This is a genomic window from Marinobacterium sp. YM272, from assembly GCF_050908845.1.
GTDB lineage: Bacteria > Pseudomonadota > Gammaproteobacteria > Pseudomonadales > Balneatricaceae > Marinobacterium_D.
Genome location: NZ_CP194171.1, coordinates 2,478,927 through 3,401,672, shown reverse-complemented (window position 1 = coordinate 3,401,672; position 922,746 = coordinate 2,478,927). Strand labels below are relative to the sequence as shown.

General features: G+C 57.3%; 801 protein-coding genes, 22 tRNA genes, 3 pseudogenes and 2 riboswitches (2 of these 828 running past the window's edge). Of the genes and pseudogenes, 507 read left to right on the top strand and 319 right to left on the bottom strand.

Features of this window, described 5'->3' with window-relative positions; genetic code table 11:
- The first annotated feature begins 586 nt into the window (after positions 1–586).
- The 11 genes from ACQUQP_RS15230 (at position 587) to ACQUQP_RS15180 (ending at position 14,670) form a co-directional block, all read left to right on the top strand.
- Positions 587–1,120 (top strand): DUF5943 domain-containing protein, encoded by a 534-nt coding sequence (locus ACQUQP_RS15230; RefSeq protein WP_432695878.1) that lies wholly within the window; start codon positions 587–589, stop codon positions 1,118–1,120.
- Between the two features lie 90 nt (positions 1,121–1,210).
- Positions 1,211–3,274, top strand: coding sequence for a dimethylglycine demethylation protein DgcA (dgcA, locus tag ACQUQP_RS15225; protein WP_432695877.1), 2,064 nt, complete (start codon positions 1,211–1,213; stop codon positions 3,272–3,274).
- A gap of 182 nt (positions 3,275–3,456) precedes the next feature.
- Positions 3,457–5,436 carry a (Fe-S)-binding protein gene (locus ACQUQP_RS15220; protein ID WP_432698710.1) on the top strand — a complete coding sequence of 660 codons (1,980 nt, stop codon included), beginning with the start codon at positions 3,457–3,459 and terminating at the stop codon, positions 5,434–5,436.
- On the top strand, positions 5,433–6,674 hold the full coding sequence (locus ACQUQP_RS15215) for an electron transfer flavoprotein subunit alpha/FixB family protein (protein WP_432695876.1): 1,242 nt from the start codon (positions 5,433–5,435) through the stop codon (positions 6,672–6,674). Before ACQUQP_RS15220 ends, ACQUQP_RS15215 begins: the two co-directional genes overlap by 4 nt.
- Positions 6,664–7,458, top strand: coding sequence for an electron transfer flavoprotein subunit beta (locus tag ACQUQP_RS15210; protein ID WP_432695875.1), 795 nt, complete (start codon positions 6,664–6,666; stop codon positions 7,456–7,458). Before ACQUQP_RS15215 ends, ACQUQP_RS15210 begins: the two co-directional genes overlap by 11 nt.
- A gap of 753 nt (positions 7,459–8,211) precedes the next feature.
- Entirely contained in the window at positions 8,212–9,813 is a 1,602-nt protein-coding gene (locus ACQUQP_RS15205) for a BCCT family transporter (protein ID WP_432695874.1), read from the top strand.
- 19 nt (positions 9,814–9,832) lie between these two features.
- Complete coding sequence (locus tag ACQUQP_RS15200) at positions 9,833–10,081, top strand: hypothetical protein (RefSeq protein WP_432695873.1); 249 nt, start codon at positions 9,833–9,835, stop codon at positions 10,079–10,081.
- A gap of 59 nt (positions 10,082–10,140) precedes the next feature.
- Positions 10,141–11,148 (top strand): TRAP transporter substrate-binding protein DctP, encoded by a 1,008-nt coding sequence (gene dctP, locus ACQUQP_RS15195; RefSeq protein WP_432695872.1) that lies wholly within the window; start codon positions 10,141–10,143, stop codon positions 11,146–11,148.
- 135 nt (positions 11,149–11,283) lie between these two features.
- Complete coding sequence (locus tag ACQUQP_RS15190; RefSeq protein ID WP_432695871.1) at positions 11,284–11,793, top strand: TRAP transporter small permease; 510 nt, start codon at positions 11,284–11,286, stop codon at positions 11,791–11,793.
- A 1-nt stretch (position 11,794) separates the two neighbouring features.
- Positions 11,795–13,093 carry a TRAP transporter large permease gene (locus ACQUQP_RS15185; protein WP_432695870.1) on the top strand — a complete coding sequence of 433 codons (1,299 nt, stop codon included), beginning with the start codon at positions 11,795–11,797 and terminating at the stop codon, positions 13,091–13,093.
- A gap of 200 nt (positions 13,094–13,293) precedes the next feature.
- Positions 13,294–14,670, top strand: coding sequence for a diguanylate cyclase (locus tag ACQUQP_RS15180; RefSeq protein WP_432695869.1), 1,377 nt, complete (start codon positions 13,294–13,296; stop codon positions 14,668–14,670).
- Between the two features lie 107 nt (positions 14,671–14,777).
- Here the strand turns inward: ACQUQP_RS15180 and ACQUQP_RS15175 are convergent, their stop codons facing one another.
- The gene (locus ACQUQP_RS15175) at positions 14,778–16,043 is read right to left on the bottom strand and encodes an aromatic ring-hydroxylating oxygenase subunit alpha (protein WP_432695868.1); all 1,266 of its coding nucleotides are present in this window, start codon (positions 16,041–16,043) and stop codon (positions 14,778–14,780) included.
- A gap of 463 nt (positions 16,044–16,506) precedes the next feature.
- Between ACQUQP_RS15175 and ACQUQP_RS15170 the strand changes: the two genes are divergently transcribed.
- Together ACQUQP_RS15170 and ACQUQP_RS15165 are read left to right on the top strand one after the other, a co-directional pair.
- The gene (locus tag ACQUQP_RS15170) at positions 16,507–17,634 is read left to right on the top strand and encodes a 2Fe-2S iron-sulfur cluster-binding protein (RefSeq protein WP_432695867.1); all 1,128 of its coding nucleotides are present in this window, start codon (positions 16,507–16,509) and stop codon (positions 17,632–17,634) included.
- Positions 17,635–17,764: 130 nt separating this feature from the next.
- Positions 17,765–19,582: an SLC13 family permease gene (locus ACQUQP_RS15165; protein WP_432695866.1), complete on the top strand. Its 1,818-nt coding sequence runs from the start codon at positions 17,765–17,767 to the stop codon at positions 19,580–19,582.
- Positions 19,583–20,234: 652 nt separating this feature from the next.
- Here ACQUQP_RS15165 and ACQUQP_RS15160 read toward each other — a convergent pair.
- Positions 20,235–20,699 carry a hypothetical protein gene (locus ACQUQP_RS15160; protein WP_432695865.1) on the bottom strand — a complete coding sequence of 155 codons (465 nt, stop codon included), beginning with the start codon at positions 20,697–20,699 and terminating at the stop codon, positions 20,235–20,237.
- Positions 20,700–20,776: 77 nt separating this feature from the next.
- Positions 20,777–21,430 carry a class I SAM-dependent DNA methyltransferase gene (locus tag ACQUQP_RS15155; protein ID WP_432695864.1) on the bottom strand — a complete coding sequence of 218 codons (654 nt, stop codon included), beginning with the start codon at positions 21,428–21,430 and terminating at the stop codon, positions 20,777–20,779.
- A 356-nt stretch (positions 21,431–21,786) separates the two neighbouring features.
- On the opposite strand from ACQUQP_RS15155, the gene ACQUQP_RS15150 reads away from it, so the two are divergent.
- A complete protein-coding gene (locus ACQUQP_RS15150; protein ID WP_432695863.1) occupies positions 21,787–22,800 on the top strand; it encodes a DUF6635 family protein in 1,014 nt (337 codons plus the stop codon).
- Here ACQUQP_RS15150 and ACQUQP_RS15145 read toward each other — a convergent pair.
- The 11 genes from ACQUQP_RS15145 to ACQUQP_RS15095 all read right to left on the bottom strand — a co-directional run bounded on the left by ACQUQP_RS15145 (position 22,792) and on the right by ACQUQP_RS15095 (position 33,142).
- The gene (locus tag ACQUQP_RS15145; RefSeq protein ID WP_432695862.1) at positions 22,792–23,256 is read right to left on the bottom strand and encodes a DUF6998 domain-containing protein; all 465 of its coding nucleotides are present in this window, start codon (positions 23,254–23,256) and stop codon (positions 22,792–22,794) included. The two genes, ACQUQP_RS15150 and ACQUQP_RS15145, sit on opposite strands and share 9 nt — an antisense overlap.
- A gap of 185 nt (positions 23,257–23,441) precedes the next feature.
- Positions 23,442–24,062, bottom strand: coding sequence for a hypothetical protein (locus ACQUQP_RS15140; protein ID WP_432695861.1), 621 nt, complete (start codon positions 24,060–24,062; stop codon positions 23,442–23,444).
- A gap of 604 nt (positions 24,063–24,666) precedes the next feature.
- The gene (locus ACQUQP_RS15135; protein ID WP_432695860.1) at positions 24,667–24,996 is read right to left on the bottom strand and encodes a hypothetical protein; all 330 of its coding nucleotides are present in this window, start codon (positions 24,994–24,996) and stop codon (positions 24,667–24,669) included.
- Between the two features lie 19 nt (positions 24,997–25,015).
- On the bottom strand, positions 25,016–25,504 hold the full coding sequence (locus ACQUQP_RS15130; protein WP_432695859.1) for a hypothetical protein: 489 nt from the start codon (positions 25,502–25,504) through the stop codon (positions 25,016–25,018).
- A gap of 123 nt (positions 25,505–25,627) precedes the next feature.
- Positions 25,628–26,386, bottom strand: a complete 759-nt coding sequence (locus tag ACQUQP_RS15125; protein ID WP_432695858.1) for a hypothetical protein — start codon at positions 26,384–26,386, stop codon at positions 25,628–25,630.
- A gap of 106 nt (positions 26,387–26,492) precedes the next feature.
- Positions 26,493–27,458: a nucleotidyltransferase domain-containing protein gene (locus ACQUQP_RS15120; protein WP_432695857.1), complete on the bottom strand. Its 966-nt coding sequence runs from the start codon at positions 27,456–27,458 to the stop codon at positions 26,493–26,495.
- 492 nt (positions 27,459–27,950) lie between these two features.
- Positions 27,951–28,718, bottom strand: a complete 768-nt coding sequence (locus ACQUQP_RS15115) for a hypothetical protein (RefSeq protein ID WP_432695856.1) — start codon at positions 28,716–28,718, stop codon at positions 27,951–27,953.
- A gap of 131 nt (positions 28,719–28,849) precedes the next feature.
- Positions 28,850–29,113: a hypothetical protein gene (locus ACQUQP_RS15110; protein ID WP_432695855.1), complete on the bottom strand. Its 264-nt coding sequence runs from the start codon at positions 29,111–29,113 to the stop codon at positions 28,850–28,852.
- Positions 29,114–29,417: 304 nt separating this feature from the next.
- Entirely contained in the window at positions 29,418–30,695 is a 1,278-nt protein-coding gene (gene aroA / locus ACQUQP_RS15105; protein WP_432695854.1) for a 3-phosphoshikimate 1-carboxyvinyltransferase, read from the bottom strand.
- Positions 30,696–30,783: 88 nt separating this feature from the next.
- A complete protein-coding gene (locus ACQUQP_RS15100) occupies positions 30,784–31,257 on the bottom strand; it encodes a methylated-DNA--[protein]-cysteine S-methyltransferase (protein WP_432695853.1) in 474 nt (157 codons plus the stop codon).
- Positions 31,258–31,399: 142 nt separating this feature from the next.
- Positions 31,400–33,142, bottom strand: coding sequence for a SulP family inorganic anion transporter (locus ACQUQP_RS15095; protein WP_432695852.1), 1,743 nt, complete (start codon positions 33,140–33,142; stop codon positions 31,400–31,402).
- 179 nt (positions 33,143–33,321) lie between these two features.
- Between ACQUQP_RS15095 and ACQUQP_RS15090 the strand changes: the two genes are divergently transcribed.
- Genes ACQUQP_RS15090 through ACQUQP_RS15080 form a run of 3 tightly spaced genes read left to right on the top strand, consistent with a single transcriptional unit; the run spans position 33,322 to position 36,751 of the window.
- The gene (locus ACQUQP_RS15090) at positions 33,322–35,115 is read left to right on the top strand and encodes an ABC transporter ATP-binding protein (protein WP_432695851.1); all 1,794 of its coding nucleotides are present in this window, start codon (positions 33,322–33,324) and stop codon (positions 35,113–35,115) included.
- Positions 35,116–35,142: 27 nt separating this feature from the next.
- Positions 35,143–36,273, top strand: a complete 1,131-nt coding sequence (locus ACQUQP_RS15085; RefSeq protein WP_432695850.1) for a phospholipase D-like domain-containing protein — start codon at positions 35,143–35,145, stop codon at positions 36,271–36,273.
- A gap of 10 nt (positions 36,274–36,283) precedes the next feature.
- Positions 36,284–36,751 (top strand): glycine zipper domain-containing protein, encoded by a 468-nt coding sequence (locus ACQUQP_RS15080; RefSeq protein ID WP_432695849.1) that lies wholly within the window; start codon positions 36,284–36,286, stop codon positions 36,749–36,751.
- Here the strand turns inward: ACQUQP_RS15080 and ACQUQP_RS15075 are convergent.
- On the bottom strand, positions 36,745–37,329 hold the full coding sequence (locus ACQUQP_RS15075) for a glutathione S-transferase family protein (RefSeq protein ID WP_432695848.1): 585 nt from the start codon (positions 37,327–37,329) through the stop codon (positions 36,745–36,747). The two genes, ACQUQP_RS15080 and ACQUQP_RS15075, sit on opposite strands and share 7 nt — an antisense overlap.
- A gap of 452 nt (positions 37,330–37,781) precedes the next feature.
- Between ACQUQP_RS15075 and ACQUQP_RS15070 the strand changes: the two genes are divergently transcribed.
- From ACQUQP_RS15070 to ACQUQP_RS15060, 3 genes are read left to right on the top strand one after another with little or no spacing between them, the layout of a single operon-like run.
- Complete coding sequence (locus ACQUQP_RS15070; protein WP_432695847.1) at positions 37,782–39,557, top strand: N-acetylglutaminylglutamine amidotransferase; 1,776 nt, start codon at positions 37,782–37,784, stop codon at positions 39,555–39,557.
- A gap of 3 nt (positions 39,558–39,560) precedes the next feature.
- A complete protein-coding gene (gene ngg / locus ACQUQP_RS15065) occupies positions 39,561–41,336 on the top strand; it encodes an N-acetylglutaminylglutamine synthetase (protein WP_432695846.1) in 1,776 nt (591 codons plus the stop codon).
- Complete coding sequence (locus ACQUQP_RS15060; RefSeq protein WP_432695845.1) at positions 41,333–42,466, top strand: osmoprotectant NAGGN system M42 family peptidase; 1,134 nt, start codon at positions 41,333–41,335, stop codon at positions 42,464–42,466. Before ngg ends, ACQUQP_RS15060 begins: the two co-directional genes overlap by 4 nt.
- An 80-nt stretch (positions 42,467–42,546) precedes the next feature.
- Here ACQUQP_RS15060 and ACQUQP_RS15055 read toward each other — a convergent pair whose 3' ends face one another.
- Positions 42,547–43,716 carry a benzoate/H(+) symporter BenE family transporter gene (locus tag ACQUQP_RS15055; protein ID WP_432695844.1) on the bottom strand — a complete coding sequence of 390 codons (1,170 nt, stop codon included), beginning with the start codon at positions 43,714–43,716 and terminating at the stop codon, positions 42,547–42,549.
- A 184-nt stretch (positions 43,717–43,900) separates the two neighbouring features.
- Here ACQUQP_RS15055 and ACQUQP_RS15050 point away from each other — a divergent pair, with 184 nt between their 5' ends.
- The 3 genes from ACQUQP_RS15050 (at position 43,901) to ACQUQP_RS15040 (ending at position 46,718) form a co-directional block, all read left to right on the top strand.
- Positions 43,901–44,458, top strand: coding sequence for a helix-turn-helix domain-containing protein (locus ACQUQP_RS15050; RefSeq protein ID WP_432695843.1), 558 nt, complete (start codon positions 43,901–43,903; stop codon positions 44,456–44,458).
- A gap of 59 nt (positions 44,459–44,517) precedes the next feature.
- On the top strand, positions 44,518–45,435 hold the full coding sequence (locus ACQUQP_RS15045; protein ID WP_432695842.1) for an EamA family transporter: 918 nt from the start codon (positions 44,518–44,520) through the stop codon (positions 45,433–45,435).
- A gap of 119 nt (positions 45,436–45,554) precedes the next feature.
- The gene (locus ACQUQP_RS15040) at positions 45,555–46,718 is read left to right on the top strand and encodes a DesA family fatty acid desaturase (protein ID WP_432695841.1); all 1,164 of its coding nucleotides are present in this window, start codon (positions 45,555–45,557) and stop codon (positions 46,716–46,718) included.
- Between the two features lie 21 nt (positions 46,719–46,739).
- On the opposite strand, the gene ACQUQP_RS15035 is transcribed toward ACQUQP_RS15040, so the two are convergent.
- The gene (locus ACQUQP_RS15035) at positions 46,740–48,374 is read right to left on the bottom strand and encodes a glycerol-3-phosphate dehydrogenase/oxidase (RefSeq protein ID WP_432695840.1); all 1,635 of its coding nucleotides are present in this window, start codon (positions 48,372–48,374) and stop codon (positions 46,740–46,742) included.
- Between the two features lie 50 nt (positions 48,375–48,424).
- Positions 48,425–49,918: a glycerol kinase GlpK gene (glpK, locus tag ACQUQP_RS15030; RefSeq protein WP_432695839.1), complete on the bottom strand. Its 1,494-nt coding sequence runs from the start codon at positions 49,916–49,918 to the stop codon at positions 48,425–48,427.
- Positions 49,919–50,053: 135 nt separating this feature from the next.
- Here glpK and ACQUQP_RS15025 point away from each other — a divergent pair, with 135 nt between their 5' ends.
- Positions 50,054–50,386, top strand: a complete 333-nt coding sequence (locus tag ACQUQP_RS15025; protein WP_432695838.1) for a cupin domain-containing protein — start codon at positions 50,054–50,056, stop codon at positions 50,384–50,386.
- 37 nt (positions 50,387–50,423) lie between these two features.
- Here ACQUQP_RS15025 and ACQUQP_RS15020 read toward each other — a convergent pair whose 3' ends face one another.
- Both ACQUQP_RS15020 and ACQUQP_RS15015 read right to left on the bottom strand, forming a co-directional pair.
- Positions 50,424–50,681: a hypothetical protein gene (locus tag ACQUQP_RS15020; RefSeq protein WP_432695837.1), complete on the bottom strand. Its 258-nt coding sequence runs from the start codon at positions 50,679–50,681 to the stop codon at positions 50,424–50,426.
- 33 nt (positions 50,682–50,714) lie between these two features.
- Positions 50,715–51,293 (bottom strand): YecA family protein, encoded by a 579-nt coding sequence (locus ACQUQP_RS15015; RefSeq protein WP_432695836.1) that lies wholly within the window; start codon positions 51,291–51,293, stop codon positions 50,715–50,717.
- A gap of 130 nt (positions 51,294–51,423) precedes the next feature.
- On the opposite strand from ACQUQP_RS15015, the gene recQ reads away from it, so the two are divergent.
- The 6 genes from recQ to ACQUQP_RS14985 all read left to right on the top strand — a co-directional run bounded on the left by recQ (position 51,424) and on the right by ACQUQP_RS14985 (position 57,972).
- Complete coding sequence (gene recQ, locus ACQUQP_RS15010; protein ID WP_432695835.1) at positions 51,424–53,559, top strand: DNA helicase RecQ; 2,136 nt, start codon at positions 51,424–51,426, stop codon at positions 53,557–53,559.
- A gap of 33 nt (positions 53,560–53,592) precedes the next feature.
- On the top strand, positions 53,593–54,021 hold the full coding sequence (locus tag ACQUQP_RS15005) for a YqaA family protein (protein WP_432695834.1): 429 nt from the start codon (positions 53,593–53,595) through the stop codon (positions 54,019–54,021).
- Positions 54,022–54,035: 14 nt separating this feature from the next.
- A complete protein-coding gene (locus ACQUQP_RS15000) occupies positions 54,036–54,839 on the top strand; it encodes a hypothetical protein (RefSeq protein WP_432695833.1) in 804 nt (267 codons plus the stop codon).
- A gap of 180 nt (positions 54,840–55,019) precedes the next feature.
- The gene (gene ttcA, locus ACQUQP_RS14995; RefSeq protein ID WP_432695832.1) at positions 55,020–55,979 is read left to right on the top strand and encodes a tRNA 2-thiocytidine(32) synthetase TtcA; all 960 of its coding nucleotides are present in this window, start codon (positions 55,020–55,022) and stop codon (positions 55,977–55,979) included.
- A gap of 70 nt (positions 55,980–56,049) precedes the next feature.
- Positions 56,050–56,541, top strand: coding sequence for a 4-hydroxyphenylacetate 3-monooxygenase, reductase component (gene hpaC / locus ACQUQP_RS14990; RefSeq protein WP_432695831.1), 492 nt, complete (start codon positions 56,050–56,052; stop codon positions 56,539–56,541).
- Between the two features lie 438 nt (positions 56,542–56,979).
- On the top strand, positions 56,980–57,972 hold the full coding sequence (locus ACQUQP_RS14985; protein WP_432695830.1) for an IS110 family transposase: 993 nt from the start codon (positions 56,980–56,982) through the stop codon (positions 57,970–57,972).
- A gap of 255 nt (positions 57,973–58,227) precedes the next feature.
- Here ACQUQP_RS14985 and cydX read toward each other — a convergent pair whose 3' ends face one another.
- Genes cydX through ACQUQP_RS14970 form a run of 3 tightly spaced genes read right to left on the bottom strand, consistent with a single transcriptional unit; the run spans position 58,228 to position 61,090 of the window.
- Positions 58,228–58,329, bottom strand: a complete 102-nt coding sequence (gene cydX / locus ACQUQP_RS14980; RefSeq protein WP_132297486.1) for a cytochrome bd-I oxidase subunit CydX — start codon at positions 58,327–58,329, stop codon at positions 58,228–58,230.
- A gap of 12 nt (positions 58,330–58,341) precedes the next feature.
- The gene (gene cydB, locus ACQUQP_RS14975; protein ID WP_432695829.1) at positions 58,342–59,484 is read right to left on the bottom strand and encodes a cytochrome d ubiquinol oxidase subunit II; all 1,143 of its coding nucleotides are present in this window, start codon (positions 59,482–59,484) and stop codon (positions 58,342–58,344) included.
- A gap of 19 nt (positions 59,485–59,503) precedes the next feature.
- On the bottom strand, positions 59,504–61,090 hold the full coding sequence (locus ACQUQP_RS14970; protein ID WP_432695828.1) for a cytochrome ubiquinol oxidase subunit I: 1,587 nt from the start codon (positions 61,088–61,090) through the stop codon (positions 59,504–59,506).
- A 236-nt stretch (positions 61,091–61,326) separates the two neighbouring features.
- Between ACQUQP_RS14970 and ACQUQP_RS14965 the strand changes: the two genes are divergently transcribed.
- The 5 genes from ACQUQP_RS14965 to ACQUQP_RS14945 are packed head-to-tail and all read left to right on the top strand — an operon-like array spanning position 61,327 to position 65,360.
- On the top strand, positions 61,327–62,667 hold the full coding sequence (locus tag ACQUQP_RS14965) for a sigma-54 interaction domain-containing protein (protein ID WP_432695827.1): 1,341 nt from the start codon (positions 61,327–61,329) through the stop codon (positions 62,665–62,667).
- Between the two features lie 13 nt (positions 62,668–62,680).
- A complete protein-coding gene (locus tag ACQUQP_RS14960) occupies positions 62,681–63,451 on the top strand; it encodes a thiosulfate oxidation carrier complex protein SoxZ (protein WP_432695826.1) in 771 nt (256 codons plus the stop codon).
- A gap of 57 nt (positions 63,452–63,508) precedes the next feature.
- Entirely contained in the window at positions 63,509–64,243 is a 735-nt protein-coding gene (locus tag ACQUQP_RS14955; RefSeq protein WP_432695825.1) for a hypothetical protein, read from the top strand.
- Positions 64,240–64,800, top strand: a complete 561-nt coding sequence (locus tag ACQUQP_RS14950) for an elongation factor P hydroxylase (protein ID WP_432695824.1) — start codon at positions 64,240–64,242, stop codon at positions 64,798–64,800. Before ACQUQP_RS14955 ends, ACQUQP_RS14950 begins: the two co-directional genes overlap by 4 nt.
- Positions 64,797–65,360 (top strand): hypothetical protein, encoded by a 564-nt coding sequence (locus ACQUQP_RS14945; protein ID WP_432695823.1) that lies wholly within the window; start codon positions 64,797–64,799, stop codon positions 65,358–65,360. The genes ACQUQP_RS14950 and ACQUQP_RS14945 overlap by 4 nt, the downstream gene beginning before the upstream one ends.
- A 32-nt stretch (positions 65,361–65,392) precedes the next feature.
- On the opposite strand, the gene ACQUQP_RS14940 is transcribed toward ACQUQP_RS14945, so the two are convergent.
- The 4 genes from ACQUQP_RS14940 to ACQUQP_RS14925 all read right to left on the bottom strand — a co-directional run bounded on the left by ACQUQP_RS14940 (position 65,393) and on the right by ACQUQP_RS14925 (position 67,309).
- Positions 65,393–65,848, bottom strand: a complete 456-nt coding sequence (locus ACQUQP_RS14940) for a copper chaperone PCu(A)C (protein ID WP_432695822.1) — start codon at positions 65,846–65,848, stop codon at positions 65,393–65,395.
- An 18-nt stretch (positions 65,849–65,866) separates the two neighbouring features.
- Positions 65,867–66,469, bottom strand: a complete 603-nt coding sequence (locus ACQUQP_RS14935) for an SCO family protein (RefSeq protein ID WP_432695821.1) — start codon at positions 66,467–66,469, stop codon at positions 65,867–65,869.
- 23 nt (positions 66,470–66,492) lie between these two features.
- Positions 66,493–66,975 carry a hypothetical protein gene (locus tag ACQUQP_RS14930; protein ID WP_432695820.1) on the bottom strand — a complete coding sequence of 161 codons (483 nt, stop codon included), beginning with the start codon at positions 66,973–66,975 and terminating at the stop codon, positions 66,493–66,495.
- Between the two features lie 85 nt (positions 66,976–67,060).
- Positions 67,061–67,309 (bottom strand): hypothetical protein, encoded by a 249-nt coding sequence (locus ACQUQP_RS14925; protein ID WP_432695819.1) that lies wholly within the window; start codon positions 67,307–67,309, stop codon positions 67,061–67,063.
- Between the two features lie 89 nt (positions 67,310–67,398).
- On the opposite strand from ACQUQP_RS14925, the gene pdxB reads away from it, so the two are divergent.
- Genes pdxB through ACQUQP_RS14910 form a run of 3 tightly spaced genes read left to right on the top strand, consistent with a single transcriptional unit; the run spans position 67,399 to position 70,411 of the window.
- Positions 67,399–68,547 (top strand): 4-phosphoerythronate dehydrogenase PdxB, encoded by a 1,149-nt coding sequence (pdxB, locus tag ACQUQP_RS14920; RefSeq protein ID WP_432695818.1) that lies wholly within the window; start codon positions 67,399–67,401, stop codon positions 68,545–68,547.
- 35 nt (positions 68,548–68,582) lie between these two features.
- Positions 68,583–69,299, top strand: a complete 717-nt coding sequence (locus ACQUQP_RS14915) for a flagellar brake protein (RefSeq protein ID WP_432695817.1) — start codon at positions 68,583–68,585, stop codon at positions 69,297–69,299.
- Positions 69,300–69,301: 2 nt separating this feature from the next.
- Positions 69,302–70,411 carry an ATP-NAD kinase family protein gene (locus ACQUQP_RS14910; RefSeq protein ID WP_432695816.1) on the top strand — a complete coding sequence of 370 codons (1,110 nt, stop codon included), beginning with the start codon at positions 69,302–69,304 and terminating at the stop codon, positions 70,409–70,411.
- A 149-nt stretch (positions 70,412–70,560) separates the two neighbouring features.
- Here ACQUQP_RS14910 and htpX read toward each other — a convergent pair whose 3' ends face one another.
- Positions 70,561–71,448 carry a protease HtpX gene (gene htpX, locus ACQUQP_RS14905; protein ID WP_432695815.1) on the bottom strand — a complete coding sequence of 296 codons (888 nt, stop codon included), beginning with the start codon at positions 71,446–71,448 and terminating at the stop codon, positions 70,561–70,563.
- A 140-nt stretch (positions 71,449–71,588) separates the two neighbouring features.
- Here htpX and ACQUQP_RS14900 point away from each other — a divergent pair, with 140 nt between their 5' ends.
- On the top strand, positions 71,589–72,491 hold the full coding sequence (locus tag ACQUQP_RS14900) for a class I SAM-dependent methyltransferase (protein ID WP_432695814.1): 903 nt from the start codon (positions 71,589–71,591) through the stop codon (positions 72,489–72,491).
- Positions 72,492–72,968, top strand: coding sequence for a 3'-5' exonuclease (locus tag ACQUQP_RS14895; RefSeq protein ID WP_432695813.1), 477 nt, complete (start codon positions 72,492–72,494; stop codon positions 72,966–72,968). It begins immediately after the preceding gene.
- A gap of 38 nt (positions 72,969–73,006) precedes the next feature.
- On the opposite strand, the gene ACQUQP_RS14890 is transcribed toward ACQUQP_RS14895, so the two are convergent.
- Together ACQUQP_RS14890 and ACQUQP_RS14885 are read right to left on the bottom strand one after the other, a co-directional pair.
- On the bottom strand, positions 73,007–73,372 hold the full coding sequence (locus ACQUQP_RS14890) for a hypothetical protein (RefSeq protein WP_432695812.1): 366 nt from the start codon (positions 73,370–73,372) through the stop codon (positions 73,007–73,009).
- Positions 73,373–73,496: 124 nt separating this feature from the next.
- Entirely contained in the window at positions 73,497–74,711 is a 1,215-nt protein-coding gene (locus tag ACQUQP_RS14885; protein WP_432695811.1) for a pyridoxal phosphate-dependent aminotransferase, read from the bottom strand.
- Between the two features lie 171 nt (positions 74,712–74,882).
- Here ACQUQP_RS14885 and ACQUQP_RS14880 point away from each other — a divergent pair, with 171 nt between their 5' ends.
- Positions 74,883–75,560 carry a DNA-3-methyladenine glycosylase I gene (locus ACQUQP_RS14880; protein WP_432695810.1) on the top strand — a complete coding sequence of 226 codons (678 nt, stop codon included), beginning with the start codon at positions 74,883–74,885 and terminating at the stop codon, positions 75,558–75,560.
- Here ACQUQP_RS14880 and syd read toward each other — a convergent pair.
- The 3 genes from syd to ACQUQP_RS14865 form a co-directional block, all read right to left on the bottom strand.
- Positions 75,557–76,114, bottom strand: coding sequence for a SecY-interacting protein (gene syd, locus ACQUQP_RS14875; protein ID WP_432695809.1), 558 nt, complete (start codon positions 76,112–76,114; stop codon positions 75,557–75,559). The two genes, ACQUQP_RS14880 and syd, sit on opposite strands and share 4 nt — an antisense overlap.
- A 126-nt stretch (positions 76,115–76,240) precedes the next feature.
- Entirely contained in the window at positions 76,241–77,461 is a 1,221-nt protein-coding gene (locus tag ACQUQP_RS14870) for a hypothetical protein (protein WP_432695808.1), read from the bottom strand.
- Positions 77,462–77,505: 44 nt separating this feature from the next.
- The gene (locus ACQUQP_RS14865; protein WP_432695807.1) at positions 77,506–80,079 is read right to left on the bottom strand and encodes an outer membrane beta-barrel protein; all 2,574 of its coding nucleotides are present in this window, start codon (positions 80,077–80,079) and stop codon (positions 77,506–77,508) included.
- 429 nt (positions 80,080–80,508) lie between these two features.
- On the opposite strand from ACQUQP_RS14865, the gene ACQUQP_RS14860 reads away from it, so the two are divergent.
- From ACQUQP_RS14860 to ACQUQP_RS14810, 11 genes are all read left to right on the top strand, one after another.
- Positions 80,509–80,585 (top strand) — tRNA-Asp (locus ACQUQP_RS14860).
- A 132-nt stretch (positions 80,586–80,717) separates the two neighbouring features.
- Positions 80,718–80,793 (top strand) — tRNA-Val (locus ACQUQP_RS14855).
- 6 nt (positions 80,794–80,799) lie between these two features.
- Positions 80,800–80,876 (top strand) — tRNA-Asp (locus ACQUQP_RS14850).
- A 124-nt stretch (positions 80,877–81,000) separates the two neighbouring features.
- Positions 81,001–81,076: transfer RNA gene (locus ACQUQP_RS14845), tRNA-Val, on the top strand.
- Between the two features lie 6 nt (positions 81,077–81,082).
- A tRNA-Asp gene (locus ACQUQP_RS14840) sits at positions 81,083–81,159 on the top strand.
- Positions 81,160–81,291: 132 nt separating this feature from the next.
- A tRNA-Val gene (locus ACQUQP_RS14835) sits at positions 81,292–81,367 on the top strand.
- Between the two features lie 6 nt (positions 81,368–81,373).
- Positions 81,374–81,450 (top strand) — tRNA-Asp (locus ACQUQP_RS14830).
- A gap of 124 nt (positions 81,451–81,574) precedes the next feature.
- A tRNA-Val gene (locus ACQUQP_RS14825) sits at positions 81,575–81,650 on the top strand.
- A gap of 6 nt (positions 81,651–81,656) precedes the next feature.
- Positions 81,657–81,733, top strand: a tRNA-Asp gene (locus ACQUQP_RS14820).
- Positions 81,734–81,859: 126 nt separating this feature from the next.
- Positions 81,860–81,935, top strand: a tRNA-Val gene (locus tag ACQUQP_RS14815).
- Positions 81,936–81,941: 6 nt separating this feature from the next.
- Positions 81,942–82,018: transfer RNA gene (locus ACQUQP_RS14810), tRNA-Asp, on the top strand.
- 313 nt (positions 82,019–82,331) lie between these two features.
- Here the strand turns inward: ACQUQP_RS14810 and ACQUQP_RS14805 are convergent.
- A complete protein-coding gene (locus tag ACQUQP_RS14805) occupies positions 82,332–82,754 on the bottom strand; it encodes a DoxX family protein (RefSeq protein WP_432695806.1) in 423 nt (140 codons plus the stop codon).
- 143 nt (positions 82,755–82,897) lie between these two features.
- Between ACQUQP_RS14805 and ACQUQP_RS14800 the strand changes: the two genes are divergently transcribed.
- The 11 genes from ACQUQP_RS14800 to ACQUQP_RS14750 all read left to right on the top strand — a co-directional run bounded on the left by ACQUQP_RS14800 (position 82,898) and on the right by ACQUQP_RS14750 (position 93,078).
- On the top strand, positions 82,898–83,854 hold the full coding sequence (locus ACQUQP_RS14800) for a 1-aminocyclopropane-1-carboxylate deaminase/D-cysteine desulfhydrase (RefSeq protein ID WP_432695805.1): 957 nt from the start codon (positions 82,898–82,900) through the stop codon (positions 83,852–83,854).
- Between the two features lie 53 nt (positions 83,855–83,907).
- A complete protein-coding gene (locus ACQUQP_RS14795; RefSeq protein WP_432695804.1) occupies positions 83,908–84,789 on the top strand; it encodes an NAD(+) kinase in 882 nt (293 codons plus the stop codon).
- Between the two features lie 7 nt (positions 84,790–84,796).
- Positions 84,797–85,780 (top strand): metallophosphoesterase, encoded by a 984-nt coding sequence (locus ACQUQP_RS14790; protein ID WP_432695803.1) that lies wholly within the window; start codon positions 84,797–84,799, stop codon positions 85,778–85,780.
- Positions 85,777–86,625, top strand: a complete 849-nt coding sequence (locus tag ACQUQP_RS14785; RefSeq protein WP_432695802.1) for a rhomboid family intramembrane serine protease — start codon at positions 85,777–85,779, stop codon at positions 86,623–86,625. Before ACQUQP_RS14790 ends, ACQUQP_RS14785 begins: the two co-directional genes overlap by 4 nt.
- Before the next feature lie 52 nt (positions 86,626–86,677).
- Positions 86,678–86,947 (top strand): YeaC family protein, encoded by a 270-nt coding sequence (locus ACQUQP_RS14780; protein WP_432695801.1) that lies wholly within the window; start codon positions 86,678–86,680, stop codon positions 86,945–86,947.
- Positions 86,948–86,954: 7 nt separating this feature from the next.
- Positions 86,955–87,788, top strand: a complete 834-nt coding sequence (locus tag ACQUQP_RS14775) for a DUF2797 domain-containing protein (protein ID WP_432695800.1) — start codon at positions 86,955–86,957, stop codon at positions 87,786–87,788.
- A gap of 14 nt (positions 87,789–87,802) precedes the next feature.
- Positions 87,803–90,430, top strand: a complete 2,628-nt coding sequence (gene pepN / locus ACQUQP_RS14770) for an aminopeptidase N (RefSeq protein ID WP_432695799.1) — start codon at positions 87,803–87,805, stop codon at positions 90,428–90,430.
- An 82-nt stretch (positions 90,431–90,512) separates the two neighbouring features.
- The gene (locus ACQUQP_RS14765; protein WP_432695798.1) at positions 90,513–90,899 is read left to right on the top strand and encodes a hypothetical protein; all 387 of its coding nucleotides are present in this window, start codon (positions 90,513–90,515) and stop codon (positions 90,897–90,899) included.
- Positions 90,900–90,929: 30 nt separating this feature from the next.
- Positions 90,930–91,766, top strand: a complete 837-nt coding sequence (locus ACQUQP_RS14760; protein WP_432695797.1) for an AlbA family DNA-binding domain-containing protein — start codon at positions 90,930–90,932, stop codon at positions 91,764–91,766.
- Entirely contained in the window at positions 91,750–92,352 is a 603-nt protein-coding gene (locus ACQUQP_RS14755; protein WP_432695796.1) for an HAD family hydrolase, read from the top strand. The genes ACQUQP_RS14760 and ACQUQP_RS14755 overlap by 17 nt, the downstream gene beginning before the upstream one ends.
- 168 nt (positions 92,353–92,520) lie before the next feature.
- The gene (locus tag ACQUQP_RS14750; protein ID WP_432695795.1) at positions 92,521–93,078 is read left to right on the top strand and encodes a hemerythrin domain-containing protein; all 558 of its coding nucleotides are present in this window, start codon (positions 92,521–92,523) and stop codon (positions 93,076–93,078) included.
- A 16-nt stretch (positions 93,079–93,094) separates the two neighbouring features.
- Here ACQUQP_RS14750 and ACQUQP_RS14745 read toward each other — a convergent pair whose 3' ends face one another.
- The gene (locus ACQUQP_RS14745) at positions 93,095–93,709 is read right to left on the bottom strand and encodes a riboflavin synthase subunit alpha (RefSeq protein WP_432695794.1); all 615 of its coding nucleotides are present in this window, start codon (positions 93,707–93,709) and stop codon (positions 93,095–93,097) included.
- An 81-nt stretch (positions 93,710–93,790) separates the two neighbouring features.
- Between ACQUQP_RS14745 and ACQUQP_RS14740 the strand changes: the two genes are divergently transcribed.
- A complete protein-coding gene (locus ACQUQP_RS14740) occupies positions 93,791–94,696 on the top strand; it encodes a TIGR01777 family oxidoreductase (protein WP_432695793.1) in 906 nt (301 codons plus the stop codon).
- On the opposite strand, the gene ACQUQP_RS14735 is transcribed toward ACQUQP_RS14740, so the two are convergent.
- Positions 94,656–95,537 (bottom strand): potassium channel family protein, encoded by an 882-nt coding sequence (locus ACQUQP_RS14735; protein ID WP_432695792.1) that lies wholly within the window; start codon positions 95,535–95,537, stop codon positions 94,656–94,658. The two genes, ACQUQP_RS14740 and ACQUQP_RS14735, sit on opposite strands and share 41 nt — an antisense overlap.
- A gap of 22 nt (positions 95,538–95,559) precedes the next feature.
- Positions 95,560–97,212 (bottom strand): BatD family protein, encoded by a 1,653-nt coding sequence (locus ACQUQP_RS14730; RefSeq protein WP_432695791.1) that lies wholly within the window; start codon positions 97,210–97,212, stop codon positions 95,560–95,562.
- 123 nt (positions 97,213–97,335) lie between these two features.
- Here ACQUQP_RS14730 and ACQUQP_RS14725 point away from each other — a divergent pair, with 123 nt between their 5' ends.
- Both ACQUQP_RS14725 and ACQUQP_RS14720 read left to right on the top strand, forming a co-directional pair.
- Entirely contained in the window at positions 97,336–97,554 is a 219-nt protein-coding gene (locus tag ACQUQP_RS14725; RefSeq protein ID WP_432695790.1) for a DUF2835 domain-containing protein, read from the top strand.
- A 169-nt stretch (positions 97,555–97,723) separates the two neighbouring features.
- A complete protein-coding gene (locus tag ACQUQP_RS14720; protein WP_432695789.1) occupies positions 97,724–98,758 on the top strand; it encodes a quinone-dependent dihydroorotate dehydrogenase in 1,035 nt (344 codons plus the stop codon).
- A 73-nt stretch (positions 98,759–98,831) separates the two neighbouring features.
- Here ACQUQP_RS14720 and rmf read toward each other — a convergent pair whose 3' ends face one another.
- Positions 98,832–99,038, bottom strand: a complete 207-nt coding sequence (gene rmf, locus ACQUQP_RS14715) for a ribosome modulation factor (RefSeq protein WP_432695788.1) — start codon at positions 99,036–99,038, stop codon at positions 98,832–98,834.
- Between the two features lie 306 nt (positions 99,039–99,344).
- On the opposite strand from rmf, the gene rlmKL reads away from it, so the two are divergent.
- The 3 genes from rlmKL (at position 99,345) to ACQUQP_RS14700 (ending at position 103,701) form a co-directional block, all read left to right on the top strand.
- Complete coding sequence (rlmKL, locus tag ACQUQP_RS14710; RefSeq protein ID WP_432695787.1) at positions 99,345–101,468, top strand: bifunctional 23S rRNA (guanine(2069)-N(7))-methyltransferase RlmK/23S rRNA (guanine(2445)-N(2))-methyltransferase RlmL; 2,124 nt, start codon at positions 99,345–99,347, stop codon at positions 101,466–101,468.
- A gap of 587 nt (positions 101,469–102,055) precedes the next feature.
- Entirely contained in the window at positions 102,056–102,274 is a 219-nt protein-coding gene (locus ACQUQP_RS14705) for a hypothetical protein (RefSeq protein WP_432695786.1), read from the top strand.
- 218 nt (positions 102,275–102,492) lie between these two features.
- The gene (locus ACQUQP_RS14700; RefSeq protein WP_432695785.1) at positions 102,493–103,701 is read left to right on the top strand and encodes an ammonium transporter; all 1,209 of its coding nucleotides are present in this window, start codon (positions 102,493–102,495) and stop codon (positions 103,699–103,701) included.
- Between the two features lie 80 nt (positions 103,702–103,781).
- On the opposite strand, the gene ACQUQP_RS14695 is transcribed toward ACQUQP_RS14700, so the two are convergent.
- Together ACQUQP_RS14695 and ACQUQP_RS14690 are read right to left on the bottom strand one after the other, a co-directional pair.
- Positions 103,782–105,320 (bottom strand): arylsulfatase, encoded by a 1,539-nt coding sequence (locus ACQUQP_RS14695; protein ID WP_432695784.1) that lies wholly within the window; start codon positions 105,318–105,320, stop codon positions 103,782–103,784.
- Positions 105,321–105,809: 489 nt separating this feature from the next.
- Positions 105,810–106,292, bottom strand: coding sequence for an FKBP-type peptidyl-prolyl cis-trans isomerase (locus tag ACQUQP_RS14690; RefSeq protein ID WP_432695783.1), 483 nt, complete (start codon positions 106,290–106,292; stop codon positions 105,810–105,812).
- Positions 106,293–106,604: 312 nt separating this feature from the next.
- Between ACQUQP_RS14690 and ACQUQP_RS14685 the strand changes: the two genes are divergently transcribed.
- The 7 genes from ACQUQP_RS14685 to ACQUQP_RS14655 all read left to right on the top strand — a co-directional run bounded on the left by ACQUQP_RS14685 (position 106,605) and on the right by ACQUQP_RS14655 (position 114,816).
- On the top strand, positions 106,605–107,168 hold the full coding sequence (locus ACQUQP_RS14685) for a glutathione peroxidase (RefSeq protein WP_432695782.1): 564 nt from the start codon (positions 106,605–106,607) through the stop codon (positions 107,166–107,168).
- Positions 107,169–107,200: 32 nt separating this feature from the next.
- Positions 107,201–108,175, top strand: coding sequence for an NAD(P)/FAD-dependent oxidoreductase (locus tag ACQUQP_RS14680; protein ID WP_432695781.1), 975 nt, complete (start codon positions 107,201–107,203; stop codon positions 108,173–108,175).
- A 128-nt stretch (positions 108,176–108,303) separates the two neighbouring features.
- A complete protein-coding gene (locus ACQUQP_RS14675; RefSeq protein ID WP_432695780.1) occupies positions 108,304–109,236 on the top strand; it encodes an AAA family ATPase in 933 nt (310 codons plus the stop codon).
- Positions 109,223–110,206, top strand: coding sequence for a DUF58 domain-containing protein (locus tag ACQUQP_RS14670; RefSeq protein WP_432695779.1), 984 nt, complete (start codon positions 109,223–109,225; stop codon positions 110,204–110,206). Before ACQUQP_RS14675 ends, ACQUQP_RS14670 begins: the two co-directional genes overlap by 14 nt.
- Complete coding sequence (locus tag ACQUQP_RS14665; RefSeq protein ID WP_432695778.1) at positions 110,203–112,200, top strand: transglutaminase TgpA family protein; 1,998 nt, start codon at positions 110,203–110,205, stop codon at positions 112,198–112,200. Before ACQUQP_RS14670 ends, ACQUQP_RS14665 begins: the two co-directional genes overlap by 4 nt.
- Complete coding sequence (locus ACQUQP_RS14660) at positions 112,193–112,897, top strand: M48 family metallopeptidase (protein ID WP_432695777.1); 705 nt, start codon at positions 112,193–112,195, stop codon at positions 112,895–112,897. Before ACQUQP_RS14665 ends, ACQUQP_RS14660 begins: the two co-directional genes overlap by 8 nt.
- Positions 112,898–113,016: 119 nt before the next feature.
- Positions 113,017–114,816, top strand: coding sequence for a methyl-accepting chemotaxis protein (locus ACQUQP_RS14655; protein WP_432695776.1), 1,800 nt, complete (start codon positions 113,017–113,019; stop codon positions 114,814–114,816).
- A gap of 8 nt (positions 114,817–114,824) precedes the next feature.
- On the opposite strand, the gene ACQUQP_RS14650 is transcribed toward ACQUQP_RS14655, so the two are convergent.
- Together ACQUQP_RS14650 and ptsP are read right to left on the bottom strand one after the other, a co-directional pair.
- Positions 114,825–115,622, bottom strand: coding sequence for a response regulator (locus ACQUQP_RS14650; protein WP_432695775.1), 798 nt, complete (start codon positions 115,620–115,622; stop codon positions 114,825–114,827).
- A 504-nt stretch (positions 115,623–116,126) separates the two neighbouring features.
- Positions 116,127–118,415 carry a phosphoenolpyruvate--protein phosphotransferase gene (gene ptsP, locus ACQUQP_RS14645; RefSeq protein WP_432695774.1) on the bottom strand — a complete coding sequence of 763 codons (2,289 nt, stop codon included), beginning with the start codon at positions 118,413–118,415 and terminating at the stop codon, positions 116,127–116,129.
- Positions 118,416–118,687: 272 nt separating this feature from the next.
- Here ptsP and ACQUQP_RS14640 point away from each other — a divergent pair, with 272 nt between their 5' ends.
- Positions 118,688–121,144: an EAL domain-containing protein gene (locus tag ACQUQP_RS14640; RefSeq protein WP_432695773.1), complete on the top strand. Its 2,457-nt coding sequence runs from the start codon at positions 118,688–118,690 to the stop codon at positions 121,142–121,144.
- Positions 121,144–121,365: a hypothetical protein gene (locus ACQUQP_RS14635; protein WP_432695772.1), complete on the top strand. Its 222-nt coding sequence runs from the start codon at positions 121,144–121,146 to the stop codon at positions 121,363–121,365. Before ACQUQP_RS14640 ends, ACQUQP_RS14635 begins: the two co-directional genes overlap by 1 nt.
- A 195-nt stretch (positions 121,366–121,560) precedes the next feature.
- Here the strand turns inward: ACQUQP_RS14635 and ACQUQP_RS14630 are convergent, their stop codons facing one another.
- From ACQUQP_RS14630 to ACQUQP_RS14620, 3 genes are all read right to left on the bottom strand, one after another.
- Complete coding sequence (locus ACQUQP_RS14630; RefSeq protein WP_432695771.1) at positions 121,561–121,692, bottom strand: hypothetical protein; 132 nt, start codon at positions 121,690–121,692, stop codon at positions 121,561–121,563.
- 82 nt (positions 121,693–121,774) lie between these two features.
- Positions 121,775–122,026: a GrxA family glutaredoxin gene (locus ACQUQP_RS14625; protein WP_432695770.1), complete on the bottom strand. Its 252-nt coding sequence runs from the start codon at positions 122,024–122,026 to the stop codon at positions 121,775–121,777.
- 106 nt (positions 122,027–122,132) lie between these two features.
- Positions 122,133–122,699 (bottom strand): TIGR04211 family SH3 domain-containing protein, encoded by a 567-nt coding sequence (locus ACQUQP_RS14620; RefSeq protein ID WP_432695769.1) that lies wholly within the window; start codon positions 122,697–122,699, stop codon positions 122,133–122,135.
- A 267-nt stretch (positions 122,700–122,966) separates the two neighbouring features.
- On the opposite strand from ACQUQP_RS14620, the gene ACQUQP_RS14615 reads away from it, so the two are divergent.
- Positions 122,967–123,776: a mechanosensitive ion channel family protein gene (locus ACQUQP_RS14615; protein ID WP_432695768.1), complete on the top strand. Its 810-nt coding sequence runs from the start codon at positions 122,967–122,969 to the stop codon at positions 123,774–123,776.
- A 43-nt stretch (positions 123,777–123,819) separates the two neighbouring features.
- Here ACQUQP_RS14615 and ACQUQP_RS14610 read toward each other — a convergent pair whose 3' ends face one another.
- From ACQUQP_RS14610 to ACQUQP_RS14595, 4 genes are all read right to left on the bottom strand, one after another.
- Positions 123,820–125,997 carry a sodium:solute symporter family transporter gene (locus ACQUQP_RS14610; protein ID WP_432695767.1) on the bottom strand — a complete coding sequence of 726 codons (2,178 nt, stop codon included), beginning with the start codon at positions 125,995–125,997 and terminating at the stop codon, positions 123,820–123,822.
- Positions 125,998–126,028: 31 nt separating this feature from the next.
- Positions 126,029–126,322 (bottom strand): membrane protein insertion efficiency factor YidD, encoded by a 294-nt coding sequence (gene yidD / locus ACQUQP_RS14605; RefSeq protein ID WP_432695766.1) that lies wholly within the window; start codon positions 126,320–126,322, stop codon positions 126,029–126,031.
- Between the two features lie 66 nt (positions 126,323–126,388).
- The gene (gene mqo / locus ACQUQP_RS14600; RefSeq protein WP_432695765.1) at positions 126,389–127,897 is read right to left on the bottom strand and encodes a malate dehydrogenase (quinone); all 1,509 of its coding nucleotides are present in this window, start codon (positions 127,895–127,897) and stop codon (positions 126,389–126,391) included.
- 461 nt (positions 127,898–128,358) lie between these two features.
- Positions 128,359–129,747 (bottom strand): PhoH family protein, encoded by a 1,389-nt coding sequence (locus tag ACQUQP_RS14595; protein ID WP_432695764.1) that lies wholly within the window; start codon positions 129,745–129,747, stop codon positions 128,359–128,361.
- A gap of 197 nt (positions 129,748–129,944) precedes the next feature.
- Here ACQUQP_RS14595 and ppnN point away from each other — a divergent pair, with 197 nt between their 5' ends.
- Positions 129,945–131,339, top strand: coding sequence for a nucleotide 5'-monophosphate nucleosidase PpnN (ppnN, locus tag ACQUQP_RS14590; RefSeq protein WP_432695763.1), 1,395 nt, complete (start codon positions 129,945–129,947; stop codon positions 131,337–131,339).
- Here ppnN and ACQUQP_RS14585 read toward each other — a convergent pair.
- A complete protein-coding gene (locus ACQUQP_RS14585; RefSeq protein WP_432695762.1) occupies positions 131,326–133,770 on the bottom strand; it encodes an aldehyde dehydrogenase family protein in 2,445 nt (814 codons plus the stop codon). The genes ppnN and ACQUQP_RS14585 overlap by 14 nt on opposite strands.
- A 212-nt stretch (positions 133,771–133,982) precedes the next feature.
- Between ACQUQP_RS14585 and ACQUQP_RS14580 the strand changes: the two genes are divergently transcribed.
- From ACQUQP_RS14580 to ACQUQP_RS14545, 8 genes are all read left to right on the top strand, one after another.
- Positions 133,983–134,924, top strand: coding sequence for a M23 family metallopeptidase (locus tag ACQUQP_RS14580; RefSeq protein ID WP_432695761.1), 942 nt, complete (start codon positions 133,983–133,985; stop codon positions 134,922–134,924).
- On the top strand, positions 134,873–135,358 hold the full coding sequence (locus ACQUQP_RS14575; RefSeq protein WP_432695760.1) for a bactofilin family protein: 486 nt from the start codon (positions 134,873–134,875) through the stop codon (positions 135,356–135,358). Before ACQUQP_RS14580 ends, ACQUQP_RS14575 begins: the two co-directional genes overlap by 52 nt.
- A gap of 43 nt (positions 135,359–135,401) precedes the next feature.
- Positions 135,402–136,199: a class II glutamine amidotransferase gene (locus ACQUQP_RS14570; RefSeq protein ID WP_432695759.1), complete on the top strand. Its 798-nt coding sequence runs from the start codon at positions 135,402–135,404 to the stop codon at positions 136,197–136,199.
- The gene (locus tag ACQUQP_RS14565) at positions 136,196–137,839 is read left to right on the top strand and encodes an AMP-binding protein (protein ID WP_432695758.1); all 1,644 of its coding nucleotides are present in this window, start codon (positions 136,196–136,198) and stop codon (positions 137,837–137,839) included. Before ACQUQP_RS14570 ends, ACQUQP_RS14565 begins: the two co-directional genes overlap by 4 nt.
- Before the next feature lie 41 nt (positions 137,840–137,880).
- Positions 137,881–141,789 carry an ATP-dependent RNA helicase HrpA gene (hrpA, locus tag ACQUQP_RS14560; RefSeq protein WP_432695757.1) on the top strand — a complete coding sequence of 1,303 codons (3,909 nt, stop codon included), beginning with the start codon at positions 137,881–137,883 and terminating at the stop codon, positions 141,787–141,789.
- A 363-nt stretch (positions 141,790–142,152) separates the two neighbouring features.
- On the top strand, positions 142,153–143,142 hold the full coding sequence (locus tag ACQUQP_RS14555; protein ID WP_432695756.1) for a porin: 990 nt from the start codon (positions 142,153–142,155) through the stop codon (positions 143,140–143,142).
- 421 nt (positions 143,143–143,563) lie between these two features.
- Positions 143,564–145,048 carry a protein adenylyltransferase SelO gene (locus tag ACQUQP_RS14550; RefSeq protein ID WP_432695755.1) on the top strand — a complete coding sequence of 495 codons (1,485 nt, stop codon included), beginning with the start codon at positions 143,564–143,566 and terminating at the stop codon, positions 145,046–145,048.
- Between the two features lie 128 nt (positions 145,049–145,176).
- Positions 145,177–145,464 carry an encapsulin-associated ferritin-like protein gene (locus ACQUQP_RS14545; protein WP_432695754.1) on the top strand — a complete coding sequence of 96 codons (288 nt, stop codon included), beginning with the start codon at positions 145,177–145,179 and terminating at the stop codon, positions 145,462–145,464.
- A gap of 70 nt (positions 145,465–145,534) precedes the next feature.
- Here the strand turns inward: ACQUQP_RS14545 and aroQ are convergent, their stop codons facing one another.
- The 4 genes from aroQ to ACQUQP_RS14525 form a co-directional block, all read right to left on the bottom strand.
- Positions 145,535–145,963 carry a type II 3-dehydroquinate dehydratase gene (aroQ, locus tag ACQUQP_RS14540; protein ID WP_432695753.1) on the bottom strand — a complete coding sequence of 143 codons (429 nt, stop codon included), beginning with the start codon at positions 145,961–145,963 and terminating at the stop codon, positions 145,535–145,537.
- A 17-nt stretch (positions 145,964–145,980) separates the two neighbouring features.
- On the bottom strand, positions 145,981–147,249 hold the full coding sequence (locus ACQUQP_RS14535; protein WP_432695752.1) for a TRAP transporter large permease: 1,269 nt from the start codon (positions 147,247–147,249) through the stop codon (positions 145,981–145,983).
- Between the two features lies 1 nt (position 147,250).
- On the bottom strand, positions 147,251–147,724 hold the full coding sequence (locus tag ACQUQP_RS14530) for a TRAP transporter small permease (protein ID WP_432695751.1): 474 nt from the start codon (positions 147,722–147,724) through the stop codon (positions 147,251–147,253).
- Between the two features lie 72 nt (positions 147,725–147,796).
- Positions 147,797–148,819: a DctP family TRAP transporter solute-binding subunit gene (locus ACQUQP_RS14525; RefSeq protein WP_432695750.1), complete on the bottom strand. Its 1,023-nt coding sequence runs from the start codon at positions 148,817–148,819 to the stop codon at positions 147,797–147,799.
- A 407-nt stretch (positions 148,820–149,226) separates the two neighbouring features.
- Here ACQUQP_RS14525 and ACQUQP_RS14520 point away from each other — a divergent pair, with 407 nt between their 5' ends.
- Both ACQUQP_RS14520 and ACQUQP_RS14515 read left to right on the top strand, forming a co-directional pair.
- Complete coding sequence (locus ACQUQP_RS14520) at positions 149,227–150,078, top strand: shikimate dehydrogenase family protein (protein WP_432695749.1); 852 nt, start codon at positions 149,227–149,229, stop codon at positions 150,076–150,078.
- Between the two features lie 197 nt (positions 150,079–150,275).
- Positions 150,276–150,947, top strand: a complete 672-nt coding sequence (locus tag ACQUQP_RS14515) for a GntR family transcriptional regulator (protein ID WP_432695748.1) — start codon at positions 150,276–150,278, stop codon at positions 150,945–150,947.
- Positions 150,948–151,028: 81 nt separating this feature from the next.
- Here the strand turns inward: ACQUQP_RS14515 and ACQUQP_RS14510 are convergent, their stop codons facing one another.
- Complete coding sequence (locus tag ACQUQP_RS14510) at positions 151,029–151,961, bottom strand: AEC family transporter (RefSeq protein WP_432695747.1); 933 nt, start codon at positions 151,959–151,961, stop codon at positions 151,029–151,031.
- 268 nt (positions 151,962–152,229) lie between these two features.
- On the opposite strand from ACQUQP_RS14510, the gene ACQUQP_RS14505 reads away from it, so the two are divergent.
- Positions 152,230–154,086: a bifunctional sugar phosphate isomerase/epimerase/4-hydroxyphenylpyruvate dioxygenase family protein gene (locus ACQUQP_RS14505; protein ID WP_432695746.1), complete on the top strand. Its 1,857-nt coding sequence runs from the start codon at positions 152,230–152,232 to the stop codon at positions 154,084–154,086.
- Between the two features lie 111 nt (positions 154,087–154,197).
- Here the strand turns inward: ACQUQP_RS14505 and ACQUQP_RS14500 are convergent, their stop codons facing one another.
- Both ACQUQP_RS14500 and ACQUQP_RS14495 read right to left on the bottom strand, forming a co-directional pair.
- Positions 154,198–155,037 carry a sugar phosphate isomerase/epimerase family protein gene (locus ACQUQP_RS14500; RefSeq protein WP_432695745.1) on the bottom strand — a complete coding sequence of 280 codons (840 nt, stop codon included), beginning with the start codon at positions 155,035–155,037 and terminating at the stop codon, positions 154,198–154,200.
- 21 nt (positions 155,038–155,058) lie between these two features.
- The gene (locus ACQUQP_RS14495; protein ID WP_432695744.1) at positions 155,059–155,874 is read right to left on the bottom strand and encodes a hypothetical protein; all 816 of its coding nucleotides are present in this window, start codon (positions 155,872–155,874) and stop codon (positions 155,059–155,061) included.
- A 276-nt stretch (positions 155,875–156,150) separates the two neighbouring features.
- Here ACQUQP_RS14495 and ACQUQP_RS14490 point away from each other — a divergent pair, with 276 nt between their 5' ends.
- A complete protein-coding gene (locus ACQUQP_RS14490) occupies positions 156,151–156,834 on the top strand; it encodes a GntR family transcriptional regulator (RefSeq protein ID WP_432695743.1) in 684 nt (227 codons plus the stop codon).
- A gap of 6 nt (positions 156,835–156,840) precedes the next feature.
- On the opposite strand, the gene ACQUQP_RS14485 is transcribed toward ACQUQP_RS14490, so the two are convergent.
- The 7 genes from ACQUQP_RS14485 to ACQUQP_RS14455 all read right to left on the bottom strand — a co-directional run bounded on the left by ACQUQP_RS14485 (position 156,841) and on the right by ACQUQP_RS14455 (position 164,270).
- Entirely contained in the window at positions 156,841–157,752 is a 912-nt protein-coding gene (locus ACQUQP_RS14485; protein ID WP_432695742.1) for a helix-turn-helix domain-containing protein, read from the bottom strand.
- Positions 157,753–157,810: 58 nt separating this feature from the next.
- On the bottom strand, positions 157,811–159,097 hold the full coding sequence (locus ACQUQP_RS14480; protein WP_432695741.1) for a TRAP transporter large permease: 1,287 nt from the start codon (positions 159,095–159,097) through the stop codon (positions 157,811–157,813).
- Complete coding sequence (locus ACQUQP_RS14475) at positions 159,094–159,606, bottom strand: TRAP transporter small permease (protein WP_432695740.1); 513 nt, start codon at positions 159,604–159,606, stop codon at positions 159,094–159,096. The genes ACQUQP_RS14480 and ACQUQP_RS14475 overlap by 4 nt, the downstream gene beginning before the upstream one ends.
- Before the next feature lie 17 nt (positions 159,607–159,623).
- Positions 159,624–160,652: a TRAP transporter substrate-binding protein gene (locus tag ACQUQP_RS14470; RefSeq protein ID WP_432695739.1), complete on the bottom strand. Its 1,029-nt coding sequence runs from the start codon at positions 160,650–160,652 to the stop codon at positions 159,624–159,626.
- 122 nt (positions 160,653–160,774) lie between these two features.
- Positions 160,775–161,767, bottom strand: a complete 993-nt coding sequence (locus ACQUQP_RS14465; protein ID WP_432695738.1) for an aldo/keto reductase — start codon at positions 161,765–161,767, stop codon at positions 160,775–160,777.
- 75 nt (positions 161,768–161,842) lie between these two features.
- Positions 161,843–162,793: a Gfo/Idh/MocA family oxidoreductase gene (locus ACQUQP_RS14460; RefSeq protein WP_432695737.1), complete on the bottom strand. Its 951-nt coding sequence runs from the start codon at positions 162,791–162,793 to the stop codon at positions 161,843–161,845.
- 253 nt (positions 162,794–163,046) lie between these two features.
- Positions 163,047–164,270 carry a LysR family transcriptional regulator gene (locus ACQUQP_RS14455; RefSeq protein ID WP_432695736.1) on the bottom strand — a complete coding sequence of 408 codons (1,224 nt, stop codon included), beginning with the start codon at positions 164,268–164,270 and terminating at the stop codon, positions 163,047–163,049.
- Positions 164,271–164,520: 250 nt separating this feature from the next.
- Here ACQUQP_RS14455 and ACQUQP_RS14450 point away from each other — a divergent pair, with 250 nt between their 5' ends.
- From ACQUQP_RS14450 to ACQUQP_RS14405, 10 genes are all read left to right on the top strand, one after another.
- On the top strand, positions 164,521–165,528 hold the full coding sequence (locus ACQUQP_RS14450; protein WP_432695735.1) for an amidohydrolase family protein: 1,008 nt from the start codon (positions 164,521–164,523) through the stop codon (positions 165,526–165,528).
- 26 nt (positions 165,529–165,554) lie between these two features.
- Positions 165,555–166,232 carry a 4-carboxy-4-hydroxy-2-oxoadipate aldolase/oxaloacetate decarboxylase gene (locus ACQUQP_RS14445; RefSeq protein WP_432695734.1) on the top strand — a complete coding sequence of 226 codons (678 nt, stop codon included), beginning with the start codon at positions 165,555–165,557 and terminating at the stop codon, positions 166,230–166,232.
- Positions 166,225–167,289 (top strand): 4-oxalomesaconate tautomerase, encoded by a 1,065-nt coding sequence (locus ACQUQP_RS14440; RefSeq protein ID WP_432695733.1) that lies wholly within the window; start codon positions 166,225–166,227, stop codon positions 167,287–167,289. The genes ACQUQP_RS14445 and ACQUQP_RS14440 overlap by 8 nt, the downstream gene beginning before the upstream one ends.
- Before the next feature lie 16 nt (positions 167,290–167,305).
- Positions 167,306–168,178, top strand: a complete 873-nt coding sequence (locus ACQUQP_RS14435; protein ID WP_432695732.1) for an amidohydrolase family protein — start codon at positions 167,306–167,308, stop codon at positions 168,176–168,178.
- A gap of 108 nt (positions 168,179–168,286) precedes the next feature.
- The gene (locus ACQUQP_RS14430; RefSeq protein WP_432695731.1) at positions 168,287–168,652 is read left to right on the top strand and encodes a protocatechuate 3,4-dioxygenase; all 366 of its coding nucleotides are present in this window, start codon (positions 168,287–168,289) and stop codon (positions 168,650–168,652) included.
- Positions 168,645–169,487, top strand: a complete 843-nt coding sequence (locus ACQUQP_RS14425; protein WP_432695730.1) for a class III extradiol dioxygenase family protein — start codon at positions 168,645–168,647, stop codon at positions 169,485–169,487. The genes ACQUQP_RS14430 and ACQUQP_RS14425 overlap by 8 nt, the downstream gene beginning before the upstream one ends.
- A 247-nt stretch (positions 169,488–169,734) precedes the next feature.
- A complete protein-coding gene (locus tag ACQUQP_RS14420) occupies positions 169,735–171,057 on the top strand; it encodes a Na+/H+ antiporter family protein (RefSeq protein WP_432698709.1) in 1,323 nt (440 codons plus the stop codon).
- A 131-nt stretch (positions 171,058–171,188) separates the two neighbouring features.
- Positions 171,189–172,115: a Dyp-type peroxidase gene (locus ACQUQP_RS14415; RefSeq protein WP_432695729.1), complete on the top strand. Its 927-nt coding sequence runs from the start codon at positions 171,189–171,191 to the stop codon at positions 172,113–172,115.
- 47 nt (positions 172,116–172,162) lie between these two features.
- On the top strand, positions 172,163–172,468 hold the full coding sequence (locus ACQUQP_RS14410) for an MGMT family protein (protein ID WP_432695728.1): 306 nt from the start codon (positions 172,163–172,165) through the stop codon (positions 172,466–172,468).
- Between the two features lie 26 nt (positions 172,469–172,494).
- The gene (locus ACQUQP_RS14405) at positions 172,495–173,637 is read left to right on the top strand and encodes a tRNA-queuosine alpha-mannosyltransferase domain-containing protein (RefSeq protein ID WP_432695727.1); all 1,143 of its coding nucleotides are present in this window, start codon (positions 172,495–172,497) and stop codon (positions 173,635–173,637) included.
- Here ACQUQP_RS14405 and ACQUQP_RS14400 read toward each other — a convergent pair whose 3' ends face one another.
- On the bottom strand, positions 173,638–174,231 hold the full coding sequence (locus ACQUQP_RS14400) for an NADPH-dependent FMN reductase (RefSeq protein WP_432695726.1): 594 nt from the start codon (positions 174,229–174,231) through the stop codon (positions 173,638–173,640).
- 235 nt (positions 174,232–174,466) lie between these two features.
- On the opposite strand from ACQUQP_RS14400, the gene selD reads away from it, so the two are divergent.
- From selD to ACQUQP_RS14370, 6 genes are read left to right on the top strand one after another with little or no spacing between them, the layout of a single operon-like run.
- Positions 174,467–175,522, top strand: a complete 1,056-nt coding sequence (selD, locus tag ACQUQP_RS14395) for a selenide, water dikinase SelD (protein WP_432695725.1) — start codon at positions 174,467–174,469, stop codon at positions 175,520–175,522.
- The gene (gene mnmH / locus ACQUQP_RS14390; RefSeq protein WP_432695724.1) at positions 175,519–176,628 is read left to right on the top strand and encodes a tRNA 2-selenouridine(34) synthase MnmH; all 1,110 of its coding nucleotides are present in this window, start codon (positions 175,519–175,521) and stop codon (positions 176,626–176,628) included. The genes selD and mnmH overlap by 4 nt, the downstream gene beginning before the upstream one ends.
- Positions 176,629–176,653: 25 nt before the next feature.
- A complete protein-coding gene (locus tag ACQUQP_RS14385; protein WP_432695723.1) occupies positions 176,654–177,508 on the top strand; it encodes a putative selenate ABC transporter substrate-binding protein in 855 nt (284 codons plus the stop codon).
- Between the two features lie 2 nt (positions 177,509–177,510).
- Positions 177,511–178,254, top strand: coding sequence for an ATP-binding cassette domain-containing protein (locus ACQUQP_RS14380; RefSeq protein ID WP_432695722.1), 744 nt, complete (start codon positions 177,511–177,513; stop codon positions 178,252–178,254).
- Complete coding sequence (locus ACQUQP_RS14375) at positions 178,251–179,798, top strand: PhnE/PtxC family ABC transporter permease (protein WP_432695721.1); 1,548 nt, start codon at positions 178,251–178,253, stop codon at positions 179,796–179,798. The genes ACQUQP_RS14380 and ACQUQP_RS14375 overlap by 4 nt, the downstream gene beginning before the upstream one ends.
- Positions 179,791–180,639: a mechanosensitive ion channel family protein gene (locus ACQUQP_RS14370; protein ID WP_432695720.1), complete on the top strand. Its 849-nt coding sequence runs from the start codon at positions 179,791–179,793 to the stop codon at positions 180,637–180,639. Before ACQUQP_RS14375 ends, ACQUQP_RS14370 begins: the two co-directional genes overlap by 8 nt.
- Positions 180,640–180,947: 308 nt before the next feature.
- Here the strand turns inward: ACQUQP_RS14370 and ACQUQP_RS14365 are convergent, their stop codons facing one another.
- Together ACQUQP_RS14365 and ACQUQP_RS14360 are read right to left on the bottom strand one after the other, a co-directional pair.
- The gene (locus ACQUQP_RS14365; protein WP_432695719.1) at positions 180,948–181,769 is read right to left on the bottom strand and encodes an FTR1 family iron permease; all 822 of its coding nucleotides are present in this window, start codon (positions 181,767–181,769) and stop codon (positions 180,948–180,950) included.
- A gap of 19 nt (positions 181,770–181,788) precedes the next feature.
- Positions 181,789–182,109 carry a cupredoxin domain-containing protein gene (locus tag ACQUQP_RS14360; protein WP_432695718.1) on the bottom strand — a complete coding sequence of 107 codons (321 nt, stop codon included), beginning with the start codon at positions 182,107–182,109 and terminating at the stop codon, positions 181,789–181,791.
- Positions 182,110–182,390: 281 nt separating this feature from the next.
- Between ACQUQP_RS14360 and ACQUQP_RS14355 the strand changes: the two genes are divergently transcribed.
- From ACQUQP_RS14355 to ACQUQP_RS14300, 12 genes and pseudogenes are all read left to right on the top strand, one after another.
- On the top strand, positions 182,391–182,534 hold the full coding sequence (locus tag ACQUQP_RS14355) for a hypothetical protein (protein ID WP_432695717.1): 144 nt from the start codon (positions 182,391–182,393) through the stop codon (positions 182,532–182,534).
- A 13-nt stretch (positions 182,535–182,547) separates the two neighbouring features.
- Entirely contained in the window at positions 182,548–183,183 is a 636-nt protein-coding gene (locus tag ACQUQP_RS14350) for an SDR family oxidoreductase (RefSeq protein ID WP_432695716.1), read from the top strand.
- 262 nt (positions 183,184–183,445) lie between these two features.
- The gene (locus ACQUQP_RS14345) at positions 183,446–184,237 is read left to right on the top strand and encodes a helix-turn-helix domain-containing protein (RefSeq protein WP_432695715.1); all 792 of its coding nucleotides are present in this window, start codon (positions 183,446–183,448) and stop codon (positions 184,235–184,237) included.
- A 946-nt stretch (positions 184,238–185,183) separates the two neighbouring features.
- Positions 185,184–185,612, top strand: coding sequence for a hypothetical protein (locus ACQUQP_RS14340; RefSeq protein ID WP_432695714.1), 429 nt, complete (start codon positions 185,184–185,186; stop codon positions 185,610–185,612).
- A 99-nt stretch (positions 185,613–185,711) separates the two neighbouring features.
- On the top strand, positions 185,712–186,023 hold the full coding sequence (locus ACQUQP_RS14335; RefSeq protein WP_432695713.1) for a hypothetical protein: 312 nt from the start codon (positions 185,712–185,714) through the stop codon (positions 186,021–186,023).
- A 113-nt stretch (positions 186,024–186,136) separates the two neighbouring features.
- On the top strand, positions 186,137–187,333 hold the full coding sequence (locus ACQUQP_RS14330) for a hypothetical protein (protein ID WP_432695712.1): 1,197 nt from the start codon (positions 186,137–186,139) through the stop codon (positions 187,331–187,333).
- A 91-nt stretch (positions 187,334–187,424) separates the two neighbouring features.
- Entirely contained in the window at positions 187,425–187,754 is a 330-nt protein-coding gene (locus ACQUQP_RS14325; RefSeq protein ID WP_432695711.1) for a hypothetical protein, read from the top strand.
- A gap of 108 nt (positions 187,755–187,862) precedes the next feature.
- A complete protein-coding gene (locus ACQUQP_RS14320) occupies positions 187,863–188,042 on the top strand; it encodes a hypothetical protein (RefSeq protein WP_432695710.1) in 180 nt (59 codons plus the stop codon).
- Between the two features lie 79 nt (positions 188,043–188,121).
- Positions 188,122–188,559 carry a DUF3465 domain-containing protein gene (locus ACQUQP_RS14315; protein ID WP_432695709.1) on the top strand — a complete coding sequence of 146 codons (438 nt, stop codon included), beginning with the start codon at positions 188,122–188,124 and terminating at the stop codon, positions 188,557–188,559.
- Positions 188,560–188,927: 368 nt separating this feature from the next.
- A pseudogene (locus tag ACQUQP_RS14310) lies at positions 188,928–189,278 on the top strand (ATP-dependent zinc protease family protein); the annotation flags it as partial.
- Between the two features lie 126 nt (positions 189,279–189,404).
- Positions 189,405–190,313, top strand: a complete 909-nt coding sequence (rimK, locus tag ACQUQP_RS14305; protein WP_432698708.1) for a 30S ribosomal protein S6--L-glutamate ligase — start codon at positions 189,405–189,407, stop codon at positions 190,311–190,313.
- A gap of 130 nt (positions 190,314–190,443) precedes the next feature.
- Positions 190,444–190,653: a hypothetical protein gene (locus ACQUQP_RS14300; RefSeq protein ID WP_432695708.1), complete on the top strand. Its 210-nt coding sequence runs from the start codon at positions 190,444–190,446 to the stop codon at positions 190,651–190,653.
- A gap of 32 nt (positions 190,654–190,685) precedes the next feature.
- Here the strand turns inward: ACQUQP_RS14300 and ACQUQP_RS14295 are convergent, their stop codons facing one another.
- The 5 genes from ACQUQP_RS14295 to ACQUQP_RS14275 form a co-directional block, all read right to left on the bottom strand.
- Positions 190,686–192,449: a SulP family inorganic anion transporter gene (locus ACQUQP_RS14295; RefSeq protein ID WP_432695707.1), complete on the bottom strand. Its 1,764-nt coding sequence runs from the start codon at positions 192,447–192,449 to the stop codon at positions 190,686–190,688.
- A gap of 323 nt (positions 192,450–192,772) precedes the next feature.
- Complete coding sequence (locus tag ACQUQP_RS14290) at positions 192,773–194,053, bottom strand: major outer membrane protein (RefSeq protein ID WP_432695706.1); 1,281 nt, start codon at positions 194,051–194,053, stop codon at positions 192,773–192,775.
- Between the two features lie 345 nt (positions 194,054–194,398).
- Positions 194,399–195,967, bottom strand: a complete 1,569-nt coding sequence (locus tag ACQUQP_RS14285) for a sulfatase family protein (protein WP_432695705.1) — start codon at positions 195,965–195,967, stop codon at positions 194,399–194,401.
- A 1-nt stretch (position 195,968) separates the two neighbouring features.
- Positions 195,969–197,900 carry a TRAP transporter permease gene (locus ACQUQP_RS14280; protein ID WP_432695704.1) on the bottom strand — a complete coding sequence of 644 codons (1,932 nt, stop codon included), beginning with the start codon at positions 197,898–197,900 and terminating at the stop codon, positions 195,969–195,971.
- Positions 197,901–197,969: 69 nt separating this feature from the next.
- The gene (locus ACQUQP_RS14275) at positions 197,970–198,971 is read right to left on the bottom strand and encodes a TAXI family TRAP transporter solute-binding subunit (protein ID WP_432695703.1); all 1,002 of its coding nucleotides are present in this window, start codon (positions 198,969–198,971) and stop codon (positions 197,970–197,972) included.
- 114 nt (positions 198,972–199,085) lie between these two features.
- Here ACQUQP_RS14275 and ACQUQP_RS14270 point away from each other — a divergent pair, with 114 nt between their 5' ends.
- From ACQUQP_RS14270 to ACQUQP_RS14245, 6 genes are all read left to right on the top strand, one after another.
- Entirely contained in the window at positions 199,086–200,018 is a 933-nt protein-coding gene (locus tag ACQUQP_RS14270) for a LysR family transcriptional regulator (RefSeq protein ID WP_432695702.1), read from the top strand.
- A 132-nt stretch (positions 200,019–200,150) separates the two neighbouring features.
- A complete protein-coding gene (locus ACQUQP_RS14265) occupies positions 200,151–200,993 on the top strand; it encodes a MurR/RpiR family transcriptional regulator (RefSeq protein ID WP_432695701.1) in 843 nt (280 codons plus the stop codon).
- Positions 200,994–201,202: 209 nt separating this feature from the next.
- Positions 201,203–202,234, top strand: a complete 1,032-nt coding sequence (locus tag ACQUQP_RS14260; protein ID WP_432695700.1) for a TRAP transporter substrate-binding protein — start codon at positions 201,203–201,205, stop codon at positions 202,232–202,234.
- A gap of 22 nt (positions 202,235–202,256) precedes the next feature.
- On the top strand, positions 202,257–202,823 hold the full coding sequence (locus ACQUQP_RS14255) for a TRAP transporter small permease subunit (RefSeq protein ID WP_432695699.1): 567 nt from the start codon (positions 202,257–202,259) through the stop codon (positions 202,821–202,823).
- Complete coding sequence (locus ACQUQP_RS14250) at positions 202,823–204,124, top strand: TRAP transporter large permease (protein WP_432695698.1); 1,302 nt, start codon at positions 202,823–202,825, stop codon at positions 204,122–204,124. The genes ACQUQP_RS14255 and ACQUQP_RS14250 overlap by 1 nt, the downstream gene beginning before the upstream one ends.
- 2 nt (positions 204,125–204,126) lie before the next feature.
- The gene (locus ACQUQP_RS14245; RefSeq protein ID WP_432695697.1) at positions 204,127–204,852 is read left to right on the top strand and encodes an aspartate/glutamate racemase family protein; all 726 of its coding nucleotides are present in this window, start codon (positions 204,127–204,129) and stop codon (positions 204,850–204,852) included.
- Between the two features lie 107 nt (positions 204,853–204,959).
- Here ACQUQP_RS14245 and ACQUQP_RS14240 read toward each other — a convergent pair whose 3' ends face one another.
- The gene (locus ACQUQP_RS14240) at positions 204,960–205,319 is read right to left on the bottom strand and encodes a hypothetical protein (RefSeq protein WP_432695696.1); all 360 of its coding nucleotides are present in this window, start codon (positions 205,317–205,319) and stop codon (positions 204,960–204,962) included.
- Positions 205,320–205,576: 257 nt separating this feature from the next.
- On the opposite strand from ACQUQP_RS14240, the gene ACQUQP_RS14235 reads away from it, so the two are divergent.
- Positions 205,577–207,466, top strand: coding sequence for a B12-binding domain-containing radical SAM protein (locus ACQUQP_RS14235; protein WP_432695695.1), 1,890 nt, complete (start codon positions 205,577–205,579; stop codon positions 207,464–207,466).
- A gap of 67 nt (positions 207,467–207,533) precedes the next feature.
- Here ACQUQP_RS14235 and ACQUQP_RS14230 read toward each other — a convergent pair whose 3' ends face one another.
- Complete coding sequence (locus tag ACQUQP_RS14230; RefSeq protein ID WP_432695694.1) at positions 207,534–208,175, bottom strand: hypothetical protein; 642 nt, start codon at positions 208,173–208,175, stop codon at positions 207,534–207,536.
- A 4-nt stretch (positions 208,176–208,179) separates the two neighbouring features.
- On the bottom strand, positions 208,180–208,521 hold the full coding sequence (locus ACQUQP_RS14225) for a DUF1508 domain-containing protein (RefSeq protein WP_432695693.1): 342 nt from the start codon (positions 208,519–208,521) through the stop codon (positions 208,180–208,182).
- 453 nt (positions 208,522–208,974) lie between these two features.
- Between ACQUQP_RS14225 and ACQUQP_RS14220 the strand changes: the two genes are divergently transcribed.
- Positions 208,975–209,394 carry a rhodanese-like domain-containing protein gene (locus ACQUQP_RS14220; protein WP_432695692.1) on the top strand — a complete coding sequence of 140 codons (420 nt, stop codon included), beginning with the start codon at positions 208,975–208,977 and terminating at the stop codon, positions 209,392–209,394.
- A 44-nt stretch (positions 209,395–209,438) separates the two neighbouring features.
- Here ACQUQP_RS14220 and ACQUQP_RS14215 read toward each other — a convergent pair whose 3' ends face one another.
- The gene (locus tag ACQUQP_RS14215; RefSeq protein ID WP_432695691.1) at positions 209,439–210,080 is read right to left on the bottom strand and encodes a lipase family alpha/beta hydrolase; all 642 of its coding nucleotides are present in this window, start codon (positions 210,078–210,080) and stop codon (positions 209,439–209,441) included.
- A gap of 198 nt (positions 210,081–210,278) precedes the next feature.
- On the opposite strand from ACQUQP_RS14215, the gene ACQUQP_RS14210 reads away from it, so the two are divergent.
- On the top strand, positions 210,279–212,288 hold the full coding sequence (locus ACQUQP_RS14210; protein WP_432695690.1) for a primary-amine oxidase: 2,010 nt from the start codon (positions 210,279–210,281) through the stop codon (positions 212,286–212,288).
- A gap of 33 nt (positions 212,289–212,321) precedes the next feature.
- Positions 212,322–213,113: a cytochrome c oxidase assembly protein gene (locus ACQUQP_RS14205; protein WP_432695689.1), complete on the top strand. Its 792-nt coding sequence runs from the start codon at positions 212,322–212,324 to the stop codon at positions 213,111–213,113.
- Here the strand turns inward: ACQUQP_RS14205 and ACQUQP_RS14200 are convergent.
- A complete protein-coding gene (locus ACQUQP_RS14200) occupies positions 213,050–214,021 on the bottom strand; it encodes a helix-turn-helix domain-containing protein (protein ID WP_432695688.1) in 972 nt (323 codons plus the stop codon). The two genes, ACQUQP_RS14205 and ACQUQP_RS14200, sit on opposite strands and share 64 nt — an antisense overlap.
- A gap of 297 nt (positions 214,022–214,318) precedes the next feature.
- Here ACQUQP_RS14200 and pobA point away from each other — a divergent pair, with 297 nt between their 5' ends.
- The 4 genes from pobA (at position 214,319) to ACQUQP_RS14180 (ending at position 219,717) form a co-directional block, all read left to right on the top strand.
- A complete protein-coding gene (gene pobA, locus ACQUQP_RS14195; protein WP_432695687.1) occupies positions 214,319–215,533 on the top strand; it encodes a 4-hydroxybenzoate 3-monooxygenase in 1,215 nt (404 codons plus the stop codon).
- A 215-nt stretch (positions 215,534–215,748) separates the two neighbouring features.
- A complete protein-coding gene (locus ACQUQP_RS14190) occupies positions 215,749–216,462 on the top strand; it encodes a DUF599 domain-containing protein (RefSeq protein WP_432695686.1) in 714 nt (237 codons plus the stop codon).
- Positions 216,463–216,548: 86 nt separating this feature from the next.
- Positions 216,549–218,468: a molecular chaperone HtpG gene (htpG, locus tag ACQUQP_RS14185; RefSeq protein ID WP_432695685.1), complete on the top strand. Its 1,920-nt coding sequence runs from the start codon at positions 216,549–216,551 to the stop codon at positions 218,466–218,468.
- A gap of 142 nt (positions 218,469–218,610) precedes the next feature.
- Complete coding sequence (locus tag ACQUQP_RS14180; RefSeq protein WP_432695684.1) at positions 218,611–219,717, top strand: DUF294 nucleotidyltransferase-like domain-containing protein; 1,107 nt, start codon at positions 218,611–218,613, stop codon at positions 219,715–219,717.
- On the opposite strand, the gene ACQUQP_RS14175 is transcribed toward ACQUQP_RS14180, so the two are convergent.
- From ACQUQP_RS14175 to ACQUQP_RS14160, 4 genes are read right to left on the bottom strand one after another with little or no spacing between them, the layout of a single operon-like run.
- On the bottom strand, positions 219,694–222,456 hold the full coding sequence (locus ACQUQP_RS14175) for an ATP-binding protein (protein ID WP_432695683.1): 2,763 nt from the start codon (positions 222,454–222,456) through the stop codon (positions 219,694–219,696). The genes ACQUQP_RS14180 and ACQUQP_RS14175 overlap by 24 nt on opposite strands.
- Entirely contained in the window at positions 222,446–222,640 is a 195-nt protein-coding gene (locus ACQUQP_RS14170; protein ID WP_432695682.1) for a hypothetical protein, read from the bottom strand. The genes ACQUQP_RS14175 and ACQUQP_RS14170 overlap by 11 nt, the downstream gene beginning before the upstream one ends.
- Positions 222,637–224,685: an exonuclease domain-containing protein gene (locus ACQUQP_RS14165; protein ID WP_432695681.1), complete on the bottom strand. Its 2,049-nt coding sequence runs from the start codon at positions 224,683–224,685 to the stop codon at positions 222,637–222,639. The genes ACQUQP_RS14170 and ACQUQP_RS14165 overlap by 4 nt, the downstream gene beginning before the upstream one ends.
- Before the next feature lie 2 nt (positions 224,686–224,687).
- On the bottom strand, positions 224,688–225,071 hold the full coding sequence (locus ACQUQP_RS14160; protein ID WP_432695680.1) for a response regulator transcription factor: 384 nt from the start codon (positions 225,069–225,071) through the stop codon (positions 224,688–224,690).
- Between the two features lie 205 nt (positions 225,072–225,276).
- Between ACQUQP_RS14160 and ACQUQP_RS14155 the strand changes: the two genes are divergently transcribed.
- From ACQUQP_RS14155 to ACQUQP_RS14145, 3 genes are all read left to right on the top strand, one after another.
- Entirely contained in the window at positions 225,277–225,987 is a 711-nt protein-coding gene (locus tag ACQUQP_RS14155) for an MlaA family lipoprotein (protein ID WP_432695679.1), read from the top strand.
- Between the two features lie 72 nt (positions 225,988–226,059).
- The gene (locus ACQUQP_RS14150; RefSeq protein WP_432695678.1) at positions 226,060–227,223 is read left to right on the top strand and encodes a PP2C family protein-serine/threonine phosphatase; all 1,164 of its coding nucleotides are present in this window, start codon (positions 226,060–226,062) and stop codon (positions 227,221–227,223) included.
- Positions 227,224–227,225: 2 nt separating this feature from the next.
- Positions 227,226–227,711: an STAS domain-containing protein gene (locus tag ACQUQP_RS14145; protein ID WP_432695677.1), complete on the top strand. Its 486-nt coding sequence runs from the start codon at positions 227,226–227,228 to the stop codon at positions 227,709–227,711.
- A 179-nt stretch (positions 227,712–227,890) separates the two neighbouring features.
- Here the strand turns inward: ACQUQP_RS14145 and ACQUQP_RS14140 are convergent, their stop codons facing one another.
- From ACQUQP_RS14140 to ACQUQP_RS14095, 10 genes are all read right to left on the bottom strand, one after another.
- Complete coding sequence (locus tag ACQUQP_RS14140; protein WP_432695676.1) at positions 227,891–228,754, bottom strand: aminotransferase class IV; 864 nt, start codon at positions 228,752–228,754, stop codon at positions 227,891–227,893.
- 185 nt (positions 228,755–228,939) lie between these two features.
- Positions 228,940–229,827 (bottom strand): LysR family transcriptional regulator, encoded by an 888-nt coding sequence (locus ACQUQP_RS14135; RefSeq protein ID WP_432695675.1) that lies wholly within the window; start codon positions 229,825–229,827, stop codon positions 228,940–228,942.
- A 24-nt stretch (positions 229,828–229,851) separates the two neighbouring features.
- A complete protein-coding gene (locus ACQUQP_RS14130) occupies positions 229,852–230,688 on the bottom strand; it encodes a DUF4392 domain-containing protein (RefSeq protein ID WP_432695674.1) in 837 nt (278 codons plus the stop codon).
- Positions 230,689–230,705: 17 nt separating this feature from the next.
- A complete protein-coding gene (locus ACQUQP_RS14125) occupies positions 230,706–231,662 on the bottom strand; it encodes a biotin-dependent carboxyltransferase family protein (RefSeq protein ID WP_432695673.1) in 957 nt (318 codons plus the stop codon).
- Positions 231,659–232,336 (bottom strand): 5-oxoprolinase subunit PxpB, encoded by a 678-nt coding sequence (pxpB, locus tag ACQUQP_RS14120; RefSeq protein ID WP_432695672.1) that lies wholly within the window; start codon positions 232,334–232,336, stop codon positions 231,659–231,661. Before pxpB ends, ACQUQP_RS14125 begins: the two co-directional genes overlap by 4 nt.
- A complete protein-coding gene (locus ACQUQP_RS14115; RefSeq protein WP_432695671.1) occupies positions 232,333–233,067 on the bottom strand; it encodes a 5-oxoprolinase subunit PxpA in 735 nt (244 codons plus the stop codon). Before ACQUQP_RS14115 ends, pxpB begins: the two co-directional genes overlap by 4 nt.
- Positions 233,068–233,091: 24 nt before the next feature.
- Positions 233,092–233,880, bottom strand: coding sequence for a putative hydro-lyase (locus tag ACQUQP_RS14110; RefSeq protein ID WP_432695670.1), 789 nt, complete (start codon positions 233,878–233,880; stop codon positions 233,092–233,094).
- Positions 233,881–234,063: 183 nt separating this feature from the next.
- A complete protein-coding gene (tal, locus tag ACQUQP_RS14105) occupies positions 234,064–235,011 on the bottom strand; it encodes a transaldolase (RefSeq protein ID WP_432695669.1) in 948 nt (315 codons plus the stop codon).
- A complete protein-coding gene (gene dusA, locus ACQUQP_RS14100; RefSeq protein WP_432695668.1) occupies positions 234,989–236,071 on the bottom strand; it encodes a tRNA dihydrouridine(20/20a) synthase DusA in 1,083 nt (360 codons plus the stop codon). The genes tal and dusA overlap by 23 nt, the downstream gene beginning before the upstream one ends.
- A 64-nt stretch (positions 236,072–236,135) precedes the next feature.
- Positions 236,136–236,831, bottom strand: coding sequence for a class I SAM-dependent methyltransferase (locus tag ACQUQP_RS14095; protein ID WP_432695667.1), 696 nt, complete (start codon positions 236,829–236,831; stop codon positions 236,136–236,138).
- Between the two features lie 158 nt (positions 236,832–236,989).
- On the opposite strand from ACQUQP_RS14095, the gene ACQUQP_RS14090 reads away from it, so the two are divergent.
- The 6 genes from ACQUQP_RS14090 to ACQUQP_RS14065 all read left to right on the top strand — a co-directional run bounded on the left by ACQUQP_RS14090 (position 236,990) and on the right by ACQUQP_RS14065 (position 240,900).
- Positions 236,990–237,361 carry a diacylglycerol kinase gene (locus ACQUQP_RS14090; RefSeq protein ID WP_432695666.1) on the top strand — a complete coding sequence of 124 codons (372 nt, stop codon included), beginning with the start codon at positions 236,990–236,992 and terminating at the stop codon, positions 237,359–237,361.
- A 355-nt stretch (positions 237,362–237,716) separates the two neighbouring features.
- Entirely contained in the window at positions 237,717–239,204 is a 1,488-nt protein-coding gene (gene gltX / locus ACQUQP_RS14085; protein ID WP_432695665.1) for a glutamate--tRNA ligase, read from the top strand.
- A gap of 163 nt (positions 239,205–239,367) precedes the next feature.
- Positions 239,368–239,443, top strand: a tRNA-Ala gene (locus tag ACQUQP_RS14080).
- A gap of 21 nt (positions 239,444–239,464) precedes the next feature.
- A tRNA-Glu gene (locus ACQUQP_RS14075) sits at positions 239,465–239,540 on the top strand.
- A gap of 30 nt (positions 239,541–239,570) precedes the next feature.
- Positions 239,571–239,646: transfer RNA gene (locus ACQUQP_RS14070), tRNA-Ala, on the top strand.
- 192 nt (positions 239,647–239,838) lie between these two features.
- Complete coding sequence (locus ACQUQP_RS14065) at positions 239,839–240,900, top strand: ELM1/GtrOC1 family putative glycosyltransferase (protein WP_432695664.1); 1,062 nt, start codon at positions 239,839–239,841, stop codon at positions 240,898–240,900.
- Between the two features lie 113 nt (positions 240,901–241,013).
- Here the strand turns inward: ACQUQP_RS14065 and ACQUQP_RS14060 are convergent, their stop codons facing one another.
- Positions 241,014–241,670, bottom strand: coding sequence for an HAD family hydrolase (locus ACQUQP_RS14060; RefSeq protein WP_432695663.1), 657 nt, complete (start codon positions 241,668–241,670; stop codon positions 241,014–241,016).
- A gap of 105 nt (positions 241,671–241,775) precedes the next feature.
- On the opposite strand from ACQUQP_RS14060, the gene ACQUQP_RS14055 reads away from it, so the two are divergent.
- The 9 genes from ACQUQP_RS14055 (at position 241,776) to ACQUQP_RS14015 (ending at position 248,353) form a co-directional block, all read left to right on the top strand.
- Complete coding sequence (locus ACQUQP_RS14055; RefSeq protein ID WP_432695662.1) at positions 241,776–242,093, top strand: antibiotic biosynthesis monooxygenase family protein; 318 nt, start codon at positions 241,776–241,778, stop codon at positions 242,091–242,093.
- Positions 242,063–242,581 carry a gamma-glutamylcyclotransferase family protein gene (locus ACQUQP_RS14050; protein WP_432695661.1) on the top strand — a complete coding sequence of 173 codons (519 nt, stop codon included), beginning with the start codon at positions 242,063–242,065 and terminating at the stop codon, positions 242,579–242,581. Before ACQUQP_RS14055 ends, ACQUQP_RS14050 begins: the two co-directional genes overlap by 31 nt.
- A gap of 73 nt (positions 242,582–242,654) precedes the next feature.
- On the top strand, positions 242,655–243,902 hold the full coding sequence (stpA, locus tag ACQUQP_RS14045; RefSeq protein WP_432695660.1) for a glucosylglycerol 3-phosphatase: 1,248 nt from the start codon (positions 242,655–242,657) through the stop codon (positions 243,900–243,902).
- A gap of 49 nt (positions 243,903–243,951) precedes the next feature.
- Complete coding sequence (locus tag ACQUQP_RS14040) at positions 243,952–244,794, top strand: M48 family metallopeptidase (RefSeq protein ID WP_432695659.1); 843 nt, start codon at positions 243,952–243,954, stop codon at positions 244,792–244,794.
- Between the two features lie 129 nt (positions 244,795–244,923).
- Positions 244,924–245,466 carry a DUF2878 domain-containing protein gene (locus ACQUQP_RS14035; protein WP_432695658.1) on the top strand — a complete coding sequence of 181 codons (543 nt, stop codon included), beginning with the start codon at positions 244,924–244,926 and terminating at the stop codon, positions 245,464–245,466.
- Positions 245,447–245,974, top strand: coding sequence for a chalcone isomerase family protein (locus tag ACQUQP_RS14030; protein WP_432695657.1), 528 nt, complete (start codon positions 245,447–245,449; stop codon positions 245,972–245,974). Before ACQUQP_RS14035 ends, ACQUQP_RS14030 begins: the two co-directional genes overlap by 20 nt.
- Before the next feature lies 1 nt (position 245,975).
- Positions 245,976–246,536, top strand: coding sequence for a DUF3833 domain-containing protein (locus ACQUQP_RS14025; RefSeq protein ID WP_432695656.1), 561 nt, complete (start codon positions 245,976–245,978; stop codon positions 246,534–246,536).
- Between the two features lie 113 nt (positions 246,537–246,649).
- On the top strand, positions 246,650–247,573 hold the full coding sequence (locus ACQUQP_RS14020; protein ID WP_432695655.1) for a ZIP family metal transporter: 924 nt from the start codon (positions 246,650–246,652) through the stop codon (positions 247,571–247,573).
- Between the two features lie 3 nt (positions 247,574–247,576).
- Positions 247,577–248,353 (top strand): CLCA_X family protein, encoded by a 777-nt coding sequence (locus ACQUQP_RS14015; protein WP_432695654.1) that lies wholly within the window; start codon positions 247,577–247,579, stop codon positions 248,351–248,353.
- 301 nt (positions 248,354–248,654) lie between these two features.
- Here ACQUQP_RS14015 and ACQUQP_RS14010 read toward each other — a convergent pair whose 3' ends face one another.
- Both ACQUQP_RS14010 and ACQUQP_RS14005 read right to left on the bottom strand, forming a co-directional pair.
- Positions 248,655–255,002 carry an AAA family ATPase gene (locus tag ACQUQP_RS14010; RefSeq protein WP_432695653.1) on the bottom strand — a complete coding sequence of 2,116 codons (6,348 nt, stop codon included), beginning with the start codon at positions 255,000–255,002 and terminating at the stop codon, positions 248,655–248,657.
- Complete coding sequence (locus ACQUQP_RS14005; protein ID WP_432695652.1) at positions 254,999–255,727, bottom strand: response regulator; 729 nt, start codon at positions 255,725–255,727, stop codon at positions 254,999–255,001. The genes ACQUQP_RS14010 and ACQUQP_RS14005 overlap by 4 nt, the downstream gene beginning before the upstream one ends.
- Before the next feature lie 359 nt (positions 255,728–256,086).
- On the opposite strand from ACQUQP_RS14005, the gene peaA reads away from it, so the two are divergent.
- From peaA to ACQUQP_RS13960, 9 genes are all read left to right on the top strand, one after another.
- Positions 256,087–257,688 carry a quinohemoprotein amine dehydrogenase subunit alpha gene (gene peaA / locus ACQUQP_RS14000; RefSeq protein WP_432695651.1) on the top strand — a complete coding sequence of 534 codons (1,602 nt, stop codon included), beginning with the start codon at positions 256,087–256,089 and terminating at the stop codon, positions 257,686–257,688.
- 63 nt (positions 257,689–257,751) lie between these two features.
- Positions 257,752–259,182 carry a quinohemoprotein amine dehydrogenase maturation protein gene (gene peaB / locus ACQUQP_RS13995; protein WP_432695650.1) on the top strand — a complete coding sequence of 477 codons (1,431 nt, stop codon included), beginning with the start codon at positions 257,752–257,754 and terminating at the stop codon, positions 259,180–259,182.
- Position 259,183: 1 nt separating this feature from the next.
- A complete protein-coding gene (gene qhpC / locus ACQUQP_RS13990) occupies positions 259,184–259,507 on the top strand; it encodes a quinohemoprotein amine dehydrogenase subunit gamma (RefSeq protein ID WP_432695649.1) in 324 nt (107 codons plus the stop codon).
- A gap of 9 nt (positions 259,508–259,516) precedes the next feature.
- Positions 259,517–260,629, top strand: coding sequence for a quinohemoprotein amine dehydrogenase subunit beta (gene peaD / locus ACQUQP_RS13985; RefSeq protein WP_432695648.1), 1,113 nt, complete (start codon positions 259,517–259,519; stop codon positions 260,627–260,629).
- Between the two features lie 89 nt (positions 260,630–260,718).
- Complete coding sequence (locus ACQUQP_RS13980; protein ID WP_432695647.1) at positions 260,719–262,458, top strand: ABC transporter ATP-binding protein; 1,740 nt, start codon at positions 260,719–260,721, stop codon at positions 262,456–262,458.
- On the top strand, positions 262,448–263,131 hold the full coding sequence (gene qhpE, locus ACQUQP_RS13975; RefSeq protein WP_432695646.1) for a subtilisin-like serine protease QhpE: 684 nt from the start codon (positions 262,448–262,450) through the stop codon (positions 263,129–263,131). The genes ACQUQP_RS13980 and qhpE overlap by 11 nt, the downstream gene beginning before the upstream one ends.
- Positions 263,121–264,467 carry a flavin-dependent monooxygenase QhpG gene (qhpG, locus tag ACQUQP_RS13970; RefSeq protein WP_432695645.1) on the top strand — a complete coding sequence of 449 codons (1,347 nt, stop codon included), beginning with the start codon at positions 263,121–263,123 and terminating at the stop codon, positions 264,465–264,467. The genes qhpE and qhpG overlap by 11 nt, the downstream gene beginning before the upstream one ends.
- Positions 264,468–264,623: 156 nt before the next feature.
- Positions 264,624–265,934: a hypothetical protein gene (locus ACQUQP_RS13965; protein ID WP_432695644.1), complete on the top strand. Its 1,311-nt coding sequence runs from the start codon at positions 264,624–264,626 to the stop codon at positions 265,932–265,934.
- A gap of 78 nt (positions 265,935–266,012) precedes the next feature.
- Positions 266,013–267,428 (top strand): aldehyde dehydrogenase family protein, encoded by a 1,416-nt coding sequence (locus ACQUQP_RS13960; protein ID WP_432695643.1) that lies wholly within the window; start codon positions 266,013–266,015, stop codon positions 267,426–267,428.
- An 86-nt stretch (positions 267,429–267,514) separates the two neighbouring features.
- Here ACQUQP_RS13960 and paaX read toward each other — a convergent pair whose 3' ends face one another.
- The 16 genes from paaX to paaF form a co-directional block, all read right to left on the bottom strand.
- Positions 267,515–268,447 carry a phenylacetic acid degradation operon negative regulatory protein PaaX gene (gene paaX, locus ACQUQP_RS13955; protein WP_432695642.1) on the bottom strand — a complete coding sequence of 311 codons (933 nt, stop codon included), beginning with the start codon at positions 268,445–268,447 and terminating at the stop codon, positions 267,515–267,517.
- Positions 268,448–268,582: 135 nt separating this feature from the next.
- Positions 268,583–269,911 carry a TRAP transporter large permease gene (locus ACQUQP_RS13950; protein ID WP_432695641.1) on the bottom strand — a complete coding sequence of 443 codons (1,329 nt, stop codon included), beginning with the start codon at positions 269,909–269,911 and terminating at the stop codon, positions 268,583–268,585.
- Between the two features lie 50 nt (positions 269,912–269,961).
- Positions 269,962–270,480 carry a TRAP transporter small permease gene (locus tag ACQUQP_RS13945; protein WP_432695640.1) on the bottom strand — a complete coding sequence of 173 codons (519 nt, stop codon included), beginning with the start codon at positions 270,478–270,480 and terminating at the stop codon, positions 269,962–269,964.
- Between the two features lie 9 nt (positions 270,481–270,489).
- A complete protein-coding gene (locus tag ACQUQP_RS13940; RefSeq protein ID WP_432695639.1) occupies positions 270,490–271,536 on the bottom strand; it encodes a TRAP transporter substrate-binding protein in 1,047 nt (348 codons plus the stop codon).
- Positions 271,537–271,824: 288 nt separating this feature from the next.
- Positions 271,825–273,870 (bottom strand): phenylacetic acid degradation bifunctional protein PaaZ, encoded by a 2,046-nt coding sequence (gene paaZ, locus ACQUQP_RS13935; RefSeq protein ID WP_432695638.1) that lies wholly within the window; start codon positions 273,868–273,870, stop codon positions 271,825–271,827.
- A 39-nt stretch (positions 273,871–273,909) separates the two neighbouring features.
- Positions 273,910–274,983 carry a 1,2-phenylacetyl-CoA epoxidase subunit PaaE gene (paaE, locus tag ACQUQP_RS13930; RefSeq protein WP_432695637.1) on the bottom strand — a complete coding sequence of 358 codons (1,074 nt, stop codon included), beginning with the start codon at positions 274,981–274,983 and terminating at the stop codon, positions 273,910–273,912.
- Between the two features lie 40 nt (positions 274,984–275,023).
- On the bottom strand, positions 275,024–275,581 hold the full coding sequence (paaD, locus tag ACQUQP_RS13925; RefSeq protein WP_432695636.1) for a 1,2-phenylacetyl-CoA epoxidase subunit PaaD: 558 nt from the start codon (positions 275,579–275,581) through the stop codon (positions 275,024–275,026).
- 26 nt (positions 275,582–275,607) lie between these two features.
- Positions 275,608–276,369, bottom strand: coding sequence for a 1,2-phenylacetyl-CoA epoxidase subunit PaaC (paaC, locus tag ACQUQP_RS13920; protein WP_432695635.1), 762 nt, complete (start codon positions 276,367–276,369; stop codon positions 275,608–275,610).
- Between the two features lie 12 nt (positions 276,370–276,381).
- Complete coding sequence (paaB, locus tag ACQUQP_RS13915) at positions 276,382–276,663, bottom strand: 1,2-phenylacetyl-CoA epoxidase subunit PaaB (protein ID WP_432695634.1); 282 nt, start codon at positions 276,661–276,663, stop codon at positions 276,382–276,384.
- A 14-nt stretch (positions 276,664–276,677) separates the two neighbouring features.
- Positions 276,678–277,670, bottom strand: a complete 993-nt coding sequence (paaA, locus tag ACQUQP_RS13910; protein WP_432695633.1) for a 1,2-phenylacetyl-CoA epoxidase subunit PaaA — start codon at positions 277,668–277,670, stop codon at positions 276,678–276,680.
- Positions 277,671–277,820: 150 nt separating this feature from the next.
- Positions 277,821–279,152: a phenylacetate--CoA ligase PaaK gene (gene paaK / locus ACQUQP_RS13905; protein WP_432695632.1), complete on the bottom strand. Its 1,332-nt coding sequence runs from the start codon at positions 279,150–279,152 to the stop codon at positions 277,821–277,823.
- Positions 279,153–279,229: 77 nt separating this feature from the next.
- The gene (gene pcaF / locus ACQUQP_RS13900; RefSeq protein ID WP_432695631.1) at positions 279,230–280,435 is read right to left on the bottom strand and encodes a 3-oxoadipyl-CoA thiolase; all 1,206 of its coding nucleotides are present in this window, start codon (positions 280,433–280,435) and stop codon (positions 279,230–279,232) included.
- 12 nt (positions 280,436–280,447) lie between these two features.
- Positions 280,448–280,903, bottom strand: coding sequence for a hydroxyphenylacetyl-CoA thioesterase PaaI (gene paaI, locus ACQUQP_RS13895; protein ID WP_432695630.1), 456 nt, complete (start codon positions 280,901–280,903; stop codon positions 280,448–280,450).
- Positions 280,896–282,419 carry a 3-hydroxyacyl-CoA dehydrogenase PaaH gene (paaH, locus tag ACQUQP_RS13890; protein WP_432695629.1) on the bottom strand — a complete coding sequence of 508 codons (1,524 nt, stop codon included), beginning with the start codon at positions 282,417–282,419 and terminating at the stop codon, positions 280,896–280,898. Before paaH ends, paaI begins: the two co-directional genes overlap by 8 nt.
- Before the next feature lie 11 nt (positions 282,420–282,430).
- Positions 282,431–283,222 (bottom strand): 2-(1,2-epoxy-1,2-dihydrophenyl)acetyl-CoA isomerase PaaG, encoded by a 792-nt coding sequence (gene paaG, locus ACQUQP_RS13885; RefSeq protein WP_432695628.1) that lies wholly within the window; start codon positions 283,220–283,222, stop codon positions 282,431–282,433.
- A 60-nt stretch (positions 283,223–283,282) separates the two neighbouring features.
- The gene (gene paaF / locus ACQUQP_RS13880) at positions 283,283–284,056 is read right to left on the bottom strand and encodes a 2,3-dehydroadipyl-CoA hydratase PaaF (RefSeq protein ID WP_432695627.1); all 774 of its coding nucleotides are present in this window, start codon (positions 284,054–284,056) and stop codon (positions 283,283–283,285) included.
- Between the two features lie 470 nt (positions 284,057–284,526).
- On the opposite strand from paaF, the gene paaN reads away from it, so the two are divergent.
- Positions 284,527–286,215 (top strand): phenylacetic acid degradation protein PaaN, encoded by a 1,689-nt coding sequence (gene paaN, locus ACQUQP_RS13875; RefSeq protein WP_432695626.1) that lies wholly within the window; start codon positions 284,527–284,529, stop codon positions 286,213–286,215.
- A 5-nt stretch (positions 286,216–286,220) separates the two neighbouring features.
- Positions 286,221–286,814, top strand: a complete 594-nt coding sequence (gene paaY / locus ACQUQP_RS13870) for a phenylacetic acid degradation protein PaaY (protein ID WP_432695625.1) — start codon at positions 286,221–286,223, stop codon at positions 286,812–286,814.
- A gap of 540 nt (positions 286,815–287,354) precedes the next feature.
- Here the strand turns inward: paaY and ACQUQP_RS13865 are convergent.
- Positions 287,355–287,912, bottom strand: a complete 558-nt coding sequence (locus ACQUQP_RS13865) for a cyclic nucleotide-binding domain-containing protein (protein WP_432695624.1) — start codon at positions 287,910–287,912, stop codon at positions 287,355–287,357.
- 210 nt (positions 287,913–288,122) lie between these two features.
- Between ACQUQP_RS13865 and ACQUQP_RS13860 the strand changes: the two genes are divergently transcribed.
- The 7 genes from ACQUQP_RS13860 to ACQUQP_RS13830 all read left to right on the top strand — a co-directional run bounded on the left by ACQUQP_RS13860 (position 288,123) and on the right by ACQUQP_RS13830 (position 294,940).
- A complete protein-coding gene (locus ACQUQP_RS13860) occupies positions 288,123–288,497 on the top strand; it encodes an LPD1 domain-containing protein (RefSeq protein ID WP_432695623.1) in 375 nt (124 codons plus the stop codon).
- Between the two features lie 86 nt (positions 288,498–288,583).
- Entirely contained in the window at positions 288,584–289,732 is a 1,149-nt protein-coding gene (locus ACQUQP_RS13855) for an HD-GYP domain-containing protein (RefSeq protein WP_432695622.1), read from the top strand.
- A gap of 16 nt (positions 289,733–289,748) precedes the next feature.
- Positions 289,749–290,492, top strand: coding sequence for a spermidine synthase (locus tag ACQUQP_RS13850; RefSeq protein WP_432695621.1), 744 nt, complete (start codon positions 289,749–289,751; stop codon positions 290,490–290,492).
- 143 nt (positions 290,493–290,635) lie between these two features.
- Positions 290,636–292,165 carry a diguanylate cyclase domain-containing protein gene (locus ACQUQP_RS13845; RefSeq protein ID WP_432695620.1) on the top strand — a complete coding sequence of 510 codons (1,530 nt, stop codon included), beginning with the start codon at positions 290,636–290,638 and terminating at the stop codon, positions 292,163–292,165.
- Positions 292,166–292,500: 335 nt separating this feature from the next.
- The gene (locus ACQUQP_RS13840) at positions 292,501–292,920 is read left to right on the top strand and encodes a secondary thiamine-phosphate synthase enzyme YjbQ (RefSeq protein WP_432695619.1); all 420 of its coding nucleotides are present in this window, start codon (positions 292,501–292,503) and stop codon (positions 292,918–292,920) included.
- 110 nt (positions 292,921–293,030) lie between these two features.
- The gene (locus ACQUQP_RS13835; protein WP_432695618.1) at positions 293,031–293,549 is read left to right on the top strand and encodes a YgjV family protein; all 519 of its coding nucleotides are present in this window, start codon (positions 293,031–293,033) and stop codon (positions 293,547–293,549) included.
- A gap of 161 nt (positions 293,550–293,710) precedes the next feature.
- A complete protein-coding gene (locus tag ACQUQP_RS13830; RefSeq protein ID WP_432695617.1) occupies positions 293,711–294,940 on the top strand; it encodes an EAL domain-containing protein in 1,230 nt (409 codons plus the stop codon).
- Here ACQUQP_RS13830 and ACQUQP_RS13825 read toward each other — a convergent pair.
- The 4 genes from ACQUQP_RS13825 to purM are packed head-to-tail and all read right to left on the bottom strand — an operon-like array spanning position 294,874 to position 297,569.
- Positions 294,874–295,158, bottom strand: a complete 285-nt coding sequence (locus tag ACQUQP_RS13825) for a YfcL family protein (protein WP_432695616.1) — start codon at positions 295,156–295,158, stop codon at positions 294,874–294,876. The genes ACQUQP_RS13830 and ACQUQP_RS13825 overlap by 67 nt on opposite strands.
- Complete coding sequence (locus ACQUQP_RS13820; RefSeq protein WP_432695615.1) at positions 295,155–295,850, bottom strand: DUF3108 domain-containing protein; 696 nt, start codon at positions 295,848–295,850, stop codon at positions 295,155–295,157. Before ACQUQP_RS13820 ends, ACQUQP_RS13825 begins: the two co-directional genes overlap by 4 nt.
- Positions 295,851–295,858: 8 nt before the next feature.
- Entirely contained in the window at positions 295,859–296,509 is a 651-nt protein-coding gene (purN, locus tag ACQUQP_RS13815) for a phosphoribosylglycinamide formyltransferase (protein WP_432695614.1), read from the bottom strand.
- A 1-nt stretch (position 296,510) separates the two neighbouring features.
- Positions 296,511–297,569: a phosphoribosylformylglycinamidine cyclo-ligase gene (gene purM, locus ACQUQP_RS13810; protein ID WP_432695613.1), complete on the bottom strand. Its 1,059-nt coding sequence runs from the start codon at positions 297,567–297,569 to the stop codon at positions 296,511–296,513.
- 203 nt (positions 297,570–297,772) lie between these two features.
- Here purM and ACQUQP_RS13805 point away from each other — a divergent pair, with 203 nt between their 5' ends.
- From ACQUQP_RS13805 to ACQUQP_RS13765, 9 genes are all read left to right on the top strand, one after another.
- Positions 297,773–298,852 (top strand): DUF2066 domain-containing protein, encoded by a 1,080-nt coding sequence (locus ACQUQP_RS13805; protein WP_432695612.1) that lies wholly within the window; start codon positions 297,773–297,775, stop codon positions 298,850–298,852.
- Positions 298,845–299,927, top strand: coding sequence for an AI-2E family transporter (locus ACQUQP_RS13800; RefSeq protein ID WP_432698707.1), 1,083 nt, complete (start codon positions 298,845–298,847; stop codon positions 299,925–299,927). Before ACQUQP_RS13805 ends, ACQUQP_RS13800 begins: the two co-directional genes overlap by 8 nt.
- Position 299,928: 1 nt before the next feature.
- Positions 299,929–300,636, top strand: coding sequence for a DnaA regulatory inactivator Hda (gene hda, locus ACQUQP_RS13795; RefSeq protein WP_432695611.1), 708 nt, complete (start codon positions 299,929–299,931; stop codon positions 300,634–300,636).
- Positions 300,637–300,737: 101 nt separating this feature from the next.
- Positions 300,738–301,127 carry a hypothetical protein gene (locus ACQUQP_RS13790; protein WP_432695610.1) on the top strand — a complete coding sequence of 130 codons (390 nt, stop codon included), beginning with the start codon at positions 300,738–300,740 and terminating at the stop codon, positions 301,125–301,127.
- A 54-nt stretch (positions 301,128–301,181) separates the two neighbouring features.
- Positions 301,182–301,886 (top strand): TIGR01621 family pseudouridine synthase, encoded by a 705-nt coding sequence (locus tag ACQUQP_RS13785; RefSeq protein WP_432695609.1) that lies wholly within the window; start codon positions 301,182–301,184, stop codon positions 301,884–301,886.
- Positions 301,887–301,913: 27 nt separating this feature from the next.
- Positions 301,914–302,129, top strand: coding sequence for a hypothetical protein (locus ACQUQP_RS13780; protein WP_432695608.1), 216 nt, complete (start codon positions 301,914–301,916; stop codon positions 302,127–302,129).
- Positions 302,130–302,168: 39 nt separating this feature from the next.
- Positions 302,169–302,966, top strand: coding sequence for a tRNA cyclic N6-threonylcarbamoyladenosine(37) synthase TcdA (gene tcdA / locus ACQUQP_RS13775; RefSeq protein ID WP_432695607.1), 798 nt, complete (start codon positions 302,169–302,171; stop codon positions 302,964–302,966).
- Between the two features lie 135 nt (positions 302,967–303,101).
- Positions 303,102–303,175, top strand: a tRNA-Gly gene (locus ACQUQP_RS13770).
- A gap of 338 nt (positions 303,176–303,513) precedes the next feature.
- Positions 303,514–303,930 carry a universal stress protein gene (locus tag ACQUQP_RS13765; protein ID WP_432695606.1) on the top strand — a complete coding sequence of 139 codons (417 nt, stop codon included), beginning with the start codon at positions 303,514–303,516 and terminating at the stop codon, positions 303,928–303,930.
- 182 nt (positions 303,931–304,112) lie between these two features.
- Here ACQUQP_RS13765 and ACQUQP_RS13760 read toward each other — a convergent pair whose 3' ends face one another.
- The 3 genes from ACQUQP_RS13760 to ACQUQP_RS13750 are packed head-to-tail and all read right to left on the bottom strand — an operon-like array spanning position 304,113 to position 307,694.
- Positions 304,113–305,813, bottom strand: a complete 1,701-nt coding sequence (locus ACQUQP_RS13760) for a VRR-NUC domain-containing protein (RefSeq protein WP_432695605.1) — start codon at positions 305,811–305,813, stop codon at positions 304,113–304,115.
- Between the two features lie 46 nt (positions 305,814–305,859).
- The gene (locus ACQUQP_RS13755; RefSeq protein ID WP_432695604.1) at positions 305,860–306,258 is read right to left on the bottom strand and encodes a DUF3429 domain-containing protein; all 399 of its coding nucleotides are present in this window, start codon (positions 306,256–306,258) and stop codon (positions 305,860–305,862) included.
- On the bottom strand, positions 306,255–307,694 hold the full coding sequence (locus tag ACQUQP_RS13750) for an exonuclease domain-containing protein (protein ID WP_432695603.1): 1,440 nt from the start codon (positions 307,692–307,694) through the stop codon (positions 306,255–306,257). Before ACQUQP_RS13750 ends, ACQUQP_RS13755 begins: the two co-directional genes overlap by 4 nt.
- A 147-nt stretch (positions 307,695–307,841) precedes the next feature.
- Here ACQUQP_RS13750 and ACQUQP_RS13745 point away from each other — a divergent pair, with 147 nt between their 5' ends.
- Both ACQUQP_RS13745 and ACQUQP_RS13740 read left to right on the top strand, forming a co-directional pair.
- A complete protein-coding gene (locus ACQUQP_RS13745) occupies positions 307,842–309,122 on the top strand; it encodes an ABC1 kinase family protein (protein WP_432695602.1) in 1,281 nt (426 codons plus the stop codon).
- A 125-nt stretch (positions 309,123–309,247) separates the two neighbouring features.
- A complete protein-coding gene (locus tag ACQUQP_RS13740) occupies positions 309,248–311,164 on the top strand; it encodes a diguanylate cyclase (protein ID WP_432695601.1) in 1,917 nt (638 codons plus the stop codon).
- A 12-nt stretch (positions 311,165–311,176) separates the two neighbouring features.
- On the opposite strand, the gene mtnP is transcribed toward ACQUQP_RS13740, so the two are convergent.
- A complete protein-coding gene (gene mtnP / locus ACQUQP_RS13735) occupies positions 311,177–312,058 on the bottom strand; it encodes an S-methyl-5'-thioadenosine phosphorylase (protein WP_432695600.1) in 882 nt (293 codons plus the stop codon).
- A 182-nt stretch (positions 312,059–312,240) separates the two neighbouring features.
- On the opposite strand from mtnP, the gene ACQUQP_RS13730 reads away from it, so the two are divergent.
- The 8 genes from ACQUQP_RS13730 (at position 312,241) to ACQUQP_RS13695 (ending at position 322,263) form a co-directional block, all read left to right on the top strand.
- On the top strand, positions 312,241–313,401 hold the full coding sequence (locus ACQUQP_RS13730; protein ID WP_432695599.1) for an FAD-dependent oxidoreductase: 1,161 nt from the start codon (positions 312,241–312,243) through the stop codon (positions 313,399–313,401).
- Positions 313,402–313,482: 81 nt separating this feature from the next.
- On the top strand, positions 313,483–314,436 hold the full coding sequence (gene arsS / locus ACQUQP_RS13725) for an arsenosugar biosynthesis radical SAM (seleno)protein ArsS (RefSeq protein ID WP_432695598.1): 954 nt from the start codon (positions 313,483–313,485) through the stop codon (positions 314,434–314,436).
- Positions 314,437–314,439: 3 nt separating this feature from the next.
- Positions 314,440–316,596 (top strand): FAD-dependent oxidoreductase, encoded by a 2,157-nt coding sequence (locus ACQUQP_RS13720; RefSeq protein WP_432695597.1) that lies wholly within the window; start codon positions 314,440–314,442, stop codon positions 316,594–316,596.
- A complete protein-coding gene (locus ACQUQP_RS13715) occupies positions 316,596–317,270 on the top strand; it encodes a TIGR04283 family arsenosugar biosynthesis glycosyltransferase (RefSeq protein ID WP_432695596.1) in 675 nt (224 codons plus the stop codon). Before ACQUQP_RS13720 ends, ACQUQP_RS13715 begins: the two co-directional genes overlap by 1 nt.
- Positions 317,267–317,875, top strand: a complete 609-nt coding sequence (locus tag ACQUQP_RS13710; protein WP_432695595.1) for a TIGR04282 family arsenosugar biosynthesis glycosyltransferase — start codon at positions 317,267–317,269, stop codon at positions 317,873–317,875. Before ACQUQP_RS13715 ends, ACQUQP_RS13710 begins: the two co-directional genes overlap by 4 nt.
- Positions 317,876–318,050: 175 nt before the next feature.
- Positions 318,051–319,148: a carboxynorspermidine decarboxylase gene (gene nspC / locus ACQUQP_RS13705; RefSeq protein ID WP_432695594.1), complete on the top strand. Its 1,098-nt coding sequence runs from the start codon at positions 318,051–318,053 to the stop codon at positions 319,146–319,148.
- Between the two features lie 35 nt (positions 319,149–319,183).
- Positions 319,184–320,422, top strand: coding sequence for a saccharopine dehydrogenase C-terminal domain-containing protein (locus tag ACQUQP_RS13700; protein ID WP_432695593.1), 1,239 nt, complete (start codon positions 319,184–319,186; stop codon positions 320,420–320,422).
- A 284-nt stretch (positions 320,423–320,706) separates the two neighbouring features.
- Positions 320,707–322,263, top strand: coding sequence for an EAL domain-containing protein (locus ACQUQP_RS13695; protein WP_432695592.1), 1,557 nt, complete (start codon positions 320,707–320,709; stop codon positions 322,261–322,263).
- A gap of 87 nt (positions 322,264–322,350) precedes the next feature.
- Here the strand turns inward: ACQUQP_RS13695 and ACQUQP_RS13690 are convergent, their stop codons facing one another.
- A complete protein-coding gene (locus ACQUQP_RS13690) occupies positions 322,351–323,328 on the bottom strand; it encodes an integron integrase (RefSeq protein ID WP_432695591.1) in 978 nt (325 codons plus the stop codon).
- Positions 323,329–323,559: 231 nt separating this feature from the next.
- Here ACQUQP_RS13690 and ACQUQP_RS13685 point away from each other — a divergent pair, with 231 nt between their 5' ends.
- The 5 genes from ACQUQP_RS13685 to ACQUQP_RS13665 all read left to right on the top strand — a co-directional run bounded on the left by ACQUQP_RS13685 (position 323,560) and on the right by ACQUQP_RS13665 (position 328,315).
- Entirely contained in the window at positions 323,560–324,588 is a 1,029-nt protein-coding gene (locus tag ACQUQP_RS13685; protein WP_432695590.1) for a hypothetical protein, read from the top strand.
- Positions 324,589–325,091: 503 nt separating this feature from the next.
- The gene (locus tag ACQUQP_RS13680) at positions 325,092–325,793 is read left to right on the top strand and encodes a hypothetical protein (RefSeq protein WP_432695589.1); all 702 of its coding nucleotides are present in this window, start codon (positions 325,092–325,094) and stop codon (positions 325,791–325,793) included.
- 125 nt (positions 325,794–325,918) lie between these two features.
- On the top strand, positions 325,919–326,719 hold the full coding sequence (locus ACQUQP_RS13675; protein WP_432695588.1) for a GIY-YIG nuclease family protein: 801 nt from the start codon (positions 325,919–325,921) through the stop codon (positions 326,717–326,719).
- Between the two features lie 94 nt (positions 326,720–326,813).
- Positions 326,814–327,326, top strand: coding sequence for a hypothetical protein (locus ACQUQP_RS13670; protein WP_432695587.1), 513 nt, complete (start codon positions 326,814–326,816; stop codon positions 327,324–327,326).
- Between the two features lie 92 nt (positions 327,327–327,418).
- Complete coding sequence (locus tag ACQUQP_RS13665) at positions 327,419–328,315, top strand: M23 family metallopeptidase (RefSeq protein WP_432695586.1); 897 nt, start codon at positions 327,419–327,421, stop codon at positions 328,313–328,315.
- A gap of 166 nt (positions 328,316–328,481) precedes the next feature.
- Here the strand turns inward: ACQUQP_RS13665 and ACQUQP_RS13660 are convergent.
- Positions 328,482–329,644, bottom strand: a protein-coding gene (locus tag ACQUQP_RS13660; RefSeq protein WP_432695585.1) for an IS3 family transposase whose coding sequence is annotated in 2 segments (ribosomal slippage) — positions 328,482–329,389 and positions 329,389–329,644 — 1,164 coding nt in all. Because the reading frame shifts where the segments join, the coding sequence is not laid out codon by codon here.
- Between the two features lie 38 nt (positions 329,645–329,682).
- Here ACQUQP_RS13660 and ACQUQP_RS13655 point away from each other — a divergent pair.
- Complete coding sequence (locus ACQUQP_RS13655) at positions 329,683–329,901, top strand: DUF2164 domain-containing protein (RefSeq protein WP_432695584.1); 219 nt, start codon at positions 329,683–329,685, stop codon at positions 329,899–329,901.
- A 232-nt stretch (positions 329,902–330,133) separates the two neighbouring features.
- Here the strand turns inward: ACQUQP_RS13655 and ACQUQP_RS13650 are convergent, their stop codons facing one another.
- Positions 330,134–330,388: a Txe/YoeB family addiction module toxin gene (locus ACQUQP_RS13650; protein ID WP_432695583.1), complete on the bottom strand. Its 255-nt coding sequence runs from the start codon at positions 330,386–330,388 to the stop codon at positions 330,134–330,136.
- Positions 330,385–330,636, bottom strand: a complete 252-nt coding sequence (locus tag ACQUQP_RS13645) for a type II toxin-antitoxin system Phd/YefM family antitoxin (protein ID WP_432695582.1) — start codon at positions 330,634–330,636, stop codon at positions 330,385–330,387. The genes ACQUQP_RS13650 and ACQUQP_RS13645 overlap by 4 nt, the downstream gene beginning before the upstream one ends.
- A 705-nt stretch (positions 330,637–331,341) precedes the next feature.
- Between ACQUQP_RS13645 and ACQUQP_RS13640 the strand changes: the two genes are divergently transcribed.
- Complete coding sequence (locus tag ACQUQP_RS13640) at positions 331,342–332,931, top strand: winged helix-turn-helix domain-containing tetratricopeptide repeat protein (RefSeq protein ID WP_432695581.1); 1,590 nt, start codon at positions 331,342–331,344, stop codon at positions 332,929–332,931.
- 59 nt (positions 332,932–332,990) lie between these two features.
- On the opposite strand, the gene ACQUQP_RS13635 is transcribed toward ACQUQP_RS13640, so the two are convergent.
- On the bottom strand, positions 332,991–333,833 hold the full coding sequence (locus tag ACQUQP_RS13635; protein ID WP_432695580.1) for a class I SAM-dependent methyltransferase: 843 nt from the start codon (positions 333,831–333,833) through the stop codon (positions 332,991–332,993).
- 348 nt (positions 333,834–334,181) lie between these two features.
- On the opposite strand from ACQUQP_RS13635, the gene ACQUQP_RS13630 reads away from it, so the two are divergent.
- Complete coding sequence (locus ACQUQP_RS13630; protein WP_432695579.1) at positions 334,182–334,403, top strand: VF530 family DNA-binding protein; 222 nt, start codon at positions 334,182–334,184, stop codon at positions 334,401–334,403.
- A gap of 211 nt (positions 334,404–334,614) precedes the next feature.
- Complete coding sequence (locus ACQUQP_RS13625) at positions 334,615–335,331, top strand: YebC/PmpR family DNA-binding transcriptional regulator (RefSeq protein WP_432695578.1); 717 nt, start codon at positions 334,615–334,617, stop codon at positions 335,329–335,331.
- A gap of 701 nt (positions 335,332–336,032) precedes the next feature.
- Here ACQUQP_RS13625 and ACQUQP_RS13620 read toward each other — a convergent pair.
- Positions 336,033–336,776 carry an SDR family NAD(P)-dependent oxidoreductase gene (locus ACQUQP_RS13620; protein WP_432695577.1) on the bottom strand — a complete coding sequence of 248 codons (744 nt, stop codon included), beginning with the start codon at positions 336,774–336,776 and terminating at the stop codon, positions 336,033–336,035.
- A 119-nt stretch (positions 336,777–336,895) separates the two neighbouring features.
- Positions 336,896–337,375, bottom strand: a complete 480-nt coding sequence (locus ACQUQP_RS13615; protein ID WP_432695576.1) for a MarR family winged helix-turn-helix transcriptional regulator — start codon at positions 337,373–337,375, stop codon at positions 336,896–336,898.
- Positions 337,376–337,585: 210 nt separating this feature from the next.
- On the opposite strand from ACQUQP_RS13615, the gene ACQUQP_RS13610 reads away from it, so the two are divergent.
- From ACQUQP_RS13610 to ACQUQP_RS13585, 6 genes are all read left to right on the top strand, one after another.
- Entirely contained in the window at positions 337,586–339,127 is a 1,542-nt protein-coding gene (locus ACQUQP_RS13610) for a phytoene desaturase family protein (RefSeq protein ID WP_432695575.1), read from the top strand.
- A 43-nt stretch (positions 339,128–339,170) separates the two neighbouring features.
- A complete protein-coding gene (locus ACQUQP_RS13605) occupies positions 339,171–339,890 on the top strand; it encodes a methyltransferase family protein (protein WP_432695574.1) in 720 nt (239 codons plus the stop codon).
- A gap of 45 nt (positions 339,891–339,935) precedes the next feature.
- Positions 339,936–340,157, top strand: coding sequence for a GDCCVxC domain-containing (seleno)protein (locus ACQUQP_RS13600; protein WP_432695573.1), 222 nt, complete (start codon positions 339,936–339,938; stop codon positions 340,155–340,157).
- 365 nt (positions 340,158–340,522) lie between these two features.
- Positions 340,523–345,256, top strand: coding sequence for a PKD domain-containing protein (locus ACQUQP_RS13595; RefSeq protein WP_432695572.1), 4,734 nt, complete (start codon positions 340,523–340,525; stop codon positions 345,254–345,256).
- Positions 345,257–345,783: 527 nt separating this feature from the next.
- A complete protein-coding gene (locus ACQUQP_RS13590; RefSeq protein ID WP_432695571.1) occupies positions 345,784–346,278 on the top strand; it encodes a DUF1772 domain-containing protein in 495 nt (164 codons plus the stop codon).
- A 12-nt stretch (positions 346,279–346,290) separates the two neighbouring features.
- A complete protein-coding gene (locus ACQUQP_RS13585; RefSeq protein ID WP_432695570.1) occupies positions 346,291–346,935 on the top strand; it encodes a DUF6624 domain-containing protein in 645 nt (214 codons plus the stop codon).
- A gap of 56 nt (positions 346,936–346,991) precedes the next feature.
- On the opposite strand, the gene ACQUQP_RS13580 is transcribed toward ACQUQP_RS13585, so the two are convergent.
- The gene (locus ACQUQP_RS13580) at positions 346,992–348,038 is read right to left on the bottom strand and encodes a CobW family GTP-binding protein (RefSeq protein ID WP_432695569.1); all 1,047 of its coding nucleotides are present in this window, start codon (positions 348,036–348,038) and stop codon (positions 346,992–346,994) included.
- Positions 348,039–348,539: 501 nt separating this feature from the next.
- On the opposite strand from ACQUQP_RS13580, the gene ACQUQP_RS13575 reads away from it, so the two are divergent.
- The gene (locus ACQUQP_RS13575; protein WP_432695568.1) at positions 348,540–348,899 is read left to right on the top strand and encodes a YbaY family lipoprotein; all 360 of its coding nucleotides are present in this window, start codon (positions 348,540–348,542) and stop codon (positions 348,897–348,899) included.
- A 232-nt stretch (positions 348,900–349,131) separates the two neighbouring features.
- Positions 349,132–349,629, top strand: a complete 498-nt coding sequence (locus tag ACQUQP_RS13570) for a nuclear transport factor 2 family protein (RefSeq protein ID WP_432695567.1) — start codon at positions 349,132–349,134, stop codon at positions 349,627–349,629.
- A gap of 182 nt (positions 349,630–349,811) precedes the next feature.
- Here the strand turns inward: ACQUQP_RS13570 and ACQUQP_RS13565 are convergent, their stop codons facing one another.
- Positions 349,812–350,489, bottom strand: coding sequence for a hypothetical protein (locus ACQUQP_RS13565; RefSeq protein ID WP_432695566.1), 678 nt, complete (start codon positions 350,487–350,489; stop codon positions 349,812–349,814).
- Between the two features lie 390 nt (positions 350,490–350,879).
- Here ACQUQP_RS13565 and ACQUQP_RS13560 point away from each other — a divergent pair, with 390 nt between their 5' ends.
- The 4 genes from ACQUQP_RS13560 to ACQUQP_RS13545 all read left to right on the top strand — a co-directional run bounded on the left by ACQUQP_RS13560 (position 350,880) and on the right by ACQUQP_RS13545 (position 354,131).
- Complete coding sequence (locus tag ACQUQP_RS13560) at positions 350,880–352,595, top strand: EAL domain-containing protein (RefSeq protein WP_432695565.1); 1,716 nt, start codon at positions 350,880–350,882, stop codon at positions 352,593–352,595.
- Between the two features lie 187 nt (positions 352,596–352,782).
- The gene (locus ACQUQP_RS13555; RefSeq protein ID WP_432695564.1) at positions 352,783–353,079 is read left to right on the top strand and encodes a zinc-ribbon domain containing protein; all 297 of its coding nucleotides are present in this window, start codon (positions 352,783–352,785) and stop codon (positions 353,077–353,079) included.
- Positions 353,080–353,162: 83 nt separating this feature from the next.
- The gene (locus ACQUQP_RS13550) at positions 353,163–353,549 is read left to right on the top strand and encodes a VOC family protein (protein ID WP_432695563.1); all 387 of its coding nucleotides are present in this window, start codon (positions 353,163–353,165) and stop codon (positions 353,547–353,549) included.
- A gap of 69 nt (positions 353,550–353,618) precedes the next feature.
- Positions 353,619–354,131: a DinB family protein gene (locus tag ACQUQP_RS13545; RefSeq protein ID WP_432695562.1), complete on the top strand. Its 513-nt coding sequence runs from the start codon at positions 353,619–353,621 to the stop codon at positions 354,129–354,131.
- A 21-nt stretch (positions 354,132–354,152) separates the two neighbouring features.
- Here the strand turns inward: ACQUQP_RS13545 and ACQUQP_RS13540 are convergent, their stop codons facing one another.
- A complete protein-coding gene (locus tag ACQUQP_RS13540) occupies positions 354,153–355,076 on the bottom strand; it encodes a LysR family transcriptional regulator (protein WP_432695561.1) in 924 nt (307 codons plus the stop codon).
- A 135-nt stretch (positions 355,077–355,211) separates the two neighbouring features.
- Here ACQUQP_RS13540 and ACQUQP_RS13535 point away from each other — a divergent pair, with 135 nt between their 5' ends.
- The 5 genes from ACQUQP_RS13535 (at position 355,212) to ACQUQP_RS13515 (ending at position 359,649) form a co-directional block, all read left to right on the top strand.
- Positions 355,212–355,670 (top strand): nuclear transport factor 2 family protein, encoded by a 459-nt coding sequence (locus ACQUQP_RS13535; protein WP_432695560.1) that lies wholly within the window; start codon positions 355,212–355,214, stop codon positions 355,668–355,670.
- Between the two features lie 113 nt (positions 355,671–355,783).
- Complete coding sequence (locus ACQUQP_RS13530) at positions 355,784–356,752, top strand: nuclear transport factor 2 family protein (protein ID WP_432695559.1); 969 nt, start codon at positions 355,784–355,786, stop codon at positions 356,750–356,752.
- 74 nt (positions 356,753–356,826) lie between these two features.
- A complete protein-coding gene (locus ACQUQP_RS13525) occupies positions 356,827–357,300 on the top strand; it encodes an NYN domain-containing protein (RefSeq protein WP_432695558.1) in 474 nt (157 codons plus the stop codon).
- Between the two features lie 119 nt (positions 357,301–357,419).
- Positions 357,420–358,484, top strand: a complete 1,065-nt coding sequence (rsgA, locus tag ACQUQP_RS13520) for a ribosome small subunit-dependent GTPase A (protein WP_432695557.1) — start codon at positions 357,420–357,422, stop codon at positions 358,482–358,484.
- A gap of 115 nt (positions 358,485–358,599) precedes the next feature.
- Positions 358,600–359,649 carry a cation diffusion facilitator family transporter gene (locus ACQUQP_RS13515; RefSeq protein WP_432695556.1) on the top strand — a complete coding sequence of 350 codons (1,050 nt, stop codon included), beginning with the start codon at positions 358,600–358,602 and terminating at the stop codon, positions 359,647–359,649.
- 126 nt (positions 359,650–359,775) lie between these two features.
- On the opposite strand, the gene ACQUQP_RS13510 is transcribed toward ACQUQP_RS13515, so the two are convergent.
- The gene (locus ACQUQP_RS13510) at positions 359,776–360,717 is read right to left on the bottom strand and encodes a homocysteine S-methyltransferase family protein (RefSeq protein WP_432695555.1); all 942 of its coding nucleotides are present in this window, start codon (positions 360,715–360,717) and stop codon (positions 359,776–359,778) included.
- 212 nt (positions 360,718–360,929) lie between these two features.
- On the opposite strand from ACQUQP_RS13510, the gene ACQUQP_RS13505 reads away from it, so the two are divergent.
- Positions 360,930–361,556, top strand: a complete 627-nt coding sequence (locus tag ACQUQP_RS13505) for a TetR/AcrR family transcriptional regulator (RefSeq protein WP_432695554.1) — start codon at positions 360,930–360,932, stop codon at positions 361,554–361,556.
- A 124-nt stretch (positions 361,557–361,680) separates the two neighbouring features.
- Complete coding sequence (locus tag ACQUQP_RS13500) at positions 361,681–362,022, top strand: zinc ribbon domain-containing protein YjdM (RefSeq protein ID WP_432695553.1); 342 nt, start codon at positions 361,681–361,683, stop codon at positions 362,020–362,022.
- Between the two features lie 302 nt (positions 362,023–362,324).
- On the opposite strand, the gene ACQUQP_RS13495 is transcribed toward ACQUQP_RS13500, so the two are convergent.
- Positions 362,325–363,266 (bottom strand): DMT family transporter, encoded by a 942-nt coding sequence (locus ACQUQP_RS13495; RefSeq protein WP_432695552.1) that lies wholly within the window; start codon positions 363,264–363,266, stop codon positions 362,325–362,327.
- Between the two features lie 105 nt (positions 363,267–363,371).
- Here ACQUQP_RS13495 and ACQUQP_RS13490 point away from each other — a divergent pair, with 105 nt between their 5' ends.
- The 7 genes from ACQUQP_RS13490 (at position 363,372) to ACQUQP_RS13460 (ending at position 368,733) form a co-directional block, all read left to right on the top strand.
- Positions 363,372–364,286 (top strand): LysR family transcriptional regulator, encoded by a 915-nt coding sequence (locus ACQUQP_RS13490; protein WP_432695551.1) that lies wholly within the window; start codon positions 363,372–363,374, stop codon positions 364,284–364,286.
- Between the two features lie 63 nt (positions 364,287–364,349).
- Positions 364,350–364,616, top strand: a complete 267-nt coding sequence (locus ACQUQP_RS13485; protein ID WP_432698706.1) for a DksA/TraR family C4-type zinc finger protein — start codon at positions 364,350–364,352, stop codon at positions 364,614–364,616.
- Positions 364,617–364,756: 140 nt separating this feature from the next.
- Positions 364,757–365,707: a diguanylate cyclase domain-containing protein gene (locus tag ACQUQP_RS13480; RefSeq protein WP_432695550.1), complete on the top strand. Its 951-nt coding sequence runs from the start codon at positions 364,757–364,759 to the stop codon at positions 365,705–365,707.
- Between the two features lie 51 nt (positions 365,708–365,758).
- Positions 365,759–365,911 (top strand): entericidin A/B family lipoprotein, encoded by a 153-nt coding sequence (locus ACQUQP_RS13475; RefSeq protein ID WP_432695549.1) that lies wholly within the window; start codon positions 365,759–365,761, stop codon positions 365,909–365,911.
- A 91-nt stretch (positions 365,912–366,002) separates the two neighbouring features.
- Complete coding sequence (locus tag ACQUQP_RS13470) at positions 366,003–366,158, top strand: entericidin A/B family lipoprotein (RefSeq protein ID WP_432695548.1); 156 nt, start codon at positions 366,003–366,005, stop codon at positions 366,156–366,158.
- 179 nt (positions 366,159–366,337) lie between these two features.
- On the top strand, positions 366,338–366,817 hold the full coding sequence (locus ACQUQP_RS13465; RefSeq protein WP_432695547.1) for a MarR family winged helix-turn-helix transcriptional regulator: 480 nt from the start codon (positions 366,338–366,340) through the stop codon (positions 366,815–366,817).
- Positions 366,814–368,733, top strand: a complete 1,920-nt coding sequence (locus tag ACQUQP_RS13460; protein WP_432695546.1) for an FUSC family protein — start codon at positions 366,814–366,816, stop codon at positions 368,731–368,733. Before ACQUQP_RS13465 ends, ACQUQP_RS13460 begins: the two co-directional genes overlap by 4 nt.
- On the opposite strand, the gene ACQUQP_RS13455 is transcribed toward ACQUQP_RS13460, so the two are convergent.
- Positions 368,717–369,214 carry an NUDIX domain-containing protein gene (locus tag ACQUQP_RS13455; protein ID WP_432695545.1) on the bottom strand — a complete coding sequence of 166 codons (498 nt, stop codon included), beginning with the start codon at positions 369,212–369,214 and terminating at the stop codon, positions 368,717–368,719. The two genes, ACQUQP_RS13460 and ACQUQP_RS13455, sit on opposite strands and share 17 nt — an antisense overlap.
- A 110-nt stretch (positions 369,215–369,324) precedes the next feature.
- Positions 369,325–369,546 (bottom strand): DUF1127 domain-containing protein, encoded by a 222-nt coding sequence (locus ACQUQP_RS13450; protein WP_432695544.1) that lies wholly within the window; start codon positions 369,544–369,546, stop codon positions 369,325–369,327.
- 147 nt (positions 369,547–369,693) lie between these two features.
- Between ACQUQP_RS13450 and ACQUQP_RS13445 the strand changes: the two genes are divergently transcribed.
- Positions 369,694–370,617, top strand: a complete 924-nt coding sequence (locus tag ACQUQP_RS13445) for a LysR family transcriptional regulator (RefSeq protein ID WP_432695543.1) — start codon at positions 369,694–369,696, stop codon at positions 370,615–370,617.
- Between the two features lie 57 nt (positions 370,618–370,674).
- Positions 370,675–371,277, top strand: a complete 603-nt coding sequence (locus ACQUQP_RS13440; protein WP_432695542.1) for an alpha-ketoglutarate-dependent dioxygenase AlkB family protein — start codon at positions 370,675–370,677, stop codon at positions 371,275–371,277.
- A 20-nt stretch (positions 371,278–371,297) separates the two neighbouring features.
- On the opposite strand, the gene ACQUQP_RS13435 is transcribed toward ACQUQP_RS13440, so the two are convergent.
- Genes ACQUQP_RS13435 through atpD form a run of 8 tightly spaced genes read right to left on the bottom strand, consistent with a single transcriptional unit; the run spans position 371,298 to position 377,482 of the window.
- Positions 371,298–372,149 (bottom strand): F0F1 ATP synthase subunit gamma, encoded by an 852-nt coding sequence (locus tag ACQUQP_RS13435; protein ID WP_432695541.1) that lies wholly within the window; start codon positions 372,147–372,149, stop codon positions 371,298–371,300.
- A complete protein-coding gene (locus ACQUQP_RS13430) occupies positions 372,146–373,642 on the bottom strand; it encodes a F0F1 ATP synthase subunit alpha (protein ID WP_432695540.1) in 1,497 nt (498 codons plus the stop codon). The genes ACQUQP_RS13435 and ACQUQP_RS13430 overlap by 4 nt, the downstream gene beginning before the upstream one ends.
- A complete protein-coding gene (locus ACQUQP_RS13425; RefSeq protein WP_432695539.1) occupies positions 373,629–374,378 on the bottom strand; it encodes a F0F1 ATP synthase subunit delta in 750 nt (249 codons plus the stop codon). Before ACQUQP_RS13425 ends, ACQUQP_RS13430 begins: the two co-directional genes overlap by 14 nt.
- A gap of 17 nt (positions 374,379–374,395) precedes the next feature.
- Positions 374,396–374,659: an ATP synthase F0 subunit C gene (atpE, locus tag ACQUQP_RS13420; RefSeq protein WP_432698705.1), complete on the bottom strand. Its 264-nt coding sequence runs from the start codon at positions 374,657–374,659 to the stop codon at positions 374,396–374,398.
- Position 374,660: 1 nt separating this feature from the next.
- Entirely contained in the window at positions 374,661–375,386 is a 726-nt protein-coding gene (locus tag ACQUQP_RS13415; protein WP_432695538.1) for a F0F1 ATP synthase subunit A, read from the bottom strand.
- A gap of 11 nt (positions 375,387–375,397) precedes the next feature.
- Complete coding sequence (locus tag ACQUQP_RS13410) at positions 375,398–375,673, bottom strand: AtpZ/AtpI family protein (protein WP_432695537.1); 276 nt, start codon at positions 375,671–375,673, stop codon at positions 375,398–375,400.
- A gap of 4 nt (positions 375,674–375,677) precedes the next feature.
- On the bottom strand, positions 375,678–376,088 hold the full coding sequence (locus ACQUQP_RS13405; RefSeq protein ID WP_432695536.1) for a F0F1 ATP synthase subunit epsilon: 411 nt from the start codon (positions 376,086–376,088) through the stop codon (positions 375,678–375,680).
- Positions 376,085–377,482 (bottom strand): F0F1 ATP synthase subunit beta, encoded by a 1,398-nt coding sequence (atpD, locus tag ACQUQP_RS13400; protein ID WP_432695535.1) that lies wholly within the window; start codon positions 377,480–377,482, stop codon positions 376,085–376,087. Before atpD ends, ACQUQP_RS13405 begins: the two co-directional genes overlap by 4 nt.
- A gap of 239 nt (positions 377,483–377,721) precedes the next feature.
- Here atpD and ACQUQP_RS13395 point away from each other — a divergent pair, with 239 nt between their 5' ends.
- Positions 377,722–378,750 carry a DMT family transporter gene (locus ACQUQP_RS13395; protein WP_432695534.1) on the top strand — a complete coding sequence of 343 codons (1,029 nt, stop codon included), beginning with the start codon at positions 377,722–377,724 and terminating at the stop codon, positions 378,748–378,750.
- A 75-nt stretch (positions 378,751–378,825) separates the two neighbouring features.
- On the opposite strand, the gene ACQUQP_RS13390 is transcribed toward ACQUQP_RS13395, so the two are convergent.
- Both ACQUQP_RS13390 and ACQUQP_RS13385 read right to left on the bottom strand, forming a co-directional pair.
- Entirely contained in the window at positions 378,826–379,173 is a 348-nt protein-coding gene (locus ACQUQP_RS13390) for a SemiSWEET family sugar transporter (RefSeq protein ID WP_432695533.1), read from the bottom strand.
- Between the two features lie 821 nt (positions 379,174–379,994).
- On the bottom strand, positions 379,995–380,864 hold the full coding sequence (locus ACQUQP_RS13385; protein ID WP_432695532.1) for a prephenate dehydratase: 870 nt from the start codon (positions 380,862–380,864) through the stop codon (positions 379,995–379,997).
- A 128-nt stretch (positions 380,865–380,992) separates the two neighbouring features.
- Between ACQUQP_RS13385 and trmH the strand changes: the two genes are divergently transcribed.
- From trmH to alaC, 6 genes are all read left to right on the top strand, one after another.
- Positions 380,993–381,676, top strand: a complete 684-nt coding sequence (gene trmH, locus ACQUQP_RS13380; protein WP_432695531.1) for a tRNA (guanosine(18)-2'-O)-methyltransferase TrmH — start codon at positions 380,993–380,995, stop codon at positions 381,674–381,676.
- Between the two features lie 41 nt (positions 381,677–381,717).
- The gene (locus ACQUQP_RS13375; protein ID WP_432695530.1) at positions 381,718–383,787 is read left to right on the top strand and encodes a sensor histidine kinase; all 2,070 of its coding nucleotides are present in this window, start codon (positions 381,718–381,720) and stop codon (positions 383,785–383,787) included.
- Positions 383,784–385,184 carry a sigma-54-dependent transcriptional regulator gene (locus ACQUQP_RS13370; protein ID WP_432695529.1) on the top strand — a complete coding sequence of 467 codons (1,401 nt, stop codon included), beginning with the start codon at positions 383,784–383,786 and terminating at the stop codon, positions 385,182–385,184. The genes ACQUQP_RS13375 and ACQUQP_RS13370 overlap by 4 nt, the downstream gene beginning before the upstream one ends.
- Positions 385,185–385,407: 223 nt before the next feature.
- Positions 385,408–386,439 carry a TAXI family TRAP transporter solute-binding subunit gene (locus ACQUQP_RS13365; RefSeq protein WP_432695528.1) on the top strand — a complete coding sequence of 344 codons (1,032 nt, stop codon included), beginning with the start codon at positions 385,408–385,410 and terminating at the stop codon, positions 386,437–386,439.
- A gap of 99 nt (positions 386,440–386,538) precedes the next feature.
- Positions 386,539–388,674: a TRAP transporter permease gene (locus ACQUQP_RS13360; protein WP_432695527.1), complete on the top strand. Its 2,136-nt coding sequence runs from the start codon at positions 386,539–386,541 to the stop codon at positions 388,672–388,674.
- A gap of 202 nt (positions 388,675–388,876) precedes the next feature.
- Positions 388,877–390,109 carry an alanine transaminase gene (alaC, locus tag ACQUQP_RS13355; protein WP_432695526.1) on the top strand — a complete coding sequence of 411 codons (1,233 nt, stop codon included), beginning with the start codon at positions 388,877–388,879 and terminating at the stop codon, positions 390,107–390,109.
- A gap of 136 nt (positions 390,110–390,245) precedes the next feature.
- Here the strand turns inward: alaC and ACQUQP_RS13350 are convergent, their stop codons facing one another.
- On the bottom strand, positions 390,246–391,004 hold the full coding sequence (locus tag ACQUQP_RS13350) for a zinc-dependent peptidase (RefSeq protein ID WP_432695525.1): 759 nt from the start codon (positions 391,002–391,004) through the stop codon (positions 390,246–390,248).
- Between the two features lie 200 nt (positions 391,005–391,204).
- Here ACQUQP_RS13350 and rapA point away from each other — a divergent pair, with 200 nt between their 5' ends.
- A complete protein-coding gene (rapA, locus tag ACQUQP_RS13345) occupies positions 391,205–394,069 on the top strand; it encodes an RNA polymerase-associated protein RapA (RefSeq protein WP_432695524.1) in 2,865 nt (954 codons plus the stop codon).
- 136 nt (positions 394,070–394,205) lie between these two features.
- Here the strand turns inward: rapA and ACQUQP_RS13340 are convergent, their stop codons facing one another.
- The gene (locus ACQUQP_RS13340; RefSeq protein WP_432695523.1) at positions 394,206–394,412 is read right to left on the bottom strand and encodes a hypothetical protein; all 207 of its coding nucleotides are present in this window, start codon (positions 394,410–394,412) and stop codon (positions 394,206–394,208) included.
- A 199-nt stretch (positions 394,413–394,611) separates the two neighbouring features.
- Here ACQUQP_RS13340 and ACQUQP_RS13335 point away from each other — a divergent pair, with 199 nt between their 5' ends.
- The 3 genes from ACQUQP_RS13335 to ACQUQP_RS13325 are packed head-to-tail and all read left to right on the top strand — an operon-like array spanning position 394,612 to position 396,411.
- A complete protein-coding gene (locus ACQUQP_RS13335) occupies positions 394,612–395,133 on the top strand; it encodes a DUF411 domain-containing protein (protein WP_432695522.1) in 522 nt (173 codons plus the stop codon).
- The gene (locus tag ACQUQP_RS13330) at positions 395,130–395,492 is read left to right on the top strand and encodes a copper resistance CopC family protein (protein WP_432695521.1); all 363 of its coding nucleotides are present in this window, start codon (positions 395,130–395,132) and stop codon (positions 395,490–395,492) included. Before ACQUQP_RS13335 ends, ACQUQP_RS13330 begins: the two co-directional genes overlap by 4 nt.
- A gap of 37 nt (positions 395,493–395,529) precedes the next feature.
- Positions 395,530–396,411 carry a copper resistance D family protein gene (locus ACQUQP_RS13325; RefSeq protein ID WP_432695520.1) on the top strand — a complete coding sequence of 294 codons (882 nt, stop codon included), beginning with the start codon at positions 395,530–395,532 and terminating at the stop codon, positions 396,409–396,411.
- Here ACQUQP_RS13325 and ACQUQP_RS13320 read toward each other — a convergent pair.
- A complete protein-coding gene (locus tag ACQUQP_RS13320) occupies positions 396,405–397,352 on the bottom strand; it encodes a LysR family transcriptional regulator (protein ID WP_432695519.1) in 948 nt (315 codons plus the stop codon). The genes ACQUQP_RS13325 and ACQUQP_RS13320 overlap by 7 nt on opposite strands.
- A 90-nt stretch (positions 397,353–397,442) precedes the next feature.
- On the opposite strand from ACQUQP_RS13320, the gene ACQUQP_RS13315 reads away from it, so the two are divergent.
- The 13 genes from ACQUQP_RS13315 to ACQUQP_RS13255 all read left to right on the top strand — a co-directional run bounded on the left by ACQUQP_RS13315 (position 397,443) and on the right by ACQUQP_RS13255 (position 410,060).
- Positions 397,443–398,012, top strand: a complete 570-nt coding sequence (locus ACQUQP_RS13315; RefSeq protein WP_432695518.1) for a cytochrome b — start codon at positions 397,443–397,445, stop codon at positions 398,010–398,012.
- A 4-nt stretch (positions 398,013–398,016) separates the two neighbouring features.
- Positions 398,017–398,595 (top strand): YceI family protein, encoded by a 579-nt coding sequence (locus ACQUQP_RS13310; protein ID WP_432695517.1) that lies wholly within the window; start codon positions 398,017–398,019, stop codon positions 398,593–398,595.
- A gap of 201 nt (positions 398,596–398,796) precedes the next feature.
- The gene (locus ACQUQP_RS13305) at positions 398,797–399,567 is read left to right on the top strand and encodes an EAL domain-containing protein (RefSeq protein ID WP_432695516.1); all 771 of its coding nucleotides are present in this window, start codon (positions 398,797–398,799) and stop codon (positions 399,565–399,567) included.
- A 53-nt stretch (positions 399,568–399,620) separates the two neighbouring features.
- Positions 399,621–400,241 (top strand): LysE family translocator, encoded by a 621-nt coding sequence (locus ACQUQP_RS13300; protein WP_432695515.1) that lies wholly within the window; start codon positions 399,621–399,623, stop codon positions 400,239–400,241.
- A 64-nt stretch (positions 400,242–400,305) separates the two neighbouring features.
- Positions 400,306–401,634, top strand: coding sequence for a permease (locus tag ACQUQP_RS13295; protein WP_432695514.1), 1,329 nt, complete (start codon positions 400,306–400,308; stop codon positions 401,632–401,634).
- A 92-nt stretch (positions 401,635–401,726) separates the two neighbouring features.
- Positions 401,727–402,518, top strand: a complete 792-nt coding sequence (locus ACQUQP_RS13290) for an ion transporter (protein WP_432695513.1) — start codon at positions 401,727–401,729, stop codon at positions 402,516–402,518.
- On the top strand, positions 402,460–403,353 hold the full coding sequence (locus ACQUQP_RS13285) for an ATP adenylyltransferase family protein (RefSeq protein ID WP_432695512.1): 894 nt from the start codon (positions 402,460–402,462) through the stop codon (positions 403,351–403,353). The genes ACQUQP_RS13290 and ACQUQP_RS13285 overlap by 59 nt, the downstream gene beginning before the upstream one ends.
- A 178-nt stretch (positions 403,354–403,531) precedes the next feature.
- Positions 403,532–404,545, top strand: a complete 1,014-nt coding sequence (locus ACQUQP_RS13280) for a zinc-dependent alcohol dehydrogenase family protein (protein WP_432695511.1) — start codon at positions 403,532–403,534, stop codon at positions 404,543–404,545.
- Between the two features lie 259 nt (positions 404,546–404,804).
- Positions 404,805–406,601 carry an acetate--CoA ligase gene (acsA, locus tag ACQUQP_RS13275; protein ID WP_432695510.1) on the top strand — a complete coding sequence of 599 codons (1,797 nt, stop codon included), beginning with the start codon at positions 404,805–404,807 and terminating at the stop codon, positions 406,599–406,601.
- 1 nt (position 406,602) lies between these two features.
- Entirely contained in the window at positions 406,603–407,616 is a 1,014-nt protein-coding gene (gene pdhA, locus ACQUQP_RS13270; RefSeq protein WP_432695509.1) for a pyruvate dehydrogenase (acetyl-transferring) E1 component subunit alpha, read from the top strand.
- A complete protein-coding gene (locus tag ACQUQP_RS13265; RefSeq protein WP_432695508.1) occupies positions 407,613–408,620 on the top strand; it encodes an alpha-ketoacid dehydrogenase subunit beta in 1,008 nt (335 codons plus the stop codon). Before pdhA ends, ACQUQP_RS13265 begins: the two co-directional genes overlap by 4 nt.
- On the top strand, positions 408,613–409,806 hold the full coding sequence (locus tag ACQUQP_RS13260) for a dihydrolipoamide acetyltransferase family protein (protein ID WP_432695507.1): 1,194 nt from the start codon (positions 408,613–408,615) through the stop codon (positions 409,804–409,806). Before ACQUQP_RS13265 ends, ACQUQP_RS13260 begins: the two co-directional genes overlap by 8 nt.
- Positions 409,807–409,811: 5 nt before the next feature.
- The gene (locus tag ACQUQP_RS13255) at positions 409,812–410,060 is read left to right on the top strand and encodes an acyl carrier protein (RefSeq protein WP_432698704.1); all 249 of its coding nucleotides are present in this window, start codon (positions 409,812–409,814) and stop codon (positions 410,058–410,060) included.
- Positions 410,061–410,242: 182 nt separating this feature from the next.
- On the opposite strand, the gene trpA is transcribed toward ACQUQP_RS13255, so the two are convergent.
- Both trpA and trpB read right to left on the bottom strand, forming a co-directional pair.
- On the bottom strand, positions 410,243–411,070 hold the full coding sequence (gene trpA / locus ACQUQP_RS13250; RefSeq protein ID WP_432695506.1) for a tryptophan synthase subunit alpha: 828 nt from the start codon (positions 411,068–411,070) through the stop codon (positions 410,243–410,245).
- 12 nt (positions 411,071–411,082) lie between these two features.
- Positions 411,083–412,309: a tryptophan synthase subunit beta gene (gene trpB / locus ACQUQP_RS13245; RefSeq protein WP_432695505.1), complete on the bottom strand. Its 1,227-nt coding sequence runs from the start codon at positions 412,307–412,309 to the stop codon at positions 411,083–411,085.
- 140 nt (positions 412,310–412,449) lie between these two features.
- Between trpB and ACQUQP_RS13240 the strand changes: the two genes are divergently transcribed.
- Complete coding sequence (locus ACQUQP_RS13240) at positions 412,450–413,337, top strand: LysR family transcriptional regulator (protein ID WP_432695504.1); 888 nt, start codon at positions 412,450–412,452, stop codon at positions 413,335–413,337.
- A 265-nt stretch (positions 413,338–413,602) separates the two neighbouring features.
- On the top strand, positions 413,603–414,481 hold the full coding sequence (locus ACQUQP_RS13235; protein WP_432695503.1) for an EamA family transporter: 879 nt from the start codon (positions 413,603–413,605) through the stop codon (positions 414,479–414,481).
- 19 nt (positions 414,482–414,500) lie between these two features.
- Here the strand turns inward: ACQUQP_RS13235 and ACQUQP_RS13230 are convergent, their stop codons facing one another.
- Positions 414,501–415,076, bottom strand: a complete 576-nt coding sequence (locus ACQUQP_RS13230; RefSeq protein WP_432695502.1) for a TetR/AcrR family transcriptional regulator — start codon at positions 415,074–415,076, stop codon at positions 414,501–414,503.
- A gap of 103 nt (positions 415,077–415,179) precedes the next feature.
- Between ACQUQP_RS13230 and ACQUQP_RS13225 the strand changes: the two genes are divergently transcribed.
- The 4 genes from ACQUQP_RS13225 to ACQUQP_RS13210 all read left to right on the top strand — a co-directional run bounded on the left by ACQUQP_RS13225 (position 415,180) and on the right by ACQUQP_RS13210 (position 417,719).
- Positions 415,180–415,821 (top strand): glutathione S-transferase family protein, encoded by a 642-nt coding sequence (locus ACQUQP_RS13225; RefSeq protein WP_432695501.1) that lies wholly within the window; start codon positions 415,180–415,182, stop codon positions 415,819–415,821.
- Positions 415,822–415,929: 108 nt separating this feature from the next.
- The gene (locus tag ACQUQP_RS13220; RefSeq protein ID WP_432695500.1) at positions 415,930–416,715 is read left to right on the top strand and encodes a TSUP family transporter; all 786 of its coding nucleotides are present in this window, start codon (positions 415,930–415,932) and stop codon (positions 416,713–416,715) included.
- 72 nt (positions 416,716–416,787) lie between these two features.
- Positions 416,788–417,246 carry a methyltransferase family protein gene (locus ACQUQP_RS13215; protein WP_432695499.1) on the top strand — a complete coding sequence of 153 codons (459 nt, stop codon included), beginning with the start codon at positions 416,788–416,790 and terminating at the stop codon, positions 417,244–417,246.
- On the top strand, positions 417,246–417,719 hold the full coding sequence (locus tag ACQUQP_RS13210) for a paraquat-inducible protein A (protein WP_432695498.1): 474 nt from the start codon (positions 417,246–417,248) through the stop codon (positions 417,717–417,719). The genes ACQUQP_RS13215 and ACQUQP_RS13210 overlap by 1 nt, the downstream gene beginning before the upstream one ends.
- A gap of 71 nt (positions 417,720–417,790) precedes the next feature.
- On the opposite strand, the gene ACQUQP_RS13205 is transcribed toward ACQUQP_RS13210, so the two are convergent.
- Positions 417,791–419,140, bottom strand: a complete 1,350-nt coding sequence (locus ACQUQP_RS13205; protein WP_432695497.1) for a helix-hairpin-helix domain-containing protein — start codon at positions 419,138–419,140, stop codon at positions 417,791–417,793.
- 465 nt (positions 419,141–419,605) lie between these two features.
- Here ACQUQP_RS13205 and zapE point away from each other — a divergent pair, with 465 nt between their 5' ends.
- Entirely contained in the window at positions 419,606–420,721 is a 1,116-nt protein-coding gene (zapE, locus tag ACQUQP_RS13200) for a cell division protein ZapE (protein ID WP_432695496.1), read from the top strand.
- Positions 420,722–420,861: 140 nt separating this feature from the next.
- On the opposite strand, the gene ACQUQP_RS13195 is transcribed toward zapE, so the two are convergent.
- Entirely contained in the window at positions 420,862–422,178 is a 1,317-nt protein-coding gene (locus ACQUQP_RS13195; protein WP_432695495.1) for an MFS transporter, read from the bottom strand.
- Positions 422,179–422,316: 138 nt separating this feature from the next.
- Between ACQUQP_RS13195 and ACQUQP_RS13190 the strand changes: the two genes are divergently transcribed.
- The 14 genes from ACQUQP_RS13190 (at position 422,317) to ACQUQP_RS13125 (ending at position 438,775) form a co-directional block, all read left to right on the top strand.
- The gene (locus tag ACQUQP_RS13190; protein WP_432695494.1) at positions 422,317–423,261 is read left to right on the top strand and encodes a diacylglycerol/lipid kinase family protein; all 945 of its coding nucleotides are present in this window, start codon (positions 422,317–422,319) and stop codon (positions 423,259–423,261) included.
- Positions 423,261–424,124 carry a metallophosphoesterase family protein gene (locus tag ACQUQP_RS13185; RefSeq protein ID WP_432695493.1) on the top strand — a complete coding sequence of 288 codons (864 nt, stop codon included), beginning with the start codon at positions 423,261–423,263 and terminating at the stop codon, positions 424,122–424,124. The genes ACQUQP_RS13190 and ACQUQP_RS13185 overlap by 1 nt, the downstream gene beginning before the upstream one ends.
- Before the next feature lie 246 nt (positions 424,125–424,370).
- Positions 424,371–426,086 carry a type II secretion system ATPase GspE gene (gspE, locus tag ACQUQP_RS13180; RefSeq protein ID WP_432695492.1) on the top strand — a complete coding sequence of 572 codons (1,716 nt, stop codon included), beginning with the start codon at positions 424,371–424,373 and terminating at the stop codon, positions 426,084–426,086.
- A gap of 6 nt (positions 426,087–426,092) precedes the next feature.
- A complete protein-coding gene (locus ACQUQP_RS13175) occupies positions 426,093–427,310 on the top strand; it encodes a type II secretion system F family protein (RefSeq protein ID WP_432695491.1) in 1,218 nt (405 codons plus the stop codon).
- Between the two features lie 24 nt (positions 427,311–427,334).
- On the top strand, positions 427,335–427,769 hold the full coding sequence (gene gspG, locus ACQUQP_RS13170; protein WP_432695490.1) for a type II secretion system major pseudopilin GspG: 435 nt from the start codon (positions 427,335–427,337) through the stop codon (positions 427,767–427,769).
- Between the two features lie 16 nt (positions 427,770–427,785).
- Complete coding sequence (locus tag ACQUQP_RS13165) at positions 427,786–428,223, top strand: GspH/FimT family pseudopilin (RefSeq protein ID WP_432695489.1); 438 nt, start codon at positions 427,786–427,788, stop codon at positions 428,221–428,223.
- Positions 428,213–428,614 carry a type IV pilus modification PilV family protein gene (locus ACQUQP_RS13160; protein ID WP_432695488.1) on the top strand — a complete coding sequence of 134 codons (402 nt, stop codon included), beginning with the start codon at positions 428,213–428,215 and terminating at the stop codon, positions 428,612–428,614. The genes ACQUQP_RS13165 and ACQUQP_RS13160 overlap by 11 nt, the downstream gene beginning before the upstream one ends.
- The gene (locus ACQUQP_RS13155) at positions 428,611–429,339 is read left to right on the top strand and encodes a PulJ/GspJ family protein (protein ID WP_432695487.1); all 729 of its coding nucleotides are present in this window, start codon (positions 428,611–428,613) and stop codon (positions 429,337–429,339) included. Before ACQUQP_RS13160 ends, ACQUQP_RS13155 begins: the two co-directional genes overlap by 4 nt.
- A complete protein-coding gene (locus ACQUQP_RS13150; protein ID WP_432695486.1) occupies positions 429,320–430,273 on the top strand; it encodes a general secretion pathway protein GspK in 954 nt (317 codons plus the stop codon). Before ACQUQP_RS13155 ends, ACQUQP_RS13150 begins: the two co-directional genes overlap by 20 nt.
- Positions 430,263–431,354: a PilN domain-containing protein gene (locus tag ACQUQP_RS13145; RefSeq protein ID WP_432695485.1), complete on the top strand. Its 1,092-nt coding sequence runs from the start codon at positions 430,263–430,265 to the stop codon at positions 431,352–431,354. Before ACQUQP_RS13150 ends, ACQUQP_RS13145 begins: the two co-directional genes overlap by 11 nt.
- The gene (gene gspM / locus ACQUQP_RS13140; RefSeq protein WP_432695484.1) at positions 431,351–431,953 is read left to right on the top strand and encodes a type II secretion system protein GspM; all 603 of its coding nucleotides are present in this window, start codon (positions 431,351–431,353) and stop codon (positions 431,951–431,953) included. Before ACQUQP_RS13145 ends, gspM begins: the two co-directional genes overlap by 4 nt.
- The gene (locus tag ACQUQP_RS13135; RefSeq protein WP_432695483.1) at positions 431,950–432,549 is read left to right on the top strand and encodes a hypothetical protein; all 600 of its coding nucleotides are present in this window, start codon (positions 431,950–431,952) and stop codon (positions 432,547–432,549) included. Before gspM ends, ACQUQP_RS13135 begins: the two co-directional genes overlap by 4 nt.
- Positions 432,542–434,689 (top strand): type II secretion system secretin GspD, encoded by a 2,148-nt coding sequence (gene gspD / locus ACQUQP_RS13130; RefSeq protein WP_432695482.1) that lies wholly within the window; start codon positions 432,542–432,544, stop codon positions 434,687–434,689. Before ACQUQP_RS13135 ends, gspD (ACQUQP_RS13130) begins: the two co-directional genes overlap by 8 nt.
- Positions 434,690–435,298: 609 nt before the next feature.
- Entirely contained in the window at positions 435,299–438,775 is a 3,477-nt protein-coding gene (locus ACQUQP_RS13125; RefSeq protein WP_432695481.1) for a prealbumin-like fold domain-containing protein, read from the top strand.
- Positions 438,776–438,985: 210 nt separating this feature from the next.
- Here ACQUQP_RS13125 and ACQUQP_RS13120 read toward each other — a convergent pair whose 3' ends face one another.
- A complete protein-coding gene (locus ACQUQP_RS13120) occupies positions 438,986–441,610 on the bottom strand; it encodes an Ig-like domain-containing protein (RefSeq protein WP_432695480.1) in 2,625 nt (874 codons plus the stop codon).
- 63 nt (positions 441,611–441,673) lie between these two features.
- Positions 441,674–441,776: riboswitch (cyclic di-GMP riboswitch) on the bottom strand.
- A 953-nt stretch (positions 441,777–442,729) separates the two neighbouring features.
- Here ACQUQP_RS13120 and ACQUQP_RS13115 point away from each other — a divergent pair.
- Both ACQUQP_RS13115 and ACQUQP_RS13110 read left to right on the top strand, forming a co-directional pair.
- Positions 442,730–444,088 (top strand): hypothetical protein, encoded by a 1,359-nt coding sequence (locus ACQUQP_RS13115; RefSeq protein WP_432695479.1) that lies wholly within the window; start codon positions 442,730–442,732, stop codon positions 444,086–444,088.
- An 86-nt stretch (positions 444,089–444,174) separates the two neighbouring features.
- The gene (locus tag ACQUQP_RS13110) at positions 444,175–447,627 is read left to right on the top strand and encodes an MSCRAMM family protein (RefSeq protein ID WP_432695478.1); all 3,453 of its coding nucleotides are present in this window, start codon (positions 444,175–444,177) and stop codon (positions 447,625–447,627) included.
- Between the two features lie 66 nt (positions 447,628–447,693).
- On the opposite strand, the gene ACQUQP_RS13105 is transcribed toward ACQUQP_RS13110, so the two are convergent.
- The 3 genes from ACQUQP_RS13105 to ACQUQP_RS13095 all read right to left on the bottom strand — a co-directional run bounded on the left by ACQUQP_RS13105 (position 447,694) and on the right by ACQUQP_RS13095 (position 451,457).
- Positions 447,694–449,022, bottom strand: a complete 1,329-nt coding sequence (locus tag ACQUQP_RS13105; protein ID WP_432695477.1) for an Ig-like domain-containing protein — start codon at positions 449,020–449,022, stop codon at positions 447,694–447,696.
- Between the two features lie 65 nt (positions 449,023–449,087).
- Positions 449,088–449,168, bottom strand: a riboswitch (cyclic di-GMP riboswitch).
- 469 nt (positions 449,169–449,637) lie between these two features.
- Entirely contained in the window at positions 449,638–449,877 is a 240-nt protein-coding gene (locus ACQUQP_RS13100; RefSeq protein WP_432695476.1) for a hypothetical protein, read from the bottom strand.
- A 164-nt stretch (positions 449,878–450,041) separates the two neighbouring features.
- Positions 450,042–451,457: a sigma 54-interacting transcriptional regulator gene (locus ACQUQP_RS13095; protein WP_432695475.1), complete on the bottom strand. Its 1,416-nt coding sequence runs from the start codon at positions 451,455–451,457 to the stop codon at positions 450,042–450,044.
- Positions 451,458–451,677: 220 nt separating this feature from the next.
- On the opposite strand from ACQUQP_RS13095, the gene ACQUQP_RS13090 reads away from it, so the two are divergent.
- Both ACQUQP_RS13090 and ACQUQP_RS13085 read left to right on the top strand, forming a co-directional pair.
- Positions 451,678–453,561 (top strand): ExeA family protein, encoded by a 1,884-nt coding sequence (locus tag ACQUQP_RS13090; RefSeq protein ID WP_432695474.1) that lies wholly within the window; start codon positions 451,678–451,680, stop codon positions 453,559–453,561.
- Between the two features lies 1 nt (position 453,562).
- Complete coding sequence (locus ACQUQP_RS13085; protein ID WP_432695473.1) at positions 453,563–454,291, top strand: general secretion pathway protein GspB; 729 nt, start codon at positions 453,563–453,565, stop codon at positions 454,289–454,291.
- An 18-nt stretch (positions 454,292–454,309) separates the two neighbouring features.
- On the opposite strand, the gene ACQUQP_RS13080 is transcribed toward ACQUQP_RS13085, so the two are convergent.
- The 6 genes from ACQUQP_RS13080 to hmpA all read right to left on the bottom strand — a co-directional run bounded on the left by ACQUQP_RS13080 (position 454,310) and on the right by hmpA (position 458,068).
- Positions 454,310–454,504 (bottom strand): YjfB family protein, encoded by a 195-nt coding sequence (locus tag ACQUQP_RS13080; protein WP_432695472.1) that lies wholly within the window; start codon positions 454,502–454,504, stop codon positions 454,310–454,312.
- A 193-nt stretch (positions 454,505–454,697) separates the two neighbouring features.
- A complete protein-coding gene (cspE, locus tag ACQUQP_RS13075) occupies positions 454,698–454,904 on the bottom strand; it encodes a transcription antiterminator/RNA stability regulator CspE (protein WP_432695471.1) in 207 nt (68 codons plus the stop codon).
- Between the two features lie 218 nt (positions 454,905–455,122).
- Positions 455,123–455,599 carry a DUF6942 family protein gene (locus tag ACQUQP_RS13070; protein ID WP_432695470.1) on the bottom strand — a complete coding sequence of 159 codons (477 nt, stop codon included), beginning with the start codon at positions 455,597–455,599 and terminating at the stop codon, positions 455,123–455,125.
- Between the two features lie 82 nt (positions 455,600–455,681).
- Positions 455,682–456,473: an SDR family oxidoreductase gene (locus tag ACQUQP_RS13065; protein ID WP_432695469.1), complete on the bottom strand. Its 792-nt coding sequence runs from the start codon at positions 456,471–456,473 to the stop codon at positions 455,682–455,684.
- The gene (locus ACQUQP_RS13060; RefSeq protein ID WP_432695468.1) at positions 456,463–456,699 is read right to left on the bottom strand and encodes a DUF2007 domain-containing protein; all 237 of its coding nucleotides are present in this window, start codon (positions 456,697–456,699) and stop codon (positions 456,463–456,465) included. Before ACQUQP_RS13060 ends, ACQUQP_RS13065 begins: the two co-directional genes overlap by 11 nt.
- Positions 456,700–456,880: 181 nt before the next feature.
- Entirely contained in the window at positions 456,881–458,068 is a 1,188-nt protein-coding gene (gene hmpA, locus ACQUQP_RS13055) for an NO-inducible flavohemoprotein (protein WP_432695467.1), read from the bottom strand.
- A 165-nt stretch (positions 458,069–458,233) separates the two neighbouring features.
- On the opposite strand from hmpA, the gene norR reads away from it, so the two are divergent.
- The 4 genes from norR to ACQUQP_RS13035 all read left to right on the top strand — a co-directional run bounded on the left by norR (position 458,234) and on the right by ACQUQP_RS13035 (position 461,655).
- The gene (gene norR, locus ACQUQP_RS13050; RefSeq protein ID WP_432698703.1) at positions 458,234–459,817 is read left to right on the top strand and encodes a nitric oxide reductase transcriptional regulator NorR; all 1,584 of its coding nucleotides are present in this window, start codon (positions 458,234–458,236) and stop codon (positions 459,815–459,817) included.
- Positions 459,807–460,781: an HPP family protein gene (locus ACQUQP_RS13045; RefSeq protein ID WP_432695466.1), complete on the top strand. Its 975-nt coding sequence runs from the start codon at positions 459,807–459,809 to the stop codon at positions 460,779–460,781. Before norR ends, ACQUQP_RS13045 begins: the two co-directional genes overlap by 11 nt.
- A gap of 100 nt (positions 460,782–460,881) precedes the next feature.
- On the top strand, positions 460,882–461,157 hold the full coding sequence (locus ACQUQP_RS13040; RefSeq protein ID WP_432695465.1) for a hypothetical protein: 276 nt from the start codon (positions 460,882–460,884) through the stop codon (positions 461,155–461,157).
- A 78-nt stretch (positions 461,158–461,235) separates the two neighbouring features.
- On the top strand, positions 461,236–461,655 hold the full coding sequence (locus ACQUQP_RS13035) for a hypothetical protein (RefSeq protein WP_432695464.1): 420 nt from the start codon (positions 461,236–461,238) through the stop codon (positions 461,653–461,655).
- Positions 461,656–461,790: 135 nt separating this feature from the next.
- On the opposite strand, the gene ACQUQP_RS13030 is transcribed toward ACQUQP_RS13035, so the two are convergent.
- Positions 461,791–462,969, bottom strand: a complete 1,179-nt coding sequence (locus ACQUQP_RS13030) for an NAD(P)/FAD-dependent oxidoreductase (RefSeq protein ID WP_432695463.1) — start codon at positions 462,967–462,969, stop codon at positions 461,791–461,793.
- Between the two features lie 91 nt (positions 462,970–463,060).
- On the opposite strand from ACQUQP_RS13030, the gene ACQUQP_RS13025 reads away from it, so the two are divergent.
- The 6 genes from ACQUQP_RS13025 to ACQUQP_RS13000 all read left to right on the top strand — a co-directional run bounded on the left by ACQUQP_RS13025 (position 463,061) and on the right by ACQUQP_RS13000 (position 472,609).
- Positions 463,061–463,402 carry a DOPA 4,5-dioxygenase family protein gene (locus tag ACQUQP_RS13025; RefSeq protein WP_432695462.1) on the top strand — a complete coding sequence of 114 codons (342 nt, stop codon included), beginning with the start codon at positions 463,061–463,063 and terminating at the stop codon, positions 463,400–463,402.
- Between the two features lie 52 nt (positions 463,403–463,454).
- Entirely contained in the window at positions 463,455–465,377 is a 1,923-nt protein-coding gene (locus tag ACQUQP_RS13020) for an alkaline phosphatase D family protein (protein WP_432695461.1), read from the top strand.
- A gap of 110 nt (positions 465,378–465,487) precedes the next feature.
- A complete protein-coding gene (locus tag ACQUQP_RS13015) occupies positions 465,488–467,569 on the top strand; it encodes a DctP family TRAP transporter solute-binding subunit (protein ID WP_432695460.1) in 2,082 nt (693 codons plus the stop codon).
- Entirely contained in the window at positions 467,566–469,899 is a 2,334-nt protein-coding gene (locus ACQUQP_RS13010; protein WP_432695459.1) for a putative bifunctional diguanylate cyclase/phosphodiesterase, read from the top strand. Before ACQUQP_RS13015 ends, ACQUQP_RS13010 begins: the two co-directional genes overlap by 4 nt.
- A gap of 9 nt (positions 469,900–469,908) precedes the next feature.
- Complete coding sequence (locus tag ACQUQP_RS13005) at positions 469,909–470,679, top strand: fructosamine kinase family protein (protein ID WP_432695458.1); 771 nt, start codon at positions 469,909–469,911, stop codon at positions 470,677–470,679.
- Positions 470,660–472,609 carry a DNA topoisomerase III gene (locus ACQUQP_RS13000; RefSeq protein WP_432695457.1) on the top strand — a complete coding sequence of 650 codons (1,950 nt, stop codon included), beginning with the start codon at positions 470,660–470,662 and terminating at the stop codon, positions 472,607–472,609. The genes ACQUQP_RS13005 and ACQUQP_RS13000 overlap by 20 nt, the downstream gene beginning before the upstream one ends.
- Positions 472,610–472,619: 10 nt before the next feature.
- Here ACQUQP_RS13000 and ACQUQP_RS12995 read toward each other — a convergent pair whose 3' ends face one another.
- From ACQUQP_RS12995 to arsC, 5 genes are read right to left on the bottom strand one after another with little or no spacing between them, the layout of a single operon-like run.
- Complete coding sequence (locus tag ACQUQP_RS12995; protein ID WP_432695456.1) at positions 472,620–473,522, bottom strand: LysR substrate-binding domain-containing protein; 903 nt, start codon at positions 473,520–473,522, stop codon at positions 472,620–472,622.
- Between the two features lie 19 nt (positions 473,523–473,541).
- Complete coding sequence (locus ACQUQP_RS12990) at positions 473,542–475,221, bottom strand: SufS family cysteine desulfurase (protein WP_432695455.1); 1,680 nt, start codon at positions 475,219–475,221, stop codon at positions 473,542–473,544.
- A complete protein-coding gene (locus ACQUQP_RS12985; protein ID WP_432695454.1) occupies positions 475,205–475,588 on the bottom strand; it encodes a DUF2069 domain-containing protein in 384 nt (127 codons plus the stop codon). Before ACQUQP_RS12985 ends, ACQUQP_RS12990 begins: the two co-directional genes overlap by 17 nt.
- Before the next feature lie 4 nt (positions 475,589–475,592).
- Positions 475,593–476,192: an NAD(P)H:quinone oxidoreductase gene (gene wrbA / locus ACQUQP_RS12980; RefSeq protein ID WP_432695453.1), complete on the bottom strand. Its 600-nt coding sequence runs from the start codon at positions 476,190–476,192 to the stop codon at positions 475,593–475,595.
- Positions 476,189–476,539, bottom strand: coding sequence for an arsenate reductase (glutaredoxin) (gene arsC, locus ACQUQP_RS12975; RefSeq protein WP_432695452.1), 351 nt, complete (start codon positions 476,537–476,539; stop codon positions 476,189–476,191). The genes wrbA and arsC overlap by 4 nt, the downstream gene beginning before the upstream one ends.
- A gap of 99 nt (positions 476,540–476,638) precedes the next feature.
- Between arsC and ACQUQP_RS12970 the strand changes: the two genes are divergently transcribed.
- Positions 476,639–477,877: a virulence factor BrkB family protein gene (locus tag ACQUQP_RS12970; RefSeq protein WP_432695451.1), complete on the top strand. Its 1,239-nt coding sequence runs from the start codon at positions 476,639–476,641 to the stop codon at positions 477,875–477,877.
- Positions 477,870–478,154: an acylphosphatase gene (locus ACQUQP_RS12965; RefSeq protein WP_432695450.1), complete on the top strand. Its 285-nt coding sequence runs from the start codon at positions 477,870–477,872 to the stop codon at positions 478,152–478,154. Before ACQUQP_RS12970 ends, ACQUQP_RS12965 begins: the two co-directional genes overlap by 8 nt.
- Before the next feature lie 48 nt (positions 478,155–478,202).
- Here ACQUQP_RS12965 and ACQUQP_RS12960 read toward each other — a convergent pair whose 3' ends face one another.
- From ACQUQP_RS12960 to ACQUQP_RS12950, 3 genes are all read right to left on the bottom strand, one after another.
- Positions 478,203–479,915: a proline--tRNA ligase gene (locus ACQUQP_RS12960; RefSeq protein ID WP_432695449.1), complete on the bottom strand. Its 1,713-nt coding sequence runs from the start codon at positions 479,913–479,915 to the stop codon at positions 478,203–478,205.
- Positions 479,916–479,967: 52 nt separating this feature from the next.
- On the bottom strand, positions 479,968–480,483 hold the full coding sequence (locus tag ACQUQP_RS12955; protein WP_432695448.1) for a DUF523 domain-containing protein: 516 nt from the start codon (positions 480,481–480,483) through the stop codon (positions 479,968–479,970).
- A 130-nt stretch (positions 480,484–480,613) separates the two neighbouring features.
- Positions 480,614–481,045: a MaoC family dehydratase gene (locus ACQUQP_RS12950; protein ID WP_432695447.1), complete on the bottom strand. Its 432-nt coding sequence runs from the start codon at positions 481,043–481,045 to the stop codon at positions 480,614–480,616.
- Between the two features lie 164 nt (positions 481,046–481,209).
- On the opposite strand from ACQUQP_RS12950, the gene ACQUQP_RS12945 reads away from it, so the two are divergent.
- The 9 genes from ACQUQP_RS12945 to ACQUQP_RS12905 all read left to right on the top strand — a co-directional run bounded on the left by ACQUQP_RS12945 (position 481,210) and on the right by ACQUQP_RS12905 (position 489,897).
- Positions 481,210–481,866, top strand: coding sequence for an ABC transporter ATP-binding protein (locus ACQUQP_RS12945; RefSeq protein WP_432695446.1), 657 nt, complete (start codon positions 481,210–481,212; stop codon positions 481,864–481,866).
- Complete coding sequence (locus ACQUQP_RS12940) at positions 481,863–482,636, top strand: ABC transporter permease (protein ID WP_432695445.1); 774 nt, start codon at positions 481,863–481,865, stop codon at positions 482,634–482,636. Before ACQUQP_RS12945 ends, ACQUQP_RS12940 begins: the two co-directional genes overlap by 4 nt.
- Positions 482,637–482,720: 84 nt before the next feature.
- Positions 482,721–483,914, top strand: a complete 1,194-nt coding sequence (fabV, locus tag ACQUQP_RS12935) for an enoyl-ACP reductase FabV (RefSeq protein WP_432695444.1) — start codon at positions 482,721–482,723, stop codon at positions 483,912–483,914.
- 230 nt (positions 483,915–484,144) lie between these two features.
- A complete protein-coding gene (locus tag ACQUQP_RS12930) occupies positions 484,145–484,585 on the top strand; it encodes an META domain-containing protein (RefSeq protein WP_432695443.1) in 441 nt (146 codons plus the stop codon).
- 119 nt (positions 484,586–484,704) lie between these two features.
- The gene (hemH, locus tag ACQUQP_RS12925) at positions 484,705–485,784 is read left to right on the top strand and encodes a ferrochelatase (protein WP_432695442.1); all 1,080 of its coding nucleotides are present in this window, start codon (positions 484,705–484,707) and stop codon (positions 485,782–485,784) included.
- A gap of 327 nt (positions 485,785–486,111) precedes the next feature.
- Positions 486,112–487,314: a glycine betaine/L-proline ABC transporter ATP-binding protein ProV gene (proV, locus tag ACQUQP_RS12920; protein WP_432695441.1), complete on the top strand. Its 1,203-nt coding sequence runs from the start codon at positions 486,112–486,114 to the stop codon at positions 487,312–487,314.
- Positions 487,307–488,398 carry a glycine betaine/L-proline ABC transporter permease ProW gene (gene proW, locus ACQUQP_RS12915; RefSeq protein WP_432695440.1) on the top strand — a complete coding sequence of 364 codons (1,092 nt, stop codon included), beginning with the start codon at positions 487,307–487,309 and terminating at the stop codon, positions 488,396–488,398. Before proV ends, proW begins: the two co-directional genes overlap by 8 nt.
- 11 nt (positions 488,399–488,409) lie before the next feature.
- Entirely contained in the window at positions 488,410–489,396 is a 987-nt protein-coding gene (gene proX / locus ACQUQP_RS12910) for a glycine betaine/L-proline ABC transporter substrate-binding protein ProX (RefSeq protein WP_432695439.1), read from the top strand.
- Between the two features lie 315 nt (positions 489,397–489,711).
- A complete protein-coding gene (locus ACQUQP_RS12905) occupies positions 489,712–489,897 on the top strand; it encodes a hypothetical protein (protein WP_432695438.1) in 186 nt (61 codons plus the stop codon).
- 65 nt (positions 489,898–489,962) lie between these two features.
- Here the strand turns inward: ACQUQP_RS12905 and ACQUQP_RS12900 are convergent, their stop codons facing one another.
- Together ACQUQP_RS12900 and ACQUQP_RS12895 are read right to left on the bottom strand one after the other, a co-directional pair.
- On the bottom strand, positions 489,963–490,211 hold the full coding sequence (locus tag ACQUQP_RS12900; RefSeq protein WP_432695437.1) for a hypothetical protein: 249 nt from the start codon (positions 490,209–490,211) through the stop codon (positions 489,963–489,965).
- Between the two features lie 307 nt (positions 490,212–490,518).
- Complete coding sequence (locus ACQUQP_RS12895; protein WP_432695436.1) at positions 490,519–491,655, bottom strand: GNAT family N-acetyltransferase; 1,137 nt, start codon at positions 491,653–491,655, stop codon at positions 490,519–490,521.
- 89 nt (positions 491,656–491,744) lie between these two features.
- Here ACQUQP_RS12895 and ACQUQP_RS12890 point away from each other — a divergent pair, with 89 nt between their 5' ends.
- The 19 genes from ACQUQP_RS12890 to nadA all read left to right on the top strand — a co-directional run bounded on the left by ACQUQP_RS12890 (position 491,745) and on the right by nadA (position 505,800).
- Entirely contained in the window at positions 491,745–492,191 is a 447-nt protein-coding gene (locus ACQUQP_RS12890; RefSeq protein ID WP_432695435.1) for an HIT domain-containing protein, read from the top strand.
- A gap of 172 nt (positions 492,192–492,363) precedes the next feature.
- Entirely contained in the window at positions 492,364–494,127 is a 1,764-nt protein-coding gene (gene aspS / locus ACQUQP_RS12885; protein ID WP_432695434.1) for an aspartate--tRNA ligase, read from the top strand.
- A 92-nt stretch (positions 494,128–494,219) separates the two neighbouring features.
- A complete protein-coding gene (locus ACQUQP_RS12880; RefSeq protein ID WP_432695433.1) occupies positions 494,220–494,960 on the top strand; it encodes a YebC/PmpR family DNA-binding transcriptional regulator in 741 nt (246 codons plus the stop codon).
- Between the two features lie 105 nt (positions 494,961–495,065).
- A complete protein-coding gene (ruvC, locus tag ACQUQP_RS12875; RefSeq protein ID WP_432695432.1) occupies positions 495,066–495,581 on the top strand; it encodes a crossover junction endodeoxyribonuclease RuvC in 516 nt (171 codons plus the stop codon).
- Positions 495,581–496,261, top strand: coding sequence for a trimeric intracellular cation channel family protein (locus ACQUQP_RS12870; protein WP_432695431.1), 681 nt, complete (start codon positions 495,581–495,583; stop codon positions 496,259–496,261). Before ruvC ends, ACQUQP_RS12870 begins: the two co-directional genes overlap by 1 nt.
- Positions 496,258–496,887 carry a Holliday junction branch migration protein RuvA gene (gene ruvA, locus ACQUQP_RS12865; protein ID WP_432695430.1) on the top strand — a complete coding sequence of 210 codons (630 nt, stop codon included), beginning with the start codon at positions 496,258–496,260 and terminating at the stop codon, positions 496,885–496,887. Before ACQUQP_RS12870 ends, ruvA begins: the two co-directional genes overlap by 4 nt.
- A gap of 10 nt (positions 496,888–496,897) precedes the next feature.
- Positions 496,898–497,917 carry a Holliday junction branch migration DNA helicase RuvB gene (gene ruvB / locus ACQUQP_RS12860; protein ID WP_432695429.1) on the top strand — a complete coding sequence of 340 codons (1,020 nt, stop codon included), beginning with the start codon at positions 496,898–496,900 and terminating at the stop codon, positions 497,915–497,917.
- A gap of 108 nt (positions 497,918–498,025) precedes the next feature.
- Positions 498,026–498,343, top strand: coding sequence for a TraR/DksA family transcriptional regulator (locus ACQUQP_RS12855; RefSeq protein ID WP_432695428.1), 318 nt, complete (start codon positions 498,026–498,028; stop codon positions 498,341–498,343).
- Between the two features lie 75 nt (positions 498,344–498,418).
- Positions 498,419–498,823 (top strand): tol-pal system-associated acyl-CoA thioesterase, encoded by a 405-nt coding sequence (gene ybgC / locus ACQUQP_RS12850; RefSeq protein ID WP_432695427.1) that lies wholly within the window; start codon positions 498,419–498,421, stop codon positions 498,821–498,823.
- Between the two features lie 23 nt (positions 498,824–498,846).
- Positions 498,847–499,527, top strand: a complete 681-nt coding sequence (gene tolQ / locus ACQUQP_RS12845) for a protein TolQ (protein WP_432695426.1) — start codon at positions 498,847–498,849, stop codon at positions 499,525–499,527.
- Between the two features lie 11 nt (positions 499,528–499,538).
- Entirely contained in the window at positions 499,539–499,958 is a 420-nt protein-coding gene (gene tolR / locus ACQUQP_RS12840; RefSeq protein WP_432695425.1) for a protein TolR, read from the top strand.
- A 4-nt stretch (positions 499,959–499,962) separates the two neighbouring features.
- Positions 499,963–500,877: a cell envelope integrity protein TolA gene (gene tolA, locus ACQUQP_RS12835; RefSeq protein WP_432695424.1), complete on the top strand. Its 915-nt coding sequence runs from the start codon at positions 499,963–499,965 to the stop codon at positions 500,875–500,877.
- Positions 500,878–500,889: 12 nt separating this feature from the next.
- Complete coding sequence (tolB, locus tag ACQUQP_RS12830; protein ID WP_432695423.1) at positions 500,890–502,185, top strand: Tol-Pal system beta propeller repeat protein TolB; 1,296 nt, start codon at positions 500,890–500,892, stop codon at positions 502,183–502,185.
- A gap of 149 nt (positions 502,186–502,334) precedes the next feature.
- Positions 502,335–502,862 carry a peptidoglycan-associated lipoprotein Pal gene (pal, locus tag ACQUQP_RS12825; RefSeq protein ID WP_432695422.1) on the top strand — a complete coding sequence of 176 codons (528 nt, stop codon included), beginning with the start codon at positions 502,335–502,337 and terminating at the stop codon, positions 502,860–502,862.
- Positions 502,862–503,662: a tol-pal system protein YbgF gene (ybgF, locus tag ACQUQP_RS12820; RefSeq protein ID WP_432695421.1), complete on the top strand. Its 801-nt coding sequence runs from the start codon at positions 502,862–502,864 to the stop codon at positions 503,660–503,662. The genes pal and ybgF overlap by 1 nt, the downstream gene beginning before the upstream one ends.
- Positions 503,663–503,680: 18 nt before the next feature.
- On the top strand, positions 503,681–504,367 hold the full coding sequence (gene queC, locus ACQUQP_RS12815) for a 7-cyano-7-deazaguanine synthase QueC (RefSeq protein ID WP_432695420.1): 687 nt from the start codon (positions 503,681–503,683) through the stop codon (positions 504,365–504,367).
- Positions 504,368–504,418: 51 nt separating this feature from the next.
- Positions 504,419–504,494: transfer RNA gene (locus tag ACQUQP_RS12810), tRNA-Lys, on the top strand.
- 38 nt (positions 504,495–504,532) lie between these two features.
- Positions 504,533–504,608, top strand: a tRNA-Lys gene (locus ACQUQP_RS12805).
- 148 nt (positions 504,609–504,756) lie between these two features.
- The gene (nadA, locus tag ACQUQP_RS12800) at positions 504,757–505,800 is read left to right on the top strand and encodes a quinolinate synthase NadA (RefSeq protein WP_432695419.1); all 1,044 of its coding nucleotides are present in this window, start codon (positions 504,757–504,759) and stop codon (positions 505,798–505,800) included.
- Between the two features lie 88 nt (positions 505,801–505,888).
- Here the strand turns inward: nadA and ACQUQP_RS12795 are convergent, their stop codons facing one another.
- Complete coding sequence (locus ACQUQP_RS12795; RefSeq protein ID WP_432695418.1) at positions 505,889–507,385, bottom strand: M48 family metalloprotease; 1,497 nt, start codon at positions 507,383–507,385, stop codon at positions 505,889–505,891.
- Between the two features lie 32 nt (positions 507,386–507,417).
- Here ACQUQP_RS12795 and ACQUQP_RS12790 point away from each other — a divergent pair, with 32 nt between their 5' ends.
- Positions 507,418–507,702 carry a sulfurtransferase TusA family protein gene (locus ACQUQP_RS12790; RefSeq protein ID WP_432695417.1) on the top strand — a complete coding sequence of 95 codons (285 nt, stop codon included), beginning with the start codon at positions 507,418–507,420 and terminating at the stop codon, positions 507,700–507,702.
- Positions 507,695–508,777: an AI-2E family transporter gene (locus ACQUQP_RS12785; protein WP_432695416.1), complete on the top strand. Its 1,083-nt coding sequence runs from the start codon at positions 507,695–507,697 to the stop codon at positions 508,775–508,777. Before ACQUQP_RS12790 ends, ACQUQP_RS12785 begins: the two co-directional genes overlap by 8 nt.
- Before the next feature lie 18 nt (positions 508,778–508,795).
- Here the strand turns inward: ACQUQP_RS12785 and bcp are convergent, their stop codons facing one another.
- Positions 508,796–509,245: a thioredoxin-dependent thiol peroxidase gene (gene bcp, locus ACQUQP_RS12780; protein WP_432695415.1), complete on the bottom strand. Its 450-nt coding sequence runs from the start codon at positions 509,243–509,245 to the stop codon at positions 508,796–508,798.
- A 188-nt stretch (positions 509,246–509,433) separates the two neighbouring features.
- On the opposite strand from bcp, the gene dapA reads away from it, so the two are divergent.
- From dapA to ACQUQP_RS12755, 5 genes are all read left to right on the top strand, one after another.
- Positions 509,434–510,309, top strand: a complete 876-nt coding sequence (dapA, locus tag ACQUQP_RS12775; protein WP_432695414.1) for a 4-hydroxy-tetrahydrodipicolinate synthase — start codon at positions 509,434–509,436, stop codon at positions 510,307–510,309.
- A gap of 11 nt (positions 510,310–510,320) precedes the next feature.
- Positions 510,321–511,712: an outer membrane protein assembly factor BamC gene (gene bamC / locus ACQUQP_RS12770; protein ID WP_432695413.1), complete on the top strand. Its 1,392-nt coding sequence runs from the start codon at positions 510,321–510,323 to the stop codon at positions 511,710–511,712.
- A gap of 54 nt (positions 511,713–511,766) precedes the next feature.
- Complete coding sequence (purC, locus tag ACQUQP_RS12765) at positions 511,767–512,480, top strand: phosphoribosylaminoimidazolesuccinocarboxamide synthase (RefSeq protein ID WP_432695412.1); 714 nt, start codon at positions 511,767–511,769, stop codon at positions 512,478–512,480.
- A gap of 238 nt (positions 512,481–512,718) precedes the next feature.
- Positions 512,719–517,554, top strand: coding sequence for an NAD-glutamate dehydrogenase (locus ACQUQP_RS12760; RefSeq protein ID WP_432695411.1), 4,836 nt, complete (start codon positions 512,719–512,721; stop codon positions 517,552–517,554).
- A 78-nt stretch (positions 517,555–517,632) separates the two neighbouring features.
- Positions 517,633–518,583, top strand: coding sequence for a 2-hydroxyacid dehydrogenase (locus ACQUQP_RS12755; protein ID WP_432695410.1), 951 nt, complete (start codon positions 517,633–517,635; stop codon positions 518,581–518,583).
- Positions 518,584–518,587: 4 nt separating this feature from the next.
- Here ACQUQP_RS12755 and ACQUQP_RS12750 read toward each other — a convergent pair whose 3' ends face one another.
- A complete protein-coding gene (locus ACQUQP_RS12750) occupies positions 518,588–519,214 on the bottom strand; it encodes an RluA family pseudouridine synthase (RefSeq protein ID WP_432695409.1) in 627 nt (208 codons plus the stop codon).
- Positions 519,208–520,584 carry a 23S rRNA (uracil(1939)-C(5))-methyltransferase RlmD gene (gene rlmD / locus ACQUQP_RS12745; protein ID WP_432695408.1) on the bottom strand — a complete coding sequence of 459 codons (1,377 nt, stop codon included), beginning with the start codon at positions 520,582–520,584 and terminating at the stop codon, positions 519,208–519,210. The genes ACQUQP_RS12750 and rlmD overlap by 7 nt, the downstream gene beginning before the upstream one ends.
- 157 nt (positions 520,585–520,741) lie before the next feature.
- On the opposite strand from rlmD, the gene ACQUQP_RS12740 reads away from it, so the two are divergent.
- Positions 520,742–521,734, top strand: a complete 993-nt coding sequence (locus ACQUQP_RS12740; RefSeq protein WP_432695407.1) for a glycosyl transferase family protein — start codon at positions 520,742–520,744, stop codon at positions 521,732–521,734.
- A gap of 13 nt (positions 521,735–521,747) precedes the next feature.
- Here ACQUQP_RS12740 and ACQUQP_RS12735 read toward each other — a convergent pair whose 3' ends face one another.
- Positions 521,748–522,914 carry a cation:proton antiporter gene (locus ACQUQP_RS12735; protein ID WP_432695406.1) on the bottom strand — a complete coding sequence of 389 codons (1,167 nt, stop codon included), beginning with the start codon at positions 522,912–522,914 and terminating at the stop codon, positions 521,748–521,750.
- A gap of 143 nt (positions 522,915–523,057) precedes the next feature.
- Here ACQUQP_RS12735 and nfuA point away from each other — a divergent pair, with 143 nt between their 5' ends.
- The 5 genes from nfuA to ACQUQP_RS12710 all read left to right on the top strand — a co-directional run bounded on the left by nfuA (position 523,058) and on the right by ACQUQP_RS12710 (position 528,850).
- Positions 523,058–523,651 carry a Fe-S biogenesis protein NfuA gene (gene nfuA, locus ACQUQP_RS12730; RefSeq protein ID WP_432695405.1) on the top strand — a complete coding sequence of 198 codons (594 nt, stop codon included), beginning with the start codon at positions 523,058–523,060 and terminating at the stop codon, positions 523,649–523,651.
- A 269-nt stretch (positions 523,652–523,920) separates the two neighbouring features.
- Positions 523,921–526,344 (top strand): endopeptidase La, encoded by a 2,424-nt coding sequence (gene lon, locus ACQUQP_RS12725; protein WP_432695404.1) that lies wholly within the window; start codon positions 523,921–523,923, stop codon positions 526,342–526,344.
- A 137-nt stretch (positions 526,345–526,481) separates the two neighbouring features.
- A complete protein-coding gene (locus tag ACQUQP_RS12720) occupies positions 526,482–526,757 on the top strand; it encodes an HU family DNA-binding protein (RefSeq protein WP_432695403.1) in 276 nt (91 codons plus the stop codon).
- A 30-nt stretch (positions 526,758–526,787) separates the two neighbouring features.
- Positions 526,788–526,864, top strand: a tRNA-Asp gene (locus ACQUQP_RS12715).
- 105 nt (positions 526,865–526,969) lie between these two features.
- Positions 526,970–528,850, top strand: a complete 1,881-nt coding sequence (locus ACQUQP_RS12710; RefSeq protein WP_432695402.1) for a SurA N-terminal domain-containing protein — start codon at positions 526,970–526,972, stop codon at positions 528,848–528,850.
- 547 nt (positions 528,851–529,397) lie between these two features.
- Here the strand turns inward: ACQUQP_RS12710 and ACQUQP_RS12705 are convergent.
- The 7 genes from ACQUQP_RS12705 to gloB all read right to left on the bottom strand — a co-directional run bounded on the left by ACQUQP_RS12705 (position 529,398) and on the right by gloB (position 537,519).
- Positions 529,398–530,993 carry an ABC transporter ATP-binding protein gene (locus ACQUQP_RS12705; protein ID WP_432695401.1) on the bottom strand — a complete coding sequence of 532 codons (1,596 nt, stop codon included), beginning with the start codon at positions 530,991–530,993 and terminating at the stop codon, positions 529,398–529,400.
- The gene (locus ACQUQP_RS12700; protein ID WP_432695400.1) at positions 530,990–532,018 is read right to left on the bottom strand and encodes an ABC transporter permease; all 1,029 of its coding nucleotides are present in this window, start codon (positions 532,016–532,018) and stop codon (positions 530,990–530,992) included. The genes ACQUQP_RS12705 and ACQUQP_RS12700 overlap by 4 nt, the downstream gene beginning before the upstream one ends.
- 1 nt (position 532,019) lies before the next feature.
- Entirely contained in the window at positions 532,020–533,117 is a 1,098-nt protein-coding gene (locus tag ACQUQP_RS12695) for a microcin C ABC transporter permease YejB (RefSeq protein WP_432698702.1), read from the bottom strand.
- A complete protein-coding gene (locus ACQUQP_RS12690; protein ID WP_432698701.1) occupies positions 533,117–534,883 on the bottom strand; it encodes an extracellular solute-binding protein in 1,767 nt (588 codons plus the stop codon). The genes ACQUQP_RS12695 and ACQUQP_RS12690 overlap by 1 nt, the downstream gene beginning before the upstream one ends.
- 91 nt (positions 534,884–534,974) lie before the next feature.
- Positions 534,975–535,223 (bottom strand): hypothetical protein, encoded by a 249-nt coding sequence (locus ACQUQP_RS12685; protein ID WP_432695399.1) that lies wholly within the window; start codon positions 535,221–535,223, stop codon positions 534,975–534,977.
- A gap of 4 nt (positions 535,224–535,227) precedes the next feature.
- Positions 535,228–536,595, bottom strand: a complete 1,368-nt coding sequence (locus ACQUQP_RS12680; protein ID WP_432695398.1) for a LysM peptidoglycan-binding domain-containing protein — start codon at positions 536,593–536,595, stop codon at positions 535,228–535,230.
- A 150-nt stretch (positions 536,596–536,745) separates the two neighbouring features.
- Positions 536,746–537,519: a hydroxyacylglutathione hydrolase gene (gene gloB, locus ACQUQP_RS12675; RefSeq protein WP_432695397.1), complete on the bottom strand. Its 774-nt coding sequence runs from the start codon at positions 537,517–537,519 to the stop codon at positions 536,746–536,748.
- A gap of 151 nt (positions 537,520–537,670) precedes the next feature.
- On the opposite strand from gloB, the gene ACQUQP_RS12670 reads away from it, so the two are divergent.
- Genes ACQUQP_RS12670 through dnaQ form a run of 3 tightly spaced genes read left to right on the top strand, consistent with a single transcriptional unit; the run spans position 537,671 to position 539,651 of the window.
- On the top strand, positions 537,671–538,447 hold the full coding sequence (locus ACQUQP_RS12670; RefSeq protein WP_432695396.1) for a class I SAM-dependent methyltransferase: 777 nt from the start codon (positions 537,671–537,673) through the stop codon (positions 538,445–538,447).
- Between the two features lie 29 nt (positions 538,448–538,476).
- Positions 538,477–538,917, top strand: coding sequence for a ribonuclease HI (rnhA, locus tag ACQUQP_RS12665; RefSeq protein WP_432695395.1), 441 nt, complete (start codon positions 538,477–538,479; stop codon positions 538,915–538,917).
- Positions 538,914–539,651 (top strand): DNA polymerase III subunit epsilon, encoded by a 738-nt coding sequence (gene dnaQ / locus ACQUQP_RS12660; RefSeq protein ID WP_432695394.1) that lies wholly within the window; start codon positions 538,914–538,916, stop codon positions 539,649–539,651. The genes rnhA and dnaQ overlap by 4 nt, the downstream gene beginning before the upstream one ends.
- A gap of 342 nt (positions 539,652–539,993) precedes the next feature.
- On the opposite strand, the gene nhaB is transcribed toward dnaQ, so the two are convergent.
- The gene (gene nhaB / locus ACQUQP_RS12655; protein WP_432695393.1) at positions 539,994–541,502 is read right to left on the bottom strand and encodes a sodium/proton antiporter NhaB; all 1,509 of its coding nucleotides are present in this window, start codon (positions 541,500–541,502) and stop codon (positions 539,994–539,996) included.
- Between the two features lie 255 nt (positions 541,503–541,757).
- Between nhaB and nudC the strand changes: the two genes are divergently transcribed.
- Complete coding sequence (gene nudC, locus ACQUQP_RS12650) at positions 541,758–542,489, top strand: NAD(+) diphosphatase (RefSeq protein WP_432695392.1); 732 nt, start codon at positions 541,758–541,760, stop codon at positions 542,487–542,489.
- A gap of 3 nt (positions 542,490–542,492) precedes the next feature.
- Here the strand turns inward: nudC and ACQUQP_RS12645 are convergent, their stop codons facing one another.
- Positions 542,493–542,819, bottom strand: coding sequence for an SCP2 sterol-binding domain-containing protein (locus tag ACQUQP_RS12645; protein WP_432695391.1), 327 nt, complete (start codon positions 542,817–542,819; stop codon positions 542,493–542,495).
- A gap of 102 nt (positions 542,820–542,921) precedes the next feature.
- Here ACQUQP_RS12645 and sohB point away from each other — a divergent pair, with 102 nt between their 5' ends.
- The 7 genes from sohB (at position 542,922) to cydC (ending at position 550,852) form a co-directional block, all read left to right on the top strand.
- A complete protein-coding gene (gene sohB, locus ACQUQP_RS12640) occupies positions 542,922–543,989 on the top strand; it encodes a protease SohB (protein ID WP_432695390.1) in 1,068 nt (355 codons plus the stop codon).
- A gap of 36 nt (positions 543,990–544,025) precedes the next feature.
- Positions 544,026–544,694, top strand: coding sequence for a TetR/AcrR family transcriptional regulator (locus ACQUQP_RS12635; RefSeq protein ID WP_432695389.1), 669 nt, complete (start codon positions 544,026–544,028; stop codon positions 544,692–544,694).
- A gap of 2 nt (positions 544,695–544,696) precedes the next feature.
- Complete coding sequence (locus tag ACQUQP_RS12630) at positions 544,697–545,176, top strand: L,D-transpeptidase family protein (protein WP_432695388.1); 480 nt, start codon at positions 544,697–544,699, stop codon at positions 545,174–545,176.
- A 7-nt stretch (positions 545,177–545,183) separates the two neighbouring features.
- Positions 545,184–546,197, top strand: a complete 1,014-nt coding sequence (gene nagZ, locus ACQUQP_RS12625; RefSeq protein WP_432695387.1) for a beta-N-acetylhexosaminidase — start codon at positions 545,184–545,186, stop codon at positions 546,195–546,197.
- 3 nt (positions 546,198–546,200) lie between these two features.
- Positions 546,201–547,307, top strand: coding sequence for a mechanosensitive ion channel family protein (locus tag ACQUQP_RS12620; RefSeq protein ID WP_432695386.1), 1,107 nt, complete (start codon positions 546,201–546,203; stop codon positions 547,305–547,307).
- A 63-nt stretch (positions 547,308–547,370) separates the two neighbouring features.
- On the top strand, positions 547,371–549,125 hold the full coding sequence (cydD, locus tag ACQUQP_RS12615; RefSeq protein WP_432695385.1) for a thiol reductant ABC exporter subunit CydD: 1,755 nt from the start codon (positions 547,371–547,373) through the stop codon (positions 549,123–549,125).
- The gene (gene cydC / locus ACQUQP_RS12610) at positions 549,122–550,852 is read left to right on the top strand and encodes a heme ABC transporter ATP-binding protein/permease CydC (RefSeq protein ID WP_432695384.1); all 1,731 of its coding nucleotides are present in this window, start codon (positions 549,122–549,124) and stop codon (positions 550,850–550,852) included. The genes cydD and cydC overlap by 4 nt, the downstream gene beginning before the upstream one ends.
- Here the strand turns inward: cydC and ACQUQP_RS12605 are convergent.
- Together ACQUQP_RS12605 and mfd are read right to left on the bottom strand one after the other, a co-directional pair.
- Complete coding sequence (locus tag ACQUQP_RS12605) at positions 550,831–551,385, bottom strand: CsiV family protein (protein ID WP_432695383.1); 555 nt, start codon at positions 551,383–551,385, stop codon at positions 550,831–550,833. The genes cydC and ACQUQP_RS12605 overlap by 22 nt on opposite strands.
- Entirely contained in the window at positions 551,385–554,834 is a 3,450-nt protein-coding gene (gene mfd, locus ACQUQP_RS12600) for a transcription-repair coupling factor (RefSeq protein WP_432695382.1), read from the bottom strand. The genes ACQUQP_RS12605 and mfd overlap by 1 nt, the downstream gene beginning before the upstream one ends.
- A gap of 254 nt (positions 554,835–555,088) precedes the next feature.
- On the opposite strand from mfd, the gene ACQUQP_RS12595 reads away from it, so the two are divergent.
- From ACQUQP_RS12595 to sthA, 10 genes are all read left to right on the top strand, one after another.
- Positions 555,089–556,468 carry a glyceraldehyde-3-phosphate dehydrogenase gene (locus tag ACQUQP_RS12595; RefSeq protein ID WP_432698700.1) on the top strand — a complete coding sequence of 460 codons (1,380 nt, stop codon included), beginning with the start codon at positions 555,089–555,091 and terminating at the stop codon, positions 556,466–556,468.
- Between the two features lie 349 nt (positions 556,469–556,817).
- On the top strand, positions 556,818–558,158 hold the full coding sequence (locus ACQUQP_RS12590; RefSeq protein ID WP_432695381.1) for a Na(+)-translocating NADH-quinone reductase subunit A: 1,341 nt from the start codon (positions 556,818–556,820) through the stop codon (positions 558,156–558,158).
- Between the two features lie 12 nt (positions 558,159–558,170).
- Complete coding sequence (locus ACQUQP_RS12585; protein ID WP_432695380.1) at positions 558,171–559,379, top strand: NADH:ubiquinone reductase (Na(+)-transporting) subunit B; 1,209 nt, start codon at positions 558,171–558,173, stop codon at positions 559,377–559,379.
- Positions 559,369–560,148, top strand: coding sequence for a Na(+)-translocating NADH-quinone reductase subunit C (locus ACQUQP_RS12580; RefSeq protein ID WP_432695379.1), 780 nt, complete (start codon positions 559,369–559,371; stop codon positions 560,146–560,148). Before ACQUQP_RS12585 ends, ACQUQP_RS12580 begins: the two co-directional genes overlap by 11 nt.
- 2 nt (positions 560,149–560,150) lie before the next feature.
- Positions 560,151–560,810 carry an NADH:ubiquinone reductase (Na(+)-transporting) subunit D gene (locus ACQUQP_RS12575; protein ID WP_432695378.1) on the top strand — a complete coding sequence of 220 codons (660 nt, stop codon included), beginning with the start codon at positions 560,151–560,153 and terminating at the stop codon, positions 560,808–560,810.
- A gap of 3 nt (positions 560,811–560,813) precedes the next feature.
- Entirely contained in the window at positions 560,814–561,422 is a 609-nt protein-coding gene (nqrE, locus tag ACQUQP_RS12570) for an NADH:ubiquinone reductase (Na(+)-transporting) subunit E (protein ID WP_432695377.1), read from the top strand.
- A gap of 38 nt (positions 561,423–561,460) precedes the next feature.
- Complete coding sequence (nqrF, locus tag ACQUQP_RS12565) at positions 561,461–562,690, top strand: NADH:ubiquinone reductase (Na(+)-transporting) subunit F (protein WP_432695376.1); 1,230 nt, start codon at positions 561,461–561,463, stop codon at positions 562,688–562,690.
- Between the two features lie 5 nt (positions 562,691–562,695).
- Entirely contained in the window at positions 562,696–563,721 is a 1,026-nt protein-coding gene (locus tag ACQUQP_RS12560) for an FAD:protein FMN transferase (RefSeq protein ID WP_432695375.1), read from the top strand.
- Complete coding sequence (nqrM, locus tag ACQUQP_RS12555; protein ID WP_432695374.1) at positions 563,721–563,954, top strand: (Na+)-NQR maturation NqrM; 234 nt, start codon at positions 563,721–563,723, stop codon at positions 563,952–563,954. The genes ACQUQP_RS12560 and nqrM overlap by 1 nt, the downstream gene beginning before the upstream one ends.
- Positions 563,955–564,051: 97 nt before the next feature.
- Positions 564,052–565,452 carry a Si-specific NAD(P)(+) transhydrogenase gene (gene sthA, locus ACQUQP_RS12550; RefSeq protein WP_432695373.1) on the top strand — a complete coding sequence of 467 codons (1,401 nt, stop codon included), beginning with the start codon at positions 564,052–564,054 and terminating at the stop codon, positions 565,450–565,452.
- Positions 565,453–565,550: 98 nt separating this feature from the next.
- Here the strand turns inward: sthA and ACQUQP_RS12545 are convergent, their stop codons facing one another.
- Entirely contained in the window at positions 565,551–565,862 is a 312-nt protein-coding gene (locus tag ACQUQP_RS12545) for a hypothetical protein (protein WP_432695372.1), read from the bottom strand.
- Positions 565,862–566,419, bottom strand: a complete 558-nt coding sequence (locus ACQUQP_RS12540; RefSeq protein WP_432695371.1) for a PilZ domain-containing protein — start codon at positions 566,417–566,419, stop codon at positions 565,862–565,864. The genes ACQUQP_RS12545 and ACQUQP_RS12540 overlap by 1 nt, the downstream gene beginning before the upstream one ends.
- A gap of 93 nt (positions 566,420–566,512) precedes the next feature.
- On the opposite strand from ACQUQP_RS12540, the gene ACQUQP_RS12535 reads away from it, so the two are divergent.
- Both ACQUQP_RS12535 and ACQUQP_RS12530 read left to right on the top strand, forming a co-directional pair.
- Positions 566,513–567,760: a lipoprotein-releasing ABC transporter permease subunit gene (locus ACQUQP_RS12535; RefSeq protein WP_432695370.1), complete on the top strand. Its 1,248-nt coding sequence runs from the start codon at positions 566,513–566,515 to the stop codon at positions 567,758–567,760.
- Positions 567,753–568,445, top strand: coding sequence for an ABC transporter ATP-binding protein (locus tag ACQUQP_RS12530; protein ID WP_432695369.1), 693 nt, complete (start codon positions 567,753–567,755; stop codon positions 568,443–568,445). The genes ACQUQP_RS12535 and ACQUQP_RS12530 overlap by 8 nt, the downstream gene beginning before the upstream one ends.
- On the opposite strand, the gene ACQUQP_RS12525 is transcribed toward ACQUQP_RS12530, so the two are convergent.
- Positions 568,433–568,981, bottom strand: a complete 549-nt coding sequence (locus ACQUQP_RS12525) for a DUF2062 domain-containing protein (protein ID WP_432695368.1) — start codon at positions 568,979–568,981, stop codon at positions 568,433–568,435. The two genes, ACQUQP_RS12530 and ACQUQP_RS12525, sit on opposite strands and share 13 nt — an antisense overlap.
- A gap of 75 nt (positions 568,982–569,056) precedes the next feature.
- Here ACQUQP_RS12525 and ACQUQP_RS12520 point away from each other — a divergent pair, with 75 nt between their 5' ends.
- The 8 genes from ACQUQP_RS12520 (at position 569,057) to murB (ending at position 575,885) form a co-directional block, all read left to right on the top strand.
- A complete protein-coding gene (locus ACQUQP_RS12520) occupies positions 569,057–571,297 on the top strand; it encodes a DNA internalization-related competence protein ComEC/Rec2 (protein WP_432695367.1) in 2,241 nt (746 codons plus the stop codon).
- A 64-nt stretch (positions 571,298–571,361) separates the two neighbouring features.
- Entirely contained in the window at positions 571,362–571,982 is a 621-nt protein-coding gene (locus ACQUQP_RS12515; RefSeq protein ID WP_432695366.1) for a MotA/TolQ/ExbB proton channel family protein, read from the top strand.
- Positions 571,983–572,004: 22 nt separating this feature from the next.
- A complete protein-coding gene (locus tag ACQUQP_RS12510; protein ID WP_432695365.1) occupies positions 572,005–572,424 on the top strand; it encodes an ExbD/TolR family protein in 420 nt (139 codons plus the stop codon).
- Complete coding sequence (lpxK, locus tag ACQUQP_RS12505; RefSeq protein WP_432695364.1) at positions 572,424–573,422, top strand: tetraacyldisaccharide 4'-kinase; 999 nt, start codon at positions 572,424–572,426, stop codon at positions 573,420–573,422. The genes ACQUQP_RS12510 and lpxK overlap by 1 nt, the downstream gene beginning before the upstream one ends.
- Positions 573,422–573,613, top strand: a complete 192-nt coding sequence (locus ACQUQP_RS12500; protein ID WP_432695363.1) for a Trm112 family protein — start codon at positions 573,422–573,424, stop codon at positions 573,611–573,613. Before lpxK ends, ACQUQP_RS12500 begins: the two co-directional genes overlap by 1 nt.
- Before the next feature lie 6 nt (positions 573,614–573,619).
- On the top strand, positions 573,620–574,387 hold the full coding sequence (gene kdsB, locus ACQUQP_RS12495) for a 3-deoxy-manno-octulosonate cytidylyltransferase (protein WP_432695362.1): 768 nt from the start codon (positions 573,620–573,622) through the stop codon (positions 574,385–574,387).
- Positions 574,387–574,872: a low molecular weight protein-tyrosine-phosphatase gene (locus tag ACQUQP_RS12490; protein WP_432695361.1), complete on the top strand. Its 486-nt coding sequence runs from the start codon at positions 574,387–574,389 to the stop codon at positions 574,870–574,872. The genes kdsB and ACQUQP_RS12490 overlap by 1 nt, the downstream gene beginning before the upstream one ends.
- Positions 574,869–575,885: a UDP-N-acetylmuramate dehydrogenase gene (murB, locus tag ACQUQP_RS12485; protein WP_432695360.1), complete on the top strand. Its 1,017-nt coding sequence runs from the start codon at positions 574,869–574,871 to the stop codon at positions 575,883–575,885. Before ACQUQP_RS12490 ends, murB begins: the two co-directional genes overlap by 4 nt.
- A gap of 153 nt (positions 575,886–576,038) precedes the next feature.
- Here murB and rne read toward each other — a convergent pair whose 3' ends face one another.
- The gene (gene rne / locus ACQUQP_RS12480; protein WP_432695359.1) at positions 576,039–579,314 is read right to left on the bottom strand and encodes a ribonuclease E; all 3,276 of its coding nucleotides are present in this window, start codon (positions 579,312–579,314) and stop codon (positions 576,039–576,041) included.
- A 505-nt stretch (positions 579,315–579,819) separates the two neighbouring features.
- Between rne and rluC the strand changes: the two genes are divergently transcribed.
- The 5 genes from rluC (at position 579,820) to thrH (ending at position 585,244) form a co-directional block, all read left to right on the top strand.
- Entirely contained in the window at positions 579,820–580,797 is a 978-nt protein-coding gene (rluC, locus tag ACQUQP_RS12475) for a 23S rRNA pseudouridine(955/2504/2580) synthase RluC (protein WP_432695358.1), read from the top strand.
- A 10-nt stretch (positions 580,798–580,807) separates the two neighbouring features.
- Positions 580,808–581,908, top strand: coding sequence for a DNA-binding protein (locus tag ACQUQP_RS12470; protein WP_432695357.1), 1,101 nt, complete (start codon positions 580,808–580,810; stop codon positions 581,906–581,908).
- Between the two features lie 146 nt (positions 581,909–582,054).
- Positions 582,055–583,029, top strand: a complete 975-nt coding sequence (cysB, locus tag ACQUQP_RS12465; RefSeq protein ID WP_432695356.1) for an HTH-type transcriptional regulator CysB — start codon at positions 582,055–582,057, stop codon at positions 583,027–583,029.
- A 229-nt stretch (positions 583,030–583,258) separates the two neighbouring features.
- Entirely contained in the window at positions 583,259–584,554 is a 1,296-nt protein-coding gene (locus tag ACQUQP_RS12460; RefSeq protein WP_432695355.1) for a DUF2252 family protein, read from the top strand.
- A gap of 72 nt (positions 584,555–584,626) precedes the next feature.
- A complete protein-coding gene (gene thrH / locus ACQUQP_RS12455) occupies positions 584,627–585,244 on the top strand; it encodes a bifunctional phosphoserine phosphatase/homoserine phosphotransferase ThrH (protein WP_432695354.1) in 618 nt (205 codons plus the stop codon).
- Positions 585,245–585,452: 208 nt separating this feature from the next.
- On the opposite strand, the gene pabB is transcribed toward thrH, so the two are convergent.
- Positions 585,453–586,835, bottom strand: a complete 1,383-nt coding sequence (gene pabB, locus ACQUQP_RS12450) for an aminodeoxychorismate synthase component I (protein ID WP_432695353.1) — start codon at positions 586,833–586,835, stop codon at positions 585,453–585,455.
- A 182-nt stretch (positions 586,836–587,017) separates the two neighbouring features.
- On the opposite strand from pabB, the gene ACQUQP_RS12445 reads away from it, so the two are divergent.
- From ACQUQP_RS12445 to ACQUQP_RS12415, 7 genes are all read left to right on the top strand, one after another.
- Complete coding sequence (locus ACQUQP_RS12445; protein WP_432695352.1) at positions 587,018–587,884, top strand: alpha/beta fold hydrolase; 867 nt, start codon at positions 587,018–587,020, stop codon at positions 587,882–587,884.
- 127 nt (positions 587,885–588,011) lie between these two features.
- Positions 588,012–588,731, top strand: a complete 720-nt coding sequence (locus ACQUQP_RS12440; RefSeq protein WP_432695351.1) for a GntR family transcriptional regulator — start codon at positions 588,012–588,014, stop codon at positions 588,729–588,731.
- Positions 588,724–589,617, top strand: a complete 894-nt coding sequence (gene prpB, locus ACQUQP_RS12435) for a methylisocitrate lyase (protein ID WP_432695350.1) — start codon at positions 588,724–588,726, stop codon at positions 589,615–589,617. The genes ACQUQP_RS12440 and prpB overlap by 8 nt, the downstream gene beginning before the upstream one ends.
- A gap of 61 nt (positions 589,618–589,678) precedes the next feature.
- Positions 589,679–590,809 (top strand): bifunctional 2-methylcitrate synthase/citrate synthase, encoded by a 1,131-nt coding sequence (gene prpC / locus ACQUQP_RS12430; RefSeq protein ID WP_432695349.1) that lies wholly within the window; start codon positions 589,679–589,681, stop codon positions 590,807–590,809.
- A gap of 73 nt (positions 590,810–590,882) precedes the next feature.
- Complete coding sequence (acnD, locus tag ACQUQP_RS12425; RefSeq protein ID WP_432695348.1) at positions 590,883–593,492, top strand: Fe/S-dependent 2-methylisocitrate dehydratase AcnD; 2,610 nt, start codon at positions 590,883–590,885, stop codon at positions 593,490–593,492.
- Positions 593,493–593,549: 57 nt separating this feature from the next.
- On the top strand, positions 593,550–594,728 hold the full coding sequence (gene prpF, locus ACQUQP_RS12420) for a 2-methylaconitate cis-trans isomerase PrpF (protein WP_432695347.1): 1,179 nt from the start codon (positions 593,550–593,552) through the stop codon (positions 594,726–594,728).
- A 192-nt stretch (positions 594,729–594,920) separates the two neighbouring features.
- Entirely contained in the window at positions 594,921–596,291 is a 1,371-nt protein-coding gene (locus tag ACQUQP_RS12415; protein WP_432698699.1) for a diguanylate cyclase domain-containing protein, read from the top strand.
- 237 nt (positions 596,292–596,528) lie between these two features.
- Here ACQUQP_RS12415 and ACQUQP_RS12410 read toward each other — a convergent pair whose 3' ends face one another.
- On the bottom strand, positions 596,529–597,431 hold the full coding sequence (locus ACQUQP_RS12410) for a DMT family transporter (RefSeq protein WP_432695346.1): 903 nt from the start codon (positions 597,429–597,431) through the stop codon (positions 596,529–596,531).
- 65 nt (positions 597,432–597,496) lie between these two features.
- Entirely contained in the window at positions 597,497–598,564 is a 1,068-nt protein-coding gene (locus tag ACQUQP_RS12405) for a 3-deoxy-7-phosphoheptulonate synthase (RefSeq protein WP_432695345.1), read from the bottom strand.
- Between the two features lie 236 nt (positions 598,565–598,800).
- On the opposite strand from ACQUQP_RS12405, the gene dsbD reads away from it, so the two are divergent.
- Positions 598,801–600,681 (top strand): protein-disulfide reductase DsbD, encoded by a 1,881-nt coding sequence (dsbD, locus tag ACQUQP_RS12400; protein ID WP_432695344.1) that lies wholly within the window; start codon positions 598,801–598,803, stop codon positions 600,679–600,681.
- Positions 600,682–600,764: 83 nt separating this feature from the next.
- Here dsbD and ACQUQP_RS12395 read toward each other — a convergent pair whose 3' ends face one another.
- Positions 600,765–601,487 (bottom strand): response regulator transcription factor, encoded by a 723-nt coding sequence (locus tag ACQUQP_RS12395; RefSeq protein ID WP_432695343.1) that lies wholly within the window; start codon positions 601,485–601,487, stop codon positions 600,765–600,767.
- Between the two features lie 6 nt (positions 601,488–601,493).
- Entirely contained in the window at positions 601,494–604,361 is a 2,868-nt protein-coding gene (locus ACQUQP_RS12390) for a cache domain-containing protein (RefSeq protein ID WP_432695342.1), read from the bottom strand.
- A 211-nt stretch (positions 604,362–604,572) separates the two neighbouring features.
- Here ACQUQP_RS12390 and ACQUQP_RS12385 point away from each other — a divergent pair, with 211 nt between their 5' ends.
- On the top strand, positions 604,573–606,201 hold the full coding sequence (locus ACQUQP_RS12385; protein WP_432695341.1) for an acyl-CoA synthetase: 1,629 nt from the start codon (positions 604,573–604,575) through the stop codon (positions 606,199–606,201).
- 224 nt (positions 606,202–606,425) lie between these two features.
- The gene (locus ACQUQP_RS12380; protein ID WP_432695340.1) at positions 606,426–607,850 is read left to right on the top strand and encodes a xanthine/uracil/vitamin C permease; all 1,425 of its coding nucleotides are present in this window, start codon (positions 606,426–606,428) and stop codon (positions 607,848–607,850) included.
- Between the two features lie 67 nt (positions 607,851–607,917).
- Here the strand turns inward: ACQUQP_RS12380 and ACQUQP_RS12375 are convergent, their stop codons facing one another.
- Both ACQUQP_RS12375 and ACQUQP_RS12370 read right to left on the bottom strand, forming a co-directional pair.
- A complete protein-coding gene (locus tag ACQUQP_RS12375) occupies positions 607,918–608,463 on the bottom strand; it encodes a hydrolase (RefSeq protein ID WP_432695339.1) in 546 nt (181 codons plus the stop codon).
- 26 nt (positions 608,464–608,489) lie between these two features.
- Positions 608,490–609,062 carry a DUF2889 domain-containing protein gene (locus tag ACQUQP_RS12370; protein ID WP_432695338.1) on the bottom strand — a complete coding sequence of 191 codons (573 nt, stop codon included), beginning with the start codon at positions 609,060–609,062 and terminating at the stop codon, positions 608,490–608,492.
- A gap of 75 nt (positions 609,063–609,137) precedes the next feature.
- On the opposite strand from ACQUQP_RS12370, the gene ACQUQP_RS12365 reads away from it, so the two are divergent.
- Complete coding sequence (locus ACQUQP_RS12365; protein ID WP_432695337.1) at positions 609,138–609,632, top strand: GNAT family N-acetyltransferase; 495 nt, start codon at positions 609,138–609,140, stop codon at positions 609,630–609,632.
- Here ACQUQP_RS12365 and ppsR read toward each other — a convergent pair.
- The gene (ppsR, locus tag ACQUQP_RS12360; RefSeq protein WP_432695336.1) at positions 609,625–610,443 is read right to left on the bottom strand and encodes a posphoenolpyruvate synthetase regulatory kinase/phosphorylase PpsR; all 819 of its coding nucleotides are present in this window, start codon (positions 610,441–610,443) and stop codon (positions 609,625–609,627) included. The genes ACQUQP_RS12365 and ppsR overlap by 8 nt on opposite strands.
- Before the next feature lie 233 nt (positions 610,444–610,676).
- On the opposite strand from ppsR, the gene ppsA reads away from it, so the two are divergent.
- The 4 genes from ppsA to ACQUQP_RS12340 all read left to right on the top strand — a co-directional run bounded on the left by ppsA (position 610,677) and on the right by ACQUQP_RS12340 (position 615,616).
- Positions 610,677–613,013, top strand: coding sequence for a phosphoenolpyruvate synthase (gene ppsA, locus ACQUQP_RS12355; protein WP_432698698.1), 2,337 nt, complete (start codon positions 610,677–610,679; stop codon positions 613,011–613,013).
- A gap of 129 nt (positions 613,014–613,142) precedes the next feature.
- A complete protein-coding gene (locus tag ACQUQP_RS12350; RefSeq protein ID WP_432695335.1) occupies positions 613,143–613,466 on the top strand; it encodes a 2Fe-2S iron-sulfur cluster-binding protein in 324 nt (107 codons plus the stop codon).
- Entirely contained in the window at positions 613,463–614,701 is a 1,239-nt protein-coding gene (locus tag ACQUQP_RS12345; protein ID WP_432695334.1) for an NAD(P)/FAD-dependent oxidoreductase, read from the top strand. Before ACQUQP_RS12350 ends, ACQUQP_RS12345 begins: the two co-directional genes overlap by 4 nt.
- An 84-nt stretch (positions 614,702–614,785) precedes the next feature.
- Positions 614,786–615,616: a CvfB family protein gene (locus tag ACQUQP_RS12340; protein ID WP_432695333.1), complete on the top strand. Its 831-nt coding sequence runs from the start codon at positions 614,786–614,788 to the stop codon at positions 615,614–615,616.
- A 14-nt stretch (positions 615,617–615,630) separates the two neighbouring features.
- Here the strand turns inward: ACQUQP_RS12340 and ACQUQP_RS12335 are convergent, their stop codons facing one another.
- A complete protein-coding gene (locus tag ACQUQP_RS12335) occupies positions 615,631–616,641 on the bottom strand; it encodes a serine hydrolase domain-containing protein (RefSeq protein ID WP_432695332.1) in 1,011 nt (336 codons plus the stop codon).
- Positions 616,642–617,034: 393 nt separating this feature from the next.
- Between ACQUQP_RS12335 and ACQUQP_RS12330 the strand changes: the two genes are divergently transcribed.
- Both ACQUQP_RS12330 and ACQUQP_RS12325 read left to right on the top strand, forming a co-directional pair.
- Complete coding sequence (locus ACQUQP_RS12330) at positions 617,035–617,634, top strand: hypothetical protein (RefSeq protein WP_432695331.1); 600 nt, start codon at positions 617,035–617,037, stop codon at positions 617,632–617,634.
- 42 nt (positions 617,635–617,676) lie between these two features.
- On the top strand, positions 617,677–618,201 hold the full coding sequence (locus ACQUQP_RS12325) for a GNAT family N-acetyltransferase (protein ID WP_432695330.1): 525 nt from the start codon (positions 617,677–617,679) through the stop codon (positions 618,199–618,201).
- A gap of 102 nt (positions 618,202–618,303) precedes the next feature.
- On the opposite strand, the gene ACQUQP_RS12320 is transcribed toward ACQUQP_RS12325, so the two are convergent.
- From ACQUQP_RS12320 to ACQUQP_RS12305, 4 genes are read right to left on the bottom strand one after another with little or no spacing between them, the layout of a single operon-like run.
- Positions 618,304–619,596: a TRAP transporter large permease gene (locus ACQUQP_RS12320; protein ID WP_432695329.1), complete on the bottom strand. Its 1,293-nt coding sequence runs from the start codon at positions 619,594–619,596 to the stop codon at positions 618,304–618,306.
- Complete coding sequence (locus tag ACQUQP_RS12315; RefSeq protein WP_432695328.1) at positions 619,593–620,078, bottom strand: TRAP transporter small permease; 486 nt, start codon at positions 620,076–620,078, stop codon at positions 619,593–619,595. The genes ACQUQP_RS12320 and ACQUQP_RS12315 overlap by 4 nt, the downstream gene beginning before the upstream one ends.
- Positions 620,079–620,131: 53 nt before the next feature.
- Positions 620,132–621,163 carry a TRAP transporter substrate-binding protein gene (locus ACQUQP_RS12310; RefSeq protein ID WP_432695327.1) on the bottom strand — a complete coding sequence of 344 codons (1,032 nt, stop codon included), beginning with the start codon at positions 621,161–621,163 and terminating at the stop codon, positions 620,132–620,134.
- A 21-nt stretch (positions 621,164–621,184) separates the two neighbouring features.
- Entirely contained in the window at positions 621,185–622,408 is a 1,224-nt protein-coding gene (locus ACQUQP_RS12305; RefSeq protein ID WP_432695326.1) for a M20 aminoacylase family protein, read from the bottom strand.
- A gap of 104 nt (positions 622,409–622,512) precedes the next feature.
- Between ACQUQP_RS12305 and ACQUQP_RS12300 the strand changes: the two genes are divergently transcribed.
- Positions 622,513–623,451 carry a LysR substrate-binding domain-containing protein gene (locus ACQUQP_RS12300; RefSeq protein ID WP_432695325.1) on the top strand — a complete coding sequence of 313 codons (939 nt, stop codon included), beginning with the start codon at positions 622,513–622,515 and terminating at the stop codon, positions 623,449–623,451.
- Here the strand turns inward: ACQUQP_RS12300 and ACQUQP_RS12295 are convergent.
- A complete protein-coding gene (locus ACQUQP_RS12295) occupies positions 623,448–624,401 on the bottom strand; it encodes a LysR family transcriptional regulator (RefSeq protein ID WP_432695324.1) in 954 nt (317 codons plus the stop codon). The genes ACQUQP_RS12300 and ACQUQP_RS12295 overlap by 4 nt on opposite strands.
- Before the next feature lie 98 nt (positions 624,402–624,499).
- On the opposite strand from ACQUQP_RS12295, the gene ydiJ reads away from it, so the two are divergent.
- From ydiJ to ACQUQP_RS12270, 5 genes are all read left to right on the top strand, one after another.
- The gene (gene ydiJ / locus ACQUQP_RS12290; RefSeq protein ID WP_432695323.1) at positions 624,500–627,553 is read left to right on the top strand and encodes a D-2-hydroxyglutarate dehydrogenase YdiJ; all 3,054 of its coding nucleotides are present in this window, start codon (positions 624,500–624,502) and stop codon (positions 627,551–627,553) included.
- Positions 627,554–627,681: 128 nt separating this feature from the next.
- Positions 627,682–628,167 (top strand): ribonuclease E activity regulator RraA, encoded by a 486-nt coding sequence (gene rraA / locus ACQUQP_RS12285; RefSeq protein WP_432695322.1) that lies wholly within the window; start codon positions 627,682–627,684, stop codon positions 628,165–628,167.
- A gap of 359 nt (positions 628,168–628,526) precedes the next feature.
- The gene (locus ACQUQP_RS12280; RefSeq protein WP_432695321.1) at positions 628,527–629,606 is read left to right on the top strand and encodes a porin; all 1,080 of its coding nucleotides are present in this window, start codon (positions 628,527–628,529) and stop codon (positions 629,604–629,606) included.
- Positions 629,607–629,804: 198 nt separating this feature from the next.
- A complete protein-coding gene (gene nosP, locus ACQUQP_RS12275) occupies positions 629,805–630,965 on the top strand; it encodes a nitric oxide-sensing protein NosP (protein ID WP_432695320.1) in 1,161 nt (386 codons plus the stop codon).
- Positions 630,958–633,573, top strand: coding sequence for a NahK/ErcS family hybrid sensor histidine kinase/response regulator (locus ACQUQP_RS12270; protein ID WP_432695319.1), 2,616 nt, complete (start codon positions 630,958–630,960; stop codon positions 633,571–633,573). Before nosP ends, ACQUQP_RS12270 begins: the two co-directional genes overlap by 8 nt.
- 250 nt (positions 633,574–633,823) lie before the next feature.
- On the opposite strand, the gene ACQUQP_RS12265 is transcribed toward ACQUQP_RS12270, so the two are convergent.
- Positions 633,824–634,492 carry a response regulator gene (locus tag ACQUQP_RS12265; RefSeq protein WP_432695318.1) on the bottom strand — a complete coding sequence of 223 codons (669 nt, stop codon included), beginning with the start codon at positions 634,490–634,492 and terminating at the stop codon, positions 633,824–633,826.
- Positions 634,493–634,707: 215 nt separating this feature from the next.
- On the opposite strand from ACQUQP_RS12265, the gene ACQUQP_RS12260 reads away from it, so the two are divergent.
- The 3 genes from ACQUQP_RS12260 to ACQUQP_RS12250 all read left to right on the top strand — a co-directional run bounded on the left by ACQUQP_RS12260 (position 634,708) and on the right by ACQUQP_RS12250 (position 636,570).
- The gene (locus ACQUQP_RS12260; RefSeq protein ID WP_432695317.1) at positions 634,708–635,052 is read left to right on the top strand and encodes a PilZ domain-containing protein; all 345 of its coding nucleotides are present in this window, start codon (positions 634,708–634,710) and stop codon (positions 635,050–635,052) included.
- Positions 635,053–635,262: 210 nt separating this feature from the next.
- On the top strand, positions 635,263–635,730 hold the full coding sequence (locus ACQUQP_RS12255) for an aminoacyl-tRNA deacylase (protein ID WP_432695316.1): 468 nt from the start codon (positions 635,263–635,265) through the stop codon (positions 635,728–635,730).
- 315 nt (positions 635,731–636,045) lie between these two features.
- Positions 636,046–636,570 (top strand): disulfide bond formation protein B, encoded by a 525-nt coding sequence (locus tag ACQUQP_RS12250; RefSeq protein ID WP_432695315.1) that lies wholly within the window; start codon positions 636,046–636,048, stop codon positions 636,568–636,570.
- Between the two features lie 38 nt (positions 636,571–636,608).
- On the opposite strand, the gene ACQUQP_RS12245 is transcribed toward ACQUQP_RS12250, so the two are convergent.
- Positions 636,609–637,925: a sigma-54-dependent Fis family transcriptional regulator gene (locus ACQUQP_RS12245; RefSeq protein WP_432695314.1), complete on the bottom strand. Its 1,317-nt coding sequence runs from the start codon at positions 637,923–637,925 to the stop codon at positions 636,609–636,611.
- A gap of 199 nt (positions 637,926–638,124) precedes the next feature.
- Between ACQUQP_RS12245 and ACQUQP_RS12240 the strand changes: the two genes are divergently transcribed.
- Positions 638,125–639,519, top strand: coding sequence for an MFS transporter (locus ACQUQP_RS12240; protein ID WP_432695313.1), 1,395 nt, complete (start codon positions 638,125–638,127; stop codon positions 639,517–639,519).
- 35 nt (positions 639,520–639,554) lie between these two features.
- On the opposite strand, the gene ACQUQP_RS12235 is transcribed toward ACQUQP_RS12240, so the two are convergent.
- Genes ACQUQP_RS12235 through ACQUQP_RS12220 form a run of 4 tightly spaced genes read right to left on the bottom strand, consistent with a single transcriptional unit; the run spans position 639,555 to position 643,295 of the window.
- Positions 639,555–640,355, bottom strand: coding sequence for an ABC transporter permease (locus ACQUQP_RS12235; protein ID WP_432695312.1), 801 nt, complete (start codon positions 640,353–640,355; stop codon positions 639,555–639,557).
- The gene (locus ACQUQP_RS12230; protein ID WP_432695311.1) at positions 640,352–641,107 is read right to left on the bottom strand and encodes an ABC transporter ATP-binding protein; all 756 of its coding nucleotides are present in this window, start codon (positions 641,105–641,107) and stop codon (positions 640,352–640,354) included. The genes ACQUQP_RS12235 and ACQUQP_RS12230 overlap by 4 nt, the downstream gene beginning before the upstream one ends.
- Positions 641,108–641,114: 7 nt before the next feature.
- Positions 641,115–642,089: a YVTN family beta-propeller repeat protein gene (locus tag ACQUQP_RS12225; protein WP_432695310.1), complete on the bottom strand. Its 975-nt coding sequence runs from the start codon at positions 642,087–642,089 to the stop codon at positions 641,115–641,117.
- A 39-nt stretch (positions 642,090–642,128) separates the two neighbouring features.
- Complete coding sequence (locus tag ACQUQP_RS12220; RefSeq protein WP_432695309.1) at positions 642,129–643,295, bottom strand: ABC transporter substrate-binding protein; 1,167 nt, start codon at positions 643,293–643,295, stop codon at positions 642,129–642,131.
- A gap of 164 nt (positions 643,296–643,459) precedes the next feature.
- Here ACQUQP_RS12220 and ACQUQP_RS12215 point away from each other — a divergent pair, with 164 nt between their 5' ends.
- The 4 genes from ACQUQP_RS12215 (at position 643,460) to ACQUQP_RS12200 (ending at position 646,664) form a co-directional block, all read left to right on the top strand.
- Positions 643,460–643,891, top strand: a complete 432-nt coding sequence (locus tag ACQUQP_RS12215; protein WP_432695308.1) for a copper-binding protein — start codon at positions 643,460–643,462, stop codon at positions 643,889–643,891.
- 293 nt (positions 643,892–644,184) lie between these two features.
- A complete protein-coding gene (locus ACQUQP_RS12210; protein ID WP_432695307.1) occupies positions 644,185–645,144 on the top strand; it encodes an alpha/beta hydrolase in 960 nt (319 codons plus the stop codon).
- Positions 645,145–645,507: 363 nt separating this feature from the next.
- Positions 645,508–645,639 carry a hypothetical protein gene (locus ACQUQP_RS12205; RefSeq protein ID WP_432695306.1) on the top strand — a complete coding sequence of 44 codons (132 nt, stop codon included), beginning with the start codon at positions 645,508–645,510 and terminating at the stop codon, positions 645,637–645,639.
- Between the two features lie 137 nt (positions 645,640–645,776).
- Entirely contained in the window at positions 645,777–646,664 is an 888-nt protein-coding gene (locus ACQUQP_RS12200; RefSeq protein ID WP_432695305.1) for an MBL fold metallo-hydrolase, read from the top strand.
- A gap of 197 nt (positions 646,665–646,861) precedes the next feature.
- Here ACQUQP_RS12200 and ACQUQP_RS12195 read toward each other — a convergent pair whose 3' ends face one another.
- A complete protein-coding gene (locus ACQUQP_RS12195; protein ID WP_432695304.1) occupies positions 646,862–648,001 on the bottom strand; it encodes a HupE/UreJ family protein in 1,140 nt (379 codons plus the stop codon).
- Between the two features lie 617 nt (positions 648,002–648,618).
- On the opposite strand from ACQUQP_RS12195, the gene ACQUQP_RS12190 reads away from it, so the two are divergent.
- The 25 genes and pseudogenes from ACQUQP_RS12190 (at position 648,619) to ACQUQP_RS12070 (ending at position 674,895) form a co-directional block, all read left to right on the top strand.
- On the top strand, positions 648,619–650,277 hold the full coding sequence (locus ACQUQP_RS12190) for a metallophosphoesterase (protein ID WP_432695303.1): 1,659 nt from the start codon (positions 648,619–648,621) through the stop codon (positions 650,275–650,277).
- Positions 650,278–650,482: 205 nt separating this feature from the next.
- On the top strand, positions 650,483–651,208 hold the full coding sequence (locus ACQUQP_RS12185; protein ID WP_432695302.1) for a tetratricopeptide repeat protein: 726 nt from the start codon (positions 650,483–650,485) through the stop codon (positions 651,206–651,208).
- A 42-nt stretch (positions 651,209–651,250) separates the two neighbouring features.
- Positions 651,251–652,702: a GspE/PulE family protein gene (locus ACQUQP_RS12180; protein WP_432695301.1), complete on the top strand. Its 1,452-nt coding sequence runs from the start codon at positions 651,251–651,253 to the stop codon at positions 652,700–652,702.
- A 2-nt stretch (positions 652,703–652,704) separates the two neighbouring features.
- Entirely contained in the window at positions 652,705–653,913 is a 1,209-nt protein-coding gene (locus tag ACQUQP_RS12175; RefSeq protein WP_432695300.1) for a type II secretion system F family protein, read from the top strand.
- Positions 653,914–653,927: 14 nt separating this feature from the next.
- On the top strand, positions 653,928–654,350 hold the full coding sequence (gspG, locus tag ACQUQP_RS12170; protein WP_432695299.1) for a type II secretion system major pseudopilin GspG: 423 nt from the start codon (positions 653,928–653,930) through the stop codon (positions 654,348–654,350).
- A 5-nt stretch (positions 654,351–654,355) separates the two neighbouring features.
- The gene (locus ACQUQP_RS12165; protein WP_432695298.1) at positions 654,356–654,820 is read left to right on the top strand and encodes a pilus assembly FimT family protein; all 465 of its coding nucleotides are present in this window, start codon (positions 654,356–654,358) and stop codon (positions 654,818–654,820) included.
- Positions 654,820–655,191 (top strand): type II secretion system protein, encoded by a 372-nt coding sequence (locus tag ACQUQP_RS12160; RefSeq protein ID WP_432695297.1) that lies wholly within the window; start codon positions 654,820–654,822, stop codon positions 655,189–655,191. The genes ACQUQP_RS12165 and ACQUQP_RS12160 overlap by 1 nt, the downstream gene beginning before the upstream one ends.
- Positions 655,188–655,256, top strand: a pseudogene (locus ACQUQP_RS12155) (prepilin-type N-terminal cleavage/methylation domain-containing protein); the annotation flags it as partial. The gene ACQUQP_RS12160 and the pseudogene ACQUQP_RS12155, both read left to right, overlap by 4 nt.
- A gap of 18 nt (positions 655,257–655,274) precedes the next feature.
- Positions 655,275–655,826 (top strand): type II secretion system protein GspJ, encoded by a 552-nt coding sequence (locus tag ACQUQP_RS12150; RefSeq protein ID WP_432698697.1) that lies wholly within the window; start codon positions 655,275–655,277, stop codon positions 655,824–655,826.
- Positions 655,823–656,842, top strand: a complete 1,020-nt coding sequence (gene gspK / locus ACQUQP_RS12145) for a type II secretion system minor pseudopilin GspK (protein ID WP_432695296.1) — start codon at positions 655,823–655,825, stop codon at positions 656,840–656,842. Before ACQUQP_RS12150 ends, gspK begins: the two co-directional genes overlap by 4 nt.
- Before the next feature lie 2 nt (positions 656,843–656,844).
- A complete protein-coding gene (gspL, locus tag ACQUQP_RS12140; protein ID WP_432695295.1) occupies positions 656,845–657,906 on the top strand; it encodes a type II secretion system protein GspL in 1,062 nt (353 codons plus the stop codon).
- Positions 657,903–658,367: a hypothetical protein gene (locus ACQUQP_RS12135; protein WP_432695294.1), complete on the top strand. Its 465-nt coding sequence runs from the start codon at positions 657,903–657,905 to the stop codon at positions 658,365–658,367. Before gspL ends, ACQUQP_RS12135 begins: the two co-directional genes overlap by 4 nt.
- Before the next feature lie 71 nt (positions 658,368–658,438).
- Positions 658,439–659,086, top strand: coding sequence for a hypothetical protein (locus ACQUQP_RS12130; protein ID WP_432695293.1), 648 nt, complete (start codon positions 658,439–658,441; stop codon positions 659,084–659,086).
- Between the two features lie 9 nt (positions 659,087–659,095).
- Complete coding sequence (locus tag ACQUQP_RS12125) at positions 659,096–659,869, top strand: hypothetical protein (protein ID WP_432695292.1); 774 nt, start codon at positions 659,096–659,098, stop codon at positions 659,867–659,869.
- Between the two features lie 60 nt (positions 659,870–659,929).
- Positions 659,930–661,816: a type II secretion system secretin GspD gene (gene gspD / locus ACQUQP_RS12120; RefSeq protein ID WP_432695291.1), complete on the top strand. Its 1,887-nt coding sequence runs from the start codon at positions 659,930–659,932 to the stop codon at positions 661,814–661,816.
- A gap of 5 nt (positions 661,817–661,821) precedes the next feature.
- Positions 661,822–663,504, top strand: a complete 1,683-nt coding sequence (locus ACQUQP_RS12115; protein WP_432695290.1) for an AAA family ATPase — start codon at positions 661,822–661,824, stop codon at positions 663,502–663,504.
- Between the two features lie 1,059 nt (positions 663,505–664,563).
- Positions 664,564–664,923: an FKBP-type peptidyl-prolyl cis-trans isomerase gene (locus ACQUQP_RS12110; RefSeq protein WP_432695289.1), complete on the top strand. Its 360-nt coding sequence runs from the start codon at positions 664,564–664,566 to the stop codon at positions 664,921–664,923.
- A 261-nt stretch (positions 664,924–665,184) separates the two neighbouring features.
- Positions 665,185–666,033 (top strand): isocitrate lyase/PEP mutase family protein, encoded by an 849-nt coding sequence (locus ACQUQP_RS12105; protein ID WP_432695288.1) that lies wholly within the window; start codon positions 665,185–665,187, stop codon positions 666,031–666,033.
- A gap of 178 nt (positions 666,034–666,211) precedes the next feature.
- A complete protein-coding gene (gene mprF, locus ACQUQP_RS12100; RefSeq protein WP_432695287.1) occupies positions 666,212–668,848 on the top strand; it encodes a bifunctional lysylphosphatidylglycerol flippase/synthetase MprF in 2,637 nt (878 codons plus the stop codon).
- Positions 668,849–669,140: 292 nt separating this feature from the next.
- Positions 669,141–669,584: a cytochrome c-550 PedF gene (gene pedF / locus ACQUQP_RS12095; RefSeq protein ID WP_432695286.1), complete on the top strand. Its 444-nt coding sequence runs from the start codon at positions 669,141–669,143 to the stop codon at positions 669,582–669,584.
- On the top strand, positions 669,568–670,497 hold the full coding sequence (locus ACQUQP_RS12090; RefSeq protein ID WP_432695285.1) for a substrate-binding periplasmic protein: 930 nt from the start codon (positions 669,568–669,570) through the stop codon (positions 670,495–670,497). The genes pedF and ACQUQP_RS12090 overlap by 17 nt, the downstream gene beginning before the upstream one ends.
- A 180-nt stretch (positions 670,498–670,677) precedes the next feature.
- Complete coding sequence (locus tag ACQUQP_RS12085) at positions 670,678–671,631, top strand: ABC transporter substrate-binding protein (protein ID WP_432695284.1); 954 nt, start codon at positions 670,678–670,680, stop codon at positions 671,629–671,631.
- On the top strand, positions 671,631–672,389 hold the full coding sequence (locus ACQUQP_RS12080; protein ID WP_432695283.1) for an ABC transporter permease: 759 nt from the start codon (positions 671,631–671,633) through the stop codon (positions 672,387–672,389). The genes ACQUQP_RS12085 and ACQUQP_RS12080 overlap by 1 nt, the downstream gene beginning before the upstream one ends.
- Entirely contained in the window at positions 672,382–673,020 is a 639-nt protein-coding gene (locus ACQUQP_RS12075; protein ID WP_432695282.1) for an ATP-binding cassette domain-containing protein, read from the top strand. Before ACQUQP_RS12080 ends, ACQUQP_RS12075 begins: the two co-directional genes overlap by 8 nt.
- Before the next feature lie 96 nt (positions 673,021–673,116).
- Positions 673,117–674,895, top strand: a complete 1,779-nt coding sequence (locus ACQUQP_RS12070; protein WP_432695281.1) for a PQQ-dependent methanol/ethanol family dehydrogenase — start codon at positions 673,117–673,119, stop codon at positions 674,893–674,895.
- A gap of 187 nt (positions 674,896–675,082) precedes the next feature.
- On the opposite strand, the gene ACQUQP_RS12065 is transcribed toward ACQUQP_RS12070, so the two are convergent.
- The 9 genes from ACQUQP_RS12065 to ACQUQP_RS12025 all read right to left on the bottom strand — a co-directional run bounded on the left by ACQUQP_RS12065 (position 675,083) and on the right by ACQUQP_RS12025 (position 685,324).
- Positions 675,083–675,391, bottom strand: coding sequence for a hypothetical protein (locus tag ACQUQP_RS12065; RefSeq protein ID WP_432695280.1), 309 nt, complete (start codon positions 675,389–675,391; stop codon positions 675,083–675,085).
- 92 nt (positions 675,392–675,483) lie between these two features.
- Positions 675,484–676,122 carry a LuxR C-terminal-related transcriptional regulator gene (locus ACQUQP_RS12060; RefSeq protein WP_432695279.1) on the bottom strand — a complete coding sequence of 213 codons (639 nt, stop codon included), beginning with the start codon at positions 676,120–676,122 and terminating at the stop codon, positions 675,484–675,486.
- Entirely contained in the window at positions 676,100–678,217 is a 2,118-nt protein-coding gene (amt, locus tag ACQUQP_RS12055; protein ID WP_432695278.1) for an ammonium transporter, read from the bottom strand. Before amt ends, ACQUQP_RS12060 begins: the two co-directional genes overlap by 23 nt.
- A 263-nt stretch (positions 678,218–678,480) precedes the next feature.
- Entirely contained in the window at positions 678,481–679,578 is a 1,098-nt protein-coding gene (locus ACQUQP_RS12050; RefSeq protein ID WP_432695277.1) for a BMP family ABC transporter substrate-binding protein, read from the bottom strand.
- A 212-nt stretch (positions 679,579–679,790) separates the two neighbouring features.
- Entirely contained in the window at positions 679,791–680,288 is a 498-nt protein-coding gene (gpt, locus tag ACQUQP_RS12045) for a xanthine phosphoribosyltransferase (RefSeq protein ID WP_432695276.1), read from the bottom strand.
- A gap of 68 nt (positions 680,289–680,356) precedes the next feature.
- A complete protein-coding gene (locus tag ACQUQP_RS12040) occupies positions 680,357–681,721 on the bottom strand; it encodes an 8-oxoguanine deaminase (RefSeq protein ID WP_432695275.1) in 1,365 nt (454 codons plus the stop codon).
- A gap of 12 nt (positions 681,722–681,733) precedes the next feature.
- On the bottom strand, positions 681,734–682,660 hold the full coding sequence (locus tag ACQUQP_RS12035; RefSeq protein ID WP_432695274.1) for an ABC transporter permease: 927 nt from the start codon (positions 682,658–682,660) through the stop codon (positions 681,734–681,736).
- Positions 682,660–683,766, bottom strand: coding sequence for an ABC transporter permease (locus ACQUQP_RS12030; RefSeq protein ID WP_432695273.1), 1,107 nt, complete (start codon positions 683,764–683,766; stop codon positions 682,660–682,662). The genes ACQUQP_RS12035 and ACQUQP_RS12030 overlap by 1 nt, the downstream gene beginning before the upstream one ends.
- 19 nt (positions 683,767–683,785) lie before the next feature.
- A complete protein-coding gene (locus ACQUQP_RS12025; protein ID WP_432695272.1) occupies positions 683,786–685,324 on the bottom strand; it encodes an ABC transporter ATP-binding protein in 1,539 nt (512 codons plus the stop codon).
- A 328-nt stretch (positions 685,325–685,652) separates the two neighbouring features.
- On the opposite strand from ACQUQP_RS12025, the gene xdhA reads away from it, so the two are divergent.
- The 10 genes from xdhA to ACQUQP_RS11975 all read left to right on the top strand — a co-directional run bounded on the left by xdhA (position 685,653) and on the right by ACQUQP_RS11975 (position 696,099).
- Positions 685,653–687,095 carry a xanthine dehydrogenase small subunit gene (gene xdhA / locus ACQUQP_RS12020; RefSeq protein WP_432695271.1) on the top strand — a complete coding sequence of 481 codons (1,443 nt, stop codon included), beginning with the start codon at positions 685,653–685,655 and terminating at the stop codon, positions 687,093–687,095.
- Positions 687,088–689,457, top strand: a complete 2,370-nt coding sequence (xdhB, locus tag ACQUQP_RS12015; RefSeq protein WP_432695270.1) for a xanthine dehydrogenase molybdopterin binding subunit — start codon at positions 687,088–687,090, stop codon at positions 689,455–689,457. The genes xdhA and xdhB overlap by 8 nt, the downstream gene beginning before the upstream one ends.
- A complete protein-coding gene (gene xdhC / locus ACQUQP_RS12010) occupies positions 689,454–690,338 on the top strand; it encodes a xanthine dehydrogenase accessory protein XdhC (protein WP_432695269.1) in 885 nt (294 codons plus the stop codon). The genes xdhB and xdhC overlap by 4 nt, the downstream gene beginning before the upstream one ends.
- Positions 690,328–690,840: a 2-oxo-4-hydroxy-4-carboxy-5-ureidoimidazoline decarboxylase gene (gene uraD, locus ACQUQP_RS12005; protein WP_432695268.1), complete on the top strand. Its 513-nt coding sequence runs from the start codon at positions 690,328–690,330 to the stop codon at positions 690,838–690,840. The genes xdhC and uraD overlap by 11 nt, the downstream gene beginning before the upstream one ends.
- Before the next feature lie 2 nt (positions 690,841–690,842).
- A complete protein-coding gene (gene uraH / locus ACQUQP_RS12000) occupies positions 690,843–691,184 on the top strand; it encodes a hydroxyisourate hydrolase (protein WP_432695267.1) in 342 nt (113 codons plus the stop codon).
- A gap of 19 nt (positions 691,185–691,203) precedes the next feature.
- On the top strand, positions 691,204–691,713 hold the full coding sequence (locus ACQUQP_RS11995; protein WP_432695266.1) for an ureidoglycolate lyase: 510 nt from the start codon (positions 691,204–691,206) through the stop codon (positions 691,711–691,713).
- The gene (gene guaD, locus ACQUQP_RS11990; protein ID WP_432695265.1) at positions 691,710–693,017 is read left to right on the top strand and encodes a guanine deaminase; all 1,308 of its coding nucleotides are present in this window, start codon (positions 691,710–691,712) and stop codon (positions 693,015–693,017) included. The genes ACQUQP_RS11995 and guaD overlap by 4 nt, the downstream gene beginning before the upstream one ends.
- Positions 693,018–694,229: a urate hydroxylase PuuD gene (locus ACQUQP_RS11985; protein ID WP_432695264.1), complete on the top strand. Its 1,212-nt coding sequence runs from the start codon at positions 693,018–693,020 to the stop codon at positions 694,227–694,229. It abuts the gene before it with no gap.
- A gap of 234 nt (positions 694,230–694,463) precedes the next feature.
- Complete coding sequence (locus ACQUQP_RS11980; RefSeq protein ID WP_432695263.1) at positions 694,464–695,231, top strand: hypothetical protein; 768 nt, start codon at positions 694,464–694,466, stop codon at positions 695,229–695,231.
- 187 nt (positions 695,232–695,418) lie between these two features.
- Positions 695,419–696,099, top strand: coding sequence for a hypothetical protein (locus tag ACQUQP_RS11975; protein ID WP_432695262.1), 681 nt, complete (start codon positions 695,419–695,421; stop codon positions 696,097–696,099).
- A 140-nt stretch (positions 696,100–696,239) separates the two neighbouring features.
- Here the strand turns inward: ACQUQP_RS11975 and ACQUQP_RS11970 are convergent, their stop codons facing one another.
- The gene (locus ACQUQP_RS11970) at positions 696,240–697,127 is read right to left on the bottom strand and encodes a LysR family transcriptional regulator (protein ID WP_432695261.1); all 888 of its coding nucleotides are present in this window, start codon (positions 697,125–697,127) and stop codon (positions 696,240–696,242) included.
- Positions 697,128–697,430: 303 nt separating this feature from the next.
- Here ACQUQP_RS11970 and ACQUQP_RS11965 point away from each other — a divergent pair, with 303 nt between their 5' ends.
- From ACQUQP_RS11965 to ACQUQP_RS11935, 7 genes are all read left to right on the top strand, one after another.
- Positions 697,431–697,643 carry a DUF3311 domain-containing protein gene (locus ACQUQP_RS11965; RefSeq protein ID WP_432695260.1) on the top strand — a complete coding sequence of 71 codons (213 nt, stop codon included), beginning with the start codon at positions 697,431–697,433 and terminating at the stop codon, positions 697,641–697,643.
- Positions 697,636–699,123: a sodium:solute symporter family protein gene (locus tag ACQUQP_RS11960; RefSeq protein ID WP_432695259.1), complete on the top strand. Its 1,488-nt coding sequence runs from the start codon at positions 697,636–697,638 to the stop codon at positions 699,121–699,123. Before ACQUQP_RS11965 ends, ACQUQP_RS11960 begins: the two co-directional genes overlap by 8 nt.
- Positions 699,124–699,215: 92 nt before the next feature.
- Positions 699,216–700,649: an amidohydrolase gene (locus ACQUQP_RS11955; RefSeq protein ID WP_432695258.1), complete on the top strand. Its 1,434-nt coding sequence runs from the start codon at positions 699,216–699,218 to the stop codon at positions 700,647–700,649.
- 405 nt (positions 700,650–701,054) lie between these two features.
- The gene (locus ACQUQP_RS11950; protein ID WP_432695257.1) at positions 701,055–702,314 is read left to right on the top strand and encodes an OprD family outer membrane porin; all 1,260 of its coding nucleotides are present in this window, start codon (positions 701,055–701,057) and stop codon (positions 702,312–702,314) included.
- Between the two features lie 142 nt (positions 702,315–702,456).
- Positions 702,457–703,464 (top strand): TRAP transporter substrate-binding protein DctP, encoded by a 1,008-nt coding sequence (gene dctP / locus ACQUQP_RS11945; RefSeq protein ID WP_432695256.1) that lies wholly within the window; start codon positions 702,457–702,459, stop codon positions 703,462–703,464.
- Between the two features lie 23 nt (positions 703,465–703,487).
- Positions 703,488–703,997, top strand: coding sequence for a TRAP transporter small permease (locus tag ACQUQP_RS11940; RefSeq protein ID WP_432695255.1), 510 nt, complete (start codon positions 703,488–703,490; stop codon positions 703,995–703,997).
- Positions 703,994–705,292, top strand: coding sequence for a TRAP transporter large permease (locus ACQUQP_RS11935; RefSeq protein WP_432695254.1), 1,299 nt, complete (start codon positions 703,994–703,996; stop codon positions 705,290–705,292). Before ACQUQP_RS11940 ends, ACQUQP_RS11935 begins: the two co-directional genes overlap by 4 nt.
- A gap of 209 nt (positions 705,293–705,501) precedes the next feature.
- Here ACQUQP_RS11935 and ACQUQP_RS11930 read toward each other — a convergent pair whose 3' ends face one another.
- Positions 705,502–706,389 (bottom strand): LysR family transcriptional regulator, encoded by an 888-nt coding sequence (locus tag ACQUQP_RS11930; protein WP_432695253.1) that lies wholly within the window; start codon positions 706,387–706,389, stop codon positions 705,502–705,504.
- A 263-nt stretch (positions 706,390–706,652) separates the two neighbouring features.
- On the opposite strand from ACQUQP_RS11930, the gene ACQUQP_RS11925 reads away from it, so the two are divergent.
- The 6 genes from ACQUQP_RS11925 to ACQUQP_RS11900 all read left to right on the top strand — a co-directional run bounded on the left by ACQUQP_RS11925 (position 706,653) and on the right by ACQUQP_RS11900 (position 714,478).
- The gene (locus ACQUQP_RS11925; RefSeq protein ID WP_432695252.1) at positions 706,653–706,865 is read left to right on the top strand and encodes a DUF3311 domain-containing protein; all 213 of its coding nucleotides are present in this window, start codon (positions 706,653–706,655) and stop codon (positions 706,863–706,865) included.
- The gene (locus ACQUQP_RS11920; RefSeq protein WP_432695251.1) at positions 706,858–708,345 is read left to right on the top strand and encodes a sodium:solute symporter family protein; all 1,488 of its coding nucleotides are present in this window, start codon (positions 706,858–706,860) and stop codon (positions 708,343–708,345) included. Before ACQUQP_RS11925 ends, ACQUQP_RS11920 begins: the two co-directional genes overlap by 8 nt.
- Before the next feature lie 92 nt (positions 708,346–708,437).
- On the top strand, positions 708,438–709,871 hold the full coding sequence (locus ACQUQP_RS11915) for an amidohydrolase (RefSeq protein WP_432695250.1): 1,434 nt from the start codon (positions 708,438–708,440) through the stop codon (positions 709,869–709,871).
- 427 nt (positions 709,872–710,298) lie between these two features.
- On the top strand, positions 710,299–711,537 hold the full coding sequence (locus ACQUQP_RS11910; protein ID WP_432695249.1) for an OprD family outer membrane porin: 1,239 nt from the start codon (positions 710,299–710,301) through the stop codon (positions 711,535–711,537).
- Between the two features lie 9 nt (positions 711,538–711,546).
- Positions 711,547–712,980 (top strand): amidohydrolase, encoded by a 1,434-nt coding sequence (locus tag ACQUQP_RS11905; protein ID WP_432695248.1) that lies wholly within the window; start codon positions 711,547–711,549, stop codon positions 712,978–712,980.
- Between the two features lie 343 nt (positions 712,981–713,323).
- Positions 713,324–714,478, top strand: coding sequence for an MFS transporter (locus ACQUQP_RS11900; protein ID WP_432695247.1), 1,155 nt, complete (start codon positions 713,324–713,326; stop codon positions 714,476–714,478).
- A gap of 221 nt (positions 714,479–714,699) precedes the next feature.
- Here the strand turns inward: ACQUQP_RS11900 and gcvT are convergent, their stop codons facing one another.
- Entirely contained in the window at positions 714,700–715,827 is a 1,128-nt protein-coding gene (gene gcvT, locus ACQUQP_RS11895; RefSeq protein ID WP_432695246.1) for a glycine cleavage system aminomethyltransferase GcvT, read from the bottom strand.
- A 392-nt stretch (positions 715,828–716,219) separates the two neighbouring features.
- Here gcvT and ACQUQP_RS11890 point away from each other — a divergent pair, with 392 nt between their 5' ends.
- The 4 genes from ACQUQP_RS11890 (at position 716,220) to gcvP (ending at position 722,462) form a co-directional block, all read left to right on the top strand.
- Positions 716,220–717,602, top strand: a complete 1,383-nt coding sequence (locus ACQUQP_RS11890; RefSeq protein WP_432695245.1) for an L-serine ammonia-lyase — start codon at positions 716,220–716,222, stop codon at positions 717,600–717,602.
- A 36-nt stretch (positions 717,603–717,638) separates the two neighbouring features.
- Positions 717,639–718,922: a serine hydroxymethyltransferase gene (glyA, locus tag ACQUQP_RS11885; protein WP_432695244.1), complete on the top strand. Its 1,284-nt coding sequence runs from the start codon at positions 717,639–717,641 to the stop codon at positions 718,920–718,922.
- Between the two features lie 139 nt (positions 718,923–719,061).
- Positions 719,062–719,448 carry a glycine cleavage system protein GcvH gene (gcvH, locus tag ACQUQP_RS11880; RefSeq protein WP_432695243.1) on the top strand — a complete coding sequence of 129 codons (387 nt, stop codon included), beginning with the start codon at positions 719,062–719,064 and terminating at the stop codon, positions 719,446–719,448.
- A gap of 119 nt (positions 719,449–719,567) precedes the next feature.
- Positions 719,568–722,462: an aminomethyl-transferring glycine dehydrogenase gene (gene gcvP, locus ACQUQP_RS11875; RefSeq protein ID WP_432695242.1), complete on the top strand. Its 2,895-nt coding sequence runs from the start codon at positions 719,568–719,570 to the stop codon at positions 722,460–722,462.
- A 186-nt stretch (positions 722,463–722,648) separates the two neighbouring features.
- Here the strand turns inward: gcvP and ACQUQP_RS11870 are convergent, their stop codons facing one another.
- On the bottom strand, positions 722,649–724,565 hold the full coding sequence (locus ACQUQP_RS11870; RefSeq protein ID WP_432695241.1) for a SpoIIE family protein phosphatase: 1,917 nt from the start codon (positions 724,563–724,565) through the stop codon (positions 722,649–722,651).
- Positions 724,566–724,802: 237 nt separating this feature from the next.
- Between ACQUQP_RS11870 and ACQUQP_RS11865 the strand changes: the two genes are divergently transcribed.
- Positions 724,803–726,071 carry an esterase/lipase family protein gene (locus ACQUQP_RS11865; protein WP_432695240.1) on the top strand — a complete coding sequence of 423 codons (1,269 nt, stop codon included), beginning with the start codon at positions 724,803–724,805 and terminating at the stop codon, positions 726,069–726,071.
- Positions 726,072–726,166: 95 nt separating this feature from the next.
- Here the strand turns inward: ACQUQP_RS11865 and ppiC are convergent, their stop codons facing one another.
- The gene (ppiC, locus tag ACQUQP_RS11860) at positions 726,167–726,448 is read right to left on the bottom strand and encodes a peptidylprolyl isomerase PpiC (protein ID WP_432695239.1); all 282 of its coding nucleotides are present in this window, start codon (positions 726,446–726,448) and stop codon (positions 726,167–726,169) included.
- A 320-nt stretch (positions 726,449–726,768) separates the two neighbouring features.
- On the opposite strand from ppiC, the gene ACQUQP_RS11855 reads away from it, so the two are divergent.
- Entirely contained in the window at positions 726,769–727,050 is a 282-nt protein-coding gene (locus ACQUQP_RS11855; RefSeq protein ID WP_432695238.1) for a hypothetical protein, read from the top strand.
- Positions 727,051–727,095: 45 nt separating this feature from the next.
- Here the strand turns inward: ACQUQP_RS11855 and ACQUQP_RS11850 are convergent, their stop codons facing one another.
- The 3 genes from ACQUQP_RS11850 to ACQUQP_RS11840 form a co-directional block, all read right to left on the bottom strand.
- Complete coding sequence (locus ACQUQP_RS11850; protein WP_432695237.1) at positions 727,096–727,392, bottom strand: hypothetical protein; 297 nt, start codon at positions 727,390–727,392, stop codon at positions 727,096–727,098.
- 689 nt (positions 727,393–728,081) lie between these two features.
- Positions 728,082–729,455, bottom strand: coding sequence for a nucleobase:cation symporter-2 family protein (locus ACQUQP_RS11845; protein WP_432695236.1), 1,374 nt, complete (start codon positions 729,453–729,455; stop codon positions 728,082–728,084).
- Between the two features lie 33 nt (positions 729,456–729,488).
- A complete protein-coding gene (locus ACQUQP_RS11840) occupies positions 729,489–729,959 on the bottom strand; it encodes a nucleoside deaminase (RefSeq protein ID WP_432695235.1) in 471 nt (156 codons plus the stop codon).
- A gap of 140 nt (positions 729,960–730,099) precedes the next feature.
- On the opposite strand from ACQUQP_RS11840, the gene ACQUQP_RS11835 reads away from it, so the two are divergent.
- From ACQUQP_RS11835 to ACQUQP_RS11805, 7 genes are all read left to right on the top strand, one after another.
- A complete protein-coding gene (locus ACQUQP_RS11835) occupies positions 730,100–730,993 on the top strand; it encodes a LysR family transcriptional regulator (protein ID WP_432695234.1) in 894 nt (297 codons plus the stop codon).
- 291 nt (positions 730,994–731,284) lie between these two features.
- Positions 731,285–731,674: an MbcA/ParS/Xre antitoxin family protein gene (locus ACQUQP_RS11830; protein ID WP_432695233.1), complete on the top strand. Its 390-nt coding sequence runs from the start codon at positions 731,285–731,287 to the stop codon at positions 731,672–731,674.
- Positions 731,675–731,678: 4 nt separating this feature from the next.
- Positions 731,679–732,350 (top strand): RES family NAD+ phosphorylase, encoded by a 672-nt coding sequence (locus ACQUQP_RS11825; RefSeq protein WP_432695232.1) that lies wholly within the window; start codon positions 731,679–731,681, stop codon positions 732,348–732,350.
- Positions 732,351–732,557: 207 nt separating this feature from the next.
- Positions 732,558–734,738, top strand: a complete 2,181-nt coding sequence (locus ACQUQP_RS11820; RefSeq protein WP_432695231.1) for a type I secretion system permease/ATPase — start codon at positions 732,558–732,560, stop codon at positions 734,736–734,738.
- Between the two features lie 18 nt (positions 734,739–734,756).
- Positions 734,757–736,169 carry an HlyD family type I secretion periplasmic adaptor subunit gene (locus ACQUQP_RS11815; RefSeq protein ID WP_432695230.1) on the top strand — a complete coding sequence of 471 codons (1,413 nt, stop codon included), beginning with the start codon at positions 734,757–734,759 and terminating at the stop codon, positions 736,167–736,169.
- Positions 736,169–736,741: a hypothetical protein gene (locus ACQUQP_RS11810; RefSeq protein WP_432695229.1), complete on the top strand. Its 573-nt coding sequence runs from the start codon at positions 736,169–736,171 to the stop codon at positions 736,739–736,741. Before ACQUQP_RS11815 ends, ACQUQP_RS11810 begins: the two co-directional genes overlap by 1 nt.
- 9 nt (positions 736,742–736,750) lie before the next feature.
- Entirely contained in the window at positions 736,751–741,742 is a 4,992-nt protein-coding gene (locus ACQUQP_RS11805) for a calcium-binding protein (RefSeq protein ID WP_432695228.1), read from the top strand.
- Between the two features lie 261 nt (positions 741,743–742,003).
- Here the strand turns inward: ACQUQP_RS11805 and ACQUQP_RS11800 are convergent, their stop codons facing one another.
- The 6 genes from ACQUQP_RS11800 to ACQUQP_RS11775 form a co-directional block, all read right to left on the bottom strand.
- Entirely contained in the window at positions 742,004–742,576 is a 573-nt protein-coding gene (locus ACQUQP_RS11800; protein ID WP_432695227.1) for a chemotaxis protein CheW, read from the bottom strand.
- Between the two features lie 115 nt (positions 742,577–742,691).
- Positions 742,692–743,027 carry a TusE/DsrC/DsvC family sulfur relay protein gene (locus ACQUQP_RS11795; protein WP_432695226.1) on the bottom strand — a complete coding sequence of 112 codons (336 nt, stop codon included), beginning with the start codon at positions 743,025–743,027 and terminating at the stop codon, positions 742,692–742,694.
- On the bottom strand, positions 743,027–743,308 hold the full coding sequence (gene tusB, locus ACQUQP_RS11790; RefSeq protein ID WP_432695225.1) for a sulfurtransferase complex subunit TusB: 282 nt from the start codon (positions 743,306–743,308) through the stop codon (positions 743,027–743,029). The genes ACQUQP_RS11795 and tusB overlap by 1 nt, the downstream gene beginning before the upstream one ends.
- A 1-nt stretch (position 743,309) precedes the next feature.
- Entirely contained in the window at positions 743,310–743,672 is a 363-nt protein-coding gene (gene tusC / locus ACQUQP_RS11785; RefSeq protein ID WP_432695224.1) for a sulfurtransferase complex subunit TusC, read from the bottom strand.
- A complete protein-coding gene (gene tusD / locus ACQUQP_RS11780) occupies positions 743,669–744,082 on the bottom strand; it encodes a sulfurtransferase complex subunit TusD (RefSeq protein WP_432695223.1) in 414 nt (137 codons plus the stop codon). The genes tusC and tusD overlap by 4 nt, the downstream gene beginning before the upstream one ends.
- 76 nt (positions 744,083–744,158) lie before the next feature.
- On the bottom strand, positions 744,159–744,839 hold the full coding sequence (locus ACQUQP_RS11775) for a Bax inhibitor-1/YccA family protein (RefSeq protein WP_432695222.1): 681 nt from the start codon (positions 744,837–744,839) through the stop codon (positions 744,159–744,161).
- A gap of 116 nt (positions 744,840–744,955) precedes the next feature.
- On the opposite strand from ACQUQP_RS11775, the gene ACQUQP_RS11770 reads away from it, so the two are divergent.
- The 3 genes from ACQUQP_RS11770 to mtnN all read left to right on the top strand — a co-directional run bounded on the left by ACQUQP_RS11770 (position 744,956) and on the right by mtnN (position 746,918).
- Positions 744,956–745,043, top strand: a tRNA-Ser gene (locus tag ACQUQP_RS11770).
- Between the two features lie 190 nt (positions 745,044–745,233).
- Positions 745,234–745,995 (top strand): pseudouridine synthase, encoded by a 762-nt coding sequence (locus ACQUQP_RS11765; protein ID WP_432695221.1) that lies wholly within the window; start codon positions 745,234–745,236, stop codon positions 745,993–745,995.
- Positions 745,996–746,156: 161 nt separating this feature from the next.
- Positions 746,157–746,918 (top strand): 5'-methylthioadenosine/S-adenosylhomocysteine nucleosidase, encoded by a 762-nt coding sequence (mtnN, locus tag ACQUQP_RS11760; protein WP_432695220.1) that lies wholly within the window; start codon positions 746,157–746,159, stop codon positions 746,916–746,918.
- 27 nt (positions 746,919–746,945) lie between these two features.
- On the opposite strand, the gene ACQUQP_RS11755 is transcribed toward mtnN, so the two are convergent.
- Positions 746,946–747,440 carry a TlpA family protein disulfide reductase gene (locus ACQUQP_RS11755; protein ID WP_432695219.1) on the bottom strand — a complete coding sequence of 165 codons (495 nt, stop codon included), beginning with the start codon at positions 747,438–747,440 and terminating at the stop codon, positions 746,946–746,948.
- A 104-nt stretch (positions 747,441–747,544) separates the two neighbouring features.
- Here ACQUQP_RS11755 and ACQUQP_RS11750 point away from each other — a divergent pair, with 104 nt between their 5' ends.
- Both ACQUQP_RS11750 and ACQUQP_RS11745 read left to right on the top strand, forming a co-directional pair.
- Positions 747,545–748,420: an NAD(P)-dependent oxidoreductase gene (locus ACQUQP_RS11750; protein ID WP_432695218.1), complete on the top strand. Its 876-nt coding sequence runs from the start codon at positions 747,545–747,547 to the stop codon at positions 748,418–748,420.
- A gap of 117 nt (positions 748,421–748,537) precedes the next feature.
- Positions 748,538–748,678 carry a hypothetical protein gene (locus ACQUQP_RS11745; protein WP_432695217.1) on the top strand — a complete coding sequence of 47 codons (141 nt, stop codon included), beginning with the start codon at positions 748,538–748,540 and terminating at the stop codon, positions 748,676–748,678.
- A 36-nt stretch (positions 748,679–748,714) separates the two neighbouring features.
- Here the strand turns inward: ACQUQP_RS11745 and ACQUQP_RS11740 are convergent, their stop codons facing one another.
- On the bottom strand, positions 748,715–749,623 hold the full coding sequence (locus ACQUQP_RS11740) for a DMT family transporter (RefSeq protein ID WP_432695216.1): 909 nt from the start codon (positions 749,621–749,623) through the stop codon (positions 748,715–748,717).
- A gap of 16 nt (positions 749,624–749,639) precedes the next feature.
- Positions 749,640–750,524 carry a DUF1853 family protein gene (locus tag ACQUQP_RS11735; protein ID WP_432695215.1) on the bottom strand — a complete coding sequence of 295 codons (885 nt, stop codon included), beginning with the start codon at positions 750,522–750,524 and terminating at the stop codon, positions 749,640–749,642.
- Positions 750,525–750,591: 67 nt separating this feature from the next.
- Here ACQUQP_RS11735 and ACQUQP_RS11730 point away from each other — a divergent pair, with 67 nt between their 5' ends.
- From ACQUQP_RS11730 to ACQUQP_RS11690, 9 genes are all read left to right on the top strand, one after another.
- The gene (locus tag ACQUQP_RS11730) at positions 750,592–750,924 is read left to right on the top strand and encodes an excinuclease ABC subunit C (protein WP_432695214.1); all 333 of its coding nucleotides are present in this window, start codon (positions 750,592–750,594) and stop codon (positions 750,922–750,924) included.
- 102 nt (positions 750,925–751,026) lie between these two features.
- Complete coding sequence (gene uvrC / locus ACQUQP_RS11725; protein ID WP_432698696.1) at positions 751,027–752,787, top strand: excinuclease ABC subunit UvrC; 1,761 nt, start codon at positions 751,027–751,029, stop codon at positions 752,785–752,787.
- A 30-nt stretch (positions 752,788–752,817) separates the two neighbouring features.
- Positions 752,818–753,366 carry a CDP-diacylglycerol--glycerol-3-phosphate 3-phosphatidyltransferase gene (gene pgsA / locus ACQUQP_RS11720; RefSeq protein ID WP_432695213.1) on the top strand — a complete coding sequence of 183 codons (549 nt, stop codon included), beginning with the start codon at positions 752,818–752,820 and terminating at the stop codon, positions 753,364–753,366.
- 129 nt (positions 753,367–753,495) lie between these two features.
- Positions 753,496–753,571 (top strand) — tRNA-Gly (locus ACQUQP_RS11715).
- Between the two features lie 18 nt (positions 753,572–753,589).
- Positions 753,590–753,663 (top strand) — tRNA-Cys (locus ACQUQP_RS11710).
- Between the two features lie 52 nt (positions 753,664–753,715).
- Positions 753,716–753,801, top strand: a tRNA-Leu gene (locus ACQUQP_RS11705).
- Between the two features lie 285 nt (positions 753,802–754,086).
- The gene (locus ACQUQP_RS11700) at positions 754,087–755,235 is read left to right on the top strand and encodes an exonuclease SbcCD subunit D (protein ID WP_432695212.1); all 1,149 of its coding nucleotides are present in this window, start codon (positions 754,087–754,089) and stop codon (positions 755,233–755,235) included.
- The gene (locus ACQUQP_RS11695; protein WP_432695211.1) at positions 755,232–758,300 is read left to right on the top strand and encodes an AAA family ATPase; all 3,069 of its coding nucleotides are present in this window, start codon (positions 755,232–755,234) and stop codon (positions 758,298–758,300) included. Before ACQUQP_RS11700 ends, ACQUQP_RS11695 begins: the two co-directional genes overlap by 4 nt.
- Positions 758,301–758,573: 273 nt before the next feature.
- Positions 758,574–759,626: an NAD(P)-dependent alcohol dehydrogenase gene (locus tag ACQUQP_RS11690; protein WP_432695210.1), complete on the top strand. Its 1,053-nt coding sequence runs from the start codon at positions 758,574–758,576 to the stop codon at positions 759,624–759,626.
- Between the two features lie 89 nt (positions 759,627–759,715).
- On the opposite strand, the gene ACQUQP_RS11685 is transcribed toward ACQUQP_RS11690, so the two are convergent.
- Positions 759,716–760,210 (bottom strand): MarR family winged helix-turn-helix transcriptional regulator, encoded by a 495-nt coding sequence (locus ACQUQP_RS11685; protein WP_432695209.1) that lies wholly within the window; start codon positions 760,208–760,210, stop codon positions 759,716–759,718.
- Positions 760,211–760,821: 611 nt separating this feature from the next.
- Here ACQUQP_RS11685 and ACQUQP_RS11680 point away from each other — a divergent pair.
- Entirely contained in the window at positions 760,822–761,895 is a 1,074-nt protein-coding gene (locus ACQUQP_RS11680; protein ID WP_432695208.1) for a Rieske 2Fe-2S domain-containing protein, read from the top strand.
- A gap of 49 nt (positions 761,896–761,944) precedes the next feature.
- A complete protein-coding gene (locus ACQUQP_RS11675; RefSeq protein WP_432695207.1) occupies positions 761,945–762,955 on the top strand; it encodes a TRAP transporter substrate-binding protein in 1,011 nt (336 codons plus the stop codon).
- Positions 762,956–763,049: 94 nt separating this feature from the next.
- Here ACQUQP_RS11675 and ACQUQP_RS11670 read toward each other — a convergent pair whose 3' ends face one another.
- Positions 763,050–763,688: a carboxymuconolactone decarboxylase family protein gene (locus ACQUQP_RS11670; RefSeq protein WP_432695206.1), complete on the bottom strand. Its 639-nt coding sequence runs from the start codon at positions 763,686–763,688 to the stop codon at positions 763,050–763,052.
- 98 nt (positions 763,689–763,786) lie between these two features.
- Entirely contained in the window at positions 763,787–764,230 is a 444-nt protein-coding gene (locus ACQUQP_RS11665) for a (R)-mandelonitrile lyase (RefSeq protein ID WP_432695205.1), read from the bottom strand.
- A 106-nt stretch (positions 764,231–764,336) separates the two neighbouring features.
- On the opposite strand from ACQUQP_RS11665, the gene ACQUQP_RS11660 reads away from it, so the two are divergent.
- Positions 764,337–765,245 (top strand): LysR family transcriptional regulator, encoded by a 909-nt coding sequence (locus ACQUQP_RS11660; RefSeq protein WP_432695204.1) that lies wholly within the window; start codon positions 764,337–764,339, stop codon positions 765,243–765,245.
- Between the two features lie 38 nt (positions 765,246–765,283).
- Here the strand turns inward: ACQUQP_RS11660 and ACQUQP_RS11655 are convergent, their stop codons facing one another.
- Positions 765,284–766,195 (bottom strand): LysR family transcriptional regulator, encoded by a 912-nt coding sequence (locus tag ACQUQP_RS11655; RefSeq protein WP_432695203.1) that lies wholly within the window; start codon positions 766,193–766,195, stop codon positions 765,284–765,286.
- A gap of 51 nt (positions 766,196–766,246) precedes the next feature.
- Entirely contained in the window at positions 766,247–766,957 is a 711-nt protein-coding gene (locus ACQUQP_RS11650) for a hypothetical protein (RefSeq protein WP_432695202.1), read from the bottom strand.
- A gap of 204 nt (positions 766,958–767,161) precedes the next feature.
- On the opposite strand from ACQUQP_RS11650, the gene ACQUQP_RS11645 reads away from it, so the two are divergent.
- The 3 genes from ACQUQP_RS11645 to ACQUQP_RS11635 all read left to right on the top strand — a co-directional run bounded on the left by ACQUQP_RS11645 (position 767,162) and on the right by ACQUQP_RS11635 (position 770,194).
- Positions 767,162–768,163, top strand: coding sequence for an LLM class flavin-dependent oxidoreductase (locus ACQUQP_RS11645; protein ID WP_432695201.1), 1,002 nt, complete (start codon positions 767,162–767,164; stop codon positions 768,161–768,163).
- 14 nt (positions 768,164–768,177) lie between these two features.
- Entirely contained in the window at positions 768,178–769,263 is a 1,086-nt protein-coding gene (locus tag ACQUQP_RS11640; protein ID WP_432695200.1) for an alkene reductase, read from the top strand.
- 601 nt (positions 769,264–769,864) lie between these two features.
- Positions 769,865–770,194, top strand: coding sequence for a hypothetical protein (locus ACQUQP_RS11635; protein ID WP_432695199.1), 330 nt, complete (start codon positions 769,865–769,867; stop codon positions 770,192–770,194).
- A 228-nt stretch (positions 770,195–770,422) separates the two neighbouring features.
- On the opposite strand, the gene ACQUQP_RS11630 is transcribed toward ACQUQP_RS11635, so the two are convergent.
- The 3 genes from ACQUQP_RS11630 to ACQUQP_RS11620 form a co-directional block, all read right to left on the bottom strand.
- Positions 770,423–770,980 carry a hypothetical protein gene (locus ACQUQP_RS11630; protein ID WP_432695198.1) on the bottom strand — a complete coding sequence of 186 codons (558 nt, stop codon included), beginning with the start codon at positions 770,978–770,980 and terminating at the stop codon, positions 770,423–770,425.
- Positions 770,981–771,448: 468 nt separating this feature from the next.
- Complete coding sequence (locus ACQUQP_RS11625; RefSeq protein ID WP_432695197.1) at positions 771,449–772,027, bottom strand: NnrU family protein; 579 nt, start codon at positions 772,025–772,027, stop codon at positions 771,449–771,451.
- Positions 772,028–772,412: 385 nt separating this feature from the next.
- Positions 772,413–773,204 carry an aldolase gene (locus ACQUQP_RS11620; protein WP_432695196.1) on the bottom strand — a complete coding sequence of 264 codons (792 nt, stop codon included), beginning with the start codon at positions 773,202–773,204 and terminating at the stop codon, positions 772,413–772,415.
- A 203-nt stretch (positions 773,205–773,407) separates the two neighbouring features.
- On the opposite strand from ACQUQP_RS11620, the gene ACQUQP_RS11615 reads away from it, so the two are divergent.
- Both ACQUQP_RS11615 and ACQUQP_RS11610 read left to right on the top strand, forming a co-directional pair.
- Positions 773,408–774,430 (top strand): GlxA family transcriptional regulator, encoded by a 1,023-nt coding sequence (locus ACQUQP_RS11615; RefSeq protein ID WP_432695195.1) that lies wholly within the window; start codon positions 773,408–773,410, stop codon positions 774,428–774,430.
- A 216-nt stretch (positions 774,431–774,646) separates the two neighbouring features.
- Complete coding sequence (locus ACQUQP_RS11610) at positions 774,647–775,159, top strand: RNA methyltransferase (protein ID WP_432695194.1); 513 nt, start codon at positions 774,647–774,649, stop codon at positions 775,157–775,159.
- A gap of 693 nt (positions 775,160–775,852) precedes the next feature.
- On the opposite strand, the gene ACQUQP_RS11605 is transcribed toward ACQUQP_RS11610, so the two are convergent.
- Together ACQUQP_RS11605 and ACQUQP_RS11600 are read right to left on the bottom strand one after the other, a co-directional pair.
- On the bottom strand, positions 775,853–776,632 hold the full coding sequence (locus ACQUQP_RS11605) for a carboxymuconolactone decarboxylase family protein (protein ID WP_432695193.1): 780 nt from the start codon (positions 776,630–776,632) through the stop codon (positions 775,853–775,855).
- A gap of 142 nt (positions 776,633–776,774) precedes the next feature.
- The gene (locus ACQUQP_RS11600) at positions 776,775–777,668 is read right to left on the bottom strand and encodes a LysR family transcriptional regulator (protein WP_432695192.1); all 894 of its coding nucleotides are present in this window, start codon (positions 777,666–777,668) and stop codon (positions 776,775–776,777) included.
- 97 nt (positions 777,669–777,765) lie between these two features.
- On the opposite strand from ACQUQP_RS11600, the gene ACQUQP_RS11595 reads away from it, so the two are divergent.
- From ACQUQP_RS11595 to ACQUQP_RS11550, 10 genes are all read left to right on the top strand, one after another.
- Positions 777,766–778,398: an NADPH-dependent F420 reductase gene (locus ACQUQP_RS11595; protein ID WP_432695191.1), complete on the top strand. Its 633-nt coding sequence runs from the start codon at positions 777,766–777,768 to the stop codon at positions 778,396–778,398.
- Between the two features lie 248 nt (positions 778,399–778,646).
- On the top strand, positions 778,647–779,366 hold the full coding sequence (locus ACQUQP_RS11590; protein WP_432695190.1) for a RibD family protein: 720 nt from the start codon (positions 778,647–778,649) through the stop codon (positions 779,364–779,366).
- Between the two features lie 83 nt (positions 779,367–779,449).
- Entirely contained in the window at positions 779,450–779,911 is a 462-nt protein-coding gene (locus tag ACQUQP_RS11585) for a (R)-mandelonitrile lyase (protein WP_432695189.1), read from the top strand.
- A 231-nt stretch (positions 779,912–780,142) separates the two neighbouring features.
- Complete coding sequence (locus ACQUQP_RS11580) at positions 780,143–780,904, top strand: SDR family NAD(P)-dependent oxidoreductase (protein ID WP_432695188.1); 762 nt, start codon at positions 780,143–780,145, stop codon at positions 780,902–780,904.
- 493 nt (positions 780,905–781,397) lie between these two features.
- Complete coding sequence (locus ACQUQP_RS11575) at positions 781,398–810,089, top strand: LEPR-XLL domain-containing protein (protein ID WP_432695187.1); 28,692 nt, start codon at positions 781,398–781,400, stop codon at positions 810,087–810,089.
- 370 nt (positions 810,090–810,459) lie between these two features.
- A complete protein-coding gene (locus ACQUQP_RS11570) occupies positions 810,460–811,245 on the top strand; it encodes a substrate-binding periplasmic protein (protein ID WP_432695186.1) in 786 nt (261 codons plus the stop codon).
- The gene (locus ACQUQP_RS11565; protein ID WP_432695185.1) at positions 811,242–817,685 is read left to right on the top strand and encodes a response regulator; all 6,444 of its coding nucleotides are present in this window, start codon (positions 811,242–811,244) and stop codon (positions 817,683–817,685) included. The genes ACQUQP_RS11570 and ACQUQP_RS11565 overlap by 4 nt, the downstream gene beginning before the upstream one ends.
- A 3-nt stretch (positions 817,686–817,688) precedes the next feature.
- Complete coding sequence (locus tag ACQUQP_RS11560) at positions 817,689–818,087, top strand: response regulator (protein ID WP_432695184.1); 399 nt, start codon at positions 817,689–817,691, stop codon at positions 818,085–818,087.
- Positions 818,088–818,113: 26 nt separating this feature from the next.
- Positions 818,114–819,223 carry an HD domain-containing phosphohydrolase gene (locus tag ACQUQP_RS11555; RefSeq protein WP_432695183.1) on the top strand — a complete coding sequence of 370 codons (1,110 nt, stop codon included), beginning with the start codon at positions 818,114–818,116 and terminating at the stop codon, positions 819,221–819,223.
- Between the two features lie 60 nt (positions 819,224–819,283).
- Complete coding sequence (locus tag ACQUQP_RS11550; RefSeq protein WP_432695182.1) at positions 819,284–820,408, top strand: response regulator; 1,125 nt, start codon at positions 819,284–819,286, stop codon at positions 820,406–820,408.
- A gap of 146 nt (positions 820,409–820,554) precedes the next feature.
- Here the strand turns inward: ACQUQP_RS11550 and rimO are convergent, their stop codons facing one another.
- Entirely contained in the window at positions 820,555–821,868 is a 1,314-nt protein-coding gene (gene rimO, locus ACQUQP_RS11545) for a 30S ribosomal protein S12 methylthiotransferase RimO (RefSeq protein ID WP_432695181.1), read from the bottom strand.
- A 138-nt stretch (positions 821,869–822,006) separates the two neighbouring features.
- Between rimO and ACQUQP_RS11540 the strand changes: the two genes are divergently transcribed.
- The 4 genes from ACQUQP_RS11540 to ACQUQP_RS11525 all read left to right on the top strand — a co-directional run bounded on the left by ACQUQP_RS11540 (position 822,007) and on the right by ACQUQP_RS11525 (position 824,269).
- A complete protein-coding gene (locus ACQUQP_RS11540; RefSeq protein WP_432695180.1) occupies positions 822,007–822,675 on the top strand; it encodes a DNA-binding protein in 669 nt (222 codons plus the stop codon).
- 45 nt (positions 822,676–822,720) lie between these two features.
- The gene (locus ACQUQP_RS11535; RefSeq protein ID WP_432695179.1) at positions 822,721–823,167 is read left to right on the top strand and encodes a response regulator; all 447 of its coding nucleotides are present in this window, start codon (positions 822,721–822,723) and stop codon (positions 823,165–823,167) included.
- A gap of 66 nt (positions 823,168–823,233) precedes the next feature.
- Positions 823,234–823,905, top strand: a complete 672-nt coding sequence (locus ACQUQP_RS11530; protein WP_432695178.1) for a response regulator — start codon at positions 823,234–823,236, stop codon at positions 823,903–823,905.
- Positions 823,906–823,975: 70 nt separating this feature from the next.
- On the top strand, positions 823,976–824,269 hold the full coding sequence (locus ACQUQP_RS11525; RefSeq protein ID WP_432695177.1) for a hypothetical protein: 294 nt from the start codon (positions 823,976–823,978) through the stop codon (positions 824,267–824,269).
- A 2-nt stretch (positions 824,270–824,271) separates the two neighbouring features.
- On the opposite strand, the gene ACQUQP_RS11520 is transcribed toward ACQUQP_RS11525, so the two are convergent.
- Together ACQUQP_RS11520 and ACQUQP_RS11515 are read right to left on the bottom strand one after the other, a co-directional pair.
- Positions 824,272–824,718, bottom strand: a complete 447-nt coding sequence (locus ACQUQP_RS11520) for an NUDIX hydrolase (protein ID WP_432695176.1) — start codon at positions 824,716–824,718, stop codon at positions 824,272–824,274.
- Entirely contained in the window at positions 824,711–825,160 is a 450-nt protein-coding gene (locus ACQUQP_RS11515; protein WP_432695175.1) for a MerR family transcriptional regulator, read from the bottom strand. The genes ACQUQP_RS11520 and ACQUQP_RS11515 overlap by 8 nt, the downstream gene beginning before the upstream one ends.
- A gap of 92 nt (positions 825,161–825,252) precedes the next feature.
- Here ACQUQP_RS11515 and ACQUQP_RS11510 point away from each other — a divergent pair, with 92 nt between their 5' ends.
- Together ACQUQP_RS11510 and ACQUQP_RS11505 are read left to right on the top strand one after the other, a co-directional pair.
- Complete coding sequence (locus tag ACQUQP_RS11510; RefSeq protein WP_432695174.1) at positions 825,253–827,691, top strand: heavy metal translocating P-type ATPase; 2,439 nt, start codon at positions 825,253–825,255, stop codon at positions 827,689–827,691.
- Between the two features lie 213 nt (positions 827,692–827,904).
- Entirely contained in the window at positions 827,905–829,206 is a 1,302-nt protein-coding gene (locus tag ACQUQP_RS11505) for a tyrosine-type recombinase/integrase (protein WP_432695173.1), read from the top strand.
- A gap of 74 nt (positions 829,207–829,280) precedes the next feature.
- On the opposite strand, the gene ACQUQP_RS11500 is transcribed toward ACQUQP_RS11505, so the two are convergent.
- The 8 genes and pseudogenes from ACQUQP_RS11500 to ACQUQP_RS11465 all read right to left on the bottom strand — a co-directional run bounded on the left by ACQUQP_RS11500 (position 829,281) and on the right by ACQUQP_RS11465 (position 841,694).
- The gene (locus ACQUQP_RS11500) at positions 829,281–832,319 is read right to left on the bottom strand and encodes a S8 family serine peptidase (protein WP_432695172.1); all 3,039 of its coding nucleotides are present in this window, start codon (positions 832,317–832,319) and stop codon (positions 829,281–829,283) included.
- Between the two features lie 1,959 nt (positions 832,320–834,278).
- Positions 834,279–834,827, bottom strand: coding sequence for a DUF6933 domain-containing protein (locus ACQUQP_RS11495; protein ID WP_432695171.1), 549 nt, complete (start codon positions 834,825–834,827; stop codon positions 834,279–834,281).
- Positions 834,828–834,871: 44 nt separating this feature from the next.
- On the bottom strand, positions 834,872–835,096 hold the full coding sequence (locus tag ACQUQP_RS11490) for a hypothetical protein (protein WP_432695170.1): 225 nt from the start codon (positions 835,094–835,096) through the stop codon (positions 834,872–834,874).
- 35 nt (positions 835,097–835,131) lie between these two features.
- Positions 835,132–835,497, bottom strand: a complete 366-nt coding sequence (locus tag ACQUQP_RS11485) for a nucleotide pyrophosphohydrolase (RefSeq protein ID WP_432695169.1) — start codon at positions 835,495–835,497, stop codon at positions 835,132–835,134.
- A gap of 47 nt (positions 835,498–835,544) precedes the next feature.
- Positions 835,545–835,928, bottom strand: coding sequence for a S24 family peptidase (locus ACQUQP_RS11480; protein ID WP_432698695.1), 384 nt, complete (start codon positions 835,926–835,928; stop codon positions 835,545–835,547).
- A gap of 255 nt (positions 835,929–836,183) precedes the next feature.
- Positions 836,184–837,458, bottom strand: a pseudogene (locus ACQUQP_RS11475) (DNA/RNA helicase domain-containing protein); the annotation flags it as partial.
- 694 nt (positions 837,459–838,152) lie between these two features.
- Entirely contained in the window at positions 838,153–839,286 is a 1,134-nt protein-coding gene (mcrC, locus tag ACQUQP_RS11470; RefSeq protein WP_432695168.1) for a 5-methylcytosine-specific restriction endonuclease system specificity protein McrC, read from the bottom strand.
- Between the two features lie 14 nt (positions 839,287–839,300).
- On the bottom strand, positions 839,301–841,694 hold the full coding sequence (locus ACQUQP_RS11465; RefSeq protein ID WP_432695167.1) for an AAA family ATPase: 2,394 nt from the start codon (positions 841,692–841,694) through the stop codon (positions 839,301–839,303).
- Between the two features lie 424 nt (positions 841,695–842,118).
- On the opposite strand from ACQUQP_RS11465, the gene ACQUQP_RS11460 reads away from it, so the two are divergent.
- On the top strand, positions 842,119–842,322 hold the full coding sequence (locus ACQUQP_RS11460) for a heavy-metal-associated domain-containing protein (RefSeq protein ID WP_432695166.1): 204 nt from the start codon (positions 842,119–842,121) through the stop codon (positions 842,320–842,322).
- A gap of 111 nt (positions 842,323–842,433) precedes the next feature.
- Here the strand turns inward: ACQUQP_RS11460 and cueR are convergent, their stop codons facing one another.
- The 21 genes from cueR to ACQUQP_RS11355 all read right to left on the bottom strand — a co-directional run bounded on the left by cueR (position 842,434) and on the right by ACQUQP_RS11355 (position 874,099).
- Positions 842,434–842,946 carry a Cu(I)-responsive transcriptional regulator gene (gene cueR, locus ACQUQP_RS11455; RefSeq protein ID WP_432695165.1) on the bottom strand — a complete coding sequence of 171 codons (513 nt, stop codon included), beginning with the start codon at positions 842,944–842,946 and terminating at the stop codon, positions 842,434–842,436.
- 45 nt (positions 842,947–842,991) lie between these two features.
- Positions 842,992–845,475: a heavy metal translocating P-type ATPase gene (locus ACQUQP_RS11450; RefSeq protein ID WP_432695164.1), complete on the bottom strand. Its 2,484-nt coding sequence runs from the start codon at positions 845,473–845,475 to the stop codon at positions 842,992–842,994.
- Positions 845,476–845,615: 140 nt separating this feature from the next.
- On the bottom strand, positions 845,616–847,040 hold the full coding sequence (locus tag ACQUQP_RS11445; protein ID WP_432695163.1) for a multicopper oxidase family protein: 1,425 nt from the start codon (positions 847,038–847,040) through the stop codon (positions 845,616–845,618).
- Positions 847,037–847,840, bottom strand: coding sequence for a DsbA family protein (locus tag ACQUQP_RS11440; protein ID WP_432695162.1), 804 nt, complete (start codon positions 847,838–847,840; stop codon positions 847,037–847,039). The genes ACQUQP_RS11445 and ACQUQP_RS11440 overlap by 4 nt, the downstream gene beginning before the upstream one ends.
- Before the next feature lie 76 nt (positions 847,841–847,916).
- On the bottom strand, positions 847,917–848,213 hold the full coding sequence (locus tag ACQUQP_RS11435) for a hypothetical protein (RefSeq protein ID WP_432695161.1): 297 nt from the start codon (positions 848,211–848,213) through the stop codon (positions 847,917–847,919).
- 236 nt (positions 848,214–848,449) lie between these two features.
- Positions 848,450–849,799: an ATP-binding protein gene (locus ACQUQP_RS11430; RefSeq protein WP_432695160.1), complete on the bottom strand. Its 1,350-nt coding sequence runs from the start codon at positions 849,797–849,799 to the stop codon at positions 848,450–848,452.
- Positions 849,800–849,842: 43 nt separating this feature from the next.
- Positions 849,843–855,152 carry an eCIS core domain-containing protein gene (locus tag ACQUQP_RS11425; RefSeq protein ID WP_432695159.1) on the bottom strand — a complete coding sequence of 1,770 codons (5,310 nt, stop codon included), beginning with the start codon at positions 855,150–855,152 and terminating at the stop codon, positions 849,843–849,845.
- 2 nt (positions 855,153–855,154) lie between these two features.
- Positions 855,155–856,486 carry a contractile injection system tape measure protein gene (locus ACQUQP_RS11420; RefSeq protein ID WP_432695158.1) on the bottom strand — a complete coding sequence of 444 codons (1,332 nt, stop codon included), beginning with the start codon at positions 856,484–856,486 and terminating at the stop codon, positions 855,155–855,157.
- 13 nt (positions 856,487–856,499) lie between these two features.
- Entirely contained in the window at positions 856,500–859,733 is a 3,234-nt protein-coding gene (locus ACQUQP_RS11415) for a carboxypeptidase-like regulatory domain-containing protein (protein WP_432695157.1), read from the bottom strand.
- Positions 859,734–859,802: 69 nt separating this feature from the next.
- The gene (locus ACQUQP_RS11410; RefSeq protein ID WP_432695156.1) at positions 859,803–863,183 is read right to left on the bottom strand and encodes a hypothetical protein; all 3,381 of its coding nucleotides are present in this window, start codon (positions 863,181–863,183) and stop codon (positions 859,803–859,805) included.
- Complete coding sequence (locus tag ACQUQP_RS11405) at positions 863,180–866,851, bottom strand: baseplate J/gp47 family protein (RefSeq protein WP_432695155.1); 3,672 nt, start codon at positions 866,849–866,851, stop codon at positions 863,180–863,182. The genes ACQUQP_RS11410 and ACQUQP_RS11405 overlap by 4 nt, the downstream gene beginning before the upstream one ends.
- Complete coding sequence (locus tag ACQUQP_RS11400; RefSeq protein WP_432695154.1) at positions 866,848–867,255, bottom strand: GPW/gp25 family protein; 408 nt, start codon at positions 867,253–867,255, stop codon at positions 866,848–866,850. Before ACQUQP_RS11400 ends, ACQUQP_RS11405 begins: the two co-directional genes overlap by 4 nt.
- A gap of 43 nt (positions 867,256–867,298) precedes the next feature.
- A complete protein-coding gene (locus ACQUQP_RS11395; RefSeq protein ID WP_432695153.1) occupies positions 867,299–867,589 on the bottom strand; it encodes a PAAR domain-containing protein in 291 nt (96 codons plus the stop codon).
- A 42-nt stretch (positions 867,590–867,631) separates the two neighbouring features.
- Positions 867,632–869,359: a type VI secretion system tip protein VgrG gene (gene vgrG / locus ACQUQP_RS11390; RefSeq protein WP_432695152.1), complete on the bottom strand. Its 1,728-nt coding sequence runs from the start codon at positions 869,357–869,359 to the stop codon at positions 867,632–867,634.
- Positions 869,359–870,039, bottom strand: a complete 681-nt coding sequence (locus ACQUQP_RS11385; protein WP_432695151.1) for a hypothetical protein — start codon at positions 870,037–870,039, stop codon at positions 869,359–869,361. The genes vgrG and ACQUQP_RS11385 overlap by 1 nt, the downstream gene beginning before the upstream one ends.
- A 3-nt stretch (positions 870,040–870,042) precedes the next feature.
- Entirely contained in the window at positions 870,043–870,210 is a 168-nt protein-coding gene (locus tag ACQUQP_RS11380) for a DUF5908 family protein (RefSeq protein WP_432695150.1), read from the bottom strand.
- Positions 870,211–870,230: 20 nt separating this feature from the next.
- Positions 870,231–870,671 (bottom strand): phage tail protein, encoded by a 441-nt coding sequence (locus ACQUQP_RS11375; protein WP_432695149.1) that lies wholly within the window; start codon positions 870,669–870,671, stop codon positions 870,231–870,233.
- An 80-nt stretch (positions 870,672–870,751) separates the two neighbouring features.
- Positions 870,752–871,186: a phage tail protein gene (locus ACQUQP_RS11370; RefSeq protein ID WP_432695148.1), complete on the bottom strand. Its 435-nt coding sequence runs from the start codon at positions 871,184–871,186 to the stop codon at positions 870,752–870,754.
- Positions 871,187–871,227: 41 nt separating this feature from the next.
- A complete protein-coding gene (locus ACQUQP_RS11365) occupies positions 871,228–872,715 on the bottom strand; it encodes a phage tail sheath family protein (RefSeq protein ID WP_432695147.1) in 1,488 nt (495 codons plus the stop codon).
- Between the two features lie 92 nt (positions 872,716–872,807).
- Complete coding sequence (locus ACQUQP_RS11360) at positions 872,808–873,539, bottom strand: hypothetical protein (RefSeq protein WP_432695146.1); 732 nt, start codon at positions 873,537–873,539, stop codon at positions 872,808–872,810.
- Positions 873,536–874,099 (bottom strand): DUF4255 domain-containing protein, encoded by a 564-nt coding sequence (locus tag ACQUQP_RS11355; protein ID WP_432695145.1) that lies wholly within the window; start codon positions 874,097–874,099, stop codon positions 873,536–873,538. Before ACQUQP_RS11355 ends, ACQUQP_RS11360 begins: the two co-directional genes overlap by 4 nt.
- Positions 874,100–874,854: 755 nt before the next feature.
- Here ACQUQP_RS11355 and ACQUQP_RS11350 point away from each other — a divergent pair.
- Positions 874,855–875,985 carry a 5-methyltetrahydropteroyltriglutamate--homocysteine S-methyltransferase gene (locus ACQUQP_RS11350; protein WP_432695144.1) on the top strand — a complete coding sequence of 377 codons (1,131 nt, stop codon included), beginning with the start codon at positions 874,855–874,857 and terminating at the stop codon, positions 875,983–875,985.
- Positions 875,986–876,145: 160 nt separating this feature from the next.
- Positions 876,146–878,425, top strand: a complete 2,280-nt coding sequence (locus tag ACQUQP_RS11345; RefSeq protein WP_432695143.1) for an ATP-dependent DNA helicase — start codon at positions 876,146–876,148, stop codon at positions 878,423–878,425.
- Positions 878,426–878,431: 6 nt separating this feature from the next.
- On the opposite strand, the gene ACQUQP_RS11340 is transcribed toward ACQUQP_RS11345, so the two are convergent.
- Positions 878,432–878,725, bottom strand: a complete 294-nt coding sequence (locus ACQUQP_RS11340) for a hypothetical protein (RefSeq protein ID WP_432695142.1) — start codon at positions 878,723–878,725, stop codon at positions 878,432–878,434.
- Between the two features lie 275 nt (positions 878,726–879,000).
- On the opposite strand from ACQUQP_RS11340, the gene ACQUQP_RS11335 reads away from it, so the two are divergent.
- The 3 genes from ACQUQP_RS11335 (at position 879,001) to ACQUQP_RS11325 (ending at position 881,521) form a co-directional block, all read left to right on the top strand.
- Complete coding sequence (locus ACQUQP_RS11335; RefSeq protein ID WP_432695141.1) at positions 879,001–880,308, top strand: multidrug effflux MFS transporter; 1,308 nt, start codon at positions 879,001–879,003, stop codon at positions 880,306–880,308.
- A 71-nt stretch (positions 880,309–880,379) separates the two neighbouring features.
- Complete coding sequence (locus ACQUQP_RS11330; RefSeq protein WP_432695140.1) at positions 880,380–880,805, top strand: hypothetical protein; 426 nt, start codon at positions 880,380–880,382, stop codon at positions 880,803–880,805.
- A gap of 143 nt (positions 880,806–880,948) precedes the next feature.
- Entirely contained in the window at positions 880,949–881,521 is a 573-nt protein-coding gene (locus ACQUQP_RS11325; protein WP_432695139.1) for a protocatechuate 3,4-dioxygenase, read from the top strand.
- 326 nt (positions 881,522–881,847) lie between these two features.
- Here the strand turns inward: ACQUQP_RS11325 and ACQUQP_RS11320 are convergent, their stop codons facing one another.
- The 4 genes from ACQUQP_RS11320 to ACQUQP_RS11305 all read right to left on the bottom strand — a co-directional run bounded on the left by ACQUQP_RS11320 (position 881,848) and on the right by ACQUQP_RS11305 (position 886,417).
- Complete coding sequence (locus ACQUQP_RS11320; protein ID WP_432695138.1) at positions 881,848–884,064, bottom strand: molybdopterin cofactor-binding domain-containing protein; 2,217 nt, start codon at positions 884,062–884,064, stop codon at positions 881,848–881,850.
- Between the two features lie 34 nt (positions 884,065–884,098).
- Complete coding sequence (locus ACQUQP_RS11315) at positions 884,099–884,479, bottom strand: (2Fe-2S)-binding protein (protein WP_432695137.1); 381 nt, start codon at positions 884,477–884,479, stop codon at positions 884,099–884,101.
- 368 nt (positions 884,480–884,847) lie between these two features.
- Entirely contained in the window at positions 884,848–885,480 is a 633-nt protein-coding gene (locus ACQUQP_RS11310) for a DsbA family protein (RefSeq protein WP_432695136.1), read from the bottom strand.
- A gap of 40 nt (positions 885,481–885,520) precedes the next feature.
- Positions 885,521–886,417 carry an MBL fold metallo-hydrolase gene (locus ACQUQP_RS11305; RefSeq protein WP_432695135.1) on the bottom strand — a complete coding sequence of 299 codons (897 nt, stop codon included), beginning with the start codon at positions 886,415–886,417 and terminating at the stop codon, positions 885,521–885,523.
- Positions 886,418–886,555: 138 nt separating this feature from the next.
- On the opposite strand from ACQUQP_RS11305, the gene ACQUQP_RS11300 reads away from it, so the two are divergent.
- Positions 886,556–887,446 carry a LysR family transcriptional regulator gene (locus ACQUQP_RS11300; RefSeq protein WP_432695134.1) on the top strand — a complete coding sequence of 297 codons (891 nt, stop codon included), beginning with the start codon at positions 886,556–886,558 and terminating at the stop codon, positions 887,444–887,446.
- Positions 887,447–887,449: 3 nt separating this feature from the next.
- On the opposite strand, the gene ACQUQP_RS11295 is transcribed toward ACQUQP_RS11300, so the two are convergent.
- The 7 genes from ACQUQP_RS11295 to ACQUQP_RS11265 all read right to left on the bottom strand — a co-directional run bounded on the left by ACQUQP_RS11295 (position 887,450) and on the right by ACQUQP_RS11265 (position 894,506).
- Positions 887,450–887,716, bottom strand: coding sequence for an amphi-Trp domain-containing protein (locus ACQUQP_RS11295; protein ID WP_432695133.1), 267 nt, complete (start codon positions 887,714–887,716; stop codon positions 887,450–887,452).
- Positions 887,717–887,720: 4 nt separating this feature from the next.
- Entirely contained in the window at positions 887,721–889,046 is a 1,326-nt protein-coding gene (locus ACQUQP_RS11290; RefSeq protein ID WP_432695132.1) for a metallophosphoesterase family protein, read from the bottom strand.
- Positions 889,047–889,202: 156 nt separating this feature from the next.
- Complete coding sequence (locus tag ACQUQP_RS11285; RefSeq protein ID WP_432695131.1) at positions 889,203–889,904, bottom strand: histidine phosphatase family protein; 702 nt, start codon at positions 889,902–889,904, stop codon at positions 889,203–889,205.
- Entirely contained in the window at positions 889,892–890,875 is a 984-nt protein-coding gene (locus tag ACQUQP_RS11280) for an NUDIX domain-containing protein (protein ID WP_432695130.1), read from the bottom strand. The genes ACQUQP_RS11285 and ACQUQP_RS11280 overlap by 13 nt, the downstream gene beginning before the upstream one ends.
- A gap of 28 nt (positions 890,876–890,903) precedes the next feature.
- Positions 890,904–891,986 (bottom strand): HprK-related kinase B, encoded by a 1,083-nt coding sequence (locus ACQUQP_RS11275; RefSeq protein ID WP_432695129.1) that lies wholly within the window; start codon positions 891,984–891,986, stop codon positions 890,904–890,906.
- A complete protein-coding gene (locus ACQUQP_RS11270; RefSeq protein ID WP_432695128.1) occupies positions 891,983–892,873 on the bottom strand; it encodes a GAK system ATP-grasp enzyme in 891 nt (296 codons plus the stop codon). Before ACQUQP_RS11270 ends, ACQUQP_RS11275 begins: the two co-directional genes overlap by 4 nt.
- Positions 892,866–894,506 (bottom strand): aminoglycoside phosphotransferase family protein, encoded by a 1,641-nt coding sequence (locus ACQUQP_RS11265; RefSeq protein WP_432695127.1) that lies wholly within the window; start codon positions 894,504–894,506, stop codon positions 892,866–892,868. Before ACQUQP_RS11265 ends, ACQUQP_RS11270 begins: the two co-directional genes overlap by 8 nt.
- 190 nt (positions 894,507–894,696) lie before the next feature.
- On the opposite strand from ACQUQP_RS11265, the gene ACQUQP_RS11260 reads away from it, so the two are divergent.
- Complete coding sequence (locus ACQUQP_RS11260; protein ID WP_432695126.1) at positions 894,697–895,887, top strand: GAK system CofD-like protein; 1,191 nt, start codon at positions 894,697–894,699, stop codon at positions 895,885–895,887.
- Positions 895,888–895,911: 24 nt separating this feature from the next.
- Here ACQUQP_RS11260 and ACQUQP_RS11255 read toward each other — a convergent pair whose 3' ends face one another.
- The 5 genes from ACQUQP_RS11255 to ACQUQP_RS11235 all read right to left on the bottom strand — a co-directional run bounded on the left by ACQUQP_RS11255 (position 895,912) and on the right by ACQUQP_RS11235 (position 899,632).
- Positions 895,912–896,424, bottom strand: a complete 513-nt coding sequence (locus tag ACQUQP_RS11255) for a hypothetical protein (RefSeq protein WP_432695125.1) — start codon at positions 896,422–896,424, stop codon at positions 895,912–895,914.
- Between the two features lie 61 nt (positions 896,425–896,485).
- Positions 896,486–898,081, bottom strand: coding sequence for a DNA recombination protein RmuC (gene rmuC, locus ACQUQP_RS11250; protein WP_432695124.1), 1,596 nt, complete (start codon positions 898,079–898,081; stop codon positions 896,486–896,488).
- Positions 898,082–898,164: 83 nt separating this feature from the next.
- Positions 898,165–898,461, bottom strand: a complete 297-nt coding sequence (locus tag ACQUQP_RS11245) for a DUF6156 family protein (RefSeq protein ID WP_432695123.1) — start codon at positions 898,459–898,461, stop codon at positions 898,165–898,167.
- A 203-nt stretch (positions 898,462–898,664) separates the two neighbouring features.
- Entirely contained in the window at positions 898,665–899,285 is a 621-nt protein-coding gene (locus ACQUQP_RS11240) for a glutathione S-transferase family protein (RefSeq protein ID WP_432695122.1), read from the bottom strand.
- A complete protein-coding gene (locus tag ACQUQP_RS11235) occupies positions 899,285–899,632 on the bottom strand; it encodes a NifB/NifX family molybdenum-iron cluster-binding protein (protein WP_432695121.1) in 348 nt (115 codons plus the stop codon). The genes ACQUQP_RS11240 and ACQUQP_RS11235 overlap by 1 nt, the downstream gene beginning before the upstream one ends.
- A 388-nt stretch (positions 899,633–900,020) precedes the next feature.
- On the opposite strand from ACQUQP_RS11235, the gene ACQUQP_RS11230 reads away from it, so the two are divergent.
- From ACQUQP_RS11230 to ACQUQP_RS11215, 4 genes are all read left to right on the top strand, one after another.
- Positions 900,021–900,737 carry a DUF5020 family protein gene (locus ACQUQP_RS11230; RefSeq protein WP_432695120.1) on the top strand — a complete coding sequence of 239 codons (717 nt, stop codon included), beginning with the start codon at positions 900,021–900,023 and terminating at the stop codon, positions 900,735–900,737.
- 61 nt (positions 900,738–900,798) lie between these two features.
- Positions 900,799–902,184, top strand: a complete 1,386-nt coding sequence (locus ACQUQP_RS11225; RefSeq protein ID WP_432695119.1) for a uracil-xanthine permease family protein — start codon at positions 900,799–900,801, stop codon at positions 902,182–902,184.
- Between the two features lie 128 nt (positions 902,185–902,312).
- Positions 902,313–902,963: a TetR/AcrR family transcriptional regulator gene (locus ACQUQP_RS11220; protein WP_432695118.1), complete on the top strand. Its 651-nt coding sequence runs from the start codon at positions 902,313–902,315 to the stop codon at positions 902,961–902,963.
- A gap of 14 nt (positions 902,964–902,977) precedes the next feature.
- Positions 902,978–903,517, top strand: coding sequence for a nucleoside 2-deoxyribosyltransferase (locus tag ACQUQP_RS11215; protein ID WP_432695117.1), 540 nt, complete (start codon positions 902,978–902,980; stop codon positions 903,515–903,517).
- A 183-nt stretch (positions 903,518–903,700) separates the two neighbouring features.
- Here ACQUQP_RS11215 and ACQUQP_RS11210 read toward each other — a convergent pair whose 3' ends face one another.
- From ACQUQP_RS11210 to ACQUQP_RS11145, 14 genes are all read right to left on the bottom strand, one after another.
- A complete protein-coding gene (locus tag ACQUQP_RS11210; RefSeq protein WP_432695116.1) occupies positions 903,701–904,801 on the bottom strand; it encodes a malate dehydrogenase in 1,101 nt (366 codons plus the stop codon).
- Between the two features lie 131 nt (positions 904,802–904,932).
- Entirely contained in the window at positions 904,933–905,655 is a 723-nt protein-coding gene (locus ACQUQP_RS11205) for a TatD family hydrolase (RefSeq protein WP_432695115.1), read from the bottom strand.
- 75 nt (positions 905,656–905,730) lie between these two features.
- Complete coding sequence (locus ACQUQP_RS11200) at positions 905,731–906,081, bottom strand: PilZ domain-containing protein (protein ID WP_432695114.1); 351 nt, start codon at positions 906,079–906,081, stop codon at positions 905,731–905,733.
- A gap of 18 nt (positions 906,082–906,099) precedes the next feature.
- Complete coding sequence (locus ACQUQP_RS11195; RefSeq protein ID WP_432695113.1) at positions 906,100–907,095, bottom strand: DNA polymerase III subunit delta'; 996 nt, start codon at positions 907,093–907,095, stop codon at positions 906,100–906,102.
- A complete protein-coding gene (gene tmk / locus ACQUQP_RS11190) occupies positions 907,092–907,715 on the bottom strand; it encodes a dTMP kinase (RefSeq protein WP_432695112.1) in 624 nt (207 codons plus the stop codon). Before tmk ends, ACQUQP_RS11195 begins: the two co-directional genes overlap by 4 nt.
- Entirely contained in the window at positions 907,715–908,752 is a 1,038-nt protein-coding gene (gene mltG, locus ACQUQP_RS11185; protein ID WP_432695111.1) for an endolytic transglycosylase MltG, read from the bottom strand. The genes tmk and mltG overlap by 1 nt, the downstream gene beginning before the upstream one ends.
- On the bottom strand, positions 908,752–909,576 hold the full coding sequence (gene pabC / locus ACQUQP_RS11180) for an aminodeoxychorismate lyase (protein ID WP_432695110.1): 825 nt from the start codon (positions 909,574–909,576) through the stop codon (positions 908,752–908,754). The genes mltG and pabC overlap by 1 nt, the downstream gene beginning before the upstream one ends.
- 42 nt (positions 909,577–909,618) lie before the next feature.
- Positions 909,619–910,857 carry a beta-ketoacyl-ACP synthase II gene (gene fabF / locus ACQUQP_RS11175; protein ID WP_432695109.1) on the bottom strand — a complete coding sequence of 413 codons (1,239 nt, stop codon included), beginning with the start codon at positions 910,855–910,857 and terminating at the stop codon, positions 909,619–909,621.
- Positions 910,858–910,951: 94 nt separating this feature from the next.
- Positions 910,952–911,185: an acyl carrier protein gene (gene acpP, locus ACQUQP_RS11170; RefSeq protein WP_027854376.1), complete on the bottom strand. Its 234-nt coding sequence runs from the start codon at positions 911,183–911,185 to the stop codon at positions 910,952–910,954.
- A gap of 202 nt (positions 911,186–911,387) precedes the next feature.
- Positions 911,388–912,131: a 3-oxoacyl-ACP reductase FabG gene (gene fabG / locus ACQUQP_RS11165; RefSeq protein WP_432695108.1), complete on the bottom strand. Its 744-nt coding sequence runs from the start codon at positions 912,129–912,131 to the stop codon at positions 911,388–911,390.
- A gap of 37 nt (positions 912,132–912,168) precedes the next feature.
- Positions 912,169–913,101, bottom strand: coding sequence for an ACP S-malonyltransferase (fabD, locus tag ACQUQP_RS11160; RefSeq protein ID WP_432695107.1), 933 nt, complete (start codon positions 913,099–913,101; stop codon positions 912,169–912,171).
- Between the two features lie 130 nt (positions 913,102–913,231).
- Positions 913,232–914,266 carry a phosphate acyltransferase PlsX gene (plsX, locus tag ACQUQP_RS11155; RefSeq protein WP_432695106.1) on the bottom strand — a complete coding sequence of 345 codons (1,035 nt, stop codon included), beginning with the start codon at positions 914,264–914,266 and terminating at the stop codon, positions 913,232–913,234.
- A gap of 2 nt (positions 914,267–914,268) precedes the next feature.
- Complete coding sequence (gene rpmF, locus ACQUQP_RS11150) at positions 914,269–914,451, bottom strand: 50S ribosomal protein L32 (protein ID WP_104001859.1); 183 nt, start codon at positions 914,449–914,451, stop codon at positions 914,269–914,271.
- 18 nt (positions 914,452–914,469) lie between these two features.
- A complete protein-coding gene (locus tag ACQUQP_RS11145; RefSeq protein ID WP_432695105.1) occupies positions 914,470–914,955 on the bottom strand; it encodes a YceD family protein in 486 nt (161 codons plus the stop codon).
- 161 nt (positions 914,956–915,116) lie between these two features.
- On the opposite strand from ACQUQP_RS11145, the gene ACQUQP_RS11140 reads away from it, so the two are divergent.
- A complete protein-coding gene (locus ACQUQP_RS11140; protein WP_432695104.1) occupies positions 915,117–915,707 on the top strand; it encodes a Maf family protein in 591 nt (196 codons plus the stop codon).
- Between the two features lie 30 nt (positions 915,708–915,737).
- On the opposite strand, the gene sppA is transcribed toward ACQUQP_RS11140, so the two are convergent.
- Positions 915,738–916,772: a signal peptide peptidase SppA gene (sppA, locus tag ACQUQP_RS11135; protein WP_432695103.1), complete on the bottom strand. Its 1,035-nt coding sequence runs from the start codon at positions 916,770–916,772 to the stop codon at positions 915,738–915,740.
- Complete coding sequence (locus ACQUQP_RS11130) at positions 916,769–917,446, bottom strand: HAD family hydrolase (RefSeq protein WP_432695102.1); 678 nt, start codon at positions 917,444–917,446, stop codon at positions 916,769–916,771. Before ACQUQP_RS11130 ends, sppA begins: the two co-directional genes overlap by 4 nt.
- Positions 917,447–917,523: 77 nt before the next feature.
- Positions 917,524–918,813, bottom strand: a complete 1,290-nt coding sequence (locus ACQUQP_RS11125; protein ID WP_432695101.1) for a (Fe-S)-binding protein — start codon at positions 918,811–918,813, stop codon at positions 917,524–917,526.
- Positions 918,810–919,334: a hypothetical protein gene (locus tag ACQUQP_RS11120; RefSeq protein WP_432695100.1), complete on the bottom strand. Its 525-nt coding sequence runs from the start codon at positions 919,332–919,334 to the stop codon at positions 918,810–918,812. Before ACQUQP_RS11120 ends, ACQUQP_RS11125 begins: the two co-directional genes overlap by 4 nt.
- 215 nt (positions 919,335–919,549) lie before the next feature.
- Positions 919,550–920,860 (bottom strand): NAD(P)/FAD-dependent oxidoreductase, encoded by a 1,311-nt coding sequence (locus ACQUQP_RS11115; protein WP_432695099.1) that lies wholly within the window; start codon positions 920,858–920,860, stop codon positions 919,550–919,552.
- Positions 920,861–921,013: 153 nt separating this feature from the next.
- On the bottom strand, positions 921,014–922,746 hold the 3' portion of the coding sequence (locus tag ACQUQP_RS11110) for a NahK/ErcS family hybrid sensor histidine kinase/response regulator (RefSeq protein WP_432695098.1). It continues 1 nt past the right edge of the window; the window shows 1,733 of its 1,734 coding nt (coding positions 2–1,734); only part of the start codon is in view: it crosses the right edge, with 2 bases visible at positions 922,745–922,746; it ends in the stop codon at positions 921,014–921,016.
- Positions 922,731–922,746, bottom strand: the 3' end of a protein-coding gene (ercA, locus tag ACQUQP_RS11105; RefSeq protein WP_432695097.1) for an alcohol dehydrogenase-like regulatory protein ErcA. Its footprint extends 1,148 nt past the window's final position; only the last 16 of its 1,164 coding nucleotides appear in the window; the start codon falls outside the window, past its right edge — the gene reads right to left on this strand; it ends in the stop codon at positions 922,731–922,733. The genes ACQUQP_RS11110 and ercA overlap by 17 nt, the downstream gene beginning before the upstream one ends.

Here is a 922,746-nt window from a genome sequence, read left to right as displayed (position 1 = left end):
GATCGAGAGGGAAGCCTCTCGGTCTTTTTGCGCTTGTCTCTGTATTGGTCGGTTAGGGGTGTCGTTTTTGACGCTCCCAGCCCCAGCCCGCCTTCCGTTCTCTCTTCTCGGGGCCTCCTGGTTCCGCCGGCTTAATTCCGTGTTTTGCGACATTTTGTTGGTTTTAGGCTGCCTCCGCGCCGCCGGGAGCCGGTTTTTCGGCTATTAATTGATATTAAATTTTCACCATGTCGTTTTCTGTCCCTCTATTTCGTTTGGATGACGCAAACAGAAAAGGCCCTCCTTTCACATGCTCGTAGTGTTGGCAACATGTGAACACCCGTTGCGGAAACCGGAACGGGAATGTCGGGCGATGATGGCATTTTGGCTTGAGCTCAGACATCGCGGGAGGTCTGGAGAGTTGGTGTTGTTGGTCTGAGTGGCGCATGGCGCGCCTCATCAGGCAGAAGCGAACCGCCTAACCGGTAGCGACTGCAGGGTTATTTAACCCCTTCGTTTCCAGTGTTATGCGTGTCGTTTCCAGCAACATTGGCCCCCAGGTGCCTACCTATAATGCGGACAAATGCCCTTGTTGGAGGTTGAGAATATGAGTAGCCACGCACCTGAAATGCCGATCAATGTAGACGACGAAACCGGCGTCTGGACCACCGATGCACTGCCGATGCTGTATGTGCCGCGCCATTTCTTCGTAAACAACCACATGGGGATCGAAGAAGAGATTGGTGCTGAGCGTTACGCTGAAATCCTCTACAAGGCCGGTTACAAGTCCGCCTACTACTGGTGTGAAAAAGAAGCTGCAGAGCACGGTATCTCCGGTGCTGACGTATGGCATCACTACCTGAAGCGTCTGTCTCAGCGTGGCTGGGGCTTCTTCATTACCGAAGAGCTGGACCTGGAAAAGGGCACCGCCCGCGTGCGTCTGGAAAACTCCGCGTTCGTTTACCAGTACGGCAAGGTTAACCGCAAGGTGGACTACATGTTCACTGGCTGGTTTGCCGGGGCGATGGATCAGATCGCTGACAGCCTGGGTTACTCCGTACGCACTAAAGCGGTACAGACCCAAAGCGCTGCAGAAGAAGGCTGCGATTACGGTATCTTCGAAGTAACGCCCGTAGCTTAAAGAACGTGCTGAACTAGTTCAGCGAAAACAAAAGAACAAACCCGGAGCCGCCACAGGCGGTTTCGGCCCTTAGTAAAGTTGGGGTGAACCATGTCGCAGTTCGATGCACTGTTCCAGCCGTTGAACATCAACAAGCTGACCATCCGTAACCGTATCGTCAGTACCGCTCACGCCGAGGTCTACGCGACCGATGGCGGTATGACCACCGATCGTTACGTTAAATATTATGAAGAGAAGGCCAAGGGCGGTTGTGGTCTTTGCATCTGCGGCGGTTCCAGTGTTGTCTCCATCGACAGCCCGCAGAGCTGGTGGAGCTCGGTCAACCTGTCTACTGACCGTATCATCCCGCACTTCCAGAACCTGGCTGACGCTGTGCACAAGCACGGCGGCAAGATCATGATCCAGATCTCCCACATGGGCCGTCGTTCCCGTTGGGACGGTGAGAACTGGCCGAACCTGATGTCTCCGTCTGGCATCCGTGAGCCGGTACACCGCGCGACCTGCAAGACCATCGAAGAGGAAGAAATCTGGCGCGTAATCGGCGACTTCGCGAAAGCGGCCGTACGTGCGAAAGAGGGCGGCCTGGACGGCGTCGAGCTGTCTGCAGTACACCAGCACATGATCGACCAGTTCTGGTCTCCGCGTGTGAACAAGCGTACCGACCAGTGGGGCGGCACCTTTGAAAACCGCATGCGTTTCGGTCTGGAAGTGGCTAAAGCCGTACGTGAAGCGGTTGGTCCTGACTTTGTTGTCGGCATGCGTATCACCGGTGACGAGTTCCATCCGGACGGTCTGAACCACGACGATATGAAGCAGATCGCGGCGTACTACGACGCGACTGGCCTGATCGACTACTTCGGTGTGGTTGGTTCCGGTTGTGACACTCACAACACCCTGGCTAACGTTATCCCGAACATGAGCTACCCGCCGGAGCCGTTCCTGCACCTGGCGGCCGGCATCAAGGAAGTGGTTTCCGTACCGGTTATCCACGCCCAGAACATCAAGGATCCGAACCAGGCGAAGCGTATCCTGGAAGCCGGTTACGTCGATTTCGTCGGTATGACCCGTGCGCACATCGCTGACCCGCACTTCATCGCCAAGATCAAGATGGATCAGGTTGACCAGATCCGTCAGTGCGTCGGCGCCAACTACTGCATCGACCGTCAGTACATGGGTCTGGACGTACTCTGCATCCAGAACGCCGCGACCTCCCGTGAATACATGGGTTTGCCGCACATCATCGAAAAAACCACTGGCCCTGTCCGTAACGTTGTCGTTATCGGTGGTGGCCCTGGTGGTATGGAAGCGGCCCGTGTCGCTGCCGAGCGTGGTCACAAGGTGACCCTGGTCGAGAAAGCGGAAGAGCTGGGCGGTCAGGTGACTATCGCTGCCAAGGCGCCTCAGCGCGACCAGATGGCCGGTATCACCCGCTGGCTGGCAATGGAGCTGGACCGTCTCGGCGTTGACGTACGTCTGGGCACCGAAGCCAACGCCGACATGATTCGCGACCTGAAGCCGGATGTCTGCATCCTGGCGACCGGTGGTACTCCGTTTGTTGAGCAGAACCCGGAGTGGGGCGCTGCTGAAGGTCTGGTCGTATCCAGCTGGGATGTGATCAACGGTGTGGTAGAACCTGGCAAAAACGTGCTGATCTACGACACTATCTGTGAGTTCTCCGGTATGTCCGCCGCGGACTACCTGGCGGCCAAGGGCTCCATGGTTGAGCTGGTCACCGACGATATCAAGCCGGGTGTCGGCATCGGTGGTACCACCTTCCCGACCTACTACCGCAGCCTGTACGAGAAGGAGGTGATCATGACCTCCGACCTGATGCTGGAGAAGGTATACCGCGAAGGCGACAAGCTGGTAGCTGTGCTGGAGAACGAGTACACCGGTCAGCGTGAAGAGCGCGTTGTTGACCAGGTCGTCGTCGAGAACGGCATCCGCCCGAACGAAGCGCTGTACTACGAGCTCAAGGCCGAGTCTCGCAACAAGGGGCAGATCGACGTCGAAGCGCTGTTCGATATCAAGCCGCAGCCGGTGCTGAGCGAGCAGGGCGATGGCATGATTCTGTGGCGTCTGGGTGATTGCGTATCCCAGCGTAACACTCACGCTGCGATCTACGACGCTCTGCGTCTCTGCAAGGATCTGTAAGCGCCGGTTGGCAGGGCGCCCGGAATGAAAGTCCGTTGAACACTATCCGACACACACCGGCAGGGATGCCGGTGTGAACCCTTCAGGGAATGAGTGAGGGTGAGTCGGTCCCGTTCGACCCTTACTATCCGCAAGCGTTCTGCCTCCTCTATGCCTAGGTTATTTCGAGAGGGCTCATCATGATCCTCGATTGGTTACTCCCCGTTCTGATCTCCGTAGCGTTGCTGCTGGCTGTGGCCGGCATGCTCAAGCGGATCAGCCTCTGGCGCGCCGGTCAGCCGGAAAAAGTCAGCTTTTTCTCTGGTCTGATGGCGATGCCGCGTCGCTACCTGGTGGATCTCCACCACGTTGTCGAGCGCGATAAATACATGTCCAAGACCCACGTGGCGACCGGTGGCGGCTTTGTGCTGTCCATGGTCCTGATCCTGGCGGTTCACCTGTTCGGTGTTGAAAACCGCTGGCTCAGCTATGCCCTGCTGGGCGCGTTGGCCCTGATGTTCGTCGGTGCCATCTTCGTCTGGAAACGTCGTCTTAACCCGCCGTCGCGTCTGTCGAAAGGCCCCTGGATGCGTCTGCCCAAAAGCCTGCTGATGTTTGCGGTCAGCTTCTTCATCGCAACCCTGCCTGCCGCCGGCATCCTGCCGGAAAACTTCGGTGGCTGGGTACTGGCTGCTGTGCTGGCTGCCGGTATCGTCTGGGGTATGGGTGAGCTGCTGTTCGGCATGGGCTGGGGCGGTCCGATGAAGCACGCCTTCGCCGGTTCCCTGCACCTGGCGTTTCACCGTCGTCCGGAGCGTTTCGGCGGTGGTCGTTCCACCGGTCTCAAGCCGGTCGATCTGAACGCGCCGAAGCTGGGTGTCGAGAAGCCCACCGACTTCAAATGGAACCAGTTGCTTGGTTTCGATGCCTGCGTTCAGTGCGGTAAATGTGAAGCGATGTGCCCGGCGTTCGCCGCGGGTCAGCCGCTGAACCCGAAAAAACTGATCCAGGATATGGTGGTTGGTCTGGCCGGTGGTTCCGATGCCAAGTTTGCCGGTAGCCCTTACCCGGGTATCGAAGTCGGCAAGGCTGAAGGTGGTCCGAACAAGACTATCACCGAAGGTCTGGTCAGCCCGGATACGCTCTGGTCCTGCACCACCTGCCGCGCCTGCGTGGAAGAGTGTCCGATGATGATCGAGCACGTGGACGCTATCGTCGATATGCGCCGCTTCCTGACCCTGGAGAAGGGTAACACCCCGAACAAGGGTGCCGAAGTGCTGGATAACCTGATCGCCACCGACAACCCCAACGGTTTCAATCCGGGCAGCCGCATGAACTGGGCTGCGGACCAGAACCTGCGCGTCATGAAAGACGTGAAGGAAGTGGACGTGCTGTTCTGGGTATCCGATGGTGCTTTCGATATGCGTAGCCAGCGTATCCTGCGCTCCTTCGTGAAAGTGCTGAAGGCTGCCAATGTGGACTTCGCGGTACTCGGTGACGAAGAGCGTGACTCCGGTGACGTGGCTCGTCGTCTGGGTGACGACGCGACTTTCCAGAGCCTGGCCAAGCGTAACATTGCAGCGCTCAGCCAGTACCGCTTCAACCGTATCGTGACCACCGACCCGCACGCCTTCCACTGTCTGAAGAATGAATATGCGGATCTGTATCCGGCCGGTCAGAAGCCAGACTACGAAGTCATGCACCACACCACGTTCATCAACGAACTGGTCAAGGCCGGTCTGCTGAACCTGGAAGAGTTCAAGGGTGGCACCGTGACCTATCACGATCCCTGCTACCTGGGTCGCTATAACGGTGAATATGATTCTCCGCGTGAGCTGCTTGGTGAGCTGGGTATCGAACTGGCCGAAATGGAACGCTCCGGCTTCCGCTCCCGCTGCTGTGGCGGTGGTGGTGGCGCGCCGATCACCGATATTCCCGGTGAGCGCCGTATCGCCGACATGCGTATGGCCGAGATCAAGGAAACCGGTGCCGAGCTGGTGGCTGTGGGCTGTCAGCAGTGTACAGCGATGCTTGAAGGTGTGGTTGAGCCGCGAGCCGAGGTCAAGGATATCGCCGAGCTGGTTGCCGATGCGCTGATCGAGGGTGACACCCCGGTGAACGCCAAGCGCGCCGCTGCGAAATCCAACGCCGGTAAGCGGGTAGCTGAGGAGAGCCTGTCATGAGCGATGAGATCATCCGCCGCGATCCGCGAGCCGAGTGGATCGCACGCAACCGCCTGCACCCGCTGCATGATGCCATGCAGCAGGCCGGCGCTGCCGAAACCCGCGGTCCGTCCGGCCTGATTCGCCGCAACCCGCACGCGGTCGGCTTTATCGGCCCGAACGGTATCAAGCGTATCGACCGCATGAACGGTAATGGCCCGGCCATGGGCGGACGTCGCAGTGCCGGCGCCGCCAAAGAGGTCGAGCTGCCGCTGCACAAGGTCGAGAACCCGGATTACTACGTCGTCGTGGTACCGGACATGGTCGGTGGTCGCCTCAGCGGTCACGACCGTGACGTGATCGGCCAGGCGCACAAGCTGATTCGCGAGGCTGAGGGTGAAGGCGCGGTACTGGCCGTGGTCTTCGGCGAGCATCGTGAAGAAGCCTTCGACAAGGCCGGTGTTGACCGCCTGCTCAATATCACCGGTGACGCTTACGACGGCTACACTCCGGAGCTGCGTGTCGCGGCCCTGGCCCAGGTAGAGCAGGAGTACGCACCGCGTTACTGGCTGCTGCCTGACAGCGTCGCTGCCGGCTTCGAGATCGGCTGCCGTCTGGCTGCGCGTCTCGGCGAGCGTCCGGCAACCCAGGCCTGGCAGGTGAGCAGCGACGAGGCGATCTGCCGTGGCGCCGGTGGTACCACCGACATCACCCGCAAGACTCCGCGCCTGATGCTGCTGGCTGAAGAGTGCGCCGAGCCGATCGACGAAACCCGTCATGAAGTGCTGCCGGTGGAACTGACCGGCAATGTCAGCGCCAAGGCAAGCATTCAGGATTGCGGCCAGGTAGCCGTGGACCCGAACGCCATTCCGCTGGGCGAAGCCGAGTTCATTCTGTCCGCCGGTAACGGTGTGACCGACTGGAATCAGTTCCACCAGGCGGCCGAAGCTCTCGGCGCCACCGAAGGTGCAAGCCGTGTGGCGGTGGACGATGGCAACATGCCGCGCTTCCGTCAGGTGGGCGCTACCGGTACCTGGGTTACCGCCCGCGTATATGTGGCGGTGGGTATCTCCGGTGCGATCCAGCACCTGCAGGGTATCGGTCAGTGCGACAAGGTGATTGCTATCAATACCGATGTGGGCTGTGACATGGTTAAACGTGCCGCGCTCAGCTGTATCGGAGACAGTGGTGAAGTGATGGCCGAGCTGATCCGCCTGGCCAATGCGCACCGTCAGGAGGTGGTTGAAAATGCAGCCTGATAAACAGAACGCAAACCTGCGCATCGCTGCGCTGGTCTCCGTCGGCAAACACCCCGGTTCCGGTCGTGCCCGTCGTGCCGAACAGGATGCCCGTGCTGTCGAGATGGGGCTGTCCATGGCGCCTCAGGGGCTGGAAGTGCTGCACGCGGGGGATCCGCACGCCGAAGCACTGCGCGCCTATGCCGGCATGGGACTGAAAAAGCTGCGTATCCTGCAGCAGGGCGAAAGCGCCGATGCAGTACCGGCCCTGAGCCAGTACCTGGATCAAAGCAAGCCGGATATCATCCTGACCGGGGTACGTGCCGAAAGCGGTGAGTCCTCTGGCATGATGGCTTACCTGCTGGGCGAAAAGCTCGGTATGCCGGTGGTGACGCGTATCGCCGAGATCGTCAGTATCGATAATGGCCAGGCCAACCTGCTGCAGGCCCTGCCGCGCGGCCAGCGTCGCGCCCTGCGCGTACCGCTGCCGTTCGTCGCCAGTGTCGATATGGCTGCAGCCGCACCGCGCCAGAGCGCGTTCGGTCCCGCCAGCCGTGCCGAAATGGAAGCCAAGGACGCCGGTGTCGAGGTCCTGGACGAGGTTCAGGCCAGCTGGAGCGAAGCCCCGGCCCGCAAACGACCCAAGCGTCTGAAGGTGGTCAAGGCGAAAACCGCTGCCGACCGCTTCAAGGCGGCCACGGCGAAATCCTCCGGTGATGGCGGTAAGGTCCTGCGTGACAAGCCGGCCAGCGAAATGGCTCAGGCTGTCTTCGATCTGCTGCTGGAAGAGGGCGTTATCCGCTGATAACACCCAGCGCATAGCCAACACAGAAAAACCGGCCTTCGTGCCGGTTTTTTTTCGTCTCCATCAACGCTCAGTTGCTTAAAGTAAATTCCCGGAATATGCCGGGATCAAGGGGTTTAAGACAGCGAAAAAGTCGTTTTCCACCCGTGTCGCTCTGAGGAATGTGTGAGGCGATCATAAACACTTGTTCACTCTGTAACCGATGCAGAATGCACCCATATTCCAAACGACGACAGACAGCCTCACCTCTGTATGCCTCTGCGGAGTATATCCCCTGTTGAAGGCTGGTTCGGTTACCCACTGGCTCCAGCGTACGGCAAGTTTCCGGTGCACCCCGGAGCAATTCACGGTTCTAATCTTTTAGCCCCTCCATCCGGAGGGGCTTTTTTTCTTCAGCGCACAAAAGTCACGAGATAAAACTCGATTGATCGGCCAGTTTTCTGTTCCGGAAAGAAAAATCCTCCAACATTAGAGATGTCGCAAACAGATAAGGCCTTTGCGCCATGTCGCAATTCTCCTGTTTTTTGCCGGCTGGCTGTCGCTATCGGAACAACAATATAAACCCGCATTCGTAGTATGGAGAAGTTCTTGCGGCTTCGATCGTCACGACCCGGATATTCGGGTCGGGAGTTCCTCTCGCTCTTGCGCATAACAGCCCATGTTTAGCATCGATCGGAACCGCAAAAAATAAGAAAAACATGCGCCGTCCAGGCAAAGATGTCGGGCGGTATAAGGCGTTCTAAGGAGAGCTTGATGAAAGGTGTGAATAAAGGTCAGGTCGCCGTCGAGGCGGCGGTCATAACCGCAGAATATGATACGGACTACCAGGTAGGTCAGGACAACGTCAAAATTCTCGGTCTGGATGTGCACAACCCCGTGTTCGGTATCAGTGCCGGACTGATTTTGCTGTTTATTATCGGAACGCTGCTGTTTCCAGCCGGAGCCAAAGAGGCGCTGGCGGGAGCAAAGGGCTGGTCAATCGATAACTTCGACTGGCTGTTCATGGCGGGTGGTAACCTGTTTGTTATCTTCTGTCTGGCGCTGATTGTGCTGCCGGTCGGTAAAGTCCGTCTTGGCGGCGTAAACGCGAAAACTGAATTTTCAACCATCTCCTGGTTCTCCATGCTGTTCGCTGCGGGCATGGGTATCGGCCTGATGTTCTGGAGCGTTGCTGAGCCGGTGGCTTATTTCACCGACTGGTACGGCACGCCGCTGAACGTGGCCGCCGGTACACCGGAAGCCGCCTCCATGGCACTCGGTGCCACCATGTTCCACTGGGGTCTGCATCCCTGGGCTATCTACGCGGTAGTCGGTCTTGCGCTGGCGTTCTTCGCCTATAACAAAGGCCTGCCGCTGACCGTTCGCTCCGCCTTTTACCCGCTGCTCGGTCGCGCTACCTGGGGACCGATCGGTCACCTGATCGATATCCTTGCGGTGCTGGCGACCATCTTCGGTCTGGCTACCTCTCTCGGCTTCGGCGCTCAGCAGGCTGCTGGCGGTCTCAACTACCTGTTCGGTATTGCTAACGATCTCTCCACCCAGGTGGCTGTAATCATTGTCGTTACCGGTATCGCGCTGTTCTCAGTGGCACGCGGCATGGACGGTGGTGTCAAGCTGCTCTCCAACATCAACATGATTATCGCGGCAGCGATGATCGGCCTGATCATCGTGATCGGTCCGACCCTGAAGATCTTTTCCAACGTCGGCACCATTTTCGTCAGCTATGCTGAAAACATTATCCCGCTGAGCAACTGGGTCGGTCGTGAAGACGGCACCTGGTTCCACGGCTGGACCGTTTTCTACTGGGCCTGGTGGGTTTCCTGGTCTCCGTTCGTCGGCATGTTCATCGCCCGCGTATCCCGTGGCCGTACCGTACGTGAATTCGTCATCGCCGTGCTGCTGGTACCGACACTGGTCACCCTGGTCTGGATGGCTGTAATGGGCGGTACCGCAATCGAGCAGGCAACCAACGGTGTAGGTCAGCTGGCCAACGGCATCGGCGATGTGTCCCTGGCGATGTTCCACATGTTTGAGAACCTGCCGCTGACTGCGCTGCTGTCTTCAGTTGGTATCGTGCTGGTGCTGGTGTTCTTTATCACCTCGTCCGATTCCGGCTCTCTGGTGATCGATAGCATTACCGCAGGCGGAAAAACTGACGCTCCCATGCCGCAGCGCATGTTCTGGGCGTCCGCAGTCGGTATCATTGCCGGCACCCTGTTGGTGGGCGGTGGTTCCGAGGCGCTGAGCGCGCTCCAGTCCGGCGCTGTTGCGACAGGTTTGCCGTTTACCATGGTTCTGATTTTGATGTGCCTGAGCCTGTATATGGGTCTCAAATCCGAGGTGCATCTGCACTAAGAAGTAAGGAGTTTTCCCGATGATGTTCGCCGACCTGATTGACCTGGAGGATTTTGCAAGCCGTCTGCGTGAGCTTGGAGTCCCTGTGCCGGCTGGAGCCGACGAGGCCCTGGTGGGAGGTGAACTGGAAAAATGGATCATGGATGGCTCTGACGAGCAGCGATCCGCAATCAAAGGGATGCTATCCGAGCTGGAGAAAGAGTTCGAAGGACTGATGTTGCCCAGCGTTGAAGAGATAGTGAAAAACGCGCAGTCGAAAATGCAGTGACGGCGCGGGCGGCGATGCCCGCGCCAACCACCAACGATTGAAGTAAGGGGATAAGATCTATGAATTCCAAACGCTTTAGCCTGAAAGCTCTGGCTGCAGCTGTTACCACCGCGGCCGTTCTGGCCAGCACTGGCGCCAACGCGCTGACTTTGAAACTGGCGACCGATTCTGGCACCAAGGGCTCACCGGCCGGTAACGCGCTGGAGAAGTGGGGTCAGCTGATCGAAGAGAAATCCGGCGGCGAGATCGAAACCCGCGTGTTCTATCAGAACGAACTGGGCGGTCAGCAGGAAGTGTTCGACCTGCACGTAGCCGGTGATGTGGATGTGATGCTGAACTGGCCGATGACGTCTTACGACAAGCGTATCGGCGTTATCTACACGCCTTACATGACCCTGTCCTGGGACGAAGCCCTGAAAGCCTACAGCCCGGGCGGCTGGGTCAACAACATGCTGGGCGGTATCTGGAGCGATATCGGCCTGAAATTCTTCGGTCCCTGGCCGGAAGGCTTTAACGGTGTGGGTTCCCGCGGCAAGTACGCGCTGAACATCGCAGACGCCGAAGGTCTGAAGGTCCGTACCATGACCGTATTCCCGGCACCGCAGACCATGCAGGCGCTGGGTTACCAGACCGCTGCCATCGACTGGGGTGAGGTCTACACTGCACTGCAGACCGGCGTTGTCGACGGTGAAGCGGGCAACGTTATCTACTGGGATTACGAATACTTCCGTGACTCCCTGGATTACTACGTACAGACCAAGCACTTCTTCATGACTGGTGTTCTGTCCATGAACCTGGACACCTGGGACAGCATGAGCGAAGAGGAGCAGAAAGTCGTGTCTGAAGCCGCCGAAGAGATCATGAACGATCAGTTCAAGGCTGCGAAGGAACAGGACGAGTACTACATCGCTAAGGCTCAGGAAGAGGGTATGGAATACTTCGAGCCGAACGATGAGCAGATCCGCGAGTTTGCCAAGGCAGCCCGTGAAAAAGTGTGGCCGCAGATGGAAGAAGAGATCGGCTCTGAGATCATGGAAACGATCCGCGCGAATGCGACTCCGCTGTAAGCGGCGTCACTCTTAATAACAGGGGATTTATAGCAAGGCATATTAGCGATAGCTTAATATAAGTTGCTGATTTACCTGTTGTTTTAACTCACCGGCCCGCTCTGCGGGCTGGTTCGTTCCTAGGCTGGAGAAAAAATGATCGGCAGACTTTTTTCCGGACTTGATAACCGCGTGGGCTGGGTGCTGGAGGCTGCAGCATTCGTATCCAGCATGCTCGTGGTGGGTCTGATGTTATTTCTGGTGCTGGCGCGCTATGTATTTGGCTGGTCAGTCGTCGGGTTACTCGAGCTGATCATGCTGTTCGGGATGTGGTTGTACATGCTCGGCGGTTTGATCGCGAGCAGGCGCAATGAGCATCTGGTTGTTGACTTTGTGGAGCTTCAGATCAGTGATCAACGTATGAAACTGATGCACAAGGCTCTGATTTCATTGATCACCTTAATTATCTGTCTGTTCTTCGTGGTACTGGCGTATCGCATGCTGGCCTGGGGGATGCGGCGTCCGCAGTCGACTCCGGGTATGGGGATCCCGCTCTGGCTGCCCCAGGCATCGATCATGCTCGCGGCGGTGGGCTGCAGCTGTTATGCGCTGCGCGACGTTATCTGTGCGCTGACCGGTATCAAACGACTGAAAGGGGAACATTGAGATGGAAGGTTTGATCGCAATTGGCATCCTGTTGGTGCTGATGATCATCGGCGTCCCAGTGGCCTGGTCGTTTGCCGGTGTGCTGGCGTACCTGGTTTACGCCTTTGATGCCAACCTGAACACCCTGATGCTGCAGGGCTATCGTTCGGTGGATTCGGTAATTCTTATCGCACTGCCGCTGTTTGTGCTCACCGGCTACATGATGCAGAGCGGTGGTATCGCCAAGCGTCTGGTGGATTTTATCGAAGTAATGATCGGTAAGCGTCGCGGTGGTATGGGCGCTTCCATGGTTATGGCGTCCGGTATCTTTGGCGCTATCGCCGGTACCGCGACAGCAGCGGTTGCCTCTATCGGCACCATCATGATCGGCCCGCTGGAGCAGCGCGGTTATCCGCGCGCCTATTCATCGGCGCTGCTGGGTATTTCCTCACTGCTGGGGATTCTGATCCCGCCGTCGATCACCATGATCCTGTTTGCTGTGGTAACCCGTCAGTCGGTGGCGGCCTGCTTTGCGGCCTCGGTAGGCCCTGCGATTCTGCTTATCGTGGGTCTGATCATTGCCAACCGTTTCAGTGTCGGACGCTTCTTCCAGGAGGTCAGCAGCGCCGCCAATGACGGACTGGAACAGCTGCCGGGCAAGGGACGCGCCACCATCCGCGCATTCCCGGCGCTGTCTCTGCCGATCATCATTCTTGGTGGTATCTACGGCGGTATCTTTACACCGACGGAAGCGGCGGCTGTGGCGGCCTTTGCGGCGATGATGATCGGCTTCTTTATCTACAAAGACCTGACCGTAAAGAGCTTTGCGCGCGGTGTAGTCGCGGCTGCTGAGACCACCGGCACGGTGATTCTGATCCTGCTGTTCAGCTTTATGATCGGGCGTATTCTTGCGTTTGAACGCATACCGCAGGATCTGACCGAGCTGGTCCGCACCATGATCGAGAACCCGCTGCTGATCCTGATCGCGGTGAACATCTTCCTGATCCTCGCGGGCATGATTATGGATGACGTTTCGGTCACCGTAGTGGTTGCGCCGCTGTTCCTGCCGCTGATGGTGGATACCGGTGTGCATCCGGTGCACTTCGCCTCCATCGTTGCCTGCTCCGTGGTGATCGGCGCGAACAGCCCGCCGGTGGCGCCGATACTCTATATGGCGTGTCGAATAGGTAAGGTCTCGATCCATAAGACCGTGATGCCGGCGCTGGGCCTGATGGCGTTCGTCGGTCTGCCGGTAATGATGGTCACCACCTTCGTACCGGAACTGTCACTCTTCCTGCCGCGCCTGCTCGGATTCGTTTGATCCGGGAGGTGCTGACCCTGAGTTGAAAACGCCGCATCCGCGGCGTTTTTTTTTGCGCCAGCGGGAGTGGATGTCGCTAATGATGTATATGACTGGTCTTTTTTCACCAATCCAGCGCCATGGGCGACTTTTCCCGCTTGAAACGTGCGGAATAGTTGTGGCTCTATATTCAGACATACGAACGAGAAAAGATCTTAATAATGACAAAAATATTCGTTCTGGTTCTGACCGTCTTTTTTATCGCACTTATCGGCATTTTTAGTCGTCCCTCCGGTTACCTCGCTGATCTCTGGCCCGCCAACTCCCTGCTTCTTGGTCTTATGCTGCGTGAGCCCCGGCTCGTTAAAAGTACCTTCTGGCTCTGGTCAGGAGGGGCGATGGTTGCCGCTGATCTGATGACAGGGAGTAGCGTTCTTAAAGCCCTGGTGTTGAATACGGGCAATATCTTTAGCGTGATGGCGGGTGTCATCGTCGCGCGCCGCTGGCGGTTGGTGCCGTATCCGGTCAGGGATATTGGCGATGTTCTCAATATTGCGCTGGTGGCCCTGGCGGCAGCGGTCGCGGCGGGGCTGTTCGGCATCGTTGCCAATCCGCTGCTATTCGATGGCAGTGTTGCCGATGGTCTGGCTTACTGGTTGGTCACGGAGTTTGTGAATTATGTGGTTTTCCTGCCGCTGATCATCGTTGCGCCGGGCTATACCGCGCTGAAGCCTGGCGCGATTAAAGGCTTTCTTTCCGGCCTGGGTCCGTTAAGCCCGTTACCCGGGTTATCTGTTATCGCGCTTTGCCTGCTGGCGATGAGTCTCAGCGGGCCGGGGGTTATTGCCGTCCCGCTGATCGGTTTGCTCTGGTGCGCCTTCGCTTACAGCCTGTTCAATACCGCGCTGGTGACACTGGTCTACTGTGTCTGGACGCTGATTTCTTTATCCAACGGCTATATCGATCCCGATTACCATACCTCGTACTGGATGAACGTGATTTCGTTACGTGTCAGCGTGGCGATGGTTGCGCTCCTGCCGATCATTGTCTCCTGTTATACCCATTTAAACAGTACACGCCTGAGCGACCTGGAGTACGCCTCCAACCATGATCATCTGACCGGTACACTGACACGCCGCGCGCTCAACGAATTTGTGCGTCGTGAGGCGGGTCAGCAAGCGTCGATGAGCCTGTTGATGGCCGATCTGGACCACTTTAAAGCGATCAACGATAACCATGGCCACCCGGTAGGTGATCAGGTATTGCGCCACTTTGTGGCGATCGCAAGGCAGTGTCTGCGCTCTGACGATCTGATCTGCCGCATGGGCGGTGAAGAGTTCATGCTGGTGTTTCAGGATCTGCCGACGGCAGAGGCGAACAGCATAGGCAACCGCATCCGCTCCTCGTTTGAACAGACGCCAATGGCGCTGGACAACGGTGAAACGATCAATGCCACGGTCAGCATTGGCATCGCGGTTAAATGTGGTGATGATGATTTCGACGCCCTGGTATCGAAAGCCGATCAGGCACTGTACAGAGCCAAGCACTCCGGCCGTAACCGGGTCATCAACTTTGCGGACTTATCAGCATCCGCCTGATTGGGGGGCGTTTTACCGGCGAGTGCCAGTATATTCAAGGTTAACGGCTGGGTTTGCGAACAAAAAAAGGCTGCCATCAGTGGGCAGCCTTTTTCATTAGAAGCAGATTACTTCTCGAGGTTCTGCAGGGTGGTATCGGTGTACCAGTCCAGGAAGTTGATTACGCCAAACTCGAAAGTCTTGGAGTAGGGGCCCGGCTGGTAAGCGATAGAGTTGATACCGCGCTGGTTCTCTTCACCGAGGATACGGTCCTGGTCGTTGGTCGCGTCCCAAACCTGACGCAGGCGCTCAGGGTTGTAATCAACGCCTTCAACAGCATCCTTGTGTACGAACCACTTGGTGGTAACCAGGGATTCCTGTGCGGAGATCGGCAGTACGCGGAACACGATGAAGTGATCGGACTGCATGTGGTTCCAGGAGTTCGGCAGGTGCAGGATACGCATGGAGCCCAGCTGACGGTTCTTGATGCGGCCCAGCAGCTTGTCGCATCCCTGTTCGCCGTCGATGGTCATCACCTGGGTGCCTTCCTTCAGCGGCATACGGACGATACGGTTACGTACGCCGAAGCTCTTGTGCTCGTGAGGAATGCCTTCAGCGTCCCACTCGGCCGCCTGACGGGCGTAGTGGTCCAGGAACTCCTGGGAAGCACGGGGATCGTTGGTGTCGTCCCACTCCAGCAGGGTGTTCAGCAGTTCCGGGTGGCTGCCCGCACAGTGGTAGCACTCGCGGTTGTTTTCCAGAACCAGCTTCCAGTTGGCCTTTTCGTACATGTTGGATTCGACGGCGAGCTTGGTGTTCTCAACGTCGTACGGCTCCATGTACTCGTCCAGAGTTGCCAGGAACTGGTCGAAGTCGCCTTCCGGCTCTTCTTTGGCCAGGCAGATGTAGATGAAACCACCGCCAACCTTGCAGTGAGCCTTCTTCAGGCCGTGCTCTTTCATGTCGAAGCCTTCGCCCATCTCGGTACCGGCGAACAGCAGGTTACCTTTCAGGTCGTAGGTCCACTGGTGGTAAGGGCATACCAGGTTGGCAACCTTGCCGCGGTGCTCGGTGCAGACGCGGGAGCCGCGGTGACGGCAGGTGTTGTGGAAGGCATTGACGGTGCCATCCGGGCCGCGCACGATCAGAACGGGGTTCTGGCCGACTTCCACAGTGAAGTAGTCGCCCTTAGTGGGGATTTCGCTGGTCATACCGACGAAAAGCCACTCTTTCTGGAAGATCTCTTCCATGTCCAGGCGGAACATGTGGGGGTCGTTGTAGAGAGGTGCAGGCAGCGAATAATCGCGGCGACGCTCTTTGAGCAGGTCGGTCATCGCATCTCGCGCCTGGTCCAGGTTCGCGTAGCTGAGGTTAAGCAGATCGTTCTGGTTCATTAGTACTGTATCTCGAACATAACAGTTGGGTTGCATGCCGCCTCGGCGGCCCTCCTAAACGACCCAATACCCGGTTCTCCGTGGTGTTGAGGGTGTCTGAGGGCAATCCTGCCTTTGAGTAGGGGTATTCAATATTCTATTCGCGACACCGACCGATTCTGTTTGAGACTAGGGGGGGGTAAAAAGGTCCTAAATGGTGTTTTTAAGACAATTTCACGTCGCGAATAAGTAAGTCATAAAGCTTGCTTGAAATGACAATTCGCACTTCACGAGATCCAGAGGGAGATCGTGAGCAAAGCTATGGCATTTCAAGCGTTCAGTCGGGTTACTCGGACGCCGAAAAAAGTTGCAAGTGCGCCGTCGTCAACCACACTTAAGTGTGGTTCAAGCCGGGCGGAGACGCCATAAATTTGTTCACCTTCTCTCTTAATAACCCAACACCCATATTTTGGAAGTGCCAGCCATGAACAATCCGAGCATTTCAATCGTCAACAGCGACGCATTCGTTCCGGTAACAACCCAGACCTGGAGCAACGGGCGTCACGCTGTGCGCTGCGTAAAGGTGATCCAGGAAACCTGGGATGTAGCCACCTACTGTTTCATGGCCGAGCAGCCGGTTATGTTCTTCTTCAAGCCGGGCCAGTTCGTGACCCTGGAACTTGAGATCAACGGCGAGCAGGTGTTCCGCTCTTACACCATCTCCAGTTCTCCGTCCGTGCCTTACAGCTTCTCCATTACCGTGAAGCGTCAGCCCGGCGGTCTGGTCTCCAACTGGCTGCACGACAACATGGTCGAAGGCTACGAGCTGGCGGTTCACGGCCCGGTTGGTGCGTTCAACAGCATCGACTATCCGTCGAACAAGGTACTGTTCCTGTCCGGTGGTGTGGGTATTACCCCGGTGATGTCGATGACCCGCTGGGCGTTCGATACTAATGCCGATGTGGACATGGTGTTCGTGCACAGTGCGCGCACCCCGCGTGACATCATCTTCCAGCGCGAACTGGAAACCATCTCTTCCCGTATCAGCAACTTCGATCTGCACCTGATCTGCGAAAAAATGGAGCCGGGTCAGTCCTGGGCCGGTTACCGCGGCTTCCTCGATCGCGTCAAGTTGGACATGATCGCGCCGGACTTCATGGAGCGTGAAGTGTTCTGTTGCGGCCCGACGCCGTACATGAAAGCCGTCAAGCGCATGCTGGAAAATGCCGGCTTCGACATGACCCGTTACCACGAGGAAGCCTTCGGTGCGACGCCGGAGGCCGTGGAAGAGCAGGCGGTGGAAGATGCCGAGCAGGCCGCGGAAGATCTGGATGCAATCGCAGCCAGCGACATGTTCAACGTGGAGTTTGCCAAAACCGGCAAGAGCGTGCGCATCGCACCGGGGGAAACCGTTCACGCGGCGGCGGCCAAACTGGGCCTGCATATCCCGAAAGCCTGCGGTATGGGTATCTGCGGTACCTGTAAGGTGAAACGCGTTGAGGGTGATATCGATATGACCCATAACGGCGGTATCACCGACGAAGACGTGGCAGAAGGTTACTTCCTCTCCTGCTGCAGCGTGCCGACCGGCGACGTTGTGGTTGAGTACTAAGATTTAGTACCCGCCAGCGCTACACATAAAAGGGCCGATCCAGCGATGGATCGGCCCTTTTGTCGTTATTTGTGCCTTCACACTCCTGAGGTAGGATCAGGGATTCGCCTGTCAGGGAGTGAAAGGATAGATGACAACAGAGATAGGTTTTGTATTCGCGCTGCTGGGAATCACGGTCGCACTCTTCATCAGCGATAAGCTGCGCATGGATCTGGTGGCGCTGATGGTGGTAACGGTGTTGGCCGTATCCGGCATAGTGACACCGGCGGAGGCGGTCTCCGGCTTTGGCAACTCCACCGTGATTATGATCGCCGCACTGTTTGTGGTGGGCGAGGGGCTGTTCCGAACCGGCGTTGCGGCCGCCGCCGGTAACTGGCTGTTCAAGGTGGGCGGCAGCAGTGAAACCCGGCTGCTCTGCTTCCTGTTGCCGCTGGTGGCGCTGCTCTCGGCTTTTATGAGCTCCACCGGTGCCGTGGCGCTGCTGATCCCGGTGGTGCTGAGTATGGCGCGGCGCTCCGGCATGCAGCCGTCAAAACTGATGATGCCGCTGGCGTTTGCGGCGCTGATCGGCGGCATGCTGACGCTGATCGGCACGCCGCCCAATATCGTTGTCAGCAATGCCCTGAAAGAGGCGGGGCTTGAGCCGTTCGGCTTTTTCGAGTTTACCCCTATAGGTGCGGCGGTCCTGCTGCTTGGCTGTATTTACCTGATTAGTGTCGGGCGTCGGTTGTTGCCCGCGCGGGATACGGAGCAGCCGGGCGACAACTGCAGTGTGGCGGGGCTGACCGCAAGTTATGGGGTCAGTGGTCAGCTGCACAAGCTGGTGGTGCAGCCGCTGAGCCCGCTGGCGCATAAAACGGCGGTGGAATCGGCCCTGCGAAGCGAGCACAAAGTGACACTGATCGGCATCCGGCGCTCCGGCTCACTGCTCTCGAGTATATTGCCGGTGCTCGCCAACACCCGGTTGGAAGTGCGCGACGAGCTGTGGGTTTATGGTCAGGAGGCGGATATCGACAGGCTCTGTCTCAGCCATCGCCTGACCCACTATGGCTCGCCGGAAAGGGAGATGACACGGATGCGCCGGGAGTTCGGGGTGGCCGAGGTCCTGTTGCCGCCGGGAACGCCGCTGCAGGGGCATACGGTTAAAGAGGGGGCGTTTCGCGAACGCTTCGGGCTCAGCGTGATCGGCCTGCGCCGCCGTTGTGAGCCGCTGGAAACCGACTACCGGGAAACCCGCATGGAGGGGGGCGATACCCTGTTGCTGGCCGGTAGCTGGGAGCGGATCCGCGCGCTGGAGGGGCGGCGCGACCTGGTGCTGCTGCAAACGCCAGCGGAGCTGGGCGAGATTCCAGCCCACGGCAGCCGGGCGCCGGTGGCTCTGCTGGTCTTGCTGTTGATGCTGGTATGTATGACGGCGGGTTGGCTGCCGGCGCTGCCGACCATACTGCTGGCGGCCATGGCGATGATCCTGACCGGCTGTGTCAGCCTGCCTGAAGCGCTGCGCTCGCTGAATGCTACCAGCCTGATTCTGATCGCCGGCATGCTGCCCCTGGCTTTGGCCATGGAGAAGAGCGGGGCGCTGGCCTATGTGGTGGAACACCTGGTGGCACTGCTTGGCGGCGCCTCGCCGCTGGTTCTGAGCACCGGGCTGTTTCTGCTGACCTCGCTACTGAGCCAGTTTATCTCCAACACCGCGACTACTGTTCTGATCGCGCCTATAGCGCTCACTACGGCCCAACTGCTGGGAGTCAATCCCGAACCGCTGATGATGACGGTGGCCATAGCGGCTTCCACCGCCTTTGCGACACCGATCGCTTCGCCGGTGAATACGCTGGTACTGGCGCCGGGTAACTACCGCTTCTCCGATTTCGCCAGGGTGGGGATTCCGCTGCAGTTGCTGGCGCTGGGTATCACGCTGGTGCTGACGCCACTGCTGTTTCCTTTCTGAAAGCGCCGGTTAGGTTCGATCAGCTCTATAAAAACGGGCCTGTCGTTACCGGCAGGCCTGTTTTATGCGCGCGCACCAGGGGCCACTCCGAGGCTCGGTTGACTCGATTAGCGCAGAAGACCACAGGGTGCTGGAGGTAAATCCTCAGACAGCCTTTGCTGCCAGGAGTGGGCGATCTCCGGGGAGCTGAATGTCTGTTGCAGAACACCCCCTGAAATGGGCACGGTGATGGTGGACCGGGTGAAGATTAGTTCGCCGACCTTAATGCGGGTTTCCTGGCCTGTATGAGCCCGGGTCATTGCTGCAAAGCTTTGGCTTCCCGCTGCGGAGAGCTTCATAAATACCGGCCAGCCCTGGCTGTTCTGCTAACCCATACTGACCTGGTCAATGAAGCGGGAGCAGAGCTGGAAGTCCAGCGGTTCCTCTGCGGCCGAAAGGCGGGCAGAAAGGCCGGCAGCCAGGTACAGGAGAAGCAGCGTCCATTTCATGGCAAAGCCCTTTCTAGGTCATTATTCGTTGGCAAGCAGGGTAATCAACGGGATGCTGGGCGCCACGCAGGCAGCAGAAATGTTGTGATATGCGGATCGAGCATAGGCCGCTACCGACTTATTCAACACCTCTATAGATACGCTGAATATTCGGGCTTTCAGCCTCAGCAGGCCGGCACGCCCTGGCTCTTTTGGTACAGGGCATAGGCTGTGAACATCAGCACGATAAGCCCTGCGGCGATGAGCGGTTTGTCCCTGCCCAGGCTGGGCAGCCCATCGCGTTTTGCCTTGGCCAGATCATCCGGGTGATAGATACCGGCGCGGCAGAACAGCAGGGTCACAAAGAACATACCGGCAACCGCCAGAAACGTATGCAGCGTATAGGTGAAGGCGATGAGCGCGCAGGAGCTGGTCACGCTTTTCGCACTGATGCCGAGCACGGCGGCGCAGGCCATCATCGCCAGGGCAAACAGGTTGATAGGTGTTTTCGAACGGGTGACCGCCGCCCAGGCGGCGGTCATGGGGTTGGATGATTCCGCAGTCTCTTTGATGGGACGGCCGCAGTTGATGCAGCTGGCGGCCTGATCGGAGACTTCATGATCGCAGTCCTGACACCTGATTAAAGCCATTGCTCTTATCTCCTTGCTATCGAATCGTTAAGCCGTTGCCATATCCACTGTTGAAGCAGCTGCTGCAAGCATCTCTCTCAGTCTCCCGAAGGCGCCCGGGCAGCAATGAAGGGGCGCCGGTCACTCTTTTTCGAGCCGTGGAGCTCGTTCGCGATAACTTCGAAACCAGCCTGTTTCAGTGAAACCAGGAGTGATTCAGTGGAAAAGGTGGTTACGCTGGGTGCTTTGCCCACGAGGCGCATCAGCGGAATGACAAGGCGTATAAGCGGATTCATATCGCCGATACAGGGTGTCTTGGAGATAAACAGCCCGCCCGGGAGCAGTAAGCTGCGGATATGATCAAGCGCGGTGGGCAAGTCTCCCGCCAGGTGAAGATAGTTAAAGCCGATAACGGCATTGTAGCGGGCGCTCTCGTTGCTAACTGTGTCGAGCGTTGCCTGGCGAAAGCTTAACGGGCCATTGAAGCCGTTCTGGCGAGCGGTCTCGAGCTTTTCGTCCGCGATGCTGATCATATTGGCCGATATGTCAGTGGCCAGGTAGGTGTCGACGCCTTCAGCAAGGCGCAGCGCCGCTGTACCGGTGCCGCAGCCCAGCTCCAGTACCCGGGCATGGGGAGGGAAGAGCGCCAGGGTTCGCGCAAGTGTTCTGTCGAAGCCGGCTTCATCGCCGACGGGGGAAGCGGCATACTTGCGAGCGATTTTGTCCCAGAACTGCTCGTCTCGTTTGTCCATCGGCGCTCCTTATTGGGCTTATCGAGCCCTTAGCTAAACTGCGTGCCTTGAACGCCAGCACTACCAGCAATGCGCCAAAGCGTATGGCGCCGCCGATCATCCAGAGCAGGGCAAGCACTACGCATCGGGCTGAGTTATGACTTGTGGCAGATCTATAGCGGTAACAGGGGAGTGATGGCGTGAGCGCCCGAAACGGGAGTAATGAAAAGCAGGTGTCCATCAGCCAGTCCCTTGGAATCGTTGCTCCTGCTGTAGCAGGCAGATGTCAGTGTGGGTCGTTTTCGGCAAAGGCACAAGTTTGTGTGGTCAGGCGTTAAACAGGGCGGGTCTGGCCCCGTTGCCGCAATTACGGTTTAATGCGCCAGTACCTGCAGATAGATACACCCATCATCATGTCCATTGTTGCAACATCTGATGTTACACCGCCTGAGCAGCAGATTTCCCGGGCCGCAATCGAGCAGGCGATCCACGCAGGCGTTGAGCGTTACTTCAATGACTGCCGTGCGCGGGTCCCTGCATTTATCCGGCGTCATTTTCATTACCCCGGTGCCATCGCCACCAACCGCGTCGCGCTGGGGTGGGATATGCTGCGCGCGCCCGCCAACCTGCTCTGGGCGCCGGTTTACGCCCTGGCATGTTTAGTCAAAGCCCTGAGCAAAAAACGCCAAGGGCTCAGCTGGCTGTATCGTGGCGCCGAGCGTGTACCGGCAGGTTTCACCACCCGGGTACAACAGCAGATCTCCGATCTGATCTTTGTCGAGCTGCTGAACGATGGTAAAGAGGGCCAGCTGCTTGAGAATTACCTGGTCGAGGCCCTGGAAGCGTTATACGCCCGCCACGCCTGTGAAGCTGCCGATCACCGCCAGTTTATCCGCGCGATAGAACCGCTGGTCGCCGATGCGCTCAGTCAGTACCGGGTAACCCGCACCGCATCCGCCGATATCACCAACAGCATTTCATGCACCGTGCTGGGCGCCTTCGCCTTTCAGAAATTCACCCCCGGCGGCATCGGCCTGGGCGTGGTACTCGCATCGATGCTCGCGAAAACCCTGGCCGCCAGAGACTTCATCCTGGGCGAAACCGTCGGCCACTGGTACTACGGCTGGTTTCCGCCGGAGCCATCATGGACTGTGACGGCGGGCGTGATGCTTGCCGTGATGGGCGCGTTAGCGGGGTTCGCCGCGCTATCCGGCATGATTTTCGATCCGATTCAGGCGGTGACCGGTATGCATCGAAGGCGACTGCACAAGCTGCTGGATCATCTGGAAAGGGATGTGACTCGCAGCACCAAGAGCAGCTTTCGTCCCAAAGACCAGTTTGTGGCCCGGATTCTGGATGCCTTTGATCTGATCAGAACCGGGTTACTCTGATCCTGATGCTTGCGCTACGCGATCCTGAGCCGCTACCGACTGGTTTAGTTTGCGCAGCTTTGTCAGTGAGATCTGAAACTGTCCATTGCTGGGCAGGGGCTTATTCTTGAACTGCTCCCAGACCAAAGCGCCGGGGCCGTTATAGATCTCTTCGAAGGTGCCATCAGGAAGGATCTTGATGCAGATCGTGTGTTGCGGTTCGCTCCGAAAGGCAACCGAGTTGGCCTGGGTAGCCTTGATCTCCACTTTCAAGCCCGTCGCCGTGACCGCGTCGTAGCCCTTATTGGACGCTGTCATAAGCTCCAGACCATAGGCGTCAGCCACCAGGCATTCGCCGATGCTCCCGACCATATGGCCATCAGGCGTGAAATGCCTGCCCGGGAACATCTGCTCAAGCTCACCGACCGTCGAGTAGAGCTGAGTAACCAGTCTTTGAAACTCGTCGTGATTGATCATTTCTGACTAATCTCTTGGTTCGAGGCACCCTGGAGTGCCCGGCCAAAGAAGATAATATCACCTCTTTATTGTTCGACTCCGTTACCGCTATTGATTTGGCGCATTATGTCTCGTTAAAAGGGCTGAACTGCGGATGTGAAACCACCGTGTAGGCGATTTTCGAGCGATTTCTTATGCTGTATATCTTACTTTTTTGAGACTTTCCAATGCGTATAATTCTTTTCAAGATATCCAGTCACGCCAATCCTATCGATTTCTGCAGGGTTTATTGGTATTGGCCTGAAATTTATTTTGTTAGCTTCATTGAATCCTATCTCTTTTCTAAGCTCAAATGAAAATATATCAGATAAGTCTGAAACGAAATGTCTATACTTACAGAGGTCTTTTTGAGGTTCTGCGGAAATTCCTATTAATAAGTTAAATAATTTACCGGTATTATTTTGATAATCTGAACCAAGTAAAATAGAATTTTTGTTGACATGTTCGACTGCAATTTGAATTTTTTCTTTAAGAGAGGATAGTTCACTTGAAGATATATTTTCGCCATAACAAGATGATTCAGAAACTCGATAGTAAATTGAAGTTATATCAGTATATTTCTGTCTAATTTCAGAAGCGGCCAATAATTTTCTTTCTAGTAAAAACTGATATTTAGTATTGTCGCTTTTGTATTTCTCCACTAGAAAATTTCCAGCTAAGGCAGCTATAAGCAATACTGTTGCTATTAAAGATTTTTCGATAAATATTCTTTTCAGGCTCAGCCTATGTTCAAGAAGAGCTTTTTTCTTTTCCTCTTCAAATGTCATTAATGGTCTCCAATGAATGCATAAAACTGGATTCAGAGTTATGTGCGTGCAATGTCGTTTATGACCGGTTGCATTTGCATCCCTTCGGGGCCCCAATGTATTTGCGTTTATTTTTGGGATCCATTGAGGGTTTTCCGAAACGCTTCACCGCATGATAGATATACCAGGATCGAAATTTTGACATTCGATCTTTTCGGCATGTTTGTTTTAGTAACTGGTCTACATGTTCCTTGTTCTCTGGGGGTAATTTACTTTCTCTCATTAATTGATACAAAGCATCGTGTACGAGAGCACCTCGCATGAAGTTTAATGTATCAATCGTCGGTCCTGAAGGTCCATCCCAGGCATAGCCAGTTTTTATTCTTAGATTTCCTTTACTCGATAACTCTATGTAATCAGTGATGATGTCATTATCTGGATACACTGGTATTTGATTCTCATAGTCTTCATAGAGTTGATATTTATACCCTTTTCTGTAACAGATACATTTCATCGTATGATCCCTTTCGAATATGGTTAACTAACGCTTGTAACGTCGCCAGCAGGGGCAGACAAAGCGCATCGCGGTTTGGCTGTCCCTCTGGCTGGCTTTGTTATACCTGCCTTATATCAGTGTAAATCCTAAAGCAGTGTTCACCGCATCTTTTATAATATCTAGAGCGGCATTTAGCGCTTGTTCAACTGCCAAAACACCAAGACCTTCAATCGCTAGAAGTACTGTACGGCTTGCATTTTTCTGAATAGAGAAATGCAAGACAGCCTCTTCTTCATCAATTTTGTTTGCTGCTTTGAGGGTTTCGATCATTACAACTGATTGTGCCAATTTTTTGGCCTCGGATTCACCATACTCTTTGATTTCAGGCCATTTTTCAGACAGAACTCCTTGCATGGCCCCCAGCATATTTTCGGCTAATTCTCCAGCATCTATACTCATAACGTAATCTCCTATTTAGTTACTCGTCGTCGCCACGCTTTTTGGCTAGTTCTAGTTTTAATATTGCTGTAAAGCTTGAATTAAATGCAGTGCGTAGAGGATCTATCTCATCAATACTAATACATTCTAACGAGCCTTTATCTTTAGTCTTTTTATCTTTTAATTTATGAAGTGATTCTAGGTCATTCAAGCTACTTTCTAATAAATCGAGTTGCTTTACAGTGATGTCATTTTTAGGAATAGCCTCCGCACGAACTTTTATTGCACTCAAATCGACTTTAGATTCGCTGTAAAAAGTAGCGTTCTTTTCATAGCTGCATTCTGGAAGACCGTATTTTGCTTCTAGATCTGTTAAAAATGTCTCCGTTTTTCTCTGAAGAGAAGTAACATTCTTATCAGTTGTTTCATCATAGGAAGCTATTAGTTTTACTGTGCATCCTGAAATAACTAACATAAATGAAAGTAACAGTATTACCCTCAGCGGGTTGGCTTTTCTTAACATCGTCATAGATTCCCTCCTTTTAGGGATGTTGTGGTGTGTACCAGGTATAACGCCGCCATAACCGGCAGCCGGAGCGTAGCGTAGGCTGTCCGGCGCCGACAGGCGTGTAGTTGATGGCTTTGTTAAACATCATTCGTCCAAAACATTTTTAAGTTTATTGAACACAGAATCTGTAACAGCCCCAAGAAATTCAAATGTTTTTTCCGTAAACATACCTGCCAGCAAACCAAAGAAACCACTGCTGTATGGATTGAATTGAATTAACTGACCCTGGGCGTGCAGTAAAAAAATATGCTTTCCTCCTTTAATGGTAAGAAACACGATAAAACCAGATGACAAGCCAAATAAAATACTACGCCAGGTGAATCTGCTTGTAGTCCGAATTGTGCCGATTCCTGCTCCTATCGCACCACGTGTCATTATTGTTATAGCGAGAAGGTAATCTGAGCTTAGTTGAGTTATATATCTCTGGAGCATATATAGAATTGATGTATACCCAATGGATTCATCGGATTGACCAAAACTATTTGCGTCGTCGAATTCGCGTCTAATTTCCACAAGGGTTTGACTTTGCCGATCGGCACCGACAGAAATGAGCGCCTCTACTTTGCCGCGAAGCTGACCGTAGAACTGAGCCTGTTTTTTAAGAGATGATATTGCCTCATCTGTAAACTTATCCGAGACTCCACCAGAGTTTTGGGCTAACTCTTGGTTAATAGAATTAATCTCATTTTGCAAGTAGCCAAGGTAGCTGTCTCTCGCTGATATTTCAGTGATAGAAGCAACAGCAAAGATCGCAACAACTAAGAACATGCCAACTTCAAGTAAGTGATTTAAATCACCACCTATTCGGAAGGCAATTCTTTCAAATATCGAACCGTCGGACATTGCTGCTCTCTCCTTGATGTTTAACGCCGCAAATAACCGGAGACAAAAGATGCGCATCAGATTTTGGCGTCCGCGTTAATTTGCCTTGTTAGCCATTTCATTGTTTCTACTTTAAGTCTGACTTTGCTTCCGTATATAAATCAGATTTAACCTTCTCCCATTCAACTACGAAAGCAGTATTAGATGAAACAGTTTTAACTTTAGGTTCGTTAATATGCTTATTTATCTCCTTCAAATATGCAGGTATTCCTTTAACCGCGTTATTACTAAACTTTGCTTTTATGCTTGATATAATACTTGAAAGATTACCTACTGCTTTATCTACATCCCCATTGTAAATGTTTGCCTCAGAATCAATTCCACCACCCTTTGTATCTCGGTAGTCTACGTAATTATTGATACTGTTAATCAGGTTTGTGTTTTCCTTGTTTGCTTTGGCTATCAAATCAGCTTGCTCTTTTCTTAATGCTGAAGGCTGAACAATTTTAGGCTTTTCTGTTGTGATTTTTTCGTATTGAATACCAGCAGTAAAACTAGCACCAATTACAACACATAACGCGGCAAATACTGCGACAAACTGGGGCACAGTTAAGGCAGTGAGAATTTGAACAAGTGTGATTTTTGATAGGTCTATAATATTGGCATTAGTACCATTATCAACCTTGGGTTGGTTTGGTAGTACTGACGGAATGAATTCAACACCTTCTTTGACTGTGAAACGCCATTGTATGTCTGCTGCTTCTCGACCGGATTCTCTAGACCAGATTTTTATCGCTCCTAGTTTTTCAACCAAACTTGAAAAGTCCGCTGATTCGATAAAACTCTCATTCTGTGTGCTTATTGCCTTACCACCATCAACGGTAAATAAATCAAGTGCATCACAGTTATTAGCTGAAAAATCTCTTAATACTTTTGGTTGAACGTAATTACTTGAAACAACTAGAACATCGGCATCTGACCTAGTGCTTTTGGTGCCACGTGCACGCGAACCAAAAAGATATAGTTCTGTAATATCGGGTAATTCTTTACCAAGATCTTCTGCTAGATGCGCTAAATCATATTCTTGATCCATTGAAGATAAATTCCTCGCTATTTTGATGGCTAACAGTCTGTTAATGAGGTCTACGACCTCATAATAGTTATTAGCAGGTATACCTTTTAATTTACATGTTGCCCTGTAGGGTTGCGTAACTGTCTGAAATAACGAATAAAAATTTAGATGCTTCCGCTATGGGGTGCAAAAAGGTATTTCATTGCGCGGTGATGCCGCTAAACAGGTAACAGGCTGAGTAGTTGCTGAGGCTGTCGCTATAGTGGCGTTGCTACCTGGAGGTGTGCGAGTAAACGCTGAAGAAATAAATGAAGCACAACTATCCATTAATCAGTCCTTTAGGATCGTTTGCCTGGGTGTCTATGCGTCTACTGCCTGTCTGCCGCTGAAGTTCAGTTTGGTTTCTTTTTCTGAAAGGCACAAGTTCAATGGGCCATTATCCGGGCGTCATCTGCTTGGGGGGCTAGCTATGGCGCTCCGTGGTCCGGATTACAGATCCCGGCTTTGAAAGGCTCAACGCTGGAAAGAGGCGATCTCCTCTTCAGTCAGAAATCGGCCTTCGTCTACGTCGTAGTAGCGGCGGCTTTCTCCGTCTCCGGCTTCCATGATGTTACGGCCAGCGATAAATAGTCCGCTTGGCATTGGGCGCAGTGCCTTGGTCCACTCCGAGGCAGGCATCAGCGCCGAGGTCTGGTCGAACTCTTCAAGAATTTCGCGGGATGTGTCGACCACCAGCAGGGCGTATTCGTATCGATACAGCAGGTCGTCCAGGGTTTTCGCCAGTTCATCGGGCAAGGGTTGCTGGTTCAGTTGCTGGCGCAGCTTATCGATATTCGGAGCCGGGCCCATGCCGTCAATATGGTTCAGCGAGTACAGGGTTTCGGCGCGGGTGAACACACCACGCAGGTAGGTGTGGTCGATGCTGGCCTGTTTGGCTTCGGTGTCCCGACGCAGCCTGTCGGCTTCCGTCGCATAGTGGGCTTTTAGCTGCAGCAGGGTTTGAACCTCCAGGTTCAGGCTGTCTTTCTGATTTTGTAACTCGTCTTTTTGCGCCTGTAGCTGGTCGCGTTCGGCAAGCGCGGCGTAGGCTTCGTTGTACTGCTTGAGTTCGCCGACGATCCAGAGACCCAGGCCCGCCAGCAGCGGCAGAAGCGTGGCGAGCGCGGCCGGTGTGATCCATTTGGTTCTGCCTGCGGTGCGCAGCTGTTTGATCTCTTCCCGCAGTTTTTCCTGTTCGAGTTCTTCCCGCTGTTGTGCTGGCTTTTCGTTATCGTCAGACATGATTAACGCTCCCCGTTAAGGACGGCCCGCCAGTCTGCTGATGGGGGCGTGCTTCCCCGGTTTTGCATGACAGAGCTTTGAGTTGCCTGAGGAAGCACGGTGGGTTGATCAAGCCGGTTTGGTCTCCGGGGTCAGGATGCTTCGAACAGTTCGACCGTTTCCGGGCGCACACCGTCGTACTTCATCGCTGCGGCGGCATCGTCCCCTTGAAGGGCTTCGGTCAGGGCAGCAATGCTGGGCACATTTTCGATAATCAGTCCGACTTTGTTGCCTCCATCGGGGCTGACAAAGGTTTTTGCAGTCATTCCATGACTCGCCATGAACTCGTCCCGCTTGGGTGAGCTTAGCCAGTGGGCAACATCGTCCACTTCATGAATTACTAATACCGTAGTCATATTGGCAACCTCTTGGCGGCCAGGCGTTGGCGCCTGTGCGCCGTGATAGTTATCGGGCCACCTGAGTGATTGGCTCGTTCGGTTATGCTTCAGCGCAACTGAACCTCTGGCAGAGGTGCCGGGGCGCAGCGGTTAACGCAACAACCGAATTAAACTTAGTGTACGGAGTGATACCCCGCAAAGTTGGCTGTTCGGCGGCAAGTGTGGGCTTGCTTAGTTGGTGTGTAACGCTGGCATGCGTAGAAATAATAAAGGCCCCATCAAGGAGCCCTTATTCAACGCAACTTTACGGAGCAGGTGGTTATCAGCCGGTGACCTGCTTGAACAGGTCGAAGTATTCCGGGAAGGTCTTGCGGGTGCAGCCCGGGTCGTTGATGGTGATCGGCGCGTTGCCGAACGCCGCCAGGGAGAAGCACATCGCCATGCGGTGGTCATCGTAGGTGTCGATGGCAGCGCTGCTGATCTCGGCCGGTGGGGTGATCTCGATAAAGTCTTCGCCTTCAACCACTTCGGCACCGACCTTGCGCAGTTCGGTGGCCATGGCGGCCAGGCGGTCGGTTTCCTTGACGCGCCAGTTGTAGACGTTGCGGATCGCTGTCGGACCCTTGGCGAACAGGGCGGTGGTGGCGATGGTCATGGCTGCATCGGGGATGGCGTTCAGATCCAGATCCACGCCGTTCAGTTCACCCTTGGTCACTTCCACCCAGGTCGGTCCGTAGCTGACCTGTGCGCCCATCTTGCCGAGTACTTCGGCGAACGCCTTGTCGCCCTGCACGCTGTCGGAGCCGACGCCGTAGACGCGGATGGTGCCGCCGGCGATGGCAGCCGCGGCGAGGAAGTAGGAGGCGGACGAGGCGTCGCCTTCCACCATCACTTCGCCCGGAGAGCGGTAGCTCTGGCCCGCTTTGACGACAAAGCGCTGGTAGTTGTCGTTGATCACCTCAACGCCGAACAGCTTCATGCTGTGCAGGGTGATATCGATGTAAGGCTTGGAGACCAGTTCACCATCGACAACGATACACAGGTCATCCTTGGCCAGTGGTGCCGCCATCAGCAGGGCGGTGAGGAACTGGCTGGAGATATTGCCCTTGATGCTCACTTCGCCACCGTTCAGGCCCGTGGCCTTGATCTTCATCGGCGGGTAGCCTTCATCGCCCAGGTATTCCACATCGGCACCGAGCGGGCGCAGGGCATCGACCAGGTCGCGGATCGGGCGCTCGTACATGCGCGGCTCGCCGGTCAGCTCAAACTCGCCTTCACCGAGGCAGAGTGCGGCGGTCAGCGGACGCATGGCGGTGCCGGCGTTGCCTAGGAACAGTTCGGCACTGCTGGCCTTGAACGGGCCGCCGACGCCCTGAACGGTGCAGCTGCGGCGATCTTCGGCCAGTTCATAGCTCACGCCCAGCTTGGTCAGCGCGTTGAGCATATGGCGCACGTCGTCGCTGTCCAGCAGGTTGGTTACCTTGGTCTCACCCTCGGCCAGGGCCGCCAGCAGCAGAATGCGGTTGGACAGGCTTTTGGAGCCCGGCAGTTGTACCTCGCCTGAGGCGTGATTCAGCGGAGAGAGGGTCAGTGAGTCCATGGTATTCCGTTAAGCTATCGTTTTCGAGGGAGCATAAACTACTACCCCCAAAGGCGGATGTCGACAGGTCTGGGAGAGGTGGCGCTGATCAGTCGAGTACGCCTTCGAGCTCCAGCAGTTTGCGTTTGATGGTAAGGCCGCCGCCATAGCCCACCAGCGCCCCGTTGGCGCCGATAACGCGGTGGCAGGGGATCAGAATCGACAGCGGGTTACGGTTGTTGGCCATGCCTACGGCGCGGGCCGCTCCAGGTTGGCCGATAATCGAGGCCAGGTCGCCGTAACTGCGGGTTTCGCCATAGGGTATCTGTTGCAGCGCCTGCCATACTCTCTGTTGGAACTGCGTACCGGCTGGCGCCAGCGGGAGGTCGAAGCTCTGTCGTTTGCCGGCGAAATATTCACTCAGCTGATGGGCGGCCTCGATCAGCAGGTCGCTGGGTACGTGCTCCAGCTCTTCGTGTTCAACCCGGCCGAACTCGACGCCGGTCAGCGCCTCATCGCTGGCGGTGAGGGTGAGTATGCCGATCGGCAGGTCGGTCAGATGAAGCTGTGTTGTCGTCGTCATGGGCTCGCTCTTGCGGATTGATCCTTATCAATGCCGGTTGCCGGTACGAAGAGCATAGTGAACCGGCGTAAGTACGACAAACCCGCAGGTTTCGGACACCGCTGGGTAACTTGCCTGAAGCCCGCCGACCGGTGGGCTTCTTTTATTCTTTATAGATCAGTCCTTCAGGTGGCGGCGGGCACTCCTCGAAAATGCGCGCAGTGCAGCGGTCGCAGATCTCAAGGTCCAGCTCCGGTACCACGCTGGCGATCGCCTCCTGGGTGCTGCCGAAAAAGCGTGCCGAGCCGATCCGGCCAAGCAGCCCGGTGCGCTCCAGGTCATCCAGCAGTACCCCTTTCATCGAGCAGAACATCAGTTGGCCACCGCGTGCCTCGATCAGCTCCGCTTCCTGAATCAGCATTTCAAACGCCGAGACATCGATAAAGTTGATCCCCTTGCCGACGATCAGAATCCGCGGTGGTCCGATACTCTGCTCGGCGAGCTTGCGCAGGTGCAGCTGGATATGCTCGACGCAGCCGAAAAACATGGAGCCGTCGATACGGATGATCTGGAACTGCGGGCACTCGCGTAGACCGTGGCGTTCCACGTTGCGAATACTGCGGCGCGGCGCGTTTTGCAGCGGGGCCACCGGGACCACCGAGGGGCGTGAGGTGCGGCGCAGGTAAAAGGCGATCGACAGGAATACGCCGACGTAGATCGAGAACACCGGGTCGATCAGCAGGGTAGCGGCGAAGGTCGATACAAGTACGACACTCTCCAGCCGGCTGACCTTGAGGATCTGGGCGATATGGGGACGGTCGATCAGGTTCCAGGCGATCAGCAGAATCGAACCGGCCATGGCCGGCATCGGCAGCCAGTTGGTGATGCTCGGGAACGAGATCAGCAGTACCGCAACCGTGGCGGCGTTGATCAGCGCGGCAATCGGTGTTTGCGCACCGGCATCGAAATTGGCGCCGGAACGGGTAAACGACCCTGAGCCGGCAAAGCAGGAGAAGAAACTGCCCAGGCTGTTGGCGACGCCCTGGGCAACGAACTCCCGGTTACCGTTGATCTGCTGGTGGGAGCGCAGGGCGATGGCGCGGCCGATACTGACCGCCTCGATCAGTCCCAGCAGCGCCAGTGCGAAGGCGCCGGAAGCCAGAGTACTGATACCCGACAGGCTCAGCTCCGGCAGTGCCGGCAGAGGCAGTCCGGAGGGCAGTGCCCCAACGTTGGCGATACCGCTGTCGCTGCCGCCGAGCAGTTGCGCGGTCAGTGAACCCAGCCCCAGGGCGATCAGCAGGTGCGGCAGGCGCCGGTTGATGCGGCGAATGATGATGGCGCTCAGCAGCGTCACGATCCCGACCAGCAGCGAGTAAAGGTGGGTATCACCGAGGGAAAGCCAGAGCTGGTACAGGGTTTCAAACAGGTTCAGGCCGCCCGGCAGGGTTACCCCGAGCAGATATTTGAATTGGCTGGCGGCGATAAGTATGGAGGCGCCGGCGGTAAAGCCGATCACCACGGTGTGCGATATAAAATTGACCAGGGATCCTACCCGCATCAATCCCAGCAGCAGCTGGATCACGCCGGTGATCAGGGTCAGTGTGAACATGGTCGCGATAAAGTCCGCGCTGCCCGGTTCCGCGACGCCGCTGACAATGCTCATCAATACGATGGACACGGCGGCGGCGGGACCCGAGATCATGTGCCAGGAGGAGCCCAGCAGCGCCGCCAGGGCGGTCACGATAATGGCGGAGTAGAGCCCGGTTTCCGGCGGCATACCGGCGATCAGCGCGTAGGCCACACACTGGGGGAGCGCAATGATCGCGCCGGTCAGACCCGCACTGAGGTCAGAGCGCATCTGTTGCGCGTTGAGTCTGGGGCGCCAGTCGAAAAGATCCGCCAAAGGTCGGCCTCCGAGGTTGTCGTCAGGTTATATGGTTATAGCGGAAGTGTAGCCGCTTAGGGTATATCACTTACACCCCGGAACCTGTGGGTGAATTGCGTCTTCAGTTTACCGCCCCTGGGGATCAGGGGTATTTTCTAGATGAGACGAGACAGAGGCTCCAACAGAAGGAACAGTGCTTGAGCAGTAACTCCCCACGGCATTATGACTGGCGTTATATTCTGGAGATCGGTCTTGGCCATCGCCGCGAGCTGATTCTGGCGAATGTGATTGCCGTACTGGCAACGCTGGTGTCCGTGCCGGTGCCGCTGCTGATGCCTCTGCTGGTGGACGAGGTGCTGCTCGACCAGCCCGGTACCCTGGTCTCGCTGGTCAATCCGCTGGCGCCGGAAAGCTGGCGGGGGCCGTTTCTCTATATCGGTGCGGTCGTCATGCTGACCGTGGTACTCAGGCTGCTGGCGCTGGGACTGAACGTCTGGCAGACACGCCAGTTCACCATCATCTCCAAGGATGTGATCTTTCATATTCGCGCCAGTCTGCTGCAGCGGCTGCAGAAGATCTCCATGAACGAGTATGAAACCCTCGGCAGCGGCACCGTCGCGTCTCATTTCGTCACCGACCTGGACACCGTGGACCGGTTTGTCGGTACCTCGGTGAGCCGCTTGCTGGTGGCGGTGCTGTCGATCATCGGCACCGCCGGCATCCTGCTGTGGATGCACTGGCAGCTGGCGCTGTTCATCCTGTTTCTGAACCCGCTGGTGATCTACCTGACCATGTCGGTCGGCAAGCGGGTCAAACTGCTGAAAAAGCGCGAGAACAAGGCGTTCGAGGTGTTTCAGGCGGCACTGACCGAAACCCTGGATGCGATCCAGCAGATCCGTGCCGGCAACCGCGAGCGTCACTATCTGGTAAGGCTTACCGATCGCGCCCGGGATGTGCGCGATCACTCCACCGCATTCGAGTGGCAGTCCGATGCCACCAGCCGTCTCAGCTTTATGTTGTTTCTGGTCGGGGTCGATATATTCCGCGCCGCATCGATGCTGATGGTGGTGTTTTCCGACCTCAGTATCGGCGAGATGATGGCGGTGTTCGGTTACCTCTGGTTCATGATGGGGCCGGTGCAGGAGGTGCTCGGTATCCAGTACGCCTGGTTTGGTGCCCGGGCGGCGCTGACCCGGGTGAACCGGCTGATGGATCTGCATCTGGAGCCCGCTTACCCCCATCTGCAGGACCCGTTTGAGAATAAAAAGCGGGTGGCGATCGAGCTGAAAAATATCCATTTCAGCTACATTGAGGGGCAGGAGGTGCTGCGCGGTATCAGCCTGAAGGTCGACGCCGGCGAGAAGATCGCACTGGTTGGCGCCAGTGGCGGCGGCAAGTCGACCCTGGTTCAGGTGCTGCTGGGTCTGTATCCGCCGCAACAGGGCGAGGTGCGTTTCGATGGCGTCCCGGTGACGCGTATCGGTCTGGACCGGGTGCGCGAGCATGTTGCGACGGTGCTGCAGTCGCCGGCGCTGTTTAACGGCAGTGTGCGCGAGAACCTGGCGATGGGGCGTGAGTTCAGTGACAAGCAGCTCTGGGAAGCGCTGGAGGTGGCGCAGCTGAAAGGTTTTGTGGAGCAGCTCGGCGAGGGGCTCGACACCGTGATCGGGCGCCAGGGCGTGAGGCTTTCCGGCGGACAGCGGCAGCGACTGGCGGTGGCACGGATGGTGCTCAGTGACCCCAGCGTGGTGATTCTGGATGAGGCCACCTCGGCGCTGGATACGGAAACCGAGTACGCCCTGCACCGGGCGCTGGAGGAGTTCCTGCGCGGGCGCACAACGATCATTGTGGCGCACCGGCTCAGTGCCGTGCGCCAGGCGGACCGGGTGTATGTGTTCGAGGGTGGAGAGATCAGCGAGCAGGGCAGTCACGAAGAGCTGCTCGATCAGAAGGGTCTCTACGCCCGCCTGTACGGAGCGCGTCAGCACTAAGGCACTCCGCTGCAGCTAAGGAGGAGTATGCGGTCGAAGTTTGCGTGGCGGGACGGGAATAGCATCGACCTGTACGTCGATGGCGATCGTTTCTTCCCGGAGATGCTCGATGCCATCCATGGCGCGCGCAGATCGGTCTTTCTGGAGATGTACCTGGTGGCCAGCGGCGCGGTGCTGGACCGGTTTATTGCCGCACTGATGGATGCCGCCACCCGCGGTGTGCGGGTCTGCGTGCTGTTCGATCATTACGGCGCGCGCTGGTTTCGCAGCGAGGATGTAAAGCGGCTTAAGAGCGCGGCCGTTGAGCTGGTTTTCTACAATCCGGTGTCGTTTTACAAATGGAGCCGTAATTTCGCGCGCGATCATCGCAAACTGCTGATAGTGGACCACCAGTACGCCTTTATCGGCGGCACCGGGTTAACCGATGAATACTGGATCGACCTGCCGTCCCGGCCGGATACGCCCTGGCACGAGCTGATGTGCCGGGTGGAGGGGCCGATTGTGGCCGATCTGGCCGACCTCTTCGCGCGTCTGTGGAACCGCACCCGGCGCACGGAATCCTCCCTGCTCAGGCATCTGCCGCCCCGGGAACACAGCGGCAGCGCACGGATCCGCCTGCTGACCTCCGAGGGGCCGGCCCGTCAGCACATCAAGTTCAGTGTGTTGCGCAGTACCCGCGAGGCACACCAGCGGGTATGGATCTGTACCGCCTATTTTCTGCCCTCGTTTTCACTGCGACTGGCGCTGCGGCGGGCAGCGAGAAAGGGGCTGGATGTGCGCTTGCTGGTGGCCGGTCCGTTGACCGATCACCGCTGGATCTATTACGCATCCAAGCGCTATTATCGCCGTCTGCTTAACGCCGGTGTGCGGATCTATGAGTACCAGCCGCGTATGCTGCACTCCAAGGTGGCGCTGTTTGATGATCTGGTCTCGCTGGGGTCCTGTAATCTGGATCACTGGAATCTGCGCTGGAACCTGGAGGCCAATATCGAGGTCCATGAACCCGCCTTCGCCCGTGAGGTCGAAGAACTGTTAAGCATCGATTTTGCCGATAGCTGCGAGATCGATGCGCAGCAGTGGGCGCGTCGTCCCTGGTATCGCAAGTTACGGGAGGCCGCATGGGCGCTGGTGTGTCAGTGGATACTGCGTATTCGTTAGGAGAGAGTCTATGAAAAGGTTGAACACGGGCGTTGCACTGGTACTGCTGACCGCAGTGCTGGGCGGTTGTGCGCAGCAGAGCCTGACCGGCGATGCATACAGCCGCAGCGAGGTGCAGCGGGCGCAGCGTATTCAGTACGCGGTGGTTGAGTCAGTGCGTCCGGTGGTTATTGAGGGGCGTACCGACGGTGTGGTCGGTGGTGGTGCTGGCGCTATCGTCGGTGGTGTTGCCGGCAGCTCAATCGGTGGTGGCCGCGGTTCGGTGATTACCTCGGTGCTCGGTGCCGTGGCCGGCGGTGTGGTCGGCCAGCGGATCGAAGAGGCCACCAGCAGGACCCAGGGTCAGGAGATCACGCTGCGCCTGGATAACGGCGAGATGATCTCCGTGGTTCAGGAAGTGGCGAACCAGAACTTCTTCCGTCCCGGCGATCGGGTCCGCCTCCTGGGCAGCGGCAGCACGTTGCGCGTCAGTTACTGATCAGCCAGTCTGGGGTCGGTTTTGGCCAGATCGGGCCGACCCTGCTGGGCGTTGAACCAGGCAGAAAGGTTTGGTGTTGCGTCCAGCTCAATCAGGCCGCGGAACAGGCACCAGTCCAGCATCGAATAAAGGCAGATCGCGGTGTAGTCCCAGGCCTCGAAACAGCCTTCCCCCGCCCAGGATTCAAGTGCTGCGAGCGACTTTTCTACCCGCTCATGCTGCAGGTTGAAGATCAGGCAGTCCCTGTCCGTATCCAGGCCCGAGCGTTGAGACAGCAGCAGCGTCACCATCGAATCATTAACCGCATCGATCACCGTCAGACGGTTCTCCTCGGCCCAGCTCAGCCCGGGCAGTGACAGCTTGCCCGACAGGTAGCGGAAGATAACCCGGGAATCATAGAGAATCTCATCGTCGTCATAGAGTACCGGGATCTTCAGTGCCGGGTTGCGCTTGCGCAGTTCGTCCCGGTCTTCACCGTAGATATTCAGATCGGTAAAGCTATACGCCTGCGCGTTTGCGGCGAGCAGCAGGCGGATGCGACGCACGTAAGGGGAGGTGGCCGAGCCGATCAGTTTCATGCTTATCCCTCTTGATGAATGAATGCGAAGTGTAGCCTATCAGGTTGACAGTCTTCGCCGTCAGCCTGGATGTGGGGATTCTCAAGTCATGCCAGCCCTGTCGCCCATTACGCTGTCGATATTAAGAAATTTCAACGGGTTAAGAAAAGTCGCCACTTTTAAAATCAAGCAGTTATCAAATCCCGGCGGTTTGTGAACCTGTGGCGGCTTTGTTAGGGTAAAAGGATCACTTCTTGATCGGTGGACAGGGTGATCAGTACAACTTTTGCAGGCTGGCAAAGCCTGACTCTCAGTAAGGCAGTTATTGCCATCTCAAATTGGGTTCAGCGGAACCCGGGCCTGTCCTCGATTCTTAATCCAGTCTCGTTATTTTCAGTAGCCGTGCCTGTTTCAGAGGCTGCGGTGAGTTCTGGACTGTATCCGATGCGCTGCTAAGGAATTAGGGAAAGCTTATGTGCGGAATCTGTGGAGAGATCGTTTTTGACGGCAGAACGCCGTCAATTACCGCGGTAGAGCGGATGGCGGAGAAGCTGCGCCCCAGGGGGCCAGACGCCGGTGGTGTGTATTCCCAGCAGAACATCGTGTTCGGGCACCGTCGACTCAAGATTATCGATCTGTCGGACCATGCCCAGCAGCCGATGCATGACCCGGACCTGGGGCTGACCCTGGTGTTTAACGGCTGTATCTACAACTACCAGGCGCTGCGCGAAGAGCTGCAGGCGCGGGGATACCGCTTCTTCTCCAGCGGTGATACCGAGGTGATCCTGAAGGCGTTTCACGCCTGGGGGCCTGACTGCGTCAAGCGCTTCAACGGCATGTTTGCGTTTGCGATTCACAACCGGGAGACCGGGCGGGTGGTAATGGCCCGGGACCGGTTTGGCATCAAGCCATTCTATTACTCCGAACAGGAGGGGATACTCCGCTTCGCGTCATCCCTGCCGGCACTGCTGGCCGCCGGTGGCGTCGATACCGAGATCGACCCGGTTGCCCTGCATCACTACATGCAGTGGCATGCGGTGGTGCCGCCACCCTATACCCTGCTGAAAGGCGTGCGCAAACTGCCGCCGGCCACCTACCGAGTTATCGAAACCGATGGCTCGTTCAAGGATACCCAGTACTGGTCTTTGAGCATGGGGCCGAAAGACAGCACCGATGAAGAGAAGACCCAGCGCGACTGGGAGGATGAACTCCTCGCGGTGATGCGCCGGTCGGTTGAGCGTCGAGCCGTGGCGGACGTACCGGTGGGTGTGCTGCTCTCCGGCGGACTGGATTCCAGCCTGATCGTCGGCCTGCTGTCCGAACACGGCCAGACGGGGTTGAACACCTTCTCCGTGGGGTTTGAGGCGGCCGGTGGCGAGCGGGGCGACGAGTTCAAATACTCCGATATCATCGCCAACCACTACAACACCGAGCACCACCAGATCATGGTGCCCTCCAGCCGACTGCTGGAAACCCTGCCGGAGACCTTCGGTGCCATGTCGGAGCCGATGGTCAGCTACGACAACGTCGGTTTCTACCTGCTCTCCCATGAAGTCTCCAAGCACCTGAAAGTGGTGCAGAGCGGCCAGGGGGCCGACGAGGTGTTCGGCGGCTATCACTGGTATCCGCCGATGCTCGACAGCGAGGATGCGGTGGAGGATTACAGCCAGGCTTTCTTTGATCGCAGCGAAGAGGAGTTCGCCCAGGCGATCAGCAGTGAATATGTCGGCGATAACTATTCCCGCAACTTTGTCGAACGCTACTTCGCCGGTGCCAGCGCACCGCGTCCGGTGGACAAGGCGCTGCATATCGATACCAACGTGATGCTGGTGGATGATCCGGTCAAACGGGTCGACAACATGACCATGGCCTGGGGGCTGGAGGCGCGGGTGCCGTTCCTCGATCACGAGGTGGTCGAACTGGCCGGCCGCATTCCTGCCGAGCTGAAAGTGAAGGACAGCGGCAAGTACGTGCTCAAGGAGATGGCGCGCCGGATCATCCCCAACGAGGTGATCGACCGTCCCAAGGGCTATTTCCCGGTGCCGGCGCTGAAGTATATCGAAGGGCCCTACCTGGAGTTTGTGCGCGACTACCTGGACAGCGATACCTGCCGCCAGCGTGGCCTGTTCCAGCGAGATTACCTGGAGCAGCTGATGGGTGCGCCCCGTGACCACATAACGCCTCTGCGTGGCTCCAAACTCTGGCAGGTGGCCCTGCTGGAGATGTGGCTGCAGACCCATGGAGTCTGAACCGTGAGCAAGAAACCGGAACAGGGAAAGGAAAAAGGGCGACAGAATCCGATGGATCCGTCGGCCATGGCGTCGCTGAAGCACTGGGGCGATCCGCTCGATCTGCCCGGCGAGAGTATGCGCGAGGAGGTGGCGCTGGATTGCGGCTGGGGCCGGCTGATCTTTGGCCAGACCTTCAGGGATCCGAAAAAACTGGCCCAGCTGCTGCGCCTGGAGCGAGAAGGGCGCCGCGATATTGCGCTCTATGTGCGTGAGCCCCACGTGGTGCTCTCTTATGCGCCCCAGGATCTGTTTATGGATCCGTCACTGACCTACCGTCTTGATTTCAGTAACTACGAGGAGCGCGGCGACTTCCCGGAAGGGATGAGAATCCGGCCGATGACCGGTGAGGATGATCAGCGTCGTATCAACCGGCTCTACATGGCGAGGCATATGGTGCCCGCCTATGACGGCTTCTACAGCAAACTGCCCGACAAGCCGGAGCTGACCGTGCTGGTGGCCGAAGAGGTGGCCTCCGGCGACATCATCGGCGTGGTGACAGGCGTCGATCACCGCGAGGCGATCAACGATCCCGATAACGGCTGCAGCCTCTGGGCGCTGGTCAGCGATCCCCAGGCGCAGATCCCGGCGGTGGGTGAGTGGCTCTCCCGTGCGTTGATCGAGCTGATGCGTGACCGGGGCCGGGCGTTCATGGACCTGTCGGTCATGCACGATAACCATGCTGCGATCCATCTTTATGACAAGCTTAATTTCGAGCAGGTACCGGTCTACTGTCTCAAGCACAAGAACTCGATCAACGAGAAGCTGTTCATCGGCGAGGATCCGGAAGAGGAGCTAAACATCTATGCCCGCCTGATCACCAAGGAGGCGCGGCGTCGTGGCATCGGTGTCGAGGTGCTGGATGCCGAGGGCGGCTTCTTCCGCCTGTCCCTGGGCGGGCGCTGGGTGACCTGCCGTGAATCGCTCAGTGAGATGACCTCTGCGGTCGCCATGAGTCGCTGCGATGATAAGGCGGTGACCCGACGCCTGCTGCAGAAAGAGGGGCTGCGTGTCCCCGAACAGGTGGTGGTCAATGACGAGGCCGACATCGAAAACTTCCTGTCGCGCCATCAGGAGGTGGTCGTAAAGCCGGCCCGGGGTGAGCAGGGCCGGGGCATTCAGGTAGGACTGAGCCGCGTCGATGAGGTGAGCCGGGCGGTGGAATCGGCCCGTACCTTCTGCGACAAGGTGCTGCTGGAGCAGTGTGTCAGCGGTGATGACCTGCGCATTATCGTTATCGACTACAAGGTGGTGGCTGCTGCCGTGCGCCGCCCGCCGAAGATTATCGGTGATGGCGAGCAGACGATCGGCGAACTGATCGACCGGCTGAGCCGGCGCCGGGCCGCCGCCACCGATGGTGAAAGTACCATTCCCCTGGATGCCGAAACCGAGCGCTGTGTCAGCCGTACCGGCTACCGCCTGGATGACATCCTGCCCCGTGGCGAGTGGCTACAGGTACGAACCACGGCTAATCTGCATACAGGAGGCACCATTCATGACGTGACCGGAGAGCTGCATCCGGTCCTGTCTTCGGCGGCCGTTCGCGCTGCCAAGGCGATCGAGATTCCGGTGGTGGGACTCGATTTCATGGTGCCCGATGTGAGTGGGCCCGACTACGCCATTATTGAGGCGAATGAGCGCCCGGGGCTGGCCAATCATGAGCCGCAGCCCACCGTGGAGTGCTTTGTCGACCTGCTCTTTCCGCACACCCGCAGCCAGAATAAACGGAGTGATATGTGACCAAACTGCAAATTGATCAGGAGTACCTGAAAGAGCAGCTGAAAAACCTGCTGTTGACGCCAAGTCCGTCCGGCATGACCAATGATGCGGTGCGTTACGTCTGCGCCGAACTGGAAAAACTGGATATCCGCTACGAACTGACCCGACGCGGTGCGATTCGCGCCATTATTCAGGGTAAAAACTACAGCCCGCGCCGGGCCGTCGCCGCACACCTGGATACCCTGGGTGGCATGGTGAAGGGTCTCAAACGAGAGGGGCGCCTGCGTGTTGTGCCGATCGGGCACTGGAACGCCCGCTTTGCTGAAGGCGCGCGGGTAAAGGTTCACTGCGATAACGGCCAGGTCTACACCGGCACTATCCTGCCGTTAAAGGCCTCCGGGCACACCTACAACAAGGGGGTGGACGAGCAACCCTCGGACTGGTCCAACCTGGAGATCCGCATTGACGAGCCGGTTAATCAGATCGACCAGCTCTGGGACATGGGTATCCGCGTGGGGGATTTCGTCTCGGTGGACTCCAACCCTGAGTTCAGTAAGAGCGGGCATATCAATGGGCGTCATCTGGATGACAAGGCCGGGGTTGCCAGCATGTTGGCCGCGGCCAAGGCGATCAGGGATGCCGGCGTGGAACCGGAACTGGACTGCCACCTGCTGTTCACCATCTCGGAGGAGGTGGGGGTGGGTGCCTCCCACATTCTGCACGGTGAAGTGGCCGAGATGGTTTCCATCGATAACGGCACCATCGCGCCGGAGCAGAACACCTGCGAGTACGGTGTGACCATCGCCATGCAGGACTCCAGCGGCCCCTTCGATCGACCGCTGACCCAGCACCTGATCAACCTCTGCAAGCGCGAGGAGATCGAGTTCAGCCGGGATGTGTTCATGTATTACCGCAGTGATGCGGCATCCGCACTGGAAGCGGGTAACGATATCCGCACCGCGCTGATCTGTTTTGCGCTGGATGCCTCCCATGGCTGGGAACGCACCCATATCGATTCGCTCGATTCCGTCGCCAGCCTGCTTGTGGGTTACATGTGCTCGAAACCGCTGTTTGCGGAGCATGAAAACGTGATCGGCGACGATAGCGAATATCCGCTGATCGCTGCCGACCGGGAGCGGTTGAAGATGTAAACACACAGCTTCTCGCACGGTCTCCCCGTGCCGGACTCAATCGGCACGGGGGCTCTGGCCTTTCGGTTACGAATTCTCTGTTATTTCCTCATCGCTGCTACGGCCATTGGCAGGTGGTAAGCCAGCAATCCCGCAACCAATCCCCAGAACGCGCTGCCAACACCGAACAGTGTCATGCCCGATGCGGTGGCCAGGAAGGTGATCAGCGCCGCATCACGAACAGCCTCATCCCTGAGCGCCGCCGACAGGCTGCTGCTGATGGTGCCGAGCAGGGCAAGACCGGCGATCGCCATCACCAGCTGCGACGGAAAGGCGGCAAACAGAGCGGCCACCGTGGCGCCGAAGATGCCGGTCAGCAGGTAGAAAAAGCCGGCCCAGGCGGAGGCCAGGTAGCGCCGTTTCGGGTCCGGGTCTGCCTCCTTGCCCATGCAGATCGCCGCCGTAATAGCCGCCAGGTTGAAGGCGAAGCCACCAAAGGGCGCCAGTATCAGACCGGTGATACCGGTGCTGGTGATCAGTGGCGACGCGGGTGTTTCATAGCCGTTGGCGCGCAGCACCGCGAGTCCGGGCAGGTTCTGGGACGCCATGGTGACTATAAACAGCGGCAAACCCACGCCGATCAGTGCGGGCAGGGAAAATGCAGGCCAGGTCCAGATCGGCATTGCCAGCTCCCAGCTGAGGCTGTCGACTTGCAGCAATCCCTGCAGCGCGGCGATCAATAGACCCACCGCCAGCGTCAGCGGAATCACGTAACGCGGCAGTAGCACCCGTCCCAGCAGAAAGGTCAGCAGCATGGCGATCACCAGCAGCAGCTGGCTCTCCATGGCGCCAAACAGCTGCAGGCCAAACTGGAACAGCACCCCGGCCAGCATGGCGGCCGCCAGCGGCGCCGGCACCTGTTTCATCAGCCGGTCGAACCAGCCGGTGATACCGCAGAGTGTGATCAGCGCCGAGCTGAACAGAAACACGCCTACCGCCTCGTTCAGGCTCAATCCAGATAAACCGGTCACCAGCAGCGCAGCGCCCGGTGTGGACCAGGCGGTGAGCACCGGTGTCTTGAAGTACAGCGACAGCCCGCCACTGGTCAGCGCCATGCCGATCCCTAGTGCCCAGAGCCAGGAACTGATCTCTGCAGCGCTGGCGCCCGCGGCCGAAGCCGCCTGAAAGATGATCGCAGCGGAGCTGGTGTAGCCGACCAGTACGGCGACAAAGCCGGCGGAGATATGAGACAGACTGGGCGTAAAACGCATGATGCTTTCCAATTTTTTAGGCCGGGGGTGTTGGCGGCTTATTAATCCGTGCGACAGAAATGGGTATCTCAGCGGCGCTGGCTTGGAAACGCCGGACGCTATAGCGCACAATAGCTGCAAAGAATACGCTTGTGCGCTATAGCGCACAACGGTTTTGTATTCGCTGTTTTTTGCAGGAGAAGGCATGAAAGAACCCGGCCAGTATCTGGCACAGGTGCTTAAAGAACGCCGCAAGGCCAAAGGCTGGAGCCTGGACCAGGCTTCCCGTCATACGGGGGTCAGCAAGGCGATGCTGGGCCAGATAGAGCGGGGCGAATCGAGTCCGACGGTGGCGACGCTGTGGAAAATCGCGACCGGATTTGACGCGGCACTGTCTGATTTTCTCGAACAGCCGGCACTGGAGGCGCAGAGCAGCGTCCGCCAGGCGGGCGAGTTCAGGCATCAGCCTGCCGTTGATGAGATGTTGGTGGCGCCGATCTTTCCCTACGATGAAGCCTTGGGTTTCGAGATGTTCGAGTTGACCCTGATGCCCGGTTATACGCGCAGCTCCGAGCCCCATGCCAGGGGCGTGGTTGAGCATGTGGTGCTGGTGCGTGGCGAGATGGAGTTGCTGATAGAGGGAGAGTGGAAGCCGCTGCAGGAAGGGGATGCGGTCCGCTTCGCTGCCGACCGTCCCCATGGCTATCGTAACCTGGGGCGGGAGCCGGCCGTCTTTCATAACCTGATTCACTATCCTTCCTGAGCTATCACACTCGAGGTGATTGAGCATTTTCCGGCGCAGGTCGCCGGTACGGAGCTGTTTTGAGTATTCCACACTGGGGGCTGGCGCTGCTGATAGTGCTGGCCTGGGGGCTTAACTTCGTTGTTATCCGCTTTGGCCTGGATGAACTGCCGCCGATGCTGCTGGGTGCGCTGCGCTTTTCGCTGGTGGCGTTTCCGGCGGTCCTGTTTTTTAAACCGCCCAAGCTGCCGCTGAAATGGCTGCTCGGCTATGGCGCGTTTATCAGCCTGGGACAGTTTGCCTTCCTGTTCAGTGCCATGTATTTCGGCATGCCGGCGGGGCTGGCATCGCTGGTGCTGCAGGCTCAGATGCTGTTTACCATGCTGTTCGCTTTGCTGTTTCTCGGTGAGCGGCTACACCTGCCGCAACTGATCTCGCTGGTGGTTGCGGTGACCGGGCTTTATTTTCTCGCCAGCGCCACGCCCACCGAGGATATGACGCTGATCGGTTTCCTGCTGACGGTGGCGGCAGCTGCGAGCTGGGGGATGGGCAATATCATCAACCGGCATATCGTGCAGCTTGGCGATATCAACCTGATGAGCCTGGTGGTCTGGGGGGCTCTGGTGCCGCCGATCCCGTTCTTTCTGCTCTCTCTCTGGCTGGAAGGGCCGGCGCTGATCGTTGAAAGCCTGACCGGCATGGGCTGGAAATCGATCGGTTCCCTGATCTATCTCGCCGCGGTGGCATCCCTGTTCGGTTACGGCAGCTGGGCCTTCCTGATGAGCCGCTACCCGGCCTCCACGGTGGCGCCACTGACGCTGCTGGTGCCGATTGTCGGCCTGCTCACCGCCTGGCTGGTACTGGGGGAGTCGGTGAGCCTGTCTCAGACCGTCGGCATCGTTCTGATTCTGCTGGGCCTGATGATCAATGTCTTCGGCCAGCGTCTGCGGCTCAGGCTTAAGCTGCGCAGGTTGGGAATAGAGAAGCCCGAAATTTGACGGATTACTGAACACAGACTCCGGTTGTGGTGACTAATATTTAGACACTGCTATAGAAGCGCCCCACACCCGCTTTTTGCGTGGGTGTGGATTCGTGAACCTCCAAACCGGAGTTTTCCATGCTGACAGGCTTCTTTGACCTGCCCTGGTGGGGTTACTGCGCAGTCGTTCTGCTGCTGACCCATCTGACGATTATTTCCGTCACCGTCTTCCTGCATCGCTGCCAGGCGCACCGCTCGGTGTCGCTGCATCCTGTTCCTGCGCACCTGATGCGTTTCTGGCTCTGGCTGACCACCGGTATGGTGACCCGCGAGTGGGTGGCGATACACCGCAAGCATCATGCTCACTGCGATGTTGACGAGGATCCCCATAGTCCCCAGATGGAAGGTATCTCTACCGTGCTCTGGCGCGGCGCCGAGCTGTACCGTGGCGCGCTGGATGATCCGCAACTGCTGGCGCGTTACGGCAAGGGCACACCGGATGACTGGATCGAGCGTAAGCTTTACAGCCGCTTTCCCTATCTCGGTATCAGCCTGATGCTGGTGATCGATCTGCTCTGTTTTGGCGCTATCGGTCTGACCCTCTGGGCAGTGCAGATGGTCTGGATCCCGTTCTGGGCCGCGGGCGTTATAAACGGTGTCGGGCATTTCCTCGGCTACCGAAATTTCGAAACCGGTGATGCCTCGCGCAATATCAGCCCGCTCGGGCTGCTGGTCGGTGGTGAGGAACTGCATAACAACCACCACGCCGCGCCCTCATCGGCACGGCTGTCCTGTCGCTGGTTTGAGTTCGATATTGGCTGGTGCTATATCCGCTGTCTGTCACTGCTGGGGCTGGCGAAGGTGCGCACCACCGGTTTGATCAGGCAGCTGCCGCTGACACCGGACGGGGCGATGAACCGGCTCCAGCTGCTGCGTCTTTACGCGCATCAGGTGGTGCTGCCGATTCTCAAACAGGAGCGGCAGCGCGGTAGCCGGGCCAGTCGTCAACTGTTGCGCCGCAGTCGCTGGCTGCTGCTGCGTGAAAAACACCGTCTCAATGCGGCACAGCGCTCACGGGTGGAGTCTTCGCTTTCGTTAAGCAGGCGGCTGGCGGTGGTGTATGACTATCAGCACCGATTGCGTGAGATCTGGACGCTGCCGGGGCGCTCCAGCGATCGGCTGGGTCGGGCGCTGCATGACTGGTGTGTGGATGCGAAAAGCTCAGGCATCGCCGCACTGGAGGAGTTTGCCGAGCGCCTGATGAATGGATCTCTGGTCAGGCGCGCAGCGATCGGTTCTTAAGGTGATAAAGGCTTAACGCGCTCAAGGAGTGTGGGCAGTGGCCGCGTCGTCGGTAAGGCTGTCCAGGTACTCTGCCAGTTTCTCATCCGCCCGCTCGGCAAACAGAATCTGGCAGGCTTCGCGCAGCCCGGGTGCGTCAACCAGTTGATCCCGGGGAACCACCTGGGCGATTTTCGAGCGGCGGCGCAGAAAGTCGTCGAGCCGGGTGATCATCTCCCGCCGGGCGGCCAGTTCCACCTCGCCACGCAGGTACTCGGCATTGGCGATCAGCAGTTCGCCCCAGTCGGGGTTCTCACGGATCCCCTCCAGCAGTTCCAGCGCGCTGGCGCCGTAACGCCGCCAGAGACGGGGGGTGAGTTTTTCGCTGGAGGATGAGGGTGTTATGCCATCCAGGTTCATCAGCCGGGCCTGATGCAGATACTCCCGGTAGACGCTGGCGTCGGGTTCGCCGTACCAGATCTGTTTGCGAAACGGCAGGTCGATATCCAGCCCCTCGATGATCTCGCACACCTCTTCGCCCACGTTGATGCAGTCGGTGAGCTTGCCGCCGAAGATACTCAGGTGGCGCATCTGTTCATCCACATCGATAGCGTGTTTGCGTGACAGTTTCACCCAGTCTGCCTGCTTGCCTTCGCCGTTGCTGACGGCCAGTGGGCGTACACCGCAGCGCTCGGCGATAATGTCATCCGTCGTCAAAGTGTGCGGCAGATTGAGCAGGCTGTTGGCGTTATCGAGCACGAACTGTCGGTCTGCGTCGCTGATCCCTGTCTCGGGATTTTCCACCTGGGTATCGGTGGTGCCGATGCAGGTTTTCGGCCCCATGGGAATGACGAAGAACAGCCGCCCGTCGCTGGCGAAGAAGGTCAGTATCCGGTTGCTGTCAGTGATTCGGTCGACAATCAGGTGGATCCCCTTGGAGAACAGGTGCCGGTGGCGGGTGCTCTGGCCGCTGCTCTGGTTGAGCCGGTCGGTCCAGGGGCCGCAGGCGTTGATCACCGCGCGCGCCTTGATCTGAAACTGCTCGCCGGATTCTCTGTCCAGGACATTGGCGTGCCAGAGATCCCCGGTTTTACTCAGCTGTTGGCACTCCACGTAATTGGCGGCGATCGCATCGTAATTCATCGCGCTGCGGATAAAGTTGAAGGTAAAGCGGGCATCGTTGTCATGCAGATAGCAGTCGGAGTACTCCACGCCGGCCTGGGTATTGGCGGTGTTGATCACCGGTTCCCGGGCCTTCAGGCGCGACGGTCCCATGATCTCCGGCAGTCGGGTTTTGCCGCGGCCGAACAGCCAGTAAAGCAGGGTGCCGGCATAGATCATCCAGGGTGGCTTCCGAAAGCCGCTCTGCACCGAGGCGAGAAAGCGCATCTCCCGCACGGTGGAGGGATAGGCACGCATCAGGCGGTTGCGGCTGCGGCAGAGTTTGTCCACCAGCAGGTATTCGCCGCTCTCCATGTACTTGATACCGCCCCAGGCCAGGTTGGAGCTGTTGGAGCTGGTTTCTCCGGCAAAGTCGCCCCGGTCGATCAGCGCCACGCGGGCGCCCCGGGCGGCCAGTGCCGCGGCGGAAACGGCACCATTGATGCCGCCGCCCAGGATCAGCACATCAAAAGAGCCGGATTGCAGACGAGCGATATTGTGGCTTCTGAGACTCAAAACGCGGTAGCTCCTTCTGACCTGTTGGGTTGTAACCCGGGTTAACCTGTTCAGGCGTCTGAGTGCAGCACGCGTCTGATCGCCTCGGCCCAGCCGCTGAGCAACTGCTGGCGCTGATCCTGGGACATCTGCGGCTCGAACTGACGCTGGCACTGCCAGAGTTCGGTGAAGGCATCAAAGTCGCCGTAAAGTCCCGCCTGTCTGCCGGCCAGGTAAGCTGCGCCCAGTGCCGTGGTCTCGGGGATCTGTGGTCGCACCACGGTGGTATCGAGAATGTCGGCCAGAAACTGCAGCATCCAGTCGTTGGCGACCATGCCGCCATCCACGCGCAGCGTGGCCGGTGAGATGCCGTCTGCCGCCATCGCCCGGAACAGGTCGCTGGTCTGGTAGGCCATCGCTTCCAGTGCAGCGCGGGCAATCTCGGCACGCCCGCTGCCACGGGTCAGGCCAAACAGGGCGCCACGGGCATCGGCCTGCCAGTAGGGTACGCCGAGGCCGGTGAAGGCCGGTACCAGGTAGACGCCGTTGTTGCTGTCGATGGAGCGGGCCAGCTGCTCGGTTTCGGCGGCATTTCTGATGATACCCAGTTCGTCGCGCAGCCACTGTACCGCGGCGCCGGCAACGAAGATGGAGCCCTCAAGGGCGTAGCGCGTTTCGCCATCGAGTCGGTAGGCCACTGTAGTCAGCAGGCGTTGTGAGGAGGTGACAGCCTCGCTGCCGGTATTGAGCAGGACGAAGCAGCCGGTACCGTAGGTACTCTTGATATCGCCCTTGCTAAAGCAGCACTGGCCGATGCTGGCGGCCTGCTGATCCCCGGCGACCCCGAGAATCGGCAGGCTCTGACCCAGCAGCGACGGATCGGTATCGCCGAAGTGGCCGGCGCAGTCGCGTACCTCCGGCAACATCGCTGCGGGTACCTGGAACAGCTCCAGCAGGCGGTCGTCCCAGTTATTCTGGTGGATGTTGTAGAGGTTGGTACGGCAGGCGTTGGTGGCGTCGGTCACGTGGCTGCGACCGTTGGTCAGCTTCCAGATCAGAAAACAGTCCACGGTACCGAACAGCAGGTCGCCGCGCTCGGCCTGTTCCCGGATATCCGGCTTATGGTCCAGTATCCAGTTGATCTTGCTGGCGGAAAAGTAGGGGTCCAGCAACAGGCCGGAGCGCGCCTGAAGCTCCTGTTCCACGCCCTCGTGCTTGAGACGGTTGCAGTAAGCGGCGGTGCGGCGGTCCTGCCAGACGATCGCATTGTAGACGGGCTTGCCGGTGTGGCGGTTCCATACCAGCGTGGTTTCGCGCTGGTTGGTAATGCCGATACCGCCGACCCGGTAATCGTTTTCCCTGGCCCAGTCGAGCATCCGGCGAACCACGGTCAGTGAGCTGTGCCAGATATCCAGCGGGTCGTGCTCCACCCAGCCTTCCTGGGGGTAGTGCTGGGGAAACTCCTGCTGCGCGGAGGCCAGCTGGTTGACCTGCGAGTCGAAGAGTATGGCGCGGCTGCTCGTGGTGCCCTGGTCCAGGGCGAGAATGCACTGCCTGTCGGTCATTCCTTGCTCCATCCTGTTATTCTGCATCGCTTAAGCGTTATCGCTTTAAGGTTTCAGTATAGAAACATTGATCAGAATGCCAGTTCAGGGATGGGTACCCGAGTGGATAGTGAGGGGGGAGTGATGGTGACACGAGTGAAAAATCTGTTGGCAGAGTTGCCGTATGCCCGCGATGACGAAGTGTTCCAGCTGCTCGCAGCGGGCCGGGGCGTGGAAATAGAGCGGATCGTTTCCCACGGCCAGAGTTCGCCCGAGGTCGGCTGGTACGATCAGGATCGGCATGAGTGGGTGATGGTGCTGTCGGGCGCTGCGCGCCTGGAGTTTGAGGACGAGGGTGTTGTCGAGATGAACGCCGGGGATTCAGTGGCGATTCCGGCCTGCTGTCGTCACCGCGTGGCGTGGACGACACCCGACGAGCCCACTATCTGGCTCGCCGTGCATTACCCGGCGGATTCGGCAGAGAGCTGATCCGGCCCGGGAGAGAAACAGGGGATGCGCTGGCCGTTCAGCCCGGGTGACGGCGCCCGGGGGTAACCACCGGGATTCGCTGGTCCGGACTTTCTGTGCTGCCGGTCGACAGCCGGATGACCGCTTGGGGGCCATCCGGATCGGTGTTGTTGAGCGCCCGATCAACACTGATCACCTGGTAGGTCAGGTCGTCAATGCGCATCGCCTGTCCGGCCTCCGGCAGGGCGGAAAAGCGACACAGCTCTTCGTGCTTATCGGCGAAAACCAGTTTGACGGTCAGCATGTCAGCTTCCATCTGAGCCTCCGTTAAATGCTCGACGCGCCGTCGTTATTTTTCCGGCGCGTGGTAGTTGAGATACAGGTCGATCAGTACTTCCGGGATCTGCTCGCACATCTCTTCCGACAGAGCGCGATCTTTGCGGATATCGGTGATTTCGCTGTCATCGAACAGGTCAGACGCGACCATGATCGGCAGCAGCAGACCGGCAACCGACTCCTCATCATCACCGAACCACTCCTCTTCGCGGATAAACACGCCTTCCATGAACGACTGGGCCCAGAGAGTGATCTCGGGGAGCTCTTCGTCGTCCTCGGTTTCCAGCGTCAGTTCGCAGGGCAGCAGGATCTCCTGGTCGGAGTACAGGTCGCTGCCGATGGTGCGGTACAGCTTGCGCAGCAGGTCGAGCATCTGGGCTTTCTGGGTGTCGGACTCCCACTTCGGCTCGCCATCAAACAGCAGCTCGAGCCACTCGCTTTCCGGTACCTCTACCGGCGAGATGTTGATCGCGCACAGTAGGCCGTGGGCGCTGATCAGATCGAGGGCTTCTTCCGAGACGGCAGGAGAAAACAGAAACTCTTCCAGGATATCCAGTTCGTCTTCGGTGATAAGAGCAGTTTGAGCGGTCATGGGCTGTGCATCCAGATAAATCGGTGTGCGGCCGATTCTACTCTCTAAAATCGCCTACTGGTACCGCTTTCGGCGGCTTCTTTCCCTGCTGCGGATGACTTGCAGCCCGGCTTCGCGGATAATGCGCCGCATGATTGAGCGCGCACAGCAGATACTGGCCGAGGTATTCGGCTACGAGAGTTTTCGCCCGCCGCAGGACGCCGTCGTCGAGGCGCTGCTGGCCGGTCAGGACAGCCTGGTTATCATGCCCACCGGCGGGGGCAAATCCCTCTGTTACCAATTGCCATCGCTGGTGCGCGAAGGCACGGGTGTGGTTATCTCACCGCTGATCGCACTGATGCAGGACCAGGTAAACGCGCTGTCGCAACTGGGCATTCGAGCCGGTTGCCTCAACTCATCCCTGCCGCTGGAGCAGCTGCAGGCCACCGAGGCGCAACTGGTCGCCGGTGAGCTGGATATGGTGTACATCGCGCCGGAGCGTCTGCTGCAGCCACGGTCGCTGGCGCTGTTCCAGCGGGCCAGGCTGTCACTGTTCGCCATCGACGAAGCGCACTGCGTATCCCAGTGGGGGCACGATTTCCGCCCCGAGTACATGCAGCTGAACCGCCTGCGCGAGCTGTTCCCCGGTGTACCCCGTATCGCCCTGACCGCCACCGCTGACGCCCGTACCCGGCAGGAGATTATCGATCGCCTGGAGCTGACCGACGCGGCGCGCTTCATCCGCGGCTTTGACCGTCCCAACATCCGTTACCGCATTGGCCAGAAAGACCGCGGCCGCGAGCAGCTGCTGCGCTTCCTGCGCGATGAGCATGCTCAGGATGTGGGGATCGTTTACTGCCTGTCGCGCAAGCGGGTGGAGGACACCGCCGCCTGGCTCAGCGAACGGGGTTTCAATGCGCTGCCTTACCATGCGGGCCTGTCGCCGGAGCTGCGTCAGCACCATCTGCACCGCTTTCTGACCGAAGAATCGATCATCATGGTCGCCACCATCGCCTTCGGCATGGGGATCGATAAGCCCAACGTACGCTTTGTGGCGCACCTGGATCTGCCGAAATCGGTGGAGGCCTACTACCAGGAAACCGGCCGCGCCGGGCGCGATGGCGAGCCCGCCGATGCCTGGATGGTGTATGGCCTGCAGGATGTGATCTTCCTGCGCCAGATGCTGGAAGGCTCCCAGGCCGACGAAGTGCACAAGCAGGTTGAGCGGCAGAAGCTGGAGGCGATGCTCGGTCTTTGCGAGATCACCAGCTGCCGGCGCCAGGCGCTGTTGGCGTACTTCGGCGAGCCGGAGCACCAGCCCTGCGGCAACTGCGATACCTGCCTGGAGCCGGTGCCGGTCTGGGATGGCACCGAGGCCTCGCGTAAGGCGCTGTCCGCCGTGTTCCGCTGCGGCCAGATGTACGGCGTCAATTACATTATCGATGTGCTGCTGGGCGAGAGCTCCGATAAATCCCGCCAGCGCGGTCATGAGCAGCTTTCCACCTGGGGCATCGGTAAGGAGCTGGATCGTAACCAGTGGCGCTCGGTGTTCCGCCAGTTGGTGGCGCGTGGCTACCTGAAGGTCGAAGCCAGTCACGGTGCGCTGCAGCTGTCGGAGAGCTGTCGTGGGCTGCTGCGCGGTGAGGAAACCCTGGAACTGCGTCGTGACCTGCGCACCAAAAGCGCGGGTCCCAAGTTGTCCGGCGGCAAGAGTAAAGCGTCTCAGCAGCAGCTGGATGCGGAGGATCATGCACTCTGGAACGCGCTCAAGGCACTGCGCAAGCGGCTGGCCGATGAGCAGGATGTACCGCCTTACGTGATCTTCCACGATGCCACGTTGATGGAGATGGTGGTGTACCGGCCGCTGTCAGCGACTCAGCTGCGCCGCCTCAACGGCGTCGGTGAGCGCAAGCTGAACCAGTATGGCGATCCGTTCCTGGAACTGATCGCCGAGCATCAGGCCGCACCGGCCGACGACAGCGATACCCAGGCGGAAGAAACCCTGATGTTCTACCGCAGTGGCATGACGGTGGAGCAGGTGGCACGGCAGCAGAAGCTATCGGTAAACACCATCTACAGCCACCTGGCGGCGGCGATCCGCAAGGGCGCCATTGGCGTCGATGAGGTGGTCGAACTGCCGGCGGCGGAGCGTCAGCAGATCGAACAGACCATTCTCGAACATCGCCGTCACAAGGGCGGCTCGCTGAAAGTGGTGCATGAGGCGCTGGCCGGCGCCTACGAGTACGGCGTGCTGCGCTGCATCGCCCAGGGACTGGACCGCCTTTGATGCAGGGCTCTGTTTGATGTCGGGAGAGCGCTGATGGAACAGGTTTGGGCGGAGTATTCGCTTCCCGGGCTGTTCCTCAGCGCCTTTATCTCTTCAACCCTGCTGCCCGGCGGCTCCGAAGCGCTGCTGGCCTGGGAGGTCTCCCAGCGCGGTGAATGGCTGCTGCCGGTGCTGGTCGCCACCGCCGGTAACCTTCTTGGCAGCCTGCTGACCTTCGTCATGGGTGTCTGGTTGCGCCGGCGTTATCCCCTTCGCATACTCTCAGAACGTCATCGCCGCGCCGAGCAGCGCCTGAAGCGTTTTGGACCCTCTGCGCTGCTGCTGGCCTGGCTGCCGATCATCGGTGATCCGCTCTGCCTGGTGGCGGGCTGGATCGGTTTTTCCTGGCGCCTGAGCGCGCTGTTGATCGGCCTGGGTAAACTGGCCAGGTACCTGGCGGTGGCGGGTCTGATTCAGTTATAAGGCTGGCTTGCCCGATGCAACGAAACTCTCTGCTTGGTTGGTTGCGTGTTTTTCTGCTGTTGGTGCTGGTGGCGATCCTGGCGCTCTACCTGCTGCTGTCCAGCACCCGGAGTGTGGACTGGCTGGACCCGGTTCAGGTGAGGATCTACCCGATCAACGCCGATGGTCGCGATACCACCCGCCGTTACGTTGAACGTATTGATGCCGACAGTTTCAGCGATATCGAAACCTTTTTCTCCCGCGAGGCTTACCGCTACCGGCTGGGTCTGAAAACACCGGTACAGGTGGAAGTGGCGCCGCTGATCGAGTCGCTACCGCCGCAGGTGCCGAAACAGGCAAGTATCGTTGAGGCGCTCTGGTGGGCGATCAAGATGCGCTTATGGGTCTGGTGGCAGGATGGTTGGCAGGCCGGCGATGCTGATGTGCGTATATTCATGAGCTTCTATGCGCCCGGCAATCCCCAGGGACTGCAACATTCGCTGGGGCTGCAGAAAGGCAATATCGGCCTGGTGAACGGCTATGCCGACGCCGATCGCCAGGGCATCAACAACTTCGTTGCCGCCCATGAGCTGTTGCATACGCTGGGGGCCAGCGACAAGTACGACAGGGAGACCGGCAAGCCGCTCTGGCCGGATGGTTTTGCCGACCCGGTGAAAGAGCCGCTGTTCCCCCAGCAGCGGGCCGAAATCATGGGCGGGCGGGTTCAGATTACCCCCGGTTGGTCGCTGCTGCCGCCGAGCCTGGCCCACGCCATGATCGGCGCCGCCACGGCGATAGAGATCGGCTGGCTCGGGCCGGCGGCGTCTGAGCCGGAATAAGCCGGTCCTGTCCGTCAGTGGGTAACAGCGGTTAAAGACTAACCGTGTTAGACGCCGGCGATTCGGTTATAATTTCGCCCCTTTCGATTTTCCGAAACCTGTTTAAGACAATTTCGAAACGATCTCAAAACAAGCCAGTTAACCGATTCACTCAACTTTTATCCAAGTACGGCAACCAGCATGCACAGCGAAAACCCAACCGAAGCGCAGGCGGAACAGCTCTCCGTGGAAGCGGAGCGCAAGCGCAAAACCCGCACGAACAAACTGCAGAAACGTCTGCGTCGCGAGGTAGGGCAGGCGATCGAAGCGTTCAACATGATCGAAGCGGGCGACAAGGTGATGGTCTGCCTGTCCGGTGGCAAGGATTCCTATGCCATGCTCGATATCCTGATGAATCTGCAGAAGAGCGCGCCGGTGGATTTCGAGCTGGTGGCGGTGAACCTGGATCAGAAACAGCCCGGTTTCCCCGAGCATATCCTGCCGGCGTACCTGGAAAAGATCGGCGTGCCTTTCCATATTGTCGAGCGCGATACCTACTCCATCGTCAAGGAAGTGGTACCCGAGGGGAAAACCACCTGCGGTCTCTGCTCGCGCCTGCGTCGCGGCACACTGTACGGTTTTGCCGATGAGATCGGTGCCAACAAGATCGCCCTGGGTCACCACCGTGACGATATCCTGGAAACCTTCTTTCTCAACATGTTCTACGGCGGCAAGCTGAAATCCATGCCGCCGAAGCTGGTCTCCGACGACGGCAAGAACATGGTGATCCGCCCGCTGGCCTATGCCCGCGAGAAGGATATCGCCGAGTACGCCGAGCTCAAGGAGTTCCCGATCATCCCCTGCAACCTCTGCGGCTCCCAGGAGAACCTGCAGCGCCAGGTGATCAAAGAGATGCTCAACAACTGGGACAAGCAGCACCCTGGACGTATCGAAACCATGTTCCGCTCCCTGTGCAATGTGGTGCCGTCTCACTTGGCCGATACAGAGCTCTTTGATTTCAAGGGCTTGCAACTCGGCTTCCCGCATGGAATTGTAGATCCGGATGCCCGGAGCGAATTTCGTGCCGAGTCAGACGAAGAAAACCAGAACGGAAACGGCGGCGTACAGACGATGGAGCGGATCGATCTGCTCTCGCTCTGAGCCTTTATGTCCGTCTCAGCCATCTCTACCTGCTATCTATGCAAGTAAGCTATGTAAGGATTCATGCTTCATGCCCAACGAACAGCAACAGCTTTTTCGTAATGCCATGTCCCAGCTCGCCGGTGCCGTCAACGTGGTCACCAGTGCCGGTGAAGGCGGTACCTGCGGCCTGACCGCCACCGCTGTCTGCTCGGTATCAGACAGCCCGGCCACCGTGCTGGTCTGCATCAATCGCGAAAGCGCCGTCAATGCGGTGATCCGTAGCAACGGACGCCTGTGCGTCAACGTCTGCAGTGCCGAACAGCAGGAGATGTCCTGCCATTTTGCCGGCATGACCGAGCTGAGTATGGAAGAGCGCTTCAAGCTGGATAGCTGGGATGAGGGGGTGCTGAAACAGCCGCTGCTGCGCGGTTCGCTGGCGAGCCTCGAAGGCCGTATCACCGATATCGCCGAAGTGGGCAGCCACTCGGTGTTCTACGCCGAGATCGACAACATCGTTGTCCGTGAAGGCCAGGATGCACTGATGTACTTCAACCGTAGCTTTAAAACGCTATCGGCTTGATAGCGTAAGCTACCAGTTGAATTGAAACGGGGACCGATTGGTCCCCGTTTTTGCTTTGGCTTTCAGCTATCGGTTGGAACGGTAGAAGATTCTATTCTTCAGTTTCTTTGAAGGCCGGTTTCGCCTGCTGGCGAGATAAGGTACTTGTGCGCTGCTTTATAGGGGAAAGGTACCTTTACAATCCCAAACCGCCCCTTGTATGTTCGATCTCAAGGAACCGTTAAGCTCATTCACTAGTAACCGGGGAGGCCGTCCGCCCCTAGAGGCAGTTCAAACTGACCTCGTCCGTAGAGAGGCTCCCTGCCTCATTGCCCACCTCGAAGAGTATCAGGAAGCCAGTGAAACTGGACTTCGTATGACAAGGAAGAGGCAGCATCAAGTACGAGTTCGGGAAACCGGTGAACATTGTGATCTAAGCGTAGCGGGGTGTAAAAGCCAATGAGCGTGTTTGTCGGCATCGATATCTCAGCCAAAAAATTTGACCTCGTCAGTCGAGTGGACGGACGAGCCTCTAGGGCTAAGCAGTTCCAGCAAACATCCGATGGCCATGCGAGAGCGGTAGATGCGCTCCTGCTACTTCAACCGAAGCTAATCGTGCTAGAAGCCACTGGCATCTACTACTTGGATTTAGCAGTAGCGCTAGCGCATGCTGGGCTTCCAGTAGCGGTTATCAACCCAAAAAGTTTCCACAATTTCGCGAAGCTTACGCTGACGGGTAGCAAGACTGACGCGGTTGATGCTGCCCTACTCGCTGAATACGGTGAGCGCATGAGCCCAAGGCTCTGGACGCCTCCTGACCCTGCCTGTTTAGGCTTGAGAGATCTTGGCCGGCAAATCAATCGACTAACAGCTACACGTACACAAGCTAAAAACCGGCTGCATGCCCTTCAATCTAAAAGCGCCACAATGCCGCTTCTACTTGAGGATGAACAGGACGGTATCGACTTGCTGGACCAACGTATTGAGCGGTTAAGTAAGGCTGCTTTGGTGCTGATCGCCGAGAACCCTGCGCTTTCAGAAAGCTTGGCGAACATCCGTGCCGCCAAAGGTATCGGTGAAGCATCAGCTATCGCCATACTGGCTGAACTCTGTGTATTACCGCAGCATCTGAAAGCACCGCAGGTGAGCCGTTTTGCAGGTTTAGATGTACGAATAACGCAGTCCGGCAGTAGTGCGAACAAACCTTCCCGCCTGGGAAAAGCAGGTAATACATACTTACGCGCGGCACTATTTATGCCTGCTTTATGTGCCGTGAGGCATGACCCGAGGGCAAAGCACTTCTACGAAGCACTGATATCGCGCGGCAAGAAGAAAATCCAGGCCCTTTGCGCGGTCATGAGAAAGTACCTGACTGGGCTATGGGCCTGTATACAGACAAAAACCGCATTCAACTCAACCTTATTGTTCAGTGATGAGCATTTGAAAGGTTGACCCTCAACTGAGTATCTACTGCTTGATCGGCTGCGCCGATTTCCCTGTGCTTCTCGCCTGAAAGAGCGGGAAAGGCTTTCTTTTAAAAATCAGTCGCTCCTTCGTCGCTCAAACAGCCTTTCCCTTGTTTCTCTTTCAGTCTGCGATGCTCGGCTGCGCAGAAGGGGAGTCACGGGTGCGCTCAGACAAGACGGTCAGGGTGAAACCGGATCTTTGGCGCAAATGAAAACGGGGACCATCTGGCCCCCGTTTGTTTTATTGCTCGTCGTCGATGTTTTCCGCTTCAAGCCACATCACATTGATGATGCCGAATGAGCAGGCGAGCAAGACGCCGAGTATCCAGGCAAAGTACCACATTCTCCGGTCTCCTCAGTAAGATGTGTGATCGTTCTTGTTGATGAGCTCCACCGAGACGCGGCCCCAGAGAGAGCGGTAGCACCACAGGGTGTAGAACAGAATGATCGGCACAAACACAATCGCTGCGTAGGTCATCACATTCAGCGTCAGGTGGCTTGAGGAAGCATCCCAAAGCGTCAGGCTGGAGTTGGGCTCCAGGCTGGACGGCATGACGAACGGGAACAGTGAGAAGCCCGCGGTCAGGATAATACCCGCCATACCCAGGGAGCTGGTCAGGAAAGCGAAGCCGTAACGGCGCGCGCCCATCAGCAGGAAGGTGCCCGCCAATCCCAGGAAACCGATGACCGGTGCCAGCATGGTGGCCGGGTAGGTGGAGTAGTTGGCCAGCCAGGCGCCATCGCCACGGACCACCTCTTTCGCCAGCGGGTTGGGCAGGGCGTCGTGAGCCGGCGCAGAAACGATCTGGTAGCCGTCGATGCTGGAGCTCAGCCAGATACCGGCCAGGGCGAAGCAGGCCAGGGTCACCAGGGCGCAGATCTGTCCCCAGGTGCGGGCGCGGTCGCTGACGCGGCCTTCGCTGCGCAGGGCCACATAGACAGCACCGTGCATGGAGAGCATGGCCAGGCTGACAACACCGCAGAGCAGACCGAAGGGGTTCAGCAGGCCGAACAGGTTACCGTCGTAGCTTGGGCGCATGAATTCGTCATGCTGGAAGGGTACGCCCAGCAGCAGGTTACCGAAGGCGACGCCGAACACCAGCGCCGGTACGGCACCGCCGATGAACAGACCCCAGTCCCAGGAGCTGCGCCAGCGCGGATCGGCAATCTTCGAGCGGTAGTCAAAGCCCACCGGACGGAAGAACAGCGCGAACAGCACCAGCAGCATCGCCCAGTAAAAACCGGAGAAGGCTGCAGCGTAGACCGCCGGCCAGGCCGCGAAGATGGCGCCGCCCGCGGTGACGAACCAGACCTGGTTGCCTTCCCAGTGCGGTCCCACGGTGTTGATGACGACACGGCGCTCGCTGTCGCTGCGGCCCAGAATCGGCAGCAGAACACAGGCGCCCAGGTCGAAACCGTCGGTGACGGCGAAGCCGATCAGCAGAACGCCAATCAGTGCCCACCAGATCAGTTTCAGCGTTTCATAATCGAATAGCATCTTGGTTACCTCTTCCTACTCAGGCGTTCACTGATGACCTTGCAGCTTCACGCTGTACCGGCAATTCGTGGTGATAGCGACCGGTATGCAGGCTGCTTGGACCTTTGCGGGCAAAGCGAATCATCAGGTACATCTCGATAATCGCCAGTACCGTATAGAAGGCGACGAAGGCGATCAGACTGCCGATCAGATCAGCCTCTGTCAGGCTCGATGTGGCGATAAAGGTCGGTAGCACCTCACCTATGGCCCAGGGCTGACGCCCGAACTCGGCCACAACCCAGCCAAATTCCGAAGCGATCCAGGGCACCGGCAGACTGAACAGCGCCAGGCGCAGCAGCCAGGGTTTGTGGAAGGCGGTGCGGCGGGCGGTGAAGTAGAAGCTAAGGGCGAATACCATCAGCATCCAGAAGCCGCAGGCAACCATGATGCGGAAGCTCCAGAACATCGGGAATACCGGGGGCACGGAGTTTCGCGCCGCCTGGGCGATCTGCTCCTCAGTGGCATCGGTCACGTTCGGGGTGAACTGCTTCAGCAGCAGGCCGTAGCCGAGGTCATCTTTGACTTCGTCAAACTCCGCTCTCAGTGCCGGGGTGTCCTCACCGCCACGCAGGCGCTCGAGCAGGGCGTAGGCGCCCATACCGTTGCGGATGCGAACCTCGTGCTCTTCGATCAGGTCCTTGATGCCGGTGACCTCCTCATCGATCGAGCGGGTGGCGATCAGACCGAGCAGGTAGGGGATACGCACAGCGTAATCGGTTTCCATGGTCTCGTCGTTCGGCAGGCCGACCAGGGTGAAGTGGGCGGGCGCTTCGACGGTTTCCCATTCGGCTTCAATTGCGGCCAGCTTGGCCTTCTGTACGTCGCCGACCTCGTAGCCGGACTCGTCGCCCAGCAGGATAACCGACAGCACGGCGGCCATACCGAAGCCTGAGGCAACGGCGAAAGAACGACGGGCGAACGCCAGATCGCGCCCCTTCAGCAGGTAGTAAGCGCTGATGCTGAGGACGAACATGGCCGCAGTACAGTAGCCGGCAGACACGGTGTGCACGAATTTAACCTGGGCAACCGGGTTGAAGTAGACATCAGCGAAGCTGGTCATCTCCATCCGCATGGTTTCGAAGTTGAATTCGCCGCCCACCGGGTTCTGCATCCAGCCGTTGGCCACCAGAATCCACATGGCAGACAGGTTGGAGCCGATCGCCACCAGCCAGGTCACCATCAGGTGCTTGACCTTGGAGAGACGGTCCCAGCCGAAGAAGAACAGGCCGACGAACGTTGACTCCAGGAAGAACGCCATCAGGCCCTCAATGGCGAGGGGCGCGCCGAATATGTCGCCGACGTAGTGGGAGTAGTAGGCCCAGTTGGTGCCGAACTCGAACTCCATTGTCAGACCGGTGGTTACACCGAGCGCGAAGTTAATACCAAAGAGTTTGCCCCAGAACTGGGTCATATCTTTGTAAATCTGCTTTCCGGTCATGACATAGACTGACTCCATGATAGCCAGCATGAAAGTCAGGCCCAGCGTCAGTGGCACGAATAGAAAGTGGTACAGCGCCGTGATGGCAAACTGTAACCGGGAAAGATCAACGACGGATTCGGTGATCATCACTATCTCCTGAAGGCTTATACGAAACGCGGTTGTTCACAGGATACACAGCACCTAGCATGCCAAATGCAACTTAAAAACAGTGTTGCATTTGCGGCACTCTCGGAACTCCCATGACTACTGAAAAGTTGGATTTCAGAAGCACCTTTTTACGAGGGGTAGAACAAAAGGATAAGGGACAGAGTGTCACAACTGGCAGATAATAGCTGTCACATATGACAGTGGTAAGGCGAACGATGCAGACGGAACTTCATCTTATTACCAACGAAATGACCGAGATTCTGGAAGGCATTACCGAGCCTGCAACGCTGATCGGCACCGATTACCGGATTCTGGCGACTAATGCGGCCTACCGGTCGATCTATGGCGATGATCGTCCGATGCAGCAGCGCTACTGCTACGAGGTGTCCCACGGTTATGCGGTGCCCTGCGATCAGGCCGGGGAGTCCTGCCCGTTGAAACGTTGCCGTGACACGGGCAAGAACCAGAGGATGCTCCACCTCCACAATACGCCTGCCGGCGAAGAGCACGTGGATGTGGAGATGCAGCCGGTGCATAACGCTTCGGGCCAGCTGGTCTGCTTTCTGGAGATCATGCATCGCGTGCTTGAGGCCAAGGCCCGCCCCGGCGAGCAGGAAGGCATGGTTGGGCGGTCAGAGGCGTTCAACCGTATGCTGGAGATGGTGCACCGCGCCGCGCCCAGTGAGATCAGTGTGCTGCTGCTTGGCGAGTCCGGAACCGGCAAGGAGCTTGTCGCCAAGGCGTTGCACGACAGCAGTCCCCGCGCCGGCAAATCCTTCGTGACGGTGGAGTGCTCGGGGCTCAGCGAGTCGTTGTTTGAGAGCGAGCTGTTCGGGCATGAACGGGGGGCTTTCACCGGTGCGGTGAACCGTAAACGCGGGCTGGTGGAGGCCGCGCGGGGCGGCACCCTGTTCCTCGATGAGATCGGTGAGATTCCGCTGCCGCAGCAGGTTAAGCTGCTGCGCCTGCTTGAAACCGGTGTTTACCGCGCCGTGGGCAGCGTGGAGCCACAACATGCCGATGTGCGCTTGGTCTGTGCAACCCACAGGAACCTGAAAAAAATGGTGCAGGCGGGGGAGTTCCGTCAGGATCTCTACTACCGTATCTCGCCCTTTCCGATCCCGCTGCCGACGCTGAAACAGCGTATCGATGACCTGCCGCTGCTGATCGATGTACTGCTGGGACGCCTGGCAGGAGGTGAGGGCGTCAGTGTCAGTGGGGCGGCGCTCAAGGTGTTGATGCGATACGACTTCCCGGGAAATATCAGGGAGTTGAGAAATATTCTGGAGCGCGGCATCCTGTTGGCCGACGATGGTGTCATCGGTGTCGATCAACTGCCGCCGGAGCTGCTCATGCAGAGTGAAACCGGTCATGAGATGTCGGTTGTCACGGCGATGAGCGATGCCGTCGTGCCTCTGGATACGCTGGAGGATAACTACCTGCGACAGGTGGCGGCCAGCTTTCGGGGGGAGAATCGTGAGCTGGCAGCACTGCTCGGTATCAGCGAACGTACGCTTTATCGCAAGCTGCGGCGTCTGAAAATCGGCTCTGGTTAAGGAGGGCTCGGTAATGACATTCAGGATGCTAAAAAGCTGTGCGCTGGCGCTGATGCTGCCGGGGCTGGCGCAGGCGGATCTGCCGGAACTCTCCGGTAATCTGCAGATTCCTCCCGCTGTGCAGGCGGCGGTTGAGGACTCGGCGGATCTGCTGATTCAGGTGCCCGGCGAGGTTGCGGCGGATGCGCCCGTACCTGTGCGCGTACGTGTCCTGCAGTCGCCGGTCGCGTCGCTCAGTCTGCTCAGTGATGCTGTGGATCCGGTACAACTGGCGCAGTTCGACTTTCAGCCTGGCATCCGCTCGCGGGTCGATACGCGTTTTATGAGCGCAGATGTGGATGGTGTGCTGGTTGTTGTGCGCACGGCGGCGGGCAGAACCTACGCCGGGCGTCGCGCCTTTGACCGTATCACCCATGCAGATGCTCTGGATACTGATGAGGCATCGGCTGCTGCTGAAGAGCCGGAAGCCGCGCTGAAACTGGAGGCCCGTCTGCTTGACGATGCCACCGAGGTGACGCTGCGAAGCGTTGAGCCCCTGGTAACGCGGATACAGGCGCTGTCTAAATCGGTGCCATCCAATCCGGTCCGGCAGTTCGAACTGCTGCGCAATGGTGAGCCCCTGGTATCGGCAGAACTGGATGCAGTCATGTGGCGGGAACCCTTTTTTCGCTTTATGGTCGACGGCGGCAAGCCGGGCGACAGGCTGACGATGAACTGGGTGCGCGCCGACGGGCAGAAAGGACAGCTTGAAGGCGGTCTTGATGCAGCCCCTGAGAGTGAATAATCCGCTCTCAAATAATCTTTTTGATTTAATTTCACGACATATTTTGAGGAGAATGCTTTGTTGCGTACTCTGACGCTGATAGGCTTGTCTTTTGGGTTGCTGTTGGCTGGGTGTACTCCCGCCGCCGTCAAACCGGGAGCCCCCGGCACCGCCAGCGCTGCTGAACAGCAGGCGGGCAGTGAACAGCAACCCGCAGCCCCTGAGCCTGAGAAGGCGGCAGCCGAATCCCCAACCGGGAGCGGTGCTGGCCTTGCATCGCTCGGTAATCAGCTTGACCAGCTCAACGGACGTTTGACGCTGGTTCAGGAGCAGCTGATAAAACTAAGAACCCAGACACAGCAGCAGGGCGAGTTGAACCAGATGGTTTTGACGCGTCTGCAGCAGATGGCCGAGTCCGGCGCATTCACAGCAGCGCCAGACTCAGGCGGCGAGATGAGCGACAGCGCGGTACCGGCCAGTGGCCAGATCGACGCGGCGATCGCTCAATTGCTGCAAACGGCCAATGAGCTGGGCCTGTCGAACAGCAGTGATCTCTATGACGTAGCTAGCGCCTATACCGCCAAAGGGGTATGGGTGTTGATCCGTTATCGCCGGGACACCGGGGAAACCTGGCTGGCGGACCAGGGTCAGTGGCAGGCGCTGGCAGAGGAAGGGGTTCCGGCTGCGTCGAGTTTTGCTGTCAGGCTGCAGCGTGCGGATCAGGATCTGAAGGGTTATGTTGCAGTGCGAATAGATCGTAATACAGGTGAAAGCTGGTGGTTGAATGACCGCCGTTGGCAGAGATACGAATGAAACCGGACCACTCCATCAAAGAATTGATTCAACTGTTTAACGGCCTTTTCCTGCAAAGTTACAACACAGAGCTGGTGATCGGCGATGATGAGCCTATTTATCTGCCGGCGGATGCTGAGTATTCTCATCACAGGATAATCTTTGCACACGGTTTTTTTGCCAGCGCGCTACATGAGATTGCTCACTGGTGTGTTGCAGGTGCGAAAAGGCGTACACTGGTAGACTTTGGTTACTGGTACAAGCCGGATGGTCGTACCGAGGCGGAGCAGACCGAGTTCGAGCGGGTAGAGGTGCAGCCCCAGGCGTACGAGTGGATACTGTCCGAATCGGCCGGGCACCGCTTCAACTTCAGCGCGGACAATCTTTCCGCCGGGCTGGGTGCCAGTACTGACTTTATGCGAAAGGTGCATGCAAGGGTGCTTGATCTGCTGGAGCAAGGTTTGCCGCCGCGGGTTGAGGCCCTGTCTTCTGAACTGCGGGCGTTTTATGGAACGCCAGCACTAAGTGCTGATAGATTTCGGTTGGACCGTCATCTGCCAGCAGGAGAGGCTGCGTGAGAAATCTGAAGATCAAGGCAACCCGCTGGCAGGAGCAATCGCTCCCGGCTGATACGGAGCGCGAGACATTCGCCGCGCCCCGGTTGCCGGACAACCTGGTGGATCATTCCATCTGTCGTTCCGATAGCTTTCTCTATCACCGTCTCGGCGTCGACGAGGGCGGGGAGCGTTACTGGTATCTGTATGCCCTGTCGCTGACTGGGGAAACCTCCCTGTGGGTGCTCGGTGTGTTCGACACCCCGGAACAGGTCGACTTCTTTCTGGCGCTTCACTCCGATAATCCGCTGTATGTACCGGGCTTGAGGCAACTTGAGGCGGGTGCCGGATGGCTTCGGGTCAATGATGCCGGGCAGCTGGTCTATCCGCATTACACCGGTGTCTACCAGGTGGGCTTGAAAAGCTACCGGGTGTCGGCGCTGGTCAGTCAGCCGGGCATCTATACCGCCAGCTATGGCAACCGGGATCACATCGATTATCTCGGCGAGGCGCCCGAAAAAGAGATCTGCCTGCTGGTTTACAGCCACTTCGACAGTCGCCTGCGTGGCTGCAAACTCTGCTGACCGGTATTCGCCGGTCGGCTTCTCTTCTGCTTTTACTGATCGCCTTTATGTAGCTGCATGCCCATCGGCATGACCGGTTTGACTGGCAGGGTCAATGACGCGCTGGTGCCATCGGAGAACTGGAGTTCCAGGTCTACGTCGTCACCTTCGGCCAGGGTTTTCTTCAGGCCGATCAGCATCACATGCAGGCCGCCCGGCTGCAGGGTAACGGTTTCCCCGGCCGGCAGTTCAATGCCGTCGATACGGCGCATCCGCATCACGCCTTCGTCCTGGATATGAGCGTGCAGCTCCGCGGTGCCGGCAGCGCTGGTCGCGGCCCCGGTCAGTGTCACTGCCTCGTCACCGTTATTGCTGATCTGCATGAAGGCGGCGCTGTTGGGTTGTCCGGGCGGAACCGCGCGGGCATAAGGGTCTATAACACTGACATCGGCGGCGAATGCCGGCACACTCAGGGCGCTCAGAAGCAGCAGTCGGGCTAGGGTTTTCATCGGTCCAGTCTCCATCAATCAATCGTTAAGCAGGCTTTCCAGGCGCTCCTTTACCTCGGCAGGTTGAACGCCGTGGTTGAGCAGGCCAACGAACTCTCCCTGACGATCGATCAGGTAGAGTCGGGATGAATGGTCAACGGCATAACCCATGGCCGAGTCGTCAAGCTCCACCTTGCGATAGAAGGCACCGTACTGACGTACCACCTGGTCTATCTGATCCGGAGTCCCGGTGACGCCGATCAGGCGATCGGAGAAGAAATTGACGTATTTCTCCAGCCGTTCCGGTGTGTCGCGTTCGGGATCGACACTGATGAAAAGGCCCTGTACCTCGCTGCGCTGCTTGGCGCTCAGCTGGTCCATCGCGCGGCTGAGTATCGCCAGTTCAGTGGGGCAGACATCCGGGCAGGAGGCGTAACCAATATAAATGACCGCGACCTGACCGCGAAAATCCGACAGTGAAACCGGCCCCTGGGCGGATGTCAGTGTAAAGTCGCCGCCGATTTTTTGTGTGCTGATACGGCTGTCCGCCGGGGTGGGTTTGAGCAGAAACGCCGTCACCATCCCCGCCAGCAGGCAGGCAGAGAGAATCAGCAGTATCCTTAGCGTTTTAAGTTGCTTCATGTTGCGTGCTTCGCTTTTCACCCTTACCTGGCTTCGAAATCGAACCAGGTTTTATAGATGGCGTCGTCTGCTTCTATCAGCAGTGCGGCGCGCCAGACCATCTGTCCCGTGGTACAGACCGCCAGTTCGGTTTTACCCTGCCAGAGGTTGCTGCCGCTCGGGCGCAGCTCTGTTTCGTTGATGCCCATGTACATATCCCGCCCTTCAAGTGACAGGATCACCCTGCGAACCGGGATGCCCTCGATTTCCAGCATTGCCGTCAGCGGGGTGGCTGAGTGCAGCGGTGTCGGGCTTAGCGCAAAGGCGAGCTTGATGCCCCGGTCCTGAATCACGCAGCGCTGTTCGGCGATATCGCACGCCGGTGGCGTTAAAACGATCGCCGCCTGTTCGGCGGGCTCAAGCAGCCGTGGCAGGATGGCGATAACGAATACGGCAACACAGGCGGTAACCAGCAGGCTGAGGATCAACCTGAGTCGCCCGGGACTCTCGCTGTTCTGATCAGTCATTCGGGATGCAGTCTAGGCTAAATGGGAGTGGAGGCTGAAGTGGCATATTGTCGCACTGGGGCGCCATGCGTGCCATTGCGCAATGTCAGTGCAGCTCGAAACCGAAGTCCAGCTGCTCTTCGCCGCTGACGCAGCGTCGAAACCCCTGGCTGCGCTGTTCGCGATTGATCTGTAGCATCAGTGCGCGGGCCGCCTGGCGGGAATCGACCAGGGTGCGGCTCTGGTGGCTTGAAAAGGTATCGCCCCAGCACTGCTCGACGATCCAGTCGCCGACCAGATCGCGGTAAATCCGGATAACCCGGTATTGGTGATTTTTCTGCCAGCGAACGATCAAGGGAGGGATGTTTCCGCGCTATTACGAGAGCTCTATAATGGCGCGGAATTGAGCCTGAAACTCAGCTGTTTGTAAAGTCCGGAGGCCCTGTGAGAGGCAGACTGAAGATTGTAGCCGATGAGAATATTCCCGCGCTGGAACCCCTCTTTGGTGAACTCGGTGACCTGGTGAGGTTGCCGGGCCGGTCGATGAGCGCCGATGAGCTCGCCGATGCGGACCTGCTGCTGGTGCGCTCCGTTACCCGGGTGGGGGAGGGGCTGCTGGCCGGCAGTCGGGTTGGCTTCGTCGGTACGGCGACTATCGGTACGGATCACCTCGATACCGGCTGGCTGGAGCGGCAAAATATTGCATGGTGCAGTGCGCCCGGCTGTAATGCCGATGCGGTGGTTGAGTATGTGCTCAGCGCACTCTGGCATCTCGCCTCGGAGCAGGGCTTTGATCCACTCTCGCGCACCTTTGCCGTGGTCGGTGCCGGTAACGTGGGTGGGCGGCTGGTGCAGCGGTTGCGTGCGTTGGGAATGACCGTGCTGGTCTGTGACCCGCCAAGGGCTGACCGGGAAGGGGCTGAGGGGTTCGTCTCCCTGGAGCAGGCGCTGGAGCAGGCCGACTTCATCTCCCTGCATACGCCGCTGATCCGTGAAGGGGAGCATCCCACCTATCATCTGCTGAACGACTCCAACCTGCAGCAGATACGTCAGGGCGCCGTGCTGCTCAATGCCGGTCGCGGACCGGTAATCGATAACATCGCGCTGGAAGCACTGATGCGCGGGCGCAGGGATATCAGCCTGGTGCTGGATGTCTGGGAGAATGAACCGGCTGTATCGCCGGCCCTGGCGGCCCTGTGTCGTATCGCAACGCCGCATATCGCCGGCTACTCCCTCGATGGCAAAATCCGTGGCACCTGGATGCTGTATCGGGAAGTCTGTCGCTGGCTCGGGCGCGAGGTCAGCCTGCCGCTGGAATCGGTGCTGCCGTTGCCGGAGGTGGAGCGCATCCACTGTAACGGCCAGTTGGATCCGTTGAAGCCGATCCGCCTGACCTATGACCCTTATCGCGACGATCGTGCCCTGCGCGCCACCCTGGGACTGCCGGAGGCGGAGCAGCGGCTGGCCTTTGATCGTCTGCGCAAGGAGTACCCGGTGCGTCGCGAGTTTTCCAGCCTGGAAGTCAGTGGTCTGGAGAGCGAAACCCAGGCGGCGCTGCTGCGGGCGCTCGGTTTCAGGCTCGCAATCGCGTAAGCTGTTGGTTTTTGGTCCGGATTCACGCAACGCCTATGTCCAGAGCGCAACCCTCGCTGGAAGGGACGACCCTCAAGAGTTTCGCTGAGCTGCGCCCCCGAATCGGTGAGCGGGTGCGGCTGGAAACGCGCTCACCCCGAGGCCGGCATCTGGTTCAGTTGGTGGGGTTTCGAGAAAACGGCTCGGTCATCGTTACCGCCCCGCGTGGTTCAGCGACACCGGTTCTGCTCAACGAGGGTGCGCCGCTGACCGTCAGGTTGATGGCGGGTAACTGGGTGTGCGCCTTCGATACCCGTCTGCTGCGCATTCAGAACCATCCCTATCCGTACTGGCATCTGGCTTATCCGGAGCAGGTGGATGCCCAGCGGGTACGTCATCACACCCGGGTGCCGGTCAACCTGCGGGTATCGGTGGACCAGGATGATGGGGTTGCGCATGCCGGCGATTTTCCGGTCAGTGCCTGCTGCACCGATATTCACCTGGCCGGTGCCTGCCTGGAGGCCAGTCGCGTGCTCGGGCGTACCGGGGAAAAAATCTTTGTGACGGCGCGCCTGTCGGTTAGCGGTATAGATCATGTGCTGCTGGCGCCGGCGATTATCCGCAATGTCTATGAAACCGAGGGTGGGGCGTTCCGCGTCGTCAGTCACGGTGTCGAATTTGTTGACCTGGAAGAGGAGACCCAGCTGATTCTGGCGGGGTTCGTCTATCAGCAGTTTCTTGTTGAAACCGGTTATCTGGAATCTGAGGTGTAATGATGAGTTTTACGCTGGGGCTGGTGGTTAATCCCTATGCGGGCCTGGGTGGCAGTGTCGGGTTGAAGGGCAGTGATGGTGCCGAAACCCGGGCGAAGGCGCTGGAACTCGGTGCGCAGCCCAAGGCGTCGGCCAGGGCTGCTACCGCGCTAAGTGAGTTGGCAGGCCTTTCGTTCCGGCTGCTAACCTGGGCCGGTGATATGGGGGAGAACGCTGCGCGGGAAGCGGGTTTGGATCCCGTTGTGCTTGGTCAGGCGCTGGATACACCCTCAAGCGCGGCGGATACCGAAGCGGCGGCGATCAAACTGGCCGAAGAGGGCGCGGATCTGATCCTGTTCGCCGGAGGTGATGGTACTGCACGTAATATCTGCGCGGCTGTCGGCGAACGCTGCCCGGTGCTCGGTATTCCCGCTGGTGTGAAAATCCATTCCGGAGTCTATGCGATCACGCCCAGAGGGGCCGGTCAGATCGCGGCGATGCTGATTCGCGGTGATCTTGTCACCCTCTCCAGCGGTGAAGTGCGGGATATCGATGAAGAGGCGTTCCGGGCCGGCAAGGTGCGGGCGCGCTATTACGGTGAGCTGCTCGTACCCAGCGAGCATCGCTATCTGCAGCACGTCAAGAATGGTCAGCGTGAGGACGAATCCCTGGTGCTGGACGATTTGGCCGCCGACTTTGAAGAAACTATGGAAGACGGGGTTTGTTATGTCATGGGGTCTGGCTCCACGGTGGCCGCGATTATGGCAACGCTGGACCTGGACAATACGCTCCTGGGTGTTGATCTGGTTCGCGATGGCGAACTGATCGCTTCTGACTGCACCGCTGAACAGTTGCTGGCACTGACCGAGGGGCAGGAGACCCGGATAGTGATCACGCCCATTGGCGGTCAGGGGCATCTGTTGGGACGCGGTAACCAGCAGCTGAGCCCTGAGCTGGTGCGCCGGGTTGGTCGCGACGGCATCTATGTGGTGTCGACCAAAACCAAGCTTAAGGCGCTCGATGGACGTCCACTGTTGGTGGATAGCGGGGATGATACCCTCGACCGGGACTTGGCCGGGCTGATTGCCGTGCACACCGGATACAGGGATGCAGTGCTTTATCGGGTCGAGTGACTGATGCTCCCGCTGGTTACCGGATCGGTTGCGATCAGCGTAAAAATGACAGCCAAGAAAAAAGAAGGCCCGGCATGCTTGCCGGGCCTTCTTTGTTTTTCAGCCTTTCTCTTGCAACCTTTCTTTTTCAACGCCAGGGCTGAAAAGCCTTAGCCCCGCTGTTTCAGGGCTGCGATACGGTCATCCAGCGGCGGGTGGCTGGAGATCAGTGCCATGAAACCCTGTTTCAGGTTGCCATTGATGCCGAAGGCGTTGAGCTGGTCTGGCAGCTCATCCGGTGCTCCGTATTCTGCCTTCAGACGCTGCAGTGCACCGATCATCGAGCCGGTACTGGCAAAGGTAGCGCCTGCCTCGTCGGCGCGGTACTCGCGGCGACGGCTGAACCAGGCGACGACGACCGAGGCCAGGATGCCGAAAATGATCTCGAATACGAAGGTAGTGATGTAAAAGCCGATACCGACACCGCCGTTATCCTCGCCACGACGCAGGAAGGAGTCCACCGCGTAACCGACAATGCGGGCGAAGAACATGACGAAGGTGTTGACCACGCCCTGGATCAGCGTCAGCGTTACCATGTCGCCGTTGGCTACATGGCCGATCTCGTGAGCCAGTACCGCGCGAATCTCTTCCGGGCGGAAGCGCTGCAGCAGGCCTGAGCTGACGGCAACCAGGGCGTTGTTTTTGTTCCAGCCTGTGGCGAATGCGTTGGCCTGCTGTGCCGGGAAAACACCTACTTCCGGCATGCCAACACCGGCTTTTTCCGCCAGTTCGGCTACGGTTTCCATCAGCCAGCGTTCGTCGGCGCTGCGTGGTTCCTTGATCAGTTGGGTCCGTGTACTCATCTTGGCGATGGTCTTGGACAGGAACAGGGAAATGAAAGACCCTGCAAAGCCGAATACGGCACAGAATACGAGTAGAGATCCATAGTTCAGGCCGCTTCCCGCCAGGTAGGATTCGACCCCCAGAAGTTTAAGCGTGACGCTGGCAACCAGTATGACTGCCAGGTTTGTGGCCAGAAACAGTGCGATTCTCATCATGGTGTGTTGGGTTCCCATAAAGTGACTGCGTTGTGGCACAGGTTTGTGCCAGACTTCTTTGATAAGGGCTAATCAGCAAAGTTTCAATACAGGGGCGCCATTTATATAATGCGCCCCTTTTTTTACGCCGGAGCATCAGCATGCAGCGCGCGGTTCAACGAGTGGTCGAGCAATTGGGGTTGGCAGCAGGGCAGGTGCGTCGCCTGTTTCATGGACGTGGCGGTTGTGTGCCCGGCCTGGAGTGGCTGGTGGTTGATTACCTGCCGCCGGTTGCGGTCATCCGTGCATACAGCGAGACGCTGCCGGAGCCCGTGGATGTATTGGTCGAGGCGTTGCTGGCCGAGGGGGTGGAAGGCGTTGTGCTGCAATTGCGCGGCCGCGGCCGGGGTGCGCAGAGCGAGGTGCTTGCCGGCGAAGTGCCGGACCAGCTGGTCGTTGAAGAGGCCGGCCTCAAGTACCAGGTTAAACCGCTGCAAAACCAGAACTCGGGGCTGTTTCTCGATATGCGGCCGGGGCGCGAATGGGTGCGTGAGCATGCCAGAGGTAAGCGGGTGCTTAACCTGTTCTCCTATAGCTGCAGCTTCTCCGTGGCCGCCATGGCGGGAGGCGCCGAGTCGGTACTCAATATCGATATGAGTTCCGGTGCCCTGGCCACTGGCCGAACTAACCACCAGTTAAATGGGATCCCTACGACTTTAGTCGCATTCATGGCGGTGGATCTGCTACGCTCATGGGGCAGAGTACGCAAGCGCGGCCCTTTTGATCTGGTGGTGATTGACCCGCCAAGCTTTCAGCCCGGCAGTTTTGTTGCCGAGAAGGATTACCGCAAAGTACTGCGCCGACTGAATGAATTTGTCGCGCCGGGTGGGCAGGTGCTCGCCTGTCATAACGACCCGGCGCACAACGAGCAGTTTCTGCGCCAGCTGATGGAACAGGAAGCGCCAGAATTCGGTTTTTGTCAGCGCCTCGCCCAGGCAGACGACTTTCCAGAGCGGGATCCGGAGATGGGGTTGAAGGTGCTGCTTTATAAAAAAGGTGTTTAAGTGGGACTGATCTGTGTAGATATCGAAGCCAGCGGCCTTGGCCCGGACTCCTATCCCATCGAGGTGGCCTGGAGGTGCGAGCTTACCGGAGATCAGGATAGCTTCCTGATAGACCCTGCATCAGTGGAGGGGTGGGTGTACTGGGATGACTTTGCCGAGGAGTTGCACGGTATAGAGCCGGAACTGCTTGCCCGTCAGGGGGTGTCGGCAGAGGTCGCCTGCGAGCGCTTGAACAGGCTGCTGGCGGGCAAAACCCTGACCTGTGACGCCTACGACTTTGATCTGTTCTGGTTAACCCGGCTGTTCGAATCCCAGGGTGAAACGATGACGTTCAGTGTCCAGGGGATAGAGCGGTTTTTGACCACTGAGCAGTGCGCAGAATATCGCCAGCGGACCCAGTATCGCCGACATCGGGCGCTCAGCGATGTAGAAGACCAGATGGCAGCGCTTCGCCAGTTGCTGAAAGAGGTCGCCTGAGGGCGGCCTCTTTCGTTTCACGGTCTTGATGCGGGCCGTTAGAGGTTTGCTACCTGCTGCTCGATAGTGCCGCGGAACTCTTCGTAGGGTTCTACGTTTTCAGGGAAGTAGAACAGCTTGTAGTACTGGCGTTCCACCACCTGATCCTGGCTTTCCGCGCGATCCTTGTGTGAGGCGTAGAGGTAGGTCATCTGCACATGGATGACGCGGGTGTTGATCGGAAGCTCGAACTCGTGCCCTTCCAGATCGTAACGCATCTTCTTCTCCTTGATCGTGTAGAAGGACGCCTCCGCGATATGGTCCATATTCAAAAGAAAGTTTGATGTCACCGGCACCAGGCGGCGTTTCTCCAGCCCGTTGTGCTCCATGTAAATGTCCAGATTCTTCTTGATCTTGAAAAACATCCTATGCTCCCGTCAGTGCCTGGTATGAAATACGTTTTAACGCATTCTTTGACAAATTATTAGCATATTTCAGGGCGATGACACGGAAGTTTCAGCTGACGAGACCGAAACTTCCATTTATCTCTTACTGTTCGTAGGTACGCAGGAAGCTGCCGATGCGTTCGATGGCATCGGTGAGCAGGTCTTTGCCCGGCAGGAATACGAGGCGGAAGTGCTGGGTGTCGGGCAGGTTGAAGCCGCTGCCCTGAACGATCAGGACCTTCTGCTGGATCAGCAGGTCGAGGGCGAATTTCTCGTCATTGCGGATCGGGTAGCGCTGCGGATCCAGTTTCGGGAACAGGTACATCGCGCCTTTCGGCTTGACGCAGGATACGCCGGGGATGGCGTTCAGCATCTCCCAGGCCAGGTCGCGCTGGTCGCGCAGGCGTCCGCCGGGCACCAGCAGTTCGTTGATGCTCTGGTAGCCGCCAAGGGCGGTCTGGATCGCATGCTGGGCGGGCACGTTGGCACACAGGCGCATGTTGGCCAGCATATCCAGCCCCTCAATGTAGTCGCGGGCGATATGCTTGGGGCCGCTGACAATGACCCAGCCGGAACGGAAACCTGCGGCGCGGTAGGTTTTCGACAGGCCGTTGAAGGTCAGGCAGAGGACATCGTCCGCCAGTGAGGCCAGCGAGGTGTGCTCGGCTTCATCGTAGAGAATCTTGTCATAGATCTCGTCGGCAAACAGGATCAGCTTGTGCTCGCGGGCCAGCTCGATGATCTGCTCAAGCAACTCCGGTGGATAGAGCGCACCGGTGGGGTTGTTTGGGTTGATCACTACGATGCCGCGGGTGCGGTCGGTGATCTTGCTGCGGATATCTTCGATATCGGGATACCAGTCGGACTGCTCGTCGCAGACATAGTGCACCGCGTTGCCGCCCGCCAGGCTCACGGCGGCGGTCCAGAGCGGATAGTCCGGTGCCGGAATCAGTACTTCGTCGTTGTCGTTGAGCAGGCCCTGCATCGACATCACGATCAGCTCGGAGACGCCATTACCGATGTAGATATCGTCGATGGCAACATTGGCGATGTTCTTGCGCTGGCTTTCCTGCATCACCGCCTTGCGGGCGGAGAACAGTCCCTTGGAGTCGCAATAGCCCTGCGCGGTCGGCAGGTTGTGAATCACATCCTGGACGATTTCTTCCGGCGCGTCGAAGCCCCAGGGTGCCGGGTTGCCGATGTTCAGCTTGAGAATGCGGTGGCCTTCGTCTTCCAGGCGTTTGGCTTCCTGAAGTACCGGACCGCGGATGTCGTAGCAGACATTGATGAGCTTGTTCGATTTGCGGATTGCTGGCATCGTTTGTATCGATCCTGAATCGGGCGGCTCTCCGGCCGGACGCCCCCGAATATTGTGGGGTGGAGAAAAGGCGATAATGATACGCGCTGGTGCTGGGAGGCACAATCGGCCCGGCCTGGAGCTGACCAAAACGTGCTGTTTCGCCGTACCCAATGTTTATAAGGGAAGTCGATGAAATCTTTTTCACAACTCTGTATCCAGGCACAGAACCTTCACCCGGAGCTGTCGCTGGAGGCGATGCTCGGCGGCGCACCGCTGTCCGATGAGGAGCTGGCAGCAACACCGGATGACCGGCTGTTTTCCGATATGACCCGGCGTATCTTTCGTGCCGGCCTGAAGCACTCCCTGGTGGACAGTAAATGGCCCGCGTTCGAGACGGCGTTCTTCGGTTTCGACCCCTACAAGGTCAGTCTGCTCAGTGATGAGCAGATCGAGAAGATGATGCAGAATGAGGCACTTATACGTCATCTGGGTAAGCTCAAGGCTGCCCGGGCTAACGCTTTGATGGTGTCCGAGCTGTCGCAGCAGAAGGGTGGCTTTGGTCACTTTCTTGCGGACTGGCCGGTTACGGATATTGTTTCTCTCTGGACGTTGCTGAAGAAAGAGGGATCTCAGCTGGGCGGTAATTCAGGGGCTTACTTTCTGCGTATGGTGGGCAAGGACACCTTTATGCTGACCGATGATGTGGTGACGGCCCTGAAAGCGCAGGGCGTTATCGACAAAAAGCCGACCGCTCAGCGCGATCTTAAGCTGGTGCAGCAGGCGTTCAATCATTGGTATGAAGAGTCAGGCAGGCCGATGTGCCAGATCAGCCGTCTGCTGGCACACTCAATTGGCCGCAAGGATTAACCGACAACCGGCGTCAGCTGTTGCAGAAACTCCTGCAGGCTGGCGGCCAGCTGGCGCAGTGGTTTCTTGCCCGGACGTTCAAGCCAGACGCTGCCATCCTCGTTGTTGACGGTCATAAATTCGTCGCCATCGGTACAGGCGAAAAACAGTGACAGCGGCTGGCGCTGTTTCTGCTTTGCCATGATATGACCCAGCAGGTTGGCGCGCAGGCGCTCCATATCCTCTTCATTCCAGCAGAACAGCAGGGTCAGTTCGCCTTCCGGGTGGCTGGCCTGCAGATGGTCCGACCAGTAGCGGGTGTACCAGGTGACAATATCGGGGTGGATCTCAAGCTCAAGCGCGTCGCCGAGACGGGTGAACATATCGCTGGGCGGTTCCTGGCGCAGGGGCTGCCAGCGTACGGGGCTGCCTTCGACCGGGTCCTCGGCGAGAATGCAGGGGGAGGGCCAGTCGGGGTCGTAGCTGCAGCTGGGCTCCTGGCCTAGTTTGTCCAGATGCGCCTTCAGCGCCGCGTCGATAAACTGATCCAGAGTGTCCGTCAGGGATGAAGCCATGTGTGCTCTGTGTTTGGGTGGCTGTAACTGCGGCCACCTTAACAGTTTCGCGGGCGTAGGGCAGGCTATTTATCGGATTGAGAGAAAGGTTGTGCCCCACCGGAAAGGATGGGGCACGTCTTGAGGTTACTCGCTAATTGCGTTGTCGTGGACGTACTCCAGCACCTGTACGGCATCGTCGGCCATCTGGGTGAAGATATCGATACCGCCATCGCTATTCTCGAAGATTGAGCTGGTATCGACTGCGCTGAAATCAACCACATCCATGATATCTACGAGCTCTCTGGTCCAGGTATCCAGGATGCCATCATCGTCAGTGTCCGCGCCCACCATAATGTAGACCTGCACATCATCGTAGGTGGTAGCGGCGCTGTAGTCGTCGATGCTTCCATCGGTGACATAGTTTTCCAGCGCGCTCAGAACGTCCTCGCCGAGGAAGCCGGTAATGCCAACCACTTCGTCGATGGTCAGGTCGCCGGTTTTATCCGAAGCGGCTGCCAGTGCGGATGCGGCCAGCTCAAGTACAGCGTCCTGAGGTACGGTGAAGCTGTAAGTGGTGTCCTGGCCGTCTGAACTTGCGGTTGCTGTGAGTGTTACTACTGTGACGCCATCTACGTCAGAAGTAGGCGCGGTCAGCAGTGCCTCATAGAGCGCCAGGTTTTCCAGCGGTGAGTCGATGGTAACGCCATCGACAACCAGGCGTCCGGACTCGTCGAGTGTTACATCCTCTCCGAGTACTCCGCCGTCGAGTTTGCTAAGGGCCTCTGTCAGAGAGTGGTATATAACCGTGGTTGGGGAGCGGGCCACATTGAGACGGCCAAATTCGACCTCCTGCAGCGTGACGCCCTCAGGAAGTATTGTGCCTTCCGGCAGTTCACCGTTGATGAGCTCGATCTGAGAGCCGTCTGACAGGATGGCAACGCTCAGGCTTTCGTCATCATTAGGGTGGTACACCGTACCGTCATCGTTGCGCAGCAGGATGACGATATCGCCGTAATCATCGCCCTTCAGGCGGTCGCTGCCAGAATTACCACCGCCGGGTTTGCCTTCGTTACCTGACTGGCCTGCCCATTCCGGGCGGTCACTGTCCTCGCCGTCGTCTTCCTCGGCGAGCAGGTCCATAATGTCCTGACGCCCCTGGCGCAGGCCTTTCAGGCTGCTGCCGGCCTTGTGGCCGGATTCCATCTGTCCGTTACTCTGGCCGCCCATGCCGTGGCCGCCACCTTTTTCATGATCGCCTTCTTCATGGGAAGCGGCGAAGCTGGAGGAGGCGCTGAGGGCTAGCGCCAGGGAGAGGGTGCAGGCCGATACGGCCGTTGCCAGACGTTTTTTAGCTATTGTTTTCATTGTCTTAATCCTCAGTTGTCGGCATCCCGGTTGGAAACCGGTGGTTAGAAGTAATACACCAGTCCCGTACGGAACCGGGAGCGTTCGTTATCAAAGGTCATTGTGTCTTCATTGCTGTGTTCAGTTGTGAAGTCGTAGTCGTCGTAGTTGGTCTCGCTGTAATCGATTCTCAGGGCGGTTTTTCTGCCCACGGGGATTTCGGCGCCAAGGCCCAGGCGGGTACCCCAGACCTCGTCGTCACGGTAGATGCGGTTGTCGTCGTTCTCGCCCTTGACCCAGTCGGTATTAAAGCGCGCCCGTTCTTTACCCAGGGTGGCGAACAGCAGGGTGCCCTGCTTGAGACGGTAGCCGAGACGCAGGTTGGCAGCGGTGCTTGAATTCATCTCTACGCCGAAGTCACGTCCTGTCGGGTCGCGGTCATGCTCCCAGCCGGCGCGCAGCAGGTCGGCATCGATTTCCAGTGCCAGCTGCCAGGGGGATTCAAAGCGCCAGGCGTAACCGATAACCGGTGCCAGGGAGCCATGACCGATGTTGCCGAAATCGCCACCAAAAGCGGAGCCCGATGGGCTGCTGCTTTCATTGTGGACGCCGGTGGCGCGCGAGGTGAGGCTGGAGCTGCCCAGCATCAGGCCTGTATAAACGCCGCTCTGCTGGCTGCTATCAACCGCTTTTACTCTGGTCTCGTTCATGCGCCAGCCCAGGCCCAGGGTGAAAGCTGTAGCGCGGGGATCGTATTCTGCGTCCTCCGGCTCGCTGGTGTGTCCGGTATAGCTGATGCCGTAGTCACGGCTGTCGGTAACACCGTAATCAAGGCGCAGGAAGGTGTTCGGACCTGTCGGGATCTCGGTGCCCAGGCCGTATCTCAGCCCCCAGCGTGAGTCTTTGTCATCGTAGGCGCCCTCTGGGTACTCGTTGACCCGGTTGTAGGTGTCGAAGCGGCTATAGGCTCCGCCGATCCTTGCATAGATCAGGTTGCTGCCCGGCAGGGTGTGGCCAAAGCGCAGGTCGAGGTTGGTTCGGTCCCTGGTGTCGAGGCTCAGGGTCTGGGCGTCCGCCTTGTCCTTGCTGTGTGCCAGGTCCGAATTGCTAAGCAGATAGCTGCCCTCGAGGCCCAGATACCAGGCGTCGATATAGTGGCCATAACCGAGGAACGCGCCGCCGGTCATGCCTGAGTCCGCATAGTCGGCCCTGTCCGTGCCCTGGTGGCCGCGCGCGCCGGATACGTCGGCGCCGGCGGTTTCGGAGCCGGCCAATAGACCGGCGTAGAAGCCTGAGTTCGAAAGAGCTTCGGTGGTGTAGAACACCGGTGTGGCAAAGGGGTCTGCCTGGGTTGTGCCGTCAGGACCCATGCGCATGCCCAGGGTTAGCATCAGTGTCTGACTGTCGTAATCGGCATAGGACTGCACATTGGCGTCGTTCACTGAAGCGCCCAGCGCGTCGCCGAGCCGGGTCAAAGATGAGTTGTGCTGGTCGATGGTGTAGCTGGCATCGATATAGACAGTTGGGGTCAGGTGGTGCCTGTAGCCGAGTGAGGCTGCTAACAACTTGTCGGTTCTGTCCAGCTCCTGGTAATCCTCATGGGCGAGGTAGACCCCGGCGCTCAACTCATCGCGGGGTGTGATGCGTGTGGCAATATGTCCGGCCAGGCCTGTCACCAGGTAGCCTGATGAGCCTCGCAGGGTGGTTTCTTCAACAGACCGGTTAAGCCTGATGTTAAGCCGTGTGGCAGGTGTGGCCTGCCAGGAGAGTCGGCCACCTATGTCCAGGGTGCTCAGCGTATCGAAACGCGGGTCATCATAGTTTTGATAAAGCTGGCCGACAAAAGCTTCTGTCGACACTCTGGGTGTCAGTCGTCCGGATAGCCCCAGGTTAATGCGATAGCCATCAGAGTCGCGCTCATAACCGTAATCGTCGACGGAGTCGTTATAGTTCCGCTGATCGAGACTGACCTGGGCGAAGGGGGATATTGCCTGGCGTGGATGGAGGTTGACCCTCAGGCCCAGCGTTGACTGCAGGCGATCGCGATCGCTGTTGTTTATCTCCAGCCCGCTGGAGGTGTCATTATCGCGGAAGTTGTATGCTTCCATCGTCCCCGCAATACGCCAGCCCAGGTTGGTGCCTGTGTGTGAAAACAGGCCGTAAAAGTCGGTGACGTCATACTCGGTCGGTGAGGTCGCAGCGACAGGCAGGTCTGGACTTGAGCGCTCCTCATGCTCCCGGTTGTATCCCAGTCCGAGATTGAGCTGGGTGTTTTCGTTAAACTCCCGCTTCAGTCCGGTGTTAAGCCAGTAATCATCGTAGTTTTCCGAGTTGTAGCTGTCGTAGCGACCACTCTCGAAACCGGCATTGGCATTCCACTTGAAGTCGTCACTGTCCGTGCTCAGTCCCACATTACCGGACAAGCCCAGGAGTTGGTCATCGCGGGTGTCGTCGTGTTCGGCGTAGAGATTGTCGACCTGGCGATAGAATGTCTCCAGCTCCCCGGTCCAGGTGGGTGAGCCGTTGGTGGGGGAGTGGGGTGTTGAATCGGCAGGTTCGGCAGCAATGGAAGGATTGGTTTCTGCCAGCCCTAACAGAAGCAGGGAAAGCAGGGGTAAACGTGAATCGAAAACAGGCATCATTTTACTCTTAAGTCATATGAGTGAATGCCAACGCATCCTTGGCGTTACAGTTTCTGTATAGCTTATAAAACGTAGGTGTAATACGGATTTTATATATCGGTTTATTCTAATATTCTTTCCTGATGTGTGATTTTTATTCTGTATAGACGCATCTGATTGTTTCGTTTAGGGTTCTTCACCGCCGCCCTCAGGCGAGGATCGATTGATCCAAATCAAGCTTGGATGAAATGTGTACAGCTGCCCATCCCTGTCGGTAGGTCTTGATTTACAAACCCTTTTGGTGTCCAGCCACCTATTTAAAAATATTTTCGATAACCGTTTGACAATACAGGGAAAGCCATTAAAATTCGCACTCCGTTCTGAGGGGTAACCCACAACAGTAACGGAGCGGCGTGAGCTGCTAGAGGTTAAAAACCTCATGTAAGTGGAGTGGTAGTTCAGTTGGTTAGAATACCTGCCTGTCACGCAGGGGGTCGCGGGTTCGAGTCCCGTCCATTCCGCCAAACTTGAGAGATGAAAGGTTAGAATACCTGCCTGTCAGCTCTCAATGGGATCCAGGGTCGCAAGCCCTGAGGATTCCGCCACTTCTTCCCGAAAGCCTTGGGAAGTCGTAGAAGTAAGAAAGGTCACGTTTTGGGCGAATAGCTCAGTTGGGAGAGCATCTGCCTTACAAGCAGAGGGTCGGGGGTTCGAACCCCTCTTCGCCCACCAAGACGCGGAGTGGTAGTTCAGTTGGTTAGAATACCTGCCTGTCACGCAGGGGGTCGCGGGTTCGAGTCCCGTCCATTCCGCCACTTACGAGAGTGAAAGGTTAGAATACCTGCCTGTCATCTCTCAAGGAGTCCAGGGTCGCTGAGCCCGAAGATTCCGCCACTTCTCTTCGAAGAGCTGAAGAGTCGTATAATAAGCCAGCGTTTTGGGCGAATAGCTCAGTTGGGAGAGCATCTGCCTTACAAGCAGAGGGTCGGGGGTTCGAACCCCTCTTCGCCCACCAAGACGCGGAGTGGTAGTTCAGTTGGTTAGAATACCTGCCTGTCACGCAGGGGGTCGCGGGTTCGAGTCCCGTCCATTCCGCCAAACTTGAGAGATGAAAGGTTAGAATACCTGCCTGTCAGCTCTCAATGGGATCCAGGGTCGCAAGCCCTGAGGATTCCGCCACTTCTTCCCGAAAGCCTTGGGAAGTCGTAGAAGTAAGAAAGGTCACGTTTTGGGCGAATAGCTCAGTTGGGAGAGCATCTGCCTTACAAGCAGAGGGTCGGGGGTTCGAACCCCTCTTCGCCCACCAAGACGCGGAGTGGTAGTTCAGTTGGTTAGAATACCTGCCTGTCACGCAGGGGGTCGCGGGTTCGAGTCCCGTCCATTCCGCCACTTACGAGAGTGAAAGGTTAGAATACCTGCCTGTCATCTCTCAAGGAGTCCAGGGTCGCTGAGCCCGAAGATTCCGCCACTTCTCTTCGAAGAGCTGAAGAGTCGTATAATAAGCCAGCGTTTTGGGCGAATAGCTCAGTTGGGAGAGCATCTGCCTTACAAGCAGAGGGTCGGGGGTTCGAACCCCTCTTCGCCCACCAAGACGCGGAGTGGTAGTTCAGTTGGTTAGAATACCTGCCTGTCACGCAGGGGGTCGCGGGTTCGAGTCCCGTCCATTCCGCCAAACTTGAGAGATGAAAGGTTAGAATACCTGCCTGTCAGCTCTCAATGGGATCCAGGGTCGCTGAGCCCGAAGATTCCGCCACTTCTCTTCGAAGAGCTGAAGAGTCGTATAATAAGCCAGCGTTTTGGGCGAATAGCTCAGTTGGGAGAGCATCTGCCTTACAAGCAGAGGGTCGGGGGTTCGAACCCCTCTTCGCCCACCAAAACGCGGAGCGGTAGTTCAGTTGGTTAGAATACCTGCCTGTCACGCAGGGGGTCGCGGGTTCGAGTCCCGTCCGTTCCGCCACTTCCACAAAAAAGATCAATGTCAGCCTGTTTTCCTTTAAGGACTACAGGATCGTCAGTTCCCTAGTTTCCGCTACTTCTCGGCACATATCTCTAAAGCGTCTTTTAATCAGCATCTTCCAAGCCTGACTCGGTCTTCATAGACTGAATCCCGTCGCTCTCTGGTGTATTTATCATTAAGCCTTGGCGTTTAGCGTTAGCATCTTTGCTGTGTGAGCCTCTGTGTGTGCGGCTTTCTGTTTCGATTGGTCGATAAATTTCGCCAGGTCGCCACTGCCCGCTGGTTCATGGCAACCTGGCGAAAGGTTTTGCGGTTATCGCCAGGCTGGATTGCTGACGATGGAGTAACGCCCACCGCCCAGAAGCATGATCGCCAGGGCGGCAAAGAAGTAGACCATCATATGCTCTATCCCCCAGGCGCCGACTGCCGTCAGCGTGAAGGTTTTTGGCACGGCGGTCAGGAACCAGGCGAAAACCATGGTGCCGAGTACGAACAGCGCGGACAGCCGGGTCAGAATACCCAGAAAGAGAAGAATGGGGGCAGCGACTTCTCCAAGATAAACGCCATAGGCGATCCAGCCGGGTAAACCCTGGGCTGTCAGCATGCCGGCGATGCCATCCACGCCATGAACGATTTTGTGCCAGCCGTGCAGAAACATCATCGCGGCGAATGATACTCTCAGTATCAGCTTGCCGGCATCAGGGTGGTCTAACAGGCGGTTCAGGGTATTCAACATACTAAAGTCCTTTTTACAGAATAGGTTAGCTACGACATTATCTGCTTTTAATGACGGATTCTATTCACTGCGTATGAGCTTAATCAGGTTAGGTGTTAAAACCAGGGGGTCGTCCTGGCGTTCCGGCGGTTGCGGGGGAAGATGTGCTTGGAATAAATGACCGGGCGTGCCTGGTTACGGAGCTGAACTCCCCGTTTTACCGTCAGTCAGGCATCAGTGTCGGTGTCTTGCGTCTCGATCGGATACATCCGGAAATCAGCGGCAACAAGTGGTTCAAACTGTTGCCATTAATCAGGCGGCTGGAGGCGGGGGAGCGTCTGCATGTCCTCAGCTTTGGCGGTGTCTGGTCCAATCATCTGCACGCGCTGGCTTTTCTCGGCAAGAGCTTTGGTATCAGGACACTGGGCCTGGTGCGTGGGCACGAGGCTCAGGCTGACACGGCAATGCTCAGGGATGCGCGAAGTTGGGGGATGGTGATCCGCTTTCTTGATCGCGATACCTATGCGCAGCGAGGCGCGGCCAGCATGGAGAGCTGGCTGGCGAGCGAGTATCCAGGCTGGGAGCGCCTGCCCGAGGGTGGAAGTAATCGCCATGCCGTTGAAGGTTGCCGGGAGATCTGGCGCCTGCTGGAAGGAAGCGCCTGGCATTGCCCGGATTATGTCGCTTCGGCACTGGGTACCGGGGGAACCCTGGCGGGGATTATCGCCGGTAAGCCCGAGGCAACCCGTGTTATCGGTGTGCCGGTGTTGAAGTTGGGAGAGTCTGCCGTAAGCCAGGTGCGCACGTTGCTGGCTGATGCGGGCTGCCAGGATCCGGGTGGCTGGGAGCTGGATCAGGGTGGAAGCTTTGGCGGTTATGCGCGATTGCCTGCCAGTCTTGCCGCTTTTATCCGGCTGTTCGAGGAGCGCTGCCGTGTGCCACTGGATCCGGTCTATACCGGAAAGCTGTTTGCGGCTATCCATCGTCGCATAGTAAAAGGTGAGATAGAGCCGGGTGCGAGCATTTTGCTGCTGCATACCGGTGGCCTGCAGGGGCGCCGGGGAATGGAGGCCCGAATCGAGCGAGGTGCGTCTGCCTTTCAGGGGCCTCAGCCCCTATAATACGAGCTGTTCCCACCGGGGACTTACCGGATCGCAATATTAAGGGCAGTGTAATGGAGAGTTTTCGCAATATCGGTCTCATTGGTCGTCTGGGCAGCAAAAAGGTGATCGATACGCTGAAAGCGTTGATCCGTTACCTGGATGAGCAGGGGGTGAATATCATCCTCGATCAGCGAATTGCCGAGGTGATGCCGGGGCACGGTCTTCAGGTCGCCAAGCAGTCCCGGATGGGAGATAGCTGCGATCTCGTCATCGTGGTGGGGGGGGATGGAAGCCTGCTGGGTGCCGCCCGCTCGCTCGCCCAGAGTCATGTGCCGGTGCTGGGTGTGAACCGTGGCAATCTGGGGTTCCTGACCGATATCGCGCCCACTGAAATAGAGGAAAGAGTGGGGGAGGTGCTGGCCGGGCGTTACGCCGTCGATACCCGTTTTCTTCTGGACGTTATCGTCAAGCGCGATGGCGAACCGATCGCCGAGTCCACAGCACTGAACGACTGTGTGCTGCACCCGGGTAAAGCGACCCGAATGATCGAATTTGAGCTCTATATCGAAGGCCAGTTCGTATACACGCAGAAATCAGACGGGTTGATTGTCTCCACGCCGACAGGTTCAACCGCTTACGCACTGTCCGGTGGGGGACCGATCATGCACCCGCGGCTGGATGCGCTGGTGCTGGTGCCGATGTTTCCGCATACGCTTTCCAGTCGTCCCATCGTGGTGGACGGGAGTAGTGAACTCAAACTGGTGATCAGTGATCGTAATGAGGCGTACCCCTCGATCTCCTGTGATGGGCAGATGAATATTGTGCTGGCACCGGGGGATTCGGTGACAATTCACAAAAAACCGCACAAACTGAAACTCTTGCACCCGCTGGACTACGACTTCTACCGAACCTGTCGGGAAAAGCTGGGGTGGGGTACCAAGCTGGGTGAATAGGTGATCTGTGACGGAGAATTTTCAGGGTGTTGATCTGATCGGTGATGTCCACGGTTGTGCCATCAGTCTCTGTCTGTTGCTCGACCGGATGGGTTATCGTCGGATCGACGGTGTCTACCAGCATCCAACCCGTAAAGCGCTGTTTATTGGCGATATCGTCGATCGTGGACCGCATATCCGCGAGGCACTGCATATTGTGCGGGCGATGGTGGATCGCGGCCAGGCCGCGATCATCATGGGCAACCATGAATACAACCTGCTCTGTTACCTGACCCCTTCGCCAGACGGCAAGGGTTTCCTGCGCGAGCATACCCCGCGCCACCAGCGGATCCTGCAGCAGACACTGGATCAGTTCGCCGATCATCAAGAGGAGCTTGATGATTACCTGCAGTGGTTCATGCGGATGCCACTGATTATCGAAACCGACCAGTTCCGGGCCGTTCATGCCTGCTGGCACCAGTCGCTGATCGACCGCTTTCTTGCCGAGCGACCGGATGGTCGTATTGATCTGGATTTTCTGGTGCGTTCGTCGCGCAGCGATACCTACGAGTACGAAGTGATGGACCGGCTGCTGCGTGGCACGCATCTGCGTTTGCCCAACGACGAGGTGATCGTCAGCCGCGATGGCTTCAAGCGTAAATTCTTCCGCACCAAATTCTGGGCCAGGAATCCTCAGAAACTGGCCGATGTGGTGTTTCAGCCCGACCCGTTGCCGGAACATATCGCCCGCCGTCCTATCACGCCCGAGCAGCGAAAAGATCTGCTTTACTATGGCCCTGATGAGAAGCTGCTGTTTATGGGTCACTACTGGCGTGAGGGGCAGCCGGAGCCCGTATCGGACAATATCGCCTGCCTGGACTACAGCGCGGTGAAGTACGGCAAACTGGTGGCCTACCGTCTGGACGACGAGCAGGCGTTTCGGCGCGATAAGTTTGTCTGGGTGGATGTGGCCCGTGAGGTTGGCCGGATGGATGCGGAGATGGACGGATGACGCCGGTTCTCAGTGTGCCTTTGAGCGAGGACCTGGGGCCCTTTACCGCGCTGCTCTGGGAGTATGAAATCCCGCACCGGGTTATCGAGGAGGAGGAGCGGCAGGTGCTGCTGGTCTCCAGCAGGATAGATCCGGGCAAGATCCGCTCGCTCTATCAGTACTGGAAAGATGGCGGCGATCTGGCAGCGATCGAGATTCGCAGGCCCAAGGCCAGCTCGCGGATAGCAAGGGTATCGCCCGCCAGGGTTCGGATGACACTGGTGCTGATAGGGGTCAGTGTGCTGTTGACCCTGCTGATCAGCTTTGGTGCCAATGATACCTGGATGGCGCGATTTACCTTCACCGACTTCCGCATTGAGGGCAATGCGCTGCGCTATGACTCGCTGATGGGGATGTTGTCATCGGGGCAGTGGTGGCGGCTGGTGACGCCGATGTTTCTTCACTTCAGCCTGCTTCATATCCTGTTTAACCTGCTTTGGGTCTGGGTGGTAGGTCAGCGGATAGAGCTGGTCCAGGGCGGCAAGGCACTGCTGGCGCTGGTGCTTTTTACCGGCGTGGCGTCTAACCTGGCGCAATATCTGATCTCGGGGCCGATGTTTGGCGGTATGTCCGGTGCGGTGTTCGGGCTGCTTGCCTACACCTGGATCTGGGACCGTATGGAGACGCGAGCCCGTTTTGGCCTGCCGCCCGCGTTGATGGGGCTGATGGTGCTTTGGCTGGTGCTCGGTTATACCGGTGTGCTCGAGGGGGTGGGCCTGGGGGCGATCGCCAACACTGCACACCTGGTGGGGCTGTTGGCCGGGCTGGCCTGGTATCCGGTCGGTCGTTTGTTCGGACCGCGTTAAGCGGTACTGTTATAGTATGAGTTGTATGGCTTAAACAGCGGGAACTTTGCTGATGAATTTTGAAAAGATGATTGAGGCGATGACGCCGGATATCTACCAGTCACTGAAACGCGCGGTCGAGCTGGGCAAGTGGCCAAACGGTGAACGTCTGACCCAGGAACAGCGCGACACCAGTCTGCGCGCGGTTATTGCCTATGAACACGCGCGTAAAATGCCAGAGGATGAGCGGGTCGGATTTATCGATCGCACCAAGCCTGATGGCAGCAAGCACGGAGACGATCCGCTCAGTGCACAGACCTTGAAAATTCTGAACGGACACTGAGTACTCTATGGAGTTGTTGGCGAAAGGCGGGCTGCGCAAGATGGAAGCGGCCCTGGAAAACCCTGTACGTTACACACTCAGGCTTGATGACGGTGATGAATGTGTCGATATGAACGCATTGCTGGGTCAGCCTGTTCAACTCAAGTTCGAGGGCGAGATTAACTGCCTTCACTGCGGCCGAAAGACCCGCAAAAGCTTCAATCAGGGCTATTGCTACCCCTGTTTCACACGCCTCCCTCAATGTGACAGCTGCATCGTCAAACCGGAAAAATGCCATTATCACGAGGGAACCTGCCGTGATCCTGCCTGGGGAGAGCGTAACTGCTTTGCGCCCCACGTGGTGTATCTGGCGAACTCTTCCGGTCTCAAGGTCGGGATCACCCGGCGTCAGCAGATCCCCACCCGCTGGATCGATCAGGGCGCGGTGCGGGCGTTGCCAATACTGGAGGTGGACAACCGTCTGCACTCCGGTTTGCTGGAACAGATCTTCGCCGAGCACGTCGCGGATAAAACCAACTGGCGGGCAATGCTGAAAGGCGAGGTGCCGGAGCTGGATCTTGCAGCGGAGCGTGACCGTCTGCTGGCGCTGTGCGCGCCCGCCATCGATGAGCTGAGACAGGCGCACGGCGCCGAAGCGATTCGGACGCTGCCGGACGAAAACACACTGGCTATCGAATTCCCGGTGCTGCAGTATCCTACTAAAGTCGCTACATTCAATTTTGATAAGCAGCCCGAGGTATCCGGGACGCTGCTCGGGATCAAGGGACAGTATCTGATACTGGATACCGGGGTTATCAATATCCGCAAGTTTGGTGCGTACCAGGTCAGTATTTTTGCGTGAATTCAGGAGTAACAATGTCTCAACAGGCGCAGCAACAGCCAGAACCGATCTACCTTAAAGACTATCAGGTACCCGCCTACCTGATTGAGCATACTGATCTGCGTTTCGAGCTTGATGAAGAGGAAACCCTGGTCCGGGCGACACTGAAAGTGCGCCGTAACCCCGATTGCTCGAGGGGTGGCAGGGCGCCGCTGGAGCTGCACGGTCACGAGTCGCTGGAACTGTGCCGTCTATGTATCGATGGTGAGATTCTCTCCGAGCGTGATTTCATTCGTGATGACGAGCTGCTGCGAATCTCCGAAGTACCTGAAGCCTTTACGCTCGAGTGCCTGACCCGCATTCACCCCCAGCTCAACACCGCGCTGGAGGGGCTCTACAAATCCGACGGCATGTTCTGTACCCAGTGTGAGGCCGAAGGCTTCCGTCGCATCACTTTTTATCCCGATCGTCCCGACGTGATGTCGGTGTTTCGCACCACCGTGGAGGCCGATCGCAAGCGCTACCCGGTGCTGCTCTCCAACGGCAATCCGGTGGACAGCGGGGAGAAGGACGAGGGTCGGCACTTCGTCACCTGGGAGGATCCGTTCCCGAAACCCGCGTACCTTTTCGCGCTGGTGGCCGGTGATCTCGAGGTGCTGGAAGATACCTACACCACTGCGTCGGGACGGGCGGTTAAGCTGCAGATCTTTGCCGAGAGCAAGGATCTGGACAAGCTCGACCACGCCATGCTGTCGCTGAAAAACGCCATGCGCTGGGATGAAAAGGTCTATGGCCGTGAGTACGATCTGGATATCTACATGATCGTGGCGGTGGACTTCTTCAACATGGGGGCAATGGAAAACAAGGGGCTTAACATCTTCAATACCAGCTGTGTGCTGGCTAGCCCCCGTACCACCACCGACGCCGCGTTTCAGCGTGTCGAGGGCGTGGTGGCCCATGAGTATTTTCATAACTGGTCCGGTAACCGGGTTACCTGCCGGGACTGGTTCCAGCTCAGTCTCAAGGAAGGTTTTACCGTCTTCCGCGATTCCGAGTTTTCCGCGGATATGAACTCCCGTACCGTCAAACGGATCGAGGATGTCTCCATGCTGCGTACCGCGCAGTTTGCCGAAGACGCCGGCCCCATGTCGCATCCGGTACGGCCCGAGTCTTTTATCGAGATCTCCAACTTCTATACCCTGACCATCTACGAGAAGGGTGCCGAGGTGGTGCGCATGCTCCACACCCTGCTGGGTGCGGAAGCGTTCCGCAAGGGCTCGGACATCTATTTCGAACGTCACGATGGCCAGGCGGTTACCACCGACGATTTCGTGCAGGCGATGGCCGATGCCTCCGGGCGTGACCTGTCGCAGTTCAAACGCTGGTACAGCCAGGCGGGCACACCCAGGGTTGAGGCCAGCGACAGCTGGGATGCCGAAACCGGCTGCTACCGCCTGATCCTGCGTCAGAGCTGTCCGCCGACCCCGGGACAGGCTGAAAAGCAGCCGTTCCACATGCCGATCGCCTATGGTCTGCTGGGCGCCGGTGGTGCCGAGCTGGCAGCGGGTGTTCTTGAACTGACCGACGCGGAACAGACCTTTACCTTTGACGGTCTGGCGGAAAAGCCGGTGCCTTCGCTGTTACGCGGTTTCTCCGCACCGGTGAAGCTGAGCTATCCCTACAGTGATGATCAGCTGCTGATGCTGCTCAAGCATGACACTGATGGTTTCAATCGCTGGGATGCCGGCCAGCGTATGGCGGTCAACCTGATGCAGTTGCTGGTGGAGGATTACCGCGCCGGCAAGGCATTGAGCCTGCCGGATGCCCTGGTCGACAGCTGGCGTGCGCTGCTCAATGACGAGTCGCTCGATCCGGCCATGGTGGCGCATCTGCTGCGTCTGCCGAGCGAGGCCTACCTTGCGGAACTGGCAGAGGTCATTTATGTCGATGCGATTCATGCGGTGCGGGAGTTCCTGCGCAAGTCGCTGGCTGATGCGCTCAAGCCTGAGTGGCTGGCGACCTATCGTCGCAGCTGTTCCGAGGAGCCTTATGCGCCGGATGCAGATGCCTGCGCGCGCCGCTCACTGAAAAACCTCTGCCTCGGTTACCTGCTGACAACCGATGAGGATACCCTGCTGGCCCTGGCGGAAGAGCAGTTCAACGACGCCGATAACATGACGGATCAGCAGGCCGCGCTTAGCCTGGTGGTTCATTCCGGTTTCCGTGATGCGGGCCGGCGACTGCTGGATGAGTTTCATGCTCAGTGGCATCACGAATCACTGGTGATGAACCAGTGGTTTGCGCTCCAGGCCAACGATCCCTGGCCGGGTGCGTTGGAGCGTGTTCAGGGGCTGCAGGAGCATCCGCTGTTCGATGAGCGTAACCCGAACAAGTTACGCTCACTGGTAGCGGCCTTCTGTGCCCAGAACCCGGTGAACTTCCATGCCGAGGATGGCAGTGGTTACCGTTATCTGGCGGACTGGATCATCAAACTCAACCAGCAGAATCCGCAGATCGCCGCACGTCTGTTGACGCCGCTGACGCGATGGAGGCGTTATCCGGATGCGGCACAGGCGAGGATGAAGGCCGAGCTCAGTCGTATACTGGCCGAATCCGAGCTGTCTAAGGACGTTTACGAGGTGGTCAGCAAGAGCCTGGCCTGAAACCTGAAAGGGTGGGGCGGTTGACGCGACCCCACCCGATAGCTTTGAATCAATAAGATCATTACTGTAGGGATGAAACACAATGGACAGAACCCTTGGCTCTGCTGATAAGTTCGAGCTGCAGCAGAACTATCGCCGCTTTCTGAAATACCAGGAACAGTTCTCTCTTGCCAACGAAGCGCTCAAGGATGCCCGTGCAAGTCGTGTCTGGGTGGTTGGTCTGATCATGTTGCTGTTTGCGCTGGCATCTGACTTTTTCCTTGGCGCTTCGGCTGCGCTGTTTGGTCTTTACTTCTACCGCATCGTGCTGGCCTGGTACCAGAGTTCTCAGGCGGAAGAGGGGCGTGAGCAGATGGAGCGCTGGTTCGCCGGCAAGGGACTGAAATTCCAGGGGCGGATTCTCTATTTCCGCGAAGATGACATGCTGGAGAACCCGGTCGATCCGTTTGATGACGCGATCTACCAGTAATCTGTCATCAGTGAAGGGATTGCCTGAATCGTGAAGCGTGAATATCGACGCTTGAGCCGGCGCACGCAGCAGCTGCTGTCGGCGCCGGAGGGAGTCAACGTCGATTTCAAACGCGAGGTTCAGGCGATCCGCAGTTCCGATCTGGTGGCCTTTGCCAACTCGCCTCAGGGCGGGACGCTGCTGGTCGGCATCGATGAATATACCAGCCCCGACGGGGTGCAGCGCGGCCGGGTGGTCGGCTGTGACGTGGATGATCGGGCCCGGCTTTTGTTGGTCAACAAAGCCACCGAATGCATTCCCAATATCGAAATAAAAATCTATACCGAGAACCTGTCCCAGGCTCGGCCCATTCTCCGGGTCGAAATTCCCAGTGGTCACCTCAAACCTTACTGTACCCACGGCGGTGAATATCGTATCCGTACCGATGGCCGCAATCGCGCGCTACTGCCGGAAGAGCTGCTGGCGATCTACATGGACCGGGAAGGCGAGCAGTTTCTCTCCCGGTTTCGCGATGCGGTGTTTCAGCTTGAGCATCAGGTGGAAGGGGTTAATCACTCGCTCAGCAGTGGCATGCTGTCGGTGAGTCAGCATCTCGAGGATCTGGATGACCAGCTGCGCCACACCCTGCACCGGATCGAGCAGCTGACCGACAGTAACAAGAAGCGCTCACGCAACCTGCTGCAGGCGCTGCGGGAGAGTCAGCGCAGCATCCTTCAGCTTGAGCAGGTGGTTGTGCCGCGGGGAACCGTGACACGCAGCAGCCTGCTGGAGGATATCGAACACAAGCTGGGGATGCTGCTGGACCTGATCGACAGCGATGTCGATATTACCGATGAGCCAGGTGACTCAAGTGACTCAAGTGACTGATCTGTGTGATCGCCGTTTCTGGGTGTTTGATCTGGACGGCACTCTGACCCGTCCGGTGCATGACTTCGCTCATATCCGCAGGGAGCTGGGTCTTGCACCTGATGCGGATATCCTGTCTACCCTGTCAACGCTGCCGTCACCGGAAAGAGAGCAGCAGTTCGAGCGTCTGGATCAGCTGGAGCTTTTTTATGCGGCCCAGACTGAGCCGGCAACGGCGGTGGTAGAGCTGCTGGCGCGCCTGGCCGGGCGCGGCTGCACCCTGGGTATCCTGACCCGCAACTCTCAACCGGTGGCGCTACAGGCGCTGGCGGCGATCAATGCCAGTGATTATTTTTTACCCAGGTATGTGCTGGGGCGCGACGAAGCGCGGCCCAAGCCCGATCCGCAGGGGATCGAAACGCTGCTCGAATACTGGGGCGCGTGGCCCGATCAGGCGGTGATGGTGGGGGATTTTCGCTACGATCTGGAAGCCGGTCGTGCCTGTGGTACGGCCACGGTGCATGTGGATCACGGTATTCATCCGCCCTGGCCCGAGCTGACCGATCTGCGTGTCACCTGTCTATCACAGCTGGTTGAGATGCTCTGAATCTGGCTGAAACTCTTTTCGTTGACGCCGGCCAAGGGCTTGGTCTCAGAGTTGTCTATAGTGGTAGGTGAGGGCCGCGGGGAGATTCCCGTCGTGCTGACGATACCGACAGATAACGGCGGACATGTCCCGGCTGTCTTCTAAATGCTAATCGTGGAGGGTTCGAATATGGCGATCATGGCTGAACTGCATCAGGAGCACGTCAATCTCAAACGGCTGCTCGACATGCTTTCACGCAAGATAGAAAAGTTTCGAGGCGGTACCCACCCCAACTTCCAGTTAATGGATGATGTTGTCGAGTACGTGGGCAATTATGCGGATACCTACCATCATCCCCGCGAAGACAAGATGTTCGAGTTCTTCAAGGGACGCGACACCGATGTTGATAAGCTGATGTTGGACTGTGAAAAAGACCACGTGGATCTCAAACAGCTGTCCACCCACCTCAGCGAGGCGATTGAAGGGGTGCTGCATGATGCGGCGGTGGTACCCATGGATCAGCTGATCGACCAGCTTGATCAGTTTGTCGGGCGTGAAAAAGAACACCTGAATTACGAGGAGTCCAAGGTCTTTCCCGCACTGGAGAAACTGGCTTCTGACAAGGACTGGAAGGCGCTGGATGAGGAGCTCCCGGCACCCTCGGACCCGCTGTTTGGCAGCAAGCAGTCTGACGAGTACCGGGACCTATACGAGGCCCTCGCCGCGGATCTCAAGGCCGACGAATAGCCTCCGGGCCCTGGCCTCAGGCTTGCTGGCGATCGTTCAGATAGCGTTCCACGGTATCGACGATCGCCTGGGTCTGCGGATCTATCTCTACATTCACCCGGTCGCCCTCGGCCAATGTGCCGAAGGTGGTCATCTGCAGAGTCTCCGGAATCAGGTAGACGCAGAAGCGTGAAGCTTCGACCGCGGCGATGGTCAGGCTGCAGCCGTTAAGACCGACAAACCCCTTGGTCAGCAGGTAGGGGGCCAGTTCGGCAGGGCGCTCAAACCAGATCACGCAGTTGTTATCGCTGCGCTCGATCGACAGGATCTCCAGGGTGTTCATCACGTGGCCGGACATGGTATGGCCGCCAATCTCGTCGCCCACCCGGGCGGCGCGCTCGAAATTAACCTGATCGCCGATGTCGAGTTTGCCCAGGTTGGTCGTGGCCAGGGTGGCAGCGATCAGATCGAAACTTATCCTGTTGTCTTCAAAGCCGGTTACGGTCAGGCAGGTGCCGTTGATCGCGATGCTGGCGCCGGTCTGCAGCCTGTCACAGTGTCCGGCCGGAAACGCCAGCGTCATTCGCATGAACGCTTCCTTTCTTTGTAGATCAACAACCTGTGCCAGCCCTTGAACGATTCCGGTAAACATACTGTGCTAATCTCCTAGTAGATGTGAACCACCCTTATCTGAGTCTGCGTAGCAATATACCGGAAACTGACAGGGAGAATAATGATGCGAGTCCTTATCACCGGCGGCACCGGGTTTATCGGCGGGCACCTGGTCAACGCCTTGCTGGCCCGGGGCGACGAGGTGGTTGTTCTCAGTCGACGACCGGATTCCGTGGAGTTGGATGCCAGAGTGGGTATCTACTCTGAGCTTGACCAGGTGCGCGGCCCGGTCGATGCCGTGGTGAACCTGGCGGGTGCGCCCATTGCCGACAAGCGCTGGACAGACAAGCGCAAGGCGCTGCTAAGGGAGAGCCGCCTGCAAACCACCGCTCAGCTGGTTGAATGGCTGGCTGGCCTGGAAAGCAAACCGGAGGTGCTGGTCAGCGGCTCGGCGATCGGCTATTACGGCAGTCAGGGCGATCGTGAGCTTGATGAAGAGGCTGAGCCGAAGATCGATTTCGCCCATCAGCTCTGTGCGGACTGGGAGTCGATGGCGCTGCGCGCGCGTGACCTGGGTATGCGTGTCTGCCTGATCCGCACCGGCGTGGTGCTGGGTAAGGGGGGCGCGTTGAACAAAATGCTGCCGCCGTTTCGCCTTGGGCTGGGTGGCCCTCTCGGCAGTGGCCGCCAGTGGATGTCCTGGGTGCATATCGATGATGAGGTCGCCGCTATTCTGCACCTGATCGACCATCACACACTTGAAGGCCCGTTTAACCTGACCTCGCCGCGTCCGGCAACCAATGAAGAGTTCAGCAAAACCCTAGCAGCGGTGCTGGGCCGTCCCTGTATCTTCCGCGTCCCGGCGCCGGTGATGAAGCTGATGATGGGGGAGGCCAGCGACCTGATATTGAAAGGACAGCGCGTGGTACCGGTGAAACTGCTGCAGAGTGGCTATAGCTTCAGGTATACAGACCTCAAGCCAGCACTTACTCAGGTTCTGAAGGCTTCTCGGGCGGGTCGTTCCTAGGTGCCCTGTCCCGGGCTTCCATCGCTTCCAGGCGTTCCAGCGTGTTCACGGCGCGAGCCAGGTGATGCTCGATGCGGTCGAGTCTCGCTTCAAGCTGGTTGATCCGCTTGATGTTCTGGTCCTCTTTTTCGACCATCTCCTTTTCGTCCTGCTCGATAAAGAACACGGAAAAACTGGCGGTCAGCATCGAGAACAGCCCGATACCCATCAGGATCAGTACCATGCCGAACAGGCGACCTTCGGTGGTTGAGGGCACAATATCACCGTAACCCACGGTCGTCATGGTCACCCAGGCCCACCAGATCCCGTCCAGGGGGCCGTTGAAGGCGGGGTCGATACCGGAAATAAGAAAGCCGGAGATGATCAGAAACAGCAGGGCGATCGCCATCGTCTTGCCCAGGTGGTGCCGCGCCAGTATCAGGCGCAGGTCCTGCGATACTTTAAGCAGGATACCCACCATGATCAGCAGTCTCAGCCCCCTGAGCATGCCGGTGTAGAAGAACTCAGCGCCCAGAAGCACCGGTATGCCGGTCAGGATGATCACAGGGTTGAGCCAGTTCTGTCTCAGGTAGCGCCGTTTATCATCGACCAGGGCCAGCATGACCGACATCTCACCGGCGAAGCAGATCCAGATGAACCAGTCGGTGATGTGGGTGAGCACTGGGGCGTTCATCCCCTTGGCCCTGAGATACCAGTCCACAAGAATCCACAGTACCAGCATGAGCATCGGCCATTCCAGGCGGTGCGCCCAGAGTTGGGCTCTGGCGTTTTCACTGCCATCAACGCCGCCGAGGCCAAGTTTCTGCATCAGGGCATTGTGTCGACGGTAACGATTGCTCATTGGAAGCGTTCAGTCCTTGAGGTCATGAAGCCTTGAGGTAGCCTTCGGCGGGTGTATCGGATTCCGGGTGCTGCTCGCGACGACGTCGGCGCAGACTGTCGATCGCCTGCATCAGCAGGTCGCCCTGCCAGAGGTTGAGGTCGTCGTGTAGCTGCTGTTCCAGATCGAGCACCAAAAAGTCCAGCGTCTGGTTGCGCGCCGCGTCGCAGATATCATCCAGGCTGTCTATGTTGCGCTCCGGCCAGAAGTTCTGGGCCCACTCGGTCAGGCGGGTCCGGGCCAGGGCAGCGTTATTCTGATGACAGGCGATGGCGAGCGCCTGAAAGGTGTTGCGTTCCGCCCGGTCGTTGGCCTGCAGCAGCTTGCGCTGACGGCGGATCTCCTCTTCCATCTCTTCGGCACTGTTGTCAGCCCGGTACTGCCTGAGCTTTGACCAGGTGTAGAGCCAGCCCAGTGAACTGGTGAGACTGAGGGTCGTCAACAGCGCGATAAGCAGGTAGAAGTGTGAACTCTGCAGCTGTATGGCTGAGCCGTTTTCCGACGTGGCGGGCGTTGTGTTGACCAGGGGCGGAGCCTGCACATGGAAACGTCTTGCGGGCAGGGCGGCATGTCTTCCCCGGTCGAGTGTTACATCCCACCAGTTAAGATCGATCGCTGGCAGCGTAAAGTCGCCGCTGCCCAGAGGCTCGATCACAACCGTTTCGCGGCGTGTACTGACCAGTCCGAACTGCGATGAAGACTCGGTCAGGCTGACATTCTGTACCTCAATGTAAGAGTCATCGCTGTCGGTGATTGCCAGTTGCGGCAGACTAGCCGCCGGCAGGCCGGTGACGGTCAGGGTCAGTTCCCGGGTGAAGCGATCACCGGGGCGCAGGTCTTCCGGTGGACTCCAGCTTTCCTCCAGCGTCAGGTTCTGGGCCGGCAGCCAGATACCGCGGGCACTGCGGTGTGCCGGTTCAAGAACTTCCACCTCCAGTGTCTCGCCCTGAAGTTCGATCAGATCACGCTCCGCGGTGCGCGGCAGTTGCAGTCGGGGGCCGTCGATGATCAGAGGGCCGGTTTCGTTCGGGAAGATCGCATACTGCTGTTCGGTGATCCGGTACGAGCTACCGCGAAACTCGCCGCTATACTGCTGGCGTTCACCCAGTTCGTGAACCTCACTGCTCCCCGCCACGGGGGAGATAAAGCGAGCGTTAGTCGGCAGCGGGTCGCGGTGGTAGAGCCGGGCTGTATACAGGAGTTGGCCGTTAACGTAGACGTCACGGCTGTCGAGGCTGTTGTCAAAAAAGGTCGAGGCGCCAGGCTGGCCGGCCAGGGCAGGGCTGACTTCCGATACCTGGATCGCAATGGGCTGGGTCACCTGGTCGGCCAGTGTAAGCCCAGGTATCTGCAGCGAGCCGGTGGAGCGCGGGCGCAGTGTGATCTGCCAGCGGGTTCGTACTTCGCGGCCAGCACTGCTATGGCTGGCAATCAGAGTGCGTTTGCTGCCGAGTATGCGGAAATCACGATGCAGCGGGGAGAAGTCGGGGCGGTTGTCGACCTGATCATCCACTTCTACAGTGAGGGTCAGGTTATCGAGCGCGGTGATTTGGGTCCGGTCCAGCGTCGCTTGCGCCTCCGCAAATGCGGTTGTTGCGGCTCCCAGCAGTAACAGCGCAGCTAGCAATCGATGCATTAAAAAATCCGGACAGACTTCACGATATCATCCCTAATTCATTATCAGCTAAGGTAAAATGCATCGCAACTCAATGACGGGGCAGAAGCTGTATTAGTTACTGTTAATACCGGAAAAATGGCGATGAATGAGCTGATTGTGGATCTGGACATAAGCGATGAGGAATATCTGCGCCTATATCGCGGTGAAGTGCGTGACGTGGTTGCGCGCGCGCGCGATGGTCGCCGGGTCCGCTTTCCGGCAGCTTCACTGACCCGTTTTGTGACCCGTCAGGGGATTCAAGGAAGCTTTCGGATACGTTACTCATCCGAGGGAAAACTGCAGGATATCTCCCGACTCTAAACGCCGAGGCGGCTAACTGGCCCGGTTTTTTCTCAAATAGCCTGCATAACTCGCCACTATTGAAACAATTTAAACCAGGCTATTGGCCAGTGTAGAGCATCCCTGAGGTGCCAATGTGCTGGCAGACCGTTATAATGCCCAATCATTTTTTTGTGCCTGATGAGGAACCATGCTCTACGACCTGGCTCGCGCATTGATGTTTAAACTTGATCCCGAAAAGGCGCATGAGATGGCTCTGGGTAGTCTGTCGCTGTGCTCATCGCTCGGGCTCGACCGTATGCTCAAGGCACCGGAACATTCGACGCCGGTGGAGGTCATGGGTATCCGCTTTCCTAACCCCGTCGGTCTGGCGGCCGGTCTGGACAAGAATGGCTCGGCCGTTGACGGTCTGGCGGCCATGGGCTTCGGCTTTGTCGAGGTAGGCACGGTTACGCCGAGGCCCCAGGCAGGTAACCCCAAGCCGCGACTTTTCCGCTTGCCCGAGCACCGGGCGATCATCAATCGCATGGGCTTTAACAACGACGGTGTTGACCAGCTGCTGGTTAACCTGGAACGCAGTCGTTACCGGGGTGTGCTCGGCATCAATATCGGCAAGAACAAGGATACGCCCAATAACAAGGCCAACGACGACTACCTGTTGTGCCTGCGTAAGGTGTATGACCGCGCGAGCTATATCACCGTCAATGTGTCCTCTCCGAATACGCCGGGCCTGCGTACGCTGCAGTTTGGTGAATCGCTTAACAGCCTGCTGGATGCGCTGAAAACCGAACAGGCCCGGCTGACCCGCGTGTATGGTCGTTATGTGCCGATCGCCGTCAAAATCGCGCCCGATATGAACGAAGAGGAGTTCGGTCTGGTGGCCGGATCACTGAAGACCTACGAGATGGACGCGGTGATCGCTACCAATACAACGCTTTCCCGCGAGGGCGTTGAGGATTCCCCGCTGGCAAAAGAAGCCGGAGGTCTCAGTGGCGAGCCGGTCAGACAGTTTTCCAATACGGCGATCCGGTCCCTTTCGAAGGAACTGGGGGGCGCTCTGCCGATTATCGGCGTCGGTGGCATCTGTGAAGGCTTTGATGCGGCTGAGAAGATAGAGGCAGGTGCCAGTCTGGTACAGATCTATACCGGCTTTATTTATGGCGGTCCGGCTCTGGTCAGGGATGCGGTAAGAGAGATTGCGATGCTGAACAGCGCTAAGCGCTGATCAGCATCCTGGCCGGGGCCCTTGGGTGGGGTTAGAGCCCGGGCGAAAATAGAGTGATGTTAGAAGTTAAAGGTTAATGTAGTGATGGGTTAGCCTGAATTGCAGAAACGCCGGACATTCCACTCCAGTGAGCCTCGCGTCCTTCACGCCAACCGCTCATCCAGTGGCTTCTAAGTTCCGTTGCCTGGACCGGGCATTCGCTCTGGGATTTACCACAGATACCCGCCTGAAAACCGCGGTTGAACAGAGTTGAGGTACGATCCCGTTTCTGTTTTTTCATATTGCGCCTCGCATTGTTCTATTCTTCGAAGTGGCGCGCCGGGGAATACCGACACGCTTGACGCTTGAGGTGACTAACCGCCGTCGCCTCAGAACCATTCATATCCCGAACCCCGGTTCGAGGTGTAATTTAAAATACCTATTTGTAATAATTTTCTGATAGCGGGAATTATGACGCGGTTGCAAAATAACTTTAATTTCAAGAACTTGTAACCTAACTGAAATTTAGTTCCGTGCCGTGAAAATATTTCACATGGCCAAAAAACTGAATCTGAGCTGAATCGCCCACGCTGGAGCCCTGTCTGAAATGAGATTTTTCGTTACCTGCCCCAAGGGAATAGAGCAACTGCTGGAGCAGGAACTGTCCGCGCTCGGTGCCGAAACCGTAAAGCAGACCGTTGCCGGTGTGTATGCCGAGGGTGAGCTCGAGCTGGCTTATCGCATCTGTCTCTGGTCACGACTGGCCAACCGCGTGCTGCTTCAACTGGTTGAGTCTGAGGTGGAAACGGCCGACCAGCTTTACAGCCTGGTGCAGACGGTGGACTGGCTGGAGCATTTGCGGGCGCTGGGCACCTTCTGTGTCGATTTCAGCGGTAAGAGCCGGTCGATCAACAACACCCATTTCGGGGCTTTGAAGGTCAAGGATGCGGTTGTCGATCAGATGCGTGCAGCTACCGGCAAGCGGCCTACGGTGGAGCGTACCCGTCCGGATCTGCGGATCAACGTACATCTGGCGAAAGGCAAGGCCAGCGTTGCCCTGGACCTCTCCGGTGAGAGTCTTCATCGCCGCGGCTACCGCCAGCAGGCGGGGGCCGCGCCGATGAAGGAGAACCTGGCGGCAGCGGTGCTGATCCGTGCCGGCTGGCCAGAGATGGCGGCAGGCACTCCGTTGCTCGATCCCATGTGTGGCTCCGGTACACTGCTGGTGGAGGGGCTGTTGATGGCAACGGATACGGCGCCGGGTCTGCTGCGTAATCAGTTTGGTTTCAGTTTCTGGCCCGGTCATCAATCGGCGCTCTGGCAGCAGCTGGTGGATGAGGCCAAGCAGCGCCGCACTGCTGGTCTGGAGCGTTGCACGATTCAGGCGTTCGGCTTCGATGCGGATGACAAGGTGCTGAACAAGGCAAAACATAACGCCCGTCAGGCTGGCGTTGACCGCTTTATCAGCTTCCGTCAGCAGGAACTCGCCGGGCTGAAGCAGCCGCAGGGTATCGAACCGGGCCTTGTCATCACCAATCCGCCCTATGGTGAGCGCCTCGGTGAAGAGTCGGAGCTGATGTTCCTTTACCGCTTGTTCGGACAGCTTCTCCGGGCTCACTTTATGAACTGGCGTGTCGGCGTTTTCACCGGTAACCCTGAGCTGTGCAAGGTGATGAAGCTGCGTGCGGACAAGCAGTACCGCATGTTCAACGGCAGCATTCCGAGCCAGTTGTTGATGTTCCAGGTACATGAGCGTGAAGAGCCTGCTGCGACAGAAACCCATAAGCTGTCCGATCAGGCGCAGATGTTCGAGAACCGCCTGCGCAAGAACCTCAAGCAGATGGCACGCTGGCGCAAGAAGGAAGGAATCAGCTGCTTCCGCGCCTATGATGCCGATATTCCCGAATATTCGGTGGCGGTGGACTGCTATGACTCCATGGTGATGGTGCAGGAGTATGCGCCGCCGGCCAGTGTCGATAAGGTAAAGGCGTTTGAGCGTGTGCAGGACGTGATGAAGGTGGTGCAGCAGGTGTTTGAGCTGACGCCGGACCAGGTGGTGCTGAAGCAGCGCAAACGTCAGTCGGGTACGGATCAGTACAACCGTCACGACGAGATCGGTCATTTCTTTACGGTCGAGGAGCATGGCTGCAGGCTGCGGGTCAACCTGCACGACTACCTGGACTCCGGGCTGTTCCTGGACCATCGCCCGGTACGCCGGCTGATCCAGCAGCAGGCCAAAGACAAGGATATGCTGAACCTGTTCTGCTACACCGCATCCGCCAGTGTTCATGCCCTGGTCGGCGGTGCAAAGAGCACGACCAGTGTCGATATGTCTTCGACCTATGTGGAGTGGGCGCGTCAGAACCTGGCGCTGAATGGGGCCGACCCGGCCAAACATCTGCTGGTGCAGGAGGACTGCTTCAAGTGGCTGTCGCGTCCTCGCAAGGAGCGCTTTGATCTGATCTTCATGGATCCGCCTACCTTCTCCAACTCCAAGCGGATGCAGGATGTGCTGGATGTGCAGCGTGACCATGTGCGCCTGATCAAGGATGCCATGGAGCTGCTGCGCCCGGATGGTCTGTTGATCTTCTCCAACAACTACCGTCGCTTCAGTCTCGATTATGAAGCGCTGGAGGCGTTTGCTATCCGCGATATCACGCCGGCGACGCTAGACCCGGATTTCAAGCGTAACTCACGTATCCACTGCGTGTTTGAGATTCGGCACAAGTAAAAATCCACCTGAATGGCAGGTGGCTTTGCATGGAGTTCCCTATAAGGGAGCCTGCGCGATACTGCACTAATGGAGATATCATCCTGCTTAGTGCTCTTCTCAAGCACCGGTTTCGCCTGCTGGCGAGCCAAGGGATTTTACGGAAAATCCCTTGGCAATCCCTAGCCGCCCCTATGGCTTGGTCGGCTACGCCGACTTCCCTGCGCTTCTCGTCTGAAAGAGCGGGACAGGAAACTCGGCTACGCCTCAAACAGCCTGTCCCTTGCCTCTCTTTCAGCCTCCGATGCTCGGCTACGCCAAAGGGGAGAGATTGATGTGCTCAGATAACTATGAGACATCGAGCCCTGTTATCAGTGAGGCACGAAACAGGCTTAGCCCTGACTGACCGATCACCACCTCCATAGCAGGTGGTTTAAGAGCGACGATAAATAGCTGTTGCCCTAAGCAGGCGCTTCTCCACTCCTGAGGGGCGCTTGCTTCATACACTTGCGATCCCTTGTGGTCAGCGGCGTTGTCTCTAGGCCGCAGGTTGGCCGCTGTATCTGAAAACCGTCACCGTTTTTACCCTGGCGCATTCAACCGTCCTTTTGTTGGCTAAGCCTGGTCTGGTGTCTCTGCTGCCAGCGTCTGTCGAGGTGATGATCGCCGTCAGCATTTTGCTCGTGGCCGTGGGGGTGCGCTTGCGCGGTGGGCAGTTCAGCCTTGCCACTCACTTCTTTTTATTCTCCTCACCTGAATCCGGTCGTGGGCTAGTTCGCAGTGTCCGGACCCTGACGCCTGTTAACGGGTGGTCTGGGGTGCACTAATTTATGGCGCAAATATTGCTTATATTGGTGCGCGCTGCTTTATTTTGCATTAAGTCGGTGCCATTTTTTATTTGGCTTGCAGGCGTGTGCCCTCTGAGGTGCAGAAAGACTTCGGTGTGAAAGCAGTGCTGATCGAAAATGAAATAAACGCCCCATAAGAGTGCGAATAAATTCAAAGCGCCCCTTGGTTGTGCGAAAAATATAAGATAGGAGAGACTGTGGATACGATCAACAGTGCGGTAGAAACGCTCACCCAGGGCGCCAATACCCTTTTTATTCTCATGGGTGCGATCATGGTGTTCGCCATGCACGCAGGCTTTGCGTTTCTGGAGGTGGGTACCGTCCGCCGCAAGAACCAGGTCAATGCGCTGGTCAAGATCATGACCGACTTCGGGTTTTCGGCCCTGGCGTATTTCTTTATCGGTTACTGGGTCGCCTATGGCGTTACTTTCTTCACCGATGCCGCGACGCTTGCCCAGGGCAGTGGCTATGATCTGGTCAAGTTTTTCTTTCTGATGACCTTTGCTGCGGCGATTCCGGCCATTGTCTCCGGTGGTATCGCGGAGCGGGCCCGCTTTTGGCCGCTCTTGACCTGCTCAGCTCTGTCGGTGGGTCTGATCTATCCCTTTTACGAGGGGATGATCTGGAACGGCAATTATGGCTTTCAGGCCTGGCTTGAAGCCAGCTTTGGTGCGCCTTTCCACGATTTTGCCGGTTCGGTTGTGGTTCATGCGGTGGGGGGCTGGATAGCACTGGTTGCGGTGTTGCTGCTGGGCATCCGCCGGGGCCGCTACCGGGGCGACAAGCTGGTCGCTTTTCCGCCGTCGAATATCCCGTTCCTTGCATTGGGCGCCTGGATTCTCTGTATCGGCTGGTTTGGTTTTAACGTCATGTCGGCACAGACGCTGGATAGTATCTCCGGGCTGGTGGCGGTAAACAGCCTGATGGCAATGGTGGGTGGTATCGTTGTTGCCACGATATTGGGTAAGAACGACCCCGGCTTTATCCATAACGGGCCGCTGGCCGGTCTGGTTGCGATCTGCGCCGGGTCTGACCTGGTGCATCCTATCGGAGCGCTGGCTATCGGTGGGGTTGCCGGTGGACTTTTTGTCTGGGTATTCACCCTGCTGCAGAACCGCTGGAAAATCGATGATGTGCTCGGGGTCTGGCCGCTGCATGGCCTGTGCGGTGTCTGGGGCGGTATAGCTGCCGGTATCTTCGGCAATGAGTCCCTGGGAGGGCTGGGCGGTGTGTCATTCACGTCGCAGCTGATAGGTAGCCTTGCCGGTATCCTTGTGGCGGTTGTCGGCGCCCTGGTCGTTTACGGCGCAGTGAAAGCTGTCGTTGGGTTGAGGCTGAGTGAAGAGGAAGAATTTAACGGTGCCGACCTGAGTATTCATCGCATCGAGGCCACCTCTGAAGACTGATCGATCTGATGCAAACAGAAAAGCCCGCTCCTTTCGGAAGCGGGCTTTTTCGTGGCCGCTTCGCGAAGCGGCTTAACCGATTAGCGGGTCGCGGCGGCGGACTTGGCGGCTTCGATCGCCTTGTTCACGTCCAGAGACGCAGCTTCCTGACGCGGCGGGAAATCCGCGAAGGTGGCCACGTGCTCGTTCAGCAGCGCGATAATCGGCTGCAGCACCCAACTCTTGCGCATCACCTGCTGGAAACCGATATCGCCGTCATACTGCTCGTACGGGTCTTTTCGCAGGTTGAACAGCTTGGGCATGGTGTGGCTGACCATATCCTCATAGTACTTGCCACCCGGCTTGCTGGCGAAGTGGAGCTTCCAGGGGCCGACGCGCACCGCGGAAAGGGTGGTTTCGTAGTAGTAGAAGATGGAGTTGCGGGCGGATTTTTCGGCCTTGCCTTGCCAGTAATCCAGGTTGTTGTAACCGTCGATCAGCACGTGGTCACGCTCTTTGAGCTCCTCGGAGACATTGGGGCGACCTGCGGCTGCGGCAATGGTGGGCAGAACGTCTTCATGTGAAGAGATGCCGTTCAGCTCCAGGCCTGCCGGGATATGGCCGGGCCAGCGCACCAGGAAGGGCACGCGCACACCACCTTCCCAGGTGGTCATCTTCTCGCCACGGAACTTGGTGACGCCGGCGTGCGGCCAGGAGCTGCTTTCGGGGCCGTTGTCGGTGGTGTAGATAACGATGGTGTTGTCTGCGATACCGAGTTCGTCCAGCTTGTCGAGCAGCTGACCCACGTGGCCGTCGTGCTCCATCAGGCCACTGCCAAAGAGGTCTTCGGCGGAGCTGATCGGCGTCGCCAGGTTACGGCTTTCCTCTTTCAGGTGGGTGTAGACGTGCATGCGGCTCGGCGCGTGCCAGATGAAGAAAGGCTTGTCGGCCTCGGCGGCTCGTTCCATGAAGTCCAGTGAGCGAGCCAGAACCTCTTCGTCGAAGGTCTTCATGCGCTCTGTGGTGAGCGGTCCGGTATCCTTGACGGTCTGCCCGCCATCGGCGGTCGCAAAGGACTCGATGACGCCGCGGGGACCGAATTTTTCAACAAATTCCGGGTTTGTCGGATAGTCGGCCTGCTCCGGTTCTTCGGAGACGTTCAGGTGGTAAAGGTTGCCGAAGAATTCATCGAAGCCATGCAGGGTCGGCAGATGCTGGTCCAGGTCACCGAGGTGATTCTTGCCGAACTGCGCGGTCATATAGCCCTCTTCCTTGAGAACTTCCGCCAGGGTGGGATCTTCCTTCTGAATACCCAGCGGGTTGCCGGGCTGACCGACAGTGGTCAGACCCGTGCGGATCGGCAGTTGTCCCATCAGGAACGCGGCGCGACCGGCGGTGCAGCTGGGCTGGGCGTAATGGTCGGTAAACAGGGCGCCTTCATCGGCGATGCGGTCGATGTTCGGGGTGGGGTACTGCATGCCGTGGCTGTAGGCAGCAATGCTGGTCTGGGCGACGTCGTCGACCATGATGGCGAGTACGTTCGGCTTGTCGGCGGCCTGCGTAAAGCTGGATGCTCCTAGCAGTGTTAAAGCAAATACGCTTGCCAGGCGGCCGTTGCGTTGTTTGGCTGGGCTCTTCATGAAATGCTCTCCTTGTTTAGCACTCAATCAGTGTAGTAAAGGTTCCTTTTTACGTGTTCTGCAATTTTCCGGTTCAGTCCCTTGGAAGGCAGGTCTCTCTCCTTGTTGGTTTTATGCCAGATTAGAAGCCGCTGAACGTTTGTCTTATCCAGAAAGCCGCTGGGGCTGGCTTATATTCGCTCAGGCGGGCGGCTTTGCTTCTCGCGGTAATGATAGCAAGAGCCAATACCCGTTTGGGGAAGGCTACAATCCTTTGATAGTGGAAGGGCGTGCCAGCAGGATAGTCAATATTTTTTGATCTGTGAACGGTGGTATAGCGCTTTGATATAAAGTTTTTGGGAAGGTTGAGATGACGTTGCTTGATGAGGGCAGGGTGACTCCTTACCTGTTGTGTATTAACGACTTTTCCCTTTTTTTACCAAGGTGTCTCTGACACTGGGCACAAAAAAACCCGCAACTCGGTGCGGGCTTTTTAGCTTATGCGGGTGATCAGTGCTCGTGACCGCCTTCGCCGTGTACGTGACCGTGGGACAGTTCTTCCTCGGTAGCTTCACGTACTTCAACAACTTCTACGTCGAAGCTCAGGGTCTGGCCCGCCAGCGGGTGGTTGCCATCCAGAGTGACGTTGTCGCCTTCAACCTTGACGACGGTGACCGGCTGCTGACCCCAGGGAGTCTGAGCCATGAACTGCATGCCCGGCTCAACCACGTCGATGCCTTCGAAGTTGGAGCGATCTACTTCCTGAACCAGTTCTTCACGCACCGGGCCGTAGCCTTCTTCCGGATCGACAGTCACGCTCAGCTTATCGCCGACGTTTTTGCCTACGAGAGCGTTCTCAAGGCCCGGAATGATGTTGCTCGCACCGTGCAGGTACGCGAGCGGCTCCTGACCTTCTGAGCTATCCAGCTTGGCGCCATCGGCATTAGTCAGCGTGTAGTGGATGGATACAACGGCGTTCGCTGCAATCTGCATTTTGTTTCTCCTGTCTTTCTTTAGTGCGTTACCGCACAGACAACCTGCTGGAGCGATGCCGCGACACCAGTTATTCACTGGCCTGGACATTGAACGCGGGGGGTGACTGAGTGGTTATGCAGTGCTCCCGGTATGGGCTTTAAATCGAACCGCCCATGCTAACGACCTGTCCGGTACAGTGCAACAGAAGCGGTGATCGAAGCCGGGGTGGATGGCGTAAAGAGACAAGTGCTGCAACGGAAGTGAAACCAGGGCTAAGACAAAATGTCTTTATGAGATATGTTAATAGTAAGAAAGGAACGGAGAACTACCATGCTGAAGCGGTGGACATGGTTAACATTGGTTTTGGGCGTGTTTGGCGGTGGCTCGAGCCTGGCCCGTGCAGACTGCTCAAATCTGCTGGATTTTGATCTGCCCAAACTGGCGGAAGATACCCGCGTCAATCTCTGCTCGGAATACAGTGGCCAGGTGCTGCTGATCGTTAATACCGCAAGTAAATGTGCGTTCACCAAGCAGTATGAAGGTCTTGAGGCCTTGTATTCCCGTTATCGGGAGCAGGGCTTTGCGGTACTGGGTTTCCCCTCTAACGAGTTTGGTGGCCAGGAGCCGGGTAGTGAGGAGCAGATCCAGAATTTCTGCCGCACCACCTACGGGGTTCAGTTCCCGATGTTTGCCAAAAGCCGCGTCAGGGGAGCAGATGCCGATCCGTTCTGGAAAAGCCTGGTGGCCGCCAGTGGTACAACGCCGAAGTGGAATTTCTATAAATACCTGATCGGCCGGGACGGGCAGGTGATCGATACGTACTCGAGCATGACTTCGCCGGAAAGCCGTACCCTGACGCAGCAGATCGAGCAGGCACTGGCGGTGGAACAATAATTACTAGAGACAAGCGATAAAAAGGATAGGGAATGAATATTAAGCAAATCGCAATAATCGGTAGTGGTATTGCAGGAATGCGCCTTGGAGAGTTACTGACCGGGGCCGGGATAGCCGTCACGGTATTTGAAAAGAGCAGAGGAACAGGGGGGCGTCTGGCTTCCACGCGCCTGGCCGAAGGCAGTGCGGATCTGGGAACAGCGATGATAGAGCCCGGTTGTGCAGAGTTCGAAGCCTGGCTTAAAGCGCAGGGGGCCCGGGAGTGGTCACCGGCGGGCGCCGATTTCAATCTTGAGGCTGGCAGTGCCCCGCAGGGCTGGGTTGGGTTTCCGCGCTCCAGCTCGCTGACGCGAACCCTGGCGGAAAGTGTCGAGCTGACCACGGATACCCGTGTCGGTGTTGTCTGGCCGGATCGTGACGGTGTGCTGCTACGCGATAGCGAAGGGGAGCCGCTGGGCTACTACGATGCAGTGGTTGTTGCTACCCCTGCACCACAGGCGGCGCCGCTTTTGGATGCGGTACAGCGTTTCCGGGTGCGTGCGGATGAGGTAGAGGTGCACCCGGTATGGAGTCTGCTTATCTCGCTGCCTGATCGTCCCGCCCGGCTTGCCGCCGTGGACTGGCTGCAGGGTGAGCATCCGCTGCTGCAGCGGGTGGTTCGCGACAGCAGCAAGCCAGGCAGGGACGGTGAAAACTGGGTCATTCAGGCGTCACAGGAGTGGAGTCGTGCGCACCGGGATGAGAGCCCTGACCAGGTCGCGGACAAGCTGCTGGGCGCGCTGAGTGAAGTCTGTGGTGAGCCTCTGCATCCCTCGTTTCTGCGGGCGCATCGCTGGGCCTATGCCCGTGCGGCGGTGGGGCTTGGCAAGGAGCTTTCGTTGTGGGACGAGCACCTCTGTATCGGCGCCTGCGGTGACTGGCTCTGCGGTGGTGACGTGGAGGGTGCCTGGCGCAGCGCCAACGATCTCGCGGCACGTATTCTGGCCTGTGATTCGAAAGTTGCCTGAACCGGTCGAGTGCTGCAGAATTCTCGCTGGTTCAACAGCTTAGCTGCCGAAGTGGGGCGGAAAAGCCGAGTGGCAATGATTCCGGGCAGCTGTTTTTCGTAACTGTTTACAGGTAACAAGGAGGTCGATTGGCAGATTCGTTGTTGAGGGGGGTTGAAGAGGCGTCCCGTTCGCTGGAAAGGGTTTTGCTGGGCAAGCAGCAACAGATACGGCTGGCGTTGACCTGTCTCCTGTCACAGGGACATCTGCTGATCGAAGACCTGCCGGGCATGGGCAAGACCACTCTGGCGCACGGGCTTGCCCGGGTACTGGGGCTCGAGGATCAGAGGGTTCAGTTCACCTCCGATATGCTGCCAGCCGATATTATCGGTGTGTCCGTCTTTGAGCCGTCCAACGGCGAGTTTCGTTTCCACGCGGGTCCCGTTTTCTGTCAGCTGCTGCTGGCTGATGAGATCAACCGCACTACGCCGAAAACCCAGAGTGCGCTGCTGGAGGCGATGGAGGAGGGGCAGGTCACCGCGGATGGGCATAGTTACCGTCTGCCCAAACCGTTTTTCGTGATCGCAACTCAGAACCCGGTAACCCAGTTCGGTACCTTCCCGTTGCCCGAATCCCAGCTGGACCGCTTTCTGATGCGTATTTCGTTGGGCTATCCCGCACCGGAAGTAGAGCGTGAGCTGCTGCTCGGTGGCGATACGCGCGTCAAACTGAATGATTTGCCGCGCAGTCTTACCCCAAACGATCTGCTTGATGTGCAGCAGCGCTGCAGCAAGGTCCATGCATCCAGCAGCGTGATCGACTATCTGCAGCGGCTGGTGCAGTTTACCCGCGACTCCGATCTGTTCAGTTACGGGGTGTCTCCACGTGGCGCCCTGGCACTGCTGCGCTGTGCGCGAACCTGGGCCTGGCTGGAAGGGCGCGGTCACCTGGTGCCCGAGGATATTCAACAGGTGCTGGAACCGGTAATCGGTCACCGTATCCGGCCCGCCGAAGAGATCGGCAGCCATGCGGGTACCCGTCTGGTGAACGAGTTGCTGGCGCAGGTCGATGTTCTGGGCTGAGCGTCTGCGCGGATCTTCGCTGGCGCGCAGGCTTCGCAACTGGAGTGTGGCGCGTTTTCCGCAGAGCCGGACCGTCACGCTGACCCAGAACCGCATCTATATTCTGCCCACCGGGGCTGGTGTCGGCTTTGGCGTTGTGTTGCTGCTGTTACTTCTGCTGGCGATCAACTATGAAAACAACCTGTCCTACGGATTGACCTTCCTGCTGGCGGGCGTGTTTGTCATCTCCATAATTCATACCTATGGCAACCTTGCAGGTCTGCAGGTGAGTGCGTTGGCCGGACGTCCCTGTTTCCGGGGTGAGAAGGCGGGATTTACCTTGCAGCTGACGGCAGCAGCGCGCAGGGATTACGAGCAGCTGTGCCTGAGTTGGGATGGCGGAACACCGTTGATGCTCGATCTTACCGACGAACGCTCGATCCAGGTTGAACTGTCCTGTAATGCGCCTGAGCGTGGTTGGCTGGATCCGGGGCCGTTGCTGGTTGAAACCCGCTTTCCGCTGGGCCTGTTCCGGGCCTGGACCTGGCTCGATACGGGTCTTAAAACCCTGGTTTATCCCTACCCGGTATCCTGCGGTACGCCGCCACCGGGTGAGGGGGAAGGGGGCGCCGAGGTATCGGCATTAAAATCCCGTGGGCCGGAGGATTTTCAGGGTCTGGCACGTTATGAAAAGGGCGGCTCGCTGCATCAGGTGGCCTGGAAGGTCTATGCACGTGGTCAGGGGCTGCATCTGAAGCAGTATGCCGGTTCTGCCAGTGAAGAGGTCTGGCTGGACTGGGGTCACTGGCACGACGTGGGCGTCGAGGAACGCCTCTCCGGTATCTGCTACTGGGTGCTGGAGCTGCACCAGCGTGAGCAGCCCTTCGGGGTGCGCCTGCCCGGGGTGGTGATAGCGCCGGCCACTGGCGAAGCGCATCGTCTGAGGGTATTGAAGGCGCTGGCGCTGCATGGACGGGAGCCCCAGGCATGAAGCAGATAAGCCGTGCTTCTGTTATCTGGCAGCTGGTGGCTTTTTTCGCCACGCTCGGTCCTCACCTGACCTGGATGCCGATCTGGTTGATCGCGATCTGCATACTGACGCCGGGCATCCGGCTGATGATCTATACCGGCCGCTGGCCGCTGCCCCACTGGAGCCTGAAGCTGGCGCTGATACTGGCGGTCGCGGCCGGGTTGATGGTCACCTTTACGCGGGAAACCGGCATGCGCGCGACGGTGGCGCTGCTGATAGCGGGCCTGGCGCTGAAGCTGATTGAGATCTATCACCGGCGTGATGCGCTGGTTCTGCTGTATGTTGCACTCTTCCTCACCGGCGCAGGCTTCCTGTTCCATCAGTCCATTCTGATGGCGCTTTATGCCCTGATGACGGTAGTGTTTATCATCGCCGCGCTGAACAGCAGCTACCAGGATCCGCTGCGCACTGATCTGCTGCGGCCGTTGAGACGCTCGCTGCGTCTGGTCGGCTTTGCATTGCCTGTCATGCTGGTGCTGTTCATCGTGTTTCCGCGCATCGGGCCGCTCTGGTCCATGCCACTGAATCAGCAGGCCGTCAGGTCCGGTTTGTCGGATTCCATGTCACCCGGTGATATCTCCCGGCTGACCCGTTCCGCCGAGCTGGCGTTCCGGGTCAGTTTTGATGGTCAGGTACCCTCACCGGAACAGCGCTACTGGCGTTCGATGGTGTATAGCTATTTCGATGGCCGTACCTGGAGCCGGATTCCGTTCAGGGAGCAGTACCGGTTGTCACAGGCGACCCTGCTCGATCAGCGGCGTGAGCTTTCTTATGAAGTGATTTTCGAGGCTTCTAACAACCCCTGGCTGGTTGCTCTGGATCAGCCGGTATCGGCGCCCTCCGGTGCCCGGCTGACCAAGGGGAATGCGCCGATCAGAAGCCGCCCGGTGGATCGCCGGATCAGTTATCGGGCGACCTCGGTGCTCGATTACCGGCTGCAGCCGGAATTGAACGCCTATGACCGGGAGCTATACCTGCAGTTGCCGGCACAGGTGCCGAACCCGCGCAGTCGTGAACTGGCCGAAGGGTGGTGGCAGGAAACCGGGCAGCAGCCGCAGCAATTTGTGCAGCGTGCTCTGGGTCTGTTCAACCGTGAATTCAGCTATACCCTCACGCCCCCGGTCCTGTCGGGAGAGATGATTGATGCTTTCCTGTTCGATTCAAAACAGGGCTTTTGCGGGCACTATGCCGGTGCGCTGACCTACCTGCTGCGGTCGGTGGGTGTACCTGCGCGGGTTGTCGCCGGTTATCAGGGTGGTGAGTGGAATGCGCAGGAGGCTTATCTGACCGTGCGCCAGTACGACGCCCACGCCTGGGTCGAATACTGGATGGAAACCGAGGGGTGGATCCGGGTGGACCCCACTGCCGCCGTCGCGCCGGAGCGTGTTAACCAGCAGGCCGACCAGCTGTTTGCCAATGATCCCGCTTTTCTGTCGGATACGCCGCTGGCACGGTTACGCTTTGGGCAGGATAGCTGGCTGGTCGATATCCGCCGTCAGATCGATGCGCTCAACTTCAACTGGCAGCGCTGGGTGTTGAACTACCAGGGGCGGCAGATGGATCTGCTGCAGAGCTTGCTGGGCAAAGTGAGCATGACCAAGATGGCGCTACTGGTGATCATTCCCGTAGCTCTGGTGTTGTTGATTGTGGCCTGGGGTCAGCTGGGCGGTAATCTGCTGCGCCGTCAGGATCCGCTTGAACGCTCGTTGACACGTCTGCTGAGTCGCTTCGAGCGGCTGGGTTATCGTCGCGAGCCCAGAGAAACCCTGCAGGCGTTTTCGCAGCGGATGTCGATCGCCTTCCCGTCCATGGCTGGTGAGTTGCGCGCACTGGCACGCTGCGATGAAGCCATGCGTTATGCCGGCAATACCGGCAGCCGGAAGGCGTTGCTTGCCGCTATCCGCGCCTGTTACCGTGCGCTGAAACAGATAAGGACTCCAGCTGAACGTGAATAGAGAACCCAACCTGCCATTTGATTACCGTGTTGTGCGCAGCCGTAAACGGCGAACGGCTTCGCTGATGATCGACAAGGGGCGCGTCGAAGTACGTGTGCCGGCGCTGGCGGATGAAAGCTGGATAGAAAGCTGGGTGCGCAGCAAGGCCGACTGGGTGCTGCCCCGGCTGCAGCAGCAGACTGATGCGCTGGAGGAGCGCGCGATCAGGATCGAGATGGACGGCCGCTTTTTTCTCCAGGGTCAGGCGTATCGACTGAGATGGAAGCGTGGGCCTAGCTCCGGTGTCGAAATCCGGGATGATCTGGTCGAGGTGACGTTGTCGACACGCATTAGCAGGCCAGAAAAAGAGGCGGTGGCCGAGCGGCTCCAGCGTTGGCTGGTGCGCGAGGCGCAGGAGAAGCTGGCACGGCGCTGCCGGGAACTGGGTCGCGAGATCGGACTAGAGCCGCGCGAAGTCAGGGTGAAAAACTACCGTCGCAAGTGGGGGCAGTGCGATACCAACCGCGTGATCACCCTCAACTGGCGCATACTGCACCTCAAGCCGGAACTGCAGGACTACATCCTGGTTCACGAGCTCTGCCATCTCGCCGAGATGAATCATGGCCCCGCTTTCTGGCGACGGGTAGCGGCGCGCTGCCCGGATTACCGCCTCTATCGGCGCAGCCTGATGGAAGCTTACCCCTTTCTGATATGGTGACTACGACTTTCGGCCAGTTGTGACGGGATGGTTAAACAAGCAGTATGCATCCTGAAACAGTTTTCTAAAAAGTATCTGTTTATCAATAAACTATAAAAATAAAAGGTTCGTAACTGGCTATGGAACTGTACAAGGCGGTCGAACGCCGGTTTTTCAATTCATTGACCCGCAAGATCGTCGGCAACGTGGTTTTCCTGCTGCTGCCGCACCTGGCAATGGTATTGCTGGGGATTCACTACCTGTCCGAGCTGCGCCAGGGGCTTAATGGCCTTGAAACCGATATGGCTGCCCAGGCGCCGCTGCTCGACGCACTCAATGCGTTCTCGTTCGATGCGCTGCTGACCGTCGCTTTCGCGGTGATCGCTGGCGTCGGTACCATCTTCTTTATGCGGCACCTGTTCCTGCGGCCGGTCAGAGAGATCACCAACGTTTTGCATGGCATCAGGGATCGCGGCGGTGATATCTCTGCCACGCTGCCGGCTTACACCTTTGATGAAATCTCCGATATGGCGCGGGCCTATAACGACTTTTCCGACAACCTGAAGCGGATTATTGCCGAGACCCGCAGGCGCTCGGTGAATGTGGCGGTGAGTGCCACCCGGCTGCAGAAAGTCGTGCTCGAAGCGCACGACTCGGCCGAGACCCAGGAGCAGCAGGCGCAGCAGGTGTTCCAGTCTTCCAGTGAGGCGACCCAGGCGATCGACGAGATAGCGGGAACCACGCTGCGCATCAACGAGCAGAACAGTACCAACATGGAGGAGGTGCGTAGCTCCAATGACGAGCTGCAGCGTGTGCTGTCACAGGTGGGGGAAACGCGCTCCCTGGTTGCCAACTTCCAGGATACGGTGGAACAGCTGAAAGAAAACTCTGAGAACATCACGCGGGTCCTCGGCATGGTGCAGGATTTCTCCGATCAGACCAATCTGCTGGCGCTGAATGCCTCGATTGAGGCGGCACGGGCCGGCGAGGCGGGACGCGGTTTTTCCGTCGTGGCGGATGAGGTTCGCGGCCTGTCGCAGAAAGTCAGTCATGCCACCACCGAGATCGAAGCCAATATCGGTCAGATGGCACGATTGGTGGGCGATACCCGCAGCAGCGCCCGGGAGATCCTCTCCGGCATCGAAAATACCGAAGCGTTTATCGGTGAAACCAGCACCCAGTTCCAGAAGCTGGTGCAGGATTTCGAGGTGGTGAACTCCCAGCTGTCCGGTATCAGTGCCGCCATCGACGAGCTCTCCTATACCAATAAAGAGTCCCACGGGCATGTGGCCCGGATCACCGAACTCTCCAGCGGCATCAAGGGCGAGATGCAGGAGTCACGCGAGTTTTCCCGCCAGCTTGAACTGTCCACGGAGGAAACGCAGGAGCTGCTCTCCCGTTTCATCATCGGCTTTGGTGGTTTCGAGGATATGTTGCTCACCGGCCGACTCTGGGCCCAGCGTACCGAAGAAGCCCTGACTGAACTGCAGGGCAGGGGACTTAATCTGTTCGATCAGCAGTATCGTCGGCTGAACGAAGGTCAGAAGCCGGAAAAGTTCGAAACCAGTTATACGCGGGCCTATGAGCCGGTGATGCGCACCCTGTTCGACAGCTTTATCAAGGATCGGCCGGAGTTTATCTACGCCATAGCGGTGGATACCAAGGGCTATGCAGCGGCACACCATTCCAAGGTCTCCAACCCCATGACCGGTGATTTCGAGGTCGATAACCTGAAGAGCCGGCAGATGCGGATTTTCGCCGGCAACCGGGCCGAGAAGCGCCGCGCAAGCCACACGTCTCCGTTTCTGCTGCAGACCTTTGTTCGCGATACGGGCGAGGTACTTAACGACCTTTCAATACCGCTTTATCTGAACGGCAAACACTGGGGTGCCCTGATCATGGGCTTCGATCCCCGGTGTCTGCTGGATGAAAAAGCCTAGCGGCTGAGTTAGAGGTCGCGGTCAGCGACCAGTTGCTGAATCAGCTGTTTCATGACGTCGTAGGAGAGGGGCTTTGAGCAGAGTGCCGACACGCCGGCACTCTGAATCGCGGCCAGTCGGCTCTGGTTCTGTTCGGAGGTGATCATCATCACCGGCACGGTGGGCTGGGAGCTGTGGTTGCGAATATGATCCACCATCTCCAGGCCATCTATGTTGGGCATGTTGTAGTCTGAAACCACCAGGTCAAACAGCTGCTCATCAAGGTATTTCAGCGCTTCGGCACCATCTTTGGCTTCGACCACGGTTTCGATACCGGCGGAGGTCAGGATCTGGCGAACAAACTTGCGCGATAGGCCGCTATCATCCACCAGCAGCACCTGCATACCCTCGAACAGGGTATCTGCATCCTCCTGCTGTCGGTCGCTGATGTAATGCATGGTGCCCTGCAGCGCCCGCATCAGGTCGTTACTGCTGAACGGCTTGGGAAGAATGGCGATTGCCCCCGCCTGACGCACCGGCTCAAGGTAGCGGTAATGGGTTTCGGTGGATACCAGCAGAAAGGTGATTTCAGCGAGATCCGGTCGTTGCCGCATCTGCGTAACCAGTTCGGTACCGGTCATATCGGGCAGGTGCATCGATGACATGACGATGTCGGGCTTGACTCTTTCCATCCTGGCAAGTGCCGGTGCAGCGGAATCGAAGGCTTCGACGTCCTCAATACCTAATTGGCGCAGGGCATCGATGATAATGTGGCGCTGTACTCTTGAGGGTTCGATGACCTGTACCAGAAGCTCGTCTAGGTTCATAACAATCAATTCTGTGTGGTTTGCAGGTTAACTGTGTTACTAAACAGACAGATATGCAGCCATGTTATCACGGTTTCGTTTTTGTACGAGCCGGGCTCTGACGCCTTATCCAACAAACACTCCCGCCTGTCTTAACCTTGTTCAGGAAACTGTTCAGCTAAGGTTCATGTCGATTTTGCTTTACTGCCTGTCCGTGTCGACAGTCTGTACCGGAGCAGCACTGTCCTCGAAGCGGTCAGGACTTAAAGGCGCCATCTTTCAGGGCGCCGGGTTAATGGATAAATGACCCGAGCAAATTTTCACTTCATATACTTATTCCAGGGCTGCCTACGGGTGGCCTTTTCTTTTACCTGTTGCTGAATTTCCCTGTTAAGTATGCCGCTGGCCCGGCTCTCTCCCTGCCTGGTGGTGTGCAGCTAAACGTATGGGTGGCTGTTCTTTAGTCCGCATAGTCACCAGGTTGATGCCTGGCTGCAGCGCCGGCTGTGGTGCAGCGGTTGGCGATCAGGTTTCCGCCTCCGAAGGTGGCTGACGGCCATCTGTAGACCAGCCAAGCCGCTCCAGTACCGGTTCAAACAGGGCGCGAATCTGACTTTCATCGGTGCAGTCGCGGGCCTGTTCCAGAATGGGCAGCAGGTCTGCGCGCCGCACAGAACGGATCAGCAGCTTGATTTTCGGGATGTTGTAGGCACTGAGGCTGAGGCTGTCGTACCCCATGGCTACCAGCATCAGGACGGCGACCGGGTCTGACGCCATCTCGCCGCAGAGCGAGGCGGGCAGTTCAAGGCGACGGCAGGTGTCGATAATCTGTTCCAATGCCACCAGCATGGCTGGATGCATGTTATCGAACAGGCTGGATACGCGCGGGTTGTTGCGATCGACCGCGATCAGGTACTGGGTCAGGTCATTGGAGCCCACCGATACGAAATCGATATGCGGTGCGAGCTTGGGCAGCAGCAGCATGGCCGAGGGTACCTCGATCATCATGCCAAGTTCCGGCAGGGGGACCTCGATGCCGTCGCGCTTAAGCGCATCCGCAGCCTTGGCGATCAGCTCGCGAACAGCGATGATCTCATCCACCCGGCTGATCATCGGCACCAGCACTTTCAGGTTGCCGCATTCCGCATGGGCGCGCAGCATGGCGCGGATCTGGGTAACCAGCAGCTGGGTGTTGTCCAGCGTGAAGCGGATGCCGCGCCAGCCCAGGTAGGGGTTGCTTTCGTTGATCTCGAAATAGGGGAGCTGCTTGTCACCGCCGATGTCGAGGGTGCGCATGGAGACCGGGTAGGGAGAGTAGGCCTTGAGGACCTTGACGTAAATGCGGTACTGCTCCTGCTCCGTGGGGAAACTCGCGTGGACCATGAACGGTATTTCCGAGCGGTAGAGACCGACCCCCTCTGCGCCTCGCTCAAGCCCCGGTGTCGCGTCGGCCAAAAGACCTGTATTGGTCAGCAGGCGTATACGTGTGCCATCCAGTGTTTCGGCGGGCACATTGCGTAACCGCTCCAGTCCGCGCATAAAGCGGTTTTCCTGGGCGATCATGCGCTTGTATTCGTTGAGCAGGGCCAGCGGCGGATTGAGCACGCACTCCGAACGGTTACCGTCCACGATCACTTTGGCGCCACGGTACTGTTCCAGTTCCACCCCTTCGATGCCCATGACGGCAGGAATACCGAGCGCATTGGCAACGATGGCCGTGTGTGACAGCGTCGAGCCGGAGGTGCAGATCAGGCCGCGGATCCGCTCCAGCGGAAAGCTGGCAAGGTCGGCGATGCTGATCAGCTCGCCGCCCAGGATCAGTTCTTCGTCCGGTGCTTCAAGTACCTGCTGGTCGCGCTCGAGCAGCTGATTGAGGATGCGCTGACCGATGTTGTGAATATCCTCGCTGCGCGCCTTCATGTAGGGGTCTTCAGACTGCTCGAACGCGGAAGCCATGGTGTCGATAGTCTGTTTTAACGCCCACTCTGCCGATGCGCCTTCGCTGATCAACTGCTTCACGCCGTTACAGAGTTCGGGGCTCTGCAGCATCAGCTGGTAAACGTTAAACAGGGCGCTGACATCGGAGGGAAGGTGCTGGCCCAGCCGTCCGGAACCTGATTCCAGCTCCTCTTTAACGGCATCCAGAGCCTCGGCAAAGTCACTTTTCTGCTGCGCCGGGTTGCTGGTGATTGATGATTTGATCTCTGCCAGGGAGATCTGCGGATGGACCAGCCAGAGACGGCCGCAGCCAACGCCGGGGGCGCCCTTGACACCGCGGTAGCGGCGATAGGGGGTGGATTCCTGTACATCGGACATCCATTCACCGTCGCGGTGCAGCTGATACAGGGTGCTACCCAGCTGAGAGGCGACAGTGATCAGGAACGCCTCATCCTCTTCGCTGAACGGTTCCCGCTGGTGACCCTGAATCACCAGTACACCGACCAGTTTGCGCAGATGCAGCAGCGGCACACCGAGGAAGCGGTGGTAGGCCATTTCATGGGTTTCGGGAATGTAGACGAAGCGGTCGTCGGCGGGGGCGTCGGCCAGGTTGACGGCACTCAGCGATGCGGCGATGTGGCCAACAAGACCTTCGTTGATCGCCAGGTGTGCATGGCCGACTGCTGTCGGCGCCAGGCCTTTGGTGGCCGCCAGTATCAGAGAGTCGCGCTCAGGTGTGCAGAGATAGATACTGCAGACTTCAACCTTCATCAGCTCGCTCAGGCGTTGAACGATCGTCGACATCATCGCAGTAGGGTTTTGCGTGCGCGCAATCTGCTCGACCAGGCTGGTTAGCGTACTCAGGGGATGGTGCATGACGTTGCCGGCTCCGTGCGCAGGTTTTCCGATCCCCCGATAATACAGCATTTTCCCTGCGTTTGAGGAACTCAACAGAGCCCTGAGGATAGAAATAATGCCGGCGGCATACCTGTATTCACAGGTGGTGGAACTGTTACAATTGGGCCACTCTAACCTTGGTCTGTGCTGTTCGGAGTCGCCCTGCCGCACCAATGAATATCGAAGTAAAAAATAGCCACGACAGGGTTGTCGTTCGAATTTGCCAGACCGATGTCGTGTGCTGTTCGCCCTTGGACACTCTCGACACTGCGCTAAAGGTTATGGCCAGTCGCGGTATCGGCTCGGTCCTGGTCTGCGATGCCAACAAGCCGATCGGCATTCTTACCCGTCGCCAGGCGATGGGCTGTTGCGCGCGCGGGCAGAATCCGTCCAGTGTTTCCCTCGATGAAGTGATGTCGGAACGTCTGCTGCTGGTTAAAGCCGATACCAGTATCGACGAACTGGGTGTCGAACTGATGACACGCCGGCTGCAGCATGCGGTGGTTGTTGACGATAATGAGCGGTTGCTGGGTATTGTCAGCGAAAGCGATATCGTCAACAGTCAGGGGATCGAGCATGATCTGTTCCTGCGCAGCGTCGGCGACATAGCGCCGGCACGGTCGCTGTTGCTTGATGAGCAGCTCTTTATGCGCGATGCGATTCAGCAGATGCGCACGCGGGAGCAGAGCGCGGCGCTGATCCGCTCCGCCGATAAAAACTACATTCTGACTGAAACCGATATTATCCGGTTACTGGCGTCCGGCGATGATCTGAACCGGCCGCTGAGCAGTTTCAACCTCTCCGAGCTGGTTGCGATTGACGAGAGCATCAGCCTCTATATTGCACGCAAGATTTTCCGCCGCCACGGCTTCAGACATCTGGGCCTGACCGACGCCGATGAGCGCGTGACCCGGGTTCTCTCCTATGCCGATATCCTGCGCAGTGTTGAGCGTGACTACGTTGCCCGGCTGCGGGAAAAACTGGCGGATCGTAACCAGGCGCTGCAGCAGTCGATGCACAATCTGCGTTTGATTGAGCGTGTTATCAATGCCTCCATGGAAGGGGTGCTGATCACCGACGCCGCTGGCGCAATCCAGAGCGTTAACCCCGCCTTTACCGCCATTACCGGGTATGAAGCACACGAAGTCGTTGGTCGTAACCCGAAGCTTCTCAGCTCCGGTCGCCATGATCGCGAGTTTTACCAGAATATGTGGAACTGCCTCAGGCAGGAGGGCGCCTGGCAGGGCGAGATCTGGAACCGGACCAAAAAAGGCGTCGTATTTCCCGAGTGGCTGAGCATTACCGCGATCACCGATGATCTGGGCGAGGTTACCCAGTATGCCGCGATTTTTCATGACCTGACCGAAGCCAAGCGCTCGGAGGCCAGGTTCCGTCAAATCGTTCAGTTTGATGACCTGACGCAGCTGGCCAACCGCAAGCTGTTTTCCGACCGTCTGGACATGGCGATCCATTATGCCGGTGAGCAGGAGCAGAATTTTGCGGTGCTGGCGATCGACCTGGATATGTTCAAGCGCATAAACGACCGCTTTGGGCATGACGCCGGTGATGATGTCATCCGCACCCTGGCGAAGCGCATAGAGGGGACGCTCAACTCCGACGATACCGTGGCGCGTCCGGCCGGTGACGAGTTCGCCCTCATCCTGAGCGATATCAGTGAGGAAGCGCTGGCGCAGCGGATTGAACATCTCTCCCGGGTGATATCGACGCCTGTACTGGTGGGCAGCAGCGAGATCCGCATTACCGCGAGTATCGGTGTGGCGATCTATCCCACCGATGCCGAGTCGGTGGAGCAGTTGATGCGCGCCGCGGATGCGGCCATGCATCATGCCAAAGATTTGGGTAGAAACGGCTGGGCCTACTTTTCCAGTGAGATGCATCAGCGGCGTCAGTCACGCTACCTGATCGCGGCGCAGCTGCACCAGGCTGTGCAAAACGATGAGCTGGCGCTGGTCTACCAGCCCAAGCTATCTCTGGTTAATGGCGAGGTTGTCGGGGTGGAGGCGCTGCTGCGCTGGCATAACGCCGAACTGGGCACGGTGCCGCCAGACCAGTTTATCCCGCTGGCTGAAGATAACGGCTTGATCCACGGTATCGGTGACTGGGTGCTGGAAACGGCGATTGCCCAGGCCCGACGCTGGCAGCTGGCCGGGCAGCCGCTGCATGTAGCGGTCAACCTGTCGGCCAGACAGTTCCAGCGCGAAGGGCTTGTGGAGAATATCAACCGGTTGCTGTCCCGATATGGGCTGGAGCCGGGGTTGCTCTGCGTCGAGCTGACGGAAACCTGTTTTCTGCATAGTGCAGAGCAGACGGCGGAAGCGCTGCTGGCGTTGAGAAAAAGTGGCGTCCAAGTCTCGATCGATGACTTTGGTACCGGTTACTCGAGTCTGAGCTACATCCGCACCATGTCTCTCGATCAGCTCAAGATCGATCGCAGCTTTGTCTCTAATCTGACCGAGGCGGAGCGGGACCGGCAGCTGGTGAGCGCCATGATCGCCATGAGCCAGGCGCTTGGACTCAAGGTCGTTGCCGAAGGGGTGGAAACTACCGAGCAGCTGGATATATTGCAGCAGCTGGGATGTGATGAGGCGCAGGGCTTTTTGATCTGCCGCCCCGTGGCTGCCGAAGAGCTCGAGAAAGTGTTGCCTGAGCTGGTTCGTCCAGACTGGAATTCCCCTGGAGAGGCGTGATGAAGAGTTATCTGTTTACCACCAATAACGGTCGCGGTGGCGTGATGCTCTGCGATATCGATACCCTTGAAGAGGCAGTGCCCTACCTGAAAAAACGCTTTGATGGTGTCGTACGCATCGAGCAGGGGCTTGAGCTGTGGACCGAGGAAGAGGGGTTTGGCGAATTCAAGCCGCTGGACGTGGAACAGGCGTTGGCGAGTGCCGAATCGTCCGGCAGTTAGGCGGCAGGCGCGCTGAGTTCCGCTCTTCGTATGAAAAAAAGCCCGAGGCGTTAGCGCTCGGGCTTTTTTATCGGCTGTTACAGCAGGTGTTTGGTCCAGAAGATTCTCTTCGAGGCCTTCCGTCCAAAAGGTTTCGGTCAGAACCGAGGATGAGCAGGTCGGCCCGTACAACAGAACAGGGCGGAAAAACCTATATCAGCGGCGCCGGCGTCGAGGCTCGTCTTCAATGCGGATCCGTATGGGGGCTGGTTTTGATTGCTCCTGCAGCAGGAACCAGCCGGCGCCGGCAACCGCGATCGAGGCCAGAACTACCAGTGTTGTCAGCATTGTAAGTCTCCTCTCTGGTCTGGGTAGTCGCCGCTTTAGCTGGCGACTCAAGACATCTTATCAGGCCGAGCGCCCGGGCGAATCAGGCTGACTCGCTCAGGGCTTCTTCGATATATGCCGCAAATTCAGTATAACCGCCTATGTGCTCCTGACCACAAAAAATTTGCGGCACCGTCTCCACCGGTTTGCCGACAGTCTTTTCGAGATCTGCCTTGCTGATTCCCTCAACATGGATGTCGATATAGCGGTAATCCAGGTTCTTGATCTTGCAAAGTTCCACGGCGCGTTTGCAGAAGCCACAGCCTTCACGGCCAAAAATAGTGATACGTTTCATTAAGCTCTCCATTCCTAATCCTTAAAGTCGGTGATTATTTAACCGTCCAACAGTCCGGGTTGGAAATGGAAAACATCAATGATTACGATTGGCTGGCGCTATCGGATCAGAACCAGTCATTGCGCGGTTTGCGGCGCTTGGGCAGGTAGGGCACGAGCAGGCCCAGCAGCACGCCGCCGAGGGCGACCAGGCCGCCGTGGGTCAGCCAGCGGATCAGGTTGGACTGATCCATATTGCTGATCTGTGTTTTCAGCGCGGCGATCTCCTTCTCCAGCTCAACGACTCGGGCACGGCTTTCCTGGCTCTCCTGGGTGCGCGTCTGCGCGGCCTGCTCCAGTACGGTGATCTTCTGCTGTTGCGCATCGATACGTTTTTTCGATGCGGCCAGCTCGGATTCAAGCTCGGGAAGATGGATCAGGTCGCTGACGCCGGACGCCACGAATGCCTCGGGAACCCAGCCGACACGACCGCCTTCGGTTTTGATCTGGATATAATCGTCGCGACGGTCAAGTATCTGAACCGCTTCGCCACTGGTAACACGACCATTAATGCGGTACTGGTTGCTCGGCCCGCTGTTCATAAAGACATAAACGTCGTCGGCGATGTGTGCGGATTCGGCCGACGCGAAGGTTGATAGGCCGGAAAGAAGGGCGGCAAGTAACACTTTTTTCATACAGCTGTCCGATAGTGGTCCAGGGTGGGTTTCAGGTCGTCTGGATAGGCTGAATTCGACTGCGGCTAACGCTTGAAGTTCACCCTAAGTTATCAGGGGGCGAATACTAACATAGTCAGGCAGCGCAGGCGTCAGGCTCAGGGCCTCGGTGCGATTGACTTTATTTGGCCCCACTATCATTCTTCTCCTGTTGATGCGGGCAGAGTCGCTCGTAACCCTTCGTAAAATATGCCTTTTATGGGCATTCAAGGAATCGAGGATCTTTAAATGGAAAGTTTCTGGGATCTCTACGTGGTGCCCTGGGCGCTGAATATCGCTTTTGCACTGGCGATCTTTTTTGTCGGGCGCTGGATTACCAAGCGCCTGGTTAACCTTTGCGGACGGCTGATGCGCCGTGCCAAGGTTGATGAGATGCTGATCAATTTCGTCTCATCGATCATCAGCGTATTGTTGTTGCTGTTTATTATCGTTGCCGCCCTGGGGCAGCTGGGGGTTGATACCACTTCTCTGATCGCTCTGGTGGGTGCCGCCGGTCTGGCCGTCGGCCTGGCGCTGCAGGATTCGCTGAAGAACTTCGCGGCCGGCGTGCTGCTGATTATCTTCCGTCCGTTCCGCGAAGGTGATTTTGTCGAGGTGGCCGGCATTGCCGGTATTGTTGAGCACGTGGCGATCTTTAACACCGTAATGCGCACCGGCGATAACCGCGAAGTGATTATCCCGAACGGAGGTATCTACTCAGACGTCATCACCAACTACTCGAAGCGCGATACCCGCCGCGTGGATATGGTGTTTGGTATCAGCTACGACGATGACCTGCGCAAGGCCAAGAAGATCCTGATGGATATCCTGATTGCTGACGAGCGCGTACTGAAAGATCCTGAGCCGGTGGTCGTGGTTGCCGCTCTCGCCGACAGCAGCGTTAACTTCAACGTGCGTCCCTGGGTCAAGACCGCTGACTACTGGGCTGTGCTCTGGGATGTCACCGAGCAGGTGAAACTGCGCTTTGATGAGGAAGGTATCACTATTCCGTTCCCGCAGATGCAGATCCATCGCAGCGAAGCGGAAGCGTCAGATTAAATAGATCTTTGAATGTTCAACGGCGCCTGCGGGCGCCGTTTTATTAACTACCGGGCTCTATATTCCCGATCCGTTCCCTGAGCTCTGCATTTTCCTGCTTCAACCGCTGCGCTGTGACTCTCAGATCGAAATTCTGCTCGTACTGCACTTCAAGGCGCTGCTTGATCCGTTCCAGTTTGTCACGCTGCCCGGCGTTTTCCTTCTCCAGTGATTCTACCTGCTGCTGCAGTTCGACCAGCAGGCTGTAGCCATCAGCGTCTGCGTCGCTATTTTCGGCCCTGGCTGGGCGTATTTCGCTGACCAGGTGGCTGTATAGCGCCTTGAGGTCGGTCGACTCCCTCTCCGTGTAGTGAATCTCTTCGACTATCGCACTGTGGGCCGCCGCAGCGCCGATGGAGCCTGCCAGCAGGTGCTCGAGCATACGGTGGAACTCCATCAGTTCGATGATCGTAATCTGCTGCTTGCCGCTGATCTGGAGGTCAGCCTTGAGCTGATCGAGGCTGGAGTCCACTTTGCCGGGAGGCAAATAACGGGTCAGGATGCGGCGCGCTTCCTCCCGCTTGGGGCTTAGGTTGATATAGGCATCGAGTCCGGTTGGGCGGGCGCGGTTAAGCAGCGGGTTGCCGCGCATGCACTTGAAAAGCTCCTTGGCCAGCTGGCGCTCTTTTTTACCGGCTTTGCAAAGCAGGCTTAGCAGAATAAACGTGAGGCTGTTCAGGCTCAGTGACCAGAGCACGCTGTGACTCAACGGCGGCAAGGAAGCGATGCCAAACAGCTGCTGGGGACGCAGCAGTTCGTAGCCGAGTGGACCCTGGGTCAACAGTTCACCGCTCATCCACCCCTCGCCGATAAAAGCAGGGATCAGCAGGGTGTAAAACCAGATGGCAAAGCCGACCATCAGGCCCCAGAAGGCGCCGCGGGCGTTACCCCGGCGCCAGAACATGCCCAGCAGCATCGCCGGTGCGAACTGCAGCACGGCGGCAAAGGAGATCAGCCCGATCGACACCAGGATGTAGGAGTCGGTCAGGGCGCGGGCGGTAAGGTAAGCCAAGGACAGTATGATCAGTACCAGCAGCCAGCGCATCTGCAGCAGGTAACTGCGCATGCCTGACAGGGAGCGTACTTTCTCGCACACCGGCAGCAGCAGGTGATTGGATGCCATGGTCGCCAGCGCCATGGTGGTGATGATAATCATGCCGGTGGCGGCCGCGTAACCGCCGAGAAAAGCGGTCAGGGTGAAGAGCTGACTTTCTGCCTGCTGGGGGATCAGCAGCATAAAACGATCGCCCTCCGTGGCCGGCAGGCCAAGCAGCAGACCGGCCGCTGCTACCGGTATGACGAACAGGCTGATCAGCACCGCGTAAAGCGGAAAGCTCCAAGGCAGGGTGCGCAGGTGCTGGGGATCGCTGTTTTCCACCACCGCCACGTGAAACTGGCGCGGCAGGCAGTGAATGGCGGCAAAGCCAAGCACAATAAGGGTCAGCCAGCTGACCCCGGTATCTGGGCCCGAACCCAGACTCAGCAGTCGCTCGAACCCCTGCTGACGCAGCTGGACGAAGATGTCGGTGGGGCCATCGAACAACTGGTAGGAGATAAAAAGACCGATAGCCAGAAAGGCGACCAGTTTTACCAGGCACTCCGCCACCAGTGCTGCCACCATGCCCTGATGGCGCTCCGTCGGATCGAGCCGGCGGACGCCGAACATAATCGTAAAGAGCACCATCAACCCGGTCACCAGGGTGCCGCCAATGTTCCAGTCTGCACCCTGTTGAGCGCCGCTTGTAATCACGTCCAGTGCATCAATAATCGCCTTCAATTGCAGCGCGATGTAGGGGATCAGTCCGATCAGGGCGATGAGCGTGACCAGGGAGGCGATCCGTTGTGAGTGGCGGTAACGGGTCGACAGAAAGTCGGCGATGCTGGTGATACGAAACGCCTCTTTGGCTCTCACCATGCGTGTAAAGGTGAAGCCGGACAGCAGCATGCCGATGATGGCGCCTATATAGATGGCGAAGAACTGCAGTCCGTATGCGGCGGCGAAACCGACGCTGCCGTAGAAGGTCCAGGAGGTAAAGAATACGGCCTGGGAGAGGGCATAGACCCAGGCGGAGTTGAAGCGTGTCCGGCCCGTGGAAATGCGATGTTCGACCCACTGAGCCAAGGCGAAGATCAGCGCCATGTATGCCAGAACCGTCAGCAGAACGCTAACCGGAGAGAACATATGTCAGATATCCTGATGCCTGAGCTTCAGGTCAGTATCGGTGCTGCCCGGTCTGGTTGCAACCGCACTTGGTGGGTGGGACGGGGTCGATGCCGCCTTCGCTGAACGGGTGGCAGCGCAGGATGCGTCTCAGCGCCAGCCAGCTTCCTTTCAGGGGACCGTGGCTGCGGATCGCCTCGATGGCGTAGCTGGAGCAGCTGGGGTAGAAACGGCAGTTGCTACCGAGAAACGGGCTGATCAGGTACTGATAGGCGCGAATCACCAGGGTCAGAAAACCGACCAGGAGATTGCGGGCTGCAGAGGCTATTCGTTTGGGTGTGATCATCGTGACACAGGATAGCCCGCTCGCCGGTCCGCCGCCAGTAGGCAGCGGGCCGACGCCGGGCTTCTGTCAGGCGGTCTCTGCTTTCTCGCCGGTCTCGGCCAGCTGCAGGACGTCCAGGGTGCGCTCGCGGATGCTGAGCAGCAGTTCCGGGTTATCGGCGAGGGACTCACCGTAGGAGGGCACCATCTGCTTCAGGCGCTCTTTCCACTCGCTTTTGCCGCGACTGCCGATGTAGCACTTCTCGATGATGCTCAGCATGGTGCACACGGCGGTGGATGCGCCTGGAGAGGCACCGAGCAGTGCTGCAATCGAGCCATCCGCTGCGGTGATCACTTCGGTACCGAACTCCAGCTTGCCGCCCTTGTCCGCATCTTTCTTGATGATCTGTACGCGCTGACCGGCGTGGGCCAGGGTCCAGTCTTCATCACGGGCATCGGGGAAGAAGTTGCGCAGCGCTTCGACACGAGAGCCGTGAGACTGCATCACTTCGCTGATCAGGTAGCGGGTCAGGTCCATGTTATGCATGGCGACGGAGAGCATCGGCTTGATGTTGCCGGCACGGATGCTTTTCGGCAGGTCAAGGATAGATCCCTGCTTCAGGAACTTGGTTGTAAAGCCGGCAAACGGGCCGAACAGCAGCGCGCGCTGGCCGTCGATGATGCGCGTGTCCAGGTGAGGGACCGACATCGGTGGCGCGCCGATTGGGGCTTTACCGTAAACCTTGGCCAGGTGTTTCTCGACGATCTCCGGCTTCTTGCAGACCAGCCACTGGCCGCTGACCGGGAAGCCACCATAACCCTGGCCTTCCTTGATACCGGACTTCTGCAGCAGAGGCAGAGCACCGCCCCCGGCGCCGAGGAATACGAACTGGCTGTTGATGACCTCTTTTGAGCCGGTTTCGGTGTTTTTAAGCGTGACGTTCCAGCTGCCATCTTCCTGCTTGTCCAGGTCGTGGACGATACGGCTCAGCAGCAGGTCGAAATTGGACTGGGTGCCCAGGTATTTCGCCATGGAGCGTGCCAGCTCGCCGAAGTTCACATCGGAACCGTACGTGACGCGTGTGGCGGCCACTTTCTCGGCCGGGTCGCGGTTTTGCATGACCAGCGGCATCCACTCGCGCAGCACCTCGGGATCTTCGCTGTATTCCATGTCCGCGAAGGAGGGAGTGGCGGAGAGGGTGGCATAGCGCTTGCGCAGGAAGTCGACGTTCTCTTCACCCCAGACAAAACTGATGTGCGGTGTGGGGTTGATGAACTGTCGGGGGGAGGGGAGTGCATTTTTCTCGACCAGGTAAGACCAGAACTGCAGGCTGACCTCGAACTCTGAGTTGATCTTGAAAGCCTTGGTCGTGTCGATGCTGCCATCAGGCTTTTTCGGGGTGTAATTCAACTCACAATAGGCGGCATGTCCTGTGCCTGCATTGTTCCAGCCGTCGGAACTTTCGTGGGCAACATAGTCGAGTCGTTCGACCATACAGATTTTCAGGTCAGGATCGAGCTGCTTGAGCAGCATCCCCAAGGTGGTGCTCATCGCACCAGCACCGACAAGCAACACGTCGACAGATTTTGTAGTCATAGGAATACGCCAATTGATAATAAACAATGGGATTCGTTACGCACCTGACAAGGGCTTTTGGCTCTGTAAACGAACATCGGTTCGTATTTCAGGTGTCGTCCCCCGGATCTGATCGCCCGGGTTGGGGCGGGGCTCTATCGCCTGCGGATCAGTCGGGGTGGGTCGCCGTTTAGTCGGCACCCTGGAGCAAGATTCCTGCAGCGCTATCCCGTTTATGACGCTAGTCGGCCGGATACAGCGAGTGAGGATTTATTTTTTAGTTGTAGTTTCACGGTTGTTGCGCTGCATTATAGGGATTCGAGTGCCAATTTAAACCTGTGAAATATGAGGTAAACCCCTGGAAACAGGTGGTTATATCCTGGAGGTCACGGTTGGCGCGGGATGGAGACGGATTAAGACTTTGGTCGGCAGGACTGATGGAGGGGGCTGAAACGCCGCTTTTGCGGCGTTTCAGCCGGCTGTTACAGCTGCTCTTCGGCGTATTCCGCGAGGCGGGAGCGGAAGATGCCTTCGAAGTGGATACTGGCGGACCCGTCGAAGGCGCGGAAGCGCTCAACGATATAGGTCAGACCGGAGGTCAGCGCGGTGAGGTAGTTCGAGTCGATCTGGGCCAGGTTACCCAGGCACACCATCTTGGTGTTTTTGCCGCAGCGGGTGAGGATGGTCTTCAGCTGCTGTGGCGTCAGGTTCTGGGATTCATCGATCAGCACGATGGCATTCTGGATGCTGCGCCCGCGGATGAAGTTCAGTGACTTGAACTGAATATTGGCTTTCTCGATGGCGTACTTCACGCTGCTCTGGGGGCGCTCATCATGCTCATGCATCGCCTCCAGGTTGTCATTTATCGAGCTCAGCCAGGGGGTCATCTTCTCCTCTTCGGTACCGGGCAGGAAGCCGATATCCTCGGCCACCGGCGGGGTCGAGCGGGTGACGATGATCTTGTTGTAGCGGCTCTCCTCGATCACCATTTCAAGGGCGCAGGCCAAAGCGACGAGAGTCTTACCGGAACCGGCGGCGCCGAGCAGAATGCTGAGGTCTATTTCCGGATCCAGCAGTGCATCCATGGCAAACGCCTGTTGCACGTTGATCGGCTGGATGCCCCAGCAGCTTTGCTGCATCAGGCGGTCGTAGCCCAGGTCCAGCAGGGTGACCTTGTCGTCGGTGACAGCGACCGTGCGCGCGGCAAAATCCTTGCTGTCATCGTAGATGTATTCGTTGGGGTAGGTGTCCGGCAGCAGGTTGCGGTCCACACGATGATAGGTGCGACCATCCTCCTGGTAGCTGTCGACCTCTTCGACACCTTCCCAGAAGGGTGTTTCCAGATGCTGGTGACCCGCCGGCAGCAGTTCGATGTCGGATACCAGCTGGTCGGTACGGTAGTCCTCGACCCGCTGCAGCCCTGCGCCAAGGGCCTTGAGTCGCATGTTGATGTCTTTGGTGACAAGGATCACCTGGCGGTGCGGGAACGTCGCCTGCAGGTGCAGGGCGCAGTTGATGATCTTGTTGTCCTTGTTGCGCTCGTCCGGGAGAAATCCCTGGCGGGTGGTCAGCTCGTGATCGGGGAAGATCGACAGTCGGCCGAGCTTGGTCACGCGCTCCTTGCCTTCCAGTTTTATCTGAACCCCTTTGGTGATCTGGCTGGCATCCTTGGCGGTGCTGATGATGTCGTCTATGGCGCGGATTGCGTGCCGGGCTTCGGCCGCGACGTTCTTCTTGCGGTCCTTGATATCGTCCAGTTCTTCAAGCACGGTCATCGGAATGGTGATGTCCTGTTCCTTGAATTCGTACAGGCACTTGGGGTCGTGCAGGAGAACGTTGGTATCGAGGATATACAGCTTGGACGCAGTCATCGGGCGGTTCCTTCTGCGGAGGGATCTGTCCTCAAAACTAATTCAACGCGTCTGGCTTTACAATCGTTCTCGTCCAAAAGCTTTCGCAAGTGCCTGTTTTAGTAGCCAAAGCTGACCAAAGGGTTCATATTGGGAGGGACCGTCCGGTTTTCGAAAAACCAGGAGATGTCCGCATTAGCTGTTCAGGGAGGTCGAACATGATGACCGAAGCTTTTGTAAACGCCAGTGTCACTCCGCTCGAAAGTCTCGACATGCTTTCTCCGTACGAAGTGGCAAAACTTCAGGATAAAAGCCAGGGAGGTCTCTATCGTCTGTTACGCCAGTGCGCGCTCGCGGTACTGAACTGTGGCAGTGAACTGGATAGCACCCGCATGGTGCTGGAACGTTTTCGCAAGTTCGATATCCAGATCAGCCAGAAACACCGTGGTGTTCAGCTGGACCTGGTTAACGCCCCGGCATCCGCCTTTGTTGATGGCGAGCTGATCCAGGGTATTCGTGAACACCTTTTCGCCGTGGTACGTGACCTGCTGTATGTCCAGGATGAGTTCAAGGACTGTTGTGACGACCTGGATCCCTCGCCGCTGACCACCAATCTCGTTTTCCATATTCTTCGCCACGCCAACGCGCTGCGCCCCCACGTCAAACCCAACGTGATGGTCTGCTGGGGTGGCCACTCCATCAACCGCGACGAATACGAGTACACCAAGAAGGTCGGCTATGAGTTGGGGTTGAGAAGGCTGCAGATCTGTACAGGCTGTGGTCCCGGCGCCATGAAGGGCCCGATGAAGGGCGCTGCCATCGCCCACGCCAAGCAGCGCAAGGCGGACCCGCGCTACATCGGTATTACAGAACCCGGCATTATCGCCGCCGAATCGCCCAATCCGATCGTCAATGAACTGATCATCCTGCCTGATATAGAAAAGCGTCTGGAGGCGTTTGTCCGCCTGGGGCATGGGATCATCGTCTTCCCGGGCGGTGCAGGTACTGCCGAGGAGATCCTTTACATGCTTGGAATCCTACTGCGTGAGGAGAACGCAGAGATTCCGTTCCCGCTGATCTTTACGGGTCCCGCCGGTAGCGAGGAGTATTTCGAAACGGTCGATCAATTTATCGCGGAAACCCTGGGTGAGCGCGCACGCAGCAAGTACGAGATCATCATCAACGATCCTCATGCTGTTGCCGAGAGGGCGAAGCAGGCGCTGACTGAAGTCACCGCGCACCGACGCGCGGTAGGGGAGTCCTATCACTACAACTGGCAGTTACATATTCCCCATTCACTGCAGCAGACCTTCGAGCCCACCCACGACAACATGGCGGCGTTGAATCTGTCGCGTAACCAGCCGGATTACGAGCTGGCGTCGCAACTGCGCTGTGCGTTGTCCGGCATCGTTGCCGGCAATGTCAAAGAGCCGGGGATTCGCGCCATCGAGGAGTTCGGCCCGTTCGATCTGCACGGGGAGCCGGCGATCATGCGCTCGCTGGATCGCCTGTTAACGGCGTTCATCGAGCAGCGGCGCATGAAGATCGACTTCGAGGATTACCAGCCCTGCTTCAGGATCGCAGCGCCGTTGGATCAGGTCACTCCAGATTGATCTGTTGCAGTCCGGGGCCGGACAGCCGCTGATACCGGATCAGCGATTTCAGGTAGTCCGCAGTGCCGGGGCGACGGCCAGTGCCAGACAGGCCAAGCCCTGCACCGGGGTATTCCATACTATTGGGGCAGAGCGTTGTCGGGTTGATATTCAGCTCGCCAACGCGGGCTCCTGTCAGCACCCGTCCGATCAGTTCTTCATCGCCACTGAACAGTGAAAGCGCCATGCCGGAGCCGGACCGGTTTATCTCGTCAAGCTTGCTGGCCAGCTCTGAGCGCTGAAAACGCACCAGGTGCAGGATCGGCGCTTCCAGCTGGACCTGCAGTTCGTCCAGGGTGTATAGCCGTAAAAGTGCAGGCGGGACGAAATATCCCTCCTCCAGATCGGGCTCGATCGAGCCCTGGGCGATCAACCGTCCTTTGGCGCGAAAACGTTCCAGGTGGAAGTAAGCGTTGTCCATCTGCTCCCGGCTGACCAGCGGGCCAATATCGGTATCACGTTTTTCCGGATGCCCCAGACGCAGGTGCTGGATCGCCTGGGCCAGGGCGGTCTCGAACGCTTCCGCCACCCTTTCTTCAAGGTAAAGAATGCGCAGCGAGCCGTAATGCTGGCCCGAGTGCGAAAAGGCGCCGCGCAACAGGCGCGGTAGCAGCTCATCCACCGACTGGTCTGCATCCAGAATGGCGGCGTGACGTCCGCCGGTGTCGGTCAGCAGAGGTACCAGCGGGGCGCCGGTTCGCCGCGTCAGCTTGTGCTGTATTTCGGCGGCGGCCAGGGCGCTGCCGCAAAACAGCAGAGCATCCAGGCGGTAGTCCTCCAGCAGCGAATCTCCCACCGAACCCAGGGAGCCCGGTACCAGGGCGAACTGTTCCCTTGGTACTCCGGCCGCAAGCAACTGCCGGAACAGCCAGTCTGCGGTCAGGGTCGCATGGGAGGCGGGTTTGATTAGCAGGGAGTTGCCGGTTAGCAGTGCTGCGCTGGTCATTGCGACGAACTGCAGAATCGGCTGGCTCCAGGGGGTGATGCCCAGCAGAGTGCCCAGGGGCAGGGGGGTAAGTTCGCAGCTGCCGGTGCTGTCACTGTGCAGTTCCTGCGCGCTGAGTACCTCAGGTGCCAGTTGCAGGTGTTGGTCTAGCAGTACGATCGCATCCTCTATCTCGTACAGACAGTCGTTGATCGGCTTGCCGGTTTCGCGCGCACAGAGCGTGGCGAGCTCAAACTGCTTGCCGAGCACGATGCCGGCGAATGTCTGCAGCTGCATGCGGCCCCGGTAAAGTGACAGCCGCTGCCCCGGTGTATGCCAGCTGCTGCAGACCTCGAACGCCTGTCTGGCCTGGGCTTCGGTAATCTCGACCTGTTGGCCCAGGGGGGTATCGATGGCCGCGGGTGTATAGCGGGTCGTCGCCTCGGTCAGCGGGTGTGCTTCGCCATCGATGATCGGTGCGGCGACGGGTGGTTCATGGGTGATCCCTTCCATGGTCCGTTTCAGGCGTTTCTCGATCTTGTCTATGCCGCGCAGGGAACAGGGGCGGTCGTTAAATCCAAGGTCTGACCTGGGCTTGGGTACAGGCGGTGGTTCGCAAAGAGAAACCGGCCAGCGCTGTTCCCGGTAGAGCGCCTCCAGCAGGGCTTTCAGCGAGGGGTCGGTAATCACCAGTTCCGGTATCAGGTGGCAGGCATTCCGGCTTTCCAGAAATGCGCAGGCGGCGGCCAGGTTCAACCGGATCGAGCGCCTGTCACTGAGCATCGGTGTTTCCTGTTTGGCATAGGTTCGCTGGTCGTTATTGAAGGGGCGCTCAAAAATCTGCACCTGCACGCGTCTGCTGCACTCGTTGCCGAGGCTTTCCAGATAGCCAAGAGCCGGCAGCAGACGTTTCGAGGTGGCACTGAGACCTATGCCCAGGGGGCCTTCCGTGGAAGGCTCCTGCAACAGTCGCGCGAGTATCATCAGCCATAGCTCGAGCTGTTGCTCAGTCGGTTGCTGAAGTATCAGGCAGACCCCTTCGGTCTGAGCGATCTGAACCAGGGCCACCAGCTTCATGGTCAGGCTGCTGAGGGCGCTTTCATCGGGATGCAGTGAGCAGTTGGGGTAGAGCGTCAATGGATCGATTTGCAGCTGGTGCGGCCTGGCATCTCTTACTGGCGATTCTGCCAGCCGCTCTATCTCCTGCAGGTAGCGGTTGAAATGATGATTGGCCTGCACGGTTGTATGCACCCGGGGGGAGTGCGCAGGGGGAGCGAATATCGATGGCGCCAATGTCTCCCGGGACCTGGTTGTCGCTGACTCGGTTCGAAACGTGAGTCCAAGCCCCTGCAGTTCATCGGCCAGCTGCCCGTCATCGGTCAGCGCCGCGCTAAACACGCCCTGCAACAGCTGGGACGGGCTCATCAGGCGAAACTCGTCCGAGAAATAAAGTGGCAGCGGTAGCATATTCTTTCCTTGTAAAAGCCCTTGCGGGATTAGATACGCAGTACTTTTGAAGCGTGGAATCGGTCGGCGTTCCGCAAACTGCAGGTGCCGGCAATCGCTTTGTCTGACGTCTCACAGATGTTTTACCGCAGGTGGTTACACTTTGTAGTGACGTCATTATGACATTGAGCCAGTTAGACGTTATATTAGCGCGATTTTATCTCTTTCCGCGGGTGTTAGTTTTGCGACGCAAGCTAGTGGTGACACTGACGACTGTGCATGGATCGCGGCAGTACACGCTCAATCAGCTGGCCAAGTATCTGGTAGCAGGCTTTCTGCTGATGGCTGCATTGAGCTTTTTCGTTTCCAACCTTCTTTTGGTTAAAACCACGGACGACCTTCTCGACCTGGAAGACAGCCACCAGCAGTTGGCTGACCAGTACGATCTTATGCTGGGTACGCAGCAGCTGTATCGCAGTGAGCTCAGTTCCCTGGGTGATGCGCTTTCGCAGATCTCCTATGAGCGTGATCAGCTCGCGCAGAAGAACCAGGTGATGGGAACCGAGCTGGGTAACCTGGAGTCTATGCTGGGGATCCTGAATACCGAACCCGGAACGTCCGAGGTGAGGCGGGCCGAGGTGGCGAAAGCAGCGGCCAAACAGCGGCTGTTCATGCTCTACGGGATTCCCAACGGCGTGCCGATTCAGAGTGAGCGCATCAATGACCGCTTCGGCATGCGCTACCATCCGGTGCTGAAAAAGAAGGTGATGCATCGCGGTATCGACTTCAAGGCCGGTATAGGTACGCCGGTCTATGCCACCGCTGACGGTGTGGTTGAGTTCGCCGGTTATAACAAGGGCAGCGGCTATGGCTACATGGTGCGCCTGACCCATAACCTCGGTTTTAAAACCTATTATGCCCACCTGAACAAGGTGCTGGTCGAACCCAAGACGTTTGTGCACAAAGGGCAGCAGATCGGACTCAGCGGCAACAGCGGTCGCTCCACCGGCCCGCACCTGCACTACGAAGTGCGCCACCTTTACACGGCGTTGGACCCCGAGCCGTTTATGAAGTGGGGTCTGGATAACTTTGAATCGATATTCACTGCCGTCGAGGAGGTTCCGTGGGAATCATTAAGCGCAATGTATCCGCTAAATCAAACCGCTCCGCAGTAACGATCATTGCGCAGGGTAATCGTTTCCACGGCGAAACCAGCATATCGGGCAAGATGCATGTGGATGGCGAATTTGAAGGCAGTATCGACTCCAGCGACGATATCTCCATCGGCAAGCAGGGCCGTATCTGCGGTCGTATCCGTGCGCATGCCGTTAATGTGAGCGGCGTGCTCGAAGGGGAGTTGATCTGTGACTCCCTGCATATTGAACGCGGAGGCCGGGTCTGTGCCAATGTCTTCTGTACGACGCTGTCGATAGACCCGGAAGCCACGTTCATCGGCGAGCGACGACTGCCCGGTCAGGACCGGCTCACCTGGGAGTCCGAGGCGCGCAAGGTGGAGCCGGAGCGGGTTGAACTGCTGGATGAATCCTTCGATCCCGACGACAATCTGATCGATTCGCTACCGGACCGTATTACGCTGTCACGCAATTAACAGGGATATAATAAGAAGTGCGGTTGTAAGGAGAGCACCAATCATGTGTGAACTGCTTGGCATGAGTGCCAACGTACCCACCGATATCTGTTTCAGTTTTGCCGGGCTCGTGCCTCGCGGAGGCGGCGTTGGTCCCCATAGGGATGGCTGGGGGATCGCCTTTTATGAAGGACGGGGGCTTAGAGCCTTTCATGATCCACAGCCCAGCGCAGACTCGCGCATCGCTGAACTGCTCGTCTCCTATCCGATTAAAAGCAAGGTAGTAATCAGCCATATTCGTCAGGCCAACGTGGGCGATGTCTGTCTCGCCAACACCCATCCGTTCAGCCGTGAACTCTGGGGGCGGGTCTGGTGTTATGCTCACAACGGACAGCTGGACAAGCAGATCTTCGACTGGCCGCTGACCTACTATAAACCCGTCGGTACCACCGACAGCGAGTATGCATTTTGCTGGCTGCTGGATCAGGTGCGCAGCCGCTATCCGGATGGGCCGCCAGAGCGCGAGAATGAACTTGCCGAACTGATCCACAGCTGTTGCGAAAAGCTGCGCGGCCTTGGGGTCTATAACCTGCTGCTCAGCGAGTCGAGCCAACTGTTCTGCTACTGCACCACCAAGCTTTCCTGGATCACCCGCCGGGCACCGTTCGGAGAGGCGCGCCTGAAGGATAGCGATATGGTGGTGGACTTCTATGCCGAGACCACTCCAAACGATGTGGTTACCGTGATCGCCACCGAGCCACTGACTGACAATGAGCAGTGGCAGGCACTCAAGACCGGTGAGCTGGTGGTCTTTGCGGATGGCGAGGTTCAGACCAGGCTGGGTGGGCAGAGCTGCGGATGAGTGACAGCCTCGGCCGCCTGGTCGTCGATCTGGCACAACAGCACGGAGACCGCCCCGCCTTTGGTCACCTGGGCCAGAGTATCAGCTATACCGAGGTTGAGGTGCTGTCCAGGCGCGTGGCCGCCTGGTTCCAGAATCACACCGACCTGAAGCCCGGCGATCGCATCGCGATTCAGCTGCCCAACTGCATGCAATACCCGGTCGCGCTGTTCGGCGCGTTGCGGGCGGGGCTGGTAGTCGTCAACACCAACCCGCTTTATACCGATGACGAACTGAGATCTCAGCTGCAGGATAGCGGGGCCCGGGCGTTGCTGGTTTACGACCCGCTCTCTGCGCCGGCGTCCCGTGTCCTCGGTGGCACTTCCATTGATTATGTGATCACCACGCAGATCGGCGACCTGCACCCGGGCTGGCGCCGCTGGGCGCTGAACTGCTACGCGCATTACCGGCGCCGCAGCCGGCGCAGAGTTCGTGGCAGTATCCCGTTTTCCCGGGTGTTGATGGCCGAATCCGGCTCCCACTGGCGTGCGCCCGATCCCCAGGAGCTGGCGCTGCTGCAATATACCGGTGGCACCACCGGGCCGGCCAAGGGGGCGATGCTGACCCATGAATCGCTGATGGCCAATGTGGAGCAGCTGAAGCAGCGTCTGCAGGATGCCCGGTTATCCCCGGAGATGAAGCTGCTCCAGCCGCTGCCGGTGTACCATATTTATGCGTTTATGCTGACTCTGCTGATGTATTCCCAGGGCAGCTATGTCGAACTGATTCCCGACCCCCAGGATGGCAAACGCCTGGCGAAGGCGTTCGACAGGGTCCGGCCAAGCTGTTTTGCCGGCATCAACCCGCTGTTTATTGCGCTCTGTCGCAACGCCGATTTCAACCAGCTCGACTTCAGCTCACTGCAGCTGACCATCTCCGGAGGCATGGCGCTCACCGAGTCGGCAGCGCGTCATTGGCGCGAAGTGACCGGCTGTGCCATTACCGAAGGCTATGGTTTGACCGAGTGTTCGCCGGTGGTCAGTGTGGCGAAACCCGGCGAGGAAAAGACCGGCAGTGCCGGTACGCCGCTGGCGGGTACCGACGTGCGTATCGTCGACGAAGCGGGTGAACTGCTGCCCAGTGGAGAAACCGGCGAGATACAGGTGCGCGGGCCGCAGCTGATGAAAGGCTACTGGAATCGGCAGGACGGTGGTGAGGGTCAGATGCTGGCGGATGGCTGGCTGGCCACCGGGGATATCGGCCAGCTCGACGATGGAGGCCAGATCCGCATCATCGATCGGCGCAAGGATATGATTATCGTCTCCGGCTTCAAGGTGTATCCCAGCGAGCTGGAAAATGTGATCAGTGCTCATCCCGATATACTAGAGTGCGCCGTTATCGGTCTGCCGGATGAAGAGTGCGGCGAGTTTATCAAGCTCTATGTGGTCTCCAAAAACCCGCGCCTGACCACCCGCGGCGTGCGTGAATACTGCCGTGAACGGCTGACCTCCTACAAGGTACCGCGCAGTGTCGAGTTTCGTCACGACCTGCCGCGCAACTCCATCGGTAAGGTGCAGCGTCGCGTTCTGCGGCAGGAAGCACTGCATGAACTGGGTCTGGATGAGCGCAGTGGCTCGCAACAGGCCGCGCGGCTGGGCTAGAATCCCGCCTCTGTTTTTCTTAACTCTAAGGTCGACGCGTTTTGACATCCGCCATCGCAGAACTTCGTTCCCTGATTCCCCAGTGCCGTATCGCTGATCGCTTTCGCCTGCGTCGGCGGCTCGATGAGCTTGCGCGCAAATCGGCGGGGGAGGCGGATACCGCTGCATTGGCCGAAGCGATCGCCGAATCCTGTGCCAAAGTTGAGTTCAAGCGCGCGTTATCCACCCGCATCAATTACCCGGACCTGCCGGTATCAGCCCGGCGCGAAGAGCTGCTGGAGGCGATTCGTGATAACCAGGTGGTGGTGATCGCCGGCGAGACCGGTTCCGGCAAAACCACCCAGATTCCCAAGATCTGCCTTGAGCTCGGATACGGCTGCGAAGGGATGATCGGCCACACCCAGCCGCGCCGTCTGGCGGCGCGCAATGTGGCGGCACGTATCGCTGAAGAGATGAACACCACGCTGGGCGAGCGGGTCGGTTACCAGGTGCGTTTTCATGACCAGGTATCGGACTCTACCCAGGTCAAATTGATGACCGACGGTATCCTGCTGGCGGAAACCCAGCACGACCGGTTCCTGGAGCAGTACGAGGTACTGATTATCGATGAGGCCCACGAGCGCAGCCTCAATATCGATTTCCTGCTTGGCTATATCAAACGGATCGTGCCGCGTAGGCCAAACCTCAAGGTGATCATTACCTCGGCCACCATCGATCTGGAGCGCTTCTCCCGGCATTTTGATAATGCTCCGGTCATCGAGGTATCGGGACGCACCTACCCGGTCGATACGCTCTATCGCCCCCTGCATGAAATGGAGGGCGAGGATGAAAAGGCGCTGGACCTACAACAGGGCATACTCGCCGCCGTCGATGAGCTGACCCAGATCGACCGGCAGAAAAAAGAAGCCGGCCCCGGTGATATCCTGGTATTCCTGCCCGGCGAGCGGGAGATCCGCGAAACGGCGGATCTTCTGCGCAAGGCGCAGCTGCGCGATACCGAGGTGATCCCTTTATATGCCCGCCTGTCGCTGAAAGAGCAGAACCGGGTCTTTCACGGTTCCCGCGCTGCGGGCCGGCGCATAGTGCTCTCCACCAACGTAGCGGAAACCTCGCTGACCGTGCCGGGCATCCGTTACGTCATAGACCCGGGGCTGGCACGCATTTCCCGCTACAGCTACCGCTCCAAGGTGCAGCGTCTGCCGGTGGAGGCGATCTCCCAGGCCAGTGCCAACCAGCGGGCAGGGCGTTGTGGTCGAGTGGCGCCCGGTACCTGTATCCGACTCTATTCCGAGGATGACTTTAATAACCGTCCTGAATTTACCGATGCGGAGATCCGCCGTACCAATCTGGCCGCGGTTATTCTGCAGATGCTGCAGCTCAAGCTCGGCGATATCAGTGACTTCCCCTTTGTTGATCCGCCCGATTCCCGTTTCGTCAATGATGGCTTCAAACTGCTCGAAGAGTTGGGGGCCGTGGATGGCAACCGCCGTCTGACACAGGTAGGTCGTCAACTGGCGCGTCTGCCGGTGGATCCGCGCATCGCCCGGATGGTGATCGAGGCGGCGCAATATGACGCGCTGAAAGAGGTGCTGATTATTGCCAGCGCGCTGAGTGTGCAGGATCCGCGAGAGCGTCCCCACGACAAACGCCAGGCGGCGGATGAGAAGCACAAACTGTACAGCGACGATCACTCGGACTTTATTACCCTGCTTAATCTCTGGAACCTGTTCGAAGAACAGCGTGAACAGCTGAGTCAGAACCAGCTGCGTAACTGGTGCCAGAAGCACTTTATCTCCTACATGCGGATGCGTGAGTGGCGCGATGTTCATCGCCAGCTTCATCTGAGTATCAAGGAGCTCAAACTCAGAGAGAACAGCGAACCGGCGGAGTACACACCGATCCATCGTTCGCTGCTGGCGGGCCTGTTGAGTCATATCGGTAACCTGGTTGAAAAGGGCGAGTATCTGGGTGCCCGTAACCGGCGTTTTCGCATTTTCCCGGGATCCGGGCTGTTCAAAAAGAACCCCAAGTGGGTGATCGCGGCGGAGCTGCTTGAAACCAGCAAACTCTATGCGCATCAGGTGGCGAAGATCGAGCCGGAATGGATCGAGACGCCGGCGGAGCACCTGGTCAAACGCAGCTGGTCCGAGCCGCATTGGGAGAAAAAGCGGGCCCAGGTGGTGGCGACGGAACAGGTGACCCTGTTTGGCCTGATCATCGTGCCCAAGCGTAAGGTCAATTACGGCCGCATCGATCCGCAGGCGGCCCACGAGATCTTTTTGCGCAGCGCGCTGGTTGAAGGCGAATTCCACACCCGGGCGGCTTTCTTTCACCATAACCGTGCGCTGCTCGACAGTGTCGAGGCGATGGAGTCCAAATCCCGTCGCCGCGATCTGCTGGTGGATGAAGAGACGCTGTATCAGTTCTATGCCGAGCGTTTCGAGCAGCTCGGTGGTGGCCAGGTGGTCAATGGGGCCGGCTTTGAAAAGTGGTACAAGAAGGTCGCCAAAGAGAAACCGGATCTCCTGAAAATGACCGAGGCGGATATTCTCCAGCGCTCTGCCGACCATGTCAGTGATAACGCCTATCCGGACCATATAAAGGTAGAAGGTGTGGATCTGACACTGGACTACCTCTTCGACCCGGCCTCTGACCGGGATGGGGTGACCCTGGTCAGCCCGCTGCCGTTGCTCAAGGTGCTGCCGCAAAAACGTATGGAATGGCTGGTACCGGGAATGCTGGAGGATAAGGTGGTCGCCATTCTTAAGGGGCTGCCAAAACAGGAGCGCAAATACTTTGTGCCGGTGCCGGATTATGCCCGCGCCTTCTGCGAGACCGTCGTTTTCGGTGATGGCGACCTTTACGAAGCGCTGAGTCACCAGCTGCTCAGAATGAGTGGCCATAAGGTGGATCCGGAGCTGTTGCGGAAGGCATCGCTGGAGCCCCATCAGCGCTTCAATATCAGGTTGACCGACAGCGAGGGTAAAGCCCTGGGTGAGAACCGTGACTGGGAACGCCTGAATCAGCGTTTTGCCGGTCAGGCTGAGCAGGCGATGCAGAGCGGTGGAGACAAAAGCTGGGGGGAAGAGGGCATCACCCGCTGGACCTTCGGCAGGCTGGAAGAGTCCGTTCACGTCAAGCAGGCCGGCGGCATCGAAATAGAGGCGTACCCGACCCTTGAAGAGTGCGGTGACACGCTGACCCTGAAACTGAGCAGCTCTGCCGATGAAGCGCAGGTCAAAACCCGTCGCGCCCAGGCTCGGCTGTTTCTGCTGAGTATCCCGGAAACGGTCAAGTATGTACGCCGCAAGCTGCCGGGCATGGATAAAATCCTTCTGCAAAGTGGAAAACGTTTTAACCGCAAACGTTTTGAAGATGAACTTCTGCTCAAAGCTGCCCTGCGGGCGGCAGAGCTGACAGACGATCAAATCCTGCGCAGTGAAAGTGAATTCAATCTTGCCCTGGAAAAGGTGAAAGGCAATCTGGCTGATCAGGCGGATGCGCTCTGTGAGTTTGCGCTGACCTGCCACCAGAGCCTGCACAAAATCGAGAAAGCGCTGAACGGACGCATAGATCTGCGGGCTGTTCCGGTGCTGAACGATATCAAGGCCCAGTTAAACGGCCTGATGCATGAGCGCTACCTGTCTGACACGCCGGACCCGTGGCTCAGCCAGTATCCGCGCTATCTCGAGGGCATCGAAATACGCCTGGAGAAATACCAGAGGGATCTGCGCCAGCAGGTACTCCTGTCCGATCAGCTGCAACAGTTTGAACAGCAATATAAAAAGCGGCTGGAAGAGGCGCGCTCTAAAGATGCGTTGAGTAGCGACATACTGGAGTTTCGCTGGTGGCTGGAAGAGTACCGGGTGTCGCTGTTTGCCCAGCAGCTTGGGACTCGCTTCAGCGTTTCTGAAAAGAGACTCAAAAAGCGTCTTCAGGAACTGGCCTGAGACTTTGAAAATTAACCGGGTAAAGTACTGGAAATCAGCCATTACAAAGGCTTGCACCGATCTGGGGGCTGTGTTGTAATGCGGTCAATTTAGGTGCTCGGAAGCATTAACGCGGTCGAGGCATTTAAGTACTCGCTTTAAAGTAGTTGCAGAGCAACAAGAAACACACGGCCAAGGCTCAAGTGTTCAGGTCTGCAGAAAAGGAAAAAGTGTTACAAACCAGATGATTGGCTTAAATCAAAAAAGTTCATTCACTGGTTTGAAATAATCAGGAACTATAGTATTTTCGTTAGTGGCACTCCGGTGTGCTGATGAAAAACTAGAATTCACTACTAGTAAGTTGAATACTGAAGGGGAAATTTGATGAAAAAGTCACTGATTGCTCTGGCTGTTGCTGGCGCGATGACCGCTCCGGTCGTAGCTCAGGCTGACGCTACTCTGTACGGTAACGTAGAAGTTGAAGGTGTTTTCGGCGACAACCAGGACGCTGACATCCAGATCGACGACGCTCGTATCGGTGTTAAAGGTTCTGACGCTACTTACATCGATGGCGTATCTTCTTTCTACAACATCGAACTCGAATACAACCCGTCTGGCACTTTCGGTGAAACTGACCCGGCTTCAGTTCGTAAGGCTAACGTTGGTCTGACCGGTGGTTTCGGTACTGTTATCGCTGGCCGTTTCACCAACCCGGTAGACGCTACTGAAGCGAACGACCTGTACTCCGAGTCTGTTTCTACTGACTACTTCATGAGAAACCCGGACCGCATCACTGCGGCTGCCTACATCACCCCGACTTTCGGCGGCTTCAGCGCTTACGCTGGTATCGCTGCTCAGGGTGACTCTGGCAAAAACTTCACTGAAAACGACAACGAAGACGTAGATGGCTACCTGGTTGGTGCTAACTACTCTATCGGCGGTTTCAATGCTGATCTGGGTTACTGGAACTTCGATGGCTCAGGTGACGTTGCTGGCCCGAACGCTGCTAACGATGCTGAGTACATTGGTCTGGCTCTGAGCTACGCTGTAGCTAGCTTCACCTTCACCGGTACTTACGCTGAAGCTGATAGCGTTGGCGCTGGCCTGATCGCTACTAACGCAGCTGTCAACACTGACCTGTGGACCCTGGCTGCCGATTACGCGCTGGAGAACACCAACTTCGGTATCTCCTACATGGAATACGACGAAGAAGCTAAAGGTTCTTCTGACGTAAACGCAGACGAGTGGGGCGTATACGTTTCTCACGCTCTGAGCAACAAAGCTTCCATCAAGGCTCAGTACACTTCTGCTGACACCGACGATGCTCTGGAAGTTGAAGACGTATTCGTTGTTGGTTACAACGTAAGCTTCTAATCTCTTCCTAAGAGATTGATCTGAGAAAAGGCTCCTTCGGGAGCCTTTTTTGCGTCTGGGGTTTTTCCAGGTCACGGCACATTTAATCCTGCTTTGCTCTGACTTTTCCCGTGCTTTATATTTCTGCTGAAAGAATCCAATCTAATAAACAGCTGTTTATTTAATAGCCGAATCGTTTATCGCTATTTGGCATTTCCACGTCGTTTATAAATCGTTTGTTACCTCTTGTTTTGCTCCTGTATGAGGGCGGCCGCTCTCTGGCCTGCGGTTTGCAATTCATCTCCCCGGCTGGTCGGTTTTAATACAAAGCAGATCTATTCCTTTCATCGGCCAGTCCCTACCAATATCCGGGCAGTGGATGTGGCTGAAAATAGTCGATAAAAATGCTAGGGTATTTTTGATTGAGAATATGAGGTTGGCGATGGATATGAAGGCTAAGAGTGCGGGGCTGGAAGGGCTGAATTTTGATAACTCCTATGCCCGGTTGCCGGAACGCTGGTACCAGCGCAGGGAGCCGATGCCGCTCAAAGGGGCGCATCTGGCCAGTTTCAATCCGCAGGTGGCGGCGATGCTCGGTCTAGATCCCTGTGAACTGGACCCGCGCGAGCTGGTGCCGTTTCTTAACGGCGATCAGCCCATACCCGGTGCCGATCCGCTGGCTATGAAGTACACCGGGCATCAGTTCGGCTTCTATAACCCGGATCTCGGTGATGGTCGTGGTCTTTTGCTGGGTGAGGTGGTTAATCCGGCAGGTGAGCGGCTGGATATTCACCTGAAAGGTGCCGGTCGTACTGCGTTTTCCCGCTTTGGGGATGGCCGTGCGGTGCTGCGTTCCAGTATCCGTGAATACCTGGCTGGCGAGGCGATGGCGGGGCTGGGTATACCGACCACCCGGGCACTGTGCCTGATCGCCAGTGAGCAGTTCACCCAGCGTAACGGTATGGAGCCCTGTGCACTGTTGGCCCGGGTAACGCCCTGTCACATCCGTTTTGGACATTTCGAGTACTTCTACTACACCCGCCAATACGACGAACTTAAAGTACTGGCGGATTACTCCATCGAGCGTTATTACCCGGATTGCGCGAAAGCTGACAACCCCTATCTAGCGCTCTATCTGGAGGTCCAGGAGCGTACCGCCGAGCTGGTCGCGCTCTGGCAATGCTACGGTTTCGTTCATGGCGTATTAAACACCGATAACATGTCGATCCTCGGTGAGACCTTTGACTATGGTCCCTACACTTTCCTGGATCAGTACATCCCTGACTTTGTCAGTAACAAGAATGACCACGAAAGCCGTTACGCCTTCGAAAAGCAGCCGGAGATCGTGCTCTGGAATCTGAGTGCCTTTGCCCAGGCCCTGGTGCCCCTGGTGCCCCAGCAGGAGCTGGAACAGGCGCTGACAACTTTTATGGGGCGATACCGGTACTATGAGCAGAAACGGATGCGCGCACGGCTGGGGCTGCAGCAGGAGGAGTCGGGTGATGCGGAGCTGATCGCCGGGCTGAAAAAGCTGGCTGCAGAGCAGCGGCTCGATATGACCCGTTTCTTCTACAGGTTATCTGAGCTAGGTGATGGCGATGATGCGGGTCTCACCGATCTCATGGCGCTCAGTCCCGAGCCTTCGGCGCTTGCCGATTGGGTTGAGGCTTATCGGCAGCGGCTGGCACGGGAGGTGGCCAGTGCGCCTATCCGCCAGGCGCAGATGAAGGCGGTGAATCCGCGTTATATCCTGCGTAACTACATGGCGGAAGAGGTGATCCGCGCGGCTCATGCGGGGGATTACAGGCCGCTGAATGATCTCTTGCCCCTGCTGCGTGATCCTGGATCCATCCATCCGAATCTTGATCATTACGCCCAGCAGCCGCCGGATTGGGCGGGTGCGATCTGCCTGACCTGTTCGTCTTGATCGAGTTACCTTGGCTGGCCGTAAGCCGTTGCAGGTACTAGGGTACAGATGCAGGTTCAAAGTGCGTCAGGGCTGCCGGGCTCTACGGCGGCCGGTATCAGGTTGGCAGGCACCAAGGAGATTCCGCTATGGCAAACGAAGGCTACCATGAGCCGATAGAAGAGCTGTCCGATGAAACCCGCGACATGCATCGTGCGATCGTATCACTGATGGAGGAGATCGAGGCGGTGGACTGGTATAACCAGCGGGTGGATGCCTGCAAGGATGCGGAGCTGAAAGCGATACTCAAGCATAATCGCGATGAAGAAAAGGAGCACGCGGCGATGGTGCTGGAATGGATCCGCCGACGGGATCCGACTTTCGATAAGGAATTAAAGGATTATCTGTTTACCGACAAGCCGATTGCTCACGGCTAGCGTTTAAGATCCCGGGGGGCACAGGCTTAGCGCGTGAAACGCAAGCCTGTGCCCCCGGGGTACATCTTTTTTACTCGGCGAAGTAATCCAGTGCCAGCAGGTAACCGAGGGTGCCGAGGCCCGCGATAACGCCTTCGGCCCTGGAGGATACATAGCTGTGGTGCCGGAACCCTTCGCGCTTGTGAATGTTCGAGATGTGAACCTCCACAACTGGGTTGTCGAAGGTGTTCAGCGCATCCAGAATGGCTACGGACGTGTGGCTATACGCCGCCGGGTTGATAATGATGCCCGCTGCCTTTTCCCGCGCCTCGTGAATCTTCTCCACCAGAGCGCCTTCATAGTTGCTCTGGAAAAACTCAACCTCCAGCGACTTGCTGGCCGCTTTCTCCCGCATCCGTGTTTCGACATCCGCCAGCGTTTCGCTGCCGTAAATCTCCGGCTGTCGCTTACCCAGCAGATTCAGGTTGGGGCCGTTGAGGACGTAGATCAACTTGCTCAAGTGTTTGCTCCTTAGCCTTAGAATCCGAACAGTCGTGGCAGGAAGGTCACGGTCTGCGGGACAAATGTGATGATCGCCAATACTAGCAGTTCTACGAGGAACAGGGGCATGATGCGGCGCGACAGGGCGCCTATGCCCACATTGGCGATGGAATTGGATACGAACAGACAGATGCCCATCGGCGGCGTGATCAGGCCGATCATCAGGTTAAAGATAACGACGATACCGAAGTGAACCGGATCGATGCCGAAGCTCATCGCAATCGGGTGCAGAATCGGCAGCAGGATCAGCATCGCGGCGATCCCTTCCAGGAACAGGCCGACCACGAGCAGGATAACGTTCACCATCAGCAGGAACACCCAGGGGCTGCTGATCTCGGCAAGCACCATCTCGCTGACTTTCTGCGGTACCTGGGAGAAGGTCAGCATCCAGTTGGCGAGTGAGACCACCGCAATGATGATCAGGATCACCGAGGAGTCGCGCATGGCGGTAACAAAGATGCGTGGCAGCTGGCTGATTCGCAGGCTCTTGAGGATGAACATGCCGGCGAGCAGGGCATAGCCGCCGGCGAGCGCGGCTGCTTCGGTCGGTGTCACGATACCGGTGAGGATGGAGCCGACGATAAAGATCGGCATGAACAGCGGTACCCAGGCATCGATCAGCGCTTTGAAACGATCTTTCCAGGGCAGGGGCTCATGCTGCTGCTCGTAGTGGCCAGCGAAAGTGCGTACGTAAACGGACAGGCCGATCGCCAGCAGAATGCCGGGCGCAACACCCGCCAGGAACAGGGCAGGTACAGATACACCGGAGGTGATCAGCGCGTAAATGATCACCGGGATACTGGGCGGAATCATCGGACCGATGACCGAAGACGCAGCCGTTAGTGCAGCGGCGAAGTCCCGCGGATAGCCGCGTTTCTCCATCTCGGGAATGAAGATGCGGCCCAGGGCTGAGGTGTCCGCTACGGCGGAGCCAGACAGGCCGGCAAAGATGACCGATGCCCAGATGTTAACCTGTGCAAGCCCTGCGCGCATATGGCCGACACAGGCGCTGGCGAATTTGATGATACGGCTGGTGATGCCGCTTTCGTTCATCAGCTCGCCGGCGAGGACAAAGAGTGGAATCGCCAGGATGGCGAAGGAGTCCAGGCCTGCAAAAATGCGCTGGCTGATCAGGCTTGTCGGAAATGGCGTGTCAGCCATGTGGGTCAGCACGGCCAGAAGGATGGCAAATGCAACGGGGCTGCCTATCACCAGCAGGATAAGAAGTACGATAAAACCGATCATGTTATGCCTCTGCCTCGTACCGCTGAGCCTTGAAGTGGGAGGGGATCTGGATCAGGGCGGCGATGACCAGGCACACGCCGCCAACCACCATTGCCGACTGGAAAACGCTCATCGGCAGGCCGGTACCCGGGGCGTCAATGCCGCCGCGTTTCATGACGAACAGATAACCGGACCAGGCCAGTACGCCACCTGTTCCCAGGGTGATCAGGTCCAGAACCAGGTTCAGAATGCGGGTGATCACCGTGGGAATGCCGCTTTTCAGGAAGCCAAACTTGACGTGGATGTCTTCCAGGTAGCAGAGAACCATGCCGAACATGGTGCCGTAGATCATGCCGTATTTGGCCACTTCTTCACTCCACTGAATCGGTGAATTCAGCAGGTAACGGGAAAGGCTACTGATCAGCACAACGCCGAACACGACGGCAAGCGATCCGCCGGTGGCAAAGGCCAGGAATTTTTTAAACAGAGATTTCATAGGGGTCTGCCCGGGATAAGCGTTCAGGAGGCTGGCGCCGAAGACCCCCTTCAGCGCCAGTTGGAGGGATTATCAGTTAGCCGTTGCATCCTTAACGGCGTTCAGTGCTTTGTCGATCCATTCCGGTTCGATTTCAGTTTTCAGCCATTCGATAACGGCGGGCTGGGCTGCAGCCTGGAACTTGGCCTGTTGCTCGGCGCTAAGGGCGGTGATCTCCATGCCGTTGTCGGCCAGTTCACCGAGGCCTCGGGCGGAGTTCAGCTGCTGGATTGCGCGACCAACGGTACCTGCAATTTTTGCTGCCTGACTGACCAGGGCCTGATCCTTTGCGTCCAGACCCTGGAACAGGTTTTCGTTGATCACCAGGAAGTCAGCACCGTAGATGTGCCGGTCCAGCGTGATGTATTTCTGCAGCTCATAGAACTTATTGGCTGCGATCACGCTTACCGGGTTTTCCTGGCCATCAACCACGCCTGTGGACAGGGCAGAAGGCACTTCGGGCCAGGCGATAGGTGTGGGTTCGCCGCCCATGGATTTCACCATCTCGACAAACAGGGGCACGGTCATGACGCGGATCTTCAGACCTTCCAGATCCTTGGGTTCGCTGACCGGGCGCTTGGAGTTGGTGAAGTTGCGGAAGCCGGTTTCGCCGTACGCAAGGGTGCGCAGGCCGGTTTTCTCCAGGCAGTGCTGGGACAGGTCCTCACCAAACTGACCATCCAGTACTTCCCAGGCCACAGGTGCAGAAGGGAAGAGGTAAGGGGTGTCGAGTACCGCTGCTTCTTTACAGACTTTGCTGAAAGCGCCAGAGACCATCACCATGCTCAGTGTGCCATCCTGAGCGGACTGGATCAGATCGGTTTCACCACCTAGCTGGCCGTTCGGGTAAACATTCACCTCGATACGACCGCCGGACTCGGCTTCGACAACTTCCTTGAATACCTGGGAGGCGGCTCCTTTTTTCGATGTTTGCCACTCGGGCGGATCGACGTGAGCCAGGGTCAGGGTGATATCTGCAGCGCTGACCTGGGTGGACAGGAAGCCTGCGATAACGGGTGTGGCCAGGGCGGCGAGTGCCTTCTTCGAAAACTTCATGAGCTGTTTTCCTTATTGTTTTCTAGCAGAGGCGCGTTAGAGCCTGAGGGTGCCAGCGCCGACTGCTGTTGTCGTTTTGTTTGCCGGAGGACCTCTGCGGGTCGTTTCACCAGGGGTGTGGATTTTACCGGCCTAATGCAAAGCATTGTAGGAGGCTAGCAATACAATTGACTAGGGTCAAGTTTGTAGGTTTAATTAAAAAATACCCTATATTTTAGGTTTTGCCATATACTTTGGCCGCTGGCTGCCGTCAGTTGTCAAAACGCTGGAGAGAGAAACCAGCAACTTCGGTTGTTACGTTACAAGGATAGCTCCTTGGCGGAACGACGCTTATGCCGCACGAAATGTTCTAAAGTTTTGCTGAAAGTACAAAGTCGGCCCGTGTTAAACAGACAGGAGAAGAAGAAATGATCAAGCTGGGTCTCATTGGACAGTCGATCGCCAAATCCCGCGCCCCCGCTTTGCACATGCTGCTGGGAGAGGTCTACGGAGTCGATGTGAGTTATCAGCTGCACGAGCCGCGTGACGAGAGTCCCGAAGCGTTTGCCGAAACGCTGGAGCAGATGCGGGCGGAAGGTTATAGCGGTACCAATGTCACTTTTCCGTATAAACAGATTGCCGTTTCTCATGCTGACCAGGTTAATGATGCGGTCAAGCTTGTCGGCTCAACCAACACCCTTTCGCTGCGTGATCAGGTGAGTGCCGCGAATACCGATTACACCGGTTTCATCCGTGGCTACCGCGGGCGCCGGGGTGATGCGCCGGCCGGTCGTGTGCTGATTATCGGTGCCGGCGGTGTCGGCCGTGCTGTCGCATTCGGTGTGTTTGACGTGGGCGCGACAGAGGTTCTGTTATTCGACCTTAATGAAGCGGGTGCCCGTTCGCTGTGTGACGCATTGAATGCGTCAGGCAGGAAGGCCCGTGTCGTTGGCAAGGAAGAGCTCGCCGACGCGGCACGCAGCGCAGATGGCCTGGTCAACTGCACGCCGATCGGTCATTACAAAACCCCGGGTAATCCGCTGCCGCTCGAGCTGTTTGGCGGTCAGGCCTGGGCGTTCGATGCGGTGTATACACCGCTGGATACCGAGTTTCTCAAGGCGGCTCACGGCAAGGGTCTGGAGCTGGTTTCCGGGTTTGACCTGTTTATCTACCAGGGGCTCGATGCCTTTGAAATATTTACCGATATGAAGGTGGACCCGGCAGAAGCGATCAAACGGTTCCGCGAGGAATTTGATATTCATAGCGATCTGATCGACTGAGTTTAAACGTTCTCTTTGCCATCAGGCTTGGCCTCGGCGCTGATGGATTGGCCTGTTTACCTGCAAGGCCTTTTTGCTGGGGGGGGACTCCCCCCCTGTTTTTTTGCGGGTTCAGATAAGGCGTAAACGCCGGGCGCGGCTTTCATGTCCCGACTGGTGTAACATGAGGTAAAAACACAGAGGTGCCGGTGACCGGTATGAACATTAGTGTGGAACGTAAGCTTGTAGGGCAGTCGGCTTACGAACAGATCCGCAGCCATATCATGCAGGGAAAACTGTCTCCCGGGCAGAAGCTCAAATTGAACGCCTTGCGCGTCGATTATGGCGTCAGCGTAAACACCTTGCGCGAGACGCTGATGCGCCTGGTGTCTGATGGTTTTGTTGAAGTTGAGGGGCAGAAGGGATTCCGGGTCAAACCGGTATCGATCCAGGATCTTGAGGAACTCGTTGAGCTCCGCCGTACCCTGGAAACCCTGGGGTTGCGCAAGTCGATGGCCAACACGGGCGGGCAGATGGACTGGAAAGCGAAGCTGATCAGTACCCATTATCGTCTGGGCTGTATGGAAAAACTGATGATGGAGGATGAGACCGCTCACGTTCAGGAGTGGGAGCGTGCCGATCGCGAATTTCATCAGGCGATTGTTTCCAACTGCGGCTCCAATCAGTTGATGCGATACCATGCGCAGATTCTCGAGCTGTCCATGCGTTATCAGCTGTTGGCTCTGAACAAACGCCCCTTCCGTGGTCAGGCGGCAGCAGAGGAGCATCGTCAGCTGCTCGACGCGTTGCTCGGCGATGATGTCGAACTTGCAGTCGAAGTGCTGAGCGATCACATCAGTAAAGGGGCGCAGAAGATCCCGGAGCTCTGATCAGTTTTACTGATACGGATATAAAAAAAGGCCGGTGGGCAATTGCTCACCGGCCTTTTCTGTTCTCGGGGGAGGCTGCGTTCAGGTCAAAACGCTGAGAAGCGCGGTGATGGTGAAAAAGGAGGTCACTGTGGTTAACAGCAGTATGCTGGCGCAGATGCTGCTCAGGCCGTAGCTGCTGCCGATGATGGGGAAGATGCTCATCATCGGCATGGCGGCGATCAGTAATACCGCCATTTCCAGATCGCTGTCGAAAGGAGGCCAGAGCCAGAGGGCAAAGGCAACAAGCAGCGGGTGCAGCAGTAGCTTTGCACTCACTACGGTGCCTATACCGTAAAGATTGCCGCGGATCTGTGTGCCGACCAGCGAACCGCCGATCACAAACAGGGCGGTTGCAGCCGAGGCGCGGGCAAGCATATCCAGGCTCTGGTTAACCATCTCCGGCAGTTGCAATGACAGGGAGGAGAACAGCAGGCCGCTGGCGATGGCTATGATAAGGGGGTTGCGGATGATGCGTGAAAATACCGACAGCCAGATGCCGGCCAGGCTGCTCTTTTCCGAACGTCGACCTGACTCGATGATAATCAGTGCCAGCGGCAGGATGAGAATGTTCTCCACCATGATCGACAGGGCAAATGCCTGGGCTATCTGTGTATCGAACACCTGCAGCAGTATCGGAAAGCCGATAAAGGCGCTGTTGGGGATCGACATGCCTATCCCCATTACGCCGCTTTCGATCAGCGGTTTTCGCAGTACCAGCTTATTGATACCGATGCCGATAAGCAGTGCCAGCAGTGACCCCAGCGCATACACCGACAGGTAGTTGGGCTCGATAACCTGACCGAAATCCATTCGGGAAATGGTGCTGAACATCAGTGCCGGCAGAGCGAAATAGAGTACGAAGCGGCCAAGGCCAGGAATCGCCTCCTGGGGCATCAGGCGAACCTTGACGGCCAGGTAACCCAGGCCGATCAGCAGGAATATCGGCGCGGTGATTGATAAAACAGCGAGCATCTTTCTCTCCATGAAACAGGTAGCCCGCAGACGGGCAGGGGCGGCCCACCATTCTTACCCTTATGCCCGGGATTGTGAAATAACCTTTATGTCAGGTCGATTCAAAATTAAGAGCTGCTAGTTTTTTATTCAAGTGTTATCTAATTCATTTGATTGGGTAAAAAGAAAAATATAGGATATTTTTATTTTTGCCGATTCCGGCGCGGTTGGCAGGCGTTGCATATACTGTCTCCCAGCTGACAGCCATCAGTTAGATGCGAGGATAAGAATGAAGAAGGCACTAGCCACTGTAACCCTGTCCGGCTCCTTGCCCGCCAAGCTGGAAGCGGCCGCCGCTGCCGGGTTTCAGGGTATAGAAATCTTCGAGAACGACCTGACCCAGTTCAATGGATCACCGGCCGATGTGCGCCGCATGGCAGAGGATCTGGGGCTTGAGATCATCGCTCTACAGCCTTTCCGTGATATGGAGGGGATGCCGGAGCCCTACCGTAGCCAGAAGCTCTATTACATCCAGCGCAAGTTTGACCTGATGCACGAGCTGGGCACCGATCGCCTGCTGATGTGCAGCAATGTGTCGCCACTGGCCAGCAGCGATCGTGCCCAGTGCGCTGCTGACCTGCATGAAATCGCCGAGATGGCATCGCGTGAAGGGCTCAGGGCCGGTTACGAGGCGCTGGCCTGGGGGCGGTATATTGCCGACTACGAGGATGCCTGGGATCTGGTCAAGCGTGCCGATCATCCTGCGCTGGGTATCAACCTGGATACCTTTCACATGTTCGCCCGTGGCAATACGCTGGACTGCCTGCGTGATGAGATACCGGTCGACAAGATTGCCCTGGTCCAGGTAGCGGATGCGCCGATCATGCAGATGGATGTGCTGCAGTACAGCCGCCATTTCCGCTGCTTCCCGGGACAGGGCGACCTGCCAGTGGTTGAGTTCGTGCAGTGCCTGAAGGACAAGGGCTTCGACGACTACCTCTCCCACGAGATCTTCAATGATGAATTCCGCTCCTCCTCGCCGAAAGAAAAGGCGATCGATGGTGTGCGTTCCCTGATCTGGCTCGAAGAGCAGACCAGTAAGACAGAGGAAGCGCCCGAGCCGGAAATTACCGATGTGGAGTTTGTGGAGTTCGCGGTCGAGGGTGATAGCGGCGAGGAGCTGGTCAAGCTGCTGCAGAGCCTGGGCTTCCGTGAAACCCATAAACACCGCTCCAAGAACGTGAGCCTGATGCGCCAGGGTGACATCAACCTGGTGCTGAACCGTGAGCCGGAGAGTCTCGCCCGTGAGCACTTTCAGCTGCACGGGGTGTCGGTGTGCGCACTGGCATTGGCCACCAATGATCTGAAGGCGACGCTGGATCGAGCCGAGCGTTATCAGCTGTCCCGCTTTGCCAATCAGGCCGGGCCGGGTGAGCTGAACATTCCTGCCGTGCGTGGCGTGGGCGATAGCCTGGTTTATTTTGTTGAGCGTGGCGGCAAGTTCCGCTTCTTCGATATCGACTTCATTCCGGTGACGGATAGCGGAAAGGGTCTGGGTCTTGGTCGCATCGATCACCTGGGACAGTCGGTGGCGAACACCGATTTTCTGTCTGCTTCGTTCTTCTACAAGTCGCTGTTCGATTTCAGCATCGAGCCGAGCCAGGATCTGCCGGATATTTACGGTCTTGTGGTGAGCCGCACTGCGGTAAGTCGTAACGGCAAGGTGCGTATCCCGATCAATATGAGTGAGGCGCGCCAGGCATCGCCGCAGCGCTTTATTCAGCGCTCAAGGGGCTCCGGCTTCCAGCAGGTCGCCTTCGAGTGTGAGGATATCTTTGCCGCGGCCTCCGGCGTGGATCAGGACAAGGTGCTGCCGGTACCGGCGAACTACTACCGCGATATCGAAGCGAAATTCGCGCTGGATGCGGAGCTGCTGGAACGGTTGCAAAGCCTCAATGTGCTCTACGATCGCGATGAAAACGGCGGTGAGTTCTTCCATTTCTACACTCAGGAGACACACGGCGTGTTCTTCGAGGTGGTGGAGCGCAAGGCCGGCTACAGCCGCTATGGTGAAGCCAACGCGCATATCCGTTTTGCTGCCCAGTCGCGTTTTTATGAGGTATCGGATCAGGACGATTTTTCCTGATCAGTCACAGCATGGCCAGGGCGTCAGGATAAGTGATGCTTGTTGCGAGGAAAGAAGCCCGGTCTTTTGATCGGGCTTCTTGTTTATTGCGCGGGACCTGTCTGAGCGGTGTTAATGCCCGATGCGTTCGAGTATCCACTCCCTGGCATGCACGGCGTGCTGGATCGATTCCTCAGGTGACAGGGCAAGATACTTGTCGTTGTAAACGTCGAAGATGAAATCGCCCGTGTAGCCCTTGCCGAGACAGTAGCTCACCAACTCGCTGATCGCGACACCGTGGCTGCCTTCACCGGGATAAAGGCGGTGGTGGCGGGCGATGTTTATCTGATCCTCCATCAGCGGGACCGAGGTGCTGGCGAAATCGGAAAGCTGCACCAGGCTGATCGCTGAGGCCGGTATATCTTCAAGGCTTTGCGGGCTGTTCATCTGTGCCAGTAACTGATAGCTATCCAGCACCAACCCCAGATTGCTGTTGTCTGCGCGCTGTATGACCTCCCAGGCGGCAGCGTAATTACTGACGCTGGGTGACCAGGAAAGCGGCTTGAAGCCGATGCGGATCCCTTTCGGGATGGCCAGGGTTGCGAGGGCGCGCAGATCGGAAGCGACCCGCTCGATGTCCAGCTTCATCTGTGTAGAGGTGGCCGGGGTCACAATCAGCAGTTTGCAGCCCAGTTTGCTCATTAGCTGCAGGTAAGACTTCGCCAGCTCCATCTTATAGGCCAGTATCCGGCCGGAGTGGCCGCCGAAATCCTTCACCTCCTGCAGCGCGCTGATTTTGAGTCCGCTCTGTTTGACCCGCTGGATCGATCCTGAAACGCCTTCAGCGGATCCTGACAAATCAAGAGCGCCGAGTTCTACTGCACTGAAACCTGCATGTTTAATCGCAATGAGCTTTTCGTCCAGGCTGCCGGTAAGGCTGAGTGTGCTGATGGCAAAGTTGGGGCTTTGCATGTTGGTTGGCTCCAGACCCGCCTAGCGGGAGATGAATACGCGAAAGGAGAGGGCAGCAGAGGGCGGTATGACTTCGAAACGATCCCCGTCGCCTGCTGCTTTGATGCTCAGCCCCTGGCTGGCGAAATGCCGCTGGGTTGCCGCAAGATCGGCTGCGCTGAACTCCACGGCGCCGATCCGCTCGTCAGCAAGGTCGGCCGCGCCGCTGCCATCCAGTTGGATGCGGGTCTGTTTATCCAATGCCAGGCAATCTTCACTGACCGGTTCAAACCCAAACAGCTGACGGAAAAAGTCGCGCCAGTCGGCGACGCGCGCGGGCTCCATCGTCAGGGTCAGGCCGGTGATGGCGTTAAGCAGCCCCGGATCCTCGCCCGCATCCGGCAGCGGTTTAAAGTCGATGTCATAGATGCTTATCCCTTCGGCATAGCGATCTATCAGATAGATCTGTGAACCGCCGATCGACTCGATGGCCGGTATGTTCAGCTCCATGGCGCCGGCCGAGGTGCCGCTCTCCCAGGCGCCGCGCCCGAGCAGGTTTTGGTAGGTACTGCTGGCGTCCTGGGTGTTCAGGGCCAGGGCGCAGGCCGAGCTGCCGTGAATCGAGGCGTACTCGGCGGCAAAGCTGCCTTCGGTAGCATTCACGACCAGGTTGATGCTGCCCTGCTGGTAGAGTGTTACCGCTTTGCTGCGATGTCTGGCGCGCGGGATGAAGCCCAGTAGGCGTAGAAACCGGTCCGTTTCCTGCGGCTGGTCTGTTGCCAGTTCTATAAACTCCAGGCCTTCAATCCTGGGAGGGGTGTCCTGGCTGCCGCTGCGTTCGAAATAGTGTTCAGGCATGGGGCTGCGGGCTCCGTTCTGTCACCGGTGGTTAGGTTCAATTCAGTATAGGCGCCGGAGTCAGCGAGTGGTTCTGGCGGTCGCTTATGTTGGATGACTAATGATATAAAATATTTTAAGTCCTATCTAATATAAAAAATAGCATCTAAATTGGTTTTGTCCGGTATGTGGCTTTCTGTAATACTCTTTAGCACTTGGCTGAGGCTGCCGGAGAGTATCGACTAGCCGCAGCCAATCGCTATCCCAGGGTTTTGCTGCAATCTTCGAGTACAGACGATGGATGCTGACGACAGTCCAGATAACAACAGTACCTATACACAACTGAGAAACGACATTCTTGATGGTTCCATCGAGCCCTCCAGTAAGCTGTCTATCGCCCAGCTAAGTGGCCGCTATAACGCGAGTGCCGCACCGGTGCGCGAATCGCTATCGCGTCTTGCCGCAGAAGGGTTGGTGGTACGCAAAGGGCAGCGCGGCTACTGGGCGGCACCCGTGTCGGTGGATGAGTTCGTGGATGTGGCGCGCCTGCGCGAGATGCTGGAGGTGGATGCCTTCCGCCAGTCGATCCGGCACGGTGATCTGGACTGGGAAGCCAATATAGCCGGTGCCCGGCATCGGGAGCTGACAGTGCGCCGCAATGCGGAGGGGCATTACAGTGAGCACGCCGGTGAGCTGATCAGGGAAAATCGCCGCTTCCACATGGCCCTGATATCGGGCTGTCCGTCTGTGTGGCAGCTGAGGTTTATCTCCACGCTCTATGACCAGTCCGAGCGTTTTCGTCGCCTGTCACTGATCAGCCTGGCCGATACCCAGCCGGGAGGAGATGAGCACGAGGCGATCGTGGAAGCCGCCTTTCAGCGTGATGAGGAAAAGGCCTGTGCGCTGCTCAAAGCCCATATCGAACGCTCCAACCTGCGGGTGATCGAGACACTCTTTCCTGAGCGCAGTGGCGGGAAATAACTGTACCTAGCTGCGGTCGCGCATCTCTCTGAAGGACACCGGTGCAACACCGGTACGTCGTTTGAAGAAGCGGGAAAAATAGGCCGGATCATTAAACCCCAGGTCGTAGGCGATCAGGGAGACAGGTACCGAGGAGTAGATCAGCATGCGCTGTGCCTCCAGGGTCAGCCGATCATGCAGCAGCTCGCTGAGGGTCTTGTCTGCGACGGCGGCACAGGCCCGGTTCAGTGATGTGGTGGTGGTGTGAAGCTCCTGGGCGTAGAAGGACGCCGGCTTATGCTCCCTGTAGTGCTGTTCCACCAGCTGGGTGAGCAGGCGGTAAAGACGCTCGTAGTGGCCTTCATCCCGGTCGCGTCGGCTCGCCTGGATGCGTCGGCCCACTTTTAGCAGCAGTGAATAGAGCAGCCACTCAAACATCTGCTTTTTGCCGGTGCGACGGTCGTGGTATTCCTCTTCCATCTGGGTGATAAGTTGGCCGATAAACTCGGTATCGCCAGGGTGCTCTCCCAGGGGAACGATCTGCGGCGTGTACAGCATCTCCTCAACGAACGGGAAGTCGCGCTGGAACTGCTCATCCATGATCACCAGCTGGGAAACGGTGATCACCGAACCGTTGGTGTCATCCCGCCCAAACTCAAAGCCATGTACCACGGAAGGGGGGATGGTAATGATGCAGGGGGCGATCTCGCTGCGCTCTTCACCATCGATATGGACCCGTACCTGCCCGGTGCGAACATACACGAGCTGATACATGCGTGGGTGGGTATGGATGTTGATAGTCCAGTCGAAAAGACGGGCGCGGCTTGGAATATCCTCGATATGGATAAACTCGGGATCGTCGGCGGACTGAGCTTCGCTATAAAGCGCGTAGTTGGAAATACTGCGCGGAGAGGCTTTGCCGAGGGGTGTTGTTTTCATGTCCCTCACCCGTTGGAAAGGCCGGGAGCATTGCGCTCCCGGCCAGTCGTGACAAACCCTAGAGCAGGCCGAGGGCCAGCGCCGGGAAGGCGATGATCAGTGCAAGACGTACGATATCGGACAGTACGAAAGGCAGAACACCCTTGTAGATCGAACCGATTGAGACATCGGGCGCAAACGCCTTGATGACGAACACGTTCATGCCCACCGGTGGTGTGATCAGGCCAAGTTCCACGGTGATCACGGCAACGATACCGAACCAGACCGGGTCAAAGCCGGCCGCCTGTACCAGCGGATAGACCACCGGGACGGTCAGCAGCAGCATGGCGATACTGTCCATGACGCAGCCGAGCAGCATGAACAGGATCAGCACGCTGATCAGGATCATGAACGGCGTCAGGTTCAGGCTGTCAACGAAGCTCACCAGTTCAAACGAGATGCGGGATACGCTCAGGAAGTAACCGAAGATCTCTGCACCGATGATCATAAAGAAGATCATGGCGGAAGTGATCATGGTTTCCTGCAGGGCCTCGCGGAACTCGGCGAAGTTCATGCCACGCCAGATGGCCACGATCAGGGTGGCAAAGGCGCCGATGGCAGCCGCTTCCGTCGGTGTGAAGATACCGGTATAGATACCGCCGATGATGATGGCGAACACGCCGGTGAACGGGATCAGGCCCTTCAGACCCACCAGTTTCTCACGGAAGGTGGTCGCTTCACCGGGCGTTGCCAGTTCGGGCTTGAACTTGACCAGGAGGCTGATGGTAACGCAGTAAAGCACCAGTCCGAGAATACCCGGGATCATGCCGGCGATGAACATATCGCCCACTGATTGCTCGGTGATCAGAGCGTACAGCAGCAGTGCGATGGACGGCGGAATCATGATGCCGAGTGTACCGCCTGCCGCCAGGGTGCCGGTGGCCAGAGAGTCGGCATAACCGTGTTTCTTCATCTCCGGCAGCGCCACGCGGGACATACTCGCAGCCGTTGCCACGGAAGAGCCGGAAATGGCTGAGAAGATGCCGCAGGAGAGGATCGCCGCCAGCGAAATGCCGCCACGCCAGGCGCCGAACAGTGCTCGGGCACCCGAAAACAGCTGATCAGACATCTTCGCGCGTGAGGCAAACACACCCATCATGATAAACATCGGGATGGGGCTGAAACTGTAGTTGGACAGGGTTTCAAACGGGCCGTTTTCAAGAATGGCCATCGCCGGATCAAAAGCGATGATCCAGGAGAAACCGACAAAACCGATGGTCGCCATGGACAAGGCAATAGGTGCCCGCAGCGCCATCATGACCAGCATCAGGCCGATGCAGATCAAACCTATAGTGGCAGAGCTCATGCGCTAAACCCCATTGCAGTGCAGAAACGCTGTTTGGCGACCAGCAGGGCGCGGATGGCCAGCATCGCAGTGGCAAACATCGTCAGTGCGTAGATGTAGTTCATCGGGATCAACAGGTCCTGGGTGGTGGTACCACTCATGACCGCCGCGTGGATCGCCTCGTAGAAGCGCACCGTCATACCGGCGCCGAGCAGGGTGTAGCCGAGAAAGTAGATCCCCTCAAGGAACGACTTCTGGCGCTCGCTGAGGCGCTCGGTGAACAGGTCGACAACCACCTGAGAGCGGTCCACGCAGTAGGGCAGCGCGAACAAAATGGTAAACAGCAGGCCGTACTTGATGATCTCGATCCCACCGATAAAGGTGAGATCGATGCCGCCGTCAGTCACTTTAAAGACGAAGCGTGTGGTGACGTCCAGAAGGACAGTCACCATCATCGCAACGATTAGCACTCCGCTTATCTGCTGCATCACGGACGCAACAGCATCGACCAGGCGCGTAATCTGTTTCATGGGTTACTCCGTTCCTGTTACTGGCAGAGCTCTGCCAGTTCCATGGTCCGTGCGTACACGTCACGAGCGGGCAATCCTTTTTCTTCCAGCTCACTCAGGTAGGTTTCAGTCGCTGCATCAAGCACCGGTTTCCAATCCGGGTTCTCACCGCCACCTTCAATGGTAACGATGGTGTGACCTGCGGCAACAGCGTCTTTACGGCCTGCGGCGTCCAGTTCGTCGAATACCTTACCGGCCTTGTCGGCCCACTTCATACCGGAGTTGTCATCGATAACCTTTTTCAGGTCATCCGGCATGGAGTTGTAGACGCGGTTGTTCATGGTAACCACGAAGGAGAGGCTGTACAGACCACCGATTTCGGTGTGCGTGTTGGCCAGTTCGTTCAGGCGGAAAGACTTCATACCTTCCCACGGCAGGGCGACGCCATCGATAACACCGCGCTGCATGGACTGGTAAGACTCCGGTGCCGGCATGCCGACCGGCTGGGCTTCCAGGCCTTCAAGCAGGTTCGCGACCACGGCGGTCGGGCGGCGGATGCGCTTGCCTGCCAGGTCGGCCGGCTTCTCGACCACGGTATCCTTGAGGTGGAAGTGGCCCTGGCCGTGGGTGAACATGAACAGCGGTTTGGTGTCCTTGTATTCGTCAGCGATCAGACCTTCGTCATACAGCTTCTGAATGACGCAGGAGCCCTGCTGCGCGTTCTTAACAACGCCCGGCAGTTCGACGACCTGGGTCAGCGGAAAACGGTTAGCCGTGTAACCCTGAACAGTAGCGGCCATATCAGCGATGCCGTTTACGGTGGAATCATACAGTGCCGGCGGTTTGGCCAGGGTTGAGGAAGGATACATCTCTACGGCGATGCGGCCATTGGACTCTGCCTCTACGGTTTTCGCCCACTCCTGGAATACGTCCTTGCTGACATCAGCAACAGCCGGGAAGAAGTGTGCAAAGCGGAGGGTGTAATCCGCAGCCAGTGCCTGGCTGGCACCAAAGCTGGAGGCTGCGATTGCAGCGGAGAGTACGGCCGTTTTCATAGTTGTTTTCATGGTTTTCGCCTCGTGTCGTTTAAGCCTTTCCTAGCTTTTGTTGTTGTTATGGCTGTTATCGTTAAGTTGGATTTGTTGTTGGGGTACCCTGAGGGCCTGGTTACAGACCTCATGGTGCTTCATCAAAACTGTTCAGTATCGATCTCTTTCTGCTGCGCTTCGCTGTAGCGCGGGCCGTGAACGGTGCTCTGGTTGATCAGGGCGTTCAGTCGGTCCAGTGTGGCAGCGTCGAGAGAAACGGTGTCGGCGGCCAGGTTTTCCTCCATGTGAGAGGCGAACCGTGTGCCGGGAATAGGTACGATGAAATCGCCCTGTGCCTGAACCCAGGCCAGTGCCAGCTGAGCCGGGGTGCAGCCCGCGGTTTCGGCGATCTGGATGTATTCGTCGAGCAGTTTCAGGTTTTCCGCGTAGTTGTCCGCGTTGAAGCGCGGCATGTTGTTGCGGATATCCTTGGCTTCCAGCGTGCTGACGTCACGCAGGCTGTTGGTCAGAAATCCGCGTGCCAGCGGGCTGAAAGCGACAAATGCGGTGCCGGTGTTGCGGCAATGCTCAAGTACCGCAATCTCAGGGTTGCGGGACCAGAGTGAGTATTCGGTTTGCAGCGCGGCGATGGGGTGTTCCTGCTGCGCGCGTGCGAGGGTGGTGGCGGATACTTCGGACAGGCCGATAGCGCCGATCTTGCCTTCGCGTACCAGGTCGGACAGAGCGCCTACGCTCTCTTCAATCGCCACATTGGGGTCGAGGCGATGAAGGTAATACAGGTCGATGGTTTCAGTCTGCAGACGACGCAGGCTGGCTTCGCACTGGCGCTTGATCGTTTCCGGACGGCCGTTGATCTCTTTCTTGCCAGTCTCCTGGCTGATCTCCATGCCGCACTTGCTCGCCAGGAAGAATGACTGACGCTTCTCTTTCAGCGCCTTGCCTACCAGGGTTTCATTCTTGCCGCCGCCGTACAGGGTGGCGGTGTCGAAATGGCGGTAGCCCATATCGAACGCGGCATGCAGCGCATTGATCGCTTCGTCTTCCGCCACGGGTGTGCCGTAGGCGTGGGAGAGGTTCATGCAGCCCAGGCCGATGCCGGGGTTGGAGAACTTCTGATCCAGAGTCGTAGTCATCAGTGCGGACCTCTTCGCTGCAGGGTGTAACGGGAAGTAACCGGCCCCGGGGGGAGGGGCCGGTCAGTAGCGTGCTTAGCTTTCAGCCAGGCACTGCTCCAGGCGGTTCAGTGTTTCCATTGCTGGCAGGCACTGAACTACGCTGGAATTGGGTTCACGGCCTTCTTTGACTGCGGCGATAAATTCGCGGTCCTGCAGTTCGATACCGTTGTTGGAAACCGCAACGCCAGTCAGATCAACCGGGTTTTCGTTGCCATCTACCAGGTCATCATAACGGGCGATGTAGGTGCCCTTGTCACAGATGTAACGGAAGAAGGTGCCGAAAGGACCATCGTTGTTGAAAGACAGGGACAGGGTGCAGATCGCGCCGCCCGGTACTTTCATGCCGATGCTCATGTCCATGGCGATACCCAGGTCCGGATGGTGCGGGCCTTCCAGAGCCTGGACTTTCTCAGCGGTTTCGCCGGTCTGGTACTGGAACAGGTCAACGGTGTGGCAGGCGTGGTGCCACAGCAGGTGGTCGGTCCAGGAGCGGGCCTGACCCTTGGCGTTGGTGTTGGTGCGGCGGAAGAAGTAGGTCTGAACGTCCATCTGCTGAACTTTCAGTTCGCCAGCCATGATCTTGTTGTGGATCCACTGGTGGCTCGGGTTGAAGCGACGGGTGTGGCCCGCCATGGCAACCAGACCGGTCTTCTGCTGCACTTCGACCAGTTTACGAGCGTCTTCGATGTTGTCTGCCATCGGGATCTCGACCATGACGTGCTTGCCGGCTTCCAGACACTGGATAGCCTGAGAAGCGTGCATCTGGGTCGGAGTGGCCAGGATAACGCCGTCTACGTCGTCACGGGCCAGGGCTTCAGCCAGGTCGGTGCAGTAGTGGGGCACGCCACGCTCTTCGGCGAAGGCACGGATCACATCTTCTTTGGTGCCAACAACTGAAGTGACTTCAGCGCCTTCGATGGCGGCGATGGCATCCATGTGTTTCATACCGAACGCGCCGGAAGCGCCTGCGACACAAAGTCTCATCTGATTATCTCCTAAGCGGGTTCATTCTCTAATACTTATAGGGGATGGTGGAGTTGTTTCTCCAGACACCCGGCAATTCAAGGTCTTATGGGCCCCGGCCCGTGATTTCGGCCGGTGTTTCAGCGGTACTACTCTTGCCCAGAGTACAGACCTATTCGCTTTGGTGAATTCAATGTAGCACCGCCTGCGGGATATTGGATAATTGATTAAGTATAAGGGGTATTCAAAAAAAGCAAATTGAGATGCCGGTTTCTTATAGATCGTCATATTGCTGTGCAGCATTTCGCAGCATATCCAGAAACGCTTTCTGGGTCGGTGTGGCCTGCCAGTTGCGGCGCATGGTGATGCCGATGGGGCGGCGCGTATGGCTCAGGGCGAAGGGGATTACCCGGAGCAGACCCAGGGCCCGTTCATGCTCGATCTGGTGGCTCGATATCAACGTCAGCCGGTCGCTTCCAAGCAGCAGCTCACGGATAAGTATTTGCGAACTGGTTTCCACCAGGCCGCTGGGCGTCGGAATACCGCGGTCAGTAAACAGCGTATCGAAGAAAACGCGAGTGGGTGCGCCGGCCCGGGGAACAACCCAGGGATAGGTCGCCAGGGTTTCCAGGTCCAGCTGGCGGGCATACTCCAGCGGATGACCGCGGCGGCCGACGATGGCCAGGGGCGGGGCGATCAGCTCCTCCTGCAGGATATCGTCTGTGGGTGGCGGGAAACGCAGGGCGCCGATCAAAAAGTCCAAGTCACCGTGGCGCAGGTGGTTGAGCAGATCTGTGTAGGGCGCATCGACGATATTGAGGCCGACCTTGGGGTGTTGTTTGGCAAATTCGCTAATCACCGAGGGCAGAATCGACGTACGCGCCAGTGGCATGCTGCCGAGAACGATTTTGCCCACCTCGCGTGATTGCAGGGCGCTGATTTCGTAATAGCCCTGGTGGATCTCCGAGAACCCCAGCTTGGTGGCTCGCGCCAGCGCCTTGGCGGCTTTGGTGGTGTTTATACCGGTGCTGGTCTTTTCGAACAGCGGCACTTCCAGCAGCTGTTCCAGTTCACGGGCGGCGCGGTGCAGTGAAGATTGGGACACGCCCAGGTTACGACTGGCTATACTGAAGTTCTCCGCTTCGCTGACCGCCACCAGCGCCTTCAGTTGGGTAGTTGTCAGCAGTGGTAGCAGGCTGGTCTGTACGCTGTGACTGCGGCTGGAACGGTTTTTCAATGCTTCCATGGCGCCCTGTTCGATGTAGTCGAGGCAGCGGCGTATGCGGTTATGCCAGACACTGCCGGCGGGTGTTGGATACATACCATCGGAGTGTCGCTCGAACAGTTCGGCCTGGAGAAGCTGTTCCAGTTTCGCGATCGCCTGGGTGATGGCGGGCTGGGACAGAAAAACCCTCGGTGCGGCCTGGCTGATGCTCTTGCAGGCGGCCACTTCGAGAAATACCCGAAGGTGTCTGAGGTTGGGGATGGTGAGGTCCATAACAGCTTCCAGAAAACTTGATTTTGTAGGTGCTATATCAAAATCTAATAGCTATTCGGTCAAAATGAAATAGCCAGTTTGCATTGCTGGCATCAATACTGGTCGCATGTGTGATGTCGGCGGTGGGCCTTATGTCGCTTCCACCGCCGCTCTCAGGGACTGATGAAACTGAGAGTGGTGGGCGCCGATAACTGCGAAAACAAACCTTCAGCGTGATTTCCGCGCGTGAGCAGAACAAGAGAGTTTTGACATGATAATCGACTGCCATGGCCACTACACAACAACACCGCCACAGGTGGGGGAGTATCGCGAGAAACAGAAGGAAGCGGTTGCCAAAGATCCCGCTTTCGTCGGCGAGAAGGGAAGCATCATCATCAGCGATGATGAGATCCGCGAATCGATCGTGAACAACCAGCTCAAGCTGCAGCAGGAGCGCGGTACCGATCTGACCATCTTCTCTCCCCGTGCCAGCTGGATGGGTCACCATATCGGCAACGAGCACACCAGCCAGTTCTGGACCGAGCACCAGAACGACCTGATCCGCCGTGTCTGCGACCTGTTCCCGAACAACTTCGTACCTGTGGCTCAGCTGCCGCAGTCCCCGGGTGTTGATCCGGCCAAATCTGTTCCGGAGATCATCCGTACCGTCGAGCAGATGGGCTTCATCGGGATCAACCTGAACCCGGACCCGAGCGGCGGTCACTGGAACGGCTCTTCCCTGGCTGACCGTTCTTTCTACCCGATTTACGAAAAAATGGTCGAGTACGATATCCCGGCCATGGTTCACGTCAGTGCTGCGTGCAATGACTGCTTCCACACCACTGGTTCCCACTACCTGGGCGCTGATACCACCGGCTTCCAGCAGCTGATGATGTCTGACGTGTTCAAGGACTTCCCGGAACTGAAGATCATCATCCCGCACGGCGGTGGTGCTGTTCCTTACCACTGGGGCCGCTTCCGTGGTCTGGCACTGGACAAGGGCTTCGACCTGGAAGAGAAAGTGCTGAACAACATCTACTTCGACACCTGCGTTTACCACCAGCGCGGTATCGATCTGCTGCTCGATATCATCCCGACCAAGAACATCCTGTTCGCCTCCGAAATGATCGGCGCCGTGCGCGGTATCGATCCGGAAACCGGTCACTACTTCGACGACACCAAGCGTTACATCGACGGCAACACTGTGCTGAGCGCTGAGCAGAAAGCTGACATCTTCGAGCACAACAGCCGTCGTGTCTTCAGCCGCCTGAAAGTCTGATCCCGGTATCGAGAAGAGGAATTCCCATGAAAGAGACAGTAGTAGTTCAGAAGATCGAACGTGCGGACCAGGCAGTCATCGACGGCCTGGCCGAGTGTGGCGTTGCCACCATCCATGAAGCCCAGGGCCGTGTCGGCCTGCTGGCGCACTACATGCGCCCGATCCAGCAGGACGTGGCGGTAGCCGGTTCTGCCATCACCATCTCCGGCGCTGCCGGTGACAACTGGATGATGCACGTAGCGATCGAGCAGTGCCAGAAGGGCGACATGCTGGTATTCGCACCGACCTCTCCGTCCGTGCACGGCTTCTTCGGTGACCTGCTGGCGACCTCCGCCCAGGCGCGCGGCGTTGTCGGCCTGGTAATCGATGGCGGCGTTCGTGACACCAAGGACCTGCGCCAGATGAACTTCCCGGTATGGTCCAAGGCGGTATTCGCTGAAGGCACCATCAAGGAGACCGTCGGTTCCGTCAACGTACCGCTGGTCTGCGCCGACGAGCTGGTCAACGCTGGTGACGTGATCGTCGCTGATGACGACGGCGTGGTTGTCGTACGTCGCGAACACGCCGCTGAAGTGCTGGAAAAAGCACGCAAGCGCATGGAACTGGAAGAAGCCAAGCGCGTACGCCTGGCCAACGGCGAACTGGGCCTGGATATCTACGACATGCGCCCGCGCCTGAAAGAGAAGGGCCTGAAGTATGTCTGATGGCGTCCGCTGCATGTGGATGCGTGGCGGTACCTCCAAAGGGGGGTACTTCCTGGCATCCGATATGCCGACCGATACGGCCGAGCGCGACGCCTTTCTGCTGCGGGTTATGGGTTCGCCCGACCCGCGTCAGATCGACGGTATGGGCGGTACCGATCCGCTGACCTCCAAGGTTGCCGTGGTCAAGCCGTCCGAACGTGACGACGCCGACGTGAGCTACCTGTTCCTGCAGGTGTTCGTCGATCAGCCGATCGTTACCGATGCGCAGAACTGCGGCAACATCCTGGCCGGTGTCGGCCCCTTCGCCATCGAGCGTGGGCTGGTAGAGGCGCAGGATGGTGAGACCGAAGTCCGCATTTTCATGGAAAACACCGGCCAGATCGCCACCGCGCGTGTCAGTACGCCCGGCGGCAAGGTCAACTATGAAGGTGAAGCGAGCATCGACGGTGTGCCGGGCACATCCGCGCCGGTGCCGATCACCTTTGAAGATACCGCCGGCTCAAGCTGCGGTGCGCTGCTGCCCACCGGCAATGCGGTCGATCTGATCGACGGCGTCGAAGTGACAATGATCGACAACGGCATGCCGGTTGTCGTGATGCGCGCCGAAGATATGGGTATCACTGGCACCGAAAGCCGCGAAGCGCTGGAAGCGAACGAAGAGCTGCGTGCCAAGCTCGAGTCGATCCGTCTGCAGGCGGGGCCGCTGATGAACCTGGGTGACGTCAAAGAGAAGTCGGTGCCGAAGATGACCATGGTCAGCAAGGCAACGGATGGCGGCGCCCTGTCGACCCGCACCTTTATTCCGCATCGCTGCCACGCCTCTATCGGTGTGCTCGGCGCGGTGAGCGTGGCAACGGCCGCCGTGCTGGAAGGTGCGCCGGCAGCTGATATCGCCGTGATTCCGGAAGGCAAGCGCAAGACCTTGTCCGTGGAACACCCGATCGGCGAAATGACCGTGATACTGGATATGGATGACGCAGGGGAGGTCGCTCAAGCGGCTATCCTTAGAACAGCCCGTAAGCTGTTCGACGGCGAAGTCTTCACACACAAGAATTGATAGCAGGTGCTGCAAGATGATGGATCCTGATTACCTTCCGTTCCACGCCAACCCGAGCAAGCCTGAGTTCAAGGCACCGGCTGGCGCTGTTGATGCTCACTGCCACGTCTTCGGTCCGGCGGACAAGTTCCCGTACCACCCGAAGCGTAAGTACACTCCCTGTGACGCATCCAAAGAGCAGCTGTTCGGCCTGCGCGACTACCTGGGCTTCTCCCGCAACGTCATCGTGCAGGCCTCCTGCCACGGCACCGACAACGCGGCCCTGATCGACGCCCTGGAAACCGCCGGTGAGCTGGCACGCGGTGTTGCCGTGGTGGATCCGGCGATCACCGTTGAAGAGCTGGAAGCGATGGACAAGGCCGGCGTACGCGCCGTGCGCTTCAACTTCGTCAAGCGCCTGGTCGATACCACCCCGAAAGAGGTGTTCCTGTCGGTCGCCGAGAAGATCAAGCCGCTGGGCTGGCACATCGTTGTCTACTTCGAAGCGCCGGATCTGGAAGAACTGATCCCGTTCCTGAACGAGCTCGATACCACTATCGTGGTTGACCATATGGGCCGTCCGGACGTGACCAAGGGTGTTGATCACCCGGACTTCCAGCGTTTCATCGACTTCATGAAGAACAACGACAAAGTTTGGGTGAAAACCACCTGTCCGGAACGTCTGACCCAGACTCCGCCGGATTACAGCGACGTGGTGCCGTTCATGAAGACCCTGGTCGAGGCGTTCCCGGATCGCTGCCTCTGGGGCACCGACTGGCCGCACCCGAACATGAAGTCCCACACTCCGGATGATGGCAAACTGGTGGATGTGATTCCGCAGATTGCCGTTACTGAAGAGCTGCAGCAGAAACTGCTGATCGATAACCCGATGAAGCTCTACTGGTCTTAAGGCCATCGCGCATCCGGGCGTTACCGCGTCGTCAACCTGGGCACCGCAAGTGCTTCGGGTTGTCGGCGCGTTTTGCCGATGCACCCGCGACGACACGAGGGTTCTACAATGACTAATTACAAGATGAAAGAAGTAGAGGGCACCATCCACTTCGATGGTGAGATGGCTACCAAGGGCTTCTACTTCAACAAGATGTGCTACTCGTTCAACAACGAGGAAGGCCGTGAGGCGTTTCGGAACGACCCGGAAGCCTACATGACCAAATACAAGCTCACCGAAGAGCAGAAGCAGGCGGTCCGTGATAAAGATATCAACCGTATGCTGGAACTCGGTGGCAGCATTTACTACATGGCCAAGTTCGCAGGTATCTTCGGCTGGAACATGCAGGTGATCGGCGGCATGCAGTCCGGCCGCACCACTGAAGAGTTTCAGGCTTATCTCGACAGCCAGGGGAAGGGGAAGAACAATGGCTAAGATCATCGGTGGTATTACCACTTCACATATCCCGGCCATCGGCGTCGCCATGGACAAGGGCCTGGAAAACGAGCCTTACTACCGCGACCTGTTCGCGATCTACCCGCCGATCCGCGAGTGGCTGACCGAAGAAAAGCCGGACATCGCCGTGCTGTTCTACAACGACCACGGCCTGGAGATGTTCCTGGACAAGAAACCGACCTACGCGATCGGTTGTGCGCCGGAATACGAAAACGCCGACGAAGGCTGGGGCATCAAGCCGATTCCGCCGGTAACCGGCGAAACCGAGCTGAGCTGGCACATCGTCAACCACCTGATCGAAAACGACTTCGATCCGACCGTCTGCCAGGATATCAAGGTCGATCACGGCGCCACCGTGCCGCTGACCCTGCTGTGGCCGAACTTCACCTACCAGGGCGTCAAGGTGATCCCGGTTTCCATCAACTGTGAGCGTCACCCGATGCCGAAACCGTCACGCAGCTATGCGTTCGGTAAAGCGATCGGCGAAGCGATCCGCAGCTGGGAGAACGACGCCAAGGTTGTCGTACTGGGTACTGGCGGCCTGTCACACCAGCTGGACGGCCCGCGTGCCGGTATCCTGAACGATGAGTTCGATAACTGGTGCATGGACAAGATGGTTTCCGATCCGGAAGCGATCTGCCAGTACAGCAACGTCGAACTGGTCGAGAAGGGCGGCGCGCAGATGGTCGAGATCGCCATGTGGCTGGCGATGCGCGGCTGCATCAAGGGTGAAGTGGAAGAGCGCCTGCGTAACTACGTATCGCCGATCTCCAACACCGCCGTCGGCGTTCAGCTGCTGATTCCCAAGGATTAATCGCCAGCGATTAAGAATTGTGTAAGGAGAGTAAAGCGGCGTCCTGAAAAGGGCGCCGCTTTTTTATGTGCGTGAGCCGCAGTTGTCTATAAAATACCCGCCTCAAATTTTCACGAGGTCCGGTATGAACTACGAGTTACCCTCCGGCGCTACGTCTAAAGCGGGCGTCTCCCGGAGTGTCGTTATCCTTTTTACGGCGATTGCCGCCTATCTTTGTTACGCCACGCTGTCGCCCGGTAGCCTGGGCCTGAACGCTGTTCTGGTCAGCGTGCTGGTGATGATCGTGCTCAGCCTGATGCGTGTGAACGTGGTGATCTCCCTGATTACCGCAGCAGTGTTGGCCGGCGTGATCAGTGGGCACAGTATTGAAGCAACCATCGGCTCATTTAACACCGGTATCGGGGGCGGCGCCCAGATCGCCCTGAGTTACGCCATGCTGGGTGCCTTCGCCGTGGCGATCTCCAAATCCGGTATTCCGCATATGCTGGCCGACAAAGTGGCCGGTGCCATCGGCAGGGGCGAGGATGCCCGCCATCTGGGGCTGGTGCGCTACGGGGTCACCGCGATTCTGCTGCTGGCGGCGATTTCGTCGCAGAATATCGTGCCGATCCATATCGCCTTTATTCCGCTGCTGGTGCCGCCGCTGCTGTTTGTTATGGCACGCCTGCAGATGGATCGCCGGCTGGTGGCCTGTGTGCTGACCTTTGGTCTGGTGACGCCCTATATGCTGCTGCCGGTGGGTTTCGGATCGATCTACCTGAACGAGATTCTGCTCAGCAGCATCCAGCAGAGCGGCATGGATACCAGTGGCATCAGCCCGCTGTCCGCCATGGCGATTCCTGCCTGCGGTATGCTGCTCGGGCTGCTGGTGGCGGTGTTTATCAGCTATCGCGGCAAACGCGATTACGATCTGAGCCGTATCGAGCGCACCGAGAGTACCGGCGCTCCCTATTCGCCGAAGACGCTGGTTGTTGCGTTGATCGCTCTGGCGGCGGCGTTCGTCGTACAGCTGCTGACCGATTCCATGGTGTTCGGCGGCATGGTGGGCTTTCTGATCTTCTCCCTGTCCGGCGTGCTGAAGTGGCAGGAGGGCGATGACGCCTTCGTCGAGGGGATGAAGATGATGGCGATGGTCGGCTTTATCATGATCGCTGCCAGCGGCTTTGCTCAGGTACTCCGCGACAGCGGTGATATCGATACCCTGGTTTCAGCGGCTGCCGGCCTGGTTGATGGCAGCCGAGCGCTGGCGGCGCTGGCCATGCTGATCGTCGGTCTGCTGATCACCATGGGTATCGGATCCTCGTTCTCCACGGTACCGATTATCGCCGTGATCTTCGTGCCGCTGGCGATTCAGCTGGGTTTCTCGCCGGTTGCCGTTGTTGCCCTGGTGGGAACCGCCGGGGCGCTTGGCGATGCCGGGTCTCCCGCCTCCGATTCCACGCTGGGGCCGACCTCGGGCCTAAACGTGGACGGCCAGCACAACCATATCTGGGATACCGTGGTACCGACCTTCCTGCACTATAACCTGCCGCTGCTGGTATTCGGCTGGATCGCTGCCGTGGTGCTCTGACCCGGCAGCAGGGCGGTGCGCCCGACGGGTTCGTCGTTCTTTTCTTGCTGTTATACTCTGCTGCAATCTTGATCGCAGTCCGGGTAACGCGAGACCGCTTGCCGGACGATATCGGTAAAAGGAAGAGCTAGATGAAACGGGATTATCAGTCGGGCGTTATCGCCGAATCCAGTCGGGATGCACAGTTTCTGTTCTTTAACGGCACTCATGAACCGGGTAGCGAAGCGCAGGTGCGCAAGGTGCTGGCTCAGCTGCCGCAGAGGGTCGAGGCACTGCGTGCCGAGATGCCGGAGGCCAATCTTCACCTGACCGCGGCCATCGGCTCCGCTTACTGGGACCGTATCAACCCCCAGGCGCGCCCGGCTCTGCTGCGTCCGTTCCCGGTGCTGGAGAACGGTATCCGCGTGGCGCCTTCCACGCCGGTGGATCTGCTGCTGATGGTCCGCGCCGACAGCCACGATGCCTGTTTCGAGTTTGCCGCCGATATCACCAGTGCGCTGGCAGGGGCCGCAACCCTGGCGCAGGAGATCCACGGCTTCCGCTACAAGGATGCCCGCGATATGACCGGCTTTGTCGACGGTACGGAAAACCCGCAAGGTGATGATCGTCTCGAGGTTGCGCTGGTCGGTGATGAAGACCCGGACTTTGAAGGTGGCAGCTACCTGCATGTGCAGGTCTACGAACATGATCTGGATGCCTGGAACCGGATGCCGGTGAAAGAGCAGGAAGACGCCTACGGCCGCACCAAGGCGGACAATATCGAGTATCCCGGTGACAAGAAGTCTCCCCACGCGCATACCAAGCGTACCTCGCTGAAAGACGCCGAAGGCAACTCCCTGGAGATCCTGCGTCACAGCATGCCCTACGGTGATTCCAAGTGTAAGGGACTGGTGTTTGTCAGCACCTGCCGCACGCCGGAGCACTTCGAGCTGATGCTCAACAGCATGGTGAATGGTGATGAAGAGGGGCATGCCGACCGTATTCTGGAGTTCACCCGGGCCGTTTCCGGTGCCGCGTTCTTTGCGCCCTCCAATGACTGGTTGCGCGGCCTGGCGTGAGTGTGCTGGTAAGGCTCGCTCAACAGCTGCACTGACCCGGTTGGCTGATGCAGCAGGATAATCTCAACGAGCGTATCTGGCAGGTGGTGGCGGCAATTCCGCAGGGAAGGGTCGCCACCTACGGCCAGGTCGCGGCACTGGCCGGGGCGCCGCGGCATGCGCGTTATGTCGGTACGGTGCTCAAGCACCTGCCAGCCGGTAGTACACTGCCCTGGTTTCGGGTGCTCAACGCCAAGGGCGAGCTCTCCTTCCCCAAAGACAGCAGCGCCTACCAGCGTCAGCGCGAGGCGCTGGAAGCTGAGGGCGTGGTGTTTATCGCGGGTCGCGTAAACCTTGCGACCTTCGGTGTTTAATCCTCTCGACGGCTCTGATTATCTGCATGCGTATTCTGCTTTTGTCCGCCTATGATGCCGCCAGCCACCGTGCCTGGCGCAAAGGCCTGGTGAACGCTTTCCCCGAACACGACTGGACCGAGCTGTCGCTGCCGGCGCGCTATTTCAGCTGGCGTATTCGCGGCAACAGCCTGAGCTGGGCGTTTTCTGAGCGCGAATTGCTAAGTCAGCCCTACGACCTTGTAGTGGCTACTTCCATGGTGGATCTGACCAGCCTGCGCGGCTTCGTGCCTTCGCTGGGGCAGATCCCGACGCTGGTGTATTTCCACGAGAACCAGTTTGCCTACCCCGAGTCAGGGCGGGAATTTCGCAGTGTTGAACCCCAGCTGCTGAATATCTACAACGCACTGTGCGCGGACCGGGTACTGTTCAACTCCCACTACAACCGCAATACCCTGCTTCAGGGCGCTAAAAAGCTGCTGGCAAAACTGCCGGACCAGGTGCCGCCTGGATTGATTGAGCAGATCGAAGCCCACTCCAGCGTGGTGCCGGTGCCTCTGCCGGATAGCGCTTTTGAGAGGACCGACAGCGCAAATGAAGTCTGGCCGCAGAGATCCGGCAGTCTGAAACAAGATGATCCGATCCGGATTGTCTGGGCCGCCCGATGGGAGTTCGACAAGGGGCCTGACCGTCTGCTGGCGATTCTGCGCGAGCTGGAAGCCAGAGGAACGGATTTTCGCCTCTGTATTCTCGGTGAGCGTTTTCGCAACAGTCCCAAGGAGTTTGATCTGATCGCCGGGGAGTTCAGCCACCGCCTCGATCAGTGTGGCTATGCGGAAAGCCGTGAGGCCTATCTGGGCTGGCTCAGAGGCGGCGATATCCTGCTCTCGACCGCCACTCATGAGTTTCAGGGGCTTTCCGTGCTAGAGGCTGTCGCCCAGGGCTGTATACCGGCGCTGCCGGCGCGGCAGGTTTACCCGGAGCTTTTTACAGAGGCTTACCTGTACAGGGACTGCGGAAAGGATATCCAGCGCGAAGCGGGCTCGGCGGCGGATCTGATCGAGCGACAGGCTGAGACATTAAAAGCTGGCGCTGTTGAGCCGGCGTCGGTGGCGGGGTTCAGCTGGAGTGCGCTCAAGCCCCGCTATGCGGAGCTGTTTTGCGCGCTGACCAGCGGGGCGACGGAGTGATCAGTGCGCCTCTCCCTGCTCACGCAGGATCTCTTCCAGGCTGACCTTGGCGCAGACCGTATCCTTGAGGAACTCGATCAGGTTGCGGGCCGAGCTGCGGATCAGGTTATCCATGTTCTCGTCGAGGCAGTTGCCATCCTCATCAAACACCTGTTGCACCTTGGCCACCGACACCACCATCGGCAGCGGCAGTGCGCCGACGTGGGAGCAGATACCGCGCAGTTGTTCGGTGGATTTGATCGCGCCGATCACGCCGGCGGCAACGCCAAGGATCGAGACCGGTTTGTCGGCCAGCACGCTGGGAAAGCCCAGGTTGTCGATGGCCAGCTTCATCGGGCTGCTGATACCGCCATGGTATTCCGGTGAGGCGAGAATCACGCCGGTGGCGCTTTTGACAGTTGCCTGAAACTCCTCGATCGCTTCCGGTTTGCGGGCCTCCATGCCGGAGAGTGGCAGATCGAGCTCTTCGAGATGGACCGCGCTAACCTCAACTTCCGGGTATTTTTTCAGTTCATCCAGTGCAACGGCCAGGGCTTTCGCGGTGTAGTTACCGGGGCGAACGCTGCCGCAGATAGTGACGATTTTGATAGCCAAGGTGTTCTCCTTCAGCGGGTGGAATTGAAGAATGTGAGGACAGTTTAGTCGCTTTATACAGCGCCAGGTTTTATGTGGATCTACACCGGGTGTTTACCAGCGCGCTTTTACACGGCTGTTAAAGTGATTCAAGGTGCGTTTGTCGGCGTTTAATCGGCCGAACCCATGGGTTTACACTGACAAATGCCGCGCTAGTTCGTATCATTCACCTCCCGATTTATCCCGGAGTCCGAGCATGTCCGACACCCCCGTCCGCCTGACCGAGTACAGCCACGGTGCTGGCTGCGGTTGCAAGATCTCTCCCAAGGTACTGGATCGTATTCTGGCGTCCCAGCTGTCGCTGCCGGATTCGCCCAACCTGCTGGTGGGCAACGCCAGCAAGGATGATGCGGCCGCTTACGACCTGGGTGATGGTCAGGTGGTGTTGAGCACGACCGACTTTTTTATGCCGATTGTCGATGATCCCTTCGACTTCGGACGCATCGCCGCCACTAATGCGATCAGCGATATCTACGCCATGGGCGGCAAACCGCTGATGGCGATCGCCATTCTCGGTTGGCCGATCGACAAGCTCGGTCCTGAAATCGCACAGCAGGTGGTGGACGGCGGCCGTCAGGCCTGCGCCGATGCCGGTATTCCACTGGCGGGCGGGCACAGCATCGATGCGCCGGAGCCGATTTTCGGCCTGGCCGTGACCGGCCTGACCACCCGCGAGCAGCTGAAACAGAACGATTCGGCCAAACCGGGTGACAAGCTCTATCTCACCAAGCCGCTGGGTATCGGTATCCTGACCACGGCGCAGAAGCAGAAAAAGCTGCGTGATGAGCACGCCTTCCTGGCGCGGGATATCATGTGCCAGATGAACCGCATCGGCGCCGAGGTTTCCCGGCTGGAGGGCGTTAACGCCATCACTGATGTCACCGGCTTTGGCCTGATGGGCCACCTGGTGGAAGTGTGCGAGGGCAGTGGTGTGGACGCCCGTATCGATGCCGGATCTGTCCCGGTGATTCCTGAAGCGCTGGATTACCTGGCCCAGGGCTGTATCCCGGGCGGTACGCTGCGCAACCTGGACAGCTACGGCCACAAGCTGGCTGATATGGCGGAGGCCGCACGCCACCTGCTTTGTGATCCGCAGACCAGCGGTGGCCTGCTGATCGCCGTGGATCCTGCAAAAGCGGAAACGCTTGAAGTACTGCTGGCGGAGCAGGGCGTCGCAAACCTCTGTATCGGTGAGCTGCTTGCGGCGGGCGGTGAGTACCGGGTTCATGTGGAAGGTGAGGTTGGCGCGTGAGTCATCGTCCGGACACCGGGGATTTCCTCGACATTTTTCTTAACGATATCCCGCTGATCGATACCCGCGCGCCGGTGGAGTTCGAGAAGGGCGCCCTCCCGACCAGCGTCAGCCTGCCGCTGATGACCAACGATGAGCGCGCCCAGGTGGGCACCTGCTACAAGCAGAAGGGCCAGCAGGCGGCGATCGAACTGGGCCACAGCCTGGTATGCGGTGAGGTCAAAGAGAAACGCGTTTCCGCCTGGGTCGATTTCGCCGAGCGCAATCCCCAGGGCTATCTCTACTGCTGGCGCGGCGGACTGCGCAGCCAGACCTGTCAGCAGTGGATGCACGAGGCCGGCTGTGATTACCCGCGTATCAGCGGCGGTTACAAGGCGATGCGCCAGTACCTGCTGCACGAGTTTGAACAGATCTGCGCACACCAGCCGCTGTTGCTGCTGGCGGGTAAAACCGGCTGCAACAAGACCGATATGATCAACGAGTTCTCCTACAGCGTCGATCTGGAAGGGCTGGCCCATCATCGAGGCTCCAGCTTTGGCCGTCTGCCGGGTGGCCAGCCGACACAGCTGAATTTCGAAAACGCCCTCGCGATCGATCTGCTCAAGGCCAAACACAGCCAGGCGGTGGCTGCAGGGGCGCCGATACTGCTGGAAGACGAAGGCCGTCTGGTTGGCCGTTGCGCGCTGCCACCGGAGCTGCAGCACGCCATGGAGCTGAGCCCGCTGGTGGTGCTGGAGGTGTCGCTGGAAGAGCGCGTCGAGCACAGTTTCCACAATTATATTCTCGACAAACTGGTCAAGTGGCAGCGTGCCCTGGGTGAAGAGGAAGGGTTTGAGGCCTTTGCCGATGACCTGGTCCAGTCGCTTTATCGTGTACGCAAACGTCTCGGCGGCGTGCGTTACCGGGAAGCCGCTGAACTGATGGAGCGCGCGCTGGAGCGTCACCGCAAGGGTGACCCGGAGATGCACTGGGACTGGATCCTGGGGCTTCTGGTGGACTATTACGATCCCATGTACGACTACCAACTGCGTAACCGAAAGGGCAGAATTGAATTTACCGGCAACCGTGAAGAGGTGCGTGAGTATCTTGCGGCAAAGGACGTCTGACTTTTACTACTGACAAGGAGCAATCATGTCATTTCTTCGCAAAATTACCGCTGCAATCGCACTGCTGCCGGCGCTGGCACAGGCCGATACTTTTGTCTTCACGGCGATTCCCGATGCCGATGAATCCCGTCTGCAGGAACGTTTCGGCAAGGTGGCCGACTACCTGAGCGAGCAGCTCGATGTGGATGTGAAGTACATTCCGGTGAAATCCTATGCTGCCGCGATCACCGCCTTCCGTAACGATCAGGTGCAGCTGGCCTGGTTTGGCGGTCTGTCCGGCGTGCAGGCACGTCGTCTGGTGCCGGATTCCGAAGCCCTGGCCCAGGGTTATGAAGACCAGTTCTTTAAATCCTACATCATCGCCAATACCTCCACCGGCCTGGAAGCGGGCGATGAGCTGAGCGCTGAGATCAAGGGCAAGACCTTCACCTTCGGCTCCAAGGGCTCCACCTCCGGCCGTCTGATGCCTGAGTTCTACCTGCGCGAGCACTTCAACGCGGCACCTGAAGAGGTGTTCTCCCGTGTCGGCTTCTCCGGCGACCACAGCCGTACCATCGCCCAGGTTCAGTCCGGCGCTTACGAGATCGGCGCAGTGAACTTCGCCGTCTGGGAGAAAGAGAAGGAAGAGGGCAAGGTCGACGAAGAGAAAGTGAAAGTGATCTGGACCACGCCGACCTACCCGGATTACCAGTGGACCATCCGTGGCGATGTGAACGAGCGCTTTGGCGACGGTTTCAAGTCTAAGGTACGCGAAGCGCTGCTGGGCATGGACGATCCGGACCTGCTTGCAAGCTTCCCGCGTGAAAGCTTTGTGCCGGCGTCCAACGACGACTATGCGCCGATCGAAGCAACCGCCAAGGCGATCGGTCTGCTGGACTGAAGATGAGCACGCTCCAAACCAAGAGCAAAACGGTGTTCCGGCTGGCGGGTGAATCGCTCTCGCTCGGCGGGAACCCTATTCTCCATAGCATCGATCTGCAGATCCATACCGGTGAAAAGGTGGCGCTGATCGGCCCATCCGGCGCCGGTAAAACCAGCCTGCTCAATCTGCTGTATGGCCAGTGTCCCGGACAGGTGGCGCTGCAGCCGCAGCAGGCCGGGCTGGTAGATCTGCTGTCGACCTATCAGAACATTTTTATGGGTGCGCTGGACCGGGTCGGCACTTTGCCGGCGCTGTGGAACCTGGTGCGCCCTTTGAACGAACACCGGGCCGAGATTGAAGCCATAGCCGAAACACTGGGCCTGGGCGACAAGCTCTGGCAGTCGGTGGATCGCCTTTCCGGCGGCCAGCGGCAGCGCGTTGCCATCGGTCGCGCCTTGTATCGCAAACAGCCGGTTTTCCTCGGTGATGAGCCGGTCTCCGCGATCGATCCGTTGCAGGCGCAGCTGCTGCTTGAACATCTGCTGGACAACCATGACACCGCCGTGGTCAGTTTGCATAACCGTCAGCTGGCACTGCAGTATTTTGACCGGCTGGTGATTATGGTGGCGGGCCGGATTGTCTGTGACGCACCGACATCGAGTCTGAGCGAAGAGAAGCTCGACGGTTTTTATCAGCAGGATCCGACGCCCGAGCTTTTCGCCGAACCGGCGCTGGGCGGTGAGTGGGCGATATCCGGTTCATGATCACTGGCTTGTTAAAGCCCCGGGGTAATTCCTCCGCACGGGCGCTGAACGGCGTCTGTGGGCTGCTGATTCTGCTTGCGCTGCTGGCACTGCCCTGGGCCGATATCGAAATCTACGCTGTTGATCCCTGGCAGGAACTGGGCCGTATCGGACAGGGCATCATGCTGCCGCATTGGGACGGCTGGCGCATCCTCCTGGATGCGGTGGGTCAGACTGTCGCCTTCGCGCTGCTGGCTGTGGTGCTTGCGGCGCCCTTGGGCCTGTTGCTGGCGATGATCTATCACTGGCGTGCGGTACGGATCTTTTGCGCCGCGATCCGCTCGGTACATGAGCTGTTCTGGGGCCTGATCTTCATGCAGATCTATGGGCTCAGCGCTACCACGGGCCTGCTGGCGATACTGGTGCCCTTTACCGGTGTGTTTGCCAAGGTGTTCGCCGAGATCTTCGAGCAGCAGGACAGCACCCCGGTGGCAACGCTGGGTTCAGGCGCGCGAGGTATCAAGCGCTACGCCTATACCCTGATCCCCCAGTCCTGGCCGGCGCTGACCAGCTATACCCGCTACCGCTTCGAGTGTGCGCTGCGCTCCAGTGCGATTCTCGGCTTTATCGGCCTGCCGACCCTGGGGTTTCATCTGGAAACCGCCTTCAAACAGGGTGACTACCCGGAGGCCGGCGCGCTGCTCTGGGTCTTTGTTCTGCTGATCGCGACGATCCGTTTCTGGATGCGTCCACGTCTTTTACCGCTCTATATCATCGCCGCCATCTGGCTGCTGCCGGAAACCATCGGCTTCAGTAACGGCGGTTATCTCTGGCAGTTCGTCAGTCATGACATCTGGCCTCGCGCCTTGCTGGAAGGGCAGTGGCGCGAAGCGCTCAGCTGGTACAGCGGGATGTTCACCGAGCAGGTCTGGCCCGGCATCGTACAGACTCTGCTGCTGACGCAGCTGGCTCTGGTGCTGACCGCCGTTGTCGTGCTGGCCACCTACCCCTTTGCCAGCCGGGCGCTGGCGGGGCCGGTGCTGCGCTGGCCCGGACGCTTCCTGCTGCTGGTGCAGCGCTCCACACCGGAGATGATCCTGGCGTTCGTGTTTCTGCTGCTGTTCGGCCCGTCCGGCCTGCCGGCGGTGCTGGCGCTGGCGCTGCACAACGGCGGCCTGATTGCGTTTCTGGTGGCTAACGCCAGTGATGCGGAGTTGGTCAGCCGCCTCGGTCGTCCCGATGATCCGAGGGGGTTCAAGCGTTACGCCTACCTGGAAACCCCGCGCCGTTTCCCGGCTATGCTGGCGTTTCTGTTCTACCGTTGGGAGGTGATCCTGAGGGAAAGCGCCATCATGGGGATTCTCGGTATCGCCACACTGGGCTTCTATATCGATTCCGCATTTGAAGAGATTCGCTACGACAGGGCGTTCCTGTTAATACTGTTTACCGCGCTGCTGAATATACTGGTAGACGCGGTATCCCGTCGGCTGCGCCGGGCCGCGGGCGCGGATACGCCGCAACCGGGCAGAACACCAACCGCCAAACTGGACAGACAAAATGGATGAGCAGGTCATGCAGGAACTGGGTCAGTTCCAGGAGATCTACAACCTGGTTGTAGAGTTTTTCGTCAACTACAGCTTCCAGATTCTGGGTGCGATCATCATCATGCTGGTCGGGCTCTGGATCGCGGGCAAAATCTCAAGGCTGGTGTTCGGTCTGACCCAGCGCCATCACCTGGATATCACCCTGAGTCGATTTATCGCCAGCTGCGTGAAGGTGATACTGGTGGCGATGGTAGCGATCGTCGCCCTCGGCAAACTGGGGATCAGCGTCACGCCGCTCGTCGCCATGATCGGTGCCGTCGGTCTGGGTGCCGGCCTCGCGGTTCAGGGACTGCTCTCCAACTACAGTGCCGGCCTGACCATCGTGCTGACACGGCCCTTCGTCGTGGGGGATACCATCAGTGTGCAGGGGATTACCGGTCAGGTGAAAGAGGTTCATCTGTCGCATACCATGCTGACCAACGAAGATGGCGTGGAGATATCGATCCCCAACAAACATATCATCGGCGAGATCATCCAGAACTCTCATCAGCACATGTTGGCCGAGCTGAGCATCGATATCGCCTACAGCGCCAAGCCGGAAAGGGCGATCGCGGCGCTTAACCGGGCGCTCAAGGAGTACACCGAAGAGCTATGCCAGGAACCGGGCCCGCAGGTCGGTATTGAGAAGTTTGCCGACAGCGGTATTACCCTGGGCGTACGCGTCTGGATCCCGACCGAGCACTACTATGATGTGCTTTACCGGGTGAACCTGTCGCTGTTCAACGCGCTCAAGGCTGAAGGGATTGAAATACCGTTCCCGCAGCGGGAAGTGCGGTTGCTCAACCCGCCGTCCGCTGCCTGAACAAGCCCGCCCCCCATCGAATGGGGCAGAACCGGTCGAGAGACTGTTCTGCCCCATTTTTGCTTCAGCGCCCAGGCCAACCACCTCAGCGTTCAGACTTCGCTCTATTGCAGCTGGTTGCAGATAAGGTCGATTCGTTTCTGCAGGTGAGCAGGTGAACTACCAGCCGTCGGTTTTCAAGATCGATGACGGCAGCGTCGATATGAAGGATAGAGCGGCTGAAAATGGCGCTCGTGGAGAGGTGATACCTGGGGGAGCAGGGGGGACGGCCTGCGTTAAGTCGCTGTTGATTAACGCAGGCCTGAGGTTTACGCGGCCCGGAGTTTTGTCTCGCTGCGACGTCCAACCCAGCGCATGCCGGTGAGGATCGTGAACAGTGTGACCAGATACACGCCGATCTGTATCGAGGTCGGGCGTTCCTGGTAGCCCACCAGAATGTGTAGCAATTGTCCCAACGCCGATTTTTCCGACAGAATATCGCCGCTATCCCACAATGGCGCGCGATAGGGCATTACGCCGGCCTGCATCAGATAGCCGGCTGCGGAGGCTGCCAGGCCGGCAGCAAGTAGCAGAATCATCCAGCCGGTGATTTGGAACAGACGACTGGCGGGAATACGCAGCAACCCCGAATAGAGCAGGCGACCGACAAGTACCCCCGCTACGACGCCGGCCAGACTGCCTAACAGCATTGAGCTGCTGGAACTGCCGCTGGCGGCTACGCTGTACATGAACAGCACCACCTCAGATCCTTCCCTTAGTACGGCCATGCCGGAGGCGACGGCGAGGAAATAGAGCGGCAGCGTACCATCGGTAATTTTCGCACTGACGTTTTTAAGGTGTGCCACCAGCTCTTTGGCATGGTGTGACATCCATATGTTGTGCCAGGCAAGCATGAGGACCGCGACGATCAAAATGCCGGCGTTCATCAGCTCCTGACCGAAGCCATCGAAGGCTCCGGTGATAGAGCCTGCAAAGAATGCTACGAGGCAAGCACCTGCCAGTCCCGCCAGAAGGCCGGCGCCAATCCAACGGGTGCGGCCCGGCAGTCCGCAGGTGGCTGCCAGCAGGATGCCAACGATCAGTGCTGCTTCAAGCACTTCTCGAAATACGATAACGGCGGCACTTAGCATGATGCGACCTCTTTACGGGTTATTTGACGATCAGGGCACCTTTGGCACTATCTTCGTGGAACTCACCGACGAACTCATAGCGGCCGGGTTTGAATGGGCCTACCAGGATGGTTGCCTGGCTGTTGCCCGGGATTACCTTCTCAATATCGAAATCTTCGCCTTCGAACTCTTCCGGGGTATCGTCATCGTTGGAGACGATCAGCTTCACGCGCTGGTCCGCGGGAATAGTAAGTTCCGCGGGTGAAAACCTGTGATCCTTGATGGAGATTTCGAAGCTGGATTCGTCAGCCATAACCGCGGTAGAAGCGACAAGCAGCGAAGCGATAAGCAGATGTTTCATGGGGCAGTCCTTACTGATATTAAACTGACAAATAATAATCATTATCGTAAAAGCATCCCTCTTGGCGCGCAACGCTTACGTGGATTGTGGGAATTCGAAAAAGCGAAACTGTCTGTTGCAACTGCCGCACCTGTTTAACCATCGAGCTGACACCTTCCCGCCTGGCGGGGATAATGTCACCGTGCGTAGACTGAGCCGGCAGGTCAAAAAGGCACATCTGTCACACCGGCTGCTGACCAATGGAGACGGGGTTGAAATCTTTCTCCCGAGCAAACACATCCTTGTTGAGATCATCCAAGTCTCCCGTCAGCGATCTGCCCTACCGGTTGAATCTGGCACTGTTTAACCCCCGCAAGGCTGAAGGGATTGAAATACCGTTCCCGCAGCGGGAAGTGCGGCTGCTCAACCCGCCGTCCGCTGCCTGATACAGGAGGCATCATGAGCAAAGCATTAATCGTTGGCGCCAATGGCAAGATCGGTCGGATTCTGGTCGAAAAGCTGAACCTGCAGGGCACGCCCTTTGTGGCGATGGTCCGCAGTGAAGAACAGGCCGAGCGGCTGCGTGAGAAGGGGATAGAGGTCGTCGTTGGTGACCTTGAAGACCCCAGCGACGAGCTGCTCGATGGTTGCGATCAACTGGTGTTCACCGCCGGTTCCGGCGCTGCCACCGGCGTCGATAAAACCGTGCTGGTTGATCTCTGGGGAGCCTGCAAAATGGTCGACGCGGCCAGGCGCTGCGGTATCAAACAGTTCATCATGGTCAGTGGCCGCAACGCCGGCGATCCGGATAAGGGCGCGGTCAAAATGAAGCCCTACCTGATCGCCAAACATTTTGCTGACCGGCATCTGCTGGAAAGCGGTGTGCCCAGCACCATTCTGCGTCCGGGCCGGCTGCTCGACGAACCCGCCGAGGGCGGTTTTAGCAGCGAACGGCCCGCCGATCCGCAGGCTCAGGTGATCAGTCGCGAGGATGTGGCCGATTTGATCGTCCATTGCCTGCAAACACCGGCAACCATCGGCAGGATGGCGGAGGTCTATCGCGGTAGCCGGGCGGTGGATGAGATAGTCGGCTGATCGCTGGTATGCCGAAATCACAGTGCGGCGGCCTTATTCTTTGGCTGCCGTGCTGTCAGCCAGTTTTTAGACCTTCCTAAAGAAATCCAGGCCATTTCAGGGATAAAATAGCCTGCTTAAAAGTCTGCCTGTACAGCGCGTTGTTGCCTTAATCAAGGCACGAGGTGAGTTTCAGTTACAGACAGATGAGTGCCAGGATTTCGGATAACAGGAACAGCATCCGTTTTCTACCCGCCAGGATGTTCCGACAGAGTGGTTTACCATGCCTGATTCCCCAACCAACCGGTCACTGGAGCGCGGTATCCAGCTGCTCAAACTGATCGATCGCCTAGGAGGGGTGACGCTCAGTCAGCTTGCCCGCGAAGCGGATCTGCCAAAATCCACGGTGCGCCGTCTTCTGATGACGCTGCTTGATCAGCGCCTGATCCGCAAAAGCCTTGCCGATGGGCTGTTTCGATCCAATATCTTCCTGCCCGTTGAAACCGAGTACGAACTGCCGCCCCACGCCTGGCGGTTATGCGAAGTGGCGGGGCCCGTGATGCTGGAGCTGGTCGAAAAGGTGCGCTGGCCCTCGGATCTGTTTGTACGCGAAGGCTCTGGCATGCGCTACATCGAAAGCAGCCGCACCAGCACCCCTATATCGCTGTATCGGGGACGGCTGAATATCCGCGTCAGAATGCTCTACTCGGCAGCGGGGCGTACCTACCTTGCCTACTGTCCGGAGGCGGAGCGTCAGCAGCTGATCGAAGAGACCCGAGGCGAACGCCCGGCAGAGCTGACCGACGAGGGCGTCGAGCGCCTGGGTCAGCGTATCCGGCAGCAGGGCTATGGCACCCGGCAACCGGGTTACACGGGAACAGTCCTTCCAGATGATGGTTTGAGTGTGATCGCCGTACCGGTGTTAAACGAGCAGCAGCTGCTGGGCTGTATCACGCTGCTCTGGGTGCGGGATTATATGAGCGAAGAGCAGTTTGCCGAACGCCACCTGGCGGAACTGCAGGCTGCCGCCCGGGAAATCGCCAAGCGCTATGTGCAGTTGGACGTCAAATCCTGATCCCCGCATAGGGGATATAAACTAAGCCAGTCCCTACACAGAGGAGCTGCGAACGGGCTGGAGGCTGGTTAACCTTAAAGAAACTGGGCTATAGTGATGCCGTGGGGTAAAGGAGTACCCGCTGATCCGAATAATCGCATGCTCGATGCTCGATGCTCGATGCTCGATGCTCGATGCTCGATGCTCAGAGCAGCACAACCGTATAATCAGGATGATTACATACAAGCGATCGCCTCCCATGCAACGCCTTGCCAAGTATGCTTCCCAGTCCCTGGGGGCTTCTTCCTCTACAAGTCTGTTAGAGCCTTTCCTTAAGAGGTTCAGGGCGTATAGGGAAATACCTTTTTCTGGAAGTTCTACCATCAGGACTTGCCTTTTGCACCTATCACAAAGTCTGTTGGGTACTGAATTTTCACCTAATATCAATTGGTTACTTGGACTTCTTTCGCGATGGTTAAGAATTAAAAGGTATACCAGCTAATAATTATTATGAGGTCGTAGACCTCATTAACAGACTGTTATAACTCTATAGGAGGCTCTAAATGAAAACCTACTATATACAAGACTGCCCTTTATGCATGAGTGTAGCGGAATACTGCTACGTAGATGCTCGTAACAGGAAATACTTCAAGTGCCCAAAGTGTACGTATTTCCAAATTTCCCGGCGTGCTGAAGAATTACTAGTTGAAAAACCATCAAGCGTTTAAGGATGGGCTTTCCAATATGGCTCCACGCGCACCTCAAGAGAGTCTCTTAACAATCCTCATGCCCAGTGCTACGGATCTCAAGGATGAGCCCGATATTTCTATCAAAGCAGCATACGTTGCTAAGTCGGAGCTACCTTTAAAGTGCGAGTAAGTTATAACAAGGCATTCAAAATCGTTCGCTGCGCTCACTGGGGCCTCGCTACGCTCGGCCCTTTAATGCAGCGTTAAGAGGAGGGTATATGGAAAACATGGATAAGTTTAATAAACTCGTTGGCACTATATTTGGTCGTCTTTATGAGGAGTTTCCTGTTCCTGTCCAGTTAGTGCCTGAAAACTTTCTGAACCACGTAATCGATGTAGATGATGAGAACGGAGCTTTTAGCTTTTCAGAATATTTTGAAAGTACCGTTAAGTGGCTTGAAACTGCCGATTACGTATGGATAGCACAAGATCAATCTACACTAGCTGGTCCTGCATATGATTTAGTGCGAAGCGAACGTGGATTAGAGGCTCTTCGTAATGTGCCAAGCTCCTTGGAAGGTAACGCCTCAATTGGAGAACGGTTATCTAACTTCTCTAAATCTAAAGCATCTGAAGCCGTAAGCACCCTTATCTCATTAGCAATTACTACACTACAGCTAGCACATGAACAGAGAGGGATCTCTTAACAAAGCACAGGAGTCGCTCCCGTTGGTCGCTGGGACGTCCAAAACGCTGTGCTTATTTGGCCGCACCTGTGTGCGACGTGAAATGGCAAAGGAAGAATCGTGAAAAACCTGAAAGAAGAGATGTTAACTGACGATATAAAGTCAGCAATGACCTTTGCATCCGTATCAAAGTGGTTAAAAATAACTCTGGCAATTGTCGTTATTTTGGCATATGTCACTGACAGTACGTGGGTTACAGAAGTGTTAGTGGCCTCTGTGGTTGTATCGCTAATATTTCCGCTTGGGTTCTTTGATGTGTTTATCCAAAAACTATTGGGGTACAACACTCAAAAGATAGCAGAGCGTCAAATACTAAATTCTGCTGAAGCCAATGAGCACTTTGAAAAACTAAATAAAAAGGTCGGTAGATAATGCCAATTAACAAGCGGCAACAGTCGCTCCCTACGGTCGATGGGACAGCCAAAAAGCTGCGCTTATTTGTCTGCCCCTATGCCGAGCGTTATACATAGAAAGGAGTTTTTAAAATGAAAGCTGTGATAGGTAAATTAAGCAGGTTTTGGGAACGTTTCAAAGAAGAGAACCCCAATTTGCAGGTGAGTATACCTGTTGTCGGTGGGCTCTCTACTAATATTCCTTTGTCTGAAAAAGGGAAAATGAAGAGTGTTCGCTCAGGCTTTGATAGTAACGACAAAAAATCGCCGTTTGTACAGATGGATACGGAAGCTTTAATTAAATATTACAGTGAATATGAGGCAGGAAAAGAATACAAGTTTTGTAGATCACCTTACGCAGAAAGCGTTCCATTGAATATAAACGGAAAAGGTTTTTCGTATGGTAAAAATGTTAATGACCTTCAGCTTGTTGTTATTAGTGCTAAGTACACTCCACCAGATCATCTTATCCCTCACTACCAAAAATCATTAGAATTATTCAAAAAAATAGGGAAGGTCATAAGAGATCCAGAAACCAGAAACTGGGAAAATAACAAATCGGTTCGGATATCAAAATTTGATCTCAAAGATAATGTTATCTGTATTCAGCCTGCTACGTATTTTGACCAGATTGGAACAAATCTAACTATGGATTGGTCTTCTGGTTTTTTGTCCGATGATAGTACAGCTACAATAAGAAACGATATTGAAAAGCATGACAAAAACGCTCTGCCCCCGCTTAATTCGTCAATCTTAGCAAATACTTTAGGAGTTGCTGTTGTTGTATTAAACCCTGAAACAAAAGAAGTGCTGATTCCAATCAGAGGAAGCGAACAAGCAATCATGGCGAATGGTGAAGGTAAGTTTCACTGTTCCGCGTCAGGAGTGTTTGAGTGGCTGGATGTGAATAAAAAAGGTGAGTTAGGTTTTGACTTTTTCATGCAGGGAATGGAGAAGGAAATTAAGAGCGAGATTGGTCTGGATAGAGAGCTTTATGAGTTAATCCCTCTAACTTTTTCAAGGGAACTGGTTAGAGGAGGGAAGCCTCAATTATTTTTTGTTGCAGAAACAAATATGGATATTAGCACTATTAAAAATGAAATGAAGGGTGCAGAGGAGAGTTGGGAGTTTATTGATGAGAGTGATCTGCCAGAGGGTAGTCAGCTAAGGGGGTACATTGAAAACCCTCTAGAGGCCCCTCAAAATATGTTTACTTATGAAGGATGGATGGCAATGAAAATTGCTTTGGCATACATGTATGATATCGAGCCTCCATTCCTTACATGCTAAGAATCTATAGTATAAAAAACGCATGTTATCGGACAGGTTTTTCTTTTCACTTCAAACCAGCCTCAAATGCGGGTGTTAAACAAAAAATTCCATGAGATTACTCATCTTATTCCTATTGTTTGCCGCAGGTACTGTACACGCCGATGAACGCCTTCTTAGTAAAGGCAGCGGTTACGTTGTTCCGGAAGGTAAGCTCTGGATAATACGCAATGCTCCGCCCGCTGATTGTCGGGTATGTACCGCGGATGTGTATGTCAAAGGTGAGCTAAGCAACGTCGAACTGAACGGCACTATCTTTCACGGCAACTTTGATTTTTCGTTCCGCATCAGTGAGCATGCTGAGGTTAAGCTTTATCCGGGCACGGAGATTTGGCTTGGTGATACTCGGCCAGAGCTAATCGTTACTGAGCAAGAACGCTAATCGTGAAACACAGTGTGAAAACTTTTGGAATTGTTCGCTCGAAGTCTATCCTTTCACGTTCAAGCCTGTTTCAACCCACTCAACGCATTTCAATTAAGGATGAAAACTATGTCTAACGATAACCGCGAAGTCACCGTCGTCGATATTAAGATGCCTTTCCTTTCCATGGTCATATTTATGGTGAAGTTTGCCATCGCCTCCATCCCCGCGTTTATCATCCTCAGCATCATCTTCAGTGTGCTGTCGATGATCTTCGGTGGCATGTTCCACGGCATGGCGCGGTTTTAGAAAGATAAAGACAGCTGCGGCAGCTGAGCTGGCAGGATAGTTCCGAATTTAGCCGTCACATATAAGGGAATGGAGTCTGATGAAAAAACTGCTGATCGTCTTAGTGGTGGGTGTGCTGGTCTATGGCTATATCGACCAAAACCCCGCTCTCTTGGAGTCATACACCCAGCCGCAGGAGGGTGGCAGTGATGCGCGTCTGGCGCAGGCGTATGAAGAGCAGCTCAGCGATCTTCAGGTGGCTGGCGCGGGGGAGGTCGTGCATCTGCTGCCGGATGATAACCAGGGCAGCCGGCACCAGAAGTTTATCCTGAGACTGGCAACCGGTCAGACACTGCTGATCTCTCACAATATCGATCTTGCGCCCCGGATCGATTCGCTGCGCGAGGGTGACCGGGTGGAGTTTTACGGCGAGTATGAGTGGAACCCCAAAGGGGGCGTGGTGCACTGGACTCATCATGATCCCAGGGGGCGCCATGAAGGTGGCTGGCTGAAACACCGGGGCGTCACCTATCAGTAACGGCTACAGCCGCCATCCGCTTTATCGCGAGACGGAACACCACCGCTGGTGTTTCGTCTATGCTTGATTGTATCAACCGGCTCCATCGACAAGCCTTCTGGTTAGTTCCTATCTTGTTTACGTCAGGTTGCTACTGACTGACGCGCTAACGCAAAAACAGAGTGGTTTCCATCTTGGCCGAATCGGCTTTCTTGTATTCAAGATATTGATATTTAAAGGCTTAATTTATTTTTGCTGGCTGCTTTTTTGACCATTTTATGGCCATGAAAAAACTTGGGTTAAAAGTATGTTCGCCGGGCCGGTTCCCCGATAGACTGCGGCATCAAAAATAACCGCAGCCAGCGTTTTACTGAGCAGGATCTCAAAGCGTGAAAGCAATTATTGGTAGTGAAGAGTGGTGCACTTTCCCTGAACTGGGACTGCCCGCCATCAAGGCGCGTATCGACTCCGGCGCGAAAACCTCCTCTATCCATGCGTTCAATATCCAGACGTTCCGTCGTAATGGTGAGCCCTGGGTCAGCTTCGAAGTGCATCCGTTGCAGAACAACCGCCGCACGGCGATCCGCTGTGAGCGTCCGATCGTCGATAAGCGTTCGGTGAAAAGCTCCAGCGGTATTGCAGAGACCCGCTACGTTATTTCCGTGCCGGTGGAGCTCGGGGACGAGCGCTGGGATATCGAGCTGACTCTGGCCAACCGCGATTCCATGGGTTACCGGATGCTGCTCGGCCGCGAGGCGATGAGCGGCCGCTTCCTGATCGATCCTTCCAGCAGCTTCTACATGGGCGAGCGCTCCAGCGAACAGCTGCAGGCGCTCTATGAGCGCAAGGAGATCGCACGCAGCGGCCTGAAGATCGCGCTGATGGCCAGTAACCCGGATCTGTACAGCAATCAGCGGATTCTGGAAGCCGGCGAAGAGCGCGGTCACGAGATGGTCTTCCTCGATATCAAGCAGTGCTACATGAAGCTGGATGCCAAGGACCCCGAGGCGCATTACCGCGGTGGCAAGGTGCTGAAAGACCTGGATGCGGTGATTACCCGCATCCGGCCCAGCGTGACCTTTTACGGCTGTGCGCTGGCGCGCCAGTTCGAGAGCATGGGCGTGCACACCACGAACACCTCTGATTCGGTGATCAAGAGCCGGGACAAGCTGTTCTCGCTGCAGCTGATGCTCAAGAGCGGGATCAATATTCCGACCACCGGCTTTGCCAACTCGCCGATGGACACCAACGACCTGATCGAGATGGTTGGTGGTGCGCCGCTGATCGTCAAACTGCTGGAAGGTACCCAGGGACGCGGCGTGGTGCTGGCCGAAACCAAGAAGGCGGCGGAGAGTGTGATCAACGCTTTCAAGGCGCTGCGGGCCAACCTGCTGGTGCAGGAGTTCATTAAGGAGGCGGACGGCAAGGATATCCGCTGCTTCGTCATCGACGGCAAGGTGGTTGCCTCTATCCAGCGTACTGCAGCGCCGGGTGAGTTCCGTGCCAATATTCATCAGGGCGGTACCGCCAGTATCGTCAAGATCACCCCGGAGGAGCGCAAGCTGTCGATCACGGCGGCCAAGGCGCTGGGGCTTGATATTGCCGGTGTCGATATTATCCGCTCCAAGAACGGACCTCTGCTGCTGGAGGTTAACTCCTCACCGGGGCTGGAAGGGATCGAGACGGCCACCGGCAAGGATATCGCCGGTATGATGATCGCCTCGATCGAGAAAAAGCTGGGCTGGCGCAAGGCCCTGGGTAGCGAGCAGGAATAACGGGCAGCCAGGCTGCCATCCACTAGGGGTACCGGCTTCGACCCGACGTAGTGGGGTCTATATAGGTCAGACAGGCTGGGTAGCTGTTTAGAAGCTACCCAGCGTTATGCGTTAGAGCACGGAGGCCAATATGTCGATGAAGGTCGTCGCTTGGTTGCTTGTTACCCTAGCCGCCATTTATTTCCTGGTGTTGGCTGCCTTCATAGCATACCACTACATCAGGTTGGGCTCTCTGGCTGGCCACACCTGGTTTTTTCGGGCTCCTGAGCTGGCTGCTGTCACCATCGTCAGTTGTGTCGCGTTACTCGTGGGCGTCGGCTTGTTGAAGGCGAAAAAATGAGTATCCCGCCTAATGCGCCACCCATATTTCCATCATCCTGCCTGGATTATTTTCTGTTCTGACCCCGGCTGTCCTGCACACTCCGAGAAAATCCGCTGACTGCACTGGCTGCAGGGATCCGGGTTCAGCCGGTTCATCAGCTGTTCCAGCGCCGGTTTCGGGGCATCGAATATCAGTGTCTCGCCCAGCTTTTTCAGGTAACCGTTTGCATCCAGTTCGTCGATCACCCGTCCTTTCAGGGAGCTGAACAGCAGTTGCCCGCCATCGTTTTCGATGCGGCGCGCCTCCTGGATCAGCATCTCGGCACCGGCGATATCGATAAAGTTGATCCCTTTACCCACCACCAGAATGCGGCTGCCGGGTGCTTCGCTGAAGAGTCGGATCTGTTGCTGCACGTGTTCGATGGCGCCGAAAAACAGCGAGCCGTCGATACGCAGTATCTTGATTTGCGGGCACTGCTGCAGGTCATAACGCGCCACGTTGCGGATGCGCCGGTCTGGCCTGTCCTGAATCGGCGCAACCTCGGTAACGGTGGGCTTCGAGGTGCGCTTCAGGTAGATGATCAGCGACAGAATAACGCCGATATAGATGGCGAACTCCAGCTCCACCAGCAGCGTGGCCAGGAAGGTGACCGCGAGGATAGTCGCTTCGTTGCGATTGGCGCCCAGAATCTGGCGGATATGGTGAAAGTCGATCAGGTTCCAGGCGATCAGGAGGATGGTACCGGCCATGGCGGACAGCGGCAGGTAGGCGGTAATCCCCGGCATCAACATCAGGATCAACGCCAGCATCACGGCAGCGAAAATCGCTGCCAGCGGGGTGCGGGCGCCGGCATCATAGTTGGCACCGGAGCGGGTGAACGAGCCGGAGCCGGCAAAACAGGAGAAGAAACTGCCGACCAGGTTGGACAGCCCCTGGCCGATAAACTCCTGGTTACCGTTGATCTGCTGGCCGGAGCGCACGGCGATGGCGCGCGCGATAGAAACCGCTTCGATCAGGCCCAGCAGGGCCACGGCAAAGGCACCTGAGGCCAGCGTCTGCAGCGATGCAGGGCTCAGATCCGGTGACGACAGCGGCGGCAGGGTGCCGGGCATGGCGCCAACCAGGGCAACACCTTTACTGGCGCCATCCAGCAGGAAACAGGCAAGGCTGCCCGCCGCCATGGCGATCAGCAGGTGCGGCAGGCGCCGGTGGATACGGCGCACCGCGATGGCGGTGGCCAGGGTAATAACACCGATCAGCAGCGAGTAGGGGTTCAGGGCGCCGAACTGGTCATACAGGGCGAGCAGGCCGTCGATGAACGAGAGCCCGCCGGCGACCTCGACACCGAACAGATGCTTCAACTGGCTGGCCGCGATGATGATCGCCGCCCCGGCAGTAAAACCGATCACCACGGTATGGGAGATAAAGTTGACCAGGCTGCCCAGGCGCATCAGTCCAAAGGCGAGCTGAATCAGGCCGGTCAGTAGCGTCAGAGTCAGCACCGTACCGATGTAATCCCCGGGAGCCAGGCCGCCGGAACTGGCGACACTCATCACCACGATCGACATAGCCGCGGCGGGGCCGGAGATCATGTGAGCGGACGAGCCGAACAGTGCCGCGATAATGGGGATGATGATCGCCGTGTACAGGCCGTATTCGGGCGGCATGCCGGCGATGAGCGCGTAGGCAACCCCCTGAGGCAGAACCAGCACGGCGCCGGTCAGACCGGCCATCAGATCCTGCAGCAGCGTTTGCCGGTTAACGTTTCGCCCCCAGGCCAGAAACGGCAGCCAATGAGAGAGCCTGCGGTTCATGCGACGAACCTCCATTTGAAAATCGGTGAGTGTTTGCACGTGACCGCCCGGTCACATGAAGCGGGGTATTCTGTGTTGGAAAAAAATGTCCCCTGGCGGTGGGAAACCCCTGCCAGGGGAGGGCCGCTAATGACGGCTAGTCAAATGATGATTCCGAAGTAGGAATAATGTAGTGCGGCAAAAAAAATGGGCTTGCTCAGATTTCGAAACTATCTCAGAAGTTGAAACTACCTCAGAAGTTGAAACTACCGGGAGTTGAATCTGCGTCAGGCCCGGCTCTGGTTAAATGGCTGGCATCACCAAAGCCGGGCCCGGTTTCTGGTTTAGAACTTGTAGTTGAGCGTCAGACGCGTATGGAAAAGATCGTCGTCAGCAACGGCTTCACGATCGAAGTCCATGTAGGACGACTGCACCCGGGCGCTTAGCCCCTCAACGTTCTGGAACTGGTAGCGCACGTCGACGCCGGCTTCGTAACCACCGTCGAAATCCTTGCCGCTGGCGGCGATGCCTGCGTCACTCTGTGTCCAGTCGGAGTAGACGAAGTTGGCTTTCAGACCCGCTACGCCAAAACCGTAACCGACACGCAGGGAAACGGTATCCAGGCCGGCAAAGATCTCGTCGATAAAGCCGGATTTGTAGCTGCGGAACATCGGCACGTGGCCAAGGGATCCGGGGAAGTTGCCATCATCCTGAACGGAGGTATAGCCCAGCTGAACATCGACGCCTTTGATCTTGGTCTGTGCCTTGACGCCCCAGTAGCCGGTATCGTCGCGGTTTTCATAATCGGCGGTCAGGGCCTTGGCGCCCAGCACCCAGCTTGAGTCGGGTACCTTGTAAGTCAGGCCGAGGAAGCCGGTATCGTAGGGATCAGCGGTCACCGGTGCTGCCGGCGGATCGCCCGCGGGGTCGTCATTATCGTTCGACAGCCACTGGGCTTCGATATTGAGGCCGCTAAAGCTGTTGTTGCTCAGGTAAAGGGAGTAGACCGGATCGTCGTACTGCTTGTCTTCCTGGGTAATACTGCCGTTCGAATCATCGCCGTAACGCAGGTTCCAGCGATCAACCACGAACAGTTTCAGCGTGGTATCGGGCAAGTCGCGGTTTTCAACAACCAAAGCATCGAAAGAGTCCTGCATCGGGAAAGCGCCGCTGTTCATCAGCAGCGGGCTGACGATTTTCTGGCGACCGATCTTCAGGCTGGTCGCTGTCATCTCTTTGTCGAAGGCGTACTCCAGGTAGGCAAGGCGCAGGTCGGTTGCATCGATGGTGACACGGGCGTCATCTTCGCCACCGGCCGGGGTCGGGCCGCTGTCCTTATCGTGAATGCCCCAATCGCGGCCGGCCTGGAAACCCACCACGGCTTTGAAGCCTTTGAAACTGCCGGTTGCATAATTCAGCTCCAGGGCCGAGCCCAGCACATGAGCATTGTTCAGCGCACCTGCTTCCGGCTTGGCATCCGAGTAGGAGCCACCCGCATAGACGTTACGTATCTCACCGCTGACCTTGCCGCCGGTCAGGGCTTCGCGAAAGGAGTCTGCCTGCACGTTTGCGGTGGTCGCTGCAGCAATGGCGGCTGCCAATAGGACATCAGGACGAAGTTTCATATCAGTACTACCTTTTTAGTTTTATTAACCGAAGCAGCGTTAATGCTTCTGTGTTTTGGGTTGCCGATTAATATCGTCTTGCAAAAGTTTTTTGCTTTTCGTTCGGGCCGTTTTAGGTGCGCAAACGCCCTATCCATCCCGGTGAATGGAGAGCCAGATCTGATCCTTCAGTTGCTTTCTTTATCTGCCAGAGAGCTAGGATTAGGTGTGTTTAATTCTCGCCTCTGCAACATGTTCCCGGCGCTGATATTCCCTGCACCGGGTTTTGAGCAAAAAGAGGAAGACGGGCCGTGAAGGGGGGAAGCGGTCCGTCTTCCTGACTTCCTGTCTTCGGGAATTGCTTCCCTAGGCCCGTCGAATGGCACGTGGACTTTCATCCATCGTGGCCGTGATCTCCAGGGCCAACTGCTCCATAAGTTCACCTTTCTTCAGCTGATATTCGGGATCAGCCCAAAGGTTTTTAAGGTGTAATGGATCTTTCGCCGTGTGGTAGAGCTCACCCCAGTCCTCGCCGGGGTAAAGGGTCAGGCGCCAGTCGTGCGAATACAGGGTACGGCTGCGTGATGCCCGTTTCAGGCCCATGCGCGGCACGTTGTCGTTGTGCTCGATCAGCAGCTGCTTGCGGCCGTCACCGCTGGCAACGTCTGCCAGCAGGTCGCGCCCCTGAATACCGAAGTAGGGGCTGATGCCGGCGCGGGCCAGGATGGTGGGGCCGATATCGATGGCGCTGCCCAGCTGGTCGGTGGCTGTGCCTGCCTTTTCGCCCGGGTCGCGCCAGATGAACGGCACGCGATGGATCGATTTACGCATCCATGGGCCTTTCAGCAGCATGTTGGCATCGCCCAGGTAGTCACCATGGTCGGCGGTGTAGATGATCACCGTGTTCTCATCCAGACCCTTGGCCTTGAGCGCGGCCGCGATGCTGCCGACAGCGTCGTCGATCATGTCGATCATGCCGCCGGTCAGTGCCATCGCTTCCTTGATGTGTTCTTCGGTGGCGGCAAAGGCTTCCTGGGGTGTATTCGGGTACTCACCTTTTTCCAGGCGCTCGCGGGCAAAGTCCAGCAGCGGTGTCGGTCCTTCCAGGTCGTCTGCCCTGACTTCCAGATCAAACTGCTCCGGCTTGTACCTGTCCCAGTATTTGCCCGGCGGGTTGAACGGGTGGTGCGGATCCGGGAAGGAGACGAACAGGAAGAACGGCTCGTCCGGATCGGCTTTCTCGTTGATCCATTCCACCGCCTGGTTTTCGATGTAGCGGGTCGGATAGATCTCCTCGGGCATCTTGGTTCGCTTTGCCTGAGGGCAGGTATAGCTGTGCTCGTACTGCTCCTTCGGGTCGCGCAGACGTTCCCAGTCCGGGGTCTGTTCGCGCAACCACTGCAGGTAATGGCCGCCGGCCCGGTCACCGTGGTCGGTGACCATGTCGATATAGTCGAAACCGTAATACGGGGTCGGGAAGTCGTAGCGTCCCGGCCCGTCGTACTGGCTCGGTTCCTCATGCACGTAAGGCTTGTAATCGTCCTTCCAGGCTTCGGCGATGGGGCCGTTGTATTTTTTCTCCAGTGCCGGCCCGAAGGGGGCATCGTTGGAGGTAAACGGCTGCAGATGGCTCTTGCCGACCGCAGCGGTGTTGTAGCCCGATTTGCTCAGCACCTCGACAAAGGTGTTGGCGCGGCTGGACAGGGCGCAGCCGTTATATTTCAGGCCGTGCACACTGGGAAAGCGTCCGGTGAGGATGCTGGCACGGTTGGGCATACAGACCGGGGAGGCGGTGTGGAACTCCTCAAAGCGGATACCTTCGGCGGCCAGCTGGTCGATATGCGGTGTGTTCAGCACCGGGTGTCCGTAGCAGCCCAGCCAGTCGGCGCGCTGCTGGTCGGACACGATCATCACAAAGTTTGGCTTGCGATTCACTTTAGATCTCCTTCGTCTTAGGCGCGGCGACCGAGTTGTTCTCCGGTGCTGTCTTTGCAGCCAGGACGCGTCGCATCACCAGCGCAGTACCGATTGCCAGTGCAACAAGTTTGGCGGCAACAAAGGGAGACAGCAGGGCCAGGGCCAGTCCGAACAGTGCCAGGCGTTCAACGGCAGAGAGTTTGACGCGGTCGAAGCCGATCAGTGAACTTGCGGCCAGGTAGATGGCGCCGATCAGGCTGATGAGCGAAAGAGCCAGGTGCAGAAAGCTGACATCTGCGCTCGACTCGGTGCCCAGCAGCAGCGCCGGATCCAGGGCAAAGGCGAAGGGGATCAGGAAGATCATGGCGCCGATGCGTGAGCTCTCGACGGCTGTTGCGATCGGTTTACCTCCGGAGATCGAGGCCGCTGCATAGGCCGCAATCGCCACCGGCGGTGTGATCACCGATGCCACGCCGAAGAAGAACACGAACATGTGCGCAGAGAGCAGGTCCAGACCGAGCTGCTGCAGTGTGGTGCCCATGACGCTGATGATGGCGATATAGGCCGGCAGAGTCGGCATACCCATGCCGAGTATCACGCAGCCGATGGCGGCGATAATCAGCGCAAAGATCAGTGACGACCCGGCAGCGCTGGTCAGCAGGACGGCGAGCTTGGACGGAATACCGGTGGCTTCCAGTGTCGCAACAACAATGCCGACAATAGCGATGGCGATGGTTAACTGCGCGACCGTATGGCCGCCGGAAGCCAGTGCCTTGATCAGTTTCACCGGCTTTTGGCGGATCTCCGGGTTGATCAGGCTGAGCGGGAACAGCAGCAGGATGGCTGAAATCGATGCACCGGCCGGTGACATGCCGCTGGCCAGCAGCCACACGATCAGGAAGATCGGGCCGAATACCAGGATCAGGTTAAGCCAGTCCTGAGATTCCGGTTTTACCACTTCCTCGTCTTCTTTGGCGGTGATACCCAGGCGCTGTGCCTCGAAGTACACCGACATGAACAGGCTGGCGTAGTAAGCCAGTGCCGGCACGAGCACGGCGGTGATAACCGAGAGGTAGCTGACACCAACGATATCAGCCATAACCAGTGCGGCTGCACCCATGATCGGGGGCAGGATCTGTCCACCGGTGGATGCAGAAGCTTCCACGGCGCCGGCAAAGTTGGCAGAGAAGCCGCGACGGCGGATCATCGGAATGGTAACCACACCGGTACCCACTACGTTGGCAACGGCGCTGCCTGATACGGTACCGAACAGGGCCGATGCCGAGATGGCGGCATAGGCCGGACCACCGCGATAGCGGCGCATGGAATAGAACGCGATGCGGATCATGGAATTACCCGCGCCTGCGCCTTCAAGTACCGCACCCAGAATGATAAAGGGCAGAACCGTGGTCAGCACGATACCCAGGATCGAGCCGAGGATGCCCTGGTCGATGCTGTACCAGAGGTTGGCGGCCAGTGTTTCGCTGATGTCTGCCGGTACTGTGGCAAAGACGCCTGGCCAGTACTGGCCGGTGGCCAGATACAGGAAGGCGCAGATACCGAGGATGGCGATCGGGGCGCCCCATTGCTTCCAGCAGATATAGATCGTCAGTGCGGCGGCGATGGTCGCAATGATCCCTTCACGCGGGCCGAAGAAGAAAATATCGTTGATCAGCACCTGACCGATACGGTAGCTATCCCAGCAGATATAGGCAGCCAGCCCAGCGGTTATGGCAAACACCACCAGGTCGAGAGGGCGATGCTGCTTGACCAGTCGATGGGCCAGAAATGCCATAATGCAAAGCCAGAAGAACAGCGGTCGATACCATTCGATCGGGAAGGGGCCAATACGTGGCAGCACGTCAAAGGTCGGCAGCACATTGCCAAGACCAATCAACGCGATAACCAGTCCGACCAGGAAGCTGAAACGGGAATAGTTATTGGAAAGCATGGGGCACCTGAGACTTGATTGAGACGGGCCGGCGGGGCCGCCGGCCTTGACGCTCGGAAAGGGGCGCAGTTAGAGCAGGTTTTCGGGGACCTCGATCCCTTTTTCCTGGTAGTAACGCACGGCACCGGGGTGCAGCGGTACGTTTACACCGGTAAAGGGTTGACTGGCGTCGATCTGTTTCATCAGCGCGTTAGCCTGCTTCATGGTGTCGAGGTTTTCCCAGAACGCCTTGGTTACCTTGTAGGCAGTATCGTCATCCATCTTGGCATTGGCGACGATGCTCATCAGCGTGGTGCCAGTATGAATTTCCTGGTCGCCGTTAACCTGGCCGGAGTAGGTGTTAGGCGGGATGGTTGCTTCACCGATCACCTGGTCGGCGGCATAGTCTGCCCAGGCTTTGGAGGCGAGAACATCTTCACCGATAGAGAGGATACGAATCGGGCGCTGCAGGCTCAGTTCGTTCAGAGACTGGGCGCCAATCGGGTAGAAGCCCACGTACAGATCGAACTGGCCATCCTGGAACGCCTGCATGGCGGAGCCCCAGGGGATTTTTACACCTTCGTAGTCGGTGCCAGCCTTGTAGCCACCGGTAGCCTGCTCGAGCATGCCTGCTGTCTGGCCAGCGGCTGCACCGGCCGGCGGGCCGATAAATACACGCTTGTCCTTGATATCCTTCCAGTCTTGGATATCTGAGTCAGCCCAGACAATGGAGTGCATGACGCTGGCAGAGAAGCCGAACAGTGCGCGCAGGTTGCCAGAAAGCTTTTTGGCCTGCTCAGCTGTGTTCTTGTACGGGCCAACCCCTTTTTTCATGGCATTGATAGCCGGTGGGGGGGCAACGGCAAGATCCAGCCTGCCAGCGGCTACCTTGATGATCGACTTGGTCAGGGACTGGCCAAGGACCACCTGCAGGCTTACACCTTCCTGTGCGGCATAAGGGGCGATAGATTGGGGAACGATTCCGGTCAGGGAGGCGGAGCCGGCTCCTTCGAAGCTAAGAGATTGTGCCTGAGCGGCAAAAGCTGAGATGGAAAGGGCGCCAGCAATGACTGTTCTTTTGATGAGGTTCACTGTGCATTCCTCTTGTTATCGTTTTTATATGAATAGATTGTAGTTTGATGATAGAAGTATTGAAGGGTATAAATGAAATTGTTTTTTAGTGGGTAGGTATACAAAAAAGAATAGATGGATCCGCGTTTACTCAAACAGCTCTCAGTCATCGTGAAGTGTGGTTCGCTAAGTCGCGCCGCTGAACGCCTCAACGTCACACAGCCGACACTGACCCGCGCCGTTCAGGTCATCGAGAACCAGGTGGGTGGTCCCGTTCTGGTGCGAACCGCCAACGGTGTGCGGCCAACCGATATCGGATCCCGCCTGGCGGAGGTCGGTGAGCGTATCAATGACTATGCCGAGCACACACGCACCCTGATAGAACAGTGGCGGCAGGGGCTCGGAGGGGAAGTCCGGGTTGGTGTGGGGCCGCTGCTTGCTCTGGGAGCGATCAACGGTTTCTTTCCTGAAGCGATTGCCGACAGCCGTTCGGTGGTCCACTTTGTCACAGCCACCGCTTCGACCCTGATCCGGCAGATGCACGAGGGGGATCTGGACCTGGTGCTGACTCCGGCCAATATCGATGTGGTCCAGGAGGACCTTCAACGGCAGATCATCTTCCACGATGAAATTGGCATCTTTGCCGGTGTGGACTCTCCTTTCTATGGAGATAAGTCGCTGATTCAGCCGGAAACGCTGAGGTCGCAGCACTGGATACAGTCCGGCGCCAGCTCCGGGATCTATGAGGCGCTGGATTCAGCGCGCTTCAGTAGCCCGGCGCAGATGATCTTTACCGGTGGCATCGACATGGTTATCTCGCTGTTGCAGACCAGCGATATCATGGTGGCCCTGCCAAAGCGGCTTACCCTGCTCTCCGGCCGCGTCGGTGATGATCATCTGCTGGATGTCGATACCCTGTTGCCGCGCCGGGATATCGCGCTGTGGATGCCCAAGCGCAATCTTGAGCGGCCGGACGTGACCGATTTAGCGGAACGGCTGAAGCGTTTCTTCCTTGATCTCGACGAGACGGCGGCGGGTAGGACATCGAACTTTAACGAGGGTGACTGACTTTTAGAACCTAAAGGTAGCGCGGGCTAGTCTGGCCGGGCCCCCTCACAGTCCTGTTTCAGCAGCAGGCTGTTGCGCTTCGATACCTAACATGACCATACTTCATGAAACTCTGATTTCTTAAGGTGTGTCGTGAGTCCAAAAGAACAGTCCTTCCTCTCGCGGGTCCGAGCGATTCTTCCGGAACTGCATCCTGCCGAGCGTCGCCTCGGTGACTTCGTCTGTGATTTCCCTGGTGAAGTCGCCAGTTATTCTGCCCAGGAGCTTGCTGCTCTGGCCCATGTGTCTAAGGCCACGGTATCGCGATTTATTCAACGTCTTGGATATGAAAACTACGAAGAGGCCCGGCGCCACGCAAGGGCAGAGCGGCAGAGCGGGTCCCGGCTGTTTCTGGCTGCAGCCTCCGATTCCGACGATGGGCAGTCGGTTAGCGCCCATGTCACGCAAAGTATCCAGAACCTCGAAAACACCTTTATCTCCGTTGGTGAGTCGCAGGCGAACTCCATTGCCGAGGCTATTCTTGGCGCCCGTAAAGTCTGGGTTATCGGCTTCAGGGCCAGTTCTGCCTTTGCTGTTTACCTGCAATGGCAGCTCACCCAGGTTATTGAGGAGGTCGTGGCGATACCCGGGGCCGGCCAGACTCTTGGTGAGCATCTGGTCAGCATGTCTAAGGATGACGTGGTGATCGTTTTTGGCCTGCGTCGCCGTGTCACCCAGATCGATCCACTCATTGAGCAGATAAACAAGCAGAAGTCCCGGCTGCTTTATATCACCGATGAAAGCGTTGCCTTTCAGAAAAGTGCCGAATGGCACCTCCGCTGCCAGACTTTGGCACCTGGGCCCCTGTTTAACCATGTCTCCGTGATGGCGCTTTGTCACCTGATCATCTCGCGTTGCATCGAAACCGCCGGTGCAAAGGGCCGCTCACGCCTGCGCAGCATTGAAGCGTTGAACGACGTTCTGGACGAATTGTGAGCACTTTCGGTGCACTGTAAGAAATAAATGACTCATAATTAAGCACGTGAAACCCTGGTTTCTTGGTGGCGATTAGCGTTGAGCCAGGCTAACTTTATGTATCTATTTGTGAAACTGTGGTTTCATAGAATTTGGTATGAAACTTGTATTCCTTTTGGTGTGCGCTGAATAAGCCAAACTCTTACTGACCGATAAAAAAGGACAATCTCATGCTGAAGAAACTGATACTACCGCTGGCAGCCCTGGCTCTGCCTACTGCAGCCCTGGCCGATACGATCAACCTGCGTGTTCTGGGTCAGCCCTCAGGCTCTGGACTTATCGCTCAACAGAAAGAGCAGCCCTTTTTCGAACAGCTGGCTGAGAAAACCGGCCTCGATATCAAGGTGGAATACCTGCCGGTCGATGTTGCTGGCATACCCGATACCGACGGTTTGCGGGTCTTGAAGTCAGGCCTGTTCGACATCGTATCTATCCGCGGCCCGCAGGTAAGCCGTGATGAGCCTTCAATCCTCGGCCTGGACCTGGTCGGTCTGAATACCAGCTACGAAGCCGGTAAAAAACATATGGATGCGTTCAGCGGTTACGTCGGTAATCGTATGGAATCCCAGTTCAATGCGAAGCTGCTGGGTGTATGGCCGGCGGGCCCCCAGGTTCTTTTCTGCGAGCCCTCAATCCAGGGATTGAGCGACCTGGATGGACTCAAGGTGCGTGTCGGCGATCAAAGCGCGGCTAACTTTGTTGCCAAGCTGGGCGCGACGGGCATCTCCATGCCATTCGGGGAGGTCCAGCAGTCTCTGGCGCGCGGTGTGGTTGATTGCGCTATTACCGGTCCTGCATCGGCCAACTCCGGTGGCTGGCCGGAAGCCACTACTACTGTTCTGCCTATCGCACTGCAGATGGCGGTAAACGGGTATGCGATCAACACCAAGACCTGGTCCAAGTTCACACCAGAGCAGCAGGAGAAGCTGGCTGCGGGTATCAGTGAATTGAATGAGGAAATCTGGGCCTTCTCCGAAGAACTCTACCTGGATGCCATGCACTGCAATACCGGTAATCCGGATTGCCAGCGCGGTAAACCCTATTCACTGGTCGAAGCTGCGGTTTCAGAGGCTGACCTGAAAACAGTGGCTCAGGCTGTTAGTGCAGTCTCTCTGCCTGTCTGGGCTGAACAGTGCAACGCCGTTGCCGCCGATTGTGAAGCGGTCTGGCGTGAAACTGTCGGTGCTGAGCTCGGCCTTTAAGCGCTGAGTCGAGGAAGAGAATATGCATACCTATGCTCGTACGCTTGGCATCATGTTCGGGGTCATATTGTTCTCGCTGTCAGCGGTTATTACGCTGGAAACGCTGCTAAGGAAATTGTTCTCCTTTTCCCTCGGCGGCATCGATGAGCTGGGCGGCTATGCGATAGCCGTCGCGGCTCCGCTTGCATTCACCCTGGCACTGATCGACAACTCGCACATACGGATCAATCAGTTAACTGGTCGCATGCCCGAGAAAGCCCAGGCTTTGCTGAACGTGGCTGCGACGCTGTCCATGGCGTTGTTGTCGATATTTTTCCTCTATTTCACCGTGCAAACCGTTATGGATACGCACACCTATAAGTCGATCGCGCAAACCCCTTGGGCGACGCCACTCATCTATCCCCAGGTGATCTGGCTGGTTGCCATGCTGACTTTCCCTGCAGCGACGGTGATCCTCGCATTCAGGGCACTCGCGAGACTGCTCAAGCGTGATTGGGCCGCGCTCATCAACCAGTTTGGGCCGGTGTCGGCGCAACAGGAGCTGCAGGCGGAATTGGATGATCTGAAAAAGCGGGAGGGGTTTGAGTAATGAGTATCATGATAGTGGGGCTCGGTTTTGCTGCCATGCTCGCGCTGATGCTGTTGAGCATTCCGGTTGCGGTCGCAATCATCAGCGTTGGCGCGATCGGGGGTTACCTGATGTACGGTATGCCGCTGGTCGATATGATGGGCGGTGTTATCTGGTCCAGCCTCAATAGCCACACGATGCTGGCGATTCCTCTGTTTATGCTGCTTGGCGAACTGCTGCTGCGTGGTGGTATTGCCGATCGCATGTATGACGCCATGGCCGTGTGGCTGGCGCGTCTGCCGGGTGGTCTGCTGCATACCAATGTGGCTACCTGCACGCTGTTTTCCGCGACCTCCGGTTCGTCCGTCGCAACGGCGGCAACGGTGGGTACCATCGCGCTGCCTGCGTTAAAGCAGTATCAGTATGAGCCCCGTCCGTCGCTGGGTTCTCTGGCCGCCGGCGGCACCCTGGGGATTCTGATCCCGCCGAGCATAAACCTGCTTGTGTACGGCTCCATCGCTAATACGTCCGTGGGCCAGCTATTTGCCGCCGGTGTGGTGCCAGGCATTTTGATGGCGCTTTGTTTCTCGGCTTACATCTTTATCGCTCACGGCAATGCCGGCAGTAAGGCGACGGATCTTGTAAACAAGCCCTACGCCGAGAAGCTGCGGCTGGCAAAGCACCTGATACCGCCGCTGGTAATCTTCGGTGTGGTGATGGGCTCTATCTACGGCGGACTGGCTACACCCACCGAGTCAGCCGCTATCGGTGTAATGATCGCCCTGGTTTTTGTGGCCCTTAACCGGCGTTTGACCGTCGATCTGCTGATCGAGTGCTCGATCCACGCGGCTAAAACCAGCGGTATGGTGATGATCGTGCTGGTATGCGCGTTGTTGCTCAATGTAACCATTTCAATGACGGGCGCTGCGCAGGCGGTAACCCAGTGGATCGCATCGTTTGAAATGCACCAGCTTTCTCTGCTGTTGGTCTTACTGCTGTTCTACATCGTGCTTGGCACGTTTATGGATGCCATGTCGATGCTGGTTCTGACGGTGCCGATCGTCATCCCGATCGTCGTTGCCGCCGGCATTGACCCGGTCTGGTTCGGTATCTTCATTGTCATCATGTGCGAAGTCGCGCTGATCACTCCACCCATTGGCATGAACCTGTTCGTGGTTCACGGAGTCCGCGTTGACGATGGTCCGTATAGCGATGTCACCCGGGGTGCACTTCCTTACGTAATTATCATGATGTTGTTTACGGTTCTGCTGATGATCTTTCCTGGCATCGTCATGTGGCTGCCTGAACTGTTGGCGGGGTGATCATGACTACTCGAATGAATGAAGCGGGTGCCTCGCAGCGACGCCTGCTGGTGATTAACCCCAATACAAACCGGACGATCAGCGCCAGGGTACAGAGCGAGTCAGAGAAAATAGCGGATACCAATACAGCGATAACGGTGGTTAATCCGGAATTTGGTCCGCTTTCCATTGAGACGGCAGAGCACCGCAGCGAAGCGGTTCCGCTGGTTATCTCTCTTGCTGAGTCCTCTCTCAGCGCGGGTTACGATGCCTATGCACTGGCCTGTTTCGATGACATAGGACTTTTCGAAGTACGTCGTATGGCCGGAGTGCCTGTGGTAGGACCTTGTGAAGCGGGTATTGCGGCAGCGCGTACAGTGGCGGAGCGATTTACGATCGTGACAACCGTTCACTCTGCGGTGCCGGGTATTAAGAAGCTTATCGAGCGTTATGGCGTCAGCGACATCTGCACGGTGCGGGCTGCCGGCATCGGGGTTGCGGCTGCGGCAGCAGGAAACGAGGCCACGGAAGAGATCGTCCTGAAGACTATCAAAGAGGCAATTGAGCTGGATGGGGCGCAGGCGATAGTGCTTGGCTCTGGCGGGCTCACGGGGAGTGCTCTGTCTTTCAGTCAAAGGGCAGGGGTGCCGGTGATCGATGCTGTTATGGCGGCGGTTAAAATGGCGGAAGGGCTGGCCAGCATGCGATCAATATCCAGGCGCTATCTCGATTCGGCGGTGCCCGGCTAGTGGGACCACCCGATCAGTCAAAGCCTGAGGCATTTTGCCACGATAAAAGATCGGGAAAGCTCCCGGTCTTTTCCTGTTTTGGGGGCGCTGGCTTTCAGTTAGCCCGGTCAGTGCCGCGCCCTGAACAGCCCCTCTCCGGGTGCCATATCGTTTCTCACCGCATCACGGATCGAGCTATCGATCTCCTTTGAATCGGCGGCATACCGTCCGCACTTTGCCAGCGCCTTGCGCAGGCGGATCACTTTACCGAGGTATTCATACACCACGCGGGCGCAGCAGAGCATGGGTTCGCTGTTGTCCAACACGCCCATCTTGAGCCCGGTCAGCAGCTGGGCGATTCCCCGGTAGCGTTTGAACTGAGGCCGGCTGATATTAAGCCGTCGGCACACTTTCGCGATCGATTTATAGTAGCTGCAAAGCAGGCACAGGTTTGATGCCAGATCTGCTTGTATTTCAGGCTGGTTCATCGTTAACCTCAAGAGTAGAGGTCGCGCAGTTCCGGCTGAACAGGCTGTCTCTTATAGTCTACAGCAGCGCGACGGTGTGCCGGCCTGGGGTGGGAGTCTTAACTCTATCAGTGAGAAAACCTGAGTTAAATCGTCCCCCAGGGCTTAGGTTTCAGTCGTAATTGATTGAAAGTAAAAACAGATCTACCGCTTCAGCGTCGCAGGTTTTTGTATAAACCTGGTAATTCAGAATTAAAATTCGATGAATGGAGATCATGATGAATCAACCTGCAGCGAGAAGCCTTGCCGAAAACCTGAGCCGTGCAGCACGGCGATTCCGATCCCCAATCAGCAAGCTGAATATTGACGGCAACCCCGCTTCTGTTCTGCAGATCATCATTATCCGTCCGACCCGCTATGACGATGATGGCTACCCCATTCAGTGGTACCGAGCCTCCCTTCCGTCGAACTCGCTTGCCTGTGTGAATGGTCTGGCGCTGGATTCTGCGGAACGAAAAGTACTGGGTGAAAATGTTGAGATCCGTGTTACTGCATTCGATGAAGCAAGTGACGTGGTTTCCTATCCCAAGCTGATAAAAAAGCTTGAAGCATCCGGCCATAACGTTTTGGTCTGCCTGGCCGGTGTGCAGAGTAATCAATTTCCCCGCGCGATGGATATCGCGGAGATTTTTCGCAAGGCCAATATGCAGGTTTGCCTCGGTGGCTTTCATGTTACCGGCTCCATCAGCATGCTGAAGGAGCTGCCGGAAGAACTTATAGCCGCGCAACAGATGGGGGTTTCCCTGTTCTCGGGTGAGGCCGAAAACGGGCGCTTTGATCTGGTGGTCAAGGACGCCTGGAGTCGGAGCCTGAAGCCTCTCTATGATTTTACCTCGGCAATGACCGACCTGGAGGGGGAGCCCTTTCCGTACCTCCCGCTGGAGATGATCGAGGGTAATATTACCAGTCTATCGACAATCGATTTGGGACGAGGCTGCCCCTTTACCTGCTCATTCTGCTGCATAATCAATGTACAGGGCCGTAAAAGCCGCTCCAGGAGCGTTGACGATCTTGAGAAAATGATCCGCAGAATATTTGCGGAAGGCAGCAAGCACGTCTTTATTACCGATGATAACCTGGCCCGAAACAAGGATTGGGAGGCGCATTTTGATCGGTTGATAGAACTGAGAAAAGAAGGCATAAAATTAAGCCTCGTTATTCAGGTCGATACTCTTTGTCATAAAATACCTGGTTTTATTGAAAAAGCTGTTGCTGCAGGCGTAAAGCAAGTTTTTGTTGGGTTGGAAAATATAAACCCGGAAAACCTGGTTGCCATGAAAAAACGGCAGAACAAAATAACAGAATACCGAAAGATGCTGCTCGAATGGAAAAAGTTTCCCGTGCTCATCTGGGGTGCCTATATATTGGGTTTACCGGGGGATACGCGAAAATCGATTCTCAGAGATATAGATATCATCAAGAAAGAACTGCCGATCGACCTTTTTAATCCCTCAGTATTGACGCCGCTGCCAGGCTCGGAAGACCATCTAAAAATGCGCAACGACGGCGTCTGGATGGATCCGGATCTGAATAAATATGACCTGACTCACAGGGTAATTCATCACCCGAACATGTCCGATGAGGAATTCGATAAGCTCTATGTGGAGGCCTGGGACAGGTACTATACGAAGGAGCAGATGGAAACGGTGCTGAAGCGGATGTTTGCTCTTAAAAGTAACCTGAGGTTAATTACGGTAGAGCGTTTAATCGGCTTTGGCGTTGTGACGCGAGTCAATAACCTGCGTTCCTATGATATGGGATTGTTTAGGCGTAAGAACAGGCTTGCTCGCAGAAAGGGTTTTGCAAAAGAGCCATTTTTATCCTTTCATATGCGCAACACCTACCAGTCATTACGTAATGTAAGCATCATCTACTCTTCATACAGGAAGCTCTACAAGCTGATGAGACGTCTCGACAGTGACCCTAAAAAGCTTGAGTACACCGATACTGCCATTACCTGGCCAAATGATGATGAGATGGAAGTGCTGCAGATGTACACCGATACTCAGGGTGGTAAAGGTGCGGTGGAGAAGCATGAACGCTTAAAAGCGAAACGGATCAGGGACGCCGCTGCTGTCGGGACCTTTCAGCCCGACCCTCAGAGCTGACTTAAGGCCAGGGCATCCGGCCTCTATCCACCCGGTATTTCTCTTCAGCAGGGCACCGCAAGGAGGCTTATCCGGCCTCCGATATTTTCTCAGCCGCCGGCTCGCTGTTGATTAGGCTCTCCTCGTTCCGGCCCTGCTTGTCCTCCAGCAGTGCCAGATAGATCCGAAGCTCCGCAAAGAGTGCGTCGTAGACCAGAAACGCCTCTTCACTGTCACCCTTATTCATCTCGGCGATTTCGGTGAAGAAGCGGTTGAGCATTTTAAGCAGGGTATCGATGCTCATCGCCAGCCAGGCATCGTTGGTGACCCATTTGTCGATAAATTCATCGAGGCGCATGAAGGTACGCTTCAGCAGGGGGTAGTTGGTGCGGATCTCTTTCGTCTGCTTGAGCAACAGATAGAACTCGTAGGTTTCATCCGCGAATTTGCGTGGCTGGCTCACATCCATCAGGTACCGGCCGCGATACTGCTCATGCAGCGCATCGAACCGATCGACGAAAACCTGCTCGCTATCCAGTTCTGCAAAAGGAGAGAGTGTGTCGCCCAGCATCAGGTAGGTTTTGTTCAGCTCGGCAACCATCAGATTGAACTGCTGATTAAAATCGCCGGAACGGAGCAGCGTATTGACCGTGCGGGCGATGCCATCCCACTCGGAGGCGGTGGCACACACACTGGTCATCTCCCGGATCAGAGTCAGTTCTATCGCCATGGCATCAGTTACCCGCGGTCAGGTCAGTGATTTCGGCAACGCAGGCGTTGTCCTTCACCTGATGCAGGCTACTGTCAAAATCCATCTGGGAACTGAACAGCTGGCTTTTGGCGATGATCTGGCCGCCGCCATTCTTGATGACAAAGAAGGTGTCGCCGGCCGGGACCTTGCCTGCAGCAATAAGATGCCCCATCAGGCTGCCGGTGCGTACATCGCCGATCGCCTGTTCAGCCTCCTCCCGGGATGGATACTCGCCGCCGATCAACAGATCGTTGCCATCATTGCCGACCAGGGTGAAATGAAACTGCTGCTCGGTGGTGGTCCTCAGTTCGAAGGTAGCTGCCATATCATTATCCTCGGTATCAGATGCTGAGTTCGGAGTGCTTCACTATTCAGGTTTATGAAGATCACGTCTGCAAAGGCGATGCCACCAATTTGGCTATGATTTTAAAAGGTTTTTTGTAATGGGTAGGTGTCGAATCAGAGGTTATGTGGCATTGCCGACATTGAGAGTGACGGTAGAACAGGTTTTCACTACCCCCGTAATGACTGGTAAGTGCCGGGAGTGACAGCGTCGACAAAGGCGAAGGTGACCATCGAAATCAGCAGCGTGAACATGCGCGTTTCCAATACAGGGGGTCTGGTGACTGCAGGGGAGGCAGCGGGCGCGTGTATTGAACGAAATCACAGATCTGTCCTCTACCTGGAAATAGAGGCGCGATTTTAGTCCTGGGTGTCATCATTAGATATTTCTAATGTAGGATAAAGAAAGCCGAGTTTCTGATTAAAGGAGCGAACAATGGCGAACAAACTGACTGTCCTGATCACTCTGCTGCCTGCCCTCCTGATGAGCCTGTTTGCCCAGGCGGGTCCCGTGGAGGATGCTGGTTGGCAGAAGATCGCCGACGGGGCTCTGCTGGTCGATGTGCGTACTGAGCAGGAATATAACAGCGGCCATCTCGAGGGTGCTCAGCTGATTCCCTACCAGCAGGTGGTGCAGCAGTTTGCCGCGCGCGGGATCCCCAAGGATCAGCCGGTCGTGCTCTACTGCCGCAGTGGTAACCGCGCCGGTATTGCAGAAGCTGCGCTGCGTGAAGCGGGGTATACCCGGCTGTTCAATGCCGGTGGTTACCAGGCGCTGGCGGCAAGCAAACCCGCCGATCTGGCCAATGAAGACTCGGTTGCCTGCAAACCGGCAGCGGGTGAGCCCGCCTGCTGAATAGGGCATAGGGCTCTGAGCCCTATGTGAGACTCACGCCTTCATCAGCGGGGGCTATCAGAGTCAAACTTACCCCGCTCTAAAAAATTCAGTGTCTTCTCGTAGACCTCGGTGACCAGAATCAGCTGCGTATGGCTGTAGGGAAGCACGATGTGGTCAGTTTCACCCTGCAGATGGGTTTCGCTGACCGATACGGTGCCATCCGAGGGTTCTGCACTAGGTGCGATTAGCGGCAGGAAGCCAACACCGCCGTCACCGGCAATGCTGCCGAGAGGAATGTTCTGCTCCCAGTCTGGTCTGTTTTCAATCAGCCCTTTCTCCATGCTCTGACCCAGAAGAGCGCCGAGTTTCTTTGACTTCATCCATTGGGCAATCGCCGCGCCCTGATGCGGCGTGCCGATGGTGACTACCTTGCGAATGGCGTGATTTGCGCCGCTAGATGCAAGATAGGCCCGTGCCAGTAACCCCCCCAGCGAATGGCAGACGAGATACACCTCATTGGACTGAATCGCATCAAGGTGCGCGCACAGCTTCTCGATGTTGAGTTCCAGTGACTCGGATGTTGTCTTGTAGCCAAACGCGCTGGTTGCATAACCCCGGGCTTCAAACCAGCGCGCCATGGGGCGCATGACCAGGGGGTTCATGTAGAGGCCATGAATGAAAACGATATGGGGCTGGTCAGGCACCTGTAATTCTCCCGAGGCGCAGCGTATATAAGAAGCATGATGGATGGGGTGTACTCAGATCTATAGGATCACAGCCACTGATGTAAAGCCAGACCGGATAGGGTGAACCCAGAGTCCTTGGTTGCCGTTTTGTGATAATCCCCCGCGCGCATTTCCCTAGGATGGAGTGAAGCTCAATCATCAGTTAGAGGAAATGCCATGAACGTCTGCTGCTCGTCGGAGTCCTTCAAGCCCGAAACCACCCCCGGTGTTGTTGCCACCCATCCACTCGATCCACTCTCGGTAGAGGAGCTTGAGCTGGCCACGACGCTGCTGACGGAGCAGAAGTCTCTGTCCAACGCCTGCCGTTTTCCTTATCTGCAGCTGGCGGAGCCGCCGAAAGCCGAGGTGCTGGCGCATGAGCCCGGCAAGGCGTTCTCCCGCAAGGCGTTTGCGCTGGTGCTGGACAAGGACAGCGGAGAGATGGCCGAGGCGATCGTCGACCTGGTGGATCAGGAGGTGGTTGAGTGGACGCCGCTGGATCCCGCAGATTCCGGTCAGGCACCGATCATGATGGAGGAGTTTTTCACCTGCGTCGAGATCGTGCAGAAGGACCCGCAATGGCGTGCGGCCGTAAAACGTCGCGGTTTGACCGACGAGGATATCGAGAAGATCCAGATCGATCCCTGGTCTTTCGGTTACTTTGGTGACGACCCGAAATACAAGGGACGTCGCCTGATGCGCGGTGTGGCCTTCTACCGCGACGAGATGGTCGATAACGGCTATGCCCATCCCATTGAAGGGCTGGTAGCGATTATCGATCTGAATGAGGAGCGGGTGATCGAGCTGCTCGATGACGGTCGCGATACCCCGATTCCCAAGACCAAGCGCAACTACGACACGCCGTCCCTGGGCGAACCGCGTGAGGGACTCAAACCTTTGCATATCGTTCAGCCGGAGGGCGTCAGCTTCCAGGTCGATGGCTGGAAAGTGAGCTGGCAGAACTGGGAGTTCCGTGTCGGTTTCACGCCGCGTGAAGGTCTGGTGCTGAACCAGCTGAGCTATAACGACAAGGGCAAAACACGCCCGATCATCTACCGCGCCAGTGTCAGTGACATGGCGGTGCCATACTCCGATACGGCCCTGAACCACTACTGGAAATGCGCCTTCGATGGCAGCGAGTACGGCCTTGGTCGTCTCGCCAACCAGCTTGAGCTGGGCTGTGACTGCCTCGGTGCGATCCGCTATTTCGATATTCCCGCCGTGGATGACAAGGGCGAGTCGTTCCTGATGAAGAACGCCGTCTGCATGCACGAGGAGGACTACGGCACACTCTGGAAGCACTACGAGTTCCGGACCGGCGTGTTCGAAGTGCGCCGCTCACGCCGTCTGGTGATCAGCTTCTTCTGCACCGTCGGCAACTACGACTACGGCTTTTACTGGTACCTCTACCAGGACGGCACTATCCAGCTGGAAACCAAACTCACCGGCATCATCCAGACCGCCGGACTGATACCGGGCACACGGCCTGAATGTGGCGGCGGGCTGGTGACGCCGGAGATCTACGGCCCGACCCATCAGCACTTCTTCAATGCCCGTCTGCACATGATGCTCGATGGCGAGCAGAACAGCGTGATGGAAACCAATTTCAGCCCGCTGGAAACCGGTGACGCCAACCCCTGGGGCAGCGCCTTCAAAACCGAAGCAACACTGCTCAAGACCGAGCAGCAGGCCGCGCGCCAGGCGAATGGCCAGACCGGGCGTTTCTGGAAAATCATCAACCCGAACGTGAAAAACGCGGTCGGCAACCCCACCGGCTACAAACTGGTGGCGGAGCACAACCCGGCCATACTGGCCCAGCCCGACAGTTATATCGGTCGCCGTGCCGGCTTCGCCCGCAACCATGTCTGGGTAACGCCTTACGATCCCGACGAGCTATACGGTACCGGCAAGTACACCAACCAGCATCCGGGGGACGGGCTGCCGAAGTACGTCGAGCAGAACCGCAGCGTCGAGAACACCGATATCGTGCTCTGGCACACCTACGGCCATACCCATATCTGCAAACCGGAGGATTTTCCGGTGATGCCGGTGGAGTACGTGGGCTTCACGCTCAAGCCGAACAACTTCTTCAATGCCAACCCGGCCATGGATCTGCCCGGCAGCAAGGACAGTGGCAGCGTCAATGCGCATGAGGATCAGCAGGGGGCCAGCAGCTGCTGTAGCTGAATCTCCCTGTGTTGATTTGAAGAGGAAGCACCGATGATGAATCTGCCACTCGGGTTGATGCTGTTTGATCTGTTAGCGTCATCTTCGCTCGTGCTGGGTCTGCTCACACTGAGCCGCAAGCTCGGACTGGCCCGGGGACCGATGCTGCTCGGGAGCATCCTGTTCCTGCTCGGCATGCTGCCCTGGGGCGATCAGCTGGCGCGATTTTCGATCTGGCTGCACAGCCTGCAGAGTGTGGCGATTCATCATCTGGCGCCGATGCTGTGGATGCTGGCGCTGACCGGGGCTAAGCGCACTGAGGGTGTGCGACGTACCGGTCGAGCACCGGCACCTGCTGTCGCCCTATTGCTGGTGTTCGCGCTGCTGTCCTGGATTTGGATGTTGCCGTCGCTGCACACGGCGCTGATGCACGATGCCGTGCTCTACATGGCAATGCGCTGGGCCATGGCGCTGAGTGGGCTGGCGCTGCTGCTTGCTGTGTGGCAAACGAAGGCTGCCTGGCAAGCGAGGGGAGCATATAGCAGCGAAGAAAGCGGATATCGGTTGGGCTTATGGATCAATCTGTCCATGTCTGGCCCGATGCTGGCCTGGGGTGCGACGATGCTGGTCGTGCCCGACCTATACAACGCGGTACATACAACGATGGATCACAGCATGATGCTGGCAGCGCTGCCTGAGTTTCTTGTCCTCCCGATGGTGTTGGATCAGCGTCTTGGCGGCGGTCTGTTCCTGCTGTTTGGTCTAACCTGTTTGGTGATGCCTTACCGGCCGGCGTTGCTGCGGGTGGCCGAGGGGGTCTCACCGAAGAGGCGGCGATACTCCTGACCGAAATAGCCCAGATGAAAAAATCCCCAGTTAGCGGCGACCGACGTGATCGGCAGATCGGTAGTCAGCAGCTGACGCCGTGCCGCGTTCAGTTTTACCGAGCGTAGATATTTGCTCGGCGAACAACCGGTCACTTTCTCGAAGCTGTAATTCAGTGAACGTCGCGGAATATCCAGTTGCTTGCACAGCTGCAGGATACTGGCGGTGGCCCCTTCGTCCGATGTCACATAAGCGTGGCTCGCATGGACGATATGGTGATGGTAGTTGCCAAGCGGCTGAGGTTTGCCCAGACCCAGCGCCTGATCGTAAAGCTCCAGTGCCAGGAGTAACAGGCGGTCACGAATACCGCACTCCATGGCTGCCGTGGAGCTGGGGCAGGCACTTTTTGGGCATCCGCTGCCACCCTGGGTCAGCGCTTCCATCTCTTTAAGGTGAGACAACATCTTGCCCCGGGCCCGGTGAAGCTGCTCCGGCGTCAGCGGTGTTCCCTGGCTGCGACGCGAGTCGCTTAACAGCTCAAGATCATCCGGACTCAGCGTTGATTCCATCTGCGCCTGGTCCAGTGCTATCACCGCGTAATCGGTCTCCGGCGGTGCGACGAAAAAGAAATCCTGATCGAAGGGCAGCAAGGTGATGCCATCGGACAGCACGCAACGTGCCTGATCAGAGGTTTTACGTGCCTCCAGCCGCAGCGGGATCAGCAGACCATACTGTCCGGCCGGTGTGTGGGTGTGCTGGGCCACGCCGCAGTTCATTCTCTCGCGGAACAGGCGTACGGGCCCGACCCGGACATCTTGCAGATAGCCTTCAAAGCGCCCCTCTGTGATCTGGTCGTATTCCTGCGGCCAGTGCGTCAGTGATTGGGCGTGCTGATTCACTTCGGTGAAGGTTTCTGTGCAGATATCCATTCAGAGTCCCCGGTTGCTGTATGACGGCTGCGCCTTGAGGGCAGGGGGATTTAGCAAAATACGGGCCTGGGAAAATGGTTCAAAGCGGGCTTTGCCTGCCTGAAACCGGTGCATACATGCCAGCAGGTTGCCTGTTCTGCACTATGCTTGGGACATAACTGCTACCGGTGAGTGGTATCGGCTACTGGTTGCCTGTGTTCGAAAAGTGCAAGTACAAGGAGAAATCCTCCATTCTTTGGCAGCCCGAACTGTTGGAACATTGCTCTCACCCAACCAACGACAAAACAAGAGATTGCGATGAAGACTTTAAAAACTCAGGTTGCCATCATTGGCGCAGGTCCCTCCGGTTTGCTGCTCGGTCAGCTGCTTAGCAAGCAGGGCATCAGCAACATCATTCTTGAGCGCCAGACAGGCGAGTATGTCCTTGGCCGTATCCGCGCAGGTATCCTTGAGCAGGGCTTTGCCGATCTGGTACGTGAAGCCGGCGTTGCCGAGCGTATGGATGCAGAAGGCCACGTCCACGAGGGCGTTGAACTGTCTGTGAATGGCGAGCGTCATCGCATCGATCTGAAAGAACTGACCGGTGGCGACGTGGTTGTCTGCTACGGCCAGGTTGAAATCACCCGCGACCTGATGGAAGCGCGCGAAGCGGCCAAGCTGGAAACCTACTACCTGGCCAGCGAAGTTCAGCCGCACGACGTCAAGTCCGACACTCCGTATGTAACCTTCACCCACGATGGCGAAGAGTACCGTCTGGACTGCGATTACGTTGCCGGCTGCGACGGCTTCCACGGTGTTTCCCGTCAGACCATCCCGGCAGAGCTGCGCACCGAGCATGAGCGCGTTTACCCGTTCGGCTGGCTGGGCCTGATGGCTGACGTACCGCCGTGTAACGAAGAACTGATCTACGCCATGAGCGACCGCGGTTTCGCCCTGGCGAGCCAGCGCTCCCTGACCCGTTCCCGTTACTACCTGCAGGTGCCCCTCACCGACAAGGTTGAAGACTGGTCCGACGAGCGTTTCTGGGATGAGCTGAAGAAGCGTCTGCCCGCTGACGTTGCTGCAAACATGCAGACCGGTCCGAGCATCGAAAAGAGCATCGCACCGCTGCGCTCTTTCGTCTGCGAGCCGATGCAGTACGGCAACATGTTCCTGGTCGGCGATGCAGCACACATCGTACCGCCTACCGGTGCCAAGGGTCTGAACCTGGCCGCATCCGACGTGGCGACGCTTTACAAGATCCTGACCCGTGTCTACAAGGACGGTGACAAGGATTGCATCAGCCAGTACTCCGAGATCGCACTGCGCCGTGTCTGGAACGGTGAGCGTTTCTCCTGGTGGATGACCAACATGATGCACGACTTCGAAGGCGAAGTGTCCAGCACCGGTATGGACCCGCTGATGCAGAAGCGTTTCATGGAATCCGAGCTGAATTACTACCTGAACAGCGAAAACGGCCGCAAGGTGATCGCTGAGCAGTATGTCGGTCTGCCGTACGAAGATCCGAAGTAAGGTTAAGAGTAAGGTTAGATTTAAGGTCTCTAGTTAGAAGTCCCTTTTAATGCCCACCTCGTGTGGGCATTTTTTATGTCCGCCGTATGCGGCCCCGTACCCTGGCGTTGATCAGAACGGTTCAGTTTATTCGATGCGGGGTCAACTTCAGGGCAGACAGCCGGGCCGAACGCCGCTAAGCTGATGATATTACTCACCTGATTAGCGCAGATATCATGCTTGAAACCATTCAGCTCTTCACCGAAAACTGGCTCAATATTGTGGCGTTAGCCTGGTTTCTGATCTGTTTTCGCGGCTATATGTGGTACGCCAAGAAAAAGAGCTATACCACCTCCTGTCTGGCCAGCGTGATGCATATGTATCGCAAGGAGTGGATGATGCGGGTGCTCACCCGCGATGTCCGCATCGCCGATACGGCGGCGGTGGCGAACCTGGAGCGCACGGTGGCGTTTTTCGCCTCGACCACAATGCTGGTGCTGGCCGGTTTGATGACGCTGCTCAGCTACACCGACCGGGCGATTACACTGGTTCAACACCTGCCAATGGTACATCCCTCGACGCCGCTGGAGTGGGAAGTAAAGCTACTGGTGCTGCTGACGTTGTTCGTTTATGCCTTTTTCAAGTTCACCTGGAGCCTGCGTCAGTACGGCTTTGTCTCGGTGATGATCGGTTCCTCGCCGCTGCCCAGTGATGGTCTGGATGAAAAGCAGATCCAGGCTCACGCCACGCGGATGGCACGTATGGGCTCCATGGCGGCCAACAACTTCAATGTGGGGCTGCGCACCTACTACTTCAGTCTGGCGGTGCTCTGCTGGCTGATCAATCCCTGGTTGTTCATGCTGGTGTCCGCCGGTGTGGTCTATGTGCTCTACCATCGTGAGTTCACCTCGCCGACCCTGAAGACGCTGATGATGAGCACCAAGCTTTAAAACGACTTTTTTCCTTGAAATCCATTAGGCCGTCCCCATCTCTGCAGAAGACAATAAATCGCTATGTGGAGTTGGGTAGACGACCTATGAGCACAGAAACACAGAAAGAGACCCTTGGCTTTCAGACAGAAGTGAAACAGCTGCTCCAGCTGATGATTCACTCGCTCTATTCAAACAAGGAAATCTTCCTGCGCGAGCTGATTTCCAACGCTTCCGACGCGGGCGAAAAGCTGCGCTTTGAAGCGCTGTCGAACGCCGATCTGTATGAAAACGATGGCGACCTGAAGGTCTACGTCGAGTTCGACGAAGCCGCCAAGACCGTGTCTATTGCCGATAACGGCATCGGCATGAGCCGTCAGGACGTTATCGAGCACCTGGGTACCATCGCCAAGTCCGGTACCGCCAGCTTCCTCTCCAACCTGACCGGCGACCAGGCCAAAGACAGCCAGATGATCGGCCAGTTCGGTGTTGGTTTCTACTCCGCCTTTATCGTGGCTGACCAGGTTGACGTGTTTACCCGTCGCGCCGGTCTCGACGCCAGCGAAGGTGTGCACTGGTCCTCAACTGGCGAAGGTGAGTTCAGCATCGAGCCGGTAGATCTGCCTCAGCGCGGTACCAAGATCGTGCTGAAGCTGAAAGAGGGCGAAGAGGAGTTTGCCAACGGCTTCCGTCTGCGTAGCCTGGTTCGCAAGTATTCCGACCATATCGCTATTCCGGTGCTGATGCAGAAGGAAGAAGCGCCGGCTGCAGACGAAGACGAGAACAAAGAAGAGAGCAAGGCGCCGGAGTTTGAAAGCGTCAACACCGCGACGGCTCTCTGGTCCCGCAGCAAGAGCGAGATCACCGACGAGGAGTACAAGGAGTTCTACAAACACGTCTCCCACGACTTCGCCGATCCGATGACCTGGGCGCACAACCAGGTGGAAGGCAACATGGAATACACCAGCCTTCTCTACCTGCCGGAGCGTGCACCGTTCGACCTGTGGAACCGTGATGCGCCGAAAGGCCTGAAGCTGTACATCCAGCGTGTCTTCATCATGGACCAGGCGGATGAGTTCCTGCCGCTGTACCTGCGCTTCATCAAGGGTGTGGTTGATTCCAAAAACCTGTCCCTGAACGTCTCCCGCGAGATCCTGCAGAAGGATCCGAACGTGGACAAGCTGCGCACCGCGCTGACCAAGCGTGCGCTGGACATGCTGGCGAAGCTGGCCAAGAACGACGCCGAGAAGTACAACGAATTCTGGAAAGAGTTCGGTCAGGTACTGAAGGAAGGTCCGGCCGAGGATCACACCAACCGCGAGAAAGTTCTCAAGCTGCTGCGCTTTGCGTCCACCCACAACGACAACGCCGAACAGACCGTGGGTCTGGACGACTATGTCAGCCGCATGAAGGAAGGTCAGGAGAAGATCTACTACGTGGTGGCCGACTCCTACAACGCCGCCAAGAGCAGCCCGCACCTGGAGATCTTCCGCAAGAAGGGCATCGAGGTTCTGCTGCTGTCCGAGCGTATCGACGAGTGGATGATGAGCCAGCTGTTCGACTTCGACGGCAAGTCCTTCCAGGATGTCAGCAAGGGTGAGCTGAACCTGGGCGACACTGAAACCGAAGAAGAGAAGAAAGAGCAGGAAGAGGTTGCCAAGCAGATGGAAGGCCTCACCGAGCGCCTGACCACTGCCTTCGGCGAACGCGTCAACGAAGTGCGCGTCACTCACCGTCTGACCGAATCACCGGCCTGCCTGGTTGTCGGTGACTACGACATGGGTGCGCAGATGCGTAAGATCATGGAAGCCGCCGGCCAGCCGGTACCGGAAGTGAAGCCTACTTTCGAGTACAACCCGCAGCATCCGCTGATCGCCAAACTGGACCAGGAGCCGGACGAAGATCGCTTCAAGGACCTGGCCCTGACCCTGTTCGATCAGGCAGACCTCGCGGCCGGTGGCCAGCTGGAAGATCCGGCGGCCTACATCAGCCGCCTCAACAAGTTGCTGCTTGAACTGAGCGCCTGATAGCCCAACGGGCTTGAGCTCCGAAACTCCCCGGTGATGATCTCGCCGGGGAGTTTTTTATTGCCTGTCATCTCCTGCTGAACTGCCTCGCTGACATCCCGGCTCCCGACTTCTATCCTGAAATTAAAAAAGGAGAAGAGGGGTGCCTTCCATCTGGCGCAATCTTTTCGCCGATAGTACTGACCTCGATAGCCGACTCAGCGAACTGCTTCAGCCGCTGCGCAGGCTTCTGTCGTCTCTGGCCACGGCCGAAACTCTCGCTGGGCAAAAGCGGCTGCAAGCGGAGCTGGCAACGGCGCTGCTCGATTACCAGCTTCCCGGCTGGTTGGTCTGCGAGCTGATCAGCGAGCACAATGATCATCTCTATCGTCTGGCGATCGAGCAGACCCTGGACGAGATGCTTGCCGAAGGTTGGGGCGAGCCGCCGCTGGCTTTCTGCGTGCTGGTGATGGGTTCGGGTGGACGCCACGAAAGCCTGCTGCACCCGGACCAGGATAACGCCCTGATCATCGACAGCTATCCGCCCCAGCGGCATAACGAAATCGACCCCTGGTTTCTGACCCTGGCGGAAGGATTCACCCGGCGTCTGGACAGTGCCGGTATCCCGCTCTGCAAGGGTGAGGTGATGGCGTCCAGGCCTCTGTGGCGCAAGCCGATCAACGACTGGCGGGCGCAGATGTCACTCTGGATGGCGTCCCGTAAAGTGAAGCTGGTACAGCAGTGCAATATCCTGTTCGATTTCTCGCCGGTCTATGGCGACCCGGCCCTGGCGCAACAGCTGCGCGATGCGGTCATGGAGCAGGTTCCCACCGCCGGGCTTTTTCTCCACGAGATGGCGGAACTGTTCGATGAAGCACCGGTGGCGCTGGATCGCTTCGAGCGCCTGCAGGGAGATGGCCGCGAGGCGCCTCATTCCGATGCGATCAACCTGAAGCGCCAGGGATTGCTGCCGTTGACCGCATCATTGCGGCGTCTGGCACTGCAGCACGACTGTCGGGAGGTTGGCAGTCGCAGCCGGCTTGATGCCCTGGCCGCGGCCGGGGCGCTGAAACCGGGGGAGGCGCGCGCGCTGAAAGCTGTGTTCGGGCGGCTGCTGGAACGACTGCTGCTGACCCAGCTGGAGACGCTGGATCAGGGCCGTAAGCCGGATAACTGGATCGACCTGCGCTGCCTGAGTCATGCCGAACAGGAACAGCTGAAACTGGATCTGAAACGGGTGCGCCAGTTACAGCGCATCGCTGCTGCCTGAGACCTTTTGCCGGTTGGGCAGCTCAATCACCATGCGAGTGCCGCCCAGGACGGGGCTCTCCTCGGCCCTTAGCCGGCCGCCGAGCTGCTCGATAATACCGCGGCTGATCGGCAGTCCCAGTCCGGTTCCCTGGGGGCGCGGTTGTGCGCCGTTTTTCTCCCGCTGCTGCGCCTGTTCTATCTGGTGGAACTTCTCGAACACCTTGTCGCGCTCCTCTGGCGGAATGCCGGGGCCGTTATCCTCGATACGAATCACCACGCAATCCGCACCGCACTCAAGGCTGAGCCGCACCTCCGGGTGTTCATCAGCGGCAAATTTGTTGGCGTTGCCGAGCAGGTTGATCAGCACCTGCTGCAGACGGTCAGGGTCGGCCAGGGCCTGGCAGGGAGCGTCGGGCAGCTGAAGTGCGAGTGTGACTCCGCGCTCTTCGTTGAGCCGGGTAACCGCATCAACCGAGCGCTCTATCAGCTGCTTGAGATCGCAGGGCTCGGGCTTCAGCTGCAGGCGGCCCGATTCAAGCCGGGCGATATCCAGCATCTCCTCGATCAGCCGCGACAGACGTTCGCTCTCCAGCACGATCACCTCCAGGAAATGGCGCCGCTTGTCATCCGGCATTGCTGCCGTGTCGTGCAGGATTTCGGCGAAGGCGCGGATCGAGGTGAGTGGTGTGCGAAGCTCGTGGCTGACCATGGCGACAAACTCATCCTTGAGCCGGTCCAGCTCGCGCAGGCGCTCGTTGGCGTGGCGCAACTCCTCACCGATCCGGGCCAGTTCAGTGGACTTCTGTTCCAGCCGGCGGTTGTACTCCAGTGCCTGGGAGGTGGTGTCGAGGATACTCAGGATCGAGGTCATATCCAGGGCTTCGCCCCGGACCACCGAGTTGATCAGAATCCGGGCGGTGGCGCTGCCGAGCGCGCCGGTCAGGCCCTGTTCGGCGGCGGCGATCATGGCCGGTGAGGCGGGGGTTTCGTCCTCGGGGGCGGGACGTTCAATACCGGTTAACCGGGTAGTGGCGGCTTCGCCGAGATAACGGTTCAGCAGCGCAAACAGTTCGTAGCGGCTGGCATGACCCTGCCAGATGGCGACCTGTTGCATCTCCGGGCGCAGCGCGTTGGTAAACAGTGCCGCCTGGGTCTGTTCCAGGTGGCTCTGGCGGGTAAACAGCGAGATGCCCACCAGCAGACCGACGTTAAACAGCATGCTCCAGAACAGCGAGTGGGTATAGATATCCCAGCCCTCAAGCCCGAACAGGGCGTAGGGGCGAAGCCATTCGATACCCAGAGGTCCGCTCTCGATAAACCCGGTGTCGATCCAGCCGGACAGGGCAAAACCGGGGATCAGCAGGGTCCAGGCCCAGATCAGAATACCGGCGCTCATCCCCCAGGCGACGCCACGTCGTGCCGCGCCGCGCCAGTACAGGCCCAGCAGCAGTGCCGGCGCGAACTGAGAGGCGGCGGCAAAGGAGACCAGGCCGATGGTGACCAGGCTGTAAGCCTCTCCGATCAGGGCGTGGTAGAGGTAACCAAGAATCAGGATCAGGATGATGGCGATGCGGCGGATACCCAGCAGCCAGCCCGACAGGTCCTGGCGCCGGGCCAGATTAAGACGTCGCCAGCGCAGCAGAACCGGCATCACCAGCTGGTTGGACACCATGGTGGAGAGGGCGATGGTTTCGACGATCATCATGCTGGTGGCGGCGGAGAGTCCGCCGATAAATACCAGCAGCGGCAGCAGCGTAAGACCCTGGGCCAGAGGCAGGGTGAGAACGAAGTTGTCCGGCTCGCCGGTGGCGCTGCCCGCCATCAGCCCGGCCAGCGCTATGGGGATGACGAACAGGTTGATCAGCAGCAGGTAGAGCGGAAACAGCCAGCTGGCACGACGTAGATGTTGCTCGTTGACGTTTTCCACCACCAGCACCTGGAACTGGCGCGGCAGGGAGATAAACGCCAGAAACGACAGTGTCAGGGTGCCAAACCAGCCCAGGGTGCCGCCGGGAACGGCATCCAGGCCAAAGGCTTGAAGCAGTTCAGGCGCGCTGGCCCGGGCCTGCTGAAACAGGTCCGAGGGGCCGGAAAACAGCCAGAAAGTGGTAAACAGGCCCACGGCGCTGAAGGCAAACAGCTTAACCAGGGACTCGAAGGCGATGGCGGCCACCATCCCCTCGTGGCGTTCGCTGGCGTCCAGGTGGCGGGTGCCGAACAGGATGATGAACACGGCCAGTACCAGCGCCACCCAGAACGCCTTGTCATTAAGAAAGTCGCCCAGCGAGATCGTCGCCGGCGTCAGATCCGGGTAGGCGGTAAGCAGGCCGTAGCTGACCGTGATCGCTTTCAGCTGCAGGGCGATGTAGGGCATGATCGCAATAACCGCGATCAATGCGACCAGTGCGCCGAGCGAGCCACTGCGGCCATAGCGGGCACTGATGAAATCGGCGATGGAGGTGATGCGTTGCGCCCGGGCAATGCGGATCATCTTGCGGATGAACAGCCAGCCACCCAGCATTGCCAGGGTTGGCCCCAGGTAGATCAGCAGAAAGCTCGGGCCGGTGGTGGCGGCGCGGCCGACGCTGCCATAAAAGGTCCAGGCGGTGCAGTAGACCGCGATAGAGAGGGCGTAGATGGTGGGCGAATTGACGATGGAACGCTTCTGCGCGGCGCGCCGGTCGCCCCAGGCGGCGATGACAAACAGCAGCGCCAGGTAGCTGAACGCCACGATCAATACAGCCAGGTTACTTCTCATCCCTGCCTTCCAGCACCAGTGCCGCCAGCACTATGACCAGGCCCCAGAGTGGGTAGATCACCAGCGACAGCGCTGAAAAGCCCCAGGGTCCTTCGCGGTCGTATAGCAGCAGCAAGGGCGGGGAGAACAGCAGCAGGGCCAGTATACCCAGTGCTGTCAGCAGGCTGGTGCGGGAGGGCTTCATGCCTCGCCTCCCTGTTCGATGCGCCGTTGCAGTGCGAGCGCATCGCCGAGGGTCTCAACACCCCGGGCGGCGAGCCTTGGCAGCAGGGCCAGCAGCAGTTCGGCGGTGACCCGGGCGTCGCCCAGTGCCGTGTGCCGGGTGCCGGGAGGGAAATGCAGGTCGAATCGCTCGGACAGCGCATCCAGGCCGTGCCCCTCCAGTGTCGGGTCCAGTGCCCGTGACAGCAGCAGGGTGTCCAGTACCGGCCGGTCGAACTCTATGCCCGCTTCTGCGCCGGGCAGACGAACCGCCAGCAGGTCGAAGGCTGCGTTATGGGCCACCAGGACGCCCTGGCCCAGGTACTGGCGGAAGCGGGGCAGGATTACCGCTATCGGTGGCGAGTGCTCCACATCGCTGTCGATCAGCCCGTGGATGGCGGTACTTTCCGCCGGAATCGGGCGGCCCGGGTTTACCTTCTGGTCGAAATAGTCCTGCGCCAACAGCCGTCCATTGACGATGCGGCAGGCGGCAATGCTGATGATGCGGTCCCCGGCGCGCAGGTTCAGCCCCGTGGTTTCGGTATCGAATACCACCATCTCCAGCTGGTTCAACGGGATATTCGCCAGATCCTGGTCCGGGGCCGGCAGGTCGGCGATGGTGAAATCGTGGTACTCGGGCCGATCCGCGGTTGCAGCCTGTCGCGCCTGGCGCGGCTCCAGCCCGCGCAGGGAGGCCGGCAGCGGCAGACGCAGGCAGGATTCGCCCTCCATCTCGCGTGGGATATTCCAGAGATCGGTCTCATGCATCTCCAGTACATCACCAACACGGGGAGAAAGGGGTTCATCGAACAGCGTCAGGTCGCGCCATCCGGCCAGCTGGCTTTCGTTCACGGCCGGCCCCTGCCAGCTTAGGTCCAGGTAGACGCGGCGGTTGCCAAGCAGGGGTTCGGCGTAGAACTGGTGACTGCCCGTGGCGTCGGCGAGACGGGTCAGTAACAGGTGCAGCAGGGCCAGCAGCGTCGGCCCGTCGGCTCTGAGCCAGAGCGGAATGCCGGTGGGGGTCAGCTCGGCAGGCGTACCGCCGAGGCTGTCGGCGAGTGCGCCGAGCAGGTCATTGGACCAGATCTCATCGAGCCGGGCATGCTTCAGGGGTTCGGTTTCCAGCAGTCGGGAAAGCCCGTCGATGTTAGCCGCCAGGGTCTGGTTTTCCTCCTCGATCATTTTGCCGAAGCGGGCGCTGACCGGTGCGTTGCAGTCCGCCTGCATCAGTGCCTGGGCGGCACTGGAGAGGTTGCCGGCATGGGCTCTGAGCCGCGGCAGCTGGGCGGCCAGTTTGCGCCGCCAGCTCTGCTCGCTGGTGAGTAGCTCCGTGGTATCGCGCAGCAGTATCAGCGCTTCGCCATGTTTGCCGCCAAGGCGGCGAATCTCGCACCTCAGCCAGTGTGCCTGGTCCGGCAGCAGTAGTTGTCTGGGGCTGCCATCCTCCGGCAACTGGCGCAGCGCTTCGCCAAGACTGGCGTGGGGAATGACCTGGCCCAGACGGCGGCCAAGGCCCAGTGGCTGGCGGTCACGGAACATCCGTTCGGCACAGGGGTTGAACAGCAGGATGCGCTGATGGTCATCGCAGATCAAAAGCGGGATCTCCAGCACGTCCAGTACTGCTTCCAGCTCCTGGCGGATCTGATCGGCGTGCCGTGCGCCCTCTTCGCGGGCGTGGCGCATCAGTTCCCGGTCGTTGCGCCAGCCGAGTCTAAGGTGGTCGAAATCCGCCTGTGCGCTTGCGAGCCAGCCATCGAGAGGGAAGTCGCCGGCAGCATCGGGACTCGCGGTTAGGCGGGCGATCAGTACCTGGAACTGGCGCAGCGGTCGCAGCAGGCGGCTCTCCAGCAGCAGGCCGACGACCAGGGAGAGGGTGGCGGGCGTGGCGGCAAGCAGCCAGATGACCGCGCTGGTGGTGGTGTCGGGGATGAGCCGGGTGTGCAGCCAGATCGCGCCAAAAACGCCGGCAGCGGCCAGGGCGCCGGTGGCCAGCATCCAGTATCCGAGCAGGCGCTGACGTGGAGCCATGATCAGGCTCCGCTATCCGCTGCTGGATTCAGCAATGCCTCCACCCGTGCGACAAGCTCCCGGGTCGAGAAGGGCTTGGTAATGTAGCCGTTGGCGCCAAGTGCCATCCCTTTCTCTTTTTCGATCTCGCGTCCATGGGCGGTTAGCATGATCACCGGCAGAGTGCGGGTTGTCTCTTCCGAGCGGAGTATCTCCAGCAGGTCAAAGCCACTCATACCGGGCAGGCTGATATCGAGAAGAACCAGGTCGGGGAGCTGGTTGCGAATCATCTCCAGAGCGGATTCCGCATCGCCGGCTGTCACCACCTCATACCCCGACTGTTGCATCAGAAACTCCAGTGACAGCAGGATATTGGCTTCGTCATCGACAATCAGAACCCTTGGCATGGGGTGCCTCCAGAAATGCCCTGTCTGCGGTGTGTTGCTGAAACTCAGGTTCGTTTTTCAGTCTAGTGCCGGGCGTTGAAAAAGAAAGTTCTGCGCTCCGGCGGCAGGCGGAACATTTTCAGCTAAAAAGTTGCCTTTTACTTTTTATCGCACCTGCAACAAGGTTAAAATGCCGCGAATACGTTCTAGATCTTAAGGAATTGCAATGCTGTTCAAAAAGCTGCGTCAGGGAGTGGTGTATACCGCGATGACAATGGCTGCCTCCGCACCTCTGGGTAGTGCGGTCGCCAGTGAGGCAGATCCGTGGGAGGGCTACAACCGGGCCATGTTCTCGTTCAACGAGCAGGTCGACAAGTACGCCCTCAAGCCGGTCGCTCAGGGATATCGGTATATCATGCCGGATATCGCCGAGACCGGCGTCAGTAACTTTTTCGGCAATCTGGGCGACGTACGTTCAGCGGTCAACAGCGCGCTGCAGGGAAAAGGCGACGATGCGTTGACCAGCGTGGCCCGTATTGTTTTTAACTCCACCTTCGGTATTGCCGGTTTCATCGATGTAGCAACGCCGATGGGGCTGGAAAAACAGCGCGAAGGTTTTGGCCAGACGCTGGGCGTTTGGGGTGTGGGTCCCGGTCCTTACGTGGTTCTGCCGCTGCTGGGCCCGAGTACCGTACGTGATACTGTAGGTCTGGTGCCTGACTGGAACCTTTCACCGTCCACCTACGTAGATCATGTACCGACCCGGAACACGCTGTACGGCCTCGCCCTGATCGATGCCCGTGCACAGCTGCTTGAGGCGGAGAAGATTATCAGCGGCGATAAATATATCTTCGTCCGTGATGCCTACCTGCAACGCCGCGAGTATCTCATCTATGATGGTGAGATTCCGGTAAAGTACGACGATAGCGATTTCTGATATTCGGGTGCGACTTGAGGTGATACCGGTCGTTTGCCGTCCCGTATGTCAGCAAAACCGAGCGACTGATTAATGTCTCAACGAGAGCAGGCGATCCTTGTAGTATCTGCGTCAACAGACGTGATCGATCTTATCTTCGATCTGTGCGAGCAGTGCCAGGAGGCTTCGCTGCGTCTGCTTGTTGTCCGTAATACCGATGAGGTCGAAAGCGTTCTCGAGCACCATGAGATCTCACTTGCGATCGTTGATTGCAGCACGTTCACCGATGTGGAATACCTGAACCAGCTCGCGGCGCACTTGAGCCCCATGTCGACCATGGCGCTGCTTGAGGAGGGTACTGCTGAAGGCATGGTTGCGGTGCTTCGCAACGGCGCGGATGACGTTTTTTCGCTGGCCGAGCTGCACCTGCATCCTCAGCTCTTTATCGGCTCCCTGCAGCGGCAGCTGCAGCGGGTGAGGATGATCGAAGAGGTGCGCTTTCTGCGCGAGAGTCTTGAGCGCAGCCTCGATGAGCTTAAAGCGGATCAGCATGCCGCCCAGCAGCTGCAGGAAAAGCTCCTGCCGCCGCCGGTGCGCGAGCTGAACCATATTGATTTCGAATATGTACTTCAGCCCAGTCTGCTGCTCAGCGGCGACTTTGTTGATTCCATCGCGATCAACGAATACCAGACCATTTTCTACCTGGCTGATGTGTCGGGTCATGGTGCCTCGTCGGCGCTGGTTACGGTGTTGCTGAAAAACATGACATATCGCCTGGTACGCAACTATAACCGCAACTCAAGCTTTGATATTCAATCGCCGCTGGCCACCTTGCACCGGGTCAACAGAGAGCTGCTGCTGACCGGGCTGGGCAAGCATCTGACCATGTTTATCGGTCTTATTGATGAAAGGGACTCATCGCTGACCTATGCTGTAGGCGGGCATCACCCGATGCCGGTTCTTGCGCAGGGCGGGGAGGTCGCGTTTCTCGAAGGGCGAGGGATGCCTATAGGTTTGTTCGAAAAACCGGTATTCGATGAAAGGCGTATTGCACTGGATCCCACCTATTCGATTACTCTGTTCTCCGATGGCATACTGGAAGTTGCCGAGGGCGACTCATTGGATGAGAAAGAGCAAGTGCTGCTTGCTGCCTGTGGAGGGAAGAATCTTTCACCACAGTCGATATGCGACTTTATCATTCCGGCCGGACGGGTGAATCCGGACGATGTAGCCATAATGACGGTATCCCGAGTGTGAGTATGAGCGACGGCTCGATCTATTATGCCTGCCGCAATGGACATTATGTTTTGAAATTCGTGGGTGAGGTGCGACTGACACTTTGCTCGACGATCGATCTGCATCTTGAAACTATGCTGGCGCGGCGCGAAATCAAAGACACCCTTATCGATCTGACTGAGACAACGACGATCGACAGTACTTCTTTGGGGTTGATAGCAAAGCTGGCGATCAAGGCGGCGGAGAAGGGGCTGCCCAGACCCACGCTGATTTCCACCAATGACGACATCACGCGGATTCTCTACTCCATGGGGTTCGATCAGGTGTTCCTGCTGCTCGACAGTGTGCCGGCGAGCGGTGTGGATCTGGAGCAGGTTCCCTTTGTTATGGAGTCGGAAGAGCAGGTAAGAGAGCGGATTATCGATGCCCATCGCGTGCTGATCGATCTCAATGATGCCAACCGGGCGGCGTTCAAGGATCTGGTGGCAACGCTGGAAGGCTGCAGTTGAGAAGAGTCGCTGTGCTGCTGGCTGCACCGGCCGGCAGACGCCTCTGGCTGCTGAAGGTAGCCTGCTGAAGGTACAAAACGAAGACACTAAAAAGGGGCCATCAGGCCCCTTCGTCGTATCTGCGACCCTGAGATCGGGTCAGGTGTCCGGGTGAGCCGCTTCAGCTCACCCGGACAGGATCAGAAGTCGAACTTGCGCTCGGTGTAGATGCGGAAGGCGTTTTCCCACACCTGGCCCACTTCGCCGTTACCGACCGGGTTGCCGTCCAGCTCGATGACCGGCGCGATCTCCTTGGAGGAGCTGGTGATCCAGATCTCGTCCGCGTTGCGAACTTCGTCCATGGTCACGGTGCGCTCTTCAACCGGGATGGAGCCGTCCGCTTTCAGGCTGTCGATAATGATGCGACGGGTAATGCCCGGCAGGTTCTGATGATCCTGAATCGGGGTGATGACCTTGCCATCTTTAACGATGAAAGCGTTGCTGGAGCTGGCTTCGGTCAGTTCGTTGTTCTCGTTGTAGAGCAGGATTTCACCGTGACCGGAAGCATGACCCTGCTGGTAGTGCATGACGTTACCGAGCAGTGCGGTGGACTTGATGTTGCAGCGCTTCCAGCGCAGATCCTGGGTGCTGGATACGGCATAGCCGTGGGCCTTGGTGCGATCGACCGGCTCCGGATCCTTGATCGGGAAAGCGAAGGCGAAAATGGTCGGCTCTACGTTTTCCGGGTAGGCGTGGTAGCGCTTGGTATCTGCACCGCGGGAAACGTGGATGTAGACGCCGAGGTTTGCACCCTGGTCGGCGTTTTTGGCGATCAGATCGTCGAGCAGTACACGCCAGTCTTCGATGCTCTTGTCGCACTTGATCTCGATAGCAGCCAGGCCATCAGCCATGCGCTGCATGTGCGGAGCCAGACCAACCGGCTTGCCGCCGTAGTAGGGGATGACTTCATAGATGCCGTCACCAAACAGGAAGCCGCGATCCAGCGGAGAAATCCGCGCTTCTTCCAGGGGCAGGAAGCTGCCGTTCAGGTAAGCGATGCTCATGGTTGAAAACCTCTTGTTGCCAGGCGCTGGAGGCCAGCGAATCCCTGTATGCTAGTGTTCAGAATGAAGTGATTTTTATGAAAGCGAAAAATCAATGCAATACTGTTTTAAATAAAAAGAAAATTTTGCACGAAATAGAAGTAATCTATCAAAAGCTCTTATTATTTTAAGAAAAACAGAAAATACTACTGCTGATTTCTGATCATTTTTCGGGCGGTATCGGTGAGGAGCCGTGGCAGTATTCTGTCGTCATCGAGTCGCCAGGCGCAACAAAAGTTAAGTGGCGGCGCCTTTGGAAGGCTTTCCAAGGCGACCAGATCGGCGTTTGCGATGGCGGAATGAACCAGGGGTTCCGGCATAAATGCCACACCCACACCCTGCTCCACTAACGATAGCAGGCTGGGGACGGAGCTGCAGGAATGGATCACCGGTGCCTGCTCGCCCAGGGGGCGAAACAGTTCGTTCAGATACTGCCAGGGGCGGCTGCGGCGGGTGAACGAGAGGATCTGGTAGTTGGACAGGTCCTGCAGGGTTTTGACCTGTTCCACTCCCTGAATCAAAGGGCTGGCGACCCAGCACTGCGGATAGCTGCACAGGGGTTCACTGACAAAACTTGGCAGAGGGTGTTCATCGGCTACCATCAGCGCCAGGTCCAGCTCGGAGGATTTCAGCTGTTCGATCAGTGAAGAGGTGGTGTCGACGATCAGTTCAAACGCGATCAGCGGATGTTCGTCATGCCAGGTGGCGAGCAGTTTGGCAAGCCAGAGGTGGGCCAGGGTGTCGGCGATACCAACGCGGATGGTACCGCGCTCGGGAGTGTCATCGTCAAGCTGGGCACGCATTTCACGGCTTATAGCCAGCAACTTTTCAGCGTAGGGTAGCAGCTGGGTGCCGCGACTGGTCAGGTGCGTGCCGCGTTTGTCGCGCACGAAGAGCTTAACGTTAAGCTCCTCTTCCAGTGCCGCGATGCGGGCGGAGATGGCGGGCTGGGAAGCGTGCAGCTGCGCGGCCGCGGCGTGAAAGCTACCCAGGCGCGCAACTGTCAGAAATGTATTCAGATTGGCTAACCGCAACCCCTGTCTCTCCCTTGTTCTGAATCAGGCGAAGCCGGTCAGCTGGCGCAGTTCGGCGATGAGGGCTTCCCCCTCACTGGCGTGGAGGCCATCTTCGGTCAGCTCGTTCAGTCGGGTCACGCCGTCGACGCTGCCGCGCTCGGACAGGTACTGCAGGATTGACTGAGGATCCAGTCGACCCAGCAGGTCTTCGCCTTTCCAGTAGCCCAGCAGTGCGATAATGCCGTAAGCACCCCAGTTGGAGACGTCGGCGATCAGCAGCTCATCGACGCGGGTGGCTGCGGGCACGATATTGAGCTTGCTGATGGCGTCGTAGATGTTGCCCATGCCGATCTCGTTACCGCCGTCGCCGATACCGATGGTGGGGCAGTTGGCGGCTTTGACAAAGGTGTCAAAGCAGGCGGTACGCGGGCTGATGCTCTCGCCGCGCATGTTGTAGTAGCCGCCATCCTTTGCCTGTCCCGGGCGTTCGATGGAGAGCACCACGTCCGGGTCGAAGCGGGCCAGGGCTTCAAGCGCTTCCAGTTCACGCTCGTCATGCTCGCCCACCTGGATCTCATGTACCTTGTAGTCCGGTGCCAGCATCTTCGAGATCGGTTTACCGCAGACGATGACCGGATCCGCGCCCAGGTATTTGAGGGTCTGGTAGAGAGCGATGGCGCCAACGGGGCCGTCGGTCTCAAAGGTGTCGACCACCGGGAAGCCGGTGCCGATCAGGATGGTGCCCTTGCAGTCACGCAGGTAGTTCGCGGCGCGTTCGTAGTAGCCTTCCTGCAGCGCCGGCTGTACATCTTTCATGCCGCGCAGGTTCTGGCGTACCAGCAGGTCTTCGATCTGTTTGCTTAATTGAGTGTCTGTCATGGCCATACTGTCCTGTATCAGGCTGTCACCTTGATCGGTTCGATATTGTCGTTATAGCGCTTCTGTAATAGCAGCTGGTTGTGCGCCTCGGCCTGGGTAAAAGGCTCGAAGGTCACTTCGGTGCCAGGAAGCATCTGTGCCAGACGGGCGGTGTCCGGCGAAAACAGGCTGCCGATCTTCGGGTAACCGCCAATGGTCTGGCGGTCGTTCAGCAGCACGATCGGCTGGCCGTCGGCCGGCACCTGGATTGCGCCCAGGCAGATGCCTTCGGACAAAATCCCGTTGATTGACGGTGAGATCGCCGGGCCTTCCATGCGGTAGCCCATGCGGTCAGCGCGATCGCTGATCCTGTAAGTGCTGGTAAAGAAGATCTGTTTCTGTACCGCGCTGAAGGCGTCCTGCTGATAGCCGAGAATGACTCGCAGCGGTGCTTTGCTGGCGTAATCCGGGCGGTACTTTTGCGCCAGGGTAAAGCCGTCGGCATTGGCGGCGGCCTTGCAGGGCAGCAGGTCGCCGCTCTGCAGCTTCTGGCCGTTAAGACCACCCAGCTTTTCACGCTGCACGGTGGCGCTGCTGTCGAACATCGGTGCGATCTCAAAGCCGCCGCTGACGGCAAGATAGCCGCGTGCGCCGTTTTTGCTAAAACCGGCTTCGATGCGTTGGCCTGCCTTTACCGGGTGCGCGGTCCAGCGTTCCACCTCTTCGCCGCCGATCTTCAGTGGCATCTCGCCGCCGGTAAAGACAACCCAGGTGTCTACCTGAGCTTCGATCACCAGGCCGCCGATGCTGACCTCCAGTGCGGTGGCGTTTTCATCGTTCCCCAGCAGGCGGTTGGCCCAGCGAAACGCGAACGGATCGAGCGGTCCACCGGTGGTGAGGCCGATACGGTGATGTCCGAAGCGTCCCAGGTCGGTGATCAGGGTCATCAGGCCCGGTTGTAGTACCTTGAATCCAAGTACCTTGAATCCGCTCACAGTTCACCTCCCAGTTCCAGGTAGCGCTCCTTGTTGATCGGCTCGAAGCTGACCCGGTCGCCCACCTGTACGGGCATGCAGGGCTCGGCATCCGGGTTGAACATGCGGGTGGGGCAGCGCCCGATCAGGTTCCAGCCGCCCGGTGAGGCAGCCGGATAGATGGCGGTCTGGCGATCGGCAATGGCCACTGAGCCGCGGGGGACCGACTGGCGCGGCGTGGACAGGCGTGGTGCCGCGATACGCTCGTCCACCTGACCCAGGTAGGCAAAGCCGGGGGCGAAGCCGATGGCGTAGACACGGTATTCGGTGCTGGCGTGCAGGTCGATCACAGCGTCGACGCTCATGCCGGCGCGTTCGGCCAGTGCTTCCAGGTCCGGCCCGGACTCACTGGAGTACCAGACCGGTAGTTTGATCAGGCTGCCTTCGCTGACCTCTGCGTCGGCATTGTCGCTGCCCAGGTCGGACAGCAGGCGTTTGACCAGCAGGTGGTCGATCTGCAGCGGATCGTAGATCACCAGCAGAGAAGCGTAAGAGGGCACCAGGTCGATAATGGCGCTGCCAAGGCGGGCTTCCGTCTCGGCCACGGCGCGCTGCACTTGGGCGGAAACGCGAGGGTCGGTCTCCTCACCGAAATAGAGTATCAGGGCGTTTTCGCCTGCGACTTCGATCCTCATTTAGCCAGCATCTCCCGGATTTCGCGGATTGCCTCGACACCGTCATTGTTATCGCCGTGCACACAGATGGTATCGATATGCAGCTTCAGCTTGTGGCCGCTGACCGTGGTGATGGTCTGTTCCTCGGCAATCTGGCGAACCTGTTCGAGCATCTTTTCGCGGTTATGCACCGCGCCCGGCTTGGTGCGGGAGAGCAGTTTGCCGTCGTCGTCGTAGCAGCGGTCGGCAAAGGCTTCGAACAGCAGCTCGATGCCGTAGTGCTCCGCTTCCTGGCGGTGATTTTCTTCTTCCGGCGTGGCCTGAAGCATCAGTTTGACCGGGCGGTAGTAGTCCGCGATCGCTTTCATGATCGCCTGGCGCACCGACGGCTTGGCCATCATGTCGTTGTACAGGGCGCCGTGTGGTTTGACGTAGGCCAGTTCGATGCCGGCACTGGCGGCCATGCCGTCGAGGGCCGCGAGCTGGTAGTGAACCAGTGCATGAATCTCGTTGGCGCTGGCGTGTACCGAGCGGCGGCCGAAGCCCATCAGGTCCGGATAGGCCGGGTGTGCGCCCACCTGCACGTTGTTCTCTTTCGCCATGCGCAGGGTTTTCTGCATCACCAGAGGATCGCCGGCGTGAAAACCGCAGGCCACGTTGGCCTGGTCGATATGCGGCATGACGTGCTCGTCCATACCCATGGACCAGGCACCGAAGCTTTCGCCGAGGTCGCAGTTAAGCAGCATTGGCATAGGAGTCTCCTTTTCTGGACGGGCTTAAAGAATAGCCAGACGGCTGTTGGGCAGATCGGTTACCAGCATGTGGCCCGGGCTGTGGGTGATGCACAGCGGCGGGCGGGCGGATTCGATCGCCACCTGCGGTGTGACGCCGCAGGCCCAGAAGACCGGTACTTCACCGTCCTTTATGCTGACCGCATCGCCGAAGTCAGGTGTATTGATGTCCTTGATGCCGATGGCGTCAGGATCGCCGAAGTGCAGCGGTGCACCGTGCACGGACGGGAAGCGTGAGCAGATCTGGATGGCGCGGATCGCATCGGCCGGCTTCATCGGGCGCATGCTGACCACGGTGGTGCCACTGAAACGACCGGCGCTCTTGCACTCGATATTGGTGCGGTACATCGGAACGTTGACCTTCTCGCTGATATTGCGGATCTCCAGGCCATCGGCCAGCAGGGCTTCTTCAAACGAGAAGGAGCAGCCGAGCAGGAAGGCGACCATGTCGTCCTGCCAGTAATCGGTGATATCGGTGACTTCGCGCTGCAGGACGCCCTGCTCATAGATACGGTAGCGCGGTACGTCGGTGCGGATATCCACGTCTTCGCCCAGCTCCGGCAGCATAAAGTCGCCCGGTGATGCGGACATGCCGATCAGCGGACAGGGCTTGGGATTGAACTGGCAGAACTTGAGAAATTCGTCGGCATAATCTGCCGGAAGAATGGCCAGGTTACCCTGAACAAAACCGGCGCAGTAACCGGAGGTGTTGCTACTGAATTCGCCGCTGCGGATCTGCTGCCGGAGTTGGTACGGGGAGAGAATATCTGCCATTGATGCAAAGCCCTCTTTATCAAAAAGTTCAAACTTTAAGTATAGAACAGAGTTTATCGCTACAAATGGCTTTGTCTAATCGAATAGATTGGGGTATCTGATAAGTTTTGTTTATCAGTTGGTATAAGGGGGAAAGCAGGGGAGGGTAATCAGGCGACGCCCCCGGGGAGCGTCGCCGGTCGATCACTGGCTGAGCAGTTGCTCCAGCGTGACCTGGTCTTTGGCGAAGTTGCGGATCCCTTCGGCCAGTTTTTCAGTGGCCATGGCGTCGCCGTTCATCGCCCAGCGGAAGCCGGATTCGGCCAGTACGGACTTGGCATCGGCATCCTGGGAGGCTTGCGGTGAAAGGCGGCGTTCCAGCGGCTGGTCAACCTCCGACAGTTCTTTCAGCAGAGCCGGTGAAATGGTCAGCCGGTCGCAGCCGGCCAGGGCCTGAATCTCGCCGATATTACGGAAGCTGGCACCCATGACGACGGTGTTGTAGCCGTGGGTCTTGTAGTAGCGGTAGATACGGCTGACCGACTGGACACCCGGATCGTTGCTGCCCGCGAAGTCGGCATTCGGTTCGCGCGCTTTATGCCAGTCGAGGATACGGCCGACGAACGGCGAGATCAGGTAAACCCCGGCGTCTGCACAGGCCTGGGCCTGGCTGAAGCCGAACAGCAGGGTCAGGTTGCACTGGATACCCTCTTTTTCCAGCTGGCGCGCCGCTTCGATCCCTTCCCAGGTGGAAGCCATCTTGATCAGTACGCGGGAGCTGTCGATGCCCTGCTGCGCATACAGGTCGATCAGGCGCTTGGCCTTTTCCACGGTGGCCCGGGTGTCGAAGGAGAGACGTGCGTCTACCTCGGTGGAGATGCGGCCCGGAATGATGTCGAGGATCTCCCGGCCGATCAGTACCGCCAGGTAGTCGCTCATGTTGGCCAGAATCTCGGCATCGCTGCCGCCCAGCTGGCGGGCGTAGCTGCGTGCCTTGTCGAGCAGCGGTGCATATTTCTCATCCTGGCTGGCTTTTAGCAGCAGGGACGGGTTGGTTGTCGCGTCCACCGGCTTGAAGCTGCGGATGGCATCGATGTCGCCGGTATCGGCAACGACGGTGGTGATCTGCTTAAGCTGTTCTAGCTGATCCATGTGAGTGGTTGTCCTCGTTGGATAGGGTATTCGGGGTCACGAAGCTCAGCGCTTCGCGGAAAGTATCTGTCGCTGCGCCACGTTTGTGGCCGTTCTCGCTCAGGTAACGGCGGAACTGGCGGCCGCCACGCTGGCCGTGGAACAGTCCGAGCAGGTGTTTGACCACGGCATAGAGTGGGGCGCCTTCGGCCAGGCGGCGCTCAAGATAGGGGATAAATGCTTCGGCAATTTGAAGGCGGTCGGCCAGGGGGCGATTTTCACCGAAGATACGGTTGTCCGCCTCGCTGAGAATGGCATAGGGGTTCTGGTAAGCCTCGCGGCCGATCATTACGCCGTCGACATGCTGCAGATGCTGCTCAGCTTCTTCCAGGGATTTGATGCCGCCGTTGATCACCACTTCGAGCTCCGGGTAGAGCTGTTTGATGCGGTAAACATGATCGTAGATCAGTGGCGGAACCTCGCGGTTCTCCTTCGGGCTCAAGCCCGCCAGAATCGCCTTGCGTGCATGGATAGTGAAGCTGCGGCAGCCGCTCTCCTTCACCGTATCGACAAAGGCATGCAGGTGCTCGAAGCTGTCCATATCGTCGATGCCCAGGCGGTGCTTGACGGTGACCGGCAGGCGGGTTGCAGCCTGCATCTCGCTCAGGCATTCAGCCACCAGCTTGGGGTGCGCCATCAGGCAGGCGCCGATCATGTTGTTCTGTACCCGGTCAGACGGGCAGCCCACGTTGAGGTTGACCTCGTCGTAGCCGGCCTCTTCCGCCATACGGGCGCACTGCGCCAGTTCCTGCGGATTGCTGCCGCCGAGCTGAAGTGCCACCGGGTGTTCGCTCTGGTCGTATTTCAGGAACCGCTCGCGGTCGCCGTGGATCAGCGCGCCGGTGGTCACCATCTCGGTGTAAAGCAGGGTGTTCCGTGAGATTAATCGATGGAAAACGCGAGCATCTGAGGTGGTCCAATCCATCATCGGGGCAACGGACAGGCGTCGATCCACTTTATCTTCTGTTGCAGTGGCGAGGAGGCGCTGGTCGGGCGCCAATGAGACCGGTGTTTCTGGCATGGGCGAACTAACATTATTTATTGGGCGGATTAAGCCGCAGTGTACCACAGCGCGGCGTTGCGCCCTAAGGTCGCCGTGCTGCTATTCGGGTGGCTCGGCCGTCCCGCAGGTTTTGCTGCTCGATCAGGTCAAAACCGCACAGCTCTAACAGTTCGGCAATATCCTTTGCCGTGTAGCGGTTGTGTTCGAAGTAGTCCCGGAAACAGTCATTCATGCTTGGAGCGTCGAGTGGATCGCGGCTGAAATCGGTGTCGGGAAAGCGGTGATTGAGAAAGCTTTTCAGCGGCTGACGCACCGTGTCGGTGAGAATCAGCACACCGCCTGGTTTGATCCAGTGATACAGCGCTTGGAATAGCATCACCGGCTGAAACAGCTCATGGATCAGCATGTTGGCCAGGCAGGCGTCGATTGAGGCGGGCGGGAATACGGCTTTACCGGGGGCGTTAAGATCGGCGATGCGTATCTCCAGATTGTCAGGTTTGTCGTCGATGCGGGCAAGCATATAGGGCGCAATTTCTATGCCGGTGAGCCTGAAGCCGGGATGCTCCCGGGCCTGCTGCTTCAGAAACAGTGCCGGTCCGCAGCCCAGATCGACAATATGCAGGTTGTCTCCCCGGGGTGTGTGGGTTTCCCAGAAGGACTGGAAATCTGCATCATGGTTACGTTCATGGGTCGACAGGGTGCGCTCGGCGGCGCGCTCGCCGTTACCGCCATGGTGCTGATGTAAAAATTGACGTGTACGCTCAAGTTCGTCGCTCATGTGCGCCCCCGAAATACAGGTATCCCATTCATTTAAAGTTCTTTTAAGCAAATTTCAGTATAAGTGGTCAGAATTATTCGTCATCAGCGATTGGCCGGTTGTACCGGACAGGTGCAGCGCCGATGAAATCAACACTGTCTGGAAGTCGAGGTAATAGAGTGATCGTAACAAAGGCGACCGGGTTTGCCCGTTTCTATCATGCAACACGCTACTCAATGAAAGGCATACGCGCGGCCTATGCCAGCGAGCCGGCTTTCCGTTATGAAAGCTGGCTGGTCATGGCGATGACGCCGGCGTCGTTTTTTATAGCCGAGAGTGGTTTGCAGCTGGGGTTAATGATCGCGACCTTGCTGCTGGTGCTGGTGATGGAACTACTGAATACCGCGATCGAAGCGATCGTGGATCGGGCCGGTACCGAGTTTCATGCTTTGGCGGGGATGGCGAAGGACCTGGGATCGGCGGCGGTCTTCTTCTCTCTGTTTATCGTTGCCGTCGTCTGGAGCGGGATCATCTGGGATAACTTTTTCTGACAGCGGCGGCTTACAGGCAAAAAAAACGCCGCTATCCTATCGGATGCGGCGGATTCGCAGTGCCCCTCGTGTGCGAAAAATTGGTTGGTTGAGACATAGGCGTCTGGCTTACCAACCTGATTTCTATAAAGCACACACCGTGCCAACTTTATAAATCGCCTGTATTACGGGGGATTCGCCGCTGAAGTCGTTGTATCTAGATCGTTTTTCAGAGGAATAACAACCATAACAGTGCGCAGGCGCACCGATACGGTGCCTTGTCGCTGGGGCTGTCAGCTCGCTGCTCCGATAGCGAACAGTCTGCAGAGAAGGCTATAATCGCGCTTTTACCACGACCAAACCGAATCAGGACATTATGACCGTTCGCACCCGAATCGCTCCGTCGCCCACCGGCGACCCGCATGTTGGCACCGCCTATATCGCTCTGTTTAACCTGGCTTTTGCCCGTCAGCACGGTGGCCAGTTCATCCTGCGTATCGAGGATACCGATCAGACCCGCAGCACGCCGGAATCAGAAAAGGCGATTCTGGACTCCCTGCGCTGGTTGGGGCTGGAGTGGGATGAAGGTCCCGATGTGGGTGGCGATCATGGCCCCTATCGCCAGAGCGAGCGCAAAGGGATGTACAAGGACTTTGCCATGCGCCTGGTGGAAGAGGGTAAGGCGTTTCTATGCTTCCGTACCGCGCATGAGCTTAACGAACTGCGTGAAGCCAATAAGGCCGCCGGTCGTCAGCGCGCACTGAAGCAGGAAGATCTGGAGCTGCCGGCAGAAGAAGCCGAACGCCGTATGGCCGCTGGCGAGCCTTATGTTGTGCGCATGAAGGTGCCCACCGAAGGCGTCTGCGAAGTCGACGACATGCTGCGTGGCACCATGGAGCTGGACTGGGCCCAGGTCGATGCGCAGATCCTGCTGAAATCCGACGGTATGCCGACCTATCACCTGGCCAACGTGGTTGATGATCATCTGATGAAGATCAGCCACGTGATCCGTGGCGAGGAGTGGATCAACTCGGCACCCAAGCACAAGCTGCTGTATGAATACTTTGGCTGGGATATGCCCAAGCTCTGCCACATGCCGCTGCTGCGCAACCCCGATAAGACCAAACTGTCCAAGCGCAAGAACCCGACCAGTATCCTTTATTACCAGCGCATGGGTTACATGGCCGAGGCGCTGTTGAACTACCTGGGTCGCATGGGTTGGTCGATGCCGGACGAGCGTGAAAAGTTCAGCCGCGAAGAGATGTTCGCCGCCTTCGATATCCAGCGTGTCTCCCTGGGTGGCCCGGTCTTCGACCAGGAGAAGCTCAGCTGGCTCAACGGCCTGTGGATCCGTGAAGACCTGACGCCGGAGCAGTTTGCGGCACGGGTTCAGCAGTGGGCGCTCAACCCCGAATACCTGATGCAGATTATCCCGTTGATCCAGCCGCGCGTAGAGAAATTCTCCGATATCGCCCCGCTGGCCGGTTTCTTCCTGTCGGGCATGATGCCGGTGACCGAAGCGAGCTTCGAGCACAAGAAACTGAGCATCGACGATGTGCGCCGGATTCTGCAGTTCGCCTCCTGGTACCTTGACGAGCAGCGTCACTGGGATCGCGATCAGCTGTTCAACGGCCTGAAAGGGCTGGGTGAGGCGCTGGGCTTCAAGATCCGCGACTTCCTGTTCCCGCTGTTCGTGGCGATCTCCGGTACTGCGCAGACCGTCTCTGTGGTGGATGCCATGGAGATCCTGGGCCCGGATATGAGCCGTGCCCGTGTCCGCTTCGCACTGGATACCATCGGCGGGCCGTCGAAGAAGCAGACCAAGAGCTGGGAAAAAGAGTACCGCGCGATCGAACTCGGTTAATCGCGCCATCCAACAGTAAAAGGCCGCCGCGGCAGATTCCCGGCGGCCTTTTTTGTTTAAAAACTAACCTGTTGATCGTAAACGAAAAAAATCTTCAATTAGTGATTGTGAAACGCTTGACACTCCGGGGGCTGCTAAGTAGTATACGCCCGGTCGTTACGGAGGGGCCTTAGCTCAGCTGGGAGAGCGCAACACTGGCAGTGTTGAGGTCAGCGGTTCGATCCCGCTAGGCTCCACCAAATCCGTAATTGTCACTCAGCGTCCCATTCGTCTAGTGGCCTAGGACACCGCCCTTTCACGGCGGTAACAGGGGTTCGAACCCCCTATGGGACGCCATCTCTTTTCAGGTTTTCCGACCTGATTCGTGGGGCCTTAGCTCAGCTGGGAGAGCGCGACACTGGCAGTGTCGAGGTCAGCGGTTCGATCCCGCTAGGCTCCACCACTTCTTCAGGCAATCAGCCAACTTGTTTTTCTACAGCTAAACACCGCGTTTTAGTCTGTTCCAAAGCACCCGCTCCCATCTTAATCAAAACGTCATTTCCGCCCGGCCGGTGAATACACAAGTCGTCATTTTTGCCGCTTAAGCTGCCCCTAATAATTCTTCCTTAGGCTGTCCTTATTAAGGAGGTTGCAGATGGCAAAAGAAGAAATCTGGGTACTCTACGATGGCAAGGCAGGGCACTTGAGCCAGTCTCAAGGTCTGGCGGAGCGCCTGGCGCAGCGTACCGGGGCGCAGGTTAAAACCGTCGAAGCCTATCCCAAGGCTGGCCTGCTGCGCTTATTGGCCGTTTGGCTCTGTCGCCTTGGCGTTGTCTGGCCCCGCATGTTCCGTCGCTTCTACCACTGCAAACTGCCGTCCGGCAAGCCGCAGCAGATTATCTCCTTTGGAGGCAAGGTTGTTCCCCTGAATGTGACACTGGCCGCTCTATATGGCTGTGACAACATTCTGATCGGTAACCGCTACCGCCTGCCCGTCACGCTGTTTTCCGTCGTTGTTAACGCCCGGGATGAACGAATCCCGAACCAGGTTGTGGCCCAGGTGCCGTTCAGCTGTGCGAGCAAAGGGCATTCAGCGGGAGAGCGGCAGTGCCTCACCGACCTGAAACGATCCTCTCGACCGCTTTGGCTGCTTTTGCTCGGCGGCGAAGGTTCGGGATTCAGTTACACTGATCAGGATTGGCAGCAGCTGAAGGCGGCTATGATCCGGCTGGCGCAGCAGCATGGTATCCGTTGGCTGGTCAGCAACTCCCGCCGTACCCCGGCGGCGGGGACCGCGCTGCTGTCTGATCCAGAGCTACAGGACTATTGTCAGCAGCGGATCAGCTATCAGCAGGGCGGGCCGGGGCTGGGGCCGTTTCTGCAGGCGGCAGAGCGCATATTCGTGACCGCCGATAGCCTCAGCATGGTGACCGAAGCCATAGCCAGCAGTGCTACTGCGCCTGTGGCGGGGCTGGTGCCGGAGGTTGTAGCGGGAGGCGAGAGTGTGCATCAGCGCACGCTGCGGCATTATCAGCAGCGCCGCTGGCTGGAGATGGTGCCGATCGCCTCTTTGGCAGAGTTTCAGCCGACCCATCCAGAAATTCTGGCGACCTATCATCAGGTGCTCGATGCCACGGTGACCGAGGTGATTGACGGCCTGACGTCGGTACCGGAAAGCATCGGCGCAACCGAGCGCTATTATCCGCAAAGTTACTAGAAGCTATCGAGCTTTATGCAGAGGCCGGGGCCATCCCGGTCTCTGGGCTTGAAGTCCAGACGTCCTTATCTGCCCCGGCCTGTTTCAGGAGGAGGGCGCCCGTTTCAATTTACCTACTGAACGCGCTCCATCAGCCAGGCGTATGCCTCGCCCAGGTTGTCGACGACGCTCACTGCCGCGGAAAAATCGTGGTTATCTGACAGGGGGCTGCGAATGGCGACAACCTGCAGGCCGGCATCCCGGGCGGCGCGAACGCCAACCTCCGTGTCCTCAACGGCCACCGCGTCATCGGCATCGACCTCCATCAGCGCAAGTGCTTTCAGATAACTGTCCGGATGCGGCTTGTTGCGATCGACATCATCGCCGCTGACGACCTGTTCGAAAATATTGTTCCAGCCGTGGCCGTTCAACGAGGCATCGACGCAGAGTCGCTGGGCGCCGCTGACCAGTGCCAGTCGGGTCTGCTGCGCCAGGGTGGTGAGGGCTGCGGTGGCGCCCGGTACCTGGGGAAAGCAGCCGTTCAGCAGGAACAGTTCGTTGGCGTGGGTTTTCTGCTCCACGATCTGCTCGACGCTGGTGTCCAGGTTGAACTTTTCGATCAGCTCGGCGGCGCTCTGCTCCATTGGTACACCCAGCATCTGGTCCCAATAGTCTGCGTCGCTGATCTCTACGCCGTGTGGTGCCATCACCTCACGCCAGAGTTGCATATGGATCGCTTCGGAATCGACCAGGGTTCCATCGTGGTCGAACAACACTGCATTGAACCTCATCGTGCCTCCCGTCGTCTTAATGAAGGTGAGTCTACCACAGGCGGTGCCCGCTCCCCGGGGCGCTATACTCCCCGGTAACTCCGTTAAAGAGCATAGAGGCGAGGTGTGAAATATATCTTTCAGGTCAGAATCAAGCCTGGCTACAGCGCTGAGCAGTACGCCGACGCCTGGGTGAGGGCGAGCCGTCTGATCCAGCAGGCGCCGGGCGCGCAGGGCACTGAGCTGCATCGTAAAATCGGCGATCCGGACACCCTGATCGCAATTGCACACTGGAGCAGCAAGGCGCAGCGCGATGCCATGGAATCGACTCCGGATCAGCAGGTACGGGAGATCATCCTGAGTGCCGCACCCTATGTCGAGATCGACACTCTGGGTGAGTTCGAAGAGCCCGAATGGGTGGTCACACCGGGGCAGGGGCAGTGATCTATTTCGCCTACGGTTCCAATATGTCGTTGTTGAGGCTGCGTGAGCGCACCCCGGATGCACGCCGCATCGCGACCTGCGTGTTGCTGGAACATGACCTGCGCTTCCATAAGGTCAGCCCTGATGGCTCGGCCAAATGCGACACCTTTTACACCGGTAATCGCGAAGACCGGGTGTTTGGTGCGGTCTACGAAATCGGCAAGAGCTCCGAGCTGGTGCTTGATCGGGTCGAGGGGCTCGGCAAAGGGTACGACAAGAAACGGGTCGGCGTGGTGGATCTGGCCGGCAACGAGTATGAAGCTTTCACCTACTATGCCACGCTGATCGACCCCTTGCTGCTGCCCTACGGCTGGTATCGCGAGCATGTGCTGGTTGGTGCCCGTGAGCTGGTGCTGCCGGCGAGTTACCTGGCCCGGATCGAAGCGGTGAGCGTTATGGATGATCCCGACCCTGAGAGAGAGGCCCGCCAGCTGGCTGTTTATCGCTGAAAAAGACCTCGCGGTTGACTGAGCGGGTCGGAGTCGCAACCATGATGGCTCATGTTTGCTCAGGAAACCGCCCATGTCACTGCATGAAGCCCGCTATTCGCTCGATCACTCCCTGCTGCTTGATACTCTCGTCGACTGCGACAATCTGCTGATCATTCAGGATCTGGATGGCGTCTGCATGGGGCTGGTCAGTGATCCGCTGACCCGGCGGATCGAGCGGCGCTACGTGGAGGCGGGTAAGCAGCTGGACGGGCACTTTTTTGTGCTGACCAATGGTGAACATATCGGCTCGCGGGGCGTGAATGACATCGTCGAACGTGCCTTCGATGCGCCGCAAGAGGCCTGGCAGCGGGGGCTTTACCTGCCGGGACTGGCTGGCGGCGGGGTGCAGCTCCAGGATTCACAGGGGCAGGTCAGCCACCCGGGTGTCAGTGATGCCGAGCTGGACTTTCTGGCACAGGTGCCAGAGTGGGGGCGGCAGTTTTTGCTTCAGAGCCTGGCCGGTGAGCCGTTTTCTCTATCCGGCGACGCGCTGACAAGGCTGGTAGAGGCCTGTGTGCTGGATAACCGGGTCTCTCCGACGCTCAATATCAACATGCTTTATTATCACCTCAGTGATCGGCCCGGGCAGTATGCGCAGATTCAGCAGCAGGCGGTGAGTTTTATGGAAAGTCTGCTCGAGCGCGCGGCAGCAGCGGGGCTGGCGGACTCCTTTTTCATCCACTACGCGCCCAATCTTGGTCGTGTCGATGGCAGGGAAAAGCCTCGTATCAGCGATGGCTCGGATGCGGGCACCACGGACTTCCAGTTTATGCTGCGCGGGGCGGTCAAGGAGGTGGGTGTGCTGGTGCTGCTGAACCACTATTATTACCGCCGCACCGGACAGTATCCGCTGGGAGAGGGTTTTAATGCGCGCGAGGCGCCCTCTGACATGGCAGAGCTGCTGGCGCTGGCGCAGCGGCATTTCGATCCGGCACAGATGCCGCGTATCGTTGGGGTTGGCGATACGGTAACTTCGCACCCTCAGCCGGATGGCGACAACCAGCGGGGCGGCAGTGACCGCGGCTTTTTGACCCTGGTGCAGGGGCTCGGTGAGTGTTTTGGCAGTGACAATGCCTGCGTATTTATTGATAGCAGCGCCGGTGAGGTGGTTCGCCCGGGCGTCAAGCAGCACAAGCTGGCATCCGATGCGGGGGCGGCCCTCGGCGGGATTTCAGACCCGGATGATGATCTCAGGTTGAATTTTCTCTTTACCGGCGGTCATACCGAGTATGTAAATTTCTTCTGTGATCTGGCGGCACGCCGGGCACAGCGACATTAGCCGGCAACTGGGGCCGGCGTGTCCTTTACTCTGACAGGACGTTGAATAGATGAGTCTAAACTTGAAATTGTTGACCCGCTTTATCAGAACCCTGGTGCCCCTGGCCGGCGGTCTGGCGCTGGCCGGTTGTGCGACCTCACCCACCGGTGAGAACACGCTGTTATTAAACTCCCCGACGCAGATGAATGCGCTGGGTCAGAAATCGTTCGAACAGGTGAAGGCGAACACGGCGATCGAAACAAACCCCGGGATTAACCGTTATGTCCGCTGTGTCAGTGAGGCGCTGCTGGACCGGTTGCCGGCCCGTTACGGGATTCAGCCGCAACAGTGGGAGATCCTCGTGTTTCGCAATGAGGCGGTGAACGCCTTTGCCGTCCCGGGCGGCAAGATCGGCGTCTATACCGGGATGCTGGATATGGTGGAAAACCAGGATCAGCTGGCCTCTGTTATCGGTCATGAAATCTCCCATGTGCTGGCGCAGCACAGTAATGCACGCCTAAGTCAGCAGCAGCTGACCTCGGCCGGCCTTAGCGCTGCCAACCTGCTGCTGACCAACCGGGTTGAAGCGGGCACCCAGCAGGCGTTGATGAGCGCCATGGGGCTTGGCGCCCAGTATGGGGTGATTTTGCCCTACAGCCGAGCTCACGAACGCGAGGCTGACGTGCTGGGTCAGGAGTTGATGGCCGACGCCGGTTTTGACCCCCGCGAGGCGGCCAGCCTTTGGCGCAAGATGGCCAGTGAAGGTGGGTCCACGCCGCCGGAGTTTCTCTCCACCCATCCGGCACCGACCAACCGTGTAACCCTGCTTAATGAGCGCGTTCAGAAGCTGTTACCGATCTATCTTGAGGCCCGTGACGCAGGGCGGGCGCCTCGGTGTGAAGCACAGCGTTGATAACGCTGCAGGGCCTGGCTGGCGGTTTGGCCAGGTCCGGTCCGCTACCGACAGGCAGGCACGCAATCATCCGATTTGATCCATGGCGGTTCGGAACACGTAGGTCCCTCTACAAGAGTGGAGCAGGCTATGGTTTCCGGACTTTCGCTATTCTCAGGGCTGTCGTGCAACTTCTGGATTAGCCTGATCGGTTTTCAGGCGATCTGGTGGTCGCTGATTCTATGGGGCAATAGCGCATTGCTGCCCGCGATGCTGCTACTTCTGGCCCACCTTCTGTTTCATCGTACTCCGCGCCAGGAGCTGCAGCTGATGATTTACGTCGCGCTGCCCGGGTTTCTTGTTGATTCCATGCTGACGCTTGCTGGCGTGTTCGTGTTCCCGGCGACTGCGATGGTTGCGCCGGCCTGGTTGCTGCTGCTCTGGTTCGCCTTTGCCGCCACGCTGAACCAGGCGCTGGGCTGGTTCAGCGGCCGCTACCTGCTGGCGGCGTTAATCGGCGGTGTCGGTGGCAGCAGTACCTACATCGCTGCCGCTGAGCTTGGCGCCGTGTCTCTGGGGCTGGGATTGGTTCCCGCTTTCCTGCTGCTGACGCTGGTCTGGACGCTGCTCTTTCCATTTCTTATATGGCTTAAGGATTACCGGGGAGGCCGAGATGTCTGTGCGTTGCGCTGATCTTACTAACTTAAAGGCGGCTCTCCTGGCGTTGCTGCTGGTGGTGCCGGTCAATACGCTGGCTCAGTACACCTATCCGCAAGGGATGAAGCAGGTGGGGCAGGCGAGTCTGAGCCTGTTCTGGGTCGAGGTTTACGATGCGCGCCTGTTCAGTGAGGACGGGGAGTACGACTCGGGTGAGCGCCCGGTTTTGCTGGAGCTGACCTATCATCGCGCCATATCAGGCGAGGACCTGCTTGATGCAACCGCCAAGCAGCTCAAGGATAGCCTTGATGCCGAGACGCTGGCACAGGCGCTCGGGTTGCTGCAGCCAATGCTGCCCGATGTGAAAAAGGGGGATCGGCTGGCGTTCTACCTGACTGAACAGGGGCGTGGGCGTTTATTTCTCAATAGCCGCTATCTTGGCGGGATGGATGACCCGGCCCTCAACCGCGCCTTTCTCGATATCTGGCTGGCGCCCGACAGTGACTTTCCCGAGCTGACCCGTCGCCTGACAGGAGGGGGTTAATATGATGCGAATCATACCCGTAGCGGCTGCGCTGCTGCTGGTGGCCGGCTGTTCGGCCAAGCTGAACGATTATCGTGAGCAGACTCCGCCGCTGGTGCTGAGTGAGTTCTTCACCGGGCAACTGGAGGCGAAGGGGATGGTGCAGGACTATAGCGGCAAGGTGGTGCGACGGTTCACGGCTGATATTGTTGCGCGCTGGGATCGGGATAGGGGCGTTCTCGATGAGCAGTTTGTCTATGATGATGGCTCCCAGCAGTCGCGATGCTGGCGCCTGACAGAGGAGGACAACCGCTACACCGGCAGTGCCGGCGATGTGGTTGGCGAAGCCAGCGGTCGTACCGAGGGTAACGCGCTCAACTGGCAGTATCGTCTTCGGGTCCCGGTCTCCGGTGATGAGTGGGTGTTGGCGATGGATGACTGGATGTACCTGATCGATAGTGACACGTTGATCAACCGCACCCAGATGTCGAAATGGGGGCTGCCGGTCGGTGAGATAACGCTGTATATCCGTAAGGTGACCGATACCCCCGCACGACAGCTCTCAGAAGATTGTCGACCCTGAACGTAAGGAGGCTGACATTTTACTGCACCGGCGTTATTGATTTCCGGGGTCAGGGATTGGCACTCTTCGGTATACTTCGCCTATACACCTGTCAAACAGCTAAGGACGGATTCATGAGCAGTTACGACCGCCCCACGCAGGGCTTTTTCAGCGCCTGGCTCGGGGAGATCCGCGCCCGACCCTGGAGCGCAGGAGCGCTGGGAATAGCTCTGCTCGCCGTCCTGTTTCTGCTGCTAACGCAGCTGTTTACTACCTCCGCTCTGCCCGAGACCTTCCACAATGCAAGCATTGGCGGCTTTGTCGGCTTCGCATCGACGGCGCTGGGGGCTGCCGGCGCCCTGTTGCTGCGGAACCTGAAAGCGCGCACCGAAGACTCCATGCTGGGTTTTGCCGCCGGCATGATGCTGGCGGCCGCGTCATTCTCCCTGATTCTGCCGGGGCTGGCCGAGGGCGAGCGCCTGACAGGCAGTCCGGTGATCTCAGCGCTGATCCTGTCGCTCGGGCTGGCGCTTGGCGTGGCGCTGATGCTGGGGCTGGATCGGTTTACCCCCCATGAGCATGAATATATCGGTGCACATGGCCCCGATTACCAGCGTCTGGGTCGTGTCTGGCTGTTTTCACTGGCGATAGCGCTGCACAACCTGCCGGAAGGTATGGCGATCGGCGTGAGCTTCTCCGGTGGTGATCTCAGTGTCGGTTTGCCGCTGACAACCGCCATCGCCGTTCAGAATGTGCCGGAAGGGCTCGCGGTCGCTATGGCGCTGCGCGCGGCCGGCATGCAGCCCCTGACCGCTGCCCTGCTGGCCGGCGCCACCGGACTGATGGAGCTGCTTGGCGCCTTTCTAGGCATCGGCGTCGCCAGCGGCATTCCGGTGGCCTATCCGGTGGGACTGGGGTTGGCCGCCGGTGCAATGATCTTTGTGGTGTCCCACGAGGTGATACCGGAAACCCACCGCAACGGCCACCAGACACCGGCCACGCTCGGGCTGATGCTGGGTTTCGGACTGATGATGGTGCTGGACACCGCGCTGGGCTGAGTAATGAGTTCGATCCGAGAAAGACAGTTTTACCGTAACGGCCCGGCCTATCCGCAGTTGGCGGATACCGATTTCGCCGTTATCCGCCGGCAGTTCGACTTCCGTAATATCCGTATCGGACGCTGGGTGACCAAGGCTGAGCAGGCGCAGGTTGCGCCTCAGTTACATGCAGCCCTGTGTGACCTGATGCAGATCCTGGGGGTGCCGGAGCTGGTGATTTCGCTGCGCGGCTCGCTGGCGCTGCACTACGGCACCGGTGGCCGGCCGGGGGTGGCAGCGCATTACGATGCGGCCCAGCACACCTTCGCACTGGCCAAGAATGCCGGTCCCGGCAGTATCGCACACGAGTGGTTCCACGCCTTCGATCACTATATCGCCGGCCAGGCGTTCAGCGCGCTGTCGCCGTCTGTTTTCGGATCGCGCGCCTGGCTGCATGATGAGGAGCAGATAGAGCACCCGCTGAACCAACGGCTATTTGCCTGCTACAACGCCATCATGCTCAACGCCGATGGTAGTGCGCCCAGTGATCTGGTGAAGCGTTCCATGGCAGTGGACCGGGCCCAGGGACAGCTCTACTTCAGTCTGCCGGAGGAAGTCTGTGCCCGTGCCTTCGAGGCCTGGGTGCAGGATGCCAGAATAAAGAACCACTTTCTGGTGAAGGGAACCAAGGAGTCACCGGAGGCGAAACTGGGGGTCTATCCGCGTGGCGAAGAGCGGCGGGTGATAGGCGATGCGTTTGCCGCGTATTTCAATCTGCTTGGCCGCGCCCTGAGACGCTAGCGAGCCCGTGCGCTTGCTCTAATCATTGCCCTGATAATCTATATCTTTTGCAGTCAGGCTTTTGCCGGGCACATGAAGTTTGACGAGCTTGCGTCGCGTGGGTTGCTTGCAGATGAGTCTAATCCCCCGTTTTCGTTCTGTCCTCGTACAGCTAGTCAGCGAAGATATCCGGTGTCGGCTTTTCGTCCACCCTCGATGCCACAGTATTGTCGAAATATTTCACCGACTGCAGGCGTTCGATCAGGTCGGATGCCCGCTCAGAATATGCATTAATAATTATAAATTTAATTGCGTTAAGAGCTCAGTGGAGAGAGCTGTCCTCACTTTCTAGAGCACTTATGCTCATCTCCCATAAACTGCGAAGCGCTTTCAGCTCATCGGCTGATATCTGATCCAGTGCCTCGTAATTTATGCACTCCCTTGCCATTTTCGCCAGACCGAAGTTAGCACTGACGCCCGCTAGCTTGTGCATCAAATATCTGTGATTGGTTGGCTCTTCCTGCTCTAACTGATCCAGTAACGCTGAGCTCTGTGCTTTCATCTTTTCCAGCAGCGAATGCATCTGCTCAGGGCCGAGAAGCGAGCGATGCTGGTTGAGGAGGGCGTGGTTTATAAATGAATCGCTGCAGGTTTCTTCAAGGTTAAGGTCTCGCTGAGGTTCAGAGTCTTCGCTGCTGAGTGCAAACAGCGTCTGTTCCAGTTCCTGAAAGTTAAGCGGCTTGGCGATTACGGTAGTGATACCGGCTTGTTCGTAACGTTGCATGTCTTCCGAGGTGACTGCAGCGGTCAAGGCGACAACCGGCACCTGCGCTTTGCGTGGATCAGAATGCAGGCGCATTCGCTTAGTAACCTCAGTACCGTCCATCTCGGGAAGGTGGATATCCATCAGGACAAGGTCATAGTCATGATCGTTATGCATGGACAGGGCTGTGAAACCGTCGTCGGCGATGCTCAGGGTGTGGCCGGCGCTGCGCAACAGTTCTGCGGTGACTTCCTGATTGATAGGTGAGTCCTCAACCAGCAGAATGTCCAACGGACGTGCTTTATCCAGCGGGCGCGCCGGTGGCGTCAGCGTTCTGCCCGTTTCAGCGATAACTGCCCTGCGGTACGGAAGTTCTATCCAGAACAGGCTGCCCTTGCCTGGTGTGCTTTGAAATCCAATGCGGCCTTCCTGCTGCTCCGCAAGTTTTTTACAAATCGACAGCCCCAGGCCGGTTCCTCCAAAGCGTCTGGTGATGGAGCTGTCGGCTTGGCTGAAGTGCTGGAATATATGCTCGTGAGCCTCTGGCGGAATCCCAATGCCGCTATCCTCGACTTCAAAACGGATCCTGTATCCCTCATCTGAGGTCGACAGGCTGTAGGCTTTGATGATCACATATCCTTCGCTGGTGAATTTGATCGCGTTTGTTACCAGATTCATCAGGATCTGATTGAGCGCCCGTGAGTCGCCTCGTGCCCGTGCGGGAAGATCATCTGCGATGCGGCTGATCAAATCGATACCTTTCTGTGTCGCACTGGGGGTCATCAAAAGATGGACCTGCTCAAGCAACTGGCGAAGGTCGAAATCTGCCTCCTCGAAACTAACCTGACCTGTTTCAATTTTGGTGAAGTCCAGCACGTCATTAAGAATGGACAGCAGAGATTGACCGGAGCTGAGAATAGAGGACACCTGCATGCTTTGCTTCGCTGACAACTCCGTGCGTTTGAGCAGTTGTGCCATCCCCAAAATACCGTTCATCGGTGTCCGGATTTCGTGGCTCATGGTGGCGAGGAATTGGGTTTTCGCTTCGTTGGCGGCTTCCGCTTTCTGTCGTGCCAATACCGCCTGCTCCTTCGCCTTGCGCTCGCTGATATCGGTCAACGAGCCTTCGTAGGAGGGGCTGGATGCATGCTTGTCCAGGATGCGGTTGGCGGAGATAGACACATAAACTTCATGGCCGTCGAAGCTCTGCCAGTGGGTTTCGAAGTTCTGCACCGGGTTGCCCGAGTTAAGCTGCTCAAGAAAACGCTGACCGTCGGATGGGTTGATAAAGCAGTCATGTACCAGGTCGGGGGCGGTATCGAGCAGCTGGTCGGCGGAGCTGTAGCCAAGCAGATTGACCAGCGCCGGATTGGCAGAGACAAAGCGTCCGTCCTGATCGATCCTGAAGATCCCTTCACTGGCGTTCTCGAATAGTGAGCGATACTCCCGCTCCGATTGCTCCAGACTTTTATAGAGCTTGGCGTTCTCGATGGAAATTGCCGCCTGGGAGGCGAGAATCTGCAGGGTATTCAACCGTTCCCGGCTGAATATGTCGCGGCTCTCGCGATGTTCCAGATAGAGGATGCCGGTCAGTTCACTGTGGTAGAGAATGGGAATGGCAAGCAGTGAACAGGGTTGCTGGCTGCGTATATAGCTGTCCTGCTGGAACATCTGGTGTTCCACGGCATTGCCCAGAACCACGGCGTCTTTGGTGCGGGTCACGTAATGGATGATGCTCACCGGCAGCTGATCGCTACCGGATTCCAGAGGTACCGGCTTTGTCAGTGACGGTGCCCGGTCAATACTGGTTTCGGCTTCGATATACAGCTGTTGCTGCCGGGCCATCAGGAGCAGAGCGCGCTGGGCGCCAGCATTCTGGATCGCCAGCTTCATCAGGCGCTCAAGCAGGCGTTCCAGCACAATTTCGTCGGAAATCGCCTGGGAGGCACTGATCACGGAGGCGATATCGAGGCTATGGTTATCCACCTTGTCCGGCTGTGTCTGCCGCTGTTCTGAAGGCTCCGGCGTTGGCGCAGGCTTAGGTTCGAAGCGTAGCGCATAGGTTTGCTCCATCTGCGCCAGTTTGACTTTGGCGCCCCACCGGGCATAGAGCTGGTAGGCGTCCTTGAGGTAGGTCGTAGCGATGCCCGGTTTTTTCCATTCGAGGTAGAAGCGCCCGGCGAGCTCGCTGGCCAGTGCCTGCTCGAACAGGAAACCCTGTTTGCCGGCCAGTTCGACCGCCTGCTCGTAGAGCTCCATGGCGGCTGAGTATTTGTGCTGGGCTCGCAGCAGCTCCGCTTTCAACAGGTCGTGGCGGTGTTGGTGGTTTTCCGGGCAATAGTGGGCCAGCCGGCGAAGATAGTGCAGGATGGAACGCACTTTTTTCAATCGCGGTGGCTGCTGCAGAATGCTGGTTTTCGGCAGCAGAGCGATGATACTCAAGCCATTGAGAAAGCGAGCGCAGGGTGCGGTAAAGGTGCCGCTGATGGAGTCGCGTAAACTGTCCGCCTGCTCGCTGTGCTTGTGCGCCAGCTCCGTTTCGCCCATCAGGAAACAGAGCAGGCCTTTATAGTAGTGATGCAGGCTAATGGCGGTGCGGTGGTTCTCCCGCTCCAGCTCTTCAAGTCCCTCTGTCTCTTTATAGAAGCGGCCGTCCAGATGGGTCGGTTCCGTGTTGCGCCCGCGCAGGTTTTCAATGCACTGCAGCGTGAAGACCGAGTATTGCAGCGATTGCTGCTGGCCGGACTCACGCAGCATAGTGGCGTACTGCTCCAGCCTGGGGAGCAGCTCGTCCAGGTTAGTGCTCAGTGGCAAAACGTATTGGATATGGGCGGCCAGTGAATAGGCGCTCCACTCCAGGTCGCCGCAATCGAGTGCCTGCTGATGGGCTTCGAGCAGAGACTCGGTGCAAACCGATAGCGGTTCGCGGTAATGGCGGATATAGCAGCTGAACAGGGACAGCGTGCGATGCTGCGTGGTATTGGGCGGCAATTTGGTGTCGAGCTCCAACGCCAGCTGCCCCAGCCGATAGCCCAGATCGATAGCATTGAACTGGCCGCACAGCACGCCACCATAGCCGGCGAAGGCCAGTGCTGAGTAGGGATTGATCCCGTGTATCAGCGTCAATTCGACCTGCTTGGCCATAACCAGGGGGCGCAGGTCGGAGCTTGAGAACTTGATGACGCCAAATATGCTGGCCAGTATCGGCATCGCCGCCAGTAACTCGGGAGAACGCATCGCCTTCAACTGTGGAACGCTGTCCGGTGGGTGCCGGCGTAATAGCCAGCGTATACGTGCGCGGCTGTATGCGAGCATCGCGGGTGTGGTGCGCCGGGGGATAGTGACGCCAAGGCTCTGAAGCAGCTGAAGGGCAGTATCCAGCGCATCAGAGAAGCGGTTACTGGCGACCTGGGACTGGATCCTCAGCTCATAGATCCGCACCTTGTCGAGCAGGGTGCGGGCATGTTCTTCGACCTCTGTAGCGAGCCTGTTCACCAGCGCCTGGTCGCCCTTGATGCTGGCCACTTCGGCTGCTTTGGAATAGAGGTTCAGCGACAGAGTGTAATGTTTCTTCCAGCTGTCGTTGGGCAGCAGGTCGATGCCGGTGTTGAGGTATTCCATGGCCGCGTCGAACGCGGCGGATTCGCGCGCCCGGGCGCCGGAGCGCAAATTTATTTCGGCTAGACCGGTGCGCTCGAACGTTTCATGCATCGCGCCGCGGGCGATGTTGAGGTGGTTGGTAATCTCGAAGATCCGGTTGTCGATCTCGTCCGGAGTCAGGCTTTGTTGCAACTGGCGGCCTATCTGCAGGTGCAGTGCCTCGCGCTGGTCGTCGGGAATCAGAGAATAGGCCGCCTGTTGCACCCGGTCGTGAATAAAGCGGAAGCGGGCGCGCTTGGGGTCGATCTGCTCAACCAGCTGGTATTGGTCGCTCAGCGGAACGATCAGGCCCTCGGTGATGGCGGGCCAGAGGTTGTCCGATACCTGGACGGGATCAAGGTTACTGACAACCGACAGGGTGCGCAGGTTGAAGCTGCTGCCGATAGCTGCAGCCAGAGGCAGTACGGTCTGGGTCGTCCGCGGCAGGCGCTGGATCTTGCTGACCATCAGTGTGATGACGTTGTCGGTCATCTCGCGGGCTTCGATGGCCGCTTCATCCCACTGCCAGCGTTGGTCGCGGAAGGCGATCAGTTCCTGTTCGTAAAGTGCATAGAGAAACTGGCTCAGGAAAAAGGGATTACCCTGGGTTTTCTGGATACAGATGTGGGCGAGAGCATCGCACTCCTGAGGTTCACAACGCAGGGTGTCGGCAACCAGCTGACGAACCTGTTGCTGGTTCAGTGGCTCGAGATGGATCTCGATAACCGGTTCCTGCAGGCGTAACCGGCCCAGTGTTGTTTTCAGCGGATGGGTCGGGCCCAGTTCATGATCGCGATAGCTGCCCACCAGCATCAACTTTAACGGGTCGGTCTCCCTGGCCAGGGTTTCCAGCAGCTGCAGCGATGCAAGATCCGCCCAGTGCAGGTCGTCGAGGAACAGAGCCAGCGGGCGTTCTTTGGTTCCAAGTACCTGCAACAGGCGTAGCAGCATTCTCGAAAATCGGCCCTGGTCCTCCAGGTTGCTGGGGGCGGTATAGGGCGGCTTGGGCTGAGGGCCGATGATCAGTTCCAGCTCCGGAATCATCTTGAGCAGGGTGGCGCCCTGACCCCGGATAGTGCTTAGAAGTACATCACGCCAATATCTGACATCCTGTTCCGGTTCGGTCAATAGCTGCCTGACCAGCCCCTGCAATGCCTGAAAAATCGCAAAATAGGGACGGCTGCGGCGGAATTGATCGAACTTGCCGCTGATGAAGTGGCCGCCCCGCTCGATGACATAGGGCCGCAGTTCATTGACCAGACTGGATTTGCCGACACCGGCGTATCCGCTGATGGTCACCAGGCTCTGGTGCGCTCCCTGCTTCTGATCGAAATGCTCACGCAGATGGTTGAGAACCGACTCGCGGCCGTAGAGCTTCTGCGGGATCTGGAAGCGGGCCGAGCGGTCCATTTGGGCCAGTTCAAACAGGGGAATTGTCTGCCGGTTTTCGAACTCCCGCTGGCAGCGGCGCAGATCATAAACCAGGCCAACAGTGGACTGGTAGCGCTGGGCCGCGTCCTTGGCCAGCAGCTTTAGCAATATGCCTGACACCACCTCCGGCAGGCGGGGATTGATCTTGTGCGGGGGCCTCGGCGGGCGGGCGATCTGGTTGTGAACCAGCTCCATGCCGCTTTCGCCCTTAAACGGGGGACGGCCGCTCATCAATTCATAAAGCGTAGCGCCCAGTCCGTAATAGTCGGTACGGTAATCGATGGTACGGTTGATCCGCCCGGTCTGCTCCGGTGCGATATAGCTCTGCCCGCGCACATTGAGCATCGGTGTATGCCAGTTGGGTTGTTCGTGGCTGAGCAGGGTTGCCATGGAAAAGCCGATCAGCAGTGGCTCGTCGCTGGTTGGGTGGATCAGCAGGTGATCGGGGTTGATCTGCTTGTGAATGATTCTGGCTTCGCGTAGTTGTCCCAGCAACTCGGCCACGCGGATGGCGAAGGTGAGCCATTGATGCCAGTCGCGTTGATGATTGGCCATGAACTGGCGCAGGGGGAGGGCGCCGGTATCTTCGAAGATGACCGCGAGGCCGCCCTCGGTCTCGATCAGTTCAATTGGGCGGCTGACGCCGGCAATCCGCAGCGGGACGAGCAGCTCGTATTCGTGCCGTAGGCGGCTTGTCTCTTCGCGATTGCCGTGGCTGTCATCCACCTGCTTGATGATTACGCGACGCTCGTCCTGCAGGCGAATCCCCTGGCTTACCGTACAGCCGGGACGCTGGCTCAGTCGGCGTAGCGCCCGGTAACCGCTCGGAGTTTTCATCTGCTGACTTCGCCGGCAAACATGTAGCCGGCGCCATGGGCAGTGAGGATCAGCTCGGGGTTGGATGGGTTGTCGCCGAGCTTGCGGCGCAAGCGGCCAATTAGCACATCCACAGAGCGGTCGTTAGGGGTCCATTCGCGATCATGTATGGCATCCATCAATTGATCCCGTGACATTACCTGACCCGAATGGGTAATCAGTGCCTTGAGCAGCTTGAATTCGCCCTCGGGCAGACGTTCGCTGCAGCCCTTCGGGGAGGTCAGCTGACGTTTCTGCGGATCAAGCTGCCAGCCTTCGAAACGCCAGCCAGCCTGGGGGTGACTGTCATCGCTGGCCGAGTCTTCACCGCTGATACGCCATAGCAGGTTCTTGGCGCGGACAAGCAGTTCCCGTGGGTTGAAGGGCTTGGTGACATAGTCGTCGGCGCCGAGCTCCAGGCCGACAATGCGGTCAATCTCATCCCCCTTGCTGGTCACCAGAATGATGCCGACACGGGAGGCCGCGCGAAGCTCTCGTGTCAGTGTGAGGCCGTCACGCCCGGGCAGGCTGATATCCAGCAACACCAGGTCGATCCCTTCATCCCTGACCTGGGCGGAGAGGGCATCTGCGTGGTCGGTTTCGCTGACCCGGTAGCCCTCTTTTTCGAAGTAGCTGACCAGCAGGGACCGTGAAGCGAAGTCATCTTCGACGATCAGTATATGGGCGGTATTACTCACTTTTGTCATGATCCTACGTGTAGCGGAAAAGCCGTCGTTTAGTCGGATGATCGACTATAAACCCTAGGGAGGCTGCGAATAAGTCTATAGCGCCGGAGACGCCATGGAGTTGTCCATAGCCCGCTGGAACGGGGTATTCAGAGCAGCGATACCTCGGGGTTGTTGCATTATTAACTAATTTTCAGGCCGGGGGGGAGCGAGCTGGCAGTATTGTTACAAGCTGTTACATAAGGGCACAAAACGCCAAGATTCCCCGGAACTTTATTTACACCACCCGATTAACGTTAGGGATAACGGAGCGGTCTGGGGTTCGAGCCGGCCTGTTCGTCGTTACCGAGTTGAAAATCATCCTGATTAGTAAGGGAGTGATGGCATTGAGAATTCATAAAACCAAACGCGCTATTGTCGGCGCGGGTGTGGTGGCTCTGGCCGGATTTGCCAGCCAGTACGCTGCAGCCGATGGGCGCGAGATTATCCGGGACAGGTGTCTTGCGTGTCATACCGAGTCAGGAGATGCGGACACGCCATCCTTCTCCCGAATCAGTTCACAACGCAAGACGCCGGAAGGCTGGCTGATGACGATCAACCGCATGATCGAACTGCGCGGGCTCCCGATCAGCGCCGACGAGAAGCGGGAAGTGGTTAAGTATCTGGCCGACACCCAGGGGCTGGCTCCATCCGAAACAGCCGACTACCGCTACCTGCTGGAGCAGGACACCAACCGCGTTGAATCGGGCCTTGATGGGGATCTGATGCAGAACTGCGCGCGCTGCCACTCGGCGGCACGTTTCGCGCTGCAGCGCCGAACCCAGGATGAGTGGCAGACACTGGTGGACTTCCACATGGCGCAGTTCCCGGGGTTGGAGCTGCATGCGGGTGCACGTGATCGCGAGTGGTATCGCATCGTCCACGACCAGACTGCCGTGCAGTTGAGCAAGATGTTCCCGCTCGAAACCCAGGCGTGGAGCAACTGGAAAGAGGCCGACAAGTCAGACCTGATGGGCCGCTGGCGTGTTACCGGCTTCATGCCGGGCAAAGGTGAGTTCGATGCCTGGATGACGGCAGCCAAAAACGATACGGACCACTTCTCCCTGTCACTCGAAGGCCGCTATGCCGATGGCGAAGTGATTGCGGGCAGCGGCAAGGCCACGGTTTACACCGGTTACGAATGGCGCGGATCTCTCACCGTGGATGGCGTGAACCTGCGCCAGGTGATGTCTGTCGCCGATGACGGCAACAGCATGAACGGTCGTATGTTCCTGGCCAAAGAGCGCCGTGTCGGTGGTGACCTGCAGGCATTCCGCGACAGCGGTGAGCCGATGATCGTTGCGGTATCCCCCAGCTATCTGCGTAAAGGACAGTCGGCGGAACTGACCATCATTGGTGAAAACCTGGATGGCGATATAGATCTGGGTAAAGGCGTGTCGGTGGATCGTGTTATCGAGCGCAGTGCCGACCGCATAGTGGTTGCGGCGACAGCCCAGGGTGACGAAGGTGCGCGTCTTGTCTCCGTCGGCGAGGCATCCAGCGAGGCAGCGCTTAAAGTCTACACCCAGCTGGCGCGTGTCGACGTGACCCCGGCCAATGCCGTCAGCCGCATCGGTGGCAACGGCAGTGAAATGGACAAGGTACGTGCTATCTACAGAGCGGTGGGTTACAGCGCGGGTGCCGACGGCAAAGCGGGCACCGAGGACGATCTGCGACTGGGTTACATGCCGGCCCAGTGGTCCATCGAACCGGCCGACGAAGTGGCGGAAGAGGAAAAAGATCACATCTACGCGGGCCAGATAACCGATCAGGGGATTTTCATCCCGGGTGATGCCGGCCCCAATCCCGAACGCTTTATGTCGGCAAATAACGTGGGGCGTCTGACCGTTGTCGCCCATGTACAGGACGGCGAAGACAAGGTCGAAGGTGAAGGCAGCATGTTGGTTTCTGTACCTGACTTCGTCCAGCGGGTTCTGGACTGAGGCGATCAGTGATCGACCTACGCAGAAACAAGTAGCCACATAACAGAACAAGACGAGGTGAATATGGGCGCCATGACGCTGGTGAAACCGAACCTGCATCGGGTCGATGTGGATACCCGGCAGATGCTGTTTCACATTCCCAGCAGCAGTATCTTTGAGCTCGATGATCTCGGTCGGGAGCTGCTCGCGCTGTTCGACCGGCACGAGCAGGTATCCGCGGAGCATCTGGCGGCACTGAGCGCACGCTATTCACAGCAGGAAGTGAGCGAGGTGCTGGACGAACTGCGTACCCTCGAAGTGATCTCGGAGGCCGGGGCCGCGGTGAGGATCAATCCGCAGCCGCAGGAGGTCAACAAGTTCCCGCTGAACACCGTGGTGCTCAACGTGAACACCGGTTGCAACCTGAGCTGCACCTACTGTTACAAGGAAGACCTGACGACCCCGTCGAAAGGGGAGAAGATGGGCTATGACACGGCGATCCAGGCGGTGGAAATGCTGCTTAAGGAGTCGCCGGATCAGCCTGCCTACAACGTGGTCTTCTTCGGCGGTGAGCCGCTTTCGAACATGCCGTTGATCCGCGACGTGGTCGCCTATTGCGAGGAACGTTTTGCCGGCCTGGATGCCAGCGTGGATTTCACGCTGACCACCAACGCGACGTTGCTGACCGAAGAGCTGGTGGACTGGTTCGATGCCCATCGCTTCGGGCTGACCATCTCCATGGATGGTCCCAAGGCGATGCACGACAAGAACCGCATCACCGTCGGCGGTCAGGGTACCTATGACGTGGTCCGCCGCAAGGTGGAGATGTTGCTGTCGCGCTATCGCTCTCGCCCGGTGGGCTGTCGGGTCACCCTGACCCGCGGCATTACCGATGTTGAGCGGATTTTCGACCACCTTCAGGGCGAGCTCGGGTTCTTCGAAGTCGGCTTTGGTCCGGTAACCTCCGGCGATATTGCCGAGTTCAACCTGACCGAGGAGGAGCTGGTCGAGGTGTTTGCCGGCATGAAGCGGCTTGGTCGCCGCTATCTTGAGAACGCGGTGCGCGGCGAGAACTTCGGTTACGGCAACATGCATCAGCTGATCACCGACATGTACGAGGGCAACAAGAAACTGGTGCCCTGCGGTGCAGGACTCGGTCTGCTGGCGGTGGATAAGGATGGCGGTCTCAACCTCTGTCATCGCTTCACCGGTTCCGATATGGAGCTGTTCGGCGATGTCACCCACGGCATCGACAAGCCGCGCCTGGCCGAGTTTGTTGAAAAGCGTCTCGACCGCAGCAATACCGGCTGCGAAACCTGCCGTATCCGAAATCTCTGTTCCGGTGGCTGCTACCACGAAAGTTACGCCAAATATGGAGATCCGACACACCCCTCTTACCACTACTGCGACCTGATGCGCGATTGGGTCGACTTCGGCGTGGAGGTGTACTCACGGATCATGCTCGAGAACCCCGGGTTCTTTGAAGCACATGTATCTCCCAGGAGGAGTGCCTGAAATGAAACATTTGAAATCCCTGAACAAGAAAGCACACCGCATCGACCAGGCGGTGAACCCTGAAGAAGTAGAAGATGTCGTGGCGATGCAGACTGTAGTGGGCTGTACCGCTACTACTGACCCGGGTTGGGAGCTCGACCCCTTCGGAGGTCTCGGATCCCTCTGTCAGCCGATGGAATCTGACCTTTACGGCTGCGCCGACGCCTGCTGGTGGCCGGCCCAGGTGCCCGACACCATGAACACCTATCCGGACTGGAACAAGGACGTGGCAAAGGCGGATGAAGACTGGCGCAAGCTGGACGGTATCTTCGAGGATGGCGAGTAAGGGAGCCCGATGATGAAAGTGACTGAAATATTCAAATCCGCTGCCCTGGCCGGCTCCCTTGTTGCCGGTCTGGGTCTGTCTTCGGCGGCATCCGCCGACCAGGAGTACCTGGTGACGGTAACCCGTCCGGGCCACCTGCAGGTGATTGACATGGAAACCAACCAGGTCGAGCGCCGTTGTGAGATCCCCGGCAACTTCGGCTCAGGCTCCATTGCGCTGGCGCCGGATGGCAAGGTGGCCTATGTGCTCAGCAACGGTATGGAAGATGTGTACGGCTTCGATATCCGTACCTGCGATATTACCTTCCACGCCGCCCAGTCCACGCCGACCCTGAAAGTTAAGTCTTTCCAGTCGGTCGCTGTGAGCCCGGACGGTACTGAGTTGTATACCGTTCAGAACCCCTTCGGTCTCAAGCGTGATCATTTCACCGTGGAACAGCCGCGCCTGGCAGTATTCAGCATCGCCGATGGAGTCGGTGCCAAGCCGGTGCGTACCTACCCGGTAGACCGCCGTATCACCAAGATTGCGACCACGGCCCAGGGGGAGGTTATCCTCGGCGGGGCCGACGTCAAGGCGATCAATCCGCATACTGGTGAAATTCGCATGGTGACGCCGCTGCAGAATTGGGAAAAGGGTCCGTTGTGGTTGCCACCCGATGCCTTCGCGATGCACAGTCAGGGAGAGCAGAGTAACGAGTACATCATGCCGTACGTTACCGCGAAGTTTGATTCGGAAGAGTGGAACTTCGAGACCGCGGACTGGTGGTGGGGCATGAGCCGTGTAAATCTGGAGACCGGTGAGGCCGAACGGATGGAGATGATCCCGTTTGAGTTCATCATCTTCAACTTCATCTCCGATCCGCATGACCCGAATATTCTCTATGGCGCTTTCAATACCCTGTCGAAGCACGACATCAGCAAGAAAGAAACCCTCGCCGTGCATCAGATGCCGCATACCTACTATGCGCTGAACATCTCGGCCGATGGCGAGACGATCTATGTAGGCGGCACCAGCAGTGATATCTCGGTTCATGACGCCGAGACACTGGAGAAGATCGGCTCGATCAAACTTACCGGTGATATGTCCACTGCAGATCTGCGGGTAGCGACCATCCGCGACTGATCTGCTCAGCGCAGGTCTTGGACTGGATGCAGCCAACGGGAGGGTCGCCAGCGGCTCTCCCGTTTTGTTTTTGGCAGGAGGTTAGCCTGATGCTCAAATGGCTGGTGCGCGCCATACATGCTCCCGACCGTTCCCAACTGGAGGCCGGCTTCAACTGGCTGTACAGCTTTGTCAGGCCGCAGCGGGGGGCGATCGGCGGTCTGCTGTTGCTATCGCTGGCGGCCTCCGCTTTGGTACTGCTGCAGCCCTGGCTCACCAAGCTGCTGATAGACGAGGGGCTGCTGGCCGGGGACTACACCGTACTGATCGAGCTTTGCATCGCCATGGTGCTGGTCGGCGTGATGGGTACCGTGTTGGCCGGCGTCAACCGTTACCTGCATACGCGCCTGTCCGGGCGGATTCTGTTTGCCCTGCGCACCGATCTCTATGCACATCTGCAGCGGCTATCGCCGGCGTTTTTTGGGCAGCGCCGGGTTGGCGATCTGCTTTCGCGTATCGATGGCGATGTGGCAGCGATCCAGCGTTTCGCCGTGGACAGCCTGTTCTCTGCTGTTAGCAGCGTTATCGGCCTGATCGGTGCGTTGGTCCTGTTAATTACCCTGTCCTGGAAGTTGTCCCTGTTGGTGGCCGTGATGCTTCCGTTGGAGGTGCTCTGGCTGCGTTGGATGCGGCGCAAGGTAGAGCAGCGGACCCGGGAGATGCGCGAGCGCTCGGCGGATATCTCCAGCTTCCTGGTGGAGACGCTGCCGGCGATCAAGTTTATCCAGTCCACCGGGCAGGAGACGCGCGAGCGGCAACGCCTGGATGGCCTTAACGGTAACTACCTTACGCAGCTGCTCAGGCTCCAGGTGACCGAGTTTTTTACTCATGCCATCCCCGGAACCCTGACCTCGCTGACCCGTGCCGCCGCCTTCCTCATCGGCGGATGGTGGGTGATTCAGGGACAGTGGCAACTGGGTTCCCTGATCGCCTTTTCCACTTACTTGGGCATGGCCACCGGCCCCGTAAACAGCCTGCTTGGCCTGTATGTGGCAATCCAGCGTATGAGTGTGAGCCTTAACCGGGTCAGTGAACTGCGTCTGGCGCCGGTGGAGATCGAGTCCCCGCTGGAAGCTGCGAGCCTGCCGGCGCCATTGAATGGCGCGCTTACACTGGAGCAGCTGAGCTTTGCCTACGAGGGCAGGGCGCCTGTGCTGGACGATATCAACGTCTCGTTGCCGGCGGGCAGGAAAATAGCGCTGGCCGGGGCCTCCGGTGTCGGCAAGTCGACGCTGATTGACCTGTTGCAGCGGCATTACGACCCCCAGGCGGGGCGTATCCTGCTGGATGGCGTCGATATCAGCCAGCTGAAACTGGGCGACCTGCGACGCTGCATAGCGGTGGTGTCTCAGGAAATCACCCTGTTTCGTGGCTCGCTGGCCGACAACCTGCGTTACGCCCGCCCCGGCGCCAGCGACGAACAGGTGCTTAAAGCGGCCTGCGACGCGCGGCTGGAGGAGTTGATCGAGCGGCTGCCCCAGGGGCTGGATACGCCGCTTGGGGAGCGTGGTCAGCAACTCTCCGGCGGACAGAAACAGCGTATCGCCATCGCCCGGGCACTGCTGCAGCAGCCCGCCATTCTGGTACTGGATGAGGCTACCTCGGCGGTGGATGAAGAAACCGAACAGCAGGTGATCGCCGCGGTGGACCGCCTGTTTGCCGGACATACCAGGATTCTGATCAGTCATCGGCCATCCACCCTGGCCAATGCGGATCTGCGGCTGCTGCTGCAAAATGGCCAACTCAAAGAAATCCCAGCGGAAATGACAGGGGGGGAGCGTGCGTCCTGAGCAATTGCGTATCGGTGTGGTCGACTCGGGTGTACCTGAGCCGCGAGCCGGGTACGATGCCGCCTTTGTGATTCGTGACGCAGCCCTGTGGCAGGCGGAGGCGGATCCGGACCATCTGGGTCACGGTACCCGGGTGGCGGAGGTGATTCACCACATGCTTCCCGAGGCCGAAATATTCTCCGCGCAGGTGTTCATGGAACGATTGGCGACCACCGCGACCCAGGTGGCCGCAGCCATCGACTGGCTGGTCGAGCAGGAGGTGAACCTGATCAACCTGAGTCTCGGTTTGCGGTACGACAGAGCGCCTTTGCGGGACGCCTGCCATCGTGCTTTGAAACGGGGTGTGTTGGTCAGCGCCTCCGCGCCCGCCCGGGGCGATGCGGTCTATCCCTCCGCCTATCCAGGCGTGTTCCGTATGACCGGTGATGCCCGTTGTGGTCGCGATGAAATCGCCCATCTGGAAACCGCGTTCGCCGATTTCGGCGGCTGCGTTCTGCCTGTTGATGAAAACCGGGACTATTCCGGTGCCAGTCTGGGCTGTGCGCACATGAGCGGTCATCTGGGCAGATACCTGATACAGACTGATCGACCTCGCCTCAGTGCAGCGCGCGCCTGGCTGATCGAGCAGGCGGTTTACCAGGGGCCTGAAAGACGAGGGGCGGATGAGCGATAAGCGGGTCGTAATTCTCGGCGGTGGACCGGCCGGAGCGGCGGTGGCGTTGGGCTTGCGGCGCTTCGGCTACCCGGTGTGCGTGGTGGCATCTTCGCGACCGTTTGATGCGGTGGAGGGTGTCTCCGACAGGGTGGTCGAAGGGATGAAGCATGCGGGATTCGAGCGAGCTCTCTCGGCCTTGGCGCCACCCTCTCCGCGACAGGTAACCTGGAACGGGCAGACGAGTGCTGCCAACACCGAACGCCTGGTTGCCCGCCAGGCTTTCGACCAGGGACTGGTGGAGGATATGCGCGCCCAGGGTATCGAGATCCTGGAGGGGAGAGTAGTCAGCTGGCAGGCCGGGGCGAGTGGACATCGCGTGGAGTTGATTCTCGAGAACGGTGAGAAGTGTGTGCTGATGGCGGATTTCGTGGTTGAAGCCCGGGGACGTGCAGCGCCTGCGTCCGGGCTGCACCGCGTCAAAGGCGCCGAGACCCTATCGCTGCTGCAGTATTGGCAGGGTCCGACTGGGGATGCCTGCTCGGCGGTGGAAAACTTTGCCGATGGCTGGGCCTGGATGGCAAAGCGGGCGGATGGACGCCGTTACCTGCAGTTGACGCTGGATGTTGGCAGCACTGACCTGCCACCGAAACAGGCGCTTTCCGGTTGGTGTCAAAAACGCTTCGAAGGCCTGGCACAAGCGCAGCCTTACATCCGCGATGCCCGACCGGTCGGTGAGGTTCAGGGCCGTATCAGCACGCCGATCCTCTGCGAGCGCAGTGCCGGTGATAACTGGCTTCGCGTTGGCGATGCAGCCATGGCGGTGGACCCCCTGTCCGGAAACGGCATCTTTCAGGCGCTGTCTTCTGCGCTGCAGGCACCGGCCGTGATCAATACCCTGCTGCGCCACCCGGAGCGCAGAGCGCTGGCGCGGCAGTTCCATGAAGCGCGTATCGACGGACTCTTTTATCGTTTTGCACGTATCGGGCGGGATTTCTATGCCCAGGACCCCCTCTGGCCCGATCAGCCATTCTGGGCGAGTCGGCGACACTGGCCCGACGATCAGCCGCTCCACGCGCAGGTAGTGCCAGACCAGGTTAGTACCGGTTTGCGGCCGGTGGTAGAGAACGGCCTTATTATAGAAGCGGAGGTGGTCATCACACCGGACCAGCCGCTGGGAGTCTGGCATCTCAATGGCCTGCAGCTGGCGCCTCTGCTGGACGCTGTTCGGGCAGTCCCCGGGCGCAGAGCAGCGGAGGTTCTGGCCGAGCAGGTGGGGCCGGAGCATGCAGTAGCACTGGAGCGATGGTTCGAGCAGCAGAACTGGATCCCGACGCGGGGCCAAACGCAGTCCTAAGGCCTAGGACTGTTACACCCTGTTACATCTTCACACAAAGCACTACGTAAACGCTGAACCTGGTTTACAGCGGCACTCTACTCTTCGACCTGTTGCAGATAACCGAGTGCGTGACGGCAGCCCGCCGCTGCCGGTCCGTTTGAAGGGATAAGGTCAATGAAGAACAGAATTTTCAATCGTACTTCCGGAGCCCTGCTGGCGACGGCCGTTGCTACCGCCATCGCTATGCCGGCATCCGCTTACAACCTTTACAGCGAGAAGGGCAAAGAGCTCAACCTCGATATCGAAGCCGTTGCCGGCTACTTCAGCAGCGATGAAAGCTACGCCCAGACCCCCAGTCAGGCCTCCAGCCCGTCCTGGACCGAGGGCTATGTGAAATACGGCCTGTCTGGAAAAAGCGCGCTGGGTGAAGGGGAGCTGTTTGGTGCGGTCAACGCCCTCACATCCGGCACCTGGGGCGATGGCGATGCGGCTGGTTTTACGACCGGTGCCGAACGCGATACAGAGATCGAAGATCTTTACATCGGCTACCGAAACGACCTGTTCGAGCTCTCGGCAGGTTCTCAGAACCTCACCATCGGTGACGGCTTCATTCTCAACGGCGATGCCCTGAACCTGGGTGAAGGGCTCGACGGTATCGCCCCCAACTTCAGTGCCGACCGTGGCGGTGCCTACTGGCTGGCGGCTCGCAAGGCGTTTGACAAAACCGCCGTGCTGCGTGTGGGCGGCGACAGCGGCCTGCGCTCCGATCTGTTCTGGTTCGAGTCTGATAACCCGGCCCAGGCCAGTGTCGAGATGGCCGGTATCAACCTGGAGTACGTGACCGACAAGGGAACCTTCGCGCTGATGCACCTGAAGGGCCTCGATGTCGATGACAACGAAGCGGCTTTCATGGGTTACGCAGGCCGCGACGGCCAGAAGACCACCAGTCTGCGTTACCAGGGTAACGCGGGTGTCGAGAACCTGTTCCTGTCCGCCGAATATGTGGATCAATCCCAGGGTGACAGCAGCGCGGATGCCAACGCCTGGTATGGCGAAGCTGGCTGGACTTTCACAGGTTTGCCCTGGTCACCCAGCGTGAACTACCGCTACACCAGCTATGACGCAGGTTATGACCCGCTGTTCTTCGGCTTTAATCGCGGTTACGGCACCTGGTTCCAGGGGGAAGTGGCAGCTAACTACGCAGGTCCTTTCGGCACCGATTCCGATGTTCACTACCTCGGTGTCAAAGCTAACCCGACTGAACTGCTGACGGTGGGTGCCGGCTACTTCAACTTCAGCGATACCGCAGGCGGTAGCGGTGATAACGACGGTCAGGAACTTGATATCTGGGCCGAGTGGGTGGCGAATGATCACCTGATCATCAGCCCGCTGATCGGCTTCTACACCCCGGACTCTGCATCCAGCACCCAGGGCAATGATGATACGAACACTTACGCGCAGGTCATCGCGATAGTGCCTTTCTAAGGCGTATTACCTGCAATAGCCACGGACGGTGAACTGCTATTACGGTTCACCGTTTTCCTGTTTTAGAGGATTAGCCCCATGACTATAAGTACAGCCCTCATGATTAATGGACGCTCCCTTAAGGGTGAAGCGGGTACCTTTGCGGTAATCAACCCGGCCACTGGCCAGGCGTTTGCCGACTGCCCTGCTGCCTCCAAGGCTCAGCTCGATGATGCGGTGACCGCGGCAACCGAGGCCTTCAAAACCTGGCAGCACACTCCGGATGACGAAATAAAGGCAATGCTGCATAAGATCGCTGACGGCATTGAAGCTAACGCCGACGAGTTGGCCGAAATCGTCGTCAACGAACAGGGCAAGCCCCTGGCGCTGGCGCAGATGGAAGTAGGTGGTGCGGTTGCCTGGACCCGCTATGCTGCGGAGCTGGAGATCCCGGTTAAGGTGGTGGAAGACAGCGAGGCCCGTCTCGCGGAGCTTCACCACAAACCGGTGGGTGTGGTGGGTTCCATCACGCCCTGGAACTGGCCGCTGATGATCGCGGTATGGCATGTGATGCCGGCGTTGCGTACCCGCAACACCGTGGTGATCAAACCCTCTTCACTGACGCCGTTCAATACCCTGCGTCTGGTCGAAATCATCAATGAAGTGGTGCCGGCCGGGGTTGTGAACAGTGTGACAGGCGAGAGTGGTATTGGTAGTGGCATGAGTGCCCATACGGGCATCAACAAGATCGTATTCACCGGCTCCACACCGACGGGGCAGAGCATCATGCGCAGTGCCGCCGACAACCTCAAGCGCCTGACTCTGGAACTGGGCGGCAACGACGCCGGCATCGTGCTCGAGGATGCCGACCTGGATAAGGTGGCTCCGGCCATTTTCCAGACAGCGTTCCTCAACATGGGCCAGACCTGCGCGGCACTCAAGCGACTCTACGTGCATGAATCCCAGTACGACGAGCTGTGCCAGCGGCTGGCCGCCCTTGCGGCGGAACAGAAGGTCGGCGCCGGCCTGGAGCCGGGTGTTACCTTCGGTCCGGTCCAGAACCAGAATCAGCTCGAACTGGTCATGGAACTGGTAGACGACGCCAGGGCCGGGGGAGCCAAGATACTCAGCGGAGGCGAACGTCTGGCCGGCGAGGGATATTTCTACCCGCCGACTATTGTGGCCGACATCACTGACGGTACCCGGCTGGTGGATGAGGAGCAGTTTGGCCCTGTACTGCCGGTGATCCGCTACAGCAACATTGACGATGCAGTCGCTCGCGCCAACGATAACGTCAACGGCCTCGGCGGCTCGGTCTGGGGCAGCGATATCCAGCGTGCCAAAGAGATCGCCATGCGCCTGGAGTGCGGTACCGCCTGGATCAACAACCACGCGGAAGTCCTGCCGCACTGTCCGTTCGGTGGCTGCAAGATGTCCGGCTTTGGTGTGGAGTTCGGTGAAGAGGGGCTGCTGGAATATACCGCGCCACAGCTGGTGAGTATCAATCGCGGCTGATTTAGGAGCGGTATCTAAAGTCGACTAAACCGGGAGCTATAGGCTCCCGGTTTTTTTTTAGCACTAAATGTATTGGGGAGGGCAAGCTATTGCGCGTTGAGCCCACCAAAGCGTTTGTAGAAAGAGGGGGACGGTGGAGGCAGAGGCCCGTCCGCCGTTTCCATGCATTGGCCAATATATTGCTCCGACTTTTTACACACCAAATTGTAGAGGTTGTGGCACAGCTGACGGGCTGCTGTTCCGCCCCAGTCGGCAGGGAGAAGCTCGGCAGGTAGTTGCGGGTCACGCAGGAGTACTTTGCGATATTCGTGTATTAATAGCGTACGTGCAATAAAGCACTCCTCGGGGGCGAGGTGTTTTTGCTTGCTGAGTTCCTGCCAGACAGGACGAAAACGATCCAGAAAGCTCCCATAGGCCTCATTGATCTGATCCAGGTTCCAGCATTCCCGTGACTGGGCTCGCAATGCATCGGATGATAGCTGCGGGCCTTCGGGCGTCTCAAACAGGATCGAGCTGTCAAGCACCCCCATTTCCTGCAGTGTATTGCGCAGCTCAAGCCTGTCACAGTGAGGGGCTGCCAGTAGCGTGGGGCCGAATGCGCCAAAGCCCATCCAGTGAAGTTCTTCCCTGACCTGCTGGCGCTGCTCCGGTGGAACCTGGGATAACACCACAAGGCTCCAGCTTCCGTCCCAGTCCTGCACAGCAGGAACATAAATTCGCTTGAATGCCTGATCAAAGCGGCGCTGTCCCTGCATGGTGAGACTGTAATAGGCACGGCGGCCAACTTGATCCGCCTTAAGCCAGTTTTCTTCCTTGCTGAGGCGAAATACGGAGGTTCGCACCAGACGTTGGTTGAGGCCGAGGGGTTCCAATACCTTGATCAGACTACCCAGCCAGACGGTGCCGCCCCGAGGGACGATCGAGTCGCCAAAAATTGTGATGATAAGCGAGCCCCCACGAATTGGACGCTGACTACGAAACTGTTCGATCAGTGTATCGAGGTGAGTTGAGCTGCTCATGAAGTGCCGGAAAACCTATGTGTATTAGTATGTTGTAGTTTACTCGCGGGCCAGCACTGAGAAAACCCGGCGCTGAATGTGGTATTCCCAAGGCTCAAATAAAAAAAAGGTGGCCTGAGGACCACCTGAAACAGCTTATCCGTAAAGCATGTGTGGCAGTGCCAGGGAAATCCAACTAACGCCGGTGATCAGTCCCAGGCGCAGGATATCGGCACACCAGAACGGCGTGATACCTCGGAAAATCGTGCCGGTTCGAACGTCTGGCATGACGGCGCTTAACACGAACACGTTCATGCCGACAGGTGGTGTGATCAGACTGATTTCAGTGACGACAACGACCACAATGCCGAACCAGATCGGATCGAAGCCCAGGCTCTGTACCAGAGGAAAGAAGACCGGCACCGTGAGCAGTAGCATCGATAGACTCTCGAAAACCATTCCGAGCAGGACGTATATCAGCAGAATCACCAGTATCACCAGCATCGGCGAAACACCAAGACTGGTGACCAGCGCGAGTAGGTCTTCCGGGAGCCCGGCACGGGTTATGAAGCTTGAGAATATCAGTGCGCCTATGACCACGCTGAACAGCATGGCGGTCGTACGGCCTGTGTCGTTAAGTAGCTCGAACAGGACACGGAAATTAAGCGAGCGTCGCAACAGGGCGATAATAAAGGCCCCGCCTGCGCCAATACCGGCGGCTTCCGTGGGCGTGAATACGCCTAGGTAGATGCCACCCATTACCAGCGCGAATAGTCCGAGAATTCCGCGTACCTGCTTGAGAGCGTCTATTCGGTCGCCCCAGGTTGTACGTTCACCTGACGGGCCTTTTTCGGGGTTGCGCCAGACGATGTAGCGCACCGCCGCCAGATAAAGCAGGATGCCCAGCATGCCGGGGATAAAACCGGCGGCGAACAGCTCCCGGATACTCGATTCGGTCAGCAGTCCGTAAATGACGAGAATGACACTGGGAGGTATCAAGATGCCGAGGGTACCGCCGGCAGCGATAGACGCACTGGCCAGACTGTCGTCATAGCCGTATTTACGCATCGAGGGCATGGCAACCTTGGACATGGTTGCAGCAGTCGCAAGACTGGAGCCGCAGATAGCCGAGAAGCCGCCACAGGCGACGACGGTGGCCATCGACAGGCCACCGCGGAAGTGACCCAGGAAGGCATGCGAAGCGCGGTAAAGCTCATGCGACAAACCGGAGCGGGTCACCAGGTTTCCCATAAGAATAAATAAAGGAATAACCGAGAGGCTGTATTCCTGAGCGGTTGCTATAACCCTGGATGACGCCATGGCCAGAGATCCATTCCAGCGGAAGGTCATCAGGTTGTCGAAATTCAGACCGGATAGCCAGGCGAAGCCGAGCACGCCCACCAGCGCCATGGCAAACGCCAGTGGCATGCGTAGAACGATGATCAGCAGTAGTAGGATAGCGAAACTGATTAAGGCGATAGTCATGGCCGGGAGACCTCCTGCGAGGATTCTTATTGTTGTTATCGCTGTTACGATTAAGCGGTTTGTTTACGGCGAATGAAGATGTAGTAGATACCCCAGCCCAGAGTGCACGCCGCGCTGAGCCAGCACATAAAGCCGATGTACTGCATGATGTCGCCTACCGGTACGTGCAGATACTCGGTGGTGACTTCGCGACGCAGCGAGCGCTCCGCCTGTGTCATTACGGTGTCGCCAAGTACGTAGAGCATCGCGCTGATCAGCAGCGCAGAGAGGGTTTCCAGTACTTTGACCCAGCGTCCGAAAACGCCGTCCAGCAGGTCAATCACCACATGCGTACCGCGCCAGGTAATAACGGGAATCTCTGCAAAGACGATGATGGCGAGCGCAATCTCGGTCATTTCGGTGGAGCCGTCCAAGGCGTTACCGAAGAAGTAACGCCCTGCAACGTCAAAGCAGGTAAGCAGTACCAGGGCCAGCATGATGGCGCCGGCCAGCGCTTCAAGCAGAAACGCCAGCCATGCCATAGGGCCCTTCTCGGGATAGTGCTGATAGAGCCATTGGGTGAATTGCATGCGACTGCCTCAGTTTTCGGCAATGTCAGACTGAACGCCGGACTGATACTCCCGAGCAGTCTCGCGAAGTTCTGTCAGTGCGGCGGCCGCAGCGTCGGTGCGATCGGATACAGACTGAGTCCAGACGTTATCCAGATCTTGAGTCAGCGTATCAAACTGCTTGGCCATGGGGTCGTCGCTGGTGACTTCAACGATGTTGACACCGGTCTCCCGGCTGGCCTGGAGCGCATCGATACCGCACTGATCCCATACGTGGCCGGCCAGCTGTGACAGCTTTTCGCCGGATAACTTCAGGATCGCTTCCTTGTCACGGGGCTCCAGGCTATCGAGAAAGTCCGGGTTGGCGAATATGGCGAAACTACCCAGGTACATCCCGCCCGGCAGGAGAGTGAGGTTGGTGGCCACTTCACTCAGACGCAGGGTTTTCTGTTCGCAGACGGGCAGGAAGGTGCCGTCGATCACGCCCTGCTGCATCATTTCGTAGACCTTCGACGCGGGCGCGTTGACCGGGGTAACGTCCATCAGTTCACCCAGTTCGCTCTGAATGCCGCCACCGAGGCGGATCTTCATGCCTTCGAGATCGGCCAGGCTACCGATAGGCTTGGCGGTCTGAATCTGGCCCGGTGCGTGGGTAAACAGTCCCAGCAAGGTGAGGCCGTCGTGCTCTTGAGCGTCGCTGAAGTACTTGTCATATACCCGCCAGTAGGCCACAGAAGCGGCTTCAGCGTTGGCGCCCAGTCCGGGCTGTTCGACGATCTGGGTCAGACGGAAGCGGCCGGGCACATAACCGTGAAAAGTCCAGCTCGCATCGACCACGCCATCTTCAACCAGTGTGAACAGGTCTTTGGGGTGGCCCATGTTGTATTCGAGTTTGAGTGTGACCCGTCCTTCAGTGGCTTCTTCGATCCACTTGCCCCAGGTCGGCAGGACGGTGGTGTTTTGCGGGTGGGTTGGCGGAAGCCAGGTGGCAACCGTCATCTGTGTGGCTGCTGATGCCGGCATTGAGTTGAAGGGAAGAAGCAGTGCCAGAGCTGCGAGCGTTTTTTTGATGTTCATCGAACTGTCCTTCTTATAGTTGTCGGTGTTCTTTGAGCGGCAGGCGTTGTTTTTTTGCCTGGGATTTAATCTACATCAATTGATACAAAAATAAACATCCAATATCAAATAATGTGTCATAAAAATACGAAGTTTTATCGATTGTTAAATTATTTTGTTATTTAACAATTAATTAGGTTTATTTTAATGCTAATTTTATGTGACTTTTTATGTGGCTGTGCGTGAAGTGGTGTGTTTTTATTTGTGACTGGGGCGCTTGGAGAGGCTGCCCCAGAACGGCTTTTAACGTTACTCTTCTTTCCGTGCGACCAGTGTCATGATGTTGTACAGGGCGACAGGCTCATCATGCTGGTTGCGTACTTCCACGTCCCAAACCACAACCCCATTGGGTTGCTCTTCCTCCGAGCGGCGATCTTTCTTGATCTTCTGCTTGCAGGTCAGCCGAACCTGAATCGTATCGCCGATGCCCACCGGCTCAACAAATCGCAGATTCTCCATGCCGTAGTTAGCCAGAACCGGACCCGGGGATGGTTCAACGAACATTCCGGCAGCGGCAGAGATTACGAAGTAGCCGTGCGCTACCCGCTTGCCGAACATGGAGTCTTTCGCTGCCAGCTCATCGAAATGAGCGTAGAAGTGGTCGCCGGAGAGGCAGCCGAAGTTGACGATATCCGCTTCGGTGACCGTGCGGCGGTGCGTAATCAGCGTTTCGCCGATCTGCAGCTCTTCGAAGTACTTGCGGAACGGGTGCACCAGATCCTTTATCTGCTCGGAACCCGGATTGAATTCGTTGGTGATTGCCGTGAGTGTGGTCGGGTGACCCTGAATCGCGGTGCGCTGCATGTAGTGTTTCACCGCGCGCAGGCCGCCCAGTTCCTCGCCGCCGCCGGCGCGTCCGGGGCCGCCATGAACCAGGGTCGGTAGCGGCGAACCGTGACCGGTAGACTCCTTGGCGCAGTCGGCATTGAGTATCAGCAGGCGGCCATGGTAGGAGGCGCAGCCCAGTGCCAGGTCCCGCGCTTCACGGTTGTCGCCGGTAACGATGGAGCCCACCAGGCTCCCCTTGCCAAGCTTGGCGATTCTGATCGCCTGATCCAGGTCGTCGTAGGGCATCAGTGTAGAGACCGGACCGAATGCTTCCACGCTGTGGGGCGCGTCGCTTTGCAGCGGTTGGTCGGCGTAGAGCAGGGTCGACGGGAAAAAGGCACCTGTGTCGGCATTGGCGCCGGTAACCTGAAAATCACGTGTGCCGCCATGGATAAGTTCGCAGCTTTCCCGCAGTGTTTCGACCTTGCTCCAGACATCGTCCACCTGGCTGCGTCCCACCAGCGGCCCCATGCGCACGCCTTCCACAGACGGATCGCCAAGGGTGGTTTTATCCAGCCGGGCTTTCAGCGCTTCAGCAACGGCATCGACCCGGTTGCGCGGTACGATGGCGCGGCGGATGGCGGTACATTTCTGGCCCGCCTTCACGGTCATTTCGCGCGCGACCTCTTTTATGTAGAGATCGAACTCCGGGGAGCCCGGCTCCACGGTGGCGCCGAGAATGCTGGAGTTGAGTGAGTCCGCTTCCATGGTGAAGGGAATGGAGTTGGCGATGATATTCGGATGGCTGCGCAGTTTCTGGCCGGTAGAGGCGGAGCCGGTGAAGGTCACTACGTCCTGCTCGTTAAGCAGGTCAAGCAGGTTACCGACGCTACCGCAGATCAGCTGGATTGAGCCTTCCGGCAGCAGGCCGCTGTCGATGATGTCGCGCACCATTGCTTCGGTCAGGTAGGCCGAAGCGGTTGCCGGTTTGACGATCACCGGAACACCCGCAGCAAGGCTGGGTGCAATTTTTTCGAGCATGCCCCAACAGGGGAAGTTGAACGCGTTGATATGGACTGCAACCCCTTCTTTGGGCACCAGTACGTGGCGGCCGATGAAGGAGCCCTTGGCGGACAGTTTTACCGCGTCGTCCTCTACCAGGAAGGTCTCGTTGGGTAATTCCCGGCGCACCAGGCTGGAGTAGGTGAACAGGGTGCTGATACCGCCCTCGATATCCACCCAGCTGTCAGTGCGGGTGGCACCGGTCCAGGCAGAGATGCGGTAGAACTCTTCCTTGTTCTCCATCAACCGTTTGGCGACAGCCTTGAGCGCGTTGGCGCGCTCGTGGAAGGTCATTTTACGTAGCGCAGGACCGCCGAGCTCACGGGCGAAGCGAACGGCGTCGCTGAAGTCGATTCCGCTGCTGCTGACGGAGCAGACGCTTTCACCGTTAACGGCATTGAAGACTTCCGTGCCGTTGTCGGTACCTTCGCACCATTGGCCGTTGATATAGCTCTTCAATTTCATAAATCTAAACCTTTTAAATCGATCGAGTGCAGGGACGGCTTACTGGTCGTAATCCAGGACCACCTTGTCGGTAACCGGGTAGCACTGGCACGACAGCACGTAGCCGGCTTCCACCTCGTAATCTTCCAGCGCGAAGTTGACGTCCATCTCGACCTCACCCTCAACCACTTTGGCCCGGCAGGTGGAGCAGACCCCGGCCTTACAGGAGTAGGGCAGGTCGGCGCCATGGGCGTTTCCGGCGTCAAGTACGTTGTCGGTGTCACGGCCCAGTTCGAAGCTGATCTGACGGCCGTCGGAGATCACGGTGACGTCGCACATCTGTACCTTGCCTTCGGCCTGAGGCTCATGATGTTTGCGCGCCCTGTTGCCGCCGGTGGTAGCGAACAGTTCGAAATGGATGCGGGAGCGGTCAAGCTGATGCCCCTCCAGCTGGTCGCGGACGGTTTCGATCATGGTCTGGGGGCCGCACAGGAAGGCCGCGGTTAGGTTGGGGACATCCAGCCAGTGGTCGAACAGTGCCTTGCACTTGTCGCCATCGATGCGGCCGTTGTACAGGTCGATATCCTGCTGCTCACGGGTCATTACATAGACCAGGTTGAAGCGTTCCATGAAGCGGTTTTTAAGGTCTTCCAGCTGCTCGCGCAGGATGGTGCTGGCGGTGGCCCGGTTGCCGTAGAACAGCGTGAACTCACTGTTGGGCTCTGTTTCCAGCGTGGTCTTGATGATCGAATAGATCGGGGTGATTCCACTGCCGGCGGCAACGCCCAGATAATGCCCGGCCCGGCTCGGATCCAGGTCGATATTGAAGTGACCGGCGGGTGGCATGGTTTCGATGCTCATCCCCTTACGGGCGCGATCGTTCAGGTAGTTGGAAAACAGACCGCCGGAGATACGTTTGACGGCGATACGGATCTCTTCGTCGGCCGGGGAGGAGCAGATGGAGTAAGAGCGGCGCACCTCCTCACCATCGATCTCGGTACGCAACACCAGGTGTTGGCCTTCACGGTATTGATAGTCGCCCTGCAGTTCCTGCGGTACGGCGAAAGCGATAGAGATGGCGTCGCGAGTTTCCTGACGCACGTCGGAAACTTCCAGTGTGTGAAAACGGCTCATCGTATTCTCTCTTTTATTCTTGGTATCAGAAGCGCTTGCCCTAGATACATTTGAAATAGTCGAAGGGCTCGAGGCAGCTATTGCAGCGATACAGTGCCTTGCAGGCTGTGGAGCCGAACTCGCTCACCTGCTCGGTATCCTGAGAACCGCACTTCGGGCAGGCGACCTCGGGGTCTTCCCCCATCAGGGTGCGTTTGGACGCGGACCCCACCGGTGGCGCGATACCGTACTGGCGCAGCTTTTCGCGACCTGCATCGGTGATCCAGTCCGTCGTCCAGGCCGGCGCCAACTGCCGGTTCAGGCGCAGGCTGGCGATGCCGGCGGTGCGCAGCGCCTGTTCGATCGCCTCTTCGATGAACTCGGTGGCGGGGCAGCCGGAGTAGGTGGGGGTCAGGGTGACGACCAGTTGGTTACCTTCCCAGCTAAGATCCCGAACGATGCCAAGATCAACCACGCTCACCACCGGGACCTCCGGATCAGGCACATCGTTTAGCAACTGCCAGATCGCCTCGATATTTGGCCTTTCCAGGGACTGTCCGGCGCGGTCGGTGGCAATGAGTCCGTCACTGCCCTTTACGGTGTGGTATTCCCGGATCATCGTTCGTACCTCAATGCGTCAATGGGTTACCAGCTCGCGCCGGGGTAGGCTCGCGGCAGAAACTGCATTTCCGCCAGCAGTAGGCCGAGCTGCTCGGTGTGCAGCCCCTGCTTGCTACCGCGCTGCATGTAAGCATCCAGCGGCGGGCAGGTGAGGGTGGCTTCTGCGAGCAGGGCCTGAGCATCGTTTTGCCACTGGGTGCGCAGCGTATCCAGGTTGGCGCCAATACCCAGATCGGCCATCAGACGGTCCACCTCGTCGGCAGCAAACATCTCGCCGCTGTAGGTCCAGATCTCATCAATCGCTTCCTGCATCTTGGCGTGGCTCTCTGCGGTGCCATCGCCCAGGCGCTTGATCCAGGCACTGGAGCGGCGCAGGTGATAGGTCACCTCTTTGAGGCCCTTCGCGGCAATCGCAACGATGCGCTCATCGCTGGATTGAGTCAGCACGCCGAGCAGGTGGTAGTGAAACAGGTCGAACAGGTACTGGCGTGCCATGGTGTCGGCGAAGTTGCCGTTGTCCTGCTCCACGATCAGCAGGTTTCGATAGGCGCGTTCGTCCCGGCTAAAGGCTAGATCGTCGGCGGTGCGACCCGCGCCTTCGACTTCCGCTGCATATTCCAGCCAGGAGCGTGCCTGACCGATCAGGTCGAGCGCGACGTTACCGATGGCCATCTCTTCTTCGAGGGCCGGGGCGTTGCCGACCAGTTCGCAAAGGCGCTGGCCCAGAATCATCCCGCTATCGCCCAGGCGCAGCAGGTATTCAAATAGAGCTTCGTTCTGCTTCATCGTCAGGCTCCCTTACATGTGGCCCACTTCTTTGGGCAGGTCATAAAAGGTGGCGTGGCGGTAAACCTTGTCATCGGCCGGATCGAACAGGGCGTCCTTTTCATCCGGTGATGAGGCGGTAATCGCGACCGAAGGTACAACCCAGATGCTCACTCCCTCGCTGCGTCGGGTGTAAAGCTCACGGGCGTTTTCCAGAGCCATGGCAGAGTCGGCGGCGTGCACGCTGCCAACGTGTTTATGGTTCAGACCGTGCTTGCTGCGCACGAATACTTCGAAAAGAGTCCAGTCAGACATGGTTAAATCCTCTATCAGGCAGCTGCGTTTTTCTGCTTCTGTTTGGCTGCATAGGCACTGGCGGCTTCACGCACCCAGGTACCTTCTTCAATGGCGCGACGGCGGGTGCGCAGGCGATCCCGGTTACAGGGGCCATTCCCCTTGAGAACGTCGTAGAACTCGGACCAGTCGATCTCGCCGAAATCGTAGTGTTTGCTCTCAGGGTTCCACTTCAGATCGGGGTCTGGCGCGGTACAGCCCAGCAGTTCAAGCTGCGGAATGGTCTGGTCGATAAAACGCTGGCGCAGGTCATCATTGCTCATGCGTTTGATCTTCCAGGCCATGGACTGCGCGGAGTTGGGCGAGTTGTCGTCGGTGGGACCGAACATCATCAGCGCCGGCCACCAGAACCGGTTGATGGAATCCTGGACCATTGCTTTCTGTTCATCGGTGCCGTTGCGCATCATCTCCAGCAGGATCTGGTAGCCCTGACGCTGGTGGAAACTTTCTTCCTTGCAGATGCGAATCATGGCACGGGAATAAGGGCCATAAGACGTTCTTTGTAGCACAACCTGGTTGACGATGGCTGCGCCGTCGACCAACCAACCGATGGTACCCATATCGGCCCAGCTCAGGGACGGATAGTTGAAAATACTCGAGTACTTCACCTCGCCGCTGTGCAGTTTGGCAACCTCTTCGTCGCGGTCGGCGCCGAGGGTTTCCATAGCGCTGTACAGGTATAGGCCGTGGCCGCTTTCATCCTGAATTTTGGCCAGCAGCTGCAGCTTTCGCTTGAAGTTGGGTGCGCGGGTCAGCCAGTTTTTCTCGGGCAGCATGCCGACAATCTCGGAATGCGCGTGCTGGGAAATCTGGCGGATCAGGGTGCGGCGGTAGCCTTCCGGCATCCAGTTTTTCGGTTCGATCTTGATATCGGCGTCGATCTTTTCCTGGAACGCCCGCTCTTCAGGGGACATCTCTTCCAGGCTTTTCAGTCGCTTTACGCCGGTCTCGACGAGTTGGGCATACATGGCAGACTCCTGTTGTTAGATATTGCTCTGTTAATGCGCTAGAGCAATGTTTAGTCATTATATGATACGATTAAATAATGTAAATATAAAATTACGTATCATAAATGGGCGTGCCAAATACTGTGTGGCACGCCGTTGTTTTTAAGGGCTTTATGAGTTGGGGCGGTTGTCGATAACGTGCTTTGCCTTGCCCTCTGAGCGGGGCAGGGACCCGGGCGCACCGACACTGACCTGGGTGCTGATACCGATGCTGGACTTGATATGGTGCATCAGCTCTTTCGCTACCCGCAGTTCGCCGTCAGCACCAATGCCCACGGCATCCGGCTTGAGTTCTACCTGGACCTCCATATGGTCCAGGTGGCCCTTGCGGTTGATGATCAGCTGGTAGTGGGGGGCCAGTTCATCTACGCGCAGCAGCTGCTCTTCGATCTGGGTCGGGAACACGTTAACCCCGCGGATGATCAGCATGTCATCGCTGCGACCGGTGATCTTGTCGATGCGGCGCATGGGGCGAGCGGTGCCCGGTAACAAGCGGGTCAGGTCACGGGTACGGTAGCGGATAACCGGCATCGCTTCTTTCATCAGCGAGGTGAACACCAGTTCGCCGTATTCGCCATCGGGCAGAACCTCGCCGGTTTGCGGGTTGATAATTTCCGGGTAGAACAGGTCTTCCCAGATGGTGAGGCCGTCTTTCGTCTCGATGCATTCCATGCCGACGCCGGGGCCAGTGACTTCGGACAATCCGTATATATCCAGCGCATCGATCCCTAAACGCTGTTCCAACTCGGTGCGCATGGTGCCGGTCCAGGGTTCGGCGCCGAATACGCCCAGGCGCAGATTGAGCTGGTGCGGGTCTATGCCCTGGCGCTCCATCTCGTCGGCGATGTTGAGCATGTAGGAGGGGGTCACCATGATCACGTCCGGATTGAAGTCACGGATCAGTTGGACCTGTTTTTCGGTCTGTCCGCCGGACATGGGGATCACGGTGCAACCCAGGCGTTCGGCGCCGTAGTGAGCGCCGAGACCGCCGGTGAACAGGCCGTAACCGTAGGCCACGTGGACCAGATCACCGGCGTGGGCGCCGGCGGCACGCAGTGAGCGCGCCACTGCGTTGGCCCAGGTATCGATATCGTTCTGGGTGTAGCCGACCACGGTGGGTCTGCCGGTGGTGCCGCTGGAAGCGTGGATGCGGACCACATCCTGCTTCGGTACCGCAAACATGTTGAACGGGTAGTTGTCGCGCAGGTCGCTCTTCAGGGTGAACGGAAAACGGGCCAGATCCTCGAGGGCCTTGAGATCGCTGGGGTGAACGCCCGCTTCATCGAAGGCGCGGCGGTAGAACTCCACATTGTTGTAGGCGTGGGCCAGACTCCAGCGCATGCGCTGAAGCTGTGTGTTGCGCAGCTCGTCGATGCTGGCGGTTTCTATCGGGTCGAGAACGGATTTGTGATGATTTACAGTCGCGGTGGCTGTGCTATTCATTGGTGCTCTTCCTGTCTTTATTCTTATTGGCACGCGCCCACAGGGGGATTCTGGGCTGCGCGGCAGTCATTAGCGGCTTAGAGCCGCTCGATAACCATGGCAATGCCCTGACCTACGCCTATGCACATAGTACACAGTGCGTAACGGCCTTGCCGGATTTCCAGTTCGTTTAATGCCGTGGTCACGAGGCGTGCGCCGCTGGCACCCAGCGGGTGGCCCAGGGAGATTGCGCCGCCGTTTGGGTTTACGTGCTCCGCGTCCTCTTCGATGCCCAGATCTCTCATTACTGCCAGAGCCTGGGCGGCAAACGCCTCGTTGAGCTCGATCACATCCATCTGGTCGAGGCTGAGACCGGTTTGCGCCAGAACCTTGCGTACGGCTGGCGCAGGTCCGAAGCCCATAATGCGCGGTGCGACACCGGCGGTGGCCATACCAACCACGCGGCCGCGGGCCTTGAGACCGTAGCGCTCGGCGGTCTCACGATTACTCAGCAGCAGGGCGCAGGCGCCGTCATTAACGCCGGAGGCGTTGCCGGCAGTGACGCTGCCGTTTTCCCGGAAGGGGGTGGGCAGCTTGGCCAATGCTTCCAGTGTGGTGGTGGGGCGAGGGTGCTCGTCGGTGTCGACGACAACCGGGTCACCCTTGCGCTGCGGGATGGCGACGGGGACGATCTCCTGGTCGAAGCGGCCACGTTCCATCGCCGCGGCAGTTCGCTGCTGGCTACGAACCGCAAACGCGTCCTGGTCTTCGCGGCCAATGCTGAAGTCGGCGGCCACGTTTTCCGCTGTTTCCGGCATCGAGTCAACGCCGAACTGAGACTTCATCTGCTTGTTGATAAATCGCCAGCCGATGGTGGTGTCGAAGACCTCCGCCTTGCGGCTGAAGGCGCTCTCCGCTTTACCCATGACAAAGGGCGCGCGGGACATGGACTCGACACCGCCTGCGAGCATCAACCGGGTTTCACCGGCCTTGATGGCGCGTGCTGCGATACCGATGGCATCCATGCCGGAGCCGCACAGGCGGTTCACCGTGGTTCCCGGCACCTCGATGGGAAGTCCCGCCAGCAGTGATGACATGCGGGCGACGTTGCGGTTGTCCTCGCCTGCCTGGTTGGCACAGCCATAGATCACGTCATCCACCTGGCTCCAGTCGACGCCGTTGTTGCGCTCCATTAACGCCTTGATCGGCGCGGCGCCGAGATCATCGGCGCGCACGGGGGCCAGCGCTCCGCCGTAACGTCCAAAGGGTGTGCGGATAGCATCGATAATCAATGCATCGTTCATACTTGTCTCCCTTTAAGCTTGCGAGTCGCCGAGCAGCGAGCCGCGAATTTGATAGGACTTGCCACGGAACAGGGCAACTAACTGCCCGTTCTGGTTTTCAATTCGAATGTCATAGACACCGGTGCGTTTGCCGCGAGACTGCTCTTTTGCCGACGCAGTGAGCAGGTCGCCCAGCTTTCCGGGCGCGACATACTCGATGCTGCAGCCTGAGGCAACAGTGACCGCGTCGTAGGTGTTGCAGGCAAAGGCGAAAGTGGAGTCGGCCAGGGTGAAGATGTATCCGCCGTGGCAGCTGTCATGGCCCTGGATCATCTTCTCGGTCACAGGCATTGAAAGCTTTGCCTCGCCGGGCGCTATGTGGAGGATCTTTATCCCCAGCTCTTTGGTTGCCCTGTCTCGGCTGTACATGGCATCGGCACAGGCTTCTGCCAGTTGCTGCGGGCTCAGGTTCCGGTTCTGTTCAGACATCGAAACGTTCTCCTGAATACACCTTTTGACGCAGCAGGCGCGATGGGCGATAGCGCTCTTCGCCATAGCTGCGCTGGAGGTTGCTTAGGGTTTGATGGATAAACGGGAGCCCGACGGACTCGGCCCAGGCCAACGGGCCGCGTGGATAGTTGACGCCGAACTGCATGGCGCGATCCGCATCGCCAGCATTACAGACACTTTGCATGACTGCGTCGGCGGCTTCGTTGGCCAGCATGGCGACAGTGCGCATGACCGCCAGTCCCGGTGCATCATCGAGTTGCGAAAGAGTGATACCGGCGCGGGCAAACAGGTCGGCGACGACGGTCAGTTCGTCAGTACTCACCCGATGATCGGAAGCGATCGCCAGGCGGGAGCAGGTGCGGTAGTCCAATGCCAGGTCGAACAGTACCAGGTGGTCGATGCCATCCTGTGTGGCGCGTTCGCAGGCCATGCGCCCATCGCTGAGTGCCAGGGTACAGTCGCCCACGCGCAGCAGGCCGCGTCCCTCGCGCTCGATAACCTTGATATCGGCTGTACGCAGGCGCTCGATCAGGGCGTTTGCACAACCCAGGTCGCCTTCCACGGTGATGGCTTTCACACTCTGGGTGTCAGCGCCCTGCAGGGTTTGCGGCTTCGCCTTTTCGGACTCTTCGCGGTAGTCGTAAAAGCCCTGGCCGGACTTGCGGCCCAGGCGGCCGGCATCGACCAGCGACTGCTGCGTCAGCGACGGCAGGAAGCGGGTGTCGCCGTAGTAGGCGTTGAACACTGAACAGGTGACGGCGTAGTTCACATCATGTCCTATCAGATCCATCAGCTCGAACGGCCCCATGCGGAAACCGCCGGCATCGCGCATCAGCGCATCCAGTGTCGTGCAGTCGGCTGCACCCTCTTCAAGCAAGCGCAGACCCTCGGCATAGAAGGGGCGTGCCAGGCGATTGACGATAAAGCCCGGTGTAGATTTTGCTCGCACCGCTTTTTTGCCCCACCCGGTGGCGAGCTGGTGCAGGGCTTTAGCGACCTCGGGAGCGGTATCCAGGCCGGACACGATCTCCACCAGTTTCATGATCGGTGCCGGGTTGAAGAAGTGCATGCCGGCCAGGTTCTGCGGGCGTTCCAGGGCTGCGCCGATAGAGGTGATCGAGATCGAAGAGGTGTTGGATGCCAGCAGGGTGTCCGGTTTGCAGATCGACTCCAAACGGGTAAACAGGCTGCGCTTTATCTCCAGGCTCTCTACGATCGCTTCAATAACCAGGTCTGCGTCGGCCAGAGCCTGGAGTTCGCTGATCGGCTGCATGCGGGCGAGGATCGCATCGCGGGTCGCGGCGTCGATTTTTCCACGACTGACCAGTTTGTCGAGGCCCTTGGCGGTATTGGCGATACCTTGTTCGGCGGCACCCTCGGCGTTATCGAATATCAGCACCGGATGGCCGGCTGTGGCTGCGACCTGGGCGATACCCGCGCCCATGGCTCCGGCGCCGATAACGCCGATCACTGACTGGGTGTTGAACTCTTTCATCGACTCCTCCGTTACTGGCCGGTAAAGCTGGGTTTACGCTTGTCCATGAAAGCGGCGACGCCTTCGCGGTAGTCGTTGGTGCGACCGGCCAGGCGCTGCAGGTCGCGTTCAAGGTCGAGCTGCTCGTCCAGGGTGTTGGTGGTGCTGGCATTCAGGGCGCGCTTGACCAGGGCCAGGCCGCGGGTGGGCTGGGATGCAAGGTGGCGTGCGCATTCGAGGGCGCTGTCCATCAGAGATTCGTCATCGACGCAGGACCAGATCATGCCCCAGTGTGCAGCCTGCTCGGCGCTGATCTTGTCGCCCAGCATCGATAGCGCCGTGGCGCGGGCGTGTCCGACCAGACGAGGTAGAGTCCAGGTGCCGCCCGAATCAGGTACCAGACCGATTTTGCAGAACGCCTGGATAAAGCTGGCGGAGCGTGCGGCAAACACGATGTCGCAGGCGAGAGCAATATTGGCACCGGCTCCGGCGGCTACCCCGTTGACGGCGCAGATCACCGGCATCGGCAGCTCACGCAGGGTTCGGATCATGGGGTTGTAGAACTGCTCGATGGAGCGGCCCAGATCGGGCATCTCCGCATCGGCGGCCACGTTGCGGTCGGACAGGTCCTGACCGGCGCAGAAGCCGCGACCGTTACCGGTGATCAGCAGGCAGCGGACCGCTTCGTCCTTGCGAACCCGCTTCAGCGCTTCGCGCATTTCTGCGTGCATCTCGGCATTGAAACTGTTGAGGGCGGCGGGGCGGTTCAGGGTCAGTACGGCGACGCCCTGGTCGACGCGATATTCAATATGCTCGAAAGCCATGACTGGCAGCTCCTTCAAAGTACACGGGTAAGTGGTCGGTCGTATCGGATAGAGGGCGCTTCAGCGACCCTTGTACTCCGGACGCCGTTTTTCGATGAATGCCTGGATGCCCTCATTGCGGTCCTCCGTGGCGGCCAGCAGCGTGAACGCTTTGCGTTCATAGGCGAGGCCCGCCGACAGGTGGGTCTCCTGGGCGCGGAGCAGTACATCCTTGGCCTGGTTAACCGCCAGTGGTGCCTGAGCCGCAATCGCTTCGGCAACCTGTTGGGCCCGTTCCAGTGTCAGATCTGGCTCGGTGAGCTCTGAGACCAATCCGGCGTCATAAGCGCGTTGAGCGCTGATCGGTTCACCGGTCAGCACCATTTGCGATGCGAGGGATTTGCCTACGGCGCGGATAAGGCGCTGAGTGCCGCCGGCTCCGGGGATGATGCCAAGCTTGATCTCCGGTTGCCCAAAACGGGCATCACGACTGGCGATAACGATGTCGGCATGCATCACCAGTTCGCAGCCTCCGCCGAGGGCGAAGCCGTTTACAGCGGCAATAATAGGTTTGGGAAAGGCGGCAATCCGACTCCAGTGTTGGGGGCGCGGATCGTTCATGACGCCGATCGCATTCAGATCGGCCATCTCGCGGATGTCGGCACCGGCCGCAAAGGCGCGAGAGTCGCCGCTGATGACAACCGCGCGAACAGCATCGTTCCGAGCGGCGTTGTCGAGTGTGTCGGCCAGCTCAGCGAGGAGCCCGGTATTGAGCGCATTGAGCGCTTCGGGACGGTGCAACTGGATGTTGAGAACGCCTTTGGGGAACGTCTCGGTCAGCAGAAACTTCAGCATAGTCTTCACTGTTTATTGTTGTTTTGAGTGTCGTTCAGTCTTGTAGCGGCCCTCTCTTCGGGAGGGCTTATTTTCGATCAAGCTTAGCGCTTAAAGTGATACATGAAAATAGCTTTATACATAATTTTTGTGTCTTAAGTGTTGGTTTTTTATTGCAGAAAAATTTTCTACGATCGTTTTAATGGTTTCTATATCGACTCGGATAGCTATTTTTGAATACCTTTGTATTTTATTTAAATGATTGAAAATAAAATATTAATTAAAATTTTCAGACGAAGGGTTCTTCATCCGGGAACGGGTCAGGGATGCGTTCGAGTTATACCGGTTCGTTTAAGTGTTACTAAAAACGTAATTGACAATAAAAAAACGTGTTACTAGCATCCGGACTACAAAAACAACAGTGATCGCCCCTGTCAACTGGCCAGACAGCAACAGGCGCCCGAGGTGATCCGGCAGTGGAGATTAGTTCTATGTCCAAGGCTCAGTCCTTTTATGACGCGCATGTATCAACCCTGCACAAGGCGACCGAAGCGGTAAGAAGCCGCGAGTTTTGGACTCCTTATCCTGAAGTACCTAGCGGGCGCATTTACGGCGAATCCGCCAATGCTGAAGGGCAATCTGCTTTCAAGGATCGTCTGGACAAATCGTTCGAGCTTGAGATGCCTGCCCTGGAAGGCGAAGTAGGCGAGGAGGTATCGCCTTACGGGTTTGAATTAGGTATTCGCTACGGACGTGCCAATGCCGATGCTCTTATTGGACGGATGCAGGCGAGCCTGAAAGCCTGGCGTGATGCCGGCCCTGATGCACGTGCCGGGATCTGCCTGGAAATTCTTGATCGTCTGAACAAACGTAGTTTTGAGATCGGCTATGCGACAATGCATACCACTGGGCAGGGCTTCGCCATGGCGTTTCAGGCCGGTGGTCCCCATGCCCAGGACCGGGGGCTGGAAGCGGTGGCCCTGGCGTGGGAGGAAATGAAGCGCATTCCCTGCAGCGCCGGTTGGGTAAAACCCCAGGGTAAGAACCCGGCGCTGGCGCAGGAGAAGCAGTATACCGTCGTGCCTCAGGGGATCTCGCTGGTCGTTGCCTGTTCCACCTTTCCAACCTGGAATACCTACCCGGGGTTGTTCGCCAGTCTGGTGACCGGTAACCCGGTGATCGTCAAGCCGCACCCCGGCTCCGTGCTGCCGGTTGCGATTACCGTTGAAGTCGCACAGGCTGTTCTGCGTGAGGCGGGGTTTGATCCCTGTCTCGTGTCTATGGTGGCCGATACTGAAGCGGAGCCGGCGACCAAGAAACTTGCCCAGCACCCCGCGATCAAGCTGATCGATTTCACGGGATCTTCGACGTTCGGTGCCTGGCTGGAAAATTTCTGCTCGAATGCGCAGGTGTTTACCGAGAAGGCGGGCGTGAACACGCTGATCATCGACAGTGTGAAGAGTCTCAAGGCCGTCACGCGCAATCTTGCGTTTTCTCTGAGTCTTTACTCGGGGCAGATGTGCACCACACCGCAGAACATATACATACCGCGTTCGGGTATCGACACTGACGAAGGGCATCTGAGTTTCGATCAAGTCGCATCGGCTTTAGCTGACGCTATCACTGGTTTCCTTGGCAAACCCGGTGTGGCGGTTAACGTGCTGGGTGCGCTACAGAATGCCGCGACGCTGGAGCGGATAGAGGCCTGTAGCGAGCTGGGTCGCGTAGTGCTTGCCAGTGAAAAAGTCGATCACCCGGATTTCCCGAATGCGCGCATGTGCACGCCGCTGCTGGTCAGCGTCGATGCGGCCGACAAGGCTGTTTACAGCCAGGAGCGATTTGGACCGATCAGTTTTCTGATTGCGACGGACAGTACCGATCACAGTATCGAATTGGCCCGAGAGGTCATCGCGGAAAAGGGTGCGATTACACTGGGTGTGTATTCCACTTCGGAGGCGGTGCTCGACAAGACTCATGAGCTGTCGCTCGATGTAAAAGTGGCGCTTTCCTGCAACCTTGCAGGGGGTGTGTTCGTAAATCAGTCCGCGGCGTTCAGTGATTTTCACGCCACCGGCGGAAACCCCGCCGCTAACGCCTGTCTGACCGACAGTTCATTTGTCAGCCGCCGTTTTGTGGTCGTGCAGAACCGTCACGATGTAACGCCACCGGGAGGGGAGTGATAGCTATGCCTGTATATAGACTGGAAGGGGTCACCCCGGTGGTTGATCCCAGTGCTTACGTTCATCCGACTGCTGTATTGATTGGTGACGTCATTATCGGTCCCGAGTGTTATGTCGGCCCCAATGCCAGCCTGAGAGGGGATTTTGGTCGGTTGGTGATGGAGAAAGGCTCAAATATCCAGGATAACTGTGTCATGCACGGGTTTCCCGGCACGGATACGGTGATTCGTGAAAATGGCCATGTAGGCCATGGCGCCATACTTCACGGATGTCAGGTAGGAGTGAACGCATTGATCGGCATGAATGCCGTCATCATGGATGGGGCGCTCATCGGCGAGTCATCTATTGTCGCCGCGAATGCTTTCGTGAAAGCGGGGTTCGAATGTCCGCCGCGTTCGCTCCTGGTCGGCTCGCCGGCCGAGGTGAAGCGCGAACTGCGAGACGAGGAGATTTGTTGGAAGGAAGAGGGAACCGCCGAATACCAACGTTTGACGGAGCGTTGTCTGGATAGTCTTGAGCTCTGTGAGCCGTTGACGGCAGTGGAAGCAGATCGGCCCGCTATGAATCTGATAGATATGAAACCCAAATATAAGAGTTGAACAGACGGGAAAAGCCAGGGAGACACAGGTTGTTACAAGGTCTTACAAAATGTGCAAACCAAATTTACAGTGCTGGCATAAAGTAGAGGCTGCTACTGAGTAGTGTTTTAAAGCCAGCTTGTTTTGGCTTTCATCACCCCTGGCATCATGGTTGTTGATGTGTTCACCGGGAGCTTTCAAGCTCCCGTTTTTTATTGTTCCTTTAAGTCTGTCACGCTGACCCCGCTGTGCGCACCGGCCAGCGTCACGTGTCGATCAAAGCGTTCCGGTAAGTGGATATCGCACGCTTAGATCTGAGCGTTTTTTTACAGACCTTTCCGGGGTTGAAGCGGTTCAAGGAATTGGAGCAGTAGCACGAGCGTCTGAAGCGGCATTTTGTCGGCCCGGGGCTGGACAATATAAATATAAACTGTGGGTGGAGTACGAAAAGTTGATCGCATAGCTTGACGAAAGAAGCGCTAACGATAGCTTTCTGCCGTGATGTGCCGCAGACGAAGCTGATAATCCGCACTGAAAACCGAAAGGCGGTTTATTTGAGCTTCAAACGATCTTCGGTCCAGAGTCATTTCCTTCAGTGTCCGTTGATTGAAGGTATGACGGAAAGGCAGTCTTCAGATCGGCGTTCAGGTCGGACAACATCCAAGCTGTATTAATAAAAGCTCTAGCCATCCCGCGGACAAGGTTCAGTATGATTAGCCCGAATGCTTCGGGCTCCTGCTGGTGTAAATCCAGAAACTGTCCGGAGCTGATTTCGAGGATAGTCGAGTCCTCTATAGCTATCACACGAGCTATACGGTCACAAAGTGCAATCATCGTCACAAAACCTACGTCATCTCCGGGGTGGTGGTTTCGCGCCAGAGCCCAACCGCCGTCCTTTCTGGGCTGATATGAGCTCACTACACCACTAAGAACGATGCAAAAGCTTTCGCTGCGCTCCCCGCCCGCATAGAGAGTTTCGCCTTTTTCTAGCGTCTTCACGCGTCCCTTGGTTAGTAGGTTTAGAATCACCGCATCAGGCAAAGCACCAAGAGTTGATAGCTCTCGAAAGTACTCCGCTCCCTGCGCGTTCCAATATTCCAAGGCATCAAGCTGTTTCATGGCGCACCTGACCGCAACTGCCTGTATCGTGGAAAGTATAGTCAGGGAGAAATCGAGTCGGACGTTTTATGAAGAACCAACTACTATTGATAGCCTCTAGGATGCCCCGCGCTTATTGAGGTGAGAGTGTTTCAGGAGTGTTGACTTGGAGAGTGATCCGTATGTGATCACTATATTGCCGGCCAGGCGCTTACCGCGGTTAAAGCTTCGGTGTTTGGTTCGCGGGCCTGGCTGCGTGACGAGGCCGAGGTTGAGCACCCGCTCAACAAGCTGCTGTTCGACTGCTACCGCGTCATTATGCTCAGTGCGGATGGCAGCTCTCCCAGTGATCTGGTGAAGCGCTCCATGGCGGCGGATCGCGAACGTGGGGTGCTCTATTACAGCCTGCCGGAGGAGGTCTGTGCCCGTGCCTTCGAGGCCTGGGTACAGGATGCCAGAATAAAGAACCATTTTCTGGTCAAGGGGACCAAGGAGTCACCAGAAGCGAAGGCGGGCCTCTATCCGCTGCCGGCGGAACGAATCGCCATCGGTAGAGCATTTAGTTATTATTTTGCGACACTTGGAAAAGCCTTGAACCGCGCTTGAGGTATACTAACCTCGTACTCAGGATGCGGTGACGCGCACTGAGCGCGTATACAACAGGTATCAGGCATATCGGGAAAGGAGAATCGATGGCTCAACTTATATACCTGACCGCCAGTGAGGCGATTCTGCAGGGCCTTGTCGGCGTACTTCACCCGAGTTACGCCCTGAACGTCTTGCGAGACCCCAAAGAGGTAGAGAGCGCTCTTGAGGCGGGGAGTCTGGATGCGGTGCTGCTGATAGATGATGCGGTGGTAACGGCGTTTGGCGAAGCCCGCTCTCAGGCAGTGATAGGCCGGGCCAAGCACAACTCACTGCCGGTGCTGATGTTGAACCATGAGGCGACGCCGGATGCGAGGCTGCGGGCGCTGGAGATGGGTTGCGATGACTACCTGGCTCAGCCGTTTCTGGCCCCGGTGATCGATGGCAAGTTGCGCACCTATTTCAAGCTCAACCAGTTACGCCAGCGCGTCGACGAACAGACCGATGCGATGGAGCATGTGCTGACTGAACTCTCGGTGGTCCAGGATGCGGCCATTCTCTGTCTCGCGGCTGTGGCCCGGGTGCGGGATCACTCCACCGGTAACCATATCCTGCGCACCCAGCATTATGTCAAAGCGCTGGCCGAACATCTGCGACACCACCCGCGTTTCGCCGGCGAGCTGGATGCCGAAACCATCGAACTGCTGTATAAGACGGCGGCCCTGCATGACATCGGCAAGGTGGCGATTCCCGATTCGATCCTGCAGAAGCCCGGTGAGCTGACGCCGGACGAGTACGAGATCATGAAGCAGCACGCCTACTATGGCTATCACGCCATGCATACCGCTGAGCAGCTGATGGAGCAGCGTCTGGGCGGGCGCGCCGCGCGTTTTCTCAAGATAGGCCAGCAGGTTACACTGAGCCATCACGAACGTTGGGATGGTACGGGCTACCCGGAAGGGCTCAGGGGCGAAGAGATACCGGTGGTTGCCCGGCTGATGGCGGTGGCGGATGTCTACGATGCGATCTCCTCGCGCCGGCCTTACAAGGATCCCATGGGGCACGACAGTGCCGTTGCGCACATCTTCGCCGGCCGGGGCAGTCATTTTGATCCCGATGTCGTGGATGCCTTTATCGATCTCAAAGACACTTTCGCCAGTATCGCCGAGGTTCTGGAGGACCTGTTTCCATCCTTGACCGACTTGACACTGCATTCAATCGACAAGCTGATCACCCCGAAGACCGGCTCGACCTGAGGAATACCAGACCCTTATGACCGCTTCCGCCCGGGAGATATATCGTGACTACGACCAATACGGCGTTGTCCGTGTGCTGGATGATGGCAACCGGCGTATCCTGAGTTTTGGCAACGATGATGAACAGAGCTGTGCGTTGAAGTCCGACATGGCCGACCCGCAGCATGAATACACCCGGGCGATGCTGTTGGTGCTCGCCTTTATCGAGCCACGTCGGGTGTTAACGCTGGGCCTCGGGGCCGGTAGTCTCAATACCTGCCTGCACAACCGTTTTCCCGATATTAAACAACAGGTCGTGGAGCTGCGTCCCGCCGTGATCGACGTCGCCCGGCGTTTTTTCCAGTTACCGCGCAGCAAGCGTCTTACATTGCATGAAATGGATGCGGCGGACTACATGGATGCGCCGGATAGCGGCAAGGTCGATATCCTGTTCAGTGATCTCTACGGAGAAGAGGGCATGGATGAGCTGCAATTGACGCCGCGGTTTGTTAACCAGTGCGCGGATCTGCTTAAGCCTGGCGGCTGGCTTGTACTTAATTGCTGGCGTGACCATGAGGGCAGTGAACTGATCAATGTGCTGTCAGCCGAGTTCAGTGAACTCAAAAGCTGCAAAACCAGCGATGGCAACTGGATTCTGTTTGCCAGCAAGCAATCTCTGCAATACAGCAGCAGCCAGTTGAAGACCAATCTGAAAAAACTCGAAAAGCAGCTAGGCTTTTCTTTGAATCCTGGCTTTAAGCGCCTGCAATCGGTGTTCTGATAACAGCAGGTCAGCGGCCTGTCACGGGTGGATGCCAGGTTGGGAAGGGGGCGGAGTGTTTGGCGCCTCTCGTGCGTGCACTGTATGACCCCTCGTCGGCGCAGGGAATCAGAGCAACACTCAGGAATGGGTAGCTGTAGACGATGAAACGGATTTTGAAGTGGTTAACCCAGTGGATAGGGGAGCTCAATACCCGCTCAAGCACTCGCCTGGCGATTGCGGCGGTCACGCTGTTCCTGCTGTTTGATTTCTCCGCACTGGCCTTGAATGTCTGGCTCTCTTCCCGTATCGAATCCCAGGCGGTTTACATCAACCTGGCTGGTCGTCAGCGAATGCTGTCACAGCGAATGGTAAAAGCACTGCTGGAGATCGATGATGCAAAGGAGCGTGGCTGGGAGCTGACGCCGATTCTCTCGGAACTTGAGGAGAGTGCCTGGCTGTTTGATCGCACGCTGAATGCCTTTGCGCGTGGCGGAACCACCTTCGATGGGCTTGGCAACGAGGTTTACCTGGAGGCACTTAACGACAATCAGGGACGGTCGCTGGTGGTTAGCGCGGAAGAGGTTTGGGTGCCCTATAGCGAGGCGGTCAACCGCTTGCTGGATGATGGCGCACAAAGGAGTCTGTTGACCGCCGTTTATATGGCGCAGGAGCGAAACCTTCAGCTGCTGGATCTGATGAACCGGTTAACCTGGGAGCTGGAGCAGGTCACCCAGCATGAAGCGGCCCAGATCCGGATATACCAGGGGGGCGCCTTTCTGCTGGCGCTGTTGAACTTTGGTGTTGTTGTATCGATTTACCTTATTCGTATCCGGCGTGCTCATTTTGAACGCGACCTGATCGATAGCGTCATCAACCGGGTCGCTTCAGGTGTGCTGGTGGTCGATGCCGACCAGTGTATTATCCGCGCCAACGAGGCGATGGAGCTGCTCATCGGTTACAGCGAGTCGGACCTGCTGGGACAGCCTGTCCAGCAGGTATTAAGAGGCCAGGATAAAGGGATGGTGGCGGTCAACCGGGACGGTGAGGTGTATCACTGTTCGGTGGACATCAGCCTCGCGCAACTGGGTGGGAAGCCGGTCGAGGTGTACACAATCAACGACGTGACCGAGCATAAACGGGCCCAGGACCGTTTATCGATTCTCGCCTATCATGATCAGCTGACCGGGCTGCCTAATCGCTTGCTCTTTGACGATCGCCTGAAGCTGGAGCTGAACCGCTGCCGCAGGGACAGCTCACGCCTGGCGGTGCTTTTCATCGATCTGGATGAATTCAAGCCGGTCAATGATAACCATGGCCATGATGTGGGCGACCGGGTGCTGCAGCAGTTTGCGCAACGGCTGAATAACTCCGTTCGCACTACCGATATGGTCTCCCGTCGGGGTGGCGACGAATTTACCCTGATCCTGACCGATATTCCCGAGCCTGAGGTCTGTGAACGGCTTGTTCACGGACTGCACCATGAGCTGACCAAGCACTACGTGATAGAAGGTCGGCAGCTCAGTGTCGGGGCCAGTATCGGTGTGGCGACCTTCCCTGACGATGGCGCCGATGCCAACCAGCTGCTGCGTCACGCCGATGAGGCGATGTACTGGGCCAAGGAGCAGGTGCCTGACAGCATTACGTTTTGGCGAGACTTGCAGCGCCTGTTACCCAGGGAACCCGCGAGTTAGGGCCTGCATGAACTAGTTCGCCTGCGAACCAGGGAACTCATACACCAGAGAACAGATACATACGTATGCAGCGATCGCCGCGGCGCCTTAAACGTACAGCGGCTTAAAGCCGCGATTCCGGTTTGAATACAGCTAATACTCACCGGGCTATCTCTCCTTTGGAATCCGTCGTTATCGATCAATTCTTTCACTGCTTGGGCCGGTGGCATCGGGCGGCCGTATGTGCGGTCTGGCAGTTGTTTATCCTGGGGTGCAAGGCTAGGGTGTTCGACTTGGTGTAAACAGCGGCGTGAAACTGTCGGGGCCGCGCGGATCAGTAAAAGGGGGTAGTTGTCATGTGGATGCAGAAGGAGATCAGCTTGAAGCCGCGTGCGCGGGGCTTTCACCTGATCACTCACGAGATCGAACAGGCGATTGAGGAGCTCGGTGGTATTAATATCGGTCTGCTGCACCTCTTTATCCAGCACACATCGGCGTCCCTGACCATCAATGAAAACGCGGACCCTACGGTGCGGGCCGATTTTGAAAGTTTTTTCAGTCGCGCGGTACCCGAGGATGAGCCTTACTACCAGCACACCCTGGAGGGGAGTGACGACCTTCCCGCTCATTTAAAGAGCAGTATCCTGGGTCCGAGTCTCCAGATCCCTATCACCAGTGGGCGCCTGAATATGGGAACCTGGCAGGGCATTTATCTGTGCGAACACCGCAATCATGGTGGTAGCCGGCGTCTGGTGATTACCCTTCAGGGAGAGTGAGCCTGCCGGCGTGTGCCGGCTCTCTCCGTATTTAATAGCGCGCTTCATCCGGGTTGGGTCAGAAATGTCGGTCGCTAGTCCGGGTTTGTTAAAGGTTTCAGGTTCTGCCCATGACGTGGATTGAACTGGCGGGTCAGGCGGTCAGCCTGACCGCCTTTGCGCTCTGTATGGCCGCTTTTGCCAGCAAGCGGGATGAACGCCTGCTGCGGCTGTTGGTATCGGCCAATATCGCGTTTGCGCTGCAGTTCGCGCTTTTCGGCAGCTGGACCGCTGCCTTGCTTAGCCTCCTGGTGGTTGTTCGTATCCTTCTTGCCCGTCGCTTCGCCCGCAACCTGACAGTGATGTTGCTGGTGCTCGCGGCAAGCCTGGTGGCTGCCTGGCTCACCTGGCGCGGTCCACTTGATCTGCTGCCGCTGGCGGCCACCTTTATGGGAGCGCTGGGCATGTTCATGCTGCGTGGTATCCCGATGCGATTGATGCTCGCGGGGGCGGGGAGTGCCTGGCTGCTGAGTAACCTGGTAATCGGTTCCGTGGGTGGCACCCTGGCTGAAGCCGCGGTGGTGGTTATGAACCTGGTCACCGTGGCAAGGCTCCTCCTCGACAGGCAACAGACCGCACCGCACGCTTGATCCCTGCCCGCTTCGGTCGAGCCTAATCCGGCAGCCCGGGAAAGCGCTATGCTTAACCTAGAGCGTCCATCGATTTTCCCCTGTATCGCGGCTCAGGGTCGGGCTGAGAGAGCTCTGGCCCGGGCCTTGCTTACAGAGCAGGCGAACGACTTGAGGTGGCTATGAATAAGAACGTGTTTCCCTGGTTTCAGCCTATCGTTGAAGTGGCCAGCGGTAGGATAGTGGGTTACGAGGCGTTGGCCCGCCATTACGACGATCGCAATGAAGTGGTCACCGCCGCGCATCGACTGCAGGCGGATGAGAACTCAGACCCTGTGGCGCGGCTGGAACTGGACCGGCGCCTGAGAGCCGAGGCGTTGCGGGAGTTCGCCCAACATGCGGAGCCGGGCCAGGTGCTATCGCTGAACCTGTCGCCGGAATGGATAGATTCGCTGGAATCCTTTGAGCAGCTGCCGACGCTGAAGATGATTCACGCAGCGGGCGTTGATCCGAAACAGGTGCTGCTTGAGATTACCGAGATCAGTGGCGATATAAATCGCATTCGGGAGCTTGCGACCCGCTACCGTCAGGCCGGGGTGCGGGTGGCATTTGATGATTTTGGTGCCGGGTTCCAGCAGCTCGATCGCCTGATGGTGTTTACTCCCGACGTGCTCAAGATCGATATCCGCATGTTTGATGTCCATCAGGAGGTGCACCAGAAACGAGCGCTCATGCAGATGATGGGAGACCTTGGTGCGAGAATGGGTTGCAAGGTGGTGTTCGAGGGGGTGGAAACCGAGGATGAGTTTTTCCTTGCGCTGCACTGCAATGCCAGCCATATCCAGGGCTTCCTGTTCTCCTCTGCGCAGGCGCAGTTTCTGCCCGCGGACCATTTCAAGGCGCAGGTGGACCGGCTGCTGGCGGTTCACCTGGATCTTTCGATCGAGGAGACAGCGCGGCGTCAGTGGCACCATGACGGGCTTAAAACCGAATTGATGGCGCTCCGAGAGTTGCTGCTGGCCGGTGGTGAGCACTCCGGCAGTCATCTTTCGAGCTTTCGGCCCGACCCGGATATTCTGAGGTTCTATATCTGCGACCGCCAGGGCAACCAGATATCACCGAACTGGTTTTTCCGCGATGAGCAGTGGCAGTCGGATGACAGTGTCCTGGGCTCCAACTGGAGCTGGCGGCCTTACTTCTATCAGCTGGTGGGTTCCGCGGACTATGATCGCCGGGTGTTGAGCTCAATCAGTTATAGCGATATCAAAACCGGGCAGATCTGCCATACGCTTTCACTGGCGTTGGACGAGCGACGGGTGTTGCTGGTGGATGTGATTGAGCGGGCTCAGAGCTCGCGGCCAATGTCGGCGCTGATCGCCTGCCAGAGTGACCTGATGCCCAGCTTGTCCTGATCGGACAGGCGGTCAACGGCGAATGCGTCATCCAGACTCTCGTTGACCCGCCGGGTCAGTGATTCGGCGCTTTCACCGCCGTCTGCGGCGATCAGACTGACATGGCCGAGCAGGTAGCTGGCGAAGAAGCGCTTGTCGTCATCGCCGGCATCAGCGCTGATCTCAATGTCGGTCAGGGTCTGGTAGGCCTTGTCGGCGGCCTGGTCAAAAGCGGTCATCTATTCTCCAGTTGGTTGAGCAGGAGTCCGTATTCCTTGCCGTCGGACTCTATCTGGTAAAGTTTCACGATCAGGTATTCAAGTTCCGGCGCGAACCAGAGGTGCGTGGTGCGCTTGGCCTTGTCGCCGCGGACCCGCTCCACCTTGAGGGCGTTAAAGTCTCCGGCCGGAGTGCTGACGGTCTCTTCGCCAAGGACGCGGAAGTGGTATTCAGACAGGGGGCCACCATCGGCTACCTGGTACACCATCTCTTTTTTCCCCGCCGCCAGATCCAGTCGCAGCTGCAACTGGTAGCTGAGCTTATCCTGGGCGCCGTCCGGGACTTTCATGTGCCAGGGCTTGTTTTCCACAGTGGTGGTGACGTGGTTGGCGGACCAGTCGAACTCCAGCTCTACCAGGCGCTCCCGTCCGAGTAACTTTCGCTCGTAGCGATAGCGGCTGGGTCGGATAGTGTCGTTGCGGTAGCTGAAATGGGAGGCTTCGTGCTGTTTGGCGACCACGGCGTCGGCGTTGGAGTCGAATATCCAGCTGCCATCGTCAAGCTGGCGAAGTTCGCGGTATGCGTTGGCGTTCAGCTCCACTCCAGCATCCAGGTTGGCGGTGTAGCTGGCGCGAAACGGGGTCAGTGTGCTGGCGCTGGCGGACTGAGTCAGCGCAGTTATCAGTAACAGGGTGCTCAGTCCGTAGCGCATTACGTTGGTCACTCGTCCTGGTAGCGGTATCCCGTTGCAGGGAGTGCGGCTCCGTCCAGCATAACCTGGCCATTGTTCAGACTCAGGCGCCCGGCACAGAACCACTCTACCGCCAGTGGGTAGATCCGGTGCTCGAGATGGTGAACTCGTTGCTGCAGGCTGTCGGCATCATCCCCGCTCTGCACCGGCGTGGCTGCCTGTACGACCAGCGGACCGCCATCCAGTTCCTCGGTGACGAAATGCACGGTGCATCCGTGTTCCGCATCGCCCGCTTCGAGCGCGCGTTGATGGGTATGCAGACCCTTGTATTTCGGCAGCAGGGAGGGGTGGATGTTAAACAGGCGTCCGGCGTAATGACGCACGAACTCCGGTGTCAGGATGCGCATGAAACCGGCCAGTACCACCAGGTCAGGCTCGTAGCTGTCGATCTGCTGCTGCAGAGCCTGATCGAACGCGGCGCGGTCTTCATAATCGCGGTGGCTGAGCACCGCGGTCGCGATCCCGGCGTTACTGGCGCGGGTCAGCCCGTAGGCATCGGCCTTGTTGGAAATCACGGCGGCGATGCGACCGGGAATCCGGCCGCTGCTCGCCTGATCGATGATCGCCTGCAGGTTGGAGCCGCTGCCGGAGATCAATACGACGATACGCTTGTCACTCATCTCAGGCGTTGAGACCCCGCAGCTCGACCTGCTCTTCGCCTTCAGCGGCAGCTTCGATGGTGCCGATTACCCAGGCGGTTTCGCCTTCGCCAGCCAGCAGATCCAGAGCTTCCTGCGCCTTGTCCGCCGGTACGCAGATCACCATGCCCACGCCGCAGTTCAGGGTGCGGTACATTTCACGCTGCTCGACGTTACCCTGCTCCTGCAGCCACTTGAAGACGGCCGGGATTTCCCAGGAGTTGGTGTCGATCACCGCTTTGGCGTTGTCCGGCAGCACACGCGGGATGTTTTCCAGCAGGCCGCCGCCGGTGATGTGGGACAGGGCGTTAACCTGGCTCTCTTTGATCAGCTTGAGCAGCTGTTTGACGTAGATCCGGGTCGGTTCCAGCAGGGCTTCAGCCAGGGTCTTGTCGCCCATCGGCATCTGCAGGTCCGCATCGCTGACTTCGAGGATCTTGCGGATCAGTGAGTAGCCGTTGGAGTGCGGGCCGGAAGAGGAGAGAGCGATCAGGGTGTCGCCGGTGCTGACCTTGCTGCCGTCGATGATCTCGTCTTTCTCGACCACGCCGACACAGAAACCGGCCAGATCGTAGTCATCGCCTTCGTACATGCCCGGCATTTCGGCGGTTTCACCACCGACCAGTGCAGCACCTGCCAGCTCGCAGCCGGCGCCGATGCCGGTCACCACGTCCGCGGCCATATCCACGTTCAGGTGGCCGGTGGCGTAGTAGTCGAGGAACAGCAGCGGTTCAGCACCTGCTACGACCAGGTCGTTGACGCACATGGCGACCAGGTCGATACCGATGGTGTCATGCTTGCCCAGGTCCATCGCCAGGCGCAGCTTGGTGCCGACGCCGTCGGTACCGGTGACCAGTACCGGCTTGCGATATCCGGCGGGCAGTTCGCACAAAGCGCCGAAGCCACCCAGACCGCCCATCACTTCGGGGCGCGAGGTGCGTTTGGCGACGCCTTTGATACGTTCGACAAGAGCGTTGCCGGCATCGATATCAACACCTGCATCCTTGTAGCTCAGGGATGTTTTCTCAGAACCTGTAGACATGGATTGGATCAACCTTTCAACAGCGGGAATACTAGCGATTAAGAAGGCGCCTAGTTTACAGCGCCGGGTAGGGTAAAGGCCAGTTTTCACCGCTTTGTTGGTCAATGTTCTGTGATAGAGTTGCAGCCATTGGGTGGTGTATTCCCACACAGCGCCCCGAGTCGTGTTTACGGTGTCCGCCACAGCCAGAGGAAAAGGCGCAGATGCAGAAGTTGCTGTCCAAGTTGACCTTCCCAATCCTGATTCTTGTTTTGCTGCCGTTACTGGCGCTGCCGCTGAAGGCGGCCCCGGTGGACAACCTTTTCATTGCCAGTATCAACCCGGCGGCGGATCAGGCGGAGAAACTGAACCGGGCCCTGGCCCAGGTGATGGTCAAGGTCAGTGGCCGGCGCGATATCCTCAAACATCCGGCGTATGAAACGATCCGCGATAATGCGGCACTCCTGGTTAAGCCCACGGATACGCCGGAGCGGATCGCTTTCGACGGGGACGCCTTGAGCCACCTGATGACCAGCCTTGAAATGCCGGTACAGCCGGCGGACCGTCCGCAGCTGCTGGTCTGGTTTGTGCGTGACGGCATGACGCTGGTGGAGCCGGGCAGTCAGACCTACCGTGAGTTACAGGAAACCGCCCAGGAACGTGGCCTGCCGGTGCGCGAGCCGCTGCTTGATCTGACCGATCAACTGGCGTTGGAGGCGGGTCAGCTCGCCGCCCTGGATCAGGCCGCGATTCTGCAGGCATCGGCGCGCTACGAGCCGGATGCGGTGCTGGTTGGACGCATCGATGGTGAGACCCTGGACTGGGCGCTGCTTAACCAGGGTCGCCTGGTCAGCCAAAGCACCAGCCTGAACCCGGTGGATCTGCGTCGCACGATGGACCAGGTGGCGGATCTGCTGTTCGGGGTTGAGACGGCGGCGTCCGGCCAGAACACCCTGCCGCTGGAACCGGTGGCTGTGGGTGCCTTCCAGCCGGATGGGGAGGAGATCGAGGTACAGGGGCTCGAGTCGGCGGCGGCCTACCTGACAATGAGCGGCTGGCTAAGTGCCCAGCCGGGTGTCGCCCGCGTGGTAACCGCAGGTCGGGCAGGCACCGGCGTGAAACTGATCGTCGAACTTGATGGCACGGGCGGCAGCCTGCAGTCCCTGCTGGCCGACAGCACCAACCTGACGCCGCTGGGTGAAGGGCGTTATCTATGGACTGGACCTCAGGCGATCGTGACGCCTGAAACCACCGGCGTTGAGAGTGCCGGTGCAACGGAGGATGCAAAGGATGCAGCTGAGTGAGTCGCAACGCTGGTTTTTACTGATAACGACGCTTGTTGCCGGGGTACTGGTCTACCTGCTGGCGCCGATACTGTCCCCCTTTCTGGTTGGCGCGCTGCTGGCCTACCTGACCGACCCCATCGCTGACCGTCTTGAGGCCAGGGGTATGGGCCGCACCCTGGCGGTGGTCGTGGTGTTCGTAGCCCTGACGCTGCTGATGGTGGTGTCGATCCTGCTGTTGATTCCGCAGCTCAGCGAGCAGATCCAGACCATGATCCGTCAGATTCCGGTGGTGCTGGACCTGCTCCACAACAGGGTTCTGCCCTGGATCGAAAAGACCCTGGATGTGAACGTCAGCCGTCCCGATATCGAGTTTGTCCGGGAGTGGATCAGGGAGCACTGGCAGCAGACCGGTAACCTGGCGGCCCAGCTGATGGGTGGTCTGACCCGTTCGGGGCTCGCGGTCGCGGCCTGGGCGGCCAACCTGGTGTTGATCCCGGTGGTGACTTTTTACCTGTTGCGTGACTGGGACCTGATGATGGAAAAAATCCAGCGTCTGCTGCCGCGCAATCTGGAGCCCCGTGTCACCCTCTGGGCGCGGGAGTGTGATGAGGTACTGGGGGCATTTATCAAGGGTCAGCTGTTGGTGATGCTGGCACTGGGTATCATTTATGCGCTCGGTCTGTGGGTTGTTGGGCTTGATCTTGCGCTGCTCATTGGTATGCTTGCCGGCCTTGCGAGCATCGTACCCTATATGGGGTTTTTCGTAGGCATAGTGGTTGCTGTCGTTGCCGCCTATGTACAGTTCCAGGATCCGCTGGTTCTGCTATGGGTCGGTGTGGTGTTCGGCATCGGCCAGGCGCTGGAAGGCATGGTACTGACCCCGCTGTTGGTGGGTGATCGTATCGGCCTGCATCCGGTAGCGGTGATCTTCGCCATCATGGCGGGCGGTCAGTTGTTCGGTTTCGTGGGTGTGTTGCTGGCACTGCCGGTGGCTGCGGTCATCATGGTACTGCTGAGACACCTGCACGAAGGCTATAAAAGTAGTCGGCTGTATAGCTCCGACCAGCCGGAATCTACCGGCGAAGTAGAGTGAGATGAGTAAGAAAAAGGCGCCAGTTCAGCTACCTCTGGGTATCATTCTGCGTGATGATGCGCGGTTCGAGAACTTCGTGTCCGGCGATAACGGGTTGGCGCGCGCGGAGCTCGAGCGGGCCGCCCAGGGGCACGGAGAGCAGTACATCTACCTTTGGGGACATGCCGGGGTGGGCTGTTCACACCTGCTGCAGTCCTGCTGTCACGCCGCCGACCCCGTGCGTCGTACCGCCGTCTATCTGCCGCTGGCCGAACTCAGCCACGCCGGTCCCGAGATTCTTGATGACCTGGATCAGCTGCAGCTGGTCTGCATCGATAACCTGGAGCGCGTTGCCGGCTACCCGGAGTGGGAAGAGGCGCTGTTTCACCTGTTCAACCGCATGCGCGCCGCCGGGCACGTGTTGATCCTGGCGGCAGATCGTTCGCCGCGCTCCCTCGGATTGAAACTGCCTGACCTGGAATCCCGCCTGAACTGGGGGCTGGTGTTCCAGATTCGCCCGCTGGATGACGAGACCAAAGAAATCGCGCTCAAGGCCCGTGCCGGTGCACGCGGACTGCAGCTCGGTGATGAAGTGGTGCGTTACCTGATGCATCATGGCAGTCGTGACATGGCCAACCTGCTGGTGACCCTCGACAAGCTCGATCGCGCCTCGCTCAGTGCCCAGCGGCGTATCACGGTACCTTTCGTAAAACAGGTGATGGGCTGGTAGCGGCCAACCCTCAGCTGTCACCAACACGTCACGTCACTGTCATCGCTCGGCGCGTCGAACCTCGTATGCTGTAGGGGAGTCGACTCGTACTGGAGGGCAGGATGTTCGATATCACCGCGTCGAAACCGGTAGCGTACCGGGATAATGCCAAAGGCACTTACATGCTTGAGGTGCCTGATACTCCCATGTCTCTATCACACCGGGTATCGCCGGGGCGTGGCTTCAAGTCCGTCATGGCGTGCAGCTGGTTCAACGGGGTCATTGCAGTCACACCTGCTCGGCTTGTGGCGTCCAGCAACGGGCTCGTGGTGATCGACCTGAGCCGGCCACACCAGGGCAGCGGTTTCCTGTCGCTCGAGCTGCCAACACCCGGTTGTCTGGAGGTGCACCTCGATGGCACCCACTGCACCGATCATCTGAAAGGCTACTGGGAGCTGCGAATCTATACCGGCAGGGCGGAAGAGATCGCCCGTATGTTCGGTCCCGCTTGATCCCCGCCCGGGTATCCCGGAGAATTTGCGCTCCTAATTCTGCCGGGCCCTTTGATGTACAAGATTCTTGCTGAAACCGACGGCTTTCTGGTGATCGACAAGGCACCGGGTGTCAGTGTTCACCGCGACCAGGAAGCGGTCGGTCTGGTGATGCAGGTGGAGCGTGACCGCAATGAAAAGCTCTGGCTGGTTCACCGTCTGGACCGGATGACCTCCGGCGTCATGCTGCTGGCGCGTTCGGCAGAGGTCTGTAACCGGCTGGCGGAGCTGTTTCGCAATCAGCAGGTCGAAAAGTACTATCTTGCGCTCAGCGACAAAAAACCGACCAAAAAACAGGGGCAGGTGATCGGTGATATGGAGCGGGGACGCCGCGGCAGCTGGAAACTGTTGCGCAGCCGCAGCAATCCGGCGCTCACCGAGTTCTACAGCTGCTCTGCTGGTCCCGGTCTGCGGCTTTTTCTCTGCAGACCCGGCACCGGGCGAACCCATCAGATTCGTGTGGCGCTGAAAAGTGTCGGCGCGCCAATCATCGGTGATCCGATCTATCATGAAGTGGTCGAACCGGCACCCGACCGGGGTTATCTCCACGCCTGGCAGCTTTGTTTCTCGCTCGATGGCTGCGAGTATTGCTATCGCTCAGATCCACAATGCGGCGAACTGTTCCGGGGCGCGGGTGTTCTCGATGCCTTGAACGACTGGGCAGATCCGTCGGCAATGAAATGGCGCCTGGCTGGAAAGCGCAACCCGCCGGCGGTATGATGCGCCGGTTTTAGCGGAGGCGAAGCGATGAGCGAGACACCTATCCCCCGGGACTTTTACGCCCGTGATGCCGACGAGCAGGCGATGTTCCTGCGCGAAACCTGGTGTGATAACTGCCAGGAACTCAACCTCGGTATGCGCGATCCGAAAGAGTATGAGCTGTACGGCATTATCTTTATTGAAGGTCACTGCAATAAGTGCGGTGAAACCGTGCTCACCGAACTGACCGATGACGATTTCTAGTCGCCGGATATACCTACCACGCAAGTAACGAGGCGGATTGTGACAGACGAGCAGGACCAGCGTTTTGGCGGCACCGAACGGCTTTACGGGCAGGAAGCGGTGGCACTCTACCGTAATGCCCATATCGCGGTGATCGGCATCGGCGGCGTGGGTTCCTGGGCCGCCGAGGCGCTGGCGCGCTCCGCCGTGGGCGAGGTCACGCTGATCGACCTGGACGACGTCTGTATCACCAACACCAACCGCCAGATCCATGCACTGAGCTCAACGGTTGGACAGTCGAAAGTGGCCGTCATGGCGGACCGCATGCGCGACATCAACCCCGACTGCCTGGTGCATGAAGAGGAAGCGTTCGTCAGCCAGGACAACGTGCGTGAACTGATCGACGACCGTTTTGATTACGTTATCGATGCGATCGACGCCGTCGGCGTAAAAGCGGCGATCATTTCACACTGTAAACGCAACAAGATCCCGGTGATCACCGTGGGTGGTGCCGGCGGCCAGATCGACCCGACACGGATCAGCATCGCTGATCTCAGCCGAACCGAGCACGATCCGCTGGCAGCCAAGCTGCGCAACCTGCTGCGCCGTCACTTCGGCTTCAGCAAAAGCGGCCGCCGCTTTGCCGTCGACTGCGTTTACTCCACCGAGCAGCTGCGCTACCCGCAGCCGGACGGCTCCGTCTGCCAGCAGAAAACCCTGCACGATGGCCAGACCCGCCTGGACTGCTCCGGCGGCTTCGGCGCCTCCACCTGCGTGACCGCCACTTTCGGTTTTGTCGCCGTATCGCGGGTGTTGCAGAAGCTCTATGAACGCTACGAACGAGAAAACGCCCGCTGATCGCAGGATACTTTCACAGATCGGAAACCCCGGCCCCAGGCTGGGGTTTGCTGTTTTAAGGGGTTTGAAAAAGGCTGCTTCCGCCCCGTTGCGCGCCTTTATCGAGCTATGCTGTAATCAAGCCAGACGGATTTAGCGGGTGTAGTTCAATGGTAGAACGGGAGCTTCCCAAGCTCTTAACGTGGGTTCGATTCCCATCACCCGCTCCAAGCGCCTTTTTAGGCAGCAGATCACACCGCAGATCCCATACGACTCAGCAAGTTGTTCTTCGATCAGAGCCCAGGCACAGCAGACGCCTGAAGCTCAGACCGAGCGAGTCCTTTGATCGCAATACTGACTACCTCCATTACGCACCTGGCAGATATCCGCTGGTTCCGCTCTCGATCGGATGAATGTCGCTCTAAGCCATAAATGCGCATCTGTTACGACCAGCCTCGGATCTGGTGCGACGTTTTCCTTTGTGTGTTCTAGGTTGTAACTGTGAACTCAACAGAATTCAGGGAGTGCCTTGAACCAAGCGTCGGTGCCCTGAATAGCGAGGTGTTAGATGTATTCAAAGATGATGGTTCCTGTTGATCTCGAGCACATAGAAGGGCTCGATAAGGCGCTGACAACGGCTGCCGAGATTGCCAAACTCTACAACTGCGCTGTCTGCTATGTCGGTGTGTCGGCCTCTGCGCCCAGCAGTGTGGCTCATACGCCCCATGAATTTGCGCAAAAAGTGAAACAGTTCAGTGAAAATGAGGCAGCCAAGCGAGGTTTATCCTCAGTCAGTTCAGCGGCCTATATCAGTCATGACCCGGCTGTGGATCTGGATGACACCCTGATGCAGGCGGCTGAGGAGTGTGGTGCAGACCTGGTCGTTATGGGGTCTCATATTCCTAACGTGGTGAACCACATCTTTGCGTCCAACGCGGGGTACTTTGCCTCTTATGCGAAAATGTCGGTGTTTGTTGTTCGATAAACGGGGTTTATAGCGAGCTAAGCCCGACCTATGAGCCGAAAAAACGGTGATGACCATGGCTGGTCGTATTATCAGATTGTCAGCTCGGCGCCGGCGGCTTCAGCATCATTCAGGCTATTCGGGTGTCACCATCGGATCAGCCTGATGGGTCGTTTTTCGGCTAGCTTCCGGGCAACGGCAACTCAGATGTCACCTTCCCCGGTCAGGCTCTGATCTGACCAGCGCACGTAACAGACGCTCACATCCATCCCCCGTGCCAGGCAGAAATTGAGCCAGCGGCGCTGGTGGTCCTGCAGTCGGTCGCCGGGGCCTTTCACCTCGATCAGCCTGTAGCGGCGTTCGGCAGGGAAAAACTGCACCAGGTCCGGCAGACCCGAGCGGTGGGCCGGAATATCCTCCAGCAAGCGACGGAAGCAGACGTCCAGATCCTGCGCCGGAATACATGATAGCGCCAGGTCGACCAGCTCCTCAGTAAGCAGCCCCCAGTGAACGAAACGATTGGTGGTGCCCCATTTCGCGCCCAGGTTCTTGCGGATCAGGTTGGTGTATTCGCCGCTGTTCAGGGTATTCAGCCGTGCTTCGAACAGGTCGCGGCGCCGCTCGACAAAATCAGGCCGGTTAAGGTCCGCCGGCGCTGCATGGAAGGGGTGAAAGAAGGCGCCGGGCAGCGGGGCGTAAAGTACATCCCAGCAGAGCAGCGCAAACAGGCCGTTGATCAGGCTGTTTTCCACATGCAGGCAGGGCGCCTGATCGTTGCCGAGATGCTCTGCCACCGCCGCTTCAACATAGGATGAAGCAGGCAGGGTCAGATCCAGGCGCGGCAGGTTATCTGTTTTTCGGGCGGACTTTTTCTTTTCGCCGAGTTTGCGGGCCAGGCGTTGCTCGATACGCTCCAGGGCTTCCAGCGTCTCGGGGCGTAGGGGTCCATCAAGATGTTCACGCAGCGCCCTGAGTGTTTCACCGGAAGGCGATGTTTTCTCCAGCACCCGGAAGCGGCGAATCAGCGCCTCGCGATGGTTGCTCCGGGCGTAGAGCTGCGCCGCAAATTCAGTATCACCGGCACGCTCTGCCTGACGGGCGATCTGAAACACCAGCCGGCTTTGGCGGCTTTGCAGCCAGTCGTTTTCGGGTGCAGAGGGCAGCGCGTTATAGATCTCGGAGTAAGCCACCTCCTGCTCCAGGGCGTCCCGCAATGCATGCAGTCGCAGGTAGTGGTCCACTTCGTCACGTGCAGCAAACGCCCGGGAGTCGGCGGAGAAATCGACAGCTTCGTAGCGATGGTGGCCCAGTTCCGTCAGCACAAAGGTGCTCCAGTCCTGGCTAAGGTTACCGAAGAACAACAGCCTCAGCCGGGTTAGCAGACTGTCGTCCGTGAGCCTGAACAGCCTGTCGCCGCTCTCTGGCCACCAGTGGCTGAACGGTTTTAATGCCATCCCGTACCGCTCGGCCAACAAGGCGCTCTGATCCGCTTTCTTGGCCGACGCCGGCAGACTGGCTAGTTCGCTTTGAAAGGCGTTGCTGAGCTCTGGGCGGGTGACCAGCGAGCAGAACTCTGCGATACCGATCGATGGATCCTGTTCGACCCAGCCTTCCTGGATGAGTGGGGCCTGAGCGGCTGCAATATCGCCAATTTCCGCATAGCTCAGCTTGCTCTGACGAAACAGATCCCCGCTGCGCATGACCATCCGCACCAGCAGGCAGCGGGAGGGCTCCGGCAGCGCTCTCAGCGCAGCTAATCGCACCTTCTCGCTATCCAGTAACAGCTCGCCGTGGTGGGCTTCCACCCAGTCGATCAGTGTGTGGAAGTTGCGCAGATAATAGCGGGGGTCGTCCAGATCCGCGCCGCGTGGCGGGGCGAATTCTCCGGCAGTTGTCGCTCGCATCGTGTCCCGGGTCGGCCTTAAAAGGCTGAAAGTATACCCCTGTCGGTTACAGACTGCCTGCCAGCAGCAGGCTCAGTGCTGCCAGTGAGGTCAGCCATTGGCGCAGCCGCATAAATCCGCGGGGGTAGGCATCGGACAGGTAGACGCGCTCATACAGCCAGAGCAGCACAAAGGAGATGGCCGCTGCCAGGTGCCAGTTGTATTGCGGCAGCAGCAACCAGAGCCAGGCCCAGAGCATAACGCCGACAGACACGAACAGCGTGTGAGTCGGCAGCTTGCCATTCAGACTGGCAAACCAGAGGAGCCCCCCAAGAAAACTGTAGATGAGCGCCGAGTAACTCAGCAGCCAGGCCGATGCCTGAGGGTATTCAGTCAGTACCAGTGCGCTGAGAACCACAAAGGGTATCAGGCCGGCGTAGCCCAAACGGGAGTGCCATGCGGTCATTTCAACGTCTCCTTTTCATCCAAGGGATGAATCGTCAGGCGGTTTCGCGCCAACAGTTCAGGATCGCTAAGGAACTTCAGCAGTATGCGGTAGCGGTCCAGGTCAAAGGTGGGGTAAGCGTTGCGCGCAATCTTCTGCAGCGCCTGCTTGCGGTTGGACACCCGGCCGAAATAAACCCACTGATCGATCAGATGCAGGTGAGTTGTATGCTCGCCACGCTCCTTCACCAGTACAGGCCCGTGCCAGGACCAGCTTTGATTGCGCAGAGACTCCAGCGCGTCGAGCAGGCGCGCGTTGTAATCTTCGGCACTCTCTTCTTGGCAGCAGGCGCCACGACAACGATGTAACTGGAAGCCGAAGCAGGGCGAGCCTTTGCGGCCTTTCTCAAGTCCCGCGACCCGTCGGCACAGGCCGTGCTCATCGATCAGCCTGGCGAGGCGCTCCCGGGCCTGACTGCGGCTTCGAAACAAGCCGTAGCGTTCAGTGATCAGCCCCGGTTCATGGAGACCCGCCGAGACGAGATCGATACCGAGGTAGCCATCGGCGTTTGGCTTCAGGGTGTATTGCCAGAGTGTCCGCGTGCGCCGCAATCGGCGGTTGTAAGCCGGACTCAGCGCCTTGATCTGTTCGCTCTCCAGCAGCTGGGCACTGAAATCTGAAAGGCAACAATCGTGTTCGACACGGCGCACGGTTTCGGCCAGTCGCATCTCCCGGTGGCGGCTGTGATCCTGACTGAAGTGGCTGAGTACCCGGCTGCGCAGGTTGACCGATTTGCCGACATAGAGCAGCCGGTCCCGTTCGCCATAAAAGCGATAAACGCCGGGGCTTCCCGGCAGTGCTTCGATATCGCTGGTCTCAATTGCGGCGGGCAGGGCGGAATGGGTCAGCAGGGCCCTGCAGGTTTCAGCGATGCGCTCTGGGCCGACTTCCCGCTCTATCGCATTCAAGAGCCGGTAGAGTGCATCTCTCAGTACGCAGGTGTTGTGCTCGACGCAAAGGTCGATGCCAAAGCGCTGGCATAAAGACTCCAGGCTGCGACTGCGCAGCCCGGGGAAGAGCTGCCGAACCAGTTTGATGCTGCACAGCGGACGCGCATTGAACCTTGCTCCGTTACGGCGGAACTCGTTTTTTATAAAGGCGTAATCAAAACGGGCGTGATGGGCCACAAGAACGGCGCCATCCAGCTTTTCGGCCAGCGCAGGCAGCACTTCGGCGAAGCTAGGTGCTGACGCTAACTCAGTTTCAGCGATGCCGGTGAGGGCGAGTACTCGGTCAGGCAGGCGCTGCTGAGGGTTGATCAACGAATGCCAGTTTGCAACGGCCTCTCCGTCACGCACTTCCTTCAGTGCAATCTCTATGAGGCGGTCGCGGGTTGGCTGTAATCCGGTGGTTTTACAGTCAATGACGAAATAGTGCTTCGGGTATCCTTGGGTCATGGCGGGAGGTACGTAGAGCGGGCAGAACTGGATTAGACACTCATCCGTCGGACGCATCTTTACGTAGTAAGCGTAAATGCCTGACAGGGAACGAATATGTCCAGTGACAAGCCAGAAAGACGATCCGCCGCGGTGCCCCAGGGCCGAATGTCTCGGATGGCCCGCCTCGGTGGCCTGGCCGGTCGCATCGCCGGTAATGTGCTGGCCGATGGCGGCCGCCACCTGGCCCGAGGCAAACGACCGGCTATCAACGATCTGTTGTTGACCCCGCGTAACCTGACACAGGTCGCCGATAAGCTGGCAACCATGCGCGGCGCGGCCATGAAGGTCGGGCAGTTGATCTCCATGGATGCCGGAACTCTGCTGCCGCGTGAGCTCGCCGGTATTCTGGATCGGCTGCGGCAGGATGCGGTGATTATGCCCTCTGCCCAGCTTGTATCGGTGCTGGAGGATAACTGGGGTGAGCAGTGGGACCAAAAGCTCGCCCGCTTTTCCTTTGAGCCGATCGCCGCTGCCTCCATCGGTCAGGTTCATCAGGGACTGAGCCACGACGGCGATCCTCTAGCGATCAAGATTCAGTATCCGGGCGTGCGCGAGAGCATCGACAGCGATATCGCCAACGTCTGCTCGTTGCTGCGCATCGCCGGGCTGCTGCCGCGCAGCCAGGATATCGAACCGCTGATCGAGGAGGCGAAGCAGCAGCTCAAGCAGGAGGCCGATTACCTTCACGAGGGTGCCCAGCTTCAGCATTACCGCAATCATCTGGCAGGCTTTGGCCGCAGGGAGGAGTTGGCGATCCCCCGCTTTTACCCGGCGCTGTCAACGGACCGGATACTGGTGATGGAGTACCTGGAAGGCCGCTCGCTGGAACAGGTGCTGACGGCTCAGCCTCAGCTTGCGAACCGGGTGGTGTCGCTGTTGATGGAGCTGTTTTTTGCCGAGCTGTTCGATTTTCACGCGGTGCAGACCGACCCCAATCCCGCAAACTACCTTTACAGCACGGCCGATGAACGCCTGGTGTTGCTTGATTTTGGCGCCGTTCGCCACTTCTCGCCGGAGTTTGTCAGCCGCTATGGTGCTGCGCTTAGCGCCGCTGCCGATCATGACCGGCAGGGGCTGACCCATGCACTGGAGGTACTGGGGTTCTTCCGTCGTGGCGACGAGGTCGCCAACCGGGATGTGATACTCGATATATTCCTGATGGCTGCAGAGCCACTGCGTCAGGGCGGTGCCTACAACTTTGGAGGCTCGGACCTGGCGCGGCGGATTCATAGCCGCGGGATGTCGGTGAGCCGGGATCCGGAAGCCTGGCACACGCCGCCCCCGGATGTGCTGTTCCTGCATCGCAAGATGGCCGGGCTCTATCTGCTGGCGGCTCGCTTCGGCGCGGTGATCGATGTGGCGACGCCGTTTCGGCAGTATCTTTAACAGTGAATGCTGATATGAAGCAGGGGATAGTGCATGTTTTGACGTGAATAGTAGACGGAATACTGGGAGGCGTGCAGGTTCGGGACTACACTTTTGTTGCTGGATTCCTCCATCTGGAGCTTGTAATGCGTCGTCTCGCCTACCTGATTGTCCCAGCGGTTTTCGCGCTGATGGCATTCGTGCACCTGCGCGAGGTACGGGATATGACGGTGGAGCAGTACCTCAATCAGACCACCGAGCTAAACCAGCTGGCGCTGACCTATAGCCGTGACCGCTTTGCCACCGCGATGACCGTTTTTCTCAACGAAGCGGCCAATAACCCGGAAATCAAACACCTGATCGATCAGGGCTCCCAGTCAGTGGGGGATTCCCGTGATCTGCTGCGCACAGAGCTCTACGCCGGTCTGAGTTCAAGTTATGAGCGTCTGCGGGAGGTCGGGCTTGCCGAGTGGCAGTTCCATACGGCGGATGGCTACAGTTTTCTGCGCTTTGATGCCCCGGACAAGCATGACGATTTTCTGCTGCCCTACCGCCCTTCATTGCGGGGTATCGCGGCGAGGGAGCAGCCATTCGATGTGTTCGAGGTGGGGCGCCTGTTTATCGGTTTCCGCCATATCCAGCCGCTATTTCTCGATGGTCGGCTGGTGGGCTCCACCGAGGTGGGGGTCTCTTTCGATCAGGTCCGGGATGTGCTGCAGGAGATCAGCCCCGACACGGTTTACCAGTTTCTGCTCAGGTCCAACCCCGTTGAGAACGTAACGCTCAATCAGTACCGGCAGCAGCATCACCTGTCGCAGTCCCAGTTGCTGCCCCGTTACCTGGTGCTTAATGGCGAAGAGCGCCAGGCGTCGCCGTTGGCTGCGATCCCGGAAGCGGAGCTGGACCGGGCGCTTGCGGGACGCGCTGATCTGCGGGCAGAGCTGAAGCATGAACAGGCGTTCAGCCTCTCGCTGGCCTTGGGTGGAGAGCAGTACACCGCGTCCTTTGTGCCCGTGCTGGATGTGGATCAGCAGTTGGCGGCCTATCTGGTTTCCTATACCGAGGCGCCGCTGTTGACGCAGATTCACGATGATTACGCCCATGACTTTACCGTTGCGCTGCTGGTCATTGCGGTGGTGAGTGTACTGCTCAGCGTTCTGGCGGTTCAGCACACCCGGCTGCGTCAGCAGCAGCAGCGTACCGATGCGATCAGTGCCGCTGTGGGTGAAGGGATCTTTGTGCTGGGGCCCAAGGGGGAGAGCGTTTTCGTCAACAGCAGTGCCGCCGAACTGACTGGTTATTCCATGGATGAGCTACTTAACAGTGATATCCATGCGTTGATTCATGCCCATAGCCACGACCACGACGACAGCAGTTGTCCGATTCTGGGCACTCTGAAGACCGGTATCCCCTACGAGGGTGACGAACTGTTCCGGCACCGAAACGGTTCCATGTTGCCCGTGGTTGTAACCAGCCGGCCGATGTTCCAGGAAGGTAAGATTACCGGCGTGGTGACGGTGTTCCGGGATATCACCGAACGCAAGAAGATGGAGGAGCGGCTGGCTCGCATGGCCTCCATTGATGAACTCACCGGGGTGCTGAACCGCCGCGCGCTGGTCGGTGCGATCAGTAATGAAATAGCACGAATTCACCGCAGCAGTCGCAAGAGTGCACTGATCATGATCGATTTTGACCACTTCAAACAGGTCAACGATAACTACGGTCACGAAGCCGGGGACAAGGTGCTCCAGCACGTGGTGGAGCTTGCCCGCGAATGTCTGCGCGAGAGCGATCTGCTGGGGCGTCTGGGTGGTGAAGAGTTTGCGGCCCTGCTACCGGATACCAGCCTGGAGGGGGCAAAAGTGCTGGCAGAGCGGATGCGCCAGACCGTGGCCGATGCCACCACCCGTTCCCGCAACGGCGAGGATATCCGCATGACCCTGTCGATCGGCGTCTGCGAAATGCAGGGTGAAGAGCGCGAGGTCAGCGAACTGCTACGCCGCGTCGATGGCGCGCTCTACGCTGCCAAGCACCGCGGCCGCAACCGCGTCGAAACTGCCTGACCCAGCCCAGGCTTATCCCAGCAGTACCTCAATCTGCTGCCGCAAGTCCGGCGATAGCGCATCCAGCGGCGTAACCAGCCCCTGGCGCAGAGCCTGGTGAGCGGCAGATTCCGGCTGTTCATGGGTAATCAGGCGGATCGCCTCGCGTGCCACCTGTTGTGCCCGGCTGGCGTTCTGCATCAGATTTCGGATCGCCAGCTCTGCCGTTACCTGGGCTTCCGAGGGGTGCCAGCAGTCGTAGTCGGTCACCATCGCCAGCGAGGCATAGGCGATCTGCGCCTCCCGTGCCAGGCGCGCTTCCGGCATGTTGGTCATACCGATCACGCTGGCATCCAGCGAGCGGTAGAAGCGTGACTCCGCCAGTGTCGAGAACTGCGGCCCCTCCATGCAGAGATAGGTACCGCCCCGGTGCAGAGTGACCGACTCCTCAGCCGGCAGAGTCTCTACCGCCTGGGCCAGCAGTTCGCCAAGCGTCGGGCAGGTGGGTTGTGCCAGGGAGACGTGTGCCACCACGCCCTGGCCGAAAAAGGTGTTGGGGCGCTGGCGGGTGAAGTCGATATATTGGTCCGGTACGACCATATGCAGGGGTTCGATCTCCTCCTTCAGTGAGCCTACGGCCGAGAAGGAGAGCAGGTAGCGTACGCCCAGTTTTTTCAGGGCGTAAATATTGGCGCGATAGGGCACTTCAGCGGGCAGCAGCGAATGGTTGCGCCCGTGTCGGGCCAGAAATGCCACCCGGGTGCCGTCGACACTGCCGGTCAGTATCCGGTCTGACGGGGTTCCCCAGGGTGTGTCGATCTGAAGTTCCTGCGGATTCTCCAGCGCCTCCATGGTGTAAAGGCCGCTGCCGCCGATAATGCCTATTTCTGCAGATTGCATCGTTTCAGCTTGCATAACTAATGATCCTGATGCCGGTTAGCGCTTATGCTGTTTTATCAGAGTCGCATAACTGAGGTATACCTTACAGTCGACCGGGCGATGTTGCAGTGCAATGTCTCCGTGCAATGCCGCGGTGAAATAGCCAGGCAGCCGATGTATCAAGGCTCAAGTCATGACCGCTCATGGAGGAACCATCAATGTCGATCCGGAAACCGACCAAACGTCCGGGCAGCCCCTATCAGCTGGTGCTGGTTGGCGGCGGTCATGCGCACCTGTTCGTCCTGCAGGCGATTCTGAACAAGGAGCTGGTCTGCCACGAGGTAACGCTGATTTCGCCCTCGCGCTGGCAATATTACTCCGGCATGCTGCCCGGACTGATCGCCGGGCATTACCAAAAGGAGCAGTGCCGCATCGACCTGCGCGGGCTTGCCCAGAAAGCGGGTATCCGGTTTATCGAGCAGACCCTGGTTTCCCTGGATGTGGAACAGCGTTCCATCGTCCTCGATGACGATACGGAGGTGGGCTACGAATGGCTCTCTCTGGATACCGGCAGCGCTACCTGTCTCGATTGGGCCAGGGAGTACCAGGGCCAACTGCTCAGCGTAAAACCCCTGGACCGCTTTGCGCGGGAGTGGCAGGGCCTGAAAGACCGCTTAAAGCAGAACGGCGGGGGCCAGGTTGCCGTGGTCGGAGCCGGTGCCGCCGGGGTGGAGCTTGCCCTGGCTGCCAGCAGCGCACTGGCCGATGAAGGGATCGCTGCGAAAGTGAGCCTGGTCGCCGGAGAATCTGGTCCGCTGGAGGGCTTCTCAGGCGGCGTCCGCCGCCGTGTGCTGAAAGAGCTGAAACGACTCAACATCCAGCTGCTGAGCTCGCAGGCGAAGGCCGAAGGGGATCAACTCAGGCTCTCCGATGGATCCACGACAAGGGTGGATGCCGTAATAGCAGCCAGCGGGGCCTGTGCACCCGACTGGCTGGCCGGTGCGGGACTTGAGCTGGCCGCAGATGGCTTTATCCGTGTGGATGCCCGTCAGCAGAGTGTTTCCCACAAGAACGTCTTTGCCGTGGGCGATGTCTGTTCACGGCCGGGCAGTCCATTGATGCGCTCCGGCGTGCATTCGGTGCGCGCAGGTCCGGTGCTTGCGCAAAATCTGGCTGCCAGTCTAAGCGGTAAACGGCTCAAGCGCTTCCGGCCGCGTCGCTGGGTGCTTTATCTGATCTCCTGCGGACAGAAGCGGGCGGTCGGCAGTTGGGGACCGCTAAGTTTCAAGGGCAGATGGGTCTGGCGCTGGAAAGACCGAATCGATCGACGCTTTATCGCCGAGTTCAGCAAGACGGGCGACGAGGATCTCGGCGCCTGATTCCGTGGTCTTAGAGTGTAAGGATTAAGACCGCCGAACGACCTAAGCTGAAACAGGCGATCTGTTAACCGGGAGTTATCTATGCATGCCACCTTGCCGTTACTCGAAGCCACCGACTTTCCGCCGATCAGTCGCGGAGCCACCGAGACACTGCAGGTCAATCTTGGCTACCTGTGCAACCAGAGCTGCGTTCACTGCCATGTGAACGCGGGGCCGCACCGCACCGAGATGATGACACCGGAGCTGATCGATACGATCATCGAGGTACTCAAAGCGCGCCGCATTGGCACCCTGGATCTGACCGGTGGCGCGCCGGAGATGAACCCGGAGTTCCGGCGCCTGGTCAGTGCGGCCCGGGCTCTGGGTGTGCATGTGATCGACCGCTGCAACCTGACCATCCTGTTTGAGCCAGGGCAGGAGGGGCTGGCCGAATTTCTCGCTGAAAACCGAGTTGAAGTGGTGGCGTCTTTGCCCTGTTATTCGCTGGACAACGTGGACAAGCAGCGCGGCAAGGGCGTGTTCGATAAAAGCATCCGCGCGCTGCAACATCTAAATGGGCTGGGTTACGGGCAGACGCAGGAAGGCCTGCAGCTGAACCTGGTCTATAACCCCCAGGGGCCAGTGTTGCCACCAAATCAGGAGGCGCTGCAGGCGGACTACAAGCGCGAGCTGTTCGACCATTTCGGTGTGGTGTTCAACGGTCTCTATGCGCTGGCCAATATGCCGATCAACCGCTTCGGCTCCATGCTGATCTCCAAGGGGCAGTTTGAGCCCTACATGGAGCTGCTCAAGCAGAACTACAGTGAAGCCAACCTGCACGGCGTGATGTGCCGGTCGCTGATCAGTGTCGACTGGCAGGGCAGACTCTATGACTGCGACTTCAACCAGCAGCTCGGGTTGGCACTCGGCGGTAAAACCGGGGCCCGCCTGGACGATCTGCTGAAAAAGGATGCCGATGGTCTCGGTATCTGTGTGGCCGATCACTGCTACGGATGCACGGCGGGACAGGGATCAAGCTGCGGTGGTGCGCTCTAAGCGATGAACACCAAACTCGTTTTGCTCGGGATTATTGTCCTGGTTGTTGCCGGCTTCTTTTTGTTTGGCGGCCAGGATCTGCTGACCCTGGAGAGCCTGAAAGCCAGCCTGGATCGCTTTCATGGCTGGCGCGATCAGCATGCCCTGTTGGTGTCGGTCGGTTTCTTTCTGGTGTATGTGCTGGTGACAGCGCTGTCACTGCCGGGCGCGGCGGTGATGACGCTGGCGGGCGGTGCGCTGTTCGGGCTGCTCTGGGGTGTGCTGCTGATCTCCTTTGCCAGCAGTATCGGCGCCACCCTGGCGTTCCTGGTATCCCGCTATCTGCTGCATGACTGGGTGCAGAGCCGGTTTGGCCAGCGCCTGGCGCCGATCAACCGAGGAATAGAAAAGGACGGTGCCTTCTACCTGTTCACCCTGCGCCTGGTACCCCTGTTTCCGTTTTTCCTGATCAATCTGCTGATGGGGCTGACGCCGATCCGCGCCCGCACCTTTTACTGGGTCTCCCAGGTCGGCATGCTGGCGGGCACCATCGTCTACGTGAACGCCGGCACACAGCTGGGCCAGCTGGAGAGCCTGTCCGACGTGCTATCGGCGGACCTGATTATCTCCTTTGCCCTGTTGGGCGTGTTCCCACTGGTTGCGCGCAAAGTGATCGGCTTCGTGCAGCGCCGCCGGGTCTATGCCGGCTGGACGCGGCCCAAGGCTTACGATCGCAACCTGATCGTCATCGGTGCCGGCGCCGGCGGTCTGGTTACCGCGTACATCGCCGCTGCCGTCAAAGCCAAAGTCACGCTGGTGGAGGCGGGCAGAATGGGCGGCGACTGTCTGAATACCGGCTGCGTTCCCAGCAAGGCACTGATCCAAAGCGCTCGCCTGGCCGCCGATATGCGCAATGCTCAGCGCCTGGGGCTGTCTGCCGTGGAGCCGCGGTTTTCGTTCAGAGAGGTGATGCAGCGGGTGCGCCGGGTCATTCAATCGGTGGAACCCCACGATAGCGTTGAGCGTTACACCAAACTCGGTGTGGAGGTGGTCAACGGCTACGCCCGGCTGGTCGATCCCTGGACCGTGGAGATCGAGCGCTCTGATGCTGAACCTCTACGATTGACTGCGCGCAGTATCGTACTGGCCACCGGCGCGCAGCCGATCATTCCCGATCTGCCGGGTCTGGATCAGGTGGACTATGTGACCAGCGATACGCTCTGGGAGCGCTTCTCTGAACTGGACGATCTGCCGCAGAAACTGGTGGTACTCGGCGGTGGCCCGGTGGGCTGCGAACTGGCCCAGGCGTTTGCGCAGCTGGGGGCGAGCGTGACCCAGGTTCAACGCGGGCCTTGCGTGTTGCCGAGTGAAGATCTCGAGGTATCGGCGCTGGCCGCCACCAGCCTCAGCAATGCCGGGGTCGACCTGCTGCTTGGCTTTGCCGCCGAGCGTTGCGAATCGGTCGACGGGCGGCACTACCTGGTGGTGAAGCACGCAGGTGAGGAACGACACATCGAATTTGATTACCTGGTGCTGGCAACAGGGCGCGGCGCGCGTCTGAGCGGTTATGGGCTGGAAAAGCTCGGTATCGAGACAGGCCGGACCATTCGCACCAACGAGTTTCTCGAAACCCGCTTTCCGAACATCTACGCCGTGGGGGATGCGGCCGGCCCCTACCAGTTTACCCATGTGGCGGCACATCAGGCCTGGTACGCGGCGGTGAACGCGCTGTTCGGTAACCTAAAACGGTTCGTGGTGGATTACCGGGTGATTCCGCGCACCACCTTTATCGATCCGGAGGTGGCCAGCGTGGGGCTGACCGAGCGGGAAGCGCAGGAAAAAGGTGTGCGTTTCGAAATCACCCGCTTTGAGATGGCTGAACTGGACCGAGCGCTGACCGAAAGCCGTGCCGAGGGCTTCGTAAAGGTAATTACGGCCGCCGGCAAGGACAAAATCCTCGGTGTCACCATTGTCGGCGCCCACTCAGGTGAGCTGCTGGCGGAGTTCGTGCTGGCGATGAAATACAACCTGGGTCTCAACAAGCTGCTCGGTACCATCCACGCCTACCCGACCTGGGCCGAGGCCAACAAATATGCTGCCGGTGAGTGGAAGCGGGCCCATACACCGACCGGATTACTGCAGTGGATAGAGCGCTACCACCGCTGGCGCAGGGAGGGGTGATGGGAATCTCCGTAATCGTGCCGGTGTTGAATGAAGCGCAGCAGATGCCGGGATTGCTGGCGCACCTTAAACAGCTGGAGCAGCGTGGCGCAGAGATCCTGATCGTCGACGGCGGCAGCGATGATGGCTCTGCCGATCTGGCCCGCGCAGCGAACTTTGAGGTGATCGAGGCACCTCGGGGCAGGGCGAGCCAGATGAACGCCGGGGCCGGCGCCGCCGCTGAACAGCTGCTGCTGTTTCTGCATGCAGATACCCGTCTCGCCGATGATGGATTGGAGCAGCTTGGACGCCTGCAACAGTCATCGTCTGATTGCTGGGGGCGCTTTGATGTGTGTATCGATGGCAGGCACAGGATGCTCGGTGTGATCGCCGCGATGATGAACCTGCGTTCGCGTCTGACCGGTATCGCCACCGGGGACCAGGGGATCTTCATTACACGGGAGCTGTTCGAGCGGGCAGGGCGCTTCCCGAACCAGCCACTGATGGAGGATGTAGAGATCAGCAAACGCCTTCGCCGCCTGCAGCCACCGGTCTGCCTGAAAGGCCCGGTGCACACCTCCGGGCGGCGCTGGGAGTCCCGCGGCGTCTGGCGCACCATTCTGCTGATGTGGCGTTTGCGTCTGGCCTACTGGTGGGGCGCTAATGCCCAGACATTGGCGCGGAGGTATCAATGAACACTGCGCTGGTGGTTTTCGCCAAGGCGCCCCTGCCGGGCTATGCGAAAACACGCCTTGTACCGGCGCTGGGAGAGAAGGGCGCGGCCCAGCTGGCCGAGCGCCTGTTGCAGCATACCCTGGCCCGGGCCCTTGCCGCGGATACAGGGCCGGTGGAACTGTGCGTCGCACCCTCGTCTCGGCTTGAGTGCTGGCAGGGTCTGCCCGATGGCATCCAGTTGAGCGAGCAGGGCGAGGGCGATCTGGGCGCACGTATGGCGCGGGTCGCGCAGCGCTCCATCGCCGCGACAGGCCGCGTTATTCTGATCGGCACCGACTGCCCTTCGCTGGGTGTCGATCAACTGCAGGCGGCGGCCCGCGCGCTTAACTCAAGCGATTGCGTGATGGTGCCGGCCAAAGACGGGGGTTATGTGCTGCTGGGCCTGAACAGATTCTCGAACGAGCTGTTTACCGCTATCCCCTGGAGTACCGACCGGGTCGCGGCGCTGACCCGTGAGCGCATCGCAACGCTGGGCTGGTCGTTGCAGGAACTGGCGCCACTGCATGATATCGATGAACCCGAGGATCTGATCCATCTGCCGGACGCGTTGACCCCGCGCGACTGACGGAAAAGTGGCCAACATGAAGACCCAACGGTGCCATTGCATTTGAGGATCGACTAAGCTGAACCGCTGAGACCGAAAAAAATGTCTGAAAACGACATTTTTGACGCCGAAGGAATGGCCCCCGCAGGGCCGCTTAACTACAATGCTCGCTTTTTAAAATTCAGCCCGGATCGAGATGCTCAAGACACCTTACTACCTGATCGACAAGGCCAGCCTCAAAGCCAACATGGAGAAGATCGCCTACGTGCGCGAGCGCTCCGGTGCCAAGGCGCTGCTGGCGCTGAAATGCTTTGCCACCTGGTCCGTGTTCGACCTGATGCAGGAGTACATGGACGGCACCACCTCGTCTTCTTTGTTCGAGGTGAAGCTGGGCCGCGAAAAGTTCGCCGGTGAGACCCACGCCTACAGCGTGGCCTACTCCGATGAAGAGATCGAAGAGGTGATCGCCAACTGCGACAAGATCATCTTCAACTCCATCGGCCAGCTGGAGCGCTTCAGCGAGCAGTCTGAAAGCGTGATCCGCGGTCTGCGTGTAAACCCCAAGGTAAGCACTTCCGACTTCATCATCGCCGATCCGGCGCGCCCGTTCAGTCGCCTGGGCGAGTGGGACCCGGAAAAGATCGAGCAGGTGATCGACAAGGTTTCCGGCTTCATGTTCCACAACAACTGTGAGAACGACAGCTTCGAACGCTTTGACGAGATGCTCTGCCAGATCGAAGAGCGCTTCGGCCATCTGATCCACAAAGTGGATTGGGTCAGCCTCGGTGGCGGCATCCACTTTACCGGCGAAGGCTATCCCGTCGATCAGTTCTGTGATCGCCTGCGCAGTTTCTCTGAAACCTACGGCGTTCAGGTGTACCTGGAACCGGGCGAAGCCGCCATCACCAAGACCACTTCACTGGAAGTCACGGTGCTGGACACCCTGTTCAACGGCAAGAACCTGGCGGTGGTCGATGCATCGATCGAAGCGCACATGCTTGATCTGCTGATCTACCGCGAAACCGCCAAGATGGAACCGAACCAAGGCCCACATACCTACGAGGTGTGCGGCAAGTCCTGCCTGGCGGGCGATATCTTCGGCGAGTTCAAGTTTGAGAATGAACTCAAGATCGGTGACCGGCTCTCGTTTAAAGATGCCGCCGGTTACACGATGGTAAAGAAAAACTGGTTTAACGGAGTCAAGATGCCGGCCATCGCCGTGCGCGAGCTCGATGGCAGCGTGCGTCTGGTGCGGGATTTTGACTATCAGGATTTTGTAAACAACCTCTCTTGAGGATTCACCCAGCGATAAAGAAGTTGAGGAACGCGATGAGCAAAAACGTGTTGATTATCGGGGCAGGCGGTGTCGCACAGGTTGTGGCCCACAAATGTGCCCAGAACAACGACGTACTGGGGAATATCGCAATCGCATCGCGCACGCTGTCCAAGTGCGAAGAGATTGTGGCCAGTGTCAAAGAGAAGGGCGCGATGAAAGTGGACGGTCAGCTGACCGCGCACGAACTGAATGCCCTGGATGTGAACGCCACGGTCGAGTTGATCCGCGAAACCGGTTCCGAGATTGTTATCAACGTGGGAACCGCGTTCCTTAACATGTCCGTGATGAGCGCCTGTCTCGAAGCGGAAGTGACCTACCTGGATACCGCGATCCACGAAGAGCCGGACAAGATCTGCGAACAGCCGCCCTGGTACGCCAACTACGAGTGGAAGCGTCGTGATGCGTTCAAAGAGAAAGGCCTCACCGCCATTCTCGGCGTCGGCTTCGATCCGGGTGTGGTTAACGCCTACGCGCGCCTGGGCTGCGATATGCTGGATACCGTTGAGTCCGTTGATATCGTCGACGTGAACGCCGGTAGCCACGGCAAGTACTTCGCTACCAACTTCGATCCGGAGATCAATTTCCGCGAGTTCACCGGCACTGTTTACTCCTGGCAGAACAACGCCTGGCAGTCCAACAAGATGTTCGAAGTGAGCCGTACCGATGATCTGCCGGTGGTTGGTTCGCAGACCACCTACATGAGCGGTCACGATGAAGTGCACTCCCTGTCCCAGAACCTGGGCGTGCCCAACGTGCGCTTCTGGATGGGCTTTGGCGAGCACTACATCAACGTCTTCACCGTTCTCCAGAACTTAGGGCTCTTGTCCGAGCAGCCGGTGAAAACCGCTGAAGGTCAGGACGTGGTGCCACTTAAGGTGGTTAAGGCCGTTCTGCCGGATCCGTCTTCTCTGGCTCCGAACTACACCGGTAAAACCTGTATCGGTGACTTCGTGAAGGGCACCAAAGACGGCAAGGAGAAAGAGGTCTTCATCTACAACGTGGCAGACCACAAGGACGCTTACAACGAAGTAGGCAGCCAGGGTATCTCCTACACCGCCGGTGTACCGCCGGTCGCAGCCGCCATGCTCGTCGCCAGCGGCGAGTGGGATGCCAAGACCATGGTCAACGTTGAAGAACTCGACCCGCGTCCGTTCATCAACATCCTGAACAAAATCGGCCTGCCGACCCGTATCAAGGACGAAGAGGGCGACCGTCCGGTCTCTTTCGAATAAGTCTCTGACGAGTCATAGCTGATTCTGAACGCCGCTCTGCATCATGCAGGGCGGCGTTTTTGTTTGCTCTATACCGCAACACCCTGAATTGGCGAAGCAGATCGAGTTACCTCTTTCCCATCGAGCAGCATCTGTTACGCCCTGGCGATCTATAATCTGGGGGCATGATGAAAATGTTGGTCTTCCAGCACCGGTTATCAAAATACAGTCGAGGCCTAAAGGTCGGCTAATTGCATTCGGGCTATCGCATAACCACACGGAAAGTGTCTGAGTAGGGGCTTGCCGTGAACAGCAGTGCCAACGCGATATTTGACAGGGTCAGCGTGATTCTCGTCGGCGTACTTGTTGGTCTGGCAACCTATTACCTCAGCTACAGCCTGCTGAAAGGGGACCTCCAGGCACTCCTTCAGCGTGAGGCGATAGCCAGCCTGAATCAGATCGAAGTGATTGCCGGTGATGTCCTGTCGACACTGGATACGCTCAATGCCCGCAACACACAGGATTGTGATGCTGATACGCTGCTTGAGATGCGACAGGCGATGTTTGTCTCTGCCAATATCAAGGGTGTCAGTTTTGTAAAAGATGGGTATTTGATCTGCAGTGCCGCTTTGGGCGCGCTGGAGCAACCTGTAAAGATCGAAGAGCCGGATTTTATTACTGAAAGCGGCGCTTCGGTCTGGATGAATGTGCCGATCAGGCTGACCGATAAAGAGCTTTCGGCCATGGTCATCCAGTCCGGAAGTTTCAGTGGGGTTATCCATCGTGATTTTCTGGAGAACCTGGTTACGCTGGATACCGCCTGGCATCTCGATGTGGCCGACGGCGTAACGAGTCGCCCTGGAGACAGTCTCGTTGCATCAGGGCCACCGGGCAAACCGGGGGCTGCATTCAAAGTGCGCGACTGCATTGGGACCCTGCCGTTCTGTATCACGATCACCGCGACAAATTTGTTTTTCCATCAGCAGTATTACCAGGCCCTGGTGGGTTGGGTGGCCGTTTCCTTTTTATTGGCGCTGTTCAGCGCATTAGCCGTGTCCAGCTTTATTCGTCATTACCGTTCCACGGAGGCCCGGGTCATGCGTGGGCTCGCTGCGGGTGGCTTTCATTGTCTTTATCAACCCATCGTGGATCTTGGCAGCGGCAGGATTATAGGGTGTGAAGCCCTGGCCCGTTTCCGGGATGCTAACGGCGAGATTGGTCCCGATCTGTTCATTCCGGTCATTAATTCCAGAAAGAAAACCTGGACCTTTACGCGGTTGATCATCAACCAGATGCTGAATGATCTGGATTCAATCGTTGCCCTGCCGAAACCGTTCAAGATCAATCTCAACTTTTTCGCCCAGGATATCGAGAGCACCCAAATACTGGAGCTGCTTTCCAGCAGTGAGCTGAAACGGGAGGGAATCCAGTATGTGGTTGAAGTGACGGAAAATGAGCAGCTTTCCACACTGGAAAGTTCAGAGGTGCTGGTGACCATGGCAGATAATGGCTTCCAGATCGCTGTCGATGACTTCGGCACTGGGTATTCCAACCTGAGCCAGATCCGTGATTTCAAATGTCATACCCTCAAAATCGATCGCAGCTTTATTAGCGCGATGGAGGGCGGTTCGGTGCGCTCTACGCTGATCCCGCATATTGTCGATATCGCAGCAAAAATCGGCGCCGAAGTAGTCGCCGAGGGCATCGAAAACAGAAGTCAGCTCAAGGCGCTGGTCGACGTGGGCGTCCATTACGGTCAGGGCTACCTGTTCGGAAAACCGACTAGCTTCGAAAATCTGGTAGCGCTTATCGAGGCACAAAATGACAGCAGCAGCGACCACAGGGGACCGAGCCCTGTTTAGGATTTTTTAAAGACAACAGGGGCCGGAGTGCTTTTCATAGCGCGTCGTTCAGGGGGTTAGTACCGCGGCGTTTTCGTTTCTATGCCTTTATCTCTGCTCTGGAAGGCCACTTAAAGGACTCCTCACACCCTGAGCGCCTTGCTTCAGTACATGGGTGTAAATCTCTGTCGTCTTTACATCGGCGTGCCCGAGCTGTTGTTGAACTGTGCGGATGTCGACGCCTGACTGTAACAGGTGAGTGGCAAATGAATGACGCAACGTATGGCAGGATACCTGTTTCCTTATACCGGCATCGCGGGCTGCTTTTTTTATAATCTTATTAAGGTTACTCTCATCGAAGTGGTGTCGCCGCAAACAGTCGCTATCAGGATCGATACTTAAGCGAGAGGCAGGGAAGAGATAATGCCATTCGGACTCAAAAGGAGCGTTGGGGTATTTTCGGGCAAGTGCATCCGGCAGCCAGACGCCTGCATAGCCCACGGTCATTCGGTCTTTCGCGAGCAAGGCTTCGATGTGTTTGACCTGTTTAGTCAGCAGGGCCAGCAGCTCATCGGCCAATGTCACCAAACGATGCTTTCCCCCTTTGCCGTTCATTACCCGAACCTGGCGGTAATCGAAATCGATATCCTTTACGCGCAGGCGAACCAGCTCGATCCGCCGCAAGCCAGAGCCATACAGCATCGCTGCCATCAGGTAATGCTCACCGGTAAGCTGAGAAAGCAGCGCCGAAACTTCGTCCGGTGTCAAAACCACAGGCAATTTCCGCTGTCGTTGGGATCGATTGAAGCCCGACAAGTCACCAACGGACTGCCCCAGAAACTTCGTTTTAACGAATACGACCGCATTCAATGCGAGCGCCTGAGTACCCGCCGAAACGTCTCGTTCTGTCGCGAGAAACGTCAGAAACCGCTGGATATCAACATCACCAAGTTCGGACGGATGCCTCTTGTTACAGAACAGGATGAAAAACTTGATCCAGTACAGGTACGAGCGAATCGTCCGCCGACTGTAGCGCTGCACACGCATAAAGTCTTCCACGGACTTAAGGAAAGGGGAGTCCGACATGCTTAACACCTCATCCATGAAATGTAATAGCGAATGTATACCTGTTAGTTGGCGGACTGTCGTGGGAGCTACCTTTTTGTTAATGAGTTATCCAGAGTACTCCCTTTCATATCAAAGGCTTATGAATAAAATTGAGCCGGAGTCCAGAATTAAAAGGTATACCTGCTAATAATTATTATGAGGTCGTAGACCTCATTAACAGACTGTTAAATTTATAATAAGGGACATCTCGTGACCGAAGAAAAAGTAGTTAGGATCTGTTGGAATACCAACTCTTGGCGATCACCTTCGGGACCAGAAGGAAAATCTAAAAACAAAGACTCATACGAAGAAATTGTTGGCTATGGCCATGAGGAATGGCTCTTTGATCTCGACAAGATCGTAGATGGCTACCACTATAGTTTTTTACAAGCAGCCAATACCGGGCGAAATGTTCATAAGGATAGTGATTTAAAGGTATATCTATATTCAATTAACAGTGCAACGAAAACGAGATGGTGGATTGGTTCAATTGATAAGCTTCAGATTGTTCCTGAATTAGAATCAGAGAGAATATATCAGATTTATAAAGAGCAAGGATGGCTCGATGAAATGATTGATCAAGTTGGTCAGGCAGGTGCTTCTTCGGAAGACCTAAGAAAAACTGACCCTAAAATTCTATTTACCGTCAAATTCAGGCCTAGTGATTTAAGTTTAGAAGAACCTCCTAAGGAGTTCTCCGCAAGTGACGACTCCCTATCCGCTACTTATTATAATTTTCAACCATATTTAGGCTTGCCTGATTTCTTAACCCATACTTTTAACTTTGTGCCCGGCCATAATCCGGGAAAAGATGAAGGCTGGAGAACATATGAAGATAACAGCAAGAAGATAGATAACATTCATAATAAAATTCAAAATGGAGCATACCTCCATCTTACTAAAAGTTATGGGAATGATAATGTTGGTACAGAACAGCTAACAACTAATGGTACGAAGATCGATATAGTGGCAAGAGAGAGCGATAAGGGCCTGATATTTTATGAGATAAAAACATCATCAACTGTTTTAGCGTGCATTAGAGAGGCTTTTTCTCAGCTTCTTGAATATTCATACTATCCCGATAGCAATCATGCTAAAAAGTTAGTGATTGTATCCCCAAATAAGATTACTGAAGAGGCGTCAGCTTATTTGAATAATATTAGAGAAAGATTTGGAATACCTATTTATTATCAAGCTTTTGATATGGGCACTAATGAGCTCGAGACAGAATTACATTGAAAATTTAACAAATCAAAGCACTCGGACAGCGTAAACGCTGCCGGTGTTTGAAGCGTTATAAATCGAAGGGAATATCGTGCAAGTAACCGCTAATTTACATGAATGTAAGCACTGCTCCGGTACTGGAACGTGCACCAATGGAAAGGATGGAGCTTCATGCTTGGCGTGTGCTAAGCGAAATGAACTCAACTTTTGGCAGCTAAAAAATCAACATGGGCTAATGTGTGGATCGTGTGGTGGCATAGGTAAAGCCGAACCACTGACTGAACGGCTCAATAAGCGCGCTGCACCTCTTCTCGCACTTATGCTTACATTTGGAATATTGGCGCTAATCACGTTTGCCACCATCGAAAAGAGTCCCTACTTCTCCGAGCTTTTAGCATTTGGTAGTGCCATTATTGGTGCTGTAGCAGGCTATTATTTTTCTAGGGCTAGAAGTGATTTATAATTATTATGGGGCCAGAGGCCCCATTAACAGACTGTTAGCTGCCTAGGAGAGTTCGGTGTTACCCGGAGACATTTTATTGCTAACTGGTGAAGGAAAGCTGTCATCATCTCTTGTCGCCATGCAAAAAGTTATCTATTCAAAAGCTCGTTCAAGCCATGTTGAGTTTTGCTTAGGCGATGGAATATTTATTCATTCTACAGGTGATAAAGGTGTTCACTTAACTCTGCTACTTGATGAGGATGTTGCTTGTGAAGGTAGATGGAGAGTTATTCGACATAAAACCATAACAGAAGCAGGTTTGAATACCGAAAAACTTCAAAAAGCGGCTATGTTTTTTTATGCCCAAGGCTACAACAAAGTATTCATGGGTTCAGGAAATGAAAAGTCTTCATTTTGCTCTGAACTTGTTGCTAAGGCTTATGAAAGAGCCGGAATAAAGATTATTTCGGGAAAAGCTCCAAGTAAAGTTACGCCTGCACATTTTGATTTAGAAGCAGATAACCTGGAAGATTGGTTAGATGTTACCGAAGAATACAAAGCTATCTTAGCTGACATGAAAGAAAATGAATTCCCGTATAGATTTGCTGCTACTACGTTAAGTGCAGCGATGAACCGACGCAAAATACATGAACCATTGCGAGAGAAAATCATTGAGCGTTTTGAGAATGGCTCTTTGAAAAATCAAGAATTAGCTAGAGAAATGAGAGAGATGCTCTCGGGTAGAGAATTAAATTTTTGGCACGAGAAAGACAGCTAACAAACGCATTAAATCGCTCGCAAGCTCGCTGGGACGCTAACACATGGGCTGCGTCACTTCGTTCCTAATTTTAGCCCATGTGTTATCGCCCTTTATGCGGGGCGTTATATTCAAGGAGAGTTTGAGTGCTGACATTGACAAAATTTCTTGATGCAGCGAATGTCAGCCTTGATACGGCGAGTTACAAGGTTCACTTGGCGACTGGCAATCCCCTTCATGCTTTTTTCCAGGGCAGGTTCAAAGAGTGGCAGGAACGCCAAACTCAAAGGAACTTTACGCGCAACCATATTGTTTCGCTTATTGAGGTTCGCAGAGATACCTGGTTGTTTGTGGGTGTCTATAAGGTCTTGGGCTGCAAAAAGGTTAGCGACAAACACATCGCCTATGAAACAGAGTTGCTGCCAGGTCAAGATGATTTAATTGGTCGCGTGGTGGTGTCTCATCAGCGGAGTGGTAGGCCATCATACATATATGGCAAGCCGGATGGTGCTGGCTTTACTGTTACAGAAGTTCTGCCAAAGCGCATGAGTGTTGGGGAGTTCCCTGGGCACAACAAAGTTAGAGTCACTCATGAACAGCTTCGGTTAATCACTGCTCAAGAGGTGCCTTCTTGGCATGGAGCTCTCTCGAATGTATGTGGCATATATCTAATTACCGATACGGCAAATGGTAAGTTGTATGTGGGTAGTGCTACTGGCGGTACGGGTATATGGCAACGATGGTGTTCCTATGCCAGTAATGGCCATGGGGGTAATCGTGACCTAAAGCTAGTTCTAAAAGAAAATGGGAGTGGGCATAAATTAAATTTCCAGTACTCAATTCTGGAAATAGCCGATACTCATTCAACCGAAAAACAAATTCGCAAGCGTGAGACGTTCTGGAAAGAGGTTTTGTGCAGCAAGGTTCATGGCTATAACGGCAATTGAATATAACAATGCGCTCAACTTCGCTCACTTCGTTCGCTGGACAGTTAAACGCTACGCGTTTGCCTGCCCGTTAGCTTAATCGTTGGAGCTTACTATGACCCATCATTACTATTTCATAGATTCAAGTGGCCCGGATACAAATCTTCAATTGTACTCATTGCAGCAAGCCAAATTATACTGGTTAGCTCTGGAGAACGACATTGAAGAAAATGATCAAGTCGAGCATTTTCATGAGCGGTGTGTTTTTATTATATGCACAATAGGCCTAAGTGTTTCGCAGTTACTTGGCCAGAACATACCTGAGCCAAGCGAAAGAGTGCCGTCGCCATCGAAGATATTTGAAAGCCTAGTTGATAAGCACAACTTACATGACGGCCTGAAAAAGCAGTTTAAGGAATTTATAGATACCTATGATCATTGTCGGCATTTTGGACTCACGAATAATGGGAGCAGGCACTGGGAGGTAAGCCAAGTAACCTTGGATACAACTAAAAGAGTGTATGAGTTTGGGTTGTTGGTTTGGGAAACTGTCATTGGAATTTATCGAAAAGACTCAGAAAGTGAACTCGAGGATTTAGATTTAGAAGATATCGAACATGAGCTCTAACAAGGCCATTAAATTCGCTCCCTACGGTCGCCGGACGCTTGCAAGCTCGCGCCGTTTATGGCGGCGTCATGCACTACTGATAAATTAACGTGATGAGTGAAATCCTTCCTATAGCGTTGGCGGCCTATCCGATACTTCTTTCAGGAGTGGCTCTCGCCTGGCTACTCAGGGTTCCCTATCTAAGCAGGCTGAATTGGCTAGTCCGGTTATCGGCTTCTGGAAGTATCATCACTTTCGCGTTTATGACTGGCCCTTGGGCGTTCACAAGTTATTACCTGCGGTATGTTGTGCTCGGGCTATTCGCCATCGCTGCGGTATTCTCATACTTCCGGGCGAGACGTAATAGCCATCGTTTTTCTGCGAGCGATTGCAGAATCGCAATTCCGCCTATACTGGTCCTTCTGTTATTCGGGGTGCTGGATGCCTTGGCCATCAGGTCATATTACCCATCAGAGGAAACGACTGAGTTGGTTTTCCCGCTTGGATCAGGGACCTATTACGTGCTTCAAGGCGGCACCAGCACAATCACAAACCCGTTCCACGCGCTGGGTGATAGCAAGCTGGCCATGGACATCGTGAAGTTAAACTCACTTGGCAATCGGGCACAGGGCATAAGCCCTGCAGGGCTTAGTGCCTACGAAGTCTTCGGCGAGAAGCTTTACAGCCCGTGCCAGGGAACTGTTTTCAAGGTTCGAGATGGCCTACCGGACAACCCTCCTGGACACCCCGACACAGAACATCCGGAAGGCAACTATGTGGTGCTGAAGTGTGCTGAGGCGGATGTTTTCATGGCCCACCTGAAGAGCGGAAGTATTAAAGTGGCGCTTGGTGACGTCGTGGCTGTGGGGCAGCAATTGGCTGAGATCGGCAATTCGGGGAATAGCTCCGAGCCACATCTTCACATTGACGCAAGGAAGGATGATGTGGAGAAGGGTCTCAGGTTTAGCGGGCGGTTATTGTCGATCAACAGTGTGATAAAAAGACAGTAAAGAAATGGATAACAACACCCTTAACTCCGACGTACAAAAGCGTCGCTTCGCTATGCTTTTACACGCCGGTTACGGTGAGCGTTAAGTGAATCAAGAGATCGAATTATGGATAATATAAAGTTCACCAAAGAAGAAAAAGAAGTGATGGTGAAGAAGGTTGTAGTGGTCAACTAATCCCGGACACGGTTTTAAGTTTTTCTTCCGCCGCCACCGGACTGATGCCGCCATTGGCACGATGTGGCCGCTGGCGGTTGTAGTAATCCATCAGATACCGACCCATATCCATTTTGGCGACCATTAGCGAGGAATAACCGGTTTCTGGCACCCATTCCGTTTTCAGGCTGCGGAACAACCTCTCCATCGGCGAGTTGTCCCAGCAATTTCCACGACGGCTCATGCTTTGCTCCATGCGGTAGCGCCAAAGCCGCTGGCGGAACTTCAGACTGGTGTACTGACATCCCTGATCCGAATGGAACATGATGCCTTCAGGGTGCCCACGCCGGTTCCAGGCGTCATCCAACGCCTTGATGACTAGACTCGCGTCGGCTGTCGTGGAGACTGCCCAGCCAACAACTTTGCGGGCGTACAGATCCAGAACGACGGCTAGATAAGACCACTGAGATCCTGTCCAAATGTAGGTGATGTCACCGCACCAGACTTGGTTAGGGTGTAACACATCAAATTCACGGTTCAGCCGGTTGGGTATGTCCACATGCTCAATGGTCGTCCGTTTGTATTTATGGCGGCCTGGCTGCTTACACACTAAGCCGGACTCTTTCATCAGGCGACGGACTAAATAGCGGCCGGCAACGATCCCTTCTGAAGCCAGAAAGTCACAGATACCCCGGCTTCCCAGCGCGCCACGGCTGAGCTTGAAAGCACGGTTTACGTGGGCTTTAAGCTCAAGGCGTTGCGGCTTGATACGCCGCTTTGCCTTCCTGTAGTCATAATAACTGGAACGTTTGATACCAAATGCCTGACAGACCAGATCAACAGGCTTTAACTCTCTCAAACGGTCTATCAGCGCATACGTTTGAACTCGTCTGACATTAAGAGAGCGGAAGCCTTTTTTAATATGTCCTTTTCTTGCTCCAGGCGTTTAACCCTGGCTTCCAGTTCCTGGATGCGCTTCTGCTCGGGCGTCATAGCTTTGCTGGCGGGCGTTTCCCCGTCACGTTCGGCACGTAACTGATCCACCCACCGACGCAGTGCGGTATCACCGATACCAAGTGACCGGCAGGCCTCAACGATGGAATAGCCCTGATCCAGTACAAGACTGGCGGCTTCCAGCTTGAACTCGGGCGTGAAGGAACGACGTTGTTTTTTCATTGAACACCTCTTGGGTGGCAAGGTTACCACCTATCTGGGTGTCCGGAATCATTGAACCACTACAGGTCCAGCTCTACTTCAGAGAAGAATTAGATCAGGAAATTGGTGGGTTCGATGCAGAATTTCTCATTGATTTCTTTTCAGAGGAAATGGGTGCATTTTTCTATAATCGTGGCCTATATGATGCAGAAGTGGCTATCAATGAAAAAGTTGCTGAAATATCAGATATGTTAATTCAACTTGAAAAGCCAGTATAAAACGGAAATCTCGCGTAACAAGGCAGCGTTGTCGCCTTCGGCTGGGATTGCCATTCCGCTGGCGCTCCAAAAGTCACGGGGTCAGGTCTTGTTTTTTGATTCAGACTCCCAGAATAGAGGAAAAAGACAAGATTTTGTCCTCCGCAACTACGCAAAGCCGAAGCGGTTTGGTCGCTGTGCCCGTCAACACGCCGCGATTTATGCCACACCCTGTGCAGTGCGTTATACGCAATCAGTAGTGATGACGTAATTGTGCAATTAGAAGGGAATCCTCATGAACCTTATAAACGATGCGATGCTCGTCATTGATTCTTCGGGACCAATATCCAGACAAGGCATGTTTCAAGGGTTCGGGCTTGCCTACACCATCGAAAGGCTCTCGCTGGATTTCTTTAATGAGCGTATTAATACGCTTGAGTATTTTCTTATCCGTCTTCTGCCAGAATATGTAATCTTCCCAAGCCTTTTCCGCAAAGATTAGCTTCACTCAAGCAATTCCTTTTCTTGTCCTTTTCCGTCTTCAAGCTCGGCAATAGCCTCAATCAGCCGTCTGGCATTTTTAGGGCTTCGCAACAAATAGGCAGTCTCTTCAAGGGCTTGGTAGTCATCCATCGAAATCATAACTACAGCACCTTCGCCTTTTCGGGTTATGGCGATTGGGGCGTGGTCGTTGCAGACCTGTTCCATAGTTTTTGCAAGGTTGCTGCGGGCAGCGGTATAGCTAATGCTTTCCATAGTAGGTTCCTGTACATGTACAAAAATATGTACATAAGCGTAGCGGCGCATAACATGTTGGTCAAGTCGGACGCTCAATGCTTCGTTTCGCTTTTGCCATCCTATTGCTCAAACTTCACTCCCGCTGTGGCGCCGATTCCCAGATCCCCAAGGCCTTAGTCGCCCGAGCAGCAGGGTGCACTGAAGATTTTTATAGCCATTATCAGGATGTCTGGGGGCAGGTGACGTTGCACTGATGGGGCCTGCACTGACGGGGTCAGATCTTGTCTGTTGCCTCTTTTCTCGGAATATGAATCAAAGAACAAGACCTGACCCTCCGCGCTCCTCCAAGCAACGCGGTATCAGCCGGGTTTGATATTCACTCTGATCGTGGAGTCCATGCCGCTGCAACCGTTTTCAGGCGCTGATGGACAGTCATGGCTGTTTGCCCGCTATGAGCCGTAAACGGAACGGCTGGGACAATCCGGTGTTGGTGTCTTTTTCAGTCGGCTAAAGGTGAAGCTGGTCTATGCTGAGCAGTATCGAACATTGACGAGGCTAAATCAGGGATCTTCGAATGGATTGGAGTGTTTTATAACCGCATACGTACGCGCTAGGCTTTGGGCTATGTCAGCCTGGCTGAGTTTTATTTTTCAGTACCCCTTTAGGTCTTTGGTTTTTAGCAGTTTTTTGTTTTCTTCAGCGTGGACTTCGCAGGAAGTATGAATGAAATTTTGCTTTGACGACTATGTACTCGATACCCGTGCTGCTGAACTGACGTGTTTGGGGGAGGTGATCACACTTGAGCCCAAGGTGTATGACCTTTTGGTGCTGTTGGTTGCAGAGCGTGACAGGGTTGTCTCGAAAGATGAGATTGTAGAGCAGCTCTGGCAGGGCCGTTTTACATCGGACACGGCTATTACCACCTGTGTAAAGATGCTGCGCAAAGCCTTGGGGGATGATGGTCAACGGCAGCGGTTGATTCGGACCCAGCGAGGTAAGGGGTTGCGGTTTATTGCGGAGGTCTCAACGGTAGCGCCCTCTGCTGAAAATATTGAATCAAGTATTGAGCCATCAAAAATCATCGTTGACTCACTGCAGCAAAGCACACCGGTTGATGCTGTGGTGCATCAGGGCAAACCTTCAATCATCGTCATGCCCTTTAAAACTGGCTCGAATAACGAAAACCAGATTATCTCAGAGGCCATTGCTCATGATCTGATTCAGGGGTTGTCACGTTTGCGCTGGATACGGGTCATTGCCCGGGGTACCGCCTTTCAGTTTACGATGGATAACCCCAATCTTGAGGACATCGGCAACAAGCTGCATGTTCGTTATGCCCTGTGCGGTTCGACGGATGTACTCGGTGGCAAACGTATCATTATGGTCGAGCTATCTGATTGTGAGACAGGCGATGTGATCTGGGCAGAACGATTTGAAACATCTCTAAACGATGTACACGAAACCCGTGAAGAGATTCTGACACGGGTGATCTCATCGCTTGAGATGTATATCCCGCTTCACGAAGCCAGCATGGCATCGATTGCTGTTTCGGATAATTTGGATGCCTGGGCAAATTACCATCTGGGATTAAGGCACATGTTCCGTTTTAATCAGACGGATAATGGGCGCGCTGCACAGTATTTTTCGCTGGCTATTCAGCAGGATCCGCTCTTTGCCAGAGCCTATGCAGGCTTGTCGTTTACGCGCTTTCAGGATGCGTTTTTACGCTACGACACCGACACGGTGACGGCAACACAGGATGCCCGACGTCTGGCAGAGAAGGGCATAGAGATGGATCCGCTGGATCCCTTTACAAATTACAACATGGGGCGGGTGCATTGGCTCGAAGCCGACACGGCAGGAGGCTTCGGTTGGCTAACCAGAGCGGTAGAACTGAGCCCCAATTATGCGCAGGGTTACTATTCCTGTGCATTTGCTGAGTTGATGCAAGGCCACGCCAGCGATGCGATCACTCACGGCATGCAGGCGTCTCATCTGAGCCCACTAGATCCGTTGTTGTATGCGGTTTATACATCACGAGGATTGGCTCATCTGCAAAATAATGATCTTGCGAATGCAATGATCTGGTCAGAAAAAGGTGCACGCTCACCCGGGGCGCACTACCTGATTCATATGATTACTGCCGCCATCCACGCGTTGGGGGGGCAAAGTTCGCAAGCAGAGCACTGGCGTAAGCAGGCACTTATGCGAACTGCCAACGTCGATACCGAGCATTTCTTTGTGGCGTTTCCCTTTGTCGATCAGGACTTTCGTCAGTTACTGCTGCAAGGGCTGAAGAAGGCTGGTTTCTGAGCTGAAAAGACAATGAACCCGGCCAGATGTTTTATGTCGGGCCGGGTTCTTTATCGCCATTAATTAGCGGATTTTTTGATTACTATTTCCAGATAGCTAGAAGGCAGTTTCATGGTGCCGTCTGTCGCAACGTTGTGTGACTGGATCAGTTGCAAAATATCTGCGGCCAGCAAATCCTGTTCTGCTTCCGGCAATGCGCCAAACGCTTTATGGGTCGGGCCATAATAGGTGCGGAAGACATCCAGCCAATGATCCGGTGACAGATAGCGGAAGCAAAACTCACGCTGGTTAATCTCCATGGTTTCTGCACCCTGACCAAAATGTGTCTCAATAAACGCCTGGGTACCCCACAGAGCGGGTGAACTCAGTCCGGCCGGCGGCGCGACATATTGACCGATCAGCTTGAACAACTGGCCAATAAAGCCGTCCGGTGTCCAGTTGGCCAGACCAATCTTGCCGCCTGCCCGACATACACGCAGCATCTCGCTGGCTGATTGCGCCTGGTTTGGCGTGAACATCACACCAAAGGTCGAAATGACATTGTCAAACTGTCCATCTGCAAAGGGCAGTCTTTCAGCATCGGCGACCTGATACTGCACGGAAAAGCCATCCGCCTGAGCGCGTTCAGCACCTTGATCCAGCAGTTCGCGAACGTAGTCCGTTGAGGTGACATTGCAGTGGCGGCGAGCAGCGGCCAGTGTGGCATTACCGTTGCCGGCAGCGACATCCAGCACAGTATCACCACTGCGCAGATCCATCGCTTCACACAACAGCTCGCCACTGAGCTGCAACGTTGAGCCGACTTTGGCGTAGTTGCCGGATGCCCAGGTCAGTTGCTGTTTTTTCTTGATTGCATCGTAATCGGGTTTGGTTTCAGCTGAAACAACGGCTAAAGATGTCATGGTTAAATCTCCTGTTATGCCCAGCGGGTTGCTGTGTTTTGTTATCTCACGTTGGCAAGATTAGGGTTTCCTCGGAGGTGGCGCTTGAGGGCTGGGTGGGGAATGTGTGGGGAATAGATGGCGCTGTCTGAACGCGGTCGAAAAAGAGTGAACAAGACGCTTCACGAGGAGTTACGGGGTCAGAGTTACGGGGTCAGGTTTTGTTTTTTGATTCATATTCCGAGAACAGAGGCAAAGGACAGGATCTGACTCTACGCAGCTACGCAGAGACCCTATACGCACGGACCCTAAGCACTTATGAATGCTGATAAACTACGGTGTTAAGTTTACGCCCCACAGGAGCACTTCATGAGCCAAGAACAACCGAATAACCCACTACACGGTTTGACCCTGGAAAGGATTCTCGTGCGCTTGCAGGAGCACTATGGCTGGGAGGGGTTAGATGCAGAAATAAGAATCAACTGTTTTTACGACAATCCATCCATTAAGTCCTCTTTGAAGTTTCTACGCAGAACACCCTGGGCAAGGGCAAAGGTTGAAGCGCTTTATATTAAAACCTTCTGTAACTAAAAAATCCCACACCTGAAAGTCTAAGGTCTGAAGTTCGCAGGCGGGCAGGGCCAGATCTGTGCAGGCGTGTTTGGATTAACTCAATTTCCCGCCATCAGCTGGCTTGGCCTCCCATAGGAACATCGTGCAAAGGCTGAAACGCGCAGTATTCAGATCGGACGGTTCGCAGTAAAATCGCCCCCTTTAAGATCACTACCGGAGAAATCACCGCATGGGCAGAGCGTATCAGAACCGCAAAGAGTCGATGGCCAAAACCTCGGACATGAAGGCCAAGCTCTATAGCCGTTACGGGCGCGAAATCTATGTCACGGCCAAGTCGGGCGGTACTGACCCCGATGGCAACCTGGCGCTGCGTGGCCTGATCGATCGCGCGAAGAAGGAACAGGTTCCGGCGCATGTTATCGATAAGGCGCTCGACAAGGCCAAGGGTGGCGGCGGCGAAGACTACTCTCCGGCGCGTTACGAAGGTTACGGCCCCGGCGGCAGCATGGCGATCATCGAATGTCTGACCGATAACCCCAACCGCACCTTCGGCGACGTGCGCCAGGCGTTCACCAAGACCAAGAGCAAGATCGGTACGCAGGGCAGCGTCAGCCACATGTTCGATCACTGCGCCATCTTCGTCTTTGCCGGCGATGATGAAGAAGCAGTGCTTGAAGCGCTGATGGAAGGGGACGTGGACGTCACCGATATCGAAAACGAAGATGGCAAAATTACCGTCTTTGCCCCCAACACCGAATACTTCAAGGCCAAGACCGCCCTGATCGAACGCTTCGGCGATATCGATTTCGACGTCGATGAGATCCAGTTCATCCCGATGAGCTACACCAGCCTCGAAGGCGACGATGTGGCGCTGTTCGAGAAGTTTATGGCGATACTGGACGATCTGGACGACGTACAGCAGGTGTACCACAACGTCGAACTCTGAACGGGCTGACCACAGGCCGAACACCGTCCCATAATGGGGATCGCAAGAGGAGGTGCCATGCACCTCCTTTTTTGTTGTCGCTCTTAAACCACCTCCTATGGAGGTGGTGATCGTCTAATCGAAGCTAGGCCTTTCTGGTGCCTTGGTGAAGACAGGGCTCGATGTCTCATGGCTGCCTGAGCGCAGCAATCCATCCCCTTTGGCGCAGCCGAGCATCGCAGGCTGAAAGAGAGATAAGGGACAGGCTGTTTGAGCAGCAACGCTGCGAGTTTCCTGTCCCGCTCTTTCAGGCGAGAAGCACAGGGTAGTCGGCGTAGCCGACCAAGCCATAGGGGCGGTTTGGGATTGCAAAGGGACTTGTCCGTACAAGTCCCTTTGTTCGGCAGCAGCCGAAACAGGCCTCGAAAAGTAAGCGGATATGCGTGATCCCAGCATTAGTCGGTAGGTCTACCCAGGCTCCCTTATAGGGAGTTCCATGCAAAGCCACCTGCTAGGCAGGTGGATTTTTACTTGTAACCCGATATGCAGATCGACTATCGCTCTGAACCTCTCACTGGTGCGAATAGCCCTCTGAGCCTCTACATCTTGATGATGGCCGGTGTTTCTAAGCCGCAAAGATTTTTGCTGGTGTAACGGGAAAGGAACACCACCCGGTCTGGTGCCGGGTGGTATCGGTTCAGGCGGATGTTGCGCCTGAAAGATTATTGCAGGTAGGCGCCGCCACAAACCGGGTTGTAGGTGCCGGTGATATGGCCGCTGGCTTCACTGGTGAGGTAACGGATGGTGTTGGCAACATCTTCTGGCTGGGCTAGGCGACCAGTCGGCGTGATGCTGCAGAGGAAGTCCTTGAATTCCTGCGGTGCACCGGCCGTAGCGTCGGTCATCACCATGCCCGGCGCAACGATATTGGACGTAATGCCGTAAGGGCCCAGCTCCTGCGCCAGGTATTTGCTGAAGCTGTCGAGGCCGCCTTTGGCAACGCCGTGAGCGATGAAGCTCGGTGCCGGGTCTTCAGACAGGGTGCTGGAGATGAATACCAGGCGACCGAAGCCTTTTTCTTTCATGCCGGTGGCAGCGATCTGGGCCACGGTGTAGGAGGCATGCAGCTCGTCGTTGAGTTTCTGTGAGAATTCGTCCCAGCTTTGCTCCAGGAAGGGCTTGGGTGTGAAGTTCATGTTGGCGTTGGAGACTAGTACGTCAACGCCACCGAAGTCGTCATCGATCATGGCGAACATCGCCTTGATCTGATCATCGTTACGCACGTCAGCCTGTACCGGCACGGCTTCGCCACCGGCAGCGTTGATTTCTGCAGCCAGTTCTTCAGCCGCCTGAGTGCTGTTCACGTAGTTGATAAATACCCGGTAGCCTTCGGCCGCCAGTGCTTTGGACGTTGCGGCACCGATGCCGCGCGCACCGCCGGTGATTAATGCATTACGTTTGCTCATTGTGTCTCCAGTATTCGTTGTCGTTTTCTTGGCTTTACGGTTTATGGCCGTGCCCACCAGATCGCTGCTTAGCAGCCGCTCAACCCGGTGGAACCGATATCAGTAGGGCGAGGGGGCGTTCAGCCGGTTGAGTCGTCGCCGCTGTCCGTACCGTTGTTGTTCAATTGGCGCAGGTTGCCGATCACGCTGGCCAGGTGTTGCTGATTGCTGGCGATCTCGTTTTCGCTTAGGCCCTGCTGCGCATCCCTCAGTACGCCACTGGCAATTTCTGCACAGCGTTCGACGATTTTCATCGCCTTGGGGGTGAGCGAAACATTCCTCTGTCGGCCATCCTCGGCTGACTTGTTGCAGACCACCCAGCCGCGTTTAACCAACCCCGTGATCGAGCGGCTGATGGTCGATTTTTCCAGGTACAGCATTTCGCCTATCTGCCCCTGGGTCAGGGTGTCGTGATTGACCAGCAGCAGAACTACGCCCCATTGCTCGGCGGTCATATCGATGCCAGCGGCCTGAAAACGACTGGTTAACAGTTTGTTGAAGAGTCTGCCCGCCAGCCCGGTCAGGTGTCCGAGCGACTGTGTGTGGGTGTAGCTGGCCATTGCGGAGTATCTGTCCCAAACAAGTAGTTGTAGGTACAACTATATGTGCAATATTTCAGATAAGCAATGAATTCGGCTTATGCGCAGGGTGGTCGTTTACAGAACAAGAGCGGCAGTTGGGGCCTGGCTGGAGAGGAGGATTAGCTGAGTCGAAACCGGGAACCCTCGTCTATTATTGACAGACCTACAGGGAAAAACCGGTAACCTCACATGACAGCTCATCCATCCACTAACGCGTTCGATGTTATTGTCATCGGGTCTGGCATGGGAGGCATGACGACAGCTGCTGCGCTTTCCCGGCTCGATCACAAGGTCTTGCTTCTTGAACAAGCACCGGCAATCGGTGGACTGACCCATTCCTTCTCTCGAAACGGCTTCTCCTGGGATGTGGGTCTGCATTACTGCGGCACCTTTGGTCACGATCAGCCGGCGGGACGTATCCTTGATTGGCTCAGTGGCGGCACCATCGAGTTTCACTCGGTTGGCACTGTCTACGACACGCTGCACTTCCCTGATGAATTTGAGATTTCTGTAGGTCGTCCGGCAGACGCCTACAAAATGGAGCTCAAAGACCGGTTTCCCGATAACGTTGCCGAAATAGATGCGTACTTTGAGGCGTTGTTATCGGCCGAGGAAGCCTGCCATATGGTGGGTGCTGAGCGAGTGATACCCGAGCCGTTCCGTTCCGCGCATCACTGGTGGAATAAAAGGAAAATCCAACGCTGGTGCGGCCGCACCACCGATGAGGTGATTTCGGAGCTTGTCAGCAACCCGAAACTGGCTTCGGTGCTGTCGGCCCAGTGGGGCACCTACGGCGGCAAACCGAAAGAAGCGAGCTTTGCCTTTCATGCCACCGTCATGGGCCACTATCTGGAAGGTGCGGGCTATCCGGTAGGTGGTGCAGCCGCCATCGCAAAAGGGCTGGTGCCGGTGATCGAAGCGGCAGGGGGCAGCGCCCGCGCGCAGACGTCGGTCAGCGAGATAGTCATTGAAGACGACCAAGCCGTGGGCGTGAAGACCCGTACCGGCGAGGTATTCAGAGCGCCCCGCATCGTCTCGGCGATCGGCGCAGCTGAAACCGTGAAGCATCTGCTACCGGAGGCGATCCGCGAACATGACTGGGCGCAGGAGATAACCACCTTCAAACCCTCGCTCTGCCACTTCGACCTCTTTCTTGGCTTCGAGGGGGAGATCGCCCGCCACGGCGCCACGCGCTCGAACCACTGGTTTTATGAAAACTGGGATACCAGTGACGCCATATGGATGCCCGCAGAGGATGGGTCGATCCCGATGATGTTTGTCTCCTTTGCATCCCTCAAGGATCCCTCCCATGACCCCGGCCCAGCAAACAAATACTCTGGCGACCTGCTGGTGTGGGCCGATTGGCCATCGGTGTCGGAAGTGGCGGCCCGGGGAGATGACGAATGGGCGGCATTCAAGCAGAGTGTCGAGTCCAAAATGATGGCGCATTTCGAGAAGCAATTCCCGGACCTGGCGCCGCTTGTGGTCTATCGCGAACTGGGCACACCACTTGCCACTGTCTCATTTACCGGCCACGATAAAGGCGCGTTCTATGGTGTCGAAACGACCCCGCGCAGGATACTGTCAGATGCGTTCAATGCTCGCACGCCGGTTCCGGGCTTGTTCCTGTCGGGCCAGGACGTGATGAGCCCGGGCATCGCCGGTGCGCTTGCCGGTGGTATGTTTAGCGCCGCGGCGATCGATCCTCGCGTACTTCAGCACCTCAGATAATGTGCGCCGTTTATTAAGGCGTCAGACCACTGGGAAGCAAGGCATGTCACCAAAGACAGAGAATGGCGAGGCAGCTCAACCAGGGAGTTCTCGCCAGTGGATCAGACTGTTTGTGCTTTATCTTCTGATCCCGCTGATTTTATTGATATGCGGTGGGGATCTCGGCTGGTGGCAGGCATGGTTATATTCCGTGCTGATCTTTGCGGCTGGTATGGGCGGGCACTGGTGGGCGGAACAACGGCATCCCGGATTACTGGACGAACGACAAAGTATGGAAACTATTCAAAACGCCAAACCCTGGGACAAAGTGCTTGCGCCACTGATGGCGCTGAGTATCGGCTTTCCCCTGGTCATTGTGGCTGGTCTGGACCACCGCTATCAATGGTCGCCGGAGTTTCCGCTATGGCTCATCGTAATTGGCTTTATTCTGGTCTCCCTCGGATACGCCTTCGCCATATGGGCGTTCGCAGAGAACCGCTTTTTCTCCAGCGTGGTACGTATACAGACGGATCGGGGCCATGTGGTCTGTGATACTGGACCATACCGGTTTGTGCGGCATCCAGGTTATTCCGGAAATATTCTTGCACCCTTCGGTATAGTGCTTGCGCTTGGCACGGTATGGACACTGATTCCTGCGATGCTGGCGTTAATCATCGCGGTGATTAGAACCGTACTTGAAGACCGGACTTTACAGGAAGAGTTGCCGGGATATCGCGACTATGCACGCCGTGTGCGCTATCGGTTGATTCCCGGGATATATTGAAAGAACTGGGCGAGCGGTAACCGCAGGGCGAGGAGGCAACCAACTATGGCAGAACTGATTCTAGAGTCGACCATCACCTGCCCGAAATGTGGTCATCAGAAGACCGAAGTGATGCCCACTGATGCTTGCCAGTATTTTTACGAGTGTGAGGCCTGCCACACTCTGCTGAAACCCAAAGCGGGTGACTGCTGCGTCTTCTGTTCCTATGGTTCGGTGGCCTGTCCGCCGATTCAGCAAGGCTCGGGGTGCTGTAATTCAGGCCAATAATAAATGGCATCAGCCTGCGAATAATCGCTTATGGCACGGGGGTGCGGAGTGACTTAAGCGATATGTGGCAATTCAGTCCAAACAGATTTAACACTGCGTCGCTATTTTTCCCCTCAGGCTTAAGCCACTTCCGCCAGGTTTTTCTATCCTGATATCTCAATACGCGCTGCGCTAAAGCCCCGTCATCGGTTGTTTGATGACGCGTCAGGTTTGACGCATACCCCCCGTCTCCTAAACTTACTTGTCTGAGGGACCTACTGTCTGACCGCCGCAGCGGTATTCGATGGAAGTTAGTTGTCTCCTTCGAAAGGAAGCTGGATTCCAAGGTTAAACCACGAATCGAGAATACGTCGAAGGAGACAGTCATGTTCAGCAGGCTGACCTTTCGTGGGCTCTTATCCTTGCTGGCGGGCTTAGTCCTTCTCGCACTTGCCCACGTTTTTGCCAATACCGCCCAGGCGCAACAAAGTTGCTCCACGGTGTCTGATTGCCAGGTCTTTCCCCAGTACGAGGCGTCCTGTGTATCCAACCAATGCACCTATACCTGTGGCACCGATTCCGGTGATGGGTGTGGGCCAGAGTGGACCCGCTTTGTTACCGATTTCCAACGCAACGTCATCGCGCTTGATGAACCTATCAACTGGGTGACGCGCATTGCCGGGCATAACGCGACCGAGAGCTACGCCTACGGCGCGAGTATCGACCCGAACCAGTCGTTGACGGTTTCGGGCCAATTGACCGCCGGTGCCCGTATTCTGGCGATCGATGTTCATGTGCTCGACGGCGAGTTGTGGCTGTGCCACAACGACCTCTGTATTGAGCACCGCGAGAGTTATTCCGACATCATGGAAGAGATCGGTGGCTGGCTGGACAGCCACCCCGATGAGTTTGTCTGGATCACCATCGAGTATCTGCCTTACCAGTCGTGCGAGTTTCTGCCCGACGGAGAGTGCCAGGACGCCAGCATGACGTTCGAGGAGATCCTCGCGGCGCTGGAGGATGGCGTGCAGAACGGTCTCGGCGCGTCGCGTGTTTACCGGCCGTCTGATCAAATCCTGTCCGGTCAGGACTCGCTGGGAAGAGATCGGTACGTGCATCCGGAGTTTTCGCCTTCCTATTGCAGCAGTTCCGGCAACGCCTGTCTCAATGACGATTCTCTTTGTCCTGTAGGTGAAACCTGCGAGCGGGCGTATCCCACGTCGTCCGGTGAGCAGCAGGTGCGACGCTGGCCCACGCTGCGCGAGCTTCGACGCGAGGGCAAGCAGGTGATGGTCACCATGGGCGGCACCGGGGGGTGTTGTGGCGATGACTGCGGTGCCTACACCGTGGATGCCAGCTCCTGCTCGCTGCACAGCACCCTGGATACCGCCAGTCAGAGCTGCTCTGTCAATGACGACTGTACGGGGTTGGCAAAGACGCTGAGCTGGATCTGGCAGGATGGCGCCTTAGGTGGTTATTACGCGTCCAACGTGAAAAGCGCCTCGAAAGATTTTGATTATGGTTCCTGCGAGGGCGGAACCTACGGTCATTTCTGGAACCCCGATAGTTATCCGACCACCTTCCCCGTGGTGGGTGAGGCGCGCACCCTGATTGACGCGGCGGCCGACAGCTCCGGCTTTATCGAAGAGGGCGATGTGGCGGCGTTGATGGAATGTAACGTGGCGCGGATCGCGATGGATTTCGTCGATGCGGCGGAAGATACCTCACCGAACGCCTGTGCGGTCTACATCGGCTGTGAAAATGAACTGTTCGGGCTGAACGATGTGATCCCCGGTGGTTTCGGCTGCCTGGTCGCTACCTGCCCGGAGGACGATACCCGCATCCTGCGCTCGGCGTGGAGCTGGAAGTGGGGCGTGACGCCTGACTCCGATGATACGCGGGTATTCATGAACGGTGTGGACGGTCGCTGGAACCCCACGGATGTGGAGAATCAGTCGCTTTTCCGCTGCGCCTGTGGCGAGCTTCGCACCGGTGAGCCGCTGGACTGGTTGGACCGTGCCGGCGATACCTGGGAGGTGACATCCCAGGGGGTTGCCTTCAAACCGAGGCCCGAGGACGACCCTCGCGATACAGGCTATATGTGTCAACTGGCCTGCGAAGCTGAGCATGGTATGGACTTCGCGCTGCCGGTGAATGGCTACCAGAACCGCAAGCTCTACGATGCGCTGATGGCAGCCAGTATTGAAGACGGTACCAATCTGGAGCAGGAGAACGTTTGGGTGCGGCTGTCCCGTAATGCCGGGAACTGGAGCACCTTGATCATGCCCTGGATCGAATCGCTTGATATCAGTGACAATGCCAGCAATGCTGACCAGCGCGATTTTACCGCCGTGGTGCAGAACCCGGATGGCTTCCAGACCTCTATGATCTTCGTCGGTAGCGATGGCGTGAGCTCTGATTTCACCGATCCGACGGTCAACGGCACGACAGAAACCTTCGAGTGGACAAAGCCGTTCGGCTCCGAAGGCAGTTTTTCCGTAGAAGCCCAGCTGTGGGGTGACCCGGACCCGGCCTCAACTACGATCTCGCTGATCGATGATGCCACGGTGGACTTTGACTTCGAATTTGCCAATGTGCCACCGACGATAATCCAGGCGTTCACATCACTCGACCGCTCCGGTCTTGATGAGATCTGCGCGGATGTCTGTATCGGGCACCTGTTGCAACAACCGGGGGTATTCAGCGACCCGGATATCGACGACCCGTTCCAGGTCCGTGTGCTCTATGGCGATGCGGACGACAACTACTGTGAAATTCCCTCCGGCGCCAGCAGTGGTGTTTGTACCGGCGCCTCCGGCGGCACCCGCTCCTGTGAGGTGGACACCGATTGCGGCATTATCGTGCCCTACACCCAGACCTCAACCAGCTTGTACCAGTTTGAGATGACCAATCTTTACCAGTCATCCGGTGTCTTCAACGGCACACTGGTCGTGGATGATGGTACCGACGAGGCGGTCCATCAGTTCACCGTCAGCAACCTGGATCCGCCGGTCGCACCGGTCATCGGTGGCGGCTGTAACGGGGCAACCATCACCGCGGGTGACCGGTTTGCCTGCTCGCCGTCGTTTAGCGATCTCAATGCAGAGAATACCTTTACGGTGACGGTGGACTACGGTGACGGCAGTCCGGTTGAGACCCTCCGGGTTATCGACCTGAGCACCTATGGTCACTATGTGATTCTGGACCACACCTTCAATACCGCGGGCAACTTCAGTGTTGTCGTGACCGTGACGGACTCTGACGGACTGTCCGATAGCCAAAGTTACGCGGTGAACGTCGAAGCCGTTGTGGCGATTGAACCGCCGGTGATCCAGGTGGTGAATGCGGATAGTTCGACAACGGATGGCCCGGTGTTCCCGAATATTGAGGGTACCGACGGCGTCGCCGTCACCCGGACATTCCGCATCATCGATGACAATCCGGCACATAACGAATGGCAACTGATCATCGCCTGGGGCGACTGGGTCAGTGAAGGCTCCGTCGTCGCCAACCGGACCTACGGCAACCTGACGCGGGATGGCGATGGCAATATCGATGTGAATACCAGCCACCTCTATCCGTGCGAATTCGCAGGTTGTCCTTCGGAGGGTACCGGGTCGTACGGGGTGTCTGTGTTCGCGCGGGCTGTATTTGGAGCGACCGATTTCGGCCCTTACTCCGTGGCCCACACCTTCACCACTACCATCACCTCTGATAACAATGCGCCGGAGCTGGATGGCCTCAACACCCAGGGTGCGGTGATCAACGAGGGTGAGCTGTTCTCCCGCCCCGGACAAAGTTTCAGCGATGCCGATACGGACGATCCCTGGGTCGTGTATGTCGATTACGGCGATGGCACCGTCGATGAGCCGACGCTTACTGGCAAGACGTTCGATCTGTCACATACCTATGCTGACAACGGCATCTATACCGTGCAGGTTATCGTCAGTGACGGCGCCGCTAACGTGAGCGAGAGCTTCGATGTTCAGGTCAATAACGTGGCGCCCCTGGCCTCTGTCGGACCTGATACGTCAGTGCAGGTAGGGGAGGTGCTTGACGTCAGCGGCTCATGGAGCGACCCGGCCGGTACCTATGATGAACCCTACAGCTGGCGTTGGTCAGTGGATGGTACGGAGCAGGCCAGTGGTGATGCCAGTGATGGCGAAACGGTGCCGTTCTCGGGCCAGTTTGCAACGCCGGGGACACGCACTCTCACCTTCGCTGTAACGGACAAGGATGGTGGTACCAGCTCGGCCTCTATGGAAGTGTTGGTTGGCGGCAGTCCGCCCGTGGCAGATGCCGGGCAAGACCAGACCCTGGAGTGTGCATCCACCAGCGGCACAGAGGCGACGCTGAACGGCGGTGGTTCCTATGATCCCGATACAGGCCCACTGCAGTATCTCTGGACCAGCGATCTCTTCGGCAGCGTCAGCAGTGTGACAGTCACTGATGTGTTCCCGCTGGGCAGCACAACAGCCACTCTGCAGGTGACCGACGACGAAGCGCTGACCGCAAGCGATGATGTCAGGATCACCGTCCTGGATACCGCGTCTCCGGTAATCACCCCGCCGCAGGATCTTGTGGTGGAATGTGCCGCGCCGGAGGGAACATCCGTCGATATCGGCAGTGCACGTGTCTTCGATGCCTGTGACGCGAATGCGTCTGTCACTGACGATGCGCCCCAGCTGTTCCCGCTGGGTATCACCACAGTGGAATGGACCGCGACCGATGCCCAGGGTAATTCATCAACTGCGTTCCAGAGCATCGAGGTTGTCGATAATCAGGCACCTGTTGTTACCGCTTCGGCAACGCCCTCCGCGATATGGCCGCCAAACCATAAGATGGTTGCTGTCGAGATCGAAGCTCAGGGAGCAGATGCTTGTGATGCTCAGACCCAGTGCCAGATCGTTAATGTGACCAGCAACGATCCGGTTAACGGCAAGGGTGACGGCAACACCGAGCCCGACTGGGTGTTCGATGGCCTGACCCTGAGCTTACGCGCCGAGCGAGCAGGCACCGGCGATGGCAGGGAGTACAGCATCGAGGTGGCCTGTACGGATGACAGCGGTGTTACAGGCTCCACCTTTGTCACCGTGAGTGTGAGCCGCGATAACCGATAAACCCGTTAGCTTTACCCGGCTGCCCCAAAGAATTGGGGCAGCCGGGTAAGCAGGGATAACCAGCTCACTTTCTTCAGGGTTTATTAGGGTTTTGCTCATCCAGAAATAACGCCGTAAACAATCGCTCTCCAGAAAGGCTTCAACGTTTATCGCCTGGGTGTGCAAAATATCAAGGAACTCTTCAGTCAGCGTCACCAGTCGGTGCTTGCTGCTCCTCCTTTCCTTCGCACTGATCCGAACTATTGTTCATTAGTGGTTTTTAAGCAGGTACCTAAAGAGGTCGCGGAAGCGCATTTCGAACTAACTTACCCTGAGGGGAGGCTCGGATAGTCATTGGGTGGAGGCATTATTAAACTTACGTTGGGAAAGGTTCGTTGCACTGAGCCATTCAATGGTTCTCAGTATAGGTAAATGTACCCACCTGCCAGGGATCACCCAACAATTGGCGTAAGGCGGACATCCCTGAAGTGCTGATTAGTTCTGCGCTAGACTCCATCAATAAAACTTAATGAGGTTGAATAGAAATTATGGATATATTGCAAATATCACTGATCATGTCAGCCTTTTTATGCTCTTTAGTCGCTGGATTCCTTTTTGCGTATGCCGTAGTCATAATGCCAGGAATAAAAGCTTTAAATGACAGGGATTTTATCCGCGCCTTTCAGGTTACGGATCGGGTTATTCAGAACAATCAACCTGTCTTTGTCCTGGTTTGGATAGGTTCAGTGATTGCTTTAATAATCGCGGCAATTCTGGGTATCTGGCGTTTACAGGGGGTAGATCTATTACTTCTCTCCGCTGCGACAATTTTCTACCTGCTTGGCGTCCAGTTGTCGACGATAATTATTAACCTGCCGTTGAACAATAAACTCCAAACCTACAAGGTGGATTCGATGAATGAAGCAGAGCTGACTTCAGCACGTAGCAGTTTCGAACCGCGCTGGAATGCATCAAATGTTGTCAGAACTCTGATATCTGCATGCGTTTCATTGTTATTAATAATGTTAGTGTTCAGACTTTAAGGTCATGCTGGTTTGCGAGCCTGGAAAATCAGTAAAACCGACGCGCAAAGACAGTACGCTTTAATTAATACGTTAACCGGCATGGAGCCCATGAACCAGAATCTTGCGGATGAGCTGATCTCGATGATGACGGAAGATCAGCGGTTATTACAGCAGCTCTTTGATTCCGGAGAGCTACCTTCTGATTCTTATCATCCCGGGATGAGAGCCCTGCATGAGGCTAATGCAGCCCGGCTGAAAGCGGTGGTCGGCGTACACGGCTGGCCCGGCATTTCTTTGGTTGGCGAAGAGGCGGCCAAAGCGGCCTGGCTGATCGCTCAGCATGCGGTTTCAGACCTTGAGTTCATGGCGGAGTGTGTCGGTCTGCTCGAAGAGGCCGTTGTCAGGGAGGATGCAGAGGGCTGGCAACTGGCATTCCTTCAGGATCGGGTGTGTACCTTAGCTGGCAAACCCCAGCACTATGGCACCCAGTTTGATGTCGATGAAAGTGGCTGGCCAACGCCGTTCCCGATTGAGGGTGCTGCCGGGGTTAATGAGCGCCGGGCACGGCTTGGTTTGAACTCGCTTGAGGAGCGCCTGGAGGAAATGACCGAGCGGGAGCGGCTGCGGCGGGCCAATCTAAAAACAACCTCCCCTAGCCCTGAAAGAGGAGGGTAGTGGGAGGTTGTGATAAGGCCCAAGTATTTATTCCCGGGCCATCTGAATGAAAACGATCAGCCTTTAATCTGACAGCCCAGCATATCCCGTTCGATCTGTTCCCAGTCCAACTCCCTTGGACTGATGATTTCGATGCGACTGTCGCGGCGGTAGGCGACCTTATCGAAGTCGTGTTCGTCTTGAACCCGGTTGTAGAACACCCAGGCCGTGCCGATGCGGATCACGCCTTTAATGCGGTTGATCCCTTCCAGACCATTCAGAATCTCTTCCAGTGCCCAGTAGTCGAAGCAGTCGTCCCGGTGAAAGATCCAGCCGCAGCTGAAGCGCCCACTGCCGTTGCCAATCTTTCGAATCGGCTGGCCCGGCTCGGGCATGGTTTCTGACGCATTATCTGAAGCAGCGTCATTCGAGTGGTCATGATCATGATGGTGGTCATGGTCGTGATGATGGTCGTGCTCATGTGAATTAGGGAACTGAGCCTTAAGCTGGCCGTTGCGCACCAGATCCAGCAGGGCAGGCTCGATCACGCCTCGGGTAATACGGCCGATATGCTGCTTGGGCGGGAACATATTGCCAAGACTGGTTTCGGCGACTTCGACCTGTTCAGCGTCCGCCAGGTCACATTTGTTAATCAGCACCACATCGGCCAGGTTGAGCTGGTCATGGAAGGTTTCATCGTTGATCACCTCTTCCTGACCCAGCAAACGCGGGTCCAGCAGACAGATGGTTGCCCGCAGGTCGAGCTTGTCCTTGAACGTACGCCCCATCAGGGTGTCGATAATGCCTTCAGGATGTCCTATGCCGGTGGGCTCAATGATGAGACGGTCAGGCTTGGCCTGCTCAATCAGATTCTTCACCGTTATATGCAGGGTGGGTCCCATCGCGCAGCAGATGCAGCCTCCAGCCAGTTCCTGAACGTGCAGCCCCTCTTGATCGGGCATCATCTCCTGGTCGATACCGACCTGACCAAACTCGTTCACCAGCACCGCCCAGGATTCGCCCTCCGGCTTGTTGGCCAGCAGGGAGTTGATCGAGGTGGTTTTGCCGACACCAAGGAATCCGGTGATGATATTGGTCGGGATGGCTCTGGGTTGCTCGTTCATAGCGACTCTTAAGTTTGGGAAAGCTTTTGGATAAAGCTGTTTGGGATTACGGGTGCGTAACAGCAGAGTGATCACACCTTAGGTTTGGCCGGAATGTTACTTTATAACTATTGTTGTTGCGACCCGTGTTGCGACCGGCGTTGTGACCACTGTAGCGACTGCTGTTGTGAGAAGTCTGGAGTAATTCGTGTTCGAGGATCCAGGCGTTCAGGGGAGAGTAAAACGCTCCGCAGTCTTGTTCGTATGCATCCGCGCCGGTCAGTCGTCTCTTTACGGCGCCTGAACCCCGTGTTTGCGGAATCAGAGAGAAGGGGAGCATTTTATCAGTGGAGCCGCTATCTTAGGATCAGCATTAGGCTAACGGTGTTTTAAGGTACCTGCTTTCAGGTATCTGCCAGATGGATTGTCTCAAGGAGGGTGGAAACCATGATTCGAACCAGAAATTGGTTACTGGGTATGTGTGTGATGTTTCTGACGGCGTGCAGCAGTATGGAGGGAACGATGACTGAGCCAACGCAGAAAGCTGACAACTCGCTGATGCGGGTCATTACCGGCGAAGTCTGGTATCGCGAGCGCATCGCCTTGCCGCCGGGCGCGGAAGTCCGCGTGACGCTGGAAGATCAGTCGCGTATGGATGCACCTGCCAAGGTCATCACTGACTACACCCATATCGTCGATGGGGCGGGGCCTTTGACGTTCAGGCTGGTATACGACCCCTCAGCCATTGACGAGCGTATGCGTTACGGGTTGAGGGCGCGAATCGAATATAACGGCAAGTTGCTGTTCACCAGCACCGAACATATCGATCCCTTTGCCGGTGAGGCAGGTGAGCCGGTGCGCATCCTGGTGGTGAAGCAGTAATCGAGGTAAACAGGCCAGGTTGATGCCGCAACGCGGCGCTGACTTGTTCGATACAACGCTTTCGACTGACTGGCTTGGTCATCCAGCCCAAACGCCGTTCCACATGCTGTGGGGCGGCGTTTTTGTTTATGTCCCTGCTTTTCCCTCTATCTGTAGTATCTTTCATCTGACCACCGGCCTGAAGTTCAGCTTCCGGGCCGGTACTTAAAGGATGTAAGAGAAGGTTGCCCAGATGAAAGCTGTCACAAGGATTATTTCCGTTGCGCTGATCGCACTCAGCGGTTCGCTTCAGGCTCAGGAACCGGTGGTGGGTGTGCCCAACCCGGAATCGCTGTTTGTCGATGAGGATCCGGTACTGCACCGGAACAAGCAGGCGGCGCTGCATATCATGCGTGAGCTGCTGCAGTGCAATCAGTGGGGCAGGGCGCGGGAGTGGCTGACCGAGCGCTACATCCAGCATAACCCCAACGCGGCATCGGGCGTGGAGGGTGTGGTCTATTACTTTACGGAAGTACTCAAGCGCGAGCCTGCGGAGAGCTGTGGTCAGCTGAGGACTCCAGTGGTGGCCGTGATGGCGGAGGATGATCTGGTCACGGTGATGATGCCGCGAACCTATCCGCATCCGACCAAAGAGGGCGAGACCTATACCACAACCTGGTTTGATACCTGGCGTTTTGTCGATGGTAAAGCGGATGAGCACTGGGACCCGGCGACTATACCTTCCCGCTGAGCCCGGCGCTGTGATCTCTTCGGGTTAGCAGGGCTTTGGGCTGCCAGCTGTTTGGACTGACAGCCCCTTCGGTTTGTGGCCGTTTTCACTCCTGGCCTTTTGGCTTGATCCCGAACGCCAGCCCGCGCAGCCACTGGGCTAGGGGGCTTCACCGTGCAGCCAGATCGAGCTGCGTCGTCAGGCTAGCGGAAAAGATAAACCAGCGTCGCTGAAATAATCAGTGCAGAAACCACACCGGTGCTCATCACTGCCTTACCTGATACCAGGGGCCGCGATGTTTCGGCAACTGCCGCACTCGTTTCTTTCGGCGCTTCAGGCTGCGCTTCAGTCAGGCCAATGGCGCGCACATACGCTTTACAGAAGGCTTCAATCTGCTGCTTTACCTGCTGGTCAAAGAGCTCGATGTTTTCCTCAGTGAATGCGCCCAGCTCCATTTTTAACCTGGGGTAATCATCGTAGCGTATGTCCAGTCCAAAGGTGCCTTTATAGAGGTAGAGGCCCAGCTTGCAGTCGGGCAGGTTGATCCAGACCCACTCCAGAGCCACGGACTCATGATCTGTGATATCGGCGTAAAGCTTTTGGAATTTATCGCCGATGCCGTACAGGCGCTCGACGAAGCGCACCAGTCCTGGTCCTTTTGAAATCGTCTTATGGGCATTGGACAGCGACAGGGTGTAGCCGTCCTCGCTGATTGAAAACTTGAAATAGCCATCATTCAACCCGCAGCGTATATCGAAGTAACTATTACCGATCTGGACCTGGCCCTCAGTCGCGAGCGAGAAGCCCGTCTCGAGTCTCTGACCGGAGTGAGTCGAATGCCGATAATATTTTTTGAAAAGATCCAGGTATTTTATTTCCATACTGCTAGTCGATGCTTGTTCAAGTAAGTATCAATGAAGTTTTCAGAGGCCACATCATCTGCTTCTTCCCGCTGATCTGCAATCGTCCGTTTGCGCTGCACAGCTGATGGGGCTTGGCGACCTTAGTCTTCGCGGGCGTCAGTGATGTTGTTGAAGGCTGGCGGTGGCAGAAACGTGCATTTTCCCCTCGTTCTGAGCGCCCGTGTCAGGGCTACTGCGCCGGTCCGGATAGGGATAGGTAGGACTGGAGAAAATCGAACAGCGCTATAAGTGCTAATTTTACCTTGTGTGAGTAAAGGATCTGCATGTTGAACTCGATCACTGGGCGTTATCTGCTAGGTTGAACCTGCGTCGGACCGGGTTAAAGCGCTAAGGAGTGGAGGCGGCGATATGGAACCAGAAGAGATGAATCGCAGAGCACCGGTAAAGAGTGATGACTCGGATGAGCGGTTGTTTCTGCAATTGATCGATAGGCTGCCGAAAGTCTCGGTTCAGGGCTACGACAAGGAGCGTCGGGTCATCTACTGGAACCAGTCCAGCGTTGAACTCTATGGCTATGAAAAAGAGGAGGCTATCGGGCGCAAGCTTGAAGACCTGATTATCCCCCAGGAGATGGCAGCCGAGGTTATCAGGATGCACGCTGACTGGGTGGACAAGGGGATCTCGATACCTTCTGCAGAGCTGCTGCTGAAACACAAGGAGGGATACCCGGTTCCGGTGTTTTCATCCCACGTGATGCTGAAGGAGCACACCGCCTCCCCGGAGATGTTCTGTGTCGATGTGGATTTGCGCGAGCAGTACGCGGCTCGCGAGGAGCTGAAGGCGCTGGCAATCACCGACGCGCTGACCGGCCTGGCAAACCGTCGCTATCTTGCCGTTGAGCTGGCAAGGCTGATCTGTCAAAGGCAGGCGGAGCAGGGCAAATTTGCCATCCTGTTTATCGATCTGGATATGTTCAAGGAGGTTAACGATACCCTCGGGCATACCTGGGGTGATCGACTGCTTACCGCAGTAGCGCAGCGACTGAAAGCCAACTTGAGCAACAAAAACATTCTTGCCCGTTTTGGTGGCGATGAGTTTGTGCTGGTGCTTCCCGACGTTGACTCCGCGGATGGATCCACCGCTGTGGCGGATAAGGTGCTTGGTCTGTTCCGCGAAAGTTTCGCGCTGGATAGCGAGAATGTGTATATCACCGCCAGCATCGGCATCAGCCTTTACCCCGCCGATGGTGATGAGCCGGAAACCCTGCTCAAGCAGGCCGATGCCGCCATGTACTTTGCCAAAGAGAGCGGCAGGAACCGGCGCCATCTGTTCACCGATGAGCTCAGCCGACAACTGCAGGCGCAGCGTGAGATCTCGACCGGGTTACGCCAGTCCCTTGATAAGGGCGAGTTCGAGCTGGTTTACCAGCCTCAGTTTGATATGACCAGCAGGCGGGTGCTCTCCTGCGAGGCGTTGCTGAGGTGGTATCCGCAGGATGGCGGCCAGGGGGCGGCGCCGGACATTTTTATTCCTATTGCCGAGCGTTCCGACCTAATTGTTCTGATTGGCGAGTGGGTAATGGACCAGGCCTGTGCCCAGGTCAGGGCGTGGAAACAGGCGGGGTTTGATATCCGCGTTGATATTAACGTGTCCGGCAAACAGCTGGAGCAGGCTGATTTCTTTGAGACGCTGGAGCAATACAGAGCCCGCTATGATCTTGCCCCGCAAGATCTGGGTATAGAGCTTACGGAGCACGTTCTGATCAAATCCAACGACCGCATGCTCGATGGCCTTAGAGCCCAGCGGGCGAAGGGTGTTGAAATATCGATCGATGATTTCGGCACCGGCTACTCTTCGCTGAATTACCTCAAGCTATTCCCCATCACCAATTTGAAAATCGACCGGGCCTTTGTTGTCGAAGCACCGGAAAACGAGTTGGATGGTGCACTTCTGGAAGCGATCGTTAATGTCGGCCATACCCTCAAGCTGGATATTGTCGTCGAGGGCATAGAGACAGAGCGGCAGGCCAGGTTCTGCAAGGATCTTGATATCGATTATGCCCAGGGATACTGGTTCAGCAGACCGTTATCGGCAGCAGACGTGGTGCAGTATTTCAGTGGCTGAATGCGCGAGTAGAACCGACCGAAGGGTTAACTGGCTACGCCTGCGTTAAATTGCTATCACTGCTATCTGTATCGTTTTTTCAAGTAAAACGCCTTTTATATCAGTATTATGTGTGCGCTTGGTTTGATTTGAACCAGGCTTTCCCCCTTGCATAATGTCGTCCCCAGGTTGAAAGGTCCGGCGTGTAATGAGTCGAAAAACGAGATCAAAGCATAAACGGGCGGATCGTCTGCCGGTGGATCCCTCCCGGCTTAATATGGGGAATACCTACTCTTCAGCTCCCGAGTATTACTACGATATTGAGTTCGACTGCCAGGATTGCGGGGTGCATCAGACATGGACGGCGCAGCAGCAGAAATGGTGGTATGAAGAGGTCGGTGGCTATTTTTTCGCCGGAGCGGTCCGCTGCCGTGACTGCCGCGCAAAAGAGCGGGAGCGCAAGCGCATCGCGAGGCTGAATGCAGGCCATGAGGTTGGCGAGTAGGCGAAAATCCAAATCAGGCGCAGAAGCCGGAAGCGCTGTTACGGCTATCCTTTACTCAGCGGAGTATCAAGGAGGCCAGGTTGATGAGTGTTCAACTGGATCATGCGATCGTATCGGTGCGTGACAAAACGGCCGCGGCCAGGCGGCTGGCGCAGCTTCTGGATGTTCCCTGGGGCGAGACAGTCACCGGCCGATTTACACCCGTTTATGTCAATGAGGGTCTGACTCTCGAATTCGACGAAACCGATAGACAGCTGCCTGTGCAGCACTACTGTTTCCGTGTCAGTGAGGTGGCGTTCGATGCGATCTTCACCCGGATCGTTGATGCTGGCATAGCTTATCGAAGTTCGCCTCTTGGGCCGGTGGATATGACGGTTAATGAGCGTAACGGCGGCCGTAATATTTATTGGGATGCGGATGGGGTTGTCTGGGAGATCCTGACGGTGAGTTATGCGCGGCCTGCTGTATAGTGCCCGACAAGCCTGAGTGCGATTGGAAGCGTTAACGCTCACCGGGTAAAACAACTTCAAGGAACTATCATGCGTGCAGCACAGGCCAGAGATATGGCCGCGTACAACCAGTGGATGAATCAGCGCATTTTCGCCCTCTGTGAGGAGATGTCAGATGCTGACAGAAAGCAGGACCGCCAGGCGTTTTTCAAATCGATCCACGCTACCCTGAACCACATTCTGCTGGCGGATAAAATCTGGATGGGGCGCTTTACCGATGAGCCTTATGTAGTGGCGGGACTTGATGCCGAACTGCACGCAGATTTTGCCGCACTGAAAGGCGACCGGGAGCGCACCGATCAGGCGATTATCGACTGGGCCGGATCGCTGACTGATGAACTGCTCGAGGGCAGGCTGGAATATCAGAGCCTGGTCAATCCGGCACCGCGACGCCTGGAGATGTGGTTGGCGGTGAGTCACTTCTTTAATCATCAAACCCACCACCGGGGCCAGCTGACAACGCTGCTGACGCAAGCGGGGCTCGATGTCGGCGTAACCGATCTGATCTGGTTGCCGCAAGTACTCGAACGCAACGCCTTCTGAAGTGCACGCAAGCCCTGGGCCTTACAGCTGGTAAATTGAGCCGGGTTGCCTGGATTCTTCGATCAGCCTGTCGATCACCACACGCTGGCGTGGCTGCAGATAGCGGGAGCGGGGCCAGACCGCATGGATCGGCATCTCGGCGCCGGCGTGATTATCCAGTACTGTGACCAGCTCGCCGCGCTGAATATGATCATGCACCAGCCAGGTCGGCAGCTGCGACAGCCCCAGCCCATCCAGAGTGCCCAGCACCATGGCATCGCCATCGCTGTAGTCAAAGCGTGCACGAATAACCTGCGAGAACAGCTGCCCCTTGGCGTCTTTCAATAGCCAGGCGGGCTGATTGTTGCGCCGGCTGCCGATAATGCAGTCGTGTTCAGTCAGTTCCGCCGGGGTTTGTGGTGTGCCGTAACGTTCCAGATACTCGGGGCTGGCACAGATCACCAGCCGTTGTTGACCCAGTCGGCGGGCGACCAGATCGGCGTCATCTTCCAGAGCGCCGATGCGCACCACCAGATCCACACCCTCATTGATCAGGTTGATGCGCCGCTCGGTAAAACTTACCGACAGCTCCAGTTGCGGGTATTCCTTCGCCAGGCGTGACAGCAGCGGCATCACATGACGACGCCCAAAGGCCGCCGGCAGGTGGATATTCATCCGGCCCGATACCGATCCGCTGCCAGCCACCAGACCCTGTTCCAGCGCATCTATCTCATCCAGAATCGCCACCCAGCCCTCGAACATTCGCTGTCCCTCCTGGGTTGGTGTCAGGCTGCGGGTGGTGCGATGGAGCATCTTGGTACCCAGGCGCTGCTCCAGCCGGGTCACGCTTTTTCCCACCGCCGAGCCGGTCAGGCCCAGGCGCGCACCGGCGGCGGTAAAGGATCCGGTGCGCAGAGTCTCCACAAACTCCAGTACACCGGCGAATCGGGCTTCGTCACTCTTCATTATGGAATCCTGCGCCTAAATGTTAGGAATTTTAACCTGATTATCTCGTTTATTTAAAAGAATAGAATGCTTCCCACTTATCAGCGACCTGCAGCGGGCAGGGCAGCCGTTTAAACCAGATACCGGGAGCATTCCATGACAGACCAGTTGGATATTCAGCGCGTTAACGCTCTGCTGGATCGAGAAGAGATCCGCAACCTGCGTCAGCACTACAGTTTTCTGCTCGATAGCGGAAATGCGCAGCGTATGGACGAGGTGTTCACCGAAGACGCCGAGGTGAAGGTGACGGTGGGCTCGATGATCGGGCTGGCTGAGATCAAGCAGAGCCTGGCGGATGCCTACACCGCCTTTGATACCCGCCAGCGCAAGCACTTTCCCTTTGTTCATGCGGTGACCAATCACAACATCACCCTGACCGGGCCGGACAGCGCCAAGGGCAGCTGCTACCTGCTCGATTTCGTCACCGACCGCGACCAGGCGCAGCATCCGTTTTTGCTGGTAGGGCGCTACCTGGATGAGTACGTACGGATAGACGGCGAGTGGCGTATCCAGCGCACCGAGCTGGATGTGCTCTGGCCGGCAGAAAACGCCTGAGGTTACGCGCAGGCATCTGTCCGACCGCTGCGCGCCGGTACGTTTTCACGTTGGGCGGTCATCGAAGAGATGGATGAGTACGCGCTGCCGGCATTACAACAGGAGAACCAATCATGAGTATCATCTCTGATCGTCAGGCCCTTGGCGAACGGGTCGAGCAGCTGGGCCAGGCCTGGCTTGACGGCACCACCGACCGGCTCGGCGGGCTGTTCACAGCGGATGCCCGCCTGATCAGCAGCCAGCACGGTGAGCACTCAGGCGCAAAGGCGATCATTGCTGCGCTGGCGCAGGACGCCTCCGAGCGCCCGTTCCAGGGTGGCATGACCAACCGCTACCTGGCGGTTGAGCCCGGCAGTGACCAGGGCGCTGCCAGCCTCTATCTGTTTGGCCTGATGCAGCGAATGGGGCGCTCGGCGTTTATCTTTGGCGCGGCACTGGTGATGCGTTTTGAGCGAGTTGATGGCCGCTGGCTGTTCAGCGAAGTGCGCCTGCAGGTCAACTGGAGCAGCGGCGATAATCGGCTGGTGCCGCACTGGCGCAAGCCGCCGGGCAGCAACGGCTGGCAGATGGGCGATGAACCGCCGGTACTGGTCAGCGAACTGCACTCGCCCTGGGCGATCATGCCTAAGGCGGCAGTGCCCGACACGCTGAACGAGGCGCTACCGGAGCTATACGCTAGATACTCCTTCGCCGTGGACCAGAACGATATGGGGCTGCTGGTCAGCGCTTACGATGAGGATATCTCCGGTGGCTTTGCGCCGGTGGGTAATCTTTCGGGACGCGATAGCGTCATCGGTGTGCTGAAGAGCTTCCGCCATCTGGCCACCCTGTGGCAGCACTTCGCTGAGGTGGTGCGGATCGAGGATGAGGGCGACGGTCAGCATGCGAAACTGATCGTGGCCCGGATCATCCCCGAGCGGCCGCTGGATGAGCAGGGCAACAGGCTCTACGGCGCGCATTATCAGCTACGGGCACGACGTCAGGCTGATGGGCAGTGGAAGTTCTGCTGGACCGATTACCGTCCCGGCTGGTTTAACGAGCATCAGATCCCGGCGTTTGATGTGGGCAATGCCACCGCCTGATCGTCCGCACAGCCCTGTAGAGCTGTGCTCCCCAGACTGCTAAGGTGTCGGCTGAAGCAGCCTGGGGAGCAGCCGTGAAAAGAGTCGTTCTGCTGGTGGATGTGCAAAACGTCTACTACACCAGCCGTAAAATCTATCAGCGTAATTTCGACTATAACCGCTTCTGGCAGCGCGCCACCGCCAACCGCGAAGTGGTGAAGGCGATCGCCTACGCCACCGATCGTGGCGACAGAAAACAGCAGGAGTTTCAGAATATTCTCCGGGCGATCGGGTTTGAGGTGAAGCTCAAACCCTTTATCCAGCGGGCTGATGGCTCCGCTAAGGGCGACTGGGATGTGGGCATCACCATCGATGCGCTGGAGTATGCCGAACAGGCGGATGTGGTGGTGCTGGTTTCCGGCGATGGCGATTTTGATCTGCTTGCCAACAAACTGCGGGAAAAGGGCAAACGCGTTGAGGTCTACGGCGTGCCGGGCCTGACGGCAGGTTCGCTGATTCAGGCGGCCAGTGAGTTCTTTCCCATTCAGCAGGATCTGTTGCTCGGCTAGCGGAAAACCTGCTGCCTGTTATCTTACCCTGGCCGTAAAACCGGGCTGAAGCTCCACAAGGTTCCCTGCTGCCTAAACAATGTAATACTGTTGGACAAGGGCATTAATGGATCGCTGAGATGAGTGATTTATTACAGAGTCTGGGGCTTGTTCCTTTTTTCATTCAGCAACTCCCGGACGTGGAACTTCTGCAGCAGCGCCTTGGCCGCGTTACCTCTGTTCAGCGCTCAAGAAACACCGTTATCTGTGGCGCGGGTGAGCGGGTTGTTGAGCTCTCGTCCCCGTTACTCAAGTCAGCGGCCATCGACCGACCGACGGTGGGAGATTGGGTCGTGCTGGATGCATCGTTAACGCGGATCGAACAGGTTCTTGAGCGGAAAAGCCTGTTCAAGCGCCTGGCAGCTGGCGAACGCAATGAGATTCAGCCCATAGCGGCGAATATCGATCTTCTGTTTATCCTCACCTCCTGTAACGAAGAGTTCAAAGAATCCCGGCTGGAACGTTACCTGGCGCTGTGTGCGGAGGCAGGGGCAAGTCCTGTTATTGTGCTGACCAAGGCCGATCTTGCCAGTGACAGGGATAGCTACATCCAGCGTGCCCGCAGTACTCAGGCAGGCGTGCCCGTTGAGGCGGTGAATGCGCTTGATCCCTCGTCTCTTGACAGTGTTCGGTGCTGGATAGACAAAACCACCACTGTGGCGCTGGTCGGCTCCTCCGGGGTCGGCAAATCCACGCTGCTGAATAGCCTCGCGGGGCATACGCTGACCGCCACCGGTAACATTCGTGAGCAGGACAAGAAGGGGCGCCACACCACGACTCACCGCGAACTGCACAGGCTTCCTTCTGGCGGTCTGCTGGTCGATGTGCCGGGTATGCGGGAGCTCCGGGTTGCGGAGATCGAGCAGTCAATCGGTGCCGTGTTCGATGATATCGAACGGTTAGCAGCGCAGTGCCAGTTCGCAGACTGTAAACATGACACCGAGCCCGGCTGCGCAGTGCAGCAGGCGGTCGCCGAAAACAGGCTCGATAGCCGCCGACTCGCCAATTATAAGAAGCTCCTGCGCGAAAATGCCCTGGCAACGACAACCCTCGCCGAGAAGCGTGCCCAGGGGAGGGCGTTCGCGAAAGTGGTGAAAGAGGGCAAGAAAATAAAACAGACCCGAACGAAAGGTCAGTCATCGTAATCTGACCCTGTTGCCAGGGGTGCCTGATCCGCCGCTGTTGCTCAAGCCTGAGACGTTTAAACTTGCCGCCCGCTATCCCCGGTCCGGCAATTTCAACCGAAGAGTAAAGAAAAGCATGCACAAGGATAATCTCAGCCATTGGCAACATGACCACACCTTCGCCCAGGACCAGCGCCGACCCGGTGAGTCGCGCACGCTGATCGTTATCGCGGTGACCGCGTTGATGATGGTGGTGGAGATCATCGCCGGGATCCATTATGGCTCGATGGCGCTGCTGGCGGATGGCCTGCATATGGCGTCCCACGCTGTGGCTCTGGGGATTACCGCGTTTGCCTATGCCTATGCGCGGCGCCATGCGCGCAACCGGCAGTTCAGTTTCGGCACGGGGAAGGTGAATGCGCTGGGCGGCTTTACCGGTGCAGTGTTGCTGGCGGTTTTCTCCCTGTACATGGGCGCTGAGAGTATCGCTCGGCTGATCGATCCGGTGGCCATCGCATTTAATCAGGCGATCGGTGTCGCGGTGCTGGGCCTGGTGGTTAACGGTGCCAGCGTGTTTATCCTTGGCGGTCATAATCACGGCCACAGCCACAGCCACAGCCACAGCCACAGCCACAGCCACAGCCACAGCCACGACCACGACCACGACCAGAATCACCAGCAGGGTCATCACCACTCAGACCAGCACTCAGACCACCAGCACGCCGGTCACGATCACCACCAGGCTGACCATGATCACAACCTGAAATCAGCCTACCTGCATGTGATGGCCGATGCGCTCACCTCGTTGCTGGCGATCGCAGCGCTACTCTGTGCCAAGTATTTCGGCTGGGTCTGGATGGACCCGGTTATGGGGGTGGTCGGCGCGGTTCTGGTTGCCCGCTGGTCCTACGGGTTGTTGCGTACCACCGCCGCTGTGCTGCTGGATCGGCAGGCACCTGAAGCGCTGCAAACCACAGTGCGTGACGCGATCGAGCAGGATGGCGATAGCCGGATGACGGATCTGCACCTCTGGTCTATCGGCCCCGGCATCTATTCGGCGCAGATCGCGCTGGTCGCGCATAACCCGGTTACGCCGGATGAGTACAAGGCACGTATTCCCGCCTCGGCCGGTTTGGTTCACATTACCGTGGAGATTCATACCTGCGTCGAGCAGGAGCCGGCCTAGTCGGTCCTCTCTGCCGGTTTGCCCGCAGATCAGCATCCCGGGTTGGGTAGAAGGGGCAATCGATTGACAGGCATGGAAGCGGGTGAGGCCTTGGCCTCACCCCTTGTCGCAGCGGCGTTGATCTTTTCAGGCGCAGGTCCTGGGTGCACAGCAGTGACATATCTGCTCAATATGCCGTTCGTCGGTGCCACAGCAGCCACCGAGCACGGTGAACTGGGGGAACCGGTCTCTCAGTGCCCGGTAAAGCTGGCCAAGTTCCTCCGGGTTGCCGGAGTCCAGTTCCTCGCTCTCATCCAGTTCCGCGTGGCTAAGGCGTGATGCATTTGCGCGTATGCCTTTGATCCGTTTGATCCAGGCCTCACCCTTTTCAAGCGCCGACGTAAAATGGTCTGGATGCGCGCAGTTGATCATGTAATAGACAGGCGCCGAATCTGTTTCAGCATCCACCCGTTTGATCGCATCGCTCAGTGCCTCTCCACTGGGCAGACGGCCATCGGTTTCGGTGGTGAACGATATGACCGAGGGGATGCCCACTGCGCGGGCCGCCCGCGCAAAACCGATGGTTTCCTCGGCATAGTTCATGGTGAAGGCGCTGACCATATCGGCGCCTGCAGAGGCGAGGCTTTCAATCTGTGCACGGTGATAGCGCTCGGCTTCGTCCGGTGTCATACAGTGGCCTGGCTGATAGGCATCTCCGCGAGGGCCGACGCAGCCGCTGATGAGAATCGGGCTGTCCGGTGTTTCGTATTGCTCTCTGAGTGCCTTCAGCATCTTTATCGCGTCGCGGTTGACCCGATCAGCTTCTCTGCGGTCGTATCCCAGTTTTTCCGTGTAATCCTGGTGTGCTCTCCAGGTCGCGCTCTCCAGGATGAATCCTGTACGCGCCTTGATCGCGATGGCCAGGTACTTTCGGTAGTAGGCATCCAGGGCTGCCCGGCCAGGGGCGGTATCCAGCAGCGGGAAAGCGGCGAAGTAGGGCAGCTCAAACCCTTCGTGAAAAACAAGTGTTGTTTCCGCACCACCATCTGTCAGAAACAGTTTCGCGGACAGTTGATCGATGTTGCTCATGGAGAACCCCCTATACTCAGGTTGTTGTTATTAGGTGTTGAGTAGCTTAGGTCCGGGGATAGTTAAAAGCAGTGAACCCTGAGTGTTGAAATGTCAGGTTTTTGCTTCTAATAAAAACAAATGGTTAGCGATGATTGTGCACTGTTGGCCTCACTGGAGGCTGATTCCGGCCAGGGTTGCTATACCAAAGGTAAAGTTAAGGAGGGGTGAAAATGTCAGTCCGTAGCAACAGTAGTCGCGATCGACTTTTGCAGACGGCTGAGTCACTGATCCTTCAGCAGGGTTTTGCCGGGACATCGATCGATCACATTCTCGAGAAGGCAGCGATCACCAAAGGTGGCTTCTTTTACCATTTCAAGGGTAAGGGAGAACTGGCCAAAGCGCTGGTACTGCGTTATCTGGAAGGGGATTCGCAAATCTTTGACGATCTGTTCGCAAGGTCCAGATCCCTCAGTGAAGATCCCCTGCATCAGCTTCTTATTTTCCTGAACCTCTTTGCCGAGATGATGAATAACCTTGAGGAGACGCATCCGGGTTGTCTGGTGGCCGGCTTTACATACGAAACCCAGCAGTTTGATGACGAAGTGCGGGATCTTATCAGACAGGGGGTTTTGGCCTGGCGGGAGCTAATAAGCGCTCAGCTGGCAGAGATAGAGCAGGTTTATACGCCGCGCCAGGAAACGCGGCCTGAGACGTTGGCAGACATGTTTACGGCCATAGTCGAGGGCGGGATTATCCTATCGCGTATTTTTCAAACCAATGATCGTCTCCGGGATCAGATACTGGCTTATCGGGATTATTTGCGCCTGCTGTATGAGAGCAATCCCAGGGCGACCTGACTGCGGAACAGATTGTTGAATACCGGCGTCAGCATTTTGCAGGGCATTTGGTGTAATATACGCGCCCTAAATGGGGTTATAGCCCGTTTCCTATGTTTAACATCCTGAATTTGGAGTCCCCCTGATGGCTGATTATCCCGCTTGCCCCAGCTGCGCTGCTGATTACACCTACGAAGATCAGGGGCTGTTTGTGTGCCCGTCCTGTGGTCATGAGTGGTCTGCCAATGAGCCGGCGGAAGATGCTGAAGATGTGCTGGTGGTTCGCGATGCCAATGGCAACGAACTGGCCGATGGCGATAACGTTACGCTGATCAAGGACCTGAAGGTAAAAGGCTCATCATCCACCATCAAGGTGGGCACCAAGGTGAAAATCAACCGCCTGGTGGATGGCGATCACAACATCGACTGCAAGGTCGATGGTATCGGCCCGATGATGCTGAAGTCCGAGTTCGTGAAAAAAGCCTGATCCCGCCGCTTTTCCATTCAGCCCCGTAGCGATATTGTGCAGTACATCGTATGTACTGCACTTTCATTCCTGACGGTCGCCAATGTCCCGATCTTTCTTGTCCTCACCAGTGACCAAGATTAAAAGACGACGCGGCGGATAGCCCGGATGATGGGGCTGATCGTAGCGGTTATCGGCACGGGGATGGTAGTTGAAGGCGCGCAAAGTGCGTTCGGGCTGGGGTGATCTGCCAGGTTACTGGCAGGGGGGGTAGCCTGTCCTGAAGGACGGCCGTCCCTTCCTGACCAGTAAGGAGCCCCCCTTTAGTTGGCGGTCGGTGAACTGTCCAAACTGTGCCGGATACGGGAGCGTACGTAGAGGTTATTGGCGATCAGCGCAGCCATCACCAGCCCGGCGCCGGTGACTTCCGCCGCGGTGATGCTGTGGCCCTGGATGATGCCGATAGTAAAGGCGGAGACCGGGACGAAGTTGATAAACAGGACGCCGTTGATCGGCCCCAGCATTTTGATGCCGGTGTTCCAGAACAGTACCGCCATGATACCGGTCGGCAGAATCAGGTAGGCAAACTGCCAGCGCATCTCCACCAGCGTGCTCCATTCCGGCAGGGATACCTGATCGGCCGCGACCAACCCAAGGGTGATAGCGGCGATGCTGCAGGTACCAAACAGCGACGTGATGGCGGTGTACCTCAGGGGTGACCAGTCGTGAAACGACTGCGCCCCCAGAGTGTAACAGACCCAGCAGGTGGCACCGGCAAAGAACAGCAGGTCCCAGAGCACCTTGCCGCCACCAAAGGCTCGCTCGATATCCCCCCCGGTAATCACCAGGAAGACACCGGCAAAGGCGGTGCCTATGCTGGCCAGTGTAAATGTGCCCGGCCTCAGGCCCCGGTAAATCCAGGTGATCAGTACCGCGATCATCGGCTGTGTCGCCATGATCACGGCGCCGTGCTCCGGTTTTGTATTCTGCAGACCGTTGAACGCCAGCAGATTGAAGCAGGCGAAGCCGAGGGTGCCCAGGAAGATCAGCCGCAACAGGCGTCCGTCAAAGCGGAAGGCCTGCCGGCCCTCCACGCAAAACAGAATCAGCAGCAGGCCGGCGGATGTCGGTACAAACCGGATCAGTGTCAGGGTAAAGGGATCCATGGACTCAAGCATCGGTTTTGCGACCGGAAACATCCCGCCCCAGGAGCAGGTGGTAAGCAACAGAAGCAAAATTGCAGGCCAGATCGAACGCTGGGTCATGGATGGTCTCCTCGAATCGATCGCACAGGCTAACAGTTTCTTCAAGAGTTATAATCTGCCTTTATTGAAAATTATTATTTCTACAAATTATGTAATGGTGGGCGGATGATCTCTCTGGACGATATGGCTGTGTTTGCTGCTGTCGTTGAGCATTCTGGATTTACAGCAGCGGCGCGGGCGCTGGAGATCTCCACCCCGGTGGTCAGCAAACGGGTTGGCGCTCTTGAAGCCGCGCTCGGCGCGCGGTTGCTTAACCGCACCACGCGTCGGCTGAGCCTGACCGAAGCGGGGCGGGTGTTTTACCAGCATTGTCGCCGCGTGGTGAACGAAGCGCGGGCGGCGGAGGCCTCCGTTGCGCATCTGCAGGAGGAGCCAAGAGGTCTGCTGAGGGTCACGGCTCCGGTCAGTGTCGGGTCCAGCCAGCTGAGCCGTGCGCTGGTTGGGTTCATGCACCGTTACCCGGAACTGGAGGTGGACCTGGACCTTTCCGACCGGCGCGTGGATCTGGCCGACGAAGGCGTCGACGTAGCGATCCGGGTGACGCTGCAGCCACCGCAACAGTTATCGGCGCGGCTGTTGCACCGTACTCATCGGATAGTCTGCGCATCGCCGCAATACTGGGATCGCCACGGCCGACCGCAACACCCGCAGGAGCTGGAGAGCCACAACTGTGTGCAGTATCTGCCGAATCCCGAGTTCAATCTCTGGTACTTCAGTAATGACGCGGGGAGTCAGGGTGTGGCGGTCCAGGGACGTTTCAAGGTGAACAATGTGAACTCCATGCTGGAGGCGGCGCTGGGTGGGCTGGGTGTGGTGATGCTCTCGTCAACGATTGTTGGCGCGGCGATCAGGGCGGGGCGGCTAGAGCCGGTGTTGCAGGACTACAGCTCACCGTCGGCCAGCATCTATGCGCTTTACCTGCCCAACCGATACCTGCCAACCAAGGCGCGGGTGTTCATCGACTATCTGGTGGAATGGTTTGGTACGGGTGATACTGACGATTTGGCTGTCGCTGTCTGACACGGGCCGCGCTTGGTTAGCGGTTAGCATTGTGGGTAGAAGTAATCGTTGCAGGAGAGACTTATGGCAGGTGGTTGGTCAAAGGACGGCGGCGTCCAGGAGCAGATCGATGCCAGTGTGGATGATGCGGTGAATCTTGCACGCAGCCGTCTGCCGCATGGCGAGAGTGCAACCCATTGCGAGGAATGCGACGCGCCCATCCCGGAAGCGCGGCGGCAGGCCGTGCCCGGTGTGCAGATCTGTATACGCTGCCAGAGCGAGCTTGAGGCCGCCCAGAAACAGACGAGTGGCTATAATCGGCGTGGCAGTAAAGACAGCCAGTTGAGATAACCGCTGTTCGTTATCCTCTATTTATCTGTCATCATATGGCGACTTTATTGTATTCTGCCTGGATTGCTGTTGTTACTGGTGAAAGCGCCAGACCGAACGACAGGTGCAGCAGGATATAACCGAAATAGACGGAGCTCGCGATGGCGATGAAGGATGACGAGGTTGTATACAAGACGTTACTGGAGTCTACCAAGGCGATTCCCTGGAAGATCAATTGGGAAACCCTGGAGTTTGAATACATAGGTCCGCAGATCGAAGCACTGCTGGGCTGGACGCAGGAAAGCTGGGCGACCGCCCAGGACTGGATCGACCGTATCCATGAGGACGAGCGTGAGCAGACCGCCAACCTGTGCATCTCGCAAAGCAAGGAAGGTATCGATCACGAAGCCGACTATCGCGCCCTGACAGCCGACGGCAACTACGTGTGGGTGCGCGACGTGGTGCATGTGATTCGTGAAAACGGGGAAACCAAGGCGCTGGTCGGATTTATGTTTGATATCTCCGAGCGCAAGAAAATGGAGCAGGAGCTTCAAGAGGCCAACCGCAAGCTGGAGGCGCTCTCCTACCGGGACGGTCTGACCGGTATCGCGAACCGAAGGCTCTATGACCAGACGCTGGAACGGGAGTGGAATCGGGCGCTGCGAAACGGCACGCCGCTGTCTCTGGTGATCGTCGATATCGACCACTTCAAGGATTACAACGACCAGTGTGGTCATCTTCAGGGTGATCAGTGCCTGATCCAGGTGGCCGGCGCACTGGGTGGTGTGGCCTGTCGTGCCAGCGATTTATTCGCCCGCTACGGCGGTGAGGAGTTCGCGCTGCTGCTGCCAGATACCGGGCGTGAGGCGGCGCGGGATATTGCCGAGCGTTGTCGGCGTAAGGTGCTGGATCTGGCGATCCTGCATCCCGCGTCCAGCGCCGGTAATATGGTCACGATCAGTGCCGGTGTTGCCTGCATAACGCCGGAAGAGGGGGGAGATATCTCCCAGCTGTTTGAGGTGGCCGATCGCATGCTGTATCAGGCCAAGCGAAACGGCCGCAACAGGATCGCCTGTAGCTGGCCCCAGGCCGTACCCTCTTCATTGGCGTAAAGGCAGCGCAGCTTCTAGTCTTTCTGGACACTCGTTAACGGAGAAACGAAGATGAAAAAGCGCACAATCAGCTCCCTGTTCCCGTTCCTGCTGCTCTTTTCCGCGGGCGCTGTTCTGTCTGGCTGCAATACCATCGAAGGGGCCGGCAAGGATATCGAGAAAGCGGGTCAAAAGATTGAACAGGCGGCCGAAGACGCGGACTGATCGGTCTCATGCAAACCGCCGCGTAGCCAAGTTGTCCAGGCGGCGGTATTATCTCCTCGGTACTTTATCAGGAGTTGCATGAGGAGTTGCCATGCGTAAAGGAATTCTTGGTTCCTTACTGAGCTGTCTGCTGATTCTGGCAGGCAGCGGTTACCTTGCCGGATGTGCCACCGTTGAAGGCGCAGGCAAGGATCTGCAAAAAGCGGGTGAGGCGATCAGCGGCGCGGCGCGAGACGCCAGCAGTTAATCGTCCAACCTTGCCGGGGGGCTGATCAGCCCCCCGAGTCGCTTCGTAAAACTTTCCTCAAGGCAAAATCTGCCCAAGTGAAAATCACTCACCTATTCCTATAAAAAGCATCGTTGTTAAAGCTCCGCGCGTTTTGATTAAATAGTTTGTATTCAAACTAAATGTCCGGGCGCTGGATTATGAACGATGATAACCACGCCAGTGGGGCGTTGGATGAGCCGGCGGCTGTGTTTGGTTATCGGCTGGTCTCCCTGGCGCGTCATTGGCGCAGGTTTGTGGACCTGCGACTGGCCGAAGCCGGGCTCAGCGATGCGACCTGGATTCCCCTGATGCATCTTTACCGCAGCGGTGACGGTATCAGCCAGAAAGAGCTCGCCAGCCGTGCCGGGCTGGATAAGTCGACCCTGGTTCGCCTGATCGATCTGCTGGTGGAAAAATCCCTGCTGGAGCGGCGCGTCGACGCCGAAGACCGGCGTGCCCGGCGTATCTATTTAACGGCTCTGGGGCGCGCACAGGTTGAGACGATCAACGCGCTGTTGCAGCGTACCGAGAACGAAGCCCTGGGCAATCTTGATCGGGAGGCGCTGGTGCAGATGCTTAACTATTTTGAAACCATTGAAACGCGTCTGAACCAGGCGCTGGAGACGACGACACGGTGATTGACCTGACCCGCTACCTTTCCCGCCTTGGCTTCGATACCGGGCGTGTCGGCTTTGTGCTACGCACGGCCATCGCTGCGGCTTTGGCCGTGCTTCTGGCCTGGGGCCTGGGGCTGGACCATCCGCAGTGGGCGGGTATGACCGTATGGGCGGCGTCATTGCCGACGCGGGGGCAGCTGGTCGCCAAGGGCCTGGCGCGCCTGGGTGGCACGGTACTGGGCGCCGTGGTCGGTGTACTGATCGTTTTGCTGTGCGGTGGCAATATTCTGCTGCTCTCCCTGACGCTCTCCTGCTGGGTGGCCGCCTGTGTGCTGGCCGGGCATCTGGTGCGCTCCTTCCTTGCCTATGGCGCAATATTGGCCGGTTACTCCGCATCCCTGGTCGCGCTGGTGGATATTCCCCACCATGACCAGATCCTCTCGCTCGGGGTTGATCGCATGGCAACGGCGCTATCGGGCGTAGTCGTTGCTTTCGCCATCAGCTGGTTTTTTGCCGCCCGTTCCGCGCCACGTGACGACCTGCTGCAGATCATCGATTTCACCGCCGGGGTGATGCGTCACGTCAATGCGGTGCTGCACGGTAACCCGGAAACCCTGCTGGAGAAGCGCCATGCGCTGGTATCACGCATGGCCGGGCTGGATTTGGCGCTGGAGATGCGTGGGGTCGATACGGGGCTGTCACGGGTAAGGCTGCGCCAGTGCCGGCGGGTGTTACCGGAGCTGGTGTCGGTGCTGCTCTGGCGGCGCCGTGGTATGGAAGCGGCACTCACAACCGAGGTTGAGCATGGGCTGGAGAAGCTTATTGCACTGCTGGAAAAACGGGAGACGGGGGCAGCGATTCCTGCCCAGTTTGAGACCCTGCTTGAGGCGATCAATAAGGTGCCGGAGCTGTCGCGTCTGCACACCCTGCTGAAGGGGTTGGACGCCGAACTCAAACCGTTGATGATCGACGAGGCTGACGATCAGCTGTCGCCGCAGCTGGTGCTGCATCGCGACTGGATCGGCGCTCGCCAGGCAAGTATCCGGGCGTTCACGCTGATGATCTCGGTCGGGCTGGTCTGGGCTATAAGCGGGCAGGCGTTTGGTGCCTACATGCTGCTGGGCGTCTCGGTGATGGCGACCGTATTATCCACCTTCGACAGCCCCGCCAGGATTATGCGCTTCGTGTTTGCGGGACAGGTGATGGGCGCTGCCGCCGCGCTGATCTGTCACTGGGTGGTCTGGCCGTATACGGGCTCGGAGCTGCAGCAGGTGCTGTTGATGTGGCCGTTTATCGGACTGGGTGTGGTGCTGATGTCGCACCGTCGCCTGGTCGGGACCGGGTTTGATTACAACATGGTGTTTCTGCTGCTGTCGCAGCCGGGGCTACCGCTGCAGGGCACACTGCAAAGCTCGGTCATCCTGAGTCTGGCGGTGATCGCTGCACCGCTGATCGCCTGGGCCGGCTATCTGCTGATCTATCCGGCCAACGCCGGCCGGCGTATCGATACGCTGAAGGCACAGATGGTGGATGAGCTGCGTCGCCTGGCCGCCTCCGAGGAGGATCCATCCAGCCATAAATTGTGGCGTGCCAGAACCTTCCATCGTCTGTTTCATCTGGTGCGCTGGTCAGACACCCTTGGCAACCAGCGCTTTCGGGCGGCCGAGTGGGGTACCCTGCTGCTGCGCCTGGAGATGGCAACGCTGGCGCTGCACAAGCTGAGGGGGATGCAGGCGCGCGCCGAGTCCGAGCACCAGTCCGCCAATTATGCGCTGCACTGTTTTGATCGCCTGCAGACCGAACCGGAAACCTTGCGGCAGGCACTTGAAGCGGTGCTGAGTGACCTCAAGGATGCCGAGCCCGGTATTCGCGAGCCGTTGCAGCTGGCGGTGGAAGCGCTGCAGGAGCAGCCGGCACTGATCAGGAGTCCGCAGTAAACCCGGGGTCCACAAAGCGTCCCTGATAGGGTGAAAGCAGCTGCTGGCAAAGTTGCGGAATCAGTTCGCCGAGGTACTGCGGGAACAGCTGTATCTCGCTGAACCTGTCCAGCGGCATCCAGACCACATCCACCTGGTGCTTGTCCGGCGCGGGACCGTTGCCCGGCCGGTAGCCGTCCGGTAGCTCACAGGCGAACAGAAACTCAACCACGTGACGCCAGCGCACCGGCTCGGTGTCACGCTGTTTCAGAAAGTCCTTCACGGCGATCAGGTCACCGGCGACCACCGCGCAGCCGATCTCTTCCTCGCACTCTCTGAGCAGCGTGTCGGTCAACGCCTCGCCCGGGTCCTGGCCGCCGCCTGGCAGTGCATAGCGAACACCGCCGGTGTCGTAGCCATCTTTCTTCAGCAGCAGGGCGTGGCCGTCGCGGATGATCAGGCCACGCACTGCGTTGCGTATCTGAGGCTCTATCTCGTTCATGCTGAACCGCCTTTCATTGCCCGTCTACATTAACAATGTCACAGGGCGGCGCAGGCGGCAAAGGCGTGCGTCGAATTGAACGGAGAGACAGAGCAGCATATCCGGGCTGTTCAGCATCTCCAGAACGGTTTGTTTGCCTCTTTCAGCGCATCGGTGCGGCTGACGCCTATATCCTTGAGCATCTCCGGCGGCAGCGTCGCCAGCTGGCGTCTCTGCCGCGCCCGGGCGTGCCATTCTTTAAGACGTGAGAACAGATCCGCAAGCTTGATCGTCCTGGCAGGCCGCGATTCTTCACGGCACTGGAGATTAAACGCTTGTACCTGAGTGTTCATGGTGGACCTCCTTTGATTGCTGAGATCAGCTTAAGAAGGGGCCGATTTTCGATCCAATCGTTTAATCGGAACGGGGGCTTCAGGAATTGTGATGAGTGCGGCAGGAGGGGCTATGGTTTAATGAGTACAAAGTAACGGAGGCCGGCCATGGAACTCTATCATCTACGAACCTTCGTCAAGGTTGCTCAGGAGGGAAACCTGACCCGTGCCTCCGCAGCGCTGTTCACCAGCCAGCCCGCCATCAGTGCCCAGATAAAGGCGTTGGAGGAGGAGACCGGCGTCCAGCTGTTTTCCCGTACCCCGAAAGGGATGCTGCTGACCCCGGCCGGTCAGCGCCTGTTCGAGCAGGCGCAACGTACACTGCGTGAGGCGGAGCAGTTTACCCAGCAGGCGATGCAGCTGAGCGATGAGCTGGTCGGGGAGCTGCGCATCGGCATCCATACCGACTTCGGGTATATGCGGGTCGGAGAGCTGTTCCGGCTGCTCTCATCCCGTCACCCGCAACTGGTCGCCCATTTCCTGCAGACCAGTACCGCCAAAGTGCTGAAAGAACTGCGTCAGCAGCAGCTGGATGCGGGCTTTATGTTCGGCCCCTGTGATGCGGCGGATATGCAGGTGACCGAGCTGTGCCGGGTGCCGATGCATATTCTTGCGCCCCGGGCCTGGGCGGAGCGCATCGAGGGTAAATCACTGGATGAAATTGCCCGGCTTCCCTGGGTCTATACCACACCAAACTGCCCCATCTATCAGCTGTTTGAGCGGCTGTTCCATGATCGGAAACGACCGCCCACCGAGATCGTCTGGTGTGACACCGAGGATGCAATACGGGCATTGATCCGCTCCGGCGTCGGCATGTCGCTGGTAAAACGTTCGGATGCCGAGGCTGCCGTCGCTGAAGGATACGGCGTCAGCTGGCCCGGCGAGGTGCCGGATATCGCCCTCAGCCTGGTCATGCTGAAGCAGCGCAATACCGAGGTGGCACTGCAGGCGCTGGCAACCAGTATTCACGCGCTCTGGCTGGATGAGACTGAACAGGCCGGGCAGCAAACACCGGGGCCTCTGCCTGTTTAAAAAAGCGCCAGTCATGGCAGAATAGTAAGCCCCTACAAATCAGTGGATATTCTGCCGATGTCAGTCAAGCGTCCCGTTTTCCCGCCTTTTTCGCCGCTGAACGATCTTGAGATTATCGACGACTTCTACTCCTCGGCGGAGAGCCAGAGTCTGTATCAGCAACTGCTCACCGAGAACGCCTGGCCGGACAATCACTACAGCGTCGCCGGACGAACCTTTGCCTTGCCACGCCAGCAGACCTGGCATGCGGACCCGGGCATCCGCTATAGCTACAGCAATAACCTGCTGCAGACGCGGGACTGGACCCCGCTGCTGCTTGCCATTCGCAAGCGGGTGGAGCTGCGCACCGGCAGCCGCTTCAACTCGGTGCTGGTCAATCTGTATCGCTGCGGACAGGACTACGTGGGCTGGCATGCCGATGATGAGCCAGAACTCGGCCCGGCGCCGGTGATCGCGTCGCTGACGCTGGGAGCCAGTCGTACCTTCGCCTGGCAGCACAGGGACAGTCATGAAGAGGGGCAAATGCCGCTCCACAGCGGCACACTGCTGGTGATGCGTGCGGGATTTCAGCATCACTGGTTTCACAGTGTGCCGCGTGACCCCGGGATCACGGAGGGGCGTATCAATCTGACCTTTCGCAAGGTGATCCCGAAGGAGTAACAACCGGATAAGGGTCTGGCTCAGCCCTCGGCGGGTGGCTCGGTGCCGGCGGCGTTCAACAGCAGAACCTCGATCTCCTCGGTGATCTCCTCCTGGCGCAGCTGGTTATCGCGGCGGCGCATCTCTTCCAGTCTCTCTTCCAGGTAGCGCACGGCGCCGTCAAGGTGTTGCGTACGCTGGCGGTACTCCGACATCAGCGAGATATAGATCACCTCGTGCAGCAGCGCGAACAGGTAGTGATCCACCAGCTCGGAAAAGAACTGGCGCGGCTCAAGATGCAGCTCAGGTGCGACACCCGAACGGGGCTTATCAGCCCTGGCCGGTTGCGCCAGGAAGGGCGGCAGGAGCTGCTGTACCTGGAGCTCTTTCTGCGCCTCATCGTGGTAAATTACCTGCAGATGAAGCGGGCCCTGCTGTTGTGTCAGCTCGGCCAGCAGAGTGGTCACCCGGATCAGCAGGGTGCTGACTTCATCGAGTACGGTTACCCCCTCCACCTGGTGCAGAAGACGAGGGTCTTCCTCCAGCAGGGTGCTGAGCTTGTGGCCGCAGCTGATCAGACCTGCCTGTTCGGCGTCGGGCTGTTGATCGAGCCTGTCGATCAGTGCTTCGTTGAAGCCGCCACAGAAACCGCGCTCGGAGCCGAGCAGCAGATAAACCCTGCGGCCAGTGAAGTCTGGCGGCTCGGGCGGGGTGTGAAAACGCAGAAAATCGGCCGCTACCGCCTGCAGTGTGGTCACCACTTCACGCTGGCTTTCCAGGAACTGCGCAAGTTTTCGACTCTCCATGAACGCCAGGGATTTCATCGAGTTCATCACTTCCCGGGCTTCAGACAGCTTCTGACGGTGCAACGCCAGTTCGTGGCGGCGGCTCATGGCTGCGCCTCGGTCTCGGCGGACAACCAGCCGCGCAGCTGCTTGGCCCAGCGCTCGCGCCCCTCATCCAGCGATAGTCCGGAGCCGGCCACCTGGGTTTCCAGGCCGGCCAGCAGCTCGGGAATAGCGCTCAGCTCCCGCTCATCGAGCAGCCCATCGTTATAGGCGATCATCCAGGCCAGTTGAAACTCGATCGACTTGGGTGACAGGCGCTCCTGTTTGAGCAGCTCGCGCAGCAGGCGACCCCGCCGGATCGACTTTTCCATGGCCGCTTCCAGACGGGCACCGAAGCGGGTAAATACCTCCAGCTCCAGAAACTGCAGGTAATCCAGCTTCAGCCGTCCGGCCTCGCGCTTGATCGCCGGATGCTGTGCCTTGCCGCCGATTCGGGAGACCGACTTGGCGATATCGATTGCGGGTCTGAAGCCGCCACTGAACAGTTCGGCATCAAGATAGGTCTGGCCGTCGGTGATGGAGATCAGGTTGGTGGGGATGTAGGCGGCGATCTCACCCTGCTGGGTTTCAACGATCGGCAGGGCGGTCATGCTGCCACCGCCGTGGGCGGCATTGAGACAGGTGGCGCGTTCCAGCAGGCTGGCGTGGATCGAAAAAATATCGCCCGGGTAGGCCTCGCGGCCCGGCGGTCGGCGCAGCAGCAGCGACAATTCGCGATAGGTCTTGGCGTGGGTGGAGAGGTCGTCATAGACCACCAGCGTATGCCGCCCCTGGTGCATCCAGTATTCGGCGATGGCGCAGCCGGCAAAGGGGGCCAGGTGCTGAAGGCCGGGCAGGGCGCTGGCTTCCGCTACTACCAGCGTGGTGTAGTCCATGGCGTCGTAGCGGCGCAGCAGCTCCATGGTATCGATTACCGTGGAGCGTTTCTGGCCGATCAGCACGTAAACACAGTGAACCTGCTGGTCACGCTGGTTGATCACCGTATCCAGTGCCAGCGAGCTGCGCCCGAGCCCCTCGTCACCGACAATCAGCTGGCGCTGGCCGCGTCCGATCGGAATCAGCGTATCGACCACCTTGCAGCCTGAATAGAGTGGCTGGTGCACGAAGTCACGCTCGACAATGCCGGGAGAGGCCTGCATCAGCGGCTGGTAGCCGTCACATTTCGGTGGGCTATCGCCATCAAGCGGTATCCCTAGCGGGTCGATAACCCGGCCCAGCAGGGCATCCCCCACCGGGAGGCTCAGCTGACGGCCGCTGAGGGTAACGCCGGTGCCGGCGGTAAGCTGATCGGTGGCGTGGAGCAGCACCGCGCCCACGGAACCCTGGGTCAGATCGAATACCAGCCCGCGGCTGCCATCGTCAAACAGCAGCACATCGTCGATGGCCGCGGTGGGCAGGCCACTGATCCAGCTGATGCCGTCGCCCACGGAAACCACATAGCCCTGTTCACTGACCCTGAGCCTTGGCCGGTAGCTGTCCAGCCACTCCTTTTGATGCTGGAGCCGGCCGGCGTTGGTATCGCTTTTATCCGGCGTCATGGGAAAACTCCAGGAAGCCGCGCAGTTCGTCCTGCACATTGGCGTGCAGCACCCAGGGGCCGATGGCAATACGCAGGCCCGCGATCAGCTCCGGCTCAACGTTAAACTCACAGTGGCAGGACTTGTCCAGCAGCGATTCAAAGGCGTTTTTAAGGGCGGTTTTTTCATCAGTACCCAGTGCGAAAGCGCTTTGCACCTCGATTGCAGCGGTGTGATCCTCGGCTTCGCTGCGCAGTTCGTCGATCTGTTCCGCATCCAGTTCAGGCAGTGCTTCAAGCAGCAGGCGGTTAAGCCGGCTTTGCAGCTCGGGCCCGGCACCTTCCGAGAGCAGACGCGCCGCGAAACCTGCGGCCTGCTCCATCGCCTGGCGTTCGATCCGCTCCTGGAGTTCGCTGCTGCGGCGTTGGGCCACCACTTCCGCTTTCTGGCGCTGCTGCTCCAGCGAATGGTGCAGGGCTTCCTCCAGTCGTTTGCGCTGCTCGGCCAGCTCCGTAGCCAGTGCTTCGCGGGCACTCTGGCGCTCCTGCTCCCAGTGGGTCAGGCGGTTCTCATAGCGCTCCTGGAGCTGCTGTGCCTGCTCCTTCAGCGCCTGGGCTTCGCGGAGCTTCTCTTCGATACGGCTCTGGCGTCTGGCGATCACCTTTTGCAGCGGGCGATAGAAGAAGTGCAGCAGCAGCCACATCAACACGCCGAAGTTGATGATCTCCAGAACCAGGGTTGACCAGCTTAGTTCCACCGTTGTGCGCCTCCGTATCAGGATGCCGGGAGCAGGTATTCCAGCAACGGATTGCGGAACAGCACGATCAGCACGATCACCAGCACGTAGATCGCCAGTGACTCGATCATCGCCAGGCCGATAAACAGGGTGCGCATAATCGACTTTTCCGCTTCCGGCTGCCGTGCCAGGGCATCCAGGGCGCTGCTGATCGCGCGCCCCATGGCAAAGGCCGGCCCCAATACACCGATGGCGATGGCAAGCACCGCGCCGAGTGTCGATAGAATCGTGAACCAGGACATGTCATTCACCGCTGTTCTCCTTGTTGTTATCCGTTTGTGTCTGGCCGAGTTGTTGACGCAGCTGTTGGGATTGCAGGCCGCCGGCCACGTAGATCAGGGCCAGCATGCCGAAGATGTAGGCCTGAACCAGCGCCTCGATGATATGCAGCATGAGGATCGGAATCGGCGCCAGGAAACCGGCCACGATCAGAATCAGCAGGGCGGCGGTTTCCAGGCTCAGGATGTTGCCGAACAGGCGGACCGCCAGGGCGATGGTGCGCGAGATTTCGCTGATGATATGAAACGGCAGCATCAGTGGTGTCGGGCTCAGGTAGTGCCTGAGATAGTTTTTCAGCCCCTGATCGCGAATGCCGAACCAGTGCACCGAGAAAAACACCAGCAGCGCCAGTGCCGAGGTGGCGGACAGGTCGCGGGTCGGGGAGTGCAGACCGGGTATCAGCCCCACCAGGTTGGCGATTACGATGAAGATCCACAGCGTGGTGATGAACGGCAGCAGCAGGCGTACATGATCCGGCGCCACTGCCCGGATGGCCGCTTCAGCGGCGCTGATAATACCCTCGGCCAGGGTTTGGATCCGCCCCGGTCTGTCGGTTTGCAGCCGGCGCGTGATCAGCCAGGCGCCAAGACCCAGCAGCGCGACGATTACCCAGGTGGTCACTACGGTTCCCGTGACCTCCAGCGGGCCGAGCCGGAATACGACGCCGGTAAACATCTCGTTTCCCTTCATCTCTTTTGGTGCTACTCCCGAATCGCCAGGTAGAGGTTGACCGCGCCGACCACGACGCCCAGAAAGATCAGGCTCAGGGTCCAGCGCATCTCGTAGCCGCTCTGCATGTTGTCGATCCAGCGGCCAAGATAAGCACCACCGATGACCGGCAGCACGAACAGCAGTCCCAGCCGCCCCATATAAACCGTCTGTGCCAGCAGGTTGGGGCGGTCCTTTTCCGCCTGCTGCATCCGCCTGGCCTGCTGCTCCACCCGCTGGCGCAGCTTGTCGTCCGGTTTTTCGCTCATGCTGTTACTCCAGCCCCGGTGTATCGCGGCCCAGCTCCCAGAGCCTTCGCATCAGTTGCTGCTCCATCCGGTGTACGCCCCGTTTCAGTGTCGTCAGGTTGGTTTCCTCGGCCAGCAGCTGTTCCTGCAGCAGCGTGGAGATGCGTTGGTAGTCCCGGTCCAGCAGAAAGCGACGGGTACAGATGCGCAGGCGGTTATCGACGAAGTAAAGCATGCCGCCCGGCAGAGCCAGGTACTGCCAATCGTCATCTTGGCAGCGAAACCGGGCGAGTCCGAATACCAGTGGCGTCATCAGGCGGGTGTGCCCGGCCTGAACGCCGAAGCTGCCGGAGGCATCCTCGCCGACAAAGGAGACCACATTGCCGATCTGCTGCGTCTCGGTGGCGGAGAGGAGTTCCAGGTCGTAGGTGTTCATCCGCCGGCCTCCTGCATGGTGCCGCGCATATAGCACTGCTGTTCGGGGATCTCATCAAAGTCACCACGCAGAAAGGCCTCGCAATCATCCAGCGTGGCTTTCAGGGGAACCGAAACGCCCTTGAGACCGGTATGGGAGGCGGTGACCCGGAACGGCTGGGTCAGGTAACGCTGCAATTTGCGCGCGCGCATGATGATGCGGCGGTCCTGGGCCGAGAGTTCCTCGATGCCGAGCATGGCGATAATGTCCTCAAGCTCACGGTAACGCGCCAGATGTTCCCGTACCGCTTCGGCGATGGTGTAGTGGCGATCACCGAGGGTATGCCGGTCCATCAGGCGGCTGCTGGACTGGAGCGGTTCCACCGCCGGATAGATCCCTTTGCCCGCCTGGGCGCGGGAGAGTACGACAGAGGAATCCAGGTGGCTCAGGATGGCACCGACTGCCGGGTCGGTCATATCGTCGGCCGGCACGTACACCGCCTGTACCGAGGTGATGGCGCCGTCCCGGGTGGAGAGGATGCGGTCCTGCAGCTCGGCCACCTCGGTGATCAGGGTGGGTTGATAGCCCACGGTGGCGGGCATGCGTCCGAGCAGGCTGGAGATCTCGCTGCCCGCCTGTACGAAGCGGAAGATATTGTCCATTACGAACAGCACCTCCTTGCGCAGTGTGTCGCGCAGGTACTCGGCGTAGGTCAGTGCCGACAGGCCGATGCGGAAACGCACGCCCGGTGATTCATCCATCTGCCCGAACATCATCAGCGTTTCCGGCATCACACCGGCCTCGTCCATCTCGTGCCAGAGTTCGTGCGCTTCGCGGATCCTCTCGCCGACACCGGCGAATACCGATACACCGGCGTGGAGCGCGACCACCGCGTGCATGAACTCCATCACCAGCACGGTTTTGCCCACCCCGGCACCACCGAACAGACCGGTCTTGCCGCCGCGGACAAAGGGGCAGAGCAGGTCGATCACCTTGATACCGGTTTCAAGTATCGCACCTGTGCCTACGGCTTCGGACAGCGCCGCGGCGGGACGGTGGATGTTGCTGTAGGTTTTTGCGCTAAGCGGTGCGCCGTCATCGAGGGGTTCACCGAAAATATTCAGCAAGCGTCCCAGGCAATCGGGCGTCACTGGCACGTGCAGCGGCGCCCCGGTGTCATACACCCACATGCCGCGGTAGAGCCCGCTGGTGCGGTGCAGGGTAATGGCGCGAATATGGTGACGGTCGATATGCTGATGCACCTCGAACAGGTAGCTGTCGTGATCGTAGTAGGCGATCAGAGCCTGGCGCATCGGTGGCAGTTGCTTACAGCGGATCACCACCACCGGCCCATGCACCTCGACAATGGTGCCTATGGCTACCGGGACCTTATGGCTGTCGGCCTGGCTGTTCATCCTGGTTTAAGCCTGCCTGGTGTTGCGGCTTGGGACACTGGCCTTGCTCATCCGTAACTCCTTGTTTCACTGAACGCTTATGCGTTTTCCTGTATCATCGGTGCTACTTTTCGCTGTCCTTTAAAGCCGAGCCTTGCATTCAGGCTCAGGCCCTGTATCGCCGGGAATATCTTTTAACCCTTTGCTGCTTACTTTTTAGTAAAGCTGCTGTGCCGACGAACGCCAGTCTGTCGAGCCTGATGTTTGATCTCGACCGGAAGCCGGTTTGGAGCGCCCATCTCATCTATAAGGGTTGGCAACTGGCGACGCCTGCCTGCATCCCAGGCAGCGGGACATTCAATATCACGGAGTGTGCATTACCCTCCGCAGCAAGGAGATCAGGTTTGGCCCTGTCCAATCATACGAAAGCGGATATTTTGTTGGTGATAACCACGTTGCTTGCCGGTGGCGGCTGGATTATGTCGAAAGAGTCCCTGGCCGGCTTTTCACCGCTGCTGTTTATCTCCAGTCGATTTGCGCTTGCCGGACTGCTCCTGCTGAGCGTAAATGCCGCCGCACTGACCCGTTTAACCTATGAACAGTGGAAAGGCTCGTTGCTGGTGGGGCTGTTTTTCGGCTGTGGCATGGTGTTCTGGATATTGGGCCTGCAGTTGGCCACGCATATCGGGGTAGGGGCGTTTCTCGTCAGCCTGGGGGTGGTTCTGGTACCGCTGCTGGGCGTGTTTTTCGGTGATCGCCCGGGGCGCTACGTGTATTACTCGCTACCCTGCGTCGTTGGCGGGCTGGCCTGTCTTTCACTGGATAGCGGGTTTGACATTGGGTTGGGCGAGCTCTGTTTCCTTGCTTCTGCCGTCTTCCTCGCGCTGATGTTTATTGCCAACAGCAAAGCTTCAAGCAAAACCCCGACCGGTCCGCTGACGACCATACAGTTGCTGGTGACCGGGGCGATTACGCTGCTCGTTTCGGCGTTCTTTGAACAGTGGCAGATCCCCGACGAATGGAATATCTGGGGCTGGTTTATGGCGAGTGTTCTGATCGGAACCGTGCTGCGTTTCAGTATTCAGACCCGCGCGCAGGGGATGGCGCCGATCAGTCATGCGGCGATCATTATGACGCTGGAGCCGGTCTGGGCGGCGTTAATGGCAGCGGCCTGGCTTGGAGACAGTATGAGTGCGTTGCAGATGGCAGGGTGCGGTCTGATTTTTCTGGCGATGCTGGTCAACCGCTGGCCGGCGGTGCGTGCATGGTATAAAACTGCCCGGGCCTGAACCCGGACAGCTTGTGAGGGCGCTCTGTATGAGAGAACTATTTATGACAGAGCTGACGGCGCACTGATAGCTGCTTCAGGCAGCCGTGGCCAGTTCTTCGTTGGCAGCGGGTGCCACCGCAATATCGCTGTTATCGGCCACCAGTCGCAGGGCGTGCATGCGGTTCTTGCGTCGCTTGCTAAGGGTCAGGCCCAGTACCGAAACGGCCAGCGCCAGCGTAATGCTGTTGGAGATGATGATCGGTGAGCTCTGCAGAACCACGCCATATCCAAGCCATAGGGCAACACCCAGGGTAAAAATCGAATACATCTGCAGAGAGATGCCATCCACATTACCTGTACGCAGGATCTGTACAACCTGCGGAATAAAAGCACTGGTGGTGCAGAAAGCGGCAATCATGCCTACGACGGTGATCGGTTCCATCGGCCAACCTCGGAAACTTGAGCGTTTAAATTTGAAAATAGGGTGCCCGGTACCGCCTTAATGGCGTTACTGGGAATAATCGTTTGTAGCCAAGGGCTTATAAGTTTTAGTGGGCTGGGGATGCCCGGCGGACCTGAACGATGCGCCTGATGTGTTGTTTTATTGGCGGCGATTCTAAGGATCGATTTTTATCTGTTCAAGATAGAAAATGTAAAAGATATAAATAAATTTATTCACCCGAGTAGAGGTCTTAATTCAGCTTTTAAATTCAGATAGTTTTTCTATCTATTAAAATATTAGGACTGCTAAGTGTTATTCAATATTTACAGGCCGCCACGAACGGTGTTGACGTTTGCGGTATATAAATAACAACCAGTTGCGGGCCGTTGTCTGGCCGCTTCGTCGCTTGTTTCCGTTAGCAACCCTAAGGAACCCTCTGCCTGTTCGTTAGCCTTTCTAGCGATTCTTTGGTCGGACACGACGGGAAAGCCTAATAGGGTCTATTTTTGCAAAACTGGTTGAGATTTATGCAACAATGAGTTGGGCAGCAAAGAAGAGACAAAAAAATCCCCTCTTCGGGTGAAGAGGGGTAGGCAAAGTGCAAACAACTCCAACGGCCGGAGCTGCAAGATGGGATGCGATAGGTGAAGAGAGACACCTGTCGCGTCCTGATCCCTCAGGACACCTTCAATATAGCTCGTATGCTGCAGTGCACAACATAATTAGTCGTTTTTTCTAAATCGATTAGTTATAAAAAAGCCCCTTTTTGTTGCGATGCAGCAAAAAGGGGCTTTTAGTACAGTCAGGGTTAGACTTTAGTATTAGTCTTCGATGCTGACCTGCTTGCTATAACGGAAAGGGTGCGCCGGATAGGTGCCGATAATGCGCACCGACTTGGCAAAAAAGTGCAGTTCCTGCAGCGCGTACTGCATCGATTGATCATGGGGGTGACCTTCCACATCCAGATGGAAGCTTGAAACCTGCATGGTATCCGACGCCATATAGCTTTCCAGCTTGACCATGTTGATGCCGTTGGTGGCAAAACCGCCCAGTGCCTTGTAAAGCGCAGCCGGCAGGTTGCGTACCGTGAACATGATGGTGGTGAGGAAGCGCTCTTCGCTGTCCAGATCCGGCACATGGCCGTCTTTGGTCAGGATGATAAAGCGGGTGGTGTTACCGTTTTTGTCCTGAAAATTCTCCCGCAGTATATCAAGACCGTACAGCTCCGCGGCCAGGCTGGAGGCGATAACCGCGTGGCCCGGCTGGCGTGATTCGGCCAGTTCAGAGGCCGATCCTGCGGTATCCAGTGCCGCGATTGGTGTAATCCCCAGCGCTTTGATGTTGCCGTCGCACTGGGCCAGTGCCTGGGGGTGGGAGGATACCGTCTTCAGGTCCTCGATGCGGGTGCCGGGCAGTCCCAGCAGACAGTGATTCACCGGTTCGAAATGCTCGCCGATAATATGCAGCTGGGTTTTCGGCATCAGCCGGTAGATCTCTTCGACCCGGCCTGCAGTGGAGTTTTCCAACGGGATCATGGCGAGCTTCGCCTCACCGTTATCGACCATAAACATCGCATCGACAAAACTCTCACAGGCGTGGGCTTTCATCTCCGGAAAGACGCGGGTACAGGACAGGTGAGAGTAGGCGCCGGGGTATCCCTGGTAGGCGATGATATCGTTCGAGTCGCTCATAATCTGCGTTGGTTCCTTTTAGCGGGTTAGGCGGCGGATTATCGCACGTCCGCGCAGGCGGACAAACACGAAGTGGCCGAGCACAGCGGATTGGCGGTAACATCTTGCTCCTGAATCGAGGAACACAGATGACACCGGAACGAGAACAACGATTACTGCAGGTGCTGAGACGGCGTCAGCCGGACCTGACCCTGATCGCCGATAAAGTCCACAAGCCACGCAATATGGCCGCCCTGGTGCGCAACTGTGATGCCGTGGGAATCCCCAAAATGCATGTGGTCAAACCGGATCACGAGTATCGTCGTTATCGCGGTACCTCCCGCGGCAGCGACCGCTGGGTGGATTCCATCATTCACCCAACGCTCGACAGCGCTATTGCGGCGGTGCGGGCGCAGGGCATGAAGATCTACGCGGCGCACCTGTCAGAGACTGCCGTGGATTTCCGTGAAGTCGATTACACCGTCCCCTGTGCCATTCTGATGGGAGCCGAGAAAGCCGGCATCAGTGAGCAGGCGGCGGCGGAAGCGGATGCCCATATCACCGTACCGATGATGGGCATGGTGGAGTCGCTGAATGTGTCGACCGCCGCGGGGGTCATCCTGATCGAGGCGCAACGGCAGAGAAAAGAGGCTGGGCTTTATGATCTCGACCGCATGCCGGCGGCAGAAACAGCCCGCCATATGTTCGAGTCGCGTTATCAAAAGATCGCCTCCCATTGCCTGACCGCCGGTTTACCCTATCCGGAGTACGATGAGATGGGTGAGCTGCTTGATCCCGAGGCCTGCAAGGCGTTGCTGGCGCAAAGAGCCTGATCCGCTGACCTAACCGCAAACCGTTCGGAGGCTGTCCGTTGTTGTCGTTTCGCCCACTGGTACTGATGGCAGTCTACCTGGTCTGCGTGATGGCGCTGACGCTGGTGGCTGCCTCCTACACCCGCAGCTGGACACTGCAAGGCCTGCATGGCGAGGCATCGGACCGGCTGCTGAGCAATGTCACCCAGCTGCGTACCGCGCTGGACCAGTACCGCTACCTGCCGTTTGTGCTGACACAGAGCCGGGAGGTCCGTACCCTGCTGCGCCATCCAGATGCCGATGTGGGGGGGCCGGTGGACCGTTATCTGGAGCAGATCAACCTGGTGGCCGGATCCAGTGCGCTGCTGGTGCTGGACCTTAGCGGCTGGCCGCGCGCGTCCAGTAACTGGCGCGACCAGCAGCAGCTGCTTTCCAGCTCTCAGGCCGGCAAAGAGTATTTTCAGCAGGCGCTTTCCGGTCACGAAGGGCGCGAATTTGTTCAGGAGGGGACACCCTCTCGCGCTGCGCTTTACCTGTCGGCACCGATCTACGATCAGCAGGATCTGATCGGGGTCGCGGCGATGCGACTGGAGCTGGACAAGCTGCATGAGCAGCTGCCGATCGATTACCCCTTTCTTATTACCGGCATGGATGGCGAACAGCTGTTCAGCATGAATATGCCGATGCAGCTGCCACAGACCAGTGCCGAAGTGCTGGGCGATGGCACCCAGGTGCAGCTGGTGAGCCTGGATAAGACGCTTTACCTGGTGCATAGCGTGCAGCTGGACGATCTCAACTGGCGTGTCAGCGTGCTGGTGGATGCCCGCAGCGCCGGCCAGCAGCAGCGCATCGTCGCCGGCAGCATCGCCGGCGCCGGCTTTGCCCTGGCGCTGCTGATCCTCTATCTGCGTGAAAAGCGTCAGAAGCGCGCCTTGCAGCGTGAGCAGGCACGGGAGCGGGCGCTGAACCAGGAGCGTCAGCGCGATATGATCAGCACAGCCCAGGTGGGCCTGATCAACATCGATGCCCAGGGGATTATTCACTTCATCAACCCGATGGCGAGCCAGCTGTTTGGTGTAACCGCAGAGTCGATGCAGGATCGTGCCTTCAGTACCCTGATCGTGGACGAGGAGTCCGGGGGGCTGTTGCGCGAGACACTGAGTCGTCTCCACCGCACCCAGTCCGAACCGCTGACCAACGTTGAAACCTTTGGCCAAAAAGGCGATGGCAGCCTGTTCCCGATGATGGTGTCGGTGCGTGGCATGGCGCACCACCCGGAGCTCGGTTACCTGGTGACGGTGATCGATATCAGCCGCCGCAAACGGCTGGAACAGGCGCTGCGTGAAGCCAACGAGTCGCTGGAGCACAAGGTGGTCGAGCGTACCCAGGCGCTGGAGGAAACCCAGGCGGAGCTGGTACAGGCGGGCAAGCTGGCGGCTCTCGGGCGCATGTCCGCCCAGGTGGTCCATGAGCTGAACCAGCCGCTGACGGCGATCCGCACCTACCTGGCGATCGGCCGGCGTCAGCTGGACAATCCGCAGATGCAGACGGAGAACTACCGCCAGCTGGAAAGCCTGATCGACCGGATGGCGCTGATCACCGGCCAGTTGAAAACCTTCGCCTATAAAAAGCCGGAGAAACTGGCACCGGTACCGGTGGCGACGTCGATCGACCAGGTGCTCGGTCTGTTTCGTGGCCGCTTTGCCGAGATGAATCTGCAGCTCTGCTACGACCCGCCCGGACCGGAGGTGCAGCTGGCCGGCGATCAGGCACGCTTTGAACAGGTGCTGATCAACCTGGTAAAAAACGCCTGCGACGCCATGCAGAACCAGCAGCCTCCGCATCGTCTGACGCTGTTGGTCCGCGAGGAGAAGGATAAGGTCCTGCTGCGGGTGGAGGACAACGGCCCGGGGATCGACGCTGACCACCGGGAACAGCTGTTCGAGCCATTCTTCACCACCAAGGAGGTGGGCACCGGGCTGGGCCTGGGGCTCGCGATTGTTCACTCCATCGTGCGCGATCTGGGTGGCAGTATCCAGGTGGGCGAGGGGGGCGAAGGTGGGGCCCGTTTCGAGGTGACATTCAAGCGTCTTAACCCACAAACAGAGAAACCAACTGAAGAGGCGATATGAAAGCGGAACTGCCTGCCGATGCGGTGATTCAATGCCGTTGTGTCATGCTGGTCGACGATGAAGCGATGGTGCGCGAGTCCACCGAGCAGTGGCTGACTATGTGCGGTTTTCATGTGGTCTCCTTTGCCTCTGCCAAGGCGGCGCTTGAGCAGTTGACGCCCGCCTGGCCCGGCATTCTACTGACCGATGTGCGTATGCCGGAGATGGATGGTATGGAGTTGATGCAGGCGGCGCGGCAGAAGGCCGAAGGCCTGCCGGTAATTCTGCTCACCGCTCACGGGGACGTGGATATGGCGATCGGCGCGATGCATGACGGCGCTTACGATTTTATCGAGAAACCCTATGTGCCGGACCGCCTGGCGGAGACGATCCAGCGTGCCTGTGAGAAGCGCCGCCTGACGGTGGAAAACCTGCGCCTGCAACAGGACCTGGCCACCCGTTCCGGTCTGGACGCCAAGTTGATCGGTATCTCGCCGGCGATCACCCGGGTGCGTGACGAGATCCTGACCCTGGGGCAGCTGGATACCAACGTGATCATCTACGGTGAAACCGGCACTGGCAAAGAACTGGTAGCCCAGTGTCTGCACAGCTTCAGCAACCGCGCCGACAAGCCGTTTGTGCCGCTTAACTGCGGCGCTATCCCGGAAAATCTGATCGAGAGCGAACTGTTCGGCCATGAGGCCGGCGCTTTTACCGGTGCCAACAAGCGTCGCATCGGCAAGTTCGAGTACGCCAGTGGCGGCACCCTGTTTCTCGATGAGATCGAAAGTATGCCGCACAGCCTGCAGGTGAAGCTGCTGCGCGCGCTGCAGGAGGGCGTGGTCGAGCGGCTCGGCTCAAACAAGCCGATTCCGGTGGACCTGCGGGTGGTGGCCGCCGCCAAGGTGGATCTGCGCGACGAGGAGGGGTTCCGGGAGGACCTGTTTTACCGCCTCTGCGTATCGGAGCTGCACCTGACCCCGCTGCGGGATCGGCTCGATGACGTGCCGCTGCTGTTCGCGCACTACGTGGCGCTGGCAGCTACCGATCATCAGCGCGAGCCGCGTCCACTCAGCGACCACGATATCGATGCACTCCAGTCCTACGCCTGGCCCGGCAACGTGCGGGAACTGAAAAACGTGGCGATCCGTTTCGCTCTGGACCGGCGGGTCAGCGTGGCTGAGCTGCTGTCACGGGGGCAGCCGCCGCTGGCGACCGTTCGTGCCAATCAGCGCGGCTTGCCCCTGGCGGTGCAGGTGGCCGAGTTCGAGGCGCAGGCGATCCGCAACAGCCTGCGAACTCACGGAGGTAATATCAAGGTGGTTATGGATGAGCTGGACCTGCCGCGCCGCACCCTGAACCAGAAAATGCAGCGCTACGGCATCAGCCGCAGCGAGTTTGTGCCGGAGGGGGAGTAAGCGAAATTTTGCCTAGACCCGGGGAAAAACATAGGCGAAATTTTGCTTATACAGTCGGAATAGGAAAGGTGTCTTCATAAAATAAATATATAAAACAAATAGTTAGCATTTAATGCTGCATCTGGCCCACCCCTTGCTATGTTTAGAGGGATTGATATCAGGCGGCGGACACACCCCAATCCGGTCCGTCGTTTGCCAATAACCAAAACAAAAGGATGCAGGCATGAAGATCAATAAGCGCAATTTCCTCAAGGGCATGGGTCTGGCTCTGGCCGTGAGCGTTGCAACCGGCACCAGCGGACTGGCTCAGGCTGCTGAAGAAAACCGCTCTTATATTCTCGCCACCGCTTCAACCGGCGGTACCTTCTACCCGGTCGGTGTTGCCCTGGCGACGCTGGCCAAGGTCAAGCTGGAACCCACTACCGGCCTGGCACTCTCCGCGATCAACTCCGCCGGCTCTGGCGAGAACGTCAAAATGCTGCGCGAGAACGAAGCTCAGTTTGCGATTCTTCAGGGTCTTTACGGTGCCTGGGCCTGGGAAGGTGAAGGTCAGCTGAAAGACGCCGGCAAGCAGGATTATCTGCGCTCCGTTTCCATGCTGTGGCAGAACGTTGAGCAGTTTGTAGTGCGCTCGGACTATGCCGAAACCGGCACCATCAGCGATCTGAAAGGCTTTGAGGGTCGCAAGTTCTCCATCGGCAAGAAAAACTCCGGTACCGAAGGTTCAGGCCGTGAGATTCTCGGCAACCTGGGTATTGATGCAGACAGCTTCAACCTGGCTTACATGGGTTACGGTCCGTCTGCCGATGCCATGCAGAACGGCACCATCGACGGTATGAACATCCCGTCCGGCGTGCCGACCTCCGCGATCACCCGTGCTTATGCGGCCATGGGTTCAGACATTCAGATCCTGAACTTCACCGACGAGCAGATGAAGGAAGCGAACGGCAAGTACGACCTCTGGACCCGTTTCACCATTCCTGAAAACACCTACCCGGGTCAGACCCAGGAGATCAACACCATCGCACAGCCGAACTTCCTGGCGGTACGCGACGATGTCTCCGAAGAGGATGTCTACCAGCTGACCAAAACCATCTATGAGAACCTGACCTTCCTGAACGGTATCCACGCCGCCACCAAGGCGATGGCACTGGAGAAAGCGATTGCCGGGCTGCCGACACCGCTCCACCCGGGTGCTGCCCGTTACTACCGTGAAGTGGGCGTTGAGATCCCCGATCGTCTGATCGCCGAGTAAACCCCAGCCAGGGTTGTGATCCTGAAGTCAGCTCCCGTCCCGTGCATTCAATCGGGCGGGAGCTGTTGGTTGTTCTTATAAGAAATTAGAGGTCGTCTCATGACAGCTACCGATGATCAGCAGACGGAGGAGCGCCTGAAGAGCCTGGAACTGGCTCAGCGCGACGAGAATTCGCTGGTCGGCCGCTTCATTTACTGGGCGGGCGTTGTGTTTGCGCTGGCGCATATCTACTTCAACACTCTGGGCACCATGTCCGAGCTGTGGGTTTCCGCCATTCACTTTGCCGGCTTTGCCCTGATCACCGCGCTGATGGTACCGATGTGTACCCCCAAAAGTGCAGCGTCCGGTAAGCTGGTGCTGGCGATCGATCTGGCTATCGGTCTGGTAGCCGTGGCAACAACGATCTACCTGATGCTTTTCGAGGATGCCCTGTATGACAGGGGCGTTCACTTTATTACCTCCGACTGGATCGTGGCGATTGTGGCGATCGCGATCGGTCTGGAGATGACCCGCCGAACCACCGGCTGGTTTATCCCGTCGATGATCCTGGTGGCGCTGACCTACGTGTTCTGGTGGGGTCAGTACGTGCCCGGCATGTTCCAGTTCCCGGGGCTGTCGCTGGAGACGGTGCTGTTCCGCAGCTACTTCTCGTCAGAGGGGATGTTCGGTGCCATCGCACAGATTTCATGGACCTATGTGTTCATGTTTATTCTTTTTGGCGCCTTCCTGGTCAAGTCCGGTGCCGGTGATTTCATCATCGAACTGTCCCGTTGTGTGGCGGGCCGCATGATCGGTGGCCCGGGCCTGGTGGCCGTATTCGGTTCCGGCCTGATGGGTTCTGTGTCCGGTTCCTCCGTGGCCAACACCGTATCCACCGGTGTTATCACCATCCCGATGATGCGCAAGGCGGGCTTCCCGGCGCGTTTCTCCGCCGGTGTTGAGGCTGCGGCGTCCACCGGTGGTCAGCTGATGCCGCCGGTGATGGGGGCGGGTGCCTTTATCATGGCGTCCTACACCCAGATCCCTTACGTCACCATCATCGCCATCGCCGCACTGCCGGCGCTGCTGTACTTCCTCTCCGTGGCTTTCTACGTGCGCGTGGAAGCCAAGCGCAGCCATACCGAAGCGGTGGAATTGGAGGCGCGCCCGTTTAAAGAGGTGTTCAAGGAAGGCTGGCACTGCCTGTTGCCGCTGGTGGTGCTGGTGGCGCTGCTGATCTATGGCTTCACCCCGACCTACGCTGCCGGTATCTCCATTATCTCGGTAGTGGTGTCCTCCTGGCTGTCGCCGCGCAAGATGGGCGTTCGCGATGTGCTCGACGCACTGGCGCAGGGCTCTAAAAATATGGCGACCACCGCCATGCTGCTGATCGCCGTGGGCATCGTGGTCAACGTGGTGGCGATGACCGGTATCGGCAACACCTTCTCGCTGATGGTGACCGACTGGGCCGGTGGCAGCCTGCTGATCACCATCGTACTGGTGGCGCTGGCGTCCCTGGTGCTGGGCATGGGCCTGCCGGTGACCGCGGCATATATCGTGCTTGCGACCCTGTCTGCACCGGCGCTTTACAACCTGATGGCCGAGCGTGAGCTGATCGATATGATCGCCTCCGGTCAGCTGCCGGAAGCGGCGCGCACCATCTTCATGCTGATAGATCCCAACGCCATGACGGCGCTGGCCCAGCCGATGCCAACCGCGGATGCGGCGGCGCTGGTGGCCCAGGTGCCGGCGGACTTCAAGAGCCAGCTGATGCAGCAGGCACTGGATCCGACCATGTTGTCGATGCTGCTGCTGTCTGCGCACATGATCATCTTCTGGCTGTCACAGGACTCCAACGTGACACCGCCGGTCTGCCTGACCGCCTTCGCCGCGGCAGCGATTGCGCGCACACCGCCGATGGCGACCGGCTTTACCGCCTGGAAGATCTCCAAGGGTCTGTACGTGGTACCGCTGCTGTTTGCCTACACGCCGTTTATCGGCGGTAGCTGGGAGGAGGTGCTGCGCATCTTCCTGTTCGGCATTCTCGGTATGTACGCTTTCGTCGGCTTTATGGAAGGCTACCTGGAGGGCAAGCTCAACATTCTGCTGCGCCTGCTCAGCGGTGCCTGCGCGCTGGGGCTGCTCTGGCCCCACGGCAACCTGATCTATGACCTGATCGCCGCCGCCGCGTTTATTGCGCTGTTTGTCTTCAGTCGTCGCTTCCATACGCCGGTGCCAAAAGCCGCCGCTGCCTGAGGCTTGCTAGAGCACTGATGCTGGGCCGGGGAGAGCTCCGGTCCAGCAATATCTTTTTCTGAGACAGTGTATTCTAGGTCTCAACAGAGAAATTTCTGGTTTAAAGCTCTGTTAACCGATACTCTTCCTGTCGCGTTCGTGAAGTCACGGACGGCGTCGCTCGGACGGTTCCGGGCGCTTACGTTTACAAGCGAGAGTAATCATGACCGATAACACCGGTGTGCAACCTGTACGCCACTTTAACCGTATTGATCGTCTTCCCCCCTACGTTTTTAACATCACCTCCGAACTGAAGATGGCCGCGCGCCGTCGCGGTGAGGATATTATCGACTTCAGCATGGGCAATCCGGATGGCCCCACGCCGCCGCATATTGTCGAAAAGCTCTGCTCGGTAGCCCAGCGTGAAAACACCCACGGTTATTCCACCTCACGCGGTATTCCGCGCCTGAGACGGGCAATCTCCAACTGGTATAGCGACCGTTATGACGTGGAGATCGATCCGGAAGATGAGGCGATCGTCACCATCGGCTCGAAAGAGGGGCTGGCGCACCTGATGCTGGCCACCGTCGATAATGGCGATACCGTGCTGGTGCCTAACCCCAGCTACCCGATCCATATCTACGGCGCAGTAATTGCCGGTGCCCAGGTGCGTTCCGTGCCGCTGGTGCCGGGGGTGGATTTCTTCGTCGAGCTGGAGCGGGCGATCCGCGAGACCATTCCCAAGCCGAAGATGGTGATTCTGGGCTTCCCGTCCAACCCCACGGCCCAGTGCGTGGAGCTGGACTTCTTCGAACGTGTGGTCGCGCTGGCGAAGCAGTACGGCATTATCGTGGTCCACGACCTGGCCTATGCCGATATCGTCTACGATGGCTGGAAAGCACCGTCGATCATGCAGGTGCCGGGCGCCAAGGATGTGGCGGTGGAGTTTTTCACCCTGTCCAAGAGCTACAACATGGCGGGCTGGCGTATCGGCTTTATGGTTGGCAACAAGGAGCTCGTTCACGCCCTGGCGCGGATCAAGAGTTACCACGACTACGGTACCTTCACGCCGCTGCAGGTTGCGGCCATCGCTGCGCTGGAAGGAGATCAGCAGTGTGTGCGCGATATCGCTGAGCAGTATCGCCAGCGCCGCAACACCCTGGCCAAGGGGCTGCACGAGGCGGGCTGGATGGTCGATATTCCCAAGGCGTCGATGTATATCTGGGCGAAAATTCCCGAGCCGTATCGCGAGATGGGGTCGCTGGAGTTCTCCAAGAAACTGCTCGCCGATGCCAAGGTCTGCGTATCACCGGGGATCGGCTTTGGTGATTACGGCGACGATTATGTGCGCTTCGCGCTGATCGAAAACCGCGACCGCATCCGTCAGGCCGTGCGCGGCATCAAGTCGATGTTCCGCAAGGATGGTTTGATCGACGTGCCGACAGACAGTCGTTAAGCCATCGATTCCGGCAGGGCGTTTTTCGTAGGAACGACGCCCCGTCGCGATAACCCGCCGCGGTTATGAATGACCACCGTGCGGGATTCAATCGGCGCGAGGGTGTCATGCCCTTTGGGTGCGCGCCTCCTACCATCTAATTACCTGCCCCGGAATAAAACTCGTCCATCAATCTCGCCACCTGCGGAAACGCCTGCGCCAGAATATCCGGGCGCTCAAAATGGTACTCGCTGGTAACGGCGAAAAACTCAGTGGGTGCGGTGGCCGCGTACGGGTCGATCAGCGTGTCTTCGCCTTTGTCCAGCTGGCGGTTCAGGGTATCGAAAGCCGCGCTAAACTCCCGCGTCCACTCGCTGTTGTCCATCCCCCGGTGCAGCGGCGGGAAGCCGTTGAACGAACCGTTGCGGTTATCCAGTACATGGGCGATCTCGTGGATGACCACGTTATGTCCCCGGTCCATCCATCCCGATTCCAGTACATCGGGCCAGGCCAGCACCAGGGTGCCGTGATCCCAGGCCTCGCCGCTCAGCGCTTCATAGCCTTCGTGGACGATACCGAACTCGTCCGGGGCGTCATGACGCACCAGAAACGGTGCCGGGTAGATAACGATCTCGCGGATCGGCGCAAGCCACTCCATACCCAGTTCCAGTACCGGCAGGCACGCCAGGGTGGCAATTCGTGCGCCCATAGAGGAATCTGGCTCCAGCCCGTCACCACCGAAAAACTGTTTCTCCTGGATAAAGCGCTCGCTGAGCCGGCGCAGTCTGGACTGCTTGTCAGCTGTTAATGCCCTCAGCAGCGGTACAGACTGGAGTGTGGCCAGCCAGAGCTCGTCATCGATCGCATCAACCGGTTCTTCATGACCGGAGAGGATGGCAAAAATTCTGTCAAACACCCGGTGGCTCCGTCGACGTAAATAATCCTCAGTCTAACCGATAATTTCCGCTGGCGAGTGAGTAACAAGTCCCGATCCAGGCACTCACAGTTGCCCTAACTTTGCTAATCTTTTCAGGTCACCGGCAGGGAAGAATTTTGCTCTGAGAACGTCTATCATACGCGCCCCTGTTTTCCCCCACCCAGAACGGAGTTGAGGTTTTGTCCAACGAGCAGTTTGTTCCCGGTCAGCGCTGGATCAGTAATACAGAAGCCGATTTGGGGCTTGGCATAGTCATAGAGTGCGTCAACCGGCGGGTGGAGATCGGTTTCCCGGCGGTCATGGAGCAGCGCACTTACGCCATGGACAACGCGCCGCTGAGCCGGGTGATCTACGAACCGGGTGAGGCCGTCAACAATCACGACGGCGATCAGCTCGAGATCCTGGAGCGGATGGAAAACCGCGGCTGTTTTATCTACCGCTGCACCGACCAGAATGGCGCGGAAGTGATCCTGCCCGAGCCTGATCTGGATAGCGCCGTGCACTTTGCGCGCCCGGAACAGCGCATGCTGGCGGGGCAGATCGACCGTCATGGCCTGTTCAAGCTGCGCGTCCGTACCCTCGAGCACCATCACCGGCTGATGAGCTCGCCGGTCAACGGCCTGCTGGGCGCCCGCGTTCAGTTGCTGCCACACCAGTTCCATATCGCGGTTGAGCTCTCCTCCCGCGAACATCCGCGGGCACTGCTGGCGGACGAGGTCGGCCTGGGTAAAACCATCGAAGCCGGCCTGGTGCTGCACCAGCGCCTGATCAGTGGCCGTGCCAGTCGGGTGCTGGTGGTGGTGCCGGATAACCTGGTGCACCAGTGGCTGGTGGAGCTGCTGCGCCGTTTCAACCTGATGTTTACGCTGCTGGATGAAGCGCGCTGTGAAGCGCTGCTGGAAGACCTGTACGCCGGCAACCCGTTTGAATCGGCCCAGCTGATTCTCTGCCCGCTGTCGCTGCTGACGCACCGGGATGCGCGCCTGAACCAGGCGATGCGGGCTGACTGGGACCTGATGGTCGTAGATGAGGCGCACCACCTGGGCTGGTCACCGGAAGCGGCAAGCCATGGCTATCGTTGCATCGAAGCGCTGTCGCAGAAGGTGCCGGGCGTGCTGCTGCTGACCGCCACCCCGGAGCAGCTGGGACCGGAAGGGCACTTTGCCCGTCTGCGTCTGCTGGACCCCGAGCGTTACCACGACCTGGATGCGTTCAAGGCGGAGAGCGACCGTTTCCATCACCTCAGCCACACCATTGCGCCGTTGCTTGAAGAGAAGGGGCCGGACCTGCTCGCCTCAGACAGCCGGATTCAGCAGGAGGTCGCCGGCTGGCTTGGCGATGAGGCACTGGGTAACTGGCTGGCACTGCCGGGCGAACAGCGTGAGCGGGGCCTGGCTGCGCTGATCTCCCAGCTGGTGGACCGTCACGGTACCGGCCGTGTCCTGTTCCGCAACACCCGTGAAAGCGTCAAGGGCTTCCCCCAGCGCCTGCTCGATGCCGTTCCACTTGAGACACCGGCAATCTACGAAGAGGCTGCGGTCACCGCCTCCCTCGATGAGATGCTGCACCCTGAGAAACTGCTGGGTAGCGATTGGGTCGACGTGGACCCCCGTGTTGAATGGCTGGTGAACTGGCTGCGCGATCACAAGCGCGAAAAGGCACTGGTGATCTGTGCCGATGCGAAAACCGCTGTCGCGCTGGAGGAGTACCTGAACCTGCGCGAGGGTATCCGTACGGCGGCCTTCCACGAGGGCATGTCGCTGATCAACCGTGACCGTGCGGCGGCTTACTTCGCCGACGTGGAACTGGGCGCACAGGTGTTGATCTGCTCCGAGATCGGTTCGGAAGGGCGTAACTTCCAGTTCGCCAGCCACCTGGTGCTGTTTGATCTGCCGCTGAGCCCGGATCTGCTGGAGCAGCGCATCGGTCGTCTGGACCGTATCGGTCAGCGCAACGATGTGGAGATCCACGTGCCTTATTTCCAGGAGAGCGCCGTGAGTGTGCTGCTCGACTGGTATGACAGTGGCCTGGAGGCGTTTACCCGTGTCTGTGCCAGTGGCGAGGCGATCTACCACCAGTTTGCCGAGGATCTGAACACCTGTCTGACCGATCCGTTGAATACCGAGGCGTTGGAACAGCTGATTACCGAAACCCGTGATGCCCGCATCGAACTCGAAAACCGGGTATCGGCGGGGCGTGACCGCCTGCTTGAGCTGGGTAGCTGCGATACTGCCCGTGCCGAGGAGCTGACAGCGGCCGTGGTTGAAGCGGAAGCCGGTGAGGAGTTGCAGGCTTATGCCGAAAAACTGTTCGACCGCTTCGGTGTCGACACCCAGCCGCACGGCGAGGACGGCCTGGTACTGCACATGGGCGAGCATATGCTCTGCCAGCTGCCGGGCCTGGGGGATGAAGGGCTGACACTGACCTTTAACCGCGAGCGTGCGCTATCCCGCGAGGATATCGAGTACATGAGCTGGGAGCATCCGTTGCTGGCCGGTACCATGGAGCTGATCCTGCGTGGCGAGTACGGCAACAATTCTCTGTGCACGCTGAAACTGCCACCATTGCCGGCAGGGACCTTGCTGCTGGAGGCGATCTACCAGCCGAAGACCACCGCACCGCGCAGCTACCAGCTTGAGCGCTATCTGCCGCAGGGGCTGGTGCGGGTGCTGGTCGGCCCCAACGGCCAGAACCTGGCCCAGGCGCTGGGACACGCACCGCTCAACAAACTGGCGGAGACCGTATCCCGCAACGCATCGCAGAATATGGTGCGTCTGGCGCGTGATCAGATCGTCGAGCAGCTCAAGCAGGCGGACACCCATGCCAATAAAGAGCTCCAGCCTCTGATCAATGAAGCGCTCGAAAGAGTGAACGCAGAGCAGGGGGCTGAGGTCCAACGTCTCAAGGCGCTGGCTGAGGTGAATGCAGGCATCCATCCGCAAGAGGTTGAAGCCCTGGAGGCCCGCCGCGACGCGATGGTGTCAGCGCTGTCGAAAGCAGAGTTGAAACTGGATGCCCTGCGGGTATTCCTGGTACGGGAATAAACCTTTGGCGATGCTTCGCTTTGGCGTTTAGACTCGTAAACAAATGCGCAGAGCAGTGATCGATGTGGGAGCAGTAGAGTTGGAGCAATCCGGGGCGTATCAACGCAGGCATCGGCCAGGTTTCTGGCTGGCGCTCTCACTGCTGCTGCTCGCCCAGCTGATATTGGGGCCGCTGGTCCAGACTCCCCATAGCAACCAGATCCCGCATGTTGATGCTGAGCAGCGTTTCAGCGTCGCGCAGATGAGCTGTCATACCGATGACGCAGGCTGTTACCCGGCCGCCATGGACCATCAGGGTGCGGACTGTTGTGACCAGGCGGGACCCAGTGACTGCGCCGATCATTGCTCATCGACCAGCATGGCGATGCTCGCGCCATTGCAACCGGCTGTTGATTCACCGGCACTCGCGCCTTCCCAGGCGAGGGCCTCGCCGGCTTCTCCCTTTGTGACACCTCCCGAACAACCTCCAAGGTTTGGCTGATTCATCCGTAGACCCGGGCGCTGCGGCGTTCCTGCTGTTGTTTATTGTTTGGAGAAATCACATGAAATTGGGAAAAAAATTGGTTTTCGCCGGCCTGATTACCGGTAGCAGTCTGATCCTGGCCGCCTGTTCCGACACTGAGGCGCAGGATGGTGCAGGCAGTACCCAGGCCACCGCTGCCGGTCCGGTGGCGCTGGATGTATACAAGAGCCCAACCTGTGGCTGTTGTGAAAGCTGGATTGAACACGCCGATACCCACGGCTTTACGTCGAATATTCATCATCCCGAGAACCTTAATGGGGTCAAGGATGAGCTGGGGATTGCGCCGCGATTCCGCTCCTGTCACACCGCTGTGACGGAGGAAGGTTACGCCTTCGAGGGGCATGTGCCGGCCAAGCTTGTACAGCGTTTTCTCGATAACCCGCCTGAAGGCGCGCTGGGTCTGGCGGTACCGGGCATGCCGGCGGGAAGCCCGGGCATGGAGTATGGCGACCGTTTCGATCCCTATCCGGTTGTCCTGCTCTACGAAGATGGTCGGTTCGAGTTGTATGAAGAGATCAATGAACAGGAGATGCAGTATTGAAACCCTTGCTTAAATCGCTGTTTCCGGCGCTTTTCCTGACACTGGCGGCGCTTGTTGCGGCGCCGGTTTCGGCGCACAGCATGCTGGCCAAGTCGCAGCCCGCCGATGGTGCTCTGATGCAGGAGAAGGTCGACGAACTGGTGCTGGAGTTCGGCCAACCGGTACGCCTTCTGCGGGTGGATTTGACCAAGGCCGAGGGCGCGCCGATCGATATCGACTTCATCCCCTCCATCGGTCCCGGCACCACCTTTGATGTGGCGGTGCCTGAGCTGGCACCGGGTGACTACAAGGTGCACTGGATGCTGATGGGCGAGGATGGTCACAAGGTTACCGGCAGCTTCGGCTTTAGCCAGCGCTGATCTAACCCCTGACTCACCAGGCTGATGGAGGCCCGATTTGACTGAATGGGACGGTCTGACACTACTGACCCGCTGGTTGATCTACATCTCACTGTCCACCGCCCTTGGCGGTGCCATCAGCCTGCGTTTTCTGCGCCGTCAGGAAACGATTCTCTCTCGTCTGCGCCTCTATACCCTGGTATCCCTGTTCTCAGGGCTGCTGGCCTCCCTGGCCTACTTTTTTGTCAGGGTGGGGGCGTTCTCCGAAACCGGCCTGGCCGGTATGTTCGATCCCATGATGCGGCAGGTGCTTTGGCAGTCACCGGTGGGTGATGAGCTTTTGCTCAGGCTGCTGGGTTTGGCTGTGCTGTTTGTGGCGTTGCTGCTGACGCTGCCGCTGAACCGCTCGGGCCGGGTCGGTGCTGCAGAAGTGCTGTGTCTGCTGACAGGGAGTGTGCTGCTGGGTGCCTCTTTCAGTCGCACCGGGCACACCACGCAGCTGGACCTGTTTGCCTCGGCTCTACTGACCATCCATGTGATCATCGGTGCCTGGTGGATCGGCTCTATCTACCCGCTATGGCTGGTCACTCATCGCCTCTCCCGCGAACGGGCGCGCCATGTGCTGGAACGGTTTGGCTCGCTGGCGTTCAAGGGAGTGGTGCTGCTGGTGCTGGCCGGTGGCGTGCTTGTCTGGCGCCTGACCGGTGGTGGCCAGGGGATCCTGACCACGCCCTATGGGTTCTGGCTGGTGTGCAAGGGTGCGTTGGTGGCGCTGATTCTGGTGATCGCGGCTTACCACCGGTATCAGCTGGTACCGGCGCTTGTCGATGGCGGCACGCGAGCGCGCCTGAAAAAGTCCCTGACCCTGGAAAAAGCGGCTGGCTGGGGCATTTTCGGCGCTACTACGGTGCTTGCCACGCTGGTGGGGCCGGGTCACTGAGCCGGTTGACCAGGGTTATTCAGCTCCAGGCGGGTTTGTTCGATCACCAGATTTCGGAACCACCGATGCATCGGATCCTGATGGTAGCGTGCATGCCAGTACAGATAGAAGTGGATGATAGGTTGCGGAATCTCCTTCGGTAGAGGACGTGTCACCAGCTTACGATTCTGGCACAGCCACTCCACCTGGCGTTTCGGCAGCGCAAAGACAAGGTCCGTGTTTTCACAGAAATCGGGCACGTTGAAAAAGCTCGCCAGCCGCGCCGCGACTTGTCTGCGGTAACCCATCTGCTTCAGATGAGTGTCGATAATGGCAGGGCCCCTGCCACTGATTGATACAAACCCGTGGGTCGCTTCCAGGTAACGCTCCAGCGTCATCTCGCCCTGTGCGAGGGGGTTGTCTAATCCCATCACGCATTCCGAGTAGGTGTTATCTATCTCAACCCGGTGAAACTGGTCGGTGGCGAAGTCTGGCTCCTGTCCGCTCAGCGCCAGGTGGAGTTCGCCGCGGGCAAGGCTGACAAAGTAATCGCTGGGTTTGGAATGAATTTCCAGGCGCATACCCGGGGCATCACGACGCAGTTTTTGCATGACCCCCGACATATACAGGGTTGCTTCAAGATCCAGGCACCCCATGTGCAGGCTGCCCGACGCTTCGGCTGGATCGAAGGATAGCGGGGCCACCATCTGCTTCACCCCGGAGATCACATTCTTGAGCATCGGTTGTAAGTGGCGGGCGCGGGCGCTCAGATCGTATCCATGTTCGCCCCTCACCAGCAGCTGGTCAGCAAACAGTTCACGCAGCCGCTGCAGGGCCCGACTGACCGCCGGCTGGCTCATATTCAGGCGCTGGGCGGCGCTGGTTACCTGTCTCTCTTCCAGCAGCGCATCCAGTACGACCAGCAGGTTCAGGTCGATGGCGCGCATATTCACTTCACGCATAATGATAATCACAAATATTCATTGGGAGCATTTATTCTCTGTATTTATGCTCTCGCCATCAAGATATTCAAACTGAGTGTTCCCGATTTCATGTCATCCCAGGTTTCCCTACGCAACAGTTCCAGCCATTACGGCCTGCTCAGCATTCTGATCCACTGGATCATGGCGCTGGCGATCATCGGCCTGTACCCGCTGGGGTTATATATCGATTCGCTGAGCTACTACGACCCGGCATACCGTACGGTGCCGCACTGGCATAAAAGCATCGGTATGCTGGTGTTTGCCACGCTGTTTATCCGCATCGTCTGGAAGCTGTTCAACGCCAGGCCGCAGCCACTGCCAAGCCATGGAACTCTTGTGCGTATTGCCACCAAACTGGGCCATCTGGCGCTCTATCTGCTGATGTTCGTCGTGCTTGCTTCCGGTTACATGATCTCCACCGCCGATGGTGCCCCGATCGAGGTATTCAACTGGTTTGCCGTACCGGCGCTCCCCGAGTTGGTAGAGCGTCAGGAGGATGTGGCCGGCGACGTGCATTACTGGGTGGCCACGGCGTTGATCGCGCTGGCGGGCCTGCATGCGCTGGCGGCTCTCAAGCACCACTTTATCGACAGGGATGAAACCCTTGCTCGCATTTTTAACGCTAAACAGGAGAAGTAACAGGATGAAAATGACCGCTCTCAAAGGGGCCGCGCTGGCGGGTTTCCTGGCTGTCGCACCGAGTGCTTTCGCTGCAGATTACGCCGTTGATACCCAGGGCATGCATGCGTCTGTAAACTTCCGTATCAACCACCTGGGTTTCAGCTGGCTGACAGGGCGCTTTAACGATTTTGACGGTACCTTCAGCTACGACGCTGAAAATCCGGCGAACTCCAGCGTGAGCATGGAAATCGATACCGCCAGCCTGACCACTAACCACGCTGAGCGTGACAAGCACATCCGCAGCGATGACTTCCTCGACGTGGATGAATATCCGACAGCCACTTTCCAGAGCACCTCGTTCGTGCCCAATGAGGATGGTACTGGTGTACTGACCGGTGACCTGACACTGCATGGTGTCACCAACGAAGTGACAGTGGACGTGACCAAGATCGGTGAAGGCGAAGATCCCTGGGGCGGCTATCGCGCCGGTTTCTCCGGCACAACCGAGTTCAAACTGAAAGACTTCGGCGTCGATTACAACCTGGGTCCGGCTTCCGAGACGGTTTACCTCGATATCGAGCTTGAAGGTGTTCGCAAGTAAGGCCGCTTTTCCAGCCTGATCAGGCGGGTTCCTACAAAGCCAGGGTGATTCCCTGGCTTTTTTCGTTAGGGATTTTGATCCAGAAAAGATACAGTATCATCGCGCCTGATCGGGTCGGCTGACCACAGGCGCGGTCTCTTCTATGCTGATCCGGTACCTGTAAGAGACAACACTGGGCAACAAGTACAAAGCGGAGCGGTAATGCTGAAACAATCTAACTTCCGGGAGCTGGGGTGCGCAGAATGCGCAAGCTCGGAGTGCCTTGATTTCGAATTCACCATGGCGTTTCAGCCGATCGTTAATATCCGTACCCGTTCGGTATATTCCCAGGAAGCGCTGGTACGTGGCCTGAATAATGAGCCGGCCGGTGTGGTGTTTGAGCAGGTGAACGAAGGTAACCGCTACGCGTTTGATCAGGCATGCCGCGTCAAGGCGATTCAGCTCGCTGCCAAGCTGGGCATCGATTCCTATTTGAATATCAATTTTCTGCCGACAGCCGTGTATCGCCCGGAGCTGTGTATCCGCACTACCCTGGCGGCTGCAGCGCAGTATGGATTTCCCCCCGAGCGGATCATCTTCGAGTTTACCGAGGTTGATCAGGTGGACAGCCCGGAGCACCTGCTGAGTATCGTTGAGCATTACCGCCATCTTGGTTTCAAGACCGCCATCGATGATTTCGGTGCCGGCTATTCCGGTCTAAATATGTTGGCGGATACGCCGACGGACCTGATCAAGCTGGATATGGCCCTGGTCCGCAATATCGATCAGGACAAAACCCGTCAGGCCATAGTACGTGGTGTCGTTGCCATCTGCCGGGAATTGCAGATCGAGGTGATCGCCGAAGGTGTCGAAACCGCCTCCGAGGTGAAAGCGCTGGCGGAAGAGGGGATCGAGCTGATGCAGGGCTATTATTTTGCCCGGCCTTCCTTCCGTTCTGTTGCGACCATTGACGATAGTAAATACGCTGTCTGATCTGCCGATCTACAGCTGCTGCTGGATCTCCTCTGTTGCCGGATTAGAGCGCCATGAACCTGGAAGTGTTACTGCTTTTTATACCCGCCTGTTTTGCCCTCAACCTGACACCGGGACCCAATAACCTGCTGGCCATGAACAATGCCCAGCGCTTCAGTCTGACCAGCGCACTGCTGGCCGGCGTGGGACGGCTGCTAGCCTTTGCCTTGATGATCGCGCTGGCGGCCGGTGGTCTGGCGATGGTGCTTTATACCTCGGAGTTCGTCTTTACCGCCATCAAGGTGATCGGTGCGCTGTACCTGTTCCATACCGCCTGGAAGCTCTGGTTTGTGGGCACGGGGAAACAGCAGGATGTGAAGCCGGATTCAACGCCGGGCCTGCAAGCGCTGATGAAGCAGGAGTTCCTGCTGGCGGCGGGTAACCCCAAGGCGATTTTGATCTTCACGGCGTTTCTGCCCCAGTTTGTTGATCCGGCCGGCAATGTGCCGCTGCAGTTTGCTATCGTCGGTGGCCTGTTTCTGCTGATGGAGTGGGTCGCTATCGGCCTGTATGGCGCGGCGGGCGTTTATCTGCGTCAGTGGTTCGCGCGCCCGGCGGGGCAGCGGCTGTTCAACCGTATCTGCTCGGTTCTGCTGGCCGGCGCCGGTGGCGGGTTGCTCGTTTCCCAGCGTTGAAAGTTTGAAATTTCCTTCTGTTGCAGCCACGGTTTAAGGAACAGTGGCAACAGAAGGAGATAACGTGAGTGACTTTCTTCAACACTGGCAAGATGCTGCCCTGACCAGCACGGGCTTTTTCTGGAGCGCCCTTTGGGCCTTTGTTCTCGGTTACCTGATCAGCAGTCTTATCCAGGTACTGGTCACCGAGCGCCGGATGCAGCGTGCGATGGGCAGCGATGGCCCGCGCAGCGTGGGGCTCGGCACGCTGTTTGGTTTTATCTCCAGCTCCTGCAGCTTCGCCGCGCTGTCGACAACCCGGGCGCTATTCCAGAAAGGCGCGGGGCTCGTACCATCCATCGCCTTCCTGCTTGCCTCCACCAACCTGGTTATCGAACTCGGTTTCGTTATCGCCATTTTCCTTAGCTGGCAGTTCGTCGTCGGCGAGTATCTCGGCGGTGTGCTGCTGATCCTGTTCGCCTGGCTGTTTATCCGGCTCACCAACCCGAAAAAGCTGATCCGCCAGGCGCGGGAGAAAGCCGCTGGAGACGGGGATGATGACGATGACAACGGAAGCGACTGGAAACAGACGATTACCTCACGCCAAGGTTGGCAGCAGATCGGCCAGACCTATGTGATGGAGTGGCAGATGGTCTGGCGCGATGTACTGATCGGTTTTACCCTGGCGGGTGTGATATCGGCCTTTGTACCGGATACGTTTTTCCAGACCCTGTTTGTCGGTTCGGGCAGAGGTGAGGCGCTGGATGTCCGCTTCTGGGAGGTGCTGGCACAGACGATTATCGGCCCGGTGGCGGCGTTTTTCACCTTCATCGGATCCATGGGGAATATTCCGCTGGCGGCGCTGCTGTATGACCACGGCGTCAGCTTCGCCGGTGTCATGGCGTTCATCTTCTCTGATCTGGTGGTATTGCCGGTGCTGCGCATCAATGCTGGTTACTATGGCTGGCGCATGGCGCTCTATATTCTGCTCACGCTGCTGCTCGGTCTCGTCTGCGTCTCCCTGCTGATGCACTACGGCTTTTCGATGCTGGATATGCTGCCGGATGCGGCGCAGAGCGAGTCGATTCTGGAGCGGGACTTTTTTGCGCTGAACTATGGCTTCTGGCTGAACCTGGTGGCCGTGCTGGTGACACTGGCGCTGCTGGGGTTTGCCCGCCAGGCGATGCAGGGTGATCAGGCGGGCCATCAGCATCACCCTGGCGAGGATCACGGCGAGGACCAGAGTGAGTCTGGGCACGGCCATGAGACTGAGCCGTCCCCTGGGGAATCTGGCCATCAACACCATCATCACGATCAGGGTAGCGCTGGTCTGGGTGACCGGGTGCTGAATAGCCTGGTTGTTGTGGCTTTTATCTGGTTGGTCGCCGGTCTGCTGCTGGCCCTGATCCTTTAGCCAGGGATGAGAAAACCTTGCCGGGCCTTTTGCCTGTCCCCGGGCTCTCTGGCACTCTTTAGCGCTGGTTAACGACTCACAGGGAACATGAAGTGCTCAGCGAACAGTGTAAGACCCGTGTGCAGGGTTATCTCGACAGCAGTGGCTCGGGGCCGGGGAAAATCATTGATTGGATACTGATCGGGCTGATCGTCTATTCCGTGGTCACGCTGACCATCGATACTATCCCCGGGCTGTCGCCGGCACTGAAGCGCTTTCTGACAATATCCGAGGTGGTCGTCACCCTGATATTTACCCTGGAGTATGCGCTGAGGGTCTATTCTGCGCCGAATCGCTGGCGTTATATCTTCAGTTTCTGGGGTCTGATCGACCTGGTGGCGATCGCGCCGTTCTACATTTTCCTGGGGCTTGGCCTTGCCGGCGTCGACCTGCGCGGCGTCCGTGCCTTTCGACTGCTCCGAATACTGCGCTTGCTCAAACTGGCACGTTACAGCCGCACGCTGGCGCGCTTTCATCGCGCCTTTGAGCTGGCCCGTGAAGAGCTGCTGATCTACCTGCTGCTGACACTGATTCTGCTGTTTGTCTCTGCCACCGGGATCTACTACTTTGAAAATCCGGCCCAGCCTGACGCCTTCGCTTCTATACCCCATTCACTCTGGTGGGCGATGGTCACCCTGACCACCGTCGGCTACGGCGATGTTTACCCGATAACCGCCGGCGGACGTTTCTTTACCTTCTTCGTGTTGATGGTTGGGCTCGGCATAGTGGCCGTGCCCACGGGGCTGATCTCCAGTGCGCTGTCACAGGTCCGTCGAGAGGAGAGCGATGCCCGGCTGGCAGCGCTGGAGGCCGAAGAAGCGGCGCAAGGCAGGGGCGATGGCTGATCTGTTGTCGCGGGTACATAAGGTCAGCCAGGATGCCCTGGCCAGCGGTGCGCTGGAACCGATACCGACCTGTCAGGAGGTGGTCGAAGAGCAGGGCGTTGAGTTCCTGCTGCGGGTGCTGGATAACCTCTCCCGCAAGGATGAGGCGCGGGATAAACTGAAACGGGCCGGCGCCCACAGAACAGATCCGTTTCTGCCTTACGACCCGGCCCTCTATGTGGAGGAGGTGGCACCACGCCATCGCTGCCTGCTGAACAAGTTTAACGTGGTGCAACACCATGTTCTGATCGTGACCCGTGAGTTCGAGCCGCAGACTGATCTGCTTGATGCTGGGGATTTCCAGGCGCTGGTTCACTGCATGGCGCAGATGCCGGGACTGGGCTTTTTCAATGGCGGCGAGATGGCAGGTGCCAGTCAGCCGCACAAGCATCTGCAACTGATACCGCTACCGATGGCACCTTTCGATGTGCTGCCATTCTCTGCTTCGATCGCTGAGGTTCCGGTCGGCGGACCTCAGTGTTGCCCTGCCTTATTGTTCCGGCACGGGTTGATCCGTTTCCCATCATCCCCATCTAAAGAAACCAAGGAAAATGCTCAGGTAATGCTGAGGGCGTATCTTACGCTCAGGACCTATCTGGATCTCGGTGAGGCCGACCCCTACAACCTGCTTGTCACTGATGAGTGGATGATGCTCGTGCCCCGTTCGCAGGAAAAGTGGCAGGGGATCTCGTTTAACGCCCTGGCGTTCTGCGGTGCGATGCTTGTCAGAGATGGGGAACAGGCATCGCTGTTGAAAAAAGAGGGGCTGATGCAGGCACTGGCCGCTGTCACCTGAGGGGGGATTTTTAACCCGCAGTTTCCGCTATTTTTGTGCTGTCAGAGCAGTAAAACGACGCCGCCGGCGGCCTAGACTCTTTGCCACGGACTGGCGTTGTTTACAGATGTTGTGGCCAAACCCATCGCCATAAGCGTGACGACCAATGTACACGCACGGCAAACACTGAAGGTGAACGATGAAAGCAGCTAAGCTTACCGCTCCGGGCGGCTTGCAGAATATCACTATTGAAGAGGTCGCGGACCCGGGCGCCCCGGCCCCTGGTGAGATCCGCGTGGCAGTGCGTGCCTCCTCCCTAAACTTTCACGACCTGCTGGTTGCCAACGGTAGCAGCCCCACCGCAGATGGTCGTGTGCTGATGTCCGATGGCGCCGGCGTTGTGGAAGCGGTCGGTGAAGGCGTCAGTGAATTCAAGGTGGGCGATGCCGTTGTTTCCTGCTTCTTCCCGCAGTGGTCGGCGGGGCCTGCGTTCACTGAAGTGGGCAACTTTGCCGGCACACCGGGCGATGGCATAGACGGCCTGGCCGCCGAATACGTGGTACGCCCGGCCTCTGCGTTCACCCACGCGCCCAAAGGCTGGAGCCATACTGAAGCCGCCACTATCACCACGGCGGGTCTGACCGCCTGGCGCGCGCTGATCGGCGATGGCCAGCTCAAGGCGGGCGATACCGTACTAACCCTCGGCACCGGCGGCGTCTCTATCGCTGCTATCCAGATTGCGCGTATGCACGGTGCCAGGGTGATCGTCACCTCGTCCTCCGATGAAAAACTCGCCCGCGCCATGGAGCTGGGCGCTACCGCCGGCATCAACTACCGTACCCAACCCGACTGGGCAGAAAAGGTGATGGAGCTGACCGACGGCAAGGGGGCCGATCATGTGATCGAACTGGGCGGTCCGGGCACCCTGGCGCAATCGATTCAGGCAGCGACCGTTGGCGGGCATATTTCGCTGATCGGTGTGCTGACGGGGCTGCAGGGTGATGTGCCGACCGCACTGCTGATGGCCAAGCAGATACGCCTGCAGGGGCTGATCGTAGGGAGTCGCCTGCAGCAGCAGGACTATGTAGCGGCGCTGGAAGCCTCGGGTGTTAAACCGGTGATCGACAAGGTGTACCCGCTCGAATCGATCGCTGAAGCGTTCGAGTACCAGACCAGCGGCAGCCACCTGGGCAAAATCTGCCTGGAGTGGTAAGGCCAGACTGTCAAAGCCCGCCTCCTTGAAGGCGGGCTTTGCTTTAATTCTTTATCTACCTGGTACCTTCAGCCCAGGTGTTTACCGGTCTATCTGGGGCAGGCTGCCCCAATAACTAGCCCGGTAGCGTAACAGCAAACCCCGCTCACAGAGTTCTCTGACCTGATCCTCAACAGAAGGCCTACCCGTTTTGACACAGACGGATGCCCGTCTATGCTAAAAACCACAACTAAAATAAGGTCAAGTGGAGGCACCCCCAATGGCTTCCAGCCCCACCGGTGAAGACGGCTCAGCCGTTGCATATCCGGTTATCCATAAAGCCAAAGCCGCAGCCGGCACTCAGCCGAATCTGATCGACTATGAGGCAACCCGGGCAGAGTTCACCTGGGACAGCATCCGCTCTGAACTCGACGGCCTGCCTGGTGATTGCGGGCTCAATATTGCCCATGAAGCGGTGGACCGCCATGTGGCCCATGGCCGGGGCGACAAGATCGCTCTGCACTGGCTGGGCAAAAGCGGCGATTCGCTGGAATTCAGTTTCGACTCTCTGCGCCGCCAGACGAATCGTTTTGCCAATCTCCTGCAGACCCTCGGTGTCGGGCAGGGCGATCGTGTCTTCGTACTCTGCACCCGCATTCCTCAACTCTATATCGCAGCGCTGGGTACCCTGAAACATCGCGCGGTGTTCTGCCCGCTGTTCTCCGCCTTTGGTCCCGAACCTATTGCCGAGCGGGTCAACGCCGGTGAGGGCAGGGTGCTGGTGACCACACGCAAGCTGTACGAGAAAAAGATCGCGCCTTACCGCGAGACGATGCCGGGGCTTAAGTTTGTGCTGCTGGTGGATGAGGCCGGTAGCCAAATCGATCTGCCCGGTACCTTTGATCTGCAGGCATTGATGAGCGCCGCCAGCGAGGAATACAGCATCGGCCCCACCGATCCCGAAGATATGGCGCTGCTGCACTTCACCAGTGGGACCACCGGCAAGCCCAAGGGGGCGATTCATGTGCACCAGGCGGTGATGATGCACTACATGACCGGTAAATACGCCCTGGACCTGCACGAGGACGATATCTTCTGGTGTACGGCTGACCCCGGCTGGGTCACCGGGACCTCCTACGGCATCATCGCGCCGCTGCTGCATGGTGTGACCATGCTGGTGGATGAGCCGGATTTTGATGGTCCCCGCTGGTACAGCGTCCTGCAGGATCAGGGCGTCACGGTGTGGTACACGGCTCCCACGGCGATCCGCATGCTGATGAAACTGGGTACCGATCTGGCGAAACAGTACCACTTCAATCGACTGAGGTTCGTCGCCAGTGTCGGCGAGCCACTGAATCCCGAGGCGGTGGTCTGGGGACAGGATGCCCTGGGAATGGCGATCCACGACAACTGGTGGCAGACCGAAACCGGCGGCATCATGATCGCCAACCTGCCGGCGCTGGATATTCGTCCCGGCTCCATGGGGCGTCCGCTACCTGGGATCACGGCCACCATCGTGCGTCGCCTGGAAGAGGGCGGCATAGAAGAAATCACCGACCCGAACGAGGAGGGCGAACTGGCACTGACGCCGGGCTGGCCCTCCATGTTTCGCGGTTATCTGCACAATGAAGAGCGCTACAACCGCTGCTTTGTCGATGGCTGGTACCTGACCGAGGATCTGGCCAGACGTGATGCCGACGGTTACTTCTGGTTTGTGGGCCGCGCCGATGACCTGATCAAGTCCGCAGGACACCTGATCGGTCCCTTCGAGGTGGAAAGTGCATTGATCGAGCATCCGGCGGTGGCAGAAGCCGGCGTGATCGGTGTACCCGAGCCGACCCTGGGCCAGATGGTCAAAGCTTTTGTCAGTCTCAATCCCGGTTTCGAACCCAGCGAAGCGCTCAAGCGCGAACTGCTCGGTCATGCCCGCAAACGTCTGGGAGCAGCAGTGGCGCCGAAGGAGATCGCCTTCGAGGACAAACTGCCGAAGACGCGCAGCGGCAAGATCATGCGGCGTCTGCTGAAGGCGCGGGAAACCGGTGAGACCCTGCGTGATACCTCGACCCTGGAGGACTGAGATGAGCGAAGCAGCCGAACCCCTGCCCGATGATGTCGATGGCGAGCATGCGCTGGCACTCTATACCGAGATGCTGAGGGTGCGCCGCTTCGAGGAGAAGTGCGCCGAGATGTACAGCAAAGGCAACATCCGCGGCTTTCTGCACCTCTATATCGGCGAGGAGGCGGTAGGTACTGGCATCATGCAGTCTGTTGCTCCCGATGATGCGGTGGTTGCCACCTACCGTGAGCATGGGCACGCGCTGTTACGCGGTATCCCCATGAATGCGGTGATGGCGGAGATGTATGGCAGGCAGGAGGGATGCAGCCGTGGCCGGGGTGGATCCATGCATCTGTTCGACAAAGATACACATTTTATTGGTGGTAACGCGATCGTCGGCGGCGGCATGCCGGTGGCTGTGGGCTACGCCCTGGCTTCTAAAATGAGGGCCGCGAAGATGCAGAACAGCGGCGCTGTCGCCTGGTGTATCTTCGGCGAAGGCGCGATGGCGGAAGGTGAGTTTCATGAATCGATGAATCTGGCCGCGCTCTGGCAATTGCCGGTGGTGTTCTGCTGCGAGAACAACTACTACGCCATGGGCACGGCGCTGGAGCGCTCGGAATCGGAAACCCACTTGGTGGAGAAGGCGCGCAGCTACAAGGTCAGCGCCGAGGTGGTCGACGGGATGGATGTATTGGCGACCGAGGCGGCGGCAAAGCGCGCTGCGGATAGCGCCCGTGCCGGTAACGGCCCCTATTTTCTGGAGTTCCAGACCTACCGGTTCAAGGCGCACTCCATGTTCGATGCCGAGCGTTACCGCAGCAAAGCGGAGGTGCATGAGCACGAGCTGCACGGCCCGCTGCGGACCTTCGATGCGCGCCTTGAAGCATCGGGATTACTCGATGACAAAAAGCGGGAGTCTCTGGAGGCGGAGATCGCCAGGGAGATCGACAGCGCCGTGGCCTTTGCCGAGGCGGGTACTCTGGAGCCGGTCAGTGAACTCGGTCGCTTTGTCTATTCGGAGGTGCAGTCATGAGCACGGATGTACCGGCAGGCATGCGCGAGATCACCTACCGCGAAGCGGCCCGCGAAGGGCTGCACGAAGCACTCGTTAACGACGAACGGGTGTTCCTGATGGGCGAGGATGTGGGCCGCTATGGCGGCTCCTATGCAGTCAGTCTCGGCTTTCTCGACGAGTTCGGCCCGGAACGGATCCGCGATACCCCGCTATCGGAATCCGCGTTTGTCGGTGCTGGCGTCGGTGCGGCGATTGGCGGTATGCGGCCGATTGTGGAGGTGATGACCGTCAACTTCAGCCTGCTGGCGGCGGACCAGATCATCAACACGGCGGCCACCTACCTGCATATGTCCGGCGGACAGATCAATGTGCCGCTGGTGATCCGCATGGCCACCGGCGGTGGTCTGCAACTGGCGGCGCAGCACTCCCACAGCCTGGAAAATCTCTACGCCCATGTGCCTGGCCTTAAAGTGCTGACGCCGGCCACCGTCGAGGATGTGCGGGGGATGCTCGCCACCGCCCTGGCCGACCCGGACCCGGTACTGATCTTTGAACACATCCTGCTCTACAACCGCAAAGGGTTGTTGCCGGAAGGCGCCGGTGCTGTCGATATCGATAAAGCCCGGGTGCGCCGTGAAGGCACCCAGGTCAGCCTGATCACCTACGGTGGATCCCTATGGAAATGCATGGACGCTGCCGAGCAGCTGGAAAAAGAGGGGGTCGATACGGAGGTGCTGGACCTGCGCACCCTGCGTCCTCTCGATGATGAGGCGATCATGGCCACGGTCAGAAAGACCGGACGTGCTGTCATTGTCGATGAGGGTTGGCGTAGCGCTGGCATCTCGGCGGAGATTACAGCGCGTATTCATGAACAGGCCTTTTATGAACTCGATCAGCCGGTACAGCGGGTCTGTACCGCCGAGGTGCCGATTCCCTATGCCAAGCACCTGGAAGACGCCGCCTTGCCGCAGGTGGAGGATATCCTTGCAGCAGCCAAACAACTGGTGAGCGGCAATGGCTGATTTCACCATGCCATCACTGGGTGCCGATATGGAGGAGGGCACGCTGGTCGAGTGGATGGTCAAACCCGGTGATCAGGTGAAGAGCGGTGATGTGGTCGCCGTAATCGAAACCACCAAGGGCGCCATCGAAACGGAGATCTTTGAAAACGGTAAGGTCGGTGAACTGCTGGTAGAGGTAGGCGAGACGGTGCCGGTGGGAACAGTGCTGGCTAGGATTATCGGCTCCGATGAAAAAGCCGGAGCCGAAACGAAGACCTCGGAAGCTGAACCGGAAGCGCTAGAGCCGGTGACGCCACCCGAGCCGCAAGCGAGTGAACCTGCCCCCAAACCGGCCATTGCTGCAGCGTCTGGCGTCGTGCGCGCTTCGCCCGCTGCACGTAAACGCTCGATGGAACTGGGGTTGGCGTTGGCGGATATCGAAGGCACTGGCCCGGGCGGTGCGGTGACGCTGTCGGATGTCGACGCAGTCTCGGAAGGCAAGAAGGCACTAGAGCCGCGCCCGAGTGTGAAGCGCGGCTTCGATCCCGAGTCGATGCGTAAGGGGATCGCCGCCGCCATGGCGCGCTCGAAAAAGGAGATACCGCACTACTACCTGTCCACCCGGATCGATATGACCCGACCCCAGCAGTGGCTGGCCGAGGAAAATGCCAGGCGCAAGATAGCCGACCGCCTGTTGCCGCTGGTGCTGCCGTTGAAAGCGATGGCGCTGGCACTACGCAAGGTACCCGAGCTGAACGGGTTCTACAGGGACGGCGCCATTCAGCAGGTCGAACAGATTCACATCGGCGTGGCGATCGCTCTGAGGGGCGGTGGGCTGGTCGCACCGGCTCTGCACGATGTGGATCGAAAGACGCTGGATGAGGTGATGCAGGATCTCAACGACCTGATAACCCGTGCCCGCAGCGGCATGCTGCGCAGCTCTGAAATGACCGACCCCAGCATCACCCTGACCAATATGGGCGACACCGGCGTCGAGGGTATCTTCGGTATTATCTATCCGCCCCAGGTGGCGATCGTCGGACTGGGTAAAGTGGTTGAGCGCCCCTGGGTCGTGGACGGCCGGGTCGAACCCCGGCCCGTCATGCTGGCGTCGCTCTCCGCCGATCATCGTGTCAGCGATGGTCACCGGGGCGCCATCTTCCTCAACACGTTTGAATCACTGCTGCAGACCCCGGAGGCGTTGTGAACGAAATGGCCAAAGACTCTGAACAGATCCGCACTGTATTGAAGCGGGAGCTGGGTAACATCGCGCCTGAAGCGGATCTGGATACACTGGATTCCTCGGCCGATATTCGCGAGGAGCTGGATATCGACTCGTTTGACCTGGTCCGCTACATCACAGCGGTTTGTGAGGAGCTGGGCATGGATGTGCCCGAGCAGGACTATATCGAGCTGACCACCCTGGAACGGGCGGAAACCTATCTGCTTAAGCTTGTCTGATCTTGTGAAGCGGGCGGCGGAGAGCCTCAAGAGGCAGAAGCGTTAGGGGAAGCGGCGCAGTCGCGTCGAGCAGTCGAATCTAACCGCTGTTTATTCGACAGGGCTCACGCCTGCTACCGGAACCGCTTCCTGAAAGCAAAAAGGCAGCCACGCGGGCTGCCTTTTTCATGATAGCGGTAAGCTTAGCGGGCGCCACGCACCGCCGCAGACAGTGAGCGGGTCAGTTCTGCAATTGCCTCGGTGCCCTGGGCGGGTGTTGCGGCGTTTTCGACACAGTCGGTGAGGGCAGAACCTACAACCACCGCGTCGGCAAACTGTGCAATCCGTTCCGCCTGTTCAGGGGTGCGGATACCGAAGCCGACAGCGATCGGAATATCGGTGTGGGCACGGATGGCGCTGACTTCGCCTTCGACTTTTTCCGGTGTCGGAGCTGCAGCGCCGGTCACGCCGGTGCTGGAGACGTAGTAGAGGAAGCCGGAGGTGTTTTCCAGTACCAGCGGCAGGCGCTTGGCATCGGTGGTCGGCGTAGCCAGACGGATGAAGTTGATACCGTGTTTCTGGGCAGGCACGCACAGCTCGTCATCGTGCTCCGGCGGCAGGTCAACAACGATCAGGCCATCCACGCCGGCTTCTGCGGCCTGGGCCAGGAAAGTCTCCACGCCCATGCAGTAGATCGGGTTGTAGTAGCCCATCAGCACCAGCGGGGTGTCCTGATCCTTTTTGCGCAGTTCGCGGACCATCCGCAGGGTTTTCTGCATGTTCTGACCGGCGGTCAGGGCACGCAGAGAGGATTTCTGGATGGAGCTGCCATCGGCCATGGGATCGGTGAACGGCATACCCAGCTCGATCACGTCGGCACCGGATTCGGACAGGGCGATCAGGTTGTTAAGACCGGTATCGTAATCCGGGTCACCGGCGCTGATGAAGGTCACCAGTCCCGCACGGTTCTGCTGCTTCAGCTCGGCAAAACGGCGGGAGATACGGCCTTGGGTATTGGTTGTACTAGTCATTATCTCTCTCCTTCAGTCTTCGAGCTGATCGGCCAGGTGCGCGGTAACGGTTGCCATGTCCTTGTCGCCACGGCCGCTCAGGTTAATCACCATGATGTGGTCCTTCGGCAGCGTCGGCGCGATTTTGATCGCGTGGGCGATAGCGTGAGAGGACTCAAGCGCAGGAATGATGCCTTCCAGGCGGCAAACCATCTGGAACGCTTCCAGTGCTTCGTCATCGGTGGCGGAGACATACTCACCACGGCCGACTTCATGCAACCAGGCGTGTTCCGGGCCGATACCCGGGTAGTCGAGGCCGGCGGAGATGGAGTGCGCATCCTGAATCTGACCATCTTCAGATTGGAGCAGGAAAGTGCGGTTACCGTGCAGTACGCCCGGCGTACCGCCCTTGAGGCTGGCCGCGTGCTTGCCGGTATCGATACCGTAGCCGGCCGCTTCAACACCGATCAGGCGTACGGACGCATCCTTGATGAACGGGTGGAACAGGCCCATGGCGTTGGAACCGCCACCGATGCAGGCGACCAGAGAGTCCGGCAGGCGGCCCTCTTTCTCAACGATCTGTTCACGTACTTCGCGACCGATAACGGACTGGAAGTCGCGCACCATCTCAGGATAGGGGTGCGGGCCGGCAACGGTACCGATGATGTAGAAGGTGGAATCCACGTTGGTCACCCAGTCACGCAGGGCGTCATTCATGGCGTCCTTCAGGGTGCCAGTACCGCTGGTTACCGGAATGACCTTGGCGCCCAGCAGCTTCATGCGGTGCACGTTGGGCTGCTGACGGTCGATATCGGTGCTGCCCATGTAGACCACGCATTCCAGGCCGAAACGTGCGGCGACCGTAGCGGTAGCTACGCCGTGCATGCCGGCGCCGGTTTCAGCGATGATGCGCTTCTTGCCCATCCGCTTGGCGAGCAGGATCTGGCCGAGGCAGTTGTTGATCTTGTGCGCGCCGGTGTGCATCAGGTCTTCGCGCTTGAGGTAGATCTTGGCGCCGCCAAGCTTCTCGGTCAGGCGCTCGGCAAAGTAGAGCGGGCTGGCACGTCCCACGTAGTCTTTCTGCAGGGCTTCCAGCTCGGCATAGAACTCAGGGTCGTTCTTGGCTTTCTCGTATTCGTTCTGCAGGTCCAGAATCAGCGGCATCAGTGTTTCGGCGACGAAACGGCCGCCAAACTGGCCGAAGAAGCCGCGGGTATCCGGGCCGATCTCAGGAGTAGTTGTCTGTGTCGGGGTAGTCATTGTTAACTCCTTATCGCAGGGGCTGCATCGTTTTCGCAGGGGCTGCGTCTTTTGATGGACCAAGAATAGGAAAATTCCCCGCCTGTGAAAATCGATTATTTTGCGCTAACCTGTGAGAAAAACTGACAGGTATGTTTTTTGTGTCTCAGTCACTCCCTTCGTTAAATGCCTTAAGAGCCTTCGATGTGGCGGCGCGTACGCTCAGTGTGTCGCGTGCGGCTGAACAGCTCAGTGTCACCCATGGTGCGGTCAGTCGGCAGATCCGTCAGCTTGAAGAGCAGTTGGGCGTGAGCCTGTTCCGACGGGAGGGACGGGGACTTACGTTGACTGCACAGGGTGAGCAGTTGCGCGCCACAACCTCACAGGTATTCGATCAGCTGACACAGACCTGCGATCAGCTTAAACGTGCCGCCGTTGATGCGCCGCTGGTGCTGGGCTGCTCGGGCAGTTTTCTCGCCCGCTGGTTTATTCCCCGGCTGGATCGGATGCAGCGTCATTGCCCTGATCTTAAGCTGCACCTGACCGCCAGTGATGACCTGAAGTGGCCGTTGCCGCCGCAGGTTGATATGGCACTGCGCTTTGCCGAACCGCCCTGGCCCAAAGACGCACACGTGATCGACCTGGCACCGGAACGGATGGGGCCGGTCATGCGCCCGGACCTGCTGGCGGGCGATGTTTCACCCTCCCAGGATCTGTTATCGAAACTGCCGCTGTTGCACACCCGCTCGCGTCAGCAGGCCTGGCCACTCTGGCTGGAAGAGCAAGGGCTGGATCGCCCGGTGAGGGATGAAGACAAGTCATTCGATCACCTGAACTACATGCTGGAAGCGGCACTGGTGGGGCTCGGCGTGGCAATCGCTCCAGCCTATCTAGTGGAGGAGGATCTGCGCACCGGTCGTCTGGTAGCGCCCTGGGGCTTTATAGAGACACCGGCGAGGCTCGGACTCTGGTTGCCGCCGGGAGAGCTGTCAGCGGGGGTGCAACAGCTGCTGGCCTGGCTGGAAGCAGAGCTTGGCGCGGCCCATTGAGCTGAGTTCAGGGCACCGCCAACTCTTTATATTCCTCAGTCGAATCACTTGCCGGAAAAATATGAATTTGTGTTGTTTGGTGGCCGGCCGGTAAAGTGACGTGAAAAGAGCCTGCGTCACAGCCGGCATGCCCGGCACTCTCCTGGGGGATATCGGCCTGGGGGATATCGGGCCTTCCGACATATAAGAACAACAGTCAATCGCTCGGCCTCTCCGGTTTTTTATCGCTTTTTACTTCCGCTACTGACTGTAAGGACATGATTTCATGGGCCTCTGGATACCTTTCACCCTCTTTGCCGCGCTGATGCAATCCTGGCGTAACGCCTTTCAAAGCCGGCTCAGCAAAGAGATCAGCACGGCCGGTGTTACCCTGGCCCGTTTTCTCTGGGCGTCTCCGCTGGCGGCCCTGTACCTGGCACTCCTGTACTACTTCGATCCGGCGCCGGTTCCCCATTTCGAAACGGGTTTTGTGGTCACGGTCCTGGTGGCTGCGGTGTCTCAGATACTGGCCACGGCGCTGATGGTGATGCTGTTCCGGTTACGCAACTACGCCATCGGTGTGGGTCTGGCGAAAAGCGAGGCGGTCATTGCCGCAGCTCTCGGAGCGCTGTTCTTTGCTGCGCCCCTGACACTGCTGGGCTGGGTAGGCGTTTTTATCGGGGCACTTGCCGTATGGCTGATGGGCAATACCGGTGCTATCCGTGAGCTGCCGCTGAAAACCGTTGTTACCGGGCTTGGCAGCGGTCTCTGTTTTGCGTTGACGACACTCTGGGTGCGTGAAGCCTCGTTGATGCTGGATCTCAGCTTTCCTCACAGTGCCGCCTGGGTATTGCTTTGGGTTATTTCGGCGCAGACGCTGATTCTGCTGGTCTGGCTGGCGCTTCGGGAACCCGCCACCCTGGGCGAGCTTTGGCGCCGGCCGAAGATGGTCATGCTGACCAGCCTGTTCAGCTGCCTGGGTTCGCTGGGCTGGTTTACCGCCATGAGCCTGGAAACCGTGGCGCTGGTTAAAACCCTGGGGCAGGTGGAAGTGCTCTTCACGCTGGCAATCTCCGCCGGCTGGTTCCGGGAAAAACTGGGGCAGCGGGACCTCCTGGGTATAGGGCTTATCGTTGCAGGTGCAATGTGTGTAATCCTGGCCTGATGCTAAGAATGTTGGAGTGCTAACTGTCGGCGACCGCTGCCTTCAGCAGGTCGGAGCGGCAGGCTTCCAGTACTTCCGACGCCAGGGCTTGGTCACCCAGGGCCCTGGCGACCGCCACACCACCGATCATCATCACCACGCTGCGCAGGGCCGCCTGCTGTTCCTCCGGCGTCCCAGCCTCGCCCTTTGCCATCCGTTTCACCAGCCCCTGAAACACCTGTGACCAGGTGGAGCGGACACCCTCGTCCTGATGCGCCATATCGCTTACCAGAAATGCCAGCGGGCAGTGAATCGATCCGCCCTGGCAATGCGTCTCGCTCAGATAGGCGCGGATAAACGCCTCACGCTGCTCTGCCGTGGCGTTGGACTCGGGCAGGAAGTCGTCACCGGAGCCATTCGCAGCGTGCAGAATCGCTTCGGCGTAGAGCCCGGTCTTGGAGCTGAAGTGGGCGTAAAACGCACCCCGGGTCATACCGGCAGCCTGCATCACCTGATCGATACTGACGTTATCGAAACCCTGGCGCGCAAATAAACCGGCGGCGGTGGTAAGTATTTTTTCGCGGCTGCGCTGCTTGTGTTGCTCGCTCCAGGCCATGAGGGCAATCTCCCGAACTGATTTGAGAATATGTTCTTGAACATATTGTGGTCCCTGCGAGGATAGATACCAAGTGTTTGTCATACAGATGGGAGTTAATGAAATGGACACACTGCATATCTACGGGCCCGAGTTCAGCACCTTTGTGCGCACGGTGATGCTCTGCTGCGAAGAGAAAGGGATCAGCTATACGGTGGGTACGGAAGTAAACGGATCTGATGTGCCGTTCAAAAGTGAGGGGCATCTGGCCTGGCACCCCTACGGCAAGGTGCCGGTACTGTTGGTAAACCAGGAGCCGCTTTTCGAAACCGGCGCTATCTGCCGTTATCTAGACAGCGTTTATGCAGGTGTTGCCTTGCTGCCCAGCGATCCCTGGGCGCGGGCGCTGATCGACCAGACCAGCTCTGAGATCGCGATCTATGTGTACGATGCGCTGATTCGGGATCTGGTGCTCGAGTTTTTCTTCCCCAAAGGCGAGGGCGGTCAGGTCGATATGCAGGCGGTAGAGGCGGCGATACCGGCGGCCCAGGCTTCGATCTCGCGGCTGGTGAGCATCCTCGGTGATCAGCCGTTTATCGGTGGAGCGGACTATACCCTGGCTGATGCGATGCTGCTGCCGATACTGGGTTATGTGGCCGAGTTGCCGGTGGCTGATCAGCTGTTTGCCGACGCGGGTACTCTGACCGCGTACCTCGACCGGCTGCGTGGGCGAGAATCCTCCCGCAAGGTGCTGGCGGCTCAATAACGGGGCGATTTAAAGGGCCGATTTAAAGGGGGAAGGCCTGACACTTTGCCGGTGTTAAAACACGAGTGTTAGACGGTATGCTCGGTGCTTTGTGTAGCGAGAGCAAGGATGGCAGAGCTTTTACCCTGGCAGTATGCGTTAATCGGTCTGGTGTTTGTCTGGAGCGGCTTTGTCCGCTCAGGGCTGGGTTTCGGTGGGGCTGTGCTGGCCCTGCCGTTCCTCCTGTTGGTGCTGAACAAGCCACTGGTATTCCTGCCGATCATCTCCATCCATCTGTTGATCTTCTCCTCCTGGATCGCCTTTAAGGGCTGGCGCGAACGCAAGTCGCAGGACGTCGCCGGCAGTAATATCGACTGGCACTATCTTGGTCAGTCGATGAAGGTGATGATCATCCCCAAGCTGGTGGGGGTGTTCGGCCTGCTGACGCTACCGGCCGAGATCCTGAGCAGCATTATTTTCGTGATCGTGATCGTTTACGCCATCGGCTATGTGCTCAACCGCCCGTTTCGCAGCAAGCGCCCCTGGATGGACAACCTGTTCCTTGCCCTGGGCGGTTATGTCAGCGGCACCTCGCTGATCGGGGCACCGCTTATCGTCGCGGTCTACGCGTCCCATGTGGCCAAGCACCAGCTGCGCGATACGCTATTTGTGCTCTGGTTTATCCTGGTGGCGATCAAGATGGTCTCGTTCATGATCGCCGGGGTGGATCTGCAGCTGATCCATCAACTCTGGCTGCTGCCCTGCGCCTTCATCGGCCACCTGATTGGCGAGCGCTTCCACCGCTATATCATCAGCAACGAGACGCCGCTGTTTTTCCGCGTGCTTGGCAGCGTGCTGATCGCGGTCAGTGTGGTTGGGATCCTGCGCCAGTTTGCGCTGTTCATCCAGGCCTGAGTGCGGTGTTGGCAGCTTCAGCTTTACGCCGATTTTCGCTAAGGTGCCCAGAGTCGTTTAAGGGTAAAAAGTATGTCTCGCCTGGAACTGAAATGCCCGCCACCGCTGGTTGCCGCCGTCTGTGCGCTGCTGATCTGGCTGAGTCGCTGGGCAGGGTTTAAATCGCCGCTGCAGGGCGATCTGAGCTGGCTGAAATATGGCCTGGTTTTTACCGCCTTACTCTTGGGTCTGGGCGCGCTCTATCAGTTTCGTCAGCGCGGCACGACCTTTCATCCGCATACCCCGGAGAAAACCCGCGTGCTGGTAGACTCCGGTCTGTTCCGCTATTCACGCAATCCGATGTACCTGGGGATTCTGTTGCTGCTGAGCGCCTACGCCCTGCATGAGCCGAGCTGGTTGGCGCCGCTCTGGCTGGTCGGCTTTGTACTCTATATGAACCGCTTCCAGATCCACCCGGAAGAGCGCGCGCTCAGATCACTGTTCGGCGCGGAGTACACGCGTTACATGGCACGTACAAGGCGCTGGATCTGATGCTGAAATCACCGCTCTACCTGCGTTGGCTGGCGCTGTTCGCCGGCGCTCTGTTGCTGGCGGGGATGGTCACGCCACTGCTGACACTGACACGGCTCTGGCTGTTCGACGACCGGCTGTCGATCCTCGGCGGTATCGCCCAGCTCTGGGTGCAGGGGCAGTACCTGCTGTTTGTGCTTATTCTGGCGTTCAGCGTATTGCTGCCGCTGGCGAAGCTGGGCGTACTGATTCGCCTGCTGACACTATCAGGCAGGGGCAGTCCGGCAACACGGCGTATTCTGCGCCTGATGCATGAGTACGGTCGCTGGGCGATGCTGGATGTGATGGTGGTAGCGATGCTGATTGTGACGGTGAAACTTGGGGTTATCGTCAGCGTCCAGGTGCACTACGGCCTCTATCTCTTCGCCGCAGGGGTGCTATTAACCATGCTGGTTACACGGCAGACGGTAAATTGGCTGGAACGTGACGGATAAAGCGTGCGCAGGGAGGGGAATAAACCAGCCGGAGTTTCCGGCTGGTTTATAGTGACGAGCAATAATCTGGCTTAGAGGCAGAGTTGCTCGCGCAGCTTGGCGATCAGTTTCGCGCCCAGGCCACGTACTTTCTGCAGATCATCAATGCTCTTGTACGGACGGTCAGAAACGATCGCTTTAGCCAGGCGGGGAGACAGGCCTTTCACGCCAATCAGCTCCTCGACCTCGGCTTTGTTGATTGAAACCGGTGCTTTTTCTGCAGGCTCCTTTTGGGCCTTGGCTGTCTTAGCGGGCTGTGCGGCCGGTTTAGCAGCTGAAGTTTTCGCTTCTACTTTGACGGCCGGTTTCGCAGCGGCTTTTTCAGCCGGTTTTTCAGCCGGAGATTTTGCTTCGGCTTTTTCTTCAGCTTCGACTTTTTCTTTGGCTTCGACTTCGACTTTGGCAGCCGGCTGCTCGGCCTTTACGGCTTTCTCGGCTTTGACTTCAGCTTCGACAGGCTTGGCTTCTTTAGTTGCAGCGCTATCGGCATTAGTTGCAGCGCTATCAGCTTCCTTAGTCGCGGCGCTATCGGCTTCCTTGGCGGGCGCTTTTTCAGCAGTCGCCGGTTTAGCCTCGACCTCTTTTTCGTCGTCGTTTTTAGCGGCTGCTTCGGCAGGAATGAAGTCCGGTGTAGCTTCCACTTCTGTGGTGACCGGCGCAGCCTGCTGCGGCTCGCGGACCAGGTCAGGCAGCTGACGGAAATCGCGGGTTACATAGCCAGTGGAAGTCCACTCGCGCAGCATCAGAACCACAGTCCATTCGCCGACCGGCGGCTGGTTCAGTGCCAGATTGAAGTTGCAGTCACGCCATTCGCAGTTGCCATCCAGGTTGCCCAGCTCAGAGCTGGCCAGCGGGAAACCGGTAAATGCGCCACCGGTGTAGGGGGCGTTAAGTGCCCAGAGTTCAAGCTGCAGCGAGCCGGAACGGTTTTCAGCGTCGCGCGGGTTGGTGACCGATTCAACGTAAAGTTCGACGCTGTCGTTCAGCAGCTGGCAGTCAACGCGGCCTTCGATACGGGGCTGGGTAAACAGCTGGCGGTTTTCGAACAGCGCGAAATCATGAACACGGCTGGAGCCTTCTGCGCTTTCACCGACCAGGGCCAGGGCCATCAGGTAGTCGCGATTGCCGGCAGGGGGCAGGGCGAAGGTCTGATCGCGGTAGAAACCATCAGACAGTTGCGGCTGCAGCGGCAGGTCGGCAACGCGGGTACCCTGCGGGGCAGCAGGATCAAAGTTGTCTTCGCAGGCCCAGAGCTGCAGTGACAGGCGCTCGTTTGCGACCTGCTCTGGTTCCAGAATGCCGAGGCTTGCACCGAGCTGTGCGATGTCGCCGTTGAAAGAGTATTCGATTTGTCCGTTAAAGCGAATGGCGGGGTTGTTCATGGTTAGCTTGTACCTGTTATTGGGAGGCTTGAAGAACGGCGCCATTATAGGGCGGAAATATGACGGATAAGTAGCAGTAGATGCAAAAGTCTCTTAATTAATTGATTTTGTGAGATGTTAATAACTTTTCGGTGTTAAAAGCGGTATGTTTGGTGCACTTTTATGGTGCGATTTTGTCGGGTTTCCTACAAATTCCTATCGACTTGTGTGGCTCGGTATCGGGTCGCTGGTGTAGAACAGCCGGGTAAGAGCCACTTTTTACGAAATGTAGGATCCGGTGGAGTAAATATCAAAATTAAATAATGAATGTGTAAAATTCAAAATATAAGTAACTCTGCTGAGTTACGAATAAATATAATCATTTTTTGAAATATCGCTTAAAAGCGCCTTGTCAGGCTACTTGCAGTATCCGTCTCAGCTGGCATCATCGTCCGCCTTACAAACAAGCTAAGGAGCGCTGTTCCCTTGTCCCTCTCTCCCCATCAGGCTTACCTGGCCGCCCTTGAAAACGGGTTCAGCGACGACCCGGCGCAGCGTCAGGCGATTGGATACCTCGAACACTGCTTTCAGGCGCTGCACAAGCGCGGGCGCAAGCCGATCAAGGGCGTGTACATGTACGGGCCGGTGGGGCGCGGCAAGACCTGGCTGATGGACAGGTTCAATGAGGGGCTGGGCATTCCGTCCCGGCGCCAGCATTTTCACCATTTCATGCGCTGGGTACACCGACGCCTGTTTGAGCTGACCGGTCACAGTGACCCGTTGAAGCAACTGGCGGATGAACTGGAAAATGAACTGCGCGTTCTCTGCCTGGATGAGCTGTTTATCAACGATATCGGCGACGCCATGATTCTGGGACGTCTGTTCCAGCTGCTGTTTTCACGCCGCATCGTGCTGGTGCTGACCTCCAATCAGCCACCCGATCTTCTCTATGAAGGCGGGCATCACCGGGACCGGCTGTTTCCCGCCATCGAGGCGATCAAGCAGCACATGACCGTCGTGGATGTGCTCGGCACCGAGGACCACCGCCTGCATCCGGGAGCGCGTACCGAGCGTTACTGGGTTAAGGATCCGGATGAGCCCGAAGCGATGGACGCCTGCTTCCGGGAACTGGCGCAAAGCTCCGGCAGTACCGCCAGCCTGACCATCGGCAGCCGCACCGTACCGGTCACGCGCCAAAGTTCACGGGTGCTCTGGGCAACCTATGATCAGCTTTGTGAAACACCGCTCTGGGCCAACGATTACATTGAACTGTGCGACCGTTACCGCCAGATTCTGCTCAGCGAGGTGCCCTGCCTGGTCAGTGACGACAACCTGCCGGCGATCGCACGTGGTACCGAAGATGCTGTAGAAAAGGTCGATACCGGGGACCGTCAGCTGCCGTACCGCTCAAAAATGGATAACGGCGTACGCCGGTTTATTGCGCTGGTGGACGAGTGTTACGACCGGGGTGTGCCGCTTTACATTGAGGCCCAGGTGCCGATGGATGAGCTTTACCCGATCGGCTACCTGGAGTTCGCCTTCCGCCGTACGCTCAGCCGCCTGAAAGAGATGCAGTTGGCCAGATTTGGTATCAACCCCTAACAGGATATTGAAAAACTATCTGCGTTGCCGAATGCCGCGTTAAAAACAGGCTTAAAATGCTCATTTAGTTCACTAAACTCCGCTTTTTCGCCTGTTTTTGCCTTGCCTCGGCTGCCTCGAAAACGATTTTCAATACCCTGCTAATCATCGATCTCCGGCAGGGTGATCGCCAGCGCGGCGCCGCCCAGGCAGAGGCAGGAGAGCAGCAGGATAATACCGCTGATATCGAGCACGGCGCTCAGTGCACCGGACAGGCCCATCAGCAGCAGGATAACGCCGATCACCGTGTTGCTGACCGAGACATAGTCGGTGCGCTTGTTACCCTCGGCCAGGTCCACCACGTAGGTCTTGCGGCCGATGCGTACGCCCTGATGGGCGATGGTGAGCAGGAAATAAGCCAGAGGCATCAACCAGAACAGGCTTAACCAGCCCGGCTGAAAAGTGGCGATGGCGAAAATAACTATCCCCAATACCGAGGTTATCAGCGCCGATACGATCAGTACCCGGCGGCTCGAGACATCGGCAAACTGCCCCCAGAACGGACCTGAAATCAGGCTGGCTGCTCCGCTGGCAAGGATAAAAAGCCCCAGCAGATAAGCCGGCGAACCCAGGCTTTGCTGGGCCAGCACCACGTAGTAGGGCGCGGTCAGCGCCGAACACAGCATCAGCGCCCGTGTCACCACAAAACGGCGAAAGGGTTTGTCGCTGCGCAGCAGGTCGAGCCGTTTCATCGCCTCGGCAAAGCCGTTTTTACCGCCGCTGGTTTCGCCCGGGTACTCCTTCACCCGTGAATACACCAGTGCCGCGATCAGCCAGAGACAGCCCGCGCCAGCCATCAGGATACCGTAATGAACCGGCTGTAACTCGCTGCCGTCGCTGAGCAGCAGGGCAGCACCGAAGCCCAACGTAATCAGTCCGGCGGCCGACGCCGACCAGCCCGAGAGCTGTCCGCGCTGACGCTTCGGAATCGTCTTGCCGATCACATCCTTGGACGCCACCGAGCAGAGTCCGCGTGACAGGCTGAAAACTGTCAACAGAGCGATAATGCACCAGCCGGCAACAGCGCCTTCCAGTAGCCAGGCCGCCAAGCCGATACCGAAGATCGACAGCGCCTGGAGGATGCTGCCAAGCACCCAGATACCCTTGCGCACCGGCATACGGCGCACGTAACTGGCGATCACCAGCTGCGGGATCATCGAGCCGGATTCGCGGATCGGCACCAGCAGACCAAACAGATAGAGCGGTGCGGCAACGCTCTGCAGCACCCAGGGAAGGATAATCTTCGGGTTCGATAAGGCATCGCCGAGCTGGGTCAGAAACTGGCTGAGCAGGGTCAGCAGAAAGTTGCCCGGCACCTCACGACAGGCGGCTTCATCGATCGCCTTGCAGGCGCGGGCATCCTCCTGGTTGATCAGTTTCTGGTAGAGATCCACGGTCAGATTGTGCGCTTTGCTCATATCCGTATAGCACCTTTCTGTGTGAGACTGGATCGGCTTGCGATCGAATGAATGCTCGTCTGAAGTTGTATCAGTCTCTCATATCAGCTAATCCTTAAAAAACAGTCTTTTGGCGGGGCAAGGCGAGGACGCTCTCGGATGCAGATGGAACAACCCCAGGTGACACAGGTAAGCGCTATTCATCTGGTTGCCAACGCCGGCTCGGGCCAAGGCAGCGCGAAAAGGGCGGCTAGACAGCTGGAAGTCGTCTGCGCCGAGCGAAATATCCGTTTTCGTCGTTACCTCGCCCGCAAACCCGCGCAGCTGCCGGCACGAATAGAAGCTGCCACTCAGGCCGCCAGATCCGAAGGCGGCCGGGTGGTTGCCATGGGAGGTGATGGCACCATCCGTGCCGTGGCCCAGGCCCTTAGCGGCAGCGATACACCGCTGGCGGTGATTCCCGCGGGTACGTTCAATTTTTTCGCCCGCAATCTCGGTATTCCGCTGGAGCAGGACAGGGCGATCGATCTGGCCCTGGGCGGCACGCTGCGCGCCGTGCACCTGGGGCGGGTAAATGACCATACCTTTATTATCAATGCCAGCTTTGGCCTCTATGCCCGGCTTATCCGCGCCCGGGAGCAACATACCCGCCGGTTTGGACGCCACCGTCTGGTGGCGATCGTCTCCACCTTGCTCACCCTGTTACGCGGTTTCCGGGCCATGGATCTGCAGATCCATGATGGGCAGGCGCAGAGAGGTATAAAAAGCCCGATGGTGTTTGTCGGCATCAATGCGTTGCAGTTGCGCGGTGTCGACCTGGACATAGACAGCTGTGTCGCCACACGCCAGTTGGGCGTTGTCGTCATGCGTGAGGTGACCCAGTGGTCGCTGTTTCGCCTGACGCTGCGGGGGCTGGTCCGGCGATTGCGCGACGAGCAGAGCCTGGAGAATTTTTGTGCCGAGCATCTGAGGATTCAACCGGACCGCCGCAAAGTCTCGGTGGTGCTCGACGGCGAGCGGATCCGCATGCGCGGACCGCTGGAATTTGTGATCGACCGGGACGCGCTGCGTGTCGTGGTTCCGGCAACGAAGGAGAGCAACTGATGCGTATCCTGCACCTATCCGACCCCCATTTCGGCACCATTCCCGAACCTGTGGGGCAGCAGCTGGAGTCGCAGGTCCATGAACTGGCCCCGGATCTGATTATCTTCTCCGGTGATATAACTCAGCGCTCCCGGGAGGATGAGTTTAACCAGGCTGCCGAATTTGTCGGGCGGATGCCGGATGTCCCGCTGGTTGCGGTGCCGGGTAATCATGATATCTCTCTGCATAACCTGGTACGCCGGTTCCTCGACCCCTACGGACGTTTTGTCGACGCCTTCGGGCGCCTGCCCCCCTTTGCACAGGAGTGCAACGGCGTACAGGTGATCGCGCTGAACTCGGCCCCACGCTGGCGCCATATCAATGGCGAGATTAACGCCAATGCGCTGCGCGAAACACTGACTGAGTACACCCGGATACCGGCGAAGCTGCGCATAGCCGTGTTCCACCACCCGCTGGACTGCCGACGGATGCAGGACCGCTACAATATTGCGCGAGGCTCCAAGCGCGCCATACCGGTGCTCAGCGAGCAGGGTATCGACCTGGTACTGGGTGGGCATATTCACGACACGATGATGCGCACCTCCGAGCACCGCTATCCCAAGATCTTTCCCCGTATGCTGATGCTGCTTGCCGGCACCTGCATGTCATCGCGCACCCGACTGGGGGCTCCGAACTCGTTCAACCTGATCGATCTGCTGGAAGAGAATACTCTGCAGGTGCAGCGTTGGGATCTGGATAAGGTCAGTGCCGCGTTTCACCCGGTAGAACAGGGGCTGTTCAGTCGCGATGAAATGGGCTGGTCGTTGGTGGAGTACCAGCGTCCCGATCATCCGGAACGCCCGCCAACCAACCACCACTATTAGCTTTCCAGGCTTTAACTGGCTTGTTAGGGGTTATCGCCTATCTTTATTCATACGCATGCCATTGCCAACCAAGCGCATAAAAATTCAACTTGGGCTGGGCTCATAAAATCGGTTGGCAGCTATAGTTGTGAGTAACAGCTTGTTTTGTCAGTCGATAGAAACAGGTTTACTTGGATCTGTAACATAAAGCTGACATATGTAAGCTATTGGAGACGGAGCCCGCTCTGGCGGGAAGGGAGGGTGGCGATGAATGAAGCAGTTTCCGCCCAGCCGGATCCGCATGAGGAGGAACTCGCCAAGATACTGATAAACCGGGGCCTCCTTAGCGAAACTGACTTGGGCCGAGTAAACCAGATGCAGTCCGGTGCAGTTGCATCAGGGCAGCGCTCGGAACTTCTGGTCCGGTTGGGCCTGGTATCGGAAAGGAATCTGGCCAGTGCACTGGCCGAACTCTATGACTCGCCGCTGCTGACTGCCGAAGAGCTGCAAACTCCGCTTGATCTCAACGACCGTGTTTCTGTGCGCTTCCTGCGCGAATACAGCGTGCTCCCCCTGGCCGAAACGGATGGAAAACTGGAGTTGGCCATGGCCTATCCGGCGGACCAGTATGCCCGCCGGGCGCTGGAACTGGCCTGGGGCATGCCGGTATCGGCAAAAGTCGCTGCATCCTCCGATATTCTGGCGCTGCTGGATCGCTACTACGGCGAGGGCCAGAGCCAGATGGGCGATATTCTCGCCGATGTGGGGCCGGGTGAAGAGCAGGAGGAGAGCGTCGAGGAGCTGATGGATCTGGCCAGCGGCGCCCCGGTGATCCGGCTGGTCAACCTGATTATCCAGCGTGCCGTTGAGGCCCGAGCCTCTGATATCCATATCGAACCGTTCGAGAACGAGCTCAAGGTCCGTTACCGTGTTGACGGCGTACTGCAGGAGGGCGAAGCGCCACCGGTACAGCTGTCGCCGGCGGTGATTTCGCGTCTGAAAATCATGGCGCGGCTCAATATCGCCGAACGCCGGTTGCCGCAGGATGGCCGCATAGAGCTGAGAGTCCAGGGCAAGGATCTCGATATCCGTGTCTCCACCGTGCCCACCATGCACGGCGAGAGCGTGGTGCTTCGATTATTGAATCGCGAGAGTATCACCTTCGATTTTCAGTCTCTCGGCTTTACCGATGCCTGCCGTGCCCAGCTCGATGAACTGTTGGCCATTCCCAACGGCATGATCCTGGTGACAGGTCCCACCGGTAGCGGTAAAACCACTACGCTTTACACCGCACTTCACCAACTTAACACCCCGCAACGCAAACTGATCACCGTCGAGGATCCGGTGGAGTATCAGCTGGAGGGGATCAACCAGATCCAGGTGAAATCCTCTATCGGACTCAGTTTTGCCAACGCACTGCGCTCCATTGTGCGTCAGGACCCGGATGTGATCATGGTCGGTGAGATGCGTGACCTGGAAACCGCCCGTATCAGCATCCAGTCGGCCCTGACCGGCCACCTGGTGCTATCGACCCTGCACACCAACGATGCCTCTTCCAGTATCACCCGTATGCTGGAGATGGGAGTTGAAGACTACCTGCTTACCTCGACACTGAATGCCGTCATCGCCCAGCGACTGGTGCGCGTACTCTGTCCGCACTGCCGCGAGCCCTACACGCCGCTGCCGGAGCTGGTGCGTGAAACCGGCCTGGAGCGATTTGCCGAGGGAAAACCGCTCCAGCTCTGGCGCGCCAACGGCTGCAAGGAGTGTCAGGGCACCGGATTCCATGGCCGCCTGGTGATCCATGAACTGCTGCTGATGAACGATGAGATCCGGCGCCTGGCGCTGGATCATGCCGACTCCGGCCGCATCCATGCCGCGGCCCGGGCCAGCGGTATGCGCACCATGTATGAAGATGGCTGCGCCAAGGCGCTGCAGGGGCTGACCAATCTTGAAGAAGTCATCCGCGTGACTCAGGAGTGACGGTCCATGCCTCAATTTGTTTACCGCGCCGTCACCCAGGAAGGGGAAGAACTCAAAGGGGAGCTGGAGGCTCGCGATAGCCAGGGCGTGGTGCGTCAGCTGCAGGGCAAGGGTTTGATCCCGCTGCTGGTGGAACCGGCCGGTGCCACTTCCGATCTTGGCGCCTTCCTGAAACTGGAGATGGGCGGTCAAAGCAAACGCCAGCGGGTACAGCAGTTTACCCAGGACCTGGCCGAACTGATGCGGGCCGGGCTGTCGCTGGACCGCGCGCTGCAGATCATGTCCCGGGTCAGTGAAGATAAAGACCAGCAGGCGCTGCTGAAGCATATCGAAGACGAGGTACAGCGCGGACGCTCCCTGTCCCGCGCCTTGCAGGAGCAGGGCGGCCTGTTTTCACCCTTTTACGTCAGCATGATCCACGCCGCCGAAACCGCCGGCACCCTGGCCGAAGGGCTGCAGGACATGGCGTTTTACCTGGACCGTAGCCGCGCCCTGCGTGAGAAAGTGTTATCCGCACTGCTCTACCCGATGATTCTGCTGTTTGTCGCGATTCTCTCTCTGGTGGTGATCCTTACCTACGTTATTCCCCAGTTCGAACAGCTCTTTTCCGATATGGGCGAAGCCCTGCCGCTGGCAACCCGGGTGGTGATGGCGGTGGCCGACTTCGTGCGCATTTTCGGCCCCTGGCTGCTGATCGCGCTGGTGCTGGCTGGACTGGTGTTTCGCCAGCGGCTCAAACGGCCGGAAGTTCGCCTGCACTGGGATAGGGTGTTACTGCGGTTGCCGCTGGTCGGCGGACTGATTCAGCGGATGGAGACCGCCCGTCTGAGTCGCAGCCTGGGCACCCTGCTAAGTGGTGGTGTACCGATGGTCAACGCACTGCAGATCGCCCGCGGCACCTTGGTTAACCAGCATCTGGCCTCCATCGTCGCCCAGGTCAGTGATGGCGTGCGCGAAGGGCGCAGGCTGGGGGAACCGTTGCATGCCACCGGGGAGTTCCCACCGCTGGCGATCCAGATGATCCAGGTCGGCGAAGAGACCGGCCAGCTGGATGAGATGCTGATGAAAGTCGCCGAGCTATACGACCGTGAGGTCGGACTCAACATCCAGCGGATGCTGACCATTTTGGAGCCACTGTTAATCGTCGGGCTCGGCCTGCTGATCGCCGGGATCATCATGTCGATCCTGGTGGCGATCATGTCGATCAATGAATTGCCGCTCTGATACAGGAGTTAGAGGACAGGAAGAATGAACAGAAAACAGAGTGCAAAACGCGGAATTGCGGGCTTTACGCTGCTTGAGCTGCTGGTGGTGCTGGTGATACTCGGTCTGCTCGCCAGCCTTGTTGGCCCCCAGGTGCTGCGTCACGTGGGCAGCTCCAAAACCAAAACCGCGGCGCTGCAGATACAGGAACTCGGCGCGGCGCTGGATCTGTATCGGCTCGAGGTCGGCCGCTATCCCACGACCCAACAGGGGTTAGAGGCGCTGGTGCAGCAGCCCTCAGGCACCACCAACTGGAATGGCCCCTACCTCAGCAAAAGCGTAGTGCGCCAGGACCCCTGGGGTAATGACTACATCTACCAGGCGCCCGGGTCACATGGTGAGTATGACCTTTATTCCCTGGGTGCCGACGGCCAGGAGGGTGGAGACGGTGAGAACCAGGATGTGTCCAGCTGGGAATAGAGAGAGGGCACAGGGAATGACGCTGCTCGAGCTGCTAGTGGTGCTGGTGATCGCATCGCTGATGCTGACGCTGGTAGCGCCCAATATAGGCAATGTGCTGCCCGGCAGTGAGCTGAAAGCCTTTGCACGGCAGAGTGCGGCGCTGTTACGCGAGCTGCGTAGCGAAGCGGTCAGTCGCAGCCAGGTGGAGCAATTGGTACTGGATACGGAGGCACGGGGTTATCGCGATAACGGCGAGGTGGTGGTGAGTTGGCCGGATGATATCAGTGTTGAACTGTCGCCAGGGGAGTTACCTGCTTTCATGCGTAACCCCTTCGTCGGCGACAAGGCGTTGATGTTCTTCCCGGATGGCAGCAGCAATGGCGGACGTCTGAGCCTGGCCCTTGAGGGGAATGGGGGATATGTAATCGAAGTGGACGCCCTCAGCGGGAGGATCTCCATCGATGAACGCTAGCGGTGCAGCGAACAGGCAGACCGGTTTTACGCTGCTGGAAGTACTTGTGGCGTTTGTGATTTTGGCAAGCATGTTGGGCGTGGTGCTTAACCTTAATTCGTTGGCGCTCGATAGCACTTCGCGGGCGGCAGAGCGGCAGCAGGCGCTGCTACTGGCGCAGTCTCAACTGGATCGGGTACTGGCGCGAAGAGAGTTACGCCAGGGGCGCGAAACCGGTCGTTTTGAGGATGAGCGATACGAATGGGAGTTACGCGTAAAACGGTTTGATTTTCCGGACTGGGATCCGTCGGTGGAGAGTGTGTCGGAACCCTATGAAATTGAACTCAGCGTCTACTGGGACAGGGAAAAGAGCCTGACGCTTAACACCTTGAGATTGGTGAGGCCGTTGTGAATCGTAAATATGCCGGCGGGTTTACGCTGGTTGAATTGATGATTGCACTGGTACTGACCGGCATGATCATGATGTTGCTGTTTGGCAGCCTGCGTGTCAGCTCCCGTGGCTGGGATGCCGCCGAGCAGCGCCAGCAACAGGTGTCTGAGCAGTACCAGCTCCAGCAGTTTCTGCGCCGTTTGATAGGACAGGCCAGGGGCGAACGGGTACGCGATATCGACAGTGTGATTCAGGTGGCATTCCGGGGCGAGTCAGATCAGCTGATGTTTGTTGCACCCCGCTTCAGCCAGAGCAGCGAAGGCGGACTGCTCTGGTATCGCATCTTCCTGAGCGAGGCGACCGACGAGCGTCCCCAGGCATTGATGCTGCAAACCCGGACATACGCTGAGCAGGAGGGCGTCGACTGGTTTTCGTTGTTCGATACCGATCGTGTGACCCTGCTTGAAGGTGAAGAGGAGGAGATCCAGCCGCCAGAGGAGCACCTGCTGCGTATCACCGGAGATGCCCGCTTGAGCTTTCAATACAGCTTTTTCGGCAACGATGGCAGCGAGGAGGAGAGCGATCAGTGGTTGCAGGAGGCTCGACTGCCGACACTGGTGGAGCTGACCCTGGAGGAGTTTGATTCCGGCTACGAAGAGGAGCAGCCGGAGACGCAACTGTTAAGCAGTTGGCAGCCGCTCAGCGTTGCATTGCAGGAGTACAACTATGCCGTTCGCACTGACTGACAGCCCAGACAGCATGTACCCCCTGACACAGCAGGGCGTGGTGCTCGTGACAGTGCTCTGGGTGTTGATCCTGCTGAGTCTGATTGCAACCAATCTTTCGTTGGGTGGACGAGGGTTTGCGCGCCAGACCCTTAATACTGAGCAGGCGTACAAGGCGGGACAAGCAGCGGACGCCGGGTTGGTATGGGCACTCTGGAGCCTGCAGCAACAGGAGCCCTATGGCTGGTTGGCGGACGGCTCAGAACACAACATGGAAATAGGCGGTACAGAGGTGCGTGTGTCACTGCAGGATGAGAGCGGAAAGCTGGATTTGAATACGCTGCCCACCGAGCTGCTCGACGCGCTGATCGAGCCGGCGATGGAAGATGACAGCCAGCGGGCGGCGCTGGTGGCGGCCATCGAAGACTGGCGCGATGAAGACGATCTGATCCGCCTGAACGGTGCTGAGGAGGATGAATACCTGGCGGCCGGGCGTTCTGAAGGACCCGCCAATCAGCCGTTCAAAGAGGTGGCGGAACTCGCCAATGTGCTGGGGATGACTGTCGAGGTGTACCGCCAGATTCAACCGAGCCTGACAGTGCGAACGCAGTCCCGGACCATTAATCCAACGGTGGCGCCGTTTGAGGTTCTGATGACACTACCCAATGCCAGTGAAGGCACAGTGCGCAGTTACATAGATCAACGCCGAACCGCCTGGGAAAGCCAGTTGCCGTTACCGGAGCTGCCCTTTGACGGTGACCCTTACGTCGCCAGTAGAGGAGGCGGTAGAGAATATACCGCCCGGACAGAGGCAAGGATTGAACCCTATACCCGGGTGCAGCAGATCGTACATATCACCCGGGGTGGCCAAGTGCCCAGAGTGGAACAGGAGCGGGTATTACTTCTGGGGTCAAACGACGATACAGAGCGGGAGGTAGCCGGAAATGAACGGTGAACCGCAGCTGAAAACTAAACGCCTGGGCGCCAGTATAGGTTTGCCGTTGCGTCAATTCTGGGACTGGTGGACCGGCGAGTTAAGCAGCCTGATACCAGAACGCTGGCGCAGTCGCATGGAAGGCAAAGAGATGCGCCTGCATTACTCGGCCGTTGGTTTCGAGGTCAGGGAAAACGGTCAACAACTTCGTATTCCGCTGGACCAGGTGGCCTCTGACCCGACGCTGGCCACCTGGCGCACATTGGGAAAAGGGCGGGTTGGTCTGGTGGTCACTCTGAGTGATGACGACGTTCTGCGTAAAACCCTGTCACTGCCCGCTTCCACGGAATCGCGGCTTGAGGCGGTACTTGGCTTTGAACTGGATCGCCACACCCCATTCAGCGCGACTCAGGCCAGTTACGGTTATCGTGTTGCCGGGCGTGACCGAAGTGCACAGCGCATAGAGGTGGAGCTGTTTGTCCTGCCCAACGCGGTGCGCGAGAGGGTTGTGAATTCCCTGGCAGAAGCGGATCTGCATCCAGCGGCGATACTGCCGGAATCCGCTTTTTCCGAGGGACGCTCCCTGTCGTCTCTGAACCTTCTGCCAGAAACCCAGCGGCCTGAAAGCAAACGCTCTGTGCTGCTGCGAAGTCGCCCGGTGCTGATCGTTCTGCTGCTGTCGCTGGTGATCGGCGTACTGTTTTATCAGCGGGAAGAGCGTCTGTTGGCCTTGCAGCAGGCGATAGGACCGCGCGAGTCAGTGGCTGAAGAAGCCCAGGCGATACGATCAGAGATCGAACTGATGGAGTCGGGCGGCCAGTTTATCTATGAGCGTAAAACCACACGCCCCGCCACAATTGTACTGCTGGATGAACTGACACGGCGGCTACCCGATTCGACCTGGCTAAGCCGTTTTGAACTTGAGGGCGATGAGCTGCGTGTTCAGGGCGAGTCCAACAGCGCATCAGGCCTGATCAGTCTATTGGAGGAATCGCCGCTGCTTGAACAGGTGAGCTTTACCTCGCCTGTGACGATTAACCCCAGGTCGCGTAAAGAGCGTTTTAGTCTTACGGCTCAGGTTCAGGGGGAGGTAGCACAATGACAAACCTTAAACCCGGGCAGAGTCGCTTCATAGCTGTCGCACTCCTGGTGGTCGTTATCCTTTTACTGATACGCATTCTGCTGGTGCCGCTCTGGGTGAGCTGGAGTGACTACGGTGCCCGTATCGATGCATTGGAGAACCGGCTGGCCGTCTATGAGCGTCTCGCAGAAGGCCTCCCTGAGGCGAAAGCGCGACTTGCGGCACTGCAGGCGAATCAGCCCTCCGATGACTGGTACCTGGCCCAGGCGACCCCCGCGTTGGCAGCCGCGGGCCTGCAGCAGCTGCTACACCGGCAGGTTGGAATCGGCGGGGGTCAGGTCATCAGTACCCAGATTCTGAACCGCGACGACGACAGCCCTCTGCAACCTGTATCGATCCAGGTACATCTGCGTGGTGAATTGAACGACCTGGTCGATCTGCTTTACAACATTGAGTCAGGGCGGCCTGTGCTGTTTGTCGATAATCTCCGAGTCCTTGCCAACCCCCGCCGCCAGATCAGCGCCCGTGCCAGGAATCTGCGGGACCGGGCGGCCGCTATTCCGGCACTGGATATCCGCTTCGATCTCATCGGGTATACGGGTCAGGAGGTGTCGCCATGAACATTATCCAGGCTCTTTTAATCGGGGCGTTGGTGCTGGCAGGTATAGACCCTGCGGTGAGCGCGGAACAGGAAAACGTCATACCCGATGCGGCGCCAATGGATGCTGCTTCACAGAGTATGGAACTGCCCGAGCTCCCTCCCCGTGATGCATTCGACGAAATTCTCCAGCGCCCACTGTTTAACACCAATCGCCGTCCCGACGCGACGGACTCGCAGGCCACCGCTGTCTCGGCAAGAGAACTGCGTGAGACCTGGCGCTTGACCGGTGTGTTTATGGTCGGCGAGGTACAGAAAGCGTTGTTACGACAGCGTGATGGAGAGGGACATAGGCTGCTGACAACAGGGATGCCGCTGGATGATACCTGGATGCTGAACGAGATTACGCCGGAGGGAGTGGTCATGGATTCCGGCGATGAGCAGGTGCGTCTCGACCTGCTAGAGCCCCGGGATACAGAGCCGGTGGCCTCGATGGCTGAGCCGACAGAGACGGAACAGGCCGATTCAGAGGTGCGGCGATTGGATGAGCGGGCCCGCGAGGCCGCGGAACAGTTGCAGCAGGACTTACAGACGACGAGGGATGAGCGCAATGAATAATTATCTCCGCTTTATCTGGCTGACAGGTTGCGCACTGAGCCTGAGTGCCTGCGCCCTGCAAGATACCGGTAATCCGAACGCGCTGGACAGCATTTACAGGCAGGATGACCCGCCCCAGGCATCGATACCGGTTGGCGAAACCCTGGCGCGCCAGCAGCGCCTGGGACAAAACCGGTCGGAAGATCGTTTCGCTACTGAGGCTGTGTCGCCATCCGGTGGTACCGGGCAGGATGTTGAGATCTACAGCGGCAGTGGGACCTTCGTCGACCTTAGCGCTGCCGAGACGCCGGTACCGGCGGAAGGGGATATCACCTTTAACTTCCAGGATGCCGAAATCAGCGAAATCGTAAAAACGATTTTGGGCGATATCCTGCAGGTCAACTACATCCTCGATGACCGGGTTCGCGGCACCGCCAATATGCAGACCACAAGACCGATCAATCGTGATGCACTGATTCCCACGCTGGAAAAACTGCTCCAGGTAAATGGTGCCGCGTTAGTGGATCAGGGAGACTTCTTTGAGGTGGTGCCGATCGACAGTATCAATGGCGGTACCGTTAGCCTTAAGGCCAACCTGAGTGCCGACCGTGGCTACCAGATGCTGGTAGTCCCGCTGCGTTACATAGGCGCTCAGGAGATGGTCAAAATTCTCGAACCGATGAAACCCCGTCAGGGTCTGCTGGAAGCCGATACCTATCGCAACATGATCACCATTGCCGGCACGCAGGCAGAGCTGATCAACCTGAAAGAGACCATAAAGGTATTTGATGTAGACCAGCTGCGGGGCATGTCAGTGGGGCTATATCGCTTGCAGGCGGTGGACCCTGAGCAGCTGATCAGTGAACTGGAAGCGATATTCGGCGACTCTGCCGATGGGCCTCTGGCAGGTGTTGTACGCTTTTTACCGATCGAGCGCCTGAATGCGATTCTGGTGATTACCCCGCAGAAAAAATACCTGGCGGATGCTGGAGCCTGGGTACGCCGGCTTGACCGCACCGAAGGCGCCCAGGGACTGGGCATGTATGTCTACTACGTGCAGAACGGACGTGCTGAGAGCCTGGCGGAAATGCTGGGCAACCTGTTTGAAGGGCAGCGCCGCAACCGACAGGAGCGGGAAGCGAATCAGCCGCGCCCGACCGAGCCTACACCTGCCGCGGGGGAAGAGGGGACTGATGGCGGTATTACCCGCACGGAAGCGACCCAGTCGGCACCGGCCAGCCTCGATGTGGGGGATGTCGATATTATCGCCGACACTGAGAATAACGCCCTGCTGATCATGGCCTCGCCGACGGACTACGATAAGGTCTACCGCGCGATCCAGAAGCTGGACGTGCTGCCACTGCAGGTGCTGGTGGAAGCGACGATCGTCGAAGTCTCCCTGCAGGATGAACTGCGCTATGGCCTGAACTGGTTCTTCAAAAGCCATCTTGGAAACACAACCAAGGGAGTCGGTACTATCGGTAGCTTCGCAACTGATGTTGCTAATAGTGCCACTTTCGAAGTGTTCAAAGCCGGCCAGACCCGGGCCCTGCTTAACCTGCTGGCATCGGACTCGCGCCTCAACGTAATCTCCTCACCGTCATTGATGGTGCTGGATAACCGTACTGCCGAGATCCGGGTGGGTGACCAGGTGCCGATCCGTACCTCCTCAACCACCAATACCAACAGCGATAACCTGAACACCACCAGTACGATTCAGTACCGTGACACCGGCGTTCTGCTGGAGGTGACCCCCAGGGTAAATGCCGGCGGTATGGTGGTGCTTGATATTACCCAGGAGGTTAATGATGTGGCCGAGGAAACCACCAGTTCCTCCATCGATTCCCCCACCATTACCCAGCGTCGCATCAACACCAGTGTGGCGGTGCAGAGCGGCGAAACCCTGGTGTTGGGTGGCCTCATAAGAGAAAACCGCAGCAACGGCAGCGAAGGCGTGCCGTATCTGCGTCATGTGCCGGTGGTGGGCCTGGCGTTTGGCAGCAAGGGTAAAAGTGTAAACCGCACGGAGCTGGTGGTGATGATTACACCGACTGCCGTGACCGACACCGCCGATGCGCGGGAGGTCACGCGGGAGTATCAGAACAAGCTGCGGGGTCTGGAGTTGCCTTCGCGCCCGCTTGATTCATCAACAAATCCATAGAGTTAATTCAACGTCCAAAGCTCAGTCGAAACTTCGGCCCACAAAGGCCAGGTTTCGGCTGAGCCCCTCTGTTCAGAATCCTGCGGACCCATTACTAAAAGTTGTTCAACCGTTACCTGGTGTTTACATCCATGCGGATTTCCCAAAGTCCATAACTATCAACCACTTATATTTAATCATAAGCAATTTATATAAGTGGGTATTACAGTTATATTCTCCGCCTCCTGCCCACAGCCAAGAAAACAATTAATTATCAATGACTTAGATTTTAGGCACGCTCTTTGTATCTCATAGGGCACCTAACGGCTTTGGCAAAGACATGCCCAGGTCGACCGCTGGGGGATATGTGTACCAGCGGCCAGGTATCCGCAGAGATGCCGGTTTTTCGCCCTTTGTATGTCATTTCCGCCACCCGTTTGTGTGTGAGGGGGCCCCTCGCGTCAGAGGAACTGATGTTAGCGGGATGACAACCACCTCCAGGCCGGAATCGGTACCTCGACAGGAGATCTTGGGCCAGAGCCGCTCGACCGGTATCCGGAGCACAGGCGGTGGCGAAACTTTAAATGGTTTCCTCATAAAAACAAAAGCGGAAGCCGAGGGAGGTGGGACATGAACAGGTCCTTATCTTTTTTGAAGACGCCGGTTTTTAGAACGCTGTCTTTATTGGTAGGTTTCGTGCTTGCAGCGGGACTTACCTATACGTATCCGGCTTATGCCCAGCATGATGCCGGATTATTCGAACTTGATGGCAATGCTGCAGATGATTCACTAGTTGATGGTGATGACTGGAATCCGCTATACCTGACCCCGCCATCGGGATACAGCTTTGTTGATGACAACAACAACGGTCCTGATGGAATAGAAGATGTATCCGTTTATACGCAGGGTAGCAAAGATATCAATTACCTTGCGGAAGGTGGGTGTACAGCGAAAACACAGGTTAACCCGAACGTAGACTATGAGCATGGCTATGCCATGGTATATGACTACCTAGGTGACCCGTACATAGTTTTCGGGGCTAACCGCTCGGCTGAAAACGGGGACAAGGCGTTAGGCGTCTGGTTTATGCAGAATGACGTCGATTGTGATCCTTACGACCCGGACTTCCCCGGAATCTGGCAGGGTGGCGACCGTACTGAGAATGACGTTTTCGCCGTTGTTCATTTCACCCGCGGTGGTTCTGTAGGAGCCATCGAGGCGTATCAATGGGTACCGGGCGAGACAAACAACCTGGTTAAATTCTATGAAACTAACGAAGGTGACTGCCAACTTCTCGATCCTGACGACGATATAGGTGCATGTATCACCACCAACGGCGCCAGGGGTGAAAATCCGCTGCTGAATACGATCTTCACCACGTGGGATGGCTTACAGGAACCGGGTTCCTTCATGGAAGGTTTTGTAAACCTGGGTACGATCTTCGACGGACTGGAGCAGGTGCCTTGCTTTAGTACTGTACTGCTTGAAGGACGTTCTTCAACCTCGGTTAAGTCCAACCTTCATGAGTACATCCGTGTACCGATCGAAACCTGCGGTAACGTGGTACTTGAAAAAGAAACCGACCCGCTTGGTGATACGCAGACGTTCGCCTTCACCTTCGGTCCAGATGGAGAACAAGGTACAGAGCCTGATGGATCACCGATCGCCGATGGTGGCCGGATCTTTATCGATGATGTGCATCCGGGTTCTTATGACGCCTATGAAACTGTTCCGGATGGCTGGACTTTGGACGCGGTAGACTGTCTGGATGACGCTTATCTGGATGAAGAGAACAATACCTATCTCGGCACAACCGGTGGTGACAGCACTGCCGGAGACAATATCAATGTGTCTCGCACCGAGACCGTGCATTGTCTGTTTAAGAACGTCAAGAAGGGTAATCTCATCATCCGTAAGGTCTACACCGGTGAAGTAGCCAATACGACTACGTTCTCGTACGAAGTGTTGAAAGTAGCACCCGCAGAGACGATTTCGACCTTCGATCTCGAGGCCACGGTTAAGGAATCTGATCACTACGACTGCGATACAGGTGTCCAGTGCAAAACCATAGAGGACCTTGTTCCTACGGTTTACACGGTAGAGGAAACTGAGGTTGGTGATGCTTCTTTCGAAGCCCTGAGTTGTACATCTGATAATGGCGAAAGCACTGTTCTTTATGACGGCGCTAAGGCCACTATCGGTTTGACACCGGGAGATACGGTAACCTGTACCTACGAGAACTTCATCGCAGCTGCGCCAGGTGACATCTACCTGCAGAAAGAAACCATTGCCTTCGATGATGACGATCAGGCGTATCGTGTTGCTGCCAATGCAACCTTCAGCTATGACACCACATCTCAGGCTAGCGGTGAAGGTGGTGACGACCCAGGACAGATTGGCTTGCCGAATCCTGTCAATCTCTTAACCAGCAGTGGCTTTGTATCAGAACAGTATTCACCGGTCTATGCCGGTACACATACCGTAGATGAGCAAACCCCTCCTGATGGCTACGAGTTCCACGACCTCGACTGTGGTTTGGCTACCGAGGCTGATCCTCCGGCTCCGGGTGAGGACGACGTGGGAACCAGTGTCAGTGGTGATGCAGCGACAATCACCATTAACGATGGCGAAGCAGTTGTCTGTCTGTGGCGTAACAAGGTGATTCCTGCCAAAGCCAAGGTTGTCAAAACAACCGTACCGGCCGGTAATGAAAGTGGTTGGGAGTTCAAGCTGTATAAAGGCGAGACACTTCTGGCTACAGGAAGTACTGACAGCGAAGGTAACCTGGACTTCGGCGTTGACCTGAATGCTGGTGACTACAAAGTTGTTGAAACCGCAAAAGCAGGCTTTGACCTGACTGATGTTGGTGGCGCCGACAATGCAGGAGGGGACGACGTCTGTACATTCACTGTTGCCTTCCCGGATGACAGGGATAGCACTTTCGAATGTACGTTCGAAAACACCGAACGTGGTCAGATCACCTTAATCAAGGAAACAGTCGGTGGCACAGGTAGCTTCGACTTCGCTCACAAGATTGATGGAGTGAGTGGAGCTATCGATGGTCTTGCTACCTCGCTCGACACAAGTGGTGACAACCCTGCTTCAGATGATTCCAATAAGTTGGTACCGGGGGCTTATTCAATCTCCGAAACAGTACCTGCTGGCTGGGATCTGACAAGCCTGACCTGTGTTGATACCGATACTGAAGGTACTGACAGCACGGGTAACGTTACCGATCCGCTGGGTGAAGGCGAAACAGGTACAGCATCTATCTACCTGGATCCAGGTGAAACCGTAACCTGTACCTTCGTCAACAGCCGTCTGCCGACGCTGACACTGGTGAAAGAGGTTAACAACCAGTTCGGTGGCGAGCGTGAGGCCAGTGAATGGACTCTGTCTGCTACCGCAACAGGTGGTGCAACCGCTGCCTTTGACTTCTCCGGTAAAGGCGAGCAGGCCGCAACGGGTAACAGCGCGGATCTCGGTCCGTACGACGTCGCCGCAAACGTAGCCTACCTGCTGGAAGAAGATCAGTTTGACTTCTATGAAGTGCAGACAGATTGGAGCTGTGCCGGTGATGGTACGTTCGATGGCGAAGCGAATACCATTTCGCTTGGCTATGGTGACGACGCGACCTGTACAATTGTCAACAAGGATATTCTGGTTGAGTTCTGCCCGGACGGCAGCAATACAGGTAGACCGCTTGCACTGACCCTTGAGTACACCGGTGAAAATAATGACATCAACAGTCAGGAAGAAGGTAATGTCGTTATTGGTCCGCTGAATGGGGCTTACCCGGATCCTGCTGATATCGTCATCCTGACGAAACAGGGTACTCAGGTGCCGGAAGATAGCCCGGCAGATAATGTGGCCATAGGCGATACCTTCAGCTACAACCACTGGAAGGATAACGGTGGTGCGGGTATCCCGCCGGTAACCATCTTCGAAATCTATACCTCCGACTATACCGAAGGTGGCGGAACGTTCATTCAGAGCATTGAGTTCCATACCTCATGTTCACAACCGCTTAACGTCGGTGATGAATATGGACCGCTGAAGGTTGTAGGTGGGACGCTGAACGATGGTACTCCGGTAGGACAGCAATAAAACAATCTTCAATATTGAAGAGTAAATGAGGAAGGGGCCGCTTTTGGCGGCCCCTTTTTTGTGCGCAGCTTGGGATAAAATCCCTATCCTTTGCGCTCCGTTGAGTTCCCTGATCGGTCCTGTATATCCTTATCCACGTCCTCTAATCCCTGTAATCCCTGCAACGCATTTTTTCTAATCGCAGCCCGTCGTTGACGGCTTGGCTGCCGATTACTTATTCGGACCTTTACCGTTGCCCTTGCTGGTGCCGCTGCTATCGCTTCCAGATGCTAATGACACTGTAACGGTGGCAGTTGCGCTCAGGTTGCCGTCGCTGATGGTGTAGTCGAAGCTATCGCCATTCTTAAAGCTTTTGGCGGGTGTAAAGGTCAAAGTGCCATTGCTATTGATCTTTACCGAACCTTTGGAGCCTTGAGTCACACTGGTAACAGTAAGCGTATCGCCATCAGGATCGGAATCGTTAGCCAGAACATCGATGATAACTGAGGTATTGCCATCGGTAGTTCCGGTATCGTTTGATGCCACTGGTGCCTGGTTAGTGGTTGAAGTACTTCCTGCGACGCTAACACTTACGGAAGCGCTGCTGCTGCCACCCTGCCCATCGCTGATGCTGTAGGTGAACGTTTCAATACCGCTGAATCCTGTTGCTGGCGTGAACGTAAGCGTACCGTTGGCGTTGATCTTGGCCTGACCGTTAACGCCGCTAACGGAGGTGATGGACAGGGCATCGCCATCCGGGTCTGAGTCATTGCTCAATACAGCAATGGTAACCGGTGTTTCATAGCTGGTGCTTGCGCCGTCGTTTTTGGCAACAGGCGCGCTATTAGTCGTGCCAGTATCTACCTGCCCTTCAATAACCACCATTGTCGACAAGGTGCTGCTGTAGCTTCCGCTGGAGGCTGCGAAGTCCAAACCATAGAAGGTTTCTGCGGTATCCACTGGTGACGTGATCGTAAATGAAATGGTAGAGCTGCTGCCAGGCTCAAGCGTTACAGCCTGGGTGGGCAGGGTGCTGCTCCAGCCAGATGGCAGGGTATTACTCAGCTGGTACTGATTGCTTGCGCAAGCGCTCGTATCATTATTGCTCAGTGTCAGAGAGTACTGAATATTGGCGCCAGCGGCAGCCCACTGAATATCGCTCGGTGCAAGTATTAGAGACGGATCCGTTTGCTGACAAACCTGGGCGGCTGCTGCATTCACGTAGATGCTGGCAGTCTGTGAGTTTAACGACTCGGTCGCAATGGTTGTTCCACTTAGCTCATCTACAAATTGCTGGCCAGCTTCAAGCGCCGAATCCCACCAGTCGCTGGTCTGCGCATTCATGTCGAGCATATGGAAGCTGTCACCATCGGCGGGTGCTGCAGAGCGCACGGTAGCGCCCTGGAGGAAGTTACCACCCTTAGTCAGATCTGAGTCAAAACCGACCGGCTGGCGGTACTCGACGTAATACCATTCCTGATTGCCGGTATTGGGATCGATACCCTTCAGGAATTTCAGCGCTTTGACTCCACCATCCTGAGCTGAATAGGGTGAAAGCGAGTAGCTACCACTGGTTTCGACTGTCTGGATCGCGGGAGAGCTACCGTAACCCAGCCAACCCAGGCGCTCCTTTTGTGGTGCACTGAAGTGCCCGGATACCATGGTCCCCATGACGTCAGGGATATCGCCGTACTCGATAGATGAACAGGCGGTACCAACGCTGGCGCTGCCGCAGGACAGGGCGTGAGAGTGATAAAGGCCCAAATTATGGCCCAGTTCATGGGCAATGGTGCTTAGTTGAAACTTACCATTGATAAACGCTTTTGACGGTGAACCGCCGACAGTACCAACGCCGCCCCACTTGCAGGCAGAGGTATACGGATGTATGAACACCAGGCGGTCATAGCCGGACAAGTTTATGCCACGGGCTGTAGCTTCTTCCCGTGCATAGGTTTCCAACGTTTGGGTACTACAGGTTGTGCTGCTTTGCGGAATTGTAAACCAGCCAAAGGTGTCGCCACTCAGCCAGGTTTGACCGTAGGAGTTTTCGCGGATGAACTGGTCAACTTCGCCGAATACGATATCGTTGGTCTGTGCAACCGTCGCAGGCTGGTTAGTTGGGTTATCCTGGAAATTGACGAGGATGACAGCCGTGCGCTGTTCGCCGAAGGTATTGGCAACCGGTTCAACAGTGCTACCAGATGAGTAGCTGGCATTATCGGCAGCGAGCGACAAAGTGGTGTCATCTTGGTTAAACACTACAACACCATCCGAGTCTTCGTCTGCAGACTCGAAAAATACACCATTCATGGCAATTGATGAGCCCGTTAACTTGTCATGCGGCAGCTGCCCAGAGAAGCGAAGCTTGAAACGCTCCCCGAAAGCTGTGTTTACAACATGGTGTAGTTTTTGGCTGCCGTCTTCATAGTCTTCATAGAAGATTTCCAGCTTACCCTCCAGGTCGATGCGTTGCTCCAGCTTTTCCAGCACCTGAGTGGGCAAGCCTGCCTGCTTGTCATCTGGAATAGTGGCGCTTAGCACGGCTGCCGGGTTGCTTTCCATCAATTCAAGCAGGAATGCTCGGCGTTCTTCCGCTTTTGCGGTCAACTGTTCCAGAGCACGTGATTTGTCGGCACCCTGGGCCTTGGCCCATTTTTTCTGAAGGTTCAGCAGCGCCTGGGTATGTTCAAGAGCCTGCTGACGGGCCTGTTCAGCAGTTGCGGATGCGGCGGCGGGTAATGACTGAGAGTGTCCATGAACGTCAGCAGCAAAGGACGGCAATGCCACCGATGCAATGGCAGCGGACAGTGCTGTTACAGCGATGGAACGAACCAAGGTGGGCCCGGCTAGGCGCATAGATCTCTCCTGATACATAAAATTCAGTGAAGATCCTCTAGCGGCGTACCGTAGTATCTCTACTTTGGCGGTCCGGCGATCCCCTGTGATGCGATCTCTTTGCTCGCTTCAGTCGGGACCCGTAACTTTGCGCCGCCCGATTACTCGGGGTTAGCCTTTTCAGTAGAGGATCAAAGTTGTTAATTGTTTATCGGGTTATGTCTTATTCGTGATGCACTTAAAGAATGATCTGTAAGCTCGGTATCGTTTTTTTGTTACTTGTTACATAAAAGCTATTCGTTTTAGCCTTTAACCGTCTGAGCTTTACGTTAACTGTTACCCGAATTAAACGTTCTTAGCTTGAGGGGGATATTATCAACTGCGAGATGTAAGGTTAAGTATGCGATGTATAAAAGAAAGTTCCGAATTGAGCGGGAATAAATTTAAATGAATCAATAAATTAACAGGTTTTGTGTCGCTTTAAATTTTTTGTTAAACCAATGAAACAATTCTAAAAGAGCTGAGTGTAATTTTATTCTATAAATGTTTCCTTTAAACAACATATAAAGGTTTTATGTAAATTGATTGGTACACTCTGAAGTGGAAACGTACAGCGATTTTTTGTAAGAACTTTTTGTTATAAAAAATTAAATAATGGATTTAATTTAGTATCTGTCTGTTTTTGATGTCAAAACCAAGTGGATGGAGGCCGGTAAATCGCTTCTGATGACAGAAGGTGTCTACGGCGGTGCTTGAAGAGAGAATCAATACCAGCGATCGGTGGACACTGAACCTGATAATGTCTCCGTGTATCATCACTCGATATCAATGCTGTAATGAATGGATAACACTAACGTTTATTTCATTAAATCCATATCTATCAATGGCTTATTTCATTTTCCTGTCTCCTGGTTTTCTCTTTTCTGTATCTTTCTGTTAACGGTTGAGCCTGTAAATTTCCTTCTGAAAAGACAGAATTCTTTTTAAATCATAGGCTTTCGTCATATGGCGCAGTCGTTGCTGTAGAGAGCGTAAACCAGTGCGCTAATTGGTTGCGAGCTAGCCTTCTGTATTTTTAGCAGTACGTAGCAGTACGGGTCGCTCAATCGGTTAGTGCTTGAACGCACTCGAGGAATAATGATGCAACAGCACGTGCTGCGACATCAGGCGGGCCAGTCTAAAAGATCTTTATCCTTGTCGCTCAGGCGCATGGTTCATGATGGATCGGTTTGGGACAGCGTCGGTTACCTGTTGGTTCTGTGCCTTGCTGTATACCTTCTCAGTGCGCACCTTGGATTTTTCAGTGAAGCGTCAAAGCCTCCCGATTCGCCTCATGTTGAGAATCAAACTGCCGACGTCTCCGCAGCCTCGATGGGCCAGGTGTCAGGGCCTGTGGCAGGCCAGGGAAACTCAACAAGCCGAGATACAGTCGAGCGCGGTTATTCTTCGGCTAACCGGATAGCGCCCGATATGCTGTTGGAGCGACTGGAGCTGTTAGATGACAGGCCCCGCTGGACACTGCTGGATATCGATGTTGCACAGATGCAACAGGATCTCTCACGGCTAATACGCGAGGGGGATACCGCTTTACCCGCTATCGCCAAGTTTCTTGCGCAGGGAGGCGACGTTGATTTTACCAAGGGGGGGCTTGATGAGGCCGCGGGGTATCCGTCATTGCGGCTGGCACTCTTTGCCGTGCTTGAGCGTATCGGTGGTCACCAGGTCGAGTCGATTTTTTACGACGAACTTCATAGAACCCAGCGGCCAACTGAAATTGAGGCCTTGGGTCACTACCTCAATGACACCTCTCCCGGTTTGTATGATCAGGATATCGTTCGCGCTGCCCGCGATGTTTTCTTGGCGGGTAATGATGAAGGGGCAGAGAGGGCGGATACCGGCCCGCTGTTTAAAGTCTTCAGTCGTTTTGGGGATGCATCGCTCGTCCATGATCTCGCACAGGTTAATCAGCTGAACTGGGGCCGTTACGCCGCAATTACCCTTGCCACTATCCCTGAAGGCAAGGGGGTACCAGTCTTATCAGACTGGGTTTACGGTGCCCATCAGTCGGATTCCGGTGCACAGTTTGCAATCAAAATTCTCGCTCAATCATCCGAATATCCCGCTGCTGCAAACGCCATAATCAATAGCGTCAGGGCGAATTTGATTCCCGACCGGCGTTGGGCCGAGCTGTCACAGCTGATCGCCGGTACTTACCACATGCAACTCGATCCTCCGGGTCAAGGGGGGCTCTCCAACTATAAACCCGACATTCGCTACGGCGCGCTGAGGACTACCCAGTATATCTCGCGAACCCCCGGCGGAGGTCAGGTGGTGTATGGGGTGGAGTTTGCCTCGTCGGTGCTTGCAGCTGATCAGATTCTTCCCCGTATGGAGCTCGTCGATCAGTTACTGGTTGAGGTCAGAAGCCCGGTCGCGAAGCGGGAGCTGGAAAAAGCATACGAAACACTCTGGTTATTACACCTTCAACAGGAGAAATAGCAGGGCAGGATGCTCAACTGAAACCGGCACGGCGCGACGTCGTCTGACGGTCGAATCACCAGCCTTAATTAACGGAGGGGCTGATTATGAACGTTAAGCACAAATGGAGGGGCGTCACGGCGTGTGTGCTCGGTGCCGCTTTATCCTTTTCACTGACCGCCGGCGCAACGTCGTTGGGCGACAGTAATTTTGAAATCGACGAAGATGCGGACTTCTTGTCTAATGACGGGGGCATTGATTGGGATTTTGCCGTCGGAGATGGGCTGGTGGTTGCAACTGATCTTCCTACCGGGTCCGACGACGACTCATTCAAGGGCGGGACCAAAGAAGATACGGTCGACCCGGATACCACCTTCGGTAGTATTCCGAACAACAAAAGTGACCTGAAGCATTTCGGTGCTTATCAGGAAACCAGTAACGGTAGAGACTACCTGCATCTGTTCTGGACACGCGTTCAGGATCCGTCCGGCACCACGCTGATGGACTTTGAGTTTAACGCCGGGAATTTCCAGCATGATCCTACCTCAACGGGGGTACAGTTTCCGATCCGTGAGCCGGGAGACGTACTGGTCGAATACAAACTGGCCCAGGGGGGTATAACCCCGGAACTGTTCCTGTATCTCTGGCTGGAGGACGCAGGCGATGGTGTCTGTGAAGCCGGTAAATACCCCTGCTGGGGGGAGCAGATTAACCTCAGTGCGGCTAATATCGCGATAGGGTCGATCAATACCAGTATTGCTGACGGTGATGGTGTACTGGCACCGCCTCCGGGGATTCCGAACGGCACGCCTGTACCTATAGGTGACTTCGACCCCTATACCTTTGGTGAGGCAACTATCGATCTGACTGCTCTCTTCCCGGAGGGCGAGTGCGTGTCATTCGGTTCCGCGCACCTGAAGAGCCGCTCGTCCGACTCGTTTACTGCGCAGATGAAGGATTTCATTGCACCGATCGATGTCAATATCAGTAACTGCGCCAACATCAACATCAGCAAGACCGATGAATTAGGCAACACCGTGAATCAGGCTGGTGCGGTTTTCCGCCTGTTCTATGATGATGGTGATACCCCAACTGTTTATGACGACGCGGATGCTACCAACCCGGACTCTCGGGTTCAGGTCTTGGTGGCAGTGCCAGATACCGACCCTGTCGAATATGAATTACAAGATATAGAAGACTGTACCACCGACGGTAGTGGTACCTGTACCTGGATTGATATTCTCGCCGGTGAATACTGCGTGGTTGAGGTGACTCCTCCAGATGGACACATGCTGCCTGAAGATCCTTACTACTACTCGTGTGGAACCGTTACGGCGGATAATGATCTGGACGTAAGCTATGTCGACCCGCGTATTCCCGGCCAAATCATCGTCCAGAAAGTGGATGAAGATGGTACCCTGCTGAATGGCTGGAGCTTTGCGCTGTGGACTGACGATGGTGGTGACCCGCCGGCGCCGGAGACTGATCTGGAGTTAAGCTGTGTGACCGGTGAAACGGAAGACGGGCTGTGTACCATTGAGGGAATCCTGCCGCCGGAAGGTGAATTCTTTGACACCTACTGTGTAGTGGAAACCAACCCCTTGCCTGATGAGTATCAGGATAGCGATCCCCAGTGTGGCATTGTCGTAGAATTGGGTGATACGGGCGTAGACGCGATCGAGGTCTTCTTCGTTAACCCGCGTATCCCCGGTGCGGTCAATATTCAGAAAGAGGATGAAGATGGTTCCCTGCTGAATGGCTGGACCTTTACGCTCACGAAGGATGTAGATGGGTCACCGGGCGATAGCACCGGGTTGAGCTGCGTAACGGGCGCCGGGGAAGCTACCGATGGTGTATGTACCATCAGTGGTATCCTGCCGCCGGAAGGTGAAACCTCAGCCACCTACTGTGTAGTGGAAACCAATCCATTGTCTGATGAGTATGAGGATGCGGATGGACCACAGTGTGGCATCGTCGTAGGCTTGGGTGACACGGGCGAAAATACCCCTGCGCTGAACCTGACCTTCGTTAACCCGCGTATCCCCGGTTCAGTCAATATCCAGAAAGAGGATGAAGATGGCACCCTGCTGAATGGCTGGATCTTTACTCTGTGGACCGATAACGGCGGTGCGAAAGGAGTCGACTTGGGACTCAGCTGCGAAACTGGTGCGGGTGAAGCAGCCGATGGTGTCTGTACCATCAGTGGTATCCTGCCGCCGGAAGGTGAAACCTCAGCCACCTACTGTGTAGTGGAAACCAATCCATTACCGGATGAGTATCAGGGTGCGGCTGATCAATGTGGCATCGTCGTAGGCCTGGGTGACACGGGCGAAGATATCCTTGCGCTTAACCGTACCTTCGTTAACCCGCGTATCCCCGGTTCAGTCAATATCCAGAAAGAGGATGAAGATGGTTCCCTGCTGAATGGCTGGATCTTTACTCTGTGGACCGATAACGGCGGTGCGAAAGGAGTCGACTTGGGACTCAGCTGCGAAACTGGTGCGGGTGAAGCAGCCGATGGTGTCTGTACCATCAGTGGTATCCTGCCGCCGGAAGGTGAAACCTCAGCCACCTACTGTGTAGTGGAAACCAATCCGTTGCCTGGTCAGTATGAGGGTGCGGCTGACCAATGTGGCATCGTCGTAGGCTTGGGTGACACAGGCGAAGATATCCCTGCGCTTAACCGTACCTTCGTTAACCCCCGTATTCCCGGTTCAGTCAATATCCAGAAAGAGGATGACGAAGGTACTCTGCTGAATGGCTGGACCTTCACGCTGACGAATGATGTAGATGGGGCGCCGGGTGCCAGCACCGGATTGAGCTGCGTAACTGGAGCCGGTGAGGCTGCCGATGGCGTGTGTACTATCAGCGGTATCCTGCCGCCAGAAGGTGAAACCACAGCTACTTACTGTGTGGTGGAAACCAATCCGTTGCCTGGTCAGTATCAGGATGCTGAAGGACCGCAGTGTGGCATCGTTGTAGGCTTGGGTGACACCGGTGAAAATACCCCCGCGCTGAACCGGACCTTCGTTAACCCGCGTCTACTTGGTGCTATCAAGATCACCAAAACCCGCAAGCATGCAGCTGATGGAGGCGGAGATCAGGCTCACGAGGGTGTGACCTTTACCATTACCGGCGGTAATCTGGCTGCTGATGGTGTCGATGTTGTGACCGACGCTAACGGTGAAGCCTGCTACGAAGGCCTGTTGGTTAGTAGCCTCGAGGGCATCGGTGATTACACCGTAACGGAAGATGTACCGGACGGCTATGTGGCTGACGCAGAAGAAGCCAAGGATGTAACGGTTAGCTTGGCATCCGAGTGTGGTGATGGTAATGAAGCAACTGTTAGCTTCAGCAATACACCGCTGACAAATGTTACCGTATCGGTTGACTCGCAGGTTGTAGGCGGTACCGCCTCAACCATCAAGTGCACCGATACCGACGGTAACGAGTATAACGGTGGAACCGAAGCCGATGGGGACGGAAGCCTGACAGTGTACGACTTGCTGCCGACCGACCCGACCGTGACGCTGATCTGCGAAATCACTATCGATCCGTGATGCGGTAGTTCCTGTAACTTCAAAGTAAGAAGGGCGGGTATATCCCGCCCTTCATGTTGTTACCGCTTATTGCGCGATTACTTGAACAATACCGCTGCTGCTGATATTACCCGCCGCATCCTGCACCTGGATCTCAATATCATGGGTTCCCTGCTTTTTGGGAACCTGCCAGCCGCAGTAATAGAACGGTGAGGTCGTTCCCCAGTTTGGCGACGGGCGAGTAGCAGAACACTCGGTCCGGCCGTTCACGATGTAGTCCACCTGTACAATACTTGCGTTATCCCAGACATGGCCCTTGATCAGGGTATAACCGCCTTTTGCTATGGTGCCATTGTCTGCGGGATACACAACTCGTGCTGTCGGTGCAATGATGTCTTCAGTCATCGGTAATATGTACCCGACTAGAGAGGCGACGATGTCTATATCGGACTGGGAGACATATCCGTCCCCATCCAGGTCAAAACGGCGCCACTCAAATACGTTGCTGTAAAGGTAAGCTGGGTCGCTGGGGTTCGGGCTGATCGCTTCCAGTGGAACGCCGTTACCCTCACCCAGGTGCAAAGCAATACGATCCAGGTCGAACTGGTCAACGGCGCCGTCATCGTTAAAATCCGCCGGGTAGCTGTCGACTTCATCGTGTGCACTTAGGGTGTCGGCCTGTGCGCGGAGGTAGTTGGGCCCCCAGAGTTTGTCCATCTGGAATTCGCCGTCGATATAGCCGATATAGCGGACCAGGCTTCCCATGGTGTGTTCCAACGCATCGTTCCAGCCATCGTTATCGGCGTCCGCATTGACGCAGCGATTGTAGTAATACCTGACCCAATCGTTTTCACTGTGGCCATCGACAACGATATTGTTGGCCGCTGTATCACCCACATTGGTGACGGTGATGGTGTAGTTGATCCCTTCTTCCTTGTAGTTGGGGAACATACAGAGCTGGGACGTGTTGCCAACATTCGGCGCTATTACCGCTTTGCCGGTTTGCTCAATATCAGAGCTTGAGTAATCCCTGTAGGGCACCGTACTGGATAATTGCAGTTCGCTACCTTCCCATTCCAGCTGCACCGTGATGGCAGCGGGGTGGTAGTTACAGGCAGCGTATTTGGGTGTAAAGCTGAAGCTTTCACCGGGCTGAAGGCTTCCCAGTGCTTCCCAGATCAGATGATCATCTTCACCCAGACAGCTGTTGTCGCCGGATAGGTTGCGGAAGTTGTAATTCTCGGTTGTCAGCGAAAGTGGATCAGAGGAGGGGCTGGTGCTTTCAGTGGTCGTTGAATTCTTTCCCTTGCCTTCTGGCTTTGCGGCCATGGCATGAGATGACAGGACCAGTCCGAACGCGACCGACAGGGTGATGGCTGCCTTTGGCAGCGCGTGCATTGCTATTCGAGATGCCATGGGGCCCTCCTGAAATTAATATTCAGCAAGATCCCCTGGCGATGATTCCAAAGAGATGTGTCTCCTTCGGCAATCCGGCTACCTCGATGATGAAACGCGAGGCCCGTGACTTTGCGCGGCTCCTGAGAGCTTTGCCTTTTCGGGAGAGGATCTTTTACAGTTAAATTGTGTGTTTCAATCGTGTAACGGTTGTTCTGCCGCTCATCTGGAGCGGTTTGCAAGCTGTACAACAGCAACCGCCCAAACAAGACTAATCGGCGGTTTGGCTGTGATACTGAAGCAAATAGTTACATCGGAAAAATGTCCTGTTAATTAATCGATACGATTAAATGCTGGGTGGATCATATCAGGACAGTAATAGAATTTTAAATAAGGAGTTTTGTAACTAATCTGATAAGGCAGGGATGAGCAAATAAATACTGATTAGCCTGGTTTACAGGGCGGTTTTAATTGCTTTTTGATGTTAAATAATTGTAACGAATAATGGTGAGGTTAGTATTTGCTGTGGAGGTTTTGAGGTGTTTTGGCTACGGTTAAATAGTTGAAACTGTTACATTTACAGAACAGCGTAAGATCTTAGTTGTTACATAAAAGAAACAAGAATTTTTCGTTATATTAATTTTCAATTTCATCCCATAGGGTGATATGGATCTCTACCGGGTAACCCTCAATGGTATGGAAGGCAGGCTTGAGGCGGCGCCAGGTGCGTTTTCTGTTCATTTCCTTACTCCGAGTGTCGGCACTCCGGTCTTGCGTATCCTCGGATGCGCCGGAGCTTTGAAGACGTTCCTGTTCCGCTTCGTCCTGTTTGATGAGGCGATGATTAAGCAACATACGCCGGTATCGTTTTTCCATGTGGAAAACTCCCCATAGTCAAAAAATTACTGCAGCTAACGGGCCAGAGTCTTTAAGGCATTGAACGCAAAGGGATGACTAGTGTAAGAGGGAGCTTGGAGGAGAGGCTGCAATGTAAATTTGTAACGGGATCCGTACAGTGAAGATCAGTACGGACCCGCTGTTTACGTGTGTTGGAGAGGAGGCTGACCGTTTTCCTTGCTGTCCAGATGGTGTTTTTCCATCATCCGGTAAAGGGTCACACGGGAGACTCCCAGCGCTTTGGCAGCGCGGGAGATGTTGTGGTTGAACCTGTCCAGGGTGACGCATATCACCCGCTTTTCGGCCTCTGAGCGCGCTTCGCTCAGTGTCCTGATCGGCTCCGTTTTTGAGACCACCTCGGAGGAGAGGTTAAGGTCCTGTGGGGTGATCAGCTTGTTGTCACTCATGATCATGCCGCGGCGTACACGGTTGATCAGCTCGCGCACATTGCCGGGCCAGGTGTGATGGTTGATCGCATCGATCGCTTCATCGGTGAATCCGCGCAGCTGGCCGTTGTGGTCGCTGGCGAACTTTTTAAAGAAGAAGCGAGCCAGCAGCTCCTTGTCCTCACCACGGTTGCGCAGGGGAGGGAGGTCGATGTTCAGTACACTGAGGCGGTAAAAAAGGTCTTCGCGAAAACGACCCTGTTCAACCGCCTTGTTCAGGTCGATATTTGTCGCCGCAATAACACGTGTGTCTACGTGCATCGGGGTGTTGTTACCGAGGCGCTCGATGGTGCCTTCCTGCAGAAAACGCAGCAGATGTGCTTGCAGGTTCAGGTCCAGGTCGCCGATTTCATCAAGAAACAGCGAGCCCTGATCGGCCGCTTCTATGCGGCCCAGGCGCCGCTGGGCTGCGCCGGTAAACGCCCCTTTCTCATAGCCGAACAGTTCTGAATGGATCAGGGTTTCAGGCAGGGATCCGCAATTAACGGCAACAAAGGGGTAGGCGCTGCGTTTGGAGCGTTGGTGGATCGCTCGTGCGATCAGCTCCTTGCCGGTTCCGCTCTCGCCGGTGATCAGCACAGGCGCATCGGTTTTGGAGACCTTGCGCACCTGGTCAAAGATAGACAGCATCTGCGGGCTGGTTCCCACCATCTGGAACTCGTCGTTGATGCCCTTATCGTCGCTTTCCAGCTGCTGCAGATGATAGATGCCGTAGGCGTGACCGAGAATCGTCTCCAGGTTGTCGATGTTGTCGCCGAGCGGCAGTGAGAAATAATCATAGAAGTTTTCGAACAATGCCCGCCTTAACTCGATATCTCGGAGGTATTCAGGACGAATCAGTGCAATCCAGGCGATCTGGTTATGCTGCTGGAAAAAGCTGGAAAGCTCCTGATGGATAGAGGGATCAGACCAGTCGATATGGGCTACACCGACAAAGAAATTCTGTTGCAGAAGAGATGTATCGGCCTCTTCCAGGCTGTTTACCTTGTGTAAAGCCCAACCGCTCAGCTGTGACAGCTCCCTGGAAATATCGCTTTCAGGGCGCAGGTCCACAAACAGAGCATCTCTTACAGGCTGAGGTCTGGGGTGTTCCCTCGTCTTGTAAATATCCATAGCAATATGTCCGGTTGATACTAAAAACTAACGTTTATGTGACGCGTAGTTTATGAATCGAAGTATAGTTGACCGAAAGTGTCTTAAAGAGAGAACTCTACAAGGGGTGTCAGGGATGGGTGCAAAGATTTCATCATCTATCTGTAGCGTTTTTGTACTCCAATCCCGTCGCTTCCTGACTATAGTGAAAAGTAATTGAGCAACGCTTTGGGCATGTGAGATGTACTGTAACTATTTCGGGTTACGCGAGTCGCCTTTCTCGATTGCACCGAATCCGCGCTATCTGTTCATGAGTGAACAGCATCAGGAAGCGCTGGCGCACCTTCTATACGGGATAACGATAGACGGTGGCTTTGTGTTGCTTACCGGGGAGGTCGGCACCGGCAAAACCACGGTGGCCCGTCAGCTTCTTGAGCAGCTGTCTGATGACTCGTCAGATGTGGCGCTGATCCTTAACCCGCGCCTCAGTGTGCAGGAGCTGCTGGAGACGATCTGCGACGAGCTTGATATTCATCAGGCAAGTGAGCAGCCGGTGACGGTAAAGCAGCTGGTGGATCGGATTTACCAGGAGCTGCTAAGACGCTATGCCGCCGGGCGCAATACGGTTCTGCTGATCGATGAAGCCCAGCAACTGTCGGTGGATCTGCTGGAGCAGGTTCGATTGCTGACGAACCTGGAAACCAGCGAGCACAAGCTGCTGAATGTGATTCTGGTGGGTCAGCCGGAGCTGCTGGAGATGCTTGCGCGGGAAGATCTGCGCCAGCTCTCGCAGCGGATCACTGCCCGCTATCATCTTGGGCCCCTGTCGCCCACCGATCTGCCTCTCTATATGCGTCATCGCCTGGCTGTTGCCGGTCTTAACCGGCCGGTTTTTCCTGACTCCCTGATGAAACAGCTTTACCGTCTGACCGGCGGGGTACCGCGTTTGATCAACCTGGTATGTGACCGGGCGCTTTTGGGAACCTATGTTCAAAAACAGAATGAGGTAAGCAGTGAAACGCTGAAAAAGGCGGCCCATGAGGTCTTTGGTGATGAGGTGCCGATGGCGATTCCGGCATCGCAGAGCAAGCGCGGGATTCTCGCGGCAGCGGTGGTTATCGGATTGATGGCCTGGGGTGCAGGCTTTGCGCTGTCGGTGTTTTATAAGGGCGGGGGTGTGTCGGATCTGACCTCGTCGGTGCGCGGATTGCTTGATGATGCGGAAGCCGAACAGGTAATAGCCGAGCCCGAAAGTCCGGTAAGAGAGCGGCCCATAACTTTGGCATCACTGACCCCCTCGGATACAGGTGTTGCGGAGTCGGCGGACCCTTTGCCGGAGCGCCCCGCACTGGTGCCGGAAAAGCTGGCAATGGAAGCCCAATCCGATTCTCAACGCCCGGCTATCTCGCTGGCATCATTTAGCTCAGATACTATGGCAGCGCCCGATGTCAGCCAAGACTCTCCGTCGCTGCAGAAGGGTGCTGAGGCGCCTGTCCCAACAGACCATGTGCTCGTATGGCCGGAACAGCCGGACACTGATTTGGCGCTGGTTAAGGCTTATCGTCGCCTGTTTAAAGCCTGGAGTATCGATTATGACCCACGCCAGCAGCCGGTGGTCTGTGACTTCGCTGCTTTTCATGACCTGGCTTGCCTGACGCTGGATGGGAAGCTGGACCTGCTCAAGCAGATCGACCGTCCAGCAGTGACGCGCCTCAGTCGCGACGGGCGCTCCTATGAAGCGCTGATACTGTCATTGTCTGACGACTCGGCCCGTGCCTATATGTCAGGAAGCGAGCTGACGCTCGCGATGAAAGATCTGGAAGCGGGCTGGCAGGGCAGGTTTACACTGCTTTGGCGCCCGCCGCCGGGATACAGTGCTCCGATCTGGCCGGGTGCCTATGGTGACGATGTGGCCTGGCTGGAGCGACAACTGGCGCGTATCAAGAACCAGGTACTGACAACCGGCGCGCGCAAGAGCTATGACGGCACACTGGTCACCCAGGTGCGTGATTTTCAGTCTGCCCAGGGGTTGAACGTGGATGGAGTAGCCGGGCCACGTACCCTGATTCAGCTGAACAGTGCTGCACTGGATGATCAGCCGACACTGGGCGCAGGAGGGCGCTGATATGTCCTATATTCTGCAGGCGCTGAAAGACTCGCAGCAGGAGCGGGCCCGCATTACACCGGTGGAGCCGGTCGAGGAACCTGGTCAGCAGGCGCCTGTGGCTCCTGCCCGAAAAACCTTCCGTTTCCGGGCGGTGCCTGTGGTCGTCATACTTTTGCTGCTGGCTGTGGCCTGGTACGTTTTCAATCAAGGGACGGAGGAATCGTCGGTACAGGCCGTAACCTCTGCGCCTGTGGTGAACGAGGCCACAGCTACTTCAAATTCTGCAGTTGTCACAGGGGATAGGGCTGAGGCTGACGAGCCTGATATGCGGGGTGTGAAATTGATTATTGATACGCCGCAAAGCCAGCAGCGTACTGCTGCGCCATCTGCATCCCAAAGCCAGACCGCGTCCAGCCAGCGGGTGGCTCAGCCAGCACCCAGGGTGGCAGCCATCGGGGCAGAGAGCTCAAACGCTAACTCCGGGCCGGCCGATGTAACACCGCCCGATCCTTACGCCAATCTGCCCTATCTGCGGCAGTTACCGGTAGAAACCCAGCGCGAGATCCCGAGCCTGAAGTTCAGTGTACATATCTATTCTGAGAGTCGTTCCGGCAGGATGGTCAAGCTGAATGACCGGATGATGCGTGAGGGGCAGCGGGTGGCACCAAACCTGAACATCGAGGCGATCATCCCCCGTGCGGTAGTGTTCAACTACGATGGAACCCTGTTCAAGGTGCCGGCACGCTAAGCGGTGCCTGAATACACCTTAGACTTTGATATCGATGTTCTGTCCCAGCGGGCTGGTAGGGTCAACCGGGCGGGGTGTCGCGGTTTCAAGCAGCTGCATAATCTGCTGACCGGTCGCTTCCATCTGGTCTTTGACCAGCGCATTCATTTTTGCCGCGTGTTGATTGGCGGTATCAAGCTGACTCAGGCTGGTGGCGGTACCTGCAATATCCATGTTTAACTCCAGCGTTGGTTGCTATTTGCCCGAATGAATCTTCAGGTACGGATGGTAGGGTATGCCGGTGTCTTTTAAAAGATACAAAAAATGAAGATCGTTCATTCCCTGCGCTGGGTCAACGCATAAAAAAAGGAAGGCATGAGCCTTCCTTTTTTTTAGCTGCACCGCCGCTGGGGCGGGCCAACGTTACTTACAGAGCAACGATGTTCTCAGCCTGAGGACCTTTCTGGCCCTGAGTAACGGTGAACTCGACGCGCTGGCCTTCAGCCAGGGTCTTGAAGCCGTTGCCCTGAATAGCGCTGAAGTGAGCGAAAACGTCCGGGCCGTTTTCCTGAGAGATGAAGCCGAAGCCTTTAGTTTCGTTGAACCACTTAACGGTGCCGGTAACGGTAGACATGATATAAGTCCTGTTTTTCAAATAAGTGTGTGCCATCGACCGAAGTTTCAGGCGGAGGTGCTGGGAAGTTGTATCGAACTTATGAGAACAGGACGAACTACTAAGGCAGGGCGTCAAGGGTGTTACATAATTCGGAAACTTACTTGCTAGCGGAGTTCAGTGTACAGGTGGGGGGGGTGGAGTCAACAAAATACTGTTTTATTTTTAGGTATAAACAGTCAAACCCCAGGGTAGAACCCCCGTTGCAACAATCCTTGACGGATCAGCGCGACTTTACGGTTGCTGAGCTGGCGGTAATCCGGATAGGGGGTCAGCAGCAGCCTGCGTGCAGGATCAATAAAGAGATCCTCGGCCTTCGGTAGCGGGGGCAGGTTTGCGGTTTGCAGCCCGAAACGCGCCTGGTTTTCCTTTCCGCCGATCCAGTGCCAACCCGGTGTTTGTTCCAGCTCGGATGAGAACACCAGAGCAACCTGGTCAAAGAAATGCTGGTCACGAAAGTGCTGCCAGTCGGCGTCGGGTGCGGCAACCTTGGCCGCCAGCGTGATGATCTTGCGCCAGTGGTTGGAGTTTTGAGTGAGCAGGTCAGCGACCTTTGGCGGTTGCGCAAAGGTGCCAAGGCCAGCGGGCCGGTGGGGGATGTAAAGCGTGAGTCGCGGCTCCTTTGGCCCCAGGCGCTGGCTATCGGTTTGATTCATCGAGTTGGATGTCTGGGTGGGTGTGAAACGGGGCGTCGGACCTAACCGGCAGCGCAGGTGGATGCCCGCGCTGCCGTGTCGATTACCAGACGGTCTTGATCAGGCCGCCATCGACGGCGAGGGAGACGCCGGTAATGTAGCTGGAGGCGTCTGAGAGCAGGAAGGCGCAGGCCTTGCCGGCATCTTCCGCGGTGCCGAAGCGCTGCAGCGGCAGTTGCGCCGACATGTTCTTGCTCAGCTCCTCTTCGCTGATGCCACGCTTGGCTGACTGTGCCTTGATTGTGCCGCGCAGACGGTCGGTGTCGATCTTGCCCGGAATCATGGTGTTGAAACGGATATTCTCCGGGCCAAGCTGCTGAGACAGGGATTTGAACAGCGAGGTCACGCCGGAGCGCATTACGTTCGACAGCAGCAGAATGTCGATCGGCTCTTTCACGGAAGAGGAGGTGATCGCCAGGATGGAACCGCCACCCGATGCGCGCATGGTGGGTAGTACGGCGCGAATCATGCGGACGGAACTCATCAGCGTGAGTTCGAACGCGTCCTGCCAGTCATCATCGCTGAAGCTTTCGAACTGACCGGTAGGCGGGCCGCCCGCGTTGACCAGCAGGCCTTTTACCGGGCCCAGCTCTTCCAGGGTCGCTTCGGCCCATTTTGCGATGCTGGCGCCATCTTTGGCGTCGAAGGTATAAGCCTTAACTTGGGCACCGGTTTCCTGGCGGATTGTCTCGGCGGCCGCTTCGATCGAATCTTTGTCGCGGCTGGCCATGGATACGATCGCGCCTTCGCGTGCACACTCGAGTGCGGTCGCGTATCCCATACCCTTGCTGGCCGCGGCAACCATGACCACCTTGCCTTTGAGATTAAGGTCCATTTTGCTCCTCGTTACGGTTGTTGTGTTCGTATTCGTCGATAAGAATGCGGGCGTCCAGAAAATCGCTTTCGTCCACCTTGACCTGGGCCAGGTTGAAGGTACCTACCTCGCCAAGTGCACCCTGCAGGTAATGACCTGCCACATGCGCGGTGATGCCGCTGGCCCTCAGCATGCCAGCCACGATATGGGCTTCTGCTATATCCTGTGCCTGGTAGACGATCTGCATGGACCCACCCCGTTATCGCCTTGTTCATGCCATTAAATGTAACACGAATCAACGATATCGCCGTAACTCCGATGCCGGGGAATAGGCAGGTCACGGGAGTATAAAGAGAGGGGGAAACGCTCGGCAAAAGCGGCGGTGATCGGTGCGGGCACTCTTAGTGAGCACCCGCATGGGGTTGGTGTCAGGCTACGGCGCCTTCCAGGGATTCCAGCGGGCCGAAGAACTCGTAGCGCAGCTGCTCCTTGGGCACGTTCAATTCACTGAGGCTGCGATAGCAGGACTGCATGAACGGTTTCGGGCCGAGGAAGTAAACCTCCGGGTTTTTCTCCAGCGGTAGCAGGGATGCCAGACGTGCCCGGTCAAGCAGACCCGTCGCGATGCTGTCATCGCCGGGCAGGGGTTCGCTGTAGCAGTAGCTGATCTCCAGATTGTCGAACTCTTCGCCGAGCTGGTCCACCGCGGCCTTGAACGCATGGGTTGCACTGTTAAGCGCTCCGTGAACGAAATGTACCTCCCGACCCGAGGTCAGCGCGGGACGCAGCATGCTCATCGTCGGTGTCAGGCCAACGCCACCAGACAGCAACACCAGCGGACGATCGCTGTCGCTCAGCACAAAGTCACCGCAGGGGGCGGTCAGTCTGACGGTATCTCCCGGGTTCAGGTTGTCGTGCAGGTGATTGGAGACCCGGCCGCCGGCTTCGCGCTTTACGCTGATCCGGTAGTAGGGCTTGTCCGGGCTGTCGGAGAGGGAGTAGTTACGACGGGTGGTTTCACCGTCGATCTCCAGAATCACCGTGGTGTATTGACCCGGTTTGAACGCGGCGACCGGCTCGCCGTCGGTAGGTTCAAGATAGAAGGAGGTGATCACCTCACTCTCGGGCTCTTTTCTGACCAGGCGGAATTCACGCTCACCGCGCCATCCGCCCGGCTTTTGCTCGTTGGCCTGATAGACTGCTTCTTCGGCGGAGATCAGAATATCCGCCAGCTGCTGGTACGCCTCACCCCAGGCATTGAGCACCTCGTCGGTGGCGACATCCCCAAACACCTCTTTGATGGCTGCCAGCAGGCACTCGCCGACGATCGGGTAGTGCTCCGGCAGAATATTCAGGGAGGCATGTTTATGCACGATCAGTGCAACCGCATCGCCCAGCAGCTCAAGCCGGTCCAGGTTGCTGGCGTAGGCGACCACCGCGTTGGCAAGGGCCTGGCGCTGGGTTCCCTGCGCCTGATGGGCGTCGTTGAAATAGGCTTTTACCTGCGGATAGCGTTTGAACATCAGCGGATAGAACACGTCGGTGATGTTGCGGGCGTTTTCTTTTACCGCCGGGAGGGTGGCGTCGATGATCTCTCTGGACTGGGCTGACAGCATGAACGTCTCCTTTGGAGTTGAGCGGCTCTTAAGCCTGTTGTGTTAGGAGTCAACTAAGCGGATATCGTGCCAGCTCTGAGATAATTGATATTACGCGCATGTTATGAATATATTGTCTTTATGACCTGTTTTAAAAGTTGTTAAAAAGACAATAGTATTGTGCCAATGACATCATTTTCCATGGCGGAGTCGATGATCTCTGTGGTATCCGACCTGACCCGGCAGATGACGCCGGAAACACGCTTTCAGCGTCTGTTGGATTCCATGCATCAACTCTTTCCCTGTGATGCGGTCGCGTTGCTGCAGCTGCGCGGCTCGGTGCTTCATCCGCTGACCGCCTGTGGCCTGTCGGAGGATACGCTGGGGCGCACTTTCCTGGTGGATGAACACCCCCGGTTTGCCCGGATCCTGCTGAGCCGTGAACTGGTTCGGTTTGAGGCGGATTCGGAATTGCCGGACCCCTATGACGGCCTGGTCGACGCGCCCAACATCACCCTGCATGTGCATGACTGCATGGGGGTTGCGCTCTATATCGATGATCAGCCCTGGGGCGTACTGACGCTGGATGCGTTGACCCCCGGCGTGTTCGACAGCATCGATCCGTTGGAGCTGCGCGCGTTCATCCGTCTGGCGGAGGCGTCAATCCGGGTGACGGCGCTGATCCAGTCGCTGGAGGTGCAGGTCAAGAAAGAGCACGAGGTGGCCAGGCTGCTCGCTGCCGATATCGGGCGCAGCGAACTGATCGGTGAGAGCCCTGCCATCAAGGCGCTGTTCGATGAGCTGGACCTGGTGGCCGGCTCTGAACTGGCGGTATTGATCAGCGGTGAGACTGGTACCGGTAAAGAGCTGGTTGCACGCCATCTGCACGCGGCATCAAACCGGGCCGAGGCGCCGCTGGTGTACGTGAACTGTGCCGCGCTGCCGGAAAACCTGATCGAGAGCGAACTTTTCGGCCATACCAAGGGGGCGTTTTCCGGCGCCACCGGTGCCCGTGCCGGCAAATTCGAACTGGCAGATGGCGGCACCCTGTTCCTCGACGAGATCGGTGAACTGCCGCTGCCGATGCAGCCGAAACTGCTACGGGCACTTCAGGCCGGGGAGGTGCAGCGACTGGGCAGTGACCGCTATCACCAGGTTGATGTGCGCATCATTGCCGCCACCAACAGAGATCTGAAACAGGAGGTGGCCAGCGGCCGTTTTCGTGCCGATCTCTATCATCGCCTCAGCGTCTATCCGGTACAGGTGCCACCCCTGCGCGAGCGCGGGCGGGACATACTGCTGCTGGCCGGTCATTTTCTGGAGTTTAACCGTCGCAAGCTGGGTCTGGAGTCTTTGCGCCTTGCGCAAAGTGCCCGCACCGCGCTGCTGGAGTACAGCTGGCCCGGCAATGTACGTGAACTGGAACACTTGATCAGCAGGGCGGTGCTGCGCCTCTCGGCCACCAGGCGTCAGTCCGGGAGGGTGTTGTCTCTGGGTGCAGATATGCTCGCGCTGCCGGTGGATGAATACCTGCCGGAGCGCGTTGAGGTCTCTGATAGCCCTGGTCGCGATGGTACGGGGCCGCGTGAGTTGCTCAGCCTGAGGGATGCCACGGATCGCTTTCAGGCCGAGCTGATTACACGCGTATTGCGTGACAAGGGTTATAACCGCACGGCCACCGCGCGGGAGCTGGGCGTTGATCCCGGCAACTTTACCCGGCTCCTGAAGCGGCTGGCGATCGATGTCGAGGGAATGAAACGTGAGGGCTGAGTGGAAGAAAACGCCGGTGGGGGCGCTGCTGGGGCTGGGCGATAATACAACCAGTCATACGGAGAAGCTGATCTCCGGCCTCGGTGCCATGCTCAGTATCATTCTGGTGTACTACATATCGCACTGGTATCTGGAAACTCACAGTGGCGCCCTGATGGTGGCCTCCATGGGCGCCACGGCGGTGTTGCTGTTTGCCGTGCCCCATGGCGCGCTGTCGCAACCCTGGGCGGTCCTGGTGGGACACCTGGTCTCCGGCGCCATCGGTGTCAGCTGCCAGTTGCTGCTTCCGGATCACCCGTTGACGCCGGCACTGGCGGTGGGGCTTGCGGTTGCCGCCATGCATTACCTGCGCTGTATCCATCCGCCGGGCGGCGCCACTGCCCTGACCGCAGTGGTTGGTGGTGAGGCCGTACATGCACTGGGGTTCACCTATCTGCTGACGCCGGTGCTGCTGAATCTGGTCTGTATGCTCAGCGTTGCCTTTATGTTCAACGGCCTGTTCCACTGGCGCCGCTATCCGGCGGTGCTGGCGCGTCGCGCGGTTAACGCCGGCGTCCCGGTGCGAGACAGGCACAGCAGTATGCTCACCCATGAAGATCTGGCCGCCGCCATGGAAAAGCTGAACTCCTACGTGGATATCACCTCCGAAGAGCTGGCGCAGCTGTTTGATCTGGCGGTGGAGCACGCGGCGGAGTCTCACCAGCAGGCGCTCAAACTGGAGATTGGCAGTTACTACAGTAACGGGCTGTATGGCGATAAGTGGGCGGTGCGGGAAATCCTCGACGGACCCGCATCGATGTCATCCGAGCGTGACACCCTGGTGTTCAAAACGGTGGCGGGTGATGGCAGCTATGCCACAGGCAGCTGCACGTTAAGGGCGTTTCGCGAGTGGGCCGGATTTCCGGTGGAGTTTACCGGCGAGCGCTGGGTGCGGACCGGCGGGCTTAAGCAGGAGCATCAATAAGCGCTGATCCGACGGGGTGTAATCTGGCTGCAATGTAAATGACATATCTCTAGCGTATGAAGTGGGGCGACCTCTTCGATGTTGCCGAGGATATGCCCGGATGAACTTCGCAAAAGAAGATAAGGGATTTGTAATCAGGTGGATGGACCGCCAGTTTGCCACTGATGATACCTTTCCCGCTGTATGTTGCAGGACGCACAAGGGTAAAAAAACGGTCAGCCGTGACCATGTGCTTGCCTACAGGGAATGGTCAGCTCTCGGTCACAAACGCAGCCAGATCCAGGCGTGGATCGACAGATGGTTGGACGACGAAGAGGTACAGATGCTCAAGCAGGCGCTGAAAGACCAGAGTCAACCACGCAGGGAAGTGGGTTAGGCCGCAAGGCGCCGCGCAAAACTGGAATTAAACATGACAGGGACGCTATTGCCGTTCTGTCGCTATTAGAGATGTGACATGCCCCCCGTATTCAAAATCCTGTTTTTCTGTCGCCACAATTCGCTGCGAGCCCCACTGGCTGCGGCTATCGCCGAACGCCAGGCAGCGCCCAAGGTGGAGGCGTTCTGTGCAGGGCTTACGCCTGCGCCGATAACGCCGGAGGTGGAGAAAATCATATTCGACCTGACTGGCGAGCCAGCGAAAACGGTAGCCGATCTCTCGGCACTGGCTGATGAGGGGGTCGCGCTTGTGGTGGTGCTTGGTGACAGGTCACATGAGTCGCCGGCGGCAGAGGTGAACCTGGCCGAGCAGTTCCCGCAGGCGGAAATCGTCGAGTGGGATATGCCGGGCCCGTCCGAAAAACACGATATCAACCACGTTGAAATAGAACTGGCCGAGCGCCTGATCCTGCTCTTTTCTGCACGGCATCTGATCTAGTCATACCGAACCAATTCGGGTAACCCGAATTGGCTCTACATCGATGCCGGTTAGTCGTCGCAGCGAAAGCTGCGTTAGATAGCGGGCTTAAATGACGCGGCCGGAGGGGTCGCAGGTTTTATCTGGCGGATACGCTTAAACCACCTGCCCAGCCGCCACACCCGATGCCCAGGCCCACTGGAAGTTATGCCCGCCCAGGTGGCCGGTCACATCCAGACACTCGCCGATAAAATACAGCCCCGGTACGTTTTTGGCTTCCAGGGTCTTTGACGAGATCTCGTCGGTATCGATCCCGCCCAGCGTTACTTCCGCTGTGCGGTAACCCTCGGTGCCGCCGGGTTTGATGGTCCAGTGCTGCAGCTGGTGGGCGACCTCTTCGAGGCGCTTGTTGCCAAGGTCCGCCATATGGCCACTGAACTGCCAGTGTTCACACAGCGCCTGCGCCATGCGCTTGCTCATCAGGCGGCCGAGCAGGGTTTGCAGGTCTGACTTTGGATGGTCGTTGCGCTGCTGCTTAAGCCATTCAAACAGATCCAGATCGGGGAAGAGGTTGATCTCGATGCTGTCGCCCGGGTTCCAGTAGGAGGAGATCTGCAGCATCGCCGGGCCGCTCAGGCCGCGGTGGGTAAACAGCATCGCCTCGCGGAAAGAGGTGCCGTTGCAGCTGACACTGACATCGTGGGAGATGCCGGATAGCGGTTTGATGTACTCCAGATCATGGGGCTGCAGCGTAAAGGGCACCAGTGCCGCCCGCACCTCGCCGACGCTCAGGCCGAACTGACGTGCCACGTCATAGGCAAAGCCTGTGGCGCCGCCGTTGGGGATCGACAGGCCGCCGGTGGCGATCACCAGGCTTTCGCACTGCAGCTCGCCGCCGCTGGTATTGAGGTGAAAACCGCCGTCGGTAGATTCGATCTTCTCCACGCGGGTTTCGGTCACCAGCTGAACGCCGGCCCATTCGCACTCGGTGAGCAGAAGCTGCAGAATCTCCTTGCTGGATTCGTTGCAGAACAGCTGGCCGAGGGTTTTCTCGTGGAAATCGATGCCGTGACGCTCCACCAGGTCGATAAACCGGGCAGCCGGGTAGCGGCTCAGTGCCGATTTGCTGAAATGCGGATTGCCGGATAGAAAGTTCGCTGCGGTATTGTGAATATTGGTGAAGTTGCAGCGACCACCGCCGGACATCAGAATCTTGCGTCCGAGCTTGCGTGTGTGCTCGATCACCAGCACAGAGCGGCCACGGTAGCCCGCTACTGCTGCGCACATCAGGCCCGAGGCGCCACCGCCGACAATAATTACGTCGAATTGCTGCACAGAATTACCCGCATCGCGTTAAAAGCGCGCAGTCTACCATGTTCAGGCGCTGATTCAGGTAAGATTGGGGGTAACTGTTACAGGAGTTTATATGCCAGATTCACCCACAATTCATTCCTACCACGCCCATGTCTACTATAACGCCGACACCTTCGAGCAGGCCCGCGAACTTTGCGAAGGCGCTGTCGCGAAGTTCGGTATTCCGATGGGGCGGATGCACCAGAAGCCGGTAGGCCCACACCCGGACTGGAGCTGCCAGTTGACCGTTGCCACCGACCTGATCGGCGAAGTGATCGGCTGGCTGACATTGAACCGAAACGGCCTGAATGTGTTCGTACATCCTGATACCGGCGATGATCTGCGCGATCATCGCGACCGGGCGATCTGGCTGGGCGAAGACAGGCCTCTCAAGCTGGATCAGTTCTACCGCTAACCAGGTCTGTCGCGCAACTGCGTAAAAAAGGAATATCCGGGATAGATGTCTGATGAGTGATATGTACAGGGAGTTGCCGGTGGTGCTGGCAGGGCCGATCCTGCGCCGTATCGAGCCCGGCAGGCTGGTGATCTGGCTGATTACCACGGAACAGGTGCCGCTGGCTCTGAGGCTGGCCTGCGAAGCCGAGGTGCTGCTGGAGCGGGAACTGGGCGCAAAGGATCTCTGGAGCCTGCAGCTGGGCGAGCATTGCTGGCTGCGACTGGTGGATATCACGCCTGACACTGATCTCCCTGAGAACCGTTCGATCCAGTACGACCTGAGCTATCAATCATCGCAGCGCTGGGTGTCGCTGGCAGAGTGGGGGGCTGAGCTGCTCTATCCAGGCGAGGCGCTGCCATCCTTTCAGATCAAGCCGAAACTGGACGCTATTTTTCACGGCTCCTGTCGCAAGCCGCACCATCCCGGTGGCGATGGTATGGCGCGTGCTGATATCTGGCTGGAACAGCACCGCGACGAGCCAGAGCGCTGGCCGGCGTTGCTGATGCTCAGTGGTGACCAGGTCTACGCGGATGATGTGGCAGGGCCGATGCTGGTGGCCTGTCACGAACTTTCCGACAGGCTTGGGCTCTGGCAGGAGAAATTCGAAGGCTCCGCCGTTGCCGATACCGGGGAGCTAATTCGCAGTGAGCACTGCTATTACCAGCGTGAGAAGCTGCTGCCCAATGGCGAATCGGCTGAAACAGCCCGCCGCTCGCTGTTCAGCGGTGTCAGGAAACCGATTTTCACCTCCGATAACGCCCATAACCACCTGATCAGCTTCGCTGAGATGATCGCCGCCTACTGTCTGGCCTGGTCTCCCCGTGCCTGGGATGGGCTCAAGCTTTCACAGCCGGCAGGGTTGAACGATAAACAGGCGACGCTCTATCACCGGGAGTTCGAGGTGGTCGAGGGCTTTCGCGAGCAGCTACCACGCGCCCGGCGCGTGATGGCGCACCTGCCCACCTACATGATCTTCGACGATCATGATGTCACCGACGACTGGAACCTGTCAGCCGCCTGGGAGGTGTCGGCCTACGGTCACCCATTTTCGCGCCGCATTATCGGCAATGCGTTGATCGCTTACTTGTTATGCCAGGGGCTGGGTAACAACCCGGATCCACTTAAGCGTGACCTGGCTGCGCCACTTGAAACCTGGCTCGATGGCCGCTCCAGTGATCAACAGGAGCAACTGATCGAAACGCTGTTCCGGTTTGAGGGCTGGGATTACCTGATCCCCCTGGACCCGGCGGTATTGGTGCTCGATACCCGCACGCGGCGCTGGCGTGCCGAGCGCAATCTCGCCAGTCCCTCGGGCCTGATGGACTGGGAGGCGTTGACCGAACTGCAACAGCAGTTGCTGGATCGGGAGGCGGTGGTACTGGTCTCACCAGCGCCGGTGTTCGGGGTCAAGCTGATTGAAACGGTGCAGAAAGTGTTTACCTGGTTCGGCCAACCGCTGATGGTGGATGCCGAGAACTGGATGGCCCATCCGGGCGCTGCCAACGTGGTGTTGAATATCTTCCGCCATACACGCACGCCGAAGCACTTCGTGATTCTGTCCGGTGATGTGCATTACTCCTTTGTTTACGATATCGAGATCCGTTTCCGCAGGGGCGGACCGAAGATCTGGCAGATCACCAGCAGTGGTCTTAAAAACGAGTTTCCGGCCGGTCTGCTTAAAGGGTTTGACCGGCTCAACCGCTGGCTTTACGCGCCCTGGTCTCCGCTTAACTGGTTTACCCGCAGGCGCCGGATGAAAGTCTCACCGCGGCGGCCGGAAGGCGCCGAAGAGGGTTGCCGACTGGTGAACCATTGCGGCATTGGCCTGGTGCGTTTTGCGCCCGATGGTGAGCCCGAAGAGGTGTGGCAGCTGGGGGCAGATGGCCGCGATACGCGCTTTTCCCTCAGTGATGAAGAGGAACACTGGGGCTGAATCGAAGGTTTTCTGATCTCGGACAAGTGCGTGCTTAACAGAACTGTTACCCTTGGCGCTTAATCTCTTTTGGGCTATTTCTGTCTCTGATTGGGTATGGAAATTCATAAATGCAGTTGAACCGCGTATGGCTTTGGTGTGCGGGTGTTTTCATCCTGTTGGGGATTTTTGCGCTCATCCTGTGGCCGACCGACGCCAGTGTACCGCCCGCCATGGCCGATAAGGCTGGCGGCAAGCCGGTGCAGTACAGCTTTAGGCTTGGTTACAACATGCCTGAAGGCAGTGTCATGCATTCGGCGGCGATGCGTCTGGCGGAGGAGGTGGCACTTAAATCCGATGGCCGGCTTAAGATTGAGCTCTATCCCGGTCAGGCCCTCGGCAATGATCACCAGATGCTTGAGATGGCTCGCAGCGGTGAACTGGACATGGTGCTCACGCCGACTGCCAAGCTGAGTATCTCACTGCCCGAGATGCAGTACGCTGACCTGCCGTTTTATTTTCCCTCGCAGGCTGATGTGTACGCGTTGCTCGATGGCGAGCCGGGACAGATTCTGTTGCAGCGGATGGCACGGATCGGTCTGGTGGGCGTCACCTTCTGGGGCAACGGGTTCAAACAGTTTACCGCCAATGAAGCCTTGCTTGAGCCGGAGCAGTTTGCTGGCAAACGGTTTCGGGTGATGAAAAGCCGGCTGCTGCAGGAACAGTTCGAAATGCTGGATGCGGAGGCGGTGCCGATCGATTTTCACCAGGTTCGCGCTGCACTGCGCGATGCTGTCGTGGATGGCCAGGAAAACCCCCTGGCCGCCATAGTGGCGATGGGTATCCACCAGGAGCAAAGTCACCTGATCCTCTCGTCCCATGCCTATCTTGCTTATGTACTGTCGGTCAGCGAACCGAGTTTTAGCCGCCTTCCGGCCAGTCTCCAGCGCCTGCTGATCGACAGTGCCCGCGAACAGACCAGCTGGCAGCGCGCGGAAACCGAGCGTCGCGAGGAGGGGCTGCTGCAACAGATTGCCGATTCCGGCGTACGCATAGAGCGGCTGAGCGAGGCGCAGCGGCAGCGGTTCAGCGAGCGCCTGAGGCTGCTGGTGGAGAGATTCGAGCCGGTTATCGGCGCCGACCTGATTGCCCTGAGCGATGAGTACCTGATGAGCCGCTACGCCAGTGATAAGGCATCGCTGATCGGTATCGAGCTGGACCTGACGCTGGCCAGCGGTGAGGTGGGGGTTGATATCAAGCGCGGGGCGGAACTGGCACTTAAGCCAATATCGGAGCTGGGTGTGATCGCCATGGATAACGGCGGTCAGCCGAGCAGGGCCCGGCGCAATATGCAGCGCCTTGTCGAAAACCCGCGCGTGCTCGCCACTCTGGGCGGGACCAGCGTTGCGACCATGAGAGAGCAGCTGAGGGTCATTGATGAGGCGCAAATGCCGGTTCTGCTGCCCTGGGTTGTCAGTGCAGATCTATTCGATAACAGCCCTCATCCCAGCCTGTTTTCCATCGGTGTATCCAGCGACCATCTGGCGGACAGGGTGGCGGCGATTGCCGCTGAAAAAGAGCTCAACAGGGTGGGACTTATTACCGAAAACAGCTTGGCCGGCACAGAACTGGCCGAGCAGCTTGATCGTGCACTGGCCGAGAAAGGTACAGCTTTTGGTGACAGGATAAAGCTTAATCTGGGTAGCCCTGATATTGATGATCTTCAATTACGGGCATTGATCGAAACAAGCGATTATCTGGTTGTAGCGCTCAGCCGGCTGGAGCAGGGGGCGGTGCTCAGGCAGCTGGCACTGGCTGAGGGTCAGCGGGAAATACTCTCGCTTTGGGATATGCCACCCCCCGACGGTGTCCAGCCAGAGTGCCTGTACACCAAAATGGATAAGGCGGCTTACGCAGCGCTGGCCCTGCATTACCGAGAGCACTACGGGGTCGCGCCGAAGGTGCCTCCTGCGCTGGCGCGGGGGTATGATTCGGCCCTGTTGCTGTCAGCATCTGTTCAACAGTTGAAAGCTAAGGGACTTGCTCTGAATCGTGCAAACCTGATTCGTCAACTCGAAGACCTGCCACCGGTGGACGGTGTTATCCGCCGCTATGAGCGTGCGTACGCGCCCGGTCAACATCGGGCATTGAGCGTAGATAACTATGCTGCCTCACAACAGGCCTGCCTGGCCCAGGGAGGAGTGGCGCAGTGAATAAACAGTACGATGTACTCAGAACGCCGCAGCAGACCCGCAGCCTTAAACGCCGGCTGGTGTTCAAGGTGGCTGGATTTGTCGCGCTGACGATGGTTGTCATCACCCTGGCGGTGGGCTACATGATGCGCCAGGAGCTGGACCGGCAGGCGCAGCGGATGCTCTGGGAGTCGGCCCGCTCCTCCCAGATCCAGCTGGAAAACCGGGTTGCCTATCTGGTTGAGGCCACCCGGCGTCTGGCCGACAACCCCTTCATGATCAATGGCCTGATCGACACCCGTGCACGTCGGGAGGACCTTCCCAAGCTGGTTGAAAATTTCTCTGAGGGCACTGCACTCAGCACCCTGGCGCTACTCGATTATGATGGCAGGCCGGTCTACCAGGCGCAGGAATGGCGCCCGGAGTTCAATCAGTCGCCGGAACTGCGTGCAGCCCTGGCGATGGGGAATACCGCACTGTACATGGAGCAGGGCAGCGGGCAGCTGTTGATCATTGCGCCGATCACCTACTACCAAACATCCCAGGGCGCGCTGGTGGTCGGTTTCGACCTGGGCAAGCTGGTGCGCACCCATGCCACCCGGGAAGACGGCTCCTACCTGAAGCTGTTCAGCGCCGATGAGGCGGTCATCGACGTGAATTACAACGCTGAGATCGACTACCTGACCGCACGGATTCCCGCCAGCGAGGAGACACCGATGCTGGCGCGGCTGGATCTGAGTGTCGAGGCGGGTGCTCCCCAGCAGAGCTTCGACTCCATCGTGCGCACGACGCTGTCACGTTTTATCGGGATCGGGCTGCTGCTGACGCTGGCTTCCGCCATGCTGGCAGCGGCGATTGGACAGAGTATCGCCAGACCGATCCTGGAGTTGTACAAACGTATACGCATCGTGCCTTACCGGGCCTGCAGCCCCCTGGGTACCGGTGATGAGCTGGATGTGCTGGCCAGTGCGTTTGATCATCGTACCGAAGCGCTCAAGGCGGCGCAGCAGGAGCTGGAAATCCAACGCGACCGGTTCCGTCACGAGGCCAATCATGATGCACTGACCGGCCTGCCCAACCGTTTCAATTTCGATCAGCGCCTGCTGGAATATATCGGTCGGCACCATACCGGTGATACCTCCTTTGCGCTGGTATTTATCGACCTGGACCGTTTTAAACTGATCAATGACAGCCTTGGGCACTCCGTCGGCGATCGGGTGTTGCAGACGGTAACGCAGCGCCTTCAGCTTGAACTGCGTGAACAGGATCGTCTGTTCCGTCACGGTGGTGACGAGTTCATGTTGATCACCGAGGTAAACGGGCATGAAGAGCAGTTCCATGGGCTGCTGGGGCGGCTGGTTCAGACGCTGGCGGCGCCGGTGCGGATGGGCGAGCGAGACCTGGCGATAAACGGCAGTCTCGGCGTTACCTTCTACCCGCGCGATGGCCAGGATGCACAGACACTGGTGCGTAACGCCGATATCGCCATGTACGAGGCGAAGCGGGGCGGCGGCAGCCGCTACCGCCTGTACGATGCCGGCATGAGTGACACCGCGTTCAACCAGATGGAGACCGAGGCGGGCCTGCGCCGGGCGATCGAGGAGCGCGAGCTGGTGGTGCATTACCAGCCGCAGGTCGATATGGTCAGCGGCCAGCTCACAGGCACCGAGGCGCTGGTGCGCTGGCAACACCCGGACAAGGGGCTGGTGATGCCGGGGGCGTTCATTCCACTGGTGGAGACCTCGCGCCTGATCGTCGATATCGGCGAGTATGTGCTGCGCGAAGCCTGTCGTACCCAGGCAGCCTGGTACCGCGCCGGGTATAAACCGGGGCGGGTCTCCGTGAATCTGGCCGGCGGTCAGTTACATGACCCGGAACTGGACCGTATCATCGCTGAAATACTGGACGAAACGGGCTGTCGTCCAGAGTGGCTGGAGCTGGAGGTGACGGAAGGATTTATCATGGACGATCCGGCCTGCTCCATCGGCGCTCTCAAGCGGCTGAGGAATATGGGCATCAGCATTGCGATCGATGATTTCGGTACCGGCTACTCATCCCTGGCCTATCTCAAGCGCCTGCCGGTCAGTCGCCTGAAAATCGATCAGTCGTTCGTGCGTAATTCCGTGATGGACCCGGATGACTCGGTCATCATCGAAGCGATCATCGCGCTGGCAGGAAAACTCAAACTGGACTTGATCGCCGAGGGGGTGGAGACCGACAATCAGCAGGAGCTTCTGTTGAAGCTCGGTTGCAACCAGGCACAGGGATATCTCTATGGACGCCCCATGGCGAGCGAGAGCCTGGAATCTCTGCTTCGCAGCAGCCGTGGAGGTCACCAGCACGTTCAGTGATGAGTCAGCATGCAAGGTTTTATCAAAACCAACCCCATACCCGGATCGGACAGCCTGCTCTGTGAAGCTCAGGGGCTCGAGCTACTTGAAACGGCCCTGAACCGTGCCGGCATCCGCGATCTGCGCATACCCACCCGTCTTGAGATCAGCAGGGAACGGCTTTGCCTCAGCCTGATTGAGTCTGCTTCTGGCAGCGACAGCCAGATGCGGGTGCTGGGCGCGGCGCTTGCTACACTGCACCGCGAGAGGTCGCCTCAATACGGCCTCGGCAGCGCTAACTATATCGGTCTGTCACCACAACCCAATGTGAAAACCGATCGCTGGGGCGAGTTCTTTATCGAGTACCGCCTGGGATTTCAGATCGACCGCATCACGGATAAGTCCCTGCGGGAGCGCTATCTGGCGGAACTGAGGCAGTGTCAGGAGCCTCTGGCGCAGTTTCTCAACGAGACCAGTCGGGGACCTGCACTGGTGCATGGCGATCTCTGGTCCGGTAATGTGCTGTTCGACCGTAACGGTCAGCAGGTCTGGCTGATCGATCCCGCCGCGTATTATGCGGATCCGGACGTGGATCTGGCGATGACCGAGATGTTCGGTGGCTTCAGTGATGCTTTTTATCAAAGCTACGACGCGGTGAACCCGCGTAGCGATGCCTACCCACTGAAACGCCGGATCTACAACTTTTACCATTACCTGAACCATTACAACCTGTTCGGCAGCAGCTACCTGTCGGGATGTGAAGCGGGACTGACTGCGCTTAATGAAACTTTATATCGCTGAAAAACCCAGCCTGGCAAGGGCAATTGCCGCCGTACTTCCCAAACCCCAGACCAAGGCCGACGGCTGTATTCGCTGCGGTAATGGCGATGTGGTGAGCTGGTGTGTGGGCCACCTGCTGGAGCAGGCGGAACCGGATAGCTACGACCCTGCATTCAAGCAGTGGCGCTACGAACATCTGCCGATCGTGCCGGAGCAGTGGCAGCTTAAGCCCAGACCCAAGGTGCGAAGCCAGCTGAGCGTGCTGCGCAAACTGGTGAAAGAGGCTGATCAGATCGTCCATGCCGGGGATCCGGACCGTGAAGGCCAGTTGCTGGTGGACGAGGTGTTCGATTATCTGAAAGTCAGCGAATCGAAAAAACGCGCTATCCAGCGCTTGCTGATATCGGACCTGAACCCGGCGGCGGTGTCCCGGGCGCTGTCGCGGCTGCGCTCCAACAGCGAATTTATCCCGCTGTCGGTCTCGGCCTTGGCGCGCTCCCGTGCCGATTGGCTATACGGTATCAATTTGACCCGCGCACTGACCCTGCAGGGGCGCAAGGTGGGCTTTGATGGCCTGCTTTCGGTTGGCCGTGTGCAGACGCCTGTACTGGGGCTTGTCGTCGCCCGGGATCGCGAGATCGAGTCCTTTGTCAGCAAGCCGTTTTACGAGGTGAAAGCGCATCTGAAAACGGCGGCGGACGAGCAGTTCCAGGCGACCTGGGTACCCAGTGAAGCCTGCGCACGCTGGCAGGATGACGAGGGGAGGGTGTTAAGCCGCCCCCTGGCCGAGAATGTGGCCACCCGCATTACCGGCAAGGAGGCGCTGGTGGAGCAGGCCAGGCGTGCACCGGGCAAACAGGTGGCGCCACTGCCCTATAACCTGTCGGCGCTGCAGATCGATGCATCCAAGGCGTTTGGTCTCAGTGCCCAGGCGGTACTGGACGCGACCCAGGCGCTTTACGAGAAACATCGTGCCGTGACCTACCCCCGCTCGGACTGCCGTTACCTGCCTGTCGAGCACCACGGCGAGGCAGCGTCGGTACTGCGTGCCATTGCGCAATCCGACAGCACCCTGGAAAGCGCCGTAAAAGGCGCAGATCCGCAGCGTCGCGGCAGGGCGTGGAACGATAAAAAGGTGGAAGCCCACCATGCCATTATTCCGACCGCGAAGGCGGTGGCGGTCGAGCGCCTCTCGGCCGATGAGCGCAAGGTCTATGGGCTGATAGCGCGGCAATACCTGATGCAGTTTTATCCCGACTGGCGTTATGCCGATACCGAGATTTGCCTGCGTATCGAAGGTGGTCTGTTCGTTGCCAAGTCGAGGCAGACCCTGGATCCGGGCTGGAAGGCGCTGCTTGGCCGGAACGAAAAAGAGGCGGATGAACTACCGCGTCTGGAGGTGGGTGACAGGTTGCTATGCGAGCGGGGTGAAGTGGTCGATAAACAGACCCAGCCGCCTAAACCTTTCACCGATGCGACCCTGCTGGCGGCGATGACCGGCATTGCCCGTTTTGTCAGCGACTCGGAGTTACGCAAGATTCTCCGGGAGACCGATGGCCTGGGTACCGAAGCGACCCGGGCCGGTATCATCGAGCTGCTGGTGAAGCGGGGCTACCTGCAGCGCAGGGGCAAGACCCTGGCCTCCAGTGAGGCGGGCAGGGGGCTGATCGATGCGCTCCCTGAGCAGGTCAGCAAGCCAGACCTGACCGCCCACTGGGAATCCTCGCTGGATGCAATTGCACGGCGGAAGGGGCGTTATGACCAGTTTATGGAGTCGCTGGGCAAATCGCTGGAGGGGCTGGTATCAGAGCTGGGTGGGCTGGTTCCGGAGAGCCTGAGGGGGGTGCCTTCCAACCGCAAAGGACGGGGCGCAGCGGCGGGCCGCCGGCGCAAGGGCGGCACCGCCACAGGGCGGCGCGCCCGTAAACCCAAAGCCAAAGTGACGGGTTAAGCCGCCTGGCTCAGATGCTGCAGTTCGATACCCAGGGGTGGTTGCGCAGGCTTTCCGTCATATGGTCGAGGAATGCGCGGACCCGCGGTGTCAGGTTGCGTCGGGTGGCGTAGATCGCATTGATCTCGGTGGGGGTGATGGTGTAATCGGTCATGATTTCGACCAGCTTGCCTGTTTCCACCTGGTTCTGCACAAACACCCGGGGCATACGGCAGATGCCGACCCCTTCGACAGCCATTTCACGGCCGAAACTCAGGCTGTTGGTGCGCAGCTGGCCACCGTAAGTAACCGGCTCGCCATCGTTCCAGTTCATAAAACGCCAGGTATCAAAGGGCTTCACCAGGGTGATGCACTGGTACTGAGGCAGCTCTTCCGGGTTGCGAGGCTGGCCGTGTTTCTTGATGTATTCCGGGCTGGCATAAAGGCCGCGATCCAGGGTGGCGATCCGGCGCGCAATCATTGAAGAGTCGGGCAGAGGGCCGATGCGCAATGCCAGGTCCATGCTTTCTTCAATCAGGTCCACAGCGCGGGTGCTGAGTTCCACGTCAACTTCCAGCGCCGGGTACGCCTCGATAAAACTGGCGATCACGTTGCTCATCAGCATGGTGCCGAGTTCGCTGGGCATGGTCATGCGCAGTCGGCCGCGCAGTTCATGGGTGTCTGCAGCGATCTCGTCGCGCACCACTTCAAGCTGGTCGATCAGGTCACGGCTGCGATCGAACAGCTCACGTCCTTCCGGAGTCAGCTTGATCTTGCGTGTGGTGCGCTGAATCAGGCGCACCCCGAGACCATCTTCCAGTTGGGCGATGCGCCGGCTGATGGTCGATTTCTGTACGTTCAATGTGTCGGCGGCGGAGGTGAAACTGCCGGTTTCGACGACACGGATAAACAGGCTGATGTCATTCAGATTCATGAATAATGACTTCCCGTTGTCAGGGCTTGGGATTGGGTGGAATCGTATGTTGCTGCTGTCGCGCAAAATCGAGCAGGGCATCGATCATGGCGTTCAGGCCGTTGCCACGGCTGGGGCTGAGGTGCCGCTCCAGATCCAGCGCGCGAATCTGGGCAGGTAGATCCAGTTCGAGCACTTCATCCGGCGTGAGGCCGTTGACGCTTTCCAGCAACAAACCGAGAAGTGCTCGCAGTATACGCGCATCGGCATCGGCAAGACACGCCATTCGGCCCTGCTCGTCCAGCCGGGTAATCATCCAGACGCGGCTTTCACAGCCGTGCAGGCGGTATTCGTCGCGCTGCCATTCACCAGGCAGTGGCGGTAACCGGCTGCCGATCTCCATCAGTACGCTGTAACGGCTGTTCCAGCCGGAGGCTGAACGGACCCGCTCGAGTAGCGAGGCGTCGAGACTCTGTTCGAACTCCACCGCGGCCTGGCTGCGATCCTGGCTTACCAGCTCGTCAAGCGCGTTGGCCAGGGTTTCCGCCTCTTCCAGGGTGTTGTAGAAGGCGAAGGAGGCGCGGATCGAGCCGGGAATCCCCAGCGCGCTCATAAGCGGCATGGCACAGTGGTGGCCGGCCCGCACGGCGATCCCCTGGCGGTCGAGCCAGAGCGCCACATCCTGCGGATGCTGGCCATCAATCAGAAAGGAGGTCAGCGCAACCTGTTCACTGCCGGCGTTGAGCGGGCGAAAGCCCGGCACCTGTTCGCAACAGCTCAGAGCATGGCTGATCAGGGCCTGCTCGTGCTGCTCCAGTGCCCGGCGGTCAGCGTCGCGCAGATAGCGAATCGCCGCACCGAGGCCTATAACGCCGGCGATATTGGGTGTGCCCGCTTCGAAACGAAAGGGGAGTCCGGCAAAACGGCTGCCCTCGAAACTGACCTGTTCGATCATCTCGCCGCCGGTCTGCCAGGGCTCCATCTGTTCGAGAATCTCCTCCCGCGCCCAGAGCGCACCGATACCGGTGGGGCCGAACAGCTTATGGCCCGAAAAGGCGTAAAAGTCACAGCCAATAGCGGACACGTCGATATCGAAATGGGGAAGGCCCTGGGCGCCATCGACCAATACCGGTATACCCTGCTCCTTGGCCAGCCGGCACATCGCTGCAACTGGGTAGATGCTTCCGAGGGCGTTGGAGACATGGCTGATCGCCACCATGGCGGGCTTGCGGGCCAGCAGTTGCGCATACCTGTCCATATCGACATCGCCCTCGCTGCAGGGCAGTACGTCGATAATGGCGCCGCACTCCCTGGCGAGCTGCTGCCAGGGCAGAATATTGGCGTGGTGTGCCGACTCCATCAGCAGGATGCGGTCATCCTCACTGAGACGCGGGCGCAGATAGCTGAACGCCACCAGGTTTATCGCTTCGGTGGTGCCGCGGGTCCAGATAATCTCGCGGGTGCTGGCCGCGCCGATCCATTCTGCCAGCTCCTGGCGCACCTGCTCGAAGGCCTGGGTGGCATCCGCCGACAGCGCGTGTGCGGCGCGGTGAACATTGGCGTTGCTGCGCTTGTAGTACTGGCTGATCGCGTCGATAACGCCACGCGGCTTCTGCGTCGTAGCGGCGTTATCGAGATAGACCAGGGGCTTGCCGTTGACCCGCGAAGACAGGATCGGAAAGTCACGTCTCAGGCGTGTCGGGTCAGCCCATTTCTGCATTGTTCAACGACCGGTTCAGACGGCTTTTCCAGCGGGCGAACATCATCGCGCTGCTGAACAGGGTAACCAGCAGGGCGGCATCCAGCAGGCCAAACCAGCGGGTCGCCGGTACCAGTGTGGCCAGCACCGCTTCCATGAAATAGAGCAGCAGGACGAAACAGAGCCAGGCGTGTCCGCGGGGATAGCCGGTTATCACCACCGGCAGGAATGCGGCCAGCGGCAGCACGTGCACCAGCCAGATCACCCAGGGGTGCTCCGCCTGGGCCGGGTGCAGCACCATGTACCAGAGAGTGAAGAGCAGCAGCAGGCCGAAGTAGCTGGCCAGCGTCAGAATACGGCTTGCGCGTGTTTTACAGGCAAGGGTCATGAAATCACGAATTCCTGAGTGTGTTGGCCAGTGAGCCAAGGCGACGGCCCTGGGCTGTGCATAGCGCCAGTTCGACGCTGTCGACATCGCGCTTGCCGTCGCTGCCGGCGAGATGTGTCGCACCGTAGGGGGTGCCGCCGCTTTGGGTGGCGTTGAGGCCGGCTTCGCTATAGGGGAGGCCGGCGATAACGCAGCCATGGTGCAGCAGTGGCAGCATCATGCTGAGCAGGGTGGACTCCTGCCCCCCATGCATCGATGCACTGGATGAGAAGACACAGGCGGGCTTGTCGATCAGTGCGCCGGACAGCCAGAGGCTGCTGGTGGAGTCGATAAAGTATTTCAGCGGCGCCGCCATATTGCCGAACCGGGTCGGGCTGCCAAGCGCCAGGCCTGCGCAGTCGGCCAGTTCCTGCTCCGTACAGTAGGGGGCGCCTTCATCGGGCACCGCAGAGGCCGTGGCTTCACAGACGGTCGATATCGGCGGTACGGTGCGCAGCAGTGCACGCATACCGCTCTCTTCGACGCCGCGGGCGATGTGGCGGGCCATGGTGCGCGTGGCGCCATGGCGGCTGTAGTAGAGAACGAGAACGTAGGCGTCGCTCAATCGACAATCTCCAGAACCGATTCCGGCGGACGTCCGATTCGCGCCTGGTCGCCGTTTATGACGATGGGGCGTTCAATCAGCTTCGGGTACTGGGTCATCGCCTCAATGACCGCCTCATCATTGAGAGAGGTGTCGTCCAGGCCGGCTTCCTTGTACTCCGCTTCTTTCTTGCGCAGCAGATCCCGTGCGCCGATGCCCAGCTTGCCTAGAACCGCTTTCAGTTCTTCGGCGGAGGGTACGTCCTTCAGGTATTCACGGATCTCGGGCTCGATCCCCTTGTCCTGCAGAAGTTTCAGTGTTTCACGGGATTTTGAGCAGCGGGGGTTGTGATAGATGGTGATCGCCATGGGGGCTCCGTCAGGGCTCTTTCATTGCTGATACAGGCGCCCTATTGTATAGACTTGTCATACGGTTACAAAGCAACGTGCCTGCATAAAGGATTGGCGATGAACAGACGCCCTTGGCCCACTTTTCTTATCTTTGTCAGAGATCTGGTGCGCCAGTACCAGGATAATCAGGGCATACTGAATGCCGCTGCTCTGACCTACACCACGCTGTTTGCCGTGGTGCCCCTGATGACCGTTTCCTACGCCATGCTGGCCGCTGTGCCCTCGTTTCAGGGGGTGGGGGATCAGCTGCAGAGCTGGATTTTCCAGAACTTTGTGCCGGCGACCGGCGATGTGGTGCAGGAATACCTGCAGGGCTTTACCTCCCAGGCGCGCAAACTCACAGCGATCGGTATCGTGTTTCTGGTGATCACCTCGATCATGATGATGAAGAATATCGAGGCGGCGCTGAACCGGATCTGGCGGGTCAGCGAGCCGCGCCGGGGCATGTCCAGCTTTCTGCTGTACTGGGCGGTGTTAAGCCTTGGCCCCGTGCTGATCGGCCTGGGTCTGCTGCTGACCTCCTATATCGCATCCCTGCCGATGTTTTACAGCGCCAGTGAGATTGTTGGCCGGGCACGGCTGCTTTCGCTGATTCCACCGCTGTTGTCGACCCTGGCGTTTACCCTGCTATATGCCGCGGTGCCCAATTGCCGGGTGCCGCTCAGAAACGCATTTTATGGTGCGCTGGCGGCAGCATTGATGTTTGAGCTGGCCAAGCGTGGATTTGCGCTGTTTGTGACCCAGTTTCCCTCCTATGAGCTGATCTATGGTGCCTTTGCCGCCGTGCCGTTGTTCCTGGTCTGGATCTTTATCTGCTGGACCATTGCGTTGCTTGGCGCAGAATTGTCACGGGCATTGACGATCTACCATAACGAGCGTCGTACCCGTCGCGAGCCGCACTTTTACACCCTGCTGGAGGTGCTTGAGCTGCTCTGGCGTGCCCAGCAGAAAGGGGAATCCCTGGAGGACCGACAGCTGCTCAAGGAGATTGCGGCCCTCGATCAGGGACGCTGGGATGAGTATATGCAGCTTTTGATGGATGCGGGTCTGGTGCGCAGAACGGAGCAGGGGCAGTACCTGCTCAGTCGTGACCTGTCCGGCTTCACGCTGGCCGAGTTCCAGGCGCTGCTCCCCTGGCCGCTGCCGGCAGGGCTGGATAAGCCGGGTGAGGGGTGGAAAGCGATCGTCAGCGATCGGCTGGAGTCGCTGCGTGATAACCGCCAGGTGCAGCTCGATCTGCCGCTGGCCACGCTGTTTTCAGACCGGAGCGTTAAACAGGAGGTTGTTAATGGCTGAGCTCTGCATACATCTGGTTGTTCGGGGGCGCGTCCAGGGTGTCAGCTTCAGACGCTTTGTCGAGGAGCAGGCGATCGCCAGTGCGGTTAGCGGATGGGTGCGCAACTGCGGTGATGGCAGTGTCGAAGCAATGCTCTGTGGTGAGGCCAAAGCGGTTCATCACGTGGAGACCTGGCTCAATCGAGGTCCGGAGCTGTCGCGGGTTGACAGTGTCGAGGCGCAGGAGCTGCCGATGAAGCAGTATGAGGGTTTCACCATTCGTCGTGATGGCGAATGACATAAAAACGGCGCCTTAGAGGCGCCGTTTTTGCTCTATGGCATTGAGTTATGCCAGGGCGTTCCGGATAAATGCCAGCGCCTCATCGGCGGAGATATCACGGGACTCGGCGTCGGTACGGGCCTTGTATTCCATGGTGCCGTTACCCAGGCCTCGATCGGAAATAACCAGGCGATGCGGGATGCCGATCAGTTCCATATCGGCGAATTTCACGCCCGGGCGCTCCTTGCGGTCATCCAGCAGGACATCGATACCGGCTTTGGTGAGCGCTTCGTACAGCTCGTCCGCCTTGGCTTTCACCGCGTCGGACTTGTCATAGTTCAGCGGTACCAGCGCTACAGTGAACGGTGCCAGCGTCTGCGGCCAGACGATACCCTTGTCGTCGTAGTTCTGCTCGATAGCAGCGGCGACGACACGGGAGATACCGATGCCGTAGCAGCCCATATCCATAGTGACGGACTTGCCGTTTTCATCGAGTACGGTAGCGGACATCGCTTCGGAGTACTTGGTGCCGAGCTGGAATACGTGACCGACCTCGATACCGCGTTTGATCACCAGGTTGCCGTTGCCGCAGGGGCTTGGGTCACCTTCCACTACCTTGCGCAGGTCGGCGATTTCCGGGGTCGGCAGGTCGCGCTCCCAGTTGATGCCGAAGTAGTGCTTGTCTTCGATGTTGGCGCCGGCGCCAAAATCGCTCATGGTCGCGACGCTACGATCAATAATGCAGGGGATCGGCAGGTTGAGCGGACCCAGTGAGCCAGGGCCTGCACCGATGAGCGGACGGATCTCGTCTTCGGTGGCCATGCGCAGCGGTGATTCAACCTGTGGCAGTTTTTCTGCCTTGATCTCGTTCAGTTCATGGTCGCCACGGACCAGCAGGGCAACAAAATCAGCTTCGCACTCTTCGCTGGCCGCCACGATCAGGGTCTTGATGGTCTTTTCGATCGGCAGATTGAACTGCTCGACCAGCTGCGCAATGGTCTTGGCATTGGGTGTGTCGACCAGGGTCATCTCCTGGGTCGCTTCGCCACGCTCGCCCAGCGGCAGGGCTTCGGCCAGTTCCACGTTGGCAGCGTAATCGCTGCTGTCGGAGAAGGCGATATCATCTTCGCCGGACTGCGCCAGCACGTGGAACTCGTGCGAGGTGCTGCCACCGATAGAGCCGGTGTCTGCCAGTACCGGGCGGAAATCCATACCCAGGCGGGTGAAGATGCGGACGTAGGTGTCATACATCTTTTCATAGGTCTGCTGCAGCGATTCGCGGTTGGCATGGAAGGAGTAGGCGTCCTTCATGACGAACTCGCGGGAACGCATCACGCCGAAGCGCGGACGGATCTCGTCGCGGAACTTGGTCTGGATCTGGTAGAAGTTGGCCGGCAGCTGTTTGTAGCTGCGGATCTCCCGGCGAATCATGTCGGTGATGACCTCTTCGTGGGTCGGGCCAACGCAGAATTCGCGGTCGTGGCGGTCATTCACACGCAGCAGCTCGGGACCATACTGCTCCCAGCGGCCGGATTCCTCCCAGAGTTCAGCAGGCTGAATCGCGGGCATCAGCACTTCCTGGGCACCGGCCGCGTCCATCTCTTCGCGGACGATGCGCTCGACTTTGCGCAGAGTGCGAAGGCCCATTGGCAGCCAGGTGTACAGGCCCGCCGCCAGTTTGCGGATCATGCCCGCGCGCAGCATTAGCTGGTGACTGATAACCTCGGCGTCTGCCGGGGTTTCTTTCAGAGTGGCAATCAGGTAGTTACTTGCTCGCATGGTTCCGCTTGTTCCAAGTGAAAAATGGCCCTCATTTTAGGGGCGAGGTGGCTTAGCCACAAGTCGTGGCGTAGCGAGTGCTGTTTTCTGCCTCGCGTGGCAGGTCGCGGGACTCGACAAACTGGATCAGCTGGTCGATCTCCTCTTCATTGAAAACAGGCCTGCCTTCGCGAATCAGCTCGTTGGCGGTTACGCCGGGTAGATTGACCAGTTCGCCGGAAAACCTGCCGTTATAGGTGGAGCGGTTGCCGCAGGATGGGCTGCGTGCCTTCATCAGCGCACAGCAGCAGTTATGTTCGCGGGCAATATCCGATGCCAGCTCAGCACCGGCGAGAAATTGAGGCGTACGATCCTCCCCGTCCCGGTCGGTGACCAGAAGAGGAAAGCGGGACTGAACTTCGGCGGGTGAGCGCGGGGTGGGCAGGCCGCCCAGCACTTCAGGGCAGACGGCGATGAGTCTGCCTTCCTGTTTCCAGCGGGAGATAACCGGGTGTTCGATGAGGTTGTGGTTGCCGTCGTAGCGTACCTGAGAGCCCAGCAGGCAGGCGCTGACCAGAATTTTTTCCATGTGTAACGAACCATATCCGTCTTTGTTTTATTGTTATTTTCGCACGCGGAGTTTAAAGCTAGATTGCAGCAGGTCAAAGCCGACTTTGGTTACAGCCATTTTTTTTGCTGCCGCAATCTGCTTTTAGCGCTTAGGCGGGGCGCTTATCGACCATGAAAGTTGCCTCGCCGGTCGCCACCAGTTTGTCACCCACATGCACATCGGTGCGGCAGATAACGCGGGCACGGCGTTCGTTGATCTCGGTAACCGTGAGGGTGGCCTGGGCGGTATCGCCGATATGTACCGGGGCTTTGAACTTGATCTGCTGATCCACGTAAATACAGCCCGGGCCTGGCAGCCGGGTGCCCGCTACCGTTGAAATAAGCGCGGCGCTGAACATGCCGTGCACGATACGGCCGCCGAAAGGCGTCTGCTTGGCATACTCTTCGTTTACGTGCATCGGGTTGTTGTCGCCAGAGATACCGGCGAACAGGTACACGTCCGATTCCGAGATGGTTTTGGCGAAAGAGGCGCTCATGCCAACTTCCAGGTCTTCAAGATAGTATCCGTGCAGGTCGTCCATACTTTATTTCCTTGTCCAGCGGGTTAGGGAGCAGCGGCGTTTGAATTGTTACAGAATACACTCAATCTGTTGCAGCTTATTTATAGTAGAGGGCAGTGTAATCCAACTGGCTGCTGCCGCGAAGCCGGCCGGGTTGAATCAGGGTTTTTCGAGGTTTGGGACGCGTGGAGAACAGGTCTCTTATCGTCTGTCGCTCACTTGAGCTTGCCCGTGAGGGCAGGGTGCTGCTTGAGGCGACCGATTTTTCGATAGCGGCGGGGGAGCGCGTGCTGATCACCGGGTCTTCCGGCTGTGGTAAATCGACGCTGCTGCGCTGCTTCTGTCTGCTGGATCCGGGTGGCGAGAGATCGGTCCTGTTCAAGGGCAGGCCCATCGGCGACTGGCCGGTCACGACGCTGCGCAGTGCTGTCGCCTACCTGCCGCAAACGCCGGTCATGGTTGAGGGGAGTGTGCGGGATAACCTCTGTCTGGCGCTGTCGCTGAAAGCGCATCGAGGGCTTAGCTTCGATGACGGGCAGTTAAAAGCGGGGCTCGACAGCGTGGCACTTGAGCTGAGCCTGGATGCGGACGCACAGCGCCTGTCGCCCGGGGAAAAAGCGCGGGTTGCGCTGCTGCAGCGCTTGATGCTCAAGCCCGAACTGCTGCTCTGTGATGAGCCGATTGCGGCTCTGGATGAGGAGAACGCAGAGATTGTTGCCGGGCTTCTGGTCAACGCCGGTGCTGAAGGTATGGCGCAGGTGGTAGTGAGTCACCAGCCGCTGAGTGGCTTTCAGGGGCAGCATTACCACTTTGTTAATCGCAGACTGGAGCGGGTGCCATGAATGCGATAGAAATCGGTTGGGGTCAGCTGCTGATCTCGCTGGTATTTATTCTGCTGGCCGCGGTGGCATCGCTCTATTACCGCCTGCGTATGGAGCGCGATCTCGTTATCGGTACTGTGCGCACCTTTGCTCAGCTGGCGCTGGTCGGTTACCTGCTGCAGTTTGTCTTCGACCTGCAGAACCCCTGGCTGATCCTGCTGCTGTATCTCTGGATGCTGTTCTGGGCTGCCCAGGCGATACATGGCAGGGTGGATGAGGCAAAGGTCGCCATTCTGGGTCCGACCTTCATTGCCATGGCGCTGACTTTTACGCTGATTACCGTGACGGTGACCAGTGCCGTTGTGCAGGTCGAGCCCTGGTACAAACCGCAGTACTTTATTCCCCTGGGTGGCATGATTGCCGGCAATGCGATGAACGCGATCTCCATATCGCTGGAACGTCTGCTTTCAGGGCTGCGCCAGCAGAGGGCAGAGGTCGAGCTGATTCTCAGTCTTGGTGGTTCCTGGGAAGAGTCCTGCCGTAAGCTGAGGCGGGAAGCGATACGGGCGGGCATGATTCCCTCGGTGAACGCCATGATGACCGTGGGGCTGGTTTCCCTTCCCGGCATGATGAGCGGCCAGATCCTGGCGGGTGCGGATCCGACGCAGGCGGTGCGCTACCAGATACTGGTCATGCTCATGCTGGTCGGTGCGACGGCACTGGGAACATTAATAGTGGTCAATCTTATCCTGCGGCGCTGTTTTACCCGCCATGACCAGTTGCGCCTCTGATCTGAGCGTAATTGTTGTTGCCTGCTAAAATGGGGTATCTTAGCGCCCTTCGAAATTCACCTACCGGACACCGATAGACAGACGATGATTATCAAGCCAAAAATTCGCGGTTTTATCTGTACTACTACACACCCGACCGGCTGTGAAGCCAACGTGCGCGAGCAGATCGCATACGCGCGCGCCCAGGGGGGTATCGAGAACGGACCGAAGAAGGTACTGGTCATTGGTTCCTCCAGCGGCTACGGACTGTCATCCCGCATCGCTGCGGCATTTGGCAGTGGTGCCGCCACTATCGGTGTGTTCTTCGAAAAGCCGGGTACAGAAAAGAAAACCGGCACGGCCGGCTGGTACAACGCTGCGGCTTTCGATCGCATCGCCCATGAAGAAGGTCTTTATGCCAAGAGCCTGAACGGCGATGCGTTCTCCCATGAGGCGAAGCAGAAGGTCGTGGACCTGATCAAGCAGGATCTGGGTCAGGTAGACCTGGTTGTGTACTCGCTTGCCTCGCCGGTGCGCAAGATGCCGGACAGCGGCGAAGTTGTCCGCTCTGCGCTGAAGCCGATCGGTGAGCCGTACCGCTCAACAGCCATCGATACCAACAAAGACTGCATCATCGAAGCTGAAATCGAGCCGGCGACCGAGCAGGAAGTAGAAGATACCGTTACCGTAATGGGTGGTGAAGACTGGGAACTCTGGCTGAGCGCGCTGGGTGATGCGGGTGTGCTGGCGCCGGACTGCAAGACCGTGGCTTACAGCTACATCGGTACCGATATCACCTGGCCGATTTACTGGCACGGTGCTTTGGGTAAGGCGAAACAGGATCTGGATCGTGCTGCTGGCGAGCTCAATGCGACGCTCGCAGCCGGTGGCGGCCAGGCCAATGTTGCCGTGCTGAAGTCAGTGGTTACCCAGGCAAGCTCCGCGATTCCGGTGATGCCGCTGTACCTGTCGATGGTGTTCCGCGTGATGCGCGAAAAAGGCCTGCATGAAGGCTGTATGGAGCAGGTTTACCGCCTGTTCTCTACCGGTCTCTACGGTAGCGAGGCTCAGATCGATGAGGGTAACCGCTACCGCATGGATGACTGGGAACTGCGCGATGACGTCCAGGAACCCTGCCGCGAGCTGTGGCCGCAGGTAACCACCGAGAACCTGTTTGATCTGACCGACTACGCGCTTTACAAGGCCGAGTTCCTTAAGTTGTTCGGATTCGGCATCGACGGTGTTGATTACGAGGCGGATGTAAGCCCGCTCGTCGAGTTCGACGTTATCGACATCTAAACCGTCCCCCGGTGTAACGCTGTACCGATTCAAAGTGGCCTCTTCGTGAGGCCACTTTTGGGTCTAAACTGACAAAATAGTAAACAAGATATAATATTGTAGAATTCGCTAACGATGACGCGAGCCGTAAGGAGATGGCAATGGGATTCAGGAAGATATATCGGGTGATCGCACTTCCCCTGTGTGGGGTTCTCCTCTCTGCGTGCAGTGGTAGCCAGGTTGCGGACCGGGTGCCCGCTTATTCTAACCAATCGTTTGCATCCATCGATAATGGCGCTCAGCTGAAGGGCCGCTGGAGAGTGGATAGCATCGGTCAGCGTGCCGTTAATTCCTCTACGCCTCTGTTGATCGCCTTTGATGAGAGCAGCCGTGTTGGCGGTGTTGCGGGCTGCAACCGCTTTCTTGGTGCCTACCAGATAGGGGCTGAGGGCGCTTTCTCCATTGAAGATGTCCGGCTGACCCGCCGCATCTGTCCTGAGCCGGTGATGATTCAGGAATCCCTGCTTATTAACCGGCTGAAGCATGTCAGTCGAACTCAACTGACGTCCGAAGGCGAGCTGTTGCTGTTCTTTGATAACGATGAACAGCCGATCAGGCTGCTGCCCGATTCCACTGCACTGGTTAATGGGGCTGCCCTGAGTCAAACGCAGCAAGCCCGCGCCCGGGGGTAAAGGGTCCTCTTTCAGGCTTTTTAGCCAGGCGGCAGGTCCAACTCCCGCTGGTCGGCGTATAGCTCGTTCAGTAAACTGTGACGCCAGTTTAATCAGTGACTTACCTGAAGGGGCCAGCCATGCGATACCGGGCGATCAACGATCACGACCACGGACGTCAAGACAGTATCGGAGTACTGCTTACCAATCTTGGTACCCCTGATGAACCCACCACCCCGGCGCTGCGGCGCTATCTGAAAGAGTTTCTCTGGGATCCCCGGGTCGTCGAGGTGCCTCGTCCGCTCTGGTGGCTGATTCTCAATGGTGTAATTCTTAATATACGTCCGAAGCGCTCCGCCGAGGCCTATCGTCAGGTGTGGACGGAGGAGGGTTCGCCACTGCTGGTGCATACCCGTAATCAGGCAGCAGCACTGGCCAGGCGGTTCGAGAAAGCGTCCGGTATGCCGGTAATCGTCGATTACGCCATGCGCTACGGTAACCCCTCCATCGCCGATGCGCTGCAGGCAATGCAGGATCGGGGTGTGCGCAAGCTGTTGGTGTTGCCGCTGTATCCGCAGTACAGCGGTGCCACAACCGGGTCCACCTTTGATGCCCTGGCTGCTGATTTTACCTCCCGGCGCTGGTTGCCGGATCTGCGTTTTGTGTCGCATTACCACGATTTCGTGCCTTACATAGAAGCGATGGCGCAGGCGATAGAAAAACACTGGGCGGAAAATGGGCGGCCTGATCGTTTACTGCTCTCTTATCACGGAGTGCCCAAGCGCTATCTCCTTTCCGGTGATCCCTACTACTGTGAATGTCGCGCTACTTCGCGCCTTCTTGCACAGCGTCTGGGTGTTGATGAGGCGTTTTGTCTGACTACCTTCCAGTCGCGTTTCGGGCGCGAAGAGTGGCTCAAACCCTATACCGATGAAACTTTGAAAGCGCTGCCGGCACAAGGGGTGCGTTCGGTGCAGGTCTATTGTCCCGGGTTCTCTGCTGACTGCCTTGAGACTATCGAGGAAATCGGTGTGGAGAACAGGGACTACTTCCTCGAAGCGGGCGGCTCCGACTATCAGTATATCCCTGCGCTCAATGATGAATCATCGCATATCGATGCATTGGAACAGCTGGTAAGGGGGCAGATAAACGACTGGCTGGAGGACGAACCTGCGGACACTGAGCAGCGTAGCGCTCTGGCGCATGCCGCCAAATCTTGATTTTTTATTAATTAAAGCGCTGTTTTGCCGGGTTTTGGCGCGGTTTTGTGTGCGGTGTCGTATGTTGGTGCGACGCAATAAAATCGTTCGCCAGTATGATTGTTTTAATATTACCTGTTTGTGATCTAAAACATGTTTTCCGGAAAGATCAATCGCAATACTATCTTTATCTTTGCGGTATAAACGGTTAGTTTGAAAAAGGCTGCCTGACCGGATGGTCGACTTTTTGTGACAGCAAAGGGGTCGGTCGTCCGGAATGGGAAAGCGTTCAGGGGTTGCCAGCGAGCAGGGCGACAAATTTTCCGTTTGAAACCTCATCGGTATTGCATGTCTGTCAAACTGGAAGTTAAACATCTCTACAAAATCTTCGGAGATGAACCCTCCGAAGCCTTCAAACTCCTGGAACAGGGTGTCGATAAAGAGGAGATATTCTCCCGCACCGGACTGACTGTCGGTGTGCATGATGCCAACCTCAGTATCAACGAAGGAGAAATCTTCGTTGTTATGGGGCTGTCAGGCTCTGGTAAATCAACGCTTGTTCGTCTCTTGAACCGGCTTATTGAGCCCACCCGCGGCCAGGTGCTGATCGATGGCGAGGATATCGCCGCTATTGACGAGCGTGCTTTGCGCGAGGTTCGGCGCCGCAAAATCGCCATGGTGTTCCAGTCCTTTGCGCTGATGCCGCACATGAGCGTGCTGGATAACACGGCATTCGGGCTTGAAATTGCCGGTGAGCCGGTAAGCGTGCGTCATGAAAAGGCGCGACATGCGCTTAAGCAGGTAGGTCTGGAGGCGCACGCCAACTCCTATCCGGATGAGCTGTCCGGCGGTATGCAGCAGCGTGTCGGTCTGGCCCGGGCGTTGGCCAATGACCCCGATATCCTGCTCATGGATGAGGCATTTTCAGCACTGGATCCGCTGATCCGTACCGGTATGCAGGATGAGCTGGTCGAGCTTCAGCACAAGCATCAGCGCACCATCGTATTTATTTCCCACGACCTGGACGAGGCGATGCGGATCGGCGATCGCATCGCCATTATGCAGGGCGGCGTGGTGGTGCAGGTGGGCACGCCTGACGAAATTCTCAATAACCCGGCCAATGACTACGTGCGCAGCTTCTTCCGTGGCGTGGACGTCAGTAACGTGTTTACGGCGCGGGATATCGCGCGCCGCCGTCAGGCAACGATTATCCGCAAGGAGTCCGGTAACCAGCTGCGCTCCAGTCTGCAGCTGTTGAAAGATAACGACCGGGAGTTCGGCTATGTCGTTGACCGGGAGAACCGTTATGTCGGTACCGTGTCGGTCAGCTCGATGAGCGAACAGCTCAAGAGTGATGGCAATCTGGAAAGTTCATATCTCGAAGGAGTACCCAGTCTCGATGCGAAACGGCCGCTGGGTGAGTTGATCGGCCCGGTGGCACAGGCTCCCTGCAGCGTGCCGGTGATTGACGAGGATGGCAAATACCTGGGTGTGATCAGTAAGGCGGTACTTCTGGAAACCCTGGATCGGGAGGCTGATAGCGATGAGTGAACAGGAGCAGAACACACCAGCTCAGGACCCCTGGGGTGCGACATCCGAACAGAGTGATCCCTGGGGCTCAGCCTCAGAGCAAACCGACCCCTGGGGAGCCTCGGACCAGGGTGGTCAGGACTGGCTGACCGATGCCGCAGTGCCGGATCAGGCACCGGATTTCGACTGGCTGCACCCGTTCCAGGAAACGCTGATTCCGCTGGAAGGCTGGGTTGAAAACGGGCTGGATTGGGTCGTCACTAACTTCAGGCCATTCTTTACTGCCATCAAGGCGCCGATCGAGGTGCTGCTTAACGGTGTTGACGGTCTGCTGAACGCAGCCCCGGCGCCGTTGATTATTCTTATCTTTACGCTGCTGGCCTGGCAGCTTGCCAGTGGTCGTCTCGCCATCGGCGCGTTGATCAGTCTGCCGCTTATCGGTGCGATAGGTGCCTGGCAGGAGGCGATGACCACTCTGTCGCTGGTGCTTACGGCGGTGTTCTTCTGTGCCCTGATCGGTATTCCCGCCGGTATCTGGATGTCCCGCAGCGAGCGGGTCAACAGTATAGTGCGACCGATTCTTGATGCGATGCAGACGACGCCGGCGTTTGTTTACCTGGTGCCGATCGTGATGCTGTTCGGTATCGGTAACGTACCAGGGGTTGTTGTCACCATTATCTTCTCGGTGCCGCCGGTAATTCGTCTCACCAACCTGGGTATCCGCCAGGTGCCGGGTGACCTGATCGAGGCGGCGCACTCATTTGGTGTCAGCAAGCGGCAGCTGCTGACACGTGTTCAGCTGCCGCTGGCGATGCCGACCATCATGGCGGGGGTGAACCAGACACTGATGCTCTGTCTGTCGATGGTGGTTATCGCGTCGATGATCTCCGTTGGTGGGCTTGGTCTGATGGTGCTGCGTGGCATAGGTCGCCTCGATATTGGCCTGGCTACTGTGGGCGGCGTCGGCATCGTTATTCTTGCCATTATTCTTGATCGACTGACCCAGTCACTGGGTCGCGATGCCCGTAGCCGTGGTACGCGCCACTGGTATGAGAGTGGCCCGGTGGGGTTTGTTTATAAGCGATTTGTTTCGAAATCCAATTAAGGAGTGGATTTATGAAAAGTGTACAGTTCATCACCGCAGGTCTGACGCTGGCCGTCAGCTCGGTGGTCATGGCGGAGTCTCTGCCCGGCGAAGGTGTTGAAGTTCAGGCCCTGCAGAGCCCGATTGCGGAAGAAACCTTCCAGACAATGGTTGTTAACAAGGGGCTTGAAGCTCTGGGTTATGATGTCGCTCCTATTCGTGAGGTCGACTACAGCGCAAGCTACACCGCGATCGCCAACGGCGACGCCACCTATATGGCGGTTAACTGGGATCCTCTGCACAACCAGATGTATGCCAATGCCGGTGGTGATGACGTGTTCTACCGCAAAGGTTACTACATCGAAGGTGCCGCCCAGGGGTATCTGATCGACAAGAAAACCGCGCAAGAGTACGGCATCGATAATATCGAGGATTTCAAGGATCCCGAGATCGCCAAAGTCTTCGATACCAATAATGACGGCAAAGCGGACCTGACCGGCTGCCAGGCGGGCTGGGGCTGTGAAGGTGTGATTGAGTATCAGCTGGATGAGTTCGGCCTGCGCGACAGCATCAACCATAACCAGGGCCAGTACGCGGCGATCATCTCCGATACCATCGCCCGTTATGACGCCGGTGAGCCGATCTTCTATTACACCTGGACTCCGTACTGGGTGTCCGGTCGTCTGGTGCCGGGCAAGGATGTGGTATGGCTTGAGGTTCCGTACTCCGCCAATCCGAATGGCAGTGAAACAGCGCTGCCGAACGGCAAAAACTACGGTTTCGATATCAACTCCGAGCGCATTGTGGCCAATAAGGAATGGGCTGCCGAAAACCCCGCAGCCGCCAAGCTGTTCGAGCTGATGAAGCTGCCGATCAACGCTGTCAGCGCCCAGAACATGATGATCAGCCAGGGGCAGGACTCCATGGCGGCGATGGAGCGTCATGCCGCTAGCTGGATCAAAGCGAACCAGACCGTTTTTGACGGCTGGATCGAAGAGGCGAAAGCGGCGGCCCAGTAAAGGCTGCTGATTGTGTGAGCAGAGCCCCGCACTGGCGGGGCTTTTTGCGTTAGGCGTCGGGTGATGCTGTCAGGGAGCTGCTGTGCCTGATGGAGCCTGTGCCAGGTTCTGCTGCTGCAATCTGGCTTCCCGCTGGAAAGCGGCTGAGACCCCGGGGCGAGTTGTTATCGGTGCGGTCGGCGCTCACTGGTGTCTGTCGATCGATAAAAAAGCATAAATCGCCATTGCCGCGACAGCGGGCATATGCACAATAGAAGGGTGGGCATCAGCGCCAAGGTGTCTCGCAGACCTTAACTCAGCCGAGGAGGCCGCATCATGAGTAACAACTCTCCCCACCCCAAGTTTATGGAAGCCATGCGCAAACTTTCAGCGATGACTGAAGAGGAGCGGCTGTCTGAGGAAAATAAAGAGTTATTTGAACAGGCAATGAAGTATGCGCCGCTGGATATTCAGCCGGCACTGATCGCCATTCAGAAAAAATATGAAGTGTCCGTTCACTGATAGAGATACCTGAAAGGGCACGCCCCGGGAGGGGCGTGCGATTCAAGCCCTTCCCGTAAGTGCGTTTAAGCTACTGCACTACTCCGGTGATCCGGGTGTGTAGCGATAAAGTGTTGAAGTACACCACGAAGCAGTTGTTCCTGATCTTTCTTTCCAGCCCGGCGAGCTTCGTTAATGTCATCGAGAATAATCTGACGTATCTTCTGTTCTCCGTCGTGGGTGACCAGATAGTGACCCAGTGCCACAGCAATCATGGTATCCATGTGCTCATGCACCGCGATCGCGTCAATCTCCTCTTCTGTGAGGTCTGACATCGCCAGGCACTCTTCATAGGTCAACATCGCTAATCCTCCTCTGCGCTGAGCGCGTTTTTAGGGTTATTGATTGCTCTGCGTCTCTTAGTCTAGAACAGCGGTCCCACGGATCTAGTCCTGCGCGAGGATCATTTCTCATACGAATTCCATGGCCGTTACTCTGTTTCATGCTGCATATGCGGTATCAAACAGGCGTTTGGGCACATTTCGCTTTAATAAGAACGAATTGAAAAGTTAGCGGCTGCAATATGGCGAGGTCGACTGTCGTATAAACGGCAGTCAACTCTGTTGATGTAGATCAAGTTGTCTACTGGGTGGTCTGCCGGAAAGGCAGGCCTTCGGCCAGCTCTTTCATCTGCTCGCGAAGCAGGTTTTGCTCTTCGGCGAGGAAATCTTCGAGTGCCGGATGGAAGCCGGCTTCCTTTACCCAGTGCACGGACCAGGTTTCAACGGGCTCGAATCCGCGTTGAATTTTATGCTCGCCCTGGGCGCCGGGATCGAAGCGTTGCAGGCCCTGCTGGATACAGTAGTCGATACCCTGGTAGTAGCAGGCCTCAAAATGCAGGCTGTCGAATTCATCCAGGCAGCCCCAGTAGCGCCCGTAAAGGCAGGAACTGCTTTTGAGAGACAGGGCGCCCGCGACATGTTGGCCGGAGTAGCTGGCCATCACCAGTACCAGTTGTTCCGGCATCTGTTCGTGCAGCAGGGTAAAGAACTCCCGAGTCAGGTAACCCTGTCTGCCTCTTTTCAGGTAGGTGAGCTGGTAGAAGCGGTAGAACTCGTCCAGATGGGAGCCGTTGATCCGCTCACCCACCAATGTTTCCAGTTGTACGCCCTGAGCGGTGACTTTCTCACGCTCTTTGCGCACGTTTTTGCGTTTGCGTGAACTGAAGTGGCTCAGATAGTCTGCGAACGACGCATAGCCACGGTTGAACCAGTGATACTGGGTGCCGAGCCGAGCCATCAGCCCGTTGTCTTCGAACGCTGAGCGCAGCTCCGGTTTGATAAACAGGCCGTGCCATCCGGAGGCATCGAAGCGCTCGGCGATCTGACGTACCGCCTGGGCGAGGAGAGCGGCGCCTTCTGTGTCGGGCAGGCTCAGGCCGAAGCGGGGGCCGGTGGCCGGTGTAAACGGGACAGCCGTCAGCAGCTTGGGGTAGTAACTGAGCCCGTTACGCTGCCAGGCATCGGCCCAGGACCAGTCAAACACGTATTCACCCCAGGAGTGGCTTTTCAGATAAAGCGGCATCACACCGATCAGAGCGTCCTCCTGCCAGATCGACAGATGCAGAGGTTGCCAGCCGGTTTCCGGGCTCACGCTGCCGGAGCGTTCGAGCGCGTCAAGAAACTCATGCCTGAGAAACGGATAATCGGTACCGCAGAGCGTATTCCACTCCTCGCGGGGGATTTCTCCGATCTTGCTGTGCAGTCTGATATCGGGCATCTTGGCTATAATCTCAACTGGGTTTGAAGCTAATCCAGACAGGTTTCAAACCAGCCTAACCATTTCCAGCAGTGTCCGGAAGGAGCAATATGGACGAACTTGAGCTTGAGTATGAGCTGGACCCCCGGCTCGCGGCCGATACGATCAGCCTGGGCAATTTCCCGCTTTGTCAGTTGTTGTTGATGAACGACGCCAATTACCCCTGGTTTATTCTTGTGCCGCGCCGAGCCGGCGTCACCGAGATCTATCATCTGTCGCTGGATGAGCGTACCCAGCTGATGAGCGAGTCCAGTTTTCTTGCAGAAAATCTCGCCGATCTTTTCCATGCCAGCAAAATGAATATAGCGGCGCTCGGCAACATGGTTCCCCAGCTGCATATGCATCATGTGGTGCGTAAAGAGAATGATGCGGCCTGGCCGGCTCCGGTTTGGGGTAAAGTGCCTGCCATTCCCTATACGCCTGCGCAGCTTGACGATATCCGCGAGCGTCTCTGCCGGTTGATGAGCGAAGAGCTCAGCTTCTGCCCGCACGCCTGAATTCGATCAGGGGTCCTGTCAGGGCCCGCTAAATCGAGTATACTTCCCGCCTTTAAAAATGAGGGTCCATGCCCGCTCGGCTTTCAGTCGACTGCGGTTGATGGTCCCTCTGCACTCTTGATATGGCGTCCGGACAGTGGCGCGTACAGATCAAAAACAGGATAGGGTAACTATGCGCAGCCATTATTGCGGCGGTCTTCGTAAAGAGCATATCGGTGAAGATGTGGTCCTGATGGGGTGGGTACACCGCCGTCGTGACCACGGTGGAGTCATTTTCCTTGATGTCCGCGATCGCGAGGGCATCGCTCAGGTCGTATTCGACCCCGATCGCGAAGAGAGTTTCAATCTGGCTGACAGCGTACGTAACGAATTCGTGATCGAGATTCACGGTACCGTACGTGCACGTCCTGCCGGTACCGATAACCCGGAAATGCCCACCGGCGCGATCGAAGTGCTCGGCAAAGAGCTGAAAATTCTCAACAAGTCTGAAACCCCGCCGTTCCAGCTTGACGAACACCAGCAGGTGGGTGAAGACGTACGTCTGCGCCACCGTTACATTGACCTGCGTCGTCCGGAAATTCAGCAGAAACTGCGTTTCCGCTCCCAGGTGACCCACGCGGTACGCAGCTTCCTGGAAGAGAACGGCTTCCTCGATATCGAAACACCGATCCTCACCCGTGCGACTCCGGAAGGTGCCCGTGACTATCTGGTACCTAGCCGTACCCACGAAGGTTCTTTCTTCGCGCTGCCGCAGTCTCCGCAGCTTTTCAAACAGCTGCTGATGGTGTCTGGCTTTGACCGCTACTACCAGATTGCCAAGTGCTTCCGCGACGAAGATCTGCGTGCCGATCGTCAGCCTGAATTTACCCAGATCGACATCGAAACCTCGTTCCTCGGTGAACAGGAGATCATGGGTCTGGCCGAAGGCATGGTTCGCAAACTGTTCAAGGAGCTGCTGGATATCGAGCTCGGCGACTTCCCGACCATGCCGTATGCCGAAGCGATGAACCGTTTCGGTTCCGACAAGCCGGACCTGCGTATTCCGCTGGAACTGGTCGACGTCAACGATCTGGTAGCCGATGTGGACTTCAAAGTGTTCGCAGGCCCCGCCAAGGATCCGAAAGGCCGTGTCGCTGCGCTGAAAGTGCCGGGCGGTGCCGAGCTGACCCGCAAGATCATCGACGACTACACCAAGTTTGTCGGCATCTACGGTGCCAAGGGCCTGGCCTGGATCAAGGTCAATGCCCTGGAGAACGGCGCTGAAGGTCTGCAGTCTCCGATCGTCAAGTTCCTCGGTGAAGAGGTCGCGCTGAAGATCATGGAGCGCCTGGGTGCTCAGAACGGCGATATCGTCTTCTTCGGCGCCGACAAGGCCAACACCGTCAACGAAGCCCTGGGCGCACTGCGTATCAAGGTTGGCGAAGACATGAACCTGATCGAGAAGAACTGGGCGCCGCTGTGGGTGGTCGACTTCCCGATGTTCGAAGAGCTGGACGATGGCAGCCTGACCGCGCTGCACCACCCGTTCACCGCGCCCAACTGCTCACCTGAGCAGCTGATCGAAGAGCCGGTAGGCAAGCTCTCCCGTGCTTACGACATGGTACTGAACGGTACCGAGCTCGGCGGTGGTTCCGTGCGTATCCACGATCAGGATATGCAGAAAGCGGTATTCAAGGTGCTGGGTATCTCCGACGAGGAAGCGGAAGAGAAGTTCGGCTTCCTGCTCAACGCGCTGAAGTTTGGTGCGCCGCCTCACGGTGGTCTGGCGTTCGGTCTTGATCGTCTGATCATGCTGATGACCGGCTCCAGCTCTATCCGTGAAGTGATCGCCTTCCCGAAAACCCAGAGTGCTGCCTGTCTGCTGACAGACGCGCCGGGAGAGGTAAGCGCCGCTCAGCTGCGTGATCTCAACATCAAGCTGCGCAAGGCGCCTTGATCGAGAACCTTAATTCGGTTCGGTATCAGGTTAAGTAATTAGCAACACTCCGGGACCGCTTTCGAGCGGTCCCGTCAGATTGAGGAAGTGGTATGGCAGGTCATTCTAAATGGGCTAACATCAAACACCGCAAAGCGGCACAGGACGCCAAACGCGGCAAAATCTTCACCAAACTGATTCGCGAGCTCACCGTGGCCGCGAAAGAGGGTGGCGGTAACCCGGAAGATAACCCGCGCCTGCGTGCGGCCGTCGATAAGGCGCTCGGCGCCAACATGAAGCGCGATACCATCGATAAAGCGATTCAGCGTGGTGCCGGTGGCGGCGAGGGTGACAACTACGACGAGCTGACCTACGAAGGTTACGGCAGCAACGGCGTGGCGATCCTCGTTGAGTGCATGACCGACAACGTCAACCGCACGGTTTCCCAGGTGCGCGCTGCATTCAGCAAGCACGGCGGTAACCTGGGCACCAACGGTTCCGTCTCCTACCTGTTCGACAAGCGCGGCGTGCTCAGCTTTGAAACAGGCGTCGATGAGGACGCGATCATGGAAGCGGCGCTGGAAGCGGGTGCCGATGATGTGGTCACCAATGATGACGGCTCCATCGATGTCTACTGCGAAGCCAACGACTATATGGATGTGAAGCAGGGCCTGGTTGATGCAGGCTTTGACCCTGCGCATTCTGAGGTCGGCATGATTCCGCAGACCAGCGTTGAGCTGGATGAAGAGACCGGTCGCAAGGTGATGAAGCTGATCGACACCCTGGAAGATCTGGACGACTCCCAGAACGTCTATCACAACGCCGATATCCCCGAAGAGGCGATGGAAGACTGATCGCCCGAGTGGCTGTTTTGGGGCGCTGCCCCTGTTGAGAAAGCCGGAGCCAGTGCTCCGGCTTTTTTGTTATTATCGAGCCAGTTTGAGGGATTGGGCGGCAGCATGCTGATATTGGGAATAGATCCGGGGTCACGTATCACCGGATACGGGGTGATTAATATCGATGGGCCCCGTTATGAGTACGTAACCAGCGGCTGCATTCGTATCCAGGGTGATGTGCTGGCGGAGCGGCTGCAGCAGGTTTACGCCGGCGTCAGCGCGATTATTGACCAGTACATACCCCAGGAGATGGCGATCGAGCAGGTGTTCATGTCACGCAACGCCGATTCGGCGCTCAAGCTGGGTCAGGCGCGGGGCGTGGCGATGGTTGCCGGTGCCAATGCGGGGCTGCCGGTGGCTGAGTACGCGGCGCGTCTGGTTAAACAGTCGGTGGTGGGTAACGGCGGCGCAGATAAAACCCAGGTCCAGACCATGGTCGCTCACCTGCTCAAACTGCCGGGCAGGCCTCAGGCGGACGCGGCGGATGCGCTGGCGATCGCGCTCTGTCATGCCCATAACCGTAACCGGCAGATAGTCACCGCCGGTGCCAGAAAAGTGGTGCGGGGGCGCTGGCAGTAATGGAATACGTCGAGTTTATCTACCTGGCCGACCTGATCGGTGTCGCCATCTTTGCCATTACCGGCGCGATCGCCGCGCCAGGCAAGCGGCTGGATATTCTGGGTGTGATGGTGCTCGGGTTTGTGACCGCGCTGGGCGGTGGCACCATCCGCGATATTACCCTGGATCTGTATCCACTGGTCTGGGTCGAGGATACGCTCTATCTATATGTCGCTATCGTCAGCGCTGTCATGGCATTTATAGCTGCTCGCTATCTCCCGTCGCCGCGTCGGGCGCTGCTGGTGCTCGATGCCATGGGGCTTGCCGTATTTGCCATCCTGGGTCTGCAGAAAGCGCTGGCAGCCGGCGCACCGGAAGCGGTGGCGGTGATGATGGCGGTGATTACCGGCGTGGCCGGTGGCATGATCCGCGATGTGTTGACCGGTCAGATTCCGCTGGTACTGCAGCGAGGTGGTGAGCTTTATGCCACCTCGGCGCTGCTTGGGGCGCTTTTCTACCTGGTGGCAATTCAGCTGGTTGATGAGCCCAGCCCCTGGCTCGATATCAGTGCCATGATCATTATCTTTATAACCCGCATGGCGGGGCTGGTAGCCGGCCTGCGGCTGCCGGAGTTTATTGTTCGCGGTCATCGTCTGGAATCTCCAGACGAGGCCAGACAGATGGAGAATCGGGAACCGTGATAGGACGTTTAACTGGCGAGCTGGCCGAGAAGCAACCACCGCAGCTGTTGCTGGACGTTAACGGCGTCGGCTATGAGGTCGAGGCCTCAATGAACACCTTCTACAAACTGCCGGCGCTGGGCGAGTCCGTGGTGCTCTATACCCATATGGTGGTTCGCGAGGATGCTCAGCTGCTGTACGGCTTTGCAGATCAGCAGGAGCGAATCCTGTTCCGTGCCCTGATCAAGACCAATGGCGTTGGCCCGAAGCTGGCGCTGGCGATACTGTCCGGTACCAGTAGCGAGGAGTTTATCCGCTGCGTTCACAACGAAGACACTGCCACCCTGGTACGGATTCCCGGCGTGGGCAAGAAAACCGCCGAGCGTCTGATCGTCGAGATGAAGGACAAGCTGGACCGGCTGGAACTCCCCACCATGACCGAGTTTGCTCTTGCGGCCAGCGAGGGTGGCGTGACTGCGCCGGTGGTTGCTGATAACCGGCAGGAAGCGGAAAGTGCACTGATTGCCCTCGGCTACAAACCGGTACAGGCCACCAAGGCGATCGAGAACTCCGTCTCCGCGCTGGGTGAGGGCGCCAGTGTTGAAGAGCTGATCCGTACCGCGCTCAAGTCCATGGTCGGCGGTTGAGGAGTCACGGATGAAAATCGAAGAGGATCGCTTTATCAGTCCCGTGGCGCAGCCGGCGGAAGAGGTGCAGGATCGGGCCATCCGCCCGAAAATGCTGCAGGACTATCACGGCCAGCCCCGCGTGCGCGAACAGATGGAGATCTTTATCCATGCCGCTCGCAATCGCGGCGAGGCGCTGGATCACACGCTGATCTTCGGTCCGCCGGGGCTGGGTAAAACCACCCTGGCCAATATCATCTCCAACGAGATGGGCTCGCAGATCAAGACCACCTCGGGCCCGGTGCTGGAAAAGGCCGGGGATGTGGCGGCGCTGCTGACCAATCTTGAGCCCAACGATGTGCTGTTTATTGACGAGATCCACCGTCTCAGTGCCAACGTGGAGGAGGTGCTCTATCCCGCCATGGAGGACTATCAGCTCGATATCATGATCGGCGAGGGGCCGGCGGCGCGCTCCATCAAGATCGATCTGCCTCCCTTTACCCTGGTTGGTGCGACCACCCGTGCCGGGCTGCTGACCTCGCCGCTGCGTGACCGCTTCGGCATAGTGCAGCGGCTTGAATACTACAGTGTTGATGATCTGACCCGGATCGTTATGCGCTCGGCGCAGCTCTCCGATACGCCGATCGAGGAAGAGGGTGCCCGCGAGGTGGCCTGCCGATCCCGTGGTACGCCGCGTATCGCCAACCGCCTGCTGCGCCGTGCCCGGGATTACGCCGAAGTGCGGGGTGAGGGTCGTATTACCCGCGAGATCGCCGATCTGGCGCTGAATATGCTTAACGTGGATGAGCGCGGTTTCGATCATATGGACCGCCGTCTGCTGTTGGCGATGATCGAGAAGTTCGGTGGTGGCCCGGTTGGAGTCGATAACCTGGCAGCGGCGATCAGCGAAGAGCGGGACACCATTGAGGATGTGCTGGAGCCGTTCCTGATTCAGCAGGGATTTATCATGCGCACCCCGCGGGGCAGGGTAGTCACGGATCACGCCTACCTCCACTTCGGGATCGACAGACCTGACCGCGATCAAGCCTGATTCACTATTGGACTTTCGGAGTATGAGGTACTGACGCTAATCAAGGTTGGCGCGGCGCTCCTCTCCTATTATCAGCCCATCTAATAACAGGGTGATGGGTGTCCGACAGTGATTCATTCCAATGGCGATAATCCAAAGCAGGTACTTTACCAGCTGCGGGCGGAGCTCGAAGCCGACCTGCAGGCAATCAAACCGGCCCGGGTGAATGGCAATCTGGCTGCTGAAACGGCGGACGTGCTGGTGGAGCAGATCAAGCATGATCTGCATCGGGTTGATGCCGCCATCGCCCGTATCGATACAGGGCTCTACGGCTACTGTATCGGCTGTGGTGAAGAGATTGAAAACAACCATCTTCGTGCTGATCCGGCTGTTGATCTCTGTGTATCCTGCAGTGGCAAAGTTAAACGCCTTACCGGTCGCGGCTGAACCCCGCCGCTGCCGGCTTGTATAAAATTTCCCTCCTGCTATTGTGTGCCCTCAACCAACCGGATGGGGCAGAGCATGGCGTTCGAGTGGCCTGTGCGGGTCTATATTGAAGACACGGATTTTGGCGGCATCGTCTACTACGTTAATTATCTGAAATTCATGGAGCGCGCACGCACGGAAATGCTCCGCCATCTGGGCTATTCACAGCAGCGCCTTGCTGCCGACCACTGTCTTTTCGTCGTTCACAGCGTCGAATCCCGATATCTGAAACCAGCGAAACTTGATGATGAACTTATTGTGCGCACCGCTATCGAAGAGCGGGGTGCGGCAAGCCTTCTGTTCGCCCAGACGGTGGTTGATTCGCTATCGGGGCAGGTGCTTTGTGAAGGCCTGATCCGGGTGGCCTGTGTAAATAGTACGACCTTTAAACCCCGTCGCTGGCCCAGAGAGCTGGCCGCGGGCATGATGCAACTTGATTGAGCGAGATATTTCGGGAGCTTTACGTGGAAGACAAACTGTCGATCTGGGGCTTGGTGCTTAATGCCAGCTTTGTAGTGCAACTGGTTATGCTGTTGCTGTTGCTGGCCTCCTTCCTGTCCTGGGTAATGATCTTTCAGCGTCGCCAGGTGTTACGGCGTGCGCAGAGTTCCCTGCGGCATTTCGAAGAGCGCTTCTGGTCAGGGGTTGATCTCAGCCACCTGTTTCGCGAGGTCAATGCGACACCGAACCAGGCCTGCGGCGCTGAAAATATTTTTCGCGCCGGCCTGAAAGAGTTTACCCGCCTGACCAAGCAGCCGGGTGTCGATCCCGAGGTCGTTATGAACGGCGTTCAGCGCAGCATGCGGGTGTGTCTTGCCCGTGAAGAAGAGCGTCTCGAACGTCACCTGCCATTCCTCGCCACCGTCGGTTCAACCAGTCCCTATATCGGCCTGTTCGGTACCGTTTGGGGGATCATGAACGCCTTTCGCGGTCTTGCCAATGTCCATCAGGCTACGCTGGCCTCTGTCGCGCCCGGCATCTCCGAAGCGCTGGTTGCAACCGCGATGGGGTTGTTTGCCGCGATTCCGGCGGTGATCGCCTACAACCGCTTCTCGGCCAAGTCCGAGTGGTTGATGAACAGCTACGAAACCTTTGCCGATGAGTTTGCGAGCATTCTCTATCGGCGTGTACACGCGGCAGCCTGAGGTTGGATAGCATGATCAGGAGGGTGCGAAAAAAGCGCAAACTCAACGCCGAAATCAACGTGGTGCCCTATATCGACGTGACCATGGTGCTGCTGATTATCTTCATGGTAACGGCGCCCATGCTCACCCAGGGGGTGGACGTGGATCTGCCGCAGACCAGCGCGGAGCCGGTGGATACCGAGGACAGTGATCCGTTGATCGTCTCAGTGGACCGTGAGGGAGCCTATTACATCAACGTGGGCGGCGCGGACGAGAAGGAACCGATAACCGCAGAAGAGGTCGCAAGCCGGGTCGGTAAGGTGTTGAGTGCGAGCCCGGACAAGCTGCTGCTGGTGCGTGGCGATAAAAACGTCAACTACGATGCCGTGGTTCAGCTGATGGTGTTGCTGAAAGGGGCTGGCGCCTCCAGTGTCGGCCTGGTGACGGAGTAGGCTGGTGGAGTTACGCGGATATATTCTGCCAACGATACTGGCAACGCTGCTGCATGTGGTGATTCTGGGCGGGCTGTTGACCCACTGGGTGGGTACCGCGGAGCCCGAGCGGCGTACCCCGCGTCATATTCAGGCAAAGATGATCGACCTTGAAGCGCTGACCCGGGATGCGGGGCAGAGCTCGGCGCCGCCCGAGCAGGCGGACCCTCAGGCTCAGCAACAGGCCGAAGCCAAACAGCGTCAGGCGGAAGAGACGCGTCGCAAGGCTGCGGAGGCTGAGCGGCAGGCCCAGGAGAAGGCGCGCGCCGAGGTTCAGCGCCAGAAACAGCTGGCTGCCAAGCAGGAGGCGGAAAAAGCCGCCGCTGAGAAAAAGAAAGCGGAACTTGCTGCCAGGAAAAAAGCCGAAGCACTGGCAAAGCAGAAAGCGGCGGAAGAGGCCAAGCGGCAGGAGCAGGCCAGGCGTCAGGCGGAAGAAAAAGCGCAACAGGAGGCTGCTGCCAGGGCGAAAGCTGAAGCCCAGGCTCAGGCCCGTGCGGAAGCCGCTGCAAAGCAGCGCGCAGAAGAGGCCGCAGCGCAGGCGCGGGCGGAACAGGCCCGGCAGGCGGCGCAGAGGGCTCAGGCTGTTGTGGGTGACATCACCAGTTATATTCATGGGCTGCTGCAACGCAACTGGCGTATTCCCGCCACAGCGCGAAACGGCATGGAGGCGGTCGTATCGATCCGCCTGTTGGGGAACGGTGAAATCGACCAGGCGTCTATTGTCGAGAGTAGCGGCGATGCTGCGTTCGATCGCTCTGCGCTGCAGGCGGTCTACCGCACCGAACGCTTCGAAAGAGTCGCCGAGGTCGATCCGATCGTGTTTGAGCGACGGTTGAGATCGATTCGCGTGGTATTCAGGCCGGAAGGATTAAGGTACTAAGGTGGTAAACGGATGAGACAGATACTGATTTCAATCTGCTTTCTTTTGATGGCAACAGCGGCCCGGGCAGAGCTGGTGATTGAGGTGACCCAGGGGGTTGCCGAACCCTCGCCGGTTGCAGTGGTTCCCTTTGGCTGGAGCGGTGGTAGCGCATTACCGGAAGATGTCTCCAAGGTGGTTGAGCAGGATCTGGCGCGCAGTGGCTTTTTCTCGGCGCTGCCGCGGAAAAGCATGCTGAGCTTCCCGACCCGTCAGGGCGATATTTTTTACCGTGACTGGCGAGTATCCGGCGCCGATTACCTTCTGATTGGTCGCATGGAGCCTGCGGCCAATGGTCAGATCAGTATCAATTTCGGTCTTTATGATGTGCTGAAAGAGCAGCCGGTGAAACTGGAAAATAACCTGGTGACTACCAGCACAGCTCAGCTGCGTGACGCGGCGCACTACATTTCCGATCAGGTATTCGAGGCGCTGACCGGCCTCAAAGGTGCCTTTTCCACCCGTATCGTCTATATCCAGGCTGACCGTAACGGCGCTGCCAACAGTTACAAACTGCAGCTGGCGGACTGGGATGGCGCGCGTCCCCGAACTGTCATGGAATCCAGTGAGCCGATCATGTCGCCGAGCTGGTCCCAGGATGGTCGCAAGCTGGCCTATGTGTCATTCGAATCGGGACGTCCGGCTATCTATGTGCAGTACCTGGCCACCGGCAAACGCGAGCGAATCCAGTCGTTTCCGGGGCTCAACGGTGCGCCGGCCTGGTCGCCGGATGGCAACAGCCTGGCGTTGGTGCTGTCGAAGGATGGTAATCCCGAAATCTATGTCCTCAACCTCGCCAATCGACAGCTGCAGCGGATCACCCGTCATTACGCCATCGATACCGAGCCGACCTGGACGCCGGATGGCAAGTCGATCATCTTTACCTCGGACCGGGGTGGGCAGCCGCAGATTTACAAGCTGGATCTGGCCAGCCGTGATCTCGAGCGCCTGACCTGGGAGGGCAACTACAACGCCCGCGGACGACTTACTCAGGATGGGCGTTTTCTGGCGATGGTACATCGTCCTGCCGGGGCGGATTTCACTATCGCGGTACAGGACCTCAAATCCGGGCGTCTTGATATACTGACCGAGGCGGGCCTTGAGGAGTCACCGAGCATCGCGCCCAACGGCAGCATCATTATCTATGCGACCAAGCAGAATGGGCGTGGCGTTCTGTCAGCCGTGTCGCTTGATGGTCAGGTGCGTTTCCGCATGCCCAGCCGCAGCGGAGACGTTCGGGAGCCGGCCTGGAGCCCGTACCTGAACTGATTAACCAAGGATTGTCGCCAAGCAGTATCTATTGTTCTGGCGAGAAGCACGGCGGTGGTTACGGCCATCGTCGTTGCTTGCAAAGCGCAATCGCTGGGATTAGCGTTAGCAAGATTCAAAACGTCGCGAAATTTAACTAGGAGATACCGATGCGAGCTTTGAACGTTTTTAAGGCGGCCACTCTGGGCGCAGCTGTAATTTGGGCAGCCGGCTGTAGCACCACCAGCACAACAACTGAAGGTGGTGAAGGCGCCATGGGCGGCCAGGACGGTTCGGGCTCCGCTAGCTCTTATGGCGTTGATGGCTCCGGCGTTAGCGGCGGCAGTGCAGGCTCCCTGGATCAGCTGCAGACCGTGTTTTACTTTGACTTCGACCAGTCAGTGGTAAAACAGGAAGGTTTCGCTGACCTGGAAGCTCACGCCCGCTACCTGTCAGAGAACCCCTCCGCGTCTATCCGCCTGGAAGGTCACGCTGACGAGCGCGGTACCCGCGAATACAACATCGCTCTGGGCGAGCGTCGCGCGAACTCCGTTGAGCGCCTGCTGGTGGTAAACGGTGCCTCCTCTTCCCAGATCGAAACCATCAGCTACGGCGAAGAAAAGCCGGCCGTAATGGGTAGCGGCGACGCATCCTGGGCGCAGAACCGTCGTGTTGAGCTGAAATACGTATCCCGCTGATGCCTGTATTGCGCCTATACAGCACGCCGTTGTTGACGCTGGCCCTGGTGGCCGGCGCGGCAACGGCCGCTGAAGTTACCCAGATTCCTGTTACCGAAGTGCAGTCGGGCCGTCAGGTTCAGTCTGTCAGCCAGTCCGGGCAGAGTCAGCTGCTGATGATGGTTCAGCAGTTGCAGCAGGAGGTGCGCCAACTCCGCGGGCAGGTTGAGACACAGCAGTACCAGCTTGACAAAATGAAGCAGGAGCAGCGTGATCGCTATCGCGATATCGACCGCCGCTTCAGCGCCATTATCCGCGCCACTGCGCCAGAGGGGAGTGTCATGCCTGAGGCTGATGGCCTGGCATCCGTGCCGCAGGCGAGCGTCACTGCGCCTGCGCAGACCGAGGCACCGGCGCCAGTGGCGACGGCCAACCAGGCTGCCCAGGCGGGTGCCGGCACTGCGCTTGAGGCCTATCAAAGCGCTTTCCAGCTGGTTCGTGAACGTAAGTTCGATGAATCCAAAGCTGCGTTTGATGCGTTTATTCAGCGCTACCCGGACAGTGATCACGTCGCCAATGCCTATTACTGGATCGGTGAAATTGATCTGGCACAGCAGTCGCTGACCGAGGCGCGGGCTTCATTCACCACGGTTGTCGAGCGGTTCTCCAGTCACGTCAAAGTGCCGGATGCGCTCTATAAGCTGGGGGTGGTCGAGAGTCGCCTTGGTAATCTTGAGGCCTCTCAGCATGCATTTCAGCGCCTGATTCAAAATTACCCGCAAAGCTCGGCAGCAGGGCTTGCAGAAAACTATTCACGCTAAACACGGATTTATCGCTTCATGACTCAACCACAAAAACGTGCCGTCGTGCTTCTCTCTGGCGGGCTCGATTCCGCCACCGCACTGGCCATCGCCAAGTCGCAGGGCTACAGCTGCCACGTGCTGAGCTTTGATTACGGCCAGCGCTCGCTGACCGAGCTGAATGCAGCCCGGGAGATCGCCGCATCGGTCGGTGTGACCGAACACCGGGTGTTAAGGTTGAATCTTGAGGATTTCGGCGGTTCTGCGCTGACCGATAAAAGCATCGATGTCCCCGATGGTGAAACCGAGGGGATTCCGGTGACCTACGTGCCGGCGCGAAACACGGTTTTCCTGTCGCTGGCGTTGGGCTGGGCCGAGGTGTTGAATGCCGAGGCGATCTTTATCGGGGTCAATGCCGTGGATTACTCCGGCTATCCGGACTGCCGGCCCGAGTTTATCGACGCGTTCGAGAAAATGGCCAACCTGGCGACCCGTAATGGCGTAAACGGCGACCTGATTAAAATCGAAACACCTCTCATCGATCTGACCAAAGCCCAGATCATCGAGAAGGGGATGCAGCTCGGTATCGATTACAGCAAAACACTCTCCTGTTATCAGGCGGATGATCAGGGGAGGGCCTGTGGTCAGTGTGACAGTTGTCGTTTGCGGGCCAAGGGTTTTGAGGATGCGGGCGTCGCCGATCCGACAATTTACATCGATCGTTAAATTAAGGGTTGCCTTTCATTTCAGGCTGCGTACAATGCGCAGCCCTACGGCGGGTCGTTAGCTCAGTTGGTAGAGCAGTTGGCTTTTAACCAATTGGTCATAGGTTCGAATCCTATACGACCCACCAGCCCCTCTTTTTTCAGGCCGTTTGCCTGTCTATACTCAGGGTCGTTAGCTCAGTTGGTAGAGCAGTTGGCTTTTAACCAATTGGTCATAGGTTCGAATCCTATACGACCCACCACTTTCCCCGTTGTTGTAGCGAAATCGCCTGTTATACCGTGTCGGGAAATATCTGTTTTCGTCACTGTCTAACGAGTACGGTGTGGTATAATTCCGCCCCTTTATTGAGACGTCTGTCGACATTGGTCACCAAGTTAAGAACAGAAAGCATGCTGACGAAACCGGAAATCGATGATCGCATCCTGGTGCAGGAGCACTTTGCTCAGGAGCATTTACCCTCGGCGCTCAGCCCTGAGCAGATTGAAGACTACACCCAGCGCATTCAGGCGCTCCTGAAAGAGAAGGATGCCTGTCTGGTCGCACACTATTATACCGACCCTCTGGTGCAGGAGCTGGCCGAGCGGACGGGGGGCTATGTTGCCGATTCGCTGGAGATGGCGCGCTTCGGTGCCCGCCATGAAGCCAAAACACTGATCGTTGCTGGTGTGCGCTTTATGGGTGAAACCGCGAAGATTCTGAGCCCCGAGAAACGAATTTTGATGCCCACGCTGGAAGCGACCTGTTCGCTGGATCTGGGTTGCCCGATCGATGAGTTTTCGGCGTTCTGTGATGCGCATCCTGACCATGAAGTGGTGGTGTATGCCAACACCTCCGCGGCCGTGAAAGCCCGTGCTGATTGGGTTGTCACATCCGCCATCGGTCTTCAGGTCGTTGAGCACCTGGCGGACCAGGGCAAGAAAATTATCTGGGCGCCGGATAAACATCTGGGTGGTTACATTCAGAAGAATACCGGTGCCGACATGCTGTTGTGGGATGCGGCCTGCATCGTTCACGAGGAGTTCAAGGCCAAGGGGTTGCTTGACCTGAAAGCGGTCTATCCGGAAGCGGGCATCCTGGTTCACCCGGAATCACCCGAGGCGGTGATTGAGTTGGCTGATGCGGTGGGTTCTACCACGCAGCTGATCAAGGCCGCTCAGGAGTTGCCGCACCCGATGTTTATCGTGGCGACCGATCGCGGCATTTTCTACAAAATGCAGCAGGCGGCGCCTGACAAGACCTTTATCGAAGCCCCCACCGGTGGCAGCGGTGCAACCTGCCGCAGCTGTGCGCACTGCCCGTGGATGGCGATGAACGGTCTTGAGAATATTCTGCAGGCTCTGCAGGAAGGCAAGGACGAGGTCCACGTCGATCCGGATCTGATCGAACGTGCACGCATTCCGCTACAGCGCATGCTGGATTTCCAGGTACGCTGAACAGGGTATAAACCCGCAGATCATAGCTAGTGAAAGGCCAGGTTAATCCTGGCCTTTTTGCGTGTGGTGCGCTGTTGGAGCGCTCGGATTACGACAGTCTTTCGTCCATCTCCCGGCGCACGCGCTTGATCTCCTCTTCTACCTGGTTCAAGCGCGCCTCGTCGATGCGGTTCAGGCCTTTTTCGCGGCGTGCGAACTCGAGCTGTTTCTGTGCACGATCTGGCTGGCCGGTGAGCAGGTAGTATTCAATGCGTGCCCGGTGGACTGCGTTGATGTCGCCGCTGAGGCCTTCTGATTCGGCCAGTTGGAACCAGAATGTGGCGTCATCAGGATAGGCTGCCGTGAGCTCCTCAAACGCTTTAACGGCCGCCGGGTGATCACCCGCCTGGCGCTGCACCAGGGCGTAGTAATAGGTGACCGGCATGCTGTCCGGATACAGGTTGCGCAGCTGGGCGGCAAGTTTGACAGCGGGTTTGATGTTCTGGGTGCGCAGGTAGAAATCCAGCAGGGTCAGTTGCACATAGGGGTGGCGTTGCCAGTTGCCGGGCAGTTTATCGAGCGCCTGTTGGGCCTGTTCCGGCTTGCCCAGTTCGAGGGCAGCAAGCATCAGTCCATAGGCGTCAGCGGCAGACGAGTCTGCGTTGGCGCGGAACTGTTCATAGAGTGTCTGCAGGTCTTCGCTGTAATGTACCCGCAGCCGAGTCCTCACCAGCTCATAGACCAGGCTGTTGCTTTTGCCCTGGGGCCGGGGCAGGTTGGCGGCGCGGTTCAGGGAGTCGGCGATGCGTGATTCGGTAACCGGGTGGGTCAACAGAAATTCGGGCGCCCGCTGTCCGGCGAAGCGGTAGCTTTTTTGCAGGCGTGAGAACATCTCCGGCATGGAATAGGGGTCGTAGCCGCTGTTGACCAGGGTCTGCATGCCGACACGGTCCGCCTCCTGCTCGTTACGACGGCTGAAGGCCAGTTGTGCCTGAGCCGACCCGCCCAGGGTCGATGCCAGACCGGCGCTGCCCGCCTGGCCGTCAGCCGATGCGAGCAGAATGCTCGCCAGTATGCCGGCCAGCACCAGGGGGCGATTGCGCCGGCTCTCTTCGAGCTGCTGGGCATAGTGGCGTTGGCTGAGGTGGGCAAGTTCGTGGGCGAGTACGGAGGCCAGCTCGGCCTCTGACTGCGACGCAGTCACCAGACCGCCGTGGACCCCGACGATGCCGCCGGGGACGGCGAATGCGTTGAAGGTTTTGTTGTCCAGGGCGATCAGCTCCAGGCGCCGGTCACGCAGCTCGCTATGGGGTACGATCTGCCAGAGCAGGTCCTGCAGGTACTGTTTGACCATCGGATCGTCGAGCAGAGTGGCCCGCCCGCGCAGCACACGTGCCCAGGCTCTGCCGAGTTCGTGTTCATCCTGTAGAGTGATCACACTGGAGGTGGAGTCGGTGAGAATCGGTAGCAGAGGTTCCGCAGCCCGGGTGCTGACCGGTGAAAGCGTCGTGATGACAAGGCCGCAAACCAGGTAGCCTCTGAAGCGGGCTTTCACCTGTGTCCATGCATTTTTCTGCGCGTTTTTCTGGTATAAAGTCCGTCGCATACAGCTCTGCAGTCGTTGGAGGTCCTGAATCAATGCAGCACACACCGACCGAATCGGAAATTACCGAACAGCTCGATGCCAGTGGGCTCGCCTGTCCGTTGCCGCTTCTGAAAGCGAAGCAGGCACTCAGCCGAATGGCGCCCGGAGAGGTGCTGAAAGTGATCGCGACCGATAGTGGGTCGGTTCGTGATTTCCGTGTCTACGTTGACAATAGCGACCACGAAATGCTCGATTCGTTCACCGAAGGTGAATCCTATATCCATATCATAAGGCGTGGAACGATGATGCAGAAAGGGGGCAAAACGCCGAATGCGTAAAATTCTCAATAAGTGGATCGATCGCTACTTTTCCGACGAAGAGGCGCTGTTTCTCTTTCTGCTGATTCTCGGTGCGCTGGCTGTCATCATCTTCCTTGGCGCACCGCTGGCACCGGTTTTTGCCAGCCTGATTATCGCGTTTCTGATGCAGGGGCTGGTGACCTGGCTGCAGGAGCGGGGGGTGTCGCATCTGCCCTCGGTGATCCTGGTATTTCTGCTGTTTGTCGGTTTCCTCGCCGGCTTCCTGCTGTTTGTGATGCCGATCGCCTGGCGTCAGCTGGTCAACCTGTTTAACGAGTTGCCGGGCATGGTGGTGCAGGTACAGAGCCTGCTGCTGTTGCTGCCGGAGAAATACCCCAACCTGGTGTCCGAAGAGCAGATTCGTCAGTTGATCGGCGTGGCGGCATCGGAGCTGAGCCAGCTGGGACAGTGGGTGGTGACCTTTTCACTCAACTCGCTGACCGGTATCGCCGCGATGGCGATCTACCTCGTGCTGGTGCCGATCCTGGTGTTCTTTTTCCTGAAGGATGGCGAGTCTATGCTCAACTCCTGCTCGGCGTTGCTGCCGGCAAAGCGGGACATGATGACGCGTATCTGGCATGAGATGGATATTCAGATTGCCAATTATGTCCGCGGCAAGGCGATAGAGATCCTGATCGTTGGTGGCGTGACCTGGATCGTGTTTGTGCTGCTGGGGATCAACTACGCGGCGCTGCTGGCGTTGATGGTCGGTCTGTCGGTTCTGATTCCCTATATCGGCGCGGCACTGGTGACACTGCCGATCGCGCTGATTGCGTTTTTCCAGTGGGGCTGGAGCGGCGACTTTATGTGGCTGATGATCGCCTATGCCGTTATTCAGGCGCTGGATGGCAACGTGCTGGTGCCGTTGCTGTTCTCAGAAGCGGTGAACCTGCACCCTGTATCGATCATCGTCTCGGTGCTGGTGTTCGGCAGTCTCTGGGGATTCTGGGGCTTGTTCTTCGCGATTCCGCTGGCGACGCTGGTCAAGGCGGTGGTCAACGCCTGGCCGATAGCGATCGCCAGCCATGTAGAGCAAGAGCACGCCGGAAGCTGAACCCGGCCGCTCAGCGTATCACTCTGCCAGGATCTGGGCAGTGTGTTCCTTGGTTTTCACCTTCTTGATCACATCGGTAATCGTGCCGTCTTCGTCGATCAGGAAGGTGGTACGAACCGTTCCCATGTATTCTTTGCCGTAGTTCTTTTTCAGCTGCCAGGTACCGAACAGTTCGTGAACACTGTTATCCGTGTCGGCGATCAGCGGGAAAGGCAGGTCATATTTTGCGATAAAGTTCTGGTGTTTCTTCTCGGTATCGGTGCTTACGCCGATCACCTGGTAGCCCTCGGCCTGCAGGCGCTCGTAATTATCTCTCAGATCACACGCCTGAGCGGTGCACCCGGGGGTGTTATCGCGCGGGTAGAAATAGAGAACGACCTTCTTGCCACGGAACTGGCTCAGGCTTATCGGGTCTCCATTCTGGTCGACGGCATTGAAATCCGGGGCAGGTTGTCCAGCTTCTAGCATTGCTTGGCTCCTTGGCACATCTTCTGTTGTGAAAAAAAGTGGTGTCCCTCTACGCGAGAGGGCGCCAAATCGTTTAAAATACTCGCCTTTTACGATATTTAAAGCCGGCCCGATCATAATCGGGCGGCGGTTGTTCCTCCGGCGTGGCAACAGTACCATAGCCGGGCTCAAATCAGATGGAGAGAAAAATGATTCGCGGCAGTATTGTAGCGCTCGTGACCCCTATGCATCCTAACGGTGACGTCGACTGGGACGCGCTGGATAAGGTGATCGATCTCCATCTCGAAAAGGGGACCGCTGCAATCGGTGCAGTCGGTACAACCGGCGAATCCGCAACGCTGGACTACGATGAGCACCTTGAAGTCATCAAGCACACCATCAAGCGCGTCGACGGACGTATTCCCGTTGTTGCAGGTACCGGTGCAAACTCCACCCGCGAGGCGATCGAACTGACCCGCCGCGCCAAGGATGCCGGTGCCGATTACAGTCTGCTGGTTACGCCTTACTACAACAAGCCCAGCCAGGAGGGGATGTACCAGCACTTCAAGGCGATCGCCGATGCTGTCGATATCCCGCAGATCCTGTACAACGTACCGGGCCGTACCGGCTGCGACATGCTGCCGGAAACCGTGTTCCGCCTGATGGACCATCCGAATATCGTGGGCATCAAGGAAGCGACCGGTGATCTTGAGCGTGCCAAGACACTGATTGACGGTGTCTGCGAAGGTTTTGCGGTTTACTCCGGTGATGATGGTACCGCCATCGAACTGATCCTGCTGGGTGGCCAGGGTAATATCTCTGTTACGGCCAATGTGGCGCCTGCGGAAATGGCGCAGCTTTGCCAGCTGGGACTTGAGGGTAAAGCCGAAGAGGCGCGGGCGTTGCAGCAGAAGCTGATGCCGTTGCATACCAAGCTTTTTGTTGAGGCCAACCCGATCCCGGTGAAGTGGGCGATGTATGAAATGGGGCTGATCGACAATGGAATCCGCCTCCCGTTGACGGTGCTTGCCGAGCAGTACCACGAGGAAGTTCGCAACGCGCTGCGTGAATGCGGCGTTATCTGACAGGCAGGGATATGATCAGAAAAAACTCATACTCACTTCTAGCGCTGGGGATAGCCTCGGTGCTGGGCGGCTGTAGCGCCCTTGAGAACAACCCGATTTATGGCGACAACGCGATAGTACGGGATCGCGGCCAGGACTACGAGCTGGCCCAGCCGGCGGAAAGACTGGTAATCCCCCCCGGCATGGCCGCGCGTGAGATGGAGGATCAACTGGTCGTTCCCAAAGCGGGCATGACGGCATCGGTCAGTCAGGGCGAGTTCGAAGTACCGCGGCCCGAGTTCTTCTATGTCGAGTCCGGTAGCGAAAAGGTCAATATGAAGCGCCTGGATGGCGAGCGCGTCATCGTCGTCGATGAGCCGATTGCCGATGTCTGGGTGAAGCTCAAGGAGTTCTGGTCCTTCAACGATATCGATCTATCCCTGTCCGATCCGCGTCAGGGCGTGATGGAAACGGAATGGATCACCCTGGATGGTGATGATTACAACTTTGTCGATGCCTGGCTCAAGCGCCTGACATTCCAGGATATAGAGGGTGCAAGCCGCAACAAGCTGCGTGTCGTTCTGCGTCCCGACCCGGAGGATTACCAGCGCACCTCTGTCCGCATGCAGCATGCCGGCTTCCCGGCGGAGCAGGAAGTCAGCGCAATAGACTGGGATAATCAGTCCCAGGATGTTGAGTACAAGTCAGACATGATGTTTGAAATGCTGCGCTACCTGAGCAAGGCATCGGAGCCGGACTCCCAGAGTCTGCTGGCGCTGCAGGAACAGACCCGGGACAACCCCCAGGTAGGCCGGGACTCGCGTGGTAATCCGGTGTTGAAGCTCGGCGCGCCGATCGATCAGGCCTGGACGCAGTTGAACGCTGCGGTTGACGCTGCCGAGTTGGATGTCGGTACGCGTGATCAGGGGACAGGTATGATCTACCTGACCTACACTACGTTAACCCGGGTGGATGACACCGAGCGGATGGGCTTCTTTGAGTGGCTCAACTCGGATCGTGAGGATATTACCTTCGACGCCAACTTCCTCGGCGGTGCGCTGGGCGGTGATGCGGACGAGGATGCTCCGGATGCGATCCGTTACAGCTCGGGTAAGACTGCCGCAGGGGATGAGGTGCAGGCCGATGTAGCCGCAGACCTGGCCGATCCGAACAACCTGGCCAACCAGGAGGGTTACAAAATCTGGTTTGGTGGCAAGGTTATCTACGTTTTCGGTGGCGGTGACAGCGGCGTCTATAACGAAGATACCGGTAATTATGAACATACCGGTCGCTACCAGCTGAAGATGAACCGTACCCGCAACGGCGTCTTCCTGTCTGTACTTACCGATCAGGGGCTCGAGGCGCCGGACGTGGTGGCCGAAGAGATTCTCTGGGATATCAAAGATCACCTGCCCGAGAGCTGATAGCAGGCTTTCGGTTGGCAAAACCCCGCGCAGACGGGATTTTTGGAGAGATTGATGGAAAAGCGTGAAGAGCTTTACAGCGGTAAAGCCAAATCGGTTTATCGTACTGACGATCCCGACCTGATGGTGCTTGAGTTTCGTAACGATACTTCTGCATTTGACGGTAAAAAAGTTGAACAGCTGGACCGTAAAGGGATGGTCAATAACAAGTTCAACGCCTTTATCATGCAGAAACTCGAAGATGCGGGTATCCCGACCCATTTCGAAAAGCTGTTGTCCGACACCGAGAGCCTGGTTAAGCGTCTCGACATGATCCCCGTCGAGTGCGTGGTGCGTAACGTGGCTGCCGGTTCTATCTGCCGTCGTTACAGCGTTCAGGAAGGGATGGATCTGAATCCGCCTACCTTCGAATTCTTCCTGAAGAACGATGCTCTCGGCGACCCGATGGTCAACGACTACCACATCGAGTCCTTCGGCTGGGCAACCAAAGAGCAGGTGGCCAAGGCCAAAGAGCTTACCTTTGCGGTCAACGATGTACTGAAGAAGCTGTTTGCTGATGCCGGTATGCTGCTGGTGGATTACAAGCTTGAATTCGGCATGAGTAAAGGTCAGCTCGTACTTGGCGACGAGTTTTCGCCGGATGGCTGTCGTATCTGGGACAAGGAAACGCGCAAGAAACTGGATAAGGACCGTTTCCGCCAGGGACTCGGTGATGTTATCGAGGCCTACGAAGAAGTTGGCAAGCGTCTGGGTATCCAGTTCGACTGAAGCTTCCGCAAGCGTTAATACTGTTAAAAAAACCGGCATTTGCCGGTTTTTTTTTGCGTAAAAATAAGTTGGTATAGCGATATGTGTCGGTGATGATGTCTTTTGCTTAATCAATAAACTGTAAAGTAACAATTTTTACGTAGAAATAGCTGGAAAGTTGCAGTAACGCATCGCAAATCCCTCATACTAGGCTAGCCTTAAGAGGATTGGAGTAATGGGCCCCGATGGAGAGAGGCAAATGTCCGAACGGCGTATAGAACAAAAAGAGAAAATCCTGTCGCAACTGGGTGAAATGATCGCCGCCCGTATTCCCAAGCGTGATCTTGCCCCCGTGTTAGATTTCATCAATCAGTATTACCGTGTATCCCCGCTGGAAGAGCTTGCCGAACGCAGTTCGCAGAACCTCTATGGTGCGAGTCTGTCCTGTTGGGAGCATCTGCAGGAGTGGGACGGTGTGGATCAGAAGATCCATGTCTTCAACCCGGACCTGGAGCGTCACGGCTGGCATTGCGGCCATACGGTGATACAGATCTCGCACCTGGATATGCCGTTCCTGGTGGATTCCGTGCGTATGGAGCTGAACCGGCGCGGGCTTTCTATTCACGTGGTTCACAGTGGCGTGCTGAATGTCGTACGTGATGGGCGAACCGCCCGCGTCAGGGAGGCCAAGGGGGGCGAATCCGCTCGCGAGGCGCTGATCTATATCGAAGTGGACCGTCACAGCAACCCGGAAGAGCTGAAGGCTATAGAACACAGCCTCTGTGAAGTGCTTACCCTGGTGCGCGCTGCGGTCAGCGACTTTGACGCCATGCGCGAGCGGGCCAAAGCCTTGCAGCAAGAGCTGCTCAATCTGAAATATCCGGACAAGGATGCGCTGGAGGAAGCCAGCGGTTTTCTTGGCTGGATGCTTGATGACCGATACACCTTTCTGGGCTATGAGGAGCTGCGCTTTGACTCCGAACCGGAAGAGCTGAGGATCGAGCAGGTTGATGATGCGGTCCTCGGTGTGTGCCGGCTGCAGGAGAAGATAAAGCCTGTGCCTACCCATGAAGAGCACTGCTTTATTCTTACGCCGTCACCGATCATGTTTGCCAAGGACAACCAGCGCTCGCGGGTACATCGCCCGGCGTACCGTGACCTGGTCGTGATCAAAACCTTTAACGACAGCGGTGATGTGGTGGGTGAGCACCGCTTCTACGGGCTCTACACATCGCCGGTTTATGTAGAACCCCCGGTCAGAATCCCTATTCTGCGGCGACGTGTTGAAAAGGTTCTCGAGCGGGCCGGTTTTGCACCTGGAGGCCACAGTGCGAAGTCGTTAGCGCAGATACTCAACGACCTGCCGCGGGATGAGTTGCTGCTGTCCACTGATGACGAGCTTTTCACCAATACTATGGGGGTCTTTAACCTGCAGGAGCGCCGTAAGGTGCGTCTGCTGGTGCGGCGTGACCCCTGTGGCAAGTTCTACAGCATGCTCTATTATGTGCCGCGTGACATTTTCAACACGGCGCTGAGGACCCAGGTTCAGGAGCTGCTTGTGGAGCGTCTCGGCGCCCCGGACTCGCAGTTTACGACTTACTACAGCGAATCGGTCCTGACCCGTGTCTACTTTGTTTTCCCGGTGGAGCCTGGTCAGGAAAAGGCGTTCGATATCGCAGAGCTTGAAGCGGAGGTCGCCGACCTGTCACGCTCCTGGTCTGACGAACTCCACAATGTGCTCGTCGACGCCTCAGGTGAGGAGCGCGGTAACCATCTCGCCAACAGCTATCGCAATGCGTTTCCGTCGGCCTACCGTGAGCATTTTGCACCCGCCAGTGCGGTATTTGATATCGACCATATCGAGGAGCTGGATCAGGGTAAGAGCATCTCCATGAGCTTTTACCGCCAGATCGAACAGTCCCGCGAGATGATGCGGTTCAAGCTGTTTAACCGTAACGAGCCGCTGGTGCTGTCCGATATTATCCCGGTACTGGAAAATCTCGGTATGCGGGTGGTTGGTGAACACCCCTATATGGTTCGCCGCCGCGATGGTGAGCAGTTCTGGATCCATGATTTCTCGCTGCTTTACAGCAGCAGTGAAACGGTGGATCTGGAAGAGGTGAAGCAGGTGTTTCAGGACGCCTTCTTCAATATCTGGCGCGGTCGGGCAGAAAATGACGAATTCAACCGTCTGGTCATCGGCGCTCGGCTTAACTGGCGTGAGGTGGCGATGCTGCGCGCCTACTCTCGCTACAACCAGCAGATCCGGTTCGGTTTCAGTCAGCCCTATATCGCCGATACGCTGTCACGTCATCTCTATATAGCCCGCCTGCTGGTCGCCCTGTTCCGCGCCCGTTTTGAACCGGGGCGGCAGAACAGTGCCAAGGTACAGGCGCTCGCCGAGCGTATCGGCAATAGCGTGGTCGATGCGCTGGAAAAGGTTGAGCACCTGAACGATGACAAGATCCTGCGTCGATACCTGGAGCTGATCCGCGCGACGCTGCGTACCAACTATTACCAGGCCGGTACGGAGGAAGAGGACAAGGACTATATCGTCTTCAAACTCGATCCCCATCAGATAGCGGACGTACCGCTACCGCGTCCGATGTTCGAGATCTTTGTTTACTCCTCGCGGGTGGAAGGTGTTCACCTGCGCGGTGGCAAGGTCGCCCGGGGTGGTTTGCGCTGGTCGGACCGTCGCGAGGATTACCGCACCGAAGTGCTGGGCCTGGTGAAGGCACAGCAGGTCAAAAACGCGGTTATTGTCCCGGTCGGGGCCAAAGGTGGGTTCGTAGCCAAGCAGTTACCGGTAAATGGCAGCCGTGAAGAGATCATGGAAGAGGGCGTAGCCTGCTACCAGACCTTTATCCGCGGCCTGCTCGATGTCACCGACAACTTCGTTGATGGCGAGGTGGTGCCACCGCCCGAGCTGGTCCGTCACGATGAGGACGACCCCTACCTGGTTGTGGCGGCCGACAAGGGCACCGCAACCTTCTCCGATATCGCCAACTCCATCGCCGAGGAGTTCGGTTTCTGGCTCGGCGATGCCTTTGCTTCCGGTGGTTCCCAGGGGTATGACCACAAGAAAATGGGTATTACCGCGCGCGGCGCCTGGGAGTCGGTCAAGCTGCACTTCCGTGAACTGGGCCTGGATACTCAGACCCAGGCGTTCAGTGTTGTCGGTATCGGCGACATGGGTGGGGACGTGTTCGGCAACGGCATGCTGATGTCGGAGCATATTCAGCTGGTCGCCGCGTTTAACCATTTGCATATCTTTATCGATCCGGCGCCGGATACGGCGGCCAGCTTCGTTGAGCGCAAGCGCTTGTTTGAACAGCCGCGTTCAAGTTGGTCGGATTACGATGAATCGATCATTTCGCAGGGCGGCGGGGTCTTCTCGCGGGCTGCCAAGTGGATCGATATCAGTCCCGAGATGAAGCAGCGTTTCGACATTAGCGAAGACCGTCTGCCACCCAATGATCTTATCTCCGCGCTGCTTAAGTCCAGGGTGGATCTGATCTGGAACGGTGGTATCGGCACCTATGTCAAAGCGAGCTTCGAATCTCACAGCGATGTGGGTGACAAGGCTAACGATGGTTTGCGTATCGACGGTCGTGATCTGCGCTGTCGTGTACTGGGCGAGGGCGGTAACCTGGGGTTCACCCAGCTGGGACGCATCGAGTTCGCCCTCAACGGCGGTGCCTGTAACACCGACTTTATCGATAACGCCGGCGGCGTCGACTGTTCCGACCACGAGGTCAACATCAAGATCCTGCTGAACCGGGTGGTGAGCAATGGCGATCTTACCGTCAAGCAGCGCAACGCCTTCCTCAAGGAGATGACCGACGATGTCTCCAGGCTGGTGCTGAAAAACAACTATAGCCAGGCGTTGGCGATCAGTATCGCCCAGGAGCAGGCGGGCCGTGCGCTGGACGATTATCGCCGGCTTATCAACGAGCTCGAGCAGCGAGGCCGTCTGGTGCGTGACCTGGAGTTCATCCCCACCGACGATGCCATTGTTGAACGCAGTGAGAAGGGTAAAACACTGACCCGTCCCGAACTCTCGGTACTGATCTCCTACGTCAAGGCGGAGCTCAAGGAGGTGCTCACCGAAAGCTGGTTGCCGGCCAATGCCTACGTCGCGCGCGAGGTCCGTACCGCCTTCCCGGGAGCACTGGTGGAGCGATACGCAGACGAAGTTGAAAACCACCGCCTGCGTGCTGAAATTATCGCGACCCAGACCGCCAATGGCATGATCAACCGCATGGGAATCACTTTCCCGCTGCGCATGAACCAGGCGACCGGACGGGATATGGCCGATATTGCCGCTTCCTATATTGCTGCCCGCGATATTTTCAACATGGATGCGCTCTGGCATCAGATCGAAGCGCTGGATAACCGGGTGCCCACCGCAATGCTGCAGGACATCATGAGCGATCTGCAGCGTCTCGTTCGTCGCGCCGCCAACTGGTTGCTGAATGGCTACCGCCAGCAGCTTGAGCCCGAAGCACTGGTCGAACGTTTCCGCCCGGGTGTGGAGCAGATGTCTCTGGCGCTGTCGGAGCGCCTGACCGGTGAACCGCTGGAGGCCTGGCAGGCCCGCTACAACGAGCTGGAGCAGGCGGGCGTACCCGCTGAGCTGGCTGTCCAGGCGGCCTCTTTCGACAGCCTTTATACCCTGCTGGGTATCATCGCCACCGAGGAGCAGACCGGTGAGCCGCTTGATCGCGTGGCGGACGTGTACTTCCTCATCGGTGATCGCCTTGATCTCTACAATGTTGATCGCCAGATCAAGCAGATGCCCCAGGACAATCATTGGCAGTCACTGGCCCGTGATGGTTTCAGAGAGGAGCTCAATATCCAGCAGCGGGCGATCACGGTCAGCGTGCTGAGTCAGGCAAAGCAGGCTGAGGAGCAGGAGGTCAGCGAGGTGCTGCCGAGCCAGGCCTGTGTAGAGTGCTGGCTTGAATCCAATGCGGTGCTGCTGGAGCGCTGGAATCAGATTCTGTCTGATCTGAGTGCGGTCAGTCAGCCGGACAGTGCCGTATTTGCCGTCGCCATGCGCGAACTGGTCGAGCTGGCGCACGGTAACTGACACACACCGCCGCTCAGGCGGGTTAAGATAAAGGGGTAAGCAGAAGCTTACCCCTTTTGTTTTGCTGGGAGTTTTATAATGCGAGCCGTGTTTCTCGATCTGGTCAGTCTCGACGACCTGGATCTTTCCCCCATCGAAGCCTGCGTCGATGAGCTGGTCACTTATCCTGTAACCGCGCCGGAAGAGGTTGCCGCACGCATCGCAGGCTTTGACCTGGTGATCACCAATAAGGTCCGGCTGGATGCTGAAACCATCAGCGCCGCCAGCGCATTGAAGTTGATCTGTGTTGTCGCCACCGGGGTGAACAATGTGGATCTGGAGGCCGCGGCCAAAGCTAACATACCGGTCTGCAATGCCCAGGGGTACGGTGTCAGCTCCGTGGCGCAACATGTGATTGCGCTGATGATGGCGCTGCATACCCGTCTGCTTGACTATGACCGGGCGGTACGTGCCGGCGACTGGGGCCGCGCTCAGCAGTTCTGTCTGCTGGATTTTCCCATCGTTGAAGTGGAGGGGCGCACGCTCGGCATTGTTGGCTACGGTGCGCTGGGGCAGGCGGTAGCGCGTCTGGCAAACTGTCTGGGAATGAATGTGGTCGTGGCTGCCCGCCCCGGCAGCGACGAGGTGCCGGAAGGGCGAGTGCATCTGGATCAGCTGCTGGAGCAGGCGGATGTGATCAGCCTGCACTGCCCGCTCACCGATGCCACCCGGGATCTGATCGCCGAACAGCAGCTGGTTAAAATGAAACCGGGTGCTTTTCTGATCAATGCGGCTAGGGGCGGCGTTGTCAATGAAGCCGCGCTGGCACAGGCGCTGCGTGACGGGCAGATAGCGGGCGCGGCAACCGATGTGCTGACCGAAGAGCCTCCGCGTCAGGGCAATGTTCTGCTGGCCGGTGATATTCCCAACCTGATAGTCACACCTCACAGCGCCTGGGGCAGTATTCAGGCGCGTAGCCGCATCATCGCGCAGACGGCGGAAAACATCGAGGCATTTAAGCGGGGGCAGCCAACACGTCAGGTTGTCTGACCAGTTAAAACGGGCAGGGTGCCTCTAAACTGAGGCGCTCGCCGCTGACCGGGTGGGTGAAACTCAGCATCTCGGCATGGAGCAGCAGTCGCGGGCTGGCGGCCCGGATCGCTTCCGGCGCATAGAAAGCATCACCGACGATAGGGTGTCCGATCGCCATCATATGCACTCGAAGTTGATGCGAGCGACCGGTGACCGGGTGCAGCTCGATGCGTGTGCCCAGGTCGGATTTGCCGGTGGCCCGCCAGCGCGTCAGTGCCGCCTTGCCCTGTTCGTGATCCACTATCTGCAGCGGGCGACGCTCCCAGTCGCAGCGCAGGGGCAGATCCACTTCACCCTCTAGAGTGTCAGGGGTTCCACTGACAATCGCCTGGTAGCGCTTGCCGGTCTGTCGCTCCTGAAACTGAATACTCAGGGCCCGGTGAGCCTCAGCCGTCAGCGCCAAAACCATGATGCCCGAGGTTGCGTAATCCAGCCGGTGGACGATGCGCGCCGTGGGAAATTCACTCTGAACCAGACGTGAAAGGCAGACCTGGCCCTGCGGGCCCTTGCCCGGCACCGACAGCAGATTCGCGGGTTTGTCGACCACAAGGATATGCTCGTCGGCATGGATGACCTCTGGCATCAGCATTGGAACAGCGCCATCGATTCCACGTGGGCCGTGTGCGGGAACATATCCATCACCGCAAAGCGGGTCATACGGTAGCCCGCTTTTTTCATATGCTGGGTGTCGCGTACCAGGGCCGCCGGGTTGCAGGAGATATACAGCACAGCTCGGGCGCCATAATCGGCCAGACGCTGGACGCAGGCTTCGGCGCCGCTGCGCGGCGGGTCCAGTAAAATAAGGTCGAAACCACTTTGGCGGGTTTGCTGGTACCAGACACTTTCGCGGATGTCGGCGCTCAGGTCGCTTTTGAAAAACTCGGCGTTATCGAGACCATTCGCTTTGGCGTTATTCTTGGCGCGGCTGACCATCTCGGCCGAGCCCTCGACGCCGACCACGCGGCCTGCACGGGTGGCCAGCGGCAGGGTGAAGTTGCCTAGACCGCAAAACAGGTCAAGTACCCGGTCAGTCGCCCGGGGAGCGAGCCATTCGAGCGCCTGTTCGATCATCTGATGGTTGATGGCGGCATTGACCTGAAGGAAGTCACCCGGGGCAAACTGCAGATTCAGCTTGCCGTTAAGTACGCCGTACGAAAGCTGCTTAGGATCAGCAGAAATCTGTACCACGTTACCGCTATTGTCTTCGATATACAGTGCGAACCCCTGTGCCGCACAGGTGTTTCCGATTGACTCAAGAAGTGTCTCGTCGGGTGCACGGGTGACGCGGATTGTCAGTGCGCTGGCGGTGTCGCCGCAACTGATATCGAGGTGCGTCAGGTGCTTGATCCCCTCCTGCTCAGCGAGCAGATCGCGCAGAGATTCCAGCAGTTGATTGATGCGAGGATCGAGCACCGGGCAGCGGTCGATATCCAGTAGCTTATTGCTGTTCTGGCGGCGGAAACCGATGATCAGCTCGCCACTTGAGCGCTGGTTGATGCCGATGCGGGCCGAGCGGCGATAACCCAGGTCATCGCTGGTCAGCGGGCTGGCAACCTGTTCCGGGACGGTGTCGGCAAAGCGGCTCAGTTGGTCGAGGATCAGCTGCTCCTTGTAGCTCAGCTGGGCTTCGGGACGCAGGTGCTGCAACTGGCAGCCGCCGCATTGGTCGTAATGCGCACAGGGTGGCTGTTGCCGCTCGCTGCTTTCAATAAGCACCTGTTCGGTGTCCGCTTCATCGTAGCGCTTATGCCGCGCCTGAATGTGGGCGCTGACACGCTCGCCGGGCAGTGCGCCGCTGACAAAGACGGTTTTGCCGCTGACACGGGCAACGCCGCGCCCTTCGAGTGTCAGATTCTCGATGTCCGCTTCGAATCGCTCAGGTACGGATTCAAGGTTGGTTTTGCGTTGGCTGGTTTTGCGTTTGGGAGGGGCACCAAACTGTAAACGTTTACGGCTCATGAAGTCTGTCCCGTTGATAGGGGCGCAATTCTATCAACTTGCCGCCAGCGCCGGAACCGCCCGGCTGCTCTAGCTGCAGGCTCTCATGTAGAATAAGCCGGATGAGTGAACGGCGCCGGATCGGCGTCTGTCTGTAAGAGCATTGGGGAGTTCGTGTATGGCTCAGGAGCATCCGTTTGCGCAGTACGTGCGCATACTGGGGAAGGGTAAGAAGGGCAGTCGGTCGCTGGACCGTGATGAAGCGCGGCATGCGATGGGCATGATACTCGACGACCAGGTGCGCCCGGAGCAGTTGGGTGCCTTCCTGATGCTGCTGCGTGTAAAAGAGGAAGCGCCGGAGGAGCTGGCCGGTTTTGCCGATGCGGTACGCGAGCGGTATCAGCCGCCCGCTGGTCTGTCGGCTGTCGTTGACTGGGCCTCCTACGCCGGTAAAAAGCGCCATCTGCCCTGGTTTCTGTTGTCTGCACTGGTGCTGGCGGAGCAGGGTACACCGGTTTTCATGCATGGGGCGCGGGGGCATACGCCGGGGCGTATCTATACCGAGGATATGTTGAAACTGTTCGGTTTGCCCTCCTGCCGGGATTGGCAGCAGGTGGGGGATGAACTGGGCCGCAATGGCTTTGCCTTCCTGTCGATCGATCAGCTCTGCCCGCCGCTTGGGCAGATCATCCAGCTACGCAGTATTCTCGGTCTCCGCTCCCCGGTGCATACCCTGTGTCGGATGCTGAACCCGCTGAATGCCGAGGTCACCATCGATGGTGTCTTCCACCCGCCCTATGCGCCGATGCATCAGAAAACGGCCCAGCTGCTTGGTACCCATCAGGCGGTTACGGTGCGTGGTGACGGCGGCGAAGCCGAGGTGAAGCCGGACAGCGATTGTGACCTGCACTGGATCGTCAACGGCGAGCTGTCCACCGGCAGTTGGCCGAGGATCTACCCGCAACGTCTGGTCAAGGATGAGTCGCTGGACCCCGAGGACCTGCTGCGACTCTGGCGCGGTGAGCTTGAACATCCCTACGGCGAAGGCGCCGTGATCTCGACCCTGGCGATGGTACTGCGCCTGTTAAAGCCCTCTGAACCCGAGGACCAGCCGCGCCTGCTCGAAGAAGCGCGGCGACTCTGGTCGCAGCGTGACCGGCAGCGCTTTTGACGCGCCGGCGTGTTCAGTCCCGGCGCAGGCGGTCGGAAACGGCGATCGGCGAAGGATAGCGGAAGATCACCACATAGGTTGATAGCAGGAAGCTGAGAATTGCCGTGGCCTGGATGACGTGGGAGGCCTCGGTGCCGATCATGCCGCCGGCGAACGCCAGGTAGGCGATCAGCAGCGAGAACTCGCTGATCTGACCGAGGCGGAAGCCGATCTCCCAGCTTGTCTCGGAAGACTCGCTGATTCCCTTGAGCAGGTAGCGAAACACCAGGGGTTTCAGCGCCAGTACCGCGATAGTCAGCGCCAGTGCCGGCAGCAGGATGTCATCGATCAGGGTGAGATTGAAGCTGGCGCCCACCGAGAAGAAGAACAGGATCAGGAAAAAGTCCCGCAGCGGTTTCAGGCTGGTGGCGATGTACTGAGAGATCGGGCTGGTCGCCAGCGCCACGCCGGCTATAAACGCGCCCATCTCGGCAGATAGCCCCAGGTACACCGAGCCTTCTGCCATCCCCAGGCACCAGCCGATGGCGACCAGGAAAATGTACTCGTGGAAGCGGTCGAAGCGCTGCAGCAGGGGCAGCAGTACCCAGCGCACAAAGCCCCAGGCGAACAGTGCCAGCAGTGGAAGAGCGAGCATGGAGCGGGCAAAACTCATACCCGGGCTCTCTCCGGAGCCGCTGTTCAATAGCAGCAGCACGAGAATCGCCACCACGTCCTGCAGCAGCAGCAGGCCGACGACCAGTTCGCCGGTATGGCGGTGGTGAAGAACCGTGGTCGGTAGCAGCTTGATGCCGATGATGGTGCTCGAGAACATCACGGCGGCGCCGATCACCAGGGATTCGGTCTGATTGAATCCGAACAGCACCCCCACGCCATAACCGATAGCCATGAACAGCAGCGAGCTGATCACCGCCACCAGGGTGGCTTTGCGCAGCATATGGATCAGGTGCGAGGGCTGCATATCCAGTCCAAGCAGAAACAGCAGGAAAATGATGCCTACATGGGAGATGTCGGCGAGCAGGTTGGTGTCGGAAACCGCCTGGAAACCCCAGGGGCCAAGCGCGGCACCCAGAACAACATAGGCAACGAGCAGCGGTTGTCGGGTGTACAGCGCGATGGAGGCAAGAACGGCCGCTCCACTAAAGATAAGGAAGAACGAAAATACAACCGAGTGCTCCATCATATGCTGTCTCCTGCTACTGAGCGATCAGTCTATCAGACAGCCTGTTTGCGGTGCAGCAGATAATAACCAATCAATTTACTCGGGATTTATAAGTGTGTATCCTAAGTGCCAGGTTAACGTTGGTTTCTAAGGTTTGATTAAAGATGGATATTACTGTTTCCAAGAGCGCTGAGTCCTATCTGGCGGAGCTGCTGGCAAAGCAGAACGTCGAGGGCATCGCGGTACGTCTGTTCGTGACCCAGCCGGGTACTCCCTACGCAGAAACCTGTCTCGCATACTGCCGTCCGGATGAAGTGGATCCGCTGGATGAGGTACTCGATATGGAACTGATCCGTTTCTACATCGAGCCCAACAGCATCCGCTATCTGGAAGAGGCAACCATCGACTTTGCGGAAGATCGCATGGGCGGCCAGCTGACCATCAAGGCGCCCAACGCCAAAGTGCCCAAGGTCTCTTCCGACAGTCCGATCGATGAGCAGATCAACTACGTGCTCTATTCAGACATCAACCCGGGGCTCGCCGCTCACGGTGGCGAGGTCAAACTTGTCGAGCTGGTTGAGGCGGAGCAGGGCCAGGTCGCCGTACTGCGTTTTGGCGGTGGCTGCCAGGGTTGCAGTGCCGTCGATCTGACATTGAAGGACGGCGTTGAGAAGACACTGATGGAAAGGGTTCCGGGTCTGGCCGGTGTGCGTGACGTCACCGATCACTCCGAGACCGAGAACGCTTACTACAAGTAATAAGCGCCTGATCAACCCGGCAACGGAGCGCCGCACAGTGGTTGCGGCTCCGTTGTCGGCGCTCTTTCCTCTGTGCGACATCTCTTCCCCCTGCGTTTGTTCGACCTCCTGATTGCTGATATAACAACAGGTAAACCCACCTCCGCCCGCTGTACAACGCATTTTGGTCCTGACCGGTTGTAATACTGTTGTTGGCCCCCATAGATGCATTAAATCAAGATTTATCCCAGCATCGGTTCACGCCGGTGCGCTGCTAAGAGGCACTCATCATGGATCAACATGAATCAAACGAAGCGGTGACAGTCGAGCTTCCCGTGCTGCCGTTGCGCGATGTAGTGGTGTATCCGAATATGGTTATCCCGCTCTTCGTTGGCCGGGAAAAATCGATCCAGGCGCTGGAACTCGCGATGGAACGCGACAAGCAGATTCTGCTGGTTGCACAGCGGAGCGCATCCGAAGATGAGCCCTCCTTTGACGATCTGTTCAGCACCGGTACGGTTGCCACAGTACTGCAGATGCTCAAACTCCCGGACGGTACCGTCAAAGTACTGGTGGAAGGTGAGGAGCGTGCGCGCATCCTCGAACTGACCGATGAAGAAGACCACTACGCGGCCAGCGTCGAAGTGCTGGAGGTCGACAACATCAGTGCGTCCGAAACCGACGTATACAAGAAGACCGCACTGGATCAGTTCGAGCGTTACATCCAGGTCAACAAGAAGATTCCGTCCGAGGTTCTCTCTTCACTGCAGAACATCGAGGATGTCAGCCGCCTGGCCGATACCATCGCCGCCCACATGGCGTTGAAGCTGGATGAGAAGCAGAATCTGCTGGAGATGCTGGGCGCGCGTCAGCGTCTTGAGCACCTGATGTCACTGATGGAAGCCGAGATCGATCTCGTCGAGGTCGAGAAGCGGATCCGCGGTCGCGTCAAGAAACAGATGGAAAAGAGCCAGCGCGAGTACTATCTGAATGAGCAGATGAAGGCGATTCAGAAAGAACTTGGCGATATGGACGAGTCCGGTGGCAGTGATCTGGACGAGTTGCAGCGCAAGATCGAGGGCGCGGGCATGCCCCAGGAAGCACTCGACAAGACCCTGGCCGAGTTCAACAAGCTGAAGATGATGTCGCCGATGAGCGCCGAGGCGACCGTCGTACGCGGCTACATCGACTGGATGCTGCAGATTCCCTGGACCAAGAAGACCCGTGTCCGCATGGATATGAAGCATGCCGAGAAGATCCTCAACGAAGACCACTACGGTCTTGAAGAGGTGAAACAGCGTATTATCGAGTATCTGGCGGTACAGAAGCGCGTCAAGAAACTGCGCGGTCCGATTCTCTGTCTGGTTGGCCCTCCGGGTGTGGGTAAAACCTCTCTGGGACGCTCCATCGCCCGTGCGACCAACCGTAAGTACGTCCGCATGGCCCTGGGTGGGGTGCGTGACGAAGCGGAAATCCGTGGTCACCGTCGTACCTATATCGGTTCCATGCCTGGCAAGCTGATCCAGAAGATCTCCAAGATCGGCGTTCGCAACCCGCTGTTCCTTCTCGATGAGATCGACAAGATGGGTATGGATCACCGTGGTGACCCGGCGTCGGCGCTGCTTGAGGTTCTGGATCCGGAGCAGAACAGCACCTTCAACGACCATTACCTGGAAGTGGACTACGATCTGTCCGACGTGCTGTTTGTCTGCACCTCCAACTCCATGAACATTCCGGGTCCGCTGCTGGATCGCATGGAGATTATCCGTATCCCCGGTTACACCGAGGACGAGAAGCTCAATATCGCACGCAAGTACCTGACGCCGAAGCAGATCAAGCAGAACGGTCTGAAGGCGAAAGAGCTGGAGATCGACGACTCGGCGATTATCGACATGATCCGCTACTACACCCGCGAAGCCGGTGTACGTGGCCTGGAGCGCGAGATTGCCAAGGTGTGCCGCAAGGTGATCAAGGAGATCACCCTGGGTGGCGAAGACAAGTCGCTGGTCGTCAATTCCGACAACCTCGAGCACTACTGTGGCGTGCGCAAGCACAAGTTCGGTATGGCCGAGGAAGAGGATCTGATCGGTCACGTGACCGGTCTTGCCTGGACACAGGTGGGTGGCGATATCCTGACCATCGAGGCCGCTGTCGTGCCCGGCAAGGGACGTCTGACCCATACCGGTTCTCTCGGTGACGTGATGAAAGAGTCGATCCAGGCGGCGATGACGGTGGTCAGAAGCCGTGCCCGTACCCTGGGTATCCGCTCTGATTTCCATGAGAAGCATGACCTGCACATTCACGTGCCGGAAGGTGCGACGCCGAAGGATGGACCGAGTGCCGGTATCGGCATGTGTACTGCTTTGGTCTCAGCCCTGACGCAGATTCCGGTGCGATCCGACGTGGCGATGACCGGTGAAATCACCCTGCGTGGCCAGGTGCTGCCGATCGGCGGCTTGAAGGAGAAACTGCTGGCGGCACACCGTGGTGGCATCAAGACCGTCGTTATTCCTGACGAGAATCAACGCGATCTCAAGGAAATTCCCGACAATATCAAGGCTGATCTAGACATTAAGCCGGTTCAGTGGATTGATGAGGTTCTTGATATTGCGCTGGCCTATCAGCCAAAACCGCTCTCCGAAGAGGAGGATAAAGTGGTTGCAGGGGAGCCAAAGAACGGCAAGAATGAGTCCGGTCAATTGAGCACGCACTAGCCAGAGGCCCCGGAATAAAAGGGCTGTGGCCAGTTGACACTCGTTTTAGCCAGTTGGTATAAAGTGCGTGACTACACGCTGGGTAAGAATTTTTACATAGAGCAAAATAACGACTCGACGCATAAAAGGGGAACAATGTGAATAAGTCTGAACTGATCGACGCAATTGCCGATTCAGCTGATATTCCTAAAGCGGCTGCTGGTCGCGCACTGGACGCAGCACTGGATGCAGTGACTGGTGCTCTGCAGAAGGGTGAATCGGTTGCGCTGGTAGGTTTCGGTACCTTTTCAGTGAAGGAACGCGCTGCTCGGACCGGTCGTAACCCGCAGACTGGTAATCCGATCGAGATTGCTGCAGCAACTCTGCCGACTTTCAAGCCTGGCAAGGCTCTCAAGGACGCCGTTAACAAGTAAACGCGCCGTTCAAAGTGCTGATCAGGTTCAGGAGCGGTAGTTCAGCTGGTTAGAATACCTGCCTGTCACGCAGGGGGTCGCGGGTTCGAGTCCCGTCCGTTCCGCCAGATCCGAAAAAGCGCATTCAACCTGAATGCGCTTTTTTTTGTCGAACTTGTTCCCGCTTTGACGATCAATTCGTAAGGCATACCAACTTAAGGCTTACTCAGACAATGCTCCAAACCATCAGGGAAAACTCGAAGGGGATTATCGCCAAGGTAATCGTCGGCTTGATTGCAATCACATTCGCGCTGTTTGGCGTGGAATCGCTGATCAGTCTCACCAACCGTGAGCCGGCACCGGCCGAGGTCAACGGTGAAGATATAAGCCAGCAGGACCTGTTTCAGGGGATGGAGCTTCAGCGTCGCCAGCTTCTGGCACAGATGGGTGAAAATGCTGACCCGTCCGCCATCGATGAAAAACTGCTGCGACAGATGGTGCTCGATGGCCTGATCCAGCGCACCGTGCTGCTGCAGAACGCCCGTGAGATGGGCTTCCATCTGTCTGAGCAGATGATCGACCAGATTATTGTTTCTACCCCCCAGTTCCAGCTTGACGGCAAGTTTGACCGTAACCAGTTTGAAGCGGTGCTGCGCAGCGCCGGTTTCACGCCGCTGATGTACAGGGATCTGATTCGCAAGGAGCAGCTGCTGCAGCAGGCGCAGGCCGGCTACACCCTGTCCGAGTTCTCCACTGAGAGCGAACTCAAGCGACTGGTCTCTCTCGATCGACAGACCCGCGATATCGATTACCTGACGGTGAATGTTGACCCCGCCTCGGTGGAGATCAGCGAAGAGGAGCTTCAGGCGGCCTACGATGAACAGGCCGAGTCACTGGTAACCGAAGAGCAGGTCAGTGTGAACTACCTGTTGCTTGATCGACAGGATTTTGCACGTCCGGACGACGTCAGCGATGCCGATATCCAGGCGGCGTATGAGCGCATGCTGGCCGGTTTCGAAGCTGATGAAGAGCGTGATGCGCGCCATATTCTCGTCGATATCACTACTGACCGTGACGCCGATGCAGCGCTGGCCAAGGCTCAGGAGCTGCGCCAGGAGATCGTTGATGGCACCTCGACCTTCGCTGATGTTGCCAAGCGCGAATCCGGTGACCTGGGCTCCGCGGAGCAGGGTGGCGAGCTCGGCTACAATCCGCGTGGTGTTTTCGTGGACGCGTTCGAAGACGCGCTGTTTGCGCTGGAGCCGGGTGAAGTGTCCGAGCCGGTACGCACCGAGTTCGGTTACCACCTGATTCAGCTTGAAGGGGTGCGTGAATCCAATGCGCCAACTCTGGCCGAGGTGGAAAGCGATCTGCGTGACCAGGTAGCTCAGGAGGCCGCTGAGCAGGATTATGTGGCTGCTCTGGAGCGTCTGGCTGACCTGACTTTCTCCAGCTCCGATCTCCAGGCCGCCTCTGAAGAGCTTGAACTGCCGATTCAGAGCTCAGAGCCCTTCGGTCGCACCGGTGGCTCAACTGCCATCACCGCTTCACAGAAGGTGGTTGGCGCAGCCTTCGGTGACCAGGTACTGCAGGACGACCTGAACAGCGATCCCATCGAGTTGGATTCGGGTCGTACTGTTGTCATCCATCTTGCGGAACACCAGGAACCGCGTCAGCTGGGCTTTGACGAAGTGCGTGGCCAGATTGAGCAGCAGCTTCGCGCCGAAAAGGCGCAGCAGCAGGCGGAGGCTCGTGTGGAAACACTGCTGGCCGGCCTGAAGCAGGGCAAGGCACTGACAGAGCTTGAGGCGGACAGCAGCTGGAATGCCAGCACCGGCGTTTCCCGTGGCGATACCAGTCTGCCTGCAGCGGTGGTTCAGAAAGCCTTCGCCATGGCCAAGCCGGAACAGGGCGCTTCGACCTATGCGATCGCAGAGTTGCAAAACGGCGGTCGTGCGGTGGTTGCCCTGCGCGGCATCGAAGCGGGAAGCTCCGACCTCAGTGATGAGGAGCGCGGCGCGCTGGCCTCGATGATCGCGACCCAGCGCGGGCAGCAGATCTACCGTAGCCATGTTGATACCCTGCGCAGCCAGGCTGAGATCGAAACCAACTGATCACAGCGGCATTCGATAAAAAAACCGGCATTTTTGCCGGTTTTTTGTTGTCGCTCTTAAGCTACCTCCTATCGAGGTGGTGATCGGTTAGTCAAGGCTAGGCCTGTTTCGTGCCTCATTGATAACAGGGCTCGATGTCTCATAGTTATCTGAGCGCATCAATCTATCCCCTTTGGCGCAGCCGAGCATCGCAGGCTGAAAGAGAGGCAAGGGACAGGCTGTTTGAGGCGTAGCCGACTGATTTTTAGAAAGAAAGCCTGTCCCGCTCTTTCAGATGAGAAGCACAGGGTAGTCGGCGTAGCCGACCAAGCCATAGGGGCGGTTTGGGATTGCAAAGGGACTTGTCCGTACAAGTCCCTTTGCCCGGCAGCAGCCGAAACCGGCCTCGAAAAGGAAGCGGATAGGGGTGATCCAGGCATTAGTCGGTAGGTTTACCCAGGCTCCCTTATAGGGAGCTTCATGCAAAGCCACCTGCTATGCAGGTGGATTTTTACTTTTAGGCTCAAGGAATGCTGTTCGTGCGGCTCCGAGTGGCCTGATGCAAAGCTCAGTTAATCCCGGCCGCTTCCAGCAACTTTTGCGTGTAGGGGTGCTGGGCCTGCTGAAAAATGGCGTCACTGGGGCCGCTCTCGACAACCCGGCCTTTATGCATCACCGCGACGCGATGGCTCAGGGCTCTGACGACCGCCAGGTCGTGACTGATAAACAGGTAGCTGAGCCGGTAACGCTTCTGCAGGTCGCGCAGCAGTTCGATGATCTGTTTCTGTACGGTGCGGTCCAGCGCCGAGGTGGGTTCGTCCAGTACGATCAGCTCGGGCTTCAGGATCAGTGCCCTGGCGATGGCGATACGCTGGCGCTGTCCGCCTGAGAACTCGTGTGGATAGCGGTGGCGAGCTTCGGTGTCCAGCCCCACATCCCGTAAAACCTGAATTACCCTGCCGTCGATCTCCTCCTGGTCTTTGACCCCCTGTACGCCGAGCCCTTCGGCGATGATTTCCGCGATCGACATGCGCGGACTCAGGCTGCCGTAGGGGTCCTGAAACACGATCTGCATCTTCTGGCGCAGAGGTTTGAGCTGGGTCTGTTTAAGCTGGTCTATCGCCTCGTCCTTGAAGCGGATCCCGCCTTTAGACGAAGCAAGACGAAGCAGAGCCATGGCCAGGGTGGTCTTGCCAGAGCCCGACTCACCAACGATACCGAGGGTTTCACCATGATCGATGCTGAGGCTGACACCGTCCACCGCCTTGAAGTGGTCTACGGTACGTTTAAAGAAGCCGCGTTTGATCGGGAACCAGACCCGCAGATGATCCGCGCTGAGCAGCGGTGCCGGGGTATCGTTCAATGCCTGGGGGCGGCCGCTGGGCTCTGCATCCAGCAGCTTGCGTGTATAGGGGTGATTCGGAGCGTTGAACAGGGCTTTGCACGGCTGCTCTTCGACTATGTTGCCCTGATACATGACGCAGACCCGGTCGGCATAGCGGCGCACGATATTCAGGTCGTGGGTGATCAGCAGTATCGACATGCCCAGTTTGCGCTGCAGGTCGCCGAGCAGTTCCAGTATCTGCTGCTGGATGGTGACATCCAGCGCCGTTGTCGGCTCGTCGGCAATCAGCAGCTCCGGATCGTTGGCCAGTGCCATCGCAATCATCACGCGCTGGCGCTGGCCGCCGGAGAGTTCGTGGGGGTAGTGCTGCAGGCGCTCCTCGGCGTTATCGATACCGACCAGGTTCAGCAGTTCCAGCGCCCGTTCGCGTGCCTTGGGGCCGGTAACGCCGCGGTGCAGTCGCAGGGTCTCGGAGATCTGACGCTCGATACGATGCAGAGGATTCAGCGACGTCATCGGCTCCTGAAAGATCATGCCGACCCGGTTGCCGCGAATGTCGCGCAGCTGGTTTTCGCTGGCCTGTAACAGATCGGTACCCTTGTAGCGTATTGTGCCCGACGGGTAGCTGACCTGGTGCGGCGGCAGCAGGCGCAGCAGAGACAGTGCGGTGACCGACTTGCCGGAGCCGGACTCGCCAACCAGTGCCAGTGTCTGGCCTTTCTGCAGGCGGAAACTGACATCCTTGACCACCGCTGGCGTGGTGTCCGGGTCACCAAAGCAGACCGACAGGTTTTCAATCTCAAACAGTGTATCGGTCATAGGGTTTTCCTTGGGTCGAACGCATCCCTTACCGCTTCGCCGATAAAAATAAGCAGGGTGAGCATCAGCGAGAGTGTCAGAAAGGCTGTCAGGCCCAGCCAGGGCGCCTGAAGGTTCTCCTTGCCCTGGGCGACCAGTTCGCCCAGTGACGGGGAGCCCGGCGGCAGGCCGAAACCGAGAAAATCGAGGGCGGTCAGTGTCACGATGCCGCTGTTGAAAATGAACGGCATAAAAGTGAGCGTGGCCACCATCGCGTTGGGCAACACGTGCCGGTACATGATCTGCACATTGCCAAGCCCCAGGGCTTTGGCGGCGCGTACATACTCCAGGTTGCGACCGCGCAGGAACTCGGCGCGCACCACATCGACCAGGTTCATCCAGGAGAACAGCAGCATGATCCCCAGTAGCCACCAGAAATTGGGTTCCACCAGGCTGGCCAGGATGATCAGCAGGAAGAGTACCGGCAGGCCGGACCAGATTTCGATAAAGCGCTGGAAAAACAGGTCGATTCTGCCGCCGTAATACCCCTGTACTGCACCGGCCGCGACGCCGACCACGGAGCTTGCCAACGTCAGTACCAGGGCGAACAGCACCGAGATGCGAAAGCCATAGATAACGCGGGCGACCACATCCCGCCCCTGGTCGTCGGTGCCGAGCCAGTTGTCGGCGCTGGGCGGGGAGGGCGCCGGCACCGGCAGGTCGTAATTGATCGTGTCGTAGCTGAAGCGTACCGGCGGCCAGATCATCCAGCCGCCGTTGTCGTTGATCAGTTCCTGGATATAGGGATCTTTGTAATCCGCGGGTGTATCGAATTCGCCGCCGAACTCAAGCTCCGAGTAGGTCTGCACAACGGGGGTGTAGAGCTCACCGGCAAAGCCGATCAGCAGAGGCTCGTCATTGGCGATCAGCTCTGCGACCAGGCTAAGCAGAAACAGTGCCAGGAAGATCCAGAGCGACCAGAAGCCGCGTCGGTTGCGCCTGAACGCCTGAATGCGTCGGCGCTGTATCGGTGTCAGCGTCGGCATCTCAGGTCTCCCGGCTCTCGAAATCGATACGCGGATCGACAAAGGTGTAGGTAAGGTCGGACACCAGTTTCAGGATCAGTCCGACCAGGGTGAATATGTAAAGGGTGCCAAAAATCACCGGGTAATCGCGGTTGATCACTGCCTCGTAACCGAGCAGGCCCAGTCCATCCAGGGAGAAGATCACTTCGATCAGCATGGAGCCGGTAAAGAAGATACCGATCAGGGCCGCGGGCATGCCGGCGATGATCAGCAGCATGGCGTTACGGAACACGTGGCCGTAAAGCACGCCGCGCTCGCTCAAGCCCTTGGCGCGGGCGGTGAGCACATACTGTTTATGGATCTCATCGAGAAAGGCGTTTTTCGTCAGCATCGTCAGGGTGGCGAAGCTCGATACCACCGATGCCAGGACGGGCAGGGTGATATGCCAGAAATAGTCGCCGATCTGCTGACCCAGAGTCAGCTCGTCGAAATTGGATGAGGTCAGCCCCCGCAGCGGGAACCACTCGAAATAGGTGCCGCCGGCAAATAGGACGATCAGCAGAATGGCGAACAGGAAGTTCGGAATGGCATAGCCGATGATCACGATGCTGCTGCTCCAGACATCGAAGGCGGTGCCATCCCGTACGGCTTTGCGTATCCCCAGAGGGACGGAGATCAGGTAGGTCAGCAGCGTGGTCCAGAGTCCAAGCGAGATCGATACCGGCATCTTCTCGATAATCAGTTCGATAACCGTTTTGTCGCTATAGAAGCTGCGCCCAAAATCGAATGTCAGGTAATCACCCAGCATCTTGAAAAAGCGCTCGTGGGGCGGCTTGTCGAATCCGTACATCTGCTCGATTTCGGCGATCAGCGCCGGGTCCAGCCCCTGGGCGCCGCGGTAGCCTTTGCCGTCCGAAGAGGCGCTGCTGCCAGCCGCCATGTCCGACTGTTCACCGGCGCCGATGCGGTTACCTGCATCCACCCCTATGCCCTGGAGATGAGCGATGGTCTGCTCGACCGGGCCGCCGGGTGCCAGTTGGATGATCAGGAAATTGAGCAGCAAGATCCCGAACAGGGTCGGGATCATCAGCAGGAGTCTTCTCAGTACATAGGCGCCCATCAGGGTTTGGCCCACCAGCTATCGACAGCCAGCGCGTAGGGCGGGTTGATCTCAGGCATACCGAACTTGTCCCAGTAGGCGACCCGGAACGCGGCGATGTGGTACTGCGGAATCACATAATGGTTCCACTGCAGGACGCGGTCCAGCGCTCGGGCTCTGAGCACCAGCTGTTCGCGATCGGGCGCCTGGATGATCTGCTCGACCAGATAATCCACGGCGGGGTTCTTGATGCCGATAGTGTTGCGGCTGCCGGGCTGGTCGGCCATCGATGAGTGCCAGTAATCGCGCTGCTCGTTGCCTGGCGAGGTGGACTGGCCAAAGCCGCCAACGATCATGTCGAAGTCGAACTGGCGGATACGGTTGATGTATTGTGACACGTCGACGACGCGGATATTGACGCTGATACCCATGCGCTCCAGGTTGCGAATGAAGGGCGCTACCACCCGTTCGAACTCTTTCTGTACCAGCAGAATTTCAAACTGGTAAGGCTCGCCATCGGCATTTTTCAGAACGCCATCTTCCAGCGTCCAGCCGGCTTCCTGGAGTAATCGCAGGGCCTTGCGCAGCTGGCCGCGGATGCGGCCATTACCGTCGGTGCGGGGAGCGTGATAGACCTCGGTGAACACCTCGGGCGGCACCTGGTCACGGATCGGTTCGAGTATTTCCAGCTCTTCCTCTGTTGGCAGCTCACTGGCCGCCATCTCCGAGTTGGCGAAGAAACTGTCGCTGCGGGTATAGGCGCCGTAGAACAGGTTCTCGTTGGTCCACTCGAAATCGAATGCATACGCCAGTGCTTGTCGTACCCGGCTGTCACTGAACAGGGGACGGCGGGTGTTCATCACGAACGCCTGCATGCCGGCCGGGTTCTGGTGATGAATGGTTTTCTTGATAATGCGGCCCTCGTCAAAGGGAGCGCCGGTATACCCGGTGGCCCAGGCCTTGGACGCGTTCTCCTGGCGGAAGTCGTATTCACCGGCCTTGAACGCTTCCAGTGCTACGGTGCCATCGCGATAGTAGTCGTAGCTGATCTGGTCGAAGTTGTAACGTCCCCGGTTAACCGGCAGCTCCTTGCCCCAGTAGTCCGGATTACGCCGGAAGGTGATTGAGCGGCCGGCATCAAAACTGTCGATCACATAGGGACCGGAGCCAATGGGGATATCCAGGCTTGGCTTGGTGAAATCTCGCCCTTCCCAGTAGTGCTTGGGCAGAATCGGCACCTGGCCGACGATCAGTGGCAGTTCGCGGTTTTCTGTCTCGCCGAACTCGAAGCGCACCCGCGTATCGGAAATTGCTTCTACAGCACTGATACCGGCGTAATAGGCGCGGTAGAAGGGGCTTCCCTGCTCGCGCAGCAGGTCGAAGGTGTATTGCACGTCTTCGGCGCGTACCGGTTCGCCATCGCTGAAGCGGGCGTTTTCATTCAGCTCGAACTCGATCCAGCGGCGGTCCTCCGGCAGGTAGATCGCTTTCGCCAGAAGGCCGTACTCGGAGAAGGGCTCATCCTGGGACTGGGTAGTCAGGGAGTCGTAGATCATGCCGATGCCATCGGCGGGCGTACCCTTGATGATGAACTGGTTAAAACTGTCGAAGGTGCCGATGGAGGCGCGTCGCATACTGCCGCCTTTGGGCGCGTCCGGGTTGGCGTAGTCGAAATGATCGAAATCGGATGGGTACTTCAGGTCGCCATGCATGGCGATGCCGTGTTGTGGCTGCAGTGAGTCCGCGGTTTCTGCAAACACAGTGGTATTTAATGCGGCGGCCAGCATCAGTGGCGCCAACAAGGCTCGAATCTTTCCAGTAGGCACGTTGTTCTCCCTGTAAAATCAGCCGCTTGGACGATCAAGGTGAGACAGCAGTTTATAGCCCGGGTTCGCCCTCGGAGGCAAGTCTTTCCAGTTTTCTGTGGCGTTCGGTGCGCTTCATCCCTTCGGCGCGGAAGGTGCGGTCGGCGTCGCTCAGTCGCTGGTGCAACCTGGTATCGCTGCCGGCAAGGCCCTTTATAAGGTCCTTGTCGATCCAGCCCTGAATGCGCCGGAAAAGGTACCATTTAAAGGCCACCGCCAGTGCGACCGAAACGACAATAATGAAGATGCTGAGGCTGTCCAAAGGATTAACCCGGGTTCTGACTGTCGGAATACAAAATCAGGTCCTGGCCCGGACGCAGGGTGCGGGCATCGCTGATCCGGTTCCAGTCTGCCAGTTGATCGGCACTGACGCCATAGCGCCGTGCGATCTTCCACAGGTTGTCGCCGTTCCTGACGGTGTGGACACGCTTGTCGCCGGCACTCGCCACGGCGGCAGCGCTTTTGCCCGGCTGGGTCGGGATCAGCAGGGTTTTTCCTGCGCGGATCCGGTTTGACGTGAGCCTGTTGCTGGTGCGGATGGCGCTCACCGTGGTATCGAACTGGCTCGCTATCCGGGAAAGGGTGTCGCCGCGACGGATGGCGTAACGGGTCCAGCTGACGCGTTCGCCGGGCGGCGTCTGGGTCAGCGCGGTGGTGAAGCGCTGGGCGCTGGCCACGGGGACAAGCAGCCGGTGAGGACCTTCCGGGTCCGTTGCCCACTGTTTGAAGCCGGGATTCAGCTTTTTCAGTGTGGCGAGGTCGATCCCGGCCATACTGGCGGCTTTGTTCAGTTCCAGCTGGCTGTCGACAGTCACCACCTCAAAGTAGGGGGTGTTGGGCATGGCCGGTAGATCGATATTGTACTGCGGCGCGTTTTTCACCAGGCGAGCGACGGCGATCAGCTTGGGTACGTACCGCTGGGTTTCCCGGGGCAGGGAAAGCGACCAGTAATCACCCGCCTTGCCGGCCTTGAGGTTGCGTTTAACGGCCCGCGAAACGCAGCCTTCGCCACAGTTGTAGGCTGCAAAGGAGAGTAGCCAGTCGCCGTCGAAGCGATCGTTCAGGTATTGCAGGTAATCCAGTGCGGCATCGGTCGAGGCGACGATGTCACGACGGCCGTCATACCACCAGTTTTCCTTCAGGTTAAACAAGCGGGCGGTACTTGGAATGAACTGCCAGGCACCGGCGGCTTTGCTTGGTGATACCGCGAGCGGGTTGTAGCCGCTTTCGATGAAAGGCAGCAGGGCCACTTCGGCGGGCATATCCCGCTTCAACACCTCGGTGAGGACGTAATGGTAATACAGGGTGGCGCGGTCAGAGGCGTGACGGATAAAACTGTCGTGGCTGCGGTACCAGTCCAGCAGTTTATCGACCCTTGGCTGGTCAATCCCGGGTTCCAGCTCCAGGTGGTTGCGGGTGAGTGACCAGAGGTCCTTCGCAACTTCCGGCTCAGGCGGTGCTTTGACGGTGTTCCGGTGGTCTGAGCGCCAGCGGGCCAGGTCCTGAACACTGGTTTCCTGAGTCGGACTGATGGTGGTTGATTGACTCTGGGGTTGAATGTTTGCTGTTTGACATCCGGTGATAATAAGGCCGAGCGACACGGCGACAACGATACGACTTAGATTCGGCCCCACGTGCCAACTCCCTGAAAACGCAAAAAATTGCGTCGCATTTTATGGGGGTGTGTTGGGTGGGTCAAATAACAGGCCACTTTGGCGCGGCCTGTTTGAAACAGAGTTGATCCAGATCCCTGTTGCGGTGCTTGGGCGGGGCCGGTGATCCGGTTAGAACTGGTCCTTCCAGCTGCGCAACGCAGCCAGCACTTCGACTTCTGACGCGAGGGCGTTACCGCTATGCTGTTCGGCCGCTGTGGCAACCGATGCCTCGGTGGAACGCATGAATGGATTGATTTTCAGTTCCTGATCCAGACTTGAAGGCAGGGTGGGAGTGCCTTGCTCCCGGAGTGTCTGGCAGCGCTGGGTTGTCTCCTGGATCTGCTGGTTATCCGGCTCTACCGCGGCGGCGAATCTCAGGTTGGCGAGCGAGTATTCGTGGGTGCAGTAGACCCGCGTCTGTGCCGGCAGTGATTTGAAGTAGTTCATCGCTGCAAGCAGTTGCTCCGCAGTGCCTTCGAACAGGCGGCCACAGCCGGCAAGAAACAGGGTGTCGCCACAGAACAGTTGCGGTTGGTCGTCCGGCTGAAAATAGCTGATATGGTCGAGAGTGTGAGCAGGTACCGCATTCACCCGCAGGCGGTTGCCAAGCAGTGTGATCTCGCTGTTGTGCTCAAGTGGAGCGGTGATACCCTGAAAAGGTGAATTGGCCGGCCCGAATACCGGAACATCCTGTGCCTGCAGCAGCGCTTTCACACCACCTGTGTGATCCTGGTGGTGATGGGTGATAAGAATAGCCGCCAGTTTGAGGTTGTTCTCCTTCAGGTAGGTGAGCACTGGCGCAGCGTCGCCGGGGTCAACGACGGCTATCTCACCGGGTGTCGATCCCTGCAGCGCCCAGATGTAATTATCCTGAAAGGCGGGAATCGGCGTTACACTGAACATAGGCAGGCCTCTTTTTTTCAATAGGTTTGCAGATAGTGTCTACTGTATCTTCCGGGTACAGCCTGGCAACAGGGTACTTTATAATGCCGGTGCATATTAAGCGTCTTTAATCCTGGCCGGCACAGTGTGTCTCCTCGGAACCTAAGAAAATATGACGTTTCAACAGCCACCGCAGGTTTCTGAACTCATGCCGGCCCTCAAGGAGTGGTTTGACTCCCCGTTGGGCCAGGAACTGATTGCGGCGGAACATAAGTTGCTCGAGCAGGTGCTGCCCACCCTGTTTGGTTACCACCTGTTGCAGGTGGGCGTGGATAACCGGCTGCCGATGTTTGCGGCGAGTCCGGTTCCGCATCGCATACTGCTGGGACCGGCGCTGGAGCTGGGCATGGACAAACGTGCCATCGTTGCTCGCAGTAATGAACTCCCGGTGGATGGTGAGTCCATGGATGTGGTTTTGCTGCACCATGCGCTGGATTTTGCCGAAAATCCCCACCAGACATTGAGGGAGGCCGCCCGGGTTTTGCGACCGGGTGGCCATCTTGTCATTGTTGGTTTCAATCCGGCGAGCCTCTGGGGTGTGTTCCGTGTGCTTAAACGCCGTCGCCAGGTACCCTGGCTGGCGCATTTTATCCGCCATGGGCGGTTGCAGGACTGGCTGAGCCTGCTGGAGCTGACCGAGGTAAAAGCCGTATCGGGATTGTATGCACCGCCCTTCGAGAGTGCGCGGCGCCGGGATCGCTGCGGCTGGATCCGCCATCTCGTGCAAAGGGCACCGGCGGAATCGGGGGCGGCGCTGCTGGTGGTGGCCAGAAAGGACGTGCCGGGGATGACACCGCTGCGCAGCCCCTGGCGAAGAAAATTGATTAACCTGCCTGTTATTGAGCCCAAGCCCACTGCGCGGGGGCATCTGCAGCGCAACAAACGCTGACGACTGGAAGAGTGAAGGACTGAGACGATTTGAAAGAGGTTGAGATCTATACCGACGGCGCCTGCAAGGGCAATCCGGGGCCCGGCGGCTGGGGTGCGGTGTTGCGCAGTGGCGGTCATGAGAAAGAACTGTATGGCGGGGCACCGGACACGACCAATAATCGCATGGAAATGACCGCGGCGATCGAGGCATTGGCAGCACTGAATCAGCGTTGCAAAGTGAAATTGACCACCGATTCCCAGTACCTGCGCAAGGGCATCACTGAATGGATCGACGGCTGGAAACGCAAAGGCTGGAAGACCGCATCGAAACAGCCGGTTAAAAACGTTGAGCTCTGGCAGCGGCTCGATAAGCTGGTTACCCAGCATGATATCGAGTGGCACTGGGTCAAGGGGCACAGCGGTCACCCGGAAAATGAGCGCGCCGACCAACTGGCGAACAAAGGTGTTGAGGAGTTTGGTAAAGCATGAGCAGCCGTCAGATCGTACTGGATACCGAGACCACCGGTCTTGAGCCCGGCGAAGGCCACAACATCATCGAGATCGGTTGTGTTGAGATGGAGCGCCGCAAGCTCACCGGCAACCACTATCACCAGTACATCCGTCCCGATCGCGAAGTGGATGCCGAGGCGATGGAGGTGCATGGTATCTCCAACGAGTTTCTTGCCGATAAACCCTCTTTTGCCGATGTGGCGGGCGAATTCCTCGAGTTTGTGCGCGGCGCCGAGCTGATCATCCATAACGCGGCGTTCGACGTGGGGTTCCTCGACACGGAGCTGGAGCGCAACGGCTATGCGGAGCGTATCGCCGATATCTGCAAGGTCACCGACTCGTTGCAGATCGCCCGCCGCAAGCACCCGGGTTCCAAGGTCAACCTGGACGCACTGTGCCGCCGTTACGAGATCGATAACTCGCACCGTGAGCTGCACGGCGCACTGCTGGACTCCGAGATCCTTGCCGAAGTCTACCTGGCACTGACCGGCGGTCAGACATCGCTACAGCTGGGCCAGGATGGTGCGGATGGTGAAGGCGGGGGTGGCGAGGCGATCCGCAGAGTGGCGGATGCCTTCGATCTGCCGGTGCCGAAGGCCTGCGAGGAGGACCTGGCGGCTCACGAAGCGTTTCTCGATCTGCTGGATAAAAAAGCCGGCGGCCAGTGTCTCTGGCGGGAGCAGCTCAACGGCGGTGAACCAGGCCAGGGTTGACCCAGATACCACTGCTGGCAAAGCGACGGGCAAGAAAAAAGCGGGCTTCTTCAGGCCCGCTTTTTTGTTGTCGCTCTTAAACCACCTCCTATGGAGGTGTTGATCGGCTAATCGAGGCTAGGCTTGTCTGGTGCCTTGGTGAAGACAGGGCTCGATGTCTCATGGCGGCCTGAGCGCAGCAATCCATCCCCTTTGCTCGGCAGCAGCCGAAACAGGCCGCGAAAAGTAAGCGGATAGGGGTGATCCCAGCATTAGTCGGTGGGCCTACCCAGGCTCCCTTAAAGGGAGCTTCATGCAAAGCCACCTGCTATGCAGGCGGCTTGTTACCTAACCGCTGCGCGATCAGTGCAGGTTGATCAGCACCATCACCAGCGCCACGCTGCTCATTACCAGCGTATAAGGCAGTGCCATCCAGACCATGCGTCCGTACGAAAGACGAATCAGCGGCGCCAGCGCCGAGGTCAGTAGGAACAGGAAGGCGGCCTGGCCATTGGGGGTTGCCACACTGGGAATATTGGTTCCGGTATTGATGGCGATCGCCAGGCTGTCGAAGTGCTCGCGGCTGATCTCACCCTTGTTGAGCGCACCGACCACCTCGTTGATATAAACCGTCGCCACAAACACGTTATCGCTGATCGCAGAGAGCAAGCCGTTGGCGATGAAAAACACGCCGGGCTGCTGTGACTCTTTCAGTGCCAGTACCGAGTGGATGATCGGCTGGAACAGATGCTGTTCGTGAATCACCGAGACGATGGCGAAAAACACCACCAGCAGCGCCGTAAACGGCAGGGCTTCCTCGAACGCTTTGCCGATCTGGTGCTCCTCGGTAACGCCGTTCAGTGCCGTCAGCAGGATGATTACCGTCAAGCCGATCAGACCGACTTCGGCCAGGTGGAAGGCGAGGGCAAGCACCAGGAACAGCGCAACGAGGATCTGGACGATCAGGATGACGGTATCCCGTACGGTACGTTTTTTATCCTGCTCCTGGGCGTGTTCAAGCAGGATCTTGCGCACGGAAGAGGGCAGCTTGCCGCCGTAGCCGAAGGTGCCGGTCTTTTCCAGCAGCAGGCAGGTCACTATGCCTGAGGCCAGCACCGGCATGGTGATCGGCGCCATCAGCTGGAAAAACTGGACGAAATCCCAGCCCGCCTTTTGGGCGATCAACAGGTTCTGTGGCTCGCCCACCAGGGTGCAGACGCCGCCAAGCGCCGTACCCACGGCGCCATGCATCAGCAGGCTGCGCAGGAAGGCACGGAAAGACTCCAGGTCCTGGCGTTTTTCCTCAAGAATATGCTGGTCGTTTGAATGGTCGTGCCCACCCTGACCCATCTGCTTGCCCGATGCGACCTGGTGGTAAACGGCGTAAAAACCCACACCGACACTGATCAGTACAGCGGTAACGGTTAATGCATCGAGAAACGCAGACAGGAACGCGGATGACAGCGAGAACAGAATAGCCAGTACCGACTTGGATCTGACCTTCAGCAGGATGCGGGTGAACACCCAGAGCAGCATGCTCTTCATAAAGAAGATACCGGCCACCATGAACATCAGCAGCAGGATAACCTCAAGGTTGCCTTCCACTTCGTGATAGACGGCCTCGGGTGAGGCCAGGCCGATAACGACCGCCTCCAGCGCGAGAAGACCGCCCGGCTGCAGTGGATAGCACTTAAGCGCCAGAGCCAGCGTAAAGATAAATTCGAAAATCAGCAGCCAGCCAGTTACGGCCGGGCCCGCCAGAAAAAGAACAATGGGGTTCAGTATCAGGAATCCGACTATGGCCTGTTTGTACCAGACCGGCGAATTGCCCAGAAAGTTGCGCGTAAGCGCCCGAGTCAGCGATTGGCTCATCGGAGAAAAGGTTCCTATGAAAGTTCCATTCATGCGCCTTGAGAGTCCGACCCTGTGTTATTGGTATCTTTGATGGGTCCTGACAGCGCCGGGGCTGGAACATGGCCGGTGATGTTGGGTATGGCATGCTCGTATGGCTGGTGTGCGGCAAACGGTGCTGTCAGCAAGGCGGCCTAATGCTACCAGCTGGCGGGAGGGTGCGGAAGCTGTGCTAAAGTGCTGGCTCGGAAGAGGGATGGTTTTAAGGAGTAAGACGTGGAATATGTGCTTGGCCACCAGGGGCGGTTGTATAAAGAGGCGGACGGTGAGGTGTATGCACCCCGGCCAGCGCTGGCTGCAGAGCAGATAGACGAGACATATCCGGTTGCGCCAGAGCTGGAGCTGGTGCTCAGCAGGGAGGAACCCGGACCAGGCTATACGCGGGTGGATCTGAGGGCCGAGCTGTCGATGGCGGAAGAGGCTCACTTTTCCCGCCTGGCGCGGGCAGCTCAGATAGCCGTCTGGCACGATCAGCACCGCTTTTGTGGCCGTTGTGGCGCCCGGTCAAAGCGAGCCGCGGGCGAGCTGGCGAAGCGCTGCCCCGAATGTGAGCTGGTGGTTTATCCGCGCATATCACCCTGCATCATCGTGCTGGTTACCGATGGTGACCGCTGTCTGCTGGCCCACAATACGCGGTTTCCGGAGGGGCGCTACAGCACCCTGGCGGGCTTTATCGAAGCCGGGGAGACGGCGGAAGCGGCGGTTGCTCGCGAAATCATGGAGGAAGTGGGCGTCGAGGTGACCAACATCCGCTATGCTCACAGCCAGGCCTGGCCGTTCCCGCACTCGCTGATGCTGGGGTTCTATGCCGACTACGCCGGTGGGGAGATCTGCCCCGATGGTGAAGAGATCGATCTGGCCGGCTGGTTCACGGCTGATGACCTGCCGCAGTTGCCGCCGACCTTTACCATCTCCCGCCAGCTGATCGAAGGTTTTCTAAATCGCTAGGTGTTATGCACCGCTGAACAGTTTGCCGAGGCGGGTAGCCAGCATCACATTGCCCTCAGCACGCAGCTGCCCCTTCATAAACGCACTCATGCCATCCTGTTCGCCTGTGACCACACGAATCAGGGTCGCTTCATCGAGATGCAGAGTGATGTTCGGGTCATCATGCTCGCCAGCCTGGCCATCGCAGGCGCCGTTGGCAATGGTGATAAAAAAGGGCTGGGCATCCGACAGCTGAAACTGGAACACCGCTTCCAGCGAGCCGGCCTGTTCAGGATTGAACCGTGAAGGTAGTTTTCGGATGATCTGCTCGACGGTAATGGGGGCGCTCATGAAGAATCGGTTCCTGCCTAAAAGCGGTGTTTTAATTTAGCGTTATGTTACAGTACGCCACCCCGCAGCGCTAACGTCCGGGATCAGCAACAGGAGATGCATGTGACGGAATTTTTCGCCGAATACGGACTCTTTCTCGCCAAGGCTCTAACCCTAATTATCGCCATTCTGCTAGTGGTTGCAGGTATAGGTTCCGCGGTTTCGAAGCGCAGGGAAGCCCGTGAGGGGCATATCGAGATCAAGAATATCAATCAGCACTTCGAGGAGATGCAGCAGGAGCTCGAAGACGAGGTGCTGGATGAAGCGCGTTTAAAACAGCTTCACAAGGAGCAGAAGAAACGCGACAAGCGTGAGGCGAAAGAGCGCAAGAAAGCGCTTAAGAATAAAGATGCCGAGCAGGAGCCGGAGCGCAAGCGCATCTATGTGCTCGACTTTGACGGTGACCTGCATGCTTCCCAGGTCGAACTGCTGCGCGAAGAGATCAACGCTGTCCTGACCCTGGCGCGCAAGGAAGATGAGGTGGTTGTGCGCCTCGAAAGCGGTGGCGGCCTGGTACATGGCTATGGTCTTGCGGCGTCACAGCTGGAGCGTATCCGTCGCCGCGAGATTCCTCTGACCATCTGTGTCGACCGTGTTGCAGCCAGTGGCGGTTACATGATGGCGTGTATCGCCAACCGCCTGCTGGCGGCTCCCTTTGCCCTGGTGGGTTCTATCGGCGTGGTGGCTCAGCTACCGAACTTTAACCGCCTGCTTAAAAAGCACGATGTGGACTACGAAGTGTTCACCGCCGGTGAGTACAAGCGCACGGTCACGCTGTTCGGCGAGAATACCGAGCATGGGCGCAAGAAGTTTATCGAAGAGCTCGAAGACACCCACGGCCTGTTCAAGGAGTTTGTTTCCGAATACCGCCCGGCGCTGGATATCGAAAAGATAGCCACGGGCGAGGTGTGGTTCGGCAAGCGGGCACTGGCTCAGGGGCTGGTCGATGAGATCAGTACCAGCGACGATTACCTGTTTGATGCCAGCGAAAACGCTGATATCTACCGGGTGCGCTATGAGCACAAGCAGGGGCTGCAGGAAAAGCTCAGCAACTTCTCCGTGCATACGGCGGATCGCCTGGCTGATCGCATAATGCAGCGGCTTCAGGAGAGTCGTTTCTGGTCTCGCTAGGCGCGAGTGTCACAACAAGTAAGTGAGAGCCAAACAGTGACTGGGCAGTTAAAGGACGCTGATACCGCCACACGTATCATTCTGGCCGCCGAACGGTTATTCGCAGAACGCGGTTTTGAAGAAACCACCATGCGACAGATCACAGCAGAAGCTGAGGTCAACCTGGCCGCGGTTAACTACCATTACGGATCCAAAAACGGTCTGATCGAAGCCGTGGCCACGCGCTTTCTCGATCCCCTGTGTGGGCGGCTGGAACAGCTGCTCGCCGAAGGACGCAACGGTGGTGGCGAGTATTTCGGGGTTGAAGAACTCATCGAGATGCTGATGCGCGCCCTGCTCGAAGCGCGGGAAGACAAGGAGCACGCGCTGTCGCTGTTCATGCACCTGCTGGATCTGGCATACACCAAGGGTCAGGATGGCCTGAGGGCATTTCTGTTGCGCCACTATGCCTCGCGCATTGACCCGCTGATTGAGCTGGTGCGCCGGGATTCGGCACCGATGGAGGACGACGAGTTCTTCTGGCGGCTTCACTTCCTGCTCGGGGCGCTGATTTTCACGCTTTCCAACTACTCTATGCTGAATCTTCTCGATCCACGGAACCCGGAGTCGGGTGTTGAAATCGAAAGAACCCTGCATCGTATGGTGCCGGTGCTGACGGCCGGCTTCCATGCGCGTTCCGAGAAAAACTGGGTCTGTAGAGTGTAACTATGGTTCGAATCGAGGTGTCACTGGGGCAGCAGTTGCTGTGCCTGATCGATGGAGACACCGAACTGGAGCGCTGGTCGGTGTCGACAGCGCTGAACGGCGCCGGCGAGGAAAACGGCACCGGCTGCACCCCGCGCGGCAGCCACTATATACGTGCCTGTATCGGCGCCGACCAACCACTGAATGCGGTTTTTGTCGGCCGCCGGCCCACCGGTGAAATCTACTCGCCGGAACTGGCCTCGCGCTATCCCGAACGCGACTGGATTCTGACCCGTATTCTCTGGCTTTGCGGCCGTGAGCGGGGCAGGAACAGGCTTGGCAGCCGGGATTCCCAGCGCCGTTTCATCTATATCCATGGCACGCCGGACAGCGAACCGATGGGGGTTGCGCGCTCTCACGGCTGCATCCGTATGCGCAACCAGGATCTTATCGATCTCTTCTCCCGCGTTACCCCCGGCACACCGGTTGATATTCAAGAATGAGGAAAGCATGACTCTCGGCCCTTTGATGCTCGATCTGAAAGGACTCTCACTGGACGCGTCTGAAGCAGAGCTGCTGCGTCAGCCCGAAGTGGGGGGGCTTATCCTGTTTGCCCGCAACTATGAATCACCCGCGCAGCTGCATGCGCTGATGGCGCAGGTGCGACAGGCGCGCCCGGAGATTCTGGTGGCGATTGATCAGGAAGGGGGACGTGTGCAGCGCCTCAGGGAGGGCGTCACCCGTCTGCCGCCCATGGCTGCGCTGGGCTGCCGCTGGCAGCAGAGCCGGGAGGAGGCCGAGTTCGAAGCCCGGGAGCTTGGCTGGCTGATGGCCGCCGAGCTGCGCGATTTCGATATCGATTTCAGCTTTGCGCCGGTGCTCGACCTGGACTGGTCGCGCAGCGGGGTGATCGGCGACCGGGCGTTTGCCGACTCCATTGAGGGTATCGCAGCGCTGGCCTGTGCATTCATGCAGGGGATGCATGCAGCGGGAATGGCGGCGACCGGCAAGCATTTCCCCGGCCATGGCTGGGTAAAGGCAGACTCGCACCTGGCGATTCCGGTGGATGAGCGCGACTTCAGCGCGATCGACGAAACCGATATGCAGCCTTTTGTATCTCTGATCCGTCAGGGCCTGGATGCGATCATGCCCGCCCATGTGATCTATTCAGCGGTGAGCGAGGACCCCGCAGGTTTTTCGCCATTCTGGCTGCAGCAGCAGTTGCGCGAGCGCCTTGGCTTTGATGGCGTGATTTTCAGTGATGACCTGACCATGGAGGGTGCCAGCGTGGCCGGTGGCTTCCCGCAGCGTGCGGACAGGGCCCTTGCGGCGGGTTGTGATATGGCGCTGGTGTGTAACCACCCGGAAGGTGCGCTCGAAGTGCTGGCGCACCTGCAGCAAAACCCGGTGGGCGGATCTGGGCGTCTGGCACGAATGAAAGCCCGGGTGGTTGATCTTGATGATCCGGAACGACGTACCCGGGCGCAGCAGATTGCGAAACAACTGATTAATCTTAAGGGGTAAGTAATGGACGAGAAGACCCTGACCAGCTGGATCGATCCGCTGATTGGGCTGGTGCCTGGCTTGCAGGCCTACGAGTGGCAGATCAGCGTGCTGCTGGTGCTGGCCGCCACTTTGCTGATAATGACGGTCGTAAACGTTGTTCTAAAGCGGCTGGTCAAATCCCTGTCGCATACCAAACCGGTCTGGGACGACCTGCTGATCGATTCAGCCCGGGTGCCGATCAAAATGCTGATCCTGATTATCGGCTGTACGCTGGCACTGAGTGTGGCTGCACCGCATTCCGACTATGTGGGTTCGGAGCTGCCCAGCAAGGTGCGCGTGATCTCTTTCATCCTGCTGTTTGGCTGGACGCTGATCCGCTTTGTCGGCCACGCCGAAGAGGTCGTGCTGCGCGGCAACAACAATCTCGACCGCACCACGGCCGATGCCGTGTCCAAGCTGGTGCGGCTGATCATCGTTATCGTGGTTGGTCTGGTGCTGCTGCAGAATCTGGGTTACAGCATCTCCGGCCTGCTGGCCTTCGGTGGTATCGGTGGTCTGGCGGTCGGTTTTGCAGCCAAGGATCTTCTGGCCAACTTTTTCGGCGGTCTGATGATCTACCTGGACCGGCCGTTCAAGGTGGGCGACTGGGTGCGCTCGCCAGACAAGAATATCGAAGGGGTGGTTGAGAACATCGGCTGGCGCCGAACAGTGATCCGCACCTTTGATCTGCGCCCGCTATACGTTCCCAACGCGACCTTTAACAACATCTCGGTGGAGAACCCGTCGCGGATGACGCATCGGCGCATCTTCGAGTATATCGGCGTGCGTTACGATGATGCAGCGGTGATCAAGCCGATCGTCGACAAGATTCGTGAGATGCTGTTGGCGCACGACGAGATCGACGATAGCAATACACTGTTCGTGCAGTTGAACCGGTTTGGACCCTCCTCCCTGGATATCATGGTGTACACCTTTACCCATACCACCAACTGGGGCCACTACCTGGCGGTGCGGGAGGATGTGATGCTGAAGATCATCGATATCGTTGCGGCTGAAGGGGCGGAAATTGCCTTTCCGACGACGACAGTGCATCTGCACGAGCAGCCCCAGGCTGTCGAACCCGCATAAGAATGATCTAATATAGTTTTTTCAGAAGCAGACAGCCCTCAAAACCTGCCGGAGTTAAGCTTCATGAGTCAAGCGCACGCCTCAGCCACCAAACCCAGTGCCTGGCTAAGGCGTGTCGCGGCTCCGGCGCGTCGATGGACGCTGCTGGCGATTCTGGCGGGCCTTCTGCTGGGGCTTGCCCTGGTGCTTCAGGCTGATCGTCTCGCAGCCATCCTTTCGGGGCTGGTGGAAGGGCGGGGTGCGCTGGTCGATTACACCAGCGAGCTGTTGGTACTGGCTGGTGCCATTGCGCTTCGTGCCCTGCTGGGTTTTGTTCGCGAGTGGGCCGGCGTGCGCGCTTCGGCGTCTGCGCGACAGCTGCTGCGCCAGGAGCTGCTGGCCAAGCTGGATCGGCTCGGGCCCGGCTTTACCCAGCGGCGCCAGTCCGGCGAACTCAGCACGCTGCTGCTTGAGCAGGTGGAGGCGCTTGACGGCTTTATCGCCCGCTATCTGCCGCAGATGGCGCAGGCGGTGGGGCTGCCATTAATCATCCTTATCTTCGTGCTGCCTCAGAACTGGGCGGTGGCGCTGATCTTTATCTGTACCGCGCCGCTGGTGCCCCTGTTCATGGCTCTGGTCGGCATGAAAGCTGCCGACGCCAACCGGCGAAACTTTCAAGTGTTGTCGAACTTGTCGGCCTATCTGCTTGATGTAATTCAGGGATTGCCGACGCTGAAGCTGTTTCAGCGCAGTGAATCGGAGGCGAACATCATCGCCCGGGTCTCGGAAGAGTTTCGACTCAAAACCATGGAGGTGCTGAGGCTGGCGTTTCTCTCCTCGGCGGTGCTGGAGTTTTTCGCCTCGGTGTCCATCGCGCTGACAGCGGTCTATCTCGGTTTCAGTTTTCTTGGTGAACTCGGTTTTGGTACCTGGCAGGGTGAAATTACCCTCTACCAGGCGCTGTTTATCCTGCTGCTGGCGCCGGAGTTCTATCTGCCGCTGCGTGAGCTGGGTACCCAGTACCACGCCAAACAGGAGGCGGTGGCGGCCTCCGAGAAACTGATGCAGCTGCTGGATGAAGCGGAACATCAGGCACCTTCCGGCGGTGTACGGGCCCCCGCTGCTCCCATCAGTATCCGCTTTGAATCTGTCGGCCTGACCTATCCCGGTGCCGACCGGCCGGTACTGGAAAGCATCGATCTGGATATTGACGCGGGGCAGCCGGTGGCGGTGGCAGGTCCCAGTGGCGTCGGCAAATCCTCGATGATGAATCTGCTGCTTGGATTTTACCCGCTGACAACGGGTCGGATTCTGATAAATGGCACCGATCTTGCTGAGATCGACCGGGACAGCTGGCTTGAGCAGGTGGCCTGGGTCAGTCAGCACACCACGCTGTTCAGCGGCACCCTGCGGCAGAACCTGCTGCTGGCGGACCCCGGTGCGGATGAGGCGCGGCTGCGTCAGGTCTGCGACGCGGCCCATGTCAGTGAATTTCTCGATCAGCTGCCCGAGGGGCTGGATACCGAGGTGGCAGAGGCGGGTGCCGGTCTCTCCGGTGGCCAGATTCAGCGTATCGCGCTGGCGCGGGCGCTGCTGAAAGATGCGCCGGTGCTGCTGCTCGATGAGCCTACCGCCAATCTCGACAGGCGCAGCGAGCAGCTGATCCTTCAGGCCTTACGCGGTTTTACCCGGGATAAGACGGTGCTGATATTGAGTCACCGGGATTCCACGTTGCAGTTCGCCAGCCGTGTCTTCAGTTTGCAGGGTGGCGGACTCAAGTCTCTGGCTGGGAAGGGAAAAGCCGGCAAAGACGGCAAAGACAACGGAGGTGCGCAGTGAAGCTGCTCTGGCCCTATATCCGGCAGATGCGTGCACACCTTGGCTGGGTGCTGCTCGGTGCGCTGCTGGCGCTGGTGACACTGCTGGCCAGTATCGGCCTGCTGACGCTGTCCGGCTGGTTTATCACGGCGACGGCGCTGGCCGGCGCTGCCAGTTTTAATTTTTATACCCCTGGCGCCGGTGTGCGCGGGTTTGCGATTTTGCGCACCGCCGGACGCTACGGCGAGCGCCTGGCGTCCCATGAGGCGACCTTTCGCCTGATCGCCAGGCTCAGGGTCTGGGTTTATCAGCGCATCGAGCCGCTGCAGCCTGCGCAGCTGCAAAAGACCGGCTCGGCGCAGCTGCTGAACCGGCTGGTGGCCGATATCGCCGCGCTGGATAATCTTTACCTGCGAGTGCTGTCGCCGACGCTGGTGGCGCTGGTTGTCGCTCTGCTGGTGGCGGCTTTTCTCGCGCTTTATGCCCCGATTGTCGCGCTGATCTGCTTTGCCGGGCTTAGCCTGGCGGGGATTCTGATCCCCAGTGTTGGTTACCTGTTCGGGCGCCGTCCGGGGCGGGACCAGGCTCAGGCTCAGGCGGAGCTGCGCACCCGGCTGGTCACGCTGGTTCAGGGGATGGCGGATCTGCGTATCTATGGCGGCATGAACCTGGCGCGGGATTCGGTGGCGGAAGCGGAAACCGGCCTGCTTGATACCCAGCGCCGCATGGGACTGATCTCCGCCGCAATCAATGCCGTGATGACGGCGGTGGCCGGGCTGACGATGATTCTGGCGCTGCTGTTTGCCGCCGGCCTGTTGGCAGCGGGGGTGCTGCAACCCGCGCAGCTGGCGATGCTGCTGTTCTGTGTGCTGGCTGCTTTTGAGGCGGTGATGCCGCTGCCACTGGCGTACCAGTATCTGGGTAAGACCTGTGAGGCGGCGCAGCGGCTGGATCAGGTGGTTAATCGCCAGGCGCCGTCAGTCTTCCCGGCCTCAGGCATCGAGCCGCCGCAGCCGGGGCGGTTGAGCTTCAGCAATGTCAGTTTCTCCTATACGACGGCGCGTACGGCGCTCGATGGCGTGGATCTTAGTATCGAACCGGGTGAAAAGGTTGTTGTGCTGGGCCACTCCGGCAGCGGCAAGAGCAGCCTGATCTCCCTGCTGAGCCGGTTCTGGGATCCGCAGTGCGGTGAAATCAGCCTTGGCGGCGCGCCGATCCACTCCTATACGGAAGCGACGCTAAGAGCGCAGATGAGCGTCATGTCCCAGCCGGTGCAGCTGTTTGCCGGCACCGTGCGGGATAATCTGCAACTGGCAGACGCAGGGCTTGAGGACGGCGAGCTGGAGTCGCTGCTGGGTGAGCTGGATCTGCTCGATGGCCTCTCCGGCCAGGGGCTCGATTACCAGGTAGGAGAGGGCGGTGCCAGACTCTCGGGCGGCCAGCGTAAACGTCTGGCGCTGGCCCGGGCGCTGCTGCGCCCTGCGCCGCTTCTGCTGCTGGATGAACCTACCGAAGGGCTGGATCCGCAAACCGAAGCGAAAGTGGTGGAGCGCCTGCTCGATCGCGCGAAAAACCGTACGCTGCTGCTGATTACCCATCACGCGATTGCGCTGGAGCGGTTCGACAGGGTGCTGGTGATGGATAGCGGAAGAGTGATTGAGGAGGGAGCTCCGGACCGGTTACTGGCCGATCCGGATAGTCGGCTGGTTGCGCTTACCCGCTGGGATCAGTCCACGGGCCTGGCGTAAACCAGGATGCCGAACAGCGGGTGGTCGAGATAGTGCAGTTCCTTGGAGCGCATGCGGCGGGACTGCTTCAGCTGATACTGGGTGCCACCGCGGGTCAATAGCAGGTCCGGTTTGAAGTGCAGGTAGCGGCTGCGGTCCACGCGGATGGTGCCGTCGACACGGCCGTCACCGGTATTGATCCGGATCGCCGGATTGCTTCCGGTGCTGACGTTCTGAAACCAGCCACCGTGCCAGAGAATAGCGTACCCCTGGCTGCGCAGTCGGGCTGCATCGTCACCCAGTACCAGGCTGCTTCCTGGCAGCGCTTCCAGTTGCGAGTAGGGAGCGCCGTTGTAGCCGCTGATATAGCGGGCGTTTGCCGTTGCCGGGCGTACCGCGTTGGGGTCACCGGCACTGAATGGCTGGGCTCCGGCGCCATAGCTGTTCTGCGCGAAGATAACCACCTCGATGGTGTAGTCGCCGTTGGCGGCGAAAGCGGGTGCTGCAAGGCAGAGCAGCAGGGCGCAGAGGGTGGATCGGATCGTCGTAGTCATCAGTCTCTCTCGTTGGGTGTCAACTGGCCGAGAAGGCCTTCGATGCAGTGGAAGCGATCTTCCGGTTTTGCCATCGGCAGGGTGAAGCGCAGCGCGTTGGCGCCGTCCAGTTTATACCTGTTGGGCTGCTGCTGTACCAGCGTCACCAGGGTCAGCGGCTCTACCTGGGTATCACCGGTAAACTCCATGCGGCCACCCCGGTCGTTGGCTTCCAGCTTGGCGATGCCGAGTGTGTCGGCGCGCAGTTTGACCGCGGTGAGGCGGAACAGGTTGCGGGTCGGCTGGGGCAGTATGCCGAAACGGTCGATCATCTCAACCTGCAGTTCATCAAGCTCGCGCTCGCTGGACGCATTGGAGATCCGTTTGTACATGATCAGCCGGTTGTGAACGTCGGGCAGGTAGTCGTCGGGGATCAGTGCCGGCACGCGCAGGTTGATTTCGCTGCCGTGGTTCATCGGCTGATCCAGGTTGGGCGTCTTGCCTTCTCGGATCGACTGGATCGCCTGATCCAGCATCTCCATGTAGAGACTGAAGCCGATGGTCTGTATCTGGCCGCTCTGCTCTTCACCCAGCAGCTCACCGGCCCCGCGGATCTCGAGATCGTGGGTCGCCAGGGTGAAGCCTGCACCCAGGGTGCTGGACTGGCTGATCGCTTCCAGGCGCTTGGTGGCATCGGTTGTCATCTGTTTGGGCGGCGGTGTCAGCAGGTAGGCGTAGGCCTGGTGGTGTGAGCGACCGACACGGCCCCTGAGCTGATGCAGCTGGGCCAGGCCGAACTTGTCCGCGCGTTCGATGATGATGGTGTTGGCGTTGGGTACGTCGATGCCGGTTTCGATGATCGTGGTGCAGACCAGCACATTGAAGCGCTTGTGGTAGAAATCGGTCATCACCTGTTCCAGCTCACGCTCGCGCATCTGGCCATGGCCGATGGCAACGCGGGCTTCGGGCACCAGTTCGCTGACTTCGCGGGCGATCTTGTCGATCGACTTGACCTCGTTATGCAGGAAGTACACCTGCCCGCCGCGGAGCAACTCACGCAGGATCGCCTCTTTCAGCATCGGCTTGTCCGATTCCCGCACAAAGGTCTTCACCGACAGGCGTCGGGCCGGCGGTGTCGCGATAATCGACAGATCGCGGATGCCGGACATCGCCATGTTGAGCGTGCGCGGGATAGGCGTCGCCGTCAGGGTCAGGATGTCCACTTCGGCCCGCAGTGATTTCAGTCGCTCTTTCTGCTGCACGCCAAAGCGGTGCTCCTCATCGATGATGACCAGACCCAGCTGTTTGAACTCCAGGTCACCCTGGAGCAGCTTGTGGGTGCCGATCAGGATATCGACCTGGCCTTCACGGACCTGGTTGGCGATGGTCTGCTGCTGTTTTGCGCTGCGGAAGCGGGAGATCAGTTCAACGCTCACTGGCCAGTCGGCGAAGCGGTCGCGGAAGTTATCGAAATGCTGCTGTGCCAGCAGGGTGGTGGGCACCAGCACGGTGACCTGCTGACCGGCCTGCACGGCAATGAAGGCGGCACGCATGGCGACTTCGGTCTTGCCGAAGCCTACATCGCCACACACCAGGCGGTCCATGGGCTGGGAGGAGCGCATGTCACGTACCACGGCGTCGATGGCGTTGGCCTGGTCCGGCGTCTCCTCGAACGGGAAGCCCGCTGCGAACTGCTGATAATCCTCTTCCGGGCATTCGAAGCTGTGGCCCTCGCGGGCAGCCCGGCGGGCATAGATGTCAAGCAGCTCGGCGGCGCTGTCACGTACCTTTTCCGCTGCTTTGCGCCGCGCCTTGGACCACTGTTCGGTCCCCAGGCGGTGCAGCGGAGCTGCCTCGTCCGAAGCGCCGGAGTAGCGGCTGATCAGGTGCAGCGAGGAAACCGGCACATACAGTTTGGCGTTGTTGGCATATTCCAGTGTCAGGAATTCATTAACTTCGCCCTGTGTCTCCATGGTCTGCAGACCCAGGTAGCGACCCACGCCGTGATCGATATGCACCACCGGGGCGCCGATTTCCAGTTCGGAGAGGTGGCGTACAGACTGGTCGCTGTCTGTTTGCTCCCGTTCGCGACGGCGGCGCTGGAACACCTGCTGACCAAACAGCTGGGTCTCGGTGATGACCTGGATATCGTCCAGGTTGAGGCCGTTTTCCAGTGGGTAGACGGTGATTCCAAGCGGTGCGGGATCATTCTCGAACGCTTTCCAGCTCGGGTATTCGCGCAGTTTCAGCCCGGAGCGCTTTGCCAGAGTGATCAGGGACTCACGGCGACCGGCCGATTCCGCGCAGAGCAGCAGGGACTGGGAGCCGCTCTGATGCAGTTGTTTGAACAGTGCGAGCGGATCCTGTGTTCCCTGGGATACGGTCAGCGAGGGAGGCGTCTGGCAGGGCAGGTTCTCCCGCCCGGGACGGACCTCTTCCGGCTCCGGGTTGAGTCTGAGCCCGGGGTAGGCTTTTAACGCCAGATTCAGTGCATCCGGCGCCAGGAAAAGGGTGTCAGGCTTGAGCACCGGGCGCTGAACATCCCAGGCGCGTTCTTCGTAGCGGGACTCCACCTCCTGCCAGAACTGCTGGGCGGCCTGGTTAAGGCCAGATTGCTGAACCAGCAGCGTGTCGGTTGGCAGATAGTCGAACAGCGTCGCGCAGTCATCGAAAAACAGCGGCAGGTAATATTCGATGCCGGCCGGTGTCAGTCCCGATGAAATATCCTGGTAGACCGGGCAGCGGGTGTAATCCACATCAAAGCTTTCGCGCCAGCGCTGCTTGAAGCGGGTGATCGCCTCCTGGTGGAAGGGGTATTCCCGTGCTGGCAGCAGGCGGATGCGCTCGATCTGATCAACGGATCGCTGGGTTTCCGGATCAAAGGTGCGCAGGGTGTCGATCTCGTCGTCGAACAGGTCAATGCGGTAGGGCGTGTCGCTACCCATCGGGAACAGGTCGATCAGCGCGCCGCGGATGGCGAACTCGCCATGCTCATAGACGGTGTCCACCAGCGAGTAGCCCGCGTCAGTAAGCTGTTTGCGCATCTGTTCAGGGTTGATTGTCTGGCCGGTTTCGAGCCACAGCGAATTGCCGGTTACAAAGCTCGGGGGCGCCACGCGCTGCATCAGTGTCGATGCAGGGACCACCAGCACGCCATCGGCCATGCCGGGAAGCTTGTAGAGCGCTTCCAGACGGGTGGAAATAATGTCCTGATGCGGTGAGAAATTATCGTAGGGTAGGGTTTCCCAGTCGGGAAACAGGCTCACCGGGCAGCTATCGCCGCAGTAGAAAGCGATTTCGCTGGCGATCTGCGCCGCATTTTCGCTATCCCGGCAGATCATTAATATCGGCCCTTTGTGGCGTGTCTGCAGGGCTTCGATCAGCAGGCCTGTGGCACTGCCAAGTACCTGGCCGACGCGCTTAAGGTCGCCGGGGCTGTGGGGTAGCGAGGGATCAAAGCGGACGGGCACGCAAAACTCCTTGTGGTACAGGCCGGTTTAAAGGACGCCTATTCTAGCGAGCGAATCGCCGATGCGCAGCCTGAATTAAACCGACCGGCTATGCCGGATCGTACAAAAGTCTACTGCACTTAGTTTGCCCGGTGAGGGTGAAATAGGGATAATACGCGCACCAAAATTGAGCTGACACAATTTCGGAGCTACCGCCCGTGACCCAAGAACTGATTTTAGCCGACTGGAATGCTCGTGAAGCGATCGCTGAAGCGATGGTCCCTCTGGTTGGTCGCCTGTACCGTGATCACAACGTAGAAATCTCGATTTACGGACGCATCGTCGTCAAGCGCTCTGTTATCGATATTCTTAAAGCCCACCGCTTTGTTCGCCAGGTTGAGGGCCAGGAGCTATCTGTCGTAGACACTTTCCCGGTGCTCGAGGCGGTAAGCGAAATGGGCGTTAATAACGCCCACGTTGATATCGGCAAACTAGCCGTGAAATTCCGCGATGAAGGCGAAGGCCGCACGCTGAAAGAGTTCCTGGAAGTTGAGCTTGCAGGTGCTGCTGACGAATCCAACGGCACGCCGTCTACCGACGTTGTCCTGTACGGTTTTGGCCGTATCGGCCGCCTTCTGGCACGGCTGATGATCGACCGCTCCGGCGCTGGTCACTCCCTGAGCCTGAAAGCGATCGTTGTCCGTAAGGGCAGTGCTGCGAACGATCTGGAAAAGCGTGCCAGCCTGCTGCGTCGCGATTCCGTACATGGTTCCTTCAAAGGCACTATCCAAATTGATGAAGAGAGCAACTCTCTGATCGTCAACGGTAACATGATCAAAGTGATCTTTGCCGACTCTCCGGACAACATCGACTACACCGAATACGGCATCAACAATGCGCTGATTATCGACAATACCGGTAAGTGGCGCGATGCGGATGGCCTGGCTCTGCACCTGAAGGCGAAGGGCGCTGCCCGCGTAATCCTCACCGCTCCGGGTAAGGGTGTTAAGAACATCGTCATGGGCGTTAACGACGGCGATATCACAGACGAAGACACCATTCTGTCTGCGGCATCCTGCACCACCAACGCGATCACGCCGGTTCTGAAGGCGATGAATGACAAGTTTGGCGTGAAAAATGGTCACGTTGAGACTGTTCACTCCTACACCAACGACCAGAACCTGATCGACAATTACCACAAGGGTGATCGTCGCGGTCGCGCTGCGGGTCTGAACATGGTTATTACCGAAACCGGTGCTGCCAAAGCGGTTTCCAAGGCGCTGCCGGAAATGGAAGGCAAGCTGACAGGTAATGCGATTCGCGTACCGACACCGAACGTGTCCATGGCGATCCTGAACCTGAACCTGGAAAAGGCGACCGATAAAGACGAGCTGAACGACTACCTGCGCAACGTGGCGCTGCACTCCGATCTGCAGAAGCAGGTGGATTACAGCAACTCACCGGAAGCCGTGTCCAGCGACTTCGTCGGTTCCCGTGCGGCCGGTGTGGTTGACGGCCTGGCGACAATTTCCAGCGGTAACAGCTGCGTACTTTACGTCTGGTACGACAACGAGTTTGGCTACAGCTGCCAGGTTGTGCGTCTGGCACGTGAGATCGCCAAGTGCACCCTGCCGGCGTACCCTGTAGAGGGGTAAGCGTTTAAGCATCGAAAATGCCGCGATTTATCGCGGCATTTTTTTTGCCCGGTCGGTGGGCGCGGCATTCAATCAACGGCATGCGCAGACAGGCTGAATGAGTTTGTGCTCTATTTTGGGGCGCGATTTCTTCAGGAGAAAGATAATTGCCAACGAAAGTGTCTGATCGCAAAGGTAGTTTGTAGAAAAATTACCGTGCGCTCAGTTATACTTGTGCGGAATTTTGGGTGGGGTCTGAAAGACAGCCGTCTGACGTGCGTTTCGATCCGGTAGTGATACCGGATTGGCGGGGGGAACGTCCAGAGCGGATTTCAGGCGCCAGTAAAGTTTATTCTACTAGGTGAGGCGTATGATCAAGATCAATAAAGGTCTGGATCTACCTATTACAGGCGCACCGGAGCAGGTTGTTTCTGCAGCCGTCGATGCGCGTACTGTTGCCCTTGTTGGACTGGACTATGTTGGCATGAAGCCGACCATGTCCGTCAAGGAGGGAGACCGGGTCAAGCTCGGTCAGGTGATCTTTACCGATAAAAAAACACCGGGCGTTCAGTACACCGCACCGGGCGCAGGCGTTGTTCGCGCGGTCAATCGTGGTGAGCGACGTGTTCTGCAGTCCGTTGTTATTGAACTGGATGACCAGGAAGAAGCCGTTGAGTTCGCTAGTTACTCGGCTGGTGAGCTGTCTGGACTGAGCCGTGAGCAGGTCGAAGAAAACCTGATTCAGTCCGGTCTCTGGACCGCGTTCCGTACGCGTCCTTTCAGCCGTGTACCTCAGGCTGGCACTACGCCCAGCTCGATCTTCGTTACCGCAATTGATACCAACCCTCTGGCTGCAGATCCTGCTGTCGTCATCGCTGCCGAAGCTGAAAGCTTCAAGCAGGGGCTTAGCGTCCTGACTCGACTGGGTGCTGGCAAGGTATTCCTGTGCAAGGCGCCCGGCGCCGATATCCCGTCTGCTGATGGCGTAACATCCGAAGAGTTTGCCGGCATTCACCCGGCGGGTAACCCGGGTACGCACATCCACTTCCTCGATCCGGTATCGCGGGAGAAGGTGGTCTGGACCATCGGTTACCAGGAAGTGATCGCCATCGGTAAACTGTTCACCAGCGGCAAGCTGTCCGTTGAGCGTGTCGTTGCTCTGGGCGGCCCGAAAGTGGACAAGCCGACGCTGCTGAAAACCCGCCTGGGTGCTTCTCTGGATGAACTGACCAAGGGTCGCGTTTCCGGTGACAACAACCGAGTCATCAGCGGCTCTGTCTGGAACGGTGCTGCAGCCAAAGGGCCGCTGGCTTACCTTGGACGTTACCACGTTCAGGTCAGTGTGCTGGAAGAGGGTGACAGCCGTGACTTCATGGGCTGGATTGCACCTGGCGCGAACAAGTTCTCGGTACTGAACATGTTCACGTCGATGTTCTGCTCCGGCAAGAAGTTCGACTTCTCTACCACCACTAACGGATCTGAGCGTGCGATGATCCCGGTTGGCCAGTTCGAGAAATTGATGCCCCTGGATATCCTGCCGACTCAGCTGCTGCGTGCGCTGGTGACCGGCGATATCGTAACGGCGATGCAGCTTGGCTGTCTGGAGCTGGATGAAGAGGACCTGGCCCTGTGCACCTTCGCGTGCCCTGGCAAGTACGAGTACGGTCCGATCCTGCGTGACAACCTGACGCGCATCGAGAAAGAGGCGTAAGCGAGGCTGGCCATGAGTTTGAGATCTATTCTGGATAATCTCGAACCGCACTTTCACAAGGGCGGTAAGTACGAGAACTGGTACGCGCTTTACGAAGCGGTCGATACCATCTTCTATACCCCTGGGCATGTGACCAAGAGCGCAGCTCACGTCCGCGATGGCGTTGATCTGAAGCGCATCATGATCCTGGTGTGGTTGTGTACCTTCCCGGCGATCTTCGCTGGTTTGTATAACGTCGGTCTGCAGGCCAATACGGCCATGGCGGATCTCGGTATTACCGATCCCGGTACCTGGCAGGGTTCTATCGCCGCTGCACTGACCGGTTTCGATCCCAACAGCGTCTGGGACAACATTATCCACGGTGCGGCCTACTGGCTGCCGATCTACCTGACAACCTTTATTGTCGGTGGTTTCTGGGAAGTGCTGTTCGCGATGAAGCGTGGCCACGAGGTTAACGAAGGCTTCTTCGTGACTTCCGTGCTGTTCGCACTGATTCTGCCGCCGAGCATCCCGCTCTGGCAGGTGGCTCTGGGTATCAGCTTCGGTGTCGTGATCGGCAAGGAAGTGTTCGGTGGTACCGGCAAGAACTTCCTTAACCCGGCACTGACCGGCCGTGCCTTCCTGTTCTTCGCCTACCCGGCGAGCATGTCCGGTGATTCCATCTGGACTGCGGTTGACGGCTTCTCCGGCGCGACGCCGCTGGGCCTGGCTGCCATGGGTGGTGTCGATCAGATTCTGGCCAATAACGTGACCTGGTTCGACGCCTTCCTGGGCACCATCCAGGGTTCTGTTGGTGAGACGTCGACTCTTGCGATCCTGATCGGCGGTCTGGTGATCATGTTTGCCGGCATTGCTGCCTGGCGCATCGTTCTGGGTGTATTCCTGGGTATGGTCGCCATGTCCACGCTACTGAACCTGATCGGCTCTGAGACCAACCCGATGTTCTCTGTGCCGTTCTACTGGCACCTGGTGCTTGGTGGTTTCGCGTTCGGTATGTTCTTCATGGCGACAGACCCGGTGTCCGCTTCCATGACCAGTACCGGTAAGTGGATTTTCGGTGCACTGATCGGCGTGATGGTGATTCTGATCCGTGTTGTGAACCCGGCCTTCCCGGAAGGCATGATGCTGGCGATCCTGTTCGCCAACCTGTTCGCACCGTTGATCGATAACTTTGTCGTCCAGTCGAACATCAAGCGGAGGATGAAGCGCAATGTCGTCTAATAACGATACTATCGGTAAGACACTTACCGTTACGATCCTGCTCTGCGTAATCTGCTCCGTTGTCGTGTCCGCGGCGGCGGTACTGCTGAAGCCGAAGCAGGTTGCCAACAAGGAGCTGGATCGTAAGTCCAACATCCTGGCAGCGGCGGGCATCAGTGATCCGTCCAAGTCTGTCGACGAGCTGTTCGCGCAGATCGAAACCCGTTACGTGGATCTCGACAGCGGCAAGTTCGTTGAAGAGCCGGTTGCCAACTACGATGCTGCCAAAGCGGCCAAGGATCCTGAACTGGGTCACCCGGTACCGCGCAGCGAAGATATCGCTTCCATCAAGTATCAGGCGAACGTGATGCCGGTTTATATCGTGCGTGACGCTGCCAACGATCTTGAAAAGGTGATTCTGCCGGTTCACGGTTACGGTCTCTGGTCTACACTTTACGGTTTTCTGGCGCTGGAAGGTGACCTGAACACTATCGTCGGTCTCGGTTTCTACTCTCATGCGGAAACACCGGGACTGGGTGGCGAAGTGGACAACCCCGCCTGGAAAGCGCTGTGGCCGGGCAAAGAGGTCTACGCCGAGGATACTACCGATCCGGAAATTCGCCTGATCAAGGGTAGCGTCGGTGCTGAAACCGCTGATGCAGAGCACAAGGTCGATGGCCTGTCCGGTGCAACTCTGACCAGTAACGGCGTAACTTACCTGTTGCAGTACTGGATGGGTGAAAACGGTTACGCGCCGTTCCTGAATAACCTGCGTGCAGGGGAGGCTTGATTATGTCCACGACTAAAGATGTCCTGACGTCGCCAATCCTTAAGAACAACCCGATCGCGCTTCAGATCCTGGGTATCTGTTCTGCACTGGCGGTAACGTCAAACCTGGCAACGGCTCTGGTTATGAGTCTTGCCGTAATCGCGGTTACAGCGTTCTCGAACTTCTTCGTATCGCTGATCCGTAACCACATTCCGGGCAATATCCGTATCATCGTGCAGATGACGATCATCGCCTCTCTGGTAATCGTGGTTGACCAGATCCTCAAGGCGTTTGCCTACGAGATCTCCAAGCAGCTGTCGGTATTTGTTGGTCTGATTATCACCAACTGTATCGTTATGGGCCGCGCGGAAGCCTTCGCCATGAAGAACCCGCCGATCCAGAGCTTCTTCGATGGTATCGGTAACGGTCTGGGTTACGGTCTGGTGCTGATGTTTGTCGGTTTCTTCCGCGAACTCTTCGGTTCAGGTTCCCTGTTCGGTATCGAGATCCTGCCGTTGGTGAACAACGGTGGCTGGTACCAGGGTAACGGTATGCTGCTGCTGCCGCCGAGTGCGTTCTTCCTGATCGGCATGTTCATCTGGGGTGTGCGTACCCTGCGTAAAGAACAGGTCGAAAAGCCGGAGTACACCATGTACCCGAACAGCAAGAAGGGGGCTGCGTAAGTCATGGAACAGTATATCAGCCTGCTCGTTAAGGCGATTTTCGTCGAAAACATGGCGCTGGCCTTCTTCCTGGGGATGTGTACATTCCTGGCGATCTCCAAGAAGGTTCAGACAGCTATCGGTCTGGGTGTTGCGGTTGTGGTGGTTCTGATTATCACCGTGCCGGTCAACAACCTGATCTATAACCATCTGCTGCGTGAAGGTGCGCTGGCCTGGGCCGGCTATCCTGAAGTGGATCTGAGCTTCCTGGGTTACATCTCCTACATCGGGGTTATCGCGGCGATCGTTCAGATCCTCGAGATGTTTCTCGATAAGTTCGTACCTGCGCTGTACAACGCGCTGGGCGTGTTCCTGCCGCTGATCACCGTGAACTGCGCCATCATGGGTGCTGCACTGTTCATGGTAGAGCGTGACTACACCTTCGGTGAAAGTGTGGTTTACGGTGCAGGTGCTGGCCTGGGTTGGGCGTTCGCGATCACCGCTCTGGCGGGTATCCGTGAAAAGCTGAAGTACAGCGATGTGCCTGAAGGGCTGCGTGGTCTGGGTATCACCTTCATTACTGTTGGTCTGATGTCCCTGGGCTTCATGTCTTTCTCTGGCGTTCAGCTTTAACAGCTGGGTATGAACAGCATTAAGGATGGAATAAACCTATGAATGTAGAAATCATTCTGGGTGTGGTCATGTTCACGGTGGTGGTGCTTGCACTGGTCGCCGTGATCCTGGCCGCACGCGCTAAACTGGTCAGTTCCGGTAATGTGACCATCGAGATCAACGATGATCCCGAGAAGTCGATCACTGTTCCGGCTGGCGGCAAGCTGCTGCAGACTCTCGCCGACAAAGGGATCTTCCTGGCGTCAGCCTGTGGTGGCGGTGGTACCTGTGCACAGTGTAAGTGTCAGGTGACCGATGGTGGCGGCTCCATGCTGCCCACCGAAGAGTCCCACTTCAACCTGCGTGAAGCGAAAGAGGGCTGGCGTCTGTCCTGCCAGGTCGCGGTGAAGCAGGATATGAAAATCCACGTTGAAGACGATGTCTTCGGTGTGAAGAAGTGGGAGTGCACCGTCGAGTCCAACCCGAACGTGGCAACCTTCATCAAGGAGCTGACGCTGAAACTGCCGGAAGGCGAGAACGTCGACTTCCGTGCCGGTGGTTACGTACAGCTGGAAGCGCCGGCCCATGAAGTCCACTACAAGGATTTCGACATCGAAGAAGAGTTCCGCGGCGATTGGGACAAGTTCAACCTCTGGCAGTATGTCTCCAAGGTTGACGAGCCGGTTATCCGTGCCTACTCCATGGCGAACTACCCGGAAGAGAAGGGCGTTGTTAAATTCAACATCCGTATCGCTTCGCCGCCTCCGGGCACCCAGGGTATTCCGCCGGGCCAGATGTCTTCCTATGTCTTCAGCCTGAAGCCGGGTGACAAGATCACCGTATACGGACCCTTCGGTGAGTTCTTCGCCAAGGATACCGACAACGAGATGGTCTTCATCGGCGGTGGTGCTGGTATGGCCCCGATGCGTTCGCACATCTTCGACCAGCTCAAGCGCCTGAACTCCAAGCGCAAGATCTCTTTCTGGTACGGCGCACGTTCAACCCGTGAAGCCTTCTACGTGGAAGAGTTCGACCAGCTGGCTGAAGAGAACGAGAACTTCAAGTGGCATCTGGCGCTGTCGGATCCGCTGCCGGAGGATAACTGGACCGGTTACACCGGCTTTATCCATAACGTGCTGTACGAGCACTATCTGAAGGATCACGACGCGCCTGAAGATTGCGAGTACTACATGTGTGGACCGCCAATGATGAACGCCTCTGTTATCAAGATGCTGGAAGACCTCGGCGTTGAGCCGGAAAACATCCTGCTTGATGACTTCGGTGGTTAATCTGGATGGCCGTAGTTAAACGCTACCTGAAATGGCCGGCAGCTCTGCTGCTGGCCGTTTTCGTTCTGAGTGGCTGTTCCCGCGAACCCGAGGTCATCGGCTTCAGCGGCATGACCATGGGAACGACCTACAGCATCCGCTGGGTCGATACCGATGAGGGACGAATTGAAACGTTGCGGCCGCTGGTGGATGACCTGTTAAAGCAGGTGAACCAGCAGATGTCGACCTATATCGACGACTCAGAGTTGTCACGTTTTAATGCGCTGCCGGCAGGCGCCAGTCTCGAGGTCTCGCCACAGCTGGCGGAGGTGGTTTCTGAATCTCTCAGAATCAGCCGGTTAAGTGATGGCGCTTTCGATGTAACCGTCGGTCCGCTGGTGAATCTTTGGGGGTTTGGTCCCGATGGGCGTATCATAAAGGCGCCGTCGGAGGAGAAGGTCGAAAGTCTGCGTGGCGAGGTCGGTTACCAGAACATTTCGGTTGAAGGTGACAGGCTGACAAAAAGCGGTAATCAATACGTTGACCTGTCTGCAATAGCCAAGGGCTATGGTGTCGACGAGGTCGCGGCACTTCTCGAGCAACAGGGAATCAAAGATTACCTGGTGGAGATTGGTGGTGAGCTGAGGGCTTCCGGTCTGAAGCCGGGGGAGCAGGATTGGCGAATCGCCATCGAGAGCCCGGTGGTTGGTGAGCGCGACGTGGAACGTATCGTCAGCGTCAGTGACACCGGCATCGCCACATCCGGCGATTATCGCAACTACTTCGAGGAAAACGGTCAGCGTTTCTCTCATACAATCGATCCACGTACCGGTCGACCGATCACGCATAAGCTGGCATCGGTGACGGTATTGCGACCGAAGTGCTACGAGGCTGATGCGCTGGCCACGACACTGACGGTACTCGGTGACGAGGCGGGGCCAAAGTTCGCCGAGGAACACGGGATCGCCGCATTTTTCATTATCAAGCAGGGCGAGGGCTTTATAGAGCGTTCTACGCCGGAGTTCGACAAGTTTCTGCAGGAGGTGAACTGATGGATATCATGATACTTACCTTTGTTATTTTGCTGGGCATTATCATCGCCATGTCGGTGGGTGTGCTCATGGGTCGTAAGCCGATCGCAGGTTCCTGTGGGGGAATGAATGCGCTTGGCATGGATACCGCCTGCGACATCTGTGGCGGTGATAAAGATCGCTGCGAGAAAGAACAGCGTAAAGATAACGGCGAAGCGCCGGAAGAACTCGCTTACGAAGTCAAAGCACGTTAAGCGAACCGTGTAATTCGAAAATATAATGGGGCGTGGCTGCGCCATTCAACCAGGGTGGGCCACGACCTGTACCAGTGCACTGCATAAGGGGAAATGAATGGCTGTATATGACTATGATGTCGTTGTTATCGGGTCCGGACCTGCGGGCGAAGGCGCCGCCATGAGTGCTGCCAAGAAAGGCAAGCGCGTGGCTGTCGTCGAGGAGCAGGATACGGTCGGCGGTAACTGTACCCACAAAGGAACTATCCCCTCCAAAGCGCTGCGTCACTCCGTTAAACAGATCATTGAATTCAACACCAACCCGATGTTCCGTGACATCGGCGAGCCGCGTTGGTTCTCCTTCCCCAAAGTGCTTAATCGCGCTGAGAAAGTCATTTCCAACCAGGTGATGCTAAGGACCAACTTCTACGCACGTAACCGCGTCGATGTGTTTTTTGGTCGTGCCCAGTTCAGCAAACCGGGTGAAGTGATTATCGAAGGCCATTCCAATGCGCGCGAGGTGCTGCGCGGCAAGAACTTTGTTATCGCCACCGGCTCAAGCCCTTACACACCGGAGGATATCGATTTCGATCATCCCCGTATCTACAACTCCGATACAATTCTCAAGCTGAGCCACACCCCGCGCACGCTGGTGATCTACGGTGCCGGTGTTATCGGCTGTGAATACGCATCGATCTTCAGCGGACTCGGCGTTAAGGTGGATCTGATCGATACCCGGGATCGTCTGCTTTCTTTCCTCGACAGCGAGATCTCCGACGCGCTCAGCTACCACCTGCGTAATAACGCGGTGAAAATTCTCCATAATGAAGAGTATCAGTCGGTTGAGGGCGATGGTCATGGCGTGATCATCAACCTGAAATCAGGCAAGCGTATCCGCGCGGATGCCTTCCTCTGGTGTAATGGCCGTACCGGTAACACTGCGCATCTTGGCCTGGAAAATATCGGCCTGTCAGCAAACAATCGCGGTCAGTTGTCTGTGGATGGGCATTATCACACCGAAGCTGAAGGTGTGTATGCCGTCGGTGACGTGGTCGGCTGGCCGAGCCTGGCCTCTGCTGCACTGGACCAGGGGCGTGCCGCTGCCGCTGACATGTTAAACGGCGATGACTTCCGCTACATCAATGAAGTACCGACAGGTATCTATACCATTCCCGAGATCAGCTCTATTGGTAAGACCGAAGAGGAGTTGACGGCAGAGGCGGTACCTTACGAGGCGGGTCAGGCGTTCTTCAAGGATACGGCCCGTGCACAGATTTCCGGTGAGCCGGTGGGTATGCTGAAAATCCTGTTCCATCGCGAGACGCTGGAGATCCTCGGTATCCACTGTTTCGGTGACCAGGCCTCGGAGATCGTTCACATCGGTCAGGCGATCATGGCGCAGGAAGGTGAGGCAAATACGCTGAAGTACTTCATCAATACCACCTTCAACTATCCGACCATGGCGGAAGCCTATCGCGTGGCGGCGATCGCAGGTCTAAACCGTATCGATAACCTCTGAATCAGGGGGATCCGGAGATGAAAAAAAGGGGCGTTTGCCCCTTTTTTCGTATTCGACTGCAGCGAATGCCGTAGAGTTGATAGCGCCAATCGGCTGCATCAGTGCGGCTGCTTTTTTTCCTCTTTGTCGTTTTGCGCCGCGTAGTACTCGTCTTCCAGGTAGCGGCCCGTGACTCCCAGTTTGCGCTCCAGCCACCGGTTGAACAGGGTCCAGAGCGCGAAAGCGGGTGTCATCATTACTATGATCGCCAGCATTATCGCCGCGCCGCTGTAGCCTTGCGGCGCGATCGAGACCGCCCAGTCCAGTAAGCCCAGCTCGCGGCCGGCAAAGAACCAGAGGATCAGGCCGAGAAAGGCGACGCCCACGCCCAAGTGGTGGAGGGTTTTATTGGGGTAAGAGGTCCTGGACATTAAAGCTGTTCCTGGCGGTCGCGTGCCTGGGCTTCGAGTACCAGTCGCGCCAGCAGCGTACGGCAGCTCTCCGGCATTCTGAGGAACGCCACCCCGATCTCATGTCCGCCGTCAACTTTGGCGCAGCGTTGAACCTCTGCGTACAGCAGCAGTCCCAAACCGTTGTCAGGGAACACCAGCTTGAGGGCGAGGAAGCCTTCTGTCTCCATGCTCTCTGGCGCGATAAACGATAGGCCGCCTTCGCTCAGGTTGATGGTCTGCAGTTGGCTGGACTCAAGGTCCAGTTCGCTCCCTGCGATGGTTCGCGCGATCAGGTCGACCTTTTTGTTGAGTTGTTGCAGATACGAGGCCAGATGTGGGGTAGACTCTCCGATCTTGTAGATCAGGTGCTGGGATTCGGAGTCGATCTCGGCCAGCTGACTCTGCAACAGAAAATAGGGCGATACGTTGAACTGGTGGGGCTGGGATGAGCCTGCGACATCCTCCTGTGACACGACCTTGTAGTCGAGCACAACGGGCTTGTCGATTCGATAATATTGGCGGCGCTCCTGGTCCACTGCAGGCTCCTTCAGGCTTTCAAGTCGTCTTGTGCGAGTATAAACAAATATGCGGCCCGGCTGTTAGCCCGGGATCAGGGACTAGAGTACTTAATGTTTAAACCGCTTTCACTCTTCGTTGGTCTGCGTTACACCGCGGCCAAACGGGGCAATCATTTTATTTCCTTCATTTCGCTGGTATCCATGCTCGGGTTGATGCTCGGTGTCGCCGCGCTGATTCTTGTGCTGTCGGTGATGAACGGCTTTGACCGGGAATTGAAGCAGCGGATCCTCGGCATGGTGCCCCATGCCACGCTCAGTGCCTACGGTGACGAGCTGAAAGACTGGCCATCACTGGCCGCGGAAATCGAAGCTACACCGGGCCTTCAGGGCGTTGCTCCTTACATCCAGGCGCAGGGTATGCTGACCCATGCAGGCCGGGTTCAGGGGGTGATGGTTAACGGTGTTGATCCGGACTACGAAGACCGGGTTTCAATTATAGGTCAGCATATGAACGCGGGGCAGTTGGCTGACCTCAAGGCCGGTGAGTACCGGATCGTTCTCGGCGAGCTGCTGGCGCGTTATTTGGGTGCCAGTATCGGTGACAAGGTCACGCTGGTGTTGCCGGAGGCCTCGGTGAGTGTGGCCGGCATCACGCCCCGTCTGAAGCGCTTCGTGGTCAGTGGAATATTTTCCGTGGGTGCGCAACTGGATGCGAACCTCGCTTACATCAATATCGAGGATGCGGCGCGGCTTAAGCGGATGACGCCGGGCTCGGTTGACGGTATTCAGCTGCACTTCGACGATCTGTTTCAGGCCCCTTCACTTGTGCGTGAGCTGGCTGGCTCCCAGTCACGGCTGCTCAGTGCCAGTGACTGGACCCGGACTCACGGCAACCTGTTCCAGGCGATTCAGCTGGAAAAGCGGATGATCGGTCTGCTGCTTTTCCTGATCGTGTTTGTCGCTGCTTTTAATATTGTTTCGACCCTGGTGATGGTCGTTACCGACAAACGCGCTGATATCGCCATTCTGCGAACCATGGGAGCGACGCCTTCCATAATCCTGCGTGTGTTTGTGGTCCAGGGCGTGGTGATTGGCGTTATCGGTACGCTGCTGGGCACGCTGCTCGGTATTATCCTGGCGCTGAGTGTGACTGATATTGTTGCCTGGATTGAGCAGAGCTTTGGAATCCAGTTTCTGTCGGCGGACGTCTATTTCATCAGCTATCTGCCGTCGCAGCTGCAGTGGCCGGACGTGTTCCTGATCACCTCCACGGCACTTGGCATCAGTTTCCTGGCAACGATTTACCCGGCCTGGCGCGCGTCGCGCACACAGCCGGCGGAGGCTCTGCGTTATGAATGAGGTTCTCAAGGCATCCGGGCTGCATCGGAGTTATCGAGAGGCAGGTGCTGACATGGTCATCATCGATGATGTGGCGCTGAGCGTAAATGCCGGCGAAAAAGTGGCCATTATCGGGGCATCCGGCAGTGGTAAAAGTACCCTGTTGAATATCCTCGGTGGACTGGATAAACCGGACAGTGGTGAGGTCGAGGTTGCAGGTGAGGCGCTGTATCGTGTGAGCGAGACGCGCCGCTCGGCGATTCGTAACCGTCACCTGGGTTTCGTTTACCAGTTTCACCACCTTCTCAACGAGTTTTCGGCACTGGAAAATGTGGCGATGCCTCTGCTGATCGGACGCAAGGGTGTTGCCCAGGCGCGGAAAGAGGCGGCGGAACTGCTGGACCAGGTGGGCTTGGCGCATCGGCTTAAGCACAAGCCGGGCAAATTGAGTGGCGGTGAGAGGCAGCGGGTCGCGATCGCGCGCGCCCTGGTTTGCAGGCCTGCCTGCGTATTGATGGATGAGCCGACGGGTAATCTTGATCGTCATACCGCGCAGGAGGTTGAGAGCTACCTGGACAGGCTTAACCGTGAGTCGGGCACCGCGTTTATCACTGTGACCCATGACCTGGGACTGGCGAAAAGAATGGACAGGGCGGTGGAGATCGTCGATGGTCGCCTGCGTTCCTGGTCGGATCAGTCGTCCTGATTGGACCTGCGAGAGCGGCGCAACCGTGACTGCCTGCGCTTACGCCAGCTGTTGTTGACGTGCCAGATCCAGAACCAGTGGACGGCAAAATAACTGAGGATGGCCAGCAGAACGCCGGTTAGCAGTGAGCCCAATAGCAGAGGCCACCAGATGGCTGCCAACTCCGACTGGAGCGAAGCCAGGTCCCAGCGGAAATCGATGTCGGGCCGGATGTGGGTATCGAGCAATGATGCCCCGATCCGGTAGGTGAAATAAAAGATCGGCGGTATGGTGAGTGGATTGGTGAGCCAGACCAGGCCAATGGAGATGGCCAGGTTGCTTGCGAATAAAAGCGCCAGTACCGCTGCCACCAGCATCTGCCCGGGTATGGGCAGAAAGGCGCAGAATACACCGACCAGGAAAGCGCGCGACACGGACTTGCGTGTCAGGTGCCATAGATTGGGGTCGTGCAGGTGATCCCCTAGCCAGCGCAGAGAGGGGTGGGCGCGCAGCTTGTGCTGGTCCGGCATGTACTTTTTGAATATTTTGCGCGGCATTTTCGGGGCGTTAACTCACATTTGTGGGGGCATTATGCCGAGAGTGACACTTTAAGCCAACAATTGAGATCACGGATGATCGCTTATCTTGCCGGCCTGTGGGTCGTTGCCTCACTCCCCGGGCTTTCTTATATCTGGATTCCGCTCTGTTTCGCACTTGTGGCCTGCGCCTTCAGGCGTGTAAGGCGGCATGCGCTGATTTTTATTTTAGCCTGCCTGTTGGGGTTCTTCTGGGGAGCCTGGCAGTTACACCATCGGTTGCCTGATCATCTTGCCCGGGTTGATCTGTCACTATCGGGCACTGTGGTTACGCTGTCCCGCGTAAACGCAAACCGACAGAGCTTTGTGCTTGCAATTGACAAAGCCGACACGGAGCAGCCGGCCCTCAGTCGTCTGCGACGTATCCAGCTATCCTACTATGATGGCGACCGGTTATTACAGGCTGGCGATCGTATAACTGCCGAGGTGCGGCTATTTCCACTGCATGGCCTCAGCAACCCGTACGCCTTCGATCTTGAAAAACGCTACCTTCAGCGGGGGATAGACGCGCGGGGCTATATTCGCAGCGTCGAGCGCTGGCAGAAAGGGGAGTTTGGTTTGCTGCGGCTGCGCCAGTCCCTGGCTGATCGGCTGGATTCCCTTTTTACACCCCTGGCTGCAACCTCACTCCGTGCCCTGGTTCTCGGCGACCGTTCAGGGCTGGGCAGTGATCAGTGGGATCTCATCAGCGAAACCGGGACCGCTCATCTGATGGTGGTTAGCGGCTTGCATATCGCTGTCATGGCGGGACTGGGGCTGATGCTTGCCCGGGTGGCGGGCGTCCTGCTGATGTATGCCGGTGTATCGGCGATCGGTATCAGACGCTCGGGGTTGCTGCTCGCCGCTATCTTTGCGCTCATGTATGCCGTGCTGTCTGGCATGGCGATACCGGTTCAGCGTGCGCTGATAATGGTGCTTATTTTTCTTGCCGGCGAGTGGACGCTGAAACCGGTGAGTGGCTGGTTACGCTGGCGCTGGGCGCTGATTGCCGTCACATTGTTGCAGCCCCTGGCGGTGACAGAGCCCGGCGCCTGGCTCTCGTTTGGCGCTGTGGCGCTATTGCTCTGGATACTGGCACAAAGGCGCTCAAGGGGTGGAGTTGCGCTGAGTTGGTGGCGTATGCAGGCCACGCTTTTTGCGGGCATGTTGCCGGTAACGGCGCTGCTGTTTTTTCAGGTCGGCTTTCTGGCACCCATCGCAAACCTGATCGCCGTTCCCCTGGTATCGCTCTGGATCATGGCGCTGCCTGTGCTGCTGCCGCTGGTCCTGTTAACCGGGGATCTCTGGTTGGCCCAGGGAATGAGCACACTGATCGAGTCATTCTGGATCGGTCTTCAGGCGCTGCGCGACAGCCTTGGGCTATACCTGGCGCTACCTTCGCCGTCAGTTCCTGCGGTGATACTGGCATTGGCCGCGGCCTTCTGGTGGCTGCAGCTGCTCCCCCTGTCCTGGCGCTGGCCGGCCGTTTTTCTGTTTTTTCCGTTGCTCGCCGCCTCCCCTGATCAGGTGGACAAGGGGGAGTTTGACGTGACGCTGTTCGACGTGGGGCAGGGGTTGGCGGTGCTGGTGGAAACCGCTGACGGGCGCCTGCTTTACGATACCGGCCCTTCGTACGGCGCTGGAGGTAGTGCTTATCCGTTCGCGATACAGCCGCTGCTGGAGGCGAAAAGGATCAGTCAGCTGGACCTTCTGATAATCAGTCATGGAGACAGTGATCATATGGGCGGACTGTCGGCAATGCAGCAGGGGGTCTCGGTATCGCAGGCAGTTGTCGGGCAGAAGGTGCCAGGCCTGCCTGATGCGCAGTCTTGCTCAGAACAGAGTTCCAGCTGGCGCTGGGCGGGTGTGCAGTTCGAATTATTTCAGGCGGCGCCGGCTACCCGGGCAGGTGATAACGACCTCTCCTGTGTGTTGCGGGTCAGTAACGGGGTTTGTTCGCTGCTGATTCCTGGAGACTTAAGCGTCAGGGGAGAGCGGGTGATGATTCAGGATCAGACGGTTGAGCCGGTCACCTGGCTGGTGGCAGGGCATCATGGCAGTGCGACATCAACCTCCCAGCTGCTGCTGAACAGGGTGTCACCTGAGGTGGTTATCTTCAGTCGCGGACGCTTCAATCGATTTGGGCATCCCGCCACTGAGGTGGCGCAACGGGTGGAAAGATCGGGCATCGATATACTCGATACCGCAAAGGATGGAGCGATTCTGCTTGAGGCTGGAAGCCAGTGCGGCACAAAGCGTTGGCGGAGGTCAAAAAGGCGTTATTGGACAGCGGGTTAACGACCTACTCAGGTTGTCGAAGGCTATGGTAAAGTAGTCTTCCGGCTGGACAGGAGGCAAAGACGTGTTCGATTTGATTCAAGCGGGTGGCTGGTTGATGGTCCCTATCATTGGCTGCTCTATTCTCGCGTTGGCGATTGTGGTTGAACGACTGGTGGCGCTCAGAACAACGCGAGTTATTCCGCGCGGACTTCTTGCTGAAGTATGGGAGCTGGTGCGCAACGGCTCGATGACGCCGGAGCGTATGCGTGCGATCAAACAGCAGAGTCCTCTTGGGGTTATCGTCGTTGCCGGCATGAACAGCTCGGCTCACGGCCGTGAGGTCATGAAGGAGAGCATCCAGGAGGCTGCCACGCTGGTAGTCCACGAGCTGGAGCGCTTCCTCAACAGCCTGGGTACTATTGCAGCGATAACACCGCTGCTCGGTCTGCTGGGTACGGTCATTGGCATGATCAAGGTGTTTACCGAGATCATGATCCAGGGCACGGGCAATGCTAACGTGCTTGCCGGCGGCATTTCCGAAGCATTGATCACAACGGCAGCGGGCCTGTCTGTTGCGATTCCGGCCCTGGTGCTGCACCGCTATTTTCAGCGCAAGGTCGATACGCTGGTGCTGACCATGGAACAGGAATCGATCAAACTGGTTGAGATTGTTCATGGCGAACGCGATGTGGATTTCAAGTAACCGCCGTACGCGGGAGGTTTGAGTGCAGTTTCAGCGTCAACGCCGCGAAGAGGTCAATATCAACCTCACACCACTGATCGATGTGGTGTTTCTGTTGCTGATCTTTTTCATGGTATCTACCACCTTTACCAAAGAGACCCACCTCGATGTGGATCTGCCCCAGGCCAGTGCCGGAGAAGCGGTCAGCCAAACCGAGAGTATCGATGTGCTGATCAATGCAGAAGGTCAGTACAGCGTCAACGGCCAGGCCCTGGTCAATACCCAGGCCCAGACGCTGCGGCGTGCCATCGCCGAAACCGCCGGGGGCGACCTGTCTCTGCCGATGATCATCACGGCCGATGCCCGAACGCCACACCAGTCAGTGGTGACCGCGATGGATGTGGCTGGCCAGCTTGGCTTTACACATCTGAGTATTTCCACCCGGGAGCCGGACGGCGACTGATGCGACTTCAGAATGCCTGGTATCGGGGTGATGCCTGGCTGGCGCTGCTGAGTCCGCTGGAATGGCTCTACCGGGCATTGAGTGCTCGCAGGCGCCATCGGCTCAGCAGTGACGGCACTCAATGGCACGCGCCGGTGCCGGTGATCATCGTTGGTAACATCACGGTCGGCGGGAGCGGGAAAACGCCCCTGACCCTGGCTCTGATCGAGCGTCTGCGTGAGCGGGGTTATAAACCCGGCGTGGTCAGCCGTGGCTACGCTACCCGGGCGCCGCACTATCCCTTTTTTGTTGATGCCGTCACGCCTGCGGACGAGGGCGGCGATGAACCCTGCCTGATTGTCCGCCGCACAGGTGTTCCGCTGGTGATCGATCCCGACCGTCCTGCTGCTGTCAGGGCGCTGCTGGAAAAAGCGGACGTTGATATCGTTCTCAGTGACGACGGCCTGCAGCATTACCGCCTTGGCCGTGATATCGAACTCGCCGTTGTGGACGCGGCCAGGGGGCTCGGCAACGGCCGCTGCCTGCCCGCCGGACCGCTCCGAGAACCCGCCGAGAGGCTGTCTGAGGTCGATCGGGTTATACTGAACGGCACCGGTCAATTCACTTATCCGCAGGGCTCCAACATGGAGCTGCGTAGCGGTGATCTGGTCGAGCTGGCCACGGGCCGGACCCTTGCACCGAAAGCCTGGAGCGGAAGCCGGCAGGTACACGCAGTGGCCGGTATCGGGCATCCGCCGCGGTTTTTTCAGACGCTGCGGGAGCTTGGATTTGACCCCATAGAACATCCGCTGGCGGATCATTCCGCCATAGGGCCGGAGGAGATGACCTTTGCTGATGACCTTCCGGTTATCATCACCGAAAAAGACGCCGTAAAATGTGGTGACTGGGCGGGCGCCGGTATCTGGATGCTCAAGGTTGATGCCTGGCTCGCCCCTGAATTTGATGACTGGCTGGATACCAAGCTGGTTAGCCTGAAACAGAAATATGGGAGTCCTTAATGGACCAGAAACTCTTAGATATCCTGGTTTGCCCGGTGTCCAAGGCACCTGTCGAGTGGAACCGCGAAACCAACGAACTGGTCTGTCGTACCAGTGGCCTGGCATACCCGATACGTGATGATATCCCGGTGATGCTGGAGAGCGAAGCACGCACATTGACGGCAGATGAACGCCTGCCGGAAAAGAAGTGAGTCCCGATGAGTTTTTCGATAATCATACCCGCACGGTACGCATCCAGCCGTTTTCCGGGTAAGCCCCTGGCGCAGCTCGCCGGTAAGCCGATGCTGCAGCATGTCTACGAACGCGCCTGCCAGAGTGAGGCGATCCGTGTGGTGGTTGCCACTGACGACGAGCGAATTGCCAGCTGCGCAACGGGTTTCGGCGCAGAAGTCTGCATGACCTCGTCCGATCACCCGTCCGGCACCGACCGCCTGCAGGAGGTGGTCAAGAAGCTGCAGTTTTATGCTGATGATATCGTGGTCAACGTGCAGGGCGATGAACCGCTTATCCCGCCGCGCGTGATCAATCAGGTAGCCCATAACCTGGCAGCGGTGCCTGAAGCCAGTATTGCGACCCTGTCAGAGCCGATCACCGATGCCGAATCCCTGCTGAACCCAAATGTGGTCAAGGTGATACGCGACCACCGTGGTATGGCAATCTACTTCAGTCGTGCACCGATTCCCTGGCCCCGTGATGCAGTCCTGGCCCAGGGCGGTAAGCTGGATTCCATGCCTGAGGGGTTTAACTGGCAGCGTCATATCGGCATGTATGCCTACCGGGTGAAGCTGCTCAACGACTTCGTGGCCTGGCCGCCGGCGCCGATCGAAGCGACCGAGTCCCTGGAGCAGCTGCGCGCCCTGTATAACGGCGCCGGTATCCACGTTGAAGAGGCTGTCGAGGCGCCGCCGACCGGCGTTGATACGCCGGAAGATCTGGAACGTTTGCGACAGATGCTGGAGGGATAATGAGCAGAACAGGGGTTCTTTTCGTCTGCCTGGGCAATATCTGTCGCTCGCCCACCGCGGAAGGGGTGTTTCGACGCAAGCTTGCGCAGCGACCGGAACTTGAGGCGTTGCTGGAAGTGGATTCGGCCGGCACGGCCGCCTACCACGTTGGTAATTCGCCGGATTCCCGTAGCAGTGCCATGGCCGCGCGACGCGGTTATGATCTGTCGATGCTGCGCGCGCGGGCGGTGGATCCCGTGGATTTTGATCGCTATCGCTACATACTGGCGATGGATCAGCAGAATCTTGTCAATCTGCAGGCGCTGCGCCCCTCCGGCTTTTCCGGCCATCTGGGTCTGTTTCTCGATTTTGCCGGCAAGCGGAATGCCGAGGTTCCCGATCCCTATTACACCAGCGGCGAACGGGGTTTCGAGGAGGTGCTCGATCTGGTTGAAGCCGCATCGGATGGCTTGCTTGCGCACCTCGAAGCGGAGCTGCTGCGTTGACGCTTCACTTTCAGTCCCGATTTTCGTTAAAAGCGCTGAATACCCTTGGTTTTGATGCCGTCGCCGAGCGCTTTGTCCGAGTCAGATCTATTGACGAGCTGCTTGAGCTGCGCGATGAGGTGAAACGTTCCTCGTCGCCGCTGCTTATTCTGGGCGGTGGCAGCAATCTGGTGCTGGCTGACGCAGTGCCGGGAATTGTTGCTCAGCTCGCCATTGAGGGCAGGGCGTTCGAAGCGCTCGATGCGGAGTCTGTCCGTGTAACCGTGGGTGGAGGCGAGAACTGGCATGAGCTGGTGAGAAGCTCCCTTGGACAGGGGCTGTACGGACTTGAAAACCTGGCGCTGATACCGGGAAGTGTTGGTGCAGCGCCGGTACAGAATATCGGTGCCTACGGTGTCGAGGTTAAGGATCTGATCGAAGCCGTGGAGGTCTACGACTGGGCTGAAGATCGCGTCTATTGGCTGGATAATCGATCCTGCGACTTCGCCTACCGGGACAGCCGCTTCAAGCGAGAAAGCGGCCGCTACCTCATTACCCGGGTGCGCTTCCTGCTAAGCCGTCAGCCGCATACGGTAACCAGCTACGCGCCGCTGCGGGAGGTGCTGTCACCGCAGCAGCGTGAGCAGCCTGAAGCAGTGTTTGACGCGGTGTGCCGGATACGCAGTGAAAAGCTGCCGGATCCCCGCGAGCTGGGTAATGCGGGCAGTTTTTTCAAGAACCCCGTAGTGTCGGCTGAGGATCACAGGCGCCTGAAAAGCGCCTATCCGTCGCTGGTCTCTTTCCCGGAAGGTGAAGGCCGGTTCAAGCTCGCTGCCGGTTGGCTTATCGATCAGCTGGGTTGGAAAGGACGGCGGATGCAGAACGTAGGTGTTCACGCGAAACAGGCACTGGTGCTGGTCAATTACGGTGGCGGTGACAGAGGGCAGCTTGAGAAACTCGCCAACGCGATACAGCGCGACGTGCTTGATGCCTATGGCGTGGAGCTCGAACCTGAGCCTCGTTTCTATCCCTGAGAATTCTGACAGGCCCCGCGGGATCGGTCCAGATCTGTGGGCTGTCTAACGCCTGTGCTTCTATTTGACTCAGCTTGTCCCTGATATTACCCGCCAGATACGAAAAAGCCCGCTAGAGATTAGCGGGCTTTTCTATGCCGGAGCAGCTGGGACTTACTCGTCGTTGCTGCTGCCGGTTTCAGCCTTGGCTTCGGTGTCTGCAGTTTCCTGCTTCAACTGACGGCGGCGTACCTCGCGCGGGTCGTTTGGTGCACGTCGAGTACGGCGACGAGGGGCAGGCTTAGAGCTGGTCTCTTCCTGCTGTGCGCTCTCTTCGGGCGCCTGCTCTGCAGCCTGCTCCGATTTTTCCTCGGCCTTCGGCTCTTCGCTTTCGCTGGGCGCCTGAGCTTCGGGCTCGGACTCGGCTTTAGCCGCGCTTTCTTCGGTTTCGGTAGCGATCTCTTCAGGCTTGGCAGCGCTGTCCTCAGCGGTAACCGCAGGCTCGGCAGCTTCCACAACCGCCTGGGTGGAGGAGGTCTCGTCGCTGGCTTCGCCGGTTTCGGAGTCGGCCCTGACTTCGTCTTGCTGAGCGCTGTTTTCAGCAGAGGAGGCTGTTTCTTCAGCTGCAGCCTGTGCGGCTTCGTTGCCGGCTTCTGCTTCTGCTTCTGCTTTAGCTTCAGCTTTAGCCTTGCGCGCTCTGGGCTTACGGCCTCTCGATGACCGGGCCTTTGGCATTTCAGTCTCGGCTGTTTCGCTGTCGGAAGCTTCTTCAGCAGCTACTTCCACCTCGGCGTTTTCGCTCTCTGCGTCGGCGGTGGCGCTTTCGCTTTCCGGTTTGGCCTGTGCAGTTTCCGCTGTAACAGCTTCAGAGCTGGCCTCGGCTTCGGCAGCGTTTGAATCGCTCTCCGCACTCTCCGCACTCTCCGTGCTCTCCGCGTCGGCCGCTGCGGTTACGGCTTCCTCTGCTTCGGTGGCAGTTGGCTGCTCGCTTGCCTTGGCTTCTTCCGCAGTTTCAGAGGTCGCTTCAGCGGCGCTGTTGGCCTTGGTGGTGTCAGCCTGTTTCTCTTCGGCAGGTTTCTCGCTGGATGTTTCCTGCGCCTGGTTTACGGCTTCGCCAGCTTCAGCTGTGACGGCTGCTGTCTGCTCCTCGGACTCCGGAAGCGGTGTGCGCTGCGCTACGCGGTCATCACTCTTGCGGCGACGGCGGCCACGACGACGGCTACGGCTGTCCTCTTCACCCGAGGTGCTGTCCTTGGAAGCGGTTTTCTTCTCTTCCCTGGTGGTCGGTTTGCTGTCCTCTTTGACGTTTGCGTCTTTCTGGGACTGGTCGTCCTGCTTGTCACTTGCGGCCTTGTCATCACGACGGCTGCTGGTCTCTGTGTCCGGCGTGTTGTTGTCGGTGCGGCGACGGCTGCGGCGTCTGCGGCGGGAGCGGCTGCCATCGGCCTTCTCCTTGTCGCTGTCGCTGCGTTCTTCGCTTTTCTTGCTGTCACCGATCGGTGGCAGGGCCTGCTCCTGTTCGACGGTGATGATCTCGTCGCTGTCCCTGTTGGAACGGCGGCGATCACTGTCGTTACGGCGACGGTTGTTGCGTCCGCGCGAGTTGCTGCCGCTGCCGCTGCTGCGGGAGCGGTTATCCTTCGCAGGGGCGCTGCTCTCCTTGTTTTCAGCAGCGGCGGGCTTGGCTTCGCTTTCCTTGGCAGGAGTCTCTTCCTGGCGGATGCCAAACAGGCGACCCAGGGTGGAAACGACACGCTGACCGAAAGAGGGGGCCTGAGTAGCGGCCTGCTGTGCGACCGGTGCGGGCGCAGCCTCTGGTGCCGGGGCTGTCTCGGTGGTGGAGCTTGGCGCGCGGGATGTGGGTACCACGGCCTGTACAGCGGCTTTTTCTCGTTTTACCGGTGCCGCAGCTTCCTCAGGCTCCTCTTCGCTGGCTTCTGGCTGGAGGGTGTAGCTGGCGTCATGGGTTGTGGATACGCTGTGGTCGTCGCGCAGGCGCACGACTTCGTAGTGCGGTGTCTCCATGTTCGGGTTGGGAACGATCACAACCTGGACTTCATGGCGCAGCTCGACGGCGTGGACTTCGCGACGCTTCTCGTTCAGCAGGAAGGTGGCGACGCTGACCGGCAGGATGGCGCGGATCTGTGCGGTGCGCTCCTTGGCGGATTCCTCTTCGATCAGGCGAAGGATGGAGAGTGCCAGTGACTCGGTATCACGGATCGTACCCTGGCCGTTACAGCGGGGGCACACGTGTCCACGGGACTCGGCCAGTGACGGGCGCAGGCGCTGGCGTGACATCTCCAGCAGGCCAAAGCGTGAGATGCGGCCCATCTGCACACGGGCGCGGTCCAGCTTGAGTGCATCGCGCAGGCGGTTTTCCACTTCACGCTGGTGCTTGATCGGGGTCATGTCGATGAAATCGATCACGATCAGGCCGCCGATATCGCGCAGGCGCAGCTGACGGGCAATCTCATCGGCCGCTTCCAGGTTGGTGTTCAGCGCGGTTTCTTCGATATCACCGCCGCGGGTGGCGCGAGCGGAGTTGATATCGATGGATACCAGGGCTTCGGTCGGGTCGATAACGATGGAGCCGCCGGACGGAAGCTTAACTTCGCGCTCGAACGCGGTCTCGATCTGGGTCTCGATCTGGAAACGGTTGAACAGCGGGGTCTGCTCTTTGTAGAGCTTGATACGCTGCTCGTAGCTCGGCATTACCTGACGCACGAACATCAGTGCCTGGTCGTAGACGGTCGGGTCGTCGATAAGGACTTCGCCAATGTCGGAGCGCAGGTAATCACGAATGGCGCGAATTACCACGTTGCTTTCCTGGTAGATCAGGAAAGGGGCAGCGCGCTTGGCTTCGCTGGTAATGGCTTCCCAGACGGTGAGCAGGTAATCCAGGTCCCACTGCAGTTCTTCGCTGCTGCGGCCGATGCCGGCGGTGCGTACGATGGCGCCCATCTGGTCGGGAATGTTGACGCCGGCCAGGGCTTCTTTCAGCTGGGTGCGTTCATCACCCTCGATGCGGCGGGAGATGCCGCCGGCGCGGGGGTTGTTGGGCATCAGGACCAGGTAGCGGCCGGCGAGACTGATAAAGGTGGTCAGTGCCGCACCCTTGTTGCCGCGCTCTTCCTTGTCGACCTGGACGATGACCTCGGTGCCCTCTTTCAGCACGTCTTTGATGCTGGGGCGCTGGCCACGTTCGGGCTGCTTATGGAAGTATTCGCGGGAGATCTCTTTAAGGGGGAGGAAGCCGTGGCGTTCTGAACCGTAGTCCACGAAGGCGGCTTCGAGGCTGGGTTCTACCCGGGTGATGCGGCCTTTGTAGATATTGGCCTTTTTCTGTTCGCGACTGTCGGACTCAATGTCCAGGTCGAACAGGCGCTGGCCATCAACCAGCGCTACCCGCAACTCTTCCGGTTGAGTTGCGTTAATAAGCATTCTCTTCATTTGTTATGCGTTCTCAATAAAACGCAACGCTACACACCGTCGTTTGCCCGGTCTGTTAGGGTGATGCCCAGTCTTTCTGACTACAGTACGGCCCGTTTGTTGAACAATTACGGTTACCGAAGAGCCGGCAGGAATCGTTTGATCCGCTGCCGGCTTTAAATATCTGTTATCTGCGGTGGAGGAAACGCTAACCTCTGTCATTATCGTTGCTGGCTGTGGCTGCCGTAGTGGGCAGGTTCCGGGTCAGCGTGCGTCTCCACCTTCAACTGGACCTTCGATGCTAAACGAAGGTCGTGAAAGCGTTGCGTAAAAATAGGTTTGATTTCTCGCGAAACCGTCAAGCTCTGCCATCGGTTCGATCTGTGCGCGGCCGCGCGTCATTCGATGTGTTGGATGAGGGGCCGGCGACATGGATTCATAAAAAGCTAAAGCCAATCGCCCGAGGCATCGCTAGAATATAACAGCTAACCCTAAGTGCATCAACGAACCGACATAGCGATAACTGATGGCAAATGAAAGTACCGGCACCGGGAACGGTGTGCGTTTTATTACCGTTGACGACGATCAGGGTGGGCAGCGCATAGACAACTTCCTTCGCACTGCGCTCAAGGGGGCGCCGAAGAGTCTGATCTATCGAGTGCTGCGCAAGGGAGAGGTCAGAGTAAACAAGAAACGAACCAAGCCGGATTACAAACTGCAGCCGGGCGATCTGATCAGGGTTCCCCCTGTACGCCTGCCCGAGAAGGGCGATGCCCCGGTGGTGGGCGAGCAGCTGCTTGAGCACCTCGAGCGTGCCGTGCTCTACGAGGATGATGCCCTGATGATCATCAACAAACCTTCAGGGCTGGCGGTACATGGCGGCAGTGGCGTCAACCTCGGCTTGATAGAAGCCCTGCGCCAGCTGCGCCCGCAGCAGCGCTTTCTTGAACTGGTCCATCGCCTGGACAGGGATACATCTGGCTGCATCATGATCGCCAAGAAGCGATCGATGCTCAGGTATCTGCATGAGGTGCTGCGCGAACGCCGGGTGCATAAAATCTATCATGCGCTGGTACAGGGACGCTGGAACAGTCGCGACAAGCGTATCGATGTGCCCCTGCTCAGGGGCGAGCTTAAATCCGGTGAACGGATCGTCAAGGTGGATCAGGCGGGAAAGGCGTCGCAGACCGACTTTAAGGTGCTGCGTCGTTTTGGCAACCTGGCCACGATGGTGGAGGCGCGCCCGAAAACCGGCAGGACCCATCAGATCCGTGTCCATACCCTGTTCACCGGACACCCTATTATCGGCGATACCAAGTACGGTATTGATGAAGTGAACCAGGAGTTCCGCGGTTACGGTTTTCGCCGACTGATGCTGCATGCGGCAGCGCTGGAGCTTAAACTGGCCGACGGAACAGCGCTGAAAGTTGAAGCGCCAATGGATGCTGATATTGAGCGAGCGCTCGAAAAATTACTGAACAACGCAGACCAAACGCAGGATTAGGATGTTGGACGTGAGTGAAAGGAACCTCGAACGCATATTCTCCCTGGCCGATCATCAGCTGATGAATGGCCTGAAGCCCGACGTCGACAGTATCGCTACCCAGCTCGAATTGGATACCAGCGAGGTCGCACCGTCGGTTGAAAGCTGGTGGCAGGCTTTGCCCGGGCGGGTGCAGATCAACGGTCGTAGTGGCGTTAAGTTGCCCGACATGCCGGATGCAATCGCACAGTCTTTCCTGAGGATCTGGCAGCAGGCGGTGCAGGAAGCCCAGGCCAGCGTCACCCAGGTGCGTCAGAAGCACGAGGTTGGTGAAGAAGAGAGTCGCCGTCTGAACGAAGAGGCGCTGCGTCATTCTCAGAATGTCTATCAGGAGCTTGAAACACGTTATCGCGATGCCAGCACCAAGCTTGATGCTGAGCGCGAGAGTGCAAGATCGCTGGAAGCCGAGATCGCAGCGCTGAAGAACAACCTGTCCGCAGAAACCAATGAGCGTAAGCGCGAAGAGCAGTTACGCGCCAATCTCGAGCACGAACTCAGCCAGGTACGCAAGCAGCTTGAGGAGCACCGCCGCTCGTCGGAGCAGCGCCTTGGCGACGAGCAGCGTAAAAGTGTCGAAAGCCACGCGAAAATGGAAGTGGAGGTGCGTCATTATCGTAACGCACTGGATAAGCTGCGTGACGAAACCGGTCGCCGCGAATCGGCTCTGACTCGCGAGGTGAACGAACTTCAGGCGCAGAACGCTCGCAAGGATGTGAAAATCGATACCCAGAAAAACCAGATCAGCACACTTGAGGCAGAGCTTGCCAACACCAAACAGGACCTCGGTGGGCATAATCGTGACCTGTCAAAAGCTAACTCCAACCTGTTATCGGAAGTCAATAAAAACAAGCGCTTGGAAGATAAAGTTAAACAGCTTACGGAAGAGGTTGAACGCCTTAATCAGCGCGTGAGAGAGACTGCCTCAGATGCGTCTAGCCGCGAAAGTGTGCTGCGTGGCCATATTAAGGAGCGCGATGATGAGCTGGCGCAGGCTGAATCCCGTATCACTGCTCTCGAGAAGCGTCTGGTAACCAAAGAGGATGAAGTGCGTCGACTGAGCGCGCGTCTTTAACCCGGTACCGGTGGGGGCGATTGCGCTCCCGTCTTCTGGCAGAGCGCAGGGGCTTCCTGTTTCTGGCAACTAAAACTGCTAAACATATACTCCGTTGTTATAATGTCAGGACGTTTTGATTCCCTACGAATCCGGGAGCCCGTTAGATGAAGCTTCAGCAACTGAAATATATCTGTGAAGTCGCCCGTCATGACCTCAACGTCTCCGCGACGGCGCAGAGCCTGTTTACATCCCAGCCCGGGATCAGCAAGCAGATCCGGTTGCTGGAGGATGAACTCGGTGTTGAGGTGTTTGCACGTAGCGGCAAGCACCTGACCCGTGTCACGCCGGCGGGCGAGGCGATTCTTTCAATCGCCGGCGAAATTCTGCAGAAAGTCGACAGTATCAAGCAGGTTGCCCAGGAGTTCAGTGACGAGAAGAAGGGCAGTCTGGCGATAGCGACCACCCATACCCAGGCGCGTTATGCGCTGCCGGGCGCGATCAACGAGTTCATCAAGGCCTATCCGGATGTTTCTCTGCATATGCACCAGGGGACGCCGATGCAGATCTCCGAGCTGGCCGCGGACGGGACTGTGGATTTCGCCATTGCTACCGAGGCGCTGCAGCACTTCGCCGACCTGATCATGATGCCCTGCTATCGCTGGAACCGTTCGGTGATGGTGCCCAAGGATCATCCGTTGACCCAGGTCTCCAGGCTGACCCTGGAGGATGTGGCGGCCTGGCCCATTGTGACGTACGTTTTTGGATTCACCGGGCGGTCCAAGCTGGATGACGCTTTCCGTCATCGTGGCCTCGAGCCAAAGGTTGTGTTCACGGCGGTGGATTCTGACGTGATCAAAACCTATGTGCGTCTGGGCCTCGGGGTCGGCATCGTCGCCTCGATGGCCTATGAAGAGGGGGTTGATGATGATCTGGTGGCGCTCGACGCCAGTCATCTGTTTGAATCCAGTACCACCAAGATCGGCTTCCGTCGTGGCACCTTCCTGCGCGGCTACATGTACGACTTCATCCGCCTGTTTGCGCCTCATTTGACGCCCGACGTGGTGCGCCAGGTGCAGGCCTGTAACAATCGTGCCGAAGTGGACGCGCTGTTTGAAAATCTGGAGCTCCCGGAGCACTAATCCCATCGATCAGCCATCCGGCGAGTGATCTTTTGACCTGCCTCTGAAATAGACACAGGAGCAGGTTCGCCTCATCTCTTTCGTTTTGCAATGTCCTCTCCACTTCCGCCTTCTAGATTCTTTTCTGGAGTGTTCCTTTGCTTCCGGCATGAGCTTTCGCGTTCGACAACCGTGGAGGTCGTGCTTAACCTGTCTGGAACAGGCTGGTTCTACAATGGAGGGGAATCGAATGGTTCCGGAGCTCGTGCATGATCGTCCTGCCCAGGTTATCGGTGAGTTGGAGCGGCAGAACGCGGGTCTTTCACCTGAGTGGCGAAGTGAGAAGTTCGCCCGGATGAGTGGCTCAGCTTTCAGTTTCTTTCGCGGCAGCAATCACCTTTATTGGTATGACGTTTTCAGGGATTGGCACTTTTCGTTATACGGAGGAATTAAGGATACCCAGACCTGGCTCCTCGGTGATGTCCATGTATACAACTATGGGGCCTATGGCAGTCACGACGCGATCCTGAGGTTTGGTTTGGATGATTTCGACGATGCCCTGGTCGGTGATTTCCAATATGACCTCTGGCGGCTTGGCACGAGCCTCGTTCTGGCCATGCAGCAAGCTGGCAAGAAGCGTAAGGCGATCAGCAAGGCTTTAGGGGCGTTGAGTGATACCTACCTGCAGATGCTTGCCGAGAGTAAGTCCCAGGTTGACTGGGTGGTGACGCTGGAGACGGGGGACGGGTTGCTCGGTGAATTCCTGCAGAAGGTTAGCTGTAAAAAAAGTCGCATAAAGATGCTGGAGAAATGGACCACAGTCGACGAGGCGGGAGGCCGCAGGTTTCAGCGTGGGCATCCCAAACTTGAGCCTTTGAATGCCGAAACCTCCGAGTTGCTTAAACAAGCGCTGCAGGGGTATCAGGACACACTCGATGATGATGTGCCCGGTCACAGTCATCAGCATTTTAACGTTAAAGATGTGGTGCGGCGTATTAACGCGGGGACAGGTTCTCTGGGGTGTGACCGCTACTATGCCCTGATCGAAGGGTGCGCTGAGGGCGATCACGATGATGTAATCCTCGATATCAAGGAGCAAACCGAGCCGGCTGCTCTGGTGGCAATGAATGCGGCTGAATTACGCCGTTATCATGCACTTTACAGACATGAAGGTGAGCGTCATGCGCTTGCCTTCAAAGCGCTGGCGCGTCATCCCGACCCCTATGTGGGGTGGCTTGAAATTGGCGACCAGGTTTTCTCTGTCAGGGAACGCTCGCCATTCAAGGCAGACTTTCCAGTCCATAAACTGGAAAAAACCAGACAATGGCAGGAGATGTCCTGTAACTGGGCTCAGATTCTGGCCGCATCGCATCTGCGGGGCGCATTGGCGCTCGGCTCTGACAATTTCGCCGACAAAGTTCTGCACAGGGCAAAAGACAAGGAGCATTTCCGGACGCTATTCGCTGAAATATCGCTAGCCTACGCGACCTGCGTTCAGCGTGACTTCAAAATTTTCTGCCGTTATTTGCAGCAAGGGACGGACTGACCCGTTCGTTGAAAGGGGCGGGGCTTCAGGTTAGAGTCAGTTCACTTTGTCCTTATTACGGGAGATATCTGCGTGGAACTGGCTTGTCTTGATCTTGAAGGTGTACTAATTCCGGAAATCTGGATCGCATTCGCTGAAGAAACCGGTATCGAGGAGCTAAAGGCCACGACCCGTGATATCCCCGATTATGATGTGTTGATGAAGCAGCGCCTCTCGATCCTGGATCAGCATGGTCTTACGCTGCCGCAGATTCAGGATACGATAAGCCGGCTTACGCCGCTCGAGGGTGCCCGGGAGTTTGTTGACTGGCTGCGTGAGCGTTTCCAGGTGGTGATTCTTTCTGACACCTTCTATGAGTTTGCCGCACCGCTGATGAAGCAGCTTGGCTTTCCGACGCTGCTGTGTCACAAGCTGGAAGTTGATGCCGATGGGCGAATTACCGACTACACCCTGCGTCAGCGGGACCCCAAGCGTCAGTCGGTGCGCGCTTTTCAGCTGCTGAACTACCGTGTAATAGCCGCCGGTGATTCCTACAACGATACCACCATGCTGAAACAGGCCGAGGCCGGTATCCTGTTCCACGCACCGGAGAATGTGATTGCCGAATTTCCGCAGTTTCCGGCGGTTCACAGCTACGATAATCTGAAGAAAGAGTTCATCAAGGCGAGCAATCGCCCGCTAAGCCTTTAAGTTACAGGCCCCGTGCCGACACTAACCGGCACGGGGTTGCTTCTCCTGTAATGGGGGGCGCAGTCCATGCTTTAGGCAGGAGGAGCGACGCCCCCGTCGCGATGAGCCATGCCGTATTAAACATCTATCGTCGCAGCTTCAATCGGCACGAGGTCGTGCCTCCTGCGGGGGAAGCCATATGGCTGGCTTATCCGTCGCAAAAGAAACGCTATGAGCTCAGCTCTTCCAGCGTCTCGAGCAGGTTGTTCACCTTATCGAACGATTCCTGGTACTCCTCATCGCCTACCGAGTCGGCGACGATGCCGCCGCCTGCAGAACAGTAAATGCGGCCGTTCTCCACCAGCAGGGTGCGGATGCAGATGCTGGTATCCATGCCGCCGGCTGCGCTGATATAGCCGATGGATCCGCAGTAGATCGAGCGCCTCTGCGGTTCAAGCTCATCGATGATCTCCATCGCCCTGATTTTCGGAGCACCGGTGATCGAGCCGCCGGGGAAGCAGTGCTTGAGCAGGTCCAGGCTCGAATAATCGTCAGCAAGCTGGCCGGTGACTGCACTGACAAGGTGATGAACGTTGGGGTAGGTCTCTATCTCGAACAGTTCCGGTACGCTGATAGAGCCCGCCTGGCATACCTTGCCCAGATCGTTGCGCAGAAGGTCGACAATCATCAGATTCTCGGCGCGGTCTTTTGGCGAACCTTTGAGCTCGTCGATGTACGCCTGGTCACTGTCGGCATCGCTGCCACGGGGTCTTGTACCCTTGATCGGACGGGTTTCCACCGCGCCGCTGTCGGAGACTTTCAGGAAGCGCTCCGGCGAGAGGGACAGGATCGCGCCCTGTTCCGATTCCAGGTAAGCGCTGAACGGGGTTGTTGCCCGGCGACGTAGCGCAACATAGGCGGAAAACGGATCCCCCTCGCAGCGGGCGCTGAAACGCTGGGTCAGGTTGATCTGGTAGCAGTCCCCGGCAGCGATATAGCGCTGAACCTGGTCAAAGGCATCCATGTACGCTTGTCGGCTATAGCAACTCTCAAAGGGTGTCAGCAGTCTGAAGCTCTGCGACGCCGTTGCCGTGTCGTTATCAGCTTTCAGCAATAACTTGTGTACGGCGGCAACCTGCTGTGGTTCCGCTGCAGGGTGAGCGACCAGCGCACTCGTCTTCGCTTCATGATCGATAACCACGGCCCAGAGATACCGTCCGACCCGCATCTCGGGCAGTGCCACATCATCCTCGGCTTGCTCGGGCAGCTTTTCGAATGCGCGTCCCAGGTCGTAACTGAAGTGGCCGATCAACCCGCCGCAAAACGGATGACCTCCGCTATCGGGCAGTGCGATCTCCGCATTGAGCGTCTTGAGAAGGTCGATCGGGTCGCCATCAACGCTGCTCCAGAGCCCGCGCCGTTTCATCTCCGTGCGACCCCGGTTGTATCGTACGATAATGTCTGGCGCGGCGGCGAGAATATCGTAGCGACCAAACCTGGGGTCCGACTGGGGCTGGGCACTGTCGAGCATCACCGGGTCGCCAAGTTCTCTGATGCGGCTGAAGGTGCGGTGGGCGTCCAGCGGGTAGGGTAGAGAGTGTATAGAGAGCAAGCGGCAGATCCTGGGCAAAGCGAAGATTTTAACCTCTGACGTCAGGTCGCGCGAGTCTCGAAGCGCCAGGGCTCGCGTGCAGGTGCGGGGTTTTTGGAGTACGGGGCGATACGGTCGACTGAATCATACTTTGCCGGGGTTATAATAACGCCACATTCAGCTGTCAAAAGGACCTACGAGGGATGAAAAAAGGCTACACCTCCGAGATACGTACGTTCGATCTGCCGGACCAGCATCTGACCTACCGCCTGTATCGCCACCCGAAGGTCGACAGCGGCAGAAGACTGGTGCTGGTCCATGGTGCCGGCGTCGCCGGACAGGATACCTGGGAGATGCTGCAGTCTTTTCTCAGTCACTGGAGCGAGATCCTTGTGCCGGATATCCGCGGCATGGGCGAGACGGTGTACCCGGATGGCAAAGAGTACGCCTTCAGTGTGCATGAGCTCGTTGCTGACCTGGGCGCGCTTGTTGATCACCTGGGCTGGTGGCAGTTTGATCTGGGCGGCTATTCCCTGGGTGGCCTGGTGAGTCTTCTATATAAGCAGCAGCACCCCGACCGGGTAGCCAAGCAGTTTCTGTTAGAGCCTGCCTCGCTTGATCGTCCGGACTGGGATTCCACGGTCATCTTGAGAGAGAAATATTCCGCTGCCGCCGTGCATCTTCGGAGTGAACAGAAGGAAGCCGGTATCCGTCAGTTTCTCGATACCATCTCGCCAAACCGCCGGATCACGCCAGAGACGGAAAAGCTCACCATCGCCCGCCTCGGTCAGCGTCCTGAAGGCTTTGCCTATGCACTAGACTCGGTCACCAAAGCGATACGTGAGGTTGATCGTGAGCCGCTGCTGGCGGCCCAGGGGGATGTCACCAGCTTTATCGGCGGCAATAGCGTGGAGTTGATGCATCAGTTACACCTGACGCTCGCCGAGCGGATGCCAAACTGGCATTACTTCCATATTCCCGGCACCGATCACTCGCTGCCGTTTCAGAAGCCACGCCAGATCGCCCGTATCATGAACGCGGAGCAGGTACGTTTTTTCGGTTCTGAGTAACGCACCCGGTATCGGCTAGACTTTTGTCTAGTGTTGACAATTTTTCCAGCATCATCGGTTGACGACCCGAAAACGGCCGAGTAAGGTGTCGACAATTCAATATTGTCGACAATCTGGAAAGTTTTCGATGACCACCGACGTAAATCAAAAACCAGCCGCTGAATCCGACGAGAGCCGCACGATCGCAGACCGGGTCTGCAAGCAGATCGTGACCGCTATCGTAACCGGTGAGCTGCTGCCCGGGCAGAAGATCAGCGAACCGGGTCTTGCCAAGGCGTATGGCATCAGTCGTGGTCCGCTGCGTGAGGCGATTCGTCGCCTTGAAGGCTGGCGCCTGATCGAACGTAAGCCCCATGTCGGCGCCCGGGTCGTTGAACTGTCCGCAAAAGAGCTGATCGAGATCTACCGCGTACGTGAGGCACTGGAAGGGATGGCCTGCCGTCTCGCCGCCGAGCATATGTCGGATGAGGAGATCAACAGCCTCAAGGTACTGCTCGACAACCACGAACTTTCCATCGCCCAGCAGGAAGGCCGTGCGTACTTCCAGAAAGAGGGCGACCTCGACTTCCATTACCGGATCGTCAAGGGCAGCAAAAACGCAAAACTCGAAGAGCTGCTCGGGGCCGATCTATACCACCTGGTACGTATGTACCGTTATCAGTTCAGTATTTCCAGTTCCCGTCCCAAGCGCGCTCTGAAAGAACATCGGCAGATTGTTGATGCGATCGAAGCGCGGGATGCCGAGCTGGCCGAGATGCTGATGCGCCGTCATATAAGCAATGCGCGTCGGAATATCGAGGACAAACTGAATGCAGTGACTAAACCTCAAGGGGATAACAATGGCTGAGAAACTGACTGCGGGTGCGCGCTTCCGTAAAGCGCTGGCTGAGACCCAGCCGCTGCAGATCGTTGGCACCATCAATGCTTACCACGCAATGATGGCTTCGCGCGTTGGACACCAGGCGATCTACCTGTCCGGTGGCGGCGTGGCCAACGCCTCCTACGGCCTGCCCGATCTGGGTATGACCTCGATGAATGACGTACTGGAAGATGTCTGCCGTATCACCAGTGCTGTCGACACGCCGCTGCTGGTCGATATCGACACCGGCTGGGGTGGCGCCTTCAACATCGCCCGTACCATAAAGGAGATGATCAAGGGTGGTGCTGCCGCGGTGCATATCGAAGACCAGGTGGCGCAGAAACGTTGTGGTCACCGTCCCAATAAAGAGATCGTCTCCATGCAGGAGATGGTCGACCGCGTCAAAGCGGCGGTGGATGCCAGGACCGACGACGACTTCTTCGTCATGGCCCGTACCGACGCCTTCCAGCAGGAAGGTCTGAACGCCGCGGTTGAACGTGCCCAGGCCTGCCTGGAAGCCGGCGCCGACGGCATCTTCGCCGAAGCGGTACACACCCTGGAAGATTACACCGCCTTCTCCGACGGCATCGGCGGCGCGCATCTGCTGGCCAATATCACCGAGTTCGGTGCGACTCCGCTGTTCCATAAGGATGAGCTGGCCAAGCATGGCGCCACCATGGTTCTGTACCCGCTGTCTGCATTCCGTGCCGCCAACAAGGCCGCGCTGAACGTCTATGAGCACCTGCTTAATGACGGTGATCAGAAGGCGGTTGTCGACACCATGCAGACCCGTATGGAGCTGTACGATTTCCTGAACTACCACGACTTCGAACAGAAGCTTGATGCGCTGTTCAAAGAAGGCAAGAACATTTAATAACAGCCCTATCGTGATTAAGGGCGCACCAGACGCCCGCTAGAGATCTGAGGAGATAACCATGGCAGAAGCTAAGAAACTCGGCGGCGCGGGCCTTCGCGGCCAGTCGGCCGGTGAAACAGCCCTCTGTACCGTCGGCAAGACCGGTGCCGGTCTGACCTACCGCGGCTACGATATCCAGGAGCTGGCCGACAATGCCCAGTTCGAAGAGGTGGCTTATCTGCTGCTTTACGGAAAACTGCCGAACCACGCAGAACTGGACACTTACAAGGCGAAGCTCAAGGGTATGCGTGGCCTGCCCGACGCGCTGAAAACCGTGCTGGAGCAGATCCCCGCCGACGCCCATCCGATGGATGTGATGCGCACCGGCTGTTCCATGCTGGGTAACCTGGAAACCGAAGAGAGCTTCGACGAGCAGAGCGATCACATCGACCGTATGCTGGCGGTGTTCCCGTCGATCATCAACTACTGGTACAACTTTTCCAAATACGGAAAGCGTATCAATACCGAGACCGACGCTGATTCCATCGGTGAGCACTTCCTCTGGACGCTGCACGATAAAAAGCCGGATCCGCTGCATGTCTCCGTGATGCATGCATCGCTGATCCTCTACGCTGAGCACGAGTTCAACGCTTCAACCTTTACTGCCCGTGTCTGCGCCTCCACGTTGTCTGATATCCATAGCTGCGTCACCGGCGCAATCGGCTCCCTGCGTGGTCCGCTGCATGGTGGTGCCAACGAAGCGGCCATGGCGATGATCGAAAACTGGAAAAGTGCCGACGAAGCCGAAGAGCAAATCATGGGCATGCTGGCGCGCAAGGACAAGATCATGGGCTTCGGCCACGCGATCTACCGTGAGTCCGACCCGCGTAACGCCATTATCAAGAAGTGGTCCAAGCAGCTCTCAGAGCAGGTGGGCGACACTGTTCTCTACCCGGTCTCCGAGCGCGTAGAAGCGGTGATGTGGCGCGAGAAGAAGCTGTTCTGTAACGCTGACTTCTTCCATGCGTCCGCGTACCACTTCATGGGCATTCCGACCGAGCTGTTCACGCCGATCTTTGTCTGCTCACGTGTGGCTGGCTGGACCGCCCACGTGATGGAACAGCGCGCCAACAACCGCATCATCCGTCCGTCAGCGGATTACACCGGCCCTGAAACTGCCGAGTGGGTCCCGATCGAAAATCGTCCCTGATGCGATAACGACAGCGGCCTTTTTATGGCCGCTTTTTTGACCTCGTTAACCGAACCGATGGACACCTGTCACCATGAATACTGAATTTCGCAAGAGCCTGCCGGGCACTGCGCTGGATTACTTCGATACCCGCGAGGCGGTCGATGCGATCCAGGCCGGCGCATACGCCAAACTTCCCTACACTTCGCGCATCCTGGCCGAGCAGCTGGTGCGCCGCTGCGAGCCGTCGCTGCTGACCGATGCGCTGAAACAGCTGATCGAGCGCAAACGCGATCTCGATTTCCCCTGGTACCCGGCCCGCGTGGTCTGCCATGACATTCTTGGCCAGACCGCACTGGTCGATCTTGCCGGCCTGCGTGACGCCATCGCCGATAAGGGCGGTGATCCCGCCAAGGTCAACCCGGTGGTGCCGACCCAGCTGATCGTCGATCACTCCCTGGCCGTGGAAGCGCCGGGCTTCGATCCGGAAGCGTTCGAGAAGAACCGCGCCATCGAAGATCGCCGCAACGAAGACCGTTTCCACTTTATCGACTGGACCAAGACCGCGTTCAAGAACGTGGACGTGATCCCGGCCGGTAACGGCATCATGCACCAGATCAACCTGGAGAAGATGTCTCCGGTGATCCAGGCGCGCGATGGCGTTGCTTTCCCCGATACCTGTGTCGGTACCGACTCGCACACGCCTCATGTCGATGCTCTGGGCGTTATCGCCATCGGCGTCGGTGGTCTGGAAGCGGAAACCGTGATGCTGGGTCATCCGTCGATGATGCGCCTGCCGGATATCGTCGGTGTCGAGCTGGTGGGCAAGCGTCAGCCGGGTATCACCGCCACCGATATCGTGCTGGCGCTGACCGAGTTCCTGCGTAAGGAACGTGTGGTTGGTGCCTACCTTGAGTTCTTTGGTGAGGGGGCATCCAGTCTGACCATCGGTGACCGTGCCACCATCTCCAACATGACGCCGGAGTACGGTGCTACCGCGGCGATGTTCTACATCGACGAGCAGACCACCGATTACCTGAAGCTGACCGGTCGTGAGCCGGAGCAGGTAGAGCTGGTTGAAAACTACGCCAGGACCACTGGTCTTTGGGCCGATGCGCTGACCGGTGCCGAATACGAGCGTGTGCTGAAGTTTGATCTGTCCAGCGTTGATCGTACCCTGGCAGGACCGTCCAACCCGCACCGTCGTCTGCCGACCTCTGCGCTGCATGAGCGTGGCATCGCCGTGGACCTGGACAAGGCGCTGGCAGAGGAGAAAGAGGGCAAGATGCCGGATGGCGCCGTAATCATCGCGGCGATCACCTCCTGCACCAACACCTCGAACCCGCGCAACGTGGTGGCTGCCGGTCTGCTGGCGAAAAAAGCCAACGAGCTGGGCCTGATCCGTAAACCCTGGGTGAAATCCTCCTTCGCGCCGGGTTCCAAAGTCGCCCGCCTGTACCTGGAAGAGGCGGGGCTGCTGCCGGAGCTGGAGAAGCTGGGCTTCGGCATCGTCGCCTACGCCTGCACCACCTGTAACGGCATGTCCGGCGCGCTGGATCCGAAGATCCAGCAGGAGATCATCGACCGCGACCTGTACTCCACCGCCGTACTGTCCGGTAACCGTAACTTCGACGGTCGTATCCACCCATACGCCAAGCAGGCGTTCCTGGCATCGCCGCCGCTGGTGGTGGCCTACGCCATCGCCGGTACCGTGCGCTTCGATATCGAGAAGGACGTCCTCGGCACCGACAAGAACGGTAACCCGGTAACGCTGAAGGATATCTGGCCTTCCGATGACGAGATCGATGCGATCGTCAAGGAGCACGTGAAGCCCGAGCAGTTCAAGCAGGTGTACATCCCGATGTTCGACCTGGGCAAGGTGGAAGAGGCGAAGAGCCCGCTCTACGACTGGCGCCCGCAGTCCACCTACATCCGTCGCCCGCCATACTGGGAAGGTGCCCTGGCGGCCGAACGTACGCTCAAGGGCATGCGTCCGCTGGCGGTACTGCCGGATAACATCACCACCGACCATCTGTCGCCGTCCAACGCGATCATGATGAACTCGGCGGCCGGTGAGTACCTGCACAAGATGGGGCTGCCGGAGGAGGACTTTAACTCCTACGCGACCCATCGTGGCGATCACCTGACCGCGCAGCGTGCCACGCTGGCGAACCCGAAGCTGTTCAACGAGATGTGCCGTGATGACAACGGCGAGGTGATCCAGGGCTCACTGGCGCGTCTGGAGCCGGAAGGCACCCAGATGCGTATGTGGGAGGTGATCGAAGCCTACATGAACCGCAAGCAGCCGCTGATCATCGTGGCCGGTGCCGATTACGGTCAGGGTTCTTCCCGTGACTGGGCCGCCAAGGGCGTGCGCCTGGCCGGAGTCGAGGCGATCGTCGCTGAAGGTTTTGAGCGTATCCACCGCACCAACCTGGTCGGCATGGGCGTACTGCCGCTGCAGTTCCGCGAAGGCGAGACCCGTCACACCTACAACATCGACGGTACCGAGACCTACGATGTGCAGGGTGATATCGCGCCGGGCGCCACGCTGACGCTGGTGATCCATCGTGCCAACGGTGAAAGCGTCGAGGTACCGGTGATCTGTCGACTGGATACCGCGGCAGAGGTGGAAACCTATCGTGCCGGTGGTGTGCTGCAGCGTTTCGCCAAGGAGTTCCTTGAAGCGGAAGCGGTTGCCTGAGTAATGCGGGCACGCGGGGCTCTTCGGCCCTGCGTGCTCACTGAACTGGAGACATTCATGAGCCACGTTCCCCAGATTAAAATCCCGGCCACCTATATTCGCGGTGGCACCAGCAAGGGCGTCTTCTTCAGTCTTGAGGAACTGCCGCAAGCCTGCCAGGTGCCGGGTCCGGCCCGCGACGCGCTGCTGCTGCGGGTGATCGGCAGCCCCGATCCCTATGGCAAGCAGATCGATGGTATGGGCGGTGCGACTTCAAGTACCAGCAAAACCGTTATCCTGTCGAAGAGCGACAGTCCCGATCACGATGTTAACTACCTGTTTGGCCAGGTATCCATCGACAAGCCCTTTGTGGACTGGAGCGGTAACTGCGGCAACCTGACCGCCGCGGTTGGCGCTTTTGCGATCAGCAAAGGACTGGTCGACCCGTCGATAGTGCCTGAAAACGGTACGGCTACCGTACGGATCTGGCAGGCCAATATCGAGAAGACGATCATCGCCCGGGTGCCGATCACCAACGGCGAAGTCCAGGAAACTGGCGATTTCGAGCTGGATGGCGTCACCTTCCCGGCGGCGGAAGTGCAGATCGAATTCATGGATCCGGCCGATGGCGAGGGTTCCATGTTCCCCACTGGTAACCTGGTGGATGATCTGGAGGTACCCGGGGTCGGAACCTTTAAGGCGACGATGATCAACGCGGGTATTCCGACCATCTTCCTTAACGCCGAAGAGATCGGCTATACCGGCACCGAGCTGCAGGAAGCGATCAACTCTGACCCTGCAGCGCTGGCTCGGTTTGAAACCATCCGTGCCCACGGCGCGATTAGGATGGGGCTGATCAAGGAGCTCAAAGAGGCCGAAAGCCGTCAGCACACCCCGAAGATCGCCTTTGTTAACAGTGCCCAGGACTACCTTTCTTCCAGCGGCAAGGAGGTTAAAGCCGGGGAGATAGACCTGGTGGTACGCGCGCTGTCCATGGGCAAGCTGCACCATGCCATGATGGGCACGGCGGCCGTCGCCATCAGTGCCGCAGCCGTTGTACCGGGAACGCTGGTTAACCTGGCGGCCGGTGGCGGAGAGCGCAATTTCGTCCGTTTTGGGCACCCGTCCGGTACCCTGAGAGTGGGCGCCGAAGCTGAGCAGCGTGACGGCGAATGGGTCGTTACCAAAGCGATCATGAGTCGAAGCGCCCGTGTCCTGATGGAAGGTTGGGTGCGAGTGCCCGGTGATACCTTTTAACGTCGGTTACGCCGAACAGTTACCGGGATTGTTCGGCCAGATTGGGTGGTTGGGTACCTGTCAGCTCCGCCACCTTCTTCAGACCCGCGCTTGCGCGGGTTTTTTTGTTGGTATGAGGAGTCGAAACTGCAATACTGGCCGTATACAGATCTCATCTCTTCAGCGTCAGGAGTGTTACCTGGTTTGTTGTCTGTGAGGCACCGCCGTCTTTTCCCCTATCTGGCGATACTGGCCGTCATCGTTGTGGGCGTTGCCCTCACTGAAGCTGTTCAGCGCACCGTCGTTGACAGAACCTACCAGGTCCGGCGTATCGAAGCGCTGGGCACGATCGCTCAGTTGCGCGCTCAAATCGAGAGTGAAATCAACTCCGTCCTGTTCCTGAGCCACGGTCTGACCAGTTATGTTGCCAGCAGACCTGATATCGAACCGGAGCAGTGGCGAGCGCTTTCCGCCGAGATACTGCGCGGTAGCCGCCATATCCGTAATATCGGTCTTGCGCCGGATAACATCATCTCCTTCGTCTATCCGTTGCAAGGCAACGAAGGCGCCCTCGGCCTCGATTACGAGCAGAATGAACGCCAGTGGCCGGCCGTTAAAATGGCCATAGAGGCGGGCAGCATGATTCTGGCCGGTCCCTTGGAACTGGTCCAGGGTGGGACGGGGTTGATCGCCAGAACGCCTATCTATGTTCACGGCATGCCAGCGGCCGGGGGGCGTTACTGGGGGCTGGCGTCAGTGGTCATCGATGCCGACTCCATGTTTGCGTCGGTGGGCCTGACGCCGGTCATCAATGGCTATCAGGTCGCCATCCGGGGAAAGGATGGTACGGGTGTTGATGGTGAGGTGTTCTTTGGCGATCCGGCTGTTTTTGCCCAGCCCCTGGCTGAAATGCAAGTGGTCTTTCCCAACGGTAGCTGGGTCATTGCCGCGCAACCTGCGTCCGCTTCCGCGCCGGTATGGATGAGTACCAACCTGGTTCGGATCATCGCTTACAGCGTGTTGGCGTTAGTGGTCGGCCTGCTGATCGTTCTGGTCAGGCTGTATCAAAACGTTCATGGCGAAGCGATGCATGATCCGCTGACAGGCTTGCCTAACCGCCGCTTGATGCTGGAGCGGATCAACCAGTTGATGGGCCTGCATGAGCGCACAGGCGTCTGTTTTACGCTGTATTTTATCGATCTCAATGAGTTCAAGCCGGTTAACGACCGTCTTGGCCATCTGGCCGGTGACGCACTGCTTAAAACCGTGGGTCAACGCCTGGCTGGCGCTGTAAGGGGCACGGATACGGTGGCTCGGACCGGCGGAGACGAGTTCATGGTGCTTCAGCCGATGGTCCGTGACGCGGCGGAAGCCAGCCGGATCGTCGAGAAGATTCAGAAGTCACTGTTCCAGCCGTTCAGTTACCGGCAGGAAAGTATCGATATCTCCGCGGCGATCGGGTTCGCATGTTTTCCTGATGAGGCGCTTAATGTCGATGATCTGGTGCGCCTGGCCGACGATCGGATGTACGCAGCGAAGCACGCCCACAAACAGGACAGCAGAGAGATCGGGGAGGCTGTTTGAATTGGCTTTGCGGTAGACAAAAAAATGCCGCACAAGGTGTGCGGCAGTACGATAACTAGAGATAACGCAAGGAAAAGTAAAAACTGGAAGGGTGTGTGGAATGAATCCTCGCATCAGCGCGTGTACCCCAACAACAACGACAGAATGCACACCCCCTCCCGAACACTTGTAATGCTAAAGTCTAAGCAGGCTTTCGACAAATGATGGTTAATTCGTTTTTAGGTGAATTTAACTCAGCTAATTTGTGGTCTGGTTATAGCGGCCAGCACTCTTTAAATCGGCCTGCTTTTTCAGTGATAGTGCCGAGTTCACCGCTATAGCCCCCAGAATAAAAGCCCCTCCCAGTACCGTGCGTGACGGCAGCTCTTCACCGAGGGCCCACCAGACCCAGACCGGGCCGAGTATCGTTTCGATGAGTAAAACAAGACTGACCTCCGGAGAGGGCAGGTGCCGGGTGGCACTGAAGATGAGCAGCGTCGCCAGCGGAATCTGGATCAGCCCCATCAGTGCGAGCCAGCCATAGCTGCTGGCTGTCTGCTGCAGCGGATCGGCAAGAGGCCAGCAGATCAGCGCTGTCACCAGCCCGGAGCCGGCAACCAGCGGGAGTCTTGGCAGGTCGGGCACACGGCGCAGCAGTGTCAGGGCTGCCGCCATACCGAAGGCCAGAATAAGTGCCAGCAGATCACCGAGCTGTCCCGGCTGGCCAAGTGATGCGGAGAAGACGATGATCACGCCGGTAATCGCGAAAAGGATTGAGATCACCGTTCGCCTCGGCGTACGTTCACGGAACAAGAGCCAGGAGATCGCCGTGGCAAACAGCGGAGCGCTGGCGAGGATGACGACGGTGTTAGCCACGTGAGTATGGCTTACGGAAAACACGAACAGGCCGGAATTGATGCCATAGAGCGTGGCGGCGGTAATCGCGAATGCCCATAAACGGGGGGTGTCAGGCCAGTTGATCCGGCGGCGACGGAACCAGCAGATGGTGCCAGCGGATAGCAGAATCAGCGCACCGCGCCAGAACGCCACGTCGGCGCCGGTGGTATCGGCCAGGCGTATCAGCAGGGCATCGAAACTGAGGACAAAAACGCCGGCGATGGCCAGCATCAAGCCGTGCTGACGGGCAGGATCTGTGTGCATAGGGAGGCTCGAACGGGAAAGAAAGGGAGGGGAGCCAGCGAACGCGGCTCCCCGGGTTTAGTTAATCAGCGTGCTTTAAGCGCATCAGCCAGTTTGGCGGACAGCTCGCGCAGAGAGCTTTCGGTGGTTTTCCAGTCGATACAGGCATCGGTCACGGACACGCCATACTTGAGATCTTCGAGGCGTTCCGGAATAGACTGGCTGCCCCATCCCAGGTTGCTTTCGATCATCAGGCCGATGATCGAGCGGTTGCCTTCAAGAATCTGGCTGGCGGCGTCTTCAGCAACCAGGGGCTGAATGGCCGGATCCTTGTTGGAGTTGGCGTGGCTGCAGTCGATCATGATGTTCTTGCTCTGGCCGGCTTTCTCCAGGGCCTGCTCACACAGTTTGACGCTGACGGAGTCATAGTTCGGTTTGCCGTTGCCGCCACGCAGCACCACGTGGCCGTAGGCGTTACCGCGGGTACGAATGATCGCTACCTGGCCTTCGTTGTTGAGACCGAGGAAATTGTGCGAGTGGCTGACCGATTTCATCGCGTTAACGGCAACGTCCAGGCTGCCGTCGGTGCCGTTCTTGAAACCGACCGCGCAGGAGAGACCGGAAGACATTTCGCGGTGCGTCTGGGATTCGGTGGTACGGGCGCCGATGGCGGACCAGCTGATCAGATCCTGAATGTACTGCGGCGAGATCGGGTCCAGCGCTTCGGTGGCCAGCGGCAGCCCCATTTCGGACAGATCGATCAGCAGTTTACGCGCAATATGCAGACCCTCTTCGATATCGAACGAGTCGTTCATGTGCGGGTCGTTGATCAGGCCTTTCCAGCCCACAGTGGTACGTGGCTTCTCAAAATAAACACGCATGACCAGGTAGAGGTTGTCTTTCAGCTCATCGGCCAGGGCTTTGAGCTTGCGGCCATATTCCAGTGCTGCTTCCGTATCGTGAATGGAGCAGGGGCCAACTACAACCAGCAGACGTTTGTCCTTGTGATCCAGGATGTCGCGGATCACCTGGCGTCCTTCCATGACCGCTTCGGCCGCTGCCTCGGTGATCGGCAGCTTGGCTTTGAGCTCGTCGGGGGATACGAGCGCGGTGGTGGATTCTACATTAAGGTCTTCTACGCGTTTATCGGTCATTTCTTTTTCCTGAAGGCGATCTCTAGAGTGTGGCGTCCTTATCACGCCAAGGACGCTCTTTTTATCATATAAAGGTTACCCTGACACAGGTGCGAACGCTATTTCTGCGACCTGCGACAAACTGTCCGGGTGCGGGGCGGTCCGGGGCGGTGGTAATATGGCTGCGCTTGAACCGCTTCTGACATCAGGAGTCAGAACATTTATCCGGTTTTTTGAACGATTGTAAGGACCTGCCCTTGGGTACTCGGCTTGTTTCTGCTGTAAAAAATCTGTTTTTCTTGCTGCTGTTTATACCGGCACTAGCCCAGGCTGGCCTGTTCGATAGTATCGGTGCCGGCAAGGGGCAGCCGCTGCCGGTGGAGCAGGCTTACCAGATGCGCATAGAAGCGGTGAGCCCGGGGCGTTTCGATCTGGTCTGGCAGATGGAGCCCGACTATTACCTCTATCGGGACAAGGTTATCGTCACACCCGGCGAAGGGGTTCAGGTGGTTGATCGCCGCAATGCGGAATCGATCACCAAGGATGACCCGCTGTTCGGACAGGTTGAGGTTTACTACGACGAGGCCCGGATCAGCCTGCTGGTTGGTGGGGAAAAGGGCGTCACCGAGGGCACCCTGGATGTCAGTTACCAGGGCTGCTGGGAAGGGGGGATCTGTTACCCGCCGGTGAGCGAGCAGGTGGATGTGACCGACCTGGTCTCCGCCGCTGGACTGCGCTGGGTGGAGGATGCCCCGTTTGGCGCAAACAGTACCTCTGCGGACGGTGGCAGTGCTCCGCGGGACGCCGGGCTACCAGTTAACGAGCAGACACACTTTGCAAACCTGCTGGCCGGCACCTCGTTGCTGGTTACGCTCGGTGCTTTCTTCCTCGCCGGTCTGGCGTTGTCGCTGACTCCCTGTGTATTTCCTATGATCCCGATTCTGTCCGGGATTATCGTTGGCCATGGACACAAAATCTCTACCGGCAGGGCCCTGTTCCTGTCGTTTGTCTACGTGCTGGCGATGGCGCTGACCTACACCGTGGCCGGTGTTATCGTCGGCTTGTTCGGTGCCAATATTCAGGTGGCACTGCAGAACCCCTGGGTGATTTCGGTCTTTGCGGCGCTGTTCGTGGCGCTGTCCCTGTCGATGTTCGGTTTTTATGAGCTGCAGATGCCGAAGGCGCTGCAGAGCCGCGTTAGCGAGGTCAGTTCCCACCAGAAAAGCGGCTCGGTGACCGGTGTGGCGGTAATGGGCCTGTTGTCGGCACTGATCGTCGGGCCCTGCATGGCGGCGCCTCTGGCGGGCGCACTGATCTATATCGGCCAGACCGGTGATCCGGTGCTCGGTGGTGCGGCGCTCTTCGTGCTGTCCCTGGGTATGGGGTTACCGCTGCTGCTGGTGGGTGCATCGGCCGGCCGTTTGCTACCCCGGGCTGGCGCCTGGATGGAAGGCGTGAAGGCGGCTTTCGGCGTGGTGCTGCTGCTCATGGCCGTCTGGATGCTGGACCGTATCTGGCCGGTTGAGATTACCATGGCACTGGTGGGTGTGATCCTGATCGTCAGCGCGGTCTATCTGAATGTATTCGAACGCTTGGGTGAGCACCACGGCGGCTGGCACAAGCTCTGGAAGGGCGCCGGTATCATATTGGCCATATACGGTATCGCTTTGCTGGTCGGCGTCTTGTCCGGCAGCCGCAACCTGTTGTTCCCGTTGCAGGGGCTGGCAGGGGCTCAACAATCTGCTGGACAGGCCCAGGGCGCTATACAGACGCGCTCCCAGCTGGGCTTTACCCGGGTTACCAGCCTTGCAGAGCTTAAGCCGCTACTGGCTCAGGCCGAGGCTGATAAACGTCCGGTGATGCTCGATTTCTATGCCGACTGGTGCGTCAGCTGTGTTGAGCTTGAGTATGTGACCTTTGCCGATCAGGGGGTACAGGCGCGACTGGCTGATTTCAGCCTGATCAAGGTTGATGTTACGGCCAATGATGCCGACGCCAAGGCGCTGAACCAGCGCTACCAGGTGTTTGGTCCGCCGGTGCTTATCTTTCACGATGTGAATGGCCAGGAACGCCCGGCGATGACCATGGTTGGGGTGATCGAGCCGGAGGTGTTCCTGTCACGTATCGCTACTCTCTAAATCAAAAAAGTCTAAATCGAACTTATTCTAAATCGAGCTTATTCCAGCCCGCACCTATTGAGCCGGCCGTCAGGTTTTTTGCTTCAGTCGTTACTGCGGGTCTGCCAGCTGACCTCGGACGTGAGCATATAACCGGCGCCGTAGACCGTTTTTATGATGGTCGGGTGGCGCGGGTCGGTTTCGATCTTCTTGCGTATCCGCGACATTCTCACATCGATGCTGCGATCGAACGGCTCGGCATATCCCTGCAGCAGCTGATCCCGCGACAGTATCTGTCGTGGCGAACGTAGCAGCAGGGTCAGCAGCGAGGCTTCCGCCGCTGACAGGATCTCGCTTCGGTTCTGCTCTTTCTGCGTCAGCGACAGGGTTGCCGGGTCGAATACCCAACCGGCAAAGGCCGCCATTCTTGGTTGTTCGACACTGGCGGCGGCTTCGATATGTTCCAGTCTGCGGAACAGGCTGTTGACCCGCGCCACCAGTTCGCGGGGATCGAAGGGCTTGATCAGGTAGTCATCGGCGCCGAATTCGAGACCCAGGACCCGGTCGCTGGTACTGTTTCGTCCCGAGATAATGATCACGCCAAGGCCCAGCGAATCACACAGCTGGCGCACAATGGCCGTGCCATCCATGTCGGGCAGGCCCAGATCGATGATGCAGAGATCGGGTTTGCGCCGGTTCAGTGCATTGGTCGCCTGGGCGCCTGTCCTGAAGGAGCGGGTGTCATAACCATGCCGATTCAGCTCGTCGGCGACCAGACTGCAGATGTCCGGTTCATCATCGACGATATAAACAAGTTTCTTCTTCACCTGTAATTATCTCTCTTGTTCTTGATCCAGGGGCTGTCGGGCGCGGGGGCTGAGCAGGGCCTGCCCGAGTTGTTCGCGTGTGAAGGGTTTGCGTAACAGCGGCAGGTGCCTGCAGTCGCCCGGGCGCTCGTCGTGACGTGAGGCGTAGCCGCTGATCAGGACGGCGGCGGCTTTCGGCCAGGTGTGGCGCAGCTGCCTGGCCACGTCAAAACCGCTGATTTTGCCCGGCATCACCACGTCACTGACCAGACCCTCAAGCTCCGGCAGGGTCTCGATCAGCTCGCAGGCTTCATCGGGCGTCTGGCTTTCGATCACCTGGTAACCCAGGGCGGCCAGCTGCCCGCGGGTCACCTCGCGTACATCGTCGTCATCATCGAGCAGCAAAATAAGTCCCCGACCCGGGGTTGCCGCGCCCACCTCAAAGTCAGCTGTGCTGCAGGCATTCTGTTCACCAGCAACCGGCAGAAGCAGGGTGACGCAGGCGCCACCGCATGGATGATTAGACAGAGCGATATAACCACTGCTCTGCTTGACGAAGCCGTACACCATACTGAGCCCAAGTCCCGAGGAGTTCTCCTCTTTGCGGGTGGTGAAGAACGGTTCGAAAGCGCGCTCGATCGCCTCCTGGCTGAAACCACAGCCGGTATCGCAGACGGAGACTTCAACGTAGTCGCCGGCCACTACCTGCTCATCCAGCAGCAGAGTGGTGGTGACGCTGCGGTTGGCCAGATGGATACGGATTTCGCCGCCGTCTGGCATCGCGGTGCGGGCATTGAACGCCAGGTTGACCAGCGCATCCTCAAGCTGGCCAGGGTCCGCCCGGGGTTGCCAGAGATCGTCGTCCATCTCGATGGCAAGGTTGATCGTCGCTGGCAGGGAGTTGCTGATCAGCGTTGCACAGTCGCTCATCAGCTCTCTCAGATCGATGCGCCGCGGCGACAACGGCTGGCGGCGGGCAAAGGCGAGCAGGCGGCGGGTAATATCAGCGCCCCGGCGGGTTGCCCTGATCGCCGGTTCGATATTGCGCAGCAGCGCCTTGGGGGTCTCGGGGTTATTCTGTATAGCGAGAAGATTACCTTGAAGTATCGATAATAAGTTATTGAAATCATGAGAAAGACCGCCCGCCAACTGACCCACTGTATGCATCCTTTGAGCGGCCTGGAGGCGCTGTTCACCCTCGCGCTCGGCGGTGATATCCAGTGACAGGTTGATCAACCCCAGCACCTGGTCCTGTTCCGGGTCGAAGGGGATCAGTGTGCGCTTGGTGATGCGTGTTTCCCCGTCATGTAGCAGCGGGTATTCAAAGGTGCTGCTGATACCCTGGAGTGCATCCTCTACCTGGGGCGTTATATCCCGGTACATGCTGTCACCGATCACTTCGCTCAGGTGCTTGCCGATAATGGCTTCCTTGGCGCGGCCGAAAGCGGCTGCGTAGCCCTCGTTGACAAAGACGTAGCGCTGGCGGTTATCGATATAGGCGATCTGCGCCGGCAGTGCATCGAGGATCAGTCGCTGGCGCTCCTCCATCAGCCGCAGGTTCTGGCTGGCAGCGCTGATCTCCTCCATCGCCTGGCGCAGCTGCTGGTTGCGCTGGCCAAGCTCCCGTGTGCGTTCGCTGACCTTGTCATCGAGTTGGGCGATGTTCTGGCGCAGACGATCGACCATGCGGTCAAAGGCACTGGCCAGCACGCCGATTTCGTCATCCCGGCGTATGGAGGTGGTTGCATCAAGCTGCCCGCTGCTGATGCAGTGGGCGGTCTCCGAGAGTCGGCGGATCGGTCGGGTGATGTAATTGACGAAGATATAGGCCAGCAGCAGGGCCGCAAGCAGGGCGATGGTGGCGATCACCAGAATGCGGTCGGTGAGCACCTCGGAGCTGGCCTGCAACTCTTCAAGGTAAACCGATGAGCAGATATACCAGTCAAAGCCAGGCAGATAACGCACCAGGGAGACCTTCTCGTAGCGGTAATTACCCGGATCGGTGGGGCGATCCCAGTGGTAGTAGAGCTCACGCCCGGTATCGGCCACGGAGATCAGATCCTCCATGATGGTGTTGCCGGTCACCGGGTTTTTCAGAGTGCGGAACACGGCGCCGTCTATGTTGCGGTTGGGGTGTACCAGCATGCGACCGTTGCTGTCGAAGATAAACAGGTAGCCGGTTTCCGCAATCTTGATCCCGGCAAAGGCTTCGCGTAGCTCCGCCAGCGCCTGCTCGCGCCGGGCCTGTACCTCGGCCTCCACAGCGTCGATATACACGCCGGAGCCGATAACGAAATTCCATTCGGGGAAGTATTTGACGTAGGAAAACTTCTCCAGTTTTTGATCTTCGTTAAGGCGGTTCCAGCGGTAGTTGTAAAAGCCTTCGCCCTCGGCCATCGCCTGGTCGATGACCTTCGGCATGATCGGGTGGCCGCTCTCGTCCAGCAAGTCCTGGACGCTGCGCCCCTGGTAGGCGGTATCCGGATGCGAGACGAGGGTGAAGGACTCATCGGCTATCCAGACGTAGTCGCCGTCACCGTAGGTCAGGGAGCGTAGCTGCTCGAACACATAGCGTCGCGCGGCGGTGTCGTCCATGCCGCTGTCCCGCGCCAGGCGATATTGATTGCGGAAGAAGAAAAAAGCCGAGTCGACCACGGCCCTGAGGCGCTGGCGGTGAGACTCCAGTACCTGCTCACGATATTCCCGCGAGCTGTCGTGCATCTTGTCGGCGAGTTCAAACACGTTATTAAGCGCGATATGGCTCGCATTGCGCTCGATATCGAACACGTTTTTCTGAATCAGCGGAACTGAATAGAGATAGAACGCCGCGATGATTGCCGCAATGATGGCGAAAATACCCAGCAAAAAGCGTTGTGTAAGATTGGACGTGAGCACCAGTTAATCCGCAGCGTTCGTTATCGTTTTATCGCAGCATCTGTAGAGCAGACCCATAGTAAACCACTTCTATGGGTGCGGGGATCACCTGTTACATTTCGTTATATTTGCGAAAAAGTGTCGAAAAACTCCTGTCCTAATGTCGTTAGCGTCTGATAACGACTCTGACTTCAGCACGCCTGCAGAGATAACAATAACGAGGTGCTCTTCCATGTCTGCAACAGCTACGAGTATTTTCGACCAGCAGCTTGATCGCAACGGCGCCAACTACGCCACACTGACGCCGGTCAGCTTCCTGGAGCGCTCCGCCCAGGTTTACCCCAACCGAACCGCCGTCGTGCATGGCAAAGTGAGACGCAGCTGGCTGGAAACCTGGCAGCGCTGCCGGCGCCTGGCCAGCGCGCTACAGCAGCTGGGTGTTAACAGCGGTGATACGGTTTCCATTATTGCACCCAATATTCCCGAACACTACGAAGCGCATTTTGCCGTGCCGATGAGCGGGGCGGTACTGAACAGTATCAACACCCGGCTCGACCCCGAGGCGGTGGCCTTCATCATGGAGCATGCGGAGACCCGCGTACTGCTGGTTGATCGCGAATTCTCCACCGTTGTGTCCCGCGCCCTTAAACTGATGTCACGTCATCCGATTGTGATCGATATCGATGATCCCCAGTACGAGGGCGGCGAGTTGATCGGGCAGATGGATTACGAAGCACTGCTGGAAACTGGTGATGAGGCGTTTGATTACGTTCCGCCGGCTGACGAGTGGCAGGCGATCTCCCTGAATTACACCTCGGGCACCACCGGTAATCCCAAAGGCGTGGTGTACCACCACCGCGGTGCTTACCTGAATGCCCTCAGTAATATCGTTTCCTGGGGGATGACCGAGAAGCCGGTCTACCTCTGGACCCTGCCGATGTTCCACTGTAACGGCTGGTGTTTCCCCTGGGCCGTGGCGGCGGTCAGCGGGACCAACGTCTGCCTGCGTCATGTGCGGGTGGAGCCGATCTATGACCTGATTCGTAATGATGGCGTGACTCACTTCTGCGGCGCACCGATTGTGCTCAATATGCTCAACGGCGCAGCCGATGAGCTGAAGCAGGGGATTGCGCAACAGGTCAGAGTGATGACCGCCGGCGCGGCGCCTCCCGCTTCAGTGATCGAAGGCATGGAGTCGCTCGGCTTCTCGGTTACTCATGTCTATGGCCTTACCGAGACCTACGGCCCGAGCGTGGTCTGTGCCTGGAAAGGCGAGTGGGATGAGTTGAGTCTGAACGAGCGGGCACGGTTGAAATCACGCCAGGGGGTTAAGGCGCCAATGCTGGAAGGACTGAAGGTTGCCGATCCGGTAACCCTGGAGCCGGTGCCCGCCGATGGGCAGACCATCGGTGAGATCATGATGCGTGGCAACCTGGTGATGCGTGGTTACCTGAAAAACCCGACGGCCAGTGAAGAAGCGTTCGCCGGCGGCTGGTTCCATTCAGGTGATCTGGCGGTTTGCTATCCCGACGGCTACGTGGAGATCAAGGACCGGTCCAAGGATGTGATTATCTCCGGTGGGGAAAACATCTCCAGCATTGAGGTGGAAGATATTCTCTACCGCCATCCGAAGGTGCGTGAGGCCGCGGTTGTCGCGCGGCCGGATGAAAAATGGGGCGAAACCCCCTGTGCCTTCGTTACCGCAGAAGGAGAGGTGACCGAGGAGGAGATCATCCAGTTCTGTCGCGAGAACATGGCTCACTTCAAGGTGCCGAAAACGATTATCTTCGGTGACCTGCCGAAAACCTCCACCGGCAAGATTCAGAAATACATTTTGAGGAACCGTACGCGCGAGCTCTGAGCTACCCGCCTGCTGACGTAACGAACTCATAGTGATGCCAGAAGCACTCCAATTCCTGGCTTTCAGGAGCGCTTTCCCGCGCTCCTTTTTTTTCGGTTGCGTCGATACATTTCGTTGCATTGTCGAAAGATTTGCGACGCATTCCCGGCGTTTACTGACAGCGTGAAGCCCTCACTGAGCTGCAGTTAGGCGGCCACCACACTAACAAGAATAAGGTTAAAGACATGTCGATAGTTAACCGTGAACACGGCGCCGAACAGCCACACTGGCCACTCGGTCCCTTCAAAATACGCCTCCCCCTGGTCCATTACCGCCTGGAAACCCCGGAGATGATCCAGGGCCTGATCATGTTTGTGGTCGGCCTGGCGATGATTCCGTTGCTGGAAAACTACCTGGGGATGCCCTATGAGGCCGCCCTGGCGTTTACCTTCGTCGCCGGGCTCGGTTATATACTGCCGGCGCTTCTCGGCGTACCGCTGGTGCCGGGCTGGATTACGCCGGCGATACCGGTGGTTCTGCTCTACCTCAAGGGGTTTGAGCCTGGGCCCGAGGCGATCAAGGCGATGTTCGCCCTGCAGCTGGAGGTCACCCTTATCTTCCTGATCCTTGGAGTGACGCGCCTGGGCTCCAAGCTGGTGGATGTGATCCCCAACTCGCTGAAGGCTGGCATTATCATTGGTGCAGGTATTGCCGCCCTGATGGGTGAGCTGAAGACCGGCGGCCGCGTGGATGCGACCCCCATATCGCTGCTGATCGGTGCGATTATTTCCGCCTATGTGCTGTTCTCTCTCTCTTTCAAAAACGTGGTAAATGCCAGCCCGCTGGCAAAACGGATCGCCAACTTCGGTATGGTGCCGGGCATGATCATCGCCATGGCGATCGGCTGGACCACCGGTGAATATGCGGTGCCAGAGATCGAGTGGGGTATTACGCAGCCAGACTTTGCCCTGATGTGGCAGTACCTGACATTTACCATCGGCTTCCCCGGCTGGGACGTGTTCCTGCTGGCGATTCCAACCGCAGTGATCGCCTATGTGATCGCCTTTGGCGATATCGTCGTGGGCTTTACGCTGGTGAAGCGTATGGATCATCTGCGCAAGGACGAAAAGATCGATGGCAGTGTTGACCGTGTGCACCTGGTGACCGCGCTGCGTAACCTGCTGCATTCATTCTTTGCGCCCTGGCCGGGTCTGGCCGGACCGCTCTGGACCGCCGCGCACGCCACCGTTGCCGAGCGTTACGCCATGGGTCGCAAGGCGATGGATTCGATCTACAGTGGCGGCGGCACTTTCTGGCTGACCGGCCTGGTGGCCCTGTTCATCCTGCCGCTGGTGACACTGTTCAAGCCGGTACTGCCGATCGCGCTGTCACTGACGCTGATTCTGACCGCCTACATCTGCATCATGGTGGGCATGGAACAGCTGAAGAACCCGACCGAACGCGGTGTGGCCGGTATCGTGGCGGTGACTCTGGCGATGCCGGATCCGAAGTCCACGGTTTACGCGGTTGTTATTGGCCTGGTGCTCTACTTCCTGATCGAGCGGCCAAAGCTGTTCGGCAAGCATGCGCCGGAGGATGAGGTGATCTTCGCTGATGAGCCGGGTCAGGAGGGTCAGCCTGAGTTGAAGGAGAGGGCAGAGGCGTCCTGATCAGGTTTGTAAAAGACGAAAAACGCCCGCGCCGGAGAACCCGGCGCGGGCGTTTTTCATTGCGGCATCAGCGCAGGAAATCGCGGCTGATTTGACGGAAGCGTTCGTCTCCCGCCTTGCGCAGCCACTCGAATGCCACCATCTCACGGGTCACAATCTGTACGCCGTTATCGCGCAGGCGCTCTATGGCGGCGGCCTTGTTATCCTGGTTGCGCGAGCCGATGCAGTCCTGCACCACAAACACCTCACGACCGAGATCGTGCAGACGCAGCGCGGTCTGCAACACGCAGACATGGGCTTCCATACCGATGATGATCACCTGTTCGCTGCGCAACGCCTGCAGCGCCTCAGCGCAGGCGCTATCGTCACTGCAGGCAAAACTGAGTTTGGAGAAGGTCTGCTCACGTGGGATGCGGTGGCGCAGGGGCTCGACTGTTTCACCCAGCCCCTGAGGATATTGTTCGCTGGCCAGGACCGGGATATGCAGCCGGTTGGCGATATCGGTAAGCCAGCAGGCGTTGGCCAGCAGAGCTTTCTGATCGGCGATGGCAGGCGCAAGCCGCTCTTGAATATCGACTACCAGCAGGCAGCTGTTATCCGCTTGAATCAGCATCGTGGGGCCTCGGCGTAATCAGGAAATCAGTTATTATTATCGTCGCTTTGGGGCTTGTAGTACTGGGGCCAGTGCTCTTTGACCGCAGGGGAAAACTCGGCCAGGGCGTGGCAGCCGTTCAGAACCGGTGGCGGCGTTTCGCCCGTGTTCGCTTCAATCTGGTCCGCACGTTCCTTGTGAACCGACTGAAAGGCGGTGGTCGCCAGCGGGCCAAGCAGTTCCAGCAGGTGAGTACAGCCGGAGGTGCCGCCAAACAGCTCCTTGGTTTTACGGGTGAAGCCCGCCTCGATACGCAGCCCCTTGAGCAGGGTGTAACGCTCGGCGATGGAGGGACAGATACGCAGCGGGTGGTTGTCCATAACCGCCTCTGCATCGAGGATGTTCAGCTCCAGGTCGACCGTGATGCGGATCGACATCTCGTGTAGCGCCTCTCCAGCTGGCAAAATGCCGTTTTCGTGCTCATACAATTCAATATCCGCGGTCTTGGTATCTATCATATGAGCTTCGATATCCCAGAGCCCATCGGCACGTTTGAAGCCGTGGCAGGTAACCCGTCGGGTGTGCGACAGAGACCTCTCGGTGGGCGTTGATAATGGCATGGCGACTCCTGTTGTGCGACGCAAAAGGAGATTATGCCAGACCTTTACATGATTTTCAGAAGCATCAATTGGCAGATGAAAGAGACAACAGAGTTATTATCTCTCAAATGGAAACTACTTACCTTTTCCCGTTTCGATCCCGTCCTGCTGGAGCGCTGGTTTCAACTCAGGCAGCAGGTGTTCGTTGTCGAGCAGTGCTGCGCCTATGCCGATATCGATGGGCAGGATGGCAGGGCACTGCACCTGCTGGGAATGGTCACCGATGCGGTTACAGGAAACCGGATTGCCGCCGGCGCCCGGCTGTTTGCACCGCAGCATAACGCCGCTTTTTCGCGCATCGGGCGTGTGGTCGTCGCTGCGGAATATCGGGGCGGAGGGCTGGGGCGTGATTTAATGCGTGAAGCGATGAGTGCCTGCCTAGAGCGCTGGCCCGAGGCGCCGATCAGAATTGGCGCTCAGGCACACCTGGAAGCCTTTTACAGATCCCTGGGCTTCAGGGTTATCAGTGATGTGTATGACGAAGACGGCATTGCCCACATCGATATGGAATGCCGTCTGCCGATCAGTTGACCCGCCGGATCAGATCCTGGGCGGCGATGATGCGGGTGGAGATCTCTTCGATAGAGAAGTTGGTGGTATTGATAAACGGCAGATCCTGCTGCTGGAACAGGCGCTCTACCGTGCGTACCTCAAAGTCGCACTGATCCAGTGATGAGTAGCGACTGTTGGGTCTGCGTTCGTGACGGATCGCCGCCAACTGGAAGGGGTCGATGGTCAGGCCGTAGAGTTTGTGGCGGTATTTCTGCAGCACGTCAGGCAGCCTGGGGTTCTCCATATCCTCTTCCGTCAGCGGGTAATTGGCGGCACGCACGCCGAACTGCAGTGCCATATAAAGGCAGGTCGGTGTTTTACCGCAGCGTGATACGCCCACCAGGATAATGTCTGCCCGGTCATACTGCTGGGTGCGGGCGCCGTCATCATTATCCAGTGCAAAGTTCACCGAATCGATACGGTCCTTGTAACGATTCATCTCTATGATCGCGTGTGACTTGCCCACGGTGTAGGACGAATGGGTTTTCAGTTCACGCTCAAGCGGTTTCAGAAAGGTGGAGAAGACGTCGATCTTGAAGCCGTTGCTTTTCGCCAGTTCCGCACTCACATCCTCATTGACGATGGTGTCGAGCACGATGGCCGGTTCGCCATCCGCTTCACAGGCCGCGTTGATTTTCTCCACCGTTGCCCGCGCTTTTTCGACGGTGTCGATATAAGGCAGGGTGATCTTGTGAAAACGGATCGCTTCAAACTGCGAAAGAAGACTGTGACCGAGGGTTTCCGCGGTAATACCGGTGCCGTCGGAGATGAAGAAAGCAGTACGTTTCATGACTGAAAATAGCTCGAATCTAAACTACCCGTTTTCGCACATAACGGGTCTTTTGGGCGCAAAATCGGCGAAGTTTTGTAGTGAAATTACATTTCGCCAGACCGGCGATTTTTGTTTTCAGGTGCAGTATCATCCATGCCTTCAAACAAAATAACAATAATTATTCAGGTTGACGTTCAATTTCAGGAGTAACGGCTTTGCAGCAATATGTACTGCGCCTGGACCAGTCAGGCATGGGAGATGTGGACAAGGTAGGCGGCAAGAACGCTTCCCTTGGAGAGATGATCAGCAACCTTGCTGATGCCGGTGTAAGGGTTCCCGGAGGGTTTGCCACTACCGCCCAGGCCTATCGTGATTTTCTTGATCACGGGGGGCTGTCAGAAAAGATCAATGCGGCGCTGGATACTCTTGATGCTGAGGATACCCGTGCGCTGATCGAAACCGGCAGCCAGATCCGCAGCTGGATCATGGAAGCGGATTTCCAGCCGGAACTCGAGCAGGCGATCAATACCGCCTACGCCGAGATGACCGGTGACAAGGGTGATATTTCAGTGGCGGTACGTTCCTCCGCCACCGCAGAAGACCTGCCCGATGCATCTTTCGCAGGTCAGCAGGAAACCTTCCTCAACATCCGCGGGCTGGACAACATCAAGCACGCCATCAAGGAAGTCTTCGCCTCTCTGTATAACGACCGCGCTATTTCCTACCGCGTACACAAGGGCTTTGTACACGCTGATGTGGCCCTGTCTGCAGGTATTCAGCAGATGGTACGCAGTGAAACCGGCGCATCCGGTGTCATGTTTACCCTGGACACCGAATCCGGTTTCAACCACGTGGTCTTCATCACCGCCGCTTACGGCCTGGGTGAAACCGTGGTTCAGGGCGCGGTGAACCCGGACGAATTCTACGTATATAAGCCGACCCTGGCGCAGGGCACACCGGCTATTCTGCGCCGTACCCTGGGTTCGAAAGCGATCAAGATGGTCTACACCGATGACGGCAGCGCCGGCAAAGCGGTAGAAACCGTCGACGTGCCGATGTCTGATCGTCAGAAGTTCTGTATCAACGATGCGGACGTGGAGCAGCTGGCGCGGATCGCCGTGATCATCGAAAAGCACTACGGTCGCCCGATGGATATCGAGTGGGCCAAAGATGGTGACGATGGTCAGCTCTACGTGGTTCAGGCGCGTCCTGAAACCGTGCGCAGCCAGGGTAACGCCACCGTTATCGAACGCTACCTGCTTAAAGAAAAGGGCAAGATCCTGGTCGAAGGCCGTTCCATCGGTCACCGTATCGGTGCCGGCCCCGTGCGGATCGTCAGCGGTCTGGAAGCGATGCATGAAGTCCAGCAGGGCGACGTGCTGGTCACCGATATGACCGACCCGGACTGGGAACCGGTGATGAAGCGCGCCGCGGCCATCGTGACCAACCGTGGAGGCCGTACCTGCCACGCAGCGATCATCGCCCGTGAGCTGGGTATCCCTGCAATCGTCGGCTGTGGTGATGCCACCGAGCGTCTGCAGAACGGCCAGGAGGTTACCGTATCCTGCGCCGAAGGCGACACCGGCCGGGCCTACGAAGGTAAACTGGAGTTCGAACACCAGACCAACTCTGTCGAGCAGATGCCGTCGCTGCCGTTCCACGTGATGATGAACGTGGGTAACCCGGATCGCGCCTTCGATTTTCAGGCACTGCCTAACGCCGGTGTCGGCCTGGCGCGTCTGGAGTTCATCATCAACCGGATGATCGGTGTGCACCCCAAGGCGCTGATCAACTTCGATGAGCAGCCACGCGATGTGAAGCAGATCATCGAACGTCGTATCGCCGGCTACGCCAGCCCGGTGGACTTCTATGTCGACAAGCTGGTCGAAGGGATCTCTACCCTGGCGGCGGCCTTCTATCCGAAGAAGGTGATCGTGCGCATGTCGGACTTCAAGTCCAATGAGTACGGACACCTGATCGGTGGCGACCGCTACGAGCCGGGCGAAGAGAACCCGATGCTGGGCTTCCGTGGTGCGGCGCGTTACATCTCCGAGAACTTCCGCGACTGCTTCGAGCTCGAGTGCCGCGCACTCAAGCGCGTGCGTGACGAGATGCGCCTGACCAACGTCGAGATCATGGTGCCGTTCGTGCGTACGCCGGGCGAAGCCAAGCAGGTGGTCGAGATGCTGGAAGACAACGGCCTCAAGCGTGGCGACAACGGCCTGCGCCTGATCATGATGTGCGAGATCCCGTCCAACGCGCTGCTGGCGGATCAGTTCCTGGAACACTTCGATGGTTTCTCCATCGGTTCCAACGACCTGACTCAGCTGACCCTTGGCCTGGACCGCGACTCCGGTATCATCGCCCATCTGTTCGATGAGCGTAACGATGCGGTGAAGCGTCTGCTGGCGATGGCGATCGAAGCCTGCCGCAAGCAGGGCAAGTATGTCGGCATCTGTGGCCAGGGGCCGTCGGATCATCCGGATCTGGCGCGCTGGCTGATGGAGCAGGGGATCTCCAGTGTCTCCCTGAACCCGGATTCGGTGCTCGATACCTGGTTCTTCCTGGCCAACGAAACACCGGCCTGATACCAGGCTGACGACCGGCTGCTCGGGTGGACAGCACCGATCAGCCGACTATATCTTAAGGCGGTCACTCTTTATCCGGGTGACCGCCTTTATTATGTCCGCAGTGTTGCCCCATGACAGGAGTCTTTAATGGTTAAACTTATCTTCATCGAACCCAGTGGTGCCGAGCAGGAAGTGGAAGCGCCGGAAGGCTGGAGCCTGATGGAGGCAGCCTTTCACAACGGTGTTGATGGCATTGAAGCGGAGTGCGGCGGCTCCTGCACCTGCGCCACCTGCCATGTCTATATCGACGAGGGCTACACCGACAAGCTGGAGCCGATGAGCAGCAACGAAGACGAGATGCTCGATTGCGCCGCCGCCGAGCGCAAGGCCAACAGCCGTCTTTCCTGCCAGGTGGAGATCAAGGCCGAGTTTGATGGCATGGTGATCCAGACACCGGACACCCAGATATGAGCCAGCCCGACAGTGATGCGGGTCTCATCATTATCGGCGCCGGCCATGCCGGTGTCAGTGTGGCTGAGCAGCTGAGGCGCAAGCAGTACGCAGGGAAGATCACCCTGATCGGCAAAGAGCCCGGTTTGCCCTACCAGCGACCGCCGCTGTCCAAGCAATACCTCAAGGGGGAGTGGGATCGGCAGCGGGTACTGCAGCGCAACGCCGATTTTTACAGCAAGCAGCGCATCGACCTGATCGATGACGATCCGGTTATCTCCATCGATACCGACAACCGCCAGGTCACACTTGCCTCGGGGCAGAGCCTTGGCTGGAACAAGCTGGTGCTGACTACCGGTAACAGGCTGAAACGGCTGAATATCCCGGGGAGCGATACCGAGGGGATTCACTATCTGCAAAGCCTTGCGCACTCCGATGCACTGAAAAGCGCAATGTCAGCAGCCCAGCGGGCAGTGGTTATCGGCGGTGGCTATATCGGGCTCGAAGGTGCGGCGGCGATGGCGCTTGCCGGTATACAGGTCACGCTGGTCAACCGGTCACTGACACTGCTGTCCCGGTCCGCCAGTGGTCCGGTTTCTGACTGGCTCCTGCGCACCCACCAGCAGAAAGGGGTAAATTTGGAGCTCGGCCAGACAGTCAGTTCTATAGTGACAGAAAACGGCAGCGTATCCGGTGTTTGTCTCGACGATGGCCGGGCCCTGGAGGCCGATCTGGTGCTGGTCGGTATCGGTGTTGAGCCGGATACGGCGCTGGCAGAAGCGGCGGGTCTTAACTGCCGCGATGGGGTTCTTGTCGACTCAAAGTGTGTAACCTCTCACCCGGATATCCTTGCTGCCGGCGACTGCACACGCTTTGACCACCTTTTATATGAACGCTCGGTGCGGCTCGAATCGATCCAGAACGCGGTGGAGCAGGGCAAGCAGGTTGCCAGCACCCTCGTGGGTGAAAGCGTATCCTACAATGCGGTGCCCTGGTTCTGGAGCGACCAGTACGATGCCAAGCTGCAGATTGCGGGGCTTGCAGAAGGGCATGACCTGGAGGTGATCCGTGGTGACGAACATGGCGAGCGCTTTTCGGTGTTCTGCTATCAGCAGCGTAGGCTGGTCGCCGTGGAGTCTGTCAATGCGCCCGCGGATCATATGATGGCGCGGAAACTGCTGAAGGCAGGCGTCTCTCCGCTGCCTGATGATGCGGCCGATCCCGAATTTAACCTGCGCGGCGCCTTGCCTTCCTGATGCACTGCCGGTAAGTTCCGCGCAATATCTTTAACGCTCCAGTGGCTAATCGGTCAGCGGGGCTTCAAATCTCAGGACAGCATCGTGATCGAACTCGGACAACTCAACAGGCTTAAGGTTATTCGCGAAGTGGACTTCGGCGTCTATCTCGATGGCGGCGAAGCCGGCGGTATCCTGTTGCCGAAAAAAGAGGTGCCGGAAAATACCCGCGTCGGCGACAGCCTGCAGGTGTTTGTTTACCTCGACTCCGATGATTTCATGATCGCCTCCACCCGCAAACCGAGAGCGATGGTGGGCCAGTTTGCACGTCTGCGCGTTACCGACGTCAACAAGGTCGGCGCATTCCTCGATTGGGGCATGCCGAAGGAGCTGTTTCTGCCGTTCGCCGAGCAGCTGCGCCCGCTGACAGTGGGTGAGTGGTGCACGGTGTTTATCTACATCGATAACAGCGAACGTATCGCCGCTTCCGCCAAAACCGATCGCTTTATCGAAAAGAACCCCTCCGATCTGAAAGTCGGGCAGCTGGTAGAACTGTTGATCGCCCGACGCACGGATCTTGGCTACCCGGTGATCATTGACCACCGTTACGAAGGTTTGCTGCATCACCAGGATCTGTTCCGCGAGGTGAAGCCCGGTCAGCGCATGAGCGGCTTTATCAAACAGATCCTGCCGGATGGCAAAATCGACGTCATGCTGGATAAGCCGGGCTATGCCCGAGTTGACCCGCTGGCGCAGAAAATCCTCGATTATCTCGAAGCCCATGACGGCCACTGCCCGTTGGGCGACAAGAGTGACCCGGATGCGATCCGAGAGACCTTTGGCGTCAGCAAAAAAGCGTACAAAATGGCGCTGGGTTCGCTGATGAAAGCGGGGCGTATCAAGCAGGATCCAGAAGGCATCCGCCTGCTGGGCTGATAGCAACGGCGCATTCAGGTTTCAGGCCTGATCTGTTCCTCGATACGCGGAATGATCTCATCGCTGACAAACCGGTGCAGGGCGCTGGCGTAACCGGAGCGGCCCGAAGGGTTATCCGTGTTGGAGGTAATCACAACGCTCAGCTCCAGTGCCGGCACCACGTACAGCATCTGACCACCGTAACCCCAGCCATAATAGGTCTGATAATCCCCCAGCCTGCGCAGAAACCAGGCGTAACCGTGCAGATCGTCGGTGTAGATCGATTGAGTGCGCGGTTGCCAGCTTTGGCTGATCCACTCCTTCGAAACTATCCGCTGGCCGTCTTCTGTCACGCCGCCGCGCCGGTAAATTTCACCAAACTCAAGCAGTGAAAGCGGTGTCATGCCGACCTGGTTGCCGCCCATGGGAACGCCCTGGGGATCGGTGATCCAGCTGCTGACGCGCACGCCTGCCGGCTCAAACCAGGCGTTGAACTGCCGGTAGGTGGACCGGCCTGTTCTGTCCATGATGATGGCTGAGAGCAGATGAGTATTGCCGGATGAGTAGAGCATGCCGCCACCGGGTTCATCTTCAAAGGGACGTGACAGCACATATTTAACCCAGTTGCTGGAGTTCACCCAGCGGCCATAATTCTGGCCACTGGTGCGTTGCAGTCCCGCCTGCATCGAAAGCAGATGACCGACATTCAGTTGCTCCAGTAACGGGTCAGGGGCCGCCGGGATCTGATCCGGCAGGAGTTCAACCACCGGGGTTTCCACCGATGCGATCAGCCCTCTGTCGATCGCTATCCCAACCATCGCCGACATCAGTAGTTTGGAGGCGGACTTAATGTTAGTGGCTGCATCCGGGTTGCCACCATTAATGCCAGCGGCTAATACCAGCTGGTCTTTATGGGCGATGTGCAGGGTGCGGATGGACGAAAACTGCTCGGCGCGCTGCAACAGCTGTTGCTGTCGCGGAATATCGGCGCTGGCGGGTGCCGCCTGGGCCAGCAGAAGAATGCCGGTCATCAGTCCGGTCACCATGCGATGAATACCTTTGTATCGCCCGAGACCGGACCGGACATTACCGGTTGTGTGATTCGGTAGTAACAAACGCAGGCTCCTTGCGGGTTGGCGGCTGTAGTTGTGGCCTGTGACGGTAAACGGCATTGTTGTAATGACAGCCTGAGTCCCGCAGGAGTTCGCTACTCTCACCTGAAGTTAACGATTTAAGCCGAGCCTCCGCGTCATCGGCAATCAGGTATGGTTTGACGGGGCAGGGAAATCCGGCCCGGACGCCTTGGGTGGCGGTCGTCCCGGCAACAGCCGCGGGGCCTGCTTTCAGGCGTCGGTCTCTGCTGGTACATTCCCAATGCTTAGCGGGCTGGTATCGGCGAAAGGATGTCACCCGAGTCTGCCATTAAGAGATAGCGGATAATGCTCGTCTTCTGGATACTTGTTCCGATTTTTGTAGCGCTGGGCCTCTACCTGCTGTGGTATGCCCGACGGCGTCGCGCCATGCTTGAAGCCTTTGCCAAAGAGGCCGGGTTGAGGATGCAGCCCCGGGCTGAAGCGTCTTTGGAGGCGCGGCTGGAACGCTGTTTTTCGCTGCAGCAGCCGGGCCTGGTAAGGAGTTTCGGCCAGCTGGCGAGCCTGGTTAAAGGCGACCCCGTTTGGATTTTCCGCTCCGTAGAGCTGCTTGACCTGAACCCGCACGGACAGGCTCAGTCTACTCACTTCAACCGCATTGCTGCACTCTTCCCGGTACCCGACACACTCAATTCCGAGTTCTTTCTGCTGGACAAGAACGGTCAGGCCAGAAGCCTGCTACCCGGAAGTGCGGCGCCAGACACCAAATTTGTCGCAATGGTAAATGAGGTAGCCCGCAGCAGCGGGGCACGGCATCCGCTGTCGGTCACCTGTTCGCGTGGCAGCGGGCTTATCTATTTCGAGCCTTTCGTGGTGGGCGGTGAAACCCTGGATGATGTCAAAGCGCTGTACCGTATCGCGCAGGGCATATCTCAGCGGCTTGGATGATAATAGCGCCCGGTTTTTCGATTACGCCGGACGGAGGGGTAGATGCAGTTAGCGACTTGCAGTTTTCCGGGTGAGGGAGAGCAGATCCTCACCATACTGAACGATGCGATCCAGAACTCGACGGCGCTCTATGATTACGAACCGCGCACCCTGGACAGCATGGCGCAATGGTTCGACACCAAGACTGAAAACGACTATCCGGTGATTGGGGCGTTTGAGTCCGGCCGGTTAATGGGCTTTGCCACCTACGGCAGCTTTCGCGGTTTTGCCGCGAACCGGTATACGGTGGAGCATTCGGTTTATATCGATAAGGCTTACCGTGGCCGCGGTCTCGGAAAAATCCTGCTGGCCGAGCTTATAGATGCGGCGATACAGCAGCAGTACCACGTCATGGTTGGTGCCATCGATGCGACGAACCTGGCCAGTATCTCGCTGCATGAAAAGCTTGGCTTTACCCATGCGGGCACGCTCAAAGAGGTAGGCTTCAAGTTTGGACGCTGGCTGGACCTGGCGTTTTATCAGAAGCTACTTGGGACTCGGGTGACTCCCGGCGAGGGCTCTAAATAGGGCATAGCATACCCGGATTATGTATTGCGGCCACAACTTAGGTGCTTTATGCAGCCAGGGAGTAATCGCCGTTGCTATGCCAGCGATGACTCCCTGAACGCCTTATTTCATCAGGTGCACCAGCCAGAGCGTGATAGGCGGGAACGCCACCAGAATAATCAGGCGGATTACATCGACGCCGATAAACGGCAGCAGGCCCTTGAAAATCGCCTTGAAGGAAACCTCCGGCAGTGTCGATTTCAGTACGAATACGTTCATGCCGATGGGCGGTGTTATCAGGGCGATCTCGGTAGCAACCACCACGATGATCCCGAACCAGATAAGATCAAATCCGTTAGCCACAATCATCGGTGTAAACAGCGGCACGCAGATCAGGATGATCGCTAGTGAGTCCATGACGCAGCCAAGCAGCAGGAACACCAGGAGTACCGCGAAGATCGTCTGATACGGAGTCAGTCCCATCTGTTCGACAAACTCGAGCACACCCTCGGCAAGGCCCGAGAAGGAGATCAGCTTGGCAAATAGCATGGCGCCAAAGAGCACGCTGTAGAGCATCACCGAGGTGAAGGCGGATTCAAGGAAGATATGCTTGAAATCGGAGCGGCTCATGCGACGCTGGAACAGCGAGATAATCAGCGCGAATCCTGCGCCCATGCCGGCCGCTTCGGTAGCGGTAAAGATACCGGCGTAGATACCACCGATGATCAGCAGGAACAGCAGGCAGAACGGCCACACCCCTTTCAGGGAACTGATCTTTTCATCCAGGCCGGCCTTCTCACCACGCGGCGCATGAGCCGGGCTCACACGGGCGATAACGTAGATCGCGAGCATGTAGAACGCCAGTCCCATCAGGCCGGGAATCACGCCGGCAATAAACAGGTGGCCGATGTTGGTCTGGGTCAGAATGCCGTAGATCATCAGGATGATGGAGGGCGGTATCAGGATACCCAGGGTACCGCCGGCGGCGATCGATGCCGAGGCCAGCGAGTCCGAGTAGCCGTATTTTTTCATGCTCGGGTAGGCGACCTTGGACATGGTGGCTGCCGTTGCCAGGCTGGATCCGCAGACCGCACTGAAACCGGAGCAGGTGACCATGGTGGATAGCGCCAGGCCGCCACGGATATGCCCGAAGTAGGCGTTGGCGGCGCGGAAAAGGTCAGAGGCGATGCCGGTACGGGAGAGAATATTACCCATCAGGATAAACAGGGGCACCACCGCGAGCTCATAGGAGAACACCGCTTCGGACACAGTCATCGAGGTCATCGTCAGGGCAGTATCAAATCCCAGGTCGATGCCGATACCCACTATTGAAACGGTCAGCAGCGCAAACGCCAGGGGTACACGCAAAAAGGCCAGTAGCAGCACCGCTGCCAGTGCCAGAAGTCCCGTGGTCATATCGATTCCTCCGGGTGAATATCGTCACTTTTCTGAGCAGGCAGGATGTTCGCGATGGCGCTGATCAGGCAGCTCAGGCTGATCAGTGCGTACATGTAGCTGCGCGGGATCATCAGCTCCTGACTGACTTCCTGGATATCGACTGCATCCAGGGTCGCGTAGGCAAACTGATAACTGAGAAACAACAGAATAACGGTGCCGAGAATCGATACCAGCGCGCGCCACCAGCGCATGGAGCTGTGCAGGATATAGCGGTCGAACAGGTCAACGACCAGGTGGCCCCGGGCTGAAGTCAGCAGCGGAAGCCCGCAGAATACGATGACGGCCATCAGGTGTTCGGTGACGTCATGTGCGCCGTAGATCGGTGTGCCGAACAAGCGGCGACCGATCACATCGGCGAAGGTCAGGGCCACCATCGCCAGCAGGGATCCGATCAGCAGCACCTGGATCACGCGTCGAACGCGACTAATGAATATAAGCATAATGGACACCGGGTTTCAGAAGGGCCGCCTGGGGCAGCCCTTCGGTTATCGACTTAGTCGTTGGCCAGTTCCTGGTAGCGCTGGCGGTAGTAGTCCACCATTTCCATGGGGGCTTCGACTTCAAACTCTGCGCCCTCGGCGGCCCACTCCTTGAGCATCTGGTCGGAAACGGATTCGATCTTCTCGAGCAGTTCCGCAGACGGTGCATCGAAGGTGTGACCGGCTTCTTCCAGCTCGGCTCTGGCGGCCTGATTTTCGCGGTCGAATTCGCCGCCCCAGAGGCGTGCGAACATTTCACCTGACACGCTCATGATTGCCTCGCGGTCCGCTTCCGACAGCTTCTTCCATTTCTTCTCATTCATGACAAAGAAGAAGGTGGCGTCGTAAAAACCGCCGGGGATCATGGTGTGGTGCGGCAGCATCTCGGCAATGCGGAAATTGACCACTGACTCGAGAGGGTTAAGAGACGCATCGATCACGCCGCTCTCAAGCAGTTCGTACGCTTTGGTGGCGGGCGCTGCAATAGGCACGGCGCCCAGGTCCGACAGCAGCCGTTTCTGGATCGGGCCGCCCATGCGGATCTTCTGGTTTTCCAGGTCAGCGGGGGTTACCACCTGCTTGTTGGCATGGTTGATAACACCGCCACCGAGCATGCCGACGCCGAGCATTTCAACGCCGTTGAAGGTGGACGTACCGCTCAGGTATTTCTGGTAGGTATCCCAAAGCGCCACGGACTGTGCTTCTGCATCGGTGCCGCTGAACGGCATCTCGGCAAACCATAGCGATTTGAAGCGATCAGGCTCGTAGGTGAAGTTGCCCCAGGCCAGATCGACGACCCCTTTGCGGGCCAGTTCCCAGTGCTGTGCCGGGCTACCCACCGGTTTCGGCAACATACGTACCTTTACGCGGCTGTCGGTGGCTTCCTCCACTTTGTCGGCCCACACCTGCAGGACGTTGGTGGTGATGTAGTGGGTGGACGGTACCCAGTTGGACAGGGTGAGCGTGGTGGCATTGGCGGACAGGCAGGGTGCTGCCAGGACAACTGAAGCCATCAATGAGCGCAGTGCGATTGTTGTTTTACTCATGGTCAGATTTCCTCTGTCAGATTAAGCCTTATCGGAAAAGGCCGGATTCTTGAAGTATTGTTCTGTCAGGGAGCACCAGAGGGTGGCGCCCAGAGGCAGGCATTCGTCATTAAAATCGTAGTGGGGGTTGTGCACGCTGCAGGGGCCCAGGCGCTGTCCGGATTCATAACCGTTGTCACCATTGCCGATCAGCACGTAGCAACCGGGAACCTGTTCCAGCATGTAGGCAAAATCCTCGCTGGCGGAAAGCGGCGAGGCCTGGCTATCGACCTGATCAGCACCGAACACCTCTGTGGCGATGGCCTTAATCAGCTCCGCCTGGGCTGCGTCGTTGTGCAGCACCGGATAGCCCATTTCGTACTCGATCTCGGCGGTGCAGCTATAGGCACTGGCCTGGTGGTTACACAGCTCTGTGATGCGCTCGTGTATCCGCTTGCGCGCTGCCGGCTGCAGAGCACGCACGCTAAGTTCGAGCTCGCCAGTGTCAGGGATAATGTTGTAGGTATCGCCGGCATGGAGCTGGCCAACACTGATAACGCCGGTATCCAGCGGGTCCAGGTTGCGACCGATGATGGACTGCAGACCGCAAACGGTGGCTGCCAGCGCCAGTGTCGGGTCGGCTGACATCTGCGGCAGGCCGCCGTGCCCGCCGCGGCCGTGGAAGGTGATGCGGACTTTGTCCGATGAACACATGAACGGACCGCTTCGGAATTCGCAGCGGCCGACCGGTACGCCGGGGTAGTTATGCAGGCCGAAGATCGCATCGCAGGGGAAGCGGTCAAACAGCCCTTCCTCAATCATCCGCAGGGCGCCACCGCCGCCACCAAGCTCCTCAGCGGGCTGGAAAATCAGATGCAGGATGCCGTTACCAAAGTTGTGGCCTGCGGCATGACGTTCGGCAATTGCCTGCGCCGCGCCCAGCAGAATGGCGGTATGACCGTCGTGGCCGCAGGCATGCATTTTTCCGGGGATCTGGCTCTGCCAGGGCAGGCCGGTGCTTTCCTGCAGCGGCAGGGCATCCATATCGGCTCGCAGACCTAGACGTGGCCCGTTGCCTGTACCAAACACGAGCTTGCCAACAACACCGGTTTCGGCGATGCCGGTATGCACCTCGTATCCCCATTCACGCAGGAGGCCGGCAACCAGCTGGCTGGTATTGTGCTCCTCAAATCCCAGTTCCGGGTTTTGGTGAATCTGGTGACGCCATGTACGCATGGCGTTGTGGTCTGGTGTAAATGTAGACATCGCCTTCCCCGTTTTTTTGATCACTGGTTGTTATTTATAAACCGACCGGCGATATTTAAAAGGCATCAATTATGTCTTGGTGAACACAAAATGAGATCACTAAAGTGAAGCACCAACAGATCAAAGCGCTGGTTCAGGTGGCGGACTGCGGCTCTATACGTGCTGCCGCCCGCTCTATGCATATTAGTCAAAGTGCTCTGACACGTGCGATGCGAGAGCTGGAAGAGGATGTGGGGGCGGAACTGCTCAACCGCAGTTATCGGGGTGTCAGCTTTACGCCGGCGGGAAAAGCGCTGTTAAGCCGCGCGCGGCTGATCCTCTCCACCCTGGAGCGAGCGCGGGAGGAGGTGCGTCAGATCAGTGGCGGTGCGGGGGCAACGGTGACCCTTGGCATCACCCCGGTCCTTGGTGTGACCGCATTGCCGGACGTGTACAAACAGTTTGCACAGGTGATGCCTGAGGCTGAGCTGGTATTGAAAGAGGGTCTTCTCACCGAGATTATCCCCGACCTGATAGAAGGGGAACTCGATTTTGGCATCGGTATAACAAGCCAGGAGCAGCTGCCGACAGAGCTCTCTTATACCCCGCTGTGCGCACTGGAATCGCGCATCTTCGGCCGTGCCGGGCACCCGCTTGCCAAGGCCAGGGATTGGAGCGACCTTCAGGATGCGCGCTGGATTCTTAACCTCACCGGCGGCAGTCCCGGGGATCTGCTGCTGCGATGGCTCTATGCCCAGGGTCTGCCCCGACCCTCAAGGATAGTGCGCTGTTATTCGCCCATGCTGATGCTGGAGATGATGCGCCGGACCGATCTGATCGGTTTCGGGCCCGGCCGGTTGATTGACGATCCGTTGGCCGGCGTCGGAGTTGAGACCTTTGCGGTCCAACCTCAGCCGCCGGCCGGGTCGGTGGGTATAGTACGCATGCGTGGTATGCCATTAACGCCGGCGGCACAGATGATGGTCACGTTGATCCAGCGCGCCATCACCAGTGGCTATGGTGATGAGCTGGCCAATGCGCCGCCAGAGCTCGATGAAGGCTAGTCCCGGTTTTTAACACAGCCCTGTACGCCATTCGGCAGCTTCATGCGGGACAGCTGCTCGCGGATACTGGCCAGCAGTGCCGCAGCCGCAGGGCTCAGAGCGCGGCCGCGGCGGGTGATAATGCAGATCTCCCGTTCAAGTTCAGGCTCCCGCAAGGGGATAAAGCGTAACTGCTCAAAGGAGTGGGTATCGGCTGCCAGCGCCGGCAGCACGGAGACGCCCAGATTCTGCGCGATCAATGCTGCAACGCCTGCCGGGTTGGTGGCTTCTATCCGTGCTTTATCAAGCTGGATATTGAGTTGCCCGCTGGCGCTGAACCGCTCCAGCTGGGCGCGGATGCCGGTATCGCCACTTAACAGCAGCAGTTCCTCATCCGGTACCTGGGCCCACTCCAGCTGCTTCGAGGCGGCCAAAGGGTGATGTCGCGTAACCACCAGGCCATAAAGGTCGCGCAGGATAGGGCGGTATTCCAGATCCGGTTGCTGCGAATGGTTACCGGCGATGGCGAAGTCCACCTCGTTGTTGAGAACCCGCTGCTCCAGGCTGCCTGCGCTATCATCACGGATATGCACGCTGATGCCCGGATGCTGTGTGCGAAACTCCGGCAGTGCACTGGGCAGCAGACGGGTGACAACAGAGGGTGATCCCGCGAGGCTGACATGTCCCTGTTTCAGCTCGGCACGGGACTGGAGATCGGTTACCGCGGTCTCAAAATCGGACAGCAGGCGCTGTGCCACCGGCAGGAAGCGCTCTCCCTCGGCGGTCAGCAGCACGCGGCGTGTGGTGCGGTCAAACAGCTTCAGGCCGGCCTGATCCTCAAGCTGCTGAATCTGCGCCGTCAGTGTGGACTGGGTCAGGTGCAGCCCTTCAGCGGCGCGGGTGAAACTGCCGTTATGCGCAACCTGAACAAAGGCCTGCAGCTGGCGGATCGATATATTGTTCGGATTCATCGATTAATTTATCGGATTTTATCGTTTGAATGATAAATGACGATTTTGCATCATTAACCCCATTCAATCCACGTCTTTGAGAATCCACAGGATTAGCCATGATCCCACGCATAGCCGAAACCGATACCATCCAGCAGCTTTACCTCGATTTTGTTGAGGCGCTGAGGGAGAGCGGCTTTGAGGGCGACCTGAACCCCGACTACGCCAACCGTGTTGTGCTGGCGACCGATAACAGCATCTACCAGATCCTGCCCCAGGCGGTGCTCTATCCGCGTAACACCCAGGATCTGGTGCGTATCGCAAAGCTGGCCGATTCGTCACGCTTTAAGGAGGTGGTGCTGAGTGCCCGCGGCGGCGGTACCGGTACCAACGGTCAGTCGCTGACCGATGGTCTGGTGGTGGATGTCTCCAAACATATGAACCGCATTCTGGAGATCAATCCGGAACAGCGCTGGGTGCGCGTTCAGGCCGGTGTGGTCAAGGATCAGCTCAACGCGGCGCTAAAGCCCTACGGACTGTTTTTTGCGCCCGAGCTGTCCACCAGTAACCGCGCTACTGTGGGCGGCATGATCAATACCGACGCCAGCGGCCAGGGGTCGGTGATGTACGGCAAGACCCGCGATCATGTTCTGGAACTGAGCAGCGTGTTCCTCGGCGGTGAGTTCTGGACCTCCGGCCCTGTCGAAGAGACGGAGCTCGATAAGATCAAGGCGCGGGAGGACCGTATTGGTGAAGTGCACCGTACCGTGGATGAGATTTTTGGTCGCTGCAAGGAGCAGATCGACGCCACCTTCCCGAAACTGAACCGCTGCCTGACCGGTTACGACCTGGCGCATATCCGTGATGAGCAGGGGCGTTTCAACCTCAACTCCGTGCTTTGCGGTGGCGAGGGTTCGCTGGCGTTTATCGCCGAAGCCAAGCTCAACGTGCTGGCGATCCCCAAGTATTCCGCGCTGGTCAACCTGAAGTACGACAGCTTCGAAGCCTCCCTGCGCGATGCCCAGGCGCTGATGCAGTGGGGGCCGACCTCCATCGAGACCGTGGACTCCAAGGTGCTTAACCTGGCGATGGAGGATATCGTCTGGGACAGCGTCAGCGACTATTTCCCCTCTATCGAAGGTGAGCCGGAGATCAGTGGCATCAACCTGGTGGAGTACACCGGCGATGATGAGGAAAAACTGAAGCGGGAGGTGGAAGCACTCTGTGCCCATCTGGATAAGGTGAAGGGACAGTCGGGTGCCAGCTTCGGCTACACCGTGGCCTATGGTGCCGGCGAGATCAACAAGATCTGGGCGATGCGCAAGCGCTCTGTGGGCCTGCTCGGCAACGCCAAGGGACAGAAACGCCCGATTCCGTTCGTCGAAGATACCGCCGTACCGCCGGAGAACCTGGCCGATTACATCATGGAGTTCCGCGCACTGCTGGACAGTCACGGCCTGAAGTACGGCATGTTTGGTCATGTGGATTGCGGCGTACTGCATGTACGCCCGGCCATCGACATGAAGGATGAAGCCCAGGAACCGATGATCCGTACCATCTCCGATGGTGTCGCGGAGCTGACCAAAAAATATAAAGGCCTGCTCTGGGGCGAACACGGCAAAGGCGTGCGCTCCGAATACGCGCCGGAGTTCTTTGGCCCGCTCTATGCCGAACTGCAGAAGATCAAGGGCAGCTTTGACGGCCGTAACCAGCTGAACCCCGGCAAGATCGCCACGCCGGCCATCGACGGTGCCGAGCTGCTGACCATCGACGGGGTGCAGACCCGCGGCCAGCTGGACCGTGAAATCCCGGTGATCGTGCGTGAGCAGTATGACTCCGCCATGAACTGTAACGGTAACGGTGCCTGCTACAACTATGATCCGAACGACGCCATGTGCCCCTCCTGGAAGGGTACCCGCGAGCGTATCCACTCGCCGAAGGGGCGTGCCTCGCTGATCCGTGAATGGCTGCGGCTGATGGCGAAGCAGGGTGTGGATCCGGTGAGCGAGGCGAAAGAGGCGCGCCGCGTCTCCAGCATTCTGTCGTTGCCGGTGAAGATCAAAAACACCTTGCGTCGTAACAAGGGGGAGTACGACTTCTCCAACGAGGTTCATGAAGCGATGATGGGTTGCCTGGCGTGCAAATCCTGCGTCGGCCAGTGCCCGATCAAGGTCAATGTACCCGACTTCCGCTCCCGTTTCCTCGAACTCTATTACAGTCGCTACCTGCGTCCGACGAAGGATTACCTGGTCGGTAGCCTGGAGTTCATGATGCCGGCGCTGTCGCGCTTCCCGGCGCCCTATAACTGGGCGATGACCAACCCGCTGATGCGCTCGGTCATGCGCCGCATCGTCGGTATGGTGGACAGCCCGGTGATCTGCACCAACAGCCTGGGCAAGGGGATGAACGAGCGCGGCATCGAGTGGGCCACGCCGGAGCTGATTGAATCACTGAGTCTTGCGCAGCGCGACAGGTGCGTGGTGATCGTACAGGATGCGTTTACCAGCTACTTCGAGGCCAGCCTGGTGCTGGATCTGATCGATCTGCTGGGGCAGTTTGGCTACTACGTGATGGTGGCGCCGTTCATGCCCAACGGTAAACCGCTGCACGTACACGGCTTTATGAAAACCTTCTCCAAGGCTGCCAAGCGCAACACCGCGATGCTGCGGGCTCTGGAGGCGACCGGCGCTCCGCTGATCGGCATCGATCCGTCGATGACGCTGACCTACCGTCACGAATACGCCGACGCCGTCCAGGGCGAGCTGCCGCAGGTCTTCCTGGTTCAGGAGTGGTTGGCCGGCGAACTGGGTCGCATCCGTCTGGAACGGGATCTGCCGAGCGCCGAATACAAACTGATGGCGCACTGCACCGAGAAAACCTCCGCGGCACCATCATTGAAACAGTGGCAGCAGATCTTCGATGCCCTGGGGCAGAAGCTGACGATCCAGTCCGCCGGTTGCTGCGGCATGTCCGGCACCTTCGGTCATGAGACCAGCAACTACCAGCGCTCGAAAGATATCTATGATCTGAGCTGGCGCGATATCGTCAACAAGCCGGAGCATCGCGGTCAGTTGATGGCCACCGGCTACTCCTGCCGCTCCCAGGTGAAGCGTATGGATGAGCAGAGCCTGCCGCACCCGGTGCAGGTGCTGCTGAACCTGGTGCGGCAGTAAGCGTGCTGCGCCTGCACAGCTCAAGTCCTGTGCGGGCGCATTGATACCGGTCTTAAGTGGTAGTGCAGTCGCAATAAAATTGGTGCAGTATTCAGCCTTCAAGAGAAAAGAAAACCAAGGAGTCCGCCGTGGAAGATCTGCTACCTGAACTCTGTGATCAGTTTCCCGAACTGGTCCGTGTCGTTGAACCGATGTTTGCCAACTTTGGCGGACGGGAGAACTTCGGCGGGGAAATCGTCACCATCAAAGCCTTTGAAGATAACTCGCTGGTTCGCGAGCAGGTCGCGCAGCCCGGTGCAGGCAAGGTGCTGGTGGTCGATGGTGGCGGCTCCATGCGTCGCGCCATGCTCGGTGATATGCTCGCCGAGAAGGCTGCGAGCAACGGCTGGGAAGGGATCATCATCTATGGCTGCATCCGCGATGTGAACGCAATCGGTGAAACCGATATCGGTGTTCAGGCGCTGGGCACCATCCCGCTGAAAACCGAGAAGAAGGGCGTGGGTGAGCTGAACATTCCGCTCACCTTCGGCGGTGTGACCTTTGTTCCTGGCGAATATGTCTACGCCGATAACAACGGTGTACTGGTCTCTGCTGAGAAGCTGGAACTGTCCTGATAAGCCCTTCAGCCCAGAAAAAGCGCCTTTTCGGCGCTTTTTTCGTTCTTAGGTAGCAGCTTTTACACCCTTTCCGCGGCGCTTAAGTAGGGTTGCGACCTATATCCTTGAGCATCTGTCATAAAGAGGTAATACGTCTGGCCGGTCCGTTCAATCGATCCGCTACAACCGTATTGATCCGACGACAGTCGTTGGCATTGCGCCGTTTACACCTCTTTCATCGCGGCTGAAAAGTAGCGCCTAAATGGCGCCCTGGTTGAATACTCCCGGTTTCGCCAGACCTCAATAATCGATCCCCATCAGGCTCCGGCATAAGCCAATACCGTCTGAGTGTCATGACAAAATAATAAGGGGATCACATGAAAAACAAGAATCTGACCCGTTCACTGCTGGCTCTGGCCGTTACTGCGGCTTCCGTATCAGCACAGGCCGAGATTGTGCTTTACGACAAAGAAGGCACCACCTTCTCTGCTGATGGTCTGCTGAATGCCTTCTACACCCACCAGGAGCAGGGCGACGATAAAGTCTCCCGCGTTCGCATGGGCTTTCTGCCTAACTATATTGGCTTTAACGTCGCCAAAGAGCAGGGTGACCTGACGCTGGGTGCGCGTTCCTCCTTCTGGGTTACCATCAACGACGTCAACAATGACGACCTGAACGGTGACAGCGAAACCGACACTGCCATCGACGTGCGTCAGTTCTATGGCACCGTGGATGGGGACTGGGGTCAGGTCCTGTTCGGTAAGGATTTCGGCCTCTATGCCCGCAGCAATATCTTTAATGACGAACTGCTGCTCGGTGTGGGCTTCGCCCCGCAGAACTCGGTACGTACCACCTTCGGTAATATCACCACCGGTTATCCCTACGCCAACCCGAACGCGCAGATCACCTACCGCAGCCCCACCGCCAATGGCTTCCAGCTCGCCGTGGGTATCCTGGACCCGAGTTACTCCAATGATTTGAGCCGCTACAGCGAAGAGCCGCGCTTTGAAGCGGAGCTGACCTACAACGCCGATTATAACGGTCTGAAGCTGGGTGCCTGGCTGGGTGGCGCCATGGGTGAGACCACCACGGCGACGGATACTGTTGACGCCCAGGGTCTGGCGTACGGTGTGCAGCTTGGCTACGGCGGCTTCAAGCTGACGGCGTCAGGATTCGATCAGGAGGGTATTCCGACAACCTTTACCTCCGATGTGCTCGATTCTGAGGTCGATTCAGATGGCTATCTCGTACAGACCTCCTACACTTACAAAGCCGTTCGAGGCGTTCTCTCCTACGGCAACGTAGATGCTGGCGGTATCGAAAGTGAACTTTCCGCCGGAGCGCTGTTCTACAATGTTACTGACAATTTGAAACTTGTCGGTGAATACAGTGTCTATGAACCCGAGGGCGGTGAAGACATGGACACGTTGGCTTTAGGTGCCGTCCTCACTTGGTAAACATCATCATCTTTTCAGCATGATGCTGGCCGCAAACCGGACTTCCCCCCTTCATTCGGTTTGCGGCTTTTATTTTTCCCTTCCTTGCAGTTATCTAGCTCCCAAGGCCCGGTCGAATCAGTACTCAAGTAGCATTACCAGCTCCAGGGTTGTATGCCTACAATCAAAAGAAACAGCGCCAGCTCCGAGAGTATTGTGATGAACGCCCCCATTATCAGAGAACCGGTAAGAACCGCCGTCTCCGCAAATAAAGATGCCACCGCTGCGGCCCGGGAACTGTGCCAGCAGCTGAGTCATCCGGAAATCGGTTTCGTGCTGTTTTTCTGCTCCGCCGAATATGACCTGGAGATGCTCAGCGACGCCCTGGCATCAGAGTTCGGTGATCTCAACGTGGCGGGTTGTACAACGGCGGGAGAGGTAACACCGGATGGCTATGATCGAGGCAGCATCACCGCCATCGGTTTTGACCGCAACTTGTTCGCCATCGATGTTGAGCTGGTGGAGTCTCTGGACAGGTTTGCGCTGTCCGATGCCCAGGAGCTGGTGTCACGTCTCGTAGCCTCCTGCCGCCAGGAAAAGGTGGCGCCGATCAAGGGGCACAGTTTCGCACTGACGCTGCTTGATGGTCTCTCCAGCCAGGAGGAGCGGGTGCTGATGACTCTGAACTCAGCACTTGGCAGCATCCCGCACTTTGGCGGCTCTGCTGGCGACGATATTCATCTGACCAACACCCATGTCTACTACCGCGGGCGCTTTCATACCCAGGCGGCTATCGTCATTCTGGTCAGTACTCCGCTGGATTTCGAGGTGTTTACCACCCATCACCTGCGGCCCCTGGATGACAAGATGGTTGTCACTGCTTCCGACCCCAACACCCGCACGGTATTCGAGCTTAATGCCGCACCCGCTGCTGAAGAGTATGCAGCGATGGTCGGTATGCGGGTGGAGGATCTGGATGTGTCCACGTTCGCGTTGCGACCGCTTGCTGTACGTATCGGTCAGGAGTATTACGTACGCTCGATCCAGCGTGTAAATCCAGACGGAAGCCTTACATTTTATTGTGCTGTGGAGAACGGCATTGTTCTGACCGCCATGAAATCAGATTCGTTATTTGATGACCTGGCGGGTCACTTCGACCGCATTGAAGCTGAGATAGGTCAGCCGCTGATCACCATCGGATGTGATTGTTTTCTGCGCCGTATGGAGCTTGAGCTCAACGGTGAGGAGGAAAACATGTCGCGCTTTTTACAGGCGCACCGTGTGATCGGCTTTAACACCTACGGGGAACAGTATGACGGCATGCACATCAACCAGACCTTCACCGGCGTCGTTATCGGTCAAAGAAACCGAAATGGGTGATGCCGTGTCGGATCCGCTCGCGCTGGAACAGCTGACTCCCGAACAGTTGCGAGCACGTGTTGCCGAGCTTGAAAGCGAAAACGGTCGCCTGCAACGGATTCGCGATGCCCTGATCGAGCGGGTCGAGGCAAGCAGCGGACTGCGTGCTGAACCCTATGCCGCCTTCGAGCATTCGGTGACCCTGGCCGAGCAGGTGCGAGAACGTACCGAGGCGCTGAATGTGGCCCTGCATGATCTGAAGTACTCCAACCAGGCCCTGAAGCAGGCGAACGAAGAGGCGGCCACGGCACACCAGCGCCTGATTGATGCGATCGAGAGTATCTCCGATGCGTTTGCGTTGTTCGATGCCGATAAAAAACTGGTCCTGTTTAATAACCGCTTCCGCGAAATCTGGGCGCTTTGTGGCGTCAATATTCAGCGCGGCATTACCATCGAGCGCTGCCTGGAGCTGGGCCTTGAGCGCAACCTGATCGTTGAAACGCAGGTCGGGCAGGGCGAAGAGGCCAATATTTACCGTCTCTGCGATGGCCGCTGGTTGCAGATGAGCAGCCGCGAAACCGGTGATGGCGGCCTGGTTGCGCTGTATACAGATATTACTGACCTCAAGGCATCAGAAGCGGCGCAGCGGGAACAGGCACTGGCGGTCAAATCACGCCTGCTGCAAAGCGCTGTCGATAACCTCTCCCAGGGCGTGGTTTTAATCAATGCCGAAGGGCGGGTAGAGATATGGAACGACCTGTTCCTGCGGATGACGCACCTGAAGTCTGATCAGCTGGCGGACAGTCCGAGGTTTGAGCAGCTGATGAGTGCTTCGGATGTCGCGCTGCTGACACCACGCTCACGCGACGAATCGGATCAGCCGTTGACCGAGCTGACCCAGCAACTGGGTGATGGTCGTGTTATCGAAATCCGCACCCACCCGATGTCTGCCGGTGGTTACGTCAACACCTACACCGATATCACCGATCATTCCCGTTACGCGGAAACGCTGCGTGAAAGCGAGCGCTGGATCCGCGTCATTACCGACCACGTGCCGGCACTGATCGCCTATATCGGTGAGGGGATGCGTTACCAGTTCACCAACAAGGTTTATGACGAGTGGTACGGCTGGCCAAGGGGCTCCCTGATCGGCGAAACCATGAGTCGTGTGCACGGTGAAGGCCCGTATGAACGTCTCAAACCGTACGTGGACAGGGCGATGCAGGGCGAGAGCGTGACCTTCGAGATCGAGGAGGCCAACGCACTGGGCGAAAACCGTTACCTGCTCAAGGCCTATGTGCCGAACCTGGGCAGTGATGGCAAGCCGGTGGGCTTTTTCGTCATGATTCGTGATATTACCGAACGCCGCCGTACCGCCATGGCGCTGCAGCAGGCGTATGAAAACCTGGAACAGCGGGTCCGGGAGCGGACCTCCGAGCTGACCGAGCTTAACCAGCAGTTGCGCCAGGAGATCGGCGAGCGCAAGACCATAGAGTCCCGTCTACGTGACGCCAAACAGGAGGCAGAGCAGGCCAACCTCTCCAAGACCAAGTTCCTGGCGGCGGTCAGCCACGACCTGCTGCAGCCGCTTAATGCCGCCAGGCTGTTTACCGGCGCGCTGCTGGAACAGCCGATGCCGGAGCGGATCGGCGGTCTGATCGGTTCGGTCAGCAACTCGCTGGAGGATGTGGAGCGCCTGCTCAGTACTCTGGTGGATATCTCGAAGCTGGACGCCGGGGTGATCAAACCGGATGTTTCCGCGTTTCATATCAATGAGCTGCTGGAGAATATCGCCTCCGAGTATACCCATATTGCCCAGAGCGAAGGCCTCAGCTTCCATGCCGTTAACTCCCGGGTCGTGGTGCAGAGTGACCCGGCGCTGCTGGGGCGCATTCTGCGTAACCTGCTCTCCAACGCCGTGCGCTACACCGGCTCCGGCGGCAATATCCTGCTCGGTTGCCGGCGCAGGCGCGAAGGCCTGGAGATCCAGGTCTGCGATACCGGCAGCGGTATTCCCGCCGATCAGCTGGCTACCATTTTCCAAGAATTCAAGCGGGGCAATAACGCCGGGCAGGACAAGGGGCTGGGCCTCGGGCTCGCCATCGTCGACAAGATCGCACGGATGCTGGGCCATCGCATCGATGTGCACTCCAGCCCCGGCCGCGGCTCGGTATTCTCTGTACTCATCCCCTATGGTGAGCTGGCGCCCCAGCACACGGTACCCCAGCTGAAGGTTAACGATTTCGGTGACCGGCTGCAGGGTGCGAGTGTCTGGATGATCGATAATGACCAGTCGATCTGTGACGGCATGTCGACCCTGTTGAAAGGCTGGGGCTGTGACATTGTCACCGCGCTCAGTCTGGAGCAGTTGCGGGAAAAGGTGGCGATAGGCTCGGCGGCGCTCGACCTGCTGATTGTCGACTATCACCTGGATAACGGCGTGAACGGCGTCGATCTGGTGCGTGAAATTATGCCGCAACGCCCGGATGAGCCGCCGGTGCTGATGATCACCGCCAATTACAGCAACGAGCTGAAGCAGGAGATGCGCAACCTGGGCTACCACCTGATGCACAAGCCGATACGGCCGCTGAAGCTGAAGACGATGCTGAGTCATCTGATCGATAGCTGAGGCGGGCGAAACCCTCTGTTCCTGGCCGTTTACCGGCCGCTGCATTGTGCCGCGGCCGAAAGGTCCGGCTGACTCCGCTTTTATTACTGCCAGGCCTGTTCTCAGGGCAGGGTTAAATTCCCTGGCGGCGGTATGTTCGTAATTGTTAGAGAGTGCGAGAGAGCCGGCGAGAAAGCGGTTAAACATAAACCCTGAATAGAAAAGAGGCCGTTGTTTCGGCCTCTTTGGTTTGGTCTGAAAGCCCTACGGCTCAACGCCTCAGGTAGTGGGCAAAGTCGATATCGCTGGCGGAGAGAATCGCCTGCACCCGGTTGTGCACGCCGAGCTTGCGCAGGATCGCCGAGACATGTGCCTTTACAGTGGTCTCCGCGATGCTGAGGTTATAGGCGATCTGCTTGTTGGATTCTCCCTGGGCCATGCGCTCCAGTACCAGCAGCTGGCGGCGGGTCAGGGAGTTAAGCAGCTCCGGCGGAATCTGCGGCTCGTTCATGCGGCGCTGGCGGCGGCTGTCGCTGCCGCTTGAGCGGATGATATCGGAGGGCAGGTAAACGTTGCCGTTGAGAATCTGTTGCAGTGCTTCGGTCATCTGCGGGCGCGGTGAGGATTTGGAGATAAAGCCAACAGCGCCGCAGGTGATCGCCTGCAGGACAATTTGCTTGTCATCCTCGGCTGAAACGATCACAACAGGTACGGTGGGTGCTTCGTTACGCAGTGATATCAGCCCGTTCAGGCCATGCATACCGGGCATATTCAGGTCGAGCAGTACCAGGTCCAGGTCGTCGTCTTCAGTGGCTAGCTGAAGCGCGGTTTCCAGATCTTCTGTCTCGATCGTTTCCGAGCCGGGAAAGCCGGACTGGATGACATTAGTGATCGCCTCACGAAACAGAGGGTGATCATCGGCAATCAGTATTTTGTACACATCGTTTCCCTCTTATCGTTTTATTATCAGGGGATAGGCTCATTACAACCCGATTTATGGAAGTATGAAATTAAACCATCGTGGAAGCGAACCAGTACTAAAGTACTGTTTTGCGTGCTCATGTCATTGATCGTGCCAATATGGCCACAAAATCATTTACGGGTCTATGTTTCTGCCGTAATCTCTTGATTATCAAGTGTAAGAGGTAGTTTGGAATGAGCGTCGACAGGCGTCTACACCCGCGTGTTTTTGCAGATCTCAGCGCAGAGGCGAATGTCGGCAGTGATCGTTTTTCCGTTCAGCTCGTGGATCTGAGTGTCTCCGGCTTTCAGATCGAGGGCGGTGGACAGCTCGCCAGTCTGACCCCCAAGCCCGGGCAGGGCGGTATTGAACTGGGCCTGCAATTTGATCTTTCGGGTCTTGAGGTCAACAGCCTGTGCCGGGTGGTTTACAAGCGCCGTATGTCGGTTGATAAAGCAGCGCTGGGGCTAAAGATCGTCGCTATTGACGATGACGCCCGCGCGGCTATCGAAACCTATGTGAAGGGAAATCTCGGCTGAGAGCTCTTCCCGTTCACGTTGATATCTCGCGATCATCCCGCTGATTGAACCGCGTTGCTTCGTTTTTCCATTTAAGCGTTCCGGATTTCATCTTGGCTATCAGGCACAGCAGGGCCTGAGAGACTAATCTATAAGATGTAACCAGCTTAAAGGAGGAATAATCCATCCCGCCGCGGACACGCGGCGATTCAGGGTTGGGAGGAGCGAACAATGTCTATCTCAGCAACGGTGCAGAGCTACCTGGATCATCAGCAGGTGCCTTACCATCTGCGTCATCATCCCTACACGGAAACAGCGATGCGATCCGCCTTCGCAGCGCGAGTTCCCGCCCATCGGGTGGCCAAAGGTGTGGTACTTAAAGATGAAGAAGGTTTCGTCATGGCGATGGTACCTTCCGATCGCCAGGTTGATCTGGATGTAGTAAACGAATCACTTAACCGGTTGCTCGAGCCCGCAACTCAACGTGACGTGCGTATCCTGTTTCGTGATTGCGAGGCTGGCGCCGTGCCCTCTCTGGGGCAGGCGTACAACATGAAAATGATCTGGGACGACAGTCTGGCCCAGGAAAATCTCTGTTACCTGGAAAGCGGTGATCACACCGAACTGCTCGAACTTGATCACAAGAGCTTTATTCGATTGATGGAGCATCAGCCCCACGGGTTGATCTGCCGGCATTAAGCTGTGGCCTATCCAGCCGGTAGACCGTCGCTACCGGTTGGCGGGACGCGGCTCCCAAAGGCCCTGGACTCTCTCCCTCGTTCTGGTATTGGACCTACATCCCTGGGTAGTTGGCCCGGGTCTCTATCGGGCCTTTCACCCTTTGCTGTTACAGCGAATGCTGCGTCCATAGCTCGTCCACGACGCTACTTTATCTGTGATACCCGCGAACAGGGGCATTAACGATGAAGTTTTAGCGGCGGGGTTGAAGTTTATACAGATAGGCGAATAATCATTACCTTTCGGATCGCAGTCCTTTGAATTAATAGGAAAATGATGCTCGACTTTCTTTCCGCTACCGCACGCAGCCGTATATTCTGGTTTCTTGTCCTGATCGCTTGCCTGGTGCTGGAGGGGGTAGCGCTCTACTACCAGTACGTGCTGGATTACGGCCCCTGTGTACTCTGTGTACATATACGCGCCTGGATTTTTGGCTTGGGTGCCGTGGCGCTGTTGATGCTGGTTATCGGTGGACCATTGGCACTGCTGGGACACCTGGCCTCTCTGGGCCTGGCGTTAGGGATGCTCAGATCGAGCTGGATCACTCTGGGTGTCGAGCGTGGCACCATCATCGACAGCTGCACCATGGACCCGCAGTTTCCCGACTGGCTGCCGCTGCATCAGTGGTCGCCGGTGCTGTTCGAACCCTGGGAGCCCTGCGGTTATACCCCGATGCTCGCGTTTAATATCAGCATGGCCGAGGCGCTGGTGGTGATTTCAGCGCTTTGGGCGCTCGTTTCCCTAGTGCTGTTGCTTGCCAGTTTCCGCAAACCGAAAAAAGAGAAGGACCTGTTTTCCTGACCAGGTTCTTAAGTTAACCGCAGTGCCCGGACCTATCGCTAGTGGGGCTGGGCCAGGATCACCAGGGTCCCGACACTCTGTTGCTGCTGCCGGATCGGTTGCAACTGATGGGGGAGCAGCCAGTCGGGCAGTTGTTCAAGCTTGGGATTCAGCGCCAGATCCAGTGCCGGTACGCGGGTCTGGGGTGTCATCAGCAGATCGCTGGAGTTTTCCCCCAGCAACACCTGAGCGCGGTCATTGGCACGGACCAGCCGGCCCCGCCGATCGAAAGCGAGCAGCCCGTCCCCCCGCCATTTCGTAAAACTGTCCGCTGAACCACTGATCACCGACTGGCGTTGCGCAAAGTAACTCTCTGCCAGATTGGCTTCAATCAGTCGTGCCGCAGTGATAACGAACTCCAGTGCATCGTGCTGATAGGTATCGGTCAGTCCCGACAGGTCCACCGACCCCAGAATCTGTCCGTCATGGGGGTCGCGTATCACGTCAGCAGAACAGGTCCAGCGCTTGATGCCGGTGCAGAAGTGTTCGGCACCGTACAGCTGAACAGGCTCGCCCGCGGCGATTGCGGTACCTATGGAGTTGGTGCCCACCGCGAGCTCTTCCCAGATACCACCCTCGATCAGGTTTACCCGCCCGGCGGCGTTGTAGACCGCCTTGTCGGCTTCGGCCTCCAGAATCAGCCCCTTGGCATCACTGAGCACCATGATACTGTCGGCGCGGAACAGTGCCTGGCGGGCGTGCTTCAGAATCGGTTGCGCCGCCTCGAGCAGTTCGGTGTTGCTCACCTGTCGGTAGGCGAGTTCGTCTTCATTGCTGGCCGGTGCATCTCTGCGGTCCGGATCCAGGCCCGACTCCTTGCAGCGGATCCAGGATTCCGCCACGACGGGACGCACCAGATTGGGTGGCAGGGTGTGATCGGCCATAAAAGCATCCCAGATATCGAGCAGCTGGTCGTGCTGTTCCGGATTGCTTAACAGCAGCGAGCGCTCCTTCATCTGGCGGGTGGCCGAGGCTGCCTGGTCGCGGGTGTAGAACTGATCGTTACGGGAAAAGCCGGCCACTATACCGGCTCTGGCGGCACAGGGGCGACCGTTCTCATCGCGGGATTGAATGAACTCGTCGGGCAGGCCTTCAAGCAGGTGCATCGGTGCTTCGCGGCCGTTGGCGAAGCGGGAGGGCAGAATAGTACCGCTGTCGAGGTCGTAAAAGGCGGGGCGGAAACCAAGCACGCGATTTTCCTCGCTGACTCCGCCGCTACCGCGAAAGATTCGATTCTGATTCTCAAGATCAGTGAGCGTCAGTACACGCCCTCCCTTGTGGCTGCTTTTACCCGGCTGCCTGGGTTTGGCGTTCATGGTGTTGCTCCCGCCCGGTCGTTGCACCTGTCAGGGGTGCGTTCCGGATCTTGGTAGTGGGCTTTATTTTTAAACTGTCACTTTCGAGTATAGCTCCTGAAGCCCGCTTTTCCGGGCGTCGCGGGAAACAACGCTGAAAGTTTGCGTAATACCCATTACACTCTATCTCCGCCTCTGGATTTTCAGGAAAACGCCGTAGATGAGTCACAACAGAGATCTTTACGAACGAGCATCGGTACGCTGGCTGACGCTGGTCAGCGTTTGCGTGGCAACCTTTCTGATGCCGATGAGCCTCTCGTCGGTTAACGTGGCTCTGCCGGTCATCGCCAGCGATCTTCAGGCGGATGCCGTGTTGGTCAGCTGGGTTCCGACCATGAATCTGCTGGGCGCAGTGGCGTTTCAGCTGCCCGCCGGGAGAATTGGCGATATCGTCGGGCGCAAACGGATCTTTATGGCTGGCGCGCTGCTGTTTGCGCTGAGTTCCCTCAGTGTCGAGCTGATCGATGATATTCGTCCGCTGCTGGCGATACGGCTGGTCCAGGGGGTATCTGGCGCGATGATCTTCGGCACCGGCATGGCGATCATCAGTAACGTATTCGCCAACCATAACCGCGGTATGGCGCTGGGGCTGACCTCGGCCTCGGTCTACCTGGGGCTGACCTGCGGACCCTGGATCGGTGGCATTCTGACGGATGTCTGGGGCTGGCGTTCGGTGTTTCTGATCCCGCTGCCACTGGCGGCGCTGGCGCTGATTATGGTCGGCCTGTTTGTGCATGAGTCTGAACGCAATCCGCACGAACGCCTCGACTGGATCGGCAGCCTGGTGTTCATGGTTGCTACCTCATCGCTTTTCGTCGGTATCTCCTGGCTGCCATCCCTGAGCGGTGCCGGCCTCCTGCTGCTTGGTGGCGCTACCCTTGCGCTGTTTATCTACCAGCAGGAACGCACGGCTTATCCGTTGATCCGCCTGCGGCGTATGGTTGGAAACCGGGTGTTTTTCCGCTCGATCCAGTCGAGCTTCCTGATGTACTCGGCGAACTATCCGCTGCAGTTCATGATGAGTCTTTATCTGCAGTACATTCAGGGCCTCACACCCTCGGAAGCGGGTCGGCTGATGCTGCTGCAGGCGGCGGTGATGGCCGTGGTCGCGCCGCTCTCCGGTCGCCTGTCCGACAGGCTCGAGCCGCGAGTACCGGCAACGCTGGGCTGCCTGTTCTTTACTGCAGGCCTTGCGGCTCTGTCGACGGTGGACGATACCACCTCGCTGGGCTTTATCTCGGTGCTGCTTCTGCTGATGGGGTTGGGGATGGGGTTATTTACCTCTCCGAACAACAACGCGGCACTGTCTGTCGCGGCACCGGAACGTCTCGGTGTTGCATCTTCGATCCTGAATATCTCCCGCGCCCTGGGCAATATGCTCGGCATGGCGGTGGTGGTACTGCTGTTCAACCTCATTATCGGCAACGCCCAGCTGGAGCCTGAGCAGTATCCGCTGCTGATGACGGTGCTCAGAATCGCCTTTGTGATCTGTGCCGGTTACGGTGCGCTTGCTGCATTCACCTCCTGGCGGCGCGGAGCGATGCGCCCTGCCTGACAGTAGCGTGGCTTCTGCCAATGCCAACCAGTAGGTCAGGCTTTGGCGGGAGCCGCCCGCACGGTTCGTTCCGGGTTGAAGCTGATCACCGCCAGGGTGGCAAAGAGCAGTGTTGTGCCGGCGGTAATAGCCAGTGCCTGCAGGTTAAGCTGCTGATAGAGGGCAAAGCGCACCAGCTCGACGGCGTGGGTGAAGGGGTTGTACTGGCAGATCCAGTAAAGCCATTCGCTGGACTCCCGCATCTTCCAGAGCGGGTAGAGCGCCGACGACAGGAAGAACATCGGAAAGATCACGAAATTCATCACCCCGGCAAAGTTCTCCAGCTGGCGGATGCGGGCGGAGAGAAACAGCCCGATCGAGCCGAGCAGCAGCGCCACCAGGATCAGTGCCGGCAGGGCGGTGAGCAGGCCCAGAACCGGCGGTTCAACCCCGGCGATCCAGGCCAGGCCGAGAAAGGCATACACCTGCAGCAGGGAGATCAGTGCAATCGCCAGCAGTTTGCTGATCAGCAGCCAGCTGCGCGGTACAGGACTCATCAGCAGCACCTTCATGCTGCCCATCTCCCGGTCGTAGACCATCGACAGCGAACTCTGCATGCCGTTGAACAGCAGGATCATGCAGCACAGGCCCGGTGCGATATAGGTTTCGTAGGTGATGTAGGTGGCATAGGGCGGAATGATCGCCACGCCCAGGGCGGCTCTGAAACCGGCGGCAAACACCACCAGCCAGAGCAGGGGACGCACCAGCGCGCTCATAAAGCGGCTGCGTTGCTGGATAAAACGCCAGAACTCCCGCTTTACCACACCGTTGAATGCATGCAGGTAGGACAGGTTCATAGGCGGACCTCCGCCTCGCGCGTTTGCGGGTTGCTGGTAAGCCGGTCGAACAGCGCATCCAGCGTTGGCTGCTCGCCTGCCTCGCATACCTCCCGGCCGATCCCCTGGGCTAGCACCCGGCCGCGATGCAGAATCACCACCGGATCGTCCAGGGAGACCTCTTCAAGCAGATGGGTGGCCCAGAGCACGGTCAAACCGCGCTCTTCACAGAGTGTCCGCACCGCCCGGTTGATCGCCTGGCGGGAGGATACATCCAGTCCGGCGCTGGCCTCATCCAGCAGCAGAATATCAGGCCGGTGCAGCAGAGCGCGGGCGATCTCGACCCGCCGGCGGTGGCCGCCGTTCAGCGAGCGCACCTTGTCTTTGCTGCGATCCGCAAGCCCGAGCCATTCCAGCTCCGCCTCTGCCCGGCGACGGATCTCCCGTTTAGACAGTCCATGCAGGGCGCCGTGATACTCCAGGTTCTGCATTACCGTCAGGTCCAGATCCAGGGTGCTCTGCTGGAACACGACGCCGAGTTTCGCCAGCAGCGCACGCGGCCTCTGATCAATGCTGATATCGCCGAGGCGGATCTCGCCCCGCTGAACCCGGTAGAGCCGGGTAAGCAGCGCAAACAGCGTGGACTTGCCTGCGCCATTGGGGCCGAGCAGGGCATTAAAACGTCCCTGCAGCAGTCCAATACTGATGCTGTCCAGCGCCAACCGCTGGCCGTAGCGGTGGCTGACCCGATCGATTTGCAGTGCGAGCGTCATGGCTGCCTCAGTCCGCAAGAGTGACCACGCCCCAGGGGTAGCGGCCTACCTTGATTGAGCGTTCGACCTTCAGGTCCGCCACGTTGATCACCGACACATCGCCGCTGATTCCGTTGGTGGTCAGCAGATACTGTTTATCCGGGGTGAACTCCATATGCCAGACGCGACGGCCGACCAACAGGTAATCAACTACCTCGTAGGAGTTTGCATCGACCACGGCCACATGGTTGGCAGGCCCCAGGGCCACAAACGCGTATTTGCCGTCGGCGCCAAGCTTTACGCCCACCGGCTGAATCTTGTCGGGGTGAATCCCCTTGATCTCGAAGTTAAGTTTTTTGATGATCTCGCGGCTTTCCACATCGATCACCGACACCGTGCCGCCGATCTCCGAGGAGGCCCAGAGCAGCTTGCCATCCTCGCGGAACTCCACATGGCGGGGGCGCTGATCCACCAGCGTGTTGTCCACCAGTTCGTGGGTCTCGGTATCGATCCAGTGCAGCATATTGGTGGTCTCGCTGGTGTTCACCGCCCACTTGCCATCGGGGCTGACCGCCATCCCTTCAGGCTCCACACCCACCTCGATCTGAGCCAGCACTTCGTGGGATTCGGTATCGACCACGGTGACTATGGCGTCATCTTCGTTGGAGATGTACAGCTTGCGGTTATCCGGATGCAGCGCGAACTGTTCCGGGTCCGCGCCGGAGGGCAGATTCTCGATGATTTTGTGGGTCGCCAGGTCCATCACCTGGACGGTGTCAGAGTCGCTGGCGCAGATATACAGCTTGGTGTGGTCCTTGGACAGCGCGATGCCGCGGGGACGCTCACCCACATCGATGGTATCGATCACCTCCCAGGTGTTGAGGTCGAGTACCGACAGGGTGTCGTCCTTCTCGTTGGAGATGTAGGCCTTGGAGGCGTTGGCGGCCGGTGCGGCCAGCGCTGCGGCGATCATAAGAGTCAGGAGTCTTGTTTTAATAGTCATGCTTATTTCCTTGGTTCTGTCCTTTATTCTGTCCATGAGCTAGCGGGCCACACGGCACTGACTTTCCGGCGCGTCAAAGCCCAGAGTGTCGAGTTCGGTGCGCTGATGCAGGAATCCCTCCTGCGGTGAGCTGGAAACCAGGGCTCGCGGATGGATCAGCGCGATCGGCTGGCGTAGCTGGCCGCTCCAGTCGCGGAAACTGAGTTTGCGTCCCTTGAAGGCGGCCAGTTCAAATTTGTCGGACAGCAGATAGTCCCGCACCGTGTCCGGAGTGTTGTCGCCGGTCCGGGTAACCGCCTCGGCGATACTGCGAACGGCAGCCCAGCTGGCATAGTCTTTCTCGTTCATCCAGCGCTGCGCCTGTTTCTCGAAACGGCTCTGTAGCTGGGCTGCGCCCCAGGCCTCGATCATCTTGTGCCAGCCCACCGGCAGCAGGCCCTGGGTGCCGACCACGGGGCGGGGGAGGCCGGTGTTATAGGGCAGATATTCGCCGAAATCGCCGCGTTCATCGGCAACGACCACCACATCGTATTCGCTGCCGGAGGTGAACGGCGGCAGCTCTTTCTGGGCGGTGCGTCTGAGGTCGGTATCAAAACTCCAGGCTTTCTCAGCGACGATTTTGCCGCCGAAACGCTGGGCAGATCGCTTGATCGCCCCGGCAAAAGCGCGGTCATCGTCGGTGGCGCCCTCTACCAGCATCCAGCGGTTCCAGCGGCGCATGATCAACCACTGAGCCAGCGCATCGGCCAGCATGGCCCGGGAGGGGATAGTATGCAGCAACCCGTCGATGCACTGGTTTGTACGCAGAGCATCATCGCGGCTACCGGCGTTGATCAATAGCGTATCGGCGGGCAGGGATGAGCGCAGCGAGGCCAGGGTGGCGCTATCGGTATTGGTAACGAAAAAGCGGATGCCGCGGCCGTAGAGGTCAAAGGCGGAAGCGACCAGTTGTTTCGGATCCTCGCCTTCAACTTCATGCAGAGTGTAATGCTGCTGCAGAAAACGCCCGGTGGTGTTGCTGTCGCTAATGGCGAGCCTTGCGCCCTGCAGGCCGGCATCTTCCGGTTCGGGGATGATATTGGAAAGCACCGGACCGCGATCGATCTGCTGGCCTACATAGGCGATCGATATCTCCAGTGGTTCGGCAGCCACAGAGGCACTGGAAACCAGTGCGCAGAGAGTACCGGCGAGGAATCTTTTCAGCATAGCTATCGTTCTTGTTGTTATCGATCTACCCAGAATAGGGGCGGATACAGTGCTTAGAAATATGCTGAAGGTCGCAATCAATTAGTACTCAAGTAGCATTTTTCGCGGGCGGCAGCCCTATAGCATGGAGTGGTGTTAGCAAAAATAATAATCATGGAGTCCTTATGTTCTCAATGAAGCGCGCCCTGCTGCCGCTGATGGCTGCCTCTCTTGTATCCGTTGGCGCCCAGGCTGCCGGAGACCTGACCACACGCCCCCAGGCATTGCCCGATCTGATTCTGGGTGACGATGTCAGCGACTATTCCATGTCGCACAAACGTTACGAACTGGAGACCGGCCAGGCCTACAGCCTGAAAATCATCTCCAGCGGCTACAAGGAATACGCGATCCAGTCGCCGGAGTTCTTTACCTCCATCTTTCTGCGCAAGGTGGAAGCGGGCGATATGGAGATCAAGGCCACCACGCTGACAGAGCTGGAGTTTGAAGAAGCCTCTGAGGCGGAAATCTTCTTCGTGCCGATCAAGCCCGGTACCTACGAGTTCTATTCCGAAGGGCTGGAAAACAAGGGGATGGTTGGCGAGTTTGTTGTCGAATAACCCCTGTATTTGCTACTAGCATCGCGGTGTCTGTCACCGCGATCCCGCGGCTCTGTCTGGTCGCTGCCGGTGCAGCAAAGCTGACGTCTGCTGCCGGTAACCTGCATCGCCGTGATTGCGCCTCTCCTTAACCGCCCAACGGGTTTCTTTCCCAACTCCCTTCATATCCCAGGGTCTTTCGAAAACTGAACTATGCTTGAGTCTCAGTCATAGGCTGAGGGGCGCTTCGCTGTGCTCAGAGTTGTATGGGCCGCGGATCCGCTGCTTGGCAGTTGAAAAGAGTGGAGGGACTCATGCTTTTTGTAACCAACAGGGAACCCCGGGGCTCGATCAGAACCCGGCCCGATCGCAAATTCAACTTCGATCTGAAGAAAAACGCGCCATCCAATTCGATCTACTGCTGTGAAAGGGTTGGGCCGGATGAGTATGTAGAGCTGGGGTCGGCCAAGTGGCTCGGCCGGCTGAAGACCAGCCCGGCGAAGCAGCTTTTGTTTTTTATTCACGGCTTCTCCAATCTGCCGGAACCGGATATCTTTCCCCGCGCCCAGGGACTGCAGGATCAGTTCAACGCGGTAGATCCCGAGCTGGTGCAGGTGATTCCAGTGATCTGGCCCTGTGATGATGATCCCGGCATCGTCAAGGATTACTGGGACGATCAGAAATCCGCTGATATGAGCGCTTTTTCCTTTGCCCGCGCGCTGCAGTTCTTTATGCGCTGGCGCGACCAGGAACCCGAGGATTTCCCCTGTATCAAGCGCATCAATGTACTGGCGCACTCCATGGGTAACCGGGTGTTCAGGCAGACGCTGGCCGCCTGGGAAAAATATGATCTGGCCGACGGTGTGCCACTCCTGTTCCGAAATACGTTTCTCATGGCTGCGGACATCGTTAATGAGTCGCTGGAACCGGAACATTCGGGGCGTCTGATCAGCCAGGCCTCACGTAATGTCTCGGTATATTACGCATCGGACGATCTCGCGCTCCGGGCAAGCAAGGTGTCCAACCTGAAGAATAAGGTTGCCTCGCGAAGGCTCGGCCACTCCGGCCCTGAAGATATGCAGAAAACCCAGTCCAATGTTTACGCCATAGACTGCGACAACTTCAACAACCGCTATGACCGGCCGAAAGGGCACTCTTACTTTGTTGATGACGGCGAGGGTAATCCCGGCGTAGTGTTCAAGCACCTGGTCCAGTCGCTCCAGACCGGCCGGGTATTCGTCGGGGATAGCCGCGACCGGCGGTATATTCTGTAAAGCCCGAAACAGCGGCCAGTAAGCGGGTGATATCGGCCGACAGGGATGCGGTAACGCTCAGCGTTATCAAACCCTGTTCGGCTTTGTTGGCCAGATTCCGTACCTCCCTCGAAGTAGCATTAGCCAGCAATCATTTTGGAGGTACTGAATCAGAGGCGTGCCGAGATAAGCGTGAACCCGCTCGCGGCACCGTTACAGGGCGTCTTGTCGCAGGTTCTGGATCTACACCATTAAGGATGGGCAGATTAGCGGCAGGGAGCCGCTGGAACTCAGTAAAGAGCAATCCATCCACGAATCTGCCCCCGAGATTGTGTATCCCCTGGATCGGATAGACCTGCTGATCAGTGCAAGCAGGGGAAGGAGGTGGCACAGCGACTTGAAGGCAAGGGGATTCGTCTGCTGGTCACCGACGAGACGGACCCCGACAGGTCGGTCGAGCAATATCTGAGGTTGGGCCACGCTGCTTTATCGGAGTACCTGTTTAGTCGGCGTTAAGCCGATTTGTATTGCGATGCTGGAATCGCTGCTCATGGCTATCGCGGTCATAGGCAAACTCAACCGCGAGCAGCGCAAAACCAGCAGAGAATGCTGTAGCATTAGGTGTATCTAATGTTTGGCGATAGGAGAGTAAAATGAGTGACGCGATCAAAAACAGCGCCGTGCCTCAGGTGAAAGCGTTCCTTGATGAGCCGACCAACACCTTCAGCTACGTGGTGCGTGATCCGGCATCCAACGCCTGTGCCATCATCGATTCGGTACTTGATTTCGACTACGCCAGCGGCCGCACCGATGTGCGCTCGGCCGATTCGATCATCGACTACATCCGCGCTGAACAGCTGCAGGTGGAATGGGTGCTCGAGACCCACGTGCATGCCGATCACCTCTCCGCCGCACCTTACCTGCACCAGGCGCTTGGCGGTAAAACCGGCATCGGTGCCAAGATCAAGGTCGTGCAGGAAACCTTTGGCAAGGCGTTTAACGCCGGCACAGAGTTCGCCCGTGATGGCAGTCAGTTCGACCGTTTGTTTGAAGAGGGCGACCGCTTTGCCATTGGCGAAATTGAGGGCTACGTGCTGCACACACCGGGACATACACCCGCCTGCCTGACCTATGTAATCGGCGATGCCGCCTTTGTCGGCGATACCCTGTTCATGCCGGATTATGGCACCGCCCGCTGCGATTTCCCGGGTGGTGATGCCAAGGCGCTGTTCCGCTCGATCCAGAAAGTGCTGAGCCTGCCGGACGCGACCCGGATCTTCCTCTGCCACGATTACCAGGCGCCGGGACGCGATGAGTACTGCCACGAGACCAGTGTCGCGGAGCAGCGCGCACATAATATCCATGTGCACGAAGGCGTCAGCGAGGAGGAGTTCGTGCGGATGCGTACCGAGCGTGATGCGACCCTGAACATGCCGGCGTTGATCATCCCCTCGGTGCAGGTGAATATGCGCGCCGGCGAAATGCCACCGGCCGAGGACAACGGCCAGGTTTATCTCAAGGTGCCATTAAACCTGTTCTAGGGGATTCCGGCTGGAAAAACTGCTGCTGCCGTTTATCGTGCTGGCTGCCGGTACGCTGACCGGAAATCAAGTCCCACAAAAGCCTGACGGATGCCGCTGCGAATTTCGCATTTTTCATCGCGGGGGTGGCAATCACGATTTTCGTGGCCAGGGGGCTTTAGCACTGATGGCGAAGCCCCCTGGATGACGATTCAAGATTAAGCCCAGAAAATTCTGTCTATAAACCAGTAGATACCGACTAGCGCAATAAGAATCGATAGGGGCTTTCTGAACCAGTTTTCCCAATAGGAGGTCCTGCCCAACCACCAGCCGAATGCCAAATACATTCCTGTAATGACGGCAAGCTGGCCCAGCTCTACGCCGATGTTGAATGAGATCAGAGACGGGATAAAAGCTGACGGATTTAATCCTATCTCGGACAGTACACCGGCGAATCCTAAACCGTGCAAAAGTCCGAACAGGAATACAATCGCGACACGAAACTTGGTGATCCTGTGATGAAACAGGTTCTCCAAGGCAACGAAAGAGATTGAGGCGGCTATGAGGGGCTCCACGATCGAGGGTGATAACGAGATGATACCAAGCGTAGCGAGGGCCAGGGTGAGGGTGTGGGCGACCGTGAAGGCTGTGACCTGCCAGAGCAGTGCGCTTATTTTCTGGCTGAGTAAATAAAGACCGATCACAAACAGTATGTGGTCGAGCCCCATAGGAAGAATATGCTCGAAGCCTATGACGACATAATCTAAAAGACTTTGATCTTGGTTTACAGCGTCTAACCGTACTGTGTCAGATTGTTCTCCGCTATTTACCCACAAGGTTGCAATCGAATCACCCTTCTGATTCACCTTGAATACGGAGTTGCCGTATTCTTCTGGCCAATGGAAACGAATGCTTGTGATCGGTTTTTCGGCGTTTACGGAATAATGGATCACAGACTCGCGTGCCACACTAAGATCGCTGTTATCGGTGACGCTTATAGACGGTGTCTCGAAATGAAATATTAACGGCAAGCCATCTTCATCCGTAAATTGCAACTGACCTGACAGTTTCTTGGTGAATTCAGTCGCCTGTTCTTCGAATAGTTCATGAGGCATGGATCTAAGTTGGTTATATCGTGATGCGGATGGGGCGTCGTCAGTATCTTTATGGTTGCCACTGACACCCAGCATCAATGCTTCAAGGTTTGTGTTGATATCAAGCGAATAGTTTGTCGCATCAATCTGTGAAAACTGAACAAGACTTGGTGTTATTTCGTGTGCCTGTGACTGGGTTGTTACGGCGCATACGAAAGCCATAAGCAGTGCTATTAACGTCAGCTTTTGCTTGATTCTTGCCAAAAATATCAACTTGTTAGCCTTAATTCTAATGTCGATGAGAGGGGGTATCGGATTGAAAGAAAGAGATGAACCCTGACAGCAGTGCCGCCCGGCGCTTGGTCCTCGTGAGCCGAGGCATTAGATAGTCTAATTATTACATTATGATGAATGTGTGACCCGGGATAATGGCGTAGGGGGATGGGAGTTTTGAATCGAAAAGCCGCGTAGTTTTCGAGGTGGTAGTTTTCTGTGTGGTATTTTTATCTAGCTATATAAAAATTATATCTAGCCATATAAAAACGATATATCTTTCTATAGAAAAACGTATATAGGTATAAATAAATAGATATGTCCTTTGGTTGATTTTATTTTTTTGTCAGATTGGTCAGAAAGTTCATATATATGTAACCGAAATGAAATTTATCAAATCTATTCTGCCGCCTGTCTTTTTTAAGACGAATATTGTCGAAGTCGCCGCATGGTCGACGAACGGATAGATACACGGGGCATCCTTTTAGACGTAGCTTCATCTTTTAACCGGTTTAATTAATGAACTGGTGAAATTGATAGCCACGGATCGGCTCTGGTCTGGAAGTTTGACCAAATTTTAATCTATAAGGCAGGACATAAGGCCGAGAATGAAAACCAAATTAGCAACTGCAATTGCTGCGGTATTGGGTGCACTGGTACTTACCGGTTGTAATGATTCTGATAAATCATCGGAAGAAGCATCGGTATGTACCGGGGCGGAAGCATCTACTGAGCGTCTTTTCCTTCAGCAGATCACTGATTCGTCGGTAATTATCAAATGGCGCGGTGATGCGACAGCTGCCTGCATCGGTACAGATGCCAATGGACTGGGTAATCTCGTAGAAGCAACGCTGACTGAGGGCGACCATAAAGAAGCCAAGTTTGACGGCCTGGACGCCGATACTACCTACTACTATTCAGTCGGTGGCGCTTCTACTGCACCTGCCGGTCAGATGTTCAAAACGGCTCCGGCCAGTGGCTATCCTGCTGATGACAACAACACCCGTATCTGGCTTGTAGGCGATTCCGGTACTGCCGGCTACACGCATGAAGATGCCGATGCCTCAGTGCCTTCCGAAACTCACTACCCTGGCGTTGCCGCGGGAGTTCGTGACGGCATGCACACCTTTGCCGATGCGAGCGGTGAGCCGATCGACCTGTTCCTGATGCTGGGTGATAACGCCTACAACAACGGTGATGACGTTAACTATCAGGCCGCTGTATTTGATACTTATCCCGATGAGCTGAAGCGTGTGGGTGTATGGCCGACTATCGGTAACCACGAAATGGGCGTTGGCTTCCTGGACATCAGCAAATACTACGGCGAGCCTGACGGCACGATCGTCGGTTACTACGGTGGTGTTTCAACCGAATCTGATCCTGACAAATATATTGTTGATGGTGTAGCAGGTACTGCCGGTACTTATCAGACCGTGCCTTACCTGGATATCTTCAGCCTGCCGACTGCCGGTGAGGCGGGCGGTGTAGCAAGTGCTACTGAGCAATACTACTCATTCGACTACGGTAATGTTCATATTGTCAGCCTGGACTCTCAGCTGAGTGGCCGTGACTCCACCGAGCGCGCCACCATGAAGAGCTGGCTGGAGTCCGATCTGGCAGCCGCCAGCACCGAGTCTGACTGGATCGTCGTGATCTATCACCACCCGGCATACTCCAAGGGCAGCAACCACGATTCCGACTCGGACGCCAGCACCGTTCAGACTATCGACGCGCCTCAGGTCGATATGCGCAACGACTTCGTTCCCGTGTTCCAGAAATATGGCGTCGACCTGGTGCTGAACGGCCACGCTCACTCCTATGAGCGCAGCTACTACCTGACCAATCTGTTTTCGGCCGACCCGGTCAACGATCCGACCGCCGGCGATTCGGACAGCTTCGTCATGGCCGATAACTCTTATGGTCCGGGCCTGGTCAACGAGTTCGATGAGACCGACGGCTACGTGGTTTACAGCACGGCAGGTAACGGCGGCAAAGCTGATTCCGGTCCGTCCGGTCTGGATGATTCGACTGAATGGTTGAACCACAATGCGATGGTGCCGCAGCAGTTTGCCGGAAGCATCGCTGCTCAGGTTTCTTCCGGTACCACATCAAGCTTTGGCGTGGCGGGTACCAGTACGACTGGTGAGCATACTGACGGTCTTGCGCTCGCAGGCTCCGTGCTGATTGATGCCAGCGCTTCACGTCTGGAGTGGCGCATGCTGAATGAGGACGGTCAGGTTCTCGATAAGTTTGTAATCAACAAATAACAGCTGTTGACCCGTTTTGCTGCGGGCGGAGATTTTTCGCGCCGCAGCTTCTTCGTTTGCAAAGACCAATAGCCGGATTTATATGCAGTTCCCATTTTTCGATTATCGAGCTGTTCGATTTGTTGCAGCCATTATTTCATCTGGGTTGTTTGTGCTGGGCGCCGATACGGCAATGGCTCATCTGGGCGTACATGATCAGATCGCTATGTTGGACGGAAAAATCAGCAAACAAGAGTCCTACTCACTTTATATTCAGCGCGCGCGTTTGAATGTTGAGGGTGGCCAGTACGACGACGCCCTGCAGGATCTGGATAAGGCCTCTGAGCTCGGCCTTAAAGAGCCTTTATTGTTTGAATACGGAAATATCGCCGCGGCCAAGGCTGAACCTGAGAAGGCGATCGATCTCTATACGCGTTTTATTGGCTTCAAGGGGCACTTCCCCCAGGCCTACCAGGCTCGGGCACGCGTCTATGCATCACTCAATGAATTCGATCAGGCGATAGCGGATTTCAAACGCTCATTTGAGATCCAGAAAAGCCCTCACCCCGGGTTATTTATCGAGGCGTCTGAGCTGTTTCTTAAGTCTGAGCAGCCCAACTCTCAGGCAGCGCTGGATCTGCTGGATCAGGGTATGGAAACACTCGGCGTACAGGGACAGCTGCAGGAAAAGGCGATTGAGATTGAACTCTCGCAAGGCCACAACGACGTGGCTATCACACGGCTGCGGAGCCTCGGTGCAGAGCGTAAGTTCAACCCCAGCTGGCGTATCGATCTTGCGGAGCTGCTGATGAAAAGCGGTAAGCCGGATGAAGCCAGGAAAGAGCTGGATAGGGCGCTGAATGATCTCGGCACCAAGAAACGGAACGGCTTTGCTGAAAAGCTGATAGCCCGCATCGACGCTATGCGTGACGCGCTGGACGCCAAGCTTTAATGCCGATGAACCGGTACCCATCGAATATTCAGAAACAGCGCTATGTATCAAGTTAGATTTGGTTTTGCCAAGCGTCACCGACTGTTTGTCGAGGGCAACGAGCTGGTGGCCAGTGAATCGGTGGCTCCGGACTCTTTGCTTGAGGTGATGCGCAGTTACGGGCGGGACCTTACCCTGAGGCTAATTCCGGAGAGCCAGTTTAGTAATCGGCTGCAGCAGGTATTCGCCGAGCGGGCCAGTGGTGCGGCGAGTGCTGTCGATGCGATTGGAGAGTCACTGGATCTGGATGCTGCCGCGGCTCAGGTCGACAAACAGGATGATCTGCTCGACAACGAAGACGATGCGCCGGTAATCCGCATGTTGAATGCGGTAATTGCCGATGCGCTGCGTAAGCAGGCCTCGGATATCCACCTGGATCTTTACGAGCTTAATGCGCGGGTGCGTTTTCGCCTCGACGGTGCTCTGCAGAATGTTCTCGAGGTCCGCCCGGAGGTGCTGGCGCGGTTGGTTGCTCGCATCAAAGTACTGGCAAAACTCAATATTGCTGAGAAGCGTCTGCCGCAGGACGGCCGTATTACTGTTCATCTGGGTGGACGCGCCATCGATCTGCGTGTTTCAACACTGCCGTCTATTCACGGCGAGCGCGTGGTGATGAGGGTGCTGGAAAACCAGGGTAATCGGGTATCGATCACTGACCTGGGTTTAAACGAAACCGGTATCGATACGTTGCGACAACTGATCAACCGGCCCAATGGCATCATTCTGGTGACCGGCCCGACGGGCTCGGGCAAAACCACAACGCTCTACGCGGCATTGCAGATGCTGGATGCGAATGAGCGCAACATCATGACGGTTGAGGACCCGGTGGAGTACAAGCTGCCGGGGATCAGTCAGACACCGATCTCAACCAAAACGGGAATGACCTTTGCCGCCGGACTGCGCGCCATTTTGCGTCAGGACCCCGATGTCATTCTGGTCGGCGAGATACGTGATGGTGAGACGGCGGAGATTGCGACCCAGGCCAGTTTAACCGGTCACCTGGTGCTGAGTACGCTGCACACCAATACGGCGGCGGGAGCGATCACCCGCTTGCGTGATCTGGGCGTCGATAACTTTCTGTTGTCGGCCACAGTCCGTGGCGTCATTGCGCAGCGGCTGATCCGGCGTTTGTGTTCGCAGTGCAAAACAGAGTCGCTGCCCGATATGGCGATCAGCTCGGTATTCGCCGATCACCAGCTACAGACACCCGAGAAGATCTATCACTCGAAAGGCTGCGACCAGTGTAACCACACCGGTTACCGTGGCCGCCAGGCGGTCTATGAGATGGTGACACTGACACCGGATCTGCAGCAGCTCATCCATGACGATGCCGGTGAGTTGGCGATCGAGCGGGAGATTCGCAAGCACCAGCCAAGCATGGTTTCCCAGGGGCTGGGACTGGTTGCACAGGGCATCACCACCTTCGAGGAGGTGATGCGGGTGACGATGATCTGATTATGGCGACATTTAAATACCGCGCCATCGGCCCAAAAGGTGCCCTGGTCAACGACTCCATCAATGCCGAGAGTCCTCGCCACGCCCGACAGCTGCTGAAGCAGCAGGGGATCGTTGCGCTTCAGCTCGACGAGATCCAAGCCTCGGCTACCCGGAGCCTGCTTTCCAGGTTTAGCGGATCGATCAGTCATATGGCGCTGGCGATGCTGTTGCGTCAGCTGGCGACGCTGATCGCATCGGGTTTGCCGATCGATGAAACCCTGCGCCTGATGGCGTCCCAGTCCGATGATGCGCGTCAAAAGCGTTTGCTGCAGAGCTGGATGGGCTCGGTATCAGAGGGGGTTTCACTGTCGCGGGCCATGCAGCAAGGCTCCCCGGCACTGCCCGAACGCATAGTCGCGGCGGTCGCAGTGGCAGAGGAGGTGGGTCATCTCGATGCAGTACTCGATCGTCTGGCGTCGGATCAGGAGCGCTCTCTCGACAACCGCAAGACGTTGAATGGGGCGCTGATCTATCCGGCGCTGCTGATTAGCATCGCCACGGCCGTTTTGGTTTTTGTCATGGTCAATGTGGTGCCGAAAATCACCAGCATCTTCATCAGCCAGAAAACAGAGTTGCCACCGGTCACCCAGGCGGTCATTGCCGCCAGCAACTTTTTAAGCAGTTACGGGATCTTGGTCCTGCTTGTCATGGCTGGGCTCGTCGGTGGATTTATCTGGCGACTCCAGGATCCCAGTCGCCGCTTGAAGTGGCACACCCAGCTATTGCAGCTGCCGAAGTTGGGCTATTGGCTCAAGCTGGCAGTGCTGAGTGACTGGTGCCGCAGTATGTCACTGCTGCTTTCCAGCCAGGTGCCGGTGGTCAATGCGATGCAGATTGCCAATGCCGGCGTGGGCAATCTCTGTGTCCGTGACCGCTTGGACCGTGTGTCCCGCCGCGTGCAGGAGGGCGAATCCCTGCATGCGGCGCTAAGTGAACATCCGGAGTTCCCTGGCTTCATGCTGCACCTGATCGGCAGCGGTGAAGCGGGTAGCAACCTGGTGCCGATGCTGCAACGCGTTGCAGATTACTACTCTGCGATTCTGAAGTCGGGTATCGATACCCTGCTGAAACTCCTTAATCCGCTGCTTCTGATCCTGATTGCCGGAGTAATCATGGTGATTATTCTCGGCGTTCTGACGCCGATCATGCAGATGAATCAAATGGTTTAAACGATATGAAAGAGATGCAAAAGCGAAAACAATCCGGCTTCACGCTGATCGAAATTATGGTTGTGGTGGTGATTCTGGGGTTGCTGGCGACCCTGGTGATCCAGGCGGTTGGCGACCGTCCCGATCAGGCGCGTGAAGTGAAGGTGCGCAACGATCTTTCGGCGCTGGAGAGCGCGCTGAAGATGTATCGCCTCGATACGATGAGCTTCCCGAAGATGAAAGAGGGGTTGGTCGCACTGGTCGAACAGCCTCAGGGACAGAACAACTGGCGTGGACCCTATATCGAACGGCTGCCGCAAGACCCCTGGGGTAACGATTACCTTTACCGTGTGCCCAGTCAGCATAAGCATAAATTCGATATCTACACCCTGGGTGCCGATAACGCCGAGGGCGGCTCGGAGAGCGATGCCGATATAGGCAACTGGTCGCTGAAGTAAGCCTGATGCCTGCTATCTGTCGCAAAAACCGCGGTTTCACGCTGATCGAACTGCTCGTGGTGTTGGTTATTCTGTCGATTTCGACCGGGATGGCAGTACTTGCTCTGGGCAAAGGCACCGAGCGAAACCTCTACGACAGTCGTGACCGCATGGTTGAGTGGCTGGATGATCTGGCGGCACGGGCGACGCTGGAGAACAGCAGCTTTCGCTTACGTATAGAGGACGGGGGCCAGGTCGAGATCTCGCAGTGGCTGGGTTCGGATTGGGTGCAGGTCGATCACGCAGAAGCGCCCGCGCTTGGCGCCGCGATAAATATCTGGGTTGAATCCGACGCCAGGCATTCAGGCGAACACCTGGTTCTGCCCACCGGCCAGGTATTACCGGCGCTTCATCTGCGCATGAGCGATGGCGAGAGCTCCACTTCATTTGAATGGCCTTCACCGCAGGCTAGCGATGGAGGGCGTTCCTGATGCGTCGAACAGAGTCTGGATTCACGCTGATCGAAGTGCTGGTGGCGCTGGTGGTTCTGGCTTTCGTCGCCACCAGTGCGCAAATGGCGATCGCTCAATATATAGACCAGCAAGCGCTCACATCGAGTCGCTATAAAGGGCACTGGGCCGCGTGGAACGGCGCAATGGAGATCTACCGGCAATCTCACTGGGATCAGGCAGGGATCCAGGATGCTTTGGCCGAAAGCGAATCGGTGCTGGGTACGCAGTGGAGCCTCGAATCTAGACGCGTCGACACTCTGGGTCAAAGCCTGCAGCGCGTCGAGGTTATCGCAACCGCTAATGACGACGCTGCTTCCAAAACATCCGTTGTCCTGTTTGTAAGCAAATGACGCGCATCTATTTAACTCAAAGGGGAGAGCAGGGTTTCACACTGATTGAAGTCCTTGTTTCGTTGTTCCTGTTTGCATTGATCATGTCGGGTGCGTTTCAGCTGTTTAACACCCTGACAGACAACAACGTACGTCTGGAGCAGATCTCATCAGATGAGGCTGCGCTGGTAAAAGCCTGGTCGATCATCTCGCAGGATATCTACCACATCCGCAACCGCGTGCATCGTGACGAGCAGGGCGGATATCAACCGGCACTGGAAGGCGACGCTGAAAATGGTCTGCGTTTTATCCGTGGCGGATTGCCTCCTGTCGAGGGGCTGACGCCGGGAGGCTTGCAGCGGGTTTTATACCGTTTAAACAAGGGGCGGCTACAGCGTGTCAGCTGGCCGGTGGTCGATCTGGACCCCGCCTCAACGCCCGAGACCCAGACACTCTTATCCGAACTGGCTTCCTGGAAGGTGAAGTATCTCACCAAAGAGGGTCTCTGGATCGATATATGGCCGCTGCAGAATCAGGAGCTGAACCAGGACTCGGCCCAGTTACCGCTGCACGAGATGCCGAGAATGGTCCGGTTTGCAATGGCATATAGGGATGGCCGCGAGGTCAGCAAAACATTTGTAGGGCTTGGCGAATGAAGAACCAGCGTGGCGTGGCCCTGATCAGCGTTTTACTGATCACAACGATCATCGTGTCTATTTTGACAGGAATTTTCTATCGCCAGAGTCTTGCTCAGGAGCGATTGTTTCAGTCGCTGCTGACCGACCAGGCCGCCTTGATCGGATACAGCGCCGAAGATTGGGTGGCCCAGCGCCTGATTGAGGATGCCAACCGTTCCAGTTATGACAGCCTTTCAGAGAGCTGGGCGCAGGCGCTGCCCCCGCTACCGGTCGAAAATGGCGTACTTTCAGGGCGGCTGACGGATCTGCAGAGCCGGGTGAACCTGAATCGCTTTACCGCATTTACGCCGGAAAAGACCCAAGCCGCGCGCGGTGAACCTCGTTCAGATTATTTTCTGATCGAGCGCCTGTTCAGGCAGGCGGGTTATCCACTCAGTGATGCTCAACTGGATGGGTTGATCGACTGGCAGGACCCGGATGACCAGATAACCGGGCAGGGCGCCGAATCGCCTGAATATCAGTTGTCAGACACCCCCTATCGAACAGCGAACGGGGAGCTGGTTGCTTTATATGAGCTTCTTTCGATCCAGGGGTTTGATTCCTCCGTCCTAGAGCGGATATCCCCCTGGGTAAATGTGCTGCCCCGCACTGTGCGTCAGATTAACGTCAACACGGCACCTGCTCAGGTCCTGATGGCGTTGTGCGCATCGATCGATCAGGCATCAGCTGACCGTTTGATTGAGATCCGTGCCGAGCACCCCTGGACTAATGTGGCAGCTTTTTATCGCAGCCTTGCTGAGACGCTGCAATTGGATAGCGAACGCCAAGCTCAGGCTTTAGTGCGGGGTGAGGGGTTTGATCCGATAACGGTTTCAAGCGATTACTTCCAGCTTGAAATGAAACTCGAGCTGGGGGGGCGGGTTTTTAATCTGGAGTCAGTTTTGCACCGCGTAAAAGTTGAGAAAAAGATCAGCGTGAACGTGATCTCCCGTTCACTGCAGATGGTGAATGAAACCCTTGGGGAGGCGGCTTAACTGTGACCACACTGATACATTTCAGCTATCTCGGCCGGATTGATTCGAGTCAGTCGGCATCCTCGGTTAAAAGCCAGAATGCCAAGGTGGCGCTGCTGATCCCGAGCGCCTACGTGAGTATGCTGATGGTCGACGTTTCACAGGTTCCGAAACGTTATATTCAGCAGGCTTTACCCTCGCTCATTGAGGATGATCTGGCGGAAGAGCTCGAAAAGGTACAACTCTGTCCGGGTCCGGTGATCAATAATCAGTTGCCTGTGTTGGTCGTCTCTAAAGCCAAGCTCAGGGAGTGGCTGGATGCGGCTCGTGTTCATGGTATCGAACCCTGCGCAATCTACCCGGATTTCTATCTATTACCCTGGATTGAAAATCAGATAACAGTCTCTCAGGTAGAGAACAGCTATCAGATCGCACGCTTTTCTGAACACCGGGGGCTTTCGGGTTCTGAGGACAAGATTCGATCTGTAGTTGAATTGATGAAGAGTGATTCGAGCCGCGTAGTCGATAGCTCAATTAAACTCTCAAGCGCCGAACGTTCATTGGCTGGGGATACAACCCCGATATCGTTGTTGGCCGGCGAATTCGCAACTGCGGATAGCAGTACCGGATGGGGTAAAGAGGTGATCGGGTTTGCCGCCGGTATCGCGGCTTTGCTGATGGCGCTCTCTGTAAATCTCTACGCCTGGGGGCATCGATATTCAGCAGAGAACGAGCAGCTGACCGATCAAATAGAGCACACCTATGGCGAAGCTATTCAGGGTGCCGACGAGAGCACGCTGAACTATAACCGGCGGATGCTGGAACGCGCGATAGACAATGCGGGTAATGATATGACCGGTATGAAAAGCCATATTCACGCCGCATCTTCGATTATGCAGCGTTGTGGTGGGTGTTACCTCGAAGAGTTTTCAGCAGACGTGTCTGGCTTTGCCTTAAGTTATCGTAAAACTGGCTCAGATCGCGATGTTGAGTTAACTGACGCGCCGGTTGGATATGCGCTGAAAGACTCAAAAAACGATCGAGATCTGATCATGGCAGAATATTACCTGAAGGCCGGTCTATGAATCTCAATATCGATATTAAAGGGGTTGATAAACGCTCCCTTCAAACGCTTGCACTGGGTCTGTTAATTGCCCTGGCGTCGGTATTGCTTTTTTTATCTTTCGAGTATTTTCAGAAAAACCAGGCTGTTCAACAGCGTCTGCTGAACCACTACAGTTGGTTAAAGACACATCAGGATGAAATTGTCGCCGCCGGCGGAGTTGAGCTGATTTTTGCTGGCGATTTGAGCCTTGATGAGCTGCAAGCCAAAGCCGAGCAGTTGGCTTATCAAAACAGGATCGAGATCCACACAGAGTTTGAAAATGGCGGGCTCATTCTGGAAGCCAGGGAGCAGCCTCAAGGCCTGCTGATCGCCTTTGTGGAGAGCCTAGTCAACCAGGGCGTTAGCCTATCCAGCCTCAGGATGATTCGTTCAGCGAAGGATGGGTCACTGGACCTTAGTGTACAACTGGGGGCGATGTGAAGAGGGTTAGTATCTGGCTGACTGTGGCTCTAACACTCCTGCTTTCGGGGTTGGCGTCAGTGATTCTGTTTATGGCGATCGGGCTGTCGCTATGGTCCGATCCCCGGCCGTTCAATAACACTCATTTCTCCAAGATGGCCGGGGGGATGTTTGCTGGGCGTGCGATGCTGGAGGCCGAGATTGAAGAGAATGAAGCCTGGGTGGATCTCAACTGGCACTGGTGTCCGGGCCTTAATCCCTTTAGCTGGTGCGTGAACCTTGGCGGCGGGACGGTCAATGGAGAGGGAAAAGTGTCGCTCGCCCTGGAAGGGCTGGAAATTCACGATCTTCAACTGGCGCTATCGGCAGATTCCGTGAAGTTTAAGCCTCTGACGACGAGGCTGGTGTCAGCCGACCTGGCCCTGGATGACGCGATTATCAGTTACGGCACCTGGCTTCCTGTGCAGATGCAGGGGCGTGCGTTAATTAACCGACTGCAAGTTGGCAACGCAGAGCTGCTCGCAGTTCCAGTGCGGATCAGCAGCCTTGAAAAAGGTGCAGCCAGGGTTATGCAGTTCTCCACCGATAGTCCGCAGATTCAGGGAAAGGTTGAGCTCGATAGTGCGGGCCTTTATCAGATTAATTTGAATGTTGCTCAAGGTGCTTTTGGGGAAACCCCATGGATAGGGCAGAACGCTTTTACTCTAAATCAACAGGGACGCCTTAAGGCGTTTAATTAGGGTTGGCATGTGAACAGTATTAAATCATTAAAAATGGTCGCGTTCTCTCTGCTGATGGCGGCTACTTCGGTCAATCTGCTTTCGGCAGGCTTGGCCGCATTTTCAAAAGCGGGTGTGTCACCTGAATCGCTGGATATAACAGGACGGAATACTCAGGCTGCTCTAACCAATACCCTGTTTGCAGATGCCAGTGTATCTGATCAGCACGGTGTCAACGGGATGGCGATCGCGAGAATTCCAGAGAAGCTGGTCGGGATTGTCGGCGCAGGTAAGAATCGGGTTGCGATATTACAGCTTGGCTCGGCTGATCCCAACGTTTATCGAGCCGGAGATCAGATCTCTGACCAGATATTTATAGATGAAATTTTGCCTTTTGATCTGGTATTGAACGATGCCGGTGTTTTACGACGTCTGCCACTGAGACAGTTTGCGGATGAACCAGAGCGTGTCTCGGCAAAACCCTCAGTAGAGATGAGTGCAGATAAGGATATCGCTAAAGCTACGGATCAGTTTGTAGCACTTTCAAAAACAGCTGATGGATTTGAAGCTTTGGCAATACAGTCGGTTCCAGATGCATTAAGTGGTTTTGACCTTAAGCCAGGTGACAACATTTTACAGATCAACGGCATCGATGCGGCTCTGGTATATAGAGAACCGATCGATTACGTGTCGATGCTTTCAGAAAACTCGCTACAGCTAACCGTTGAACGCGATGGTGGTAATTACACTGCACAGGTTAGAACCAGCGACTTTATGCGTTTCCTTAACCAATTTACTCGATAGAACGATATGACCATCCTACCTTTGCCTCAGTCCCTACGACGTCTTTCAAGCCAGGTGATTATGCTTGGCGTGCTGGCACTACCTGTCAGTGCCTCAGCTGAAGATGCTGCCATCAATTTTCGGGACGTGGAGGTTATGACAGCGATTGAAAGTATCGCATCTATCACCGGGAAAACCTTCATTGTCGATCCGCGGGTTCGGGGAAAGGTTTCAATAGTATCGGCTGATCCAATCAGTGAAGAGACGCTTTACGACGTCTTTTTGTCAGCGTTGAAGGTGCAGGGTTTTCAGGCGGTCAGCAATGGCAGTACGGTCAGTATTCTGCCTGCAGCCCGCGCTGCAACGCTGTCGGATCAATCGGGTTCCGAAGAGTTTATTACCGAAGTTCTTCGCATCAAAAACTCTAAGGCTGCCTCTATTTCCGCGACCATCGCCGGCATGTTAAGTACCGGTGCCAAGGTCACCGTGCATGAGGAATCCAACTCGCTGGTGGTGACCGACACCGAGTCACAGTTGAATCGCTTCAAGGCGATGCTTAATGAACTGGATACGGAGCGCTACCTGAATTACGACATCGTCAGGCTCAGCAACATCCAGGCAAAAGAGATTGTTTCGATGGCACTGGATCTGGGGTTGATCGATCATCAAACCAAGGTCGTCGAGGATATGGCGGCGAATCGGTTGATAATCTCGGGGCCGCTCGATTCGCGCCGCAAAATTAAAGACCTGATCAGACAGCTTGACGGCTCGCAGCAGTCAGGTGAACAGTCCGGGTTCGACGTTATCTACCTAAATCATGCAAAGGCCGATACCCTCCAGCCCCTGCTTGAGGGGATGCTGAGCTCATCAGCCTTTAAGAAGCTTGCGAGCCCCGCGGCGGCGGGGGATGGAAGTGCTGCTGAGGGGAACGCCGGTAAAGAGAGTTTCTACTCCATACAGGCTGATATCGTTAATAACGCATTGATTGTCGGCGCGCCGGCCAATGTGATGGCCGCTATCAAAACTATTGTCGAAAAGCTCGACAAGCCACGCCCTCAGGTTCTGATTGAGGCGGTTATCGCTGAAGTGTCTGAAGAGTTCTTCGATCAGTTCAGCGTCAATCTGGCCGCCCTGGGTAACTATGGTGTCTTTGTCACCGACTTCAGTGGTGCCCTGAGCACGCTGGGTTCTGCGGTGGGTGGAAGTACCAGTGATCAGGCGGCGGCGATTGGCAGTGTGACCGCAACGCCGACCTTTGGCGCCGCTAACGTTTCGGGCAACCGTGGCATTGGTGGCCTGATTCAGGCGATCAAAACGGATAACAAGAGCAGCCTCCTATCGACGCCTTCGATTCTGACTCTGGAAAACGAAGCCGCGACAATTTCGATCGGTAAGGAGATCCCCTTTATAACCGGCAGTTTTACAACGAATACGGCGGGCGCTTCCAATCCGTTCCAGACCATCGAGCGCAAAGAGGTTGGTACCATCCTGAAAGTGCGTCCTCAGATCAGTAACGATGGTTCTATCCGTCTGGAGATCGATCAAGAGGTTTCCAATATCGATCAGACCAATATTCAGGGGACGTCCGGTACCAATCCGACAACGGATAAAAAAGTGATCGAAACCAATGTATTGGTTCAGGATGGCCAGACCCTGGTACTCGGCGGACTGATCGATAGCAAGTTTTCCAATATCGAATCAAAAGTACCGTTACTGGGCGATGTACCTGTCCTTGGAAGCCTTTTCCGTTCAAAACAGCGCAGTAAAGAATCTTCGATTCTGATGGTATTTATTCGTCCGACGATAGTGGATTCTGCTGAACAAGGTAATCAGTTAACCCGGCAAAAATATCGCTTATACCAGGGTCGGCACAGCGAGTTTATCTCTCGGAATCAGCTCGAATCTGAGCTCGGCGGGTTGCCGGAAGATCTCAGCAACATTCATCAATTAGATCAATTTGTTGAGTAATCTCTATGTACGAGAGCTTTTTTGGCTTTAACGCCCAGCCCTTCGCGATTGTGCCGGATCCCAGGTTCTTTTTTCAGAGTGGCCAGCTGTTCGAAGAGTTCGAGCGGCTGGAGTACTGCGCAAAAAAAGGCGATGGCATTCTGCTGATCACGGGAGAGGTGGGTACTGGCAAGACCACCTGTCTGCGCATTTTGCTCGACAGGCTAAGGGACGAATTCAGGCTGTTGGCGCTTGATGAGCCGGGCGCATCCTCTGAACAGGTGGTCAGCTATCTGCAGATGCAGTTGGAGCTTCCCGAGTCTACTGCGGGGTTTCAGTCCATTGCGGATGAACTCAAGCGTAAGCTGGCTGAGGGTACACGCTATCTACTGGTTATCGATGAAGCGCAAAACCTGCCGGTACCGACCTTGGAGTTTATTCGGTTACTGGGAAATATCGAAAATGATCGAGGCAAAGCGGTCACGATCCTATTGTCGGGGCAGCCGGAACTGTCAGCCGTGCTTGCCAGGCCCGACCTCAGACAGTTTGCGCAACGAATACTTGCCCAGTTGCACCTGTCTCCGTTATCAGTCGATGAGACTGCGCGATATATCAGACATCGATTAGCAGTGGTCGGTTGTCAGTACGAGCTGATCTCCGATCGCCAGATTCGGATTGTATTCGATGCCACGAATGGCAATCCTCGACTCATTAATAAGCTGTGCGATCAGGTTTTATACCTGATGTACAAGCAGGGCTTAAAAGCGGCAACTGATGCCGTTATTGAAACGGCGAGAGGTTTTAGAACCCTGACTGGATCTGATCCACAACGTCGAACCGCCCGGCCGTCCAAACGTCGATTCGTCCATGGCGGTGCAGTGCTTGGCGCTCTTGGCGTTGGTTTCTTATTAGCACAGGGCCTTCCGTCAATAATAAATGGGGAGAGTTTTAATCCAGGCTGGGCGAAACAGTCAGAGGTGGTTGGGGTAAGCACTAGCCCTGAAAAGGCGCTTGTAGCGACAGATTCCCCCACTGATACCAGTAGCTTGTTGGATGAACAGACTCAGTTACGAGATAGTCGGGAGGCAGCTATCACATCGGACTACCAACACAAAAGTGAAAAAGGACGCGACGCGGAATCGGGCCAGCTACCCGTTCAGCAGTTATACGCGCTCTGGGGGCTAAGCGTTGATCCTGAGGTGGATATCTGCAGTGGCTCCCAGAGGTATGACCTGAGTTGTCTATCCATCGACAATGCGAACCTGACGATACTAGGTGCCTATAATCGCCCGGCGATTATCGAGCTGACAGGTCCCGACTTCAGTGGTGTCTGGCTGGTAACAGCGTTCATGGATCAGCGGGTAACCTTGGTTTCGGGTTCCGAGCAGATCGAGCTTACTGAGAGTGAATTTGAGCAGCGGTGGAATCAGAAAGCGCGGTTACTATGGCAGAAGCCTCCAGGCTATGTCTCTCCACTGCGCCTGGGTATGCAATCCTTTCAATCTATCTATTGGCTCCAGGATGCCTTGAATAAACTGGGTATAGTGAATGGTCGAATAGTGACCGGTGGGTATTACACTGAATCCCTGGCTGAGTTTGTACAAACATTCCAGCGTTCATCAGGCTTGGTGGAAGATGGGGTTTTAGGCCCAATGACAATTATGGCAATCAATTCGCGCTTATCGGATACACCGGTATTGGTTAATTAATCGGCAGGTCTACTGATTTCCTTGTGGCAGCAGTGCCTGGTCCTACCCACACAAGGTAGTCACTGGGTTTTGCGTATTTGCATTCATATTTTGGTGCTGAAATAACTCAATGAAATCAGGCTAAAAATCGGGATGGGAATAGCAATTCGCAGGCGTTGATTTTATTGTGGAAGCACTAAAGGCAGCTACGAGCTGATTATTAACTAATCAGGAGCTTGGAGAAAAAAGGGACTTTTAAGGGCGGTAACTCGCTATATCGGTTTTTGCCGATTAAATTAGCCTCAGTTGTCGACTCAAACTGAAATCTTTTTTAAATAAAGGTAGCATGCTATGAGTCAGTCTCATGGGTTCTGGCCTTGTAATGGTTATTTTTCTTGATTGCATCGAGAAGCTGCTTTTGCTCCTCCTCGCCTAGCCAGGTATTGATCCACTCAAGAATTCTCTTTCGCTTAGTCGGTACTTTGCTCCATGCCCGATAAGCCAGGACATGATCCCTGCAAACTGAGGTCTTACCATCAGTCACAACACAGCAACTACAGGGAAAAGCGGGGACCTGAGCGAACTGTCGGTCGATCCACCAAATTACAAAGCCTTTATCTTCTTTCTCAAAGTCCATCCTAGCGTTTCCTCTGTTGCATAAGGGTGACGACGTTAAGGAGGATGAAGCTACCAACTTACTTTAAGAATGCTTCTTCGAGGGCAAGTCTATCGGTAGCATCTCAGTCTAGACCCTTGACTGCATGTTGGAGCATCGATGCGTACTTTTAGTTCAACCTTACCTGGATGTTTGATATAACCTGTTGTTATTATTGAATTTAACCAAGGGGCTTGGGATCCTGATGGAGGCTCGTGAAGAGGTTTACACACACATCGAGGAGCAAGGCCGGCCATTATTTATCAGTTACGGATCAGAAATTTGCGCCGGGCAGCCGACTTGGAATAGACAGAAAAGCAATTTTTAGTGTTAACGGGTCAAGAGTTCCACACCAGGGAAAAATGTTCATTGCTACGCACAACCCGGCGTTATTTAATATGTTAATGTGGTAAGGATTGATATTCATGGGAAAAGCCATGCCTGAATTTGAGCAACTGGTGGTTGAAGATCTGGTTGAAGGCACGGGTACCGAAGTGAAAAAGGGCGGCGCCCTGATCACTGCGCATTATCGCGGCTACCTTGAGGATGGAACCGAGTTTGATTCTTCCTATGATAGTGGCCAGCCGTTTCAGACCGTACTCAGCCGCAAGAAAGTTATCGCCGCCTGGGTAGAGGGCCTTAAAGGCATGAAGGTGGGTGGTAAACGGAAACTGCTGGTGCCTGCTGACATGGGCTATGGCGAGCGCGGCTTTGGTGACAAGATTCCGCCAAACTCCAACCTGATATTTGAAATTGAACTGCTGGAAGCGCTGAACCGGGAATAAACTGCACCGGAAACCGGATGGGAGCATCGGGTTCCGAGCAACCATTAACCGTCTTTGATCACGGGAGTGTGCTGAGAGAAGTGCCAGCCTCAGCGTTTGCCGCCATTTCCTCCGGAACCTTAGGCTGTTTCTAAGGCACTGGTAACGAAAAACGCCGCCTTATGACCAGCAGGTGACGTTTTTTCATTCTTGTGTCAGAAGAACCGGCTAGCATGTTGTATAGAGTTTTCGTAAATAACCGACTCAGAAGTGGGCTTTCCTATGTCATCATTCTATAACTCCATCAACGAGACAGACGGGTACGAAGTACTGGCGTCTGTGCATTGTCCTATCGCCGCCAGGATGGCCGTGGACCTGGGATTCAACTACGGGATGGTAGGTGGATCAGTCGCTTCGCTGAGCATGTTGGGCACGCCCGATCTGATGCTGCTCACGTCCACCGAACTCTGCGATCTGGTGAAACGTACCAGTCAGTCTTCCAGCCTGAAGATCATTGTCGACGGTGATGCGGGCTACGGTAATGCCCTCAATACCATGCGCACGATCGTGGAGCTGGAGATGGCGGGTGCCAGCGCTGTCACCATCGAGGATACGAAGTTACCGATATCCTATGGGCAATCAAAAACCAAGCTGATTTCAACCCAGGAGCAGCTCGATAAACTGGCCGCTGCACTCGATGCCAGAAGCTCGGACAGTTTTGGCATTCTCGCCAGGACCCAGGTAGTTGCCGGTGAGGAGATCGAGGCGGTAGCTGAAAGGGTGTTCCAGTTCTCGGAAGCGGGCGTTGATGGCATCTGCCTGGCGGGTGTTACCGATCCCGAGCAACTGGAGATCATCTCCAAGGCCAGCGATAAGCCGAAGATGCTCATCACTTACGGTAAGAAGCATACGCTTACCGATGAGATCTATCAGCGCTGTAACGTGAAGCTTCTGTTGAGCGGTCATACGCCTTTTGAGTCATCAATTGTTGCCACTTATCAGGCGCTGACGGCGCTGGCCGGCAAACCTGCTGCCACTGAGGCGATTAAGTACAAGGAACTGATCGGCAAATACACCGAACAGGAACGCTTCGACAGTTCAATAAAACGCTATTTGAACATATCGGAATAAGCAGCACGGCGTTGTAAATCGGGAAAATTGGGGGGCTGAAACTGGGGCAGAGTAGCATCTCTCGATACTCGTCTTTTAAGTCGGTTATCGCTTACCACTGAGCAAATGGTGGAGTTCGGTGCAAGACTGATGAAAGGAGCACAGGCGGGCTCTGCCCCGAACTTCAGTGGAGATATCCGTGGACCCGACAGACACGCGCCCGTTGGAAGCTGCCAGTGAACCCCCGCGTACAGCGATCGGATGGCTGCGTCACCATGCCTCCGCACTGGTAGTCTTCTGTCTGTTTGTGGCAGGTCTGGTGATCCTGTTTCGCACGCTACACCAGATTGATGTTCATCAGGTTCGTCTTGAGCTGCGCTCCCTGTCATGGCGTCAAATTGGCCTCGCAGCACTTTGTACCGCTGGCGGCTATCTTGCGCTGATCGGGTATGACTGGTCCGCCCTGCGTTATATCAAGCGCCATCTGCCACTGCCTCTGATCGCGTTTACCTCGTTTATCGGTTATGCGCTGTCGAACACGATCGGAGTCAGCTGGTTGTCCGGCGGCGCCGTGCGTTACCGTATCTATTCGAAAGTCGGCTTGAGTGGTAAGCAGGTCGCGTTGATCACCGCTTTCTGTACCCTGGGATTTGGCATCGGCGAAGTACTGGTGGGCGGGACAGCGCTGGTTTTGCAGCCGGAGCTGTTTGCGCATTATGTCGGACTGGCTCCGGGCTGGGTGCGCTGGGGCGGGGGATTGTTGCTGTGCGTGTTCGTCATCACCCTGATTTTACGCAGCCAACATAAAGGCGTCCTGACTTGGCGTGGTCAGGCGTTCAGGTTGCCGGAAACTTCTATCCTGACGGGGCAGGTGGGGTTTTCTGTCCTCGATATCGGGCTTGCGGGCACGACGCTCTTTCTACTGTTGCCAGACAGTGCGCTTGGCCTCCCGGGATTTCTGGCCATTTTTGCAGTTGCTCTGGTCATCGGCGTGATAAGCCATGTTCCGGGCGGAGTGGGCGTTTTTGAAGCGGTTATGCTGAATGCCCTGGCCCCGTTCATGCCGCTTGAACAGGCGACGGCTGGATTATTCGCCTATCGAATCATCTATTACCTTGCGCCATTTCTATTGGGCATTTTACTGCTGATTCTGGGTGAAACCTTCCTGTTGTTTCGTCGACGGGCAGGGGGCTTATCCGGTGCCCTCGGCGAAACAGCACGGATCACAAAAGGCGTGATTTCGGTTGCCGCTCCTTTTGCCCTCAGCGGGATCACTTTTATCGCCGGCGCTCTGCTGTTACTCGGCAGTTCTATTCCAGCCTCGCCGCTAACCCTGAAACTTCTGGAGGATCTGTTCCCCCTGGGTGTCGTCGAATTATCCCACGGCTTTGGCGGTCTGTTGGGGGCGATGTTGATCGTCGTTTCCTATGGTTTATGGCAGCGCATACGTATCGCGCTGTGGCTGGCGGCCGGTTTGCTTTCCGTCGGCGCCCTGATCTCGTTAATCCAAACCCTGGACTATGATCGGGCGGTTATCATGATCCTGGGGTTGGCTTTGATCTTTGTCTCACGTGATCAGTTTTTCCGTCGCTCCCGTCTGGTATCCGAATTAAATGATCTCCGCTGGCTGCTACTGACCCTTGCTGCCATGGGCTGCTTTGCTGGCCTGCTGTTATTTTCTTTTAAGCAGACAGCTTATCAGCATGAGTTGTGGTGGCAGTTTGCCATTACCGAGCAGGCACCCAGGGGAATGCGTACGGCGGTGATTGCCGCCACAACCTTCACGTTGATTTTTCTGTTTGTTGCTATCCGGGCACCTCGCTACCGGCCTTTGCCGCCCTCTGAGGCCGATCTGGAAAAAGCGCTCAGTGTTATTAACGCTCAGGATAACCCTGACGCAAATTTTGCCCTCACCCGGGATAAGGCTTTGTTGTTCTCCGAAAACAGTGACGCCTTTGTCATGTTCGGCGTACATGGAAAAAATTGGGTCTCAATGGGCGACCCTGTTGGTAGAGATGAACAGGATGTTGTTGATCTGATTTGGGATTTCAAGGCCCAGGCGTCACGAGATCAGGGCCATGCGACTTTCTATCAGGTCCATAAAGCGAATATCCATCATTATATCGATGCCAATTTCACGCTGTTAAAGCTGGGGGAGGAGGCGCTGGTTGAACTGCCCGCTTTTTCGCTCGAGGGGAGCCGCAGGGCAAAGCTGCGCCAGGCCGATAATCGCGCGAAAAGGGCGGGTTTGAGCTTTGAGCTGTTATCGCCACCCTATACAGAAGCGCTGCTGGATGAGTTACAGGCGATTTCAGATGAGTGGCTTATCGATAAGGGGGTACGCGAAAAAGGTTTTTCGCTGGGATTCTTCGATAGAGCCTATCTTAACCGTTGCTTCCTGGCTGTCGTGCGCGAAAATGGCCAACTCAGTGCCTTTGCCAACGTCCTTGTTACCGCCACTCACCATACCGCGACCATTGATTTGATGCGCCATCGAAACAGCGCGGATAGCAGTACCATGGATTACCTGTTTATCGAGCTTATGCTGGCGTTAAAAGCGCAAGGGTACGAGTGGTTCAGTCTGGGCATGGCGCCACTTTCCGGTTTGATGGAAAGAGCATCCGCACCGCTATGGGACCGCTTTGGCGCGCTTATTTACAAACGTGGTAAACGTTTCTACAACTTCGAAGGGCTGAGGCGGTTCAAGGAAAAATTTGACCCGGTGTGGGAGCCGAGATACCTCGCGATAGACCGTCGAGGCGTGAGTCCCTATCTGGCTTTCGCGGACATCGGTGCGCTGACAAGCGGGGGATTCTCGGGCATGTTTAGGAGGTAGCGCGTTTAACCGCAGAATAGGCGGAAAACGCTATCTCGAACTCAGAGTCGATGTTTCTTTTACCGGCATTGAAGCCATACAGTCCATCCTTTCGCTCCGTTATTTCTGGCCGCGCCAGCCCGGTTAATGGCTATTTACCAGCCAGAACTACTACTAAAGACCCTGCCCAAACCTGCCAAGGTGCAATCCAAGGAGCGCGTGAGATCGGCCATTATGATTGCCAAGATTGTGTTCTCGTGTGTACCCAACCTCGAAACACCTGCCGTCTTATAACAAAAATGGGTGATAAATCATGGCTAAGCGACGTTCTATTCCTGCACTGACACTGTCTGCGCTGTTTGCGCTGGGTGGTACTTCTCTGGCGATGGCCCACGGTGACGTAACACCTCAGGGTGTGAATACCGAGGGGCTGCCGGCTCTGGGTGAAGAGTGGCCCGATACCAACCCTTATCGCGATACTGACGCTTTTGAGCGCGCTGTCGAGATCGGTTCATCAGCCTATAACCAGAACTGTGCACGTTGTCATGGCCTGGAGGCTATCTCCGGTGGTATCGCGCCAGACCTGCGCCTGCTCGCGCCGGACTTCGACGGCGACGACTGGTACAAATACCGTGTCATTAACGGTGCAGTCCGAGATGGCAAGGTCTACATGCCCAAGATGGCCGATTACCTGAGTCAGGAAGCACTCTGGGCGATCAAGAGCTACCTGGACGTGCGGCATGATGAAATGCAGTAAGCTCTCCAGTTTTGTGGCCTCCTGGCTCCTGCCTGCCTGCCTTCTGGCAGGCAGCGAGCAGGCCCAGGCCCGAATCTATGATGACGTGGTCGACTCGGGTTTTGTCCGCATCGGGGTTTACCGGGATTTCCCACCTTATTCCTTCGAGCGGGACGGTGAACCAGCAGGTATCGACGTAGATCTGGGTAAAGAGATCGCCGATGAACTCGGTGTCGAGATGCGCCTGCACTGGATGACGCCTGATGAAACCCTGGACGACGATCTGCGCAATAACGTCTGGAAAGGGCATTACCTGGATAAAGACGAGAATAATCCGCTGGCGATGAAAAACGTTGCTGACGTCATGATGCGGGTTCCTTACGACCGAGATTACGCCTACAAGCGCGATTCGATGGGACTGATCATCAATGACCTTGTAGTGATGATGTCTCCCTATCATCAGGAGCGTTGGCAACTGACCTACGACAGCGAAAAGCTTGATTCCGTTCGCACGCTGGCGAAATTCCAGTACCACCCCATCGGTGTGGAAGTGGACAGCCTGCCGGCTTTTTACCTGACCTCCGCAATGCAGGGGAGGATGCGCGATAAAACCCATCATTACACCAATCCCCGGGTTGCCTTTAAGGCAATGAAAGAGGGCGAAGTGTCGGCTGTGATGGGCATGAGAAGCGAAATCGACTGGCTCCTGAAGCGTGAAAACAGCTCCCGATACCGTCTGGCGGAAAACGGCTTTCCGGCCATGGGAAAGCAGGTCTGGGATATAGGTATTGCCGTCGGTGAGGCAGATCGAGACCTGGGTTACGCGGTGGAGAGCCTGTTCGACCGCATGATCCGTGATGGCAGTATGGAAGAGCTGTTCGCCCAATACGGTGTGACTTACGAAAGCCCGAGTTTGTACATTACCACTCCCTGACGACCCTCGTCGTTGTTGTTCTTGTCGTTTATTTGCGGCGCCCGGCTGGTCCGGGCTTTTTTATGTACGACCAAATGCCCTCCAGCTACCGCCTAAACAGGGTCGAAAGTAGTATGGGGCGGCACAGTAGATCGGATTAGCGTGGAAGGTCATTAATAAGACCAATAAGAGCTACACCCCATGCCCACACTGTTCCGTATCCTTATTCTCGTCGTCCTCTATTTTCCCGCCGTGCTTTACGCCGATGAGGCGCTCCCACGTGTGAAAGTGGGCATGTTGCAGTTCGGCACCGCCCACTGGGAGCTGGCGCATATCCAGAACGCAGGTATCGATCGGAAACATGGATACCGCCTGGAACTGATGCCGCTGGCCAACAGCTCGGCAGGACGACTCGCGTTGACGGCCGGTAATGTGGACTGGATTGTCGCCGACTGGGTCTGGGCCGCGGAGCGGACGCTGCAGGGCGCTCCGCTCAGGTTTATTCCGTTCTCCAGCCGGATAGGCGAGATGATGGTGCCAACAGGGAGCGATATTGCAGGACTTGAGGACCTGAAAGGCAAACGGATCGGTGTAGCCGGTGGGCCCCAGGGCAAAAGCTGGAAGTTGCTGCAGGCCGCTGCGGCGACGCTGGGTATAGACCTCTCTTCCCAGGCTGAGATCAGTTATGGTGCGCCACCTCTGCTGAACAGGGAGCTACAGGCAGGACGGCTGGATGCACTGCTCACTTTCTGGCATTTCGCCGCCCGCCTCGAGGCGACTGGCGACTTTAAACCCGCGATCAGCGCAGCCGCTATCAGCGAGATGCTTGGACTCGACGCCCGGCTGCCGATGCTGGGCTATCTTGCCAACCGGTCTTGGATAACTGAAAACCTGCAGCTTGCAGATGCATTTGCCCGCTCCATCTCCGAGGCAAAGCAGGATCTTCGTGAGGATCAGCCCTGGGAGCCGATCCGACCGTTGATGCGTGCCGATGTCGACGCTGTGTTCAACGCGCTGAAGCAGAACTACCGTCTTGGCGAGCCGGAGCCAGGGATCAGTGAGTCGATGCAGGAGTCGGCCAAACGTGCCTGGCCGCTGCTCAGAAGTCAGGAGCAGGCGTTGCCTGTCGACCTGTTCAGCGGTGTGGCTGGCTGATGAACAGTCGCCTGCGTGACTACCTGCTGGTGACCGGCACCTTGCTGCTGCTCTGGCAGCTTGTTGCCACACTGATCGCAGATCCGCTGCTACCGGGGCCGCTGGCGGTGATGCACAGCATACTCGATGAATGGCAGAGCGGTGCGCTGCAGCACCATCTGCTCGTCACGCTCAGTCGCGTGGCTATCGCCTTTGCTGTTGCCATGGTGCTTGGCACTCTGCTTGGCTGGGTGATGGGGCGATCCCTCCTTGCCAACCGGTTGCTCGACCCGCTGCTGGTGTTGATGCTGAATCTCCCGGCACTGGTCGTGATCATTCTGCTGTATGTCTGGATGGGGCTGGTGGAGGCCGCCGCGGTTTTGGCGGTCATCATCAACAAGGTGCCGAACGTGGCGGCAACGCTTCGCGAGGGGGCTCGCAGTCTCGATCCGGAGCTGGAAGAGATGGCCGAGCTTTGCCGCTTCAGTCGATGGCAGAAGGTGAAAGACCTCTGGTTGCCGCAACTCTTTCCCTACCTGATGGCGTCGATGCGCACAGGGCTGGCGCTGATCTGGAAAATCGTGCTGGTTGTCGAGCTGCTGGGTCGCTCGGATGGTATCGGATTCCAGCTGCACCTGGCGTTTCAGTTGTTTGATGTGACGACGATCCTGGCATACAGCTTCAGCTTTATCGCTGTTGTTCAGCTGATCGAGTGGGGCCTGTTGCAGCCGGTGGAGCGGCGTGCCCGGCGTTGGCAGGGGGGGCTTCAAAATGCTTGAAATTGCACTGGAACGCAAAAGCTACGACGCGACGCTACTGTGCGATATCCATCTGACTATCTCGCCGGGCGACCGCCTGGCCCTGGTTGGCCCCTCCGGCTCTGGTAAGACAACGCTGCTGAATATCATTGGCGGGCTGGATAGGGCGTTTAGCGGCCAGCGTCGGCTCGCGGATCCCGAGCCCGGCATCGCCTACATGTTTCAGGAACCGCGTCTGTTGCCCTGGCGCACGGTGATGGAAAACCTGCGATTGGTCTGTGCCGATCGCTCCCTTGTCCTGGATCTGCTTGATGAGGTGGGGCTGCTCGATGCAGCCAACCGCTATCCCCGTGAACTCTCGTTGGGTATGGCCCGCCGTGTAGCCCTGGCCCGGGCGCTGGCACTGGAGCCGGACCTGTTGCTGCTGGATGAACCTCTGGTTTCCCTGGACCCGGCCACGGCGGAGCGGATGCTCGGCCTGGTACATCGGCTGCTAGAGCGGCGACCGCGCATGGCGCTGGTGATGGTCTCTCACGATCTAGCTGATGCAGCGCGTATCGGTGCCCGGGTCCATCAAATTGACCCCCAATCGGGGCAGGTATTACTACCAAGTGAGGAGAAAAGTGCTTCGGCTGGTCAATTGTTGGTTTAACAGCCGCCAACAAAAATAGATTCAGAATCGGGACGAAATCCCGGTTGTACGGGAAACACCCGAATCCAATAAGAATTATTCCGCAAGGAGAAGACAATGAAACGAATCGGGCTCAGTACAGGCTTTGCAGTTACTGCCCTGGTTGCAGCGATGTCTACGGCCAGCGTTGCACAGGCCGGTGTAACCGACGAAGATATTTTGAACGACCAGATGACCACGGAAGATGTGGTTACCAACGGACTGGGTGTTCAGGGGCAGCGCTTCAGCCCTCTGACCAAACTGAATTCCGATAACGTCCAGGAGCTGCGCCCGGTATGGTCCTTCTCCTTCGGTGGTGAAAAACAGCGTGGCCAGGAATCTCAGCCGCTGGTCAAGGATGGCGTCATGTACGTCACCGGTTCCTATTCTCGGGTGTTCGCAGTCGATGTCAAAACCGGCGAAGAGCTCTGGGAATACAACGCGCGTCTGCCGGACGGCATCATGCCGTGCTGTGACGTCATCAACCGTGGTGTCGCGTTGTATGGCGACCTGGTGATCTTCGGTACCCTGGATGCCAAGCTGGTGGCACTGAACAAGGACACCGGTAAAACCGTCTGGAAGAAAACCGTCGCTGACTATCAGGAAGGTTACTCCCTGACCGCTGCACCGATGATTATCAAGGGCAAGGTCATCACCGGTGTATCCGGTGGTGAGTTTGGTGTGGTCGGTAAGGTAGAAGCCTACGATGCCACCACCGGTGATCTCGTCTGGACCCGTCCGACCGTCGAGGGTCACATGGGTTACATCTACAAAGATGGCGAGAAGGTCGAAAATGGCATTTCCGGCGCTGCTCCAGGTGAAACCTGGCCGGGCGACCTCTGGAAAACCGGCGGCGCAGCCACCTGGCTGGGCGGCTACTACGATCCGGACACCGACAGCATCCTGATCGGTACCGGTAACCCGGCTCCCTGGAACTCCCACATGCGTCCGGGTGACAACTTGTTCTCCTCTTCACGTCTTGCCATCGATCCCAATGACGGCAGTATCAAATGGCACTTCCAGTCCACTCCGCACGACGGTTGGGACTTTGACGGTGTCAACGAGCTGATCTCCTTCGATTACGAAGAGGGCGGCAAGACAGTCAAGGCAGCGGCCACTGCTGACCGTAACGGCTTCTTCTACGTACTGAACCGCGAAAACGGCGATTTCATCCGCGGCTTCCCGTTTGTCGACAAGATCACCTGGGCTGAAGGCCTGGATGATAAGGGTCGTCCGATCCTGATTGACAGCGGTCGTCCGGGTAACCCGTCAGGCGAAGAGAAGGGCGAAGTGGTGAAATCAGCACCGTCCTTCCTCGGCGGCAAAAACTGGATGCCGATGGCCTACAGTCAGGACACCGGTTACTTCTATGTGCCTTCCAACGAATGGCAGATGGATATCTGGAACGAACCGGTCAACTACAAGAAAGGTGCAGCTTACCTCGGTGCAGGCTTTACCATTGAGCCGATCAACGAAGATTACATCGGTGTGCTGCGCGCCATCGATCCGAAAACCGGCAAAGAAGCCTGGCGCTATGAGAACTACGCTCCGCTCTGGGGTGGGGTTCTGGCCACTGCGGGTAACCTGGTCTTCACCGGTAACCCGGAAGGCTACCTTATGGCGTTTGACGCGAAATCAGGCGAGATGTTGTACAAGTTCAACACCGGTTCCGGCATCGTCGGCTCCCCGATCACCTGGGAAATGGACGGCGAACAGTACGTCTCCGTTGTCTCCGGCTGGGGTGGTGCGGTACCGCTCTGGGGTGGCAAGGTGGCCCAGCGCGTCAAACACCTGAACCAGGGTGGATCCGTCTGGACCTTCAAACTGCCGGCCAGCGCCGAGATGGCCAGCCGTTAATCTGACAACCTGTTAGCAAAAAAGGGCCTGAGGGCCCTTTTTCATTATTGGTTGTGACCGATTTACCGTGCCGGTGGCGATCCTCTCTGAACGGGGTTGCAGCTGTTTCGCGCGGTATCAGTAACCGGGTTCGCTGTGGCGGTAATCGTCTTACTGAACCTGTTTTCCCCTTCCCCTAATTGTCGCGTCAGTAATCGGCGCGGTTGCGGCGGTCGTCGAACTCCGGAGCGATATTGTCAGCAGTGATGCTGGCATCAGCGCGTACCCGGCGGCGCTCAAGGTCGTCACTGCTGATCAGGGCGATGTCACTGGCGCTATAGCTCCGTGTGCCTCGTCGCGTGTTTTCCTGGATCACAGTGCCTGTTTCGGTCTCGGAAAGGGCCTCCTCATATTTGAGCGAGGATGGCAGGTTTACACCGATGTAAAAGATCAGCGCACTGGCGACGATAATGCCTTCTACTGCATACCAGTGTCCGCGAAACGTCATTGTATTCATAGCGGCTCTCCAAAGGCTAACTAAGAAGTCTCACCTCAAAGGCTAGTCCGGCTGTGGGCGCTCGCTATCCCCTCGATAGGGGGGGAGGTTCTTTATCCTGCCAGTCCCTTATCCAGGGCAACCCGGGTAGCTTCAACGCGGGAGGTCACTTTCAGCTTCTTGTAGATCGCTTTGACGTGGTCGCAGGCGGTATGTGGGGAGATATCCAGGTCGCGCGCAATCTGCTTGCGGGAGGCGCCCTGGGCTATCAGTTTCAACACCTCCTGCTCCCGTGCCGTAAGCACTGTATCGAGCTGGTTGTGCGGTTGCGGCGGTTCACTGAAATGGGAAATGATGCGGGTTGCCATCGAGGGGGATAGCGGCGGCTGGCCGAGGAGTATCCCCTTAAGGTGCTCTGCCAGCAGCTGTGGAGGTTCGGACTTGAGCAGATAGCCGTTGGCACCGGCGCGGAGCGAATCGAACAGGCTGTCATCGTCATCGGACACCGTTGCAATTACACAGTGCGCGTTGGGCTGCTCTTTATGAAGACGCTGCAGGATCTCAAGGCCGGACCCGTCCGGCAGATTGAGATCGATAACGGCCAGGTCGAAAGCCTGTCGATCCAGCAGGGCGTTGGCGGTTTTGATACTGGTCGCCAGGTGAATATCGAGATTGCCAAACGCCAGTTTAATGGCCGTCTCCATCAGGATGGACCATTCCACATAGTCCTCAAGCAATAGGGCGCGGTTCATTGTTATTCCCTGTGTCTGTGTTCCGGGTTGGACTCTGTGCCGGAACAGGAGCGAAACCGAGTGTAAAACAGCTGCCTTTTTCAAGCTCCGAGCGCACATTGATCGTAGCGCCTGCGCTTTGGAGAAGCTTCTTTGCGCTGTACAGGCCGATGCCGTAACCACTGGTGTTCACACTGGAGTGCACACGCTGGTGCTTGTCGAACAACCGGTCGAGCTGCTCCGGGTCGATACCTATGCCGTGGTCCTCGACCTCGACCAGATCTCTGCCGTTGTCTGACAGGGAACGTACCTCGATAGACGGAACACGCTCGGCGGGGGTGTACTTGATCGCGTTGCTGATCAGGTTGACCAGTACCTGGTGCAGGGCAAACTCGTTGAAATATAGATGTCTGACCTTGCAGTCGATGGAGATCTTCGCCTTTTTCTCCTCGATAAGCGGGGTCAGGTGGACACGGACGTTGTATAACACCTCTTCCAGATCGACTGGCTTGAGCGTTTCCAGCTCGTGCGAGGCGCGGGAAAAATTCAGCAGCTCACGAATGATTTTCATCGCATCGTCGGAAGAGCGGCGAATACGCTCGACATATTCACTGTGTTTATGTTCTCCCTCCGGCTCCTCCTGCAACATGGCCGCATAGGCGCTGATCACCGACAGCGGGTTACGCAGATCATGGGCGACCAGCTGATCGTATGTGCGCAGGCTTTCATTGGCGGCTTCCAGCTGGGAGTTGCTGTGTTTCAGCTTCTCCTCTTTGAGACGCACGGTATTTAACACGTGGTTGTAGGCCATGCCGACGATCCCAAGCTCGGTAAACTGATCCGTAGGGGCGGGGCGGTTAATATTGCCGGTGTCGGACTGGTACTGCATGAACGCGATCAGTTCATAAAGCTCCGAGGAGGCCCGGTGTTCGCTGATATTGAGGCCGACACTCTCGTCCTGGGGTGACACGCGGAACGGGTAATAGGTGTTGATCAGCCGGAACAGCAGGTAGGCTGAGCCGAAGGCCCAGAGACCGGTTATACCGATCCCCGCGAGCTGTACGACAATCTGCTCAAGCCGGCCAAGACCGGAACCGATGATATCCAGATCGCAGAAGATGCCGGCGGCAAGTGTCCCCCAGATACCGGCGCCCAGATGCACGGGTACCGCGCCGACTGCATCGTCCAATCGATATCTGAGCAGCAGTTTGGCGGTGACCAGCACACTGACGGCCGATCCGGCCCCGATCAGTACGGCGGACAGGGAGGTGACACAGTCGGCGGAGGCGGTGATGCCGACCAGGCCACCAAGCGCGCCATTGAACAGATCTTCCGGTGCTGGTGCCTCGCCCCGACGGTGGATCAGTATCAGGGTGAATACCAGCGACGCGGAACCGGCAATCAGAGTGTTGCTCAGTATGATGCCGATATCGGAGCTGAAGTTATAGGCGCTGCCACCGTTGAAGCCCATCCAGCCGAACCACAGAATCAGCACGCCCAGGGCCGACAGGGTCAGATTGCTGCCCTGAATCGTATGCGGGTTGCCTTCCCGGTCGAAACGACCGATTCGCGAGCCGATGATCATAACCAGTGCCAGCGCGATCCAGCCGCCGGTGGAGTGCACGACGGTGGAGCCGGCAAAGTCATAGAAGCCCATTTCGAGCAGAAACCCTTGCCCATTGTCTATCAGGCTGCCGCCCCAGCTCAGATTGACGGCCACCGGGTAGATCAGGCCGGCGATAATCGCCACAAGGATCGGGTACATAATGAACCTGAGGCGCTCTGCAGCAGCGCCGGACACGATGGTGCAGCAGGTACTGCAGAATACCGCCTGAAACACGAAAAAGGCGTTCAGCGTGTTTTCTGTGGAGTGAAACAGGTAGTAGTTGTCTTCACCGAGCGGGGCGCTAAATGGCACGCCGAACGCGATGGAGAAGCCGATCAGCCAGAACAGGAAGATCGAGGTGGCGTTATCGCAGATGTTCTTCAGCGCCACGTTGATGTTGTTCTTGGAACGGGTCATCCCGGATTCCAGGCAAAGGAATCCGGCCTGCATGATCCAGACGAGGCAGGCGCAGAGCAAGACCCAGAATACGTCTATATCATTGAGCGTCATGTCACTGTCCCTGAGCATTTCACCCGGCATCCGGCGTGGGCGGTGAAACAAAGTCTAGACGTCGATTTGTCGATAGACGTAAGGATAATGCGTATTTATTTTTAAGCACTGGCCATAAGTATGAGCCCGATTCATACGGGTAAAGCTCATCGTCACAGCGCTGGGCAGGGCAGTAGAGGGGCGCCAGGCATGAAAAAGGGCCAGTGACCCGCAAGCCTCTGCAGGCTCCAGGTCACTGGCCCTTGCTGTTCCAGCGGAGCTGGTTACTTGGGCAGCTCGGCGTCGATACCTTCGACGTACCAGTTCATTTTTTCAAGCTCTTCCCAGCTAAGTACTTCGCCTTCCGCGACTATCACCTCGCCGGCCTGGTTGGTCACCGGGCCTGCAAACGGATGGATGCTGCCATCCTGGATACCCGCGGTCAGACGCTTGGCTTCGGCAACCACGTCATCCGGGATAGAGTCGTTAAAACTCGGGATCACGATGGCGCCTTCAGTCATGCCCTCAACCATTGCCTTGCTTTCCCAGGTGCCGTCCATCACCTTCTGGGTCTGGGCGATGTAGTGGGGACCCCACTCGTCAACGACAGAAAGCAGGTGGGCATTGGGGCCGAAGCTGGACATGTCAGAAGCCTGGCCAACGGCGTATTTGCCACGGCGCTCGGCGGCCTGCATGGCGGCGGGGCTGTCGGTATGCTGCAGAATCACGTCCACGCCCTGGTCCATCATGGCGTTGGCGGCATCGGCTTCCTTACCCGGGTCGAACCAGCTGTTCACCCAGATGATCTTCAGCTCAGCGTCCGGGTTGTACTTGTTCAGGGCCAGCTGGACGGTATTGATATCGCGGATCACTTCCGGGATCGGGAAGGAGGCGATGTAACCGATCTTGTTGGTCTTGGTCATCTGCGAGGCCACATAGCCGGCCACGTAGCGGCCTTCATAGGTCTTGGAGATGTAGGTGCCAAGGTTGTCGGCCATCTTGTAACCGGTGGCGTGCTCGAACTTTACATTCGGGTAGCGCTTGGCGACCTTGACCGTGGGGTTCATGAAACCGAAAGAGGTGGTAAAGATCAGGTCATGGCCGCTCTGGGCCAGGTTACGGATAACACGCTCGGCATCGGCGCCTTCCGGCACGTTTTCAACAAAGGTGGTTTCGACCTTATCACCAAAATGCTCTTCAACGGCGAGGCGTCCCTGATCGTGCTGGTAGGACCAACCATGGTCACCGATCGGCCCGACGTAAACAAAGCCGACCTTCAGCGGGTCGGTGGTTGCAACCGCCTGGCCGGACATCAGGGCCGTACTCAGACCGATGCCGGCGGCCATGCCGGTGAGCAGTTTGTTGAATTGACGACGTTTCATGCAGTGTTCTCCTTGTGTTGTACCGTGCACCCGAGTCTGGTGCGATCTTATCAAGTTTCCGATTCGTTTAACTGATGCAAAAAGCTGACCATGTGTTCAGGTTTGTTGAATCGTCCAGACTGCGCCGGTTTTACACTGCCACCGCGGGTTTTTAATAGCCTGGTGCACCGTCAGAGGGCGTTGGCGGCCCTATCCTGGATCCTAGGACGCGTTTAGTCGTCACGGTCCGCCAGCGGCGTGGCGAAGGTGTAGGCCATATCCCAGGGGAAGCGGATCCAGGTATCCTGGCTGACCTCGGTGATAAAGGTATCAACCAGCGGCTTGCCGGCCGGTTTGGCGTACAACGTCGCAAAGTGTGCCTTGGGCAGCATTTCGCGCACATACTTGGCTGTTTTGCCGGTATCGACCAGGTCATCGATCAACAGCATCCCTTCACCATCGCCTTCCACCGCCTTCAGAACGTTCAGTTCACCCTGCTGGGCCTGGGTGCCGCTGGTATCGCTCTTGCCGTAACTGACAACGCAGATGGTGTCGATCAGACGGATATCCATCTCCCGCGCGAGAATGGCAGCCGGTACCAGGCCGCCGCGGGTGATGGCGATGATCCCTTTCCAGGGGCCCTTGTCGAGCAGGCGCAGAGAGAGGGCTCGGGCGTTGCGGTGCAGTTCGTCCCAGGATACGGGGAAATCCATATGGTATGGATTGGTCATCGTCTAGTCTCCTCAACTGAAAAAGGCGCAGATTTTAACTGTTCGGTCAGGTTTTGCCAGTCGCTGAGTCAACTAACCTTCGCCGCCAGGCGCGCTGCGGCAGCGCGGTGTTTCTCAAGCAGTGCCGGAATCTCTATATCCACCGGCTTGCCATCCCGAACCCGCCACTGGCCTGCCACCATCACCGCATCGGCCTGGTGGGCCCCGCACAGTAGCAGCGCGGCCAGCGGGTCATGGGCACCGCTGAAGCGTAGCTCATCCAGCGTGAACAGGGCGATGTCCGCCTGTTTGCTGGCTGCCAGTTCACCGATATCATCCCGGCCGAGCACGGCCGCGGACCCCTGGGTTCCCCAGCGCAGTGCATGCTGGTGATGCACTTGTGAAGAGCCGTAGCGCAGGCGCTGCAGATACATCGCCTGGCGTACCTCCTGAATCATGTTGGAACAGTCGTTGGAGGCGGAGCCGTCCACGGCGATACCCACCGGACAACCGGCGGCTTCCAGCGCCTGCACCTGGCAGATGCCGGAAGCGAGCATCATGTTGGAGTTTGGACAGTGGGCGATACCGACACCGGCTGCACCCAGGCGCTCGATCTCGTCGGCGTTGAAGTGGATGCCGTGGGCGAGCCAGCTGCGTTCGTTGAGCCAGCCGACACTTTCCAGGTAGTCCACGGTGCGCAGACCAAATTGCTGCTGACAGAACGCCTCCTCGTCCAGGGTTTCGGCCAGGTGAGTGTGGGTCCGCACGTTATATTTTTGCGCCAGGGTGGCGGTGTCCCGCATCAGCCCGGTGGTAACCGAGAACGGCGAGCAGGGCGCCAGTGCAATCTGCACCATCGCGCCTTCAGCGGCGTCGTGGTATCGCTGAATCAGACGTTCGCTGTCGGCCAGAATGGTTTCTTCAGTCTGCACAACAGTACGGGGCGGCAGGCCACCCTGATCTTCGCCCAGACTCATGGAGCCACGGGTCAGGGTTACGCGCATCCCGATCTTGGCCGCAGCTTCAACCTGTAAGTCCACCGCCTCCTCAAGGGCGGACGGGAACAGGTAGTGATGGTCGGCGGCGGTGGTGCAACCGGACATCAGCAGCTCGGTTAAGGCAAGCTCCGTCGCTGCACTTAGCATATCCGGCTCCAGCCCGGCCCAGACCGGGTAAAGCGTCTTCAGCCAGGGAAACAGTTCCTTGTTGAGCGCGGCGGGCAGTGCCCGGGTCAGGGTCTGGTAGAAGTGGTGATGGGTGTTGATCAGTCCCGGGATGACCACGTGCTTTGATGCATCGAAACGTTCATCCCAGTCGACCGACGGGGTTTGTCCGCGAGCCACCAGCTCCAGGATCCTGGTGCCCTCGATCACCAGACCGGCGCCGGCATCAGCGCCGTTGCCGGTGAAGATCCCCAGTGGGTTGGCGATCCAGATGCGTTTGTTGTTAGACATGGCAGCGATTCCTTAACTGGTGGCGTGAAACGGTTTGCCCAGTGACATCGGCGCCAGCAGACGCGCGCGTACCTGGTTGCGCGACAGAATCACCAGCACCAGGATCGTCGCCGCATAGGGCAGGGTAGCCAGCAGGTTCGAGGAGATCGAGAAGCCGAGTCCCTGGAACACCAGGTGCAGAATGCTGGCCAGGCCGAAGAGCCAGGCGCCAAGCAGGACACGCTCCACTTTCCAGCTGGCGAACACCACCAGTGCCAACGCGATCCAGCCGCGCCCGGCGCTCATGTTTTCGGCCCAGAGCGGTGTATAGGCGATCGACAGGTAACCGCCCGCCAGTCCCGCCATGGCGCCGCCGAACATCACCGCCAGGTAACGCGTACGCATCACCGGCAGGCCGATGGCGTTGGCCGCATGCGGGTTCTCGCCCACCGCCTTGACTACCAGGCCGGGGCGGGAGGAGCGGAAGAACCAGTACACCGCCGCGAACAGGAAAAACGACAGGTAAACTACCAGGTCCTGGGTAAACAGCATCTTGCCCAGCAAAGGAAGCTGGCTGAGCAGCGGCACCGCGATCGGCTCCAGGCCATCGATCGGTTTGCCGACAAAATCACTGCCGATAAACGCGGATAGCCCGGTACCGAAAATGGTCAGAGCAAGTCCGGTAGCCACCTGATTGGCGTTCAGACCCAGGGCGATAAAGCCGAACAGCAGCGACATGGCGATACCGGCGGCGATCGCCAGCAGGAAACCGAGCATCAGGCTGCCGCTCAACAGGGCCGCCACGAAACCGGCCACGGCGCCCATCAGCACCATCCCCTCCTGACCCAGGTTGAGTACGCCGCTCTTTTCGCAGACCAGCTCGCCCAGGGCGATCAGCAGCAGCGGGGTTCCGGTGCGCACCATGGCATACAGAATGTTGGAAAGCAGATCGATATCCATCAGTGGGCAGCCTCTTCTTTGACAGCCAGGGTTTCAACGGCCGGTTTGGCCAGCGCGGGAATACGGATGCGGAAGTTGATAAGCACATCGCAGGCAAGCAGGTAGAACAGCAGCATGCCCTGGAACAGGCCGGTCAATGCCACCGGCAGGCCCAGTGTGATCTGCGCCATTTCACCGCCCATGTAAATCAGTGCCATCAGCAGCGTGGCGAGCAGAATACCCACCGGGTGCAGGCGTCCGAGAAAAGCCACGATAATAGCCGCGTAGCCGTATCCGGGAGAGATGGAGGGCACCAGTTGCCCGAGGGGGCCGGCCACCTCGCCGACACCGGCAAGTCCCGCCAGTGCTCCGCTGATCAGCAGCGCGATCCAGACCAGGCGCTTTTCCCTGAATCCGGCCAGGCGTGCGGCACTGGCATCCAGCCCCAGTACCTTGATCTGGAAGCCGAGGAAAGAGCGGCTCAGCAGCACCCAGATCACCACCACCGCCAGCAGCGCGAATAGCATGCCGTAGTGGATGCGGGTGCCCTCGATCAGTGTCGGAATCAACGCCGAGTCGGAGAACATCGCCGATTCCGGGAAGTTAAACCCGTCCGGATCTTTCAGTGGTCCATGCACCGCCCAGATCAGCAGGTTCAGGGCGATATAGTTCAACATGATGGTGGTGAGGATCTCGTTGGCGTTGAACGCTGTTTTCAACCAGGCAGCCAGTGCCGCCCAGAGTGCGCCACCGGCCATACCGGCGATCAGTACCAGCGGCAGCACCCAGCCGCCTTCGGCATCGATCAGAGCGAGGGCAGCGGCACTGCCGATCAGGCCGCCCATCAGCAGCTGACCCTCGGCACCGATATTCCAGACCTTGGCCTTGAATACCACCGACAGCCCGATGGCACAGAGCAGGATAGGCGCGGCTTTGACGCAAAGCTCGGCGACACCGTAAACATCGGAGACCGGCAGAATAAGCAGGGTGTGCAGCGCTTCCAGTGGATCCTGACCAAGCAGGGCGAACAGAATCGCGCCGCTGATCAGTGTCAGTACGCCAGCCAGCACCGGTGACAGCCAGGCCATCAGTTTTGAGTGCTGGCCGCGGGGTTCGAGTTTGATCATCGTTGTTCCTCGGGCTCAATCAGGCGCTGATGGCGACATCATCGAATTCGCCCGCCATCCAGCGGCCGACTTCATTGATGGTCGTTTCAGGTGTGGGTTTGATGGGAGAGATACGGCCGTGGCAGATGGCGCCGATGCGATCGGAGATCTGGAACAGCTCGTCGATATCTTCAGAGACCACCAGGATCGCCGCGCCCTTGTCGCGCAGTTCGATCAACGCCTTGTGGATGGCGGTGGCGGCGCCGATATCGACCCCCCAGGTTGGGTGTGCAGCGATCAGCAGTTGCGGATTCTGCATGATCTCGCGCCCGATGATGAATTTCTGCAGGTTACCGCCGGAGAGGCTCTCCGCATGGGTTTCGGTGCCCGGCGTTTTCACCCGGTAGCGCTCGATAATCTCCCTGGCGAAGTTGCGGGTCTTGCTGTGGGAGATCATGCCGCGCTTAACCAGCCCGGTCAGAAAGCCGGTCAGCAGCGCGTTGTCCTTCAGGCTCATGTCCGGCACAGCGCCGCGTCCAAGACGCTCCTCCGGCACAAATGCCATACCGGCAGCGCGACGCTCTCGTGGTGACAGGTGCCCGATAGGGCCATGGGGGAAGTGGATCGCATCGTGGTTCTCCACCTGGTCCTCACCGCTCAGCGCTCCGAGCAGCTCCTCCTGACCGTTACCGGCCACGCCGGCGATACCGAGTATCTCGCCGGCGTGGACATCGAAACTGATGTGGTGCAGGTCGGTGCCGAACGGATCATCACTGACCCGGTTCAGGCCGCGCACCTGCAGGAACGGCTCTTTACCGAGGACCTTGGGGTAATCGGTGCTGATTGGCGTATCGTCGCCCACCATCATCCGCGCAATGCTCTGTGAACTTTCGTCCGCCGGCTTGCACTCGCCCGAAACACGTCCGCCGCGAAGAATCGTCGCGTTATGGCAGAGGGCGCGGACCTCATCGAGTTTGTGGCTGATAAACAGTATCGAACAGCCTTCCTCGGCAAGCTTGCGCAGGGTGATAAAGAGGGTTTCAACCTCCTGGGGTGTCAGCACGGAGGTGGGCTCATCAAGAATCAGCAGTTTGATCGGCTGAACCAGGCAGCGGACGATCTCCACCCGCTGACGTTCACCCACGGACAGGGTATGTACTTCACGATCCGGGTTCAGCGCCATGCCATATTTTTCCGACACTTCACGGATGCGTTTGGCCAGGGAAGGCAGGTCGCCGGCATCGTCGCCCAGTGCCAGAGCGATGTTTTCAGTGACCGTCAGCGTCTCAAACAGCGAGAAATGCTGAAACACCATGCCGATACCCAGTTTGCGTGCCTGGGCGGGATCCTTGATATCGATCGGCAGCCCGTCCCAGAGAACCTCACCCCGGTCGGCTTTGACCAGGCCGTAGATCACCTTCATCAGCGTACTTTTGCCGGCACCGTTTTCGCCAAGCAGGGCGTGAATCTCGGCAGCTTCTATATTGAGGTCAATGGAGTCGTTGGCGACGCAACCGGGGTAGATCTTGGTGATCCCGCGCAACGTCAGCCTCGGGGGCGTGATGTGTGGTTCGGCCATGGGCTCTGCTCTGTGTTGTTTAACGTCATGCCGGTAAAACGGCTAAAAATAAAAACTGCCGATTAGGAATGCAAAAACCTGACCAAAAGGTTAGTTTTTATTTAAGTTGACTAAATGGTCAGTTTTGGCACTTTCCCTGCTTAGCTGACTGAACGGCCAGATTTAACGGGCGGGATTATAACGACCCCGGAAGCGAGTTTCCTCCTGACATCGGACAGGATCGCCGTACATCGGGATCCTTGATTTAAACTATAATGTAAACAGTAGCTTAGACTGGAATCTGAATTTGGAAAGTTGATTTCCTCAATAGAGTGGAGCGGTGCTTGGGATGATCCAATTTCTACTGAATGATCAGTTGGTCAGTCTTGAAGATTGCGCCCCTGATGTTAGCGTTCTGGAGTATCTGCGCACCGGCATGGGGCAACGCGGCACCAAAGAGGGCTGCGCTTCGGGCGACTGTGGTGCCTGTACGCTGGTGGTTGCCGAACCGGCTCATGAGGGGCTGAGGTACACGAGCCTTAACAGTTGCATCACCTTCGTGGCAACGCTGCACGGCAAACAGTTGCTTACCGTGGAGCACCTGCAGAGCAGCGGTGCGCTGCATCCGGTTCAGCAGGCGATGGTCGACCTGCACGGATCCCAGTGTGGTTTCTGTACGCCCGGTTTTATCATGTCGATGTTCGCCCTCTATAAAAGTTGTGACACACCGTCTCGGACGGATGTGGAGCGAGCCCTGGCGGGCAACCTGTGCCGCTGTACCGGCTACCGTCCGATTATCGATGCCGCGTTGAGCCTGGCGGGCAAGGGGGCAAAGGATCAGTTTTCCGCGTCCGAGGATCAGATTCGGGAGCGGCTTATGCAGATCCTTCGGGATTCCCCGACCGCCTCGCTGACTCAGGGAAACCGGCGTTTCTATATACCCTCATGCAGTGATGAGCTCGCCTCGCTGCTACAGGCCTATCCCCAGGCCCGGCTGTTGGCCGGTGGCACTGACCTGGCGCTGGATGTCACTCAGCAGCTGCAGCAGCCGGAGGTGCTGATCTACACCGGCCGGGTCGCAGAGATGAACGAAATAATGCAAACGGATACCGCCCTGCTGATCGGTGGCGGTGTTACTTACAGCCAGGCAGAGCCGTTGCTGAAACAGCACTTCCCCGCCTTCGCACACCTGCTGGACCGGCTCGGTTCCCTGCAGATCCGCAATCAGGGCACGCTCGGTGGCAATGTTGCCAACGCCTCGCCTATCGGTGATACACCGCCAGTGCTGCTGGCGCTTAATGCACAGATTCATGTGCGCAGCGGTAACCACTGTGAAGCGGTCGCCATCGATGATTTCTTTACCGGTTACCGACAGACGGCGCTGCCCGAGTTGGGTTTTATCGAGCAGATCGAGATCCCACTGATTCCTGAGCGCCAACTCTATGTCTACAAGGTCTCCAAGCGTCTCGATGACGATATCTCCGCAGTCTGCGCGGCCTTTGGCCTGACCATCGTCGATGGCATCGTCAGCGAGGCGCGACTGGGCTTTGGTGGCATGGCAGCGACACCGGCGCGGGCGACAGAGGCTGAGAAAGCATTGGTCGGACAGCCGTTTACCGAAGCCGGTATTCAGGCGGCGCAGCAGGCGTTGGCGGACGACTTTTCACCGATCGACGATGTGCGCGCCAGCGGGCGTTACCGCTTGATGGTTGCGCAAAACCTGCTGCTGCGTGCGGTACTCGAAGACAATAATCCAACCCGGCAACCGCTCGAGGTGGTGCAGTATGCGTAATCTGAGTCCTGTTTCAGAGGCAAGGCAGTCCGCCACCAGCGGCGCCACCGGTGTGGCCCGCGCCCACGAAAGCGCGGCCAAACATGTTTCCGGTGCGGCGGTCTACGTGGACGATATAGTTGAACCCCGCGGCACACTGTATGCGGCGGTAGGCTTCAGCACTATTGCGCGCGGGCATATCCGCAGTCTGGATCTCAGTGGCGTGCGTGCCAGTGAGGGTGTGGTGGCGCTGCTGGAGGTCAGTGATATACCCGGCCACGTCGATATAGGCCCGGTGTTTCCAGGTGACCCGCTGTTAACAGATGAGGAGATCAAGTACGCCGGCCAGCCGATCTTCGTTGTTGCGGCCGAAACCGAGGCGCAGGCACGTCGGGCGGTGAAAAAAGCGGTGATCGATTACGAGTCCCGTGAGCCGTTGCTCGATGTGACCCGTGCGCTCAAAGAGCAGGCGTTTGTGCGTCCCTCCCATCACATGCAGCGTGGTGATGCCAAAAGCGCCATCGAAGAGGCGGCTTTGACGCTCAGTGCCGAGCAGCACCTGGGCGGACAGGAGCATTTTTACCTGGAGGGACAGGCGGCACTGGCGGTGCCCGCCGAGGATGGCGGCATGCTGGTCTATAGCTCGACCCAGCACCCCAGCGAGGTACAGAAACTGGTGGCGGAAGTGCTGGATGTGCCGGCCAACCGGATCACCGTGGATATGCGCCGTATGGGTGGCGGCTTTGGCGGCAAGGAAACCCAGGGCGCCCCCTGGGCCTGCATGGCGGCATTGCTAGCGAGCAAGAGCGGAAAGGCCGTAAAGCTGCGCCTGCCGCGCTGCGACGATATGCCGATGACCGGCAAACGCCATCCGTTTTACAACCGTTACGAGATCGGCTTCGATCTTCAGGGGCGTTTACTGGGGGCCAAAATCGCCGTGACCGGTAACTGTGGCCATTCGCCCGACCTGTCCGACGCCATCGTCGATCGGGCCATGTTCCATGCCGATAACGCGTATTTCATTCCCCATGTCAGTATCGATGGCCATCGCTGCATGACCAATACGGTGTCCCATACTGCGTATCGTGGCTTCGGTGGCCCACAGGGGATGATGATTATCGAGCGCGCCATGGATGATATCGCCCGCACCGTGGGCCGCGATCCTCTGGATGTGCGCAAGATCAACCTATACGGCGGTAACGGGCGCGATCTGACCCCCTATCATCAGCAGGTGGAACACAACCTGCTGCCGGAGCTGATCGAGCGGCTGGAGGAGAGCAGCGATTATCGCAGCCGGCGTCGGGAGATTGCCGACTGGAACGCCAGCAGTCAGGTACTCAAGCGCGGCCTGGCGTTAACGCCGGTGAAGTTCGGCATCTCCTTCACCCTGCAGCATCTGAATCAGGCAGGCGCCCTGGTGCACATCTATACCGATGGCAGCATCCAGGTGAATCACGGCGGTACCGAGATGGGACAGGGGCTGCATACCAAGGTGGTGCAGATCGTTGCCGAGGCGCTGTCGGTCAGTGTCGATGAGATCCAGATCACCGCTACCCGCACCGACAAGGTACCCAACACCTCGCCGACGGCGGCCTCGAGCGGTACCGATCTGAACGGCCAGGCGGCGCGCAATGCTGCACTGGAGCTGAAAAAGCGCATCAGTGAATGTATCGCCGAACATAAGGGTTCAAGCCTGGACGCTGTTCGCTTCGAGTCCGGCCGGGTGCACTGGGATGCCGGCCAGGGCAAAGAGGAGAGCATGAGTTTCCCGGAAGCCGCACAGTTTGCCTACATCAATCGGGTCTCGTTATCGGCCACCGGTTATTACAGCACTCCGAAGATCTGGTACGACCGGGAGCAGGCGAAAGGGCGACCCTTCTTCTACTTCGCCAACGGCGCCGCGGTGTCCGAAGTGCTGATCGATACCCTGACCGGCGAGTATCGCGTTCTGGCCGTGGATATCCTTCATGATGTGGGTCGCAGCCTTAATCCGGCGGTGGACCTGGGCCAGATCGAAGGCGGCTTTATCCAGGGGATGGGCTGGCTGACCACGGAGGAGCTGAAGTGGAACGCCGAAGGGCAGCTGGCCAGTAACAGCCCGGCCAACTACAAGATCCCCGCCATCAGCGATACACCCCCGCGCTTCAAGGTGTCCCTGTTTGAGCGCGATAACGATGAAGAGACGGTATATCACTCCAAAGCAGTGGGCGAACCCCCCTTTATGCTGGCGATCTCGGTCTGGTCCGCGCTGCGCGATGCGATCGCCAGTCTGGCGGAGTATCGTGTCAGCCCGGATCTGGATACGCCGGCTACACCCGAGCGGGTGCTGGAGGCGGTGATGGCGACCCGGGAAGCGGCGCGCAGGGCCGGAGGCCAGTCGTGAACACCTGGGGCGAGGCGCTCGCCGAACTTCAGTGCCGGGGTGAAGCCTATGTGATGGTCACGTTGATCGGTACCCGTGGCTCCACACCGAGAGAGTCTGGCAGCAAGATGCTGGTTACCGCCGAGCAGAGCTACGACACCATCGGCGGTGGTCATCTAGAGTTCAAGGCGATCCAGCAGGCGCGGCAGTTGCTGCTGCAACCTGCCGATACCCAATCGCTGCAGCAGTATCCCCTGGGGGCAAGCCTGGGCCAGTGTTGCGGCGGCCAGGTCTCGGTGCTGTTTGAATACTTTGCACCTCGCGGTAGGGAGTTGCTGGTGTTTGGCGCAGGGCATGTGGCCAGGGCGCTGATTCCAGTGCTTGGCGGTCTGCCCCTGCGGGTGCGCTGGATCGATAACCGGGACGGGATGTTTCCTGACCAGGTACCGGCCAATGTCACCACCTGCCTGACCGATGATCCGGTGGCGGAAATTGCAACCGCGAGTCCCGGCGCCTATATCCTGGTCCTGACCCATAACCACCAGCTCGATTTTGAGCTTACCGAAGCGGTGCTGAAACGCAGGGATAGCGGCTATCTAGGCGTGATCGGCTCCCTGACCAAGGCGCGGCGCTTCCGGCAGCGGCTGGAGCACCGCGGTTACGACTCATCCCGGATCGAGCAGATGATCTGCCCGGTGGGTCTTGCCGACGTGGGCGGCAAACGCCCGATGGAGGTTGCTGTTTCGATAGCGGCCCAGCTGATCAGCTTTTACCAGGCCGATATGCCGGAAAAACCGGTCAACAGCGGTATCGACTGGCGCACGCTTAAACAGGTGTTCACTGAAGGGATAGATGGCGAGGGTGCTGAACACCACGACAGAGAAACAGATCATGAAGCTTGAATCTTTTAATCAGCTCGCGCCTGCAGAGTGTGAGAATAGCCTGCGCCAGTGCTGTGTCGCCACCCGTTGGGTTGAGCGGATGTGCGCTGCGCGCCCGTTTGCGGATGTCGAGGCGTTGTACCAGTGCGCCGATGAGATCTGGTCGCAGCTTTCGATGCCGGATTACCTGGAGGCCTTTGAGGGGCATCCGAAGATCGGTGATGTCAGCTCCCTGAAAGAGAAATATGCCAGTACCAAGCAGCTGGCGGCGGGTGAACAGTCCGGCGCTGCAGTGGCCAGTGATGAGGTGCTGCAGGCGTTGGCCGATGGCAATAGCGAGTACGAAAAGCGCTTCGGCTTTATCTTTATTGTCTGCGCCACCGGCAAAACCGCAGCAGAGATGCTGGCGCTGCTCCAAGCACGTCTGAATAACGACCTGACCGATGAGCTTGCAATTGCGGCAGGTGAGCAGGCGAAGATCACCCGCCTGCGCCTGGAAAAAATGTTAGCGGAGCAGGAGTGAACATGAGTCAGATCACCACCCATATTCTCGATACCGCCAGGGGTTGTCCCGCGGAAGGCGTCTCACTGGCGCTGGCCGTGATGAAGGGCGACAGCTGGGAAACCCTGGCTGAGGGAGTCACCGATCACGACGGCCGTGTGGCGGACCTTCTGCCAGACATGGAAGATCTGGCGGCAGGCCGTTATCGGATGCGCTTTGAGCTGGAGCCCTATTTTGTCGCCCAGGGCGGGGCGATGTTTTACCCGCGTGCCGATATCGAATTCATGGTGAGCGCCGCAGGCGAGCACTACCATATACCGCTGCTGTTGAGTCCTTTTGGTTACTCGACCTATCGCGGAAGTTAATAGAAACAAAGAGATAGAAATGATACTTAAACCAGAACCACTAACTGCAGAAGCGTTCGCACCCTACGGTGACCTGATTCAGACCGGCGCTGATCCGATGATCATCAACTACGGTCACACCGAGCGCCACCACGACCTGGCCAACCTGGACCTGAGCGAAAAAGAGGGCAAGGCGATCGTCAGTATCTTCCGCTCGAACCCGCTGCCGTTGCCGTTGCACCTCAAGATCATGGAGCGCCATCCGCTGTCGTCCCAGGCGTTTATCCCGATGGGGAGCGAGCCTTACCTGGTCGTGGTGGCACCGGCGGGGGAGTTTGACGCCAGCAAGCTCAAGGCGTTTATCGCGCGACCTGATCAGGGGGTGAACTACGCGCGGGGCACCTGGCATCACTTCTGCCTGGCGCTGAATAGCCGTAGCGATTTTATCGTTATCGACCGCGGTGGCGAGGGTCCCAACTGTGACGAGGCGGAACTGCCGGAGCAGGTGGAAATCGACCTGTCCGCCATGGCGGAGATCCTTGCCGGATGAGCCAGCAGCAGAAAGCGATCCGGGGCGCGATTCTCGATTTTATCGATGATCCGGCCCTTCGTGCTGATCAAGCCTGGCGCTATATCGAGGACGGTATTCTCTGGCTGGAGAACGGCCGGGTTAAAAAAACCGGCAGCTATGATGAGCTGTTTGCCGAGCTGCCTGAGTCGATCGAGCTGCATGAGTACACGCATCACCTGATTCTGCCCGGGTTTATCGATACACATATTCATTACCCGCAGACGGAGATGATCGCTGCCTACGGAGAACGTCTGCTGGAGTGGCTGGAAACCTATACCTTTCCGGTGGAGAGCAAGTTCGGCGATGAAGACTACGGCCACGAGATCGCCGCGGTGTTTCTCGATGAGCTGCTGAAAAACGGCACCACTACAGCGCTGGTATTCGGTACCGTGCATCCGGCGTCGGTGGATGCCTTCTTCAGCGAAGCACAGCAGCGCCGCCTGCGGATGATCGCCGGCAAGGTGATGATGGACCGCAATGCGCCTGATTTTATCTGCGATGAGGCGGAGCAGAGCTACACCGACTCCAGGGCGCTGATCGAGCGTTGGCACGGCGTTGACCGCCTGCAGTACGCGGTAACGCCACGCTTTGCGCCCACCAGCAGCGATCGTCAGCTGGAGCTGGCCGGCAAGCTGCTGCAGGAATATCCCGACGTTTACATGCACACACATCTGGCGGAAAACGTCGAGGAGTGCGCCTGGGTCGCAGAGCTGTTTCCCCGGTCGAAACATTATCTCGATGTCTACGACCAGGCTGGTCTGCTGTCAGAGCGCAGCGTATTCGCCCACGGAATCCATCTCTGTGATGAGGCCTGTGACCGTCTGAGCACGACTGGCTCCGCGATCGCGCATTGCCCCACGTCGAACCTGTTCCTGGGTTCCGGTCTGTTCGAGCTGGACCGGCTCAGTGAAAAGGGCGTGCAGGTAGGCGTCGGCACGGATGTGGGCGGCGGCACCAGCTTTTCCATGTTCGAAACCCTGGCCGATGCCTACAAGGTGCAGGCGATGCGCGGCAAGAAGCTGGATCCGTTTCGTGCGCTCTACCTGGCCACGCTGGGCGGCGCCCGTGCGCTTGATCTGGAAGGTACCATTGGCAACTTTGAGCCAGGCTGCGAGGCAGACTTCATCTGCATCGATCTGCACGCCACACCCTTCCTTAAATTCCGCACCGAACGCTGCCGTTCGCTGTTTGAAACACTTTTTGTACTCAACACCCTGGGTGATGATCGGCTTATCGACACCACCTGGGTTATGGGAGAGATCGCCCACAGGAGGGAATCATAAGTGATTGACGCTCAACTCACCGCCTATCTGTATGACTGGCTGCATCTACTACTGCGTTTTCTGCATGTGGTCACGGCGATCGCCTGGATCGGTGCATCTTTCTATTTCGTCTGGCTGGATAACTCGCTGGAAGAGCCGCCCCAGTGGAAAAAAGACAAGGGCATAAAAGGGGATCTTTGGTCGATCCACGGCGGTGGCTTCTACGAGATCGCCAAGTACCAGCTGGCGCCGGAGTCGATGCCGAAGCATCTTCACTGGTTCAAGTGGGAGGCGTACTCCACCTGGATCACCGGTGCATTGCTGATGAGTCTGCTCTATTACGTGGGTGCAAGCAGCTACCTGATCGATCCTGGCAAGGCGGACCTGACCGAATGGCAGGCGATCGGTATCAGCGTGGCGACACTGCTGGGTGGTTTTATCATCTACGAGGCGGCCTGCCGTTCGCCGCTGGTCAACCATGGCCTGACGTTCGGCGTGGTGATGCTGGTGATTATCACCGCCATCGCCTGGGGCCTGAGCCAGGTATTCGGTGATCGCGCAGCGTACATCCACGTTGGTGCGCTGATCGGTACCTGCATGGCGGGCAACGTCTTCTTCGGCATCATGCCGGCCCAGCGAGGCCTGGTCGATGCGGTTAAGCGCGGTGTGGCACCCGATCCCAAGCCCGCGCTGATGGCGAAACTGCGCTCGACGCACAACAACTACGCCACACTGCCGGTGCTGTTCATCATGCTCAGCAACCACTACCCGATGACCTATGGGCATGACTATGGCTGGTTGATCCTCGGTGCACTGGTGTTGATCGGTGCCTGGGCGCGTCATTTCTTCAACCTGCGTCACCAGGGCGTGGTAAAACCCTGGATCCTGATCTCCGCATTTCTGGCGTTCTGCGTACTGATCCTGGTGGTGCGTCCGGCACCGCGTGAAATACCGGAGCACAGCGGTGCAGTGATCAGTGATGCCGAAGCGGTGGCTCTGGTGCAGACCCGCTGCAGCGCCTGCCACAGTGCAACCCCCAGTGACGATGTATTTACCGTGGCACCGTCGGGGGTGATGTTTGATACCGCTGATCAGGTGAGCCGCTGGATGGATCGTATCGAAGCGCGTTCGGTGCTGACCCACGATATGCCGTTTCTTAACAAAACTGGCATGACCGATGAGGAAAGGGCGCAGCTGGGTGCCTGGATCGCGGAGCAGCGCAAGGCGAACTGAGGCCTTCAATTAAAAGCGCGGACGTTCAGTGTCGTTCCGCGCTTTTAATTTACATATCCCCGCTTATTCCCTCTCCTTTGCAACCGAGCCCTCAAGCCTGTGCTGGCATTTTTCGGCATGACGAAAGACCATGCCACTACCGGCACGTCACCAATCCATAGCCGATACCACTGCGATAGCGGTATGCTCGGCCCTGAGTGAATTCCGGCGTGTGATGAAGTATCAGGAGCCCCTATGGAATGCCCCAAGTGCGGTTATAAGCGTCAACCGCAAGACAGCCATGTGATGGAGGGCATCTGCCCGAACTGCGGCATCGCCTATCTGAAATGGAAAGCGCGTCAGGCGGATGAAAACCAGGCCCAGGAAGGGTCGGGGCTGAACGAGGAAGCGCCGGATCACTTTGTCAGTGAGCCGCTGCTGCCGGTTTGGCGGCGGTTATTGACGCGGCTGATGGCTGAGCCAGAGAAGGTGGATTCGGTCAGTTTTAGCGGTCAGGCGCTGATCTATGTGGCGTTCTTTTTCTGGGGCTGGTCATTCATTCTTGGTGGTATCGATTGGCAGGGGATCGGCGGTTCCTTTCTGCACAGCGTCAACCTGCCGTTTCACGAGTTCGGCCATGTGCTGTTCAGCCCCTTTGGCCGTTTCATGATGTTTCTCGGTGGCAGCCTGTTCCAGGTACTGATGCCGTTGGGACTGATGCTGGCCTTTATCATCCAGCGCCGCGACAACTTCGCCGCATCCATCATGCTCTGGTGGTCGGGACAGAACTTTATCGATGTATCACCCTATATCGCCGATGCCAGGCAGCGCTCGCTGCCACTGATCATGGGGATGGGGGAGGAGTCTCATGACTGGGGCAACCTGCTGCGCATGAGCGGCACCCTGGATAAGGCACAAAGCTATGCCCAGCAGTGGTTCACTATCGGCGTGATACTGATGCTGTTGAGTTTCTGCTGGGGCGGCTGGTTGCTGTACCGTCAATTCAGGCGCTTGCAGGAGTAGGTGAAGGACCGTCCTGCGCTATTGGCACCCGATCACGCCGAGGCGCCTCTGGCGTGTTAATGCGCCATAGTTTTCAGATCATTACTACAATACCAGTACAGCGTCGTTACTCAATATGTACAGAGTATTAAGTGGAAAAGACTCACCAGGTTTATGATTAATTATTAATAATAAATGGGTGGTTGGCATGAAATACGGTCGTGAGGTTTTATTTTATACAGTTATCATTATTTTTATATTGACCGCGGCAGTAACTATTCTGGGCGTTACCAATGTTATTACGATTAAAAGTAATTACCTTGACGTTCTGTTTACGGCATTAATAATCGAGCTGGTTGGCGCTGTTATCGGTCTTTTTAAGGCGACTGATTGGTTCGGAAAAGAAGAGAATAATTTATCGTTCAGAGAGATAGAAGGTTGTTGGTGGCAATTGATCAGGTATCAAAAAACGAATGCGATCAGCTTTGTTCGAATCATCTGTTCGGAGGATCTGCAGCAGCTATACATTACAGGGGACTCGTACAGTGCGGAGGGCAAGCGGCATGCGTACTGGTACAGTGTAGCGGCCTCCTTCCATCCTGAGACCAATGAGCTTTGGTATGTTTGGAGAGGTGATCACGAAAGTGAGCCCGACGATTTCTCTGGCGTCGGTAAATTTCACTTCAATCATGAAAAAAATAATATGGAGCTTAAAAAAGGAACTGGATGGTTTACCTCGGGTGATATTATTAATGCGGATGTTAAAGAAAAACAGAAGGTGGTTATTAAAAGGTTGGATGAAAAAGATATAAAAACCATGCTATCCAAAAATGAAAATGCTAAAGCTGAACTTGCATTTCAGATATATTCGAAATGGAACGAAGGTTAGGTGCTTCGGCAAGCACAAGATTTAATGACGGGGACTGTATACTGACCTGCCGATTAGCCTTCCAATAATTGCTCCGGGCTTTTGCTGTCCGGGTGTTAATTCTTCTGTGACTACTAATGTGTAATCTCCGTTGCTGAGTATCACGCGGACTCTTCAACCAGTGCAATCAGGTTGGCGAGCGGCGGTGAATCATTGTCAGTACGCCAGGCCAAACCCAGTGGCATTTCACACTCGTCCAGCTCTGCCAGGCGTATGAAGCGAACGCCTGGAATCAGCGTTGTGTTGGCTGATGCCGGCACGATAGTGATACCTAATCCGGCCGCTACCATGCTAAGCCCGACGATATTGTCGGCCCCGTACTGCATCACCCGCGGAGTGAAGTTGTAGCGATTAAAATGCGCCGTCAGGCGGTCGAAGTAACCTGGGGAGACGCTGCGAGTGCCCCAGACGAAAGGTTCATTGGACAGATCGGTCAGGCAGGTTGGCGGTGTCGTTGCAAGATGCGAGGCTTCTGGCACCGCCAGAATCAAACTATCGACGTGTAGTAGCGTGGTCGATATCCCGGTGGGTGTTTCATCACCCAGATAGAGGATACCGGCATCGAGTGTTGCCTTCTGTAGTCGATCCATCTGTGGACCGGAAAGCAGGGGGAACACTTCGAAGGCCACGCCTTCATAGCGCTCGCGGTATTCGCCGAGCAGCTGCGCGACCAGCGGAACCCAGAGATGGGTTACCGTGATCCCGAGGCTCAGCTTGCCGCTTCGGCCGTTGCCGATGGCGGATAGTCGGGCCATTACCTGCTCACGCCGCTCCAGCAACTCCTGGGCATCCTCATATAGCGCCCGCCCCGTGATGGTGAGCTGCATCCCCTGGGCATGGCGAGTGAATAGCTGCGTTCCAAGCGAATCCTCCAGCAGCTTGATCTGCCGGGTCAGCGCCGGTTGGGCAACATGTACCCGGCGACTGGCGCCGGTAACCGAGCCCTCTTCGACGACTGCGATGAAGTACTGAAGTTGTCTAAATTCCATGGCAATATCAAAACGGTATGGAGTGAATACTTATTATATATTTCTATGATGGCCAAGGATACTTCATAGTGAATTGCATTACTTAGTAACCGGTTTCAAAGAAGACCGGACAGGTAATACAAATTACTTAGTAACCGGTCTCAAAGAAGACTGGACAGGTAAATACAAAATAATCGGTTTCCCCTCGAACCACTGAGCATTGACGAAAACAACATACCACTGCGGTCTGTATAGATCTGCTAGTTGTCTGTGTCTCGCATTGTTATTTGCAAGTCTCGCAGTGTGTGAACGAGGAGCTTAACCGTGAGCAAGACCTACCATACTTTGGTTGGTTTGCATTTCGTAATTTGCACCCTGGCAATGATCTGGCCGGGTGCGCTGATTGCAAACCGTATCGAACCTACCGTACTTGGAATTCCGTTCTTCATGGCGTGGTACATCCTCTGGATGTGTCTGCTGTTTGTCGGCACCTTTGTCGCCTATAACGTGCGTCACGGAGGTAACCGCGATGAGTAATTCGGTTATCGTCACCGGTATCACCCTGGCGTATATGGCAATTATGCTCTGGATCGGTCTGCGGGCCCGTTCGCAGAACGGCTCAAGCCTCGAAAGCTATGCGGCCGGTGGACGTCACGTCGGCGTTATTGTCCTGTTCTTTATTCTCGGTGCCGAGATCTTTTCTGCCTTCGCCTTCCTTGGCGCTCCTGGTTGGGTCTATAAAAACGGCGCACCGGCGTTCTACATCCTTGCCTACCTGTCTCTGGTGCCGATCATGATCTGGTTGGTGGGTCCTCGCGCCCGTGAACTCGGTAGCAAGCGTGGCTATCTGACCCATGGCGATATGCTGTCTGACCATTACTCGAGCAAGCCTCTGGGCATTTTTGCAGGCCTGGTCGGCGTAGCGGCTTCAGTACCTTACCTGACGATTCAGATTGCCGGCGCAGGCATGCTGTTTGAAGCGGCTACTGATGGCTTGGTGCCGTTCTGGCTGGGTGCGCTGATCGCGCTGGTAGTGACCACGGTTTATGTCTTCTGCAGCGGCCTGAGTGGTATCGGCTGGACCAACCTGGTGCAGGGTGTGATGATGATTGCCATCGCCTGGTTCCTGGGCGTTGCCATTCCCGATCGCATCTACGGCGGTGTTGGCGAAATGTTCACCCAGATTCAGCAGCAGGCGCCGGAATACCTGACGATGCCGGGCGCCAATGGCATGGGCTGGGGCTTCTTTACGACCGCTATTCTGATCAGCTGCTTTGGTGGCTGGGTATGGCCTCACACCTTCTCGAAGTTTTTCACCGCCGACAGTGGTCGTTCGCTGCGCCGCGTCAGTGCGATCTACCCGCTGTACGCGACTCTGCTTATCCCGCTGATGTTTATTGGTTTCGCCGGCATCCTGGTGTTTGCCGACACGCCGCTGGAGCGCGCGGATACCGTGCTGCTGAAACTGGTTATTGATGTAGCTGAATTCTCTCCCTGGGTGATTGGTCTGATGCTCTCCGGTGCATTGGCGGCGGCGATGTCGACCGGTGCCAACCTGGCCCATACCGCGGGTGTGGTGCTGGTGCGTGACGTGTTTGGTCACACCGTTATGCGTAACAGTAGCGACAAGAGCGCGGTGAAGGTGACTCGCTGGAGCGTTGTTGTCCTGTCAGCCATCGCCTATGCGGTCGCTATCCTCAACCCGTCCTCTCTGGTACTGCTGCTGCTGGGCGCCTTCGGCCTGATTGCACAGCTGGTGCCGATGACTCTGGGCGCGCTCTTCTTCCCGGGCCTCAAGCGTAACAGCGCTATGGCCGGTGCAGCCGTGGGCAGTGTCGTGTTCCTGGCGTTCCAGTTTGCCATCGATTCTCCGCTTGGCTGGCATCCGGGCGTCTGGGGTCTGTTGAGCAACATCGTGATCCTGACCCTGTTCCAGCTCGTTGCTTCGAAAAGCACTGAAGCTGACGCAGCTGACTTTGCTGACGCATCTATCCAGGAATCAGGGGCTCAGTCCTAATCGGTAGCGCACTCGACTCATAGATTTTAGATCCGTGTGATCCGGCGGAGACGCCGGATCCGGGTCAGCCACATTATTTAAACGGAGTTTTAATGAACACTCTCAACATTGGTCTGCAGTGGAATGAACTCGACGAGCAGTTGGTAGAGGCCATTACAGGTAACGCGGATAAGGTCTGGGAATACGCTGAAGTCGGCTTCGAAGAGTTTAAGAGCAGCAACACGCTTGTTGAATGGATCGAATCTGAAGGCTTCGAGATCACCGAGCGCAATATCGCCGGTATCGATACATCCTGGGTCGCCAGCTTCGGTTCCGGCAGCCCGGTGATCGGTATCCTCACCGAGTACGATGCGCTGCCGGACCTCGGCAACGAAGCCGTACCGAGTGAGACCCCGCGCAAGGACGGTACCACTTCTGGCCATGGTTGTGGCCACAACCTGATCGGTACCGGTGCCATCGGCGGTGCCGTGGCGCTGAAGCGTCGTATGGAGAAGGCCGGTATCACCGGGACCCTGCGGGTCTACGGTTGCCCGGCAGAAGAGCTGCTCGCCGGCAAGAACTACATGGCGAAAGCCGGCGTGTTCGACGATCTGGATGCCTGTCTGCATTGGCACCCAATGAACATGAACACCACGTTCAACATTGCCACCGTCGCCTCTGCGGACCTGAAAGTCGAGTGGCACGGCAAAAATGCCCACGCTGGCGGCGCGCCCTGGGAAGGACGCAGCGCATTGCACGCCAGCGAGCTCTTCACTCACGGCATCAACACCATGCGCGAGCACATCGTGCCGGAAGCACGCATGCACTACTACGTTGAGAATGGCGGCAGTGCGGTCAACGTGATTCCGGACAAATCCAGCATCGTGTTCCGCTATCGCGGCCCCAATGCGGCAGACGTACAGAAGAATCTTGACTGGATCCGGGATATCGCCAAAGGCGCTGCACTGATGACCCAGACCAAGGTCGATATTACCGAAATGGCTGCCTGTTACGACGTGCTGCCGAACCAGGTGCTGTCCGATCGCGTGTACTCCCATCTTGAACAGTTCCAGGTACCGGAGTGGACCGAAGAAGAGCAGGCCTTCGCCCGTAACCTGCAGCGTGAAGCGGGCTATCCGGAAGATGGCATGGCCACCGATATGACTGCGGATTTCCGTGGTGCCAGCATGGGCGGTTCAACCGATGTGGGCGATATCAGCTACATCACCCCAACCATGGGTGTTTTGGTGGCTGCCTGGCCGCTGCACGTGCAGCCGCACCACTGGGGCGCCACCGCCTCCAACGGTATGAGCCTTGGCCACAAGGCTGCGGTCAAAGCGGCTCAGGTACTGGCGGCCACCGGTCTCGACCTGTTGACCGATCCGGACCTGCTGGAAGCAGCCACTGAAGAGTTCAAGCAGCGCACCGGCGGCAAGCCCTATAAGAGCATGTGCACTGCAGAGGCTCACCCGATCATTCGTCAGCGCCACGCGCAGGCGGGCGACGGCTCCTGCGGCTGCATTGCCGATATCCTCGGCAAAGGCTAAACGGGTCGGGTTCGGCGCGCCTGCCCTGGGGCGCCGAATTCAATCAAGACCTGTCGGGTAGCGGCCACTGCGAACAGAATAAAATACGGGTAGCTGGAAAGAGGGCGGTATTAAACAGCCTTCTATTTCATCAGTAATAACCCCGTATTAAATGTAGAAGCATGTTTTTACATAGACCGAACTTTTGTTTGCGGCTGGCCTGCGCCTGAACGTTAGTTAAATCTCGAAACATTGAAATACTTAAAAAAATATATTCGGGATCGATGTTCTTTAGTGCCCCTCATTAATTTAATTACTGAAGTTGAAGGTTAATTAAACATGAAGTTTCGAGTACGATCGTCGTTGCCTGTATTACTGCCGCTGATCTTTTCAGGTACGGTGGCAGCCGCGCCATTAGGTAGTATCGTGCAGGATTCAGCTGGTGCCGTGGTGGACAGCTTGGTCACTGACAGTACATTCAAACTCCGCTACAGCCAGTTTTACTGGAAAGAATCCGGGGAAACCGGGTATGCGGGCAGCGCCCGCGATGAATGGGTCCAGGCACTGCGTGCTGATTACAGTTCTGGCTATCTTTTTGATTTTATCGGTTTCGATTACAGCTTCGGTATGGCCGACGACCTGTATATCGGCGATAACATCAGCAACACCAGTAACCTGAAGTACGACCCCACGGACCCCAACAATCCGGATAGCTTTGCCGGCACCACCCAGGCTTTCCTGAAAGCCAAGCTGGGTGACGAAAAAGTGGGTCTGAACATGAGCTTGGGTCAGAAACAGCGCTACCGCATGCTCTTGCAGGATTCCCAGTCGCGCATCTTGCCCTCCAGCACCCTAGGTTACGACCTGGATGCTCATGTCGGGTCGCTGAAGTTCTACTACACCGAAATCGATAAGCAGAGCCCCCGTGATGATGACTACTGGGGCCGTGATCTGACCAACTTCTATGGCCAGAAAATCGACTCGGTGCGGACTTACGGTGCCAGTTACAGCTTTGACAATGGCCTCAGCCTCTCGGCGGCGGAAGCCATAGCAGATGACTACCTCAAACGACAGGCCGTCAAAGCTGAGTACAAAATGCCGGTGGCTGAAGGCAGCCTCAAATTTGAGGTGGTGGGCGCCCGAGACCAGGATGACGGCGATCTGTTTGAATATGCCGGTATAAACGGCTTTCTGCCTGAAACCGACGACCATGACGCGCGTTACTGGGAAGCCGGTATCACATACTCGCGCGATGGTTACTACGTCGGCCTGCAGCACTCGAAGACCACTGGTGCCGACTTTACCCGTCCGCTGTTCAGCCGTGATTACGGTGCCACCTTCAGGGCAACAGACCTGTTCTACGGTTTCTCACTCGAGGATGAGGCGATGTGGAAACTCAAGGCCGGTACTAATTTTGCGCGCTGGGGCCTGCCCGGTATGCGCTGGGATATGCACCTGGCCTACTCCGATGGTGCTGCTGGGTTCGACGGTTTCCGTCGCTACGAAGCCCAGAGCGTCCTGCAGTACCGCTTCAGTGGCAAGCTCGACGGCCTCAATGTGGCCTGGTTGAGTGTGACCCACGATACCGAGGGTACCCCCGATGGTGTGAACCGCACCTTCAGCGGATACAACATCACCAAGCATGATGCGAACCGTATCTACGTTAACTACGACATAAAATTCTAAAAGGTATCGGGCTTCCGAAGGATTATTTACACGGTGCAAACGCATCTAGTTAAAGCTTTCACGCTATTTAAAAAGTCTTGGATCTAACGCCGTTAGCGTGCAGAAGTCGACCAAATTTGAAAATTTTAATGAAGAGAAAACCATGAAAAAAACGATTTTGTCTTGCCTGTTTGCAGCAACCGCCATCTGCTCAATTCCGTCGCACGCGGAAACTACCCTGCGAGCCTTCATTCCAATCATCGACACTCGCCCGGAAGCAAAGCTTGTCGAGGAAGAGTTTGTCGATAAGGTATCAGAGCTCTCCAATGGCGAGTTAAAAGTACAGACTTATTACGCCGGAGGTCTCGGTTTTGAGGTTAGAGACCTGCTGCGACACATGAGAAAGGGTACCGTTGATATAGGCATGATTGTGGGCGTTTATTATTCACGTGATGCTGAAGAGCTATCCTTGTTGCTCGCGGACGGCGGCATCACCGACGCAACGCATCTACCCGAATTCTATCCGCTTTATATGGATCGGTATGAGCGCTCTCTGGAACGCTGGCGCGTGAAGCCTGTCGGGGTGATGGAGGGACTCGTTTTTGATCACTCAATCTTCTGTAAAGAACCGGTAACTTCGCTGGAACAGCTTAAAACCAAGAAACTACGTACCTGGACTAAACATCAGCTAGAAACCTTCAAGTCTCTTGGTGTATCCGCTCAGATGATTCCTCAGGAAGAACTATATGTGTCGCTACAGACAGGCGTAGTCGACTGCGCTGTGTATCTTGGCGAAGTTTCTACGCTGATGGGAATACATGAAGTTGCACCTTACGAGACTTACTTCCTCCCATTTATTGGCGCTCCTTCAGCCCTTGGTATCAGCGATAAGGCATGGAAAAAACTAACTGAAGAGCAGCAAAAAATTATTCTGGAAGCCGCCCAAAATCTGCAAGCGAAATCGCATGAAAAGGGGATGGAGTTTAATAATAATCGACCAGTGGCTCGTGGAGCCCGTACGGAAAAGGGAATCCAAATTACTGAAGGTTTTTCTGATGCAGACCTGGCGACACTGACCAAGGCCTTCCGTGAAAACTGGAAAACAATGGCTCATGAGGTCGGCCCTGAGTCAGAGGAGATAGTGGATTACGTCCTGGAAAAAAATTATTAATTGCAGATTAGGAGAACCTTGCGATGAAAACCGCATTAAAATGGCTGGATAGGCTCTTCTATTTACAGGTATCACTGGGGGCCTTTCTCGCCTTCGGCATGGGTATATTAGTGTTTCTCTCAGCGCTAATGCGTTACGTGGTAGGTTCTCCTTTGGACTTCAGCGATGAGTTGGTGGCACTGATGTTTGTGTCATCAGCCTTCCTGAGTCTGCCCTACGCGACACGCATGGGTCTGAACATCAAGCTAGATCTGGTCACCAAACGGCTTACCGGCAGTACCGCGAATATAACGGGCGTGATAGCAGGCATTGCCGCCGTCATAATCCTGATGATTTTTTCGGTCACTGCTATTGAAGAGGTGATGTTTGCCTTAGAACTCGGCGAGAAAACAGACGTGGCCGGGATTCCCGTTTTCCCATTTAAAGCCCTGGTACTGTTCAGTATCTTTTCGACCTCTTTAGCCATGCTGATGGTCGTGGTGGCAGGCCCACTGGAAAACGCAAATGCTGTACATGGAGAGGGTATAGAATGATTTGGCTCCTGATAATTTTAGTCATGGGGATTTTAGCCCTGGGTGGTGTACCCCTGGGGCTGGCACTGGCTGCGACCGGACTGGTGCTTGACGAATTCTTTGTCGGTGGCGGTGGCAACATGTCACTGGCATTTGAAGGCGTCTGGAACACCTTCAACAATATTACGTTCAGTTCAGTAGTACTGTTTGTATTAGTGGGTGATCTCTTCTTTGCCAGTGGGTTAAGTAAGAAAAGCTACGGCGCACTGAGCCCGCTTTTTCAGCGCGTCACTGGACAGCTACTCCACACCAATGTCGTTGTCTGCATGATGTTTGGTGCAGTCAGTGGCACCAGTTCTGCTACGGCGGCTGCTGTCGGTGCTGCGGCTTATCCTGAGCTGGAGCGTCGCGGCTATAAACCTGGAACAATCGTTGGATCACTGGCAGCGTCTGGGACGCTGGGGCTGTTAATACCACCGAGTCTGGCATTAATCCTTTTCGGTGCGATGACCGATAACTCGATTGGCCGACTGTTCCTGGCGGGAATTATTCCAGGCATATTATTGGGCCTGGGTTTTATGTCACTGATCGTGTTTAAAGCGATAACAACCCCCGCAATTGTACCTGATAAAACCGAGCCACCTTGCTGGAGTGAAACCTTTCGTTCTCTGTCGGACCTCTGGCCACTACTTGTTTTGATGCTTGGCGTACTCGGCCCACTATACAGTGGTCTGGCGACACCAACCGAATCCGCGGCTGTTGGTTTTATGGTTGCGCTCGTCATTGGCTCCATTGCGGGTGAGCTCACCTGGAAAAATATTGGCCCTATGTTAGTGAGCACCATGATCAAGTTTGGTGCGATCGGTCTGGTCGTTGTCGGTGCCATTATTCTAAAAAATGCCGTCGCCGTTATGGGCATGCCACGTGAATTGATAGATATGGCCGGCCAAAGTGGTCTGGGACCTTACGCGATATTTGCCCTCATCGTCTTAGCCTTTGTTATATTGGGTTGTCTGTTTGATGGAATCTCGCTGTTACTCCTGACTGTGCCTTTCATCGCACCGATGCTAATCGGACAGGGTTTCGACCCTATCTGGCTGGGTGTCATGGTAACGATCCTCATTGAGATAGGGATGATTACGCCACCGGTGGGACCTAACCTTTTCATTCTTTCGACTATTTCAGGCAACCGTGTTTCTGTTGCAGAAGCAGCGAAGGAAACACTTCCCTATTGGCTGCTACTTCTCGTGGGTATAGCGCTCTTAACGCTTTTCCCAGGCGTTGTTACCTGGCTACCGGATCTGGTTTACGGGTAGTACCTCATGCGAACCGTATCTACGTTAACTACGACATAAACTTCTAAGGAATTTTTATGAAGTCGCTCCATATTACCCAACAGGGGAGTGAGCTGGGCGACGCGTTTGTTAACGAGTAAGGGGCTCGTCCAGGGAAGCTATGAACAGGTTCATAGCTTCCCTGGTAAAAAATCTGTAGTGGCCGGCAATATTAATACACCGACTGAGCCTCAAGCGGATTCTTCAACCAGCGCAATAAGGTTGGCGAGCGGCGGTGAATCATTGTCTGTACGCCAAGCCAAACCCAGTGGCATTTCACACTCGTCCAGCTCTGCCAGGCGTATGAAGCGAACGCCTGGAATCAGCGTTGTGTTGGCTGATGCCGGCACGATGGCGATACCTAATCCGGCGGCTACCATGCTAAGCGCGACGATATTATCGGCGCCGTACTGCGTTACACGTGGAGTGAAATTGTAGCGGCTAAAATGGCCCAACAGGCGGTCGAAGTAGCCTGGGGAAGCGCTGCGAACGCCCCATACGAACGGCTCACCGGATAGATCGGCAAGTCGGGCTGGCGGTTTTGTTGCAAGCGGCGATGCTTCCGGCACCGCCAGTATCAAACTATCAACGTGCATTAGCTTGGTCGATATCCCGGTGGGTATTTCATCACCCAGATAGAGGATGCCGGCATCGAGTTTGGCCTGCTGCAATCTTTCCATCTGCGGCCCTGAAAGCAGGGGAAACACCTCAAACGCCACACCTTCATAGCGCTCGCGGTATTCGCCGAGCAGCTGCGCGACCAGGGGGACCCAGAGATGGGTTACCGTGATCCCGAGGCTCAGCTTGCCGCTTCGGCCGTTGCCGATGGCGGATAGTCGGGCGATTACCTGCTCACGCCGCTCCAGTAGCTCCTGGGCATCCTCATATAGCGCCCGCCCCGTGATGGTAAGTTGCATCCCCTGGGCATGGCGAGTGAATAGCTGCGTTCCAAGCGAATCCTCCAGCAGCTTTATCTGCCGGGTCAGCGCGGGTTGGGCAACATGTACCCGGCGACTGGCGCCGGTAACCGAACCCTCTTCGACGACTGCGATGAAGTACTGAAGTTGTCTAAATTCCATGGCAATACCGGAATGATATGGAATGAATACTTATTATATATTTCTATGATGGCCAAGGGTACTGCATAGTGAATTGCATTACTTAGTAATCGGTTTCAAAGAAGACCGGACAGGTAATTACAAAATAATCGGTTTCCCCTCGAACCAACGAAATCGACAAAAACAACAAAAATAATCCACTGCGGACTGCAGGGATCGGCGCTTTGTCTCGGCCTTGCATCGCTATAAGCAAGTTTCGCAGTTCGTGAATGAGGAGCTTAACCATGAGCAAGACCTACCATGCTTTGGTTGGTTTGCATTTCGTAATTTGCACCCTGGCAATGATCTGGCCGGGCGCGCTGATTGCAAACCGTATCGAACCTACCGTACTTGGAATTCCGTTCTTCATGGCATGGTACATCCTCTGGATGTGTCTGCTGTTTGCCGGCACCTTTGTCGCCTATAACGTGCGTCACGGAGGTAACCGCGATGAGTAATTCGGTTATCGTCACCGGTATCACCCTGGCGTATATGGCAATCATGCTCTGGATTGGGCTGCGGGCCCGTTCGCAGAACGGCTCAAGTCTCGAAAGCTATGCGGCCGGTGGACGTCACGTCGGCGTTATAGTTCTGTTCTTTATTCTCGGTGCCGAGATCTTTTCTGCCTTCGCCTTCCTTGGCGCTCCCGGTTGGGTCTATAAAAACGGCGCGCCGGCCTTCTACATTCTTGCCTACCTGACACTAGTTCCAATCATGCTCTGGCTGGTGGGTCCTCGCGTCCGTGAACTTGGCAGCAAGCGCGGTTACCTGACCCACGGCGATATGCTCTCAGACCACTACTCCAGCAAGCCTTTGGGTATTTTTGCGGGTGTAGTCGGTGTGGCAGCATCAGTGCCTTACCTGACTATTCAGATTGCGGGCGCAGGCCTGCTGTTTGAAGCGGCTACTGATGGCCTGGTGCCGTTCTGGCTTGGTGCGCTGATTGCGCTGGTTGTGACCACTGTTTATGTCTTCTGCAGCGGTCTGAATGGTATCGGTTGGACCAACCTGGTGCAGGGTGTGATGATGATTGCCATCGCCTGGTTCCTGGGCGTTGCCATTCCGAATAACATCTACGGCGGCGTCGGCGAAATGTTCAGCCAGATTCAGCAGCAGGCGCCGGAGTACCTGACGATGCCGGGCGCCAATGGCATGGGCTGGGGCTTCTTTACGACCGCTATCCTGATCAGCTGTTTCGGTGGCTGGACCTGGCCGCATATGTTTACCAAGCTCTACACCGCCGACAGCGGCAAATCTCTGCGTCGGGTCAGCGCTATGTATCCGCTGTATGCCACTCTGCTGGTACCGCTGATGTTTATCGGTTTCGCCGGCATCCTGGTGTTTGCCGATACGCCGCTGGATCGTGCCGATACCGTGCTGCTGAAGCTGGTTATGGATGTTGCGGAATTCTCTCCCTGGATCATCGGCCTGATGCTCTCCGGTGCATTGGCGGCAGCCATGTCGACCGGTGCCAACCTGGCCCATACCGCGGGTGTGGTGCTGGTACGTGATGTGTTTGGCGCCACCTTTATGCGTAACAGCAGCGACCAGGCAGCGGTTAAGGTCACACGCTGGAGCGTTGTCGGAATATCTGTACTTGCCTATGTGGTTGCTCTGTTGAATCCCTCGTCGCTGGTGCTGCTGCTTCTGGGTGCTTTTGGTCTGATCGCACAGTTGGTGCCGATGACACTGGGCGCGCTCTTCTTCCCGAGCATCAAGCGTAATAGTGCGATGGCCGGCGCTGCCGTGGGTAGTGTTGTGTTCCTGGTGTTCCAGTTTGCCATCGATTCTCCGCTTGGCTGGCATCCGGGCGTATGGGGTCTGTTGAGCAATATTGTGATCCTGTCCCTGTTCCAGCTCGTTGCTTCGAAAAGCACTGAAGATGACGCAGCTGAATTGGCTGACACCTCTATCCAGAAATCAGGGGCTCAGTCCTAATCGGCAGAGCACTCGACTCATAGATTTTAGATCCGTGTAATCCGGCGGCGACGCCGGATCCGGGTCAAACAAATTTTGTAAACGGAGCGTTAATGAACACTCTCAACATTGGTCTGCAGTGGAATGAGCTTGACGAGCAGTTGGTAAAGGCCATTACCGGTAACGCCGATAAGGTCTGGGAATACGCTGAAGTCGGTTTCGAAGAGTTTAAGAGCAGCAACACGCTTGTTGAATGGATCGAATCCGAAGGCTTCGAGATCACCGAGCGCAATATCGCCGGTATCGATACGTCCTGGGTCGCCAGCTTTGGTTCCGGTAGCCCGGTGATCGGTATCCTCACCGAGTACGATGCGCTGCCTGACCTCGGCAACGAAGCAGTACCGAGCCAAACTCCGCGCAAGGACGGTACCACTTCTGGCCATGGTTGTGGCCACAACCTGATCGGTACCGGTGCCATCGGCGGTGCCGTGGCGTTGAAGCGTCGTATGGAGAAGGCCGGTATCACCGGGACCCTGCGGGTCTACGGTTGCCCGGCAGAAGAGCTGCTTGCTGGCAAGAACTACATGGCCAAGGCTGGCGTGTTTGACGATCTGGATGCCTGTCTGCACTGGCACCCAATGAACTTTAACACCACGTTTAACATCGCCACCGTTGCCTCGGCGGACCTGCGTTTTGAGTGGCAGGGTAAAAACGCCCACGCCGGCGCTGCCCCCTGGGAAGGACGTAGCGCACTGCACGCAACGGAGCTCTTCACTCACGGTATCAACACCATGCGTGAGCACATCGTGCCGGAAGCACGCATGCACTACTACGTCGAGAATGGCGGCAGCGCCGTCAACGTGATTCCGGACACTTCCAGCGTTGTCTTCCGCTACCGTGGTCCCAACGCTGCTGACGTTAAGAAAAACCTGGAGTGGATCCGGGACATCGCCCAGGGCGCTGCTCTGATGACCCAGACCAAGGTCGATATTACCGAAATGGCTGCCTGTTACGACGTGTTGCCGAACCAGGTGCTGTCTGATCGTGTGTATGCCCACCTCGAAAACTTCCAGGTGCCGGAGTGGACCGAAGAAGAGCAGGCCTTCGCCCGTAACCTGCAGCGTGAAGCGGGCTACCCGGAAGATGGCATGGCGACCGATATGGCTGCTGATTTTCGGGGCGTCAGCATGGGTGGTTCAACCGATGTGGGCGATATCAGCTACATCACCCCAACCATGGGTGTTGTGGTTGCCGCCTGGCCGCTGCACGTGCAGCCGCACCACTGGGGCGCCACCGCCTCCAACGGCACGACCCTGGGCCACAAGGCCGCGGTCAAGGCAGCGCAGGTACTGGCGGCCACTGGCCTTGACCTTCTGACCGACACAGAGCTGCTTGAAAAGGCCACCGCCGAGTTCAAGGAGCGCACCGGAGGTAAGCCCTACGAGACTATGTGCACAGCGGAAGCCCATCCGGTGATCCTCGAGCGTTACGCCCAGGCCGATGACGGCGCCTGTGGCTGTATCGCTCATGGCTTCGAGAAAGCGTAAACCGGTCTGGTTCGGCGCTCCTGCCCTGGAGCGCCGATGCCAATCAAGACCTGTCGGGTAACGACCGCTGTGAGCAAAGTAAAATACGGGTTGCTGGAAAGAGGGCGGTATTAAACAGCCTTCTGTGTCACAGCTGATAACCCCGTATTAAATGTAGAAACCGTTTTTACATAGACCGAACTTTTGTTTGCGGCTGGCCTGCGCCTGAACGTTAGTTAAATCCCGAAACCTGGAAATATTTAAAACAATTATATTCGGGATTAATGATTTTTTAGTGCCCCTCATTAATTTAATTACTGAAGATTAGGGTTAATTAAACATGAAGTTTCGTTTATCGTCCTCGTTGCCTGTATTACTACCGTTGATCTTTTCAGGCTCTGTAGCAGCAGCTCCTCTGGGCAGCATCGTGCAGGATTCAGCTGACGTCGTGATTGACAGTCTGGTCACTGACAGTACATTCAAGCTTCGCTACAGCCAGTTTTACTGGAAAGACTCCGGGGAAACCGGGTATGCGGGCAGCGACCGTGATGAGTGGGTACATGCGCTGCGCGCTGATTACAGCTCGGGCTACCTTTTCGATTTTATCGGCTTCGATTACAGCTTCGCGCTGGCCGACGACCTGTATATCGGCGATAACATCACGAATACCAGTAACCTTAAGTATGACCCTACGGACCCCAACAATCCGGATAGCTTTGCCGGCACCACCCAGGCTTTCCTGAAAGCCAAGCTGGGTGATGAAAAAATGGGCCTGGACATGAGCCTGGGTCAGAAACAGCGCCACCGGTTCCTGCTCGATGATAACGAGACACGCATCCTGCCCTCCAGCACTGTAGGTTACGACCTGGATGCTCATGTCGGGTCGCTGAAGTTCTACTACACCGAAATCGATAAGCAGAGTCCCCGTGATGATGACTACTGGGGACGTGATCTGACCAACTTCTATGGCCAGAAAATCGACTCGGTGCGGACCTACGGTGCCAGTTACAGCTTTGACAATGGCCTCAACCTCGCGGCGGCGGAAGCCATCTCAGATGACTACCTCAAACGACAGGCTGTGAAAGCTGAGTTCAAACTGCCGGTGGCTGAAGGCAATCTCAAATTCAACCTGCTGGCAGCTCGAGAGCAGGATGACGGCGATCTGTTCGAGTATGCCGGTGTACCCGGCTTTATTGCCGCCACCGACGACTATGAAGCGCGTTATTGGGAAGCGGGTGTAACCTACTCGCGCGACGGATATTACGTCGGCCTGCTGCACTCGAAGGTAACCGGTGACGACTTCAACCGCCTGCAATTCAGCCGTGATTACGGCGCCTCCTACCGTGCTGCGAACCTCTTCTACGGTTTTGTACTTGAAGACGAGGCGATGTGGAAACTCAAGGCCGGGACTAATTTTGCGCGCTGGGGTCTGCCCGCTATGCGTTGGGATATGCACCTGGCCTACTCGGACGGTGCTGCTGGCTTCGACGGTTTCCGTCGCTACGAGGCCCAGAGTGTCCTCAGTTACCGCTTTAGTGGCAAGCTCGATGGCCTGAGTCTGGCCTGGCTGAGTGTGACCCACGACACCAAGGGTACCCCCGATGGTGTGAACCGCACCTTCAGCGGATACAACATCACCCAGCACGATGCGAACCGCATTTACGCTAACTACGACATAAAATTCTAAGGGATTTTCATGAACTCTTTCACTAAAGCCCAACAGTGGAGCGAACTGGACGATTCGCTGGTAGAGGCGATCACTCGCAATGCCGATAAAGTCTGGGAATATGCAGAAGTCGGTTACGAAGAGTTTAAGAGTAGTCGCACTCTGGTCGACTGGATCGAGTCCGAGGGGTTCGAGATCACCGAGCGCAACGTTGGCGGTATCGATACTGCCTGGGTCGCAAGCTTCGGCTCCGGCAGCCCGGTGATCGGCATCCTCACCGAGTACGATGCGCTGCCTGATCTTGGCAACGAGCCGGTACCGAGCGAGACCCCCCGCAAGGACGGCACCACCAGCGGCCACGGCTGCGGCCACAACCTGATCGGCACCGGTGCCATCGGCGCCGCGGTGGCACTGAAGCGTCGCATGGAGAACGCCGGCATCACCGGAACCCTGCGCGTCTACGGTTGTCCGGCGGAGGAGCTGCTGGCCGGCAAGAACTACATGGCCAAGGCCGGCGTGTTTGACGACCTCGATGCCTGTCTGCACTGGCATCCGGCGAACATGAACACCACCTTCAACCTAGCCACCGTCGCCTCGGCGGACCTTCGCATCGCGTGGCAGGGCAAAAACGCCCACGCCGGCGCCGCCCCCTGGGAGGGGCGTAGCGCGCTGCACGCCAGCGAACTGTTTGCCCACGGCATCAACACCATGCGCGAGCACATCGTGCCGGAAGCACGTATGCACTACTTCCTTGAGAACGGTGGCAGTGCCGTCAACGTGATTCCGGACAATGCCAGCGTTGTTTTCCGCTACCGTGGACCCAATGCAGCCGACGTGAAGAAGAACCTGGACTGGATCCGGGACATCGCCAAGGGCAGCGGACTGATGACCCAGACCAGGGTCGAGATCACTGAGATGGCCGCCTGTTACGATGTACTGCCGAACCAGGTGCTGTCCGATCACATGTACGCCCATATCGAACAGTTCCAGCCGCCGGTATGGACCGAGGAGGAGCAGGCCTTTGCCCGCACCCTGCAGAGCGAAGCCGGCTACCCGGAAGACGGCATGGCGACCGATATGGCCCCCGATTTCCGCGGCGCCAGCATGGGCGCTTCGACCGACGTCGGTGATATCAGCTACATAACGCCGACCATGGGTATCCTGGTCGCTGCCTGGCCGACTCACGTGCAGGCGCACCACTGGGGCGCCACCGCCTCCAACGGCACAACTCTAGGCCACAAGGCTGCGATCAAGGCGGCGCAGGTACTGGCGGCCACCGGTTTCGATCTGCTGACCGACCCCGAACTGCTTGAAGCGGCCACCGCCGAGTTTAAGGAGCGTACCGGTGGTAAACCCTATGAGAGCATGTGCACTGCGGAGGCCCATCCGGTCATCCTTCAGCGCTATGCCCAGGCGGGTGACGGTGCCTGCGGCTGCATCGGTGATAGTCTCGGAAAAGAGTAACTGAGGCGGGTTCGACGCCCGCTCCTTGCGGGCGTCGACTCGGATCGAAAGCGAACAGCCCCAATCGCCTGAGAAAAACATCACATAACTATGATGAACTCTGATTCGTCGACCACCTAAGAATGGTTTCTAAGACAATAAAATCCTGATTGCCTTACTTTCCTGAAGCATGCCTTACACCGAGGTGCGGTCCCCTGTATCGGAATTAGAGAAACTCTACACAGTATTCAATAAAGGCCGGTTCTCTAACTCAGTGACTTGGCTTTTATCCACTTGGTCCAAATAGATGAAACCAAAATGGTCACCCTTTCCCTGGGTATGCTTTGCGATGTGTGTTGGCGTTATGAGCACAGCGCTGATCAGTCCGCTTTACGGCCTCTACAAGGAAGCCTGGCATCTTCAAACTAGCGATGTATCGGTTATCTACGTCGTTTATATGGCGGGAGCGCTGTGTGGCCTACTGTTCCTGGGTCGATTATCCGACCGAATTGGCTTTCATAAAGTCATGCAAATTTCCTTGGGTCTTATCCTCGTTGGCACGCTGCTGTCGATGTTGGCCTGGAACACAACCAGCCTGAACGCGGCCCGCCTGATCGTCGGTCTGGCATCCAGCCTGATGACGACAGGCGCGTCTGTCGGCTTGAGACTGCTGTTATCCAGACACAACACGCGAAAGGCTTCCATGCTTACAACCGTGCTGATTGCGCTCGGCTTTGGACTTGGCCCTCTGGTGGGCGGAGTCATAGGTCAATGGGTCACCAACCCGCTTGTCATGGCTTATGTGCCAACCCTCGTATTGGGTAGCCTGGGAATTTATGCACTGCGACGCATCTCCATTCCCGATCATGTCAGTGCTATCACTGCCTCTTCTCAGCCTCTAGCTGGCGACTGGAAACAATGGCTGCCAAAACTGACCTGGCCTCAGTCGTCTGACTCGATGGCGTTTATATTGACGGTTATTTCCGCGTTCCTCGCGTTCAGTGTGTTTAGCTTATATGCGTCGATGGCACCGCTGTTTCTGGAAAAGATGATCGACTGGCAGGGGCCCTTCATCAGCGGGGCTGCGATTGCAGTAATATTGCTGATTTCGGCGGGTGTACAACTACTTGTCGTGCGTCTGCCGACTCGTTGGAGTGGCTTTGTCGGGTTTAAGGCTTTCGCTCTCTGCAGTGCTCTTCTGTTAGTTAATCTCGAGCTTGGCTCGATGCTGCTGCTCGCAGCAGGGATTCTGGTGACAGCGATCGGTCACGGAATGTGCCTGCTGGCAGGTATGAATATGGTGAATCGCATCGCTGAGTCACACAATCACTCGGGATTACTTGCCACCTACCTCGTCGTTGGTTACTGCGGCAGCATGATCCCCATTCTGGGAGTCGGCTGGATAGCCGACTACTGGGGCATGCAGATGGCTGTTTCCCTGTATTGCTATGGCGTTATTGCCATCGGCGTGATCGCTGCGTTCTGCTTTTTCCGGCATCCGCGGATGCTTGGTGAGTAATGACTGCTGTTGCACAGATGTGACGAGCTATATCCGGGCTGGTTATACCGGTTTTATAAATCTCAGAAGAGCGCCTGCTGCACACCAAAAGAACGGCTAACCTGGTGCAATTATTTAGGATCAGGTGGGTAGAAAGGGATGCTGACAGGAAGGGGGACTTGCTAAGTAAAAGGGCATCCATCGTCGATGGTATGCCCCTTAAATCGCGGTAAAGCGGGATATTAGCCGCGGTAATAGCGCTGCTCGACGAAAGGCATCTTGGTAACGGTCATCGGCAGTAGCTTGCCGCGCACACTGGCAAACACGACCGTATCGAGGGCGGCGTGTGCAGTGTCGATGTAGGCCATAGCAACCGGTTTACCGATGCTGGGGCCAAAGCTGCCGCTGGTGACCTGGCCGATGCGGTTGCTGTCGGTATCGAACAGTTCGGTACCTTCACGCACCGGTGCACGACCTTCGCCGACCAGGCCGACCCTTTTACGGCTGAATTTTTTATCGGCGATCTGCTGCAGGATGCGTTCAGCACCAGGGAAGCCACCGGCACGGGCGCCATCAGCACGGCGAGACTTGGAGATCGCCCAGATCAGACCGCCTTCCACCGGCGTGGTGCTGGTATCGATATCGTGACCGTAGAGGCAGAGACCAGATTCCAGGCGCAGCGAGTCGCGCGCACCGAGGCCGATCGGCTCGATCTCGGGCTGTTCCAGGAACAGACGGCAGAGACGATCCGCGTCGGCAGCCGGAATAGAGATCTCGAAGCCATCTTCGCCGGTGTAACCAGAGCGGGAGACGTAGCACTCGACGCCATCGATCGGCATCTGGCGGGAGTCCATGAATTTCAGTTCTGCGACTTCCGGTGCCAGGCGGGCAACGGCGGCGGCAGCCGTCGGGCCCTGAATGGCAACCAGGGCGCGGTCTTCCAGGACTTCCAGCTCAACGCCGGGATCCAGGTTGGCTTTGAGGTGAGCAATGTCCTGCTCTTTGCAGGCCGCGTTAACCACCAGATAGAGCCAGTCGCCATAGTTTGTGACCATCAGGTCATCAAGGATGCCACCGTCGGTGTTGGTGAACAGGGCGTAGCGCTGTTTGCCCACCGGCAGGTCGATGATGTCGACCGGTACCAGGGATTCAAGGGAGGTGGCGGCCTTATCGCCACGCAGGCGGACCTGGCCCATATGGGATACATCGAACAGGCCGGCCTGGCTGCGGGTATGTTCATGTTCTTTTTTTACGCCGGCGGGGTACTGCACAGGCATGTCATAGCCGGCGAAGGGAACCATGCGTGCGCCGAGTTCGATATGCAGGGAATGGAGTGGGGTAGTCAGTAGTTGAGCTTGAGTGTCGGCCATCGCGGATCCTCTCGATGAAATCTGATTATCGGTTCTGTCTATGTGCTCTCTGAGCGCTGCTCTTCAGCTAAGCGCACAGGTATGAAGCCACAAGAAGGAAAAAGTTTCCAATAGGAAACACGGTAGGCTTTTAGGCGTCGCTTTTCAAGTAAAATATGCCGCTCAGTCGCATTCTTGGAGCTGTTTGGCTGACTGAATATTTATGTATATCGCTATACAGGGATGAATTTTGATTGTGGAGAAACAGATCAGAGGTCAGTAAATACGGTATTTATGGCGATATTTTTATTTTTATAGTTTCTTGTGTTTCCGATACGAAACTTTTGTTGTTTTTGATGGATTGTGTTGATAGGCTTTATGCCAAATTCGAGTTCGATGCGGGAGCGTTGACCATGTCACTCACAATCTTTGATCTATTCAAGGTCGGTATCGGCCCATCCAGCTCGCACACCGTCGGGCCGATGATCGCGGCCAACCGCTTTGTATCTCTGCTGCGCAGCGAAGGGCTTTTTGCGGCGGTAGGGCGAATCCGGGTGGAACTGTACGGCTCACTGGCGATGACCGGTAAAGGGCACGCCACCGATACCGCGGTGATGCTTGGCCTGCTCGGTGAAACGCCTGAAGGTGTGGACCCGGACCAGGTAGCGGAGCTGGTTGCACAGATTCAAGACAGCAAAACGCTCCAGCTTGGCGGTGAGCAGCTTATCTCCTTCGATCCTGAGACATCACTGATCTTCAACTTTGGCAGTTCTCTGCCGCGTCACCCCAATGGTATGCGTTTTTACGCCTACGACGCCCAGGGCATCGTCTGCTGTCAGCGCAGTTATTATTCGGTGGGTGGCGGCTTCGTCATGGACGAAGACGCAGACGATGCGGTGGTGGATTCGCTGGAAACTGCACCTGTGCCGTACAGCTTCAATAGTGGCGAGGAGTTGCTGGCGCTGTGCCGTCAGGAGCAGAGCAGCATCGCCGACATCGTGCTCGGCAATGAGCTGGCCCGCCTGGGTAGCGTAGAGCAGGTCAACGAAGCGGTGCTGGAGATCTGGCAGGTGATGGATGCTTGCATCCGTCGCGGCTGTGAGCAGTCCGGTGAGCTGCCGGGTGGGATCAACGTCAAACGCCGTGCACCACGTCTGCACCAGGTGCTGACCGGTCATCCGGAAAGGGCGATGAAAGACCATCTTCTGGTGATGGACTGGGTCAGCCTCTATGCCCTGGCGGTGAACGAGGAGAATGCAGCGGGCGGCCGGGTTGTGACCGCGCCGACCAATGGTGCAGCCGGTGTAATCCCCGCGGTGCTCGCTTACTACGACCGTTTTATTCCTAACGCTGACGCGAAAGGCATCGTGCGTTTCCTGGCCACTGCAGCAGCGATCGGCATGCTCTACAAGCAGAACGCTTCCATCTCCGCCGCCGAAGTGGGCTGTCAGGGTGAGATTGGCGTGGCCTGTTCCATGGCCGCCGGCGCGCTCTGTGCGGTACTGGGCGGAACCAACGAGCAGGTCTGTAACGCTGCCGAGATCGGTATGGAACACAACCTGGGGCTGACCTGTGACCCGGTCGCTGGGCTCGTGCAGGTGCCCTGTATCGAGCGAAACGCCATGGGTGCGATGAAGGCGATCAATGCGGCACGGCTGGCACTGCATGGCGATGGCGAGCACCGGGTGTCGCTGGACTCGGTGATCGAGACCATGCACCAGACCGGACTGGATATGCAGGAAAAATACAAAGAAACCTCAACCGGAGGCCTGGCCGTCAACGTCGTGGCCTGCTGATCCGGCTTTAATCGAATACATATGGGTGATAAGTCTATGAATACGCTAAACACCGACGCTTTTTTTGCTGATGACCTGGCAACCCGCGATGCCGACGTGATGACGGCGGTAGAGCGCGAGGCCGTACGCCAGGAAGAACAGATTGAACTGATTGCCTCCGAGAATATCGTTTCCAAGGCGGTGATGGAGGCGCAGGGCACTCTGCTGACCAACAAGTACGCCGAGGGTTATGTGGGTCGTCGTTACTACGGTGGCTGCGAATATGTCGATGAGGTTGAGGCGTTGGCGATCGAGCGCGCCAAGACTCTGTTCGACTGCCAGTTCGTCAATGTGCAGCCGCACTCCGGTGCCCAGGCCAACGGTGCCGTGTTCCTGGCGCTGCTGCAGCCGGGTGATACGGTGATGGGTATGTCCCTGGATGCCGGTGGTCACCTGACTCACGGAGCGCGTCCGGCGCTGTCCGGCAAGTGGTTCAACGCCGTGCAGTATGGCGTGGACAAAGAGACCCAGCAGATCGATTACGATGCTGTCGAAGCCCAGGCGGTTGAGTGTCAGCCCAAGCTGATCATTGCCGGTGGTTCTGCGATTCCCCGTACCCTCGACTTCGCCCGTTTCCGTGAGATTGCCGACAAGGTCGGTGCCTACCTGATGGTGGACATGGCGCATATCGCCGGTCTGATCGCCACTGGTGCGCATCCGAGCCCGCTGCCCCACGCCCATGTGGTGACCACTACCACCCATAAGACCCTGCGCGGTCCCCGTGGCGGCATGATCCTCTCCAACGACCTGGATCTCGGCAAGAAGATCAATTCCGCCGTTTTCCCGGGTCTGCAGGGCGGTCCGCTGATGCACGTGATCGCCGGTAAGGCGGTTGCCTTCGGCGAAGCACTGCAGCCGCAGTTCAAGAGCTATATCAGCCAGGTGATCGAAAACGCCCGTGTGCTGGCGGCCACTCTGGTGGAGCGCGGTTGCGATATCGTCAGTGGCGGCACCGACACCCATCTGATGCTGGTGGATCTGCGACCCAAGGGGCTTAAGGGCAACCAGGTTGAGGAAGCGCTGGAGCGCGCCGGTATCACCTGCAACAAGAACGGTATCCCGTTTGATCCGGAGAAACCGATGGTGACCTCCGGTATCCGTCTCGGCACACCGGCCGGAACCACCCGTGGTTTCGGTTCTGAAGAGTTCCGCCAGATCGGACAGCTGATCGGCGATGTGCTCGATGGCCTGGCACAGAATCCGGACGACAACAGCGCCGTCGAACAGCAGGTGCGCGAACAGGTGCAGGCGCTGTGCAAGCGCTTCCCGCTCTATCGTTGAGTTAGTTCTATTTACAGTTCCCTTACCTGAGTCGGTACGCGTGGTGCGCCGCGTGTACCGGCCTTTTTTACGATTTTTTCAAGATTTGAAGGCGGCGCTGGACGTTTCCGCGCGAGTAGCCTTTTAAAGGAGTCAAACAATGAGCAATGTCCCGACCAATCTGAAATACGCCAAATCCCACGAATGGGTCCTCGAGCAGGGCGACGGCATCGTCACCGTTGGTATCTCTGATCATGCCCAGGAGCTGCTGGGCGACGTGGTTTTCGTCGAACTGCCGGAAGTTGGCACTGAAGTCAGCCGCGAGCAGGAGTTCGCGCTGGTGGAGTCGGTCAAGGCCGCATCCGATATCTACGCCCCTGTGGCCGGTGAAGTCATCGAGGTTAACGAAGCGCTGAACGACAGCCCGGAAGTACTGAATGAAGAGCCCTATGAGGGTGGCTGGCTGGTGCGCATCCGTCTGGAAGAGGGTGAGACTCTGGATCACCTGCTCGACGCCGATACCTACACCAGCGAAGTGGCTGACTAAGCCGGGCTTATCCGATCATCGCAGCCCATCTGGATAGCGCGGGGTAGATCTCCGCGCCGATCAATCACCTACCGCTCAGGCACGCAGTCCAGGGCGGCCATTAACACAGGTTACAAGCTATGTCTTTTGAATCGCTCTCTATTAGCGACCTGGAGCAGAACAACGCTTTTACCCGTCGTCATGTGGGCCCTGGTGCGGCCGAACAGCTGGCGATGCTTGAGCAACTCGGTGTCGAATCCCTCGATCAGCTCATCGCACAGACTGTACCGGAAACTATTCGTCTGTCCGATGATCTGGGCATGGCGGCCGGTATCGATGAAGCCGAAGCACTGGCCGAGCTGAAGGCGATGGCAGACCTTAACCAGGTCAACAAGTCCTATATCGGTATGGGCTACTACAACACCCGCCTGCCCAATGTGATCCTGCGTAATGTCATGGAGAACCCGGGCTGGTACACCGCCTACACTCCTTACCAGCCGGAGATCTCTCAGGGCCGTCTCGAAGCGCTGCTGAACTTCCAGCAGATGGTTATGGACCTGACCGGCATGCCGCTGGCGAACGCCTCACTGCTGGACGAAGCCACCGCTGCCGCCGAAGCGATGACCCTGTGCAAGCGCTCCAGCCGCAAGAAGAGCAACCTGTTTTTCATCGCTGACGATGTGCATCCGCAGACCCTGGACGTGGTTAAAACCCGTGCCGACTATTTCGGCTATGAGCTGGTTGTCGATGCGGCCAGCAACGTCGCAGAGCACGACGCCTTTGGTGCGCTGCTGCAGTATCCGGGCAGCTTTGGCGATATCAGTGATCTCGGTGAGCTGATCGAGTCCGCCAAGGCGCGTGACATCAAGGTGGCTGTCGCCAGCGACCTGCTGGCACTGGTACTGCTGAAGTCCCCGGGTGAGCTTGGTGCAGACATAGTGCTCGGTTCCTCCCAGCGCTTCGGCGTGCCGATGGGCTACGGTGGTCCGCATGCAGCGTTTTTCGCTGCGAGCGAGAAAATGAAGCGCTCGGTGCCGGGTCGTATTATCGGTGTTTCCGTGGATTCCCGTGGTGAGCAGGCGCTGCGCATGGCAATGCAGACCCGCGAACAGCACATCCGTCGTGAGAAGGCGACCTCAAACATCTGTACCGCCCAGGCGCTGCTTGCCAACCTGGCCAGCTTTTACGCGGTTTACCATGGACCGGATGGCCTCAAGCGGATCGCTGAGCGCGTCCACCGCCTGACGGCGATCCTGGCGCTGGGCATGGCCGACAAAGGGCTCAAAACCAACGCCTGCTTCTTCGACACCCTGAGTTTCGAAGCTGACGCCGAGGTCTACGAGCGTGCACTGGCCCGCGGCTGCAACCTGCGTGTTATGAACGACAAGGGTGCGAATAAAGGGCGTTTCGGCATCAGCCTGGATGAGACCACCACGGCAGCGGATGTAAGCGAACTGTTCGAGATCCTGTTTGGTGAAAACCACGACCTGAATATCCTCAATCTGGACGATCGCATCCGCGATGGTGAAGCGATCGGCATCCGCGCCGACCAGCGCCGCGAAGACGCGATTCTGCAGCACCCGACCTTCAATCGCTACCAGAGCGAGACCGAGATGCTGCGCTACATGAAGAGCCTGGAGAACAAGGATTACTCGCTGGTACACGGCATGATTCCGCTGGGCTCCTGCACCATGAAGCTGAACGCCACCGCCGAGATGATTCCGGTCACCTGGCCCGAATTCGCCAATATGCATCCGTTCGCGCCGCTCGATCAGGCGCGGGGCTATCACAAGATGCTCAAGCAGCTGGAAGAGCAGCTGGTTGAGATCACCGGCTATGACCGTGTCTCGCTGCAGCCTAACTCCGGCGCCTCCGGCGAATACGCCGGCCTGATGGCGATCCGCAAATACCAGGAGTCTATCGGCGAGGGACATCGTGATGTCTGCCTGATTCCGTCCTCTGCCCATGGCACCAACCCGGCTTCCGCCGCGATGATGGGTATGAAAGTTGTCGTGACTCTTTGCGACGAGCAGGGCAACGTGGATCTGCATGATCTGGCCGAAAAGGCGGAGCTGCATGCCGAGAGCCTGTCGGCGCTGATGATCACCTACCCGTCGACCCATGGTGTCTACGAGGAGGAGATCGTCGAGATCTGCCAGATTATTCACAAGTTCGGTGGCCAGGTGTACATGGATGGCGCCAACATGAACGCCCAGGTGGGGCTGGCCAAGCCGGGCCTGATCGGTTCCGACGTGTCGCACCTGAACCTGCACAAGACCTTCGCGATCCCGCACGGTGGCGGTGGCCCCGGCATGGGCCCGATCGGTGTCAAGGAGCATCTGGCTCCGTTCCTGCCGGGCCATGTGGTCAGCCCCATCGAATCGCTGCCTGCCGAAGGTGCGGTTTCAGCGGCACCTTTCGGTTCCGCGTCGATCCTGCCGATCACCTGGATGTACAACCGCATGCTTGGTCGTGACGGCCTGAAGCGCTCTACCGAGGTGGCGATCCTCAACGCCAACTATCTGGCCGAGCGGCTGAAGTCCGATTACCCGATTCTCTACGCCGGACGCAACGGTCGCGTGGCGCACGAGTGCATCATCGATATCCGTCCGCTGAAAGAAGCCAGCGGCATCAGCGAGGAGGATATCGCCAAGCGTCTGATGGACTACGGTTTCCATGCGCCGACCATGTCCTTCCCGGTGCCGGGTACGCTGATGGTGGAACCGACAGAGTCGGAATCCAAGCTCGAACTGGACCGCTTTATCGAAGCGATGCTGAGTATCCGCGCAGAGATCCACCGCGTGGAAAACGGCGAGTGGCCACTGGACAATAACCCGCTGACCCAGGCTCCGCACTCCCAGGCGGATCTGGCAGCCGATGAATGGAATCGCCCCTACTCGCGGGACGAGGCTGCATTCCCGACCGAGCGTGCCAAGTCGCGCAAATTCTGGCCGGCAACCAACCGCGTGGACAACGTCTATGGCGACAGACATTTCATCTGTTCCTGCCCCGATATTGAGTCCTATATGGACTGAGGCCTTGGGCCGCAGACCGTTCGGGGGCTGATGCCCAACAAGGGCGGTGGTGGATCTCCAGCTGCAGGTTCGACGTTAGCGGGTGTAAGAGTGACCAGGGATGGACGCAGCAAACGATCCGCCCTGTATCCTTGGACCGGCTAAATTCGTCGCAGTGGCTGGAGACCATTGAAGCAAGATGTTGTTTTACCCGGCAATATCAGCTTTTGCCTGCAGAACCAGCAGTGTGCGGTCCCCAAGGGGGCCGCTGCTGTATCGTTCCAGGTCGTTGCGTACCCGCGTGACCAGGTTCTCGGCTGTGCCCGGGCCAAGTTCTCGCAGGGCAAATTCGAGCCCTGCTATCCCGTAACGCTGGCGCTCATCATTCAGCGCGTCTACCACTCCATCCAACGCGATCATCAGGATATCTCCCCGGGAGAGCTCTAAATTAACGCTCTGAACGGTTTCAATCCTTGGCCCCAGTCCCAGAGGGCCTGCTTGAGCGGCCAGCTGATCAGTGTTCTGCCCGCGCCGTAACAGCAGTGGGTCCATGCCAAGACCTAACGCCCTGACGCGCTCTCCAGCTTTATCGATCCCCAGCAGCCAAAGACCGACGGGCCCAATCCCGGCAAGGTCTTCATCGACAAAGGTTTCCAGGCGCTTAACCAGTGCAGGCAGGTCCGTACTTTCGTGAGCAGCGGCGCGCAGTGCGGCACGTAACTGGGTGCCATGAATCGCCGCATCCAGGCCATTTCCTGGTAGTTTGAACAGCGCCAGCAGCAGAGTCCTGTTGCCTGGGCCGTCATCATTGGTCAGGTGGATGGCATCGTAAAACTCGCCGCCCACCGCTTCTGAAGACTCATGCCATACATGGATGTCGAGATTGGGCGGGGCGGGCAGGCGTTCCGGCACCAGCCTCTTGTGAATCGATCGCGCCACACGCAGATCTTCCCGTGCCGCCGAGAAGGTTTGCAGTGCCGCACGCATCCGCTCCAGAGTCGCAGATAAATGGCGGATCTCCATGATATTGGACTTTACCGGCTTCACCGGCTCGAAATTCAGCCGTTGCATACGGTTACCGTTATCGGTCAGTTGCTGTAGCGGCGCTGCGTAACGGCGCGACAGCCACAGGGCGCGCAGCATCGCCAGCAGCAACACGGCGGCGGTGGTCACGATGATGATCAGCCCCGAGTTGGGCAGGGCCTCAAGCAGTTGCTCCTCCGGTACCACTGCACCTATCCAGATGTCATCCGATGTTCGGAGTTTGGAGCGGGTGATTTCACCCCACCAGGATTCCTGATCATGCATGAACTCAACAGGAGACCCCGGCAGGGTTGTCTGCGTTTCCAGTGCGTCGCTGACAAAGCTGGCCAGCGGGCCGCCCAGCTCGGCGGGTCGGCTCAGGACAAATTCGATCATGGTCGCTTCATCATTGAAGCGCTCATCGGCGGGTACACCCACCACCAGCATGCCCTGGGGACTGTCGGGTTTGCCCCTTAGTACGAACACCTTGCCGTCCCGGCCCTCCACAAGATTCGAGGTAAAGCGGCTGATGTCAGCCAGCAGAATATCGAAACCCAAAACCACGACCTGTCCCGTGCGGGTTCGCTGCGCGAGGCTCAGGGTCAAGCCCGGCTCCTGGGTGGTGAAAAACTTGTAGGGGCGGGTCCAGTAGATCCGCTCACGAATGGGGGCATCATCCCCAAGTTCGGCAAGCAACTGCAGAGCGCCCTGGTGCCAGGGGCGTTGTCTCGCATCGTAGCTGAGTTCGCGTTGCTGGACAGGCCTGGGATCATCCTGTGCACTCCATTCGCGCCACTCTTCCCGGCTTCCCCAGGATATCGGTTTGGTAAGCCGGCTCTGCCAGCGACTGCCGGACTGGAGCAGCATGTATTCATCGCCATTTTCATGGGCATACATGACCGAAGAGAGTTGCGGCAGCCTTTCGATAAGCGGGGTGAAATAACGGTCCAGGCTCTCTACGGGAAATTGCTCGAACTCACCGCTGATGGAACGCTCGGCTGAAATTTCGATGCCAGCCTGAACGGTCTCAAAGAAACCCGTGATTTTCGCATCGGTGGTGGCGATCACCTGATTGGTCAGCGCACCGGACAGCCTTTTCACCGTTCTGTCCGTCACAAAAAGGGAGGTAAGCAGCAGGATAATCCCGAGGAGAAGGACTCCCGATGTGAGGTTGAACAGCAAGCTTTTCTGGAACGGAACAGCCCTGTTTCTCATCTACCCGCCCTCAGGTGGTTAGCGCGACGATTTGAGAGCAGATTACTATAATCCTTTGAATCAGGTTAGCCAGGCGTAGTCATGTCTCCACCCACGCTAATATCTCAAGTGTCAGCAGATGCGATGACAGATCGGCAGAAGAGCTTTGCGCAGGATAAGGGTCCCCGAAACCCGGTTATCGTGATTCCGGGTGTGCTGGGTTCCAAGCTCGTGGCGGATTCAGCGTCGCAGTCCGTCTGGGGCGAATGGTGCCCTGGATACACTGACCCTGCCTCCAGTGAGGCGGCGCAGCTGTTTGGCCTGCCGATGGAGATCGGCACTCCTCTGGATCGGCTCCGCAGCGGCAGTCAGGTTGATGGCGTGTTGGGCATTGTGCGTGGTTCGATGATTGGTGTGCCGCTAAAGCTGACCGCCTACGGCGATGTAATGAGTGCTATGGGGGTTCAGAGCTTCGCCGATACCTTTGCCGAACATCCCGGCGAAGGCAATGGCGCTGAGGCCTTCGAGTTCAGTTACGACTGGCGCAGAAGTCTGGATGAAAGCGCTATCGCTTTGCAGGCTTTTATTCATCGCGCCACACGGTTCCTGCAGGTGCAGCGCAACAGCAGCGATCCGATTCGTTTCAATATTGTTGCCCATTCAATGGGCGGGCTTTTATTACGCTACTTCCTTCAATATGGTGGCCAGCTGCTGCCCTATGACGGCTCGGGACCCCGTCTTAACTGGGCGGGCGCGGCATACGTCGACAAAGCGGTGATCATCGGAACGCCCAACGCCGGTGCCGTGCAGATGCTGGACAGGCTGGTACAGGGTATCCCCGCTAACCCCATTCACCCTGCGTACGGCCCGGTACTGGTGGGCACCTTTCCCTCCGGCTATCAACTGTTGCCGCGCCCCAGGCACAGGCCGCACGGCAACAGAGATAACAACATTCTCGATGCTGATTTCTGGCTGTCCCGCGACTGGGGGATAACCGCCTCCTGGCTGGATGAAGAACGTGCACGTCAGCTGCCGGGCCTGTCTTCGCCAGGCCGTCGACTGGAGGTCGCCGAGGATCATCTGCGTAAGTGTTTGCACAATGCAGAGGTTTTCCAGCGGGCGATGGACCGGCCGCTGGAAGCGGTGCCGGATCACCTGGAGTTTCACCTTTTCGTCGGTGATGCGCAGCGCACGCCTTCGGAGTTTGCTGGGGAACGTGGTGACAGGCAGCTAAAGTGGGTCGCGTACGGGCCGGGTGACGGCACGGTGCTGGCCAGCAGTGCGCGGCTGGATGAACCGGGTAACGGCTCGCCCATTCCGTGGAACAGCATCACCGTTTTAAAGAGCAACCATATGGGCCTGGTAAAAGACCGACAATTACTGGGCAAGGTGCTTGAGCTGATCGGCAGCTAACCGCAGGGCAGGGCGGTGCAATCAGCGCCGATCCTGGTAGTGCCTTTATTCCTGAGCGGCCCACTCACCACTGGCATAAACCCACAGAGCGGGGATTAGCCGTTCCGGTACAACGTCTTGATCAGGTGGTAGCCGAAGCGGGTTTTGATCGGGCCGTGTACCTTGAGCAGCGGGCGTTTGAAGACCACGTCATCGAACGCCTTCACCATATCACCGCGATGAAACTCGCCCAGGTCACCGCCGCGCTTGCCGGAGGGGCAGATGGAATGGCGTTTGGCCAGTTCATTGAAGTTTTTGCCTTTCTTCAGCTGCTCGAGAATCTCTTCAGCTTCTTTTCGTGTCTTTACCAGTATGTGTAGTGCTGCCGCTGTAGCCATAACGCCTCCGATGAATTACGCGCGAATACTAACCTAAATCGATACCTTGTGGGACTCGGCGCACCAACCCGGCTGTAGAATTTTACCGGGCAGGGTGAGAACGCTTTCCTATTGCTTATGAAGTAGTGCCTACCCTTCCTGAGGTACAGCGCTACCTGGGCTTGTTGCGTGCTCATTACCCTTGGCTGTAAAAGGCTTTCAATGCTTGTTGGCCCTAAGGCTCAGTTCAGACGCTCAAACCTTATGGACATAGTACTGTCATAAAGTTGAAGTATTGGTGTCTTGAGATATTCCCACTCCCTGCAGTTCAGGAGAAAGCGGTGAAATTCGAGAAAGCAGACAAAGGCTTCGTGATCTGGTGGATAGACAGGCAGTTTGCCAACGTGCCGGATTTCCCCACCAGTTGCTGTGCAAAGTCCGATGGGGGTGGCAAAGGCTCAGTGTCCCGACAACATGTGTTGGCGTACAAGGCTTGGCGGAAGGTCTCTACCAAACGTCGCACGATTCAGGAGTGGATCGATACATGGCTGGATGACACTGAGCAAGAACAGTTGCTCAAAGCGATTAAGCAAAACGATCACTACAAAAAACTCAATCTTTGAAGGATAAGTAACGCATGTATGGCACGCTCTGAGCCGTGCACCGGGTCATTGAACCTGGCTGGTCGCCGGCGCTAACGTTGCGTTTTTATTCTGATTGTTTTTCTTAAGTGTTTTTTCTAATTCTGCGATTTCGTTGTCACTGAGCCATTGCTCAATCCAGGACAGAATCTGCTTGCGCTTACCGTTCAGTTTGGTCCACTCCTTGTAAGCAGTGATGTGATCTCGGCAGATCGACGGCTCGCCGCCTGAGTTGCAGCATTTAGACGGGAAGGTATCATTTTTGGCGAATTGTCGATCAACCCAGGAAACGACAACTCCCTTATCCGCTTTTTCGAAGTCCATGTCCTACCTATACTAAAGTATAATTGAAGCTTTTAACGTTACTGATTAAAGAATCAAACTGGATGCTTTGACGAACATCCAGCCTATCATCTGTGCTTGGGCGGGCGCATCATACTCTTAAAAGTAAACCCTGGAAATATTTTATGCGAAGATTTTAAATCACAGTGAATAAACATTCACAAATGGATTTTTTGTTCGTCATCAGCTGGATGAGTCGGAAATATTACAATTATTTCAATCACATATAATATTAGAAATATGTGTATTAAGGCTGGGTCTTGTTGGCTGTCAAATAGGGGTTTCGGTTTAAGTGATCAATCTGATATCGATTTTATTAGAATTAAACACGCATATTGTGCATGGATATCTATATTGAAATATTTTGAGTTCTAAGGTTATCTCCATGTTGTGCAAACAATCTTTTGTCCCTGGTTTAATTATTCTTTTCCTCCGTACACCCCACTAGTCATAGTGGCCTTAAGGATAGAGTGCATGAAGCCCGTTAAATAAAGCTTCAGCGCAAGGGACAGCCCCTAGTCGATAACTTGAATTTCACATGAGAGACAATAAGCTGGGACGGAAGGCAAAGGTGGAGCCGGATTGGCATGCCGTTTTCGGAGTAAGCCTGTCTGGCTGGGCCAAAAAAAGGCCGGATTGACCGGCCTGAAAGAACAAGCGTTAAGGTGGCTTTAAAGCGCCAGCTTTTTGTCCAGCCCGTTAAGCAGGAAGTTTAAAATGATCGCCGTCATCGCCCCCATGATGACAGGGGATTTGAAAAACACCTGTGACCAGTCCGGCATGAACGAGAAGTAGTCCGGCTTCAGGATCGCGATCATGGCCATGGCCACACTGACCCCGACCACTACAAAGTTGTTATAGCTGGTTTCAAAGTCGATCCTGCTCAGGGTCTTGATACCAACCACTACCAGGCTGCCGAACATCATAAAGCCGGCGCCGCCAATCACCGCTTTAGGGACGGATGCGACAATCGCTGCCAGGTAGGGTGACATGCCGAGCAGAATCAGAAAGACACCGGCCAGTGCGACGACCCAGCGGCTTTTCACCTGGGTGATGCTTACCAGCGCAACATTTTCCGAAAACGCGGTGTAGTGGAATGAGTTCAACATGCCGCCTATCACGCTGGACAGGCCGTCGGCGCGGATCAGATCGGATATCTTGCGTGCATCCGGCTTCTTGTCGACCATCTCACCAATCACGATCGCATCGCCCACCGACTCAACCCAGGTAATGGAGATCACCAGGATCATGGTCAGGATCGGCACCAGGTGGAAGGTCGGCGTGCCGAAATAGAACGGCTCGACCAGTGCGAAGGTTTCGGCGGAGCTGGCGGCGGAAAGATCCAGCATGCCGGAGAAACCGGCGATGCAAACGCCGGCTACTATACCGATCAGCACCGAGATGTTGCGGATAAAACCCTTGCCGAAGATGTTCGCCACGATGATGATCGCAAGTACCGTAAAGGCCATGGCGATATATTTGGGGTCGCCAGCATCTGGACCGTAGCCACCGGCCGAGTACTGGATCGCGACCGGCAGCAGGCTCAGGCCAATAACCGTCAGCACGGAACCAACCACGACGGCAGGAAAAGCCCGCACCATATAACGGCCAAAAGGCGCCATGGCGATGCCGAACAGGCCAGAGATGATGACCGCACCGTATACAGCACGCAAACCATCCTCCACGCCGCCCGCGGCCAGGCTAGGATCACTGGCGATTGCGATGGCCGGAGAAATGCAGGCAAAGGTTAAGCCCTGCATCAACGGCATACGGCTACCGAAGCGCCAGATACCGATGGTCTGGATCAGGGTGGCAATACCGCAGGTGATCAGATCCGCCTGGATCAGGTAGGCAATCTGCTGCTGGCTCAGGCCAAGCGCAGCACCAATGATAAAGGGTACCGCGATGGCGCCGGTATACATCACCATAACGTGCTGCAGTGCCAACAGGAGCAACCTGGAGGTTGCGGGCACTTCATCAACGGGATGTATCGCGCCAGGTGTCTGTGCCGGTTGGCGACACTTTTCAGCTGTTATTGTCGTCATATCGGTTCTCCCGTTTGATGACCTTGTATTCGCTTACCAGAATCCGATGTGGTCAGCGGCGATGGCGTCTTCCAGTTCGACATAGGGACCGCGAACATCCACCTTGCGCTGGCCGGCAGCAAAGACGTCACGGCAGGCCAGGTCCAGTGTCAGGTTTTCCGGGTTGTCACCGGTCATCTCGGCAAGTCGTTTTTCGGTCAGGCCGAAGACAACGCTGCCAATCCCTGCCCAGTAAACGGAACCGGCACACATACAGCAGGGCTCAACCGAGGTGATCAGGGTGCACTGCTCAAGAAATTCCGGGTCATACTGCTGTGATGCGGCACGGGCGACATTGGCTTCTGCATGGCCGACACCCTTATCTTCCTTATAGGTGTTACCAGAGGTGATCAGTACCTCGCCATTCGGGCCAACCAGCATGGCACCAAAGGGGTGGTTACCACTCTTAACGCTCTCCTTGGCAACCTCGATCGTGGTCTTCAAATGTTTAATGTCGTTGTTCATTGGCAACTCCGCCTCTCTCTGTTCGGGGTGAACGATTGCTTAAGTTAAGAGCAATATAAGAGAAGCCTGTGCGTGATTAAATTAGAACGTTTAGCTATCTACGTGCTAAAATTTCGCACATATGGCTACAGGTGCTAGGGATGTCCGCGTTAACCAAAGAGATTCGATCCTTCGTTGTGATCGCCACTGAGAAATCAGTACGCAAGGCGGCTGACAAGCTGCATATTGCGGCATCGGCGCTTAGCCGCCAGATGAGTATTCTTGAAGAGGACTTCGGCACCCAGCTTTTCCTTCGCCTTCCGAAGGGGATTGAGCTGACGGAGCAGGGCGAGGCTCTTTACAAGCAGGCGGGGGCATGGATAGCGGAAGAAAACCGTTTCCGCAGGAGCATCAAGGAAGAAAACAAACAGCACCTGGTGCAGTTTCGGATCGGTGCGGTTGAGTGCCTGAGCACCAGTGTTCTTCCGCGCCTGTACAAAAAACTCTCATCCCGTTTTGGCAATATAAGGGTCCATTTCAAGACTGGAGATACGCAAACACTGACCGATCTGCTGAAGACCAATCAGCTCGATTTCATCGTCGCGTTCAATGTGCCCAGAGACGAAAAGATCCATTTTGCGGCACGTGAGAAAAGCAAAATTGGCCTCGTTCACCTTCCCGCTCTGCTGGATAAAGACACTCAATCCATAGAGCTGTATGACTGCCTGCAATGGCCGCTCTGCATCCCCGACATCGACCTTTCCGTACATACCCGTCTGTATTCGGAGATTTTGCGCCAAAAAAGCAGCTTCGACATAGTCGCTACCAGTAACTCATTTGATCTGCTCGCAAACCTGGTAATGGACGGTGTCGGCGTCAGCTTTATGACCTGGTATGACATCGAAAAACAGGTAAGCGAAGGTTCCCTGGCGTTCACTCCTCTGACAGATAAGCGCCTGGAAGAAGAGCTATGCGTATGCATGCCATCGACCGTAAAAAAGGATGAGCGGACCAATACGGTTATCGAAAGTATTTTGGAGGTTATTAAGGGCTGATCACATTCAGTATCGCATTAGCTGCCGGGCAGATACGGGTTTGCTCAAGCACCAGAACCCTGGCGTTAACAAGCCCGGACAGCGCTGATTGCTCTGTAACCTCATAGCGTTCACAAAAAGTAGCGTTCGGCTGTTTTTTGCTTTCCTGTCTCTCCCGGGATGGGATTGACCACTGACCTGTATGGGTTGATCCATAGATGCTGTTAAGTGAGTCTCTGTAGGGATATTTATTGAAGATGATCCCTGGGAGAACTAAACTGGCCATATATTAACCGATTCAGAGTGTTCAAGATGATGGCCAATCCTGCACCGTCAGCGCAGGCAGACGAACGCCGCAAGTCCGATGTGGCGCTGAAGACATTTTTCCGGATCACCGATGGCTGGGGACTGACCAGCCAGCAGCAGAAGGTATTGCTGGGTGATCCGCCGCGCACCACCTTCTACAAATGGCGCAACGGCGAGGGTCCCACGCTGAGCCGCGATACACTGGAGCGAATCTCCTATGTACTGGGGATCTACAAGGCGCTGCGGATTCTGTTTCCGACAGAAGAGCAGGCCAACGCCTGGCCGAAAAAAGCGAACCGGGATTTTGATGGGGTTTCCGCGCTGGATGTGATGCTTAAGGGCAGCATGATCAATCTGGCGGATGTCAGGCGTTATCTCGACTACATGCGGGGCTGAACGGATGCTGCAACTGATACCCGACTGGGAGCGGGCGCACCGCCTGGTGCCCAGCCACTTTCCACCGATCAATCTGTTTGAGACCGTTGCAGACCCAGAAGACCTGGAGATCATCTTCGAGATTGAGAGCCTTACCAACGATCGCCTGCGTGATGAGACGGGGGATCTGCGGCTGGTGCCTGCCTCCGAGCGTATCTCTGGCCCCGGTTCTACGCCGGTCATGGCGGCCTTTACTCATATCGGTCAGGCCAGTCGCTTCACCGATGGTCGGTACGGTGTCTATTACGCTGGTAACTCGCTGGAGGTCGCCATAGCGGAGACTCGCTATCACCGCGAGCGTTTTCTGTCCGCCACACAGGAGCCCGATACCGAAGTGACCCTGCGCGAATATATAAGCCTGATCCAACTGCCGTTGGAGGATGTCCGCAGCGGAGAGTACGCGCATCTGCACCATCCCAGCGATTACGCGCCATCCCAGCGGTTCGCGCTGGAGCGTCGTCAGTCGGGTGCCGCGGGATTACTCTATAACAGTGTGAGGTATGAGCAGGGGCAGTGTGTGGCGCTGTTTACGCCGAAAGCTACATCGATTCCTGCGCAGGGTGGCCATTATCGCTATGTCTGGAGTGGGGCGGCTCAGCGGATTATTTCGGTGCTGGCAGTGAGTCAGATTCAGTGATATTTAGTCACGCAAACTAGTGGTATAGGGCTATATATCAGCATCAAGATAGTGGCCCATATTATTCACCTGGAAATATTGGAACTCATTAAAGTGCTTCCGTAATGCATTTTTGGCAAGAGGAAAACAGGGTAGTTTAGTACGTTTGTAGATGCTAGCATCTGTCAGACAAGTCGCTTAAATATAACACAAGGATAGTGTTAGTTTATGGCCAAGGATACGGGGCTTTACTGCCTTACTACCATTCTTCGTTTTCACCAGATGCCTGCTGAACCCCAGCAGTTGCATCATCAATTCGCTGTGCCCGGTCAGCCCCTCGGCTGCATGGAAATTATTCGGGCGGCCAAAAAGTTAGGGCTGAAAGCCAGGCGGTCTTCGGTACCCTTTCAACAGCTGAACAACGCCTCTCCGCCAGCGATCGCTATCAACAGGCAGGGGGAATTCTTCATCATTGCCCGCGTCTCCCATGCCGAGAAGGCAGAAGGGAAAGTTCTGGTGATGGAGGCAGGGATCGCTCAGCCCAAGTCTTTAACAGAGTCAGAGTTGGCTGGGGTTTGGGCCGGTGAGTTAATCCTGGTTACTCGCCGGGAAGGCCTTATTGCACAATTTAAAGAATTCGATATCCGCTGGTTTATTCCATCCCTGCTCAAGTACCGAAAACTGTTTGGTGAAGTGATTATTATATCATTCTTTTTACAGTTGTTTGCACTGGTTACTCCGTTGTTCTTCCAAGTGGTGATGGATAAGGTGTTGGTACATAGGGGATTCACCACACTTGATGTATTGGCGTTTGGGTTTGTAGCTATCGCCCTTTTTGATGCGATACTCGGAGGACTACGCACTTACCTGTTCTCTCATACCACCAACAGGGTTGACGTCGAATTAGGTGCAAAGCTCTTCAACCATATGGTATCTCTCCCTCTATCCTATTTCGAAGCACGCCAAGTCGGCCAGAGTGTGGCTCGAATAAGAGAGCTGGACACCATCCGCAACTTTATTACGGGTACCGCACTGACGTTGGTGATCGATCTATTCTTCACTATCGTCTTTTTTGCTGTGATGTGGCTTTACAGTCCGACACTCACAATCATCGTTCTACTTACGATCCCTTTCTACGTTGCTTTGTCGATCTTTATCACGCCTATCCTGCGGCACCGACTCGATCAAAAATTTCAGCACGGAGCTGAAAACCAGGCGTTTCTGGTTGAGGCCGTCAGTGGTGTCGAGACAGTTAAGGCTATGGCTGTTGAACCCCAGATGCAGAGGAAATGGGAAGATCAGTTGTCAGAATACGTGACGGCCTCGTTCCGAACCCAGAACCTAAACAATATCGCTAATCAAGTTGCTGGCTTCATCAACAAAATCACCACGGTTCTCATCATTTGGTATGGCGCGCATTTGGTCATAGATGGCGCTTTAACGGTCGGGCAGTTAATCGCCTTCAACATGATTGCTGGACGGGTATCTGCTCCGATATTAAAGCTTGTGCAGCTATGGCAGGATTTCCAGCAAGCTGGGATTTCGGTCAAACGATTAGGGGATATTCTCAATACACCAACAGAGCCTGGATATAATCCCAATCGCAGTACCTTGCCTTCTCTGGAAGGGAAGGTGAATTTCGAGCACATCCACTTTCGCTATCGTCCAGATGGCCCACGTATCCTCAACGACATCTCACTACAGGTCGATCCTGGAGAGGTCATCGGTATCGTCGGGCGATCCGGATCCGGCAAAAGCACCCTGGCCAAGCTGATACAGCGCATGTACGTACCTGAGGCGGGCCGTGTACTTGTGGATGGTGTGGATCTCGCCATGGTCGACACAGCCTGGTTACGTCGAAATATTGGTGTTGTGTTGCAGGAAAACTTCCTCTTCAACCGAAGTGTTCGAGAGAACATTGCGCTAAGTAATCCCGGCTTACCAATGGAGCAGGTTGTTCAAGCTGCGAAACTCGCCGGAGCACACGACTTCATTCTTGAACTGCCCGAAGGCTACGATAATTCGGTGGGCGAGCTTGGATGCAATCTATCCGGTGGCCAGCGACAGCGCATCGCCATTGCACGTGCCCTAATTACCAATCCACGAATCCTGATCTTCGATGAAGCGACCAGTGCGCTCGATTATGAATCTGAGCGCATCATCCAGGAAAACATGGCCGCGATTTGCCGAAACCGCACGGTATTCATCATCGCTCACCGTCTGAGTACGGTGCGCCAGTGCGACCGCATTCTGGTTATGGAGAAGGGTCGGATTATCGAAAACGGTAGTCATGATGAGCTGGTGAGTCAGGGAGGCAGTTACTACTCTCTTTATCAATTACAGAACGGAGTTAGACCCTCTAATTCTCGACCGGAGCCCCAGTTGCGAGAGGGATCTACGGCCAAATAGAAGGACGCGCAAAGGCAGATGGATCTGTTTAAGTGGATAAGTGAAAAGTGGCATGCTCGCGCTCGGTTGGGCGATAAACGTGTTCCCCAGCGTGCGGTAGACTTTCTACCAGCCGCACTGGAGATCCGGGAGCGTCCGCCGCACCCCGCATCAAGAGTGACTGCGTGGGCACTTTTGGCGCTGTTTAGCATAGGCGTTATCTGGGCCTGCGTTGGGGAGGTTGACATAGTTGCAACCGCAGAAGGCAAGATTGTGCCCTCAGGGCAGGTCAAGACGATTCAGCCTTATGAGCTGGGCGTAGTCTCGAAAATACTCGTCAGTGAAGGACAGCTAGTCAAAGCGGGCGATCCATTGGTCATACTTGATCAAGCCCAGACGGCCGCAGATGAAAGACGACTCACTCAAGAAAGCATTCAGAATCGGCTCAACTACCTGCGTTTAGAGCAGCTTTCCCGATACGTAGACCTCTTCTCCAACGAGATCACCACAGAACCCATTGGGATCGACGAAAGTGATCGTCCTATTGGCTCAAGTGACCAGCAATTTCGTCATCAACAAATTTTACTCACCCAACAACAGCTGTCCTTTCGCGCTCAATACGAACAGTTAGATCAGCAAATTCTGGACAAGCGAGCAGAGCTGAAAGTCAATCATGCGCTCATCGACAAGCTAAGCGGGACCTTACCACTTATTACTCAGCGAGTGGATGCACTCAAGTCACTGCTGGATAAGAAACTGGCGGCCCGCGTTCAATACCTTGAATTAGAGCAGGAACGAATTGAACAGCAGCAGGATCTTGCTGGTGCCAAAGCTCAACAAGAGCAATTAATCGCTCATATAGAAGATATAAAACATCAGCAGCAGTCGCTTCAGGCCCAGATACATGCCGATTATCTCCAGCAACTTGTTCAGTTGGATAGAGAGTTCTTAAGCATCAAAGAGGAGCTAAGGAAGGCTAAGGATCTAAAGCAAAAGCAGATGCTGAAATCACCTGTTGATGGTGTTGTTCAGGACTTGGCAATCCATACGGTTGGAGGGGTAGTTACCTCGGCACAGGAACTGATGAAGATCGTGCCGGAGAATCAAGCGCTGTTTGTTGAAGCTTGGATTGAAAACAAGGATATCGGGTTTGTCCAGAAATTACAGCCCGCTGAGATAAAGGTTCATACATTCCCATTTACGAAATACGGAATCATTGACGGAACTATAAACAAAATCTCTGCTGATGCGATAGCAAATGATCAGCAGGGGCTTATTTATAAAACCAACATAAAAATGGAAAACGCACATCTCAATGTGGAAGGTAAGAAGGTTGCTCTTGTCCCAGGCATGAGCGTGAGTGTTGAGGTTAAAACAGGCAAAAGGCTTTTAATCGAATATATTCTAACACCATTACTAAGATACAAGATGGATAGCGTCGAGGAAAGGTGATGAATTTTTTGAAAAAAAACTTACAAAGCAGATATTTTTTTGTTGGATTGTTTCTAATCTTATTTCAAGTTTTATTCGGCAACAACTATTTTCCATATGAAGTAAAAACAAATCTTATAAATTGGGATTTAATGAGTAATATTCAATATAGTGGCGCAAGTGGAAGATATGAAACGCCATATATTAAGGCTCTTGATAGCAATGGTAATTATCAAAAGTTTATCACAGAATTGATCAGTAAGAATAAAGTAAAAATTAAAAATATAGTCAATAAAAATCCAGAAATGAAAATAGGATGGTATTCAACTTGCTTTGAAAAAATAATGTCATGGTTTTTTGAGCACTCATATTGGGAACGGTTTAACTGGGAATGTAGAGCTGTTATAGGGTTTAGAAATAAAGATGATGTTGAAATATTTGATTACCGTAAAACCTTAGAAACCCTTAAGGAAAGGTATGTTTTGTATGCGCTTATTAACTATCGATACTTTTTTATAGGAGTAATGTTTATTTTAGGACATTTTTCTTATTTGATTATAAGGAAGTTTTACCTTTTAAAAACTAACGGATGAGGATTATAAATGGCTATCACGGATAAGTCTCAGTATATTAATGATGTAAAGGACGCAGCTGAGCAATTTACAAACCAAATATTAAGCGGATCAAATATTAGTACCTCTATCGCAGGATTATACGCGACTATAGACAATTCAGATGCGACTACACTTGATAAGGCCATAGCAATAGCACAGGTAGTAGCAGTGCTTTCTGATGCAATACCAGCGAATGAATATATCAAAAAATATGTTAGCTTTACTGGTACTTCGGCAAACTATTCTGCTTTAGCCAATGACTTTTACAAATTGCTAGTACAATATACAGATGACGATAATGGTAACACTCTTGGCCCTGACACAGTTGCGTCCTTTATCGGCAATGCTACAGGCATAGTTGCTGATTCTATGAAAGTGGTTCCACCAGTAGCTCTTCCCAAGTTTCTAGTGCAAGTTACTCTTAATGTAATCTCACAAATTGCAGGGGTCATGTCAATATACTTGCCGAATGCAGAGACCGCTTATGCCAATGCGATAGCCGAAGCAGAAGCAGAGATGGCCGAGTTACAAGATTTAATGGAGCAAATCGATATCGAGCGAGTTCAGATGCTCGAAGACTTTTTAGTCAAAGCGGAGTCTAGAAAGAGTGAGTCTTATGAAACCTACCTCACTTACATAAGTGAAGAAGCTGAGGTTTTGGGTGTCTCTCCCGAACAACTTTCCGCTATAGCATCTGACTATTATGTATCAGTTGGATTGCTAGAGAGTTATTCGTTAGCCCAGAATTCTGTCGTAACAGAAGCAAATTTACTCCTAACGGAATATGAGCAGTATATTGATTCGTTGCAAGTTGTAAATTCAAATGAAGAATTTTTAGAAAAAATAGAAGAGTATACTGGCTATAATGGTGATACTGATACTATTGTTGCAGGAAAGCTGCAAGTCTCGTTTGTTGATCTGATTCATCAATACGATATTGCTATCGAGGAATATGTCGAGCAAGAATTACTTGAACAGTTTTCAAGCGATATTGATCAAGCCAATGCTAGCATCAGTTATGACACTGTATCTTATGTTAGAAATGAGCTAGCGTTAATAAACGAGTCAGATGACTCCAGTTATACAGAAAAGCTCAACAACGAATTGGCGGCAAAAAAGGAAGAGCAAGAACAAGAAGCTCAAAAAGCCGCTGACAGCAAAGAAGACAATGCACAGTTGAGCGATAAACTGAATAATGAGTGCGCTTCATATCAAGCAGAAGCTGAAACAGTAGCTCAGGTGATAGCGGATCAAGCTAGTCTGCATGTAAAAGAAACACTGGAAAGTAGCGCGAGAGAAAAACTCGAAACCGTCTTCAGTGATATTCTCCAGGAAATTTCAGACGCAGCTAGCAAGGAGCTTACTGAAGTCAATTGCCCCGGATCACGCGATAAAGTCTATGCATGGGAGTCTGAATTAAAACGTCAGATCGAAAATCTGCTTAACGGAGGCGATATAGTCAGCACTCAATCTGATGCAGCCTCAAATAATCAGGATCGTAAAGCGTCGCTTGAAGCGCTGGTTACCCAGACTACACAAGTATGGACTGCACGGGTTTTGGAGCTGTCTGGAGTCCTCGATAACGTATCCGACCAGGAAGATCCTGAAGACTGTGGATTACCTACAGATCCTTCTGATAAGAAAATTGACTTCTCTGGAGCTGAAAAAATCACCTCACCGTTGGTCGTAGATCTTGACGGCGATGGGGTCGAAACACTCGCAAAAACAGAGTACATCTATTTTGACCATGACGGTAACGGTGTGGCTGAACGCACCGGCTGGGTAGCATCGGATGATGGCATCTTAGTCATGGATAAAAATGGCGACGGTCAGATCTCCAGCGGTAACGAACTATTCGGCAGTAATACTCAGCTTGCGAACGGTGATGCAGCTGCAAATGGATTCGTTGCACTTTCCCAATATGACGACAACTCAGATTCTGTAATTGACCACTTGGATGCCGCTTACTCAACAATCAACGTTTGGCAGGATCTAGACTCAGATGGGAAAGTCGACGAAGGTGAAATCCTATCCTTGGCTGATGCTGGTATATCGTCACTCTCAACCAGCTGGGTTAATACGTCGGTATTAGATGGTAAGGGTAACGTGATCAAACAAACGAGCACTGCCACCACCGTCGACGGCAGTAGCGTAGCATTGTCAGATGTATGGTTTGGTACCGACGCCGGTCATAGCATTACTGTTGAAAAACTTGAACTGAGCGAGGAGATTCAGGCTCTTCCAGAGGCGAAAGGTTTCGGTAATCTCCACAACCTTAGTCAAGCTATGGCTCGCGATGAAGTTCTTCAATCGCTAGTACAACAGTTTGTTGATGCTCCGGACGATACCTCACGACGAGCAATGCTCAATGGAATTATCTTCCAATGGGCGGGTGTTTCAGATATTGACCCATATAGCCGCGATCCAAGCAGGATTTATGGGCATGTTATCGATGCTCGAAAGCTGGAGACGCTGGAAGCCTTGGCCGGGAGAAATTACCTCGGTACTTGGTGCTGGGGTGAGCGCGACCCGAACCCTCATGGTCGTGCGGCCCCAGTACTGAATTCTCAATACGAGGAGTTTAAAGGTTTTATTTATGCTCAACTAATGGCTGGGTCGGCATTCAAAGAAGTGTTCGATCTGATTGAGGTCGAATTCAATATGGATACCCTGGAGTTTTTCCAGGAAATGGGAGCCTTTACTGATTATCTCGTTGGATTAGCGGAGTCCGGGGAGGTCGTGGCGCTCAGTCGAGTATATGGAGTTCTGGTTGGGTTGGGTGAATTTTATCCTCAGATGAGCAAGGCAGCCGCACAACTCAAATCAAACGCAACTCTTGCCCCTCTCATTGCTGAAAACCTTGTAGAAGGTACGGTGGGAGACGATATCTTATCAGGCACATCTGCTGGAGATCTCCTTGTCGGTGGCATCGGAAATGACGTGCTTTATGGCAAGAAAGGCAACGATGTGTATTTGTTCAATAGAGGAGATGGCTCAGATCGGATTTACGACTCTTCGGGCTCAGACTCGATAACGTTTGGTGTGGACATTTCCAGTGAGATGCTGAGCTACTCGCGTAACGCCACATCCCTGTTCATCACAGTGCTGGATGCAGAGGGTAACCCGTCATCTGACAGCATACAGATCGATAACGTGTTCGATTTCGACGGCAGTGTTAGTGAGGGCGCAATTGAAGCCTTCAGTTTCTCGGATGGCTCTACGTTGACGATGGTCGATATCATTCCTCTCATCGACCAAGAAGTTACCGAAGGGGATGACACCCTGTACGGTACCGAGCTTGATGATACGTTCAATGCACTTCAGGGCAACGACACCGTTTACGGTGGTGCGGGCAACGACCTCTACCAGTTCTCAATTGGTGACGGACAGGATGTCATCTACGAGAATGCAGGAACCGACACAATTGAGTTCCTTGGTGGTATCCAGGCCACTCAGGTGAAGATAGAGCGCACAGGTACTGAAGGTGAGGACCTGCTAGTTCACCTCTATGACGTCGACGGCAACGCGACAGGTGATACGATCCGAGTCGTCAAGGCTTACCAGAGCTACGCCGCCTCCGGAAACAGAATCGAACAAGTTCGATTTACCCTGGAGGATGGAACGCTCCAGACATTAGCTCTCGATGAGCTTGAGAAGCTTTACAACGTCACTGAACTTGACGACGTAGTGTATGGCTTCGAGTCCGATGACACTATTAGCGCACTTAACGGTATCGACACCGTTCATGGCGCGGGCGGCAGCGATACCCTGCACGGGGATGAGGATGACGATCTGCTTTATGGTGAGGCGGGCGACGACATTCTAATCGGCGGTTCCGGGAACGATGTCTTAAACGGCGGTAGTGGCAACGATACCTACCTGTTCGCGTCGGGAGATGGGCACGACATCATCGATAACCGGGACAGAGGCTCGGTTGATGTTCTCGAGTTCGACAGTTCCGTCAATCCCAGCAAGGTCCGGTTGATGCGTGTCGATAACGACCTGTTTATCAGCATCGACCGCAACACCGACAGCATTCAGGTCAAGAGCTTCTTTAACGGAGATGCAGTTAGCAGTACTGCGCTGGACGAGATCCGCTTTGCTGATGGCTCTGTCCTGACCTTACAGGATGTGATCGACCTGACGCTGGAAGCAACCATGGGGGCTGATTTTATCCAAGGCTATTCCTCGGACGATACCATCGCCGCTCGTGGCGGCGATGACATTGTGTATGGAGGCCGCGGGGATGACATGGTTTCAGGCGACCAGGGCAAGGATCTGCTGTTTGGCGAAAACGGCAACGATATGCTCTTTGGCCAGCAGGGAGTCGATCAACTGTATGGTGGACAGGGGGATGACATCCTCTATGGCGGTAACGAAGAAGACCAGCTTTACGGTAGCTCCGGCAAGGATGTTCTTCACGGTGAGAATGACAGCGATACGCTATTCGGCGGCGGTCAGGATGACACTCTGTATGGCGGGAACGGAGCCGACCTGCTGATGGGCGAATTCGGTAACGATATGCTACATGGTGATGCGGGTGACGATATCCTGGCAGGTGGAGGGGGTGATGACGTGTTGGCCGGCGGTCTTGGAAACGACACCTTCAATTATACGGAGGGTGACGGTAACGACCAGATCGAAGCCGGCAAGAAGGAGAGTAGCGGTTACGATACCTTGTCGCTAAGTGGATTCGATACAGATCAGATCTGGCTTCGCCAACAGGGTGATGACCTGCTAGTCAGCTTCGTTGGCAGTAACGGGCAGGTAACAATCGACGATTGGCAGACCTATGATGATGCTATCGATGAGATAGATGTCGGTGACTTCAGTGCCTGTGGTGAAGACATAGAACGACTTGTGTCAGCTATGGCTGCCTTCGATGCACCCTCAGGTGTGGGTGAAGTAATACCCCAGGATGTAAAGGATCAGTTGCGACCTGTGTTGGCGGCAAGCTGGCATGCTAACTCTCCAGCATAATATTTAACTTTAATCGAGGGGCTCTCTTGCGGTCCCTCAGAATGCTGACAAAGTCCCCGTTCCCGTGCGGGGACTTCTTGTAATGCTAGCAGGCTAGGTCCTCACCACGATCAAGTCCTGATGTAGGCCAGGCTTGCAACTGCGCCCAGCCCTATTAACGAGGCGATAAAAACAAAACCCCAATCAAAATGATCGGGGTTTGTTAGTAACCTGAGTTCCTGCTAACGGCAGGGGATCATGCAAGGCCGCGCACTGGCAGGCTTAGAGCGCCCCTGAGGATGCAACGATATCCTCATCGTCAGCGGGAGTGATCGAGAGCAGCATCTTGCTCAGGTCCAGCAGAATAATCAGCATGCCGTTGTGGTAGCAGACACCCTGAACGAAGCGTTTGCTGGTTTCGTCGCCCGACGCGTTGGGCGCGCGATCCACTTCGCTTTGCGGCAGGCTGAGTACTTCGTCGACACTGTCGACCACCAGACCGATCACCTCGGACTCGTTGAATTCAACGACGATGACGCGGGTTTCGTCGTCGGGCTGGGCCGGGGGCAGGCGGAACAGTTGGCGGGTATCGATGACGGTGACCACGTTACCGCGCAGATTGATGATGCCGAGGATAGACGCATCTGCACCGGGAACCGGTGTGATCTCACTGTACCTGAGTACCTCTTTAACCTGCATGACGTCGATGCCGTAAAGCTCGTTATCGACGCGGAAGGTGGCACGCTGGTGGTAGATAATCTCTTCCTGCTGTGACTTGCGCGATTGCTGGTCCTGCTTTTTCTGTTCCAGCGCCTTGAGCATCTGTAGTTGATCGGCTTCGGCTTGTAGGCTCATTCCATTACCCTGTTGTCTCGTTGGTGCCCAATACGATCCATCAGCAGGATCGATAAAATGTAGTCTATAAGGGACAGCTCAGTATCACACAGCCCCGATTGCCTTGAAAAGCCCGCTAGAGGCAGTTGTCGGGCTTTGGCAGGCCGGCAAGCAGCGCGGCCAGTTTTGCGGGGCTGCCAGGGAAGAGCTTCATCAGATAGATACTCTTACCCTTATCCTCGCCCAGCTCCAGTTTCACCGTTTTAACCAGGGGTCTCATCGCTGGTGAATGGTCGAAGCGCGCATAAAAGTCCCTGATCAGGTAAAGGATCTCCCAGTGAGCGGGTGTCAATTCTATCCCTTCCTGCGCGGCCAGATATTCCGCCACCCCGGGGTGCCACTGGCCCAGGTCTTCCAGGTAGCCTTCGTCATCCAGGGCGATAACATTGCCGTCGATTTCCAGTTGCGTCATCAAAACCAGCTCACCACCTTGTCATGGCTTGCGCAGAGTTCAACGAAACCTGCGTCTTCGACCTGCAGATCTGTTTCAAACTGGATCCCTCTTGCCAGTATATCGGGCGTTAGTGCGAAAAGTTTACCGCTATGCCTGCTCAGCGTTTCCTGAAAAGCGGGTTGGGTCCAGTACACCCCATCTTCGATCAGCAACAGGGTGTCACCCGGCGCTATCGCTTCGAGGCAGCTTTCCATGCAGGCGGCGTTCGAGGGCGCCTGATTCAGGGTATGTAATATCATCTCAGAAACTCAGTACGTGGGTGTGCTGGGATAGCAGCGCTGAGACCGCTTTGGCGTTTACGCTCTCCACCGGGAGAATCAACTGCTCTGGCGTGAGCCCGCGCTCGGTCAAGGCGCGGCGGCTGACACATAAACGCTCGATATCGTAGAGTGGCAGCGATTGTTGCAGCGAGTTGAGGTTCTTCTGACCGATTTCATCAGGTTGCTGTCCCTTGAGCAGCTCGTAGACGCCATCATCGAGAAACAACAAAGTGACAGGGGTTTCGAAGACCGAGCAGGTCAGGGCGGCATCCAGTGCATCCTTGGCTGCTGAGCTGCCGTAAGGCGCACTGCGAACGATGATGAGAATGCTTGTCTCGCTCATGAGCGCCCCCCGAATGTAACGACCCGGTCAGACACCAATCCAGCCTCAACAAGCTGGCCAAGTCCGGACAGATCAAAACCCTCCGCCAGGTTCCAGTGCTCCTGGCCATAGCGACGGGCCTCGGTCTCGTTCAAGACGCCGCGGCGTATACCGGCAGCAATGCACACTACCAGGTCCAGATCGTGCTCCCTGGATAGCGCCTGCCACTGGCCCGGAATGTTGGCTTCATCCTGAGGATTACAGGCGAGGGCGGTGCCGTTATGTACGCCGTCGCGGTAAAAGAAAACCCGGTGGATGCGATGCCCGGCCTGCAGAACCGCGCGGGCGAAACGGAGCGCGGTTTCGGCGCCCTGATGTTGAACCGGCGAGGCCTGCACAACTATCGAAAAAACCATTGGGGAAAAGCTCATCGGCTACTCTGTTTATCAGACACAAAAAAGCCCCGCTATCTTAGCAGAGACAGCGGGGCTTTTTCTTTGGCTTCTGTCAGTCGTCGCTGAACGCGCCAACCAGTGCGAGCAGGTGCACGAACAGGTTGTAGATGCTCAGGTAGAGGCTGACGGTGGCCATTACGTAGTTTGTGTAGGTACCGTTGACGATGTTGCTGGTGTCGTACAGCACGAAGCCCGCCATCAGCATGACGACGGCGGCGGAGAACGCCAGCTGGATGCCAGAGATATCAACGCCAAACATCGGCAGGATAAACAGCGCGATCATCGCAACGATCAGCACCATGCTGCCGGCAGCCAGGAAGCCGCCCATGAAGCTGAAATCCTTGCGGCTTGTCAGCGCGTAGGCAGACAGACCGAGGAAGGTAACAGCTGTCATACCCAGAGCGGTCATGACGATTTCGCCACCGTTAGCCAGCGCCAGGTACTGGTTAAGAATCGGTCCCAGGCCAAAGCCGAGCAGGCCGGTAAAAGCAAAGGTCAGCGGCAGGGCGGCTGCGCTGTTCTGCTTCTTGTTGAGGACGAACAGCAGCACGAAGCTGAGAATCACACTACCGAGGTAGGCAAAGAAAGGAGGGTTGATCGCCATCGAAATACCGGCGGTAACGGCGCTCAGAACCAGTGTCATCGACAGCAGCATGTAGGTGTTGCGGATCACCTTGTTGGTGTCGACCGCGGAACTGTGTGCGTGTTGTGACAGGGGTTGTACGTTCGCCATAGCTTTCCTCGCTAATTTTAAAAGACTAATCGCCATAATGGTTAGATTTACGGGATTTTCAAGCTTTTCGACCATTTGACATCGCAAAGATTCCACGTAGACTGCCTTGCGTCTGCGGAGGGATGGCTGAGTGGTCGAAAGCACCGGTCTTGAAAACCGACGAGTCGAGAGGCTCCCAGGGTTCGAATCCCTGTCCCTCCGCCATTTTCTTCTCCGGCACACTGTGCCGTCTCCAGATGACATCAGTTGTCCGTTCACCCTGCGCAATGCCCCGCCAGCCCGGCTAATCGTCTTGTCATTTCTCCGTGAAATGCGCCCGTGATCGTGTACACTACGCATCCCGATAAGCCAGTAATCAAATCAACCCCGGCCTTAATAATTTACGCGCAATATTGTGAGCGATCTCAGCCCCCCGCCAACTACCAACCCCCGTATTCTTTACGAAGATGACTGGATAATCGCCGTCGACAAACCGGCAGGATTGCTGGTGCACCCCAGCTGGATAGCGCCAGCGAAGACACCCCATCTCGTGGGTTGGCTGCGTGAGCGTTACCCGGACGAAAAAATCCATACGGTGCATCGTCTTGATCGGGCCACGTCCGGCGTCATTCTGTTTGCGCGGGATAAAGAGATAGCGCACAAGTTGCAGACGGCGTTTGCCGAGCGCAAGGTCGAAAAAACCTATCTCTGCGTAACCCGGGGGTGGATTAACGAGCCGGGTGAAATCGACTACCCGCTTAAGCCCGTGCATGATCGCATCGCGGATGCCAAATCTGATCCTGACAAGCCCGCGCAGGAAGCGGTCTCCCTTTATCGTCCCCTCGGGACCGTAGAGCTTCCGATCCCGGTGGGTAAATACCCGGCGGCACGTTATTCCCTGGTGGAGGTGCGCCCCAAAACCGGGCGTAAACATCAGATTCGCCGCCATATGAAACATATCTTTCATCCACTGGTTGGTGATACCAAGCATGGGGAAGGGCGGCACAATCGCCTGTTCCGAGAGCAGTTCAACCTTCCAAGACTTCTGCTGATGGCGACGCAACTCGAGTTTGAACACCCGGTAAGCGGTAAATATTTGAAAGTAGAGGCTTCAGTAACTGAAGAAGTGGCGGAGCTTTTCGACAGCTTCGGCTGGCAGGGACTGTATCCGGCCTGAGGGTGTACACAGTGCTGGAATCAAAGTTGCTTATACTTCTTTGAATTTCTGCTGCGAGATGGGCCCACGGAGTGGGGCAACGACAGAAAACCAAATAACAAGCGGTCAGTGATTAATGCGACCGAAAAACAACAACAGATAATTAACGGCGAAATATTTTTATGACAACTCCCTCCGCACTAGCTGACCTGCTTAAGTCATCCAGTCCTCTGCGGGTGGCCATCATTGGCGCAATGGATCAGGAAGTTGAACAGCTCAAGGAATCCCTGACCGGGCGAGAGCATCAGGTTATAGGCGGCTTCGACTTTTATACCGGCAAGCTCGATGGCACCGACGTGGTGTTGCTGAAATCCGGTATCGGCAAGGTCAACGCCGCCATCAGCAGCACCCTTCTGCTTTACCAGTTCAAGCCGACCTGCGTGATCAACACAGGGTCCGCCGGTGGTTTCGATAGCGAGCTGGAGGTGGGCGACGTGGTAATCTCCGAGGAGGTGCGTCACCACGACGTGGATCTGACGATCTTTGGCTACGAGCACGGACAAGTGCCGGGCCTACCGCCTGCCTTTACCCCTGACCCGCTGCTGGTGCGCTTTGCAGAGGAGTCGATCGACAATATGAAAGGGATGAAAACAGTAAACGGCCTGATCGCCACCGGTGACACCTTCATGGACAAGGCGGACCGGGTGGAGGCAACACGCGAGTTGTTTCCGACCATGAAAGCCTGCGAAATGGAAGCCGCAGCGATCGCCCAGGCCTGCCACCGCTTCGATACGCCCTTCATCATTATCCGCGCACTTTCCGATATTGCCGGCAAGGAATCCAACATCTCGTTCAAGGATTTTCTTGAAACCGCGGCCAGGCATTCAGCAGAAATGGTGATGGCGATTACCCGCCGCATCAGTACCTGTAAAAGCGGACACTGATCCTTAAACCGATAGCTGGAGTCCCGCTCAGGACTCCAGCAGTTTCTCGATACGTGCCTGCCAGGCCTCGCTGTCCCACTCCTCCTCACCGCTGATCACCTCGACGAGCTCACCTTGCGCTGAAAACAGGTAACTCATCGGCAGACCGCGCAACTCGAACTCCTTGAACGTGCGGCCCTCGCTATCGATCAACAGCGTCAGGTCGAGCGGCAGATCGAGCTTTTCGACAAATGATGAAACCTCATCTGCGGTTTCGCCGGCGCTGATAGCCAGTACCGAGAAGGGGCGTCCCTCGAAAGCACTCTGCAAACGGTTTAACGCCGGCATCTCGCGGACACAGGGCGGGCACCAGGTTGCCCAGAAGTTAACCAGGACAACCTCGCCACGGTGCTGTTCAAAACGGTGATCGGCGCCATTAAGGCCGGGAAAGCTGAGGCCGTAAAGCTCAGACTCAGCAGATGATTGTGCTGAGGCACCCAAGGGTAGCGTCAGGAGTAGCAGTGCAACGAATAACTTCCTCATCAGTGTGTACCTCCTTGGGCCCTGTACGCAAAAATCGACTAATGCGATTATAACTCTTTGTGCCGGTTCAGTTATCGGCTCCACGAAGACCGCAGGAGAGCATAATGGCAAAGGTAGCATTTATCGGCCTGGGTACCATGGGATATCCGATGGCCGGACATCTTGTGAAGGCCGGGCATGAGGTCTGCGTTTTTAACCGCACGCCGAGCAAGGCCGAGGCCTGGGTGTCGGAATTTGGCCACCGGCTGGCGGAAACACCGGCTGAAGCCGCAGAGGGTGCCGAGTTTGTCATGACCTGCGTTGGCAACGACAGCGACCTGGCTGAAGTGACACTGGGTGAGAAGGGAGTCCTGCGTACCCTGGCCGCGGATAGCATCCTCATAGATCACACCACTGCCTCCGCCGAGATTGCCCGTCAGCTCGATGCTGCCTGTAAAGAGTGTGGTGCCGGTTTCCTCGATGCGCCTGTATCCGGAGGTCAGGCCGGTGCCGAAAATGGCGTGCTGGGCATAATGGTGGGCGGTGATAGCGCCAGTTTTTCGCGCGGCCAGCCGGTCATGCAGGCGTACGGCAAGGCGATCAAACACCTGGGTGAAGCCGGCAACGGCCAGCTGACCAAGATGGTCAACCAGATCTGTATCGCCGGCCTCGTTCAGGGGCTTGCCGAGGCAACCCACTTTCTTAAGCAGTCCGGTCTTGATGGTGAGGCGGTGTTTGACGTGATCCAGCACGGTGCTGCAGGCTCCTGGCAAATGAGTAACCGCCACCAGACCATGCTTAATGACCAGTACGACTTCGGCTTCGCCGTTGACTGGATGCGTAAGGACCTGGCACTGGTGCTTGATGAGGCACGCCGTAATGGCGCCAGGCTTCCGGTTACCGCGCTGGTGGATCAGTTTTACGCCGACGTGCAGACGATGGGTGGAGGGCGCTGGGATACCTCAAGCCTGCTCAAGCGGCTGGAACCGGGTAAAAAGTGATAAAAACGGTTCGAAAGTCGATATGGCTTTCGTGGCTGTAATCGTTATAATGCGCAAAATTTCACCAAGAGCGCGGTCCACCGTGCCTTAAAAGTCTCTCCGAGAGGTTCTAGTTCTATGGCTGATATCGACAAGTACACCCTGGTTTCTTTCGCTCCCAGCATCGCTATCGTTGCTGTCATGATCGTTGGCACTTTCTTCGCTGTCCGCGCGCTGAAAAAAGTGATCGCGCAAGACGCAGCCAAGGCTGGCGAATAAAACCGGGTCGTACCACCGGATTGCAAGAGGGTCGCTTCAGGCGGCCCTTTTTTCTGCCTGTCGATCAGAGTTGGACAGCAGCAACATGCTGCTGATCAGCATTAGCGTGGCAAGCAGGTAGCCCGAAACCCAGGCCGTGGTGCCGAGTATCAGCTCGGCATAAAGCACCAGCATCGGTGGCATGTAGCCGTAGGCGGCGACCGTGCTGGGAGGCAGGCGCAGCGTAGCGATCTGCAACACCCAGAAGGTGATCAGTGTGGTGAACAGGGTCAGATAGCCCAGCGCACTCAGGTCGGTGAGGCCAAGGGTTGCAAAGAAACTGCCGAGATCGCCGATCAGCAGGTCCGGGATGCCGATCAATACGCCGCCCGACAAAAGGCTGTAGCAGGTTGTGCGGTACGGCCGTGACGGAATCAGGTGGCGGTCGCTGGCGTAGCGCGACAGGTTGTTGTAACAGGCCGACAGCACACAGCCACCGAGAAACAGCGTTTCACCAAAGCCCAGATGAAAACCGGCCAGGCGCTCCAGGTCTGCCCGGCTGACGATCACCAGCGCTGCCAGGGCTGCCAGCAGCAGGGTGCCCAGGCGTTTCCACTGCAGCGTCTCTATGCGGATCAACATGGAGATCAGGTAAGCGAACAGCGGTTGGGATACAAACAGCGCGGCGAGCGTCAGCGGCGTCGTGTACTGCAGCGCCTTGAACATGATCGAGAAAAAGCTGGCCAGCAACAGTCCCAGTATCGAATAGATAAGCAGTGCTAGCGGTGATGGCAGGGTTCGATCACGCATGAACACCAGCATCACCACTCCCGCAGCGATGAAGCGCAGACTGACAAGAAAGTTGGTGGATAATTCAGCGTTGAAAAGCGCAGCCACGGGAAAGGATGAGGCCACGAGCGCTGTCCATAACAGCAGGAGCAGATGGGCGCGAAGCTGGGCAGTCATGATCGCATATCTCCCATTAACGCCTGCCTGCGGGCCAGTGGTCGGGCACAACGAATCCCCGTGATCGTTCGACCCACTCGCCATTAATCCGCACCACGGCCAGTACCAGAGAACTTCTATGCAGGTCACGCAACTGTTCGCGCAGTTCCGCCAGCGTTAATGCAGGATTTCCGAGGTATGCCGCGGGTAAAAGCCAGTCCGGCTTGCGTACGAGAATATAACGCTCGCCCTCGGAAGCGATAAGCGCTAGCTCGGACCAGGTGACCCACCAGCCACGCAGGTGCTCGGGATTAACCGGGTAGGGGGCTGTGACGTTGTTTTGGGCGGGATGGTAAAACAGCCAGCCTTTAACCCAGACGACAGGCGTCGGTTGCGAGCTGACACAGAGCTTTTCAAGCTGCTTCGCTGCTTCCGGTCGCTGACACAGCCGCAACTGATGCTCAAGCATGTGTTGCCATTTGGTTGCCAGACAGTCGTCGCGACGGGTGCCGATATAACTCTCAAGTATCTGACCATTGCCGTCTAGCAGATAGAGTTTTAGCGCCACCTCCAGGTGAATCCACTGCGCATCAAACCGGAACAGAAAATCCATTTCTCCAACAGTTCGCTTATCTTCTTTTACCTGAATATTTCTATATATATCAGATATTTGCTCGTTATTCTTGAGGTGAAAGTATACAATGTTCTCGAAGTGTTCCCCCAGCCGCCAGCGCGGCTCGTAGCTGGACAGAGCGGCGAGATTACCTGCCTTGGTGATGGTTCCTGTTCCCGCTTTTATCGCCTCGGGGCAGCGGTATTCCTGAGGCGCCAGCATCAGGTCCGGTGACGTGCGAAGCCACTCGAGCTCGGCCAGCAGACACTGGCTGTCGGGCGCCGTGCGGATGGGAGGGTTAGAATTCACTTCTGCGTTAAAACTCCCTAGAGTAATGCTGTTGAAGCAACCCTAGGATGACAGACAGAGGCTTCCAATGACAGCGATGACAAAACGCCAGGCACTTCGCCTGAAGAAGGAACAGCAGCAAAACAATCGTCAGAGTAAACGTCATCCGCTGCTCTCCGAGACCGACATCAACAACATCCTCGTCAACGGTTCGCAGATCGCGCTGGCCAAGCTGAAGCGGGCCAAAACGTTCGACGCACGCCTTTATTACTATGCCGAGATCGGTGTCTATCTGGAGGTGTCGCTTTCCCGCGGCGCAGGGATCTCGGATTCCACCCGTGACCAGTTGCGTGAAATCCACCGTGAAGCGACACACCTGCATATGGATGCCAGCAAGCAGTCCGCTCGCCAGCCCGAATAAAAGGGGGCTGTTAAGTACGTGACCAGCACAGAGGAAAATTGCGCGGCTTTCGACAGCAAGGCCTTTCTCGCGCGCCTGACCACCCGTCCCGGGGTTTACCAGATGTTCGATGCCGAAGACGGCATCCTGTATGTCGGCAAGGCGCGTAACCTGAAAAACCGGGTATCGAGCTACTTTCGTGCCAGTGGGCTGACCACCAAGACCATCGCGCTTGTCAGCAAGATCGCCCGCATTGAGGTCACGATTACCAACAGCGAAACGGAGGCGTTGCTGCTTGAGCAGAACCTGATCAAGGAGCTGCGACCGCCTTACAACATTCTGCTGCGTGACGATAAGTCCTACCCGTACATCCTGATCACAGAGAAAGAAACCTATCCGGCGGTGCGCTTTCAGCGTGGAGCCAAAAAGGGCAAGGGGCGCTTCTTCGGGCCCTTCCCCAGCGGCGGGGCTGTGCGTGAAAGCCTGAACCTGATGCAGAAGGTGTTTTTGATTCGTCAGTGTGACGACTCATTCTTTCGCAACCGTTCCCGTCCCTGCCTGCAGTACCAGATCAAGCGCTGCAGCGGTCCCTGCGTTGGCATGATCTCCCCAGAGGAATACCAGCGCGATGTGCGGCACGCCACCATGTTTCTGGAGGGGCGTAACCAGGCGGTGATGGATGAGCTGGGCAAGCAGATGGATGACGCCTCCGCCAGGCTTGAGTTTGAGAAAGCCGCCGAGATCCGTGATCAGATCAGTCGACTGCGCCAGGTACAGGAACAGCAGTATGTATCGGGCATGAGCGGCGACGCCGATGTGCTCGGCTGCGCCATTCAGGCGGGCGGGACGGTCGTGCATGGCCTGTTTGTCCGCCAGGGTCGGGTAATCGGCAGCAAGGTTTATCACCCCAGGGTGTCGGTGGAGGATAGCCCTCCCGATGTGCTTTCCGCCTTTATCGCCCAGTTTTACCTGGGTGGCGCACGGGAAATACCCGACAGCCTGATTCTCAGTTTCGAGCTTGACGACCGCGAGGCGCTGGAAGGGGCGCTCGCTGCCAAGCGCGGCAGGGCGGTGAATATCACCCACAAGGTCAGGGCGGAAAGAGCCGGCTGGCAGCGCCTGGCACAAACCAATGCGGAACAGCAGCTTGCCAGTCACCTGGCCAGCAAGCAGAGCATTCATGGCCGCTACCTGGCGCTGCAGGACCTGCTTGGCCTCGATCACCTGCCGGAGCGGCTGGAGTGTTTCGATATCAGCCACAGCTCCGGCGAAGCCACCGTCGCCTCCTGTGTTGTGTTCGATCGCAACGGACCGCTTAAATCCGATTACCGCACCTTTAATATCGAAGATATCACCGCGGGAGACGATTATGCGGCTATGCACCAGGCGCTGACGCGACGCTATACCCGGCTGAAAAAAGGCGAGGGAAAACTGCCGGACCTGCTGGTCATCGACGGTGGCAAGGGGCAGGTTGCCCAGGCAATGGATGTACTGCAAAGCCTGCAGATTACCGAAGTGCTGGTCATCGGCATCGCCAAAGGGCCCACGCGTAAGGCCGGGTTTGAAGTACTGATCAGCGGTGAGACCGGTGATGAGCAGGTACTGCAGAGCGACTCACCGGCACTGCATCTGCTGCAGCATATACGGGATGAGGCGCACCGGTTTGCGATCACCGGTCACCGAGCCCGACGTGGCAAGGCTCGCAGGCAATCCAAACTGGAGGGGATTCCCGGTATCGGGCCCAAGCGTCGGCGTGAGCTGCTGCGCTACTTCGGTAGCGTGCGGGACATTGAAAGCGCCAGTATTGAAGAAATCGCAAAAGTCTCTACCATTAGCCGGGCGCTGGCGGAGGAGATCTACGCCGCACTGCACCCCGAACGTTAGGCGTCACCCGGACAGGCTTCAGATCCTCAGATGAAAATACCCAATATTCTTACGCTACTGCGGATCGTCCTGATTCCGGTATTTGTTCTTGTGTACTACCTGCCATTCAGCTGGGCGCCGCTGGCGTCGGCGCTGATCTTCGGACTGGCCGCCGTGACGGACTGGTTTGATGGTTACCTGGCGCGCAAGCTCGATCAGTCTTCGCCGTTCGGCGCCTTTCTTGATCCCGTTGCGGATAAACTGATGGTGGCGGTGGCACTGGGCGTGCTGGTGGAAACCTTTGCCGAGCCCTGGATGACCGTGCCTGCGATCGTCATTATTGGCCGTGAAATCGTTATCTCTGCGCTCAGAGAGTGGATGGCCGAACTCGGCAAGCGCGCCAGCGTAGCCGTATCGATGATCGGTAAAATTAAAACCACCTTGCAGATGATCTCTATCCTGGTGCTGCTGGCGGTACCGCCGCTGAGTACCCTGTCATGGGTCGGTGCAGGGGCGCTGTATGGCGCGGCGCTGCTGACGCTCTGGTCCATGTTCGTCTATCTGCGAGCTGCCTGGCCATTCCTGAGCGAAGATATCTGAATCCGGCCTGATAGGGTGGGGTTTCGCTAACTGGTTAATTTTTAAGCAAAAAAAATTATTAAAGTGTGTTGACAGCCCGGTTCAGAGCTCTATAATACGCACCACTTGTTGAGGCACACGCCGCACAGCGCGGGAATAGCTCAGTTGGTAGAGCACGACCTTGCCAAGGTCGGGGTCGCGAGTTCGAGTCTCGTTTCCCGCTCCAACAAGTAAACAAAGAAAGGGCTGGATGGCAGAGTGGTCATGCAGCGGACTGCAACTCCGTGTACGCCGGTTCGATTCCGACTCCAGCCTCCATTCTTTGATCCTCGAAAAAATTTCAGCGTCCTGCTGAATAGATGATCCACCTGCCCCGGTGGTGAAATTGGTAGACACAAGGGATTTAAAATCCCTCGGCCTTTGGCTGTACCGGTTCGATTCCGGTCCGGGGCACCATCGAATCCCATCGCGTTACTTATCAAAATCCTGTAGTAAAACACTTCGCGCTTGTATCGTTTGCGGTTGACGCCAGCTCGGCTGCTAACCTGCGATTTCAGCGTTGCGCCCAGCAATCCCGAGCCAACCTTATCTCCCGCCATTCTGGCCATTCTGCGTTTTTATCTGAATAGCGCGATCCGTGGTAATTTCGGCGGACAGCGGGCTGACAGGATATGTAAATCAATAGCTTATTCAGGAATAATCAACGGGCGCAGTCTACAGATACTCAACAAGGGAAAGTGCATGGCTAAGTTTCTTCACACCTCCGACTGGCACATCGGGCGGCTATTCCAGAACGTATCCCTGCTGGAAGATCAGTTACACGTCCTCAGGCAGATCAAACATTATGCGCTGGAGCATAAGGTTGATGCACTGGTGATCGCCGGCGATATCTTTGACCGCGCGGTGCCGCCTGCGGAGGCGGTTGATGCGCTGAATGCTTTCCTGGCTGATTTCATGGCGGAGCTTTGCATCCCTGTGATCATGATCTCCGGCAACCACGACAGCGCCAAACGGTTGCGCTTTGGCGCGCCTTTCATGTCGGGCAGCGGGCTTTATATTCTCGGTGATATCCGAAACGTCTCGACACCGATTGAGGTTCAGTCGCAAACCGGGCCGGTGCACTTTTTCGGCATCCCTTACCACGACCCCGTTGAAGTGCGGGAAGCTTTTGATGTTGATACCCGGACCTACGATGAAGCGCACACCCACCTGGTGCAACTTGCTGAGCAGGCTCGTGTTGCAGGTGTTCCTTCTGTTCTGATCAGCCACTGCTTTATCGATGGTGCAGAAGAGAGTGATTCGGAGCGCCGTCTTTCCATCGGTGGTGCCGATCGCGTTTCCTACCAGCCGTTGGTGTGCTTCGATTACGTGGCCCTGGGTCATCTGCACGCGCCACAGTACAAGGGCGCGGAACATATCCGTTATTCAGGCTCGTTGCTGAAATACTCATTTTCAGAGTATCGGCAGCGCAAGGGCGTGACGCTGGTTGAAATAAGCGCTGAGAAAACCAGCTGGCAGCATCTGCCGCTGATCCCGAAGCGGGATATGCGGGTGATCGAAGGGAGCCTTGATGAGCTGATCGAGCAGGGCCAGCAGGATCCCCGTGCGGATGACTATATTCTGGCACGCCTGACCGACAAGCAGGACCTGCTGGAACCCATGGCGCAGCTGCGGCAGGTGTATGCCAATACGCTGGAGCTTGAACGGACCCGGTTCAGCGTATCCCAGGGTAGCCAGCTGGTTGCCGACGTCAGCAACAAGCGCAGTGAAGATCAGGTGTTCAAAGATTTTTTCGGCCAGGTCATGGGAGACGATCTGACAGATGCTCAGAACGAACTGCTGCTTGAGATAATTGATGAAGCCCGGTCGACCATGGAGGGTGAGGCGTGAAACTGCATACTCTGGATCTGACCGCCTTTGGCCCGTTTGCCGGCAGCGAACGGATCGATTTTGCGGAGCTAGGTGACAATCCGCTGTTCCTGATTGACGGGCCAACAGGGGCCGGCAAATCATCGATCCTTCATGCTGTGTGTTATGCCCTCTACGGTGAAACCACCGATGCGGAGCGCAAGGAGCAGGGGATCCGCTGCGACCATGCCGATCCAAACCGGCTCACGGAAATCACGCTGGAGTTCAGCATCCGCGGTCAGCGCTATCGCATTCACCGCGTGCCTACACAAATGCGTCCCGCCAAGCGCGGTGGCGGTGAGACCGAACAGAAGGCGACGGCTCATCTGATGCGTATCGCCGCGGATGGTACTGAACAGACCCTGGTGTCGAAAAAGAAAACCGAAGCCGATGCGGCGATCAAGCAAATTCTCGGACTCAGCGCTGACCAGTTCCGTCAGGTCATGGTGCTGCCCCAGGGCAAGTTCCGGGAGCTTCTGCTGGCCAAGTCCGATGATCGCCAGGAGATTCTGTCGACCCTGTTTCAGACCGAGATCTATAAGCGTATCGAGCAGCTGCTTAAAGATCGGGCCGGGGATATCGAGCGCCAGAACAAGGCGTTCGAGGAGCGGAAAACCGAAGCGCTGGCCGAACTCCATCTCGCCGACAGCGATGAACTAACAACCGCTATCGACCAGGCGGCTGCTGTGTTGGCCGAGAGGGCCGAGCAAAAGACACAGGCGGATGCCTTCAAGCGTAGCGAAGAGCAGAAGCTTAAAGCTGCCATGGATCTGCTCAAGCGTTTCGACGAACAGAGCGCGAAGCAGCAACAGCTGAAAGTACATCAGGAACGTAAAGCCGAGATCGACGCGGCCCGGGGGCAATTGCACCGTGCGGAAAAGGCGGCGGCGATCGCGCCGGAGTGGAAGACTCTGGAATCGCTGAATCAGCAGATCGATCGGACAACGGCCGAGAAAACAGGTGCGGAAACGGCCAGGCTCCAGGCCACACAGGAAGCCAAGGCCGCGGCTGAAAAACTGACCGCGGTGACCGAAGCCTATGCCCAGCGCGATGCTCTAAAGACTGAGGAGACGCGCCTGGCAGGCTACCAGAAAATACTGGCGGGTTATGAGACGCTGAAGGCCGAGGTTAACAAGGCGGCAACCCTGCATGGACAGGCCCTATCCAGGGCATCAGCGCTGGACCAGCAGGTTAGGGCCCTGGATGACCGGCTTAACACCCAGCGTAAGCAGATCGAGCTGCTTACAGGCACTGTGGCGCAAAAAGCCGCGTGTACCGAGCAACTGATGGCGGCCGAACGCCAGCTCGAGAAGCGGATCAAGCTGGAGGCGGCGGGCGATACGCTGAGCCAGTACAAGGAAGCTGCTAGGCAAGCTCAATCCGGTTTTGAACAGGCTGACAACGTCTACAGGCAGGCGCAAAAAGAGTCGGACCGGCTGGAGATGTTCTGGTATGCCAACCAAGCAGCGCTGCTGGCTCAGAAACTGGAGGAAAATCACCCCTGCCCGGTCTGCGGCAGTGAAGATCATCCGCAGCCGGCGGTGCTACCTGACAATACAGTGGCGGTCGATCAGGACGCCTTAGAGCAGGCACGGAGGATCGTCAGCGCCCGTCTGAACGAGCGTTACCGCGCCGAACAGCAACTGGCTGAATGCAAGAGTGCGGTTCAGAACCAGCAACAGTTGATGCAGGAGATCGCCGCCGAGTTGGGTGAAGATGCGGCACACACTGTGGAGGGGCTGACCTCAGAGCATCACAAACTCAAGCAGCAGCTGGCCCACATCTCTGCTAGAGAGCAACAGCTTGAGGCTGCAAAAAATAGGCTGAAAGGAGATGAAGAACAACGGTTTACGCTGGATAATCAACGTGCTCAGTTAAACCGGGATATCCCATCGCTCAGCGCGGTGAAGGCGACCGCCGAAAGTCGACTGGCAGCCGCTGAAACGGAGCTTCCCGAAACCTACCGGAGCCTGGAGTCTTTGGAGCGAGCCATCACGGAAACACGGCACTCCATTGCCAGACTGGAATCAGCTTATCAGGCTGCCCAAGCCGCCCAGGCTGCGGCGAAAAACAGAGAGGTGGCCGCTGAATCGACGCTACAATCTCTAAGCAAGCAACTGGAAGAGCTCCAGGCTCGCCAAAGGGCGCAAGTCAGCACCTGGCAGAGTGCGCTGTCCGCCAGTGAGTTCGCAGATCAGGACGACTTCCACAACAGTATGATGGACGCCGGTGCAAGAGACGCGTTGTGGGCGACCATCAGCCAATACGACGAGACGCTTCAATCACTGCACTCTCAGCTTGAGTTGATTGCCAAGCAGCTGGAGGGTCAGCAGGCGCCGGAATTAACCTCGCTCGAAGAGAACTGCAAAATCGCCGATGCCGCCTACCAGGATGCTGAGCGCCTCTGGTCCGAGGCTCAGCAGCAGAAAGGATTGCTGGAGCGGGCACTGGAAAAAATCCGCTCGCTTGCGGCTAAGCAACAGGCGGTTAAAGCGCAGTACGAAGTCGTCGGCAAAATGGCCAAAGCCGCTTCAGGTCGCGGCGAGGTGCGTGTCAGCCTGGAGCGCTTTGTGCTGGGTAACCTGCTGGATTCCGTACTCGGTGTGGCAAGCCCGCGCCTGTATGCCATGAGCAAAGGTCAGTACAAGCTGGTGCGCCAGAACGAGGCGGACCAGAAGCGTAATGTTACCGCCGGGCTGGACCTGGCGATCGATGATGCCTACAGCGGCAAAACGCGCCCGGTTGCGACCCTGTCCGGCGGTGAGTCGTTTATGGCATCGCTGTCGCTGGCGCTGGCTCTGTCAGAGGTGGTGCAGCAGCGCTCCGGTGGTATCCAGCTCGATACGCTGTTTATTGATGAAGGGTTTGGCAGCCTCGATCAGGAGTCACTCCAATTGGCCATCGATATGCTGGTCGAACTGCAATCCACAGGGCGCACCATCGGCATCATTTCCCATGTCTCTGAGCTGAAGGAGCAGATGCCGTTGCGTATTGATGTCAGGAACGGAAGAGAGGGAAGTACCATTGTTATGGCGGCTAACGGCTGAACGTCGGCGGTTTGTTTCCCTTGTCGTTCGATCGGGCGACATGCCCAGGGCTTGGCACAAAGCGCCGCTTCATATTCATCAAATGGAGTAACGTATAACGCCAGTGGCTAACTTTTGCACCTAAGCTGACTGATTTCGGAGAATCAGGCAAATATCAGGCAGGATCGGGTAGAGCCGTTCGAGGCTCGGCTCCTTACACTATGCAGATCGTTGGCGGGGTATGACTCATCCCGCCTTTTTCGTTCTGTCTGAGCCTAAGTGCAAGGAGTCCTCATGAAAACGGTTGGTTATGCGTCGTATTCTGCTGAAACGGAAATGGTGCCCTATCATTTCGAACGTCGCGCCTTGCGGGCCAATGATGTAGCCATCGAAATCCTTTACAGCGGCGTGTGCCATTCCGATCTGCACACCGTAAATGGCGACTGGGGTCCCCAGCCGTCGCCGATCGTGCCGGGTCATGAGATCGTCGGTCGCGTTATCGAGGTTGGCCCGGAGGTCAGCAACTACAAGGTGGGCGACCAGGTGGGCGTTGGCTGCATGGTCGATAGCTGCCAGGAGTGTGATCAGTGTCATCACGGCGAAGAGCAGTTCTGTCGTCACGGCATGACGCCGACCTATGGCGCGCCTGACCGCATCACCGGCGAGCTCACCCAGGGAGGCTATTCCAAGCATATCGTTTTGCGTGAAGAGTTCGTGCTGCGTATTCCTGATGGGCTGGACCTGTCCCGCGCTGCGCCGATTCTTTGTGCCGGTATCACCACTTTCTCGCCGCTGCGCACCTGGAACATCGGTGAAGGCAGCCGCGTAGGTGTTATCGGCCTGGGCGGCCTGGGTCATATGGCGGTGAAACTGGCCGCCGCCATGGGCGCCGAGGTCACCGTGCTGAGCCGCTCGACGAAAAAAGAGCATGAAGCGAAGCTGATAGGTGCCAAGGGGATCCTGGCTTCAACCGATGAAGACGCCATGATCGCAGCGGAGTCTTCATTCGATCTGATCATCGATACCGTGCCGGTAGAACACGACGTTACACCTTATGCACCGCTGCTCGACGTAGACGGTACGCTGGTGATCGTTGGCCAGGTGGGTCCGATGAAAGAGTTCGTGTCGGTGCCTATGATCATGGGCCGTCGCCGCGTTGCCGGCTCCCTGATTGGTGGTGTGAAGCAGACCCAGGAAGTGCTGGATTTCTGTGCCGAGCACGACATTCTTCCGATCTGCGAAATTATCCGTCCAGACCAGATCAATGATGCGTTCAAGGTCATGGAGCAGGGGGATATAGCCCACCGTTACGTGATGGATATGACCGCGATGTCTGACGACGCCTGATAACCTCGTGTGCAGCAACCGGTGTTTAGCGCCGGTTTGCCTGAGTTGTCAAAACACCCCGCTGGCCGGGGTGTTTTTCGTTACGCCGGTTAAGCATCCTCCACGGCTGGATCATAGGCATTAACCACGTCCAGTCGCGCTTTCATCCGATGCAGCAGCTCGATGAAGATATCCAGCTCTGCGTCGGAAAAATCGGCCAGTAGCAGCGCCTCACGACGCAGGGCGACTTTCAGCACCTGGTCGTGTAACGCCTTACCTTTGGCCGTCAGCCGGATCAGGATGCGCCTGGCGTCCTGATCGTCTTTTCTAAATTCCACATCACCATTCTCCTCAAGCTGCTTGAGCGCGCGGCTGGTAGCCGCCTTGTCGAGCGCTGTGACTTCGCAGATGCGGTTGGCGGATATATCGGACTCCACGGCCAGCATCGCCAGGATGCGCCAATCCACTACACCAACACCGAAATTCTTGCGGTAGCAGCTCGAGGCGCCGGCGCCGAGCTTGTTGGCAAGCGCGGTGACAAGTGCCGGAACATAGCGATCCAGGTTAAGGCTGTTGCGATCTGTGACGGAGCTTTTGGTCGTCATGGCGGTCCGGATTTGTGGCTGGAATTGTCAGCGGAGTAGCTGGGGATGCTACTGCCATCGGGCGGGCAAATAAAGTGAGCGGGCCGCTGTCAACGAGCTTCTTATCTCACTGAAATGACATGTTAATCCGCGCGGAAGCTGTGAAAATCAATAAGATGTATCTCGTAACGTATTGAAAGTAAATCTGTATTTTAAGGGCGCATCGTTACCTTGCCGATATCGTTGACATATCAACGATATCGGCTCTATAGTGCGTTCCATGCCAACTAAAAAAACAAAAGGCTGAATGATGTCAGTTCTAATTACCCGCAACACAGTATCCAAAACAGCTGCCAGAACAGCTGCCGGAGCAGTTGAAAGTCACGACTGTGTCTCGGTTTTGCACAAGGGGAGTGCTCTCTCTTTTTGCGAAATCGGTGCTCGTACCCCTAGCCGCGTTTGTGCCGATATGGCTAGCCGATCTTCCAGCTCTACCCCTGCGCTTGAACGCTCCCGGAGAGAAAGCCGTCTGATCAGAGCGATCTGTTTGCTCTCAGTTACCCATCTGTCCGAACGACGTTAAAGCGCGTCCATTTCCAAAACAGACCCAGCAAAAAATAAGAGGTCCGATCATGAACGTTAGCCTGGCCGATCCAGAAACCCTTACCCAACAACAGAGTGAATCCAAACCCGAATTTCCGCTCGATATGTGGTACGTCGCTGCACTCAGCAAGGAGGTGAACGACAAACCGCTGGGCCGAATCCTGCTGAATCAGTCCGTGGTGCTGTTCCGTACCCCCGATGGTCAGGTGGCCGCTTTAGAGAACCGCTGCTGTCACCGCGACCTGCCGCTTTCTTACGGCACCGTTGAAGAATCTGGTATTCGCTGCGGTTACCACGGCCTGCTGTTTGATGGCGAGGGCAAGTGTCTGGAAGTGCCGGGCCAGGACAGGGTACCGCGCAAGGCTTTTGTGTCCGCATACTCTGTGAAGGAGCAAGACTCGCTGATCTGGATCTGGTTCGGCTCCGAGGAAAACTCGGAACCCAGCTGTGAGCCGCCACGCTACGAGGTGCATACCGACGAGCGCTACGTGTTTGATGGCGGCGTTTTCTACTACGAGGCGCCTTACCAGCTGATTCACGATAACCTTCTGGATCTCAGCCACCTGGGGTATGTGCATCTGCGCACCATCGGCGGCAACGCCAAGGTACACATGGGCGCCGACATGAAGGTAGAAGGCGAGGGCGATACCGTTCGTGTGGTGCGGCATATGCGCAACTCAACGCCGCCGCCGACCTATACGATGGCTTATCCCTTTGAAGACAAGGTGGACCGTTGGCAGGAGATCGAGTTTCACCCCTCGCATCTACGAATCTGGACCGGCGCGGTCAACGTGAACACGGAGTCGCTCGACGATCCCGATCGCGGTGGCTTCCATATGCGCGGCCTCCATGCCATCACGCCGGAGACGGCAGAGAGCAGCCACTACTTCTGGACTGTGGCCTCCAATCCGGAAACCAACAAGGATGAGATAAACAAGATCGTCACTGAGCAGAGCGCGATGACCTTCGAAGAGGACAAGGTCGTGATCGAGGCTCAGTACCAGAACATGAAGCGCTTCGCAGACCGGCCGATGATCGATATCCATGTGGATGTGGGTCCGAACAGAGCTCGTCGCATCATCAAGCGACTGTGCGCCGGCTGAATCAGATTTTCGCAACGGCTAAAACTATAAATATAAAAGGAAATTCCAGATGAAAATTAAAAATTTGGTTGCGATGGGTGGTGCGCTGGCCGCCTTATCCATGAATGTATTGGCCGCGGACGTTACTCTGCGTTTTGCCCATCCCTGGCCGGCTAACTCGTCGATCCACCAGGGGTTTGCGGAATGGGGCAAGATGATCAACGAGGATTCGCAGGGGCGGATCGAGATTGAGCTTTATCCCTCGCAAACGCTGGTTAAGGCCGGTAACTCTTATGAGGCGGTGGTTAATAACATCGCCGATATGACAGCCACCGTTCAGGGGTATACCGCCAACCGTTTCCCGCTTAGCCAGATCGTGGAACTGCCGGGCATGGTCAACACCGGCTCCCAGGGCTCATGCATACTGCAAAAGCTGTATGACGAGGGTGAGGTTTCCTCCGAGTATGATGATTCCCATGTGCTATTCGTTTACACCAACGGCCCGGGTCAGCTTCACTCCCGTGATAAAGCGTTGGTTTACCCTGAAGACCTGAAAGGGATGCGTATCCGTCGCCCGACAGTAGCAGTGGGGACGTTGCTGGAGAATCTTGGCGCTCAGCCGGTGGGCATGCCTGCGCCCGAAATCTACCAGTCGCTGCAGCGTGATGTGATCGATGGCGTGGCGATCTCCTGGGATGGCACCAAGGTATTCCGCCTCAACGAACTGATTAACTACCACACCCAGGTCAATCTCTACTCCCTGGCGTTCGTGGTCACCATGAACAAGAACGTCTATAACGGCCTGCCGGAGGATCTTAAAGCCGTTCTCGACAAATACTCCGGGGCCAAGTGGTCGCAGTACATGACCGCCATCTTCGATAACCTGGATAAGGAGTCGATGAAAGAGGCGGTAGAGATGGGCGATAAGCTGATCCCGCTCAGCGATGACGCTCGCAAGGCCTGGGAGCCGGTGCTGGGTGAGATCACCGATCAGTATATTAACGACCTGGAAGCGAAAAATATTCCGGCGAGAAAAGTGTACGAACGTGCTGTTGAGTTGAAAAAAGTCTGTGGTGTCTAACCGCTAGAGTTCCCTCTCCGTGAGGGGCAATCCCGGCATGTACAGCAAGCGCATGCCGGGATTTTTTCTGTCCGCAAACTGCTGGTGAAGAGGCTCAGGCCAGTGCGTGATCCAGCGCATCGCCGGCACGTTTGGCGGCATTTCTATCTACCTTCAGCTTGAGTACCTCCACAAGCTGGCGCAGCTGGTCGGCTGTCACGCCGGCATTCATGCTGATCTTAACGTGGGCTCCCACCTGGGGTTCGGCACCGCTCAGCGCCGACAACATGCTCACCGTGGCCAGCTCCCGGTCTTTCCAGTCCAGGTTGTCGCGCTCGAAAATATCGCCGAACAGGTGGGTCTTCAGGTAGTTGTCGATGGCCGGTGCGAATTCGAACAGCGGGCCTTTTACCGGCGCGCCGGCAAGGGCTGTCTGGTTACGGGTGCCGGCGACCAACAGGGCTTCTCCCTGGGGGATCGGCTTGCTGGGTAGATCCTGACCGGGATCGTCCTCGATACCCTGTTCTTTGCGATCCAATATCAGTTTCATCAGCACGCCCAGAGCATTCAGGCTGCGTGGAAAGCCCGCATAGGCGTAGACCTGGACCAGCACCTCTTTCGCGTCGCTGATGCTGACACCGTTGTCCAGGCCTTCGGCCAGGGCGGTGTTCAGCCTGGCGATATCACCGGCAGCGGCAAAGGCCGCAATCGGGATCAGTGCCTGCTGGCGTGTGCTCAACGCTGCATTGGCCATGTGTTGAACCTCCTGTTTTTCTGTTGTTCAGGTGGCATCGGGCGTCAGGGGGGCGGATTGGCACTGCTGACGCCTGGCGGCTTGTGGGCGATGGGTGATCAGTCCTTTTTGATCGGACCGCTCAGGTATTGCTCATCGGTGACCGGTTCCATCCAGGTAACCGGGCTGCCGTCCAGCGCTTCCTGAACCGCCACGTGCTGCATGTAGGTGGTATCGGTAGCGCCATGCCAATGGCGCCGGCCACAGTTGCAGTAGATGATATCGCCGGGGCGGATTTCGGTACGCGGGCCACCTTCGCACTGGGTCCAGCCGACACCGTCGGTAACCAGCAGCGCCTGGCCCAGCGGATGGGTGTGCCAGTTGGTGCGGGCGCCGGGTTCGAAGTTCACGACGGCCATACCCAGGCGCGACGGTGCCGGTGCGTTGAAGATCTTGTCGATACGCACGGTGCCGGTGAACCACTCGTCAGGTCCTTTGATCGCTGGGGTGGAGCCGGCGCGGATAACCTGCATATCGTCAGAGCTTTTGTCTGTAGTGCTCACTTTCGCCTCCTGATCTGAATCTCTGTTGTGTAGCTACAATCTAGCAAATCGTTATTGCATGCTGTATACGTCAAATCCTTAACGCAGTTTGAAGTAAAACTTAATTATGTCGACTCAAAGTCTGGATTCGCTCTCGGTATTTGTGACCGTGGCCCGGGAGGGCAACTTTACCCGCGCGGCGGCGCACCTGGGTGTTTCGCCTTCTGCGGTTAGCCAGACCATGCGCGCACTGGAAGAGCGCCTGGGTGTGAGGCTGCTGACCCGCACCACCCGCAGCGTGACACGCACCGAAGCAGGAGAAAAACTGCTGCGCGAGATTGCGCCGCTGCTGGATCAGATTGATGCTCATCTGTCTGCGGTAGCGGATCTGCGTGACAGACCCGCTGGCATCGTCCGTATAACCGCCGATGAATACGCGGCGCGCTACGTGCTCTGGCCAAGGCTGCTGCCGCTACTGGATGCCTACCCGGAGATCACCGTCGAACTGATCACGGATTATGGTCTCACCGATATAGCCGCCGAGCGCTGCGATGCAGGTGTCCGGCTTGGCGGAATGCTGGCCGCTGACATGATTGCCGTGCCGATCGTACGGCAGATGCGGATGGTCACGGTGGCGGCGCCAAAATATCTGGCTCGCTATTCGGTACCGCGTACGCCGAACGAGCTGACCGGGCATCGCTGCATCAACCTGCGTCTTCCCACCCACGGCGGGTTGTATGCCTGGGAGTTTGAACGTAACGGAGAAGAATCCCGGGTGAGGGTGGATGGCCCGCTGATCATGAACAGCGTGATCCAGATCCTGGACGCTTGCCTGGCCGGGGTTGGTTTGGCGCAGATACCGGATGGGCTGGCGCAACCTCATCTGGATAACGGCGAACTGCAGGAGGTGCTGGCAGACTGGTCGGAGCCCTTTCCCGGATACTACCTCTATTACCCCAGCCGTCGCCAGCAGACCGCTGCCTTCCGGGTAGTGCTGGATGCCCTGCGTGATGGCGCCTCGCAGGATCAGCGGTGAGGAGCCGCAACGGGGTGGCCTACTGCCAAATACGCGGTTCAGTCCAGCAACCCTTTCTCGGCAGCGTCTACCAGGCGGTCGACCACATGACGTATCTTCGGCAGTACCCGACGGCTATGGGGCCAGACCGCGCTGATCGGCACCTCTCCGCCGGAATAGCCCGGTAACACTTCCTGCAGGGCACCGTTTTTAAGGTGTTCACCCACCAGCCATAATGGCAGCTGAGACAGGCCGCAGCCGCCCAGCACCGCGCCAAGCAGCGCCTCGCCATCGGCAAACTCGTGGGTGGCTGGTGGTGTGACCCGTGTCAGTTCGCCATTGGATTGCTTCATCAGCCAGGAGACCGGCTGGTTGCGGCGAACGCCGACCACGCAGCGGTGCTGGCTCAGCGCGTCGATTGAGCCGGGTTCGCCGTTTTGCTGCAGATAATCCGGCGAGGCGCAGATCACCAGCTTTTGCGTGGTCAACCGGCGGGCGACCAGACCGCTGCTGTCAGCCAGCTCGCCGATACGCACCACCAGGTCTATCCCTTCCTCAATCAGATCCACGAAGCGCTCACTGAAAGATACGGTCAGGGACAGCTCCGGGTATTCCCGCGCGATCTCCAGCAGCAGCGGCAGGATGCGCTGGCGCCCGAACGCAGCCGGCAGGTCCACACGTAACCGGCCGGCAGGGCGGGTGGTGTGTGAGGTGAGATCCGCTTCCGCTTCATCCAGAATATCCAGTGCGCTCTGGCAGCTGGCCAGGTAGCGCTCGCCATCTGGTGTCAGGCTTAGCCGACGGGTAGAGCGCTGGAACAGTTTCAGGCCCAGGCGCTCTTCGAGGCGACCCACGCTTTTTGCGACGGCAGAGCGGGTAAGACCGAGTCGTTCCGCCGCCGAAGTAAAACTGCCCTGTTGGGCGGTGGTGACAAAGGCGGTGATCCCGCCCAGGTGATCGGTGTTGCGCATAATCGACTATCGCTGCCCTGCTGAGTAAATATCAGTTCAGTCCAATTCAGTTCAGTTCAACTCTATCGCCCGCACCCTTAAATAGCGACCGGCCTGTTCCGTCAGCAACAGGCTGAGGCTCTGTGTGTCAGGCAGCTCCAGTGTCAGGGCGAGGGCGGCTTCATTCCGTTCGCCGGTCCTTGCGTAGGTCAGGGCTTCTGTATCTTGGTGGGTTATCAGCTGCTGCCACTGTTCGCTCGCGGCCGGCTCCATCAGTTCATCCGCGACCTGTTCGGCCTGGCCGTTGGCGAGGATAAAGTCGATTCGTGCGGCGGTGGCGCCAAGGCGGTTGGCGGCGAAGGAGTCCTTGAATTCGCGATCCGGGTTTTGGCGCACCGGTGTCTTCTGAAGAAAGCTAAATGCTGCCTCGCCGGATTCTGTGAACACCACTTCAGTCTTGTATTCAATGATGGCGCCGCCGACCATTTCGCCGTTTCGCATCACCTGGTAGCCGATCTCCATCTCAACCCTGGCTCGGTTATCCGGTGTCGGCTGCCAATGCAGGGCGTTTATAAAGTGTGAGTCTGTTGCCGGCGGCACCTGTTTCAGCCAGTCCCCCATTGCAGACTGTCCCTCGGCCAATAGGTGTTGACCGGCGTGGACCAGGCGCACGTCCGGCGTAAATAGTTGCAGGTGTTTTTCCAGGCTTTCGGTCTGCCCCTCAAAGAAGGCAAACCAGCGGTGGGCGATATCGCGAATGGCGTAGTAGCGGCTGTCGTTCATCGTGCTCCTCGGTAGAGTTCTCTGTATGAATCCCTATATGAAAGGAGGCCAGTCTATACGCTGAATAGGTCTCTAATTGTAGAAATTAAGTCTACATTGATTGGAATATAACCCTGTTTATCGATTTTGTGTGACCAATCATACTTCGCAGCCTGAATTACGACGATGTTTAAACGGCCTGCATCAGGGCTGAGGAGAATGAAGATGACGCGCAACACCGTACCGCTTTCTGCGCTGGATCTGGTCACCATTGGTGAAGGTTTTAACGCCGCTGACGCGCTGGAAACCAGCACGCGGCTGGCACAGGCCGCCGAAAAAGCCGGCTTTAACCGCTTCTGGGTGGCCGAGCACCATAACCTGATCGATATCGCCAGTGCGGCCACGGCAGTGGTGCTGAGCCATATAGGCGCGAAAACCTCCCGTATCCGCCTGGGCTCCGGTGGCATCATGCTGCCGAACCACGCACCGCTGGTGGTTGCCGAGCAGTTTGGGACGCTGGAATCGCTCTACCCCAACCGTATCGATCTGGGCCTGGGCCGGGCACCGGGTACCGATATGCAGACCGTGCGTGCGCTGCGTCGTGATGTGCGCTCCAACGGCCTCGATTTCCCGGAAATGGTGGAAGAGCTACAGCGCTACCTCAAGCCGGCGGCACGCGGCCAGAAGATTAAGGCGGTGCCGGGTCAGGGGCTGAATATCCCGCTATGGCTGTTGGGGTCAAGCACCTACAGCGCCCAGCTCGCGGCGATGAAAGGACTGCCTCTGGCGTTTGCGTCACACTTTGCGCCGGATGCGATGCAGGCGGCGATCGACTACTACCGCGAGAACTTCCAGCCGTCCGAACAGCTGGACAAGCCCTACGTCATTGTCTGCGTCAACGCCGTCGCCGCCGATACCCAGCAGGAGGCGGAGTATCTGGCCACCACCGAGCTGCAGAAATTCCTCAACCTGGGACGCGGTACCGATACGCTGCTGCCCAAGCCGGTAGAGGATATGACTAAGCTCTGGCACGTCAGCGAGGCTCAGCGCGTCCACAATCAGCTGCGTGAATCCGCCTGGGGCACCGCTGAGCAGGTATGCGAGAAGCTGAATGATCTGGTAGCCCGAACCGGTGCCGATGAGATCATGCTCAACTCCTGGATCCACGACCCTGAAGCGCGCATCCGTTCCATTGAACTGATCGGCCAGGCCTGGGCTCAGGCCTGAACAGGAGGCGGAAGATGGAAAGTCTGTTAAGCGGTTATCAGCTGGGCGCCACGACGCTGAACAACCGCGTGGTGATGGCGCCGATGACGCGCTCCCGCGCGGTCGATGGTGTACCCGATCACAACACCGCGCTTTACTACGCCCAGCGTGCCAGCGCTGGACTGATCATCAGTGAGGGTGTGCCGATTTCCCGCCAGGGCAGGGGCTATCTTTACACGCCGGGGATCTACAGCCAGCGTCAGGTAGAAGCCTGGCGCACTGTGACCGATGCCGTACATGAGCAGGGCGGCAGAATCTTCGCCCAGCTCTGGCACGTAGGGCGGGTATCTCATCGCAGTATCCAGCCGGAGAACGGTGCTCCGGTCAGCTCGGTAGCAGTGGCGGGGGGCAAGGCATTTGCATACGACGAGCTGGGCGAGGCCCGTGATCTGGCGGCAAGTCAACCGCAAGCCTTGGATGAAACAGGAATTGAAACCCTGGTCGACGAGTTTCGTCAGGCGGCAGCCAATGCCATAGAGGCTGGCTTTGACGGTGTGGAAATCCATGCGGCAAACGGCTATCTGATCGAGCAGTTTATCAACCCGGTGCTGAATACCCGGGAAGACCCGTACGGTGGCGCAACGCTGGAGAGCCGCAGCCGTTTTCTGCTTGATGTGGTCGATGCGGTTGTGGAGGAGATCGGCGCTGAGAGCACCGGTGTGCGCCTTTCGCCCTATAACGAGCTGGGTGATATGCCGCTCTATACCGATATAGCCGAGACCTATCTACATATCACCGACGCGCTGAACGCTCGAAAGATCGCCTATCTTCATCTCGCGGCCCAGCAGCAGCTGATCGCCAGCGGCCTGCTGGAGGAGTTGCGAAAGAGCTGGAAGGGTACGTTGATACTGGCCGGTGGTTTGTCAGCAGCGCAGGCGGACCGGATGATTGCAGACGGACTTCTCGATCTGGCAGCCTTTGGTACTCCCTTCGTTGCCAACCCGGACTTTGTCGAGCGCACCCGCAACAGCTGGCCACTGGCGCCGGTTAACCGGTCATCGTTTTACGGCGGCGGTGCTGAAGGTTACGTGGATTATCCGGCGTATCACCAGGCAGGCTGAATCCGGCAGGGCGTCTAAATCCGGTAATCCGTATACTCTGAATGCGGCTTTGTTGAGGACTGGGTGACCGGTCATTGGTCAGAGATAAAAACGAAAACGGGCGCTCAGTCTGAGCGCCCGTTTATCTATTAGTGCTGCGGCATCGGTGGCAGCGGGATCGGCTTCTGCGGCCAATCAGCAGCGATCTGATCGTCGTAGTCTACGGCGTTGAGAATCCACATAGCAAAACCTCCTAAAGTTATTGCCAGCGTGCTGGCGGAATAGGAACAGTCTGCATCGTCCCGAGGATAAGTAAAAATTAATATTGTCTATAATTTGTATAATTTAAAGCTTATAGGTTGCGATGTCGGTGGCCTGTGCGGATGCATCTAAGGCTAGAACCAGCCTGTTTGGGCTTCAGCCGAGTGACTTTCCGGATCGATAGTTATCGGCACCGCCCTGCGGCGGTGTAGGGAGCAAAGCCAAAACCCGACTCTACTGGCCAAGTGCTCCCGCTCTCTCGAACTCTCTATCTATACTTTAAAAACCGACGACCTTTTAGTTCAGTTGCCGGGCAGATGCCCGCGGGAAAATCCAAAGACTGTTATCGGGGGATAAACCTATGAGCACCAGCCTTACCGAGGTACTGCATGTACTCGTCCAATGGCAGTGCACGCCCAATCAGGCGCTCGCCATCCTGAAACTGGATCCTGACCAGCCATTTCCCGCAGTCCTCAGCGAGGAACAATGCGAGCGTGTGAACTTCGTGCTCAATATCCATTCATCCCTCGAAACAGTCTTTGACGACCCCGAGGAGGTCTACGGTTACATGTCTAGCCCTCACGACGACCCGTATTACGAGGGTAAATCACCCCTCGAACTGATCAGTAGCGGCGACTTAACCGTGTTCGAACGTGTCTGCTGGCATATAGATGCGATGAGAGTGCTCTGACGGCTTACAGATTAGGAGTACAGGTTTCATCTGAGTTAGATTAAGCCGACCAAGAGAGAAAAGGTAAGCTGTGTGCCCAGTGTTGAGGCGTGTAGACAGCTTGGCTAACCGCACTGAGGGTTCATTCGTGGTGGATGCCACGCAGATTTGGAAGCTCGAATATGCGCAGAAAATTTGGGTCTGCTCAATGAACACCTACCTTCCAGCTGTATTTGATATCCCTGTGCACTAAAGCAGCAGTACCAGCAAACCGAATGACAACAACCCTCCCACAGCGACGTATTTGGCAAACGCAACGGTTGAGCCTCTGTGGCCTGGTCCGGGTTCAGTTTTGTGTGCAAGCGCCGGGATCGCTTCCGCTATTGGATCGGGCGGTACAGCTTTAATCTCCGGAACGGGTTCATATACTGGTGTCGAGTTTGAATTTACTGCACTCTCTTTTTCAATTGCCGGCCCAGCACGCTCATCTTCTGCTCCGCGTATCATCTCCAGAACAGCCTCAGACTGGGGTTCTGGCTCAGGCAAAGGTTCGGCTTCCATCGCTTCCACCCCGGATAAAGGTGCCTCTGTTTCGGAAGCAACTTCGGACACCAACTTCGTCGCTGAACCCAACTCCAGTGCGGCTTTGTGTGCCGCTGCTTCATCCAGATTATCCAAGGCGGCAATTTCAGGCTCATCCGTCTGCACAGAAGCCTCTTGCTTTCGCTTCGCTGCTGCCTGCTCCTCGGAGGTCAAGGGTGCAAGCCGAGCGGCAAAGTCTTCGATCTCATCCAATCCATTAAACATTGAGAAGTTACTCCTTAATCTGGATATAACCCTAACCGACACTAGCGCTAAGAAAGTGGCAATCTTTATGCCATTGTCAGAATCCCTCCTCACTTCCACGGCACAAAGCCGTCGTTCATGGCAAATTCAGATAAACGACAGTTAGAATTTGATGCACGAACCATTCGGATTTGACGCAGGTCAATCTTGCTAGTGGAGAGGTCTAAAATTTGGGCTAAAGTGTAGATGAAACAAGTGAGCCAAATGGGCAAGCGCCCGAAGTTTGAAGAGAACTGGGATCTCACTGCAAGAAGAAAACCCCGTGGCAGCATTGCTAGACACGGGGTTTTTTATTCTACCAGTCACACTGGTTAGCCGCGCCGCCCTGACGAGGGGGCGGCATTGGCGCAGAATCAACATCAATGAATGGTGCTCTGACCCTGAGTGCACCACCATGAAGGCGTTTGCACCCAGGGTGCACCGAACTGGCTAGCCGAAAGGGCGCACCCCTATCAGCCATTCATGCAGAACAGCGGCAAAGACAGCGTAGAATGCCAGACCGATGGCCACGGCGATCAGGTCGCGTTGAACGCTGATAGCTTTGTAAGTCACCCCCTCTGCCCGATCACGGCGGCGAGCAACAGCGTAATAGAGTATGGCCCAGGCCAAGAAGGCGCCGAACAGCAGAATGTCAGCCACCGTGCCATTACTGAGAAGGTGGGCGAACGCCCATATCTTGACGGCCAGTGCCATGGGATGGCCCAGCTTGGCCTTCATATAAGTGCCTGGTACATAGGCCGCAGCGAGCAGGATAAACGCGGGAACCAATAAGAGAGCGGTAATGTGCCGGGTCCAGTCCGGCGACATCCAGACCCAGGTCGGTGTGTAGCGGGCCTCCCCGTAACCCCAGATGATCAGCATAAACCCGGCCAGCGAGACAAGGCTGTAAAGGCCTTTCCAGGGGATAATGCCCAGGCTTCGCACAGCGCTCTCCCGGAAACCGGGCGCCAGGATGCGTGTGGAATGCGTACCGAGAAACAGAACAAGACCGAGGATCAGGAGGGTCATGACGACTCCTTGTTATCATGAAGGTCGAATTGCCCAGCTTAGAGCACTGATTGAACGCTGTATACGGCCTTCGGTTAGGGCTGAGTGGTGGGCTCCTTACAGCCCTGGTTTTAGAAGGCTTCCTGTTGACGGCCGCTGACGTACTTTAGGGTGAACGGCCAGGACGCCATACATGATCCTGATAGCTCCGTCCCCGCGATAGCCCTTGCATTCATCGTAGTGAAGATTGGCCAACTCCTGGCGCGTCTCATTCAGACCAGCGGCGCCTTTGGCAACCGCATGACCGCTAAGGAGGGTGCGGCCGTGAAGGCACCGGTGAGCAGCAGGGTGGCAGTGAGAATAGAGTGTTTCATCGCTCGCTTCCGTATCAAACCGGGTTGGTTAATCAGGCGTCGAACGGCGCCACATCGCCTTTCAGTCGGCGCTTGATGCTCGCCAGATGCATCTCGGCGCTGGTGGCGTCTTCCTCGCGAATCTGCTGCGCGGTTTTACGGGCGATCTCCGCGCTGACCGGCACCAGTTTGCGCCCGCTGGATACCGCCAGTTGCTGAACCTGGGCGGCGCGTTCCAGGAAATAGAGATCGTCCCAGGCTTCGGCGATGCTCGGCGCTGTGACCATCACGCCGTGATGGCGCATAAAAAGAACGTCGGCATCACCCATCGCCCTGGCGATGCGTACGCCTTCCTCAGGCCCAAGGGCCAGGCCGTTATAGTCGGTATCCACGGCGACACGGCCATAAAACTTAAGTGAACTCTGGCTTGCGTAGAGCAGCGGATCCTCGTCGGACAGTGTCAGCGAGGTGGCCCAGGGCATATGGGTATGGAAGCAGGCGGTGGCGCCAGGGCAGTGTTTGTGGACCTGTGCATGGATATAAAAGGCGGTGGCTTCCGGGTGTCCTTCACCGGCCAGTACGTTGCCGTCAAAATCGCAGATCAGCAGCGATGAAGCGGACACCTCTCCAAAGGAGAGACCGTAAGGGTTAACCAGAAAGAGGTCGGTGCGACCCGGCACCAGCGCTGAAAAGTGGTTGCAGATCCCTTCTTCCATATTGAGCCGGGCAGCCATCTGAAAACAGGCGGCCAGATCCTCGCGCGCAGCCTTTACCTCGGGAGCCTGAATGACTTCAATCTCATCGGCAGTCAGGGCACGGGTTAAGGGTTTCATGTCGTGGGCCATGGGCTCTCCTTGGGCATATCGGAAGGTCTGGTTGATTAGCCAGTGTAGCGCGATGGTCGGGGCTTTTCTGGTGGGTGATCTACATTTAAAGCTGAAGTAAAATTCGCTTCAGAGATCGAAAGCGTATGGCTCCTGCGTACATACTGACGCGCTTTCTCCGGGCTTTCATAGCACTATTATAATTCGAGTCGGGTCCGCCATTGATGAACAACAGCCGTTTCTCCAGTCCAATCAAGCACTCCACCCGACTGGCCTCCAAAGATATCGCAGTTACCAGCGCGAAGAAAAAGGCGCTTTTCGTACTGCTTGATAACTTCTCCATGGTTTCCTTCACCGGCGCTGTTGATGTGCTGGTGACCTCCAACCTGATCACCACCACGCCGGTATTTGATGTGGAAACCGCCAGTGTCGACGGCGAGAAGGTGATCAGTGACCTGGGCATTGAAGTGGCGGTGAATGAGCGTGTTGATGCGGTTCAGGTCAAGGATATCGATATCCTGGTGATCTGCGGTGGTCTGCGCACGCCGCTGCGGGATTCGCCGCCGATTCAGAAGCTGATCAACAAGGCGCTGGAAGAGGAGATCTGGATCGGTAGCCTGTGGAACGGCACCTATTTTCTTGCCGCTGCCGGCATGTTTGATCTGGCTGAATGCGCCACCCATCCTGATAGCCGCGATTTGATCCGCGAGCGCTATCCGAACACCCGCATCGGTAATGCCTCGTACACTATCGAGAACAAGAGCTTTACCTGCGTCGGGCCGAACAGTGCGATCCACGTGATGCAGGATCTGATCGAAAAGCTGTTTGGCGCGGACATGAAGCGGGGCGTTAATGGGATTCTCAATGTGGACGAGAACCGCTCGGTGAACTCGGCGTTCTCCAGTGGCGTGAACTACATCCCGAAAAACCTGGAGATCATCATCGAGCTGATGGAGAACAACCTGGAGGAACCGCTGGATATCACCGACTTCAGCGATTACACCTCGTTGTCGCGGCGGCAGATCGAGCGCCTGTTCTCCAAGTATGTGAACACCAGCCCGTCGCGCTATTACCTGGAGCTGCGCCTGAACAAGGGCCGCCAGTTGCTGCGCAAGACCGACTACAGCATCTCCGAGGTCGCCATCGCCTGTGGTTTCACCACCCAGACCCATTTCAGCCACAGTTTCAAAATGGTGTTTGGCTCATCGCCGACCCAGTTCCGCCAGGCCGACCGGGATAACAGCTGATTCTTTAATCCTGCCGATTACCAGGGGGTGGCCCTTTACCACGCCGGGTGAAGAGGTGCCCGCGCCGTTTCTGAGGCTCTTGGGCCACTCAGATCGGTCTCCAGCCAGATTGGCAGCTCAAGGTAGACGTAAGCGCTCAATGAACGATTTTTACAGGCGATGGACACGAATAAAGGATAAAATAGCGCCTATTCGATTCTTATTGAGCGCCCGTTAATGTCCAAGCAGGGAACCGTTTTTATCGGTTTGTTTAACCCCAAAAGTCCGTCCAATGTGGGCGCCGTTCTGCGTGCCGCCGGCTGTTATCAGGCTGATGAAGTGCGTTATGTGGGTGAGCGTTTCGCCCGTGCTTCCCGCTACAGTACCGATACCAAGAACGTCGGCAACTCTATCCCGCTGCTGCAGGTGGATGACCTCGCCCAGGGATTGCCCGAGGATATGCCGATCGTATGTGTCGAGCTGGCCGAAGGGGCGATTCCTCTGCCAGCGTTCACTCATCCAGAAAAGGCGCTCTACGTGTTCGGCCCGGAAGATGGCTCGATTCCGCAGGCGGTGGTCGATAGGGCCAGCCATGTGGTGTATGTGCCGACCATCGGTTGCATGAACCTGGCCGCTACGGTGAACGTGTTGATGTATGACCGCCTTGCCAAGTCAGACCTGTCGATTGATGATGCCGAGCGCATCAAAGCCAGTCGTGACGTGAATAATCGCCTGGTTGTGCGAGCTTGATAGACAGCGCCCGGCGTTTGCGGAAATCGCAGCTGCTTCGCGAATAGCGCCTGTGCCTATGCCGGCCAAATAGTTAGCGGTTTAGGGGATGTTAAGACACGGGACTTTCCGGACAAAGCTGGCGAGAGTTGTGGCGTAGAGCTTTGATTGCAGTTGAAACGTAAACAGGCGCTCGGAGTGAGCGCCTGTTTACGTTTCAGTGCGGCAGCGGCGGCAGGGGAATAGGTTTCTGCGGCCAATCAGCAGCGATTTGATCGTCATATTCTGCAGCATTGAGTTTCCACATAGCAAAACCTCCTTTATTGAAAACCGGCGTTTCAGCCAAGTGGGAGTAGTTTGCATTGCCAGGACGATAAGGAAAAATAAATATTGTATATATAATCCATAAGGTATGCCTTATGGCTTTCTGTGTCCTACCATCCTGTTCATGTCAGCTGGCACGAATGACGCAGCGTTCGAGTTATCAAAGAGCCGGCCATTCAACGGTTCTCTCTTCTTCTTACTTCCTGTTAGTGACCGACCACGAGGCTATTTCTGTGGCCGGTTGAGGCGCATTGGAAACTGCAAGCAGGTGGAAGTAAGAAGCACTTTCCCTGCAAACCTTAATGGCAGGTAAAACCAAAAATGCCGATTCACGCCCCATAACGGCATGAATCGGCATCCTGGATCTGCAATCAGTCAGCGATTAGCCGTTTACTGACTGGCCTTGGCTTCAAACACCTTTTCCGCCACCGGAAGGGTGGAGAAGATATTCGGCCAGCCGGCATAGAACGCCAGGTGGGTCAGCAGTTCGGAGGCTTCCGGCTTGGTCAGGCCGTTGTCCATCGCTTTACCCAGGTGGAAGGAAACCTGCTCGATCTTGCCGGTGGCGATTAGGGCACTGACGGTAACCAGGCTGCGGTCACGCGGCGCCAGCGCCGGGCGCAGCCAGAGATCGCGGAACAGCGCTTCGGTGGTGTACTTCAGTACGCCGTCGGCGATACCGCCATAGACTTCGTCAACGCGGTTGGCGCGTGCATTTTCGGTCGCCTCATCCAGCGGCAGCAGCTCGGCATCCGCCGGCGGCAGCTGGTCTTCACCGATGCTGCGCTCTTTGAATACTTCGCTCAATACCGCTGCGGCCGAGGTGGCGTTCCCCCAGCCGGCATAGAACGCCAGGTGAGTGATGATCTCGGAGATCTCGCTGGGCTTTACGCCATTATCCAGTGCAAAGTTGACCTGAAATCGCAGTTCGCCGGTCTGATTGCGGGCGACGAGCGCCGCGATGGTGGCGATGCTGCGATCACGCGGAGAAAGGTCAGCACGTTTCCAGACTTCGCCCAGCACCAGAGTTTCGGTGTAATCTGCGAGGGCCGGTGATGCGGAACCCAACTCTTCAAGTGCAGGAACACCCGGGTAGGTTTCGGCCTGGGCTGAAAATGCCAGAGCGCCTGCTATTGCAGCCGTCAGTAACGGGGCAGCTATTCGTTTCATCATCATCTCCCTCTAAGTCTCTCTTACACCGGCTTGGATTGAACCGGTATCAACAACAACGTGTTGCAAGATCTCAGGCTACTGAACAGTAGACAAGGCGATAACTCAGCAAGCAGTTATGATAGTCAGTCATAAATGCGTATCAGTCCTGATGCTGCAGTGCCTCGACGATGACGCGAAACGCCAGAGATGACTGGCGACGGTGGGGGTAATAGAAAAAATAGCCGGGGAAGGGCGGGGTCCAGTCTTCCAGTGCGGTGACAAGTCGGCCGGCATCGATATGCTCCCGGACCAGGTCTTCCGGCACGTAACCGAGGCCGTAGCCGTCGAGAGCGGCCTTCACCACCGGGTAGATATTGTTGAAGGTGAACTGCCCATCCACCCGCACGTTGACCTCGCGATCCTCTTTCTCGAACTCCCAGGCGTAAAGGCCGCCATGGGTGGAAAGGCGCAGGTTGATGCAGTTATGGTTGGTAAGGTCCTGGGGCGTCTGAGGTTTGTCGCGGCCTTCGTAGTAAGAAGGTGCAGCAACTACCAGCATACGGAAATCGGGCCCCACGCGAACGGCGATCATCCCTTCGGACACCTGTTCGCCGAGACGCACGCCGGCATCGAACTTTTCCGCCACAATATCTGTCAGGCTGTAATCGGTTACCACTTCGACCTTGAGGTCGGGGTATTTCAACAGAACGGGGGCGAGCTTGGGCCAGACAACGGTATCGGCAGCGTGGTCTGTGGTGGTGATGCGGATGGTGCCGGCGGGCTGGTCGCGCATTTCGACCAGTGCTTCCAGCTCCTCTTCGATCTGGGTGAAGTGAGGCGCGATGCGCTCGAGCACTCGTTCGCCCTCGGGCGTGGGCGTGACTTTGCGGGTGGTGCGCGTGAGCAGGCGCACGCCAAGGCGTGTTTCGAGGCCACGGACCGCATGGCTCAGTGCTGATTGAGAAACGCCGATCTGTGCAGCTGCGCGGGTAAAACTGCCGACGCGGGCAACCACGACAAAAGAGATCAGGTCAGTTACGTTTTCCCTAAGCATTAATGAGCCCCCTTCATCATTTTGTTAATTGTACCAGCATAAGATCGATAAATAGGTTTGAGATTCTAAAAATAAGATCCGTTCTTGGAGGTTTTTCATGAAGATAGGTGTAATTGGTTCGGGCCTGATGGGTGCCAAGATCGGAACGATCTGGGCCAGAGCAGGCCATGCAGTGACGTTCAGCTATAGCCGTAACCCATCCAAGCTGGAACGCCTGGCCAGGGAGGCGGGAGGCAAGGTGGGTACACCCGCCGAGGCGGCACAAGCCGATGTGATTTTGCTGTCGGTGCATTGGTCACGGATTGATGACGTGCTGGAGCAGGTGGGAGATCTCGACGGCAAGGTGGTGATCAACTGCTGTGTGCCGCTTAACCTGGACAACACCAATCTGGTGGTCGGCACCGATTCATCCGGTGCCGAGGTACTGCATGAACGGCGGCCGGACGCACGCTGGGTATCGGCGTTCAACACCAGCCCCAGCGAGGTTCTGTTTGAGGTGTTCGAGGGGCGCAAGAGCCGCTCACCACGCCCCCAGTTGATCTACTACGGCGATGACGAATGGGCGAAGAAAGTGGCGCGTCAGCTTATCAGCGACGTGGGGTATGAGCCTCTGGATACCGGCCCTTTGCGCAGTGCCCGTTTTGTGGAACCGTTCGCCATGGTAACGGCGGAGCTGGCTTACTCCCAACCGGGCGGTCCGGAACTTGTCTACCGTTTTGACCGGCTTTGATGTGCCAGTACTGCGCTGCCGGGACGCTGAATAAAACTCTCCAGCCGTAGCAATCATTTTTTAATGATTCGCACTCATAACAGCAAGCGGGGGATACCTGTTTATCGGTGTCCCTGGCTTCTCTACCTTTGGCATTAACTGAAGCTTAGACAAGCAAGCCGCGAAGCGATCCAGTGTTCAGGGAACCGCGTTAATCTATACCGTTAACCCTGTACTAAACCGATCTCCTGAACACAGCGAGAGCCACAATGCGTCCGAAAATTATCTGTCACATGATTACCAGCCTGGATGGTCGCCTGCTTCCGGCGCGCTGGACCGACCCCGCTGACGGGGGTATCTGGGATCTGATCGAGACTCACTATGAACCCGCCGCTGCCAAATTGAATGCGCAGGGCTGGATAGTCGGTCGCAAAACCATGGCGGAATATATCGGGCAGGAGGAGCATCCGGCTTTTCTGGACACCCCTGTCGAGCGTACAAACCACGTCGCAGAGCCTGGCGCACGCCAGCTGGCCATTGCCATCGATCCTCAGGGGCGGTTGCGCCCGGAGTCCGGTGATCTAGAGGGCGAGCACCTGGTGTTGGTTCTGTCCCAGCAGGTGTCCGATGAAGCTTTGGCCAGGCTCAGGGAGGCTGGCGTCTCTTATCTGTTTGCTGGTCCTCAAGGTGATCAGCTGGAACCGGCGCTTGAGGCGCTGGGTGATGCTTTTAGTATTGAGCGTTTGCTGCTTGAGGGTGGTGGCATCACCAACGGTGCTTTCTGGGCGGCCGGACTGATCGACGAATTCAGTATGCTGATCTGCCCGACACTGGATGGTCTCAAGGGTGTTCCCAGTATTGTTGACTGCGCCAGCAGTGACCTCGACCTTCCCGGGGCGGGACAGGCGCTGCGCCTGAAATCCAGCGAAACGCTGGAGGGCGGTGTCGTCTGGCTGCGTCATCAGGTTGTGAGCGCCGGCCAGCATTGAGTTTTCATCTTGTCTGCTACAGGCAGTGCAGTATCCGCACGGGCAGCTGCCCGTAAAACTAGAAGTGTCATAGGAGCATCCAAATGACTGGACTTAGAGCGTTAACCCTGGCGACCGCCATCATTTCAACCGGTGCATTTGCAGAAGGTATGGAGATCAGCAAAAACGGCACCCGGGATACTTTTATGGGACCGGCTGACAAATTTACCGGCACCGCCTATATCGAAATGGTGTTCCCTAATAACGAGCCGTTCATGGTCAACAGCGGCAAGGTCACCTTCATGCCTGGCGCTCGATCCAACTGGCACACACATCCGGCGGGTCAGATGCTGGTCGTTACCGACGGCAAAGGCTGGGTCCAGGAAGAGGGCAAAGAGAAAGTCGTCATGGAGCCGGGCGATGTGGTCTGGTGCCCGCCGGGTGTAAAACACTGGCACGGCGCTACTGACAAGACAGCCGTTACCCATTATGCCATCCAGCAGTTTAAAGACGGCAAGAACGTCGACTGGATGGAAGCGGTAACCGACGCGCAGTACGGCGAGTAATTTCCACTCGCACCAGGGGCGGGCGTGTTCAGGCGCCCGCCTTTTACGGTTTTCTTATCTCGTTTTCTTTTCTCTAACTCCCCTGAGTCTTATCTCGAAAGGCACGCTAGAAGGCGTAACTCCTGTTGTGTATTAATAAATACAATTCATTAGTCTTAATTAATTTTGCACTCTAATCGCTGGAGTGGTGCGACCGTACAATGCTCCCACTTGAGATTATGAGAGGTCATTATGAATCACGATTTTTCTGGAAAAGTAGCCCTGGTTACCGGCGGCGCTTCAGGCATGGGGCTGGCAACCGTCAAGGCGTTTGTGAAAGCTGGTGCGGCCGTTGCGATCGCTGACATCAACGCTGAAGCCGCCCAGGCGGTTGCTGATGAGCTCGCCGCAGAGGGCGCAAAAACCCTGGCTATCGCCTGCGATGTTACCGATGAGGCGGCTGTAAAAGCGATGGTTGAGAAAACCGTCGAAACCTTCGGCAGCCTGGATGCGGCGTTCAATAACGCCGGCGTGCAGTCGCTTGCTACCGAAACCGCCGATCTGGAACGCGCCGAATTCGACCGTGTGGTCGATATCAACCTGGGCGGGGTCTGGAACTGCATGAAACATGAGCTGATCCAGATGCGCAAACAGGGTAGCGGTGCCATCGTGAACTGCTCATCATTGGGCGGTTTTGTCGGGGTACCCGGCCGTGCGGCTTACCACGCAGCCAAACATGGCGTTCACGGGCTTACCAAAACCGCGGCGCTGGAGTACGCCGCTCAGGGGATCCGCATTAATGCGGTCTGTCCGGGCATTATCGATACCCCAATGGTTGCCGGCATGAAGGAGAACGAAACCGAAGCGATGGATCTCCTGATGGAGCAGGTGCCCGCCCGTCGTTTGGGAAGCGCCGAAGAAGTAGCCGATCCGGTGCTCTGGCTTTGTGGCCCTGGCTCGACCTTCGTGATGGGTCATGCGCTGGCCGTCGATGGCGGTTATACCGTGCGTTAAGCGGGTCAGGCCATAACGGCCTCCGCCACTGGTGGTGGGCGCACCGCTCACCACCATTTTTTCCAAGACCGGGATGACGCCTGTGACCGGCTAACCTTAAATGTAAACCTTGCCCCTATGCGGCCTGTTGATCAGGTACCGCCGCACCCTAAGTTCACCTGCTTACCTTTCCCCCGTTGCTCTACGCCCGATCCTGATTTCGTCTTAAAGTCCAATATGCGGATAACCACTGCCGCATCTAAATCAGACCGCCTCAGGTCGAGTTGTCACTCAATTGATACAGTCTGCCGCACTAAAAGCAGCCTGGTGAAATCATATCTTTGAAATACCGGAATTGATCAGCTCGTAACTTGCCCAATCCCTGCCTTTGGTCTTTTATAAACTAGATAAACCGAGCGGCCCGGCACGTTTTGCTGTCGCTGATCGAGTCCTCGTAGGGGCAGCAGGATGCTGCAAATGACCAACACAGATTTTGTGAGCGAGGTTTCACGATATGGCGGTTCCATTCGGTGTAAGCAAGCAGGGGCTGGCAACTGAGGAGGGTCAGTACCGGCCGACAACGCTTTGGCGCCGTGTCTGTGGTGCGGTGCGGGAACTCGCTCAAGGAGATCGTGCCCAACCGCTCTCCGCATCCTCGCTGAAATTTGAGCCTCTCGAACCTCGCTTGCTGCTTTCAGCAGATCTGTCCTTCCTTGATAGCGGAAATACTGAAGACTATCTGGTACTGGATTACGACTCGAGCGCTGCCGAGTACCGGTTACTGAACAGTACCAGTGACGTGGTGTCCTCGGCCGCTGCATCCGGTGCCGATATCGGCGGAATAGTGGTTACCGGGCTTGACGGTGACGATACCCTTAGCGTCGACCTCGTCAGCATTGATCTCTCCAGCCTTGATTCGCTCACGCTCACTTTTCTTGGCACAGGTTCCGATACCCTGGAGCTCAAAGCCGACACCGATTTTGAACTGTCTGATGCCGGCATCGATATCGGTACTGATCGCATCGATATACTGGGTGGCTTTGAAGTCGCCGATATCGCTGGGGGTACCTCAGATAACACCTTAACCCTGTCTGGCTGGAGCGGAAGCTTTAGTTTTGACGGTATGGGAGGTAGTGGAGACACCCTCCGAGGTACGGATAACGCAAACCAATGGCTTGTCACCGGCATCGATCGGGGCACGCTTAACGGCTCCTCGTTCGAAAATATCGAGAACCTTGTTGGCGGTATTGCCGATGACAGCTTCGTGTTCAGTGACGGTGCCGGTCTGACCGGAACTGTAGAAGGGGGGGTAGCACCGGGCGGCACCAATGTTGGACAGACACCGCCGGCAGCAGCCATAGATACGCTGGATTTCGCAGCCTATACCAGCAGCATTGAGGTCGACCTGGGGACGGCTGATGCAACGGCAATAGGCGGATTTAGCGGAATAGACCGGTTTATCTCTGGCGCTCATGCCGGTGACGAACTCATCGCCTCCGCCATCGACACGCAGTTCAAAATCACCGGCGTTAATGCCGGCGAAGTCGGTAATTACAGCTTCCAGAACTTTGAAAATCTGACCGGCAGCGCGCCTGAGGGAAGCGTATTTCTGTTCGATCAGGCGGGCAGCCTCAGCGGTACCATAACGGGTGTAGGTACTAACGACAGTTTCGCGGTTTACGATGCATTAAGCAGTAATTATGTGGTTTACATGCCCGCTGGGTTCGATGTCTCCGGTACGACAACCTTCCTGGGCAAAATCATCAACTATGCCGGGATGGACCAGTTCACTGTCCTGCAGGGCAATGATGCCGACAGGGTTATCAAGGGCACCTTCTTCTCTGACATCTGGACCCTGGAGGCGGATCCGACCCCCGGATACATGCACATTAAATTCGAAGGTTTCAGCTTCTTCAATCCGTTCACGCAGGTTACGACCGATGTTCAGCTGTTCAAGACGCCGACCAGCTCACTTACCATTGAACTGCTCAACGGCGCCGATCAGTTAACGGTTAACTCGGTTGCCGATGATTTTGCCGCGGATCTGCTGCTTTACGGTAACCACGAAGGCAACCCAGCCACGATTGAAGATCCGTTGGTCGACACCATCACCTTTGCTGGAGACGTCTCAACCGGCGGTGGGTACCTTGAAGTCTTCGCCGACCATATCAAGGTGAACGATGGGGTCACACTATCGGCACGGGATGCAACAGACCCGACCGATGCCGATGACATCGTATTCCGTGCCCGTCGGATCAATGTTCCGCAACTGGAAAATCTTTCACCGTTAATGGTGCAGGATAAACACGTCTCGGTGGATATAGGTGCAGGCGCAACGCTGACTGCGGGTGGTGTCTACCTGATCGCCCAGGGTGAGGATCGCAGCTTCTCTGATATTAACGGTATCAGCAATGTGGTCGACCAGTTTGTAATCGGTTCAGTGGTGAGCAAACTCAACGACCTGACCGCATTACCTGCCAAAGTAGTCGTGCGCAGCGCGACAGCAGACGTGACAGTGCGGGATGGCGCCAATCTGATCGGTGACTACGCGGTGGGGATCTATTCGAGTGCCTCCACAGAAAGCACCGGCGTCGCCAAGAGCAAGTTGTTCAGCATCGGATATACCGGATCATTCGCCAAATCAACCGTTGATATCCAGAGCGGGGTAACTATTGAGTCGGGCGAAACCGTGGTTATTACATCGGATGCGGCTGCCACATCTGAGATTGAAACCGAAACCGCGCGAGATCTGGGAGACGTTAGAGGTGGCGCTTCATCTCAGGTTGCTGTGTCGGTGGCGGTGGCCAATGCTGATGTTACTTCGCTTCTGACGGTAGCTAAGGGCGCTACGATAACCGCAGGCAAGACCGCCAACATCAGTGCTGGTGGTGAGGTTGACGCCAGCGCGAGCGCGACTTCAGGTCTGCATTCAAATGGCGCAGCCGGTCTCGCATTCGGTATCGAGGTGACCACTGCAGATATCGATACCCGCGTCGATGGTGTAGTCACAGCAAAAATGGAGCCCATCGAGCGTATCGAAGGTGATCCGACGTCGTTGAGCACGCCTCTTGTCAAAATCGAGATCGATCCGCTAATGGCCAAGTTCGATAAGATCGGCAAGATCGACTACACCAATGAAACGATCCAACTCGACGACAATAACAACGGTGTTATCGACGCCAACGAAAACACAGTAATAAGTTTTTCCGATCTCGCAGCCGGCGCGCGTCCCACCGATCCGGGGTATATCGACTATTTCGGCAACACAATCAATCTTGGTCACCATACATTGTTGACTGAGGATGTTATTGAGTACGGCAATCAGCGGGGCAACAGCATTGGTGGCCTGAGGGATGGTGGCAGTTATTTCGTCATCAATGTCGAAGATGACGCGAACACCAACTTCAACGAAGGCACCCTGATCCAGCTGGCAACCACCGACTGGAAAGCAATTGAAGGCGATGCGATAAACCTTGATTACACGACGCTCGGTGTTGACGTAGACACCAACAAAAAAGATTTCAAAGTTGGTGATATTGGCGACGGTACCAACGGCATCGAGAAAAACGCCATCGTGCTGGAAAACGCAGTGGGCGGATCCACCTTCGCCCTGGGCCAGGCTGTTGTGTACCGCGAGAATGGTGCAGCACCGATTAAGGGGCTGGTCGACGGCAATACCTACTATGTAATAGCCAACACTAACGAGTTTAACTTGCAGGGCGATTTTCGTATCGCCGATAAACAAGTCATCAAACTGGCTGAGAGCGAAAATGAAGCCCTCGCTGGCATAGCGATCGAAATCGAAAAACCTGCCAGTGGACCTGACACGGGGTATCGCCTGGAAGCCAAGCATGTGCTCGACTCCGGCTTTGCTACCGGGATTGGCGTATTGGCTTCTCTGGATGCTAGCGATTCGGCAAGCGCTGAGGCTGGTCTGGAAAGCAACGACAACAGTGATGCCACCTCGTTTGGACAAAAGGTCACAGGCGTTAAGGATAAGGTCAATGACACTATTCTTAACCACATCCTTGGCAAGCTGACCGAAGACTACAAGCCCCCAGCAACATCTGGCGCCTCGACCAGCATTAACGTAGCAGGTGCGCTGGCATTCAGCTTTGCAAACCACACTGTCGAATCCCATGTGGGCGGCACCGCTTCGCTGAAATCCAACGAAGATATCGAGGTCAAAGCGGAAATCGACCAGTCGCTACAGTTGTCGGCTCAGAGCGATACCGAGCCCCAGAACACCTCCGAGGGTGGAACCGGCGCCAGCGCTCCGACCACGGTCAGTGTTGCTGTCAGTGCGGGTATATTTAATAACACCGCCAAGGCCACCGTTGAACAGGGCGCCGAACTGGATGCACTGCGCGCAACCCGTGTGATCGCCGGCACCAATTACCCCTTGCTGACGCGTTTTGACGAATATGTACCGCTGTCCACTGGCGAACTGCTCGATCAATTGCAGAACGATGGGTATGACACCTTCAATGACTACCTCGATGGCAGCCTGGGTATCGAATCCAAACTGCTGAATACCTTTGCCCGCAGTACCGCCAAAGCAGACAAGTTGAGCATCGCCGGCTCGGTGAACCTCTTGGTCATTACCAACGATACCCAGGCCGTTGTTCAGGATGAGGTTAAGATCAACCAGGACACTGATTGGCGCGATGATAATAGCAACCCGCATCCCAATCAGGCCGATCGACAAGCTGACAGCAAGGGCGAGCAGGTGGTCTCGGTAGAGGCGACCAACTACCTCCAGTTGATCAATGTCACCGGTAACTTCCAGTTCAGTCTGCCATCTATCAGTATCGACCCGCTGTCACCGGACTGGGACCTTGATACAACCATTGCGCCGCTGGGTTCAGAGAGCAAGCGCGGGGGCTTTGGTGGTTCAATCAATCTTCAGTTCCTGAACAATACGACCCACGCATTGGTTCAGGGCGAGGCTGAGATCTTCAGTGGTGCCGATGGCGGCTTCAACATGAAAGCCGAAGAGGCGATCTTCAATTTCAATTTCACCCAATCGGGCGCGAATGCCGGGCGCGTTGCAATAGGCGGCTCCTTCGCTTACCTGAAACAGGTCAGCGACAACGTCGTCCAGCTGTCGAACAGTGCCTCGGTGACCGGGCGCAATGTTCGCCTCTATGCAGGGAGTCTTGAGACCCAGATCAGCTGGGTGGGTGGTATTGCCTTTGGTTCCGGGCTTGGCGTAGGCGCGTCCGTCGGCATCAACGATGTGTTCCGCGAAACCTACGCGGTCATCGGCGATCGGACGAAGCTTCAGAGTGCCGGCGGTGCAGGCAGTTCACCTGCCACTCACATCGATGTGGCTGAAGAGGTGGATCTGCTGGCCAAGGTGGATGGTTTTATCGCCTCTTTCGCCGTCGCCGGTACCAAAATCAGCACCGACCCGGATCAGCCGAGCGTACCCCAGAACGTACCGCTCAAGGCGCAGTCCGTGCTGGGCACCAATCAGGAGGCTCCGCCGACCGGTATAGGCATAGCCGCAGCCGTTTCGGTTAACTCGGTAACCGACAACACCCAGGCGTCGATTCAGGGTAGCGGATTGATCAGCGCCGATAAGGCAAACCTGCTGGCGGAAAACGACATCTTTGAGCTAACGATCACCGGAGGAGCCGCATTCGTTGGAGGCAGGAGCCAGTCCAGCGGGGGGGCATTAGCCGGGGCTTTCAGTCTGAATGACCTGGATACCACCACGCGCGCCTTCGTCATCGATACCGACCTGGATCTGGCCGCAGACCTTGGCATCGAGGCCGTACGCAAGGGTGACCTGATCAGCATCAGTGCCGGTGTGGGTGTGACGACCCTAAAAGAGGGTATTTCGGTCGCCGGCTCCGTATCGATTAACCAGATTTTTAACACCACAGAAGCTTATCTTGCGGGTAGTGATTCCAATGTGGACGGAGACCTGTCGATAACTGCATCCAACACAGCCAGCATGATTGCGGTTGGTGGTGGTGTCGCGTTCGGCGGTAAGGGCGGGGTTGGCTTGGGCGTTGGCGCCAATATGCTTGGTACCAGCGATACGCCGACCCTCACCCAGGCTTATATAGCCGATTCGTCGCTGAAGATGGCCGGTGGCGCCGTTAAGGTATCGGCCATCAATGAGGATGCCGGAGACGACCCACGCATCGTAGCGATTGGCGCCAGTATCGCTGCAGGAGGGAAAGACAGTTCGTTCGGTTTGGGCGTTAACCTGTCGGTTAATCTGATCTACGCCGATACCAATGCTTACCTCGATAACAGCAGCATTACCGAGGTAGCGGGAAGCTCAACCCCGGTTTCGGTAACAGTGTCAGCCAAAGACACCTCGAGCATCTTTACCATCGGCGGTGCTGTCGGTATCTCTGCGGAAAATGCGTTTGGCGCCGCTATCGCGATCAATATTATCGACAATGATGTCGCCGCCTATCTGAAGAACAGTACCATCGATATCGACGGCAATCTCATCATTGAGGCGGTTGGCACATCGGATATTTACTCCTTCAGCCTTGGTGTAGCGGCCAATTTTAGCGGCGAGGGCAAGATCGCAGGGGCCGGCTCGGTCAGTGTCAATGAACTTGGCGGGTCCACCCAGGCTTACATCCGCGGAACAGGTGGGGACTCAGTGGCTGCAGATGGGCAGGTCAAAATTACTGCCGATAACCGGTCCACCATCGAAGCGATTGCGGGTGGAATTTCACTGGCCATCCCGTTCATATCAGGAACCAGCGATGCCTCCGGCGAAGGCGGAGGCGCCGCAAGCGGTGCGGTTGGCATCTCGGTTGCGGTTAACGAGATTGGTAAAGAAAGCGATCGCGCTGAGACTCTGTCTTTTATCGACGGTTTACCAGTCGAATCGGACGGCAATATCTTGCTGCATGCCACCGCCCTCCTGGCGATCAATGCGGTGACCTTTGGCGGCTCAGGGAGTATTACCAAGGACTCCAGCCGTAAGTTTGTCGGCACCGGTGCCGGTGCAGGATCGGGTAATACCATCTGGAGCCGCACCAAGGCTTATATCCTCGGCAGCCAGAAAAGCGGTGGTTACGGTGTCTTGTCGAACCAGGGCAAAGTTGAACTCATCGCCAATGACAATAGCACGATCACCGCCGATGCAGGCGGTGTGGCACTGGCTTTAAAACTCGGCAAAGGATCGGGCGCTCAGCTTGCGATCGGTATCGGCGGCGCCACCAATGATATTTACAGCGAGATCGATGCCAGGATCGAAGACTCGACAGTCAAGGCACAAGGGGACGTCATACTCGATGCCGGTATGCAGCCCATCGGTGATGATCCATCGATCCGTGCGTTGACCTTCGGCGTCGGAGTTCAGGTTACCCCGGCGAAGGGTAGTGGCCTGAATCTTGGCGGCGGTGCCGGCTTCTCTATCAACACCATACGCAACACTCTCAATGCCAGCATCGAAGATTCCAGCGACGTGGTGTCGGGAAGCGGCTCAGTCGAGCTTACCGCCTCAGACAAGACAAGCATCGATGCCGACGCGGCGGGCATCGGCATTATGGTGAAGATCGGCGGGGGCAGTGGCGCTAATGCCGGATTGGGTATCGGCGTAGCACTGAACGATATCCAGAACGGCATCACCGCGATGGTCGAGGATTCGACCGTCAGCGCCGACCAGGATGTCGCCTTGATCGCGGAGTCGACCAACACGGTCAACGCACTGTCGATCGGCGGCGCTGTGAACGGTCAAATTGGTCAAGGTAACGGCTTCAATCTGGCAGGCGGCGGTGCCGGCACCAAGAACACCATAAAGAACACCATTGACGCTCACATCAAGGGCAGTAACGGCACTAACGGCACTCCGGGCGTGGAAGCCAAGAACGGCAGCGTATTGCTGACCGCAAGCGATGACTCCAGCATCGTCTCGGATGCCGGTGGTGTAGGTGTATCGTTCAATATATCTACCGGTAACAGCACGGGGGTGAACCTGGCGATCGGCGTGGGTGTCGCGGTCAACGACATCGGCAACAAGTTGTACGCCGTGATCGACGATTCCACGGTAACTGGTGACGATGTCTCATTGATCGCCAAATCCAATACCTCGATTGACACCCTTAGCATCGGTGTTGCGGCCGATTTCAGTGTCAGTACCGGCAAGAGCAATGGGCTCGATCTAGGTGTGGGCGCGGCGGTATCGGTCAATAGTGTGGAAAACACTATCGAGGCCGCAATCAAGGGTGGCAGTGATGTCACTGCCGATACCGGCGACGTGACCCTGAGCGCCACGGATGGGGCTGCTGACGATCCAACGATCATTACCACCGATTCCGGTGCTGCGGCCTTCGCGGCGTCGATCAGCACCGGCGGTGGCGCTCGTGCGGCCATCACGGGTGGCGTGGCTGTATCGCAAAGTACGATACGCAACACTATCAAGGCACACATCGACAATTCGTTGGTAGAAGCCAAGGATGCCTTGTCGATCACCGCGACCTCGAACACCGAGATCGACACCTTCGCCTTCAGCGCGGCCGCGTCGATTACTGTCACAGTGGGCAACGGTGCCTCAGGTGCGGTTGGTGTGGCGTATGTGGGTACCACCAACACTATCGAAAACGCCATTCAGGCCTATATCACCGATAGTAACGACCTCTCGGACGCAACCTTGCCGGGTATCAAGGCCGGCAGCGGTGGCATCACTATGCTGGCGCAGGACAACTCTTCGATCGTGGCAGACTGGGTTGCCGTCTCGGTGGGCGTGGCGGTCGGCGTGGGCGAAGGAGTGTCAGCGGCCGGGGCCGTGTCGCTGGTATTCGCCGAGAACTCCATCGATAACCTGGTCGAAACCTATATCAAGAATTCCGCGGTCCAGACGGACGGTGATATCCAAATTGACGCAGCGTCCGATCGCGACCTGACCGCTAAGGGCGTTGTTGTAAGTGCCAGTGTTGCCATCCAGGTCTCCAAGGACTCGCCGATTGGCCTCGCCGTGTCCGCCATCTATGTTGAAGGGAGCAATACCATCGGAGCCACTGGTGGTACCCACGCCTATATTGATGGCGGCTGGGTGAGCGCGTCCGGCGACATCGGTATCAATGCAACCGACGATGAGAGCCTGTACTCGCACCTCACCGGGGTCGGTGTGTCTATCAGCCTGTTGTCGGTGAGCTACGTCGAAGTCGATTCCACCAATACCGTGAATGCCTCGGTCGATGCCTATATCAAGGACGCCAGCGTGACCTCGACCGAAGGTGGTATCGAGGTCAAGGCCTACTCGGATGCCTTTGTCCATAGCAAGCCTGTGGGTGCCTCGGTCAGTGTCAGTATCGGCGGGTCCGTTTCCAAGCTCATTTCAGCGGCAACGATTCAGGGCCACGTCGAGGCAGCGGCCACGGGCAGCGCCAATCTGCAGGCGGCAAATGGGGCGGTGAGCATCTTGTCCACCTCCGCTCACGGCGCCTTGAGTGATCTGGATGGTGGCTCGGGTGCAATCGGCGTATCGGTCAATCTGGTAAGCAGTAGCGCGACTATTTCCGCCGATACCAGTGCGAATGTGGGCAGCGGTGTCACCGTCAACGGAGATACCATCACGATAGAAGCGGATGTCCGTAACTCCTCGCACTACGTCAGTGGTGTCGACCCCGAGTCGTCTGTGGAAACCGGTACCCGTACCGCCAAGGCGTACCTCACCACTGGTGGTGTGGGCCTGCTCGGCAGTGGCACTGGTAATCCAGGTGACATTAGCGAAGACGATGCCGCGCAGACTATCGCCAGGATCACAGGTTCTGTGAAAGCCTACATCGGAAAAGGGGCAGACATTGATGCCAAAGGGCTTGTTGATGTGGATGCCGATGCGAAGAACTTCGCCCGTGCGAAATCTGATGGTGGTGACGGCGCTATCGGCATCGCGGTGAGCCTGTTCACCACTAAGGCGATCGTTGGCAGTGGCGAGGGCGATAGCGACCGCTTGGGTATCACCCAGGCCTATGTGGATGAAAACAGCACTGTGGATGCAGGAAGCCTGCGCGTGGCGGCCGACGGACGCAGTGAAGCCGATGCGCAGATGTTGGGTGTTGATATCGGCTTACTGGGCGGTGGAGGACGTCTTGAAGGGTTGGGGCGTGTCGATGCCGATGTGGATGCGCATATAGGCGCGGCCAAAGGTGCAACCACTCCTCTGCGTGCAACGGTAGAAGTGAGTGGTTCGGTCACCTTAGAGTCGACCATGTCTGAGAAGGCTAGCGCTGATGTGGACGGAGGTTTCGGGTCGGTTGGTATTGGTGGGGGTGAATACTTTGGCCACAGTTACATCGGTAGTGCCGGTAAGGCTTACGTTGGCGACAATGTGAAGATCACCGCCGATTCACTGTCGGTGAAACTGATTAACCCTAATGCTTCGGCCAGTGATCCGCTCAGTCGTTTTGCGGAATCCGATCTGGTGATCGGAGGCGTTGGTCTGGTTGGTTCCGGAAATAGGGTTGAAGCACACGCCACGATTACCGGTAACCTCGAAGCCTTTATCGGTGACGACACAGAGATCACAGTCACCAATGCGCTAGTGGTGGATGCCCAATCACAATCCACCGCGGATTCCTCAACCAACGGCGGCAACGGCTCAGTTGGCATATCGGTAGGCGTTTATGAAAGTCTGGCAACCGTCGGCAGCGGCGAGTCTGATACCGCCCGTCTAGGCGTTACACGCGCTTATATCGGCGAAGGCGCAACGATCAACGTCGGTAGCGCTTCTGTTGTTGCGGATGCGCGCAATAAAGCGGTCAACGAAATGTTGGGCGTGGATATCGGTCTGCTTGGCGGCGGTGGTGACCTGACTGGCAAGAGCCGTGTCGATGCGGACGTGGATGCGCATATTGGTACTGACATAGACGACACTACGGCTTCACGCACAACGCTGAATTCCGGCGGAGCGGTAACGGTCGAAGCGACCATGGCTGAAAAAGCGACGATCGACGCTGATGGGGGCTTCGGATCAGTCGGTATTGGAGGGGGGCAGTACCGCGCGCATGCTTACATCGGCAGCGACGGCAGGGCCTATGTCGGCGACAATGCGAAAATCACCGCCGATTCGTTATCAGTGAAGCTGATTAACCCTAACGCCTCGGCCAGTGATCCACTCAGTCGTTTTGCGGAATCTGATTTGGTGATCGGAGGCGTCGGTCTGGTTGGTTCCGGAAGTCGGGTCGAGGCACACGCCACGATTATTGGTAACCTCGAAGCCTTTATCGGTGATAACACCGAAATTACCGTCACCAACGCATTGCAGGTGGAGGCGAAGTCGCAGTCCACGGCGGACTCTTCCACCAACGGCGGCAACGGGTCGGTCGGCATATCGGTAGGCGTTTACGAGAGCCTGGCGAGGGTGGGGAGCGGTGAGTCAGACACGGCACGTCTTGGCGTCACACGGGCGTATATCGGCGAAGGCGCGACAATCAACGTAGGCAGTGCTTCAGTGGTTGCCGATGCACGCAACGCGGCGGTCAATCAAATGCTGGGCGTGGATATCGGCCTGCTTGGCGGCGGTGGCAACTTGACCGGCAAGAGTCGCGTAGATGCGGATATTGATGCGCACATAGGTACGGGCCGGGATGACAGCAGCGCTTCGCGTACCACCTTGAATTCAGACGGTGCGGTCAAGGTTGAGGCGACCATGGCGGAAAAAGCGACAGTCGACGCCGACGGTGGTTTTGGCTCGATTGTCGTCGGCGGGGGCGAATATGCCACCTATGCCGATCTGGCCAGCAATGGCGCGGCTTATCTTGGTGATAACGTAAAAATCACTGGCGATTCGTTGTCAGTGAAGCTCCTTAATCCCAACGCTTCTGACAGTAATTCGCCGCAGAACCGGTTCGCAGATACGGATATGACCATCGGCGGCGTCGGTTTAGCCGGCTCAGGTACCAATGTCGATGCGTCATCCAGTATCAAGGGTAATCTGCAGGCTTTTATCGGTAAGGATGCCGATATCACAGTCACGAATGCGGCACAGATCACCGCCACATCCCGGTCGTCGGCGATCACTGAAGCACGTGGCGGTAATGGCTCGGTAGGGATCTCAGTCAGTCTATTCGATGTGATCGCAACAGTCGGTACAGAAGACTCCGATAGCTCACGCCAGGGAGCAACTATCGCCTCGGTTGGCGAGGGCACCACTCTGAATGCCGGTAGTCTGACGATTAAGGCCGATGCCACCAACCTGGCAGATAGCGACATCCTTTCGGTGGCCATCGGTTTGGTGGGTGGTGGCAACGGCGTCAATTCAGAGGCGTATATCGATGCCGATGTGGAAGCCTATTTCGGCACTCAGGAAAATGACACCACCGCTAAGGCAACGACTGCAAACATCGACGGGTCAATCTCGGTCAAGGCAGAGTCATCCGCATCAGCTACTTCAGATGCTGGAGGCGGCGGTGGCAGTCTTGGCATTAACGCCTCAACGTTCCAGGTTAATGCAGGTACAAGCGGCGATACCCTGGCATATCTCGGTGATAAAGCTGATGTAGATGGCTCAAGCCTCAGCATCGAAAGCACAGTGTCCAAGGCTGATGCGGTCGCAAAGATTACCGCAGGCTCCGGTTCAATTGTCGCGGGTGGCGGGAAGGTTGACGCTTCAGCGGTCAGTGAGGGTAAAAGTCACGCCTATATTCGCGACAATGCGACGGCCGATATCTATGACGGACCGGTCAAGGTGGAGGCAAGTTCGTCCTCCTATGCCAAAGCCGATTCCCTTATCGCCAGTGGCGCAATCGGGATTAATGGCGCAACAGCTTATGCAAAGCCAACCAATACCGCCGAGACCAAGGCCTGGATAGGCAGCAGTAGCACAGTAAACTCCTTACTTGATAGCGCCACAGCGGCTATCGGTGCAACGCTTGGCGCAGGCGATGTAAGTGTAATCGCTTCAGCGCTGGCTGAAGCCGACGGTAAATCTGAACGTTACGGTGGTGCGGTACTCGGCGATGGCGGCGCAGCAAAAACTACTCTGACCCTGAGTCCGACCCTGAAAGCCAGTATCGATAGTAGCGCAACAGTAAATGCCGCTGCAGATGTTCGCGTCACGGCTGACTTCCTCAAAAACAGCACCTCGATAGATGCAGACATCGATGCGGTCAACGGAGATCTGATAACAGTTAATGATCTTCCGCTGACCACTGGCACCATTGTGACCCTGAACGGACGCGAGCACGCGGTACTGGATATGGGCGGCGACGACATTTACTTATTGGGCGCCGCGTTAGATCTGGATGCTATTGATGGTTTGGAAGATGTGGAAGGTCTGGGGGATATAGCCGATCGCGAAGGCCTGGCTGGTGTGGATCTATCGCGTGACAGCATCAGTTTCTCCGCGCCCCACCTGTTTGAGGATGGTGACGAAGTCGAGTTGTACAGCCTTGAAGGCAGCATCGGCGGATTGTCGGAAGGCAAGACCTACTACGTCCGAGTCATCGATGATCAGACCATCAAACTGTCCGAAACCAAGATCACCGATTCGGTCTTTGATACTAATCAACTCAGTGACTTCTCAGTGGCCCAGGTCGATAACGATAGCATCGAGATCGTGGACCATGGCTTCGATGATGGTCAGGCGGTTACATATCGCGCCCCGGACGCTATCGTAGAGTTCAACGTCAGCTCCGTGGATATTACCACGGACAGTAACCACGACCCGTCGCTTAACAGTCGTGGCGAGGTGATTCACAACAGTTCTCTGAACAACATCTTTATCGAAAGCCACGGTTGGAACGGTGGCGATAAAGTTCTTTATCGCGATTTGTCTAAGGAGTTGCCGATTGGCGGTCTCTCGAACGATTCGACGTACTATGTGATTGACGACAGCGTCAACACAATCCAACTCACCGACGCCTACTCGGTTGTCAGCTCACTGACCTTCGCTCAGTCAGAATCAGGCGACACTATCAAACGAAACGACGGATTGACCTGGGCTGAGTTCGGATTTAAGGAAAATCAGCAAATCACCCTGGAAGGCGACGTTAATGCGACCTACATGATCGCCTCTTTAAGTAACGATATTTTGACCCTGACTGTGAAAGAGCAGGTCGATGAAGGTGACTTTGGTACTACCGATGTCTATCAGGACGCATTGGAGCTGACGCCTGATCTGAGTGACTCTACGAACCCCGGCCTTTACAGCCTAATTCGCACCGGTGAAATGGCGATCGATGGATTGGTCGACGGTCAAACCTATTACGTCAAGAAGCTCAGCGATGACAGTTTCCAGCTCGCTGACAGCGTCGATGGTGCAGCGCTGACGCTGGACGATACCGGGTTGTTTGACAGCGCGAAGCACCGTATTGGCACTGAAGGCATCGATTTTACATCCGCCAGCGGTGAACACTGGCTGACACTCGAACTTGATAAACTCGCGACGCCGGTAGCGGCCGGCCAGACGCTTTACGGTCCGGGAGGCCTCGATCTGGTCAGCTACCTGGGTACCCAGGGCGATGGCCAATCCAGCGCCGCCGCAAATGGCGCGGGAGGTGCGCTCGGGGTTTCGGCTGATACACCAGAAGCCAATAGTACTGTGAACCTGTCAGTGGATGCCTACATAGGTTCTTCGACGCATATTACCGCCGTTGGTGGAATCGAAATATCTGCTGACTCCGCTATCGATGTGAGCGGGACCTCGGACGCTCGGGGCGGCGGCGCAATCAGAGTCGGCCAGGCGAAAACAGACACCGACATCAAAACCCATTCCGTGGTCGCCGAGGTCGGCACCAATGCTGTGCTCATTGCCGGCTGCGACATCATCATGAATGCCGATTCTGACACCACGGCGAAGGGCGTTGCGATCGCCAAGGGGGGCGGCATTATCGCCAATGCCGATGTTAAGTCCGACGCATCGGTGAACTTCAAGAGCCTGGTCAAGATTGGGGGCGGGGCAAGTCTCGAATCGGATCGCCATATCGATCTGACCAGCGATGCCAAACTTGATGTCACCACCGAAGCCGAGACCTTCACCGGTGGAGCGATTGGCTGGGCAGGTGCGTATTCGAACGAAGACGGCGATGGCGGAAATGACAACAAATACGGCGTGCATATCGACGGTAACTCCACCGTGGATATCGGCATCGGCGCGAACATAACCGGCGATACGGTAAACATGTATGCGCTTATTTCGGAGCTTACGGCCAATGCACGTGCCGGCGCGCAGTCGTTTATTACCCTGTTGCTTGGCGCTTCTACTGCGTATGCGGAAGCGAACGCCAACATCGACACCATGGCTGAAGTGATTCTGCGCGGTGATTCCAGCGGCAATTCTGATGAGACGCGTATCACCGGTAGGCATGGCGTGGATCTTCGTGCCAACTATAAAGATGTCGATATCGAACGTAAGGCGAGCCGCCTCGCCGTCGGTATCATTCCGCCCCAGGAGGCTTCAGCCGGTGGCGTTATGACCATTGATGCCGAAGTGGATACGCAACAGGGTGTTGCCGTCATCGCCGGCGCGCGGGCCTCCGACAGCCCATTGGCTCACCCCGTCGATAGCGACATCAACGCCTTGGCACTCTATGTTCAATCCGATGTGATAGGTGGTGTTGACAATAAAACCGGCAAATGGCGGGTGCATACAGAGACTGGCTATTTCGACCATACCCATTCCAATCCATCAAATAGCGCCCGCATCAAGTGGGATGCAAATGTGGAAATTCTTGGCGGGCCCGGCGGTGCGCCTGAACTGGTGATCGACGATACCGGCAAGATCGTTCACCTGAACAATGTGACCGTCAGCAAAGGTACAACCACCTACAGCGAGGGCGAGTCCCTTAAGGATGTCGATGACTTCGATGTCAGCGTGACCAACTCAGGCTATGCCGACATCTTGATGCAGTCCCAGAATGACATCAGAAACAACGTGCTGTCGGAAGGGCCGGACTTCATCTTCAATGACAACCTTCCGGATGTGCGTATCGTCGATTACTCCGGTGAGAATATGCATCTGGAGAAAATCGACGTCATTTACAGCGGTACTGCCAAGCCTGTTGTTAAACTCGATTCCGGGGACGATGTCATCACCAACGATACCAGCGCCTCTGATGGCGATGCCACGCTTGAGTTCTATATCAAGCATCGCCTGTCGACCGTTGGTACGATCATCGATGTACAAAAGCTCAATAGCAGTGGAGATATCTACATTGATGGCGTTATCAATAACCCCGGTGGCTGGACGCGCATCATTAATACCGAGACGGTTGCCGATCACTCAGCACAATCCGGCGATATCTTTGGAAGCGCGAACGGCGTAATCCGTACCAACCAGCTCGATATCGAAGCGACCGAAGGTAGTATCGGCAACTCAGACGCCACCCGGGTGGAGGTGCAGCTGGTCCGGAGTACCGACCTTTACGATAACTCCATCCGCGAAGTTGAACTGCTGGCCATGGCCGGCGACGATTCAAATGACCATATTTTCCTTGGGCTGCAGGGGCTTGACCGCGTAGTCGGCAGCACCGGCCCGTTCAAAGTCCAGGTACAGCGTGTTCAGGCTGGTGGTGATATCGATATCGTGCTGCACGACAGCAAACACCAGACCGGTGCCGGTACGGTCGGGAAAGTGCAGGTTATCTCTGATTCCGATAATTACGACGCTGACCACAACAGCCACTTCCGCAATGACGGCTCATTAGGTGGCCGCGACCCAGCAGCCTTTGCCAATACTGACGATGCGACGCTGAGCAGTGAATATGTGTTCGCAAACAGTCGCGAAATCGATAACAACGCGCTTGGGTTCCGCCTGTTTGCCGATGCATCGGCACCCTGTGACAAACCCGAAAACTGGTTCAGCATAATCGCCGATGGCCGTTTCCGTATCGGAGCCGCGCTTGGGTCAGTCAAGCCCGGCCTAATCGCCGGTGGCGATATCAAGGTCCGTGATGACGAGGGCAAGGCCGACACAACCGGTGTTGCCGCCGATCAGGGCAGTACACCGACAATCGATCTCCTCGCCTTCACTGATCTGGCCAACAACGGCACCGGCTATATCGACGTCAATGTTGATGGCGACTTGTCCGTGCTCGAGACTTCCGGTGATCTGCGCTCCGGATTGATTCGCTCGCGTACCGGTGATGTATTACTGGTAGCACCCGATTCCATCCTCGACGGTGCCGATGCTATCGGCACCGATGTGATGGGTCGAACCCTGGTATTGCTCGCGGCCAAAAATCCAGACAGCCTGGTGACCTCGGTCGATCCAACCGAGATCATCAGTATTGAAAGTGCCAAGACGCACAATGTAGGCCGTGGTGGCAGTATCGGCACCTCGGCCAACTTCCTCGAGATCGATTCATCCAATCCAACCAATGGCACTCTGACCGCAGTTGCCGATAATGGCATCTATCTCACCGAGACCAGTGGCGATCTGCGCTTGAACCGCGTTGATTCTAGCCGCGGCAATGCCTCGTTGGTGACTCTGGCCGGTTCGATTATTGATGCCCGCTCTGGTGCGGGTTTGGTTACCGATGTGGCCGTCGTTAAAGCCAACAGCATCGATATGCAGGCTAATGGCGGCAGTGTCGGTCAGGCCTCCGGCAACGGCGGTGATATTGAGATCGATTCCCGCCGCAGGGGGTTCGGAGATGTGGGTCTGGAAGCCGCCAATGAAATCTATGTCACCGAGGTGGCCGGCACGCTGCGACTGGTGCAGGCGCGGACGCCCATCTACTCCGGTACTTCCGGGGGCGGCAACGTCCATCTAACCGTACGTGAGAGCACAAACGCCAACTCCCTGAACGAGAATCTTAACCTTCTGGCCAGGGGTAGCGTTCTGTTCGCCGAGGATGCGCCGCGCACGGTCAGTGATGGTTATATCCGCGCCGGCGGCTGGGTGGTATTGCGGATTGGCGACGACCTGATCGACCATGTGAACACCACAATCAGCGCGGGCGGTCGGATCGATATTTACCTGGATGACCTGAACAACGGCACGACAAACGGTGATTTTGGCTATGGCGCCGACACCACCCTGGTGGGCACCCTGACGCCGGGAACGGGCAAGGCCACCAGTATCTTCGGCTTTACTGACGTCGACCGTATCACCTTCGATCAAACAACGCTTGGCGGTTATACGCGAGTTTACGGCAGCAACCTCAAGACACCCGCCAACAACACTGCACCAACAGGCGACGGGGAAGACATCTTCACCGTCTACAAACTCCAATCGATGCCGGTGGGTACCCTGACCCTGGATGGCCAGTCCGGTGCTGACTACTACACGGTTGTGACTCAGGGTAGCCAGAACGAAGACCGCAACTACATTATCAACGTGCTGGATACTGGCGCGCCCGATGACGGCGTGGATGAGTTGTCGATCTTCGGTTTTGATTCTTCAAACAATGGCAGCGATCCGGATAACCAGGGGCTGCCATATGCCACCGACGATATATTCCTGCTGCGCGGCCTGACCGCCATCGCTGGATTGGGCGGCGACGAGTCCGCCGATCGCCCGGCGTTTGTTGCTCTGCTGCACGGCAGTGTGGCAGATGCGCGGGCGGGATCCTCCAGCGCTGTTGAGCGCATCAATTACGATTCAGCAATCAACGGCCGCCTCAACGTATTTGGCCTCGGTGGTAACGACTATTTCGCCACTGACGACAATAGCGCCATCACCACACTGGATGGCGGTGCAGGCGACGACAGCTTCCAGATCGGCCAGTTGTATGGCACCAAGCGTGATACTGCAGCACAGCTGGCAGAAAACGATGTGTTCGCCACGGTGGCGACCACCCGTGGCTGGCTCTCCAAAGGCAACAGCTCAGCTCTGGTTGCCCAGGGTGGCTCGGGTAACGATTCATTCAGCGTCTACTCCAACCAGGCGGTGCTGCGTCTGGAAGGCGACGCCGGAAATGACCTGTTCACTATCCGTGCGCTGGCCCTGGCCGATACCGGCGATGGCACCGCGAAGGAAGGGGATACCAAAACCTACGAGGATGGTGGCGACACCAAGGTAGCGACCTTCCACGACGGGATCTGGTGGCAGACCTACGATGCCGAACATCCCGAAAACAACGTCGCGCTGCCGGCACTGACCAGTGGTTTCTCTACCGCGGCTCAGACCGATATCCGGACCGGCGCTGGCCAGAACCAGGTGCAGTACAACATCAATGCCCCGGTTTCCGTTGATGGAGGCTCGGGCTTTGACAAGCTGGTGGTACTTGGCACCGAGTATGCCGATCACATCGTCATCACCGACGAAGCGATCTACGGCGCCGGGCTGAACGTAAGCTATGAGAATATCGAGGTAGTGGAGATCGACGGACTCGAGGGTAACGACTCCTTCGATATTCTGTCGACGCCGGCAGGCGTGGCGACACGCGTCATCGGTGGCCTTGGCAGCGACACCATCAATGTCGGTGGCGATGTCATCGGCAGCGTGTTCGCCCAGGATGTGGAAGGTAGCAGCGGCGCCATCAATCATCTGGTCACTTCTGATGATGTCGACTACAACGGCATGGTTGTCGATGGCATCAACCTGAGCGTTGCGCGTTCGACTCAGGGTGCCGTAATTATCAGCGAAAGTGCGGGCTTCACCTCGGTCACCGAGGGTGCTGGTTACGATACCTACACAGTGTCGCTCGCCCAGGCATCCACTGAGGATGTCTACGTGACTATCAGCGCGGCCCGGTCGCCCTATGAGGAACAGGCGCAGGGCGGGGATTCCATCTGGGTCTCTGAGGACCCGAGCGACTTCTACCGGCATTTTGTCGACAAATATGTGCCCGGAACGCAACCGACGCAGGTTGAGAAACGGGCCATCGTGCTGCACTTTGCGCCGGGCGAAACCGCGGCCAAAACCGTGTATGTGCTGGCACCGTCCGATGGTCTCCCTGAGGGTGATCGTACCCTGGTCATCAGCCACAGCGTGATCAGCGCAGATCCAATATTCGACAACGCCAGCGTGCGCAATGTCGAGGTTGATGTGCACGACATCGATCAGCCTGCCATCAACCTGATCGCTGTTGATCCGGCGACTGACAATGAAGACAACCAGTCGATTGTGCTGGAGGGCGATGCAACCACCGGCATCACCGACCAATACAAAGTTCACCTCGCGATACCACCGGCGGCCGGTCAAACAGTAACGGTGGATATCAGTACCGGCGATGCACGGGTTTGGCTGTCGAGCGCGGACTCGCGCTTTACCACAGTCACACCGCAGAGCGGGACTACTCCCGGCGTGTATCGTGTGACCTTTACAGCCGAAAACGCAAGCGATCTCCTGATTACCCTGAACGCATTCGATGATGCTGCGCGGCAGGACCCGCACACCACGGTTATCACGCACAGTATCAATGCTGCGCTGACCAGCGATTCCCGCTACGACGATCTGAATACCGGGGCTACGCCTGAAAGCCTGTATGTCAAAGTACTGGATAACGATTCTGCCGGTGTCGTCGTGATCCCGAGCGATGGTTCGACCCTGGTCAACGCCAGCGATACAACTCAGACCGATGATTACACCCTGCGCCTGACCAAGGCGCCAACATCCGATGTCACAATCGCTATTCTGGCCGATGGCCAGACCAATGTGGTGACAGACAGTCGCGTTCAACTGGCGGCTATCGGCACGCCTCAGCATGGCCTGTATAGCGGTAATATCAGCTGGGATGCCGCCAGCCGCACGCTCACCCGCACGGATGGTTCAAGCTGGCTGGATGATGGTTTCCTGGAAGGCCAGTTGGTGCGTTTCAACAACGCGACGACCGGGAATCTCTACAAGATCCAACTGATCCACGGCAGCAGCAGCGATAAGCTCGATCAGCTCACGCTTACCACGACCCACACCCCGAGTCTGGCGGACGGTGAAGTTACGGTAACTCAATGGGCACCGCAGGTGACCTTTACGGCCGACAACTGGTATCAGGCGGTGACCGTCAAGCTGGCAGCTGACCCGGATTACCAGCTGCAGGAGGGTGCCGAAAGCGTCATAAACTTCGCCAAACAGCCGCACCTGCTGGGCGGTTTGCAGGGACCGCTGCAGGTCGAGGGCGGTACCACCGGTGCAGACCGGTCGCTGCAGCCGGCGCTTCTGCTGCCGGGCGAAACCAATGGTCCGTTCTTTGCCATTCCGCAACAGCCATCCGAGGCGACTCAGGTCGACGTGCTCAATGTCTATGCGGATTCAAGCATCGAGGACCTGGTTGGTGAGATGACCTCCACCAGCATCACCGGGCTGAATATGTCGACAGGGCTCGACTTCACGCAGGAGGGCTTTGCTGAAACCGCCTTCGGCGAACCGCTTAAGATCGATGGTGGCATCTCCTTCGGCACTCTGACGCTCGATGACGACGGCAATGTGGTGACCGATGGCGGCTACAGCACCATCGAGGTGGTCAATGTACTGCTCGGCGAAGGCAACGATACCTTCACCGTCAGCGGCACACTCAATCCGGGCATCGACCTGTCCACCGGGGTGGCTGCGTTGCATGGCGGTATTACCACCATCCATGGCGGCGGTAACTCCCTGTTGCAGGTTGAAGCGGCATTCGAGGTGGCGCGCGTCGATGGCGGTGCCAACACCACAGTCACCCGTAGCGATGGTCTCTCCTGGTCCGATTACGGCTTCGAGGTGGGTCAGACAATTCTTTATGACGGTGTTCAGGCTGGTGAAATCACCAATCTGAGTGGCAATGTCATGAAGGTGTCGGGCATCTCTGTGGCGCTTGCGGACGGAAACGAGCATCTGCTTGGCGTCTACGATCCCAAGGGGCATGCGCGCAACCAGGTTCCCGATCCCTACAGCACCGTGCAGTCCGTCGACACCGACATGACCCGTGTGGGCGGTGATACCATCATCGTTACCGGCGGTGGCGGTGAAGACTCGCCGCTGGTGGTTTACGGCGATACCTCTCAGGATGGCGTCTGGTACCAGGGCGACCCGACGGTGATGTCGACCGCTGACTTCGGTAGCAAACCCTGGGGAACCCTGGTCGGCAACGGCGCTCCGTTCTACACCTTCCCGCAAGCCGGCTTCTTCAACTGGTTCGGTAATGATGTGATTGACGCCCGCCTGCATACGGGAACCCACGCCGACGGCAGCCTGCTGAGCATCGGCATCAACGCCTACGGCGGTGCCGGCGACGATACTCTATACGGCAGCCAGACCGGCGATCGCCTTGCCGGCGGCAGTGGTGATGACCACATTGAAGGTCAGCGCGGCGCCGATCTGATCTACGGTGATTCCGGCTTCAATGTCGATGTAATCACCCGCGATCTGATCATGGTGACGCAGCAGGGCGCTGTTCCGGCCGGAACCTTCGACGTAATCGATCATCTCGTGGCTGGCGAGGACACCCTGCTTGGCGAGGGCCAGGGTAGCCTGAGCAGCAGTCAGATCAGTGAGTTTACCGACGTGATCTTCGGCGATCATGGCGTTGTCACCCAGGATGTTGCGGGCCCACGTATCACCTGGATAGCCGGGCAGCTCAACACACCACCGGCCATCGATGGACGTCCACAGAACCTGCAAACAGTAGGGCGCATTGAACTCATTGCAACGGTAGAACCGACCAACGGTGCCGATGATCTCATCTACGGTGGTATCGGCAACGATCGTATCCTAGGTGGTAACGGTGGAGACAGGATCCGGGCCGGGAGCGGTATGGATATCGTCCTCGGTGACCATGGCTTCATCGACTATGTACTGGCCAAGCATGATGCGACAACGACCTTTGGCGATCTGGATCGTGCCGATATCGATATCATCAGTACCTCGGACCCGAACCTCGGTGGTGCTGATCGTATATCTGGAGGCAGCGGTAACGACATCCTGCTCGGTGGTACTGCGGGTGATGTTATTGATGGTCTGACGGGGAATGACCTGATCTTCGGTGATCACGGCAAGATTGAAGCCAGAGACAAGTACGGTAATGAAGGGCTGCTTGATCTGGCACTTCTGCCACTGGACATGAACCTGGATCCGGCCCTGTCGCTGACCCCGAATGTGCGTCCCCTGCATCCGTTCACCTGGACCTCCATCGATACGCTGAATACTGATGGTGGCGGTGTGGACCTGATTCGCGGTGGCGAAGGCGATGACATCCTGCTCGGCGGTCAGGCGGGAGACAAACTATTCGGTGGCGCCGGCGATGACGACATCATCGGTGGTCACAACGGCAACCTGATTGCCACTGACGATACTGCTAACAACGACCTGGGTGGCCAGGATGGTGATGACCTGATCCAGGGCGGTAGCGGCAACGACACCATCGCCGGGGATAACGCTGACATTCTGCGCACCGGAGCGCCCATCAGCGTGCGCATGCAGGTCCTTAGCGGTCAAATTATCTACAACGGCGATGGCGTGGCGCAGATCACCGGCACAGCCCAGGTTAACCCGACCGGTGCGGTGGAACGCTACCTACGCCTGTACGACCATAACGATACGCCGCTGATCAACACCTTCGGCAACGACTCGATCGCTGGTGGTGCTGGTGACGATGTGATCTTTGGTCAACTCGGTGATGATAACCTGCAGGGCGATGGCAGCCTTTCCCTGAACGTGCACCTGACCCGTGTTTCGTTTGAAGACTTCGCTGGGTTTGGAACTGATGGCGACGACTACATAGAGGGCAACGGTGGCAACGATCTGATCTTCGGTAACCTGGGGCAGGACGACCTGATCGGCGACAGCTCAAACCTGTTCAGCCTGGTGGCTCCATCCCTGCGACCCACAGGCAGCGATACCCTGTTCGGTGGTGCCGGCACGCGCCTGGAGCGCAACAACACCGGTCTGGTCAAGTGTGAATGCATGCCCAGTGATGATGCGCACTCCCGGGATGCTGATGTGATTCTCGGCGATAACGGCAATATCTATCGCCTTGTCGGTACCAACGGCGAACCGGCCGCTGAGCCCGCCTTCCTGATTTTCAACTATGACCTGTCCGCCGAGGGGCACAAGGTCATCCCGCGTGCCTTCACCCTGCTGGATTACACCGAGGGAGAGCGTGCTACCGGTGATCGGGGTGAGGACGACCTGATTCACGGCGAATCCGGCGATGACATCCTGCACGGCATGACCGGCAACGATGTGATCTTTGGCGAGGCCCAGAATGACGACATCTACGGCGGTAGCGGCCATGACCGCCTCTATGGCGGTACCGGCGACGACGGTATCCTCGGTGATGATGGCAAGATTCTGACCAGTCGCAATGGCCTGACCGAGTCACTGAACGGCCTCTTCGTGGCCAACCAGCAGACACTGCTTGAAACTCGAGGTCCCTTTATCGGCGCGGTGGTAAATATCACCGGCACGCTATTCAAAAGCGTCGATCTGACCGCGTTTGATAAGGGCGGCAATGACGTGATCTATGGCGGTCTGGGCTGCGACTATATCCATGGCGGTGCTGGTGATGACGCCATCTCCGGAGCGGAAGCGCAGCGAGAGTTCTACGTTGAGGCACCTCAGACAGAGGCTGCACTGGGATACGATCCTTCCAACCCGCTCGGCTATGATCCAGTCACACGCAAGTTCGCCGCCTATGATGCCTATAACCCACGCACCCGCATCGAGGGCTTCCTGCTTAACTTCGACAGCTATCGCGTCGACGAAAGTACAGGCCAGCTACTGATGGTCGATGGCGCACCGGTGAAGAGTGACGATGGTATAGACCGTATATTCGGTGACCTGGGCAACGACTGGATTGTTGGTGGTACCAATGCGGACCGCATGTTCGGTGGTCGCGGAGACGACTACCTGAACGCCGACGACAACATGAACACCAACGGTGGACTCAACAACCAGCCGGATGATCCGATCTTCGCCGATGCAGACTTCGCCTACGGCGGCGCCGGTCTGGATGTTTTGATGGCCAATACCGGCGGCGACCGCCTGTTCGACTGGACCGGCGAGTTCAACACCTTCATCGTGCCTTTCGGTCCGTTTGGCGCACCTACCGTGAACCGTCTGCTGATGCCCGATACCAAGGCCTTCATCGCCGAGCTGGGCTTGGCTGCCGGTGCGGACGCAACGCTCACCGAGCCTGACGGCGAGTTGGGCCTGGTGGATCAGCATGATGCGGAATGGAACGACCAGACCGGGGGGCCGCGTGATCCGCAGCCTGGCAATATCGGCGGGGTGCAGCGTGATACCCAGGGCGGCAAAGAGGATATGGACAATCCGCCGAAATGCGGTTGTGTCTGTAGCGATGTGCATACCAGCGGTATCAGATTGCAGAAACTGGTCAACGGTCAGGATGCCAATACCGCTCCCGGTGTAAACGTGCATATAGGCAGTGAAGTCACCTGGACCTACCTGGTCACCAATAACACCGATGTGGAAGTCGAGCTGCTGTCGCTGATCGACGATGCGGGCACTGCCGGTTTCAGCGGCGACGATTTTGAACCTGCCAAGGTGACTCTCAACGGGGTCGAGTACAACATCGGCGATAGCGACCAGGACAACCTGATCGACAGCGGTGAGACCTGGGTGTTCAGAGCTGCAGGTATCGCCAGCGCCGGCCAGTACGTCAATATTGCCCGGGTTGAGGTGATCGATCGAGAGACCGGCACAACCTACAGTGACGAGGATCCGGCCCACTACTATGGTGGCTTCATAGATCCGGATCCCAAGCTACGTGTCGAGAAAGCAATCAACGGCGAGGATGCCGATCAGCAGCCAGGTATTTACCTGGAGCCGGGTACTCCGATTACCTGGACCTACCAGGTGATCAATGAAGGCGATACCGCCTTTGAGCTGACCTCAATCACTGACGATGCAGGCACCCCGGACGATCTCAGTGACGACTTCATGCCCAATGAAGAAGTGGATCTGAACGGTTTCAATATCGGCGATATCAACCAGAATGAGCTGATAGATCCCGGCGAAACCTGGCTGTTCACTTCTGAAGGCACCGTCTTCGATGACTATGTGGCCGAGCCGATCTACTACACCAACTGGGTAATGGCGCAAGCCATCGACGTTGTGACCGGCGAAACCCATAGCGACAGGGATGCTGCCAGCTACTTCAGTACTATCGATCCGCCTCCTGAAATGAAGGTGCGCCTCGAGAAAGCGGTCAATGCGGCTGATGCACTGGCCCCAGCGGCTTACGAGGATGCGGACTCACCGACGGGGCCTGTTCTGACGATTGGCGAGACAGTCACCTGGACCTACCGTGTAATCAACGAAGGTCAGCGGTCGTTCGTCATCGATGCACTCTGGGATGACGCTGGCACCGATGCCGACAGCGGTGACGACTTTGAGCCGATAGCCGTGGAAATCGACGGCAGTAACGTTGGTGACCTGAATGCAGACGGCCTGGTCAATCCGGGCGAGGTCTGGCTGTTCTCTGCAGAAGGCGTCGTCGAAGAAGGGCCGTACGTTAACCTGGCCAGCGTCGAGGTCAGCGATCCTTTGACCGGCGTAACGGATACCGATACCGATCTGGCGCATTATTACGGCAGCTTTGATGAGCTGAATCTGATCAAGTCAGTCAACGCCGTGCGTCCGGCTTCTCCGACCACCGCAGAAGACGCGAATAACCCCAACAACCCGGTTATTCTGGCGGCTGGCTCCGAGGTTGTGTTCAGTTACGCCGTCAGCACCAACGGTCGCGACCCGCTGGAGAACCTAAGTCTTATCGACGATGCCGGGACGCCGGGTGATCCCTCGGATGACTTCGTACCCGTCTATATCAGTGGCGATAGAAACGCTGACGGCCGTCTGGATCATAACGAGACCTGGATCTTCCAGTATACGGATGTGGTCAGCGAAGGCGCTTACACCAACTGGGCTCTCGTCAGTGCAACCAATACACGGACCGGGTTTACGCTGTACGACGACGACCCGGCTAATATCTTTGGCGCAGTCGCCGGTATCGATGTGGAGAAGGCGATCAATGCCGCCGATCCAACTCAGCCGACCCCGACCGAAGATGCCGATGATCCGGATGATCCTGTGGAGCTCAGCGAGGGCGCCGAGTTGACCTGGACCTACCTGGTTCGCAATACCGGCAACATGGCACTGGTCGTCAGCTCGCTCGTTGATGATGCCCATACCCCGGATGATCCCAGTGATGACTTTACGCCCACGGCGGTAATGGTCGATGGCTTTAATATCGGCGATATCAACCAGGACGGTCTGTTGGATGTGGATGAGGTATGGCAATACACCACCCAGGGAACGCCGCTGGAGGGTGAAACCGCCGAGGCTGGTCTGCACACCAACCAGGTACGTGTTATCGCCACCGAGCCAGTAACCGGCCAGTTCGCCGCAGACAACGACTCGGCCAGTTATCTGGGACAGGTATCGGGCATCAGGGTTGAGAAGGCGATCAATGCAGTCGACGAAGAGAATCCTACCCGCGCCGAGGACGCCGATGTACCGACAGGGCCGATACTGCAGATCGGCACCGATATCGTCTGGACCTACCAGGTGTTCAACCAGGGCGATACTGAACTGGAATTGACCAGTATCGTGGACTCGGACGGCTTCACCCCCGAGTACCAATCGGGTGATGATGATCTCGATGGTCTGATCGATCCGGGCGAAGTATGGATATTCAGCTCCGCACCTGTCATTGATGGTCAGGCTGAGCAGGGTCAGCAAATGAACACCGTTGAGGTAGTGGCGGTCGATCAATTCGGCACTACTTACACCGACGAGGACCTGGCCCATTACTACGGCACCGATCCCGGTATCTCGCTGGTTAAACTGATTAACGGTGAAGATGCCAATGATGCGACCAACCCGGTTCAGGTTGATGCGGGCAGTATTCCGGTGTTCACCTACCTGGTGACCAACACCGGCACCGACTCGCTGGCCGATATTCAGCTGGTGGATGATGCGGCGACCAACAACCCGGGTGATGACTTCACGCCTGTTGCAGTGACTCAGGGTAAGTTCATTGAAGGTGACAGCAACCGCAACGGCCTGCTCGATCCCGGCGAGACCTGGGTCTTCACCTCGGAGGGGGTCTACGACGATGCCGTCCAGGTCGGATTCCACGTCAACCTGGCCACGGTTAACGGCACCGATCCGTTGACCGGTGATGTAGTCTGGAGCAGTGATCCGGCGCATTACCAAGCTGCCGAGACAGAACCGGCCGGCGTACGCATGACCGGTGGCGGCAGTATTTTCACCGACGCAGGCATGAGGGTCACCCACGGTTTCGAACTACATTCAGACCCGCTTATCGGTCCGAATAATCTGCAGGTGAACTTCGACGGGAACAGTTTCCACTTAGAGACGCTGACATGGATAACCGCTTACGACGATCCTGAAATCAACCATCTGCCGCGCAGCGCACCCGCAGACACGCTGATCGGTGAGGGCACTGGTCGCTTTAACAACGTGGATGGCTACACCGTACGCTTTATCTTTAATGATGCCGGTGAACCTGGCTTCAACGACTTTGCCCAGATCGAGATTAGGGATAGCGAGGGTAAAGTGGTGCTGTTCGTCAGCGGTAATCTGACCCGAGGCGATCAGCAAGCTCATCCGGAGAATCGCACTGTGTCGGCTATGCTGGCCGAAACCGCCCCGGCTGCTGGAACCACTGATCAGACATCGCTCCAGGCCGACGACATCGATGCCATCCTCAGCCAGGCCAAGCAATACTGGCTGAGTCAGGATCAGCTGGATGCCAGGTACCGTGTGATTCTGAACCAGGTCAGTGTCGATATCAGCGACCTGTCTGGACTGACCCTTGGCACTGCCGACCGTGCGACCAATACTATCACTCTCGACACTAATGCGGCGGGGTGGGGGTGGTTCATCGATCCGACACCCGAGGATGACAGCGAGTTTGCTCTGTCTGATGGAATAGTAGCGATTGCCTCTTCACCGCAAGCTGAAGGCCAGATGGATCTACTCAGTGTACTGACCCATGAGTTGGGGCATCTGCTTGGTTTCGAGCATGACAGCGGCGTCATGGCCGAAACACTCTCTGCTGGTGTGCGCATAACGCTAGCCTCAGAGCCTGGTACGCAGGTCGAATCGGATGCCGGCCATCAAACTATCAATTCACCCAAGGGTTCAATGCCAATCGCTGTTGCCGAGCGCCTGAATCAGGATGATTCGCTCGCCTATAACTATCTGCTTAGCGCAGGTGCAGTATCTGCAAGGGACTACCAGATCTTCGACGATACCGCTGAAGAAGGCAGCCTGAAGAGCCTGGAGCACTCGCAGGTGGAAGAGCAGCTTGATTCCTGGTTATCAAAAAATCACTCGCTGATTTCCAGTGGTTTAAGAAGCTGGGCAGGCAAACGCTAAGAACCTTTAGCGCATAGACATTGCCCACTCACACCTTATTCAGGCATGTTCTGGCCAAGGTGTAAGTGGGCAAACAAGCGTCTGAGCGTAGAGCTACACCTGACTAGCACAACCAAAGACCCTCGAGAAAAAAGCGCTCAGAGCGCCTCAGTAGCGTCCAATGGTTTCCAGAAGAGAAGCAATTTTACTGCAGCTTGTTGATTTAACAGCCTAATGCTATAAGTCGGATAGGGTAGTCGGACTACCAGGGAAAATGCACTGTTGAGCATCCGAGATAGATGTATCAGCGCATTTCTAACTCGGGCAGTGGTTTAAGCCGGCTAACAGAATCATCCTGATTAGCTATATATGCCCCCGTAACGGAGCTCAAATGACCAACTTAGCTGTCAGGTTAATCCTTGCCCTCGCGCTTGCGGTATTCTCTTACCAGGTCAGGGCGGCCGAGAAAGCGGTAATCCGCATCGCAATGCCGGAAGATTTTTATCCTTTCTATGCCGTGGACAGGGACGGTACACCAGGCGGTGCTTCTTACGAGATCGCTGAAGCGGTTTTAGAGAAGCTCGGGTACGAGGCTCAGGTTACCCAATATTCAGACATGCGTGGTGCCCTGCAATCGATGGCAGCGGGGAGCCAGGATATGATGGTCAACCTCACCTCCACACCGGAGCGCGATAAATTAGCCCTGTTTACCTCGACTCCCCATATCTACGAAACCCAGGATCTCATCGCACGGGCGGACAGTCCCATTGAATATAACGGACGTCTGCTCAGCATTGCCCAGTTCAAGATAGGTGTTAACTACGGCTGGACCTATGGGCCGGAGTTTGATTCCACCCATTACCTCACTAAAGCTCCAGTGCTTGATTCGGTTGCCCAGCTAAAGGGGCTGTTATCGGGCACCTTCGATCTCGCCATCAACAACCAGCAGTACTTTCTCAGCAGCGCCGATAGGCTCGGCGTTAGAAGCGCATTCAAAGTACTCACACCTTCAGTTCATGTACTGCCGGTTAATCTCGCCGTCTCGCGTCGTATGCCAAATGCCGAAGCGTTCAGGGATCAGTTGGAACAGCAGGTCCGCCAATATATCACTACACCTGACTACCGTCTGATTCTAAGGAAATATGGCTTTGTTCTGCCCGCGGAGGCTGCGCAATGATAAAACGCGTCTTTAAAAGTACTCTGCTGCCATTCATTGTTATCTCATCTCTGTTTCTCGTCCTCTCGCCACAAGGTGTTGTCGCCACAGACGAAACCTCGCAGGACGAGCAAAGTGCGGCCAACCTTGCCCAGCTAACCGAATCTCTGCTGTTTCAGGATGAAATTCTGACGGGCGCGATGACCACCTACGTCTACTCAGGTAACGAACAGTGGCTGAACAGGTACAGGATCGCGGTTACTCGTTTCGACGATACGCTCAGCCAGATCCGTGCCCTTGCGCCGGAAGAAGCTGAAAGCCAGCTCGAGCTGATCAACGCCTTCAATGAGTCGCTGGTCGATCTGGAGATGCGGGCTGAAACCTATATGGCGGCTGGAGATGTGCAGCAAGCCAAGGCGGTACTGGACTCACCGGATTACGAGCGCAATAAGCAGTCACTGATCGATTCGATAAACCTGCTCAGCGATATGGTTGCAAAGCGGGATGAAACGCAGATCGTCAGCGTCCTCTCGAAGAGCCTATCCAGCGACAGGGCAGTTAATTTAACCGCGGAAGAAAAGGCATGGATTGAGTCCAGTCCTCGGGTCTTGGTTGGTAAAGAAGATAGTTGGCCACCCTTTAACTATATTGATCGTGAAGGTGATTATGTCGGTATCACCATCGATTTTCTCGACGTCATCGCCGAGAAAACAGGTCTCCAGTTCGAATACTCAGAACCGGCCAGCTACAGCAAACTGCACTCCATGCTCAAGGAGCGTGAGATCGATCTGGTAGCCGCTGCCTATTTTTCTGCTGATCGCAGCCAGTACGCGCTTCATACCCCCAGCTATCTGGTGTTGAAAGAGTTTGTTTACGCCAAGGACGGAACAAATATTCGCAGTATGAGCGACCTGAACGGAAAGCGACTGGTGATTCCTTCAGGTTACGCGACGATCGATATCGTCAAAGAGAGGATGCCCGGAATTCAGGTCATCGAAGCTGATTCAATCCTCGATGCCATCGAGATGGTGCTGGCCGGTCAGGCTGACGCCACCATGGATTCCCAAAGTGTTGTCGAATATTTCCTGAGGGAAAACGCACTGTCGGGCTTTAGCTCCTTCCCAAGCAATTTGGGTAACAACCCGCTACGCATGCTGGTGACCGGAGATAAGCCGTTACTGCATAGCATCCTTACCAAGGGGATAGCCTCAATCAGCCAGGATGAACGGATGGAGATACTTTCCGCCTGGTTGAATCCCGGCCAGGAGTTGGATGCCGCCGATCCATTGTCACAACTTGAGCTGAATTCGGAAGAACAGGGCTGGCTGCTGGAACACCCGATCATAACTTTTGGTTCCGATCCAGACTGGGCGCCCTTCGAATTTATCGATGCCGAGGGTAATTATTCAGGTATCGTCGCGGACTATGCTGCTCTGATCAGCGACCAGCTGGGCATAAAACTTGAGCTGGTCCCCGAGAAGGTCTGGGCGGACGTCGTGGAAAAGGCCAAGCAGCGAGAGATAGATATCCTGCCGGGCATGGCCCCAACCGAAAGCCGGCGTGAATTTTTCAATTTTACCGATTCCTACCTGCGTATTCCATCCGTCATCATTGCACGGGAGGAGAACTCCGAATCGTTCAGCAATATGGCTTCGCTGGCAGGCGCGCAGCTCGGTGTTGTAGAAAGTTATGCCAGCACCGAGTGGGCGAAAAGCAACTACCCCAACATCAAATTTGTAGCCGTTCCGTCTCTGAAGGACGGGCTGCTCGCGGTGTCTGAAGGCAACCTGGATGCGATGCTGGCGAACCAGTACTCCGCACTGGATCTCGTTAGTGACTATGCGTTATCAGACCTGCAGGTGGCGTTCAGAACCGACTACCACTACGAGCTGAGTATCGCAGTGCGCAAAGACTGGCCGGAACTGATCGGAATTCTCAATAAAGCGATCGATACCGTCACACCGGCACAGCGTGATGCGATCCGAAATCGATGGCTCAATATCGGTCTCGGCGATGCCGGCACTTCGCCTGCGGCTTCTCAGAACCAGCAGTTGCCGGTGATCCAGTTTGTGGTGATTACGATCGGGCTTGCGATTATTCTAATCGGTATCGTCTGGTACCTGGCACGCAAAGCGGAAGGCGCTCTTTCCCTCTACCAGTCCAGTCGATTACGGCTGTTTGGCATACTGGCGCTGTCTTCGATCCTGGTAGTCGTTCTAGGTCTTACCTGGCACTCGCTCGAACGAGAGGAACAGGTCGCGCGTCAGCGGGCGGGGCAATCCCTGAATACCATGCTCAACGCCACTCATGAAATGCTGCAGTTCTGGGTGAATGGCCGACTTAGGCTTATCACCTTGATTGCAAGGGAAGAGGGGCTCGAAACGCTTTTAACTACCTGGGAAATTGAATCGGGACAGGAAGAACCAAGCCCCTCTAGTAACAGCCTTCAGGCACTGCTCGATCAACACAATCTGGGCGACAGCAACTGGAAATTCTCCATGGTCCTGACCGATGGCTCGCCTGTTTATAACGGTGCCCCATCGGTAAAGCACCTGATGAGCACGCTCAAAGAGCGAGTCTTCCAGGGTGAAGTCGTCTTCATACGGCCGACCTTCAACCCGGTCAGTGAACAGGTCGAAATCTATTTCGCGGCGCCCGTACTCGATTACGTTGGCCGTCCGGTAGGTGCAGTCGTAGCCACGGCGGATCCAGCACATGTGTTCTCTGAAATACTCTCGCGCGGCACCACCGGCAAAACGGGCGAAACCTATGCTGTTGACGCTTCGGGCCTGATGCTCAGCGAGAGCCGCTTCACAGAAGATCTGATCTCCCAGGGTGTCATCCCTGAAGGCGGCCGGACAGCGCTTACCCTGCGCATTTCCAACCCGCCGCAGCGGGTTGCTGCTCCTACAGACCCGTTCGACAAATCATTACTGACGCCAGCAGCCCGCGGGATCTCCAGGGGGGAAAGCGGTATAGACACCCAGGGCTTCCTTGATTACCGCAATGACAGGGTGCTCAGTGCATGGCACTGGGTGCCTGAGCTCGGCATGGGCCTGATTACAGAAATCGATGAGTCCGAGGCCCTGGAAGCGCATATCATCTCGCGGAATACGCTGTATGCGTTGTTGGGTGCAACCCTGTTTCTGTCATTGAGCCTGATGGGTATCAACACCTGGATCGGCGACCGTGCCACACGCTCACTGGTTCGCGCCCGTGATGAGCTGGAAGACAAGGTGGAAGAACGTACCCTGGAGCTCAGCAAGAGCAAGGATCAGTTCAAAAAGCTGCTGGAATCCGCGCCAGACCCGATGGTCGTCGCTAACGCCGAAGGCGGCGTGGTCATGGTGAACAAGCGTGCAGAGGAACTCTTCGGGTACGCTTGGCGGGAGCTTTACGGTCAGGCAGTAGAGATGCTGGTATCGGCTGAATATCGTAAAAGCTACCGCGACTACTGCCACTCTTCAGTCGATTCGGCAGGCAGTGCCGGAGGTGGTACGAGCAATGAGTTACTCGCGCTCACCAAGGCCGGAAACAAGGTTCCGGTCGAGATCAGCTTGAGCCCGATAGAGTCTGAAGAGGGGACACTGATCGCAACGTCTCTGCGCGATATCTCTGAGCGCCGCAAGGCGGAAAGAGCACTGGCCGACTCAAGAAAGCTGTTGCAGTCCGTTTTGGACAACTCTCCGGCACTGATTTATATGAAAGACCCGGAAGGTCGGTACGTCCTGGTCAACAAAGTCTGGGAGCGGGTCGCCCAGTGCGAAAACGGCGCTGCACTGGGTAAAACCGATTACGATATTCATGCCAAAGATGTGGCTGATCGTTTTCACCAGACCGACCTTCAGGCGATCGATCAGGGCGATACGGTGCAGCTCGAGGAAACCGTTCGTAACCCGGACGGTAGCATCAGCACCTACATCTCGTTCAAGTTTCCTGTATTTGATACCGATGGTGAGCTGTTCGCACTGGGCGGTATCTCAACCGATATTACCGAACTGGTGATAGCTCGCGAACAGGCCTACGATGCAAACCGCGCCAAGAGCGAGTTCCTGGCGAACATGTCCCATGAGATTCGTACGCCGATGAACGCAATTATCGGCATGAGTTACCTCGCCCTGCAGACTGAATTAAGCCCGCGCCAGGAGGACTACCTTAACAAGATTAACTCCGCAGCCAATGCGTTGCTGGGGATCATCAACGACATCCTGGATTTCTCCAAGATTGAAGCCGGTAAACTGGAACTTGAGAACATCCCATTCAACCTGGACGAAACGATCAGCAACCTGACCAGCCTGATGAACGTCAAGGTGCAGGAGAAAGGGCTCGAGCTGCTGATCGCAACCGACAAAGATGTCCCCAGGGGCCTTAACGGCGATCCTCTGCGACTGGGCCAGATACTGATAAACCTGGTCAACAACGCCGTCAAGTTCACCGATACCGGTGAGATCGTTATCAAAATCGGCAACAAATCCCTCGCCGATGATAAGGTCACACTGCAGTTTGCCGTCTCCGATACCGGCATAGGTATGACGCCTGAGCAGGTCGGCAACCTGTTCCAGTCATTCAGTCAGGCCGATGCCTCCACCACCCGTAAATACGGTGGTACCGGCCTTGGCCTGAGCATCTGTAAACAGCTGACGCAGATGATGGGCGGCGATATCTGGGTAGAAAGCGTCGCGGGTGAGGGCAGCACCTTCCTGTTTACAGTACAGATGGACGTGAACCCCGATGCGGACACGCTCAAAGTCGAGCCCGAGCCCGATCTGCGCGGCCTGCCGGTGCTGATCGTCGATGACAGCCCTGCGGCCAGGGAGATCATCAAGCAGGCGGCGGAGTCACTGACATTCGACCCAGTGATCGCAGCTTCCGGTCCTGAGGCTCTCGAGCTTATCAGCAAGCATGATGAGCGGGGTTATCCGTTCAGCATCGTATACCTGGACTGGAAAATGCCACGTATGGACGGCATCGAGATGAACAACACCCTGCGCAAGCTCTCTCTCAAGGCGCCACCCAAGGTGATCATGACTACCTCTTACGACACCAATGAGATGCTGCGCAAGGTCGGAAACTCGGTGGACGGTGTATTGGCCAAACCGGTCTCTGCATCCTCCATGCTGGATGCCGCGATGCTGGCTCTTGGGCGCGAAACCCGCAGCGGGGGGGCCGACAAGTCGGACTCAAGCGCTGAATCTATCGCAATCTCGGTATCCGGCGCCGATATCCTGCTGGTGGAAGATAACGAGATCAACCAGCAGGTCGCCACCGAGCTCCTCGAGCGCGCCGGCATGAAAGTGGATATCGCCGAAAACGGCCAAATCGCGGTTGATAAAATTAATGCTCAGGATTACGACATTGTCTTGATGGATCTGCAGATGCCGGTGATGGACGGATTTGAAGCGTCAACGGCCATTAGAAAAGATCAGCGCTTCGATGAACTCCCCATCGTCGCAATGACGGCTAACGCCATGGCGGGTGATAAGGAGCGTTGCCTGGCCGCAGGCATGCAGGATCATGTGGCGAAGCCGATCGAGCCCGCCGCGCTGTACCATGCGCTGGTGCGCTGGATAAAGCCGCGGGAGGGGCTTGGCAAGGTGGCGCTGGCAGCGCGGAAAGAAGCGACGGTTCAGGCAGAGCTTAGCCTGCCTGAAGTCGAGGGGCTGGATACCGAAGTGGGCCTTGCCAGGCTCGGCGGCAACCGAAAGCTCTACCGTGACCTGATTCGCCGGTTTATAAAAGATCAAAAGAGCGCCGCCACCGAGATCCGGGCAGCTCTTGATGCAGAGGACAGCGCGCTCGCCGAACGACTGGCGCACACCACCAAGGGCGTCGCCGGTAATCTGGGTGCCACCGGAATACAGGAATCTGCCCAACAGCTCGAACACGCCATCAACAAGCAGGATCTGGCACAGGCAGAGAGACTGCTGCCCGGATTCACAGCCACACTCGACGCAATGATGGAAGCACTGGACGCCTTCGAAGCGGCTGAGGCCGCAGCGTTCGAAACGCAAACCAGTGGAACCGGCGCTTCCTCTGCGGAAACCCGGGCGGTTTTGGCCCGGCTGCAGGGTCTGCTTGAAGAGGACGACGGCGATGCTGAGGAGTACTTCATCGACAATCAGCCGTTACTCAAACAGTCGCTGGCTTCCGAACATGTCGCCGAGCTCGGCGATCATATCGAGAACTTCGATTTCGAAGCCGCTCTGAAGGTTATGGCGCAGATTAACAACGACCTGCAGCAGCAAATATCGATGCCCGACCTGTCGGGCTTGCTTGCGCTCCTAGAGGATGATGATGGAGAGGCCGCTGATCTGTTTGAGGAGCTGAAACCCTCGCTCCAGAGCGCCCTCGACAAGGCGGTGCTCGATGAATTGGAAGAGGCGATAGAAAACTTTGATTTTGAACTGGCAGCCAAGGTTGTCCGTGAATCCTGTTTAACTGATTCAGAATCCCAAGGATGAGTTATGAGTGATAGTGACCAGAAAACAGTGCTGTTGGTTGATGATGCTCCGGCTAATATCAAGGTGCTGAATACGGCTTTAAAAGAGATGTACCGGACCAAAGTGGCCACCAGCGGTGAAAAAGCACTGGAGATCGCCGCGCGGGACCCCAAACCCGACCTGATCCTGCTCGACATCATGATGCCGGGAATGGACGGCTTCGAAGTGTGCGAAAAGCTGAAGGCTTCGCCGGAAACCCAGCATATTCCTGTGATCTTCCTAAGCGGTAAGAACAACCCGGGCGATCGCTCCCGCGGTTTGGCGCTGGGTGCCATCGATTTCCTGGAGAAGCCGATCGATGTAACCATGGTGTGTATCTGGGTGACCGAACACCTTAACAGCATCAAACCGGAAGCAGACTAAACCCGGCGACAGACAGGGGAAGGGCCATGAATGACAAAAAGACCATCCTGATAGTTGATGATACGCCGGCCAATGTCTCGCTGATGAATAACATCCTCAAGGACCGGTACAAAACCAAGATCGCCACCAGCGGTGAAAAAGCACTGAAAATCGCCCAGTCCGATACGCCACCGGACCTGATCCTGCTCGATATCATGATGCCGGACATGGATGGTTACGAGGTGTGCGAAACACTGAAGGCAGACCCGCAGACGGCTGATATTCCGGTGGTCTTTTTAACGGCCAAGGTCAGTGTGGAGGACGAAACCCATGGCCTCTCGCTGGGCGCCGTGGACTATATCACCAAGCCGATCAGCCCGCCGATCGTGCTGGAGCGGGTAAAAAACCACCTCACGCTGAAAGAAGCCCGGGACGTCCTCAAGCATCAGAACCAGATTCTCGAAGACAGGGTACAGGACCGCACCAAAAAGCTCGGCGAGCTTCAGGATGTGGCTATGGAGGCGATGGGTGCGCTGGCAGAGTCCAGAGATCCGGAAACCGGTAACCATATCCGCCGCACCCAGCTCTACGTCAAACTGCTGGCGGAGGAGCTCTGCGACCACCCACGCTTTCAAGATTTCCTGACCCCGGAACATATCACCCTGCTGTTCAAGGCGGCACCGCTGCACGATATCGGCAAGGTCGGTGTGCCCGATGCGATTCTTCTGAAGCCCGGCAAGCTGACCGATGAAGAGTTTGAAAAAATGAAGCTGCATACGGTCTACGGCCGTGATGCGTTGGTAGCCGCCGAGAAGAAGCTCTCCGAGCCCAGCGATTTCCTCACCATCGCCAAGGAGATCGCCTACTCGCACCAGGAAAAATGGGATGGCTCGGGTTATCCGGAAGGGCTGGCAGGCGAAGAGATTCCATTCTCCGCCCGGCTCATGGCGATAGCCGATGTCTACGATGCGCTGATCAGCCGGCGAGTTTACAAGCCACCCTTTCCACACGAAAAGGCGGTGTCGATCATGACCGAGGGTCGCGGCTCCCATTTCGATCCCGATATGCTGGATGCCTTTCTGAAGATCTCTGAAGAGTGCCGGGCTGTTGCTGAGACCTACGCTGATTCGGAGGAAGATGTTCGTAAAAACCAGTAACAGGACGAGCCCAGCATTAACGAAACAAGTAACGACAGAAGTAACGACAGGATTATCAAAATGGAAGTGCAGAAGACGATTCTGATCGTTGACGATACACCGGCTAACGTCTCGCTGTTAAATGAGATTCTTAAGCCCTATTTCAAAACCAAAATCGCCACCTCCGGCGAGAAAGCACTGAAACTGGCCCGTGCCAAACTCAGGCCCGATCTGATCCTGCTGGATATCATGATGCCGGAGATGGATGGCTATACTGTCTGCAAGACGCTTAAAAGCGCATCCCGAACCCGCGAAATTCCGATCATATTTGTCACTGCTCTGGGCGAGGTGAAAGACGAAACCAAAGGGCTGAAGCTGGGCGCCGTGGATTACATTATCAAGCCGTTCAGTCCTCCCGTCGTCCTCGCCAGGGTCCGCACACATCTGGAGCTAAGCGAGACGCGGGAGAAACTATCAGACTCGCTGCAGAAGACTCTGCTCGGCAGCGTGCGGATTCTGACCGACCTTCTTGCGGTATCCAATCCCGAGGCATTTTCCCGCGCATTGAGGCTCAAAAGCATCGTTCATGACCTGGCGGCCCGTCTGGGTACTAAGGAAGCCTGGAAATACGAGGTCGCAGCGAGCCTGAGCCAGCTGGGCTGCATGTTTTTGCCGCCCGAACTGATGCACAAGATAAACAACAACCTGCCGCTGTCGGAAAGTGAATTGGCGCTGTACCGCACCTACCCGCAACGAAGCTGCGAGCTGTTGTTAAACATCCCGCACCTGGAAGAGAGCGCTGAAATCATCCGCCGACTCAAGCTGTTTGAAAGTGTGGAACTGTTCGATTTCCGTGGCGATACCCTGGTGGGTAACGCCTTGCTGCAGGGCGCGATCTACTTCGATGAGCAGCTCGGTCAGGGCGAGGACCCCGAAGAAATTATCACGGCCATGCGCCCGCACTTCCCCGCACAGATGCTGACCTCGCTGGAGCAGATTAACGCCAGCGCGCAGGATGACGCACCAGCAGCGATAGCACTGAAAGACCTGGAGGCAGGAATGGTGCTTGCCGAAGATCTAGTCTCAGACACCGGCTCAGTGATTGTGCCCAAGGGCACGACACTGACCGATGCGATTGTGCGCAAGCTGAAGTCCAGCTGGCGAGAACGTCTGCACGACCAGATTCGCGTCCGGTGCGAGGCATAGAGTCTAAAACTCTGTAGCGAAATAAGCGCGAGAAGGGCGGTTTTGTTCGTTGATACGGCGCAGCGGGTGGATTGTAAGTCGCCAGTATGGGGCGGGTGGGCCAGACAGTATTGAACTATCCAACCCGTTGCTCAACCCGTTGCCCGTTAAACCGGATGGGCCCACATATCGTATTCGTCGGCCTCTTCAACCTCCACCATCAGGCGCTCACCCGGTTTCAGGTGGGTCTGGTTGTCGAGAAAGACCTGACCGTCGATCTCGGGTGCGTCAGCCTTTGAACGGCAGACAGCGCCCTCTGCTACAACTTCATCAACGATAACTTCGATGGTTTTGCCTACCTTCTGCTGCAGTTTGGCGGCGCTGATACGCTGCTGTACTTCCATGAACCTTTCCCAGCGCTCCTGTTTGACCGCCTCATCAACAGGGTTTGGTAGATCGTTGGCGCCGGCACCCTCGACCGGGGAGTATTTGAAGCAGCCCACGCGATCAAGCTGCGCCTCTTCGAGGAAATCGAGCAGGATCTGGAAATCATCCTCTGTTTCGCCCGGGAAACCGACAATGAAGGTTGATCTCAGCGTGATATCGGGACACTGTTCGCGCCATTTTGCGATACGGTGCAGCACCTTTTCCGCATGAGCCGGGCGGCGCATGTTTTTCAGTACCGCCGGTGACGCGTGCTGGAACGGGATATCGAGATAGGGAAGGATTTTGCCCTCCGCCATCAACGGGATGATCTCATCCACGTGAGGGTAAGGGTAAACATAATGCAGACGCACCCAGATACCGAGTTTGCCAAGCTCCTCGCACAGCTCCTTCATCCGGGTCTTGACCGGTTGTCCATCCCAGAAATCGAGTTTGTATTTGGTGTCAACGCCGTAGGCGCTGGTGTCCTGGGAGATAACCAGCAGTTCCTGCACACCGTTTTCCGCCAGCCGACGCGCTTCGCTCAACACATCGCCGATCGGGCGGCTGACCAGATCGCCCCGGAACGACGGGATGATGCAGAAGGTGCAGCGATGGTTACAGCCCTCGGATATTTTAAGATAGGCAAAGTGGCGCGGTGTCAGCTTGATACCGGTGTCCGGCACCAGACTGGTAAACGGATCATGAGCAGGGCGGGGTGCCACCTGGTGCACCTGGGTCATCACCTGGTCGTATTGGTGCGGGCCGCTGACCGCCAGCACCTTGGGGTGTACCTCGCGGATCAGGTCCTCTTTGGCCCCCAGACATCCGGTAACGATCACCTTGCCGTTTTCCTGCAACGCCTCGCCGATGCTGTCGAGGGATTCCTGCACGGCACTGTCGATAAACCCGCAGGTATTTACAAGCACTACGTCGGCACCGTCGTAGGAAGGGCTGATTTCATAACCCTCGGAGCGAAGCTGGGTGAGAATGCGCTCGGAATCAACGGTGTTCTTGGGGCAGCCCAGGCTGACAAAGCCGACTTTCGGTGTGCTCATACGCAAGTGACCTAAATAACAGGAAGATCTGCGGATTCTAACGGAAGATCAAATTTTGCGCGATATGGCCTGGGCAGCTCGCAAAATCGTGATAATATCGTGCCTTAATACATACTATTTGATACGTACGGTGTATTTATGGCACAAGCAGGCAGTACACGAGAGAAAGTCTTTACGGCTGCCGATACACTGCTTGAGCAGGGAATTCGCCCTACTCAACAGGCCGTCAGAGAACAGATCGGCAGCGGCAGCCTCACCACGATCAATAAGGCGCTGAACGACTGGTGGAAGGGGCTGGGTGAGCGCATCACCCGGCAGCAGCAGCACCCCGAACTGCCAGAGCCGGTACTCAACATTGCCAACCAGCTTTGGGACAGGGCGCTCGCCTATGCGGAAAACCGCTTTGAAGAGCAGCGGCAGACTCTACTGCAGCGTGAAGCGGAACTCAAAGGTCAGGTTGCCAAGAGTGAACAGGGCGGCCAGCAGGCGCTGCACGACCTTCAGTCACAAAACGGCCGCTTGCTGGATCGCTGTGAAACGCTCGCCAATGAAAAGCATGAGCTTGAGCACAAACTGCTGAAAGCCGATGAGCAGACCTACCGCCTGACCCAGCAACTTGATGAGGCTAATGCCAAGCTGCGCCAACAGGAACAGATAGGTGGTGCAGACCAGGGGGGCGAGGCATTGATAGAGGCGCGGGTAAGGCTGAGTATCCAGGAAGAGGAGTTGGCCCGGCTGCGTGGACGCAATGAAGAGCTCAACAGGGAAAATGCGATGCTGCGTCAGCAGCTGCAAAAGCACGCCTGATATTAATTTTTAACTCTAACTCAGAATCGTATCGGATTGATTATTATGGAACATCAGATCGATATACGTAGTGAGCAGGAAGAGATTACCGCCATCGTCAGGATGGCTCACAGCGGCGATACCATCGCCTGCCGTCGAGAGTCACAGTTCGAAATCTGCAAGCGCGCACTGGTTGAAGCCAAGCTTGTCGGCATCACCATTCAACTGCTCGACGATGACGGCTACATCATTCGCCAGACCTCGAGCAAGAAGCGCTCCCAGGTCAATGGTCCCACGTTCAATGATCGGCAACTGGCCGTCATCAAGGCACTGGAGAAAGTGCTGGCGCACTGCAAAAAAGAGGGCATATCCCTGATCGGTTACAGTGATGAGCTGGTGGCCTTGCCGACCAGCATCGCCGGCACTGACCTGGCTTCAGCCTACGCGATAGATGTTTACACCTCAGGCTGTTACCGTGGCGCTGACGGTATTGATTCGTTGCTCACCCAGTGACTAGAATCGCCTGAAGAACTGACCGCAGCCCCGGTCCGTTTCTCACACCTGTATTAAGAGAGCACGATGAGCAACCCGATCCGCGTACTTCTGGTAGACGATCATTCGATCGTTCGTTTTGGATACCAGCAGCTGCTGACCCGTTCAAACGATATCGAAGTGATCGCAGAAGCCGAGAACTGCGCCGATGCGCTGCAGTGTTATCGCAAACTGGCGCCGGATGTGGTGATTCTCGACCTGTCGATGCCGATGGACAGTGACTCCGAAGAGATTCAGTCCACGGCAGGCGGGCTTGAAGCGATACGACGGATCCGCAGTCATGATTCCAGTGCCCGCATCCTGGTAGTTACCGGACTCGATTCCAACCCCTATCCGCAACGTGCAGTGCAGGCTGGTGTTCAGGGCTACGTCACCAAACGCAATGCCTCATCGGAGCTGCGTCAGGCGGTTCTCAACATCTCAATTGGTCGCACATTTTACTCTAAATCAATCTCTCATCTTATTGATTGTGAAGAGGAAAAATACGAGGACAACCAGCTATCCCAACTGACTGCACGGGAGCTGGAAATCTTTTCGATGATTGCAGAAGGGCACAGCGTTAACGGCATTGCCGACTTGATGCACCTGAGTCCGAAGACAGTTCATGCCCACCGCTCCAATCTCATGCGCAAGCTGGATATCTCCTCATCCGCCGAAATCATCCATATTGCGATGCGGGCCGGCATCCTGCAGACCTGATGCACTCCCGGGCCGTTCAGGCTTATACTGAAAACTACAGAGTGTTGAAGTAGCGTCTGGAGGCCGAATAATGCATGACCTCAATGTATCCCTTGCTCAGCATGAACAGGTGAACGATTCACTGTCGCTCTGGCAGCTTATCGAGCTCGGAGATCGCGTACGGCTTGAGGCAAGCCTGCTTTCCGTCGATGGCGATCTGCAGTTGCGTTCAGACCGCTACTACGAGGTGATCGGCAAGTCTTCATTGGAGGATTCGCACCACTGCCTCTATATCCAGTCTGATATAACCGGCGAGGTCGTGAAGGTCTTTCCCGGGTTTATTGCGGACTACCAGCGCGCGGAAACACCGCCACACCACGCCTGAATCTATCCGTTGTGCCGGGCGGCGCTTGCCGCCTGAAGGGCCAGTTTAGCCACATTTCTGCTGAGCTTGAGTGTCCCGGATACAAGTTCATCAAGCGGAAACCAGCGCGCCTCAAGCGCATCATCGCCAGCCACCGGATACCCGCTGACCCAGTCACACTCGATCGCCACAAGCACGTGATGGGAGCGTAGCTCGCCTCGATCGTCACGATCGATCACATCCACGGCATTCAGCACCGGGCCAGGCTTCGCAACTACACCGGTTTCTTCATAGAGCTCACGCGTGACAGCGGATTCCAGCGACTCTCCCAGCTCGATTTTGCCGCCGGGAAATCCCCAGAATCCGGCATCAGGTGGATTGGCGCGGCGCACAAGTAACGTGCTGCCACCATGTATCATCACGGCAATCACCGCTACCACAGGGCGTCGATGCTCTGTGCGACTAATCATCGGCCCCTCCATTGTCAGAATCATTTAAGCCATGTTCGTGCAGGCAGCGGGAATGATCGCTCAGCACCTGAATCACCCGGCAGTTCGATACCGTACCCATGTGGCAGCTTTCCACCATTCGCTCCAGCTCATCCTGCAACAGGGTCAGCTGTGCAATACGACGCTTTACCGCCTCAAGCTGATCTCTCGCAATCTCATCAGCCGCGGTGCAGGGCTGATCCGGGTGATCGGCCAGACTGAGCAGGTCTCTGATCGCGTCCAGAGAAAAACCAAGCGCACGTGCGTGATGAATAAACGCGAGCCGCTCCGTGGAGCTTTCAGGATAGATGCGTTGATTCCCCTCGCTGCGCCCGGGCTTTGGCAGCAGTCCGATCTTTTCGTAATAACGGATTGTGGGCACTTTGACGCCGGTCGCTTTCGATAACTGACCGATGGAATACATAAAAACCCCTTGAACCTCTAGTCGCTATAGATATTAAGCTTAGCGATATGACTCAACAAGCCTGCTACCAGGCGGCCCCGAGGAGGTAACTTATGAGCGGTAACAGTTCGCTATCCCAGGCTACTCATTCCTGGCATGTGAGTGGAATGGATTGCGGCAGCTGCGTGCGCAAGGTTCAATGTGCCGTAGAGCGCCTGCCCGGGGTTAGTGACGTCAATGTATCGATGATCAACGAAATGCTCACGCTGAGCCTGGATGAATCGCAGACAACTGCCGCCGATATCGAAGCAACCGTCAGCCGTCTCGGCTACACCTTATCGGCAAAGAATGGGGCTGAAGGGGCGAGCGGTGCCTCCTTCTGTTGCAGTGACAGCATCTGCCAGATGACAGAGCAAGCGGATACCTCCGACGACAACTTGACCTGGCAGATATCCGGCATGGATTGCGGTGGCTGTGCAGCAAAGATCCGCGGTGCACTGGAGAAACTGCCAGGCATTGAAGGGATCAATATCTCGATGATCTCCGAGACCCTTAGCCTGCGCCTGAACGGCGCAGAGACCTCAGCCCAACAGATTGAGGCAACTGTCAGTGATCTTGGTTTTCAACTGAGCCAAAAGCGGGATACGGCTCACTCCGATGAGCAGCGCGAGCAAGCTTCCAGTAAGCGCTTATCCTGGTTTAATAGCCCGGCAGGAAGGCTCATCACGGTAACCGGTGTTCTGCTTGTTATCGCCTGGGTTGTACGGTTTACGGCCGGCGAAGAGGTGGCTCGTTGGGTATTCGCACTCGCCTGCCTGGTTGGTTTGGTGCCCGTGGCAAAACGGGCATTCGCCGCGCTCCGTTCCGGGATGCCATTTACCATCGAGATGCTGATGACCATCGCCGCCGGCGGGGCGCTGATCATAGGCGCCACGGCGGAAGCCGCGCTTGTCGTGTTTCTCTTTGCCATTGGTGAAATGCTTGAAGGTGTCGCGGCCGATCGCGCACGGGCCGGCATTCGTGCCTTGGGCAAACTGCTGCCGAAAACCGCTCGCCTGGAAACTCCGGACGGCATCCGCGAGATCGATGCGGCACAGCTCGAGGTTGACCAGATCGTACTGGTTCGACCCGGCGACCGGCTTCCAACGGATGGCGAGGTGATTGAAGGCTACTCCGGCGTTGATGAGAGCCCAGTGACCGGTGAGTCTGTGCCGGTTGATAAAGCACAGGGAGACAGTGTCTTTGCCGCCTCCATCAATACCGATGGAACCCTCAGGGTGCGTGTCACCAAACCGGTCAGCGATAACACCATCAGCCGTATTATCCGCATGGTTGAGGAAGCGGAATCCAGTCGCGCCCCGACGGAGCGCTTTATCGACCGTTTCAGTCGTTATTACATGCCCGTAATCGTTGGGTTGGCGGTATTGGTGGCCGTGGTGCCGCCGCTGTTGTTCGGGCAACTCTGGGACACCTGGATCTACCGCGCACTGACACTGCTGTTGATCGGCTGCCCCTGCGCACTGGTGATATCAGTTCCTGCCTCGATAGCCTCTGCACTCTATGCCGGCACACGCAGCGGCCTACTGATGAAAGGGGGTGCGGTTATCGAGAGCACTGCGGGTATCCGCCATATCGCATTCGATAAAACCGGCACCCTGACCCTTGGTCGCCCGCAGATCACTGATATAGAGCCCATAGGTTTAGATCGTAGCGAACTGCTAAGACTGGCAGCCGCTGTTGAAGCCGGCTCGAGCCATCCGCTGGCGGTGGCACTGGTGGAAAAAGCCCGATCCGAAGGCATTCAGATCCCTGATGCAACCGAGGGACGCGCCCACCCGGGCAGGGGTATGGAAGCGATGATAGGAGCGCAGCTGATTCGCGCTGGTTCGCCGCTTTTTGCCCGTGAGGCCGGTATGCTGGAACCGGCCCTGGAAGCGGCCATACAGGCGCTGGAAGAGGAGGGCAAAACCGTCGTTACCCTGTTCACTGAACAGCGCATGCTGGGCGTGCTGGCGTTGCGTGACGAACCGCGACCGGATGCGATCACCGCTATCAATAACCTGAAAGCCCTGGGCATCACACCGGTGATGCTCACTGGCGACAACCCGCGTACTGCGGCGGCTATCGCGCAAACCCTGGGTATCGGCTTTTTTGCAGGTCTATTGCCGGAAGATAAAGTGGCCGCGGTTCGCAAGCTGGTGGCCAAAGGCCCGACCATGATGGTGGGCGATGGTATCAATGATGCGCCTGCACTGGCATCCGCTCACGTGGGTGTCGCCATGGGTGGCGGTACAGATGTAGCAATGGAAACGGCAGACGGTGCATTACTGCGCAACTACGTGGATGATGTCACCGCCAAGGTGCGTCTTGCACGGGCGACCATGGCCAATATCCGCCAGAACCTGGCGATTGCGCTGGGACTAAAAGGACTGTTCCTGATTACCACGCTGTTAGGTATCACCGGACTCTGGCTTGCCGTTCTGGCGGATACCGGCGCTACCGTGCTGGTTACCTTGAACGCACTGCGGCTACTGGGGTTTCGACACAATTAGGCGAGTGCGAACACCGGCCTTGGCTAGGCGTGATGGAAGCCGACTCATAGATCCCGGCCGTATACCTGACCAGGAGGCTGAGTTCAGAATCCGTGTATTGAGTCGTAATTCGCTTCACTTAGCGGCATTCAATCCAATAATATTGTTTCTTAGAAACATTCTATAAGCTATTGTTTTAATGTGTTTTGTGAAACGTAGCCCAGGATTGAACCGATGCTTGACCTGCCACCCGCCATGCCGCTTTTTGATGCCGTCGCCCACCTTGAGGATGGCAACCCGAGTGTTAACCAGTACCTGGCTGGCGTCACCCTCGACAGGGTCGGTGATGCCGCGCTGATCTATGAACTGGCGGCTGACTGGCTGCTTGAGCATCGTAGCAGCGAGAACAACTACAAGACCTATCGTAGTGAACTGACAACCTTCCTTTACTGGACCTTCGAGGTAGAGGAGATTTCGGTGGCCGATATCACGCGCCGGATCCTCGGGCGCTATATCGATTTCTGCTGCGATCCACCTTCAGAGCTGATCGCATACCGCAACGTTGCCCAATTCATCCTTAACAAGGATCTGGAGCAGCGTGTGCCCAACCCGCTTTGGCGACCCTTTCTGGGCAAAAAAGTGGATGCAAGGCCGCAACCTTATCGAATCACCGATAAGGCTCTAAAGACCAAGCTGGCGATTCTTTCCGCCTTTTTTAACTACCTTATTTACGAGGAGTATACCGAGCGAAATCCAGCCATGATGCTGATGAAAAACGGACGCTTCAAAAGTGGCAGCCAAAGCAACGTCATGCGTGAGGATGACGAAGAGGTTCGCGCCTTTAGCGAACTGCAGTGGTCCTACGTTATCTCCAGCGCCAAACAACTGGCGGCTCGCGATCCCGAGCAGCATGAACGCTCGCTGTTCCTGATCAGCCTTGTCTACAGCTGTTATCTTCGCATCTCCGAAACAGCCGCACGGCCCGGGTTTTCCCCGGTAATGGGTCAATTCAGGCGCGACAGCAAAACCGGCGTCTGGGGCTTTCACATTCCGCGCAGCAAGGGCGGAAAAAAGCGCACCGTCGCTGTATCCAATGCGTTATTGAAGGCGCTGAAACGCTACCGGACATTCCTGGGCCTGAGTCCGCTGCCGGTGCCGCAGGAAAACACACCGTTATTCATACGTCACCGCGCGGCCGGTCGTGGTCGCGACGCCGGCTTGCTGAACGCAAACCTCGGCGTAAGGCAGCTACGAGAGGAGATAGACCTGCTGATAGATACCGCCGCCGACGCCGCGGAAAAAGACGGCTTCGATCAGGATGCCCGGGAAATGCGCCAGATGACACCGCACAGCATCAGGCACACAGGCATTTCACACGATATCAATCTCAACAATCGACCCCTGTCCCATGTCCAGGCTGATGCCGGCCATGACAGCATCGACACCACCTCCCAGTACCTGCACACCTCAAGGGTAGAGCGCCACGAGTCTGCCGCACGTAAACCCCTGGATCATCTCCCCGACAGCTACGAATAACGAAACCGATCTGCTTGCGAGCAAGAAAAAGGGCGCTCACGTCGCCCTTTGCGCATAAAGAAACTCAAGCCAGTTCAACAATCCGGATCGTCACCATCAATCAGTCCATCGCCATCATTGTCGATACCATCGTTGCATTTGCGCTTGCCTTTCTCGGCCTCGATCGTTGTTGTGGTATCACCGCCCCCGCTGCCCGTGTCACCCACACTGCCGGAAACGCTGCCACGATTCTTTACGCGGAACGATGCCGCAATCGTACTGCTCGCAGAGTCATCATCAGTAACTGTCAAAGTGACAGTGTAATTTCCCTGACTTAAGTAGGTGTGACTGGGCGCCACTCCGGAAGCGGTTTCATCGTCGCCAAAATCCCAAGAATAGGATGAGATTGAGCCATCGCTATCCGTTGAAGCGCTTGCGTCGAATGTGCAATCCAAAGCAGTGCAGTTATAAGAGAACGCCGCGGAAGGGTCGATATTACTGCCTGGCGGCGGAGGGGGAGGCGTCGGATCTGCCTGTGTTGTAAAACTCCAGGTCGCACCGGCTGTTGTGCCATCGATATTGACTTCATCAACTCGCCAGTAGTAAGTCGTTGAAAAGTCGAGCGTGCCCGGGTCGAAGGTGTTTGAAAGCTGATTTACCACCATATCACCACTGCCTAGCGGGCTGCTGGTACCAAAATAGATGTTGTGTGAATCCGTGCGCGCTCCAGTTGTCCAGCTAAGGTTTGTGTTCACTCCAGTACCATTCGATCCATCTGCAGGGCTGGGGCTCGAAGCCGCCGCTGGAGGGGTGCCAGGTGGAGGCTCAGGAGTTCCACCAAAAGCTTCGAGTTGTATATTGTCGATTTGCCAGAAATTTCCATACGATTCGCCCCCTGTATCGTATCTAAAACGAATTTTTACGTTACTGTGACCAGCAATTGCTGCCGAAAGGTCAAGCGAGTGGGGCATTGGGTAGGCGTTGAAGCCGTAGAACATCCACTTGTTTGTCCAGGTCGCTCCGCCATCGATGCTGACGTCAACATTGATCGTCTCAAGCAGGTAGAATACGAAATAACTGGTGAAGTGAAGTACTGCACCACTGCTGCCTGAAAGATCGAGACTGGGCGTAACAAGAGAGGTCACCGTTCGATTAAAATCGTTATCGACGAGGGCAAACTTTCCGGAACCGACATAGTTAGTATGGATGTCATCACCCGGAACAGGGTCGACAATCGCCCATGGAGTGCCTACAGGTGTATCGATGGACCACCCGGCAGGCAGGCCGCCCGAGAAATCTTCATCGATAAGAATTCCAGTGCTCGGGGGTAAGGGGGGCGTTACGCTGACGATAATCGAATATGCCTGGCTGAGATTATTCAGCAACGTGCCTTTGTGACTGACCTCCAGGGTGTACGAGCCTGGCGCTGCGTTATAAATCTTAACCTGTTCAACATTGTCCCGAAAATTATCTCCTTTAGTTGCTGCTGCCGCCGGATTTGCCGGGTCCAGCACCCAGGGGAGATAGATTGTTGCGTCGGAATCGTTGATTACACGCAAATCCAGATCATTCACCAGCATAAGATCCGTTGGATCAAGGCTTGGCGTCGCAGGAATACCCGGTGGGTCCATCCAGTTTAGAGTAACCGTAATTACGCTATCCGGGTCCGTGACGTTGATGCTGTAGGTATCCACGTCGCCGCTGGCGAGGCTGTCCTCAATTATCTGGTGATTGCCATCTCCGTCATCGGTGATCAGTTGCGCCGCCGTTTTGGTATTCAGCAAGCCCCAACCAAATGCGTAATCCGGACCTGGGTCGTTCCCTGTCTCGTCTGCGGTGTGGATGGCCAGCGCTTTGAGAGTCGCACTACGCATCTGGTTGCCTGGATGAAGATTTTCGTAGTGTTGCTGCAGCAGAATCAGTGAGCCGGTAACGTTTGGCGCTGACATCGAGGTGCCGGCAGCTGCCGCGTAATAGGGGTATTCATGCCAAGTGGATAATAAAAATACGCCATTGCCCACCAGGTCGGGCTTGATTCGTCCGTCGTCAGTTGGTCCCCAGCTGCTAAAGGGTGCCATCAAAGCCTGTCCGGGCCCGGAGAGCGGAGCATAGCCGCCATTCAGATCGTCCACCGCACCAACGGTTAATATGTTTTTGGCCACGCTATTCCCTGGAATGCAGTCGTACCCGGCTGGGGCGCAATCCGGCTCTCTGGGTAGAGTAGAGGTAAACAGGAAACTGCCGTCTTGGTCGATTACCGTATATTCCTCACCCGGCGCCGGGCCTGTATCGGACCGATCATTACCGGCCGCTTTGACGATCAGGTAATAGGGTGCGTCGTAAGCAATCTCGTCCCACAACTGCGATTCGGTATCGTAGTAACCAAAGTTCGGGTCCTCGACATCCGATGGATCAGAGCCGCCGATCCACCACCACTGATCCGGTGGAGTGCCGCCAAGATAAAGCCATCCCGCAGCAATACCATAAGAATGATTAGAAACCAGAAGACCCGACGCTGCCGCGGCAGCCATTTCCGAGGTGTCCGAATTCCAGTCATAAGCATCAAGGTCGGCCGCGTATGCCATACCTGTTGCCTCAACGTAATTGCCCTGTCCCGCACCAATAAGAGTCCCGGCAACATGAGTTGAGTGGCCGCTAAGCTCTGTAGCGTCATCCATTTGACTTAGCCGAAAGGGGAGACCCAGATTACTTTCCAGGTGGAAATCCGGATGTTCGAAAACGGCCCCCGCATCCCACAAGCCCAGCGTCATTCCCAAACCATCCAGATCGAAACCCGTAGACCCAAACGGCCAGACTTCATCGGTGGAGACTGAGTCAGCAGCATCGATATTGTTGGTGATATAGAAAACCGGCTTTCCATCCGGACGAACGCGCTGCAATTCGAGAACGCCACCTTCCAGCAACTCGCGGCGCATCGGAATACCCATCGCGTTGGCAAAAGCCTGCGCTCGCGTCTTATCAAATAGATCGCGTTGTTTTAACTTTTCAGACAGTGCCTCAAGTTTGGCCTGCCGGGTCGAAATACCGGTTGAATTTTGCGCTACGACGACGTTAACAAGGGTTGTAGCGAGAAAAAGCGTCCCCCATTTCAGCAGGGTTGTTGTTCTAATCATGGTGGCGGCTCCTTTGTCGGTTTCGCCGCGCGGCGAACAGGTTCAGATCCGGAGCGCAACGCCGAGGTGTTACCCTAGGAATAATAGACAAGATGACGGCTATACGAGGTCGGTTCGTCGTAAAGCAAAAGACAGTTAGAGCTTCTTTCAGCGACCCTGAAACGCCCAAACGAGTTGTTTGTGACCGGCGATCTGACCAGCTATCGCCAGGCTCAATAAGCGCGACACGTAGCGGATATAAAGTAGGGGAGAATGAAAGGGTGATGCACCAGCTCAGAAATAACACATCTGATCAGGCATCCCTGGGCGATCCCCACAGGCTGTAGATAACGCGATGACCACAAGAATATCGGAGTGCACCAGAGCCAGACGACGCATATTCTATGCAGGCCGCTTCTAAATAACTCCAACCTAATCAATAGGTTATGAGGTACATGTCAGATTAATTCTATTGCCTGGGATTACTCACAACACCATGGGTTTAGTACTTATTGGTGATGCCCGCAATCGCAAAAAGAGAAACTGATGTAGAAGTGTCAAACTCTAAAAAGTGACTGAACATCTCGAGAACAAACTGAAAGCTTCAGGATCTGCGCCACCGAAATTCTTTTCTATACAATGACTTAAATAGATATGCCGATAAATAGCATTATCGGCAACGAATCGGTATTCAGGCATAGAAGCCCAGCCTGTTAACTGTTCGCTCTACTGACTTGGTAAGCACAATGGTCTGATCACGAACCATATAGCATCAAAGCCTTATCTCGCTAACAATCAATGCCTCGCATATGCGTTGGAGCCGCTGCCTTTTAATCAGCTCATCGTTCAACAACGGAGCTAGCGCCGAACACGCGCTTCGATTTTCGAACTCCTGTCCAGCAATGCCAGTCCGCTTCACCGGGATTGATCCGTGGATGGAGTGATTGCTGAGCCAGGCGGGGTCGGCGGGCCTTAGGTAGACGATGATTTGCTGCGCTTTCAAACATCATCAGGACAAATCACCTTTGGCTCGGCGCTCAGTTACCCATATCCTTCAAGCTAATCCTGTAAGACCTAAGGCGGTATATGAAGATGTCTTATTCGCTTTCTGTGATAGCGAACAAGAAGTATGCCCAATCCAAACGACGAGAACTGCCAGCCGTCAAATAGGGATAGACGGGGCAGCTTCGGGAGCTCATTAAAGGCGTACTAAACATACGGTAAAGCCAAGATTTGAAAACTTCGCCAGCTTGAAAAGAACGACACTCAGCCCGTGGAATTCAAATCTTCGCAACTCTCCGCACGATTCGTACAAATCTCGATTTCCGCGAACGGAGCCATCGTTGTCTATTAGGTGACAAGCAGAAGCGCAGCTTATCGCTTTTTAGCGCTTTCTGCTGAGCAGGGCAAAGCGTCCAGGAATCCAGGTTGTATCTCGAGTTCTGATTTAGTGCGCCTGAGCCACCCTGATCGCGCATTTCCAAATACACGATTTAACATAATATACATTATACGTATTATAAATAACCGGTTTTGCAGGGGCTTAAGGCTTTGCAAGAACCTACTAACTTCAAGAATTGTTGATCCTGCTGATACTCAAAAAGCGACCTAAGCTCGCACCTGCTTTTGAGCGCTTTGGTAATGACCAAGATTAGAACGGATAAAGATGGATAGACTTGCTGTGACTACGAGGCTGGCTGATATTCTGCGCCTGCTGTTCGGGATCTGTGAAATGTATAACCGCCGCTGCCCGATATTTTCCATACCCAACCATTCATGACCGTCGCGTGGCCAATTTTGTTGATCGGTATTATTTGTACTTCTTACGTATCGTGATACTAAACTCCATTTGATGATCCGTTTGAGTCGATCGCGGCCGTAGAAATCGTGCGGAGAGCTTTGAAGATTTTAGTTTCGTGAACTGAGTGTCGTTCTTTTCAAGCTGGCGAACGATTCACGATTGAGAGGTTCTGGATCGGATCAATGCCTAGTTTCGTTCGGATCTGGCAAATCCTCCAACAGCTTCTGCATCTCGTTAGCCGGGATGAGATATTCCCGCTTCACTGCACCTTTGCTACGGGGACATTCGCAAAGACTGGCTGAAACCGAATACGGCGCCAGATCCATGATGTGGCTGCCATCCCAGGTAAACGCTTCGAGATCAAGAATCGTGTTCTTCAACGTACCTTGGATCGAACGACTGCACTGAGTATCAAAGCTCAGCTCATCGACCATGCCCACAGCACGCTCCATAAGCTCCGTTGGATAACCGAGCTTGAGCATGGTGTTGGCCAGCATATCGCTGAACCAGAACGTCAGTTGCTTGAGTTCTTTCTGGGTCATGCCGATCAGCGCCAACGAGAATCGTGTCTGGTCATGGATGAACACCAGGCACTGGCGGCGCTGGATTGTGGTGATATTGGCGTGCCATTCACCCAGAGCTACGGGGTTTTGGTCGGCAGAATCCGAGATGTAGAAATCTGCCTTTTTCAGTTTTTCGGCCAGTTTTTTAGTAACGTGAATTCTCACTAAAATACCGTATAATTATGATATTTAAACATTATTCGTTCTAATCAGAATATCAAACACCACCCGCGTAAACCCCTAGCCACCTGAGGATTGCTCAGAATCTGCATCATCTGGTTCTTGTACGCTTCGGAACTTCCCATCACCGCATCATCGACAGCCTGTGAGAAATCATCCTGGCAGACCTGGTCAGGCGTGTTATTACTGAGCTGATGCATCCCCCTTTCATTCTCCCCTACTTTGTCCGCTACCATGCGGGCGTAGCTGAGCATGTCATCGTCCGCCAGGTTGTCGGCGATAATTACACTTAATCGGTATCGTTCTCGTAGTGTGTATACTTCCGAGAACTGCCTTTCACATTATGTGCGGGGTATTTCTCAGCGTTTTTAACCATCTTGTCCCAGCAGGCCTGCTCAATATCGATGTTCAGTTTTCCTGCCAGGCGAATGAGGTAAAGCTGCACATCGGCAACCTCATCACGCACAGCGGACAGTTCCTTCTCATCAAGATCTGAAGAGCGGGACTCCGTTGTCCACTGAAAACACTCCTGCAATTCCGCCGCTTCGACGGTTAGTGCCATGGCGAGATTCTTGGGTGAATGAAACTGGTCCCAATCTCGATCCGTGGCGAACTGCTGCAGGGCATCATTAAGTTGTTTGAATGGATCACTCATAAGAAACTCGCATACGTATTGAAACTGTTCGTGTCTGGCCCTAAGGCTTAAAGCACCGTAAGAAACTCACCAATCACCACCAGATCCTCCTGCTCATCCTCAAGCACTATATCCCTGTACCCGAAGGCATTGGTCAGCGGCCGGAGCAGGATTCGCTGGTTGACCAGTTCACCGTACTCCTCAATCTTCTCGCTGTGATATTGCTTTACGGTATAGCTGCCGCCATGGTCGGGATCTTCGATTGAACGGTGCTGTACCACAACAATCTTGCCTTGCCGCGTGCCGCCGGGGTTTGCACGGAACAGACACCAGGATCCATTCGGGATGCGCCGGTTCATTGATTCGCCGACCACGCGGCTAATGAAGAGATCCGGACTTGATCGCATGAAATCTGGCAACTCGGCCCAAGATTCAGCTTCTGCAATCTGCATTTCACTGAACTCACCGGCCGCAATGCTCAGGTCATAGACCGGTACATGCTGTTCGGGCTTCGCAGCTGCACGTGTCACGATTGGGAGATCCAGGCCATCCAGGCTATCTAGGCCTGCAATTCCCCTGCTTTCCGGTACTTGCGCATCTTTGTCCTGCGCAGACATAAAGTTAGCGAAGTATTCCCGGGTTTCTGCGTCGGTAGCGTACAGGTAACACCCCTTCTGACCACGTGTCATCAGGGTGCGATAGGTGTTTTTGATGATCTGGTCCGCCTGAGCGCGGGCATGATCCGGCTGTTCTTTGAGCAATTTCTTGTAGCCGTGCACTGAACGATCCTGCCCCGCCCTATTTCCGGCGTCAGTCACTACCCGGCCGCCGCGGATGACGAAATCATCCCCGATTATTACGCCGACATAGTCAAACTCCAGTCCCTGACAGGTGTGAATGCACCCTACCTGCTCAACAGACTCATCTGCGATAGCCTAGAGCATGCCGTCGTTATCGAGGTTCCACTGAGCAGCAAAGTTGTGCTCGGGAAACACGATATCCATCGCTTGCTTGTCTTTCTTGCTCGCCCAAGGCCAGCAGTAACCAGCGACCATGCGAGCCTTGTTGGCTTTGCGGTTCTTCTCGATAATAGCCCGGCGCATCGCACTGGGGTCATCAAACACCTGGAAGTCGTAGTCTATGTCATTCAGGTCAGTGTTGGCCGTCGTGCGAATCTGAAGCGCGTGATCGAGCCAGGCCAGGTACCCATCCGAGCCGTTACAGCGAAACTGCGATGCCAATTCAAGCTCCCACACAACGGCTCCACACTGGTTTGCCCGTCTCTTGATCTCAGCAACCGTGCCGACATCTTTCAACGTGACGCGCTGGGCCTCATCGATAAAGAAGACCGAAAAACGTGATGCGCGGATCATCTCCTTGATCTGGCTTTCACCAAGATTCTGGTACATGCCGGACTTTTCATTGAGGCGGTGTGCCTCGTCGACAATCAGGGCATGAAAGGTATCGGGCTCGGCATTCACGTAGCTTCCCGATCCTTTGAACAGATTATCGATATGGGTCTTTTTGCGAGTACCTGTCAGCTTCTTCTTGAATACCTCTCGCGGAGCTGAATTACGCGAAACGTACTGCGTCATCATCTCACGGTTTGTCAGCTCTACCAGCAAATTGATCGCCACCACCGACTTGCCGGTACCCGGCCCGCCCTTGACGATAAGACACTGTTTTTCGCCTGCTACTGCCTGGTGCGCAAGATCGATGGCGGTTTCATAGACCAGTTTCTGCTCGTCAATCATCAGAAACTCGGCGTTGCCCTGCATCATCGACGCGAGTGCATCTGCCAGGTTCTTGCTTGGTTTGATTACGCCGTGCTCGATCCGATACATGACCTGGTTACTGTCGCCAAACTTTATGTGCTGGCGCAGAAACTTGGAGAGCTTCAATGCATCGGGAGAGATAAAGACCGGGGCACGGCTTGTGTGATGTTCGTAGAACGGATCATTGATTGCATCTGCCCGCTTCATATTGTGCAGGTAGGCGCAGGGTACGAGGCTAATCGACTCAGAGCGTACCGTCTCGTTGTAGTCCTCGATTAGCGCGGCATAAGACCATGCCTGATAGGAGGGATGGTTTGTCTCTCTTACTGCACCACCCAGCTGGGTACGCACGATGGCGTCCTTTTTCGTTACCTCAACAGACTGCCACTGTTTGAGTTCCACGATGACAGCGGCATCGTTTCGTTGGTGGTTTTTACCGGTCAGGATGAAGTCCACCCTGCGGTTTGTCAGCGGGATATTGTACTCGATGGCCACCCCTGCCGTTGCAGGGATTGCCTCATCCAGCAGTGCGCTCATCATAAACCGCAACGAATTTTCCCAGGATATCACCTCATTTCGTGGCGAATTCCGGTGTAGCTTCCGCGCCACCTCGTTCTCGATAACCTCGGTAATAGCGTTGGCTCGCACATCATCAATAAACTGCTGCTTCGTGGCGTTGTAGACCAACATCTCCCTGTCATATTCCTTTGCATATCAATTGGTTATAGTGTTTTTCTATAAGGCTTTTCGAATAAAGTCTGAGCTAGTTGCCGAAACACTAAGACAAGTGCAGCAAATAGATCGAAAATTGTGCGAACTTCAATCGGCTCTCATGAAGCCTGAGTTATTTGAGATACTTGCCTAATCCTTGTACGGGCTGCAATGAGATGAGGGCCGCCCCCTACGATACTGTTTGGAAACAGTTTACTACATCCGGGTTATGCTCCGTATGGCTGTTACTTTGCACAATACCGAGTAGCGTTTTATGAATATCGATGGCGCTCATCCTGAGGTCGATGGTAACGAATCGAATCCTGTGGCCCTGAATGCTGACCTGTTCATCGAGCGGCTCACTGACGCATGGATGCAGTAAAATGCCGGTGGATGATAACGATTTAGGTTCGCCGTTTTTTTCCTGCGAGCGTAAGTAAGCGTACATCTGGTAGAGGTATCCACTACGCAGTGAACTATCCCTGTACCAGCCTTTAATCAGTACCGAATTGAACTTGGTGTCGATAACGATTTTTTGGGTCTCGGTTTCCAGTTCAATATCTGTGGTCATTGAGGGCAGGATACGGCTGATCCCCTCGGAAAGATCGTCTGTCTGCCAGTCCAGTTTAGTGCCTGCCCTCACCTGCCAACCTTTAGGCTTCAGATTAACCTCATACAGGCCTGCAACGCCTTTCTCAAACAACTTGCGTACAAAGACTTCATTGTGGTCGGGCGCACTAAGCTGCTGTCGACCCAGTTTTTCGCTAGGTAGTGCGAGGTCGAAGGTGAGATCCGCCAGCATCAGCAGCTGCCTGTCGTCGCCATCGTGGCGGCCAAAGGTTTCTTTGGATAGGGTAGTTTTCTCAGGCCTGTCGCCCGTCACGCCCATCTGAAAAAGCTGCCTTGCCAGACTGCGGCACTGTCGCGCTAATCCGACCGATGCCAGTATTGATGGCAACCGCTCCAAAGCCGCCTTGATATAGCGGTTTCGGGGCGTGTTAATCGTCATTTCATCGAAACGACAGGCAATCTTACCCTTCAGATGGAGCTGATTCCGAGCCGACTCCAACGCATCTATTTTTCCCCGCAGGCGGCTAAGGTGCGCTTCACGACGGGTGTATCCAGCAGTCAGATTGCGTCTTATGCGTCGCTCGACAGCATGTACCAGCATTCTGGCAACAAGGTCAGGAATATCATCGGGTGTCTCCTCCACCGAGGAAAAACGATTACCTGCCGTTCTGTAGAGGTCTGATGCATAGAGCATCAGAAGCCAGAGGTTACGGACAGGGACACGACCAATGGTGTGCTCTTCACCGATATTCACACTTGGGCTACCCATCACCATCCCTCTAGCAGGGTGTCTCTTAGTTCATCCGCCCGATTAGGAGCATCGAAGAAGTACTCCTGCAGTAGCGGGTAAATTTCAGTCTCTACTTTATCCAGGAACCAGCCACTGACATCCTCACTTTCTTCGGTTGGCGTTACATAGCTGTGCCCAACCTGAAACTGCGCTCCAAGCGAAGGTTCATCGGTGATTGCTTGGTTCAATTCATTGAAGCGTTTTTCGATATCTATGACTCTGGCCGTATCGCTTCCGAGCCTTTCATGGGCCCATATGCGCCAGCGCTCACCCAATTGAGGCTTGAGGTCAATGAACGCAAAGCGGCGTCTTAGGGCCAGGTCAACCAAAGCCAGCGACCTGTCGGCAATATTCATGGTGCCGATTACGTAGAGGTTTTTGGGAATGTAGACTCGCTTTTTGCTGCCTTCACCGTAAGTCAGCTCCAGCGCCTCGTTCGGTGTGCGCTTGTCTTTTTCCAGCAGGGTGAGCATCTCGCCGAAGATTTGGGCGGGGTTGCCTCTATTGATCTCTTCGATAACCAGTACATAGCTGTTTTCAGGGTTGCGCTGGGCCAGATAGACCATTTCGAGGAACGGGCCGTCAACAAGCTCTAATACACCGTTATTACCTCCAGGGCGCCAGCCCCTGATGAAGTCTTCATAAGAGAGATTCGGATGGAACTGGACAGCACGCACCCGCTCTTCAATTCTGTGGCCGATCAGCGCATAGGCCAGCCTCTTGGCCAACCAGGTCTTCCCAGTACCTGGTGCCCCCTGCAAGACAAGATTCTGCTTCGACTTAAGAACACTGAGGTACTTGAAAACCTGGTCTTCGCTTAAGAAACATCCGTCATTAAGAATGTTTTCGACGCCATAGGGCTCTGCCTTTGGCTGCGGGTCGTAACTCTTCTCTTCTGCACCGCCTTGTTCGGTATCGAACTCAGTCCAGCGGTACGAGCCATTACCTAGAAACTCGATTAAATCGTCGTCTCGCAGGGTCTGCATATTACGATCAATGGTAAACGCGACGGTGTTGTTCGAAGGGTATTCCTCTGTCAGTTCGGACAAGAACCGATCCTGAAATTGTTTGCGAGTGAAGTCGGCAGACCCAGTCTCCAAACAAAGATCTTTAACGAGTCCATAAACGCGGCTTTTCCAGGTACCTGCGGACTGCCCTGCTACGCTTGGCGGCTGATAACGCCAGGCTTCAAACGACAATTCGGGGAACGAGTGAACAGGAAAGGTATCTTCTTCGAATCGTGCCTCTACTGTTCTCAATACCTGAAAATAATCATCCGCACTGCAGCGCCCTTTGGGGCTATTCTTCGGTATTGGAGTATTGAGTTTGTCTTTTATGTACTGCTGAGAAGTGCCATCAAGCGGCAGGTAAACCCACGGCCTAATCCAGTACAAGCCCATGGTCAGATTCCAGCCCACGTTTTTAATAGTGGATGCTGCGTCGTACCCTTGGGCGAATCGCTCTACTTCAGACTCAGGGTCGCCATCTGCATAGGCGATAGCCGCCGCAAAAAACTCCCACAATTTGTCTATGTCGCCATCCTTCCGCGCATTGCTAAACGCGAAGAACCAGGACTTTTGATTATTTAAAACCGGTATGGCGTCGAAGTTAGCGGGGAGCTCCGCATCCACATCTAAGAAAGCTGCCAACTTGGCGGCTATGGCTCGACGATTTGGATCGGTTAGTTGGCGATTAAAGGTGCCTAGCAGCGTAAAGGGACAGATATCCGCCAGCGGGAACGAATTACCGTCTGCATCTCTGTCGTTGAGATGGCTGAGCCCTTCGACCTGCTGAGAAATGCTATGCAGGTGATCAACTAGGGGGCCTCTGTCGTCCTGGTACTTGACCAGCTTGGTTGCGAGCTCTTCGTAAAACTCGGTCCAAGGAAAACGTGATTGTTTGGCATTGTCTCCAAACCGTTCCTTCCAATAAGGGGCGTTCCTGAAACGGTTATAGTCTTGGTCGGCGTCATTAAATGTGAAGTCGATCAACGCCCGTGACAGCCATCGCTTGCCCTCTAGCCTCCAGACTGTGCCTCGGTGTGTGAAGAAATACCATCGCTTCTCAGGGACTAGCGGCTCCCAATCGACATGGACGGTTTTACCGTTGCCCTCATTCGCTGTAACAGTTCCACGCGCTTTAATAGCCATGACTGAAGCTGTTGAACCATTGGCTTGGAACGGCAGGTTTTTCTTTTGGGTGAAGGCAGCCTTGATCGCAATTTTATCGCCAGGCTGGATCGAATTGACCTCATCAAGGTGCTTATCCTTGTAGCCGTTCTCCCAGATTCCCTCATTGAGAAACCGTTCAGTCTGGTCGTCTTTGCCATCCCAAAGTGCTCCTACGAACCAATACGCCTGCTTCGATTCCATGTTTTATCTAATCCCTGATTCCGTTGTTTCCGCTGAAGCTAAATAATGCCTAACGATAACGACCGAGCTTGAATCCTGCTAGTGCCCGATCAATGAAGTCCCCTCTGGCAGAGCCGTCACCGCCATCTGTTCTATCTGCAGTTGATGGCGAATCCATAAGGTGCTTTTCGTTTGGGAAATAATAGATGGTAAGCGTGGATGGTATAGCCACTCAACACGAGACGGCTCATTACACATGTAGAGCATAAGGCGTTCTTTGAAGAGAGGAATTCCCTTTCTTGCCCGTCGTCGCCTTGCTTGATGCGATTTCATCACCTCGGTCTAGCCCGTATTTACTCTGCGCTTTTTTTGATTATACCAGCTTGACCTTACCACTGTTGGAAGGTCTATATTCGTTGCTATCCAAAGCTCAAAGGAGGTTTAAATGCATCATTTCAAGGTGACCGGCATGTCCTGCGGCCACTGCGTGTCTGCGATTGAGAAAGCGGTCAAAGCGCTGGACTCGCAGGCAGACGTTGCCGCCGATATTGAAAAAGGCGAAGTGACTGTAAGCAGCGATGTTGCGTTCGCGTCGATCAGCGATGCGATTCGAGAAGCCGGTTACGAAAACCAGGCGATCAGCGCCTGATAAACGAATGTATGACTGTCACCGCCTGAAGGTAAAAAGGCTGCCCTGAGAGATCCGGGGCAGCCTTTTTCTTTTCTGGTGGATTTTAAGGGGGCCACTTTACGGCTTTATTCAGCTATCCCCTGTTTGGCCGCCTGGCTTGGTTGAATCCTTTGCATGCCGCTGCTCGCTGCCCGGTTCAATCCCACTCTTGCCAACGCGGGCGTGATCAGGCTCCTGACTCTCCTCGAGTTCGCTCTGCTCTGACAGTTGGTTAATGATCGGGCAATCGGGCCGCGAATCTCCATGGCAGTTGCCGGCCAGGTGCGAGAGCGTTTCGCTCATTTCCATGAGTTCGCGGGCCTTGCGCTCCAGTTCCGCCACATGTTCCAGCGCGATGCGCTTGACGTCCGCGCTGGCCCGGCCGCGGTCCTGCCAGAGCGCAAGCAGTTCGGCCATCTGATCAACCGAAAAGCCCAGGTCGCGTGCCCGCCGGATGAACCGCAGCCGGTGTACATCCTTGTCGGAGTAGTCCCGGTAACCGGCATCGGTCCGGGACACTTCGGGGATCAATCCGATCGATTCATAGTAGCGGATCATCTTCGCCGAAACACCGGATGCCGCTGCTGCTTTGCCGATATTCATACTTGTCCCCTTTGCCAATGCGATCAGTTCCAGTCACTGCCGGGCTCAGGCAGCCTGGGTCGGCGCCCTGAACCGGCGTAACCTGAGCGCGTTAGTCAGTACAAAGACCGAAGAGAGCGCCATCGCGCCGGCCGCAAAGATCGGTGACAGCAGCAGGCCAAATGCCGGATAGAGCGCACCTGCCGCCAGTGGAATCAGCGCCGTGTTATAGGCAAAGGCCCAGAACAGGTTCTGCTTGATGTTGCGGATAGTCTCCTTCGAGAGTGCGATCGCACTGGGGATACCGCCGAGATCGCCGGACATCAGTACCACATCTGCCGCCTCGATGGCGATATCGGTACCCGTGCCGATCGCCATACCTACATCGGCTTCCGCCAGGGCCGGCGCATCATTGATACCATCGCCCACGAAGGCGAGCTTGCCATGCTGGGACTTGAGCTTTTTCACCGCATCAACCTTGCCCTCCGGCAGCACCTCGGCAACAACGTCGTCGATACCCAGTTGCCGGGCGATCGCATCGGCCGTGCGGTGGTTGTCACCGGTAATCATCGCGACTTTCAGTCCCAGCGCGTGCAGAGCCTCTATCGCTGCGGGTGTAGACTCCTTAATCGGATCGGATACCGCAATGATTGCCGCCAGTTTGTTATCAATCGCCGCGTACAAGGGTGTTTTACCCTCGCTGCCCAGGCGTTCTGCCACCTCGGCAAAGCGGGCTACATCGAGACCGAGCTTGCTCATATATCGGTCCGCGCCGATATCGACCGACACACCTTCCGCCTGTGCCTTCACACCAAAACCGGTGACAGATTCAAAGCCCTCAACAGCGGGGATACTAATCCCTTCGGCCTCTGCCGCATCAGCGATGGCGCGACCGATGGGATGTTCCGAGCGGGACTCCACCGCTGCGATTTTCGCCAGTACGTCGTTTCGCTCGAACCCTTCGGCAACTTCCAGGTCGGTCAGTGCTGGCCTACCCTCGGTCAGGGTCCCTGTCTTGTCGACCGCGACGACCTTAGCGTCCCTGAGCAACTGCAGAGCCTCACCCTTGCGGAATAGCACCCCCATCTCGGCGCCGCGACCGGTGCCAACCATGATCGATGTGGGTGTCGCCAGCCCCATGGCACAGGGGCAGGCAATGATCAGTACCGCCACCGCATTGACCAGCGCAAGACTCAGCGCCGGTGCGGGACCGGCGAAGAACCAGACAAGGAAGGTCAGCAGCGCCGCCGTCATCACCGCGGGCACAAACCACATCGTCACCTTGTCCACCAAGCCCTGGATCGGCAGTTTCGAGCCCTGAGCTTCTTCTACCATGCGAATAATCTGGGCCAGTACGGTGGTGCCACCCACCGCCGTGGCCTTGAATGCCAGCGCACCTTTCTGATTGACGGTACCTCCGACCACGGGACTGCCAGTCGTCTTGGATACCGGCACAGGTTCACCGGTGATCATCGATTCGTCGACATAGCTCTCGCCTTCGATCACGTCGCCATCCACCGGTATGCGCTCACCGGGGCGAACCTCCAGCGTATCGCCCGGTTTCACCTCGCCGATGCCGATCTCCACCGTTTTACCATCGCGGCGCACCCGTGCTGTCTTGGCCTGAAGGCCAACCAGGCGTTTGATCGCCTGGGATGTGCGCCCTTTCGCCCGGGCTTCGAAGAAGCGCCCAAGCAGGATCAGGGTCACGATGACCGCCGCCGCCTCGTAATAGACGTTTGCAGTCCCGGCCGGCAACAGGCCAGAGAAGAAAGTCGCAATGACCGAATAACCCCAGGCGGCCGAGGTACCGAGTACCACCAGCGAGTTCATATCCGGTGCCGCATGCAGCAGCGCCGGTACACCTTGCTTGAAGAACCGCCGACCAGGTCCGAACAGCGCCAGGGTTGCCAGCACGAACTGGATGTACCAGCTCATCTGCAGGCCAATCGTGTTGCTGACGAGACTCTTGATACCTGGAATAAAGTGAGAACCCATCTCCAACAGGAACACGGGCAGAGACAGCAGCGCCGCGATGGTCAGGTCCCGCTTGAGCGAGGCCAGTTCGGCATCCTTCTTCTCCGCGGCTTCATCAGCCCCTGCGCCGCCCTGGTCGATCTCGCTGGCGGTGTAGCCGGCATCCGCCACGGCGTCGATAAGTGTCTCGACACCGGTGTTGCCGCGTATGCTGGCCCGTTCGGTGGCCAGGTTCACGTTTGCCTCGATGACGCCGGGCACGGCCTGCAGGGCGCGCTCTACACGGCCGACACAGGACGCGCAGCTCATCCCCTCGATGGACAGTTCGGTGGTTGTAGCGGGTACCGAATAGCCCGCCTTTTCCACCGCTTCGATCAGCGCTTGCTGGTCGACATGAGCATGGGAGCGAATATCGGCACGCTCGGTCGCCAGGTTGACCGCGACCTCATCGACGTTCTCGACCTTCTTCAGTGCCGCTTCCACGCGACCAACGCAGGAGGCACAACTCATGCCTTCAATGGGCAGGCTTATCGACGACACGGGCGACTGATTCTGTTTTGTCGGGGTATCCATCAGTTGCCTCCTTACAAGCATCTCATGCGGATACCCTGAACTATAAACCTTCCCACGATTGGAAGGTCAAGAGCGGGACGATAAAAACCCATGTATTAACTATGGGTATTGGGTGATTTACCGGCGCCCCGCCAACAGGGTCAGGCGCGAACCCGGATCCAGCTCACCATGCCTGCTGCCTGATGCTCGATCATATGGCAGTGCAGCAGCCAGCTGCCTGGCTTGTCGGCACGGAAGCGGATTTTGGTGCGCTCGCCCGACGCCATTACCACCGTGTCATGCCAGAGTCCCTGGTTATAACGTGCCAGGTCCGACTGAAAGTGGTGTCCATGCAGGTGCAGACTGTGTGGCCAGCGGGTGTTGTTGAGCATCTCGACTTCCACCAGGTCGCCACTGCGTACCTCCAGCAGCGGCTGCTCCGGCATATTGACGACACCGTTAAATGCCCAGATCTGTTTGTTCTGAACCAGCTCCCGAGTACTCAGCGTCTGGCCCCCGTAGACCGCTTGCCTGAGGCCGCCCATGGCGCCGCCGGTCATATCCAGCTGCACCCGATGATCGACCGGCTGGTCGGCCAGCTGCGGCAACGGGTTCGCCGGCAGTGGCTGGGGTTCATCGCGCTCGCCCTGCCCTATCTGGCCATCGATCTGCCCATCAATCTGCAGCAGCGCCAGGTCGATCGGAGCGCCATCGGTCTGCAATTGAATGGCCAGGGCGCCCTGAGCCTGCGCGGGAATATCGACCACCAGGTCATAACGCTCAGCAGGCGCCAGTAGCAGCGGCCCGCTGTGCCCCCGGGGCGTCGTCAGCGGCTGTCCATCCTTGGCCCAGATCCAGCTGGGCAGATCAGGCAGCCGCACTGCCATGATGCGGGCATTGGCGGTGTTAAGCAGGCGAAGCCTGATCCGCTCGCCCCCTTTCACCTTGAAGCGCGGTTGGAGCTGGCGATTCACCGTCAGCAGGTTGCCGGTGCGACCGCCGTGGGCCCAGTCGTGCATGGCGCCGAGGCTGGCGGTATCAAACTGGCGCGCCTCATTCAGACGCCAGTCGTCCAGGGTCAGTACCAGATCCCGGTCGACCTCAACGGGCTCCTGCTCATCTACAATCAGCGGCAGATAAAGCCCCCGTGCCAACTGCTCGTAGGTTTTGTGATGGGAGTGGGCCCAGTAGGTCCCCGCATCCTGAGGTGTAAAGCGGTAGATGAACCGTTCGCCGGGCGCGATCGGTTCCTGAGTCAGGCCACTGACGCCATCCATAGGATTATCGATCCGCATGCCATGCCAGTGCACGCTGCTGGGATCTGGTAGCTGGTTTTCTACTTCAATTTCCACCGGCTCGCCCTGGCGCAGACGCAGCACGTCGCGATCGAACGCCCAGAGCCCCACCGGCTCGCCCAGGGGGGCGAACCAGTGGTGGCTTTCCGGTTTAAGGACAAGCCTCAGTCGACGTACGCCGGACTCGCTCTGATGTGGAGTTTCAGTCTGCGGCGATGCGGTGACCAGCGTCGGACCTGCCATCAAGCCAAGCCCGCTGAGCTGAATAAAGTGACGGCGGCTCAGTTTCATTTGAGGGCGTCCTTCATCTGCTGGAGGATCCGTTCCAGGTTCGCCAGCGGCTGCGCACCGCTGATGGCGACCGCTTCGCCACTGGCGTTATGCAGCAGGAAGTTGCCCGGTGTGCCGGTTACGCCAGAGACCTTGCCATCCTCGGTCTGGGCAAGCACCTTGTCGCGGAAACGCTCCTCTTTCATGCAGGAATCGAACGCCACCCGGTTGAGGCCGATCTCTTCAGCGAGGGGACCCAGGTTCGCGATGGGGAATCCCTTGCCGTTGGAGCGGGTGCGCTCGAAAATCAGGTCGGAGTAGCGCCAGAACGCCTCACTACCTCCAAGCGAGCCGGCACACTCGGCAGCTTCAGCCTGTTTCTGCGCACCGGGGTTATGGAAGTTCAACGGGAAGTGCCGGTAGATCCAGTTCACATCCGGATTGTTTTCAACAAAGGTCTTGGCTGTTTCGTGGAAACGTTTGCAGTAAGGGCACTCGTAATCCGAATATTCGACCAGGGTAAAAGTGGCATCCGTTGCGCCGCGCACATAATCGGATTCCGGGTCCACCGGCGGCAGATTGGCCACCTGCGCCTCGCGCTGCTGCCTGGCCTGCTCCGCCCGGGCTTGATTCTGTTTTTCAATGAAGCGGATGATCGACGTTTCGACCCGTTTGTCGAACGCCTCACTGTTGAAGTATTGCTCCAGCTTCTGGTCGATCAGCTTTTCAATATCGGCATCGGCTGCCTGCGCCCGGGCCTGGCCGCTAATCAGCAGCACCATCAGGCTGCCCAGCATCAGATGTATCAGTGACTTTTTCATTGGTAACTCCACGCAACGTCAGCTCCGCCGGTAAAATTTGGCGGAAGTTTCTATCAGTTATAGCGAAAAACCGGATTCAGGCGCGTGGAGGAGGCGTGGGCTGGGTGGTAAATCCGGGCCGGGTCGCGGCCACATCGAAGCCGGCGGGCAGAATCAGGTCCTCCCGCCAGATCGTCTCGGGTGTGCTGGAGACAGACAGTGGCTGAACGGCGCAGATACGCGGGCACTTGGATAACTGCTGGCTACAGCTGGAGTGAACAGCACTCACAACCTCGACACGCGGTGCGCTGCTGCGATCAGCGACGGCAGGTCCTGTCGTGAACCCGGCTAACAGGAACAGCAGCGTGGTGAGGAGTGTGATCAGCTTTTTCATAGTCTGCAGTCTGACTTAAGTGCCCGTTTATAACAGAGTTTTCACGACACCATCAACGCTTCGTTAACGGGTCGGTAGCGATTGTTCGAATGCGCTCTGTGGTCGGATCGACAGCAACCAGTCTCTGACAGACTCATCAGGCGGCATGTTAACTATAAATGCTATTATATTGTTTTATATACTTTTTATTGCGCGAGCAACCAGGAACTACCAACAGGGTAACGCGCAGCAACTCCTTACAAGGGTTTGAATACCCGCCCCTCTTTCTCCATCTCAAGAGCGATGCCGCGCTGCAGGTCATCATAGACAAGATGCTTATCGCCTCCCCGGCTGAGCGCCTGCAGACAGGCATAGTGCACCGCATTGATGATAGTGCCGCCACTCAGTTCAAAGCGCGCCAAACGCTCGTAAGGCAGCTCCGGGGTGTCGAAGCTCACACCGGTCGGCATGCTGATACGCCAGATCTGTTCGCGCTCCCTGGCGGCGGGTAGCGGAAAGCCGATCACGGCATTGAAACGGCGCAGAAAGGCGTCATCGAGATTGGACTTGAGGTTGGAAGCCAGGATCACCAGGCCATCAAACTCCTCCACTTTCTGCAGCAGGTAGGACACCTCCTGGTTTGCGAAGCGATCGTGGGCATCCTTGATGCCGGTGCGTTTGCCAAACAGCGCATCCGCTTCGTCGAAGAACAGTATCCAGTCGCGGTTTCGCGCCTTGTCGAACAACGCGGCCAGGTTCTTCTCGGTCTCGCCGATATACTTGGACACCACCGTCGACAGATCCACCCGGTAAACCTCCCGCCCGGTATGCTTGCCCAGCAGCGTGGCGGTAAGGGTCTTGCCGGTACCGGGCGGACCATGGAACAGCACCCGGTAACCCGGCTTGAAGCGTGCTGCCATCTGCCAATCCTGCATCAGTTGCCGGTGGTGTTCGATCCAGCAGCGTATTTCGTCGATACGCTGCTGTACGTTTGAGTCAAGTACCAGATCCTCCCAGGCCAGGCCGGTACCAATCCGCTGGGCGGGGAAGGCACTGCTGAAATGGGGAGCGCTGATACTGCCGGTGGTGAATAGCTCGACATAGTCGGGGTTGAGTAGAAGCCGGCCACTGAACCCCGGCTCCCCTGGTTTGGCGGTTTGCAGCTGCAGCACACCCTCAGCTGCAAACCAGTGATCGGCGCTGAACAGCTTCTGCACCTCAAAACGGCGGTCGAGATCGATGCCCGCCAGGGTAAACAGAGCGGTTTCGCCAGTGGGCTGGAACAGCCGGTTTGCGTTGTCGCGACTGCCACCGAACTCGGCGAACAGGCCCTGATCAGGCAGGCGGCGCAGAAACAGGTTATCGAGAAAGCTGGGCTGCACATGGGGCACCAGTGCCAGCAGCAGCACGACATATTCATCGAAACTGGGTTGCCGCTCACGGATAAACCCGGCAAACGCGGAGCTGTCCTCGAAGAACGCCAGCCCCGGCAACTTCTCGGGTGCCGGATCATCCGCCTGGCGCTGGTGTAGCTCGATACGCGCCGTGATTACCCGATCGAGGTAATCAAAGGCGTGTTGGAGATTCGCTGCATTGGTATCGCTCACGCGACGGCCCCTCCTTCGGTTAGAGACAGTGCAACCCAGATCCTCAGCTCAACAGAATATAGCCATCCTGATTCCACTGTTTAGCCTTCGCCTCCGACAGACTACCCCCCTGATCTACCGTTTCCCTGGCCAACGTAGCGTAGGTGCCGAACATCGGGCCCCGTTGATCCCTGCGCGCCTTCACCGCTTTGTAGATGGCATCGGCTTCGTCGCTGATCCCCGGGTGCTTAAACTCTTTCAACGGCTGCGCACTGGTCAGGCTGTTAACGGCCACCGGCACAATTTTGGGGCTGTCGGAGAGGAAATACTTATCGGCACTGCGCTGAATATCGTTGCTGATGGTCCAGCTTTTTTTCTCTTTATCGACGAACTTATCGCCCTTCTTCTCAATGCGGGCCGACTCGATACTGAGCGCCGTGGGTACGTTCTGCTCGGCGTCGATAATCTTCGCGAAGGTATCGGCCTGGGCCGGGTGTTTGTCGGCCATCGCCTTTTTCAGCGCCGGCCCCTTGCTCTGGCCACTGTACGTTGGCACCACCTTGTAACGCTGCACCGCCTTGCTGTTGAAACCGGCTTTGATGTAGCTCTCCACCTGGGCTTCATGCTGGTGGTTACCCTGGCGCGATAGCGGCGTCATGTTCTTCCAGACCCCGGGTCCACCCAGATTGTCGTTAAGCAGGTGACCACGGACATAGAAGCTGGCCCCTCCGGACTGGCGGCGCAGGTTGAGCACGTCATAACTCCCGTGCGCGGCCTGACTGGGAGACGATCCCTGCTTCCAGCCCTCGCCGTTCTTGCTGAGTACCCTAATCTCCATACTTGTCCCGAAACCGGCACTGTTAGCGGCACCATAGCTTGGCTCCTGCCACTCCGGCAGGGCTTCACCAAACAAATGCTTGGTCGAATCCGACAGGCTCAGCAGCATCCCATCCAGGGCATCCTGTTTGGCCTTGGCATTTTTGGCCTTTTCCGCCTTGTCCTTGCCACCCACCGCTTCTTTGCGCTTGGTATCAATTTGCGCGGCGACTTTTTTCGCCTGTTTGAGATGTGCTTTCTGCTCACTGGTGAAGCTGCTTTCATCCAGGTCTTTAAGAAACTGCTGATACGGCTGCTCTTTGCTGCGCATGGTTAACTTGGCCGACTTTCCCCCGCCTTTAAAAAACAGGGTGTGACCTTCGCCGTTGGTAGCGGTGAACTTACGTTTCACCTTCCACCAGGAGACTATTTTATCTTTCAGTTCTTTCGCGGCGCCTTTGCCCTTTTTGATCAACTTTTTCGCGAACTTAACTACTTTATCGACGACCTTATCGATCACCTTGTTGATCGGCTTACTCACTTTCTTGATGATCTTCTGCACCGTGGCACCAATACCGCCCAGTCCCGCCAGCGACGCCAGCAGGCCGATCACCACCGGCAGGCTGCGGGCCATGGCGTTCTCCACCGCGGCGGCCGCCTTACCCAGGACCCCGGCGGCGATGGAGGTGACCGCACCATACACCGATAGCACGAAATCCTTGATCTGCTGGAAGCGCTCCACCAGGAACTTCACCAGGTCGAACAGCAGTTTCAGTACCTTGACCAGTGCGCCTGCGGGGTTAAGCAGCCCCAGTAGCCAGGTCACCGCCTCCTTGATCACGGTGGTGATAACAAATCCGCGGATGGCGCCGAGTACCAACTCCTTGAGGTTGCCGAGCGTCTGCTTGACCAGCGTCCATAAACCGACCACGCCCTTGGTAATCAGTACACGGATGATCTTCACGCCCTTTTCGATCACCGAGAACACCTTGGCCGCCTTGGGGTAGCGCTTGATGATGCGCGCCTTGATATTTTCGTAGGTGAGTCCCAGCACCTGCAGCACCAGGTGCACTATGCCCTTGAGATCGAACTTTTTCGGTAGCGTAATCGGCACCGAAGACAGAGCTCCGGTCAGCCATTCAACAAGCCCCTTGATCAGGTGCTGCTTGATGTTTTTAACAAAGCTGCGCACCCCCATGCCGATGGCTTTCACCAGGTTATTGAAGAACGGCACCGGATTTTTCAGGATCGACAGCAGCTGCTTGCCAGCCCGCTCAAAGAAATCAAAGATCGGCTGAGGGTTGATACCGGCAATCTCGCACGCCGCCCGGATGGCGATCTTCAGCGCCTCGACAAAGTCGCCGGTGATCACAGCGCCGATAATCTGCACCGCCGCCTTGAGAGCGGTCTGGAACGCGGCGAGTATTTTATCCAGCAAGCTCGCCAGACCCGCGGCCAGGACTTCGACGGCGGCAATGGCGCCATCGGCGACCAGATTCACCCCGGCTACGGCGGTGTCGACAACCGTATCGATGGCACCGTTGATGGTCCGGGCCAAACCGGGAAAGGTACTGCCCAGGTAAGTGGTCACCTGTGACTTGGCCCAGTCCCGGAAAGAATTTAGGGCGCCGACCACCGCGTTACGTGCCGCGTTGATGGTATCCACCGCGAATTTCTTCGCGGCATTGATCACCTTCGCTACACCTTTGCGGATGGCGTTGAAGGTATCGTCGATCAGCTTGGTGGCTTTTTTGACCGCATCCTTGATGAAGTCGACCGCCCGGTCCCACCAGCCCTTATCCTGTTCCTTGCGTTTCAGGTCTGCCTTGATGGCGCTGGCTTCACGATCACCGCGCGCCTTTTCACTGGCGGCGAAGGTTTCTGCCTCACCCAGGCGTTTATCGGCCTGGGATTCGGCGCCACTAACCTTGGTACGAATGGTTGCGTTACCGCTGTTTTGTTGCGTCGCCGCCTGTTTTTCGAAGCTGTTAACTTCACCATAAGCCTGCTCGATCCCCTGCTTCTGCTTGCCGGCGACCTTGCCCCGGTTATCGATAACGATCCGGCGCTGCTCGGCATCGGCCTGCTGATTCAGGCTGGCGGTTTCGCGCTCGGCATCGGCAATCGCCTGCTGCTCGTCCTGCTCACGGCTGCTGACCGCCTGATCGGTATCGGTCTGTGCCTTGTTTAACTTGGGTCCCAGGGTGAGGGAGAGCTTCTCGTCGGCTTTTTTGCGAACCTCCTCGGGCAGCGACGCTGCTGCGTAGTCCTGGGCCGCTTGCGCAGGCTCAGTGGTCACCGGTTCCTGTGGTTCAGGCTTGCGCTCTACCCGCTGCTTTTTCTGAACCGATTTTGCCTTGATGTTGGCCTGGCCGGGATTGCGCTGCAGCTGTCCGGTCAGTTCATCCCTTTTGCCCCTGAGCGCACCACCGGCCTCTGAACGTTGCTCTGCCATCCGGGACGGATCGGCAGTACCGCTGAGGTCAACTCGCTGACGGGAACCGGCACTGGTGTTGAGGTTGTTATCCGAGGTAGGCAGGCCGTTGACCAGGCGGCTGAAATTGGCCTTGAGCCAGTCGAAGAAGCCACCGAGCAGGCTTTTTTTCTCCATCCGGTCAACGTTGGCCCGGTTCGACGGCGCCTGGCCTCGGTTTTCATGGGTCTCCGGTGTCAGCGTTTTGGGGCCGGCATCGACCTTTGAATCGGGTATTTTCGCCTGCCCCGGCATTAGCTGCTCCGCCGGGGTGATCCCCTCCTGAACATTGCCGGCCAGGTTTACCGTCAATTCCTGAGGGTTATCCTGCTGCTGTTTCTGCTCGGCTTTCAGTTTGCTGCTGACTGCACCGCCTAACTTGTCGCCACTCAGCGCAACCTGCGACGGCGAGGCCGCGGCTACCTCGGTCACCATCTGGTCGGAGCTGCCCTGAAGCGCCAGAGGATCGACCGCTGCCACCGGCTCATGCGGCGGTGCAGCCGGGATTTCGGGTAACTCCAGCGCTACCTCGCTGTTAGCCGATTCGGTGACCGGCGTTGTTTCAGTCTCGGTAGCTGAGGTATCGGTGGGGACCGGCTGCTCCCCTTCCTCTTCGGATGCAGGCTCTTTCTCTTCGTCGGTACTGTCCGGGGTCGTCACCAGCTCATCGGTTTCAATACCTGTGTTCACCAACGGCACTTCCGGCATATCGAGTTTTGCCAGGGTGTCGTAAAACACGTCCCAGCCGCTCAGAGGATCGAACTGCTCCTCAATCTGACCGCCCAGGTTATCCTGCCCGGCGGTATTGCCGTTGATCGTAGCGATGCGCGCCGAGCCGCCGGGGCCGCTGAAATCCACACCGGATACGATGGCAAAGTGGTTGTTCTTATGGCGATAGGCGATGTCACCTTTCTGGGGTATCTCGCCCTTGGAGCGAGCCTGCAAGAACTTGGATGAGGTCCAGCCGAGCTTCCAGTCCGGCACCGGAACCCCCGCACTTTTCAGGGACCACCAGACGAAGATGCCGCACCAGTGCGGCAGCATATCTTTAACCTGGCCGTTTTTGTCCGTGTAGGTTTTGATGCGGCGGATTACATCAGGATGAATCGGCATCTTGCCGCCAAAGGCGATATCGAAGTAGGTGCGGATCCGCTCCCAGCCCTGGCGATTACCCTCGGCATCCTGGAGCTTCGCGTTGACGCTACCGATTTGGCTGCGGGCGTGGGCCACCGCTTCCAGCAGTTCCGGACGGATCTGGTAGCTGTCGGTGTTTGCGTCGATCTTTGGTTGCAGCTTTTGTGTACGTGAAGGTGCTTCGACACCCTCTGCCTGGCGTTGCTGCAGTGTATGGGTCGCTTCATGGGCAAGCAGATGCAGCCCCTGGCGGGTCTCGGGATTGTATTCACCACGATTGAAGAAAATGTCGTCACCGGCGGTGAGTGCACGGGCGCCAAATTCACGGTTCAGAACCACCGCCGCGTCATCGGTGTGGATCCTTACGCCATCGAAATCACGGTTGAACGCCGCCTCCAGCCTGTCCCTAACCCGATTTTCCAGTGGACTGCCACTTCGGCTGCGCGCCCTGCGAAACGCCGTGCCGGGACCGATCCCCGTGCGGCGACCCTCCACTGCTTTGGCCTGCAGATCGCCTGGTGCGTATTCGTCCTCTTCCTCTTCGCGTTTTGGCTGCGCCTGAACGTTTTCCTCCTCATCATCGACCTGGGCCTGAACCGTTTCCTCCTCTTCTTCCTGTTTGGCCTGAAGCTCCTCTTCCTCTTCCGTTTGCGCCTGGAGGCTCTCCTCTTCCTCTTCGGGCTGTGACTGACGTTGAGGCGTCTCTTCGAGTTGCGGTTTAAGCAGGGTGACCTTGTCGCCCAGCGCCTGCTCTCCGGCGACGGTGCGGTCAGCAAGGTGATCCGCCTGACGTTCGTATGGGTCCTGGGGCTTACCGGTCTTCAAGCCAGGCTGAAGCCCCAGTGCTTTGGCCGCCTCGTTTTTTAAACCCTGAGGCTGCTTCGCCTGTACCGGTGTTGTGCGGCTGTGGGTTTTAGACTTGACGGCTAACGCGGCGGTTTTTGCCTGCATGCTCACCCCCAGTCCACAAACAGCGTCTGTGGTTGCCAGGGAAGCTGTACCGCGGTCAGTGACCAGGGCAGCCGCGCCAACAGGATATCCAGGGTGCTACTTTCAACGCTGAGGCGCAGCCCCTCGTCCTGTGGCCGCAGGCTGCCATTGCGCTGCAGGAAAGCTTCTCGCAGTGCGTCAACGGAGCTGTTTTTTAATGCGCTCCAGTGTTTGATGATCGCCTGCAAACAGGCGTCGATCTCCTCCAAATGTATCTCTTCCAGCGGCGATAATCGCGGAACCGGCTGTTGCGCCGGCCAGTTCACCAGCCATTTCGCCAGGGTCAGTTCGCCCTCGTCCGCATTTTGTTTGCCGGTGGCCGCGTAATGCAGGGCAAAGAGCGCCGCCAGGCGCGCATCTTCGGCGGCAAACCGGTTGCCATCGAGCCAGCCGCAGTGGCGAAACAGATCGGCCATAAAGGGGTGCATCAGGATCACCCCGGCATGGGAGACGAGCGATCCAGCCCGTGCAACCTCTTGTTGAGCGGATTCCCGTTTAAGCTCTGAGGCTGAGCCTGATGAAACCCGGAGAGAATCAGTGTGCCCGAAGCGGCGCATCAGGTGGGCCAGGGTGTCGGCGAATCCAACGGAGCGGTCTGTATCGGTTTGCCCGAGGGGCAATTGATGCGTTGATTGCTCAGCCAGCGGTTGCGCCGATGTCTCGACGCCGGGAAGACAGAGCAGCCATAACTGAATGACGCGGGCTTCGGTGCTGCTCAGGTTGGTTGCCGTTCCCTGCCAATTGGGAATGGGGCTTTGCAGCAGATCAGCCACGCAAGCGACCAGCCAACCCAGCGCCTCGGCGTCATGTTGCCAGGCCAGCCGCTGCCACAGGGAAAGAGTCTTGCGTTCGTCTCGCAGCAATGCGATCAACGGGCGAACCGCCTCTGGATGATCTTTGAGCCACTGCATCGGCTGAGCGGCGTTTTGAAAGGGGCTGCCGGTGGGCCAGCCCCCCCAACGCAGGAATTGCAGGTAGCAATGCAAACGCCAGCTGTTGTCATCATGCTTTGCGGGCTGGCTGCCGAGTTGATCGGCGATCTGACGACACAACTGCAGCACCAGCGCATCTTCATCCCAGGGAGCTGGTAACGGGCCCAGGTCCAGCTGCAGGCGGTCGATCTCAAGGGTTACGCCCGGGTCATCCAGTGTTTGCAGGTACAGATCCAGTGCCCTTTCAATCAGCGGCGCGTAACGCTCGGTGAATAGCCGCTCCCAGTGCTGCCGCTGCTCCCTGTCCGGCACCGATTGACAGCGCAGGTTAAAGTGAGCGCGGGCGACCTGGTGGCGACTCATGACTCACCCGTTTCTATTGCTCGTTTCTATTGATGATGCGATCCGTAGGCGCCCGCTTCTTTGTCGGTTCCAGGCGGATCACCATATCCCGGTTCAAAGGCGCGAGGATTTTTCTGCGCTCCTCACTACTGCTATAACCGGGCGCTGTGGCGCGTAACAGGTATTCGCCTGGGGCAACCGAGAAGGTGAAAGATCCACGCACCATCTTGACCCTGACCGGCTTGTTATTGCGATCGACCACGGCCAGTTCGGCATCGATAATCGGCTGCGGTTTGGCCGTATCGCGCCTCATGGCCAGGAACTCCTTGGTGTTTACAGAAGAGCTGGCATCAACGATGAAGCCACGCACGACGATTTTTTTCGTAGTCGGTGCAGGCTCCTCGGCCTCGGGCTCGTTTGCCGGGCGGGCAAACTCCAGGTCTGCGCAGTCACTGTCGCAGCAGTAGGTGGGCAGACAGAAATCGGCGACCACCACAAAGTCGTTGAGCGGATCATCCTCGGCAACGGCGGTTGGCCTGAACACCGACAGCTCATCGGCGATCGCCCTCGCGCCGCTTTCTGCCGGTGTACTCAAGCTGAGATTAAGGTTTCTTACCGCCTCCGTTAGCGCCATGCCACCGGTGCGGTTGGCCAGGACCAGGTTTTCCAGGTTGGCGTTCCTGGCCAGTTCAAGATTAAACGCACCGCTACTGATATGTGCGTTGGAAACCACGGCGGCAAAGTTGGCGGCGCTGATCTCCGGTTCGGTTTCCGAAGGAGCCGGTGCGTATTTCGACAGCAGCGCTTTATGGGTATAAGCCAGTACCAGGGTACCGCCCTTGGTAACACCGCACTGGTGTTCCAGGCCACTGTGGCGGTCTACGTAGCCATCAAAACTGAACTGTTCAAAAATGGCGTTCATACGCTTGGTAAGTTCGCTGCGCATGCTGGTCAGCAGCGCGCTTTGCGAAAGTTTTTTCAGCATCGACAGGTTGCTGTCCAGCGAAGCCAGCATCGCTTTCTGGTCATTGCTGTCGGTGCTGACCTCGGGGCGCAACGCCAGGTAGGCGGTATCCAGTGCCTGCAGCTCGCCCTGAAACTGGTCGAAGTCGAAACGGGCGATACTGTCGTTGGATGCCTGCTGCAACAGAGATTCCGCGTGCTGGAGCATCCGCGCCGACTGGTAGGTCTGTTCCAGTTGCGGCTCACTGGCATTGGCGCCGATCACCTGAGCGATACGCTCGCGCAGGTCACCGCTGGTTTGCTGTTTTGCGCGCAGGTAGATCTCGGCATTGATGCCGTTGCTGTCTTCGGATTCATCCAGTGCCAGCAGCAGGTCATCGGCAATAATCTGGCCGTCCTGTACCTGTTTGAGGAGAAAATCAGCGGTCTCACTGCCGGCGCTGGTTTTCTGCAGATCGATCATATTGGCGGCAAGATTGAAGTCGTTTCCTGCAGCGACCACTCTCTCGACCATAACTGCATCCACCGCGAAACCTTCAACGCGATTTGCACTGCCCTCTTTCTGGCCGCCGAGGCGGGCCAGCAGGTAGACAAGGGACAGGAGCAGCTGAAAAATCACCGCCAGCACTAGTAAAAACAGTGCATCCAGGTCGCTGATTCTGCACTTGAACAACCGCAGCAGGGTCTGGTTGCGCATCAACAGCGCGAGGTGTGCTTCGCGCTCTTTATCGGTGGTCACCGGCTGTACCGGCAGAAACACCGGCTCGATACCAAAACTCAGCCCCAGCTCCCGTTGCATCGACTTGAGTGAACCGAGCGTATCGGCCAGGGGTTTACCCAGCAGCCCCTCTATACGGTAGAAATCGTGATCATTAGGCACCTGGGTTAACGGATCCGGATCGGTGGAACTGACGGCGTAGCCGTTCACCCGGCCAATGCGACCACACCGGGTGGCATCGGGAGACCAGTTGCGATGCAGATCGTCCAACGGGCGCAGATCGTAGTAGTAGGGAATCGCCTTGGTCGACAGTTCGCCAAAGCGGCGGCTGGGCAGGATACGCAGCGGCTTGTCACTCAGGTTATCGGACCGATAGCGCTGGAACAGCAGCCAGGTACGGTAATAGAGATCGACCATCCGCGCCGACTGCTGACGCTGCTGCTGTAGCGCCATGCTGGGATAGAACGGATGACGCAGGGTCGGCGTCGGCAGCGCTGCACCCAGATTAAAATTCACCTGGGAAAACTGCAGGTTACCCGGTTGTGTCGCAACCTGGGGGGGCTTGGGTTTGCCAAGCAGCAGATGAAAGGGAAAGCGCCGCTCTTCGGGGCAACACAACGCATCGAATTCACAGGCTGCATCGAGAAATTCATTATAGGAGGCGATCACATCCTGGAGCTGGTCGTAGCTGTGCAGTTGCTCCATCAGTTGCTTGGCATTCTGCGCCGCGCCCGCCAGGCTGGGATTGATCTCCTCCCAGGGATCGGTGGGGAAGACCTCCCGGGGGAAACGCTGTCGCAACAGGTAGGCCCAGCCATCGAAACTGCCCTGCAGATGCCCTTTCAGCAACTGCCAGCCCTGGTTGACCAGCTGCGCCGCCTGGTTGCGGACCTCCTCCAGGCTACCGAGCGGAGCCGCGCTGACGATCAACCGGCCCATGGCCAGCGGCTGCAACTGGTCGCGGATCGCCTGCCAGTTCAGGTCCCTCGGTTCCAGCTCGGCGCTGCCGAGGGTTTCGCTCTGCCATAGCTCGCGGGCCCGGGTTTCACTTAACACCAGTGTGCGCACCACGAACTGCTGCCGGGCGCCTTTGTCGGCGCAGTCGTTAAGGTCGCAGTTTTTCAGCGACTGCTGCTGTGCTTCCAGCAACAGCATCACCACCTTGTCGGCAAGGAATTCACTATCGAGCGCCTGGGGAACCGGCTCACCGGGGGCTGACTCAAATTCATCGGTCAGCAGTTCCCAAAGCTGCAGGTCGGCGAGCGGAAGCAACTGCTCCACCTCGATCTCATCGATATCACTGCTGTCCTCCACTGCCGTGGATACCGGCAGGGCGTAGGGTCGATAACGGCCGTAGTGGCTATCTTCGGGTACACAGATCAGGTGGCCGGCGGAGGTTACACCCACACCCTGGCTGACGCTGATCCTGTCATCGCCACCGCTCACCTCCAGCCCGCAGACGATACCGATACCCAACAGCTTGCGACGGGTGGCGAGCTGCTGCTCGTTAAGCCAGGTGGTCAGTTGATTCAGGTGGGCGTTGGTAAGTACCTGGCCGCTTTCGAATACCGGATAAAAAGTTTGCATAATCCTGTCCCAGCTTTCTGTTCCCCATGAGTCCGCTTTCGCGGGCGATCAACCTTGGATAAGGCGCAATCAGGTCACTCCCAGATTGGTGCTGCCCAGGCGCACCGGCGCACCGCTGTCATCATCGTCGCAGTCGTGAAGCGTCGCCGTTGGGTACACACTGCGCAGTGATCCCAACACCTCGATCAAGGTATTTTGACGCTCGGTCAGCAGCGGGCTGTCAAAAGCCTCACTGGCAAGTGCCTCGAGCCAGGCGTGCAGAGCCTGCTCCAGCGCCGCCATCTGCCAGTGATCGATCCAACAGATTTTCAGGTGGATATGGGCCGGTGCCTGCTCACGCAGCAGATTTTCAAAAAAGCGGCGAAACGCCAGGTTTCGAAACCGTTGCGGCCAGTACGGCAGAATCACCGACGCCTTGAAGGAGAACGGATCCTCGTCACTGCATGCCGTCCCCTGCTCATCGAGGCACACCGTCGGCAGCTCCGCGTCAGCGCGACGGGGGCGTAGCAGCAGGTGCTCGATCAGGTACATCCCCTCGTCGTTGCAGACGGTGCTCTTAAGTACCTCGTAATAGCGCGCGATAATCTGATCGATACGGCGGCGGGCATCGTTGCGGTTATCGAACAGCTCGTCGTGAACCAGCACCCGGCCGTTAACGGCCAGCCGGAAGAACACCGCGCCCGCCCCGCCGCTGTCATCGATCTGGTAGCTGTCGATCTCTTTAACCCCGGGGAAGACTGTCTCGGCCACCAGCCACGCCTCTTCGACCGTGGCAAACAGTTCGCGGGATTTGAAAAGAATGTACTGTTCCGGATCCTTGATCTCGACCCTGTGATCCCGGCCGTACTCGCGGGTGTCGAAGAGCACATTGGCGGGATGCAGGGGTGATTCGATGGGCGGTTCGCTCTCTGTTTCGGACGGGCTTTCAGCCAGCACCTCGGCGAAACGTGCCCTGACTATGGCAATATCGGCTTGCGCCTCCTCCGGACTGTCATACTGACGGTCCTGCTGCAGGCTCTGGCCTGCGGCACGCAAAAACCAGACGAAATGTTCATCGCCATCGGCTTCGATCACGTAGGTATCATCACTGTTCAGGGCTGGATAGATCTGGTACGCCACCGCCATGGCGGCGTCACGATCAACGAACAGCTCCCAGGATTTGAACAGCAGGAAGTTATCCGCGTCCTTGATCTCTACCCTGAATTCATCACCGGTCTGGCGGGTATCCATCAGTGTCGTCAACAGCTGCTGACAGGAGAGGTCGCGACGCTGGTAGTGGTCGATACCGGCCAGGCGTGCGGCCCGTTTCTCAAGCCCCGACACATTGGTGCTATCCCAAACCCGGGCGAGATCCTGGGGACGGTAGTTGAAGGCGCGGTTGCGTTCACGGCTGAGCACCGGTTGCTGGCGCAGAAAATCGATCTTGTCGTTGATCAGGTCCGCATTGGTTTTCAGGCTGTCGCCCTGCTGGCGCACCATCAGCATCACGTAATCGGTAAACTGCTCGGCAAACCGGGCCAATAGATGGTCGAGCAGACGGTTGCGGCGCTCTTGCATCAGCTCGGGGGTTTCGCGCAGACGAGCGCGCTCGGTGACATCGGCAAAACGGGATGGATCAAGGTAAAACTCCGCGGCAAAGCTGCCGGGAGTACCGGGCGCCGTGCCCTGAATATCATTCAGGTACTGACTGAAATAGCTTTGGTTAAGATCGCTGTCGAGGGAAAACAGTTGTGGCAGATGCGCCAGCTGCGCCAGGTAGTCGGCCAGTATCTGCTCGAAAAACAGCAGGTAGCCCTTGAACTGCCGCGCCTGGGTAACTCGCGTATGATCGGCGTTGGCTTTAAGCCCCGCTTGGCCGATCTGGTAGGTTGCCGGGAAATCATACTGAACGGGATAGTGGCTGAGCGTATCGCGCTTGCGCCCGATCGGCACGGAAAGCGCCTCCTCCACCCCGCTGTAAGCCTGTTTGATCGCAGCGGCCCGCAGGTGACGCAGGGTTGCTTCGAACTCGGCCTGACGGGCGATGAACGGCACCCCTTGTTTAAAGAACAGGATTTTGGAACGGCCAAGTGACAGAACCGGCTGATGGCCCGTGCGAATCGGCAGGCACCATCGCTCGCTGTCCCCTAACGGCGTGCCATCTGGCGCATATTTGCGCAGCAGCAGGGATTTCACGTTAACCAGATCGGGGATATCCATCAGAATGTTGATGATATCGGAGCTGTGAAGCATGGTTCGCAGCTCACTGCCGGCCAGCTCGTCATCTCGCAGAAAGCCGGGCTTGTTGAACACCGGCTCACCCGCAAAGCTCAGCTGCTGATCGATAAACGGCCCATCGAAGATCGCCTCGGCATCGAAGCCGGCGTCGAGCATCTCACTGAGACTGTAGTAGGACACCGGCGGATTAAAGTAGCGCTCGATGGCGAAATACACCTCGGCCTGCACCTGCTCCAGATCCGCGCCGGGAGACACCTCTATATCGGCACAGACAGCGACCAGATCGGCGGAGATGGTCTCCACACTGGCGTAGTCTTCACACAGGTTGCGGTTTTCATGCAGGGCGCAGCGGGCCCTTCCCAACAGGGTTTCGATCCGTTGCTGCTTGCGTTGGAACTGCCGCAGCAGCGTATCCCCGGTTAACAGCGCCAGCCAGTCCGTCTCGTCCACGGCCCCCGGCAGCGGTTGATCCAGCTGTAACTTAAGTTGCGGCAGCGGTGCGTCATCGACGCTCAAATCGATCAGTGTGGAGCGGCTACCGGTCTCAGTCAGCACCAGCGTCAGGCTGGACAGATCCTCCGGCAGCTCGATCGAGGCCCAGGCAGCGCGCTCGGCGGGTGTATCTGTCACCAGCAGCAGCTGCCCGGTCTTCGCCTTGAACGCACCGCTGCGCAAAGTAAGCGGCAGTGCCGTTTCATTCAGGCTGCCCAACTCGCTGTCAGGTTCGAGTTCCAGCCAGACATCATAAAGCCCGTTGATATGCAGCGGGGCGTTCGCTTCGCCCGCAAGGTTGCTGGCACTGAGACTGAGCTGTTCGCTCAACGCATCGGCAAAAACCGGCAGCTCGGATCCGGGAGTTTCAAGTCTGGGATACATCCAGGCATTACGGACCCCCTCGATTTTCAGCAGCAGCTTGCGGTAATCAAGCGGCGTCAACGGTGTCGTGGTCAGTGCCTGCTGGGCGGGGAAAAATCCGGAGCGTTGCGGTTCGGCAATAAAGCCTTCCTGGCCGGTAAGCAGATCCTCGGTGGGAAAGTCGGTGCGGTAACCCAGGTCCGTGATGGCGTAGCAGAGTGCTTCCAGGGTGGTTATGCCGGGATCGTGCAGGTTGTGGTCGGTCCACAGCTGGCCGCAGAGCTGGCGTATATACTCCATCCCCTCTTCTCGCAGCCGCGCATAGTCCTGCGCGGGGTGCAGTGGCAGCTGGGGATCGATCGTCATAGTGGATTTCATACATTCACCCCGACAATTGCGCTGATCTCATGCTGCGGATGAGACACCAGAATCGACCTTGCACTGCTCGCGGTCACCACCTCCAGGTCCCGGTTCTGCCAGCTCATGGAGGCTGAGGTAATATCGGTACGGTGGAACATCATCACATTCTTGACGTAATCCACGTAGGGGCGCTCATCGATAAAGTTGACCAGCATCGACTTGTACCACTTGCCGCCAAAATCCACCTGGGCATCGCCGCCATAGGCCCAGGGCATCAGGTAGCGGTTAATCTCCTGGTTCAGTAACTCAAGGTAGAAGCCGGTGTCGATAATCTCCTCCCGCAACGCCACCTCGAAGCGCAGCTGGATCTCCTCGATATTGGGGTTCTGTACCTCCAGCTTCACGAAGGGTGAAATGCGCTTGCGTAACCAGCGATCGATGGCTGCCAGGGTCTGGGTAGTGTTGTAGGGTCTGTGAGGATCGCTGGCCGAATCGGGATCAATCACCGGGATCGGCACGACCAGCACCGAGCCCGGATGAATCCCGTTTTCAGCAACAACCTCGTTCTGCGCATCGCGACAGAGCGCCGTGTGGTTGAGACAGCGCACCTTGTATACCTGCGGGAACTGCTGCAGTACCAGCCGCTCGTAATCCCAGATGGTCACAGCTCGGTTTTTATGCCGCAGGCGTTCGCTCACACGCTGGTAATAATCATCCGTTGACTCCGCCGCAGCCCCTCCCGCCGAAGCCAGGGGTTGCTGAATCTTTTTAACGGCGGTATCCGGCACTTTTAGTTTGCTGATAGCGCCCGCAGGCAGTGGTAGTGCCAGGGAGCGATCGCCTGCGCCCACCTCAACCCGCTGTACTGCCACCGCCTGGGTCTGAATCGACAGCAGGTTGGCCAGTGCGTCTGGATCACTCTCAACCGACAGCCTCAGCCAGTGCAGACCGGACGGCAGCAAACGGTGCTCTGTATTGGCATCGCCCGGCAGTTCGAAGGCGATAATGCCGGAACCGGACAGGGACGCACTGCTGTCACTGACCCGGTTGGCGGGTATCTCCACCCAGGCATCGTCGCGTAGATAATCCCAGCGCAACTGAACCGGATTTTTAAGCGGGTTGGCGCTGCCCTCCACGGCGGCAAACAGCAGGGACACAGACTGGGGTGGGTCGGCCTTTTCCAGACCTATATAGAGTTCACCCCGGTTCGACAGCTCCGGAAACAGTTCCGGCCCTCTTGAAGTGACAGCGCCAAACGGATACTGGTGAAACAGCTGTTGTGGCGGGTCATCGCTGGTCTGATAATCGAGCTTAAGATCGCTGATGACCGGCGTGTAAGGCGGCTTGGGAAGCCCCTCGTCATCATAGTTAACGCCCGCCTTCTCGGAATGGTCGATATCCGGGTTAAGTCCCATGATCGCCAATGCGTTCTCCTGCGGAAATTCGAAATGCCCGAAGCTGTCCTTGAGGGTAAGACGGACAAAGCCTTCCACCGATGCGGGAGCTCTGGTATCACTGAGCCGATCATAATCACCGCTGGTGTCGAGTCCCTCCAGCGTCAGCCCCTGGCCCGAAAACGATGCGGCGATGTAGCCCCAAAAGCCTTCATCGTTATAAAAAATCTCCTCCGGTGTCGCACCGAACAGAAACGCCCACACCAGCAGACCGAAGAACTGCTCCACGGTGTCACTGCTGGCACTGTGCAGCAGCAGCGGCATCAGATCATCATCGATGCTCTGCCACTGTCCGCCCTTGAGGTAACTGACCTGGGCACGGGTCATAAACGGGTTGGCCTGGGTGTAGTAGTGGCTGTTGAGACTTAGTGGCTCCTGCCAGCTTGGCCTGAGGGTCAGACGCTGCAGGGGCTTGGAGAACAGCTCTCGACCACCGATGATAAATTCCGCGTTTGCCCGGGGCTGGGCGCCAAAGGGCATAAAAGGTTTGCTGGGGTCGATACTGCCCTGGCTACTCGATAGCGAGTAACTGCGGCTGCCCTGAACCGAGCACTGCAGCGACAAAGCGGTTGTCTGGACGCCAAGCCACTCGGCAAAGCGTCCCGAGTCGGGCCTTAACCAGAGGCGCAGCACCGGTTCGGTGGTGGTAAAGTTAAAACCGTGCTGTGCGGCGTTATAACCACTGATCGGTGGCTGCTCGCCATCCAGAGTGATGACAAAGCTAAGGTCGTTCCCGCTTTTATTGACGCTGAACTGACTGCCTGTCAGCTCTAACCAGCCATCTTCCGTGGTCAGTGCTGCACCGAATACCTGCTGTACGATGCTGGGAACACTGCCGGATAACTCGACCCTGAGCCTGATGCTGCGGCTGCCGTCGCTCATGCGCAACTTGCTGTCCGCTACCGCTATCCCGACCTGCGCCAGGCTGTTCTCATGAACAGGTCCGAAAGGCGGCCACTGGGGGTAGGCTTTATCCAGGTCTGCATCGACGCCATCCGCAGTGTCAGTCTTCAATGCAGCATAGGCGAAGCTTTCACTCCCCTGCTGATGACAGTAAAAGCTCTTGAGATCGGCTATCTGTGCCTGATTGAACAGGGTATCTTCGAGAATTTCGTAAACGCGTTGCTTTCCTTCGTCATCCTTGCCGCCATCAAAGCGGGTCCCTGCCGGCAGCCGATACTCGGCGTGTTGCCGGGCAAGTTCGATCACCAGAGCAGCGCGATCGGGCTGCGGAGGCCTGGCTCCCAGCTGCAACACGTCGCGGTAGTAGAAATCGAGGTGGCGCTGGGTAAAGCGATTCAGCAATTGCTTTGGATGCTGGTAGAGCTTGAGGAAGGTCAGCCAGAGACCGTAGTGAGGGCTGTGATCATCCCGCAGCAGCGATGCTTCCAGCGCTTCCGATGCCAGATTCAATACCACATTGACCGCGCTCAATAAGCGTTCAACCGCACCGGCCAGCAGGTTGTAGCGCAGGGCATCGTCTATCTGTTCCGCTGTCGTGGCCGATAACTGATAAGGCGCCGGATCGGCACTGACCGCTGCCAGTTCAGCGCTGTTAAGGCTGTCGAAACAGTCGAACAGGCGATCTGCCGTCTCGTTCCAGTCGTCTCCAGTGATCCGCTCACGCACCGATTCCGGCACTAGCGGCAGCGGGCTTGGCAAATCTGGATCGGTGTTGAATGGCGCGCTATCCAGCGGGGCCAGCACGAAGCCGGACAGTGGCGCCGTCTCAGCGCCCAGCAGATAGCTTTTCAGTAACAGCAGGTCGCTACCGAGTTCGCGCCCGGCCCAGTGTTCCAGCTGCTTACCCAGGGATTCGCTGCGGGCCAGGCGCGCGTAGCACTGGCTCAGATCATCGAGCAACAGCAGAGGCAACTGCAGATAGAGGGTGAAATGAGCGTTGAGCACCTCATCGGGCTGTCCAGCACCCTGCTTGAGAAAACTTACCAATGACTGTTTGAACTGCAGAAAACTGCTCAGCGGCAGGCTGGCGAGCGCGGCCAGATTGACGCTGACGTCCTGCTCAAACAGCGGGCGCCAGCTGGCATTTTCAGGCGCGTCGTGACCGTAATAACGGATATTGTCGGCGTAACGACGGGCGAACAGGATAAAATCCGCCAACGTGCGTTCATCCACCTGGAAGTGATCCGGCTGTAACGCCTTCAGCCGGCGGTCGGCACGGCTGGTACCGCTGAGCTTGAGCGGATTGGGCCGGTTACAGGGATGACTCACGATCCGCTCCCCTCATTCAGATAAAACGGGTGGACGAAGTTGAAACGGGAGTTGCTGCCACGCACCTTGTACTGAACCTCGATGCGCAGGGTACCGGGCTGGGATTCCACATCCAGGATGATCTGCTCGGCGTCGATGCGCGGTTCGTGGTACAGGATCGCCGTTTCCAGCAGGTGACGGATGTAACCCAGCGTGCCGCTGTTCATCGGCTCCATCAGCTGGGTTTCCAGGCTGCAACCGAATTTGGGCTGCATCACCCGCTCGCCCAGGGTGGTGGTAAAGATGATCAGCAGACTGTTCTGTATATCCTCGATACCGCCCGTCATCCTTACGCCGCCACGGGCGTAATCGAAGCTCGGCGGGAAGCTCCAGCCCTTCCCGATTATCTGATCTTCTGCCGCCACCTGATCTCTCCTTCCCTTGCCGTTACGCGGATGGTTTGACTGTTCAGCCGATCAATACCGTGAATTCGCCCGCTATAATCGAACCGCCGTGGGCAGTGGGATCCCCCATCCGCGCTGCCGGCATGCCACCGATCATGACCGTGCCGGATCCACTGACAATGGTGTCCGGTGGGCCACTGCACTGGGCCAGGTCCCCCACCCGTGCCGCCGGCATGCCGCCGATCAAGACCGTTGGCTCACCGGCTGGCAGTACCGGACCGCCGACGTGGGGGGCAGGACCCGGATTCACCATCGGGCAAACATGCATATCGTTGACTCGCGCTGCCGCTGGCATTGTTCGCTCCCTCCATCGATAGCCGATCGATCTGGTCGGCCCTCAGTTGATCTGTACCAGGCTGCCTTTGACGGTGGTTACCGCCCCGCCCTCAACGCTGTTATTAGCCCCCGCTTTTATCTCTATATTGGCGCTGGCATCGAGCTTGATATTGGTCCCCTTGATCTCGATGTCGGCGCTGTTTTCAATAAGAATCTTGTTACTGGAACTGAGGCTGACACCGTCGCTGTTCATAACCCAGCGGTTGTCGTGCTGATCGATAATGCTGACCGCCTCCTCGTCTTCACTGAGCAGAATCGAGTTACCGGCCGGGGTTTCCAGTCGCAGGCTCACTTCGTCGTCGTTGAACAGCACCTGCATACCCGAGCGAGTGGTCCACCCCTTTTCAGGGTTGTCGTCTTCCGCCTCAATCGGTGCGGGGTTGGCACTGGAGTGAACCGCGCCGAGTACAACCGGCTGGGTTGCATCGCCATCCATAAATCCGACGATCACCTCATCGTCGATCTCCGGACGGAAGACGGCACCACGCTGGTTGCCGGCATCCATGCTCAGCCAGCGCGCCCAGACACCCTGGTGCTCATCGCCCAGGGTCATCAGCTTCACCTGGATGCGTTCTTCGCCATCGGGGTCATCGGCCAGCGCTACCACCTTGCCGATATGCAGGCCCTGGTGTGATCCCAGGCCACTTGGGCCGGCAACCTGGCCGAGCCGCTCCCGGTGCCAGTCCGGTGACAGGCCGATCTGCAGGGTCGTCAGCCAGTTACCGCGGGAGACCGCATGCAGCAGCCCGCTTACAAACACCAGCCCATTGAAGCGGCTGCCAAAGCCCTCAAGCTGAAGCCACTCCCCCGGCTTGAGGCTGGCGCGTCCCTGCAGCGTGACGGTGCCCTGGATCTGGCCCAGGTGCTGGCGGTCAACGCAGGCGTTGGCCCAGTTTTGCAGCAGGTTGGCATCCAGATCGCCATCGGCTCTTAACTGCCGGGTTTTATCGCCGGCGCTGCCGGCCAGTTGCGCCGGTGAGAGGTTGCCGGAAGTGGCGACACTGCTGCTGCCAGCCTGGGTCGTGTTCGCCTGCTCGACGGCGGACCAGCCCATCGCCTCGGTGTTGCTGAACTGGGACCGGGCATCGATTTCCAGATCAAGATCGATCACGTTCACGCCGTAGCTGAGCGTCCCCGCCGGCATCGCCTGGGGAACCGGCTGGGCGATAAGTTCGCCATCCAGGGTGTTGACCAGCAGACCGTTGAGTTCGGCGCGCTGGATAATAAAGTCCCAGTCGCTCTGGCGCAGTTGAACCAGATCGGTCCAGTTCACGGAGGTATTGGCGATATCGGCGCCTAATCCGGCTTTGCTGGCCAGTTGAGCGATCACATCACTGTCGCTCTGGCCGGCAAAGTGGGCCGACTGTTCGCCCTGAGCCAGCACGAAGGCCCGGTCGCGGCAGCCTATAATCAGGCGTGACTGGCCGCTCCGGGTCACCTTGATCTGCTGGCTGACGATGACGCCCTTGAACACCGCTTCGTTACGATTGGCGTAGCCCAGTTGAATCGCCACCTCGGCGCCAGGTTTCAGTGCGTCGCCACTGCTGAGTGCAAAATCCTGATCCCCGGCGTTGCCATCGACAAACGCAAGCTCCGCACTGGCGATACGGTTTATCGCCCGCCGGATATCGATGTACTCCAGCTGATACTGCTGCGGCAGCTCAACACCGTCGCAGACAATGCTGTAGGTGGTGAGGTCGGCACTGCTGATGGCATCAAGCGGGCACATCACTCATCTCCCTGCAGCGGCGGAAACTTGAGCTCGGCACCCACGTTGATCCGGCGCACCGTATCCAGACCATTGGCCTGGGCTACGTGATAGTAAAAACGGCTATCGCGGTACTGTTGAAAGCACAGGTAATCGAGACTTTCGGCGCCCTTCACCTCGTGGACGTGGGTCACATCCGGTGACATCAGGTTGTTGATCAGGCTTTGCAGCTCAAGGGATTTGTGTTCCCTGAAAGTCGCAGTAATTACGGCCCGCAGCGGTGTACCGTTGGCGCGAAACAGCTTGTAGTTGATGCTGTAGCTCTTGATGACGCAGTTGGTAACAAACAGCCCCCACTGCAGAATCAGAAAGTGATTGCGGTGCGACTCTCCGCTGAAGCCGATGGTCCATTTGAACAGTTCGATCTGCGCGGTCACGTCCAGAGCGGGCCCGGAGGCCCCGGTACCGTCAAGCAGAAAATCGAAGGTGTACTCCCTCGGCTCCACCTTGACCTGCTTGGCCTCGGCGCCGTTGGCCCCCTGGGGGACCTGATCGGTGTTGAGCTGAACCTCGTTTTTGATGCTGTAGGTTTCCGGGTTGAACTGCACGACAAAGGGTGGCGCAACCGGCAACCCCACCTGCAGCCCCTCGGCATCGGCAAAAGGGATGATTTTCAGCTTATCCAGTAAGCCGTCGGCCATGACTCAGCGCTCCTTCTGTCGCTGCAGCTGCTTGAGCACCTGCTCGGTACATTCACGGATCAGTTCTTCGCGGTCGATGGACTGGCGCTCGCCACTCTCGCGGTTGGATTCGGTGCTGATGCGCTGCTCCACCTCGGCTGTCACTACCAGCTCGTGAATCACGATCGGCATGGCTATCCTCCTAATTCACGTCACTTCACTTCAAAGTACTGGTAGGCCAGCTCCAGTGACTCGACCACCAATTCGCTACTTTCAGCATTGAAATCAGACAGCTGCCACTTTTTCGGCCAGGCGTTCACAAACACGTAGGACTGCAGCGGTTCGTGACTTTCATTGAGTAGCGTGACCCATACCGTGACCGGCCGGATATCCAGCTGCTGGATAGCGGCCCGGCACCAGTCGGCCACGGCGGAGCTGGTGATAAGCCCGCGCTTTAGCACCAGATCGGGATATTTGGCGCGCACCGGCAGCTTTTGCACGTAGCGGTTTTCGCCGCCCTCGATCACTGTCTCCTCCTCCAGCTCCATCTGCAGGCCGGACACTTCCCGAAAACGGATATCGGCGTCACCGGCATTTGCCAGGTCAAACTCAACCCGAAAGTGAAAGCCGACCGGTGGATAGTCGTTGGCCATCGCCCAGAATCCTTATCAGCCCCTGATTAGTGTCACTGCCCTTGTCACCGGACCGAACCCGTCCCGGTGTCTGCCGACATCTATTCGTTCTGGATCACCAGCCCCTCATGCACCAGCTCCAGCGACTCGATGGCCACTTCGTTGCCATCCGCCTTGAGATCCGTGGACTGGATTTTGGTGGGCCAGGCGTTTTTTATCTTCCACACCATGACCGGCTCGTGTTCTTCGTTAAGCAGGCTGATGATCACGTCACGCCGCTCGATGGTGTTGAGATTGACGGTGTTAAACCAGTCGTAATAGTCGTTATCCGAGGCGAACACGCCGCGTTTCAGCGTGACATTGGAAAACTTCTGCAGGCCGGGCATTTTGCCTTTGGTAAATTCCCGGCTGGCGCCGTGGCGGTACTCGATCACTTCGGTTTCCATATCCAGACCACTGACCTCTGAGAAGGAGATGGATTGACCGCCCCACTCCACCAGGAAGTGGAATTTCGGCAATGGATAGTCGCGTGCCATGATGGTTCCTCAACGCTGCCTGAGCGTATTTAGTGGTCGGTTCAGGATTCCTGCATCTTGTGGGAGAAGCGCAGCACGATAAACTCGGCAGGCCTTACCACCGCCATACCGATCTCAACAATCAGGTAGCCGTTGAGAATGTCGTCGGCGGTCATGGTCTGGTTTAGCCCGACCCGCACGTAAAACGCGTGCTCCGGCTTGGCACCGGCCAGCGCTCCTGCGCGCCACTGCAGCACCAGGAAGTTCTCGATCATGGTGCGGACCTTGGTCCAGGTGTTGGCATCATTGGGTTCGAACACGAACCCCGAGGTCGCCTTTTTCACCGACTCTTCAACAAAATTGAAAAACCGCCGCACCGGCACGTAGCGCCATTCATTATCGTTACCCGCCAGCGTGCGTGCGCCCCAGACCAGCACCCCCTTGCCGGCAAAGGCGCGGATGGCGTTAACCGATTTACCGGAGGTGGTATCGACGTTGAGACCATCGTTGATGTCGTTGGTGATGGTGACGGAAGGTTTGTTGACCAGCGCCAGCCCCACATTGGCCGGCGCCTTCCACACCCCGCGACTGGCGTCGACCCGGGCATAGACACCGGCGACCGCGCCGCTCGGTGGCAGCGTAACCTTGGCGTTGAGGCGCACGAATGCGGCCGCGGCGTTATAGACCTCGGTCTCGGCGTTCACCACGGAGGTATCGCTGATCGCCGTATTGTCACTGATGCTGCCGTCACCGGATGTCTCACTGCCATCATCGGCCACCGTAATCAGCGTGTGGCTGGCGATGGAGATATCGTCATCGCTGGTGAGGAAGTTGATGCTGGTATCCAGGTACGGAAAGTAGGCGGCACCGTACTTGACGATATCCTTGTCGGAGAGAATTTCATCGCGCAGGGCCGTGGTGACATCGGCGTTATCATCCGTGCCACCGACGATAGCGTTGCGCACATCGGCGATGGTAAAGCGGTCCTGAAGCTTGGCGCAGCTCTGCAGAGCGGCATCGATAATATCGGCCACATCGCTGTTGGCAGCGACATTGCTGGCCCGGTGGGAGCAGGCATCGGGGAAGACGTAAAGCGTCGGCTCGTCATACTCTTCGAGCCTGGTAATTGCCGCCGTGAAAAGACCGCTGCTGTAGGCGGTACTGCTGGTATCCCCCACCGACACCACGTAGCAGGGCCCCCCGCCGTTGGCGAAGAACAGCTGCATGCTGTAATAGAGCAGATAGTCGGGAATTCGCGGCGGTGTTCCACTGAATGCCACCGTGGTACTGATGATCCTGCCCGATGAATCCAGCTGTTTTTGGGTCACATCCAGGCTCAGTGTCTGGTTTGGCACCCGTCCGAACAGCTGCTCGTACTCAAGCAATGACGTTATACGTGTGGGTATATTGGTCAGCGAATCGCCCTTTTCATCCACCGCTTTCTCGGTAAACCCGATAAACGCGGGAATGGCGGTCTCTACCGCCGCTACCGCCGGTGGGAATTTTGCGATCTCCTCGATGTACACCCCAGGGGTTTTATACAAAGCCATGATCGTTCCTTTATCGCCTCACTACGCAGACGTTCTGTGGTTGCTTGGGCCGTCGACAAACTGCGGAAACCCTGGGGCTCCCTTGCTAACGGTTAACGGGGCTCAAACCTCACTTCAAAGCGAAAACCCTCGGCAGGCGCCAGTTGCTGTGAATCATCCATAACAATGCTCACCATCCCCTGTGCGTCACCGGAGGCCAGTTCGTTATCCAGTAGCACATGGGTGTGCTGGCCGGGTTGATCGTCGGTTGCCAGGCGATAACGACCGCTATCGAGCTGACGCAGATCGATGCCGATCCGTTCCCCCTCACCCAGTTCATCCCGGTCGATCGATGTCACCAGGGAGCTGCCAAACTGGCGCCGCACCTGCAGCTCGGTGGTTGCCGGAGTGAGATTAAGGGGGATTTCAAAACGTTTCGGCAGGGCTCGCACTGCATCGGCCCCGGCTACCGCGGTACCTGCCGAGACGGTCACGGTGTTGCCTGCCTTGATATCGCCGTTATTGGCGAGGTTATGCAGATGCAGTTGTTTGCGCTCAGTCAGGTCCGGCAGATAGCGCTGGTAGAAGTCCCCCGGCAGGTGCAGGCTGAAATCGAAACTGACGCGGCGTGTCACCTCGCCCAGTACCGGCGATGAGGCCCAGGGGTTGGTGCTGTAATAGACCTGGCAACCGAAGGGGCGCGTTTTGAACAGCAGCTGGTGATCGTTCAATGCGCGCTGGCAGGTAGCTAAGGGGGTTGCGCTGACACCGGGGATCGGATCGCCACTGCTGTGATCGATAAAATGGATGCCGAACAGGGGCAGGTAATCGCGTCGGAAACTCATGACACTTTCACCTCGGTATTGACCTCGATCGAGGTAATTTCCGGCCCCTCCTGTTGCTCGTCCGCCTGCACCTTGATCAGGCGCATTTTGTAGAGCACCGACGGAAAGTAGGTACCGCCCAAGATCCCCCAAAGGTGATTGAGCTGCTCAAAGTCGGTGCTGTTAAGTTCAAACAGCAACCGGTCCAGGTTGGCGGGAAAGGGGTTCTCGGCGCGTTGATTGGTGCTGTCCCAATAGCGCTTGGCCTGAAACATCTCGATGCTCTGGGACAGGCGGATAAGATCGGTCTGATAGGTGCCAAAATCGAACGCGAACATCACGAAACAGTTCAGGTGCACCGGTGGCTGCTGATATTCAACCTGGCCACCCGGGCTACGCTGGCTATGCGGCAGATTTCGAAGGGTCGCCTCCTCGCTCACATTCACCAGGCCGATTCGAAGGCCTGGGCTCGTTTCGTGGTTTACCAGGTTATGCAGATGCCCAACACTGATCTCCGCATCGGCGATCGAGAGATAATCTCGCAGCTCTACGCGGATATAATCAAGCGCATCACTGATCATCTGACCTGCACCGTGTTTGCTCGGCTCCGCTTGAATGTATGCATCTTCGCGGTCACCTCCTTGTTCTCAATTCAGCATAAGCAGCTGATGTGATACAGCTGTTTGAATACTGGTTTAGTCGCCACTATCCCATGTGTCAAAGCAGGCAGGGGTAAAAGCCTCAGGTGCCGTTATAAACGCCGGATTCTGTTCCAAATTACAGCCGTTTGCGGAGATTCAGAGCTTCACGCAGCCACGGATATCAGCGCTGTAAGGGGTGATTTTCTTGAGGTCTACGGCATGAACCAATGTGAATCTATTTAATTCACACTTACAGCCTGGGATAGAGAGCCGGAGTCGGTTGGCGTGAACTCCAGCGGCGACTGCGCCCGGCATAAGCGGAGTTCTCTGCCTGTCTATCAGGCCTGCAAACGCAAAACCCTGGGCAGACAAGCGCCGGAAAGGTCTAATAACTCACCTTACAAATAGACCTTTAATAATTGTTATACATGATTATTAATGTTTTGTTTTCGCCGTAATTCGATGCGTTTAATCCGCTGATTTTCGTCCGAGTTCAGCGCCGGAGAAAATTCCGGCCATCATCAGCTAAAAGCTTCAGTGCCTTACTATCAGTGCCTTTCTAACGGAACAAAGTTCATTAACTTGGACTCAGTAAATGAATTTCATTCATTAAGCGATGAGTTAATTGCGCCTCACAACTCCACTTCAATCCGCTACCATGCCGGCTTTCAAATGGATGCTAGAAGGATAAGATCATGGCCAATCGTTTTCCGGCAAGGGCTGATATCGTCGGCAGTTATCTGCGCCCAGACTACCTGCACCGGGCACGTCGCGACTTTGCTTCAGGAGCGATCGACAGGGACGCGCTGACCGCCATCGAAGACCGAGCCATCACTGAACTGGTTGAACATCAGAAAGCCGCTGGCCTCAAGGTGATTACCGATGGTGAATTCCGCCGCGCTTTCTGGCATATCGACTTCCTGGAAAACCTCAACGGCGTTGAAGGTTATGTGCCGGAAGCCGGCTATAACCAGCAGTTCAAGGGCAAGGCCGCCCCCTCCTACAACATTCGCGTCAGCGGCAGGATCAGCTTCAACGCCGAGCACCCGTTTCTGGCTCATTTCGCGTTTCTGAAGAAAGCGGCGGAAACCGGCGATGAATCGGTGGCCAAGGCAACAATTCCGAGCCCGACCATGATCCTGCGTCAGGAGCTGCTGGCCAACGACGGCTCGTCCAGACTGAGCGAGATCTATCCGTCACTGGAGGAGTTCTACGCCGACCTGGCCACCACCTACCGCGATGCGGTCAAAGCGTTTTATGCAGCCGGCTGCCGCTACCTGCAGTTTGACGACACCAACTGGGCCTTCCTGGCGGACGCGACCAAGCAGCAGGAGATCAAGGACAGGGGCCTGGACCCGCAGGAGATCGCCAGCATCTGTGCCCGCATAATTAACGAGTCGCTGGCAGACAAGCCCGATGACATGAGGATCACGACCCATATCTGTCGTGGTAATCATGCGTCTTCCTGGCTGTTCTCTGGCGGTTACGAGCCGGTGGCAGAGCAGCTGTTCTCCACCGCCTACGACGGCTTCTTCCTGGAGTACGACAACGATCGCTCCGGCGATTTCGCACCGCTGCGTCACTGGTCTAACAACGGCAGCAAAGTGGTCCTTGGCCTGATCACCTCCAAGTTCGCCGAACTGGAGGATGCGGAGGTGATCAAGGCGCGTATTCAGGAGGCGACCCAGTACATCCCACTGGAAAACCTCTGCCTGAGCCCGCAGTGCGGCTTCGCCTCCACCGAAGAGGGCAACAAGGTCAGCGAACAAGCGCAGTGGGACAAGATCCGCCTGATCTGCGATATCGCCGAACAGGTCTGGGGCTGATTAAGCAGTGCGGTCGGGCTTAACGCCCGGCTGCACTTTTCTTTCCTGGTTTCGGCAGCTTTAACATCCTTTCCATCAGTGCAGGCAGCGCTGGATCAATACACCCGTTCCCCCTAAGCTTTGCGTTTCTCTGTTCAGTGCGTCGCAAGGATTTTCCGGTATGAAGGTGGCCGTTCGGTCTCTGTGTGAGTTTGCCGCCCGATCCGGGGGCCTGGAACATCGCTATACCCCCTCGCCAAGCGCCGATGAGGGCATTCGTGGTCACAAAACACTCCAGTCGAGACGCGGCGCAGAGTATGAGCCGGAATACCTGCTTGAGGGCATTTGCGAGGGCATCAGCCTGCGGGGCCGGGCCGATGGCTACTTGGCGACGAAACCCGAGCCGCTACTTGAAGAGATCAAAACCCACCGCGGCGACCTGTCCCGCGTCGGTGCCGGCCAGCAGCAACTGCATTGGGCGCAGCTGAAGGTCTATGGAGCCCTGCTTTGCCAGCGTGACCAGTTGACCCAGGTGCGCCTGCGCCTGGTTTACTTCGATCTGTCGCGCGATCAGGAAAGTCCGCTTGAGGAGCTCTGGAGTGCCCAGGCGTTAAGCCTGTTCCTTGTCGAGCTGTGTCAGCGCTACCTGGAGTGGCACCGGCAGGAGCAACAGCACCGGGAATCCCGTGATAACCGGCTGTTGCAGCTTGGCTTCCCCTACCCTGACTTCAGGCCCAACCAGCGCCAGCTCAGCGAAACGGTCTACAAGGGGATCTGCACAGCCCGCACCCTGCTGATGGAAGCCCCCACAGGGATCGGGAAAACGCTCGGTGTGGTGTTTCCCGCACTGGCCGCCATGCCCAGGCGGCAGATCGACCGGCTGTTTCTGCTCACCGCTCGCACTACCGGCCGGCAACTGATTCTCGATGGTCTGAAACAACTCAATGCAGCGACGGATGCGCCATTGCCACTGCGCATTCTGGAGCTGACCGCCCGGGACAAGGCGTGCGAGCATCCGGACAAAGCCTGTCATGCCGAGTGCTGCCCGCTGGCGGATGGCTTTTTCGACCGCCTGCCCCAGGCGCGACAGGCCGCGGTGGATCAGCGCTGGCTCGATCGCGAGAGTCTGCAGACGATCGCCAGCGTACATCAGATCTGCCCCTACTACCTGGCGCAGGAGATGGCGCGCTGGTCTGACGTGGTGGTGGGCGATGTGAACCACTTTTTCGACCAGCAGGCGCTGCTGCATGGCCTGACGCGACAGAACGAGTGGCAGGTGGTGCCGCTGATCGATGAAGCGCACAACCTGATCGACCGCGCCCGCTCCATGTACTCGGCGGAGCTTAGCCAGTGGAGCTTCAGTGAGGCGGCCCGCAATGCGCCCGCCAGCCTGAAGAAAACCTTCCGTGGCGTTCAGCGCGCCTGGCGAAAGCTGATCGATACACATCTGGATATCGACAGTCTGGGACAGGAATCCCGCCGGCTTCAGCTTGCCGAGGTTCCCACCGAGCTGAACGGAAGTCTGCTGCGGCTGGTTGGCGATCTGACGGAGTACATGACCGACAATCCGGTGGAGCCTGAGTTGCAGCGCATTCTCTTCGACACCATCGCTTTTATGAAACTGGCGGAGCAGTTTGCTGATCATTCGCTCTGCTCACTGGAGGTCAGCAACCAGAGCAAACGCCGCAGCCCCAAAGCAACACTGTCGCTGGAGAACCTTATTCCGGCGGATTTCCTGAAACAGCGCTTCAGGTCGGCGCGCGCATCGGTGCTGTTCTCCGCCACGCTCAATCCGGGACGCTACTACCAGGACCTTCTCGGCCTGCCGGAAAACAGCCTCTGGCAATCGGTACCCAGCCCGTTTTCATCTTCACAGCTGACACTGCGCACTCTGGATATCAGTACCCGTTTTCGCGATAGGGCCGCCTCCGTTTTGCCTATCGTCGGGGACATCAGGGATCAGTACCGTGCACAACCGGGTAACTACCTGGTGTACCTGAGCAGCTTTGCCTACCTGGAGCAGATCAGCGCAAGCTTCATGGAGCAGAACCCCGATACTCCAGTGGCTATACAACACGCGGGGATGAGCGAGCTGGAGCGGCTGGCCTTTATAGAACGCTTTAGGGTTGAGCGCGGACTGGTCGGTTTTGCCGTGCTCGGCGGCGTTTTTTCCGAAGGGATCGACCTGCCCGGCGATGCCCTGGTGGGCGTGTTTATCGCTACTCTTGGGCTGCCGCCCAACAACGACTTTCAGGAGCAGCTGGCAAAGCAGATGCAGCGCCGCTTTGGCCAGGGGTATGCCTACACCTATCTATACCCGGGGATTCGCAAGGTGATTCAGGCCGCCGGCCGGCTGATTCGCACACCCCAAGACCAAGGTGTTATCCACCTGATCGATGACCGCTTCCGCCGGCCGGAGATCCGAGCTCTGCTGCCGGACTGGTGGAACGAAAACAGCTGAAACGCCTTACTGGCGGATTTTCTGCTTCTTTACCCAGGTGACGTGACGGCTGACCTCGGGATCGGCAAGCAGCAGGTCCCGGGTATTCAGGTGCAGCCCCAGCGCCATCTCGTCATGGAATTTATGGATCGCCCGGTGACAGGGGTAACAGAGCCAGACGCCCTGCTGTAACTGCTCCTGGCTATAGCCCTTTTTGAAGCGCGGCCGACGGTGCAACTTGCGGGGAATCAGATGGTGAAAGGTCAGCGGAGCCTCTCTTTCACAGAGTTCGCAGTGGCTAATCTCGGGGTTCTTTCGCATATCTGTTGATACCGTTGTCTCGCTTGCGTTCACCAGGTTTTGTGCTCGACTTATGAATTCAGAACATAAATTCAAGCTAAAAACCACATTTCTAATCTACCCGATAACTCAATAGACTGTTAATTACTGGAAACTGCCGGACACCTCGTCACGCGAGCTCCCCTTCCATCGGCAGTTTCTCTAATCGTTTTCAACCTCTGCAGTCAGGCACCCAACCTGTCTCAAGACACGCTTTCGCAGAGTTTTTGCAAGCTATCGCTCAGGTAACCGTCAAGATGCCAGATACCAGCAATTCGCTGACCGTCCCCCCAAACGACTCAGTTACAACCGCTAACGCCACCACCAACGCCAACGCCAACGCCAATGCTCAACCCGACCGCAACAAAGCCGTGAGCTGGCATATCCTGGGTGTCCTCAGTGCGCTGATGGGTTTCGCCTCTATCTCCACCGATTTCTATCTTCCCGCCATGCCGGCCATGGAGGACGCATTCGGTGCCGGGCACGGCTCCATCGAATTCACCATTACCAGCTACCTGATCGGCTTCTGTGTCGGCCAGCTGTTCTGGGGGCCGATCAGCGACCGCTACGGGCGTCGTCTGCCGATCGCTCTGGGCCTCGGGCTGTTTGTTATCGGCGCCTCGGGCTGTGCCATGTCGGACAGCATTTACGAAATCATCTTCTGGCGCGTGGTCCAGGCGCTCGGCGCCTCGGCCGGTGTTGTGCTGGGTCGCGCCATGGTGCGCGATTTGTACGAAGGTCCCAAGGCGGCGCAGATGATGTCGACTCTGCTGGCAGTGATGACCGCCGCCCCGTTGCTGGGACCGATCATCGGCGCCCAGGTGGCGGCGATGAGCAGCTGGCGCGGTATCTTCTGGGTACTGGTGGCCGTGGCCATACTCACCCTGGCTGCGCTGACCACCATCCCGGAAACCCTGCCGGATTCGGCACGCCGGAGCGAAAGCTTTGGCCGCACGCTGCAACGCTACGGCCAGATCGTCGTTCAGCCACCTATTCTTGCTTACTTAGGCTTAGGCTCGTTCTTTTATGCCGGCATGTTTGCCCATGTATCCGGCACACCCTTCGCGTATATCGATTACTACGGCGTACCCTCTGAGTATTACGGCCTGCTGTTCGGTGCAGGGATTATCGGCATCATGGGCTCAAACCTGCTCAACAGCCGGCTGGTGATGAAAAGCTCCGTGGACCGTCTGCTCGGTTTCGGCACCCTCGGCGCTATGATTTCCGGCCTGCTGGTGAGCCTGGCGTCACTGACCGACTGGGGCGGCCTGTGGGGGCTGGCGGTGCCGGTGTTTCTGTTCGTTTCCTGTACCGGCTTTATTGTTGGCAACTCCATCGCCGGGGCGCTGGCCGATGTTCCCCAGGAGGCAGGCGCAGTCTCGGCGCTGGTGGGCTCCCTGCAATACGGTGGTGGCATCGCCGGAAGCGCTCTCGTCGGTGTTTTTGCCGATGGCACGCCCAGCGCCATGGGCATGATCATCGCCCTGTCCGGTGCCGGTTCCCTTCTGTGCTACAGCCTGCTGGTCAGCAGTGGGCGCAGACAGGCAGCCCGTGAAGCTTGTTAATTTTCGCTGTCATACATTTTGCTGGTTTCCGGCCTATCTTTAATCTGGCAACCACCGATATGGAGGCAGAAATGACTGAGCAGAAACGGGATGTAAAGACAGGCGAATGGCTGCCCGGCAAGCGCAGCACAGCAAGCCGTGAGCTGCAGCGGCCAATTGGATTCAATCCTCTGCAGCCCTGGGCGGCGATGCTGCCCTGGCTGAGGCTGGAATACCTGAAAATAGAACTTAGCCTCGAAGATGACCAGATCAGAGTACGCGGGGAACACGGGCGCTTTGAGGACGGACTTCACGCCAGCGAACAGGTTGAAGCCTGCATACCCGCCGAACTCTGTCTGGAAGCTGCCGAGCGTATTCAGCTGCAGCTCCAACAACAGTTTCAGCAATACTTCCAACAATATTTTCAACTACAGTCCCAACAGCAGATGCAGACGATGATGCAGTCGTTCATGCTGCCCTGGACGGCGATGATGTTTCCGTTTTGGCAGAAAGACTGAGCCAGAACGCCCTGTCAGGTTCGATCAGGACGTCAGTTATATCAACGCTGGCAACCCCTCAACCACTGGGCTGAGCCATCTCCCTGCAGGAAAATCGTCCAGAGTTCACCACAATTTAAGCAATGCAAATAACAGGTGACATCATGGAAAGGCGAAATTTTTTAGCTTTGTGGATGCTGCTGTTCACGCCGGCGCTGAAAGCAGCCAGCAGGCGAACACCCACCCCCAAACAAACCGAAGGGCCTTTTTATCCTGTCGTGCCTATTCCACTGCGTGAGAACTTAATAACGCAGGCGAACGGACTGACAGGCGAGCCAATTCTGCTCTATGGTCAGGTCATTGACACCAACGGCAATCCGATTCCCGATATTAAAGTTGAAATCTGGCAGTGCGACGGCCAGGGTATTTATGACCATCCTCGTCAATCCAACCACGAGAACTTTGACGCCAGCTTTGCTGGTTTTGGCGCAACGGTGACACAAGATGACGGCCGTTATCAATTCCAAACCTTATACCCGGTACCTTATAGCTCCCGCCCACCTCATATCCATGTCAAACTCTGGCGTGACGGGCATGAACTGTTAACCACACAACTTTATCTGCAAGGTCAGACCGGCAATGAATGGTGGGGCGGCAAAGAGCGCGACCAGTTACAGTTCAAACCGGTCCGAAGCAACGGGCAGTTAAGCGGAGAATTTACCTTTGTGATTGCGTGAGGTGTCCACTGATAAAAAGGCGCCCAACGGCGCTTTTCGAACGCTAACCCAGACACTTCCCCCCCCGTTTATCAGTTGACTGTATACACTGAGGTAGAACCGCTCTCTCGCAGTAAAACATATCAAGGGACGGCGGATTCCTTCTGCCTCCCTGCCAACCTTTCCCTGCTTACGCGCTCCCTCGCGCCGGTTAAATCCGCCACGGCTGTGAACCAGAACTTGGGCGGTTATCTCGACTAGTGCGTCGTTCCTAGGGGCGGGGATAAAAAAACGGCGGTTCCTTGAGGGATTCCGCCGTTTTACGCCTAGCCGTTTAGCTGATCAGATCAGGCATCCAGCTTGATCGGCAACTGGTGGTAGCGCTTACCGGTCAGTGCCGCGAGGGCATTGGCGACAGCCGGCGCGATCGGCGGCACACCTGGCTCACCAACGCCGGTGGGCGGTTCGGTGGACGGCACGATATGCACCTCGATCTCCGGCATCTGGTTGATGCGCAGCACCTGGTAGTTGTGGAAGTTGGACTCCACCACCTTGCCTTTATCCAGGGTGATGGCGGACATCAGCGCCGCTGAAAGACCAAAGCCGATACCGCCTTCCATCTGGGCACGGATAATATCCGGGTTGATCGGCACGCCGCAGTCCACGGCGCAGACCACCTTTTCCACCTTGAGCTGGCCGGAACCGGTCAGTGAGACCTCGGCCACCTGCGCCACGTAGGTGCCGAAGGATTTATGCACGGCTACACCCCGACCGCGACCTGCCGGCACCTCGCTGCCCCAGCCCGCTTTTTCGGCAGCCAGTTTAAGCACGCCCTGCCAGCGCGGATGATCTTTCAGCAGCTGCATGCGCAGCTCCACCGGATCCTTACCCGCCTGGGTGGCCAGTTTATCCATAAAGGCTTCTGCGGCATAGGCAGTATGGGTGCTGCCCACGGAACGCCACCAGAGCACCGGCACCTGCTTTTGGGTTGTGGTCAGTGCCACCTTCAGGTTCGGAATGGCGTACGGGAGATTTGACGCACCCTCGACCGAGGTGTGGTCGATACCCTCCTTGACCATGCCACCTTCAAACAGCGTCCCCTGAGCGATCGACTGACCGACAATATGCTGCTGCCAGCCGGTGATATTGCCTTCTGCATCGAGCCCGGCGCGTAGACGATGCACATAGGCCGGACGATAGTAACCGGCGTGGGTGTCATCCTCACGACTCCAGACCAGTTTCACCGGTACGCCCGGTTTGGCCTTGGCGATATGGACGGTTTCAACCAGGTAATCGGAGTGCGGATTGGCACGGCGGCCGAAGCTGCCGCCGGCGTAAAGCATGTTGATCTTCACCTGCTCCGGCGTGATTCCGAGCACCGCCGCGATGTTGTTCTGGTCCACGGTCTGGAACTGTTCGCCGTTCCAGACTTCGCAGCCATCCGGTTTAACCAGCGCGACACAGTTCATCGGTTCCATCGGCGCATGGGACAGATACGGGAACTCGTAGGTCGCTTCAACAACGCTGGCCGCATCGCTAATTGCAGCGGCTGCATCACCGTCGTTACGGGCCGGCAGGCCCTCTTTCAGCGACAGCTCGCGGTATTCGGCCATCATTTCGTCGCTGCTCTGGTTGATGGCACCGGACTCGTCCCATTCCGCCTTTAGCTTGCCGCGGCCCACATGGGCGCTCCCGTAATCCTTCGCCAGCACGGCAATGCCGCTGGGAATCTCCACCACATCGACGACGCCGTTTGAAGCTCGGGTTTCGCTGTCATCAAAACTCACCAGCTTGGCGCCAAAACGCGGCGGATGCAGCACTAGCGCGGTCAGCATACCATCCAGCTTGAAATCCTGGGTGAAGATCGCGGTGCCGTCGTTCTTCCCGACATCCTTGCGCGTCACCGACTTGCCGATATGAACGAACTGATCCGGGGTTTTCAGGGTGATGCTCTTGGGCTCGGGGACGGGCAGCTGGGCGGCCCGGTCGGCCATTTCACCGAAGGTCGCTTCACGCCCCGAGGGGTGGCTCAGTACGCCCTGGGAAACAAGGATCTCTGAAGCCGGCACATTCCAGGCCTGGGCCGCAGCGGCGACCAGCATCGCCTTCGCCGTCGCGCCGGCGATACGCAGCTGCTCCCAGGAGTTGGCAATCGCGGTACTGCCGCCGGTACCCTGCATCGGGCCGAACGCCAGGTTGTTGTAGCGGCTCGCGTCGGCCGGCGCCGGTACCGGTACCACCTGGCTCCAGGCCGCATCCAGCTCATCCGCCACGATGGTGGACAGACCGGTAAAGGTGCCCTGGCCCGCCTCGATATGCTTGATCACCACCGATACGGTGTTATCCGGTGCAATCCTCACAAAGGCGTTGGGAGCAAAATCGTCATCAGCGTCGAGCGAGGCGGCAGATTCGCTGGCGTTGGCCAGTGAGAACGGTGTGTTGATCGCCAGAGTCAGACCGGCGCCGGCCCCACCCATCAGCTTTAAAAATCCGCGGCGGCTGGTGCCGCCCCTGGGCTGCTGTTCTGGCGAGTTTGCAGAGATGAACTCGGACATGAAACGCATGAGACAGCCTCCTTGTAATCTGTTGGGTCAGGGATTAACCAAGCTGCTCTGCGGCACTCTTGATCGCTTTACGGATGCGGGCGTAGGTCGCACAGCGACAGATGTTGCCGGACATGGCGGCATCGATCTCGTCATCGCTGGGGTTGGTGTTACCCTCCAGCAGCGCCACCGCCGACATCACCTGGCCGGACTGGCAGTAACCACACTGTGGCACCTGAATCTCGGTCCAGGCTTCCTTTACCGCCCTGGCGGCAGGCGACTCGACACCTTCGATGGTCGTAATTTTTTTGCCCTCGGCTATCTGGATCGGAGTGGAACAGGAGCGGACCGGGCTGCCATCCATATGCACGGTGCAGGCACCGCACATCGCCATGCCGCAACCGAACTTGGTGCCGGGCAGGTTTAGCCAGATCAACGCCGCCCCCTGGAATCCACCACTTCCAGTGGCAGAGGCGATTCCATACATTATGAAAACGGCCGCGTTACGCTGAGCTGAAAACTATAAAAGATTGGGTTAGCAGGTATTAAGGGGTCGGGGTTCATTAAGACTATCTCTCTAATTCATAAATCACCGGTTTAATCCCTAGATGGTGTTCGTGAATCGAACGAGAGAGCGTCGGAAAGCTGTTAAACCAGCCCAACGATCAAACCTGCAGATGCCGACACAAAAAAGCCCTTCCAGCCGTGTGTGAGGCCGGAAAGGCGAAAAAGCGTCAACATATTCGGGGAAATATCAGGTTGAGCGCATTGATAAAGCGAGGGCGCTTGAGAGCGCGATCGAACCTAGTCGATTAGTTGATCCAGCACCCGGGACCAGCCCGCCGGATTTCCGTAGTAGGACTGGTGGGCCAGGCTTTGCCAACCGGCATCACTCTCAACCAGCAGCGCCGGGAATCCCTGCACACCAAAGCGTCCCATCAACTCCCGAGTCTGCTGCAGTGAGCTGTCGAGCTGCAGCTCCGCAGCGTCCATCGCATCGTTCCATTGCGCCCCGTCAGCGCCCAGATCTACCGCCAGGTTTCTCAGAGTGGCTTCATCCGCTACATCCATGCCGTACTGATAATGCGCCTGCTGGATCGTCTTGAGCAGATCCACCCCATCTATCCCTAAGGATTGGCCAGCAATAATCGCCTGTGCGGTGATCATCGAATCGAGAACCAGCGGGCCGTTGCTGGCGACACGTTCCTGGTAGGGCTCGCCAAACTCCGCGCCGGTCAGCTCAGCGATGCGCTGGTCCGCCTGCAGGATATGCTGGCGAAAGCCCGGATCGATCGCGCGTCGCGGCATCATGCCACCTGGGTGCAGCATCAATGCGAGTTCTCCCTGCCGGGCTCTCTGCTGCAGCTCGGCCATCAGTTCGGTCGCGCCGTAGCACCAACCGCACATGGGATCGAAGATGTAGTGCACTGTCAGCATTTAGGTTCTCCTGTGTTTACCGCCATTAGCTCTTATTCGGTTACCACTGCATTTCACCGGTGTGGACCTTAGCACCGATATCCAGTGCGATACCAAGCCCGGCATCCGGGTAATGCCCTGTCATGGCCGCTTTCACCTGCTCACTGGTATCGCTTGCTTCAACGGCACGGCGGAAATTGGCGAGATACTCCTGGGAATACTCAATGCTGCTCGAGGTCAGATCAGAACCAGCAGCCATGTGGCCCGGGATCACTGTTTCCGGGTTGAGTGCCAGCATGGTTTCGAGCTGCTCGGTCCAGGCATCCAGTTCCGCATCGGTCTGAGTATCTGCGGTCCAAAGGTGCAGATTGGAGAAAACAGCGATATCGCCAAGGATCGTCTGGTTATCGGGAATCCACAGGTAAGGTCGATGAGCCAGGGGACCCTCGGTGCCGCGAATCTCAATCACATGACCATCGAGGGTCAGGCTGTCACCCTCATAAATCTCTGGCAACACCGGCGATACCGGCGCGTTGGCACCCAGTTTCGGGCCCCAGAAGCCGATCTTGCCCTGCATCTTTTTCTCGATCACTTCGCGTACAGCCGGGGTCGTAATCACCCGGGCATCCGGGAACTGCTGTTTCAGCACCTCGGCACCGAAGTAGAAATCCGGGTCTGCCTGACTGATAAAAATGGTCTTCAGCGGCTTACCGGAATCCAGCACCTTGGCCGCTATGCGCAGCGCATCGGCTTTGGTGAATCCGGTATCGATCAGCAGCGCTTCCGTCTCGCCGGTTACCAGTGTGGCATTCACATGAAAGCTGTTGGGACCTGCATTGTAGACATCCAGATCCAGGCGTTCCGCGGCAACGGCCGTTGCTGAGGCCATCAGGGTTCCGGTCATCATCAGGGTTGCAGCAGCGTTTATCAGCGGGTTACGGGTAAATGTAAGTTTCATAGTGAACTCCCCTAGTCTGGAATGGTGATCTTTTGATCAACTATGGGAGTGATTCTGGCGCTTAATTGGACTATTAAAAACACCTAATAACGTTCATCATTATTTCGTATTACGAGCAAATGGTCGGAGTGAACAGAAATGGACAGGGTTACAGCAGCAAAGGTGTTTGTGGATCTGGCCTATTCCGGCAGTTTTACCCGCACCGCGGACCGGCTGGAGATGTCCCGTCCCATGGTGAGCCGCCACCTGGAAGCGATGGAGAGCTGGTTGCAGGCGCGGCTGTTCCACCGCACTACGCGAAAAATCTCCCTGACCAGCGCCGGCGAGCAGTGCTTGCCTGAGGTGGAAGCCTGGCTGGAACAGGCGGACGCGCTCCCGCAGCTGGGTACCGCTCAGCAGGAGCCTAGCGGTCATCTGCGACTGGCGACCAGTATGTCCTTTGGGTTCTCGCAACTGGTGCCGGCCTTAAAAGGGTTTATGAGCCAGTACCCCAGGGTGACAATTGATATTGAATTGCAGGACACGGTGACCGACTTAACCGCCCAGCGCATCGATCTTACGCTGAGGTTCGCGTCCAACCCCGACCCTGCGCTGATCGGCAAGCCCGTGGCCACCTGCGAGTCGGTACTGGTCGCGTCTCCAGATTATCTTGAACAGCGGGGAGTGCCGCCAAACCCTCAGGCACTGTCCGAACATGACTGCCTCGGCTACAAGAATTTTGGTCGTCATGTCTGGCATCTGAGAAACAGCCAGGATGAGACGGTCGATATCGATATCCGCTGTCGCCTCAGCGCTAACGAGGTCACGGCGGTGATGAAGGCCGCCCTCGAAGGGATGGGCATCGCTATGCAACCCACCTACCTCGTAGCCGGGTATCTGGCGAGCGGTGAACTGGTCCCGGTGTTGCCGCAGTGGCGCCCGGAAGATTTGAAAATCTATATCCTCTATGCCTCGCGCAAGCATCAGCTTCCCGCCGTTCGCGCGCTGATCGACTACCTGGAAAGCTGGTTTCGGAATAACCCCTGGTAGGCCTCAGCCGACCTTCAGCGGCTCTTTTGCCTGCAGCGGCTCATCAGCCTGCCAGGCGATGCGGATCTCCAGGCGATGGCGGGAATCCTCCTCGCTGGCCGTGACTTTCAGATCCAGCAGGCCCTGGGGGTTCATGCGGATCTCACCGTCCTGATCACTGAAGGAGAGCTCCCCTTTCGCAATCCCCTTCGCGATGGCATCCAGCATCTGCTGGATGCTCTGGCAATCCTGCAGAGACTGATGACGAAAACGCTGTTTGTTCTCTAGCATGGTTTTACCCGTTGTGTGATAAGCCGCTTATTGCAGCGCTGTTAACAAATGAATGCATACCGGGACTGAACACCTTGGCTGCCGGATAATCATTACTGATCCCGACGATATGGCCATCCGGGCGGATCATCGTGATGCCGGCCCCCACCCCTTTGAGCCCCTCTTTGCGGCGTGAGTTGCGATCAAGAGTGATATCCCCCTCCACATGCAACAGCCCCTGCTTGAGCGTGAGGCGCTGCCCGTGGGTGTGGTTGATATGGCCATGCACCACGGCATTGATACCCAGGGAGCCGATACGCTCAACGCCTGCATCGGTCAGCGGCCGGTCCGCCGCACGGTATTTGGTGCGCATGGTATTCGCCAGCGGGCCGAAGTAAAAGCGAAACAGATCGTGCTGCACCTGCTTGCGGAAGTCTCGATTGAGTTTCCTGACCCCTTTGCGCTCGACCACCTCGGTAATACTGTCATCAAGGCCGGCGTGCAGAAACAGGAAGGAACCGGTGCGGTAGGTCAGCTGCATATCGCGGAAAAACCAGGCGAACTCCCCCTTGGGCTTGAGGAATAGCTTGCGACACTCCTGAGCGATGGCATAGACATCACGCATGCTGAGTCCCGCATCGGCGCAGGCGGATTCAAACTGATCCACCTTGCGGCGCATCCGCTTCAGCTCACGTTCGATGGCCGCTTCGTTCATGTAACCGGCAGCGGCTTCCGGGAAGCGCTCAAACCAGTCATCGGACGGGAACAGCCGGCGTTTGCACTCCTGCGCATCCGGCGCTTTTTTCAGCGCCTTGCCCTTGCTGTATGCCTGTACCTCCTTGAGCAGCGGAATCACCTTGTCGCCCATACGCACAAACAGATGCTCGGTGGTCGGGTGGCGCTTGAGGCTCATGGCACGAATACCCATCAGCAGGCGTACATCATGGTTGCCCGCCAGCAGCTTTACCCGCGCGCCCAGTTCGAACAGCCGGCGGATAGAGCGAAGCAGTTCCAGGTTACTCGGCCCCTTGTCGAGACAGTCGCCGCCGATAATAAACTGCATCTTGCGACCGGCGCGGGTGAGTTTGAAATCGCGCGGGCCGGAACCGACGCTAACCACTCCACCACTGGCGACAAGCGAGGCGACGAACGCCTGATAATCCGCGTGGGGGTCAGCAATAAAACAGATCGGTCGCTTGGGCCAGGACCACTGGCTGGGGTCATCCAGAAGCCGGTTGGATTCGCTGCTGCGGCTATGAATCATCGCTTTGTTGGCGGAGTGCCGATCGTCCAGGGCCCAGGGCTCAGCGATGCTCGGTATCTGACCATGCACTTCAGGAAACCGCTTCAAGCTTTTGATTTCAGGTATTATATTTTTCTCGAACATCATAACCCATTAGCCGCAGATCGATAAAAGTTTCCAGCCTAACCGGCAGATGTGATCGAAATATTAAAACCCTGACAATCACTCCAGAGCAGTCAGTGTGCGCTCTTCAGTCGACACGCTTCAGTCGACATAAGCATCGCGTTTTCCGCGCACCTTCCAATCGCCCGCCACGTGCTTCCATCGACCGCCTTCCAGCATCTCTATGTAGACTGGCTCCGCGTGGTACATGCTCAGCGCCGCTATCTGGTCGAACTCCAGCACACCGAGTTTATAGGCCGCGTGGCGAAATGCCGCACCATGGCCGACAAACAGGCGTACCCGGTCGGTGTCACTGGGCTCCATGGTAATCATCTGCAACTCGATATGCCGTGCCACCCGCTCGCCGGCATCCATCAGTGATTCGGCACCCTGCAGCGGCAGGCGGTAATGGCTGTTGGATTTCCAGTCCGATGGAGGCGCATCAAACCGCGGATCCTGTTCCAGAATCGCTTCAATCTGGTCGATGGTCAGATTTGCGGCACTGCCAACCCCCCGCTCCGCCAGCGCCGAGTAGCCCTGCTGCTCAGGCTCACGGACAAACAGCGGCGCCAGCGCAGCGCGGAATCGATCCGCCGTCTGCCAGGCGCGCAGCAGCCTTGATGAATCCACCCGATAATCAGGCACCCAACCCTGCTCGGCCAGTACCTGCGCCATGTTAGCGGCTGCTTTATCGGCCTGCTCGAAGCCGCGATCGGTCAGCGGAAAAGGCTGGTGTGCACTGGGCGTATCGGGAAGTTGATGGTAGTCGCCATGACGAATCAGAGCAGCGATCAAACGGGCCATAGGCCGGACTCCTTTAACCGTTCGGGCAGCAGGTCGATTACCGCCCTCAGCGCCGGTTTCAGCTGGGCGCCGTCGATATTATCGATACTGCACCAGCGCCGGCAGCGATGATCTTCATCCCAATCCGCGTCATCAATGACGGTATCAACCCGCATGGCGAACAGATCGACGTCGCACTCGGCGCCCCATTTGGCCTGGCGGTAACAACCGAGCAGTTCCGGGTGCACCTTCCCCTGGATGCCCGCCTCTTCCAGTGCCTCTTTGGCGGCGGATTCCTGGGGTGTCAGGCCCGGCTCGACGATGCCCTTGGGGATGCCCCAGGAGCGTCCGCTGCTGGAGGTGATCAATAGCAGCTCGAGGCGACCGCCAGTGCTGAAACGATAGGGAAGCACACCGGACTGGGTGTAGTAGTAAGCCGGGCGGTCGCGCTGCTCGGCGCCACCAGGACCGGGCCAGGGAAAGGTTTCGGGTAACTGCTCCGGCTCGATGCAATGCTGCAGCTCGCCCTCCCCGGTGAGCGGCAGCGCGCCGGTTTCCGGTAGACGCAAGTGGACCAGCATTCCCTTGCGCAGATGAAAGTCACTCTGCTCCGGCAAGGCTTTCTGTGGCAGCAGCTGTTTCACCAGTTGCTCCATGGACGGGTTATGGCCCACTACCAGCAGACGGTTGGTGCGGCAGCTACGCTCAACCACAGCCGCCATCAGTGCGTCGGCGTTACCCGAGTAAAGACGCTCATCGGCTTCGATCATCGACGCCGGCAGGCCCATCGCCTTGACGCACTTCTCGGCGGTTTCCAGTGCCCGTTTAGCTGGTGAGCTAAGCACCAGCTCCGGTTGAGCGCCCTGCTCCTGAAGGCGCACACCCAGGCGCTGGGCGCAGCGTTTACCGCCGTTTTTTAGTGGCCGTTCCCGGTCGGGAAGCTCGGCAGCCTTTTTCGCCCGGGCATGCCGCAGCAGCATCAGTTCGAACATAATGGCTGACGCCTGTCTGAGCTCTGTATCAGAGTTTGAGATAACGCTCCGCGAGAGTATCGAAATCGATACCGCCACGCGCTTCATAAACCGGCACATTTTCCAGCACAGACAGGTATGCCTGCTCATCGAAAGGCGCCCGCCCCTGATGGAACTGGCCATCGGCGTGCTGATAGAAAGGCCCCGGTGATTTCATGATAGCAGCCAGCAGGTCTTTTCTCTGGCGCAGATCGACGCGCTCGACGCTCAGCGGCTCGTCGCTGTCCCGCTGCCAGTTCAACACCATAAAAGCGCGCAGCGGGCAGGGTTTTGTTTCTATGCGCCCTGCCCCGTAAAGCGTCTCGATATCGGCGTCATATTTCTGTTCCAGATCCCAGAGTTCGGCCCTGGGCATCGCTTGCAGCCTCTTTTTCTCCTCGGCCGAAAGCATCGGCGCCAGCCTCGGGTTATGGAGGATGGTGCCCGGATTGATGCGAGGCAGCTTGGGAATGCCACAGCTCTCGACCTTAGCCTCCTGCTGGCGAATAAACAGACGGTCATTAGTGATGAACGCGGTGTCCGGGTGTTCCAGCATGTGCAGCATCAGCGTGGATTTACCGCCACCGGAGAAGCCCGCCATCGCCAGCGCGCCACCGTTGATACTCAGCGCGGCGGCATGGCAGTTAAGCCAGCCGTCGCGCTGCAGCCAGGTCATGTACTGGTTGTTGATGAAGTTGATCACCTGGTTGTCGTTGTCAACACAGGGGCCCGCCGCGATCCGCAGCTCATCGCTCTGCAGAAAGGTCATGCCGGTGCGCACCTTGTAGATCAGCCGCGCGCCCGGCAGGTCCAGCGACGCTTCCTTGCGACCGGTTTTGCCCGGTTCCCGCGGCCAGTCCTCATAGGGAAGATCCAGCTGTGGCGCGTCACGCTCCACCGCCAGAACAGTGATATCCGGCTCACCGCTATTCACAACAACATGAGCGAAGTAGGTGCGCAGCTTATCCAGCAGCTCCGCCGAGTTTGAGCGCAGCGCCAGCAGTTGGCCATCCAGCCCAAGCAGTAGCGGCGTCTCCAGAAACTCCCGGCCACCGATCAGCTGGTCGGCAACCTGTTGCGGCATCATATTCATCGCCCAATCTTCTCCAGTATATGGTCGGCGTAAAGGCCTGCCGCATCGATACCCGCGCCCTCAAGCGCGCCACGGAAACCGCCGAATGCCGATACCTCAAAAATGATCGGACCTGAATCGGTCAGCGCCACGTCCACGGTGGTGAAATCCAGCCCGAACGGTTCCTGCGCCTTACGTGCCAGCTCGATCAGTTCGGCATCCGGCTCGAACGCCTCGTAACGACCGCCGCTGTTGATAGTGGTGTTCCAGGTATCACTCTGGGATACCCGCGCGTAGGTGCCCTGGTACTGACCGCCGAGGAACACCATACCCAGATCGCGGCCTGACAGCTCCAGCTTACGTTGGATATAGAGCATCGGGTTGTCGACCTTGAATTCAGCAATGGCAGTGCGCAGCTCGTCATCACTCTGCTCGCCGCCGAGCACGCACATGCCGCGCGCCTTGGTGGAAAACAGCGGCTTGAACACCGCTTCGCCAAAGCGTTTGACGGTATCGAATGCGGCCTGAAGATCCTCGGTCACCACCGTATCCGGCATCGGTATACCGGCGTTGCGCAGGGTCACGGTACAACTGAGGCGATCCACCAGACGCAGAATGTTCTCGGCGCCGCTGAATACACGAACCCCGTGCTGCTCTGCCGTGCGCAGCATCTCCAGTCGATCCAGGGTATTAGGACTGTATTCGGCACTGATTTTCTTGACCGCCAGGCCATCCAGCTCGCACAGGTTCAGCGAGCCATAACGCAGGCTGTTGTCGGTGAGATCCAGGGACACCTCGGCCATATCCACCACCTGACGAAAGCCGGTACGCTGTTCCAGCGCATCCGCCAGTACTTCGGTGGACCACTTGCCGGGAATTCCGATCACGGCTACGCGGGGTTCAGTCAACGAAAATCTCCTTCATTGGAATACGGTACTTCGCCTCTTTGCCCGGCTTGATCGCCAGCACCTGCTCCAGCAGGTAGCGGGCACGCATAAACATGCGCCGGGCGAGGGATTTATCGAGAATAAAACGGGTCGAGCTGGCGAACGAGCGTGCCAGCCCCAGGGCCAGGCGCACATCGAACAGCTCGTCATTCTGCTTTTTGGCCTCACGACGGGCCATGTCATAAAGCTTCAGCGCCAAATCGTTGATCCGAGCGCGGGTATCGGCATCAAGCACCTGCAGACGGTAGTTCGACACCATGAACACCGACACATCCTGAACATAATCCATGTAACGGGAGCGGTGCAGGTCGATGAAGTTTATCCGTCGCTCCATGGGATCATAGATGATGTTGTCGACATTGAAATCGCCATGGATATAGACAGAGAACGGCGCAGGCCACTGCTTCTCGCGCTGAGTGACCTCTGCCACCAGGGTGTCGAATGAGGGCACGGCAACACCGCAGATCTGCCCGTCGCTGCGAGCGAACTCGGGGTGGATGCGATATACCTCGTTCATCCGCTTTTGCAGCTGATGCATGAACGAGGCCTGGGCCGGCTCCTTGGTCCGGGTTTCCTTCCAGATCGACTTCAGCGTTTTGGTCAGACGCTTGAACGCCTCATCCACCAGCTCGTCCGACTCATTCAGCACGATCTGCTCGAAAGTGTGCCCAGGCAGGTGCTCGATCAGCAGCGCAGCGGACTGACCGCGTTTTTCGTAAGAGAGAATCTTGGGTGCCAGCCCCGGGTAGATCTCATGCCAGCTGCGTACACCGGCACGCTCCTCTTTCACCTTGCGCTTTTCGCCATCCTTGAAGATCGCCAGGTAGCCGTTTTCGGCCTCGTCACCGGCAGAAATACCGGAGATGGAGCTGCCGGAGCGGGTCTGGGCGATGGCGGAGATCTGCAGCTCCTCTTCATCGGTTTCCAGGTCGGAAACCAGCGAGCGCAGGGAGAAGAAGCGTTCAAAATTGACCGGCTGTCCCAGGTTGGCCGAGATAATCGCTTCACTGATATGCACCAGCGCCTCTCCCATCTGGCGGACTTCGTAGGCAACAAACAGCGCCCGGGTCAGATCGTCGGTGTGATCCGGCACTTCTCTTAGGGCCAGGCGATAGCGCTTGAGCAGCTTTTCATAGTCGCCGGCCATGCGCCCCAGCGCCTTGCCCATCTGGATCGCCAGCGTGGAATCATCGGCCTGAAGCGCCGGCTCTATCTGCCCTATCGCCTTTCGCACCCGCTTCAGCATACCGATATAGCGCTTGGCCCCGAGCAGCTCGAACGCCTCGATATACTCCAGCTGGCGCACACAGTTGCGGCTGATCTCGGTGAGGCGCTCAAGGTCCGTGGCGATGAACTCGATAGAGCGGAACATCAGGTCGCGCTGAGCCTGACGTTTACTGGAGCGCAGTTTCTGCACCGTGGCGCCGTGAATCCGCACCTTGAGGTTATAAGCGTAGCCGGCGCGATCGATGATGCGTCGAGCGATGGCCGCCGCGGGCGACTCGAAATAGCTCTGCAGGCTGGCAACCTGGGAGTCTACCTCGACACAGAGGAAATGGAGGTTATCGTGCAGGGGCTTGGGCAGTTTGATCATGCTGAGGGCAGCTTTACTCGGAATTTACCGGCCTAGGATACTCAACCGGCGGCCAGATCAATATTGCAGTTGCATGAAGACTAACATAACCCATTGAATAAGGCGCAATTTCAGCCCTTTGGCTATTGTAGCCCGCGGATCCCTGCCGGTAGACTTCCGCTCATAGATAACAGGGAATACAGGGATAGAAATGGTCAGCGTCAGCGTTACCCGCGAAGTCAGCCTGCCCGATCCGCTGAAGGTCAGCCGTTACCGCAAGATCCCGGAGCTGGGACCGCGCGTGCTGTTTTTCAGTGGTGGTTCGGCACTCAATGGCCTGTCACGCACGCTGAAACACTACACCCATAACTCCATCCACCTGGTAACCCCTTTTGACTCCGGCGGCAGCTCTGCGATTCTCCGAGATGCGTTCGACATGCCGGCGATCGGTGATCTGCGCAGCCGCCTGATGGCGCTGGCCGACGAGAGCGTACTCGGCCACCCTGAGGTGTACCGCCTGTTCAACTATCGCCTGCCCAAGGATGAGGATCAGGAGCAGCTGCTCAAACAGCTGAAAGCGATGGCCCGGGGCAAGGATCCACGGGTCGATGCGATCCTGAACCCGATGCGCAGCCTGATCTGCAACCACCTGATGTTCTTCCTCGATGCCATGCCGCAGGACTTTGATCTGGCCGGCGCCAGTATCGGAAACCTGATTCTGGCGGGCGGCTACCTCAACAACCGCCGCGACCTGGAACCTATCCTGTTTCTGTTTTCCAAGCTGGTTAACGTCCAGGGTACGGTACGGGCCATCGTCGACGACGACCTGCACCTGTGCGCCGAGCTGCAGGATGGATCCAGGGTAATCGGGCAGCACAGACTGACCGGCAAGGAGTGCGAACCACTCAAGTCTGCGATCCGGTCTCTGAACCTGTGCGACTCACTGGGTAACCCGGCAGCAGCAACTACCCAGATTCGAAAGCGCAACCGCAAGCTGATTCAGGAGGCGGAGCTGATCTGTTATCCGCCCGGTAGCTTTTACTCCAGTTTGCTGGCCAACCTGTTGCCCGAGGGTGTCGGCAAAGCGATCGCCCGTAACCAATGCCCCAAGGTATTTATTCCCAACCAGGGAACGGATCCCGAGCAACTCGGTATGACCCTGGAAGACACGCTCGACACACTGCTGGCACAACTGCAGCGTGATGGCGACGACCTGAAGCCCGAGGACCTGATCAACTTTATTGTCGTGGACCGCCGTCACGGCGAGTATCCGGGTGGGATCCCCGAGAAGAAACTCGACAAACTGGGGATACAGGTGATCGACCTGCCGCTGATCGATGAAGGCAAGAAAGGCTACTATGACAGCGAACGTCTGGTAGAGGTGCTGCTGTCGCTAAGCTAGCAGCCTCTGCCAGCGAGCCTGTGGTTACTGAAGCGTCGGTGAGGGTTCGCCGCTGAACGCGGTAAACAGCGGCGGCGCATCCCACTCAAGCTTGTCGCAGCCCATATGCAACAGATGCAAAATCTGGTGCAGCTCGTCGTAGGTCAGCACACCCACCGCAGCAATCTCATCCGGATCATCCTGACTGAACAGCTTGAGCTGATAACGCCCACTGCGGTGACTGATATCGATCCGATGCAGCAGCAAAGGCTCATCCTGCCCTGACGGTGCCGGTATCGGCTGATTGGAGACATCCATGCGCTCGCGCGCCTGCTCGTGCTCGAACTGGGCGGTGGCATCGCGAAACTCCGGCGGACTCTCGCTGACCAGCTTGGAGGTCTGCTGAACGAGCTGATCGCTGGCACCAAGAATTCGCAACGCCAGCCGACGGGTGACCCAAAAATCCACCCGCTGTTGCCCGTTATCCAGGTTACCGACCAGGCGGATACGATCTTCCACCGGGTCGAACTGAAAAGTGAAGGAAGCGATATTGATCATGTTATCGAGAATACGCGCTCAGTCGGTAAGGGTCCATGTGTTGACGCATCGCTTATCGGGTTTACTCCGATTCTGAGGATGGCCGCTCCAGCTCAAGATGAGCTCGCTCCACCAGCTCCGGCGGCAGCTCTTTCTGCACGGCAACCCCCAGATCCTTGAACTCCGAGGCCTGCTTGATCAGGTTGCCACGCCCATCGGTGAGCTGGCCCAGCGCCTTGTCGTAACTTCCTTTCGCCTGATCGAGCTTCCTGCCCACGTCCAGCATGCTGTTAAGAAAGGCGTTGAGCTTGCGGTAGAACTTGTCGGCACGGTCGGCCAGCTCGGCGGTGTGTTTGCTCTGATCCTCGAAACGCCAGAGCTGGCGCACGATATTGAGACTGGTCAGCAGCGTGGTGGGGGTAGCGACCAGCACATTGCGCTCGATGGCGCGCTGATACAGCGTATCGTCGTATTTGAGCGCTTCGACGTAGGCGGACTCGATCGGAATAAACATGATCACGATCTCCGGCGAGTTAAGCCCCGGCAAGCGGTAATAATCCTTGTCGGCCAGCTCATTGATACGATCACTCACCGCCCGGGTGTGCTCCGCCAGCGCCGTGAGACGTTCGGTCTCATCCTCCGAGTTTACGTAGCGGGTGTAAGCCATCAACGAGGTTTTCGCATCGATGATCAGATGCTTCTGCTGCGGCAGGTAAACCACCGCATCGGGACGCAAGCGCCCCTCTTCGGTATTGATACTGACTTCGCGCTGGTAATCCTCGCCCAGTCTCAGGCCCGATTTTTCCAGCACGTTTTCGAGCATCAACTCACCCCAGTTGCCCTGCATCTTTTTCTGACCCTGAAGCGCAGTGGTCAGTCTGTGGGCCTGGTCGGTGATATCCCGGTTCAGTTTCTGGAGGTTCTCAAGTTCCGCTTTGAGCTGGATCCTTTGCGCAGTTTCCTGCTCATGGATACGCTCCACCTTCTCCTTGAACCCCTTCATCTCATTGTGAATCGGGTTCAAAAGTGCGCTCAGACTGGTCTGGTTAAGCTCGGTAAACGCCTTGCCTTTGCGCTCGAAAATTTCGCTGGCGAGCACCTCGAACTCTTTTTTCAGCATTTCGCGACTGCGCTCCAGCTGCTTCAGTTGCTCCTCGAAATGCTCCTGCTTCTGCGTCAGCGTCGTGCGCAGCTCGGCATGGTCAGACTCCAGTTCGCCATGTGCTGCGCGAATCCGCTCCAACTGCTCTTCGGTACGCAGCAGGCGCTGCTGACGCTCATCCAGCCGCTCGGCGAGCTGATCCCGGCGCTCAACGGCTGCAGCCAGCTCCGCCTGGCACTGACGCAGCTCCGTGGCGCGCTGCTCCAGCAGCTGCCGCGCCTGGTCACGCTGCCCTTCTGCAGCCTGAAACTGCTGCATGTAGTGATCAAGCCGGGTTTCGATACGGCCGTTTTCCACCTCAAGCTGTGCCAGGCGAGCACGGGTCGACTCATATTCATCGCGCTGCATATCGAGCATATCCTGCAGCCGCTGCACTTCCGCCTCCGCCTTCTCTGCACGCAACACTTCTGCCTGCAGGTGTTTATGCGCCCGATTACTGGAAAGAAGCCAGGCCAGCACAAAGGCAACAACAGCTGAAAGCGCAACGGCGGCAGGAAGAACAAGTTCGTTTGGCATCAATCACATCCCTGGCAGGTGAAACAGGCGCAAATCATAGAGCAGTTGGCGCCAGCACGACACTACCTGGTAAAACTCGACACCTAAACCCGTTGCCCTGACTCGTTGAACTCCAATCGCTGCACCTCGTCATCCTCATCGCTGATTTCGGCCCAGCTCAGCGCGCCGTTGCTGTGATAACCGTAGCGGTGCTCAAATTCGACCTCGCCGTAAACCAGCTTGTGGACCAGCTTAAAGCGTCCGTTCTCATCAAGCTGAACGCCAAAGAAGGTGTTGCGGTTTTCCGTTTCGGTTCTGGCCAGCGGATTAACCAGCTGCAACGGCAGGGCGATTCCGCTATAGGTAAGAAAGTATTTATCGTACTGTTCGGACTGACTCATAACGACGGGCTCTTATGCAATGACAGAAAGCGACACCGGGCCCCGTTATGTAGGAACTCCAACATAAGTTGTTGATTGGCAGACAAGATCCGGAACACTATCCGCAATGGATAGGGTCCGATATGCCTTGCAGGCGAATAACGAGGCCCAGTGACATCCTGCTGCTGCAAAAGCCAGACCGCCCCACCCGTCAGGCAAACCTGCTACACGCGATACCCCTCTTCCATCAGCACCTGGCGTACACACGGACGGCTGAGCATCAGCTCAAAATGAGCACGCAGTCGCGGTGGCAGGGCTATATCGGACCGATCGGCCCAGAACTCCACATAAAAAAGCGCGACATCGGCGACTGAAAACTCACCGCAGGCATAACGCTCATCGGGCAGGCGTGATTCGACAATAGCGAAGGCCTCGGTCACCCGCCGACGCCCGTCTGCTTTGATGCTCTCCAGATCCTCATTGCGCTGCGCAAACTTTTCAGGCGTGAAGATGCGGGCAAACGCCTGCATGTGAAGCGTACCCACCGCGTAGGCCATCAGCTCGATCGCCCTGGCCGCTGCCAGAGGCTCTTCCGGTATCAACTTCGCTTTCGGGTTACTCCAGGCCAGCCAGCAGGCGATCGCCTCAAACTCGGTGAGCACCTCTCCGCCCTCCAGTCTGAGCATCGGTATGGAGCCCTTGGGATTCAATGCGAGAAAAGCCTCTGAACGCTGATCGCCAACCATCAGATTAACCAGCTCAACCGAGAACAGCGCCTCACACTCTTCCAGCAGGATATGGATACCGGTCGTACAGGAGCCGGGCGTCATATAGAAGGTCAACATCAGGCAGCGCCCTCTACAACAGAAGCAAACCAGGCTGTCAGCGCAGGCTCCACCGCCTCCCAGGGGTAATCCGCTACCGGCTCAACACCGCGCCTACGCAGTTTGTCTGCCGGACCATCACCAACACGGGCCACCAGAACGGCATCGCAGTCATCGATGGTATCGAGGATCTTCTCCAAAGCGGATCGATCACCCTGACCACCAAGGCAGTAATGATCCACTTCGCGCTTTTCAATCAGTGAGCAACCTGCCTCACTAACGCTGTAGATACTGAAGTGTTTGGCATGACCAAAGTGTTCATCAACCGCCACACCCTGCTTCGATGCGACCGCCACCCGATACGACATAACCGAATCTCCCAAAACAATACTTTGAGAGCCCTATGCGAAAAGCACTCCAGCCAGCCCGGGAATGGGAGCGGCCGTAAAAACAGATAAAAAATTACATACGTATTATGTATTTTTAATACCCAACCAACTCACCCCGTTAGCCAGACATGCTCACAAACGTGCGAGGCGCATGGCCCGGCACAAAAAGAGCACACATCAAGCCAAGATAAAGCATTATTAGATACATTAAATAGTTCCACTAACCATTTGGTTTATTTACTTTAAATAAATATTTTATTTTTATATGACCACTTGGTCAGCTTTTTGCTTTGGGTATGCGCAGCCAATCTGACTATCCGGTCAGTTTATTTCTATCTGTAAACAACCAATGCAGGAACTCGACTTAATGAAACCTATACACGCTGCCGCTGCCCTCGCTATCGGACTTGCCTCAGCCTCCAACGCCTCTGCTGAACTGATCTGGCAGAACTTCAGCCTTAGCTATCTGAACGGTAGCGAATACGAAGTGGGTGACGAAGACCGTCAGGTTATTACCGTCGAACACGCCAGTGGTCATTCCTGGGGCGACACCTTCTTCTTCATGGACCGCCTGAAATGGGACGACGGCACCACCGAGAACTATATGGAGTTCTCTCCGCGCCTGAGCCTGGGCGGGGTCACCGGTTCTGACCTTTCTTTCGGTCCCGTCAAGGATGTACTGATCGCTTCCACCTGGGAATCCGGGGAAAACTTCGACAACCTGCTCTATGGTGTTGGCTTCTCCTTCGATATTCCCGGCTTCAACTACTTCAACGCAAACATCTACAAAGCCAATAACGACCTTAACGATAACGACGAGCAGCTGACGCTGACCTGGGGCCTGCCGTTCTCAATGGGCAAAGCCGACTTCCTGTATGACGGCTTCCTCGACTGGTCATCAGCTTCCGACACCAACGCGTCTGAAATGAACTGGACCTCTCAGCTGAAGTGGAACCTGGGCAAGCATTTCGGCATGAAATCCCCACTTTATGTAGGGATGGAGTACGCTTACTGGAACAACAAGTTCGGTATCAAGGATGCCGACGAACGTAACCCGGCGTTTCTGCTCAAGTGGCACTACTGATAACGGCTAGTTAAGCAAATTCAGGGTGCCTGCAGGGGCACCCTGAAGAGGAGGTTCTCCCATGGCTCAATCGCAGGATAGCGAACTGCTATACCCGCTCGACGCCAGACCAGCTCCGCTGGAGTCTGTTTTCGCAGCCCTTCAGCATGTACTGGCCAGTTTCGTCGGTATCATTACACCCACGCTGATTATCGGCGGCGTTCTCGGACTAGGCGCCGAGGTCCCCTATCTGATCAGCATGGCGCTGGTCGTATCCGGGGTAGGTACGTTTATTCAGGCACGTCGCCCCTTCGGCCTCGGCGCCGGGATGATCTGCGTTCAGGGTACCAGTTTTGCGTTTCTAAGCTCTGTGCTGGCGGCTGGTTTTATCGCCAAGGCCAAGGGCGGCGGCCCCGAAGAGATACTGGCGATGATCTATGGCGTCTGTTTTTTCGGTGCCTTTATCGAGATCGTACTCAGCCAGTTTATCCATAAACTACAGCGCGTCATCACCCCGCTGGTAACCGGCATTGTCATCACCATTATCGGGATCAGCCTGATCAAGGTCGGCATGACCGATCTTGCTGGTGGCTTCAACGCCGAGGATTTCGGCAGCGGCGCCAACCTGGCGCTTGGCGGCGGCGTATTGGCGCTGATCATTATCCTGAACCGCTCCAGCAACTCCTGGATCCGGCTATCGTCCATCATCATTGGCCTGGTGATTGGCTATATCGCCGCCTTCTTCATGGGAAAGGTCAGCTTCGATAACATCAACGCCCCACTGTTCAGCATCCCGGTGCCGTTCAAGTACGGCTTCGACTTTGATTTTGGTGCGTTCATACCGATTGCACTGATCTATCTGATTACCGCCATCGAGTCCACCGGCGACCTGACAGCCAACTCCATGGTTTCCAAACAGCCGTTAAAAGGCCCGGTGTACATTTCCCGCATTCGCGGCGGCGTCCTTGCCGATGGTTTCAACTCAGCCCTGGCTGCAGTGTTTAACACCTTCCCGAACACCACGTTCAGTCAGAACAACGGCGTAATTCAGCTGACCGGTGTGGCCAGCCGTTATATCGGTTACTACATCGCCGCTATCCTTGTCATTCTTGGCCTGTTCCCGGTTATCGGCGCGGTGCTGCAGCATATGCCCAAGCCGGTGCTCGGCGGCGCAACCCTGGTGATGTTTGGCACCGTTGCGGCAGCGGGCATAAAGATCCTCTCCACGGAGCAGCTGGACCGCCGCAAGATGCTGATCATGGCAACATCGTTCGGCATAGGCCTGGGAGTCACTATGGTGCCCAATGTGCTGGAACATATGCCAAAGCTGGTACAGAACGTCTTTGGTTCAGCCATCACCAGCGGCGGTCTGGTAGCCATACTGCTCACCCTGCTGATACCGGAGAGCAAGACAAACTCTGAAGCCAAGGACGCAGCGCCTGAAGGCGATGCGAAGGAAGCCTTATAACAAGATGTTAGCAATGGCCGCCCTTGAGGCGGCCATTTTGCGTATAATACGAAAGGAGTGGTGACGAGTGCGCAGAGACGCACCATACCGAATGGAATGCAAGATGGGTACGTTGGAGAGGACAGTCCGTGCTGTTTAATTTAGATCCCGATAACAAAGCCCGGCCTGTGGGCGGCCGGATCCGTCAGAAAAACGAATCGATCATTTTGCGCGCAGCAGAGATCGAATTCGCCAACTCGGGTTTCAAGGGCGCGAGCATGAATGATATTGCGCAGCGGGCAGACCTGCCCAAGGCCAATATCCATTACTACTTCAAGAACAAGCTGGGACTGTATATTGCTGTACTGAGTGACATTATCGCGCTTTGGGACAGCACACTGAATGCCATAACCCCCGAGGACAACCCACGGGAGGTACTGACCACCTACGTTCAGCGCAAGATCGAATTCTCCGCCCAGAATCCCCTGGCATCGCGCATCTTTGCCAACGAACTGATCAGCGGCGCTCCCAATATGAAGGAGTATTTCCGCGACGATTACGCGATCTGGTTCAAAGGCCGCGCCGATATTTTCCGTGCCTGGGCAGCCCAAGGAAAAATCGACCCTGAGGTCAGCCCGGAACACCTGATCTTTCTGCTCTGGTCTGCCACCCAGCACTACGCCGACTTCTCAACCCAGATCGAAGCAGCGCTGGGCAAAGAGCAACTCGATGAGTCAGACTACCAGGATGCGGCCAGCACCCTCCTCCATATCATCCTCAAAGGCTGCGGCATCAAATAAGGCGTCACCTGCAAATGAGTCTGAAGATCTACCTCGCCGGACCCGATGTATTTCGCACCGACGCCAAAGAACTGGGCGAAGCCAAAGCCCGCATCTGCGCGGAATACGGCTTTGAAGGCCTGTTCCCGCTGGACGCCAATGTGGACCTGAGTAACCTGACACCCTACGAGTCAGGCCTTGCGATTTATGCGGCGGATATCGACCTGATGAACCGCTGCGATCTGATCGTTGCCAATATGACCCCGTTTCGCGGCCCCGGCCTCGATGGCGGAACCGCCTTCGAGATGGGTTATATGCGTGCTCAGGGCAAACCCGTCTGGGGCTACACCCTGGATACGCGGGATTATGGCGACCGTATCGAGCAACCGGAACCGGGCTGGGATGAACAGAAACAGCACGTGGAAGCCTTCGGCATGGCCGACAACCTGATGCTGGTGGGCTCCATCGCCGAAGGTGGCGGAGAGTTGCTGCGCGAAGCGGGCGACCCTGCAGATCCCCGACATCATCTCAACGCCTTTCGCAGGGTGATCGAGAAACTGGCTGCCAGCCGTTAAGTCGAGCAGATAATAGTTAGACAGGAACAAGTTTGTCGTTACAGACAGACTCAGGCTCGGACCGACTCGGGGCGCTGTCTTTTGGCACGCCCCATTATAAGAAGTCCCCGCACTTCGGCGAGGACTTTGTCAGCAGCCTAAACTCCTGCATTAGCAGGAGCTTTTTTGTTGCACCGTCAGCGTTTACATCACGCGGTTGGTGGTCAGATACTTGGACGAGGCATCTGGGCCGGTACCATCAGCGTACAGCGTCACACCGGAGCGCAGGCAGATCGACAGATTCTGGTGGGATTCGGCGGTCTCCTGCGGCAGCAAATGGTTCACCGCATCGCGCTCTTCGATAAGCTCAGCTTCTGTGGCTTTCATCCGCTCACGGCTCCAGTCGTTGATCTCCAGGCCACGCACAATCTGGTAACGGCCATAGTCACAGCGCACCGGGAAGGAATAGATGATCCCCTTTTCCACACCGTAACTGCCATCACTGACAATACCCATGCTGACGATTTCGCCAGGCGCGGTACCCAGAATCCAGTCATGCATGTGATCCACAACCGCTTGCGCCGCGGACGCCGCACTGGAAACTCCACGCGCCGCGATTATCTCGCCACCGCGGTTCTGTATCTTGGGAATGAATTCGTCGCGATACCATTGCGCATCGATCTGCGCCATCACCGGCTCATCAAGCACCGTGGCATGGTGAAGATCAGGGTATTGGCTTGGCGAGTGGTTACCCCAGATGACGATACGACTGATATTTTTCGGGTTGGCACCGGTATGGTTGGCGAGAATACCCTTGGCCCGGTTGTGATCGAGCCGCGTCAGAGCGGTAAACTGTGATGGGCTGAGTTTCGGCGCATTACGACTGGCGATCAGTGCGTTGGTGTTGGCCGGGTTACCGACAACCAGCACTTTGACGTCACGGTTGGCGTAATCGTTAAGCGCCCGGCCCTGGCGCGTGAAAATCTCCGCGTTGGATTCAAGCAGGTCACGACGCTCCATGCCGGGTCCACGGGGCCGTGCTCCTATCAGCAGGGCGTAATGGATGTTGTCGAAACCCTCTTCCACATTGTCGTGAAGGGTGATGGTGTGAAGCAGCGGGTAGGCGCAATCCTCGAGTTCCATGGCAAGACCGCGAAGGGCTTCCATGCGGCCTGGCATTTCGATCAGCTGGAGAATGACTGGCTGATCCTTGCCAAACATCTCACCGCTAGCGATTTTGAACAGCAAACTGTTGCTGATGGCACCTGCCGCGCCTGTCACGGCGATACGTACCGGTCTCCTCATAGGATACTTCCTCTGTCAGCTTATCGTTGTTGTCGCCTTAGACTTTAGTCTAACTCCATTCAACGAAAATAAGGTGACAGTTGCAAGCGTGCCAATCCATGGCTGCATGCTGGAGACCGGTATTCGGAATATCAGCCCTGGCGAGCTTTGCTGAACAGGGTGTAGAAGTTTTCGCGGGTAATCTCGGCCACTTCCTCGACCCGCAGCCCTTTCAGGTCGGCGATGCACCGGGCAACCTCGGGAACGTAAGTGGGCTCGTTCTGCTTGCCACGGTAAGGTACCGGTGCCAGGTAGGGAGAGTCGGTTTCGATCAGCATCTTCTCCATCGGTACCGCTTTCACCACTTCGCGCAGCTCTTCCGCAGTCTTGAAGGTGATAATGCCGGAGAACGAGATATAGAAATTCATCTCCATCGCCGCCTGGGCCATCTCATTCGACTCGGTAAAGCAGTGCAGTACACCGGCGCTGCGCGGGTCCGAATGATCACGGATCAGCTCCAGCGTATCCTGCCTTGCCTCGCGGGTATGCACGATGACGGGCAGACCCAGCTCAGCACCGAGTTTCAGATGACCGGCGAAGCTGGCTTTCTGTTGTTCAGCCAGCTCCTTGCTGTAGTAGTAGTCCAGGCCTGTTTCACCGAGGGCCACAATACGCTTGCGGGAAGCTGCCTCACGCAGGCGCTGCTCATCAAAGGGACATTCGCCAACATGGCAGGGATGAATGCCTGCGGATGCATAAACATTGGAGAAAGGTTCAACCTTGGCGTACATATCGTCGAACTGGTTCAGATCGATCGATACGCAAAGCATTTCGTCAACACCGGCCTCGCCTGCCGTATTGATAAGGTTAGCCATAGAACCATCGTGACGAGCGAGATCCAGCCGATCGAGATGGCAGTGAGAATCGATAAACATGGGATACCGTAAAGATTAGAGGGTGTTGGTACGACGACCGCTGCCCAGTGCGCCTGCGAGGTAGGTTTCCAGCTTGCGAACCAGCTGGGCATCGTCGCTCGAGAGTTGGATGCCAATGCCGGGTTTACGCCCACCCTGGGCAGCCTTGGGGGTAACCCAGACAACCCGCCCTGTGACGGGAATCTTGTCCGCCTCATCCATCAGGGTCATCAGCATAAAGACTTCTTCACCGAGCTGGTAGGAACGGGTTGTAGGTATAAACAGGCCGCCATTATTGATGAATGGCATGTAGGCCTTCAAGAGTTCTTCCTTGTTCCCGATCACCAGCGAAAGGATGCCGTGACTGATACGAGGCACGATGGACATGAATTGCTGCTCTCCTGCTTAGCGAATCAGCGCTCTCCAATCGAACATTAGTTTCTCAAGGAGCAATTGTCGATTCGGGTTATAGCGCAACATGAGACTTTTACGCTCTTCCTGAACGCGGTCAACCAATGAGAAGATTCTAACCCTGTCTGCCCTTTGTGCAACAGCGGAAAGCATTTTTGTCATATCGACATTATTGAGATCAGGATTTTCAGCCCCTGACTGCATCCGCACCAGGTCAGCCAGCAGGCTGAGCCACCAATCGAGCAGAGGAATCAGCTCCTCTTTATGTAATTTCTGAGCCAGGGTTATGGCATCGGTCCGGTCTCTGAGCAGGTCCGCCAGGCCTGTCATCAAGGTCCGCCGCAGCTCCAGCAGATTACCCTGTTTCAATGCGACGGCACCCAGCGGTGCCCCCTGAGCAATGGCAAGCAACTTGCCCGACTCATCCTGACCCATCTCCAGCTTCTCAGCCAACCAGGAGTTGGCCTCGCCAGCGGAAGGCATGCTGAACTCGATACGCTGACAGCGACTGCGAATGGTCGGCATCAACTGGCCCAGCTGATGACAGACCAGTATCAGCAGCGTATCCTGCCCCGGCTCCTCCAGGGTTTTAAGCAATGCGTTTGCCGCCGCCACGTTCATCGCCTCGGCGGGCTCCATGATCATGATGCGGTAGCCGCCCTGCTGGGCGGTGCTGTGCAGTACACCGGTCAGTTCACGGACCTGGTCGACACGGATCGGCTTGCCGTGCTCCTCGGGCTTCAGAAACAGACGATCCGGGTGATGCCCGCTGTCGATCAGTTCACAGCTGCGGCATCGGCCACAGGGGCGACCGTTCTGCGGCTGATGGCAGAGTAACAGGTGCGCCAACGCATTGCCGAATGCAGCCTTGCCGATACCTGCCGGGCCGCTGAGCAACAACGCGTGCGGCAGCCGGCCAGCCGCGTTCTGCTGCACCAGGTGATCCCACTGGTTCTGCAGCCAGGGATAGATCTGCTCGTCGCTGCTCATGCCCGCTCCAGCCGTTCCAGGGCCAGGTCGATCGATTTCTGCACCTGGGCCAGTGGCGGCTCCGCATCGATCACACAGATTCGATCCGGCTCCTGCTGCGCTCTGGCCAGGTAGGATGCACGCACCCGCTCGAAGAATGCAGCTTTCTCCCCCTCAATCCGATCAGGTTTACCGCGCGCCTTGGCGCGGGCCAGACCGACCTCGACGGGTAGATCCAGTAGCAGTGTCAGATCCGGGCGACGCAAACCCTGAACCAGCTCTTCCAGAACCGCGATGGGAGCTGCATCACGCTCGCGGCCTGCCCCCTGGTAAGCAAAGGTGGCATCAGTAAAGCGGTCACACAGGACCCAGGCGCCGCGCGCAAGGGCTGGTTCGATCAGCATATGCAGATGCTGGGCCCGGGCGGCAAAAACAAGCAGCAGCTCGGTCATATCGGATACCGCCTCTTCACGCGGGGTCAACAGAAGCTCCCGTATCTGCTCGGCCAGCGGTGTCCCCCCCGGCTCCCGGGTTACGACAACCTCGTGACCGCGCGCTTCGAGCCAGGCCCGCACGTAATTCAGGTTTGTCGTCTTACCGACCCCTTCTATACCTTCGAGAGTGATGAAGTGACCTGGCATCAGTTATCCCCGGGGCTGGAGCGGTAATTCTCACGCCGTTTCAACTGGAAACGGGCGACCGCCTTGTTATGTTCGGACAGGGTATTGGAAAAGTAGTGGCTGCCATCACCCCGGGCCACGAAATAGAGCGCTTTACCCTCTTCAGGGTTAAATGCCGCATGAATCGCGTCCGGCCCCACCATAGAAATCGGCGTCGGTGGCAGACCATCAATCACGTAGGTGTTATAGGGCGTAGGTTTGCGCAGGTCCGAGCGGCGGATATTACCCTGGTAACTGTCACCCATGCCGTAAATAACCGTCGGATCAGTCTGCAGGCGCATACCCCGGTTAAGACGGCGCACAAAGACCCCGGCGATCTGCGCTCTTTCATCCGGAACACCTGTTTCTTTCTCTATTATCGATGCCAGAATCAACCCCTCGTAGGGAGACTGCAGCGGCAGATCCTTGGCACGATCAGCCCAGGCTTTTTCGAGCTCAGCTTCAAGATGGCCGTGCGCCCGCTTGAGCAGATCCAGATCGCTCATGCCGCGCTGGAACTGGTAGGTTTCAGCGAGAAACATCCCTTCCGGGGACTGGGCGTCGAGCGCCAGTCTTTGGACGATCTGCTGGTCACTGAGCTCCGATATACTTTGAGTCAGCCTGGTTTCAGCCGCCAGAGCGGCACGCAGTTCCGAGAAACGCATACCTTCGATGATCGTAAAGCGGTAACTCAGGGTTTCACCGGCAACAAACTTCTCCAGCATCTGGCGCGGTGTCATACCCGGTTTGAGCTGGTACTCCCCCGCTTTAATACCGGTCATCTCGGGTTCCAGACGGGACAGGACGCGCAGATAAAACGGCTGATCAATAATAGCCTCGGCGTTAAGTTCCTTAACCAGGTTATTGAAATAAATGCCTTTTTCTATCGTGAAATTACGCTCTTCTGTCAGCTCGACCGGTGTGTTGAGGTATCCGGTGTATTTCTGCCAGAAGATGGCAGCGGCCGCGCCGGCAACAACAGCCAGGGCAATAACCGCGAAAAACAGACGCTTAATCATCAGGCGTCGTACTCCTTATCGAGCAAGGACTGCAAGCGACGGGTGGTCTCACCTATCGCGTACTGTTGCCCATCCAGGGCGATAACCGGCCAGATACCGATCAGGCTGTTACAGACTAAAACCTCGTCGGCACGTTGCAGATCTACACGCTCGTATTCACCGATCTCTGGCCGCTTATCGATGCTATCCAGCGCGCCGATCAACCAGCGCCTGAGAACACCGGCTACCCCGCAATGCTCGAGTGACGGGGTGTACCAACGCCCCTCTGCGCGGAAAAACAGGTTACTCATGGTCCCTTCTGTCACCTTTCCATCGGTATCGCAGGTCAGACCTTCGTGTATATCTGGCGCGTCCCACTCTGCTCGAGCGAGCACCTGCTCCAGACGATTCAGGTGTTTGAGACCTGCCAGCGCCGGTTGCCGGGCCAGCCTGGTCTGACACCAACGCAGGGTCGCCCCCTGCTCAGCCGGATCAACAGATCGCTGGGGCAAAGCTGACAGGGTGATAATCCGGGTGGGTGCCAGCGGCTCGGTTACGGCATAGCCTCTTCCACCGGCACCGCAGGTGACTACAATTTTGACGGCACCCTGTGCGGGCAAAACCAGCGCCTCAAGATCTGATTCAAGCTCGGCTTGCAACCGCTGCGAAGCGATGCCCAGACGACGACAGCCGTCCAGCAGTCTTTCCATATGCCAGCGCCAAAAGCGAGGCTTGCCGCCTGCAATAAGGATGGTTTCAAACAGGCCATGCCCGTATGCCAGGCCGCGATCATTGGACGGGATCTGGTTTGAGGGGATGCCATTAACCAGCGTGGATATGCTCATGGGTCTTAAAGTGAACGGGAGGCTGAAGCCTCCCGTTGCGCGTTACAGCTTATTGAAGATCAGGGTACCGTTGGTACCGCCAAACCCGAAAGAGTTCGACATCGCTGCTTCAATAGCGCAAGACTGCGCCGTATGAGGCACGTAATTAAGATCACATCCCTCGGACGGGTTGTCGAGGTTGATCGTAGGCGGAGCCACCTGATCACGCAGTGCCAGCACGCAGAAAGCGGCCTCGACTGCACCGGCTGCACCCAGCAGGTGGCCGATCATCGATTTGGTAGAGCTCATCCGCACCTGCTCGGCGGCGCTTCCCAGCACGCGTTTGGCGGCGTTGGATTCTGCAATATCACCGGCCGGCGTTGAGGTACCGTGCGCATTGATATAGTGAATCTGCTCTTTGTTCAATCCGGAATCGTTCAGTGCATTCTGCATCGCCAGCGCCGCGCCTGAACCGTCTTCAGGGGGAGCAGTCATGTGGAAGGCATCGTCACTCATACCGAAGCCTGACAACTCACAGTAGATCTTGGCACCACGGGCCTTGGCCGATTCGTACTCTTCGAGTACCAGAACGCCTGCACCGTCGCCAAGCACGAAGCCATCGCGGTCCCGATCCCAGGGACGACTTGCCGCTTCCGGCGCATCGTTGCGGGTAGACAGCGCCCGCGCGGCGGAAAAACCTGCTACACCCAGAGGGGTTGTAGCCATCTCTGCACCGCCAGCGATCATCACGTCCGCGTCACCGTACTGGATCATGCGCATGGCATGGCCAATATTGTGGGTGCCGGTCGTACAGGCAGTGGTGATTGCGATGTTCGGTCCACGGAAGCCATATTTAATCGCCAGATTGCCGGAGATCATGTTGATGATGCTGCCGGGAACGAAAAACGGCGATACACGGCGAGGACCCGAGCTGTTCAGTACGTCGTGGGTTTTCTCGATCATCGGCAGACCGCCGATACCGGAACCCAGCGCGCAACCGATACGGGTAGAGTTCTCGTCAGTCACTTCAAGACCGGCGTCTTCAACCGCCTGGATCCCAGCGACCATACCGTACTGGATAAACAGATCCATTTTGCGCGCCTCTTTGGCGCTCATGTACGGCTCGATATCAAAATCTTTTACAGACGCGGAAAATCGGGTGGCATACTGGCTTGCATCGAAACATTCGATATTAGCCGCGCCGCTCTTGCCAGCAAGAATACTTTCCCATGTCGCTTTGACAGTGTTACCGACCGGTGTAAGCAACCCTAAACCGGTCACCACCACTCTTCTGCGAGACATGCTTTTCCTCCAGCACTGCACAGGCTGCACAAAAGAAAAGCCGCACTATACATGCATATAGATGCGGCCTTTCGATCAATTCGTTTGGGACAGATTACTGATGAGCGTTGATGTAATCGATCGCCAGCTGAACAGTGGTGATTTTTTCAGCTTCTTCGTCAGGAATTTCAGTTTCGAATTCCTCTTCCAGTGCCATCACCAGCTCAACTGTGTCCAGAGAGTCAGCGCCCAGATCCTCAACGAAGGAAGCTTCTTTGGTGACTTCTTCCTCTTTCACGCCCAGCTGCTCAGCGATGATTTTCTTAACGCGCTCTTCAATGTTACTCATAAGTCTTCCTATTGTCTTCTCAACACCATCACATCCCAAGATGCGTGACGGAATTTTAGTAAAACCCGTAACGCCCTAGCAAGCGTGACGGCCGGGATTTTTTCTCGTCAAGCTGACGGCCAATTATCCTCATATCGGGAAAAAAAACAATTCTTTCTATTCCGTCATTTATCGAACAATCGACCATCGTCGTTGACACTGATCAGCCCATGTACATCCCACCATTCACCTGAATGGTTTCGCCGGTTACATAAGCACCACCTTCACTGCACAGGAAGCCGACTACAGAGGCGATCTCTTCTGGCTTTCCAAGGCGATTCATCGGGATCTGAGACTGAAGTTTAGTCTTGTGATCCTCTGGCAGCCCGGAGGTCATATCGGTATCGATAAAGCCGGGAGCCACGCAGTTAACGGTTACATTACGCGCGCCGATCTCTCGGGCCAGCGCACGGGTAAAGCCTTCCATACCGGATTTGGCTGCAGCGTAGTTTGCCTGACCTGCGTTACCCATGGAAGCAACAACAGAGCTCACGCTGACGATACGTCCCCAGCGAGCCTTGGTCATGCCACGCAGGCAGCTTTTGACGAGGCGGTAGATAGAGGTGAGGTTGGTGTTGATCACCGAATCCCACTCATCGTCTTTCATCCGCATCATCAGGTTATCGCGAGTGATACCGGCATTATTGACCAAAATTTCGATATTGCCGAACTCTTCCTGGATCGCTTTAACCACTTCATCCACGGAGGCGGCATCGGATACATTCAGTACCAGACCCTTGCCCTTGTTACCGGCAGCGGCCAGGTATTCGCTGATCGCCGCTGCGCCATTTTCGCTGGTCGCTGTACCGACGACCACGGCGCCCTGAGAGGCCAGGTTTTCGGCAATTGCCTTACCGATACCCCGAGTAGCGCCAGTGACCAGCGCAATCTTGCCTTCAATACTCATGTAAGTTTCCTTAATGATCGCTGTCGTGAACGATTACTTAAAGGCCCAGTGCCTTTTCCAGACCTGCAGCATCGTTGATGGCTGCAACGTTCAGGGACCGCTCAATTTTCTTGTTCAAGCCTGAGAGAACTTTGCCAGGACCGCACTCGATAGTCGTGGCAACGCCGCAGGTTACCATGTTCTGAACGCTGGCAGTCCAGAGAACCGGGCTGTAAAGCTGAGTCAGCAGGTTGTTTTTCAACTCGTCCAGATCGCCCGGCGCCTCGGCAGTAACGTTCTGAACCACCTTGATCATCGGCATACGCAGCTCGATGCTCGCCAGCTCTTCGGCCATACGCTCGGCCGCAGGCTTCATCAGGTCACAGTGGGACGGCACACTGACCGGCAGTGCAATAGCGCGCTTGGCACCCGCCGCCTTACAGGCCTCGATAGCGCGTTCCACCGCCGCTTTTTCTCCTGCAATCACGACCTGACCCGGACAGTTAAAATTAACCGCTGAGACCACCTGACCTTCGGCCGCCGCTGCACAGGCTTCACGCACAGCATCGTCAGCCAGCCCCAGGATCGCTGCCATGCCACCGGCGCCCGCCGGAACAGCCTGCTGCATGTAGTTACCACGGGCATGAACCAGTTTCACCCCATCGGCAAAATCGATAGCACCACCACACACCAGCGCCGTGTATTCACCGAGACTGTGCCCTGCCATAACGGAAGGCGCCGTACCCTCTTTCTGCTCCCACAGGCGCCAGAGCGCAACGCCGGCGGTCAGCAGTGCCGGCTGGGTAATTTCAGTGCTGTTGAGTTTTTCTTCCGGGCCTGACTGAGACAGAGTCCAAAGATCCAGTCCCAGGGCGTCGGACGCTTCCTGAAAGGTCTGTTCAATAATCGGATGCTGTTCGGCGAGTTCTGACAGCATTCCAAGCTGCTGAGAACCCTGACCGGGAAATACGAAAGCAAGCGACTGCGACATGGCGTCCTCTTTCCTTACCTTTATTTTTTAACCCTGGGGCCCAGAAATAAAAACATACGGGCCCACAGGCTCAGGGGTGGCGTAGTTTACAGCATTCATCAGATTTTAGAATGCTCGAAAATTCAGGGCCTTAGTGTTCAGTGATCGTTTTACTGGTTTCCCTTCGAACCAGATCGGCAATACGCTCCGGCACATTTAACCGGGCTTCATCCAGCGCCTGATCTATGGCGCAGCCAAAGTAGGCGCGATTGGCACTGCCATGACTCTTAATGACAACACTCTGTAAGCCTAGCAGGGTCGCCCCATTGCGCCGTCCCGGATCGAGCTGAGCTTTAAGATCACGCAGGATCGGATACGCCAGCATAGCGATGACGCGGCGGTATAGATTGCGACGAAAGCTGCTTTGCACCTTGCGGACCAGCAGTTTCGACAACCCCTCACAGCTTTTCAACGCGACATTGCCGGCAAAACCATCACATACCACCACATCGGAGCGCCCACCGAACAGATCACCTCCCTCAAGATAGCCGATAAAGTTTATCCCGCCATGATCCTGGATAAGCTTGCTGGCTTCTCGCACCTGGTCGGTACCCTTGTTTTCTTCGGCGCCTATATTGAGCAACCCAACCTTGGGCCGGGGGCGATTCTCGATCGCCTCAACCATCACCGAACCCATAATGGCAAATTGCAGCAGGTGCTCGGCACTGCAATCGATATTTGCGCCCAGGTCCAGCATAAAGCTGTGCCCTTTCAGCGTGGGAATGGCGGCGGTGATAGCAGGTCTTTCAATACCCGGCAGCATACCCAGAATCAAACGGCTCATCGCCATCAGGGCGCCGGTATTGCCAGCACTGATACAGGCTTGAGCGCGGCTCTGCGCAACCAGATCAAGAGATTTCCACATGGAGGAATCACGCCGGTTTCGCAAAGCAAGAGAGGGTTTCTCTTCCATCGAAACGATATCGTCGGCGTGCATGACGTCGAGACGCTGCAAATGATTGCCGCGCTGGCGTTCAAGATAGGGGTATATGTCGTTGGTACGACCAACGAGGATGATGCTCAGCTCCGGGTGGCGCTTGAGTGCATCACAGGAGGCAGGAACGGTAACGCGGGGACCGAAGTCCCCGCCCATTGCATCAACACTGATGCAATACGATCCGGTCAAGCTTATTCGTCGCCCTTCGCTTCGACGACCTGACGACCGCGATAGAAACCGTCAGCGCTGACGTGGTGACGACGGTGGGTTTCGCCGGTAGTCGCGTCGACAGACAGAGTCGGGTTGCCCAGTGCATCGTGAGAACGACGCATGTCGCGGCGTGAACGAGACTTTTTGTTCTGCTGTACAGCCATGGTTGTGTAGCTCCTAGTTCAACTCTTATCGGCCTTTTCTTTAAGCTGGGCCAATACACTAAATGGGTTGGGTTTAGTTTCCTGCGTCCGGGCCGCCTCATCAGCGTCGCCGAAGGAGGTCTGAATCTCGCAGTCTTCGTGGTAGGCGACCAGCGGAAGACTCAGTATCAATTCATCCTCAATCAGTGACAGCAGCTCGATATCCTCAGCCTCGACGATCAAGGGATCGTAATACCGGGGCAGATTTTTCGCCTGTTCTTCATTGAGAGCCACAGCCAGATTGACTTCAGCCTCAACATCCACCGGCACCGGTTCGAGGCATCGCTGGCAAGTCTGCGTGACTGTGCCCGACGCCGATCCGGAGACGGTTCTTAAACGCTGCTCATCCACTGCAAACGAGAGGGAAACGTGAATCTTTCCGTCTCCGTTGGCTAGGAGCGAATTCAATCGGGGCATTGCGGATACCTCTGCAACGCCTTCAATTTTCGCCTCACGCTCAGCCAATTTGCGTGGGTCAACTCTTTTCGGTAATGGACCGTACGACATAAGCGCGCAATTCTAGGCATCTAGCCCATGGGTGTCAAAGGAAAGCAGGCGTTTTCATCGATAAAAATAGCGGTATCATGCCGCTTTGCACAAAACAGCACCAACGCCAGGAGATTCTGATGTCCCGCCCTCTCGTTCTCGCCTCCGGTTCCGCCTACCGACGCACCCTGCTCGACAAACTTGGACTGGATTTCAGCTGTGATTCTCCGGATATCGATGAAAGCCCGCGCAAAGGGGAAAGCCCTGAGGACCTGGTTGCCCGTCTCGCGCTGGAAAAAGCGCGAGCCGTGGCGAGCCGCCACCCCGATGCACTTATTATAGGGTCGGATCAGCTGGCAACTCTAGAGGGAAATGTGATGGGCAAGCCCCATGTTTACGACCGCGCCAGAAAACAGCTGCGTCATGCATCCGGCAATACCGTGCGCTTTCTCACCGGATTGTGCCTTTACGACGCCGTGAATGACCAGCATCAACTTGAAGTAGTACCCTTTGATGTGCAGTTCCGCCAGCTCACGGATCAACAGATCGACGCCTACCTGAAGCGGGAGCAGCCTTATGACTGCGCCGGAAGTTTTAAATCGGAGGGATTAGGGATCGCGTTGTTTGAACGCCTGCTCGGCGACGACCCCAATACGCTGGTCGGGCTTCCGCTGATCCGTCTGATTGCGATGCTGGAACGCAAAGGGGTTGAGGTACTGGGGAGCGCCTGAACGCCTCCCCAGCGTCATCGGCGAGAAGCGTTAGCGCAACTGAACGCCGCCACCAACGCCCAACACATTGGCCAGGTGACCGGCCATGCTGACACCGAGGCGGTCGATCAACTGCTCGATCGGACTGCCCTTGGCGCTGTAATCGACCAACTTGTCGACACCAATCACATCACGTGCGACATAACCGGCGCTACCCAGGCCATCGACCAGGCCCAGATCCAACGCCTGCTCACCTGTCCATACCAGGCCGGTGAACAGGTCCGGATCCTCCTTCAGACGTTCGCCCCGCCCGGCCTGCACCTGTTCAATAAACTGGCGATGGGTTGTATCAAGCACCTCCTGCCAGAACTGGCGCTCGGTGTTCTGCAGCGGCTGAAACGGGTCCAGCAGACCTTTATGCTCACCGGCGGTGAGCATGCGCCGCTCAACACCCAGCTTATCCATCAGATCGACAAAACCGAAGCTCGCCGAAACCACGCCGATAGAGCCCACCAGACTTGCCTTGTCCGCGTAGATATCATCAGCGGCCGCAGCGATATAGTAGGCCCCGGAAGCGCCGATATCGCTGATCACCGCGTAGACCTTTTTCTCCGGATACTTCGTCTTGAGGCGATTGATTTCATCATAAACATATCCAGCCTGGACCGGACTGCCGCCGGGGCTGTTGATACGCATCAGTACCGCCCGGCTATGTTCATTTTCGAACGCGCGGCGCAATGACCAGACCAGCGAATCGGCATTCGCCTTTTCGCTCTCGGCAATAGGACCGTTAACCTGCACCACTGCCACATGCTCATCCGATGACACGGCATCTAGGTCCGGGGTTTTCCCATAGAAGTAGATACCGAGCAGCGCAAACAGATAGGTAAAGGTAAGCAGCTTGAAAAAGATACCCCAGCGGCGTGTACGCCTATGCTCGACATGCAGCCCGTTGACCATCTTCTCGATCAGACGCCATTCGCGGCTTTCACTGCGTTTATCAGGCGACTCTGAAGAGGTTACAGGCTGCGCGCCCTGTTGCGCTTCCGGGCCCTGATCCTCTTCGCCCCAGGCATTTTTGGTCACGATACTATCCCCTGTGTTGTCTCGTCTTTCAGCTCCTCAAGCCAGATCTGCAGCTCGGGAAAGTGATGAATCTCGGTCAGGGGCCTGTGCCCCCTCAGGCGATCGAGGTGATGCGCGCCATAGCTGACAGCAACTGTCGGCACACCCGCCCGGGTTCCCATTTCCAGGTCATATTCGGTATCACCGATCATCACCGCCTCATCCGCCGGAACAGCCATTTCCGCCAGAATCTGATGCAGCATCAGCGGGTCGGGCTTGGAACGGGTTTCATCGGCGCAGCGGGTGATTTCAAACAGCTTCCCCAAGCCTGTATCGGTCAACGCCCGGTCCAGCCCCCGGCGGCTCTTGCCTGTGGCGACCGCCAGACGGTAGCCCTGCTGTTTCAGGCTATGCAGTGTACGTTCGACGCCGGGATAGAGTTCAGTGGGGGTCTGATTCTCCACCAGAAAATGGTGAGCGTAGCGCTCACGCATCTGATCCAGCGCATCAGACTCAATGTGGGGAATCAGCTCACGGATCGCCTCGGGCAAGCCCAGGCCGATGATGTTGCGCACCGCTTCCGGACAAAGCGGGTCGTGACCCAGTTCAACGGCCGCCGCCTGCATGCTGGCGATGATCCGTGCCTGGGAGTCGATCAGGGTTCCATCCCAATCGAAAATCAGCAGTTTATACAAGAACAACTCCTTGGAAACCGGTTACCAGAGGAGTCTGTATATAGGAACGCGGGGCTGCAACACAACCCCGATTTTATTCAGACGAGATGTCGGGCCAGTATTTGTGCGATATGGATACCGCTTGGACCTCCGAGACGAGACACCTGCTCGCGGCAGGAGAAGCCGTTACTGACCAGCTCCGATTCGGGGTGCTCTGCCAGTTTCGGCATCAACGCCAGCTCTGCCATCTGGCGGGAATCATCGGCGTTTTCCGCCTCGAAGCTGAAACTGCCCGCACCACCGCAGCAGGAGGCTTCGATAAACTCGAATTCCAGATTCGGGATCAGCTTGAGTACCTTGCGCATCGATTTCATCGCGCCCACCGCTTTCTGGTGGCAATGGCCATGCACCAGTACCGGCGCGGCGTCAGTGATAGGCTGAAACGCCAGCTGCAGACGATTTGCGGAGATTTCACGCGCCAGGAACTCCTCGAACAGCAGGGCTGAACGCGATACCTCCTGCGCTTTTTCACCCAAGCCCAGGGTCAGTAGCTCGTCGCGTAGCATCAGCAGGGTCGAGGGTTCCAGGCCAATGACGGGACGCCCTGCCTGCACATGGGGCCAGAGCGCATCCACCAGCGCCCGCCCCTGCTGGCGGGCGGTCTCGAGCTGCCCCTGAGAAAACGCACTGCGTCCACCGCAGTGCTCCTGATTCAGGAGATGCACCCTGTAACCGGCCGCTTCCAGCACCTGCAACGCGGCCTCCGCGATTTCGGGCGCAAAGTGGGCGCTAAAACTGTCAATCCAGAGCAGAAGCTCCCCCGCAGCGCCGCCCGTCTCCGAGGGTTTGAGGGCCGGTGCGGGTTTAACCTGCGGCAGCGGATGTTCATCATTGAGTGCCAGCCTGGCTCTTAACCAGGGGCTGGCGTTTACCGCAGCATTTGCCAGGTTCAACAACCTGGGGTAGCGAAGCAGCGCCGGGAGCTCGGCGAACAGCTTCTGCCGCAGCGTCGGTGCCTGCTGTCGCTGCGCCAGATATTCGCTGCGGATGGTCGCCATATCCAGGTTGGTATCGCACTCACGCTTGCAGCCCTTACAGGCCACACAGGCATCCATGGCATGATCCAGCTGAATCTGTTCCTCTTCGGTGATCTCACCATTAAGCATTCTTTTGATCAGGCGGCTGCGACCACCGGGCGAAAACGCGACCTCGTTATGGACGCGAAAACTCGGGCACATGACACCGCGATCGATCGGCCGCAGACAGACCATGCTGTTGATGCAAACCGCCACCGCCTTGGCGTAATCCCCTCCGGTTTTCGGAATATCCGCATAGGCATCGCCCAGCCCGGCATTCTCGTAGGCTGACCAGTCAAGTTGAGGTTTCATGCAACGGCCTCCCTGTCCAGACCCATCTCCTCCTCCAGAAACCGCTGCGCGATAGCGAGGAAATTGCTGCCGCCAATCTCGTCATTCACATCAAGTTGCAGCAGTTTACTGAGCACGCGATGAGCCAGCACCACCCGGCCTCGGCGCAAACGCACAACACCGAGCGCCTTGAGGCTGAACAGGTAAAGACGCGCCACCGTCTGATCCTCCAGCCAGGCAGCGGTCTCCGGCTCCAGCAGTCGATAGTTCCAGCGAAAGCCTCCAATCCGGGCAGATGTCTTCAGCGTGCGCCAGACCTGACGCTCTGCGTCTTCATAGCGGGCGGTACGGAAATAAAGCTTATACAGCGCGACATGGGTATCGAGCGCCTCGGGCCAGCGCTTGAGCGCCGCTAATAGAAGCGCCTCTTTTTCCGCGGGGTCGGCCTTGCCCGACGCCTGGTAGAGCAACAATCCCAGTTCAGCCGGTAAATTGTCAGAAAAGAAACGTTGCTGGCCGTCGATAAGCGCGATGTTTTCCATACTGGTCCTGTAAGAAAGGCTACAAATACAAGGCGTCGCCGCGTCAATGGACAACGACGGGCTAAAACCAGCGCATTCTCAGGCCCTGAGGGCAAAAAACCCGGCAGGGTTTCAAAAATATGGCCAGGAGTTGCGCCGCTTTATGGGGGTATTTGCAAGAACCAAACCAGCGCTCAGCCGGCCGCCCGGAACCAGCGGCCAGCTATTGGACAGGATCAGTGAAGCTTGAGGCGGGGACGGATCACCCTGTTGATACGGGCAACAAGGGTGATCAAGCCGGTTTTGAAGTAACCGAACAGGGCGATCTGATGCAAGCGATAGAGTGACACATAGACCAGGCGGGCCAGATGCCCCTCAACCATGATGCTACCCTTGGTCAGGTTGCCCATCAGGTTACCCACCGTGGTGTACTTGCTCAGAGAGACCAGCGAACCGTAGTCCTTGTAGACGTATGCGGGGATATCCTCGCCCTTGAGAATGCGGTCAAAGTGTTTATACAGATGACTCGCCATCTGGTGCGCAGCCTGGGCGCGCGGAGGCACCAGACCACCCTCTTCGTCTTTGCGTTCGCAGGCTGCACAGTCACCCAGCGCAAAGATACGCTCATCGCGAGTGGTTCTGAGATCTGATCCCACTACCAGCTGGTTGCGATTATTGGTCTCCAGCCCATCCAGGGTTGCCAGCAGCTCCGGCGCCTTGATGCCTGCAGCCCAGACCACCAAGTGCGACTGGATACGATCACCGTTGTTGGTGACCAGCTCATTCTCGTTAACTTCCACCACCTGGGTATTCTCGCGCACGTCCACGCCAAGTTTACGCAGTTCAGTTTTCGCCGCCGACGAGATACGCGGTGGCAGCGCACCCAGTATCCGAGGTGCCGCTTCGATCAGCGTAACCTTGAGACTGGTGGGCTGAATGGTTGAGAGCCCGTAGGAAACCAGCTCCTGAGCAGCGTTGTACAGCTCGGCCGACAGCTCGACCCCGGTAGCACCGGCGCCGACGATAGAGATTCGCAGCTGATTGTCGGTGCCGTGGTTACTGAGTCGGAGACAGGCCTCCAGCAGCGTATTATGGAAGTTGTCGGCCTGGTTGCGATTATCCAGGAAGCAGCAGTGCTCCTTGACGCCGGCGATACCGAAATCATTGGTACGGCTGCCCACCGCGATCACCAGATAGTCATAATACAGGGTACGGGCAGGCACCAGCTCTTCACCCTCGCTGTTAAGCACCGGCGCCAGATTGATACAGCGCTGGGAGCGATCCAGCCCTTCCATTTCACCAATATGAAAGTTAAACCCGGCCTGTCTGCCCTGGGCCCGGTAGCTTAATTCATCGATACTGGAATCCAGTCGCCCGGTCGCCACTTCGTGCAGCAGGGGTTTCCAGACATGGGTCGTTTCGCGATCAACCAGCGTTACCTTGAGACCCTTGGCACCGTAACGGCGACCCAGACGGGTGGCCAGCTCAAGCCCTCCGGCACCCCCGCCAACGATGATGACGTGTTGATAGTAGGTTTGTTCCTTCATGTTCTGGTGGATCCTTATAAAACAACTGGATCGCCGGGCCAGGTGCAGAAAACGATCTCTGGCCGCTCATCTCGATCATTGAACGGTTCCGGCAGGAATGAGTGTACCCTAGCAGATCGCGAATGACGCCTGCACTATTGACCTAATTCGGACTTACGCCCTCGGCAGGGGCTGCGACTCCGCCAAATGCTGTATCAGCGCGCGAAGCTTGCTCGGCTTTACCGGTTTGTTAAGCACCGGCAGTTCAAGCTCGCGCAGAAGACGCCGGATTTCGCTGCTGCGATCAGCGGTCAGAATGGCCGCGGGCAGCACTGACCGAAAGTGCTCGCGCAAGGCTTCAACTGCTGCCGTCCCGGTCGCATCGTCATCCAGGTGATAATCCGCCAGGATGATGGAAGGCGGCCCCTCAAGGGCTTCAAGGGCCTGCTCGACTCCCGCGGCGGTGGTGACCCTGCAGCCCCAGCCGTCCAGCAGCGCTTTCATGCTGACCAACACTTCCGGTTCATTGTCGATCACAAGAATATCGGTCCCTTCAAGACCGCTTTCGGTTTGGACGCCCGCCATAAAACTGCGTACCGGAACGTCCTGATCACTGACCGGCACCTGAAAACTGAACCGGGAACCCTGGTTTTCAATAGAGTCCACACGGATGGTGTAATCGAGCACCCGGGCGATGCGCTCCACAATCGCCAGTCCCAGACCTACGCCGCCGTTTCGACCGGGCCTGCGACCGAGCTGCTGGAACTCCTTGAAAATCTCCTGCCGCTTCTCTTCCGGTATACCCTGCCCGGTATCCCAGACCTCAATCAGCAGTTCGCCCCGGCGTTTTCTGAGCGCCACCAGCACCCGCCCCTGATCGGTATAACGGATCGCGTTGCCGATCAGGTTGCGCAGGATCCGCGATAACAGGCGCATATCGGATAACACCGCCACATCCGGCGCACGGAACTTCAACTCGATCCCCGCTTCCTCGGCGATGGGCTGAAACTCCGCCTCAAGATTGAAGAGGAGTTGGCGCACAGAAAACGCCTGGTAATCCGGTTTCACCGCATTCTGATCGAGCTTTGAAATATCCAGCAGATCGGAGAGCAGGTGTTCAGCGCCGGACAGGGCCAGATGTACCCGCTCGACAAGATCACCCTCGTATGTGGGGAGTTCGCGTTCACGTAGCGCCGAGACCAATAGGCGCGCCGCGTTCATCGGCTGCAACAGGTCATGGCTGGCCGCGGCCAGGTATTTATCCTTACTCAGATTGGCTGTCTCCGCGACATCACGGGCCCGCGCCATCTCGCGCTCAGCCTGCTCACGTTCGGCAATTTCTTCGAACAGTCGAGAATTCAGCGTTGTCAGTTCGGCGGTACGTTCACGGACACGCTGCTCCAGGGCTTCGTTATCCGCCAGCACCCGGTTTTGCATCTCCATGCGGCGGGTAATATCGGCGACGAAGCCTTCGATAATAGGGTCATCATCGTCGGGCCTGAGCAGAAGGTTCATCGACACATCAATCAACCTGCCGTCCGACTGGCGAATCCGGGTTTCGTACAGGTAGAGCGGCCCTTCAGTCAGAAGGCTCTCTCTGATCGAATGAAACTCCTCCTCTCCGCCTTGCAGCAAGGCGGCGAAATAGAGTCCTTCTTCGAGTTGCTCTGCAGATTCGGTTGCACAGATTCGCGCCAGCGCGGCATTGGCTTTCTGTATTCTGCCGCGCGTATCGGCTTGAAAGATACCGTGAAAGGCATTTTCAAACAGCCACTTGTAGCGGTTCCGTTCCGCCTCAAGCTCGACAACCTTCTGCTGCAGTGCCGGGTAATAACTTTTGCGTGCGGAATGGCCGCCGAGGCCAATCAGATCATCAACGGATAGTTCGTCGTCAGAGAGCTTCTTCA

What these genes read in the sequence shown, in the direction of transcription:
- ACQUQP_RS13575 (WP_432695568.1), top strand. Translation starts at nt 348,540, where the DNA reads ATGACTGAGCCAACGCAGAAAGCTGACAACTCGCTGATGCGGGTCATT.
- syd (WP_432695809.1), bottom strand. Translation starts at nt 76,114, where the DNA reads ATGGCTTCATCCCTGACGGACACTCTGGATCAGTTTATCGACGCGGCG.
- ACQUQP_RS14870 (WP_432695808.1), bottom strand. Translation starts at nt 77,461, where the DNA reads ATGAAAACAATAGCTAAAAAACGTCTGGCAACGGCCGTATCGGCCTGC.
- ACQUQP_RS13235 (WP_432695503.1), top strand. Translation starts at nt 413,603, where the DNA reads ATGGGCCTCTGGATACCTTTCACCCTCTTTGCCGCGCTGATGCAATCC.
- ACQUQP_RS11750 (WP_432695218.1), top strand. Translation starts at nt 747,545, where the DNA reads ATGGCAAAGGTAGCATTTATCGGCCTGGGTACCATGGGATATCCGATG.
- ACQUQP_RS15160 (WP_432695865.1), bottom strand. Translation starts at nt 20,699, where the DNA reads ATGGCTTTAATCAGGTGTCAGGACTGCGATCATGAAGTCTCCGATCAG.
- ACQUQP_RS14490 (WP_432695743.1), top strand. Translation starts at nt 156,151, where the DNA reads ATGGATGCTGACGACAGTCCAGATAACAACAGTACCTATACACAACTG.
- ACQUQP_RS12245 (WP_432695314.1), bottom strand. Translation starts at nt 637,925, where the DNA reads ATGAACGCCAAACCCAGGCAGCCGGGTAAAAGCAGCCACAAGGGAGGG.
- ACQUQP_RS13165 (WP_432695489.1), top strand. Translation starts at nt 427,786, where the DNA reads ATGACGCTGCTCGAGCTGCTAGTGGTGCTGGTGATCGCATCGCTGATG.
- fabD (WP_432695107.1), bottom strand. Translation starts at nt 913,101, where the DNA reads ATGTCGCAGTCGCTTGCTTTCGTATTTCCCGGTCAGGGTTCTCAGCAG.
- ACQUQP_RS13095 (WP_432695475.1), bottom strand. Translation starts at nt 451,457, where the DNA reads ATGGATATTTACAAGACGAGGGAACACCCCAGACCTCAGCCTGTAAGA.
- ACQUQP_RS15040 (WP_432695841.1), top strand. Translation starts at nt 45,555, where the DNA reads ATGCTGACAGGCTTCTTTGACCTGCCCTGGTGGGGTTACTGCGCAGTC.
- ACQUQP_RS12760 (WP_432695411.1), top strand. Translation starts at nt 512,719, where the DNA reads ATGTCCGAACGGCGTATAGAACAAAAAGAGAAAATCCTGTCGCAACTG.
- sthA (WP_432695373.1), top strand. Translation starts at nt 564,052, where the DNA reads ATGGCTGTATATGACTATGATGTCGTTGTTATCGGGTCCGGACCTGCG.
- ACQUQP_RS14780 (WP_432695801.1), top strand. Translation starts at nt 86,678, where the DNA reads ATGAATTTTGAAAAGATGATTGAGGCGATGACGCCGGATATCTACCAG.
- ACQUQP_RS13605 (WP_432695574.1), top strand. Translation starts at nt 339,171, where the DNA reads ATGTCACCAAAGACAGAGAATGGCGAGGCAGCTCAACCAGGGAGTTCT.
- ACQUQP_RS14350 (WP_432695716.1), top strand. Translation starts at nt 182,548, where the DNA reads ATGAGCAAAGCATTAATCGTTGGCGCCAATGGCAAGATCGGTCGGATT.
- ACQUQP_RS12255 (WP_432695316.1), top strand. Translation starts at nt 635,263, where the DNA reads ATGTCTATCTCAGCAACGGTGCAGAGCTACCTGGATCATCAGCAGGTG.
- ACQUQP_RS11740 (WP_432695216.1), bottom strand. Translation starts at nt 749,623, where the DNA reads ATGACTGCCCAGCTTCGCGCCCATCTGCTCCTGCTGTTATGGACAGCG.
- kdsB (WP_432695362.1), top strand. Translation starts at nt 573,620, where the DNA reads ATGAGTTTTTCGATAATCATACCCGCACGGTACGCATCCAGCCGTTTT.
- ACQUQP_RS13215 (WP_432695499.1), top strand. Translation starts at nt 416,788, where the DNA reads ATGTCTCGCCTGGAACTGAAATGCCCGCCACCGCTGGTTGCCGCCGTC.
- ACQUQP_RS12750 (WP_432695409.1), bottom strand. Translation starts at nt 519,214, where the DNA reads ATGCTGATGCCAGAGGTCATCCATGCCGACGAGCATATCCTTGTGGTC.
- ACQUQP_RS13040 (WP_432695465.1), top strand. Translation starts at nt 460,882, where the DNA reads ATGAACTTCGCAAAAGAAGATAAGGGATTTGTAATCAGGTGGATGGAC.
- ACQUQP_RS11245 (WP_432695123.1), bottom strand. Translation starts at nt 898,461, where the DNA reads ATGAGTCAGTCCGAACAGTACGATAAATACTTTCTTACCTATAGCGGA.
- ACQUQP_RS11585 (WP_432695189.1), top strand. Translation starts at nt 779,450, where the DNA reads ATGACTGGACTTAGAGCGTTAACCCTGGCGACCGCCATCATTTCAACC.
- ACQUQP_RS14035 (WP_432695658.1), top strand. Translation starts at nt 244,924, where the DNA reads ATGGTTTCCGGACTTTCGCTATTCTCAGGGCTGTCGTGCAACTTCTGG.
- xdhA (WP_432695271.1), top strand. Translation starts at nt 685,653, where the DNA reads ATGATCCAATTTCTACTGAATGATCAGTTGGTCAGTCTTGAAGATTGC.
- ACQUQP_RS14630 (WP_432695771.1), bottom strand. Translation starts at nt 121,692, where the DNA reads ATGCTGACAACACTGGTAGTTCTGGCCTCGATCGCGGTTGCCGGCGCC.
- ACQUQP_RS12905 (WP_432695438.1), top strand. Translation starts at nt 489,712, where the DNA reads ATGAGTAACAACTCTCCCCACCCCAAGTTTATGGAAGCCATGCGCAAA.
- ACQUQP_RS14360 (WP_432695718.1), bottom strand. Translation starts at nt 182,109, where the DNA reads ATGAAACATCTGCTTATCGCTTCGCTGCTTGTCGCTTCTACCGCGGTT.
- ACQUQP_RS14220 (WP_432695692.1), top strand. Translation starts at nt 208,975, where the DNA reads ATGGCGAACAAACTGACTGTCCTGATCACTCTGCTGCCTGCCCTCCTG.
- ACQUQP_RS14410 (WP_432695728.1), top strand. Translation starts at nt 172,163, where the DNA reads ATGCAGCAGGATAATCTCAACGAGCGTATCTGGCAGGTGGTGGCGGCA.
- ACQUQP_RS14935 (WP_432695821.1), bottom strand. Translation starts at nt 66,469, where the DNA reads ATGAAGCAACTTAAAACGCTAAGGATACTGCTGATTCTCTCTGCCTGC.
- ACQUQP_RS12955 (WP_432695448.1), bottom strand. Translation starts at nt 480,483, where the DNA reads ATGGAAAAAATTCTGGTCAGCGCCTGCCTGCTGGGCTCTCAGGTACGC.
- ACQUQP_RS14200 (WP_432695688.1), bottom strand. Translation starts at nt 214,021, where the DNA reads ATGGATATCTGCACAGAAACCTTCACCGAAGTGAATCAGCACGCCCAA.
- ACQUQP_RS14805 (WP_432695806.1), bottom strand. Translation starts at nt 82,754, where the DNA reads ATGTTGAATACCCTGAACCGCCTGTTAGACCACCCTGATGCCGGCAAG.
- ACQUQP_RS13730 (WP_432695599.1), top strand. Translation starts at nt 312,241, where the DNA reads ATGTCGATCCGGAAACCGACCAAACGTCCGGGCAGCCCCTATCAGCTG.
- glpK (WP_432695839.1), bottom strand. Translation starts at nt 49,918, where the DNA reads ATGACCGACAGGCAGTGCATTCTCGCCCTGGACCAGGGCACCACGAGC.
- ACQUQP_RS14440 (WP_432695733.1), top strand. Translation starts at nt 166,225, where the DNA reads ATGTCTGATGGCGTCCGCTGCATGTGGATGCGTGGCGGTACCTCCAAA.
- ACQUQP_RS14795 (WP_432695804.1), top strand. Translation starts at nt 83,908, where the DNA reads ATGGAGAGTTTTCGCAATATCGGTCTCATTGGTCGTCTGGGCAGCAAA.
- ACQUQP_RS12345 (WP_432695334.1), top strand. Translation starts at nt 613,463, where the DNA reads ATGAGCCAGCCCGACAGTGATGCGGGTCTCATCATTATCGGCGCCGGC.
- ACQUQP_RS12940 (WP_432695445.1), top strand. Translation starts at nt 481,863, where the DNA reads ATGAATGCGATAGAAATCGGTTGGGGTCAGCTGCTGATCTCGCTGGTA.
- ACQUQP_RS15135 (WP_432695860.1), bottom strand. Translation starts at nt 24,996, where the DNA reads ATGAGTATAGATGCTGGAGAATTAGCCGAAAATATGCTGGGGGCCATG.
- nadA (WP_432695419.1), top strand. Translation starts at nt 504,757, where the DNA reads ATGCTGACGAAACCGGAAATCGATGATCGCATCCTGGTGCAGGAGCAC.
- acnD (WP_432695348.1), top strand. Translation starts at nt 590,883, where the DNA reads ATGAATACTGAATTTCGCAAGAGCCTGCCGGGCACTGCGCTGGATTAC.
- ACQUQP_RS13195 (WP_432695495.1), bottom strand. Translation starts at nt 422,178, where the DNA reads ATGAGCAAAGCGCACAATCTGACCGTGGATCTCTACCAGAAACTGATC.
- ACQUQP_RS14690 (WP_432695783.1), bottom strand. Translation starts at nt 106,292, where the DNA reads ATGCAGATTGCAGCGAACGCCGTTGTATCCATCCACTACACGCTGACT.
- fabV (WP_432695444.1), top strand. Translation starts at nt 482,721, where the DNA reads ATGATTATCAAGCCAAAAATTCGCGGTTTTATCTGTACTACTACACAC.
- htpX (WP_432695815.1), bottom strand. Translation starts at nt 71,448, where the DNA reads ATGATGAGAATCGCACTGTTTCTGGCCACAAACCTGGCAGTCATACTG.
- ACQUQP_RS12950 (WP_432695447.1), bottom strand. Translation starts at nt 481,045, where the DNA reads ATGGACGACCTGCACGGATACTATCTTGAAGACCTGGAAGTTGGCATG.
- ACQUQP_RS12995 (WP_432695456.1), bottom strand. Translation starts at nt 473,522, where the DNA reads ATGAATCTGAATGACATCAGCCTGTTTATCCGTGTCGTCGAAACCGGC.
- ACQUQP_RS13600 (WP_432695573.1), top strand. Translation starts at nt 339,936, where the DNA reads ATGGCAGAACTGATTCTAGAGTCGACCATCACCTGCCCGAAATGTGGT.
- ACQUQP_RS11970 (WP_432695261.1), bottom strand. Translation starts at nt 697,127, where the DNA reads ATGGAATTTAGACAACTTCAGTACTTCATCGCAGTCGTCGAAGAGGGC.
- ACQUQP_RS13830 (WP_432695617.1), top strand. Translation starts at nt 293,711, where the DNA reads ATGAATAAGAACGTGTTTCCCTGGTTTCAGCCTATCGTTGAAGTGGCC.
- mqo (WP_432695765.1), bottom strand. Translation starts at nt 127,897, where the DNA reads ATGACTACAAAATCTGTCGACGTGTTGCTTGTCGGTGCTGGTGCGATG.
- ACQUQP_RS14555 (WP_432695756.1), top strand. Translation starts at nt 142,153, where the DNA reads ATGAAAAAGTCACTGATTGCTCTGGCTGTTGCTGGCGCGATGACCGCT.
- ACQUQP_RS11975 (WP_432695262.1), top strand. Translation starts at nt 695,419, where the DNA reads ATGAAATACGGTCGTGAGGTTTTATTTTATACAGTTATCATTATTTTT.
- pal (WP_432695422.1), top strand. Translation starts at nt 502,335, where the DNA reads ATGCGAGCTTTGAACGTTTTTAAGGCGGCCACTCTGGGCGCAGCTGTA.
- ACQUQP_RS14235 (WP_432695695.1), top strand. Translation starts at nt 205,577, where the DNA reads ATGAATCAACCTGCAGCGAGAAGCCTTGCCGAAAACCTGAGCCGTGCA.
- paaY (WP_432695625.1), top strand. Translation starts at nt 286,221, where the DNA reads ATGCCTGTATATAGACTGGAAGGGGTCACCCCGGTGGTTGATCCCAGT.
- ACQUQP_RS11630 (WP_432695198.1), bottom strand. Translation starts at nt 770,980, where the DNA reads ATGTTTAATGGATTGGATGAGATCGAAGACTTTGCCGCTCGGCTTGCA.
- ACQUQP_RS14250 (WP_432695698.1), top strand. Translation starts at nt 202,823, where the DNA reads ATGAGTATCATGATAGTGGGGCTCGGTTTTGCTGCCATGCTCGCGCTG.
- ACQUQP_RS11515 (WP_432695175.1), bottom strand. Translation starts at nt 825,160, where the DNA reads ATGTATTCCATCGGTCAGTTATCGAAAGCGACCGGCGTCAAAGTGCCC.
- ydiJ (WP_432695323.1), top strand. Translation starts at nt 624,500, where the DNA reads ATGATCCCACGCATAGCCGAAACCGATACCATCCAGCAGCTTTACCTC.
- ACQUQP_RS13590 (WP_432695571.1), top strand. Translation starts at nt 345,784, where the DNA reads ATGGATATATTGCAAATATCACTGATCATGTCAGCCTTTTTATGCTCT.
- ACQUQP_RS12525 (WP_432695368.1), bottom strand. Translation starts at nt 568,981, where the DNA reads ATGCCGCGCAAAATATTCAAAAAGTACATGCCGGACCAGCACAAGCTG.
- ACQUQP_RS12030 (WP_432695273.1), bottom strand. Translation starts at nt 683,766, where the DNA reads ATGATCAAACTCGAACCCCGCGGCCAGCACTCAAAACTGATGGCCTGG.
- tolR (WP_432695425.1), top strand. Translation starts at nt 499,539, where the DNA reads ATGATCAGGAGGGTGCGAAAAAAGCGCAAACTCAACGCCGAAATCAAC.
- proW (WP_432695440.1), top strand. Translation starts at nt 487,307, where the DNA reads ATGAGTGAACAGGAGCAGAACACACCAGCTCAGGACCCCTGGGGTGCG.
- ACQUQP_RS14030 (WP_432695657.1), top strand. Translation starts at nt 245,447, where the DNA reads ATGTCTGTGCGTTGCGCTGATCTTACTAACTTAAAGGCGGCTCTCCTG.
- ACQUQP_RS11395 (WP_432695153.1), bottom strand. Translation starts at nt 867,589, where the DNA reads ATGCCAGCGGCAGCGCGAGTCAACGATATGCATGTTTGCCCGATGGTG.
- cydB (WP_432695829.1), bottom strand. Translation starts at nt 59,484, where the DNA reads ATGCTATTCGATTATGAAACGCTGAAACTGATCTGGTGGGCACTGATT.
- ACQUQP_RS13825 (WP_432695616.1), bottom strand. Translation starts at nt 295,158, where the DNA reads ATGACCGCTTTTGACCAGGCCGCCGACAAGGCCTACCAGACCCTGACC.
- proX (WP_432695439.1), top strand. Translation starts at nt 488,410, where the DNA reads ATGAAAAGTGTACAGTTCATCACCGCAGGTCTGACGCTGGCCGTCAGC.
- ACQUQP_RS12695 (WP_432698702.1), bottom strand. Translation starts at nt 533,117, where the DNA reads ATGGGCGCCTATGTACTGAGAAGACTCCTGCTGATGATCCCGACCCTG.
- ACQUQP_RS12090 (WP_432695285.1), top strand. Translation starts at nt 669,568, where the DNA reads ATGATGAAATGCAGTAAGCTCTCCAGTTTTGTGGCCTCCTGGCTCCTG.
- ACQUQP_RS12620 (WP_432695386.1), top strand. Translation starts at nt 546,201, where the DNA reads ATGGACGAGAAGACCCTGACCAGCTGGATCGATCCGCTGATTGGGCTG.
- ACQUQP_RS14425 (WP_432695730.1), top strand. Translation starts at nt 168,645, where the DNA reads ATGGCTAAGATCATCGGTGGTATTACCACTTCACATATCCCGGCCATC.
- paaI (WP_432695630.1), bottom strand. Translation starts at nt 280,903, where the DNA reads ATGTCTGAACAGAACCGGAACCTGAGCCCGCAGCAACTGGCAGAAGCC.
- rlmKL (WP_432695787.1), top strand. Translation starts at nt 99,345, where the DNA reads ATGAGATTTTTCGTTACCTGCCCCAAGGGAATAGAGCAACTGCTGGAG.
- ACQUQP_RS12790 (WP_432695417.1), top strand. Translation starts at nt 507,418, where the DNA reads ATGCAGCACACACCGACCGAATCGGAAATTACCGAACAGCTCGATGCC.
- hmpA (WP_432695467.1), bottom strand. Translation starts at nt 458,068, where the DNA reads ATGCTGTCAGCCCAGTCCAGAGAGATCATCGACGCCACCCTCCCGGCG.
- ACQUQP_RS13550 (WP_432695563.1), top strand. Translation starts at nt 353,163, where the DNA reads ATGAGTGTTCAACTGGATCATGCGATCGTATCGGTGCGTGACAAAACG.
- dctP (WP_432695872.1), top strand. Translation starts at nt 10,141, where the DNA reads ATGAATTCCAAACGCTTTAGCCTGAAAGCTCTGGCTGCAGCTGTTACC.
- ACQUQP_RS11775 (WP_432695222.1), bottom strand. Translation starts at nt 744,839, where the DNA reads ATGGCGAACGTACAACCCCTGTCACAACACGCACACAGTTCCGCGGTC.
- ACQUQP_RS14785 (WP_432695802.1), top strand. Translation starts at nt 85,777, where the DNA reads ATGACGCCGGTTCTCAGTGTGCCTTTGAGCGAGGACCTGGGGCCCTTT.
- ACQUQP_RS14505 (WP_432695746.1), top strand. Translation starts at nt 152,230, where the DNA reads ATGAAGAAGGCACTAGCCACTGTAACCCTGTCCGGCTCCTTGCCCGCC.
- ACQUQP_RS14345 (WP_432695715.1), top strand. Translation starts at nt 183,446, where the DNA reads ATGCCTGATTCCCCAACCAACCGGTCACTGGAGCGCGGTATCCAGCTG.
- ACQUQP_RS14915 (WP_432695817.1), top strand. Translation starts at nt 68,583, where the DNA reads ATGTCCAGAGCGCAACCCTCGCTGGAAGGGACGACCCTCAAGAGTTTC.
- ACQUQP_RS14730 (WP_432695791.1), bottom strand. Translation starts at nt 97,212, where the DNA reads ATGCATCGATTGCTAGCTGCGCTGTTACTGCTGGGAGCCGCAACAACC.
- ACQUQP_RS13310 (WP_432695517.1), top strand. Translation starts at nt 398,017, where the DNA reads ATGAAAATGACCGCTCTCAAAGGGGCCGCGCTGGCGGGTTTCCTGGCT.
- ACQUQP_RS14130 (WP_432695674.1), bottom strand. Translation starts at nt 230,688, where the DNA reads ATGACAGACACTCAATTAAGCAAACAGATCGAAGACCTGCTGGTACGC.
- ACQUQP_RS11905 (WP_432695248.1), top strand. Translation starts at nt 711,547, where the DNA reads ATGAACTCTTTCACTAAAGCCCAACAGTGGAGCGAACTGGACGATTCG.
- ACQUQP_RS14565 (WP_432695758.1), top strand. Translation starts at nt 136,196, where the DNA reads ATGAGTGACAGCCTCGGCCGCCTGGTCGTCGATCTGGCACAACAGCAC.
- trpB (WP_432695505.1), bottom strand. Translation starts at nt 412,309, where the DNA reads ATGACTACCCCGACACAGACAACTACTCCTGAGATCGGCCCGGATACC.
- ACQUQP_RS14145 (WP_432695677.1), top strand. Translation starts at nt 227,226, where the DNA reads ATGAGCGACGGCTCGATCTATTATGCCTGCCGCAATGGACATTATGTT.
- ACQUQP_RS11520 (WP_432695176.1), bottom strand. Translation starts at nt 824,718, where the DNA reads ATGATTAGTCGCACAGAGCATCGACGCCCTGTGGTAGCGGTGATTGCC.
- gloB (WP_432695397.1), bottom strand. Translation starts at nt 537,519, where the DNA reads ATGTTCAGTGTAACGCCGATTCCCGCCTTTCAGGATAATTACATCTGG.
- ACQUQP_RS11330 (WP_432695140.1), top strand. Translation starts at nt 880,380, where the DNA reads ATGACTGAGCAGAAACGGGATGTAAAGACAGGCGAATGGCTGCCCGGC.
- ACQUQP_RS11925 (WP_432695252.1), top strand. Translation starts at nt 706,653, where the DNA reads ATGAGCAAGACCTACCATGCTTTGGTTGGTTTGCATTTCGTAATTTGC.
- ACQUQP_RS13020 (WP_432695461.1), top strand. Translation starts at nt 463,455, where the DNA reads ATGAGTGATATGTACAGGGAGTTGCCGGTGGTGCTGGCAGGGCCGATC.
- ACQUQP_RS14300 (WP_432695708.1), top strand. Translation starts at nt 190,444, where the DNA reads ATGTCGATGAAGGTCGTCGCTTGGTTGCTTGTTACCCTAGCCGCCATT.
- ACQUQP_RS13790 (WP_432695610.1), top strand. Translation starts at nt 300,738, where the DNA reads ATGTTCGATATCACCGCGTCGAAACCGGTAGCGTACCGGGATAATGCC.
- queC (WP_432695420.1), top strand. Translation starts at nt 503,681, where the DNA reads ATGACTCAACCACAAAAACGTGCCGTCGTGCTTCTCTCTGGCGGGCTC.
- ACQUQP_RS11230 (WP_432695120.1), top strand. Translation starts at nt 900,021, where the DNA reads ATGAAACCTATACACGCTGCCGCTGCCCTCGCTATCGGACTTGCCTCA.
- ACQUQP_RS12585 (WP_432695380.1), top strand. Translation starts at nt 558,171, where the DNA reads ATGAGTTTGAGATCTATTCTGGATAATCTCGAACCGCACTTTCACAAG.
- ACQUQP_RS11285 (WP_432695131.1), bottom strand. Translation starts at nt 889,904, where the DNA reads ATGGCCCGTTTGATCGCTGCTCTGATTCGTCATGGCGACTACCATCAA.
- ACQUQP_RS13740 (WP_432695601.1), top strand. Translation starts at nt 309,248, where the DNA reads ATGCGTCGTCTCGCCTACCTGATTGTCCCAGCGGTTTTCGCGCTGATG.
- ACQUQP_RS12755 (WP_432695410.1), top strand. Translation starts at nt 517,633, where the DNA reads ATGCGAGCCGTGTTTCTCGATCTGGTCAGTCTCGACGACCTGGATCTT.
- ACQUQP_RS12230 (WP_432695311.1), bottom strand. Translation starts at nt 641,107, where the DNA reads ATGACGCTCGCACTGCAAATCGATCGGGTCAGCCACCGCTACGGCCAG.
- ACQUQP_RS11525 (WP_432695177.1), top strand. Translation starts at nt 823,976, where the DNA reads ATGCATGACCTCAATGTATCCCTTGCTCAGCATGAACAGGTGAACGAT.
- ACQUQP_RS12500 (WP_432695363.1), top strand. Translation starts at nt 573,422, where the DNA reads ATGGACCAGAAACTCTTAGATATCCTGGTTTGCCCGGTGTCCAAGGCA.
- ACQUQP_RS13185 (WP_432695493.1), top strand. Translation starts at nt 423,261, where the DNA reads ATGCGTATCCTGCACCTATCCGACCCCCATTTCGGCACCATTCCCGAA.
- ACQUQP_RS13565 (WP_432695566.1), bottom strand. Translation starts at nt 350,489, where the DNA reads ATGGAAATAAAATACCTGGATCTTTTCAAAAAATATTATCGGCATTCG.
- ACQUQP_RS11125 (WP_432695101.1), bottom strand. Translation starts at nt 918,813, where the DNA reads ATGAAACCTCAACTTGACTGGTCAGCCTACGAGAATGCCGGGCTGGGC.
- ACQUQP_RS13225 (WP_432695501.1), top strand. Translation starts at nt 415,180, where the DNA reads ATGGACACACTGCATATCTACGGGCCCGAGTTCAGCACCTTTGTGCGC.
- ACQUQP_RS13945 (WP_432695640.1), bottom strand. Translation starts at nt 270,480, where the DNA reads ATGCAATTCACCCAATGGCTCTATCAGCACTATCCCGAGAAGGGCCCT.
- ACQUQP_RS11215 (WP_432695117.1), top strand. Translation starts at nt 902,978, where the DNA reads ATGAGTCTGAAGATCTACCTCGCCGGACCCGATGTATTTCGCACCGAC.
- ACQUQP_RS11565 (WP_432695185.1), top strand. Translation starts at nt 811,242, where the DNA reads ATGATAAAACGCGTCTTTAAAAGTACTCTGCTGCCATTCATTGTTATC.
- ACQUQP_RS12175 (WP_432695300.1), top strand. Translation starts at nt 652,705, where the DNA reads ATGGCGACATTTAAATACCGCGCCATCGGCCCAAAAGGTGCCCTGGTC.
- ACQUQP_RS14890 (WP_432695812.1), bottom strand. Translation starts at nt 73,372, where the DNA reads ATGTTTTTCAAGATCAAGAAGAATCTGGACATTTACATGGAGCACAAC.
- ACQUQP_RS12985 (WP_432695454.1), bottom strand. Translation starts at nt 475,588, where the DNA reads ATGACCCTTGCCTGTAAAACACGCGCAAGCCGTATTCTGACGCTGGCC.
- rimO (WP_432695181.1), bottom strand. Translation starts at nt 821,868, where the DNA reads ATGAGCACACCGAAAGTCGGCTTTGTCAGCCTGGGCTGCCCCAAGAAC.
- ACQUQP_RS13580 (WP_432695569.1), bottom strand. Translation starts at nt 348,038, where the DNA reads ATGAACGAGCAACCCAGAGCCATCCCGACCAATATCATCACCGGATTC.
- ACQUQP_RS14445 (WP_432695734.1), top strand. Translation starts at nt 165,555, where the DNA reads ATGAAAGAGACAGTAGTAGTTCAGAAGATCGAACGTGCGGACCAGGCA.
- ppsA (WP_432698698.1), top strand. Translation starts at nt 610,677, where the DNA reads ATGGGAGATGTGGACAAGGTAGGCGGCAAGAACGCTTCCCTTGGAGAG.
- ACQUQP_RS13950 (WP_432695641.1), bottom strand. Translation starts at nt 269,911, where the DNA reads ATGACTATCGCCTTAATCAGTTTCGCTATCCTACTACTGCTGATCATC.
- ACQUQP_RS14930 (WP_432695820.1), bottom strand. Translation starts at nt 66,975, where the DNA reads ATGACTGATCAGAACAGCGAGAGTCCCGGGCGACTCAGGTTGATCCTC.
- paaF (WP_432695627.1), bottom strand. Translation starts at nt 284,056, where the DNA reads ATGCTGAAGTTTCTGCTGACCGAGACGTTCCCCAAAGGCGTTCTCAAC.
- fabG (WP_432695108.1), bottom strand. Translation starts at nt 912,131, where the DNA reads ATGAGTATTGAAGGCAAGATTGCGCTGGTCACTGGCGCTACTCGGGGT.
- ACQUQP_RS13090 (WP_432695474.1), top strand. Translation starts at nt 451,678, where the DNA reads ATGTACTGTAACTATTTCGGGTTACGCGAGTCGCCTTTCTCGATTGCA.
- ACQUQP_RS15085 (WP_432695850.1), top strand. Translation starts at nt 35,143, where the DNA reads ATGCGGTCGAAGTTTGCGTGGCGGGACGGGAATAGCATCGACCTGTAC.
- ACQUQP_RS14725 (WP_432695790.1), top strand. Translation starts at nt 97,336, where the DNA reads ATGAATGAGCTGATTGTGGATCTGGACATAAGCGATGAGGAATATCTG.
- ACQUQP_RS13470 (WP_432695548.1), top strand. Translation starts at nt 366,003, where the DNA reads ATGCGTAAAGGAATTCTTGGTTCCTTACTGAGCTGTCTGCTGATTCTG.
- ACQUQP_RS14230 (WP_432695694.1), bottom strand. Translation starts at nt 208,175, where the DNA reads ATGGCGATAGAACTGACTCTGATCCGGGAGATGACCAGTGTGTGTGCC.
- nagZ (WP_432695387.1), top strand. Translation starts at nt 545,184, where the DNA reads ATGACTCTCGGCCCTTTGATGCTCGATCTGAAAGGACTCTCACTGGAC.
- ACQUQP_RS13000 (WP_432695457.1), top strand. Translation starts at nt 470,660, where the DNA reads ATGAAACTTTATATCGCTGAAAAACCCAGCCTGGCAAGGGCAATTGCC.
- ACQUQP_RS14370 (WP_432695720.1), top strand. Translation starts at nt 179,791, where the DNA reads ATGGATGAGCAGGTCATGCAGGAACTGGGTCAGTTCCAGGAGATCTAC.
- ACQUQP_RS13025 (WP_432695462.1), top strand. Translation starts at nt 463,061, where the DNA reads ATGCCAGATTCACCCACAATTCATTCCTACCACGCCCATGTCTACTAT.
- ACQUQP_RS12385 (WP_432695341.1), top strand. Translation starts at nt 604,573, where the DNA reads ATGTCTGCAACAGCTACGAGTATTTTCGACCAGCAGCTTGATCGCAAC.
- ACQUQP_RS11995 (WP_432695266.1), top strand. Translation starts at nt 691,204, where the DNA reads ATGATACTTAAACCAGAACCACTAACTGCAGAAGCGTTCGCACCCTAC.
- ACQUQP_RS13700 (WP_432695593.1), top strand. Translation starts at nt 319,184, where the DNA reads ATGAGCAAAAACGTGTTGATTATCGGGGCAGGCGGTGTCGCACAGGTT.
- ACQUQP_RS11900 (WP_432695247.1), top strand. Translation starts at nt 713,324, where the DNA reads ATGAGCACAGCGCTGATCAGTCCGCTTTACGGCCTCTACAAGGAAGCC.
- nfuA (WP_432695405.1), top strand. Translation starts at nt 523,058, where the DNA reads ATGGATATTACTGTTTCCAAGAGCGCTGAGTCCTATCTGGCGGAGCTG.
- ACQUQP_RS13615 (WP_432695576.1), bottom strand. Translation starts at nt 337,375, where the DNA reads ATGGCCAGCTACACCCACACACAGTCGCTCGGACACCTGACCGGGCTG.
- gspE (WP_432695492.1), top strand. Translation starts at nt 424,371, where the DNA reads ATGAATGAAGCAGTTTCCGCCCAGCCGGATCCGCATGAGGAGGAACTC.
- qhpC (WP_432695649.1), top strand. Translation starts at nt 259,184, where the DNA reads ATGAAACATTTGAAATCCCTGAACAAGAAAGCACACCGCATCGACCAG.
- ACQUQP_RS11410 (WP_432695156.1), bottom strand. Translation starts at nt 863,183, where the DNA reads ATGAAATCCACTATGACGATCGATCCCCAGCTGCCACTGCACCCCGCG.
- ACQUQP_RS12595 (WP_432698700.1), top strand. Translation starts at nt 555,089, where the DNA reads ATGGTCCCTCTGGTTGGTCGCCTGTACCGTGATCACAACGTAGAAATC.
- ACQUQP_RS15150 (WP_432695863.1), top strand. Translation starts at nt 21,787, where the DNA reads ATGCGCCAGTACCTGCAGATAGATACACCCATCATCATGTCCATTGTT.
- ACQUQP_RS11645 (WP_432695201.1), top strand. Translation starts at nt 767,162, where the DNA reads ATGACGCGCAACACCGTACCGCTTTCTGCGCTGGATCTGGTCACCATT.
- ACQUQP_RS12130 (WP_432695293.1), top strand. Translation starts at nt 658,439, where the DNA reads ATGGCGATCGGGCTGTCGCTATGGTCCGATCCCCGGCCGTTCAATAAC.
- ACQUQP_RS14655 (WP_432695776.1), top strand. Translation starts at nt 113,017, where the DNA reads ATGGAACTGTACAAGGCGGTCGAACGCCGGTTTTTCAATTCATTGACC.
- paaD (WP_432695636.1), bottom strand. Translation starts at nt 275,581, where the DNA reads ATGATCCGGGAATACCACACCGTAAAGGGCAGTGACGGACTCATTGCC.
- ACQUQP_RS14775 (WP_432695800.1), top strand. Translation starts at nt 86,955, where the DNA reads ATGGAGTTGTTGGCGAAAGGCGGGCTGCGCAAGATGGAAGCGGCCCTG.
- ACQUQP_RS11140 (WP_432695104.1), top strand. Translation starts at nt 915,117, where the DNA reads ATGTCCCGCCCTCTCGTTCTCGCCTCCGGTTCCGCCTACCGACGCACC.
- cydX (WP_132297486.1), bottom strand. Translation starts at nt 58,329, where the DNA reads ATGTGGTACTTTGCCTGGATACTCGGCGTCTTGCTCGCCTGCTCATTC.
- ACQUQP_RS11955 (WP_432695258.1), top strand. Translation starts at nt 699,216, where the DNA reads ATGAACACTCTCAACATTGGTCTGCAGTGGAATGAACTCGACGAGCAG.
- pobA (WP_432695687.1), top strand. Translation starts at nt 214,319, where the DNA reads ATGAAGACTTTAAAAACTCAGGTTGCCATCATTGGCGCAGGTCCCTCC.
- ACQUQP_RS13265 (WP_432695508.1), top strand. Translation starts at nt 407,613, where the DNA reads ATGAGCACGGATGTACCGGCAGGCATGCGCGAGATCACCTACCGCGAA.
- ACQUQP_RS14405 (WP_432695727.1), top strand. Translation starts at nt 172,495, where the DNA reads ATGCGTATTCTGCTTTTGTCCGCCTATGATGCCGCCAGCCACCGTGCC.
- ACQUQP_RS14765 (WP_432695798.1), top strand. Translation starts at nt 90,513, where the DNA reads ATGGACAGAACCCTTGGCTCTGCTGATAAGTTCGAGCTGCAGCAGAAC.
- ACQUQP_RS13750 (WP_432695603.1), bottom strand. Translation starts at nt 307,694, where the DNA reads ATGACCCAAGGATACCCGAAGCACTATTTCGTCATTGACTGTAAAACC.
- ACQUQP_RS13715 (WP_432695596.1), top strand. Translation starts at nt 316,596, where the DNA reads ATGGGAATCTCCGTAATCGTGCCGGTGTTGAATGAAGCGCAGCAGATG.
- gspG (WP_432695490.1), top strand. Translation starts at nt 427,335, where the DNA reads ATGAACAGAAAACAGAGTGCAAAACGCGGAATTGCGGGCTTTACGCTG.
- ACQUQP_RS12225 (WP_432695310.1), bottom strand. Translation starts at nt 642,089, where the DNA reads ATGACTATTAAAACAAGACTCCTGACTCTTATGATCGCCGCAGCGCTG.
- ACQUQP_RS12575 (WP_432695378.1), top strand. Translation starts at nt 560,151, where the DNA reads ATGTCCACGACTAAAGATGTCCTGACGTCGCCAATCCTTAAGAACAAC.
- atpE (WP_432698705.1), bottom strand. Translation starts at nt 374,659, where the DNA reads ATGTCCTGGTTCACGATTCTATCGACACTCGGCGCGGTGCTTGCCATC.
- ACQUQP_RS12445 (WP_432695352.1), top strand. Translation starts at nt 587,018, where the DNA reads ATGAAAAAAGGCTACACCTCCGAGATACGTACGTTCGATCTGCCGGAC.
- ACQUQP_RS13285 (WP_432695512.1), top strand. Translation starts at nt 402,460, where the DNA reads ATGCCCGGCTGGCAGCGCTGGAGGCCGAAGAAGCGGCGCAAGGCAGGG.
- ACQUQP_RS11375 (WP_432695149.1), bottom strand. Translation starts at nt 870,671, where the DNA reads ATGGCCAACGACTATCCACCGGTCGGCTTTCACTTTCGGGTTGAGTTT.
- ACQUQP_RS14670 (WP_432695779.1), top strand. Translation starts at nt 109,223, where the DNA reads ATGTTCTGGGCTGAGCGTCTGCGCGGATCTTCGCTGGCGCGCAGGCTT.
- ACQUQP_RS13370 (WP_432695529.1), top strand. Translation starts at nt 383,784, where the DNA reads ATGAAAGCGGAACTGCCTGCCGATGCGGTGATTCAATGCCGTTGTGTC.
- ACQUQP_RS11675 (WP_432695207.1), top strand. Translation starts at nt 761,945, where the DNA reads ATGAAAATTAAAAATTTGGTTGCGATGGGTGGTGCGCTGGCCGCCTTA.
- ACQUQP_RS12035 (WP_432695274.1), bottom strand. Translation starts at nt 682,660, where the DNA reads ATGGATATCGATCTGCTTTCCAACATTCTGTATGCCATGGTGCGCACC.
- ACQUQP_RS11920 (WP_432695251.1), top strand. Translation starts at nt 706,858, where the DNA reads ATGAGTAATTCGGTTATCGTCACCGGTATCACCCTGGCGTATATGGCA.
- ACQUQP_RS14165 (WP_432695681.1), bottom strand. Translation starts at nt 224,685, where the DNA reads ATGGCTCCACGTCAGCGCCTGCTCGGATACTGGATGCTGGCCACCGGC.
- ACQUQP_RS15050 (WP_432695843.1), top strand. Translation starts at nt 43,901, where the DNA reads ATGAAAGAACCCGGCCAGTATCTGGCACAGGTGCTTAAAGAACGCCGC.
- ACQUQP_RS11300 (WP_432695134.1), top strand. Translation starts at nt 886,556, where the DNA reads ATGGACAGGGTTACAGCAGCAAAGGTGTTTGTGGATCTGGCCTATTCC.
- ACQUQP_RS14985 (WP_432695830.1), top strand. Translation starts at nt 56,980, where the DNA reads ATGAGCGTGTTTGTCGGCATCGATATCTCAGCCAAAAAATTTGACCTC.
- ACQUQP_RS14470 (WP_432695739.1), bottom strand. Translation starts at nt 160,652, where the DNA reads ATGAAAACAACTATGAAAACGGCCGTACTCTCCGCTGCAATCGCAGCC.
- ACQUQP_RS11320 (WP_432695138.1), bottom strand. Translation starts at nt 884,064, where the DNA reads ATGCGTTTCATGTCCGAGTTCATCTCTGCAAACTCGCCAGAACAGCAG.
- ACQUQP_RS13540 (WP_432695561.1), bottom strand. Translation starts at nt 355,076, where the DNA reads ATGAAGAGTGACGAAGCCCGATTCGCCGGTGTACTGGAGTTTGTGGAG.
- ACQUQP_RS13595 (WP_432695572.1), top strand. Translation starts at nt 340,523, where the DNA reads ATGTTCAGCAGGCTGACCTTTCGTGGGCTCTTATCCTTGCTGGCGGGC.
- recQ (WP_432695835.1), top strand. Translation starts at nt 51,424, where the DNA reads ATGATTGAGCGCGCACAGCAGATACTGGCCGAGGTATTCGGCTACGAG.
- ACQUQP_RS14695 (WP_432695784.1), bottom strand. Translation starts at nt 105,320, where the DNA reads ATGAAGAGCCCAGCCAAACAACGCAACGGCCGCCTGGCAAGCGTATTT.
- ACQUQP_RS11940 (WP_432695255.1), top strand. Translation starts at nt 703,488, where the DNA reads ATGAAAACCGCATTAAAATGGCTGGATAGGCTCTTCTATTTACAGGTA.
- pxpB (WP_432695672.1), bottom strand. Translation starts at nt 232,336, where the DNA reads ATGAGGATCGAAGTCGCAGGCGAAAACGCCCTGATACTCTATTTCGGT.
- ACQUQP_RS14015 (WP_432695654.1), top strand. Translation starts at nt 247,577, where the DNA reads ATGAGTTCGATCCGAGAAAGACAGTTTTACCGTAACGGCCCGGCCTAT.
- ACQUQP_RS11550 (WP_432695182.1), top strand. Translation starts at nt 819,284, where the DNA reads ATGGAAGTGCAGAAGACGATTCTGATCGTTGACGATACACCGGCTAAC.
- ACQUQP_RS13305 (WP_432695516.1), top strand. Translation starts at nt 398,797, where the DNA reads ATGCTGAAACAATCTAACTTCCGGGAGCTGGGGTGCGCAGAATGCGCA.
- tusC (WP_432695224.1), bottom strand. Translation starts at nt 743,672, where the DNA reads ATGAGCGAGACAAGCATTCTCATCATCGTTCGCAGTGCGCCTTACGGC.
- rsgA (WP_432695557.1), top strand. Translation starts at nt 357,420, where the DNA reads ATGAGTGATTTATTACAGAGTCTGGGGCTTGTTCCTTTTTTCATTCAG.
- peaD (WP_432695648.1), top strand. Translation starts at nt 259,517, where the DNA reads ATGATGAAAGTGACTGAAATATTCAAATCCGCTGCCCTGGCCGGCTCC.
- ACQUQP_RS13510 (WP_432695555.1), bottom strand. Translation starts at nt 360,717, where the DNA reads ATGAGCAACATCGATCAACTGTCCGCGAAACTGTTTCTGACAGATGGT.
- ACQUQP_RS15145 (WP_432695862.1), bottom strand. Translation starts at nt 23,256, where the DNA reads ATGATCAATCACGACGAGTTTCAAAGACTGGTTACTCAGCTCTACTCG.
- rmuC (WP_432695124.1), bottom strand. Translation starts at nt 898,081, where the DNA reads ATGCCAAACGAACTTGTTCTTCCTGCCGCCGTTGCGCTTTCAGCTGTT.
- ACQUQP_RS14450 (WP_432695735.1), top strand. Translation starts at nt 164,521, where the DNA reads ATGATAATCGACTGCCATGGCCACTACACAACAACACCGCCACAGGTG.
- ACQUQP_RS11635 (WP_432695199.1), top strand. Translation starts at nt 769,865, where the DNA reads ATGAGCACCAGCCTTACCGAGGTACTGCATGTACTCGTCCAATGGCAG.
- ACQUQP_RS12280 (WP_432695321.1), top strand. Translation starts at nt 628,527, where the DNA reads ATGAAAAACAAGAATCTGACCCGTTCACTGCTGGCTCTGGCCGTTACT.
- cueR (WP_432695165.1), bottom strand. Translation starts at nt 842,946, where the DNA reads ATGAATATCGGCAAAGCAGCAGCGGCATCCGGTGTTTCGGCGAAGATG.
- gspK (WP_432695296.1), top strand. Translation starts at nt 655,823, where the DNA reads ATGAAGAACCAGCGTGGCGTGGCCCTGATCAGCGTTTTACTGATCACA.
- ACQUQP_RS14240 (WP_432695696.1), bottom strand. Translation starts at nt 205,319, where the DNA reads ATGAACCAGCCTGAAATACAAGCAGATCTGGCATCAAACCTGTGCCTG.
- ACQUQP_RS14060 (WP_432695663.1), bottom strand. Translation starts at nt 241,670, where the DNA reads ATGAGGTTCAATGCAGTGTTGTTCGACCACGATGGAACCCTGGTCGAT.
- ACQUQP_RS11805 (WP_432695228.1), top strand. Translation starts at nt 736,751, where the DNA reads ATGGCTATCACGGATAAGTCTCAGTATATTAATGATGTAAAGGACGCA.
- ppiC (WP_432695239.1), bottom strand. Translation starts at nt 726,448, where the DNA reads ATGGCTACAGCGGCAGCACTACACATACTGGTAAAGACACGAAAAGAA.
- rlmD (WP_432695408.1), bottom strand. Translation starts at nt 520,584, where the DNA reads ATGAGCCGTAAACGTTTACAGTTTGGTGCCCCTCCCAAACGCAAAACC.
- ACQUQP_RS12880 (WP_432695433.1), top strand. Translation starts at nt 494,220, where the DNA reads ATGGCAGGTCATTCTAAATGGGCTAACATCAAACACCGCAAAGCGGCA.
- ACQUQP_RS14530 (WP_432695751.1), bottom strand. Translation starts at nt 147,724, where the DNA reads ATGAAATCTCTGTTTAAAAAATTCCTGGCCTTTGCCACCGGCGGATCG.
- ACQUQP_RS11480 (WP_432698695.1), bottom strand. Translation starts at nt 835,928, where the DNA reads ATGCAGATTGCAGAAGCTGAATCTTGGGCCGAGTTGCCAGATTTCATG.
- ACQUQP_RS14970 (WP_432695828.1), bottom strand. Translation starts at nt 61,090, where the DNA reads ATGATCACCGAATCCGTCGTTGATCTTTCCCGGTTACAGTTTGCCATC.
- prpB (WP_432695350.1), top strand. Translation starts at nt 588,724, where the DNA reads ATGGCTGAGAAACTGACTGCGGGTGCGCGCTTCCGTAAAGCGCTGGCT.
- ACQUQP_RS11745 (WP_432695217.1), top strand. Translation starts at nt 748,538, where the DNA reads ATGGCTGATATCGACAAGTACACCCTGGTTTCTTTCGCTCCCAGCATC.
- ACQUQP_RS14480 (WP_432695741.1), bottom strand. Translation starts at nt 159,097, where the DNA reads ATGAGCTCTGCCACTATAGGTTTGATCTGCATCGGCCTGATGCTGGTC.
- ACQUQP_RS11200 (WP_432695114.1), bottom strand. Translation starts at nt 906,081, where the DNA reads ATGTCCATCGTGCCTCGTATCAGTCACGGCATCCTTTCGCTGGTGATC.
- dgcA (WP_432695877.1), top strand. Translation starts at nt 1,211, where the DNA reads ATGTCGCAGTTCGATGCACTGTTCCAGCCGTTGAACATCAACAAGCTG.
- mltG (WP_432695111.1), bottom strand. Translation starts at nt 908,752, where the DNA reads ATGATTAAGCGTCTGTTTTTCGCGGTTATTGCCCTGGCTGTTGTTGCC.
- ACQUQP_RS13665 (WP_432695586.1), top strand. Translation starts at nt 327,419, where the DNA reads ATGAGTGAAATCCTTCCTATAGCGTTGGCGGCCTATCCGATACTTCTT.
- ACQUQP_RS11500 (WP_432695172.1), bottom strand. Translation starts at nt 832,319, where the DNA reads ATGATTAGAACAACAACCCTGCTGAAATGGGGGACGCTTTTTCTCGCT.
- ruvB (WP_432695429.1), top strand. Translation starts at nt 496,898, where the DNA reads ATGAAAATCGAAGAGGATCGCTTTATCAGTCCCGTGGCGCAGCCGGCG.
- ACQUQP_RS12085 (WP_432695284.1), top strand. Translation starts at nt 670,678, where the DNA reads ATGCCCACACTGTTCCGTATCCTTATTCTCGTCGTCCTCTATTTTCCC.
- ACQUQP_RS13135 (WP_432695483.1), top strand. Translation starts at nt 431,950, where the DNA reads ATGAACATTATCCAGGCTCTTTTAATCGGGGCGTTGGTGCTGGCAGGT.
- ACQUQP_RS12240 (WP_432695313.1), top strand. Translation starts at nt 638,125, where the DNA reads ATGAGTCACAACAGAGATCTTTACGAACGAGCATCGGTACGCTGGCTG.
- ACQUQP_RS11505 (WP_432695173.1), top strand. Translation starts at nt 827,905, where the DNA reads ATGCTTGACCTGCCACCCGCCATGCCGCTTTTTGATGCCGTCGCCCAC.
- tusD (WP_432695223.1), bottom strand. Translation starts at nt 744,082, where the DNA reads ATGAGCTTTTCCCCAATGGTTTTTTCGATAGTTGTGCAGGCCTCGCCG.
- ACQUQP_RS14020 (WP_432695655.1), top strand. Translation starts at nt 246,650, where the DNA reads ATGAGCAGTTACGACCGCCCCACGCAGGGCTTTTTCAGCGCCTGGCTC.
- ACQUQP_RS11935 (WP_432695254.1), top strand. Translation starts at nt 703,994, where the DNA reads ATGATTTGGCTCCTGATAATTTTAGTCATGGGGATTTTAGCCCTGGGT.
- ACQUQP_RS11640 (WP_432695200.1), top strand. Translation starts at nt 768,178, where the DNA reads ATGGAAAGTCTGTTAAGCGGTTATCAGCTGGGCGCCACGACGCTGAAC.
- ACQUQP_RS15155 (WP_432695864.1), bottom strand. Translation starts at nt 21,430, where the DNA reads ATGGACAAACGAGACGAGCAGTTCTGGGACAAAATCGCTCGCAAGTAT.
- ACQUQP_RS14385 (WP_432695723.1), top strand. Translation starts at nt 176,654, where the DNA reads ATGTCATTTCTTCGCAAAATTACCGCTGCAATCGCACTGCTGCCGGCG.
- ACQUQP_RS11890 (WP_432695245.1), top strand. Translation starts at nt 716,220, where the DNA reads ATGTCACTCACAATCTTTGATCTATTCAAGGTCGGTATCGGCCCATCC.
- ACQUQP_RS13120 (WP_432695480.1), bottom strand. Translation starts at nt 441,610, where the DNA reads ATGCGCCTAGCCGGGCCCACCTTGGTTCGTTCCATCGCTGTAACAGCA.
- ACQUQP_RS12380 (WP_432695340.1), top strand. Translation starts at nt 606,426, where the DNA reads ATGTCGATAGTTAACCGTGAACACGGCGCCGAACAGCCACACTGGCCA.
- ACQUQP_RS15185 (WP_432695870.1), top strand. Translation starts at nt 11,795, where the DNA reads ATGGAAGGTTTGATCGCAATTGGCATCCTGTTGGTGCTGATGATCATC.
- ACQUQP_RS12965 (WP_432695450.1), top strand. Translation starts at nt 477,870, where the DNA reads ATGGCTGAGCTCTGCATACATCTGGTTGTTCGGGGGCGCGTCCAGGGT.
- peaB (WP_432695650.1), top strand. Translation starts at nt 257,752, where the DNA reads ATGGGCGCCATGACGCTGGTGAAACCGAACCTGCATCGGGTCGATGTG.
- ACQUQP_RS14465 (WP_432695738.1), bottom strand. Translation starts at nt 161,767, where the DNA reads ATGACTACGACTCTGGATCAGAAGTTCTCCAACCCCGGCATCGGCCTG.
- ACQUQP_RS12700 (WP_432695400.1), bottom strand. Translation starts at nt 532,018, where the DNA reads ATGCCGACGCTGACACCGATACAGCGCCGACGCATTCAGGCGTTCAGG.
- ACQUQP_RS12025 (WP_432695272.1), bottom strand. Translation starts at nt 685,324, where the DNA reads ATGGCCGAACCACACATCACGCCCCCGAGGCTGACGTTGCGCGGGATC.
- ACQUQP_RS11350 (WP_432695144.1), top strand. Translation starts at nt 874,855, where the DNA reads ATGGCCAATCGTTTTCCGGCAAGGGCTGATATCGTCGGCAGTTATCTG.
- ACQUQP_RS11815 (WP_432695230.1), top strand. Translation starts at nt 734,757, where the DNA reads ATGGATCTGTTTAAGTGGATAAGTGAAAAGTGGCATGCTCGCGCTCGG.
- ACQUQP_RS13445 (WP_432695543.1), top strand. Translation starts at nt 369,694, where the DNA reads ATGGAACTCTATCATCTACGAACCTTCGTCAAGGTTGCTCAGGAGGGA.
- ACQUQP_RS11580 (WP_432695188.1), top strand. Translation starts at nt 780,143, where the DNA reads ATGAATCACGATTTTTCTGGAAAAGTAGCCCTGGTTACCGGCGGCGCT.
- ACQUQP_RS15005 (WP_432695834.1), top strand. Translation starts at nt 53,593, where the DNA reads ATGGAACAGGTTTGGGCGGAGTATTCGCTTCCCGGGCTGTTCCTCAGC.
- ACQUQP_RS14625 (WP_432695770.1), bottom strand. Translation starts at nt 122,026, where the DNA reads ATGAAACGTATCACTATTTTTGGCCGTGAAGGCTGTGGCTTCTGCAAA.
- peaA (WP_432695651.1), top strand. Translation starts at nt 256,087, where the DNA reads ATGGCATTGAGAATTCATAAAACCAAACGCGCTATTGTCGGCGCGGGT.
- ACQUQP_RS12440 (WP_432695351.1), top strand. Translation starts at nt 588,012, where the DNA reads ATGACCACCGACGTAAATCAAAAACCAGCCGCTGAATCCGACGAGAGC.
- ACQUQP_RS15215 (WP_432695876.1), top strand. Translation starts at nt 5,433, where the DNA reads ATGAGCGATGAGATCATCCGCCGCGATCCGCGAGCCGAGTGGATCGCA.
- ACQUQP_RS15075 (WP_432695848.1), bottom strand. Translation starts at nt 37,329, where the DNA reads ATGAAACTGATCGGCTCGGCCACCTCCCCTTACGTGCGTCGCATCCGC.
- ACQUQP_RS13110 (WP_432695478.1), top strand. Translation starts at nt 444,175, where the DNA reads ATGAACGTTAAGCACAAATGGAGGGGCGTCACGGCGTGTGTGCTCGGT.
- ACQUQP_RS13570 (WP_432695567.1), top strand. Translation starts at nt 349,132, where the DNA reads ATGAAAGCTGTCACAAGGATTATTTCCGTTGCGCTGATCGCACTCAGC.
- ACQUQP_RS13850 (WP_432695621.1), top strand. Translation starts at nt 289,749, where the DNA reads ATGACCGCTTCCGCCCGGGAGATATATCGTGACTACGACCAATACGGC.
- ACQUQP_RS12690 (WP_432698701.1), bottom strand. Translation starts at nt 534,883, where the DNA reads ATGCTGGCCGCCGCATTAAATACCACTGTGTTTGCAGAAACCGCGGAC.
- ACQUQP_RS14115 (WP_432695671.1), bottom strand. Translation starts at nt 233,067, where the DNA reads ATGCCAATGCTGCTTAACTGCGACCTCGGCGAAAGCTTCGGTGCCTGG.
- tusB (WP_432695225.1), bottom strand. Translation starts at nt 743,308, where the DNA reads ATGATATTACATACCCTGAATCAGGCGCCCTCGAACGCCGCCTGCATG.
- ACQUQP_RS14595 (WP_432695764.1), bottom strand. Translation starts at nt 129,747, where the DNA reads ATGACTGCGTCCAAGCTGTATATCCTCGATACCAACGTTCTCCTGCAC.
- ACQUQP_RS13415 (WP_432695538.1), bottom strand. Translation starts at nt 375,386, where the DNA reads ATGAAGGGAAACGAGATGTTTACCGGCGTCGTATTCCGGCTCGGCCCG.
- tolB (WP_432695423.1), top strand. Translation starts at nt 500,890, where the DNA reads ATGAGACAGATACTGATTTCAATCTGCTTTCTTTTGATGGCAACAGCG.
- xdhB (WP_432695270.1), top strand. Translation starts at nt 687,088, where the DNA reads ATGCGTAATCTGAGTCCTGTTTCAGAGGCAAGGCAGTCCGCCACCAGC.
- ACQUQP_RS11240 (WP_432695122.1), bottom strand. Translation starts at nt 899,285, where the DNA reads ATGTTGACCTTCTATATGACGCCCGGCTCCTGTACGACCGGTATCCAT.
- ACQUQP_RS13435 (WP_432695541.1), bottom strand. Translation starts at nt 372,149, where the DNA reads ATGAGCCGCCGCCACGAACTGGCGTTGCACCGTCAGAAGCTGTCTGAA.
- ACQUQP_RS13505 (WP_432695554.1), top strand. Translation starts at nt 360,930, where the DNA reads ATGTCAGTCCGTAGCAACAGTAGTCGCGATCGACTTTTGCAGACGGCT.
- ACQUQP_RS11335 (WP_432695141.1), top strand. Translation starts at nt 879,001, where the DNA reads ATGCCAGATACCAGCAATTCGCTGACCGTCCCCCCAAACGACTCAGTT.
- ACQUQP_RS14150 (WP_432695678.1), top strand. Translation starts at nt 226,060, where the DNA reads ATGTCTCAACGAGAGCAGGCGATCCTTGTAGTATCTGCGTCAACAGAC.
- ACQUQP_RS13490 (WP_432695551.1), top strand. Translation starts at nt 363,372, where the DNA reads ATGATCTCTCTGGACGATATGGCTGTGTTTGCTGCTGTCGTTGAGCAT.
- ACQUQP_RS12710 (WP_432695402.1), top strand. Translation starts at nt 526,970, where the DNA reads ATGCTCCAAACCATCAGGGAAAACTCGAAGGGGATTATCGCCAAGGTA.
- ACQUQP_RS13610 (WP_432695575.1), top strand. Translation starts at nt 337,586, where the DNA reads ATGACAGCTCATCCATCCACTAACGCGTTCGATGTTATTGTCATCGGG.
- ACQUQP_RS14735 (WP_432695792.1), bottom strand. Translation starts at nt 95,537, where the DNA reads ATGAGCAATCGTTACCGTCGACACAATGCCCTGATGCAGAAACTTGGC.
- ACQUQP_RS14550 (WP_432695755.1), top strand. Translation starts at nt 143,564, where the DNA reads ATGGATATGAAGGCTAAGAGTGCGGGGCTGGAAGGGCTGAATTTTGAT.
- ACQUQP_RS12870 (WP_432695431.1), top strand. Translation starts at nt 495,581, where the DNA reads ATGGAATACGTCGAGTTTATCTACCTGGCCGACCTGATCGGTGTCGCC.
- cysB (WP_432695356.1), top strand. Translation starts at nt 582,055, where the DNA reads ATGAAGCTTCAGCAACTGAAATATATCTGTGAAGTCGCCCGTCATGAC.
- alaC (WP_432695526.1), top strand. Translation starts at nt 388,877, where the DNA reads ATGACCGATAACACCGGTGTGCAACCTGTACGCCACTTTAACCGTATT.
- ACQUQP_RS13175 (WP_432695491.1), top strand. Translation starts at nt 426,093, where the DNA reads ATGCCTCAATTTGTTTACCGCGCCGTCACCCAGGAAGGGGAAGAACTC.
- ACQUQP_RS14665 (WP_432695778.1), top strand. Translation starts at nt 110,203, where the DNA reads ATGAAGCAGATAAGCCGTGCTTCTGTTATCTGGCAGCTGGTGGCTTTT.
- pgsA (WP_432695213.1), top strand. Translation starts at nt 752,818, where the DNA reads ATGAAAATACCCAATATTCTTACGCTACTGCGGATCGTCCTGATTCCG.
- ACQUQP_RS11325 (WP_432695139.1), top strand. Translation starts at nt 880,949, where the DNA reads ATGGAAAGGCGAAATTTTTTAGCTTTGTGGATGCTGCTGTTCACGCCG.
- ACQUQP_RS14520 (WP_432695749.1), top strand. Translation starts at nt 149,227, where the DNA reads ATGATCAAGCTGGGTCTCATTGGACAGTCGATCGCCAAATCCCGCGCC.
- ACQUQP_RS14155 (WP_432695679.1), top strand. Translation starts at nt 225,277, where the DNA reads ATGCTGTTCAAAAAGCTGCGTCAGGGAGTGGTGTATACCGCGATGACA.
- paaA (WP_432695633.1), bottom strand. Translation starts at nt 277,670, where the DNA reads ATGTATGCCCAACTCGTCGAGACCGGCGTAAAGCGACTGAAAAGCCTG.
- ACQUQP_RS12270 (WP_432695319.1), top strand. Translation starts at nt 630,958, where the DNA reads ATGGGTGATGCCGTGTCGGATCCGCTCGCGCTGGAACAGCTGACTCCC.
- ACQUQP_RS12320 (WP_432695329.1), bottom strand. Translation starts at nt 619,596, where the DNA reads ATGACCACGGGACTTCTGGCACTGGCAGCGGTGCTGCTACTGGCCTTT.
- uraD (WP_432695268.1), top strand. Translation starts at nt 690,328, where the DNA reads ATGAAGCTTGAATCTTTTAATCAGCTCGCGCCTGCAGAGTGTGAGAAT.
- ACQUQP_RS14745 (WP_432695794.1), bottom strand. Translation starts at nt 93,709, where the DNA reads ATGTTTACCGGAATCGTTCAAGGGCTGGCACAGGTTGTTGATCTACAA.
- ttcA (WP_432695832.1), top strand. Translation starts at nt 55,020, where the DNA reads ATGCACAGCGAAAACCCAACCGAAGCGCAGGCGGAACAGCTCTCCGTG.
- purC (WP_432695412.1), top strand. Translation starts at nt 511,767, where the DNA reads ATGGAAAAGCGTGAAGAGCTTTACAGCGGTAAAGCCAAATCGGTTTAT.
- ACQUQP_RS13440 (WP_432695542.1), top strand. Translation starts at nt 370,675, where the DNA reads ATGTCAGTCAAGCGTCCCGTTTTCCCGCCTTTTTCGCCGCTGAACGAT.
- lon (WP_432695404.1), top strand. Translation starts at nt 523,921, where the DNA reads ATGGATCAACATGAATCAAACGAAGCGGTGACAGTCGAGCTTCCCGTG.
- ACQUQP_RS14025 (WP_432695656.1), top strand. Translation starts at nt 245,976, where the DNA reads ATGATGCGAATCATACCCGTAGCGGCTGCGCTGCTGCTGGTGGCCGGC.
- ACQUQP_RS11825 (WP_432695232.1), top strand. Translation starts at nt 731,679, where the DNA reads ATGCTGCAACTGATACCCGACTGGGAGCGGGCGCACCGCCTGGTGCCC.
- ACQUQP_RS13390 (WP_432695533.1), bottom strand. Translation starts at nt 379,173, where the DNA reads ATGGAACCGATCACCGTCGTAGGCATGATTGCCGCTTTCTGCACCACC.
- mtnP (WP_432695600.1), bottom strand. Translation starts at nt 312,058, where the DNA reads ATGCAAGCTGAAACGATGCAATCTGCAGAAATAGGCATTATCGGCGGC.
- ACQUQP_RS12605 (WP_432695383.1), bottom strand. Translation starts at nt 551,385, where the DNA reads ATGACTACGACGATCCGATCCACCCTCTGCGCCCTGCTGCTCTGCCTT.
- glyA (WP_432695244.1), top strand. Translation starts at nt 717,639, where the DNA reads ATGAATACGCTAAACACCGACGCTTTTTTTGCTGATGACCTGGCAACC.
- dnaQ (WP_432695394.1), top strand. Translation starts at nt 538,914, where the DNA reads ATGAGCAGCCGTCAGATCGTACTGGATACCGAGACCACCGGTCTTGAG.
- ACQUQP_RS13035 (WP_432695464.1), top strand. Translation starts at nt 461,236, where the DNA reads ATGCCCCCCGTATTCAAAATCCTGTTTTTCTGTCGCCACAATTCGCTG.
- ACQUQP_RS12250 (WP_432695315.1), top strand. Translation starts at nt 636,046, where the DNA reads ATGCTCGACTTTCTTTCCGCTACCGCACGCAGCCGTATATTCTGGTTT.
- ACQUQP_RS11795 (WP_432695226.1), bottom strand. Translation starts at nt 743,027, where the DNA reads ATGACGCAACTGGAAATCGACGGCAATGTTATCGCCCTGGATGACGAA.
- ACQUQP_RS12060 (WP_432695279.1), bottom strand. Translation starts at nt 676,122, where the DNA reads ATGAACCGCGCCCTATTGCTTGAGGACTATGTGGAATGGTCCATCCTG.
- ACQUQP_RS14365 (WP_432695719.1), bottom strand. Translation starts at nt 181,769, where the DNA reads ATGCTAAGTGCCGCCGTTATCGTATTTCGAGAAGTGCTTGAAGCAGCA.
- paaK (WP_432695632.1), bottom strand. Translation starts at nt 279,152, where the DNA reads ATGAATAGCACAGCCACCGCGACTGTAAATCATCACAAATCCGTTCTC.
- ACQUQP_RS11540 (WP_432695180.1), top strand. Translation starts at nt 822,007, where the DNA reads ATGGCACAAGCAGGCAGTACACGAGAGAAAGTCTTTACGGCTGCCGAT.
- ACQUQP_RS13635 (WP_432695580.1), bottom strand. Translation starts at nt 333,833, where the DNA reads ATGACATCTTTAGCCGTTGTTTCAGCTGAAACCAAACCCGATTACGAT.
- ACQUQP_RS14225 (WP_432695693.1), bottom strand. Translation starts at nt 208,521, where the DNA reads ATGGCAGCTACCTTCGAACTGAGGACCACCACCGAGCAGCAGTTTCAT.
- ACQUQP_RS13500 (WP_432695553.1), top strand. Translation starts at nt 361,681, where the DNA reads ATGGCTGATTATCCCGCTTGCCCCAGCTGCGCTGCTGATTACACCTAC.
- ACQUQP_RS13450 (WP_432695544.1), bottom strand. Translation starts at nt 369,546, where the DNA reads ATGAACACTCAGGTACAAGCGTTTAATCTCCAGTGCCGTGAAGAATCG.
- ACQUQP_RS13205 (WP_432695497.1), bottom strand. Translation starts at nt 419,140, where the DNA reads ATGAACAACCCCGCCATTCGCTTTAACGGACAAATCGAATACTCTTTC.
- ACQUQP_RS13620 (WP_432695577.1), bottom strand. Translation starts at nt 336,776, where the DNA reads ATGAGCAAACGTAATGCATTAATCACCGGCGGTGCGCGCGGCATCGGT.
- ACQUQP_RS14245 (WP_432695697.1), top strand. Translation starts at nt 204,127, where the DNA reads ATGACTACTCGAATGAATGAAGCGGGTGCCTCGCAGCGACGCCTGCTG.
- ACQUQP_RS15000 (WP_432695833.1), top strand. Translation starts at nt 54,036, where the DNA reads ATGCAACGAAACTCTCTGCTTGGTTGGTTGCGTGTTTTTCTGCTGTTG.
- ACQUQP_RS12545 (WP_432695372.1), bottom strand. Translation starts at nt 565,862, where the DNA reads ATGTCCAGGACCTCTTACCCCAATAAAACCCTCCACCACTTGGGCGTG.
- ACQUQP_RS14940 (WP_432695822.1), bottom strand. Translation starts at nt 65,848, where the DNA reads ATGAAAACCCTAGCCCGACTGCTGCTTCTGAGCGCCCTGAGTGTGCCG.
- ACQUQP_RS13065 (WP_432695469.1), bottom strand. Translation starts at nt 456,473, where the DNA reads ATGGACCTTAATCTCAAAGGCAAGGTGGTCATGGTTGCCGCGGCCAGC.
- ACQUQP_RS11205 (WP_432695115.1), bottom strand. Translation starts at nt 905,655, where the DNA reads ATGGCTAACCTTATCAATACGGCAGGCGAGGCCGGTGTTGACGAAATG.
- prpF (WP_432695347.1), top strand. Translation starts at nt 593,550, where the DNA reads ATGAGCCACGTTCCCCAGATTAAAATCCCGGCCACCTATATTCGCGGT.
- ACQUQP_RS12160 (WP_432695297.1), top strand. Translation starts at nt 654,820, where the DNA reads ATGCGTCGAACAGAGTCTGGATTCACGCTGATCGAAGTGCTGGTGGCG.
- ACQUQP_RS12325 (WP_432695330.1), top strand. Translation starts at nt 617,677, where the DNA reads ATGCAGTTAGCGACTTGCAGTTTTCCGGGTGAGGGAGAGCAGATCCTC.
- ACQUQP_RS13555 (WP_432695564.1), top strand. Translation starts at nt 352,783, where the DNA reads ATGAGTCGAAAAACGAGATCAAAGCATAAACGGGCGGATCGTCTGCCG.
- ACQUQP_RS12795 (WP_432695418.1), bottom strand. Translation starts at nt 507,385, where the DNA reads ATGCGACGGACTTTATACCAGAAAAACGCGCAGAAAAATGCATGGACA.
- ACQUQP_RS12135 (WP_432695294.1), top strand. Translation starts at nt 657,903, where the DNA reads ATGAATCTCAATATCGATATTAAAGGGGTTGATAAACGCTCCCTTCAA.
- ACQUQP_RS14515 (WP_432695748.1), top strand. Translation starts at nt 150,276, where the DNA reads ATGAACATTAGTGTGGAACGTAAGCTTGTAGGGCAGTCGGCTTACGAA.
- ACQUQP_RS12590 (WP_432695381.1), top strand. Translation starts at nt 556,818, where the DNA reads ATGATCAAGATCAATAAAGGTCTGGATCTACCTATTACAGGCGCACCG.
- ACQUQP_RS11210 (WP_432695116.1), bottom strand. Translation starts at nt 904,801, where the DNA reads ATGAGGAGACCGGTACGTATCGCCGTGACAGGCGCGGCAGGTGCCATC.
- ACQUQP_RS15200 (WP_432695873.1), top strand. Translation starts at nt 9,833, where the DNA reads ATGATGTTCGCCGACCTGATTGACCTGGAGGATTTTGCAAGCCGTCTG.
- ACQUQP_RS14610 (WP_432695767.1), bottom strand. Translation starts at nt 125,997, where the DNA reads ATGTTCTCTCCGGTTAGCGTTCTGCTGACGGTTCTGGCATACATGGCG.
- ACQUQP_RS11445 (WP_432695163.1), bottom strand. Translation starts at nt 847,040, where the DNA reads ATGAAACTGAGCCGCCGTCACTTTATTCAGCTCAGCGGGCTTGGCTTG.
- ACQUQP_RS15205 (WP_432695874.1), top strand. Translation starts at nt 8,212, where the DNA reads ATGAAAGGTGTGAATAAAGGTCAGGTCGCCGTCGAGGCGGCGGTCATA.
- ACQUQP_RS11600 (WP_432695192.1), bottom strand. Translation starts at nt 777,668, where the DNA reads ATGCTTAGGGAAAACGTAACTGACCTGATCTCTTTTGTCGTGGTTGCC.
- ACQUQP_RS12210 (WP_432695307.1), top strand. Translation starts at nt 644,185, where the DNA reads ATGCTTTTTGTAACCAACAGGGAACCCCGGGGCTCGATCAGAACCCGG.
- ACQUQP_RS14455 (WP_432695736.1), bottom strand. Translation starts at nt 164,270, where the DNA reads ATGGACCTCACCATCCCCAACCTCAGACACCTTCGGGTATTTCTCGAA.
- gltX (WP_432695665.1), top strand. Translation starts at nt 237,717, where the DNA reads ATGACCGTTCGCACCCGAATCGCTCCGTCGCCCACCGGCGACCCGCAT.
- ACQUQP_RS11225 (WP_432695119.1), top strand. Translation starts at nt 900,799, where the DNA reads ATGGCTCAATCGCAGGATAGCGAACTGCTATACCCGCTCGACGCCAGA.
- gspM (WP_432695484.1), top strand. Translation starts at nt 431,351, where the DNA reads ATGACAAACCTTAAACCCGGGCAGAGTCGCTTCATAGCTGTCGCACTC.
- ACQUQP_RS13190 (WP_432695494.1), top strand. Translation starts at nt 422,317, where the DNA reads ATGCAGATGGAACAACCCCAGGTGACACAGGTAAGCGCTATTCATCTG.
- ACQUQP_RS15170 (WP_432695867.1), top strand. Translation starts at nt 16,507, where the DNA reads ATGAACAATCCGAGCATTTCAATCGTCAACAGCGACGCATTCGTTCCG.
- prpC (WP_432695349.1), top strand. Translation starts at nt 589,679, where the DNA reads ATGGCAGAAGCTAAGAAACTCGGCGGCGCGGGCCTTCGCGGCCAGTCG.
- ACQUQP_RS12405 (WP_432695345.1), bottom strand. Translation starts at nt 598,564, where the DNA reads ATGACCGATAAACGCGTAGAAGACCTTAATGTAGAATCCACCACCGCG.
- ACQUQP_RS11810 (WP_432695229.1), top strand. Translation starts at nt 736,169, where the DNA reads ATGAATTTTTTGAAAAAAAACTTACAAAGCAGATATTTTTTTGTTGGA.
- guaD (WP_432695265.1), top strand. Translation starts at nt 691,710, where the DNA reads ATGAGCCAGCAGCAGAAAGCGATCCGGGGCGCGATTCTCGATTTTATC.
- ACQUQP_RS12305 (WP_432695326.1), bottom strand. Translation starts at nt 622,408, where the DNA reads ATGTCTACATTTACACCAGACCACAACGCCATGCGTACATGGCGTCAC.
- ACQUQP_RS14495 (WP_432695744.1), bottom strand. Translation starts at nt 155,874, where the DNA reads ATGCCTGAACACTATTTCGAACGCAGCGGCAGCCAGGACACCCCTCCC.
- ACQUQP_RS14570 (WP_432695759.1), top strand. Translation starts at nt 135,402, where the DNA reads ATGTGTGAACTGCTTGGCATGAGTGCCAACGTACCCACCGATATCTGT.
- ACQUQP_RS15180 (WP_432695869.1), top strand. Translation starts at nt 13,294, where the DNA reads ATGACAAAAATATTCGTTCTGGTTCTGACCGTCTTTTTTATCGCACTT.
- ACQUQP_RS12365 (WP_432695337.1), top strand. Translation starts at nt 609,138, where the DNA reads ATGAAAGAGACAACAGAGTTATTATCTCTCAAATGGAAACTACTTACC.
- ACQUQP_RS11425 (WP_432695159.1), bottom strand. Translation starts at nt 855,152, where the DNA reads ATGCAGGCAAAAACCGCCGCGTTAGCCGTCAAGTCTAAAACCCACAGC.
- ACQUQP_RS13545 (WP_432695562.1), top strand. Translation starts at nt 353,619, where the DNA reads ATGCGTGCAGCACAGGCCAGAGATATGGCCGCGTACAACCAGTGGATG.
- ACQUQP_RS14160 (WP_432695680.1), bottom strand. Translation starts at nt 225,071, where the DNA reads ATGCCAAGGGTTCTGATTGTCGATGACGAAGCCAATATCCTGCTGTCA.
- ACQUQP_RS12180 (WP_432695301.1), top strand. Translation starts at nt 651,251, where the DNA reads ATGTATCAAGTTAGATTTGGTTTTGCCAAGCGTCACCGACTGTTTGTC.
- gpt (WP_432695276.1), bottom strand. Translation starts at nt 680,288, where the DNA reads ATGACCAATCCATACCATATGGATTTCCCCGTATCCTGGGACGAACTG.
- ACQUQP_RS11310 (WP_432695136.1), bottom strand. Translation starts at nt 885,480, where the DNA reads ATGCTGACAGTGCACTACATCTTCGATCCCATGTGCGGTTGGTGCTAC.
- ACQUQP_RS13765 (WP_432695606.1), top strand. Translation starts at nt 303,514, where the DNA reads ATGTATTCAAAGATGATGGTTCCTGTTGATCTCGAGCACATAGAAGGG.
- ACQUQP_RS11850 (WP_432695237.1), bottom strand. Translation starts at nt 727,392, where the DNA reads ATGGACTTCGAAAAAGCGGATAAGGGAGTTGTCGTTTCCTGGGTTGAT.
- ACQUQP_RS14330 (WP_432695712.1), top strand. Translation starts at nt 186,137, where the DNA reads ATGAAAGCTGTGATAGGTAAATTAAGCAGGTTTTGGGAACGTTTCAAA.
- ACQUQP_RS11280 (WP_432695130.1), bottom strand. Translation starts at nt 890,875, where the DNA reads ATGTTCGAACTGATGCTGCTGCGGCATGCCCGGGCGAAAAAGGCTGCC.
- ACQUQP_RS13475 (WP_432695549.1), top strand. Translation starts at nt 365,759, where the DNA reads ATGAAAAAGCGCACAATCAGCTCCCTGTTCCCGTTCCTGCTGCTCTTT.
- ACQUQP_RS14740 (WP_432695793.1), top strand. Translation starts at nt 93,791, where the DNA reads ATGATGCGAGTCCTTATCACCGGCGGCACCGGGTTTATCGGCGGGCAC.
- ACQUQP_RS11930 (WP_432695253.1), bottom strand. Translation starts at nt 706,389, where the DNA reads ATGGAATTTAGACAACTTCAGTACTTCATCGCAGTCGTCGAAGAGGGT.
- pabC (WP_432695110.1), bottom strand. Translation starts at nt 909,576, where the DNA reads ATGAGCATATCCACGCTGGTTAATGGCATCCCCTCAAACCAGATCCCG.
- ACQUQP_RS12535 (WP_432695370.1), top strand. Translation starts at nt 566,513, where the DNA reads ATGTTTAAACCGCTTTCACTCTTCGTTGGTCTGCGTTACACCGCGGCC.
- ACQUQP_RS15110 (WP_432695855.1), bottom strand. Translation starts at nt 29,113, where the DNA reads ATGACTACGGTATTAGTAATTCATGAAGTGGACGATGTTGCCCACTGG.
- ACQUQP_RS14095 (WP_432695667.1), bottom strand. Translation starts at nt 236,831, where the DNA reads ATGAGCGACGAACTTGAGCGTACACGTCAATTTTTACATCAGCACCAT.
- ACQUQP_RS15020 (WP_432695837.1), bottom strand. Translation starts at nt 50,681, where the DNA reads ATGGAAGCTGACATGCTGACCGTCAAACTGGTTTTCGCCGATAAGCAC.
- ACQUQP_RS13060 (WP_432695468.1), bottom strand. Translation starts at nt 456,699, where the DNA reads ATGCAGATCGTCTACCAGGCACAGGATATAGCAGAAGCCCATATCGTG.
- ACQUQP_RS14040 (WP_432695659.1), top strand. Translation starts at nt 243,952, where the DNA reads ATGAGTCTAAACTTGAAATTGTTGACCCGCTTTATCAGAACCCTGGTG.
- paaX (WP_432695642.1), bottom strand. Translation starts at nt 268,447, where the DNA reads ATGAGCAGCTCAACTCACCTCGATACACTGATCGAACAGTTTCGTAGT.
- proV (WP_432695441.1), top strand. Translation starts at nt 486,112, where the DNA reads ATGTCTGTCAAACTGGAAGTTAAACATCTCTACAAAATCTTCGGAGAT.
- ACQUQP_RS12075 (WP_432695282.1), top strand. Translation starts at nt 672,382, where the DNA reads ATGCTTGAAATTGCACTGGAACGCAAAAGCTACGACGCGACGCTACTG.
- ACQUQP_RS13360 (WP_432695527.1), top strand. Translation starts at nt 386,539, where the DNA reads ATGACAGCTACCGATGATCAGCAGACGGAGGAGCGCCTGAAGAGCCTG.
- ACQUQP_RS11120 (WP_432695100.1), bottom strand. Translation starts at nt 919,334, where the DNA reads ATGGAAAACATCGCGCTTATCGACGGCCAGCAACGTTTCTTTTCTGAC.
- ACQUQP_RS14865 (WP_432695807.1), bottom strand. Translation starts at nt 80,079, where the DNA reads ATGCCTGTTTTCGATTCACGTTTACCCCTGCTTTCCCTGCTTCTGTTA.
- cydD (WP_432695385.1), top strand. Translation starts at nt 547,371, where the DNA reads ATGAGTCAAGCGCACGCCTCAGCCACCAAACCCAGTGCCTGGCTAAGG.
- ACQUQP_RS13125 (WP_432695481.1), top strand. Translation starts at nt 435,299, where the DNA reads ATGAACAGGTCCTTATCTTTTTTGAAGACGCCGGTTTTTAGAACGCTG.
- ACQUQP_RS13405 (WP_432695536.1), bottom strand. Translation starts at nt 376,088, where the DNA reads ATGAACACCTACGACCTGGAACTCCTCTCCGCCACCGAGACGCAGCAG.
- ACQUQP_RS11195 (WP_432695113.1), bottom strand. Translation starts at nt 907,095, where the DNA reads ATGAGCAGCGACGAGCAGATCTATCCCTGGCTGCAGAACCAGTGGGAT.
- ACQUQP_RS13980 (WP_432695647.1), top strand. Translation starts at nt 260,719, where the DNA reads ATGCTCAAATGGCTGGTGCGCGCCATACATGCTCCCGACCGTTCCCAA.
- ACQUQP_RS14320 (WP_432695710.1), top strand. Translation starts at nt 187,863, where the DNA reads ATGTCTAACGATAACCGCGAAGTCACCGTCGTCGATATTAAGATGCCT.
- tmk (WP_432695112.1), bottom strand. Translation starts at nt 907,715, where the DNA reads ATGCCAGGTCACTTCATCACTCTCGAAGGTATAGAAGGGGTCGGTAAG.
- fabF (WP_432695109.1), bottom strand. Translation starts at nt 910,857, where the DNA reads ATGTCTCGCAGAAGAGTGGTGGTGACCGGTTTAGGGTTGCTTACACCG.
- hpaC (WP_432695831.1), top strand. Translation starts at nt 56,050, where the DNA reads ATGCCCAACGAACAGCAACAGCTTTTTCGTAATGCCATGTCCCAGCTC.
- ACQUQP_RS12350 (WP_432695335.1), top strand. Translation starts at nt 613,143, where the DNA reads ATGGTTAAACTTATCTTCATCGAACCCAGTGGTGCCGAGCAGGAAGTG.
- tal (WP_432695669.1), bottom strand. Translation starts at nt 235,011, where the DNA reads ATGGATCAGCTAGAACAGCTTAAGCAGATCACCACCGTCGTTGCCGAT.
- ACQUQP_RS14260 (WP_432695700.1), top strand. Translation starts at nt 201,203, where the DNA reads ATGCTGAAGAAACTGATACTACCGCTGGCAGCCCTGGCTCTGCCTACT.
- ACQUQP_RS15175 (WP_432695868.1), bottom strand. Translation starts at nt 16,043, where the DNA reads ATGAACCAGAACGATCTGCTTAACCTCAGCTACGCGAACCTGGACCAG.
- ACQUQP_RS14510 (WP_432695747.1), bottom strand. Translation starts at nt 151,961, where the DNA reads ATGCTCGCTGTTTTATCAATCACCGCGCCGATATTCCTGCTGATCGGC.
- trmH (WP_432695531.1), top strand. Translation starts at nt 380,993, where the DNA reads ATGACACCGGAACGAGAACAACGATTACTGCAGGTGCTGAGACGGCGT.
- ACQUQP_RS13515 (WP_432695556.1), top strand. Translation starts at nt 358,600, where the DNA reads ATGCACAAGGATAATCTCAGCCATTGGCAACATGACCACACCTTCGCC.
- ACQUQP_RS13720 (WP_432695597.1), top strand. Translation starts at nt 314,440, where the DNA reads ATGAACACCAAACTCGTTTTGCTCGGGATTATTGTCCTGGTTGTTGCC.
- ACQUQP_RS11235 (WP_432695121.1), bottom strand. Translation starts at nt 899,632, where the DNA reads ATGTCGTATCGGGTGGCGGTCGCATCGAAGCAGGGTGTGGCGGTTGAT.
- ACQUQP_RS11360 (WP_432695146.1), bottom strand. Translation starts at nt 873,539, where the DNA reads ATGAGTTTCCGACGCGATTACCTGCCCCTGTTCGGCATCCATTTTATC.
- ACQUQP_RS14170 (WP_432695682.1), bottom strand. Translation starts at nt 222,640, where the DNA reads ATGAAGCCCTCCCGCACCAGCCTGCTGACAGCACTGGGTATACTGGCC.
- pedF (WP_432695286.1), top strand. Translation starts at nt 669,141, where the DNA reads ATGGCTAAGCGACGTTCTATTCCTGCACTGACACTGTCTGCGCTGTTT.
- paaE (WP_432695637.1), bottom strand. Translation starts at nt 274,983, where the DNA reads ATGAGCCGTTTTCACACACTGGAAGTTTCCGACGTGCGTCAGGAAACT.
- uvrC (WP_432698696.1), top strand. Translation starts at nt 751,027, where the DNA reads ATGTTCGATGCCGAAGACGGCATCCTGTATGTCGGCAAGGCGCGTAAC.
- vgrG (WP_432695152.1), bottom strand. Translation starts at nt 869,359, where the DNA reads ATGTGCCCGCTTGATGCCATCAGCAGTGCCGACCTCACCACCTACAGC.
- paaG (WP_432695628.1), bottom strand. Translation starts at nt 283,222, where the DNA reads ATGGCTTTCGAGCATATTGAATATCGCGTCGACCAGGGCGTCGCCGTA.
- ACQUQP_RS12215 (WP_432695308.1), top strand. Translation starts at nt 643,460, where the DNA reads ATGTTCTCAATGAAGCGCGCCCTGCTGCCGCTGATGGCTGCCTCTCTT.
- ACQUQP_RS11450 (WP_432695164.1), bottom strand. Translation starts at nt 845,475, where the DNA reads ATGGATACCCCGACAAAACAGAATCAGTCGCCCGTGTCGTCGATAAGC.
- ACQUQP_RS13745 (WP_432695602.1), top strand. Translation starts at nt 307,842, where the DNA reads ATGTCTCGGATGGCCCGCCTCGGTGGCCTGGCCGGTCGCATCGCCGGT.
- ACQUQP_RS13940 (WP_432695639.1), bottom strand. Translation starts at nt 271,536, where the DNA reads ATGAACATCAAAAAAACGCTCGCAGCTCTGGCACTGCTTCTTCCCTTC.
- ACQUQP_RS11420 (WP_432695158.1), bottom strand. Translation starts at nt 856,486, where the DNA reads ATGAGTCGCCACCAGGTCGCCCGCGCTCACTTTAACCTGCGCTGTCAA.
- ACQUQP_RS12310 (WP_432695327.1), bottom strand. Translation starts at nt 621,163, where the DNA reads ATGAGTAAAACAACAATCGCACTGCGCTCATTGATGGCTTCAGTTGTC.
- dctP (WP_432695256.1), top strand. Translation starts at nt 702,457, where the DNA reads ATGAAAAAAACGATTTTGTCTTGCCTGTTTGCAGCAACCGCCATCTGC.
- ACQUQP_RS13260 (WP_432695507.1), top strand. Translation starts at nt 408,613, where the DNA reads ATGGCTGATTTCACCATGCCATCACTGGGTGCCGATATGGAGGAGGGC.
- ACQUQP_RS11835 (WP_432695234.1), top strand. Translation starts at nt 730,100, where the DNA reads ATGTCCGCGTTAACCAAAGAGATTCGATCCTTCGTTGTGATCGCCACT.
- ACQUQP_RS14415 (WP_432695729.1), top strand. Translation starts at nt 171,189, where the DNA reads ATGAAACGGGATTATCAGTCGGGCGTTATCGCCGAATCCAGTCGGGAT.
- nosP (WP_432695320.1), top strand. Translation starts at nt 629,805, where the DNA reads ATGAACGCCCCCATTATCAGAGAACCGGTAAGAACCGCCGTCTCCGCA.
- ACQUQP_RS13755 (WP_432695604.1), bottom strand. Translation starts at nt 306,258, where the DNA reads ATGACCGCATGGCACTCCCGTTTGGGCTACGCCGGCCTGATACCCTTT.
- bcp (WP_432695415.1), bottom strand. Translation starts at nt 509,245, where the DNA reads ATGCTAGAAGCTGGACAACCTGCCCCGGATTTCAATGCCGTCGACCAG.
- ACQUQP_RS11570 (WP_432695186.1), top strand. Translation starts at nt 810,460, where the DNA reads ATGACCAACTTAGCTGTCAGGTTAATCCTTGCCCTCGCGCTTGCGGTA.
- ACQUQP_RS11650 (WP_432695202.1), bottom strand. Translation starts at nt 766,957, where the DNA reads ATGAACGACAGCCGCTACTACGCCATTCGCGATATCGCCCACCGCTGG.
- ACQUQP_RS14460 (WP_432695737.1), bottom strand. Translation starts at nt 162,793, where the DNA reads ATGAGACTTTGTGTCGCAGGCGCTTCCGGCGCGTTCGGTATGAAACAC.
- ACQUQP_RS13670 (WP_432695587.1), top strand. Translation starts at nt 326,814, where the DNA reads ATGACCCATCATTACTATTTCATAGATTCAAGTGGCCCGGATACAAAT.
- nqrM (WP_432695374.1), top strand. Translation starts at nt 563,721, where the DNA reads ATGGATATCATGATACTTACCTTTGTTATTTTGCTGGGCATTATCATC.
- ACQUQP_RS12670 (WP_432695396.1), top strand. Translation starts at nt 537,671, where the DNA reads ATGACGTTTCAACAGCCACCGCAGGTTTCTGAACTCATGCCGGCCCTC.
- ACQUQP_RS13480 (WP_432695550.1), top strand. Translation starts at nt 364,757, where the DNA reads ATGGCGATGAAGGATGACGAGGTTGTATACAAGACGTTACTGGAGTCT.
- ACQUQP_RS14210 (WP_432695690.1), top strand. Translation starts at nt 210,279, where the DNA reads ATGAACGTCTGCTGCTCGTCGGAGTCCTTCAAGCCCGAAACCACCCCC.
- ACQUQP_RS13630 (WP_432695579.1), top strand. Translation starts at nt 334,182, where the DNA reads ATGAGCCAAGAACAACCGAATAACCCACTACACGGTTTGACCCTGGAA.
- ACQUQP_RS12190 (WP_432695303.1), top strand. Translation starts at nt 648,619, where the DNA reads ATGAAAACCAAATTAGCAACTGCAATTGCTGCGGTATTGGGTGCACTG.
- rmf (WP_432695788.1), bottom strand. Translation starts at nt 99,038, where the DNA reads ATGAAAAAACAGAAACGGGATCGTACCTCAACTCTGTTCAACCGCGGT.
- ACQUQP_RS12740 (WP_432695407.1), top strand. Translation starts at nt 520,742, where the DNA reads ATGGCTCAGGAGCATCCGTTTGCGCAGTACGTGCGCATACTGGGGAAG.
- ACQUQP_RS12105 (WP_432695288.1), top strand. Translation starts at nt 665,185, where the DNA reads ATGTCATCATTCTATAACTCCATCAACGAGACAGACGGGTACGAAGTA.
- ACQUQP_RS12330 (WP_432695331.1), top strand. Translation starts at nt 617,035, where the DNA reads ATGCTCGTCTTCTGGATACTTGTTCCGATTTTTGTAGCGCTGGGCCTC.
- ACQUQP_RS13840 (WP_432695619.1), top strand. Translation starts at nt 292,501, where the DNA reads ATGTGGATGCAGAAGGAGATCAGCTTGAAGCCGCGTGCGCGGGGCTTT.
- ACQUQP_RS12050 (WP_432695277.1), bottom strand. Translation starts at nt 679,578, where the DNA reads ATGAAACGTCGTCAATTCAACAAACTGCTCACCGGCATGGCCGCCGGC.
- ACQUQP_RS12785 (WP_432695416.1), top strand. Translation starts at nt 507,695, where the DNA reads ATGCGTAAAATTCTCAATAAGTGGATCGATCGCTACTTTTCCGACGAA.
- ACQUQP_RS14650 (WP_432695775.1), bottom strand. Translation starts at nt 115,622, where the DNA reads ATGAACCTAGACGAGCTTCTGGTACAGGTCATCGAACCCTCAAGAGTA.
- ACQUQP_RS12900 (WP_432695437.1), bottom strand. Translation starts at nt 490,211, where the DNA reads ATGTCAGACCTCACAGAAGAGGAGATTGACGCGATCGCGGTGCATGAG.
- rne (WP_432695359.1), bottom strand. Translation starts at nt 579,314, where the DNA reads ATGAAGAGAATGCTTATTAACGCAACTCAACCGGAAGAGTTGCGGGTA.
- ACQUQP_RS14190 (WP_432695686.1), top strand. Translation starts at nt 215,749, where the DNA reads ATGCTTGAAACCATTCAGCTCTTCACCGAAAACTGGCTCAATATTGTG.
- ACQUQP_RS14205 (WP_432695689.1), top strand. Translation starts at nt 212,322, where the DNA reads ATGATGAATCTGCCACTCGGGTTGATGCTGTTTGATCTGTTAGCGTCA.
- paaC (WP_432695635.1), bottom strand. Translation starts at nt 276,369, where the DNA reads ATGAAGCAGAACGAAGCTCTATTTGAATACCTGCTGCGCCTGGGCGAT.
- ACQUQP_RS12150 (WP_432698697.1), top strand. Translation starts at nt 655,275, where the DNA reads ATGTCGGGTGCGTTTCAGCTGTTTAACACCCTGACAGACAACAACGTA.
- ACQUQP_RS13640 (WP_432695581.1), top strand. Translation starts at nt 331,342, where the DNA reads ATGAAATTTTGCTTTGACGACTATGTACTCGATACCCGTGCTGCTGAA.
- nqrF (WP_432695376.1), top strand. Translation starts at nt 561,461, where the DNA reads ATGAATGTAGAAATCATTCTGGGTGTGGTCATGTTCACGGTGGTGGTG.
- rpmF (WP_104001859.1), bottom strand. Translation starts at nt 914,451, where the DNA reads ATGGCTGTACAGCAGAACAAAAAGTCTCGTTCACGCCGCGACATGCGT.
- ACQUQP_RS12370 (WP_432695338.1), bottom strand. Translation starts at nt 609,062, where the DNA reads ATGCCATTATCAACGCCCACCGAGAGGTCTCTGTCGCACACCCGACGG.
- ACQUQP_RS14340 (WP_432695714.1), top strand. Translation starts at nt 185,184, where the DNA reads ATGGAAAACATGGATAAGTTTAATAAACTCGTTGGCACTATATTTGGT.
- ACQUQP_RS11660 (WP_432695204.1), top strand. Translation starts at nt 764,337, where the DNA reads ATGTCGACTCAAAGTCTGGATTCGCTCTCGGTATTTGTGACCGTGGCC.
- ACQUQP_RS14960 (WP_432695826.1), top strand. Translation starts at nt 62,681, where the DNA reads ATGACATTCAGGATGCTAAAAAGCTGTGCGCTGGCGCTGATGCTGCCG.
- ACQUQP_RS14295 (WP_432695707.1), bottom strand. Translation starts at nt 192,449, where the DNA reads ATGAACCGCAGGCTCTCTCATTGGCTGCCGTTTCTGGCCTGGGGGCGA.
- ACQUQP_RS12970 (WP_432695451.1), top strand. Translation starts at nt 476,639, where the DNA reads ATGAACAGACGCCCTTGGCCCACTTTTCTTATCTTTGTCAGAGATCTG.
- ACQUQP_RS14140 (WP_432695676.1), bottom strand. Translation starts at nt 228,754, where the DNA reads ATGAGCATCGCTTACCTGAACGGCAGCTTCCTGCCCCTGGAAGAAGCG.
- ACQUQP_RS11465 (WP_432695167.1), bottom strand. Translation starts at nt 841,694, where the DNA reads ATGGAATCGAAGCAGGCGTATTGGTTCGTAGGAGCACTTTGGGATGGC.
- gcvT (WP_432695246.1), bottom strand. Translation starts at nt 715,827, where the DNA reads ATGGCCGACACTCAAGCTCAACTACTGACTACCCCACTCCATTCCCTG.
- ACQUQP_RS13855 (WP_432695622.1), top strand. Translation starts at nt 288,584, where the DNA reads ATGGCTCAACTTATATACCTGACCGCCAGTGAGGCGATTCTGCAGGGC.
- ACQUQP_RS12070 (WP_432695281.1), top strand. Translation starts at nt 673,117, where the DNA reads ATGAAACGAATCGGGCTCAGTACAGGCTTTGCAGTTACTGCCCTGGTT.
- ACQUQP_RS11680 (WP_432695208.1), top strand. Translation starts at nt 760,822, where the DNA reads ATGAACGTTAGCCTGGCCGATCCAGAAACCCTTACCCAACAACAGAGT.
- ACQUQP_RS12990 (WP_432695455.1), bottom strand. Translation starts at nt 475,221, where the DNA reads ATGCAGAAATGGGCTGACCCGACACGCCTGAGACGTGACTTTCCGATC.
- ybgC (WP_432695427.1), top strand. Translation starts at nt 498,419, where the DNA reads ATGGCGTTCGAGTGGCCTGTGCGGGTCTATATTGAAGACACGGATTTT.
- ACQUQP_RS13410 (WP_432695537.1), bottom strand. Translation starts at nt 375,673, where the DNA reads ATGAGCGAAAAACCGGACGACAAGCTGCGCCAGCGGGTGGAGCAGCAG.
- ACQUQP_RS13365 (WP_432695528.1), top strand. Translation starts at nt 385,408, where the DNA reads ATGAAGATCAATAAGCGCAATTTCCTCAAGGGCATGGGTCTGGCTCTG.
- ACQUQP_RS12460 (WP_432695355.1), top strand. Translation starts at nt 583,259, where the DNA reads ATGGTTCCGGAGCTCGTGCATGATCGTCCTGCCCAGGTTATCGGTGAG.
- selD (WP_432695725.1), top strand. Translation starts at nt 174,467, where the DNA reads ATGTCCGACACCCCCGTCCGCCTGACCGAGTACAGCCACGGTGCTGGC.
- ACQUQP_RS14535 (WP_432695752.1), bottom strand. Translation starts at nt 147,249, where the DNA reads ATGATCGGTTTTATCGTACTTCTTATCCTGCTGGTGATAGGCAGCCCC.
- ACQUQP_RS11820 (WP_432695231.1), top strand. Translation starts at nt 732,558, where the DNA reads ATGGCCAAGGATACGGGGCTTTACTGCCTTACTACCATTCTTCGTTTT.
- ACQUQP_RS11440 (WP_432695162.1), bottom strand. Translation starts at nt 847,840, where the DNA reads ATGAAAAAGTCACTGATACATCTGATGCTGGGCAGCCTGATGGTGCTG.
- ACQUQP_RS11530 (WP_432695178.1), top strand. Translation starts at nt 823,234, where the DNA reads ATGAGCAACCCGATCCGCGTACTTCTGGTAGACGATCATTCGATCGTT.
- gcvH (WP_432695243.1), top strand. Translation starts at nt 719,062, where the DNA reads ATGAGCAATGTCCCGACCAATCTGAAATACGCCAAATCCCACGAATGG.
- ACQUQP_RS12375 (WP_432695339.1), bottom strand. Translation starts at nt 608,463, where the DNA reads ATGCTGATTCAAGCGGATAACAGCTGCCTGCTGGTAGTCGATATTCAA.
- ACQUQP_RS13340 (WP_432695523.1), bottom strand. Translation starts at nt 394,412, where the DNA reads ATGATCGGCGCAGTCACTGGGTCCCGCCTGGTCACAACAGTCCGCACC.
- ACQUQP_RS11490 (WP_432695170.1), bottom strand. Translation starts at nt 835,096, where the DNA reads ATGCTCAGCTACGCCCGCATGGTAGCGGACAAAGTAGGGGAGAATGAA.
- ACQUQP_RS14880 (WP_432695810.1), top strand. Translation starts at nt 74,883, where the DNA reads ATGAAATCTTTTTCACAACTCTGTATCCAGGCACAGAACCTTCACCCG.
- ACQUQP_RS15230 (WP_432695878.1), top strand. Translation starts at nt 587, where the DNA reads ATGAGTAGCCACGCACCTGAAATGCCGATCAATGTAGACGACGAAACC.
- ACQUQP_RS11260 (WP_432695126.1), top strand. Translation starts at nt 894,697, where the DNA reads ATGGTCAGCGTCAGCGTTACCCGCGAAGTCAGCCTGCCCGATCCGCTG.
- ACQUQP_RS11510 (WP_432695174.1), top strand. Translation starts at nt 825,253, where the DNA reads ATGAGCGGTAACAGTTCGCTATCCCAGGCTACTCATTCCTGGCATGTG.
- ACQUQP_RS11840 (WP_432695235.1), bottom strand. Translation starts at nt 729,959, where the DNA reads ATGAACAACGACATTAAACATTTGAAGACCACGATCGAGGTTGCCAAG.
- ACQUQP_RS12220 (WP_432695309.1), bottom strand. Translation starts at nt 643,295, where the DNA reads ATGCTGAAAAGATTCCTCGCCGGTACTCTCTGCGCACTGGTTTCCAGT.
- ACQUQP_RS13100 (WP_432695476.1), bottom strand. Translation starts at nt 449,877, where the DNA reads ATGGAAAAACGATACCGGCGTATGTTGCTTAATCATCGCCTCATCAAA.
- ACQUQP_RS14485 (WP_432695742.1), bottom strand. Translation starts at nt 157,752, where the DNA reads ATGAAAACAACACCCCTCGGCAAAGCCTCTCCGCGCAGTATTTCCAAC.
- ACQUQP_RS14720 (WP_432695789.1), top strand. Translation starts at nt 97,724, where the DNA reads ATGCTCTACGACCTGGCTCGCGCATTGATGTTTAAACTTGATCCCGAA.
- ACQUQP_RS14050 (WP_432695661.1), top strand. Translation starts at nt 242,063, where the DNA reads ATGGGTGGTCACACCGGGGCAGGGGCAGTGATCTATTTCGCCTACGGT.
- ACQUQP_RS13785 (WP_432695609.1), top strand. Translation starts at nt 301,182, where the DNA reads ATGTACAAGATTCTTGCTGAAACCGACGGCTTTCTGGTGATCGACAAG.
- ACQUQP_RS13320 (WP_432695519.1), bottom strand. Translation starts at nt 397,352, where the DNA reads ATGCGTGAAGTGAATATGCGCGCCATCGACCTGAACCTGCTGGTCGTA.
- ACQUQP_RS14685 (WP_432695782.1), top strand. Translation starts at nt 106,605, where the DNA reads ATGCTGAAGCGGTGGACATGGTTAACATTGGTTTTGGGCGTGTTTGGC.
- ACQUQP_RS13820 (WP_432695615.1), bottom strand. Translation starts at nt 295,850, where the DNA reads ATGCGCTACGGACTGAGCACCCTGTTACTGATAACTGCGCTGACTCAG.
- stpA (WP_432695660.1), top strand. Translation starts at nt 242,655, where the DNA reads ATGTCACTGCATGAAGCCCGCTATTCGCTCGATCACTCCCTGCTGCTT.
- ACQUQP_RS11620 (WP_432695196.1), bottom strand. Translation starts at nt 773,204, where the DNA reads ATGGCCCACGACATGAAACCCTTAACCCGTGCCCTGACTGCCGATGAG.
- pdhA (WP_432695509.1), top strand. Translation starts at nt 406,603, where the DNA reads ATGAGCGAAGCAGCCGAACCCCTGCCCGATGATGTCGATGGCGAGCAT.
- ACQUQP_RS12315 (WP_432695328.1), bottom strand. Translation starts at nt 620,078, where the DNA reads ATGCTTATATTCATTAGTCGCGTTCGACGCGTGATCCAGGTGCTGCTG.
- cspE (WP_432695471.1), bottom strand. Translation starts at nt 454,904, where the DNA reads ATGTCTACCGTTACCGGCACCGTTAAGTGGTTCAACGAAACTAAAGGC.
- ACQUQP_RS15125 (WP_432695858.1), bottom strand. Translation starts at nt 26,386, where the DNA reads ATGTCCGACGGTTCGATATTTGAAAGAATTGCCTTCCGAATAGGTGGT.
- ACQUQP_RS11605 (WP_432695193.1), bottom strand. Translation starts at nt 776,632, where the DNA reads ATGAAACGAATAGCTGCCCCGTTACTGACGGCTGCAATAGCAGGCGCT.
- ACQUQP_RS13710 (WP_432695595.1), top strand. Translation starts at nt 317,267, where the DNA reads ATGAACACTGCGCTGGTGGTTTTCGCCAAGGCGCCCCTGCCGGGCTAT.
- ACQUQP_RS12335 (WP_432695332.1), bottom strand. Translation starts at nt 616,641, where the DNA reads ATGGTGACCGGACTGATGACCGGCATTCTTCTGCTGGCCCAGGCGGCA.
- ACQUQP_RS14270 (WP_432695702.1), top strand. Translation starts at nt 199,086, where the DNA reads ATGGATCCGCGTTTACTCAAACAGCTCTCAGTCATCGTGAAGTGTGGT.
- ACQUQP_RS11590 (WP_432695190.1), top strand. Translation starts at nt 778,647, where the DNA reads ATGCGTCCGAAAATTATCTGTCACATGATTACCAGCCTGGATGGTCGC.
- ACQUQP_RS13150 (WP_432695486.1), top strand. Translation starts at nt 429,320, where the DNA reads ATGCCGTTCGCACTGACTGACAGCCCAGACAGCATGTACCCCCTGACA.
- ACQUQP_RS11730 (WP_432695214.1), top strand. Translation starts at nt 750,592, where the DNA reads ATGACAGCGATGACAAAACGCCAGGCACTTCGCCTGAAGAAGGAACAG.
- aroA (WP_432695854.1), bottom strand. Translation starts at nt 30,695, where the DNA reads ATGGACTCACTGACCCTCTCTCCGCTGAATCACGCCTCAGGCGAGGTA.
- ACQUQP_RS11380 (WP_432695150.1), bottom strand. Translation starts at nt 870,210, where the DNA reads ATGCCGATCGTGATTCACGAGCTGGTAGTGACAGCCGAGGTGGAGCAG.
- acpP (WP_027854376.1), bottom strand. Translation starts at nt 911,185, where the DNA reads ATGAGTAACATTGAAGAGCGCGTTAAGAAAATCATCGCTGAGCAGCTG.
- ACQUQP_RS13625 (WP_432695578.1), top strand. Translation starts at nt 334,615, where the DNA reads ATGGGCAGAGCGTATCAGAACCGCAAAGAGTCGATGGCCAAAACCTCG.
- ACQUQP_RS11755 (WP_432695219.1), bottom strand. Translation starts at nt 747,440, where the DNA reads ATGAGGAAGTTATTCGTTGCACTGCTACTCCTGACGCTACCCTTGGGT.
- ACQUQP_RS11255 (WP_432695125.1), bottom strand. Translation starts at nt 896,424, where the DNA reads ATGATCAATATCGCTTCCTTCACTTTTCAGTTCGACCCGGTGGAAGAT.
- ACQUQP_RS13960 (WP_432695643.1), top strand. Translation starts at nt 266,013, where the DNA reads ATGACTATAAGTACAGCCCTCATGATTAATGGACGCTCCCTTAAGGGT.
- amt (WP_432695278.1), bottom strand. Translation starts at nt 678,217, where the DNA reads ATGACGCTCAATGATATAGACGTATTCTGGGTCTTGCTCTGCGCCTGC.
- ACQUQP_RS14585 (WP_432695762.1), bottom strand. Translation starts at nt 133,770, where the DNA reads ATGCTACCGCTGCCACTTTATTTCTCGGACGAGTTTCGCCTGATGAGC.
- ppsR (WP_432695336.1), bottom strand. Translation starts at nt 610,443, where the DNA reads ATGAAACGTACTGCTTTCTTCATCTCCGACGGCACCGGTATTACCGCG.
- arsS (WP_432695598.1), top strand. Translation starts at nt 313,483, where the DNA reads ATGCATGCCACCTTGCCGTTACTCGAAGCCACCGACTTTCCGCCGATC.
- bamC (WP_432695413.1), top strand. Translation starts at nt 510,321, where the DNA reads ATGATCAGAAAAAACTCATACTCACTTCTAGCGCTGGGGATAGCCTCG.
- ACQUQP_RS11435 (WP_432695161.1), bottom strand. Translation starts at nt 848,213, where the DNA reads ATGAAAAAGCTGATCACACTCCTCACCACGCTGCTGTTCCTGTTAGCC.
- ACQUQP_RS11275 (WP_432695129.1), bottom strand. Translation starts at nt 891,986, where the DNA reads ATGAATATGATGCCGCAACAGGTTGCCGACCAGCTGATCGGTGGCCGG.
- dusA (WP_432695668.1), bottom strand. Translation starts at nt 236,071, where the DNA reads ATGCCAGAAACACCGGTCTCATTGGCGCCCGACCAGCGCCTCCTCGCC.
- dapA (WP_432695414.1), top strand. Translation starts at nt 509,434, where the DNA reads ATGATTCGCGGCAGTATTGTAGCGCTCGTGACCCCTATGCATCCTAAC.
- ACQUQP_RS11560 (WP_432695184.1), top strand. Translation starts at nt 817,689, where the DNA reads ATGAGTGATAGTGACCAGAAAACAGTGCTGTTGGTTGATGATGCTCCG.
- ACQUQP_RS11340 (WP_432695142.1), bottom strand. Translation starts at nt 878,725, where the DNA reads ATGCGAAAGAACCCCGAGATTAGCCACTGCGAACTCTGTGAAAGAGAG.
- trpA (WP_432695506.1), bottom strand. Translation starts at nt 411,070, where the DNA reads ATGACTAGTACAACCAATACCCAAGGCCGTATCTCCCGCCGTTTTGCC.
- ACQUQP_RS13145 (WP_432695485.1), top strand. Translation starts at nt 430,263, where the DNA reads ATGAACGGTGAACCGCAGCTGAAAACTAAACGCCTGGGCGCCAGTATA.
- ACQUQP_RS14315 (WP_432695709.1), top strand. Translation starts at nt 188,122, where the DNA reads ATGAAAAAACTGCTGATCGTCTTAGTGGTGGGTGTGCTGGTCTATGGC.
- uraH (WP_432695267.1), top strand. Translation starts at nt 690,843, where the DNA reads ATGAGTCAGATCACCACCCATATTCTCGATACCGCCAGGGGTTGTCCC.
- yidD (WP_432695766.1), bottom strand. Translation starts at nt 126,322, where the DNA reads ATGATCACACCCAAACGAATAGCCTCTGCAGCCCGCAATCTCCTGGTC.
- ACQUQP_RS14525 (WP_432695750.1), bottom strand. Translation starts at nt 148,819, where the DNA reads ATGAAGTTTTCGAAGAAGGCACTCGCCGCCCTGGCCACACCCGTTATC.
- ruvC (WP_432695432.1), top strand. Translation starts at nt 495,066, where the DNA reads ATGCTGATATTGGGAATAGATCCGGGGTCACGTATCACCGGATACGGG.
- gspG (WP_432695299.1), top strand. Translation starts at nt 653,928, where the DNA reads ATGCAAAAGCGAAAACAATCCGGCTTCACGCTGATCGAAATTATGGTT.
- ACQUQP_RS13835 (WP_432695618.1), top strand. Translation starts at nt 293,031, where the DNA reads ATGACGTGGATTGAACTGGCGGGTCAGGCGGTCAGCCTGACCGCCTTT.
- ACQUQP_RS14545 (WP_432695754.1), top strand. Translation starts at nt 145,177, where the DNA reads ATGGCAAACGAAGGCTACCATGAGCCGATAGAAGAGCTGTCCGATGAA.
- ACQUQP_RS12490 (WP_432695361.1), top strand. Translation starts at nt 574,387, where the DNA reads ATGAGCAGAACAGGGGTTCTTTTCGTCTGCCTGGGCAATATCTGTCGC.
- ACQUQP_RS11625 (WP_432695197.1), bottom strand. Translation starts at nt 772,027, where the DNA reads ATGACCCTCCTGATCCTCGGTCTTGTTCTGTTTCTCGGTACGCATTCC.
- ACQUQP_RS11295 (WP_432695133.1), bottom strand. Translation starts at nt 887,716, where the DNA reads ATGCTAGAGAACAAACAGCGTTTTCGTCATCAGTCTCTGCAGGATTGC.
- rluC (WP_432695358.1), top strand. Translation starts at nt 579,820, where the DNA reads ATGGCAAATGAAAGTACCGGCACCGGGAACGGTGTGCGTTTTATTACC.
- pcaF (WP_432695631.1), bottom strand. Translation starts at nt 280,435, where the DNA reads ATGAACGATGCATTGATTATCGATGCTATCCGCACACCCTTTGGACGT.
- ACQUQP_RS14010 (WP_432695653.1), bottom strand. Translation starts at nt 255,002, where the DNA reads ATGAAAACTCCGAGCGGTTACCGGGCGCTACGCCGACTGAGCCAGCGT.
- ACQUQP_RS14005 (WP_432695652.1), bottom strand. Translation starts at nt 255,727, where the DNA reads ATGACAAAAGTGAGTAATACCGCCCATATACTGATCGTCGAAGATGAC.
- ACQUQP_RS11415 (WP_432695157.1), bottom strand. Translation starts at nt 859,733, where the DNA reads ATGCAAACTTTTTATCCGGTATTCGAAAGCGGCCAGGTACTTACCAAC.
- ACQUQP_RS14175 (WP_432695683.1), bottom strand. Translation starts at nt 222,456, where the DNA reads ATGAGAAGTAACCTGGCTGTATTGATCGTGGCGTTCAGCTACCTGGCG.
- ACQUQP_RS12890 (WP_432695435.1), top strand. Translation starts at nt 491,745, where the DNA reads ATGGACGAACTTGAGCTTGAGTATGAGCTGGACCCCCGGCTCGCGGCC.
- ACQUQP_RS11485 (WP_432695169.1), bottom strand. Translation starts at nt 835,497, where the DNA reads ATGAGTGATCCATTCAAACAACTTAATGATGCCCTGCAGCAGTTCGCC.
- ACQUQP_RS11800 (WP_432695227.1), bottom strand. Translation starts at nt 742,576, where the DNA reads ATGAGCCTACAAGCCGAAGCCGATCAACTACAGATGCTCAAGGCGCTG.
- gcvP (WP_432695242.1), top strand. Translation starts at nt 719,568, where the DNA reads ATGTCTTTTGAATCGCTCTCTATTAGCGACCTGGAGCAGAACAACGCT.
- ACQUQP_RS11115 (WP_432695099.1), bottom strand. Translation starts at nt 920,860, where the DNA reads ATGAAGGAACAAACCTACTATCAACACGTCATCATCGTTGGCGGGGGT.
- ppnN (WP_432695763.1), top strand. Translation starts at nt 129,945, where the DNA reads ATGATGACCGAAGCTTTTGTAAACGCCAGTGTCACTCCGCTCGAAAGT.
- ACQUQP_RS12960 (WP_432695449.1), bottom strand. Translation starts at nt 479,915, where the DNA reads ATGCGAGCAAGTAACTACCTGATTGCCACTCTGAAAGAAACCCCGGCA.
- hda (WP_432695611.1), top strand. Translation starts at nt 299,929, where the DNA reads ATGAGTAAGAAAAAGGCGCCAGTTCAGCTACCTCTGGGTATCATTCTG.
- purM (WP_432695613.1), bottom strand. Translation starts at nt 297,569, where the DNA reads ATGTCTACAGGTTCTGAGAAAACATCCCTGAGCTACAAGGATGCAGGT.
- ACQUQP_RS14620 (WP_432695769.1), bottom strand. Translation starts at nt 122,699, where the DNA reads ATGAAAAAAGTGTTACTTGCCGCCCTTCTTTCCGGCCTATCAACCTTC.
- ACQUQP_RS14435 (WP_432695732.1), top strand. Translation starts at nt 167,306, where the DNA reads ATGATGGATCCTGATTACCTTCCGTTCCACGCCAACCCGAGCAAGCCT.
- ACQUQP_RS14965 (WP_432695827.1), top strand. Translation starts at nt 61,327, where the DNA reads ATGCAGACGGAACTTCATCTTATTACCAACGAAATGACCGAGATTCTG.
- ACQUQP_RS14430 (WP_432695731.1), top strand. Translation starts at nt 168,287, where the DNA reads ATGACTAATTACAAGATGAAAGAAGTAGAGGGCACCATCCACTTCGAT.
- ACQUQP_RS13085 (WP_432695473.1), top strand. Translation starts at nt 453,563, where the DNA reads ATGTCCTATATTCTGCAGGCGCTGAAAGACTCGCAGCAGGAGCGGGCC.
- ACQUQP_RS12705 (WP_432695401.1), bottom strand. Translation starts at nt 530,993, where the DNA reads ATGACCGATACACTGTTTGAGATTGAAAACCTGTCGGTCTGCTTTGGT.
- ACQUQP_RS14680 (WP_432695781.1), top strand. Translation starts at nt 107,201, where the DNA reads ATGAATATTAAGCAAATCGCAATAATCGGTAGTGGTATTGCAGGAATG.
- ACQUQP_RS13300 (WP_432695515.1), top strand. Translation starts at nt 399,621, where the DNA reads ATGAACCTGGAAGTGTTACTGCTTTTTATACCCGCCTGTTTTGCCCTC.
- nhaB (WP_432695393.1), bottom strand. Translation starts at nt 541,502, where the DNA reads ATGAGCCAATCGCTGACTCGGGCGCTTACGCGCAACTTTCTGGGCAAT.
- ACQUQP_RS13230 (WP_432695502.1), bottom strand. Translation starts at nt 415,076, where the DNA reads ATGGCCTGGAGCGAGCAACACAAGCAGCGCAGCCGCGAAAAAATACTT.
- ACQUQP_RS11385 (WP_432695151.1), bottom strand. Translation starts at nt 870,039, where the DNA reads ATGGCCGACGGCTTACTGGATAAGCTGAAAATCATCCCTTTTGCCGAT.
- ACQUQP_RS14290 (WP_432695706.1), bottom strand. Translation starts at nt 194,053, where the DNA reads ATGAAACTTCGTCCTGATGTCCTATTGGCAGCCGCCATTGCTGCAGCG.
- ACQUQP_RS12235 (WP_432695312.1), bottom strand. Translation starts at nt 640,355, where the DNA reads ATGAACCTGTCCTACCTGCATGCATTCAACGGTGTGGTAAAGCGGGAG.
- ACQUQP_RS11595 (WP_432695191.1), top strand. Translation starts at nt 777,766, where the DNA reads ATGAAGATAGGTGTAATTGGTTCGGGCCTGATGGGTGCCAAGATCGGA.
- ACQUQP_RS11830 (WP_432695233.1), top strand. Translation starts at nt 731,285, where the DNA reads ATGATGGCCAATCCTGCACCGTCAGCGCAGGCAGACGAACGCCGCAAG.
- ACQUQP_RS13430 (WP_432695540.1), bottom strand. Translation starts at nt 373,642, where the DNA reads ATGACGCCGGATAAAAGCGATACCAACGCCGGCCGGCTCCAGCATCAA.
- ACQUQP_RS15055 (WP_432695844.1), bottom strand. Translation starts at nt 43,716, where the DNA reads ATGCGTTTTACGCCCAGTCTGTCTCATATCTCCGCCGGCTTTGTCGCC.
- ACQUQP_RS11980 (WP_432695263.1), top strand. Translation starts at nt 694,464, where the DNA reads ATGGAATGCCCCAAGTGCGGTTATAAGCGTCAACCGCAAGACAGCCAT.
- ACQUQP_RS14910 (WP_432695816.1), top strand. Translation starts at nt 69,302, where the DNA reads ATGAGTTTTACGCTGGGGCTGGTGGTTAATCCCTATGCGGGCCTGGGT.
- ACQUQP_RS15140 (WP_432695861.1), bottom strand. Translation starts at nt 24,062, where the DNA reads ATGACATTTGAAGAGGAAAAGAAAAAAGCTCTTCTTGAACATAGGCTG.
- purN (WP_432695614.1), bottom strand. Translation starts at nt 296,509, where the DNA reads ATGAGTGACAAGCGTATCGTCGTATTGATCTCCGGCAGCGGCTCCAAC.
- ACQUQP_RS13965 (WP_432695644.1), top strand. Translation starts at nt 264,624, where the DNA reads ATGAAGAACAGAATTTTCAATCGTACTTCCGGAGCCCTGCTGGCGACG.
- paaZ (WP_432695638.1), bottom strand. Translation starts at nt 273,870, where the DNA reads ATGAAATTGAAGAGCTATATCAACGGCCAATGGTGCGAAGGTACCGAC.
- paaB (WP_432695634.1), bottom strand. Translation starts at nt 276,663, where the DNA reads ATGTCTGACTGGACTCTTTTCGAAGTATTCGTGCGCAGCAAGCACGGT.
- ACQUQP_RS12560 (WP_432695375.1), top strand. Translation starts at nt 562,696, where the DNA reads ATGGCCGTAGTTAAACGCTACCTGAAATGGCCGGCAGCTCTGCTGCTG.
- ACQUQP_RS14110 (WP_432695670.1), bottom strand. Translation starts at nt 233,880, where the DNA reads ATGGCAGATATTCTCTCCCCGTACCAACTCCGGCAGCAGATCCGCAGC.
- ACQUQP_RS12520 (WP_432695367.1), top strand. Translation starts at nt 569,057, where the DNA reads ATGATCGCTTATCTTGCCGGCCTGTGGGTCGTTGCCTCACTCCCCGGG.
- ACQUQP_RS14750 (WP_432695795.1), top strand. Translation starts at nt 92,521, where the DNA reads ATGGCGATCATGGCTGAACTGCATCAGGAGCACGTCAATCTCAAACGG.
- ACQUQP_RS14375 (WP_432695721.1), top strand. Translation starts at nt 178,251, where the DNA reads ATGATCACTGGCTTGTTAAAGCCCCGGGGTAATTCCTCCGCACGGGCG.
- lpxK (WP_432695364.1), top strand. Translation starts at nt 572,424, where the DNA reads ATGCGACTTCAGAATGCCTGGTATCGGGGTGATGCCTGGCTGGCGCTG.
- ACQUQP_RS12530 (WP_432695369.1), top strand. Translation starts at nt 567,753, where the DNA reads ATGAATGAGGTTCTCAAGGCATCCGGGCTGCATCGGAGTTATCGAGAG.
- ACQUQP_RS13455 (WP_432695545.1), bottom strand. Translation starts at nt 369,214, where the DNA reads ATGAACGAGATAGAGCCTCAGATACGCAACGCAGTGCGTGGCCTGATC.
- ACQUQP_RS15100 (WP_432695853.1), bottom strand. Translation starts at nt 31,257, where the DNA reads ATGACGACGACAACACAGCTTCATCTGACCGACCTGCCGATCGGCATA.
- paaH (WP_432695629.1), bottom strand. Translation starts at nt 282,419, where the DNA reads ATGAAAGAGTTCAACACCCAGTCAGTGATCGGCGTTATCGGCGCCGGA.
- ACQUQP_RS11265 (WP_432695127.1), bottom strand. Translation starts at nt 894,506, where the DNA reads ATGATCAAACTGCCCAAGCCCCTGCACGATAACCTCCATTTCCTCTGT.
- ACQUQP_RS13865 (WP_432695624.1), bottom strand. Translation starts at nt 287,912, where the DNA reads ATGAAACAGCTTGATGCCTTGGAATATTGGAACGCGCAGGGAGCGGAG.
- ACQUQP_RS13080 (WP_432695472.1), bottom strand. Translation starts at nt 454,504, where the DNA reads ATGGATATTGCAGGTACCGCCACCAGCCTGAGTCAGCTTGATACCGCC.
- hemH (WP_432695442.1), top strand. Translation starts at nt 484,705, where the DNA reads ATGCGATACCGGGCGATCAACGATCACGACCACGGACGTCAAGACAGT.
- ACQUQP_RS11460 (WP_432695166.1), top strand. Translation starts at nt 842,119, where the DNA reads ATGCATCATTTCAAGGTGACCGGCATGTCCTGCGGCCACTGCGTGTCT.
- ACQUQP_RS13385 (WP_432695532.1), bottom strand. Translation starts at nt 380,864, where the DNA reads ATGAGCGACTCGAACGATATCATCGCCTACCAGGGATACCCCGGCGCC.
- ACQUQP_RS12040 (WP_432695275.1), bottom strand. Translation starts at nt 681,721, where the DNA reads ATGTCTAACAACAAACGCATCTGGATCGCCAACCCACTGGGGATCTTC.
- norR (WP_432698703.1), top strand. Translation starts at nt 458,234, where the DNA reads ATGACATCATTTTCCATGGCGGAGTCGATGATCTCTGTGGTATCCGAC.
- ACQUQP_RS12200 (WP_432695305.1), top strand. Translation starts at nt 645,777, where the DNA reads ATGAGTGACGCGATCAAAAACAGCGCCGTGCCTCAGGTGAAAGCGTTC.
- ACQUQP_RS13645 (WP_432695582.1), bottom strand. Translation starts at nt 330,636, where the DNA reads ATGGAAAGCATTAGCTATACCGCTGCCCGCAGCAACCTTGCAAAAACT.
- ACQUQP_RS13535 (WP_432695560.1), top strand. Translation starts at nt 355,212, where the DNA reads ATGACAGACCAGTTGGATATTCAGCGCGTTAACGCTCTGCTGGATCGA.
- ACQUQP_RS14475 (WP_432695740.1), bottom strand. Translation starts at nt 159,606, where the DNA reads ATGAAACAGATTACGCGCCTGGTCGATGCTGTTGCGTCCGTGATGCAG.
- ACQUQP_RS11305 (WP_432695135.1), bottom strand. Translation starts at nt 886,417, where the DNA reads ATGAAACTTACATTTACCCGTAACCCGCTGATAAACGCTGCTGCAACC.
- ACQUQP_RS11365 (WP_432695147.1), bottom strand. Translation starts at nt 872,715, where the DNA reads ATGGCTTTGTATAAAACCCCTGGGGTGTACATCGAGGAGATCGCAAAA.
- paaN (WP_432695626.1), top strand. Translation starts at nt 284,527, where the DNA reads ATGTCCAAGGCTCAGTCCTTTTATGACGCGCATGTATCAACCCTGCAC.
- ACQUQP_RS13560 (WP_432695565.1), top strand. Translation starts at nt 350,880, where the DNA reads ATGGAACCAGAAGAGATGAATCGCAGAGCACCGGTAAAGAGTGATGAC.
- nspC (WP_432695594.1), top strand. Translation starts at nt 318,051, where the DNA reads ATGCTCAAGACACCTTACTACCTGATCGACAAGGCCAGCCTCAAAGCC.
- atpD (WP_432695535.1), bottom strand. Translation starts at nt 377,482, where the DNA reads ATGAACAGCCAGGCCGACAGCCATAAGGTCCCGGTAGCCATAGGCACC.
- ACQUQP_RS11960 (WP_432695259.1), top strand. Translation starts at nt 697,636, where the DNA reads ATGAGTAATTCGGTTATCGTCACCGGTATCACCCTGGCGTATATGGCA.
- ACQUQP_RS13760 (WP_432695605.1), bottom strand. Translation starts at nt 305,813, where the DNA reads ATGCGAGCGACAACTGCCGGAGAATTCGCCCCGCCACGCGGCGCGGAT.
- ACQUQP_RS13485 (WP_432698706.1), top strand. Translation starts at nt 364,350, where the DNA reads ATGGCAGGTGGTTGGTCAAAGGACGGCGGCGTCCAGGAGCAGATCGAT.
- ACQUQP_RS13105 (WP_432695477.1), bottom strand. Translation starts at nt 449,022, where the DNA reads ATGGCATCTCGAATAGCAATGCACGCGCTGCCAAAGGCAGCCATCACC.
- ptsP (WP_432695774.1), bottom strand. Translation starts at nt 118,415, where the DNA reads ATGCACCATCCCCTGAGTACGCTAACCAGCCTGGTCGAGCAGATTGCG.
- ACQUQP_RS13255 (WP_432698704.1), top strand. Translation starts at nt 409,812, where the DNA reads ATGGCCAAAGACTCTGAACAGATCCGCACTGTATTGAAGCGGGAGCTG.
- ACQUQP_RS12165 (WP_432695298.1), top strand. Translation starts at nt 654,356, where the DNA reads ATGCCTGCTATCTGTCGCAAAAACCGCGGTTTCACGCTGATCGAACTG.
- nqrE (WP_432695377.1), top strand. Translation starts at nt 560,814, where the DNA reads ATGGAACAGTATATCAGCCTGCTCGTTAAGGCGATTTTCGTCGAAAAC.
- ACQUQP_RS15120 (WP_432695857.1), bottom strand. Translation starts at nt 27,458, where the DNA reads ATGGATCAAGAATATGATTTAGCGCATCTAGCAGAAGATCTTGGTAAA.
- ACQUQP_RS13845 (WP_432695620.1), top strand. Translation starts at nt 290,636, where the DNA reads ATGAAACGGATTTTGAAGTGGTTAACCCAGTGGATAGGGGAGCTCAAT.
- acsA (WP_432695510.1), top strand. Translation starts at nt 404,805, where the DNA reads ATGGCTTCCAGCCCCACCGGTGAAGACGGCTCAGCCGTTGCATATCCG.
- ACQUQP_RS14635 (WP_432695772.1), top strand. Translation starts at nt 121,144, where the DNA reads ATGAAGAGTTATCTGTTTACCACCAATAACGGTCGCGGTGGCGTGATG.
- ACQUQP_RS11690 (WP_432695210.1), top strand. Translation starts at nt 758,574, where the DNA reads ATGAAAACGGTTGGTTATGCGTCGTATTCTGCTGAAACGGAAATGGTG.
- ACQUQP_RS13210 (WP_432695498.1), top strand. Translation starts at nt 417,246, where the DNA reads ATGCTGAAATCACCGCTCTACCTGCGTTGGCTGGCGCTGTTCGCCGGC.
- ACQUQP_RS11355 (WP_432695145.1), bottom strand. Translation starts at nt 874,099, where the DNA reads ATGATCAGTGATGCGCTTGATTATATCCGCGTAGAGCTGCGAGATTAT.
- ACQUQP_RS14900 (WP_432695814.1), top strand. Translation starts at nt 71,589, where the DNA reads ATGCAGCGCGCGGTTCAACGAGTGGTCGAGCAATTGGGGTTGGCAGCA.
- ACQUQP_RS14950 (WP_432695824.1), top strand. Translation starts at nt 64,240, where the DNA reads ATGAAACCGGACCACTCCATCAAAGAATTGATTCAACTGTTTAACGGC.
- ACQUQP_RS11535 (WP_432695179.1), top strand. Translation starts at nt 822,721, where the DNA reads ATGGAACATCAGATCGATATACGTAGTGAGCAGGAAGAGATTACCGCC.
- ACQUQP_RS12110 (WP_432695289.1), top strand. Translation starts at nt 664,564, where the DNA reads ATGGGAAAAGCCATGCCTGAATTTGAGCAACTGGTGGTTGAAGATCTG.
- ACQUQP_RS11865 (WP_432695240.1), top strand. Translation starts at nt 724,803, where the DNA reads ATGACAGATCGGCAGAAGAGCTTTGCGCAGGATAAGGGTCCCCGAAAC.
- ACQUQP_RS14885 (WP_432695811.1), bottom strand. Translation starts at nt 74,711, where the DNA reads ATGCCAGCAATCCGCAAATCGAACAAGCTCATCAATGTCTGCTACGAC.
- ACQUQP_RS14325 (WP_432695711.1), top strand. Translation starts at nt 187,425, where the DNA reads ATGAGATTACTCATCTTATTCCTATTGTTTGCCGCAGGTACTGTACAC.
- ACQUQP_RS12065 (WP_432695280.1), bottom strand. Translation starts at nt 675,391, where the DNA reads ATGAATACAATGACGTTTCGCGGACACTGGTATGCAGTAGAAGGCATT.
- ACQUQP_RS11610 (WP_432695194.1), top strand. Translation starts at nt 774,647, where the DNA reads ATGTCCAAGCAGGGAACCGTTTTTATCGGTTTGTTTAACCCCAAAAGT.
- ACQUQP_RS15080 (WP_432695849.1), top strand. Translation starts at nt 36,284, where the DNA reads ATGAAAAGGTTGAACACGGGCGTTGCACTGGTACTGCTGACCGCAGTG.
- ACQUQP_RS13160 (WP_432695488.1), top strand. Translation starts at nt 428,213, where the DNA reads ATGAACGCTAGCGGTGCAGCGAACAGGCAGACCGGTTTTACGCTGCTG.
- aspS (WP_432695434.1), top strand. Translation starts at nt 492,364, where the DNA reads ATGCGCAGCCATTATTGCGGCGGTCTTCGTAAAGAGCATATCGGTGAA.
- gspD (WP_432695291.1), top strand. Translation starts at nt 659,930, where the DNA reads ATGCTTGGCGTGCTGGCACTACCTGTCAGTGCCTCAGCTGAAGATGCT.
- ACQUQP_RS12185 (WP_432695302.1), top strand. Translation starts at nt 650,483, where the DNA reads ATGTTGGACGGAAAAATCAGCAAACAAGAGTCCTACTCACTTTATATT.
- ACQUQP_RS12735 (WP_432695406.1), bottom strand. Translation starts at nt 522,914, where the DNA reads ATGATGGAGCACTCGGTTGTATTTTCGTTCTTCCTTATCTTTAGTGGA.
- ACQUQP_RS13005 (WP_432695458.1), top strand. Translation starts at nt 469,909, where the DNA reads ATGCAAGGTTTTATCAAAACCAACCCCATACCCGGATCGGACAGCCTG.
- ACQUQP_RS12260 (WP_432695317.1), top strand. Translation starts at nt 634,708, where the DNA reads ATGAGCGTCGACAGGCGTCTACACCCGCGTGTTTTTGCAGATCTCAGC.
- ACQUQP_RS13070 (WP_432695470.1), bottom strand. Translation starts at nt 455,599, where the DNA reads ATGAATCAAACCGATAGCCAGCGCCTGGGGCCAAAGGAGCCGCGACTC.
- ACQUQP_RS13495 (WP_432695552.1), bottom strand. Translation starts at nt 363,266, where the DNA reads ATGACCCAGCGTTCGATCTGGCCTGCAATTTTGCTTCTGTTGCTTACC.
- ACQUQP_RS13315 (WP_432695518.1), top strand. Translation starts at nt 397,443, where the DNA reads ATGTCATCCCAGGTTTCCCTACGCAACAGTTCCAGCCATTACGGCCTG.
- htpG (WP_432695685.1), top strand. Translation starts at nt 216,549, where the DNA reads ATGAGCACAGAAACACAGAAAGAGACCCTTGGCTTTCAGACAGAAGTG.
- ACQUQP_RS12410 (WP_432695346.1), bottom strand. Translation starts at nt 597,431, where the DNA reads ATGCACACAGATCCTGCCCGTCAGCACGGCTTGATGCTGGCCATCGCC.
- ACQUQP_RS12645 (WP_432695391.1), bottom strand. Translation starts at nt 542,819, where the DNA reads ATGAGCGCCCCCATTACCGTCGAGCAGATCATCCGAAAACTACCTTCA.
- ACQUQP_RS13780 (WP_432695608.1), top strand. Translation starts at nt 301,914, where the DNA reads ATGAGCGAGACACCTATCCCCCGGGACTTTTACGCCCGTGATGCCGAC.
- ACQUQP_RS14065 (WP_432695664.1), top strand. Translation starts at nt 239,839, where the DNA reads ATGGCAAAAGAAGAAATCTGGGTACTCTACGATGGCAAGGCAGGGCAC.
- ACQUQP_RS14615 (WP_432695768.1), top strand. Translation starts at nt 122,967, where the DNA reads ATGGAAAGTTTCTGGGATCTCTACGTGGTGCCCTGGGCGCTGAATATC.
- ACQUQP_RS15070 (WP_432695847.1), top strand. Translation starts at nt 37,782, where the DNA reads ATGTGCGGAATCTGTGGAGAGATCGTTTTTGACGGCAGAACGCCGTCA.
- ACQUQP_RS11700 (WP_432695212.1), top strand. Translation starts at nt 754,087, where the DNA reads ATGGCTAAGTTTCTTCACACCTCCGACTGGCACATCGGGCGGCTATTC.
- ACQUQP_RS11655 (WP_432695203.1), bottom strand. Translation starts at nt 766,195, where the DNA reads ATGCGCAACACCGATCACCTGGGCGGGATCACCGCCTTTGTCACCACC.
- ACQUQP_RS13220 (WP_432695500.1), top strand. Translation starts at nt 415,930, where the DNA reads ATGGCAGAGCTTTTACCCTGGCAGTATGCGTTAATCGGTCTGGTGTTT.
- gspD (WP_432695482.1), top strand. Translation starts at nt 432,542, where the DNA reads ATGAATAATTATCTCCGCTTTATCTGGCTGACAGGTTGCGCACTGAGC.
- ACQUQP_RS15165 (WP_432695866.1), top strand. Translation starts at nt 17,765, where the DNA reads ATGACAACAGAGATAGGTTTTGTATTCGCGCTGCTGGGAATCACGGTC.
- ACQUQP_RS15015 (WP_432695836.1), bottom strand. Translation starts at nt 51,293, where the DNA reads ATGACCGCTCAAACTGCTCTTATCACCGAAGACGAACTGGATATCCTG.
- ACQUQP_RS15210 (WP_432695875.1), top strand. Translation starts at nt 6,664, where the DNA reads ATGCAGCCTGATAAACAGAACGCAAACCTGCGCATCGCTGCGCTGGTC.
- ACQUQP_RS13335 (WP_432695522.1), top strand. Translation starts at nt 394,612, where the DNA reads ATGAAATTGGGAAAAAAATTGGTTTTCGCCGGCCTGATTACCGGTAGC.
- ACQUQP_RS12630 (WP_432695388.1), top strand. Translation starts at nt 544,697, where the DNA reads ATGGTTCGAATCGAGGTGTCACTGGGGCAGCAGTTGCTGTGCCTGATC.
- ACQUQP_RS11575 (WP_432695187.1), top strand. Translation starts at nt 781,398, where the DNA reads ATGGCGGTTCCATTCGGTGTAAGCAAGCAGGGGCTGGCAACTGAGGAG.
- ACQUQP_RS13530 (WP_432695559.1), top strand. Translation starts at nt 355,784, where the DNA reads ATGAGTATCATCTCTGATCGTCAGGCCCTTGGCGAACGGGTCGAGCAG.
- ACQUQP_RS13015 (WP_432695460.1), top strand. Translation starts at nt 465,488, where the DNA reads ATGCAGTTGAACCGCGTATGGCTTTGGTGTGCGGGTGTTTTCATCCTG.
- ACQUQP_RS14280 (WP_432695704.1), bottom strand. Translation starts at nt 197,900, where the DNA reads ATGCTTTCCAATAACTATTCCCGTTTCAGCTTCCTGGTCGGACTGGTT.
- pepN (WP_432695799.1), top strand. Translation starts at nt 87,803, where the DNA reads ATGTCTCAACAGGCGCAGCAACAGCCAGAACCGATCTACCTTAAAGAC.
- ACQUQP_RS14380 (WP_432695722.1), top strand. Translation starts at nt 177,511, where the DNA reads ATGAGCACGCTCCAAACCAAGAGCAAAACGGTGTTCCGGCTGGCGGGT.
- ACQUQP_RS13395 (WP_432695534.1), top strand. Translation starts at nt 377,722, where the DNA reads ATGTTTGATCTCGACCGGAAGCCGGTTTGGAGCGCCCATCTCATCTAT.
- ACQUQP_RS11370 (WP_432695148.1), bottom strand. Translation starts at nt 871,186, where the DNA reads ATGGCACGCGACTATCCATTGCCGAAATTCCACTTCCTGGTGGAGTGG.
- ACQUQP_RS12895 (WP_432695436.1), bottom strand. Translation starts at nt 491,655, where the DNA reads ATGCCCGATATCAGACTGCACAGCAAGATCGGAGAAATCCCCCGCGAG.
- ACQUQP_RS11915 (WP_432695250.1), top strand. Translation starts at nt 708,438, where the DNA reads ATGAACACTCTCAACATTGGTCTGCAGTGGAATGAGCTTGACGAGCAG.
- mtnN (WP_432695220.1), top strand. Translation starts at nt 746,157, where the DNA reads ATGACAACTCCCTCCGCACTAGCTGACCTGCTTAAGTCATCCAGTCCT.
- arsC (WP_432695452.1), bottom strand. Translation starts at nt 476,539, where the DNA reads ATGGCGATCACCATCTATCACAACCCCCGCTGCTCAAAATCCCGTGAA.
- ACQUQP_RS12080 (WP_432695283.1), top strand. Translation starts at nt 671,631, where the DNA reads ATGAACAGTCGCCTGCGTGACTACCTGCTGGTGACCGGCACCTTGCTG.
- ACQUQP_RS15115 (WP_432695856.1), bottom strand. Translation starts at nt 28,718, where the DNA reads ATGTCTGACGATAACGAAAAGCCAGCACAACAGCGGGAAGAACTCGAA.
- ACQUQP_RS12580 (WP_432695379.1), top strand. Translation starts at nt 559,369, where the DNA reads ATGTCGTCTAATAACGATACTATCGGTAAGACACTTACCGTTACGATC.
- ACQUQP_RS12115 (WP_432695290.1), top strand. Translation starts at nt 661,822, where the DNA reads ATGTACGAGAGCTTTTTTGGCTTTAACGCCCAGCCCTTCGCGATTGTG.
- ACQUQP_RS11685 (WP_432695209.1), bottom strand. Translation starts at nt 760,210, where the DNA reads ATGACGACCAAAAGCTCCGTCACAGATCGCAACAGCCTTAACCTGGAT.
- ACQUQP_RS14255 (WP_432695699.1), top strand. Translation starts at nt 202,257, where the DNA reads ATGCATACCTATGCTCGTACGCTTGGCATCATGTTCGGGGTCATATTG.
- ACQUQP_RS14500 (WP_432695745.1), bottom strand. Translation starts at nt 155,037, where the DNA reads ATGCAAAGCCCCAACTTTGCCATCAGCACACTCAGCCTTACCGGCAGC.
- ACQUQP_RS11345 (WP_432695143.1), top strand. Translation starts at nt 876,146, where the DNA reads ATGAAGGTGGCCGTTCGGTCTCTGTGTGAGTTTGCCGCCCGATCCGGG.
- ACQUQP_RS15190 (WP_432695871.1), top strand. Translation starts at nt 11,284, where the DNA reads ATGATCGGCAGACTTTTTTCCGGACTTGATAACCGCGTGGGCTGGGTG.
- ACQUQP_RS13115 (WP_432695479.1), top strand. Translation starts at nt 442,730, where the DNA reads ATGCAACAGCACGTGCTGCGACATCAGGCGGGCCAGTCTAAAAGATCT.
- ACQUQP_RS11615 (WP_432695195.1), top strand. Translation starts at nt 773,408, where the DNA reads ATGAACAACAGCCGTTTCTCCAGTCCAATCAAGCACTCCACCCGACTG.
- ACQUQP_RS12295 (WP_432695324.1), bottom strand. Translation starts at nt 624,401, where the DNA reads ATGAATCCGAACAATATATCGATCCGCCAGCTGCAGGCCTTTGTTCAG.
- ACQUQP_RS13690 (WP_432695591.1), bottom strand. Translation starts at nt 323,328, where the DNA reads ATGTCGGACTCCCCTTTCCTTAAGTCCGTGGAAGACTTTATGCGTGTG.
- ACQUQP_RS11555 (WP_432695183.1), top strand. Translation starts at nt 818,114, where the DNA reads ATGAATGACAAAAAGACCATCCTGATAGTTGATGATACGCCGGCCAAT.
- ACQUQP_RS13280 (WP_432695511.1), top strand. Translation starts at nt 403,532, where the DNA reads ATGAAAGCAGCTAAGCTTACCGCTCCGGGCGGCTTGCAGAATATCACT.
- ybgF (WP_432695421.1), top strand. Translation starts at nt 502,862, where the DNA reads ATGCCTGTATTGCGCCTATACAGCACGCCGTTGTTGACGCTGGCCCTG.
- qhpG (WP_432695645.1), top strand. Translation starts at nt 263,121, where the DNA reads ATGAGCGATAAGCGGGTCGTAATTCTCGGCGGTGGACCGGCCGGAGCG.
- ACQUQP_RS15130 (WP_432695859.1), bottom strand. Translation starts at nt 25,504, where the DNA reads ATGACGATGTTAAGAAAAGCCAACCCGCTGAGGGTAATACTGTTACTT.
- ACQUQP_RS13805 (WP_432695612.1), top strand. Translation starts at nt 297,773, where the DNA reads ATGCAGAAGTTGCTGTCCAAGTTGACCTTCCCAATCCTGATTCTTGTT.
- ACQUQP_RS13465 (WP_432695547.1), top strand. Translation starts at nt 366,338, where the DNA reads ATGAACGATGATAACCACGCCAGTGGGGCGTTGGATGAGCCGGCGGCT.
- ACQUQP_RS11845 (WP_432695236.1), bottom strand. Translation starts at nt 729,455, where the DNA reads ATGACGACAATAACAGCTGAAAAGTGTCGCCAACCGGCACAGACACCT.
- ACQUQP_RS11670 (WP_432695206.1), bottom strand. Translation starts at nt 763,688, where the DNA reads ATGGCCAATGCAGCGTTGAGCACACGCCAGCAGGCACTGATCCCGATT.